This is a genomic window from Amycolatopsis thermoflava N1165 (assembly GCF_000473265.1).
GTDB lineage: Bacteria > Actinomycetota > Actinomycetes > Mycobacteriales > Pseudonocardiaceae > Amycolatopsis_E > Amycolatopsis_E thermoflava.
Genome location: NZ_KI421511.1, coordinates 2851400 through 3774145, shown reverse-complemented (window position 1 = coordinate 3774145; position 922746 = coordinate 2851400). Strand labels below are relative to the sequence as shown.

The window sequence follows — 922746 nt, the reverse complement described above, 5'->3', positions numbered from 1 at the left end:
ATGTCCGGCAGGATCGCGGGCGGGACCTGCTCGGCGATGACGTCGAGCATGGCCGCGGCTTCGGGGTCGAACGCCGGTGGCGGGCCGTACGGGGTGCTGGTGGTCATCGGGCCTCCTGGTCACGACGGTGTGGAACACCATCCTGACCCCGCCGGGAGGCGCCGGGTGGCGGATGTTGCCCGCCACCCGGCGGGTGCTCATCCCAGCTTGCCGATGATCTGCTCGCCGTAGGCGTGCAGCGTCTGTTCGCGCTGGTCGTGCATCAGGTACACGGCGAACTGGTCGACCCCCAGGGCGGCCAGTTCCTGCAGCCGCGCGACGTGCGCCCCCGCGGGGCCGGTCAGGCAGAACCGGTCGACGATCTCGTCCGGGACGAAGTCGGTCGACGGGTTGCCCGCCTTGCCGTGGTGGGCGTAGTCGTAGCCCTGCCGCTCGCGGATGTAGTCGGTCAGCTCGTGCGGCACCAGGCCGGACTCGCCGTAGCGGGCCACCAGGTCGGCGACGTGGTTGCCGACCATCCCGCCGAACCACCGCAGCTGGTCGCGCTGGTGCGGCAGGTCGTCCCCGACGTACGCGGGCGCCGCGACGCAGATCGTGATGCCGGCCGGGTCCCGTCCCGCCGCCCTGGCCGCCTCGCGGACCGAGCCGATGGTCCACTCCGCGATCGCCGGGTCCGCGCACTGCAGGATGAACCCGTCCGCGTGCTCACCCGCCAATTGCAGCGCCTTCGGCCCGTACCCGGCCATCCACATCTCCAGCCGCCCGCCGCGCACCCACGGGATCCGCACCGGGGTGTCGCCGAGCACCACCTCCCTGCCCTCGGCCAGCTCCTTGATCGCGTGCATCGCGTCCCGGACCGTGGCCAATGTGGACGGTCGCTTGCCGATCACCCGGTGCGCCGAGTCGCCGCGCCCGATCCCGCACACAGTGCGGTTGCCGAACATGTCGTTGAGCGTGGCGAACAACGACGCGAGCACCGACCAGTCCCGGGTGCCCGGGCTGGTGACCATCGGCCCGACCGTCATCGCCGAGGTGGCGGCCAGGATCTGCGAGTAGATGACGAACGGCTCCTGCCACAGCACCACGGAGTCGAACGTCCAGCCGTAGCCGAACCCGCAGTCCTCTGCCGCCTTCATCAGCCGGACCACCTCACGCGCGGGCGGATCCGTCTGCAGCACCACACCGAAGTCCATGACGGCTCCCTAGTTCAGGTACTGGCACAGGTCCCGGGACAGGAACTTCCCGTGCCCGGCGCTGCCGGTGAACCCGGACGGCGACACGATCACGCGGCCACGCGAGAGCACGGTCTCGACCTTCCCGGTGATCTCGAAGCCCTCGTACGCCGAGTAATCCACGTTCATGTGGTGCGTCTCGGCCGAGAGGGTCTGCTTCGCCGCCGGGTCGTAGACCACGATGTCGGCGTCCGAGCCGGGCGCGATCACGCCCTTGCGCGGGTACAGGCCGAACATGCGCGCCGGGGTGGTCGAGCACGCCTCCACCCAGCGGCCCAGCGAGATCTCGCCGGCCACCACACCCTGGTGCAGCAGGTCCATCCGGTGCTCGACACCCGGCATGCCGTTGGGGATCTTCGAGAAGTCCCCGCGGCCGAGCTCCTTCTGGTCCTTGAAGCAGAACGGGCAATGGTCGGTCGACACCACGCTCAGGTCGTTCGTGCGCAGCCCGCGCCACAGGTCGCCCTGGTGCCACTTCTCCCGCAGCGGCGGGGAAGCGACGTACTTCGCGCCCTCGAAGTCCGGCTTGGCCAGGTCCTCGATGGACAGGTAGAGGTACTGCGGGCAGGTCTCGGCGAACACGTTCTGCCCCGTGTTCCGCGCTTCCGCGACGGCCGCAAGCGCTTGCGACGCCGACAGGTGCACGATGTAGAGCGGCGCGCCGGTCACCTGCGCGAGCCGGATCGCCCGCGACGTCGCCTCGCCCTCCAGCTCCGGCGGCCGGGTCAGCCCGTGCTGCACCGGATCGCCCTTGCCTTCGGCGAGCGCTTGCGCGACCAGCTGGTCGATCGCGATGCCGTTCTCCGCGTGCATCATGATCGTGGCGCCGGTCTGCCTCGCCTGCTGCATCGCGCGCAGGATCTCGCCGTCGGTGGAGTAGAACACGCCCGGGTAGGCCATGAACATCTTGAAGCTGGACACCCCGGCGTCGATGCAGGCCTCCATCTCCTTCAGCGTGGTGTCGTTGACGTCGGACAGGATCATGTGGAACCCGTAGTCCACGGCGCAGTTGCCGTCGGCCTTCTCGTGCCACTTGTCCAGCGTCGGCTGCAGCGTGGAACCCTTGGGCTGCACCGCGAAATCGATGATCGTGGTGGTGCCGCCCCACGCGGCCGCGGTGGTGCCGGTTTCGAAGGTGTCGTGCGAGAACGTGCCGCCGAACGGCATCTCCATGTGGGTGTGGGCGTCGATCCCGCCGGGCAGCACGTACTTCCCGGTCGCGTCGATCACCTCGTCGGCGGTGTCGAACAGCCCCGGCGCGGCGACCGCGGCGATCGTCTCGCCCTCGACAAGCACGTCCGCGCGGCTCGCCCCGGTGGTGGACAGCACGGTGCCGCCCTTGATCAGCGTGCGCATGCGTTCTCCCTCAGGGCGCCACGATCGAGTCGTAGGAGTCCGGGCGGCGGTCGCGGTAGAACTGCCACAGGTCCCGGACCTCACCCAGCTTGTCCATGTCCAGGTCCCGCACCACGACCTCGTCCTCGGTGTCGGATGCGGCGTCGCCGACCAGTTCGCCGCGCGGGTCGACGAAGTAGGTCTGGCCGTAGAAGTCGTTGTCGCCCAGCGGTTCCACGCCGACCCGGTTGATCGCGCCGACGTAGTACTCGTTCGCCACGGCCGCGGCGGGCTGCTCCAGCCGCCACAGGTACTGCGACAGGCCGCGGCTGGTCGCCGACGGGTTGAACACGATCTTCGCCCCGGCCAGGCCCAGCGCGCGCCAGCCCTCCGGGAAGTGCCGGTCGTAGCAGATGTAGACGCCGATGCGGCCGACCGCGGTGTCGAACACCGGGTAGCCGGTGTTGCCGGGCCGGAAGTAGAACTTCTCCCAGAAGCCCTTGACCTGCGGGATGTGGTTCTTGCGGTACTTGCCCAGGTACTTGCCGTCGGCGTCGATCACGGCGGCGGTGTTGTAGTAGACGCCGGCCTGCTCCTCCTCGTACATCGGCGCCACGATCACGATGCCGTGCCGCTCGGCGACCTCCTGCAGCAGCTTGGTCGTCGGGCCGTCCGGGATGCCCTCGGTGTAGGAGTAGTAGTCGGCGTCCTGCACCTGGCAGAAGTACGGCCCGTAGAACAGCTCCTGCAGGCACACGACCTGCGCGCCCTGGGAGGCGGCGGTGCCGATCGCGTCGACCGCGCCGGCGATCATCGAGTCCTTGTCACCCGTCCACCGCTGCTGTACCAACGCGGCTCGGACCAGATTGCTCACGGGTTTCCTCCTTCGGTTGACGGTGCGCCCAGGACAGCGCGAGGTAGACGACGAAGGCGCCGGCCAGACCGGCCACCCAGCTGTAGTCGTAGACGGGCTTGAGGAACGGGATCAGCCCGTCGGCGGGGAATGGACCCTGCGAACCCGGCGCGGTGTAGGCGCCGCCGACCGCGAGCACCCCGCCCACGGCCGTCGCCACCAGCGCGCGCCAGTTCCACCCGGCGCGGAACCAGTACCGCCCGCCCTCGGCGTAGAGCCCGGCCAGGTCCAGGTTGGTGCGCTTGACGACCCAGTACCCGGCCACCAGCACCCCGGCGACCGCGCCGAGCACGCCGCCGTAGAAGCCAAGCCAGGCGAAGATGTAGATGTCGGGGTCGGAGTAGAGCTTCCACGGCATGATCACCACGCCGATCACGCCGGTGATCAGGCCGCCGACGGCGAAGGTGATGCGCTTGGGGAAGGCGTTGGAGAAGTCGTAGGACGGGCTGACCACGTTCGCCGCGAGGTTCGCCGAGATCGTGGCGAGCACCAGCGCGATCAGCGCGACCACCACCAGCGCCGGGCTGGAGAACCGGTCGGCCAGCTGCGCCGGGTCCCAGATCGCCTCGCCGTAGAGCACCTGGCCGCCGGAGGTGGTCAGGATCGCCACGATCGCGATGAACGTCATCGTGGTCGGCAGGCCGAGCACCTGGCCGCGGGCCTGTTTGCGCTGGCTGCCGCCGAAGCGGGTGAAGTCCGGCATGTTCAGCGACAGCGTCGACCAGAACGCGATCATCGCCATCAGCGACGGCGCGAAGATCTTCCAGAAGCCGGTGCCCCAGCCGAGCTTCGCCGGTTCGGACAGGATCGGGCCGAGGCCGCCGGCCTTGATGAGCACGTAGGCGAGCAGGATCAGGAACCCGACCGACACCAGCGGCGCGGTCCAGTTCTCGAACCGCCGCACCGCCTCCATGCCGCGCCAGATGATCAGCATCTGGACCACCCAGAAGACGCCGAACGACAGCCACAGCGTCCACGGCTGGCCGCCCACCTCGGCCGCGTTGCGCCACCCCGACCCGGTGAGCTTGCCGACCAGGATGTAGATCGCCTCGCCGCCGACCCAGGTCTGGATGCCGAACCAGCCGCACGCGATGAACGCCCGGAGCAGCGCGGCCAGGTTCGCGCCCCGGATTCCGTAGAAGGCACGCGCGAACACCGGGAACGGGATTCCGTACTTGGTGCCGGCGTGGCTGTTGAGCAACATGGGAACGAGCACGATCAGATTGCCCAGGGTGATCGTGATGAGCGCCTGGAGCCAGTTCATCCCCAGCGCGATCAACGACGCGGCGAGCGCGTAGCTGGGAATGTTGTGCGCCATTCCCATCCACAGGGCGAAATAGTTGTAGGTGCTCCAGGTGCGTTTTTCGACGGGCACCGGAGCGAGCTCGTCGTTGAAGAACCGGCTACCCCGGATCGGCGCGGTGTCGCTGAGATCCACCCGGCCGTCCGGTCGCGTGATCTGCGAGGTGGGTTCCATTGCGGAATCCTGCTCGTCCCCGCCGCGGGGGAGGCACTGTCAGAGTGTTCACCGTTGCCCGCGTCGGAACGCATTGTGTCGATTGCGCCCGGCGCGGGCCGGTGCATCACCCGGATGTGAAAGCCGGTTGTGACAGCCGGTCAACCTGGTTGAAACACGGGTTCAGAATTCGAAGACCCCGCCGGACTCGGCGGCCGCGGCGCACTTGTTGCCGAAGGTGTGGGTGTACACCACCGGCTTGCCGCGCCAGTGGCCCTTGGCGGTGGCCGTGGTCGGGCTGTAGATCATCGGGCACACCGTCGCCTCGCCGGGGATGCGCTCGATGTCGCCGTCCACAGTGGTCAGCGTGGCGCAGGCCTTGGTCTTGCCGGGGTGGCTGCCGCCCGCCGGGTGGCAGTCCAGGCTCACGGTGACGACCCGGCCCGCGCCGTCCTGCAGGGAGAGCATCAGGCTGGCCGCGGGGGTCTGGGCGGGCGGGGCGGCCAGGGCCAGCACCGACGCCGCGGCGGGGAGTAGGGCGGAAAAAGGCATATCGGGGCTATCGGCCGGTCCAGCCCGGATCTGTGTTACCGGTTCGGGTGATCGTCGAAAAGATCATGGGCCAGCAGCGCGAGGTAGAGCGACAGCATCGATTCAGGGTCCTCCAGCGGCACGCCGAGCACCTGCTCGATGCGGGCGAGCTGCTGGTAGTAGGCGGTGCGGGAGGTGTGCGCGGCCGCGGCCGCGGCGGACTTGTTGCCGCCGTGCTCGCAGTAGTGCCGCAGGGCCTGCACCAGCCGGGTGCCCGATGCCGCGTCCCGCGACAACAGCGGGCCCAGCTCGCGCTCGGCGAAGGCCCGCACGCGCTCGTCGTCGGCGAGCAGGTGCAGCAGCCCGCGCAGGCGGACGTCCTGCAGCCGGTGGACCTCGCGGTCGGTGTCCGAGCGCAGCGCCGCCGCGGCGACGTGGGCGGCCTCGACCAGGCTGCGGCGGGCGTCGGCGGCGCTGTCCACCACCGTGCCGACCGCCAGGACCACGGGCACCGACGTCGGGCGGGCCCGCAGCTCGGCGGACAGCCGCCGCAGCACCGCGTCGACGTTGGCCTGCGGCGACAGCGACAGCAGCGCACGCACGCTGACGTCGTCGACGACCGCCACGAGCGCGGAGACCTTCGCCCGGCGGGTGGCCAGGGAGACGGTCTCGGCGAGGTCCCGCAGCACGGTCGGCGCGGACGCCGCCTGCCGTTGCGACGCGGTCATCCGCGGCCGGACCGCGACGCCCACCAGCCGCCCGGACAACGGCGAGCCCAGCGCGGCCGCGCGGGCCAGCAGTTCGGTGGACGGGGCGGGCGAGGTCATCAGCTCCGCCAGCACCGCGCGGTGCGCCTGCCGCTCCAGGCTGTCCGCCTCGCGCGCGACCAGCCGGTGCACCGCGAGCGCGGACGCCGCCCGCTCGGCGACCACGACGTGCCGGTCCGGCGGCGGCTCGTCGCACACGACCACCAGCCGTCCCCAGTCGTGCCCGCGCGCGCCGACGACGGTGACCAGCCAGCCGGCGTCGGCGTGGTAGCCGGTGCGCTCGCCCAGGTGCACGGTGCGGGAGCGGGACGGCCAGCCGGTCAGCAGCTCGGCCGGATCGGCGCCCGCGGAGTCGTAGGCGAGCACCTCGTGGGCCAGGGTCTCCAGCACCACCGGCGACTCGGTCATGCGCGCGACCTCGCGCAGCACCTCGGCCGGTTCCGCTCCCGCGACGGTGAGCTGCGTGAACACCTGGTGCACGTGTTCGGCGGCGCGCAGCTCGGCGACCTGGGCGTCCACGATCAGCCCGTTCACCGCCTCGGTGACCGCGACGTACCGCGTCTCGCGGGACAGCGTGATCAACGGCAGCTCGTGCCGCGCGGCCGCGTCGACCAGCGCCCGCGGCAGCGCGTCGCTCCAGTGCCGGACCAGCTCGACCACCAGCCCGGCGACCCCGGCCTCGGCGAGCCCGTCCACGTACTTCGCCAGCTGCGCGGCGTCGTCCGGCAGCGCGATCCCGGTGGTGAGGACCAGCTCGCCGCCCTTGAGCAGGTGCCCGATGTCGGCGACCTCGGCGACGTGCACCCAGCGCACGCGGGTGTCCAGCTTCTGCCCGCCTGCCACGACCTTCGGGCGGCCGTGCCGCAGCACCGGCAGGGCCAGCACGTCCGCGACCGTCGGGTACAAGCGCCACCACCTCCGCAGAAAGCAGACTGTACGGCCGATCCGGCCATTGGGTACATGTTGTGTGTGGTGGGCGGGCGCGGCGGCCACCGAGACTGGCGGGCATGAGCGAATCGGAGCTGCTGGCCCGGCACCGGGCGGTCCTGCCGAACTGGCTGGCCCTGTACTACGACGAGCCCCTGGAGATCGTGCGAGCGCAGGGGAGGCGGGTCACCGATTCCTCCGGCACCACCTATCTGGACTTCTTCGCCGGCATCCTCACCAACGCCATCGGCTACGACGTCGCCGAGATCTCCGACGCCATCCGCGCCCAGGTCGACTCCGGGGTCCTGCACACCTCGACGCTGTACCTGATCCGCAAGCAGGTCGAGCTCGCCGAGCAGATCGCCCAGCTGAGCGGCATCCCGGACGCCAAGGTGTTCTTCACCAACTCCGGCACCGAGGCCAACGAGACCGCGCTGATGCTCGCGACGCAGTACCGCCGCTCCAACCAGGTGCTCGCGATGCGCAACAGCTACCACGGCCGGGCGTTCGCCACGATCGGCATCACCGGCAACCGCGGCTGGTCCGCCAGCTCGCTCTCGCCCGTCAAGGTCTCCTACGTCCAGGGCGGCTACCGCTACCGGGACGCGTTCCGGAACCTGTCCGACGCCGACTACGTGCGCGCCTGCACCGACGACCTGCGGGACGTCCTGGAGACCACCACCTCGGGCGACGTGGCCGCGTTGATCGCCGAGCCGATCCAGGGCGTGGGCGGGTTCAACGTGCCGCCGGACGGGCTGTTCGCCGCCTTCAAGGAGGTCCTCGACGAGTACGGCATCCTGCTGATCTCCGACGAGGTCCAGACCGGCTGGGGCCGCACCGGTGAGCACTTCTGGGGCATCCAGGCGCACGGCGTCACGCCGGACGCGATGACGTTCGCCAAGGGCCTCGGCAACGGGCTGGCGATCGGCGGGGTCGTCGCGCGCGGCGAGCTGATGGACTCCATCACCGCGAACTCGATCTCGACCTTCGGCGGCAACCCGGTGTCCACCGCGGGCGCGAAGGCGACGCTGGACTACCTGCTCAGCCACGACCTGCAGGGCAACGCGGCGAAGCAGGGCGCGCGGCTGCTGACCGGGCTGCGCGACATCGCCGAGCGCTACGACGTCGTCGGCGACGTGCGCGGCAAGGGACTGATGATCGGCGTCGAGCTGGTCGAGCCGGACGGGGCGCCGAGCCCGGAGTCCGCGCGGCTGGTGCTGGAGGAGACGCGCGCCCGTGGTCTGCTGGTCGGCAAGGGCGGGCTGCACGGCAACGTGATCCGGCTGGCGCCGCCGATGACCCTGACCGACGACGAGACCGGCGAGGCGCTCGAAATCCTGCGGGAGTCGATCGCCGCCGTGCAGGAGGCGCGGAAGTGACGCCGCGGATCAGCCACTGGATCGACGGCAAGCCGTGGGCTGGGGTTCCGGACCGGACCGGGGAGGTGTTCGACCCCGCCACCGGTGAAGTGCGCGCGCGCGTGGACTTCGCCGGTGGCGGGCAGGTGGACGAGGCCGTGTCGGCGGCCGCGCGCGCCTTCCCCGGCTGGCGGGACACCTCGCTCGCGGCGCGGTCGCGGGTGCTGTTCCGCTTCCGCGAGCTGCTCACCGAGCGCAAGGATGAGCTGGCGGCGATCATCACCGCGGAACACGGCAAGGTCCTCTCCGACGCGGCCGGTGAGATCGCCCGCGCCATCGAGAACGTCGAGTACGCCTGCGGCGCGCCGCAGATGCTCAAGGGCGGGTTCAGCGAGAACGCCTCCACCGGCGTGGACGTGTACTCGATCGCGCAGCCGCTCGGCGTGGTCGGGGTGATCTCGCCGTTCAACTTCCCGGCGATGGTGCCGCTGTGGTTCGTGCCCAACGCGCTGGCCTGCGGCAACACGGTCGTGCTCAAGCCGAGCGAGAAGGACCCGTCGGCGTCGCTGTTCATCGCCGAGCTGTTCGCCGAGGCCGGGTTGCCGGACGGGGCGCTCAACGTGCTGCACGGGGACAAGGTCGCGGTCGACGGGCTGCTGACCCATCCGGTGGTGAAGGCGATCTCGTTCGTCGGATCGACGCCGATCGCGCGGTACGTGTACGAGACGGGCACCGCGCACGGCAAGCGGGTGCAGGCGCTGGGCGGAGCGAAGAACCACATGGTCGTGCTGCCCGACGCCGACCTCGACCTCGCCGCGGACGCCGCCGTGTCGGCCGGGTTCGGATCGGCGGGGGAGCGGTGCATGGCGGTGTCCGTGGTGGTCGCCGTGGATCCGGTCGGCGACGAGCTGGTGTCGAAGATCGCGTCCCGGATGGGCTCGCTGACGGTCGGCGACGGGCGGTCGCCGGACTCGGAGATGGGCCCGCTGGTGACGGCGGCGCACCGCGACCGGGTGCAGTCCTATGTGGAGGCCGGGGTGTCGGCGGGGGCGTCGCTCGTGGTGGACGGCCGGTCGGTTTCGGTGCCCGGCGGCGGGTTCTGGCTCGGGCCGACGCTGTTCGACCAGGTGCGCACCGACATGTCGATCTACACGGACGAGATCTTCGGCCCGGTGCTGTCGGTCGTCCGGGCCGGCAGCTACGACCACGCGCTGGCGCTGGTGAACGCCAACGCCTACGGCAACGGGACGGCGATCTTCACCAACGACGGCCGCGCCGCGCGGCGGTTCCAGAACGAGGTCGAGGTCGGGATGGTCGGGCTCAACGTGCCCATCCCGGTGCCCGTCGGGTACTACTCGTTCGGCGGCTGGAAGGACTCCCTTTTCGGCGACAGCCACGCCTACGGGCCGGAAGGGTTCCACTTCTTCACCCGGACCAAGGTCGTCACGTCGCGCTGGCCGGACCCCTCGCAGGGCGGGGTGAACTTGGGCTTCCCGCGCAACTCCTGAGCGCCCACTCGGTTGGCCAGCAGTTCCCGACGCACGCGCCCCGGCCTGAGGCGAGCAGCCGCTCACCCTGTCCGGCCGGGGCGCGATCCCGGCCCTGCTCGGCGCCGTGCCGACCGCGGTGGGCCTGTTCGCGCTGGACTGGGCCGCCGACCTGAACCAGGCGATCCGGCAGGCGACCGAGGTCCACCTGACGCAGGGCGTGGTCATCGCGCTCGCGCTGGCCGCGCCGCCCCCCGGCGGTGTGGTCGCTGGGCTCGCTGCGGTCGCGCCGGAGCGTCCGCACGCGCGGCGGGCTGACGAAGTCGATCCTGGCCGAGGGCCGGACCGGGGCCATGAGGCCTGTCACGCGGGCTGACGAGGATGCCGCTGCTCGCCGACCGGCTGCGGCTGGTGCTGCCCGCCCACCACCCGGCGGCGCGCAAGCCCGAGGTGAAGCTGGTCGACCTCGCCGACGACGACTGGATCTCGGCCGACCGCCCGTGCCTGGACCTGCTGGCCGCCAAGGACGGGGTGGAGCCGCGGATCGCCTACGAGACCCGGGACTACGCGGCGATACTCGCGCTGGTCCGGGCCGGGCTGGGCGCGGCGCTGGTGCCGGCGAGCGTGTTGCGTGGCGCCGACGGGATCGTGATGCGCGACCTGGCCGGGAGCGCGCTGGACCGCGAGGTGTACGCGGTGCACCGGCCCCGGCCGGCCGCGCACGTCGAGGCCGTGGCCGGCCTGCTGGCGCGGGTGGCGTCCCGGCTCAGCTGACGTCGACCAGGTCCACCACGAAGACGAGCGTCGCGCCCCGTCATCTCGATCCTGGCCGGAGCGTGCCTGCTGGCCGACGGCGCCCCCCTGTCCGTCGCCGGCGCGGTGGTCGCCCCGCGGGTGCCCGGCACGTGAGCCGGTCACAAGCGAGGGCGCTTCAGGTTCGTCTTCCGTAAACTCGGGGTGAGATACCCGCCGTAGGAGTTCGGAGGTGAGGCGTGCCCAGCTCGGAGGAGCGTCGCTTCGAGGTCCTGCGCGCCATCGTCGCGGACTACGTGTCGACCCACGAGCCGGTCGGCTCCAAGGCGCTCGTGGACCGGCACAGTCTCGGCGTGTCCAGCGCGACGGTGCGCAACGACATGGCGGTGCTGGAGGAGGAGGGGTACATCACCCAGCCCCACACCAGCGCCGGCCGCATTCCCACCGACAAGGGCTACCGGCTCTTCGTCGACAAGTTGTCCGAGGTCAAGCCGCTGAGCCCGGCCGAACGGCGGGCCATCATCAGCTTCCTCGACGGGGCGCTGGACCTGGACGACGTCCTGCGCCGCTCGGTGCGGCTGCTCGCGCAGCTGACCAGGCAGGTCGCGGTCATCCAGTACCCGACGATGTCGAACTCCTCGCTGCGCCACCTGGAAGTGGTGCCGCTCACACCGGCCCGCCTGATGCTGGTGATCATCACCGACTCCGGACGGGTCGACCAGCGCACCGTCGACCTCGGTGACGTGATGACCGAGGAGAACGTCGCCCGCATCCGCGAGATGCTCAACGCGGCCCTGGCCGGCCGCCGCCTCACCGACGCGGCCACCCGGGTCACCGAACTGCCCGACCAGGCGCCCGGCGAGCTGCGCGACGCGCTCGTGCGGATCTGCACGTTGCTGGTCGAGCACCTGGTCGAGCACCCCGAGGAGCGGCTGGTCCTCGGCGGCACGGCGAACCTCACCCGCAGCGTCGCCGACTTCCCCGGATCGCTGCGCCAGGTGCTCGAGGCGCTCGAGGAACAGGTCGTGGTGCTCAAGCTGCTCGCCGCGGCGCGCAACCCCGGTGCGGTCACCGTTCGCATCGGTGAAGAGAATGAAGACGAGCAGATGCGCAGCACCTCGGTCGTGTCGATCGGCTACGGCAAGAACGACATGCTGCTCGGCGGTATGGGTGTGGTCGGTCCGACGCGGATGGACTACCCCGGCACGATCGCCGCGGTGCGCGCGGTGGCCAACTACGTGGGGCAGATCCTGGCCGGCGGCTAGCCAGGGCGATGCTTGTCTAGGAGGACGGTTCAGAAGGTGGCCAGGGACTACTACGGCATCCTCGGGGTGCCCAAGAACGCGAGTGATCAGGAGATCAAGCGCGCCTACCGCAAGCTCGCCCGCGAGCTGCACCCCGACGTCAACCCGTCCGAGGACGCCCAGCACAAGTTCAGCGAGGTCACCACGGCGTACGAGGTCCTGTCGGACCCGCAGAAGCGCAAGATCGTGGACCTCGGCGGCGATCCGCTGGACAACGGGGCCCGCGCCGGTGGTGGCGGCGGCGACCCGTTCGGCGGGTTCGGCGGTCTCGGCGACATCATGGACGCCTTCTTCGGCGCGGCCACCGGCGGCGGACGCGGGCGCGGCCCGCGCAGCCGCGTCCAGCCCGGCTCGGACGCGCTGATCCGGATCAGCCTCAGCCTCGAAGAGTGCGCGACCGGGGTCGACAAGGAGATCACCGTCGACACCGCGGTGCTGTGCGACCAGTGCCACGGCAACGGCACCGCTCCCGGCGGCACCGTGAAGACCTGCGACACGTGTGGCGGGCAGGGTGAGATCCAGTCCGTGCAGCGGTCCTTCCTCGGCCAGGTCGTCACCTCGCGGCCGTGCCCGGTGTGCCGCGGCTTCGGCGAGGTCATCACCGACCCGTGCCGCCAGTGCGGTGGCGACGGCCGGGTGCGCGCCCGCCGTTCGGTGACCGCGAAGATCCCGGCCGGTGTGGGCGACGGGATGCGGATCCGGCTGTCGGCCCAGGGCGAGGTCGGTCCCGGTGGCGGCCCGGCGGGCGACCTCTACATCGAGGTCGACGAGGAGCCGCACGAGGTGTTCGTGCGCGAGGGCCACGACCTGCACTGCAACTTGCGGATCCCGATGACGGCGGCCGCGCTGGGCGCGACGGTGCCGTTGGAGACCCTGATCGACGGCGAGTACGAGCTGTCGGTGGACCCGGGCACCCAGTCGGGCACCGAGCTGGTGCTGGCGGGGATGGGCATGCCGCGGCTGCGCTCGTCCGGGCGGGTCGACGGGCGGGGCGACCTGCACGTCCACGTGGACGTCACGGTGCCGACCAAGATCGACGAAGCTCAGCGCGAGCTGTTGCAGCAGCTGGCCCAGCTGCGCGGCGAGGAGGCCGGGGTGACGTCCAACGGGCGGCACCAGGGCGGGCTGTTCTCGAAGCTGCGCGCCAAGAGCCACAAGTAATGCCGTCCACCACGCCGCCGGTCTTCCTGGTCGAGGAGCTGCCGGCGGGGCCGCGGTTCGTGTTGTCCGGCGAGGAGGCCCGCCACGCGGCGACCGTGCGGCGCATGCGCGCGGGGGAGCGGCTGGTCGCCTCCGACGGCCGCGGTTCGGCCGCGGAGTGTGTGATCGCGGAGGTCCGCCCGGGCCGTGAACCGGTGCTGGACCTGGAGGTTTCCCGGCGGTGGACGGAGGCCGCGCCCGCGCTGCGGGTCGTGGTGGCGCAGGCGCTGGCCAAGGGCGACCGCGGCGAGCTGGCCGTGGAACTGGCGACGGAGGCGGGTGCGGACGAGATCCTGCCGTGGCGGGCCGAGCGCAGCGTGGTGCGCTGGGAGGAGGGCCCGCGCGGGGCGAAGGCGCTGGCCCGCTGGCAGAACACTGCGCGCGCGGCGGCCAAGCAGGCCCGGCGGGCGTGGGTGCCGCCCGTGCGCGAGCCGGTGAGCACGGCCGAGCTGGCGGCGGTGGCGGCCACAGCGGCGTGTGCGGTGGTGCTGGAGGGCAGTGCTTCGCGGCGGCTGACCGAGCTGTCGCTGCCCGCCGCCGGTGATCTGCTGCTGGTGGTGGGCCCGGAAGGCGGCATCACCGACGGCGAGGTGGACGCGCTGACATCGGCGGGTGCGGTCGGGGTCCGGTTGGGCCCCACGGTGCTGCGCACGTCCACCGCGGCCGCGGTGGCCCTGGGCGCCCTCGGCGCGATGACTTCCCGCTGGGACTGACCGTCACGCGCTGTCGTCGCCGGACCGGGCGAACCGTGGAGCCGGTCACCTCCGCGGAACATCACGGAAACCGCACCGCAAGCGGCTCAACGGCTGATTCGCGTACCGCCCGTCTTCGAAACCTGGAAAAAATTGGGTGTCGACTGTGGCGCACCGGGCATCGCACCCATTACCCTGACCCACACGACACCTGGGGTCGCCCCCGGGTGCCCAAAGCCCGCCGGACACCTCCCCCCTCGGTCCGGCGGAGCCGCGGAGGCGGTGGAGCGACCCCCAGGCTCCACCGCCCCGCGGCGTCTACCGCGAGTCGCGACTTCCCTTGCGCCACCGCACTTCCCGCACGCGATAGGGTTCGCCGCATGAGTGATGCCGAGACGCTGTTCGAGCGGATCATCGCCGGTGAGATCCCGAGCGAGAAGGTGTACGAAACTGAAACGACTTTCGCGTTTCGGGATATCCAGCCGCAGGCTCGCGTGCACGTGCTCGTGGTGCCGAAGAAGCGTTACCGGAATGTCGCCGAGCTGGCCGCCGCCGATCCGCAACTGCTCTCCGACGTGCTGACGACCGCCGCGAAGGTCGCCGAACTCGAGGGCATCGCCGAGTCGGGGTACCGCGTGGTCTTCAACACGGAGAGTGACGCCGGCCAGACGGTCTTCCACGTGCACGCGCACGTCCTGGGCGGGGAACAGCTCGGGTTCTTCGGGCGGCTCGCGAAGTAACCGACTGCGCGCGCCCCGCCCGGCCCGCTAGCATCGATGGGGTAAGCAGGAAGAGAGCAGCGGAAACGCAGAAGGCAGGCCCGAGGACACTTGGCCGGAACCGCACAGGGTGGAGCCGCCCGATCGGACGTTCCCGAGAGCGCCGGGGACGTCACTGAGACCACCGGAACCGCACGGAGCACGCGCAGCGCCCAGTCCCGGTTCCCCATTCCGGACGGCGCGGTGCTGACGCTGCTCGGATCCCGCGACGAGAACCTGCGGGTGGCCGAGGAACTGCTGGCCGCCGACGTCCACGTCCGGGGCAACGAGGTCACCCTCACCGGGGAGCCCGCGGACGTCGCGTTCGGCGAGCGCGTGTTCGCCGAACTGGTCGCGCTGGCCGGGCGCGGCCAGCAGGTCGGCCCGGACACCGTCCGCCGTACCGTCGGCATGCTGTCGGCAGGCGGCGCGGAGTCGCCTGCCGAGGTGCTCAGCATGGACATCCTGTCCAGGCGCGGCCGCACCATCCGTCCGAAGACGCTGAACCAGAAGCGCTACGTCGACGCCATCGACAAGCACACGATCGTGTTCGGGGTCGGCCCGGCCGGCACCGGCAAGACGTACCTGGCGATGGCGAAGGCCGTGCAGGCGCTGCAGGCCAAGGCGATCACCCGGATCATCCTCACCCGCCCCGCGGTCGAGGCCGGGGAGCGGCTCGGCTTCCTGCCGGGCACGCTGTCCGAGAAGATCGACCCGTACCTGCGGCCGCTGTACGACGCGCTGCACGACATGGTCGACCCGGACTCGATCCCGCGCCTGATCCAGGCGGGCACGATCGAGATCGCGCCGCTGGCCTACATGCGCGGCCGCACCCTCAACGACGCGTTCATCATCCTCGACGAGGCGCAGAACACCACGCCCGAGCAGATGAAGATGTTCCTCACTCGGCTCGGCTTCGGCTCGAAGATCGTGGTGACCGGCGACATCACGCAGGTCGACCTGCCGACCGGGCAGAAGTCGGGCCTGCGGGTGGTGCGTGAGATCCTGGAAGGCGTGGAAGACTTGCATTTCGCCACGCTGACCAGCTCCGACGTGGTGCGCCACCGGCTGGTCGGGGACATCGTGGACGCCTACGAGAAGTGGCAGGCCGAGCAGGACGCCGAGCGCGGCACCGGCACCGGGAACGGCTGGCGGGGCCGGCACTGAGCATGACCATCGAGATCGCGAACGAGTCCGGCGTCGCGGTGGACGAGACGTCGATCGTCTCGGCCGCGCGCTTCGCGCTGGACCGCATGGAGGTCAGCCCGCTCGCCGAGCTGTCGGTGGTGCTTGTGACCCTGGACGTCATGTCCGACCTGCACGAACGGTGGATGGACCTGCCCGGTCCCACCGACGTCATGGCCTTCCCCATGGACGAGCTGGACGCCGCCCGCCGCCCCGACGCCGGTGACCCGTCGCCCGCGCTGCTCGGCGACATCGTGCTGTGCCCGGCCTTCGCCAGGGACCAGGCCCGCACCGCCGGCCACTCGCTGCTCGACGAGCTGCACCTGCTGACCGTGCACGGCGTGCTGCACCTGCTCGGCTACGACCACGCCGAGCCCGCCGAGGAGCGCGAGATGTTCGGGCTGCAGAAGCGGATCCTGGCCGACTTCCAGGCCGCGGTCGCCGAGGCGCGGCGCCGCGACGCGCAGCGCACGGCCGACGACCGGCTGCTGGGGGCCGCGGGCCTGGACGGCCCCGCCGACGCCGAAAGCTGAGGCGGCCGGAGATGGCGAGTTCGGCCGCTCTCCTGGTGATCGCCGTGGCGCTGGTGCTGCTCGGCGCGGTGCTGGCGGCCGCCGACGCGGCGGTGAGCACCGTGTCCAAGGCCCGCGCCGAGGGGCTGGTCCGGATGGGCCGCCCCGGCGCCCGCCAGCTGGCCATGGTGATCGACGAGCGGCGCAGGCACATCAACCTGCTGGTGCTGCTTCGGCTCGGCTGCGAGCTGACCGCGACGGTCCTGGTCACCGTCGTGTTCCTGCGCTGGATCAAGCCCGAAGCGCTGGCGCTGGTGGTGGCCGCGCTGGTGATGGTGCTGGTCAGCTACGTCCTCATCGGCGTCGGGCCGCGCACCATCGGCCGCCAGTACCCCTACCGCGTGGGCACCGTCATCGCCTGGCCGGTGCGGGTGCTCGGGTCGGTCCTCGGACCGCTGTCCCGGCTGCTGATCATCATCGGCAACGCGATCACCCCCGGCCAGGGGTTCCGGGAAGGCCCGTTCACCACGGAAATCGAGCTGCGCGAGCTGGTCGACCTGGCCGAGGAACGCGGCGTGGTGGAGCCGGGCGAGCGGCAGATGATCCACTCGGTGTTCGAGCTCGGCGACACGGTGGCGCGCGAGGTGATGGTGCCGCGCACCGAGATCATCTGGATCGAGCAGACCAAGAGCGTCCGGCAGGCGCTCGCGTTGTCGCTGCGTACCGGGTACACCCGGCTGCCGGTGATCGGCGAGTCGGTGGACGAGATCGTCGGCGTGGTCAACATCAAGGACCTGGTCCGGGCGCAGCTCGAAGGCGGCGAGGCCAAGCCGGTGTCGGACCTGATGTACCCGGCGAGCTTCGTGCCCGACTCCAAGCGCCTGGACGACCTGCTGCGGGAGATGCAGGTGTCGCACAACCACCTGGCGATCGCGGTCGACGAGTACGGCGGCACCGCGGGCCTGCTGACCATCGAGGACATCCTGGAGGAGATCGTCGGCGAGATCACCGACGAGTCCGACCTGGAGGAACGGCCGCCGGTCGAGCACCTCGACGACCGCACGGTCCGGGTGTCCGCGCGGCTCGGCGTCGGCGACCTGGGCGAGCTGTTCGGACTGGAGCTGGAGGACCACGACGTGGAGACCGTCGGCGGTCTGCTCGCGCAGCGGCTCGGGCGGGTGCCGCTGCCCGGCGCCGAGGCCGAAGTGGACGGCCTGCGGCTGCACGCCGAGGGCGGCAAGGACCGCCGCGGCCGGATGCGGATCACGACCGTGGTGGTGCAGGCGGAGAGCGACGAGCTGGCCGGACGTAGGGTGCGTACCGGTAACGGTGACCACGACGAGGCCGACAGGAGTGTGGACCATGCCTGAGCTGGACCCGGAGGACGAGAAGATCGTCATCCTCGCCCGATCCGCGCGGGCGCGGAACTCCGCCGCCGAGGGCGCCGCGGTGCGCGACACCGACGGCCGCACCTACGCGGCCACCACGGTCGACCTGCCCTCGTTCAAGATCACCGCGTTGCAGGCGGCGGTCGCGGCTGCGGTGTCCAGCGGGGCGGAGGGACTGGAGGCGGCCGCGGTCGTCACGGCCGAGCCGTTCGTGGCCGAGGCGTCCGTGCAGGCCGTGCGCGACCTGGCGAAGACGGCGACGATCCTGCGGGCCGATCCGTCCGGAACCGTGCAGGAAGTCCTGTGACCCACCGCTCCGGTTTCGCCTGCTTCGTCGGCCGTCCCAACGCCGGCAAGTCCACCCTGACCAACGCGCTGGTCGGCACCAAGGTCGCGATCACCTCGAGCAAGCCGCAGACCACCCGGCACGCCATCCGCGGCATCGTCCACCGCGACGACGCCCAGCTGGTCATCGTGGACACGCCCGGCGTGCACAAGCCGCGGACCCTGCTTGGGCAGCGGCTCAACGACGTCGTGCGCGAGACGTGGTCCGAAGTGGACGTCGTGGGGTTCTGCGTGCCCGCCGACGAGAAGGTCGGCCCCGGCGACCGCTACATCGCGAGCGAGCTGCGCAAGGTCGCCAAGCGCACCCCGGTCATCGGGATCGTCACCAAGACCGACGTGGCCAAGCCGGAGCAGATCGCCGAGCAGCTGCTGGCGCTGCAGGACGTGCTGGACTTCGAAGAGCTGATCCCGGTGTCCGCGGTGGACGGTTTCCAGGTGAAGCAGCTGGAGGACCTGCTGGTCGCGCGGCTGCCCGAGGGCCCGCAGCTCTACCCGGACGGCGACCTGACCGACGAGCCGGAGCAGACGCTCGTGGCGGAGCTGATCCGCGAGGCGGCGCTGGAGGGCGTGCGCGACGAGCTGCCGCACTCCATCGCGGTGACCGTCGAGGAGATGCTGCCGCGCGAGGACAAGCGCGACCTGCTCGACATCTACGCCACGGTGTACGTCGAGCGGCCCAGCCAGAAGGGCATCATCCTGGGCCACCAGGGCGAGCGGATGAAGGCCGTCGGGGCGCAGGCGCGGCAGCAGATCCAGAAGCTGCTGGGCACCAAGGTCTACCTCAACCTGCACGTGAAGGTCGCCAAGGACTGGCAGCGCGACCCGAAGCAGTTGCGCCGCCTGGGTTTCTGACCGGTTCCGCGGCCCCCACCGGAGCACCGGGTACGCTGCCGCCCGACGTGATCCACTCCGAGGGGGAGACGCAGTGACCAATCCCTATGGTCAGCCGCCGGGGCAGCAGCCCTACGGGCAGTACCCGCAGACCGGTCCGCAGCCCTACGGCCAGCCGTCCGGCGGGTTCCAGCAGCCGTACGGCCAGCCCGGTCAGCCGCAGCCCGGTTACCCGGCGTACGGGCCGCCGCAGGGTTATCCGGGCCAGCCCCAGTACGGGCAGCCCGCGTACGGCCAGCCCCAGTACGCCGGCATCCCGCCGATGCCGGGCCAGGCGCACATCGTCGTGCCGGGGTCGCGGATCCAGTTCCGGCACACGCCGCCGCTGGTGCTGGCGACGATGGGCAGCCGGTTCCTCGCCCGGGTCGTGGACGGGCTGATCATCGGTGTGCCGCTGACGATCCTCGTGCTGATCCTGCAGCTCGCCGTGCTCGCCGGTGACCCCAGCACGTGGTGGATCTTCCTCCTGTTCCTGCCGCTCACCTCGTTGTCGGTACTGGTCTACGAGGGCGTGATGCTCGCCACGCGTGGCGCGACGGTCGGCAAGAACGTGGCGGGCATCCGGATCGTCACCGAGCAGTCGGCGGGACAGCCGGGCGCCGGGATCGGCGGCGGGCCGGCCTTCACCCGGCTGGCCACGATGGTGCTGCCGGGCCTGATCCCGTGCATCGGCGGTCTGGTCGAGCTGCTGGTGGTGCTGTCGCCGTTCTTCGATGAGCAGGCGCGCCAGGGCTGGCACGACAAGGCCGCGAAGACTTACGCCATCTCGACGAAGGCGCTGTACTGAGGTCATGGGCGAACGGTCGTGGCGGAGCGTGCGGGTCACGCCCGCCGTGGCCGCCGCCGGTCTCGCGGCCGGGGTGGCGCTCGGCACCGGCGTGCTCCGGATCCCGTGCTGGTTCCACGCGCTGACCGGCCTGGACTGCCCGTTCTGCGGCGGCAGCCGGGCGCTGGGCGCGTTGTTGCGCGGCGATGTGGCCGGGGCCCTGTCGTACAACGCGTTCGCGCTGGTGGTGCTCCTCCCCCTGGCGGTGGCCACGCTGGTCGCGGCGGTCCGGTGGGAGGCCGGGCTGGCGCGCCGGTGGTGGCCGCCTGGCGCGCGGGGACGGTGGCTCACGCTGTCCGTCGCCGGTGCCGCGCTCGTGTGGTGGGCAGGGCGGAACCTGCCGTTCGCGCCGTTCACCGGGTTGTCCGCGTACGCGTGAGACCATGGAGACGTGAGTCTTTATCGCGACACCGGCGTGGTGCTGCGGGTCCACAAGCTGGGTGAGGCGGACCGCATCATCACCTTCCTCACGCGGCGGTACGGCAAGGTCCGGGCCGTCGCGAAGGGGGTGCGCCGCACGACGTCGCGGTTCGGGGCGCGGCTGGAGCCGTTCGGGCACGTCGACGTGCAGTTCTACACCGGCCGCACCCTGGACGTGATCACGCAGGTCCAGACGGTCGACGCGTTCGCGCTGCCGCTGGTGGGCGACTACCAGCGCTACACGGCGGCCAGCGCGATCGCCGAGACCGCCGACCGGCTCACCGTCGAGGAGGGCGAGCCGGCGATGCGGCTGTACCTGCTGGTCGTGGGGGCGTTGCGGGCGCTGGCCGACGGCCAGCGGGACGCCTCGCTGGTGCTGGACGCGTTCCTGTTGCGGGCGATGGCGTTCGCGGGCTGGGCGCCGGCGATCACCGAGTGCGCGCGTTGTGGCCTGCCCGGCCCGCACACCGCGTTCAACGTGCAGGCGGGTGGCCTGCTGTGCGGCAACTGCCGCGTCCCGGGGTCGGTGCACCCGGCGCCCGAGGTGCTGGTGCTGCTGGAGTCGCTGCTGCACGGGGACTGGGACGTCGCGGAGGCCTCGGTCGCCGGGACCCGGCGGGACGCCAGCGGCATCGTGGCCGCTCACCTGCAGTGGCACCTCGAACGGCAGCTGAAGTCGTTGCCGCTCGTCGAGAGGCGTGCCAAGGAGCTCCAGCCGGGCAAGTAGGGTCGGAAGCCGCAACCCGAGGCAGTGGGAGGATCAGGTGCGGCTCAAGGCACGTGCGGCGAGTTCGGCTGCGGTGGAACTGCGGGCCCCGGACCCGCACCCGTCCGGTGCGAAGCCGCCGGCGATCCCCGCCGAGCTGGTGCCGAACCACGTCGCACTGGTCATGGACGGCAACGGCCGCTGGGCCAACCAGCGTGGCCTGCCGCGGATCGAGGGGCACAAGCGCGGCGAGGCAGTGATGATCGACGTCGCCAGCGGGGCGGTCGAGCTGGGCGTCAAGTGGCTGTCGGTGTACGCGTTCTCGACGGAGAACTGGAAGCGCAGCCCGGACGAGGTGCGGTTCCTGATGGGTTTCAACCGGGACACCATCCGCCGCCAGGTCGACTACCTGGGTTCGATCGGTGTGCGGATCCGGTGGGCCGGGCGCGCGCCGCGGCTGTGGCGCAGCGTCATCAAGGAGCTGCAGGCGGCCGAGGAGAAGACCAAGCACAACACGCTGCTGAACATGACGATGTGCGTGAACTACGGCGGCCGCGCGGAGATCGCCGACGCGGCCCGCCAGGTGGCGCGGCTGGCCGCCGAGGGCAAGATCAACCCGGACAAGGTGGACGAGCGGATGCTCGCGAAGTACATGTACCAGCCGGAGATGCCGGACGTGGACCTGTTCCTGCGGCCCTCCGGCGAGCTGCGGACGTCGAACTTCATGCTCTGGCAGTCGGCCTACGCGGAGTTCGTCTTCCAGGACACGCTGTTCCCGGACTTCGACCGGCGCCAGCTGTGGGCGGCGTGCGAGGAGTACGCGCGCCGGGACCGCCGGTTCGGCGCCGCGGTGGACGCGGCGAAGGGGGCGTCGTGAACACGGAGGCGGCGGACACCGCGGAGCTGCTCAGCCGGGCCAGGGAAGCGCTGGAGACGTACCTGGAGGTCCACGTCGACGACGACGGTGCGTTGACGTTCTCCCACAACGGTGTGCCGTGCGTGATCCAGTCGACGCAGCTCGCCGAGGGCCTCACGGTGCTCAGCTTGACCTGCGTGGTGGGCTGGGACCTGCCCGACGACCCGGCCTTCGCCGCGAAGGCGGCCGAGCGCGCCGGACAGGGCCTGTTCGGGACGCTCGGGGTGCAGCACGCGGAGCGCGGGCTGGACCTGACGCTGCGGTACGCGTTCCCTGCTCAGGGGCTGGAGATCTCCGCGCTGGGGACCCTGCTGATGCTGGTGGTCTCGACGGCTTCGCAGCTGCGTGCCGAGCTGACCTAGGCTCAGCTGGCTGCGCGCTTGGTTGCCCGGCTGGGCGGTTGGGTGGTTGTCTGGCTGGGCGGTGCGCGGCTGGGTGGTTGCTTGGCTGGGCGAATGCGTGGCTGGGTGGCCTGGCTCGGCGGTTGCTTGGCTGGGCGAATGCGCGGCTGCGCGGTTGCCTGGCTGGGCGGTGCGCGGTAGCGCAGCCCGGCCAGCCCTTTCATAGGTCCCGGTTTCACCCTGCGGTGCTCCAAGCCCGCAGCTCCAGACTGCGGCGCTCCACCGCCCGACACCCCCACCGCGCTTCCGCCACCCTGCGTTCCCGCCACCCGCGTTCCAACCCCGGGCGGCCCCGCCACCCGGCGTTCCCACGGTCCGGCCTTCCTGCCGCCCGGCGTTCCGGCCGCCTGGCGTTTCGGCTACCCGGCGTTCGGGTCGCCCGGCGTTCCGGCCGAAACCTCCGGCGTTCCCATCGCCGGCGTTTCGGCCGCCCGGCGTTTCGGCTACCCGGCGTTCCTGCCGCCCTCGTTCCCGCCATCCGCGTTCCAACCCCGACTGCCCCGCCACCCGGCGGTCCCACGGTCCGGCCTTCCCGCCGCTCGGCATTCCCATCGCCCGGCGTTCCCGGCTCTCCTGCGAACCTGCCGCCCGGCGTTCCAGCCACCCAGCCGTCCCGCGGGCCTGATGTCCCAACCCCAGACCGCCCCGCCGCCCACCACCCGCGACTCACCAACCACCCACCTCCGCCCCACCGTCACCTCACCAACCCACCACTCGCACCCCACGACTGGTCACTTCGTGTGCCTCAGCGCACGAGACGGCCCACTCGTCGACCCAACCGGCGCATCCTGTCGCCGGTGCCTGGCAGTATCGGCCCGGTGAGCGAAGTACTGGACCGGACCGAGCCCGACGGCACGCGGCGTCGCGGGCGGATCACCTCCATCGAGGTGCTCTGCGCCCTCCTCGTCGTCGCCGTGCTCGGGCAGGGCTGGCTGCGCGACGTGCTCGACGTGCCGGCCCTGCGGACCGGCTCCACGGTGTTCGTCGCGGTCTGCGTGCAGGCCCTGCCGTTCCTCGTGCTCGGCGTGCTGATCAGCGGGGCCATCGCGGCGTTCGTGCCTGCCCGCGTCCTGCGCCGGGTCACCCCGCGCAACCAGGCGGGCGCCGTGGGCGTCGCGGGGCTCGCCGGGGTCGCCCTGCCCGGCTGCGAGTGCGCGTCCGTCCCGGTGGCGCGCCGCCTCATCGGGCAGGGGGTGGCGCCTGCCGCCGCGCTCACCTTCCTGCTCGCCGCCCCGGCCGTGAACCCCGTCGTGCTCGTCGCCACCGCGGTCGCGTTCCCCGGGCAGCCCGAGATGGTGCTCGCCCGGTTCCTCGCCTCCTTCGCGACCGCCGTCGTGATGGGCCTGCTCTGGGCGAAGTGGGGCAAGCTCGACTGGATCGTCCAGCGTGCCCTCGAGCGCCTGCCCGACGGCGGCAACCGGTGGCGCACCTTCACCGAGACCGCCCGGGCCGACCTGGTCGAGTCGGCGGGGTTCCTGGTGCTCGGCGCCCTCATCGCCGCCGCCATGAACGTCCTGGTGCCCGCGGCGTGGTTCGAGGTCCTGAGCAACCAGATCGTGCTGGGCGTGCTCGTGATGGCGGTCCTCGCGGTGGTGCTCGCCCTGTGCAGCGAGGCCGATGCGTTCGTGGCCGCCTCGCTCACCGCCCTGCCGCTGCTGCCGCGGCTGGTGTTCCTGGTGGTCGGCCCGGCCATCGACGTGAAGCTGTTCGCCCTGCAGGCGGGCACCTTCGGGCGGTCGTTCGCGGTACGGTTCGCCCCGGTGACGTTCCTCGTGGCGACCGCCTGCGCGGTGATCGTCGGGGTCCTCGTCCTGGGAGGTGCGAGATGATCCAGCAACAGCCGCGAACCGGGCTCGCCGTCGCGTCGGCAGCGCTCGGCGCCGTCGGGATCGTGATGGCCATGTCGGTGTGGGTCACGTGGGCGTTCGTCCGGCCGCGGGCCGGGGACGCGCTGCCGTCACCGCTGGTCGTGGTGCTCACGTTGGTGCTCGGCGCGCTGTGGGTCCTGATCCTGGTGCTGGCGGTGCTGGCCGTCCTGTTCGGCGTCCTGGGCCGCGACGCCGCGGGCGGGCTGGCGCGCGCCGGGATCGTGTTCGGGTCGCTCGCCGCGTTGCTCGCGCTGGCCGGCGCCGTCGCGTTCGTGGTGTCCGCGGCCGACTGGCTGACCGTCGTCCCGGCACGGTAGGGGAGGAACCCGGTGCGTCGCGAAACGCAGAACATCCTGCTGGTGCTGCTCGGCGGGGCGCTGTTGAAGATCGGCGTCAACGGCGACTACCTGCGCTACGTCAAACCCGCCCAGCAGCCGTGGGTGGTCGCCGGGGGAGCGGTCATCCTGCTGCTCGGTGCGGTCGCGATCGTGCGGGACGTGCTGGCCGCGCGCCAGGCCAGGACGGTCGCCGCGGGCCACGACCACCACCACCCGGCGCGTTCGGCGTGGCTGCTGGTCGTCCCGGTGCTGGCGGTGTTCCTCGTCGCGCCGCCCGCGCTCGGTTCCGACTCGGTCATCCGCACCTCGGCGGGCGCGCCCCGTTCGGCCGTCGCCCAGGACGCCGCCGCTTTCCCGCCGCTCCCAGCCGGCGACGTGGTGCCGCTGACCCTCACCGAGTTCGTGACGCGGGCGGGCTGGGATTCCCGCGGCTCCCTCAACGGCCGGACGGTCCGGTTGAGCGGTTTCGTCGTGCACGGCAAAGAGGGCGTGCTGCTGGCGCGAATGGTGATCCGCTGCTGCGCGGCCGACGCGGCGCCGATGACGGTCCGCCTGGCCGGCCCCCAGGCGGCCCGCTATCCCGACGACACCTGGCTGGAGGTGACCGGCCAGGTGGTCCCCGGCACGGCCGTCGCCGCCAACGGGTACACGCCCGACGTCACGGTCACCGCGCTCCGGCCGATCCCGGCACCCCAGGACGCCTATGAGTACTAGCCGGGTGAGGGGGCCAAACGGCGGGGCACACCGGAACCACCAGGCTTCCGAGCGCACCCCCCGAACAGCACCTGCGCCACCGCCGGCGTCAGCAGTTCAGCGTCCGCCAGCTGCCGGCACCGGCTGTGCCGAGGGGGTTACCCCTCTAGCCCAGGTCGGGCGGCTCGCCGCCGGTGTGCGCGAACAGCTTGTTCACGATCTTCCAGGTCCCGCCGATGCGTGCCAGCGACAGGTAGTCCAGGAAGGAGACCGTTCCCCAGTAGCCTTCCTCGGCCACGGTCACGAACGCCGCGTCGCCGGTCTGCTGCACCGAGAGGATCCGCGAACGGTAGTGCCCGGTGTCCGCCGGGGCGCTCGCGACCATCTCGGCCAGCTCCGAGATAGGAACGTCGTAGCGTTCGCCGCCCAAGGAGCCGAACATGCGGGCGTCCTCGTGGAAGGCCTCCCGCACCTTGTCGGCGTTGCCCGTCGCCTCACCGTCCAGGCACAGCTGGACGACCCGGCAGATCGCGTCGTAGTCGTCGACCGTCGTCGCGGTGGTTTCGCTGATTGCGTGAGCCATGCGTCGCCCTCCTCACCGGAGTCATCAGGAGGCGCAAAGAAAAAACGCTACGCCTCGACCAGGCCCGGCACCAGGCCGCGACCCGTCCCCGGCGGCGTGGCCCGGACCTAACTCCCCAGGCGCTTGGCGCAATCGGTGCAGGTGCCCACGATCTCGACGGTGTGCCGGATGTCCGAGAAGCCGTTGCCGGACGCGACCTTCTCCGCCCAGCGCTCCACCGCAGGGCCCTCCACCTCCACCGTGAAGCCGCAGTGCCGGCACACCAGGTGATGGTGGTGGTGCGTCGAGCAGCGGCGGTAGATCGCCTCGCCCGACTCGGTCCGCAGGACGTCGACCTCACCGGCCTCGGACAGCGACTGCAGCGTCCGGTACACCGTGGTCAGGCCGATGCCGTCACCACGTTTGCGCAGCTCGTCGTGCAGTTCCTGCGCCGACCGGAAGTCGTCGACCTCCGACAGCAGGTCGACCACGGCCGCGCGCTGCTTCGTCGACCGGCGGCCGGGCACCGGGGCCCGGCGAACGTCGCTACTCGTCATGAACCCTCCTGGACGTGGGCCACCGCGTCCATCACGATGTGCGCAAGATGATCGTCGACGAGCCGGTAGACCACCTCACGGCCCCGGCGTTCACCCCGCACCACCCCGGCCGCCTTCAGCACCCGCAGGTGCTGGCTGATCAACGGCTGCGCCACGTCGAGCGCGTCCACCAGTTCGTGCACGCACCGGTCGGCGTCCCGCAGCTGCAGCACGATCGCGATCCGCACCGGAGCCGACAGCGCCCGCAACAGCTCGCCCGCCTCGGACAGCGTCGCCGCGGGCTGGGGCGGCGTCCGTGGCTTCAGCTCGTCGCCGGCGTGGACCTGGTCGGCGTCGTCGGGCAACCCGGGCAGCGCGGCGTCCGGACGAGCCATCGGCATAGCCATCTCCAGCCTCGAGTCGGTCGGTGTCACACCATCCTAGTGTCCAGCCGGTAGTGGTTGCCGTTATCGCCTCCCCGGGGGCCATGTCAAGCCCCGCGCCGGGCCGCGACGACGGCCGGATACGCTGGACGGAACCGATAACCGTCCCCGCATCTGATGGAGAGCGTGGAGTGCCCGCCAACATTGAGACCGTCGTCAGCCTGTGCAAGCGTCGTGGCTTCGTCTTCCCTAGCGGGGAGATCTACGGCGGAACCCGGTCGGCGTGGGACTACGGACCGCTCGGCGTCGAGCTCAAGGAGAACATCAAGCGCCAGTGGTGGCGCACGATGGTCCAGAGCCGTGACGACGTCGTCGGCCTCGACTCCTCCGTGATCCTGCCCCGCCAGGTGTGGGTGGCCTCCGGTCACGTCAACGCCTTCAACGACCCGCTGGTCGAGTGCACCGTCTGTCACCGCCGCTACCGCTCGGACCAGCTGGCCGAGGACTACAGCGCGCGCACCGGCAAGGACATCTCCGAGGACGACCTGTCCGACGTCCCGTGCCCGAACTGCGGCACCCGCGGCCAGTACACGCCGCCGCGCGAGTTCAACATGATGCTCAAGACCCACCTGGGCCCGGTCGAGTCCGAGGAGGGCCTGGCCTACCTCCGCCCGGAGACCGCGCAGGGCATCTTCGTGAACTTCCTCAACGTGCTGACCACGTCGCGGAAGAAGCCGCCGTTCGGCATCGGCCAGATCGGCAAGTCCTTCCGCAACGAGATCACCCCCGGCAACTTCATCTTCCGCACCCGCGAGTTCGAGCAGATGGAGATGGAGTTCTTCGTCGAGCCGGGTGAGGACGAGCGCTGGCACCAGTACTGGATCGACCTGCGCACCGAGTGGTACACCGACCTCGGCATCAACCGCGACAACCTGCGCCACTACGAGCACCCGAAGGAGAAGCTGTCGCACTACTCGAAGCGCACCGTCGACATCGAGTACCGCTTCGGCTTCTCCGCCGGCCAGGAGTGGGGTGAGCTGGAGGGCATCGCGAACCGCACCGACTTCGACCTCACCACGCACTCCAACCACTCCGGCGTCGACCTGGCCTACTTCGACCAGGCCACCAAGGAGCGCTACCGCCCGTTCGTCATCGAGCCGGCAGCCGGTGTCGGCCGGCCGATGATGGCGTTCCTGCTGGACGCCTACCACGAGGACGAGGTGCCCAACGCCAAGGGCGGTGTCGACAAGCGGACCGTGCTCAAGCTCGACCCGCGGCTCGCGCCGTTCAAGGTCGCGGTGCTGCCGCTGTCCCGCAACGCCGACCTGACGCCGAAGGCGAAGGACCTGGCCGCCGCGCTGCGCCGCAACTGGAACGTCGACTTCGACGACGCGGGCTCCATCGGCAAGCGCTACCGGCGCCAGGAGGAGATCGGCACCCCGTTCTGCGTCACCGTCGACTTCGACACCCTGGAGGACCAGGCCGTGACGGTGCGGGAGCGCGACAGCATGCAGCAGGAGCGCGTGGCGATCGACAAGGTCGAGGCCTACCTCGCCGCCCGCCTCCCCGGCTGCTGATCCAGTCCGGCAAGAGCCCTGGTCACCCCGCGGTGGCCAGGGCTTTCTTGTAGAAGAACGTGGTCGCTTTGAGCACTCCGGCCGGGTCGGCGGCGTAGTCCGGCACCGTCCCGGCCTCGGTCCACCCCGCCGCGGCGTACAGGCGTGCGGCGGGGCTCCCCGTCTCGGTGTCCAGCACCAGCAGCGTGATCCCGGCGTCGCGGGCGCCGCGCTCGGCTTCCGCGAGCAGCGCGCGCCCCAGCCCGCGGCCCCGCGCGTCGCGGTGGACCAGGAGTTTCGCCAGCTCGGCGCGGTGGGGCGCGTTCGGCAGCTGGGCGGGCCGGATCTGGACGGTCCCCACGAGACGGGGGCCGTCCCAGGCCGCCCAGACCAGGACGCGCCCCTCGGCCACGTCGCCCGCGAGCCCCTTCCACCAGGCCCCGGCGGACGCGGCGTCGAGCGGGGCCAGGAACCCGACGGACGCGCCGCCGTTCGTGCAGTCCGCGAGCACCTCACCAAGGGCGGGCACGGCGGCGGCGAAGTCCGTGGGGGACAGTCGCGTGATCACGGCATCACCAGTACCAGCAGGTAGCGGGCCGGTTCCGGGCCGGAACACACGAACCGCGTCGGTCCCCACAGCCGGAACCGCAGGCAGTCGCCGGGTTCGAGCACGTGGGTCTCGCCGTCGACCGTCAGCTCCAGGCTCCCGTCGAGCAGCCACAGGTGCTGCTCCAGTCCCGGCACGGACGGCGCGTCGTACCGGATGTCGGCGCCGGGGCGCAGCCTGCCCTCGACGACCTCCGCGCGCAGCGCCGGGTGCGGCGGCGACACCGACCGCCGCACGAACCCGCTGTCCTCGTCGGTCCACACGCTCTGCGCGGACGCCCGCACCACCTGCGCGCCCTCGGCCTCCACCTCGGTCAGCAGGCGCGACATCGGGCGCTCGTAGACGGTGCACAACTTGCCCAGCAGGGACGCGGTCGGGCTGATCTCGCCGCGTTCCACACGGGACAGCGTCGAGCGGCTGATCCCCGAGCGGTCGGCGAGGTCGTCGAGCGACCAGCCGCGTTCGGCCCGCAGTTCGGCCAGGCGCGCGGCCAGGCGATCCTCCATGGTTCTCACATCAGAGATTGTATCCCAGATTTGAGAGTGAGTCGGCCCCTGACACTTGTCACGGCCGGATCATGACGCTCGGCCTGCGAACCGGGGCCTCCGCGGCGGCACGCTAAGAGCATGGACGGAACCCAGACCCTGACCCGGGCCGCGGTGCGGCTGACGGGCCTGCGCAAACACTACGGCGAGGTGCGCGCCGTCGACGGCGTCGACCTCACCATCGCGCCCGGCGAGGTGGTCGCGCTGCTCGGCCCGAACGGCGCGGGCAAGTCGACGACCGTCGACATGCTGCTCGGCTTGACCACGCCCGACGCCGGCGAGGTCGCGATCTTCGGCACAACCCCCGCCGAGGCGGTGGCGCGTGGCGCGATCGGCGCCATGCTGCAAGGCGCCGCGCTGCTGGAGGACGCGACCGTCGGCGAGATGGTCGGCATGATCGCGTCGCTGCACCGCAAGCCGATGCCGGTCGCCGAGGCCCTGCGCCGCGCCGGCATCGAGGACCTGGCGAACCGGCGCGGCACCAAGCTCTCCGGCGGCCAGAAGCAGCGCGTGCGGTTCGCCGTCGCCCTGGTCAGCGACCCGGACCTGCTGGTGCTCGACGAGCCGACCGCCGCGATGGACGTCGGCAGCCGCCGCGAGTTCTGGAAATCCATGCACGCCTACACGAACACCGGCCGCACCGTGTTGTTCGCGACGCACTACCTGGAGGAGGCCGAGGAGTTCGCCGACCGGGTCGTGCTCATGCGCGGCGGGCGGATCGTCGCGGACGGCACGGTCGCCGAGGTCCGCGCGCTGGCGAGCGGGCGGACACTGCGGGCCGCCGTGCCGGAGGCCACCTCGGCGGCGGTCGCGGAACTGCCTGGCGTCACCGAGTACGAGGTGCGCGGCGGCCGGATCGCCGTGTCCACTTCGGACTCCGACGCCACCCTGCGGGCGCTGCTGACCCGCTTCCCCGGCGCGCACGACGTCGAGATCACCGCGATCGGGCTGGAAGGCGCCTTCCTGACCCTCACCGCCGACGAGGAGAACCACCGATGAGCCTGAAGTTCCTGACCCTGGAGATCCGCCGCGTGCTGCGCGCCCCGCGGTTCCTCATCTTCACCGTGGCGTTCCCCGTCCTGATGTTCCTGCTCTACGTCGGCATCTTCGCGCGCGGCGACCAGGACGCCGTCGCGCCGCTGATGGTCGGCATGACCTCCTTCGGCGCCATGTCGGCGGCGCTGTTCGTGGGCACCCGGGTGGCGGTCGAACGCAAAGCCGGCTGGCAGCGGCAGCTGCGGCTCACCCCGCTGTCCGGCGCCGGTTACCTGAGCGCGAAGGCCGCGACCGGCCTGACGCTCGCGCTCGCGCCGGTGGTCCTCGTGCCGCTGGTCGGCGCGCTGACGCAGGGCGTGTCCCTCGGGGCGGGCAGCTGGCTGCGGGTCACCCTGGGGGTGTGGCTCGCGGCGATCCCGTTCGCGTTGATCGGGCTGCTCATCGGCCAGGTCGGCGCGGCCGACTCGGTCCAGCCGATCACGCAGCTGGTCATGCTCCCGATGGCCCTGCTCGGCGGCATCTTCATCCCGGTCGAGGCGATGCCGCACTGGCTGCTGCAGATCTCGCACGTGCTGCCCAGCTACTGGATGGCGCAGGTCGGGCGCGGCGCGGTGACCACCGACCTGAGCACGAGCCTCGGGCAGGACGTGCTGTGGCTGGCCGTGTGGACCGCGGCGGTCGGGATCGCGGTGGTCCGGCGTTACCGTAAGGACTCCGCGCGGGTGTGATGGGGAGAAGCACGGTGGCCGAGGACAGGACGCAGTGGTGGAACGAGCACGCCGCCGGACGGCCCCGCCCGCGGTTCGCGCGCCGCTGGCCGCTCGCCGGCACAATCTTCTACCTGGCCAGCGCCGTGCCGGTCGGCCAGCGACTCGACCCGCAGCTCATCGTGCTGCTCGTCGCCTACGGCTTGTGCTACGTGACCTTCCCGTACTTCCTGCTGTCGCACCGGCGGATGCGGGTCCGGCTGCCGTTCGCGCTGCTGATGCTCGTGCTCGGGTGGGCGGTGCTGCTCCAGGGCGCCAGCATCTACATGCTCCTGTACGCCACGCTGGCGATCGCGATGAGCATGCCGGCGGGGTGGGTGCTGGTGTTCGACGGCGCCGCGGTCGCCGGGTGCGGGCTGCTGCTGCTCGTCCACAACGACGTGCGCGGCACCCCGTCCGACATCGGCACGGTCGTCGGCATCACCACGGCGATGTTCTTCATGGGACGGCTCGCCCAGACCGTGCGACGACTCCGGCGGGCCAACGAGGAGATCGCCGCGCTGGCGGTGAGCGCGGAGCGGGAACGGCTGGCGCGGGACCTGCACGACATCCTCGGCCACAGCCTCACCACCATCGCGGTCAAGGCCGGTCTGGCGCGGCGGCTGATCGAGACCGCGTCCGACGAGGAGCGCGCGGTCACCGAGATCCGCGAGGTCGAGGCGCTGGCGCGCAGTGCGTTGACCGACGTGCGCGCGACGGTGTCGGAGTACCGCGAGGTGTCGCTGTCCGCGGAGCTGGTGGGCGCGCGGGCGGCGCTGCGGGCCGCCGAGATCGACGCGGAACTGCCGAGCGCGGTCGACAACGTGCGGCCGGAGCTGCAGAGCGCCTTCGGGTACGTGCTGCGGGAGGCGGTGACGAACGTGCTGCGGCACTCCGGCGCCGGCCGGGTGAAGGTGCGGCTGGGGCGGAACTGGCTGGAGATCTCCGATGACGGCCGCGGCACCGAACCGGCCGCGGCCGGCAACGGGTTGCGCGGGCTGGCGGAGCGGCTGGCCCAGCTGGGTGGCACGCTGCAGGTCCGGGCGCGGCCCGGGGAGGGGTTCCAGCTGCGGGCCGAGGTGCCCGCGGCGAAGCCGGTGGAGGTTTCGTGATCCGGGTCCTGCTGGCCGACGACCAGGCGATGGTGCGGGGCGCGCTGGCGACCGTGCTCGGGCTGGAGCCGGACATCGAGGTGGTCGGGCAGGTCGGGTCCGGCGACGAGGTGCTCGCCGCGGCGAAGGAGACCACGCCGGATGTGGCGCTGCTCGACGTCCAGATGCCCGGCACAGACGGCCTGACTGCGGCCGCCGAGCTGCATGCGGCGTTGCCGTCGTGCCGGATCATCGTGTGCACCACGTTCGGCAGGCCCGGTTACCTGGCGCGGGCGATGGCCGCGGGGGCGGCGGGGTTCGTGGTGAAGGACTCGCCGCCGGAACAGCTCGTCGACGCGGTCCGGCGGGTCCACAACGGACTGCGCGTGGTCGACCCGGCACTGGCCGCGGAATCGCTGGCGACGGGGGCGAGCCCGCTCACGCCGCGCGAGCACGAGGTGCTGCGCGCGGCCAGCGACGGCGGCACGGTGTCGGACGTCGCGCGGCGGCTGCACCTGTCCGAGGGGACCGTGCGCAACCACCTGTCCGCCGCGATCGGCAAGACCGGCGCCCGCACCAGGGCCGAGGCCGTCCGGTTGGCGGAGGAGCGCGGCTGGCTGTGAGGACCCGTCTGGGAGGATGACCGGGATGGGTGAGCGGGTGAGCTGGGTGCGCCGGGCCGTGCTGGGCACGGTGCTGGTGCTGCTGATGGTGGTCGCCGGGACGGCGTTCCGGGTGTGGCAGGTCGCGCGCGAGGACGACCGCACGCACGCCGACGCGATCGTGGTGCTCGGCGCGGCGCAGTACAACGGGAAGCCGTCGCCGATCTTCCAGGCGCGGCTGCGGCACGCGATGGACCTGTACGAGGAGGGGGTCGCCGACCGAATCGTCACCGCGGGCGGCAACCGGGCGGGCGACGCGTACACCGAGGCTTCGGCAGGGGCGAACTGGCTGATCGAGCAGGGGGTCCCCCGCGAGGCGACGCTGGCGGTCGGTGAGGGCAGCGACACGCTCGGCAGCCTGCGCGCGGTGGCCGGCGCGTTCGGCGAGCGGGGGTGGCGGACCGCGGTCCTGGTGAGCGACCCGTGGCACTCCCTACGGGCCCGCACGATGGCCAACGACGCCGGCCTGGACACCTGGACCTCGCCGACGCACCGCGGGCCGATCGTGCAGACGCGGGAGACACAGTTCGCCTACATCTACCGCGAGACGGGTGCGTTGTTGTTCTACCGGCTGACCAAGACCCCGGCCGACAACATCGGCGGTACCGGGCTGGGCTGAGGTTCGCGCGGGCTGCCGGCGCCTGCAGGCGTCAGACGTTTCGTCGCGCTTTCCACTCGCGCCCGCACGAGTGGGCATCTCGTGTGTCCTGGTCAGAACCCCCAGGAAATGTCGGTGGGTGCCCGTAGAGTTGCGGGGTGTACAGCGAGCACGATCAACAGCGGTGGCTCGGCGAAGCGCCGAAGCGGGCGGCGCTTCCCGGGTCGCGGCCGGACGGCCGGAGTGCGTTCGCGCGGGACCGGGCCCGCGTGCTGCACTCCGCGGCGCTGCGCCGGCTGGCCGGCAAGACCCAGGTGGTCGGGCCGGGGGAGGGCGCCGAGGTCAGCGGCGTGCCCCGCACGCGGTTGACGCACTCGCTGGAGGTCGCGCAGATCGGGCGCGGCATCGCCGAGGAGCTGGGGGCCGATCCGGACCTGGTGGACACGGCGGGGCTGGCGCACGACATCGGGCACCCGCCGTTCGGGCACAACGGCGAACGGGCGCTCGACGAGGTGGCGCAGTCGTGCGGCGGGTTCGAGGCCAACGCGCAGACGCTGCGAATCCTCACCCGGCTGGAGCCGAAGGTCGACTCGGCCGGGCTGAACCTGACGCGCGCGTGCCTGGACGCGTCGACGAAGTACCCGTGGCCGCGGCGGGCGGGCACGGCGAAGTTCGGGGTGTACGCCGACGACCGGGAGGTGTTCGACTGGATGCGGGCAGGCGCGCCGGAGGGCCGCACCTGCCTGGAGGCGCAGATCATGGACTGGGCCGACGACGTGGCGTACTCGGTGCACGACGTCGAGGACGGTGTGCTGTCAGGACGGTTGTCGCTGTCGGTGCTGGCCGACCCCGGGGAGCGGGCGGCCGTGGCGGAGCTGGCGGCCAAGCACTTCTCGCGGCTGTCGGTGTCCGCGCTGGAGGGCGCCGCGCGGGACCTGCTGGACCTGCCCGTGGTGGCGGAGCTGGCGCGCCCCGGGGTCGACTCCACGCCGCACGGGCAGATCGCCCTGAAGCGGATGACGAGCGAACTGGTCGGCCGGTTCGCGTCCGCCGCGGTCACCGGAACGCGCGCCGAGTACGGCGACGGCCCCCTCACCCGCTACGCCGCGAGCCTGGTGATGCCGGAACGCGTGGCGGCCGAGGTGGCGCTGCTGAAGGCGCTCGCGCTGCGCTACGTGATGAGCGACCCCCGGCGGCTCGCCATGCAGGCCGGCCAGCGTGAACTGCTGGCCGAGCTGGTGACGGTCCTCGCCGAGCGCGCCCCGGAGCCACTGGAGACCGCGTTCCACCCGGCGTGGCACGCGGCCCCGGACGATGCCGCGAGGCTCCGCGTGGTCATCGACCAGGTCGCCTCCCTGACGGACGCGCAGGCGCACGCCTGGCACCGCTGGCACACCGGACGCCACTGATGCCCACCCACGAGGCGCGACTGCGCGCCGTCGCGCGCCGGACACTGCCGCCGCCCATCGCCGAGCGCTGGATCTCGTTGATCCGACCCGCCGTGCGCCTGCGCCCGGCACGCCGGGGCGACCGGGTGGTCGGCCGGCTCGGCGGCTGTCCCGCCGTGCCGCACGACTTCGAGTGGCCGGTGTGGCCGGGGGAGGGCTCGCTGAGCTTCGTCGCGTCCGTCGACTGCGCGAAGCTGCCCCGCGAGTCGATCGACCTCGCCCTGCCCGCCGACGGCACGCTGGATTCCTTCCCGGCGACCACGTGACGGTGATGCCTTCTTCGACGAGCACGCCAACAGGTGACGCCTTCATGACCGCACTGGCCGCGACCGTGCCGAGCTCGGCGCACCAGATCGGCGGCTACGCGTTCCCGATCCAGCACGCCGTCGAACAGGACGTCGCTATCTGGCCCGCCGTGCAGGAGGAAGCCCGGCGGTGGGTCGCGCTCGCCCAGATCGACTCGGACGACGAGACCGGCATGATGTGGGGCGACGCGGGCCGGCTGCACTGGCTCATCCGTGCCGCAGACCTCGCGGCCGGGCGGTTCGACGCGGCGTCCTTCACCTGGCAGTGCGGATGAGTTGTCACCCACCTGCGCCTCCCCGTCCCAGCACCTCGCACCCGCCCCAGCACAGGCCCCGGCGCCGCGCTCCGGTCCGGTAGCGTCGGGGGCGTGACCACGCCCGAAAGTGACCATCTGCGATTCAGCCTCGCGGTTCACCGGGTCGTCGCCGGCGCCAGTGGCGACTCGGTGGTCTCGCCGTACTCCATCGCCAGCGCGCTCGGCCTCGCGAGCCAGGCGGCCGACGGCCCCGCCGCCGAGGAGCTGCTCCACCTGCTCACCGGGGGCGACCCGGACATCGCCAAGCAGGCCGACCTCCTCCGCGCCGCCGCCACGCTCGACAACACCACCCGCCAGGAGGACCCGGTCCTCGCCGTCGCCAACACGCTCTGGGCCTGGGACGAGCTGCCGGTCCGCGACACCTTCCTCGCCGACCTCGCGGGCTGGCCGGGCGCGAGCGCGAAGACCGCCCCGTTCGTCACGGACCCCGACGGCGCCCGCCGAGCCATCAACGCCGACGTCGCCGAGACCACCCGCGACCTCATCCCCGAACTGCTGCCCCCGGACTCGGTCGGCGCGGACACCGTCGCCAGCCTCGTCAACGCCCTCTACCTCAAGGCCGCCTGGCAGCACCCGTTCCGCGAGGCCACCACCCGCGACGAGCAGTTCCACAGCCCCGGCGGCCCGCGCCGCGTCCGGATGATGCGCCAGACCGAACGCCTCGGGTACGCGCACCAGGACGGCTGGCAGGTCGTCGAGCTGCCCGGGGCAGGCGTCACCGCGACCGTCCTGCTGCCCGACGGCGACCTCGCCGCCCAGGAGCCGGACCTCGACGACACCCGGCTGGCCACCCTGCTCGCCGCCCCCAAGCGCGTCCAGGTCGACCTGCGCCTGCCGAAGATCGACCTCGACCGCCCCGCCGACCTCACCGGCGCGCTCAAGCACCTTGGCGTGCGCACCCTGTTCGAGCCCGGCGAGGCCCCGCTCGGCCGCCTCACCCCGGACCCGCGCGCGTTCGTCTCGGCCGTCCAGCACCAAGCGGTTCTCAAGCTCGACGAGCAGGGTCTCGAGGGCGCGGCGGCCACTGCGGTCATGATCCGCACCCTGGCGGCGGTCACCCCGGCCGACCCGGTCGAGGTGCGCGTCGACCGGCCTTTCCTGCTCCTCGTGCGGCACGCCCGGACGGGTGTGGTCTACTTTTTCGCCCGCGTAGTCGAGCCCTGAGGGTGAAAGAGTGACCGCTTTGCTGCAGGCGCCCGAGACCGTGCCCGAGGTCGGAGAGGAACGGCGCCGGTTCGGCCGCGCCGACGCACTGGTCATCGGCATCTACATCGTCGCCGCGTTCATCCTCTACGCCGGGTTGTGGGTCAACCTGGGCAGCGGCGGCTACATGTACAACAGCGGCCAGGACCAGAACATGTGGGAGTGGTTCTTCGCGGTCACCGCCCACGCGGTGTTCAACTGGGAGAGCCCGCTCGGCAGCACCCTGCAGAACTACCCGGACGGCGTGAACCTCATGGCCAACACGGCCATGTTCGGGCTCGGCATCCCGCTGTCGCCGATCACGCAGCTGTTCGGCCCCACCGTGACCTGGGCGATCGCGCTCACCGGCGGCCTGGCGGGCACGTCGATCGCCTGGTACTGGGTGTTCTCGCGGCACCTGGTCACCTCGCGCACGGCTGCCGCGATCGGCGGCGCGTTCTGCGGTTTCGCGCCGGCGATGATCTCGCACGGCAACGCGCACCCGAACTTCGTGGTGCTGTTCCTGATCCCGTTCATCGTGATGCGGCTGATCCGGCTCGCGCAGGGGCACCGGCCCGTCCGCGACGGCATCGTCCTCGGCCTGATGCTCGCCTACCAGGTGTTCCTGGGCGAGGAACCGCTGCTGATCATGATGATGGCGTTCGTGCTGTTCGCCGCGGGCTACGCGGTGTCCCGGCCGCGCGAGGCCCTGCGGATGGTCAAGCCGATGGCGGGCGGCCTTACCGTCGCCGCGGTCGTCGCCATCGCGATCGCGATCTTCCCGCTGTGGTGGCAGTTCTTCGGCCCGCAGAGCTACCGCACCCTGGAGCACGGCCCGGTCGGCAACGACACCGCGGCGTTCACCCGGTTCGCGACCGAGTCGATCGCGGGCACCCCCGAGGCCGCCGCCGACGTGTCGATGAACCGCACCGAGGAGAACGCGTTCTTCGGCTGGCCGCTGATCATCCTCATGGTCGTGCTGACCGTGTGGCTGTGGCGCAACGTCGTGGCCCGTGCCATCGCGATCTCGATGTTCCTGATGGCTTGGCTGTCGCTGGGCGTCGAAATGATCGTCAACCACGAGGAGACCGGGGTCCCCGGCCCGTGGCGGCTGCTGGCCGAGCTGCCGCTGTTCGACTCGCTGCTCGAATCGCGGCTGGCGATCGGGTGCATCCCGGCGGTCGCGGCGCTGCTCGCGATCGCCACGGACCGCGTGTTCGAGGCGGCGCCCGGCTTCCGCGACCGGAACCTGCCGGTGCGGTTCCTGTGGCTGGGCGCGCTGGCCGCGGTGCTGCTGCCGATCGCGCCGACGCCCTACAAGACCTACATCCGCCCCGAGACCCCGGCCTTCTTCGCCGACGGGGCGTGGCGCCAGTACGTCGGGTCCGGTTCGGTGGTCGTCGTGCCGCTGCCCAACGGCGGCGACGCGCGGGCGCTGCACTGGCAGGTGGAGGCCGACCTGGGCTTCCCGCTCGCCGACGGGTACTTCGTCGGCCCGAGCGGCCCGGACGACAAGCGCGGCCGGTACGGCGCGGTGAACCGCCCGACGGCCGACCTACTGGCCGAGGTGCGGGACAGCGGCGAGGTGCCGAACGTGACGGTCCAGCAGCGCGCCCAGGCGGTCGAGGACCTGAAGTACTGGAAGGCCGACGCGGTCGTGCTCGCCCCCGTGACCAACGGCAACGCGCTGCACCAGACGGTGGACCAGCTGCTCGGCGGACAGGCCGTCTACGTGGACGGCGTGTGGGTCTGGGACGTCCGCGCCCTCCGTGGCTAGGAGTCCAGCACCTCACGTGCCAGCCGGTCGAGGTAGCTCGCGAAGCGGCGCCGGTCCTCGGCCGGCCAGTGCGCCACCAGCGCCTCGAACACCTGCTCTTGGTGCGCGTGCGACACCGCGAGGAACTCCGCGCCCGCTTCGGTGAGTGACAGCCGCGCGCGGCGGGCGTCCTCGGCGGACGTGTCGCGCCGCAGGTAGCCGTCGCGCACGGCGTCGGCGATCATCCGGCTCGCGACCGACCGGTCCAGGCCCAGCTGGCGCGCCACGTCGGCGACGGTGACCTCCCCGCGCGGCGCGGCGCTGTGCACGGCTTCCACGACGTACAGGTTCTGCACGGTCGCGGTGCGCGGGGCGTCCTCGTCCAGCCGCTGCGCCACTTCCGGCGCCCAGCGCCGGGACCAGAACCGCACCAGCCGGAACAACGCGCGCCCCGCGGCCATCGAAAACTCCCTCCGTCAGCCGACATCCTTGCATGCGTGCAAAACGCACGCATAATATGTGCGAAATGCACGCAAAAGACCAGGCCTTCGCCGCGCTGCTGCTCGGCATGCTGATGGCACAGCTCGACACCACCGTCGTCGTCGCAGCACTGCCCGCCCTGCAGGCCGACCTCGCCGCGGGGACGGCCGTCGCCGGGGTCACCACCGCCTACCTGGTCACGGTCACGTTCGCCACGCTCGTGCTCGGCAGGCTCGGCGACCGCCACGGCCGGCGCGCCGTCTTCACCGGGTCCGTCCTCGTCTTCGCCGCCGCGTCGGCCGCCTGCGCCGCCGCACCGGACATCGCCACGCTCGTCGCCGCGCGAGCCGTCCAGGGCATCGGCGGCAGCGGGCTCGTCGTCACCGCGATGAGCGCGCTCGGCGAGATGTTCGACCGCGACCAGCTGATCCGCCGCGCGGGGTGGCAGACGGCGGTCTTCGCGCTCGCCTCCGTCGGCGGCCCGCCGCTCGGCGCGCTGCTCGTCGCCGGACCGGGCTGGCGGTGGATCTTTCTGCTCAACCTCCCGCTGTGCCTGATCGCCCTCGCGATCGGTTTCCGTGGCATGCCCACCGGAACCGGCCGGACCCCGCCGCTGCGACCCGCCGTCCGCGCGATGTTCGCCGACCGCACCACCCGTCGCGCGGTCGTCGTCACCGCGTTGTCCGGGCTCGCGTTGTTCGGGACCTTCACCTACGTCTCCCTGGTCATCGGGCTGATCGGCGCCACGTCCGCGCTGCTCACCGCGATGACGGCCGGTCAGCTGGTCACCTCGGCGTCCTTCGCGGCGTGGGCGCGCCGGTGGCCGGACCTGGCGGCGTGGGGACGGCTCGGTTGCACCAGCGGCGCGGTGGGTCTCGTCCTGCTGGCCCTCGCACCGCACGCCGGTGTGGCCGTGCTCGTGCCGGGGCTGTTCCTGGCCGGTGCCGCGTTCGGGCTCACCGCGTCGGCGTACACGCTGCTCCTGCAGACCACCGCGGCGAAGGACGTGCTGGGCGCGAGCATGGGCGTGCTGGCCTTCGCGCGCCAGGCCGGAGGCGTCGTCGGCACCGCGGGCCTCGGCACGGTCGCGGTGCTGTGCACCGGCGGTTTCGGCAGCCCGGGGTTGACGATCGCGTTCGCGTGCGCCGCTCTCGCGATGGCCGTGGCGCTCGCTGTCACACCCCGGGAAGCCGCCGGCTAGCTCGCCGCTTTCTTGAAGACCTCGAACACGGCCAGGTAGCTCTTGCCGCCGTGGCCGTCCGCGATCGCCCGCGCGGCGTCGCCGGTGCTCGTCGAAAACCTCCCGGGAACCGCTGTAGAGGAAGACGGATCCGGGTTGTCCGACCATGGGCGGGGGCACCATGATCGCACCGTCCAGGTAGGACATGCCCGCTCGGCCGCCCACCCGGCCACGATCATGTGCCTCAAGGACTACGAGACCATGTACGAGGTCTTCGGCTCCGCCGGCGACGCCTTGCGCGGCCGGGTGCTGGTGAACCTCAACTCCGGCATCCCCGAGGAAGCGCGCGCGGCGGCCCACACGGTCGTGGGGTGGCCGTGGCTGTGCAGCGTCTCGGCGAGGGCGAGGCCCATGGGACCGAGGCGCGAACGCATCGACGAGGCCGTGGCCGGTTTGCTGGCCGCACGCGCCAGGCTGGACGCCATCATCGCCGCCACGGCGCCGGCGGTGGCCGACGATCCCGAGGCCTGTGCCGCAGCCGTCGCGGCGCGGTGACCCGGCGCCACCCGCTCGCTGTCACATCTCGCGCGGCCGTCTCGTCCCCACGGCAGGACCACGAAGGAGGACGACATGCCACGCATCCCAGTGGTGTCCGAAAAGGACGCCGGCCCGCTCACCAAGCTCGTCTACCGCTACGCGCGCAAGCGTTTCGGCGCCGTGCCGGAGCCGTTCGCCGTCGTCGCGCACCGGCCCGCCCTGATGCGCGCCAGCGGCATCCACGAGATGCTCGTCGAGAAGGCGATCAAGCACCTGCCGGTGAACGTGGCCGAGCTCGCCCAGTACCGGACGGCCGTGCGGCTGGGCTGCTCGTGGTGCGTCGACTTCGGCACCATGCTGCAGAAGCACCACGGCCTGGACATCGACCGTCTGAAGAACATCGACGACTACGCCACGTCGGAGCTGTTCACCCGCCAGGAACGCCTCGCCCTCGCCTACGCCGACGCGATGTCCGAGACTCCGGTCGCGGTCACCGACGAGCAGGTCGCCGAGCTGGAGCGCGAGTTCGGCCGGCCCGGGCTCATCGAGCTGACCTACCTGATCGGCCTGGAGAACCAGCGCGCCCGCGTCAACAGCGCCCTCGACATCACCGACCAGGGCTTCACGTCCGGGGACGCGTGCCGGGTTCCACAAGCCGGCTGAGCTTGTCGGGGTTCGCCTGGTCGTAGATCGCGGTGATCAGCCCGTCCCGGACGGTGAACGTCTCCAGGTGCGCGTCCAGCGGCCGGTAGCCGTCGCCGCCGGGGGCGGGCGGCAGGTAGATCCCGAGATCGCCGTTGACCAGCAACGGGCGGCCGCCGGCCAGCGCCTCCGGCCGGTAGAACCGCAGCAGGCCGAGGAAGAAGCGGATGATCTTGTCCGCGCCCACCATGACCTGCACCGTGGTCTTCGCTTTGCCGTCGCTGTCGCCGATGAGCACGACGTCCGGGTGCAGCACCTCGGCCACCGCCCGCACGTCGCCCTTCGCCAGCGCCGTCATGAACCGGTCGAGGATCTCCTGCTGCTCGGCCAGCTCCGCGCGCGGCGGCGGCTGCGCGTCGTCCAGCGCCCGGCGTCCGCGCGACGCGTGCTGCCGCGCCGTCGCCGTGGTGACGCCCAGGATCTCCGCGATCTCGTCGAACGGCACGGCGAACGCGTCGTGCAGCACGAACGCCACCCGCTGCTCGGGCGTGAGCTTGTCGAGCACGATCATCGCCGCCATGCGCACGCCCTCGTCGCGGACGGCGGCCTCCAGCGGATCGTCCGCGGACGGCGCGCCCAGCGGCGTGACGATCGGTTCCGGCAGCCACTGGCCGACGTACTTCTCCCGGCGCGCGGTCGCCGAGCGGAGCCGGTCCAGGCAGATCCGCCCGACCACCGTGGTCAGCCAGGCGCGCAGCTCGTGGATCTCCGCACGCTTGTCCTCGTCCAGCGCGGCCAGGCGCAGCCACGACTCCTGCACCGCGTCCTCGGCGTCGCTCACCGAACCGGTCAGCCGGTAGGCGACGGCGGTCAGGTGCGGGCGCAGCGCGGCGAACTCCGCGGCGACCCCATCCAGCGTGCTCACACACCCGAGTGTGCCGTACGACCCGGCCCCGCCGGTCACTAGACTGGTCGTCGTGGCAGGCCGGATCCGGGAAAGTGACATCGCGGAGGTGCGCCAGCGCAACCGGATCGACGAGGTCGTGGGCGATTACGTGGCCCTGCGCAACGCCGGCGGGGGAGCGCTGAAGGGGCTGTGCCCGTTCCACGACGAGAAGACCCCGTCGTTCAACGTCCGGCCAACGCACGGCACCTTCCACTGCTTCGGCTGCGGTGAGGGTGGCGACGTCATCAAGTTCCTGATGAAGATCGACCACCTCCCGTTCGTCGAGGCGGTCGAGCGGCTGGCCGACCGCGTCGGGTTCCGGCTCACCTACGAGGGTGGCGGCGGCAGCGTCCAGCGCGACCGCGGCACGCGCACCCGCATGGTCGAGGCGCACAAGGCCGCCGCGGAGTTCTACGCCGAGCAGCTGCGCACGCCGGAGGCCCAGATCGCCCGCGACTTCCTGGCCGAGCGTGGCTTCGACGAGACCGCGGCCCGCACGTTCAGCTGCGGCTACGCCCCGGCCGGCTGGGACAAGCTGACGAAGTACCTGCTCAACCGCGGGTTCGAGTTCAGCGAGCTGCTCAAGGCGCAGCTGGTCAAGGAGGGCCGCCAGGGCCCGATCGACCGGTTCCACCGCCGGCTGGTGTGGCCGATCCGCGACCTGTCCGGCGACGTCGTCGGGTTCGGCGCGCGGCGGCTGCACGACGACGACCCGATCCAGGCCAAGTACCTCAACACCAGCGAGAGCCCGATCTACAAGAAGTCGCAGGTGCTGTTCGGGCTCGACCTGGCCAAGCGGGAGATCGCCAAGCGCCACCAGGTGGTCGTCGTCGAGGGCTACACCGACGTGATGGCGATGCACGCGTCCGGCGTGCCGACCGCGGTCGCGTCCTGCGGCACGGCGTTCGGCGAGGACCACATGAAGGTGCTGCGCCGCCTGCTGATGGACGACGACGCGTTCCGCGGCGAGATCATCTTCACCTTCGACGGCGACGAGGCGGGCCAGAAGGCGGCGCTGAAGGCGTTCGAGGGTGAGCAGACCTTCGCCGGCCAGACCTACATCGCGGTAGCGCCCGACGGCATGGACCCGTGCGACCTGCGGCTCGCCAAGGGCGAGGCCTCGGTGCGCGACCTGGTCGCCCGCCGCACGCCGCTGTTCGAGTTCGCGATCCGCAGCATCCTCAAGGAGTACGACCTCGACTCGGTCGACGGGCAGGTCGCCGCGCTGCAGCGCACCGTGCCGCTGGTCGCGCAGATCAAGGACCGCGCGAAGCGGGACGGCTACGCCACCAAGCTGTCGTGGTGGGTCGGCTGGCAGGACGAGGCCATGGTCGTGCGGCGAGTGCGGGAGAGCGCGGGCGGCGCGGTCCGGACCAACGGGCGCAAGCCGGTGCAGCGGGTCAACGGCGCCCCGGCGGCGGACGTGCCGCGCCCGGACCCGAACGACCCGCGGCTGATGGCGCAGCGCGAGGTGCTCAAGGCGGCGCTGCAGGAGCCGGCGTACGCGGGCCCGGAGTACGACGCGCTGCCCGAGGAGGCCTTCACCCACCCCGCGTACGTCGCGGTGCACCGCGCGGTGCTCAAGGCCGGCGGCACGGGCAGCGGGCTGGCCGGGCCGGCGCTGATCGACGCGGCGACCCCGTACACGCCCGACGGGCCGGTGCGCTCGCTGCTGTCCGAGCTGGCCGTGGAACCGCTGCGCGCCAAGGGGGAGGCCGACGGGCACTACATCGGCAGCATGATCGCCGCGGTGCAGGAGAACCTGGTCGGACGGCAGATCGCGGAGATCAAGTCGCGACTGCAGCGGCTGTCGCCGATCGAGGCGGCCGACGACTACCGCGCGTTGTTCGGGGACCTCGTCGCGCTGGAGGAGTACCGCAAGGCGCTCAAGGCGCAGGCCATCGGCGGGCTGGGGTAGGCCGTGCGGTGGCTGCGACGGCTGATCGGCGACCCGCTGCCGGAGGACTTCCCCGGACGGCTGGCCGAGGGGGAGAACGCGATCGGGTCGGCGCCGATCCGCGGTGGCGGGCACCTGGTGGTCACCGAGCTGGGGCTGTGGGTTCCGGTGCCCGAGGGCGCCCGGCGGATCGGCTGGCACCTGATCAGCAAGGCGACCTGGGGTGACGGCGCGCTGACGGTCACCGAGGCCGACGAGACCGGCACGGCCGGCGCCGCGGTGGTGCTGCGCGACCGCGAGCCGGTGCGGTTCGAGCTGCCGCGGCCGGGCAAGGTGCCGTGGCTGGTCCGGCAGCGCGTGGACGGCTCGATCCGGGCGCGCCACCGGGCGGAGCTGACCAGCGGCGGGGTGTGGTTCGTGCAGCGGAAACTGCCCGGGCGCGACGGTGTGGTGCTGCAGGCGCGGCCGGATCCCGGCGTCGACCTCGAGATCGTCGCGGCGATCGCGCGGGAGGCCGCGGAGAAGCTGGCGCCGCCCCAGGCTTAGCAGTACGCTCGTACTGTGTGGGATCCTGCGAAGTACCTCGACTACGCGGACCTGCGGGGACGCCCGTTCTACGACCTGATCGGCCGGATCGCCGCGGCTGAACCACGGCGGGTCGTGGACCTGGGCTGCGGGCCCGGGAACCTGACGGTGTCGCTCGCTTCGCGCTGGCCGGGGGCGAAGCTGGAGGCGCTGGACAGCTCGCCGGAGATGGTCGAGGCGGCGCGCGCGGCGGGTGTCGACGCGCGGGTGGCCGACGTGCGCGAGTGGTCGCCGGAGCCGGACACGGACGTGGTGGTCACCAACGCGGTGTTGCAGTGGGTGCCGGAGCATCGTGCGTTGCTGCGGCGCTGGGTGGGGGAGCTGCCGTCGGGCGCGTGGTTCGCGATGCAGGTGCCGGGGAACATGGACTCGCCGTCGCACACGCTGGTGCGGGAGGTGGCGGCCCGGCCGGAGTGGTCGGCGCGGCTGGGCGGGCTGCGGGGCGTCGAAGCGGTCGACTCGCCGGTGGAGTACGCGGAGTTGTTCGCCGACGCGGGGTGCTCGGTGGACGCCTGGGAGACCACGTACGTGCAGCGGCTGAGCGGGCCGGACGCGGTGCTGGAGTGGATCACCGGGACCGCGTTGCGGCCGGTGCGGGCGGCGCTGGACGACGAGGGGTGGCAGCGGTTCCGGGCCGAGCTGGCGCCGTTGCTGAACGAGGCCTACCCGCCGCGCGCGGACGGGACGACGTGGTTCCCGTTCCGGCGGGTGTTCGCGGTGGCGCGGGTGTGAGCGTCTAACATCCGCGGGTGACCTCCTACGACGATCTTTTCGAGCACCTGGACGTGGCGTCACTGCCCGAGCGGCAGCAGCGGATCCTGGTCGCGATCCGCGATTGGGTGAACCGGTACGGGTACGCGCCGAACACGCGGGAGATCGGGGAGGCGGTCGGGCTGCGGTCCTCGTCGTCGGTGTCGAAGCACCTGGCGGCCTTGGAGGAGAAGGGTTTCCTGCGCCGCAGCGCGACGATGTCCCGGCCGATCGACGTGCGGGCGTTCCTGTCCGGTTCGTCGTCGCGGACGGATTCGGACGATTCGGTGCCGGTGCCCGTGGTGGGCGACATCGCGGCGGGCACGCCGATCTCGGCGATCGAGCAGCTGGACGACACGCTGACCCTGCCGAGGGAACTGACCGGACGCGGCACGGTGTTCGGCCTGCGGGTCCGCGGCGACTCGATGATCGACGCCGCGATCTGCGACGGCGACATCGTGGTCGTGCGGCAGCAGTCGGAGGCCCACTCGGGCCAAATCGTCGCGGCGATGATCGACGAAGAGGCGACGGTGAAGGTCTACCGGCGCCGCAACGGACACGTGTACCTGGAGCCGCGAAACCCAGCGTACGAAGTAATCGACGGCGACCGGGCCGTGATCCTGGGCGCCGTGGTGTCGGTGCTGCGGAGCGTTTGAGGTCACGTCGGTGGTGCCGGCCAGCCGGAGGAACGCCTCTGTTTGCATCTTGCCGCTTCGGCTGGTGCTGTCGGCCCGCATTTCAGGAGTGTGAACGCCAGGCTGCCGGGGTGCGCACCGAGGTCGCCGCGCGGATCGCGCACCGGGACGGGATCGTGGAGCTGTTCGGGGTCGGCGCCACGGTGCTCCCGAGCCGCACGCGAGCGACGCCGCCCGCCGGGGGTGGCGTGGTCCGCCCACTGACGCCGACGGTCACCCACCGTGTCGTGATGTTCCACCGCCAGGGGGAACTGTCCCAGCCGCCCGGGCGTTCCTGCAGCCCTGAGCTCACCTGATCCCGCGGAGCCGGCCGCCTGGCGGCGGTCAGGCCTGGGTCGCCTTCGGTTCGCGGGCCCGGTGGCCGTTCGGACCGCTGTGGGAGCGCGCGAACGGCAGCTTGTCACCCACCTTCTCGCCGACCTTGGCGCGCACGACGCCGGCGGCGCCCTGGACCGCGGGGTGGTCGGCGACCGCCCGGTAGGTCCGCACGATCTGCTCGTACCTCGCACGCCCCGCCCGCGCCCCGAGCACGTACCCGACGGCCGCGCCGAGCAGGAAAGTCTTCATGCCCGCCTCCTGGTGTCTCCGGCTCGATCACTCATTGTCCCCCAACGCGCGCGAAACTGCCGGGGGGTGCTTGCAGAGCGCGATCGCCCATGAGCTAGAGTTCTCTCCCGTCAGCCCGGAGCGATCCGGGCAGGCCAGAGCGTTCCCCTGTAGCTCAATTGGCAGAGCATTCGGCTGTTAACCGAAGGGTTGCTGGTTCGAGTCCAGCCGGGGGAGCAGCGCAAACAGGGCCCCGGAGATCATCCGGGGCCCTGTTGGCATCCAGGGGTGACATCAGTCGCCAGCTGGTTCGTCCGCTCGGCCATCTGACGCTTCGCCTGGTCCAGCACGTGACCGTAGAGGTTGGCCGCGATCGAGGCGTGGCCCAGGTGCTCCATCACCTCGCGGATGGTCGCCCATCCTCCAGGAGTGTGGCGCAAGTCATGCACACGACTGCGATCGATGCGAGCTGCGGAATCGCGGGGTGGACGGTTCGGCGGGACGCCGGGGCTGACCACCGGTGAGCCCTACCGGACGATGGGACGTGCGGCTGTACGACGGGACGAGCCGGATCCACCAGGTGACCAATCGCCAAGCTGGCGACGGCTCAGCGCAACAGCCGGGTGAGGGAGGCGGCCGGGTCGGCGTCGCCCCGCGCGCCGCGCTTCCAGGTGGGTGGGCTTGGCGCGGCGGGTGGCTCTGGTGACGTGTGCTCCCAGTCCAGGATCACCGTCCGCCGCGCGATTCGCCAGTGGTCCTCGCGGCGGGAGAACACGTCGTGGTACCGCAGCCCCTGGAACAGCGGCTCGCCCTCGAGCGGGTCCTTGCGGTACAGGCAGTACGTCTCCGCCTCCGCTCGGTCGCCGTCCACCACGATCGTCGGCGTGCCGAGGAAGTGCCACGTGCCGGCCAGGCTCGCGCCGTACGACTCGAAGAACGCGAACAACTCGTCCACGGTCCCGCTGAACCGGCCGTGGTCGTCCGTCGCGTCGGGGTGGTAGCACGTCCGCGCCAGCGCGCGGTCCCCGCGGTCGATGGCGTGCGCGTACCGGCACAGCACGTCCGTGATTTCCGCTCTGGCAACGAGTTCGTCGATCACGCATTGACAATGACGCACGTGTCATGTTCCAGTCAAGGGCAGGTTCGACAGAGAGGTCGTTGCCATGACTGGGAAAAGGGTCGCTCTCGTGACGGGCGCCGCTTCGGGGATCGGCGCTTCCATCGCGCGGCAGTTCGTCGACGAGGGCGTTCGGGTCGCGGCACTCGACCGCGCCGGCACCGCCCCGCCCGGCACTCTCCAGATCACCTGTGACGTCACCAGCGACGAGCAGGTCGCGGCCGCGGTGGAGCAGACCGTGCACGAGCACGGCCGGATCGACATCGTGGTCAACGCCGCCGGTGTGCTCGCCCGCGCGGGAATCCGGGACACCACCTGGGAAACGTGGCACAACGTCCTGGACGTCAACCTGTCCGGCACCTTCCGCGTCGTGCGCGCCGCCCTGCCCCACCTGACGACCGGGTCGGACAAGCGGATCGTCAACATCGGCTCCGGCGCCGCCGACCGCGGCTACGCCTACCCTGCCTACACCGCGTCCAAGGGCGGCGTTGTCGCGCTCACCAAGGAACTCGCCGCCGAGCTCGCGCCGCGCGGGGTCACGGTCAACGTCGTCAACCCCGGTTTCGTCCGCACAGCCATCAACGACGACGCCTGGTCCGACGACGAAGCGAGGGCGCGCTGGGAGACGACCATCCCGTTGGGACGGATGGGACGGCCGGAGGAGGTCGCCGCGGTGGTCTGCTTCCTGGCCTCGCCCCAGGCGAGTTACCTGACGGGACAGGTGATCCGCGTCGACGGCGGCGGCTCGGCGATCTCGGCGAGGCCCGCGTGAACCGGGTCGCGGGCAAGGTCTGCGTGGTCACCGGCGCGGCCCGCGGCCTCGGCGCCGCGATCGCGCGGCTGCTGACCGAGAACGGCGCGAGCGTCACCGGGTTCGACGTGACCGGTGAGCAGAGTGTGGACATCCGCGACGAAACCCAGGTGGCCCAGGCCATGCGAAGCGTCGTCGAGGAGCATGGGCGCATCGACGTCCTGGTCAACAACGCCGGCATCGCCGGGCCGCGCAAGCCGTCACACGAGGTGACCGTCGAGGAGTTCGACAACGCCTTCGCGGTCAACGTCCGCGGCACCTGGCTGTGCACCAAACACGCGGTCCCGCACATGCCGGACGGCGGCAGCATCGTCAACATGTCGTCGATGTACGGCCTGGTCGGCAACTCGATGCTGCCGGTCTACCACGCCACCAAGGGCGCGGTGCGGCTGATGACCAAGGCGGACGCCGCCACCTACGCCCCGCGTGGGATCCGCGTCAACTCCGTCCACCCGGGATCGATCGAAACCGGTTCGGCCGGTTCGATCCGCCAGGACGAGGCCGCGCGGGAGTACAACGCCCGCACGCTCGCGAGCATCCCGCTGGGCAGGCGTGGTGAGCCGCTGGACGTCGCGTACGGGGTGCTGTACCTGGCGTCGGACGAGTCGCGGTACACCACCGGCGCCGAACTGGTCATCGACGGTGGCTTCACGGCCGTGTGAAGCCACCGCCGACGCCTCAGGAACCCAGTCCGCCCAGACAGAGGTACTTCAGCTCGGTGTAGTCCTCGATCCCGTACCGCGAGCCCTCCCGGCCGGACCCGGACGCCTTGATCCCGCCGAACGGAGCGGCCGCGGTCGCGATCGCGCTGTCGTTCACGCCCACCATGCCGTATTCGAGGGCTTCGCCGACCCGCCAGGCCCGCCGGTAGTCCTCTGTGTACACATACGCCGCCAGGCCGAACTCCGTGGCGTTGGCGCGCGCGACCACCGAATCCTCGTCGGTGAACGAGTACACCGGCGCGACCGGCCCGAAGATCTCCTCGCACCCGAGCGCCAGGTCCTCCCGGACGCCGGTCAGCACCGTCGGCTCGAAGAACCGCCCGCCGGGGGAGCGGCCGCCGGTCACCACGCGTGCTCCGGCGGCCACCGCTCCGGCGAGCAGCCCCTCCGCTTTGGTCACCGCCGCCGACGAGATCAGCGGCCCGACGTCCGTCGCCGGGTCCAGGCCGTGCCCGAGCCGCAGCGACGACGCGGCGTCGGCGAGGCGGCGCACGAACTCGTCGTGCACCCGGTCCTGCACGTAGATCCGGTTGGCCGAGATGCACGTCTGCCCGGCGTTGCGGAACTTCGCCGCGACCGCGCCCCGCACCGCGAGGTCCAGGTCGGCGTCGTCGAACACCAGGAACGGCGCGTTGCCGCCCAGCTCCATCGACACCCGTTTCAGCGTGTCCGCGCTGCCCCGCGTCAGGTGCCTGCCGACCTCGGTCGACCCGGTGAACGACAGCTTGCGCACCACCGGGCTCTCCAGCAGCTCACGGCCGATCACCGAGGGCTCGCCGGTCACGATGTTCAGCACCCCCGCGGGCACGCCGGCCTCCTCGGCCAGCCCGCCCAGCGCCAGCGCGGACAGGGGAGTCAGCTCGGCGGGTTTCACGACCACCGTGCAGCCCGCCGCCAGCGCGGGAGCGATCTTGCGCAGGATCATCGAGCTGGGGAAGTTCCACGGCGTGATCGCGGCGACCACCCCGACCGGCTGCCGGATCACCACGAGCCGGCGGCCCGCCCGGTCGGCCGGGATCACGTCCCCGGTGATCCGCTTGGCCTCTTCGGCGTAGAACTCGAGGAAATCCGCCCCGGACAGGATCTCCGCACGGGCCTCGGCCAGCGGTTTGCCCTGCTCACGGGTGAGCAGCCGGGCCAGCTCGTCGGTCCGGGACCGCATGAGCCCGTGCAGGCGCATCATCACCGCAGCCCGGTCCGCGGCCGTCAGCGACCGCCACGACGGCAACGCGGCCGCGGCCGCCTCGATGGCCCGCCGGGTCTCCTTCGCACCCAGCGCGGGCACGGTGCCGACCAGTTCGCCGGTGGCCGGATCCAGGACTTCGAGCGTGTCGCCCGAGTCCGCGGAGATCCACTCCCCGTCGACGTAGCAGCGCATCAGAACTCCGTCACGACGGCGTCGGCCGCCCAGCACTCGGTCGGCGTCACGATCAGCGGGTTGATCTCGACCGTCTGGTAGCCGCCCAGGCTGCCGCCGTCGAACGCCTCGCACAGCCCGGCCAGCGCCGACACGGCGGCGTCGTGCCCGGTCACCCCCACCTCGGCGAGAAGGTGCTCGGCGTCGCCCGGCCGCAGTGGCAGCCGCCGGGTCAGCGCCCGGTTGGCCAGCTCGGTCGCCGTGCCGCCGAGCCCGACCACGACGTACCGGCCCAGCACCGGATCGGTGTTCAACCCGACCAGGACCTCCCGCCCGAACACCATCTCCTCGACCAGGAAGCCCTCGACGTCCTCCGGCGACAACCCGGCGGCGACCACGTTGGACTCGATCTCCTTCGCGCAGGCGGGCAGGTCGGCGGCCTGCGCGACGCCCAGGGCGACGCCGCCGATCCGCGACTTGTGGCTGACCGGCGCGATCACCTTCACCGCGAACGGCGGCCGCAGGTCCGCGGCCAGCGCCGCGATGTCCTCGCCCCGGCCGGCCCGGACCCCGCGCACCACGGGCAGTCCGGCCGCGGCGACCAGGTCACGCGAGTCGGCCTCGCTCAGCACCCGTGCCTCCGCCGCGACCGCGTGCGTGGCCGGCGCCGGCTGGGCGGGGAACAGCTTGCCCAGCGCGGAGAACGTGAGCCGCAGGTTGTGCAGCACCGCGACGTGCGGGTGCGCCTCCCCGTACGCGCGCACGAACTCCGTGTCCGGCACCGGCGCCATCGAGTTGATGATCAGCGGCATCTCGTTCTCCGCGGACAGCCGGGAGAGATCACCCCAGTTCCACGTGTGCACCGATTCGTGCTCGGTCGCCGACGGGAACTGGACGCTCCACGGCAGCAGGACCAGGCCGGTGTTCGGGTCCTTGAACACGGTCCCGTTGATGCTGTCGTCGCCCTCGCGGCGCTTCACCCCGATCACGTCGAGCGGGTTGTCGATGAACGACCCCGGCCCGGCCAGCTCCCGGATCTTCGCCACCGTCGAATCGGCGAACACCGTCAGGTTGACCCCGTGCCGGTCGGCCAGGTCGCTGCACAACGCCGCCGCGCCACCGGAGCCGCCGAGCACCGACACCGCCCGCGGCCGGCCCGCCTTCACTCCGAGCAGGCACAACGTGGCCAGCCGCACCAGCTCGTCGGCGCCATCCGCCCGCAGGACCCCGTGCTCACGCAGCAGCTCGGAGAACACCGAGTCGGTGCCCGAGATACTCGCGGTGTGCGACATGACCGCACGCGCTCCGCGTTCGGACACCCCGGACTTCAGGACGATGATCTGCTTGCCTGCCTGCCGCGCGTACTCGAAGGCGTCGAGGAACACGGGCAGCTGCTGCTCCGAAACGCCCTCCAGGTACACGCAGACCACGCGCGTGGTGTCCCGGCGCAGCGCCAGGTTCAGCGCCTGCGGCACGCCCAGCACGGCGCCGTTGCCGGTCGAGGCGCAGAAGTCGACGCCGAGGTTCTCCTCGGTCGCCGCGGCGAGGAACGCAGACAGCAGCGCGCCGCTCTGCGACACGATCGACACCGGCCCGGGTTTGGCGTCCAGCCAGGCAGGTTCCGCGACCGCGCACACCTTCTCGGCGAAGTCCGCGAAACCGACGCAGTTCGGCCCCCACAGCCGGGTTCCGGTGCCGGCGACGATGTCCACCAGCTCGGCCTGCAACGCCCGGCCGGTGTCGTCGCGCTCCCCGAAACCGTCGGTCACCAGCACGATGTCCCGGGTTCCCGCGGCGGTCAGCTGACGGACGGCTTCCACCGAGGCTTCCCGGCGGATCGCGATGACGGCGGCGCGGGGCGTTTCCGGAAGCGCGGACACGTCCGGAACGGTCGGCAGCCCGGCGATGGTTTGGTGGTTGGGCGTCACCGGCACGACCTCGAGCGCGGGGTCGAGCGTGCGCAGGTTGTGGATGGCGCAGGTGGTCCAGAAGTTGCGGGGCGAGGCGCCGACGACGGCTACCAGGGACATGGGTCTCCTTGTCGTGGAAGTGGGTCAGCGGGTGAGCGAGCCGCCCTCGGCGTACCAGGCACGGGCGGCGGAGATGCCCATCTCGGACAGCTGCCCGGACATCCAGCGGTTGCCCGCGGAGGTGTGGATGAGCGCGTCCCAGCCCGCGCAGTTGTCCAGCGTTTCGCGGAAGCCCTGGCGGACCAGGACGTCGTTCGCCGCGCGCTTCTTGATCTCCAGCATGTCCAACGGGGTCTTGGCGATCTCGGTCGCGACCTCGCGTGCCTTGTCCAGCACCGCGGTCTCGGGCACCGAGTAGTTGGCCCAGCCGCGGCGGGCCGCCTCCGGGCCCATCATGTGGCTGCCCGCGGTGTAGGACAGTTCCTTCGCCTTCTTCGGGCCGATCGCGTACATCGCCATCGGCCCGAGCATCCCGCCGCCGATCGGCAGGACCGGCCACGCGATCTTGGTGTCGTCGCCGACGACGGCGAGGTCGGCGCACGCCGGGATCAGTGTCGCGCCGCCCATGCAGTAGCCGTGCACGGCCGCGACCACCGGCTTGGGCACGTCGAACACCGCCGAGAACGCCCGGATGTGCCCGCGCAGGCGCAGCCAGTCTTCGTGCGCGGTGCGGTGGGCATACCCGTTGCCGGACGGCGGTTTGCTCACGTCCCAGCCGACGCTGAACGCGCGGCCCTCACCACGCACGATGATCACCGACACGCTGTCGTCGGCGCCCAGCTCGGCCAGCGCCTCCTCGTAGGTGGTGAACAGCTCGTCGTTGAACGCGTTGAGCTTGTCCGGGCGGTTCAGGACCACCTCGGCGATCTTCCCGTTCCGCTCGGTGCGGACGACGCTCATGGGTTTTCCTTTCACAACTCGTTTCAAAATGATCGGCGCGTCTGCTGGCCGTAGTTGATCAAGTGTGGGCATGCTGATGTGGTGATTGAGAAGTTGGTTCCCGACAGTCTGTGGCAGCGGGTGGAGCCGTTGCTGCCGCCGAGGCCTGTGCGGCGGAGTCGGTATCCGGGTCGGTTGCCGGTGGATGACCGGGCGGCGTTGGCGGGGATCGTGTTCGTGCTCAAGACCGGGATCTCGTGGCGGGAGCTGCCGCGTGAGGTGTTCGGCTGCTCCGGGGTGACCTGTTGGCGTCGGTTGCGGGCCTGGACCGAGGCCGGGGTGTTCGACGCGGTGCACAAGCTCTTGCTTGACCAGCTGCGAGCGCTGGATCGGCTCGATCTGGATGTGGCGGTGGTGGATGGGTCGCATGTACGGGCGTTGAAAGGGGGGAAGCGACGGGCCCCTCGCCCGTCGATCGGGCTCGGCTCGGTTCCAAGCACCATGTGATCACCGACGGCAACGGTATTCCGCTCGTGGTGTCTGTTACTGGTGGCAACCGGCACGACAGCACGCAGCTCATACCGCTGGTCGAGGCGCTTCCAGTGATCCGCGGGAAACGCGGCCGGCCTCGTCAGCGCCCGCGCTGGCTCTACGGCGACCGCGGCTATGACTACGACCATCACCGCAAGACCCTGCGAGACAAGGGCATCGTCCCGCGAATCGCTCGCAAGAACACCGCTCACGGCTCCGGTCTCGGCAAGATCAGATGGGTAGTTGAGCGGATGTTCGCCTGGCTGCACCAGTTCAAGCGTTTACGGATCCGCTGGGAACGCCGAGCCGACATCCACCTTGGCCTCATGCACCTGGCCTGCGTCCTCATCTGCTACCGCAAGCTGCCGACTTCATTATGAAACGAGTTGTCAGTGGGAGAGGCGGTGGGCGAGCACGCCGGACGCGGTGACCACCGGCAACCCGGGCAGCGGCTCGTCGGAGGTGAGGGCGGCGCCGGCGACGGCGAACCCGGCACCGGCGAGCCGGACCAGGTCGAAGGCCGCTTCCCGGCCCGTGGCGCGGCCGAGCACGCCGTCGGGGTGCGCGCGGTAGGTGATCACGTGCCCGGGCCGGGTGAAGACGTCCGGCGCGGTGCCGGGCGTGCCCAGCAGCGAGATGGTGCGGGCGCGGTCGGCGGCGGAAATGCCGGTGCCGACGCCCTCGGCGTCCACGGACACGCCGTAGGCCGGCGCGCCGCGGTCGGCGGGGGACTGGGCGGCGAGCCGCAGCCGGTCGGCTTCCGGTTCCGGCAGCGTGACGACCAGGAAGCCCGACGTGCACCGGACCACGCCCGCCACCAGCGCGGTGGTCGCGGACCGCGCGGCGAACACGAGCTCGCGTTCCGGGTGCGGCCCCAGGTCGTCGAGCAGCACGACCGGCCGCCCCGCGCGCAGCGCGCCGATCGCGGTGTCCGTTGTGGACTCCTGCAGGACGGTCACGAGAATATCTCCCGCGGGTTGTCGATCAGCATCACGTCGATGTCGCGTTGCGACACCCCGGCCCCCAGCAGCGCGGGCACCACGTCCTCGGTGATGTGGGTGAACCGCCAGTCCGGCAGGTGCTTGGTGCGGAAGTCGTCCGGGAAGTTGTGGCTGTGGCAGGACGCGTCGTGCGAGAGCACCATGCGGGAGGCGTACCCGCGCTCGGCCAGGGCGGCGACGGTCGCGACGCGCTTGTCGAAGGCCAGCTTGGTGTCCAGGCCGAACCGGTCCATCCCGAGGTAGGAACCGTTGTCCAGCAACCGTTGCAGGTAGTCCAGGTCGTCGGAGTCGCCGCTGTGCCCGACGATCACCGCGCCCAGGTCGACACCCTCCTCGGCGAAGATCTTCTGCTGGTCGAGGCCGCGCTGCGTGGACACGTCGGTGTGCGTGGAGATCGGCACCCCGGTCTCCAGGTGCGCACGGGCGACCGAGCGCAGCACCCGCTCGACATCGGGCGTCACACCGGGAACGTCGGTGGCGCACTTGAGGATCCCGGCGCGGATGCCGGTGCCCGCGATGCCCTCGGTGATGTCGCGGACGAACATGCCGGTCATCGGCTCGTCACCGCCGATCAGCCGTCCCGGGCCGCGGAACTTGAGGTAGTTGGGCAGTTCGGCGAACGTGTAGAACCCGGTGGCGGCGATGATCCGCACCGGTGACCGTTCGGCCACCGCGCGCACGCGCCGGATGTCCCGGCCCAGGCCCAGCACGGTGAGGTCGACGATGGTGTCGATCCCGGCTTCCTTCAACGCGACGAGCTTGGCGACCGCGTCGGCGATGCGCTGTTCGTCGTCCCAGGTCTCGGGGTAGTTGACCGCGTACTCGTGGTTGATGACGAACACGTGCTCGTGCATGAGCACGCGTCCGAGGTCGCCGGTGTCGAGCGCGCCGGTCACGGTCTGGACGGTGGCCATCGAAGTGGTTCTCCCTCGGGCGACGGCGGTGTCTGCCCGTTGACAATGACGCGCGTGTCATGTTTAGTCAAGTGAGTCTTCACCCGGCGCTGCAAGGGTTTTCGTTCAGCGCAGTGTCTCGTTCACCGGGTCGTATTGGAGTGCCATGAGCAACGTCGCCACACCGCACTACGGGATCTTCAGCCTGTCCAACGTTCCGCCGTGGAACACCCACAACGAGGTCGTGAACAAGGCGATCGAGCAGATCGTCCACGCGGACAAGCTGGGCTTCGAAGAGGCCTGGGTCGCCGAGCACAACGGACGCCGCTACGGCATCGTCGCCTCCGCGCAGCTGCTGCTCGCCGCCGCCGCGGCCGCGACCAGCCGGATCCGGCTCGGCTCCGGGGTTTCCCGGCTGCCGATGCACCACCCGCTGCGCCTGGCCGAGGACTACGCCTACGTCGACCAGCTCTCCGGCGGACGGCTCAACTTCGGCATCGGCAAGGCCTACGACCGGCTCGAGTTCCAGGCCTACGGCATCCCGGAGGCCGAGCGGGACGAGCGCTACGAAGAGGTCTTCGAGATCGTCATGCAGGCGTGGCGGACCGGCAAGGTCAAGTTCGCGGGCAAGCACTACCGGGTCCCCGCCGAGGGGGAGGTGGCCGACGAGATCGAGCTGTTCCCCGAGGTCGCGCAGAAGCCGACGCCGCCGGTGTTCGTGATGGTCTCGTCCAGCGAGGAGTCGCTGCGCTCGGCCGCCCGCCGCGGGTTCTCGTTCGTGCTCGGGCAGCGCCCGACCCGCGACGACGTGCGCAGGCTGGTCGGGGTTTACCGCGAGGAGGCCCGCGCGGCCGGGCACTCGTTCGACGCGATCGACGAGAACATCGCCCGCGCGTCCCAGCTCAAGGCCATCCACGTGGCCGACAGCCACGAGCAGGCGCGTCGCGAGTACGAGCACGGCTACATGTGGTACGTCAACATCCTGAGCAACCGCGCCAAGGTCGGCCTCGGCATCGACGAGCTCACCTACGACGAGTACATCGACCGCAAGACCCTGATCCTGGGCAGCCCGGACCAGGTCGCGGAGGAGCTGGCCTCCTTCCACAGCCACACCGGCCTCGGTGGCCTGGTGGCCTGGTTCGACGCCGGCAGCCAGCCGCAGGAGCAGGTTCTCCGTTCCATGACGATGTTCGCGGAGAAGGTGCGCCCGCAGCTGTGAATCGCGACAATGGCGCGAACTGACGGCGGACCACTTGGGGTGAAGATGACGAGCGGCGGCACGACGGGCAACAAGCGGACCGGGTCGAAGGCGTCGCGCGAGCGCGCGGACGCGCAGCCACGCACGGCGCGCGGCCAGAAGACCCGGGAACGGCTGCTCGCCGCGGCGCGCACGGTGTTCGAGAACAAGGGCTTCCTGGACACGCGCGTCTCCGACATCTGCGACGAGGCCGGGCTGGCGCACGGCACCTTCTACATCTACTTCCCGGACAAGGAAGAGATCTTCTACACGCTGGTCGACTCGGTCGTCGCCGACCGCTACCTGCTGACCGCCGTGCCGGAGGACTTCGAAGGGACCGTCGTCGACCGGTTCGCCTACACCCTGCGGCAGTACTTCGAGGAGATCCAGCGGTCCAAGCGCCTGAGCCGCATCGTCGAGCAGGTCGTGACCTTCGACGAGCACATGCGCGAGAACCGCATGGAGATCCGCCGCAAGTTCCGCGAACGCATCCAGCACGGCATCGAGCGCCTGCAGCAGCAGGGCGCCGCCGACCCGGACATCTCAGCCGAACTGACCGCCGAGGCCATCGTCGCGATGATCAACAACTTCGCGTACATCAACCTCATCCTCGGCGAACGCGACGACCTGGACATCGAGCAGGTCGTCGCCACCCTGACCAGCATCTGGGCGCGCTCGCTGGCGCTGGACCTGGAGAAGGCCAACGCCAACGACCTCAAGCGCGCGCCCAAGAAGAGGAAGACCTGAAGCGCATGGATTTCACCGTCCCGGACGAAGCCAGGGAGACCGCGAAGGGGGTGCTCGGCTTCATCGAGCGGTACGTCGAGCCCCTCGAGCGGAAGCACGCGGACCTGCTGGCGGAGGAACGGCACCGCTACGACGACAACGGCCTGCTCAAGCCCGAGATCAGGGCGCTGAAGAAGCAGGTGCGGATGGCCTCCGCCGAGGCCGGGTTCTACACGATGTTCGGCGACGAGGCGCTCGGCGGGGGCGGGCTCGGCGAGGTCGCGCTCGTCCACATCCAGGAGGAGCTGAACCGCGTCTGCGGACCGCACCGGCCGCTCGTCCACGAGAACGTGATCCCGTCGGTGTTCACCAACGGCTTGAGCCCGATCCTCTCCGAACTCAAGCCCGACGTCCGCGAGCGGTACGTCGCCGGGATCGCGTCGGGGGAGAAGACCCTCTGCTTCGGACTGTCCGAACCCGGCGCGGGCTCCGACGTCCAGCGGATCCGCACCCGCGCGGTGCGCGACGGCGACGAGTGGGTGATCAACGGTTCCAAGCAGTGGATCACCAACGCGCCCTACGCCGACTACTGCATCCTGTTCGCGGTCACCGATCCCGAGGCCAACCGCGAGCGGCGCGGCGGCATCACCGCGTTCTTCGTCGACACCGCCAGCGAGGGTTTCGAGTGCAGCAGCACCATCCCCATCCTCGGGCACGTCGGCTCGCACATCGGCATCGTGACCGTGGACAACCTGCGGGTGCCCGACGACCACGTGATCGGCACCCTCCACAAGGGACTTTCCCTGGCGCTGCTCGGGATCAGCAAGGGGCGGCTGTCGATGTCCGCGATGTGCGTGGGGCTGGCCCGCTGGTCGCTGGAGCGGGCACTGGACTACGCCCGGCAGCGTGAGACGTTCGACAGCGTGATCGGCGACCACCAGGCCATCCAGATCAAGCTCGCCGAAATGGCGATGGACATCTACGCGGCCAAGTCGGTGGTCGGGCGGACCGCCGCGCTGGTGGAGAGCAAGCAGCGGGCGATCAAGGAGACCTCCATCGCCAAGGCCCTGTGCACCGAGATGCTCGGCCGGGTGTCCGACGCCGCGATGCAGGTGCACGGCGCGATGGGCCTGACCAACGAGATGCGGCTGGAGGAGGTCTGGCGGCACGCGCGCACGCTGCGGATCCCGGACGGCACGTCGGAGATCCAGCGCCGCACGATCGCCGGGCGCCTGCTCGCCGGCGACACGGAGCTGTGATGCTCCCCAAGTACGCCGAGCTGCCGCGCCTGGACGACTACGGCAACCACTCCTGGGGCGTGTTCGGCCAGGACGACGAACTCGGCACCCTCAACCTGATCGACGCCGACGCGGTGCGCGCGGCCACCGCCCTGGTGCGCACCGGTGAGCGGGTCGGCCTCAGCCTCCCGCTGGACCAGCCCGATCCGCCGCTGTTCCGCCGGGAGCCGTTCCGGCACACCGTCAAGCGGATCGGCAGCATGTGGGACGACCGGCTGGACTCGTTCTTCCCGCAGGGTTCCACGCAGTGGGACGGGTTCCGCCACCACCGGGTCCGCCAGCACGGTTTCTACGGCGGCGTCCAGGACGATCCCGCGCCGGGCAACCCCCGGTTGAGCATCCACCACTGGGCGAGCTCCGGGATCATCGGGCGCGGTGTGCTGCTCGACGTCGCCCGGCACTTCGGCGACCTGGACGCGCTGGCCGAGCGGTCGATCACCGCCGACGACCTGCGTGCGGTCGCGGAGGCGCAGGGCGCGGAGATCCGGCCCGGCGACATCCTGTGCGTGCGCACCGGCTGGCTGTCCGCCTACCGGGGACTGGACGCCGAGGGCCGCGCGGCGATCTCCGCGCAGAAGTCGTCGTTCAGCTCCGCCGGGCTGGCCGCCGACGAGAGCACGGCGGAACTGCTGTGGGACTGGCACGTCGCCGCGATCAGCGCCGACAACCCGGCCGTCGAGGTGACCCCCGGCGACGCGGCGGTCGGCAGCCTGCACCGGCGGCTGCTGGGGATGCTCGGCATCCCGCTCGGCGAGCTGTTCGACTTCGACACCCTGGCCGCCCGGCTCCACGAGAGCTCCCGGCCGGACTTCCTGTTCGTCTCCGTGCCGCTGGCCCTGGTCGGCGGCCTCGGATCGCCCGGCAACGCGGTCGCCGTGCTCTGACCCGGAAGGAGAACACCATGACCGTGCCCGGTCGCCTGATGCGGGACGTGCTCGGCTCCTTCTGCTCCGGGGTCGTGGTGGTCACCGCCGCCGGTCCCGAGCCGGTCGGCTTCACCTGCCAGTCGTTCGCCTCCCTGTCCCTCGACCCGCCACTGGTCACGTTCGCGCCCGGCCGCGGGTCGCGCACCTGGCCGAGGATCCGCGAAATCGGCTCGTTCTGCGTCAACATCCTCGCCGCCGACCAGCGGCATCTGTCGGACGCGTTCGCGCGGTCCGGCACCGACAAGTTCGCCGGCGTCCGCTGGTCGCCGAGCGAGCTGGGCTCGCCCGTCCTCGACGGCGTGCTCGCCTGGATCGACTGCGAGATCTGGGCCGAGTACGACGGCGGCGACCACACCATCGTCGTCGGCGAGGTCCGCGCGCTGGCCGCCGCACCCGGTGAGCCGTTGCTCTTCCACCGTGGGGCCTACCTCGCCTCCTGAAAAATCCCCCATGTCCCTCTCAACGAAGAGAGCGCGATCATGTCCACTCTGCAGCCCCGACGCGCCGCCGCGGCGAGCGTCATCGGCACCACCATCGAGTACTACGACTTCTTCATCTACGCCACCGCCGCCGCGCTGGTGTTCAACAAGGTGTTCTTCCCGACGCTGACCGGCCTGGCCGGGACACTGGTGTCGCTGTCGACCTTCGCGGTGGCCTTCCTGGTCCGCCCGCTCGGCGGCGTGATCATCGGGCATCTCGGCGACAAGGTCGGGCGACGGCCGATGCTGGTGCTCACGCTGACCATGATGGGCGGCGCGACCCTCCTCATCGGACTATTGCCCGGGTACTCGACCATCGGCGTCGCCGCGCCGGTCCTGCTGATCCTCCTGCGGGTGCTGCAGGGGTTCGCGATGGGCGGCGAACTCGGCGGCGCGGTGCTGCTGACGATGGAGCACAGCCAGCCGGGCAAACGCGGGTTCTACGGCAGTTTCGTGCAGATCGGCGGCCCGCTCGCGCTCGTGCTGGCGACACTGGTCTACCTGCCGCTGGGCGCCATGCCGCAGCAGGACTTCCTGAACTGGGGCTGGCGGATCCCGTTCCTGCTCAGCGTGGCCCTCATCGCCGTCGGCTACTTCCTGCGGCGGCGGATCGACGAGAGCCCCACGTTCACCGAGATCAAGCGTGCCGGCCGGGTGGACCGGGCGCCCGCGCTGACCATCGTCCGGCAGTATCCACTCCGGACACTGCTGATCGCGGGCACCACCCTGATCGGCGGCATCGCGTTCTACATGATGGCCGTGTTCGGCCTGTCCTACGCCACCAAGGACCTCGGCCTGCCGCGCGGAACGATCCTGCTCGTCGTGATGGCGTCGATGGTGCTGGACTGCCTGTTCGTGTTCGCCGCGGGCACGCTGTCGGATCGGCTGGGCCGCCCGAAGGTGATGATCGCGGGGATGATCGGTCTCGCGGTGCTGTCGTTCCCCTGGATCTGGATGCTGGACACCGGGAACCCGTGGGTGATCTTCGCCGGGTACGTGCTGCTGTGCGTGCCGCACGGCGCGGTGCAGGGCGTGGCGGGCGTGTTCTACGCGGAGGCGTTCCCGCCCGCGGTGCGGTATTCCGGACTGTCCATCGGCTACACGATCGGCATGATCGCGGGAAGCGCGATCGCCCCGGTGGTGGCCGAAAGCCTGGTGAGCGCGTTCGGGTCCGCCGCGCTGGGCTGGTACATGCTCGCGATGGCCGCGATCTCGCTGGTGTCCACCGTGGTGATCGTGCGCTCCCACACGGTGACCGGCCGCGAACAGGCGCCCGTGACGAGCCCGCTGACCCCCTGACGAGGAGAGCCTGATGACTGCACTGCAGCCCAAGCGCGCGGCCGCGGCCAGCGTGATCGGCACGACGATCGAGTACTACGACTTCTTCATCTACGCCACCGCCGCCGCCCTGGTGTTCAACAAGGTGTTCTTCCCCAACCTGTCCGGCCTGGCCGGCACGCTCGTGTCGCTGTCGACCTTCGCCGTGGCGTTCCTGATCCGGCCCGTCGGCGGGGTGATCATCGGCCACCTCGGCGACAAGGTCGGTCGCCGCCCGATGCTGGTGCTGACGCTGATCCTGATGGGCGGTGCGACCCTCCTCATCGGACTGTTGCCCGGCTATTCGACGCTCGGGGTGCTGGCCCCGGTCCTGCTGATCGTGTTGCGGATCGTGCAGGGCTTCGCGATGGGCGGCGAGCTGGGTGGCGCGGTGCTGCTGACGATGGAGCACAGCCGGCCCGAGAAGCGCGGCTTCTACGGCAGCTTCGTGCAGATCGGCGGCCCGCTCGGCCTGGTCGTCGCCACGCTGGTGTTCCTGCCGCTCAACGCGCTGCCGCAGGAGGACTTCCTGTCCTGGGGCTGGCGGATCCCGTTCCTGCTCAGCGCGATCCTCGTGGTCGTGGGATACGTGCTGCGCCGCACGATCGACGAGAGCCCGACGTTCGCCGAGATCAAGCGCTCCGGCCGCGTCGAGCGGGCGCCGGCGCTGACCATCCTGCGGCGGTACCCGGCGCGGGCGCTGCTCGTGGCGGGCACGACTCTCAGCGGCGGCGTCGCGTTCTACATGATGTCGGTGTTCGGGTTGTCCTACGCCACCAAGGAACTCGGCCTGAGCCGGGGCACGATCCTGCTCATCGTGATGGTGTCGATGGTGCTGGACTGCCTGTTCGTGCTGGCGTCCGGCATGATCTCGGACCGGGTCGGGCGGCCGAAGGTGATGATGTTCGGCATGATCGGCAAGGCGGTGCTCGCCTTCCCATGGATCTGGCTGCTGGACAGCGGCGACCCGTGGATCGTCTTCGCCGGGTACGTGCTGTTCTGCGTGCCGCACGCCGCCGGGCAGGGCGTCGCCGGGGTGTTCTACGCCGAGGTGTTCCCGGCGAAGGTGCGCTATTCGGGGCTGTCCATCGGGTACACGATCGGGATGATCGCGGGCAGCGCCATCGCCCCGATGGTCGCCGCGAGCCTGGTCGCGGCGTGGGGCACGGCCTCGCTGGGCTGGTACATGCTGTCGATGAGCATCATCTCCACGGTCTGCACCACGGTCATCCTGCGGTCGCGCAAGATCCGCGGGACGGCGGGCGAGGAGGCGCCGGTGGTCCGGACCGAGGTCGTCGGCTGACGCCCGGTCGCTGCCCCTCGGGCGCGGCGGCCGCTTCACCCGCGATGACGGGCAGCTCCGGTACCGGCCGGGCGGCGACGAGCTGCTGATCGTCGCCGGTTCCCGCAGCGACCTGCCCTTCCTGGCGTGTGCCCAGGTGCACCGCCCCGAGCACGGCAGCACCAAACTGGACTTCGCGGCCGAGGTCGAACCGCTGATCTGGGCGGAGGCGGAGCACGCCCACTACCGCCGGATCGTCGGCCTGCGCGACGGCGAGGACGCCGCCGCGTGCTTGACCGCCGCGTTCCCGGACGTGGTGGACGAGCGGATCGCGGACCACTTCCGCGGGTTGATGAGCACCGCCCACGTGTGCGGGTGCCACATCCACCTCGGCGTCCCGGACTCGGACACCGGCGTGGAGGTGATCAACCACGTGCGGCCGTGGCTGCCGGCGGTCAGTGCCAACTCGCCGTTCGCCGAGGGGGCCGACACCGGGTACGCGAGCTGGCGGTACCTGGCGATGTCCCGCCGGCCCAGCGGTGACCCGCCGCCGTATGCCGAATCGGCCGGGCGGTACGAGGAGATGGCGCGGTCGGGGGCGATCATGGACCCCGGGAACTGTACTGGGACAGGCGCCTGTCGCCGCGCCACCCGACGGTCGAGATCCGCGTGTGCGACGTGGCGGCGACGGAACGGGAGGCGGCGGTGCTCGCGCAGGGCCTCGCCGCCGCGGCGTTCGCCCGGATCGGGGACAGGGTGGACGCGCCGCGGGTGCCGCAGGAGGTGGCGCGGGCCGACCTCTGGCGCGCGGCGCGGGACGGCCTGGACGGGACCTGCGTCGACCCCGTGGACCGGTGGTGCTCGCGCGGCTGCTGGACGAGGTGCGGCCGCACCTGGACGGCGGGGCGAAGGAGTTCGCCGAGCAAGCCTTGCCGTCGCTGGTGGCGGCCGGTGGCGGGGCGTCCCGGCAGCGGGCGGCCTTCGAGCGGGGTGGCGTCGGCGCGGTGGTCGAGCTGCTCACCGGTTCCGGGAATTACCCGGAGGTGGCGCGGGGCGGCCGTCGTTAGCCTCGGTGATCGTGTTGTTGCGTACCTTTCAGCCGCTGACCCGGGTGACCGGCGACCTCGTCGGCGACTGGGACCGCGTGCCGGCCGGGCTGGTGGCGCCGTACCGGGCGATGGTGGCGGCGATGGAGCGAGCCGGGGTCGGCACGGGTGGGCGGCCGCCGGTGTGGGCGTGGCACGGGGAGCTGCGGCTGATCGACGCGATGCTGCTGTTCGACGCCGAGCACGAGCTGAGCCGCGGGTTCGCGACGGTCGAGTTCGACGCGCCGGCGGGGCTGGTCGTGGAGTCGGACTACGGGCGGTGGAACGACTTCCTCGCCGCGTCGCTGGAGGGGCGGGAGTGCGCCTGGGAGCTGGGGCCGGCGGCGCGCGAGCCGGTTCAGGTGTGCCTGCCGTACGTGCGGGCTTCGTGGGTGCGGGACGTGCGGCCGCTGCCGACCGGCGGGTGGGACCGGCTCGATCCGGCCGCGGCGGTGTGACGTCTTGTCCTGTTCTGTCATTGACCCGGCACGGTCCGGGCGATGACGATCGCGGGGTGGCAGAGGTGACCGACCTGCCCCGCGGTGACCTGGTGCTGCTGGGGCTGCTGGCGGAGGGGCTGTCGCCGGAGGAGGTGGCCGGGCGGGTTGGCCTGTCCGGCCGGACCGTGCGGCGCCGCATCAGGGCCGTCTGCGACCGCCTCGGCGTGGCGACGCCCATCGAGGCGGTGGTGTGGGCGGTGCGGCGGGAGATGATTTGACCGCGCCGGCCCGCGCACCGCGCGGCCCGGCTCCGGCGGGCCTGCCAAACCCCACCGGAGCCGGAACCCCAACCGCGGCCACGCAGCCGCAGCCACAGCTGCGGCCACCGCAGCTACCGCAACTGCAGCCACCCCCAGCCGCAGCCACCGCAACCGCAACTGGCCCTACCGGAGGCGCAGCGCGGCCAGGTAGTCGTGCATCCGGTCGGCCCTGGAATCGGTCAGCGGGTTGCTCTGGTCGTCGTTCTCGATGATGAACTCGCGCATGCCCAGCCGGGTCGCTCCGCTGAGGATCGTGCGGTAGTCCACGACCCCGGTGCCCAGGTCCGCCAGGTTGCCGGTGGAGTCCAGGTCCTTCACGTGCGCCAGCAGCATCCGCCCCCGGTTGGCGCGGATCAGCTCGACGTTCTCCTGCGCGCTCAGCCCCGCCGCGGACGACCACCCCATGTCCAGCTCCAGGTACAGCAACTCGGGATCGGAGCCGTCCAGCAGGATCTGGTAGAAGGTCCGCCCGTCGGGGCCGTGCCCGGTGAACTCGCTGGTGTGGTTGTGGTACCCCAGTTTCATCCCCGCCCGGCGGATCCGCTCCCCGGCCCGGTTGAACGCGGGCCCGGCCTCGGCGAAACCCTCCGCCGTGTCCGGCACCCCGCCGGGGCACACGATGTAGCGTTGCCCCAGGATCCGCGCCATCTCGATCAGCTCACCGAGCCGCGCGTCGTCCAGGAACTCCGCGTACCCGTGGTGGCTGGACACCGCCCGCAGGCCGTACTTGTCCAGCAGCGGCCGGACCTCCCGCGCGTGCGCCGGGTCCGTGCCACCGGGGAAACCGGCGAACTCCAGGTTCCGGTACCCGGCGCGCGCCAGCGCCCGCAGCACCGCCTCCGGCTGGGACATGAACGCGTCCCGCACCGAGTACATCTGCAACCCGATCCGGCTGTTCGGGATCCGCCGCCCCGGCGACGCGGCCGCCACCGGCGCCGCCGCCACCGCCGCCACCCCGGCCGCCGTCGCCGCCACACCCGCCAGGAACTTGCGCCGGTCGAAGACGACCGGAACACCACCACACATGCCGCTCTCCTTCCCAGAAAATCAGTGCTCGTGGACACCGGCCGGCATGGTGCCGTCGGCGTTGCGGACCAGGAACATCCCGGCCATCCCCATGTCCGAGTGGTTCTGGACGTGGCAGTGGTACATCCACATGCCGGGCCCGACCCCTTCACCGGCGATCACCTGGAACCCGAACGACACCCCGGGGTTGAGGTCCTTGATGTCGATCAGCGGGCTGGGGTCGTACTCGCTGGTTCGCATCCCGGTGCGGTTGTCCAGCCAGCGGTGCCCGTGCAGGTGGAAGGTGTGGAAGTTGCTGCCGTGCCCGATCGCGATCCACTCCACCCGCTCGCCGAGGTTCGCCTCGAACGTCGGCGCGTCGTGGTGCGCCCGGTTGTTGATCGTCATGTCGTTGAACACCACGGTGAACTGCCGCTTCGGCAGCAGATCGCCCTGCCGCCGCACCACCAGCGCCCCGTACAGGCCCTTGAGCACACCCTCGGTGCCGTGCTCGGTGCCCATCGCGTGGTCGTGGTAGTGCCAGTAGCCCGCCGTGCCCTCGGCCCACGACCCGTCCGCCCGCCGGTAACCCACGTGGCTGCGCCAGGTGTAGCGCCGCGTCTGGCCGGGCATCACCGCGGAGCCGTTCATCAGGGTGCCGTCGGAGTTCACGTCGTAGTCGACGCCGTGCGGGTGCAGCGACAACACCCGGTCGGTCGTGTTGACCAGGTCGATTTCGAGGGTGTCGCCCTCCCACATCTCCAGCACCGGCCCGGGCACCGTCGCCCCGCCGGGCGCGAGGCCGTAGCCGTACAACTCGTCGGAGATCTTCTCGGCGTACATCGTGATCCGCCGGGTCGTGCCCGCCGCCCGCAGCGGGGCGGCCGCCGCGACGCCGGGCACCGACGCGGCCAGCCCGGCCGCCGCGGTGCCGAGCACGGCACGCCGCGTCATCTTGGCCATGGAAAGGTCCTTTCGTGGAGAGGAGTCACACCATGCGTTCGAACGCCGGGTTCGGCTGCCGCTCCTGCTTCGAGGGGCCGCTCGACGACACGACGGTGAACGTGACGCTGCCGGTCTCGCTGGTGTTGCCCGCCTCGTCGGTCGCGCGGTAGCGGATCGTGTGGGTGCCGACGTGGTCGACGACGAACGGCTTGTGGTAGCGGGTGAACACGTTGCCGTCCAGCGAGTACTGGATGCGCGCGACGCCGGAGGCCTCGTCCGTCGCGGCCAGCGTGACCGTCACCGGGCCGACGTAGTCCCACGACCAGTTCTGCGGCCCGGCCAGCTGCACGGTGACCACCGGCGGGGTCAGGTCGCCCGCTTCGGCGATGGTGAACGACAGCATTTGCACGGCGCTGGTGTTGCCGGCCCGGTCGGTCGCGCGGTAGTGCAGCATGTGCGTGCCGACCGCGGTGATGGTCACCGGCTGGCCGTAGCGGACGAACCCGGCGCCGTCCAGGTCGTACTCGATCGAGGCGATCCCGGACTCGGTGTCGGTGGCCGCCAGGACGAGCGTGACCTTGCCGGCGTAGGAGCCCTCGGTGTTCAGCTCCCCGTCCAGATCGGCGGTCACGAACGGCGCGACGACGTCACCGAGCGGATCCACCTGCACCGTCAGGGTTTTCGGCTCGCTGGTGTTGCCTGCCTTGTCGGTGGCGCGGTAGGTCAGCGTGTGCGTGCCCGTTCCCAGCACGACCGGCTGGCTGTACGTCGCGTAGGCCCCGCCGTCCATTGTGTACTCGATCTTCGCGACGCCGGACTCGCTGTCGGTCGCGGTGAGCGTCACGGTGGCGCTGCCCGCGTAGTTCCCGGCGTCGTTGCGCTCGCCCGCGACGCTGGCGTTCACCGTCGGCGCGGTGGCGTCCTCGTTCGGCTGCACGACGTTGATCACCAGCGTCTTGGGGTCGCTGGCGTTGCCCGCCTTGTCGGTGGCGCGGTAGTGCACGGTGTGCGCGCCGGGCGCGGTGATGGTGACCGGGCCGCTGTAGGGGCGGTAGGTGTCGTCGTCGAGCGTGTACTCCACGCTGCCGACGCCGGAGCTGTCGTCGGTCGCGGTGAGGGTGAGGGTGGCGGTGCCGACGTAGTTGCCGTCGGGGTCGGTGGTGCCGTCGACGGTCGCGGTCACCTCCGGCGGCGTGGTGTCCTGCTCGCCGCTCTCGGTGACGATCAGCTCGCCGCTCATCGTGTGCCCGGGCATCGCACAGTAGTAGCGGTACTTGCCCGGCGTGAGGGTCACCTGCGCCTGGTGCAGCCCGTGCTCGGCGTCCAGCGGGCTGGCGGTGATGTTGAGGTCGACGTCGTGGTTGTAGCCCGGCGTCGAGGTGTCGAAGGTCAGCGTGTGGGTCATGCCGGTGGTGTTGCCGGTCTCGGTGCTGTTCTCGAACACGATGGTCGCCGTGCCCGCGACCGCTGTGGCAGGCGCCGAGGCGTACTCGGTCATGCTGTCGTCGGCGGTCCAGGTCAGCACCTGTTCCGCCGCCGCGGTGATCGGCACGGGCTCGGCGATCGCGGCGGTGGTCGTGCCGGTGAGCAGGCACAGTCCCGCCGTCGCGGCCACCAGCGCGCCACGCAGAATTCTCATGGGATTCCTCGCAGGGTGGAGCCGGTGGCGCCGCCGCGGCGGCGCCACCGGGGGATCGGGATTGCTAGAGCTGCCGCACCCGGATGTTGCGGAACTCGATCACGTCGCGGTCGCTGTGGTTCTGCAGCCCGATGAACCCGCTGAAGAACTGCCGCAGATCGGTCGGCGGGTCACCGGCGCGCGAGGACTGCTTGCCCGGCGTGTTGTCGAACTCGTTGATCACCACGCCGTTGCGGATGATCGTGTAGTGCTGGCCGGTCACCCGCACCTCGTAGTCGTTCCACACGCCCTTCGGCGTCGGCATCGCCCGGTCCAGTCCCACCTGGGAGAAGTTGTAGACGGAACCGGTCTTCTGCGCGTCACCGGCGGTGTTGTCGTTGATCTGGATCTCCTGTCCACAGTAGATCGCGACCCACGCCTGCGACGTCCGCGCCGAGCCGACCGTGCCGCAGCTGCCCGGCGGGCGTTGCTCCAGCGGTGTCCGCACGTCGGGGAACCGGGTGAACACGCCGCTGTTGGCCCGGTCGCCGGCGGGCGCCACGTCGCGGAACTGCAGCCGCACCGAGAAGTCGCCGAACGCCTTGCCGGAGTACCACAGCATGCCCATGCCACCGGCGCTGTGCAGGGTGCCGTCCGGTTGCAGATCGAACCGGCCGTCCGGCGCCTGGGTCCAGCCGTTCATCGAGGTGCCGTCGAAAAGCCACTCGTAGGCGGTGGACCGGCCCACCTGCGACGCCGAGGCGGCCCGGATCAGCTGGTTGGCCTCCTTGTCGGACAGCAGCCCGAAGCCACGCAGCTTCGTGACCACATCGGTGGCGTACGTGGTGAACGCGTCGTGGCTCGCCCACGGCCGCTCGTCGTCGACCAGGTCGTTGATCGTGCAGCCGAGGCCGATGTTGCGGTTGGGCACCGCGGTTTCGCTGTCCAGGAACCACACCTTCTGCCGGGCGTCCGGCGCCGGGCAGCTGACGGTCACCGGCAGGTTCGCGGTGGCCTTCGTCCCGTCGGCGTAGGTGACCTCCAGGGTCGCGTAGTAGGTGCCGCCGCGCAGATAGGTGTGCTGGGGGTTGGCCTCGGTGGACGTGGTGCCGTCCCCGAAGTCCCAGCGCCACGCGACGCCACCGGCCTTGGCGCTGTTGAACGCCATCGTCATCGGGCCGGCCTGGGTGGTGGTCCCGACGGTCGCCGACTCCGGGGCCGGGGTCGCCGCGCCGCCGTGATAGGTGATGCGCAGCAGCTTCTGGTTCGGGTCGAGGCTGAAGAAGCCGCCCGCGTAGTCCAGCAGGTACAGCGCGCCGTCCGGGCCGAACTTGGCGTCCATCCAGCTCTGCAGGCCGGTGTCGCCACCGCCGCCCTTGATGATCTGCCGCAGGTCCTCGGCGAACGCGGGCGCACCCTGCGCAGGCACGCGCGCCGGGTCCAGCGTCACCGCGATCCGGTTGTTGCCGTTGGACTCGTCACCGATGAACCACTTGTCCTCCCAGTACGCCGGCCACGCGACGCCGCTGGCGGTGTTCACCTCGGCGCGGTGGTAGGTCGGGCCGGACATCACGGCCTGCCCGCCGCCCTTGAGGTAGGGCTCGGTGTAGGTCGCCTCGGACTCCACATAGGACGGAATGCCGCTGCCGTCCGCGCGCGCCGGGTAGACCGGCCCGCCGCCCTGCGGCGAGTACCAGATCGCGTTGTCCCGCGCGGGCGGGATGTCCACCAGGCCGGTGTTGCGCGGCGAGGTGTTCTTCAGGTTGTCGCAGTCGTACCAGCCGGTGAGCACACTCGCGTCGGTGTTGCTGCGGTCACGGTAGGGCTGCCGGTTGCCCATGCAGTACGGCCAGCCCTGGTTGCCCGCCGAGGTGATGACGGTCGCCGTCTCGTACTTGGCCGGGCCCAGTTCGGGGTTCGGCGCGCCGGCGTCCGGGCCGACCCAGCCCGCGGTGAGCCAGTCGTGCTGCCGGTCGATCGCCAGGCGGGCGATGTTGCGCACGCCCATCACGTAGATCTCCGGCCGGGTCTTGCCGCCGCCCTCCTCGGCGCCGGTGAACAGGTTGCCCTGCGGGATCGTGTAGGTGCCGTCCGGCTCCGGGTGGATGCGCAGGATCTTGCCGTTGAGGTCGTTGGTGTTGCCCGAGGTGCGGCGCGCGTCCTGGAACGACGTGCCCTGGTACTCGGCGGTCCAGTTGTTGCCGGAGTAGCCGTCGGAGCCGCCGGAGGAGTTGTTGTCGCCGACACCGATGTAGAGGTTGCCCGCGTCGTCGAAGGCCATGCCGCCACCCGCGTGGCAGCAGCTGTGGATCTGGGCCGGCCACTGCAGCAGGTCCTTGCGGGTGGCCTGGTCGATGGTCTGCCGCGCGGCGTCGTAGGTGAAGCGGGACACCGTGCGCTGGCCGATCCGCTTCTCCCGGTCGATGGACTCGTGCGGCATCCAGTAGACGTAGAACCAGCCGTTGCGCGCGAAGTCCGGGTCGAGCGTCATGCCGATCAGGCCTTCCTCGTTCTTGACCAGCTCGTCACCGCTGCCGCGGTTGCCCATCACGGGCAGCGTGGTGAGCAGCTTGACCTGCTTGGTCTTCGGGTCCCACTGGTGGATGGTGCCGCAGCCGAGGCCGACGTTCGGATCGTTCCAGTCCACGATCGGACCGGAGGGGCAGGCGGCCTTGCCGATGTAGAACACCTTGCCGTCGGGGGCGATGGTCAGGCCGTGCGGTTCGCCGATCTGGTCGAGCTGGCCGGACTGGTTCGGCTTGGTGAGCCGCTCGACGGTGTAGTTCGAGGCGATCGTGGCCTTGCAGTCGCCGCGCACCATGCCGGTGGTCCAGCGGATCGCGCCGAGCAGGTGGCCGCGGAAGAGCTGGTCGGTGGTCCAGCTCTCGACGGTGCGGCCCATGCCGGTGTAGAAGGAGCGGCCGCCGGAGTAGTCGCGGCACCAGGAAACCGGGTGGAACGCGCCGTTGCCGCCCTGGCCCGGCTGGTACTTCCACTCCTCGACCTGCGCGATCGTGTGCACCTGGCCGACCGGGTTCGGGCTCCAGTTCAGCCACTGGTCGGAGCGGGTCCAGTTCAGCGGCAGGCCGGCGTTGGCGGGGTGCTGCCGGTCGGTCACGTCGACCACGGCCTGCTGCACCGAATCGGGGCTGGTGGCGGGCCGGGTGCCGATCAGGCCGGTGAACCAGTCCGATGTGGACTGCGCGCGGGCGGCGTCGTGGACGCCGACGAACCCGTTGCCCGCGGCGACGAACGCCTTGAGCGCGTCCTCCTGCGCGGCGCTGAGCGTGACGGAGTTGGCGGACAGGAACACGATCCCGCGGTAGCGGGCCAGGTTGGCCGGGGTGAAGACGGCGGGATCGGCGGCCACGTCGGCCTGGAACCCGCCGGTGCGGCCGAGTTCCTGGACGGCCGCGGCTGCGGTGTTCACGGGGTCGGCCTGGCGGTCGGACGGGCCGTGGAAGACCAGGACCCGGATGGGGTCGGGGGCCTGTTGTTGTTGCTGCGGTGCGGGTGCCGGCGCCGCGAGTGCGGGCAGCACGGGCACGGCGGTGAGCAGGACCAGCCCGCACAACTGGGCCAGCACCCGGTGGAACCGGCGTCTGGACCGGTTCGGTTCGTGGACACGTCGGTAGCGCATACCATCCCTCGCTCGGACTGCGCGGGGTTTCCCCGCTCGGGTTCAGATGAGCTTGTGCCGCGCGGCCCAGACCACGGCCTGGATCGGGGCGTGCACGTCCAGCCGGTCGCAGATCCGCCGGATCCGGCGCTGCACCGTGCGTTTGGACAGGTTGAGCCGCCGCGCGACCGCGTCGATCGGCAGGCCGTCGGCGAGCAGGGCGAGGACGGCCAGCTCCTCGCCGGTCAGGACTCTGAGGGGTTGGTCGAGCGTCGCGGTCACTTCACGTCCGCCCGGAGACCGGCCGGCAGCGTGATTCGGGGTCGGATCGACATTGATCTCTGCCCTCCCAGCAGCGGGCTACTGATGCTCTGGGAAACTAACCACTTCTGCGCACGGTAGGAAGATGTCTGTCGCGAACTGGCCACTGGAAGGTCGCAAACAGGAAGAAGTGACTCCGTTCGGACCACAACTTTCGAGGGGCCGACGGGCGAGCTGGTTCAGACCGCTTTCGCGGCGGGACCGGTGGCGAGGGGCGGACTGGGCCGGGCGGCGACCCGGGTTCCCCGGGTGGCCTCTGCCTCGGGCGGGATGAGTGGGCGGCCCGGACGGCCGCGCCGGCGCGCGGGAGCGGTCCGGGCGGCTCGGGGCGTACGCCGGATGGGCAGGCGGTGGGCATGCCGCCGAGGGGCCGGCCGGCTGGGTGGACAGTCCTCTTTCGCGGGCGGGCCGGCGGCGAGGGGGAGTGGGCGCTGGGGCGGGGCGGGTGGTGTACCCCCCCGGCTTTGCGGGGGATGAGCGGGCGGTGGGCTGGTCGCAGGGCGTACCGCGCCCACCCCGGGCGGCCCCGGCGTCACCCGGGATGGGCCGCGCCCGGGCTCAGGCCGTCACCGGGGCGTGACGAACTTCAGGTGCGACCGCTGCCGCAGCCGGAGGGACGCCGCCACCGCCACCCCGGCCAGCAGGACAACCGCGCACACTGTCCCGTGCAGCACCCCGCGCACCAGGTATCCGCTGTCCACGCCGTCGATCGCGTACGTGCCGATCTCCCGGCTGAACCAGAACGGCAGCGCCCGCGCCAGGGCGCTGCCCGGGTCGGTCATCATCTGCAGCCCGACCACCACCAGCAGCACCAGCGTCCCCTCGAGTTCGCGGGGCAGGATGGCGCTCAGGGCGAGCCCGAAGGGCGCCGAGACGGCCACCATGATCGCCATCATCAGCGCCACCGGCCCGTGCCGCACGCCGTCCTGGTCCACCAGGATCAACAGGAAATACGGCACCGCCAGCGCGACCCCCACCGCCCACAGCGCCGCCAGCCGTCCGACGTACAGGTGGTGGCTGCGGTACCCGGACAACCGCAGGCGCGGCTCGATCTCCCGCGCCGCGCTCCCCGCGAACAACGCCGCCGTGCTCAGCGCCCACCCCAGGCCGAGGCACACGAACCGCACGGACTGGCCCAGGTGGTCACCCCGCCTGCTGAGGTAGAACGCCAGCGGCAGCGCCGCCAGGATGACGAGCACCGACCGGCGCCGCAGCATCTCGCGCAGCGCCATTTCGGCCACGGTGGCGAACCTGGTCATCGGTCCCTCCCGGTCAGGTCGAGCACCAGGTCGACGCGGTCGGCCTGGTTGAGCAGGTGCGTGACCACGACGACGGCCTTCCCGGCGTCGCGCCACCGCCACGCCTGCTCCCAGAAGTCGAGGTAGGTCCCGCGGTCGAACCCCTGGTACGGCTCGTCCAGCAGCAGCACGTCCGGATCGCCCAGCCCGGCCAGGACCAGGTTCAGCTTCTGCCGCGTCCCGCCGGACAGGTGCCGCGCCTGCGCCGGCTCGGCGGGCCAGTCCAGCACCGCCGCCCGCGACCGGCCGGACGAGCGTGCCTCCTCCCGCGTCAGGCCGCGGCCCGCGCCGATCAGCACGAAGTGCTCGTCCGGCGTCAGGAAGTCCGCCGTGCCACCGGCCTGCGGGCAGTAGCCCAGCGACCCGTGCACCCGCACCTCGCCGCCGTCCGCGCCGGTCATGCCCGCGCAGATCCGCAGGAACGTGCTCTTGCCGCAGCCGTTGGCGCCCACCACCGCCGCGATCTGCCCGGACCGCACCGTCAGGTCCACATCGGACAAGACGACCCGCTTGCCGTACTTCTTCGTGATCCCCACGGCTTCCAGCAGCACCCGCCCGCCCCGGCGCGGCACGCGGCCGACGCTGTCCACGACCGCCGCCGCGTAGGCCGCGGGCGGGCCGAACACCCGCAGCGGGTGCTCGCCGCTGTCGCGCAGGTGCGTGGCCGCCTCGGCGACCACGTTGCGGCCCACCTCCGGGCTGACACCGTGCCGGTGCAGCTCCCCGGCCAGCGCCGTCAGCCAGCTGTCGACGTTCATCGCGTCGCTCCTTCCCCCAGCACCGCGGCGACGCCGGCGGTGAACTCGCGCCAGTCCGCCCTGGTCAGGCGCAGCTTCTCGGCGCCGGCGGCGGTGATCCGGTAGTACTTGCGCGCCGGTCCGGCCGAACCCTCCCGCCAGCTCGCGGTGAGCAGCCCGGTCCGCTGCAACCGCAGCAGCACCGGATACAGGGTGCCGCCCTGGATCGGGCCGAGCCCGGCCGCGTCCAGCGCCTGCGCCAGCTCGTACCCATAGGACTCGCGCCGCTCGACCAGCGCCAGCACGCACGGGTCCAGCACGCCGCGCAACCACTGGGCCCGCCGCTCCTGATCCACGCCGACAAGGTAGCAGAGCCACCTAGATTGCGCCGCTACCTACCCGCCCGGCGTCGCGTGAGCTGGAATGTGGAGATGTCGGACCGTGTCGATTTCGAGGCGGTGTTCCGCGCGGGTGCGACGCCGAGTGCGTTGCTGTCCAGGGACTTCGTGATCGTCGCGGTCAACGACGCGTACGAGAAGGTTTCCGGGCGCCAGCGTGCCGAACTCGTCGGACACGACGTGTTCGAGGCGTTCCCGGACGACCCGGAGGCCGCCCGCGCGCTGCGCGTCTCGCTGGACCGCGTGCTGGCCACCGCCGAGCGGAACGTGATGGCGCTGCTCAAGTTCGACGTGGCCGTGCCCGGCGGCCGGAACGAGGTCGAGCACCGGTTCTGGAGCCCGGTCAACGTGCCGGTCCTGGACGACGACGGCAGCGTCCGGATGATCCTGCACCGCGTCGAGGAGGTCACCGAGGTCCTCCGCGAACTGGGCCTGCCGCGGCAGGACGCGGCCGAGATGCAGGCCGGGCAGGCGGAGGTCTACGCCCGCAGCAAGGAACTGGAGCGCACCAACCAGCGCCTGGCCACCGCCACGGACATCACCACGGCGATGCTCGCCGACGCGCCGGCGGACGTGGTGCTGCGGTTGATCGCGTTCCGGGCCAAGGAGATCGCCGGCGCCACGAGCGGGTGCGTGCTCCTGCGCGAAGGCGACGGGTTCGTCGTCGCCGCGGAGGCCGGGGATGCCGCCGTGGACCCGGCCGCGCTGGCCGCGGAGGTCCGCCGGACCGGCAGGCCCGGGGTGCGGGTGACCGGCGACGGCGTCGCGGTGGCCGTGCCGCTGCGCCACGAGGAGGAGGTCCGCGGCGTCCTGGTCGTCACGAGCCCGCCGGGCCGGAGCGGGCTGGGCAGCCCGGCCATCCTGCCGCTGGAGCCGTTCGCCACGCAGGCCGAGCTGGCGCTGGAACTGGGCGACCGGCGGCGCGACACCGCCCGCCTGCTGCTGCTGGAGGACCGCGACCGGATCGCCCGCGACCTGCACCGGTCGGTGGTGAGCCGGTTGTTCCAGCTCGGGCTGGAGCTGAGCTCCGCGGCCGAGCTGATCATCCGGGCGGAGCAGGCGCGGCGTGTGCGCGGCGTGGTCGTCGCGCTGGACGGCGTGGTGCAGGACCTGCATACCGCGGTGTTCCGCACCGGGGGAGTGCGCCCGGACGGCCGGACCTTCCGCGAGCGGCTGCAGGACCTCATCGACCACGCCGCCGAGTCGCAGGGGTTCGCCACCACCTCCCGGATCGATCCCCGCCTCAACGGCGTGCTCGGCGAACTGGCCGAACAGCACCTGATCGCCGTCCTGTCGGAGGTGCTGATCGGCGAGGTGCGGGACCGGACGGCGCAGGTGACGGTGTCGGTGGGCGTCCGGCCGGACCGCGTGGTCGGCGAGGTGACGGTCCGTGGGCTCGACCTGCCCGCCGGCATCGCCGAACTGGGCCTGACCGCGCTGGCCCGGCGCGCGGAGCAGCTCGGCGGGTCGCTGACGCTCGACACCGGTGACGGGGAACGGCATTTCACCTGGCAGATGCCGCTCGCGGGGGATCATGGCTGACGTGAGCACCGACCACCTCGACGACGCCGTTCAGCTCGCGCTGGGCACGCTGCGCACCGCACTCGACGCCGACTGGGACGTTCCCGCGGGCGATCTCGACTGGAGCTGCTGGGAAACCGCCGAGCACCTCTCCGACGACTTCTTCGGCTATGCGGTCCGGCTCGGGCCGCGCACCCCGCCCCGGCACGGGGAGGTGCCCTACTTGTGGCAGCGGCTGCGGCCGGGCGGCCCGTCGAACGCCGTGCACGCGGACCGCTCCGCGGGCCCGGCCGGCCTGCTGCGCGTCGTGGAGGCGAGCGCGGCGCTGCTGACCGCGATGGTGCGCACCACCCCGGCGCACGTGCGGGCCTGGCACGTCTGGGGCGAGGCCGACCCGGCCGGGTTCGCCGCGATGGGGATCGTGGAGACCCTGGTGCACACCCACGACCTGGCGGCCGGGCTCGGCCTGGCCTGGGAGCCGCCGGGGGAGCTGTGCGAGCCCGTGCTGCGACGGCTCTTCCCGCACGTCGCCCCGGACGAGCCGTGGCCGACGCTGCTGTGGGCGACCGGCCGGGGCGAGCTGCCGGGACGGGCTCGCCTCGGCGAATGGCGCTGGTACGCCGCGCCGCTCACCAGCCCTTGAGCTTCGCCGTCTCCAGCTGGTTCTTCAGCAGCTGACCGCCGGTGGGCAGGTCCGCCTGGTCCGGCCAGGTCGCCGGGTCCCACACGCCCGAGCGGCGAAAGGCGTTGGCGCAGTGCACGAACAGCTCCTCGACCTCGACCACCACGGCCAGCGCCGGTTTCACCCCGCCCTCGGCGAGCTCGCCGAAGAACGGGGCCGAGCGCACGATCGTGGCGCGGCCGTTGACCCGCAGCACGTCTTCCTTGCCGGGCACCACGAACAGCATCCCCACCCGCGGGTGCCGCAGCAGGTTCCGCATGGTGTCCAGCCGCCGGTTGCCGGGGCGGTCGGCGAAGGCCAGCGCGCGGTTGTCGTCGAAGACGAGGACGCTGCCTGCCGGGTCGCCGCGCGGGGACAGGTCGAGGCTGCCGTCGGGCGCGGTCGTCGCGACGAAGTACAGCGTGGCGGCGTCGATGAACTTCCGGCTCAGCTCGTCGATCCCGGCCAGGCCCTTGGCGGCGATCACCGGCGCGGGCGGGCTGATCACCTCGCGCAGTTCGGCCTCGCTGGTGACGACTTCGGCGTCCTCGGGGCGCCAGGCGGTCATGAACGTGCTCCTCGGTTCGCGGTGGCCAGCAGGTACAGCAGGTAGGGCGCGCCGACGGCCCCGGTGACGACCCCCACCGGCAGCTGGTGGGCGCCGCTGAGCAGGTGCTGCGCGGCGAAGTCCGCGAGGAGCGTGACCAGCGCGCCGACCAGCGCGGACGGGACCAGCCCGGGACGGCCGGTGCGCAGGACGCGGGTCGCGATCGGCCCGGACAGGAACGCCACGAACGCGATCGGCCCGCCGACCGACGTCGCCACCCCGCACAGCGCGGCCGCGAGCGCCAGCAGCGCGAGCCGCACCCGGTCCACCCGCAGGCCCAGCCCCTTGGCGGCGTCGTCGCCGAGCTCCAGCACCGTCAGCGTGCGGCCGAGCAGCAACGCGGCCGGCACGAGCACGACCAGGAACACCGCGGCCATCCGGACCTCGCCCCAGGCGACGCGGTTGAAACTGCCGGTGATCCACACCAGGGCCTGCGCGGCGATCCGCACGTCCGCGCGGGTCAGCAGGTAGGACATGGCGCTCGCGGCCAGCGCGGCGACCCCGATGCCGACCAGCACGAGCCGGTGCCCGGTGACCCCGCGCCGCCAGGCCAGCGCGTAGATCAGGACCGACGTGGCGAGACCGCCGGTGAGCGCGGCCGCGGGCACGACCAGCCCGGACACGCCGAGGGTGATCAGGCACAGCACCGCGGCCAGCGACGAGCCCGCGGTCACGCCGATGACGTCCGGGCTGGCGAGCGGGTTGCGCAGCAGCCGCTGGAACAGAGCGCCGGACAGGCCGAACGCGAACCCGACCAGCAGGCCGGCGAGCGCGCGCGGCAGGCGCAGCCGCAACACGATGTAGTCGTCCCGCACGGTGCCGCCGCCGAAGAGCGTGCGCACCACGTCGGGCAGGGCGATCGGAAAGTCCCCGATGGACAGTGCGAGCAGGAAGACCGCGAGCACCGCCACGGCCAGCACTGCGGTGACGGCCGCGGTGCGCCGCGCCGTGCGGCGGTGGACCTCGACGACGCTGGTCATCCACGCACCCGCTTCCGCCGTACCAGCGCGATGAACACCGGCGCGCCGATCGCCGCCGTCACGATGCCGACCTGCAGCTCGCCGGGCTGCGCGAGCACCCGGCCGACGATGTCGGCGGCCAGCAGGACCAGTGGCGCCAGCACCATCGAGTACGGCAGCAGCCACCGGTGGTCCGGGCCGGTGATCAGCCGCGCGGCGTGCGGCACCATCAGGCCGACGAAGGCGATCGGGCCTGCCATCGCGGTCGCGGTGCCGCACAGGACCACCACGGCCAGCGCGCACAACGCCCGGCCAGCGTTCACGTGCACCCCGAGCCCGCGGGCCACGTCGTCGCCCATGGCCAGCCCGTTGAGGGCGCGCGCGGAGGCCAGCGCCAGCACGAAACCCACGACCAGGAACGGCAGGGCCTGCGTGACGACCGACGAATCGCGGCCGGCCAGCGCGCCGACCTGCCAGAACCGGAACTGCTCGTAGGTGGCGTTGTCGGTGACCAGGATGCCGGTGGTCAGCGACCGGAACGCGGCCTCGCACGCGGCGCCGGTGAGCGCGATCTTCAACGGGGTCGCGCGGTCCCGGCCCAGCGAGCCGATCCCGTAGACCAGGACCGCCGCGAGCCCCGCGCCGAGGAACGCGAACCAGACGTAACCGGTCATCGACTGGATACCGGCCAGGCTGATGGCGGCGACGATGCACAGCGACGCGCCCGCGTTGACGCCGAGGATGCCGGGATCGGCGAGCGGGTTGCGCGTGACACCCTGGATGATCGCCCCGGCCAGGCCGAGCGCGGCGCCCGCGAGCAGCCCGATCAGCGTGCGCGGGATCCGGACCTCCCACACGATCACGTGGTCCGGGTTCGCGGGGTCGTGGTGCAGCAGGGCGTCGACGACAGCCGACGGCGGGAGCCCCTTGGCCCCCACCGCCATGCTGGCCACCACGGCCAGCCCCAGCGCCACCAGCCCGAGGATCAGGCCGAGGCCGAGCGGGGCCCGGCGGCGCTGGGGGAGCGCGGTCGTGGTTTCGCGGAGCACCGGGTCAGCGTGCCAGCGCTTCGGTGATCATCGGCACCACCTTGTCGATCGCGTAGCTCAGGCCCAGCGGGGTGGCGCTGGCGAAGGCCTGCGAGATCGTCTTGTCCGACAGCACGACCACGTGCCCGGCCTTGACCGAGGGCACCGCCTGGAACAGCGGGTCGCTGTCGATCTGGCTCGCGTCGATGCCGATCGGCGAGATCACGGTCAGGTCGGCGTTGAACAGGTCCATCCGCTCCGGCGAGACGGTGATGTAGAAGTCCTTCCCGGCCAGGGCCTGCACCGCGGGGGACTGGGCGAAGCCGAGCCGCTCCATGAACTCGATGCGCGCGCCGCCGTTGACGTAGGCACCGTAGGAGGTGGCCATCTTCGCCCCGACCGCGACGGTCTTGCCCGTGAACTCCGGGTGCGCGTCGGCGGCCTGCTGGAACTTGGCGTCCAGCTCGTTGCGCACCTGCGCGGCCTCGGCGGTGCGGCCCAGCGCCTTGCCGATCATGTCGAGCTGCTGCTGCCAGGTGGTCGCGTAGGCCTCGCCGCCGGCGGGGATGCTCAGCACGGGGACGCCGAGGGCGGCCAGCTGGTCGTAGCGGGCCTTGTCGCCGCTGGCGCGGGTGTCCAGGATCAGGTCCGGGTTGAGCGCCGCGACCTGCTCGGCGCTGACCTCCAGCGTGCCGAGCATCGTCGGCGCGGTCGTGTAGTGCTTGTCCTGCGGCATCCACGGCGCGACGCCGTCGCCCCCGATCGGCAGCCAGTCCGCGGCGCCGACCGGCTGCACGCCGAGGGTCAGCGCGACCTCCGCGTCACCCCACCCGAGCGCGACGACCCGTTTGGGCTGCTGCTCGATCGTCACGTCGCCGAACGCGGTCGGGATGGTGACCGGGAACTGACCGCTCGCCGGGGTCGCCGGCTCGGTCGCGCTCTGCTCCGCGGACGAGCCGCAGCCCGCGAGCACGAGGACCGCGCCCAGAAGGAGAGCCAGGAGGGAACCGCGCGCACGCGGCCGGGGGAAACGCATGGGGACAGCCTCTCAGATTAGGTAAGCCGATCCTAAATTAGGTAGCCCTCGGTTCGCCGTCCAGATGGCCGTGATCACAACGGGGGCCAGGGCTGGTGTTTCCGTGCCGGAGGGTGTGACATGGACACGCCGCGGTTCGGCGAGCGGGACAATCGCTCGTGACGCTTTGAGCAGACAGGGCGTGGGTGAGCGGGATTGGATGACGCGTCGGTGGGCGCATTGGTGCTCGACCTGCCGCACACGGTGCCGCCGCTGGTGCAGGTGCGCCGGTGGGTGGCCGCCGAGCTGGACGACCTGGGCGACGACGGGGTGGTCGCGGTGCAGCTGATCGCGACCGAGCTGCTCACGAACGTGTACGACCACGGCGGCGGGAGCGGCCAGATCCGGCTGTCCCGCGACGCGAACCGCATCCTGGTGGAAGTCGACGACGGTTCCCCGTCGCCGCCCGTGATGGGGGACGGGAACCCGAAGTCCGTGCGCGGGCGGGGCCTGGTGCTGGTGGACAAGCTGGCGCGGTCGTGGGGCTACCGGTCGCGGGCGGACGGCGGCAAGACGGTCTGGGCGCTCGTCGACTGCGAGACCCTGAGCTGGACTTCCTGACGGATCCAGGACGGGCGCCACACGGGTTCGGGGAGTGGCGCCAGGTTGGCGAAGTGCGCGAGGACGGGCCGGAGGCCCGGGTGCGGATGCGCCGGGACCAGCAGGGAGAGCGGGTAGGCGAGCACCGGGTCCACGATCGGGATGCGGCGCAGGCCGAACTGGGCGGGCCAGGTGTAGCGGTCGCGTGCCCCCACCAGCGTGGCCACCTCGGCGGACCCGGCGAGCGCCTCGAGCAGCACCTCGTCGCCGAAGTGCGGGCCCGCCGCGTCGATGCGCAGGCCGAAGTCCGTGACCAGCTGGTCGTAGAACTCCGCCCATTCGCTGCGCGGCGCGATGCCGGGCACCCAGATCCGCAGCCCGCGCAGCTCCGCCGGGGTCACCGACGGGGCGTCGGCCAGCGGGTGCCGGGGGCCGGCGAGGAGTTCCAGCGCCGAGTCGAAGACGTGGATCATCCGGACGTCGCCGGGCAGCGCGGCCGGATCGGGGACGGTGCGGAACGAGGCGTCCACCTCGCCGGACATCACGGCGGCCGCTGCCACGCGGGGGTCGTCGACCCGCAGCGTCACTACGTCCAGCTCGGTGCCGGGGTGTGATCGCCAGTAGTCGTGCAGGACGACCGCCTGTGCGCTGCGCAGGCCGAGGACGTCGATCCGCAGGGCACGGGAACCCGGCCGGACGGCGGCGATGCCGCGGTCCACGCCCGCGACGACACCCCGCGCGTGCGGGAGGAACGCCTGGCCGTCCGCGGTCAGCTCGACGCCGCGCGCGGTGCGGGTGAACAGGCGGACCCCCAGCTCGCGCTCCAGCGCGGCGATCCGCTTCGAGACGGCCTGCTGGGTCACGCCCAGCTCGTCGGCCGCGTGCTGCAACTGCCCGAGCTCCGCCGCCCGGACGAACGATCGCACTGCCTCGGTGTCCACCGGGCCAGCCTAAGCAGGGCCAACTCCCGGTTGTGGCTCGCCGGGAGCCGGTTGTTTGATCCGGTTCCGCCCTGGCCGGTGTGATCTGCGGCGTGGAAGCCGATCTTCGCCGGCTGTGGTCGGCCTACGCGGTGAGCACGTACGGCACGTGGCTCGCCTCCGGGGCGTTCCCGCTGATCGCGGTGCAGGTGCTGCACGCGCCGGCGTTCGCGGTGTCGTTGCTGGAGGCGGCCGGGCTCGCCGCGGCGGCGGTGTGCGCGCTGCCGCTCGGGTGGTGGGTCGAGCACCGGCCCAAGCGCCCGGTGATGATCGCGATGGACCTGGCCCGGTTCGCCGCGATGGCCAGCGTGCCCGTGGCGTACGCCTTCGAGGTGCTGTCCTACGGCCAGTTGCTGGTCGTGTCGGTTGTCGCCGGGACCGCGAACATCGCGTTCACCGCCGCGTCCGGCGCGTACCTGAAGCACCTCGTGCCCCGGTCGCGGCTGCTCGCGGCGAACGGGCGGTTCGAGGGCACGAGCTGGGTGGCGACCGCGGCGGGCCCGCCAGTCGGGGGCGCGCTGGTGGCCCTGCTCGGCCCGGTGGTGACGGTGCTCGCCGACGCGCTGAGCTACCTGCTGTCGGCGCTCGGGGTGCTCCGCATCCGCGGCGGTGACGTCGCGGCGCCCCGCGTCGCGCGGTTTCGCGTGGCCGACCTGCTCGCCGGCGGGCGGGTGATCGCGCGGGATCCCGTGCTGCGGCGGCTGTTCCTCAACTCGATTCTGGTCAGCGGCCTGATCATGGCCACCACGCCGCTCCTGGCGGTCCTCCTGCTCGGCGAGTACCGGTTTTCCGCGTGGGAGTACGGGCTGGCGTTCGGCGTCCCGGCGCTCGGCGGGTTCGCGGGCGCCCGGCTGTCCGCCCGGTTGGCGCGGCGCTACGGGCGGCACCGGGTGCTGACCGCCTCCGGCTGGCTGCGGTCGCTCTTCCCGCTGGGGCTGGCGTTCGTGGGCCCTGGCGTGGCGGGGCTCGTCACGGTGATCGTCGTGGAGGCCTTGCTGATCACCTGCATGGGCGTCTTCAACCCGATCCACGCGACGGAACGGCTGCACCGCACGCCGGCGGACCACGCCGCGCGGGTGCTCAGCACGTGGAGCGTGAGCAGCAAGCTGCTGCAGGCTGGGCTGATGGCGGAGTGGGGCGTGCTGGGGACGCTGACGAGCCCGCTGTGCGCGATCACGGTTTCCGGGGTGCTGCTGCTCGGCACGCCACTGCTGCTGCCACGACGCGGTTTCGAGTCCGACGGGTAACGTCGGGATCATGGGGGTCCGGCACTACCTGCGCAACGAGCGCCGTCTGTTCGCGTCCATCGGGCTCGGGTTGCGGCGCCGGAAAGCGCTTGCGCCGGGAGCCGTCGCGGTGGGTTATTCGCGGGCGCAGCGGCCGCTGCTCGTCGTGTTCGTCGTGCTGACCGTGGTCGAGGGGCTGCTGTTCGCGCTGGTCGGGTTCGGGCTCGTGGTGCACCTCGTCCTGGCGGCCGTCGAGCTGTACTCGCTGCTGATGGTGGTCGGCCTGCTCTGCTCGATCGTCGTGTACCCGCACTCGGTGTCGGCGGACGAGGTCCGCGTGCGCTACGGCGCGTTCCTCGACGTGCGGGTTCCGGTGAGCGCCATCGCGGGCGTACGCGCCCGGAGCGAGGACCACTCGGGCAGGCGGGGGTTCGACCTGGACGGCGAGACGTTCACGGTGGCACTGTCCTGGCAGACGAACGTGGTGCTCGAGCTGAGCCGCCCGGTCGCCTTCACCCGCCCGCTGGGCCGGCCAGGCGAGGCGCGGGTGATCAAGTTCTACGCCGACGATCCGCAGGCCGCGGCTGCCGCGATACACCACGCCATGGTGCGTCCGCGTGAAAGCTCACCGTGAGGGGGCCAGCACTATCGGCACGTGATCCTCGAAGGTCTCGTTCGCGAACTCCCACAGGTGCGGCACGCGGTGCTGCTCACCGCCGACGGTCTGGTGCTGGACCACTCGGCCGGCCTGGACCCCACCGACGCCGAGTACCTGGCCTCGATGGCCGCGGTGCTGCAAAGCCTGGCGCTACGGGTGAGCAACGTCCTGGACGGCGGGGCGTCCCGGCAGGTCGTCGTGAGGTGCGACCGGATCGCCCTGGTGGTCCTCCCGTGGAACGACCAAGAGCGGCTCGCGCTGGCCACCGCAGAGGCGGCTCTCGATGAGGTCATCGCGAAACTCGCTCCCGGCGCCGCTTGACCTTTCAGTTGCTTGAAGGCGCATCGTGGGGGCATGTCGAGAGAAGAACTCGCCCTGGCGATGACGAAGGAACCCGCCGAGGCGCGGCGCATCCTGTTGCGGCTCTGGGAGGAGGGCTCGGCCGTCGACCGCTGCGCCGCGGCGCACTTCCTCGCCGACCGGCAGGACGAGCCCGGCGATGAGCTGCTCTGGGACCTCCGCGCGCTCGAAGTCGCGCAGGCCGCGGATCCCGCCGAGGTGCACGGGTTCTTCCCGTCCCTGCACCTGAACCTCGCGGACGTCTACCACCGCCTCGGCGACCTCGCCAAGGCACGCGAGCACCTCGCCGCGGCGGAGGCCGTCACCGACACCCTCCAGGACGACGGCTACGGGCGCATGATCCGCGGCGGCCTGGCGCGGCTGGCGGAAAAACTGGCCGGGCGCTAGAAGATCCCCGGCCCCGGCGTCAGCATGCCGGCCGGGTCGTACCGCGCCTTCCAAGTGCGCAGCGAGGGCCATCGCGAACCGAAGTGGTGTCGCCAATCCGCCTGGGTGAAGGGGATCGCGCCGACCGGGTAGGTGAACCCGCCCAGGTCGCGCGCCTCCTCGTAGAGCCGGCGGTTCTCGGCGACCTGCCGGGCGACCAGGCCGGCGTCGTCCGGCGGAAAACGCAGGATCGCCACGAGAAAAGCGATCCGCTCGGCTGGCAGGCGGACCAGCGGCGCGTGCACCTCGCCGGTGAACACCGGGTAGAACAACACGCACCCGGCCGGCCCGAGGTCCGCCGGCGTCAGCCGCTCCACCAGCGCGGTCAGGAACCCCACGGCGGCCGACGCGGGCAGGAAGCAGTTCCACCACGGGTGCGGGTGGAACCACGCGCCGGTCCCGGTCAGCAGCGCCTCGGCGGCGTCCAGCCGGTGCTGGAACTCCACGTAGGACAGATCCCCGCCGGAGTACGCAGCCGTCTCCAGGAACACCCGCCTGCCCGCCTCGCCGAAGCGGACCTGGCCCTGCACGAAGTCGAACCGCCCCTCCTCGACGAACCGCACCTGGTCCGCCGCCGCGGCCGCCACCGTGTCGTAGTCCACCTCGTGCCGGCTGATCCGCGGCGGCGCGGCGACCAGCCGCAGCGTGGCGCGCGTGATGATCCCGCACTGGCCCAGCCCGCCCAGCACCGCGGCGAACAACTCGTCCCCGGGGCCGCACGTCCGCACCACCCCGTCCCCGGTGACGACCTCCAGCGCGACCACCGTGTCGGTCTGCAGCCCGTGCCGGAAACTCGTCCCGCCGATCCCGCCCACCGACAACGTGCCGCCCACCGACAACCGCAGGTAGTCGGTCAGCACCGGCGGCGTGCGGCCGCGCTCCCACGCCGCCGCGAGCACCGCGTCCCAGCCGGCGCCCGCGTCCACCACGATCCGGTCCTCGGCGACCTCGTGCACCGCGGCGAGCGATGACATGTCGACCACGACACCGTCGGTCAGCGCCTGCCCGTACCCGGAATGGCCCCGTCCCCGCGCCGCGACCGGCACCCCGTCCGCCGCCGCGGTGCGGACGATCTCGCCGACCTCCCCGGCCGAGCGCGGCCGCAGCACCGCGGACGGCCGTCGCCGGACCAGGCGCCCGAAGTCGGCGGACGCGGTCATCAATACCGCTGCCAGACCCCGGCGGGCTTCCGGGCGCCCACCCCGGGCTTGCTCCAGTCGCACACCCCGTCCGGGAACGCCGCCCGCAACCGCTGCTGCTCCTCCCGGGTGAACGTGACCGGCAGGTAGTCGCGGAAGTCCACCGGCTTCAGGCGGCATTTCAGCGCGTCCATGGCGAGCCCGGACCCGGCGACCAGACGCGTGTTCGCCGCGACCGGGAACAGCGCACCGCACCGCCCGCTCGACGGGTAGGTCAGCCGCTCCGGCACGCGCTCGGTCGCCGACACGTAGCACCCGTCGCCCAGGTCCGCGGGGCGGTTCGCGACCACCTTCTGCTGCGCGCCGCGCCCCGACCGGTCGTTCCCGATCGCCGTCAGCCAGCGGTCCATCGCGTCCAGCTCGTAAGCCGCCGCGACCGCGGCGTCCGCCGGGCGGCTCGCGATGATCACCTGGTTGTCCGCCGCCCCGCTGCGCCGCAACCGCTCCCGCATCACGAACGACCACTCCGTGGTGTGGATGTCGGCGCCGAACCCGGCCAGGTCGAGATCCGTGCGCTGGTCGATGATCGGCGTGGTGCGCAACCCCAGGGACGCCGAGTTGAACACCCCGGACCGGTAGGCCGCCGACAACGCCTTCGGATCGGCCGCGCTCCGCGCCGGCACCGGGGCGCCCGTGTAGTCGAGCCCGCCGATGGCGGCGTTCAGGTCCACGAACTGCGCCGCCGAAATCTGCCCGGCCCGCAGCGCCGACAGGCCGTACTGCACCCCCGTGTTGTCCAGTGTGCTGCGCACGAACCCGGTCCGCGGATCACGCCCGAGCTGGTTCACCAGCTGCTCGTTGGAGTTGCAGATGACACCGTCCGGATTGGACACCGGATCCCAGCGCTCGGATACCGGCAGCAGCGGGGTGCAGCTGCCGGTCGCCGTCGCGCGGTTGGCGAACGTCTGCTCCCACGACACGCACGTGCTGTAGGTGTGGAACCCGGCCACCGCGAGCCGCTGCTCCGGCGTGAACGAGCTGCCCGCGCCGGCGAAGTACCGGTTGAGCATGCGGCAGTCCGAGACCGGCCCGGCCGTGCTCAGCGGGTCCGGGTAGGAGATGCCGGGAATGATGCCGTCCAGGATGCCCGGGTAGTTCTCGGCGATGTCGTACTGCTGGATCGCGCCGCCGGACCCGCCCCAGCCGATGGTGTGCCGCACCGGCCCGTAGGTCTCGGTGAAGTGCTCCTTGACCATCATCGCCGCCTCCGCGGAGATGATCGGGCTGCAGTTGTTGTCCAGCACGTTCAGGCTCGACGAGGCCACCGCGTACCCCTGCGACAGGAACAGGTCGTTCAGCACCCCGCCGGTCGACGCGCCCTGGTGGTACCCGGAATTGCAGCCGCCGCCGAAGGTGTAGACGAGTCGCTCGTTCCAACCACGCTCCACAGTGAACGGTGACGGCGCGGTCCCGTCGGTCAGCGCGGCGATTTCGTAGACGGCGCGGTCGATCGTGCCGCGTTCCACCCGCACGATGTAGGGCATCCCGTTGACCGAAGCGAGATCCGCGGGCCGGGACGCCGGATCGGCCAGCGGCCGGAACTGCCCGCCGGTCGTGCGGTACTGGTAACTCACCTGGGTCGGCGCGCTGCACAACGGCGGCGTCGCGGCCGGCAGCCCGTAGGCTTGCGTCTCGCAGTAGAACGGCTCCTGCTGCCGTCCGGAGAACACCGGCCCGGTGATCGGGTGGTTGGTCACCCGCAGGCTCGCGCGTCCCCGGCCCGGCGCGCTCGCGACGATCTCGTTCGTCCCGTCGCGCAGGCCGCCGACCAGGCCGAGCAGGGTGTCGCCGGTCTGCTTGAGCTCGCCGGTGACGTCACGGCCGTTCGCCGTCACCCGGACGTCCCGCGCCGCCGGGACCCGCACCAGCACCTGCCCGCCGCTGACCAGGTCGGCGTGTGGGTTGGAGACGGATTCGACGGTCAGCCGCGGCGGCGCCGCGACCGCCGCCGGAACGGTGAGCAGCGAGGCCGCACACGCGGCGGTCAGCACCAGTGCACGCAGCAAGGGGGCACCCCCAGGCTCGTGCGCCACCTCGTCGTGGCGCCCGCGTCGGGTATAGCACGCTGTCTGGTTACCGCAAAAGTCCAGAACTGGGTTCTGTTCGATCACGCTTGAGCTGATTGTCCGAAGGGGCTGTGCAAGACGCGCCAGGCTGTGTACGGTCCCTCCAAACCGAACCTGATTCTGTTTTTGCACACCTGCGAAGAGGCGGTGGTCGCGAGAAATGGCGCAGCAAGCCCCGTTGCTACGAGTGGACGAGCTGAACGTGTCCTTCGGCGGATTGCGGGTCCTCCAGGCGGTCTCGCTCGAAGTGGCCGAAGCGGAGGTGCTCGGCGTCATCGGTCCCAACGGCGCGGGCAAGACGACCCTGTTCAACACGATCTGCGGGTTCGTCCGCCCGGACTCCGGCGCCCTGTCGTTCGACGGCCGCCGTCTCCTGCCCCGCCCGCACCGGCTCACGCGGCTGGGGATCGCCCGCACCCTGCAGGGCCTCGGGTTGTTCCCCAACCTCAGCGCGCTGGACAACGTCGCCGCCGGCGCGACCCACCGCTCGCGCACCGGCCCGGTCGGCGCGCTGCTGGCTTCGCCGTGGGCCGAGCGGCACGAGCTGCGGCTGCGGGACCAGGCGATGGGCATGCTCGAGCAGTTCGGCATCGCCGACGCCGCGCAGCGGCCGTGCGCGAGCCTGCCCTACGGCATCCGCAAACGCGTGGCCCTGGCCCGCGCGCTGATCAGCGAACCGCGCCTGCTGCTGCTCGACGAGCCCGCGGCCGGCCTGTCCGCCACCGAGATCACCGAGCTCGCCGACACCGTGCGGGGGCTACGCCAGCGCACCACCGTCATGCTCGTCGAGCACCACATGGAGTTCGTGATGAACCTCTGCGACCGGCTCGTCGTGCTGGACTTCGGCGAGGTGATCGCCACCGGCACGCCCGCGCAGGTGCGGGAGGACCCGGCCGTGCAGCGCGCCTACCTCGGCGAGGCGGTGGCGGCCGATGCTTGAGGTCAGCGGCCTGGTCGCCGAGTACGGGCCGGTGCGCGCGCTGCACGACATCGACCTGACGGTCGAGCGCGGCTCGATCACCGCGGTGCTCGGCGCGAACGGCGCGGGCAAGACGACGCTGCTGCGCTCGTTGTCCGGGCTGCTGCGGCCGAAATCCGGTTCGGTGCGCCTGAACGACCGGGACATCACCCGGCACGGCCCGGAGGACCTGGTCCGGCTCGGCGTTGCGCACGTGCCCGAGGGGCGTGGCGTGATCGTCGAGCTGACGGTCGAGGAGAACCTGCGCCTCGGCGGGCTGTGGCGGCGGGACCGGGCGTGGCTGCGCACCGGCGTGGCGCGCATGTTCGAGTTGTTCCCGCCGCTCGAACAGCGGCGGCACCAGCGCGCGGAGACGCTGTCCGGCGGTGAGCGGCAGATGCTCGCGATCGGGCGTGCCCTGATGAGTCGTCCCGACCTGCTGCTGCTGGACGAGCCCTCGCTGGGCCTCGCGCCGCGCACCGCGGCGCAGATCGTCGCGACGCTGCGCCGCCTGCGCGCGGAAACCGGCCTGACCCTGCTGCTGGTCGAGCAGAACGCGGGCACGGCGCTGTCGGTGGCCGACCGCGCCGTCGTGCTCAACGTCGGCCGCAAGGTCGCCGACGACGAAGCCGCCCGGCTGGCCGCCGACGACCGGGTCCGCCGGGCCTACCTGGAGATGTGATGGGACGGTTCCTCGACTTGACGCTCGCCGGGCTGACCAGCGGCGCGGTGTACGCCGCGGTCGCGCTGGCCCTGGTGCTGATCTGGCGCTCCACGCGAATCGTGAACTTCGCGCAGGGCGGGATGATGATGATCACCACGTTCCTCGGCTGCACCGTGGTCAGCCACGGCGGGTCCTACTGGCTGGCGCTGGCCGTCGCGATCGCCGCCGGGCTGGTGCTCGGCGCGGTCGTGGAGCGAGTGCTGATCCGGCCGGTAGCGAAGCGGCCGCCGCTGGACGCGGTGGTGGTCACGTTCGGCCTGCTGGTCGGGCTGCAGGGCATCGCCGGGATGGTGTTCGGCGGCACCCCGCAGTCCTACCCGCCCGCGTTCTCCATCGCCGGGTTCCAGGTGGGCGGGCGGCAGATCCTGTTCTCGCCCAACGACTTGTGGATCGTCGGCGTGGTGCTCGCCGTGATGGTGGTGCTGGCGGTGGTGTTCCGCCGGACCTCGGCGGGCCTGCGGATGCGCGCGACGGCGTTCGCGCCGGAGGTGGCCCGGCTGCTGGGGGTGCGCGTCGGCCGGATGCTGACCGTCGGCTGGGCGCTGGCCGCGGTGGTCGGCGCGGTCGCCGGGGTGCTGATCGCACCGAGCACGTTCGTCAGCCCGACGGCGTTCGACGCGGTGCTGGTGTTCGGGTTCACCGCGGCCGTGATCGGCGGACTGGACAGCCCGCCGGGCGCGGTCGTCGGCGGGGTCGCGCTGGGCCTGGTGCTCAGTTTCGTCTCGGGCTACCTGGGCCCGGACATCGTGACGCTGGGCGCGCTGGTCGTGCTCATCGTGGTGCTGATGGTGCGGCCGCACGGGTTGTTCGGCGCGGGAGCGAGGCGGCGGGTATGACGATGACGGAAACGCAGGCGCCCCAGCGGGAAGCGCCCAGGGCGCCGCTGTGGCGACGGTCCACTTTGCTGCGTCACGCGTGCTTCGCGGTGCTGGGGCTGCTCGGGTTCTGGCTGCTGTCGATCGCGCTGGACCCGTTCGCGAACCTGCAGCTGGCCCAGATCGCCTACACGGCCATCGCGGTCGCCGGGCTCACGGTGCTGTCCGGCCTCAGTGGACAGATCTCGCTCGGGCACGGCGCGTTCGTCGCGGTCGGCGCCTACACCGCCGCGCTGCTGCTGGAGAACGCCGAGTGGAGCCTGGCGCCGGTGCTGGTGGTCGCGACCGCGGGCACCGCGCTGGTCGGCACGCTGGTCGGGGTCGCCGCGGCGCGGCTGCGCGGGCCGTACCTGGCGGGCGCGACGCTCGCGCTGGCCGTCGGGCTGCCGTCGCTGGCCGACTACCACGGCCTGCGTGACCTGCTGGGCGGCGCGAACGGCCTGATCGTCAGCCCGCCGGTGCCGCCGCTGTCGCTGGGCGAGACGTTCCCGCTGGAACGGTGGCAGTCCTGGATCTGCGGGATCTGCCTAGTGGTCGTGTTGTTCCTGCTGGCCAACCTCAGCCGCAGCCGCCTCGGCCGCGACATGCGGCTGGTGCGCGAGGACGAGGACGCCGCGGCCCTGTCCGGCGTGCACGTCGCCCGCACCCAGATCCTCGCGTTCTGCGTCAGCGCCGGGTGCGCGGGACTGGCCGGCGGCCTGTTCGCGATCGTCAACAACCTGGCCGCACCGGGGGCGTTCACGCTGGCCCTGTCGCTGTCCCTGCTCACCGCAGCCGTGCTGGGCGGGCTCGGCAGCCTCGCCGGCGCGGTGTACGGCGCGGTGATCGTGACGCTGCTGCCGAACTGGTCGACAGACCTCGCGCAGCAGGCCGACCTGCCGCGCGCGGTCTACGCCAACATCCCGCTGGTCCTCTATGGACTGGTGCTGATCCTGGTCATCCTGGCCTTCCCCGGCGGCATCCAGTCCGGGGTGCGCCGGATCGGCCGCCTGCTCCGCCGTAACCGGAAGAACTGAAGGAGACGAGATGGTCCTGTCCAGACGCCCGCGCACGGCGGTCGCGCTCACCGCGGCGCTCGCGCTCACCTTGACCGCGTGCGGCGGTGGCGGTTCGGGCGGTGGCAGCACGCCCGGCGTGACCGACACCGACGTGCTGATCGGCAGCACCCTGCCGCTGACCGGCAACGCGGCGCCCGGCTACAGCGAGCAGGGGCCGGCGGCGAAGGCGATGTTCGACTACATCAACGCCAGCGGCGGGATCCACGGGCGCAAGATCAACCTGAAGTACGTCGACGACGCCTACAACCCGGCGAACACGGTCACCCTGACCAAGCAGCTGGTGCTGGAGGACAAGGTGTTCGCGATGGTCGGCGCGCTCGGCACGCCGACCCACACCAAGGTCGTGGACTTCCTGAACAGCTCGCGCGTGCCGGACCTGTTCGTGGCGTCCGGCTGCACCTGCTGGGACCAGCCGGACAAGAACCCCTACACCTACGGCTGGCAGCCCGACTACACCGTCGAGGGCAAGATCCTCGGCGACTACGTCGCGAAGAACTTCGCGGACAAGAAGGTGGCCTACTTCTACCAGGACGACGACTTCGGCGCCGACGGCATGAAGGGGCTGGACAAGTTCATCGACCAGAGCCTGGTCGTGTCGCGGCAGCCCTACCAGCCGGGCAACACCGACGTCGCGGCGCAGGTGTCGGCGATCGCGCGCAGCGGCGCGGAGGTCGTGGTGCTGGAGACGATCCCGGCCTACACCGCGCTGTTCAAGCTGACCGCGCTGAAGCTGGGCTACAACCCGCAGCTGGTCGCCTCCAGCGTGGGCGCGGACCCGGTGACGGTGGCCGGGCTGCTGGAGAACTTCGCCAAGCAGAGCGGCGCGTCGGTGAAGGGCAGCGACCTGGTCGAGGGTCTGGTCAGCAGCGCCTACCTGCCGGCGAGCAGCAACGCGCAGAACTCGTGGATCCAGCTGTTCAAGAAGGTGCACGACACCTACATCCCGAACCTGCCGTTCGACGGCAACGTCATCTACGCGATGTCGTACGCGTACACGTTCGCGCAGGTGCTGCAGGCCGCGGGCAAGGACCTGACGCGGCAGGGGCTGATCGACGCGCTGAACAAGGGCGGGTTCACCGGGCCCGGCCTGGTGCCGTTCCGGTACGGGCCGGAGTCGCACGCCGGCTACACCGGCGGGCAGATCTCGACCATCCGCGGCGGGCAGCAGGTGCTCTCCGGCACGCCGCTGACCACCGACGACGGCGACGGACCGGTGGTGCCGTACACGCAGCCGCAACCGGCGGCGCCGGCCAACGGCGTGCCGGCGGCGTGAGGTGGGCGCCGCGTCCCGGCGGGGCTCACGTCACGCCGGGACCGGCGCCGGCCGTGCGGTCCGGCACAATCGGGGTATGACCGAGGCCACCACCGGGAGCACGCGGGCGCAGATCACGCGCGCCGCCCTGCTCGACGCAGCCCGCGAGGTGTTCGTCGCCTCCGGTTACGAGGACGCCAAGCTCGTCGACATCGCCGACCGGGCGGGCGCCAGCATCGGCAGCCTCTACCACCACTTCACCGCGAAGTCGGACCTGTGGATCACGCTGTACGACGAGTACACGCGGCGGCAGCAGCACCGGTCGGCGCGTGCGTTCCGGACCGCGCTGGCCGCGGGGGAGGAGGACGCGCTGCGGCTGTTCATCGCCGGCACCCGCGCGTACCTGGAGGGGTGCTGGGAGGAGCGGCAGCTCGCGCGGATCTTCCTGTCCGGCAGCGGGCCCGCCGGGTTCGGGCTGCTGACGCGGCAGCGGTTCCGGGAGTGGCTGCACGCGAACTCCACGCTGGTGAACGGCCACACGCGGCCGCTGTCGGACATGCTGGTGCTGTGCCTGACGGCGATGGCCACGGAGGCGGGGCGCGAGGTGGCGGCCGCGTCGTCGAAGGCGAAGGCGCGCCGGATGATCGACGAGGTGCTCGAACTGATGGGACGCCTCTACCCGGCCTCTTGACGGGATTCTCGGCGAACCGCCGCGGGAGACCGCGACCGTGGCGAGGCACCCGCTCACCAGGACGGTGAACAGGACGACGCCGAGGACGTGCCGGCTGCGCGGGTTGCCCCAGGTTCGGCCAGGGATGGTGCCAAGGGCAGCAGGCCGAACACAGAGCACTTGCTCGCAGCGCAGGTAGCCCAGGCTCGCCCACACCTGCCCCACTCTCGATGCCCCCGGTCCCGATGCGCCACTCTCGATGCCCCCGGTCCCGATGCGCCAGTCCCGATGCGCCAGTCCCGATGCTCCAGTCCCGATGCCCCACTCCCGATGCTCCAGTCCCGACCCCTCGGCGGCTCGCCCCCATCCTGGCAGTAATTGTTGAACAATCCTCTTGTCGTCTCGATCAACGTCGCGCTAGGCTGCGCCATTGCTTCCGGCAGGAGAGGAAATCCGATGAAGTCCCACAGGGGAATTCGCGTCGCGGTGGCTCTGTCGTCCGGCGTACTTGCGGTACTGGCCTTCCAGGGCACGGCTTCGGCGGCCCCGGTGCCGCCCGGAGACGGCTGGGACCACGTCTGGTCCGGCGCGTCCGGCGATTTCAAGGTGTACGTGGAGGAACACGGCGACCTGATCTCGGCCTGCGACACGAAGGCGGACGGCAAGACCCCGACGGTGTGGGTCGGCCCCGGCACCGGGGAGACGACGCGGTACTCGTTCCGGGTGACCGGCGGGAGCGGCAGCTGTGTCTCGAAGAGCGCCTCGCTCGGCGGGGTTTACAACCTGCCCGAGGGGCAGAAGTTCACCGTCACGGCGTGCAGCTATGGCTGCGGCGCCTGGCCGTTCGTGAACGACCACTAACGCCCGCCGGCGCGCGTCGACCCTCACTCGGGTGCTCTTGGCGCTGATCGCAGGCCAGACCTGCCACGGGTGTCAGCGGAGCAGGTCGGGCCGGACTCTGGCGATCTCCTGGGTCAGCTGCCGGACCGTGCCGATGTTCGGCAGTCTCAGTTCCACTTCCGGACCGGCGTCCGGCAGGGGTTTTACCAGCGCGCTGTGGCGGGTCGCGAAACGGCCGTCCGCGGGGGTGAACACGAGGGCAGGCAGCACGGGCTTCGAGTTCGGGTCGCCCTTGACCGGCGGGCGCGGTTCGCGTCCGCGCACGGCACGCAACTCCTCCCACGCGATCAGGTCGGATTTGCGACCGGCTCCCCACCACAGTCCACGCTGATCGACGACGAAGCGGTGCACGCGGGGGACGGAGCTGATCATGACCAGCAGGCCGCCCAGCGCGAGCGCGCCGAAGAGGAACGACGCGGCGGCCGGAGTGAAGTTCTTCGCCCTCGACGAAGCGGACGGATGCCCGACGTCCGGGAAGAGGGCGACCAACCCGAAGACGACGAACATGGCCAGCCCGCCGATGAACACCCATCGGCCGGACCGGAATTCGACGACGGGCGTCTCAGGATCGGGGGACCACGTCTGCTCGGGCACGGACGGCAGCGTAGCCGAAGGCGGCTTCGGCGGGAGCGCGTGCGCGATTGACCCTCACATCAGTGTGAGGGTGCATGATCGGACCATGACCTTCGACCCGCACGACCTCCTCGCCGAGGCCCGGATCGCCGTACTGGCCACGATCAAGGCCAACGGCCTGCCCCAGCTGTCGCCCGTCACGCCGTACTACGACCGCGACGCCGGGGTGATCTACGTGTCCATGACGGAGGGCCGGGCCAAGACCCGCAACCTCCGCCGCGACCCGCGCGCCGCCCTGGAGGTCACCAGCTCCGACGGCTGGGCGTGGGCGACCGCGGAGGGCACCGTCACCCTGACCGGCCCTGGCGCCGACCCGCACGGCCCCGAGGTCGAGGCGCTGGTCGACTACTACCGCAAGGCCGCGGGCGAGCACCCGGACTGGGCGGAGTACCGCGAGGTCATGGTGTCCGACCGGCGGGTGCTCATGACGCTGAACGTCGAGCGCGTCTACGGCGAGCAGATCCGCTGACCCCACCGGCCCGAACGCGGAACTCGCGCCCGCGTGTGCGGGACTCGTGCCCGCGGGCGTGGGACTCGTGGGTCAGATGTCGAGGCGGATCAGGCCGGTTTCGGTCATCCGCTCGCCGTGGGCGGCGGCGCTGGTGAGCAGGTCCTTGACGCCGGCCGGGAAGTCCAGCTCGGTCCCGTGCGCCTGCGCCTGCGCGTACGCGATCCGCGCGTTGACGCCGTGCCGCTCGCCCGCGCCCCACTCCGGCCAGCGCGCCCTGGCGGCCTCCTCGATCGCCGCGTAGTCCGCCGAGCCGGCGACGGCCTCCTGCAGCCACTCGAAGTATTCGCGCACGTCCGCGACCGGGTTCTCCGTCGCCGCCGTCACCGGGCCGTGCCCGGGCACGTAGGTGGTCGCGCCGAAGGTTTCCAGCCAGCTCAGCGCTTCCAGCCACCCGGCGACGGACCCGGAGATCGCCAGTGGCGTGACCCCCAGGAACAGCAGGTCACCGGTGAACAGCGTGCCGGACTCTTCGTGCCACACCACCAGATCCCCGTGCGTGTGCGCCGGCCCGGGCACCGGCACGACCGCCACCGACGTGCCGCCCAGGTCGAGGGTCTTCGGCTCGGTGACCGGGGAGATGTCCGCAGGCGGGTCGATGGCGCCCCAGTCGCAGCTGAAAAGCATGTCGTAGGTGTGCGGCCCGGACAGCACCTCGCCCGCGGCGGGCGGGGTGGCCAGGATCGTCGCGCCCGCCGCGGCCAGGCGGCCGGCTCCGTGGGCGTGGTCGCCGTGCGCGTGGGTCAGCGCGACCGTGCGGGGCGTGCCGGGCGCGAGGTAGGCGTCGATCGCGGTCTCCAGCCGCCGGTTCAGCGGCTCGGTCGCGAACGTGTCGACCTGCAGAGCCGCGTCGCGGCCCGCGACGAGCCCCGCGTTGCTGACGAACCAGCCGCCGGGCGGCTGGTGGAAGGCGATGACGCCGGGGTGCAGCGCCACCGGGTTCAGGTCGGGTCTGGACACGCGGCCCAGCATCCTCCTCGGCGGGCGAGGAAGGGAAGAGTCCTTCGGGACGAAGACCTCGCCCCGAAGGACTCGTTCCATTGTGGACTTCCTCACTGCGGCGGCGGCTGCTCCTGCTGCCCGCGCACGAAGTCCTTGGCCTTCTCCGACGCCTGGTCGATCTTGTCGCTGTGTTCGCCGAAGCGGCCCTTGGCGGCCTCGGCGGCCTTGTCGATGCCCTGGTCCGCCTTGTCCGGGTTCTTCCCCAGGGCGTCCTTGGCCTTGTCGAACATGTTCATGGCTCACCTCCTAGGCGCCCCGGCTACCCGGCCCGGAACTGCGGAAACGCCACAATCACCCACGCGCGGGTCACTCACGCGAGGGGGACTCGGGTGGAAAGTCCCCACCAGGACGCCTTGTTGGAATGGTCTAGTCCACGCTACTTTGTTCTTCCCCACAACAAACGGCCGGAAGGCGTGATGTCGATGAAGATGTCGAGCTGGCTCCGTTTCCTCCTCCCCGCACTGGTCACCGCCGCCACCCTCACCGCGCCGCCGGCGCAGGCGGCCACGGTGACGTTCAACGACGACTTCAACGGCCCCGCGGGCAGCGCGGTCGACCCGGCGAAGTGGCAGCTGGAGACCGGGGACAACGTCAACAACCACGAGCGGCAGTACTACACGGCCGGCGCCGCCAACGCGGCGCTCGACGGCCAGGGCAACCTCGTGATCACCGCCCGCCGCGAAAACCCCGGCGGCTACAACTGCTGGTACGGGCCGTGCGAGTACACCTCGGCCCGGCTCAACACCGCGGGCCGGTTCACCCAGACCTACGGCCACTTCGAGGCCCGCATGAAACTGCCGCGCGGGCAGGGGATGTGGCCGGCGTTCTGGGCGCTGGGCAACGACATCGGCACCAACGGCTGGCCGAACTGCGGCGAGATCGACTTCATGGAGAACGTCGGGTTCGAGCCGAACACCGTGCACGGCACCATCCACGGCCCCGGCTACTCCGGCGCGGAGGGCGTCGGCGCCGCCTACTCCGGGCCGAACTTCTCCGACGGCTTCCACACCTTCGCCGTCGACTGGGCGCCCAACCAGATCCGCTGGTACGTCGACGGCGTGCTCTACCAGACCAGGACGCCCGCCGACCTCGGCGGCGACCGCTGGGTGTTCGACCACCCGTTCTTCCTGATCCTCAACCTCGCCGTGGGCGGCTACTGGCCCGGCGACCCGGACGGCAGCACCCAGTTTCCGCAGCAGCTCGTCGTCGACTACGTGCGCGTGACGAACTGACCGCACGGCCGGGACCGGCTCGCGGCCGGGTCAGGTCGTGAGCCGGTGCCGGCGCAGTTTGACCTTGTCACCGTGTCAGGCTTTTACCGTCGCCCGCATGAGTGGAGTGGTGATCATCGGGGCGGGCCCGGGCATCGGGCAGGCGGTGGCGCGGCGGTTCGCGCGCGAGGGCCTGCCCGTCGCGCTCGTGGCGCGCACGGAGCGGACCATGCCCGGCGCGCGGAGCTTCGTCGCCGACAGCACGGACGAGGACGCGCTGCGGGCCGCGCTGGACGCGGCGGCGGCCGAGTTCGGCACGCCGGACGTGCTCGTCTACAACGCGGCGCTCATCCAGCCGGACGCCCCGGGCGAGCTGTCGGCGCGGGCGCAGCTGGACGCGTGGGCGGTGAATGTCGTCGGCGCGCTGACCGCCGCGGCGCACGTCGCTCCGGCGATGGCCGACCGGGGCAGCGGCACGATCCTCGTCACCGGCGGGATGCCGGAACCCAAGCCGGAGTACGTGAGCCTGTCCCTGGGCAAGGCCGGGGTCCGCACGCTCGTCGCCCTGCTCGACGCGCGGTACGGGCCCGCGGGGGTGCACGTCGCGTCGGTGACCGTGGCCGGGCCGGTCGCGCCCGGCACCGCGTTCGATCCGGACGACATCGCCGAACACTACTGGGACCTGCACACGCAGGAGCGGCCGTGGTCGATCGAGGTCGTCCACGACGGGCGCGGGTGAGCGCCGGGGTCAGCGGATCCGCACGCCGAGCGCGCTGGCCAGCACGAGGGCCTGCTCGGGGTCGATCGTCGCCCCGGCGACCTTCGTCTCCAGCGGGTTCAGCCCGGTGATCTCGCTGCCCCGCAGGTCGCAACCGGACAGATCGGCGCTGTGCAGCCAGGCGCCGGACAGGTCGCACCGGTGCACCGTGCCGCCGATCCGGGCGCCGGTCAGGTCGGCCTCGCGCAGGCGCACGCCGCTGAACGACGCGCGCCGTAGGTCGGCGCCGGGCAGGCCGGTGAACGACCAGTCGCCGCCTTCGACGGTCAGCAGGTCGAAGGTGCAGCGGTCGAACGTCGAGCCGGTCGTCTTGCAGTCGGTGAAGGTGGCGTCGAAGAACGAGCACCCGGTGAACGTGCAGTTCAGGAACGCGGCGCCGGTGTGCCGGGAGGCGTTGAACCGGCTGTCGCGGAAGGTGCACTCCGTGAAGACCGCGCCCTCGGTGACCGCCTCGCTCAGGTCGGCCCGGACGAACGCGACGTGCTCGTGCCGTTCGCCGCTGAGGTGCGCGCCCTCCCAGTCCTGGCCGGTGATCGTCGAGCCGGTCGCGGGAGCCGGGGTGCCGTGCCTGCGTTCCGCCACCGCCCGACCCTATCCGGGTCCGGCCCGGGAATTCCCCGGATGCCGCGCCGCGCGCGGCCGAGCAGCATGATCGGCATGATCTGGAGATCCTTCGTGCTCGCCGTGGCTGTGTTGCTCGCGTCGGTGGTGCCGGCGTCCGCGGCGACGGGCCTCGCGTTGCCGCGGCCCAGCGGCCCGCACCGGGTGGGGCAGACCGAGTTGCACCTGGTGGACGCTTCGCGGACCGATCCGTGGCGTGGCGGGCCGCGGGAGCTGATGGTCAGCCTGCACTACCCGGCGCTGCCCGGCCCTGGGCGCGCGGCGCCGTACATGCTGCCCGGCGCCGCCGCGCACTTCGACGCCGTCACCGCGAACGGTTTGCTGGGGCTGGGCGTGCCGTCGGCGGACTGGGCGGGCGTGCGGACCAACGCGCGGCGCGACGCCGTGCCGCTGCCCGGGCGGTGGCCGGTGGTCGTGTACTCGCCGGGGCTGGGTGAACCGCGCACGTGGGGCACCGCGACGGCCGAGGACCTGGCGAGCCGCGGGTACGTCGTGATCAGCATCGACCACACGTGGGAGTCGCCGGAGGTGGAGTTCCCGGACGGCTCGGTGCGGACCATGGTCGACCCGGGCGATCCGGATGCGTTCCTGCGGAAGGCGCTCGACGTGCGGGTCGCGGACACGCGGTTCGTGCTGGACGCGCTGGCCGGGCGCCTGGACGTGAGCCGGGTCGGCATGATCGGGCACTCGATGGGCGGGGCGGCCGCGGCGCTGACGATGGCCGCCGACCCGCGCGTGGTGGCCGGGGTGAACTTGGACGGGAACCTGACGTGGTTCGACGGCAGCCTGATGCCGCCGGCCGAGGAGGGGCTGCGGGGGCCGTTCCTGCTGGTCGGCAAGGACGGCGAGACCGACACGGGCCCCGGCTGGAACGCCTTCCGCGCGGCTACGCAGGGCTGGACAGCGCAGCTGCGGTTGCTCGGCTCGGAGCACGCGACGTTCACCGATGCCGCGGCGTTGGTACCGCAGCTGGGCGTCCCGCTGGGCACCCTCGACCCGGCGACCGCGGTGCGCACGCAGCGCGCGTACGTGGCGTCCTTCTTCGACCGTTGGCTGCGCGACCGGAACGACCACCTGCTGGACGGCCCGTCGCCGCGCTACCCGGAGATGGTGTTCGTGGGGTGAGCTAGTTGACGAGCCAGGCGATCCCCGCGACGGAGAACATACCCGCGTACACCGCGGCCAGGATGGCGAGGTTGCCGGCCCAGATCTGCTTCGTCACCACCTCGGCCGAGCCTTGGTCCAGTGCGCGCCGTCGTGCCCTCTCGATGCGTTCCTGCATCGCGCGTTGCTTGCGGTTGTGACGGATGGTGGAGGCCAGGGACTCCGCGCCGGTCTGCGGTGCCACGACTTTGCCGTCGGACAACACGATTCGCAGAGCTGGCTGGGCTTCCAGCCTGCTCACCGCCGACCACGGGATCGAGTACCGGGTGAAGAAGTTGTGGACCACAAGACCGCTCTCCTTGACCTCCACCCTGACCTGCAGGTACCTGATCGGCCCCCAGAACCCCCAACCGGTGGCGAGGATCAGTTCGGCGATGTTGCCGAAGGCATCTCCGCGAAAGATGCCGTCGGCTACCACCCAGATGAACAGGATCGCGACAGCGAGTGCGGCGACGGCGATGTACCACTGTTCTCCGCCCCGTCGCAGCACCGTGATCGTCTCACCGCGCATTCGTCTCACCTCGGGTCGTTGGAACCTCTGTCAGGATGGGCCGATGCTGGCCGATCACTTCCCGTTGCTCGCGTTGCGGGTGCGGACCCCTCGGCTCGAACTGCGCCTGCCTGCGCCGGAGGAGCTCGCCGCGCTCGCGGAGCTCGCCGCGGAGGGGGTGCACGCGCCGGACAGCATGCCGTTCCTCGTGCCGTGGACCGACCAGGAACCGGCGCTCGTGGCGCGGTCGCTCGTGCAGTTCCACTGGCTCCGGCTGGGCCGGTGGAGCCCGGACGACTGGGGCCTGGACCTCGTCGTCTTCCGGGACGGCGAGGTGGTCGGCCAGCAGAGCATGAGCGCGAAGCAGTTCGCCATCATCCGCGAGGTCCACACCGGTTCGTGGGTCGGCCGCCGTCACCAGGGCCAGGGCATCGGCACGGAGATGCGCCGCGCGGTGCTGCACCTGGCCTTCGCGGGCCTGGGCGCGGAGGAGGCGGCGTCCGGCGCGTTCGAGGACAACGCCGCCTCCCTCGCGGTCTCCCGCAAGCTCGGCTACCGCCCGGACGGCGTCGCGCGACACGTGGTCCGCGACGCGCTCGCCGTCGAGCACCGGCTGCGCCTCGGCCGCGACGCGTGGCGCGACGACGTCCCGGTGACGATCGAGGGTCTGCCGCCCTGCCTGCCGCTCTTCGGGATCTGACCGCCGTCAGAACACGGCTAGCCGGTCCACGAGCAGTTCCGTCCGCCGCTCGGCGTCCTCCGGCGGCAGCCGTCCCGCCCGGGTCAGCGTCGCCAGCCCGTGCAGGGCCGCCCAGAACACCTCGGTGAACAGCCCCGGGTGCACGCCGTCGCCGGCGACCTCGCTGAGGTTCTCCAGCAGGGCGGCGAAGCCCTCCTTCAACGGTTCCGGTGTGTCGTCCTGCGCGAACGCCAGACCGCCGTCGAGCTGGAACATGGCGTCGTAGACCGCCGGGTGGCGAGCGGCGAAGTCGAGGTAGGCGCGGGCGAGAGCGGTGACCCGGGCACGCGGCCCCGCCGCGGCTGCGGCCGCGGCCCGCAGCGCTGTGGCCAGTTCGGTGGCGCCTTGCAGGGCGACGGCGCCGATGATCTCGCGTTTGCCGCGGAAGTGGCTGTAGAGAACCGGCTGGCTGTATTCGATGCGCTCGGCGAGCCTGCGGGTGGTGACCGCGTCCCAGCCTTGCTGCTCGGCGAGTTCGCGGGCCGTCGCCAAGATCAGGCGTTCCCGGTTCGCCCGCTCGCGCTCCTTGCGTTCCTGTACCGACACCAGTGCATCCTAGCACTGCTAGACAATCGAGCAGTGGTTGCGCTAGCGTCGCCACATCGGCTAGCAACGCTAGATTTCACAGGAGTCGCCATGCTCAACGCACTCGAGGTGCTCACCACCGTCGTCGTCGGCGTGATGGTGGGGGTGGAGTTCTCGGTCGCCTTCGTCATCAACCCGATCGTCGCCCGCCTCCCGGACGACAGCACCCTGCTCGCCCGCGCCCACGGCGGCCGGATGCTCGGCGCCGTGATGCCGGTCTGGTACCTCACCTCGCTCGCCCTCGTCGCGGTCTGGGTCATCGCCGGGTGGCGCCACGACGGCGCCGGTCTCGTCGTCACCGCCGGCGCGCTGCTGATCGTCAGCGTGATCATGTCGGTCCTGCTGCTCGTCCCGATCAACAACCGGGGCAAGACGTGGACCCCGGAGAACCGGCCCGCGGACTGGAAGCAGCAGGCGCAGCGCTGGGACCGCTTCCACTACATCCGCGTGGCCGTCATCATCGGCGCCTTCGCCCTGTTGGCCGCAGCCCTCGCCTGAGCCCGAGCGAGATCTAGAGTCGACCCGTGCGCGTGGGGGAGTGGGCGGCCCGATGGGTGCCGCCGGGGGCGGTGGCCGCCGTGTGGATCTACGAAGGTCTCGTCGCCAAGGTGCTGGGCGCCCGGCCGGACGAGCGGGCGATCGTCGAATCCGTGCCGGTGCTCGGCGGGGCCGCCGCGGTGGTGCTGGTGCTGATCGGCCTCGCCGAGGTCGCCCTCGGCGGATGGGTCCTGACCGGCTGGGCGCCGCGCACCGCCGCGGCCGTGCAGACCGCGCTGCTCGCCGGGTTCAACGCCGGCGGCCTCGCCTTCGGCGGCGGGCACATCGCCGAACCGCTGAACCTGGTGCTGCACAACGTCGTCCTGCTCGTCCTGGCCTGGCTCGTCGCACTCCGGCGGCACCGGTGAACCCGTGGGCGGGCCGGCGGGGCCTGCTGTTCGGCTGGGGCTACGAGGATCCGGACGTCGAACTCCGCGTCCTGCCCCGCGGGCGCGTCCTCGCGATCGCGGCCGCCGGGGAGACCGTGTCCGCCCTCGCGCGCGCCGGGTACGAGGTCACCGCCGTCGACATCAACCCCACACAACTGGCCTACTGCCGGGACCGCCTCGCCGGCGCCCCCGCGACCACCGGCCGGGCCGAACGCCTGCTCACGGCCGGGCGCGCCGCCCTCCGGGCGCTCGATCCCCGCTGGCGACGCGTCGACGAGGTCCTCCGCGACGGCGACCCCGTCGCGCTGCTGGAATCCCGCCGCCTCCAGGGCCTGCTCGCGGCCGGGCTCGCGCCGCTGGGCCTCCTGCTGCCCGCCTTCCGGCACGCGATCCCGCCGCGCCTCGACCGCGTGCTGCTCGCCCGCCTCCGCCGGGGCCTCGCACACGCCCCAGCGGACAACCCGTGGGCGTGGCGCCTGCTCGCCGGCCGCGACGAACTCACCCGCGACACCCGCGCCGCCGCCACGCTCGTCCACGCCGACGTCGCCGAGCACCTCGAACAGGCGCCCCGCGGCTGCTACGACGGCATCTCCCTGTCGAACGTCCTCGACGGCCCCGACGCGGGTTACGCGGCCCGGCTCGCCGCGGCCGTGCGGCACGCCCTGCGGCCCGGGGGAGTGGTGGTGTCCCGCTCGTTCCGCGAACCACGTCCCGGCGAGGATCCCGGCCCGCCGGACCGCTCGATGCTCTGGGGTGTGGTCGAAGTACGGAGGTGTCCATGACCGCGCTGAACCGGCATCCCCTGCCCATGCGCACCAGGTTCGACCACTCGCTCGTCCTCACCTACGCCGTCGATCCGGCGCAGGTCGCGCCGCTGCTGCCGGAACCGCTGACCCTGGACACCTACACCGGCCAGGACGGCGCCGAGCACGCCTTCGTGGCCGTCGCCCTGGTCGCGCTGCGGCACCTGCGGCCGTCGATCCTGCCCGCGCCGCTCGGGTTCCGCTCGGTGATGACCGGCTACCGGGTCCTCGCCCGGCTGCGCACCCCGGGCGGGAAGACCATGCGCGGCTTGCGGATCCTGCGCAGCGACACCGACCGCGCCCTGCTCGCGCTCGGTGGGAACGTCCTCACCGGCTACCACTACCACCGCAGCGCGGCCCGGGTGTCGCGGCAGGACGACGTGCTGCGCTTCACCGTGCGGTCGCGGGACGGGCAGGGCGACCTCGACGTCACCGCCGATCTCGGCGAGCGGGAACCGTTGTGGGACGGGGTGTTCGCGACCCCGGCCGACGCGCGGCGCTTCGCCGGGCCGCTGCCGTACACGTTCTCACCGGACGAGGAGGGCATCGTGGTGGTCAAGGCGTTCCGCAGCACCTGGCGGCCCGAACCCGTCGGCATCGCGCGGCACCACGTCGCCTTTCTGAACCGGTTCGACGGGGCCGTGCTGGCCAACGCGTTCCACGTGTCCGATGTGGACTACGGCTGGCACCGGGGTGAGCTCCGGTGATGCGCGGGGTCGCGCAGGTCCTGGCGTTCAACTGGCCGAAGGTGCTCGCCGGCGCGGTGGCCGCCGCGGCGCCGCTGCCGAAACCGGCGCGGGCCGGGGCGGCGTGGTTCACGGTCGCGAGCCTGGCCGCGTCGTGGTGGGTCTACGACCTCTCCGGCCTCTACCGCTGGACGTGGCTGCGGCCGGTGCTGCCCGCGCGGGTCCACCGGCACGTGCTGGTCACCGCCGGGTTCGACGAGGTGTCGGCGACGCTGCCCGCCCTGCTGCCGGAGTCCGTCGGCGTGGTGCTGGATGTGCTGGATCCACGCGGCCCGGTCGAGGCGTCGATCCGGCGGGCTCGTCGGCGCTACCCGGCGAGGGCGGTCCCGGTGCGGCCGGAGGCGCTCCCGTTGGCGAGCGGCGCGGTCGACGTCGTGCTGGCGGTGCTCGCCGCGCACGAGCTGCGCACCCCGGCCGGGCGGGAGGCGTTGTTCCGCGAAGCGCGCCGCGTGCTGCGGCCCGGTGGCCGGCTGGTGCTGGTGGAGCACCACCGGGACCTGCCGAACGTGCTGGCGTTCGGGCCGGGCGCGTGGCACTTCTACCCGCGCGCGGAATGGGAGCGCGTCGCGACACGGGCTGGCCTCGGGTGTGTCGCCCGGGTGCGGCGGACGCCGCTGGTCACCGCGACGGCGTTCGAGGCGGCGTGATGCTGGAACTGCAGATGCGCCTGGCCGGTGTGGTCGCGATCGTGCTGGGGCTCGCGCACCTCGCGCTGCCGCGGCTGCTCGGGTGGCCCGCCGACCTCGTCGCGGTCAGCCCGATGTCCCGGCTCGTGGTCGGCCTGCACACCGGTTTCGTCGGGCTGACCTGTGTGGTGCTCGGCGCGCTGCTGTGGCCGGTGGACGAGCTGCTCGCGCCGGGCGCGCTGGCCGCGACCGTGCTGGCGGCGCAGACCGTGTTCTGGGGCGCGCGGTGGCTGTGCGAGCTGGTGGTGGTCGGCCGGGTGGTGCGGGCCGCGCCGCTCGCCTGGCGGGCCGCGCACGTGGTCGGCCTCGGCGGCTGGGCGTGGCTCACCGCGGTCCCGCTGACCGCCCTCCTGACGCGGTGACGAGCCCGGTCTCATAGGCGAGGACCACCAGCTGCGCGCGGTCCCGTGCGTGCAGTTTCGCCAGCAGCCGCCCGATGTAGGTCTTCACCGTCGCCAGGGAGAGGTGCAGGCGCTCGGCGAGTTCGGTGTTCGACAACCCGTGTGCGATCAGCGTCAGCACCTCGGTCTCCCGCGGCGTGAGGACGTCGAGTTCGCGGCTCAGGGCCGGGCGGGAGCCGGTCGTCCGGGCGAACTCGGCGATCAGCCGGCGGGTGACGGCGGGCGCCAGCAGCGCTTCGCCGGACGCGACCACCCGGATGGCGGCGCACAGGTCCGCGGGCCGGGTGTCCTTCAGCAGGAAACCGGCCGCGCCCGCCCGCAGCGCGTCGAAGACGTGCGCGTCCAGGTCGAACATCGTGAGGATCAGAACCCGCGCCGACGGCATCCGCTCGGTGAGCAGCCGGGTCGCCGCGATGCCGTCCATGCCCGGCATCCGTACGTCCATCAGCACCACGTCGGGCCGCGCGGCCTGCACGACCTCGACCGCTTCCGCGCCGGTCGCCGCCTCGCCGACCACCGTCATGTCCGGTTCGCTGTCCACCAGCAACCGGAAACTGCCGCGCAGCAGCGCCTGGTCGTCGGCGATCACCACCCGCAGCGGCTCAGGCAACGGGCACCTCCGCCGGCGCGCACCGCAGCCGGGCCGCGACACGGAAACCGCCGTGCGGCAACGGTTCCGCGGTCAGCTCACCGCCGTACAGCGCGGCCCGTTCGGACATGCCCACGACGCCGTGGCCCGGCCGTACCGGCCCGGGTGACCGGGCGCCGTCGTCGGTGACCTCGATCCGCACCTCGCCGGCGTGTGCCCGCACCACCACCCGGCACCGCGCGGGAGCGGCGTGCTTCACCACGTTCGTGACCGCCTCCTGCACGATCCGGAACGCCGCCAGCTCCACCGGCCGCGGCAGGTCCGCCACGTCGACGTCCAGCTCCACCGCGACCCCCGCGGACGCCGCCCGTTCCGCCAGCCGCGGCAGATCCGCCAGTTCGCCCGGCGGCTCGGCGTCCTCTCGCAGCGCGCTCAGCAACCGCCGCATCTCACCGAGCGCTTCGCGGCTGGTCTCCTCGATGATCCGGAGCGCTTCGCGGGCTTCGTCCGGCCGGGACTCCGCCACGTGGTTGGCCACGCCCGCCTTCACCGCGATCAGGCCCATCCCGTGGGTGACGACGTCGTGCAGTTCCCGGGCGATCCGCAGGCGCTCGTCGGTGCGGATCTGGTGCTGCCGCTGCAGTTCCAGCTGCTCGGCCTGGGCCCGGTGCGCGTGTGCCGCCCGCCCGGCCGCCCACGCCGCGACCAGCAACGGCACGCCGAGGACGTACCACCAGGCCGCGAAACCCGCGACCGCCGCGACCGCGCACGCGCCGAGCAGTGGCAGCAGCCGGTCCCGGCCGAGCGCGACGACGTGCAGCACCACCGCGGCGCCCGCGAAGGGGTCCCAGAGCACGCCGAGGAACGCGGCCGCCGTCGACACGGCCAGCACGAACACCAGCACCGGGACCGGCCACCGCCGCCGCACCAGCACCGCCAGCCCGATCACGACCGCCATGGCCATCGAGCCGCCCAGCCGCCAGCCGGTGTCGTCGCGCAGCAGGTTCCCGCCGACGGCGACGTCCACCGCGATCAGGAGCACGGCCGGCAGCGCGGCGGTGGCGCGTGAACGCCACGGCGAGGGGCTCATCCGTCGCACGATATCCGGGTGCTGCGCCGGCCGCGTCCGTCCACGGCGGTCATACCAGGGTCTGATGTCCGCGGCCGGAGTGTCCGCTGTGGTGCGATCCGCCGCGTTCCGGACACTGGCAGGTTCGCCGCATGACTCGTGAACCGCGCTGGATCGCCGGCCTGGCGATGATCGCCGCCCCGCTGCTGTTGCTCACCGGGATGCTGTTGCGCCTCCCGGTCCCGTTCTTCTTCCCGCACCAGCTCGCCGCGGCCGCCGACCACCCCGGCCGGATGAGCGCCGCCTACACCTGCGTGCTCGCCGGGACGCTCCTGCTGTGCCCGGCGGTGCTCGCGCTCAGCGCGCGGGTCAGGTCCGGGCCGGGCGCCTTGGCCGCGGTCCTCGTCGTGACCGGGCTGTTCGCGCGGGTCTTCCACGCCGGGTTCGACCAGGCCGCCCTCGCGCTGGCCCGCCACCGCGGGGCCGGGTTCGCCACCGCGTTCGTCGCCGACGCCTACGGCGATGCGCACCTGTTCAGCTACCTGTCGTTCACGATCCTGCTCGGCTGGCCGGTGCTCGCGTTCGCCGCCTGGCGGGCGGGCGTGCTGCACCCGGTCCAGGCGGTGGGGCTGGTGGCGATGGCGGCCATGCCGCTCGGGGTGCTCAAGGGGACGACCGTGCTGTCCCTCGTGGCGGTGGCGGGCGTGGCCGTGGCACTCGTGCCCGAGGGGCTGCGCCTGCTCCGCGCCGCGCCGCGGCCGGACTTCCGGCTGGTGGCCGTCGCGGTGCCGGTGGTGGGCCTGCTCGCGTACGTCAGCACCCTCGGGTGAGCGTTTCCCGGCCCGGCGCCGTGGGCAATCTGCCGGGCATGGCCAAGGTTCTCGTGCTCGATGTGGACGGCACGCTGGTGGACACCAACTACCACCACGCGCTCGCGTGGTTCCGCGCCTTCCGCGGGCACGGCGTGACGGTGCCGGTGTGGCGCCTGCACCGCGCCATCGGCATGGGCGGTGACCAGCTGGTGCCCGAGGTCGCCGGGCAGGAGGTCGAGGACTCCTGCGGCGACGACGTCCGGGCGAAGTGGAAGGAACTGGTCGACGGGATGCTGCCCGAGGTGTGCGCGCTCGACGGCGCCCACGAGCTGCTCCAGGCCGCCGACGACGCCGGCTATCGCGTGGTGCTCGCCAGCTCCGGCAAACCCGACCACGTCGACCACTACCTCGACCTCATCGACGGCCGCGAGCTGGCGGCCGACTGGACCAGCTCGAAGGACGTCGAGGCCACCAAACCGGAGCCGGACCTGCTGGAGGTCGCGCTGGAGAAGGTGCGGGGCGAGGAGGCCGTGGTGATCGGCGACTCGGTGTGGGACTGCGTCGCCGCGCGCCGCATCGGCCTGCCGTGCGTCGGGCTGCTCACCGGCGGGTTCTCCGCGGCGGAACTCACCGACGCCGGCGCCGCCCGGACGTTCACCGACCTGCGCGAACTCCGGGCGAGCCTGGACGAGCTGCCGTTCGGGGCCTCGCCGCGCTGATCACCGCTGCAGGTGCGCGGGCACGATGGGGAGTTAGGTGGGTTGTCCTGGCCAGGTCACTCCGCATCGTGCGGCGGCCGCGGGGAGGCGTCGATCTCCAGTCGTGCCGGGGCGCCGCCCGTGAGCTGGCGTTCGTGGGTGACCGTCCGGTCGAGCTGCTTCGCCAGGTGCGGGATGGTCGTCGACGGCAGGTAGGTCGTGGCGCCGGCGTCGAGCAAGCGCCGGACGGGGCCCTGGTAGCTCACGCCGAGCTCCGCGTCGTCGATCTCGGCCACCACCACCCGCGCCTTCGGGAACGACCGGCGAAGATTGCCGATCAGCTGCGGGCTCACCGGCGGCACCAGCAGCACGTCCGCCGTCGCCGGTGCCGCGTGCATGTCGATCACGATGTAGTCGGCGCCGAGCTCGGCCGACAGCTTCCCCCGCGCCGACTCCGACAACCGCATGGCCGTGGCGACCACCGTGACGTCGTCGGCGATCTCTGCCGCCGGCCGGGGCGCGCCGCCCGTGCTGGAGATCGTCCGATCACCTTGCCGTCCCGCGTGACCACGAGGTCCTCGCCCGGCGGCAGCGCGTCGATGAGATCCGCACGCTGCCGCACACTCCCAGACCGCCTCCGGACCCCGCCGGAGTTTTTTCCGGATCCGTGGTTTACCGCCCGGCGACCGGGGTAGTCAGCCCGCGGAGTCGCAAGTCCGGTGGACGCGCAGGGGTGCCGTCGGACGGAGCAGGAAGCCTCGGCCCACCTCCCCCTCGGCGGGCCGGGGCTTCCGTCTGTCCAGGGGTAGTGCGCACCCGCCCGCACCGGCGCGGGACAATGGCAGGCGCACCCGACCAGCAAAGGACCGATTCATGGCGAAGGCCGCCGAGCCACCTTCAGGTACCCGCGACTTCCTGGCCGACGACGTGCGTCGCCGGAAGGCGGCGTTCGACACCGTCAGCGCGGTCTTCGAGCGCTACGGCTTCGACCCCCTGGAGACCCCGGCCTTCGAACGCCTCGAGGTGTTCGCGGGCAAGCTCGGCGACGACGCGTCCGCCCTGATCTTCAAGATCCTCAAGCGCGGGGTGCACGAGGCCAGCGGCGAGGCCGACCTGGCGCTGCGCTACGACCACACCGTGCCGCTCGCCCGGGTGATGGGCACCTACGGCAGCAAACTGCCCTCGCCCTACAAGCGCTACGCCATCGGCCCGGTGTGGCGCGCCGACCGCCCCGCGCAAGGCCGGTTCCGCGAGTTCGTGCAGTGCGACATCGACACCGTCGGCTCGTCGTCCCCGCTCGCCGACGCCGAGACCCTGTGGGCGATCAACGACGCGCTGACCGCGCTGGGCGTCGCGGACTTCCGCTTCCTGGTCAACAGCCGCCAGGCGCTGCACGGCCTGCTGGAGGCCTACGGCATCCCCGAGGAGGCGGGCACGAAGGTGCTCGGCAGCCTCGACAAGCTGGACAAGGCGACCCCGGACGCGGTGATCGCCGAGCTGGCCGACCGCGGCCTGGCGGCCGAGACCGCGGAGAGCCTGGTCGGGGACGTCGTCGCCACCGACACCGACCGCATCCGCAAGCAGCTCGACACCACCGAGCGCGGCCGCGCCGGCCTCGCCGAGGTCGACAAGCTCGTGGAGCTGACCGCGGGCCTGCCGTCCGGGCGGGTCGTGTTCACGCCGCGGATGGTACGCGGCCTGGACTACTACACGGGCCCGATCTTCGAGGTCACCGCCGCCGGCTACCCGGGGTCGATCTCGTCCGGCGGCCGCTACGACGGGCTGGTCGCGAAGCTCGGCGGCCCGGACATGCCCGCGTGCGGCGGGTCGATCGGCCTGGAGCGGATCCTCGCCGGACAGGCCGCGGCCGACGCCGAGGCCGGTGGCCTGGACGTGGCGCTCACCGTGCTCGGCGCGGAGGACGAGGTGCTGCGGCTGGCGAACCGGCTGCGTGCGCGGGGCCTGCGCACGGGCGTCTACCTGGGCACGTCCGGCAAGCTCGCGCGCCAGTTGAAGTGGGCGAACGACCAGCGGGCGCGCACCGTCCTGATCTACGGCCCGGCCGAGCAGGAGGCCGGCGAGGTGACGGTGCGGGACATGACCTCGGGCGAGCAGACCCGCGTCCCGGTCGACGAGGTGCCCGCGCACCTGCAGCGATAACGACTCGCCGGAGAACGCTCCCAGCAGACTCGCCGGGGGCGTTCTCGGCGCCGAGCCTCTGTGCGGCGACGCCCCGAACGGCAGCTCGTCCAGGCTCGCCCTGACCCCACGCCCGTCGCCGACGCGCCCACACACCAGCAGCGACCAAACCTCAACGCGACGACGCGCCCCCAACGGCAACGGGTGACTCTGTCGTGGCGAGAGGGCTGGGTGAGCGCCGGTGGGGTTTGCCGGAGGCTGGTCGATGCGGCGCGGCGGCCCCGGCGAGCGGTTGCTGGTTGCCGGGGTCGGTGCTGCCGTGGACTCGACGGAATTGCGACCTGTGCCGTGCGGGGAGGGTGGGCTCGCGGGCGGCTGGTGGGTGTGGCGCTTCCCTCGTGGGGGCGGTTGCCGGGGCAGTGCCGGTGGGTACGGCCAGGTGCGCGCCGGCCGGGGTTTGCCGGAGGCTGTCGGCGCGGCGGCGCGCGCCGACGGGAGCGGCTGCTGGTTCGCCGGGGCGGTGCCGCCGTGAACGTGGCTGACAGGGGTTCAGGCCTCCCGGGCTGAGGGCGCGCGGCCCGGCGATACGCGGCGGGCAAGCGCATCGCCGCGCCGCTCGGAAGCGGGTGGCGATCTCTCCCGATCAGCGCACCAGGCGGAAGAAGTTCCGGATCTCCTCCACCCACACCTCCGGCTCTTCGAGCGCCGCGAAGTGGCCGCCGCGCTCGGGTTCGTTCCAGTAGCGGATGTCGGTGTACCGGCGGGCTGCCCAGCGGCGCGACGGGCGCGGCACCTCGCGTGGGAACACCGAGCACCCCGTCGGCACCGGGACCGTGTCCGAAGTGGACCTGCTGAACCAGTCCGACACCTGCTTGAAGCTCTCCCAGTACAACCGCGCCGATGACGCGCCGCTGCGGGTGAACCAGTACACGCTCACGTTGTCGAGCAGCTGGTCGCGCGTCAGCACGCTGCCCGTGTCCACCCACGAGTGGTACTTCTCCACGATCCACGCGCACAACGCCACCGGCGAGTCCACCAACCCGTACCCGACGGTCTGCGGTTTCGTCGACTGCTCCGCCGAGTAGCCCGACTCCCGCGACTCCGCCTCGGCCAGCGCGTCCAGCGCCTCCCGTTCCCGCGGTGACAGATCGGCGAACGTCGCCGGATCGGGCGCCGCGATCGGGGGCTGCACGTGGATCCCGGCCAGCACGTCCGGGTGCTGCTGCCCCATCGCGGTGGTGATGCTGTTGCCCCAGTCGCTGCCGTGCGCCCCGTACCGCGTATACCCCAGCGAGGCCATCAGCGAGGCCCACGCATCGGCGATCCGCTGCACACCCCAGCCGGGCGAGGTGGGCTTGTCGCTGAAGCCGTAGCCGGGCAGCGTCGGCAGCACCACGTGGAACGCGTCCGCGGCCGACCCACCGTGGGAGACCGGGTCGGTCAGCGGCCCGACCACGTCCAGGTACTCCACGATCGACCCCGGCCACCCGTTGGTCAGCACCAGCGGCAACGCGCCGGGGTGCGGCGAGCGCACGTGCGCGAAGTGGATGCCCACGCCGTCGATCGTCGTCCGGTACTGCGGCAGCGCGTTGACCCGCTTCTCGAACGCGCGCCAGTCGTACCCGTCCGCCCAGTACGCGCACAGCGACCGCAGGTACTCCAGCGGCACCCCCTGCGACCAGTCGTCCACCGTCTCGGCGTCCGGCCAGCGCGTGCGCGCCAGGCGGTCCCTCAGGTCCGCCAGTTCACGGTCATCGACAGCGATCCGAAAATTCTCCACGCGCCGACCATAACGAGACCCACCGACAATTCACGGCAACGCGGGCAGCACCTTGTCGAGCGTGATCGGCAGGTCCCGGATCCGCGCCCCGGTCGCGTGGAACACCGCGTTCGCCACCGCCGCGGCCGTGCCCACGATCCCGATCTCGCCGATCCCCTTGACCCCGAGCGGGTTCACGTGCGGGTCGCGCTCGTCGAGCCAGTGCGCCTGGACGTCGTCGACGTCGGCGTTCACCGCGATGTGGTACTCGGCCAGGTCGTGGTTGACCACCTGCCCGAACCGCGGGTCCCACACGCTCTCCTCGTGCAGCGCCATCGACAGTCCCATCGTCATGCCGCCGAGGAACTGCGACCGCGCGGTCCGCGGGTTGACGATCCGGCCCGCGGCGAACACCCCGAGCAGCCGCGGCACCCGGATTTCCCCGGTGTCCGCGTGCACCCGCGCCTCGGCGAACTGCGCGCCGAACGCGTACATCGCGTACTCCTTGCGCGCCGGGTTGTCCCCGGTCGTCGCGTCCGCCTCGGCGCCGTCGGCCGGGTCGCGGCCGTACTTGTCGCGGAACGTGCGCGCCGCCTCGAACACCGCCGAACCCCAGGTCGCCGTGCCTGCCGAACCGCCGGCCACCGCCGCCTCCGGGTACGCGGTGTCGCCGAGCCGCATGTCGATCTCCTCGGCCGGCACCTCCAGCGCCTCCGCGGCGATCTGCGGCAGCACCGTCCACGCGCCGGTCCCCAGGTCGGCCGCGCCGATCTCCACGGCGTACCGGCCGCCCTCGAACCGCACCACCGCGGTCGACCCCGGCCGCGTCGACGACGGGTACACCGACGCCGCGACTCCGGTGCCGACCAGCCAGCCGTCCTCCAGCCGCACGCCCGGGCGCGGGTCGCGCGAGTCCCAGCCGAACCGCCGGGCGCCCTCGCGCAGGCAGTCCACCAGGTGCCTGCTGGAGAACGGGTTGCCCGACTCCGGGTCCACTTCCGGCTCGTTGCGGATCCGCAGCTCGACCGGGTCGATGCCCAGCTCGTAGGCCAGCTCGTCCATTGCCACCTCGGGCCCGAACATGCCGGGGCACTCGCCGGGTGCGCGCATCCACGACGGCACCGGCACGTCCAGCGCGGCCAGCCGGTGCGTGGTGCGCCGGTTCGGCGCGGCGTACATCATGCGCGAGGGCAACGCGGTCTGCTCCGCGAACTCCTTGATGCGCGAGGTCTGCTCGACCACGTCGAGCCCGATCGCGGTCAGCCTGCCGTCACGCGTCGCGCCGAGCCGCATCTTCTGGATCGTCGGCGTCCGGTACCCGGCGAGCGAGAACATCTGCTGCCGCGTCAGCGCGAGCTTCACCGGCCGTCCCGGGTAGGCCCGCGCGGCCATCGCGGCCAGCACCACGTTCGCGTGCGGCAGGCCCTTCGACCCGAACCCGCCGCCGACGTACGGGCACACCACCCGCACCCGTTCCTCGGGCAGGCCGAACACCTTCGCGATGGCCTTGCGCGACGGGTGCACGCCCTGCGTCGAGTCCCACAACGTCAGGACGTCGTTGTCCCACAAGGCCGTCGTCGCGTGCGGCTCCAGCGGGTTGTTGTGGTACATCGCGGTGCGGTAGGTCTGCTCGACCGTCACGTCGGCGGACGCCATCGCCGCGTCGACGTCCCCGGCCGCGGTGTCCGTGGGGAACGCCGGGTTGACCTTCTCCGGCTTGTACAGGTCGTCGCGGTCCGCGGACAGTTCGGTGTCGTGCTCGCGCTCGTCGTAGGTCGCGAACACCAGCTCGGCGCCGTGCCGCGCGACCTCCGAGGTCTCCGCGACCACCAGCCCGATCACCTGGCCGCGGAAGGCGATCTCGCGGTCCTGCAGCACGGCCAGTTCGGCGTCCGCTGTGGACGCCAGCCGCTCGGCGCTGCGGTAGGTGATCACGTCCAGCACACCGTCGAGCACCTCGGCCTCGGCGGTGTGGATCGCGGCGATCCGGCCGCGCGCCACGGTGGCCTGCACGGGGTGGCAGAACACCGGCGTGCCGGCCGGCGTCTCGTAGGCGTACGTGGCGGTGCCGGTGACCTTGCGTGTGCCGTCCCGCCGCACCAGCGGTTCGCCGATCGCGGTCATGACAGCTCCCGGAGCACGGAAACCAGGGTGCGGGTCAGCAGCGGGACCTTGAACTCGTTGCCGGGCAACGGCCGCGCCTGCGCCAGCTCCTCCTCGGCCGCGGCGCGGAACGTCGCGTCGGTGGCCGGCGCGCCGCGCAGCACGTCCTCGGCCTGCCAGGCGCGCCACGGTTTGTGCGCGACCCCGCCGAACGCGATGCGCGCGTCGACGATCGTGCCGTCCTCGACCGCCAGCACGGCCGCCACCGACACCAGCGCGAACGCGTAGGAGGCGCGGTCGCGGACCTTCCGGTAGCGCTGCTTCCCGGCCGGCGGCGCGGGCAGGTCGATCGAGGTGATCAGGTCGCCGTGCGCCAGCACGGTGTCCCGCTCCGGGGTGTCGCCGGGCAGGCGGTGCAGCTCGGTGAACGGGATCGTGCGCTCGCCGTCCGGTCCGAGCACGGACACCTCGGCGTCCAGCGCGGCCAGCGCGACCGCCAGGTCGGACGGGTGCGTCGCGACGCAGTGCTCGGACGCGCCGAGGATCGCGTGGTAGCGGGTGTAGCCGTCGATCGCGGAGCAGCCGGAGCCGGGCTCGCGCTTGTTGCACGGGGTGGTGACGTCCTGGAAGTACGCGCACCGCGTGCGCTGCAACGGGTTCCCGCCGGTGGTGGCCATGTTGCGCAGCTGCCCGGACGCGCCGGCGAGCAGCGATTCGGCGAGCACCGGGTAGCGCGACCGGATCCGCGGGTCGGCGGCCAGGTCGCTGTTGCGCACCCCGGCGCCGATCGACAGGAGGCCGTCGCGCTCGGTGATCTCGGTGGAGGTCAGGTGGGTGACGTCGACGAGCCGGCCAGGGCGGGCGACGCCGAGCTTGAGGTGGTCGACGAGGTTCGTGCCGCCGGCCAGGAACACCGCGGACGGGTCGGCGGCGACGGTTCGGACGGCGGTGTCCGCGTCGGCGGGGGAGTCGTAGGTGAACGGCTTCATCCGGCCGCCTCCTCGATCGCGCTGACGATGCCGTCGTAGGCGGCGCATCGGCACAGGTTGCCGCTCATCCGCTCGGCGATCTCGGCGCGGGTCAGTGCGGGGCGCTCGCTGACCGCCGGGGTCGCGTGGCTCGGCCAGCCCTGCTTGACCTCGTCCAGCGCGCCGACCGCGGAGCAGATCTGGCCCGGCGTGCAGTAGCCGCACTGGAACCCGTCGTGCTCCAGGAACGCGCGCTGGACCGGGTGCAGCTCACCGTCCGGAGCGAGCCCCGCGGCGGTCGTGACCTCGGCCCCGTCCTGCGCGACGGCCAGCGACAGGCAGGACAGGATCCGGCGGCCGCCGACCAGGACCGTGCAGGCCCCGCACTGGCCGTGGTCGCAGCCCTTCTTGGGGCTGGTGACGCCGAGGCGTTCGCGCAGGGCGTCCAGGAGGGTGGTGCGGCTGTCGAGCGTCAGCTGGTGGGTGGCGCCGTCGACACGCAAGGTGATCTCCGCGTCCATGACGTGGGGCGTACCCGGCGGGACAGCCGCGAAACCGGCGACCGCGTTCCCGGCGCGCCGCGCAGTGCCGAAGCGGCGCCGCCGGGACCCCGTCGCCGTGGGAAAATGCCCGGATGCGGCAGATCGGGAACGACGCCAACCTCGCCGGGAAGATTCTCGACGAGCTGAAGAGCGCCATCGTCAACGGCGAGCTCGTCGCGGGCAGCCTGTACTCGGTGCACGACCTCGCGGAGCGGCTCGGCGTGTCCCGGACGCCGGTGCGGGAGGCGCTGATCCAGCTGGCCGAGCGCGGCATGGTGCGGTTCGAGCGCAACCGCGGGGTGCGCATCCTCCAGACGTCGCTGCACGATCTGGAGGAGGTCTTCGCGATCCGGCTGCTGCTGGAGGTCCCGGCGACCCACCGCGCCGTCACGCAGCGGACCGCCGCGTGGGTCAAGGAGCTGGCCGCCCAGCTCAAGGTGATGCGCGCCGCCGCGGAGAAACGCGACGAGACCACCTTCATGGCCGCCGACCGGCGCTTCCACGAGGTCATCAACGAGGCGTCCGGCAACGTGCGGCTCGCCCGCTACATCGACTCGCTGCGCGACATGGTCCTGCTGCGCGGCGCCTCGACCGTCGACACCTCCCGCAGCCTGTCCGACATCCTCGCCGAGCACGAGGAGATCTTCGCGCTCATCGAAGCGGGCAAGGCCGACGAAGCCGCCGAGTCCATGCGCGCGCACCTGCTCAACACGGCCCGGCTGCTGATCGGCCAGGAGGCCGCGGCCAGCGGTGATCCGGTCCCGCCGGTCTCGTTGGAGTGGACCGGCTACCCCCGTCGTTGACGAGTAGCATGCTACATGCCACTCTGTGCTCGGCTCTGTCCTGACGCGCAAGGAGGCGCAGATGACGGCACCGAGCAAGGTTCACCTGCTCAAGACCGGAACCATGGAATGCGACCAGACCTGGCTGCTGCTCAAGCCGGGTGCGACCATCACCGACCGTTCGAACACCCGCAAGGAAGCGGTGTGGACGACGTGCCCGACCCACGCGGTGCTCATCGAGCACCCGGACGGGCGCATCCTGTGGGACACGGGCGTTCCGCAGGACTGGGAGACCCGCTGGGCGCCCACCGGGCTGCAGGAGTTCTTCCCCGTTCAGGAGGGCACCACCTACCTGCAGGACTCGCTGGCCGCGCTGGAGCTGACGCCGGACGACATCGACGTGCTGGTGCTGTCCCACCTGCACTTCGACCACGCCGCCAACGCGAAGCTCTTCGACAACGGCAAGACCCGGATCATCGTCAACGCGAACGAGCACGAGGGCGCGCTCGGCATCGACGGGCCGTTCAAGGGCGCGCACCTCAAGGCCGACTACGAGGGCATCGACTACGAACTCGTCTCCGGTGACGCCGAAATCGCGCCGGGCGTCAGCGTCATCGAGACACCGGGCCACACCTGGGGGACGATGTCACTGCGGGTGGACCTGCCGGAGGCGGGCACCAAGATCTTCACCTCCGACGCGGTCTACCTCGGCGAGAGCTGGGGCCCGCCTGCCGTCGGCGCCGCGATCGTCTGGGACAGCGTGCGCTGGCTGGAGTCGGTGGAGAAGCTGCGGCGCATCGCCGAGGAGACGAACGCGGAGGTGATCTTCGGGCACGACCCGGAGCAGGCCGCCAAGCTCCCGTTCGCCCCCGACGGGTACTTCGGCTGAAAGGCACGGGCATGACCGAATACCTCAACGAGACCGTCTTCACCTGGGGCGCGACGCCGCTGAAGTTCGGCGCCGGCGCCGTCGACGAGATCGGCTGGGACCTCGCGCAGATGGGCGCGGAACGGGTCCTCATCGTCACCGACCCGGGCGTCGCCGCCACCGGCGTGCCGCAGCGGGTCGCCGACGCGGCCAAGGCGGGCGGGCTGACCGTCGAGGTCTACGACCAGGTGCACGTCGAACCGACCGACGTCAGCATCCAGGCCGCGGTGGACTTCGCGAAGCAGTCCGAGTGGGACGGGTTCATCGCGGTCGGCGGCGGCTCGTCGATCGACACCGCCAAGGCCATCAACCTGATGACCACCTACCCGGCCGACCTCTACGACTACGTCAACAAGCCGATCGGGCAGGGCAAGGCGCCCGCCGGGCCGCTGAAGCCGCTGGTCGCGGTGCCGACCACGGCGGGCACCGGGTCGGAGACGACGCCGGTGTGCATCATGGACTTCCTCGACCTGAAGGTGAAGTCCGGCATCAGCCACCCGCGGCTGCGGCCGTCGATGGCGGTGGTCGACCCGCTGCTGACGCTCAGCATGCCGCCCGAGGTGACCGCGGCCAGCGGGATGGACGTGCTGTGCCACGCGCTGGAGTCCTACACGGCCAAGCCGTTCGACTCCTTCCCGCGGCACCGCGCGGACACCCGGGTCGCCTACTGCGGGTCGAACCCGATCTCGGACGCCTGGACCGAGCAGGCGCTGACCCTGCTGGCCCGCTCGTTCCGCAAGGCTGTGCTCAACGGTGGCGACCTCGCCGCGCGCACGGACATGATGCTGGCCGCGACGTTCGCCGGCATGGGGTTCGGCAACGCGGGCGTGCACATCCCGCACGCCTGCGCGTACCCGATCGCCGGGCGCGTCAAGGAGTACCGGCCGAAGAACTACCCGCAGGACGAGGCGATGGTCCCGCACGGCGAGTCGGTGTCGCTGACCGCGCCCGCGGCGTTCCGGTTCACCTTCCCGACGAACCCGGAGAAGCACCTGCGGGCCGCGCGGATCCTCGACCCGCACGCGCCGAAGCAGCGCGACGCGGTGGACCAGCTGCCGTTCGTGTTGTCCTCGCTGATGCGCGACATCGGCACGCCCAACGGGATCGGCGGCGTCGGCTACGACGAGGGCGACATCGGCGACCTGGTCGAGGGCACCCTCAAGCAGGAGCGGCTGCTGACCATCTCGCCGCGGCCGGTCCGCGCCGAGGACCTGGAGGCGATCTTCGCCCAGTCGATCGAGAACTGGTGATCGAATGCCCATCTACGACTACGCGTGCGAGTGCGGGAACCGGTTCGAGGCGCTCGTGCCCTCGTCCGCCAGCCCGGCGCCGAGCTGTGCGTGCGGTTCGTCGCCGCGCCGCCTGCCGTCCGCGGTGCGGCTCGGCGGGGTCGCCTCGGCCGGGCCCAGCCGGGACGACGCGCCGAAGAGCTGGCGCGGCACCCGCAACGGCGACCGGGAAACGGTGCGGCACTGGCACCGGCAGATGACCCGGCGGGAGAAGCTCGAGCAGAAGTACCCGGAGCTGGCCGGTGACCGCCGTCCGGTGCTCGCCCACGAGGGGCGTTTCGCCGCCGCGCCACTGCGGGCAGGCGATCCGGTGCCGGGGGAATCGGCTTCATGACGGTGGTCGCGGACGAGCGCGTGGCCCGGTTCCTCGCGGAGCTGGGCCACGCGCTCACCGGTGAGGTCGAGTCCGGCACGACGGCACGCGCGACCTACAGCATGGACGCGTCGAACTACCGGCACGTGCCGCTGGCTGTCGTGTTCCCGTCCACTGTGGAGGATCTGGAGACGACGGTCCGGCTGTGCCGGGAGTTCCGGATCCCCATCACCGCGCGCGGCGCCGGAACGAGCATCGGCGGGCAGGCGCTCGGCGAGGGTGTCGTAATCGACTACAGCAGGCACCTGAACCGGGTCCTGGAGATCGACCCGGAGGCGCGGACCGCGCGCGTGCAGCCCGGCGTGGTGCTGGACGCGTTGCGCGCTGCCGCCGCTCCGCACGGGCTGACGTTCGGGCCGGACCCGTCGACCCACAGCCGCTGCACGATCGGCGGCATGGTGGGCAACGACGCGTGCGGCTCGCACTCGGTGGCGTGGGGGCGGACCGCGGACAACGTGGTGGCGCTGGACGTGCTGACCGCGGACGGGACGCGGCTGGCGATCGGCCCGTCGCTGCCGGACGATCCGCGGGTCGCCCAGTCGAAGCAGCTCGCGCTGGACAACCTGGCGCTGCTGCGCACGTCGTTCCCGTCGATCCCGCGGCGTGTGTCGGGGTACGCCCTGGACCAGTTGCTCCCGGAGAACGGGACGAACCTGGTCCGCGCGCTGGTCGGCACCGAGGGCACCTGCGTGCTGCTGACCGAGATCACCGTGCGGCTGGTGCCCGCGCCCGCGGCCCGTGCGCTGGTCGTGGCGGGCTACGTGGACGACATCGCGGCCGCCGACGCGGTGCCGTCGGTGCTGCCGCTGAAGCCGTTGACCGTCGAGGGCATGGGCCGCGACCTCATCGACTCCCTGTTGATGCGCCGGTCGCACCCGGCTGTCGACCTGCTGCCGGCGGGGCGCGGCTGGTTGTTCGTCGAGGTCGGGGGAGCGGACCCGGCGGAGGCGGCGGCGCGGGCTGCCGAAGTCGCGGCGGCCCTGGAACGGGACACCGGCGCGGCGACGGTCGTGGAGACGCGGCCGGCGGACCAGCGGGTGCTGTGGTCGGTGCGCGAGGCCGCGGCCGGGATCGTGACCCGCATGGCGGACGGTTCCGAGGCCTGGCCGGGGTGGGAGGACTCCGCGGTGCCGCCCGCGAACCTCGGCGCGTACCTGCGGGATTTCCGCGCCCTGCTGGGGAAGTACGGGCTGCGCGGTGTCCCTTATGGACACTTCGGCGAGGGGTGCGTGCACGTGCGCATCAACTTCGGCCTGACCAGCGAGGAGGGCAGGCGGCAGTTCCGGGCGTTCATGGAGGACGCGGCGGACCTGGTGGTGCGGCACGGCGGGTCGCTGTCCGGCGAGCACGGCGACGGGCAGGCGCGGGCGGAGCTGCTGTCGCGGATGTACCCGCCGGAGATCCTGGCGCTGTTCGAGCGGTTCAAGGCGATCTGGGACCCAGACGACCTGCTCAACCCGGGCAACCTGGTGCGGCCCCGGAAGCTGGACGCGGACCTGCGGTTCGACGGCCCGGTGCGGTCGTTGCCGGTGACGTTGAAGTACCCGCACGACGGGGGCAGCCTGGCGACCGCGACGCGGCGGTGCGTCGGCGTCGGGGCGTGTGTCGACAAGTCGTCCGGCGTGATGTGCCCGAGCTACATGGTCACCGGGCGCGAGGAGCATTCGACGCGCGGGCGGTCGCGGCTGTTGTTCGAGATGATGCGCGGCGAGACGGTCACCGACGGCTGGCGCTCCGGCGAGGTGCTGGAGGCGCTGGACCTGTGCCTGGCGTGCAAGGGTTGTCTGTCGGACTGCCCGGTCAACGTGGACATGGCGTCGTACAAGGCGGAGTTCCTGCACCAGCACTACGCGGGGCGGTTGCGCCCGGCGAGCCACTACACGCTCGGGTTCCTGCCGGTGCTGGCGCGGCTGGCGTCGGGCGCGCCGCGGCTGGCGAACCGCGTGCTGGGCGGGCGGTTGTCCGGGCTGGTGAAGAAGGCCGGCGGGATCACGCCGGAGCGGTCGCTGCCGCGGTTCGCGCCGCGGACGTTCCGCCGCGGGTTCCGGGCGCGGGAGCGGGGGCGGCCGCGGGTGGTGTTGTGGCCGGACACGTTCACGAACTTCCTGTCGCCCGAGGTCGGCCACGACGCGGTGCGGGTGCTGGAGCACGCCGGGTTCGACGTGGTGCTGCCGTCGTCGTCGGTGTGCTGCGGGCTGACCTGGATCTCGACCGGGCAGCTCGGCGTGGCGCGCCGCGTGCTGCGGCGGACGTTGCGGGTGCTGCGGCCGGAACTGGAGGCGGGGACGCCGATCGTGGGCCTGGAGCCGAGCTGCCTGGCGGTGTTCCGGCACGACTCGCGGGAGCTGCTGGACGACTCCGAGCTGCACGGGCTGCCGTCGCAGGCGTTCACGCTGGCGGAGTTCCTGGAGAAGTACGCGCCGGACGTGGAGTTCCCGGAGGTCGAGGCGTCGGCGATCACACAGCAGCACTGCCACCAGCACGCGGTGATGGGCAACGCGGCGGACGAACGGTTGCTCCGCCGGGTGGGTGTGCGGAACCGGACACTGGACTCGGGGTGCTGCGGGCTGGCCGGCAACTTCGGGGTCGAAAAGGGGCACTACGAGGTGTCGGTCGCCGCGGCGAACCGGGTGCTGGTGCCCGAGGTGGAGGCCGCGTCCCCGGACACGATGGTGCTCGCGGACGGCTTCAGCTGCCGCACCCAGATCGACGACCTCACCGGACGGCAGGCGCTGCACCTGGCACAGGTACTCGCGCGGGCGCTCGACAACCCCGGCTGACCCGCGAGTTGCGCGCTCCCGCGCGCGAGTCCCACGTTCGGCGCGGCGAGTTCCACGTTCGGTGCGGCGAGTCCCACGTTCGGTGCGGCGAGTTCCACGCTTGGCGGGGGAAGCGGTGCCCCTGGTTTCGCTTCCCGGGTGAGGTGCGCTCGGAGGGTGCGCGGGCGTGGGTGCTCGCCCGGGTGCTGGACACCCCCGCGGCTGAGCGCGAGTCCCACCCTCCGGCGCGCGAGTTCCACGTCGGCGCGGCGAGTCCACACTCGGCGTCTGAGCGGCACCCCCGGACGGGGGCAAGCGCTCGACCTGCGGCGTTAACCGTTGCTAACGTGGCTCGGGCATCGGCGCCAAGGGAGGCGAGGATGGAGAACGCAGCGTTGCGGCCCGAGATCGCCAAGTCGTGGCGCCGGGCGGAGCTGTCCGGGCTCCGGCCGGACGCCGCGGTCGACCGGCTCACCGTCGCGGACATCGACCGCCGCAGCAGGCTCGTTCTCGCCGCCGAACCCGTCCTCGACCAGGCCACCCGCGAGCTCGCCGACACCGCGTTCAGCCTCATCCTCGCCGACCGCGACGCCTGGATCGTCGACCGGCGGTTCGGCGAGCACCAGCTGGAATCCACCCTCGACCGGCTCGGCGTCGTCCCCGGCAGGCGCTTCACCGAGGAGAACACCGGCACCAACTCGATCGCGACCGTGTTCGAGCTGCGCCAGGGCCTCGCCGTGCACGGGCACGAGCACTTCATCGACAGTTTCAAGGCCTTCGCCTGCTACGGCCACCCGATCACGCACCCGGTGACCCGCCGCCTGGAGGGCGTCCTCGACATCACCTGCCCGGCCGACCACGCCAGCCCGCTGCTCGGCCCGTTCCTGCGCCGCGCGGTCGCCGACATCGAGCAGCGCCTGCTGGAGGGTTCCCGCGCGGCCGAGCAGCGGATGCTCGCCGCCTACCAGGCCGCCGCCCTCAACCGCCTGCGCCCGGTCCTGGTGCTGGGCGACGACGTCGTCCTCGCCAACGCCGCCGCCACCGACCTGCTCGACGCCGCGGACCACGCCGTCCTCCGCGGGCTCGCCATGGACGCCCCGTTCGGCGTCCGGCAGGCCCGCAGCGTGCGGCTGTCCTCCGGTCGCGTCGCCGACGTGTCCTTCGAGCGCATCACAGGCGCGTCCGGCGTGCTGTTCGAGCTGGAACCGCCGACGGTGCAAGCGATCCCGCGGCGCGCCAATCCGCGACCGGTGCAGCGGGACTTCACCACCTACCGCGAACAACGCACGCACGTCCTCATCAGCGGCGAGCCCGGCACCGGCCGTTCGACGGTGGCCCGCGAGCTGGCGGGGGAGTCGGCGCTGGCGGTGCTCGACGCCGTGGACGCCCAGCACTGGGCCCCGACCATGGACCAGCTCGTCGCGTCGCACACCGGGCTGCTGGTGATCGAGAACATCGCCCTGCTGCCCGCGGACGCGGCCGCCCGGGTCGGCGCCGCCATGGACCACGGCTGGTTCGCGTTCACCGGCCCGCCGCCGTCCGAGCTGACCGGCCCCGCCACCGACCTCGCCAGCCGCTGCATCGCCCGCCGCGAGCTGGCCCCGCTCCGCTCCCGGCGGGACGAACTGCCCGCGCTGGTCGCGGCGATGCTCGCCGACCTCGGCTCGACCCTCCGGTTCGTGCCCCGCACGCTGGAGGTGCTCGCCGCGCAGCCGTGGCCGGGCAACCTGCGTGAGCTGAAGGCGCTGCTGCGGCACGTCGCGACCGGCCGCGCGTGTGGTGACGTGCTGCCGCGTGACCTGCCGGAGGCCTACCAGGGCAGCCCGAGGGCACGTCACCTCACGCCGATCGAGCAGCTCGAACACGACGCGATCGCCGCCGCGCTGCGGGACTGCGGCGGCAACAAGGCCCACGCCGCGAAGCTGCTCGGCATCAGCCGCTCGACGCTGCACCGCCGGGTGCGGAGCCTGGGGTTGAGCTGACCTTGCCGGGCAGCGCCGTCTCGTCGACGTACCGCATCTCGTAGACGCGTTCGGTGAACCGCCGGCCGTCCGGGGTGCGCCGGTGCGGGACTACGACCGGTTCGCGTCCCTGTTCACGGCGGACGGCCGCTGGTGCATCCCGCCCGTCGCCGACTTCACCGAACCGGACGAGATCCGCGCCTGCATCGAGCGGCTGCAGGCGCACTGGGAGTTCTTTGAACTCGCCGCGCAGCGCCTCGATATCGACGCGGTCCTCGAACGTGGTCACGCGAACCACCCCCAGGCCACGACGGCGGCCAGCACGAGCAGCACCGCGGGCACCGCCACGACCTTCGTTTCGCGGCGGCGGACGTGCAGCACGACCGCCCCGGCCATCAGCAGCACCAGCCCGGTGGCCGCGAGCGGCGACAGCACCGGCGCGATGTCCAGCGCGGCGGGCAGGATCAGCCCGGCCGCGGCGAGCACCTCCAGCACTCCGATGGTCTTGCCGAGGCCGAGGGTGAGCCCGGTGGCGGCCAGCTTTTCCGCTGGCTGCGCCAGTTTGACGGCCCCGCTGGCCAGGAAGACGGCGGCCAGCGCGGCCGCGATGATCCACAACGCGATGTCCATGCCGGTCCGACGACGCAGCCCCGTGCGATGTGAGGTCACTGTGTCAACTTGACACGGTTAGCCCGCTGTTGCGCAGGTCACCATTACCGCCATGTCCACGACGAGGAGGTTGGTGTGACTGCGGTAGCGGAGCAGACCGTGCGGCCGGCGGTTCGGGAGTTCGTGTCCGGGACCAAGCAGCTGCTGATCGGCGGGCAGTGGGTGAACGCGGCGTCGGGCCGGACGTTCCCCACCTTCGACCCCGCCACGGGGGAGAAGATCACCGAGGTGGCGCACGGCGCCGCCGAGGACGTCGACCGCGCGGTGGCCGCGGCGCGGCGCGCGTTCGAGGACGGGCCGTGGTCCCGCACCACGCCGTCCGAGCGGCAGCGCCTGATCTGGCGGATCGGCGACCTGCTGCTGGAGCGCGCCGAGCAGTTCGCGCAGCTGGAGGCGCTGGACAACGGCAAGTCCGTGGCGGTCGCGCAGGGCGTCGACGTCGCCTGGGCGGCCGACATCTTCCACTACTACGCCGGGTGGGCGACCAAGATCGAGGGCCGCACGATCACCCCGTCGGTGCCGTGGATCCCGGGCAGCCAGTGGCACGCCTACACGCTGCGGGAACCGGTCGGCGTGTGCGCGCAGATCATCCCGTGGAACTTCCCACTGGTGATGGCGGCGTTCAAGCTGGCGCCGGCGCTCGCGGCGGGCAACACCGTCATCCTGAAGCCGGCCGAGCAGACCCCGCTCACGGCGTTGCTGCTCGGCGAGCTGTTCTGCGAAGCCGGGTTCCCGGACGGCGTGGTCAACATCCTCACCGGGTTCGGTGACGCGGGCGCCGCGCTGGCCGCGCACGACGACGTCGACAAGGTCGCGTTCACCGGTTCCACCGAGGTGGGCAAGAAGATCGTGGACGCGGCCAAGGGAAACCTGAAGAAGGTGTCGCTGGAGCTGGGCGGCAAGAGCCCCAACATCGTGTTCGCCGACGCCGACCTGGAGGCCGCGATCCCCGGCTCGGCCAACGCCTGGTTGTTCAACCACGGCCAGTGCTGTGTGGCGGGCACGCGGTTGTTCGTCGAGGAGTCGATCTTCGAGGAGTTCACCCAGGGCGTCGCCGAGTTCGCGAGCCAGGTCAAGATCGGTCCCGGCCTGGACCCGACGACGCAGCTGGGCCCGCTCGTGTCGCAGGAGCAGCTCGACCGGGTCACCAGCTACCTGCGGCAGGGCATCGCGGACGGCGCCCGTGCCCTGACCGGCGGCGGCCGTCACGGCGACTCCGGGTACTACGTCGAGCCGACCGTGCTGGTGGACGTGCGCGACGACATGAGCGTGGTGCGCGAGGAGATCTTCGGCCCGGTCGTGGCCGCGATCCCGTTCTCGGCCGAGGACGGTCTCGCCGCGGCCGCGAACAACACCGAATACGGCCTGGCTGCGGGGATCTGGACGCGGGACATCTCGCGTGCGCACCGGGTGGCGAAGCAGATCAAGGCCGGTTCGGTGTGGGTCAACTGCTACAACGGCTTCGACACCGCGATCCCGTTCGGCGGGTACAAGCAGTCCGGCTGGGGCCGCGAGCTCGGCGCCGAAGCCATCGACCTCTACACCCAGACCAAAGCCGTCAACGTCGCGCTCTGAGGAGAACCCGCATGAAGGTCAAGGCAGCTGTACTCACGGACTTCAAGACACCGTTCGAGATCACCGAGCTGGACCTGGACGGCCCGCGGGAGGGCGAGGTCCTGATCCGGTACGTCGCGGCCGGCTTGTGCCACTCCGACCTGCACCTGTCGGATGGAGATCTGCCGCCGCGGTTCCCGATCGTCGGTGGGCACGAGGGTGCCGGGATCATCGAGGAGGTCGGGCCGGGCGTCACGAAGGTCAAGCCCGGTGACCACGTGGTGTGCTCGTTCATCCCGAACTGCGGCACGTGCCGCTATTGCGCCACCGGGCACCAGAGCCTGTGCGACATGGGTGCGACGATCCTGGAGGGGAGCTTCCCGGACGGCAGTTTCCGGTTCCACAAGGGCGGGGTCGACTACGGGCAGATGTGCATGCTGGGCACTTTCGCCGAGTACTCGACCATTTCGCAGCACTCGGTGGTCAAAGTGGACGAAAGCGTGCCGCTGGAGACCGCGGTGCTCGTCGGCTGTGGTGTCCCGACCGGGTGGGGCACGGCCGTGTACGCGGGGGACGTGCGGCCGGGGGAAACCGTGGTGATCTACGGCATCGGCGGGATCGGCATCAACTCGGTGCAGGGCGCGGCGCACGCCGGGGCGAAGAACGTCGTGGTGGTCGACCCGCTGGCGTTCAAGCGGGACACCGCGCTGAAGCTGGGAGCCACCCACGCCTTCGCGACGGCGGGGGAGGCGCACGAGGTGGTCACCGAGCTGACCAGGGGGCAGGGCGCGGACAAGGCGCTGGTCACGGTCGGGGTGGTGGACGAAGAGGTGATGTCGGCGGCGTTCGACGTCGTCGGCAAGGGCGGGGTCGTCGTCGTGACCGGCCTGGCGGACCCCGCGAAGGCGACGATCCACGTCTCCGGCGCGGTGCTCACCCTGTGGGAGAAGACGATCAAGGGGAGCCTCTTCGGCAGCGGCAACCCGCAGCGCGACATCCTGAAGATGCTGGACCTGTACCAGGCGGGCACGCTGAAGCTGGACGAGCTGGTCACCAACCGGTACCGCCTGGAGGACGTCAACCAGGGCTACGAGGACCTGGTGGCAGGCAAGAACATCCGAGGCGTAGTCGTCCACGGCTAACCCCGACTGGAAGCCGGCAACGAAAAGCAAGCGACTACCCAACCAGACCTCCCCCACCCCCGATCCACAGCCGATCTTTGGTCGCCGATCAGCGGGGTCAAGGTACTCTTTCCCGCCTTGACGCCGCTGCTCGGCGACTGAAACACAATCAGGCATCGGGGGCGGGGGTGGTCGTGAGGTGACCTTTCGTGCGCCGTGAGGCGCACCGCCCGAAGGGCGGGAAAAGATCAAAAGAGTCCTCGCCGGACGGGCAGGCTCCGGGATGACCACCCAGCACTGGTGGTGGGCTGGGCGCACTGGACGGCTGCGTTAGTGAGCGTTAACCTGTTGGTGTGGCGAGTGTGCGTGAGCTGGGGTTGCCCCAGCGGGAGGCGTCCAGCGGGGACCTGCCGGAGCGGGTGACGATCTGGGAGGTCGGCCCGCGTGACGGGCTGCAGAACGAGCAGACCGTCGTCGGCCTGGAGACGAAGCTCGAGTTCCTCCGGCGGCTCGCCGGGGCGGGGCTCACGACCCTCGAAGCGACCAGTTTCGTCCACCCGAAGTGGGTTCCGCAGCTCGCCGACGCCGATGATCTCCTCGCCAAGCTCGACCGCCGCCCGGGGGTGAAGTACCCCGTCCTGGTGCCCAACGAGCGCGGCCTCGACCGGGCGCTCGCGCTGGGGGTGGAGTCGATCGCCATCTTCGGCAGCGCCACCGAGACCTTCGCGCGCAAGAACCTCAACCGTTCCTACGACGAGCAGTTCGCGATGTTCGAGCCGGTCGTGCGGCGGGCCCGGCACGAAGGGCTGGAGGTGCGCGGCTACCTCTCGATGTGCTTCGGCGACCCGTGGGAGGGCGCCGTGCCCGTCGAGCAGGTCGCGAACGCCGGCCGCAGGCTGCTCGACATGGGCTGTTTCCAGCTCTCCCTCGGCGACACGATCGGCGTCGCCACGCCGGGGCACGTCGAAGCCGTCGTCGGCGCGTTCGGCGACGTCACCAAGCTCGCCGTGCACTTCCACGACACCTACGGCCAGGCATTGTCCAACACGCTGGCCGCGCTGAAAGCCGGAGTGACCACAGTGGACTCCTCGGCCGGCGGCCTCGGCGGGTGCCCGTACGCGAAGGCGGCCACCGGCAACCTCGCGACCGAAGACCTGGTGTGGATGCTCGACGGCCTGGGCGTCGAACACGGTGTGGACCTCGACGCGCTGGTGCGGACGAGCGCCTGGATGGCCCAGCAGCTCGGCCGCCCCAGCCCGTCACGGGTCGTGAAGGCACTGACCGGCGGCTGAATTCCTCCGCCGGCGGTCAAGCCTCCTCGATCGGCAGCTTCCCGGCCTCCCGGTCGGCGCGCAGCTGCGTCTTCAGCACCTTGCCGCTCGGGTTCCGCGGCAGCGCAGGCACCACCGCGATCTTCCGCGGCCGCTTGTACCGCGCCAGCCGGTCGAGGCACCACTCCTCCAGCTCCGCGGCCGTTGGCGCGTCGCCGGGGGAGCGCGGCGAAATGACCGCCAGCGGCGTCTCCCCCCACTTCTCGTCCGGCACGCCGATCAACGCGACCTCGCCGATCTTCGGGTGCGCCGCCAGCACGTTCTCCACCTCGGCGCAGTAGATGTTCTCGCCACCGGAGATGATCATGTCCTTCTTGCGGTCCACCACGAAGTAGTAGCCGTCCTCGTCCTGTCGCACCAGGTCACCGGAGTGGAACCAGCCGCCGCGGAACGCCTCCGCCGTCTCGGCCGGCTTGTTCCAGTACTCCTTCATCACCATCGGGCTGCGGTAGACGATCTCGCCGACCTCACCGGGCTCGACGTCGTTCATGTCGTCGTCCACGACGCGCACCTCGACGTTGAGCATCGGCGTGCCGACCGAGCCGATCTTGCGGATCGAGTCCTCCCCGCGCAGCAGCGTGGTCACGGGGCTGCACTCGGTCTGCCCGAACGCCGTCGTCACCTCGGCCTGCGGGAACGTGTCGATCATCGTGCGCAGCAACGTCGTCGACGCCGGCGCCGCGCCCCACGAGATCTTCGACAACGACGACAGATCCCGCGAAGCGATGTCCGGCACGTTCACGATCGCCTGCCACTGCGCGGGCACCAGGAACACCGACGACACCCGCTCGCGCTCCATCAGGTCCACCACGGCCACCGGGTCGAACTGGCCGCTCGGCAGCAGCACCGTCCGCCCGCCGAGCAGCAGGTTCGGCAGCATGCCGGACAGCCCGGCGATGTGGAACAGCGGCGCCGCGGCCAGCCACACCTTGTCACCAGGCCCGGTGTCCAGCGAGGCCATGTTGCTGAAGGCGTGCATGAGCAGGTTGTGGTGCGTGAGCACCGCGCCCTTCGGCCGGCCGGTGGTGCCCGAGGTGTACATGATGAACGCGGCGTCCTGCTCGTCCACCGCGATCTCGTCGAACTCGGGCGACGCCGCGGCCAGCGCCTCCTCGTAGTCCTCCATGCCCTCGAACGCGCCGCCGAACACCAGGCACGGGCCCGGCTCCCCGACCTGCTCGCGCGCCTTGGCCAGCGCCGCGGCGAGCGGCGCGTGCACCACGCTCGCCCTGGCGCCGCTGTCGCTCAGCACGTAGGCGATCTCGTCGGCGACGAGCCGGAAGTTCACCGGCACGCAGATCGCGCCGAGGCGCGTCGACGCGAAGTAGACCTCGAGCACTTCCAGCGTGTTCAGGCCGAGCACGACGACCCGGTCGCCGTAGTGCACACCCCGGTCACGCAGCGCGTTGGCCAGCCGGCTCACGCGCTGGTCGAACTGGCGGTAGGTGAGGGTGGCGCCCTCGAACGAGAAGGCGGGCTCGTCGCCCTGCTTGCGTGCGTGGCGGGCGAGCTGGTCGCCCATGGTCATCCCACGCCCGAGGAGGCGGGGCACTTCGACAGCTCCGGACATCGGCAACCTCGGCGATCCGGTGGGTCAGGGTAACCGCGTTTCTACCGTGCGCCGAGGGAAACAGTCAACACTGACCGTCAGCGAAGAGCAGCCGGTGCGCCAGCGACTTCCACAGCGCGACATGCGGGTCGTTCGCCGGCTGCCGCCGCCGCTCGAAGGTGTAGGGCAGCGCCGCGCCACGCATGCTCGTGAACAGCAGCTCCCGCAGCTCCGGGTAGTTCGGGTGCGCGCACACCGCCGGGCCCCAGATCCGGTCGCCGACCCGGCGAATCGCGTCGCGCAGCGCCCGCTCCTCCGGCCGCAGCGCCGCGGCCAGCGCCTCGTTCGTCCGCGCCGCGGTCCACAGTTCGACGGCCGCCCAGAACACCGGCTCGTGGAAGGTCATCCACAGCAGCTCGATGCACCGCTCGACCCGTCGCGGGCCCTCCGGTTCTCCGGCGAGCTGCTCGGCGACCCGCACCTCGGTCTGCGCGAGCCGGGTCGCGGTGAGGTGCTGGGTCGCCGCGACCAGCAGCTCGTCCCGCGACGGGAAGTGGTGCAGCAGGCGGCCACGCGACACGCCCGCCTTGGCCTGGATGGCCAAGGTGGACGCGCCCGCGTAGCCGAGTTCGACCAGGCACTCGACGGCCGCGTCCAGGATCAACGTGCGCGTGCCCGCCGCGCGGTCCTGCCGGGTCCGGGTTTCGGTCACCACGGGGATCACCATAACCCGATAACAGTCGGTGTTGACTGTTACGCCGAATCCTTGCACTCTCGCAGGGGAGTTCAACGGTTCGAGGAGGAGCCGCATGTACCCGGGTACCCACGCCGACGCCGACCCCGACAAGCCAGCCGTGATCATGGCGGGCTCGGGCGAGCGGCTGACCTACGGCGAGCTCGACGAGCGGTCCACCCGCCTCGCCGACGCCCTGACCGGCGCCGGGCTCGGCGTGGGCGACACCGTCGCCCTGCTCAGCGACAACTCGGTCCGCGCCTACGAGGTCTACTGGGCCGCCATGCGCTCCGGCCGCTACCTGGCCGCGGTGAACAGCCACCTGTCGCCCGCCGAGGTCGCCTACATCGTCACCGACTCCGGCGCGAAGGCACTGGTCGTCTCGGCCGCACTCGGCCCGCTGGCCACCGCCGTGGCCGAGCTGGTCCCGGACGTCCCGGTCAAGCTGGTCTACGGCGGCGCGGCGGACGGGTACCGCGACTTCGACGAGTTCCTCGCCGCCGGCTCGCCCGAGCGGCCCGCGGACCAGCCCGCGGGCGCCGACATGCTCTACTCGTCCGGCACCACGGGCCGTCCGAAGGGCATCAAGGTCGACCTGCCCGACCGCCAGGTGGACGAGCCGGGCGACGTGCTCACCCCGGTGCTGCAGCACATGTACGGCTTCGGCCCGGACACGGTGTACCTGTCCCCGGCGCCGGTCTACCACGCCGCGCCCCTGCGGTTCGGCGCGACGGCGCAGCGCCTCGGCGGCACGGTGGTGATGATGGAGCGCTTCGACGCCGAGGCCGCGTTGCGTGCGATCGAGACCTACCGCGTCACGCACAGCCAGTGGGTGCCGACGATGTTCGTGCGGATGCTCAAGCTGCCGGAGGAGGTGCGCGGCCGCTACGACCTGTCCAGTCACCGGGTCGCGGTGCACGCCGCCGCGCCCTGCCCGGTGGAGGTCAAGCAGGCGATGATCGGCTGGTGGGGGCCGGTCCTCTACGAGTACTACGCGTCCACCGAGGGCGCCGGGATGACGTTCATCGACAGCGAGCAGTGGCTCGCCAAGCCCGGCTCGGTCGGGCGTTCGGTGGTCGGGGTCGCGCACATCTGCGACGACGCGGGCAAGGAGCTGCCGACGGGCGAGGTCGGCACCGTCTACTTCGAACGCGACGAGGTCCCGTTCACCTACCACAACGACCCGGCCAAGACCCGCGAGGCGCAGCACCCCGAGCACGAGACCTGGACGACCACCGGCGACGTCGGCTACCTCGACGAGGACGGTTTCCTCTACCTGACCGACCGCAAGGCATTCATGATCATCTCCGGCGGGGTGAACATCTACCCGCAGGAGGTCGAGGACGCGCTCGCGCTGCACCCGGCGGTGTTCGACGTCGGCGTGATCGGCGTGCCGGACGAGGAGATGGGGGAGGCAGTCAAGGCCGTCGTCCAGCCCGCGCCCGGCGTCACGCCCGGCCCGGAGCTGGAAGCCGAGCTGCTCGCGTATGTCCGCGAGCGGATCGCCCACTACAAGGCGCCGCGCAGCGTGGACTTCGTCGACGAACTTCCCCGCACCCCAACCGGCAAGCTGGTGACGCGGCGGCTCAAGGAAAGGTATAGCAGGTCCGCTGGCGTAGCGGCGCAGGTAGCGGAACCTCAGACGCCTTCTCGCTCCGGGATCGCCTCCTCATGAATGCCAATTCACCACGTCGGCGCTGTCCTCGCGAGAAGACGTCCGAGAACCCGCGGCGGCGCGAGTTGGCGGCCCACAGCGAGCGGCTCCGCCGCTCAGAAACGCGAAACGGATGAAGGAGGAGCCGTGCGAGACGCGGTGATCGTGGAAGCGGTGCGCACCCCGGTGGGCAAGCGTGAGGGCGGCCTGTCCGGCGTGCACCCGGTGGACCTGTCGGCGCACGTGCTGCGTGGCCTCGCCGAGCGGACCGGGATCGACCCGGCCGCCGTCGACGACGTCGTGTGGGGTTGCGTGAGCCAGGCCGGTGAGCAGACCGGCGACATCGGCCGCAACGCCGTGCTGGCGGCGGGCTGGCCGGAGAGCGTGACCGGCGTGACCGTCGACCGGCAATGCGGCTCGTCCCAGCAGAGCGTGCACTTCGCCGCCGCGGGACTGATCGCCGGGCACTACGACGTGGTGGTGGCGGGCGGCGTCGAGTCGATGAGCCGGGTGCCGATGGGTTTCTCGGCGCAGGGCAAGAACCCGCTGGGCGACCAGGTGCTGGCACGCTACGGCGGGGTGCGGCCCAACCAGGGCATCGGCGCGGAGATGATCGTCGAGCGGTGGGGCTTCAGCCGCACCCAGGTCGACGAGTTCTCCCTGGCCTCGCACGAAAAGGCCGCCGCCGCGCAGGACGCGGGCGCGTTCGACGAGCAGCTGCTGCCGGTCGCGGACGTCACCGCGGACGAGGGCGTGCGCCGGGGCGGGTCGCTGGAGAAGCTGGCCGGGCTCAAGCCCGCGTTCCGCGAGGACGGCGTCATCACCGCGGGCAACAGCTCGCAGATCAGCGACGGCGCCGCCGCCCTGCTGATGACGACCAGCGAGAAGGCCGCCGAGCTCGGCCTGCGGCCGATCGCCCGCGTGCACACCGCGGTGCTCGCGGGTGACGACCCGGTGATCATGCTGACCGCACCCATCCCGGCCACCCGGAAAGCCCTGCAGCGCAGCGGGTTGTCGATCTCCGACATCGGCGTGTTCGAGGTCAACGAGGCGTTCGCGCCGGTGCCGATGGCCTGGCTGGCCGAGACCGGCGCCGACGCCAAGACCCTCAACCCGCACGGCGGGGCGATCGCGCTCGGCCACCCGCTCGGCGCGAGCGGCGCGCGCATCATGACCACCCTCGTGCACCACATGCGCGCCGCCGGCATCCGCTACGGCCTGCAGACCATGTGCGAGGGCGGCGGACAGGCCAACGCGACGATCCTGGAGCTGATCGCATGAGCGAGTTCCGCGAGAAGGTCCGCGCCTGGCTCGCCGAGAACGTCCCCGGCGACGAGGAACTGGCGACCGCCAAGCGGTTCCAGGCCGCGTTGTACGACGCCGGGCTGGCCGGCATCACTTGGCCCAAGGAGTTCGGCGGGCAGGGGCTCACGTCGGCCGAGCAGCAGGTCTTCGACCAGGAGTCGGCCCGCTACGACCTGCCCAACTCGGTCTTCCGGATCGGCATGGGCATGTGCGGGCCGACGATCCTCGACCTGGGCACGCCCGAGCAGAAGGCCCGCTACATCCCGCCGCTGCTGCGTGGCGACGAGATCTGGTGCCAGCTGTTCTCCGAGCCGGGCGCCGGGTCCGACGTCGCGAGCCTGCAGACCCGCGCGGTGCGGGACGGGGACGAGTGGGTCGTGAACGGGCAGAAGGTGTGGACGACGGTCGCGCACCTGGCCGACTTCGGCGCGCTGCTCGCCCGCACCGACCCGGACGTGCCCAAGCACCAGGGCCTGACGATGTTCCTCATCGACATGCACGACCCGGCGGTCACCGTGCGGCCGCTGAAGGACATGACCGGGCGGGCGCCGTTCAACGAGGTGTACTTCGAGAACCTGCGCCTGCCCGCGGACGCGGTGCTCGGCCAGGTCGGCCAGGGCTGGCTCGCCGCGGTCACCATGCTCGGCCACGAGCGCGTGTCGATCGGCGGGTTCGTGCGCAAGCGGCACGACCCGCTGGCGCACGCGAACCTCGCCGAGACCGCCCGGCGCTACGGCCGCGACGCCGATCCCGTGGTGCGCGCCGAACTGGCGAAGCTCTACGCGGCGGAACGGGCGCTGGCGCTGTTCAACGTGCGGCTGCGGCAGGAGGCCGAGGCCGGATCGCCGCCGGGCGCGCGCGGGTCGGTGGCCAAGCTCGCCGGCGCCCAGCTGCAGCAGCAGGCCGTCGCGGTCGCCGGGCTGATCGCCGGGCCGCGCGCGACGGCGTGGGAGCCGGGCGACGCGGCCGGGGAGGAACTGGCGCTGGCGATCAACCAGACGCCGTCGTCGAGCATCGCCGGCGGCACCGACCAGATCCAGCGCACCATCATCGGGGACCGGATCCTCGGACTGCCCCGCGAACCCGTCGTCGACCGCGACGTGCCCTTCCGCGAGCTGCGGGTGGGCACGCAGCGACCCGCCTGAGAGGAGAGGGATCGTGCAGCTGGTGCTCGACACCGAACAGCAGCAACTGCGGTCGACGGTGCGCAAACTGCTCGCCGACCACAACAACGTCCGGTCCGTCGTGGACGGTGACGATGCCTACGACGCCGCGCTGTGGCGGCACCTGGCCGAGCTCGGCCTGACCGGACTCGTGGTGCCCGAGGAGCTCGGCGGCGCGGGCGCGGGACATGTGGAGCGGGCCGTGGTGCTCGAAGAGCTGGGCCGCGCGCTCGCGCCGGTGCCGTTCTTCGCCTCCGCCGTGCTGGCGGTGGACGCGCTGGTGGCGCTGGGGGACACCCAGGTGCTGCCCGCGCTGGCGGCCGGCGAGAAGATCGGCGCGCTGGCGGTTTCACCGGAGTGGGGGCCGGCCCCGGTGAGCGCCACCGAACGCGACGGCGGCTGGGTGCTCGACGGGCACGCGCCGTTCGTCATCTCCGGTGACGTGGCCGACGTCTTCGTCGTGTACTCGGCCGACGGGTGGTTCGTGGCCGAGGACGCCCGGCGGACGCCACTGACCACTTTGGACCCCACGCGTGGCCAGGCGAAGCTGGAGTTCGCCGCGACCCCGGCCCGCAGGCTGGACACCGCGGACCCGGCCGCCGTGCTGGAGGAGGTGCGTGACCTCGCGTCCGTGGCGCTGGCCGCGGAACAGGTCGGCGGCATCGCGAAGGTGCTGGAAACCACGGTCGAGTACGCGAAGGTGCGGGTGCAGTTCGGCCGCGCCATCGGCTCGTACCAGGCGGTCAAGCACGCGTGCGCGGACCTCTACAGCACGAGCGAACGCGCGGAGTCCCTGCTGCGGCACGCCGCGTGGGCCGCCGACCACGACCGCGAGGCGCTGCCGCTGGCCGCGGCCACCACGCAGGTGTTCACCGGGCCCGCCTACTTCGCGGCGGCGGCGTCCGGCCTGCAGTTGCACGGCGGCATCGGCTACACGTGGGAGCACGACGCGCACCTGTACTACAAGCGCGCCAAGAGCTGCGAGCTGCTGTTCGGCGGCCACGACGAGCAGCTGGCCCGGCTCGCCGGCCGACTGGACGGTGTTTCGTGACGGAACAGCCGGTGCTGCTCGACCGGGCGGGCGCGGTGCTCACCGTGACCCTGAACCGGCCGCACCGCAAGAACGCGATCGACCAGCCGATGTGGGACGGGTTGTACGACGCGTTCCACGACGCCGAACGGGACGACGACGTGCGCGTGGTCGTCGTCACCGGCGCGGGCGGTGACTTCTGCGCGGGCGCCGACCTGTCCGCGGACCGGACGGACCACCCGCTGACCCGGATGCACCGGGTCAACGACGTCGCGCTCGCCCTGAACGAGATCTCGAAGCCGACGATCGCGAAGGTCGACGGCGTCGCGGTCGGCGCGGGCTGGAACCTCGCGCTCGGCTGCGACCTCGTGGTGGCCACCGAGCGGGCGCGGTTCAGCCAGATCTTCGCCCGCCGCGGACTGTCGCTGGACTTCGGCGGCTCGTGGCTGCTACCCCGGCTCGTCGGGTTGCAGCAGGCGAAACGGCTCGCGCTGCGGGCCGAGATGATCGACACGGCGGAGGCGCGCGACCTCGGTCTGGTCACCTGGATCAAACCGGCCGCCGAGCTGGATTCCTTTGTGGACTCGCTCGCCGCTGAACTGGCCGAACTGCCGCCGGTCGCGCTGGCGCTGAGCAAGCGGCTGCTCGAAGAGGGCGCGAGCCGGACGCTGCGTGAGGCGCTGGAGGGCGAGGCGCGAGCGCAGACGGTGAACTTCGCGACCGAGGACGCGCCCGCCGCGTTCGAGGCGTTCCTCCTCGCCAAGACGGAAGCGAAATACACGGGACGATGGGCGGTGCGGTGAGTTACGACGAGATCATCTACGAGGTCGCCGACGGGATCGCCACGATCACGCTGAACCGGCCGGCGCGGCTCAACGCGTTCACGCTGGAGATGGCGCACGAGCTGGTCGCGGCGTTCGACGAGGTGGACGCCGACGACTCGGTGCGGGTGGTCGTGGTGACCGGCGCCGGGCGCGGCTTCTGCGCCGGGGCGGACCTCGAACGCGGCGCGGGCACGTTCGACAAGAACGCGATCGGCGACGTCAAGGGGTTCGGCGAGATCGACGGCGTGCCGCGAGACGCCGGTGGCGCGGTGGCGCTGCGGATCGCGGCGTGCAAGAAGGTCGTCATCGGCGCGTTCAACGGGCCCGCGGTCGGGGTCGGCGTGACGATGTCGCTGCCGATGGACATCCGGATCGCCAGCGAGAACGCCAAGTTCGGGTTCGTGTTCGCGCGGCGCGGGATCCTGCTGGAGGCCGCGTCGTCGTGGTTCCTGCCCCGGGTCGTCGGCATCTCGCAGGCGATGGAGTGGGTGGCGACCGGGCGCGTGTTCGACGCCGCCGAGGCCCGCGCGGGCGGGCTGGTGTCGCGGGTCGTGCCGCCGGACGAGCTGATCCCGGCGGCGACGGCGATCGCGCGCGAGGTCGCGGACAACACGTCGGCGGTGTCGGTCGCGGTGTCCCGGCAGCTGCTGTGGGGCATGCTCGGCTCGCCCACGCCATGGGACGCGCACCGCGCGGACTCCAGCGCGTTGCTGCAGCTCGGTGCGGGCAAGGACGCGATGGAAGGCGTGATGGCGTTCCTGGAGAAGCGCGCGCCGGCCTTCCCCGGCCGCGTCTCCGTGGACTACCCGGACGGGGTCCCGCCGTTCCCCGGGACCCCGTGAGCCGGTGGCCCGGTCAGAAGCTGAGGTAGCCGCCGTCCACGGTGATCGTGTCGGCGGTGTGAAACGCGCTGGCCGGGCTCGCCAGGTACACGGCGAGCGCGCCGAAGTCGTCCGGCCTGCCCCAGCGGCCGACCGGCATCCGCGGCAGCACCCGGCGCTGGAACCCTTCGGAGTCCAGCGCCGGGGCCGCCAGCGGCGTGTGCACCCAGCCGGGCAGGACCGCGTTGGCGCGGATGCCGTGCCTGGCCAGCTCGACCGCGATCGACTTGATCATCGCGGTGAGCCCGGCCTTGCTCGCCGCGTACGCCTGCCCGCGCGGCTGGCCCTGGACCGACGCCACGCTCGACGTGCCGACCAGGCTCCCGCCGGTGCCCTGCGCCAGCATCACCCTCGCCGCCGCGCGCAAGGTCAGGAACGCGCCGTCCAGGTCGACCCGGGTGACTCGGCGGAACTCCGCCAGCGACGTCTCGGTGAACCGGCTGCCCACCCCGGCCACACCGGCGTTGACGAAGCAGGAATCCAGGCGCCCCAGCGCTTCCACGCTGCGCGCCATCGCGGGCTCCACCTGGTCCTCGTCGCCGACGTCGCAGCGCACGGCGAGGACCTTGGTGCCGTGCCGGGACAGCTCGGCGACGGCTTCGTCGTTGCGTTCGGCGTTGGTGCCCCAGATCGCGACGTCGGCGCCGGCGGCGGCGAGCGCGCCGGCCATCGCGAGGCCGATCCCCGAATTGCCGCCGGTGATGACGGATGCGTGCCCGGTGAGGTCGAACGGGTTGGTCATCCGCGGATAGTGCCCCAGTTTTCCTCCGCCACGCAAGGAGTTGCCCCATGGACTTCGAGTTGCCCGCGGCGTTGCGGCAGCTGCTCACCGACCTGGACCAGTTCCTCGAGGACGAGATCTGGCCGCTGCAACGACAGGACGACAACGAGCGCTTCTTCGACCACCGCCGGGAGTTCGCGCGCACCGACTTCGAGGCGGGCGGCACCCCGCGCCGTGAATGGGAAGAGCTGCTGAGGGAGATGTTCCGGCGCGCCGACCGTGCGGGCTGGCTGCGGTACGGGCTGCCGAAATCCGTCGGCGGCAGCGACGGCAGCAACCTTGACATGGCCGTGATCCGCGAGCACCTCGCCGCGAAGGGCCTCGGCCTGCACAACGACCTGCAGAACGAGTCCTCGGTCGTCGGCAACTTCCCGTTCGTGCACATGTTCCTCGCCGCGGGCACGCCGGAGCAGCAGAGCGAGTTCGTCGAGGACATGATCACCGGGCGCAAGCGGGTCGCGTTCGGACTGACCGAACCGGACCACGGCAGCGACGCGACCTGGCTGGAGACCACCGCCGTGCCGGACGGCGACGGCTGGATCCTCAACGGCGCCAAGCGGTTCAACTCCGGCCTGCACTCGGCGACCCACGACGTGATCTTCGCCCGCACCTCCGGCGACGGCGGGGATCCCCGCGGCATCACCGCGTTCATCGTGCCCACCGACACGCCGGGGTTCTCCGTCGACTTCCACTGGTGGACGTTCAACATGCCCACCGACCACGCCGAGGTCACGCTGACCGACGTCCGCGTGCCCGCCACCGCGGTGTTCGGCGAGGTCGGCAACGGCCTCGCGCTGGCCCAGCACTTCGTGCACGAGAACCGGATCCGGCAGGCCGCCTCCGGGGTCGGCGCGGCGCAGTACTGCATCGACCGGAGCGTGGCGTACGCGCGGGAGCGCCGGACGTTCGGCCGCCCGCTCGCCGAACGGCAGGCCATCCAGTGGCCGCTGGTCGAGCTGCAGACCGAGGCCGAGCTGGTGCGCACCCTCGTGCGCAAGACGGCGTGGGAGCTCGACCGCACCGACCACATGCTGATCAGCGACAAGGTGTCGATGTGCAACTACCGCGCCAACCGGCTGGTGTGCGACGCCGCCGACCGCGCGATGCAGGTGCACGGCGGGCTCGGCTACACGCGGCACACCCCGTTCGAGCACATCTACCGGCACCACCGCCGCTACCGGATCACCGAGGGCGCCGAGGAGATCCAGATGCGCAAGATCGCCGGTTACCTGTTCGGGTTCGCGGGGCCGGACAAGCGATGACCGGGCTGGCGGAGGCGCTCGGACGGCGGCTGGGCGCGCAGATCACCGGGCTGCGGCGGCTGAGCGGCGGCGCGAGCCGGGAGACCTGGGCGTTCACCGCCGAGCCGGGCGGGCGGCTGGTGCTGCGGCGGGATCCGCCGGGGGAGTGCCGCCCGGCGGAGATGGCGCGGGAGGCGGCGTTGATCCGGGCCGCGCGCGAAGCCGGGGTGCCGGTGCCGCGGCTGGTGGACCACGGGCCGGACGTGCTCGGCTCGCCGTACCTGATCACCGAGCATGTCGACGGCGAGACGATCCCGCGGCGGTTGCTACGGGACCCGGAGTTCGCGGACGTGCGGCCGAAGCTCGCGGCGGAGCTGGGGCGCGTCGCGGCGCGCATCCACGCCATGCCGGACGTGCCGGGGCTGCCCTCGGCGGACCCGCTGGAGTCGCTGGTGGAGCTGTACGACGAGCTGGACCAGCCGTTGCCGTCGCTGGAAATCGGGTTGCGCTGGTTGCGCGCACACCGCCCGGAGCCGGCGGGGAACACCGTGGTGCACGGCGACTTCCGCACCGGCAACCTGATCATCGGCCCGGACGGGCTGGCCGCGGTGCTGGACTGGGAACTGGCGCACCGCGGCGATCCGCTGGAGGACCTCGGCTGGTTGTGCGTGAAGGCGTGGCGGTTCTCCTCGCCGCTGCCCGCGGGCGGGTTCGGCACCCGGGAGGAGCTGCTCGACGGGTACGCCGAGGTCGCCGGGTTCCGCCCGGATCCCGCGGCCGTGCACTGGTGGGAGGTGTTCGGCACGTTCCGGTGGGCGGTGCTCTGCCTGCGGCAGGCCGACCGGCACCTGAGCGGGCGGATCCGGTCGGTCGAGCTGGCTGCGGTCGGGCGGCGGGTGTGCGAGCAGGAGCACGACCTGCTGACGGCGCTCGGCACGCCCGCCGTCCCGGTGGCCGCGGCGCCGGATCCGGCGCCGGACCTGCACGGCAGGCCGACCGCGGCCGAGCTGGTTGAGGCGGTGGCGGAGTTCCTGCGGGCCGACGTCATGCCGGGCACCGAGGGGCGGGTGTCGTTCCAGGCGCGGGTGGCGGCGAATGTGCTGGGCATCGTGTCGCGCGAGCTGCGCCTGGGCACCGCGCAAGAGCGGCGGCACGTGGACCGGCTCGCGGCGCTGGGGTTCGCGACGCACGCGGAGCTGGCGCGGGCGGTGCGGTCGGGCGCCGTGGACGTGGCGGACGTGGTCGCCGCCGTGCGGGCCGACGTGACGGACCGGTTGCTGGTGGCGAACCCGAAGTACCTGGAGACGGCGTGAAGGAGATCGCGATCGGGCTGCGGTTCCCGGAGGGCCGGGTCGCGCTGGACGACGGCTCGGTGCTCGTCGTGGAGATCGAGCGCGGGACGTTGTCGCGGGTGTCGCCGGACGGATCGGTGACGGTGGTCGCGGACTGCGGCGGCGGGCCGAACGGCGCGGCGATCGGGCCGGACGAATGGCTTGCTCACCGTCCGGAAGCCATCAGCGCGGCGCAGCGCCCGCGTACTTGAGTCGCAAGCTCGGGGGCCGGCCGTTGCCGCCTGCACACCTGACCGGGCCGCTCCTCAACTGCCCTTTGTGAGCTTGTCCAGCTGGGTCTGCAGCTCGTCGAGCCGCGCGTGCAGCAGCGCGACCTCGGCCGACAGCAGCGGCACCAGCTCCGGCGCCGACGTGGTCGAGCCGGTGGTGAAGGCGACCGCCCGGTCGTCCCGGTGCACCGGCACTCCGGCCAGCCTGCTGAAGTGCTCCAGCGTGAGCGGCGGGCGGTTGCCCGCGCACGTCGAGCACACCGGCAGCAGCTTGCGCCACCCCACGACCCCGGTGCCGGTGGCCACGAACACCTGCGCCGGCCAGCCGCACGCGCACAACCCGGCGTGCACGGCCGTCACCGTCTGCTTCGAGTACCGCACGCCCCGCTCGTACAGGAAGTAGCGCCCCGCGGCGTCCACCTCCAGCAGCACGCTCTGCTGGTACTGCGGATCGCAGGCCAGCGCGCGGGCGTCGGCGAGTTCGTGGAAGCAGTAGAACCCGCAGTCGCACAGGCGGGACGGGCTCTGGTGACGGCTGCTCTGCGCGCACTTCGCCTCGGCTGTCACCCGGTAGGCGTGCGTGCGGCCGAGCGACACGCCGGTGAACCCCGCCTCGGTGCCGTCGGCGGAGAGCATCGGGTAGGCGAGCTTGTAGCCGCGCAGCGGGACGTCGCGCCGTTCCTGGGGCGTGCGGCGCAACGACAGCCTGCCCGCCATGGCTCAGCGATCGGCGGTGACGGGGGCGGGGCGCTCCGGTTCGGGGGTTTCGGCGGTTTCGCGCGGCTCCTCGATCGGGGTGACCTCTTCGGCCTTGGATTCTTCGACGACGCCCACGGCAAGCTTCCGGCCCAGTCTCATCGCAGCCTCCTCGCGGATCACGGGTGCGTTTTTCCAGCGTGACCCGCGAACGCGGGGATGTCCAGAGCTATTCGAAACGCGCGGTGTCCCCAGCACCCGTTCGGACGATCTCCGGCTCGCCGCTGGAGAAGTCGATCACGGTGGTGGGCTCGGTGCCGCAGTCGCCGGAGTCGACCACCGCGTCGACCACGTGGTCCAGCTCGTCCTTGATCTCCCAGCCCTGGGTGAGCGGCTCCTCGTGGTCGGGCAGCAGCAGCGTGCTGGAGACCAGCGGCTCGCCAAGCTCGTCGAGCAGGGCCTGCGCGACGACGTGGTCCGGGATGCGCACGCCGACGGTCTTCTTCTTCGGGTGCAGCAGCCGCCGCGGCACTTCTTTCGTGGCCGGGAGGATGAAGGTGTAGCTGCCCGGGGTGGCGGCCTTGATCGCGCGGAAGACGGTGTTGTCGACGTGCGCGAACTGCCCGAGCTGGGCGAAGTCGCGGCAGACGAGCGTGAAGTGGTGCCGGTCGTCGAGGTGCCGGATGGCGCGGATGCGGTCCAGCCCGTCGCGGTTGCCGAGCTGGCAGCCGAGGGCGTAGGCGGAGTCGGTCGGGTAGACGATCAGGCCGTCCTGCCGCAGCAGGTCGACGATCTGGCCGATCGACCGGCGCTGGGGGTTGTCCGGGTGCACGTCGAAGTACTTCGCCATCCCCAGAGCTTAGGATCTTGCCTCCCGGCCCGCCGACAGAGGCGAAAGACCCGAGCCCGCGGGGCCGTTCGGCACATTCTGCGTCCCGGTTGTCGACTCTCCGTGTCGATCACACAGCGTGGTGAAGTGTGACGTGCGTCACTATCTGTTCGGGCTAATGACCTGCTCCGAACTTCCTATATGCCGGTCATGTTGGTGACTCCTCGTCATTCAGTGGGCCGGGACCGCGTGGTCGTCGTGATCCCGGCGCACGACGAAGCCGCGAGCGTCGGCGCGACGATCGACTCCGCACTGGCGCAGACCGTCCCGCCGGACGCGATCTTCGTCGTCGCCGACAACTGCTCCGACGACACGGCCGCGATCGCGGTGGCGCACGGCGCGCGAGTGCTGGAAACCGTCGGCAACACCGACAAGAAAGCCGGCGCGCTGAACCAGGCACTCGAGGTCGTCCTGCCCCAGCTCGACGGGGACGACCGCGTCCTGGTCATCGACGCGGACTCGCTGCTCGCTCCGGAGTGGATCGAAACCGCGCTCGCCGTGATGGAGCGGCCGGGGGTCGGTGCGGTCGGCGGCATCTTCTACGGCGAGGGGCGCGCGGGGCTGATCGAACAGTTGCAGCGCAACGAGTACGTCCGCTACGCCCGGGACGTGCTGCGGCGTGGCAAGGGTGTCTGGGTGTTGACCGGCACCTCCACGTTGTTCCGGGTGTCGGTGCTGCGCGAGATCGCCGCGGCGCGTGGTGCGGTGTTGCCGGGGCGGGCTGGGGAGTTCTACGACCGGCGCGCGCTGACCGAGGACATGGAGATCACGCTGGCGAGCCTCAGGCTCGGCTACCGGTGTGTGTCGCCGGCGCGGTGTGCGACGACGACCGAACTGATGCCGACGTGGCGGGACCTGTGGCGGCAGCGTGTGCGCTGGCAGCGCGGCGCGATCGACAACCTGCGCTCGCACGGCGTCAACCGCGTCACGTTGCCGTACCTGGGGCAGCAGCTGTGGGCGGTGCTGGGGTTTCTGGTGATCGTGGGCTACCCGCTGCTGCTGGGCCTGTCGCTGGCGGCCGGGATGCCGTTGGTGCTGCACCCGTTCTGGCTCGCGATGGGCGTGGTGTGCCTGGTCGACCGGGTGGTGACGGTGCGGAAGGCGGGCTGGCGCGGGATCGTGCTGACGCTGCTGTTCCTGCCCGAGATGTACTACGACTTCTTCCGCCTGGCCGTGTACCTGGCCGGGTGGCGGGACGCGGTGCTGCGGCGTACGGCCGGATGGCACCACCTGACGGCTGTGAGGGGGTGAAAGACATGTACGGAAAGGGTTTCACCGCCGCCGGTTCCGGTTCGGCCGCGCTGGCCTACACCGGGTTCGGCGCGGCGTGGACGATCCTGGCGGGGCTGATGCTGTTGCTCGCCGGAGTGGCGCTGGTCAAGCTGGTGCCGCGCAAGGGGCAGGCCTGAGTGGGTGCAGCGCGCCCTGGCTGGCGTCGTTCTACCCGTCGAAACTGGATTTCGACGGAAAGGAGAACGGAAATGCCGGTCATCGTCATCACGGGAGCGAGCAGTGGAATCGGGCGGGCCACCGCGGAGGCGCTGGCGGCGGCGGGGCACCAGGTCGTGCTGGGCGCGCGCCGGGAACAGCGGCTGAAGGAGCTGGCCGCGCGAATCGGGGGCTCGTACCGGAGGCTGGACGTGACGGACGCGGAGGACGTGCGGTCCTTCATGGACTGGGCGGTGGCCGAGCACGGCCGGGTCGACGTGATCGTCAACAACGCCGGCGTGATGCCACTGTCCGCTTTGGACCGGCTGAAGCTGGACGAGTGGAACCGGATGATCGACGTGAACATCCGGGGCGTGCTGCACGGGATCGCCGCGGGGCTGCCGGTGATGCGCCGGCAGGGCGGCGGGCACTTCGTGAACGTGGCGTCGATCGGGGCGCACGAGGTGGTGCCGACGGCGGCGGTCTACTGCGCGACCAAGTACGCGGTGTGGGCGCTGTCGGAGGGGCTGCGCCAGGAGACGGGCCCGGACATCCGGGTGACGACGATCTCGCCGGGCGTGACCGAGTCGGAGCTGGCGGACAGCATCACGGACGCGGAGGCCGCCGAGGGAATGCGAAGCTACCGCGCGAAGACAATCCCCGCCGCGGCGATCGCCCGCGCGATCGCGTTCGCGATCGAGCAGCCCGCGGAGGTGGACGTGAACGAGATCATCGTCCGCCCGGCGGCTTAGGTACGCCGAGCCGTTCCCGCGTCTCGTCGACACGGGCGCCGAGGAGACGGCGAACTCGGGAACCCGCCGGAAAACCGGCGCTGCGGTCATCGGATGCGTGGGTGGCCGCAGGTGGGCGGCCCCGTCCTTGACGGACCGGGCTGCTCGCCGCCCGGCCGATGTCCACGATCGACCACGTGGGGTTCATGGCCACGTGGGCGGCGATGTACTGTCCCGCGAACAGCTCGAAGGCAGCGCGTGCCGGCGCTTTCCCTACCGCAGCAAGGAACCCAGTCGCTGGGCCGCGTCGACCACCGTGCGGCCCAGCGATTCCTCGTCGGGTGCGGAGAACAGTGACAGGCCGATGCTGACGTCCCGTCCGGGCACCACCGCGGAGATCCCGATGATCGACGGCGCGATTTCCCCGTAGGACACGGCAAATCCGCGCTTGCGGGCCAGCGCGACCTCCTCCCGCTCGCCTTCCGCCGCCGGCGCCGCGGACAGCAGTGCCAAGCCTGCCGAACCGCGGTCGATCGGGTCCACCTGGCCGGGCCGGAAGCTCACGTGCATCCGCGCCTGCCGCGGCTCGACGATCATCAGCATCCGCACCTCGTCCGCGCCCTCCCGCACCACCAGGTGCGCCGTCGCCTGGGTGAGGTCCGTCAGCTCCTCCAGCACGGGCCGCGCGAGCGTCCGCAGGTCCTGCTCCACCGGCTCGGCCAGCCGCACCAGGCCCGTCCCGAGCGAGATCCGCTTGAACCGGTCCCGCCGGCACAACCGGTGCGCCTCCAGCGTCCGCACGAGCCGGTGCGCCACCGTCCGGTGCACGCCCACCCCTTCGGCGATCTCCGTCAGCGTCATCCCCTGCGGGTGCGCGACGAGCAGTTCCAGGATCTGCAACCCGTTGTGCAGCGTTTTCGACATCCCCGAGTCGACTTCGGACACGCGGGCACCCCCTTGACGACGAACCGGACCGCGACCTACTGTTTCCGTAGTTCGCACGCTGCGTGCGATAATAGCACGCCGATCGCAGCGCGCAAGCCCCCGGAGGAGGTCATCGTGGACGTGGAGACGCTCGTGCTCGTGCACCAGCTGTACGGCGCGCAGAGCCACTACATCGACGAGGGCCGGGCCACCGAATGGGCGCACACCTTCACCCCGGACGGGGAATTCCACTCACCCAGCTATCCGGCTCCGGTGATGGGCACGGCGGCACTCGCGAAGTTCGCCGAGGACTTCGCCGCGCAACCAGGCGTCACCCGGCACGTCCTCACCAACCTGCACGTCACGCCCGCGGACGACGGCCTCACCGCGCGCGCCTACCTGCAGATCGTGCGCACCCTCCCGGACAGTCCGCCCGAACTCCTCCGCCTGACCACGATCACCGACCACCTGGTCCGCCACGCGGGCACGTGGCGCATCCGCCGCCGGACGGTGCGCCGCGACGACACGAAGGAGAACCGATGAGCGACACACGCGCCCAGCACGAGCCGATGACGGCCGTCTACCCGGAATTCGCGGGCAAGGTCGCGGTCGTCACCGGCGCGGCCCGCGGCATGGGCGCGCGCTTCACCGCCGCGCTCGCCGGCCGCGGCGTGCACGTCGTCGGCGCCGACATCAACGAAGAGCAGATGCTGGCGACCGCGAACGAACTCACCGCGGAACTCGCCAGCAGCGACAAGCCGGGCCAGATCGTCGGCGCCCGCATCGACGTCACCAAGCCCGAGGACCACGAAACCGTGGCACAGCTGGCGCTGGAGCGGTTCGGGCGCATCGACTTCTGGGTCAACAACGCCGGCATCTTCCCGTTCGCCCTCGCCGACGAGATCACGCCCGAGCAGATCAACGCGACCCTGTCGGTCAACGTCGAGGGCGTCCTCTACGGGGCGCAGACCGCGGCGCGGCACATGGAACCCGGCAGCGCGATCGTGAACATGTCGTCGGTGTCGGCGGTCCGCGTCCGCCGCGGCCGCGCCGCCTACTGCACCTCCAAGGCCGCCGTCGCGCACCTCACCGAATCGCTCGCCGTGGAGTTCGGCGACCGCGGCATCCGGGTCAACGCGATCGCCCCCGGCTACATCGACACCGAGATGACCCGCTGGGTCAAGGAGGACCCGGCCGCGCTGCGGCACGCGCTCGACGTCGTGCCGCTGCACCGGCTCGGTTCGCCCGAGGAGGTCGTCGGCCCGCTGCTGTTCCTGCTCTCCGACAGCGCCCGCTACGTGACCGGCCACAGCATCGCCGTCGATGGTGGGTCGCGGCATGTCTGAGTACCCGGACACGGTGCTCGTCACCGGCGCCGCCGCCGGCATGGGCGCCAGCCACGCCCGGGCCCTGGCCAAGCTCGGCACGCACGTGTGCCTCGCCGACGTCGCCGACGCCACCCCGGTCGTCGAGGAGATCGAGAACGACGGCGGCTCGGCGTCCGCGCACGAACTGGATGTCACCGACCCGCAGGCGTGGGCCCGCGTCGTCGACGAAATCCAGGAAGCGCGCGGCCGCCTCACCGGCCTCGTCAACAACGCGGGCATCTCGCGCCGCCTGGAGTTCCTGGACACCACCGACGAGGTCTGGGAACAGGTCCTCCGCATCAACCTGTTCGGCCCGTTCTACGGCATGAAGGCCGTCGCGGAGCTGATGCGCGACTCCGGTGGCGGTTCGATCGTCAACATCTCGTCGATCTCCGGCCAGATCGGCTACTTCTCGCCCGCGTACAGCTCCAGCAAGTGGGGCCTGACCGGGCTGTCCAAGTCGGCCGCGGGCAACTTCGCCAAGTGGGGCATCCGGGTCAACTCCGTCCACCCCGGACTCGTCGAGACCGCGCTGCTCGCCGGTGCCGATTCGTTCGTGGAATCCGCGGTGGCCAGCATCCCGGCCGGGCGCATGGCGCGGCCGGCGGAGATCACCGAGGCCGTGTTGTTCCTGCTGTCCAGCAGGTCCAGCTACATGACCGGCAGCGAGGTCACCGTGGACGGCGGCCTGGTGTCCAACGGCCTCTACCACCGCATCATCGCCGAGACCGGAGGAGACCTGGCATGAACGACGACTGGGACGTGGTGGTCGTCGGAGGCGGCGGCGCCGGGCTCGCCGCGGCCACCTCCGCCGCCGAGCGGGGCGCGTCGGTGCTGCTGTTCGAGTCGGAGACCGAGCTCGGCGGCTCGACCCAGCTGTCCGCGGGCATGTTCACCGCCGCCGGCACGAGCGTGCAGGCCGCGCTGGGCGTCGAGGACTCCGCGGAGCGGTTCTTCCAGCACTACATGGACCTCAACTCCTGGCAGCTCAACCCCGGGCTGATCGAGGCGTTCTGCCGCCACTCCGGCCCGACGCTGGAGTGGCTGATCGGCCTCGGCGTGGAGATCCCGGCCAAGGTGTCCGGCAACGCGCACACGCCGGGCCTGTGCCAGGCCGGGGTCGAGGACGTGTGGCGCGGCCACGTGCCGAAAGACCAGGGCTACGGCGTGGTCCAGGTGCTCGCCAAGGCCGCCCGCGCCCGGGGCGTCGAGATCGTCCTCAACACCCGCGTCGAGCGGCTCGTCGAAGACGACGGCCGGGTCTGCGGCGTCGTCGCCGACGGCATCGAGGTGCGCGCGGGCGCGGTGGTGGTCGCCAGCGGCGGGTTCGCCCAGGACCCGGACCTGCTGGCCCGCTACTACCCGGCGGCGCTGCGGGCGGGCGAGGACCTGTTCGTCGTCGCCGCCGACGGCAGCCGCGGCGACCACCTGCGCTTCGGCGAGCAGGTCGGCGCGGGCGTCACCGGCGACGGCTGGGGCCTGCTGCTGCCCACCGCCTACTTCCAGCGACTGCACCACTGGCAGTCCGGGTTCCCGCCGAAGTCGCGGATCTACGTCAACGGGGCCGGCCGCCGGTTCATGGACGAGGACGCCTCCTACGCGGTGTCCAGCGGCATCATCGAGCGGCAGGGCGGGAGCGCGTGGGCGATTTTCGACGAGCGCGCCCGCCGCAGCCTGCCCGCGGGGTACGCGCACTGGGACGCCGGCCACGTGCTGGCCGAGGCGGAAGCCGGGCGCACGCTGCGCGCCGGTAGCCTCGAGGAGCTGGCCGGCAAGGCCGGGATCCCCGCCGACGCGCTGGTCGCGACCGTGCGCCGGTGGAACGAGCAGCTGCCGTCCGGGCACGACCCGGAGTTCCTGCGGCACCGCACGCTCGCCAACAAGGGCTCGGCCGGCCACCCGGACCCGATCGGCGAACCCCCGTTCTACGCGGCGCGCCTGCTGCCCGCGGAGCTGGTGTGCACGCACGCCGGACTGGAGATCGACGCGCGCGCCGCGGTGCGCGACGAACGCGGCGAGGCCATCGCGGGCCTGTTCGCCGCGGGCGAGGCCGGAGCCGGTGTGCTCGGGCAGCGCTACGTCGGGGGCGGCAACGCCGTCGCCAACGCCCTGACCATGGGCCGCCTCGCCGGCGTCAACGCCGCGGCCTGACTTCGCACACTCAACGAGGAGAGACATGAGCGAAACCACCGCTGCCGGGGAACTCGGCAGCCGCACGATCCGCAAGGTCAGCAAGAGAGTCCTGCCGCTGGTCGCGCTGCTGTACGTGTTCAACTACATGGACCGGTCGAACATCAGCTACGCCCAGCTGGGCATGCAGCACGAGCTGCTGATCACCACGGCCGTGTTCGGCACCGCGTCGGCGATCTTCTTCCTCGCCTACGTGGTGTTCGAGATCCCCAGCAACATGATCATGAAGAAGATCGGCGCGCGGATCTGGCTCGCGCGCATCGCCATCAGCTGGGGCATCGTCACCGCCGTCACCGGGTTCGTGCAGAACATCCCGCAGCTCTACATCGCGCGGATCGTCCTCGGCGTCGCCGAGGCCGGGCTCTACCCGGGCCTGCTGCTGTACCTGACGCTGTGGTTCCGCCCGAAGGAACGCGGCCGCGCCATCGCGACGCTGGCGATCGCGCAGCCGGTCGCGATGATCCTCGGCAGCCTCACCGGCGGCCTGATCCTCGACCACATCAACTGGTTCGGCCTGTCCGGCTGGCGCTGGGTGTTCATCCTGCAGGGCCTGCCCGCGGTGCTGGTCGGCCTGGTCGTGCTCGCGTATCTGCCGAACAAGCCCAGCCAGGCGCGTTTCCTCTCGCGGGAGGAGAGCGAGTGGCTGGAAACGGAGATCAACAAGGACTACGCGCCGGAGCAGAAGGAGACCTTCCTCGGCCAGCTGCGGGTCATGAAGGACCGCAAGGTGCTCTACATGGCCTTCGCGAACCTGTTCGCCGCGTGCGGCCTGTACGGGTTCACCTTCTTCCTGCCGCAGATCGTCAAGCAGATGGACCCGTCCTACTCAGCGACCAACATCGGTTTCCTCGGCGTGATCCCGTGGATCGTCGGCGCGGTGGGCATGCTGCTGGTGGCCCGCAACTCCGACCGGACGGGGGAGCGGCGCGGGCACGTCGTCGCGATGATGCTGCTGGCCGCGGTCGGCCTGTTCGGCACGATCCAGTTCCGGCACACCCCGGTGGCGGCGCTGATCTGCCTGTCGCTGGTCGCGATCGGCGTGCTCGGCTACCTCGCGCCCTACTGGGCGCTGGCCTCGCGGGTGCTGTCCAAGGAGCACACCGCGGTCGGGCTGGCCGCGATCAACTCGATCGCCGCGCTGGGCGGGTTCTTCGGGCCGTACGTGATCGGCAAGAACGCCACCGCCGACGACGTGTCGGTGGGCCTGTACTTCCCGATCGCGTGCCTGGTCATCTGCGCGGTGATGCTGTCCTTCCTCAAGGTGACGAAGGAACGGCGTGGCGCCGCGGCGGCCCACGAGGTAGTTTAGATATTAACTACTTCCTCCGGCGATAGGGTTGCGGTCATGGCGGATGGCGAGCTCGACTTCTGGTCCTTCGTCGAGCTCGCCAACCGCAGGCTCGCCGAGGAGTTCGGCTTCCGGCACCAGCTCGCCACCGAGGTGCTGCTCACGCTGAACCGGGCCTCCAACATCGTCACCTACGACCTGGAGGCCAGCGTCCACCGGCCGCGCGGCCAGTCCTGGTCCGGGTTCCGGCTGCTGTTCGTCACCTGGCTGGCCGGCCCGCTGGAGGCGAAGAAGGCCGCCGAGCTGACCGGCATGAGCCGCGCGGCGGTGTCCAACCTGTCGAAGACCCTGGTGGCCGACGGGCTGCTGGAGCGCACGCCCGGCGAGCACGACGGCCGCTCGGTGCTGCTGTCGCTGTCCGAGCGCGGCCGCGCCGAGATGGTCGAGGTGTTCCGCGAGCACAACGAGCGCGAGCACGAGTGGACCAGCGTGCTCACCGAGGCCGAGCAGCGGATCCTGGTGATGCTGCTGGACAAGCTGATCACCAACCGCGACCAGTTCGACGTGCGTGGCCGCAACTGACCCTTGCGCACGAGCGAAGTAGTACATACATTTACTACATCGGACCGGCAAGGAGGCGAGGTCATGGCGTACTACCGGCAGGTCGGTGCGGTTCCGCCGAAGCGGCACACGCAGCACCGCACCCCCGAGGGTGGCCTGTACTACGAGGAGCTGATGGGGGAGGAGGGCTTCTCCAGCGATTCGTCGCTGCTCTACCACCGCAACATCCCGTCGGCGATCGTCGACTCGACGGTCTGGGAGCTCCCGGACCTGACCACCGAGGCCAACCACCCGCTCCGGCCGCGGCACCTCAAGCTGCACGAGCTGTTCCCGGGCGAGGAGTGGAAGTCCAACGACGTCGTCACCGGGCGCCGGCTCGTGCTCGGCAACGGCGACGTGCGCATCTCCTACGTCGTGGCGGGCGAGGCCTCCCCGCTGTACCGCAACTCGATCGGCGACGAGTGCGTCTACATCGAGTCCGGTGAGGGCGTCGTCGAGACCGTGTTCGGCGTGCTGCCGTTCCGCCAGGGCGACTACGTGATCCTGCCGCGCGCCACCACCCACCGCTGGGTGCCGGACGGCCCGGTGCGGGCGTACGCGATCGAGGCGAACTCGCACATCACGCCGCCGAAGCGGTACCTGTCGAAGTACGGCCAGCTGCTGGAGCACGCGCCGTACTGCGAGCGCGACCTGCACGGGCCCACCGAGCCGCTGCTGGTCGAGGGCACCGACGTCGAGGTGCTGATCAAGCACCGCGGCAGCACCGGGATCGTCGGCACCCGGTTCGTGTACCCGCAGCACCCGTTCGACGTGGTCGGCTGGGACGGCTGCCTCTACCCGTACACGTTCAACGTCAGCGACTTCGAGCCGATCACCGGCCGCGTGCACCAGCCGCCGCCGGTGCACCAGGTGTTCGAGGGCGACAACTTCGTCGTCTGCAACTTCGTGCCGCGCAAGGTGGACTACCACCCGCTGTCCATCCCGGTGCCGTACTACCACTCCAATGTGGACTCGGACGAGGTCATGTTCTACTGCGGCGGCGACTACGAGGCGCGCAAGGGCTCGGGCATCGGGCAGGGCTCGATCTCGCTGCACCCGGGCGGCCACTCGCACGGCCCGCAGCCGGGCGCCTACGAGCGCAGCATCGGCGTGGAGTTCTTCGACGAGCTGGCGGTCATGGTCGACACGTTCCGCCCGCTGGAGCTGGGTGAGGGCGGCCGCGCGGCCGAGGACCCGAACTACGCGTGGACCTGGGCCGGGCGGGGGCCGAAGTGAGTGTGTTCGCCGGCTTCCTCGACGACGCGGCGGTGTTCCCGCCCGGTCTGAAGCCCCTGCCGCAGGCAGTGCCGGACCACGCCACGCACCTCGCGTCGGGCTACGGCGAACTGGTCGGCCCGCTGGTCCTGGCCGCGCCGGCGCTCGCGGAGCTCGGCGCGGTCGCTGCCGAGCCGCTCGATCTGTCGGTGACCGCGCCGGGCGGCCCGGCCCAGCTGCCGGACGCTCTGGGCCGGGCCGCCGACCTGCCGGTGCGGCTGGCCGGGTTCGAGGTCGCGGTGCCCGCGGAGTCGTCGGTGCCGGAGTTCTTCCGCGCGCTGGAGGTGGCCGGTGACGTGCCGGTGTTCGTCGAGGTGCCACGGGACCCCCGCCGGGCCGAGGTGATCGCGACCTGCGCGAAGACCGGGCACGCCGCGAAGTTCCGGACCGGCGGGGTGAAAGCCGAGCTGTACCCGGACGAGGCGGAGCTGGCCGCGGCCGTGCACGCCGTGGTGCGGGCGGGGGTGCCGTTCAAGGCGACCGCCGGGCTGCACCACGCGGTGCGGAACACGGACCCGTCCACCGGGTTCGAGCAGCACGGGTTCCTGAACCTGCTGCTGGCGACGGCGGCGGCCCGCTCCGGCGCGGGCGAGGACGAGCTCGTCGCGTTGCTCGCGGAGCGGGACGGCGCGCGGGTGGCCGAGCTGGTGTCCGAAGTGGACCCTGCGGCGCGTGAGTCGTTCCGGTCGTTCGGGACCTGCAGCATCGACGAACCGGTGGCCGAACTGGTGGACCTCGGACTGGTCCCGGCTTCGGCGCTGGAAGGAGGAGTGACGGCGTGACCACGATCGACATCCCCGAGGGGTCGCTGTTCGGGCTGGACAACCTGCCCTACGGCGTGTTCTCCACGCCGGGGACGCAGCCGCGGGTCGGCGTGCGGGTGGGCGATTCCGTGGTCGACCTGGCGGTGGCGCTGGGCGACGACGTGTTCGCGCGGCCGTCGTTGAACGCGTTCATGGCGCAGGGCTACGACCGGTGGGTAGAGGTGCGGGCGCGTATCTCGGAGCTCGTGCGGGGTGAGGTGCCCGCCGAGGCGGTCTTCCCGGTGTCCGAAGTGGAGCTGCACCTGCCCGTCGAGGTCGCGGACTACGTGGACTTCTACGCGTCCGAGCACCACGCGGCCAACCTGGGGCGGCTGTTCCGGCCGGACGCCGAGCCGCTGATGCCGAACTGGAAGCACCTGCCGGTGGGCTACCACGGGCGGGCCGGGACGATCGTGGTGTCCGGCACGGACATCGTGCGGCCGTGCGGGCAGCGCAAGGCGCCGGACGAGGACGCGCCGTCGTTCGGCGAGTCGCGGCGGCTGGACATCGAGGCGGAGCTGGGGTTCATCGTCGGCGTCCCGTCGCCGCTCGGTTCGGGTGTCCGGACGGAGGACTTCGCGCGGCACGTGTTCGGCGCGGTGCTGGTGAACGACTGGTCGGCGCGGGACATCCAGGCCTGGGAATACGTCCCGCTGGGCCCGAACCTCGGCAAGAGCTTCGCGACGTCGATCTCGCCGTGGGTGGTGCCGCTGCTGGCGCTGGAGGCCGCGCGGGTCCCGACGCCGGAGCAGTCGCCGGAGCCGTTGCCGTACCTGCGGGAGTCGTCGCCGTGGGGGCTGGACATCGCGTTGTCGGTGTCGTGGAACGGGCAGGAGGTCAGCCGCCCGCCGTACCGGGAGATGTACTGGTCGCCGGCGCAGATGCTGGCGCACATGACGGTCAACGGGGCGTCGTCGCGCACGGGCGACCTGTACGCGTCCGGCACGATCTCCGGCCCGGAGAAGAACCAGCGCGGCGCGTTCATCGAGCTGACCTGGGGCGGCAAGGAGCCGGTCGAGGTCAACGGCGAGCCGCGAACGTTCCTCCTGGACGGCGACGAGGTGGCGATCACGGCGACCGCCCCGGGATCGGCAGGCCGCATCGGTTTCGGCGAGGTGCGGGGGCGGATCCTGCCGGCCACCGAAGCCAAGCGCTGACGCGCCGGGCTCCGGCCTGGCGCGTCAGCGCTTGGCCGGAGCCCGCACTGTCACAGCACCCGCCGCACCCGCCACAAGCCGGCCGCCAGGACCAGACCGCCCAGCACCACGTGGATCCCGCTCTCGATCCCCTGGAATCGCCAGAACCGGTCGGCGGGGTGGAACGCGGCCCGCTGCGCCGCCACCCCCTGGTTCTCCAGGCAACTCCGCGCGGTGTCGGCGGACGTGCAGGCGGACGGTTCGAACGCGACCTCGTGGCCGCTCGCGTCGTAGTACGCCGCCCCGAGCCGCCAGGCGTCGTACGGGACGGGGTTCGTCGCGGCGACGGAGGCCGTGGCCTGGGCGGGCTCGGCGAAGCCCGGCCTGGCCAGGTTCGCGACCCCGACCACGACCACCAGGTAGACGAGCAGTGTCGCCGCCATCGCGGCGAGCGTGTTGCGGAAGAACAGCCCCGCCGTCGCGCCGACGGCGAACGCGAGCACGGTGTAGGCGCCCAGGACCGGCCCCTGCGTCTCGAAGCCCGGTGTCATGATCGCACCGCGAGTCACGTAGTGCAGCGGTTCGAACGCCCAGGCGCTCACCAAGCCAAGCGCGAACATGCCGAGGAGGATCGGCGTACCCACCACGAGCAGCTTGCTCAGCCACCAACGGAACCGGCTCACCGACTGCGTCAGCCCGAGGATGTGGGTCCCCTGCTCGAATTCGCGCGCGAACAGCGGAGCGCCGGTGAACATGCCGAGCAGCACGGGGAGGCCGAGAAGCACCATCGGGAAGTTGCGCGCGAAGCTCTGGAACTCGTCCTCGAACGCCGCCATCGCCGGGGCGGTGCACCGTCCACTGTCGACCACCTGGCACCCCTCGATGCCGTGGGCCGCCAGGTAACCGGTCGCCTGCACGTGCTCGACGACCAGCACCACCGCGACGGCCGCGGTCAGTCCGAGACCGAGCAGCAGCTGCAGGCGGTGCAGCCGCCAGGTCACCCAGGTCACGCGGCCACCTCCCGCGCGGGTGCCGCGGCGCTGCCCGCCCGCAGGTGCGCCATCACCAGTTCCTCCAACGTGGGTTCGTGTGATTCCCAGCCGGGAGCGGGCGCCGGCCCGCGTCCCCGTACCAGGGCCGTGACCTGCCGTGCCGTCTTGCGCCGCTCGACCACCGTGTCCGGGGCGAGGTCACCGTCCGCGGGGCCGACCAGAAGCCGGTGCCCGGCGAGCAGGTCCGCCACGTCGCCGCACAGCCGCGTCCGCCCGTCGGCGAGCAGCAGCAGGTGATCGCACACGTTTTCGAGGTCCGACAGCACGTGCGAGGAGAGCAGCACGGTCATCCCGGTGTCGGCTGCTTCGGCCATCAGCGTCCGCATGACCTCGTCCCGGGCGATCGGGTCCAGATCCGCGAGCGGCTCGTCGAGCATGAGCACGCGCGGACGCCGGCCCAGAGCCATCGCGAGCGCCACCCGCGTGCGCTGGCCCCCCGACAAGGTCCCGATGCGCGCGGCGCGCGGGACACCCGCCTCGGAGAGGAGCCGCTCCGCGTAGGCCTGGTCCCACGTGGTGTTGAGCGCCCGGCCCGCACGCAGCATGTCCGCCACCGTGAACCCGCGGTACAACGGCTTGTCCTGGGCGAGGAACGCCAGGTCCGCGGGAATCCCCCGCCTGTCCGGCACGCGACCCATCACCCGCACCTGCCCCTCGGTTGGTTCGAGCAGGCCGGTCGCCAGCGCCATCAACGTCGTCTTGCCCGCGCCGTTGGGGCCGACCAGCGCGCTGATCCGGCCGTGTGGCACGGAAAAGTCGCAGTCCCGCAGCGCCCAGCCCCGGCGATACCGCTTGCCGAGACCGGTCGCCGTCAACGCGTCGCTGCTCGCCATGCCCCCTCCTTCACGTCCAGTGGTGTTCGTCGAGTACCGACTTGACCAGCGCTTCGACGTCCTCCCGCTCCAGCCCCGCCGCGCGCGACTCCCGGATCCAGCTCTCCAGCTTCTGGCGCAGCAGGGCGCCGTCCACCGCGTCGCCGTGCCCGAGCGAACGCCGGACGAAGGTGCCGAGCCCGCGCCGCGCCTCGACGAGGCCTTCGCGTTCGAGTTCGCGGTACGCCTTGAGCACCGTGTTCGGGTTGATCGCGATGCTGCTCACCACCTCCTTGGCGGTGGGCAACCGGTCGCCCGGCTGGAGCCGGCCGAGCCGCAACGCCTGTTCGACCTGCTGCACCAACTGCAGGTACGTGGCCACGCCGCTGCGCCGGTCGATCCGGAACTCGATCACAAGAACCCTTTCACTAATCAAGTAGTGAAAGGGTAGTACACGGCGGCTCCGCCGAGCCACCGGTGTGCCCGGTCAGCGGCCGGTGAACTTCGCCTTCCCTGGCCCCTCCGCCAGGAAAGACCGCACCGCGTTGCGCAGGTCTTCCGTGCGGTACAGGTCCGCCGCGAGCGACGTGATGTGCTTGTTCGCCTCGGCGACGCCGCCGTTCGCGAAGTGCGACAGCACCTTCTTCGTCGCCGCGTGGGCGCGCGTCGGGCCCTCCGCCAGCGATGCCGCGAAGGACCGGGCGGCCTCGTCGAACCCGGCGTCCGGCAGCACCCGGTTCACCACGCCCCACCGCGCCAGCTCGGCCGCCGGGTAGCGGTCGCCCGTCATCACGAATTCCGCGGCCCGCCCGACGCCGGCCCGCGCGGCCAGGCGCTGCGTGCCGCCCATCGTCGGGGTCAGGCCGACGACCTTCTCGACCAGGCCGAACGACGCCCGCTCCGCCGCGAGGATCAGGTCGCACGCCACCGCGACCTCAAAAGCCCACGTCAGGCACAACCCGTGCGCCGCGAACACCGTCGGGATCTCCAGCGCCGCGATCCGGTCCGGCAGCGCCAGCATCCGGTCGAACAGCTCCTTCGCCTGCCCGGGTGTCTCCTGCGCGGCGAACAGCGACACGTCGACCCCGCCGCTGACGATCTTGCCCTCGGCACGGATCAGCAGCGCCCGCGCATCCCCGAGGCGGTCCAGCGCGGCGTCGAAGTCCGCGTGCAGCTCGAGCGTGTACAGGTTGAGCGGCCCGGCATCGATCGTCAGCACGGCCAGTCCGGTGGGCTCGAGATCCAGGCGCACAGTCACAAGGCCGCAGACTAGACGGCCGCGCCCGGACGCACAGTGATCACCGCCGCATTCCCGACCGCCACCCGCGGCACCGCGGACCCCGACACCGGGTCCACCCCGGTCGTCGCCACGCGGATCGGGCCGCCGTGCGTCACCACGACCAGCTCCTCCCCGGCGTGCCGCGCCGCCAGCCTGCCCAGCGTCCGCCGCACCCTCAGGTGCAGGTCGGCCACGCTCTCCCCGCCACCGGGCGGCAGCCGCAGCGGGTGCGCCCACAGGCCGTCGATCACCGGCTGCACCTCGGCGAACCGCCTGCCCTCCAGCGCGCCGAGCCGCTGCTCCCGCAATCCGGCGTCGACCAGCACCGGCAACCCCAGCCGGGCCGCGATGATCTCCGCCGTCTCCCGCGCCCTGGGCAGATCGCTCGACACGAGCACCGTCCCGGTCACGTCCAGCGCGGCCGCCTGCGCCCGCCCCGCCGCGGTCAGCGAACCCGCCCGCGGCGACTGCCCCTGCACACGGCCGGCGACGTTCCACGCGCTCTGCCCGTGCCGTACCAGGTGCACGGCCATCAGTACTGCAACCGCGGGTCGTCGTAGTTCTTGAACTCCAGCACGTTGTTCGATGGATCCACCAGGAACAACGTCCGGTGCTGCTCGGCCGTCCCCTCGAACCGCAGCGACGGCCCGGACAGCACCGTCAGCTTCCGGTGCTCGACGACCCGCACCAGCCGGTCGAAGTCCTCGGCCCGCGCGAAGCTCACACCGAAGTGCCGCGGGTAGGCCACCGCCTCCGCGGGCACGTTCTCCGACAGATGGCACACGAGCTGGTCGCCGAAGAAGTCGAACGTCACACGGTCGTCGTAGCGGCGGGGCCAGCTTCGCGCCGAGGCCGAACACGTAGAACTCGACGGCCTCGTCGAGGTCGCGGGCCGGGATGGCAACGTGGCAGGCATCGCGAGGGTCACGCATGGACGGTTCCCTTCAGGGTCGGGGTGAGCTGGACGAGGGTGTCGGCGCGCAGCCCGCGCCGCAGGGTTTCCACGCCGAGCACGTCGGTGGTGGCGATGTTGCCGAGGTTCACCGACGGCCCGAGCGCCTGGATCAGTTCGACCTGCAGCTCCTTGGTCGGCGCCTCGAACAGCAGGCGCCGGTGGTCGACCGCGGAAATCACCGCGTGCAGCACGTCCTCGCGCACGTGCCCGTCCGGCCGGGCCAGGCCGCTGCGGCCGCTCTCGCGCGTCTCGGTGATCACGAAGTCCGCGCCGGCCGCGAGGTCCTCGGTGATCGCGCCGACCCAGTCCGCCGGCCCGAGGCACGCCGAACGGCCCGCGTCCTTGTAGCCGACCTCGGCGAGCACCGGCCGGTACCGGGTCATCCGCTCGACGTAGGGCGCCTTGTCGTGCTGCGACAACGGGATCGTTCCGTTGGACACCTCGATGTGCGTGGCGCCGGCGTCGTCGACGAACGCGAGGCAGTCGTCCAGCCGGTCGCGCACCAGGTAGTGCTCGAACAGCGTGCCGCCGAAGTAGCAGCCGATCCCGGCTTCGCGCAGCACGGCGACCTTGCGGTGCAGGTCCCTGGTCACCAGTGCGGTGCCCCAGCCGAACTTGAGCAGGTCGATGTGGTCGCCGTGGCTGGTCACCAGGTCGGTGAACGCACCGGTCGGCAGACCGGGGTCGATCACCATGGTCACACCGGTGTTCATCGGGTTCCTCCTGTGGGGACGAGGGCGGGTGCGGGCACGCGTGCGCGCACCCGGGCCCGCCCGGTGAGGGCGAGGCTGGCCGGGGTGCGCCGCGCCAGTGCGGTGACCAGGCCGGACACGGAGTAGACGAGCGGGACGACCGCCAGCACCAGCACGGGCAGCAGCACCGCGTCCGGCGGCTGCGCGGGGCCGGCGGCGGCGACCGCGAGGAGCAGGCCCTGCAGCAGCAGCGGGTGGATCAGGTACACGCCGAACGACGCGTCGGAGGTCGCGCGGACCACGCCGCACCACGGCGTCCCGCGCTCCGTCCACACCAGACCGAAGGCGAGGAACGCCCAGGCCACGGCGAAACTCTCCACCGCGACGACGGGCTGGAACACGATGCTCGCCACCAGCGGCGGTTGCCCGGCCAGGTAGACCTGTCCTAAGTAGACAGCCACGCCGAGCGCCAGCGCCGCCGCGCACCCGCCGAGGACCACCCGCACGTGCGCGCGGGTCCACGCCACAAGCCGTTCCCGGTGCGTCCCGGCCAGCGCGCCGACCAGCACGTAGCCGAGGTAGCTGGGCAGCCAGGCGTCCGGCGCGTGCACCCACCCGGACAACCCGCCGAGGTTCCACTGCTGCTGCACGGCGAGCGAGAACACCAGCTGGAACGCCACCGCGAAGGCCAGCAGCGCCCAGTGGTACCGCCGGGTCACCGCGATCAGCCCCCGGACCGCCGGCCACACCAGGTAGATCTGCATCGACACCAGCAGGAAGTACAGGTGGTAGCGCGCGGTCCCGGTCAGCAGCTCGCTGAAGAACGCCACCGCCGAGTACGGCCCGCCGTCCGCGAGGAAGTAGACGACCGTCCACAGCAGATACGGCACGACGACGAACAGGTAGCGCCGTCGCCAGAACTCGCGCCACCGCGGCTTGCGCGCCGTGCTGTAGGTGAGCACGAACGCGGTCAGCAGGAAGAACACCTCGCGGCTGACGTGGAAGACGACGATCAGTCCGCCGATCGGCACCCCCGGTGCGAACGGCGCCAGCGCCAGCACGTGCAGGCCGATCACCAGCCCGACGGTCAGGACGCGCACCAGGTCGACGTAGTGCAGGTGCTCGCCGCGCCGGCTCACCGCCCGCCCGCCGCGGCCCGCAGTTCACGGCGCAGCACCTTCCCGGTCGGGCCGAGCGGCAGCGCCGCCGTCACCTCGATCACCGACGGCCGCTTGTAGCGGGCCAGCCGCTGTTCGCACCAGCCGTGCAACGCCCGCGCCAGCCCGGGTTCCGGCCGTCCCGTCACGAACGCGACCGGCACTTGGCCGAGACGCTCGTCCGGCGCGCCGACGACCGCGACCGCGGTGACCGCCGGGTGCGCGAGCAGGACGTCCTCGATCTCGTGCGGGTAGATCTTCTCGCCGCCGCGGTTGATGACGTCGTCCACGCGCCCGGCGAGCGTGAGGTACCCGTGCTCGTCGAGCACGCCCACGTCACCGGTCCGCAGCCACCCGTCCGGCGTCCGGGCCGGGCGACTCCGTTCGCCGAGTCCGTCCAGCTCCAGGTACCGGCTCACGACCTGGCGGCCGCGCAGCCGCACCTCGCCGCGTTCGCCGGGCGGCAGCACCTCGCCGTCCGGCCCGGCGACGACGAGCCCCACCCCGACGGGCAGACCGACCGAACCGGCGCGGCGCAGCCAGGGGTCGAGCGGGTTCGCGGTGATCTGCCCGGCGGCCTCGGACATCCCGTAGGTCTCCAGCACACCGACGCCGGTTCGCTCGGTGAAGCGCCGCGCGATCTCCGGTGACAGCGGCGCCGACGCCGAGCGCGCGAACCGGATGCGGCGGGCGACGTGGTCCGGCGGCGCGGGCCGCCGGGCGAGCGAGGCGAGGATCGCGGGGACGGTGTTGAGCCAGGTCGGCGACCAGCGTTCGACGCGGTCCCAGTAATCGCCGGCGCTGAACCTCCGGTCGAGGACCAGCGAGCCGCCGCTGATCACCGTCGCCAGCAGGCCCATCACCTGCGCGTTCACGTGGAAGAGGGGGAGCGGCGTGTACCCGCGCTCGCCGGGGCCGAACCGGTGGTGCCGCGCGACGCGGCGGGCGGTGCGCACGAGCTGCCACTCGCTCAGCGGGATCCCCTTGGGCGCTCCGGTGGTGCCGGAACTGGTCAGCAGCACCGCGGGCCGCAGCGCGGCGCCGTCGGCACGGATGCGAGCGGTCCGGACGGGGCGCGGCCCGTCGCGGTCGAGTGCCCAGGTCGGGCGGCCGGGGACGAGGTCCGGCCGGTCGGTCGCGACGACGGCGGCGCGCACCCGGTCGAGCGCGGTGCCCAGTTCGGCCGTGGTGAGGCGGGGGTCGACCGGCGCCGCGGTCAGGCCCGCGGCGAGGCAGCCGAGGTAGGCGGCGGTGAACGCCAGCGGATCGGCCGCCACCAGACCGATCCGGGTGCGGGGCGGCAGGTCCCTGGCGAGTTCGCGCCAGCGCCGCGCGGCGGCCGCGACCGAACGCCAGGTCAGCTCGCGCCCGTCCGCGCCGTCGAGGAAGGCCACCTCGTCCGGCCGGTCCTGGGCGCGGACCTCCAGCATCCGGGAAACGACGGCCATCTGCACTCCTCCGGTTCGGCGAACGACCCGGCCGAGGGTCGTCCCCCTTTCTGGGCGGCCGGTGAGAACCGCCTGAGAAAACGCTGTGCGCACCCCCGTGCTCCCGGTGACGGTCCGGTATGGACCGCACGATTTCGCTTTGTGGCAGGGAACTTCGAGGGCGGTATTGGCGAAATACTCCCATTGCGGACTGCCGTTTCTGGCCGTGTTGCACGGTCGCGGAATGAATGTCCGAAAAATAGCGAGCCGGACCGGTTTTCTGCGGTTCGCGGAAAATGAGCACGCCGATATCGTGTATCCGCCCACGACGTGCGCGAACCACGCCGCGGCGGGGTTGTCCACGCTCGTCGCCCTCGGGACCGCGGACCGGATCCTCCAGCACGGCGCCCAGGTGGTGCAGCACGCCACTGCGACCCGGCGGGCCCAGAACTCCTGGCCGCCGCACTCCTCCGCCAGGCGGACCGGCCCGGCGGTGGTGACGAACACGGAGGAGATGTGTCATGTCTGCTTCCACCTCAGGCGTGCAGCGTCTACGTCGACGGCCGCCTCGTGGTCAACCTCTGGGACGGCCTCGCCGATCGCGAGGCGAACCGGCCGTGGCGCGCGAACACCATCGCGCAGGTCGCCTCGACGACGAAGGGCGCCACCGCGATTTGCGCGCACCTGCTGGTGCAGCGCGGTCTGCTGGACCTGGATGCGCCGGTCGTCCGGTACTGGCCGGAGTTCGGCGCGCGCGGCAAGGACACGATCCCCGTGCGATGGCTGCTGTCCCACCAGGCCGGCCTGCCGGTCCTGGACGGGCCGCTGACCTTCGCGGACGCGTGCGCCTGGCACCCGGTCATCCGGGCGCTCGAAGTGTAGCCACGCGGACACGGTCACCGCGTGGGTGACCGCCCGAGCTCGGCGGCGCCTTCGACAACACGACCAGCTACTTCACCACGCGCGCCTGGCGTGCGGCGGAGTTCCCGGCCGCGAACATGGTCGCCGACGCGCACTCGATCGCCCGGATGTACGCCGCCACCGTCAGCCGCGTTGACGGTGTGCGGCTCCTCCAGCCGTCGACCGTCGGGGTGACGGTCCTGCCGCCCGGGTGTGCCGCCGGTCAGGCGCACGGCTGCACGACCGGCGCGGGCACCCGGCGGCGCAGCAGTTCGGGCAGCACGGTCAGCAGGCCGAGCGCCGCGAGACCGGCGCCGAGCCACAGCGGTGCGCGCAGTCCGGACGTCTCGATCACCAGCCCGCCGAGCGACGACCCGAGGATGACGCCGAGCGTGATGAACGACGAGTGCACGGTGTTGACCAGCGGCCGGGCGTTGCCGGCGCGCTGCACGCGGGTCACCATCGCCGGGTTCATCGTGACGCCGACCAGCCCGATGCCGAGCATCGCCACCAGCGCGGGCGCGGGCAGGTCGGCGAGCACGGCGAACGCGGCGAGGAAGACCAGGTTCAGTGCGAGGCCGGCCACCAGGACGGGCACGGTGTGCCGGTCGGCGAGGCGCCCGACGACGACGTTGCCCACGACGGTGGCCGCGCCGTAGGCGACGAGCAGCAGCGGCACGGTGCCGCGGTCGAACCCGGTGACCTCGGTGAGGATCGGCGTGAAGTAGCTGAACGCGGAGAATGTGGCGCCGATGATGAGCGTGCTGGTGGACAGTGCCAGCCACAGCCGCGGGGCGCGGAACACGCCCAGTTCCTCACGGAAGGTGCCGCCGTCGGCCGATGCGGCGAGCGCGGGCACGCCGGCGAGCGTGGCCAGCGCCGCTACCACGGCCAGCACCCCGATCGCCCAGAACGTCGCGCGCCAGCCGAGGTTCTCGCCGACGACCGTGGCGAGCGGCAGGCCGAGCAGGGTGCCGAGCATCAGGCCGTTCATCACCACGGCGATCGCGCGGCCGCGGACCTCAGGGCGGGTGAGCTGCGCGGTCAGCGAGATGCCGATGCCGAAGAACGCCTGCGCGGCGACGCCCGTCACGACGCGGGCGACCAGCATCGTGCCGTAGCCGGTCGCGGTCGCGGCCAGCACGTTGCCCGCCAGGAAGACCGCGAACAGCAGCATCAGCGCGGTCTTCGGCGCAAGCCGCATCAGGGCGACGGTGAGGACCGGACCGCCTGCCGCCATCGCGACCGCGAACGCGGTGATCAGGTAGCCGATCTGCGGCACCGTGACGCCGAGCCCGTCCGCCAGCTGGGGCATCAGCCCGGCGACGACGAACTCGCTCGTGACCATCGCGAACACGCCGAGGCTCAGCACGTAGATCGCGCGCGGCATGCGCACTCCCTTCATAGACAACCGTACGTTCCAGAATCAGGTCAAGCCGCGAGGGCTTTCAGGCGAGCAGCGACAAGGCCTGGTCGACGGCCTCGTCCAGGCGGCGGGCGTCGTCGGTCTTGCCGACCACGCGGACGCCCTGGATGAACGTGACCAGGAACCGGGCCAGCGCCCGCGGGTCCTTGTCCGGCGGGAGGTCGCCCTCCTGCTGGGCGCGGGAGAGAGTGCCTGCCAGCGCGGCCTCCAGCTCCCCGAAGGCGATGTCCACCCGGCGGGCCGCCTTCGCGTCCCGGGGCAGCAGTTCGGTCGCGGTGTTGGTGACCAGGCAGCCCTTGCTTTCCGCGTCCTCGTGGCATTCGGTGACGTAGGAGCGGATGAAGTCGCGGACCGCGTCGAGTGCCGGGCCGGGCCGGTTCAGCGCGGTCATCGTCTCGATGCCGCGCAGTTCGCAGTAGCGGTCCAGGGCGCGCAGGTAGAGGTCGTGCTTGCTGCCGTAGGTGGCGTACAGGCTGGCGCGGTTGACGCCGACGTGGTCGACCAGGTCCTGCATCGAGGTGGCTTCGTAGCCCTGCCGCCAGAACAGCTCCAGTGCTGCGTGCAACGCGACGTCGGGGTCGAACTCTTTGGTCCTCGCCATGATCGGCAGCGTAGCGCATTGCCAACCGATCGTTCCAGTAACCCTGGTCTGTGGGCGCCCCTGCTGCCCGATTATCGAGTTGATCGTCAACCAAGAGAGGCGCGAATGTTGCACAATCGAATGATGCATCCGCCCGGTGGGGCGGTGACCGGAAGTCATCGGGAGGCGTGAACTGATGAGCCGCACGGGGCAGGCCGCGCGTGAAGCGGTACCGCCCGAAGCGGTGCTGACCCCTGCCGCGGTGGCGAGCAGGCTCGGTGTCGCGGTCGCGACACTGCGCAGCTGGGACCGCAGGCACGGGCTGGGGCCGAGTTCCCGCGAACCGGGTCGGCACCGCCGGTACACGGTCGGCGACCTGCGCCGCCTGGAGCGTGTGGTGCACCTGGTGCGCCAGGGCGTGCCGGTGGCGAGCGCGGCCGCGAGCGTGAGCGCGGGTGCGGCGCCCCCGATCGCCCCGCCCGGTCAGGTGCCCGACCGGGTGGCGAGCCGCCGGCGGCGGTCACTGCGCGGAGCCGCCGAGAAGCTCGACCCGGACGCGTTCCGCCGCATAGTGGTCGGCTTCCTCGACCGGCACGGCACCGTCGACACCTGGCAGAAGCTGCTCGTCCCGTTCCTGCAGGAGCTGGGCGAGCGGTGCGCCGAGCCGGGCGGGCCCGTCGAGGTCGAGCACCTCGCCACAGACGGGATCATCGCGGCACTGCACGCGGTCCCGCTGGGCGGCACCGGTTCGGCGTCCGTGCTGCTGGCGTGCGCGCCGGACGAACAGCACTCGCTGCCGCTGGAGGTCCTGCGGCACGCGCTCGCCGAACGCGGTCGCGGCGCGATCTCGCTCGGCGCGCGGGTGCCCCCGCGGTCCCTGCTCGCGACCGTGACGGTGCGCAAGCCGGCGGCGACGGTCGTGTGGGCGCACACGCCCGAGCTGGCCCGCCAGGTCCCGGCGGACGAGCTGACCGGCACGCGGCTCTTCGTGGCCGGCCCCGGCTGGGACGGCCTCGCCCTCCCCGACGGGACGCGGCACCTGCGCAACCTGGCCGAGGCGGTCGAGGCCCTGGCCTGAGCGTCAGGGGTTGACGCCGGTCAGCGCGAAGAACTCCTGCCGGGACCGGGCGTCCTCGCGCAGCGTGCCGAGCAGTGTCGAGGTGACGGTGCTCGAACCCACGGCCTGCACGCCGCGCAGCGTCATGCAGGTGTGCTCGGCCTCGATCACCACCCCGACGCCCTTCGGGTGGACGTGCTCGGCGAGCCAGTCCGCCACCTGCTTGGTGAGCCGTTCCTGCACCTGCGGGCGCCGCGCGAAGTGCTCGACGATCCGGGCCAGCTTGGACAGGCCCAGGATGCGCTCGCCGGGCAGGTAGCCGACGTGCGCGACGCCGACGAACGGCAGCAGGTGGTGCTCGCACACCGACCGCACCGGGATCCCCCGCGCCAGCACCAGCTCGTCGTACCCCTCGTCGTTGGGGAACGTGGTCAGGTCGAACGGCCGCGGCGAGAACAGCTCGGCGTAGGCGCGGGCCATCCGGCCGGGCGTTCCGCGGAGGCTCTCCGACTCCAGCGACACGCCCAGGGCTTCGAGGAACTGGGCGGCGTGGAGCTCGGCGGCGGCGAGGTCGACTCCCTCGGCGGGCTCGTGGACGACTCGCAGGGCGGTTTCGGACTGCACGGACGTGCCTTTCGGTCGGGTTGGGTCAGTGGGCGGGGCGGGTGCGGTGGGCGGGCCGCGGGCGGTACCCCTCGGCCTGCACCTCCTCGGCGGCGACGCGGACGCCGAAGCGGTAGGCGAGCTTGCCGCCGAGGTAACCGGACACCGCCAAGGCCGCCAGCGCGACCGCGGACAGCACCAGCGGGCCGATGCCGACCCGCCCGTCGAGCTCGCCCTGCCGCCAGAAGAAACCGGCGGCGAACGCGCCGGTGACCGTGAGGTTGAGCCCCATGTGCGTGAGCCCGGTCCGGAAGGCCCGGGTGCCGCGCGGCACCGCCAGCAGGTCGAGCGCGCCGGTGGCCGCGGCCAGCAGTGCGCCGACGATCCCGATGGCGATGAGCCAGACCGATCCCAGTGTCAGGAACCCCGGCCCGGCGACGATCCGGGACCCGATGTCGAACACCAGGCTGCTCACCCACGCCCCGATCGGCACCGTCACCAGGATCGGGTGGAACGGGTGACCGTAGGGCCCGGCGAGCGCGGCGCTCGCCGGCCGTTTCGCGTCTGCCATGACGACCTCCGGCTACTCGGTTTTCGCCAATGAAGTTTGGTCTTATTGCTCGTGAACGTCAAGAGCGGGCAATTGCACAGGTGAGATTGGGTGATATCGTGACATGATGAGCGAGGGGCCGATCCGGGCGCTGGCCGCGCTCGACGACGAGCTGCGGCGCAGCATGTACGCCTTCATCCGCCAGGCGCGGCGCCCGGTCACGCGGGACGAGGCCGCCGCCTCCGCCGGCATCTCGCGCAAGCTCGCCGCGTTCCACCTCGACAAGCTCGTGGCGGCCGGGTTGCTGCGGGCGCGCTACGAGTTCGTCGGCGAACGCCGGGGCGCGGGCCGCACTCCCAAGGTCTACGAGCCCTCCGGCGAAGAGGTGCGGGTCAGCATCCCACCCCGCCACCACGACCTGCTCGCCGACATCCTCCTCGGCGCGGTGCTGGACGAAGGCGAACGCGAGACCGCCCGCGACGCCGCGCTGCGCGTCGCCCGTGAGCGGGGCCGGGCGGTCGGGACCGCCGAGCGCGAGCGGACGCGGCCGGGGCGCCTCGGCGCCGAGCGGGCGCTGACCGTCGCCACGGAGGTCGTGGAACGGCACGGCTTCGAACCCAGCCGCGAGTCCCCGGTGTGCGTGCGGCTGCGCAACTGCCCGTTCCACCCGCTGGCCGCGCGCGAACCGGCCGTGGTGTGCGGGATCAACCAGTCCTTCCTCGGTGGACTGCTGGACGGCCTCGACGCGGCGAGCGTGGAGGCGGCCCTGGAACCGCGCGCGGGGGAGTGCTGCGTGGAACTGCGCGCCAGGTCCTGAGCAGCCGATAGCGGCGCCCGGCAGGTCGGCGCGCGTGACACTCGGCTGAGTGACACGCACGGGGGGTTGTGACAACGTGGCGGCATGGTCGAACCTGCCGTCCGGGTCGAGCGCAGCGGCCCCGTCCACACCGTGATCCTGTCCCGCCCGCACGCGCGCAACGCCGTCGACGGCCCGACCGCCCAGGCGCTGCTGGAGGCCTTCGAGGCGTTCGACGCCGACGACTCCGCCGCGGTCGCCGTGCTGTGGGGCGAGGGCGGCACGTTCTGCGCGGGCGCCGACCTCAAGGCGATCGGCACCGAGCGCGGCAACCGGCTGGGCGAGGACGGCCCCGGCCCGATGGGGCCGACGCGGCTGCGGCTGGGCAAGCCGGTGATCGCGGCGATCGCCGGGCACGCCGTCGCGGGCGGGCTGGAACTCGCGCTGTGGTGCGATTTGCGGGTCGCCGCCGAGGACGCGGTGTTCGGGGTGTTCTGCCGGCGCTGGGGGGTGCCGCTGATCGACGGCGGGACCGTGCGGCTGCCCCGGCTGATCGGGGTGAGCCAGGCGATGGACCTGGTGCTGACCGGTCGCCCGGTGCCGGCCGAGGAGGCGCTGCGGATGGGCCTGGCGAACCGGGTCGTGCCTGCGGGCACCGAGCGCGCCGCGGCGGAGGAGCTCGCCGCGGCGATCGCCGGGTTCCCGCAGACGTGCCTGCGGGAGGACCGGCTGTCGCTGCTGGAGCAGGACGGGATGGACGAGCAGGCCGCGATGGCGAACGAATGGCGGCACGGCATGGTCTCGCTGGCCGCCGACGCGGTGCGCGGCGCACAACGCTTCGCAGCCGGCGCGGGGCGGGGCGGTTCGTTCGAGTAGCGCTGCCGCGCGGAGCACCACCCAAGGGTGGCGGGCGCTCCGCGACGTGGCGGGCCGTCAACTGGCGCAGTCGACCGGCACCGTCGCGGTTCGGGTCGGCCCAGGCACGTGGAGCACCACCAGCGGACAGCGGGTGCGCTCGTGCCTCTTTCCCCGTCGGGGCGATGGGCCGGGCGCGGACGCGGAGCACCACCAGCGCGCCGGCCTGATCGGCTAGCCGTTCTCGTTGATCGCGTTGTTCGTGCCGGTCACGAGCCAGCGCGCGACCTCGTGCAGCTTGCGGTTCGTGTTCTGCGAGGCGCGGACCAGCAGGTCGAACGCCTGGTCGTCGGTCACCTGGTGGCGTTCCATCAGGATGCCCTTGGCCATCGAGATGACGTCGCGCGACTCCAGCGCGTTGCGCAGCTGCGCCTGCGCGCGCGACCCGGCCAGCGCGACGGCCGCGTGCGCGGCGAACAGGCCGGCCACATGCTCGGCGGAGTCGTCGAACGCGCTCGGTTGGGTCGAGTACAGGTTGAGCGCGCCGAGCAGCGTCTTGCCGGTGAACAGGCGCACCGCGAGCATCGAGTTGATCCCCAGCTCGGCGGCGGCGTAGCCGAACTTCGGCCAGCGCTCGTCCGCGGCGATGTCGGACGTGCGGTAGACGATGTCGGTGAACACCGCGTCAACGCAGGGGCCCTCGCCCAGCTTGTGCTGCAGCTGGTCGAGCTGCGAGACCCGCTCGCTGGACGGGGCGACGGACTTCAGGCTGCCCGACTCCAGCAGGGAGATGCCGGCGTCCTCGGTGCCCGGGACCGTCGCCGCGACGGCCTGCACGATGTTCGCGACCGTCTGCTCGACGTCCGGCTCCGGTTCGAGCGTGCGCACCACCGCGCTGAGCGCGTCCGCGAGCTCGAGGTCGGCCGGCTTGATGAGTTCGTCCGTCACCTGGACAGTCTCATGCATGGCCCCCCGGCGGCGACAGGGGCAGCCCCCTCCTATCAGATTCCGGGGTCCCTCGGTGGGCTGACGCGGTCCCGACGGAAGGCCGCCGCGACGCAGGCCGCGGAGGCGAGCACGAGCACCCCGGCCAGCGCCCACGCCCAGGCCGCGCCCATGGTGACGGCCAGGTAGACCTCGGCCGCGGCGGTGCCCGCGAAGGCGAGCGCCACGAGCAGCCAGAACCACCGGATGGCGGATGCGCGCATGGGAACCACTCCTTGCCGGGTTGCTTCGCCTATCGCGCCCCGGCGGTGCGGGGTTACCTGCGTTGCTATTCGCAGTACTTGAGCAGCGGCAGGATCGCCCGTTCCGGCAGCTCCGCCGGTTCCGCGCACGCCGCCAGCCGCGACAGCAGGTCGTCCTCGTCGAGGCCGGTCCCGATCAGCACCAGGCGCGTGGCCGGGGCCTCCGCGCCCCACGGCGACCGGTGGAACCGCAGGTACGGGCCGACGGTCTGCAGCAGGAACCGGTCGTCGTAGCCGGGCACAGCGAAGCGCACCGGCCCCTTCATCCGGTACAGCCCGGCAGGCCGCTCGGTCAGGAACGCCAGCAGCCGCCGCGGGTGGAGCGGCGTGTCGCACGAGAACTCGACGCTGCGGTAGGCGTCGTGCAGGTGTTCGTGGACCGCGCCGTCGGAGTGCCGCAGGTCGTCGAACGACAACTGCCGCGCCACCGGCTTACGCTCCCGCGCGTCGAACAGCAGCCCGGGGTCGATCGCGCCGAACGCCGACCGCACCACCGGCCGCCCGTCGCTCACCTTGCGCACCAGCTCGACCAGGCCGGGATCGTCGCGCCGGTCGGTCTTGTTCAGCACCACCAGGTCGGCGAAGCGCAGGTGCTCGTCCAGCTCGGGGTGGCGCACCCGGTTGGCCTCGAACTCGACGGCGTCCACCACCTCGACGAGCCCGCCGTAGGCGACGCGCGGGTTCTCGCTGGACAGCAGCATCCGGACCAGGTCGCGCGGCTCGGCGAGGCCACTGGCTTCGATGACGATCGCGTCGATGCCCAGCTCCGGCTCGGCGAGCCGCTCCAGCATCCGGTCCAGGCCCGCGGTGTCGACCGCGCAGCACAGGCAGCCGTTGCCCATCGGCAGCATGGCGTCGACCTGCCCGGCGACGGCCAGCGCGTCCACGTTGACGCGGCCGAAGTCGTTGACGATCACGCCGATGCGGTGGTCGCGGGCGTGCGTAAGGAGGTGGTTGACCAGTGTCGTCTTGCCCGAGCCCAGGTAACCGGCGACCAGGACCACGGGAATCGCCTCGGAAGTGCTCACCGCGCGACACCCTAGCGCGCGGTGGGTCGCGTCAGTGGGATCGCCGCCCCGGCCGGTCGCGGTGGAGGTACGAACTCAACCGCGCCAGTGGTACTGCCGCTCCGGCCGCCCCGTTCCGCCGTAGCGCAGCCGCACCTCCGCCCGCCCGGCGGCCACGAAATGCTCCAGGTACCGCCGCGCGCTGGGCCGCGACAGGTCGGTCACCCCGGCGCACTCGCTCGCCGACAGGCCGTCCGGATGCGCCTGCAACGCCTGCCGCACCAGGTCGGCCGTCTGCTCGGTCAGCCCCTTCGGCAGCGCTTTCGGCGTGCGGGCCCCGAAGACCGCGTCCACGTCCTCCTGCCCGGCCGTGCTGCGCTGCGCCAGCCGGTGCAGCTTCCGCCGCAGCGTGGCGAACTCCTCCAGCTGCGCCTGCAGCGCCGACGACGAGAACGGCTTGATCAGGTAGTGCAGCGCGCCACCACGCAGGGCGCCGCGCACGGTCTCCACGTCCCGCGCGGCCGTGATGATCAGGACGTCGATGTCCTGCGTCGCCGGGTCGGCCCGCAGCTGCCGCAGCACCGACAGGCCGTCCACATCGGGCAGGTAGATGTCCAGCAGCACCAGGTCCGGGTGCAGCTCCCGCGCCGCGCGCAGCGCCTCGGCCCCGGTGTGCGCCACCCCGGCGACGGTGAACCCGGGCGCGCGCGAGACGTATCCACTGTGGACCTTCGCGACCATGAAGTCGTCGTCCACCACCAGGACCCGCATCACCGGGGCACCTCCGCTCGCGTCGGCAGGACGGCGGTGAACACCGCGCCGTCGGCGTTGTGCACGGCCACCGAACCGCCGCGGCGCAGGCAGGTCTGCCGCGTCAGCGCCAGCCCGAGCCCGCGCCTGCCGCCGTGCTCGGCCGCCTTCGTGGTGAACCCGTGCGTGAACACCTCGGTCGCGATCTCCGGCGCCACCCCCGGCCCGGAATCCCGCACCACCACCGAAACCGCGTCCGCGTCCTGCCGGATCTCGACCTCGATCCAGTCGCCGTCCCGCCCGGCCAGCGCGTCCAGTGCGTTGTCGACGAGGTTGCCGACCACGGTCACCAGGTCCGCCGACAACCGGTCGTCCACATCGTCCAGTCCGGTCCCGGGTGCGAGCCGCAGTCCGACGCCCCGCTCGGCGGCCAGGCTGGCCTTCGCGATGAGCAGCGCCGCGACCGCCGAGTCGGCGATGTGCGCGGTGACCTCCTCCTGCCACTTCGTCTGGGCCTCGCTGACCAGGTCGACGTAGTGCCGCACCTCGTCGTACTCGCCCAGCTCGATCAACCCGGCGATGGTGTGCAGGCGGTTGCTGAACTCGTGGGCCTGCGCGCGCAACGTGTCCGTGGCCCGCGATGTCGCCTCCAGCTCCTCGCGGAGCGCGGCCAGCTCGGTGCGGTCCCGCAGCGTCACGACCGCGCCGCGCGCGATCGGCATCCGGTTGAGCGCCAGCACCCGCCCCGCCCGCAGGCCGATCTGGTCGACGCCGTGCGCGCGTCCGGTGAGCACGTCGGTGAGGCGCTCGTTGAGCCCCAGTTCCGCGACCGGCCGCCCGACGCAGTCCGCCGGCAGCGCCAGCAGGTCGCGGGCCTGGTCGTTGACGAGCGTGACCCGGTGCTGGGAGTCCAGGCCGAGCACACCCTCCTTGATGCCGTGCAGCAGCGCTTCCCGGTGCTCGGCCAGCGCGGTGATCTCGCGCGGTTCCATGCCCAGCGTCTGCCGTTTCACACGCCAGGTGAGCAGCAGCGACCCGGCGACCCCGACCACGGTCGCGAGCCCCAGCATCGTCAGCGCCGCGCTGGGCGAGTTCGCCACGCCCTCGAACAGGCCGGGCGTCTCGGTGCCCGCCGCGACGATCCCGACGATCTGCCCGGCGTCCCCGATCACCGGCACGTGCGCGACCAGCTGCCCGGAGATCTCGCCGACCCACGCACGCCCCTGCAGCACGGTGCTCGCGCCCAGCGGCAGTTCGGTACGCAGCTGGTTCGGGTCCGGGGAGGTGAGCACGATCCGGTCGGGCGCGGCGATGATCACCGAGTCCGCCCCGGACAGCGTCCGCGCGGACTCGGCGAAGGCGGGCAGCGCGTCGCGCCGGACCGGGTCGGCCAGGCTCGCCCGCACCCCGGCGGTCGCGGCGACCTGTTCGGCGACGGCGAGCAGCTTGCGGCCCTGCGTGTCGGTGAACGTCCGGTCGGACTGCACGGCGGAGTAGCCGAACACGCACGCGAGCAGGGCGAACACGATGATCAGCTGCCAGCCCAGCAGCTGGCGGGCCAGCGATCCTTGCGCACCCACGCCCTCACTATCGCATCCGCGACGCCGGATCGTGCCGTGACCACAATGACCACAACGACCGATAGGTGCCTAACGGGTGACAGCGGCGCGGCCCCGGTGCACGATGCCGGGCAACGAAGGTCCACAACGAGGTGCGCTGATGAAGAATCGCAAGGGCTGGCTCGCCGTTCTCGGCGCGGCCGTGGCTCTCCTCCTCGTCCCCCCGCTGGTGTCGGCGGGCGGCGAGGAGACCGGGCCCCAGATCAGGGGCCTGCGGATGATGGTCCCCAACTCGCCCGGCGGCGGCTACGACATCACCGCCCGCACGGCCGTGAAGGCGGTCGAGGACGCCGGGCTCAACGGCAACATCGAGGTGTTCAACCTGCCCGGCGCGGGCGGCACCGTCGGCCTGGGCCGTCTGGTGAACGAGCGCGGCAACGGCAAGCTCGCCATGTCCATGGGGCTGGGCGTGGTCGGCTCGGTCTACACCAACAAGTCGCCGTCGTCGCTGCAGGACACCACCGCGATCGCGAAGCTGACCGAAGAGGCCGACATCGTCGTGGTCAGCAAGGACTCGCCGTACCAGACGATCCAGCAGCTGGTCGAGGCGTGGCGCGCCGATCCGGGCAGCGTCCCGGTCGGCGGCGGCTCGGCGCCCGGCGGGCCGGACCACCTGGCGCCGATGCTGATGGCGCAGGCGGCCGGGATCCCGCCGACGCGGGTCAACTACATCCCGTTCGACGGCGGTGGCGAGCTGATGGCGTCCGTGCTGGGCGGCAAGGTCGGGTTCGGCGTCTCCGGCATCGGCGAGACCCGCGACCAGATCGCCTCCGGTGCGTTGCGGGCGCTGGCGGTGACCAGCCCGCAACGGGTGCCGGGCATCGACGCGCCGACGCTCCAGGAGTCCGGTGTGGACGTCTCGTTCACCAACTGGCGCGGCATCGTCGCGCCGCCGGGTCTGTCCGACAGCGACCGGGAACGGCTCATCGGGCTGTTCACGCGACTGCAGGACACGTCGCAGTGGCGGGAAGCGTTGCAGCGCAACGGGTGGACGCCGGCGTTCCAGCCGGGTGACGACTTCGCGGCGTTCCTCAAGACGGAGAACGATCGGGTGGCCGCGGTGCTGAAGGAGCTGGGGCTCGCATGAGCGTGATCGAGGAGAAGACGGCCTCCGCGCCGAAGTCCTGGTGGCGAACGCACTCCGAGCTGGGTGTCTGCGTGTTCCTGTTCGCCGTCGGCGTGCTGGTGCTCGTCGACGCGCTGAGCATCCCGACCGACTTCACGCAGCGCGGGCCGGTCGGCCCGAAGGCGGTGCCGATCCTCGTCGGCTCGCTGCTGCTGCTCGTGTCGCTGCTGCTGGCGCGCGACGTGCTGCGTGGCGGCCGGGGCGAGGCGGAGGCGGGGGAGGACGTCGACCTGGACGCCCCCGCGGACTGGCGCACGGTGCTGCTGCTGTCGGGCGCGTTCTTGGCGAACGCGGCGCTGATCGACACGCTCGGGTTCCCGCTGTCGTCGGCGATCATGTTCTGGGGTGCGGCCTACGCGCTGGGCAGCAGGCACCTGGTGCGGGATCCGCTGATCGCGGCCGGCGTCTCGCTGGTCACCTGGTTCGTCTTCACGGTGCTGCTGGGCGTTCCGCTGCCCGGCGGCCCGCTGATGGGGGTGCTGTAGCTCATGGACCTGTCCAACCTGTGGGCGGGCTTCGCCACCGCGCTGACCCCGTCGCACCTGATGTTCGCCGCGATCGGTGTCCTGCTGGGCACCGCGATCGGCGTGCTGCCGGGCATCGGCCCGGCGATGGCGGTGGCGCTGCTGCTGCCGGTGACCTACGGCCTCGACCCGACCGCGGCGTTCATCATGTTCGCCGGCATCTACTACGGCGGCATGTTCGGCGGCTCGACGACGTCGATCCTGCTGAACACGCCGGGGGAGAGCGCGGCGGTGGTCACCGCGATCGAGGGCAATCCCATGGCACGCCGGGGCCGCGGCCCGCAGGCGCTGGCCGCGGCGGCGATCGGGCACTTCACCGGCGGCATCATCGGCACGATCGCGCTGGTGCTGCTCGCGCCGCTGATCGCCGACCTGGCCGTGGACATCGGGGCGCCGGACTACTTCGCGATCATGGTGTTGTCGTTCGTCGCGGTGACCTCCGTGCTGGGCAAGTCCCGCGTGCGCGGGTACGCCTCGCTGCTGATCGGGCTGACGATCGGCCTGGTCGGGCTCGACGAGATGACCGGCCAGTCGCGGCTGACGTTCGGTGCGCTGCACCTGGCGGACGGCATCGACGTGGTGATCGTCGCGGTCGGCCTGTTCGCCGTCGGCGAGTCACTGTGGGTGGCCGCGCACCTCCGGCACAACCAGGCCGAGGCGATCCCGGTCGGGCGGCCCTGGCTGTCCCGGCCGGACCTGCGGCGGACGTGGAAGCCGTGGCTGCGCGGGCCGGTGATCGGGTTCCCGTTCGGCGCGATCCCCGCCGGTGGCGCGGAGATCCCGACGTTCCTGTCGTACGTGACCGAGAAGCGCTTGTCCCGCAGGCAGGACGAGTTCGGCAAGGGCGCGATCGAGGGCGTCGCCGGGCCGGAGTCGACGGCGAGCGCGTCGGCGGCGGGCACGCTGGTGTCGATGCTGACCCTGGGCCTGCCGACCACGGCGGTCGCCGCGGTGATGCTGGCGGCGTTCCAGCAGTACGGCATCCAGCCGGGGCCGCTGCTGTTCCAGCGCGAGTCGGCGCTGGTGTGGGCGCTGATCGCGAGCCTGTTCATCGGGCTGGTGCTGTTGCTGCTGATCAACCTGCCGATGGCGCCGGTGTGGGCGAAGCTGCTGCGGATCCCGCGGCCCTACCTGTACGCCGGGATCCTGTTCTTCGCCAGCGTCGGGGCCTACGCGGTCAGCGGCTCGGTGATCGACCTGGTCCTGTTGTACGTGATCGGGGTGATCGGGTTCGCCATGCGGCGCTTCGGGTTGCCCGTGCTGCCGGCGATCATCGGCGTCATCCTCGGCCCGGCCGCGGAGCAGCAGATGCGGCGGGCGCTGCAGATCAGCGACGGCGACCTGACCGGGCTGGTGAACTCGCCACTCGCGATCGGCGTGTACGTGCTGGTCGCGGTGCTGCTGGCGTGGCCACTGGCGCGCAAGCTGGTGCGCCGTCGCGAACCGGCGAAGGTGTGAGATCCGGGAGGGCGGCCGCGGGTGCGGCCGCCCTCCTGCGTGTTCAGCTGTAGTTCTCGCCGGGTGCGACGCCGGGAATCGGCTTGGCGATGAGCGCGACCGGGACGAAGAAGCAGATCTGGGCGATCACCAGGGTGAGCGTCCACAGTTCCCGTTCGTCGTAGTGGGCGGCCGCCCTGGTGAACAGTTCGTCGGGAACGCGCTCGCCGGACGGGTTCGGGGTGAGCACGGCCTCGGTCAGCTCCAGCGCGACCCGCTCCGCGTCGGTGAAGTACGGCGCGTTCCGCCACGACGCCACCGCGGTGATGCGTTCCTCGGTCTCCCCGGCTTTGCGCAGCTGCTCGGTTTGCCCGATGGTTTGGTAGGTGCTGCCGACCAGCTGACCGGCGCGCAGTTGCACCAGATGGATCGTGGTGTCCGGGACGGCCCCGTTGTGGATGGCCTGCTGTGTGGCGCCGGCGATCGTGCCCACTTCGGGGATGTAGCGGGCGGGGTCGGGCAGGCGCGAGCGAAGAGTGGTCATCGGCTTCCTTTCTCGATGGTTGCTGGAAGTCCGACGACGCGGCGGCCGCGGATGTGAGGTGCTACGGGCGCAGGGTGGCCACCTTGCCGGTCTCGAGCGCGACCCACACCTCGTCGTCCAGGACGGTCAGGCCGTGGGGTTCGGAGCCCGGGGTCGGCAGCGGGTGGTGGTCGAACTCGCCGTCGGCGGTGATGTGCCCGACGCGGTTCGCGCCCCATTCGGTGAACCAGCAGCCGCCGTCGCCGTCCGGGACGATCGCGTGCGGGCGCGCTTCGCGGTCGGGCAGCGGGAATTCGGTGACCTCGCCGTCCGGCGTGACGCGGCCGACCTGCCCGGCGCCGATCTCGACGAACCACACCGCCTGGTCGTCCGCGGTGATGCCGACCGGGGCGGCCTTTTCGGTGGGCAGGGCGAAGTGGGTGACCGCACCGCCGGTGGTGACGCGCGTGATCGTGTCCGCCTGGTTCAGCGTCACCCACAGCGCGCCGTCCGGCCCGGTGACTATTGTGGACGGATAGGAACCGTTTACTCCCAGGGGGAATTCCTCGATGGCGCCGTCGGCGAGGCGGCCCACGCGATCGGTGTTCATCTCGGTGAACCACATCGCGCCGTCCGGGCCCGCGGTGATTCCGTACGGACCGCACTCCGGCGGGAGTTCGACGGAGGTCGCCGTGCCGTCGGTGGTGATCCGGCCGATGCGGTGGTCGTGCAGGCGGCTGAACCAGAGCGCGCCGTCCGGGCCGGGGGCGACGACGGCCGGCCCGCAGCCCGGATCGAGGTCGAAAACCCGTGTGCCGCCGGAGATTCGCGCGATCTGGCCACTGTGGACGAGCGTGACCCACACGGCGCCGTCCGGCCCGGCGGTGATCCCGTAGGGCCCCTTGCCCGGGACGGTGAGTTCGTCGATCTGCACGTGCCGCCTCCCTAATGCGACGGTTGTCGCGCTAAGATGATGGCATGAACGACTCGGCACCCGCAACCGGATTGCGCAGGCCCGGCGGCCGCACCGCCCGCACGCGTGCGCTTGTGCTCGACGCCGTGACGTCCCTGCTGGTGGAGGCCGGGTACGACGGGCTGAGCATCGACGCGGTGGCGGAGCGCTCGGGTGTGCACCGGGCCACGGTCTACCGGCGGTGGCGGGACGTGGGCGGATTGCTGGCGGACGTGTTCGACGCGGCCGCGGGGGACGAGTGGGTCCCGGCCGACACGGGTTCGCTCGTCGGCGACCTCATCGCGCTCAACCAGGAGGTGTTCGAGTCGTTGCGGGACGAGACGTCGGTGACGCGGGCGCTGATCGCCGCGTCGTTCCGGTCCGCGCAGGCCGCGGCGGCGTTGCGCGGGTTCTGGCGGGACCGGTACCGGCGGTGCGAGGTGGTCGTTTCGCGGGCTCGGCGGCGCGGCGAAATCGTGGGCGAGGTGGACGCGCACCGGTTGCTGGTGGCCGCGACGGCGCCGCTTTACCACCGGCTCGTCCTAATGGGTGAACCGCCGCAGGCGGAAATGGCCGAACAGGCCGCGCGGGACGCGGCCTGTTCGGCTTTGCCGGTTATCGGTGGACCCGGTTACCAGGCCCGTCCGACGGAGTAGGAACTGGTCCAGATGTTCTGCAGCCGGACCGTGTCGCCGGATTCGGGGGCGGCCCAGATCTTGTTGTTCCCGGCGTAGATCCCCACGTGGTAGACGCTGCCACCGCTGGAGAAGAACACCAGGTCACCGGGCCGCATGTCCGACTTGGACACACTGCGCACGGCGGCCCGCTGGTCGCGGGCGGTGCGCGGCAGATCGATCCCGACCTGCTTGTGGGCGTACTGCGTCAGGCCGGAGCAGTCGAACCCGCCGGGTGTCTCACCGCCCGATCGGTAGGGCGTCCCGGCCTGTGCAGCGGCCGCGTTCACGATGCGATCACCGGTGGACAGCTGGGTCGCGCCGGCCGGCGCGGTGAACCCCAGCAGGGCGGCGGTCGCGATGGCGCAGGTGATCGGAATGGCGATCATCCTGCGTATTCGAGTGGGCACGGTATGAACCCCTCCTTCAGTCCTTGAAGGCATTTCGGTTCTTCTTTCCGGAACTGACCCACCGGCCGGAGTCAGAACCAGCGACCGAATTCCCAGGGCACCGATCACGAAACGGTATACACCCGGAATGGTGAATTAGAACACCATCCGCTTGCGGGTTTCGCAGGCGTGCGTGCGGCTACGTGTTGTAGCAGGGGTTTAACTGCTGGTCTTCGGCCGGTGTCGCGCGAGGGAACCTGTCGGGCGTACGAGCGGGCCACTCGCAGCGGTGCGGGTGGTCATCTCGCGGCTCGGCAACGGCACGACTGCCCCCGGCGAAGGCGAATGGGGCCGGCGGCGCGCAATGCGGCCTGGCAGTGCGAACCTGCGTGGAGGCTACGGGCGAACCCCGGCCGGCAGCGGTGCGAACCCGCGCTGGCAAGACGAACCCGCGCCGGCCGCCTGTGCGGACTCGCGCCGGCCGCCCGTGCGACCCCGCGCCCGCCGCCCGTGCGGACTCGCGCCGCCGCCCGTGCGGACTCGCGCCCGCCGCCGTGCGACCCCGCGCCCGCCGCCATGCGGACTCGGGTCGCCAGGCGCGCGAACCCTCGCCACCAGCGTGGGAACCCGCGCCGACAGCCGTGCGGACCCGCGCCGCCGACCGCGACCCCGCGCCACCAGTCACGCGCACCCGCACCGCCGGCCGCGCAAACCCGCCCTCGCTACACAACCGACCGCCGCCGAGCGCTCAAACCCGCGCCGGCTCCGCCAGGTCGAACCGCACCTGCAACCCCGGCCGCGCCTGTGCCGCCTTGTCGACGTCCTCGGCCACCACCACCGCGATCACCGGGTAGCCGCCGGTCACCGGGTGGTCGGCGAGGAACAGCGTCGGCTTCCCGGACGGCGGCACCTGTAGCGCCCCGGTCACCATGCCCTCGCTCACCAGCTCGCCGTGCCGCGCCCGCGGCAGCACCGGGCCCTCCAGCCGAATTCCGATCCGGTTGCTCTCCGACGTCACCGCGTACGGCTGGGCCAGCAGCGTCCGCAACGCCGACTCCGTGAACCAGTCGTCCCGCGGCCCGGGCAGGATCCGCAGCGCCAGTTCGTCCGACGGGGGCGCCGCGACCGGCGTGAAGCGCGGCGGCAGCGGCGGCGCGGCAGCCGCCCCGATCGGCAGCAACACCCCGCGCCGCAACGGGTCCGGGCCCAAGCCGGACAACAGGTCGGTCGCCCGGGAGCCGAGCACCGGCTCCACCGCGATGCCGCCCCGCACGGCCACGTAACTGCGCAACCCGGTCGCCGGCCAGCCCAGCCGGAACTCGGCCCCGGCCGGGACCCGCAGCGCGGCGTTCATCGGCGCGCCCATCCGGTCGATCGTGATCGGGCACGGCGCGCCGGTCACCGCGATCGTCACCTCGGCGGTCGCGCGCGCCGCGAAGCCGCCGAAGGTCACCTCGATCCCGGCAGCGCCTTCGTCGTTGCCCGCCAAGCGGTTCGCCAACCGCAGCGAGGCCCGGTCAGCGGCGCCGGACTCCGTCACGCCGATGTCGGCGTACCCGGGCCGGCCCAGGTCCTGCACGGTCGACAACGGACCGCTGTCGACGACCTCGAGCACGGCGGCCATGACAACTCCGATTCGTTTCGGGTGCCGTGACCGTACAGATTGTTGAACGATCCTGCAAGAGGAATCTGTGACAGATGAACCCGAAACGTCAAAAACCGAAGAGGTCGTCCTGCCTCCGCGGGGCCGGCCTGCACCGGGGGCACGGCGCCTCGCGCGAAGTGATCAGACCGGTCACGGGATCGACGTCGGTCTCCAGGATCCAGCCCCCCGAGTCCCCGCACGTCCGGCAGAGGGTGCTCGTGTCAGCCATGGTCAGCCTGCCCATCTTCCCCCTCGATGGTCGTTACCCGATCGAGTGTGCGCCGCGGCGCTGGCGGATCGACCGCACCCGCCTGACCGCCCGCGAAGATCGAAACCGCAGGTCAGAAGGTCCGGTACGGCGCGACCACGGCGGGGCTGCGGGTGTCCACGACGGACTCAGGAGACGTAGGCCTGCAGCCGCGCGGTGCGCGATTCCTCCCGCAGCTTGCCCAGCGTCCGCCGCTCGATCTGGCGGATCCGCTCGCGCGTCACGCCCAGCTCGCGCCCGACCTCCTCGAGCGTGCGCTGACGGCCGTCGTCCAGACCGCAGCGCAGCCGGATCACCTGCTGCTCCCGTGGTTTCAGCGTGGACAGCAGCTCGTCGATCTCCCGGCGCAGCACGTGGTAGGACGCGGGCACGCCGGGCCGGTCCGGGTGGCACAACAGATCCGCGAGCACGCTGCTGCCGTCCGTGCCGACGGTCTGGTCGAGGCTGATCGGCTCTTCGTTGTAGGAGAGCAGCTCGATCACCTGGAACGGCGTCAGGCTCAGCTCCGCGGCGATGTCCTCGTGGCCCGGCTCCCGGCCCAGCCGCGCGGCCAGTTCGCGGCGCGCGGCCAGCACGCGGTTGACCTGTTCGGCCAGGTGCACCGGGATGCGGATGGTGCGGGACTGGTCGGCCAGCGCGCGGCTGATCGCCTGCCGGATCCACCACGTCGCGTAGGTGGAGAACTTGAAGCCTGGCGTGTAGTCGTACTTCTCCACGGCGCGGATCAGACCGAGGTTGCCCTCCTGGATGAGGTCCAGCAGCGACATGCCGCGGCCGGTGTAGCGCTTGGCGATGCTCACCACCAGCCGCAGGTTCGCCTCCAGCAGCCGGTTCTTGGCCTCCCGGCCCTCCTCGGCGATCGTGAGCAGGTCGGCGCGCCGCTGCGGATCGAGCACCCGCGTGGTCGCGAGCAGGTGCTGGGCGTAGAGCCCGGCCTCGATCCGTTTGGCGAGCGTGACCTCCTCCTCGATGGTCAGGAGGCCGGCGCGGCTGATGCCGGTGAGGTACGCGCGGACCGGATCGGCCGGCTCGAAGAGCGGTGGGGTCACCTGCCGTTGCCTCCGACAAGCCAGGGGGAGTCTGCTACGCCTGACAGAGTGGCCGAACGCGCTGGCACGGAACCGACAGCCGGGCGGCGTGCGTCGAAGCGGAAAAGGCCAGGTCATCGGAAACCCGGTCGCGCCGGAGTGCGGTACGGTGCGGGTCGGCTACGGGACCGCCGTGCGCACCGCGGATTTTCGCCGGGTGATCACGGCCGGGTCCGGGGATATCGTTGGCTGGTGGAAGGGGCTCCGCAGGTGATCACGACTGGCCAGCAGCCGCAGGCAGCCGCGCAGTTCGACGCGCGCGGCGGCGGCTCCGCCGAGCTGCGCGCCCAGGCCAGAGGGCAGGCGTGGTTCCGGCCCGTGCGCGGCCGCGGGCGGCTCGGTGTGGTGAGCCTCGCCCGGCTGCTGGCGTTCGAGATCGTGCTGGTGGTCGTCGCCGCGGTCGGCGTGCAGGAACTGTGGGCGCTGATCGCCGCGGGCGTGATCGGGCTCGCGGTGATCGTCGGGATGTTCGGCCGCTCGAAGGGCCGCTGGTGGACCGAGAGCCTGATGCTGTGGATGGGTTTCCGGTCGCGCCGCGGCACTTCGGGGGAGAAGCGGGACGACCCGCGGTTGACCGCGCTGTGCGAGCTGGCGCCGGACCTCGTCGTCGAGGACATCGACGGGCCGGGGGAGACCAAGCTCGGCATGGGCAGTGACGAGGCGGGCTGGTTCGCCGTGCTCGAGGTGTCCGGCGGCGCGGACGTGGCGACCCCGCCGGTGCCGCTGGCCGCGCTGGCCCGCACCGCCGCCGAGGCCGAGCAGGCGGGCGTGGTGATGCAGGTCGTCACGCACTCGGTGCCCGGCCGCGAGCCCGGGACGCGTGACCGCGCCCTGTGGGTCGCGGTGCGCCTGGACGCGCGGGCCGTCGCCGAGTCGATGATCGATTCGCCGGGCGGGCGCCTCGACGTGCCCGCCGTGCTGGCCGAGATCACCCGCCGCGCCGAGCGCGTGCTGCGCCGGCGCGGGCTGCGGGCGCGGATGCTGACCGCGGACGAGGTCGTCGACGCGCTCGCCCGCTCCTGCGACCTGCTGCCCGGTGGCGGCCCGGCGCGGGTGCACGAGGCCTGGGAGTCGTGGCACTCCACGCGCCTGACCCACGGGTGCTTCTGGATCCAGTCCTGGCCGGACCCCGACCGCGGCACCGGGCTGCTCGCCGCGCTGGCCGAGCTGCCCGCGGACCTGGTCAGCATCGCGCTGCTGCTGGAGCCGTCGTTCGACGGGACCACGCTGCGCTGCCTGGTCCGGGTCGCCGCGACGGCGCAGCGGTATCCGCAGGTGTGCGACCTGGTGAAGACGCTGGCCGGGCGCAACGGCGCCCGGGTGTCGCGTTTGGACGGTCAGCACGGCCCGGCCGTGTATGCTTCGGCACCGAGCGGGGGAGGTGCACGATGAACGCTGGACAGTACCCACCGTCGCGGCCGCAGCCGCCGGCACAGGCGATGCCGCGGCCCATGCCGCCGGCGCAGGCCCAGCCCGGGCCGCCGCCCGCGCAGCAGCAACACCAGCACATGCCGCCCGGTCAGGCCGTGCTCGGGGCGCCCGCGATGCCGCAGGCGCCCGCCGTCGTCAACGTGGCGGCCCCGGCGCCGCAGACCCAGCAGGCAGGCTCGGCCGAGGCGGCCACCGCGACGACGGTCGAGGTCGCCCGTCCCGCGCTGGCCGTCGGCGTGCCGACGCCGATGCCGCCGCAACCGCCCGGTCCCGGCCCGGCCGGCCCGGCCGCGGGCGCGGCGCGCGAGCACCGCGACTGGCGTACCCGGCGGCACCGCTCGATCCCGCGGCTGCGCATCGGGGCGCACCACGCGTCCGACGCGGCGCTGGAGTTGCTCCAGGTGTCCGCGTCGTCGGTGGGGCTGCCGCTCGGGCGGGACCAGAACGGGTTCCCGGTGGCGCTGACGTTGTTCCGCCCGGAGCCGGTGTCGGTGAGCCTGATCGGCGGCGCCTGGGCGGCGCGGCTGATGGCGTACCGCGCGTTGCGGGCCGGCGCGCGGCTGCTGGTGTTCTCGCAGCACCCGGCGGACTGGGTCCAGCTCGGACAGTCGGCGACCGGCCGCACCGACCGGGTCGCCGTGGTGGCGCCGGGTTCGCCGCCCGCGGTCACCGCCAGCGCCGACGCGCCCGTGCTGTGCCTGCACGACGCGCCCCAGTCGCAGAGCGAGCCGGAGGCGTGGCAGACGCGGGTGCTGCTGCACCGGCGGCTCACGCCCGAGCGGGTGGGTGCCGTGCCGGGCTCGGACCTGGTGCTCATGCAGCGGCTCACGCCCAACGAGGCGTCGCTGCTCGCCCCGGCGCTCCGGCTGGCCCAGCGGACGACCCAGCAGTTGCAGATGCTGCGGGACGACATGCTGGCCGTGCTGGCGGGGGAGACCAACCACTACGTGTGGGTGGACCCGGCGCCTGCCGAGCGAGCGCGCCTGGGACGGCCCGGGCGGTACTGACTCCGGGCGGGGAAGGCCGACCCGCCTGCCGGTCTTCCCCGCCCGGTCCCTTGCGGCTGGGTCTCGGGTGCCGACCACTCCCGCCCCCGATTTCTTGTGGCTGGGGGCCGACCGCCTCCCGCTTGGTCCCTTGTGGCTGGGGCGACCTCCCCCGCCCCCGATGCCTGATTGTGTCTCAGTCGCCGAGCGGGGTTGTCAAGGCGGGAAAGCGTGCCTTGACAACCCCGGTCGGCGACCAAAGATCGGCTGTGGATCGGGGGCGGGGGAGGTCTGGTTGGGTGGTCGGTGCTGTTGCGTTGCCGGCTTGCCGTTCCCGGGCAAGGCAGCGCGGCCGCACTCACCCCCAGGAGAGTGCGGCCGCGCAGTTCCGGAAGGTCTACTTCGTCCAGATCAGCGGGGCGTCGCTGTACTCGTCGTCGTCGAACTCGGCTCCGGCGATCTGCGCGCCGTCCTGCGTGGCGGACAGGTCGCAGGCCTCGTACTTGGCGCCCGCCGTCGTGAAGTCCTTCGGGGCGCCGTCGTCGGTGCAGCTGCCCAGCTCGCCGGTGATCACCACGCCGGTCGGGCCGCCGTCGGCCATGGCGAGGCCGAAGTTCGGCGACGAGGCGAAGGCGTGGTCCGCGCCGTCGACGTTCTCCACGGTGTACCGGATGTAGTACGGCGTCAGCCCCTTGGCGCGGTCGCCGTACTGCTGCTCCATCGCAGCCTTGTCACCGGCCTCGACCGCGGTGACGGTGACCGCCGCGGTGCCCTTGTCCCATGAGATGACCGCGCGGTCGCCGACCTTGAGCTTGGTGCCCGGGGCGGTCTTCTCGGCCGCACCGGCGGGCGCCGCCTGCGCCGAGGAGCTCGGCGCCGCCGAGGACGACGAAGCCGCCGTGGTGGTGACCGGGCTGCTCGGCTCCTCGTCGCCCCCACCACAGGCCGACAGCGCCAGTACAGCGGCGGCGAGAACGGGCATTGCGACGATACGGGTGCTCTTCATGGAGGGGTGCAACTCTCTTTCCGGTGCGTCGGTCCACTTAGGACGACTTCAGCGTCTGTTGTGGATCCGACGCGCCGGAAAGCGGTTCAGTTCCGTCCGTCCAAGGCGGACGGTTCCGCGGGCCGGTACCGCTTGTCCGGCTCGCCGGCCGCCACGACAGGACCACCCGGCGTCTCGACCTCGAAGACCGACTCGTCGTTGACGGGCGCCTCCTCGTCCTTGCGGGCGACCCGCTTGGCCTGATCGGCGTGCACGACCGGCTTGGCGTGCCGGTCCGGGGCCACGACCACCGGCGTCGGCGCCTGCAGCACGTTGGGGATCTCACCCGCCGGAGCAGCCACGTACTCCTCTGCCGAGAACCGCCCGTCGAACACCGGGGTCGTGCCGGTCGGCAGGTTCGCCGCGAACTCCGAACCGGGCATCCCCGGCAGCACCGGGCGCTTGGGGCGCTCGCGCTGCTTCTCCGTGAAGGTCTTCTGCGGCGGCTTCCGGTGCGGGTTGGACAGCACCGGCGGCGCCCCCATGCCCAGGCCGCCCGGCGGCGTCGCCGGAGCTTCCGTCGTGCTGCCGCCCCGCCGGGTGCGCTTGGTGTTGTTCTCCAGCACCGGGGGAGCGGTGGTCGGCGGCGGCTGGAACGCCGGGGCCTGCTCGGTGTACCCACCGTCCGCGAAGCCTCCCGGCGGTGCGGCCTTGTCCACCTCGCGGGAGTTCGGCATCGACGTGCCGGGTGGCAATGGAGGCGGCGGCGTCGACGCGGTCGCCTGCTGCGCGACAGCCTTCGCCTCCATCTCCAGGTGGTCGTTGAAGGACTGCTCGCCGTACGAAGGAATGCCTGGCTGGTTCTCGCCCGGGGCCTTCTGCTGCGGCGTCTGGGGTACCTGCCCGCCCGGCGGTGGCGTGATCGTCCCCGGCGGGTAGAGGCTGTTCTGCGCCATCGAGGGCGGCAGCCCGCCGGGCGGCGCGCCAACGGCGTTCTTCAGCGAGACGTCGCCCAGGGTCGGCGGTGTGGCCGGCGGGGTCTTCGCGCCGGAGAACAGGCTGGGCGACAAGTTGTTCGCCGAAAACGCGTTCGGTGGGACCTTTCCGGCGCCGCCGTTGAACGCGAACGGCGTCGCCAGGGGCGGCACCCCACCGAACGCGGTCGGCGGGACGCCGGGCGCATCAGGAGGTGTGACGCCCGGCGGGGTCACGTTCGGCGTGGCGGGCGGGGTCCCCGGCGGGACCAGCTCAGGTGTTGCCGGCGGGGTGGCGGCCGGTGGGGTCGCGTTCGTCGTCGGCGGTGTGGCGTTCGGATCGCCCGGTGGGGTGCCGGGCGGCTGCCCGTTGGACGTGTTCGGGGGTGTGGCGTCCGGTGCGCCGGGCGGGTTCGCGCCAGGAGGCGTGGCGTTCGGTACCCCTGGTGGGTTGGCACCGGGCGTGCCGGGGGGTGTGGGCGGCGGCAGGGTCGGGATGTCGACGCCGATCGCGCTGGGGTGGACGATCGCGTCGAGCGGCGGGCTCAGCGCCTTCGCCCGGCCCGCGTTGAGCTTCGCGATGTAGGGCGCGTACTCACCGATGTACCTGTTGGCGAGATCCCGCGCCTTCTGGTTGTACTTCTCCTTCTCCTCCTCGACCTTGCGCTGGGGCATGATGTCGACGTACTGCCCGTTGGGCGCCACGGTCCCGGGTTTGTCGGCCAGCCACTGCAGCGCGCCGGTCACGTAGGCGTATTCGGTGTACAGCTTCTTCATCTCGGCCTGCGCCTCGTACATGACGTTCGACAGACCGTAGAGCGCCACCGAGTTCTTGATGGCCGCGTCCTGCCAGACCCGCAGGTAGGCCAGCGTCTCGCCGACCTTGCTCAGGAACACTTCCTTGGCGCCGGGCGACTCCCAGTTCTCCGCGAGCGTCCTGGTCTGCTCGCGGAGGGTGTCGGCGGTGTTCTGCAGAAGCTGCGAGATGTTGTTCCACTGCTGGGACCGGTCGGCGGTCGTGCCGGGCTGCTCACCCATGATCCACTTGTTGATGAGCTCGATGTCGGCGTTCTCGACCTGCGTGGCGGAGTCCTGGCCGCCGCCGTCTCCCTGGTCGCCGGTCTGCCCGTTCTCGTTGTTCTGGATGTCGGAGTAGTAGAAGGGCTTCGGACCGATGAGTGGGGGCCGCGGTGGCTGGTAGTTGGGAAGGAACGGGACCGGTGTGTAGCCCGGCTCCAGTGAGTTCGTGTTGTACCCGAAGTACGGGTCGTCCTCGTCCGCCATCGTCCGTCACATCCCCCCGGCGGCCCGCCGCGCCTGCTCCATCCGCTTCTCCGCGAGGTCCGCCCAGTCCTGACCGGTGACCGGGTTGCCCTGGACTCCGATGTGGCGGGTCTCGGACTTGTTCCCGTGCTCGTCCACCGAGTAGTAGTCCCGGATGTGCGTCCCGTCCTGGAAAGTGGTGGTGACGACGTGGTCGTAAGTCGTCGTTTGCTTGCCGTTGGCTGCGGTTTCGGTGTGGGTCGTGACCTCGTCGACCACGTTCGGCTTCACCTGGACCGGCTTGGTGCGGACCTCGCTCTTGCCCGCCGGTTTGCCGTTGACGTAGTTGGTGGTGGTCGTCACACCGGCCGGCGTGGTCGTGGTCTCGTAGACGGTGTTGCCCTTCTTGTCCGTGAGCGTCTCGGTGATGCCCGTCGACGTCCGGCTCACGGTGCGGGTGCCCCCGTCGTCGGTCCGGTAGACCTGCACCGTACCGCCGGGATAGCTGTACGAACCGATCAGCTTGTCCTCGCCAGGCTCGGCGGTCTCTTCGTCCTGCTTCTCCATCAGGCTGGAGAGCGTGCTCTTCTCGTCCAGGTAGTACGGGGCGTTCTCCGGCTTCTTGGCGCCGGGCATGCCCAGCGCCCACTGGATCGCGTTGAGCATTTCGGCGTTGTCGCCGTCCATGCCCTCGAACACGTCCGCCATGATGAGGGCGACCGAGGCGATCGCCGTGCAGTTCTGACCGATGGCGGGGAGGAACTGCGCCACCTCTCCGGCGTTGCGCGCCGCGAGCTGCTGCATCTGCGCTCCGGGCGGGAACCCGCCCGTGCTCATCGAGACGTCCTTGCCGACGCCCTGCAGCGAGGTCGACGCAGCCAGCGTGTCGCCCTGGAGGTTGCCCTGCAGCGTCGCGATGTTCTGGCCGTACCCCCGGAACGAGGTCGGCTCCATCTTGAGCGGTTTGCCCTCGTAGACCCAGCCGGCGATGGGCTGGGTCGGCCCCGAATCCGGTACCGGCCCCATGGTGTCCCTCCCTGACCTCGTGCTACCTGGCGAGCTGGGCAGCGGATGCCGCCCGGGGGTAGGGGTCGGACGGCACCCGCCTCCCTCAGGTAACCATCCCCTGTCAACCCCCGTGAAGTTCTTTCCTATTCGTCCGCGGGCAGGTGCGCGAGCTGGACCAGCCGCGCTCCGCCGCCACGGGTGATGAACCAGCCGCGGCCCGGGGGCAACTGCTGGGGCTTGATGTTGCCCAGCAGCGGCCCCTCTTCCCGGCTGCCCGACATCAGGATCCCCGGCGAGGCCAGGTCCCGGATCCGGGCGATCACCGGGTCGAACATCGCCCGCGCCGCGCCACCGGTGCGCCGGGTGACGACCAGGTGGAGCCCGATGTCGCGCCCCTGGGTCATGAACTCCAGCAGGTGGGTCAGCGGGTTGTCGTGCGGGTTCGGCGCGACCAGGTCGTAGTCGTCGACCAGGATGAACAGCTCCGGTCCGCTCCACCAGCTCCGGGAGCGGAGCTGCTCCGGCGTGATGTCACCTCCCGGCAGTCGCTTCTGCATCGCGTCAATGGTCAGACGCGTCATTTCCTGAACGGTTCCGCTCGTCGTCGCGTAACCGATCAAGTACTCGTCCGGGACGAGGCCGAGCATGCTTCGCCGGAAGTCGATGAGGGCGATCTGCGCCTCGTCCGGGCTGTAGCGGGTCATGATGCTCTTGGCGAGCGCCCGCAGGAACGTGCTCTTTCCGGACCCCACGTCGCCGAAGAGGACCAGGTGCGGTTCGGTGACGAAGTCCAGGCGGACCGGCTGCAGGTCGGTCTCGGAGATGCCGATCGGGATCCCCTTCCCGTCCGGTGCGGGCAACTCGGAGTACGGCAGCTCGGCCGGGAGCAGGCGGACCCGCGGGGCGCGCGGGCCGGTCCAGACGCCGCTGATCGTCTCCACCAGGTGCTGGACGCCGTCGGCGAGATCGTCGGCGGTCTCCCTGCCGTCGATCCGCGGCACGCCGGACAGGAAGTGCATGCCGTCCGGCGACAGGCCGCGCCCGGGGGACTGCTCCGGGACACCGGCGGCCTGACGGCGCCCGATCACGGAGTCGACGGGATCGCCGAGCCGAAGCTCGATCCGGCTGCCGAACATGTCGCGGACGTTCATCCGCAGGTCCAGCCAGCGGTTCGAGCTCGTGACGACGTGGATGCCGAACGCCAGCCCGCGGTTGATCAGCTCGTTGATCGCCGGTTCGAGGTCCTCGAACTCCGAGCGGATCGTGCCCCAGCCGTCGATCACCAGGAACAGGTCGCCGAAGCGGTCCTCGGGGAACCTGCCCTCGCGCAACTGCTTCCGGTAGGTCGCCATGCCGTCGATGCCGTGCTCGGAGAACCGCTGTTCCCGCTCGGCGAGCAGCGTCCGCGCCTCGGCGATGCTGCGCCGCACGCGGTCCACCTCCCGGCGGGTGGCCACCCCGCCGACGTGGGCGAGGTCCCGCATCGCGGTCAGGCCGCCGCCGCCGAAGTCGAGGCAGAAGAACTGCACCTCCGCGGGGGTGTGGGTGAGCGCGAGACTGCCGATGATCGTGCGGATCACGGTGCTCTTGCCGCTCTGCGGGCCACCGACGACGGCGATGTTGCCGCCCGCGCCGGAGAGGTCGAGCCAGCACACGTCGCGGCGCTGGTCGGCCGGGCGGTCGATGACGCCGGCCGCGGCCCGCAGCGCCCCGACGTACTCGGTCTGGCCCGTCGTGAGGCCGCGCTGGGGGTCGTGCACCAGGGGTTCGAGCAGCTTGTCCAGCGACGGCGGCTCGGCCAGCGGCGGCAGCCACACCTGGTGCGCCGCCACGCCCTTGCCTTCGAGTCGCTCGACCAGCACGTCCATCAGCGTCTCGCCGAGCTCGTCGGACTCGGCGGGCTTCGGCTGCTCCAGCGGCTTCTCCGCCAGGCGGGGCCGCAGGTACGCCGTCGAGTAGTCCTGCACCGGGTCGATCTGCCGGCCCTCGTCGTCGGTGTGCTGGACCGTGCCGCGCCGGTGCACGCCGGAGACGTAGGCGGCCTTGAACCGGGTCAGCTCGTCGACACCGGTCTTGAGGAAGCCGTTGCCGGGGGAGCGGGGCAGCTGGAACGCGTCCGGCGTGCCGAGCACGACCCGGCTCTCCATCGCGGAGAACGTCCGCAGCGCTATGCGGTAGGACAGGTGCGAGTCCAGCCCGCGCAGCCTGCCCTCCTCCAGCCGCTGCGACGCGAGCAGCAGGTGAACACCGAGCGAACGGCCGACGCGTCCGATCTGGACGAACATGTCGATGAAGTCCGGCCGCGCGGTCAGCAGCTCGGAGAACTCGTCGACCACGATCAGCAGCGCGGGCAGCGGGTCGAGCGGGGCGCCGGCGGTGCGGGCCTTCTCGTAGTCGCGCTGGGAACCGTAGTTGCCCGCCTTGCGCAGCAGCTCCTGCCTGCGCACCAGCTCGCCGCCGATCGCGTCGAGCATGCGGTCCACCAGGTGCAGCTCGTCGGCCAGGTTGGTGATCACCGCGCTGGTGTGCGGCAGCCGGTCGAGCTTGGTGAACGTGGCGCCACCCTTGAAGTCCACCAGCACGAAGTTCAGGATCTCCGAATCGTGCGTGACGGCCAGCGCCAGCACGAGCGTGCGCAACAGCTCGGACTTGCCGGAGCCGGTGGCGCCGACCAGCAGGCCGTGCGGGCCCATGCCGTCCTGTGCGGACTCCTTGAGGTCCAGCTCCATCGGGCGGCCGTCGGCGGTGATGCCGATCGGGACGCGCAGCCGGTCCCGGTTGGACCGCGCCTCCCAGCTCTTCGCGAGGTCGAACTCGTACGGGTCGCCCAGCCCGAGCAGGTCGGTCAGCTCCAGCGAACCGGACAGCGGCTGCTCGCTCGCGGTCAGCGCGGACAACCGCAGCGGCGCGAGGGTGCGCACGAGACCGCGCATCTCCTCGACGTCCAGGCCGTCGGCGGTGCCGATGTTGCCCGCGCCGTCCATGGTGCGGCTGGTGAGGTTGCCTTCGGGCGAGACGTCGAGGACCAGCGTGGCCGAGTCGAGCAGGCGCGGCGGCTCGCCGGAGAGGTCGATGACCGTGACACCCTCGACGCCGCCCTCGATCATCAGGTGCTCGGACCCGCCGGTGTCGCCGCCGTCGACGAACACCACCACGTGCGTGGAGCCCTCGATCGGCTGCGTGCCCGGGTTGAAGCGCGGCCGGTTGGCGAGCACGTCGTCGAGCATGGCCTCCAGAGCGGTGACGCTCGGCGCGACGAGCCGGATCTGGCCGACCGCGTCGGTCTTGGTCGGGTGCAGCGCGTGCGGCAGCCACTTGGCCCAGTCCCACAGCTCACGCTCGCGCACGCAGAACGCGGTCAGCACGTCGCCGGGGGCGTGGAAGGTGCCCAGCTGCGCGACCAGCGCCCGCGCCATCGCGCGCTTGCGGTCGTCGTCGCCGGTCAGGTAGATGCGCGAGAACCCGCGCAGCGCGACCGCGACCGGCAGGTCCGGCACCGTCGAATAGGTGGTGACGAACTTCCGCAGGGCCATCGCGCACAGCGGTTCCAGCTCGTCGATCGGTTTGGTCTCCGGCGGCACCAGGGGCGTGGCCAGCTCCTGCGAGCCGAGCCCGATCCGGATGACCGTGAAGTCCCAGTCGCCGGGACGGCGTTCCCACACGCGCGCGCTCTGGGCCGTCGACCACAGCCGCGACGGGTCCGGGTGGCGGTAGAACATCGCCTTGCGCTGCTGGTCGATCGTGTCCCGCACCTGCGCGCGCAGCTGCGAGAGCCGTCGCATGTACCGGCGGCGGTTGGCGATCATCTCCTGCTTGCTCGCGCCCTGCCCGCCCTGGCTGATGATCTGGAACAGGATCATGCCGAGCACCGCGACGCCGTAGAGACCACCGGCGACGTACATCAGCGGACCGGACCGCCCCGCGCCGATCAGCAGGGCCATGCCGCCGGTGCCGGCGAGCATGGGCAGGATCATCAGCACCCGCGACCAGCTCTTGCCCGCGGGCGGCGGGTTCTCCGGTGGCGGGTCGAGCACCACGTCGCCTGATGGCAGGTCAGGCGCGGGCCGCCGGAGTGGCCGCTTGACTATGATCGTTCCCAAGACCGAAAACCTCCCGAGCGCCCGGGTGCGCCAGCATAGAGCTTTCCGCCAGCCTAGTGTCGCGCTTTAATTGATACTCTCCCAGCCGGTCTCGGGGTCCAATTTGGAGGTAGGGGCAGCATGACGTCGGCGATGGGCACGACCCTCGCGAAGGTGAGCATCACGACCCCGAAACGCGGGATCGACGTCGCGCTCCCGGAGAACGTGCCGGTCGCGGAACTGCTGCCCTACATCCTGCGGCACGCGGGCGAGGACGCGCCGGACACCGGCGAGCAGCACGGCGGCTGGTCGCTGCGGCGCCCCACCGGCGAACTGCTCGAAGGCAGGCAGACGCTCGCCGCGCAGCAGGTGCGCGACGGCGAGATCCTGCACCTCGTCCCCGGCCCGGTCGACTGGCCCGAGATCGAGTACGACGACCTGGTCGAGGCCATCGCCAGCGGCGCGCGGCGGTACGGCCGCAGCTGGGGCCGCGCGGCCACCCGGCGCGCCGGGCTGGTCGTCGCCGCGGTGCTGTTGTGCGGCGGCAGCCTGGTCTCGCTGTTGTTCGAACCACCGTGGCTGGACGCGGGCCTGATCATGCTGTCCGCCGCGGTGGTCCTGACCGCGCTGGGCATCGTGGTGGCGCGGGCGGTGCCGGACGCGTACGCGGGGGCGGTGTTCGCCGGATCGGCGCTGCCGTACGCCTTCCTCGGCGGGTACCTGCCGACCGCGCCGGACCACCAGGGGCTGTTCTCGTTCGGTTCGGCGCAGTTGCTGCTGGGGACCATTTCGCTGCTGGTCTTCGGCATCGTGGGCTACCTCGGGGTGGGCGCGATGAGCCGCGTGTTCGTCGCCGCGATCAGCACCGGGTTCCTCGGCGCGCTGGGGGCGCTGTTCGGCGGGTGGATGGACCCGGACGCGGCCGGCGCGCTGGTCCTGACCATCGCGATCGGCCTGCTGCCCGGGTACCCGTGGCTGTCGCTGCGGCTGGGCCGGGTCCCGCTGCCCGCGCTGCCGCAGCGGTCGGCGGACCTGCTCAAGGACGAACCGCACCCGGCCACCCCGGCCGTGTTCGACGCCGCGGCGCGCGCCGACGAACTGCTCACCGGTTTCCTCACCGGCGCCGCGCTGATCAGCGCGTTCTCGTCGATCTTCCTCGCCGCGCACGGCGGTGGCTCGCGGTTGATCATGCTGATCCTCGCGTGCGCGGCGCTGCTGCTGCGGGCCCGGCTGTTCCCGGTGCCGCGCCAGCGGATCCCGCTGCTGGTCGCCGGGCTGTGGGTGTTCGCGCTGCTGGCCGACTGGTGCTTCGGCACCGCGTCCGGCAACGGCGGGATCGGGCTGTTCCTGCTGGCGCTGGTGGTGATCGCGCTGCTGGTCGCGGCCGCCGGGCTGGTCTACAGCCGCAAGAACCCGTCGCCGTGGTTCGGCCGCATCGCGGACATCGTGGACGTCATGGCTATCGTGGCCCTGATCCCGTTCGCGGGATTCATCACCGGATTCTTCGCATACGTCCAGGGCCTGATGGCCTCGATCGGCTGAGGGATAGGCGTGCCCACTCGTCGCGACCAGCTGCAGGCCTACCAGTTCATGATGCAGCGGGTCACCTCCGCGCTCATCGTGCACGAGACCGATCCGGAGCTGACCCCGTTGCGGCGCGGTGTGGGCGCGGTGTTCGCCGGGGTGATGATCGCGGTGCTGGTCGCCGCGGGCTTCGGCGTTTACGGGGTGTTCACCGGAGTCGGTGGCACGTCCTGGAAAACCGACGGCGCGGTGATCATCGAGCGGGAGACCGGCGCGACGTTCGTGTACTCCTCCGGCGAGCTGCAGCCGACCCTGAACTACGCCTCCGCACGGTTGCTGACCAGCGCGGACAAGGCCGGACCGCACCGCGTGGCCGGCAAGGACCTCGCCGGGCTGCCGCGCAAGCCCGCCGTGGGCATCCCCGGCGCGCCGGCCTCGCTGCCGCCCGCGAACCGTGCGACCGCGACGCCGTGGACGATGTGCTCGGTGCTGGGTCAGAATCTGGCCGGCGCACCGCTGACCACGACGACGTTGATGGTCGGGCAGTCGATGCCGGGCGGCGTCCCGCTCGGGCAGCGCGCGATCCTGGCTCGCGACTCCACGGACGGCACCGTCTACCTGGTGTGGAACAACCACCGCTACCGGATCACCGACGCCGCCGTGATCCGCTCGGTGTTCGGCGCTCAGGCCGGCCCCGTCGAAGCGGGCACCGCCTGGCTGAACGGGCTTCCCGTGGGGCAGGACCTCGGCCGCATCGACGTGCCCGGCCAGGGCGCACCGTCCTCTGTGCTCAGTGGTTTCCAGGTCGGCGACGTGGTCTACTACCCGCTGTCCCGCGGCGTGCAGTACTACCTGGTCCGGCAGGAGGGACTGGCCCCGCTGACGGAGTTGCAGGTGCGGATCATCTCCGGCCAGTACTCCGTGCAGCCCAAGGAGATCCCCGCCGCGGCCGCGAACGCGGCGCCGACCAGCAACGCGCTGGTGCCGGCCGAGGGCGAGGCGGCCCCGCCGTCGCTGCCGCCGGAGCTGGCCACCGTACCCGACGAGGGCCGCGCGGCCCTGTGCGCGGAGACGCACGACGCCCGCACCGACCCGGTGATCTCGGTCGGCGGTGACCCGAACGCCATGGCCGCGGCCATCACGACCAGCGTGGAGAGCGGCACCGGCACGAAGCTGGCCGACCGCGTGCTGGTCCCGCCGGGCAGCGTCGCCGTGGTGCGGGTGCTGCCATCGGCCACGGCGACCACGGGTGCGTACACGCTGGTCACCGACACCGGCCTGCGCTACCCGGTGCCGTCCGAGGACGTGCTCGGTCAGCTGGGGTACGCGGCCTCGTCGGCGGTGGACATGCCGGCGGCGCTGGTGCAGCGCATCCCCGAGGGCCCGACGCTGAACCCGTCGGCCGCGATGGTGTCGGCCGTCCCGTAGTCGGCCCGCACCTGGCGTCGGTGAAGATCTGACGGAAAGCCTTGACCAGCGGTTTTGCTCCATGCGAGGGTGGTACGGGGCGACGGGGGGATGTCAGCCGCCGCGCCTACTCTGCTGGTAAACGTCCGCAACACGGGGGTGATCAGGCATGGTCCTGAAGCTCGACGAGACACAGACTCAGAACCTGAGGACTCTCCTCAGTGACGCCAAGGACCAGGGCGAGGCAATCTGCACGAGCATCCACGGCGACTACGCAGGTGTGGTCGGTGCGAGCTGGCTGGGTGGCGCGTCGACCGCCGCGCTCGGCAAGCAGGACGAGATGCTCAACTTCTGGAAGAGCCAGCTGGCTCCCATCCTCGACACCCTGGTCAACGGCATCACCGGCACCACGAACCTGTTGACCAACCAGGATCTGGACAGCCAGAACGTCATCAACGCCATCGCTCCGGGCTCCGGGGGCATGAACTTCGGCCGGCTCGGCGGAACCGCGTCCGTCTGACGGCGCCGGCAGCTTCGGAAGGGGACAGACATGGTTTTGCGTTACGACGGCACGGTGGGCGACACCGGCTCGACCAACATCACGAAGTCCGGCGAACTGATCCAGCTGTTCGAGCAGTTCAAGAACAAGGCCAAGGCCATCCTGGCCGACGACTGGAACGGTGCCGCGGCCACGGCGTTCGACGAGGCCCAGGAGATCTGGAACCAGCGCGTCAACAACTACGCCAGCACGCACCAGGACATGGGTAACGCCGTGATCAAGGCGGCGGAGAACGCGTTCGACAAGGACCTGCAGGCGAGGGGCTTCTTCAACATCTGAAGCCGACATCGCCGAAGCCGGTCCCGGAGCGTGTCCGCGCTCCGGGACCGGCTTCTCTGGCGCTTGGCACGTCCGAGGAGGGAATCGTTGTGCGGCAGGGGATCAGGACCGCTTGCGGCGGTCGCTGAACAGTTCGACCGGGGGCTCGGGACGCTCGTCCTCCGGCCGGTCCTGGGGCACGACCGCGAGTCCGGTTCGCCAACGGCGGCGACGGCCACGCGGTCCGAACACGACGATCGCGGTCACCAGCACCACGAGCGCGAACCCGGCGGCGGCCAGGATGAGGGCCCACTCGTCGCTGCGGTTCTCGGCCGCCTGGCGCGCCGCGACCGCCGGGTCGACGACGACGGGCGTGAGCGGCGGAAGCGTCACCGGGTTGCCGGCGACCACGTCGTCCGACACGGCCTGGTACGGGTTGACGACCCCGAAGCCGTAGTACGCGCTTCCGGTGCCTTCGGGAGCCGGGGTCGCGGTGGCGTACAACCGCTGCACAACGTCCGTGGTGGACAGTTGCGGCCGGTAGGAGCGCACCAGCGCGACCGTCGCGGCGACGTAGGCGGTGGCGACCTGCGTGCCGGAAGCCATTCCCAGTCCCGAGCCCGGGTAGGTCGTGATCACGTTGGCGCCCGGCGCCACCAGGTCGACGGCGCCGGGCCGGGTGCTGGCCAGTGCGAGACCGTTCTCGCCGATCGCGCCGACGCCCACCACGCCGTCGTAGGCGGCCGGGTACGGAACCAGGCCGGGGGGTTCGTTGGACGCGGCTTCGCCGACGGCCGCCACCACGACGATGTTGCGCGACAGCGCGCGTTGCACCGCGCCGCGCAGTGCCGCGCTGTCGTCGTAGGTGATGGTCGGGACGGCGATGACGCTCGCGCCGCGGTCGACGGCCCAGTTCACCGCCGCCGCGAGGGTCTCCGGCGCCACGGTGTCCCTGGGATTGCGGTTGGACGGGTACTGGTCGCCGACCACCTTCGCGGACAGGATCTGGGCTCCGGGCGCCATTCCGTGGAAACCCACGGCCTGGCTGGGCTGGGCGGCGATGATGCCGCTGACACCGGTTCCGCTGCCGAGGCAGTCCGGCAGGCCGCTCTGCTGGCCGGTGCCGGGTGGCGCGAAGTTCGCCCGTTCCGCGATGCGCCCGGCGAGCAGCGGGTTGTCGGTGATGCCCGTGCTGAGCACCGCGACGCGCTGCCCGGCTCCGGTGCTCAGCGGCCACACCCGATCGGGGGCCAGCATCTGCTGGGACCAAGGAACGGGAACCAAAAGGTCTCCCGGAACGACACAGTTCTGCTGGGCCTGCGCGGCCGGCGGGCTCACCGTGACCACGGCGAGCGCGGTGACCGCGGCGGCCAGTGCCGATCGAAGACGCTTGGCGTGCACGGGCCGCATGCTATCGGAGTGCCCGTCACATGTGGCAATGTCGCCACTGTGCCGGGTGGACGAAGGGATGGGAGGTAGCAGTGGAGTTCCCCGCCGACAGAGTGGATCCGGTCTTCCAGGAGATGCTGGAGGAACTGCAGCAGGCGACGGCGAACCTGCCCGCGGCGCAGCAGCGGATGCTGGAGATGACCGGCATCGCCTGGTCGCCGGACCGCACGGTCAAGGTGGTCGTCGGACCTCGCGGTCAGCTCGTCGACCTCGAGATCGATCCGCGGGTGTTCCGCAAGCCGGATGCGGCCGCGCTGCAGGCCATGATCCTCGAAGCCTCCGCGGAGGCCGTGGCCCAGGTGCAGGCCCAGATCCAGGAGCTGATGGCCGAACACTTCTCACCCGCGTTCAGCGAGCTGCAGGAACAGGTGCAGCCCGAGCGGGCCGGGGCGATGGACTACCTCCACCGTCCCGACGCCGAGATCTACGCCGAGCGTAAGGCCGAGCGGAAGGCAGAGCGATGAGCGGTAGCTTCGTTTCGATGAACACCAGCGCCTACGAGATCGCGTCGCTGGCCGGGCAGCAGAGCAACGTGGGCAGCGAGTTCGCGGGTCGCGCCGAGGTGGCCAAGGGGGAGCACGCCAAGCTCGCCACCACGGACACCTTCGGGAACGACAAGATGGGCCTCCAGTTCAAGGCGAACTACGACGAGGACGACAACCCGAACAAACTGCTGTCAGCCATGGGTAAACTCGGCACCCAGCTGGAGGAGATCGGCCAGCAGGTGAAGCGGGCGGCGTTGCACCAGAACGACGGCGAGCTGGAGAACGTCAAGACCGTGAACGACGTCCAGACGTAGCTTCTTCTTTTCCAGCAGGGTTTTCAGTGGTGGTGACGCGAGTGGGGGAGGTGTTCGGTGAGTAGTCCTACGGACGACTGGACCGAAGCCTTCGCCACCGCGATGATGGACTTCGCCGGTCAGGTCGACAAGTTCATCGAGGCCTGGGAGAACTTCCTGGGCGTCACCCTCGTGCCGGTCAAGACCACCACCCTGATCCGGGGGTTGTTCGGCGAATACCCGAAGGCCGACCCGGAGAAGATCGTCGAGGTCGTGAAGTTCTGGGCCGACCAGCAGGCGGCCGCCTACGACTTCCAGATCGCCGCGTCGAAGCTGACCGAGCAGATCCAGCAGGTCTACCAGGGTGCGGCGCCGGCCGAGTACGGCTCGATGATGTCGCAGTTCGCCACCACGGTGATGCAGCTGGGCGACAACCACCGCCAGATGATGGAGGCCGCCCAGAAGTACCTGCAGACCGTGGTGCTGACGAAGAACAGCTACCAGCTCAACCTCGCGATGATGGCGTTCGAGCTCGGCCGGGCGCTGTTCATGGCTCTGCCGACCTGGGGCACGTCCCTGATCGAGGTGCCGGTCGTCATCACGACGGTGTCGTTCACGCTTCGCCGCCTGGTCATGGAGGCCTTGAACCAGATCAAGGACTTCGTGATCCGGCTCGCCCTCCGCGAGTTCACCTGGGCCGGCGTCCGGACCGGCGTGCTCCACGGGCTGACCGACGGCCTCGAACGCCTCGGCAGCGGCCTCCTCCACGCGGGAGCCGCCGGAGCGCGGCGCGGCGGACAGGCGCTCGGCCGCATTCCGACGGCGATCGCCCACCTCCCGCAGAGCCTCCGGTTGACGAACGTCGCGGGGCGCTCGGCCGCGCGTGAGGTCCAGCAGAACCTGATCCGGCAGGCGCTGCAGAACACCGCCGGCCGTCAGCTCGGCTTCCGGGAGCTTCGCAACCTCGGCAGCAGCGCGGTGCAGCGGGAGATCGCGCTGCAGCTCGGGCGTGGGTTCCGCGGGGAGGCGGTCGCGGCGGGCGCCCGGGTGCCCGCCGGCATGCGCGGGTTGATCGACGACGCCGTGAAGAACGCGATCCGCGTCGAGGGCATGACGGCCAGGAACGTCCTGGGCAAGCGGGTGATGGGCTACGGCCTGCGCAGCGCGGCGATCTACGGCGTCATCCCCGATGTCGCGGCTCAGGTCAAGACCGATCTGCAGCTGCAGGAGTTCGGCAAGCTCAAGGACGGCTCGGAGATCGGCGGTGATTTCTCCTGGAACGGGATGAACACCCTGGGCGCCTTCGCCGGCGCCGCTCTCGGCGGCGCGCCGCTGGGTCTGGCGACGAAGCTGCCGGGCTACCTGGCGACGGGCGCGATCGGCGGCGTGGCCGGTCAGTTCGGTTCGGTGGCGTTCACCAACCCCGAAGCGTTCAAGGGATTCGGGAAGAGCCTCGCGGAGTTCGTGACCACCGGCGAGTGGAACGAGTACGGGGTCGACAACAACGGGAACGTGGTGCCGGCCGGGGCGCAGCGTGGTGGCGCCGACAACCCGCTCGGCTGGGAGGCGATCAAGCAGGCAGCGTGGGGTGGTGCCGTCGGTGGTGCCTGGGAGAAATACATCGGTGAGGCGAGCTGGAGGGAAGCGGGAACCAACTTCCAGGTCTTCAACGCCGGCCTGGACCACCTGACGAACATCGACTACACCCGGTTCGTCGCGCCGTCTCCCACCGCGACGCCGTCGACGGTCGGCGCCTGGGGCGGCTACCAGGACCCCGGGCCCGCGGCCGGCGCGGGGTCCTCGGGCGGTACCGGAGGCGGCGGTTCCGGTGGTTCCGGCACCGCGGGAGCGCAGGGCGGGAGCGCCGCACGTGGCGGCTCCACGGCTGGAGGCGACACCGGGACGCGTGCCCAGTCGCCGGGCCAGGGCGGGACCACTCGAGCGGAGGGCGGCAACGGCTCGGGCGGGCGGCAGACCGACAGCGGCAACACGGCGCAGCGGTCCACTCCGGACGATTCGGCGCGGCGGTCCGCTCCGGACGAGGGCGCGCGGCGGTCCACTTCGGATGACGGCGCGCAGCAGGGCGGCCGGACGGACGGCGCCGACAGCGGGCGGCGGTCCAGTGAGGACAACGCAACGCCGGAACGGCGTCAGGCGGCCGCCGGCCAGGGGGCCGATGCCGGAACCGGGGCGCGCGGCGGTGAGTCCGGCGCGGACACCGGCCGCGACACGGCGGGCGACAGCAGCCAGGCGAACCAGGGCGACGCCGGCAGCGGACGGCAGAGCGAGGGGCAGGGCCAGCGCGGCGACGGCCAGGGTGCCGGCACGGGCCGGGCGGGCGACCAGGCCGGGGACCCGCGTCAGCGCGGGGACGGGCAGCCGGCCAACACCGGTGAACAGGACGAGGGACGTTCCGCGGATGGCGGGCGGACTGGTGAGGACCAGGCCGCGAGCGCGGGCAGTCAGGGCGACGGCCGGAGCGCGGATGGCGGCCGGACCGGTGACGACCACCGCACCACCGGCGAGGAAGAACACGAGAGCGGCCTGAAGGTCACCGACCGCCGTGCGGCGGGTGACGAGGTCCCCGGTCTCGACGAGCAGCGCCACCGCACGCCGGACGACCAGATCCCCGAAAGCGAACGGGAGCCGGCCGGTCCCAAGACCAGCGACCACCGGTCCGAAGCGGCGGGCGTCCAGCGCTTCGCGAGCCCCCAGACACCGGAGTCCACAACGGAGTGGCCCGACGCGGCGAAGTCCGTCGTGGCCCGGTTCCTGGAGGGCTTCCAGCCGGACGGTCGCATCGCGCTGGACAAGAACACCGGCGTGTTCACCCTCACCTCCGCCGACGGTCAGGTCGTGCAGGTGCGGGTCGTGCTCGACAGCACCCTGCCCGCCGAATCGGTCGAGGTGCACGCGGGGCGGTTCGAGGGCAACGTCCAGGTCGCCCCTGCCGTGCTGCACGTGTCCACGCACGTTTCACTGGACCGGGCGCAGATCGTAAAGCGCAGGCTCGTGCCGCGGCTCCGCCAGCCACGCGAGTACGTCGAGGAGGTGTCGACCCTCGGCAGGAACGCGCAGTTCGCGCTCGGCCAGGCGATGGGGCACCTGTTCGCGCAGTCGCCGGTGGTCCGGCCGGACTCGGTGTCCGCCGCGCACGGCCGGTCGGTCCCGCGGGGCGGCATGACGCGGCACCCCGAGGGGACGCACTGGCGCGCGTTGCCCCGTTCGCTGAGCGCGGGTGAGCCGGGGCAGGGCAATCCGGCGACCGAGGAGAACCTCGCCGGCGAGCTGCGCCACCGCCAGGAGAACCCGGTGCCCGCGGACTCCACCGCCCTGCCCGACCGCGGCCGGCTGCGGGCGCTGACCGGTGATCCGGGCGATGGCACGATGCTCGCCCACTTCGACGGCGGTACCCGCATCGCGTTCGACGTCGGGCTGGACGGGCGGGTCCCGGCCGGGACCGTGCACGTCGACCCAGGTTCCTGGATCGTGGGCGCGGACGGCACAGCGCGGCAGGTCGCCGAGGGGACGATCCTGATCGGCGAGGGCACGACGGCCGACCAGGTCGGCGCCCTGCTGGACGACGGGGTGCGGGCGCTGGCGCTCGGCGTTCCGGGGCTGGACCAACCGCACCGCGCGGTCAGCCTGCGGCAGATCCAGCAGATGCCGACCGACCCGGTGCAGCGGACCGTCGGCACACTGCGCTCGGAGACGGCCGACCGCAGCGCAGCCGTCGGGAACCGGATCGAGGACTACTTCCGCGGCCTCGGCCGGAGCGCCGATCCGGTCACGGTGCTCACCCCGAGCACGCCCGCGCTCGGTGACGCGATGCCGTTGCAGCTCAACGGGAACCAGCCCGTTCTGCCCGGCCGTGCCGAGATCGGTGCGCGGACCGTGCACCTGTTCTACGACGACGTCGACCTCGACGTCGCACCGGTGGTGGACTCCGAGCTGCCGGCAGGCACCTACGTGGTGGTCCCGCCACGGGTGAACGCCGAAGGCGTGCAGGTCAACCCCGCGCAGATCCGGATTTCGGGCCAGGCCCCGGCGGACTCCGCCCAGCAGCGGTTCGTGGTGAACATGCTGTTGCGCCAGGCGCTCGGCACGCTGCACGAGATGGTGGGCGGTCTGGGGCACCTCTCCGACGGCGCCGTCGCCGTGCACATGGATCCCGCGCTCCGCCCGGTGACGCACGCGGTCGCGACGTCGGTGCGAGGCGCGCGGCTTGTGCCCGACCCGCTGGCGCCGGAGCGTGCCGCGGGTGATCCGGTGCTGTACTCGGTCCGGATGCCCGAACCCGCGACCTTCGCCCACGACACCGCCGCGGTGCTGCAGGCGCTCGCGGACGCCGGGCTGCGCCTGGACACGACCCGGCTCGCCTGGGACAGCGACGACCCCGGGGTCCGGACCGAGTGGACCCGCCCGGAATCGGGCGAGCGCATCGTGCTCCGTTTCGAGACACCCGACTCGGTTGCCGCGCGCGCACACCTCGCCCAGCTGGACAACGCCTCGCCGGAGCAGCGGCGGGAGGTGCTGGGCGCCTCGGTCGCGCCGCACGGCGTCGACGGGATCGCGCTCCCCGAGGTCGCGGGCACGCGGCCCAACGCCTGGGACGCCCCGGACGTGCTCGATCACCCGAAGCGTCCGTCCCTCGGCAACATCAGCCTCTCCGCCGACGTCCGCGACCAGATCGCGGACGACCACGGCCCGGCGGCGACGGATCCGCGCAAGCTCCGCGTGGCGGGCCGGTGGTTCGACGAGGGCGCCGATCCGCGGACGCAACTGGGCGCCCTCGCCCGTGACGTCGCCCGCAGGCCGGACTGGGTGCGCTGGGACGCGGACTCGAACCGGTGGTTCGTGCGGGGCGAGCGCGACGGTCTCGTCCTCAACCTCGACCTCGACGAACAGGGCAACATCCTGCGGGGCCACCCCTCGCCGGGCCCGCACACCGAGTCCGGGCGGCCTGCTCCCGGCGCCGCGGGCCAGTGGCTCTCGCCGCTCGTGGCGGCTGTCGGCGCCGCCGAGGGCGCCCTGCTCCTGCCCGAGGCCGTCGCGTCGCTGAGCGAGCTGGGCGCCGGGGGCCCGATCCGGTACCTCGTCCACGTCGCCGAGGCCGGTGACACCCGGACCGTCCTCGATTCCCTGGAGGGCAACGGCTTCCGCTCCGCGGGGCGGACGACGGACGGGTACGTCGTCGTCACCCACCAGGAGTCCGGTCAGGTCCTGCACCTGCGGTTCGAGGGGCCGGTGACCGCGCCGGCCGACGACCGGGAGACGGGGGTGCCGGCCGTCGGCGAGGCGGTGCGTGCGGTCCCCGGCGCGGCGGTGACGACCGGCGACCCGCTGAACTACACGGTCACGGTCGCTGACGACTCGTTCGCCGACGGCGCGCAGGCGGTGATCGACGACCTGGCGCAGCGGGGGCTCACGCTGCGCGACGCGGACATCGCGTGGGGCCGCCGTGGTGACCACGGCTGGCGCACCACGTGGCGGACGCTGGGCGGCCGCACCCTCACGATCCGCTTCACGACGCCCGAAGCGGTGGCGCACACCGAGCGGGTGGCCGAGATCGACCGTCGCCTCGCGGAGCTCGACCGCGCCGATGTCCTCAAGCGACGGTGGCTCACGGCACGCAGGCTCGAGGTCCTGCGCACCGCGCCGGTGCCCGCGGACGCCGACCGGCTGCGCCTGCCGGAGAACCCGAGCGCCGGTGTTTCCGTGCACCACAACGCCGGTCAACCGCCGGTCGTCGTGCTCGACGGCGACGGCCGGTCCAGCCCGGAGGAACTGGCGCGGCACGTCGCGGCCCAGCTGCGGGCCGACGACAGCCCGTGGGCGGGCGAGGACGTGCTCGTCACGGTCGCGGCCGACGTCCCGCGCGACGCACTCACCGGTGATCCCCGCGTGTTCGGCCGCACGCTCGCCGCCGAACTCGGGCTGGCGCTGGACGATCAGGGTGCAGAGGGGACGTCCTGGATCCACGGTGTGCTGCCGAACGGGTGGACCGCTCCCGCCTACCCCGGTTCGAGCGTCTCGGTCGCGGACGACGTGGTCGGCGCAGTGGTGGCCGCGGCGGGCGAAGACGCCACGGCGGACCGCGTGCGGGAGGCGGTCCTGGCGGTCGCCGGCGAACCCGAGGAGATCCTGTCGCCGGCGCGCGGGCTGTTCGGCGCCTTCGAGGTTCGCGGCACCCACGACGGTCTGACCCTCACGGCCGTCGTCCGCGCCGACGGTTCGGTCGAATCCGCCGCGGTGGCGGCGAGCGCCGCGCCGCGGACCGCGTCGGAACTCGACGCGGTGATGCGATGGTCTGCCGCGCTGGACGGCCACGAGGTGCGTGGTGACGCCCTGCGTGACCTGGTGGGGCACCTGGAGCCGGAGGAGCAGACCGCGTTGCTCCGCGCCGGGATCACCGGGCAGCAGCTGTTCGAGACCGGCCGCTACCAGCGCCACTGGGAGGGCAGGGGCTGGCCGTACACGGACTCGGCGCTGCTGCGGGTCGCCGAGAACGACGCGAAGGTCGTCAACGCGGCCGTGGCCGGGCAGGCACTGCCCGGGCTCGACGACCTGACCCGGGTCTCGGGCAGGCAGGGCACGTTGCGCGGTGGCGTGTTCGAGGGACCCGACGGCCGTTGGTACGTCAAGGCGCCGGGCACCGCGGAGCAGGCGGAAGTGGAGGTGCTCGCCGGGACCCTGTACCGGATGGTGGCCGACGCCGTGCGCGCCGAGACCGGTATCGACGCCCCCGTGCCGGAGACCAGGCTCGTCCGGCTGGACGGGCAGTTCGGCGAGAACCGGCCGGTCGCCATCGCGAGCCGCTGGGTGGACAACACCGGTGCGCTGACGGACTTCGCCGCGCTGGACGAGCAGCACCAGCGGGCGTTCTGGGCGCTGTTCGGCGCCGACGCCTGGCTCGCCCACTCCGACCTGTACGGCTTCGAGGGCCGCAACGTCGTCATGACCGCGAACGGCCCGATGCGCGTGGAATTCGGCGGCACCATGACGCACGCGGGCACGGGTGAACCGAAGAGCGCGATCGCCGGTCACCTGCCGTTCGGCGACACGGTCGACGAGGCGGACCACCTCCGCTCCCCGGTGCGCAGTCCGCAGACGGCCGAACTCTTCCGCGGCATGCCCGCCGACCTCGAACGCGCGTCGGTGCGCGCGGTCACGTCGATCAGCGACGACGTGATCCGGCAGACCGTGCGCGGCACCGTCTCCGATCCCGTCCTGGCCGGACAGCTGGCCGAGACCCTGATCGCCCGCCGCGACGATCTGGCCGCCCGCTACCCGGATGGCGGCACCGCCGAGCGGACGCAAGCGCCGGACACCGTGCGGGACGACCGGGAGCCGGTCGACGTCGGCTTCCTCGAGCGCCTGGTCGCGGCGGAACAGGATGGCGGCGACTCGGCGCGGCCGATGCGCGAGTTCGCCGGGGGCAAGGTCGCGGCCTTCGTGGCCGCGCGCATGGGCGTTCCGGGACAGGTGACCCTCGTCCGGGTCGACGGCGAGCAGACCGGCGAGGTGCCCGGGCACTTCACGCTGCGCCGGGCCGACGGCACCGACGTCGCCGTGGTGCGGCTGCACCACGACCACGCCGCGCTGCGGGCCGAGCTCGACGTCGTGGGTCCTGCCCTGCCGGTCGTGCTCGTCGGGAAGGCGGCGCTCGGCGACGCGGTCGTCGGCATTGCCGTCGCGCCCCTCGACGGTCACCGGACCGTGGCCGAGACGGTCGAGGCCTTCGCCGACGGCACCCGGCCGAGCGCTTGGACGGGCCCGGGAGTCGCCGATCACCCGCACTACCCGAACCTGACCCGGCTGCGGGTGGAGCCCGACCGGATCACACACATCTTCGACAGCGACGCCACCGGCGGCGGGCACCGGTCCGGCCAGGGGGTCCGCGGCAAGACCGAGTTCCCGGCGCGCTGGGGGAACGACGACGCCGTACTCGAGATCATCCAGGGCGTCGCCCGCCACCCCGACCGCGTCGAGTGGGAGCCGGAACGCGGCGGTGTCTGGCAGGTCGAAGGCCTGCGCGACGGGGTCGTCGTCCGGGTGGTCGTGCGTCCGGACGGCTGGATCAGGTCCGCCTACCCGGTCGAAGGTGGCCGCGGTGTCGTCAAGAACCCGCTGGAACCGCCGCGTTCCAGCATCCCGTCCTCGATCCTGCCGGGCACGCTGCGGAAGCTCGTCGGGCGGCTGGGGCCGGACAGCCGGATGCCCGGCATCACGCCGTTCCCCCGGGAGTGGACCCGCGAACCCGGTGGCATCGAAGGGGTCCTGACCCGCATCACCGACGAGGCGATCCGGGCCGGCCGGATCGCCCCGTCGCCGGACGCCGACGACAACCGTGACATCGTTGACGCGCACTACGCCGGCACCGACGCCGAGTTCGACATCGACATCCACGTCGACCGGCAGAACCAGATCCGTGACGCCGTGATCCGTCCCGGCGGGCGCGGAGTGACACAGAACCCGCAGCGGGGAGAGGGGGGCGGCGGTGGCGCTCGCCGAGGACGAGGTGGCCGCCCTGGTGGCGGCCCTGCCGGAGCGGTTCGCGGATCGTCTGGCACCGGAGGAGCTCCGGAAGGTGCAGCAGGACCGCGACGCGGGGGAGTGGCTGGAGACCGTCCAGGTGCTGATCAACCTGCTGGCGCGGACGGACAGTCCGGTGTCGACGCGGGAACGGGCGCAGCTGAGGGAACTGCTGCGGACGTTCGCGGAGCCGGGTCAGCCGGAGTGGCTGGCGACGACGCTGGACGAGCTGAACAACGCGTTGACGGCGCTGACCGAGGTGCCCAGCCTGAGCGGTCCGCAGATCGAGGAGAAGGCCGCGACGCTGCGGGAGACGTTCGAGGAGCGGATTCCGGAGACGGACCGCTGGGAGATCGAGGACGAGCCGGACTGGCGGGAGCTGACGCTGGCGACGGTGCGGCTGCTGGCGCGGCACGGGATTCCGGTGACGGCGGAGGAGCGGCGGACGCTCTGGCTGCTGCTGGACGCGATGGATCGGTCGCGACAGGGACTGGTGCGGATCCCGCGGCGCTGATCGCCGGAACGCAGCCGGTCACCGAGCTCGGCGACCGGCTGCGGCAGGCGCTGGCGGACTTCGGCAAGAGCGGCGCGCGGGCGATCGCCGACGCGCTCGGGGTTTCTCCATCCACTGTGGAGGAAAGGTTCGATCGGCTCGCGGCGAGCGCGTTCGCATTGGGAGAGCAGGGGATCGTCCAGGCCTTCCCGGGCGATGACGGCGCCTGGGCGCGGTTGACGCCGTACGTGACGGCCGCGAGCGTGTACGACGCGGAGACCGGCCGGGTCGGATTGCGCCTCGGTGTCCCGGCGGCCGAGCTGGTCACGGAGCTCGCTCGCGGTGTCGTCGCGTCGCTGCGGCCGACCACGGTGGCCGAAGACGTGCGCGCTCTCGATTCCCGCGACCCCGCGGCGGTCCGGAGGCTGACGGGCCGTCGGCGCGCCGGCGACCACCGGGTCGTCCTGGCGTGGTTCGACGCGTTCGACGGCCCGCGGCAGGACGTCCTCGCGGACGTGCGGGCACGGGAAGCCGGTGTGCTCGGCGCAGCGCCCCAGCTGGATTTCCACGACCGGATCGACCACGTGGGCGAGGTCCTGTCCGCTGTGGACGGCGGGCGGTCCGTGCCCGAGCCGAACCTGGGCGCCGAGAACCGTGCCGGACGGTCGCTGCGGGTCGCTCTGCCGTACGCGTCCGCCGTCGTGGTGACCGCCCCCGACCAGAACGGGATGGCCGATTCGGTCGAGCGCGCGTTCGCCGGTGCCGGTGTGCACGCCGAACGGGAGGCGCACGGCGGCACGACCACGTGGACGGTGACCGACCAGGGTGTGTCGTGGCGGCTCACGGTCCGCGTCGACCCGGTGGCCACCGAGCCGTCGGTCACGGTGCCCCCGCCGCGGTTCGACGGGTCCGGGTGGGTCCAGGACCCGGTCGTGGCGGTGATCCCGCCGGTGCCGGTGCACCCCGCGTGGCAGGCGGAAGTGGCCACGGCGCTGGTCGGATCGCTCCTGGCGCAGGTACCGCCCGCCGTCAACGGCCTGGCTGCCGAGGTGACGACGTCCACGGAGTGGCCGGTCCTCGCCACCCGGGAGATCACCGCGCCCGAAGCCAGTGCGGTCACGGCCGACCCGTCCGTGGTGCTCGACGTCGACCCCGCGGTGGCCTTCGACACCCTCGACGGCACTGTCGCGCTCGACGTCGCCCCGTCGCAGCCCTGGTTGACGACGTCCGCCGACCCGGCGCTCGTCGCCGAGACGATCAACCGGGTGCTGCCCGACACCGGCGCCCGGGACGTCACGTTCGACGGCGCCACCGTGACCGGGTTCTTCGGCCGGGAGGGTTTCGGCTTCACCGTGCGGGTCGACCCGGCCGCGACCCACGCGCACGCGACCCTGCCGAACCTCCGGTTGCGCGTCGACCCCGCCGCGGACCCGGCGACCCGTCTGCGCGACGGCCGATGGGAGCAGTCCCGCCCGGTGGAGATCGTGCTGCCCGCGGTGCCCGTCGAGCCGGGTGCGCGGGACGCGCTGGTCGTGTCCGCTCTGCTGGACGCACAGACGATGGCCGGTCTGCCCGCGGCGCAGGTCGCCGGGAACCTGCGGTCGGTCGAGCCGCCGTCCGTGCTTGGTGTCTCGGTGGACCTTCCGTCCGGTGCGCCCGTTGCGGTCCCACCGCTGCAGGGCGAGCAGACCGTGGTCACGTTGCCGGGCCGGGACAGGGTGGTGGGCGTGTGGGTGCCCACCGAGTCATGGCGGACCCGCACCGCGGACGTGTTCCCGATCGAGAACACGCTGCTGGACATGCTGGCGTCCGCCGACTGGGCCGGTGACGTCCGTCCCGACCCGCGGGGCGACGGCACGACCTGGCTGCTCGCCGGCCGCGACGGTGGACCGGTGCTCCGGTGGCGTCTGCGCGTCGATCCGGGCGCCACCACGGCTCGGCTCGTGCGGCCGGGACTGGATCTACGCGTGGACGTCGCGGCCGCCGCCGGGGGTGAGCCGGGGACACGGCTGTCCGACGGGCGCTGGGTGCAGGACGGCGTCGTCGAGGTCGTCGTCCCGCCGATGCCGGCCGAGCCTTCCTGGCAGCGCCGGGCGCTCGTCCCGGTCGCGGTCGCGCTGGGGCTCACCGCGCCCGAAGCGGTACGGTCCGCGGTCGAGGACCTGCGCGGGCAGTGGGCGGTGGAGCTGCCGGCGGCGGCCGACGTCGCCGCGGGGACGTTCGCGGGCGTGACTCCGGACGCGACGGCGGTGCCGTCCTCGATCGCCGTGCTGACGACGGGGGCGTCGGAGATCGGGCTCGCGGCCGCCCCGGTGGACGCCACCGCCGATCCGGACCGGGTCGCCCGGGCCGTCGACGAGGCGTTCACCGCCGCCGGGATCCGCACCGAGACCGCCACGCGACCCGACGGGACCACGATCCGCACCCTGCGAGCCGACGGGTTGCGCTGGCAGTACCAGGTGCGCGTCGACCCGGACGCGACTGCGCCGCACGTCCACGTCCCGGCCGTCGAACTGCACCTCGACCAACGGTTCACCGCCGGCCACGGCCGGTCCGGCAGCCACCTGGCAGACGGCCGGTGGGTGCAGAGTGCGCCCGTCGAGCTCGTCGTGCCGCCGGTGACCGACGCCGCCGCGCTCGCCGCGCTGGTCGCCGAGACGGTCGAGCGGGTGAACGGCCACGTCCTCGGCGACGTGTGGTTCGTCGGCAGCGCAGTGTCCGAAGGGACGCTGCCGCAGCCGGGTGACCTCGTCCCCGCCGCGTTCCCGGTCGTCACCTCGCTCGCCGCCTCCCGCGCGGAGATCGGGGCGTTCGCCAAGCAGGGCAGCCCCGCGATCGCCGAGGCGCTCGGCGTCACGGTGGACGAGGTCGAACGCCGCATCGACGAGAAGCTCGCGTCGGCCTTCGACCTCACGCCACGCGGCATCGCCCGCGCCTTCGACGGCGACCAGGGGGCGTGGGACCGGCTGACCCCGTACCTCGACGCCGCCGCGGTCTACGACTGGGCGTCCGGCCGGGTCGGCCTCGCGCTGGGCACCACGCTGGACGTGGTGGCGGCCGGTCTGGTCAAGGAGGTCGTCACCTCCTTCCGCGAGTCACCCGCCGACGCGGCCCGGACCGCCACCGGTTCCCCGGCGGACCTGCTGATGGAGCGGGAGATCGCCGACCACCAGGCCGTGCTGGCCTGGACCCAGGCCCTGGACGGACCACTCAGCGCCGAGCTGGCTGAGGTGCGTTCCTGGACGCCGGAGCTGCTGACCGAGGTGCTGCAGTGGCGGTACCCGTCCACTGTGGACCACGTGGACCGGTTCACCACGGCGATCCGGGAGGGCACCTCCGTCGTCGAGCCGAGCCTCGGCCGCGAACGCGCGAACAGGCAGGTACTGGCGCAAGCCGTCCGCGGGCGGCTGCCCGGCGCTGTCGTCGACGTCGAACCGCGGCAGTCCGGGATGACGATCCGGGTGACCACGGCCGATCGCGACCTGACCATCACCGTCCGGGAGGGGAACGGCCGGGTCGACCTGGAAGCACTGCGGGAACGCCTGACCGGCGCCGGGACGGTCCGCGGTGAGGTCGCGCTCGAATTGCCGCTGGCCCGATTGGGTGAGCTGGTCGTACCGGTCCTCGGGGAGATCACCGCCGCGCTCGTGGAGCCTCCCGCGCCGGACGCGGCCCAGCGCGCCACCACGCCTGGCATCGACCGGACCGAACTCGAAGAGATCGCTCACCGCGGGATCAGGCGCGCGGGTCTGTCGGGCTACGTCCAGGACCTCGACGTCGTCCCCGTCGCCGGTTCCGACGGCGTAGCGGTGATCGGCACGGACGCCGCGGGTGCGTCGTTCAGGTTGGTCATCACCGCTCCGCTCGAGACCTCGCCGGTGGCGCTGCGCCTGTCCACCGGCCATCCGGCCGTCCACCGGCTCGAGGTTTCCCCCTTGCTGCTCGTCCCGGGCGGGCTTGAGCTTGAGGTCGCAGTGGCTCTGCAGGCGCTGGTCGCGTACCGGGCCCTGGTGACGGGCGAAGGTGATTTCCCGTCGCCGCGCGAACGGGGACCGCGGATCCCCAGCGGGTGGATCTCGGCGTGGGACCTGGGGCAGGTACTCGACGACGTAGCACGGGACGTCGCCGCGGCGGCGCCGCTCATCGACGCGGTGGAACCGGTCGGCGAGAGGCAGTCGCCCTCCGGCCGCCGCTCCGGGGCGCACTTCGCCCTCGAAGTAGGCGCGTTCGGCCGGAACTTGATGACGCTTGGTGACGACGGGGACCTCGCCGGCTGGGCCAAGGACGTCAGGGAAATCCACCGCTACATGGTGGCGTTCGACGAGTGGTTCCTCCATCAGGAACCGGAGCTCGTCGTCCGCGCGAACCCCGCGCCGGCGTCGTCGTTGCTCGAGATCTTACGCGGGCAGCGCGTCTTCGCCACCTGGATGCGCGAGATCGGCGGGCCGCTCGACCGCCGGTACCTTGGCCGGGTACCGGCCCGGGGCAGGTTCGCCCAGGCGCACCTGGTCGCCGCGCTGGGACGGCACATCGGCCCCGAGCACGTCGACCGCTGGATCCCGGCGGCTCAGCAGCTCCTCCCGGTAGAGTCCGGGCTACCGTCTTTCGAGGACGGTCTCTCCGTCGGCGACCTGGTCGACCTCGCCACCGTCGCGCACGGCTCCGGCGGTGAAGTGGCCCTGGTGGCCAGGATCCTCACGGGCGTCGAAGAAGCGTTGCGGGTGCCCGGGGTGACCGGAGCGGAGCGCGAGGCGCTGGCGGAAGTCGCGACACGTGCGCGGCGGCTCGACGACGTGGTGCACGCCGCCGAGGGCGGCGTGCTCGACGCAGTCGCGCGCGCACTGGCGGACCTGCGCGGGAGCCTGCGTGACCTGGCCGCTCACGGCATCGACGTCTCGTCGCCGAAGTGGACGGCGGCCACCCCGCGAACCACCGCCGGCGAAGCCGTGCTGCCCGCCGCGCCGCCGAAACCCGCCATGGGGGAGAACCTCATGGGAGGCGGTTCCGGCCAGTGGGGCTCGCAGCGGCCGACCGTGTGGGAGCGAGGGTTCAAGGCGCTCGGGAACGCCATCGTCCTCGGCGGCCTGGCGAGGGGCCTGCCGGCGGCGGCCGGGATGCTGCGTCATTTCCTCGGCAATTCGGGCCGTGACTTCGTGGTCCAGCCCGATGTCCTGCTGAACGAAATCCCCGGCCTGCGTGAGCGCGTGACGCACCGGGTGCGCTTCGAGGCGCTCCGGCTCGCCCAGGCCGCCGAGGCGCGTGGCGAGACCGGGACCTACACCTTTTCGACGCGCTGGTGGCGCTTCGAGCCCGAGTCGACCAAGGCCAGCCGCGACTGGTTCCACGCGGTCGGGACGTTCTACTACGCCGTCACCGGAGCGGTGACGGTAGGCGCGAACCCGGTCGGCGGGCGCCCCCAGGTCCAGGTGGAGTATCAGGTCCACGTGTACGACCGGTACAGCTGGCACGCCGGGCCGGGACTCGACCTCGGGAACTTCGCCATCCCCGCCCCGGTGTGGAAGACGTTGACGCGGATCGGGTTGGGAGACGTGCTCCGGCGCGCGGACCAGCCGGGACGCCTGCTCCGGATCGGGCCCTTCCCCAGCGGAAGGGCCCGGGTCGAGGACGAGGCGTGGCAGACCCTGCACCGCGCGGGACTGGCCCGGGAGTTCGACATCGTCGGCTCGTCCGGGCGGAAGGTCCACCACGGGACGATGGCGTCGCTGTACGACCTGGAGATACCGGCCGGCCGCGTCGCCTCGCGCTGGGAGCGCCTGCTGGACGACGTGCTGCGCCCGGTCCTGCCCCACGCGCTGCATCCGGACAAAGTCGAGCAGGTCGCCCGCACGTGGATCTACTACGCCGCTTCCGAGGACGGGAGTGCGGCCACGTGGATCAACCTCGACGCGGCTTCGCGGTCGGTTCTCGTCAGCCGCCCCGGTGACGACCCGGCCGGGGACTGGACTGCGCGGTTGCACTGGGACGAGGCGCAGGGCGCGTACGTCGGTGACGGCGGCCGGATCGAGCTCGTCCTCGACGGCAGGCGGACGAACGGTCTCGACGGCGTGGCCGACTCCCTGCGGGTCGCGTTCGCGGACGGCGGGCGGGGAACCCTGACCTTCCAAGGCGTGTACACACCGGACCGGATCGAGGCGAGCGAACCCCCCGCGCACTCGGGCATCGTCGGCACGCTGGACCGCATCGCCCGTTCCGCCGTCGGCCGCTACCGGTCGCGTGCCCGCGACGACTGGCACCGGCACGACCCGGTGCGCATCCCCGGACGCGACATCGCCCTGACCCCCGAACTACCCGACACCGGTCCGGCCACCGGCGATCCCGCAACGATCGACACGACGTTGGCCGATCTGTTCGGGGACGGCCTGCCGGAGGTCGTGAGCGCGCGGCGGGTCGCGGATCCGGCCGGTTCCGGCTCGCTCTGGCTCGTCCAATTGACCGGCGGTCCCGAGTTCGCGCTGCGGGTGACGTCCCAACAGGCGCTGACGGGTGCCTGGCTGCACGTCGCCCCCTTGAGCGTCTCGCGGCGGGTGGAGCAGCTCACCCCGGTGGAACTCGCCGTACCGCCGCTTCCGGTCGACGACGCGGCCCGGCGCGCGCTGCTCGGGGCGCTCCTGCGCCAGGCGATCGACCTCGTGCCGCCGTCCCTCGACTCGATGCTCGCGGCAATCGCCAGAGCCAAGGGGCCGGAGTTGACTCTGCCTGGCGACCTCGTTCCGGATGCGGTGCGCGACCAGGACGGCGAACGCACGGAACTCCGCGAGTGGCGGCTCCGGGAGTGGCGGCTCGACGACAGCCTCATCCGGCAGGCACGCGGGTGGGCGCACCCGGCGCAGGACCCCGAGCCCGCCTACGCCGGGCCCCGGCCGCGCTCCCCGCGTTACCTCGTCACCTCCGAGCACGCCCCCGAGCTCCTGGAAGACCAGGGGGCGCTGCAGGCCGCCGAAGACCCGTTCCAGTCCACAACGAACCTCGCCCACGTCGAACTCCCCGGGGACGGGAACAAACTCTGGATCTACGAGCACCACACCGCGGGAGGCGCGGTGGACAGCGGTGCGGCGGACGGTGAAACGCGCGTCCGGCACGAACGCATCCCGCTCGAAGAGATCAGCGGCTGGTGGGAGGTCACCCGCCGGGGCTTCGATGGCTTCCTGGAACGGGTCGCCTGGTACGCGAACCCGCGCTTCCGCGGCGTGCCCGGACCGGCCGAAGTCGTGGTGCACCGCCTTGACGACCAGGCCCGGCGGGACCTGTCCGCGTTCGCGAAGCAGAACCTCGACCAGGTGGCTGACGAGCTGGGCGTGCCGGTCGAGGAGGTCGAGCGGCGGATCGACGAGAAGCTGGCTTCGTCGTTCGAGCTGAGCGCCGAGGGGCTGGCCGAAGCGTTCCGGAACGACGAGGCGGCGATCACGCGGCTGTCGCCCTACCTGGACGCGGCGGCGGTGTACGACTGGGAGTCGGAGCGGGTCGGGCTGCGGCCCGGCGACCCGCTGGCCGTGATGGCGGCCGGTCTGGTCAAGGAGGTCGTCACCTCCTTCGACGCGGCGCCGACGGCTGCGGACGGCCCGGCCGCCGATGTGCTGGTGCGGCGAGAAGTCAAGCACCACCTGGTGGTGCTGCGCTGGGTGCAGGCACTGAAGGGTGCGCTGCCGGACGAACTCGCCGAAGTGCGGTCCTGGACGCCGGAGCTGCTGACCGAGGTGCTGCAGTGGCGTTATCCGTCCACAGTGGACCACGTCGCCCGGTTCACCGGGGCTCTTCGCGAATCCACCCCGGTTGTCGAGCCGAGCCTCGGTCGGGAACGGATCGTCCTGCAGGTTGTCGCCGCGGCCGTCAGCGACCGCGTGGCCGGTGTCACCGCACGCGTCCTGGACTTCGCGGACAAGGCGGGGGCCGGCCTGCTGTTCGACGTGGTCATGGGCGACGTGAGCTTCACCATGGCCGTTCGCGAAGGCGTCGCGTCGATACCGTCCCGGTCCTCCGGAACCCCTACTCTCTTCACCGCTTCGTTGCCGCTGTCGAAGCTCGGCGAACTGTCGGCGCCGTTGATCAGCGAAATGATCGCCGACCTCGCGAAGACCGAGTTCGGACAGGACACGGGCAGCGATGCGCCGGCCGCCGCGGAGCGGTCGCGGGGAGCGGGACCGGAACGGACGGGGGAGCCCGCCGCCCTGCCGTCGGACGTGGTCCGGAACGCGCTGGGCAAGGCCCGGCTCGACGGCTTCCTGCGCGGTGTCGAGGTCGTGGACAGCCCGCCCACGGTGACGGTGACCGGCCTCGACAAGGCCGATCGCGCGTTCGCGCTGCGGATCAGCGCGGAGCCTCTGCTGGTGGAGCCGCGGCTGCGGTTGTCCACGGGCGACCCGTCGACGCACCTGCTGGACGTGCCCGCCGCGGCGGCTCCGGCGGACCAGGAGCGGATGATCGCGGACGCCCTGCGCGCGATGACCGCGCACCGGGCGCTGACCGCCGGGACGGAGGACGTTCCGCCGCCGGGACGGGACACCGAACGGGGCTGGATCAGCAACGACGACTTCGAGGAGTTGCTGGTCGACGCCGGCGAGGCCGTCGAGCGGTCGTACAGCTACATGGACCGGACCGGGGAACCGTCGGACTCACTTCACATCGTCGAGCAGCGTAAGACGCACGCGGGTGCGGTGGCGCTCAAGCGCGGCTGGCCCACGCTGACCGGGCCGCGCCGTTCCCTCGCGCCGGCCGACGAGATCTCGAACCTGCACGACAACATGGTGCGCGCACACGAGTGGTTCCTCCGCTACGCGCCGGAACTGACGGTGCGGGCCAGCATGTTCCCGGGCGTTTCGATGCTGGAGCACCTCCGCGCTCAGCGCGCCCTGACGTCGTGGATGGACACGACCGGTGGTCCGCTCGACCGGCGTTTCCTGAGCCGCGTGCCGGCAAGCGGTGATCTCGCGCGGCAGCACCTCGTCGCCGCGCTGGGCAGGCACATCGGCCCGGAGCGCGTACCCCAGTGGGAAAGGGCCGCCGCGCTGCTGTTGCCGGCGGGGGAGTGGGTTCCGGCCGCCGTCGATGGTGTCTCCCTGGCCGACCTGCTCGACATCGCGGCAGCGGTGCACGGCGCGGGCGGTGGAGCGGATCTGACCGGCAGGGTCCTCGCTGCCGCGGCACGGGCGGCGGAGGACTCCGGGCGGTCCGACGCGGCTCGCGCGGCACTCGACCGGGTCGTGGCGGACGCCCGTGCTCTGGACCACTCGATCGCTTCGGCAGACCGTGGTGACCTCGCCGCGGTCGCCGACGCGCTCGCACGGCTGCGCGCCAGCCTGCTCACGCTCGGGATGCACGGTATCGACGTGGCGACCCCGGACTGGGGTGGCAGTGTCGATACCGCAGGCCCGGTCCTGCCCGGCCGTCCCGCGAAGCCGTTGATGGGCACCACCATGATGGGCGGCGGCTCAGGTCTGTGGAACAGCGAGCCGCCGACGCCGCGCGCGCACCGGATCAAGGCGATCGGCCGTGCCATCGTGCTCGGAGGGTGGCTGACCGGCAGGCCGGTCGCCGCCGCGATGATGCGCCACTTCCTCGGCAACACGGGTGAGGACTTCGTCGTCGAGCCCGAACATCTCCTTCGGGACGTCCCGCAGCTGCGCGAGAACGCGGCGGCCCAGGTGCGGTACGAGGCCCTCCGCCTCGCGCAGGCGGCCGAGGCACGGGGTGAGGCCGGCACCTTCACGTTCTCGTCGCGCTGGCAGAGGTTCGACACGCTGACCGTCGAGGAGCAGAGCGAGAACTGGTTCCTCGGCGTCGGCACGTTCTACTACGCGGTGAGCGGTGCCGTCACGGTCACGCCGGCCGCCGACGGTGCTCGTCCCGATGTCCGGGTCGACTACCAGGTGCACGTCTACGACCGCTACAGCTGGCACGCCGGCCCGGGCCTGCCGGTCGGTCCGTTCACGATCCCCGACGCCAACTGGCAGGTCCTCCACCGCAGCGGGCTGGCCAGGGAGTTCGACATCGTCGGCTCCACCCAGCGGAAGGTCCACACAGGACCGATCGCGTCGCTGTACGACCTGGACATCCCGGTGCGTGGAAAGCGCATGTGGGAACGGATGCTCGACGGCCTCACGGCGCTGGCCGTGCACCACGCACCGCGGCCGGCGGTTCTCGACCGGCTGTCCGGGCGGTGGCTGTACTATTCGGCCACCGGCGAGGACGCCGACGTCGTCTGGATCCAGCCGGACCCGTCCACAAGATCGATCTCCGTCAGCCTACCCGGGGCGGACGGCCGCCCGGGCTGGGATGCGCGACTCACCTGGAACGCCGCGGAAGGCGCCTACGTCGGCGGTCGCGGCCGGGTCGAGCTGCTGATCGACGGCAACGCGACGGACGGGCGATCCGGTGTCGCGGACGCGGTGCGTGTCACCCGTCCGGACGGCACCATCGAGACCCTCGGGTTCCAGGGGATCTACTCGCCGGAAGCAGACACCGCGGGCGAGCACCCGGCGCGGTCCGCGCTCGTCCCTGAGTTGGGCAGGCCGACGCGGGACGCGATACTCCGGTTCACGTTCCGCGGGTCGGTCCGGGTGCCCGGGCGCGGCCTCGCCCTCTCGGAGGTGTGGCCACGGGGCGAGGCCACCGTGGACCAGGCCGAGATCGATTCGACCGTCGCGGAGGTGTTCGCGGACGGAGTGCCCGGGGTCGAATCGGCGCACACGGTGCCGGACCCCAGCGATGACGGCGTTCTCTGGCTCGTCACCACCACCGGGGGCCTCGAGTTCGCGCTGCGGTTCCGGGCCGACGACCGGCGGACGGGTCCGTGGCTGCAGGTCGGTGCTCTCCAGATCGGTGACCGGATCGAGCAGGCCGCGCCGGTCGAACTGGTCCTGCCCGGCGTGCCTGTCGATGCGGGCGCCCGGCGGGAAGCACTGGAACTCGTGCTCCGCCAGGGACTCGACATGGTCCCCCGCACCGTCAACGCGATGACCGCTCCCTTCACCGGCCGCGTGCCCGAGCACCGGCGGCCGCTTCCCGGCCGCCTCGTGCCGCCGGAGATCGCCGGCTACGAGCGCGGCGCGGCGACTGCCCGGGTGTGGCAGCTGAATCGTGCACTCGCCCTGTACGAGCAAGACGTGACGCGTGAGCCCGGCACCGTCACCCCCTCGCCGGGTGGCCCACTGCCCGCCAACCTGCGCAGCGTGACGCTGCCCGGCGCCGGTGGTGATCCGATCCCGGGTGCGCAGCGCAGCCGGCTCCACCCCCAGGCGCCGGCCTACGTCGTGAGCGGCGTGAGCCCGACCGAGGTGACCGGCCTCGGTGGTATCGGCATGCGGCACATCCTGGCGGTCACTGCCCTGGACGTCCAGCGGGCCGGTGGGGACGAAACGCCGTCGAACGCCGTGGTGTCCACCGGTGACCTGGTGTCCGCGATGCGACGGCTCGGCTCGCTGGACGCCTGGATCTACGAACACCACTCACCGGGCGGTGTCGAGGTCGATGCCACGAACGCGCTCCAGGGGAACGAGCCGACGGGGTACAACCTCGTCCTGCACCGAAACGTTCCGCTGGGGGAGATTTCCGGTTGGTGGCACGTCACCCGGGACTTCTCCGGCCAGATCGAGTCCGTCACGTGGCTCCCCAACCCGGACTTCGAAGGCGTGCGGGCTGTTGCGGAGACGCCGGTCGGAACCCTCGACGCGGGTGCCCGCCAGGACCTCGCCGACTACGCGAAGCGGGGAGCGCGGGTGCTGGCCGAAGCACTGGGCGTGTCGCAAGCCGAGGTCGAGCGGCGGATCGAGGAGAAGGCGGCGTCGTCCTTCGAACTGAGCCCGTTCGGTCTCGCCGCCGAGTTCGTCACCGACGGCGCGGCCTACGCCCGGTTGTCGCCGTACGTGGGTGTCGCGGCGGTGTACGACTGGGAGTCGGGCCGGGTCGGTTTGCGGCCGGGTGATCCGCTGGCTGTGATGGCGACCGGTCTGGTGAAGGAGGTCGTCACTTCGTTCCGGGATGCTCCGGCGGTGGCTGCGGCTCGGCCGGGTGGTTCGGCTGCGGACCTGATGCTGCGGCGGGAGGTCGAGGACCACCTGGCTGTGCTGGAGTGGGTGCGGGCGCTGGAGGGTCCGTTGCCTGCGGAGCTGGCTGAGGTGCGTTCCTGGACGCCGGAGCTGCTGACCGAGGTGCTGCGGTGGCGGTATCCGTCCACTGTGGACCACGTCGATCGGTTCACCACGGCGATCCGGGAGAACGCCCCGGTCGTCGAACCGAGCCTGGGTCGCGAGGGCGCGGACGACCTCTGGCTGCTGCGGATGGCCGAGACGAGCCTGCCGACCGGACTGGGCGCCCCGACGCACGTGATCGCGCGCCTCAGCGCCTCCGGCACGGTGTCCCTGCAGGTCCACTACCCCGGACAGCAGACGGCGACGGTGTTCCTGGTGCCCGACGCTCCCGCGGAGGCGGTGGCGGAACAGGTCCGCCGCATCCAGGAGCGGTTCGGCACCGAGCTGCCCGACGGCTCCGCCGCGGCATCCGAGACCGTGACGGCGGACCAGGTGGCTGAGCAGCCGGCGCTGCCCGGGGAGCCCGGCGATCCGGACGACGACCTCCCTGCCGCACCGGCGGCGGCGGAGCCGGAACCACCGGCGGCCGTTCCGAAACCACCGGTGGCCGCGCCGGAACAACCGGCACCGTTCGTGCCCGAACCGCGCGGGCAGCGAACGGTCGTCCCGGCGCCGTCCGGCGCGTCCGGGACCACCTCGTCGGAACTCCAGCGTGCAGGCGGGCCGGCCGAAGCGCCGACCCCGGCGGCGGAAGCGCTGCGGGACGCGGTCACCGCCGCGATCGACGCGGCGGGCCTGAAGGCCCGCGTCCGCCAGGTCGCGGTCGTGCCGAATGGCGAGCACGTCCAGGTCGTCGTGCTCGACCGGGCGGGCCGGCAGCACCGCGCGGAGGTGCGTGACGGCGACCAGTACGTGATCGAGCGAATCGACGGCCCGAACGACGGCGTCGACCGGTTCGCCGTTCCCGGGCAGGTCGCGGAGGAGATCCGCGTCCGGTTGCTCACGGCCCAGCTGCGTGTGCTCGCCGCCGAGTGGGCAGTGGACCACGCCCAGCCGATGGTCCGCGGGCCGCAGCCGGTGCAGTCGCCGGACGGGATCGAGATCCGGCGGCGGCCGGCTCCCGTGGTGCAGCCCGAGGCGCCCCTGCGGCTCCGCGTGGCCCGGGGCAGCGACGGTCCGATGCGGAGACTCGCGGAAACCGTCGTCGCGCGCATGACAGGGCATCCGGTGCAGGTCACCGCGACCAAGGCGGACGACGGCACGATCCGGCTCGAAGTGACTTACGGCGACCAGCGTCCGTTCACGGTGGTCGTGCGCGAAGGCACAGAGTTGTGGCCCTATTTCCAGGACCTGCGCGACGGCGTGCCGGTCCGCGACGACCGGTTCGGGGAGAACGGCAACACCTACGACGTGCCGCTGCGGCTGACGGAACTCGGCGACATGGCGCCGACCGTGGTGGCCGACGCGGTCCTCCAGATCACGCTGTCCCGGTTCCGCAACCAGCTGAACACGCCCGACGCGAGCCGGTACTCCCGCGAGCCGGGTGAAGCCATCCCGGTCCGCGTCGCCGAGCGCGGGGTGGCCCGTGCGGCGCTGGGCGACTCGGTCACGGACGTGTGGGTCACCGAGGGCACCGAAGCCGGCACCGTGACCGTGCGCGCGACCGCCCCTGGCGGCGCCCCCATCCGTGTGGACATCCGCACGGTCGAGGGTGTCGACGCACCGCGGCTCCGCCTCGCCCTCGGTGACCACCGGCCCTACCTCTACGAGGTGCCGCCCGGGATGACGCAGGCCACGCAGGTCCGCGTCGTCGCGGACGCCCTGCGTGGTGTGCTCGCGTACCGGCACGCCGTGCTCGGGCTCGGCACCTTGCCGCCGGCGCGCGGACCGATCACTGCCGACAGCCGTCCGGACCTGCTACCCGCGATGCCGGCCGACCCCGCTCTGCCCGGGATCTTCGACCCGGGTGCGGTGAACCTGGCCGCGCTCTTCCCCCAGACCGCTCCGCTGCGCGAGGCCGCCGAGGAGATCGCCGATCGCGTCGCCGCGGACCACGCCGCGCTGAGCGAGGCGCAGCAGGCCTACGTCTCGGCGATCAACGCCATCGAGGACGACGAGCGGTATGTGCCGTGGGTGGCGCAACGCCTTGGCGAGCTGATGGGTGTGCCGTCCAACGACAGCCAGGTGCTGGACGCGCTGGCCTCGGCCTACCAGATGACCCGCGTCGAGGTCGAGGCCCTCGTCATCGAACCGGGCCAGGCGCTGCAGGCCCGGTACGTCGTGGTGCCGCCGCCGAAGATCGCCCGCGAGATCATCGGCCAGACGGCCGAGGTCACGCTCCAGCTCGTCGCTGACCACCGCGACCGGCTGGTCGTGGCCGCGGAGAACGCGCTGAACCGCATGTCCGAAGCCGAACGGCGCTGGGAGCACAGCCGCGACACCGGCCGGCGGGAGCTCGAGCGCGTGCGGCAGGACGCGGTCGACGACGGACTGCCGGACTGGATCGCCGGCGACGCCACGTCCAAGGCGCTCGGCCGGATCCTCGACGAGAACAGGCGCCCGGAGTTCCAGTCCAAGAAGTTCACGGACGAGCGGGCGAAGACGTTCGGTTCCCAGGGTCACGACCTGCGCAGCCTGGTGGGCACCCGCCGTGGCCTGGTCCGCGCGGTGCGGGAACACGAACCGGCTCGCCGGGAGGCGGAGAAGCGCTACCGGGCGGCCGCCGCGGAACTCCGCCAGGCCCGCCTGGCGCTCAACGAGCGCCGCGGCTGGGTGCCGGCGCTCCTGCGCAACGAGGGCGGCACCGCGGCGGGCGTGCAGTCGGTGGCCACCGCGCTCAACCTGCCGGTCAGCTTCGTCTCGGCCAGCCGGGCGGCGGAGGTGCGGACCGAGTTCCGGGGCAACCGCGCCGAGGTCCTGCGTCAGGCGGCCAACCGGGTGCGGGCGGCCCAGGCCCGCCTGGACGAGGCGATCGACGCGTTCATCGCCGCCGAACGCGAGCGCGACGAAGCGCACAAGGACTACGTCGACGCACTTCGTCCCGCGGTCAACGCCGCCGCCGACGACGGGGTCAAGCTGGTCGAGATCGCGCGCCGCACCGGGCTGACCGACACCGAGATCACCGAGATCACCCGCCGCGTGGTCGCCTCCGGCCGGTCGGAGACCGAGTCCCGGTACGGCCTGCCCTACATCGACCGCTACCTCGAAGCCCGCGGTCTGCTGGGCAAGTTCGCCCGCCGGTTCCTCGGAGCCAGGACCCTGGTCGACATCGACGGCCTCATCCGCGCGGCCGAGGCGATCGACCCCGACTCGCCGGACGCCCTGCAGCAACTCCTGGACTTGGGCACCTCGATGGACACCGCGCTGGCGATGTTCACCAACCGCCTGTCCACGAAGGACATCAGCGACGTCCACCACCACCTGCTGAGCTACGCGCTGGACAACCAGTACCTCGGTTCCGGCAACGAGAACGCCGCCGAGCTGAAGACCCGGTTGAAGACGTTCATGGAGTGGCTCAAGCAGGAGCCCAAGCAGAGCCTGGCCGAGCGGCAGTTGCGCTACCGCGAGGCGCGCGGGGACCTGGGCCGCATCCTGTACTCGGCGATCCGCGAACGCGCGCTGGGACTCGCCGCGGCCAGCGGGGCGACCTACTACGGGCTGATCAACTCGCTGCGAGCCGGCCTCATCGACGAGAAGGACGTCCTGGAACTGCAGGGCAAGCTCGCCGACGCGCTGGTCTTCAAGATGTACAACGAACTGCCCGAGGACGTGCGGTGGCGGGCCGACGTCGGGCTCGTGGGCACGCGCTGGGACATCGCCGGCGCCGAGGGCTACGACCTGACCATGCTGATGGCCGAGTTCGCCTACCTCGGCGCGGAGCAGACCGACGACAAGGAAGCGATCAAGCAGCTCCTCGGCGACGAGGCCAACACGACCTACAACCCGAAGTGGATCAACCAGCTCAAGCTGACGGTCGCCGCCGCGGTGCAGGTGAAGGCCGACCTGGCCGAGGGCAGGCTGACCGGCACCGCCGCTGACGAGGCCCGCGCGCTGATCGGCGATCCCGACGCGGTGATGTCGCCGGTGGACAAGGCCGAGTACCTGGAGAAGCTCGTCCAGAACGGCGAGACACTGCGGTACCTGCTGCGGTCGGCCGGCCACCCGGAGAAGGCGGCGAGCCTGCCTGCCGAGGTGCCGGACATGTTCAACCCGCACCTGCTGGCGAAGCTGCGCGCCAACCGGATGACCGGCCAGACCTTCCTGCTGCACAAGGACAACGGGTTCGCCACAGTCGACCTCAACGGGTTGTTCCGGGCCGGGCCGCCGGACGAGCGCGGTCTGATCCCGATGATGGCCCTGATGAAGCACCACCCCGAGTTCCGGAACAACCGGATCATCTGGGCGCACCTCGGGGTCGGGAACTGGACCCACCTGACGCCGGAACACCTCGACATGCTCGACCGCATGATGGACCTGGTGCCCGGCCTCAACTACGACTTCTCGTGGACGCCGCTGGGCCAGTACATGCGGGACGACCCGGCGGTGTTCGAGCGGTTCATCGAGTTCGCCGTCAAGCACCAGGACCGCCTGATCTTCGGCTCGGACGGCATCAGCATGATGCCGAGCACGCAGCTGGACCGGCACGCGACGGAGATGGAACCGGTCTTCCGCGCGATCATGGAGCGCCGCCCCGAGGACGGCGAGGCCATCGTCGCGAAGATGCGCGGGGGCAACTACGTCCGCGTGATGGGCGAGGCGGAGCGCGACGCGAGCCAGCGGTTCGTCGACGAGTACTTCTCGCGGCACCACAACGCCTGGATCGAGGTGCTGTCGAACTACCCGAAGCACGTGCAGGAGGGCTTCCACAAGAAGGCGAAGTCCCTGGTGGAAAAGGGATTCGTGCCGCACCCCGACCAGGCCGTCGGGCCGGGCGTCGGCATGGGGGACGGGTCCGACGCCCGGTCGGCGGAGACACCGGCGGAGCGCAGCCAGCGGTTCCTCGACGAGTACCACGCGCACCGCGACGCCTGGCTCGCGAGGATGGCCGACGCCCCGGCCGCGGTCGTGCAGGCGTTCCACGACCGCGCGCAGGAGCTGTGGGACCAGGGCTTGCGGCCGCGCGTCGACGCGGCGGTGGGTCCGGCCGGGACGCGCGACGGGATCTGGCGCGAGAACCAGCAGATCCGGTCGTCGGTCACCGCCTACAAGATCGCCTACGCCGACTTCGGGAGCCCGGAGTCCGCGAAGCAGGTCGTGCGTGACATGAAGGCGCAGATCCGCAAGAGCGCGGCGGAGCGCGCGGACGCGAGGCGCAACCGCAACGGGCTTCAGATCGAGGAGGAGGACAAGCTCGGGCTCGACGCGCCGGTCGAAGCGCTGATCGCGGCGCACTTCGCGCTGAAGGCGTCCGAGGACATGACGGCCGAGGAACGGCAGCAGTTCGTCGGCAAGGTGCTCGACGACGTCACGGGGACCGAGGAACAGCGGCTCGCCACCGAGGAGAGCACGAAGGAACTCCGCAGCTTCTGGCGCCGGCGTGGTCTGATCGGCTGGACGACCATGGCGGCGGGCACCGCCGTCGGCGCGACGGCCATCGTGATGGGCGCCGTCCCGGCGGCCATCGCGGGATCCGCCGCCACCGTCGCGGGCGGCGCGTTCGTCGTGCGGTCGCTGCTGTCGAGCCTGAAGGTCGCGCACGCGCAGGACATCCGGGTCACCACGGAATCGATGATGGAGCGCGAGCGCATCGACGTCGAAGCCGTGCACCGCCTGATGAAGATGACCCGGCAGCTGATGCTCAACGACGTCAGCCCGGGCGGGAAGCGGTTCCGGGAGCGGTTCGCCGGGATCGTCGAGCGGGTCACGAGCCAGTTCGAGGAAAAGGTCACGCAGATGCTGACCGACTACATCGTGACCGTCCACTTCAGACTCCCGGAAGGTGTCACCGCGCAGAGCCGCCGGGTCTGGGCCAACATGCTGTTCTCGAGGCTCAAGGACTACGTCAACCGGATCATCGGCGGCACCGCGGACTCGATCAACCGGATGAACCCGGCCGCCGGGCTGTTCGGCCGGAGTTCGCACGTGTTCACCGCCGGAACGTGGCTGGTGAACGGGATGAACCAGTTGCTGCAGGGCCTCGCGGGAGCGGGGCTGGCGGCCTGGGTTTCGCTCGCCTACATCCCGTCGTCGCTGCTGTTCGGGCTGACCTCCATCCCCGGCATCTGGTCGGACTACGACCCGGTCGCCCGTCCTGGTATGCGCAAGATCCAGAACCTGCTGGCGTTCCCGCTGCTGACCGTGGCGAACGCCGGTCTCACCCTGCAGTACATCGCCGAGGGGAAGTGGTTCAACACCGTCGCCGCGACGACCCTCACGGCCGCCACCGGGAAGCTGTCCGCAATCGGCCTGAAGGTCGAGCGCAAGGAGGGCCGGGTCGGTGCGAAACTCGGCCCCGGCTCGATGTTCTTCGCGCAGAGCGCGCTGACCGCGATCGGCACGACGATGATCACCACCAACCCGGTGGCTCTCACGGCCGTCGGCGTGTTCGCGCTCAGCGGGCCGGCCATCTACCTGGCCCGCGGCGCCTGGGCGCGGTTCCGCAGCATCAGCCGGTTCGCCGCGCCGCGGCACAGCCGCTACGAAGGGACCTCGCCGGAACGGGCCCAGCGCACCGAAATCCAGGCTCTGCCCGCGGCCGACGGCGCGCCGATCGGATGGTCCGGGGTCCGGCAGGGACTCGACGAGATCGGCGCGTTCGCGGGACGGCCGGCCCCGGCCCCGGCGGCGGACCGCGCCAAGCTCGGCGAAAAGGTGGCCGACGAGCTGAGCGCCGCCGACCGGGCGAAGCTCGTCTCCCACCGGAACACGAATCCGGCCCCGTCGGCCTCGGTCACGCGGCGCAAGCCGGGCTCCGGCGCCAAACCCGCGACGCGCGGGAATTCCGGATCGGGTCCAGGCTCCCGCCGCGACACGCCGGGGCCGCGGAGCACGAGCCGTCCCGACCGCACCGTGCACCGGGGAAGCGCCGAGGATCCGTTCGGCACCGGGCGGATCGACCGCGACAGCGCACCGCCGGCGCCGCCGCGGACCAGTGGCGATCCCGGCGGCGTACTCGGCCAGGCGTTCTCGTACCACTCCGCCCCCGACGGCACACCGGACGCGGAGAACACACCTGGCCGGGCCGCGGGCGACGGGACCGTGTCCGGTGAATCCCGGGAACGTCCGCACCACGACCTGGGCCGGCCGTGGAGCGGCGTGGACCGGGCGGCGGAACCGGAAGACGGCTTCGCCGCCGCGCTGACCGCGTGGATGGGAAACAACCAGGGCACGCCCGTCCCCGGCGCCGATGGCGTGTGGGAGGTCGCCGCGGCGGGGAACGTGTTCCAGGTGCGCGTCAGCGTCGACCCGGCCGCGTCACTGCCCCGGCTGTACGAACCGGGCGCCGATGGCCTCGCCGAGGTGAAACTCCCGTGGATGCCGGAGCACGAGACGGACCGCCGCCTCCTGATGGCGCCGGCCATGGCTCGCGTGCTGACGCTGCTCCCGGACGTCGCCCAGCCCGCCACCACCGCCGCTCCGGCCGGGATCGCGGACCTCGTGCCCCGGCCGGGCAACCCCGTGTCCGGTCAGGAAGCGGGGCGGGGCTTCGACCGCATCGTCGGGGGGACCACGTTCGCGGGCGCCGAGGTGCGGCTCGCCGCCGCCCACACCGGCGAGAACTCGGTCGACCTGCGCTTCGCGTCCGCCGACGAGGAGCAGGTCGCGCTGCGGACCTTCGTCTGGGACGGCGACACCCTCCGGGCCCGGCACCCGCACCTCGCCGCGTCCCCGGCCGCGGCGGCGCTCGACGCGTTCCTCACGGAGCGCTACGGCGAGTGGGGAGTGTCCTCTGTGGACGCTCCGGTGACCGGCGCGGACCGGATCCCGCGGGCGCTGGCCGGAGACACCTGGGCGCCGGGTGATCGCGGCAGGCAGGCCGCGGAAGCCGTCTTCGCCGCACTGGCCGAACAGCGCGAGATCCTGCAGGACACGGCCGACCGGCTGGACCGGCAGATCGAATCCGGCGCACGGGGCGGCGTCGCGCAGACAGTGCTCCGTCACGGTGCCACGGACGGCACGACGCTCCTCAGCGACCTGCGCGGCCGGATCGACGCCATCGGCGACCTCTCCCGCCGGGCGGCGGACAACGCGTACGGGTCCCCGGACTACCCGTCGCCCCGTGAGATCGCGCAGCTCGGCGCCCCCGGCCGGATGGCGCTGACCGCTCCCGCGGCGCTCCACCTGCGGCAGGACCTGACAGCGCCGGAGCAGCAGCCGTCGTGGCGTCCAGGGCCGCCGGACACCCTCGAGCTGGACTCCGGAGCGGACCTGCTGTTGCAGCGGCGGGACAGGGTGTACGACGAGATCACGCTCGGCGACCTGCCCCGCCACGAGAAGACCGGCGGGTTCGGGCGCCACGTGGGTGAGGCCTGGAGCCTGCTCGGCGTCGAAGGCAGGCTCGTCGTGCGGATCCCGGACACCGCTTCCCGGGCCCACGTCGCCGAGCTGCAGGGCGGCCTCGACCGGTGGTTCGCACGCACCGCGGAAGAGTCCGGCCCGGACGGCGCGCGACAGGTGGTCGCCTGGATGCCGCGGGGACGCTCGGCGCTGCTCCCGGCCGCCGAGGGTCCGGTACTGGTGGCCGGTGACGACATAGCCGCCACGACACCGGAGCGCGACGACTTCGCCCAGGTCGTGTTCCAGGACCTGGCACCGGCTGCTTTCACCGGTCCCGCGATCGCGGCGATCGCCAACGCCATGTCGGCGCTGCGCCCCGGCGGCACGCTCGCGATCGCCGGCAACCCGCGCATCGCGCAGCACGTGCCCGATCTGGTTCGGGCCCTGGCCGCCTCGGGTGCCGTGGCCATCACGGTCGACGGCGACGTCGGCGTGACCATCGTCGCCCGGAAGGCCGTGCCGGGGACCGAACCGGGCGTCCTGAACAATGCGGCCGGTTACGCGCAGGTGTACGCCGAAGCGGTCCGGCGGCTCGAAGCGGCCGGCGCGGCGGACGCGGACGCGCCCGAGAAGTCCCGCAGGGCACTGGAACACGCGCGGGACCGCCAGGCGTTCCACGCCGCCGGCGCGGGGCGCGAGTGGTCGGCGCGGCCGGTCGACCTGCGCCTCGACCACTGGAGCCGCACCGATCTCACCGGCGCGGCGCTGACCGCGCTCGCGGACGCGCTGTCCGGGGAGTCGACGCTCCGGATCAGCACCTCGGCGACGGCGGACGCCGCGCTGATCCGGACCTACCTCGAAACCGCGGGGCTGCGCGTCACGGTCGAGCGGAGCACCGACACGGTGGTCGTCGAGGGGGCCAGGGACGCGATGCCCCGGTACCCGGAGGCGCAGGTCCGGCGTCCGGAGCCGGGGGAGCGGCCAGAGGGCATCGCCGGTCTGTTCCCGCACCGGGGCGAGTGGCCGCCGGACATCGAGGCGGAGGTCGGTCGGTGGTTCCGCTTCGTGGACCACGACTTCCGGCTCACCCGTGCCGTCACCGAGAGCGAGGCGGGGCGCGACACGGTGGCCCTCACCTTCGACGTCGACCCCTACGGCCGCCCCGACCGGTCGCTTCCCGTGGGGGCGGGCCAGGCGCGGAACCGCTTCATCCTCGAGGTGCGTCTGCACCGGGAGCCGGACGGCAGGCTGTGGGCCGAGCAGCGCACCCCCGCGTCACCCGACGCCCCGCGGTATTCGAACGCCACCTCCGACGTCAACAAGACCCTGCTCACGCAGTACCTCGCGGCCGGTGTGTCGTTCCTGTCGCACGAGGTGTCCGGTAATCGCGGCATCGACCTGGCCAACGCCGGTTACGGGTGGCACCCGGGGCAGCGTGGGCGCGAAGACTCCGCCCGCGCGCTGGCCCACATGCGCGACCTGCGTGACGCGATGGCCCGCGCGCTGCGTCAAGACCGGCCGCTGGACCGGGAGATCGATCACGGCCCCCCGGATGCCGACCAGATGCGATGGGCGGTCCGCCGCGCGGACGCCATCCTGCTGCGGGCGGCAGAGCACGAGTTCGGCACGCCGGGGTACCCGACCCCGGCCGACATCGTCAGCTTCGGAGCACCGACCTACCTGCGCGGAACCGTCGATCCCTGGCCGGGCGAAGACGTGCTGCGCGCCCTCGGGAGCTGGGTCGCCACCCTCGACCCGCAGGCGGAACCCGACGGACCGCCCGCGCCGTGGTCCGCCCCCGGGAACCAAGTCGTGATCGAGAACGCGACCGGGCCGGTGCAGCAGGGCGAGCCCGCGGCGGAGATCGTGCTGCGTGGCCTCCGGCCGGACGCGGACGACGGCGGCGTGGCCGAGGTCGTCGACGCCGCGTGGCGATCGCTGCCCCACGACGGACGGCTGGTCGTCGAGGTCGAGCGGGGTGTTCCGGCGGACAAGGTCCGCCAGACCCTGGAGTGGTACTTCGGTGAGGTCGGCGGCGAATTCGACGGACGCGAAGACGGCCGGTTCGTCGGCTGGGCGAAACGGGCCCGGCCCGTCTACCCCGACCTCCCGGCCGGGCCGAGCCTGGTGGTCGGTGGCGGCCGGGTGCCAGGTTCCGCCGCGCTCCGGGACGGCGACGTCGCGGTCGACAGCGACCCGGACAGCCGGCCCGACGTGGTGGCCGACGTCGCGGCGAACGAGATGCCGCGGGGCGGGTTCCGCTCCGCGATCTTCTCGGAGGTGCCGGCCGAGGCGTTCACCGGACCGGCGATCGGTGCGCTGCCGAACGCCTTGGGCGCCCTACCGGAAGGCGGACGTCTGACGGGGATCACCGATGCCGGGCTCGCGCCGCACCTCGGTGACCTGGTCTCGACGGCCGTCGCGCTCGGCACCACCGAGATCGGCTTCACCGGCCTCTGGACCGGCACCGTCGCCTTCGACCTGGTCAAGGGAGCCTACGACCCGCACGGGTACGCGGACGTCCACGCGAAGGCGATCGCGCGGATCGAAGCCGAGCTCGCGCGCACCGGCGACGAGCGCCTCCGGACGATGCTCGAGCACGCCCGCCGGGGGCACGAGCGGCACCGCGCGGCCGCCGGGGGACAGGCTGCCGGTCGGCGGATTCCGGCGCGGCTGCGCATCGAGAGCTGGGACCACCGGCTGCTGACCGAGCAGGTCGTGCGCCAGACCGGGGCCGCCCTGCCGGTGGGTTCGACGGTGTCGATCGGCACCGGCCCCGCGGCGGATCGCGCAGCCATCACGGACGCCCTGCGCGCGGCCGGGTTCGACATCGACCACCTGCCTTCGCGCGGGATCACGGCGGTCAAGCGGTTCGAACCGGGAAGCCCGAGCTGGGTGGCCGACGAACAGGGGCGCCGCGACGCCGCCGACGTGCTGGCGTTGCTGCGGGACCGGCGCGCGGTGCTGGCCGATCTCCTCGCCGCGGTCGAGGCGAGCGAGCACGACCGGACCGGGAGGGTGGTGCAGACCGCCGCCCGGCGCCTGCGCGTCGACCTCCACGCGGTCGGCGAACCCCACGCCGGCGATCCGTTGCGCCGTGCCCGCGAGATGGCACGGGCACTCGCGGACATCCTGAACGGCGAACTCCGTCGCGCCGGCGAGGTGCTCGACCGCGCGTCCCGGCATCCGTTCGGCACCGACGGGTTCCCGACACCGGTGGACATCGCCGCGGTCGGTTCCACCGGGCTGACCGCGCTCGAGTTCGCCGCCGGCGGGCGCTACCAGCAGCCGGCACCGGTCACCGGGGACGACCGCCTGCCGTGGCACGAGCAGTTCGAGCGGACGGCCACCGTCGACGTGCGGAAGTTGAGCGGGCTCGGGGACAGCCAGTGGTACCACGAACTCACGCTCCACAACCCGTCGCGGGACCAGCGCACCGGCAGTGTCGGCAGGACCGTGCGGCAGCTCGCGCGGTCGCTCCACAGCGACGGCCGCGCGATCGTGGAGTTCGGTGCGGACGCGTCCACGGGGCTGGTCGAGGAAATGCGTGACGCTCTCGGCGAGTGGTTCGTGCGGGTCACCGAGGAGCCGGACGCCTCCGGCGGGCGCCGGCTGGTCGCCGTGGTGCCGCGGGAGTTTCCGGCCACCGTGACCGAGGCACCGGGACCGCGTCTGCTCGTCGGCGACGCCGCGGCGCTACCCGCTCGCCGCCAAGGCGATCTCGCGGTCGCCGGCCGGAACCTCACGCATTCCGAGACGATGAACGACCACCAGGAATCGCCGGAGCGCGGGCGGTTCGCCGAGGTCGTCTTCGACGCGCTGCCTTCGGCCGAAGATCCCGAGCTGCTCGGGCGGGTGGCGGCGGCGTTCGAGGCGCTGCGGGACGGCGGGGTGGTCCGCGTGCTGGAGGTGGGCCGGCAGGGGGTGCACGACCTGGTCGACATCTTCGTCGGCCTCGGTGCCGCGGAGATCACTGCGGACGGTTCCGGCGGCGTCGGCCTGGTGGTGCGCAAGGGAACCACCACGCCGACGGCGTACGCGTCGGTCTACACCGAGGCCGTCAAGGCGCTCGCCGGCCGCGCGTACCGTGACTTCGAACCGGACGAGCTGCGGTTCGCCCGCGAACGGCTCGCGGCGCACCGGGCCGCCGCCGAGGGGGCGGGCCCCGAGACGCCCCGGCCGGTGTCGGTGCACCTGCGGGGCTTCGACACGCCGAACGGCTACGTCATCGGAAAGATCATCGGCGCGCTGACGCCGGGCTCGGAACTCCGCATGACGACGTCCGAACAGCGCGCCGACGACGTCGTCGACACGATGCGCTACTACGGAATGCCGCTCGCTTCGACCACACACGACGACGGAAGGGCCGTGATCACGGCCCGGAAGCCGGATACCGTGACGCCGGACGCGGGGGTGCACCTCGCGGACGCGCTCCGCACCGTCAAGGACGCCTGGTACACCGTCAAGATCGAGGAAGAGGCTCCGGGGCGGGTCCGGTTCCGGGTGGGCACCGTCGCCGCCGAGGTCGTGGTCGCCGAGCCGGGCGTCCTGACCGGCGACGCCAGGTCCACGGCAACCATCGAGTCGTCCGCGTTCCGGTCGCGCACCATCCGGATCGCCGTCGCCCCGGGGCTCAGCCGGGACGCGGCCGCTCGCGAGATCGCCTACCAGATCGGCAAGTCCCGGCACGAGCTGGAGGAACTCCCGGTCGCCCGGTTGCTCGGCGGTCTGCGGCGCCGGAAGCTGCCACTTCCGTCGGCTGATCTGGTCGGCAAGCTCGCCGTCCTGGAAGTGATGTCCGAACAGCGGCGCCACGGCAACGGCTTCGCCGTCCTGAACGAAATGCTCGACCTGGAGCGGGAGATCCAGCGGGCCCTGCCGCGCGGGCTCGACTTCGAGCAGGTCAAGCTGGACAGGCTGAGCCAGCAGGCGCGGCAGATGCTCACCGAGGGCCGCGCTCCGCAGGCCCCGCCGCGCAGCAACGACGTCAGCCCGGTGACGCCGTGGAACTCGCGCCGCGCCGAGCGGAAGTTCACCTTCAACCGTTTCGATCCGGCGTGGGAGGGCGCGGAGATCCCGCACATGCCTGCTCGCGCCGTCCCGTCGGTGCCGCACGAAATCCTGCGCGAGACGATCGCGCACGGCGACAACGCGCACGCGCTGGTCGACTTGGACCTGGACCTGCCCGCGCTGCACCGCACCTTCGGCGAGCTCCTGCCCGAGGCGGTCCAGGTCGCGCACCGCCAGGGGAGCGACCGCCTGGCGGGGATCGCCGAGGAGTCTTCCGGGGATCTGCGGGCCGGCCTCGTCGAGGCGCTGGCAGCGCCGCCGCGGCGGACGACCCCGCCGGCGCTCGGGGACGCGGCACGGTGGTTCGGGTTCCCCGCCGACGACACCACCGCGTTCACGGCCTGGCTGGAGCGCGCCGGCATCCCGGCCGACCCCGGCCCGGCGGAACTGTCGCGGTTGCGTGAGGTCGCGGCGCTGATGGTGGTCGGCGATCACGCCGTCTCCGCCGAGCGGCGACGCCAGTTCGCGGACACCGACCCGGCCGCGATCGGTGACGCCTTCCACAGCTTGCCCGACGGGCTCGCCGCAACCGCTCTGGTGCCCGGATCGGATGCCGACTTCGTGCCTGCCGCGCTGGCGGAGATCGGGGAACTGCCGCCGGCTCGCCAGGCCGAGCTGAGCAGGACCGCGGAAGCCCTGCTGGACCGGTTCTTCCGCGGCGGCGACCGCGATGTCACGGCGCCCCCGGCGGCGCTCGAGCGCGTGCTCGCGGCGTTGCACGCGCACGGTCCGGTGTTCGCCGCCTGGCTCACCGGCCAGATCCCGGGTGCCGCGGTCACCGAAGGGTTCGCGCAGCTGGACACAGCGGCACTCACGGGGTCCGATGTGGACGCGGAGGTGCGCGGGGAGCCGGAGCCCACGCCCGCGGCAGTCGACGAGCCGCCCGCGCGCCAGGTCGTCGACGACGCGTCCGGCCTCCTGGGCGCGGTGCGGCTGCTCGACGACGCCCTTCCCGACGTCACGCGACTGCAGGCCGCGGGCAGTGTGGTCCGGTTCCGCACCGGTGGCACACCGGTCACGATTTTCCTGAGCTCCGCCGAAGTCCTGAACACGCCGGAGGAAACGGGCGACCGCATCGTCGCGCGCTCGGCCGTCGTCACCGAGGACGGCGACAGCCGGATCCAGGTGGAGATCGCGGCCGGGCTCACCCCGAGCCACGCGACCCGGGAGATCGCCTACCATCTCGGCAAGTCGCTCCACGAGCTGGCGCAGCGGCGGCGGCGTTCCTTCGCCGGGCTGTTCGGCCGCAGGAAGCCCCAGCTGCCCGCCGAGATCGCGGGCCGCCTGATGATCCTCGAAGCCATGGCCCGGCAGCGGGAAACGGCGGGCAACCCGATCCAGGCGCTGGCCGAGATGCGGTCCTTCGCCCGGCGGATCCAGGAGGCGCTCCCCGCTGGTCTCGGGTTCACCCAGGTGCAGGCCGACCACCTGACGGACAAGGCCCTCCGGGTGCTCGCGGAGCAGCCGATCCGGCCGCAGGCGGCCGAGAACGGCAACCCGGTCGCCCGCGGGGGACGCGATCCCTTCACAGTCAACAGGTTCGACCCGGCCTGGCAGGGCGCGGAGATCCCGGCCGCCCCCGCCCGGCGGGCGCCGGTGCCGTTCGAGGTCGTGCTCGATACCGTCACCCGCGAGGACAACGCCTACTTCCTGCTGACCGGGGACCTGGACCTGCCCGCGCTGTACCGCACGTTCGGCGCTCTCCTGCCCGAAGCCGTGCAGGTCGCGCACCGCAGGGGCAGCGGCCGCCTGGCCGAGATCGCCGAGGAGTGGTCGGGCGACCTGCGAACCGGTCTCAGCGCCGCACTCGTCGGGCCTCCGCCTCGGACCGCCGCTCCGTCCTCGGCGGACGCCGCACGGTGGTTCGGTTTCCGCGCCGACGACACCACTGCCTTCCGGGCCTGGCTGGAGCGCGCCGGGATCCCGGCCGATCCCACGCAGGCGGACCTGCTGCGGCTGCGTGAGGTCGCCGCGCTGATGGTGCTCGGCGACCACTTCGTCACCGGTCCGGTGCGGCGCCAGTTCGCCGAAGCAGACCCGGCCGCGCTGGGCGACGCGTTCCACAACTGGCCGGACGGGTTGTCCGCGACCGCACTGGTTCCCGCGTCCGGCAACGACTTCGTGGCCGTGGCGGAGGCGGAGATCGCGCGCCTGCCCCGTGCCCGGCAGGCCGAGCTGACCCGCACCGCCGAAGCCCTGCTGACCCGGTTCTTCCACGGTGGGACCACCGGTGGCGACGCCCCGCCGGGCGCGCTGGAGCGCATCCGGGCCGCCTTGCACACCCACGGTCCGCAGTTCGCCGCGTGGCTCACCGGGCAGCTCCCCGGCGCCGCGGTCACCGACGGTTTCGCGCAGCTCGACGTCGCCGCCGAACTCGCCGCGCACCCCGTGGCGGAGCCCGGCGCGGGTGCCGCCGAAATCGACTTCCACCCCGACCGGCAGGTCCGGGCGCAGTTCCAGGACCTGCTCACGCTCGTCGACGCGCACCAGCGCGGGTTGGCCGGCCTGGCCGGAGTGGAACAGCGGATGCGCGACGCGGCCGACGATCACGGCGCCGCGGTCGCGCTGGCCGACGAGCTGGCCGAACCGATGACGAAGCTGCTCGAGGCGATCGGGGAGCGGGTCGGCCTGCTGTCCGGTCAGGTGACCGAGCTGGCCCGCAAGCACGAGCCGGGGGAGACCCAGGCGGAGGTGGCGTTGAGCCACCGGTACCAGCGCCTCGCCGGCGTTCTCGATCTCGTGCACGCGCGCTGGGCGGAACACCAGGAACAGCTCGCCTACGCGCACCAGGCCGTCGAGGGACTGACGGCGTGGACGGAGCTCGCCGACGAGGCGCGCGCCGCGGAGGCCGCGAACGGGCCGCTGCCCACGCTGGGCGGCGAACCCATCTCGCCCGCGATCGCGCACCAGTACGCCACGGACGCGGCGCGCGAGGTCGGCGCCGAGTTGCGGCGGATGGAGGCGCTGCGCAGGTCGTTCGACACCGCGCTCACCGAGCTGACCAGGGAAGTCGCGTCGCTGGAGGAAGTCCACGACGCCTTCCCCCGGATCGGTGTCCGCGGCGAGGGGATCGACCCCACCGAGGACCGGCCCCGGGTGCTGCGGGCCGACGTCGAAGGGCTGGTCCGCCCCACCGTCCAGAGCCTGTCCGAGCGCGATCTGGCCGCCATCGAGCACACTCTGAACCTGCTCGACCAGCATCAGACGACGGTGCGGGCACTGCGGGAGCGGCTGGGCGCGCTCGGCGTGCAGGAGTACGAGCAGGCGCGGCGGGCAGCTGACTTCGCCGCCCTGGCCGGACATTCCGACGTCGCCGTGCGCCGGCTGGTGGCGGAGCTGACCGCGGTCGAGGACGCTCTCAAACTCCTGGTCAGCGGCACCGCCGACGCGACGGACCATGGGCTCGGCCTCAACGAGGCGCACGCGGGCAGCGACCAGCGGTTCAAGGTGTTCGAGGAAGCCGCGCTCACGCACCCGCGGTTCCGCGGCATGCTCCGGGACCTCTCGGGACTGCGCCTGATCGCCGAACTGCGCCGGACGGAAGAACACCCGTCGCCCGGCTGGGCCCACTTCGTGCGGCCCGACGGCCCGATCCGGGCGCCGGAGCTCAAGGGTGTCGCCGACGACCGGCTGTACACCATCGTGCTGAAGCAGCTCAACGAACCGCAGATCCCGGGTCTCTACGTCCCGGTCGCGGAACAGGAGCCGGCCGACCTGGTGACCCTGTCCGAACCGGCCTCGCACAACGTGACCGAGGTCTGGTGGTACTCGGGTACGGACAAGGCGCGCGGCCTCCGGGTGTTCCGGCCCGGGTTCACGTTCCAGACCCGGGTGGGACCCTCCCTGACACAGATCGCCTCGGGCGACCACCCGCTGGCGGCGAAGTTCCGCTTCCAGGCGCGGGCCGACTGGATCAAGGAGCACTTCGGCACCACCATCGGCAGCGAGGCGGAACTCGCCGAGTTCGTCGCCGAGCAGGGGCACGACCCGACCGACGGGGTGGATCTGCCGATGCCGGCCGCGATCGCGGACGGGTGGCCCGAAGGCGGGCAGTTGCGGATCCACGTCCGCCCCGACGCCACCGCGGACGAGGCGAAGACAGCGCGGCGGGAACTCGTCAAGGAGTTCGCCTCCCAGTACCGGCCGCAGAACCCGTCGCCGTCGATCGAGAACCGGACCACCCAGATGGCCCAGGGCGGCAGTGCCGCCGGTCTCGCGCTCGGCACCCTCGCCGGCCTGGCGGCCGGGCTGGGGGTCAGCCCGCTGTACCTGCTCGGCCGCGTCGTGTACTACGGCTGGGCCACGGCGCTCGCGCCGGTGGCGTACTACACCGCGCTGGGCAAGCAGGTGCAGGCAGCGGACAAGATGCGGCGGCAGCGGGCGTTCCTGATGCGCGGCGGCATGGGCACACCCGCCGACGTGCTCGAAGCGGACAACCACGCGACCGCGGAGTCGGCTCGCACGATGTCCGAACTGGTGCACGTCGCGGTGCCGGAGACCACGCCGCCCGTCGAGCACGAGCCGCTCAACGGCGGCGAGCTCAAGGATTTCGAGCGCACGCTGTCCGGCCTCGGCGGCGAAATCGCGCGCCAGCTCGTCGACGGCGAGTTCCCGGACGAGTTCCTGCCCACCCCGGACCTGAAGAGGACCTTCGCGAACCTGACCGATGTGGCCTGGTCCGACGAGCGCATCGCGCATCACGACGCCGGCAAGCAGGCCGTCCAGGACGCCGGGACGCTCAAGCTGACCCTCCCGTCGGGGGAGCACCTCAAGATCTCGGTCGAGGTGGGCCGCTTCGACCGGTCCTACCAGGTGCTCAAGGGCGCCGACGTGCCGGCGGGCGAGCAGCGGTACTGGATCGGCATCGACCAGAAGACCTACCGCGCAGGCGTGGACGCGGTCCGCGAAGCACTGTCCAAGCAGGTCGTCGACGTCGTGATCGCCGGCGCGCAGCTCTGGATGCAGCCCACGGTGTGGTCCATGGCGGCGGAGGCGTTCACGACCTTCCCGCTGGAGGTCGGTGTCAGCGCCGCGTTCGCCGCCATGACGGGTAGCTGGGACATGCTCGGCGCGTCGATCGGCAGCAGCGGCGGCAACCGTGGTGGCGGGGTCGCCTCGCGCTTCATCAACTGGAAGTACGTCGCTTCGGCCCGCAAGATGTGGGCGGACGCGATCCGGGAGAACCAGGAGTTCCGGCCGCTCGTCGGCGCCACCGCCCGACGCGCCATGGCCGACCAGTCGCTGCGCGTCATGGCGGCTCCGGCCGAACTGAACCGCGCGTTCGGCGCCGAGGTCGCCCGTTTCCTGCCCGCCGAGCCGGCTCCGGAGCCGGCGCCGGACGACCACACCGAACTGCTCGGTGCCGCGGTCCGCCACGCGCTCGACCACGCGCGCGCCAAGCCCGGCATCAGCGGCGCTCGCGTCCTCACCGCGGAGGAGGTCCGGGCGGAGCAGGCCGTCGGTGAGCGCGAGGCGGCGAAGGACGCGGTCGCCGCGGCCAAGAAGGCTGCGGGCGAGGCGACCGCCGAGCCGGATGCGCGGGAGAAGCTCCGACAGGCGGAAACCGCCCTCGCGGAGGCCGAGACGGCGGCGAGGGAAGCCGAGCGCCTGGCCGGCGAAGCGCGTCAGCGCACGGCGGGCCGCGAGCTGACGCCGGACGAGCTGGCCGCGGCGGCAGAGGCGGGCGGGGGCTCGGTCACGGTCGTCATCTCGGCCGATCCGCGGCTGCGCGTCCCGAAGATTCCGGCCGAGCTGCGCGTGATGGTCGGCTTCAGCGCCGGGCTGCCGGTGCCCACGATGCCGGTGATGACCCACCTGGCCGTCTACAAGCGCGGCCGGACGGACGTCCGCGACTTCATGATGCTGCTGCCGGAACAGTGGACCGCGGGTGACACCCGCGTCCCGGCCGACGAGCTCGGAACGTGGATGCAGCGGCACGTCGACAGCCTCATCGAGCGGGAACGGTTCCTGCACGGCCGATCGGTCCGCCAGCTCGCCCTCGCGGCGATGGGCAAGGCCATCGGCAGCGGTGCGGTCAGCACCGTGGTGAGCGTCGAGCAGGGCAACATCGCCGGCGCCGGGCAGTCGCTCAGCGACGCCACGCAGAAGACGCTCGACGGGGCGATGCGCATGATCACCGCGCGCGCCAACCTGGAGCGGACGTCGACGCGGATGCAGAAGGAGGTGACGGCACAGGCCGCGACGCCGCGCGCCCAGGACGACCTCGCGTGGCTCACCGCACGGGAGGTGCGCCGCGAGGACGAGCGGCTGCGCAAGCTGCTGACGAGCTACGCCGACCACTCCGAGCTCGGGCCCAAGGCGCGGGAGATTCTCGCTCGCCGCGGCGACGGGATCGCCGAACCCGGGACGATGACGACCCGCCTGCGCGAGCTGGGCGAGGCGGGTGAGCTGGAGCGCCGGATCCCGCACCTGGCGAGCCACTCGTGGCGGGGCGACAACGCGCTCGTCGTGCACATCGACAAGATCGGCAGGCCCGGCTTCCGGAACATCTGGGCGAAGGTGCGCGGTGCGCACCAGCAGCAGCTGATCTTCGCGTTCCAGGCCGGGGCGCCCGGGGCACCCACGCGCATCCAATCGAACACGATCGACTCGGCGTTCCTCATCACGGGCGAGGACGCCGACGAAGCGATCCGGCTGATGACTCTGCAGATCAAGGCCGCCCACCTCGGCTACACCGGCGTCCCGGGCAAGGCGGACCTGCTGTACGCCGACTTCTCGACCGGCAACGTGCCCAACCTGGCGAGCCGTGGCGCCATCGAGTGGGCCGGGCCGAACACCAACCTGAAGAACGTCGGGATCCAGGGCCTGTCGGCCGCGTTGTCGATGTGGGTCAACGTGATCTCGCAGTCGTGGTTCCGTCGCGGCGAGTTCCTGACCGACGAGCAGTTCCGGCTGCTGTACGGCTACGACGGCGCGGTGATGAGCGAGGACCGGGACGCCCTCGCCGCCCTCAAGGCCCGCCAGACCTTCGACTACGTGCGCCGTCGTCAGCTCGACTTCCTCGAGTTCGCCGAAGCCGCCGGGCTGTACGCCCCCAAGACCGTCGAGATCCTGCGGGACGGCCTCGCCGAGGACGCTCCGCCGTTCGCCGAGGTGTTCGCCCGCCACGGGATCCGCGTCGACGAGATCGGCACCGAACAGCCGGACGGCGCATGGAACTGGGCGGACCTGGACCGGCACGTGCGCGAAACGGCGCCCGCCGAGCCCGTCAAGCAGACCGGGCCGGCGGCGACGGAGGAGCCCGCCCGGGCGGCGGAGCCCGTGGCGCCCCCTGTCGCGCAACTGCCGGCCGGCCCGCTGGAGCCCTCCGTCGAGACCGCGCGGTGGGTGGGCGCCGCGGCGGGCGTCGACCTTGCCGGCACCAGGATCTGGGTCGTGGACGACGCGAACGTCCTGGACATGCTGCGCGACGAAGGCGCACTGGGGGCCACGCCGACCTTCCTGGACGAACCGGAGATCTGGCTGACCCCGGAGGCGTTCGTGTCCGCCGCGAAGCTGGCCAGGGTCCTCGGCCACGAGCGCGCGCACGTGGAGCAGTTGCGTGCCGGTATCCGCCCCACGGCGGAGGTCGTCAACACCCTGGAGTCGAACGCCGAAGCACACGGCGATGCCGCGGTGGACCGCCTGCACGGCCGCCGTGCCCGTCCGCCCGTGGTCGAGCCGGACCAGCTGCCGGAGGCCGGGGACGGACCGAGTGCGCCGTTCCTGTTCCACGGGGAAGGGGACGGTCACGGCGGAGCCACCGGGTCCCCGGGCAGGCTGCTCGGTATGCTCGCCGCCACCTTCGACGGCGTGCCCATCGGCGAACGCGTGACGCTGCAAGCCGGGGCAGGCCTGATCGCCAACCTCGCCGACGTGGTCGCGAACTCGGTGGAGCTCGGCGCGACCGGTCTGACGTTCTCCGGTACCGCGGCAGGCAAGATCGCCGTCGACATGTTCAAGGGGCGCCACGACGCCGCGAGCTACGCCCGGGTCTACGCGGACGCGGTGAGCCGCCTCGAGGCGGACCAGGCGCAGGCCGACGACACGGAACTGCAGGAGTTGCTCGCGCACGCCCGGAACGCGCTCGCCTTCTACGAAACGCTGTCCGGCGAACCGTCCGTCGGCGACCTGCCGGTCCGGCTGTGGCTCGAGCACTGGCGCCCCGAGTGGCTCCCTGCGAAGCAGCAACGCGACCTCGGCGCGGCGCTGCCGGTGGGTTCGACGGTCGTCATCGGTGCCGAGGATGAACTGGACACCGGGGCGATCAGCAGGTCGCTGCGCCGGGCCGGGTTCGAGACGGAACAGCTGACCCCCGGCTCGATCACCGCCGTCAAGCGGTTCGAACCGGACCCCGGTTGGTGGGACGGGGACAGCGGGGAGGCCGACGCGGCCAGGGTCCTCCAGCAGCTCGCCACGCAGCGCGCCATCATGGCCGACACCCTCGGTCAGCTCCGCGCCGCGCTCGCCCGCGGCGATGACGACTTCGCCCAGGACCTGGCGAACCGGCACCGCATGAGCGACGTCGCCGCGTTCGAAGTGGCGCTGCGCGCGGAACTCGAACGCACCGAGAAGGTGATCGAGGACAGCGACGCCGGGTACGGGCTGCCGGGCTTCCCCCGGCCCGCGGACATCGCCGCGATCGGCGCGTTCGGTCTGACCGCTCTCACAGTCGGCGCCCGCGGACGCTACGAGGTGACCGAGCCGACGGCGACCGGTCCGGCGCTCCCCTGGGGCGGCTTGCCGTCGTGGGAGTTCACCGCCGCGACGCCCGGCGACCTGCCGCAGGCGGGCCTCCACGACCAGATCGAACTACGGGAGATCGTGCGCGACCCGGACAGCGGGGGAGTCGCGGCGACGGTCCGCCGTCTCGCGAAGCTGCTGTACGCCAACGGTTTCGTGTCGATCGACCTGCCCGCCGGCACCGATTCCGAGCTGGCGGAGGAGACGACGACCGCGCTGCAGGAGTGGTTCGGTCAGGTGAGCGACATCCGGACCGGGGAGGGGAACAGGCAGCTGGTGGCGTGGCAGGTGCGCCAGCGCCCCGTGGTCCGGTGGCCGGACGGGCCGCTTCCCGGTCAGGACGGGCCGCGGCTCGTCATCGGCGGCGTCCGCGCCGAGGGCATGCCGGCGCCCGGCCCGGACGACGTCACGCTCGACACCGGCCCCGCCCAGCCCGACCACGTGGCCGAGGTCGCCACGTTGGACCTGCCCGCCGACCACTACCAGGAAGTGCGTTTCGAGAACCTGGACGCAGGGGCGTTCACCGGCAAGTCCATCGGCGCGCTCGCGATCGCCTTCGAGGCGGTGGTCCCCGGCGGGTTCCTGAAGATCGTGACCGACGGCGGGGGCAGGGCGGAACTCGCCGATCTCGTCGACACCCTCGTCACGCTCGGCGCCTCCGGGATCACCGTCGACGGCTCTGACCGGTTCACCTTGACCGCCTTCAAGGAGAACACCGACAAGGCCGGGAAGGCCGTCGTCTACCGCGAAGCGATCCGGCGTCTCGAACGAGCCGGGAACGCCGACCCCGCCGACCCCGCCGACCTCGCCCACCTGCGCGCCCGGCTGGCCGCCAGCACCGGCGTCAGCGAACGGAGTCCGGACGGGTACGTCGAAGTCCGCATCGTGCACTGGCCGCACAGCGAACTCGACGACGCCACGCTGGCCCGCCTCGCCGACTCGCTGCCGCCGGAAGCGACCCTCGAGATCGGTACCGGACGCGACGCCGACAAGGACCGCATCACCCGGCTGCTGCAGAGCCACGGCCTGGACGCGGACGCGGTGCACGAAGACGGGCACACGGTGTTCGTCGCTTCCAAGCCGGCGGGTCATGATCTGGCCAGTGCGGCGGACCTCGTCGGGTCCGCGCTGCCGGGCGTGCGGGTCGAGTCCGCCGGCGCGGACTCGGCGCGGCTCCTGGCCGGCGACCTGCCCGTCGTGGTGACCACGTTCGAGATCGACCACAGCACGTCGTTCCCCGTCTACTACACGACATCGGAACTGGTCGAAGTGGCGGGCGGGCACGAAGTCCGGATCGCCATCCCGAAGTCGTCCCGTGCGGACACCGCGCGCGAGATCGCCTACCACACCGCGATGCGCTGGCACGAGCTGCGGGCTCAGCAGGAGGAGCTCGCGCCACGGTTGGGACAAGGCGCCGGGTACCGGCTGTCCAGTGATCTCGCGGGCCGCTTCGCGCAGCTGGAGGTGATGGGCCGCCAGCGCGAGCAGAGCGCGGCCCCGACGACGGCGCTGTCCGAGATGCTGCAGGCGGAGCGGGAGATCCAGCGTGACCTGCCTGCCGGGGTCGACTTCGAGCAGGTCAAGGCCGACCGGCTGAGCACGCGGACACGCGAGGTGCTGGCCGAGCGCCCGGCGCCGCCACCGGTGCGGGAGGGTGACCACAACCCGGTCGCGCCGCGAACGCGCCGTCGTGGTGAGGATCCCTTCACCTTCAACTTCCTGGACCCCGCGTGGCAGGGCACCCAGGCCCCGCCAACGCCTGGGCGGCCGGCTCCGGCGGTGCCCGTCGACACCCTGCACGCCACCGTCATCGCGGGAGACAACGCCTACGGTCTGCTCACCGACGGGGCCGACCTGCCCGCGCTGCACGCCCGCTTCGGCGACAACCTGCCGCAGGCGTTGCACGTCACTCTGGCCCACGGAAGCGACTACCTCGACGAGATCGCCGCACGGTGGCGTCCGGGCGAAGAGGGCCCCGGCCTGACGGCGGCGGCCGCGCTGCCCATCCACGTCCCCACGCCGCGGACGCTCGCCGACGCGATGCCGTGGTTCGGGTTCCGGGCAGGCACCGAGGACGCGTTCCGCGCCTGGCTGGAGCGCGCGGGAATCCCGGCCGATCTGTCCACATCGGACCTGATGCGCCTGCGTGAGGTCGCCGCGCTGCTGGTGCTCACCGACCACCTGGTCACCGGGCCGCAGCGGCGCCAGTTCGCCGAGGCCGAGCCCACCGTGATCGGCGACGCGTTCCACAGCCTGCCCGACGGCGTGCGCGCGTCCGCGCTGCTGCCCGGCTCCGGGAACGACTTCGCCACTGAGGCGAAGGCCGCGGTCGACCGGCTGCCGCAGGCCGAGCAGGTCCGCCTCCGGAAGAACGCACAGGCGCTGCTCGACCGGTTCTTCCGCGGCGAGGACGCCACGCGCGAGGTGCCTGCGGGCGCCGCCGAACGGATCACGGCCGCGCTGCACGCGCACGGGCCGCGGTTCGCCGCCTGGCTGACGGGGCAGATCCCGGGCGCCGCGGTCACCGAAGGCTTCACGCACCCCGACCTCACCGCCGAGCTGGCGCGGCTCATGGCGCCGCAGCACGACCCGAACACCGCCGTCCAGGTGCCCGAGCAGGATTTCGCCGCGGACCGCGCGGTCCGCGGTGGACTCGGAGAGCTGACCAAGCTGATCGGCGCACACCAGCGCGGCTGGGCGGCGCTGGGCGAACTGCGGGAGAGGCTGGACGATCCGGCGGCGGCCGCGGAAGCCGAGGAACTCGCCGAGGCCCTCACCGGCATGCTCGAGGCCGTCGGCCCCCGGGTCGCCGGGCTGGCCGAGCAGATCACCGACCTGGTCCTGCGGCACGAGACCGGCGAGACCGCGGTCGAGGCCGGCCTGGCCCACCGGTACCGGCGGCTGGCCGGTGTGCTGGAACTGGTCCGGTCCCGCTGGGAGGACCACCGGGCCCAGCTCGCCAAGGCGAACTTCCAGCTGGCGAAGCTCGCGTTGTGGGAGGAGACGGCGGAGCAGGCCCGTGCCGCCGAAGCCGAAGCCGAAGCGAACGGCACGCTCCCGCTGCTGCCGGACCTGGACGGCGAACCGATCACGTCGGCCACCGCCGAGTCCCAGGCCGAGACCGCTCGCCGCGACCTCGGCCTCGCCCTGCAGCGCACCAGCGAGCTGCGCAAGCCGTTCGACATCGCCCTCGCGGAACTGGTCCGGGAAGCGGCTTCGCTCGACGAGGTCCACAGGCAGTTCCAGCGCCTGGCGGCACCGGGCGAGGGCATCGATCCCGCCACCGACGGCTCGCGCCTGTTCCGCGCCAACCCCATGCGCGGCGACAAGCTGACGATGGCGAACCTGACCGAGCGGGACAAGGCCACCGTCGGCCAGGTGGTCGGCCTGCTCGAGAACCGCGAGGGGCTCGTCGGTTCCCTGCGCGCGGCGGGTCACCGGGGCTGGCGGGCGGGCGACTTCGCCAACCTGCTCGACTCTTCGGATCCCGCGCTGCGGCAGGCAGCCGCGGAACTGGCCGCGGTCGAGGAGGAGTTGCGGATCCTGCTCAACGGTGACGCCACGGGCAAGAACCACGGACTCGGGCTCAGCACGGCCATCCAGCGCAGCCACCAGCGCGCGAAGCTCCTCGAAGACGTGATCCTGACGCACCGGGACTTCCGCGGCCGGGTGCGCGACCCGCAGAGCCTGATGCTGCTCGGCGAGCTGCGGAAGGCGGAGGAGCACCCCGTCCGCGGGCTGGCCCTGCTCTTCGACGAGCTCAACCGGGGCGGGTTCGGCGACAAGAACGTCAAGGGCGTGCTCGGCGACCGGCTGCGCCGCATCGACGCCAGGCAGTCCACCGAGTTCGCGATCGAGTCGCTGTACACCCCGGTCGAGGAGCAGGAACCGCCGGACGCGGTCGCCGCGGCAGAGCCGACGTTCCACAACGTCGTCAAGATCACCTGGATGTCCGGCACGGACATGGTGCCCGGCGGCCGGGTGTTCCGCTCCGGGTTCACCCTGCAGGGCCGGGTGGGCCCGTCGCTCGCGCAGGTCGAGTCGGGCGACCACCCGCTGGCGGCGGAGTTCCGCCTGCGCGCCAAGGCGAACTGGATCGAAGAGCACTTCGGCAAGCGCATCGGGACAGAGGCGGACCTCGACGCGTTCATCGCCGAGCACGGCAGTGACCCGACCGAAGGCGCGGCGCTGAAGGTCCCGGCGATGGTCCCGGTGGAGTGGGTGGACGGCGGGCAGCTGGTGGTCGCCGTGCGGCCGGACGCCGAGCGCGCCGAGGTCCGAGGCGACCTCGAAAAGCTGTTGCTCGAACAGGTTTCCGGCTACCGGTCCCAGCTGCCCACGCTCGGTGTCGAGGCCCGTACGACGATGCTCGTGCAGGCGGGCAGCGCCACCGGCGTCACGCTCGGCACCCTCGCTTCGCTGGGTCTCGGCGCCGGCGTGAGCAGCACCTACCTCCTCGCGCGTGCGGCCTACTTCACCTGGACCGGCCTGGTCGCGCCGGCGGCCTACTACACGTCCATGGCCAAGCAGACCGAGGCGGCCAACGAGATGCGGCGCCTGCGGGCGTTCATCATGCGCGGCGGGATCGGCCCGACCGCGGTGTCGCTCCAGCAGGGCGCCCACGACACCGCGCAAACCCTCCAGCCGCTGGCGGACCTGACGCACACCACGGACGTCCCGCAGACCCCGGCGCCGGAACCGCTCGCGCAGCTCACCGGCGCGGAGATGAACGACCTGCAGGCCCGCATGAGCCGGATCGGCGCCGAGGTGGCGGAGCAGCTGGTCGCCGGGACGTTCCCGACGAGCTACGTGCGCAGCCCGGCGATCCAGAAGACGATCCGGGAACTGGTCGAGGTCTCCTGGTCCGACGAGCGCATCGCCGCCGAGGACGCCGGCAAGCAGGCCGTCAACGATGCCGGCACCCTCACGATCAAACTGCCCAGCGGGGAGACGCTGAAGGTCTCGCTGGTGACCGGGAACCTGCCGCGCTCGTACCAGGTCCTCAAGGGCGGGCGGGTGCCCACCAGCGAACAGCGGTACTGGATCGGCGTGTCGCCGAACGCCTACCACGGTGGCGACGAGGCGATCCGCGAGGCGATTTCGGAGCAGCTGGCCGACGTCGTCACCAAGGGCACGCAGCTGTGGATCCAGCCCACGCTGAAGTCACTGGCCAAGGAGAACTTCACGACCCTGCCGCTGGAGACCCTGGTCACGACGTTCTTCAACATGAGCGCAGGCAGTCTCGAACTGATCGGGCCGCTCGTGGCGGGCAGCGCGGGCTCCCGCAGCGGGTTCATGTCCTCCCGCTACCTGAACTTCAAGTACAACGCGTTGGCCCGGAAGCTGTGGGAGGACGCCGTCCGCGAGCGGCAGGGCTTCCAGGCCCTGATCGGCGCCAACGCCCGGATCGCCATGGCCGACACGTCCCTGCGACTGATGGGAACCGCGGACGGCGTGGCCAAGGGCGTCGCCGCGGAGGTCGGTCAGCACCTGCCCGTCCGGCCGAGCCAGGAGATGGTGGCCGACGACACCGCCGCGATGCTGGTGCAGGCCGCGCGCGAAGCCACCGTGCGCGCACAGGCCTACCCCGGGGTCAAGGCGGCGCGGGTGCTGACGGCCGAAGAAGTCGTGGCCGACCAGGCCAAGGCCGCGCACGAGGCGGCCGAAAAGGCCTTCGCGGCGGCGAAGAAGGCCGTGGACAAGGTGGCCGCGGAGCTGAAGAAGGCACGCAAGGACGGCGCGCCGGAGGCGGAGATCGCCGCGAAGAACAGCGACGTCACCGAGGCAAGGGACGCTCTCCAGGTCGCCAAGGACAAGGTGGCCGAGACGAAGCGGACGGCCGACGAGGCCGAAGCCGCCGCGAAGGAGGTCGCCCGCCGCAAGGACGACGGGGAGGACTTCACCCTCGACGAACTCGCCAGGGCGATCGACGCGGGCAACGGGCTGACCCTGCGGATCCAGGCCGAGCCTGCCCTGCGGACGCCGAAGATCCCGGGCGAGCTGCGGATCACCTACGCCCTGACCGACCAGCCCGGCGCGCTCGCGCCCATGACGACGCACCAGGCGGTGTACAAGCGCGGCAACACCGACGTCCGCGAATTCATGTCCCTGCTGCCCGAGCAGTGGACGGAAGACGGCACCCGGATGCCTCTCCAGGACCTCCGGACGTGGGTGCATCGGCACGTCGACGACCTCATCGAGCGTGAGCGGTTCATGCACCGCCGCGAGATCCGGCAGCTGGCGATGGCGGCATTCGGCAGGGCGCTCGGCAGCGGCCTGGTGAGCACCGGGGTCAGCCTGAAGCAGCACAACACGGCCGCGGCGGGCCAGTCCGCGACCGAGGCGATCCAGAGCACGCTCGACGGCGCCATGAAGATGGTCACCGCGCGCAACGGCATCGAGCGGCTCTCGACCCGGCTGCAGAAGGAGCTCAGCCCGCGGGCGGCGACCGCGCGGGCGATGGACGACTGGGCCCTCGCGCTGGCGACGGACGTCCACCGCGCCGACAACGATCTGCGCGAGATGCTGACGCGGTTCGCCGACGACCCGGTTCTCGGCGCGAAGGCGCGCGAGATCCTCGGCAGACGCCCGGAACTGCCGCGGCCAGGGACCCTGTTCGAGGACATGGAGCGCCTGCGCGAGAGCGGCGAGATGGTCAAGCGGGTCAAGCACCTGGCCAAGGTCCTGCGCTACGGCAACGGCGAGTACCTCCTGCACATCGACAAGGTCCGCAAGCCCGGACCCAAGGAGCTGTGGGCCAAGCTCCGCGGCGCGCACCGCCAGCACCTGATCGTCCGGTTCGTGGCCGGCGTTCCCGGTGAACCGACGCGGGTGCTCGCCGGCGCCATCGACTCGCACTTCGTCGTCGTCGGCGAGAACGCCGAGGAGGCGCTGGACCGGATCGCCCGCATCGTGGCCGTCTACCACCACGGCCCCACCGGTGTTCCCGGTGCGATGAACCTCCTGCTCGACGAGCTCGGTCCGGGCAACGTGGGCAGTTTCTTCAGCCGCACCACCACCGAGGCGACCTCCGCGGACCCGAACGTGGCCGACATCGGCGTCCAGGCCGGCTCGGGTGTGGTGTCGACCGCCGTCAACGTGACGTCGGCGAGCTGGTACCGCCGCGGGAACTTCCTCAAGAGCGAGCAGTTCCGGTGGCGCTACTCCTACGACGGTGCGGTCATGTCGGAGGACCGGGACCAGCTGGCCCAGTTCTTCGCGGGCAGGAGCGCCGAGTACAGCCGACGGCAGCTGCTCGACCTGCTGGAGTTCGCCGAAGCGGCGGAGTGGTACGCGCCCAAGACGGTCGAGGTCCTGCGCGAGGTTCTCGCCCCGGAGACGAAGTCGGCCACCGAGGTGTTCGTGCACCACGGGATCCGCGCCGACCAGCTGCCTGCGAAGTGGACCTGGGCCGACCTCGACCGCCACGTGCGCGACAGCGAGCCGCCTGCGCTGGCCGAGCGCGAGGCCCGGGATCTGCTGGCGCACATCGAAGAGGAGATGCGCGACCAGGGGGTCAGCCCGTCCCAGCGGGACGACGAACACCGGGAACTGCGCGAGCAGTGGGGACAGACCGTCATGGCGTTGGCGCGCAACCAGTCGGGCGCCGAGGGTTACTACAACAAGAACGTGCTCGTCGACACCGGGTTCGGTCTGGTCAACGTCCGGATGCCGGTCGAGGGCGCGTCCTATGTGGACCTGCGGATCTGGCACGAGGCCGATCTGCTGGAGAAGCTGCGCTCGAGCCGCTCGAACCCGACCACTGTGCTGCCGAACGTCCCGGACATGTGGCAGTCACTCGGTGGCAACCAGGTCCAGGCCTTCGAGAACGGGCGGATCCTGCTCGAGGGCGAGCGGGTGCCGGACGAGACGATCGACGACATCGTGCGACTGCTCGCCGACGCCTCACAGCTCTCGGCGGCCGAGTTGCCCGCCGTGCCGGACGGCTGGCCGTCCACCGGCGACACCGCCGGGTTCGCGCGACGGCTGTCCGACCTGACGGAGGTCGGGTACCAGCGCGCGTCCCGTGACCACGAAGACTTGTTGCGGGCCTTCGTGATGCCGGACGACCCCCTGGCGGGCGTGCGCGAGAGCTGGCACGAGCTGACTCGCCGCCAGTTCGGGCTGGTGCACATGGACCTGCACCGGCGCAACATCGTCGTCCGCGCGGACGGCACCAGCGTCCTGGACTGGGAGCTGGCGCTCTACGGTGACCCGGTCGCCGACCTCGCGCGCCACCTGCACCTCATGCACTACAGCCCGGCAGAAGAGGCCCGGCTCATCGAGCGCTGGGCCGAGGTGATGGGCCGGACGAACCCGAAGGCCATCGCGGGCTGGGAGGCCGACCTCCCCCGGTACCGGGCACACTTCGAAATCAAGTCCGCGATCGACGACTCGGAGCGGACCGTCGAAGCGTTCGCCGACCCGGCGCTCACGCCGCAGCACCGCGCGGAACTGGTCGCCGACCTGACAGCCAAGCTCAACCGTGCTCACGAGCTGTGGCACGAGCAGGGTCTCACCGGTCTGAAGGCCCCCGTCGTCTTCTCCGCCGACGAGGTGCGCGCGAAGATCGAGGAGTACCTCGACGGCAGCCAAGCCACCACCACGCCCGCGCCGAGCCTGCCCATGGGCCCGCTCGAACCGTCGGCCGAGACCGCGCGCTGGGCGGCGGTCCGGGCCGGCCTGGACGCCACCGGCGTGACGATCCGCGTCGTCACCGACGCGGACGTGCTCGCCCAGATGCGCTCGGAAGGCGCCGCGGGCGCCACGCCGTCCCATCTGGGCGGCCGGGAGATCTGGCTGGCGCCGGAGGCGTTCGAGTCGATCGACACCCTGGTCCGCGTGCTGGGGCACGAGCTGGCCCACGCCGGCCAGCTGCAGCTGGGCATCGTCCCGGTCCAGTCGCTCAAGGACACGCTGGAAGCGAATGCCGAGGCGCACGGCGACGCCGCGGTGGACCGTCTCCACGGCCGGAGGTCGAGGCCGCCCGTCGTCGAACCGGACCAGCTGCCCGAGCCCCAGGAGGGTGAGACGGTCCTCCCGTACCTGTTCCACACCGAAGGAGACGGACATGACGACGTTCCAGGTGACCAAAGTGGACGACCTGGCGGCGTTCCCGGGGATCCGGCTGCTGGGGCCGGAGCAGGGGGATCCGATCGAACCGGGGACTACCTTGCGCGACCCGAAAAGTGGGTGCGTCTGGGAGGTGCTCTCGGTGGAGTTCCCGTCGCCCCTGGCGCGCAGGGAGGGGTGGTCGGTCCTCCTGGTGAAGCGGACGGGGGAGCCGGCACCGTCCGTGGGGACGACGCTGAGCAGCGGCGACTGACCGACCGGCGTGCGGCGTTCTTCGCACTGGACGACCTCCGCCGGGTGGTGCCCGGACTCGACCTCGCGCCGTCCGCGAGCGACGGGCGGATCGAGGGCTACCTCGGCTCGGTGCCCGTGACGGTCGAGATCACCGGTCAGCCGCCGCTGGACAGCCCGGTGACCGGCACCCGCGGACGGCACCGGATCGTGCTGAACCTGCCCTCCGGCACGCCGCGCGAGGTGGCGCTGCGCGTGCTTGGCGACCAGCTCGGCCGGGCCCGGCACGGACTGGCCCGTGCGGAGCAGCCGCGACGCTTCTGGAGCAGGCGGGCGGACCCGGCCGTCGTGGTCGACGCTCCGCTTGCCGGGCGGCTCCTCGTGCTCGACGCGCTCGCACGGCAGGAAGCCGAACTGATCGGCCGCGCCGGGTACGCGGCGGCGACGGGAGAAACCGCGCGGGCTGCCCGTGACATCGCCGCCGCTCTGCCGGAGGGACGCGATTTCGACGCGATCGCGAAAACCCACCTGAGCCCGCTGACCAGGGCGCTGCTCACTGAGCAGGAGCCGTCCACGAGCACGCGGCTGACGATCGCGCGGGAGGTTCTCGGCGACGCCGCACCCGCCGGACTCGCGGACGTGGAGACGGCGGTGCGGCTCCTCGCGGGTCCGGACGGCCAGGCGGCGGCCATGGCGGTGCAGGGCTACTGGATGGGCGACGGCGTCGGCGCCGAAGTGGACGACTCGATCGAGGACCGCGACGGCCGACTCCAGCGCCTGATCGACCTCACGCGGCTGCCGGAGTCGCGCCGCGGGGAGATCGTCGAAGCCGCGTACGAAACCGTGGTCAACGCGCTCGGGAAGCTGGACGGCCGGTCCTTCGCCTACGTGGTTCTGCACCGCGAGGGTCAGGAGCCGCTGGTCACGGCCGTCGCTGGTGAGGACGGGCGGGTGCGGTACCTCGACCCGGTCAGCGGGCGCTCCGGCCGCACGCCGCTGCACGGCTACGTCGACGGCATGACGGCCGTCGACGTCATCCTGCACAGCACCGCGGGCCCCGTGCCGATCGTCGGCCTCTCGTTGTCGCCGGACAGCACCCGTCCGCCGACCTTGCCCTACCTCGACGCGTTGCCGCAGGCCGAGCGTGAAGCGTGGCTCGCCGACCGGCTGAGCGAGGGAGCCACCACGGACGAACTCGGTGGCCTGTCAGTCCTCGACTACTTCGACGCCGAGGCGCTGCCGTCGGCAGCGGAAGAACCGCTGCGGCCGTCCGCGGAGGCCCTGGGCTCGTTCGCGGAGGCGGCACCCGTCCAGGCGGAGTTCGTGCGCGGGCACGGGCTTCCGCGCACCGCGGGCGGAGTGGTCGACCTGGCCGCGTATCAGCCGCTCGCGGCCCGGAACCAGATGTGGGGCGGCCCCGCGACGGTGCTGAGCGCTGACCGCGCCATGGCGCGGCAGGAGTTCGAGCGGATCCACGGGGACGTCCCGGAAATCCTGGCGCTCCTGGCCGACCACGAGTTCTTCTACACGCCGGACAAACAGGGGATGGTGCTCGTCCACCGCGCGTTCGGCGAGCTGCTCGACACGGTGCTCGGACGCGGTGACGCGAGGCACCCGGCCAACCCGCTCCGGCTGGTGCACCGGCCGATGATCCCTGGCCAGGACACGACCGGCCGGGAGTGGACGGCGCTCGACCGGCCCGTGTTCGACGAGATGGACCCCCGCGCGATGGCGCCGGACCAGATGCGTTCGGACGTCGCCTACCAGGTGCTGAGGGCGCTGGCCGCGGCCAGGCCGGACCTCGTGCGCGACCGGCTGGTCACCGAGTTGAACAACGGCGACCACCTCGTCCGGCTGCGGCGGCGCGGCCGCGTGACGGCGTTGGCCGTGCCGAACGAGTTCCTGGTGCCGACGGCACCGGAGACGGGCGAGTCCCCGCGGTGGATGCAGGCCGTGCAGGAGGCGCTCATCGACGAGCGGCTGACCCAGGCCGGCTACCCGGGGAAGGCCGAGCACATCAAGAGGGTGCTGGAGGCGGTGTCCGGACTGGAGGTCGTGCTGACCGAGTGGCCGGGGCCGGGCCGGTACCGCGCACTGCTGGAACAGCTGCTGCCCAGGCTGGCCGACGCGAACGCGCCGCTCCTGGCGAGCATGCCGCGGGTCCGGCACGGCGGGTACGTGCCTGCGACGCCGGTCCGCGAACCGGGCACCGGGGAGATCAGGCTGGACATCCCCGATCTCGGTTTCCGGCCCACGATCGCCCAGTTCGAACTCCTCCTCGACCTCGACGAGCCGCTGGTGCACGGCACCGTGACCCCGCCCGGTCCGGCCGGCCCGGCCATCGAGGTCCCCGGAATCGACGACGGGCTCACCGTCAACCCGGTCGCCCCGCTGCCCGGCCGGGGGCCGGAGCGGTTCGCGGTGGTGGCCCGGTACGAGCCCGGGATGCGTGGCGCCGAGTTGCCGGGTGCCCAGCCGCCTGCGCTGACCGAGGCGTCAGTGCGCCAGGAGACCCTGGACATCGTCAACGGCGGCGGCAGGACCGCGGAGGAATTCCTGAAGCGTTTCTGGCGCCAGATGGGCTCGGACGGGGTCTTCCCGCGGCTGCGGACGGAGGCGAAGTACCGCGGGTTCGAGGTCCCCGTGCTGCGGAAGCAGTCCGACGGCGTGTTCGTCGTGCACGACGCCGCCGAGCCGCCCGTCAAGTCGGAGACACTCCCCGGCAGCCGCGTCGTCGGCCGCCGGGACACTCTCCGGGCCGCACGGCGCGCCGAGGCGGACATCCTCGCGGCAGGACGCCCCGGGCTCCAGAGCTACCTCGCCGAGGCCAACGACGCGCTCAAGGGCGTGCACAAGCCGGACAGCCGGTTCACCACGCCGCTGGACAAGCACGACCAGGCCGGGTTCAACGACCTGTCGAGCAACCACTGGAACAACAAACTCGGCGACATCGCCGCCGAGCACGCGGTCGCCGACCTGCGCAAGGAGTTCGGGGGCAAGCTGTCGAAGGTGGGCGTCCCGGACCGCGGCGCCAACCACTTCGACGCGGTGTACAAGGACGGCGACGGCCACTACGTCATCGTGGAAGCGAAGGGCCCGAGCGCCGGGCTGAACGCCAACGGCGGGTACGAGCAGGGCCATCCGCAGTACGTGCGGCGGATCCTCGACTTCATGGAGAAGCGCGGTGGCTACGAGGCCCGCGTGGCCAGGGAGATGCGCGACCAGCTGGCCCGGGGCGAACTGCGCTACTTCTACGTCAAGGCCGAGGTGACCAAGGCCGACCTGAGCGAGTACACCGAGGAGGAACTCCGGGCGATGCGGGCCGCGGACCGCCCGTACGACATGTACGCCGGGTACGTTCGCAAGGAGTTCGACCTGAGCATCACCACGACCCGTCCGGCGGTACCGTGAGAACCGGCGGGGTGACGCGCACCGCGGATCGACGAGCAGAAGGAAGTGTCTGGAGTGGACTTTGAATGGCGCCCGGCCAACGAGGTCGAGAGCGGCATGCTGACGGCATTGCAGGGCAGCGACAGCCAGGGCTTCGCCCAGCTGCTGCGGTCCGCTCCGCTGTACGTGCCGGCCACTCCGGAGCCGGGCGACCCGTGGCCGACGAGCCTGCCGATGCCGGAGGGCAACCACGTCATCGTGTTCACCTCCGAGGAGTCGCTGGACTGGGCCCTTGGCGGCGTCGTCGACAGCTGGCGCCGGACCGACATCGCGGGGCTGCGCGAGATCCACCCCGACCACTCCCAGCTCGTGGTCAACCCCGGTATCCCGATCGGCGTGTACCTGGTGCTGGGCGAGGTCGACGACCTCGCCGAGGGACGCCAGGAACTGGTGCCGGTCGAGGACGTCCAGAACGCCATGGTCGACGAGGTGCTCGGCGAGGTGCGGCGGCTGGTGCTGGAGGAACTGGGTGGTGACGCCGAGGCCGCGGCGGCGCTCCAGCCGTCCAACCCGCTGGAGGAGCGCCTGCGCGACGCGGTGTCCGAACTGGACTTCGACGGGTTCCTGCTCGCGCTGATCGGCGCGGACGTCGTGGTGCCCACCACCGAGCCGGTCGCCGACCAGTCGCTGATCGAAAGCGGCGAGTTCCCGTGGCGCATCCTCGGCGACGACGAGACGCCCGTCGTGGCGTTGTTCAGCTCCGAAGGCGTGCTCGACGTCGTCGCCGCGGACAGCGGGCCGCGCGTGACGGTGTCGTTCCTGGACGTCCTGCTGAACTGGCCGGGCGAGGACCACGTGCTGTGCTTCGACCCGGGCACGAGCATGGAGCTGACGTTGCCGGGCACCAGCGTGCCGGAACTGGTCACCGCCATCGCCGAGGCGGCCGCGGCCGGCGGTGGGCCCGCGACCGGTGGATCCGCTGCGGGACGGTCCCCGGACAACGAAGCGGCGACGCCTGACGAGTGAACGAGGCGGCCGCAGCCCGAAGCGGTAGCCGAATTGAAATGTCCTCCGATATTCTTGACCAGAGGACATGAGAGGGTGCCAGCTATGTCGCCCAGCTTGTCTCAAGAAAAGGCCCGGCGAAGACGTCGCTTGCAGACGACCGTCAAGGAGTCGTTGAGGCAACTGAGCACACAACTGTCGCTGCTGAACCGGCAGGTGAGTGTGCATCTCGATTTGCGGGACGCGGATCTGGCGTGCCTCGATCTGATCAACAGGTACGGCCCGCAAAGCCCGATGGGGCTGGCGTGTCTCGCCGGCCTACACCCAGCCACGACGACGGGTATTCTCGACCGACTCGAGCGCGGCGGCTGGGTCAAACGTGAGCGTGATCCGCACGACCGCCGCGGCGTGATCGTGCGAGCCCTCCAGGAGCGGAACGTCGAACTGTTCCGCCTGTACGGCGGGATGAACAAGTCGATGGACGAAATGTGCGCCGGGTACGACGAAGCTCAGCTGGAGTTGATCCAGGACTTCCTGTCGCGGATGGTGGGCATTGGGCAGGAGGCCACGGAGGAGCTCGCAGGGGCATGACCCTCTGCGTTTCCGCGCTCAGCGCTCTGGACGCCCTGTCCTGTTCTTTCAGCCGTTTTACCCGTTTGGTGCAGTTAGAATGGAACGACTGAAGTGTCGTTAAGCGACATCGACGTGGAGGATTGGGTCGCGCGGTGTTGCCGCTCTACCTCGGGTTATCCGGCTTCACATTGGGGCGGTACGGGTTTCGTACGGAATGCGACTGTCGGCGCTCGGCGAAAATAGCCGTGGCCACGGTGGTTGCCGGTGCGCTCGCGATCGCAAGCCGGGTGTCGTGGCCCCGGAGTCCTCGCCAGTGGGCTCATACTGCGTTCGTCGGCGTCCTGTTGCAGGCGATGCAGTTCGTCGGCGTATACGTCGGACTGGGCAACGGAGTTCCCGCGGGCATGGCGGCTCTCGTCGTGAGTGCGAGTCCGTTGGTGATCGCCGCGATCGCGGTGCCCCTCTTCGGCGAGAACCTCCGTCCGATTCAATGGATTGGTTTCGCGCTCGGTTTGGGCGGCGTCGCGGTTGCAGTGAGCTCGGGACTGCGCAGCGACGTCCCTACTGCTGGCCTGCTCGCCGTCTTCGGCGGACTGGCCGCGTTCGTCGCTGGTACGCTCTACCAGAAGCGATTCACCACTCGTGAAATCGACGTCCGCGCGGGAATCACGGTGCAGCTCCTGGCTTCTACCGTGGTGGTCACTCCCCTGGCGCTGGTTGATGGCGGCCTGGCGATACGTGTAGATCTGACCGTCATCTGGCCCCTGGCCTGGCTGAGCGTCGTGTGCTCGATCGGCGGGTTTGCGCTGCTGTTCGCCATGCTGAGACGGCACAGCGGAGGCGCTGCGACGAGCGCTTTGTTCCTCGTTCCGCCTGTTACCGGTCTGGTGGCCGTGCCCGTGCTGGGGCAGCCGTTGTCGGTGTCGAGCGCGATGGGGACAGCCCTGGCTGCCATCGGTGTTGCGCTGGCGGTCAGGTCGCCCAGTCGTCGTCGCCAGAAGTCACGGTCGGGCTGATCCTGTGGTGGCGGCACCCCGTGACCGGACGTCTTCTCGACGTTCGGGTGTTTCACCGCTCGTGTTCGACTGCCCGGTCTGCTCGATGCCAAGCAGCAGTATTCGAACCAGCGTCCGGGCGAGGTTCGAGTAGTCCCGCTGTTCGGTGGAGCGCTCGAACTGCCAGAGGAATGCTTGTTGAAAACAGGCTCCCAACAGCAGTGCGGTTGCTGCTTCGGGCGCGACCCCGATTCGGACGGCGCCGAGTTCTTGTTGAGCAGCGAGAAAATCCGTCAGTGCGGTGCTGAGATGCTCCGGTCCCGCTCCACGCCGAACCAAGGACTCGTGGTGCGCGGCAAGTAGTTGCGGGTCGGAGAACAGGGATGCGGCGATCGGGAAGTTGTGCTCGTAGAACTCGAGCGCGGCTCGAGTGACGTCCTCCAGTGTTCGCTGCACCGACTTTCGGCGTGCGGATCCGCCCACTCGGGCGAGCAGCGAAGCCGGCGATGCGGGTGATCGCTCGTTGAGGACCGCCAAGAACAAATCGGTCTTGCTGCGAAAGCTCTTGTACAGCGCAGCCTCAGAGCATCCGGCAGCAATCGCGATCTCTCTCGTCGTGGTCCTGGCCAGGCCTCGTGCGTGCATCACCTGGGCCGCGGCGTCCAGGATTCGTTCCCGAATGGTCATTTCTGATGATCACCCTTGACGGTAAGTGAGTACTCACCCACTATGGTGAGTGTTCACTAACCACATGTCAAGGCGCAACGCCTGGACCACGAACTGAGGAGGCCTTGCGGATGTCTCGTTCCGATGCCGTGCGCGTCGTCTGCGCCGGCGACAGCATCACGCGCGGGCAGGTAAGCGTCGACTACGTCGAGCTTCTTGGCAGGCGCTCGCATCCGGTTCCGACGACGTTCGTCAATGCCGGCGTGAACTACGACGTGACCTCGACCCTGCGGCGACGCGTTGGTGACATCGTCGAGCAGCGGCCGGATGTGGTCACTGTCTTGATCGGCACCAACGATGCCAACGCGACGCTGGGTGAGAGCAATCGCAGGCTGGTGACCATGATCCGACGGCCACCGGCGCCGCTGACACGAGAGGGTTTCCGGTCCGATCTTGCCGCAGTTGCCACCGAGTTGAGGAAGCGGACGGGCGCTCGTCTCGGCTTGCTGTCGCTGCCGGTGATAGGTGAAGACCTGGACTCGGAGCCGTTGAGGCGATCCACCGAGTTCAGCGGCGTGATACGGGAGGTCGCGGACGCGACCGGTGTGTCGTACCTGCCGCTGCACGAACGTCAGCTCGCCTACCTGCGCGAGCACCCGCGGACTCCCGGAACCGTCTACCGGCCGGGCTTACGACTCTCCGTAACCGCGTCAACACAGCATTTCATGTTGCGTCGCTCCTTCGACGACATCTCGAGGCGCCGAGGTCTGAGTCTCACGACGGACACGATCCACCAGAACAGCACGGGTGCCGGGCTCATAGCCGATGTGATCGGCGAATTCGTGGCCGGAGTCGGGTAGGCGCCCTGGTAGCCGGGAGTGGGGACCGGCTTCAGCCCGTGCCGCGGACGGCCTCCAGCAGATCGTCCAGCGTGAGGGTTCGCAGGTCGTCCCGGGTGGGGTGGTGGCCCAGCGACCGCAGCCGCGTCGACTGGGACTTGCGCATCCGCTCCAGCAGCTTGCGCGCCTCACGGGCGTTGCCGAAGTTCTGGTCGCGCTCCATCTGCCCGAACCACTCCAGCAGCGCCACGTCCAGATCCTCGCCGAGCAGGTAGTCGTCGCTGCGGGCCATGTGCAGGCTGATCGCGACGAGTTCCTCGGGGCTGTAGTTCTCGAACACCAGCGTCTTGTTGAATCGGGACGCCAGACCGGGGTTGGCGTCCATGAACTTCGCCATCTCGTCGGTGTAGCCCGCGACGATCACGGCGACCTCGTCGCGGTGGTCCTCCATCAGCTTCACCAGCGTGTCGATGGCCTCCTGGCCGAAGTCGGCGCCGCTGCCGCTCGAGCGGGACAGGGTGTACGCCTCGTCGATGAACAGCACGCCACCGCGCGCCTCCTCGAACGCCGAGGCCGCCTTTTCCGCGGTGTGGCCGATGTACTGGCCGACCAGGTCTCGCCGCGACACTTCCTTGAACCGCCCGTTCGGCAGGATTCCGAGCGCCTTGAGCAACTGGCCGTAGATGCGCGCCACCGTCGTCTTACCGGTGCCGGGCGCGCCGGCGAACACGAGGTGGTTGCTGACCGTGCCGACGGAGAGCCCCTCGCTGCGGCGCCACTCGTTGACCTGGATCTCGTCGATCAGCCCGCGCACCTCGGCCTTGACGCTCGCCAGACCGATCATCCCGTCGAGCTCTCCCAGCAACTTGTCGACGGTCTCCAGGTCCTGGTGGTTGCCCGTGGTCGCGACCGCGCCCACCGGGACCTTGCCGCGCGCCGGGTCGCCCTCGCGGATCTCGGTGCGCGCGCCGTCGGCCAGGTGGATGGCAGGCACGGCCGTGTTCTCCACGCGGCAGTCCTCGATCACGCCGCCGCAGCCGCGCCCGACGCTGATTCCGACGCCCTGCGTGTCGTGCACCCAGCAGGTGTTGATGACCGGCGAACTCTGGTCTGCCACGGCGATCCCGGCGTCCCCGGTCTGCGAGATGTCGCAGCGGTCCAGGCTGGAGTCGCCGGCCTGGTACATGTACACGCCGCGGAACCCGCACGCGGCGATCGTGGTGTGCTGGATCTTGATCCGCGCGCCGAGGCGGACGATGACGCCGTCGTCCGCGATCTCGCGGATCTCGCAGCGGTCGATGACGCCGTCGGACTCTTCCACCACGATCCCGTACTGCGCGCCCGTGACGTGGCTGTTGCGGACCTCGATCCGGTCGGCTCCCGCGACGTCGATGCCCGGCGCGTACCTTGCGGTCGCCGCGCACTCGACGATCTTCACCTGACCGCCGCGCACGCGGACCGCCGAATGCTCCTCGGAGGTGAACTTCAGCCCGATCAGCTCAACGTGGCTGTCGGTGATGGAGACGACCGGCTGGTCCGGGAACGGCGAACTGATGGTGACGCTGCCCGATTCGCGCGCCGACAGGGTCACGTGCTGCCGGTTGATCGAGATCGGCTCGGGGTAGTCCCCGGGGGCGATCGAGATGACGGCGCCCTCCTCGGCGGCTTCGAGCGCGTCGCGGATGGTGGGCAGTGCGCCGCGCTGGTCCGGGGCGACGAAGAGGGTGCGTGGCATGGCTTCCGTGGTTCGGCCGACTAGGGTTTGCAGGACAAAAGGTACCCCAGAGAGGCAAGGGCGCGTGGAACCTGTGTGGCAGCCGGACAATGAAATCGAGCACGCACTGCAGGCCGCGCTCGCCGAGGGGGACGGCCGGCGCTACGCGCAGCTCCTGCTGGCCGCGCCCGTCTACCTGCCCGTGCTGCCGAAACGGGACACCCCGGAGTGGCACGAGCTGGTCTCCCTGCTCCCGCTGGAGCGCGAGCACCTCCTCGTCTTCACCTCGCCCCGCGCGATGGAAGCCGTGCTGGGGCCGTTCGCCCAGGACCACGTCGCCACCACGTTCGGGCAGATCCGGGCGCAGTGGCGTCCGAACAGCACACTGCAGCTCGCGATCAACCCGGGCCTGCCCATCGGTTCGGTGCTGTCACCGGACTCCCTCATCGCGCTGGCGCAGGGGCGCGAACAGCTGGTCGCGGCCGCCGACGCCCAGGAGGCTGCGTTCGAGCAGATGCGGCGCCAGGTTCGCGGCCTGGTGCTGGAGGAATTCGGCGCGGGACGGGAACCGGGACCGGTGCCTGCGCCGTCGAACGACCTGGAAACCGCGCTGGTCGCCGCGATGGGCAGCCAGGACGAGAACGCTTACCTGGAGGCACTGGTGAACGGTCAGGTGGTCGTCGCGACGACCCGGCCCGTCCAGGATCCCGGGGAGGACCTCCCCTGGCGCACGACGCGGCGCGGGGACTTCCCGGTGGTCGCCCTCTTCTCGTCCCCGGCGATGCTGGAGCGGGTTGCACCCGGGCAGCCGCACGCCACCGTGCCCTTCCTCGGCGTGCTCGCCCAGTGGCCGGACGAGGACCACGTGCTCTGCTTCAACCCGGGGACCGAGACCGAGCTGATCCTCTCCGGTGAGGGCGTGTTCGAGCTGGTCGAGGTGATCGCCGGGGCGCTGTCGCCCGACGCGGGCGCGGATTAGCGCCACGCGCTTGGTTTCCCTGTAGCCGCTCTGTCCACGGAAGGTGCCGAACGTGTCCGCGAACCCGCCCGACGAGGCCCGCCCGGTGCGGTACCGGCTGCTGGGCCCGATCGAGGTGTCGGGGCCGGACGGGCCGGTGCGGCTGGGCGGGCCGAAGCAGCGGTCGGTGCTCGCGGCGCTGCTGCTCAACGCCGGGCGCGTGGTGCCGGACGAGCAGCTGTTCGCCCTGGTCTGGGGCGCCGCGCCGCCGGCGACGGTGCGTGGCCAGGTGCAGGTGTACGTCTCCGAACTGCGCAAGCTGATCGGCGCCGACGTGATCAGCAGGCGCGCGCCGGGGTACGTGATCGAGGTCGGGCCGGGTGAGCTGGACCTGCACGAGTTCGACGACGCCGTCGCCAGGGCGCGCGCGGACCTCGACGCCGGCCGTGTCGGGGAGGCGGCCCGGCGGCTGCGCGCGGCGCTCGACCTGTGGCAGGGGCCGGCGCTGGGCGGGGTCACCCAGTCGCTGCTCGACCGGGAAGGCCCGCCGCTCGCGGAGAAGCGGCTGAGCGCGCTGGAGGACTACTTCGACGCCGAACTCGCCGCCGGGCGGCACCGGTCGGTGGTCACCGGGCTGCGGCAGGAGGCCGAGAACAACCCGTTCCGGGAACGCCTGCAGGCCCTGCTGATGCTCGCGTTGCACCGCTGCGGCCGCACGCCCGAGGCGTTGGAGGTCTACACCGCGGTTCGGTCGCGGCTCATCGACGAACTCGGCGTCGAGCCGGGGCCGCTGCTGCGGGACACGCAGGTGCGGCTGCTGCGCGACGAGCCCGAGGAGGGGCCGGTGCCGCGCCAGTTGCCCGGTGACGTGCCGCAGTTCGCCGGGCGGATGCGCGACCTCGCGCGGCTGGACGCGTTGCTGCCGCTGGACGGCAGCGGCGACCGGCCGTCGGTGTCGGTGGCGGTCGTCAGCGGTGGCGCCGGTGTCGGCAAGTCGGCGTTCGCGGTGCACTGGGCGCACCGGGTGCGGGATCGGTTCCCGGACGGGCAGCTGTACGTCAACCTGCGCGGCTTCGATCCCGGCGCGTGCGCGATGAGCCCGGCGGAGGCGGTGCGGCGGTTCCTCGACGCGCTCGCCGTTCCGGCGCAACGGATCCCGGTGAGCGTGGAGGCGCAGGTGAGCCTCTACCGCAGTCTGCTGGCGGACAAGCGGGTGCTGGTGGTGCTGGACAACGCGCGCGACGCGGACCAGGTGCGCCCGCTGCTGCCCGGCGCGCCCGGCAGTTTCACGCTGGTGACGAGCCGGAACCAGCTGGCCGGGCTGGTGGCGGTCGAGGGCGCGGCGCCGGTGAGCCTGGACCTGCTGTCCGACGCGGAGGCGCGCGAACTGCTCGCGCGGCGGCTCGGGGCGGACCGGGTGGCGGCGGAGCCGGAGGCGGTCGCCTCGATCAACACGTTGTGCGCGCGGCTCCCGCTGGCGCTGGCGATCGTGGCCGCGCGGGCGGCGACGAACCCGGGGTTCACGCTGGGCGAGCTGGCCGCCGAGTTGTGCGCCGCGCGCGGCAGACTGGACGCTTTCGAGGGCGACGACGCGAGTTCCGACGTGCGCGCGGTGTTCTCGTGGTCGTACCACACGATCAGCGCGGACGCGGCCCGGCTGTTCCGGTTCCTCGGTCTGCACCCCGGGCCGCACGTGACCGTGGCGGCGGCGGCGAGCCTGCTGGGCGTGTCCCGGGTGCGGCCGCTGCTGGCCGAGCTGACGCGCGCGCACCTGGTCGCCGAGCGCGCCCCCGGGCGGTACGCGTTCCACGACCTGCTGCGTGCGTACGCGATCGAGCTGACGCACGAGGAGGACGCGGAGGCGGAGCGGACCGCGGCGGTGCGGCGGATGCTGGACCACTACGTGCACACGGCGCACGCGGGCGCGGCGACGCTGAGCCCGCAACGCGAGCCGCTGGCGCTGGACCCGCCGTCGCCGGGTGTGGTGGTGGAGCCGCCCGCGGACGCCGGCGCCTGGTTCGCCGCCGAGCACCCGGTGCTGGTGGCGGCGATCGACCGCGCGGCCGCGTCCGGGTTCGACACGCACGCGTGGCAGCTGGCGTGCGCGTTGAGCCACACGTTCGTGCGGCAGGGCAGGCACTGGCTGGGGGAGCCGCGGACGTACGAGGTGGCGCTGGAGGCGGCCGCGCGGCTCGGGGACCCGGTCGCGCTGGCGCACAGCCACCGGGGGCTCGCGGTCATCCTGACGGCGCTCGGCCGGGACGAGGAGGCGCGGGCGCAGCTCGATCGGGCGCTGGACCTGTTCGAGGAGCTGGGGGACCTCGGGTACCAGGCCGACGTGCGGCAGGGGCTCACGTGGGTGTGTGATCGCCTCGGGGATTACGCCGAGGAGTTCCACCACGCGCGGCGGGCGCTGGAGTTGTTCCAGGCAGCGGGGAACCGGTACGGGGCGGCCAGCGCGCTGAACAACATGGGCTGGAGCTGTGCGCGGCTGGGGGACTACGAGCAGGCGCTGGCGCACTGCAAGGAGTCGATCGCGGTGCAGGCCGAGCTGGGGAACCTGGTCGGTGAGGCCAACGCGTGGGACAGCGTCGGGTACGCGCAGCAGTCGCTGGGGAACTTGGACGAGGCGGTGCGCTGCTACGAGACCGCCGTGGGGCTCTACCGGCGCCACGGAAGCCGCTACTACGAAAGCCGAACCTTGGACCGCCTCGGCGACGCACACCTGGCGCGGGGCGATTCGGCCGCGGCTCAACGCGCCTGGCGGGCCGCGCTGGAGTTGCTGGAGGAGCTGGGTTCGCCGGACGGAGGCCAGATCCGCGCGAAGCTGGACAGCGTCTCGGAGTGGTCGGCGTAACTGCCGCGGTGGCTGGTTCGGTGGCTGGGCGGCGGGGGTTTCTGCTGTGGTTGCCGTCCGGCGGCTGGGTGGTTGGGGTGGCTGGAACGGCTGGATGGTTGGGGCGGCTGGAACGGCTGGGTGGCTGCGGCGGCTGGTGGGGCGGGGCGGATGCCCGCTCCGATGAATGGCCCGTTCATCGTCGCGCGGGTGGCGCTGTCGTGCGCCGGTGGAGGGACCAGCCGTGCTGCGAAGGGATGAATGGTCCTTTTATCGCCGCGCGAGCGGCACGTCCGTGCGTCGGTGAGGGAGCCACTCGCGCTGGGAAGGAATCGCTCGCGTCGGGAAGGGATGAACGGTCGTTCATCGCTGTGCGAGTGGCGCTGTCGTGCGCCGGTGAAGGGACCAGCCGGTGCTGTGAAGCGTGAACGGTCCGTTTCATCGCCGCGCGAGTGGCCTCCTCGTGCACCGGTGAGGGAGCCAATCGCGCGGGGATTGGATGAATGGCCGGTTCATCGCTGCGCGGGTGGCGCTGTCGTGCGCCGTGAGTGGGCCAGCCATGCTGTGAAGCGATGAATGGTCCGTTCATCGCCACACGAGCCGGGCCAACGCCCCACGAGCCACGGCGACCCAGTCCAGCCACCGAGCCCCACCACTCCTGCCCCAACTCATGATCACCCTCCGCAACCACCCCTCACCGCCCGCATCCACCAGGCAACACCTGCGTTAACTCCAAGCGACCAACGCACCCGCCACCTTCCTTCGAAGCATTTTCGAAGCGGAGTTTGTAACTCTGTCGGAGTAACGCGGGAACGGCTTGGCGCAGCACTGCGTCCCAGGCTGCGAACGACGAGATCGGGGCGGTGAACGAATGAGCGACGGTTCGCGGAGCCGCTTGGGCGCGCTGGTCCAGGGCTTCCGCCGGCGCGCGGGCCTCACCCAGCGGGAGGTCGCCGACCTGGCGGGGCTCAGCGTGGCGGGCCTGCGTGACGTCGAGCAGGGACGTGTCACCCGGCCGCGCGTGTCCACTCTGCGCAAGTTGGGCGATGTGCTGGGCCTGTCCCGTGTGGAGCTGGGCGAGCTGCTCCGCGAGGCGGGCAGCGAGCAGGCCACCGGCGGCGGGCTGCGGGTCGAGGTTCTCGGGCCGCTGCGGGTCATCGCGGACGGCGAACCGGTCGATCCGGGCTCGGAAACCCAGCGCACCCTCCTCGCGCTCCTCGCGCTGTCCCCGAACGCCCCCGTCGGCCGGGACGCGCTCGTCGAAGCCGTCTGGGGCGACCAGCCCGAGCACGGCACCGTGGACCTCCTGCAGTCCCGCATCTCCCGCCTGCGCCGCCGCCTCCAGGGCGACCCGGAGAACGGCTTCATCGTCTCCGCGCGCGGCGGCTACCAGCTCAAGGTCGCCGAGGGGCAGCACGACCTGCTCCTCTTCCGCCAGCTCGTCGCCCGCGCGCGGCATGTCCGCGAGGAGGGCGAACTCGCCGAAGCGTGCGGTCTCTTCGCCGAAGCCGTCGGTCTCTGGCGGGGCGAACCGCTCGAAGGGCTGAGCGCACTGGACTCCCACCCGATCGTCGTCGCGCTCGTGCGCGAGTACCGGGCCGTCGTCGTCGAGTACGCGGGCGCCGCCTCGGATCTCGGGCGCTACCAGGAGGTTCTGCCGCTCCTGCAGCGCGTCGCCGAGGCCGATCCGCTCCACGAGGCCGTCCACGCGCGCCTCATGATCGCCCTCGCCGGCAGTGGCCAGCAGGCCGCCGCGCTCGACGTGTTCGACACCCTGCGCCGCCGCCTCGCGGGCGAACTCGGCGCGGACCCCGGGCCGGAACTGGCCACCGCCTACCAGCGCGTCCTGCGCCAGGAGGTCGCGCGGCCGGAGTTCGCCCCGGTCAGCGCCCACCGCCAGCTGCCGCTCGACACCGCCGACTTCAGCGGCCGCGAAGCGGAGCTGACCACCCTCCGCGACGGGCTCCGCGCGATCGACGGCGGCACCGCGGTCGGCATCGCGCTCATCGAGGGCATGGCCGGCGTCGGCAAGACCCGCCTCGCCGTGCACGTCGCGCACCAGCTGCTCGCCGAGGGCCGCTACGGCGACTGCCAGCTCTACGTCGACCTGCGCGGCCACTCCGACCAGCCGCCCGCAGACCCGGCCGCGGTGCTCGCGTCGTTTCTGCGCCTGCTCGGCGTGCCCGGCGACCAGATCCCGCCGAGCCTCGACGAGCGCGCCTCCCTGTACCGCGACCGCGTCTACGGCCGGGATGTGCTGGTGCTGCTGGACAACGCGGCCAGCGAGGACCAGATCCTGCCGCTGCTGCCTGCCGGGCCGACGAACCTCGTCCTGGTCACCAGCCGCCGCGCGCTCGCCCTCGACGGCGCCCGCACCCTGCCGCTGGACGTTTTCACCCCGGCCGAGGCCCGCGAACTGCTCGTCCGCGTCGTCGGCGCCAAGCGGGTGGAGAGCGAACCCGAGGCCGCCCGCCGGGTGGGCGAACTGTGCGGCTGGCTGCCGATGGCCGTCGCGCTCGCCGCCCGTCGCCTCCAGTCCCGTCCGACGTGGACAGTCGCCGACCTCGCCGCCCGGCTGGCCGAAACCGGTGACCGCATCGACGAACTGGCCGCGGGCAGCCGGCGGCTGCGCGCGGTGTTCGAACTGTCCTATCAGGCGCTCGCAGCCGAGGAGCAGCGCCTGTTCCGCCTGCTGGGCCTGCACCCCGGCGCGGACTTCACCCCCGAGTCGGTTGGCGCGCTCGCCGGGCTCACCCCGGCCCGGGCGCGGTGGCTGCTCGACCGTCTCGTGGACGAGAACCTGGTCACCGTCGTCACCCGCGACCGGTACCGGCTGCACAACCTGCTCGCCGAGTACGCGCGCGGCCTCGCCCGCGACAACGAGCCGGAGCCGGCCCGGCGCGCCGCGATCACCCGCGTGCTCGACTTCTACCTGCACACCGCCGCCCGCGCCACGCAGCTGATCTACCCGGCCAAGCACATCCCGCTGACCGGCGCCGCGCCCGCGCACGGCCCGGTGCTGCCCGACCGCGAGGCGGCGAAGCGGTGGCTGGAGGCGGAGCGCCCGTGCCTGATCGCCGCCGTCAGCCTGGCCGCCGAGCAGGGCTGGCCGACGCACGCCTGGCAGCTGACCCGCTGCCTGCGCGCGTACCTGTACCTCTACGGCTACAGCCACGACCACGACTGGGTGCACACGCACGAGGCCGCGCTGGCGGCCGCGACCGCGGCGCAGGACCGGGTCGGTGAGGCGCACACCCGCTCCGACCTCGCGGCCGCGTACCTGCACCACGGCCGCGCCGCCGACGCGCGTGAGCAGTTCCTGCGCGCGATCGACCTGCACCGCGCGAACGGCGAGCGCGAACTGGAAGCCACCTCGCTGACCGCGCTGGCCGTGCTCTGCCACCGCGTCGGTGAGTTCCCCGAGGCGCTGCGGCTGTTCCGCACGGCCGGTGTCCGCTGCGCCGGGGACGCCCGGCTGGAAAGCGCTGTCGCCGCGAACCTCGGCGCCACGCTGGCCACGCTCGGCCGGCTCGACGAGGCCGTCGACCAGTACCGGCACGCGCTGGTGCTGTCCCGGCAGGCCGGCGACCCGGACGGGGAGAGCGGCGCGCTGGCCGACCTCGGCGACGCGTGGCGGCGGCTGGGCAGGCAGCGCGAGGCGATCGAGCACCTGAAGGAAGCCGTCGACCTCGCCGAGACGCACGGCCTGGAGCCGCGGATCGCCTATGCGCGGCACCGGCTCGGCAACACCTACCGGCAGACCGGCCGGTTCGACGACGCGCTCGGAAACCTCAACGAGGCGCTTCGGATCGTCCGCACGGTCAGCGGACCGGCGACCGAGAGCGAAGTGCTCATCGACTTCGGCGGGGTGCACCGCGACATCGGCGACCTGCTCACCGCCGCGGACCTGATCGAGGCCGGATTGCGGGCGGCGATCAACCGGGGCGAGCGCTACCAGCAGGCGCGGGCGCTCAACGAACTGGCCGAACTGCACCGCTGCGCCGCGCGAGCCGGCCTGGCGCAGGACTACTGGCGCCGCGCCTACGCCCTGTTCGACGAGCTGGGCGCGCCGGAAGCGGCCGAGCTGCGCGACTTCACCGGAGACCGCTGGCCCGTGACGTCCGTGGCCTGACCCCGAACTCCCGGGCCGGCCATCGCCTGGCCCGGGACCAGCGGACACGCCGAGGCGCCGCCTCGCCTCGGCGTGTCCGCCACCCACCGCTCAGATGAGCCCGTTCCGCAGCGCGTAGGACACGGCGTGCGTGCGGTTGCGCAGCCCCAGCCTGCTGGTGAGGCTGTGCAGGATGTTCTTGACCGTGCGCTCCGAATAGGACATTTCCGCGGCGATCTCGGCCGTGTCCTGGCCGTCGGCGAGGCGGCGCAGCACCTCGGTCTCGCGGCGGGACAACCCGTTCAGCATCAGCTCGCGCGGCGCCAGCACCTCGCGCTGCAGGCGGGCCAGCCCGTGCAGCACCTGGCCCAGCTGCTCGGCAGGCAGGTGGCCGTGGCCCTGGTGCGCGTCGGCGATCGCGCGCAACAGCCGGGCGGTCGTGACCTCCGCGCGCGGGAGCAACACCACCAGGCCGTTCTCGATCGCGGTCCACAGTTCCGCCGGGCGGGGCGCGTCGGTGATCAGCACCAGCCGCGCGTTCGTCGGGGCGTCGGCCACCAGTTCGGGCAGGCCGGCCACCGACTCCGTCATCGCGACCACGACGTCCGCCGACGCGGGCGTCCCGTTGACCACATGGATGCCGGGTTTGCCCTGGATCTCGCTGAGCAGGCCGGCGCGCAGGAACACGTCGTCGGCCAGTACCGCGACGCGGACCACCGCGCGGTCGGCCGCCGGGACGGCGTGCAGGCGGGCGGCGGGCCTGCCGCCGGGGACATCCCGCATAGCGGTGCTGTACGGCATAGGGCCACCTAACCGTACCGATACAGGCGGAACCAGGCGGAAGCACCGGCAGGTTTCGGCGCCCGCAGTTCTGCCGGTTTAATGGGTGGCGGTGAGCGAGACAGTGGACATAGGGTCACCGGGGGAGGATCCGACCTTCGGTGAACTGCTGCTACGCCATCGCCGCTCGGCCCGGCTCACGCAGGCCGACCTCGCGCAGGCCTCCGGGGTCAGCGTGCGGGCCCTGTCCGACCTGGAGCGCGGCCGCGCCCGCGCCGCGCAGCGCCGCTCCACCGAAGCCCTCGCCGACGCGCTCGGGCTGACCGGCGGCAACCGCGAAGACTTCCTGGCCGCGGCCCGCGACGGCCGTCGCCGCAGGTCCAGACCAGTCGTGCCGTTCGCGGGGCCGCCGCCGGCCGCGGTGCCGGACCTGGTGGGCCGCGGCCACGAGCTGGACACGTTGCGCCGAGCGGCGGCCGACGCGCTCACCATCCCGAGCGGCGTGGTCGTGTCGCTCGTCGGGCACCCGGGCGTCGGCAAGACGGCGCTGGCCCGCACGGCCGCGCACCTCCTGGCGGCCGAGTTCCCGGACGGTTTCCTGTCGGTCGACCTGCGCGGCATGGACGACCAGCCGGTCACCCCGCGCGCCGCACTGGACGTCCTGTTGCGTGGTCTGAACGTGCCTGCGGCGGAGATCCCGGCCGCGGTCGCCGAGCAGTCGGCGTTGTTCCGGTCGCTGCTGGCCGGCCGCCGGGTCCTGGTGCTGCTGGACAACGCGGCCGACGAGGCCCAGGTCCGCCCGCTGCTGGCGGCCGCGACCGGATGCCTCACACTCATCACCTGCCGCCGCGCGCTGGCCGGGCTGGAGTCGGCGCGCTGGCTGTGGCTGCGGCCGTTGGAGACCGCGGACGCCTCCGCGCTGGTCGCGGCGATCGCGGGGCCGGACCGGGTGCGTGCCGAGCCGGCCGCGGCGGGGGAGCTGGCCGAGCTGTGCGGGAACCTGCCGCTCGCCGTGCGGATCGCGGGGAACCGGCTGGCGACCAGGCCGCACTGGACGATCGCCTACCTGGTCGACCAGTTGCGTGACGAGAGCACGCGGCTGGCCGCGTTGTCGGCGGGGGACCTGCGGGTGCGGTCGGCGTTCGAGATGTCGCACCGCCGGTTGTCCCCGGCGGCGCGGCTGGTGTTCCGCCGCCTGGCGGTGATCCCGGGCCCGGATTTCGGCGCCGACCTGGCGACCGTCGCCACCGGCATGGCGACCCCGGACGTGCGGGCCCACATCGACGAGCTGGTCGACGCGAACCTGCTGCAGGAGGGCAGCGTGCCCGGCCGCTACACCTTCCACGACCTGATCCGCCTGTTCGCGCGGGAGCGGCTGGCCGTCGAGGAGGATGCCGGCGAGACGTCGGCCGCGACGTGCTCGGTGCTGGACCACCTGCTGGACACCGGGATCGAGGCCGGGCGGCTGTTCTACCCGGACGCGCTGCGGGATTCGCTGGAGGCGAGCCGGTTCGCGACGCGTGAGGAGGCCGCGGCCTGGCTCGACGCGGAGGCGGCGAACTGGCTCGCCGCGCAACGGGCCGCGCTCGCGCACGGCAAGCACCGGCAGGTGGTGGACCTGGCCAGAGCCTTGCACTGGTTCTCGGACGGCCGGATCCAGCAGCTGCCGTGGGACGAGGTGTTCGCGCTCGGCGTGGACGCGGCGCGGGCGCTGGGCAGCCGCGCGGACGAGGCGGTGTTGCTGAACTTCCTCGGCTGGGCGAGGTACTACTGCCTCGGCGACAACGAAGGTGGCCGCGCCGCGCACGAGGAGGCGCTGGCGATCGCGACCGAGATCGGCGACCGGCGCGAGCAGACGTGGGCGCTCGGGTATCTCGGTTCGGTGTTGCTGCGGCTGGGGCGGCCGGAGGAGGCGCTGGACCACGTCGAGCGGTCAGTCGGCTTGGCGGACATGGATTTCTGGATGGGGCAGGGGTCGATCCGCAACGTGCTGGGGAAGGTGTTGTGCGCGGTCGGCCGTCCCGGCGAGGCGCTGCTGGTGCACCGCGAGGTGCTCGCCGACACCGAACGCTACCGGGACGACGCGAACCCGTTCACGTACCGGTTCTTCCGCGCGCTGACGTTCCAGTTGCTCGGCAGGGCGCTGACGGAGACCGGTGACTGGCCGGGTGGCGCCGAGGCGTTCCGGACCGCGCGGAGGCTGTTCGACGAGGGCGGTTTCCCCGTGCCGGGCGGCGAATGCGCCGTCCAGGAGGGCGCGGCGTGGCGGGAAGCCGGGCGGCTGGGCCTGGCGGAAGACTGCCTGCAGGCGGCGCTCCAGGTGTTCACGCAGGTGCTGACGCGCTGGCAGCGGGCGCAGGCGCTCGCGGAGCTGGCGCTGGTGCTGGAAGCGACCGGACGAGGCCCACTGGCGGCCGAACACCGCCGCGAGGCGCTGGCGGTGTGCGAGGACCTGGGCACTGAGGCGGCGGCGGATCTGGCGAAGCGTTTGTTGTCTGGGCTGGGGTGAGTTGGCGCTGGTGTTGCGGTGGGGGCGAGGTCGGTTGGCGGGCGTGCGCGGTCGGTAGGCGTGGGCGGTGTGAGGATTTGGGTATCCCGGCAAGTCGCGGATCGGGGGAGGCGTTTGTTGTCTGGGCTGGGGTGAGTTGGCGCTGGTGTTGCGGTGGGGGCGAGGTCGGTTGGCGGACGTGCGCGGTCGGCAGGCGCGGGCGGTGACGCGGTGGGTGTGGCCGGGCAGGGTTGACCGTCCGATAGGGCATGGCGGCGTTCGGTCGCTGGCGCAGCGGTACGTCTTCGGGTTTCACTGAGCGTGATTTCGGCAGAAACGATCAGTACAGGGAGCGCGGACGTGGGCGAGCAGGACGCTCAGAACTGGGCCGCGCGCAGCCATCGCGAACTGTATGAGACGGTGCACGCCGCCGGCCCCGCCTCGGAGGCCGCCCGCGCCGCGATGCCGGAACCGGTTCCGTTCGACCTGGACGAGACCCTGGAGCGCCTGTTCGCCCGCGGCGGGATCGCCACTCTCTACGAAGCCGCCGGCGACCTACGTCCCGCCGCCGAGCACGCGTGGCGAGCGCACGACCAGGCGGTGTCGGTGATGGCCGCGTTCGCTTCCGGGGCGGCGGAGGCTGGTGCGTCGCTCCCGCAGCAGACCGAAGCGCCCAGGAGTTCCGGTGGTTCCCGGCCATTGCCGCCGATGGATGTCGGCGCAGGGCACCAGGTGCCGCGAGGGTCTGCTTCCTCCGGAGCGGCATCGGCCTTGGCGGATGGTTTCCGCCGGAGTGATCCCGCGGTTCCGTCCGCTTCGCCCGGGGCGGTCGCGGTGTTGCCGGACACTGAATCCTGGCGGAGCGTGTCTGCTTCGCCCGAAGCGGTATCGGGGTTGCGGGACAAGGACTCCGGCCGGAGCGAGCTCTTGGCTTCGTCCGCGTCGGCCGGGGTGGTATCGGGGGCGCCGGACAACGAACTCCGGCGGAGTGATCCGCCGGCTTCGCTTGCGTCCGGTTCTCCGGCAGCGGTTTCGGCGTTGCGGGACAGTGACTTCCGGCGAGTGGTTCCGCCCGCTCCCTCCGCTTCCCCCGGAGCGGCGTCGGCCTTGGCGGATGAGTCCCGGCGGACTGATCCGCCGGTTCCGCCCGCATCTGCTTCGGCCGGGCCGGCATCGCCCTTGCGGCGCAATGATCCCCGGCCCGGTGATCTGCCCATGCCAGCCGCTTCTGCTTCCTCCGCGGCGGCATCGGGGTTGCGGGGCAATGACTTCCGGCGGAGTGATCCGCCGGTTCCGCCCGCGTCCGCGATCAGCGGCGCCGCGGGCGGCGCCACCCATCGGCCGGGTGTGACGAACTCGCCCCGGCCGCCCGGCACGCGCACCACCGGCCCGGCGATCCCGGGTTCCGGCGGTGTTGGCTCGTTGTGCCCCGGCGCCGCCGGTTTCGGCGGCGCCGGGAGCCCGGGCAGCGGTGGCGGCGCGTTCGCCGTCTGGTTCGGCGAGGCGGCGGGGCCTGGCGCAGGCGGCCGGGTCCCCGCCGCGTGGCCGGCATGACCCCCCGAAGACCCGACTTCGTCCTGTCCGCACCCGAGTTCGACCTGCTCTGGGGCGACCTCGACCTGCCACCCGTGCCGTATCCGCTGCGGGTGCCCAGCGTCGGCCGCACATTCACCGTCCGGGCCCGGCTCACCGATGAGGTGTACCGGTCGTGCGCGGAACGCGGCCTGGCGTCCGGTCGTCGGCTCGATCCCCGGTTGGAAACGCTGCTCGCCCTGCTGGCCGGTCCGGAGGTGTCGATCGACGCCGTCGGGCACATCGGGTACCCGGTCCGCGCCCTCGCCGCGGCAGCGGGCCGGACCGGGGTGCTGGCCGTGCTCGCCGGTGGCGAGATCTGGCTGACCGAGATCCCGCCCGCCGCGCTGGTTCCGGAGATCGTCGCGGTGTTCCCGCCCGGCGCACCCGGCGCGCCGGTGGATCCGTTCGCAGTGGACGCTCTGGCCGGAAGCCGTTCCAGCGGCGGGCAGATCGGCGTGCACGCCGGTGCGCGATCGTCCACTGTGGTCACCTGGTTCGACTCGTCGCGCGGCCGGTACCTGGTTTCTCGTGACGGCGACGGCATCACCGTCACGCCCACCGACGACGCCCGTCTAGCCCGTCGCGTGAGCGCGCTGTTGACGAGCACCGCGGAGATACATACTGTAGGTATGTAACTGTTCGCGACGTTGCGAGGTGTCCATGGGCCAGTCGGGGCCGAGTGCCACGGGCCGGATCGAGGTCGCGGCCGAACCGGCGCGCGTGTACGACCTGGTGAGCGATCCCGGCGTGCTCGCCGAGCTGGCCGAGGAGTACAGCGGGTTCCGATGGCTACGCGGCGTGACCGGCGCCCGGGTCGGCGCGCGGTTCCGGGGGATCAACCGCCGTGGAGTGCGGTTATGGAGCACCGTCAGCACGATCACCGACGCCGACGCGGGGAAGCGGTTCGCCTTCGAGGTGCGTTCGCTGGGCATCCCGGTTTCCCGGTGGCAGTACGACATCGAGCCCGCCGGCGACGGCTGCGTGGTGACCGAAAGCACGTGGGACAAGCGGCCGGGCTGGTTCCGCGCGCCGAGTTCACTGGTGACCGGCGTGTGGCAGCGCGAGGACAAGAACCGCGCCAACATCGCCGCGACGCTCCAGCGCCTGAAGACCCGCGCCGAACACGCCTGAGCATGGCGCGATGAACCCGGCGGCGCGGCGCCGGTTCGGCTTGGTCACAGGTCACGTCGTCTGACCTGCGGTGGGTCAGTGGCTGAGCCACTCGGCCGGCGGGAATCCGCGCGCGGTGGCCAGGCCGGGGCGAGCAGTGCAGGTCGTCGAGGGTGGTTGGGCCGCTCGGTGACGGACGTCTGGGCGAGTGGCTGGGCCAGTTGGTCAGTGAGGGAGCCGGGCCCGGCGAGTAGCTGGATCAGTTGGCTGGGGGCGGATGAGTGGCTGAGCCGGTTGGCTGGAGGGGAAGCCGGGCGGGTGGCTGGGCCGGTTGGCCCGGTGGGAAAGCCGGGCGAGTGGCTGGGCCAGTTTGGCCGGTGGGAAAGCCGGGCGAGTGGCTGGGCCAGTTGGCCGGAGGGAAAGCCGGGCGAGTGGCTGAGCCAGTTAGCCAGTTGGCCGAACCGGAGGGCCGGCCACGCGGGGCGGTCCGCTCAGCGGTAGACCACCAGAGCGCCCCGGTTCTTGCGTAGCGTCACGTCGGGCGGGACCTCGGTCAGCTCGCCGTCCACCGCGAGTCGCAGGCGGCCCCCAGGGGCGCTGATCTTCAGTTGCGGCGCCGCGGGCCGGTCCTGGTATGGCGTGCACCAGCGCAGCGTTCCGGTCAGCACCGCCAGCACCACCCGCGTCCGCGCGAACGGGCTTTCCGCGTACACCACGCGGATGTCGAGCAGCCCGTCGTGCAGGCTGGGGCGGTACGTGGGCGCGAAACCGCGCGGCCGGTACGCCCCGTTGCCCGCGAAGATCATCCACACTCGGCGCCGCTCGTCGTTGACCACCAGCTCTTGCGGCTTCGCCCGGCGCAGGACGTGCACCAGCCCGACCAGCACCGCGGGCCACTTCCCGATCCGCTTCTCCCACTTCTCCCGGTAGCGGACCAGATCGGTGTACAGACCGGTGCTGCAGGTGTTGACGAACACCTGGCTGTCCGCCACCCCGAGGTCGATCCGCACCGCGGAACCGGCCCGCAGCGCGGTGATCGCATCGTCCGGGGTCTCCACGCCGAGGTCGCGCGCGAAGTGGTTGAGGGTGCCCGCCGGGACGACGAGCAACGGGACGCCGTGCTCGGCGGCGACCCGCGCCGCGACGTTGATCGTGCCGTCCCCGCCCGCGACGCCCAGCACCCGGCAGGTCCGGGCGGCCTCGGTCATCGCCTCGGTCAGGTCCTCGCCGTCGGCAGGCTCGACGATCTTGGCCTGCGGCAGTTCCGCCGCGACCTGCTCCAGAATCGCCGCGCCGGCGCTGCCCGCGGACGAGTTGGCCACCAGGACCAAGCCCTCGCCCGTGGGCAGGGCGGGCGCCGGGCACCGTTCGGCGTCCGACGGGCCGGCCGGGGTGCGTGGCCACCACGACAACGTGACCAGGCCCGCGGTCAGGCCGATACCGATCCCGGCGAGCACGTCGGACGGGTAGTGGGCGCCGGTGACCACGCGGGAAGTGGCCACCCCGGCGGCGAGGGCCCCGACCGGCACGCCGAGCGCGGGCCACTCCAGCGCGGCCCCGGCGGCGAAAGCGGCCGCGGACGCGGAGTGCCCGGACGGGAACGACGTCGTCCACGGCGCGCGCCGCAACTGCCGGACCGGCGGGATGGCGACCGTCGACGGGCGGGTGCGGCGGATGATCCGCTTGCTCAGGCCGTTGGCCGTCGCGCTCGCGATGCCCAGCGCCAGCATTCCGCGCAGGGCGGCGCGGCGCGCGCGGCGGTTGCGGGTCGCGGCGAGCGTGACGCTGACCGCCCACCACAGGCCGCCGTAGTTGGCCGCGCGGCCGAGGCGGGGCAGCACCCGGTCCAGGAGCGCGGAATCGGTCGCCGCCACCCGCGCGAACACCTGCCGGTCCACCCGGGAAACCCATCGCCGCATGCCGGCAGTCTAGGCGCGCTCCGCGCTTGCTTCCGGGCACACCGAGGAGTACACCGGTTCTATGACAGCTGTCATGACGGTGACCGAGCTGGACGGCACGTCCTCGGCGGAGGTCGCCGAACTCGTCCTGGCCTGCTCCGCGGTGACTCTCCGGAACCGCTTCCTGATGCCGGGGCAGCCGGATCCGCGGGACGTCCTCGTCCGCTACCGGCGCTACCTCCTCGCCGGGCCGCCGCACGGGGTGGCGCTGGTCGCGTTCAGCGGGCGGTCGCCTGCCGGGCTGCTGAACCTGGTGGCGGACGAGGCGCGGGTCGCGGAACTCGGCATCGTGGTCGCCGACCCGTGGCAGCGGCAGGGGATCGCGACGGCGATGGCTTCGTGGTTGCGGACTTCGGGCCGGTGGGAGGGGTGGACCGTGCGGGCGGTGACGCACGCGGACAATGTGGCGGCGAAGGCTTTGTTGCGGGGTCAGGGTTTCCGGCTGCTCGGCGGGGCCGATCGCGGCGAGTACCACTACGAGTTGACGATGCCGGGACCGGTGTGGGAGGTGGCAAGGTGACGCGCGGGCCGCGGGAGCGGATGGTCTACAGCGCAGCGCAGCTGATCCGGACGCAGGGGGTGAGCGGCACCGGGATGCGCGAGGTGGTGGAGCACGCGTCGGCGCCGCGGGGATCCCTGCAGCACTACTTCCCGGGCGGCAAGGACCAGCTGGTGCGCGAGGCGCTGGCGTGGTCCGGCGACTTCGCGGCGCGGCGGGTCAAGCGGTACGCCGAGGCCGCGCCGACTCCGGCCGGGTTGTTCGCCGGGATGGTGGCGCAGTGGCGGGACCAGTTCCGCGAGGAGGGCTTCGCGGCGGGCTGCCCGCTCGTCGCGGCGACGGCGGATGTGGTGGCGGGCAACGAGAACCTGCGGCAGGCCGTGTGTGCGGGGTTCGAGACGTGGCTGCGGCCGGTGGCGGACAGCCTGCGCGAGATGGGCGTGCCGGAGGCGCGCTGCCGGTCGCTCGCGATGGTGATGATCAGCGCGCTCGAAGGGGCGATCGTGATGGCGCGGGCGCAGGAGGATGTGGCGCCGTTGGATGCGGTGGTGGCCGAGTTGGGGCCGATGCTCGACGCGGCGCGGGTTTGACGGCGGGTGGGCGTTTGGTCGGGACGGCGCGGGCGGGCGTGGCAGCTGGGTCGGAGTGCTTGGAGGGTGGTTGTGATGGCGGGCGCAGGGGGTTCGGCGCCGTCGGATGCGGGGCCGGTGATGCGGGTGTGCGTTTCGTTTGACGCCGACGAGTGGGCGGACCTGGCGCGCCGCGCCTGAGGGGGAGTGTCCGTTCCGTTCAAGACCGCCGCCCCGGGCGGACCTTACCGTCCACCGCATGCGTATCGGAATCGGACTTCCCGCCGCTGTGCCTGGGGCGGACTTCACCTCGATCGGGGACTGGGCCGCGGAGTGCGAACGCCTCGGGTTCGCCTCGCTGGGCGTGATCGACCGGCTCGTCTACGACAACCTCGATCCGCTCGTCGCGCTGGCGGCCGCGGCCGCGCGCACCACCCGGATCGAGCTGATGACCACCGTGCTCAACGCCGGCTACCGCCGCAACCCCGTGCTCCTCGCCAAGCAGATCGGCTCCCTGGAACGGCTTTCCGGCGGCCGGCTCACCGTCGGGCTCGGGATGGGCGGCTGGCCGGAGGACTACGCGGCCAGCGAAGTCCCGATGACCGGCCGCGGTGCCGCGTTCGAGGACACCCTCGCGACCATGCGCGCGGTCTGGCGCGGCGAGACGCACGGCGCCTCCGGACCGGTCCCAGCATTGCCGGACGGGCGTCCAGGCCTCCTGCTGGCCGGGCTCACCCCGGCCGGCTTCGCCCGCGCCGCCAGGTTGTCGGACGGCTGGGTGGCGCCCTCCTTCGGCCTGCCGGTCCTCCACCAAGGCGTGGCGGCCGTCCGCGCGATCTCGCCGCGGGCGCGGATCGTCGTCGAGCGGTACTTCTGCTTCGGGCCGGACGCCGAGCGCCGCGCGGACGACTACATCGCCCACTACTACGGGCCCGCCTATGCCGACCAGGTGCGGCCGGACGTCCTCACCGACCGCGGCCACCTGCACAAGGAGATCACCCGCCTCGCCGAGGCCGGCGCCGACGACCTCGTGCTGCTGCCCTGCACGGCCGAACCGGAGCAGATCGGGCTGCTCGCCGCGCGGCTGCCCACTGTGGACGAACACGGCACTGTCGGGTGAAAACCCCGCCACGGCGTTTGCCGTGTGCCCGCACCAGGGAACCACCGGCACGAGTATCCGAAGTGGACCCACCGGGGTGCACCGGAGAGGAGGCTCACCGTGAGTGGATGGGTGAGGGTGCCCGAGGTGCGCGACGAGCCAGGAGGGCTGAACGGGACGTTCGTCCTCGCCCGGCCACGGTCCGGCACCGTGGGCGAGACCCAGCGCGTGGCCCATGTCTTCCCGTTGCCGGCCGAGCGGCCCGGTGTGCTGGTCGCCTACTGCGGCTTCGAAGGCCGCCGCGGCGAGCTGGACCTGCTGGACCGCCCGGTGGGCATGCCGTGCGAGCGCTGTCTGGTCGTCGCGGCCCGGCGCGCCGGGGCGGGATCGATCCCCAGCCAGCGCCGCAACTGACCGGACACCCGTCCGCCGCAAAACCCATGCGAATACCTCCTTGACTCGATCTCGCGCTCGAACTTAAAGTACGGTCGTCCACAAAGTTTGACGACGGGGGCGACCATGACGACCGACGTGCTCACCGGATCACTGCGCGGCGCGCCCTGGCGGCGGCTCGCCGTGCTGGGCGACAGCGTCGCCGAGGGGCTGGGCGACCCGGTCGACGGCTACCCGCCGCCGCCGTGGGCCGACCGGCTCGCCGACCTGCTGCGCGAACAGCAGCCCGGCCTGGCCTACGCCAACCTCGGCGTGCGCGACCTGCGTGCCGCCCAGGTCCGGGACACCCAGCTCGCCGCGGCCCTGGACTTCCGGCCGGACCTGGCCGTGGTCGCGGCCGGTGGCAACGACATGCTGCGCCGCTCGTTCGACCCCGTCGCGGTCGAGGAAACGCTTTCCGAGATCGTCTCCGCCCTGCGCGCGGCCGGCGCCGCCGTGGTGGTCATGGGCCTGTTCGACATCTCGCGGTCGCCGCTCGCCGACGACGACCGGCGCGACGGGCTCCGCGTGCGGCTGGGCCGGCTCGCGCGGCTCACCCGCCGCGTCGCCGACCGCCACGGCGCCTGGTACATCGACCTCGGCGACCACCCGGCCTCCGCGGACGCGGGGATCTACAGCGCCGACCGGTTGCACGTCAACGCCCGCGGCCACGCGATCGTCGTCACCGAAACCGTCCGCAGGCTCGCCGCGGAGCTGTCGTGCTGACGCGGCGGCAGGTCGTCGAGGGCGCCACCGGCCAGTACGACCGGTTCGCCGAACTCGTCGAGTCGGTGACCGACGGCTGGGACACGCCCACCCGCTGCACGAAGTGGCGGGTGCGGGACGTCGCCGCGCACGTGGTCGGCAACGCCGTGGACACCGCGGCGGGCACCATCGGCACACGCACCCCCGACGAGCAGGCCGTCGCCCTCGCGCACCACGAGCCCGCCGAACTGGCCGCGATGCTCCGCGAAGCCAACGCGAAACTCCGGGCCGCACTGTCCACACTCGACGATCAGCGGTGGGCGAAGCCGAGCGGCGTGCGGGGCCGGACGGTCGGCAACGGTGTCCTGACCCTGTGGTACGACGCCTACGTCCACGGCGACGACATCCGCGCCGCGCTCGGCCGCGAGCCCGAACGGGGCAGCGGGCTGACCGCCGCCGTGCACTGGGTCGCGGAATCCCTGCGCCAGAAGGGCTGGGGACCCGCGCGCCTGGAACTGCGCGGCTTCGGCCCGGTCGACATCGGCAGCGGGGGAGACACCGTCGAGGCCGACGCGCTGGAGTTCGTGCTCACGGCCTCCGGCAGGCGCGACCCGGCCGCGCTCGGCCTCGGTGGCGACGTCAACGTCTACTCACGCTGACCACTTCTGGGCCGCGGCGTAGGCGAGCTTGTCCGGGTTGACGACCGTGTGCAGCGCGAGCACGCCGTCCGCGCCCGGTTCGAGCAGCACGATCCCGAACAGCTCGCCGTGCAGGTGCAGCGCGAGGCCGGGCGAGCCGTTGATCGAGCGCACCGAGAGCTCGATGTCGGCCGCGCGTGGGTCGCGGTGCAGACCGGCGACGTACCGGGCGACGCGGTCGCGGCCGAGGATCGGGCGGCGGGCGGCGGTGACCTTGCCGCCCCCGTCCGCCCAGGACACGACCTCGTCGGCGAACATCCGTTCCAGGGCGGCCACATCGCCCTTGACGGTGGCGTCGAGGAACCGCTCCACGATGGCGCGGCGCTGCTCGGTCGTCGCGGTGAAGCGTTTGCGCCCGTCGCCGACGTGCTGCCGCGCGCGGCGGTACAGCTGGCGGACGTGGGATTCGTCGAGGTCGAGGATCTCGCCGATCTCGCGGTGGCTGTGGCCGAACGCCTCCCGCAGCACGAACGCCGCGCGTTCCGGCGGGGTCAGCCGTTCCAGCAGGAAGAGCAGCCCCATCGACAGCGAGTCGCGCTGCTCGGCGGTCTCCGGCGGGCCCAGCTCGCCGTGCTCGGTGAACACCGGCTCCGGCAGCCACGGGCCGGTGTAGAGCTCGCGCCGCGCCCGCGCCGAGGTGAGGCGGGTCAGGCAGAGGTTCGTGACGACCTTCGTCAGCCACGCCTCCGGCACCTCGACGCCGTCGCTGGCGTCCCAGCGAAGGTAGGCCTCCTGCACGACGTCCTCGGCCTCGGACGCCTCGCCGAGCAGCCGGTAGGCCAGGCCGAGCAGGCGCGGGCGGTTGGCTTCGAAACGGGCGAGGCGGTCCACGCCTCCCAGGATGCCAGTTACCGGCCCTGCTGCGGATCGAAATCGTCGTGCTCGTCACCCGAGGACGTGCCCTGCTCGCCCCGCAGCACCTCCTGCTCCTCCGGGGAGGAGTCCTCGGCGCCGGGCAGGTCCTCGCGGGCGTCGTCGTGCTTGCGTTCCATGCGCCCGGGCTACCCGGCCGCCGGCCGCCGAAACGGGTCAGGCCGGCGGTTCGGTGGTGCGGTAGATGGTGGTCAGCCACACGTCCAGCAGCACGTCGACCACGTTCGCCTCCAGTACGGCCGGGTCGTCGCCCGCGAAGGTCGCGTACAGGACACGTTCGTTCATCAGGTTCAGCGCGATCGCCAGCTCCCGCGCCGGCCGGCCCGCGGGGGCCGCGCCGCGCGCCCGCTCGGCCTCGATGGCCTCCGCGGTGCGGCTGACCCAGGTCCCCATCATCCCCGCCCACAGCTCCCGCACCTCGGCGTTGGTGTGCCGGGCCTCCGCCGCGGCGAGCGCGACGGAGCGGTGGGCGCGGAACGTCGTGTAGATGGCGTCCAGGCACTGCCGCCAGCGCTCCGCGGGGGTCGGGCCGGGGTTGTCGAACACCGCCGACGACGCCCGGTCGGCCTCCTCGGTGACCCGGTCCAGCAGCGTGAGCAGCACCGCGTCCTTGGAGCGGAAGTAGAAGTAGAACGTGGGCCGGGAAATGCCCGCGCCGCGCGCGAGGTCGTCGATCGAGATGTCGCTCAGCGGCCGGTCCGCCAGCAGGCGCTCGGCGGTGGCCAGGATCGCCAGCTCCCGCTCGTCACCGCTGGGCCGGGGCGCGCGTCGGCCGCGTGCCGGGCGGTTGCGGACGGCGGGTTCGGTGGCCATGTGGCCACCGTATCAGGTGCCCAACCCCTTGTCGGCGATCTCGACGGAGTGTTGACCATATCGACATACCGTTGGTACGTTGCGGTGGCAGACGCCTGAGGAACGGGGAAGCGATGACGCTGGAACACGTCGACGTCCTGATCGTCGGTGCCGGGCTGTCCGGGATCGGCGCCGCCAGCCACCTGCAGGCCGAGTGCCCCGGACGCACGTACGCGATCTTCGAGTCGCGCGGCGCGATCGGCGGCACCTGGGACCTGTTCCGCTACCCGGGCGTCCGCTCCGACTCGGACATGTTCACCCTGGGCTACTCGTTCGAGCCGTGGACCGACGCGAAAGCGATCGCGGACGGCCCGTCCATCCGCGAGTACGTGCGGACCACCGCGCGCAAGCGCGGCATCGACCGCAAGATCCGGTTCCACCACCGCGTGGTGCGGGCGGAGTGGTCCTCGGCCCAGGCACTGTGGACGGTCGAGGCGGAGCGCACCGACACCGGCGAACGCGTGCGAATCACCTGCGACTTCCTGTTCGTCAACTCCGGGTACTACCGCTACGACCAGGGCTACGCGCCGGAGTTCCCCGGTCAGGACGAGTTCGCCGGCACCGTCGTGCACCCGCAGCACTGGCCGGAGGACCTGGACTACACCGGCAAGCGCGTCGTCGTGATCGGCAGCGGCGCCACGGCCGTGACGCTGCTGCCCGCGATGGCAGGCGACGCGGCGCACGTGACGATGCTGCAGCGCTCGCCCAGTTACGTGCTGTCGCTGCCGGGCACCGACCCGGTCGCCGACAAGCTGCGCGGCGTGCTGCCGCCCAAGGTGGCCTATCCGATCGTGCGGTGGAAGAACGTGCTGTCCGCCATGCTGTTTTTCCAGCTCAGCCGCCGCATCCCGGCGTTCGTGCGGAAGTTCCTGCGCAAGGCGGCGTCCGCGCAGCTGCCGCGCGGGTTCGAGGTGGACCGGCACTTCAACCCCAGCTACGACCCGTGGGACCAGCGGGTGTGCTTCGTGCCGGACGGGGACCTGTTCAAGGCCGTCCGCAGCGGCAAGGCCGACATCGTCACCGACACCATCGAGCGGTTCACCGCGGAGGGCGTCCGGCTGGCCTCCGGCCGGGTGCTGGAGGCCGACATCATCGTCACGGCCACCGGCCTGAACCTGCTGCCGTTCGGCGGGCTGGACCTGGTGGTCGACGGCGAGCCGGTGGAGATCGGCGAACGCCTGGCGTACAAGGGCATGATGCTCTCCGGCGTGCCGAACTACGCGTTCACCATCGGCTACACGAACGCCTCGTGGACGCTGAAGGCCGACCTCGTCGCCGGGTACGTGTGCCGCCTGCTCAACCACCTCGACGAGCACGGCTACACCACCTGCACCCCGGTGGCGCCGCCGTCGGTCACCGCGACCGAGCCGCTCATCGACCTCAAGTCCGGGTACGTGCTGCGCAGCATCGACAAGCTGCCCAAGCAGGGCCCGGCCGCGCCGTGGCGGCTGTTCCAGAACTACCCGCGCGACGTCATGCTGATGCGGCACGGGTCGCTGACGGACGACGCCATGCGGTTCGCCCGCACCGCCAAGCAGGCGAAGGAGCGGGTGGCCTGATGCGCGACTACCTGTTCGACGGCGGCACGGCCGTGGTGACCGGGGCGGCCAGCGGGATCGGCGAGGCGCTCGCGCACGCCCTGGCCGCGCGGGGCTCGAACCTGGTGCTGCTGGACCGCGACGCCGACCGGCTGGCCGCGGTGGCCAAGGCCGTGGGCGCCGGAGTGGACGTCTCAACCCAGGTGGCCGACCTGGCCTCGGCGGAGGAGACGGCCGCGGCCGCCGCGCGGGTGCTGGCCGAGAACCCGCGGCTGACGTTGCTGATCAACAACGCCGGTGTCGCGCTGGGCGGCCGGTTCGACCAGCTGACGCTGGAGGAGTTCGGCTGGGTCGTGGACGTCAACTTCCGCGCCCCGGTCCAGCTGACGCACGCGCTGCTGCCCGCGCTCAAGGCCGCGCCCGGCTCGCACATCGCCAATGTGTCCAGCCTGTTCGGGCTGATCGCGCCCCCGGGGCAGTCGGCGTACGCGGCGAGCAAGTTCGCGATCCGCGGGTTCACCGAGGCGATCCGGCACGAGCTGGCCGGCCAGGTCGGGGTCACGTCGGTGCACCCGGGCGGCATCCGCACCCGGATCGCGGAGTCCGCGCGCGTCGGCAGCGGCGTGCCCGGCGGGATGGACACGCGGCAGTGGGAACGCGTGCTGCGGATGGACCCGGCGAAGGCCGCGGCGGTCATCGTGGACGCGATCGAGCACCGCAAGCCGCGCGTGCTGATCGGCTGGGACGCGAAGATCCCCGACCTGCTGGTGCGGCTGCTGCCCGGCGCACACAGCCGGCTGCTGGGCAGGTTGCGCTGACCGTGGACTTCGTGGACGTGCGCGGGCGGCGGGCCCGCTACCGCGTGGACGGCGACGGGCCGCCGGTCCTGCTGCTGCACGGGATCGGCCGGAGCCTGCGGGACTGGTCCGAGCAGCAGGACCTGCTCGCCGCCGCGCACCGCACCTACAGCGTCGACCTCGCCGGCTTCGGGATGTCGGAACCGTTGCCGGGCAAGCACACGCTCGCCGCGCTGGCCGGGTTCGCGGCGGACTTCCTGGACGCGGTGGGGGAGACGCAGCCGGTGCACGTGGCCGGGAACTCGCTCGGCGGCGCGGTCGCGATGCGGTTGTCGGTCGACGCGCCGGAGCGGGTGCGCAGCCTGGTGCTGGTGAACAGCGCGGGGTTCGGCCGCGAGGTGACGATCGCGTTGCGGCTGCTGGCGTTGCGGCCGTTGGGGAAGCTGCTGCTGCGCCCGAGCGTGGCCGGGGCCGTGCGGACCGAGCGGGCGTTGTTCCACGACCGCAAGTTCGCGACGCGGGAGCGGGTCGAGCACGCGCTGGAGATCGCCCGGCAGCCGCACGCGGCGCGGGTGATGCTCGAGACGGCGCGCGGGCTCGGCGGTTTCCGCGGCGTGCGGGAGGACTGGCGGGCCGAGCTGGTCCAGGCGGTGGCCGCGCGGGCCCTGCCGACGCTCGTCGTGTGGGGCGACCGCGACCTCATCCTGCCCGCCCTGCACCTCGACGCCGCCCGGCGCGCGTTGCCGCACGCGCAGACGCGGCTGTTCACCGACACCGGGCACATGCCGCAGATCGAGCGGGCCGCGGAGTTCCACGACCTGGTGACGCGCTTCTGGGCGGAGCAGGTCAGCCCCAGGTGAGCGGGTCGAGGTGGAGGTAGAACCGCAGCCGGGCGGGATCGGGCGCGGCGCCGTACCGCTCGGCGAACTCCGCGTCCGCAGCCTTCGCCCGTTCCTCGTCCGGCCAGGTCTCCCTGGCGTTGGCCAGCAGCAGCGCGAGGTCGGCGTGGCGGTCGGCCCGGCCGAGGCGGCCTAGATCGACGAAGCCCGACACCTCGCTCGTCGCGGGGTCGACGACGATGTTGGGCAGGCAGAGGTCGCCGTGGCAGATCACGGTGTCGGTGGCCTCCTCGGCGCGGCGCTGCTCGACCTGCGGCACGAGACGCGCCAGCAGCTCCGCGGGCGGGGTGTCCTGCTGCTCGACGGGCAGGAACTCCGGGTTCACCGCACCGCGGGCGACGACGTCCCGCGCCACGGCGACCATCGCGTCCAGGTCGCGGCTGAACGGGCAGTCGTCCGCGGGCAGGTCGTGCAGCCGGCGCACCGCGTCCGCGATGTGCGGCCAGGCGCGGCCGAGGTCTTCCGCGGACAGCCGGTCGGCGGGCACACCGGGAACGGTGCTGGTCACCAGGCAGGCGCCGGTTTCGCCCGAGTGCCAGTCGAGCACCCGTGGGCCCGGCACGCCCTGGCCGGCGAGCCAGGCGATCCGGTCGCGTTCGTGCCGGAGACCGGGCGCGTCCGCGGGCGCCACGTGCTTGGCGTAGCGGTCGCCGCCGGCGCTGTGGAACACCGCGGCGCCCGACTCGCCGCCGCTGACCGGACGCCAGCCGGGGTGATCGTGCATGGCGTCAGGTTATCGATTCAGGACCAGGGCGTGACCGGCCGCGGCACCCGCTTCCCGTCCAGCGTCACGTCCACCCGCTCGTCGAAGAAGGCCACGTGCCCGGCGAGCTGCACGGCGTCCGGGAGCGGGTTTTCGTACGCCCACGCGAGGTCCGGGTGCGTCCGGCCGCCGACCTCGGCCGACCAGTACCGCGCCCGCCCCTTGTAGGCGCACGTGGTCGCGCGGGCGGACTCCCGCAGCCTGCTGAAGTCCACATCGGACGGTGGCAGGTACAGCCGCGGCGGCAGGGACGTCTCGAACACCAGCAGCGGCGACTTCGTGTCCGCCAGCGGCACCCCGTCGACCTCCACCCGCACGTGCCGCGAGCTGCGCCGCACGTCGACGCGGTGGAACGGGTCGCGCGGGTGGGACACGATCGTCTCGTCCTCTTCCAGCCACTCGTCGAACGCGTCGAAGTCGGCGATCACGTACTCCGCGAGGTCCGGGTCGTCCGCCCGGAACCCGGCGCCCTCCAGAACCACGCCGTCCATGCTCAGCGTGAGCGGCGTGCCCGCGGTGGTGTGCGCGGCGAACCCGGTGCTCGGGTCCAGCACCCCCGTGTTGGGCCCGAGCGACACCGGGTGCCGCTCCACGTCGGACGGCGGGGCGGGCGTGAGCGAGGCGTGGACGTCGGCCGCCGGGAAGGCGTACTGCGGCACCACCCGCCGCGGCTCCCACACCAGGGCCGCCCGGCGGGAGTCGGCGAACACCTTCCCGCCGGCGACCGCCCGCACCCGCTTGCGCGTCGGCTCGAACCGCAGTTCGGGCAGCTCACGCGCCTGACGAAGGCTCAGCTGCAGCGCCATCGCCCCACTGTCCGCCCCGCCGGCCCGCGCGTCAACGCCGCAGAGCTTTGCGCGCCAGCCAGTTGCCGAGGAACTGCGCGCCCTGCACCAGCACGATGATCGTCACGACCGCCAGCCACGTCACCACCCAGTCGAACCGGTGGTAGCCGTAGGTGATGGCGAAGTCGCCGAGCCCGCCGCCGCCGACCGCGCCCGCCACCGCCGTCATGTCGACGATCGCGACGAACACGAACGTGTAGCCCAGCACCAGCGGCCCGAGCGCCTCCGGCACCAGCAGCGTGAGGATGATCCGCAGCGGGCTCGCGCCCATCGCCCGCGCCGCCTCGATCACGCCGGGGTCGATGGTGACCAGGTTCTGCTCGACGATCCGGGATATCCCGAACGTCGCCGCGAACACCAGCGCGAACGTCGCCGCCGCGGTGCCCAGCTGGGTGCCGACGACGAAGATCGTCACCGGCCCGATCGCGGTGATGAAGATGATGAACGGGATCGGCCGGATGATGTTGACCAGCACGTTGAGCACGGTGAACACGAACCGGTTCGCCAGCAGCCCGCCCGCGCGCGTGGTGTAGAGCAGGATGCCCAGCACCAGGCCGAGCACGCCGCCGACGACCAGCGTCACCACGGCCATGCCCAGCGTCTGCGCGATCGCCTCCCAGAACACCGGGCCCAGGGTCTCCCAGTCGAGGCTCATGCCGCGATCTCCTCGATCTCGGTGGTAGCGCGCAGGTCCGCGATCAGCGCGTCCACGTCGGCGTCGGCGCCGATCAGTTCGAGCGTCAGACCGCCGAACGACCGGCCGGACAACGCCGTGATGCCGCCGTAGACGATCTCGAACCGCACGTTGTGCTTGCCGACCGCGTCGGACAGCACCGCGCCCAGCCTGCCGTCGTCGTGCACCTTCGCCGACACCAGCCGCCCGCCGTGCCGTGCCCGGATGCGGTCCAGGTCCGCGCCGTCCGGGGTGTCCCGCACGACCGACCCGACGAACCGCTGCGCCGTGCGCGTCTTCGGCGACGAGAACACCTCGAACACGCTGCCCTGCTCGATCACCCGGCCGGAGTCCAGCACCGCGACCCGGTCGGCGATCTCACGCACCACCTCCATCTCGTGGGTGATCACCACGATCGTCACGCCCAGTTCGGTGTTGACCCGCTTGAGCAGCCGCAGCACCTCGCCGGTGGTCTCCGGGTCGAGCGCGCTGGTGGACTCGTCGGCGAGCAGGATCTTCGGGTTCGTGGCCAGCGCGCGGGCGATTCCCACGCGCTGCTTCTGCCCGCCGGAAAGCTGGTCCGGGTAGTGCCACGCCTTGTCGGTGATGCCGACGAACTTCAGCAGCTCGGCCACCCGCGCCTTCCGGCGCGCCTTGTCCCACCCGGCGATCTTCAGCGGGTAGGCCACGTTGCCGAACACCGTGCGCGAGCGGAACAGGTTGAACTGCTGGAAGATCATGCCGATCCCGGCCCGCACTTCACGCAGCTCCCGCTCGCGCAGCGCGGTCAGGTCCACGCCGTCGACGAGGACCCGCCCGGAGGTGACCGGTTCGAGTGCGTTGATCAGCCGGACCAGCGTGCTCTTGCCCGCGCCGGAGTAGCCGATGATGCCGAAGACCTCGCCCGCGCCGATGGTCAGGTCGACATCCGCCAGCGCGGTGACGTCACCGAACCGCTTGGTGACGCCCTGGAACTCGATGAGCGCGTTCACTTCTTCGCGGCCCGCACGGTCTGCTCGAGTCGGTCCAGGATCGCCTGCAGGTCGGTGTTGGGGCGCTCGACCAGCACGGCGGTGTTCTTCGACTCGGCCTTCACCTCGCCGGCCACCCGCGGATCGCGGTAGAGCTGGGCGAGCTTGAGGTAGGTCGGGTTGTCCTTGTCCTGCGCGCGGGTGACGAAGGTGTTGATGTAGGGCTCGGCGGACGGGTTGGCCGGGTCGTCGTTGAACAGCGCCTTCGACGGGTCGAGGTTCGCGTCCAGGGCGAAGTTGTTGTTGACGATCGCGCCGTCGACCGAGGGGAGCGCGGCCACGGTCTGCGAGGCGTCCACCGGTGTCACGGTCACCTTCGACGCGGCCTGGTCGATCTCGGCCGGGGTGGACAGCACGTTCCCGCCGCCGCGCAGCGAGATCAGGCCGGCCGACTGGAGCACGAGCAGGGCGCGCGCCTGGTTGGTCGGGTCGTTCGGGATCGCGATCTGACCGCCCTGCGGGATGTCGGCGACGGTGGCGTGCTTGCGCGAGTAGAGGCTCAGCGGCACCACGTAGGTCGAGCCGATCGGGGTGAGGTCCTGGTTCGCGCTGACGTTGTAGTTGGCGAGGAACAGCAGGTGCTGGAACAGGTTCACGTCCAGCTGGCCCTGCGCGAGCGCCGGGTTGGCCTGAGTGTAGTCGGAGAAGTTGACCAGCTCCAGGTCGATGCCGTTGTCGGCGGCGATCTGCCGGAAGGTCTTCCAGTAGTCGGAGCTCGCGTCGGTCACGCCGATCTTCACGGTGGTGTGACCGGCGGAGGTGCCGGAGTCCGACGTCGTGTTGACGACGATCAGGACCACGGCGACGAGGACGACGACCACGGCGAGGATGACGCCGACCAGCGGGCCGCGCTTCCGGCGCGGCTTCTCGGGGAGGATGGCGTCGTCAGGGGTGTTTTCGGACATGGCGCCATCCTGCCGACGATCACCGGGATGGGGGACAGCTGTCCCGCATGGTGATCGGCGGCAGGATGGATTTGCCTTCGATCGTCCGGTTGTGCTAGTGGATCACCCGCGGTAGCGGCCCTGGGTCTGGACGTTCAGCTCGTCCATCCGGACCGACTTCGCGCTCGCCGTGCGCGGGTCGTGCAGCGCGAACACGTCCAGCCCCTTCTGGATGTCGGAGGAGTAGATGTGGCCGTTGTAGTAGTAGGCCGACCACGACCCGCCGACGATCAGCTGCTCGGTGGACAGCGGTCCGCGCTCCCAGTACGCCAGCTCCTTCGGGTGGGCGGAGTCGGTGAAGTCCCACACCGAGATCCCGCCCTGGTACCAGGCCTGCACCATGATGTCGCGGCCCTTGACCGGGATCAGCGAGCCGTTGTGCGCCACGCAGTTCTCGGTGGCCGCCTGCTCGCGCGGGATCTTGAAGTAGCTCGCGAAGCGCAGGCTGCGGTCGTCGCCGCGGCCGGTGATGTCGTAGATCGCGTCCGCGCCGCGGACCGCTCCGATCGCCGCGGTGCACGCCGGCTGGCCGCCGCCGCCCAGCTCGTCGGTGAAGACGACCTTGGTGCCGTCGTTGTTGAACGTCGCCGAGTGCCAGAACGCGAAGTTGGTGTCGTCCTGGACCTGCTCGATGATGCGCGGGTGCTCCCGGTCGGAGATGTCGAACAGCACGCCGTCACCCATGCACGCGCCCGCCGCCAGGTCCTTGTCCGGGTAGGCGGTGATGTCGTGGCAGCCGGAGGTGGCGGTGACGTAGTGGTTCGGGAAGGTGCCGGGGATGCCGGGGTTGCCGCCCTCCGGGCCGAAGACCACCGGCTCGTTGACGACGGCCGCGGCGGCCGGGTTGCGCACCGGGACCTTGACCACGGAGATCAGGTCGTGCGGCGGCTGGCAGTCCGGGAACTCCGGGCGCGGGCTGTAGGAGGAGACGTAGAGGTAGACATCCTTGCCGTTCTTGCCCGGCACCAGCGTGTGGGTGTGCGAACCGCACTTCGTCTCGACCGCGGCCACGTACTTCGGGCTGGTCAGATCGCTGATGTCGAAGATCTTGATGCCCTCCCACGAGTTCTGGTTCGTGGCGGGCTGGGAGGTGCTGGCGCAGGAGTTGTCGCTGCGTGAGGAGTCGGTGGACAGGAACAGCAGGTCGCCGGACACCGACACGTCGTTCTGCGAGCCGGGGCAGAGCACCTGGCTGACGATCTTCGGCTTGCTGGGCTGCTTGATGTCGTAGATCGTGAAACCGTTGTAGTTGCCGACGATCGCGTGGTCGGCGGTGAACGCGATGTCGGTGCCGAGCGCGTCCACGTTGTCGAACGGGGCCTGCTTCGGGATGTTCGCCAGGTGCTGGATGTTGCCGGACTGGCGGACCTCGTCGACCCCCGGCATGCCGGGCGCGGCCGACGCCGGTGCGGCGCCGAGTGTGGTCAGCGACAGGGCGATCGCGCCGGTGAGCGCGAAGAGCCGGCGTCTGCGTTGCGTCCCCGGAGCCACGTGGCCAACCCCTTTCGTTCGGAAGAAATACGAAGTATGCCCGGATTCGTCGTTGGGCGGACACGGCCGAAAGTAGGCTTTTTCCTGGGGTACGGTCGCGGGGACGGACGAGTGCGAGGAGGCCTGGGTGCGGGGGTTCGTCGTGGGAACGCTGCTGGCCGCGGCGGTGCTGGCGTCGGCGTGCTCGGCTGAGCCGGAGGCGCCGCCGGTCGTGGTGCCGGGCGCGCCGGGGGAGCCGGCCCGCACGCTGCCTGCGGACGAGGCGAGCTCGGCGGTGCCGGCCAACCGGCACAACGACGCCGACGTGTCGTACGCGCAGCGGATGATCATGCACCACCAGCAGGCGATCCGGATGGGCGAGCTGGCGCCGGCGCGGGCCGCGCGGGAGGACGTGAAGGGCTTGGCGGCCCGCATCACCGCGACGCAGGCGCCGGAGATTACGTCGATGACGGCGTGGCTGCGACAGCGGGGGCTCGAGGTGCCGGGGGAGCACGCCGGCCACCACGGCTCCCACGCCGAGCACGGGCCCATGCCGGGGATGGCGACCGAGGAGCAGCTGGCCGCGCTGGCGGCCGCGACGGGCCCGGAGTTCGACCGGATGTTCCTGCAGCTGATGACAGCGCACCACGAGGGCGCGATCACCATGGCGACGGAGGTGCTGGGCGCCGGGGCGGACGTGTTCGTGGAGGAAATGGCGACCGACGTGATCGCCTCGCAGAGCGACGAGGTGACGCGAATGCGCTCGATGGCGGGCTGATTCGATTCCCTCAGCGGGGCGGGGGACCGGGCTTCGCCGCCCTCGCCGCTGCCGGCCTCGGCTCGCCCGCCGCCGCCCGCCCGCCGCCGCCCGCCCGCCGCCGCCCGTCGGCGGCGGCGGTGAAGTGGCCCGGAGAGGTCGGGCCTGCCATCGCCGCCCGGGCACGCCGCTGCGGCCGCCGGGCCCGCCGGGTCCGCGGGGTCCGCTGGGGCGGCGGGGTCCGTCGGGGCGTTGGGGCCGCTGGGGGTCGTGTCGCCTCTGGCGGGGTGGCCGGGTGAGGTCGGGTGTGCCGGCTGTGGCCGGTCACGCCGCCGTGGCCGCGGGGTCTGTCGGGGCGTTGGGTCCGCTGGGGGTCGTGTCGCCTCTGGCGGGGCGGTTGGGGTGTGCCGGCCGTGGCCGGCCTCGCCGCTGCCCGCCGGCGGCGGCCGCTCCGCCGGCGGCGGGGAGGTGGCCCGGAGAGGTCGGGCCTGCCATCGCCGCCCGGGCACGCCGCTGCGGCTGCGGGGTCCGCCGGCGCGCCGGGTCGGCCGGAGTTCCGGGTCCGCTGGGGGGCGTGTCGCCTCTGGTGGGGTTGCCGAGGCCCGCCGCCACAGGCGGCGCGAGCATTCCGGCCGAGTGTTGGCCGTTCCGGGCAGTGTGTTGGCTGTCGGGGGCGGCGTGCTGCCTGCCCGCGAGCAATGTGGTGACCGTTGCGGGCGGCGGGTTGGCTGATGCGGCCATCGTGCCGGCCCCTCCGGGGCTGTGCGACGTGCGGGCCAGTCATCCGCCGGTCGCACTTCGAGGGTGATTCCTCCTCTCCGTGGTGCGGCGCGCGCCGTCGAGGAGGATGGTGGGGTTCATGGCGGAGCCGAACGTTACGGGGTGGGCCGCGGCCGGCGGCGTCCTCATCCTGGCGATCATCGCGTCCGCTGCCCTCGGTGACGCGTGGTATTTCTTGGCCGGCGTGATGGCGGGCCTCGGTCTGCTGGCGGGCATGCGGTCGAGCACGCCCTCGAACTGAGGCGGGTTCAGCCGGGCATGCCTCGAACTGACGCGGGGCCAGCTGGGCATGCCTCGAACTGGGGCGCCATCACCCGAGTGTCTCCCGGAGGCGGTTGAGCGCCCGGTGCTGCACCACGCGCACCTGGTTCGCCGACAGCCCCAGCGCGGCGGCGGTCTCGTCCGCCGTCAGGCCTGCCGCCACACGCAGCAGCACGATCTCCCGCTCCACGCCGGGCAGCGCCAGCACCGGTGAATCGGCCTCGGGGAAGCGGGCACCGGCCACGGTCTGCGCCGTCAGTTCGTACACGAGCGCGGGGAACGAGCCCGTCCAACCGGGCAGCGCGTGCAGGATCGCCAGGCACGCCTCCTGCGCCACCTCGTCCGCGCCCCGGCTCAGCCGCGCCCGGCAGTACCGCACGACGACCGGCGTCACCGCGGCGACCAGCTCCCCGATCGCCCCCGTCTCGCCACCGGCGGCGGCCGCCACCAGGTCCGCGCCGGGCAGTCGCGCGCTCATCACATCCTGCGCCGCCATCGCGCTCCCCCTCCTCGACAACTCCCACGCGCGAACCGCTCGCCCGGTTGCCTCCGCGGCTAAGGTGATCATCATGCGGCTCGCAGTGGCGGTCATCGCGGCGGTTCTGGCCCTCGGCGCGGCTCCGGCGGCCGCCGCGCCCCGGCCGCTCACCGTCGCCAGCTACAACATCCACGCGGGCGCCGGGCAGGACGGCGTCTTCGACCTCGCCCGCACCGCCGCCGCGATCCGCGACCTGCACGCGGACGTCGTGGGGCTCCAGGAGGTCGACGTCCACTGGGACGCGCGCAGCGACTACCGCGACGAGGCTGCCGAACTCGCGCGCGCCCTGAAGATGCACGTGTTCTTCGCGCCGATCTACGACCTCGACCCGCCCGCGCCCGGTGCGCCGCGCCGCCAGTACGGCGTCGCCGTGCTGAGCCGCTATCCGATCGTCGCCGCGCGGAACCTCGAGATCACCCGGTTGTCCACGCTCACCCCGGACGCCACCCCCGCCCCCGCGCCGGGGTTCGCGGAGGTCACCGTCGCCGCCCACGGCGGGCCGGTCCGCGTCTACACCACCCACCTGGACTACCGCGCCGACCCGTCCGTGCGGCAGGCGCAGGTCGCCGACATGCTCGCCGTCCTCGGCCGGCTGCCCGGCCCGGAGATCCTCACCGGCGACTTCAACGCCGAACCAGCCGCACCCGAACTCGCTCCACTGTGGACGGAACTGCGCGACGCGGACCCGCGTGCCGGGACCTACCCGGCCGCGGAACCGGTGAAGCGCATCGACTTCGTGACAGCGTCCCCGCACTTCGGGATCCGGGCCGCCCGCGCGGTGGCGACGACGGCCTCCGACCACCGGCCGGTGGTCGCGGAGCTGGAACGGGCCCGGCCGGTCTCGTCGTAGCGCACAGCGGTCACGGGGAGTTCACTCGCGGGCACATGTCGCCCCGACCATCGACAGCTCGGCCGCTTGCGCCGCCGCCGACGGCTTCCGACCACCGGCCGGTGGTCGCGGAGCTGGACCGGGCCCGGCCGTCGTAGGGACTGCTCATGCGCGCAGGAGGTGCGGCAGGACGGCGGGGTCGTTCAGCGCCGTCACGTAGAGGGCGGGCCTGCCGGAAACCGGCCACCGCAGCGGGGTGCGGCCGGGCCATGCGTTGTCCGTCGCCACGGCCACTGACAGTCCGGCCGCTCTGCGCGGCCGTCGGGATCCGGGCCGCGCGCGCGGTGGCGACGACGGCTTCCGACCATCGGCCGGTGGTCGCGGAGCTGGACCGGACCTGGCCGTCGTAGGGACTGCTCATGCGTGCAGGAGGTGCGGCAGGACGGCGGGGTCGTTCAGCGCCGTCACGTAGAGCGCGGGCCTGCCGGAAACCGGCCAGCGCAGCGGGGTGCGGCCGGGCCATGCGCTGTCCGTCACCACGACCACCGACAGTCCGGCCGCCTGCGCCGCCGTCGCGCCCGCCGCTGAGTCCTCCAGCGCGACCGAGCCCCGCGGGTCGGCCCCGAGTCTTCGGCAGGCGGCCCGGTAGACGTCCGGCGCCGGTTTGGGCGCCGCCACCTCGTCGGCGCTGACGACCGCCCGGAACGCCGGCTGCAGCCCGGCCCCGCTCAGCACCTCCGACAGCACTCCGGCCGGCGCGTTCGACGCCACCGCCAGCGGAACGCGCCCGGCCAGCGTGGAAACGAGTTCCAGTGCCCCCGGCAGCACGGCGGGCGGCCGAAGTTCCACCGCGGTCCGCAGCGCCTCGTCCAGCATCTTCGCGACCCGGCCGGTCTCCCCGGACTGGCCGGCCCACAGGGCGATCCGCGCGGCCGCCGCCCCCACCGACGCCCCGGCCAGGGTGGCGAACTGCCGGTCGCTCAGCTCCAGCTCCAGGGCCTGCGCCCCGGTCCGGAACGCGGTGTACCAGGCCGCCGCCGTGTCCAGCAGCAGACCGTCACAGTCGAAGACCACGGCACGGCGGATCGCGGACATGGGCACCCGACCCTTCCCGTGGTTGGAACAACTTTCCGAAGTGTAGGGCGAAACCGAACTGTTTTCCAGAGTTCATCCGGAAGAGGTCCCATCTGGAGGTTTGACCGCCTATCCTTCATCTGTTGAATCCCTGCTTCCGCACAATGAAACGGACAGTGATCATGACGGAAACCTCCGCAGCCCCACCCGACGAGCGCACCGTCCGCCGTGCCGTGGCCGGCGCGGCCATGGGCAACGCCGTGGAATGGTTCGACTACGGCATCTACGCCTACCTCGCGACCAGCATCGGCCTGAACTTCTTCCCGGACGCCGACGAGACGGCGCGACTGCTGCTGGTCTTCGCCGGGATCGCGATCCCGTTCGTGCTGCGGCCGTTCGGCGGCATCATCCTGGGCCCGCTGGGCGACCGGTTCGGGCGCCGACGCGTGCTGTCGTTCACGATCATCATGATGTCGGGCGCGACGTTCGTCATCGGGTTGATCCCGAACTACCAGACGATCGGGGTGGCGGCGCCGATCCTGCTGCTGCTGGCGAGGCTGGCGCAGGGGTTCTCCACCGGCGGCGAGTACGGCGGGGCGGCGACGTTCATCGCCGAGTACGCGCCGGACAAGCGGCGCGGGTTCTACGGTTCGTTCCTGGAGTTCGGCACGCTGGTCGGCAACGTCGTGGGCGCCCTGCTCGCCACGGCTGTCCAGTTGGGACTGTCCGAAGCGGCGCTGAACAGCTGGGGCTGGCGCATCCCGTTCCTGGTGGCGGGTCCGCTCGGACTGGTCGGCTGGTACCTGCGCGCGAAGCTGGCCGACACGCCCGCGTTCGAGAAGGCGGAACGGGCGGGCGCCACGTCGCGGGTGCCGTTGCGGGAGACGTTCACGAAGATGTGGCCGCAGCTGCTGAACCTGATCGGGTTCGTCATCCTGCTCAACGTGGCGATGTACACGTTGATCGCCTACATGCCGACGTACCTCACGGAGGTGCTCGAACTCGGTGACACTGCGTCACTGCTGATCCCGCTCGGGCTCATGATCGGGATGCTGCTCGTCGTCAACGCGGTGGGTGCGCTGTCGGACCGGGTGGGCCGCAAACCGCTGCTGCTGACGGCCGCGATCGGTTTCCTGGTGGGGAGCTGGCCTGCGATCACCCTGCTGGAGACCCGGTCGGTGTTCGGCGCGGTGGTGGGCATGGCGATGCTGTCGGTGCTGCTGGTGCTGATGCTCGGCACGATCGGCTCGGCGCTGCCCGCGATGTTCCCCACCCGCAACCGGTACAGCGGCTTCGCAATCGGCTATTCGACGTCCACCGCGGCGTTCGGCAGCACGGCGCCGCTGGTGATCACCGCACTGATCGACGGCACCGGCAACACGGCCATCCCGGCGTTCTACCTGATGGCCGCCGCCGCGATCGCCATCGTGCCCATCATGCTGATGCCGGAGACCGCCGGAGTACCCATCAACCACCCGACCCGCATCCCCGGCCGGACACCGGTCACCGAAGAGGAAGAGGCACTAGCACCCTCCTGACCCAGCAACCGCAAGCTGGCAACGCAAGAAGACCGACTACCCCAACCAGACCTCCCCCGCCCCCGATCCACAGCCGATCTTTAGTCGCCGACCAGCCGTGTCAAGGCACGCTTTCCCGCCTTGACACGGCTGCTCGGCGACTGAAACACAATCAGGCATCGGGGGCGGGGGTGGTCGGAAGGTGACCGTCCGGCGCCGTGAGGCGCTTTCCGCGCGTCAGCGCGGGTTTAAAGATCAAAAGAAGTCCTCGCCGGACGGGCAGGCTCCGGGATGACCAGGGGTTGGGTGCCTCGGCTCACCTTGGCGAGGTGGTCGCCGGGTGGTCATCCCGTCGCCTTCCGGTTTGTGCATATCACCTTGAGCCAGGGCCGCAAGCTTTGTGTTCTCGGCCGCCGGACCCAGCGCGGGTTGCGGCCCTGGCTCAAGGTGATCGTCACGTGTCAGGCGACGGGATGACCACCCAGCTACCTTGGGTTCAAAGATCAAGTGCACCTGCTTTGCGCTCCCTGGCAAAGATCGCCCCCGATGGTTTGGCTTCTTCCGGCGTTACCTTGGCGGATACGTCGCGGCGTGTTCGGTGTCGCGGCGTTGTCATCGAACCGTGAGGGAGCGGCCCCATGCACGCGCCTGTTTCCCCGGCGACGGAGTCCTTCGAGTTCGGCACCAAGGCCGAAACGCTCGCCAGGCTCGCGCCGTTGGTCCGGTCGGCCGTTGTGCTGCCGATGGAGTCCTTCACCGTCGACCGGTGGCGGGGTGATCCGCTCGGCGTGCTGGACCGGGTGCGCGGGCACAGCTGGTCGAGTGCGCCGTTGATCGTGCGCAGCAGCAGCCGGGACGAGGACCAGGCCGGGTTCTCCAACGCGGGGCGCTACCTGTCACTGTCCGATGTGCACGGCTGGCAGGAGCTGAGGCGGGCAATCGACATCGTGGTCCGGTCCTTCGACGACCATCCGGACAACCAGGTGCTGGTCCAGCCGCAGCTGCGCGACCCGGTGGCCAGCGGCGTCGTCTCCTCGTGCGAACCCAGTGGTGGCGCGCCCTACCGCGTCGTGAACTGGACCGAGAGCGCCGACACCGCCGAGGTCACCTCCGGGCGAGCAGGGGTGCGGACCTGGTACTTCCTGCCCGGCCCCGACCCGCTGCCCCCGACGCCGCTGCTCGTCGGGCTGCCCGCGTTGATCGCCGAGCTCGAACAACTCAGCGGGGACGAGCCGTTCGAGTTCGAGTTCGGCGTCGCCGGGGACGGGCGGCTCGTGTTGTTCCAGGTCCGGCCACTGGCGACCGCCCGCCTCCCGCTGTCCCGGCGGCGGCACCGGGCCGCCGTCGCAGCCTGCCAGGCCCAGGTCGCGACCCTGCAGAGCGCCGGACCGCCCGCGCTGAGCCGCGACACCGTCCTCGGCGTCATGCCCGACTGGAACCCCGCCGAGATGATCGGCGTCCGGCCCCGCCCGCTCGCGCTGTCGCTCTACCGCCGCCTCATCACCGACCGCATCTGGGCCGAGTCCCGGTTCCGCTACGGCTACCGCGACCTGCGCGGCACCCCGCTGCTCGTCGACCTCGGCGGGCTCGCCTACATCGACACCCGCGCCAGCTTCAGCTCGCTGGTGCCCGCCGCACTCGACGACCGCACCGCCGCCCGGCTGGTCCGCCACTACCTGACGCGGCTGCGGGCGAATCCCGGGCTGCACGACAAGGTCGAGTTCGGGATCGCCCTGTCGTCGTTCCACTTCGGCACCCCCGGCGACGCGGCCCGGCTGTGCGAGGCGAACGTGCTCGACCACGCCGAGGCCGCCGCGCTGGTGCGGGCCCTGCGTGTGCTGACCGTGCGCATGATGAGCCCGTCCGGCCCGTTCACGCGCGACCTGGCGGAACTGGACCAGCTGTCCCGGTGGCAGGTGCGCCGCCGGCCCCGCTGGTCGCCGGACCGCATCGGCGAGCTCGTCCGCCTCTGCCGCACCCAGGGCACCCTGCCCTTCGCCGGCGTCGCCCGCGCGGCCTTCGCCGCCACGGCGCTGGTGCGCAGCCTGGTCGCCACCGGCACGCTGTCCCCGGCCGACGCCGACGCCCTGCTCGGCAGCGCCACCACGGTCAGCACCGAGATGCAGCGCGACTTCTGCACCGTCGACCGCCGCACCTTCCTCGACCGCTACGGCCACCTCCGCCCCGGCACCTACGACATCCTCTCCGCCCGCTACGACGAAGAGCCCGACCGCTACTTCGACTGGTCGATCCGCGACACCCCGCCGCACCCGCCGGTGTTCCACCCGACCCCGGCGCAGGCGCGGGACGTGCGCGAACTGCTGGCCGCCCACCGCATGCCCGGCACCGAGCGCGACCTGTTCCGCTTCGTCACCTCCGCGGTGTCCGCCCGCGAGTACGGCAAACTCCAGTTCTCCCGTGTGCTCAGCGAAATCCTGGTCGAGGCGCGCCGCGCTGGCGAGCGGCTCGGGTTCACCGCCGACGACCTGTCCTACGCCACCGTCGACGCCCTGTCCCAGCTCACCGGCTCGGTGCGCACCGACTCGGCCGTCCTGCACGAGGCCATCGAGCGCGGCAGCTCCCGGCACGCCCTGACCGAATCGCTGTGCGCGCCGGCGGTGATCACCGGCGCGGCCGAGCTGGCGTCGTTCGTCGCGCTGCCGGGTGAGGCGAACTTCGTGACCCAGTCCCGGGTCGCGGCGCGGGTCGCCGACGTGAGCGCCGGGGACGATCCCGCCGGGGCGATCGCGATGATCACGGCGGCCGACCCCGGCTACGACTGGATCTTCACCAAGGGCATCGCCGGCCTGGTCACGGCGTTCGGCGGGGCCAACTCGCACATGGCGATCCGCGCGCTGGAACTCGGCATCCCGGCCGCGATCGGCGTCGGCGAGACGCAGTTCCGCAACTGGTTGCGCGCCGGGGCGTTGGAAGTGGACGCGGCCGCGAAACTGGTGCGCCCGGTCCCCGTCGCGGGCCGGCCCGAGCCGGAAGCGCGGGCGTCGTGACGGGCGGGGTCGTGTGGATCACCGGCCTGTCCGGCGCGGGCAAGTCGGCGGTGGCGGTGCAGCTCGTCGAGCGGCTCCGGCGCGCGGGGGTGCAGCCGGTGCTGCTCGACGGCGACGCCGTCCGCGCGGCGCTCGATGCCCGGTCCTTCGGCGCGGAGGCGCGCAGGCAGCTGGCGCTGACCTACGGGCGGCTGTGCCGGTTGCTCGCCGAACAGGGGCACATCGTGGTGTGCGCGACCATCTCGCTGCGGCACGAGGTGCACCAGTGGAACCGCCGCCACCTGAGCCGGTACGCGGAGGTGTTCCTCGACGTGCCGCTGGAGGAGCTGCGCCGCCGCGATCCGAAGGGGATCTACGCCGGCGGCGCGGAGGTGGTCGGCGCGGGGCAGGCCGCCGAGCTCCCGGTGGCGCCCGACCTGCGGATCACCAACTACGGCGCCACCTCGCCGCGCGCCGCAGCCGACCGGATCTTCACCTACTGCGCCCGGACCGGGTTGTGGTGACGGTGTCCGGACTGCTCGCGGTGACCCAGCGGCTGCTGCCCGCCAACGAACACGGCGAGGTGCGGCTCGCGCTCGACGTGCGGTGGTGGTCGTTCCTCGCCGCATGCGGGTTCGACGGCGTGCCGATGCCGCTCGACCCGGTCGCCGCGGCGAAGCTGCTGTGGCGGACCGGGTGCCGCGGGCTGGTGCTGACCGGCGGCAACGACCTGGGCGCGGCCCCGGAGCGGGACGCCCTCGAACGCTACCTGCTGCGCCGCGCCCTGGAACGCGGCCTGCCGGTGATCGGAGTGTGCCGCGGGATGCAGCTGGTGCTCGACGCGTTCGGCGCCCGGCTGCGGCGGGTGCGCGGGCACGTGGCGGTCGAACACCGGGTGACCGGGCCGCGCGGCGGGCGGACCGTCAACAGCTACCACGACTGGGCTGTGCTGCAGGCGCCCCCGGAGTTCGCGGTGACCGCGCGGTGCGGGCCGGTGGTGGAGGCGATTCGGCACCGGTCGCTGCCGCTGGCCGGGATCATGTGGCACCCCGAGCGCACGGACCCGGTGCACGACGAGGACGTCGACCTGTTCAGCGAGGTGTTCGGAGGTCGGAATGCGGGCGGTGATCCTGGCCGCGGGACGCGGATCCCGGATGGGCGCGGCGACCGGCGACCGGCCGAAGTGCCTCGTCGAACTGGCGGGCCGCACGCTGCTTGACCGGCAGGTCTCCGCGCTGGCGCTGGCCGGGGCGCGGGAGGTCGCGGTGGTGACCGGGTGGTGCTCGTGGCAGTTCGAGCGGGTGCCGCTGACCCGCTTCCACAACGCGGCGTGGGCGGAGTCGTCCATGGTGGACTCGCTGGCCTGCGCCCGCGAATGGCTCGAAGCCGGCCCGGTCGTGGTGGCCTACGGCGACATCGTGTTCACCCCGGCGGCGGTGACCGCGGTGGCGTCGGCGCCGGGGCCGCTGGTGGTCGGGTACGACCCGGACTGGCTCACGCAGTGGTCCCGCCGCTTCGGCGACCCCCTGGTCGACGCGGAGACGTTCGCGGTTGCCGACGGCACGCTGACCGACATCGGCGGCACACCGTCCACTCTGGAGGAGGTAGCGGGGCAGTACCTGGGGCTGCTCAAGCTGGAGCCGGCGGGGTGGGCCGAGCTGTCCGCGGAGCTGTCGCGTTCGGACACCCGCCGCGACACCACCGGTCTGCTGCGGCGGCTGATCGCGCGGAAGTTCGCCGTGCGGGCCGTCCCGGTGCCGGGGCCATGGCACGAGTTCGACTCCGCGCGGGACTGCGTGGTGGGGGAGCCGGTGCTGCGGGAGCTGGACGAGGTGCTGTCCGGCGCGGAGGTGGCGTCGTGACGCTCGTGCACGCGCCCGGCCGGACGGTCGTGGTGGCGATCGTGTTGTCGCTGACCAACTTCGTCGCGGTGTTCGACGGGCTCGTCGTCGCCGTGGCGCTGCCCGCGATCCAGACCGGCTTCGGGCTCCGGCCGGTCGACGGGCAGTGGGTGCTGACCGCCTACGCCGTCGCGCTCGGCGGGACCCTGCTCACCGGAGGCCGCTGCGGGGACGCGTTCGGGCGGCGGCGGATGCTGGTCGCCGGGCTGGCCGTGTTCGTCGCCGGCCTGCTGCTCGCCGGCGTCGCCTGGGACGCGTGGGTGCTCTTCGCGGCGCGGGCCGTGCAGGGGTTCGGCGCGGCCTTCGCCGTGCCCAACGCGTTCGCCACCATCAGCGCCCTGCGCCCGGAAGCCGTGCGCGACCGGGTGTTCGCCGCGGTCGCCGTCGCGGGCGGGCTCGGCGCGGCGGGTGGCGCGGTCACCGGCGGGCTCATCACGCAGGGCCTCGGCTGGCGCTTCCTGTTCCTGCTGACCGCCCCGGTCGTCGCGGCCGTGGCGATCACCGCCGCACGGGTCCTCGACGAGGACCGCCGCCGGGGTGCGCCCCGGCCCGGGCTGCTCGGCGCCGCCCTGGCCGTCACCGCGGCCGCGTTGCTGGTGTACGCGATCACCAACCACGACCTCGCCGTTGCCGCCGTCGGGCTCGTGCTCGTCGTGCCGGTCGTGCGGCTCCTGCCGCGCGGGGTCGTGCGGGACCGGTCGCTGCGGGCCGCGGTGGCCGGGCTGCCCGGGTTCGTCTTCGCCTACGACGGCACGGTCTTCGTCGGACTCCTGTTCCTGCAGCAGGACCTCACCCCGTTACAAGCCGGGCTCACCTTCACCCCGCTCGGCATCGCCGTCCTGGTCGGCGCGCCACTGGCCGCACGGCTGCTGAACCGTCACGTGTGGACGACCGTGTTCGGTGGCGCGCAGGCGGTTTGCGCGGCCGGGCTCGTCCTGCTCGCGCTGGAGCACGTCCTGCCCGGGCTGGTGCTCGTCGGCCTCGGCGCGGCCGTCTCCGCGGTCACGCTCAACGGCGCCGCCGGGCGGCACGCCGAGCCCGCGGACCGCGGCAGCGCCTACGGCTGTTACGAGACGGCGAAGTACCTGTGCGGCGCGCTGGTCGTCGCGGTGCTCGCGACCGCGCTGGAGTGCGGCCACGCGTTCGCCTTCCTGCTCGCCGCCGCGGTCGCGATGCTCGGCGGGCTCGCCGGATGCGCACTGGGGCGGCGGACGACATGACCGACAAGGTGTTCTACATGCTGCACGGCCTGCAGGACCGCTACAGCGCGCTGTACCAGGACAACATCGCCCGGCTCGGCCCGCGGGACGTGCTCGTCGCCAGCATCGGCAGCTCCGGCCAGTCCTACCTGGGCGGCATCCTCGCCGAACTGGGCCTCAACTACGCCGACGCCTACACCGAGGCCCTGCGGGAGGACGGCGCCAGCGAACCGGTTTCCGCCTACGACGACTACCGCGAGCGCCTGGCGACCCCGGGCGCGTCGCGGCGGCCCTGGCCCCGGTTCGTCAAGACCCACCTCACGCCGCGGTTCTTCACCGGCCGCCCGCTGCTCGGCGTGTGGATCCTGGTGCGCGATCCCCGCGACGCGCTGTACTCGTGGTACCGCTTCCGCACCGAGTTCGTGCAGGACCCGCTCGACCGGCTGGCCACCTCGTTCGAGGACTGGCTGTGCCGCCCCGGCCCGACCGGTCTCGACCGGCTCGACGACTGGGCGGACTTCCACCGCCGCTGGCTCTGCGGCGCCGGCCGCCTGCCCCGGTCGGCGATCACGACGTTCGAAGAACTCAAACGCGACCCGCTCCCGACGTTGCGGGCCGGACTGCGCGCGTTCGGACTGTCCATTTCGGACTCTAACATCGCCGCGGCGGTGCTGCGCAGCGACTTCCAGACCGTGCGCCGCCGCGAACGCGACCAGGGCGGCGACGGTCCCGGCATCCTCCGGCGGGGACAGCCGGAGGAATGGCGGACGTGGATGAGCCCGTCCACCGCGGACCTCTTCGGACGGGCGCACGTCGCCGCGCTCGCCCGCCGGTTCGGTTACCACCTCGGAGAAAGGGCACGATCATGACCCTGGCGCAGGGTGACTTCACCACGCTCGCGGAAAGCTACTCGCGCTACCGCGAGGGCTACTCGCCCGCGGTGCGGGACGCGATCCTCGGCCTGTGCGCGCGGCCGGTGTGCAGCCTCGACGTGGCCGACGTCGGCGCGGGCACCGGCATCTGGAGCCGGATGCTGGCCGCGCGGCTGCCCGCGTCGCTGACCGCCGTCGAGCCCAACGACGCGATGCGGGAGCAGGGCATCGAGGACAGCTACGGGCTGCGGATCACCTGGCGCGCGGGCAGCGGGGAACGCACCGGGCTGGACGACGCGTCGGCCGACCTGCTGACCATGGCGTCGTCGTTCCACTGGGTCGAGTTCGACGCCGGGCTGCGGGAGTTCCGGCGCGTGCTGCGGCCGGGCGGGTGGTTCGCCGCGCTGTGGAACCCGCGCGACGTCGAGGCGAACCCGCTGCTCGCCGAGATCGAAGGCGAGATCCGGCGGCTCAAGCCCGATTTGCGGCGGGTGTCCTCGGGCCGGTCCGGTGTCACCGCGACGCTGACCGCGCGGCTGGCGGCCGAGCCCGGCTACGGCCCGCCGCTCTACCTGGAGGGCCGCCACGTGGTGCGGCAGACGGTCGAGCACTACCTCGGCGTGTGGCGCTCGGCTAACGACGTGCAGGCGCAGCTCGGCCCCGAGGCGTTCGCGAAGTTCCTCGACCACGCGCGCGAGGCGCTGGCCGGGCACGACGTCGTGGAGACGACGTATCTGACCCGGGCGTGGGCGGTGCGGCGGCTGCCTTAGAGGTTGAGCAGCGTCTGGTCCGGCCCGGTCGCGTTCAGGTCCAGCGCGCGCAGCGCCGCCCACACCGTCGCCTGGTTGGCGGTCACGATCGGCTTGCCGAGCTCCGCTTCCAGGGGCGCGATGAGGTCGTACGTCGGCAGTGCGGTGCAGCTGACAAAGATCGCGTCCGCGTCCGGGCGGTCGCCCGCGTGGATCAGCTCCGCCACCTCGGCGTAGCCGGCGGTCAGCACCTCGCGCACCGGGATGCCCAGCGGCGTGCACGCGACGACGTCGAACCCGGCCGTGCACAGGAAGTCGCGCAGGCGGTTGCCCACCGGGCGCTCGTAGGGGTGCACGACCGCGACCCGCTGCGCCTTGACGGTGCGCAGCGCGGACACCGCCGCCCCCGACGTGGTCAGCGCACGGGGCGCGCCTGCGTCCAGCATGGCCTGGCGCAGCGCGGCCTCGCCGAGCGTGCCGCCGACGAAGCTGCACGCGGTGCAGGCGTAGATCACGACCTCGGCGCCGACCGCGCACACCTCACGCGTCGGGCGGCGGACGGTGGCGGGCCGGTTGAGCGCCGACATCGAATCGAGGTTGTCGCCCTCGGGCGAGCCGCCGGTGCGGGCGATGAACAGGCTCACGGTCGGCGGCACCCACCGCCACAGCTCGCGGTCACGGGCGAAGTCGTAGGGCGCGACGATGCCGACGCCCGTCTGGGGTTCCGGCCCCTGAACGTGGCGTTTCATACGCGCAGGGTACCCGAACCGTCCCGTATCCTGCGCCCGTGACCGGCGGAATCGACGAGGCGTCGCGGGTGCCCGGATCAGTGGCCGAACGGGCGCGGGCCGCGTTGCGGTCCCTGCCGCCGAGCGAGGCGCGGGCCGCGCAGGTGCTGCTGGCACGCGGGTCCGACGTGGTGCGGATGTCGGTCAGCGAGATCGCCGCCGCCGCGGGCACCGGGGTCGGGACCGTGGTGCGGGCGTGCCAGAGCCTGGGGTTCAAGGGCTTCCAGGACGCGAAGATCGCGCTCGCGCAGGACCTCGCACCGCTGGTCGGGGACCGGTCGCCGGAGCACATCGACCGCGGCGATTCTCCCGCCGAGGTGCTGGCGAAGCTGGCCGCGAGCAGTGCCGACGCACTGCAACGCGCCAGGTCGAGCGTGGACGCGGCGGCGCTGGAGCGGGCGGTCAGGTTGCTGACCGCGGCGCCACGGGTGCTGGTGCTCGGGGTCGGGACGAGCGCGCCGCTCGCGCAGGACGCCGCCTACCGGCTGCTGACGCTGGGCATCGCGGCCGAGGCCCCGGCCGACGTGCACGTCCAGCATGTGCGCGCGGGATTGCTGCGGCCGGGGGACGTGGTGGTGGCGGTGAGCCACACCGGAGCGACCCGGGAGACGGTGAGCGCGGCCCGGCGGGCGAAGGAGTCGGGCGCGGCGGTGGTCGCGGTGACCAGCTTCGCGACGACGCCGCTGACGGAGGTCGCCGACGCCGCCCTGGTCGCCGGGGGACTCGAGACGAGGTACCGCGTGGAGGCGATGACGAGCAGGCTGGCGCACCTGGTGGTGCTGGACGCGTTGTTCGTGAGCCTGCTGCTCGCGGAGCCCGGGCGGTCGGCGGAGGCGCAGGCTTTGGTGGCCGACGTGCTGAGCGAGCACCGCTACTGAGGCAGCCGCCTGGCTCGTGGTGCTGGACCGCGCCGAGAAGGTGGTGGGCACCAGCTGGTGGTGCTGGACGGGTTGTTCGTGAGTCCGCTGCTCGCGGAGCTCGGCCGCTCGGCGGAGGCGCAGGCTTTGGTGGCGGACGTGCTGAGCGAGCACCGGTTCTGAGGCACCGCCCGGCTCGGGGTGCTCCTGGACTGCGTCGAGGGAGCGCGCCGGCGTCAGGCGCCGTGGCGGGTGGAGGCTCGCACCACCAGTTCGGGTGTGAACACGACCTGCTGGTGCTCGTGCCCGGGGTCGGTCGTCTCCTGCAGCAGCAGCTCCGCGGCTGTCCGGCCGAGTTGGCGGCGGGGCTGCCGCACCGAAGTCAGCGGCACGGCGGCCGCCGCGGCGAAGTCGATGTCGTCGTACCCCACGATCGCCAGGTCGTCCGGCACCCGCAGCCGCAGGCTGACACACGTCTGCAGCAACCCCAAAGCCAGCAGATCATTGGCGCAGAACGCGGCCGTCGGGCGCAGTGACGACGGCAGCCCGGCCAGGCGCTGCCCGGCGGTCCGGCCCTCCGCCACCGTCAACGCCGACGTGGTCAGGTCGACCAGGTCCGCCGGCCCCAGCCCGGCCTCCTTCATCGCCCGCAGCGCGCCCTCCCGCCGGTCGCGCACCTGCCCGAGCGAATCGGGGCCGCCGATGAACGCCACCCGCCGGTGCCCCAGCTCCAGCAGGTGCTGCACCGCGAGCCGCCCGCCCAGCACATCGTCCACGGCCACCGAGCAGTGGTCGCCCGACTGCCCGGTCCGGTCCACGATCACCAGCGGGATCCCGTGCGCGGCCGTCTCCGCGAGCACCGGGGCGTCCGGGTCGACCGGCGTGATCAGGATGCCCTGCACCCGCTGCTGCTCCAGCCGGCTCAGGTAGTCGCGCTCGCGCTCGGCGCGGTTCGCGCTGTTGCACAGGAACAACGACAGATCGGCTTCGTCGGCCGCGTCCTCCACACCCTCGGCCACGTCGGTGAAGAACGGGTTGCTCCCGTCGAGCATCACGTACGCCAGGATCCGGCTGCGCCCCGCCCGCAGCTGCCGCGCCGTCTCGTTGCGCACGAACTTCAGCTCGGCCATCGCCGCCTCGACCTTCGCGCGCGTGCGCGGGCTGACGCGGTCCGGCCGGTTGAGCACGTTCGACACGGTCCCCAGTGACACGCCTGCCGCCGCCGCGACGTCCTTGATCCCCGCCGCCCGAGGCTCCGGAACAGCGGCCCCATCCGTGGTCGTGCGCGCCACGTGACCCTCCCGTTGAAACGTGTAACAAGCACTGATGTTATCGGATCGCGACCGGGAAAACCTGCCTGAACTGGGCCAAAAACTTGTCGTTGACTTCGTGATCCAGCGCATAGTAGCGTCAGCGCGCCAGGTTTGTGAAACCTTTCATTTCGGAGGTCGCGATGGTGCGGCAGGACCAGGGCGCGGTGCCCTTGCTGGAGGTCCGCGGCGTCACGAAGTCGTTCGGCGCGGTGGCCGCCGTGCAGGGGGTGTCGTTCCCCCTCCACTCCGGCGAGGCCCACGCGCTGGTGGGTGAGAACGGCGCGGGCAAGTCGACCATCGTCAAGATGCTCGCCGGGGTCCACCGCCCGGACACCGGAACGCTGCTGGTCGACGGCCAGCCCGTCGAGTTCTCCTCCCCGGCCGACGCCAAGGCCGCCGGGATCGCGGTGATCTACCAGGAGCCCACGCTGTTCCCCGACCTCACGGTCGAGGAGAACATCGTGATGGGCCGCCACCCGCGCAAGCGGCTGGGCATGATCGACCGCGGCGCGATCCGGGCCGAGGCGGAGAAGCTGTTCGCCCGCCTCGGCGTGCGGATCGACCCGGGCCGCCCGGCCCGCGGCCTGTCGATCGCCGACCAGCAGATCGTCGAGATCGCCAAGGCGCTGTCCGCCGACGCCCGCGTGCTGATCATGGACGAGCCGACCGCGGCGCTGTCGCTGGTCGAGGTCGAGCGCCTGTTCTCGGTCGCGCGCAACCTGCGTGACGAGGGCGCGGCGATCATGTTCATCTCGCACCGCTTCGAGGAGATCACCGAGCTGTGCCAGCGCGTGACGATCATGCGCGACGGCAAGCACGTCTCCACCGACCCGATGGACGACCTGACCGTCGACGAGATGGTCCGCCGCATGGTCGGCCGCGAGCTGGACGCGTTGTTCCCCAAGCAGGACGTCACCCCGGGCGAGGTCGTGCTCGAGGTCGAGGGCCTGTCCCGCGAGGGCGTCTTCCGGGACGTCTCGTTCCAGGTCCGGGCGGGCGAGATCGTCGCGTTCGCCGGTCTGGTCGGCAGTGGACGGTCCGAAGTGGTCCAGGCGGTGTTCGGAGTGGACGAACGCGACGCGGGAACCGTGAAGCTGCGCGGGAAGAAGCTCAAGCCGGGCTCGCCGCGCGCCGCGATGGCCGCGGGCATGGCCCTGGTGCCGGAGGACCGGCGCCAGCAGGGCCTGGTCATGGACCTCTCCATCGAGCGGAACGTGACCCTGCCGCGCTCGGGCGCGCTGGCGAAGCTGGGTTTCCTGTTCGGCGGCGGCGAGCGCCGGGAAGCCCTGCGCTGGACCGAGCGCCTGCAGACCAAGTACGGCCGGCTCAGCGACGCCGTCGGCACGCTGTCCGGCGGGAACCAGCAGAAGGTCGTGCTGGCCAAGTGGCTGTCGATGGCGCCGAGCGTGCTGATCGTCGACGAGCCGACGCGCGGCATCGACGTCGGCACGAAGGCCGAGGTGCACCGGCTGATGTCATCGCTGGCCGCGGAGGGCGTCGCCGTGATCATGGTGTCGTCCGAGCTGCCCGAGGTGCTCGGCATGGCCGACCGCGTGCTGGTGATGCGCGAGGGACGGATCGTCGCGGAGATCGGCCGCGAGGACGCGAGTGAGGACTCGGTGATGTTCGCAGCGATGGGTCAGGGAGCGGCGGCGTGAACGCGACGAAGGTGGTGGCTCCCACGACGACGAGCCGGTCGGTGTCCCGGAAGTTCTCCCTCGGCGGCCTGTTCAAGGCGCGCGAGGCCGGCATCGTCCTCGCGTTGATCGCGCTGGTGGCGTTCACCGCGACGCAGAACTCGCGGTTCCTGTCCGCGCAGAGCATCCGCGACATCCTGCTCGGCACCGCGATCCTGGCCGTGCTCGCGGTCGGCCAGGCGACGGTGATGATCACCCGCAACATCGACCTGTCGGTCGGGTCGGTGCTCGGCCTGTCCGCGTTCGCGGTCGGCTCGCTGTTGCAGGCCAACCAGGGCATGCCGGTGATCGTCGCGCTGGTCGTCGGCGTCGCGGTCGGCGCCGCTTGCGGTGTCGTCAACGGGTTCCTGGTCCGGTTCGGCCAGGTGCCCGCGCTGGTGGTCACCCTCGGCACGCTCTACGCCTTCCGCGGCGCGGCCTACTTCTGGGCGGGCGGCGAGCAGATCAACGCCGACGAGCTGCCCGGGCACTTCCTGAAGTTCGGCAACTCCTCGATCCTGGGCATCCCGTGGCTGGTGCTGATCGCGGTGATCGTGCTGGTCGTGGCCGGGATCGTGCTGCGCAACTACCGCGCCGGCCGCGAGCTGTACGCGATGGGGTCGAGCCCGCAGGCCGCCGAGCTGGCCGGTATCAAGGTCGGCCGCAACACGATCGCCGCGTTCCTGGTCAGCGGCGCGCTGGCCGGTGTCGCCGGTGTCCTGTTCGCCGCGCGCTTCGGCACGATCGACGCCGCCGCGGGCAACGGTTACGAGCTGAACGTGGTCGCCGCCGCGGTGGTCGGCGGGGTCGCGGTGTTCGGTGGCAGCGGCACGGTGTGGGGCGCGGGCCTCGGCGCCCTGCTGCTCACCGTCATCGGCAGCTCCCTGGCGGTCCTCGACATCAACCAGTTCTGGCAGCAGGCCATCGTCGGCGCGCTGATCCTGCTCGCGATCGGGGCCGACCGCCTCGTCGCGGTGCGGGTGGCCAAGTCACTGAAGAAGAGGGATTCCCATGTCTGACAAGCGGCCGGCCTGGCTGTCCCGCCTGGCGAGCTGGGACGCCGCCGTCATCGTGATCACGGTGCTGGTGCTGCTCATCGCCTCCGGCGTGGTGGAGAACTTCGGCAGCAGCCGCAACTTCACCTTCCTGCTGCTGGACCTGTTGCCGATCGCGCTGATCGCGCTGCCGATGACGTTCGTGATCGTGACCGGCGAAATCGACCTGTCGGTGGCGAGCACGCTCGGCCTCACCTCGGCCGTGATGGGTGACCTGTGGAACCGCGGCCTGCCCATCGAGACGATCATCCCGCTGTGCCTGGTGCTCGGCGCCGTCCTGGGCGCGCTCAACGGGTTCTTCGTGACCGTGCTGAAACTGCCGTCGCTGGCGGTCACCATCGGCACGCTCGCGCTCTACCGCGGCCTGGCGTTCGTGGTGCTCGGTGACGGCGCGGTGGCCGACTTCCCGCGCGCCTACACCTCGTGGGTGACCGGCACGATCGGCGACGGCCCGATCCCGAACATGCTGATCCCGCTGGTGGTGCTGGCCGTGGTGTTCGGCCTGGTGCTGCACGCGACCCCGGTCGGCCGGTCGGTGTTCGCGGCCGGCGCCAGCGAGCAGGCCGCGCGTTTCGCCGGCATCCGCGTCGCCCGGCTGAAGTTCTGGCTCTACGTCGTCAGCGGTCTCGTCGCCGGCCTGGCCGGGGTGCTGTGGACGCTGCGCTACTCCAGCGCCCGCGCCGACAACGGCCTCGGCATGGAACTCGCCGTCGTGGCGGCGGTCCTGCTCGGCGGTGTGTCCATCTTCGGCGGCAAGGGCACCCTGCCGGGTGTGCTCGCCGGCGTGGTCCTGCTGGCCACGCTGCAGAACGCGCTGCGGCTGCAGGACGTGTCGAACGAGGCGCTCAACATCGTCACCGGGGTGCTGCTGATCATCTCGGTGCTCCTGCCCAACATCGTGATCAGGTTCCGGGCTGCGCTGCGGCGCCGGGCGACCACATAGAAAGGCGAAACGCCCATGAAGAGACGACTCCTCGCCGGTGCGGTGTCGGCAGCACTCGTGCTGACGGTGTCCGCGTGCGGTGGCACCACGAAGAACGACAGCAGCTCGTCCGGCGGCGGTGGCGCCCAGTCGACGGCGCAGGCCGACCCGAACGCCGCCACCAAGGAAGGCGTCAAGATGGCCTTCCTGCCCAAGCAGCTCAACAACCCGTACTCGGACATCGAGGTGGGTGGCGGCAAGACCGCGCTGGACGAGCTCAAGGGCGAGTACAAGCTCGTCGGCCCGAACGACGCCAGCGCGTCCTCGCAGGTCAGCTACATCAACACGTTGATCCAGCAGCAGCAGGACGTCATCGGCATCGCCGCGAACGACCCGAACGCGGTGTGCCCGTCGCTGAACCAGGCGCGCAGCTCCGGCATCAAGGTCGTGGCGTTCGACTCCGACGCGGCCAAGGACTGCCGCGACGTGTTCATCAACCAGGCCACCACCGAGGGCATCGGCGAGCAGCTGGCGAAGATGGCCAGCGAGCTGGCCGGCGGCTCGGGTGAGATCGCCATCCTGTCGGCGACCCCGAACGCCACCAACCAGAACGCCTGGATCGAGGTGTTCAAGCAGCAGCTGACCAAGCCCGAGTACGCGAACCTGAAGCTGGTGAAGGTCGCCTACGGCAACGACGACGACCAGAAGTCGTTCCAGGAGGCCCAGGGCCTGCTGCAGTCCTACCCGAACCTGAAGGCCATCGTCGCGCCGACCACCGTCGGCATCGCCGCGGCCGCCCGCTACATCAGCTCCTCCAGCTACAAGGGCAAGGTCGCGGTGACCGGCCTCGGCACGCCGAACCAGATGCGCGAGTACATCAAGGACGGCACGGTCACCAAGTTCGCGCTGTGGAACCCGGCCGACATCGGCTACCTGGCCGCCTACGCGGGTGTGGCACTGGCCTCCGGCCAGATCACCGGCGTCGAGGGCCAGAAGTTCAAGGCGGGCAAGCTCGGCGAGTACACGATCGGCAAGGACGGCGAGATCGTCCTCGGCCCGCCGACGGTGTTCGACGCGAGCAACATCGACCAGTACAACTTCTGACAGTCTCCCGGCCGGGCCGCACCGGCGGCCCGGCCGGGGCTCCACCGAGGACGGATCGTGGCCCGATACTGCTTCTGCCTGCAGGTGAAGCCTGACCGGATGGCCGAATACGCCGAGCGGCACCGTGCCGTGTGGCCGGAGATGCGGCAGGCGCTGACCGACACCGGATGGCGCAACTACTCGCTGTTCCTCCGGGACGACGGCCTGCTGATCGGCTACGTCGAGGCCGACGACCTCGAAGCCGCGCAGGCGGCCATGGCCCGCACCGAGGTCAACGCCCGCTGGCAGGCCGAGATGGCCGAATTCTTCACGGGCCTGGACGGGCGCGGCCCCGACGAGGGGTTCCAGTTGCTCACCGAGGTCTTCCACCTGGAAGGAAAGTGATCCTGTTGTCCGACCTGACCGCCGTGAAAGCAGCCCTGCGCGCTCAGCGGATCGAGACGCCTTCGTGGGCCTACGCCAACTCCGGCACCCGCTTCAAGGTGTTCCCGCAGCCCGGGGTTCCCCGCACGCCGGAGGAGAAGATCGCCGACGCGGCGAAGGTGCACGAGCTGACCGGCATCGCGCCGAGCGTGGCGCTGCACATCCCGTGGGACCGGGTCGACGACTACGGCGCCCTCACCAAGTACGCGCACGACCTCGGCATCGAGATCGGCGCCATCAACACCAACGTCTTCCAGGACGAGGACTACAAGCTCGGCTCGGTCACCAACCCCGACCCGCGGATCCGCCGCAAGGCCACCGACCACCTGCTCGAGGCGATCGACATCATGGACGCCACGGGCAGCAAGGACCTGAAGTTCTGGTTCTCCGACGGCATCAACTACCCGGGCCAGGACGATCTGCGCTCCCGGCAGGACCGGCTGGCCGCGGCGCTGCGCGAGGCCTACGACCGGCTCGGCGACGACCAGCGGATCCTGCTGGAGTACAAGCTGTTCGAGCCCGCCTTCTACGCCACCGATGTGCCGGACTGGGGCACCTCGTACGCGCACTGCGTCGAGCTCGGCCCGAAAGCGACGGTGTGCATCGACACCGGCCACCACGCGCCGGGCACCAACATCGAGTTCATCGTCGCGTTCCTGCTGCGCCAGGGCAAGCTCGGCGCGTTCGACTTCAACTCGCGCTTCTACGCCGACGACGACCTGATGGCAGGCGCCGCCGACCCGTTCCAGCTGTTCCGCATCATGTGGGAGATCGTGCGGGCCGACGCGCTGGACCCGTCCTACGGTATCAACTTCATGCTCGACCAGTGCCACAACATCGAGGCGAAGATCCCGGCGATCATCCGCTCGGTGCTCAACGTGCAGGAGGCCACCGCGAAGGCCCTGCTGGTCGACAAGGAGGCCCTGTTCGCCGCGCAGCAGAACGGGGACGTGCTCGGCGCCAACGCCGTGCTGATGGACGCCTACAACACCGACGTGCGGCCGCTGCTGGCCGAGCTGCGCGAGGAGGCCGGGCTGGACCCGGACCCGATCGCCGCCTACCACCGCAGCGGTTACCAGGAAAAGATCGTCGCCGAACGAGCCGACGGCCGGCAGGCCGGTTGGGGAGCCTGAACCACCATGACGAACAATCCCGCCGCCGAACTCATCCAGCGCAGCAACGCCCTCGGCGCCGACCCGCGCAACACCAACTACGCAGGTGGCAACACCTCGGCCAAGGGCAGCGAGACCGACCCGGTCACCGGGCAGCCGACGGAACTGCTGTGGGTCAAGGGATCCGGGGGTGACCTCGGCACGCTGACCGAGGCCGGGCTGGCCGTGCTGCGGCTGGACCGCCTGCGCGCGCTGGTCGACGTCTACCCGGGCGTCGAGCGCGAGGACGAGATGGTCGCCGCGTTCGACTACTGCCTGCACGGCCGCGGCGGCGCCGCGCCGTCGATCGACACCGCGATGCACGGTCTGGTCGAGGCCACGCACGTGGACCACCTGCACCCGGACTCGGGCATCGCGCTCGCCACGGCCGCCGACGGACCCGCGCTGACCAAGGAGTGCTTCGGCGACCGCGTGGTGTGGGTGGACTGGCGCCGCCCGGGGTTCCAGCTGGGCCTGGACATCGCCGCGGTGAAGAAGGCCAACCCGCAGGCGATCGGCGTGATCCTGGGCGGGCACGGCATCACGGCGTGGGGTGAGACTTCGGAGGAGTGCCGGCGGAACTCGCTGGAGATCATCCGGACCGCGGAGAAGTTCCTCGCCGAGCGGGGGTCCGCGGAGCCCTTCGGTGCCGTGGTGCCGGGCTTCGAGCCGTTGCCGGAGGAGGAGCGCCGGAAGCGCGCCGCGGCATTGGCGCCGGTGATCCGCGGGCTGGCGTCGACCGACCAGCGCCAGGTGGGCCACTACAACGACAGCGACGTGGTGCTGGAGTTCCTGTCGCGGGAGAAGCTGCAGCCGCTGGCCGCGCTCGGCACCTCGTGCCCGGACCACTTCCTGCGCACCAAGGTCCGCCCGCTCGTGGTCGACCTGCCCGCGACCGCGCCGCTGGAGGACGTCGTCGCGCGCCTGAAGGAACTGCACGAGGCCTACCGCGCGGACTACCGCGCCTACTACGAGCGGCACGCGACCCCGGACAGCCCGGCGATGCGCGGCGCGGACCCGGCGATCGTGCTCGTGCCCGGTGTCGGCATGTTCTCCTTCGGCAAGGACAAGCAGACCGCGCGCGTGGCGGGCGAGTTCTACGTCAACGCGATCAACGTGATGCGCGGCGCCGAGGCGGTCTCCCGCTACGCGCCGATCCCGGAGAGCGAGAAGTTCCGCATCGAGTACTGGGCGCTGGAGGAGGCCAAGCTCCAGCGCATGCCGAAGCCGAAGCCGCTGGCCGGGCGCGTCGCGCTGGTCACCGGCGCCGGTTCGGGCATCGGCCGCGCCATCGCCGAACGGCTCGCCGCCGAGGGCGCGTGCGTGGCGATCGCGGACCTGAACGGCGATGCCGCCGAGGAGGTCGCGCGCTCCATCGGGAACACCGACAAGGCGGTTTCGGTGGTCGCGAACGTCGTCGACGCCGAAGCGGTCGCCGCCGCGGTGGACGCGACCGTGCTGGCGTTCGGCGGCATCGACCTGGTGGTCAACAACGCCGGCCTGTCGATCTCGAAGCCGCTGCTGGAGACCACCGAGAAGGACTGGGACCTCCAGCACGACGTGATGGCCAAGGGCTCGTTCCTGGTCTCGCAGGCCGCGGCGAAGGCGATGATCGCGCAGGGACTCGGCGGCGACATCGTCTACATCTCGTCGAAGAACTCGGTGTTCGCCGGCCCCAACAACGTCGCCTACGGCGCGGCCAAGGCCGACCAGGCGCACCAGGTCCGGCTGCTGGCCGCGGAACTCGGCGAGCACGGCATCCGGGTCAACGGCGTCAACCCCGACGGCGTCGTGCGCGGCTCGGGCATCTTCGCGGGCGGCTGGGGCGCGCAGCGCGCCGCGGTCTACGGCGTGCCGGAGGAGGACCTGGGCAAGTTCTACGCCCAGCGCACCATCCTCAAGCGCGAGGTCCTGCCCGAGCACGTGGCCGCGGCGGTGTTCGCGCTCACCGGCGGCGACCTGACGCACACGACCGGCCTGCACGTGCCCGTGGACGCGGGTGTCGCGGCCGCTTTCCTCCGTTGATGTAGGAAGGACTCGAGTGATGAACCTGGAGCGGATCACCCCGAGGCGCACCCGCGTCGGCCTCGTCGCAGGCGGGCTCGGGGCGTACTGGCCACAGTTCCCGGAGCTGCTGCCGCAACTCCAGGCCTCCGCCCGGCGGGTGGCCGAACGACTGTCCGGAATGGACTGCGAGGTGGTGGACGCCGGGTTCGTCTCGGACGAGCGGGAGGGCGCGGCCGCCGCGGAGAAGCTGCGGGTCGCCGACTGCGACCTGATCATCGGCTTCCTCACCACCTACCTGACGTCCAGCATGCTCGCGCCGGTCGCGCAGCGCAGCGGATCGCCGGTGCTGCTGCTCAACCTGCAGCCCACCGAGGCGATGGACCACGCGAACTTCGACACCGGCGCCTGGCTCGCCTACTGCGGCGCCTGCCCGTTGCCGGAGATGGCCAACGCCTTCCGCCGCGTCGGCGTCGAGTTCCGGTCGGTGTCCGGGTACCTGGAGGACGAGCGGGCCTGGACCCGCATCGAGCGCTGGATCAAGGCCGCCGGGGTGCGCGCCGCGTTCCGGCACGGGCGGCACGGCCTGCTCGGCCACCTCTACCCGGGCATGATGGACGTCTCCACCGATCCGACGCTGGTGACCGCGCAGCTCGGCGGGCACGTGGAGATCCTGGAGATCGACGACCTGCGGGTGCGGGTCGAGAAGGTCACCGACGACGAGACCGCCGCCCGGATGGATCTCGCGCGGAAGGTGTTCGACCTGGACGATTCGGTCGTCGAGGAGGACTTCGCGTGGGGCGCCCGCGTCTCGGTGGCGCTGGACCGGCTGGTCGAGGACTTCTCCCTGGACACGCTGGCCTACTACCACCGCGGCCTGGACGGCGAGACCCACGAGCGGGTCGGCGCCGGGTTCATCCTCGGCGCGTCGCTGCTCACCGCGCGCGGCATCCCGGCGGCGGGGGAGTTCGAGCTGCGCAACTCGCTGGCCATGCTGGTGATGGACCGGCTCGGCGCGGGCGGCTCGTTCACCGAGCTGCAGGCGCTGAACTTCCGGGACAACGTGGTCGAAATGGGCCACGACGGCCCGGCGCACCTGGCGATCAGCGCGCGGCGGCCGTTGCTGCGCGGGCTCGGCGTCTACCACGGCAAGCGTGGCTGGGGCGTGTCCGTCGAGTTCGACGTCAAGCACGGCCCGGTGACGCTGCTCGGCCTCGGCCAGGAACGCGACGGGCGGTTCACGCTCGTCGCGTCCGAGGGCGAGGTCGTGCCCGGCCCGCTGCTGGAGATCGGCAACACCACCTCCCGCGTGGACTTCGGCGGCAACCCCGGCGAGTGGACCGACGCGTGGTCGGCCGCCGGCGTCAACCACCACTGGGCGCTGGGCACCGGGCACCGCGTCGCGGAGCTGGAGGCGGTGGCCGACCTGCTCGGTCTCGAACTGCGCGTGGTGCGGGTGTGATGCGACTGGCGGCGGTCGACCTGGGCGCCTCCAGCGGGCGCGTCATGGCGGGGACGGTGGGGCCCGGTGTGCTGTCGGTGGCGGAGGTGCACCGATTCCCCAACGGCGGCGTCCGGGTCGCCCACGCGGGTGGATCGACCCTGCACTGGGACATCCTCGGCCTCTACCGCGAGCTGCTGACCGGGGTGCAGGCCGCGCACAAGGCCGGTGCGCTGGACGGTCTCGGCATAGACTCCTGGGCCGTGGACTACGGGTTGCTCGACGCCTCCGGGGCGCTGCTGGGCAACCCGGTCAACTACCGCGACGCGCGCACCGAAGGCGTGGCCGAGCGGGTCCTGGAGTCCGTGCCGGCGCGGGAGCTGTTCGACGTCACCGGGCTACAGCAGCTGCCGTTCAACACGCTCTACCAGCTGCTGGCCGAGCGTGACCTGAGCGCGGCCGAGACCATGCTGCTCATCCCGGACCTGCTGAACTACTGGCTGACCGGGGTGCGCGGCGCCGAGCGCACCAACGCCTCCACCACGCAGCTCTACGACGTGCGGTCGCGGGAGTGGGCGGTGGAGCTGGCTACGCGCGTCGGCATCCCGCCGCGGTTGCTGCCGCCGTTGCGCGACCCGGGCACGGTGATCGGCACGCTGCTGCCGGACCTGGCCGCCGAGCTGGCGCTGCCGGAGCTGCCGGTGGTCGCGGTCGGCTCGCACGACACCGCGTCCGCGGTGGTCGGGGTGCCCGCCGAGCCGGGCACGAACTTCGCCTACATCTCCTCGGGCACCTGGTCGCTGGTCGGACTGGAGCTCGACGAGCCGGAGCTGGGCGACGCCGCGCTGGCGGCCAACTTCACGAACGAAGGCGGTGTCGACGGCACGATCCGGTTCCTGCGGAACGTGATGGGCCTGTGGGTGCTGTCCGAGTCGCTGCGCACGTGGGAGGCGCAGGGCACGCCGGTCGCGTTGCCGTCGGTGCTGGCGCAGGCCGCGGAGGTGCCTGCGTTGTCGGCCGTCGTGGACATCGACGCGCCGGTGTTCCTGCCGCCGGGCGACATGCCGTCCCGCATCCGGCAGGCCTGCGCCGAAACCGGCCAGCGGGTCCCGGCGACGCCGGGGGAGATCGTCCGGTGCGTGTTGGACAGCCTCGCGCTGGCCTATCGTCGGACCGTGCGCCAGGCATCGGAGCTGACCGGACGGCCGGTCGACGTCGTCCACGTGGTCGGCGGCGGGGTCCGCAACGAACTGCTGTGCCAGCTCACCGCGGACGCCTGCGGCGTGCCGGTGCTGGCCGGGCCGGTCGAGGCCGCGGCGCTGGGCAACGTGCTCGTGCAGGCCCGCGCGCTGGGCGCGGACCTGCCGGACCTGGCCGCGATGCGGGCGCTGATCCGGGACACGCACGAGCTGCGCCGCTACGAACCGTCCGGCCGCGAGGCCGACTGGGCGCGGGCGGCCGCGCGGATCGATCCGAAGGTGGTGGCATGAAGGTCGCCGTGCAGGTCACCTGCATCAACGACGCGATGTTCCCGGACACCGGCAAGGCGGTGTTCACGCTGCTGCGGCGGCTCGGCGTGCAGGCGGACTTCCCGGCCGCGCAGACGTGCTGCGCGCAGCCCATGGTCAACACCGGCTACCTCGACGAGGCCGTGCCGGTGGTGCGCAACTTCGTCGACGCGTTCGCCGGGTACGACGCGATCGTGACCCCGTCCGGTTCGTGCGCGGGATCGGTGCGGCACCAGCACTCGATCGTCGCCCGGCGCAGCGGGGACGACCGGTTGGCCGCGGCTGTCGCGGAGACCTCGCCGAAGGTGTACGAGCTGACCGAGTTCCTGGTCGACGTGCTCGGCGTGACCGACGTCGGGGCGTACTTCCCGCACCGCGTCACCTACCACCCGACCTGCCACTCGCTGCGGATGCTCGGCGTCGGCGACCGGCCGCTGCGGCTGCTGCGCGAGGTGCGCGGGCTGGACCTGGTGGAGCTGCCGGCCGCGGACGAGTGCTGCGGCTTCGGCGGCACGTTCGCGGTGAAGAACGCGGAGACCTCGACCGCGATGGGCGCGGACAAGGCGCGGCACGTGCTGGACACCGGCGCCGAGGTGCTGGTGGCCGGGGACAACTCGTGCCTGCTGCACATCGGCGGGCTGCTGTCACGGCAGCGCACCGGGGTGCGCGTGATGCACCTGGCCGAGGTTCTCGCCGGAACGGAGGAAGCATGAGCGCCACTTTCGTTGGTATGCCTGCCTTTCCGGCGGCGGCGCGGGAGGCGTTGTCGGACACGCAGTTGCGCCGCAACCTGGCGCACGCGACCGGCACGATCCGCGCCAAGCGCGCCGCGGTCGTCGGGGAGGTCGACGAGTGGGAGGAGCTGCGCATGGCCGGCGCGGCGATCAAGGACAACACGCTGCGCCACCTCGACGAGCACCTGCTGCGGCTGGAGAAGTCCCTGACCGACCGGGGCGCGACCGTGCACTGGGCGCGGGACGCCGCCGAGGCGTGCGAGATCGTCGCGTCGATCGCGAAGCAGCACGCCGTCGACGAGGTCGTCAAGGTCAAGTCCATGGCAACGCAGGAGATCGGGCTCAACGAGGCGCTCGCCACGCAGGGCATCACCGCCTGGGAGACCGACCTGGCCGAGCTGATCGTGCAGCTCGGCGACGACCTGCCCTCGCACATCCTGGTGCCCGCGATCCACCGCAACCGCGCGGAGATCCGGGAGATCTTCCGCGACAAGATGGCCGCCGCCGGACGCCCGGCGCCCGACGACCTGTCGGACCGGCCGGCGGAGCTGGCCGGAGCGGCGCGGCTGCACCTGCGGGAGAAGTTCCTGCGGGCGCGCATGGCGGTGTCCGGGGCGAACTTCGCGGTCGCCGAGACCGGGACGCTGGTCGTCGTCGAGTCCGAGGGCAACGGGCGGATGTGCCTGACGCTGCCCGAGGTGCTGGTGTCGGTGGTCGGGATCGAGAAGATCGTGCCGACCTGGTCCGATCTGGACGTGTTCCTGCAACTGCTGCCGCGGTCGAGCACGGGGGAGCGGATGAACCCCTACACCTCGACGTGGTCCGGCGCGACCGAGGGCCAGGAGGCGCACGTCGTGCTGCTGGACAACGGCCGCACCCGCGCGCTGGCCGACGAGGTGGGGCGGCAGGCGCTGCGCTGCATCCGGTGCTCGGCCTGCCTGAACGTGTGCCCGGTGTACGAGCGCACCGGCGGGCACGCGTACGGCTCGGTGTACCCGGGGCCGATCGGGGCGATCCTGAACCCGCTGCTGCGCGGCACCGGCGTCGACGACCAGGTGGACTCGCTGCCGTACGCGTCCAGCCTGTGCGGCGCGTGTTTCGAGGCGTGCCCGGTGCGGATCGACATCCCCGAGGTGCTGGTGCACCTGCGGTCCAAAGTGGTCGATGCGCACCGGTCGGCGCCGAAGGCCGAGGCGGTGGCGATGAAGTCGGCGTCCTGGGTGCTGGCGGATTCGAAGCGCCTGGGTCTGGCCGAGCGCGGTATGGGTCTCGCGGGCCGGTTGCTCGGGCGGTTCGGGCGCAAGGTGATGCCCGGCGGGCGGCGCGCGCTGGGCCGGTTGCCGTGGCCGGGTTCGTTGTGGAGCAACGCGCGGGACGTGCCGGCGCCGCCGGCGGAGTCGTTCCGCGCGTGGTGGCGCCGGGAGGGACGTCGATGAGCGCGCGGGAGGAGATCCTCGGCCGGGTGCGGTCCGCGCTGGCCGCGGCGGACCCGTCGCTGGCGCCGGTGCCGCGCGGCTACCGTTCGGTGGTGCCGGCGGGCGATGTGGTGGAGTTGTTCGCCGAGCGGCTGGTCGACTACCGGGCCGAGCTGACGCGGTGCACGGCGGACACGCTGCCCGCGGCGCTGGCGTCAGCGCTCGGCGACGCGGGTTCCGTGCTGGTGCCGGACGGTTTCCCCTGGGAGGTGCCGGGTGGCGTCCCGGACACCGGGCAGTCCGCGGCGGAGCTGGACCGGCTGGACGCGGTGGTGACGCTGGCGGCGCTGGCGATCGCGACGACGGGCACGATCGTGCTGGACCACGGGCCGGGGCAAGGGCGCCGGGCGGTGAGCCTGGTGCCGGACCGGCACGTGTGCGTGCTGCGAACGGACCAAATCGTGCCCGGCGTGCCGCAGGCCGTGGCTGCGCTGTCCCCGGACCGGCCGCAGACGTGGATCAGCGGCCCCAGCGCGACGAGCGACATCGAGCTGAACCGGGTCGAGGGCGTGCACGGGCCGCGCACGCTGCACGTGCTGCTGGTGTCGTCGTGACGACCGCGCAGCGCCCGGACACGTTGCCGCGGGCGGACCTGGAGCTGCTGGAACTGCTCGCGGACGGCCTCCCGCTGGACGCCATCGCCCGGCGCCTGGACCTGTCGGAGCGCACGGTTCGGCGGCGGTTGCGGGCAATCTGCGACCGGCTCGGCTTCACCGCCCCCATCCAGGCCGCGGTATGGGCCGCCCGGCGCGGATTGATTTGATCCGGCGCCGGGTGGCGAGAAATCGTCAATGGTGTATTAATTCTCCCGTAGAATAGCGGTGCGCGGGGAATCAGCGGTCGCTGACGCCGCCCGGGCTCTGGCATGACGTCGGCCGGTCCGCGGCGGGTCCGGTGCATTGGCCACTCTGACCGGCCCCGTTGCCACCGTTGGTCGGCGGGCTGGGCGCGGCGAAGGCAGGTGCGATGCCGCCGACCGAGGCGACGGCAGCGAGGGTGGCCGCCACAGCGGCGCGGCGCACGGTGCGTTTCGACATCGGAACACCTCGTTCCTGGGGTTTGGGGAGCCTGCTGGAACAGTTTGAACCCCTGGGTTTCCGGGTCAAGAAACAATTCACCCAGGCGGGGGAACGGGTATTGAGAAATTGCGAGAGATTCATTAGCGGAGTCTTTTCGGATGTGGTGATTGATTCGGTGGGGTGCCCGCCCGGAATTTGCCGAGAACCCCCCGGATGAGGGGTCCTGATCCCGGCGAGGTGGCCGGAATCGGACACCGATCTTGTTCCAGACGTGAAGTCCCCGTAACGTTCCCTCAGGTTTGAAACGATTCACCGTCGAATCAGCGGCCGTCTCCCCACCGGCCGAGGAGGAGCAGCACCGATGCGCTCTCGTTCTCGTCTCCGCAGAATCCTGATCCCGGTCACCGTCGCCGCGGCGCTGGTGTCCGGGGTCGCCCCGCCGGGCGTCGCGCAGGGCGGGCTCGTCTCCGTCACCGACCTGCGCACCGCGCACCAGGACCGTCCACTCGGGACCGATGACACCACACCCGTACTGTCCTGGCAGAACACCGCTCAAGCCCGCCACCGCGAGCAGTCCGCCTACCAGATCCAGGCCGCCACCTCGCGCGAAGCCCTCGAACACGGCCGCGCCGACCTGTGGGACACCGGGCGCGTGCCCAGCGCCGACGTCGAAGCGACCTACACCGGCCAGGCCCTCACCGGCCGCCAGCGCGTCTACTGGCGCGTGCGCACCTGGTCCGGCCCCGCGCCGTCGGCGTGGACCGAGCCGACCTGGTTCGAAACCGGCCTCACCGAGCAGAAGGACTGGACGGCGGGCTGGATCACCAACCACGACTGGCAGCTCAGCCGCAAGCCCGCGGAGCCCGTGGTCGTCACCCTCCCCGCGCAGACCGCGCGCTACGTCCGCCTCGACGTCACCAAGCTCGGCCTCCCGCTCGCCGAGCAGCCCATCGACAGCAACAACCGCCTCGTCACCACCGGCACCCCGCGCCGCTTCCCGGACCTGACCTACCGGCTGCAGCTCGCCGAGATGCAGGTGCGCAGCTCCGCCGACCCGTCGGTCAACTTCGCCGCCGGGCGCGAAAAGTTCGTCACCGCCTCGGAGACCGAGACCATCCGCAAGGAGTGGGAGCCCGGCCTGATCGCCGACGGCCTCACCACCTCCAACCCGGAGGAGGCGAGCAACGCCGGCTACCAGAGCGCCGCGCACGACAACCCGAACGCGCCGGTGTGGGTGACCATCGACCTCGGCGCCGACCGCACCTTCGACCAGGTCGTGCTCTACCCGCGCACCGACACCCTCACCGCCGACGGCCGGACCGCGAACTTCCCGGTCGACTACACGATCCAGACCGCGGCCGCCGCGACCGGCCCGTTCACCGTCGCCGCCACCGTCAAGGACCAGCCCACGCCGGAGAACTGGCTGCCCGAAGCGCTGCCGCTGTTCGCGAAGGACTTCACCGTCCAGGGCCGCGTGCGGCAGGCCCGCCTGTACGTCAGCGGCCTCGGCGTGTACGTGCCGAGCCTCAACGGCGCCCGCGTCGGCGACGCCGTCCTCGAACCCGGCAACACCGACTACGCCGACCGGGTCACCTACGCCGCCTACGACGTGACCGGCCAGCTCCGCGGCGGTGCGAACGCGATCGGCATCGCGGTCGGCAACGGCACCGCGGACGCGCTGCACACCTCCGGCCGCTACCGCAAGTTCGCCCGCACCGTCAGCGACCCGCAGGTGATCGCGCAGCTCGAACTGACCATGGCCGACGGCAGCGTGCAGCGCATCGCCACCGACCCGAGCTGGCGCACCACGCTCGGCCCCACCACCGCGTCCAACTGGTACGGCGGCGAGGACTACGACGCCCGCCGCGAGATCCCGGGCTGGGACGCGCCGGGCGCGAACCGCGCCGCGTGGACGCCCGCCACGGCCGTCGCCCCGCCCGCGCCGACCACCAAGCTCACCGGGCGCAGCGGCGAGCCGGTCCGCGTCGTCGAGCAGCTGCCCGGCGCCGAGGTGTCCCGGCCCGCGCCCGGCGTGCGGGTGTTCGACCTCGGCCGCAACATCGCCGGCATCCCGCAGATCACGCTGACCGCCCCGGCCGGCACGACGGTGCGTGTCTTCCCGGCCGAGGCGTTGCGCAACGGGCGGGTCGACCAGTCGAAGTCCAACGTCGGCGCGCCGATCTGGGACAGCTTCACCGGCAAGGGCGGCACCCAGACCTGGCACCCCGAGTTCTCCTACCACGGCTTCCGTTACCTCGAGGTCGTCGGCGTCCCCGACGACGCGCAGCTGTCGGTCACCGGCCTGCGCACGATGGCCGACAACGACTCGGCGGGCGAGTTCACCACGTCCAACGAGATCGTCAACGGCATCCACCGGCTCACCCGGCACGCGCTGGAGAACAACATGCAGAGCGTGCTCACCGACTGCCCGAGCCGGGAGAAGCTGGGCTGGCTGGAGCAGGACCACCTGGCGTTCGACACGATCGCCCGCAACTACGACGTCGAGGCCTACCTCGGCAAGATCGTGCAGGACATCGCCGACGGCCAGGAGGCCTCCGGCATGGTGCCCAGCACCGTCCCGGACTACGTGACACTGGCAGGCAGCTACCGCGACGACCCGAACTGGGGCGGTGCCCTGGTTCTGCTGCCGCTCAAGGCCTACCGCACCTACGGCGACGACGAGCTGCTGCGCACCTACTACCCGGCGATGCAGCGGTACCTGTCCTATCTGGAGGGACAGACCGCGCGCTGGATCGACGGCGGCGTCTACGACTACAGCCTCGGCGACTGGATCACCACCGAGAAGCCCGTGATGCCGCGTGCGATCACCGGCACCTTCGGGGTGTGGGCCATCGCCGACGGGCTGGCCCAGGTCGCGCAGGCACTCGGGCGGGACGCCGACGCGGCCGCCTACCGCACCCGCGCCGACGACCTCGCCCGGAAGGTGTGGGCGAAGTACTACAACCCGGCCACCGGCCTGTTCGGCGGCGGGCAGGGCGCGACCGCGCTGGCGCTGGACATGGGCGCCGTGCCCGTGGACCTGCGGGCCGCGCAGGTGCAGCACCTCGTCGACAGCATCGAGGCCACCGGCCGGCACCTGATCGTGGGCGAGATCTCGTTCCCGTCCGTGCTGCGCGTGCTGTCCGCAGCCGGGCGCGACGACGTCGTCTACCTGATCGCGACCCAGACCACGAGTCCCAGCCTCGGTTTCCAGGTCAAGGCCGGGCTGACCGCGCTGGGCGAGACCTGGGACGGCGGCAGCGGCCAGTCGCAGGACCACTTCATGCTCGGCGCGATGGACGGCTGGCTGCAGACGCGGCTGACCGGCATCGAGCAGGCGGCCGGTTCCACCGGGTTCCGGCGCCTGCTGATCGACCCCGCGGTGGTCGGCGACCTGACCTCGGCGGCGGGCAAGTACGAGACCACCTACGGCGAGGTCCGCACCTCCTGGACCCGCACCGGCGGCGAGTACCGGCTGGACGTCACCGTCCCGGTGGGCGCCACCGCCGAGGTGCACGTGCCGTTCGCCGGTCACGTCCCGCCGGTCGCCGACGGCGCCCGCTTCGTCCGAGTGGACGGCGGGGAAGCGGTGTTCGAGGTCGGCTCCGGTTCCTGGACCTTCCGCTCGCGAGTGTCCTGAGAGGACAGCACCATGAAACGACTCGTCTCCGTCCTGCTCGCGGCTGTGACGGCGGCCGGGCTGGCCGCCGCGCCCGCCGTGGCCCAAACCCCCGATCGCCCGCCCGCCGCGACCACCGACCTGTCCCGCTTCGACCCGGCCGCCTTCGCGAACCCGCCGAAGGACAGCCGCCCGAGCGTCTACTGGTACTGGAACAACACGATCACGCCGGAGATCACCGACCGGCAGATGGCCGAGATGCGGGACAAGGGCATCTACGAGGCCGTGGTCTTCCCGTACGGCGGCGCGTCGATGCAGCCTGCCTTCCTCACCGAGGAGTGGTTCACGCTCATCGAGCACGTCCTGCGTGAAGCGCAGCGCACGGGCATGAAGATGTGGCTGTTCAACGACAACAACTTCCCGAGCGGCCGGGCCGGCCTGAAGGTCGCCGAGGAGCACCCGGAGCTGCGGCTCAAGGGACTGCTGCGGTCCAGCCGCGTGGTGACCGGTCCGGCGGCGGTGACCCTCGCCGAGACCACCGGACTGGCCGTGGACACCGGGAAGCTCGTCGTCGACCCGGCGACCAAGCCCGGCGGCGCGGCGATCACGACCGGCGCCGGCTGGACCGACTACACGGTCACCGGCAAGGTCACGCTCACCACCGGCGGCACGCAGCTGATGGTGCGCAGCGACGGCACGAACGGCTACCTGGTCGACGTGGACGTCAAGGGCAACACCACCGTGTGGCGGGTCGACGGGGACCGGCGCACCCGGCTGACCACCGGCATCCCGACGCCCGGGTTCTCCGCGACCCGCGCGCAGACGATCACGGTGACGGTCTCCGGGAACACGATCACCCCGAAGATCAACAACACCGTGCAGCCCGCGGCCACCGATGCCACGTACGCCACGGGGTCGGTCGCGGTGTCGGCCGAGGGCACCCAGCGGTCGCAATGGGACAACCTGTCGGTGACCGCGCCCGACGGCACGGCGTTGTGGTCGTCGAACTTCGACGACGCCCGGGTGCTCGCGGACTTCCCGGCGACGCGGGTGAACCTGGCCGGGATCACCGCCGCGGCGGCGCGCCCGGCGGGCACGGCCGACCACCGGACCGCGGTCGAGTTGGACCCGGCGAAGGGCACCTGGCAGGTCCCGGCGGGCCAGTGGCAGGTCGACGTGTACGCGCAGGCGCTGCTGCGCGACGACTCCAGCGGCTACGTGCGCGGCTACCTGGACCTGCTCGACCCGGCGGCGACGGACGCGTTCATGGACACCGTGCCGGGCGAGTACGTACGGCGGTTCCCGTGGGCGATGGGCACCGTGGTGCCCGGGTTCTGGGACGACGAGCCGTTCATCGCCTCCGCGCAGCCGCACCCGTTCAAGCGGCTGCCCGCCTCACCGGGCCTGGCTCAGGCGATCATCGCCGCCGGCGGCACCCCGGGTGTGGCGTACATGGGCGCGGCGGACGGGCTCGACCCCACCGCCGACCCGGCCGCCGGCTACTACTGGCGCGCGGTGAACAACCTGTTCGCCACGAACTACTACCAGCGCGAGGCCGACTGGATGGCGCGGCACGGGCTGCAGCTGCTGACCAACCCGCTGCTGGACGAGGAGGGCCCGCAGCAGCGCATGCACTCCACCGGTGACCTGAGCAAGGACAACCAGTGGGCGCAGGTGCCGGGCAGCGACATGATCACCGGCGATTACACGCTCGGCGAGCAGACCATGCTGGGCCGCAACGCCGCGTCCGCCGCGCACCAGAGCGGCGCGCCGCGCGTGGTGATGGAGACGTTCGGCAACTCGGGCTGGCAGGTGGCGCCGGAGTTCATGCACGCGACCACGGGTGCGCTCGCGGCGCGCGGCGTGAACCTGACGTTCCTGCATGCCATGTGGACGGACGAGAACTCGGTGAACTTCCCGCCGCCGTTCGGTCCGCGCAGCACGTTCTGGGCGGATATGCCCGCGGTCGACGAGTGGATCGGCCGCGTGATGGAGCTGGGCCGCGGCGAGAACCTGGCGCGGACCGTGCTGGTGCAGCCGCAGCGGGCGGCCGAGCAGACCCGGGTGGCCGACGCGGAGCACTCGCTGGACGGGCAGTTCGCGGACGCCGCGTACGCGCTGGAGCGGGGTCAGGTCGACTTCGACCTGGTGAGCGACTCGTCGTTGTCCGGCGATCCGGTGGCGCGGTTCCAGGCCGTGGCGCGGGCCGGTCAGTTGCACGTCGGCGAGGCGTCCTACGAGCTGGTGGTGCTGCCCGAGACGCCGGTGCTGGACCTGGAGACGGTACGCACGCTGGCGCGGTTCGTGCAGGTCGGCGGGCACGTGGCGGCGGTCGGCCCGCTGCCGGCACGCGAGGCGCGTGGCCGGGACGCCGAGCTGGCGGGCGAGCTGCGCCGCCTGTTCGGTGACGCGGGTGCGGCGTGGCAGCGCCGGGGCGCCGGTTCGGTCTCGGTCGTCGGTGATGCCGATGCCCTGCCGGGCCTGGCCCGGGCGTACGCGGCGGCGCAGCTGGAGCCGGCGGCGTCGAGCGTGCGGGTCTCGCGGACCGCGCGCGGCAAGGACGTCGCCTACCTGCTGAACAACGAGAGCGACCAGGTCGTGACGACGACGGCGACGTTCCCCAGCGGGGGCGTCCCGGAGATCTGGGACCCGCGCACCGGCTCGACCCGCGCCGCGACGGCGTACCGGGCGGAACGGGACGGCGTGGCGGTGCCGGTGCGGCTGCAGCCCTACGAGACGCTCGCGGTGGTCTTCCGCCACGGCGTCGGGGAGACGGCTCACCTGACCGACGGCACGTTGCGGGCGGACGTGGTCACAGTGGACGGACGGTCCATGCAGGCCACGGTGATCGCCGACGCGCCCGGCGAGTACCGCCTGTCCGGCGCGGCGAACGGCCGGAGCTACGGCGGCGTGGCGACCGTGACGGACGCGCTGACCCCGATCCCGCTGGCGGGCCCGTGGCGGGTGCGGCTGGAGAAACCGGGCGCCCTGGAGGCGGAGCGGCCACTCGGTTCGTGGACGGCTTTCGACCCGACGTTCTCCGGCAGCGCCGTCTACTCGACGACGGTTTCGCTGACCGCGCAGGACCTGGCGAACCGCCGCCTGGTCCTGGACTTGGGCGAGGTGCACGACCTGGCCACGGTGACCGTGAACGGCCAGGCGTTGCCCACCGCGTTGTGGCGGCCGTACACAGTGGACGCCACCGCGCTCCTGAAGCCCGGCGAGAACACGATCGCGGTGCGGGTGACCAACACGCTGGCCAACTCACGCAACAAGATCCTGCCGTCGGGCCTGGCCGGTCCCGTGGTGCTGCGGCCGCAGGCCGTGGTGACCACGCGGCTGGACCAGGGCCGCTGAGCCCCCGGTGCTGCCCCCGGACAACGCCGGGGGCAGCACCGGCTCGATTTCCCCATCCCCCGACTTTCCCGGAGTCTCCTCATGACCGGACTCACCCGGCGTACTTTCCTCGGCGCCACCGCCGCCTTCGGCGTCGCCGCAGCGCTTCCCGCCGTGCCGCCCGCGCTGGCCGCACCCGGCAGACCGTTCGCGCAGCGCTTCGCCGCCCCCGGCACCGACACCGCCGCCAAGTTCCGCTGGTGGTGGCCGCACGGCATGGTCGACCTGCGGGAGATCGCCCGCGAGGTCGACCAGATCGCCGACGCCGGCTTCGGCGGCGTCGAGATCCAGGACGTGCACCACAGCGTCCGCGCCGACCTCGACCCCGCCGGCCACGGGTGGGGCACCCCGGCTGGCTCGCCGCCGTGGAGACCGCCCTGCGTCGCGCCCGCGACCGCAAGCTCCGCGTCGACCTCGCGCTCGGCCCGTGCTGGCCGACCGCCGTCCCCACCATCACGCCCGACGACCCGGCCGCCTGCAAGGAACTCGCCCACGGCGTGACCTTCGTGCCGGGCGGCACCGTCTACTCCGGACCGCCGCCGGCCGCCGTCGAGCCGCCCGAGGAGGGCGTGCACAAGCAGGACCTCCTCGCCGTGCAGGTCGCCAAGGTCGTCGGATCCACGACGGCCGCCACCGTCACCCTCGACCCGGCGACCGTCCGCACCCTCGGCGACGGCGAGACCTGGACCGCGCCCGAGGGCACCTGGGCCGTCATCGCCTACTGGCTGCGGGGGGCCGCGCAGCAACCGGAAGCCGGCCCGCACACCGAGCCGGCGTCCTACGTCGTCGACCACTTCAGCCGCGCCGGCGTACAGGCGGTGATCGACGTGTGGAACTCGGTCATCCTCACCCCTGCGATCCGCCGCCTGCTCCGCGAGACCGGCGGCGACCTGTTCGAGGACTCGCTGGAGATCGAGACCGAGGCGACCCCCTGGACACCCGATCACCTCGCCGAGTTCCGCCGCCGCGCCGGCTACGACCTGCTGCCGTACCTGCCGGTCATCGTGCAGCGCAACGAAAAGTACCCGTTCACCTTCGACGCCGAGACGACCAACCACGTCCGCGACGACCACAACCAGGTCCTCTCCGACCTCTACCACGACAACCACCTGCTCCCGCTGCGCGACTTCGCGCACAGCCTCGGCATGACCCTGCGCGTCCAGCCCTACGGACTGCCCACCGACGCGATCCGCAGCGCCGCGCTGCTCGACGTGCCGGAGAGCGAGTCGCTTGGCTTCAAGAACCTCGACGACTACCGCGTGCTCGCTTCCGGCCGCGACATGGGCGGACGGCAGCTGCTGTCGTGCGAGTCCGCCGCCTACGCCAACGGCGCCTACAGCACGACCTGGGACAAGGTGCTGCAGACGATGGGCAGCGTGTTCGCCGGTGGGGTCAACCAGGCCGTCCTGCACGGGTTTTCCTACGCGTCGGCGCCTGGCGCGGCGTGGCCGGGTTTCGCGGCGTTCTCGCCCTACAACGGCAACGGCATCGGCTACGCCGAGGCGTGGGGCCCGCGCCAGCCGACCTGGGGCCACGTGCCCGACATCGCCGGCTGGTTCGCCCGCACGCAACTCGTGCTGCGCGCCGGGGTCCAGAAGACCGACATCGCGTTCTTCCGGCAGAAGGGCTGGACCTCCACCGGCATCGGCGCGCCGTGGGCGACCAACGACGGCATCCCCGTCGGCTGGACCCACGGCTTCCTCAGCGAGGCGATGCTCGACCTGCCCAGCGCGGTCGTGCGCGACGGCCGCCTCGCCCCCGACGGTCCGGCGTACAAGGCGCTGGTCCTCGACGGCGACATCTTCCGCAACAAGGAACACACCCTGTCCGTGCACGCCGCGCAGCGGCTGCTCGACCTCGCCCGCGCCGGCCTGCCGGTCGTGGTGGTCGGCAGCTGGACCGACGTGCACGCCGCCGGCATCGCCCTGCCCGGCGAGAACGACCAGCTCCGGACCCTGCTGGCCCAGCTCGTCGCCCAGCCGCGGGTGCGGGTGGCCGCGGACGCCAACGGCATCCCCGGCGCGCTCGCCGACCTCGGCGTGACCCGCGACGTCGAGTACGACCGCTCGACGATCATGACCGTGCACCGGGTCGACGACGGCGTGGACTACTACTACCTCGCCAATGCCCGGCACGCGGAGAACCGCCGGATCAACGCCGTGGACCAGGACGTCTGGCTCACCTCCCGCGACCGCTCGGCCGTGCCGTACCTGCTCGACGCGTGGACGGGGCGTGTCGAGCGCATCGGCCGGTTCGAGCGCACCGGCGACCGGGTGCGCGTGCGGGTCGCGCTCAACCCGGGGCAGTCGATGCTGATCGGCTTCGGCCCCGGCGACCGCGCCCCGCACGCCACCGCCTCCGACGGCGAGGTCCGGTTCGACGGCGGCAAGCTGGTCCTGCGCGCCACCGCGGCCGGCGCCTACTCGACCACGTTGTCCACCGGCCGCGTCGTCCGCACCACCGTGGATGCGGTGCCCGCGCCGGTGCCGCTGACCGCGTGGGACCTCGAGGTCGAGGACTGGCAGCCGGGCGCGACGCCCACCGAGACGGTCAAGACGACGCACCGGCTCAGCCTGACCGCCCTCGACGCCTGGTCGGCGATCCCGGAACTGCAGGACGTCTCCGGTGTCGGCCGCTACCGCACGACGGTCGACCTCGGTTCGTGGCGTCCCGGCCTCGGCGCCTACCTCGAACTCGGCGAGGTGTTCGACACCTACCGCGTCACCGTCAACGGCCGCGCCCTGCCGCCCGCCGACGTGCTCGACCCGGTGGTGGACGTCGGGCCGTGGCTGCGTCCCGGCCGCAACACCATCGAGGTCGAGGTCGCCACGACCCTGCTCAACCGGCTGCGCGTGAGCAACCCCGCCGTGTTCGGGATCGCCACCCGTCAGGCCTACGGGCTGGTGGGCCCGGCCCGGCTCGTGCCCTACCGCCAGGAGGAGATCCGATGACCGCGTTCACCCGTCGCGGCGTGTTCGGGCTGGCCGCGGCGGCGGGGCTGGTGGCGGCGCTGCCACCCGCCGCCGCGACCGCGGACACCGCCCGGCCGCGCCCGCTCGAACTCGGCCGGGTCCGCCTGCTCGACTCGCGCTACCGGCAGAACATGGAGCGGACCGTCGCGTACCTGCGGTTCGTCGACGCCGACCGGCTGCTGCACATGTTCCGGGTCACCGCGGGCCTGCCCAGCACGGCCGAACCCTGCGGTGGCTGGGAGGCGCCGGGCATCCAGCTGCGCGGCCACACCACCGGCCACCTGCTGTCCGGCCTGGCCCTGGCGGCCGCGAACACCGGCGACACCGAGCTGGCCGGCAAGGGAGCGCGGATCGTCGCCGCGCTGGCCGAATGCCAGGCCGCCGCGCCCGCCGCCGGGTTCACCGAGGGCTACCTGTCAGCCTTCCCCGAGCAGGCGTTCGCCGATCTCGAAGCGGGCAAGGTCGTGTGGGCGCCCTACTACACCATCCACAAGATCATGGCCGGGCTGCTCGACCAGTACCGCCTGCTCGGCAACCGCCAGGCGCTCGACGTGCTGCTCGGCATGGCGCGGTGGGCTCGCGCCCGCATGGCGAACCTGTCGCGCGAGGCGCAGCAGAAGGTGCTGCACACCGAGTTCGGCGGCATGAACGAGACCCTGGCGAGCCTCGCCCTGGTGACGGGTGACCGGCAGCACCTGGAGACCGCGAAGCTGTTCGACCACGACGAGATCTTCGTGCCGCTGTCCCAGCGGCGGGACACGCTCGCCGGGCGGCACGCCAACACCGACATCGCCAAGATCGTCGGCGCGGCCGTCGAATGGGACGCCACCGGCGAGGAGTACTACCGCACGATCGCGACCTACTTCTGGGACCAGGTCGTGCACCACCACACCTATGTCATCGGCGGCAACGCCAACGCCGAGTTCTTCGGCCCGCCCGACCAGATCGTCAGCCAGCTCGGCGAGAACACCTGCGAGAACTGCAACAGCTACAACATGCTGAAGCTGAGCCGCCTGCTGTTCCTGCGGGACCCGTCGCGCACCGACTACCTGGACTACTCGGAGTGGACCCTGCTCAACCAGATGCTGGGGGAGCAGGACCCGGACTCCGCGCACGGGTTCGTCACCTACTACACCGGCCTCGTCCCCGGCGCACAGCGCAAGGGCAAGGACGGCGTGGTGTCGGACCCCGGCACGTACTCCAGCGACTACGGCAACTTCACCTGCGACCACGGCACCGGCCTGGAGACGCACGTGAAGTACGCCGAGAACGTCTACTACGCCGCCGACGACGGGTTGTGGGTCAACCAGTTCATCCCATCCGAAGTGGACCACGGCGGCGCCCGGATCCGGCTGGAGACCGAGTACCCCTACGACGAAACCGTGCGGCTGCACGTGTCCGGTTCCGGCGCGTTCGCGCTGCGGGTGCGGATCCCGTCCTGGGCCACGCACGCGAAGCTGTTCGTCAACGGCGAGGCGGTGCGCGCCGAGCCCGGCCGGTTCGCCGTGGTGCGGCGGCGGTGGCGCGACGGGGACGTGGTGGAGCTGCGGCTGCCGATGACTGTGGAGTGGCGGCCGGCGCCGGACAACCCGGCCGTGCACGCCCTCACCTACGGCCCGCTGGTGCTCGCCGCCCGCCACGGCGACACCGTGCCCGCGGTGATCCCCACGGTCGACCCGAGGTCGCTGCGGCGCGAGCCGGGACGCGTGGAGTTCAGCGTGCAGGCCGGGGACCAGCGGCTGCGGCTGAGCCCGTTCCTGGACGTGCACCACGAGCACTACAGCGTGTACTTCGCGCTGCCGCCGTCGCGTCCCGCGCCGCGGACGGTGGCCGTGTTCCCGCTGCGCGACGCCCGGGAGAGCAGCGGCCGGTGGCCGGACGCGGAGCTCGCCGGCGGCGCGGTGTTCGGTGACCGCGGCGTGGAGCTCAACGGCGCCGGCGCCCACGTGCGGTTGCCGTCGGGGCTGCTGGCGAACCTCACCGGGGCGACGATCGCGATGTGGGTGCGGGCCGACACCATCGTGAACTCCACGCGCGTGTTCGATCTCGGGTTCAACGCCCAGTCCTACGCCTTCCTCACGCCACGCACCGGCCTCGGGCGGGCCCGCTTCGCGATGAAGCTGGCCGGCATGGAGGGCGAGGACTTCGCCGACGCCGCGGTGCCCTTGACCGCCGGGGTGTGGACGCACGTAGCGGTGACGCTGGGCGAGCGGATCCGGTTGTACTTCGACGGCGAGCTGACCGGCGAGAACCCGGCACCACGCATGAGCCCGCTGCTGCTCGGCGCGACGCAGCTCAACTACCTGGGCCGCTCGCAGAACGCCAAGCACCCCTACCTGGACGGCGCGGTCGCCGACTTCCGGCTGTACGGCCGCGAGCTGACCGCCGCCGAGGTCCGTGAGGTGGCCACGGGCAGCTGACGCGACGTCGGAAAACCGTCAGCTTGGCGCCATGATCACTGTCGGGTCGCCCGGTCGAGCGAATCCACGCCGACTCCAGGGACTGCGGCGGGCCGGCGCGCACGGAGGAGTACCCGCGGGAGTGGCTGAGCCGGCCGCAGGTGCTGCGCGCGTACGACCACCGCGGCTGGACCACCCTGCACGACGGCACCCACCCTGTCGCCGCGCTCGGCGAGGTGCCGGCCGCGCCCGGGGTGTCGAGGTGCACAGCCGCAACGTCGCCTACGGCTGCTTCATCTTCGCCGCGGCCGCCGGGTGAAGCCCTGCGGCCCCGGCCCGGCGCCCATACCATCGCTGCATGCGTCTCGATCTGAGCGGGAGGACGGCCCTGGTCACCGGTTCCACGCAGGGCATCGGCGCGGCGATCGCGCTCGGGCTGGCGCGGGCGGGCGCCCGGGTCGCCGTGAACGGTCGCGGCGCGGACAAGGTGACGAAGGCGATCGAGCAGCTGACCACCGAGGTGCCCGACGCCCAGGTGGTGCCGGTGGTCGCCGACCTCGCGAGCGAGCAGGGCGCGCGGGACGCGGTGGACCAGCTGCCGCGTGCCGACATCCTGGTCAACAACCTGGGCATCTTCAACTCGGCCGATCCGCTGGAGATCACTGACGACGAGTGGCGCCGTTACTTCGAGGTGAACGTGCTCGCCGCGGTGCGGCTCACCCGCGCCTACCTGCCCGGCATGACCGAGCGGGGCTGGGGCCGCGTCCAGTACATCGCGAGCGACTCGGCGATCGTCATCCCCGCGGAGATGATCCACTACGGCATGTCGAAAACGGCGCTGCTGGGCGTGTCCCGCGGGTTCGCGAAGGCCGCCGCGGGCACCGGGGTGACCGTGAACGCCGTGATCGCCGGGCCGACGCACACCGGCGGCGTGGAGGACTTCGTGTACCAGCTCGTCGACCGGAACCTGCCGTGGGACGAGGCGCAGAAGGAGTTCATGCGCGTGCACCGGCCGCAGTCGTTGCTGCAGCGCCTGATCGAGCCGGAGGAGATCGCGAACATGGTGGTCTACCTCAGCTCGCCGCAGGCCTCGGCGACGACCGGGGCAGCGGTGCGCGTGGACGGGGGATACGTGGATTCGATCGTGCCCTGACCGCCCCTGGGAGGCGTCGTGACCAAGCGCATCGTGATCGTCGGCGGCGGTTTCGCGGGCTTTTCGGCGGCCCGTGCACTGCTCAAGACGCCCCCGCCGGATTCCGGCACGGAGATCGTGCTGGTCAACCGCACCGACTACTTCCTGTACCTGCCGCTGCTGCCCGAGGTCGCGGCCGCGGTGATCGACCCGCGGCGCGTCACCGTGTCGCTGCCCGCCGCGCTGCCCGGTATCCGGCTCGCGCTCGGCGAGGTGACGGCCCTGGCGCTGGACGACCGCAAGCTGACGTACGTGGACCCGGAGGGCACGTCGCGCGGGCTCGAGTACGACCGGCTGATCATCGCGGTCGGCAGCGTCAACAAGTTGCTGCCGATCCCGGGCATCGCCGAGCACGCGCACGGGTTCCGCAGCGTGTCGGAGGCGTTGTTCCTGCGTGATCACGTGATCCGGCAGGTCGAGCTGGCGGCGGCCGCGGACGACCCGGCGGAGCGGGACGCGCGCTGCACGTTCGTCGTGGTCGGCGCCGGCTACACCGGGACCGAGGTGGCCGCGCAGGGGCCGCTGTTCACCAGCGCCATCGCGCGGCACCACCGCGAGCTGGACGGTCAGCGGATGCGGTGGCTGCTGCTGGACCTGGCGCCGAAGGTGCTGCCCGAGCTGGACCGCAGGCTGTCGCGCGCCGCGGACCGGGTGCTGCGGCGGCGGGGCGTGGAGATCATGACGGAGACGTCGGTGAAGGAGGCGACGACCGACGGAGTCCTGTTGACGACCGGGGATTTCGTGCCCACCCGGACGCTCGCGTGGTGCGTCGGCGTGCGCCCCGACCCGCTCGTGGAGTCCGCGGGTGTGGCGACGCAGCGCGGGCGGCTCTGCGTCGAGCCCACGCTGGAGGTGCCCGGCCACCCGGAGGTGTTCGCCTGCGGGGACGCCGTGGCGGTCCCGGACCTGACCCGGCCGGGCGAGGTGACGGCGATGACGGCCCAGCACGCCACGCGGCAGGGCACGCTGGCCGGACTCAACGTGGCGGCGACCCTGGGGTACGGCGAGGTGCGCCAGTACAAGCACCACGACCTCGGTTTCGTGGTCGACCTGGGCGGCGCACAGGCGGCGGCCAACCCGTTGCACATCCCGCTGTCGGGCCTGCCGGCGAAGGCGGTGACCCGCGGCTACCACCTGCTGGCGATGCCGGGGAACCGCATCAGGACCGCGGTGGACTGGACCCTCGACGCGGCGATCGGCCGCCAGACGGTGCAGCTGGGGCTGGTGCGCTCGGACGAGGTACCACTGGAGACGTCGAGCGTGCGCTGACAGTCCATCGTGGATGGCTAGCACGACGGGCAGATTTGTGGCTTGCGGCCACAGCGTAACGGCGGCGGCGTCCGCGCCGATCTTCGTGACCATGAGCAGCAGAGCTGATTGGTCCCTCGAGTTGCAGCTCGAGGCGACGCAGAAGGAAGCGGTGCACCCGGACGTCCAGAATGCCATCGCGCAAGCGATCGCGTATATGCACAGTGGCAAGAGCCGTAGGCGTAGAGGTGGGCGAGCTCTGGTCGAACGTTTGGAAGTTGCACGCCTCCGCGCGAGCGAGGAGAACGAGTGGCACGTTGTCAGGCTGTTGCAGGATGCACTGGACTACGCGACTGGTCGGATCCTGAACCCGGACTTCGAAGAGCGCTACCGGCTTTTTCAGGACGGCGGCCGAAGTGATCACAGGCGGGACTTCGTGTCCGGTGTGTTCTTCGGCATGCAGGAATTCGTGCGAGGAGCGAGTCGGAAGTTCCTCGAAGACAACGAGAGTGCTTCTGCGCAAGAACTTCTGGCGCACCTCACTTCTGTCGTTGCAGACGGGAAGTTTCTCGACGCGCCAGAAGACAGGCCCGGGCGGTATCGCCTCGTGCGAGGGCGTGCAGAGCTGGCTCTTTGGCTAGAGCGCGTCCTTCGTGACCGGATCGATATCGAAGATCCGTCGGCAAAGGTAGGTAATCTCGTGCGTACTCCAGCAGCGCTGGAACTGCTGGCTGGCGATGTAGACGGACAGTCCATCCTCCTCGCTGCGGAGATGAAGCGGCGAGCGGAGAGCGTGACGCAGATCCGAGCGATCTGTGAATCAGATTTGGCAACCGAGCGTGATCTCCAGCGAGTTCTCGAAAAGCAGGCGTGGATCTTCGGCGGCCGCTTCGTCGGTGCGGTCGGGCGCAGAAGACTCGTACCCGGGGACGAGGTCGACATCCCGTTGGTTCGCGGGGATGGAAGTCTGCAGATCGTGGAACTCAAGCGTTCGCGTGCAATTCGTGCAATCGTGAAGAGGCACCGTGGTTCGCTCGTTCCGACGTCCGAGGTTCACGACGCGGTTGCGCAGGCCGTGAATTATCTCGTCGGGCTCGACGAGAATCGATCACGTATCCGGGAAGAGTTCGGCATCGAGACCAGGCGCGCGAGTGCTCTGGTGCTCATCGGTCATCCGGCGTGTCATTCCGACGTGCCCGAAGGCGAGGTCAACGAGACGCTGAGAACTCTGAACAGTCACCTCAACCGTGTTGAAGTCATGACCTACAAAGAGCTTGTCGACAACGCGAGCCGGTCGCTCACTGAGGCGCCGCTTTATTGAGCAGTGCGCTGCCGCATCCTGTGCCGGTGGTGCCGGGTCGGCGGGAGCCGCGCGACAACGCCTCGTGTGAAGACCACCCCCCAGTTCGTGTGCTCCGCGCTGCCCGCGCCCTTGACTTCCGCGCCGCGCGGGGCCAGGCTGTCCGTCAAGCGGACGATGGTCCGGATGACGAAGAGGTGCGGTGATGGACCTCGGTCTGGCGCTGCTGCGGCTGCTGCTCGCCGCGTTGCTGTTCGGCCACAGCACGCAGAAACTGCTGGGCTGGTTCCGCGGCGCCGGCCGCACTGGCACCGCCCAGGTCTTCGAACAGTGGGGCTTCGTTCCGGGGCTCCGGCTCGTCGTCGTCGCGGGGGTGGCTGAGCTCGCCGGCGCCGCGAGTCTCGCGCTGGGGCTGCTCACCCCCGGCGGTTCGGCGGTGATCATCGGGACCATGGCCGTCGCCGCGGTTGCCACCGCTTCCAACGGCTTCTGGGCGCAGCGGGGCGGCTGCGAGGTGCCCTTCTGCTACGGCGCGCTCGCCCTCGTGCTCGCCTTCACCGGGCCCGGCGCCTGGTCCGTGGACCACGCCCTCAACCTGACCTTCGGCCCGTGGTGGGGCCTCGGCGCGCTCGCGCTCGGGCTGCTCGCCGCCGCCGTCCCCCTCGCCGCCCGCGCCCGCGTGCTCCGCGCGCGGGCCACGACCGCCACGAGGTGACCCATGACCGGCCCCATCCTGTTCCGCGACGCCACGATCCTGTCCATGGACCCGGCGATCGGCGACCTCGACGGCGGCGACCTGCTCGTCCGCGGCGAACGTATCGAGCAGGTGGGGCACAACCTGGAAGCACCGCCCGGCACAACCGTCGTCGACGCACGAGGTGGCATCCTCCTGCCCGGCATGGTCGACACCCACCGGCACATGTGGCAGACCGCCCTGCGCGGCCTCGGCGCCGACTGGACCCTGTCCCAGTACTTCGTCTTCTACTACCTGAACTGGGGCAAGATCTTCCGCCCCGAGGACATCCACGCGGGCAACCTGCTGTCCGCCATCGAGGCCCTCGACGCCGGCGTCACCACCACCGTCGACTGGTCCCACGGCCTGCAGACCCCCGAGCACGGCGACGCCGCCGTCGAGGCCCTGCGCGCGGTGCCGGGCCGCTTCGTCCTGGCCTACGGCAACCTGCTCGGCGCACCGTGGGAATGGGCCAACTCCACGGAGTTCCGCGCGTTCGTCGACCGCCACTTCACCTCCCGCGACGACATGCTCGGCCTGCAACTGGCCTTCGACGTCACCGGCGACGCGGCGTTCCCCGAGAAGGGCGCCTTCGAGGCCGCCCGCGAACTCGACCTGCGCGTCACCACGCACGCCGGCGTATGGGGCGCCACCGGTGACGACGGCATCCGTCTCATGTGGGACAACGGTTTCTGCACGCCCGGCGTCACCTACGTGCACGCGGCGACCCTGAGCGAGGACTCCTACCAGCGCATCGCCGCGTCCGGCGGCACCGCGTCGGTGTCCACCGAGAGCGAGCAGAGCGCCGGCCAGGGCTACCCGCCCACCTGGCAGCTGCGCAGGCACGGCATCCCGGTGTCGCTGTCGATGGACACCAGCGTGTGGTGGAGCGGCGACCTGTTCTCCGCCATGCGCGCGACGCTGTCCGCGGACCGGTCGCGCGAGCATCTCGAAGCCCACGCGGCGGGCGAAACCGTGGTGCACAACAAGCTCCGCGCCCGCGACGTCGTCGAGTGGGCCACCATCGGCGGCGCCCGAGCCCTCGGCCTGGACGAGCAGATCGGCTCGCTCACCCCGGGCAAGAAGGCCGACCTCGTGCTCGTCAAGAACGACCGCTCGCCGGTGATGTTCCCCGTCCTGCACCCCTATGGGCACGTCGTCTACCAGGCCGGGCGCGGCGACGTGCACACCGTCCTGGTCAACGGAACCGTCGTCAAACGCGATCACCAGCTCGTCGTGCCGGGCCTGGACCGGGCCAGGGCCGCGGTCGAGGCGACCGTGTCGTACGCGCGGTCCACGATGGGCGAGGAGGCCTGGCAGCAGGCCCGCGAGCCGGAGATCCCGGCGACCGAGGTGATCCCCAACCCCTACACCTACACGGACTACACGGGCGACGGGGTCGCCGTGCAGCACGCGGACGCATGACGGACATGAGTCCGAAGAACGGCCCGCTCTCGGGTGTCCTGATCGCGGACTTCTCCCGGATCCTGGCGGGCCCGTACGCCACGATGCTGCTCGCCGACCTGGGCGCGGACGTGGTCAAGGTGGAAGGCCCGGCCGGGGACGACACGCGCTCGTGGATGCCGCCGGTGCGCGACGGCGTGTCGACTTATTACCTCGGCATCAACCGGGGGAAGCGATCCATCGCGCTGGACCTCCGCGACGAGGGCGACGCCGGCGCGGCGCGGGAGCTGGCGCGGCGGGCGGACGTGCTGATCGAGAACTTCAAGCCGGGCGGGCTGGGCAAGTACGGCCTGGACTTCGATGCCGTGCGGGCGGGCAACCCGGGCATCGTCTACGCCTCGATCAGCGGCTTCGGCTCCGGCGCGGGCCGGGACGTGCCGGGTTACGACCTGATGGTGCAGGCGATCTCCGGACTGATGTCGCTCACCGGCGATCCGGACGGGCCGCCGTACCGGGCAGGCATCTCGGTGTTCGACGTGATGGCGGGCAACCACGCGGTGATCGGGATCCTGGCCGCGTTGCGGCACCGGGAGGCGACCGGGCAGGGACAGCACGTCGAGGTAAACCTGTTGTCCTCGGCGCTGACCGGGCTGGTCAACCACAGTTCCGCGTACGTGGCCGGCGGCACCGTGCCGTATCGGATGGGCAACGCGCATCCCAGCGTGTTCCCGTACGAGCCGCTGCCGACGGCGGACAACGACCTGATCGTGGCCGCGGGCAACGACGCGCAGTTCGTCAAGCTGTGCCAGGTGCTCGGGATCCCGGAGGTCGCGGAGGACCCGCGGTTCGCCCGCAACGCCGATCGCACCGAGAACCGCGAGGAGCTGCGGCCGATCCTCGTGGACCGGCTCAGGCGCCGTGGTGCGGTGGAGTGGTTCGACCTGCTGGTGGCGGCCGGGGTGCCGTGCGGTCCGATCAACACCATCGACGGCGGGTTCGCGATGGCCGAACGGTTCGACCTGGACCCGGTCGTGACGGTCGGCGGCATCCCCACGACACGGCACCCGATCCGGTTTTCGGCGACCCCGGTGTCCTACCGGCTGCCGCCGCCGGAACTGGACGAGCACGGCGCGGAGATCCGCAAGTGGCTGGAGGAGGAAGGTGCCTGAGTATCCGACAGCCCAGTACCCCACAGCTCTGGGCGCGTCGTCGCTGGAGAAGATCACCCTGCTCGGCCAGGACCTGGCGCGGGACGTGATGGGCGAGGTCGGCTTCGGCGAGCTGGCGTTCTGGCTGGCCACCCAGCGGCGGCCGGGCAAGGGCGAGACGCGGGTGTTCGAGGCCGTGCTCGCCGCGCTGGCCGACCACGGGTTCACCCCGACCGCGATCGTCACGAGGCTGACCTACCTGTCGGCGCCCGATTCGATCCAGGGCGCGCTGGCCGCCGGACTGCTCGGCGGCGGTTCGCGGTTCCTCGGCGTGACCGAGGACTGCGGCCGGTTCCTGCACGACGCACTGTCCACAGCGGATCGTCCGGTCGACGACGAGCTGGCGCTGGAGATCGTGCGGGCCGAGCGCGCGGCGGGCCGGTTCATCCCGGGCCTCGGCCACCACGTCCACAAGAACGGCGATCCCCGCACCGCGCGGCTGTTCGAGATCGCCCGGGAGGAGGGCAAGTTCGGGCCGCACCTCGCGTTGTTCGAGGCCATCGGCCGCGTGCACCCGCAGGTTCTGGGGAAGACGTTGCCGCTCAACGGCGCCGGCGCCTGCGGCGCGGCGCTGGCCGATCTCGGGCTGCCGCTGGAACTGCTGCGCGGGTTCGCGCTGCTGGCCCGCGCCGCCGGGCTGATCGGGCAGCTCGCCGAGGAACTGCGTACCCCCGTCGCGAACGAGATCTTCCTGTCCGTCGACCTCAACAACCGGCCCGTCCCACCGGCAGGAGGCAGCCATGGCTGAACTGGTCGCGGTGATCGCGTCCACGCACCACCCGTTCTACTACCGGGCCAGCACCGCCACCGGCGCGGACCGCCCGGACTTCGCGGACGAGTGGGTCCGCAAGGTCGAGGCGTTCCGCGAGACCTTGACCCGGGCCCGCCCGGACGTGCTCGTGATGGTCGGCTCGGACCACTTCCACCAGCTGTGGCTGGACAACATGCCGCAGTTCCTGGTCGGCAAGGCGCCCTTCTACGACGCGAACTTCTACAACGAGGAACGCGAGTTCGGGCTGCCGCGGATGCTGCTGAGGGGCCAGGAGGACCTGTCCGCTTACGTGCTGCGGGAAGGCCTCGACGCCGGTTTCGACCTCGCGTTCTCCAACGAACTGCGCATCGACCACTCGATCACGTGCCCGATCATCACGTTGCGGCCACAGAACGACCTGCCGATCGTTCCGATCTACACCAACATCTTCGCGCCGCCGCTGCCGCAGCCGAAGCGGTTCGTCCAACTGGGACGGGCGATCCGGCAGCTGATCGAGTCCTGGCCGTCGGACCAGCGGGTCGCCGTCATCGGCACCGGGCACCTCTCGCTCGAACTCGGCGGTCCGCGTCAGTTCGGGCCGCACGGGCCGGATCCGGAGTTCGACCGCAAGGCCGTCGACTGGATCGCCAACGGCGACATCGAGAAGTGCCTCGGCGAGGTCACGCTGGAGAGCCTGCACCTGCCCGGCAACGCCACGCACGGGTTCATGGACTTCATGCTGATGATGGGCGTGGCGGGGGAGGGGCAGCGGGTCGACTACGTGGACACCTACGACCTGTTCCACACGATGGAGGCCTACTTCACCTGGTACCCGGGAGGTCCGCGGTGAGCAAGTACCTGCTGGACAAGTTCCTGTTCACCGTCGACCGCGACCCGGAACTGGTCGAGCGCTACCGCGAGGACCCGGCCGGGACCGTCGCGTGGTGGGAGGAGACGCAGGCGAACCGGATCCTGAACTGCGTGGGCGCCGAATCCTCGACGTGGCTGGCGTTCGAGGAGGAGGAGCGCGCGGCGTTGGCCGGGCACGACTACGTGAAGCTCTTCGAGCTGGGCGCGCACCCGTTCCTGACGCTGACCCTGTTCATCGGGATGTTCGAGCGGGACCACGGGCCGCTGGAGTTCCAGAAGGAGTACGCGCGGCGGCTGGCGCATTTCTCGTTGCCATACCCGGACATCGCGACGTAGGCTGACGCCGTGATCACCGGAACGGCCTCGCGCCACACACGGGAAGGCGATCCGGTGACGGTCTGATCGGCGCGCGTGGACCGCCGGGAGCTTCCGCTTCCGCGCCGTCCACCCAACCGATCGAAAGGACTTCGTTGACCGTCACCTTCAACCACACCATCATCGCCGCCAAGGACCGCCACGAGTCGGCCCGCTTCTTCCGCGAACTGCTGGAAGTCGCCGAAGCCCCGTCGTGGGGGCCGTTCGTCAACGTCATGCTCGACGGGGGCGTGCTGCTGCAGTTCGCCGAACCGCCGGTCGAGATCCAGATGCAGCACTACGCCTTCCTCGTCGACGACGAGCTGTTCGACCGCGCCTACGCGCGGCTCGTGGAGCGGGGGATCGAGCACTGGGCGGATCCGCAGACGACCAGGCCCGGGGAGATCAACCACGAGCACGGCGGGCGCGGGGTCTACTTCAAGGACCCCGCCGGGCACGCGATCGAGCTGATCACGCGGCCCTACCTGTAGTGGATGTGCTGTGGCGGCTTGCTTGGCGGTGCGAGTGGCGGTCCCTCCCGCCAGCCCACCACCACCCGCAACGGACGCGCTGCGCGCGGCTGAGCCGACTCGGGCGGCCCCTCGCTGTGGGATCGCCTCCTCATGAACGCCAGTTCACCACGTCGGCGCTGTCCTCGAGAGGAACCACCTCAGAACCCGCGGCGGTGCGGGCCGCTCGGGTGGTGAGGCGGCTCCGCCGCTGAAAGACAACGCCTAGGAAACCGTCTTGATGGGGCGGGCGTGCCAGGCGTCCCAGTCGGAGCCGATCGCGCCCGCCGTCTTCAGCAGCAGCGGCAGGTGGTGGCCGATCAGCGTGTCCATCGTCGTCTCGGCGGCGTGGGCGTTCACGTTGACCGCGGCCACCACCCGGCCGTCCCCGTCCCGGATGGGGGCCGCCACCGAGCGGATGCCCAGCGCCAGCTGCTGATCGGTGGCCGCCCAGCCTTTCGTGCGCACGTCCCGCAGCAGTGCGTCGATCTCGTCGCGCCCCGGCTGCCACCGGGGTTCGACGCCGGAGCGGCTCGGCTCGGCCAGTACCCGGTCCAGCTCCTCCGGCGTCAGCGCGGCGAGCAGGACCTTGCCCAGCGAGGTCTGCACGGCCGGGAACCGCGTGCCGATCGTGACGGCCAGCGCGACCAGCTTCGGCACCGCCACGCGGGCCACGTACACGATGTCGGACCCGTCGAGCTGCGCGATCGAACACGACTCGTTCGTCCGCGCGACCAGGTCCTCCAGGTGCGGCCGGGCCAGGTCCCACAGGTTCGCCGAACCGATGTAGGCCATGCCGAGGTCGAGCACGCGCGGGGTGAGCGAGAAGCCGCGCTCGCCGCCGCGCACGTAACCGAGCTGTTCGAGGGTGATGAGGATGCGCCGCGCGGTGGGGCGGGCCAGCCCGGTCGCCGTGGCGACCTCGGACAACGTCATCACCGGATGGCCGGGCCGGAAGGCGCACAGGACGTCCAGGCCGCGGGCCAGGGCCTCGATGAAGTCCGGATTGCCGTCTCGACGCATACCAGCAGGTTAGCCGCCACGGCCGGGCGTCGCGGACAATGGCGTCCATGAGCGTCTATGCGAACCGGATCCGGCCACGGCTCATCGACGTCACCTGCGGGGCCACGCAGGCGCACCCGCACCGGGAACGCGCCTGCGCCGGGCTGCGCGGCCGGGTGCTGGAGATCGGCTTCGGCTCCGGCCTGAACGTTTCCTTCTACCCGGCGGCGGTCGCGGAGGTCGTCGCCATCGAGCCGTCGGACGCGGCCTGGCGGCTGGCGGGCGGACGGCTCGCCGCGTCCGCCGTGCCGGTCGAGCGGGCCGGCACGGACGGGCAGTCGCTGCCCGTGCCCGAGGCCAGCTGCGACACGGCGCTGACGACCTGGACGTTGTGCGCCATCCCGGACCCGGCCGCCGCGGTGCGGGAGATCCGGCGGGTCCTCAAACCCGGCGGCACACTGCACTTCGCCGAACACGGCCTCGCGCCGGACGCGGGCGTCCGGCGGTGGCAGCGCCGGCTGAACCCGCTGCAGCGCGCGGTGTTCGGCTGCCGCCTCACCAACCCCGTCGCGGACCTGCTGACCGGGGCCGGGTTCGACATCCGGGAACTCGACGAGTTCTACGAGGCCGGCTCGCCGCGGCCGTTCGGCGCGCAGTCGGTCGGCGTCGCCGTCGCGCCCTAGATGTGCTGTTCGGGGGCGTTGGTGATGGGCTGTGACGCTGATCAACGCCGTCACGGCCTGCCGCCGCTGGCCGCGTGTGATCGGGGCACCGGCGAGCCGATCCGCCGCTGTCAACGCGACCGCCCGGGCGAGCTGGTCCACCGCACCCCGCTCGAGGAATGGGCCTACCACCAGCCCTGCGCCTCAGAAACCCACCGCCAAAGAGCCCTCCCCGACCGGCTGCACCGGTACAACTACCACCGACCCCACACCGGCATCGACGGCCACACCCCAGCCGGCCGCGAAACCAACCTCACCAAACAACACACCTACACAGCCAGGCGCGCGACCAGCTCGGTGAGCGCACGGCCCAGCGGCAGGTCCACCCGCACGTCCGCGTACTTGTCGCCGCGCGTGGGGCCCTGGTTGATGATCGCCACCGGCTTGCCCGCCTCGGCGGCGCGGCGGACGAACCGCAGCCCGGACATGACCGTCAGGGACGAGCCGAGCACCAGCAGCGCGGACGCCTCGTCCACCAGCCGGAAGCACCGGTCCACACGGGACGGTTCGACGTTCTCGCCGAAGAACACCACGTCCGGCTTCAGCACGCCCGCGCACGCGGTGCACGGCACGACGCGGAAGCCACGCACGTCGTCGTCGGCCAGTTCCACGTCGCCGTCCGGGTTGACGCGCGTCGCGGTCGCCGTGAAGCCCGGGTTCGCCTCGCGCAGGCGGCGGTCCAGCTCCTCGCGGGGTGACAACGCACGGCAGGACAGGCACACGACCCGGTCCAGGCTGCCGTGCAACTCGACGACGTCCGGCGTGCCGGCCGCCTGGTGCAACCCGTCGACGTTCTGCGTGATCACGCCGCCGACCACGCCCGCGGCCCGCAGCGCCGCCACCGCGCGGTGGCCGTCGTTGGGGTGCGCCCGCGCGATGGTGCGCCAGCCGAGGTGGCTGCGCGCCCAGTATCGGCGCCGCGCGTGCTCGGCCGCCACGAACTCCTGGTACGTCATCGGCGTGTGGCGCCGCAGGCTGCCGGTGGCGCCGCGGTAGTCCGGGATCCCGGACTCGGTCGACAGCCCGGCGCCGCTCAGCACGACCACGCCGCCGGTGCCGGCGATGCGGACCACGTCGTCCAGGCTGGTCGTGCGGGGCAGCGGCTCACCGGCCGGCGTCCAGCTCAGGGTCGGTCGCGTCCGCACCACACGAGTGTACGTGCGGAAATCCGGTTGGCCGCCCGGACTGGGCGCTGCGATCATCCGGCCGTGTCCCTCCTGCGCTGGCAGTTCGACCTGACCTGGTCGCTGGCCGACCTCCACCTGAGCGCCCTCACCCCGGCGGACTTCCGCTGGGAGCCGGGGCCGCTGACCTGGCACGTCCGGCGGGCCGGGGACGGCTGGACGATCGACTGGGCGGACACCGAACCGGACCCGGTGCCGGTGCCCACCATCGCCTGGATCACCTGGCACGTCGGCTGGTGGTGGAGCGTCGCGCTGGACCACGCGCACGGCCGCGCGCCCCGCGAGCGCGAGTCGGTCGGCTGGCCCGGCGACGAGAACGCCGTGGCCTGGCTGCGCGAGCTGGCCACCGACTGGGGCGGCGTCCTCGACCGACTGTCCGATCCGGACGCTCCCGCCGCCTTCCCGTGGCCCGCCGAGGCCGGGCTCACCGTGGCGCATCAGGCCGCGTGGGTGAACGCGGAACTGATGAAGAACGCGGCCGAGATCGGGCAGCTGCGCCTGCTCCGGGCGGCTCAGGCCACGTCGGGCTGACGGCCCTGCCGCACGATGTCCAGATACTCGCTGATGGCGTCCCGGTTGCGGGTGAGGCAGTCGATGCGCCGGGTCATCCGGTCCCGCTCCTGTTCCAGCGTCGCCAGCATCTCCGGCGTGGCGTCGGGGAAGTAGATCGTGCGCGGCTTGTCCAGGCACGGCAGGATCTGCTTGATGATGCGGGTGGGCAGTCCGGCGTCGAGCAGGCCGCGGATCTGCAGCACCCGGTCGACGTTGTACTCGTCGTAGTCGCGGTAGCCGTTCGGCAGGCGCCGGGACACGATGAGCCCCTGCTCCTCGTAGTAACGCAGCAGGCGGCGGGGCGTTTCGGTGCGTTCCGACAGCTCCCCGATGCGCATGTGGTTCCCCTCACAGCGATTTGACCTTCACATCTGTGTGATGGTTCCAGCATAACGCCGTGATCGATGTGCTGACCCCTTCCCGACTCCGGCTGCGGTCCCTGCTCGCGTTGACGACCGCGGCGTTCATCACCGTCCTCACCGAAGCCCTGCCCGCTGGCGTGCTGCCCGCGATGAGCGCCGACCTGCGCGTCGGCGAGTCCGCGATGGGGCAGGCCGTCACGATCTACGCGATCGGCACCGCGCTCGCGGCGATCCCGCTGTCCGCGGCGACCGCGGGCTGGCGCCGCAAGCGCCTGCTGCTCGCCGGGGTGGCCGGGTTCGCCGTCGCCAACACCGTCACCGCGGTGTCCGGCGCCTACGTGCTGACCATGGCGGGCCGGTTCGCCGCCGGGGTGGCCGCCGGCGTGGTGTGGGCGCTGCTCGCCGGGTACGCGCGGCGGCTGGCGCCGGAACACCTGCAGGGCAAGGCGATCGCGGTCGTGATGGCCGGCATCCCGCTCGCGTTGTCGCTCGGCGTCCCGGCCGGCACCTTCCTCGGCGAGGTCGTCGGATGGCGCGTTACGTTCGGCGTGATGTCGGTGATCGCCGTCGTGCTGATCGCCTGGATCGTCGCGACCGTGCCGGACCAGCCGGGGCAGCGTGACGGCGGCCGGATCCCGGTGCGGCGCGCGGTCGCCGTCCCGGGCGTCGCGCCGGTCCTGGTCGTCACGCTCGTGTTCGTGCTGGCCCACAACATCCTTTACACCTACCTGGCCACATTCCTGCACGGCGTCCGGATCGACGTGGTGCTGCTGGTGTTCGGCGTCGCGTCCGTGCTGAGCATCGCGATCGTCGGCGCGCGCATCGACCGGCAGCTGCGGGCGCTGACCGTCGCCGCGACCCTGCTGGTCGCCGTCGCCGCGGTGATCCTGGCCGTGCTGTCCGGCAACGCGGTGCTCGTCTACGCCGGGGCCGCGCTGTGGGGCCTTGGCTGGGGCGGGGTGCCGACGCTGCTGCAGACGGCCGCCGGGAACGCGGGCGGCGAGGCGGCGGACACCGCGCAGGCCGCGCTGGTGACGTTGTGGAACGCGGCCATGGCAGGCGGCGGCGTGGTCGGCGGGATCCTGCTCGACGCGTTCGGGCCCGGCGTGTTCCCGTGGACCGTGCTGGTGCTGCTCGTGCCGGTGCTGGCCGTGGTGCTCGGCGCCCGGCGGAACGGCTTCCCGGCTAGTTCGTGACCGTCACGTCCTCGGGCACGAGGACGAGCTCGCAGCGGACCGGGCCGTCGCCGACCCGCACCGGAACGGCGGCGGTCCGGTAGCCGCGCCTGGCCACGGCGAGCGCGTAGCGGCCGGGCAGCAGGCCGGGCAGCTGGAACGAGCCGTCCGCGCGGGAGGTGACGCTGCCCGCGACCTCGCCGCGCTCGTCGGTGGCGATCAGCAGCGCGCCGGCCACCCCGACGGTGCCGGTGATGGCGCCGGTGGCCGACAGCGTGAAGTCCACTTCGCCCGGACCGCTCACCGGCGCCGCCTCCGGCTGGAAGCCGGCGGCGGAGCAGACGAGGACGTGCTCGCCATCCGGGATGTTCAGCGAGTACCGGCCGCTCACGTCGGTCGACGTGGTGCCGGTCTGCTGCCCGTCCTTGCTGATCAGGGTCACCGCCGCGCCTTCGAGGACGCCGCGCGGCGACCGCACGACGCCCAGCAGCAGGGTCTCCGCCGGGCGCGCGCGGCCGGGGATGAAGAACGCGATCAGCAGCGCGGCCACGCACGCGGCGCAGCCGATCAGGAACGTCGTGCGGAACCCGTCGAGGCTGGGCACCGGCGTGCCACCGAAGTCGATCGTCATGCCGGCGAGCACCATGCCGACCACGGCGCTCGACGACGACGTGCCGATCGAGCGCATCAGCGTGTTGAGGCCGTTGGCCGCCGCGGTCTCGGTGGCCGGGACCGCGCTCATGATCAGGCTGGGCATGGCGGCGTAGGCGAGGCCGACGCCCGCGCCCGCCATCGCCGAGAAGATCGCCATCTGCCAGCCCGCGCCCATCAGCGTCAGGCCGAGCCCGTAACCGGCGCCGAGCACGGTGATGCCGCACAGCAGCGAGACCTTCGGGCCGCGCGCGGCGATCAGGTGGGCCGCGAGCGGGGACATCGCCATCATCAGCAGGCCCGACGGCGCGACGCACAACCCGGCGACGACCATCGACAGCCCGAGCCCGTAGCCGGTCGCGGACGGCAGCTGCAGCAGCTGCGGCGGCACCAGCTGCGTCGCGTACAGCGCGAAGCCGACCATGATCGAGGTCAGGTTGGTGAGCAGGACCGGCCGCCGCGCGGTGGTGCGCAGGTCGACCAGCGGTTCGGCGGTGCGCAGCTGCAGGAATCCCCACGCCACGAACAGCACCACCGCCGCGCCGCTGAAGCCGAGGGTGCGGGTGCTGCCCCAGCCCCAGTCGCCGCCCTTCGAGATCGCCAGCAGCAGGCACACCAGCGCCGCGGACAGCCCGATCGCGCCGGGCAGGTCGAAGCGGCCGGGGGAGCGGACCGCGGACTCCGGCACCACGAGCACGATCAGCACCAGGCTGACGAGCCCGAGCGCGGCCGCACCGAGGAACAGGATGTGCCAGTTGAAGTGCTCGGCCACCAGCGCGGCGACCGGGAGCGCGAACGCGCCGCCGATGCCCAGCGACGAGCTCATCAGGCCAACCGCGCCGCCGAGGCGTTCCGGCGGCAGTTCGTCGCGCATGATGCTGATGCCGAGCGGGATCGCGCCGATGGCGAAGCCCTGCAGCCCGCGGCCGATCATCATGGGCAGCAGCGCGGTCGTCAGGCCGCACACCAGGGAGCCCGCGACCTGCAACGTCAGCGCGACGAGCATCATGCGGCGCTTGCCGTACATGTCGCCGAGGCGGCCCAGCACCGGGGTGGCGACCGCGCCGGTGAGCAGGGTGATCGTGATGACCCAGGCGGTGTCGGAGCTGTCGCTGTGCAGCAGCGACGGCAGGTCGGCCAGCAGCGGCACCATGAGGGTCTGCATGACGGCGACGACGACACCGGCCAGCGCGAGAACCGCCGTGAGGCGGCCGGGAGACGAGGACATGCGACTCCGGAGTTCGTGCACGGATGGTTGCCTTGTGAAAGTACCTTCCGGAACGTCCGGTGCCGAGTGAGTTGTCCCGAAGCTCACTGCGTCCGGACGCGGTGTAACGCAGTGGCGAGCGGTCCGAACCGAGTGCCGCCATCGCAGAGACCTTCGACCCGCCGAAACAAGCGTCCATCGCCAACGAGTACTTCCAGCGCGTCGAGCCGGACGCGGCGTCGCGGGTGGTCGCGAACCTGCTGCGCCGGGCGCTGGCGGGGCGGCGACTACACCGCGGCGATCGCGCAGTTCTGCAAGGAACGGGGACGGCGCCTACCGGTTGTCCCAGTACGGCATCCGGCTCGACCACGACGACGAGCGGATGAACACGCTGATCCGGCTGCTGACCGGCACGGGCCGGGAACGGCTGCAAGCCGGTTAGGTTGGAAACCCCGGCGGCGGGCTCGTCCGCTCGAAGCCCGCCGCCGGGGTGGCTCAGCTCTTCGGCACCCCGAGGGCGCGCTCGAAGCCAGGCGGGATCACCACGTCGTCGCGGGTGAGGTCGTGGATCGACGTCTTGCCGAGGCCCAGGACGGCCGAGTCGATGCCGCCGCGGAGGATGTCCAGCACGTTCTCCACCCCGGCCTGCCCGTTGGCCGCCAGGCCCCACAGGTACGCGCGGCCGATGAGCACGGCCTTCGCGCCGAGGGCGATCGCCTTGACGACGTCGCTGCCGCGCCGGATGCCGCCGTCCAGCAGCACCTCGACGTCGCCGCCGACGGCGTCCGCGATCGCGGGCAGCGCGCGGATCGGGGCCGGTGTGCCGTCCAGGTTGTTGCCGCCGTGGTTGGACACCGAGATCGCGGTGACGCCGGCGTCCACGGCCCGCTTGGCGTCGTCCACCCGCATGACGCCCTTGAGCATGAACGGCCCGCCCCACTGCTCCCGCAGCCACGCGACGTCCTCCCACGTCGGCAGCGGCGTCTGCATCCACTCGCCGTAGGCGCCGAAGAAGGTCGGGGCCGTGCCGCCGGGCGGGGTCAGGTTCGGGGTGGTCAGGTCGGGCAGCTTGCGTGTCTTCGCGAAGTCCCACAGCCACTTCGGCCGCGTGATGCCCTCCGGCGCGAACCGCATCATCGCCTTCAGGTCCAGCTTCTCCGGGATGACCGGGCTGCCCCAGTCGCGTCCGGTGGAGAACGACCAGTCCAGCGTCATGATCAGCCCGACCGCGCCGGCGGCCCTGGCGCGCTCCATGCGCTGCACGAGCACGTCCCGGCTGCCGACCCAGTACATCTGGAAGAAGGTCTGCGGGTTGGCCGCCGCGACCTCCTCGATGGACTTGCTGGCGAACGAGCTCAGGCCCATCGCGGTGCCGCGCGCGGCCGCGGCGCGCGCCACGGCCACCTCGCCGTCGGGGTGCACGGCCTGGACACCGGTGGGGGAGATGACGACCGGCAGCGAGATCGGCTGGCCCATCACCGTCGTGCCCAGCTCACGCTTGTCGGACAGCCCGGCGACGTGTGGGGCGAAGCCGAGTTCGGCGAACGCGGCGATGTTGTCGTCGACCGTGATCCCGCGTTCGGATCCCGCCACCAATGCGCCGTAGACCGACTTCGGCAGCCGCTTCCTGGCCCGCCGCTGAGCTTCGGCCACCGTCTCGAACCAACCGTTGGACATCTCGCCACTCCGCCTCGCCGATGAGGGACACCATTTTGGCACTTGATGCCATATTAGGCCACACGGGTTCGCCGGACGCAAGACCGGGCTTTGCGCGGTCAGCTCGTCGCGGTTAGATACGAACGGTGTCCACCTTCCAGCCGAACGAGCCCGTCGCGCACGTGGACGTGCACGTGGAGCACCTGCCCGGCGCGACGCTCGTGCGTGTCGCGGGCGAACTCGACCACCTGACGGCGCCCGCGTTCGAGGCCGTCGCCCTGCCCGCCGCGCGTGCCTGCCCGCAGCGGCTGGTGATCGACCTGACCGAGGTGAGTTTCCTGGCGTCGGCCGGGATCGCGGTCGTGCTGGCCGCGGGCGCCGAGGCGCCGGGGAAGGTGCACGTGGTGGTCGGATCCGGCTTCACGCGGCGGCCGCTGGAGATCACCGGGGCCGGCGAGGTCGTGCGCCTGTGGACCACGCGCGAGGAGGCCCTGGCCGAGGGGTGACCTCGCGCGCCGCCACGTGCGGATGGACTTCCTGCACGGGGCGTTCGGCAGTTTCCAGACCGACCCGGGCGAGATCGAGGCGCTGACCACGCTCGCCATCGGCAGGCACTGCGAGCACCTGCTGCGGAGCTAAGCCCCTACTCCGGTCGCAGGCGGATGACGCCACGCTCGAGGTCGAGGGCCGGGGGAGCGCCCTGGGCGTCCTCTTCGCGCATCATCGACATCGAGTCGCGGTGTTCCAGTTCGAGGCGCTTGGTGCCGTAGAACATCGCCGTCACCTCATCGGCGTACGTGGCGGCCAGCGGGGTGCCCGTCCGCTTGCCCCGCTTCTTTCGGATCAGTTCGACGGTCCCCACGGCGACCAGCAGCAACGTCCCGCCGGGAATCCCCCACGCGATCACGGTCTCGACCGGGTCCACGAGGCCTACAACGAGCGACCACGCGGCGCGGTTCCGTCCCGCGGACACCGTGAGGGCGGTCGATGATCCTCTCGTCGGAGCTGAGGAACAGCCGTTGTTCAGTCGGCGGGAACACCCTCCAGGTGCTTCGGGCGCTCGTGGACCCCCACGCTCATCAACGCGATGTCGACGTAGCGCCGGGCGACCTCCTCAGGAGTCATCGGGCCCGTGGGGTGGTACCAGCGTGCGATGGACTGGCACATGCCGAGCAGGGCGCGGGCCGTCTCCGCGGGCTGCGTCACCGTGAAGAAGCCCTGCACCGTGCCGTCGGTGACGACGCGGACCAGCAGGTCTTCCACTTCCTTGCGGATGGCCGCGTAGCGCCTGCGGTTCGGGGACGACAGGTAGCGCAGTTCGACGTCCAAGGTGGCCAGCTTGACGCGGTGCGTCATGTACAGCACGACCGCCTCGATCATGTTCACGAACTGCAGGTCGGGGCGGTCGCCGGCGTCGTCCACCGCCGCCTGCGCCCGCCACGCCACCTCGAGCGTGCCCTTCTCCAGCAGCGCGACGAACACGCCCTCCTTGTTCTCGTGGTGGTAGTACAGCGACGGCACCGTCTGGCCGACCCTGCGGGCGATGTCCCGCACCGACGTGCCGTAGAACCCGCGCTCGTAGAACGCCTGGAGCGCCGCGGCCAGCAGGGGGGTCAGGTCGAGTGGCTCGAAATTGCGCCAGTCGCCCCGCCCGCCCCGCGCGGGGCGGGTCTTCCTCGCTGCTGCTTTCACGCCTGTCCACCCGACTTTCGTCCGTTGCCGGTGTCTGCCAAGGTTACGCCCCGCCTCAGTAGATCGCGGCGTACATGATCTTCTCCTGCGTCGCCTCCGCGCGGCTGAACTCCGCGACCGCGCGGCCGAACCTGGTGACCAGGATGCGGTCGGACACGGCGAGGATCTCCGGCAGGTACGAGGAGATGACGATAACGGCCTTGCCCTCGTCGGCGAGCGTGCGGATCAGGTGGCGGATCTCGTCGATCGCGCCGACGTCGACGCCGCGCGTCGGCTCGTCGAAGATGACCACCTCGGGCTCGGCGACCAGCGACTTGCCGACCACGACCTTCTGCTGGTTCCCGCCGGACAGCTCGACGATCTTCGCGTCCGCGTTGATCGCCTTGATGCGCAGCTTCGCCGACCACTCGCCGGCGATGCGCTTGCGCTGCGAGCCAGACAGCAGCCACTGCCTGCGGCCCCGGCGGGAGGCGAGGTAACCGAGGTAGATGTTGTCGGCGACGGTCATCGTCTCGAAGAAGCCGTCGAGCTTGCGGTCCTCGGTGATGTAGACGATGCCGTCGTCGATCGCCTGCTTCGGCACCCGGTAGCGCACCGGTTTGCCGTTGAGGAGCACCCGCCCGCCGTGGATCCGGTTGCGTTTCAGCGCGCCGGTGACGATCTTCGCCGTCTCCGTCCGGCCGCTGCCGATCAGCCCGGCGATGCCGAGCACCTCCCCGGCGTAGGCCGAGAACGACATGTTCTTCACGACGTTGCCCAGGATCAGGTTCTCGACTTCCAGCACCCGCCGGCGCCGGACGTGGCCATCAGGCGCGGCGGGCCGGTTCCGCACCGCCCCGTCGAGCGGCCTGCCCACCATGTACTTGACGATCTCGTCCGGCGACGTCTGCTTCGCGTCCAGGCAGGCCACCCGCTTGCCGTCGCGCAGGACGGTGACGCGGTTGGCGATCGCGAGCGATTCCTCCAGCGCGTGGGACACGTAGATGATGCCGAGGCCTGCGTTGCGGAGGTCCTCGATCACGTTGAACAGGTGCAGGGTCTCCTCGGGGGTGAGGCTCGCGGTCGGCTCGTCGAAGATGACGATCCGGGCGCCGGTCCGCAGCGCCCGCGCGATCTCCACCATCTGCTTCTTCGCCGCGCCGAGGTTGGACACGTACGCCGTCGGATCGACGTGGAAGTTCATCGACTGCAGCAGTTGCTGGGCCCCGATGTTGAGCGAGCGGAACCGGGTCAGCAGCTTCTCGTGGCCGAGTTCGATGTTCTGCGCCGCGGTCATCGTCGGCACCAGGCTCGTCTCCTGGTAGACCATCGCGATGCCGTGGTCGAGCGCCTCGTGCGGGCGCCGGAACGAGACCTCCTCGCCGCTGATTCGCACCACCCCGCTCGAGTGCTGCACCGCGCCGGCGAGGATCTTGCACAGCGTCGACTTGCCCGCGCCGTTCTCGCCGACCAGCGCGTGCACCTCGCCGGCGCGCAGGTCGAAGTCGACCTCGTGGATGGCGTGCACCCCGCGGTAGGTCTTGGTCACCTTCGCCATGTCGACGAGCAGCGTGCCGTCGCCGGCCGGATCGATGTCGAGCTGCTCCACCAGTGACTGGCTCATCGCGCGTCACCCGCCCTCGTGATCAGGACCTCGTCGGCGCCGCGGACCGCGACGAACAACCGGTTGCCGTACTGCTTCACCGACGTCACCCCGTGCCGCCGTCCGCCGCCGCGGCTGTGCATGCCGCGGATCGGGTAGCCGTCCGGGTCCAGGCGGGTCACCAGCCCGTAGGACCGGGGTGGCGCCCACGGTTTGATCACGCCGAGCTTGCGGATCTGGCCGCCCTGCAACGGTTCCAGGCCGGAGTCCAGGCCACGCAACGCGGGACGGATCCACAGGTCCCGTTCGATCGTGCGCATCATCTCCTTGACGTAGTCGCGCTGGGTGAGCACGAACTCGACCAGCTGGGTGCGCAGCGCGAACACCGCGAGCCAGTACCCGCCCCCCGAGGCCGGGCTGATGCGGCCCGGATAGCCGGGCAGGTTGTCCCGCAGCACCTCCGCCCGGCCCGGATCCGCCAGCGGGTACCGCACGAGCCGGTGCGACCACGCCTCGCTGACGACGAGTGAGTTCTCGTCCGCGGTGAGCGTCACCCCGCTGGGATGGGCGAGGTCGCGGGCCAGCACGGTGGTGCGCCGGGTCCGTGGGTCGTGCCGCAGGAGCCGGCCCAGTGTGTTCTGTTCCATCAGGTCGCGCACCCAGTCCCCGCCGTGGTGGCGCGACGAACCGTCGGTCAGGTAGATCGTCCCGTCGCCGGCCACCACGACGTCGGTCAGGCAGTGGGTGGGGACCCCGTCGGCGTCGGCGTCGACGAGGACCTCGGTGCCGCCGCCCTGGTCGATGCGGACCAGCCCGAGACCCGCGACGCACACCAGCAGCCCGCCCTCGTGGTCGACGGTGATCGCGCCCGCGTCGCCGGGCACGGTGGCGGCGATCTCGTGGTGGGCGAAGTTCAGCCCGTACCGCCGCACCACCTTGTCGGCCGTGGTCACGTAGAGCGACCCGAACGCGTCCCGCACCATGTCGTCGGGTTCCGGCAGCTCGTCGATCGACTCCTCGATGCGGTCCAGCTCGTCGTTCGGGGTGAGCCCACCGTCCAGCGGCGGGATGGCCCTGGCGCCGGACCGGCCGGGGAACAGGAACTCCTTGACCAGTTCCCACGCTTCTGCTCGTGGCACGGTTCCTCCTCAGCTCACCGACGCGTGGCGCGTCTCGCGGGCCTCGCCGGCGGCCGCGGCGGGCGCCTGGCGCAGCTTGATCCGGCCGATGCGGTTGTTCTCCAGCCCGCCGATGTACAGGTAGCCGTCGTGTTCGCGCATCGACGTGATGGTGGAGTGCTTCTTCCCGCCGGGGTCCCAGTAGGTGTCGAGCACCTCGCCCCGCTCCGACACCCGCACCACGCAGCCGTGGTTCATGCTGGGGTAGAGCCATTCGTCGCGGGGGATGCGCTTCATCATGCGGCGGCGGAACTTCGGCATGCGCATCGCCAGGTCGTAGGCGGGGGAGCGCATACCGCAGATCGCGACCCAGTAGGCGCCGCCGGAGGCGCGGTTGATGTTGTCCACGTACCCGGGGAAGTTGTCCATGAACACCTCGAGCCGGCCCTTCTTCGGGCCGCTGTGCCAGTACCGCAGGATGCGGCACAGCCAGGTCTGGGCGATCAGCACCGATTCGCCGTCGTGGGCGCAGCACACGCCGTTGGGGAAGACGAGGTCCGGCACCGCGGTGCGGGTCTTGCCCGTGGCCGGGTCGTAGCACAGCAGACGCCCGTTGGGCCGCCCCTCGATGCCGTCGAGGACCCAGTCGGCCATTTCGAACCGGTTGGTGGCCTCACTGAAATAGATCTTGCCGTCCGGAGCGATGTCGAGGTCGTCGGGGAGGCGCAGCCTCGAGTCGTCGCGCAGCCGGGTCCACGTCCGGTTGGTCTCGTCGGAGAGCTTGCGGTGCTTGCCGTCGGGCGAGACCGAGTACAGGCCCATGCCGCCGACGCACACGATCAGGTTGCCCGCCGCGTCGAAGGCCAGGCCGAGCGGGTGCCCGCCGATGCGCGCGAACACCTCGCGTTCGCGGTAGCCCTCCCCGGAGAACCGCAGGATCCAGCCCTGCCGCGTGCCGCAGTAGATCCGGCCCTGGTCGTCGAGGATGACGTCCTCGGGGCCTTCAACCTCGCCCAGGCCGATCTCCTCGGCGTCGCCGAGCCGGTCGTTGATCTCGTACGGGCTGCCCGAGCCCGGCCGGACGTCGGGAGGGGTGCCGTACTCGACGAGGGTCGGGTTGACGTAGGTCTTCTGGATCGCCTTGCCGCGGTTCTTGCCCCACTTGGTGTCGAGCCCGACCGCGATGATCAGCACGATGGCCAGTGCCGTCTGCAGGACTTCGCCGCCCACGTCCATCAGCAGCAGTCCCTTGCCGAGCAGGCTGATCGTGGCCGCGCCGATGAACGCCCGCCACACCGTGCCCTTGCCGCCGGACAGGCTGATGCCGCCGAGGATCACCGCGGTCAGCACGCTGAGCTCCATCCCTTCGCCGACGCGGGCGCTCGCACTGCCCAGGCGCGCGGCGTAGAAGACACCGGCGAGCGCGCACAGCGCGCCGGAGATGACGTAACCCAGCAGCAGGACGCGTTCCACCCGGATGCCGGCGTGCCGCGCGGCCCGCCGGCTCGCGCCCACGGCGGTGACGTGCCAGCCGAACCGGGACCGGCTGAGCAGGAGGTGACCGGCGACGAGCACCACGAGCAGCGTGACGAAGCTGAACGGGATGCCGGCCACCTTGCCCGTGCTGAACCAGTCCCACACCGGGTCCATCAGGAACACCGTGGCGGTCTGCGCCGAGTAGTGCAGGTCCAGCAGGTTGAGGACACCGCGGAAGATGATCAGCGTGACGAGCGTGGTGAGGAACGGCCGCGCCTTGAGGTAGGCCACGATCGACCCGTTCACCGAGCCGAGGACCGCGCCGGTGACGATCGTCAGCAGGATCGCCGGCACCACGGGCACACCCACGACGGTGATCAGCAGGAGCACCACGATGTTGCACAGCCCGAACATCGAGCCGACGGACAGGTCGATCCCGCCGGAGATCATCACGATCGCCATGCCGAGGCAGACGAGCGAGATCTCGGCGAGCTCGGTCGCCGAGGACAGCAGGTTCGCCGTCGTGGCGAAACCCGGTGCGGCGAAGGAGAAGAAGACGATCACGCCGACCAGGATCGCCAGCGGGATCGCCGGTTCCATCCACCGCTTCTCGAAGAGCTCGGCGAACAGCTGCTGCGGGGAGAACCGGTACCGCAGGTGCCGCAACCGGGTGCCCAGGTTCTCGTTCTCCAGAACGTTGCGCTCCGGTGGCCTGCGCCGGGCGGGCACGGGCCGGACTTCCGTACTTGCCGTCATGGCGGTCCCTCTCGGTGGCGGCGGGGTCAGGAAACGGTGAGCCCGTCGCTCTTGCCGTCGTAACACATGTTCGGCTGGTTCCAGTTGGACTTGTCGATCTTCACCAGCGGGGTGTAGTCGGCGATGCGGGCGGTGCCGGGTGCCTGACCGGACTGCAGGAGGTACTTGGCGATGGCGACGATGTCCGTGCCCTGCGTGGGCACCGAGTACCCGTAGGACTGGTGGAACATCCCGTCGCGGATGCCCTCGCAGGTGATGGAGCTGTGGTCGGAGGTGAACACCTTGACCTGACCGAGCTTCCCGGCCTCCTTGATGGCCGCCGCCGACCCGTACTGCATCTGGTCCCAGAAACCCCAGCTGGCGCACAGGTTCGGGTGCTGCTGGATCACCGTCGCGGTGATGTCGTGCGCCTTGGTGCGGTCCCAGTTGGCCGCCTGGGTGGAGACGATCTTGATCTCCGGGTGCTGGTCGAAGACCTCCTTGGCGCCGGCCATGACGTCGAGCGTGAACCCGGACGTCGCGTCGCCCTGCACGATCTGCACCTCGTGTGAGGTGGGGGTGTGCGCGCCGCACTCGCCGACGATGTCGGTGGCGATGCGGCGGCCGAGGTCGATGGTGTCGGCGCCGACGAAGGCGTCCGACTTGTAGTTGCTCACCATGTTGATCTGGATGACGTAGATCCCGGCCTGCTCGGCCTGCTGGATGAGCTTGGCGAGGATCTGCACGTCGAAGTTGTGCACCACCAGGACGGCGGGCTTCTCGTTGATCAGCGACTGCACGGCTTCGGCCTGCTTCGCGGTGTCCCAGTTGGGATCGCGCAGGACGTAGTTCAGCCCGGCCGCCTTGAAGCCGCTCTCCATCTGCCGGTTCCACTCCTCCATCAGCGGGGTGCCCAGTCCCACCGGGACGAACGCGACGGTCTTGCCCTCGATGCTCTGCAGGGCGTGGTCGCGCAGCTCGCCCGCGGACGCGGTCGGCGGGATCTGACCTGCCGCGGCCGACGTCGAGTTCGCCCTGGTGCCGGTGGAACAGCCGGTCGCGATCAGCATCGCGGCGGCGCCGAATGCGAGTGCGCGGACCGCGCGAGTGCGAAGTGGACGCATGGGAGGACCTCCTTGTCCTTCGGTGGATGTCTGGGGGCGGTCAGTCGCCCTGGCGAACGGTCTCTTCGTCGCGCGGGTGCAGCCGGTTGTCCAGCACCAGCGCCGCCAGCAGGATGAGACCCTTGACGATGTCCTGTTCGTGGGTGTTCATGTTCATGATCGTCATGCCGTTGAGCATGATCCCGATCAACGCCGTGCCTGCCACCACGCTCGCGACGCTGCCGCGGCCGCCGACGAGGCTGATCCCGCCGACCACCACGACGAGCAGGACGTCGTAGATCAGCGAGCCGTCGATGACCTGGGTGTTGAGCCCGCCGACGGCGCCCGCGGTGACCAGGCCGCCGACGAACCCGATCGCGGCGCTGGCGGTGTATTCGAACACGGTCAGCGGGCGCACCGCGATGCCGGTGAGCGCGGCCGCGCCGGCGTTGTCCCCGTGGGCGTAGATGAAGCGTCCCCCGCGGGTCCGGGAGAGCATCAGCTGGGCGAGCACGGCGACGACCGCGAACACGATGATGGGGACCGGGATCCCGAAGACCGTGCCCTGGCCCAGTGCCAGGACGAACTCGCGGTCACCGGGCAGTTCCGCGATCAGTCCGTCGAGGACGGTGGTGCGGGCGAGGCCGTACACCAGCAGGCCGGAGGCCAGCGTCGCGAACAGGGCCGGGATCTCGACGAAGGCGATCAGGAACCCGTTGAGCAGCCCCATGATGACGACGATGCCGAGCCCGACGAGCAGGGCGACCGGTGTGCTGACCGGGGTGCGCATCAGCTGGATCGCGACCGCGGTGGCCACGCCCATCGACGCGATGAGGGAGAGGTCCATCCCCCTGGCGATCACCACGACCGCCATCGCCACCCCGAAGATCCCCAGCGAGGAGACGCTGCGGACCAGGTTGACCAGGTTGTCGACGTTGAGGAACCCGTCGAGGGTCAGGCTGAAGGCCACGAACAGGGCCACGACCACGAAGAGAACCACCCGCTCCTGGGAAATCCGGTTCGTGAATGACGGTCGCGACCTCGACAGAACTGCGCTCATCGCTACTCCATTGTCCGATGCGCGAGGTGCCTAGCGAGCACTAGATAGGATTGACGGAAAAGATACACGGGTTCGTTTTCCAGACAAGTCCCAGTGGTCGCCGGGAGCGGGTTACCACCCGTTGGGGTGAGGACGGCGGACGCGGCCGGCGGCGTGATCGAGTAACGCTTCGGTCTCGTGGATCGCTGTCGGGCGCACTGTGGACCGCCGTTGCGGCGGCGTAAAGCCTTGCTGTGCTGGGAAGTTTCAGTCCTGAATGGTCAAAGGTTCAATCGTGTCGACGCGGTGAGCCGGGTTGTCCGCAGGGCGAACTTGACAAACGGATCGGTGCGTGCCCTACTTATCGGGCGTTAGATAGCCAGTGGTGTTCACGGACGCGACAGGGAGCGGTGTGACGCATTCACCGTCGCGCTGATTCCCTTTTGTCGAATTCGTCAATTCGTTTTCCTGCCGGTCACCGTTGCTCGGAGAAAACTGCATGCTTCCCTCTTCCTGGGTCCCGCGGTTGCGCCTGCCGTTGATCGCGGCGCCCATGACGGCCGTTTCTGGCCCCGCTCTCGTCGTGGCCACCTGCCGGCACGGCGTCATCGGCTCGTTCCCGACGCACAACGCGCGCGACCCCGCCGAGCTCGACCGGTGGCTGTCCCTGATCCGGGCGGCGCTGCCCGCCGCGGCCGCGCCGGTGGCGCCGAACCTGGTCGTGCACCGGTCCAACACCCGGCTGCGGGAGGACGTGGACTGCCTCGTACGGCACGGCGTCGAGGTGGTGATCACCAGCGTCGGTTCCCCGGAGCCGGTGGTGGGACCGCTGCACGACGCCGGCGCGCTCGTGTTCGCCGACGTCGCGACCCTGCGCCACGTGGACCGGGCGCTGGCCGCCGGAGCGGACGGGCTCGTGCTGCTGACTTCGGGGGCCGGTGGGCAGACGGGGTGGAACAGCCCGTTCGCCTTCGTCCGCGCCGTGCGGGAGCGCTACACCGGGCCCGTCGTCCTCGCCGGTGGTGTCGGCGACGGGGTCGCACTGCTCGCCGCTCGCCTGCTCGGCGCGGACCTGGCCTACATGGGCACCAGGTTCATCGCCACGGAGGAGAGCCTGGCCGGTGACGACTACCGGCAGGCGCTGGTGGACGCCTCCCTCGACGACATCGTGCAGTCGCGCGGCCCGAGCGGGCTGCCCGCCAACTTCCTCGCCGCTTCGCTGGCCGCCGCAGGCGACAGCCCGGATCGCACCGGGTTCGACTTCCGGACCCTGCTCGAGCAGCCGCGAGCCTGGCCCGCCGGCCAGAGCGCGCACGGCGTGCACCGCGTGCAGAGCGTTGCCGACCTGGTCGAGTCGATCCGGGCGGAATACACCTCGGCCCTCCGGGCCGTTCCCGTCGATCCCCTTGCCGAGGCCTGTGCGGCCGGAAAGGAGTCCTGATGTCGTTGTGGGGAACGCTGCCGAGCGTCCTGGACCGTGCCTGCGCGTACTACCCGGACCGGGTCGCCGTCGTGGACGGTGACCGCCGGATCCGGTACCGGGAGCTGCGGGAGTGGTCCGACCGCGTCGGCAACGGCCTGCACGAGCTCGGGGTGCGGAAGGGCGACCGGGTGGGACTGCTGATGCCGAACTGCCTGGAGTTCATCCCGACGCAGCACGGGATCTGGAAGGCGGGCGCGGCGACGGTGCAGATGCCCGCCAGGGCCTCGGCCGAGGACCTCGCCTACTTCCTGGAACAGTCGCGAGCGTCGGCATTGGTCTATCACGCCCAGTTCGAGCCCGTGGTCGGGAAGTTCCGCGCGCGGCTGCCGGGGATCCGGCGCTACGTCCGGCTGGGCGCCGGGGAGGACCTGGCGGACACGTGGGACTACGGGATGGTCTTCAGCGCGGCCCCGACCGAGACGCCGGTCCCCGAGCCCGGGCCGGACGACCTCGCCTACGTCGCGTTCACCTCCGGCACGACGGGCACCCCCAAGGGGGTCGTCTACACGCACGAGGCCTGGTCGCACTACATCGTGACCGCCGGTCTGGAGATCGCCGACGCCCGCCCCGGCGAGGTGTTCGCCCACGGCGCGCCGCTCACGCACTTCACCGGGGCGTTCGTGCTGCCGACGTTCATGCGCGGTGGGACGAACGTCATGCTGCCCTCCCTCGACGTGGACCTGCTGCTGGAGACGGTGGCGAAGGAGCGCGTCACGGCGACCGCGGTGGTGCCGACCGCGTTGTACCTGATGCTCGACCACCCGCGCCTGGCGGACACGGACCTCTCGTCGCTGCGCACGGTCGTCTACGCCGGATCTCCGATCGCGCCGGAACGCCTGCGCCAGGCGCTGGCCGCGCTCGGGCCGATCTTCGTGCAGACCTACGCCGGTCACGAGCCGGGGTTCATGACCACGTTGCGCAAGGAGGACCACCGGCTCGGCACGCCGGAGGAGGCTGCCCGGCTGGCGTCGGCCGGGCGCCCGATGTTCCACGTCGAGATGAGCATCCAGGACGAGTCCGACCGGATCCTGCCGGTCGGGGACGTGGGCGAGGTCTGCACCCGGCAGGAGGGGCAGATGGTCGGTTACCTCGATCCGGCGCTCGACAGCGAGGCGATCCGCGACGGCTGGGTGCACTCCGGCGACATCGGCTACCTCGACGACGACGGCTACCTCTACCTGGTCGACCGCAAGAAGGACATGATCGTGACGGGTGGGTTCAACGTCTTCCCGAGGCAGGTGGAGGACGTCCTGGCGCAGCACCCCGCGGTGGCGCAGTGCGCGGTGTTCGGCGTGCCCGACCCGAAGTGGGGTGAGGCGGTCAAGGCGGTCGTGGTGCCGAAACCCGGGTCGGATGTCGGGGCCGAGGAGCTGATCGCTCTGGTCAAGGAGCACAAGGGGAGCGTGTGGGCGCCCAAGTCGGTGGACTTCGTGTCCGCGTTGCCACTGAACGCGTCGGGCAAGGTGGACAAGAAGTCGCTGCGTGCCCCGTACTGGGCCGGGCAGGGGAGGCGCATCGGCTGAGGCGTCAGCACCCGGCGGCGGGCGTGCCCGGCGGGCTGAACTCCAGCCACACCGTGTTCGTGCGGGGGAGCAGGTACGTGGCGTCCTCGGGGCGGCGCCAGCCGTCCGGGACCAGCACGTACTGGCCGCCCGACTGGAGCAGCAGCTTCAGCCCGGGGTAGCGGTACTGGAACGCGCCGTCCGGGGCCGGGCAGTGCACCTCGCCCGGGAGGTTGAGCTTCTGGGCGCTGAAGAGGACCACGGCGGGGCGGGCGGGCAGCGCCTGCTCCGTCTCGAACGCGCGCCGGACGCCGACCTGGCCCGCGTAGTCGGCGACCGCCCAGAACAGGCCGAACGTCACCAGCGCGTAGGCCACCAGCCACTCCGCCACGCCGAGCGCGCTGCCGGCAGGCGCGGTCCACCGGCGCCACGCGAAGATCAGCAGCACCACGGCGAGCGCGAAACCCAGACCGGGCAGCGCGGTGAACCGCCGGTAGGGCACCGGGTTCAGCGCGATCGCGAACGTCACCGCGAGCAGCGCCGCGCCCAGCACCGCGGCCACCGGCGTCGCCCGGCGCAGGAGGGTCTGCCAGGCCCGCCGCGACAGCCGGAAACGCAGGAAGCGGATCACCCCGAGCACCAGGAACACCGCCGCGGAGATCTCGGCGATCGGCAGCAGCAGCCCGTCCACCCCGCGCGCCAGGATTTCCGGCGTGGTCTGGCCGAGCAGCGTGTAGTGCACGCGGAAGTAGCTGAAGAACACTTGCGTGGTAAGGAAACCGAAGTAGTACAGCAGGCCGGTCAGCAGCGTCGCGTTCGCGGCCAGCGTGCCGACCACCCGCAGCGCTCTGGCCGGTCCGGTCTGCGGCGGCGTCCGGGGGCGGGGCGGCGACAGCCGGGTCCTAGCCACCGGACTCGGTGGTGCCGGAAGCGGATTCCTCCGATGTGGACTCTTCCGTGGTCGTCTCGTCCGTGGTCTCGCACGGGGCAGCCGTGATGGTGATCGTCCCGCCCGGGTACACCGGGTCCGGCGAGATGTCCGGCACGCACTCGCCGGAGCCGACGATCCGCACCCGCACACCGCACCGGTCCGGGCCGCAGAACTCCGCGAGCTCACGGAGGATCGCGCCCTGCGCGCTGGTCGGTCCCGCCGCGCGGACCGTGCTGTCGTAGTTGATGGGGCTGCCCGGCACCCCGGGCGGTTCGTTCTTCGACGTGCGCGTGTGCCCGCTCGTGGGCGTCGTGCCGGTGGTCTCACCGGTCGCCGCGGTTGTGGTGGTGGTGTCGGCCGGGCTGTCCGCGGTCTGCTCGCCGGGGATCGGCGACCCGCCCGCGCACCCCGCGAGGGCCGCGGCCAGCAACAACGCTCCGTAATACCTCCGCATGGTTCACCGTCCCGGAGGGAGTTCTTGCTTACAGGACGCGCACGGAACGCCACCTGATACAGCAGTTTGCTAGTCCCTTCGGGTGAATCCGCCGTTTGTGTCCACGATGTAAACATTGGATCCTAAAACGAGAAATCAGGATCCAGCTCCGTATCGTGGACCCGTCATCCTCGATCACGGGAGGCCCGGCCTTGCTCCGATCACCACGCGCGGGGGTTCTTCCCGGGCATCAGTTCGCGGACCAGGACCCGCCGGGCCACGCCGGGAGCGGGCGCCGCCGCGCTGAAGCCGACCGCGGTGACCTCGCCGCCGGGTGCGGCCGGCGTGCTGCCCTCGTGGATGTAGATGGAAGCGTCCGGGCAGTAGTCGTACAAGAGTTCGCGGCACAGGCCACACGGCGCGATGACGCGGATCGTCCCGGACGGGCGGTAGAGCACCGCGAGCACGGCCTCCACCTCGCGTTCGCCCGCCGTCAGAGCGGCGCCCAGCGCGATGCCCTCCGCGCAGATCGACGACCGGCCGGCCGAGCCCGCCACGTGCACGCCGGTGAACACGTGCCCGCCCCGGGTTCGCAGCGCCGCCGCGACCTCGTGCCGTTCGTGCCGGTAGGTGCGGGCGAGCAGGCCGGACGCGTGCTGCCAGAGGTCGGTGTCGATCACTCCGGGATACAATTCCATACGAATAGGATCCCATTCCGCTGGAGCGTCCAGTGACCGGCCCGGTCCTGCTGACCGGCGGCCGGCTCGTCGACGGCACCGGACGACCCCCGCTCGACGAAGCGGCCGTGCTCGTCGAAGGCGGCCTCATCACCTGGACCGGGCCGCGGGTTCACGCGCCCAAGGCGGACACCACGATCGACGTCGCCGGCGGCACGATCCTGCCCGGCTTCTTCGACTGCCACACCCACCTCACGATGCGGCCGGGCGAGGGCTCCGCGATCGACCGGATGACCGCGCCGCAGAGCCTGCGCGTCCTGCAGTCCGTGCCGAACCTGCGCGACACCCTGTACGCCGGGGTCACCTCCGTCCGCGACCTCTCCGGCGCCGATCTCGGCACGAAGCTCGCCGTCGAGCGCGGGCTGGTCGAGGGGCCGCGGGTGCAGGCCGCGATCCGGATCCTGAGCATCACCGGTGGCCACGGCGACTGGCGCAGCGCGAACGGCGTCGACCTCACCGGCGGCTCCGGCGGCGGCGTGGTCGCCGACGGGCCCGCGGAGTTCGTCCGCGCCACCCGCGCGGTGCTGCAGGAGGGCGCCGACTGCGTCAAGATCGCCGCGTCCGGCGGGATGAGCAGCCCGCGCGGCGAGCCGGGGCACGGCGGGCTCACCTTCGACGAGATCAAGGCCGTGGTCAGCGAGGCCGAGCGTCACGGGAACGTGCCGGTGGCCGCGCACGCGCAGGCCGGCTCCGGCATCCACGACGCCGTGGTGGCCGGCGTGCGCAGCATCGAGCACGGCTACCTCGTCGACGACCGCACCATCGAGGAGATGCTGGCCCGCGGCACCTTCCTGGTGCCGACACTGTCCACTTTGACCCGGGAGCCGGAGCCGGACACCGCGCCGTGGGTGCTGGACAAGCGCCGCCGGTGGACCGCCGCCGCTCGCGAACGGCTCGCCGCCGCGTTCGCCGCCGGGGTGCCGGTCGCGCTGGGCACCGACGCCGGGCTCGTCCCGCACGGGTCGAACCTGCGCGAGCTGGCCCTGCTGGTCGAGTTCGGCCTGAGCCCGATGGCCGCGATCGTCGCCGGCACCGCGAACGCCGCCCGGCTCTGCGGCGTAGCGGACGAGCTGGGCACCGTCGAACCGGGCAAGCGCGCCGATCTCGTGGTCGCCGACGGCGACCCGCTCACCGGAATCGGACTGCTGTCCGACCCGGACCACGTCGTGCTCGTCGTCAAGGACGGGCGGATCGCCAAGGACACGAGGAGACCCACCGCATGAGCGAGTACCTGCTGGAAGCACGCGACGTGCACATCACCTACGGCGCCAAGCACGCGGTGCGCGGGGTCAGCCTGGGTGTGCGCCCCGGCGAAACCCTCGGCGTGGTGGGGGAGTCCGGTTCGGGCAAGTCGAGCCTCGGCCGCGCGATGGTCGGGCTGGAACGGCTGCACGCGGGCGAGATCGTCTACGACGGCACCCCGCTGTCGCCGAAGCTCAGGCTGCCGCGCGCGGTCCGGCTGGACCTGCAGATGGTGTTCCAGGACCCGGCGAGCGCGCTGAACCCGCGCCGCAAACTGGGCCGCGCGGTCGCGGAAGCCGCCGCGGCGCGAACCGGCAAGCTGCCGGCCAGGGACGAGCTGGCCGCGCTGTTCGCCCACGTCGGCCTGGACGCGTCGTTCCTCGACCGCTACCCGTCGCAGGCCTCCGGCGGTCAGCTGCAGCGGGTCGTGCTCGCCCGCGCGCTCGCGGTGCGGCCGAAGGTGCTGGTCGCCGACGAGCCGGTGTCCGCTTTGGACGTCTCGGTGCAGGCGCAGGTGCTCAACCTGCTCTGCGACCTGCGGGCCGAGCTGGACCTGTCGATCGTGTTCGTCTCGCACGACATCGCGGTCGTCCGGCACATGGCCGACCGGGTGGCGGTGATGTACCAGGGTGAGCTGGTCGAATCCGGTGACGCCGAGGAGTTGGTCGCGAACCCGCGGCATGAGTACACGCGCGCGCTGCTGGAGGCCGTGCCGGACCCGGACGTCGTCGGCGCCCTCGCGTCGTGACGTTGTTCGCCGTCAAGGGCGACCCGCTGGGCCTCCACCCGTTCGTGCTCGGCTACGAGCCGATCCCGGAGGCGATGTCGGTCGAGGGCGGTGATCCGGCGCGGTTCCTGCTCGAACCGGTCACCGCGGCCGCGGTCGTGTACCCGGGCGGCGCGTGGGTCCTGCTCGACACCGGGTTCAACGTGGACACCGTGCGCGACCCGGAACGCCGGGCCGCGCAGTACAACTACGACAGCTACACCGCGGTCGTCCCGCCCGGCGACCCGCTGGCCGACCAGGTCCGCGACGCCGGGCTGGACTGGCCGCGGCTGGCCGGCTGCGCGATCTCCCACCTGCACCTGGACCACTCCGGCGGCCTGCGGCTGCTGGAGCACGGGCCGCCGGTGGTCCTGCAGCGCGCGGAATGGCAGTTCGCCGCCACCGCGACCCGCGCGGACGCCTACGCGCCCGGCGACTACCTGCGGCCCGGGCTGGACATCCGGCTGATCGACGGTGACACGGTGCTCGCGCCCGGGCTGAGCGCGCTCGACACCCGCGGGCACACGCCCGGCCACCAGTCGTTCCGCGTCGACCTGCCCGGCACGACCGTCGTGCTGGCCTGCGACGCGGCCGACCTGCGCGTCAACATCACCGCGCGGCGCCGCTGCGGCTGGGCGGCCGATCCCCGTGCGGCGCAACGGTCCGTGGAGCGCCTACACGAGCTGGACCGGCTCGACGGCGTCGAGGTCTGGCCCGGCCACGACCCGGACTGGCCCGTCTGGCGCACCCGCGGATTGTATCCAGCGCGTTAACAACGGATCCGAACTGTAGAGAAGTGGATCCAATCTGCTTAGTGTCTTGCCGTACCCCACCCGCACTGCCCGGCCCCAGTGGAGGACCCCCATGAGCGAGAAGCCAATGCGTGACGAGGACGGTCGGCCGATCCTGCCGGTCGCGCTCAGCCGACGGGGCTTCCTCGTCCGGGCAGGCGTTGTCGGTCTCGCCACCATGCCGCTCGGCGCGTTCCTGACCGCGTGCAGCCAGAGCACCGGGGAGAGCGGCGCCAACGGCGAGATGGCCAAGCTGCGCAAGGGCGGCACCGTCACCTTCGCCATCGACGGCACCAACGGCGTCCTCGACCCCGCCGTGTACACCACACTCGGCGACTGGATGGCCGTCGACTGCGTGTGCCGCGGTCTGACCACCATCGACTTCAAGACCACCACACCGGCCATGGCGATGGCCGAGAGTTCGCAGATCTCCGACGACGGCAAGACGCTCACCTTCACGCTGCGCCAGGGCGTCACCTTCCACGACGGCTCGGTCTTCACCGCCCAGGACTGCGTGCGGTCGTTCAACCGGCAGCTGCTCGACCAGGACCCGTCCCGCCCGTCGAACTCGACCCGCCCGCTGCGCGGCTCGACCAACCGCAGCATCACCGAGGTCCGCGCGGTCGACGAGCGCACCTTCCGGATCAGCCTGAACCAGCCGGACCTGACCTTCCTCTCGCGCCTGACCGACATCTCCACCCGGATCATCTCGGCCGCCGCGCTGGACAAGTACGGCGCGAACATCGGCCAGAACCTGGTCGGCGCCGGCCCGTTCAAGCTGGTCTCGGCGGTGCCGCAGCAGTCCGTCACGCTGGAGGCCTACGATGGCTACTTCGGTGGCCGCCCGCTGATCGACCGCTTGGTGCTGCAGCAGGTGACCGACCCGTCCTCGCTCAACGCCGGCCTGCAGAGCGGGCAGATCACCGCGTCCTCCTTCGTCGCGCACTCCTCGGCGAAGTCGCTCGCCGCCAACCCGAAGGTCAAGGTCTACGACACCCCGCGCCGGCTCGCGGTGTTCCTGCTGATGAACACCACCGACCCGGCCCTGTCCGACATCCGCGTCCGGCAGGCGGTCAACCTGTGCGTCGACCGCGCGCAGATCGCGCAGAACGCGTTCTTCGGCTACGCCAACGCGCCCAAGGGCTACATCCTCCCGGTCGGCCACGTGGGCTACGACGAGTCGCTGGCCGACCTGACCGCCACCGACGTCGCCAAGGCCAAGCAGCTGATCACCGAGGCCGGCGCCACCGGCCGGGCCGTGGAGCTGATCGCGCAGAACAACAACTGGTACCCCAAGGCCGCGCAGATCCTCGAGGAGAACCTCAAGGTGATCGGGCTCGTGCCCACCGTGCGGCTGTTCGACCCGGGCACGTTCTCCGGCAAGGTGTTCGACCTCAAGGGCCACCAGATCGCGTTGTGGGAACGCAATGGTTACGTGCCCGACCCGGAGGACCTGGTCAACAACATGCTGTCCTCGGCGGGCAGCTACGCCAACCGCGGCACCGGCCACGCCGCGCTCGACCCGGACAAGGTCAAGCAGCTCGACGCGATGCTGGTGCGCGGCCTGCAGACGGCCGACCCGGAGCAGCGCAAGGCCGCCTACACCGAGGCGCAGCGGTTCTTCGCCGACAACTTCATGGCCATCTCGATGGTCGTGCACGCGCAGAACATCGTGGCGGGCAGCGCCGAGCTCGGCGAGATCAACCCCGAGGCGCTGTCGAGCCAGCGGATGCAGATGGAGAAGGCGGGTTTCGCGGAATGATCGCCATCCCGGTGGCGGGACGCTGGTCGCGGCGGCGGCTGGCGCGCCGCCCGCTCGCCGCGGCCGCGTGGGCGGTGCTCGCGTTGTACGCGGTGGTCATCCTGATCGGCCCGCTGGTGATCCCCGGCGACCCGCTCGCGCAGACCAGTGATCAGCTGCTGCCCGCGTTCTCGCCGGGGCACCTGCTGGGCACCGACGACCTCGGGCGCGACCAGCTGCTCCGGCTCCTGCACGGCGGGCAGCCGCTGCTGCTGGTGTCGATCGCGAGCACCGCGCTGGCCACGGTGATCGGCACCGCGCTCGGCATGGTCGCCGGTTTCTTCGGCCGCGGCGCGGACACCGCGGTGATGCGGGCGATGGACATCGTGCTCGCGTTCCCGCTGGTGCTGGTGGCGATCCTGATGGTCGCGGTGCTCGGCGGCGGCGCGGTCAACATGACGATCGCGATCACGATCTCGCAGGTCCCGTACTTCGCGCGGCTGGCCCGCAACCTGACGCTGCGCGAGCGCACGCAGGACTACGTCCGCTCGGCACGGGCGCTGGGGGTTTCCCGCGCCACGGTGCTGGGCCGGGAGATCCTGCCCAACCTGACCGGATCGCTGCTGGTGCAGGCGACGTCGACGCTCGCCGTCGCGGCCGGCCTGGCTTCGGCGCTGTCCTACCTCGGGCTCGGGCTCAACGCGTCCACCCCGGACTGGGGCTACATGGTGAAGGCGGGGCAGGAGTTCATGTTCTCCAACCCGGGGCTGGTGCTGGTGCCCGGCCTGCTGATCACCGTGTTCGCGGTGGCCTGCAACTTCGCCGGTGACGACCTGTCCGACGCCTTCGACACCGGGAGCCGCCGATGAGCGTCACTGAACTGGCCCCGCCGAGGCGGGGTGCGGGCCTGGTGAAGTCGCCGGTGCTGCGACGGCTGCTGCTGGTGCCGGTGATCTCGTTCGTGGTCGTCGTGGTCGTGTTCCTCGTCGTGCGCGCGCTGCCCGGCGACGCGGCGCAGCTGCTGACCGCGACGATGAACGGCGCCACCCCGCAGGACATCGAGCAGATGCGGCAGAACCTCGGCCTCGACGGGTCGCTGTGGTCGCAGTTCGGGACCTACCTCGACGGGCTGGTGCACCTGCGGCTGGGCGAGTCGTTCTACTCCGGGCGCTCGGTCGCCGAGCTGCTCGGCGCGGCGCTGCCGGTGACCGTCGAGCTGGCCGTCGCGGCGGCAGTGGTGTCCACTGTGGTCGGTGTGCTGACCGGGATCCTGGCCGCCCGCCACCGGAACACCTGGATCGACTCGGTGATCCGCGGCGGCGCGACCGTCGGGTTCAGCCTGCCGTGGTTCGCGCTCGCCGTGCTGGCGATCGTGGTCTTCGGCGTGTGGCTGGAGTGGCTGCCGATCTTCGGCCGCCTGCCCAACACCGTCGACTACGAGCCCACCACCGGCTTCGTGCTCCTCGACTCGGTGCTGCAGGGCCGGTTCGACCTGATCGGGCCGTGGCTGGAGCACCTGACGCTGCCCGCGTTGACCCTGGCCGCGACCAGCGCCGGGTTCGTCTGCCGCATCACGCGGGAGGCCTACCTGACCGCGTCGGCGCAGGGGTTCGTGCGGACCGCCCGGATGAAGGGCCTGTCCGAACGGCGGATCGCGCTCGGGCACGTGCTGCGCAACGCCGCGGTGCCGATCCTGACCGTGTCCGGGCTGCAGTTCGGCTCGCTGCTCGGCGGCGCGGTGATCACGGAGGCGGTGTTCTCCTACCCCGGCGTCGGCAGCCTGCTGGTGGAGGCGGTCAACCGCCGCGACTACTTCCTGGTGCAGGGCACCGCGCTCGCGATCGGGCTGATGTTCACGCTCGTCAACGCGATCGTCGACCTCGCCGTGCTGGCCATCGACCCGAGGACCCGCCGTGCCCACTGAAGCCCTCACCATCAGCGAGCTCCGCGTCGGTTTCGGCGCCGGCGACGACCGCGTGCTCGCCGTCGACGGCGTCGACCTCGCGCTGACGCCCGGCCGGGTGCACGCGCTGGTCGGCGAGTCCGGCTCGGGCAAGAGCGTCACCGGGCTGACCGTGCTCGGCCTGAGCCGCGGCCGGAACACGTCGATCTCCGGCGAGATCGGCTACGGCGGGCAGAACCTGGCCGCGCTGTCCGAGAACGGGCTGCGGCGGCTGCGCGGCAGCGAGCTGGCGATGGTGTTCCAGGACCCGATGACCAGCCTCAACCCCCTGCACCGGGTCGGCAGGCAGATCGCCGAAATGGTGCGGCTGCACGACGGGCTCGGCAAGCGGGAGGCCGCCCGCCGCGCCGTCGGCCTGCTCGACGAGGTCGGCATCCCGGACCCGGAGAAGGCCGCGCGGGCCTACCCGCACGAGTTCTCCGGCGGCATGCGGCAGCGCGTGATGATCGCGATCGCGCTGGCCTGCCGCCCCAAGGTGCTGATCGCCGACGAGCCGACCACCGCGCTGGACGTGACCATCCAGGCGCAGATCCTGCGGCTGATGCGCACGCTGTGCCAGGACTACGGCACCGCCGTGCTGCTCGTGACCCACGACCTCGGCGTGGTGGCGCAGTACGCCGACGAGGTCAGCGTGATGTACGTCGGCGAGATCGTCGAAACCGGCGCGGTGACCGAGGTACTGGCCGCGCCGCGCCACCCCTACACGCAGGGCCTGCTCGGCGCGATCCCGCGCCTGCGCGGGCCGAAGGCGCAGCGGCTGGCCACGATCCCCGGCTCGGTGCCGGTGTTCACCGCCGCCACCGCGGCCGTCACCGGATGCCGGTTCGCCGCGCGGTGCGCGCACCAGCACGACACGTGCGCCGACGCGCCGCCGATGCGCGAACTGGGGCCGGGGCGGGGCTACCGCTGCTGGCTGGACACGAAGGAGACCCGTTGATCATCGACGCGTACAACACCGCGCAGAACGAGCGTGGCCGCTCGGACTACCTGACCGGCGTCAAGCCGGGCGAGGCGCCGCCGCCGCACACGCCGTTCGACCCGAACCGGCTCTTCGAACGCATGGACGCGGCCGGTGTCGACAAGGCGATGGTCTGTTCGCTCGCGCAGCGCATCGAAAACGACTTCATCATCGAGCTGAGCACGAAGTTCCCGGAGCGGCTGTTCGGGTTCGGCCAGGTCCGCCCGCAGGACGACGACGCGATCGCCGAGGTCGAGCGCATCGCCGACGCCGGACTGCCCGGCCTGAAGCTGCATCCCACGCTGCACGGCTACTTCTTCTCCGATCACGGCCTGCTCGACCCGGTCTACCGGGTGTGTGCCGATCGCGGGCTCATCGTGCTGGTCAACGCGCTGGACGACCCGTTCTGCCACCCGCTGGCGATCGAGGAGATCGCGAAGGGCTTCCCGGGGGTGCCGACGATCATCGCGCACATGGGCGCGGTGTGGAACGTGCCGGACGCGATCACCGTGGCCGAGCGCAACGCCAACGTCTATCTGGACACCTCGGCGACCCTGCTGTCCGACGTGCGGCGCGCCTACGGGCGGCTCGGGCCGGAGAAGATCCTGATGGGCACCGAATGGCCGGGCCACGACTTCGACCTGGAGCGGATGAAGATCGGCAAGGCCATCACCGACGACGCCGACCGCGCGCTGGTCGAGGGCGGCAACATGGCGCGGCTGTTGGGGATCGCCGATGCGTGAGCCCGAAGTCTCCCCGGAACTGGCCGCGGAACTCGGCGGCAGCGGCGCCCCGGTGCGCTGGGAACGGCTGACGGCGCCGGAAACCGCCGAGGTCGTCCAGGCCACCGACGCCGTCATCATCCCGGTCGGCGCCACCGAGCAGCACGGGCAGCACATGGCGCTGTGCGTGGACACCGAGGTGACCACTCACGTCGCGCTCGGCGTGTCCGCGCTGACCGGCGTGCCGGTGGTGCCGGCCCTGCAGTACGGCGTGTCCGGCTCGCACGGCGGGCTGCCCGGGACGATCGCGCTGCGCCCGGAGACCATGATCGCACTGGTCGAGGACGTGATCGATTCGCTGTACCGGTGCGGGTTCCGGCAGTTCATCCTGCTCAACGGGCACACCTGGAACGGCGGCGCGCTCGACGTGTCGGCGGAGAAGCTGCGCACCCGCTACGACGACGCCCGCGTCCGCTACCTGGCGTACGTGACGATGTACCCCGGGTCCGAAGTGGACGGCCGGGTCACCTACGGCCGGGCGCTGATGCACGCGAACTTCTTCGAGACCTCCCTGATGCTGCACATCGACCCGGACGCGGTGCACATGGAGCGCGTGGTGTCGCTGACCGACGTGGACAGCTTCTGGGACTACCGCACCGACCAGGTCAGCCGCAGCGGCGTGTGGGGCCGCGAGATCGACCAGGCCACCGCCGAACACGGCGCCGCCGAGACCGCGCGGTGCATCGAGACGACGGCGCGGGCGGTGGCCGCCGCGGTGGCCGAACCGTGGCCGCAGCCGCGATGAGCGAGGGGAACGCAGTGACACAGACCATCAGCAGGCCCCGGATCGCCGAGGTCGAGCCCATGCTGCTCGGCGGTGACTGGACCACCGGCGACGGCGACCTGATCCCGGTGCTGGACCCGGCGACCGAAGAGGTCCTGACCCGCGTCGGGCTGGCCGGACCGTCCGAAGTGGATGCCGCGGTGCGCGCGGCGTCGGCAGCGCACGAGGACGGCCGCTGGCGGCGGTTGCCGCCGGAGCGGAGGCGGGACGTGCTCGTGAGGCTGGCCGCGCTCGTCGAGGAGGCCGCCGAGGAGCTGGCCGTGCTGGAAACCCTGGACAACGGCAAGCCGATCGAGCGGGCGCGCGGGGACGTCGGCCTCGGCCTGGACGCCATCAAGCACTTCGCCGGGGCGCCCGTGCGGCTGACCGGAACCGTGCACGCGGGTGCGCCCGACCGGCACGTCTACACCCTGCGGCAGCCCGTCGGGGTGGCCGCGCTGGTGCTGCCGTGGAATTTCCCGTTCATGATCGCCGCGTGGAAGCTCGCGCCCGCGCTGGCCGCCGGCTGCACGGTCGTGATCAAACCGGCCGAGCAGACCCCGCTGACCGCGCTGCGGCTGGCGGCGCTGTGCCTGGAGGCCGGGGTGCCCGAGGGCGTGGTCAACGTCGTCACCGGCGACGGCCACACCGGCGCTGACCTGGTGCGGCATCCGGGCGTGGCGAAGGTGTCGTTCACCGGGTCGACGAAGGTGGGCCGCGAGGTGATGGCCGCCGCGGCGGCGCGCACCGTGCCGGTCACGCTGGAGCTGGGCGGGAAGTCGCCGGACATCGTCTTCGCCGACGCCGACCTGGAGCGGCTGCTGCCGATGCTGTCGCGCACGATCTTCGCACACTCCGGGCAGATGTGCACCGCGGGCAGCCGCCTGCTGGTGCACCGCTCGATCGCCGCCGAGGTGTCGGCCGAACTGGTGCGGATCGCCGAGAACCTGAAGATCGGTCCGGGGTTGTCCGGTGGGGTGACCGTCGGGCCGCTGGTGTCGGCCGCGCAGCGGGACCGCGTCGCGGGGTTCCTGGAGCTGGGCGAGGGCGAGGTGCTCACCGGCGGCGAGGTGCTGCCCGGGCCCGGGTTCTTCGTGCAGCCGACCGTCCTTTCCGGACTGTCGCCGGAGGCGCGAGCGGTGCGGGAGGAGATCTTCGGGCCGGTGCTGACGGTGTTCGAGTTCGACACCGACGACGAGGCGCTCGCGATGGCCAACGACTCCGAGTACGGCCTCGCGGCCGGGGTGTGGACCCGCGACCTCGGGCGGGCACACCGGATGGCGGCGGAGCTGGCGGCAGGCACGGTGTGGATCAACACCTACAACGAGTTCCGCTCCGCGGTGCCCTTCGGCGGGATCAAGCAGTCCGGCTTCGGGCGGGATCTCGGCGACGAGGCGGTCGAGGGCTTCACGGTCCTCAAGAGCGTCACGGCGGCCTGGTGACGACCGCGGGCGGGGTGGACGTCGCCGCCGAGCGGGCCAGGACACCCGGCGCCACCACGGGACACCACTTCAACGCCGCCGGCGCAGCGCTCCCGGCGGCAGGCACGGTCGCGACCGTCGTCGCGCACCTGGAACTGGAAGCCGCGATCGGCGGCTACGAGGCGGCATGGCAGGCCGCGCCCCGGCTGGACGGGGTCTACCGGCTGGCCGCTTCCGCGCTCGGCGCGCGGCCCGACGAGATCGCGCTGGTGGAGAGCGCCACCGCGGGCTGGCAGCGCGCGGTCGCGGCGCTGCGGCTGCAACCGGGGGACCGGGTGCTGGCCGCGCGGTCCAGCTACGTCAGCAGCGCGCTGCAGCTGCTGAGCCTGGAGCGGGAAACCGGCATCAAGGTCGAGCTGCTGGACATCGCGCCCGACGGCGGGGTGGACCTGGATTCGCTGGCGCGGGCGCTGAGGTCCGGGCCGGTCGCGCTGGTCACCGCCGCGCACGTGCCCACGTCGTCCGGGCTGGTCGAGCCGGCCGAGCAGATCGGTGCGCTGTGCCGGGCCGCCGGGGTGCCGTTCCTGCTCGACGCGACGCAGTCGCTGGGGCAGCTCGAGGTCGACGTGCGCCGGATCGGCTGCGATCTGCTGGTGTCGACCGGCCGGAAGTTCCTGCGCGGGCCGCGCGGCACCGGGCTGCTGTACGCGTCGGGGGAGATGGCCGGGCGGCTCGCGCCGGTGTCGCCGGACGTGCGGGGCGCGAGCTGGACGCACGAGCGGGACTGGGTCGTGGCGCCGGGCGCGCGGCGGTTCGAGCTGTGGGAGGCCGCACACGCGCTGCGGCTCGGGCTCGGGGCGGCGCTGGCGGACCTCGCGGCACTCGGCGCGCCGGTGGTCGCCGCGCGGCTGGCGGCGCTGGGGTCGGCGCTGCGTGCCGAGTTGTCCGGTGTGGACGGTGTGCGGGTGGTGGACCCGCCGGGGGCGGGCGGGGCGATCGTGACGTTCGCGGTGCCCGGGATGCCTGCCGAGCGGGTGCGGGCCGGGCTGGCCGCCCGCGGGGTGCACCTGGTGACCGTGCCGGCCGCGCACGGCCGGTGGGACCTCGCCGCGCGGGACCTGCCCGCGGTATTACGCGCTTCGGTGCATGTATACAACGACGACGCGGATATATACGCGCTGGTCGAAGCGGTGCGGGAGATCATCGCCGCAGACCGGCCGGTGGCCGCGCCCGTGGTGCCGGAGCCGGACCCGTTCGCGCGGATCCTGGAGCGGCCGCGGGTGGTTTCGCGGCCGGAGCCGGAGGTGCTCGACGCGGTGGTGGTCGGGCTCGGCGTGCACGGCCGGGCGACGCTGCACGAGCTGGCGCGGCGCGGGTTGCGGGTGGCCGGGCTGGAGCAGTTCCGGCTGGGCCACGACCGCGGCTCGTCGCACGGCGCCACCCGGATGATCCGGCGGGCGTACCCGAACCCGGTGTGGGACGGGCTGGTCGGCGATGCGTACGAAGGCTGGGCGCGGCTGTCGCGGGACGCCGGGGTGCCGCTGGTGCGGACCACCGGCGGGCTCTACGCGCGGCCGCCCGGGGAGCCCGCGGGGTTGCGCGGGCCGGGGTGCCGGGAAGTGGACGCCGCCGAGGCCGCGGCCCTGTTCCCGGCGCTGCGCCTGCCCGACGGCTGGCGCGCGGTGCACGACCCCGCGGCCGGTGTGGTGGACGCCGAGGCGGCAATGCGCGTGCAGCTGAAGCTGGCGGTCGCCGCCGGTGCGCGGGTGCACGAGCGGGAACCGGTGCTGGACTGGCGCCACGAGTGCGACCTGATCGCGGTGCACACGCCGCGGGCGCGGTTGCTGACTCGGCGGCTGGTGGTGTGCGCGGGCCCGTGGATCGGGCGGCTGCTTCCCGGGCTGGCGCCCGAGCTGACCCCGGTGCGGATCGTGAACGCGTACTTCCCGGGCGGGGATTTCGCACCGCCGCGGCTCGGGTGCTTCTCGGCCGAGTTGCCGGAGGGGCTCGCGTACGGGATTCCGGCGGTGGACGGCCGGGGCGTGAAGATCGGGTTGGACGCGGGGCCGGTGATCGACCCCGCCGAGCCGGTGGCGCCCGCGTCGGCCGCCGAGCTGGGGCTGCTGTCGTCGATCGCGGCGCGGCTGCTGCCCGGAGCCGGGCCCGTCGGCGAGCACGTGGTCTGCCGCTACACGATGACGGCCGACAAGCGGTTCCTGGTCGGCCCGGTGCCAGGGCAGCCGGGCGTGCTGGTGGCGAGCGCGTGCTCGGGCCACGGGTTCAAGTTCGCCCCCGTGATCGGCGCCGCGCTGGCCGACCTGGTGACTGGGGTGGCCCGCACGGACCTGGACTTCCTGTCCCCGGCCCGGCTCACCGCGCAGGACGTGCGGTGAGCCGGTCAGGGGTGGAACACCGTGCGCGACCGGCGTTCGTACCAGGCCGCCAGGTGCTCGCCGGAGGAGATGATATGCGCGTGCATCGCCTCGCGGGCCGCGTCCGCGTCGCCGGCTCGCAGGGCTTCGATGATCGCGTCGTGCTGGGACACGTTCTCCTGCCGGTGGCGTTCGCTGCCGGCCAGGGCCAGCGACGACACGTTGCGCGGGAAGCTCTCGTTGATGCGCGCCACCATGGCCGTCAGCCACTCGTTGCCCGCCGCCGCGCAGATGACCGTGTGGAACGAGTCGTTGGCCGCCCGCGTCTCCAGCGAGCTGTCGTCCGTGCCCTCCAGCGCCCGTCGCAGCACGTCGTTGTCGTCGGCCAGGTTCTTCAGCTGCGTGCGGGTGATGCGGTCCGCCGCGCGCCGCGCCGCCATGCCCTCCAGCTCGGCGCGCACCTCGTAGGCCTCGCGCACCTCCCACGGCGTCGGCACGCGGATCACCGCGCCGCGGTTGGGCAGCACCTCGATCAGCCCGCCGTTCTGCAACTGCCGCAACGCCTCCCGGATGGGCGTGCGGCTCACGCCGAACTCGGCGGCGAGCGCGGCCTGCCGCAGCGGCGCGCCGATCGCGAACTCCCCGCTCATGATGCGGGCGCGGATGGTCGCGGCGATCTCGTCGACCAGCGACTCGTCGGACTGGGGGGTCGGCATGCGGACCTTCCGGTTCGGTGGATCCAAAAGAATTAAGTTCGTATCCAATAAGGAGGATAGCCCGTGTACCTCGATCCTGAGAAGGCCATCGACATTTCCGTGCCGATCCACCCGGGCATGCTGCACTGGGGACGCCGCCCCGAAATCGAGGTCGTCGAATCCCGGTCGGCGGGCCAGCCCTCCAACGTCAGCCGCTGGCGGATCGGCGCCCACACCGGCACGCACATCGACGCGCCCGCGCACTTCGTCGACGGTGGCCCGACGGTAGACCAGGCCGACCTCACCGCGCTGTTCGGCCCGGCCCGCGTGCTGGACCTGACTTTCGTGCGCCACTCGATCACCGCCGCCGACCTGACCAAGGCCGGCCTCGGCGACGAAGGCCGCGTGCTGCTCAAGACCACCAATTCGGCGACCGTGCTGCGCTCGCCGTGGAAATCGCCGCATTGGGTCGGCCTCGCGCCCGATGGCGCGCAGTTGCTCATCGAGGCGGGGGTGAAGATGGCCGCGATCGACTACCTTTCGATCGAGGACACCGACCACACCACGCACTGGGAAACCCACCAGTTGCTGTGCGGCGCGGGCGTGCTGATCCTGGAGGTCGCCGATCTGCTGCACACCGACCCCGGCGTCTACTACCAGGTTTCGCAGCCGATCCCGTTGCAGGGCGCGGAAGCCGCACCGGCGCCGACGCTGCTGTTCCCGGTGGACTCGTGAACCGCGTCGCGATCGCCGCGCCGCATTCCGCCGCGGTGCGGGCCGCGGAGGGGGCCGTCGAGGCCGGGGGCAACGCCGTGGACGCCGCGCTGGCCGCGGCTGCCGCGCTGACCGTCGTCTACCCGCACCAGTGCTCGCTCGGCGGCGACCTCGTCGCCCTGCTGCACCTGCCCGGCGGGACGGTGCGCGCGGTGCTGTCGGTCGGCGCCGCCGGATCGGGTGCGGACGTGGATGCGTTGCGTGCTCAGGGCTCCCGCATGCCCGGCCAGGGGCCGGCGAGCGTCACCGTGCCCGGGGTGGTCGCGGGGTGGGAGGCGCTGGCCCGGCACGGGAACCTGCCGCTCGGTGTGGCGCTGGGGCACGCGGCGCGGCTCGCGCGCGACGGGGTGCCGATCGCGCCGGGCCTGGCGCAGGCCATCGAAAACCGGCGGGACGCGGTGCTCGCCGACCCTGGCCTGCGTGCGTTGTGCACCGGGGACACCCTGGTGCAGCCGAACCTCGCCGCGACCTTGGACTCGCTCACCGCGGAGTCATTCTATCGGGGCGAGATCGCCGCCCGGCTGGTCGCGTTCCTCGACGGCAGCGGACTGTCCACGGTGGACTTCGCCGCGCACGAGGCCGAGATCACCGATCCGCTGACGCTCGACGGCCGCTGGTTCGCGGCGCCGCCGCCGAGTCAGGGTGCGAGCCTGCTCGCCATCCTGTCCGGCCGCGGTGACCTGGTCGAGCGGTGCCGTCGCGCGGTCGCCGCCCGCGACCGGCACCTGGGCGACCCGAAGGCCGGATCGGTCGACCTCGACGCCCTGTTGCGCGCCGACGCCCCGTTGGGGGCGACGACCGCGGGCCGGGCGGCGGGGGACACCGTCGCGGTCACGGCGGTCGGGGACGACGGGCTGGCGGTGTCGCTGATCCAGAGCGTCTACCAGTCCTTCGGTGCGGGCCTCTGCGATCCGGCGACCGGGATCGTCCTGCACAACCGCGGTTCCGCGTTCAGCCTGGAACCCGGTCATCCCGCCGAGATCGCGCCGGGCCGCCGCCCGCCGCACACGCTCTGCCCGGTGCTGGGCGTCGCCGACGGCGTCCTGCTCGCCGCCGGGTGCCAGGGCGGCCGCGCGCAGCCCCAGATCCTCGCCCAGACCGTGCCCTGGCTGCTGGACCCGGCCACCGACCCGGCCGCGGTGCTGGCGCGCCCGCGGTGGGTGGTCGGCGCCCGCGACCTGGGCTACGCGGTCGAAACCGTGCTCGCCGAGCCCGGTTCCGCGCCAGGCGCGACCGGACTGCCGGTCGACGTGGTCGCCGGACTCGTCGACGAGGCGGGGCACGTGCAGGTGGCGCGCCTGGCGGGCACGCGGCTCGACGCCGCATCCGATCCACGGGCCGACGGCGCCGCCGTCGTGTCCGGACAGCACGAGGAGGACGAATCGTGAGCATGCTCGCGCCCGCCGGCGCGCAGGCCCCGGCCCACCCGATGGACCCGCTGACCCCGGCCGAACTGGCCGCCGCCGTCGCCGCGATCCGCGACAGCGGCAAGGTCGGCCCCGGCGCCCGCTTCTGGGGCGTCACGCTGGACGAGCACCACGCCCGCACCGGCGCGGACCGGAAGGCGCGCGTGGTCGTCCTGGACCCGGAGGCGCACGCCGCCCACGAGGTGGACGTCCTGCTCGGCGAGCCCGCGCAGGCCGTCGCGTGGCGGCCGCTGGACCCACGCAACCCCGGCATGACCTCGGAGGAGGCGCGGACCGCGGCCGCCGCCTGCCGCGCGGACCCGGAGTTCCGGGCGGTGCTGGCCAAGCGCGGGATCACCGACATGTCGCTGGTGATGATCGACCCCGAGTCCATCGGCGGGTTCGAACCGCCCGAGTACGCCGGCCGCCGCCTCACCTGGGGCAGCGTGTGGCTCAAGACCTCGCCGGAGGACAACCACTACGCCCGCCCGGTGCAGGGTGTCGTGCCGATCATCGACATGGAGCGCATGGCGGTGCTGCGCGTCGAGGACCACGGCGAGGTCCCGCTCGCCATGGAGCCCGGCGACTTCACCGCCGCCGCGCACCCGCCGCGCACCGACCTCAAGCCGATCGACGTCGTGCAGCCCGACGGACCGAGCTTCACGGTGCATGGCAACGAGGTGCGCTGGCAGAACTGGTCGTTCCGCATCGGTTTCACCCACCGGGAAGGGCTCGTCCTGCACGACCTCGCGTTCACCGGACGGCCGGTGGTGCGCCGGGCGGCGGTCAACGAGATGTACGTGCCCTACTTCGACACCAGCTCCACCCAGTACCGCAAGAACTTCTTCGACTGGGGCGAGTACGGCGGCGGCCCGCTGACCAACTCGCTGGAGCTGGGCTGCGACTGCCTCGGCGTGATCCACTACTTCGACGCCGCGGTGGTCGGCGGCGACGGCGAGGCCCGCGTCATCCCCAACGCCATCTGCATGCACGAGGAGGACGACGGGATCCTCTGGAAGCACCACGACGGCCGCCGCGGCACCACCGAGGTGCGCCGCTCGCGCAAGCTGATCGTGTCCAGCTTCGTCACCGTCGCCAACTACGACTACGGCTTCTACTGGAACCTGCACCAGGACGGCTCGATCGACCTGGAGATCAAGATGACCGGCATCCTGTCGGCCACCGGCATCGGCGACGACGAGGACCCGCCGTACGCCCGCAAGGTCGGGCCGAACGTGGCCGTCACCAACCACCAGCACTACTTCGCGGTGCGGCTCGACATGGCGGTCGACGGGCCGCGCAACCGCCTGGCCGAGGTGTGCGCCGAGCCGGAACCGGACCCGGCGCTCGACCCGTACGGCAACGCGGTCCGCACCGGGGTGCGCGTCATCCGGCGGGAGAGCGAGGCCGCGCTGACCACCGACGCGTCCCGGGCGCTGCACTGGCGGGTGGAGAGCGCCGAGCGCACTAACCGGATGGGGGAGCCGACCGCGTACCGGTTGTTCGTGGACAGCACCGCGCGGTTGCCGGTGCGGGAGGACAGCGTGTGCGCGCGGCGGGCACCGTTCGTCGGCAAGCAGCTGTGGGCCACCGCCTACGACCCGGAGCGCCGGTTCGTCGGCGGCGAGTACCCCAACCAGGCCGAGCCCGGTTCGGACGGGGTGCAGGTGTGGCAGCGCGAGGACCGCTCGCTGGACGGCGCGGAGCTGGTGCTGTGGGCCACGGTCGGCTCGCACCACTTCCCGCGGCCGGAGGACTGGCCGGTCATGCCCGTCGCGAAGGCGCGGCTCCGGCTGGAGCCGGACGGGTTCTTCGACCGCAACCCTGCGCTGGACGTGCCGCCGCCGGTCAGCTGCCACACCTCGGACCACTGCCACTAGGAGGCGCCGTGCTCTCGCGTGAAGACAACGAGCTGGTGACCCGCACCGGACCGGGCACGCCGGCGGGGAGCCTGCTGCGCGCCTACTGGCAGCCGGCCGCGCTGGTGTCGGAGATGTCGACGGAGCGGCCGGTGAAGGCGTTGCGGCTGCTCGGCGAGGACCTGGTCCTGTACCGGCAGGGCGACGGCTGGGCGCTGGTGAGCCGGTTCTGCGCGCACCGCGGTGTCGACCTGTCGTACGGGCGGCTGGAGGACGGCGGGCTGCGGTGCCTCTACCACGGCTGGCTCTACGGCGCCGACGGCCGCTGCCTGGAGCAGCCCGCCGAACCGGAGCACAGCCGGTTCCACGAGAAGGTGCGGATCGCGGCGTACCCGTGCCAGGAACGCAACGGCATCATCTTCGCCTACCTCGGTGGCGGCGCCCCGCCGCCGTTCCCGGACTACGACTGCTTCACCGCGCCCGAGGAGTACACGTTCGCGTTCAAGGGCCTGTGGGAGTGCAACTGGCTGCAGGGGGTGGAGGGCGGTATCGACCCCAGCCACGTGTCGTTCTTGCACCGGTTCATCGAGGAGGACCCGCGGGAGACCTACGGGCAGCAGTTCGCCGAGGAGGTCGCGGGCACCGGCAAGACCCTGTCCAGCATCGTCGGTGAAAGCTACCGGCCGGACATCGAGGTGGAGCAGGCCGAGCACGGGTTGCGGGTGTTCGCGGTGCGGACCCTCACCGAGCGGCTCAAGCACGTGCGCGTGACGAACCTGGTGTTCCCCAACGCGTTCGTGGTGCCGTTCGGCAACGACAAGGTGTTCTGCCAGTGGCACGTGCCGGTGGACGACTTCAACCACTACTGGTTCATGATCCTGTACGACTTCCGGGACGTCACCGACAAGGAGACGTTGCTGCGGCAGCGGATGGCGGGTGTGACGCTGCCCGACTACCGGTCGGTGCGCAACCGCGACAACGACTGGGGTTTCGACCCGGCCGAGCAGCGCTCCACCACCTACACCGGGATGGGGCTGGACATCAACGTGCACGACCAGTGGGCGGTGGAGAGCATGGGCCCGGTCCAGGACCGCACGGTGGAGCGGCTGGGCGTGTCGGACCGGGCGGTGACGGCCAACAGGCGGCTGCTGCTCAAGGCGATCGCCGCGCACGCGGCGGGCAAGCCGGTGCCTGGGATGGCCACCGACGGCGGCACCCTGCGCGGTCCGCTCGCGGTGGACACGGTCGCGCCGGCCGCGGACTGGCAGCAGCACTGGCGGGACGCCGAAGCCAAGCGCCGGGCGGAGTCGCCGTGGGCGGTGCGGGGGTGAGGGCCCGGTCGGTCGACGAGCGGCCGGTGTCGGAGGGCGGCGGGGGAGCCCGTCCGATCCTCGACGCGGACCGCGGCGGTTTCGTGGAGCGGCACGCCCTGTGGGGTGACGCCGAGTACGCCGCGGCGGCCCAGGTGCGCCGCGTGATGGACGAGCAGGGCATCGAACTGGTGCGGCTGTCCTTTTGCGACCAGCACGGTTCGTTGCGGGGCAAGACGCTGACGAGGGACGCGGTATGGCCGGCAATGCGTGACGGTTGTACCGCGCCGTCGTCGCTCGTGCTGAAGGACACCTCGGGCAAGTCGGTGTTCCCGGTGTTCACGCCGGGCGCCGGGATCGGGGTCGACGGGCTGGCGTTCGCCGGTGACGTGGTCCTGGTGCCGGACCCGGCGACGTTCCGCATCCTGCCGTGGGCGCCGCGCACCGGCTGGATGCTGTGCGATCTGGTGTTCCCGGACGGCGCCGCGGTGCCATTGTCCACACGGGAGCTGTGCCGGCGCACGCTGGCGGATCTCGCGGGTCACGGGTACGAGCTGAACGTCGGGGTGGAGCTGGAGTTCCACGTGTTCCGCGCCGTCGCCGACGACCGTTCGCCGTCGCGGCCGGGGCAGCCCGGCGAGCCGCCCCGGACAGCCCCACTGACCCGCGGCGCGCAACTGCTGCACGAGGAGGGGCTGGACGAGGTCGACGAGGTGGTGCAGTTCCTGTCCGACGGGCTCACCGCGCTGGACCTGCCGCTGCGGTCGATCGAGCTGGAGTTCGGGCCCAACCAGCTGGAGGTGACACTCGCGCCGCGGACCGCTCTGGCCGCCGCGGACGCGGTGGTGTTGTGCCGCAGCGCGATCCGCCAGCTGTGCAAGCGGAACGGTTACCACGCGACGTTCATGTGCCGCCCGATCGGGGCCGACACGGCGTCGGCGGGCTGGCACCTGCACCAGTCGCTGGTGGCGGGCGGGGTGAACGCCTTCGTGCCGTCCCAGCCGGGCGAGGTCCTGTCCGACGTGGGACGGCACTACCTGGCCGGCTTACTCGACCACGCGGCGGCGGCCGCCGTGTTCACCACGCCGACGATCAACGGTTACAAGCGGTACCAGCCGTACTCGCTCGCGCCGGACCGGATCGTGTGGGGCGTGGACAACAAGGGTGCGATGGTGCGAGCGGTCCCCGCCGGAGGTGCGACCAGGCTGGAGAACCGGTCCGGGGAGCCCGCCGCCAACCCGTACCTGTACGTGGCGTCGCAGGTCGTCAGCGGCATGTCCGGAATGGCAGGGCGATCAGAGCCGGGCCCGCCCACGACCACCCCGTACACCGCCGACGCCCCCGGCCTGCCGACCAGCCTGATGGAAGCACTGGACGCACTGGAGCGCGACCCGGTGTTCGCCAAGGCCTGGGGACCCCAGGTAATCGACTGGTACACCAGGATCAAGCGGGCAGAGGCAGACCGATACCTCGCGGAAGTTTCGCAGTGGGAGCAACGCGAATACTTCGGCCTGTTCTGACCTCAACGCAAGCCGGCAACCAAAAGCAAGCGGCCAGCCCAACCAGACCTCCCCCTCCCCGAACGCAAGCCGGCAACGCAACAGCACCGACCATCGAACCAGACCTCCCCCGCCCCCGATCCACAGCCGATCTTTAGTCGCCGATCAGCGGGGTCAAGGTACTCTTTCCCGCCTTGACGCCGCTGCTCGGCGACTGAAACACAATCAGGCATCGGGGGCGGGGGTGGTCGGAAGGTGACCTTCCGGCGCCGTGAGGCGCTTTTCGCGCGAAGGCGCGGGTTTAAAGATCAAAAGATAGTCCTCGCCGGACGGGCAGGCTCCGGGATGACCTAGAGGTGCCTCGTCTCACCTTGGCGAGGTGGCTGGGTGGTCATCCCGTCGCCTTCCGGTTTGTGCATATCACCTTGAGCCAGGGCCGCAAGGTTGGCATTTGATCCGCCGGTGAGGACGGAGGTTGCGGCCCTGGCTCAAGGTGATGGCGCCGGTGTCAGGCGACGGGATGACCACCCAGCTACCTTTGGGTCCAGGCTTCCCGCGTCAAGCCGCCTGGTTCGTGACGGCCGGCGCCTGGTTCCGCACCCGTTCGCGGCGCTTCTCGTCCTTCGCCCACCACTGCCGCTTGCCCGGGTGGCGCGCCTCGTAGCCCAGCTGCCACACGATGCTCCGGCAGATGACCTCCTTCACCAGCGCGCCGAACCTGCCGCCGATGAAGCTCGACTTCGCGGTGTCGTCCTTCGTCGAGAACTGGAAGATGCCGTGCCGGCGGCCCAGGCTGATGCACATCCCGGCGAACCCGACGTCGACCGGCGCGGGCTCCTCGCCCGCGATCCGGGCCAGTACCGTCCGCGCGGCCTGCGGACCGACCTGGACGGCGGCCTGGCAGCTCATCCGCACCGGCAGCCCCGACGGCGCCGCCGAGTCCCCGGCCGCGACGATGCGCTCGTCGTCCACGCTGGTCAGGGTCTCGTCGGTGAGCAGGCGGCCCAGCGCGTCGGTGGTCAGGCCGCTGCGGGCGGCGAGGTCGGGGACGCCGAACCCGGCGGTCCAGATGGTCACGCCGGACAGCAGCGCGCGGCCGTCGCTGAGCTGGACGGCGTCGCGCGTCACGGCCGTCACCGTGGGCCCGTCGAGCACGGTCACGCCCAGCTTTTCCAGGCGCCGGGCGACCGAGCGCCGCCCCTTCGGGTGCAGGTACGGGCCGAGCTCGCCACCGCAGACCAGCGTCACGGCGCGACCCTGCCCGGCCAGCTCGGCGGCGGTTTCGATGCCGGTCGGCCCGCCTCCCACGATCGTCACGGTCGACGCCGCGTCGAGCAGCGGCCGCACGCGCTCGGCTTCTTCCAGCGAGGCGATCGGGTGGGCGAACTCGGCCGCGCCGGGCACGCCCGGGTCGGCGCTGCCGCTGCCCACGGCGTAGACCAGGTAGTCGTAGCCGAGGGTGTCGCCGCCGGCCAGCGTCACCCGCCGCGCGGTCGCGTCGATCCGGGTCGCCGTGTCCACGACCAGCCGGACGCCCGGGGCCAGCACTTTCCGGTAGTCCACGACCGCCGGGCCGGTGCCGCCGGCCAGCTGGTGCAGTCGGATCCGGTCGACGAACTCCGGGCGCGGGTTGACCAGGGTGACGGTCACGTCGCCGCGCTGCGTCAGCCGGTTCGCCGCCATGACTCCGGCGTAACCGCCGCCGATCACGATCACTTCGGTGTTGCCGCTCATGGTGTCTCCTTCGCAGAGGGTCGACCATCTGACAAAGCGGCTCCCGGGAGTGTGACAACGCGTGACCCGGATCACTCCCGCGCGGTGAACGCCAGCGGCACCGACCGGGTGCCCCACTCCGCCCAGCGGGCCATCAGGATCTCGCCCGCGACCGAGAAGTCCCAGGTGGCGGCGAGGAGTTCGTCGAGCGTGAGCACCAGCATCATGCGGGCCAGCGGCGCGCCGGGACAGGCGTGGATCCCGGCCCCGAACGGGATCGCCTCGCGCAGGTTCGGGCGGTCCAGCACGAAGTTCTCGCCGTCCGGGAACACCGTCTCGTCCCGGTTCGCGGAGGTGTAGACGAGCGCGATCGGCTCGTCCTTGCGGATGAGCCGCCCGCCGATGACCACGTCCCGCGTCGGCGTGCGCGACATGCCGCGGTAGGGGGTGTAGAGCCGGAGGTACTCCTCGACGGCGGCCGGGATCCGCGACGGCGCCGCCCGCAGCATCGCCTGCAGGTCCTTGTCCGACGCCAGGTGCGCCAGCATCGTGCCGATGAACACGCTCGGCGCCACCATCCCGGTGACCAGGAGCTGCCGCACGCAGCCGAGCACCATCTCGTCCGGGAACGGCTCTCCGCCCGGCCGCGCCGCGAGCAGCGCGGTGGTCAGGTCGTCGTCGAGCGGAGCCGCCCGGCGCTGCTCGATCACGTCCGCCGCGATGCCGTAGAGCACCCGGCTGCCGCGCTTGACCTCCTCGTCGTCCACCACCTGGATCGCGCGCACGTACTCGGCGCTGATCTGCTCGATCCGCTCGGCCAGTTCGACGGGCAGGTGGAAGAACTCGGCGAACACGTGCGCGGGGAACACACGTGCGTACTCGGCCGCCACATCGGCTTCGCCACGCGCGACCAGCCCGGTCAGCAGTTTCCGGGCGTGCGCGCGCACGGCGGGTTCCAGCTCGGCCATCTTCCCGCGGGTGAAGAACCGGTTGATCACGCGGCGGTAGTCGGTGTGCTCGGGTGGGTCGAGGTGCAGCGGCGGGCGCCGCCCGGTGAACGCGAACTTCGGCACCACGTTCTGAACGCTGGTGGTGAACGTGTCGCTGTCGGCCAGCACGGCCCGCACGTCTTCGTGCCGGAACAGCGCCCAGAACCCGCCGTAGGTGGCGCTGCGGGCGACCGGGCAGCGGGAGCGCATCTCCCGGTACTGCTCGTGGGCGCTGGTGAAGGTCTCGGGCGCGAGCGGGTCGAAGTCGTGCTCGTCCGGGCGCGCGGGAACCGGTTCGCTCATCTGGCGACCGCCCGCAGCGGCAGCGACCGCGGGCCGAACTCCGGCCAGCGCGTCATCCCGATCGGACCGTCCAAAGTGAACAGCCGGGTCCTGGCGAGCAGTTCCCGCAGGGTCACGGTGATCTCCATTCTGCCGAGGCCCGCGCCGGCGCACCGGTGCGGGCCCGAGCCGAAGACGATGTTGTCGCCGGAGGGCCGTCCGGCGTGGAACCGGTCGGGCTCCGGGAACACGGCCGGGTCCCGGTTCGCCGCGGTGAACACCAGCGCGATCGGTTCCCCGGCCCGGATCCGCTGCCCGCCCAGCTCGACGTCCCGCACCGCGGTGCGGGCGAAACCCCGGTACGGCGAGTAGAGCCGCAGCAGCTCGGGGATCGCGGCCGGGATCTCGCCCGGGTTGCGGCGCAGGTGCTCCTGCAGCGCGGTGTCGCGGGCCAGGTGCGCGATGCAGCTCGCGATCGTGACGCTGGCGCCGATCATCGACGCGGGCAGCAGCTGCCGGATGGTGCCGACGACCAGCTCGTCCGGCAGCGGTTCGCCCCCGTCCCGCGCCGCGAGCAGGGCCGACGGCGGGTCCTCGGCCGGGTCCAGCGGATCCGCCCGCCGCCGCGCGACGAGCGTCCGCGCGATCTCGTACAGCTCGCCGCTGGTGCGGCGCAGGCCGTCGTCGTCGCCCTCCTGGAAGGCGCGGTTGTAGGCGTCGGCGGTGTCCCGGACCGCGCCGATCTCGGCGTCCGGGATGTTCATCCAGCGGGCCACCGTGAAGCTGGGCACCCGGTAGGTCAGCTCGCAGGCGTCGAACCGGCCGCGCGCGACGAGGTCCGCGACCAGGTCGCCGACCAGCGCGCGCAGCGGGGGCTCCAGCGCCGCCGTGCGCTCACTGCGGAACAGCGGCGCCAGCGCCCGCCGGTAGACGGTGTGCTCCGGTGGGTCGAGGTGCAACGGCGGGCGGCGGCCCGCGGCGCGCACCTTCGGCACCACGTTCTGCACGGAGTTGATGAACAGCGCGGGATCGCTGAGCACCTGGCGGACCTCGCGGTGCGCGAGCACGGCCCAGAACCCGCCGAACTCGGGGCTGTGCACGACCGGCGAGGCCGCCCGCAGCCGGTGGTAGTGGTCGTGGATGGCGAACAGGTCGTGCTCGGCCAGCGGATCGAGCCTCACGCGTCCACCTTCCGCGCGGCGACGGCGGGCGCGGCGGTGGTGGACGGCAGCAGGCGGCGGCCGACCGTGCATGCGGTGATCGCCGCCGCGGCGAGCAGCGTGACGTACGCGGCGACCATCCACCCGCTTCCCGCCGCCTGCACCAGCAGGCCGGCGACCAGGGGAGTGGTGCCGCCGAGGATGGCGTCGCTGGTCTTGAAGCTGAACCCGGCGCCGGTGACGCGGTCGGCGGGGCGGAACAGCAGCACGTAGATCGGCACCGAGGAGATCACCATGCCGTTGACGGCGATCTGTCCCAGCGACAGGGCGAGCACGATGAGCGCCGCGTTGCCGCTGTCCAGCGCGGCGAACAGCACCCACGCCAGTACGGCCAGTGCCGCCGCGCTGATCCGGTAGAGGCGGCCCAGCCCGATCCGGTCGACGCGGGGGAGCAGCAGGATCGCGGCGACCACGGCGAGGATCTGCGCGCTCGTGGAGAACGTCAGCATGGTCGAGCGGCTGATCCCGGCGTGCGCCACCGCGTAGGACAGCGTGTAGGTGTTGAGCAGGTAGATGCCGGACACCGCGGCCCCGGCGATGAAGAACACCAGCGCCATCTGCCGCCCGTTGCGCCGCACCACGCCGGACAGGCTCGGCCGGGCCGCGGGCGCGACTTCCCGGCGGAACACCGGCGACTCGTCCACGCCGAGCCGGATCCACAGCCCGGCACCCACGATCAGCGCGCTGACCAGGAACGGGACCCGCCAGCCCCAGGACGCGAAGGCCGCGTCGGACAGGGCGGCGGACAACGGCAGCACGGTCAGCGCGGCCAGGATCGACCCGATCGGCCCGCCGACACCGACCGCGCCGCCCCAGAAGCCGCGCTTGTGCTCGGGCGCGTGCTCGACCGCCAGGGTCGCCGCCCCGCCCCATTCGCCGCCGACGGCCAGTCCCTGCGCCAGGCGGAGCACGGTGAGCAGGACCGGCGCCGTCACCCCGATCGCCGCGTAGGTCGGCAACAGTCCGATGCAGACGGTCGCGACGCCCATCAGCAGCAGCGCGGACACGACCACCGTGCGGCGGCCGAAGCGGTCGCCGATGCGGCCGAAGATCAAGCCGCCCAGCGGTTTCGCGATGAACCCGGCGGCGAAGGTGCCGTAGGCGGCCAGCGTGCCGGCGGCCGGGCTCAGCGACGGGAAGAAGACCTTGTTGAGCACCAGCGCGGACATGGTGCCGTAGATGCCGAAGTCGTAGTTGGCCAGGCAGGCGCCCATCGGGCCGGCGAGCAGCGCCCGCTTGCCCGCGGGGCGGGGGACGTCAGGGGACACGATGCCTCCACGCTGAGGACGGGGAAGAAGCTCCGCGTCAAAACGCTACACAGCGATGTCCGGGAGGGCAATAACGTGTTGCCTATGGTTCGCCGAGGGGACCCGTCCATGCGAGGTCGTCGTCCGCGGGGAAGGCCTCCGGCTCAGCGCCCCTGGTGATGTCGCCGCCGGTGCGGTGGGCGGCCAGTTCGGCCAGCTCCGGCGCGTGCGGGGCGACGATCTGGCGGAAACGCTGCTCGGCCACCGGGCCCAGGGTGTCGTAGATGTCCAGGAAGCACCGGCGGGCCGTGGCGCGCGGCCAGTCCGCGGGCAGGAGCTCGCCGGGCAGGTCCGGGTCGGCGTCCGGGAAGGCGCGCCACTCGGTCATCACCCTGGTGCGGACGACGAGCGCCTCCGCCGGGCCGACCTCGCCGGCGGCGACCCGCTTCCGCAGTCCGGACCAGCGGTCGAGGAAGTCCACGTAGGACTGGCGCAGCTCGTCGAGGTCCCAGGCGCGCAACGGGTTCCCCGCCGCCGGGACGTCCGCGCTGACCTCCGCGCGGGCGACGGTCGCGGTGTCGACGCCGAGTGCGCCGAGGACCTGCAGGGCGTCCGCGGTGCGGTCCCACGGCGAGACCCAGACGCCGTCGTAGAGCGGCCCGAAACCCAGCCACCGCAGCCGGCCGCGCAGGGTGCGGCGGTCCTCCCGCTGCGGCTCCGGCACCGAGAACATCGCGAACGTCCAGCGGCCGTCCCACTCGCGGTCCTCCGCGCCGAATTCCAGCAGGCGGCGCAGGTGGCCGATGATCAGCCGGTGGGTGCGGTCCGGGACGCCGTACGCGGTCCGGCGGCCGGACTTCGACGTGGTGACCAGGTGGCGGGCGGCCGCGCGCTGGATCGCGGCGCGGGCCGCGGGCTCGGTCAGGCCGAACTCGCGCAGCAGGTCCACGAGTGCGGCCGAGGGCAGGTGCTCGCGCCGCCAGAACCAGTAGTCGCCGAGCAGGGTGCCCAGCAGGCGCTGCGAGTGCTGCGGGGCGGGTCCGGTCATGGCGGAAGTCTAGAGGCCTTCCACTGAGTGACAGTGCCGTTGACGGTCGTCGCCTGAAATGACCACAGTGAGGTCCCCCAACGAAGGGAAGGCGTCCTGTGAAGCAGTTCGTGTGGAAGGTCCTGGCGGCCGCCGCGGCGGCCGTGGCCCTCACCGGTGTGACGGTGGGCCTGGCATCGGGAACGACTCCGGAGACGGCGAACCGGCCGGCGATGGAGCAGTTCCACCCCGTCGTCCGCGAGGCGGCCGCGAACACCCGCGGCCTGGCCGTCGAGTACACGGTGTACCGGCCGGCGGACCTGGACGAGATCCACGGCAGGCTGCCCGTGGTCGTCATCGGCAACGGCGCGTGCCGTCACCTCGGCAACAACGAGCTGCTCGCCACGGAGATGCTGGTGGCCGCACACGGCTTCGTCGTGGTCGCGGTCGGCGCGGTCGACCAGCCGGCGAACGGCGAGAACGGCACCCCGCGCCCGGAGGTGATCACCGACGGCATCACCTGGGCCGAGCGGGAGAACGACCGCAAGGGCAGCGACCTGCGCAACCGGCTCGACCTGAACCGCGTGGCGGTGGCCGGGCACTCCTGCGGCGGGCTCGAAGCACTGGTCGCGGGCGCGGATCCGCGGGTGAAGTCGGTGGCTTCGCTCAACAGCGGCTTCTTCGCCGACGGGCGGTACGGGTACGGCCGGGCGGAGCTGGCGAAACTGCACACCCCGGCGTTGTTCCTCGACGGCGGACCGTCCGATGTGGCCCACGAGAACAGCCTCGCCAACTACGACCTGGCGACCGTGCCCGCCGTGCGGGCGACCAACCCGGGCGCCGGGCACAGCGGGTTCTGGTACGGCCTGCGCGACGGGCAGGTCGACGCCGCCATGCGTGAGGAGGCCGTCGCGGTGCTGGTGAACTGGCTGGACTTCACCCTCAACGGCAACCCGGTGGCCCGCGGCTACTTCCTCGGCTCGTGCACGCTGTGCGCGACGCCGGGCTGGGAGGTCGCCACGAAGAACTTCCCGGTCCGATGAGGCGGCTCGCGCGTGCCCTGGTGGCCGCACTCCTGCTCACCGCCGGGACCGCGGTGCCCGCGTCGGCGGCGGACCAGTGCCTCGCCGGCGCATCCTGTCTCGACGGTCGCCTTGCCGACGGCACGCCGTACCTGTTCGTCAAGCCGGACCACTGGCAGGGCACGGTGATCGTCGGGCTCGACTTCGCCTCCAGCGGGCTCGCCGATCCGCTGACCGCCCGGCTCGTGGACCGCGGGATCGCCGTCGGCGGGACCACCCGCACGGTCACCGGGTGGAACATCGCGCGGGCGATCGACAACCAGGCCGAGGCGCTGTCCCGCTTCGAGGCGGCCTCCGGCCCCGCGAGGTGGGACATCGCGTCCGGCGAGTCCATGGGCGGGTTCGTCTCGGCCGGAGCGGCGCAGGTGCACCCGGAGGTGTTCGACGCCGCCGTGCCGTTCTGCGGTGGCCTCGGCGGCGCGGTCGGGCAGTGGAACCAGAAGCTGGACACCGTGTTCACGCTGAAGACGCTGCTGTTCCCGGACCGCGACCTGCCGGTGACGGGCATCCCGGCGGACGTTCCCGGCGCGCAGCAGGCGTGGATCTCGGCACTCGCCGGGGCGCAGGCGACGCCGGAAGGCCGGGCGCGCATCGCCCTCGCCGGGGCGATCGGCCAGCTCCCGGAGTGGGGTCTCGCGGCGGACGGCTCCGAGACGCCGCTGCCCCGCACCGTGACCGAGCGCCAGGAGGGCACGTACCTCGCGCTGGCCGGCGGGCCGTTGCCCTACATCGGACAGGCGATGAGCAGCCGCAGGCAGATCGAGCAGCTGGCCGGTGGCAACCCGTCGTGGAACACCGGGGTGGACTACGCCCGGCAGCTCGGCAACGACCCGGCGGTGCGGGAACTGTACCGGCGGGCCGGGCTGGACCTCGGCGCGGATCTCGCGCGGCTGGCGGCGGCGCCGCGCATCGCGGCCGACCCGGCCGCCGTGGCCTACCTCAGCCGCGGCATCGTGTTCGACGGCGAGCTGGACATCCCGGTGCTGACCGTCAACGGGACCGGCGACCAGATCTCCACGGTGGCGCAGCAGCAGTCCTACGGCGCGGTGGTGCGGTCCGCGGGCAACGGCCCGCTGCTGCGGCAGACGTACGTGCAGACCGCGGGGCACTGCACGTTCACCGCGGACGAGCAGGAGACGGCCATCGAGGTGATGCTGGACCGGTTGCGGACCGGGCACTGGCCGTCCACCGCGCCGCGGTTGATGGGCGGCCGGTACGTGCCCTACACGCCGCCGGTGTTCAACCGGCCGTTCACCGCAACGGTGTCTCCCGGACGGTGACCACCGCGGCGAAGGCCAGCAGCGCCAGCGGGATCGCGGCGACGAACGCGAGCCGCAGCCCGCTCGTGTAGGTCAGGTGCACCGCCTCCGCCAGGGCGGCCGGGAGCCGGGCGATCTGTTCGGGAGTGCCGAGCAGATCGCCCGGCAGCCCGTCGCGGAGGCGGGACGCGATCACCGAGCCGAAGGCCGCCACACCGACCGCGCCACCGAGGGAGCGGGCGAACGTGGCGGCCGACCCGGCCACCCCCAGGTCACCGGGACCGACCGCGTTCTGCGCCGCCAGCACCAGAACCTGTTGCGCCATCCCGGTTCCCGCGCCGAGCACCGCCATCGCGGCGGCGAGCCACCAGGGGGAGGTGGCCGGCGTCAGCGGGGCGAGCATCACCAGGCCCGCCACCAGCAACGCGCAGCCCGCCGCGGGGAACACCTTCCACCGGCCGGACGCGACGATCCGCCGCCCGGTCAGCACCGACGCCAGGATCATGGTACCGATCTGGGGCAGCATCAGCAGGCCGGCGCCGACCGCGTCGTGCCCGCGCACCACCTGCAGGTACTGCGGCAGGTAGATGATGCCGCCGAACATCACCGCACCCAGCAGGAAACTCGCGCCGACCGCCGCGGCGAACGACGGCACGCGGAACAGCCGGGGCGGCAGGATCGGGTCTGCCGCCCGCAGCTCCCGGGCGAGGGCCGCGACCCCCAGGCCCACGACCACCAGGGCCAGCACGAGGTTCGGCCAGGACAACCACGGCCGCGCCGTGCCCGCGGCGGACAACAGCAACACCAGGCCGCCGAGTGCACCCGTGAGCAGCGCGGCGCCCGCGTAGTCCACTGGCGCGCGGGATGGAGGTGGCTGCCGGTGGGGCGCCAGCCGGACGAGAACCGCCGCCACCGCGGCGATCGGCACCACGCCCAGGAAGCACCACCGCCAGCCCCACGCGCCGACCACCAGCCCACCGGCGAGCGGCCCGGCAACCGAGGCGACGCCGAACGACATGCCGAACCACCCGGTGTACCGGCCGCGCTCGCGCGCCGGGACCAGCCCGGCCACCAGCGCGTTCGACAACGCGAGGATCCCGCCCGCCCCGGCGCCCTGCACCGCGCGGCCGGTGATCAGCCAGCCCATCGCCGACGCCGTGCCCGCGATGAGCGACCCGGCCACGAACACCGCGATCGCCGCCAGCAGCAGCGGACGCGGGCCCCGCCGGTCGGCGCCCTTGCCCCACAACGGGGTCGCGGCCGTCATGGTCAGCAGCGCCGCGCTCGCCACCCACGCCACTTTGTCCTGCCCGCCCAGCTCCCCGGCGATCGTCGGCAGCGCGATGCCCGCGATGGTGTTGGTCAGCGACGCGGCGAACAAGGCCACCAGCGCGCCACCGAGCACCGCGGGCATCGACGGTGGTTCAGCGGACGTCATTGTTCAGCCCATCGCGGACGCTGCGCGCCGCCAGTGCTGCTGATCGCCCGGGGAGGCGCCTGCCGCCGGGCGCCGTGGGGGTCGAGGGTTGTGCTGGTCGCTTGGGCGAGCGCCGCGGGCAGGTCAGCACACCTCACGGTCCAGCCAGTCGCGCACCACGGCGCTGATCGCCTCGGGCGAGGCCTGTCGTGCGTCGACGTTGTCCGCGTGCAGCTCCAGCACCGGGATGCCCGCCGCCCGGAGGGCGCGCGTCGTGAAGTAGCCGCCGCGTGCGTCGTCGGAGACCAGGTGCACCACGCCGTCCACGCCGTGGTTGCGGGCCTCCTTCACGTACCACTCGGCCGACCACGGCGGCGTGTACAGCTGGTCGGAGAACGCGGCGAAGCGCGCCGCCAGCGCCCGCAACGGGTCGTCGCCGTAGCGCAGGTACCCGTCGGCCGCGATCGCCAGGTACATCGACCACACGAACACCGCGCCGTGACTTTCCTGGAAGCGGCGGTAGAAATCCAGGTCGAACCACAACCCGCGGCCGATCCACATCAGACGGACGCGTTCGTCCTCGCACACCGCCGCGCCCGCGTCGATGCGTGCCGCGACCTCGTCGTGGAAGGCGCGGGCCGCGTCGCGTGCCCATTCCGTGCCGCGGTGCCACTGCGGCACCATGACGCTCGGGATGCTGTCGGTCACCGCGAGCGGGCACGGCCGCGCCGCCGCGATCAGGTCCCTGGTGCGCCGGTTCCACTCCTGCTGCTCGTTGACCAGCGCCATCACCTCCCGGAAGCGGGTTTCCGAGAACACCCGCCCGGTGGTCTGTTCCAGGAACCGGATCAGCCCCTCCAGCTCGCCGACCATCAGGTCGAGCCGGTCGCTGCCGATCGCCTCCTCCCAGCGCCGCGGCATCAGCTCCCACCAGCGCACCGGCACGTCGTCCGCGGCCGCGCTCTCCAACGGGTAGAACGTGATGCCCGGCTGGGCGTCCCAGACGTCGAAGATCTTCCGCGACGCGTCGCCCGTGGTCTCGGCGAGCACGATGGACGGCCGCGGCAGGCCACCCCACGGCGCGTTCGCCGGATCGGGGTCGAACAGCGAAGCCAGCGACGTCGAGCTGTACTGCTCCACGTAGTCCGGATAGCCGCGCTCCCGCAGCAGCGCGAGGTAGTCCTGGGTGCGCCGCTTCGCCGCGACGATCGAGGCCCACCACTGGTTCACCACGTACGGGATGCCCATGGCGCGGAAGATCTCCTGCGGCGCGTCGGCGTTGACCAGCGCCAGCGGCCCGTCGTGCGCGCGCAGGCCGGCGAACCACTCCTTCTGGTAGGCGGTGGCGGCGGACGCGGAGGCGAGGCGGGTCACGAGAGTTCCTTGATCGCGGTGCGGGCTTCGGGGGTGAGGCCACCGTAGGGCTGCCGTTCGAGCAGGACCGCGGGCAACCCGGTCGCTTCGCGCTGGGCCGGGTAGTCCCACGGCGGCGCGTCGTCGTGCTCGCGGACGTAAGAGACCAGCGCCTGCGCTCCGCACTCCCGCGCCGCGGCGGCCGTGTGTGCGGCGCGGGCGCGGATCGACGCGCGCGGGGCGGACGGGCCGTTGTGCTGGTAGCGCTCGGCCAGCGCCAGCTCGGTCGGCGCACCGACCCGCCGCTGCCACAGCAGATCACCCCAGTCGTGGTCCTCGCCGACGATCAGCAACCCCGCCTCCTCCAGCGCCTCGTACACCTCCGGGCCGTCGTGGCCGCTGCCGGTGAGGAACACCCGCAGCCCCGGCACCGGGGCGTGGTCCTCGGCGAGCACCGACTCCAGCAGCTCGATGGCCGCGGTCACCGGCAACGCCGTCGTTTCAGCCACAATGGACAGTGCCCGGGTGCCGCTGATCCGCCCCTGCCTGCGCAGGGTTGCCAGTTCGGCGAACAGGGACCGCAACCGGTCGTGCGCGGTGATCGCCTCGGCCAGCGCCGCGTCGGTGATCAGCGAGCCCGTCCACGATTCCAGCGTCGCCCGCAGCTGCCGGACCTTCGCCAGCACGTACCGCGTCGTCGTGCGGTGCGGCAGGTGCAGCACGTCGACCAGGTGCACCGGCGGCAGCGCCACCGCCGGCTCCACCCGCCGCAGCTCGCGCAGCGCGTAGAACACCCGCAGCGACGCTTCGCAGTCGCGGGACACCACGAGCCCGTCCAGCCTGCCGAACTCCCCGGCCAGCAACCGGGACAGCAGCGACCGCGCCGCCGGGTCGAGGCCGCGGCCCAGGTACCGGTCACCCAGCGTCCGGTCCGCGTCCGGCCGCCCGGCCAGCCGCACCGGGCGCGCCCCGGCCGCGGTGATCAGCTCCACCGGGACGTCCGCGCCCACGTATCCGATCACCGCGCCCATCAGATCACCGCGTCGGCGGCCAGTTCCGCGAGCTGTTCGGCGCTGTACCCCAGCCGCTCCCGGTACACCTGGTCGTTGTGCTCACCGAGCGCGGGCGCCGGGCGGTCGAAACCCGCGCGGGCGCCGGAGAACCGGATCGGGATGCCGGTCGCGGACAGGTCGGCGACCGCGCCGTGCCGGGGGTGGGCGAGCGGCACCACTTCCTCGCGCTGCCGCACGAGTGGATCACGCACCGCCTCCCGCGGTTCCCGCACCGGCGCCGCGGGCACGCCGTGTGCGGCGAACGCGTCGACCACCTCGGCGACCGGGCGCGACGAGCACCACTCGCGGATCAGGTCGTGCAGCTCGTCGGCGTGCCGTACGCGCTGGTCCCGGCTGTGGAACCGGCCGTCCTCGACCAGGTCCGCGCGCCCGATCGCCCGCAGCACGCCGTGCGCGAACGCGTCGGTCGGCGCGCACAGGGCGACGTGACCGTCTGCGGCGGGCAGGATCCCGAACGGCGCGAGCCGCGGCACCATCGACCCGGTGCGCTGCGGCAGCCCGACCGCCTCGAAGGCGTCGAACGGCTCGCACGCCACCAGCGAGGTCAGCGCGCCGAGCATCGACACGTCGACGTGCTGCCCCTCGCCGGTGTGCTCGGCCTGCATCAGCGCCGACACGGTCCCGATCACCGCGAACAGCGGCGCCAGCATGTCGCCGACCGGCAGCCCGAACCGCACCGGGCCTTCGTCCGGCTCGCCCGCGGTCATCATCACGCCGCTCAGCGCCTGGATGATCGAGTCCATCGCCTTGCCCGATCCGGGACCGCCTTGCGCGCCGAACCCGCTGATCGAGGTGTAGACCAGGCGCGGGTTCAGCTCCCGCACCGCCGGGTAGTCGATGCCGAGCCGGTGCGTCACGCCCGGGCTGTAGTTCTCCACCAGCACGTCGGCGTCGCGCACCAGGTCGGCGAAGACCGCCTTCGCGCGCGGGTTCTTCAGGTTCAGGGTGACGCTGAGCTTGTTGCGGCCGCGGACGAGCATCGACACCGACATGTCGTCCTCGCCGCGCCGCGTCAGCGACAGCCCGTCCCGGCCGAGGTAGGGCGCGTTGTTGCGGGAGGAGTCCCCGCCGGTGAACGGGTTCTCCACCTTGATGACCGTGGCGCCGAGCCCGGCGAGCAGGAGCGTCGCGTACGGGCCGGCCAGCGCCGTGGTCAGGTCGATGACGGTGCGCCCGGCGAGCGGCTGGTCGGTCATGACGTCCTTTCGATGTCGTCCAGCAGGACCCGGTCGCCGCGCGGCGTGAACCGCCCGTTGAGGTCGGCCCTCCGGGTGATGTCGTCGATGTAGCCGGTCACCCGGTCGCCGTCGGGCGTGCCGCCGCACGGGACCGGGGCGCCGCGCTCGTCGATCCAGCACGGCACGAACCCCGCTTCGGCGAGCTCGTCGCGGTCGAAGCCCAGCCAGGCGATCGCCGTGTTGCGGCTTTCCGGGTGGAACGGGTAGGCGGGCATCCGCGGATCGGGCGCGAACCCGTACAGCTCCTTGCGCCGCTGCGACCACGCCTCCAGTTCCGCGCTGGAGCCCGTGCCCGGGGTGAGCGCGTGGGTCACGGTGACGAAGTTGCCGAGCCCGTGGAAGATCGGCTTGCCGCGGTGGGTCTCGATGCCGCGCATGATGTGCGCGTGGTGCCCGAACACCGCGTCGGCGCCCGCGTCGATCGCCGCGCGGGCCACCGGCTTCTCGTACATTGCGACCGCGGCGGGGGTGTGCCCGACGCCCTTGTGCAGCGACACCAGCACGATGTCGGCGTCCGTGCGCAGCGCCCGGATGTCGTCGGCCATCGCGTCCAGGCTGTCCGGATCGGCGAAGGTGTAGATCTTCGGCGGCCCGCCGGGGCTCGCGTGGTCCAGCTCGTAGTGGGTGAGCACGTGCACGTAGGCGCAGCCGGGCTTCTTCGACGTGGCCCAGGATTCCCGCGGGCCGACGCAGTTGTAGGACAGCACGCCGACCCGCAGCCCGTCGCGCTCGACGATCGCCGGCCTGCGCGCCTCGTCGAGGTTCGCCCCCGCGCCCGTGGGGACGAGCCCGGCGGCGCGCGAGTGCGCGATGGTGTCCGCGACGCCGACGTCGCCGGCGTCGCAGATGTGGTTGCCTGCCAGCGTGACGACGTCGAACCCGGCGTCCGCCAGTGCGGTCAGCGCGGCCGGGTCGGCGGGCGGGGCGGGCACGTCGGTGCTCTGCGAGACCGTCGTCGTGGAGTGCGGGACCTCCACGTGCCCGATCGTCACGTCGGCCGAGCGCAGCAGGTCCGCGGACGGCGCGAGGAACGACGCCGGGTCCGGCTCGTCGAGGATCAGGTCCCCGACCGAGGCGATGGTGATCACGCAACACCTTCCATCGTCGCGTTGTGGCGGGCCAGGAAAGCCCGCAGCCGCGGGGTTTTCGGGTCGCCGAAGAGTTCCGCGGGCGGCCCGGACTCGACGATCCGGCCCGCCTCCATGAACACGCAGCGGTCGGCGACCTCGCGGGCGAAGGCCATCTCGTGGGTCACCACGACCATGGTCATGCCGTTCGCGGCGAGGTCCCGCATCACGCCGAGCACCTCGCCGACCAGCTCGGGGTCGAGCGCGCTGGTGGGCTCGTCGAACAGCGTGATCCGCGGGTGGGTGGCCACCGCGCGGGCGATCGCCACGCGCTGCTGCTGCCCGCCGGAGAGCTGCCTCGGGTAGTGCCCGGTGCGGTCGCTCAGACCGACCTGCGCGAGCAGCTCCAGCGCCTCCGCCCTGGCTTCGGCGCGGTCCCGGCCGTGCACGCGCACCGGCGCTTCGGTGACGTTGCGCAGCACGGTCATGTGGGGGAGGAGGTTGAACTGCTGGAACACCATGCTCATCCGCCGCCGCTGGGCCGCGACGCGCCGTTCGGGCAGCGGGCGCAGCCGGGAACCGCGGCGCTCGTAGCCGAGCAGCTCGTCGTCGAGGTAGATCGCGCCGCCGTCGATGCTCTCCAGCTGGTGCACGCACCGCACCAGCGTCGACTTGCCCGACCCGGACGGGCCGATCACCACCACGACCTCGCCCTCGTGCACGTCGAGGCTGACGTCGTCGAGCGCGGTGTGGTCGCCGAAGTTTTTGCGCACGTTGCGCACGCGCAGCACCGGATCACTCATTTCCGCCCCCCGTGTCCCCGGCTGAAGTGCCGTTCCAGGCGGCGCTGGCCGATCGTCAGCAACGTGACCACCGCCAGGTACCACAGGCACGCGACGATGAGCATCGGCACGATCTGGTACGTGCGGTTGTAGATGACCTGGACCGAGTGCAGCAGGTCGGCCATCGCGATCACCGACACCAGCGCGGTGCCCTTGAGCACGCTGATGAACTGGCTGCCCGCGGGCGGGATGATCGTGCGCATCGCCTGCGGCAGCACCACGCGCACGAACGTCTGGCCGGGCGTGAACCCCATCGCCCTGGCCGCGTCGCGCTGCCCGCTGTCGACGCCGAGCAGCCCGGCGCGGATGATCTCGGCCAGGTAGGCCGACTCCACCAGCGACAGGCCGATGATCGCCGCGGTGAGCGGGGTGATCACCAGGTTGGCGTCCCAGGAGGCGAACACCGGGCCGAACGGGATGCCGATCGACAGCCGCGGCAGCAGGTAGGCCAGGTTGAACCAGAAGATCAGCTGCACCAGCGGCGGGATGCCGCGGAACACTCCGATGTAGACGGTCGCGGCCCAGCGCAGCGGCGGGAAGTCGCTCAGCTGTGCGGCGGCGAGCAGGCCGCCGACCAGCGAGCCGATCACCATCGCCACCACCGCCAGCAGGACGGTCGTGCCGAGCCCGGCGAGCACGGTCGGGTCGAACAGGTACTCGGCCACGACGTCCCACTGGAAGCGGGAGTTGCCGATGAGGAACCAGGCGAGCTGGGCGGTGACGACGGCCAGGACGATCCCGGCCACCCAGCGCCACGGCCGGAACCGGTGGCGCGCGGTGGCGACGTCGTCGGGCGGCGCCGCGGTGAGGGTTGTCATGGGTTCTCCGTGGTCAGCGGGACGTGGCGACGTTGAGCAGCGGCTTCTCGACCGTGACGTCGGTCAGTCCCCACTTCTGCATGATCTGGCGGTACTCGCCGCTGTCGAACAGGGCCTGGTACGCGTCACGCAGCACCGGGCCGAGGCCGCTGGTCTTGGGCACGAGCAGCGCGAGGTTGTCGGCGGTCGCCCCCTGCGCCTCGGTCTGCGTGACGTAGGTGAAGGCGCCCTTCTGCGCGGTGGTGACGTCGATGGCGGCGGCCTGGGTCATCCCGGCGGCGTCCGCGCGGCCGGACTGGGCGGCCAGCATCGTCGCGTTGGTGTCGGCCAGCCCGATCGTGGTGGTGGGCGCGCGGCCGGCGCCGGTGCAGTACTGGGAGAGCTTGTTCAGCTGCTCCTCGACGATGCTCGCGCTGACCACCGCGACCCGCTTGCCGCACAGGTCGTCCACCGTCTTGATGCCCGCGGTGGAGCCGGCCGGCACGACGTAGGAGGTGCGGGTGGTCATCCAGGTGATCGAGTCGAACTGCTGCTCGCGCTCGGCGGTGGCCTTGACCGGGCCGTTGAAGGCCTCGTAGCGGCCGCTGAGCATGCCCTGCAGGGCGGCCGGGAGGTTGCTGACCACCACGGTCTGGGTGCGGACGCCCAGCACCCGGCCGAGCGCGTCCTGGAAATCCTTGTCGATGCCGGTGACACTGGTGCCGTCGGCGCCGACGGTCCGGTACGGCGGGTGCGAGTCGCCGGCGAATCTGAGCACGCCGGAGTCCTTGACCTGCTGCGGCAGGGCGTCGTGCAGGGCGGGCACGGCGGCGGTGCCCGGGCCGGGACCCGAACCGGACGAGGCCTGGCCGCAGCCGGTGAGGGCCAGGACCGCGGCCACCGCGAGGACGAGGGGACGGCGGAGGGTGTGGCGCATGGCGTGTTTCTCCCTGCGTTGGGCCTTGCCAGGCGATCGAGGAGGGTTGCTGTCGAAGTTGAGGACGAGCGTCGCACGAGCTGTCGCCTATTTCAAGACCTGTGCGAGACTGGGCCGGTGACCGCGAAGAAACCGGGGGCCGCACTGCCCCGCCCGCAGAACGGCGCCGAACCGCAGCTGCTGCTCACGTCGCTGCTGGGCGACTTCTGGTACTGGCGGGACGAGCACGTGCCGGCGACCGCGCTGGTCCGGCTGCTCGCGGACTTCGACGTCACCGCCGACGGCGCCCGCGCGGCGATGCGGCGGCTCGCGGCGCGCGGGCTGCTCACGGTGTCGCGTCAGGGCCGGACGACCGCGTACGGGATCCCGCCGCGCACGTCGGAAGTGATCGTCGAGCGCACGCACCGCATGCTGACGTTCGGCTCGACCGCCCCGAAGTGGGACGGCCGCTGGACGGTCGTCGCGTTCTCCGTCCCCGAACAGGACCGGACGCTGCGCAACAACCTGCGGTCCCGGCTGCGGGTCCTGCGCTTCGCCGCGCTGTACGACGGGGTGTGGGTGTCGCCGCACGACGCGGGCGAGGAGGCCCTGGAGGTGCTGCGCGAGCTGGGCATCACGACGGCGACCGTGCTGCGGTCGACCGAGGTGCCGGGCGGGCCGGTCAGCCCCGTCGCCGCGTTCGACCTGGAGCCGCTGGCGCGGGAGTACCGCGAGTTCGCCGACCGCTACGAGCCGATGCTGCAGAGCCTCGACGACGGGCTCATCGGGCCGAAGCAGGCGCTGCGGATGCGGACCGAGCTGCGCGTGGACTGGCGGCACTTCCCGGAGACGGACCCGGACCTGCCCGCCGAACTGCTGCCCGCCGGCTGGGACCGGGCGCGGGCGCAGCGGGTGTTCGTGCAGATCTACGACCGGCTCGGCCCGCTCGCGGAGATCCGGTTCCGGCAGATCCTCGGGTCGGTGGCGCCCGACCTGGCCGAGCACGCGTCCCACCACGACTCGGCGACGGTCGCGGAGCTGTTCGCCACCCTCGGGGACCGCCGCGCGCACGGCGACACGCCGTTCGAGCAGGCGGCGGCCGCGCGTCGCCTCGCGGAGGCGGAGCGGGGCTAGCGCGTGCTCCCGTGCACTGTCCAACAGTGACACGTCCGGTGCTGCTCATCTCGAGAGAGACCCCGTGCCCGCGGTCGCGGCAGGCCCGTCGCGCGTCTACGTCACCAACTACAGCGACGGCACGGTCACGGTGATCGACGTGCCCGCCGACCAGGTCACCGGCACCATCCCGGTCGGTGACCAGCACCTGGCACGCGACCGTCCCCGTCGGCGCGCAGCCCGAAGGCGTGGCGGTGTCCCCGCGGTAGCCGGGACCTGGCCGGCCACCGCCAAAGGTATACTGAGGCGAGAAATCAACTCAGTCTACTTTCTGGGGGCATCATGAAGACCTGGCTGATCACGGGCGCGTCCGGTGGGTTCGGCACCGCGATCGCCCGGCAGGCGCTCGCCGCGGGAGACGCCGTGGTCGCCACCGCGCGGCGGCCGGAGCGCGTCCGGCTCGCCGGGGAGCGGTTGCTCGTGCTGCCGTTGGACGTCACCGACGACGAGGCGGCCCGCGCGGCCGCCGAGCGCGCCGTCGAGCGGTTCGGCCGGATCGACGTCCTGGTGAGCAACGCGGGCCGCGGGTTGTTCGGCGCGGTGGAGGAGACGTCACCGGCGGAAGCGCGGGAGTTGTTCGACACCAACGTGTTCGGCGTGCTGGCGGTGACGCGCGCCGTGCTTCCGGTGATGCGTGCCCAGCGGAGCGGGCACCTGCTGGCGATCAGCTCGATGGGCGGCTTCTCCGCGGGCGCCGGGTTCGGGGTGTACGCGGCGAGCAAGTTCGCCGTCGAGGCGCTGCACGAAGCTCTGCGTGAGGAGCTGGCGCCGTTCGGGGTGCGTGTCACCATCGTCGAGCCGGGGGTGTTCGACACCGGTTTCAGCGGCGCGTCGGCCCAGGTCGCGCAGAAGATCGACGCGTACGCCGCGCCCGACTACACCGACGACGACGGTGACCCGCCGGGCGACCCGGCCGACGCGGCGGCGGCGATCGTCGCGGTGGCCGGGGCCGCGGACGCGCCGCTGCGGCTCCCACTGGGCCGCGACGCGATCGCCCGCATCCGCGCGAAGCTGGACCAGGTGGCCGGCGACCTCGGTACCACGTGACGCTCCACTCGTTTCGCCTGGTCGGCCCTCGCCCGCCGCGACACATTCGGGTGAACTGGACCGAGCACGGAACGACGGACGAGGAGAGACCCGTGGCGCTGCCGGAGTGGCTGGTCAAGGAGATCGACGGGGTCGGGGACCACCCGGCGTTCGCGGGCGTCGACGAACTGGAACGCGGGCTGCGCACACTAGCAGCGGGCTACCCGGAGATCACGACGCTGCGGCGCGTCGGCACGTCCCGGCACGGCGAGCCCCTGCTGTGCCTGACGATCGACGGCGAGCCCGGTGATCCGACGGCGCTGGTGTTCGGGCTGCCGCACCCCAACGAGCCCATCGGCGGGCTCACCGCGCTGCACCTGGCCGCGCGGTTGTGCGCCGACCCGGGGCTGCGGGGGCGGCTGCGGCACCGGTGGCGGATCATCGCGTGCATCGACCCGGACGGGCTGCGGCTCAACGAGGGCTGGCTGGCCGGCCCCTTCACGCGGGAGCACTACGCGCGGCACTTCTACCGCCCGGCCGGGCCGGACCAGGTGGAGTGGACGTTCCCGCTGGACTACAAGGACGCCTACTTCGACGCGGCGTTGCCGGAGACGCAGGCGCTGATGCGGCTCATCGACTCCGACCGGCCGGACCTGGTGTGCTCGCTGCACAACAGCGAGCTGGGCGGCGTCTACTACTACCTCAGCCGCGCCGAGCCGCCGCTGCACCGGGCGCTGCAGGCGCTGCCCGGGCACGTCGGGCTGCCGCTGGACCGCGGCGAGCCGGAGGCGCCCTACATCACGCGGCTCGACGACGCGATCTTCCAGGGCACGTCGATCAGCCGGGCCTACGACTACCTGACCGGGCTCGGCGAGCCGTGGACGAGCTCGGCGGGCGACAACACGGCGTCGTACGCCGGCCGGTACGGCGCGCTCACGCTGGTCACCGAGCTGCCGTACTGGACGTCGGACACGGCGGACGACGACGGCCCGGCCGGCACCGGGTACGCCTCGGCGCTGGCCGCGCACGCCCGCGCGCTGGCGGACCTGTCGTCGCTGATGGCGGAGACGATCGAGGCGGTGGCCGGGGCGCTGATGGTGCCGGACTCGCCGTTCTGGCGGGCGAGCCGGTCCTTCGCGACGATGATGGCGTCGGGGGCGCGCAGCGCACGGTCGCGCAGCACGTCCCCGGAGGCCGGCCGGCCGGCGACGGTGGCCGAGGTGTCGTCCCTCGCCGAGGCGACGCACAGTTTCCGGCTGCGCTACGGCGGAATCCTGTTGCGAGCCTTGGACGGTGAGCTCGCGGTGGGCAACACGCGGCCGGTCGTGCGGGCGGCCAGGGAACGGGTCGCGGCGCGGCACGCGGAGTGGGTCGCCGGGGACGCGCTGATCGGCGAGTACCGCACGATCCCGATCCGGCAGCTGGTGGCGACCCAATACGGGGCGGTGCTCGCGGCGGCTGCCCAGGTGGCTGGGGTTCTGTAGCCGCTACGCGGGTTCTAGGGCGCCGGGCTTCGCTTCGCTACAACCCGGATGCCAAGAAGCCCCTCCCGAACCCGATCGGGTTGCGGGAGGGGACTGGTCAGTGGGTTGCTGCTCTCGTTGCCGGTCGGCGGTGGCCGGTCGGCTGCTTGGAACCGCTCAGGAAACCTTCGAAGGATGCGTAGCCAACGGCATCACACGAATATCCATGTACGGGAACAAGGGCAACCCCGACAGCAGCTCGTGCAGCTCGTCGTTCGAGTCCACGTCGAAGATCGAAATGTTCGAGTACTCACCCACGATGCGCCACAGGTGCGGCCATTTCCCTTCCCGCTGCAGCTTCTGGCTGTACGCCTTCTCGCGGGCCACGATGTCGGCCCGCACCGACGGGTCCATATCGGACGGCAGCCGCACATCCATCCGGACGTGGAACAACATGGGTGAGTCCTCCAGAGTGAATCAAGCCGGGTCGAGCACGAAGTCGTAGGTCACCGTCTCGCCGCCGTCGGACGGCTTCGGGTCCAGGACCAGTTCCGGCTTGACCGCCGAGGCGATGTCGTCGTCGTTGTGCTCGTCGCCGGGGAAGTACAGCTGCGCGGTCAGCAGCTCGTGGCCCGGGGCGGACACCTTGACGTGCAGGTGCGCCGGGCGCCACGCGTGCCAGCCGGCCGCCGCGATCAGCTTGCCGCACGCGCCGTCGGTCGGGATCTGGTACGGCGCGGGCCGCACGGTGTGGATCTCGAACGAGCCGTCCTCCTCGACGGAGAAGGTGCCGCGCAGGTTCCACTCCGGGATGCCGGGCGCGAACTGCGAGTACAGGCCGTCGGCGTCGGCGTGCCACAGCTCGACCTTCGCGTCCTTCAGCGGCGTGCCGTCGACGGAGGTGACGCGGCCCGTCCACACCAGCGGCGTGCCGCCCTCGCCCTCACGCATCGGCACCGAGCCGCGCGAGCCCTGCTCCGGCGCGCCGGGCACGTAGTACGGGCCTTCGATGGTGCCCTTGTTGCCCTTGCGGTGCGAGGTGGCGACCTCCTCGACCACGTGCTCGACCCACACGTCCAGGAACAGCGGCCACTCGCCGTCCTCGCCGACCTGGATCAGCCACGCCTTCAGGGCGTTGTACTCGTCGTAGGTGACCTTGTGCTTGCGGATGGTCTCGTGCACGGCCGAGAGCACCTCGCGGGCCAGCAGCGACACCCGCTCCTTGGGGGTGTCGGCGACGGCGGCGAACTTGTCGCTCTTGAACCGGGCCGTGGCGCTCGCGCCGGACTCCGCCGCGGCGGGAGCGTGGTGGGTGGCGGTCATGGGATCCTCCTTGATTCCTTGATATCCGGGGGAGTTCAGTGGTCCTGGCGGTATCGGTCGAGCTTGGCCGGGTCGATCTCGATGCCGAGCCCGGCGCCGGGACGGATGTGCAGCTCGCCGTCGTGGATCTCCAGCGGTTCGGTGAGCAGGTCGTCGCTCATGTCGAGGAAGTTGGACAGCTCCCCGGCCCGCCGCGACGTGAGCGCGTAGGACGCTCCGAACGCGACCGTGCACGCGGAACCGATCTGGCCGTCGATCTGGTTGCCCATCACGACTTCCAGTCCGAGCCCCTCGGCGAGGTGGTGCACGCGCTGCGAGTGGGTGAAGCCGGTGCGCGCGGTCTTGATGCTGATCGCGGTGGCCGAGCCGGCCAGGATCTCGCGCGTCACGTCGGCCGGGGTGACGGCCGACTCGTCGGCGATGAACGGCACGTCCAGCTGCGACACCAGCCAGCGGCGGCCCAGCACGTCGTCGGCGGGGCACAGCTCCTCGGCGAACAGCAGGCCGAGGTCGGACATCTCCTTCATCGCCACCGCCGACTCCGAGGCGGTCCAGCCCCGGTTGCCGTCGACGTACAACTCGACGTCGTCGCCCATGCCCTCGCGCAGGGCCCGCACGACGGCGGTGTCCAGCGAGACCGGGCGGCGCCCGACCTTGACCTTGAACGTGGTGATGCCGTGCTCGTCACGCATGCGCTGCGCCTCGGCGACCATCGCGGCCGGCTCGTCGAACCCGAGCATGTGCGACACGCGCATCCGGTCGGTGTAGCCGCCGAGCAGCTCGGTGACCTGCACGTCCAGCGTGCGGCCCAGCGCGTCCCACACGGCCATGTCGATCGCGGCCTTCGCGGCCGGGTTGCCCACGGTGCGGCCCAGCCGGGACGCCATCGTCTCGCGTTCGAGCAGGGTCAGGCCGACCACCTGCGGCGCGAAGATCTTCTCGATCACCGCGATGATCCCGGCCTGCGTCTCGCCGTAGGTGAACGGCCGCGGCGGCGCCTCCGCCACGCCGACGACCCCGTCGTCGGTGTGCACCCGCACCAGCACGTGCTCGGCCACGTGCACCTCGCCGGAGGCGAACTTGAGCGGTTTGCGGTACGGGATGGCGAACGGGATCGCCTCCACCCGCGTGATCTTCATCGGCTGACCTCGTGTGGTTGCGGGGCGAGTGCGGCCTCGAGCACCTCGAGGACCGACCGGACGAGTGGGGAGTCGTTGTCGCGGCGCCAGGCGAGCGCGAGCTCGACGGTGCCGGCGTCGGCGAGGTCGCGGAACACGACCCCGGCCAGCGGCAGTGCCCGGGCCGAGGCGGGCAGCACCGCGATGCCGAGCCCGCCGGCGACCAGCGCGAGCAGCACCGCCGTGCCTGCCGCTTCGTGCTCGCGGTGCGGGCTGAACCCGGCGGCCTGGCAGCTGCGCATGACGGCGTCGTTGACCACGGAGTCCTTGGCGGCGTAGCTGATGAACCCCTCGGTGCGCAGGTCGGCCATCGACACGACGGGCTCGACCGCGAGCCGATGGTCGGCGGGCACGGCGAGGATCAGGGGCTCGACCTCCAGCGTGTGCAGGTCGATGTCCTCGCCCCGCGCGGGCGGGCGCAGCACGGCCAGGTCCAGGTCGCCGTTGCGCAGCCCGTCGCACTGCGCCGGGGTGAGCAGGTCGGCGTGTACCTCGACGGCGACGCCGGGCAGGTCCCGCTTGACCGCGCGGGCGATGCGCGGCAGGTGCGAGAACGCCGAGGTACCGGTGAACCCGACCCGCACCAGGCCGAGGCGGCCGTCGGCGATCCGGCGCACCCCGCGGACGCTGTCCTCGACCGTGTCCAGCACCCGCTGCGCCTCGCCGAGCAGGAACTCACCCGCGGGGGTGAGCCGAACCTGCCGGGTCGTGCGCGTGAACAGGGGCGCGCCCAGTTCGGCCTCCAGCTGCCGGATCGCGTGCGACAGGGCAGGCTGTGCCATGTGCAGGCGTTCGGCGGCCTTCCCGAAGTGGCAGGTGTCGGCCACGGCGGTGAAGTACCGCAGGTGACGCAGCTCCATCGCCGGCCTCCTTCCCGCTCCTCGTCGTGGATTCATTCACCGTAGGTACGGATATTGAGTCAAGACAAGGAGCGATTCAGTCTTGATTGATCGATGCTGTCGATTAATAGCACCCTGGGTCAGGACTAGGTAATCGCCCGGTGTGACTGGGGCCACCACTTGTCAAGGTCAGGGGAACACCGAAGCCGAGCAGTGCCGCTGAGGCCGTTGGAGGTTTCCATGACCGAGACCCTGGACCACGTGTCGGAGGTCCTCGCCGACGCCGTCGTGGAGGACCGCGACGCCGGGATCTACCGGGCGAACCGCCGGATCTTCACCGACGAGGAGATCTTCGAACTCGAGATGAAGCACATCTTCGAGGGCAACTGGATCTACCTGGCGCACGAGAGCCAGATCCCGAACCCGGGCGACTACTTCACCACCTACATCGGACGCCAGCCGGTGGTGATCACCCGTGACAAGGACGGCGAGCTGCACTGCCTGATCAACGCGTGCGCGCACCGGGGCGCGATGGTCTGCCGCCGCAAGACGGACAACCGGATGACCCTGACCTGCCCGTTCCACGGCTGGACCTTCCGCAACGACGGCAAGCTGCTCAAGGTCAAGGACCCCGACGGCGCCGGCTACCCGCCCTCGTTCAACACCGGCGGCTCGCACGACCTGACCCGCGTCGCCCGGTTCGACAGCTACCGCGGGTTCCTGTTCGGCAGCCTCAACGCCGACGTGCTGCCCCTGGACGAGCACCTCGGCGACACCACCAAGATCATCGACATGCTGGTGGACCAGTCCCCGGAGGGGCTGGAGGTGCTGCGCGGCTCGTCGACCTACACCTACGACGGCAACTGGAAGGTGCAGGCCGAGAACGGCGCGGACGGCTACCACGTCACCGCGACACACTGGAACTACGCGGCCACCACGGCCCGGCGCAACACCGGCGAGTCCAAGAACGACACCAAGACCCTCGACGCGGGCAGCTGGGGCAAGTCCGGCGGCGGCTACTGGTCGTTCCCGCACGGCCACCTGTGCCTGTGGACGTGGGCGGCCAACCCGCAGGACCGTCCACTGTGGAACCGGATGGACGAGCTGAAGGAACAGTTCGGCGACGCCAAGGGCGAGTTCATGGTCAAGGGGTCGCGCAACCTGTGCCTGTACCCCAACGTGTACCTGATGGACCAGTTCTCCACCCAGATCCGGCACTTCCGGCCGATCGCGCCGGACAAGACCGAGGTGACGATCTACTGCATCGCGCCGAAGGGGGAGAGCGCCGAGGCCCGCGCCTGGCGGATCCGGCAGTACGAGGACTTCTTCAACGCCTCCGGCATGGCCACCCCGGACGACCTGGAGGAGTTCCGCTCCTGCCAGCTCACCTTCCGCGCCACCGCCGCGCCGTGGAACGACATGAGCCGCGGCGCCGAGCACTGGCTCACCGGCCCGGACGAGGTCGCGCTGGCGCTGGACATGAAGGGCGTCATCTCGGCGGGGCAGAAGAACGAGGACGAGGGCCTGTACCCGGTGCAGCACGGCTACTGGCGGGACACCCTCCGCAAGGCGATCGGAGCGGCGGAATGACCAGCGCGACCAAGACCATCACGCAGACCGACATCGAGCAGTTCCTCTACCGCGAGGCGCGTTACCTCGACGACCGCGAGTTCGAGAAGTGGCTCGACTGCTACGCCGACGACGTGGTGTTCTGGATGCCCTCCTGGGGCGACGACGACCTGCTGACCGAGGACCCGCAGAGCCAGGTCTCGCTCATCTACTACCCGAACAAGGGCGGGCTGGAGGACCGGGTGTTCCGGATCCGCACCGAACGCTCCAGCGCCACGTCGATCCCGGAGCCGCGCACCAGCCACAACATCACCAACGTCGAGCTGATCGAGCGCCGCGGCGACATCGTGGACGTGCGGTTCAACTGGCACACCATGTACTTCCGCTACAAGACCGTCGACCCGTACTACGGCACGTCGTTCTACACGATCGACTTCTCCGGCGAGTCACCGCTGATCCGCCGCAAGACCGTCATCTTGAAGAACGACTACATCCACCACGTCGTCGACGTCTACCACATCTGAGGGAGGCGTCATGGCTTTCCAAGTCGCACTGTCCTTCGAGGACGGTGTCACCCGATTCATCAAGTGCGAGCCGGACCAGACGGTCGCCGACGCGTCCTACCGGCAGCGCATCAACATCCCGCTGGACTGCCGCGACGGGGCGTGCGGGACGTGCAAGGCGTTCTGCGAGTCGGGCGACTACGACGGCGGCACCTACATCGACGACGCGTTGTCCCCGGACGAGGCGTCCCGGGGTTACGTGCTGCCGTGCAGCATGAAGCCGCGCTCCGACCTGGTGCTGCAGATCGCCAGCACCTCGGCCGTGGCGAAGACCCAGGCGGCGACCTATTCGGCGACCCTGACCGGGCTGGACCGGTTGTCGCCCACCACGTTCGCCCTCACGCTGGAGACGCCGGACCGCGACAAGCTCGCGTTCCTGCCCGGCCAGTACGTCAACATCGAAGTCCCCGGCACCGGGCAGACCCGCTCGTACTCGTTCAGCAACGCGCCGGACGACAAGGAGCTGACGTTCCTGGTGAAGCTCACGCCGGGCGGCCTCATGTCGGACTACCTGACCGAGCGGGCCGCACCCGGCGACGAGTTGCGTTTCACCGGCCCGAACGGCAGCTTCTTCCTGCGCGAGACCGAGCGTCCGGTGCTGCTGCTGGCCGGCGGCACCGGGCTGGCGCCGATCCTGTCGATCCTGCGCGCGATGCGGGCCTGCGGGTCGTCGCGCCCGGCGCACCTGGTCTACGGCGTCAGCACCGACGACGACCTGGTCGAACTGGACACGCTCGCCTCGCTGGCCGCCGAGGTGGAGGGGCTGACGTGGGACTACTGCGTCGCCGACCCGGACTCCAGCGCCCCGAACAAGGGCTACGTGACCAGCCTGATCCGCGAGGAGCACCTGCACGGCGGCGACGTGGCCGTGTACCTGTGCGGCCCGCCGCCGATGGTCGAGGCGGTGCGCAAGCACTTCACCGACGCCGGGGTGCAGCCGACGGGCTTCTACTACGAGAAGTTCGCGCTCGCCGCCCCCGCGGGGGAGGCGACGGCCGGTGCCAACGCGGCGGGCCGCGGCCAGACCCCGGGAGCGACCGCTCCGGCGGGCGCTGCTGCATCGGGCGTTGCCGCGCCGGGCGTTGCCGTATCGGGCGCTGCCGCGCCGGGCACCGCCGCATCGGGCGCTGCCGCACCGGGCGCTGCCGCACCGGGCGCTGCCGCGCTGGGCACCGCGGCGCCGGGCGCTGCCGCATCGGGCGGCGCCGTGCCGGGCGCCGCCGTGCCGGGCGGCGCCGCGCCCGCGGCCACCGCCTCGGCACGCAGCGTCGCCGTCCAGACTCCGGCGCCCCCGGCGCCGGGAGCCCCCGCCGCTCCGGGATCCGCGTCCCCTTCGCCGGAGCGTGCGGGGGCGAGCCGGACCGTTGCCGGGCAGGCGATCTTCCCGCCCGCCGAGCTCGCGCCGCTGCGCGGCGGCCCCGCGCGGGCTGCCGCCGAGGAGGCGGCCACGGCCCGCACCATCGCGGGCCAGCCGATCTGGCCCGCCGGCGGCGGTGCCGGTGCGCTGGACGCAGGCGAGCCGCTGCGGCCAACGGCCTCCCGCGCCATCGCCGGGCAGGAGATGTTGCCCCGCGCCGAAATCGCCCCGCTCACCGAACCCCCGCTCACCGAACCCCCGCTCACCGAACCCCCGCTCACCGAACCCGGACGGTACGAGATCGGCGAGGAGCACCCGTCGGTGCACGAGTCGGACGCCGTGTTCGAGGCGCGCCAGGCCCTGGAGCTGGGCGCGGTGGAGATCACGATCGGCCGGCTGTCCTCCCAGCAGCTGGCGGGGTACCGCCTGCTCGCCGAGGCCACTCTGCCCTATGTGGACGGTGACCGGTTCCTCGACGCAGCCGCCTACACCGAAACCAACGCCGCCTTCCACGACTACCTGTTCACCCTGACCGGCAACGAGCACCTCCTGCAGGCCTACCACGCGCTCGGCGTGAAGGGCCACATGACCGAAACCCTCCGCGACGCCACCTGGTGCCACCCCCGCTGCGCGCAGGACCACCTGGACATCGTGGCCGCGTTCGAGGCGGGGGACCGGACTGCCGCGCGCCGCCTGGTCGCCGAGCACGCCGAACGCTCGAAGACCACCATGCGCCGGGCGATGGACGACAAGAAGGCCGCGCGGCGGCCGCGGTTCATCAGCCCCGGCCGGTTCGACGGCAAGGTCGTCGTGGTCACCGGCGCCGCGCAGGGCATCGGCGAGCGGGTGGCGCGGCGGATCAGCGCGGAGGGCGGCACGGTCGTCCTCGCCGACCGCGCCGACCTGGTCACGGAAGTGGCGGACGAGCTGACCGGCGAGGCCCTGCCGGTGCTGGCCGACCTGGAGACCTGGGCCGGCGCGCAGGCGGTGGCGGAGGCGGCGCTGGCCCGGTACGGCCGCATCGACGTGCTGGTCAACAACGTCGGCGGCGCGATCTGGTTCAAGCCGTTCACCGAGTTCACGCCGGACCAGATCGACGCCGAGATCCGCCGGTCGCTGATGACCACGCTGTACTCCTGCCGCGCCGCGCTGCCGTCGATGGCCGCGCGGGGGCGGGGCGTGATCGTCAACGTCTCCTCGGCCGCCACCCGCGGCATCCACCGCATCCCGTACTCGGCGGCCAAGGGCGGCATCAACGCCATCACGGCGTCGCTCGCGCTGGAGTACGCCGACGCCGGCATCCGGGTGGTCGCGACCGCGCCCGGCGGCACCGAGGCGCCGCCCCGCCGCATCAGCCGCGGCGGATCGGCGCTGGAGACCGAGCAGGAGCGCGCCTGGTTCCAGGCGCACATCGACCAGACCGTGAACTCCTCGCTGATGAAGCGCTACGGCACGCTCGACGAGCAGGCCGCCGCGATCACGTTCCTGGCCTCCGACGAGGCCTCCTACATCACCGGCACCGTCCTGCCGGTGGCCGGGGGCGACCTCGGCTGAACCCGGCCGCCCCGCCCGGGGCCGCCGTTCCCCTCCCCACCCCACACCGGGAGCCATCATGTCCGACACCGACGCAATGAAGCGCCGGCGCACCGTGTCCTGGGTGGTCGCCCTGTCGACGATCGCCCTCGTCTTCGACGGGTACGACCTGGTCGTCTACGGGACCGTCCTGCCCACCCTGCTCGCCGACCCCACGCAACTCGGCCACATCAGCGCGGGCCAGGCGGGGGCGCTGGGCAGCTACGCCCTGATCGGCGTGCTCGTCGGGGCGCTGGCCGCGGGCGGCCTCGGCGACTGGATCGGCCGCCGCAAGATCATGCTGGTCAACCTGGCCTGGTTCTCGGTCGGCATGGGGCTGACCGCCCTGACCCAGAACGTCACCGCGTTCGGCTTCGGCCGGTTCTTCACCGGCATCGGCGTCGGCGCGCTCGTCGCGACGGTCGGCGCGCTGGTGGCCGAATTCGCGCCCGCCGGTCGGCGCAACCGTCTCAACGCGATCGTCTACAGCGGAGTCCCGGCCGGTGGCGTGCTCGCGTCGCTGCTGGCGATCGTGCTCGCCGACGCCGTCGGCTGGCGCGGGCTGTTCTGGGTCGGCGCGCTGCCGATCCTGCTGGTCCTGCCGCTGGCGGTCGTCAAGCTGCCGGAGTCGGCGAAGTGGCTCGCCGCCCGCGGCCGGGTGGACGAGGCGCGGGCGGTGTCCGAGCGGACCGGCGTGCCGCTGGTCGCCGAGCCGCCGGTGACCGACCGCGTGGGCTTCCCGGCGCTGGCGAGCCGCGCGCTCGCCTGGCCGACCGCGCTGCTCGGGCTGATGAGCTTCGCCGGGCTGCTGCTGACCTACGGGCTGAACACATGGCTGCCGAAGATCATGGCGGACAACGGGTACGGCAAGAGCTACTCGCTGACCTTCCTGCTGGTCCTCAACCTCGGCGCGATCATCGGCGGCATGCTCGCGTCGCTGTGGGCGGACCGGGCCGGCGCGAAGCGGGTCGTGGTCACCACGTTCGTGCTCGCCGCGCTCACGCTCGCGCTGCTGCCGCTGGACCTGCCGCTGGCCGCCCTGCTGCTCGCGGTCGCCGTGGCCGGGGTCGGCACGATCGGCACCCAGGTGCTGATCTACGGGCTGGTGTCCAACTACTACCCGACGCGGGCGCGGGCCGCGGGCGTGGCGTGGTGCGCGGGCTTCGGCAGGCTCGGCGGGATCGTCGGGCCGGTGATCGGCGGCCTGCTGGTCGGCGCCGGGCTGGGCGGCACCACGGCGTTCTACATCTTCGCCGGGGTGGCGCTCGCCGCGGCGCTGGTCACCGCGCTGGTGCCGCGGGCACAGCACGCCGACCTTCCGGTGCCCGCCGTCGCGCCGGAGCCCGCCTAGAGTGACCATGTGGTCCACCGTCGCCCGCAGCTGATCGCCCGCGCCGCCGCGCTCGCCGCACTGGAGAGCGTGGCGGCGCCGGCGTTCGTGCTGGTCACCGGCCCGGCGGGGGTGGGGCGGACGGCGCTGGCCGACGAGTTCGCCGCCCGGCGCGACGGCGTGCGGCGCGCGGCCGGGGCGCCGTGGGAGACCGGCCGCGCCGGTGGCCTGCTCGCCCAGCTCGGCGGCGCCGACGGTGTGGTCATTGTGGACGATGCGCAGTGGGCGGACCTGGAGTCGTTGCGCACGCTGGTTTCCACGGTCCGGCACGACCGCGACGCCCGGCCGCTCGTCGTCGCCACCTGCGTGAGCGGCGACCACCGGGTGCCCGCGGCAGCGCTCGAACTGCTGCACCGCGCCGCCACCACCACGGTGCGCCTGGAACCGCTCACCGCGCCGGAGACCGGCGAACTGGCCGCCGCGCACGGTGTTCTGCTGCACCCGTCGATGGCCGAGCGGCTCTGGCGGCACACCGGCGGCATCCCGCGCCACGTCGTGCAGTTGCTCGCCGAGGTGCCGCGGTCGACGTGGGCGCGGTTCGACCCGGACCTGCCCGCGCCCGCCGCCGTCGCCGCGCGCGTGCGCGAAGGCCTGGCGTCCTGCTCTCCGGAGGCGCGGCGGCTCGTCGAGGCCGTCGCGGTCCTCGGCCCGGGCACCACGGTGCGGGACGCGGCGTCGCTGGCCGGGATCGACGGCGACGTGCTGCCCCTGCTCGACGAGGCCTGCGCCGCAGGGCTGGCCGAGTTCGCCCCGCACGGCCTCACCGAGGCCGGGCCGCCGGACCCGATGGTGCGGGCCGCGGTGCTCGCCGCGATGGGCCCGGCCGCCGCCGCGGACGCCCACCGCCGGGCCGCGGACCTCATCGAGGACCCGGTCCGGCGCATGCACCTGCTGGTCGCCGCGTCCCCGGTGCCGGACGCGGCCGTCGCCGACCGCCTCGACGAGCTGGCCGCGGAACGGGCCGCCGAGGGCGCGTGGGGTGTGGCGGCGTCGCTGCTGTCCGACGCCAGCCGCCTCACCGACGACCGGCTGAAGCGGGAAAGCCGCCTCACCCGCGCGGTGGACGCGCTCATCGGCGCCGGGGACGCCTTCGCCGCCGCGGCGCTGGTGCCGGAGGTGGAGAGCCTGCGGGAAACACCGCTGCGCAATGCCGTTCTGGGCTACCTGGCGATCGTGCGCGGCCGCGCCGCCGAGGCGGAAACCCGGCTGGGCCGGGCCTGGGGGCTGGTCAACACCGGCCGGGAGCCGGACGTCGCGGCGCTGATCTGCCAGCGCTACGTGCTGCATTCGCTGTCACGGTGCCGCGCCGAGGACCTGGTGCGGTGGGCGGACCGGGCGATCTCGCTGGTGCCCGCCGACGCCCCGGCGGCGGTGGAGGCGGCAGCGATCCGCGGGCTGGGCCTGGCCGGCAGCGGCCGTCCGGACGAGGCGCTCGCCGGGTACGCGGAGCTGGCCGAACGGGTGCAGCACGGCGCGCAGGCGCAACGAATCCAGATGGGCCGCGGCTGGCTGAACCTGATGGTCGACGCGATCGACGAGGCGCGAGTGGACCTGGAGATCGCGGTGCCCACGACGTTCCTCGGCGGTTCGACGCGGATCTCGTTGTGGGCACGCGGGTGGCTGGCGCGGGCGCAGTTCCTGGCGGGGGAGTGGGACGACGCGCTGCGCATCGTCGCGGAGGCGGAGCCGTTGCTGGACCGCTCGGGGATCGTGCTGGCCGGGCCGCTGCTGGCGTGGACGGCGGTGGCGGTGCACGCGCTGCGGGGCGACTGGGAGCGCGCCGAGGAGGCGTTGCGCCGTGCCGATGCGGGGCCGCAGGACTACGAGATCATGCGGGTGCCGTCGTGCCTGGCGCGGGCGCATGTCGCGGAGGCGCGCGCGGACGCGGCCGGGGTGCTGCGGGCGTTGCGGCCGCTGACGATGCCGTGGGCGGGCGGCAGCATCGACGAGCCGGGGTTGTGGCCGTGGGCGGACATGTACGCGCACGCGCTGGTGCTGGAGGGCAAGACCGCGGAGGCGGACGCGTTCCTGGCGCCGCACGAACGCCTCGCCGCGGAACGCGGGCGCGTCTCGGCGCGGGCCAGGCTCGGTGCGGCGCGGGGACGGCTGCTCGGCACGCAGGGCGACGTCGACGGGGCGCGGGCGGCGTTCGACGAGGCGCTGGAACTGCTGGAGGACCTGCCCTTGCGCTACGACCTGGCGCGGGTGAACTTCGCCTACGGGCAGATCCTGCGCCGGGCGGGCAAACGCCGCGAGGCGGACGCGGTGATCAGCACCGCCCGTGACGCGTTCGCCGCGCTGGGGGCCGCGACGTACGTGGCCCGCTGCGACCGCGAGCTGAAGGCGGGCGGCGTGCACGTCCCGCGCGGCCGCGGGTTCGGCGAGCTGACCCCGCAGGAGGAGGCGGTGTCCCAGCTGGTCGCGAGTGGACTGTCCAACCGGGAGGTCGCGGCGGAGCTGTTCCTGTCCACCAAGACGGTGCAGTACCACCTGACCCGCATCTACGCCAAACTCGGCATCCGCTCGCGGGCGGAGCTGGCCGCCCGGCGGCGGTCATGAGCGGAAGTCGCCGCGCTCCAGCAGGAACGACACCGCGAGCCCGGCGACCAGGCCCCAGAACGCGGAGCTGATGTGCAACGGCTGCACGCCGGACACGGTCACCAGGAACGCCACCAGCGCGCCGAGGGTGAAGCGGGTGCGGAAGGCCGTGACGAACGCGCTCTGCAGCGCCCGCAGCATCGCCAGCCCGCCCAGCACCGCGATGAACGCGGGCGGCGTCGCGAGCATCAGGCGCACGAACGCCGGCGCGAACAACCCGGTCACCACGGCGCCGATCCCGCACACGACGGCCGCGGTGTACTGGCGGTCCCGCTCGCCCGAGGCGACCAGCAGTGCGTTCGTCGGCCCGGTCAGGCACGTGGAGACCGCGCCCACCGCCGCGGCAGGCAGCGACCACAGTCCGCACAGGACGGTCACGACGTTCGTGGGCGGCTCGTGCCCGGCCTGCTTCAGGACGGCGACGCCCTGGCCGTTCTGCACCACCAGCACGGTCACGGCCAGCGGCACGACCAGTTCCAGCAACGCGGGCCAGGTGAACCGGGGCGCCTGCAGCAACGGCTCGGCGAGCCAGCCGGCGCCGGCAGGGGAGAAGCGGCCCGAGACCGCCACGGCGACCGCGCCGGCCAGCAGCGCCCCGAGGATCGGCGGCAGCCGTCTCCCGGCCGCGGGCAGGGCGCTGAGCAGCACGAACACCACGACCATCGGGACCGCGACCACCGGGTCCACGCCGAGCGCGGTCACCAGGTCGAGCCCGAACTTCAGGAACACCCCGGCGACCATGGCCATGACGATCGGCATCGGCAGCGCGGCCATCACCGTGCGCACCCAGCCGGTCAGGCCGATCACCAGGATCAGCAGCGCGGTGACCACGAACGCGCCCAGGACCTCGGGCCAGCTCAGGTGGGTGAGCGACCCGCCGACGACGACCGTGCCGGGGATCGTCCAGAAGAACGCCAGCGGCCGCCGGTACAGCCACGACGCGAGCGCCGTGAGGATGCCGTTGAGGAAGAAGACCCCGAAGATCCACGACGCGAGCTGCGCCGGGCTGAGGCCGCCCTGCACCCCGACGGCGAGGATGACCGCGATCGGCCCGGTCGCGGAGAACACCAGGCCGATCACGCCGTTGGTGAGGGTGGTGCCGGTGAGGTCCCGGCGCACCCGCCGCGGCCCGGCGACCGGTGACGGCGGACGCTCGAACCGCGGCGCGCTGATCTCCTCGTCGAGTCTCATGTACGCATGCTGAACTCATCGAACGCCATGCGTACACCCTGTTGTGGCGTGTGCCACCGGGGTCAGCGGTCGAACACGTCCTTCGCCGCGTCCTTGACCTTCTCGCCGGCCTGCTTGACGTCGGCCTTGCCCTGGTCGCCCTTGCCCTCGGCCTCCCACTGCTCGTTGCCGGTGGCCTTGCCGAGGCCTTCCTTCGCCTTGCCCTTGAGCTCTTCAGCCTTGTTCTGGGCCTTGTCGTCGGTGCTCATCTCCGGTCCTTCCGGTCGGTGAGCGCTGGGATTACCCGCCGGAGTGATCCTTATGCGGCGTTCACCGGCGGAGTCAGGTGCGGCGCGCCCGGCCGGTGCGGGCGCGCCGCGCCGGAGCGGTGCGACGGGGTTCGCGTGCCGGTTGCGGCCGGTCCGGACTCCGGCGGTCGGCGTGGTCGTGCGGGGCCGAGCTGGAGTGGCGCTCGGATCGTGGGGGCCGTCGCGAGACCACGAGTTCCGCACCGCGGTCAATCCAGCCCGTCGCGGTCCGCCCACTCCAGCAGCGTCTCCAGCGAGTAGGCGCTGTCGTCGATGCCCGCGTGCAGGTCGCCGAGCTTCGCGAACCGGGCGGGGACCGTCGCGATCGTGCAGTCGCCCGGTTCGACGTCGTCCACCTCGTCCCACGCGATCGGCGTCGACACCGTCGCCTCGGGCACGCCCCGCACCGAGTACGCGCTCGCGATCGTGTGGTCGCGCGCGTTCTGGTTGTAGTCGACGAACACCAGCGCCGGGTCGCGGTCCTTGCGCCACCACGTCGTGGTCACGTCGTCCGGCGCGCGGCGCTCCACCTCGTGCGCGAACGCCAGCGCCGCCCGCCGCACCTCGCTGAACCCCCACCGCGGCTCGATCCGCACGTAGATGTGCAGGCCGCTGCCGCCGGACGTCTTGGGCCACCCCGTCGCGCCCAGCTCGTCGAGCACCTCGTGCGCGACGTGCGCCACCCGCCGCACCCGGGCGAAGTCGGCCTCCGGGCCGGGATCGAGGTCGATGCGCCACTCGTCGGGCTTCTCGGTGTCCGCCCGCCGCGAGTTCCACGGGTGGAACTCCACGGTGCTCATCTGCACCGCCCAGATCACGTGCGCCAGCTCGGTCACGCACAGCTCGTCGGCGTGCCGGTTGTAGCGCGGGAAGTGCACGCGCACCGTCTCCAGCCACGGCGGCGCCCCGGCGGGTACGCGCTTCTGGTGCACCTTGTCGCCGCTCACCCCGGACGGGAACCGGTGCAGCATGCACGGCCGCTCCCGCAGCGCGCGCACGATGCCGTCGCCGACGGACAGGTAGTACCGCGCCAGGTCCAGCTTCGTCTCGCCCCGCGCCGGGAAGTAGACGCGCTGCGGGTTCGAGATCCGCACCGTGTGGTTCCCGACCTCCAGCTCCACCGCCTCGCCCTTGGCCATGGGCCGAACCTAGCGTGAAAACCGCGCCGCGGCGGGGTGCCGGGCGAACCCGGCACCCCATCGGAGTCAGGGCGCGATCTCCTCCAGCGTGCGGCCGCGCGTCTCCTCGGCGAACACCGCGGCCACGATCGCGCCGACCAGCGTGATCCCGCTGATCAGCAGGAACACCGAGCCCAGCGCGGTGCCGCCGGCGTAGACCGCGCCGACCAGGATCGGCCCGAGGATCAGGCCCAGCCGGTTCATCACCCCGCCGAGGCTGCAGCCCAGCGCGCGGCTGCGCGTCGGGTACAGCTCGGGCGTGTAGAGGTACAGGCTGATGTTCACGGCGAAGTTGAACACCGCCGCCAGCGACGACCACACCAGCAGCTGCACCGGCGACCCGGCGCCGAGCGCGCCCAGCACCACCAGCATCGCGGTGGTCACGCCGAGCCCGGCGGCCAGCACCATCCGGCGCCCGATCCGGTCGATCACCAGCGCCGCCAGCACGCACCCGACCAGGCCGGCGGCCGAGGTCGCGGTGCTGTACCAGAGCGCCTGGCCCAGCGGCAGGTGGAACACGCCGCGGTAGATGGTCGGCAGCCACGACGTGATGCCGTAGTTGGCGAGGTAGCCGACGAACCAGATGGTCCACACGGTCAGCGTGCGGCGGCGGTAGCGGCCGGCGAACAGGTCGCGCAGGGCGTTGCCGCGCTGCTGCGGGGCGGTGACCGGCACCGTGGCGGCGGGCGCAGGCAGCGGCTCGCCGGTGGCGCGCCGGACCTTGGTCTCCATCGTCGCCATCGCCGCGGCGGCCTTGTCGTACTTGCCGCGGGAGGCGAGCCAGCGCGGCGACTCCGGCACCTTGCGCAGGATCACGAACGCCATCAGGCCGGGGACGGCGGCCAGCAGGTACAGCGAGCGCCAGCCCCACAGGGGGATCAGCCACGCCGCGACCAGCGCGCTCACCGCCAGGCCCGCCGGGAACACCACCTCGTAGAGCAGCACGAACCGGCCGCGCTTGTGGGCGCGGGTGATCTCGCTGATGTAGGCGGCCGCGGTCGGCACCTCGCCGCCGATCGCGAGGCCCTGCACGAACCGCAGGACGAGGAACGGGGTGAGCGAGTCGCAGGCCGCCATGCCGGCGCTGCACAGTGCGCTGACGGCGACGCAGATCGCGATCACCCGCACCCGGCCGATCCGGTCGGCGGCCCAGCCGGACACCAGCGCGCCGACCAGCATCCCGATCGAGCCGATGGTCAGCGCCGCGGTGCTGGTGGCCGCCGACAGGCCCCACTCGCGGGAGAGCACCGGCAGCGTGTAGGCGATCAGCAGCTGGTCGAACGCCTCGAAAAAGGTCACGATGCCGATCAGCAGGCGGACGCTGATCTGCCATCGCGACATCGGCAGCCGTTCCAGCCGCGCAGCGATGTCACCCTGCGTCATGGCGGGTGTGGCGTCGATGCTCATTCGGTCTCCTCGTCGGGCAATAGTGTGCGGGCTGAATCGAGGAATCGCACTGCTTCGTCCCGGGCGTCGGCTTCGTCACACAGGGACAGCCAGGACCCGCCCAGGTTCGCGGCGAGCACCGGCAGCTCGGGGAGGTCCGGCCAGGGCCCCTCACGCGGGTCGACGCCGGCGGCCGGCAGTCCGTGCTCGGCGGCGGCCACGGCGGCGAGATGGGCGCCCTGGCCGAGCCCGATGAAGGCGCTCGCCGGAACCCGCGCCCGGCGGCTCAGGTGGTCCAGCGCGCCGGCCACGTCGGCGGCGAGGTCCGCGGGCTCGAGGGCCGCGAAGTTGCCGCGCGGGAAGACCCGTCCGCCGGTGTCGTAGTAGAGCAGCGGCGCGACGGCGAGGTAGCCGCACTCGGCGAGCGCGCGGCAGGCGTCCTCGGCTTCGGCGGTGAGGCCCCGCTCGTCGTGCAGGACGACGACGGCCGCGCGCACGTGGGCGGCGGGGTAGCGCACGAGCAGGGGAGCCGCGGTCTTGAGGATGCGGCGGCGCCGGTTGGCGGGGGCGTGTCCGTGGTGGTGGGTGGTCGCCGGGGTGGCCATCAGTCCTCCCGGGGGACGGGCACCGGCGGGACGAACGGGCGCGGCGCCGGGTCCAGCGCCGTCACGTCGACCTCGATCACGGCCGGGCCGTGCTGCGCCACCGCCTTCTCCAGCGCCTCCGCGAACAGCGACGGCCTGCTCACCAGCTGGTACGGCAGGTCCAGCGACTGCGCGAGCCGCGAGAAGTCCGGGGTGTAGAGGTCCACCCCGGCCCGCGAACCGCCGTGGTGGTCCTGCATGTTCCGCAGCACCCCGTACCCGCCGTCGTTGAAGACCACCAGCACCAGCCACGGCTTCTCCTGCGCCAGCGTGCCCAGCTCGCCCAGGTGCACGGCCAGCCCGCCGTCCCCGGCCATCACCAGCGTCGGTGCGTCGCGGCCGGACAGCGCCGCCCCGATGCCCGTCGCCAGGCCCTGACCGATCCCGCCGCCGACCGGGAACAGGTTGGTCCGCGGGTCGAAGATGTCCAGCAGCCGGTTGCCCCACTGGCTCGACGGGATCGTCACGTCCCGGGCGATCACCGACTCCCGCGGCAACCCCGCCCGCATCGCGTCGCAGATTTCGCCGTACGGGCCGATCGCCTCGCGCAGCCGCGACCGCACGGCGGACCGGGTCGCAACCGCTCGTGCCCGCCACTCCGGATCACCGGACCCGCCCCGCAGCCGCCGCAGCACCGCCGCGGCCTCCCCGGCGATCCCGACCGTCGCCGGGTGCACCCGGCCCAGGGCGGCGGGGTCGACGTCGATCTGGACGTGCCGCGCGGGCAGCGCCAGGTGGTAGTGCTTCGTCTCGTTGGACCGGAAGTGCGTCCCGATCGAGATCAACAGGTCCGCCTCGGCCAGCAGGTCCTCCGCCACGGTCGCGAAGTTGCCGACCACCAGCGGGTGGTCCTCGGGCAGCGTGCCTCGCCCGGAGTTGCTCGTGAACACCGGGGCGTGCAGCCGCTCGGCCAGCTCCCGCACCTCGTCCCGCGCGTCGACCGCCCCGCCGCCGGCCCAGATCACCGGGCGCCTCGCCGAGGCGATCAACTGGTCGGCCCGGGCCAGCGCGTCCTCGTCCGGCGGCGGCACCGGCGCCGGAACCTCCGGACCGCGAGCCACCACGTCGTGCCGCGCGTACTGCAGGTCGATCGGCCATTCCACACTGGACGGTCCACAGGGGAGGGACACGGCCTCCCGCACCGCCCGCCGCAGCACGTCTCCGGCCTCGGCCACCGAAGAGATGGTCGCGGCGTGCTTGGACACCGCGGTGAGCATGCCCAGCTGGTCGCGCGTCTCGTGGATGACCCCGCGCCCCTGCCCGAGGTAGGGGGAGTCGATCTGCCCGGTCACGTGCAGCACCCGGCTGCCCGCGGTCAGCGCCTCCACCAGCGACCCGGCCGCGTTGCCCGCACCGGTGCCGGTGCTGGTGATCGCGACCCCGAGCCCGCCGCCGGCGCGGGCGTACCCGTCGGCCGCGTTGACCGCCGCCGCCTCGTGCCGCACCGGCACGAACCGCAGCCGCGCCGCGATCGCCTCCACCAGCGGCAGGTTGTGCACGCTCACGATGCCGAACGCGGTGTCGACGCCGTTGTCGATCAGGATCTGGGCGAGCAGATCCCCGCCGTTGCCGTGTGTCACACTTCCTCCTTGGATGTAGGCAGCTCGCACCGCCGCGGGTTCTGAGCCAGCTCGGCCGCGTGAAACGCGTCGATTGAGGGTGGTGGTGGGAGACGGGTGGGAGGCTCCTCGCGAGGACAGCGCCGACGTGGTGAATTGGCATTCATGAGGAGGCGATCCCACAGCGAGGGGGCGTCTGAGGTTCCGCCACCCGCACCGCTACGCAAGCCGTCACCCATGGAATTCCCTAGACGTATCGGGCGACGCCGCCACCGACGTCGAGGGCGGAGCCGGTGATGTAGGACGCGTGCGGTGACAGCAGTGCCACGATCGGAAAGGCGACTTCCTCGGCGGTGCCGAGCCTGCCGAGCGGGATGCCCCGGTCCGCGGCGAGCGCCGAAGTCCACTCCGCCCAGGACAGCTCGGTGCCGGACTGTTCGTACCGGCGCCGCCACTGCCCGGTGTCCACCAGGCCGAGGCACACCGAGTTGACCCGCACCCGCGGCGCCAGCTCCGCGGCCAGCGTCTTGGACAGGTTCAGCAGTGCCGCCCGCGCCGCCGACGTCGCGGCGAGCTTCGGTTCGGGCTGGCGGGACAGGATCGCGTTGACGTTGACCACCGCCGCACCCGGCCGCAGCCACGGCTGCGCGGCGCGGACGACGTGCAGCACAGAGAAGATCTTCAGGTGCAGCTCGTCGCGCCACTGCTCGTCGCTGGTCTCGGCCAGCCGCGCCATCAGCGAGCGCCCGGCGTTGTTGACCACGCCGTCCAGCCCGCCGAACTCCTCACCGGCGCCGGTGACGAACCGGCGCACGTCGCCGGCGTCGAGGACGTCACAGGCCGCGGTGTACAGCCGGGCGCCGGCCGCGCGGGGCAGGTCGGCGAGCGCCTTCTCCAGCCGCACGCCGTCCCGCGCGCACGCGGCGACGTGTGCGCCCTCGGCGAGCAGCATCGCGGCGGTGGCCAGCCCGACACCGGAACTGGCGCCGGTCACCACGACCGCCCGCCCGGAAAGTCCCAGGTCCATGAGAACTCCTAGTGGCAGACGAATCCGCCGTCGACGACCAACGTTTGCCCGGTGATGAACGAGGCGGCGTCGGAGAGCAGGAACTCCACCGCGCCCACCACGTCACCCGGTTGCTGCGCCCGGGTCAGCGCCCGCCCGTTCGCGTAGAGCTGGTGCCGTTCGCGTGGCACCCGCTCGGTCGCCTCGACCTCGGTCAGGCCCGGCGCGACCGCGTTCACCGTCACCCCGTCCGGCCCTGCATCGCGTGCCATCGCGCGGGTCATCGCGATCACCGCGCCCTTCGAGGACACGTAGTGCACCAGCCGCGGCGGCCCGAACAGCGCGACGTCGGAGGCGATGTTCACGATCCGCCCGCCGGTGGCCGCGAGTTGCGGGTACAGGGCGCGGGCGACCAGCCACGGGCCGCGCGCGTTGACCGTCATCAGCCGGTCCCACGCCTGCACCTCCAGGTCGGCGAAGTGCTTGCCGCCCACGCCGTCGGCCATCGCCGCGTTGTTGACCAGCCCGTGCAGCGGCCCGATCTTCGCCACCTGTTCCGCCAGCCGCGCCACCGAATCGGGATCGGCGACGTCGGTGTCGATCCGGTGCACGGTCCGCCCGCGCTCTTCGAGCTGCGCCACGCCGCGGGCGGCGCGTTCCGGGTCGCGCTCGGCGACCACGACCTGCGCGCCGGACGCGCCGAGGGCGTCGGCGATCGCCCAGCCGAGCCCGCGCCCGGCGCCGGTCACCACGATCAGGCGCATCGCGCGGCCTCCACTTCGGACAGGAACTCGAGCAGGACCTCGTTGAACTCGCCGGGGCACTCCTGGTTGGCCGCGTGCCCGCCGCCGATCACCCGCAGCCGCGCCCCGGGGATCTCCCGCGCCAGCAGGCGGCTCTCCTCGACGCCGGTGACCTGGTCGTCGGCGCCCACGACCACCAGCGTCGGCACGCTGATCCGGCCGAGCAGCGGACCGTGGTCGGTGGTGGCCATCGACTCCGCGGCCGCGCGGTACCCGGCCAGGCGCACCCGGGCCATCGTCGCCTCGACCTTGGCGTGGGTCGCCGGATCGGAGCTCAGGCGCGGCGCTCGCCGCCGCGCGAACTCCGCGCCACCCACCTCGGCCAGCTCATCCACCCGCGCCCGCATCCGCGCGGCGGCCGCCGCGCTGGTGCCGGAGCCGCGCGTGGAGTCGGCCAGGGTCAGCGACAGCACGGGGTGCTCCAGCGCGAGCCGGGTCGCGATCACCCCGCCCCACGACACGCCCACCACGTGCGCGGGTTCGTCGAAGATCCGCGCCGCCCGCTCGGCGTACCAGGCGATGTCGGTGCGTTCCGGATCCGGCGAGTCCCCGTACCCGGGCGCGTCCCAAGCCACCACCCGGTGCCGCTCCGCCAGGACGTCCACTTGCGACTCGAAGGACGCACTGGACCCGCCGATGCCGTGCAGCAGCAACACGGGGGTCACCGGAACACCACCCGCGGCTCCGCCAGCGCGGCGATCGCGGCGAGCACCGCGTGCGGCACGACCTCACTGCTCGTCGGCGTCCGCGGCGAGGGCCGGTTGCGGATCTCGAACCGGTACGACCCGGCCGGCCCGTCGGCGGTGATGACGTGCGAGGTCAGCTCGGCGGCCGGGTCGGCGATCACCGCCGCCTCCACCACGTCCCAGTCGCCCACGGCCAGCGCCACCGAGGCAGCCACGTTCGCCGACTTCGGGAACGCCGCGGTCACCTCGCGTGCCGGGCCGCGCATCAGCTCGACCGGCTCGGCGGTGGTCCGCAGCCGCGCGGCCTCCTCGTCGGACATCCATGCCTGAACCAGGTTCGCGGCCAGTTTCGTGGTCTCGATCGTCACCCGGGTCAGCGGCGCCATCCGGGCCGCCGCCCGCAGCAGGTCCAGGCCGCCGATCGCCCCGGTCGACAGGTGCAGCTCACCGGGGCCCGCGCACAGCAGCTTGTCCAGCAGGGCGTCGTCGGCCAGCGCGCCGACCGACACGACCAGCAGGTCCCGCCCGGCGGCCAGCACCTGCGGTCCGACCTCCGCCAGCGCCCGCTGCCCGGCCGCCTCGACTACCAGGTCCGAAGTGGACAGAAGTTCGTCCAGCGACACCAGCGGCAGATCCGCCGCACCGGCCGGGTCCACGACGCCGGAGAGCGTCGCACCCGGCACGGATCCGTCGCGCAGGGCGCGGGCGACCACGCCGCCGATCGAGCCCGCGCCGATCACCCCGGCCCTCATCCCCGCCACCACGCGGTGTAGCCGGGGTCGGGCACGCCCGCCATGTGGGTGCGGACGTCCTTCGACGGCGGCCCCGCGGTGCCCCACAGGTCGGACAGCTCGGGCGTGCGCCGCCACACCCGGCACAGCCACGCGTCCTCCACGACCTGCTCGACCTCGGAGGTGTACTCGCACACCAGCCCGGCCGGGTCGGCGAAGTAGCCGAACGTGTTGCTGCCCGGCCCGTGCCGGCCCGGACCCCACAGCGGGGTGATCCCGTTGTGCCGCAGCCGCCCGATGCCGCGCATGAAGTGGTCGATCGAGGCCATCTCGTAGGCGACGTGGTTGACCGACGCGTACGGCGCCTGGTTGAACGCGATCACGTGGTGGTCGGCGTTGCAGCGCAGGAACGCCATCTGGTGCTCGGACCAGTCGGAGATCCGCATGCCGAGCACGCGGGTGTAGAACTCGCAGGCCGCGTCGATGTCGGCGGTGTTGAGCACGACGTGCGCCAGCTTGCGCGGCACCGCCGGGTGGCCGTCCGGATCGTCCGGGGTCACCGCGAACACGTCCGCGGACAGCTCGATCAGCCGGCCCTCCGGATCGGCGAAGCGCAGCCCGTAGCCGCCGCCGACCTGGTCCAGCTTGCCGGGCTCGGTGACCAGCGGAATGCCCTGCGCGACCAGGCGGCTCGCGGCCTCGTCGATCTCGCGGGGCGTGGCGACCGCGAAGGCCACCTTGCCGAGCGCGTTCCGCTCGGCCTGCTGCAACTGCAGCACGTGGTGCTCGCTGCTGGTGCCGCGCAGCCACACCGCGCCGGTGTCCTGCTCGACCTGCCGCAGGCCCCACACCTCGCGGTAGAACTCGCCCGCGTCAGCGCACGCGGTGGAGCGCAGGGTCACCGACCGCAGCGCCCGCAACCGGACGACGGGTTCGGACATGGTGTCCTCCAAGGGGTTCAGGCGACCGGGACCGGTGCTGCGGTCGCGGGCTCGGCCAGGCGGGCCGCCTGTTTCGCGGCTTCCGCCTTCAGCAGGCGGCGCATCCGGACGAGCGCGATGTCGTGCTGGTAGAGGTTCTCCCGGTCCCAGGCGTCGGCGGGCATCGCCTCGGCCATCTCGCGGTCCTGCTCCAGCACCGCGTAGTGCCGGGCCGCCAGCCGGTTGCGGTAGAGGAAGCGCCAGCTGTCCCGCTCCCAGCCGGACACCTTGCGGCAGCGCCAGAAGAACCCGGCGTGCCGGTTCGCCGAGATCGCGCACAGCCCGGCGACGATCGTGAACGGCCCGCCCGGGCCGGCGGTGTCCGGGTACGGGATGTCGAGGGTGACCCAGTCGGCGCCGCCGTGGGTCAGCTCGACCCAGTCGAAGTTCACGCCGCGCTGGTCGGTCTTCTCGAACACGAAACCGTTGTCGGTCGCCCGGATCTGGAAGACCGCTTCGCGTTTGCCGGCGAACATGGTGTGGCTGTTGCGGTGCAGGAACGCGCCGTGCATCGGGTCGAGCAGGTTGTCCAGCGAGTACAGGTAGGGTGCGTCCCACTCCACGTAGCAGAGGAACTGCGACCACTCTCCGCCCGCGATCGGCTCCGGGACCTCCAGCGGGGCGGGCGGTGCCGACTCGTCGAGTCCGAACCAGGCGAAGACCGCCCCGGCGTGCTCCTCCGCCGGGAACGTCCGCAACACGCGGCGGCCCTCCAGGGCGCAGCCCGGGCTCCCCGGCACGGACACCACCGTGCCCTCGGCGTCGACCTGCACGCCGTGGTAGTTGCAGGCCACCCGGTCGCCCATGTGCACGCCCTGCGACAACCGCGCGGCGCGGTGCGGGCAGCGGTCCTCCTGGACGTGCACGACACCGGCGGCGTCGCGCCACAGCAGCAACTGCTCGCCCGCGCGCTCGATCCGGACCAGCTCACCGGGACGCACGTGCCCGGACGGGCACAGCGGGTACCAGCGGTCCCGCAGCCCGAACGTCACCAGGCCGTCGGTGCTGTGCAAGGGGTTCACGTCTACTTCTCCGTTCCGCTCAGGCGGGCCAGTTCGGCGGTGAACGACGACTCGGTCCAGTCCTCGCCGCCCGCGGGGCGCACCCCGGAGGAGTTGAGGGCGGCCACGACACCCGGCAGGTCGTGCACGCCGCGGCCGTAGATCGCCTCGAGTTCGTCGCCGAACGCGTTCTCGTAGCTGGAAGGCATGTCCTCAGTCCTCCACGTCCAGGACGAGCTCGGCCGACCGGCTGCGGGACACGCAGATCAGCATCGTGCCGCCGGCCGCCTTCTCGTCGTCGCTCAGCAGGAAGTCGCGGTGCTCGGGTTCGCCGGCGAGCACCTTGGTCTCGCAGGTGCCGCACACCCCTTCGCGACAGGAGTTCGGCACGGACACCCCGGACCCGGCGAGCGCGTCCAAGATGGACACTCCCGCGGGCACGGGAATCCGGCGCCCCGATCCGCCGCACACCACGTCGAAGCTCTCGTCGGGGGTGGCCGGGGCTGTCGTGGGCGCGCGGAACCGTTCCACCCGCAGTATCGAGGCGTCCGGGAGCGCGGCCTCGACGGCGGCGATGAGCGGTTCCGGGCCGCAGCAGTAGACGAGCGTGCCCGGCCGCAGTTCAGCCAGCTCGGCCGCCAGGTCCGGCGGTCCGCCGCGCTCGTCGTCGGCGTGCACGCGCACCCGGTCCGCGGGCAGGTCGCCCAGGAAGGCCATGCTCGACCGGGAGCGTCCACAGTAGAGCATGGACCAGTGGGAACCCTGTTGTTGCAGGGTCTTCGCCATCGCCAGCAGGGGAGTGATGCCGATGCCGCCGGCGATCAGCAGGTGCCGGTGCGCGTCTTCGAGGGCGAAGTTGTTGCGTGGCCCGTCGGCCTCGATCAGCGTGCCCGGGGTGAGGCGCTCGTGCACCCAGGCGCTGCCGCCGCGGGAGGACGGCTCGCGCAGGACGGCCACGGTCCAGCTGTGCCCGTCCGCCGGGTCGCCGCACAGGGAGTACTCCCGGACCAGCCCGTTGGGCAGGTGCAGCGACAGGTGCGCGCCCGGCTCCCACGCCGGCAGGGCCGCCCCGGCGGGGTCGCGCAGCTCGACGCGCACGACCCCGTCGGCCAGCCAGGTGCTCTGGTGAACTCGTACCGTCCGGGTCATGGGTTCAGTCGCGGGTCACGCCGTGCATCGGCGAGGTCGGCGGGTAGGTCGGCAGCTGCGGCTTCTGCGCGCCGATGATCACGGCGAACAGGGCGTCGGTGTCGCCGATGTTGCGCAGGCTGCGCGGCACCCCGGCCGGGACGCGGATCAGGTCGCGGTAGCCCAGCACGCGGCTGGCGGTCTTGGTGCCGTCCTCGACGTCGTGCACCGTGACTTCGAGGGTGCCCTCCAGGACGAAGAAGACCTCTTCCACGTCGTGGTGGGTGTGCTCGGGGCCGATCGCGCCGGCGGGCAGCCGCATGTTGGAGAACGTGAAGTGCTCCGAGGGCAGGATGCGGTTGTCGGTGTCGTGGTTGCCGGTGGCGCCGGAGCCGATGTAGCGGACCTGCGCGCGGCGGAACTGCTCGCCCGCCTTGGCCTGGAAGCCAAGTGTGTCCCAGTCCTCGTAGCGCGATTCGCGGGTCGCGATGCAGGAGTCGATCAGTTCCTCGAGGCCGGCTTGCGTCGTCGTCACGGGATCTCCTTGGATGTCTTAACTCTAAGGGAACTTGGGAAGAGTTTGTAGCACCGCGACCCGGGCGACGACAACCCTTAGCTCTAAGTTTTCTGGCTGCCGGTTTCGATGGTGTTAACGGCTTCCAATTAACTTAGAGCTAAGTTATTCTGCCGATTCTGGACGGCCTGTGGAGGTGGCTCGATGACAGTGCCCGCGGACGAGATCCTGGTGGCCGGGCGGTGGCGGCGCGGCGGTGGCGCGCCGCTGGAGTGCGTGGACCCGGCGACCGGTGAGCCGATCGCGGTCGTGCACGGCGCGTCCGCCAGGGACGTCGACGAGGCGGCCCGCGCGGCCTGGGTGGCCGAATGGGCGGCGTTGCTGCCGCACGAGCGGGCGCGAGTGCTGGCCCGGGTCGGCGACCTGATCGAGCGGGACGCGGAGTCGCTGGCCCTGCTGCAGACCCGCAACACCGGCAAGGCGCTACGCGAGACGCGCGCGCTGGTGGCGAGCGCGGCGGCGACGTTCCGGTTCTACGCGGCGGCGCTGGAGACGATGGAGACCGCGCTGACCCCGCAGCGCGGGCCGTGGCTGACGATGTCGGTGTACGAGCCCATCGGGGTGGTCGGCGCGATCACGCCGTGGAACTCGCCGATCGCCAGCGACGCGCAGAAGATCGCGCCCGCGCTCGCCGCGGGCAACGGCGTGCTGCTCAAACCGGCCGAGGCGACGCCGCTGGTGTCGCTGGCGCTGGCCCGGCTCGTGCTGGAGGCCGGTGTGCCGGCGCGGTCGCTGTCCGTGCTGCCGGGCCCGGGTTCGGTGGTGGGGGACGCGATCGTGCGGCACCCCGCGGTCGGGAAGGTCGCGTTCACCGGGGGCACGTCGACCGGGCGGGCGATCGGGCGGATCGCGGCGGAGAAGGTCATGCCGGTGACGATGGAACTGGGCGGCAAGTCACCGACGATCGTGTGCCCGGACGCGGCGGCCGAGCAGGCGGTGGCCGGGATCCTGTACGGGATCTTCTCCTCCAGCGGCCAGAGCTGCATCGCCGGGTCACGCATCTTCCTGCCGGAGTCGCGATACGCCGAGTTCCGGGACCTCCTGGTGGCGGGCGCGTCCCGGCTGCGCATGGGGCCGGGCACCGCGGCGGACACGCAGGTGGCGCCGCTGGCGACGTTCGCGCACCGCGACCGGGTGGCCGCGCTGGTGGACCGCGCGCGTGAGGAGGGGGCGCGGGTGCTGTGCGGGGGAGCGGTGCCGCCGTCGGCGGGCGCGTACTACCCGCCGACGCTGCTGGAGGGGTTGCCGAACTCGTCGAAGACGTGCCAGGAGGAGATCTTCGGCCCGGTCGGCGTGCTGCTGCCCTACCGGGACGAAGCGGACCTGGTGGCGCAGGCGAACGACACCGTGTACGGCCTCGCGTGCGGCATCTGGACCGCCGACTACCGCCGCGCGTGGCGCCTGGCGCGGCGGATCGAGGCCGGGACGGTGTGGATCAACACGTACAAGCAGTTCAGCATCTCGACGCCGTTCTCCGGCAGGAAGGAGAGCGGGCTGGGCGTCGACAAGGGCCGCGAGGGGATCCTCGGGTACCTGCGGCAGAAGAGCGTGTACTGGGGCCTCGACGAGGCGCCCCTGCCCTGGGCCGGCTAGCGCCGCTTCCGCTCGTCCACCATGGCCTGGATCCGGGCGATCGCGGCGACGCGGCCGTCGGTCGCCTGCCCGGGTCCGGCCGGGTGGGGCAGCATCGGCTCGGGGCGGTGGCCGAGCAGCAACGGGTTCCCGATCATCTCCAGGCCGTCGCTCGTGCGGTGGTAGCGCTGCGCGAACCGCACGCCCTCCGGCCTGCCCTGCTCGTAGGCGTCGACGAACACCGCCTCGGTCCGGTCCTCGTCCAGGGTCAGGAAGCCGTCCCAGGCCAGCGCGACGTGACGCGGCACCGGGTCGGCGGCGGCGAGGTCCTGCCGGGCCAGCGCGACGCTGCCCTCGACGGTGAAGTTCTCCTCGGAGTCGACGTAGCGGGTCGCGACCTTCTCGCCGTCGGGCAGGACGGCGAGCACGAAGGGCACGAAGCCGGACTCGGTCGTTTCCGCGTTTTCGACCGCGAAGTCGATCGCGTCGAACAGGGTCGCCGTGGCGTCGTTGCCGAGGTTCGGCACGGGGTCGGTCATCAGGCAGCCTTCCGGGGGGATGATCGTTCCCCGGTCCGACTCACCGGCGCCCGGAACGGTTCCCGTCGGTTTCCGCCCGGTCGGCCATCTCGGCCAGCCGGATCGAGTGCTCCAGCCGGCTCAGCAGCTGCGCCAGCTGCGTCCGCTCGGTCTTCGTCAGGCCCGCGAGCATGCGGTTCTCGTTCGCGAAGTGGACCTCCGCGACCTTGTCGGTGAGCGCGAGGCCCTCGTCGGTGAGTCCGATGTAGACGATGCGGCGGTCGGTGGCGTCGCGCTCGCGGTAGACCAGGCCGGCGGCCTCCAGCTTGTCGACCCGCTGCGTGATGCCGCCCGTGGTGAGCAGGTTCGCGTCGGCCAGCTCGCCCGCCGTCCGGCGGTACGGCGCGCCCACCCGCCGCAGCGCGGCCAGGATGCCGAAGGCGGAGATGTTGACCCCGTACCGCCCGAACACCCGGTTGAGCTGCACGGTGTACCCGTCGAAGGCGCGGTGCAGCCGCCCGAACACGGCCAGCGGCGACGCGTCGATCTCCGGCGCCTCGCGGCGCCACTCCGCGAGCATCAGATCGACCGCGTCCGGCTGCGGCTTGTCGCGCTTCGGCATAGGATCCCCTCAAAACATTTCTACCGTAAGAATATCATCGCTAAGATAGCGCGGAGGACGGCTGATGCGGGTGGTGGTGGCGGGTTCGTCCGGATTCGTGGGGCGGCGCCTGTGCCCGGCGCTCGCCGAGGCCGGTCACGACGTCGTCGCGATGACCCGGCGCCCGGACGACTACGCCGGGGCGGGCGAACCCGTCCACGGCGACGTGCACGACGCCGGTTCCCTGAACGCGGCGCTGACCGGCGCCGACGCGGCCTACTACCTGGTCCACTCCCTGGGCGAGCCGGACTTCGAACGCCGCGACGCCCGTGCCGCGCGGAACTTCGCCCGTGCCGCCGCGGACGCCGGCCTGTCCCGGATCGTCTACCTCGGCGGGCTCGGCGACGACGCCGACGACCTGTCGCCGCACCTGCGCAGCCGCCGTCAGGTGGAGGGCCTGCTGGGGGAGGCGGGGGTGCCGGTGACCGTGCTGCGCGCCGGGATCGTCATCGGCCACGGCGGGATCTCCTGGGAGATCACGCGCCAGCTGGTCGAGCACCTGCCCGCGATGGTCACCCCGCGGTGGGTCAGCACCCGCACCCAGCCGATCGCGCTGGCCGACGTCGTCCGGTACCTGGTCGCGCTGCTGGACGTGCCGCCGGGACGGGTGTTCGAGGCAGGCGGCCCGGACGTCCTGGCCTACGGCGACATGCTGAAGCGCGTGGCCGGGATCGAGGGCCGGTTCCGGGTCATCGTGCCGGTGCCGCTGCTGTCGCCGAAGCTGTCGTCGCTGTGGTTGTCGCTGGTCACCGACGTGGACGCCCGCACCGGCCGGTCGCTGGTCGACTCCATGACCAACGAGGTCGTCGTGCGGGACCACAGCCTGCGCGAGGTCGTGCCGTTCGAGCCGATGGGCTTCGACGCCGCGGTGGTGGCCGCGTTGCGGGAGCGAGCCGGGGCGTGAAGACCGCGCTGGGGCTGGTCACCGCGGCCGGGGCCGGGCTGCTGGGCCACTCCCTGTCGCGGAAGCCGGGTTCGGCCGAGTTCGTCGGCTCGACCGCGGCGGTGGCGGGGGTGTGGGCCGCCGGGAGCCTGCTCGACCGGACGCCGGCAGGCCGGATCGGCGCGGGCCCGGTGGCCGCCGGCGTCGGCGCGTTCGTCCTCTTCCGCGCCGGCGCCGAAGTGGCCAGGCGGATCCCGGTGCTGCGCCGGGCGCTGCAGGGCGTGCTCCGCTACGCGACCGCGGGCAACGGCGGCGCCGTGCTGCTCACGACGCTGGCCAACGGCGCGGCCGAGGAGCTCTTCTTCCGCGGCCCGGTCTACAACGCGCTGGGCGCGACCGGGTCGACGGCCGTCTACGTCCTGGCCACCACGGCCACCCGCAACCCCGCGCTGGTCGCCGCGTCGGCCGTGATGGGAGCGGTGTTCGCGTGGCAGCGGCGGTCGGGTGGCGGGGTGCTGGCGCCGGTGATGACGCACGTGGTCTGGTCGGCGTTGATGGTGTGGCGGCTGCCCGCTCTCGTCCCGGAGAAGGCCGGTCCGTAACCTGATCGGGTGACGACTACGGACGGACTGACCGTGGACGGCGCCGGCAACCTCCTCGCCGGGCGGTACCGGCTGGAGAGCCGCGTCGGAGCCGGCGGCACGGGCGTCGTCTGGCTGGCCCGCGACGAGCGTCTGGATCGCCAGGTCGCGGTCAAGCAGCTGTGGCCGGGCCCGGCGCAGAGCGAGCAGGCGCGGCAGCGGATCCTGCGCGAAGGCCGCAACGCCGCCCGGCTGCGCCACCCGAACGTGGTCACCGTGCACGACGTCGCCGAGCACAACGGGCAGCCCGTGCTGGTGATGGAGTATCTGCCGTCCCGTAGCCTCGCCGAGGTCGTCGCCGAGCAGGGGCTGCTCACGCCGGAGGCCGTCGCGCGGATCGGGCTGCAGGCCGCCGCCGCGCTGGCCGCCGCACACGCGGCCGGGATCGTGCACCGCGACGTCAAACCGGGCAACCTGCTCGTCGCCGACGACGGCACGGTCAAGATCGCGGACTTCGGCATCTCCCGCGCGACCGGTGACTCGGCGCTGACGCAGGGCGGCCTGGTCTCCGGGACGCCCATGTTCCTCGCGCCGGAGATCGCCCGCGGCGAGGAGCCGACGCCCGATTCCGACGTGTTCTCGCTGGGCGCCACGCTCTACGACGCGGTCGAGGGCGCGCCGCCGTTCGGTGACGACGAGAACCCGATCGCGCTGCTGCACCGCGTCGCCGCCGGGGAGGTCCCGGAACCGGAGTACGCGGGCCCGCTCGCCCCGGTGCTGATGGCGATGCTGCGGCCCGACCCCGCCCAGCGGCCCAGCACCGTGCAGGTGGTGATCGCGCTGCAGGCGGTCGCCGACGGGCAGCCGGTGCCGCCGCGCACGCTGAACCCGGCCCGCGCCCGGACGCAACCCGTTGTGACGCCGGCCTCGCCGACCGTGCCGGTCGCGCCGGTTGCCGGGCCGGCCGGTGCCGGGACGCGGGTGGACGCGCCGGTCGCTGGGCCGGGCGGCACCGGGACGCAGGTGAACGCGCCGGCCGCTGGGACGCGGCTGGACCTTCCGGTGGCCGAGCCGGTTGGTGCTGCGACGCGGCTGAACACTCCGGTCGCCGGGGCGGGTGGTGCCGGGACGCGGCTGAACAAGCGGGTCGCCGGGCTCGTCGCGTCGAAGCGCCGGTTCCTGCTGCCCGTCGCGGGCGCCGTGCTCGCCGTGCTGGCGGTCGTCATCCTGTTCACCCAGCTCACACCTGATCCGCCGGCCCCGGCGCCGGCCCCGCCGCCCGCGGCGCTCGACGCCGCCGCGATCACCGGGGCGGTGCGCGAGTACTACGCCCTGCTTCCCGCCCGGCCGGACAACGCGTGGACCCGACTCGGCCCGAAGATGCAGGCGCAGGGCCAGGACGCCTACCGCGCCCGGTGGGCGGGCATCACGGCACTGACGGTCACCACGCCACCCGCGGTCGTCGCCGACAACACCGTGTCGGTGACCATCGCGTACACCTTCGAGGACGGTCGCGTGGTCACCGAGACGCACCAGCTCGGGCTCATCCCGGCCGCCCCCGCTCCGCTGATCGACAGCGACGCCGTGCTGACCAGCGAGACGAGCACACCGCCGCCCCCGCCGCCGTCACCCACACCGGCAACCGCCGCCGAACCACCACCCGGCGGCGACACGGGAGACCGCAACGACCGCAACGACCGCGACGACCGCGACGACCACAAGCCCGGCCGTGGACACGGCCGGGACCGCGACTGACCGGCCCAAGCCGGTGACCGGCGCCGGCCCCGCGGTTCCGAGCGGCGGAGCCGGTTGGCCTCGCGGATCACGTCCGGCGGCCTGCGCCGGCCGTTCATCAACCGCGCTCGGTGTCGCGTGGGTATTCGGCCTGGCCGACGGTCCCCGTGGTGCCGGCCTCCTCCGTGCTGCGCGACACGGCGGTCTTGCCCGGCTGGGGCGGCTCGAACGGTTCGCCGGTGCTCTCGGCGATCGAGGTGCGGCTGTCCGCGTTCTCCTCGGTGTCGTCCTGGGGTCGTTCGGGGTTCATGCCGCGGTGGGTACCCGCCGGGCCAGTGGGTATGTCGGCTGGTGCGACCGATCTCCCGAGGAGGGCACCATGCCGGACCCCCAGCGCGCGGCCGGCCCGGCCGGCGATCGCGGCACGAGCCGGGGCGACCCGGGCCTCGGCGAGCCGCCGCGACCGCTCGCCGGCGGGCTCGAGCTGCGCACCAGCTCCTTCAGCGACAACACGTTGATCCCCGGGCAGTACTCCTACGACGGCGGCAACGAGCGGCCGTCACTGGAGTGGCTGGGCATCCCCGACGGCGCCGCGGAACTCGTGCTGCTGTGCGAGGACCCGGACGCTCCCGCCGGCACGTTCACCCACTGGGTGGTCACCGGCATCGCGCCGACGTCGACCGGCCTGGACTCCGGCGTGGCGGGCCGCAACGACTTCGGGGAGCGTGGCTGGGGCGGCCCGCGCCCGCCGGTGGGGGACGAGCCGCACCGGTACTTCTTCCGCTTGTACGCCGTGGATCGGGAGCTCGGCCTCGGGGAGGACGCCACCGGCCAGGACGTGCGCGCCGCGATCGAAGGGCACGTCCTCAGCACCGGCACCGTCATGGGCCGGTTCGGACGTTAGGAGACGACGATGACCGACCCCCGCCGCGAAGACCTGGACGAGGAAGCCCGCCCGGCCACCGAACAGGACGAGGGCCTCGGTGAGGAGGACAACTCCCTGCCGGAGGACCGCACGCCGAGCGGCCCCGGCGAGGAGGCCTGACCCACGCCGGGGCTACTGGCGGTGGCCAGCTTGGCCCGGACCTCGATGTCGGACTTCACCTGCGGCGGTGAAAGGCTGCTGCGGGACGGTGGAGTCGCGCGCCGTCAGCTTCGCGTGGGGTTGGGTGTGCTGGGGCTGTCGGGGTGTGGTGCCGGGGCTGGCCGGTGTTGTAGTCGTGGGTGGAGCCGCGGCGACTCGCTACTGCGGGACGGTGGAGTCGCGCGCCGCCAGCTTCGCGTGGGGTTGGATGTGCTGCGGCCGCCGGGGCGCGGTGCCGGGCCTGACCGGTGTTGTAGCCGTGGGTGGAGCCGCGGCGATTCGCTGCTGCGGGACGGTGGAGTCGCGCGCCGTCAGCTTCGCGTGGGGTTGGGTGTGCTGCGGCCGCCGGGGCGCGGTGCCGGGGCTGACCGGTGTTGTAGCCGTGGGTGGAGCCGCGGCGACTCGCTACTGCGGCACCGTCGAGCCCCGCGCCACCAGCTTCGCCCGGAGCTGGATGTGCTGCGGCCGCCGGGGCGCGGTGCCGTCCGCAATGCGGTCCAGCAGTTGCCGCCCGGCGCGGGCGCCCAGGTCGTACGTCGGCTGCTCGACGATCGTCAGCTCGGGCCGCACCAGCGTCGTCCACGGCTCGTCGTCGAAACCGATCAGCGACAGCTGCGTCGGCATCCGCAGACCGCGGTCCTGCGCCGCCCGGTAGGCGCCCGACGCGAGCACGTTGTCGGTGCACAACACGGCCGTCGGCGGCTCCGGCAGGTCCAGCAGCCGGTTCATCGCGTCGTAGGCCGACTCGCGGTCGTACCGCGCCGACGCCACCAGCCCGGCGTCCACCGGCAACCCCGCCGCCTCCAGCGCGCTCACGTACCCCCGCAGCCGCACCGCGCTCGGGAACAGCCCGCGCCGCCGGTTGCCCGTGCGCACGCGCGCCAGCTGGTCACCGGCCTCCGTGATCACGCCGATCCGCCGGTGTCCCAGCTCCGTCAGGTGCCCGACCGCCTCCGCCGCCGCGTGGTCGTTGTCCACGGTGATGCTGTCGGCCTCCGGCACGCCGCTGACCTGCCGGTCGATGAGCACGACCGGCACCCCGGCGTCCATCGCCCGCCGCAGGTGCGCCCCCTCGCCCGGCCGCGCCGCCGCGACGATGACACCGTCCACCCGCTTCTCCGACATCACGCTGACCGCCCGCTGCTCGGCTTCCAGCACACCGCCGGTGTTGGCCAGCAGCACCTCGAACCCGGCGGGCGACGTCACGTCGGTGATCCCGCGCAACGCGGTGGCGAAGAACGGGTTCGCCACGTCCGTCACCACCACGCCGATCGTCTGCGTGCTGCCGGTGACCATGCTGCGGGCCAGCCCGTTCGGCCGGTACCCCAGCTCGGCCGCCGCGGCCAGCACCCGCTCCCGGGTCCGTTCGCTGACCTGCCCGTACCCGCCGAGCGCGCGCCCCGCGGTCGCCGTGGACACCCCGGCCGCGCGGGCCACGTCGATCAGCGAGGCTCCGTGCGTGGTCACCTGCGCGCCTCCCCCGGTAACAAGCCGTTTGCAAATCAAGTCTTGACTGACACTACTACCGACTGAGAAGGTTCTCACCCAACAGGTACTGAGAAGGTTCTCACTCAAGCGAGGCCCAGCACATGACACTTCGGATCGGCGTCGACACCGGTGGCACGTTCACCGACGTCTGCGCCCTCGACGAGCAGACCGGGCGCCTCTACGTGCGCAAGGTGTCCAGCACCCCGGACGACCCCGGCCGGGCGATCGTGACGGGCGTGTCCCAGCTGCTCGACGAGATCGGCGGACGCGACCTCGGCGACGTCGGCTACTTCGCCCACGGCACCACGGTCGGCACCAACGCGCTGCTCACCGAGCGCGGCGCGCGCACCGGCCTGCTCACCACCGCCGGCTTCCGCGACCTGCTGGAACTGGGGCGCGGCCGCCGCCCCTCGCTCTACGACCTGCAGGCCGACAAGCCCGCCGCCCTGGTGCCGCGCGACCTGCGGCTCGAGGTGGACGAGCGGGTCCGCCACGACGGCCGGGTCGAGCGCCCCCTGGACGAGGAGCAGGTCCGCGCGCTCGCCCGCGAGCTGCGTGAGCAGAATGTGGAAGCGGTCGCCGTCTGCTTCCTCTACAGCTTCGTCGACCCCGCCCACGAGCGGACCGCGGAACGCATCCTCGCCGAAGAACTGCCCGGCGTGCACGTCTCGGTGTCCTCGGCGGTGCTGCCGGAGTTCCGCGAGTACGAGCGTCTGTCCACAGTGGTCGTCAACGCCTATCTCGGCCCGGTGGTCGCGCGCTACCTGGCGAAACTGCGCACCCGGCTGGGCGAGCTCGGCCTGCGCGCGACCCCGCACGTCACGCAGTCCAACGGCGGCATCATCCCGTTCGAGACGGCCGAGCGGATGCCCTCCCGCATGGTCCTTTCCGGACCCAGCACCGGCGTGGTCGGCGCGGCGGAAATCGTCCGTGCGGCCGGCTACCCGGACATCATCACCTTCGACGTGGGCGGCACCTCCTCGGACGTCTCGCTCGTCCAGGACGGCGTGCCCAAGTCCTCCAGCGGCACCGAGATCGACGGCAGGCCGGTGCGCGCGCCGATGCTGGACATCCACACCGTCGGCGCCGGTGGCGGTTCGATCGCGTGGATCGACGCGGGCGGCGCGCTGAAGGTCGGCCCGGGCAGCGCGGGCGCCGATCCGGGCCCGGCGTGTTACGGACGCGGTACGGAACCGACAGTCACCGACGCCAACGTGGTGCTGCGCGTCCTCAACCCGGAGTACCTCCTGGACGGGCAGATGAAGATCGACGCCGAGGCGGCCCGCCGAGCCGTGTCCACAGTGGCCGGTCCACTGGGAATGGACGTGCTCGACGCCGCGCAGGGGATCGTGCGGGTCATCACCGCCAACATGGCCCGCGCCATCCGCGTCATCTCGGTCCAGCGCGGCTACGACCCCCGCGACTACGTCCTGGTGCCCTTCGGCGGCGCCGGCCCGCTGCACGCCGTGCGCCTGGCGCGCGAGCTGGGCATGCGCACCGTGCTGGTGCCGGAGACACCCGGCGCGCAGTGCGCCGCGGGCCTGCTGATGACCGACATCCGCGCCGACTTCCTGCGCACCCGCATCTCGCCGCCCGACGAAACCACCGTCGCCGGCGTGTTCGCGGAGCTGGAGGCCGAAGCGACGGCGTGGCTGGCGGCGGAGAACGTCCCGGCCGAGCGCCGCCGCGTCGAGCGGTTCGCCGAAATGCGGTACGCGGGCCAGAACCACGAGCTGCCGGTGCCCGTCCCGGAGGGCGAGATCACCGCGGACACCGTCGTACAGCTGACCAAGCGGTTCGCCGCCGAGCACGAGCGGATGTACGGCTACTCCTCGGCCGAGGACGAGGTCCAGGTGGTCACCTTCCGCCTGCGGGCGATCGGCGAGGTGTCCCGCGCCGAGCTGCATCGCGCCCCGCTCGGCGACGCCGACGCGAGCGCCGCGATCCGCGCCACCCGGGAGGTCTACCTGCCCGAGAGCGGCGGGTTCACCGAATGTCCGGTGTACGACCGCAGGCTCCTCGAACCCGGCCACCGCGTCGACGGCCCCGCGGTCGTCGAGCAGATGGACACCACCACGCTGCTGCTCCCCGGCGACGTCGCCGTCGTCGACGAGCTGCGCAACCTCGTCGTGACGGTGGGCCGATGACCCACACGGAAGGGAAGACCATGCAGGACCCCGTGCTGGTCGAGGTGATCGGCTCCGCGCTGTCGTCCATTGTGGAGGAAATGGGCGAGACGCTGGTGCGCGCGGCCTACTCGACCAACATCAAGGAACGCCGCGACTGCACCGCGTCGCTGTTCGACGCCGCGGGCCGGATGCTCGCCCAGGACGAGGGCGGCTCGCCGCTGCACCTGGGCTCGCTGATGGGCATCGTCGACGAGATCACGCGACGCTACCCGGCCGGGACCATCGAGGACGGGGACACGTTCATCGGCAACGACCCGTTCACCGGCGGCGGTTCGCACCTGCCGGACATCGTGCTGGTGTCGCCGGTGTTCCTGGACGGCGAGATCACCGCGTGGGTGGCGAACCTGGCCCACCACGCCGACTTCGGCGACCGCGGCCACGCGCACATCTTCCAGGAGGGCCTGCGCATCCCGCCGGTTCGGCTGATGCGCCGGGGCGAGCTGCAGAACGACCTGTTCGAGCTGATCCTGCTCAACTGCCAGGTGCCGCACGAGCGCCGCGCGGACCTGCGCGCCCAGATCGCCGCGAACCGGCTCGCCGTCACCCGCTACACCGAGCTGGCGGCGCGGTACGGCCGCGACACGCTGGTGGCGGCGGCCGCGGCGCTGCTGGACTACACCGAGCGCCGCACCCGCGCGGCCATCGCGAAGGTCCCCGACGGCACGTACACCTTCGCGGACCGCTTCGACTGTCCCGAGCTGGACGACGAACTCGATCTCGGCGTCACCGTCACCGTGCACGGCGACGAGGTCACGTTCGACTTCACCGCGCCGCCGCAGGTCCGGGCCAGCGTCAACGTCGTGTGGACCGCGCTGTACGCGGCGGTCTACTACTCGCTCAAGACCCTGGTGGACCCGGACATCATCCCGAACGCGGGCCTGCACCGGCCGGTCACGATCAACGCCCCGCGCGGATCGGTGCTCAACTGCACCGAACCCGCCGCGGTCAACGGCCGCAGCGAGACCTGCCAGCGCGTGGTCGACCTGATCCACGGTGCGCTCGCCACCGCGGTGCCGGAAACCGTGACCGCGGCGAGCAACGGCGCCAACACCGGCGTGCACTTCTCCGGCGTGGACAGCCGAACCGGCCGCTACTTCGTCTACCTGGAGACGATCGGTGGCGGCTGCGGCGCGCGGCTGGGCAAGGACGGCATGGACGGCGTGCAGGTGCACATGACCAACACCAGCAACCTGCCGGTCGAGGCGCTGGAGACGGAGTATCCGCTGGTGGTCGAGGAGTACGCGCTGATCGACGACTCCGGCGGCGACGGCCGCACCCGCGGGGGCATGGGGATCCGGCGCACGGTCCGCGTCGAGGAGTCCGACGTGCACTTCTGGCTGGACACCTCGCGGCAGCGCTCGCAGCCGTGGGGGCTGTTCGGCGGCGGGCCCGGCGCGAGCGCGGGGGTCGAGCTTTCCGAAGGGGCGCAACCGGTCGAGCACGGCTACACCCGCCTGCAGCCCGGCGACCGGGTGTCGATCCGGACCGCCGGGGCGGGCGGCTACGGGCCGCCGTCCGAGCGTGACCCGGACCAGGTGCGCCGGGACGTCGCCGAAGGCCGGATCTCCGCCGAGCGCGCCCGGACCGTATACGGGGTGGAGTCGTGATCCGCACCGCCGTGATCGGTTTCGGGGTGTCCGGGCGGATCTTCCACGCCCCGTTCCTCGCCGCCGACGAGAACTACTCGCTCGACTACATCGTCACCGGAAACCCGGAGCGCGCGGCACAAGCCCGCGCCGGGTATCCACACGCGACGGTCCTGGCCACCCCCGACGAGCTGTTCGCCCGTGAACTCGATCTGGTCGTCATCGGCACGCCGCCTGCCACGCACGCCGGCCTCGCCGCGGAGGCGCTCGGCCACGGCCTGCACGTGGTGGTGGACAAGCCGTTCGCGGTGACCAGCGAGCAGGGCGAGGCGCTGATCGAGCAGGCCGACCTCGCCGGCCGCGTGCTCACGGTGTTCCAGAACCGCCGCTGGGACGGCGACTTCCGGACCCTGCGGCGCCTGATCGACGACGGTGAGCTCGGCACGGTACACACCTTCGAGTCCCGGTTCGAGTGGTGGAAGCCGCAGGGACCACGCGACTGGAAGGCGCACGCGGGCGTCGCCGAGGGCGGCGGCATCCTGTACGACCTCGGCACCCACCTGATCGACCAGGCGATCCAGCTGTTCGGCCCGGTCGCGCACGTGCACGCCGACGTCCTCCGTCGCGGCGCGGGCGACGGCGACGACGACACGTTCCTCGTGCTGGCCCACGAAAACGGCACCCGGTCCCGGCTGTTCATGACCGGCCTCGCCGCGCTGCCCGGCCCGCGGTTCCACGTCCTCGGCGACCGGGCCGGCTACACGAAACACGGCCTGGACCCGCAGGAGGACGCGCTGAAGAACGGCGGCCGGCCCGGCGACGACGGATTCGGGCACGAGCCGCGGGACAACTGGGGCACCCTCGGCGTCCGCGGCGACACCCGCCGCGTCGAGCCGGAACCCGGGGACTACGGCGAGTTCTACCGGCTGCTCGCCACCGCGATCGCCACCGGCGGCGCACCACCGGTCGACCCGCGCGACGCGGTGGACGTCCTTCGCATCATCGAACGGGCACACGCCCAGAAGGGGGATCTTTCCCGATGACCGCAGGCAAGCACGTCGTCGTGGTGGGCGGGGGCGTTCTCGGCGTCTCCACGGCCACGCACCTGCAGCGCGACGGCGTGGCGGTGACACTGGTGACCGAGGGCGAGCTGGCCGACGGCGCCTCCGGCCGGTCGCTGTCCTGGCTCAACTCCGCCGGGACCCGCTCGGCGGCCTACCACGCGCTGCGGATGGCAGGTATCGACCGCTACCGCACGCTGTTCGCGCAGGACCCCGGGCGCGAGTGGCTCCGCTTCGACGGCGGCCTGCACTGGAGCCTCGACGAGGACGCGATGCGGGACCGGCACCGCGCCGAGGTCGCGCACGGCTACGACTCGAAGCTGGTCTCGGACCACCCGGGGCTCGACCCGGCCGCGTTCCCCGAGGTGGCCGTGCACAACCCGGGCGAGGGCTGGGTTTCGCTGCCGCACCTGATCGAGCACCTGGCCGCGGAGTTCACCGCGCTCGGCGGTGAGATCGTCACCGGGGCCGGGCGCGCGAGCGTCACGACCGCCGGGGGAGTGGCCACCGGGGTGACCACCGCGGGCGGACAGCGGTTCGAGGGCGACGCCGTCGTGGTGGCCTGCGGCGCCGCCACCCCGGACGTCGTCGCGGAGCTGGGCGTGACCATCCCGGACGCGTCCCCGCTGTCGATGCTCGTGCTCACCGAACCCGCCGAGGCCGCCGTCAAGGCCGTGCTGAACACCCCGCGCGTCGCGCTGCGGCCCAACCCGGGCGGCACGTTCGCGCTGGACCACCACTGGTACGAGGACCGGATCACCGAGGCGGCCGACGGCACGTGCTCGATCGACGAGTCGGTGGTCAAGGAGCTCGCCGCCGAGGCCTCCGCGCTGCTGGACGGCGGGGTCACGCTGACCGCCGCGTCCTGGAAGCTCGGCCGCAAGCCCATCCCCGGCGACGGCGAGCCGGTGTTCGGCGAGCTGTCCGCCGTGCCGCGGTGCCACGTCGCCTTCACCCACTCCGGCGCGACGCTCGGCCTGATCGCCGGCGAGCTGCTGGCAGGCGAGATCCGCACCGGCGAGCCCCACCCGATGCTGGAGCCCTTCCGGCCGGACCGCTTCCGGCCCTGAAACCGCAAGGAGATCCGTTGACCGACCACGACACGCGGGCGTCCGCGCCCGCCTCGACGGACCTGCGCTCGCGGCGCAAGGTGATCATGTCCGCGATGCTCGGCAACGTCGTCGAGTACTACGACTTCGGCCTCTACGGCACCCTGGCCGTGATCATCTCCCGGCAGTTCTTCCCGGAGGGCAACGCGACCGCCGCGCTGCTGTCGACCTACGCGGGCGTGGTGCTGTCCTACGCGCTGCGGCCGCTGGCGGCGATCGTGCTGGGACCGCTGGCCGACCTCAAGGGCCGCCGGTTCGTGCTGCTGCTGACGATCGCGGTGATGAGCGTCGGCACCGCCGGGATCGGGCTGCTGCCGACCTACGCGGCGATCGGGATCGCGGCGCCGATGATCCTGTTGTTCTGCCGGGTCCTGCAGGGCATCGGCGCGAGCGTGGAGTACACCACGGCCGCCAACTTCATCTTCGAGCACGAGCGCGGCAACCGGCGCAACTATCTCGCCGGACTGTCCGTGGCGTCCACTTCGGTCGGTCCGCTGCTCGCCACCCTGGTGTCCTACCTGGTGATCTCCGTGATGCCGGCGCAGGCGTTCAATGACTGGGGCTGGCGCATCCCGTTCCTGCTGTCGATCCCGATGGCGCTGGTCGGCATCTACATCCGCCGTCACGTGGAGGAAACCCCGCAGTTCAAGGAAATGGCCGAGCTGGCCGAGCGCAGCAAGGTCAAGCAGACGCCGTTCCGCACCGCCGTGCGCGAGCACTGGGGCGCGATGCTGCGGGCGATCGGTCTCGGCGCCGGGCAGCGGGTCGGGTCGTTCGTCATCCAGGCCTACTTCGTCACCGCGATGGTGAAGGCCGGGTTCGCCGAGAACAACGCGCTGCTCGCCTCCCTGCTGACCTATGCGATCGGCCCGATCCCGGCGATCTGGGGCGGCAAGCTCGCCGACAAGCACGGCGCGCGGATCCCGCTTGTGGTCGGCTACGGCCTGTTCGTCGTGCTGACCGTGCCGACGTTCCTCGCCATCGGGTCCGGCTCGCTGTGGCTGGCGGTGGTCGCGGTCGTCGCGTTCACCTTCATCAACAACTTCGTCGGCGCGCCGCTGACGACGGCCTACGTGATGAGCTTCCCGGCCGAGGTGCGCGCGAGCGCGTCGGCGCTGAACTACAACATCGGCACCACCGCGCTGGGCTCGACCGCGGGCCTGATCGCGGTGTGGCTGTTCGACGTCACCGGCACCAACGCCGCGTTCGGCTGGTACATGACGGCGATCTGCGCCGTCTCGATCCTGGTCGCCCTGTTCGCGATGCCCGCCGCGGTCGACGAGCAGCGCCGCAAGTCGCTGGCGGAGGCCTGATGGACGCCCGCACCGCGGACGAGCTGGCCCGCCGGGCCGCCTATGGCCCGAAGGAACCGGTCGAGGCCGAGCGCGGCATGGTGGTCACCTCGCACCCGCTCGCGGTGCGGGCCGGGCTCGACGTGCTCCGCGACGGCGGCACGGCCGCCGACGCGGCGCTCGCGGCCGCGGCGGCCCAGCTGGTGGTCGAACCACACATGACGGCGCTGACCGGCGGGCTGGAGATGCTGCACTGGGACGGCGCGAGCGGCGAGGCGAGTTACCTCAACGGCAACGTCGCCGCCCCGCTCGCGCCGCTGCCCGGGTTCACCGGGGCCGACCTGACCACCGGCCGGGGCGTGCCCGTCCCCGGCTGGTGGCCTGCCTTCCGCGCCGCGCACGAACGGTTCGGCAGGCTGTCCCGCGATCGGTTACTGCGGGACGCCGTGCAGCTCGCGCGGGACGGGTTCGCGGTCAACCCCTATCTGTTCGGCGAGATGTACGCGCACCGGGCCGAACTCGGGTGCCACGAGCAGGCCCGGGAGGCGTTCCTGCCGGGCGGCACCCTGGTCGCGCCGGGCGGCACCCTGCGGCAGGACCGGGTGGCGCGCACGCTGGAACGGCTGCGGGACGAGGACCTGGACTACTACCTGGGCGACTTCGCGCGGGCGTTCGCCGCCGAGTGCGCCCGCGGCGGCGGGGTCATCACGACCGAGGACTTCGCCGCGTACGAGGCGCAGTGGTCCGAGCCGCTGCGTGGAACCTACCGGGACGTGGAGGTCGTGGCCTCCGCGCCGCCGGACGACGGCGGGTGCCAGCTCATCGAGGCGCTCAACATGCTGGAGCTGGTGGACCTGCGCGGCCCGGCGCACGCGTGCGTGGACACACTGGACCTGCTGGTCGCCGTGCACAACGAGGTGTACTACGCGCCACCGCGCACGGCCGCCGCCGACCTGGAAACGCTGCTGTCCAAGGACTTCGCGGCCCGGCGGCTGGACCGGCTCGGCGCGCTGCCGCCGTCCGTGCCGGCGCCGGTGCCCGGGACGATCCACGTCACCGTGGTGGACGAGCAGCGCAACATCGCCTCGGTCACGCACTCCCACATGGCCTCGCCGTGGGTGAACGGGCTGTTCGCGGAGGGGTTCCAGCTCTCCGGCGGGGGGTCGTTCTTCCAGCGCGGCATGCCGTGGCCGGGGGAGCGGGCCACCGTCTACCTGGCGCCCAACCTGGTGCTGCGGGACGGCGTGCCGGTCGTCGCGTCCGGCTCGCCGTCGGTGTCGCTGGTGGCGTGCGTGCTGCAGAACCTGGTGAACCTCCTGGACTTCGGGATGTCCATCGAGGAGTCGGTGGCGGCGCCGCGCTTCGGGGTGCGGCCGCACGAACCGGCTTCCGGGTGGTTGCCGGGCGTGACGCTGGAGCACGGGTTCGCGCCGGGCGTGGACCGCGAGTTCCGCCGGCGGTGCGCCGAACGCGGGCTGTGGCTGCGTGATCTCGGGCCGTGGCATTCGCTGACCGGCAACTTCGAGGGCATCACGCTGGACGGCGGGTTGCTGCGGTCCTGTGCGGACCCGCGCCGCAACGGCGGAGCGGAAGGGTACTGACCGGTTCGCTGGTCTACGTGGCGCAACGGTGTGGTCGCGACGCAGCAACTTCGCTTCGTACCGGGGCGTACCGGGTTTGCCTGATCACCCGTCCGGGTATCGCTGGCTGGTCCCCATCGGAGCAGGACCGGCGGCGCGGCCCGTCCTGCAGGCAGAAAGAGTTGCCATGATCGTTCTTGGCGTCATCCTGCTCATCGTCGGTCTGCTGACCGGCATCAACATCATCTGGACGATCGGGATCGTGCTCCTGGTCGTGGGTGCGGCACTGGCGATCCTCGGTGGCACCGGCCGGAAGGTCGGCGGCAGGGCACACTGGTACTGATCCGGACCACACTTCGAGTGCCGGCCCTCTTCGGAGGGCCGGCACTGTCCTGTCACCGGCACTGTCCTGTCAGGCGAGCAGGTGGTCCAGTCCCGCGGCGGCGAGCGCCACCCTGGACGCGTGGCTGGCCGGTCCGACCTGGACCGGGATCCGCGCCGCCGTTTCGGCCAGCTCGGCGGCGCCGGACACCGACAGGAAGTCCACAGCGGACAGGTCGACCTCGATGAGCCGGGGTGAGAGCCGCCCGGCCGCGGCGAGCGCCTCGGCCAGCGACGGGAGCGTCAGCAGGTCCACCTCCCCGGCGACGTGCACGCGCACGACCTCGTCGTCCACCACCGCCGTCCGGATGTCCACCTCGGCCCGGTCCGCCACGCCACCACCTCCGCGGACAGTCTGAACAGGGTTCAACCTCCTGGGAGGTGTCTTGGCGCGGATTCACCGGATGTGATGACGGCGAAGTGGGTTTAGGGCCGTCGTCCGACACCGATCAGCGCGCCCGCGTCGAGCGTGTCGAGCCCGGCCTCGCGCAGTCCGTCGAAGAAGCGGGCGCGGACGCGGTCGAGCGCTTCGGCGGACAGGCCGCTGACGAAGCCGCGCATCGACGAGCCGAGGTAGAACGTCCAGGCGTCCTCCGGGTGCAGCGGCTGCACGTAGGCGACTTCCCGCACCTCGACGTCCCGCAGGCCGATCGACGACAGCCAGTCCGCGAGCTTGCCCGCCGTGTCGACGCGGGCGCTGTGGTTGGGCCGCGGCGGCGCGTCCTCCAGTTCCGGGCGGTCGGGCAGCGCGGCGGCGCGTCCGATCGGGACGATGCGGGACATGCCGTCGGCCCGCCAGGTGCTCACCGCGAACCGGCCGCCGGGCTTGAGCAGCCCGGCGAGGCGTCGGCTGCCCGCGTCCATGTCCGGGAAGAAGAACACGCCGAACGCGCTCTGCACGACGTCGTAGCCGTCGTGCGGCCAGGTGAGCACGTCGGCGGCCGTGAAGCGCAGGTTGCCCAGCCCGAGGGCGGCCGCCTCCCGGCACCCCTCGTCGAGCAGCCCCTCGGCGACGTCGATGGCGTCGACCGCGCCGTCGGGGCCCACCGCGCGGGCGGCCGGGATCGCGGAGGCGCCGGTGCCGCAGCAGGCGTCGAGGACGCGCTCGCCCGGCCGTGGCCGCGCCACCGCGGCGAGGATCTCGCCGAGCGGCCGCCACAGACGGCCCGACCAGGCGGCGAACTCCGATCTGGCCGCGGTGAACACCCCGGCTGCTGTCTCCGGATTCATGGCTGCTCCTTCCTGGTCGTCAGTGCCACGGGTCGAGCAGATTGTCCCGGCTGAGGACGGTTTCCGGGAGATCGTCTCCCGCACGGTGACCGGCAGCAGCGCCGGCACCGCGTCGTGCTGCACCACCAGAGTCACGCGACCGGCGGGGCGCTCGACGCCGCCCGCGGTGACCTCGTGCAGCACGACGTGGCACTGACAGCGAGGGCGGTCACCGGTCGGTGGCCGCCCACCTTGCGCCATCGCTGTTACCAACAGGCGCCAAATGCCTCGATCCGGCTACACGAGCCCGGCCGCAATCCTCTACTAAGGACGTTCCAGCACCAGCTCCGCGGTCACCGCGTCCGCCGGGATCGTCGTCACCACCGGGCGCCCCGCGGTGCTCGTCAGCGTGTACTGCCCGGCAGTCACCCGCTCGAACCGGTACGTCCCATCCGCGTCCGTCACCGCCGTGGCCACCGCGCGGCCGGACGCCTCCCGCAGCTCCAGCGCCAACCCGGCGACCGGGCGGCCGCCTGCGGTCACCGTGCCGGTCAGGGTGCTGTGCGTGTCCAGCTCGAGGTCGACCTCGTGCTCCCGCGCGCCGCCCAGCGGCACCACCGTGGCCACCGGGTCGGCGCCCGGCGCGGCCGCCACCAGCGTGATCTCACCGGCGTCGATACCGGTGATCCGGTAGCCACCGTCCGGATCGGACACCGTGCTGGCGATGACCTCGCCGCCCGCACCGACCGCCGTCACCGCCGCCGTCGCGATCGGCCGCCCGCTGTGCCGGTCCCGCACCACGCCGCGCACGCTGGTCGCCGGTTCGAGCGTGACGTCCAACGGCACCGCCCCGGCCTCGAGCGTGACGACCGTCGCCTGCGGCTGGAACCCCGCGCGCGACACGATCAGCACGTAGTTGCCGGGCGCGAGCCCGCCGAGCCGGAACGACCCGTCCGCGCCGGTGCGAGCACGGGACACCTGCGCGCCGACCCGGTCGGTCAACGTCAGGGTCACGTCCGGCAGCGCCCGCCGTCCACTGCGCACCCGTCCGCTCAGCGTCACCTCTGCCGTCGTGGTCATGCCCGTCCCTCCCGCGCGCCCAGGTCGATGTCGTGCCGCTGCGTGGCCCCGGCGCCGACCGAAACCGTCTCGTGCACCGCCGGGTGCTCCACCGCCACCAGCGTCAGCGGCTCCGCGGGCAGCGCCGCCAGCGCGAACCCGCCGTCCGAACCGGCCGCCGCGCTCGCCGCGACGCTCCCGTCCGCGCGGTGCGCGGTGACCGTGACCACCGCCGCGCCACTCGCTCCGCGCACGGTGCCCGACACGCTCCGCCCGGCCGCGGCCCGCCGCCGCGCGGGCAGGAACGCGGCGACGAACAGCGCCACCAAAGCCGCGCCCGCGCCGATCGCCAGCACCACCCGGAACCCGTCCTGCGACGGCACGGCGACCGGCCCCAGCGAGACGGTCATCTGCGCCAGCACCACACCTGCCACCGCGCTGGAGGTGGACGTGCCGATCGAGCGCATCAGCGTGTTCAGGCTGTTCGCCGACGCTGTTTCCGACACCGGCACCGCGGACATGATCAGCGCGGGCATCGCGCCGTAGGACAGGCCGATCCCGGCGCCGATGACGCACGAGGCGATCAGCAGCTGCCAGACCTCGCCCATCAACACGATGTTGAGCCCGTACCCGATCGCGACCACCAGCGCGCCGAGCATCAGCGTCACTTTCGGGCCGCGCGTCCGGGAGATCTTCGCCGACACCGGCGCGGTCGCCATCATGACCAGACCGGACGGCGCCATCACCAGACCCGCCACCAGCATTGACTGGCCGAGCCCGAACCCGGTCGCCGTCGGCAGCTGCAGCAGCTGCGGCAGCACCAGCGACATCGCGAACATGGCGAACCCGAACACCACCGACGCGATGTTGGTCAGCAGCACCTGCCTGCGCGCGGTGGTGCGGAGGTCCACCAGCGGTTCCCGCGCACGCAGCTCCCACCGGCCCCACACCAGCAGCACCACGACGGCGGCGACGAACAGGCCGATGGTCAGCCCGTCGCCCCAGCCCCAGTCCGCGCCCTTGGAGATCGCCAGCAGCAGGCACAGCAGCGCGACCGACAGGCCGAGCGCGCCGGGCAGGTCGAACCGCCCGCCGGTGCGCACCGACGACTCCGGCACGAACGACACCACCAGCAGGAACGCGACCACGCCGAGGCCGGCGGCCGTCCAGAACAACACGTGCCAGTCGGCGTTCTCGGCGATCAGCGCCGCGGCGGGCAGGCCGAGCGCGCCGCCGACGCCGAGGGAGGCGCTCATCATCGCGGTCGCCGAGCCGAGCCGTTCGGCGGGCAGCTCGTCGCGCATGATGCTGATGCCCAGCGGGATCACGCCGGAGGCCAGGCCCTGCAGCGCGCGGCCGACGATCATCGGCACCAGGCTGCTCGACAGTCCGCAGGTCACCGATCCCGCGATCAGCAGGACGACGCTGACCAGCAGCATCCGCCGCTTGCCGTACATGTCGCCGAGGCGCCCGACGGTCGGGGTGGCGACCGCGGCGGCGAGCAGCGTGGCGGTGATGGCCCACGCGGTGTCCGCCGACGACGCGCCCAGCAGGCCGGGCAGCTCGGGGACCAGCGGGATGATCAGGGTCTGCATCAGCGAGACGACGATGCCGGTGAACGCCAGCACGGCGACCACGCGGCCGGTCCGGGCCACGGGTGGCGCCGGGTCGCCCGCGTGGCGGGCAGGGGCAGAGGGCATTGCCGGGCCTCCGGTCGAGGTTAAATCAATCGATTGACTTAGCGTAGCAGGCCTGGTTAGGGTGATTACGGGTGATCGGTAAAATGCCTGGACACGGGCCGCCTGGCCCGTCCTTGGACCGGCGGGTGGTGGCGATGACGACGAAGACGGCCCGGTCCGACCGCGTCACCGCCACCCGCGAGGCGATCCTCACGACGGCCGAGCGGCTCTTCGCCGAGCACGGCGTGTACGCGGTGTCCAACCGGCAGATCAGCGAGGCGGCGGGGCAGGGCAACACGGCCGCGGTCGGCTACCACTTCGGCACGAAGGCCGACCTGGTGCGGGCGATCGTCCGCAAGCACACCGCCGAGATGGAGCGGATCCGCGACCGGATGGTGGCCGAGGCCGGGGAGTCCGACGACCCGCGCGACTGGATCGCGTGCATGGTGCGGCCGGCCGCGGAACACCTGGCGGCGCTGGGAAACCCGACCTGGTTCGCCCGGTTCAGCGCGCAGGTCACCACGGACCCCGCGCTGCGGGACATCTTCGCCGACGACGCCCTGTCTTCGCCGTCGATGGTGAAGACGCTGGAGGGTTTGAAGCGGTGCCTGCCGGAGCTGCCGCCGGAGGTGCGCGCCGAGCGGAGCGCCATGATGCGCCAGCTGCTGGTGCACATGAACGCGGAGCGGGAGCGCGCGCTCGCCGACGGAACCGCGACGCCGAGGCAGAACTGGCACGACGCGGCGACCGGCATGATCGACGCCATCGTGGGGATCTGGATGGCCCCGGTGACGCCCGCGTCCTGAGCCCGGCTTGCGGCGCTCCGCCCGGTCGTGGGGCGAAGACTCAGGTGTTGGACCCGCCGTTGTCCGACCCGCGCCCGTACTGACCGCGCTCCCCGAAGCCCGGCGGCTCACCGTAGCCGCGCGGCATCCGGTCGAACTGCCCGTAGCCGGGGCGCCCGCCGTCATCGGAACCCGCGGTCGCCCGCCCGATCGCGAAGCCACCCACGCCCCCGATGACGAGCACAACCGCGGCGACCCCGGCCACGACGCCGATCCCCAGGCGCCGCTTGTCGGGCCGCGGGGGAGCGCCGGACGGCACGACTGGAAGAGCGGCAGCCGCGGCAGGAGGTGCCGCCGCCGCGGCCGCGTTCCTGGCGGGGGCCGCGTGCAGTGCCGCCGCGGAGGTGGCCGCATCCGCGGCTGGAGCTGCATGCGGTGCCTGCGCGGCTTCGCCCGGAGTGGTGGGAGGTGCCTGCGGGGGTGTGGTCCCGCCGGCGGCCGCGGCGAGTGGTGGTGCCGCGGAGGTGGCCGCATCCGCGGCTGGAGCTGCGTGTGGTGCCTGCGGGAGCGTGGTGGCCTCGCCTGCGGAGGCGGCGTGTGGTGCCTGCGCGGCTTCGCCCGGAGTGGTGGGTGGTGCCTGCGCGGCCCCGCCCGCGGCCGTGGCGCGAGGGGCCGCCGCAGCGGCCGCATCGCCGGCCGGAGCCGCGAGCGGTGCCGGCCCGCGTGTGGTCACGTCGTCTGCCGGGGACGTGGCCGCCGGTTCGTCGCGGGGCTTGTCGTCGTGCACGGGCGTCCTCCTGTCCGGGCTCACATCGTGACCGGCCGGCCTGAGAGCGCCCGCAGAACAACCTGTGCGCCGGCTATGGGACCCGGTCCAACAACAGCCTCAACCCGCCACCGGTGGCGTCCCGTGCGTGTGGAACGACTCGATCGTCTTCAGGCCCCACGCCTGGCCCTTCGCCCGCTCGGCTTCGGTCCACGTCACCGGCTCCCAGTCCGGCGCGAAGATCAGCCGCGCGGTCGGGTTGCACAGCTCGATCCGGTTGCCGCCGGGCTCGTAGACGTACAGGAAGAACGTCTGCTGGATCGCGTGCTTGTGCGGCCCGGTCTCGATGAACACGCCCTTGTCCAGCGCGATGTCCGCCGCCCGCAGGATGTCCTCCCGCGTGTCCGTCGCGAACGCGATGTGGTGCAGCCGCCCGGACGAGCGCGTCCAGTCATTGGTGTAGACCAGATCGTAGGACTTCTGCGCGAAGTGCGTCCACTGCCCGGAAATCACCCCGCTGTCCAGCTGGATCTGCTCGGTCACCCGTCCGCCGAGCGCGTCGCAGATGAAGCCGCCGTTCGCCGCCGCGTCCTGGGCCAGGTAGTTGACGTGGTCGAGCCGCCGCACGCACACCCCGCGCGCCGGGTACGCCTGGGCCTGGTTCTTCAGCGACGGCCGCAGGTGCTCGGGCGGGTCGTACTTCTCGGTCTCCCAGTAGATTTCCATCTCGTGCCCGTCCGGGTCCCGGAACACGTACGTCGGCCCGATCCCGGTGTCGCCGTCGGCCCAGCCGATGCCCAGCCCGCGCGCCTCGATCGCCGCGACCCGCCGCTTCAGGGCCTCCTCGCTCGACGCGCGCATCGCGGTCCGCCCCACGCCCGAGGTCTTCGCGGCGGTCAGCTTGACGCTGTGGTGCTCGTAGTCGTCCCACGTGCGCAGGTAGACGGAATCGCCCCGCGAGCCGTTCTCCGTCAGGCCGAGGACGTCGACGAAGAAGGCCAGGCTCTTCTCCGGTTCCGGGGTGAACAGCTCGACGTGGCCGAGGTGCGCGATCTCGTGCCGGGGCGAGGGTTCGAGGTGGGGCATCGGTGCCTTCCAGGATGTGTCAGGGACGGGGAAAAACGGTGCCGTCGAACAACTTCCGCGCGGTGCGGATGACGGTCGAGCGCACCACGCGGGGCCCGGGCGCCAGTTCGACCCCGACCTCCAGCGTGCCGCTCGGGTGCTCGACGCCGACCGGCGAACCGGGCGGCGGCGCCGCGAACAGTTCGTGCCCGGCCGCGCCGTCCAGCATCAGCGCGGTCACCACGCTCACCGCGCCCAGCACACCGATCGACGGGTGCGGGCGCAGCGGGATGAACGTCCGGGTGCAGATGGCGCCGCCGTCGCGCGGCGCGGCCACCAGCGTCGTCTTCGGCACCGACGCGCCGCTGACGTCGCCGAGCCCCATCAGCTTCCCGGCGTCCAGCCGCAGCTCTTGGATCCGGTCTGCCAGCCCCGTCAGCTCGTCCGCCGCCTCGTAGCCGGTGATCCCGAAGTCGGCGGCGCGCGCCACGACGACGGGCATCCCGTTGTCCACGCAGGTCACCGGGATGCCGCCGATCTCGTCGACGGCGTTCCCGGTGGGCAGCAGGCTGCCGCACACCGATCCCTCGGTGCCGGTGAACTCCAGCTCGACCGGCGCGGCGGTGCCGGGCACGCCGGAGATCGCCGTCGTGCCCTGGTAGTCGACCCGGCCGCCAGGGGTGGCGAACGTCGCGACCGCGATCGAGTCGGTGTTGACCATCCGCACGCGCACGCTGGTGCGGTCGCCACGGGCGGGCACCAGGCCGCGCTCGACGGCGAACTGACCGACGCCGGCGAGCAGGTTTCCGCACGTCTGCCGGTCCGAAACCGTCGCATCCTCGATTCCGACCTGCAGGAACAGGTAGTCGACGTCCCGGTCGCCCTCGGCGGGGGAGACGATCGCGACCTTGCTGGTGACCGGCTGCGCGCCGCCGAGCCCGTCGAGCTGCCGCGGGTCGGGCGTGCCCATGATCCGCAGCAGCAGATCGTCGCGCTCGGCGGGATCGGCGGGGAGGTCCGAGGCGACGAAGTAGGCGCCCTTGGACGTGCCGCCCCGCATCAGCATGCACCGCACGCTCATTCGCGCTCCAGCTTCGCGTACTCCTCGGCCGTCAGGTACCGGACGCCGAGGTCGGCGAGCTTCTCGCGCAGCCCGTAGCGGTCCAGGCCCAGCTCGCCGGCGCGGAACGCCTGCCGCGTGGCCTCTTCCTTGTCCGCGCGGGCCCGCGACGCGCGCAGCCCCTCGCCGACGAGTTCACGTGGCACGCACAGCACGCCGTCGTCGTCGGCCAGGATCGCGTCGCCAGGGCGGATGGCCTGCCCGCCGATCACGACCGGCACGTTGACCGAGCCCGCGGTCGCCTTGACGGTGCCCTGCGCGCTCACCGCGGCCGACCACACCGGGAACCCCATCGCGCGCAGGTCCGCGACGTCGCGCACCCCGGTGTTGATCACGAGCCCGCGGACCCCGCGGTGCTGCAGGGCGGTGGCGAACAGCTCGCCGAACAGCCCGTCCGTCGAGGGCGACGTGGTCGTGACGACCAGGACGTCGCCGGGGCGGCACTGCTCGACCGCGGCGTGGATCATCAGGTTGTCGCCCGGCCAGCACAGGGCGGTCACGGCGGTGCCGCCGATGCGGGCGCCGTCCTGGATCGGCCGCAGGTCCGGGCCGAGCAGGCCGGTGCGGCCCAGCGCCTCGTGCACGGTCGCGACGCCGAACTCCGCGAGCGCGGCGACGTCGTCGCCGTCGGCGCGGGGCGGGTCGGTGACGATCACCTTGTTCACGCCGGGACCTCCTCGGCGCCGGTGGCCGGCTGTGGCATGGCTTTCTCTCCTCGCTTCGGGTCGTGCTCAAGCCAGGATGCTTTTTGCGGCCAAAATTGTCAACAATCTTGTGGGCACGATCGTGTGCGGAGTACCTTGCCCGTCACCGTCAACCGCCTCGACGACGAGAGGGACACCGATGTCCGTGTTGGAACAAAGAGATCCGGCGGTCGCCCGGCTGTCGTTCCGGGTCACCGCCCTGTGCTGGGTCCTCGTGCTGCTGGACGGGGTCGACCTGTTCGTCTACGGCGCGACCCTGCCCGGCGTGCTCGCCGACGAGGGCTTCGGCCTGACCGCCGTGACCGGCGGGACGATCGGCAGCCTCACCACGTTCGGCATGCTGCTCGGCGCGCTCGGGTCCGGGATCGTCACCGACCGGATCGGCCGGCGCAAGATCATCCTGACCGGTGTCGTGGTCTTCTCGCTCGCCTCCGCGGCCTGCGCGGCGGCGCCGTCGGTCGAGGTGTTCGGCGCCGCGCGGTTCGTGGCCGGCGTCGGCCTCGGCGGGCTGCTGCCGTCGGCGATCGCGATGGTCATGGAGTACGCGCCGCCATGGCGCCGGAACCTGAGCGTCACCATCGTGATGACCGCGCACCAGGCGGGCGGCGCGATCGCCGGCGCGCTCGCGATGTCGGTGGTCGAGTCGCTGGGCTGGCGGTCGGTGTACTGGTTCGGCGCGCTGCCGCTGCTGGTGGTGCTGCCGGTGGTCCACCTGATGCTGCCGGAGTCGATGACCTACTTGCTGGCCAGGGGCAAGCGGGCAACGGCGCAGGCGATCGCCGACCGCTACCGGGTCGCGATCGAGCCGTTCGAACCGGAGCGCACCGAGCGGCGGCCGGGCAGCCTCCGCGCGCTGTTCACCTCGTCCGTCGCGCTCACCACGATCCTGTTCTGGATCGCCTCGTTCGGCGGGTTGCTGCTGGTCTACGGCGTGAACACCTGGCTGCCGACGATGATGCGCGCCAACGGCTACCACCTCGGGTCCGCGGTCAGCTTCCTGCTGGTGATCAACATCGGCGGCATCGCGGGCATGCTCGTCGCGGGGCGCCTGGCGGACCGGTTCGGGGCGCGGCCGGTGGCGATCCTGTGGTTCACGCTCACGGCGGCTGGGGTGGCGCTGCTGGCGGTCCGGATGCCGCTGCCGCTGACCTACGTCGTGGTGTTCCTGACCGGCGGCTGGCTGTTCAGCGCCCAGACGCTCATCTACTCCAGCGTCGGCGCCCACTACCCGGCCGGCGTGCGCGCGACGGCGCTGGGCTGGGTGTCCGGCATCGGGCGGTTCGGTGCGGTCTTCGGGCCGTGGCTGGGCGGCGTCCTGGTGGCGAGCCGGCTGTCCGGGCTCGGGTTCGCGGTGTTCGCCGTCGCCGGCCTGCTCAGCGCCGCGATGGTGGCGCTGGTGCGCAAGCCGCCGGTCGTGGAGGGCGCCGAATAGGCGGCCCCCGGGGCACTCGGGTTGAACCACCGGGGACCTGGTCGGCGTCGCTGCCCGGGCAATGACGAGACCTGGCCCCACTGTCCTCCGGCTCACGCCGGCGCGGTAGGGCCGGGGGACGAAAGGTGCTCCGCCGGCCGGTATCGGTCTCGCCGGAAGCGTGATACCACCCGTACCGGTGACCGATGCGGGCCTGGTGCTCACGGCGGGCAGTCGCTTCCGGGCGTTCCGGGCCGCGGTCCGCACGAACGGAGTGTGCGGAACGCGCGGTCGTCACGGTGCGATGGCCGGTGGCGGTGCGCCGAGGGCAGCCGGCACGCCTTGATCTTCAGCCGAACGGGGAACAGCCGTTTGCAGGGCCGGGTGGCGCGATCGAGACTCGGGGACATGGTCAACAGCGGTGGCAATGACATCCTGGCCGAGCGCGAGATCAACTTCTCGGCGGCTCTGCGTGGTTACGACCGCCGGGAGGTCGACGCCTACATCCGCCGGCTGCGCGCGCGGGCCGGGCACCTGGCGAGCGAGCTGGAGGAGAAGGAGCGGCGCCTGTCCGAGCTGGGCGGTGACACGTCGGTCCCGCTGCAGGTGGTGGGCTCCGGCAACATCGGCGCCCGGGTCGAGCGGATCATCGCCCAGGCCGAGGTGGAGGCGCGGGAGATCCGCGAACAGGCCGAAAAGGACGCCGCGGAGATCCGCAAGGCGTACGAGGACCAGGCCGACGAGGCCCGCCGTCAGCGTGAAGACCTGGCGAAGCAGGCGAACGAGGAGGCGCTGGCGATGATCCGCCGGGCCGAGCAGGAGGTCGAGCGCCTGCGCGACACCCGGCAGACGCTGCTCGCGCAGCTGGTGCGGATCGGCGAGATCATCGACTCGGCGGCCGAGCAGGCCGCGCGCACCCCGGAGCTCCACCCGCCCGCCCTCCCGTTGCTGCCGACCGGGACGGACGACGAAGCGGCGACCACGGAGTCCGATGAGGACGCTCCGGTCGCCGAGATCGTGGACGCTGGAACGGTCGAGGAGTCCGATGTGGACGAGACCCCTGCGGAGGAGATCCCGGACGCGCCGGAGCCCCGCAAGCCGGCCGAGACCGGCAAGATCAGCCCGGCGATCCTGGCGGCGAAGGCCCGCCGCCAGGCGAAGCAGGAGAAGGCCGCCGCCGCGGCGGCCGAGAACTGACGAACGACCCGGCAAGAGGGGTGCGGCGCGACGCGTCGCACCCCTCTTGCCTTGACGGCGTGCCGGTCACGCCCCACGCACCCGCGCCTCGCCGATGATGAGCGGGTCGAGGGCCGGGTGTGCTTCGTCCGCCAGTTCCCACCATTCGACTGCCTGCTCGTGGTCACCGCGTGCGCTGGCGATGTTGCCGAGACCGGTGTAGGCGCGGGCAACCTCGTGGGGACTTCCGCAGGCCTCCGCCCGCGCGAGCGCGTCCCGGTAGGCGGCGCCGGCGCGCGCGTGGTCGGCGAGGTGGAAGTACGCCCACCCCAGGCAGTTGAGGGTCATCGCGGCGTCGAAGCCGAGGTCGAGCCGGTCGAACACGTCGAGCGTGGCGGCGGCGAGCTCGGCCGCTTCGGCGGCCCGCCCCAGCGCGGTCAGGACCAGCGCCATGCCGCGGCGGGTGATCGCGGCGTTGCGTGCGTTGCCCACCCGTTCGTAGAACTCCAGGGCCTCGCGCAGGTCCGCCAGCGCTCCCCGGTGATCGCCCAGGTAGTGCCTGGCCCACGCCTGGTGGGCGAGCACGGTGCTCTCCCCGTGTTCGTCGCCGATCTCACGGTAGAGCGCCAGCGCCTCCCGGTAGCACTCCGACGCGTCCCGGATGTCACCGCGGTCGATCAGGCCGACCCCGAGGTTCGCGGTGGTGGCGGCCAGGGCCCACCGGTCACCGGCCGCCTCCGCGGCGGCGCGGGCGGCGCGGTGCGTGTCGCACCAGGTGTCCCAGGCCTTGATCCGGAAGAAGTAGTTCCGCAGGAAGTACGCGAGCTGCCAGCACCGCGCGTGGTGACCGTCCTCCCCGGCGGTGCGGCACAGCGTGGCGAGGGCGCGCCATTCGAGCCGCAACCAGTCCAGCGCCTCCTGTTCGGTCGCCAGATCCGCGGGCGCGGGTGCGTCACCGGGCATCTCGACGGTGGGCCGGAACCGCAGCGGCGCGATGAGGCGATCCGCGAGTTGCGTGGTCCGCACGGCGAAGTCGAGCAGGCGCCGCTGTGCCCGCGCCACGTCCGGCCGGTCGAGCGTGGCGAGGATGTGCTCGCGGGCGAACGACTTCACCAGGTCGTGGAACGCGTAGCGGCCCGCGGACGGCTGGCTGAGGAGGTGCGCGTCGTAGAGGCGATCGAGCAGCCGGTCGGTCTCGTGGTCCTCGTGGCCGCCGAGCGCGCTCGCCGATCCGAGGTCGAATTCGAGTCCGGGGTGCAGGGCCAGCAGGCCGAGCAGCCGGGCTTCGTCGGCGGCAAGCTGCTGTGCCGACAGTTCGAACACGGCACGCACACTGCGTTCACCGTCGTCGAGCTCGCGCAGGCGGGCGTTCGTATCGGCGAGCCTGCGGTCCAGTTCCCGCACGTCCCACGCCGGACGCGTGCGCAGCCGCGCGGCGGCGATGCGCACGGCCAGCGGCAGGTGTCCGCAGCGGCTCACGATCCGCGTCACCGTGTCGCCGGGCTCGGTGCGCGCGACCGAGTTGAAGAGCTCTGCCGCGGCGGCGGGTGACAACACGTCCAGCGGAACCTGCACCGCCTCGTCCAGCGGGGCGAGCCGGGACCGGCTGGTGATCAGCACCCGGCATTTCGGCTCGGCCGGCAGCAGGGGCCGGACCTGCGCGGAACTCACCGCGTTGTCCAGGACGAGGAGGACACTGCGGCCCCGCAGCCGGGCGCGGTACAGGGTCGCGCGGTCGTCGGGGTCGGCCGGGATCGTTTCGGGCGGCACACCGAGGGCCCGGAGCAGGCGGTCGTGCACCTCCGGGGGCTCCGCCGCCCTGCCGCCGGGCCCGCGGAGGTCGACGAACAGGCAGCCGTCGGCGAACGACGCCTCGAACCGGTGCGCGCACCGGACCGCGAGTTCCGTCTTGCCGACACCGGCCAGACCCGAGATCACGCAGACGCCGCCGTCGGCCTCCAGCGCCTGGCGCACCCTGGAAAGCTCTTCGTCTCGGCCGACGAAGGTGCTCACCGCAGGCGGCAGGCCCGAGGGGCGGGGGTCGGGCCGGGTGCGGCGCCGAGGGGCCGCACCGGGCAGCAGCGGGGTCAGCGCTCCCGGCGCGCCGAGTTCGGCCTCGCACAGTGCGGCGAGCGAGGGATTCGGGGCGGTCCGGCCGGTTTCGACCTTGCTGAGGTAGCCCTTGCTGTAGTGCACGCGGTCCGCGAGTTCGGTCAGCGAGATTCCCGCCGCGCGGCGGAGCCTGCGCAATTCGGCGCCGAATGTCGCTCGCTCGGTCATCAGGCTCCACCCCTGTCGGACGATCAGTATGGCCCGGCGGAGGCGCCGCGCACAGCGTCCGCCCGGGTGGCCGGCCGGGTCCGCGGACCCGGCCGGCAGCTGCGCGCACAGCCGGTCTTCACACCACATCGCGGCCTCAGCCGAAGACGATGGTCAGCAGGGTCACGATCAGTTCGACGGCGTGGGTCTGCATTGCGGCACCTCCTCCCCGGACTCGCCGACCACGGAAACCGGGTGGCTCAGGGGCGCCGCCGCGGGCCGGTGTCCCAGCGACACGCCCAGCACGACGGCCAGCACCGTCAACCAGAAGGCGATTCGCAGGAGCAGCGAAAACGAGCAGACGACTTTCATTTTCGTCTCCTTTTCCAGGACGTGCCGGGGCGGCACTCGAGAACACGGAATTCCGTGGTTCGAAGGGTTTTGCCGCGGATTTCCAGCGGCTCACCAAGAATGCGATTCCCGGGGTGTGCCCGACAAGGAGTTTCCTGTTTCCGGCGTCAGTGGGAAACGGAAAACGGGCGGTGACGATCGCGCGGCCCCGCGCGCCGCTGCTGGACAACGCGCGCAGGGCTGGCCAGGATGTGGAATCGCGCCGGAAACTGCGGGAGGACGGGTGAGCGTCAGCACGACGGACGTGGCTGCGGAGCTGAAGATTCTGCGAAAGGGGCGAGGGGTTTCCGCGAACCGGCTGGCGGACCGCGTCGGACCGGCATTGCACGCGGTGTGCGGCATTTCCGCCGCGGACAATGCCGCGGTGGTCCGGCAGAAGGTGTCAGACCGGTTGGGGACGCTCATCGGGGCGCTGCCGGACGACCTGCGGACGTCGCTGCTGGCCGCGTTCGCGCTGCACGAGCAGGCGCGGCACCCCTTCTACCAGGAACGCGTGCACTGGGCCGCGCAGACGCTGGACCGGGACGCCCGCACGGTCCGGCGGCGCATCGACGAGGGCATCGACCGGCTCGCCGAACTCGCGGTGGCCGGCGCCGAGCCCGCGGAGGCGCCGGCACCCAGCCGGAGCTGGCACACCGAGGAGCTCCGCGTGGCGCTCGCGCTCGACCAGCCGGTGCCGGAGGCGTTCGAGTTCCGGCGGGTGGTCGTCGACGCGGACGAGATCGACGAGCTGGACCTGGCGCTGACCCTGACCTCGGCGGGGCCGGACACCACGCCACTGCGGGAGACGGACCTGCAGGTCGACGTGTTCTACGGGGGCGTGCTGACCGGGCGGCGCATGGAGTCGAGCGACCGGATCGGTCTCGCGCTCCGGCCGCCCGGCCGCCTCCGCCGCGGCGACCGGCACGACATCGCGCTGCGGTTCCGCGCGGGCCTGCGCCAGCCCCACTACGTGTGCGTGCCGCGGCACCCCTGCGACCTGTTCGACCTGCACATCCGCTTCGCCCGGCCGCTGCCTGCCGAGGTCGTGCGACTGGACAAGGCGTTCCAGGACGACGCCCGTGACCACTCCGCTCGCGGCACGCCGATCGAGCCCGACGAGGCCGGCGAGGTCCACGAGCAGTTCCGCCACCTGGTGCCCGGTTTCGCCTACGGCGTGCGCTGGCGCCCCGTCGCCGCGGGCTGACCGGGTTCACCGCGTCCGTACCGCGGCCCGCGCCGCAGTGGCCTTTGCGGACAGTGCGCGAGGCGCTCGGAAGGTGCGGCGCACGTCGGCGGCCGCCTCGTCCACGATCCTGGTGGCGTGGTTCCGCGACGCGGGGTCCGCCAAGGCCAGTGCCATGCCGAGGTCGAGGCGGGTCGCCAGGGTCTCGGGGTGTCGCAGGCCGAGAAGCCGTCCCTGTCCGGCCACGATGTCGTCCAGAACCCGGGCCTGACGGCCGAAGTCGCCCAGCCGCCCGTGGCTCGACGCGATCGCGTGGCGAACCCGGTACCGCAGCGGGTTGTTGTCACCGAACTCGCCGAGGAGGACCGTTTCGGTGACGGACAGGATTTCGAGCGCCTCCTCGGCGCGGCCGGCGGCGATCATCGCGCGAGCCAGCGGCACTGACGCGGCCAGGGTGAGCGGGCTTCCGGCGCCCTCCTGCTCGCGGTACTTCGCCGTGAGGTCCCGCAGGACGGCCGGCTCGTCCGGTGTGCGCAGGTGCTCCATGTCCAGTGCCAGCGCCGCGTCCGCCCACAGCAGCAGCGCTTCGGCGTGGCCGCTGTGGTGGTGGCGGCCCCGTCGCCGGTACGCGCCGGCCACGTCGGCCGCCAGGTCACGGGCGGGACGGGATCTGCCCATCAGGAGCAGGTTCCGCGCGTGCTCGAGTTCCATCGCCGCCGTGCGGTCGGCGTCCGCGCGGAGTCCGTGCGCCCCGTCGAACAACGGCAGGGCGCGGTCCGGGCGGCCCCGGAAACGCCGGGCCCTGGCGAGCGCGGTGATCGCGCGGAGCCGCTGTTCCGGCCCGCGCGGCCACCGGATCGCGTCGTGCCGCCAGAACACCTCGTCCGCCGCGGCGTAGTCACCCTGGCAGTCCAGGGCCTCGGCGGCGGTCAGGCCGGCTTCGTACCGGACCGTCTCGTCGGCGGCGGCCGCCATCGCGTGCCGAGCGTGCCGGACCGCCTGGGCGTACAGGCCGCAGTCGATCTCCACGCGGGCGGCGTCGGCGTAGTCGGCGGCGGTGGCGTTGCCTGCCAGGATCGCGGCGCGCACTTCGCCCGCCGCCGCGTGATCGCCGAGGGCGGAGTAGGCGGCCGCGACGGGACGCAGCAGGGCCGCCCTGGGCCCGGTCGTCCGCTCCGCGAGTGCCCTGGCGTGCTGGAGCAGCAGCACCCGATGCCGGGGGTCGTCCGCCAGCAGGCGAAGTGCGGCGCCGGTGACCAGGGCATCCGGCTCGGCGTGCGGGAACGCGCTGCGGGCGACTTCGAGAACCAGCGTGTGCAGCCGGAGGCAGCCGGGGTCGGGCCGGGCGAGGCCGCGTGCCACGAGTTCCCCGACGGCAACGGTGACGGCGTCAGTGGACAGCCCGAGCGCCTCGGCGGCGAAGCCGGTGGGGATCGGGACCGGCGCGAGCACGGTCCCCAGCAGCACGAGCCTCCGTGCGACCGCCGGAAGCTCGCCGATCAGGTCGAGGATCGCCTGCGGAGCGGTGCTCGGGCGGGCCGCCAGCACCTCCGCGTCCAGCGTGCCCGGCCGGCCGCGGAGGAGGTGGGCGTTGGCGCGGATCGCGAAGGGGTGCCCGTCGCAGCGGTCGACCAGCCCGCGGACGGCATCACGCTCGTCCCCGCGCAGCGGGCGGATGCCGTCGAACAGGCGGAGCCCGTCCGACGGCGCCAGGCCGGCGAGGCCGATCGCCGGGGCGGCCCAGGCCCGCTGCGCCACGCGTGCCGTCACCAGGGTCGCCACCCGCGCGGTGGGCAGCACGATCTGGTCCAGGACAGCGGGTGGCAAGCCGGCGGGGACGTCGTCGACGAGCACGAGGGTGGGCTCGTCGATCCGTTCGGCGGCGAGCCGTCGCAGCTGGGGGAGCGTGAGCCCGGTCGTGTCCACCGCGAACCGCCGGGACAGTGTGGCCGACAGGGTGAGGTGGAACAGCGACAGGAAGTCCCCCGGATCGAGGTGACCGAACGGTCCGGTGCGGACGGTTCCGCCGGGGTAGGCGTCCCGGAAGAGCGTCGCGTACCGCTCGGCCGTGGCGGTCTTGCCTGAACCGGGCGCTCCGCAGATCACCGCGGCCGGTGTGGCCGGCGCCGCGCCGACGGCGAACCGGGCGCCGCAGAGGGCTTTGTGGATGCTCCAGAACACCTCGTGGCGGCCTGCGAACTGATCGGTCGCAGGGCTTTCCCCGGGCCATCGTTCGCGCACCACCCTGGCCAGTTCGGCCGCGCTCCCGGGCATGGGGACGACGCACTGGGCGAGTTCCGCCGGAACCAGGTGCGCGACGTCCCCGTCCGCCGACAGGGCCAGCACCCGGCGCGAGCCGCCACCGGACGCGGCCAGGAAGGTCGTGATCAGCGCCCACTGGCGGGGCCCGCTCAACGGCCGGGACCGCGAATGCACGGCGAGCAACAGGTGAGCGCCCGCCAGCACCTCCGCGGTCGCGGCGGTGACCACGTCCGGGCCGTCCGGATCGTCGTCGAACCGCACGGTCAACCCGCGCTCGCGCAACTCCTGCTCGAGCCCGGCCGCCCCGGCGACGGCGCCGAGGTCGGCGTGGGGGAAGGTCAGGAAGACGTCGCAGCGGGGCGGGAGCCTCGGGCGCCGCACGGACTGATCCGGGAGAACCACGGCGCTGGGATCGGCATCCGCTGCCCGTCCGCTACACCTTTCCGGAACTGTCCCGGAATTGACCTGTCGTGGCGCGGCCGGTCAGCCGCCGAACGGACAAATCCAGGACAACAACCGCGCCACCGCAACGCCGAACCGCGGCACCCCGATCAACCTGTCACCCGTCCTCGTTACCAGGGAGACAGAGATGGACATCGCCAGTGGTGCCGCGGGTGGCCCGGGAAGCGGACTCGCCGCGGCGTCGTGGTGGGCCGAGCCGTGACCGCCAGTGTTTCGCCGCCGGTGACCGCCGTCGATCCGCCGCCGTCCGCCCCCACCGAGGAGTACGCGGTTCTCGCGGATCTCCCGAGGCCGGAGGGGCGGCTGGAAAAGGACGTGCTCGACCCGGTGGTCGCGGCCGCCCGGCGGGGCGACGAACGCGCGGTCCACACGTTGATGGCACTCGTCAAACCGGTGGTCGCCCGGTACTGCCGGGCGCGGATGGGCGGTCGTGACCTGTCCTACCTCTCCGCCGACGACGTCGCGCAGGAGGTGTGCCTGGCGGTCGTGAAAGCGCTGCCCGGCTACGAGGACCGGGGTGGCTCGTTCCTGTTCCTGGTGCGGGCGATCGCGGCGAACAAGGTGGCCGACGCCTACCGCCTGGTGTCGCGTGACCGTTCGGAGCCGGTGGCGGAGCTGCCGGAAAACGGGACGGTCTGGCGCGATCCCGAGGAGCACGTCCTCACCCTCGACCTCGGACGACGGCTGAACGGCCTGCTGGCGCGACTCCCGCCGGCCCAGCGGGAGGTCCTGGCCCTGCGCGTCGTCGCCGGGCTGTCCACGGCCGAGACGGCCCAGTCGATGGGCATCACGCCCGGCAACGTCCGGATCAGCCAGCATCGCGCGCTGACGAGGTTGCGGCGGATGATCGCGGAGGAGCCCGGTCAGGAGCGGAGCCGGTGAACGAGCCGGGCGACCAGCTCGTCGGCGATGTCGTGAGCCGACGAGCGCAGGTCCGCGACGGCCAGCGCCTCCTCCGGATCCAGTCGAACCCGGTCTCGCCGGTGCAACCCGATGGAGCTGGGCTGGGGGTCGTCCACGCGCCCGAGGTATACGAACCTGGCGTGGTCGAGTCCAAGCGCCGGAGCCAGGTCGCGCGGCAGCGGGACGTCGACGCGGAGGAGCAGGCCGAGGATCTTCGCGAGCCGTCCGGTGAGGTCGTTCTCGTCGAGCACCGAGCCGATCGACCTCGCCGGCAAGCCGAACCAGCAGGACCGCTGGCCGTCCCGGTGCACGGCCAGACCTGCTTCGCCCTCACGCGAGCACGCCCAGGCGAGTTCGTCCGAGAAGCCGGTGTCGAGAGCCTGGGCGTGGGTGAACAGGCCCTGCGCCCGGCCACGGCCGGACAGGTCGTCGGCGAGCTGCTGGAGCCGCCGGATCCCGAGCCGGTCGCCGTCTTCGACGGGAGCGAGGTGCAGTTCGACCGTGGCCCGCTGCGGGCGGTAGCGGTTGGCGAAGAGATCCGGCACCCAGAGCACGGTCGCGGGCCGGGCGAGCCGCCTCCACTGCGGTGACCGACCGACGGGGACCGCGCCGGGGCCCGATCGCGGTGGCAGGACAACGGGCGGGCCGAGGGGCGGACGGACGTGTTCGGGCTGTCTGGTCAGCGTGCGGAGGAGGTACTCCATGCCTGCGGGGGAGCTGACGTCGTAGCGGTCCACGTTGTGCGGCTGCAGGCAGAGCGGGATCTCGTCGATGCGGTGCCCGGGCAGGATCACGGGCAGGATCTTCTTGGTCCATTTTCCCCGGTCCGCCGACAGCAGGTCCCGCAGCAGCGCCGCTTCGGCCTGGACGCCGCGGTGGCGGTCGGCGGGCCCGAGGCCGTCGCCCATCTCGCGGTAGACCTTGGACGCCACGACGAGCACGAAGTCGGCGCTCAGGATGTGCTCCGTGGCCCAGGCCTGCCAGTCGCGGCGGTCGGTGTCCGCCCAGCCGTCGATGTCCGCGTCGATGCCCTGTGCGCGCAGGGAGGCAGCGAATTCGCGCACCGCCGCGCGGTGCGGTTCGTCGTCATGCGCGTAGGAAATGAAGACGGTCACGGTCGAAACCACCGGGAAACGATAGAGCATCTTTTCCCGGCGCGGTCCGGAAGTCGCGCTGGACAAATAGTGGACAGCTTGCCAATTCGCCTGCGCGGGCGGCGTTTCCCGTGAGAACGTACGGGCGGTCGGGATCCGGGAAAGGATGGCGAACGTGCGGAATCCGGGTACCGTCGGTATTTCACGGCGGGTGTACGTCTCCTACACGCGGGATTCGCCGGAACACGTCAGGTCGGTGCGGGAGTTCGCGGCATTCCTGCGCACCGGGCTGGGTGTGGATGCCGAACACGACGAGTGGCACGCCACCGAGCGCCGCGATTGGATCGCGTGGACCGTCGACCAGTTGCGGACAGCCGAGTTCGTGCTCGCCATCGCCTCGCCGGAGTACAAGCGCGTGGCCGACGGCGGGCGGCAGCGCACCGAGGGGCGGACCCGTGAGTTCGAAGCGGCGATGCTCCGCGACAACCTCGCCCGCAACATCCCGGAGTCGACCCGGCGGGTGCTGCCCGTCGTCCTGCCCGGCGGCCGTCCCGAGGACATCCCGGACTGCCTGTGCTCGTCGTCCCAGGACTACTACTCGATCCCGGAATTCACCCGCGACGCAGCCGAGGACCTGCTGCGCGTCCTGACCGGCGCGCCGCTGCACGAGAAGCCCCCGCTCGGGACGTTCACCCCGCCCGCGCCGGGTGTCGACCCTGTCGTCGTGGTGCACCGCGCCGCCGCGCCGCCGACCGACCGGGTCCTGGCCGTGGGAGCGGTCGTCGACCTCGGCGGGGTGCGACGGCTCGTGGACGGGCAGCACTGGTCGGAACACCCGAACCGGGACCACTCGGCCGTCTGCCGCCAGGCGCGGGCCTCGGCCTTGCCGCCGGACGACGGCAGCGCCTGGCTCCGGCAGGTGGCGGTGCGGCAGCCGACGGGAGCGGCGGACGCGGCGGTCGCCGCACTGGCCCGGGAGCACGAAATCCTCACCGTGCTGGACGGCCGGGCGCCGGAACTGCCGCGGCCGCTGGGTTTCTTCCGCGACGGTCACCTCGCGACACTCGCCACCCGCTGGCCGACGTCGCGGAGCCTCGGCGGTCCGGGCGAGACGCTCGCCACCGACATCCCGGCTGCCGGCGAGTCCGTCGACCCGTGGCGGATGCGGCAGGTGCTGCGTGGCGTCGCCGGGCTCTGCGGCGCGCTCGCGGCGCTGCACGCCACCGGCGCCGCGCACCGGAACCTGGCGCCGGAGCGGATCATCCGGCTCGACGACGGCCGCCTCGCGCTCGTCGACCTCGGCCTCGCCGCCTCCGCGCCCACGCCGGGGGAAGGACCCGACCGGTACCGGGCGCCCGAGCAGCGCCGCGGGAGTTCCCGGCTCACCGGCGCCGCCGCCGACGTCTACCAGGTGGCGGCCATGACCTGCCACCTGCTCACCGGCACCCCGCCCAGCCCGGCGGTGGCGATGCCGATCCGGGGCCGGGTGCCCGCGCTGCCGGACAGCGCCGCCGCCGTCCTGGACGCCGCGCTGGCCGCCGACCCGGCCGCCCGCCCCGCGATGAGCGCGCTGATCACGGCTCTTTCGACTCTCCCCGCCATCCCCGCCTGAGGACCCCCCGTTGTTCCGCACAGTCGAACTCCCCACGCCCGCCGTCCTCGTGCCCGCCAGGGAGCTGCACACCAAGCTGGCCAGGACCGGCCGTGACCACCCCGGTCTGCCGAGCGGGCTGGACCAGGTGCTGCGGGATCTGGCCGTCCGCCAGGAGGGCGTGCCGGTGACCGTCGCCGAACCGCGGCGCCCCGGTGGCGACCGGAGCCTGCGGTTGCACACCTACGGCTACGTGGTCACCCTGTTCCCCACCCGCAACGGGGACGGTTACCTGGTCGTGGGGATCGATCCGCTCCGGATGCGCGACCACGACCGCCTCGCCGACGGGCACCTCCTGGTCCGCACCCGGTGGCGGGCGGTGTTCGAGCTGCCGCAGATCCCGCCCGGCAGCAGTGCGCACTGGCCGCGGCTCACCGGGGAATGGGACGCGCTGGTGCGGGCGCGCGGAGACCGGCGGCAGGCCCCGGACATCTCACCGGCGCACGAGCGGTTCCTCGACACGCTCGACGAGCTCATCGAAACCACGCGCCGGTTCGCCGCGCGCGACGACGATTCGCCGGCGAGGTACCCGTACCGCTCGGCCGATCCGGTGGGGGAGCGGCGCTTCAGCGGCGCGCCGGTCTACGTGTTCCGGATCGCCGGGGACCGGAGGCCGGAGCGCGGACGGCTCGTCCGGCTCCGTGGCGAGCCGGAACAACGCGGGGAAGTGGTCCGGGTCCAGGACGACCTGGTGACGGTGCGGTTCGACCAGCCGCTCGACTGGAACCGGCTGGCGCCGCAGGGCGAGCTCCAGGACCGGCCCAACGAGGTCGTCTACGCCAAGCAGCGCGAAGCCGTCGCACTCCTGCGGTCGCGGAAAGCACACAACCGCAACCTGATGTCCGTCTTCGTCGACCACGACGCGCGGCCGTTGACGGCGGTGTCCGCCGAGCCGGCGGAGGCCCTCGACGCCGACCAGCTCGCCGCGTTCCGCGCCGCGCTCGGGGTCCGCGACGTGCTGGCGGTGCTGGGCCCGCCCGGCACCGGCAAGACGCGCACGATCAGCGAGATCGCCAGGGCCCGTGCGTTGTCGCCGGACCGGGGCCGCACGCTCATCGCGTCGTTCACGAACCGGGCGGTGGACAACGTCCTGGCCAAGCTGCCTCGGGACGTGGTCGTGGTCCGGGTCGGCAGCGAGGGCAAGGTCGACGCGGAGGGCCGCACGTTCCTGCTGGAACACCTGGCCACCGAGCTGCGTGCCGAGATCATCGCCACCACGGCGGTCGCGCGGCAGGGTTACGAAGGTGTGCCGGTGGCGCAGGAGTGGGCCGGCGAGTTCGGACGGCGAATCGCCGCGCTGCGCGAAGACCTGGCCGTGGAAGCCCGCGCCGGGCAGGCATTGGATGCCGCTCGCCGGTCGGTGGGCGGGCCGGCTCAGCAGCGGGTGGACGACCTCGCCCGCGCCCTCGGCGACCGGGAACGCGCGGCCGCGCAACGCGCCGACCGGCTCCGGAGCCTGCTCGAATGCCAGGAGCGTGCGCAGCGAGGCGGGCCGTGGAGCAGGCGGTGGGTCGCGTGGATGGCGCGGCGGCGGAGCGACCGCGCCGACCGGCTGCGGGCGGACTTGGCGGCCCGCAGCCAGGAGGCCGCCACGCTGCGCGGCCGCCTGCACGAGGCCGCCGCCGCGCTCGACCTGGCCACCCGGGACGCGCCCCAGGTGATCGCGGCGGCCGGTGTGCTCGACCAGGCGGTGTCGGCACGCCGCCGGCGGGCGGCCGAGGCCGGTCAGGCTCTCGACGCGATCCGGGCGGCGCTCGGGCCCGTCCACGCCGTGCCGGTTCCGCCGGACACCGGCGATCCCGCTGCGTTGCCGGCCGCGCTGACCGACGTCCACGCCGGGCTCGGGCCCTGGCTGGCGTGCCTCACCGCCCGCGCCCGGCTGCTCGACGAGTGGCGCACCGCGGTGTCCGGGGCGACCGAGCAGCTGTACCCGGAGCTGGTCCGGTACGCCGACGTGGTCGGAGCCACCTGCACCGGAGCCGCGTCCCGTCCGGAGATCGCCGGGGAGACGTTCGATCTGGCGATCATCGACGAGGCCGGTCAGATCGGCACGGCGGACGTGCTGGTCCCCCTGGTCCGGGCCGACCGCGCGGTCCTGGTCGGCGATCACCGCCAGCTTCCCCCGATCGTGGGCAGCGACGTGCTGGCGTGGGCGGAGGAGACCGGCGATCCCGCTGTGCGGGACCTCGTCACCAAGAGCGCACTGGAGATCCTGGTGGAGCGGCACGCGCTGCCGCCGAGCCACGTGGTGGCGCTGACCCAGCAGCGGCGGATGCCGAAGGTGATCGCCGACTTCGCCTCCGCGGCCTTCTACGGCGGGCGGCTGACCACGCACGTCGAGCGCGTGCACAACGACCCCCTGTTCGCCGGCCCGCTGGTCTTCGCCGACACCTCGCAGCTGCCGGTGCGGGACCGGTCGGAAACGCCCGTGCGGCGCGGGGCGACGCGCGGGACGGTCAACCACGCGGAGGCCCGGCTGCTGGCCCGGCTCGCCGCCTTCTACCACCGGCTCGGCGCGGACTGGGCGCTGATCGTGCCCTACCGGGCGCAGCGCGGGCTGATCGCCCAGCTCCTCACCGGGGACATCCCGGACCTGGACGCGGTGGACCACCACGTGGGCACCGTCGACGCCTTCCAGGGCGGCGAGCGCGACGTGGTCCTCTACGGGTTCACGCGCAGCAACCGCGCCGGCGAAGTGGGGTTCCTGGACGAGCTGCGGCGGGCCAACGTCGCGTTCACCCGCGCCCGGCGGCAGCTGGTGCTCGTCGGCGACATGGACATGTTGTGCCGGGCGCGGGACCGCGGGTTCCGCGACCTGGCCCACCTCCTGCGCGCGCACGTGCTCGCCCACGGCGAGGTGCGGCACCACCGGGAGCTCATGGCCGTGCTGGAGCAGCGGCGGGAAGCGGGAGCGGAACTGGCATGACCGGCAGCGGAAAACCCTTGCTGTACCCCGAAGAGCGGGCGCTCGACGACGCGGCGTGGGAACAGGGGCTCACCCCGTCGCGGATCTTCGCGATCCTGCTGCCGGTGTGGCAGGTCGAGGTGCGCGCCACCGTCACCGAGGGCAGGCCCTACGAGCTCATCGACCGCTTCCTGGAGCGCGGGATCCTCGAGGGCGGGCTGACCTCGGTGGCCGAGCTGTCGCGGTTCTTCGCCCTGGACGAGCCCCTGGTCGACCGCGCCGTCCGGGTGCTGTCGGCCATCGGGCACGTCACCGTCCGGGACGGCCGTCTCGCCCTCACGGAGCTGGCCCTGCGGTCGCAGCGGGACCAGGTCTGCTACGTGACCACGCGAGAGGACCGGCGCAAGATGTACTTCGACGCGTTCTCCTCACGGCCGTTCAGCCGCGGCTACTACGACTCCGGCACCGTCACGTTCCTGACCGCGGACAAAGCCGCCGCGGCCACGGCCGCGCACCCGTACCCGCGGTTCCTGAAACTGACCAGCACGCGCGGCTTCCGCCGGGACACGCTGCGCGACCTCGAGGGCCGGTCGGACCGGGACCACTACAACCTGCCGTTCCGAGTCGAGCAGCCGGAGAGTCTCGGCGAGGAATGCGTGTACCTGCCGGTGTACCTGGTCCGCGCGGCCGACGCCCGGCGCGCGCCGCGTTACATGGTCTACAGCCAGATCACCGACACCGCGGACCCGGAACTGAGCGACCTGTGCGGCTCGCTGCCCGAGATCACCGGGCTGGTGGAGTCGGAAGCGCTCGCCGTCCAGCCGGGACGGCACGAGCAGCGCATCGCCGACTGGCTGGCGGACAAGGGCGTCCACGGAGTCAGGGCGGTTCAGACCGAGCGCGGGTTCTGGCAGGTCACGCTCCCCGCGACGGCGTTCCGGCCGTCCGGCCGGGTGCCGCTGAGCCGGATCGGCTCGTTCGTGCCGCTGGGTACCGGCGTGCTGGGGGTGTGGTGCGAGGACGAGCGGATCCGGGAGGACGCGTTCCTGCGGCGGATCGACGCCTACGTCACCGCCAGCCGGACGGACGTCGGCGACTGGGTGGTGCGGCTCGCGCGCCGGCTGGGCCTCGCCCTGGGGACCGTGGCCGAGGTCGGGGCGCTGGCGCGGCGCGCGGGGATGAGTTCGCTGGCGGCGGTCCTGGCCGAGCACGCCGGTTCCTGATGCCGTTCCGGGTACATTGTGGACAACGGAATGCGCCTGGGGTGGGTGATGCCCGTCGTCCCCCTTTCCGGTGTCGGTGCACGGAAATCCGCTCGCGGACGCCGCCATCGGGCGCCGGAGGGTGTAGCGTCAGGGGGGTCGAGAGCATCCCGCGCGCGGGCGGTCAAGCCGGCGCCGTTCTCGGCCGCTGACGCCGACCCGGTCACGGGCCGGGGGCAGGAGCACCGGCATGTCGTCGGGCCCGCACGTTCGCACCACCACCCCGAAGGCCGGTATGGCCGCCGGGCCGCCGCGGCTGAAACTCCGAGCGAGTCAGAACCCGTCGGTGCCCACCCCGGGGTACGTCGACGGGGCCTGGTGGCCACGGTCGCGAGACCTGTCCGCGGAGCTGCCGGCACTGCGTGCGGTGCTGGCAGCCCGCCTGGGGCCGATCGACCGGATCGCCTACCACACGACCGCCTGGGACCCCTCGGTGCGCCACTTCGACCGGCGTGGCTCGCTCGTCCCGGTCGTGGGCTACCGCAGGCAGGATTCGGACACCGTGGATGTGACGACCTCGGCGGGTGATCGCCTCGTCCTGGTGGTGGTGCCGCCCGCCTAGGGCTCGACGTACCGCGCCAGCCGCGCGGCGAGTTCGGTGCGGCCGACGTCCACCGCGAATACCGGGCGGGGCGCGTCGGAGCGGTCCGCGGCGATGACCCCGGTGACGAAGCGCGCCACGTCCGCCGGTTCCGGGACCACGTCGTCCCCGGCGAACCAGGCGAGCACCATCGGCGTTTCGCCCGGCCCGGTCTCCACGGCCACTGCCCAGCCGCTGCCTTCGCTCCACACCAGCATCAGGTCCTCGCCCGGCCGGGTCGGCCACCGCCGGGTCAGGCCCAGGTACGCGGTGGCCGTGTCGCTGAGCTCGAAGGAGGTCGCTTCCGCAGGCACGCCGACGGCTTCGGCGACTGCCCGCAGGTATCCGGCGAGTCCGCGGCTGAGTTCGGTCAGGCCGGCGGCGGGAGAATCCATGTGCCCAGCCTAGTTGGGCCGCGTCAGCGCCTGAGCTGCTCGGCCAGGAAGCGGCGCAGCGGTTTCGGCGGGCGGCCGGTCAGGCGGTGCACGGTGCCGGTCACCCGGTCTTCGCTGCCGTGCCGGATGCCCTCGTCCAGGGCGGCGAGCGCGGCGGCGAAGTCGGCCGGGTAGCCCGCCGCCACGAACCGGTCGACCAGGTCGGTGGTCCCGACGCTGGTGTGGCGCACCTCGACGCCGGTCACCTCGCTGTAGATCGCGGCGGCCTCGGTGTAGCTGATGGCCTCCGGGCCGGTGATCACGTGTTCGTCGCGGCCGCACTTGTCGGCGAGCAGCAGCGCCGCGGCGGAGGCCGCGATGTCGGCGGCGTCGATGAACGCGACCCGCCCCTCGCCGGTCGCGGTCACGATCTCGCCGCGGGTCCGGATGCCTTCGGCCACCGGGTGGTCGCCGGTGAAGTTCTGCATGAACCACGACGGCCGCAGCACGGCGAACTCCGGCATGATCTCCCGTACGGCGCTGTCCACCCGGCCCAGCCCCGGATCGCCGGTCGCCACAGCCGACGAGCTGAGCAGCACGACCCGGCGCACTCCCGCTTCCCGGGCGCGCTCCAGGAACGGGCGCACCAGGGGCTCCGGCTCGGCGACCCCGACCGGTGCGATCAGGTACATCCGCTCCACCCCGTCCAGTGCGGCGTCGTGGGTGGCCGGGTCGGACCAGTCGAACCCGGTGCGCCTGCTCGCCGCGCGGACCGTCGCCCCGGCTTCGCTGAGCAACCGTACGAGGGGACGCCCGGTGTTCCCGGACGCGCCTGTGACCAGGACTTTCACTGAGCCCCCTCCTGCATGGCGACCAGCTCGCCGAGCCGCCCGAGAGCGTGCCCGGCGGCGAGCGGACTCCAGTAGTCCCGCAGCGACTCGATACCCTCGGCGCCCACCCGGACCACGTTGACGTACCGCATCCGGTAGGGCAGTCCCGTGCGCAGCGCCGTGCCGTCGACCTCCCACTCCACGATCAGCACGTCCGGGTCGGTGGTTTCATGGCGGGTCTGGGACGTGATCGCCGTGATGTCGACGTTGTCGGTGTAGTCGCGCACGTACTCGCGCACCGCCTCCCGGCCCCGGAGGACGGGCCAGCCGGGCGGTGCGAAGGGAAACTCCATGACCCCGCCGGGGGCGAAGACGTCGGCGAAGCCGTCCATGTCGTGCGCCAGCACGCGCTCGTGAAGCCGATCCAGAGCCTCATGCGCGCGACGGCGCCGGTCCTCAGGGGAGAGAGTCACGACAACGCTCCTCAGATGGTCGGGACGATACCGTCTCGTCCATCATAGCGCCCAGTGGAGTCATCAACGCCACCGCCCACGCGCAACCGCCGCCCGGCAACGAAAAGCAAGCGACTACCCCAACCAGACCTCCCGCGCCCGAACGCAAGCCGGCAACGCAACAGCACCGACCATCGAACCAGACCTCCCCCGCCCCCGATCCACAGCCGATCTTTAGTCGCCGACCAGGCGTGTCAAGGCACGCTTTCCCGCCTTGACACGGCTGCTCGGCGACTGAAACACAATCAGGCATCGGGGGCGGGGGTGGTCGGAAGGTGACCTTTCGAGCGCCGTGAGGCGCACCGCCCGCAGGGCGGACTCTTCGCCGCGCGAAGGCGCGGGTTTAAAGATCAAAAGAAGTCCTCGCCGGACGGGCAGGCTCCGGGATGACCAGAAGAGCACTTCACCTCACCTTGGGTGGGTGGCTGGGTGGTCATCCCGTCGCCTTCCGGTTTGTGCATATCACCTTGAGCCAGGGCCGCAAGGTTGGCATGGTCGGCCGCCGGAGAGAGCCCGGGTTGCGGCCCTGGCTCAAGGTGATGGCGCCGGTGTCAGGCGACGGGATGACCACCCGGCTACCTTGTGTTCACAGATCGTCCGGTGCAGGTGAAGCTTGTCGCTGCGGCTGGGTCACCGTTCCGGTAGCGGGGCCAGGCCGGATATTCGCACAGTGGGCGGGCCCGGCCGGTGGTGGCGTCGGTGACCACCGGGTCGGCCGGCGGCTTTCCGTGCTCGGCCCAGTTTTCCAGTGCAGTCAGCGAGTCCCACGCGGCGGGGAAGGCCGCGCTCACGTTGGCGTGGTTCGCGCCGGGGATCAGGTAGAACCGTGCGAAGGCATCCGTTGCCCGCTTGCCCAGTGTGCGCTCCACGCGCTCAAAATAGTCCACTGTAGACCGGTGGCTGACCAGCTCGTCCGCTGTTCCGTGCAGCAGCAGGAGTTTGCCGCCGCCCCGGGCGAAACGGCTCAGGTCCGGGTTGTTCACGTCCTGCAGCCCGGCCAGCTCGGCGATCCGCTCCCGCCACGGGCCCGGATCGCGTGGATCGACAGTCAGGGCGTCGAAGCCTGGGTCGCGGGTCACGAAGTATCGCACCCACTGGTCCCAGAACTGGACGCCGTAACCAGCGGTGGTCGGCATCGGGGTGGCGGGGGCCACCGTGCCCATGCCGAGCAGTGGGGTGGTCATCGCCGCGCCGGACAGGAACGGGAAACCCGGGTAGCCGCGTTCGCCGCTGTTCAGGTGGTAGTTCCACCGTAGCGGAGCGGAAATCGCCTTCACCGCGCGGATCTGCGCGTCCGACAGGCACGTGTCGCCGGTGTCCGCGCCGCCGGGGCAGCGCAACGACCGAGGGTCGAACCGGCAACCGGGCTCGTTCGAGATCACGCCGTCACGCAGGCCGTCGAGACCGTCGCAGGCCTGAACGACACTGCGGTACAACAGGGTCTGCTTCGCCGGGTTCGGGAACGCGCCCGGCTGCGACAGTACCTGCGCCTCGTAGCCGAAGAACAGGTCCAGGCTCGCCGCGTTCCACGCCGGGTACGCCGAGATCACCCCGTCGAAATCGGCGGGCCACCGTTGCGCCACCGCCAGCGCCTCGCGGCCACCGGTCGAGCCGCCCGCGAAAAAGGTGTGCGACGGGCGCGCCGAATACCTCTCGGCGATCAGGAACATCGCCGCATCACGGGTCTTCTTCAGCGCGTCGCCCGAGAAGTTGCGCACCGCCTCGTCGTTCACCCCGAACGAGCCGTCGAGCGAGGTCGCCGGAACGTGCGTCGGGGAGGCCTGGTGACCGGAATCGCTCGCGAACGTCGCATAACCGCGCGCCAGGGGAGTGGGGCCGCCGACCGGTCCGAACGGGACGTTGCCAGCCACGTTCGGGATCGTGCCGTTGTAGCCGCCACCACCGAACATCAACGCCTTGCCGTTCCACTCCGCCGGCAACGCGACGCGCATCCGGATGTCCGGCGCCGCCGGATCGACCGGGTGCAGCGCCGCGTCCACCTGGCAGTACGTGCCCGCGACCTGGGCCGACGTCACCGTGCCGCCGCTGGTCGGCAGGCCGATCGCGGCGGCCGGGATCGCCAGCCCCGCCAGCCCGGCGCACGACGTCGCCGGATCCGCCTGCGCCGGCGCCGCGAGAGCCGCGGCCGCCAGTGCCGGGACCAGCACGGCAACAGACCTTCTCATGGACGATCCTCCCTGCGCACCGTTGCGAGATCGCCAGGGTAGGCAGCGCCCGGGACGGTCCACCATGTCGGCGGACCACAGCGTCGGTCAGCCCGTCATGTGCTTGATCGACACCACCACGGCGTCGGTGAACGCGCGGGTGCCTGCCGAGCCGCCGAGGTCCGGAGTCGTCACACCGCCGCGGATCGTCTCGGCGACCGCCTCCCGGATGATGCCCGCGACCCGGGCCGGCGCCGGGTCGTCGTGGCGCTCGCCCAGCCACTCCAGCAGCATCGCGGCCGACAGGATCATCGCCACCGGGTTCGCCACGTCCCGGCCCGCGATGTCCGGCGCGGAACCGTGCGTCGCCTGCGCCATCCCGCGCGCCGCCGACACGTTCACCGACGGCGCGATGCCGAGCGAACCCGCGATCTCCGCGGTCAGGTCGGACAGGATGTCGCCGAACATGTTCTCCGTGACGATCACATCGAACTCCGGCGCACGCCGCACCAGGGCGGCGGCCATCGCGTCGATGTGCATGTCGCCGACCTCGACGTCCGGGTACTGCCGCGCCACCTCGCGGCACACGTCCAGGAACAGGCCGCTGGTCAGCCGCAGCACGTTCGCCTTGTGCACCACCGTCACCCGGCGCCGCCGCTGCCGCGCCAGCCGGAACGCCTCGTGCGCGATCCGCTCCACCGACTCGCGCGTGAAGATGGCGTGCGCGATCGCCACGTCCGGGGTCGGCATGAACTCGCCCGCCCCGGCGAAGGTGTTCCGGTCGGCGTAGAAACCCTGGGTGTTCTCCCGCACGATCACCAGGTCGGTGCCGGGCACCAGCGCCCGCGCCCCGTCGAACGCCCTGGCCGGGCGGATGTTGGCGAACAGGTCGAAGTGCTTGCGCAGGAACCCGCTCGGGTTGAGCCGCGAGCGGTGCGGCTCCGGGTAGGACGCGTTGTCGTGCGGGCCGAGCAGCCAGCCGTCCACACCGGACAGCGCCTCGACCGTGGATTCCGGCAGGGGAGTGCCGAACTCGTCGATCGCCGACCGGCCCACCGGCAGCGGCACCCAGTCGATGTCGAGCTCCTGCGCCGCCGCGTCCACCACGCGGACCGCCGCCGGCACGATCTCCGGCCCGATGCCGTCCCCGTCCATCACCCCGAGGCGGTACGTGTCCTGCGTCATGTCAGCCCTTCCCTTGACTTCAAGCGCTTCAACTATCCGACACTGGCCGGTATGAGCACGATCCAGGAGGTCTCCCGGCGCAGCGGACTGCCGGAACCCACCCTGCGTTACTACGAGAAGATCGGCCTGATCGGGCCGGTCGACCGCGACGAGTCCAGCGGGCACCGCCGGTACCCGCCCGAGCTGGTCGAGACCATCGAGGCGCTCGGCTGCCTCCGCTCGACCGGCATGAGCCTGGCCGACATGCGGGTCTACCTGCGCCACCTCGACGGCGGCGACCCGGCCGAGCAACGCGACCTGTTCGCCCGCAACGTCGAACGGCTGGACGCCGAGATCGAGCGGCTGCGGGTGCGCCGCGACTACCTGCGGCTCAAGGCCGAGCTGTGGGACGCGCGGGACCGCGGTGACGCGGCCGCCGAGGAGCGGGCCGCCGACGAAATCCGGGGCCTGTTGCCCCGGCTGAAGTGACCGCGCGCGGCCCCGTCCTGGTCACGGGCGGGACGGGGTTCGTCGGCACGCACGTCATCGCCCGCCTGCTGAGTGACGGGTGGGCCGTGCGGACGACGGTCCGGTCGCCTGATCGGGCCGGGGAGGTGCGCGAGGCGGTCGGCGGGGATCCCGAGTTCGCCGTCGCCACCCTGGACAGCGACGTGGGCTGGGCCGAGGCGGTGGACGGCTGCGCGTACGTGCTGCACGTCGCCTCCCCGTTCCCGGCCGACGACCCGGCCGACGAGGACGAGGTGATCCGCCCGGCGCGCGACGGCGCGGTGCGGGTGCTCCGCGCCGCCCGGGACGCGGGGGTGCGGCGCGTGGTGCTGACCTCGTCGTTCGCCGCCGTCGGATACAGCGGCACGACGCGCGGCTTCTACGACGAGACCGACTGGACCGACCCGGCGGACGACAACACCGCGTACGTGAAGTCGAAGGCCGTCGCGGAGCGGGCGGCGTGGGACTTCGCGCGCGAGGGCGGACCGGAGCTGGCGGTGATCAACCCGACGGGCATCTTCGGACCGGTGCTGAGCCCCCGGCTGTCCACCTCGACCGGCCTGATCAAGGCGATGCTGGAGGGGACGATGCCGGTCGTGCCGCGGTCGTACTTCGGCGTGGTCGACGTCCGCGACGTGGCCGACGCGCACGTGCGCGCGATGACCGCGCCGTCGGCGGCCGGCGAGCGGTTCCTCGTGAGCAGCGGACCGGCGATGAGCTTCGCGCAGATCGCCGAACTGCTGGGCGTGCCGGTGCGCGAGGCTCCCGGCGAGGCCGAGGTGCCGGTGATCCGCACGGACAAGGCGCGGAACGTCCTGGGCTGGGAACCCCGCGACCAGCGGACGACCATCCGCGAGACGGCGGAGAGCCTGCGGCGGTCGGGCCTGCTCGGAGGCTGAGGCCGGAGCCGCGGGCCCGGGCGGTGAGCCCCACCGCCGGCGAGTGTGGGACTCGCGGCTCAGGTCGGGTCGGTGAAGCGTGGCGCCCGCTTCTCGAAGGACGCGGTCACCGCCTCGACCTGGTTCGGGCTGCCGATCAGGGCGGTGATCTCCCGCTGCTCCGCCGCGAAGCCGGCCTCGTGGTCGCGCGGCAGGTCCAGCAGGCGCTTCGCCGCGCGGACCGCGTCGGGGCTGCGCCCGGCGATCGACCGGGCCAGCTCCAGCGCCTCCGCCCGCGGATCGTCGGCCACGCGCGTCGCCAGGCCCAGCGAGACCGCCTCCGCGCCGCTCACGATCCGGCCCGTGAAGGTCAGCTCCTTCGCCACGTCCCGGCCGACCAGCTCGGGCAGCACCTGCGTGCCGGTCATGTCCGGGATCAGGCCCCACTTGATCTCCAGCATCGACAGCTTCGCGTCCGCCGCGACGATCCGGATGTCCGCGCCCAGCGCCACCTGCAGCCCGCCGCCCAAGGCGTGCCCGGTGATCGCCGCGATCACCGGCACCGGCAGTTCGGTCCACACGTAGGCGGCGCGCTGACCGGTCGCCTTCGCCGGTCCCGTGGCGGGTGGCAGGTCGACGTCCGCGGTGATGCGGCCGCCGGAGCGCATCGCCTGGAAGGCCGCGAAGTCCAGGCCGGCGCAGAAGTCCGGGCCCTCGCCGGAGAGCACGACCGCCCGCAGCCCCGGCTCGGTCTTGAGCCGTTCGCCCGCCCGCACCAGGGCCGCGAACATCGCCGGGTCCAGCGCGTTGCGCTTGTCGGCACGGTTGAGCCGCACGTCGGCGACACCTTCACTGATCTCGATGCGCACGCGATCCACCGCGCCAGTCTGACCCGCACGGGGTGGCGGGGACAAGATCGCCCCGCCACCCCGGGGCCTCAGCGGCTCGCGAGCAACGCGATGTCCGCCAGCAGGACGCGCTCCAGCTCCGGAGCGAACCCGGCCCGGCGCACCGCGTCGGCGGCCTGGTCGAAGCGCCCGGCGTCCAGGTGGCGCAGGATCGTCGCCGTCTCCTCCGGGCTCGCCCCGGCCTCGGCGACCAGCACCCGCACGCCCGTCACGTCGACCACGACCTCGAACTTCGCGGACGCCGAAGCCGTCCCGCCCGGGCCGGTCGCGGTAGCGACCAGCTCGTGCGCGCCGGCGGTCAGCGAGCGCGGGTCCAGCGGCACCGCCGGGTCGATCCGCGTGCCGTCCAGCGTCACCGAGACCGACGAGGCGTCCCGCGCCGACACCGCGACCGGCGCCGGCACGTACCGCCGCAGCTCACCCGGCACCGAGATCGTCACGGACGGCGCCGCGTGGCCCGACCGCCAGCCGGCGAGCTCCCCGGCCCGGTCGGTGATGATCGCGTCCACCCCGGCGTCGGCCAGCTTCCGCCAGGTCGCGGCGTCGTTCACCGTGTAGGGCATCACGGCGATCCCGGCGGAGTTCAGCTTGGACACCGTGTCCGGCCGCGTCAGCAGCGCGGCGGCGGACGGGTTGTACGTCACGACCCCGAACGCCTTCGCCGTCGCCACCGGATCGGCGTCCACCGCGCCCCGCAGCAGCCCCAGCGGGATCTCCGGCGCGACCGCCCGCGCGTCCCGCAGGACCTGCTCGTCGAAGCTCTGCACCAGCACCTGCCGCGCCATGCCGCGGCTGCGCACCTCGTCGAGGATCCGCGTGGTCTCCGCGCGGGTCTCCGGGCCCTTGATCTCCAGCAGCAGCGTCGATCCGCTGGTGCGGACCAGGTCCAGCACCTGCCCGAGGGTCGGCACCCGCTGCCCGGCGAACGCGGGCGAGAACCACGACCCCGCGTCCAGCGCGGTCACCTGGGCGGCGGTCAGCGTCGAGATGTCGCCGGTGCCGGGGGTGGTCCGGTCGACGGTGTTGTCGTGCATGACCACCGGCACGCCGTCGCGGGTGGTCTGCGCGTCGATCTCCACGTACTCGGCGCCGGCGCGGATCCCGGCCTCGATCGCCGCGAGGGTGTTCTCCGGCGCGACCGCGGAGTAGCCGCGGTGCGCGACCGTGAGCGGCAGCGCGCCGTCCGGCTGGGTCACCGGCAGCGGTTCGAGCTGGGTGACCACCACGTCGTCGACGCTGATCTTCGCGCCGTCGGCGATGAACCCGAACACGCCCGACGCGCTGCGCCGCAGCTTGGTCGTGGTCAGGACGGTCTGGCCGTCGAAGCTCCAGGTCGCGCGGCTGCCGTGCACCTCGATCGCCACGCGGACGTCGCGCCCGGTGCCCGCGTCGTACGGCGCGGCGGCGGTGTCGGTCACCTTCCAGGTGTTCGCCTCGGTGCGCTGCGCGAACTCGATGCCGTTGGTGGCGGTGGAGGCCGACCGCATGACCGCCTGGCTCCACGGCACGGCCCCGCCCGGCGCGGTGTCGAGAACGATGCCGGCCCAGCGGCTGGAGTTGGTCACCGAATCGAACCGGATGGTCGCCTCGGCGCGGAAGTCCTCCAGGTGCGTGCCGAACGTGATCCGGGACAGCGTCCCGGGCGCGGTGTTGGTCAGCTTGCCGCCGCTGACCTGCCAGGTGCCTGCGACGGGGGTCCACCCGGCGGGCAGCGCGGAGCCGGCGAAGGACTCGCGGACGACGACGTCGCCGGGCGCGGCGGCGGCGAGGGTGGGGACGAGTGCGGCGGCGAGGCCGAGCGCGAGCGCGGCCGCCGTCCACCGGTGGGGAGTGCGTCTCATGCGGCGGACGCTATGTCCGGATTGTGGCGGGAAGGTTGATCTTTCCTGGACGTCCGGCGACGATCAGCGCACGACGCGCGCCGAGCCGCGCTCGACGAGTTCTGCGCTCAACCGCACGGTTTCCCGCGGCCGGTCCGGGTCCGCGACCCGCCGCAGCAACAACTCCACCCCGGCCGAGCCGACCTCGTCGGCAGGCAGCCGGATCGTGCTCAGGCCCGGCTCCAGGTAGGCGGCGAACGGGTGGTCGCCGTAGCCGAGCACACGCACGTCCTCGCCGACGGTCAGCCCGCACTCCCGGACCGCCTTGTAGACCCCGAGCGCGAAGTAGTCGTTGCCGGTGACCACCAGATCCGGGTGGTGCTCACGGCTGATCAGCCCGGCCGCGAGCCGGTGGGCGTCGTCCGGCCGCCACGGCAGCGCCGCGTCCCGCGTCCGGTGCCCGGGCACCTTCAGCACCAGCGAATCGCCGCCGAGCGCCCGCTGGAAACCCGCGATGCGCTGGGCGACCGTGCTGATCTCCAGGTCCTCCTCGAACAGCCACGCCCGCCCCGGCCCGGCCACGCGCGACACCGCGTCCGCGACCGCCTGCTCGACGTCGATGCCGACGAAGTCGAAACCCAGCTCCGGGATGTCGCGGCTGAGCAGCACGACCGGCAGCCCGGCCGCGGACAGCTCCGCCCACACCCCGGGCCGGTGCTGGATCGGCACCGCCAGCACCCCGTCGACGCCGAAGCGCAGCAGCTGCTGCACCGCGCGTTCCTCGTTGTCCTCGTTCTCCTCGGTGACCAGCAGCAGGACCGAGTACCCCGCGATCCGGCACTGCCGCTCCACCGCGGAGATCAGCGCGGCGTAGAACGGGTTCGACGGGTTGGTGATCACCAGCGCGAGCACCATCGTGGTGCCGGAGACCAGCGACCGGGCGTGGCTGTTCGGCACGTACCCCAGCCGCCGGGCCTCGGCGACGATCATCTCGCGGGTGGCCTCGCTGACCTGGTCCTTGCCCGACAGCGCGCGCGACACCGTGTTCGCGGACAGGCCGACCCTGTCCGCGACGTCACGCAACGTGACCCGCCGAGCGCGCACCACCAGCCTGACCTCCGGATCAACCCTTGCCAACAAGATAGATGCGCAGCTTCCCGGTCGTGCCGGGACCCACGGCGCAGCGCACCCGCAGCCACTGGCCGAACCCGCTCACCGCCCAGGTGATCAGGCCGGGGGCGTCGATGCGGTGCTCGACGTCGTCCAGCGGGCACCAGTGCAGGCCGTCGGGGGAGATCTCGGTGCGGAAGTCCAGCGGGCCGTCCAGGTCGAGCGCCTGCACGAAGAACCGGGCCTCGGCGGCCCACGGCAGCTCGTAGGGTTCGGTCGCGAAGTCCTCGCGGACCACGGTGTTGCGTTCCAGGACAGCCGTCGTCGTCGAGCGCATGTCGTGCCTCACCAATCCACCGAGATCAGGACCGAGTCCAGGAACAGGAAGTTGCGGACGCCGCAGTGGGTGCGGACCGAGAAGTAGAAGTTGAGCAGGTTGTCCAGCGTGCCGTAGCGGTCCGGGTACGGCGGCACGGGCACGTCCCGCATGTCCATCACGCGGTCGTTGAGCTGGAGCTCCACATTGGACCGCGTGCTGGTGTCGATGTCCCAGCGCAGGTAGTGCCAGTTGATCTTGGTGGGCACCTCGTTGACGCACATCTCCAGCGGCTCGCCGAAGGTGCGCCAGTCGTCCGGGTCCGGCGCGGTGAAGTCGGCGGCGTAGGGGAGGGCGAACTTGCCCTCCTGGTGGTCGCGCGGCGTCGGCTCCGGCACCACCGGGTACATCCAGCGGTTGGTCATCTCGCCGTCGAGGTTCGTGTTCTGGTAGCGGATGACGTTGTGGTAGCGCAGGCCGCCATCCGAGCAGATGTCGGTGGCCACGGTGAACGCGCCGAACTGCGACTCCGACGGGTGCCGGTTGCCGTCCCAGGGCACCGACGCGGGCGCCTCGTGCCCGACGGTCGCCTCCGCCTTGAACGCGAAGTGGGTCTCGATGCGGACCCGGCCGCGGCCCGCCATCGTCAGGCGGCGGATGCCGGTCGCGGTGTGGCCGGGGTAGGGGCGGGTCGCGAGTTTGAGCGCGTAGTTGCCGCTCAGCGTGCCGTGCGTGCCGACGTCGAAGAACGTGCACGAGGACAGCTGCGGCGGGCGGAAGTCTCGCATGTGGTCGTCCACGGTGTCCAGGTCGCCGCGGCCGTCGTAGTTGCCGAGCAGCTCGGTCCAGCCGTGCGTGGTGGAGTCGAACCGGTCGAAGCACAGCACGCGGGACAGCGGGTTGTACTTCGACAGGGCCGTCTCATTAACGTTCATGTAAGTCAAAGCGGTTCCTTGTCTCTTGACCGCAGGGAAAGCGAACTCGTAGCCTGTCGCCACCATGAACGTTAATGTAGACGTTCGTCAGACGCAACGAAGGGTCTGCGATGAGACTCCGGATCAGCCGGGCCACGGTGGGCTCGACCGTGGGCACGGCGCTCGAGTGGTACGACTTCTCCCTCTACGGCACGGCCGCCGCACTCGTGCTGCCGCAGGTGTTCTTCCCCTCCGGTGATCCGGTCGTCGCGACCCTGTCGTCGCTGGCCACGTTCGCCGTCGGGTTCTTCGCGCGCCCGGTCGGCGGGGTGATCATCGGGATCCTCGGCGACCGGGTCGGGCGCCGCACGATGCTGTTCGTGACCCTGATGGTGATGGCCGTGGCGTCCACGCTGATCGGCGTGCTGCCCAGCTACGCCACCGCCGGCGTGTTCGCGCCGGTGGCGCTGGTGCTGCTGCGGGTGGTGCAGGGGCTCGGCGCCGGCGGCGAGTACGCCGGGGCGATGCTGCTGTCCGCCGAACACGCCGAGACCAGGGCGCGCGGCATCAACGCCAGCGCGCCGACGCTGGGCAACGCGGTCGGCTCGCTGGTCGCGACCGGCGTGTTCTTCCTGACCTCGGCGCTGATGTCCGACGCGGACTTCACCGGCTGGGGCTGGCGGATCCCGTTCCTGCTCAGCTGCCTGGTCGGCGTCGCGGGTGTGATCGTGCGGCTCAAGGTGCCGGACAGCCCGGAGTTCGAACGCGCCAAGGAGGAGGGCCGCGCCACCCGGGCGCCGCTGCGGACGCTGTTCGCCACGTCGGGCCGCAAGATCCTGCCCGGCATGCTGATCTCCGTCGCGCCCAACGTGATCAGCTACCTGCCCTCGGTCTACGCGCTGAGCTACCTGACCAAGGAGGTCGGCGCCGCGGCGTGGGTCGGGCTGCTCGGCATCGTCATCGCCAACGCGCTCAAGGTGGTCACGGTGCCCACCGCCGGCTGGCTGTGCGACCGCTTCGGGCGGCGGCCGGTGATGATGACCGGCGCGACCGCGGCGGCGCTGCTGTTCTACCCGTTCTTCTTCCTGCTCGACACCGGCACGCCGGTGGTGATCTGGGCGGCGCTGGTCCTGCTCTACACGCTGTGCAACGACCTCACGCTGGCCTCGCAGGCCACGATGATGTCCGAGCTGTTCCCGGTCGGCTACCGCTACACCGGCGTCACGTTCACCCGCGAGATCGCGGGCGCCGTCGTCGGCGGGTGCATCCCGTTCGTGGCGGCCGCGCTGACGTCCGCGTCCGGCGGGCAGACCTGGCCGATCGCGCTGGTGTGCGGGTTGTTGTGCCTGCTGTCGGTGCTGGGCGCGCGGTTCATCGCCGAGCCGGAGCACCTGCGCCGCCGCGACGCCGCCCGGGTGGCGACCCCGGCAGGAGGGTGACGCCCGGCACCCGGCCACGTACCATGGCGCCAACCCGACCGGGCGTTCGGTTATTCGAGGCGAGGAGGCCGAGGTGGGCGCGTTCCCGATGACGTTGGACGCCGGCGCCGCGACGAGCCTGGAGTCCTGGTGCGACGTGCTGGCCAGCGCGTTCGTGCCGCTGGACGTCGTCTCGGTCGGGAACCGGTTCCACGGGCGGGTGCACGCCCGGCCGATGGCCGACCTGCAGGTCTCCGTCGTCAGCTCGACGCGCCAGGTCACGCGGCGGACCCGCGGCCTGATCCGGCGCCGGGCGGGCGACCTGTACAAGGTGGGGCTGCAGCTGCGCGGGCACGGCATCGTCCAGCAGGACGGCCGCACCGCGCGGCTGGCGCCCGGTGATCTGACCGTGTACGACACGAACCGGCCGTACGAGCTGGTTTTCGACGACGACTTCGAGATGCTGGTGCTGCTCGTGCCGCGGCGACGGCTGAAGCCGCGGGCGCCGCGGGTGGACGACCTGACGGCGGTGACGATCCCGGGTTCGGCCGGCAGTGGCGCGCTGACGTCGGCGTTGCTGCGCGGGCTGGACCCGCGGGTGGCGCAGCCCGGCCCGGAGGCGGGTTTCCTGTCGGACGCGGCGGTCGACATGCTGGCCGCGTGTTTCGCCGCGCAGACCGAGCCGCCCGCGGACACGGTGGTCACGGCGGCGCAGCGGTACATCGACGAGCACCTGTCCGACCCGGCGCTGTCCCCGTCCGAGGTGGCCGCCGCGGTGCACGTTTCGCTGCGCCAGCTGCAGAAACTGTTCGAACGCCGCGGCGCGACGATCACCGGCTGGATCAGGGACCGCAGGCTGGAGCGGTGCTGGCACGACCTGGCCGACCCGGCACTGGCGACCCGCCCGGTCGCGGCGATCGCCGCGTCGTGGGGCCTGGTGGACGCGGCGCAGTTCAGCCGCACGTTCCGGGCCAAGTACGGCCGCACCCCGCGCGAGCACCGGGCACAGCTGGTGGCGGGATAGCGCGCGCCGGTGTTCGTGCAGCGGGTCCGGCTCGCCCCGGACGCGGATCTGAGCCGCTACCCGTTCACCCTGCCCGCGGTGGCGCACCTGGCCCGCAGCGGCGGTCTGCCGCTGGCGCCCGGGGTGACCTTCCTGGTCGGCGAGAACGGCAGCGGCAAATCGACCCTGGTGGAGGCGCTGGCGGTCGCCGCGGGGTTCAACCCCGAGGGCGGCAGCCGGAACTTCAACTTCGCGACGCGCGCCAGCGAGTCGGTCATGGGCGACCACCTCGTCCTGACCTGGGGCCCGGCGAAGCCGCGCACCGGGTTCTTCCTGCGGGCGGAGTCCTATTACAACGTGGCCTCCGAGATCGAGCGCCTCGACCGCGACGAGGGGTCACCGCCCCTGCTGCCCGCGTACGGGGGCGTCTCGCCGCACGAACGCTCGCACGGGGAGTCCTTCCTGGACCTGGTGACGTACCGGTTCGGACCCAACGGGCTGTACCTGCTGGACGAGCCGGAGGCGGCGCTGTCGGTGCGCGGGTGCATGGCAGTGCTGGCGCGGCTGGCCGAACTCGCCCGGCAGGGCAGCCAGATCGTGGTGGCCACGCACTCGCCGGTCCTGCTCGCACTGCCCGGCGCCACGATCTACCAGATCGATGACAGCGGGGAGATCACGCAGGTCGATTACGACGACGCGCTGCCGGTGCGCCTGACGCGCGACTTCCTCGCCGCACCGCAGCGGTACCTGCGGCACCTGCTCGCCGAGGGGTGAGGACCGCGCTGGGAGGAGCTCGGCCCGCGAAAGCCGCAGCCACACGCCCGCGCGCCTCGGTGAGTTCGACGGCGCAGCCGCTCCACGCCGAGCAGCAGCGGCACCTGCCCCCGGCGCCTGATCTGGTGCGCGCACGCACAAGAGCCGTGCGCGCAGACGCAAGACCGGCGCCACGTGGCGGAGCATCCTCGGGGCAGACGGCCCACCCGGGTCGTGGTCGACGCCGATCGCCGAGGAGCACTCCCGTGACCACCACCGAGACCTTCCCCAGCCAGCTCTTCCTAGCCGGCCAGTGGCGCGACGGCACCGGGGGCACGTTCGCCGACCTCAACCCGGCCACCGAGGAGAAGCTGGTCGACGTCGCCGCCGCCTCGGCGCAGGACGTCGACACCGCCGTCAAGGCCGCCCGCGCCCAGCTGTCCGGCGAGTGGGCCGCCCTGCCCGGCTCCCAGCGCGGCCTCATCCTCAACCGCGTCGCCGACCTGATCGACCGCGACGCCGAGCTGCTCGCCCGCCTCGAAGCGCTCGACATCGGCAAGCCCGTCGGCCAGCCGACCGTCCTCGACATGCCCAACGCCGCCCGCACGTTCCGGCACTTCGCCGGCTGGGCCGACAAGATCACCGGCCAGGTCATCCCCACCGACGGCTACCTCGGCCGCCCCACCCACTCCTACACGCGCCGCGAGCCGGTCGGCGTCATCGCCGCCATCATCCCGTGGAACACGCCGCTGATGATCACCGCGTGGAAGCTCGCTCCCGCGCTGGCCGCGGGCAACACCGTCGTGGTCAAGCCGCCGGAGGACGCGCCGCTGTCGATCCTGCACCTGGCGAAGCTCCTCAAGGAGGCCGGCCTGCCCGACGGGGTGGTCAGCGTGCTGCCCGGCCTCGGCGAGGTCACCGGCCAGGCGCTGATCGACCACCCGGACGTCGACAAGATCAGCTTCACCGGCAGCCCCGAGGTCGGCCGCCACGTCGGCGTCGCCGCGGCCCAGTCGTTCAAGCGCATCACCCTGGAACTGGGCGGCAAGTCGCCGCAGATCATCCTCGCCGACGCCGACCTCGAAGCGGCCATCGGCGGCACCGCGATGGGCCTGTTCTTCAACCAGGGCCAGGTCTGCGCCGCGGGCACCCGCGTGCTGGTGCACCGCTCGCTGTACTCCGACGTGGTGGACGCCCTCGCCGGCGCCGCGCGGCAGCAGGTCCTCGGCGACCCGCTCGACCCGGCCACCACCATGGGCGCGCTGGTCAACAAGAAGCAGCAGGACCGCGTGCTCGGCTACATCGAAAAGGGCCGCGCCGAGGGCGCCCGGCTCGTCGCCGGCGGCGCCCGCCCCGAGCGGCCCGGCTACTTCGTGCAGCCGACCATCTTCGCCGACGTGGACAACGACATGACGATCGCGCGCGAGGAGATCTTCGGCCCGGTCGGCTCGGTGATCCCGTTCGACGACCCGGCCGACGCCGTCCGGATCGCCAACAACACCACCTACGGCCTCGCCGCCACCATCTGGACCCGGGACGTCACCGCCGCGCACACCCTCGCCGCGCAGGTCCGCGCCGGCGCGGTCGGCGTCAACGGCTGGGCCCCGATCGACGCGGCCCTGCCGTGGGGCGGGATGAAGTCCAGCGGCGTCGGCCGCGAGCTCGGCTGGAGCGGGATCCTCGCCAACACCGAGGAAAAGGTCGTCACCGTCGTCCTCTGAGTCCACTGAGGACGCTCGCTCGAGGAGGAGCAGCATGCCCATCACCACCAAGGTGTCCCTGGTCCGCCAGGCCCCCGGCACCTACGAAACCGCCACCGTGGAGCTGGACGACCCGCGCCAGGGTGAGGTCACCGTCAAGCTGGCCGCGTCCGGCCTGTGCCACTCCGACGACCACGTGGCCACCGGTGACGTGCCCGTCGCGGTGTACCCGTACGTCGGCGGCCACGAGGGCGCCGGGGTCGTCACCGCGGTCGGCCCGAACACGCCCGGCTACGAGGTCGGCGACCACGTCGTGTTCTCGTTCCTGCCCGCGTGCGGCAAGTGCGAGTTCTGCGCGCAGGGGCTGTCCAACCTGTGCGACCTGGGCGCGTCGCTGCTCACCGGGGCGCGCGCGGACGACCCCACGAGCTTCCGGATGACCGAGAACGGCAACCCGGTCGGGCAGCAGTGCGGCATTTCGACGTTCGCCGAGTACACCACCGCGTCGGTGGACTCCGTGGTCAAGATCGGCAAGGACATCCCGCTGAAGGCGGCCGCGCTCGTCGGGTGCGGCGTGCCGACCGGCTGGGGTTCGGCGGTCAACTCGGCGAACATCAAGCCCGGCGCGGTCGTGATCGTCATGGGCATCGGCGGGATCGGCGCGAACGCGCTGCAGGGCGCGGCGCACGCCGGCGCGAAGACGATCATCGCCGTCGACCCGGTGCAGTTCAAGCGGGACAAGGCGAAGGTGTTCGGCGCGACCCACGCGTTCGCCACGATCGAGGAGGCGGCCGACTTCGCGCGCTCGCTGACCAACGGGCAGGGCGCGGACGCCACGATCGTGACGATCGGTGTCGTGCGGGGCGACCACGTCGGCCAGGCGCTGGCGTCGATCCGCAAGGCCGGGACGGTCGTGCTGACCGGCCTCGGCAACATCACCGAGGCCGGCGCACCGATCGCGCTGGGCGACCTGACGCTCATGCAGAAGCGGCTGCAGGGTTCACTGTTCGGCGAGTCCAACCCGCGCCGCGACATCCCGAACCTGCTGCGCATGTACCAGGCGGGCCAGCTCAAGCTCGAGGAGCTGATCACCCGCGAGTACACACTCGACGAGGTGGCGCAGGCGTACGAGGACATGCACGCGGGCCGCAACATCCGCGGCCTGGTGGTGTTCGACTGAGACTGCGGACGGCCTGGCGCCCGACGGGGGCGCCGGGCCGTCCGTGTTCAGCGGCATTCGCGGAGGGCCGGGCGGGCCGAGGACCGGGTGGAGATCGCGTCTTCCCGTCCTGGACGACGGCGGCGCCGGTCAGCCGTTGACCTCGGCGATCAGCTTCGCCAGCGTGTCCGCCGTCAGCGGGCTGCCCGGGAAGGCGGACATCCGGCTCAGCGGCAGGCCGCCCACGAACGACATCGTCGACGGGTCGGCCGCCAGCCGCCCGATCGGCCCGCCGCCGGCGGCCGCGGCGAAGGCCTGTCCCAGCAGTTCCGCGCCGCGCGGGTCGGCGAACCATTCGGCCACTGTGGACTCCCCGGTCAGCGGCACCCGCACCTCGTCGCCCATCACTTCGGCGACCGCCGTCGTGCGCAGGTCGCGTGAGGACGAGCCCACCGCGCAGTGGTACTCGCCGCCCTCCACGATCCACCGGTTCACGCGGGTGTCCCAGTAGGCCAGGTCCTCGCGGGCGATGCGCAACACCACCTCGGCCGTCTCGCCCGCCGCGATCGGGACGTTCGCAAACGCTTTCAGCTCGCGCGGCACCCGCCGCACCGCCGAACCGGGCACGCTCACGTACACCTGCACGACCTCACGGCCGTCCCGCCGCCCGGTATTGGTCACCGGGACCCGGATCTCGATGCCGGAGTCCGTGACGGTCGCCTGCGCGGCGCCGTACTCGAACGTAGTGTACGACAACCCGAACCCGAACGGGTAGGCCACTTCCTGCTCGCGCGCGTCGAAGCCGCGATAGCCGACGTGCAGGCCCTCGCCGTAGCGCACGTGCCCGTTCTCGCCGGGGAAGTCCAGGTAGGACGGGTGGTCGGCCAGTCGCACCGGGATCGTCTCGGCCAGCCGTCCGGACGGGTTGGTCCGTCCGAACAGGACGTCGGCGAGCGCGCTGCCCCCGGCCTGCCCGAGCAGCCAGCCCTCCACGACGGCAGGCACCGCCGCCTCCCACGGGCGGGTCAGCACGAGGGCTCCGTTGGACAGCACCACCACGGTGCGCGGGTTCGCCGCCGCGACCCGCTCGACCAGTTCGCGGTGCGCGGGCGGCAGGTCGGCGCTCTCCCGGTCGGCGCCCTCGGTCTCGTGCTCACTGCCGACGAAGACCAGCGCGACCTCGCTCTCCGCGGCGAGCGCCACCGCCTCGTCGATGTCGTCGTAACCGGACGCGAAACGCACCTCGGCCGATTCGGAGAGCGCGGTGAGGGCGTCGTCCAGCCGCGTCGGGGTGATGTGCGAGCTGCCACCGCCCTGGTAGCGTGGGGTGCGGGCGAACTCGCCGATCACCGCGAGCGACTGGCCCTCGGACAGCGGCAGCAGGCCGCCCTCGTTCTTGAGCAGCACGACGGCCCGCGCGGCGATTTCGCGGGCGAGGGCGTGGTGGGCGTCCGCGTCGAACTCGGCAGGCTCCCGCTCCGCGGCGCGCTCGACCAGGGCGCGGACCCGGTCGGCGGCCGCCCGGAGCGCGGCGGGATCGAGCCGCCAGTCCGCGACCGCCTCGGCCAGCGCCCGGTCGCCGGTGTCGTCGGGGCCGGGCATGGTCAGGTCCAGTCCGGCGGCGACGGCGGCGACCCGGTCCGCGACCGCGCCCCAGTCCGACACCACCAGGCCCGCGAACCCCCACTCCTCGCGCAGGACTTCGGTGAGCAGCCAGCGGTTCTGGCTCGCGTAGACGCCGTTGATCCGGTTGTACGAGCACATCACGGTCCACGGCTGAGCCTGCGTCACCACGCGCTGGAACGCGCGCAGGTACATCTCCCGCAGGGTGCGCTCGTCGACGTCGGCGCTGATCCGCATGCGGTCGGTTTCCTGGCTGTTGACCGCGAAGTGCTTCAGCGACGCGCCGACCCCGCGGCTCTGCAGGCCGCGCACCCACTCGGTCGCCAGCACGCCGGTCAGCAGCGGGTCCTCGGAGAAGTACTCGAAGTTACGGCCGCCCAGCGGGGTGCGCTTGAGGTTGATGCCGGGGCCGAGCAGCACGGCGACGCCCATCGCGCGGCACTCGTCGCCCAGCGCCTCGCCCATGCGGCGCAGCAGGTCCGGGTCCCAGGTCGAGGCCGTCGCGACGGCGGGCGGGAAGCAGGTGGCCGGCCGGCCGGTGACCACGTCGTCCTCGCTCGCCTGCAGGCGCACGCCGTGCGGGCCGTCGGTGACGGTGATCGAGGGGAGCCCGGCCGTCGGGGTGGTGTGCCAGAAGTCGTTGCCGCTGGTGAGGGCCGCCTGCTCGGCGACGGTGGGATCAGGCTGCACGGGGCGTCCTTACCTAGTACCTACTAAGTACTCGGTAGCCTAGGATGGGCGCGTGGAGGCGGTCAACACGAGGCGGGACCGGACGCGGCTGCCCGCGGCGCAGCGGCGGCGGCAGATCCTCGACGTGGCGACGCGCCTGATCGGGGAGGGCGGGTTCTGGGCGCTGTCCATGCAGGACGTGGCCGACGCGTGCGGGCTGACCGTGCCCGGCCTGCTGCACCACGTCGGGTCGAAGGACGGGTTGCTGCTGGCCGTGCTCGACCACCGGGACGCCGAAGACTTCCGGTCGCTGGCGGAACAGCTGGGGCTGGGCGCGGGCGCGACGGGCTGGCCGCGGGACATCTCGCTGGCCGAGGCGTGCGAGGCGCTGGTCCGGCGCAACGCCACGCAACCGGAGATCGTGCGGCTGTTCTCGGTGCTGCAGGCGGAATCGCTGGCGCCGGGCCACCCCGCGGCGGCCTACTTCGCGGCGCGGCAGGAGCGGGTGCTGGCGGAGTTCACGGCCATGGTGTCCGGCCGCGTGCCCGACCCGGCGTCGCTGGCGCGCCAGGTGGTGGCGGCGATGGACGGGCTGCAGATCCAGTGGCTCCGCGACCCGGACGGCACGGACCTGGTGGCGGAGTGGCAAGCCGCGGCGGCGCGGCTGTTCGCGGGGCTGTGAGACGGGCTTCTGGGACGTGGTGCGGCAGCGGCTCCAGGCCGCGGCGGAGGCGTCGGCCCAATCGGACCGGGTACGCGGGGACCGGGCCTGCTCCTCCGGCGTGATCCGTACCCTGGCGTTGGATCCGGGGCGGCCATCGTCGAGCCTGCCGGCCAAGCAGATCACCGGAAATGGGCGCCGTTCCCGGCATCACCACTCGTTCCGCGACCTGGACGGCACGGACCTGGTGGCGGAGTGGCAAGCCGCGGCGGCGCGCCTGTTCGCGGGGTTGTGACTGGCCGGCAGAGCAGGATGATCCCGAGCGTGAGCACGACGTACGCCACGGCCGGCCACATGTGAGCCACCGGCCCCCTCGCCGGCAGCGGGAGTCAACCGTCCTTTTCGTCGAGGGTGACGTCGCCCGCGGCCCAGTGGCTGCCGGGCACCTCCGTGACGATCACGCGCACCGACTCCTTCGGCGCGTCCAGCGCCGACATCGTCGCCTCGGTCAGGGCGGTGATCAGCGCGCGGATCCGCGCCGGGTCGCGGCCTTCACGCAGGCTGACCTGGATCAACGGCATCGAAGCCTCCTCGGGTGCCGGGGTCCGGGTTCCCATCATCGCGGACCCCGGCGCCGGAGGTCAGGAGAGCCGCACCGGTTCGGCCGGCGTTTCCGCGGTCGCGCGGGCCGCGGCTTCCCGCTCGGCCCGGCCCCACGTCTCGCGCGTCAGCAGCGCCGACACCAGGCCCAGCGCGGAGTAGGCGAGGAACAGCAGCGCCGGCCCGAGCCAGCCCAGCCACAGGAACAGCAGCGTCGTCACGAAGGGTGTGACACCCGAGATCATCGCCGAGATCTGGTACGCCAGCGACGCCCCCGACGAGCGCGTCTTGGCCTGGAACAGCTCCGGGAACCAGGCGCCCTGCGCGCCGGCCAGCGCGTTCTGGCACACCGCGTACGACACGATCACCGTCACCACGATCGCGATCAGCGACGCCGTGTTGACCAGCAGGAACATCGGGATCGCCCACAGCGCGCCGAACAGCGTCACCCACAGGTAGACGGGGCGTCGTCCGATGCGGTCGGTCAGCCCGCCCCACGCGATCGTCGCGCCGATGCCGACCGCCGACGCGATGCACAGCGCCATGATCGTCTCGCCGCTGGTCGCCAGCTCCTCGGACTTCAGGTACGAGATCATGTAGGTGATGGCCACCGCGTAGCCCGCGGTCTCGGCGATCCGCAGACCGATGCCGCGCAGCACGTTGCGCCAGTCCTCGCGCAGCACCTGCACGATCGGCGCCTTCACGATGTCGCCGCTGTCGCGCACGTCCTCGAACACCGGCGACTCCGGCACCTTGGCGCGCACGACGAGCCCGACGATGACCAGGATCAGGCTGGCCAGGAACGGCACCCGCCACGCCCAGTCGCCGGACAGGTTCACCGACACCAGGAACACCAGGTTCGCCAGCAGCAGCCCGATCGGGAACCCGGCCTGCACGATGCCGGTGAACGCGCCCTTGCGGCGCCACGGCGCGTGCTCGTACGTCATCAGGATCGCGCCGCCCCACTCGGCGCCGTAGGCGACGCCCTGGATGATCCGCACGGTCACCAGCAGCGCCGGGGCCAGCACACCGGCCGTCTCGTACGTCGGCAGCAGGCCGATCGCGAACGTGGCCAGTCCCATCACGATCAGCGACGCGACCAGCACCGGCTTGCGGCCGATCTTGTCGCCGAGGTGGCCGCCGATGATGCCGCCGATCGGCCGCGCGACGAACCCGACGCCGAGCGTGGCGAACGCGGACAGCGTGCCGATGACGGGTGAGGCGTTGGGGAAGAACGCGTGTCCGAAGTAGAGCGCCGCGGCGGTGCCGAAGCCGATGAAGTCGTAGCTCTCGATCACGGCCCCCGCGGTGGAGCCCCACGCGACGCGGCGCGCATCGGGCGTGCCGTGCACCGGGCCGCGCATGGTGAGCGCTTCGCTGCGCATTGTCGATTGCCTTCCTGTCAGGGGCCACCACGACCGTACGCCGCGGTGCCCTCCTGTTAACAATGCAGGACATCGTGCGTTGCTCTCCAGGGGATGTCAACAGTGTGTTTCGCGCTCTACCTGGATGTCATAGGCAAATTCTGCGGAAACCTTGTCTGTTGACACTTCTCTGTTAACATTGCCGACCATGGAACGAACCGGATGGCCGGGCTGTTCGACGATCAGCTTCCGGCACCTGCCACTGGCGGCGGCGCTGGCGGTCATCGCGGAGTGCGGCTTCGGCGAGATCGACCTCGGCGCGCTGCCGGGGGTGTGCGACCACGTGCCGTACGACCTGACCGACGGCGCGGTGCGCGCCGTCGCCGCCGAGGTGGCGGCCTCCGGTCTGCGGGTCCGTTCGGTCAACGGCGACATCGGTGACCTGAACCGCCCGCACGACGAGGACGAGCGGGCGGCCCACCTGCGCCGCCTGCTCGACCTCACCGCGGCCTGCGGGGCCGACGCGCTCGTGCTGCCGTGCGGCGCCCAGTCCCACGACCCGGTCGCGACCCTGGACGAAGACCTCGACCTGGTCGCGGCGCAGCTGCACCGTGCCGCGGAGGCCGCCGCGCGGCACGGCGTCGCCATCTGGGTCGAGGCCCCGCACTACCACCGCCTGTGCTGGAACACCGAGCTGGCGGCCCGGCTGGCGGGCCGGCTCGATCCGGCGGTGGGCCTGGTGCTCGACACCAGCCACATCGTCGCCTCCGGCGGCGACCCCGCGGCCTACGCCGAACGGTTCGCCGGGCGCATCGCCCACGTGCACCTGCGCGACGCCACCCCGGGCCACATCAACCACAGCATCGGCAACGGGGTGGTCGACTTCGCGGCCACCTTCGCCGCGTTGCGTGCCACCGGCTACCCGGGCGCCAGCTCGCTGGAACTGGAGACCCGGGACGTCACCGACGACGAACGGCCGGCCGCCGCGGTGAAGGCCGCGGCCTACATCGCCGGCCTGTGAACCCACGCAAGGAGAACACCGAAATGCCTGACACGCAGCGCACCGCCGTGATCACCGGGGCGGGCGCGCCCCGCGGGATCGGCAAGGCCACCGCCGCCCGACTCGCCCGCGACGGCTGGGCCGTGGCCGTGCTCGACCTGAACGAGCCCGCCGCCAAGGAGGCCGCCGACGAGATCGCCGCCGGGACCGGCGCGCCGGTGTTCGCGCACGGCGTCGACGTGGCCGACGAGCCGTCCGTGCTCGCCGCCTACCGGGCCGTGCGCGCCGAGGTCGACGCCGGGCGGCTGCCGACGGTCGGCGCGGTCGTCAACATCGCCGGCATCACCTCGCCGGTGCCGTTCCTGGAAACCACGCTCGAGCTGTGGAACAAGGTGATGGCGGTCAACGCGACCGGCACCTACCTGGTCACCAAGGCGTTCCTGCCGGACCTGATCGAGGCGGGCTGGGGCCGGATCGTGAACATGTCCTCGGTGTCGGCGCAGCAGGGTGGCGGCGTGTTCGGCCGCACCCCGTACAGCTCGGCGAAGGCCGCGATCCTCGGCTTCACCAAGGCGCTGGCGCGCGAACTGGGCGATGCCGGCGTCACCGTCAACGCGGTCGCCCCGGGCGCGGTGGACACCGACATCCGCGTCGGCACCACCGAGGAACTCGAGGCCGCCATCGTCAAGAGCATCCCCATCGGCCGCCAGGCCACGGTGGCCGACGTGGCCGGGGTGATCGCGTGGCTCACCAGTGAGGACGCCGGTTACCTGCAGGGCACGACCATCGACATCAACGGTGGCTCGTTCCTCCACTGAGGACGGGAAGCGCGATGACCTACCTCAGCAACGATCCGGCGACCTTCGCCGAGGACGCGCTCGCCGGGTTCTGCGAGCTGCACGCGGACACCGTGCGGCGCGTGCCCGGCGGGGCGGTCCGCCGCAGCCGGCCGTCGCGGCCCAAGGTGGCCGTGCTGCCCGGCGGCGGATCCGGCCACTACCCGGCCTTCTACGGCGTCATCGGGCCCGGCCTGGCCGACGGCGCGGTGAGCGGCAACCTGTTCACCTCGCCGTCCGCGCAGGACGCGGTTTCGGTGGCGCGGGCGGCGCACTCCGGCGCGGGCGTCGTCTTCAGCTACGGCAACTACGCCGGTGACGTGATGAACTTCGGCCTGGCCACCGAACGCCTGCGGGCGCAGGGGATCCGGGCGGAGAACGTCGTGGTCACCGACGACATCGCCAGCGCGGAGCGGCCCGCCGAGCGCCGCGGCATCGCCGGGGACTTCACCGTCTTCAAGGTGATGGGCGCGGCCGCCGAGGAGGGCATGGACCTCGACGAGGTCGTGCGCGTCGGCCGCAAGGCCAACGACGCGACCCGCACGATCGGCGCCGCCTTCGCCGGCTGCACGTTCCCCGGGGCGGACGCCCCGCTGTTCACCGTGCCGCACGGGCACATGGGCCTCGGACTCGGCATCCACGGCGAACCCGGGCTGCGCGACGTGCCGCGGCCTGCCGCGCGGGAACTCGCCGCGGACTTCGTGCGGCGCGTCCTGGCGGAGAAGCCGGCCGGGGCGGGGGACCGGATCGCGGTCCTGCTCAACGGGCTCGGCTCGGTCAAGCACGAGGAGCTGTTCGTGCTGTGGGCCGACGTGAGCCGCCTGCTGCGCGAATCCGGCCACACGCTGGTGCTGCCCGAGGTCGGCGAGCTGGTGACCAGCCTCGACATGGCCGGGGTGTCGCTGACCGTGACCTGGCTGGACGACGAGCTGGAACGGCTGTGGACGGCGCCCGCGTGGACGCCCGCGTTCCGCCGCGGCGCCATCGCGGCGGACTCCGGCGAGGAGGCCGTCGCGGAGGTGACCGACGACGGCCCGCGGTTCGCCGAGGCCTCCGCGGAGTCCCGGCAGCTGGCCGGGGCAGTGCTCGACGGGCTGCGCGCGGTGCGGAAAGCGTTGCGGGAAGCCGAATCCGAGTTGGGCGCGATCGACGCGGTGGCCGGCGACGGCGACCACGGCCGGGGCATGGTCCGCGGCGTCGACGCCGCCGTCACCGCCGCGGAAGCGGCCTGGCACCAGGGCGCGGGGGCGGGCGACGTGCTCGCCGCCGCCGGTGACGAGTGGGCCGCGCGCGCCGGTGGCACGTCCGGGGTCCTGTGGGGCGCCGGGCTGCGAGCGGCGGGCGAGGTCATCGGCGACGGCGTGATCGACGCGGTCGCCGCCGTGGACGCGTTCGCCGAGCGCGTGATGGCACTCGGCGGCGCCGAGCCCGGCGACAAGACCCTGGTCGACGCGCTGGTGCCGTTCCGCGAGCGGTTGGCGTCCGGCACCTGGGCGCAGGCCGCGGCCGCCGCCGAAGACGCCGCCCGCGCCACCGCCGATCTGGTGCCGCGCAAGGGACGGGCCCGCCCGCTCGCCGAGCGCAGCGTCGGCACCCCGGACCCGGGAGCCGTGTCGCTGGCCCTGATCGCCCGCACCGTCTCCGAGTACCTGCGAGAAGGGACGCGATGAACTACCGCATCGTGGTCGGCTGCGACGACGCCGGCCTGGACTACAAGGAACAACTCGCCGCCGACCTGCGGGCCGACCCGCGGGTGGCGGAGGTGGTCGACCTCGGCGTGCACCGCGGCGCCGACGACGTGCACCGGCCCTACCCGGAGATCGGGCTCGCCGCGGGCGAGGCGATCCGCGACGGCAGGGCCGACCGGGCGGTGCTGGTGTGCGGCACCGGCATCGGGATGGCGCTGTCGGCGAACAAGGTGCCGGGCGTGCGGGCCACCACCGCGCACGACTCGTTCTCCGTCGAACGCTCCATCCTGTCCAACAACTGCCAGGTGCTCACGCTCGGGCAGCGGGTGGTCGGGCTGGAGCTGGCACGGCGGCTCGTGGCAGAGTGGCTGGGATACACCTTCGACGAGCGGTCCGCCAGCGCGGCGAAGGTATCGTTGATCAGCGAGTACGAGCGGTGCTGACGACCAGCCCGGGGAGGGCGCGCGTGGTGAAGGAGCCGAACCGCAACCTGCGGCAGATGGCTGTCGACACGCTGCGCCAGGCCATCACGACCGGCGAGTTCCCGCCGGGCAGCCACCTCGGCGAGGTGCAGGTCTCCGAGCAGCTCGGCATCAGCCGCGGCACGCTGCGCGAGGCGCTCCGCCAGCTCCAGCAGGAGGGGCTCGTCGAGTACGGCGAGCGCGGCCGCGTCACGGTCCGGCTGATCAGCGAGAAGGACATCATCAACACCTTCACCGTCCGGGCGGCGCTGGAGGCGCTGGCCGGCGAGACGCTGGCGTCGAGCTACTACCGCGAGGAGCACTGCCGCCGCCTGCGGGCCGCGGTCGACCGGATGGCGCGCGCCACCCGGGTGTCGCTGGAGGCCCAGATCGAGGCCGACCTGGCCTTCCACGAGCTGCTGGTCGAGCTGACCGACAACGACGCGCTGGTGCGCTCGTGGAAGCTCCTCGAAGGCCCGATCCGCATGTGCATCATGTACCGCGGCCTGGAACGCGCCCTGTCCAACATGAGCCCGGGCCGCCATCTGGAGATCGTCACGGCGATCGAGTCCGGCGACCCGGTCAAGACGCAGAGCGTGATCTCCGAGCACATGGTCGCCACCGCGCAGGCCCTGCTGTTCGGCACCGTGCGCACCCGCCCGCGCATCGAGATCACCGGCGAGAACTGACTCTTCCTCCCGGGCCTGTTTTCCGCCCGGATCACGAAAGCGACGCAATCCATGACTGCATCGATCGCGCCGTCGGCCACCCGTGCCGACCGCGTCGCCGCGGCGGCCCACCGCATGCGGCACCACATCCTGAACATGGGCGAGGCCCAGGGCCAGGGCTACGTCGGGCAGGCGCTCGGCGCCGCCGACCTGCTCGCCACCGTCTACACCGACCAGCTGCGGCTGCGGCCGGAGGACCCGGATTGGCCGGAGCGGGACCGGTTCCTGCTCTCCACCGGGCACTACGCCATCGGGCTGTACGCGGCACTGGCGGAGGCCGGGGTCGTGCCGGTCGAGGAGCTGGAGACCTACGGCTCGGACGACTCGCGCCTGCCGATGTCGGGCATGGCGACCTACACCCCCGGCATGGAGATCTCCGGCGGTTCCCTCGGCCACGGGCTGACCGTCGCCGTCGGCATGGCGCTCGGCCTCCGGCTGCGGGGCTCCTCGTCGCGGGTGTTCAACTTCCTCTCCGACGGCGAGCTCGACGAGGGCTCCACGTGGGAGGCCGCGATGGGCGCCGCGCACCACCGGCTCGGGCTGCTCACCGCGATGGTCGACATCAACGCGCTGCAGGCCGACGGCCCCACCGCCGGCGTGCTGCGCACCGAGCCGGTCGTGGACAAGTGGGCGGCCGCGGGCTGGTTCGTCCGCCGCGTGGACGGCAACGACATCCCCGCCCTGCTCGCCGCGTTCGACGAGATCGCCGAGCAGGCGCGGCCGGACGGGCAGCCGTCGGTGCTGCTGTGCGACACCCGCATCGGCCGCGGCGTGCCGCTGCTGGAGACCAGGGAGAAGGCGCACTTCATGCGCATCGACGAGCACGAGTGGGACATCTGCCGCGGGCAGCTGGACGAAGGAGCGCGGGCGTGACCACCACCAAGCGGCTGACCACGTCGGCGATGATCGCGTCGTTCGCCGACCCCGGCCAGAAGACGACGAGCGCGCCGTTCGGGCACGCGCTGGCCGCGCTCGCCGAGCAGGACACCCGGGTCGTCGGGCTCACCGCGGACCTCGGCAAGTACACCGACATGCACGTGTTCGCCCAGGCACACCCGGACCGGTTCTTCCAGATGGGGATGGCCGAGCAGCTGCTGCTCGGCGCCGCGGCGGGCATGGCCGAGGTCGGGCTGGTGCCGTTCGCGTCCACCTACTCGGTGTTCGCGGCGCGACGCGCGTACGACTTCCTTTGCCTGGACATCGCCGAGCCGAACCTCAACGTCAACGTGGTCGGCGGCCTGCCCGGACTGACCACCGGGTACGGGCCGAGCCACCAGGCCACCGAGGACATCGCGATCTTCCGCGGCATGCCGAACCTGACGATCGTGGACCCGTGCGACTCGGTCGACATCGAGCAGGCCGTGCCGCAGCTGGCCGCGTGCGAGGGCCCGACGTACCTGCGGCTGCTGCGCGGCAAGGTGCCGACGGTGCTGGACGAGTACGACTACTCCTTCGAGCTGGGCAAGGCCGCCGTGCTGCGTGGCGGCAACGACGTCGTGTTCGTCTCCAGTGGACTGATGACGATGCGCGCGCTGCAGGCGGCGGAGAAGCTGGCCGCGCACAAGGTCGACGTGGCGGTGGTGCACACGCCGACGATCAAGCCGTTCGACTCGGAGACGGTGCTGCGCGAGATCGCGGGCGACCGGCTCGCGGTGACGCTGGAGAACCACACGGTGGTCGGCGGCCTGTTCGAGACGGTGGCCTCCGCCGCGGTGCGGGCCGGGGTGTCCGGCCGGATCGTGCCGGTCGCGCTGCCGGACGAGTTCCTGGCCGCCGGAGCGCTGCCCACGCTGCACGACCGGTACGGGCTCGCGACGGACCGCGTGGTGGAGCGGGTGCTGGCCGAGCTGGGCTGAGGCCACCCCCGTTGAACGCCGTGCGCTACCCCCGGACGGGGGTAGCGCCACCGCGCGGGAGTCGACGTCCCCTGGTCCCGCGGGTACCGTGGGGCGACCGACGATGGTGTGGTGCGAGGAGGACGGACGCCGATGTCTGACGCCCGCTCGGTGCTGCATGTCGAGTTGGAGGGCGCCGCCCGGGTGGCGGCTCTGCCCGTCGTGTTCGGCGGCGAGGTGGTCGACGGCCGGCTGCGGCTGTCCGGCTTCGTCGGGACACGCACGACCTCGCTGCACAACCTGGACGTCCTGCCCGGCGCCGGCCTCGGTGGCCGCGTGCTGATGCAGGGCAGGCCGATCGCCGTGAGCGACTACGGCAGTGCCCGCACCATCACCCACGACTACGACCGCCCGGTGCTCGCCGAGGGGCTGGCGTCGATCATCGCCGTGCCCGTCCGGGCCGGCGGTCGCTGCCGCGCCGTGCTGTACGGCGCGGTGCGTCGGCCGGTGACGTTCGGCGACCGCGTCCGCGACGCCCTGATGGAGTCCGGCAAGCGCCTCGCCCGTGAGCTGAGCGAGCGCGACGAGCTGACCGCGCGCCTCGACTCGCTGTCCCCCGGGGCCACCCTCGAGGAGCTGCGCTCGGTGCACTCCGAGCTGCGGGCCATCGCCGGCGCGCTGCCGGACCCCGAGGCGCGTCGCCGGCTCTACGCGGCCGCGCAACGGCTCGTCGACCTCGGCGAGGGCAAACCCGTCCAGGGCCCGCGGGTGCGTCTGTCCACCCGGGAGACCGACGTGCTCGCCCAGGTCGCCCTCGGCTTCACCAACGGCGAGGTCGCGGAACGGCTGTCCCTGTCCCGGGAGACCGTGAAGGCCTACCTCGGTTCCGTCATGCGCAAGCTGGACGCCCACACCCGCCACGAAGCCGTCGTCAAGGCGCGCCGGCTGATGCTGCTGCCCTGAAGACCGGTGGCGCCGCGCGGCGCCACCGGCCCCCGGCTCAGGCCACGGTCGCTTCGCTGGCCTGCCCGGCCGTCATCGCGGTGCCGCGGGTCTCCTTCAGCGCCAGCGTGGACACCAGCGAGATCAGCCCGGTCACCGCGAGCATCACGCCGACCGCGATGCTGCCGAAGCTCGCGGTCAGACCGGGCGCCACCAGCGGCGGGATCGCGCCACCCAGGACACCCGCGAGGTTGTAGCCCAGGCCCGCGCCGGTGTAGCGGAAGCGGGTCTGGAACAGCTCCGGCAGGAACGACCCGGCCGGCCCGTACGCCACCGCGAAGATCATCAGCGTCACCAGCACACCGACGGCGAACGCGACCGGGCTTCCGGTGTCCAGCAACGGGAACAGGACCAGCGACCACACCACGCCGAGCGCGGACGAGTAGACGATGACCCGCCGCCGCCCGAGCCGGTCCGACAGCACGCCGGCGACCACGATGACGATCCCGAACGCGACCGCCGCCGCGATACCGATGCCCAGCACCACCGGCCGCGTCAGCCCGGCCCCGGTCTTGCTCGTGCCGTAGCTGGTCAGGTACGTGGTGCCCATGTAGAAGAACGCGAACAGCATCGTCAGCGAACCGGCCGACAGCAGGATCTCCCGCGGCTGCTTGCGCACCGCCTCCAGGAACGGCAGCCGCTTCGGGCGGTCCAGGCCCGCGGTGCCGCCCGCCGCGACGAACGCCGGGGTCTCGGCGATGCTCATCCGCACGTAGAACCCGACGGCCACCAGCAGGATGCTCACCAGGAACGGCACCCGCCATCCGTAGTCCAGGAACGCGGCGTCCGCGTCGCCCATCACCAGGTTCGTCACCAGGAACGTGCCGCTGGACAACGCGAACGCGATCGCGGGGCCCAGCTGCGGGAACACCGCGTACAGGCCGCGTTTGGCCGGTGGCGCGTACTCCGCGGTCAGCAGCGTCGCCCCGGCCCACTCGCCGCCGACCGCGAGCCCCTGCGCGAACCGCAGCACGACCAGGATGATCGGCGCGGCCACCCCGATCGTCGCCGCGCCGGGCAGCAGTCCGATGAGGACGGTGGCGATGCCCATCAGCAGCAGCGTGGAGATCAGCGTGCGCTTGCGGCCGATCCGGTCGCCGAAGTGTCCGAACAGGATCGCGCCGACCGGCCGGGCGACGAACGCGACGGCGAACGTGGCGAACGCGGCCACGGTCCCGGCCGTCGCGCCCAGTGCGGGGAAGAACACCTTCGGGAACACCAGTGCGGCCGCGGTGCCGTAGATGAAGAAGTCGTAGTACTCGATGGTCGTCCCGACGCAGCTGGCCACGGCCACCTTGCGCATCGGGACCGCCGGGGTCTGGCTCGACACGGGTTCTCCTCGTCGTTGAGGGATCACTGGCCAGGAATCGTCCGGTATGGACAAAACGGGCGCTACCCCCATCCGTGGGTATCGCCCCGGCGGCGGCCGAATGCATGATGTCGGGCAGCCCGAGCGAAAGGACACAAAGCGGTGAACGCGACCGATGCCTACCGTGCGAGCAGGGACCAGCTGGTGGCGCTGCGGGAGGACCACGCCCGCGCCGTGGCCGAGTTCCGCTGGCCCGAGCTGGGGGAGCGGTTCAACTGGGCGGTGGACTGGTTCGACGCGATCGCACGCGACAACGACCGGCCCGCTCTGGTGATCGCCGAGGAGGACGGCACCACCACGCAGCGGTCGTTCGCGGAGATGTCCCGTGCCTCGGACCGGCTGGCCGCGTGGCTGCGCGAGCGGGGCGTGCGCCGCGGCGTTCCGGTGCTGCTGATGCTCGGCAACCAGGTCGAGCTGTGGGAGTCGATGCTGGCGATCATGAAGCTGGGCGCGGTGATCCTGCCGACCACCAGCGCCGTCGGCCCGGCCGACCTGACCGACCGGATCACGCGCAGCGGCGCGGAGTTCGTCATCTGCAACGCCGCCGACACCGGCAAGTTCGCCGACGTGCCGGGCGGCTACACCCGGATCAGCGTGGGCGCCGCGGACGGCTGGGCCGACCTGCGCGAGGCCGCGGACGCGCCGCACGTCCCGGTCGGGCATCCGGGCACCGCGCCCGGCGACCCGCTGCTGCTGTACTTCACCTCGGGCACCACGTCCCGGCCCAAGCTGGTCGAGCACACCCAGGTGTCCTACCCGGTCGGGCATCTGTCCACGATGTACTTCCTCGGGCTGCGGCCGGGCGACGTGCACCTCAACATCTCCTCGCCCGGCTGGGCGAAGCACGCGTGGTCGTGCTTCTTCGCGCCGTGGATCGCGGAGGCGACGATCTTCGTCTACAACTACCGCCGCTTCGACGCCGCCGCGCTGCTGGAGCAGCTGCGCCAGCGCGAAGTCAGCTCGTTCTGCGCCCCGCCCACGGTGTGGCGCATGCTGATCAACGCCGACCTCGGTGAGCGGCCGTCCGCGCTGCGCGAGGTCATCGGGGCGGGCGAACCGCTCAACCCGGAGGTGATCGAGCAGGTCCGGCGGGCGTGGGGGCTGACGATCCGGGACGGCTTCGGGCAGACCGAGACGACCGCGCAGGTCGGCAACACGCCGGGCTCGGCGGTCAAGGCCGGGTCGATGGGCCGCGCCCTGCCCGGGGTGCCGGTCGTGCTGGTCGACCCGGCGAGCGGGCAGCCGCTGACCGGCCCCGGCGAGGGCGAGATCTGCCTGGACCTGTCGCGCTCGCCGGTGAACCTGATGACCGGCTACCGCGGCGACCCCGAGCGCAACGCCGAGGCGATGGCGGGCGGTTACTACCACACGGGTGACGTGGCGACGATCGACGCCGAGGGCTACATCACCTACATCGGCCGCACCGACGACGTGTTCAAGGCCAGCGACTACAAGATCAGCCCGTTCGAGCTGGAGTCGGTCCTGATCGAGCACCCGGCGGTGGCCGAGGCGGCGGTCGTGCCCGCGCCGGACCCGGTGCGGCTGGCCGTGCCCAAGGCCTACGTCGCGCTCGCGCCCGGCCACGAGCCGACCAAGGAGACCGCGCTGTCGATCCTGCGGCACGCCCGCGAGAACCTCGCGCCGTGGCAGCGGGTCCGGCGGCTCGAGTTCTTCGAGCTGCCCAAGACGATCTCCGGCAAGATCCGGCGCGTCGAGCTGCGGTCCCGCGAGGACGAGCTGGGCACGGGCAGCCCCGCGGAGTGGCGTGACGACCAGTTCCCGGACCTGCGCGGCTGAGCGGACCCTCCCGCGCGCAGTAGGTTGGAGGTGAGCAACCAGTGTGAGGGAGGACGAACGTGGGTCTGAAAGTCGGCTACAAGGCCTCGGCGGAGCAGTTCGGTCCGCGGGATCTGGTCGAGTACGCCGTGCGGGCCGAGGAGCTGGGCCTGGACTCGGTGATGGTGTCCGACCACTTCCTGCCGTGGCGGCACGAGGGCGGGCACGCGCCGTTCGCGTTGTCGTGGATGTCGGCGGTGGCGGAGCGGACGAACCGGGTGCAGATCGGGACGAGCGTGCTGACTCCGACGTTCCGGTACAACCCGGCGGTGATCGCGCAGGCGTTCGCGACGATGTCGCTGCTGTCGGGCGGGCGGGTGATTCTCGGTGTGGGCACGGGTGAGGCGCTCAACGAGATCGCGGTGTCCGGCCGGGAGTGGCCGGAGTTCAAGGAGCGGTTCGCGCGGCTGCGTGAGGCGATCAAGCTGATGCGTGAGCTGTGGACGACCGACAACGTGTCGTTCGAGGGCGAGTACTACACCCTGGTCAACGCCAAGATCTACGACCGGCCGGAGCAGCCGGTGCCGGTGTACGTCGCCGCGGGCGGCCCGGTGGTGGCCAAGTACGCGGGCCGCGCCGGCGACGGCTTCATCTGCACCTCGGGCAAGGGCATGGAGCTCTACAACGACAAGCTGATGCCGGCGGTCGCCGAGGGCGCGGCCGCGGCGGAGCGGGACGTCGCGGGCATCGACAAGATGATCGAGATCAAGATGTCCTACGACCGGGACCACGAGAAGGCCCTGGAGAACACCCGGTTCTGGGCGCCGCTGTCGCTGACGCCGGAGCAGAAGCACAGCGTGTCCTCGGCCGAGGAGATGGAGCGGCTGGCCGACGAGCTGCCGATCGAGCAGGTCGCCAAGCGCTGGATCGTGGCCTCCGACCCGGACGAGGCCGTCGCGCAGATCAAGCCGTACCTGGACGCGGGCCTGAACCACCTCGTGTTCCACGGCCCCGGCCACGACCAGGAACGCTTCCTGACGCAGTTCGCCGAGGACGTCCTGCCGCGGCTGCGCGCACTGGGCTGACCCCCGCGCGCCGCTCACGGACCGCGTGTCCGTGAGCGGCGTCATGGTGCGGGCCCCTCGTCGGCGGGAGTAATTTCGGGAATTAGCGAAATGTCGAAGGACGGTGCGGGTGCTCCCTGAGTGCAAGGCCCTGGCGAACGAGACGCGGCTGCGCATCCTGGAGTGGCTCAAGGACCCGGCGGCGAGCTTCCCGGCGGCGGCGGACACGGCCGGGCTGGGGGTGTGCGTCGGCCTGATCCAGCAGAAGGCGGGCACGTCCGCGTCGACGGTCTCGGCGCACCTGGCCATCCTGCAGCGCGCCGGGTTCCTGCTGGCCACGCGGCAGGGCCAGTGGACCTACTACCGGCGCGACGAGGACCGCATCCGCGCCTTCACCGAGCGACTGCACCGCGACCTGTGACCCGGAAAAGGTGAGCCCGTCATGTCCCCAGTCCTGTCCGTACTGGACCTCGCGCCGATCGCGCCCGGCCAGACCGCGCGCGAGAGCTTCGCGGCCAGCGTGGCGCTCGCGCAGGCCGCCGAGCGCAGCGGCTACCGGCGGGTCTGGTACGCCGAGCACCACAACATGGCGTCCATCGCCTCCAGCGCGACGAGCGTGGTGATCGGGCACGTCGCAGAGCACACGTCGACCATCCGGCTCGGCGCGGGCGGGATCATGCTGCCCAACCACTCGCCGCTGGTGATCGCCGAGCAGTTCGGCACGCTGGAGACCCTGTTCCCCGGCCGCATCGACCTCGGGCTCGGCCGGGCGCCGGGCAGCGACCAGCAGACGATGGTGGCGCTGCGGCGCGACCCGATGTCGGCGGATTCGTTCCCGCAGGACGTGCTGGAGCTGCAGGCGTATCTGAGCGGCAAGGCCGTGCAGGGCGTGCGGTCGGTGCCCCGGGCCGAGGGCGTCGTGCCGCTCTACATCCTGGGCTCTTCGCTGTTCGGGGCGCAGCTGGCCGCGCAGCTCGGGCTGCCGTACGCGTTCGCGTCGCACTTCGCGCCGGACTCGCTGCACCAGGCCGTCTCGCTGTACCGCGAACGTTTCCAGCCGTCGGAGCAGCTGGCCGAGCCGTACGTGATCGCCGGGGCGAACGTGTTCGCCGCGGAGGACCACGACGAGGCCGAGGCCCAGCGGTCGGTGGCCTACCGGGCGCGCACGCGGGCGATGCTGTCGCAGGGCCGCTCGGGGGCGAACTTCACCGACGCGGAAATCGACGCGTTCCTGGCCTCGCCCCGCGGCCGCGGCCTGGCGTCGATGACGCGCTACACCGCGGTCGGCACTCCCGACGAGGTGCGCGCCTACCTGGCGGACTTCGCGACCGAAGCCCAGGCCGACGAGCTGATCCTGGCGCACCACGCGCACGACGTCGCGGACCGGGTCCGGTCGGTGGAGCTGACCGCCGACGCCATGGCGGCGGTCGCGTAGCGGCTCCGGCTGGCCAGTTGGCGTGCCGCGGTTGCACGTGGCGCAGCCCGGGGTCGGCGCCGCGCCGCACCCGCTCCTGACCTGCGATCCGCCCGCCGGGCGGCCGGGTAATATCGGCCGGGTTGTTGAGCAGACAGCGACCGGGTGCGGGCCCGGTGCTGTCTTTCGCTGGTCGCTCGCCCCGTTCCGGATGGTTGCCAGGAAGGGACACGACCAGGATGAGCGACGGTGCGGCAGGCCAGCTCGCACACCTCGACGAGGTGACCCGTGCACTCGAGGAACTGGCCGGCACGGTCGGGAACACCGACGACTTCGACGTGCTGCTGCGGGTGGTCTGCGAGCAGGTCGTGCGCGTGGTGCCCGGGGCCGACATGGCGTCGATCACGGTGCTCGACGATTCCGGCGCGCGATCGGTGGCTTCGACCGATGACCGCGCCACGCGGATCGACGCGGCGCAGTACGACGAGGACGACGGCCCGTGCCTGCGCGCGGCGCGCAGCGGGCAGGTGGTCCGGGTCGAGGTCGGCACGGCGCGGGAGTTGTGGCCCGGGTTCTCCGCCGTCGCGGCCGGGCACGGGGTGGCCAGCTACCTGGCTTCGCCGCTGCAGGTGCGCGACGAGGCGATGGGCGCGATCAACCTGTTCGGGTTCGGCGAGCACGGGTTCCGCGACGTCGATCAGAAGTACCTGGAGCTGTACGCGACGGTCGTGGACACGGTGCTGCACCTGTCCAGACGCGCGCTGCGCACCCAGGAACAGGTGCGCCAGTTGCGCGCGGCGATGCGCACGCGCGGGGTCATCGAGCAGGCCAAGGGCATCCTGATGGCGGCGAGACGGATCAGCGCCGACGACGCGTTCCAGCTCCTGGTGGGGCAGTCCCAGCGGGAGAATGTCAAGCTGCACACCATTTCGGCGCGGTTCGTCGCCGAACACTCCGGGCACGTGGTGGACCCGGACGACAGCCTGCCGAACTGACGCGTCAGGCGGCCGGTGGCACCGCGGGCGCGATAGTGAAGACCCGGTCCAGCCCGGTCAGCTCGAGCGGGCGCAGCACCGGGCGGCTCGTGCAGACCAGGATCAGCTCCTGACCGGCGGCCTCGCACTCCCGCGAAACCTCGACCAGCAGTGCGAGGCCGCCCGAGTCGAGAAACTCGACGCGCAGGAGGTCGAGCACCAGGGTGGGCGGCGGGGGCACCGGCGCGCCCGCGCGGGCCGCCCCCAGCCCCTCCCGCAGGCGGACGACGGTTCCGGCGTCGATTTCACCCGTCACCGTCACGACGAGCGCGTCCGGCCGGTACGTCCACTCCACTTTCAGGTTCGTCACTGGGTCTCCTGGGGCAAGCTCGTGGGCTCGCGAAACAGGGCAGGACACGGACAACCGCGCTGCCGACGGGAACTGGCGAGCCACAGCTGCTTGTATAACCGTGACGCAACCGACCCTACCCCATCACGCGGCTAGTCTTGCTTGACGAGGGCCGGCAGGCTCGGGGTAGAGACGAGGTGTCATGAGCGAATCGCTCCTGTCCGCTCCCGCGGTGCTCACCATCGCGCAGGAGCTCGCCGAGATCGGCAGGCTGGTGGACGACGACGACGTCACCTCGACCCTGTCCCGCTACGTGGCGCGGGCCTGCGCGCTGCTGCCGGGCTGCGACCGCGCGGCCATCACGGTCCGCACGGCGGAGGGGACGGCCGAACTTCTCGCGGCAGCCGGGAAGCCGTTGCCGGAGCCGCCGACCGACGGGTCCGGGCCGGACCCGGTCACCGAGGCGCTGACCTACCGAGAGCCGCGACGGGTGGACGACACGGCGACGGACGAGCGGTGGCCCGCCTACAGCGCGCACCTGCGCCGGCACGGGTTCGGCAGCGCGCTGACGCTGCCACTGCCCGGCGCCGAGTCCGGCGCGGCGTTCACCGTGCTGTCCGCGGAGCGCGGCCGCTTCGGCGACGACTCGCACGACCTGGCGCTGTTGTTCACCCTCCACGCGGGCGTGGCGTTCGACAACAGCGCGCTCTACCACGACAACATCCGCCTGCTGGGTCACGTGCAGACCGCGTTGCGCACGCGGACGGTCATCGCGCAGGCGCAGGGCCTGCTGATGCACCACGACCACCAGACGGCGGACGAGGCGCTCGCCGCGCTGAAGCGGATGTCGCAGCAGCGGAACGTGAAGCTGCGCGACGTGGCGGCAGCGCTGGTGACGGCCCACCACGAGGGTCGGCTGGCGGAGGCGCTGGAGTCCCGCTGACCGTTCGGGCCGGTCTCCCGGCGGTGAGGGGTGCCGGCACAGCGGGAGGCGCTGGGAAGCCCACCGGGCGGGCTTCGCCGGTTAGTCCGCAACCGCTGGCCGCTGTCGGAGATGTCGGGGGCGTCCGTCTCGATGCGGTTGCCCGGCCAAGGCGCGACCGTGGGCCGGCCGGCGGGCGCTGACCGTTCGCCTCAGGACCGGCATGTGCCGGCCGCGCCGTCTCACGACCGAGACACCGCTGAAATCGGCGATCCGCTGTTGAAGCAGGCGCGTGTCTCAGTGCCGCACCAGCAGGCGGCTCATCAGCGGCAGGTGGTCCGACGCGGCGGGATCCCCGTCCAGCACCCGTGTGACCAGCGGCGACACCGAGCGCGACGCGTAGATGTAGTCGATCCGCCGGTCCGGCGCCTCCGCCGGGTATGTCGCGCCCGCGCCCTTCCCGGACGCCGGCCACGCGTCGGTGAAGGCCGTGTTCAGCGTGGCGATCTCCGGGGCCTCCGGGAGCGCGTTCAGGTCGCCCACGAGCACCGCCGGTGTGGTGCCGCCGATCAGTTCTGTGATCTGCCGGGTCTGCTCCAGCCGGTCCACCTGGGAGCTGGCCGCCAGGTGCGTGTCGTACACGTGCACCGCCACGCCGTGCACGTCCAGCACCGCGTGCAGCAGCCCGCGCTGCTCCTGGTTGGGCGACCGGAACAGGTGCGTGTTCTCCCACGCGGTGATCGGGTAGCGGGACAGGATCGCGGTGCCGTACTGGATCCGCGGGCTGCCCGCGGCGGGCGGGTCCCGGTCGATGTTCGCGCCGAACACCACGTGGTAGCCGAGCATCCCGGCGAGCTCGGCGGCCTGGTCCGCCCACTCGCTGCGCGCCGAGTAGTGCCGGTCCACCTCCTGCAGCCCGACCACGTCCGCGCCGCTGTCCCGGATCACCCCGGCCACGCGCGCGAGGTCGAGCACGTCGTCGGTGCCCTGCGCGTGGTGGATGTTGAAACTCAGCACGGACAGCACCCGCTGCCGCGGCTCCCCCCGCGTTCGCGGGCGTCACCGAGGTCAGCAGGATTCCGCTCAGCATCAGCACGATCGCCAGTGTTCTACGCACCCGGCGATCTTCGGCCGTGCACATGAGGGCCCGGTGAACGAGCGGCGAACGTTTCAGCGCCAGCCGGCGTCGGGTGCGACGTCGCGGACGATCGACTCCAGCAGGTGCGCGTTGTAGTCCACGCCGAGCTGGTTCGGGACCGTCACCAGGACCGTGTCCGCCGCCTGCACGGCCGCGTCCTCGGCGAGCTGCTTGGCGATCACGTCCGGCTCGCCCGCGTAGGTCTTGCCGAACCGCGCCACCCCGCCGTCGAGCCAGCCGACCTGGTCCTGGCTGTCCCGTTCCCGCCCGAAGAACCGCCGGTCGAGGTCGTTGGTGATCGGGATGACGCTGCGGCTCACCGACACCCGCGGCTCGCGGATGTGCCCCTGGCGCGCCCACTCCGCGCGGAAGATCTCGATCTGCTCGGCCTGCAGCTCGTCGAACGGCACCCCGGTGTCCTCGGTGAGCAGCGTCGAGCTCATCAGATTCATCCCCTGCTCGGCGGTCCACTTCGCGGTGGCGCGGGTGCCGCTGCCCCACCAGATCCGCTCGTACAGCGTGGGCGACTGCGGCTGGATCGCGAGCATCCCGCCGCGGCCGGTCATCCGCGGATCGGCCCGGACGACGCCGCTGCCGCCGATCGCGGTGCGGAAGATCTCCGTGTGCCTGCGCGCCATGTCCGCGTCGGTCTCGCCCTCGGCCGGGACGTGGCCGAACGCGGACGCCCCCTGCAGCGCGGGTTCGGGGGAGCCGCGGCTGATGCCGAGCTGCAGGCGCTCGCCGCTGAGCAGGTCGGTGGCCGCGGCCTGCTCGGCCATGTAGAGCGGGTTCTCGTAGCGCATGTCGATCACGCCGGTGCCGAGCTCGATGCGCTCGGTGCGCGCGGCCATCGCCGCCAGCAACGGGAAGGGGGTGGAGAACTGCGGCGCGAAGTGGTGGACGCGCAGGAACGCGCCGTCGACGCCCAGCTCCTCGGCGGCCACGGCGAGCTCGACCATCTGCCGCAGCGCGTCGCCTGCCGTCGGTGTCGGCGTGCCCGGCTGGTGGTGGCCGAACGAAAGGAACCCGATCTTCTTCACACCGGGTATTGTCCAGGACTCGACTGGCATCTGGGGGGCACGATGTTTCTCGTCACTGGCGCGACCGGCACGGCGGGCGGGGCGGTGGTGCGCGAGCTCGCCCGGAGTGGCGAGCCGGTGCAGGCGTTGGTGCGCAAGCCGGACGCGGTGGTGCCCGGTGCGGAGCCGGTCGTCGGCGATCTCAACGACCCGGCGAGCGTCCCGTTCGAGGGCGTCACCGGGGTGTTCTTGTTGTCGGGTTACGCGGACATGCCGGGTCTGCTCGCGCGGGCGCGATCGGCCGGTGTCGAGCGTGTGGTGCTGCTGTCCGGCGGGTCGGCCGCGCTGGCGGATCTGGACAACGCGGTGTCGCGGTACATGACCTTGTCCGAACGGGCCGTGCGGGAGTCCGGTCTGGCGTGGACGTTCCTGCGGCCGCGGGCGTTCATGTCGAACGCGCTGCGGTGGCTGCCGCAGCTGCGGGCGGGGGACGAGGTGCGTGTGCAGTACCCGGAGGTGCCCGCGGCGTGCGTCGACCCGGGCGACATCGCGGCGGTGGCGGTGCGGGCGCTGCGGGGCGGGCACGAGGGCCGGATTTATGACCTGACCGGTCCCGAGGCGCTGTTGCCGGCCCAGCAGGTGGCGGTGCTGGGGCGCGTGCTGGGCCGGGACCTGCGCGCGGTGGGCCTGTCCGACGAGGAGACCCGGGCCGAGATGGCAGCGGCGATGCCGGCCGAGTACGTGGAGGCGTTCGCGCAGTTCTACGCCGAGGGCAGGCTCGACGAGGCCACGGTGCACCCCGACGTCGCCGAGGTGACCGGGCGGCCGCCGCGCACGTTCGAGCAGTGGGCGCGCGAGAACGCGGACGCCTTTCGCTGACCTGGCACGGAGATCGTCGCGCGTGGTCTGAAGTGGACGGTCCCACGCGCCGCTTTCCGAGGTGTGTGCGCGTCCAAGGGAACGGGCGCGGAGCGCGCGAAGCGCCCGACAGCGCGAGACGTGGGACCTGCGTGGCGGGGCGGGTGCGGCTCGCGCCTGGAGACAGATCGCGCCGCGGAGCGTGTTGCTCACGAGGGCAGTGCGGGACGCGTCGCGGAGTGTGGAAAGTCCGTAGCGGAGCGTGAAAAATCTCTCCGCACCGCTAGAGTGCGGTGTGGCCGCCGACCGTGTGCGCCGAACCAGCCGCCGACCAGCGCCGAAGCGTCCACAAGCACCCCGGTGTTGACACCCCCCGAACCGGATGTCACTATTCCCCGCAGCCCCTTGGAATCGTTTCCAACCACCGAGAGTCACGGGTTGGAAACGTTTCCAAGGCAACGAACGATGACGGAGCGACAATGACGTCTACACGGGCCACGCTGCTGCAGGTGGCCGAACGAGCCGGGGTGTCACTGGCCTCGACCTCGCGCGCCCTGCACGGCACCGGCGCGAGCCCGGCCATGATCGAGCGCGTCCGGGCCGCCGCGGAGGAGCTGGGCTACAGCCCGGACGCCATCGGCCGCTCGCTGCGGATGAAGAAGACCTTCCAGATCGCGTTCGCGGTCGCCGACATCGGCAACCCGGTCTACGTCGAGATGATGCGGGCCATCCACGAGGTCCTCGCCCCGCACGGGTACCGCGTCGTGGTCATGACCACCGGCGACACCTCGACCTCGACGGCCGACCTGGTGCGCAGCCTGAACAGCGGCTTCGTCGACGGCATGGTCATCAGCCCGCTGCGCACCGACGACCGCCTGATCGAGGAGATCCAGCAGGCCGCCGTCCCGGTCGTGGTCATCGGCCGCGCCCTGGACGCCCACGGCATCAGCTCGGTCTCCACCGACTCCGCGGGCGGCATCGGCCAGGCGGTCCGCCACCTGCAGGAACTCGGCCGCCGCCGGATCGGCTTCCTCAACGGCCCCCTCGACACCACCCCCGGCCAGGCCCGCCAGCGCGGCTTCGAAGCCGCCGCGGGCACGGGCCACACCACCGAGATCGCCAAGGACTTCACCGTCGCCGCCGGCCTCACCGCCGCGCGCCGCCTGCTCGCCGCGGCCCCGGAACGCCTCGACGCCATCGTCGCGGCCAACGACCTGCTCGCCATCGGCGCCATCCACGCCATCCGCGAACTCGGGCTGTCCGTGCCGGACGACATCGCGGTCACCGGCATGGACGACACCGAGATCGGCCGCGTCTTCCACCCGACCCTGACCAGCGTCTCCCTCGGCAGCACCGAGCGCGGGCGCGCCGCCGCGCAGCTCATGCTCCGCCTCGCCGACGACGCCGACCAGGACGCGCAGCAGGTCACTGTCGGCCCGGAGCTGATCGTGCGCGGTTCCACCGTCCCCGCCGCGGGCGGGCTCACCGAGGGAGGCCGGCGATGACCCTGGCCGCGGACACCCGCGCCCCCGCGCCCGCACCGGCGCCCCGCAAGCGCCGCCAGGGCACCATGGCCCGCTCGCGGCGCCGCGAGGCGATCGCGCTGGTGATGCCGTCGCTGATCCCGATCCTGGTGCTCAGCGTCGCCCCGCTGGTGATGGGCCTGGCGCTGGCGTTCACCGACGCCCGCCTGGTCCGCAACCCCGACTACGACTTCACCGGCATCGACAACTTCACCAAGCTGGCTGGCAACTCGTTCTTCTGGGACAGCCTCCGCATCGGTCTGATTTGGACGGTCGGTGTCACGGTGCTGCAGCTCGCCGCGTCGATGGGCCTGGCGCTGCTGCTCAACTCGGGCCTCAAACTCCAGGGCCTGACCCGCGTGCTCGCCCTCATCCCATGGGCGATGCCGCCGGTCGTCGTGGCGATCATGTGGCAGATGATCTACTCGGCCAACGGCGGCCCGCTCAACGCCTTCCTCGGCAGCGTCGGCCTGCCCGACGACACCAACTGGCTCGGCGACTTCTCCACCGCCCTGCCCGCGGTGATCGTCGTCGGCGTGTGGGTCGGCATGCCGCAGACCACCGTCACCCTGCTGGCCGGCCTGCAGCAGATCCCGCAGGACCTGCACGAGGCCGCGGCGGTGGACGGTGCGGGCGCGTGGCGGCGGTTCACCGCGGTCACCTGGCCCAGCCTGCGGCCGATCGTCACCTCGATCACGTCGCTGAACTTCATCTGGAACTTCAACTCGTTCTCGCTGGTCTACGTCCTCACCGAGGGCGGGCCGGGCGGAAAGACGATGGTGCCGGTGCTCTTCATCTACCTCGAAGCGTTCAAGAACCGCAACATCGGCTACGCGGCGGCGATGGGGCTCGTGCTCGTGATCATCGTCGTGCTGCTGCTGGCGGTCTACCTGCGGTCGCAGTTCCGCGACGACCGCGCCGAGCGGGGGCGGTGACGACATGCGCGTCCTCCTGCGTCCCACCCAGTACCTGGCACTGGCGGCCTACATCCTGCTCCTCGGCTTCCCGCTCCTGTGGCTGATCTCGGCGTCGGTGAAGTCCTCCGGCGAGCTCAACTCGCTCACCGTCAGCCTGCTGCCACAGCAGTGGCACTGGGACAACTACTCCGACGCGCTCGACCGCCAGGGCCTGGTGCACTCGGCGGGCAACAGCCTGGTCGTGGCCCTGGTGTCCACCGCGCTGGTCATCGTGATCGCGCTGCCCGCGTCCTACGTGCTCGCCCGGCTCAAGGGCAAGATCCGCGCCGCGGGCGTCGGCTGGATCCTGGTGTCCCAGGTGTTCCCGGTGGTCCTGGTGATCCTGCCGCTGTTCCTGATCCTGCGCACCATCGGGCTGGCCGACAGCCTGGCCGGGCTGACGCTCGTGCACACCACCTACACGCTGCCGTTCGCGCTGTGGATGCTGCAGGGCTACGTCAGCGCGATCCCGGTCGACCTGGAAGAGGCCGGCGCGATGGACGGCGCCGGCCGGTGGACCGTGCTGCGCCGGATCGTGTTCCCGCTCCTGATGCCCGGCATCGTCGCCACCGCGATGTTCAGCTTCGTCTCCTCCTGGAACGAGTTCTTCTTCGCGCTGGTGCTACTCCAGTCGCCGGAGAACTACACGCTGCCCATCACGCTGAACATGTTCATCGGCGGCGAGGGCAAGGTGTCCCTCGGCCCGCTCGCCGCGGGCGCCGTGCTCGCCGCGATCCCCAGCATCGTCTTCTTCACCATCCTGCGCCGGAGGCTCACCAGCGGGCTGATGGCCGGGGCGGTGAAGGGATGAACCCTCAGAAAACGAAAGGTCGGTCAATGAAGTCTCGACGTTTGGTGGCGGCCGCGCTCGCGGCGGCCGCGAGCCTGCTGTTCACCGCGTGCTCCAGTGGCGGTGACAGCGCCGACGGCCCGGTGACGCTCAAGTTCCAGTCCCTGTCCGACCAGCCCGCGGCGATCGCGGCGACGAACAAGATCGTCGACGACTGGAACAAGGCGCACCCCGACATCAAGGTCGAGGTGGTGCAGGCAGGCTGGGACGGCGTCTACGACAAGCTGATCACGCAGTTCAACGCGGGCAGCGCGCCGGACATCATCCACTACGAGGCCGCCGGCGTCGTCCCGTTCGCCAAGGACGGCTACCTCGCCGACCTCACGCCGTACCTGTCGGAGCAGAAGAAAACCGACATCCCCAAGGGCGTGCTGGACTCGGTCACCGTGGACAACCAGGTGATCGCCTATCCGACCGAGCTGCAGTCCTATGTGGTCTTCGCCAACCGGGCGCTGCTGCAGAAGGCCGGGGTCACCATCCCGACCGGTGACACGATGACCTGGGACCAGCTGCGGGAGATCGCCAGGGCGACCACCCGCGACGGCGCCTACGGTCTCGGCTGGGGCCTGTCCAGCCCGACCGCCGCGATGGTCGCGCTCGCGCCCGGCTTCGGCGGCAAGTACTTCGACGGCACCGGCACCGACGCGAAGATCAGCGTCGGCCAGGGTGAGATGGCCCTGCCGCAGCTGGTGGACGCGATGGCGCACCAGGACAACTCGATCCTGCCGGTCACGCTGACCCAGTCCGGTTCCAAGGCGCTGGCGCCGTTCTACGCCGGGCAGACCGCGATGACGATCCAGGGTTCGTTCCAGGCCGCGAACATCGCCAAGGACGCGCCCGCCGGTTTCGACTGGGTCGTGCTGCCGCCGCTGGCCGGTCCCGCCGGTCCCGCGCAGGCCGCCAACCCGCAGACGCTGTCGGTGAACAAGGACTCCGCGCACGTCGAGCAGGCCGCGCAGTTCATCGAGTTCTTCACCAACACCGAGAACCTGGCCGCGCTCAACGAGGCCGACGCGCTGATCCCGGCGACCACCTCGGCCCGCGAGGCGCTGACCACGAAGCTCGGCGCGCAGAACGGCTGGAAGGAGATCCTGTCCTCGGGCCAGTACCTCACCTCCGCGCCGTACCTGTTCGTCGACAAGTACGCGCAGTGGAAGGACACCGTCGCGACCCCGGCCTACCAGAAGTTCCTGGCGAAGCAGATCGACGCCAACGGTCTGTCCAAGGAACTGACGGACGGCTGGAACTCCATCAACCGGTAGCGACCGGACCATCTGGAAGGGAAACGTGAAGCCGGTGACCTGGCTGGAAGACCGAGCGGTGGCGGTGATCACCGGGGCGGCCGTGGGGGACGCGCTGGGTGGTGCCACCGAGGGGTGGACCCCGGAACAGATCGAGGAGCGCCACGGCGGCCGGGTGACCGGCATCGTCGGGCCGTGGTTCCCGAACTGGCGGGAGGCGCGCCCGATCGCGCCGTACCACAAGGGGGACGGGCACGTCACCGACGACACCCTGATGACCCGCGCGCTCGTCGAGGTGTACGCGAAGCGCCGCGTGCACCTCGACGCGTATGCGATGGCCGAGGACCTCGTGCCGCTGATGATCGGCGAGCCGAGGTGGGTGCCCGAGCTGGAGTCGACCGCGCTGCTGTTGCAGCGGGTGTTCCTGGCGGAGAAGTGGATCGTCGCCCGGCTCCATTACGGGCACGTCGACCCGCGGGAGGCCGGGGTCGGCAACGTCGTCAACTGCGGCGCCGCGATGTACGTGGCGCCGGTCGGGATCGCCAACGCCGGGGACCCGCGCGGCGCCTACGCCGAGGCGATCGACCTGACCGGCGCCCATCAGTCCAGCTACGGCCGTGAGGCGGCCGGCGTGTTCGCGGCGATGGTCGCGGCGTCGGTCGCCCCCGGCGCGACGCTGGACGATGTGGTCGCGGCGGCGCTGGACGTCGCGCACGACGGCACCGCCGCCGCCCTCCGTGCCGTGGTGGACGCGTTCGACGGCTGGACTTCCGCGCCGTCGACCGACGACGAGGAGCGGGAGCTGGCCCGGCTGATCCGGGACACGGTCGCGCCGTACGACTCGGTGGGGCCGCAGTACCGGCAGATGTCGATGGACGCGCGGCGCCCGTCGCGTACCAAGTCCATCGAGGAGCTGCCCGCCGCGCTCGGGTTCGTGCTCGGCCACCGCGGCGACTACCGCGGCGCGGTCCTGGGCGCGGTGAACTACGGCCGGGACGCCGACTCGATCGCGGTGATGGCGGGCGCGTTGTGTGCCGGTCTCGGTGGCACGGCGGCCGTGCCGGCCGACTGGATCGACGCGATCGGCGAGGCCAGCAGGATGGACCTCCGCGAGACCGGGCGGCTGATGGCCGCGGCGGCCGCGGACATTCTGAAGGCGGACCGGGAACGCGCACTGGTGCGGCTGCGGACGCTGGACGAGCTGGACCAGGCGTGACGATGCGGGACGACATCAGCTGGGGGCTGTGCGAGGAGGGTGGCATGACCGTGCGGCTGGAGTGGCGGGAGCCGGTGGTCATCGCGCGGCCGGCCGGGCCGGTGAGTCCGCGGCCGGCTGGGCTGGTGAGTCCGCAGGCGGGCCCGCGGCAGGCCGGGGCGCCGCGGCGGACGGGGGAGCGGTCGTGAGGCTGACCTGGGCGCAGCCCGAGGACCTGCTGGCGCACGAGCTGGTGCAGTCCGCCGCTGAGGGCCGGGGCGTCACCGAAGTCCGGGACCGCTGGGTCGCGGCCGGTGGCGACCCGGTGCCCGCCGTGAGCGGCGCCGGGCCGCGGCCGGCCACTCCGGAGCTGCGGGCGCTGGCCCGCGACCTGCTCGACGAGCTGGCCGCGCTGCCCGCCACGCCGGCGCCGCACGAACCGGACGACTGGGACGCGATCGCCGAGCTGCTGCCGCCCGCGCCGGAGCTGCCCGGCGGCAGCGGGCGCGCGCTGGACGCGTGGACCGGCCGCGCCGCCGGGTGCCTGCTCGGCAAGCCGGTCGAGAAGATCCCCCGCGAGGGTATCGAGGAGATCCTGCGCGCCACCGGCCGCTGGCCGCTCGACCGCTGGTTCACCGCCGTCGGGCTGCCGGACGAGGTCGCCGCGCGGTGGCCGTGGAACCGCCGCTCCGCCCCGACCTCGCTGGCGGAGAACATCGACGGGATGCCGGAGGACGACGACCTCAACTACCCGATGCTCGCGCTCACGCTCCTGGAGCAGTGCGGCCGCGGGTTCACCACCGACGACGTCGCGCAGCTGTGGCTGGACAACCTGCCCGCCGGCCGCGTGTTCACCGCCGAGCGCGCCGCCTACCGCAACATCCTGGACGCCCGCCCGGTGCCGGAGACCGCCACGCACCACAACCCGTTCCGCGAGTGGATCGGCGCGCTCATCCGGACCGACGTGTTCGGCTGGGTCTCGCCGGGCGACGTGCGCGCCGCGGCCCGGATGGCGTGGACCGACGCCCGCCTGAGCCACACCCGCAACGGCATCTACGGCGCGATGTGGGCCGCCGCGCTCGCCTCGGCGTCGATGGTGTGCGGCACCGTCGACGAGGTGCTGGACGCGGCGGAAACCGTGGTCCCGCCGGACAGCAGGCTCGCGCAGGCGGTCCGGTTCGGACGGTCGCTGGCCGGTCTCGGCGTCGACGCGGGCTTGGACCGCCTGCACGCCGAGTACGGGCACCTGCACTGGGTCCACGTCCTCAACAACGCGGCCGTCATCGCCTTCGCGCTGGCCAGGGGCGGCGGCGAGTTCGGCCCGAGCATCGCCATCGCGGTCACCGCGGGCTGGGACACCGACTCGGCGGCCGCTACTGTCGGCGGCGTCGTCGGCGCCCTGCACGGGGTGCCGGACCAGTGGGCGAAACCGCTGGACGACCGCATCGCGACCTCGCAGCCGGGCGGGGAGCAGCGCATCACCGACCTCGCGGCCCGCACGGCCGCCCTGACCGTGGAACGAGGTGCCGCATGACCGGGCAGGTCGTGGTCGTCGGCTCGGCCAACGTCGACCTCGTCGTCGACGTGCCGCGCCATCCGGGTGGCGGGGAGACGATCCTCGGCGGCGACCTGCGCCGCACCCCCGGTGGCAAGGGCGCGAACTCGGGCGTCGCCGCCGCGCGGGCCGGGGGAGCGGAGACCACGTTCGTCGGCGCGCTGGGCCGCGACGAGTCCGCCGAGCTGCTGCTGGCTTCCCTGGAGCGGGCCGGCGTCCGCACCGACCTGGTGTCCCGTGTGGACGCTCCGACCGGCACCGCGCTCATCACCGTCTCCCCGGACGGCGAAAACGCGATCGTGGTCGCGCCCGGCGCCAACGCGCGCCTCGAGCTGACCGCCGCCCAGGTCGAGCGGATCGCGCACGCCGACGTCGTGCTGGCGCAGCTGGAGATCCCGCTCGACATGGTCCGCGCGGCCGCCGCCGCGCGACGGCCGGGCGCCCGGATGGTGCTCAACGCGGCGCCGTCGCAGGACCTGCCCGGCGACGTGTGGGACGCGCTGGACCTGCTGATCGTCAACGAGTACGAGGCCGCCGACCTCGCGCACACCCAGGCCGCGCCGGAGGAGCTGGCCGCGGCGCTGCTGGATCGGGTGCCCGCCGTGGTGATCACCCTCGGCGCCGAGGGATCCCTGGTGGCGCAACGGGACCGCGAGCCCGTGCGCGTTCCGGGCGTCAAGGTGGACGCGGTCGACACGACCGGCGCCGGGGACACCTTCTGCGGCGTGCTCGCGGCCGGGCTCGCCCGTGGGCTGGACCTGGCCGGCGCCGCCCGGCTCGCCGGTGCCGCGGCCGCCCTCGCGGTCACCCGGCCCGGCGCGCAGGACGCCGTGCCCACCGCCGCGGAGGTCGAGGAGAGCGCGAAATGACCTACACGTTCGATCCGCTCGTGCCGCGCCCGATCGACCGGCCCACCGAGGTCCCGCCCGGCCCGCTCACCGAGGACCAGCTGGTCGCGCTGGACGAGGCGAAGATCTTCGCCGGCCCGGCGGACCCGGCCGACCGCCCGGCGTGGCGCGAGCGGCTGCGCGAGTGGCGCGCGGACGCCCGTAGGCGGCACGGCTACACCGGCGCGGCCTACGAGCGGCCCGGCGCGGCGTGGGCGGCGCGGTGCCGCACGGTCGCGCAGGTGTGGCTGTGGGACGAGCTGCTCTACGACTTCGAGCGGGGCCGCTTCACGCCGGAGCGGTTCCTCGCCGACGCCCGGGAGCGGTTCGCCGGCCTGGACGCGGTCGTGCTGTGGCACGCCTACCCGGTGATCGGCCTGGACGACCGCAACCAGTGGGACTTCTACCGCGATGTGCCGGGGCTGGCGGATCTCGTGCGGCAGTTCCACGACGCCGGTCTGCACGTGTTCGTCGACTACAACCCGTGGGACGTCGGCACCCGCCGCGCCGGCGACGACCTCGAGGAGCTCGCGTCGCTGGTCGCCGACCTCGGCGCGGACGGCGTCTTCCTGGACACCCTCAAGAAGGCCGAACCCGAGTTCGTCGAGGCCCTGGAGCGGGCGAAGCCGGGGATCGTGCTGGAGGGCGAGTCGAAGCTGCCGGTCGAGCGGATCGAGGACCACGCGTCGTCGTGGGCGCAGTTCTTCGCCGACTCGCCCGTGCCCGGCGTGCTGCGCGCGCACTGGTACGAGCGGCGGCACATGCAGCACCACGTCCGCCGCTGGCACCGCGACCACACCGAGGAACTCCAGTCGGCATGGCTCAACGGCGTCGGCGTGATGGTGTGGGAGGTCGTCTTCGGCGTGTGGGTCGGCTGGTCGCCCCGGGACGCGGCGACCGTGCGGCGCATGGTGACCGTCCAGCGCGCGGCCGAGGACCTGCTCCTGCACGGCGAGTGGACCCCGCTGGCCGAACTGGCGCCCGGCGCGGAGGAGGCCGGGGTGTACGGCTCCCGCTGGGACCTCGGCGACCAGACACTGTGGACGGTCGTGAACCGGAGCGACCAGGACTACACCGGCCCGGTCGCTCCCGGAATCCCGTTGCTGGGTCCGGGTGTGCCGGCGCGGGGGATCGCCGCGTTCCTGCGTGCCGAAACCGAACCCGCGTGGGTGAAGGAACTTCCGGAGCTGCCGCACGATCCGGACGCCCGCTTCCCGCACCGCCTCGCCGTGCGCAGGCAGCCGGCCCGCACCACCGGCACGCCCGATCCGGACGCGGTGGTCGTGCCCGCCGGACCGTACGTGCTGACCGTGCGCTACCGGGCCCGGGAGACCGGGATGTACCAGGGCGCGCCGTACGTCGACGAGTGGAAGCCCCTGCCGCCGCGGCTGCACGACGCGCGGACCCTCCAGCGCGACGGCGTGCTCGCCAATCCGGTGGCCGTCGCCGCGACCGAGGTGACCAACGCGCAGTTCACCGAGTTCCTGGAGCGGACCGGCTACCGGCCCGCGCAACCGCACCGGTTCCTCGCCTGGAACACCGACGCCGACGCGCCGGTGACCTACGTGGATCTCGACGACGCCCGCGCGTACTGCGCGTGGCGCGGCGGGCGTCTGCCCACCGAGGACGAATGGCAGCTGGCGGGCGAGACCGGTCTGCTGCGCCGCGGCGAGCCCGCGGTGTGGAACTGGACCGAGAGCGAGCACTCCGACGGGCGCACCCGGTTCGTGATGCTCAAGGGCGGCTCCGACTACCGGGCGGAAGGATCCGACTGGTACGTCGAAGGCGGCCGCCGCGACCCGGACTACAGCGTGAAGCTGCTCCTGCCCGGGCTCGGGCTGGCGCGCGGCGCGACCGTCGGGTTCCGCTGCGCCTGGGACCTGCCGGAGGTGACCGCGTGACCGTCTCCCGCGACCCCGACGCCGGGGCGCTGGCCGGCCTGCGCGTCGTCGACGCCGCCACGCTCTTCGCCGGCCCGATGGCCGCGATGCACCTGGGCGACATGGGCGCCGAGGTGATCAAGGTCGAGCATCCGGGCAGGCCGGATCCGGCCCGCAACCACGGCGTGGCCAAGGACGGCGTGAACCTGTGGTGGAAGACGCTCGGCCGCAACAAGCGCACGATCACCGCCGACCTGGGCAAACCGGGCGGCCGCGAGGTGTTCCTGAAGCTGGCCGAACGATCGGACGTGATCATCGAGAACTTCCGGCCGGGCACGCTGGAGCGCTGGGACCTAGGCTACGACGAGCTGTCCGCGCGCAACCCGCGGCTGGTGCTCGCCCGCGTCACCGGGTTCGGGCAGATCGGCCCGTACCGGCGGCGGCCCGGGTTCGGCACGCTCGCCGAGGCGATGAGCGGGTTCGCGGCCGCCACCGGGGAACCGGACGGGCCGCCGACGCTGCCGCCGTTCGGGCTCGCCGACGGCATCGCCTCGCTCGCCACCGCCTACGCGATCATGGTGGCGCTGTCGGCGCGTGAGCGGACCGGGCGCGGACAGGTCGTGGACACGGCGATCGTCGAACCGATCCTGGCGATGCTCGGGCCGCAGATCACGCGGTGGGACCAGTTGCGCTCGGTGCAGCCACGCACTGGCAACCGGTCGGTGAACAACGCGCCGCGCAACACCTACCGCACCGGCGACGGGCAGTGGGTCGCGGTGTCCACGTCGGCGCAGTCGATCGCCGAGCGCGTGATGCGGCTGGTCGGCAGGCCGGACCTGATCGACGAGCCGTGGTTCGCCAGCGGCGCCGAGCGCGCGAAGCACGCCGACGAACTCGACGAGGCCGTGGGCGCGTGGATCGCGCGGCACACCCGCGACGAGGTGGTCGCCGAGTTCGAGGCCGCGCAGGCCGCGGTGGCGCCGATCTACGACGCCGCGGACATCGTGGAGGACCCGCAGTTCCGCGCACTGGGCACGATCCACGAGATCGAGGACCCGGAGCTGGGGCCGACGCTCATGCAGGGGCCCATCTTCCGGCTGTCCGGCCACGACGGGGTCATCGCCCACGCGGGCCGCGCGCACGGCGCGGACACCGACGAAGTGCTGGGGGAGCTGGGTTTCGCGCCGTCGGAGGTCGCGCGGATGCGTGAGGAGGGTGCGGTGTGAGTGTGCCCGTGTTGACGCTGTTGTATGTGCCGGCTGATCGGGTGCTGGAGGAGCTGGGTTTCCTGCCGTCGGTGGTGGCGCGGATGCGCGGGGAGGGTGCGGTATGAGTGCGCCTGCGTTGTCGCTGCTGTACGTGCCGGCGGACCGGCCGGACCGGGTGGGGAAGGTGTTGGGTTCGGCCGCCGATGTCGTGCTCGTGGAGCTGGGTTTCCCGCTGTCGGTGGTGGCGCGGTTGCGTGAGGGGGGCGCGGTATGAGTGCGCCTGCGTTGACGCTGTTGTACGTGCCGGCGGACCGGCCGGACCGGGTCGCGAAGGGGCTGGATTCGGCCGCCGACGTCGTGCTCGCGGAGCTGGGTTTCCCGTCGTCGGTGGTGGCGCGGTTGCGTGAGGGGGGCGCGGTATGAGCGCGCCCGCGTTGACCCTGCTGTATGTGCCCGCCGATCGGCCGGACCGCGTGGTGAAGGCGCTGGATTCGGCCGCCGACGTCGTGCTCGTCGATCTGGAGGACGCCGTCGCGCCGGCTCGCAAGGACGAGGCGCGCGCGAACGCGGTGCGGCTGCTGTCGGAGCCGCTCGCCCGCCGGGTGCAGGTGCGGATCAATCACGCCAGCACGCCGTGGCACATGGCTGACCTGGCGGCGCTGGCCGGTTTGCCGGCCGAGGTGGGCGCGCGGATCCCGAAGGTCGAGTCGCCGGCGGAGATCCATGCGCTGGCCGAGGCGTTGCCCGGCCGTGATCTGCACCCGCTCATCGAGTCCGCGCTCGGCGTCGAGCGGGCGCTGGAGATCGCGACCGCGTCCCCGCAGGTCGCCTCGATCGGCCTCGGCGAGGCGGACCTGCGCTCCGACCTCGGGGTGACCGACGAGGCCGGGCTGGCCTGGGCCCGCAGCCGGGTGGTCGTCGCCGCGCGCGCTGCCCGCCTGGTGCCGCCGGTGATGTCGGCCTACACCAACGTCCGCGACCTCGACGGGCTCGCCGAGTCCTGCCGGGCCGGGCGGGCGCTCGGGTTCCGCGGCCGCACCGCGATCCACCCGGCGCAGCTGGACACCATCCGGGCGGCGTTCCTGCCCAGCGAACAGGAAGTCTCGCGGGCCCGCGAGGTGCTGTCCCGGTTGGACGACGCCACCGCGGCCGGCGTCGGCGCGATCGCCCTGACCGACGGCACCTTCCTCGACGTGGCGATGCTGGAGCAGGCCCGCACGGTCCTCGCGCTCGCCGGTGAGCGACCGGACGTCACAGCCTGATGCCTGGAAGCGATTCCAGGATGTGGGGGCAGGTGCGCGCGGTTCTTCGCGGTCGCCGGGTGAGCGGCCGGACGTCACGGGCGTGATGCTTGGAATCGTTCTCAGGATGCGGGGGTAGGTAGGCACGCTTCCTTGCGACTTGCCGGGGAGCGGCCGGACGTCATGTCCGGAATCGATTTCAGGATGCCAGGGCAGGCGGGCGCGGTCCCTCGCGACTTGCCGGGGAGCGGCGGGGCGTCACAGCGTGATGCCTGGAATCGTTTTCAGCTCGCCGAGGAGCATCGACGTCACCTCGACCGGGTAGTCGTAGAGGGCGAACGTCTGCTCGCGGCGGCCCATCAGCTTGACGTGCACCGGTGTGTCGCCGCGGTGGGCGAGCAGCGTCTGCTTGAGTTCCAGGACGACCGGCAGCGTGAGCTTCTCCGGCCGGGCGCGCAGGACGAGCGGCGCCTCGCCCGGCTCCGACAGGTCCAGCGGTACCAGGCCGCCGCCGAAGACGGACATCTTGTCTTCGCGCCAGTTGACGCGGCCTTTGACCAGGACGGCGTTGTCCTCGATGAGGTCGGCCTGGAACAGGGCGTAGGACTTGGGGAAGAACAGCACCTCGAGCGAGGCGTCCATGTCCTCGACCGTGCAGATGGCCCAGGGTTCGCCCTTCTTGTTGACCCGCCGCTCGAGCGAGGTGATCAGGCCGGAGATGACCAGTTCGCCTTCCTTGGGCGGGTTGTCCAGGATCGCGGCGATCGGGCGCGGGGCGTGCTTGCGCAGGATCCGTTCGGCGCCGTCCAGCGGGTGGGCGGACACGTACAGGCCCAGCATCTCGCGCTCGTAGGCCAGCAGCTGTTTGCGCGGCCACTCCTCGTCGCCGAACTTCAGGTGCGCCAGCGGCGACGACGAGGGCGCGGGCTCGGCGCCGAACAGGTCGAACTGCCCCATGGCTTCCTGGCGTTTCAGCGGCACCACCGCGTCGACCGCGTCCTCGTGGACCTGGCTCAGAGACAGACGAGTGGCCCCGAGGGAGTCGAAGGCGCCGGCTTTGATGAGCGATTCGATGACCCGCTTGTTGCAGGCCACCAGCTCGGACTTGTCGAGGAAGTCGGTGAAGGAGGAGTACTTGCCCTTCTCCTGGCGGGTCTTGATGATCGACTCCACGACGTTGGCGCCGACGTTGCGGACGGCGCCCATGCCGAAGCGGATGTCGTCGCCGACCGCGGCGAAGCGCTGGCCGGATTCGTTGACGTCCGGGGGCAGCACCTTGATGCCGAGGCGGCGGCACTCGGACAGGTAGACCGCGGACTTGTCCTTGTTGTCACCCACCGAGGTGAGCAGCGCGGCCATGTACTCCGCGGTGTAGTTCGCCTTCAGGTACGCCGTCCAGTAGCCGACGAGCGCGTACCCGGCGGGCGTGCGACTTGTTGAACGCGTACCCGGCGAAGGGCAGGATCGTGTCCCACAGCGCCTGCACGGCTTCGCTGGAGAAACCGTTGGCACGCATGCCCGCGTGGAAGCCCTCGAACTCCTTCTCCAGCACGTCTTTCTTCTTCTTGCCCATCGCGCGGCGCAGCACGTCGGCCCGCCCCATCGAGTAGCCGGCGACCTTCTGTGCGATCTGCATGATCTGCTCCTGGTACACGACCAGGCCGTGGGTCTCGGCGAGGATGTCGCGCAACGGCTCGGCCAGCTCGGGGTGGATCGGCTCCACCGGCTGCCTGCCGTTCTTGCGGTCGGCGTAGTTGTTGTGTGTGTTCATCGCCATCGGGCCGGGCCGGTAGAGGGCGTTGACCGCGACGATGTCTTCGAACCCGGTCGGGCGCATCCGGCGCAGCAGATCGCGCATCGCGCCGCCGTCCAGCTGGAACACGCCGAGGCTGTCGCCGCGCGCCAGGAGTTCGAACGTGGCGGTGTCGTCGGTGCGCAGGGTGTCGAGGTCGATGTCGATGCCGCGGTTGGCCTTGATGTTGTCGATGGCGTCACCGATGACGGTGAGGTTGCGCAGGCCGAGGAAGTCCATCTTCAACAGGCCGATGGCCTCGCAGGACGGGTAGTCCCACCCGGTGATGATCGACCCGTCGTCCCGCTGCCACAGCGGGATGGCGTCCATCAATGGTTCGCTGGACATGATGACCGCGCAGGCGTGCACGCCGGCGTTGCGGATCAGGCCCTCCAGGCCGCGGGCGGTGTTGAAGATCGTGGAGACCTCTTCGTCGGTCTCGATCAGCGTGCGGACCTCGGCGGCCTCGCCGTAGCGCTCGTGCTGCGGGTCCACGATGCCGGACAGCGGGATGTCCTTCGCGGCCACCGGGGGCGGCAGGGCCTTCGAGATGCGGTCCGCGATCGCGTAACCCGGCTGGCCGAAGTGGACCCGGGCGGCGTCCTTGATCGCGGCTTTCGTCTTGATGGTGCCGAACGTGATGACCTGCGCGATCCGGTCGGCCCCGTACTTCTCGGTGGCGTAGCGGATCATCTCGCCGCGGCGGCGGTCATCGAAGTCCATGTCGATATCGGGCATGGACACCCGTTCCGGGTTCAGGAACCGCTCGAACAGCAGGCCGTGTTCGAGCGGGTCCAGGTTCGTGATGCCCAGCGCGTAGGCGACCAGCGAACCGGCAGCGGAGCCGCGGCCGGGGCCGACGCGGATGCCGCTGCGGCGGGCGTGCGCCATCAGGTCCGCGGTGATGAGGAAGTAGCCGGGGAAACCCTTCTGGATGATGACGTCGAGTTCGTAGTCCGCCCGGTCGGAGTACTTCTGCGGAACACCGCCGGGCAGGCGCCGTTCGAGACCGGCCCGCACCTCGGCACGCAGCCAGGACGCCTCGTCGTGCCCTTCGGGCACCTCGAAGACGGGCATGCGGTCCTTGTGGGTGTAGACGTCTTCGTAGGACTGGACGCGTTCGGCGATGAGCAGGGTGGAGTCGGCGGCGCCGGGGACCTCGGTGTCCCAGTACTCGCGCATCTCGGCGGCCGATTTCAGGTAGTAGCCGTCGCCGTCGAACTTGAACCGGTTCGGGTCGTTGAGGGTCTTGCCCGACTGCACGCACAGCAGCGCCGAGTGCGAGTCGGCCTGGTCCTTGGTGACGTAGTGCGAGTCGTTGGTGGCCAGCGGTTTGAGGTCGAGCAGCTTGCCGATCTCCAGCAGGCCCTCGCGCACCGACCGCTCGATGGGCAGGCCGTGGTCCATCAGCTCCAGGAAGAAGTTGTCCGCCCCGAAGATGTCCTTGTAATCGGAGGCGGCCTGGATGGCCTCCTGCTTCTGGCCCAGCCGCAACCGGGTCTGCACCTCGCCCGAGGGGCAGCCGGTGGTGGCGATGATGCCGGCGGCGTTCTCCGCGATCAGCTCGCGGTCCATCCGCGGCTTGCGGTAGTAGCCCTGAATGCTCGCCAGTGACGACAGCTTGAACAGGTTGCGCAACCCCGTCGCGTTCTCCGCCAGCATCGTCATGTGCGTGTACGCACCACCACCCGAGACATCACCGCCCTGGTCCTGACCCCAGTACACGGGCCGCTTCGTGAACCGCGACTCGGGTGCGATGTAGGCCTCGATCCCGATGATCGGCTTGAGCCCGGCTTTCCTCGCCTGCTGGTAGAACTCGTCCGCCCCGTACATGTTGCCGTGGTCGGTCATCCCGACCGCGGGCATGCCGAGACGACTCGCCTCGGCGAACAGCGGGGCGATCTTCGCCGCACCGTCGAGCATCGAGTACTCGGTGTGCACGTGCAGGTGGACGAACGATCGCATCCCGCCAACTCCTCCTGGTCGTTCCCGGCGGCGAGCATTGGACCCGACGCGCCGCCCGGCGGTCCAACAAACGACACGCGTCGCCGGACCACCGGTGGTTGTGGGAGGAGGTCACCGGCTCATTCCGGCCAGCCGTTGCCGAGGATCACCTCCACGAAGTCGATGTGCCGGAAGGCGGGGTCGACGTGTTCGAGGACGTCGGCGTTGACGGTGCCGAAGGTGGAGTCCGGGCGGTGCCGGAAGCCGTCGGCGAAGGCCTGGATGATGCGGCGCTTGAAGTCCGGGCGCGGGTGTGCGGCGACGACGGCCGCGAGGTCGGACTCGGCCAGCTTCTCGCGGCCGATGCCGAGCACGTCGGTCTCGACCCCGGCGGTGACGAGGGCGACCTCGGGTTCCAGCCGCCACGGCACCTCAGGGGTGGTGTGCAGGGCGATGCCCTCCCACACCTTCCGCACGGACTCTTCGGGCACGCCGTGGGATTCGAGGAAGCGGCGGGCCTCGTCGGCGCCGTCGAGTTCGAACCGCTGCGTCGTGCCCCGGTGCTTCTCGGTGAGGCCGAGGTCGTGGAACATCGCGCCGACGTAGAGCAGTTCCGGGTCGGCGGTCAGGCCGAGGCGGCGGCCCTGCAGCGAGCCGAACAGGAACACCCGGCGGGAGTGGTGGAACAGCAGGTCGTCGGTCGCGTCGCGGACCAGTTCGGTGGCTTCGGCGGCGAGGGCGGAGTCGGGGATGGTGATGCCGGCGATCACGGTGGTCATCGGTGGTGTCCTTTCTGGTCGCTTCGAGCGTCGCAGCGGCGGGGCGGCCGGCGCTCCTCGATTCGCGACGTACTCTCCACAGATCGGGACGTGTGGAGGTGCGCGTGCGGCGGCTGGCGCTACTGGTGTTCGACGAGGTGAAGCTGCTCGACGTGGCCGGGCCGAGCGAGGTGTTCGCCGAGGCCAACCGGTTCGGCGCGGACTACCGGCTGGTGCTGTGTTCGGTCGGCGGGCGGGACGTGTCGTCGTCGACCGGCATGCGGATCCCGGTCGACGCCGACGTGGCGGACACCGGCCCGCTGGACACGGCTCTGGTGATGGGCGGCGACGTGTTCCCCGCGCACGCCGTCCCGCCGGAGCTGGCCGAGGCGGCGCGGACGATCGCGGGGCGGGCGAAGCGGGTCGCGTCGATCTGCACGGGATCGTTCGTGCTCGCCGCGGCGGGACTGCTGGACGGCCGCCGGGCCACGACGCACTGGCAGCACGCCGCCACGCTGGCCCGCGCGCACCCGGCGATCCAGGTCGAGCCGGACGCGATCTTCGTCGAGGACGGGCCGGTGTTCACCTCGGCCGGGGTCACGGCAGGCATCGACCTGGCGCTGGCGCTGGTGGAGCGCGACCACGGGCCCGAGCTGGCCCGCCGCGTCGCGCGGTCGCTGGTGGTGTTCCTGCAGCGGCCCGGCGGGCAGTCCCAGTTCTCGCCGTCGCTGCGCGGCCCCGCCCCGAAAACCCCGCCGCTGCGCGCGGTGTGCGACGCGGTCGCGGCGGACCCGGCAGGGGACCACTCGCTGCCGAAGCTGGCCGCCCGCGCGGGCCTGAGCACCCGCCACCTGACGCGGCTCTTCCAGGAGGAACTGGGCACCACACCGGCCAAGTACGTGGAACTGATCCGCTTCGACGCGGCGAAGTCCCTGCTGGACGCGGGTCATCCGGTGACCGCCACGGCCTACGCGAGCGGCTTCGGCAGCGCGGAGTCCCTGCGGCGCGTGTTCTTGCAGCACACGGGCGTCTCGCCGAGGGCCTACCAGCAACGGTTCCAGACGAGCCGCCGCAGCTGAGGCGGTGGTTCACGGACGACTGGGCCGGGCGCCCCGCGGCTACTGAGCCGAAGCGCGGCAGCTTCCGGCCCACCGGACGGCCGACCCACCAGGCCTTGACACCTCAGGTTCCAGCCGTTGGCGAGGTGCGCCGCCGCGGGGGTGGTCCGGGGCTTCGGCGGGCCGGACCACCCGCCGCCCGGCCCGCGGCCGCGCGCCGAAGCGGCGCCGGCCCGCCCGGCGCGTCCGCTGTCAGGCTCCCGTCACACGCGGCGTCCCACGAACGCCAGCATCCGCGTCTGCTCATCGGCGTCCGGCGGTGGCGTCACCTCCGGGCCGAAGAACCCCGGCCGCCGCACGACGTGCTGCCGCGCCCAGTCCGCCGCCAGCGCCACCAGGTCCGCGTCCAGCCGGAGGTCCATCCCCAACGCGTGCCCGATGTCCCAGCTGTGCACCACCGTGTCGGTGATCATCAGCGGCACCACCGCGGCCAGCGGCACCTCGCCGATTCCCGTGATCGTCGTGGTCCTGGCCAGCGCCTCCCCGGTGAGCGCGGGCACCGACGCCGCCCGCGCCTTGCGCCACGTCTCCACCGGGTCGTCGCCGGTCCACGTGCCCGGCCGAGGCGATCCGGGCGCGCCCGACCGGTCCGGGTCCGGCTCGCCCGCCGCCCACGCCCGCAGCTGCCACTGCCCCCAGATCAAGTGCCCGGCCACGTCCCGCACGGTCCACTCCGCGCACATCGACGGCACGTCCCACCGGTCGTCCGGCACCGCCGCCAGCACCGCGTCCAGCCCGTCCTGCGCCCGCCGGTACTGCTCCATCAGTTCCATCGCCGACTCCTTTCCTCGGTTGACCCGAGGACGAACGGCGACGGCCGAACTCGACATCACGCCGGACGGAATTCCAGCCCGCCGCTCGCGGTCACGACGCGGCCACCGGTCGGCGGCGGGAAGTGCGTGCCCAGCAGCAGAGTTCCACTGTCGGCCAGCGACGCCAGCAGCGACCGGCGGGTCGATTCGGCGAGCGCCGGATCGATGTCGACGCAGCTGGTGATCCCCGGGTGGGCCAGCTGGACCGGGTGGTGCACGCAGTCACCGCTGATCACCGCGCTGCTGTTCCCGCTGGTCAACCGCACGGCGACGTGCCCGGGCGTGTGGCCGGGCGTGGGAACCAGCCGCACCCCGGGCGCGACCTCGACGCCGCCGTCGGGCACGTCGACCAGGTCGAGCAGCCCCGCGTCCGCCACCGGCTCGACCGAGTCGCGGAACATCTGCCGCCGCGGCTCGTCCATGTCGTAGCCAGACCAGAAGTCCCGTTCGGCGCGCGAAGTCAGGTAGCGGGCCCGCGGGAAGGTCGGCACCCACTCGCCCTCCACCAGCCGCGTGTTCCAGCCGACGTGGTCGGTGTGCAGGTGCGTGAGCACCACCAGGTCGACCGACTCCGGCGCGAACCCCGCCGCCGTGAGCCGGTCCAGGTAGCCGGTCCGCAGGTCGTGCCACGCCGGGTTGGCGCGCTGCTTGCCGTTGCCGATGCCCGTGTCGACCAGGATCCGCAGACCGCCTGCCGTGACCGCGAAGCTGTGGCTGGCCAGGCGCAGCACGTCGCCGTCGGCGAAGTCCGGCCGCAGCCAGTCGTGCCGGTTCACGACGTCCGCCGTCGCGCCGGGCAGCAGCCAGGGTCCGGTCTCGGGCGGCAGCAGCACCTCGTCGACCCGCTGCACGGTGATGTCACCCACGACCCACATGGCACCTCCTAAACGCAATGTGTTTGCGTTAAGGTTAACGCAAACACTTAGCTTTAGAAGGAGAGCCATGTCATCCGAAGACCGGCCTGAGGTGGTGGCCACCGCCGACCACATCGACACCGTGGTCGCCGTCCTGCGCGAGCTCGACCTCGGCGAGACCGCACCGGCCGCGGTCTACCAGGCGGGAGGGTCCGATGCGGCCCGCTGACCTGACCCTGGCCGCCGCGGCGGCGGCCGTGCGGAACCGCGAACTGTCCCCGATCGAACTGGTCGACGACGTGCTGACCCGCATCGAGGAGGCCGACGCCCGCCTCGGCGCGTACGTCGCCGTCACCGCCGACCGCGCCCGGGACGCCGCCCGCGAGGCCGAGCGCGAGATCGCGGCGGGCGGGGTGCGCGGGCCGCTGCACGGGATCCCGATGGGGCTCAAGGACCTGATCGACGTCGCCGGGCTGCCGACCACCGCGAGTTCCCGCGTGCGCGCCGGGCATCGGGCCGGGTCGGACAGCGCGGTCGCGGCGCGGCTGGCGGGGGCCGGCGCGATCCTGGTCGGCAAGACCCACACGCACGAGTTCGCCTACGGCTTGATCACGCCGCAGACGGTCAACGCCCGCGACGGCGGGCGGATCGCAGGCGGGTCGAGCGGCGGGTCCGCGGTGGCGGTCGCGGCCGGGATGGCGACCTTCTCGCTGGGCACCGACACCGGCGGCTCGATCCGGGTGCCCGCGGCGCTGAACGGGGTCGTCGGTCTCAAACCGAGCTACGACCTGGTGCCGCGGGAGGGGGTGGTGCCGCTGTCCTGGTCGCTGGACCACGTCGGGCCGATCACGCGCACCGCCGAGGACGCCGCGCTGGTGATGGGCGTCCTGTGTGGAGTGTCTGCGGTGGAGCCGTCCGGGTTGCGGGTCGGCGTGCCGGGGAACTACTACTTCGACCGCGTCGACCCCGAGGTCGAAACAGCGGTGCGGTCCGCGATCCGCAGGCTGGAGGCGCTCGGGGCGCGGCTGGTGGACGTCGAAATCCCCATGGCGCGGTACGTCCAGGGTGTCCAATGGGGACTGATGGTGCCGGAAGCAAGCGCTTACCACGAGCCGACCGTGCAGGCCGTGTCCGAGCTCTACGCCGCGGACGTGCGGGTGCTGCTCGAAGCCGGGCGGCGGATGTCCGCTGTGGACTACCTGCGGGCCCAACGGGCGCGGACGCTGATGCGGCGCGAGTGGTCGCGTCTGATGGAGACGGTCGACGTGATCGCCGCCCCGGCTGTGCCGGTCACCGCGGTGCCGGTGGGGCAGGAGAGTGTGACGTGGCCGGACGGGACGACGGAGAGCGTCGCGGACGCGTACGTGCGGCTTTCGGCGCCCGCCAACATCACCGGGCTGCCGTCGCTGACCGTGCCCGTCGGGGAGGACCGGGCGGGGCTGCCGATCGGGATGCAGCTGATCGGCCGCGCCGGGGGCGACGGCGTGGTGCTGGGGCTGGGCAGGGCGTTCGAGAGTTGACCCTCCAGTCGGTGGAGAGCCTAGGTTCCGGCACATGGCTTGTGCGGAGTGTGGTGGGGCCGGTCCCTGCGAGGAGCTGTTCCACGTCGTGCTGGCGCTGGACCACTCGCGGCGGGAGCCGTGGGGGCCGTTGCACGGGGTGACCGTGGCGTGCTTCCTGCTGCAGCACCCGAGCCGTGTGCCGGAGCGGGACCGGGGCCGGAACTGGGCGATCGTGCGCGCCTTCGTGGACGGTGGCCGCCCGGCGGTGGCCGGTCTCACCGCGGCGGTCCGCCGGGCCAACTCGCACCGGGCCCGCGGCGCGCTCCCGGAGTTCGATGCGCCGCGGGGTGGTGCGGGGTCGTTCGAGGTCACGATCGCCGACGTCGCGCAGGACGGGACGTTTCCGGCGGTGGGGTTCGAGGAGCGGGTCCGGGCCTGGGTGCGGGCCACGCTTGACGCACATTCGTTGCGTTAAGCTGGAGGCGTGAGCCGCAAGCCGATGGTGCGCCCCGGCGGCCGCAGCGCGCGGGTGCAGGAGTCCGTGCACGCCGCGGTTCGCGCGCTGGAGGCCGAAGCCGGACGGGAGGCGCTGACGGTGCCACTGATCGCCGCGCGGGCCGGCGTGACGCCGTCGACGATCTACCGCCGCTGGGGCGACCTGCACGAGCTGCTGTCGGACGTCGCGGTGGAACGCCTCCGGCCCGACTCGCCGCCGGAGGACCACGGCTCGCTGGGGGCCGATCTCGCCGCGTGGGCCGAGCAGTTCCTGGAGGAGATGTCCGCGCAGCCCGGACGCGCCTATATCCGCGACGCGCTGCTCGGTGACGACACCAACGCCGGCCGGTGCTCGGCGTATGCCGCGGAACAGATCTCGGTGATCCTGGCGCGAGCGGCCCAGCGGGGCGAGGCGGCGCCGGAGGCGGAGACGGTGCTGGACCACGTGGTGGCGCCGATGATGTACCGGATCCTGTTCCGCCCGGACGGCCTGTCGCCCACCTACGCGCGACGGCTGGTGGAGGAGTTGCTGGGCTGAGGTGTTGCCGGGTGGCTGGCCCGGCCGTGCGGGCGTGACTGGCCCAACCGCGCCGCCAACCGCTGAGTCGGAGCGGCGGCCCGGTTGATCGTCACTTGACGACCACCCAAGCAGGAGCGGTAACCCGGATGTTCGGCGCGTGTGGACCGCTGGCTTGCTGGGTTGGGCCAGCCGTGCGCGCACGACTGGCCCAGCCACGATCACGACAAGAAACGCATCTACCGCAGCGCTTCCACCACCCGTGAGGTCGCCTCGGCGAGCAGTTTGTTGTCGTATGAAGCGTCGGCGGTCGTCCGGCTCGACATCAGCGCCAGCACGATCGGCGCGCGCCCGGGAGGCCAGATCACCCCGATGTCGTTGCGGGTTCCGTAGTCGCCGGTGCCCGTCTTGTCCGCCACCGGCCACTCGGACGGCACGCCGCCGCGGATGAGCTCCGTCCCGGTCTTGTTGCGGCGCATGATCCCCACCAACAGATCCCGCTTGTCGGCAGGCAACGCATCGCCCAGGAGGAACGCCCGCAGGCTGCCCGCCATCGCCCGCGGCGTGCTCGTGTCCCGGACGTCGCCGGGGATGGCGGAGTTCAGCTCGACCTCGAGCCGGTCCGGGTGGGTCGTCGTGTCGCCGATCTCGCGCAGCACGGCCGCCAGCCCTGCCGGGCCGCCCACCTCGGCGAACAGCAGGTTCGCCGCCGTGTTGTCGCTCTGCAGCAGCGCCGCTTCGGCCGCCTCGCGCACCGTCACGCTGCGCCGGTCCTTCGTGACCGGCGAGTTCGGCTGGATGTCCGCGTCGGTGTAGGTCACCACCTTGTCCAGGTCGACGTTCCGCCGCAGCACCGCGCCGGCCAGCAGCGACTTGATCGCCGACGCGTAGTTGAACCGCTCGTCGGCCCGGTGCGCGATCTCCCGTCCGGTCCCGGTGTCGATCGCGTACACCCCCAGCCGCGCGTCGAACCGCGCTTCCAGATCGGCGAAGTCCACCTGCGGCGCCGGCGCGACCGTCGAAACGGCGGGCGGAGGTGGGGGAGGTTCCGCGGCGCACGCCCCGACCAGCCCGAACACGAGCAGGACCACCACAGCGCGAAGAGTTCGAACAAGCATGGCGCCAGCCTCCCGCGCCCGATCGATGCCGTCGAAGACGAAAAAGACAGTTTCCATGCGGATCCGGCATAAGATGCGCGGCGTGGATCTCGTCGGCGCCTGCCGGGCCTTCGTCAGCGTCAGCGAGCGCGGCAGCTTCACCCTCGGCGCGGCCGCGGCCGGCATCCCCCAGCCGGTCGCCAGCCGCCGCATCGCCGCGCTCGAACAGCACCTCGGCGACCGGCTCTTCGACCGCTCGACCCGGCGCGCGGTGCTGACGCCGTTCGGCCGCGACGTGCTCCCCGCGGCCGCCCGGCTGGTCCGCCTCGCCGACGCCTTCGAACACGACGCCCGCCGCGCGCGCCGCCGCCCGTTGCGCCTCGCCGTGCCGGACTGGTGCTCCGCCCGCGACCTCGCCCACCTCGACGCCGAAGCCCGCGACCACGACCTCGTCCTCGACTTCCGCCCCGCGCCGCCCGCCGAACGCGCCGGCCTCGTCCGCACCCAGGAGGTCCGCGCGGCCCTCACCGCGGTCCCGGAGGACGAAGCCCGCTGGCGGGTGCCGCTCGGCGTCGCCGCCGCAGTGCCGCCCGCCGCGCACACCGTCTACCTGGAAACCCTGCGCGTCGGCCGCGGCGACGACGGCCCGGCGCGGCGCGTGTGGCTGCAACCCGAGGACGACGTGCCGCACATCCGCGACCGGCTCACCCACCTGCGCGACGCCCTCGGTCTGCGACCCTCACAGGTCGTCACCGCGGAATCGCTGGTCACCGCGGTCGCCGACGTGCTCGGCACCGCCGACCTCCTGCTCTGTTCGGAGGCGCAGGCCGCCGAGCTGGACCTGCACTGGCGGCCGCTCGGCGAGGTGCGCCTGGTCCGCGGCTACGCCCTGGCCGCGACGTACAGTGACGACAGCGAGCGCCTGCGGCCGCTGTCGCGGTCGATCGGCCGATGCCTGGGGGAGACGTGAACACCGAAGCGCTGCTGCGCGAGCTGCGGGACCAGCTCGACGACGCCGGCCTGCGCGGCTCGTTCCTGGTGCGGGACCTGCGCAGCGGCGAGGAGATCGCGATCGAGCCGGACGCGCAGTGGCCGTCCGCGTCGCTGGTCAAGGTGCCGCTCGCGGTCGCCACGCTGGAACGGATCCGGCTCGGCGAACTCGACGGCGCCACGCAGCTGGACATCGAACCCGGCCGCATCACCACCCCCGGCCCGACCGGGCTGAGCCGGTTCCGCCACCCGGCGCGCGTCGCCGTCGACGATCTGCTGTACCTCAGCACGGCGATCAGCGACGGTGTCGCGGCCGACGCGTTGTTCGGCCTCACCCCGCCGCCGGAGGTCGCCCGGATCCTCAAGGGGTTCGGCATCGAGGGCATCACCGTCCGGCACCCGGTGCAGGAGCTGGCGGACACGCCCGCGGAACGCTTCGAGCGCGGCGAGGTGCACCTGGCGTACGCGCTGGCCGTGGACGCGGGCACCGCCGGGCGCGGGCACCGCATCCCACAGCTCGACGTGACGCGCGCGAGTTCCGGTTCGGCGCGGGCGTTCGCGGACCTGCTGCAGGCGCTGTGGACGCCGTCGGCGATCCCCGCCGAGGTCGCCGCCCGGGTGCGGGAACTCATGCGGCACAACGTGGTCCGGCACCGGCTCGCGCCGGACTTCGTCTCCGACGCGTCGATCTGGTCGTCCAAGACCGGCACCTTGTTGACGCTGCGGCACGAGATCGGGGTGGTCGAGCACGCCGACGGGCAGGCGTTCGCGGTGGTGGCACTGACCGAGTCGCGCGTGGCGGCGGCGCAGCAGCCCGGCGCGGAGGCCGTGATGGCGCGGGTCGCCCGCCGGCTGCGGGACCACCTGCGGCTCTAGGCCATCGCGGCGCGCATCGCCTCGCCCATCGCCGCGGAGTCGTGGCCGGGCTCGACGCCGTCGACGATCACGACGCTGCCCGCGATGTGGTTCGCGCGCAACGGCAGGATCTCCTGGTAGGCGGGGGAGTCGTACCAGGCGCGGGCGTCGGCGGCGGTGGGGAAGCCGATCATCACCAGGTGGCCGGGCCAGTCGCCCTCGTGGACCTCGACGGGCGCGCCGTGGACGAGGAACCGGCCGCCGAAGGGATCCAGCGTGGACTGGATGCGCTCCAGGTATTCGGCGACGTCGGGGTGCGGCTCGGCAGGCATCAGGTGGGCGATGACGTAGGCGGTCATGGGGTCCGTCCTTTCCGGAGGCTGGTGACCCCATCCTGTGGCCGTCGGCGCGGGGCGTCGATTACCCGGGAGGTAATGCCGGGGCGGAGGTCGCGGGTAACGGCGCCTCCCGGGCTGGGGCCATGGCCTGGGAGGCGGCCGGCCCGCGCGGGTGGCGGCCGGAACCGGGCCGCTGGCGCGGCCGGGGTTGCGGCGAGGCGCCCGGTCCGAGCGGGTGGCGGACTGGTTCGGGCGAGGTTCCGGCGGAGGGCAGCCTGGTTCCGGGGAGAGTGGCGACCCGGCTCCTGCCGGAGCCACCGCGCGCCCCGGCTTTGCTCGCTGCGTGGGCCACCGATCCGGGCTTCCTCCGGAAGCCAACGTGCCCTTGAAGGTCACGGGCGGAACCCGGCTTTGGCCGCCGCATCAGTCGCGCGCGGGCTGCCTCCGGAGCCCACCGCCCCCGAAGGTCACCTGCACGGCCCGGCCTCCTCCGAACCGCCACCCCCGCTCACGGAGTCGCCAGCGCCTGCTGCGATCCGGGGTGCATCGGCACCGGCTCGGTGCGCGTGGCGTTCTCCCGCGTGATCTCCTTCGCCGCCGGGTGCACGCTCTCCAGCTCGGGCTTCTTGTCGAAGATCAGCTTGGTGATGGCGCACGCGTCGCCCGCCGGGAAGTCCTCCCGCACCAGCAGCAGGTTCGGCACCACGATCGTCGGCACGTCCGCGGGCTGCCCGTACGTCGCCGCGGGGATCGTGCCCGTGTCGTACACCGGGTTGATCTGCTTCAGCGCCGCCAGCTGCGGGGTGATGTCGATGAACTTCACCTGCCCCTTCATCGTCGTCGTGATGTCGGTGATCTGCGCCGTCGGCAGGCCACCGGACCACACCAGCCCGTCGATCGTGCCCGACTTGATGCCGTCCGCGGTCTTCGCCAGGTCCAGCCGCTGCGCCTGCAGGTCGGTGTCCGGGTTGAGCCCCGCCGCCTGCAGCAGCCGGTTCGCGATCACCTCGGTGCCGGACTTCGGCGAACCCGTCGAGATCCGCTTGCCGCGCATGTCGGCGATGCTGTTGATCCCGGAGTCGGTGCGCACCAGAACCTGCGTCGAGTTCGGGTAGATCCGGGTCAGCGCCTGCACCTTCTGCGGCTTGCCGTCGAAACTCCCCTTGCCCTGCACCGCGTCCGCCGCGGTGTCGGCCAGCGAGAATGCGATGTCGTAGGTGCCGTCGACCAGCTGCTGGATGTTCTGCACCGACGCGCCGGTCTCCGCCGCGGTCGCCTTCAGCCCGGTGTTGTTGCTGATCAGCTGCGCGAGCCCGCCGCCGAGCACGTAGTACACGCCGCCGCTGTTGCCGGTGGCGATGGTGAGCCTGCCGCTGCCTGCCTCACACCCCTGGCTCCCGCCCGCCGCCTGCTGGTTCGGTTGCTTCCCGCCGCAGCCCGGCGCGACCAGGGCCACCGTCACCAGCACCGTCAGCAGTCGTTTCATGCCGCCTCCTTCTGATCACGAGGTGCGCGGCCGTCGCGACCACGCCGAAGGCCAGGCCCGCCACGATCGGCCCCGGCTCCAGGTAGAGCAGGCACACCGCGGCGGGCACGAAGAGCACGCGGACCGCCGGGTGGACCGGCCCGAACAGCCACCCGCCGGTCACGACGCCGAGCGCGGCGACGGCGAGCGCGGACACCGCCAGCACCCACACCACCGTCACCGCCCCGGACTGGAGCAGCAGCGCCGCCCCGTTGTCGGTGAGCACGAACGCGATCGGCACCAGGAACGCCGGCAGCGTGTACTTCCAGCACTGCCACATGGTCTTCATGACCCGGCCACCGGTGATCGCCGCCGCCGCGACCGCCGCCAGCGCCGTCGGCGGCGTGACCTCCGACAGCACCGCGTAGTAGAAGATGAACATGGCGCGCTCGGCCGGCGCCACGCCCAGCGTCTCCAGCGCCGGCGCGATCACCACCCACGCGATGATGAACGACGCCGTCACCGGCACCGCCAGCCCGAGCACCCCCACCGCGACCGCGGACAGCAGCACCGTCAGCACCAGCACGACCGTGGCGTTGTCGGTGACCGCCTGTGCCACGTCGACCAGCGCGTCGGCGAGTTCCAGGCCCAGCCCGGTCTTCGTGATCGTGGACGTGATCACCCCGGCCGCCGCGCAAACCGCGATCACCGGCAGCGCGCTCCGCACACCCCGCGACAGCGCGCCCACCATGTCCACCGCCCAGCCGCGCACGTCCCGCCGCCGCGCGATCAACGCGAACAGGGCCGCCACCCCGGTCGCGTACACCACGGCCGCGAACGGCGGGATGTCCAGCGCCAGGAACACCACGATGATCGCCAGCGACAGGAAGTGGTAGCCACCGCGCAACAGCAGCCGCCACGGGTCGCCGCGCTCGACGTCCACCGGCTTCGCCTGGAAGCGGCGCGCGTCGGCCTCCATCGCGAACACGATGCCCAGGTAGTACAGCAACGTCGGCACCGACGCCCAGATCAGCACGGTCAGGTAGGAGGTCTGCAGGTACTCGGCGATGATGAACGCGGCCGCGCCCAGCGTCGGCGGCGACAGGATCGCGCCGATGCCCGACGCGGCGAGCAGGCCGCCGGCGTGCTCCCGCGGGTAGCCGGCCCGTTTGAGGATCGGCCAGGTGATCGAGCCGAGGCTGACCGCGGTGGCGGTGCCCGAGCCGGACACGGTGCCCAGCAGGAACCCGGACAGCACCGTCGTGCGGCCCGGCGCCGTGCGGGACCGGCGGAACGCGGCGAAGGAGATGTCGACGAAGAAGCGCCCCGCGCCGGAGGCCTCCAGCACCGCGCCGTAGATCGTGAACAGCACGATGTAGCTGGCGGCCACGTCCAGCGGGGTGCCGAAGAAGCCGCTGGCGTCGTTGTAGAGGGCGTTGATGATCTGGCTGAAGTCCACGCCGGCGTGCGCGATGCCCCAGTCCGGCGGCAGGTAGCCGCCGTAGTAGGCGTAGGCGAGGAAGAGCAGGCAGACCACCGGCAGCACCCAGCCCGTGGTCCGGCGGGTCGCCTCCAGGATGAGCAGGAGCAGCACCGCGCCCGCGACGATGTCGAGGGTGGACAGCTGCCCCTGCCGGTCGAGGAAGTCGTCGTAGCCGGACAGCACCGGGTACAGGCCCACGACCAGCGCCACCACGGCCAGCGCCCAGTCCAGCAGCCACGGGTTGTCCGGGGAGCGCCGCGACCGCGCCAGCGGCCGGTAGCAGAGGAACACCAGCGGCAGGGTGCAGCCGAGGAAGATCACCAGGTAGAACTGGTTTCCCTTGCTGTAGGGGAAGAAGACCTGCTTCAGCACGAGCAGGGCGACCGCGAGCGCGGCCAGGTACACCAGCAGGTCGGGCCCCCGCGACAACCGCCGCGCTGGCCGCTCTTCGTCGTGCTCGGCGACGATGTCGCTGACCTCGTCGCCCCTCACGGGCTTGGTCATCACCGCTCCTTTGCGATGATCACACCTTAGGGCGCACTCCGGTCATACGGAAGGTTTCGCCAGTGCTCGGCCGCCTGCGCCATGTCGCGGCGCAGGTGCTCGAAGAACCGGCCGGTGTCACGCAGCCGGGCGCCGGCGGGGGTGTCGCCGAACAGCTCGGCGCCCTGCCGCGCGCAGTCCGCCCACAGCGTCATCGACCGGACGCTGACCAGCCACGCCTGGTACCAGACGTGCTCGTCGATGACGTACCGCTCGCGGCGGCCGTCGCGTTCGCGCCGCGCCAGGCCGCGCTCCTCGAGCCAGCGGACCGCCTTGGAGACCGAGGCGGGGCTGACCCGCAGCCCGGCGGTGAGCTCGGCCGCGGTGAGGCTGCCGGTGTCGCACGTGAACAGTCGGACGAGGACCTTCGCCATCATCGGCGGCACACCGGTCTGGACCATCATCGCGGCGAAGTCCTGCTCGAACCGCCGCGGATCGCCCCCGCTCGCCGCGGGCGGTTCCGGGGCGGGGACCGGCCGGCGGCGCTGGGCGCGCCAGGCGGTGGCCTGCTGGGCGCGGTCGGCGCGATAGCCGTGGGCGCCGCCGTTGCGGGCGACCTCGCGGATGATCGTCGACTTGGACCGCCTCAGCCTGCGGCCGATCTCGGCGTAGCTCAGCCCCATCGTCAGCCCGGCGGCGATGCGCCGGCGTTCGCCGAACGTCAGCCGGGTCCGGGCCGGTGCATTCGGCTCCACGCTCATTGCACCGATACTAGCTCACCGACCTGGGAGTTCCTTGTCGCGCGGTTGCTCCGGGGGCACTGGTGTTCCTAGCGTTTGCGGAATGCTGAAGCGATTCACCTACCCCGACGGGCACGTCGGCTGGCTGGCGACGAGCCACGAGACGGTCCGCGCGGTGCTGGCCGACCCGCGGTTCAGCGCCCGGTCGGACCTGCGGCACATGCCGGTCCCCGGCGCGCCCGGCAACGGGGTGCCGGCGCCGCCCGGGATCTTCAACTCGATGGATCCGCCGGAGCACACGCGCTACCGCCGCCTGCTCGCCGGCCAGTTCACCGTCCGGCGCATGCGGCAGCTGACCGAACGGGTGCGGGAGATCGTGTACGAGCACCTCGACGCCATCGCCGGCGAGAGCGGACCGGTCGACCTGGTGCGCACCTGGGCGCAGCCGGTCCCCGCGCAGGTGATCTGCGAGCTGCTCGGGGTGCCCTACGCGGACCGCGCGCGGTTCCAAGGGCACGCGCTGGACCTGTTCCGCCTGGACCGGACGCCGGAGCAGGCCGCGGCGGCGTACTCGGCGGTGCACGAATTCGTGCGCGACCTGGTGGCGGCCAAGCGCGCCGCGCCTGCCGACGACCTGCTGAGCGGGCTCACCGCGAGCGACCTCACCGACGAGGAGCTGGTCAACATCGGCTTCGTGCTGCTCGGCGCCGGCCTGGACACCACGGCGAACATGCTCGCGCTGGGCGCGTTCACCCTGCTCACCCACCCCGGCGCGGCGGACGTCCTGCGCGCCGAGCCCGGGCGGGCGGTCGAGGAGCTGTTGCGCTACCACAGCGTCATCCCGTTCACGGTGCGCGCGGCGCTGGCGGACGTCGAGCTGGACGGCGAGCGGATCGCCGCCGGCGAGTGCGTCACCGTGTGCCTGCCCGAGGCCAACCGCGACCCGGCGCGCTTCCCCGATCCGGACGTGCTCGACCTGCTCCGGCCGTCCGCCGGGCACGTCGCGTTCGGCCACGGCGTGCACCAGTGCCTCGGCCAGCAGCTCGCCAGGGTGGAGCTGCAGGTGGCGTTGCCGGCGCTGGTGACGAGGTTCCCGTCGCTGCGGCTCGCGGTGCCGGCCGCGGATGTCGTGGTGCGCGCGGGAAGCCTGGTGCGCGGGGTGGACGAACTGCTGGTGACCTGGGAGGACTGAGCGATGAAGGTGTGCCTGGTGACGGGTGCGTCGTCCGGGATCGGGCTGGCGACGGCGCTGGAACTGCTGCGCGGCGGTCACGTCGTGTACGGCGCGGCGCGGCGGGTGGCGCGGATGGCGCCGGTGCGGGACGCCGGTGGCCACGCGCTGGCGATGGACGCCCGCGAGGGCGAGGACCTCGAACGCGCCGTCGCCACCGTGGTCGAGGAGCAGGGGCGGATCGACGTGCTGGTCAACAACGCCGGGACGGTCCTGCACGGCGCGGTGGAGGACGTGCCGCTCGCCCTGGCGCGGGACCAGCTGGAGGTCAACCTGCTCGCGCCGGCGCGGCTGGTCCAGCTCGTCCTGCCGCACATGCGGGAGCGGCGTTCCGGGACGATCGTCAACGTCTCCTCGATCGGCGGTGAGATCGCGTTACCGCTCGGCGCCTGGTACTACGCGGCGAAACACGCGCTCGAAGCCTTCTCCGACACGCTGCGCATGGAGGTCGCGCCGTTCGGGATCGAGGTCGTGGTCGTCCAGCCCGGCATCATCAAGACCGGCTTCGAGGACGGGACGGCCGCGCAGCTGCGGGAGTTCTCCGGCGCCGGCGCCTACCGGGAGATGGCCGAGTCCATGGCGGAGCGCGCCGCGGCCGGCCTGAGCGAGGGTTCCGACCCCGGCGTCGTGGCCGACGTCATCCGGCGGGCCGTGGAGTCCGGCCGCCCGGAGACCCGCTACGCCGTCGGCTGGATGGCGGAGAAACTGCTGGAGCTCAACCGAACCCTGCCGGACCGCGAGTTCGACGCGCTGGTCACCCAGGCGCGATAATGGCCATTGTGGACGGTCAGGCGTGCTCGCCGAGGTTCCACTCCCAGCCGTTGAAACCGTCCAGGCCGTACGGGGCGAGCACGAGGCTGCCGGTGGTGTTGCGGGAATCCAGGACGACCGTGCCGACGTAGTTCTGGCCGGGCGAGAGCGCGAGCGGGAACAGCTTGCCGCGGGACAGGCAGCCGATCGCCGGTGCGCTGCTGAGGCTGCCGCCGGGTTCGGTGACGCCGTCCGGGCCGATGATCGAGAAGTTGTTCGGGTTCAGCAGGCTCGGCGCGAAATCACCGCTCATCGACGACGAAGTCGTCACCGTCATGTCCAGGAAGATGAACCGCCCGTTCTCCGGCTTCTGCGCGTACGGCTCGGTGCAGCGGCCGCCGACGGTGACCTTGGTGAGGGTGAAGGCGACCTCCGGCTGGCCGGGGTGGCTGCCGAAGCCGATGGTCTCGCCGATCTTCACCTCGACGTTCTGCCGGGGGTTGACCGGGATCACCGGCGTCGGCGACTTCGAGGTCGTGTGGCGGGTCCGGGAGGTGGTGGCGGGCGCGGCTTTCGTGGTGCCGTCGTCTGCCGTGACGGCGAGCGTGACCCCGACCGACACGCCGGCGACGACGAGCGCCCCGGCGATCGCGAGGGCGACGATGGCGCCGATGTTGCGCCGCGGCGGCTGCGGCCACTGGGGGTAGGGGTAGCCGGGCGGCTGACTGGTCACGAAGATCCTCCTGATCGGTGCGCACGGCTTGTCGTGAGCAGGAGGATCTTCGTTACCGGCTAGCGCGACGGCGGTGTCCCACCAGGACCGCCGCCCGGGGCGGAGCCCGCGGACGGGGTGGTCCGGGTGTCCACGCGCACCGCGAGGCTCACGGTGTAGCCGTTGGTGACGTCCCCGGTGACGGTCGCCAGCTGGGACGCGCCGCCGTCGTCGCCGAAGACGTTGTCGCCGAAGACGTTGTCGCTCGACAGGCTCACCTTCCGCAGGTTCGCGACGGAGTCCTCGTAGCCGGGCTGCTGGTAGACGGACTGGCACACGTCCTGCGGCAGCGCGACCTGCGAGGTGGCGATCGCGTTCGACGAGTCGGTGATGCTCGCCTGATCGGGGTAGACCTCGAAGTGGATGTGCGGCCAGCGGCCGTCGTAGCAGGCCGGGAAGATGCTGGTGAACCGCACGCGCCCGTCGGCGTCGGCGATCTGCACGCCGCGCAGGAAGTTCTGGTCCTCGACACCGTCGGAGTACATCGAGTAGCCGCCCTCGCGTGTGCAGTGCCACACGTACACCGCTACCCCGGCGAACGCGGCGCCGCCGTTGGCCAGGTCGGACACGGTCAGCTGCAGCGTCATCGGCACGCCCTCGGCGGTGCCGGTGGAGTCGCCGAAGCTGGAGCGGATGTCGCTGCGCACGATGCCGCTCTGCGCCAGCACGTCCGGCCCGTTGGAGCCGTCGCCGGGGTAGGGGCCAGCGGTCTCGTCCGGGATCTCGCCGGACGCGGCCGAAGGGGTGGTGGTCGTCGCCGGGGCGCCGGTCGACCCCGCGCCGCACGCGGTGAGCGCGACACCGGCCGCGCCGATGCCGAGGAACCGCAACGCCCGGCGGCGGTCGAACAGGGTGCCGATGTCGAAGCCCAGCCCCTGGTCGACGACCTCGTCGTGCGGGCGGGGGAGGGGGCGGCCCTGGTAGGCGGGCTTTTCGTCTCGCATGGGCACCATCGTCGGGTCTCGTGCTGTGCGCCGGGTTTGCCTAGTCTGTGCGGCAGGCATGCGTTCCGGGAAGAGGGCGGAGCAGGACGCCAGCTGCCAGGGTGGACGATCGGCAACCTGCCCAGGGCCGCGACGTGACGTCCAGCCCTTGCCCGGCGTGGTGCAGCCGGCGCATTGTCTCCACGAGGTGATCCGCGACCGTCACGGCGACGAGAATCGCGCGCCCCTCAACGAGGTGCCGCCGGTTCCTGAACGCCGCACCGGCCCCGCGACGCCCGTGCTCAGATGAGCGCGCCCCGCCGTGCCCGGGTGCCTCTGATTCCCGGTTCTTTCGGGCAACGCCGGAGGAAAACGGCGTTCCGTCACCCCTTCGGTGCGTTGTGATCTCCACCGGGTGCCGGTGGGTCGCTCGACAGCGGGCGCCCCGGCGCCGACACTGATCAACGAACAAGCCACACTGGCCGTCCACGCCTCACGGCCCCACGTCCGAGGCCGGAACCCCGAAAGGTGACACAAGCGTCGATGGTGTCTCGGTTCGACTTCACGCTCGGCAGCGTGGAGGCCGTCGTCGTCGGGCGGGCGCTGGGCGTCGACGTCCGCGTGTTCCCCCTGCGCATCAGCCACACCACGGTGGACCCGCTCCGCTTCGCCAGACTCGCGCTCCGCGTCCACGAGGACCTGCAGGACCGCGGCCTGTCCACCCGCGGCCAGCTCGACCCGGGCGTGCGCACCGCGTTCGAGCTGCTCGGCGACCACCGCGTCACGGTCACCGCCAGCGGGACCGATTCGCGCGCCGGTGACCTCGCCGTGCACGCCGCCACCGACGGCGCGCAGGCCCTGGTGATCCGCCAGGCCCCGGGCGAGGACAGGCTGTGGTTCTCCCTGTTCCCGGACGAGGACCTGGTGCCTCGCCTGGCCGGCTCGCTCACCCCGGCCGACCCCGCGCCCGGAACGCCGCTGTCGGTGTCGCGCCGCGAGGACGAGCGACCGCGCTCGGCGCTGGCCGCGCTGCGCCAGGCCGAGGAGGAGTTCGACGAGGAGGAGACCGAGGCCTTCGGCAGCCTCCAGGTCACCACGGTCGTGCGGTCGCGGCGGCCCGCGCGCGCCCGCGCGGTGTCCGAAGAGGACCGGCTCGAAGAGGTCCTCGCGGCGCCGCGGCGCGGCGGCGGCTACTTCACCGCGCACGGCCGCGGACGCCACGGCGAACGCCGCTCGGCCACCCCGGTCACGTGGCTGGACACCGAGGACGGCCGGTACCTGGTGAGCACCCGGACCGACGCGACCGGGACGATCACCGCGACCTACGCGCCCGCGGGGTTCCCGGCGGTCGCCGAAGCCGTCCGCGACATGATCGCTGCCGTCTACTGAGATCGGGGAGGTACCGGGGATGAGCGAGGAAGCGCCGAAGGCGGAGAACGCGGTCCGGATGGTGCAGGCCGTCGCGCTGAAGCGGCTGGCCAGCGAGGGCGGGTTCGCCGTCGACGAGCGGACCGGCGACAAGATGATCCAGGCGCTGCAGGGTATCGTCGACGCGCTCGAGGCGCGCTGGTCGGCGCTGCAGGCGTTCGGGCAGGCGCCGCCGATGAGCGACACCACCACCGCGAAGTGGGTGTCGGACGTGATGGTGAAGACCGCGAGCGACGAGCGCGGCCTGCTCACCCAGCTCACGCGGGCCAAGGCCGAACTGCCCACCTACATCGAGGCGATCAAGCTCGCCCAGAAGAACTACCGGTCGCAGGACGGCGAAACCGGGACCACGTTGCGGCGATACCGCGCCGAGCAGGCCTGACCGAGCAACCTCGAAGGGGAGAAGATCGTGGAGCTGTCCGACGTCGGCGGCGGGGTGCAGGACGTCACCGCGGACCCGAGCTCGCCGTACTACATCGGTCCCATCGGCCACGACCACACCTCGGGTGACGAGATCCGCGAGGAGGTCACCCGGCAGGTCGACGAGGAGATCGCCAAGGGCTGGCTCGGCGACGTCGTCACCCCGCTGCTGCGCGACGAGACCATCCAGCGGCGCTACGAGCAGCGCATCGTCGCCGTCCGCGACAGCGTCGACGACGGGGTCGAGATCCGCGACCACGGCACGGCGCCCAGTTCGTTGTGGGACAACGCGACCCACCAGCAGATGCTCGACGCCATCACCACCAACGCCGACTCCGCCGCGGTCGCGGTCACCTCGGAGGAGTGGGTGCGGCTGGGCAAGGAACTCACCGAGCACCAGAAGAACCTGGCCGACGCCATCAACGACAGCCTCGCCGACTGGCAGGGGGAGGGCGGCGACGCGGCCCGCAAGCACCTCGCCGACGTCGGCCTGTGGCTCGGCAACACCGCCAAGGGCGCCACGCTCACCGGCCGCCAGCAGGAGATCCACTCGCAGGCGCTGAACGAGACGCAGAAGCAGATGGCGGCCAACCCGCCGGTGAACTTCGACGTGCAGGCCGCCAACGCGCACCTGCAGACGATCACCGACCCGGTCGTGTACGCGCAGCAGGCGCAGCTCGACCAGCAGGCGCTGCAACAGCAGGAGGCCGCGCGCCAGCAGGCCGCGCGGATCATGACCCAGTACGACGACACCGTCGCCGGCGCCACCATCACCCCGGCGTTCGTCGCGCCGCCCAAGCTCGGCGGGCCGAACGCGCAGATCGCGTCGCTGCGCACCGGCGCGACCGGGCCGGCTTCCGCGCGGATCCCGGCCACCGAAGCCGGTGCCGCGCAGGCCGCGAGCCTGCGCTCGGCCACCACCGCGGGCGTGCCCGCGGCGGCCGGCGCGGGCACCGGGGACGTGAACGCGGCGGTGGCCGCGGCGAACCTGAACTCCCCGTCGCTGCCGACCGGGACCTCCGTGCCCGGCCTGGACACCTCGGGTGCCGGCACCGGGGCCGGCGCGCCCGCGCTGAACACCTACAGCGGTTCGTCCGGCTACGGCGGGGGAACCGGCGCCGTGCCGCAACTGTCCACTCCGGACTACCCAGCCGGGACCACCGGGAACTACAGCGGCGGCACGCTGGAGAACCACGCGTCGGTGCCCGACCTCGACATCCCGGACTCGACGGTGGCCTCCTCGGCGGTCGACACCGGCACGTCCGGCAGCTCGTCGGCGCGCATGCCGACCATCGGCTACTCCGGCGGTATCAACGGCGACAGCATCGCCAGCCGCCTCGGCGGCCCCACCGTCAGCGGCAACCCGCTGGCCGGGCTCGACTCCGTCAGTTCCGTCAGTGGCCCGGCGGGCACCCCGCTCGGCGGCGGCACCAGCACCGGGGCCAAGGGTCTCGGCGGCGTGGGCGGTGCCGGCGCGGCGGCGCTCAAGGGCCTCGGCGGTGGCGGCGCCGGCGGCAGTGGTGTCGGCGGCCTCGGTGGCGTCGGTGGTGCGTCGGGCGCGAGCGGCGCCCGGCTCGGCGCGGGCGGTGTCGCCGGCGCCTCCGGTGCGGCGGCGGCCGCCGAAGAAGCCGCGGCGGCGCGTGGCGCGGCGGGCGCGACCGGCGCGGCTGGCCGGGCAGGCACCCCGGCCGCGGGCGGCATGGCCCCGCACGGCGGCAAGGGCCAGGGCGCGGAGGACAAGGAACACCGCGTCGCGGACTACCTCGAAGGCGATCCCGACCTCTTCGAAGGCGGTGACGTGGTCGCCCCGCCGGTCATCGGTGACTGGAAGAAGAACAAGCAGGAAGAGAAGAAGTAGCCCTCGTGTCCTACGAAGTCGACCCCGACGAGCTGCGCACGCACGGCAGTCACCTCGACGCCCTGTCCGACCGGCTGAACACCGCGGTGGACGCCGCCAACACGGTCGTCATGGACGACTCCGCCTACGGCCTGCTCTGCGCCTTCCTGCCGCCGATCGTGAACGCGACGACACAAGGCGACGCGGTCGAGGCGCTCAAGGCCGCGGCCGAGGGCGTGCGGATCATCGCGGAGAACATCCGCACCGCGGCCACCGGCTACGAGGAACAGGACGCGACCAACGCCGAGCCGTTCGAGCGGCAGCTGCGCGAGGCCACCCCGGTGACCCCGCGGATCGGCACGGTGATCCGGTGACTTCGGCGAACGGACTGGGCGACCTCATGCGCGACCCCGACGAGGCGGCCGCGCGGATGAACGCGTGGGCGCAGGGGCTGGCGGAGAAGGCCGAGCGCTACCGCGCGGCGCAGGCGCGCACCGAGGAGATCCGGCTGACCTCGGCCAACACCGACGGCTCGGTGCGCGTCACGGTCCGCGCCGACGGCAGCGTCACCGATCTGGACCTGTCCGGGCGGGCCCGCACCATGCCGCTGGACGAGCTGTCCGCGCAGATCCTGGCCACCATGCGCCGCGCGCAGGCGGGCATCGCCGCGCGGGTCGCCGAGGTGATGCAGGAGGAGGTCGGCGACGAGGACCCGCAGACGCGCTCGCTGCTGGTCGACAACCTGCGCAGCCGGTTCCCCGATCCGGACGCAGGCGAAGACGACGAGCAGGCGGCCGCCGAACCCGCCGAGGAGGGGCCGCAGGCCCGCACGGACGACGACGAGGAGAACAACCCGTGGTGAACCCCCTGGTCGCGCAAGAGCAGAGCTCGACGACCGCGATCTCGGGGATCTCCCTCCTGGAGGGCGCGCAGGACCTCAAGAAGGCCATCGAAAGCGGCGACTGGGCCTCCGGCGCGCTGGGGGCCGCCGCGGCCGGGCTCGACGCGCTCGGGTTCGTGCTCGACCCGTTCGGCTCGATCCTCGCCGCCGGCGTCGGCTGGCTCATCGAGCACGTCGGCCCGCTCAAGGACGCCCTCGACGCGCTGGCGGGCAACCCGGACGCCGTCAAGGCCCACTCCGAGACGTGGCAGAACATCGCCACCGAGCTGGGCGAGATCGGCACCGACCTGGCCAACGCGGTCAACACCGACCTGACCGGCTGGACCGGCCCGTCCGCCGACACCTACCGGCAGCAGGCCAAGGACGTCGGCGACCTGCTCGCCGCGGCGAAGGAAGCCGGTGAAGGCACCGCCAGCGGCATCGAGACCGCGGGCACCGTCGTCGCCGCCGTGCGGACCCTGGTGCGCGACATCATCGCCGAAGTCGTCGGGCACATGATCTCGTGGGCCCTGCAGGTGATCGCCACCCTCGGCATCGCGCTGGCGTGGGTCGTGCCGCAGGTGATCAGCGAGGTCGCCAAGACCGCCGCCAAGATCGCCGACCTCACCGGGAAGCTGACCCACGCGCTGAAGGCGCTCTCGGAGCTGCTGAAGAAGGCCGGCGGCATCTTCACTGACACCGCGGGCAAGCTGAAGAAGATCAAGACCGACAAGCCGCCGACGTCGGCCAAGCCGGGCGACCTCCCCGCGGGCCCGAAGAGCGTCGACCCGATGGCGGGCAAGGGCGGCGGCACCATCCCGAACAGCACGGCGAAGACCCCGCCGCCGGACGCGAACAAGGTCGCCCCGCCGCCCAAGCTCAACGACACCCCGGGCGACACGACCAAGGCATCGTCCACACCGGACACCGCGCCGGTCTCGGCACCGCCCAAGCTGGACGGCCCGCCGCCGGGCGGCACGCCCAAGTCCGCGCCCGAGGCCGGCCCGGCCCCCGTGTCGGCGCCGCCGAAGCTCGACGGCGGGACCACGCCGTCCTCGGCCGGTGGCACCCCGAAGAGCGCGCCGCCGAAGGTCCAGGACCCGCCGAAGCCCGGCGACTCCACCACCGCGTCGTCAGCGGGCGGCACCACGAAGGGCAACCCGGCCACGACGAAGGAGGCGGGCAAGAAGGACTGCGAGTTCGACCCCATCGACGTCGCGACCGGCGACGTCCTGCTCACCGAGGTGGACCTGGTGGTCCCCGGAGCGCTCGGCGAACTCATCACGCGCAACCACGTTTCGTCCTACCGGGACGGTCGCTGGTTCGGTCCGTCGTGGACGTCCCTCCTGGACGAACGACTGACCGTGGCGGCGGGCACGGTGCGCTACCACTCCGCGGACGCGATGGTGCTGAGCTTCCCGGTCCCGGCGCCCGGCCGGTCCGCCGGTGTCCAGCAGGGCCCGGTGCGCCTGCTGCACGCCGACGCCGACGACTACGTGGTCACCGATCCCGGCCGCGGCCTCACCCGGCGGTTCACGTTCGCCCCGGGCGCCCGGGACGAGCTGCTGCTGCGTGAGGTGCGCACCGAGGACGGCGAGTTCGTCGTCCTGGACCGGGACGCCGACGGCACGCCGGTCCTGCTGACCCACTCGGCCGGCGCGCGGATCGCCTTCGACATCGCGGACGGCCGCGTCCGGTCCGTCCGCGCGCTCTCCCCGGCGGGGGCCGTCCCGGTCGCCCGCTACGACTACGACGAGCACGGCCACCTCGCCCGCCGGTGGAACTCCACCCCCCGGCCTGCGCTGTACGAGCACGACCCCGCGGGCCGGATCACCGGCTGGACCGACCACAACGGCTCGTGGTACCGCTACGTCTACGACGACGCCGGGCGCTGCGTGCGCACGGTCGGCGACCGCGGTTTCCTCGACGGCGCGCTGGAGTACGCCCCGGGCCGCACCACGACCACCGACTCGCTGGGGCACCGCAAGACCTTCGAGTTCGACGTCGAGGGCAACCTCGTCGCCGAGACCGACAAGCTGGGCGCGGTCACCCGCAGCGAGTGGGGCCCGAACCGCCTCCTGCGTGCCCGGACCGACCCGCTCGGCAGGCGGACCGAGTTCGAGCACGACGCGGCGGGGGTCCTGCGCGCGGTCGTGCGCCCGGACGGCAGCCGCGTCGTGATCGTCGAGCACACGGCCACCGCGCTGGAGATCGCGGTCACCGAGGGCGGCCGCACGTTCCGGCGCCGCTACACCGAGCCGGTGCCCGACCCGTACACCACCCCGCTCGGAGTGTCCGAAGAGGACGACGACGAGGCGGGGCGGACCCCGGCGCAGGGCGGGCCCGCGGTCGAGGAGGACCTGTTCGGCCGCCCGCGCGTGCTGCGCGAACCCGGCGGCCCGGTCACCCTGGCCTGGACGGTGGAGGGCGACCTGCGGGCGGTCACGACCGCCGACGGCGCGCGGCGGCAGTGGACCTACGACGGTGAGGGTGGCGAGACGTCGCACACCGACGCCCTGAACCGGGTGACCGTCACCGAGCGCGGTCCGTTCGCCATCGTCACGGGCACGGTGGACGCCACCGGCGCACGCACGCTCCGCCAGTACGACACCGAACTGCGCCTGACGGCCGTGACCAACCCGGCGGGTCAGACCTGGACGTTCACCTACGACGCCGAGGGGCGGCTGACCGGTCAGACCGACTTCGACGGCCGCACCACGCAGTGCTCCTACGACGCGGCGGGGCAGCTGGTCCGGTTGGTCAACGCCGCGGGTGAGGTCGTGGACTACCGTTACGACGCGCTCGGCAACCTGACCGAGCGCACCGCGGCCGGCGTGACCGAGACCTACCGCCACGACCCGGTGGGCAGGCTGGTGCACGTCGCGGGCCCGGGCGCGGAGATCATCCTGGAGCGCGACGACGAGGGCCGGGTGGTGCGCCAGACCGCCGCCGGCCGCACCACCACCTTCGGCTACCCGGACGCGTTCGCCACCAGCCGGCGCACACCGTCCGGAGTGGACGTCCACTGGGGACGTTCCGAGAGCGGGGTGGACAACCTCACCGTCGGCGGTACGACACTGACCCTGCACCGCGACGAGAACGGCCGCACGGTCGCGGCCAACGCGGGCGCCACACCCGTGGTGCGCAGGGACTTCGACGCGCGCGGCAGGCTGCTCGCGCAGCAGACCCCGGCCGGCACGTGGCGCTACCACCGGCGGCCCGACGGTAGCATCGAGGCGCGGGAGGACCCGTCGGGCGGCGCCCGCTACGAGTTCGACCGGCTCGGCCGCGTCACCGCCGTGCACACGCCCGGCCACACCGAACGCTACGCCTACGACGTGCTCGGCAACGTCGTGCTGTCCCAGCCCGGCGGCGGGGCGGAGGCGGGCCCTCGGCACTACCGCGGTGGTCTCGTCGAAGCCGCCGGCGCGGTGCGGTACGACCACGACGCGCAGGGACGGCTGGTCCGGCGCACGGTGCCCGGCCCGGCCGGTGAGCTCACCTGGTCGTTCACCTGGGACGCCCACGACCACCTGACCGGCGTCCGCACCCCGGACGGCGCGGTGTGGCACTACCTCTACGACCCGATGGACCGCCGGGTCGCCAAGCAGCGCCTGGAGCCGGACGGCACGGTCGCCGAGCGGGTCGAGTTCGTCTGGGACGGCAACACCCTCGTCGAGGCCCTGCACACCGTGCGCGGTGCGCTGGTGTCGGTGCTGACGTGGGTGCACCACCCGGACGACGGCAGGCCGGTGGCGCAGGCGGTCACCGGACCGGACGGGATCACCCGGGTGTCCGTCCTGGTCACCGACGACGTCGGCACGCCGGTCGAGGCGGTCGACCTCGGCGACGGCACGGTCCGGCCGCTGCGCACGACGCTGTGGGGCCTGACCCGGGGTGGGGACGGCGACGCGACGCCGCTGCGGTTCCCCGGGCAGTACCACGACGCGGAGACCGGGCTGCACTTCAACGTGTTCCGCTACTACGACCCGGCCACCGGCCGGTTCGTCTCGCCCGACCCGCTGGGCCTCAACCCGGCGCCGAACCCGCTGGCGTATGTGGCCGACCCGCTGATGCAGTCCGACCCGCTCGGCCTCACCGGCGGCGGGTTCGACCCCGGCGACTTCCGGCGGTTCTCCGGCCGCTCCACCGCGGGCAAGTGCAGTGCGCAGAAGACCCCGGCGCCGTCGTTCACGCCGTACCCGAAGACGAAGCCGAAGAAGGGCAGCACCTCCGGCAGCACGTCCTCGGCCGGACCGTCGACGCCGGCTCCGCCGAGGGGCACGAGGGACCCGGTCAGCGGCCGGTTCACCTCGCAGGGCGGCGGCACCACGTCCGGTCCGCAGGTGCTCGACGGCAGCCCGCGTCCCGGCGGGTCCAAGCCGCAGCCGGGCGAGCTCACCGACGTCATCGACCTCAACAAGACCAAGCACTCGAACTACAGCAAGGAGCTGCAGGACGAGCTGTCGAAGGTCAACGGGTACAACCCCGACGGCGACAACCGCTGGATCCGCGGTCACCTGCAGAACGACAACCTCGGTGGCCCGGGCATCTCGAGCAACATGACGCCGCTGACGTCCACGGCGAACAAGAACATGTCGGGCACGTTCGAGGGTCCGTTGAAGAACGCCAACATCCGGCTCGACCAGCTCAAGAGCCAGATCCCGACGGACGCGCAGCTGGGACGGGCCGGGTTCGACCCGAGCCAGTTCGACAAGGTCCGCAAGGACATCCAGAACCTGACCGTCGAGTACCGGGTCGACGTCAGCCCGGACGTGAAGTTCCCCGACTCGTCCAACCCGTTCGAGCGCTCGATCCGCAAATATCTGGTGCTCAACGCCGAGTACAAGGGCCTCACCCCCGAGGTGCAGCAGTACATCGGGTTCGCGAAGGAGAAGAACTTCCTGCCGAAGCTGCCGCCGCCGGGCACGAAGATGGACACCCTGACGGGCGCGTTCTCGTAGGGCCGGTGGTGGGCGGGTACCGTGGCCGTCATGGCCGGCACCGACCTGCGCTTCTACTTCGATCCCGTCTGCCCGTTCGCCTGGATGACGAGCAAGTGGGTGCGGATCGTGCAGCGGCAGCGCGACTACGACGTGGACTGGCGGTTCATCTCCCTGCGGCTGCTCAACGCCCACATCGACTACGACGCCCATTTCCCGCCGGAGTACGAGGCCGGGCACACCGCGGGGCTGCGGCTGTTGCGGGTCGCCGCGCGCGTCCGGCACGAGCGCGGGCGGGAGCCGATCGGGGCCTTCTACCAGGCGCTGGGGGAGGAGACCTTCGAGCGTGAGCCCGTGCCCGGCGGCGTGGCCGCGGCCACGCACCACGGCGTCCACGACCTGGCGACCGGGGCGCTGAGCCGCACGGGACTGCCGGCGGACTACGCAGACGCGCTCGACGACCCGTCGTGGGACGCGGTCATCCAGGCGGAGACGGACGAGGCGCTGACGCTGACCGGCAAGGACGTCGGCACGCCGATCCTGCACTTCGAGCCGCCCGGGGGCACCGCGCTGTTCGGCCCGGTGATCAGCAGGCTGCCCGGCGAGCGCGAGGCCCTCGAACTGTGGGAGCACGTCGTGGCGTTGTCCCGGTTCCCCGGGTTCGCCGAGCTCAAGCGCAGCCTGCGGGAACGGCCGCAACTGCCCGCGTTCGGCGTGCCGCCCGGCGAGGCCGGGATCCAGGAGGACTGGCACGGCGGAAGCCGGCGACAGCGCCGCTGACCCTGCGGCGTCTACACCGGACAGTGCACCGCCGGGACGGCCGGCGGCGCCGGGAGCGCCGGACCGTACGCCGCCGCCGGCTCCTTGACGCGAATTAGAACCTGTTCTACCTTCGGCCAGTCGGCGTTGTATTGGTGGAAGGTGGGCAATGATGCGAACCCGTGCGGCCGCGCTGCTCGAACAGCCGGGCAAGTGGCAGATCGTGGACATCGACCTGGACGAGCCCAAGGAGCACGAGGTCCGGGTCCGCTTCGCGGCGGCCGGCCTGTGCCACTCCGACGACCACGCGACCACCGGTGACATGCCGACGCCGCACCTGCCGCTCATCGGCGGGCACGAGGGCGCCGGCGTCGTCGAGGCGGTCGGGCCGGGCGTGCGCAACCTCGCCGTCGGGGACCACGTCGTCGCGCAGTTCGTGCCCTCCTGCGGGCGCTGCGAGGCCTGCTCGTCCGGCCGCGGCAACCTCTGCGACCTCGGCATGTACGCCCTGAGCGGCTGCATGGCCGACGGCACCTACCGTGCCCACCTGGACGGCGCGGACGTCGCCCAGATGACCATGGTCGGCACCTTCGCCCAGCACGCGATCGTGCCCGAGTTCTCCCTCACCAAGATCGACCCGGAGATCCCGTTCCACGTCGCCGCCCTGCTTTCCTGCGGGGTGCCGACCGGCTGGGGCTCGGCCGAGTACGGCGCCGAGGTGAAGGCCGGGGACACGGTGATCGTGATGGGCGTCGGCGGCGTCGGCATGAACGCGGTGCAGGGCGCACGTGCCCGGGGCGCCGCGCACGTCCTCGCGGTCGACCCGGTGGCCTTCAAGCGCGACAAGGCTCTGGAGTTCGGCGCCACCCACGCGTTCGCCGACATCGACGAGGCCGCCGACTTCGCCCGGTCGGTCACCAACGGGCAGGGCGCGCACTCCGCCGTGGTCACCGTCGGCATCACCACCGGCGACCACGTCGCGCAGGCGGTCAACGCGATCGGCAAGTTCGGCACGGTCGTGGTCACCGGCATCGGCGACGTCAAGGACGAGGGCCTGCCGATCAACCTGTGGGCGCTGTCGATGATGCAGAAACGCATCCAGGGCGTCATCTTCGGCATGGGCACCCCGAGTTACGAGATCACCCGGCTGGCCCGCATGTACCAGGCGGGCACGCTCAAGCTCGACGAGCTGATCACGACGACCTACCGGCTGGACGAGGTCAACCAGGCCTACGCCGACATGCACGCCGGACGCAACATCCGTGGCGTCATCCTGCACGAGAGCTGATCAGCGCGGTGGGCGCAGGCACGCGGCGGCGACGACCCCGGCCGCGACGATGCCCGCCAGCGCCAGCAGGCTGAACCACATCCCGTCGGAGAACGCGGCCCGCGCGGCGTCGGCCACCTGCCGGCCCGCCGGGCCCAGCTGTCCGGCGACCGCCAGTGCCCCGGCGAGCGACCCGTCCGCGGCCTCCCGCGCCACCGCCGGAAGCGCCTCCGTCGCCGGGCGCACCGCCGGGGTGTAGGTCGCCGACAGCACGCTCCCGGCGAGCGCGATCCCCAGCGCCGCGCCGATTTCCCGCGTCGCGTCGTTGACCGCGGACGCCACGCCGTACTTGTCCGGCGGCACGTTGTCCAGGATCGCGCTGGTGGCCGCGGGCGCGGTGAGGCCGAGCCCGCCGCCGAGCACGAACACCGCCACCGCCAGTTCCGGGTACGAGCTGTCCGGCCCGAGCCGGCCCAGCAGCAGCACCCCGGCGACCACGACGACCAGCCCGAGGCAGGTCAGCGCGCCCAGCCCGATCCGCTGCGCGACGTGGGCCGAAGCCATCGACAGCGGCAGCAGCGACACCGCGATCGGCCACAGCACCAGGCCGGACGCCAGCGGCCCGTAACCCTGCACCAGCTGCAGGTACTGCGCCAGCACGTACAGCGCGCCGAACGCCGCGGTGAACTGCACGGTCACCGACACCGACCCGGTGGCGAAGGCGCGGTTGCGGAACAGCCGGACGTCCAGCAGTGGCGCCGCGTGCCGCGCCTCGAACCACGCGAAGACCCCGCCGAGCACGACCCCGGCCGCCAGCGCCACGATCACCTCGGCGTCGGCCCACCCCACGTCCGCCGCCCGCAGGATGCCGAACACCAGCGCCCCGATAGCCAGCGCGCCGAGCACGGCGCCGACCGAGTCGAATCGGTGGTGCACCCGCTCGCGCGAGGTCGGCACCGTCACGCAGGCCAGCGCCAGCAGCAGGGACAGCACAGCCGGGCCGAGGAACACCGAATGCCACGAGAAGTGCTGCAGCAGCAACCCGGCGATCACCAATCCGCCCAGACCGCCGAGTCCCGCCACCGCCGCCCAGATGCCGATCGCCCGCCCGCGGCGCTCGGGCGGGAAGCTCGCGTTGATGATCGACAGGGTGGCGGGCATGATCATCGCCGCGCCCAGCCCGGTCAGCGCCCGCGCCGTGATCAGCCAGGCGGGCGATTCGGCGAGCAGGGGAGCGGCGCAACCGGCCGCGAACACCACCAGCCCGATCACCAGCACACCGCGACGGCCGTAGCGGTCGCCCAGCGCGCCCATCGGCAGCACCAGCGCGGCCAGCACCAGCGTGTAGACGTCCACGATCCAGGTCTGCTGCGCCTGCGTGACGCCGGTGTCCGCGGCCAGCGCGGGCAGCGCGGTGTTGACGATGGTGACCATGGCGATCACCAGGCCGACCGCCGAGCACATCACGCCCACGGTCCACGCGCGGCGCGCTGCCGAGGACGACGAGAGCCCGGACCGTGCGACGACGCGCATGCCACCTCGTTCCGACAGGAAACGAAACCATCGGTATCGTAGCAGTACTGGCAGTTCTGAAAACAGCTCTGGGAGAATTCCGCCGTGACGACGCAGCAGGTGCCGGGCCGCCGTGATCCGCGGCTGGACCGGTCGCGCTCGGCGATCCTGTCCGCGGCCGTCGCCCTGCTGTCCGAGGGCGGCGTCCGGGCGGTGACGATCGAGGCGGTCACCTCGCGCAGCGGTGTCGCCCGGTCCACGCTGTACCGGCATTTCCCGAACAACACCGAACTGCTGGCCGCGGCCTTCCGTGAACTGCTGCCACCGCTGGACCCGCCCGCCGGCGGCACGCCGCGCGAGCGCCTGCTCCGCCTGGTGCGGGCGCAGGCCGGGCAGATCGAGGGCGCTCCGGCGATGGCCGCGCTGGTGTGGATGGCCGCGATCGGCCTGGACGGCGGGGGCGCGCCGGACGAGGGCGAGCGCGGCCGGCTCGCCGCGCTGCGCGAGCACGTCGTGGACACCTATCGGCGTCCGTTCGACGCCGTTCTCGCCGACTGCCTGCCCGGTGAGGAGGACGTCGACTTCGCGGCCGCCCGGCTAGTCGGCCCGCTGCTGTTCAACGCCCTGATCCTGCGGCGCCCCAGCGACGCGGCCTTCTGCGCGCGCCTGGTGGACGACTTCCTCGCCCGTGCCTGATCGGCCGAGCTGCTACTGTTAAATCACTCGGTTGATTTAACAGGGGGCTCTGCATGGAACTCGACCTGGCCGCGCTGCGCGCGAAGTACCGCGCCGAACGCGACCGCCGCATCCGGCCCGATGGCGCCGCCCAGTACCAGGGCGCCGAGGGCGCGTTCGGCTACTACGCCGACGACCCGCACGCCGACCCCGGGTTCACCCGCGAGCCGTTGCGCGACGAGGTCGAGGCGGTGGTGATCGGAGGCGGCTTCGGCGGCCTGCTCGCGGGCGCCCGCCTGCGCGAGGCCGGGGTGGAGAGCATCCGGGTCGTCGAGAAGGCCGGGGACTTCGGCGGCACCTGGTACTGGAACCGCTATCCCGGCATCCACTGCGACATCGAGTCCTATGTGTACCTCCCGTTGCTGGACGAGCTGGGCTACGTCCCGGAGTGGCGCTACGCCCCGGGCGCGGAGATCCTCCGGCACGCGCAGGCGATCGGCAGGCACTACGACCTCTACCGCGACGCCTGCTTCCAGACCGGCGTCACCGAGCTGCGCTGGGACGAAACGCACTGGATCGTCAGCACCGACCGCGGCGAGCGCATCCGCGCGCGGTACGTGGTGGTCTCCAACGGCACCCTCGACCGGCCCAAGCTGCCCGGCATCCCGGGCATCGAGGCCTTTCGCGGCCACACCTTCCACACCAGCCGCTGGGACTACGGCTACACCGGCGGCGACGCGAACGGCGGCCTGACCGGGCTCGCGGACAAGCGGGTCGCGCTGATCGGCACCGGGTCGACCGGGCTGCAGGTCGTCCCGCACCTCGGCCGCGACGCCGCGCACCTGTACGTCTTCCAGCGCACCCCGTCTACTGTGGACGTCCGCGCCAACCGGCGCACGGACCCGGAGTGGGCCGCGCGGCTGGAACCGGGCTGGGCGTCGCGCCGCCGGGAGAACTTCCTGCGCGTGATCAGCGGCTACCCGGTGGACGAGGACCTGGTGTCCGACTCCTGGACCGGCAGCGCCGCGCTGCTGGGCAACATCACGCCGACCGGGATGCGCACGATGACGCCCGAAGAGGAGGAGCTCGCCGATTTCCGCAAGATGAACGAGCTGCGTGCCCGCGTGGACGCGCTCGTGGCGGACCCGGTCACGGCCGAGAAGCTCAAGCCGTGGTACCGCTACGCGTGCAAGCGGCCCGGGTTCAGCGACGAGTACCTGCAGACCTTCAACCGGCCCAACGTGACGCTCGTGGACACCGCCGACTTCGGTGGCGTGGAGCGGATCACCGGCAGCTCGCTCGTCGTCGGCGGCGAGGAGTACGAAGTGGACTGCATCATCTTCGCCACCGGGTTCGAGGTCGGCAAGTCCGACGTGCTGACCGGACGGCTGCCGGTGCACGGCCGGGACGGGCAGTCGCTGCTGGGCAGCTGGCGGAGCGGGCCGCGCACGCTGCACGGCTTCTACAGCAACGGGTTTCCGAACCTGTTCCACCTCGGCCCGCTGCACAACGCCAGCTCGGTCAACTTCGTGCATGTCCTGGACGAGCAGGCCACGCACGTCGGCGCGGTCGTCGCCGAAGCCCGCAAGCGCGGTGCGACGGTCGAACCGACCGTCGCGGCCGAGGACGAGTGGCTGCGCACGATCGAGCGGACCGCACCCGACCTGGAACAGTTCCTCGCCGACTGCACGCCCGGCTACTACAACAACGAAGGCAAGCCACGCAAGCGCCAGTCCTTCGGCGAGGGGCCGGTCGCGTTCCACGAGCTGCTGCGCGAGTGGCGCCGGGGTCCCGGGCTGGCCGAGGTGCTCGGTGGGTAGCCGGATCGTCCCGCCGGCGCCGATGCGCGGCTCCAACGGGGTCGCGTTCGGGCCGGACGGCCGGTTGTACGTCGCGCAGTTCCTCAGTGGACTGATCAGCGCGGTGGACCTCGCCTCGGGCGACGTCGAGGTGGTGGCCGGCGCGGACAGCCCGGTGCGCTCACCGGACGACCTCGCGTTCGGCGCCGACGGGTCGATGTACATCACCGACCTCGTGCCGGGGCGGGTGTGGCGCCGCGCGCCGGACGGGGAGTACGCGCTCGTGTCGGACGACGTGGCGCTGCCCAACGGCATCGCGTGCGCGGGCGACCGGTTGTTCGTCAACGAGATGCGGATGGGCGGCCGCCTGCTGGAGCTGTTCCCCGGCGGCGGGGAGCCGGTGGTGCTCGCCGACGGGCTGGCGATGGGCAACGCGATGCAGCTCGGGCCGGACGGGTTCCTGTACTACCCGCACATGATGACCGGCGAGGTCTTCCGCGTCCCACCGGACGGCGGCCCGGCGGAGCTCGTGGCCGACGGCGTGCACGAGCCGGTCGCCGTGCGGTTCGACCGGGGCGGCGCCCTGCTGGTGCTGTCGCGCGGCAGGGCGGGGATCGTGACGCGGATCGACGCGGGCGGGCGGTCCATTGTGGAGACCGGGATCGCGGGGCTGGACAACGCCGCGTTCGACGACGAGAACCGGATGTTCGTGTCCAGCTTCGCCGGCGGCGGGATCGCCGAGGTGCACCCGGACGGGCGGTCGCGGGAGGTCGTGCCGCGCGGTCTGGCCGGCCCGTTCGGGGTGACCGTCGACCTGGCGGGCACGGTGTCCGCCGCCGACCACTACCGCGTCACCCGGGTCGGCGACACGGGCGTGACGATGCGGGAGATGCTGGTGTTCAGCCACGGCATCGCCGCGGACGGCCCGCTGCTGCACGTCACTTCCCAGTACGGCGACGTGCGCACCTACGACCCGGCGACGGGGACGGTGCGGACGCGGGCGACGGGACTGGCGCAGCCGATGGGCCTCGCGGTGGGGGACGGTCGGCTGGTGGTGGCCGAGTCCGGGGCCGGCCGCGTGGTGGCGATCGACGCGGACGACGTGCTGACCGTGCTCGCGGAGGGGCTGTCCCGGCCGGTGGACGTCGCGGCGGCCGACGGCACCTGGTACGTCAGCGACGAGGCCGCCGGCGCGGTGCTGCGGCTGCCGGAGGCGCTGCCCGTGGCCGCGGGACTCCAGGCGCCGCAGGGGATCGCCGTGCGGGGGAACGAGTTGTTCGTGGTCGAGGCCGGCGTGGGCCGTCTGACGGCGGTCGGCCTGGGCACGGGCGAGACCCGGGTCGAGGTCGAGGACCTGGCTGTCCTGCCGCCGGCAGGGGAACCGTTGTTCGCACACGGGATGCCGGGGTTGCCGGGCCGCTTCGCCGGCGTCGCGGCCGCACCGGACGGGACGCTGTACGTGGCCGCCAACGGCGAGGGCACCGTCGTGCGGGTGCCGTCCGGTAGGTAGTTTGGCCGGGTGGGGACAGCGGAGGAGGAGCCGGACTGGAGCCGGTGGCAGCGGCCCGGTCCGACCGCCCGGCAGCGGCGTCAGGACGTCTTGCTGGCGTTGCTGGTCCTGCTTACCTCGGCCGGGATGCTCGTGCTGATCAACAGCATGGGCGCCTACGCGTTCGGCAGCGCGCCGTCGCTCACCGAGCAGCTGGTGTGGACCGCGGCGCTCACCCTGCCGCTGGCGCTGCGCCGCCGGTTCCCGCTGGTCGTGCTCGCCGTGGTGGGCGTGGTGTTCATCGCCGCGCAGGTACGCCGCATCGGTGACGGGTTCATGCCGTCCGTCGCGTTGTTCCTGGCCATCTACAGCGCGGGCGCGTGGGCGCGCGACCGCCGGTGGGCGCGGTGGACGCGCATCGCCGTGATCGTCGCGATGTTCACCTGGCTCGCCGTGGGGCTCGTCTGGTTCCTCGTCGAGCCCAGCCCGTTCCCCGGCGCGCGCGGGCCGCTGGATCCGGTGCTGGCGACCGTGCTCTACCAGGTCGTGTTCAACCTGATGTTCTTCCTGGCGGCCTACTTCTTCGGCGATCTCGCGTGGCGTTCCGCGCGCGGCCGCGCGGAGCTGACCCGGCGCGCGGAACAGCTGCGGGCCTCGCAGGAGGAGAACGCCCGCGGCGCCATCGTCGCCGAGCGCATCCGCATCGCCCGTGACCTGCACGACGTCGTGGCCCACCACGTGTCCGTCATGGGCATCCAGGCGTCCGCGGCGCGCCGGGTGCTCGGCACCGACCGGGACCTGGCCGCCTCCGCGCTGCACACGGTCGAGGAGACCGCGCGCACCGCGATCAGCGAGCTGCGCGGGCTGCTCGGCGTGCTGCGCGCGGATCCGCGGGGCGAACCGGATCCTGCCGCCGGCCACGAGGCCTCGCCGGGGCTGGCGGAGCTGCCGCGGCTGGCCGCCGCGACCAGGGCGGCCGGGGTCGAGGTGCGGTACGGCGAGTACGGGCAGCCGCGCCCGGTCCCGGACAGCGTGGCGCTGACGGCGTACCGGGTCGCGCAGGAGGCACTGACCAATGTGGTCAAGCACGCCGGCGCGCGCACCGCGGAGGTGCGGGTGCGGTTTCTCGACACCAGCCTGGAGGTCGAGGTCACCGACGACGGGCGGGGCCGCGCCGCCATGACCGCGGGCGGCGGGTTCGGGCTGCGGGGCATGCGGGAGAGGGTCGCCGTGCACGGCGGCGAGTTCGAGGCCGGGCCGCGCCGCGACGGCGGTTTCCTGGTCCGCGCCAGCCTGCCCACCCGCGCCGCCGACCGTGAGGAGCTGACGCGACCGTGACACTGCGGGTGGTGCTCGCCGACGACCAGGACCTGGTGCGTGCGGGCTTCCGGGTCATCCTTGGGACGGAGCCGGGCATCGAGGTCGTCGGCGAAGCCCGTGACGGGGCCGAGGCGGTCGCGGTCGTCGAGCGCACCGCCGCCGACGTCGTTCTGATGGATGTGCAGATGCCCGGGCTCGACGGTCTGGAGGCCACCCGCCGCATCCTCGGCGACCGGCCCGCCGAGGCCGGGGTCAAGGTGGTCATCCTGACCACGTTCGACCGGGAGGACTACCTGTTCGAGGCGTTGCGCGCGGGCGCGAGCGGGTTCCTGCTCAAGAACGCCTCGCCGGAGGACCTCATCGAGTCGGTCCGCGTGGTCGCCCGGGGCGACGCCCTGCTCTCCCCGGAGGTGACCCGGCGGGTGATCAGCCGGTTCGCCGCGCCCGCGCCGGTGACCGGGAACCGCCCACCGGAGCTGACCGACCGCGAGTTCGAGGTCCTGGTGCTGATGGCGCGCGGCGCGAGCAACGGCGAGATCGCCGCCGAGCTGGTCCTCGGCGAGACCACCGTCAAGACGCACGTGTCGCGGATCCTGCGCAAGCTCGGCCTGCGGGACCGCACCTCCGCCGTGGTGTACGCCTACGAGCGCGGGATCGTCGCCCCCGGCGGCGGCTGAGCGGGGTCCTCCGCCAGGAGGACCCGCGGATTCGATCTCCGGCCGGACGCCCGGAACGCCACGTGCGCCTAGCGTTTCCGGACATGTTGACCGTGACCTCCCTGTCCCGGAGTTTCGGCGAGCACCGGGTCCTCGACGACGTGTCCTTCGAGGTCCGTCCGGGGCGCATGACCGGGTTCCTCGGCGCGAACGGGTCGGGCAAGACCACGACGATGCGGATCGTGCTGGGCGTCCTCGCCGCGCACGGCGGCACCGTCACCTGGTGCGGCCGCCCGATGACGCCCGCGCAGCGCAGGCGGTTCGGCTACATGCCCGAGGAACGCGGGCTGTACCCGAAGATGAGGGTCGGTGAGCAGATCACCTGGCTCGGCCGCATGCACGGGCTCGGCGAGGCCGCGGCCCGCGCCGCCACCGCCAAGCTCCTGGAGCAGCTGGAACTGGCCGACCGGGCGGGTGACCGGCTGGAGGAGCTGTCGCTGGGCAACCAGCAGCGGGCGCAGGTCGCCGCCGCCCTCGTGCACGACCCGGACATGCTCATCCTGGACGAGCCGTTCTCCGGGCTGGACCCGCTCGCCGTCGACATCGTGCTGGGCGTGCTGCGCGAACGGGCCGCGGCAGGTGTGCCGGTGCTGTTCTCCAGCCACCAGCTCTCGCTGGTCGAGCGGCTGTGCGACGACGTGGTGATCATCTCCGGCGGCACCATCAAGGCCGGCGGGACCCGCGAGGAGCTGCACGCGCGGTACGGGACGGCGCGGTTCGAGATCGTCGTCGGCGGTGACGCGGGGTGGGTGCGGGACGAGCCGGGCGTCGACGTCGTCGAGGTCGACGGCCCGCGGGCGGTGTTCGACCTGACCGGTGACGGGGGCGGTGAGCAGCGGGTGCTCGCGTCCGCGCTGCGGCGCGGGGAAGTGCGCAGTTTCGTGCCGGTCGTGCCCTCGCTCGAGGAGATCTTCAAGGAGGCCGTGTGATGACGTCCGTGACCGACCTGGGCGAGGACGCCTCGTTCTGGGCGCAGACCCGGCTGGTGGCCGCGCGCGAGATCGGAACCTTCCTGCGTTCCAAGGGGTTCTGGGTCGGGCTCGTGCTGATCGTGGCCGGCCTGTTCGCGGCCGCGGTGCTGCCGTCGGTGTTCGCCGGCGGCCCGCCGTCCGTCGCGGTCGTGGGACCGGCCGCGGCGCAGACGGTGTCCGGTGTGGACCTCGACGTCCGCGAGGTCGCCGACGTCGCCGCCGCCCGCGAACTGGTGCGCTCCGGGGACGTCGACGCCGCGATCCTGCCGGACGCCGGTGGGATCCGCGTGCTCGGGATGTCCAGCACGCCCACCGAGGTGGTGCAGGCGCTGAGCACCGCCCCGCCGGTCGAGCTGCTCGAGCCCGGTGCCGTGGGGCACGGCGCGCAGCAGTTGGTGATCATGGTGTTCGCGCTGGTGTTCTTCCTGATCGGCATGGGCGGTATCGCCATCGCGCAGAGCACCGTCACCGAGAAGCAGACACGCATCGTGGAGATCCTCGTGGTGACCGCGCCGGTGCGGGCGTTGCTGGCGGGGAAGGTGCTGGGGCACACCGCCCTGGCCGTGGGACAGCTGGTCGTGCTCGCCGTCGCCGCGCCGATCGCGTTGTCCCTCGGCGGCCAGACGGCGCTCCTCGGGGTCGTCGCGCCCGCGCTGGGCTGGTTCGTGCCGTTCGTGTGCGCGGGTTTCGTGTTGCTGGCGGCGATGTGGGCGGTCGCCGGGTCGGTGGTGAGCAGGCAGGAGGACCTCGGATCCAGCATGGGCCTGGTGATGCTGCTGGTCATGGGGCCCTACTTCGCGGTGATGTTCTTCTCCGGCAACGCTTCCGTGCTGGCGGTCCTGTCCTACCTGCCGTTCTCCGCCGCCGTCGCGATGCCGGTGCGCATGTTCACCGGCGAAGCCCAGACCTGGGAGGCGCTGCTCTCGCTGGGCGTGCTGTGCGCGTCGGTGGTGCTGGTCGTGCTGCTGGCCTCCCGGCTGTACTCGGGAGCGCTGTTGCAGATGGGCGGCAAGGTGGCGCTGCGCCGGGCGTGGCGCAGCGCGGCCTGACTCACTTCGACTGCGGCAGCGTGACCTTGCCCTTGCGTCCCCGTGGCGCGGACGGCGGCGGCACGACCGGGCCGATGTCGCCGTCGGGGGCTTCGTCCAGGTCGACGATCACCGGGGCGTGGTCGCTCGGCCCGGTGCCCTTGCGGGCGTGCCGGTCGACCCACGCCGCCGCCACCCGGCCGGCCACCGGGGCCGAGGCCAGCACCAGGTCGATGCGCATGCCGAGGTCCTGGTGGAACATGCCGGCCCGGTAGTCCCAGTAGGTGAAGACCCGTTCGTGCGGCCAGCGGTCGCGGACCACGTCCCGCAGGCCCAGGTCGGTGAGCGCGGCGAGGGCGGCGCGCTCCGGTTCCGTCACGTGGGTGTGGCCCTCGTAAGCGGCGGGGTCGAAGACGTCGGCGTCGGCGGGCGCGATGTTCATGTCGCCGCACAGCATGGCGGCTTCCGGGCCGCCGGCGACGACCTCCCGCAACGCCGCCAGCCACGCCAGCTTGTACTGGTAGTGGTCGGAGCCGGGGGTGCGGCCGTTGGGCACGTACAGCGAGTGGATCCGGACGCCGCCGCAGGTCGCCGCCACCGCGCGCGCCTCGGGGTGCGGGAAGCCCGGCGCGCCCGCCAAACCGGTGACGACGTCGTCGAGGCCCACCCGGGACAGGATCGCGACACCGTTCCAGCGCGGTTCGCCGGCCAGGGCGGTCTCGTAGCCGCGGTTCGCGAGCTCGTCGCCGAGCAGGTCACGGAAGGCTTCGTCGGACAGTTTGGTCTCCTGCAGGCACACCACGTCCGGCTGCCGCTGGTCCAGCCACGGCAGCAGCCTCGGCACCCGCTGCTTCACGGAGTTCACGTTCCAGGTCGCCACACGCACGCTGCCCACGCTAGTGCGGATACGCCCGCGGCGCCGCCCGGTTCAGCCGTCGACGAGCAGGCCGCGCAGTGGGCCCTGCAGCCGTTCCGCGCGGCGGGACACCCCGGGCAGCAGCACCAGCCGGTGCGTTCGCGGCTCGCCGCGGCGTTCGCGCTCGGCCTGGTCCTCGGCGATCGGGCGCCACAGGTCGTCGACGACGTCGGCGGGGTCGGCGTCCAGGTCCGCGGCCGGCCGTCTCAGGTGCTCGGCCCACAGGCGCAGCCGGGTGGCGCGGATCAGGTCGCGGTCGTCGGTCGCGACGTTGACCTCGGTGTCGTTGAACAGCGAGTGCTCGTTGACGTTCGCCGAGCCGATCGTCATCCACTCGTCGTCCACGATGCCGAGCTTCGCGTGCACGTACACCGGCGCGGAGGACTCGCCGTCGTGGCTGCTGATCGTGGTGGCCAGCAGGCGGTCGTTGCCGTCGTCGGCGTCCAGGAGACGGCCGAGCTGGCCGCGGGTGGTGTCCGCGCCGTTGCTCGGTTTGCGCGGCAGCAGCAGCACCACGCGGAACTTCTCGTCCGGCGGGTCGCACAGCTTGCCGATCAGGACCTCCGCGATCTCCGGCGACCACAGGAACTGGTTCTCCAGGTACACCAGCCGCCGCGCCGAGCGCAGCGCGCGCAGGTAGGCGTCGAGGATCGTGAACTCGCCCCGCGGCGCGAAGGCGTAGGTCTTGTCCGGGACGGTGCGCAGCAGTTGTACGTTGGTGGTGCCCGCGGGCTCCGGCGTCTTGGGCTCGGGCAGGTCCTCGCCGGCCACCTCGGTCCAGCGCTGCCGGAAGTGCTCCGCCACGTCCGCGACGACCGGCCCCGCCAGCCGGGTCATCAGGTCGTGCCAGCCGATCGGCCGGTCCGGCGGGTGCTCGCGGCTGTCGTGGCGGTCGCCTTCCAGCGCCGTGAAGTCCACTCCGCCCACGAAGGCGACCTCGTCGTCGACGACGACCAGTTTCTCGTGGTGGCAGTGCATCGTCCGTTCGCGGGCGTCCAGGACGCACCGGACGGCGGTGTTCTCGGTGAACTTCCGTTGCTCCGCACGGACCAGCCCGCGGGTGGGCTGGAAGGCGGGCACCGGTGGGCCTGCCCACAGGAGCAGGCGCACGTCCACGCCGCGCTGGGCGGTCGAGGCGAGGAGGTCGCGCAGAGTCGGCGCGTCCGGTTCGCGGGTCAGCCGGAAGTCCGGGCTGGCGTGCCAGTTGGCGATGTGCACGTGGGACTTGGCGCCGCGGATGGCGGCCGCGATGGCGGGCAACGCTTCTTCGCCGTCGACGAGCACCTCCAGCCGGTTGCCGTGCCGGGTGGCGGCCCGCCCGCCGAACCGGTCCTCGGTCCCGGTGGGTTCGAGCACGTCCCCCCCAGCCGAGCCTGCGCAGGCGGCGTTCGTGGTGGGCGCAGAGCGCGTGCTCCAGCGCGTCGCCGAGCCGTTCGTCCACCTTGTCCAGGAGTGAGCGGAACGTCGTCATCCCTCAATGTCACTACAGATCCGGCGGGCTCGCCGGGCAAGATTGCCGGATGAACCGGGGACGCGAGGCGCTGCGCAGTTGGGAAGAAACGTGGTCCGCCGCGTTCGCGGCGCGTGGTCACCGGGTGGTGATCGAGGTCGAACCGGCGGTGGAGCCACCCGCGAGCGCGCTGTGGCACTGGTGGATCACCTTCCGCGCGGGCGACGCGGAACTGGACGCGATCGCGGCGCCCGAGCCGGAGGCACTGGCCTTCGAAGACGAGCGGGGCGCCTTCGAAGAGGTGATCCCGCTCAGCGAGGTGGCGGCCCACGTGCTCCGGTGGTTGACGGATGATGTCGGGTAGTGGGGCGGACCCGCTGGGCTGGGGCGATCGCCCGGCGCTCGTCGGCGGTGCACGGCGTCTGGAGTGCGGCAGCGGTTTTGGGTGGAGGTGGTCCCGTTCGGCCGGATGGCGGCCCGGGTACTCCGGTGGGTGGCGGATCGCGTGCTGTCGGGAGCTGACCGACAAGCCGTTCGGCGTCAACCTGACCATCCTGCCCTCGATGTGATCGTCGAGTCCGGGGTCCCGGTGGTGGAGACTCGCGGGCTCCAACCCGGCCGAGCACCTGCCCGCCTTCCGCGCGGGCGGGGTCAAGCAGCAGCTGGTCACCGGCGCCCGCGGCCGCAAGGGCTTCGAAGACGGCGACCTCGAACTGGGCACCGGGTCGGCCGGCCTGGTGCAGGGCATCATCGACGACGTGCCGACCGTCGCCGAGCTGATCGAGCGCATCGTCACCGAGGCGTGCGAGCTCATCGCCGGGCGGCTGGCCGTGGTGCTGCGCTGGGCAGGGCGCGCCCGGCCTCGCTGAACACCTCCCGCATCCAGCGGTGCTCCGGGTCGTCGTCGTGCGCCGGGTGCCACCACAGCGCCTCCACGAGCGGCACCGGTTCGAACGGGCACGGCAGGACCCGCACACCGTCCAAACCGGACAACCGGGCCGCGAGGTGGCCCTGGATCAGCCCGATCCGGTCCGTGCCCGCGACCAGGTGGGGGAGCGCGAGGAAGCTCTCCACGACGGCGGTCACCCGCGGTTCGATCCCGAGCGCCTGCAGCTGCCGTGCGACGGTGGTGAACGCGGTCGCGGACAGGTAGGTGAACACCCACGACAGCTTCCGCAGGTCGTCCATCGTCAGCGCGTCGCCGACCTGCTCGTTCGCCGTCGCCACGACGCAGCACCAGGTGTCGGAGAACAGGTCCACGTGCGGGGCGCCGTGCAGGAACCCGTGCGGCAACAGCACCGCGTCCGCCCCGCGCAGGCTCTCCGGCGCCTGGTCGACGACCGGCGGTGAGGCGGGCTCGAACCGCAGCCGCATCCCGGGCGCGCGCTCGTCGAGGATCGCGCCGACCGCGCCGCCCAGCACGGCCATCACGTAGTCCGACCCGAGGATCCGGAACTCCCGGTCCGAGGTCGCCGGGTCGAAACCCGGGTGGCGGCTGAACGCCTGCCGGACCCCGGTCAGCGCCGCCTCCGCGCGCGGTCGCAGCTGCGCGGCCAGCGGCGTCAGCTCGTAGGCGTTGCCCTTGCGGACCAGCAGCTGGTCGCCGAAGTGCCGCCGCAACCGCGCCAGCGACGAGCTCAGCGCGGGCTGGCTGAGCCCGAGCCGGGCGGCTGCGCGCGTGACGCTCTTCTCCCGCAACAACATGTCGAGGGGGACGAGCAGGTTCAGGTCCAGGTTCGTGAGGTTCATCGTCTCCCTCTTCGCTCGCCGTTGACCCGGGGACGCGGAGCAGTCTACGCTAAAAATCCGAATCAAGATTCTGAATTTATTTTGACCGACCACTGGAGGTCGCTGTGCACTTCTCCGCGTTCCTGACCACCCGGTCCGCAGGCCCGGCGGACGACCGGCCCGTCATCGAGGCGATGGTCGACCACGCGGTGGAGGCCGAACGGCTCGGTTTCGACGCCGTCTTCCTGCCCGACCACCACTTCACCGGCTACGCGCCACCGGCCAGCGACCCGGTGGTGTTCGCCGCCTACCTCGCCGCGAAGCTGCCCCGGCTGCACTTCGGGTTCTCCGTGCAGACCATCCCGCTGCACCACCCGGTGCGCTTCGCCGAGCGGCTCAACCTCATCGATCAGCTCACCGACGGCAAGGTCCTCGTCGGCACCGGCAGCGGGACGACGCCCGAGGAGATGATCGGGCTCGGGATCAACTACAAGGACACCGCGCAGCTGTCGGTGTCCAATCTGGAGATCGTGGAACGGCTGTGGGCCAAGAAGATCTCCGACCCGCCGGTCGAGTTCGACAACGGGCACTACCGCGGCTCGGTCGTCTCGCGGATCGTGCCCGCCCCCTACTCCGCGGACGGCCCGCAGCTGATGTCGGTGGCCGCCCGTCCGTCCAGCACGCAGCGCGCCGCCGACAAGGCCCAGCCCGCGTTCATCCTCGCCTTCACCCCGCCGACCATCGACGACGGACGGCCGCTGGAGCACCTGCGCCGCTACTTCCAGGCCTACCGCGAAGCGCTCGAAGCGGCCGGGCACGACGAGGCCCGCGTCGCCCGCGCCTTGGAGTGGACCACGCACACCTACCAGCACGTGCACCTCGCCGAGACCGACGAGCAGGCCGAGGAGGAGCTGCAGCTGCTGATGGAGCAGTACCAGGAGGCGATCGAGCGCGAGCACGTGGCGAACGCGGCCGCCGAGCGGATCACCGGCGTGGCGCTGCCCCCGCCGCCGGACGCCCGCAAGCCCGGCTACCAGCGCACCTGGTGCCTGTGGGGCAGCCCGGAGACCGTCACCGAGCACCTGCGCGAGATCGCGGACATCGGGATCGGCAACGTGCTGGGCGGTTTCCTCGGCGGCCCGCTGACCCCGGAGCGCGTCGCGTTCGGCCGGCGGTCCCTGGAGCTGTTCGCCACGCGCGTCATGCCCCGCTTCCGGGCCGCGGCGTGACCGGCGCGCTGGACACGGCGCGCAAGGCGGCGCTGACGGCGGGGGAGACCGGGTACCGCACCCCGGCCGAACCCGCCGCCGGGCTGCGTCCGGTCCACCTGGTCGACGGTCCGCTCGGCCTGGTCAGCCCGACCTTCGACGAGCGCGAGACGTCGTTGCTGCTGCCCAGTGGCATCGCGCTGGGCGCCACCTGGGACCCGGACGTGGTGCGCTCGGTCGCGGCGGCGGAGGGCTCGGAGGCCCGCCGCCGCGGCTTCGACGCCGTGTACGCGCCCAACCTCAACCTGGCGCGCACTGGGCTGTCCGGGCGGACGTTCGAGATGCTGTCGGAGGATCCGCTGCTGGCCGGGGTGCTCGGCGCGGCGTTCGTCGAAGGCCTGCAGGGACAGGGCGTCGCCGCGGTGCCGAAGCACCTGGTGTGCAACGACACCGAGACCGAACGGCAGCGCATGAGCGCCGATGTCGACGACACCGCCCTGCGCGAGGTGTACCTGCGGCCGTTCGAGCACGCGGTCCGGGCCGGTGCGTGGGCGTTGATGACCGCGTACAACCGCCTCAACGGCACGCCCTGCGCCGCGCACGCTGAGCTGCTGGCGATCGTGAAGGAGGAGTGGGGTTTCGACGGGCTCGTGGTCTCCGACTACTTCGCCCTGCACGAGACCCTCGGCCCCGCGCTCGCCGGGCTCGACCTGGAGATGCCCGGCCCGGCCATCCACTTCGGCGCGCGCCTGGCCGAGGCGGTGGAGCGCGGGGAGGTGCCGCGGGAGCGGCTGGACGACGCCGTGACGCGGCTGCTGCGGCTGGCCGCCCGGGTGGGCGCGCTGGACGGGAGCAGCCGCCAGGTCACGGCGCCCGTGGTGCCGCCGGAGCACGCCCACCAGGTGCTGACCGACGCTGCCGTGGCGTCGTTCGTGTTGTGCCGCAACGACGACGTGCTTCCGCTGGAGCCGGGCGTCCGGCTGGCGGTGATCGGGCCGAACGCGGACCGGCCCTGCTACCAGGGCGCGACCTTCGGCCGGATCCGGCCCGCGGGCGGCGCCACCACGCCGCTGGACGCCCTGCGCAAGCGCTTTCCCGGCGCGGTGGCGCACGAACGCGGGGTGGACAGTGTCCCGGCGGCGACGCTGGGCGCCTTCGACGTGTCCACTCCGGACGGGCGGCCGGGCGTGCTGCTGGAGCACTTCCGCGGCGGCGAGTCGGTGCTGTCCGAGGTGCGTGGAGACAGCGCGTTCATCTGGTTCGGCGAAGTGCCCGGCGCGGGGCCGACGACCGAGCCGGGGGTGCTGCGGCTGACCGCCGTGTTCACGCCTGAGGTCGCCGGGCGGTGGACGTTCGGCGCGGGCGGTTCGGGCGCGACGGTGCTGTCCGTCGACGGGGTGGTTCTGGCTTCGCGGCCGGCTCCCGCTCCGGGCGACGTGATGGGGCAGGTCGCGCGGGCGGAAACCACCGGCGCCGGGATCGAGCTGCGGGCCGGGGAGCCGGTGACCGTGGTCGCCGAGATGACCTCGGCGGGCAGCCGGGTGCAGGCGCTGACGGTGTCGTGCACCCCGCCGCCGGAACCGGGCGCGCTGGCCCGGGCGCGGCGGGTGGCGGCGGAGGCTGATGTAGTGGTCCTCGTGGTCGGGGACGAGCTGGAAACCTCGCGCGAGAGCCGGGATCTGGCGACCTCGGCGCTGCCGGAGGCGCAGCAGGAGCTGATCCGCGAGGTGGGCCGCGTCAACCCGCGGACCGTGGTGGTGCTCAACGCGGGACGGCCGGTCGACGCGCCCTGGGCGGGCGACGTCGGCGCGGTGCTGCAGGGCTGGTTCGGCGGGCAGGGGTTCGCCGACGCGCTGGCCAGGGTCCTCGCGGGCGACGACGAACCCGGCGGCCGGATGCCGGTCACCGTCCCGCTGCGCGACGAGGACCGGTCCACGCACGGCGAGAAGCTGGACGCGGACCTGCGCCGGGACTACCGCGCCGCGGAGCCCACCGGGTACCGGCACCTGGCCCGCACCGGGAGGCGGGCGCGGTTCGCCTTCGGTTCCGGGCTCGGATACACGACGTTCTGCCTCGGCCCCGCCCGGCTGGACGGCGACCTGGTGCGGCTCGACGTGACCAACACCGGCCCGCGGCGCGGCCGGGAGGTGGTGCAGGTCTACGTCCGCGCGCCGGGCGAGGCGGACGCGCGGCTGGCGGGCTTCGCCGGGGTGCGGCTGGAGCCGGGGGAGACGGCCGAGGTGGCGGTCGCCCTGGAGGAGCGTGTGTGGCAGCGGTGGCGCGACGGCCGGTGGGTGGTGCCGCCGGGCGGGCACGAGGTGCTCGTGGGCCGCTCGGCGGAGGAGATCACGCAGGCGCTGACCCGGAAATGGTGACGGTGGTGGTGGGGGATCGGTGTCCCCCACCACCGGCGGTCAGCCGTCACGGCATCGGCCTGGCCGTGGGGCATCGGCAGCGGGTGGGCGCCGCACGGGTGGAACTCGCGATTGGCCTGGCTCCGTCAGCCGCCGAAGCTCATGTTCACGTCGCTGACGAACCAGGCCGTGCCCAGCTGCCGCAACGCGAGGTTGAGCTGGAACGACTCGCCACCGGTGGCGCCGATGAGCTGCAGGTCCCGCAGCGAGTGCCCGTTCACGAGCACGTCCGTGTCCGGCACCAGCGCCGTCTGACCCTGCGGCGTGATGTCGGCGACCGTGACCTGCGCCGGCAGGGTCACGACGTCCTTCCGCCACGCCTCGCGCAGGCCGTCGAGCGTCGAGCCGGCCTGGGTGCACATCTCCGGGCTCACCCGCTGCGGCGGTTCCGTGCTCTCGTCGACCATCAGCTCACACGCCGCGTCGTACCGGTTCTCCAGCACCGCGGCCACCCAGGCCGCGGTGGCGGCGGCCGGCGTCGTGGCGGCCACCTCCGCCTCCAGTGAGGGCGTGGCCGGCGACGGCGGGACGAGCTGCGCCTGGCCGCCGTCGCCGCACGCCGTCAGGCCGAAGACCAGCGCGACTCCCGCCGCGACACCGAGCACCGTGCGCACGCCCGGCCCGCGGCCGGTTCTGTCATACCTGGAAATGGGACTTCTCCGCTCGAACTCCGGTTTGGGGGAGGCGAACGATACCGTGCCCCGGAGCCGGTCCTTTGTGGACCAGCGCGGGTGGCGCAGGCGGCGCAAGTGGTGCGGCCGGATGGCGCAACGGCCGTCCGGCCGCACCACGTCAGAGCGCGGCGGCGATCTCCGTGATCGCCCGCAGCGAGTCCGCCGAACCGGTCGTCGGCACGTACTCCAGCCCGAACGGTCCCGCGTAGCCCAGCTGTCGCAGCTCCCGCAGTTGCGCGGCCCAGTCGACGGTGCCGCTGCCCGGCTCGCCGCGGTCCGGCAGGTCCGCGATCTGCACGTGCGACACGACGTCGATCGCGCCGTCCAGTTCCCGTGCGGGCGTCTCGCCCATCTGCAGCGAGTGGTAGGCGTCGTAGAGGAGGGCGAGCCCGGGCGAGCCGACCGCGCGCACCGCGGCGACGCACTCGGCCGTGGTGTCGAACAGGGTGCCCGGGTGGTCGACGCGGGTGTTCAGGTTCTCCAGCACGATCGTCACGCCGTGCTCGGCCGCGACGTCCGCGCCCGCCTTCAGCGCCTCGACGACGATGCCGTGCTGCACGGCCCGCTTCCGGTAGGGCAGGCCGACCCCGGAGCCGGTCACGATCCGGGTGCAGCCCAGGCGGTTCGCCACCTCCGCGGCGGCGCGGACGTGCCCGACGAACGCCTCGTGCGTCGCGGGGTCGGCGAGGGTGAGCCGTCCCTCGACGAGCATCGTGTGCAGCGTCGAGCCGGTGTCGGAGAGCGCTTTCTCGACGCGGTCGAGGTCCTTGTCGCTGTGCGACCAGATCTCCACCGCGCCGAAGCCGTGGTCGGCGGCGGCGCGGATGCGGTCGCCGGTGTCGTCGCCGGTTTCCCGGAACAGCAGTTCGACGTTGACGGACAGGGGCAGTGACACGGGATCTCCCTCGATCAGCGGTTGGGGTCGAACAGGCGGCGGGCGTACCAGCCGTTCAGCATGGCGCTGCGCGCCGGGTTGGGCGTCTGCTCGCTCTCGAACACCGCCCAGCCGGACCAGTCGCGCAGCTGGGCGGCGACGGCGGGGAAGTCGACCAGCCCGCCGCGCGTGCCGCATTCGTAGAACCAGCGGTCGATCTCCCGCGCGCCGCCTTCGGCGAGCATGCTCGCCTCCGCGTGCGGCGCCAGCCGTTCACCGGCCTCGTCGACGTAGCGGGTGTCCTTGAGGTGCAGGTGGTCCACGCGGTCGAGGTGCCCGGACAGCACGCGCACCGGGTCGAGGCCGGCGACGGTGAGCTCGGCGGTGTCCACGGTCAGGCCCACCAGTTCGGGGTCGGTGCCGTCCAGCAGCTCCGCCAGGACCTTCTCGTCCGCGGCCGCGGACAGGCAGTCCACGTGCAGCGACACCCGGACGCCGGACTCCGCCGCCATCGCGCCGACCGCGTTCCATCCGTCGGCCGCGTCGCCGAGACGACCGTCGGTCAGCGCGCCGTGCCCGGGCAGAGCCCGCACCACGAGCCTGCCGGCGCCGGCCTCGGCGAGGAACTCCGTGAACGGCCGCAGCGACTCCACGATCGCGGCGTGCTGACCGGGGTCCAGGATGGACCGGCCGCGGCTGAGCTCCTCGTCGACCGGCTCACCGGGATCGACGTAGTACGAGCACACCTGGACGCCGATTTCCCGTACCAGGCCGAGGAAGGCGGTGGTGGAACCGTAGGTCGCCGCGATGGAGGACGGGCGGCCCAGCGGATCCCACCGGCCGGTGCCCGCCCGCAGTTCGACGCCGGTGAAGCCGCATGCGGCGATCACCTTGAGCGCACGGCGGTGCTGTTCGGGGCGGGTGAAGTCGTCGAAGTTGGGTTTCCACTGGTTGATGGCGTAGCCGAGGCGGACGGTCATGCGCAGATCTCCGAGAGGACGTTGCGGGCGTACCACATGGACAGGGCGGTGGCCTCGGCGTAGTCGCCACCGATGTTGGCCTTGTCGTGCTCGACGGTGATCCAGCCGGTGTAGCCGGTGTCCCGGATCGCCCGCATCAGCCGCGGGAAGTCGACCAGCCCGCCCTCGGTGCCCATCTCGTGGAACCAGCGGTCGGTCTGCGGCGCCATCAGCTCGGCGTCCGGGCTGTGCCGGTACGCCTCCGTGGTGTCGACCTGGCGGGTGTCCTTGAAGTGGAACCCGGAGCAGCGCTCGTGCAGGTCCAGGAACAACGCGACTGGGTCGAGCCCGGCGATGCAGTGCTGTGCGGTGTCGCAGAAGAAGCTCACGTACCGCGGATCCGACCAGTCGTAGAACTTGCGGATGTCGGACTCGGTGCGGATCGCGCAGAAGAACTCGTGGTGCGCGGTCGTCCGCACGCCGAACTCGGTCAGCGTCATCTCGCCGACCCGGCTCCAGCACTCCGCCGCGGCCTTGATCTTGTCGTCGGTGACCGGCGCGGCGGCGGTGTAGAGGCTCGCCGGCATCACGATGAGGTTCTCGATCTCCAGCGCCTGCCACATCCCCAGCATCCGGCGCGTGCTCTCGACGATCTCGTCGTGCGTCCCGCGCACGTGCGGATCGGCCAGGCGCGGGTCGTACATGATGCCGCGGAACAGGTTCACGATCTTGTCGATGCCGTGGTCGCGCAGGTAGTCCTGGTAGTTCGCGACCGAGCCGAACATGCCGGTCAGCGCGAAGACCTGGAAGTCGAACATGTCCAGGCCCTCGAACCCGACCGCGCTGATCTGCTTGACGAAGTCGTCCATGTGGCGGCGGGCGGTGTACTGCGTCACGGGCCCGCGCGGGCTGTCGGCCCGCCAGTGGTCCATGTAGCTCCAGCGGAGCGCGGTCATCGTCGATCAACTCCAGAAGGTCGGGACTGTCATTGAAACATAATTAGGATTTTGATTCTAGTAATCGGCGCGGCAGGGCGAGGGCGCACAGCAGCCCGGTTGCGAAACACGCCGCGGTGGTCGTGAAGACCGGTGCGTACGACCCGCCGGCCGCCCTGGCGACGAGGGCGCCGAGCACGGCGGCGCCGACGGTCACCCCGGTCTCCCGCACGAACGCCAGTCCCGCCGTGACGGCACCGACCACCCGCGGGCCGCCCGCGTCCTGCGCCACCACGACGACGATCTGCATGAACAGCCCGGTGCCGAGGCCCAGCAGCGCGAGCAGGGCCGCGACGACCGGCAGGGGCGCCGCGCCGGTCCACGCCAGTGCCGCGGCCGCGCCGCCGGACAAGGCGCACCCCGCGACGGGGAACGGGCGCCACACGCCCCACCGGCGGACCGCGAACCCGGAGGCGTTGACCCCGGCGACGATCCCGGCGGTGACCGGCAGCAACAGGAGCCCCGACGTGGTCGCCGAGGTGCGGTACACCTCCTGCACCCACGTGGGCACGTAGGCCAGCACGCCGAACAGGCCGATCCCGCCGGCCAGCGCCAGCAGGCAGCACAACCGCACCGTGCGGTCGCGCAACAGCGCCACCGGGAGGACCGGGTTCGCGGCGCGTCGCTCCCAGCCGAGAGCGACCGCGCCGGCGACCGCGGTGAGCGCCGCTCCCGTTGTCGTGGCGGCGTTCCAGCCGGTTTCGGCGGCCGCGGTGGTGACCAGGACGAGTCCGATGGCCACCGTGGCGAGCAGGACCGCGCCGAGCGTGTCGAACCGCGTGCGCCCGGCGTGCCCGCGGCCGGCCGGGACGGCAGCCCGGACGAGCACGGCCGCCGCGGCCCCGAGCGGCAGGTTGAGCCAGAAGACCCAGCGCCAGGACGTGACGTCGGTGAGCCAGCCGCCGAGCAGGGGACCGGCGACCGTGGCGATCGCGTACACCGCGCCGAGCGGTCCGAGGAACGCGGCGCGCTCGCGGGCGGGCACGGCGCCGGCCACCACGGCCTGCGGCAGCACCAGCAGGCCGGCGCCGCCGAGGCCCTGCGCCAGCCGCGCGGCGGCCAGGAACCCGACGTCACCGGCGAACCCGCAGGCGGCGGACGCGGCCACGAACACCGCGACCGACAGGGCCAGCACCCGCCGGTGGCCGAACCGGTCGCCGAGCGCGCCTGCGGCAGGCATCGCGGCGGTCAGGGCCAGCGCGTACGCGGTGACGACCCACGAGGCGCGCGAGGGCGCGCCCAGTTCGGCGACGATGGCGGGCAGCGCGGTCGCGACGATCGTCTGGTCGAGCGCACCGAGCGCCGTGACGAGCACGAGGCAGCCGAACAACGCGCGACGCCTGGTGCGGGGTGGAGCGAGGGGCACGGGACTCCCTGGGATGGCTGGATGCGTTGAGGTGTGAGGTGGGGTGGCCGCGCCCACGGGTGGCGGGTGCCCGTTGTGGGGGTGGGGCGCGGCGGCGTCCTCGGGTGGCCGGGTGCGGTGAGGTGGGTGAACGGGCGCCCTCCGCGAGGTGCGGCGGCGGCCGGGTGAGGTGGGCGAACAGCGCCCGGGGCTGGGCGAGACACACGGACGACTCCCTGGGAGCGACGGCGGCGACCGGGCGCGGGGAGGGGTCGGCTCCCCGACGGGCGGCTCGCGGGCGCACCCCACCGTCGCCGCGGATTATGCACCACCCGCGCCGCGGTCCGGCGGGCTCGGCGCAGCATTTCTGCAGGTCAAGCCCGCGGCATCGCTTCCGTGGATAAGCAGAATCCGAACTATGAATTTCCTTTATCCTGGTGACGTGCCGCATCGTGGTCAGGGTCTTCCCCGGCGCCACGACGGCGCCGTGTGCGCAAAGGAGCGGCACTGTGGACATCACCAGCGACGTCACCCCGCGGGTGACGCCCGGACACGCGGTCCGGCTCGGATGGCGGGAGAAGCTCGGCTACGGAGCGGGCGACCTCGCCTCGAACCTCTCCTGGAACCTGGTCGGCGGCTTCCTGCTCTACTACTACACGGACGTGGCCGTGGTGCCGGTCGCCGCGCTCGGCACCCTGTTCCTCGTCGCCCGCCTGCTGGACGCGATCATCGACCCGGCGATCGGCGTGCTGGTCGACCGCACGCGCTCGCGCTGGGGCAAGGCACGGCCGTACCTGATCTTCGCGTCGATCCCGTTCGGTGTGCTCGGCGTGCTCACCTTCACCGTCCCGGACATCGGCGACACCGGGAAGCTGATCTACGCCTTCCTCACCTACCTGACGCTCGGCCTGCTGTTCTCGCTGGTCAACGTCCCGTACAGCTCGCTGCTGCCGATGATGACGCGGGACTCGCAGGAACGAATGCAGATGGGCGGGCTGCGCGCGATCGGCAGCTCGGTCGGGTCGATCATCGTCACCGCGGGCACCACGCCGTTCGTGGCCCTGCTCGGCGGCGGGGACGAGCAACGCGGCTGGACGATCGCCACTCTCATCTTCAGCGTGCTGTCCGTCGGGTTCTTCGTGTTCACCTTCCTGACCTGCAAGGAGCGCTACGCCCTGCCCCCGGAGACCGACGCGCTCCGCCCCGGCGCGGCGCTGCGGACGTTGTGGGGCAACAAGGTCTGGAAGATCACGTTCGTCTACGGCGTGCTCAACTTCGTGCGCCTGGGCATGGTGCTCGCGGTGACCGTCTACTTCGCACTCGCGGTGCTGCACGCGCCGTGGGCGATCTCGGTCCTGCTGCCGCTGGTGTCCGGTGCGATGATCGTCGGCGGGTTCGTCGCCCCGGCCTACTACCGGCGCTTCGGCAAGCGGCGCGGCAACGTCCAGGCGCTGGCCGTCGGGTTCGTGTTCTGGGCGGCGATGATGCCGCTCGAAAGCAACTTCCCGGCGTTCCTCACCTGCTACATCATCGGCACGCTGGCGATCAACCTGTCGATGGTCTCGATGTTCACCATGGTCGCCGACACGGTCGAGTACCAGCAGTGGCGGTTCGGCACACGCAACGAGGGGCTGCTCTCGTCGGGCATCAGCTTCGCCACCAAGGTCGGCTCGGCGGTCGGCGCGGCCGCCGTCGCCTACGGGCTGGGCGTCGCGGGGTACACCCCTGGCGAGGCGTCCGGCTCGGCGCTCACCGCGATCCGCGTGATGTTCTACGGCGCACCGCTGCTGCTGATCGCGTTGCAGGCGCTGACGATGCTGTTCTGGGACCTCGACGGCAAGCACGAGCAGATGGCCGCGGACATCGACCGCGCCACCCGCGCGAAGGAGGAGGACTGACGTGAACCCGTCCGACGGCGCCGAATTCCGGCGGGCGCTCGGCCACTACCCGACCGGCGTCTGCGTGGTCACCGCCGGCGCCGGGATCGCGATGGTGGTCGGCACCTTCACCTCGGTGTCGCTGGACCCGCCGCTCGTGGGTTTCCTGCCCGACCGGGCCAGCACGTCGTGGCCGCGGATCCGGGAGACCGGGCGGTTCTGCACGAACGTGCTGGCGGCCGGGCAGGAGGAGCTGTGCCGGGACTTCGTGCGCAAGGCGCCGGACCGGTTCGCCGTGCACGGCCTGCCCGGCCCGGCGCCGTACGGGCCGCGCCTGTCCGGCACGGTCCTGCGGGTCGGCTGCGACATCGAGGCCGTGCAGCCGGCCGGCGACCACGAGCTGGTGCTGGGCCGGGTGCGCGTGCTGGAGGTCGACCCGGCGGCGGGCGAGCCGATGGTGTTCCTGCGTGGCCGCTACGCCGCGGCGGCGGTGCCGGCGTGATCCCGGTGTCGCCCGCGGTGACCGGCGTGCCGTACGGTCGGCCCGTGGAGAGCGTGAACGCCCGGGTCCGGGAGCCCAAGCAGGAACGCAGCAGGCTGTCGTTCGACAAGGCGCTGGACGCGGTGGTCGCCTTGCTGGCCGAGCACCGCTCGGACTCCTTCACCCTCGCCGACGTCGCGCAGCGCGCCGGCGTGTCCACCGGGTCGATCTACGGCCGGGTGAGCAGCAAGGACGACCTGATCCGCACCGCGCACGCCCGCGAAATGGAGCGGATCGCCGAGGAGCAGCGCGCCGCGTTCGCCGCCGAGCCGCCGTCGGGGGAGACGTTCGGCGAAGCGGTCGAGCGGGTCATCGGCACGGTCGCGGAGCTGTTGCGCCGCAACGCTGCCGTGCTCGGCCCGTTCATGCTGCTGGCCAACACCGACTCGCAGATCGCCGAGCTGGGCGGCGCGGCGCACGCGGAGCTGCGGGACGCGTTCGTCGCCGCGCTCGCCCAGCGCGAGGACGAGATCGGCCACCCCGATCCGCACCGCGCGCTGGAGTGGAGCTTCACCGTCGTGTACAGCGTGCTGGCCCGATGGCTCGCGCTGGGCAGCACGCAGCAGGCCTCCGGCGAGGGGGAGTGGTCGGACATCCTGGCCGACCTCGCGCGGATGGTGGTGGCGTTCCTGACGCAGCCGGAACCGGCGCCCAGGAAGCGCCGGCGCTAGCACATCCCTCGGATGGCGCTGGCTTTTCCGCGCCCGCAAAACTAGAATCATCATTCTGAATCTGAACCAGGAGGAACCGGTGACCGCTCCACCCGACCGCCCGCGCCGCGGCGTGAGCCTGTATTCCTTCCAGGAGGAGTACTTCCTGCGCACCATGTCCGTCGAGGACTGCGTCGCCGCCGCCGCGGCCATGGGCGCCACGGGGATCGAGATCATCCCGGAGCAGTCCATCCCGGGCTACCCGGTGGTGACCGACGAGTTCGCCGAGCGGTGGCACGGCTGGATGGCCGCCTACGGCACGATCCCGGTCGCCACCAACGCCTTCCTCGACACCAGACTCCACCCGGACCGCTGGCTCACCCTCGACGAGCAGGTCGCCTCGGTGCGCCGCGACATCGACATCGCCGTCCGGCTCGGCGCCGGCATCGTCAAGGCCACCATCAACTTCTCACCCGAGGTGATGGCCGCGGCCGCGCCGTACGCCGAGGACCGGGGCGTCCGGCTGCTGCTCGAAGTGCACGCGCCCTTCCACTTCTCCCACCCGTGGATCCTCGAGCACCTCGAAGTGATGCACCGCGCCGGGCCGCACGTGCTCGGGCTGATGCCGGACATGGGCGTGCACGTCTGGCGCTTCCCGCGCGTGGTCAGCGAACGCGCGCTGCGCGACGGCGCGGATCCCGCGCTGGTCGACTACATCGTGCGGACCTACGACGACCACGGCGACACCCACGCGCTGATGGACATCGTGAACTACCGCGGCGGCGGGCCGGTCGAGTTCGGGCTGGCGCGCCAGGCCACGCACTACATCTGGACCGAGCCCAAGGACATGCTGGAGCACCTGCCGTTCATCGGTCACGTGCAGGCGAAGTTCTACGAGATGACCGACGAGGGGTACGAGTACAGCATCCCCTACGACGAGATCGTGCCGGTGCTCGCCTGCGGCGGGTTCACCGGCTACCTGTCCAGCGAGTACGAGGGCAACCGGCACATCCAGGACGCCCACCCCGTCGACAGCGTCGAGCAGGTGCGCCGCCAGCAGGAGATGCTGGCGCGGCTGCTCGGCGAGTGAGGAGACCCCCGATGTTCGACCAGTACATCGTGTGCGGCCTGCGTGCCCGCGAACGGTCCGGCGGTGAGGTGGAGGTGCGGATGCCCTACTACCGCGGGCTGTTCCTGTCCATGGTGGAGGCCGTCGACCTGGTGCTCGACGGTGTCCCGGTGCCGCCCGAGCGCACCACGTTCACCGTGCACGGCAACACCTACACCTTCGCCGAGCTGCCCGGGATCACCGGCGACCGGTGGGAGATGGGGGAGCGGGCGGCGCTGGGTTTCGACACCGGTGAGCCGCTCGCGCCGGGAGAGCACGACGTGGAAGTGTCCGTGCGCCTGCGCATCTCCTACATGCCGGTGCCCGGCGGCGGGCGCGACCGCAAGCGGCTGGTGGCGGCGTGAGGGACTTCCCCGGCGCGGTGGACGTGGCGATCGTCGGGAGCGGACCGTGCGGCGCCGCGTACGCGCGGATCCTGTCCGAGCAGCGCCCGGACCTGCGGCTGGCCACGTTCGAGACCGGGCCGCTGCTGGCCGATCCGCCCGGCGGGCACGTCAAGAACATCGCCGATCCGGTCGCGCGGGAGCGGGCGCAGCGGCGCTCGGAGGGCCCGGGCGGTGCGCCGCGCGGACGGCCGGGGACGTTCCTCCTCGGCGGTGACGCGCTGCCCGCCGCGGCCATGTCCAGCAACGTCGGCGGGATGGGTGCGCACTGGACGGCCGCCTGCCCACGGCCGGGTGAGAGCGAGCGGATCGGGTTCCTGCCGGACCTGGACGACCTGCTCGGCGAGGCGGAACGGCTGCTCGGGGTGTCCGCGCACGCCTTCGACGACGCGCCGTTCGCCGCGGAGGTCCGCAAACGGCTCTCGGCCGAGTTCGACCCGGGCCGCGGCGAGGACCGGCGGGTGCGGCCGATGCCGCTGGCCGTGCGGTGCGAGCCGGACGGGTCGCTGGTCTGGTCCGGGGCCGACGTCGTGTACGGCGAGGCGACCCGGCGCAACCAGCGGCACACACTGTTCCCCGAGGCGCTGGTGACGCGTGTGCTCGTCGAGGACGGCCGCGCGGCGGGCGTGCTGGTGCGCGATCTGCGAGACGGCGCCGAGCACCAGGTCCGCGCCGCGCGCGTCGTGGTCGCGGCCGACGCGCTGCGCACGCCGCAACTGCTGTGGGCGTCCGGGGTGCGGCCGCCCGCGCTCGGCCGGTACCTCAACGACCAGCCGCAGGTGGTGTTCGCGGTGCGATTGCGCGACGTCGGGCCGGCGGACACCGATCCGCGGGGCCGGTCGCGGATCGTGCGGCAGAGCGGGGTGAGCTGGGTGCCGTTCACCGACGCCGAGCCGTTCCACGGCCAGGTGATGCAGCTCGACGCGTCCCCGGTGCCGCTGGCGCCGGACGACGTGCCGGCGCCCGGGTCGATCGTCGGGCTCGGCTGGTTCTGCGCCAAGGACGTGCGGGCCGAGGACCGGATCGAGTTCGACGACGCGGCACGCGACGGCTACGGCATGCCCGCGATGCGCATCGAATACGGGCTCACGCCGCGGGACGAAGCCGCTCTGGACGCCGCCCGCGCCGCCGTGCGCCGGGCCGCTTCGGCCCTGGGCGAGCCGCTGGACGACGAGCCGATCACGCTCGCCGCCGGCGCCTCGCTGCACTACCAGGGCACCGTCCGGATGGGACTGGCCGATGACGGAACCTCGGTGTGCGACCGGGATTCGCGCGTGTGGGGGGTCGAGGGGCTGCACGTGGCGGGCAACGGCGTCATCCCGACGGCGACCGCCTGCAACCCGACGCTGACCTCGGTGGCGCTGGCCGTCGCCGGCGCCCGGCGCATCGCGGAGGAGATCTGATGGACGTGTCGAAGATCGCGACGGTGGTTCCGGTCGCCGACCTGGCCGCCGCCGTCACCACGTGGACGCGGCTGCTGGGCGCGGAGCCGACGTTCGTCGACGGCGACCGGTGGGCGCAGTTCGACGTGGCCGGGGCGCGGGTGGCGCTGGCCGGGACCGACAGCGTGACGTCGCACCCCGCACTGCTGCTGCGGGTCGCCGATGTGACGGCCGCCCGAGCCGAGGCCGCGGCGGCGGGCCTGAAGACCGGCGAGGTCGAAGACGGCCCGCACGAGCTGCGGTGTCTGGTGTGGACGGACGAGGGCGCCGAGGTCGTGCTGCACAGTGGCAAGGCGGGCTGATCCCGGGTGGGTGCGGTGCTCCCTGGTCGCCCGCCTGCGCGGGGAGCACCCTGGGGGCATGGAGAACCACGACTTCGTCGGCATGTGGGTCACCGCCGACGGCCACATCCGCCAGGAACTGCTGCCCGACGGCCGCTACGACGAGGCCCGCGGCAACCGGAAGAGCGCCTACACCGGCAGCTACACCGTGACCGGCAACCATATCGACTACGTGGACGACACCGGCTTCACCGCGACCGGCGACGTCCGCGACGGCGTGCTCTACCACGAGCACCTCGTCCTCTACCGGGAGAGCTGACCGGCGCGGCGGGGCTACCCTGACCGCATGAAGAGGACGTCGTTCGCGAACTGGCCGTGCTCCATCGCCCGGTCCCTGGACCTGCTCGGCGACGCATGGACGTCCCTGGTGCTGCGCGAGGCCTTCTACGGCGTCCGCCGGTTCGACGACTTCCAGCAGTCGCTGGGCATCGCGCGCAACACGCTCACCGACCGGCTGCGGCGGCTCGTCGAGGAGGGGCTGCTGGAGCGGCGGCCCTACCAGGACGAGCCCCGCCGCCACGAGTACCTGCTCACCGAGAAGGGGCGCGACTTCTTCGGGGTGCTCGCCGCGCTGTCCAGGTGGGGCGACCGCTGGCTGGCCGGGGAGGAGGGCGCGCCGATCACCTTTCACCACCAGACGTGCGGCCACGACACCCACGCCGAGGTCGTCTGCGCGCGGTGCGGCGAGCCGCTGGGCGCGGACGACACGCGGATGCGGCTCGGGCCCGGGTTCCCGGAGCGGCTCAAGAGCAGGCCGGACGTCCGCGGCAGGTTCTTGACAAGCTGAGTCTCATTACGCAACTGTAGTGGCCGGGCCCCGCGACGACGAGGAGGACGGCCGGCGATGGAGTGGACGGGCGCGCGCTACGCGGACACCCCGACGGTGGAGGTGCGGACCTGGGTCGACGCCCCGCCGGAGCGGGTGTGGGCGCTGGTCTCCGACATCGGCCTGATGCCCGCGATGAGCGACGAGCTGCAGTCGGTCGAATGGGTCGACGGCGCCACCGGTCCGGCCGTGGGCGCCCGGTTCGTCGGCCGCAGCAAGCACGAGGCGCTCGGGGAGTGGGCCACCACGTCGGAGATCGTCGAGTTCGAGCCGGGGCGGGTGTTCGCCTGGGCGGTCGGGGATCCCGCCGAGCCCAGCGCGACGTGGCGGTTCCGGGTGGAACCCCGCGACGGCGGCACGGAGCTGTCGCAGTGGATGCGGCTCGGCCCGGGGCGGTCCGGGCTGTCGCTGGCGATCGACCGGATGCCGGAGAAGGAACAGAAGATCGTGTTCGTGCGGATGCGCGAGTTCGAGCGCAACATGACCGCGACGCTGGAGTGCCTCAGGAAGCGCGCGGAAGCCTGATGCGCACGGCGACGACCGTCGAGGCCTCGAGCGGGTTCGGCGAGGTGACGGATTTCGTGGTGGAGGCCGAGAAACTCGGTCTCGACGTCTGCTGGGTCGCCGAGGCGTGGGGCTCCGACGGGCCGTCCGCACTGGGGTACTTCGCGGCGCGCACCGAGCGGATGCTGCTGGGTTCGGGGATCATGCAGCTCGGCACCCGCACGCCGGTCGCGGTGGCGCAGACCGCGATCACACTGTCCAATCTGTCCGGTGGGCGGTTCCTGCTCGGGCTGGGCGCCTCCGGTCCGCAGGTGATCGAGGGCCTGCACGGGGTGTCGTTCGCGCGGCCGCTGACGCGGATGCGGGAGACCGTCGAGATCGTGCGGCGGGTTCTCGCGGGTGGCAAGATTTCCTACTCCGGCAGCGAATTCCAGATCCCGTTGCCCGGCGGGGACGCGGTGCCGATGCGGCTGTCGATGCGCGCCGAGCACGAGATCCCGGTTTACCTGGCGACGTTGTCCCCGGCGATGCTGCGGCTGACCGGCGAGATCGCGGACGGCTGGCTCGGCACGAGTTTCGTCCCGGAAGGCGCGGCGGAGGCGTATTTCGCGCACCTGGACGAAGGGCTGGCGCGCAGTGGCCGCACCCGGGCGGATCTGGACGTGTGCCAGGGCGCTGAGGTGGCGTTCGCGCCGGACGAGGACGCGCTGCGGGAGATGGTGGCCGGGCGGAAGAAGGAGCTGGCGTTCAGCCTCGGCGGGATGGGCTCGGCGTCGACGAACTTCTACAACCGGGCCTACAGCAGGCAGGGCTGGGCCGACGTCGCGGCCGAGGTGCGGAACCGTTGGCAGGCCGGGGATCGCGACGGCGCGGCCGCGCTGGTGACCGACGAGATGGTGCTCGGCACGACGCTGATCGGCACCGAGCCGATGGTGCGGGAGCGGCTGCGCGTGTGGCGGGCCGCGGGTGTGGACACCGTGCGCCTGTACCCGGCGGGCGACACGCTGGACGCCCGTCTGGCGACGCTCGCCAGGGCGATCGAGCTGGTGCGGGAGCTTTCGCCCGCAGCGAAAGGGAGTGCACCGCCGGCGCCATGACGTCTACCGTGGACGGACATGGAAACCTTGAGCGGCACGGCCGCTGGTGTCCCGTACACGGCGTTGCCGCCGGCCGGGGGTGGTCAGGCGCCGTTGATCGTGACCTGGCACATGCTGGACGCGCCGCGAACGGACGCGGCGTTCGCGGCCGCGTTGCCGATGCTCGGGGTGCCGGCGTGGCGGGTCCACCTGGCCATGCCGATGTGCGGCGCGCGGATGGTGGACGGCCGCCTGGACGCGGCGGTCGAGCTCGCCCGGCGGGACGTTCTGCTGGCGTTTCTGGCGCCGTTCGTCCGCCAGGCGGCCGGGGAACTCCCGGCCGCCCTGAAGGAACTTCGCGAGCAACTGCCGGTCGACGATGGCCCGGTCAGTGTGCTCGGAGCCTCGCTCGGTGGGGCGGTGGCGCTCGAAGTGCTTGCGGCGCAACAGGTTCCGATTCGCTCGGCGGCGCTGGTGAACCCCGCCGTGCGGTTGCGGTCGGTGGTCCCGCTGACCGAGGGCCTCGCCGGACGCCCGTACCGGTGGACGGAGGAGGCCCACCGGGTGGCGGACTCGTTCGACTATGTCGCGCGCGCCGGGGAGCTGGCTCCGGTGCCGCTGCTGCTGGTGAGCGGCGAGCGGGACCACCCGGACCTGCGTGCGGACGCCGCCGCGCTGGTCGCCCGGCTGGCGGACGCGGAGCTGGTCGACGTGCCGGAGCTGGCGCACCCGCTGGCGGAGGAACCGGGGCTGGAGCCCGCGCCTCAGCTGCCGACAGCGAAGGCGGTCGACGAGGTGCTGACGAGCTGGTTCACCGGGCAGCTCGCCGGCTGAGAAGCCACGGCCCCTGCCCGCCAGCGCCGAGGCGGGCCGCTCGGCCTGCCGGGCGCCCGGAGCGGAGTTGGCGTCCCGACACCTGGGTGGGCGCCCCGGTCAGTGGTCCCAGGTCAGCATCATCCGCTCGGGGCCGCGCGTGGACAGCCCCTCCTTCCAGTCGATTCCGGCCTCGCCGTCGGCGAAGCGCAGGCCGGGCAGCCTGCGGAGCAGCGTGTCGAGCGCGACCTGCAGTTCCATGCGGGCCAGGGGCGCGCCCAGGCAGTGGTGCACGCCGTGGCCGAAGCCGATGTGCGAGGTGTCCTGGCGGCGCAGGTCGAGTTCGTCGGGGTCGGCGAAGACCCGTTCGTCCCGGTTCGCCGACGCCAGCGCGGGCAGCACGGCCTCGCCCGCGCGCACCAGCACCCCGCCCAGCTCGATGTCCTCCGTCGCGTACCGGGCGATGCCGGCGCCGAGCCCCAGCGGCACGAACCGCATCAGCTCCTCGACCGCCTTCGGCACCAGGCTCAGGTCGGCGCGCAGCACGGCCAGCTGGCCGGGGTGCGTCAGCAGCGTGTAGACGAAGTTGGGGATCTGCGACGCGGTGGTCTCGTGCCCGGCGACCAGCAACGCCATCGCGAGCATCACCAGTTCCTCTTCGGACAGCCGGTCCTCGTTGTCCCGCGCGGCGACCAGGCCGCTGAGGAGGTCGTCCCGCGGCTCGGCGCGGCGCTGGGCGATCAGGCCCTCCAGGTAGGCGCGCATCCTGCCGGTGCAGTCCACCACCTCCTCGGGGGTGAACTTCGTGGTGGACAGGAACGCGTCGGACCAGTGGCGGAAGTCCACGCGGTCCTCGTAGGGCACGCCGAGCAGCTCGCAGATCACGGTCACCGGCACCGGCAGCGCGAACGCCTCGACCAGGTCGGCGGGCGGCCCCTGGTCGAGCATCGCGTCGACCAGCCCGTCCGCGATCTCGCGCACCCGCGGCCGCAACTGCTCGATCCGCCGCACTGTGAAGGCCTTCGTGACCAGCCGGCGCAGGCGGCTGTGGTCCGGCGGGTCCATGCTGAGGATGCCGCCGGGCTGCGAAGGCTGCGGCCGCATGCGGGGTTCGTCGTGCTGGAGGCTCGCGGCGCGGCTGAACCGCGGGTCGCCGAGCACGACCTTCACGTCCTCGTAGCGGGTGGCCAGCCAGCCCGGTTCGCCGTACGGCAGCCGGACCCGGGTGAGCGGCTCGTTCGCGCGCAGGTTCGCGAACATCGGCTCCACGTCCAGCCGCTCCGGCAGGCTGAACGGGTAGCTCCGGGGTTCCGCGGTGGTCATCAGCGACTCCTCGACGGGTGAACTTCGCCCGAATCATTCCGACATGTGGTGTTTTTCCAACACCTGTCGGAGACCATTAGACTGATCCGGTGTCCGCCCCGCAAGTACCCGATCGCCGTAGCCGCCGGTCACGGTCCGCGCTGGAGGCCGCGCTGCTGGAGCTGATCGCCGAGCGCGACCTGGGTCAGATCTCGGTCTCCGACCTGACCAAGCGGGCGGACGTCAACCGCTCCACGTTCTACGAGCACTACACCGACGTGCACGACCTCGCGGCGGCCGCGTGCACGGACATGTTCGACGAGCTGGTCGCCGCCGCGCACGTGCTGCTGCCGAACGAGGACCCCGCGCCGATCGACGCGCTGGCCAGGATCTTCGTGCACGTGGCGGAGCACGCGCGGCTGTACGGCGCGTTGCTCGCCGGCAGTGCCCGGGTGATCAACCACCTGCACCACCGCCTCGCGATCGCCATCCACGTGCACCTGACCGGCACCGGAGCCCCCACCCACGCCGACGACCCGGCGGAAATCCCGCACGACCCGGCGGCGGCGCTGCTGGCGGGCGCCCTGCTGGGGACCGTGATGGACTGGCTACGCCGCGGCTGCCCCGGCAAGCCGGAGGGCCTCGCGGCGGAGATCTGGCCGCACCTGGTGGCGGCGGGTTCGGTGGGGCGCTGATCCACCCGCCATCGGACTCCGGAGCCGCCGCGGTGCGACTGTCGCCGTCTAACGCTGGCTACGTGGTCCCCGCGTGCGGATGCCCGTCGCCAGCGCCGCGCCGCCGAACAGGAGGGCGCCCGCTGCGCCCGCGACCGCTGTCAACTGCCGCACTGTCCGGCCGCTGTCGCACACCGTGCTCAGCGCCGGACGTGCACCGGGGAAGTACTGGTCGTACGTCCCCTTCGCGGCGGCACCCGGGTCCTGGTCGGGTTCGTGCAGCGCCGTGCCGCAGGTGATCCCGGCCGCCGAGACCTCCGAGGTCGCCGCCCACACCGCCAAGCCTGCGCACAGCGCCGCCACGAGAACGAGACCGCCGATGATCGCCCGCACCCGCGGCAGTGTAATGCCCCGATCAGTCCGCGATCAGTCGCGATCAGGGCCACGAACCGGCTCGCCGGCGCGGCGGCACGGCGACGCGGAACTGGGAGAAGCACTCACCGGGGCGGTCGCCGGCAGGAAGCAGCTACCCCGGCGCCGGAACCAAGACGACCACACCGCGCCGGGCTATCCGGCCTCCAGCCGCTGCGCGATCGGGCCCCGGGCGGGTGCCGGCGCGTCCTTGGGCAGCTTCTCCACGGCGCGCGCGAACTCGTCCCAGTTCGCGGCCTCCTTGAGCCGGAACTGTGCCGGCTTGAAGTTCGGGCTCGTGACGTCCAGGCCGAGTTTCGGGTCCTTGAAGAAAACCCTGCCGTTCTCCTTGGTCATGTCCTCGAGCATCGCGGTGAAGTGGTTGGCGAGCCGGTCGCCCGCCTCGGCCAGGTTGTTCCGCGCCTCGCGCACGTCGGCCCGGAACTGGGCCATGATGCGCTGCGGGTCGGTCTCCTCCCAGGTCTTCGTCAGCTGCTTGATCTCGCCGACGACCTTCGCCACGTTCTCGACCCCGCTCACCACGTCCCCGGACTTGGCGGCGGAGATCAGCCCGGCGGTGCCGTAGAACATGTTCAGCGCGAACTCGACCTTCGCCGTCGTGCGGTCCTTCTGCGCGTCGGCGAGGGCCTTGGTGATGTTCGCCGCGAACTTCTCGGCGTTGTCCTCACCGGTGCGCACCAGCAGCGCGTACTGCTCGAGCACCTTGTCCAGGTACGCCGCGTAGGCGGACTGGTTCCCGACGAACGCCTTCAGGTCGTTGAGCCTGCTCGTCACCGCGCGGGCGGCCGACCCGGTCCACTCGGCGAGGTTGCCGGTCGCGGTGGTGAACTTCTCGTCCACGTCGTCGACGGTCACGTTCGCCGCGGCCAGTTCCCGGCGCGCCTCGTCGGCGGCCCCGGCCGCGCCGCCCTGGTAGCCGTGCAGTTCGCCGAGCAGGGAGTAGGCCTCCCAGACCACGTCCTTCTTCTTCGCCGCGTCGATCGACAGGTTCCGGACGTATTCCTCGGTCTGGGTGCCCACTCCTTCGATCACCGGTGGCGGCGACTGCTGGAGCAGGATCTTCGCACAGTCCTCGATGACCCCGGCCAGTCGCAGGAACTCGGCGAACAGCTGCTCCCGGTACTCCTCGTACGCGCCCAAGCCGGTCAGCCGTCCTGACCGTCGGCGCGGGCGTACAGCGCCTTGATCTTCAGCATCGCCTGCCCCGCGTACTCCAGTTCGTCCTTGACGTGCACCTGGCGGCGCTCGACGAGGTCGGTCATCCGCGCGATCACCCCTTCGAGTTTGCGCAGCGGCAGGTTCTCGGTGTCACCGCGCAACAGATCGTCCAACGTGGACCCGTCGGTGAACTGGACGTTCGCCCGGCACTTGTGCACCCGTCCCGCGACGTCCTGCGCCCAGCCGCCCGCCTCGGTGAGCGCCTTGCCCGCCGCCTCCAGGCTGCTCAGGTCGACCTCGTAGCCGTTGCTCAACCCGGCCTCCCCTCCCACGCTCCCCGCGACCGGGCGAGTGTGCCGCGTGGACGGGACAGCCGTACAGGTCCATTCCGGACAATGTCCGGTTGCGGTCACAACCACCCGCGGCGGACGGCGGCCACTCCGGCGGCGAACCGGCTGTCGACCTGCAGGACCTCCAGGATCGCGCCGACGTGGCGGCGGACCGTGCGCACCGCCGTGCCGGTCTGGCGGGCGATCGCCTCGTCGGTGAGGCCGGCCGCCAGCAGGTGCAGAACCTTGTGGCGGGCGGGGGTGAGCTCGACCGGGGCCGCCTCGCCGATGGCCGTGGTGTCCGGCGCGTGCCAGAGCGCGTCGAACCACTCGGCGAGGAGCCCGAGCAGAGCGGGGGAGCGGATCAGCAGCGCGCCGTCGGCGCCTGTGCGGTCGATGGTGACCAGCGCGACGTGGTCGTCGACGTGCATCATCTTCACCGGCACCGACCGCCGGATGCGGGCCTGCTCACCGGCGCGGACGGACTGCTCGATGCTGTGCGAGCCCCACTCGTCCGAGGCGTGCTCGGTGTCGTAGAGCATCCGGAACTCCACCCCGGCGGCGACGGCGTCCGGCGGCGGCAGGAGCAGGCCCTCGGTGGTCGGGTTGTGGCCGGACCGGGCGTTGAAGGTGGCGCGGAGAAGGCGGCGCGGGGAGCGGTAGAGCCCGGCCGCCAGCCGGGCCATCTCGGCCGGATCGCGGACCGCCTGGACGTCCTCGCCGTCGAGCGCGTCCTGCGACAGGCCGGTCGTCGGCGCGACCAGGTCGGCGAACCGCTCCCACGACTCCGCCAGGCCCGCCTGCAGCGCCGCCAGGTGCCGGTGCTGCCGGTCGATCAACCGGCGCAGCGCGATCACCGGATGCACCACGCGCACATACCGGTGGTCGCCCGTGCCTGCCATCGTGACGAGGCCGGCGTCGAGGAGCTCCCGGCCGGCGGGGTCGTCGAGGTCGAACCGGCCGGCCCCGGCTCCGGCCGGGATCTCGCCCGCGGCGTGCAGGCGTTCGTACGCCTCCGCGGCCGCCTCCGACACCAACCCAGCCAGCACCATCGCCACCACGGTTCCTCCTGACGCCCGGAAACGGGGACATCATCACCCGGAGGCCCGTCCGGTCCGCGCAGTGGGCACCGACCGCGAGAGCATTAATTAATAATTAATCTTGACGCGCGCCGTCGGACAAGCGAGACTCGTCCCGCAAGCGAGCGGGTCCGCGACAAGCCGGAACCCGGGTCAACGAAGGAGAGACATGGGCGCAACGAGGCGTCTCGGCCGCGTCGGGCTGGCGTTGCTCGTCGTGGCGGCGCTCGGCCTGGTCACCGCCTGCGCGGGCAAGGTGGGCGAGAACGGCCGGTTCGGCGTCGTCTACATGGACGCGCAGGGCTACTACGCCGGCGTGCGGGCCGGCATGCAGCAGGAGGCCGAGGCCCTCGGCCGCGTGCCACAGCTGCTGCAACTCAACGCGCAGGGCGACGCGTCGAAGGAGAGCACGTTCGTCGACCAGGTGAGCGCCGCGAAGGTGGACGCGCTCATCCTGTCCCCGGCCTCGGCGACCGCGTCGGTGCCTGCCATCCGCCTCGCGCACGCCAGCGGCATCCCGGTCATCTGCTACAACACCTGCATCGCCGACGAGAGCGCCCGCAAGTACGTCTCGGCGTACGTGCTGGGCGACCCGGTGCGCTTCGGCGCCCTGCTCGGCGATCAGGCGGCCGACCACTTCGTCGCCGCGGGCAAGACCGCGCCGAAGATCGCCGTCGTCAACTGCGAGTTCGTCGAGGTCTGCGTCCAGCGCAGGCTGGGCTTCGAGCAGGCGCTCAAGGCCAAGCTCCCGGCCGCGGCGATCGTGGCGAACCAGGAGGGCGCGACGATCGACGACGCGGTCGATGTGGCCGAGCGGATCCTCACCGCGCACCCGGACGTGGACGCCTTCTACGGCGAGGCGGGCGGCGCCACCATGGGCGCGGTCCGCGCCGTGCAGGCCCGCGGCAAGGTCGGCCAGACCGTCGTGTTCGGCAGCGACATGTCGACCGAAGCGGCGCAGGCGCTGGCCGGGAACACCGTCCTCAAGGGAGTCGTCGACATCTCCGGCATCGCGGTCGGCAAGCTCGCCGCGAACGCCGCCGACCAGGTGCGCCGCGGCGAGCTGACCGAGTACACGGTCGTGCCCGCGCCGATCGACCTCTACGCCTCGCCCGAAGACGGCCGCGCCTGGCTGAGCGCGCACCCGGACGGTGTTCCGTGACCGTCCACACCAGACCGCAGAGCGAAGGAGAAGCCGTGGCTGCCAACGTCATCGAGGTCGACGGCGTCACCAAGCACTACCCCGGCGTGCAGGCGCTCACCGACGCCGCCATGACCATCCGCGAGGGCGAGATCCGCGCCCTGCTCGGCCGCAACGGCGCGGGCAAGTCGACGCTCATCCGCGTGCTGTCCGGGGTGGAGCGGGCGGACGCGGGCACCGTCACCGTCGCGGGCGAACGGCTCGGCGACGGCGGCGTGCGCCGCGCGGCCGAACTCGGCGTCAGCACCGTCCACCAGGAACTCAGCCTGGTCGCCGAGCTCAGCGTCGCGGAGAATCTCTACCTGGGCCGCTGGCCGCGTCGCGGCGGAGCGGTCGACTACGCGGCGATGCGCGCCGGTGCGCGGGCGGTGTTCGGCAGGCTCGGGCTGGACATCGACCCGGCCGCGCCGGTCGGTGAGCTTTCGCTGGCACACCGGCAGCTCGTGGAGATCTGCCGCGCGGTGCGGGAACAGCCCCGGCTGCTGATCCTCGACGAGCCGACCAGCGCGCTCGCCGCGGGCGAGGTCGACATCGTGCTCGACACCGTCACCCGCATCGCCGACGAGGGCGTGGCCGTGCTCTACGTGAGCCACCGGCTCGAAGAGATCCGCCGCATCGCCCACAGCGCGACCGTGATGCGCGACGGCCGGGTCGTGGACACGGTCGACACTGCGAACACCGCCGACACCGGCACCGACCGGATCGTCCAGCTCATGCTCGGCGACTCCGCGACGGCCGCGCAACGCCCGCCCGCGCGGGAGGTCGACCGCACCGGCGTGCCGGCGCTGTCCGTGCGTGGCCTGTCCGTGCCGCCCAAGGTCCTCGACGTCTCGTTCGACGTGCATCCCGGCGAGATCCTCGGGCTCGGCGGGCTGCTCGGCTCCGGCCGCACCGAGGTGCTGCGCGCCATCGCCGGGTTCACCCCGGCCGCGGCGGGCAGCATCGCCGTCGACGGCCGGGACGTCACCCGGCCCACTCCGGCGGTGATGAAGCGCCTCGGCGTCGGCATGACCCCGGAGGACCGCAAGGACGAGGGCGTCGTCCCGCTGCTCGGCGTCGACGAGAACCTCGTGATGTCGGAGTTCGGCACCGTGAAGTCCGGGCCGGCGATCCGGCCGGCGCGCGTCCGGCGGGCGGCGCGGCGGCTCATCGAGCGGCTGTCCATCGCCACGGCGGAGCCGGAGACCCCGATCGTCAACCTCAGCGGCGGGAACCAGCAGAAGGCCGTCATCGGCCGCTGGCTGCACGCAGGCAGCCGCATCCTGCTGCTCGACGAGCCGACCCGCGGCGTGGACGTGCAGGCCAAGGCCGAGATCTACCGCCTGGTGCGGGAGGTTGCCGACACCGGGGCCGCCGTGGTGTTCGTCTCCGGCGAGCTCGAGGAGCTGCCCCTGGTGTGCGACCGGGTGCTCGCGCTGCGCGCCGGGCGCGTCGCCGGCGAGCTGACCGGCGCGGGCCTGACCACCGATTCCGTGCTCTCCGCCGCGATGGCGGCCTGAGAAACAAGGGAAGACCATGACCGTTATCGACTCCCCGGCCGAGCAGCGTCGCAGCCGGGCGGGCCGCCGGTTCGGCGGGCGCTCGCTCAACGAGATCGGCCTGATCGCCGCGATCGTCGTGCTCTACATCGCGCTCGGCAGCAGCGCCGCCGGGTTCCTCAGCCTGGACAACCAGCTCGGCATGCTCCGCGACGCCGCGACCGTCGGCATCGCCGCGTGGGGCGTGACCCTGGTGATCATCGCGGGCGAGATCGACATCAGCATCGGCCCGGCCGTCGCGTTCTCCTCGGTGCTCGTCGCCAAGGGCGCGGCGGAATGGGGCCTCGGCGTCGCCGGCGGCATCCTGCTGACCCTGGTCGCCGGTCTCGCCTGGGGCGCGCTGGCCGGCTGGCTGCGCGCCCGGTTCGACGTGCCGTCGTTCATCGCCACCCTCGGCGTGTGGAGCGCGCTCGGTGGCCTCGGTCTCTACCTCACCGACGCGCTGCCGGTCGTGCTGCCCGACAGCGGGCTGATGACCGTGCTCGGCGGCTCGGTCCTGGGCATCCCGACCCCGGCGATCATCATGGTGGTGCTGTTCTTCGTCTTCGCCTACGTCGCCCGCTACACCGCCTACGGCCGCTCGGTCTACGCGGTGGGCGGCAACGCGCCCGCGGCGCGGATGGCGGGCATCAACCTCGCGAAGATCCGCATCCTGCTGTTCGCCACCACCGGCCTGCTGTCGGCGATCACCGGGATCCTGCTGGCCGCGCGGCTCGGCTCGGGCAACGGCGGCGCGGCCTCCGGACTGGAGTTCGACGTCATCGCCGCGGTCGTCATCGGCGGCACCGCGCTCGCAGGCGGGCGCGGATCGATGCTCGGCACGCTGCTGGGCGTCGTGTTCATCACCGTCATCGGCAACGGGCTGGTGCTGCTCGGAGTGGACTCGTTCCTGCAGAACGTGGTGCGGGGCGTGATCATCGTGGTGGCCGTGCTGGTGAACGTGATCATCACCAAGCGGGCGCGCGCGACGAGGGAGAGCTGATGAGCGAGCAGATGAGGGGCGTCTACCTGCCCGGGAACTCCACCGCGGTGCTGCGCGACCTGCCGGTGCCGGAGCCGGGCCACGGCCAGGTGCTGGTCGAGGTCGGCGCGTCCGGGATCTGCGGGTCCGACATCGGCTACATCTACCACGAGCACAAGGGCCACCGCGGCGTCGACGGCCCCGCCTACCGCGGCGTCGTCGCCGGTCACGAGCCGTCCGGCCGGATCGTCGCCGCGGGTCCCGGCTGCCGCCGGTTCGGCGTGGACGACCGGGTGATCGTCTACCACATCGCCGGGTGCGGGGTGTGCGACAACTGCCGCCGCGGCTACCTGATCAGCTGCACCGGCGCGCAACGCCAGGCCTACGGGTGGCAGCGCGACGGCGGGCACGCCCACTACGTGCTGGCCGAGGAGTCGACGTGCGTGCCGCTGCCCGACGAGCTGTCCTACGTGGACGGTGCGCTGATCGCCTGTGGCTTCGGCACCGCCTACGAGGGCCTGCGGCGCATCCGCGTCAACGGCGACGGCGACCTGCTCGTCGTCGGGCTCGGCCCGGTCGGGCTCGCGGCCGGCATGATCGGCAAGGGCATGGGCGCGCGCCGGATCGTCGGCGTGGAGCCGTCCCCGCGGCGGCGGGAGTGGGCCGCCGGACTGGACGTGTTCGACGAGGTGGTGACCCCGGACGCGGAGGTCGAGCCGGTCTTCGCCACCACGATCGACTGCTCGGGTTCGCGCGCCGGCCGCGCCACCGCGATCGCCGGTGCGGCGGAGTGGGGCCGGGTGTCGCTCGTCGGCGAGGGCGGCACGCTGGAGACCGAGGTGTCGGACGCGTTGCTGCACAAGCAGTTGACGCTCTACGCCTCCTGGGTCACGTCGGTGCCCGCGATGAGCGAGCTGGCCGTCAACCTCGCGCGCTGGGGGCTGCGGCCGGAACGGGTCGTCAGCGACCGGTTCCCGCTCGGTGAAGCCGACAAGGCCTACGCGCTGGCCGCGGGCGCCAGCGCGGGCAAGGTGGTCCTGCTGCCGTGATCGACCGCGACGGCGAGGTGCTCTGGCTGGACAACGGTCTGGTGCGCCTCGGCCTGCTGCCCGCGCTCGGCGGGCGGCTGCTGTCCCTGTCCACTCGAGACGGACGCGAAGTGCTGTGGCGCAACGACAAGCTGCTCACCGACCGGCTGGAGCTGCGCCATGAGCACCGGCCGCACGGGGGCAACCTCGGCGACTGGGTGAACTACGGCGGCGACAAGACCTGGCCTGCGCCGCAGGGCTGGGAGCGGGCGGACCAGTGGGCCGGGCCGCCCGACCCGGTGCTCGACTCCGGGCGCTACGAGGTGACGGCCGAGCAGACCGCGGGCACCGCCGTGGTCACCCTGACCAGCGGCGACGACCCGCGCACCGGCCTGCGGCTGACCCGGCGCTTCGAGCTGGGCGGCGGCAGCGGCTACCGGATGACGCTCACCGCGCGCAACACCAGCGCGCGCACGGTGCGGTGGGCGCTGTGGAACGTGACGCAGCTGGGGCCGGGCGAGGTGCGCGTGGACGGCCCCGCCGAGGTCACCGAACTGCTCGCGGGAACCGCTTTCCCGGAGTGGCACGAGGTGCCGGGCGGGGTGCGGGTGCCCGCCCAGGACGTGGTCGGCAAGCTCGGCTTCCCGGCCGCCACCGGGCGGATCACGCACGCCGCGGACGGCCTGACCTGGACGCAGACGTTCGCGGTGGACGAGGACGCCGAGTACCCGGACCGGGGGTCGCGCGCCGAGGTGTGGCTGGAGTGCCCGCAGCCGCGCCCGCTGGCCGCGCTCGGCGACCTGGACCCGCCGGCGCGGATCGTCGAGTGCGAGGTGCTCGGCCCGCTGACCACGCTCGCGCCCGGCGAGGCGACGACGTTGACGATCGACTGCACGATCGAGGGGGAGTGATGCGGGGAAACGTCGCGGTGGTCACGGGCGCCGCGCAGGGAATCGGGGCGGCGACCGCGGTCCGGCTCGCCGCCGACGGCGCGGCGGTGGCGCTGCTCGACGTCGCCGACGCCACGGACGTCGCCCGGCGGATCACCGACGCCGGCGGCCGGGCACTCGCGTTGACCTGCGACGTCAGCTCCGAGGCGGACTGGGCGGACGCCGTCGCGCGCTGCCGGGAAGAGCTGGGCCCGGTCGACGTGCTGGTCAGCAACGCCTACACGGTCGACGTGCGGCCGGCGCACGAAACCACGCTGGCGTCCTGGGAGCGGCAGCTGTCGGTCAACCTCACCGGCACGTTCCTCGGGTTCCGCGCCTGCCTGGACGACCTGTCGCGGGACGCCCGCGGCGCGGTGGTGCTGACCTCGTCGGTGCACGCGCTGGTCGGCCTGCCCGGGCGGCCCGCGTACGCGGCGACCAAGGCCGCGCTGACCGGGCTCGCGCGGCAGCTCGCCGTCGAGTACGGCACGGTGCTGCGGGTCAACTGCGTGCTGCCCGGACCGGTCCTGACCGCGGCGTGGGACGGCATCGGCGAGGACGACCGGCGGCGCAGTGCCGAGGAAACCGCCGTGAAAAGGTTGGGCACTCCGGCGGAGGTCGCGGCGGCGATAGCGTTCCTGGCCGGTGACGACGCCTCGTTCGTCACCGGCGCGGCGCTGACCGTCGACGGCGGCTGGAGCGTCTACAAGAGGTCTTCGTGAGGAGGTACGGGGGATGACCGCCTACAGCGGCCGGGGCGTGCACGGGCAGACCGTGGCCACGCTCGGCGCGCGCATCGTCGCCGGGGAGATCGCCGAAGGCGCCGTGATCGACCTCGCCGAGCTGGGGCGCGACCTCGACGTCAGCATGACCGTGCTGCGTGAAGCGCTGAAGGTGCTGGCGGCCAAGGGACTGGTCGAGGCGCGCCAGAAGCGGGGGACGTCGGTGCGGGCGCGTGTGCACTGGAACCTGCTGGACAGCGACGTGATCCGGTGGCGCAGCGAAGCCGGCGACACCGCGGCCGTGCTGCGCGACCTGGCGGAGGTGCGGGCCGTGGTCGAGCCGGCGGCGGCGTCGATGGCGGCGCTGCGGCGCGACGAGGACGACCTCGCCGAGCTGGACGCGGCGCTGGCGGACATGCGCACCGCGGTCGGCCCGGCCGCCCAGGTCGCCGCGGACCTGCGCTGGCACCGCGCGCTGCTGCGGGCCACGCACAACGAAATGCTGTCCCGGATGGACGTGTTCATCGAGCCCGCGCTGCGGTTGCGCGACGCGCTCGTGCACGAGGCGCACGACGACGACCCGGCGCCCAGCCACGCGGTCGTCGTGGACGCCGTGCGCCGGGGCGCGCCGGAGGAGGCCGCGGCCGCGGTGAGCGCGCTGCTGGACAAGGCGTCCTCCGACGTCGCCGGGATCATCGGGGAGAAGGACGCGTGAAGATCGTTTCGGTGGAGACGTTCCTGGTGCCGCCACGCTGGCTGTTCTGCCGCGTGGCCACCGACGACGGTCTCGTCGGCTGGGGCGAGCCCGTCGTGGAGGGGCGCGCGGAAACCGTGCGGGCGGCCGTCGACGAGCTGTCCGACCTGCTGCTGGGCCGCGACCCGCGCCGCGTCGAGGACCTGTGGCAGGTGATGACCAAGGCCGCGTTCTACCGCGGCGGGCCGGTGTTGTCGAGCGCGGTGGCCGGGATCGACCAGGCGCTGTGGGACATCCTCGGCAAGTCGCTCGGGGTGCCGGTGCACCAGCTGCTGGGCGGCGCGGTGCGGGACGAGGTGCGGGTCTACGGCTGGATCGGTGGCGACGAGCCGTCCGCGGTCGCCGAGGCCGCCGCGGCGCAGGCCGAGGCCGGGCTGACCGCGGTGAAGATGAACGCCTCTGGGCGGATCGGGCGGATGCCGAACCGGGCCGAGGTCGACGAGGTGGTCTCGCGGCTGGCGGCGGTGCGGGAGGTGCTCGGCGATTCCCGGGACGTAGCGGTGGACTTCCACGGGCGGTTCGGGGTCGCGGCGGCGCGGCGCGTGATTCCGGAGCTGGCGCCATTGCACCCGCTGTTCGTCGAGGAGCCGGTGCTGCCGGAGTACGCGCACCGGCTCGGCGACGTGGTGTCGGCGAGCGCGGTGCCGGTGGCCTGCGGGGAGCGGTTGTACTCGCGGTCGGAGTTCCTGCCGGTGCTGCAGGCGGGTGTCGCGGTGGTGCAGCCGGATCTGTCGCACGCGGGCGGGATCTCCGAGGTGCGGCGGATCGCCTCGCTGGCGGAGACCTTCGACGCGCTGGTCGCCCCGCACTGCCCGCTCGGGCCGCTGTCGCTGGCGGCGAGCCTGCAGGTCGCGTTCGCCACGCCGAACTTCCTGATCCAGGAGCAGAGCATCGGCATCCACTACAACGCCGGGGCCGAGCCGCTGGACTACGTGGCCGACGTGCGGCCGTTCGCGTTCCACGACGGCGCGATCCGGCGGTGGGATGCGCCCGGGCTGGGGGTCGAGATCGACGAGGACGCGGTGCGCAAGGCCGATGCCGTGGGTCACCGGTGGCGGCCGCCGGTGTGGCGGCACCCCGACGGATCGTTCGCGGAGTGGTGATGAGTCCGGAGTGGACGGTGTTGTCGGCCGAGCGGTTCGCGCTCGGTGAAGGTCTGCGTTCGGTGGCCGGTGGCCTGGTGATGACGGACATCCTCAGTGGACGGTTGCTGTCCGTGGACACCGGCGAGGTGCTGGTGTCCCTGGACGAGCCGCTTGGTGCGGTGGCGCCGCTGGCCGGGGGTGGGTGGATCGCCGCGGCCGGGCGGGGGATAGCGGTGCTGGACGGCGGGGTGCGGTGGCTGGCCCGGCCGGTGGATCCGTCGATGCGGATGAACGACGGCGTGGCGGACTCGTCGGGACGCTTCTGGGCGGGCGCGATGGCGTGGGACGCGCGGCCGGGGGCGGGCCGGTTGTTCCGGGTCGATCCGGACGGTTCGGTGCACACGGTGCTCGAGGGTCTGACCGTGCCGAACGGCCCGGCGTTCTCCGGCGACACGATGTACCTGGCCGACAGCGCGGCTGGGGTGATCCACCGATACGAGGTGTCCGAGGCGGGGGAGCTCGGCCCTGGTGAGCTGTTCGCGCGCGTCGAGGAGGGCAGCCCGGACGGGATGACGGTCGACGCGGAGGGCTACGTGTGGTCGGCGATCTGGGGAGCGTCCCACGTGGTGCGGTTCGCGCCGGACGGGTCGGTCGACCGGGTGCTCCCGGTGCCTGCCCGCCAGCCGACGAGTGTCTGCCTGACGGGTGGCCGGCTGATCGTCACGTCGGCGACGCACGGGCTGGCGGAGCCTGGCCCATTGGACGGCGCGGTGCTGGCGACCCCGTGCCCGGTGGCCGCTGCGCCCGCGTGTCAGGCCCAGCTTGCCCACGGTTCGGCTGGGCAAGGCCATCACGCCGGAGGGCGTCCGCTCGCCGGATGACTGAGTGGGTGCGGTGGCGGGGCGAACCACCCCACCCCGCCGCCCGCCTCTCCCGACGAGCCGGCACGTCCGGCGCCGTCGGCGGGTGCGGCCGGGCAGTGCTGGACCTGCGGCGGCGAGCCGCGGGAGTCGCCGCCTGTTGGGCCGTGTGCGCCGCCGCTGGGGGGAGCCGGGCGTGGGCTGCCCCGGCCGCGCGGGCGCGCGTGACAGGATGGCCGCATGGTTGCCGGATCCGCGGGTCGTCCCTGGCGGGGTGTCGACGCCGACGAGCGGCAGGCCCGCCGGCGGGAGCGGCTCGTCTCGGCGGCCTTCGACATCATGGGCACCGACGGCGCCGCCGCGGTGACCATGCGCGGGGTCTGCCGCGCCGCCAAGCTGACCGAGCGTTACTTCTACGAGAGCTTCGCCCGGCGCGAGGACCTGCTGGTCGCCGTGCTGGAGGACGTTGCCGGGCAGGCGCGTGAGGTGCTGCTCGCGGCCCTCGCGGAGGCGCCGGACGACACCGCCGCCATGGTCCGCCATGCCGTCGCCGAGTTCACCGCCTTCGTCACCGGCGACCCGCGCCGCGGGCGCATCCTCTTCGTCGAGTCGCTGGCCGCGCCGGAGCTGTCCACCCGGGGCGGCGAGCTGGTCGGCGAGTTCACCGCCACCATCGCCCAGGCCCTGCGCAGCCCCGCACTGGCCGGCGAGAACGCCGACGACCGCGACGTCGACCTCAACGCCCAGGCGGTTTTCGGCGCGCTGGCCTACCTGTTCCAGGGCTGGCTCGCCGGGCGGCTGGACGTTTCGCGGGACCGGTTCGTCGCCCACACGGTCCAGGTGATCGAGCACCTGGCGCGGGCGCAGTCCGCCTGACCTGCCCCACTCACGGGCGTTTTCGGCCTGGCGCGTGCCACCCCGGGGGCGGTTCCGCTTGTCCTGCCCCGTCGCGTGTGCCATTACGCCCGACCGGCCCCATCCCCATAGGGGCACTCGCCCGACTCGTCCCACTCCGTGGCCGCATTGCGCCCGGCTTGTCCTACCCCGCGGGCGTTTTCGGCCTGGCGCGTGCCACCCCGGGGGCGGTTCCGCTTGTCCTGCCCCGTCGCGTGTGCCATTACGCCCGACCGGCCCCATCCCCATAGGCGCACTCGCCTGACCTGCCCCACCCACGGGCGCATTCGACCTGACGCGTGCCACCCCACGGGCGCATTCCCGCCTGACCTGCCCCAACCCCCTTCCAAAACTGACATCACCCGATGTTGACATCACTCGATGTCTCTTTTACCGTCGGCGGAGTACCAGGCAGCGAGGAGGCTTCCATGGGTGAGCGGGTCCGGGTGGCGATCATCGGCGCCGGGTTCGGGGGGCTGGGCACCGCGATCGGTCTCCAGCGCGCGGGCATCGACGACTTCGTCGTCCTCGAACGGGCGGCCGACGTCGGCGGCACCTGGCACGCCAACACCTACCCGGGCGCGCAGTGCGACATCCCGTCCATCCTGTACTCGTTCTCGTTCGCGCCGAACCCGCGCTGGAGCCGCCTCTACCCCTACCAGCCGGAGATCCGCGACTACCTGCGCCGCTGCGCCGAAGACTTCGGCATCACGCCCCACCTGCGCCTGTGCCACGAGGTCCGCGAAGCGAGCTGGCGGGACGGCGCCTGGCACCTCACCACCAACCGGGGCGATTGGGAAGCGCAGGTGCTCGTCGGCGCGATCGGCCCCTTCAGCGAACCCGCGGTGCCGGACCTGCCGGGCCTGAACCGCTTCCGGGGCGCCACCTTCCATACGTCCACTTGGGACCACGGCCAGAACCTCCACGGCCGCCGCGTCGCGGTCGTCGGCACCGGCGCCTCCGCGGTGCAGATCATCCCGAAGCTGCAGCCGCAGGTCGCGCGCCTCACCGTCTTCCAGCGCACCCCGACCTGGATCATGCCGCACCCGGACCGCCCGGTGACCGGCCTGCCGCGCCGCCTCCTCAGCCAGGTCCCCGGCGCACTGAGCCTCGCCCGCACCGGGTTCGACCTGGTGCAGGAAGCCCTCGTGCCGGGCCTGGTGCACCAGCCGCTGCTGCTCAAGGGCATGGAGGCCGTCGCCCGCGCGCACCTGCGCCGCCAGGTCCGCGACCCGCGGCTGCGCGCCAAGCTCACCCCGTCCTACGCGTTCGGCTGCAAGCGCCCCACCTTCTCCAACGCCTACTACCCGGCGCTGGCCCAGGCCAACACCGACGTCGTCACGGAGCCGATCAAGGAGGTGACCGAACACGGCATCGTCACCGGCGACGGCGCCGAGCACCCGGCCGACACGATCGTCTTCGGCACCGGCTTCCGGATGACCGACCACCCCGGCTTCACCCGGCTGCGCGGCCGGGACGGCCGCACCCTGGCCGAGGTCTGGAACGGCAGCCCGCGCGCCTACCTGGGCACCACCGTCGCCGGCTTCCCCAACTTCTTCCTGCTGCTCGGGCCGAACTCGGTCGTCTACACCTCCCAGGTCGTCACGATCGAGGCCCAGGTCGCCTACATCCTCGACTGCCTGCGCCAGATGGACCGAAGAGGACTGTCCACACTGGAGGTGAAAGCGACGGCGCAACAGGACTACGTGCGGCGCGTCGACCACGGCCTGCGCAACTCCGTGTGGAACACCGGTGGCTGCCGCAGCTACTACCTCGACTCCGCGGGCCGCAACTTCACCTTCTTCCCCGGCTTCAACCGCACCTTCCGCGCCACCACCCGGCGGGTCGACCTCGCCGACTACCACCTGGAGAGGACGGCGTGATGTTCCGCGTCGGCAAACCCCGCATCGACCCCCGCGGTGCCCGCCGCTACACCGGTGAGGCCTACGCGATCGCCGCGCGCGACGTGCACTTCTCCTGGGACGACGTGCCGCTGCACTACATCCCCGGCGAGCCCATGGCGACGCACCTGATCAACGTGATGCACCTGGTGCTCCCCGAGGGCGAACGGGCCATGTCGGCGGCGCTGGCCGAGGCGCTGCCGCTGATCGACGACCCGCGGCTGCGCGAGGAGGTCACCGGTTTCGTCGGGCAGGAAGCCGTGCACGCCTCGTCCCACGAAGGAGCCCGGGGCCACCTCGCCAAACTCGGCCTGCCCGTCGAACCGGTCGCCCGCAAGATGGACTGGCTCGTCGACCGGGTCCTCGGTGACCACGGCCTGTCCGGCAAGGCCAAGCGCGCGTGGCTGTGCGAGCGGCTCGGCCTGTTCGCCGCGATGGAGCACTACACGGCGGTGGTGGGGGAGTGGCTGCTCGGCGCCGACCACCTGGAGCGCGCCGGCATGCACCCGGTCATGCTGGACCTGATTCGCTGGCACGGCGCCGAGGAGGTCGAGCACCGCAACGTCGCCTTCGACGCGTTCATGCACGTCGACGGCGGCTACGCCCGCCGCGTGCGCACCGCGCTGATCGCCAGTTTCACCCTCGCCGTGCTGTTCGTCGGCACCGGCCGCTACCTCTACAACGCCGATCCCACCCAGGACAAGGGCGGGCGGTGGTGGCGCGAACTGATCAGCGCCACCCGCCGCGGCGTGACGCCCAAGCTGTCGATCTTCCTCACCGAGATCCCGAAGTACCTGCGGCCCGGCTTCCACCCGTCGCAGATGGGCAGCATGGACGAGGCCGTCCGCTACCTGGCCCAGTCGCCGGCCGCCAACGCCGCATGACCACCGCGGGCATGCGCCTGGCCGCGGCGGCCAGCGGCGCGTACCGGCGGGTGTTCGCCGCCGGGCCGGTCGCGCCGCTGCTGTCGCGGCCGAATCCGGTGCGCCGCACCGGTTACGACCTCGACGTCGTGGTCCGGCGGGTGCGGCAGGAGGCCGAGGACGTCGTCAGCCTGACGCTGGCGGGCGACGACCTGCCGGCTTGGCAGCCGGGCGCGCACCTGGACGTGTTCCTGCCGTCGGGACTCCAGCGCGCGTATTCGTTGTGCGGAGATCCCGCCGAATCGACCTACCGCATCGCGGTGCGGCGTCTCGGTGCCGGCTCGCGGGAGATACACGCGCTGCGGGAAGGTGACCGGCTCCGGGTACGCGGGCCGCGCAATGCGTTTTCCCTGGTGGGCAACGCTCCGTCGTACCTGTTCGTCGCCGCGGGCATCGGCATCACGCCGATCCTGCCGATGGCCCGTGCCCTCCCCGGGCGACTGGTCTACTTGGGACGATCGCGGGCGACCATGCCGTTCCTGTCCGAACTGGACGGCGCCGAGGTCCGCCCCGACGACGAGTGCGGCCCGCCCGACCTGCGGGAGATCCTGTCCCTCGCCGAGCCGGGCGCCGCGGTCTACCTGTGTGGTCCGCCGCCGTTGACGGCCCCGGCACAGCGGATCCTGCGCGAACTCAACCCCACGGCGTCCCTGCACACCGAACGCTTCAGCCCGCCGGTCGTGGAGGGCGGGCGGCCGTTCGAGGTCCACCTGCGGCGCAGCGGGAAAATCGTCGAGGTGGGCGCGGAAGAAAGCGCTCTCAGCGCGATCGGGCGGGTGCTGGACGTGCCGTACTCGTGCCGTCAGGGGTTCTGCGGCACGTGCAAGGTCCGCGTGCTCGACGGCGAGGTGGAGCACCGCGACCGCCTGCTCACCCCGTCCGAACGCGGCGACGCGATGCTCGTCTGCGTCTCCCGGGCCACCGGCCGTCTCGTTCTCGATCTCTGAGGAGGGTCATGACTGTCGTCGACCACGACGTGACCATCGGCGTCACGGCCGCTGCACAGGCGGCGCGGGGCGTGATCGGACCGTGGAACTACCAGGTCCGCACGCCGCTCGGCTCGATCGCGGCCGCGCTGGCCGCGGGCGGGTCCACCCTGACCTCGGTCGCCGACCTGGGGGAAGCGGTCGAGCACACCAAGCGCAGCCGGTGCGGGCGCGGCGCGACGGTCTTCTCCCTCCGCGACGGCGAGGCGACCGCGCGGCGCGTCCGGTCCGGCGCCGTGTCGGCCTTCGTCGCGCTGCCGCTGGGCGGCACGTGGGCGTCCGGCTTCGGGCGGGTGCATTGCGCGGACGGGCTGCGGGAGTCCGCCTACACCCGCGCGACCACCGTGCCGCGGTACCCGTCGCTGGTGCGGGTGCTGATCGCGCTCCGGCACGGGCGGCGGTGACCGTGGTGCTCGCGACACTGCGCGACCTCGGGCTGCCGCTCCCCGGCGGGCGGACCTACCGCGTCGCGGGACGGACGGTGCTGATCACCGGCGGCGGCGCCGGCATCGGGCGGGCGCTCGCGCGGGTCCTGCACGCGCGGGGCGCGGTGGTCGCGCTCGTCGACCGCGACGGGGCCGCGCTGGAGGCGGCCGCGGAGGAACTGGGGGACCGGGTGCTCACCGCGGTCGCCGACGTGCGTGACCGGGACGGGATCGCGTCGGCGGTGCGGGGTCTGGCCGGGCGCGCGGGCGGGCTGGACGTGGTCGTCGCCAACGCCGGGGTCACCCCGCCGCCCGCGACGCTGCGCCAGATCGAGCCGGGCGAGTTCGACCGGGTGCTGGCGGTCAACGTCACCGGCGCGTTCAACACCGTGCGGCCCGCGCTGGACCACCTGATCGCCCGGCGGGGGCACGTGGTGGTGGTGTCCTCGGCGGCGGCCTTCGTCCCCGGCCCGGGCGGCGCGGCGTACATGGTGAGCAAGGCGGCGGTCGAACAGCTGGGCCGCGCGTTGCGGCTGGAGCTGGCCGGGCACGGCGTGACGGCCGGGGTCGCCTACTTCGGGGTCGTCGACACGCAACTGGCGCGCACCACCCTCGACGACGACCCGATCGGACAGGCGCTGGAGAAACGCCTGCCACCGCCGCTGCGCCGCCGCATCACGGCGGTGGAGGCGGCCACGGTGCTGGCCGACGCGATCGCCCGCCGCGCCGGGCGGACGCTCGCCCCCGCGGCGTGGCAGCCGTGGGCGCTGCTGCGCGGAGTGGTGAACGTGGCCGCGGACGCGTACCTGGCCGCCGACCGGAGGACGCAGGCGTTGATCCGCGAGCTGGAGGAGCGGGGCAAGGCGGGGTGATGGCAGGTGGTGCGGGCATCGTCGGCCATGACGGCACCGCGCGATGGCGGGTTTCGTGCCGCACTGCGCGATCGCGGCCGGCTTCCCGGCGTGCCGCGCGATGGCGGCGGGTTTCCTGCGGCGCCTTGCCAGTCGGCTTCGTGCCGGACGGCACGATCCCGGCTGGCTTCCCGGCGCGATGGCGGCAGTTTCGTGCGGCGCTTCCCGGTCGGTTTCCAGGGCATGGTGGGATCGCGGCTTCGTACGCCACCTGCCGGGGCGGTGAGGGCCGCATGACCTCGTGGCAATCCCGGTTGCCGGCGCAGGGCCAGTCCCGCACCATCCGGCCCGTGATCGCCCACGCGCCGATCACCCCGCTCACCCTGCGGGGCGCTCGGTGGGCCATCGATCGCGCGGTCGCGGGCACCGGCCGCCTCCCGGCCGGCACCACCTGGCGTCGCCTCGAACTTCCTGCCTGCGGCGCCGAGTTGGTGCGCCCCGCCGATCCGGCCGCGGTCACCGTGCTCTACTTCCACGGCGGCGGCTTCATCCCCGGCTCCGCTCGCGCCGGCCCGCCCGGGGCCCGCCGACGCGCTGCTCTCGACCGCCTGCGTCGACCGGGTCGTCCGGCTCTGCGGCAACGGACCGGAACCGTCGCCGGTGCGGGCCGACCTGCGGAGGCTGCCGCCCACGCTCGTCGTCGCCGGGGAGCGTGACCTGCTCGTCGCGGGGCTGGTGTCGGAGGTCCACCCGCCCGCCGGCTCGCCGGCCGCGCGCACGAGCTGGCGCGTGAACTGGCCGCCACGGTCGCCCCGGTGTCCGTCGCGATCACCCGGCAGATGCTGTACCGACCTGCCGGATCACCTGCCCTGGCGCTGAAGTTAGGGTTGGCCGGTGAGTGCGACCCTCCAGGCCAAGGACCTGACCGCGGGGCACGGGCACCGCACCCTCTTCTCCGGTCTCGACCTGGTGGTCGCGCCGGGTGATGTCGTCGGGCTGGTCGGCGTGAACGGCGCGGGCAAGTCCACGCTGCTGCGGATCCTCGCCGGGGTGGACAAGCCCGAGTCGGGCGAGGTCCGGCTCACCCCGCCGGCGGCGACCGTCGGGTACCTGCCGCAGGAGCCGGAACGCAGGCCGGGCGAGTCGGTGCGCGAGTTCCTTGCCCGGCGCACCTCGGTCGCGGCGGCGCAGGCGGAGCTGGACGCGGCCACCGAGGCCCTGACCGCGGGCGCCGACGGGGCCGACGACCGCTACGCCGTCGCCCTCGACCGGTGGCTGGCGCTGGGCGGCGCCGACCTCGACCACCGCGCCGAGGAGGTCGCGGTCGAGCTGGGGCTGTCGGTGGACCTCGACCAGCCCATGACGTCGCTGTCCGGCGGGCAGGCCGCCCGCGCCGGGCTCGCGTCGCTGCTGCTCAGCCGCTACGACGTGTTCCTGCTGGACGAGCCGACCAACGACCTCGACCTGGACGGCCTGGCGCGGCTCGAGCGGTTCGTCACCGGGCTGCGCGCGGCGACCGTGCTGGTCAGCCACGACCGCGAGTTCCTCGCCCGCACCGTCGACCAGGTGCTGGAGCTGGACCTGCCGCAGCAGCAGGTGCGGCTCTACGGCGGCGGGTACGAGTCGTACCTGGAGGAGCGCGCCGTGGCGCGGCGGCACGCGCGCGAGAACTACGAGGAGTACGCGGCGACGCGCGCTTCGCTGGAGGAGCGGGCGCGCACGCAGCGGGCCTGGATGGAGAAGGGCGTCCGCAACGCCCGCCGCAAGGCCGGGGACAACGACAAGGCCGGCCGCAAGTTCCGCGCGGAGGCCACCGAGAAGCAGGCCGCGAAGGCCCGCCAGACCGACCGGATGATCGACCGGCTGGAGGTCGTCGAGGAGCCGCGCAAGGAGTGGGAGCTGCGGATGGAGATCGCCGCGGCCCCGCGAGCGGGCGCGGTCGTGGCGACGCTGCGGGGAGCCGTGGTCCGGCGTGACGCGTTCACCCTCGGACCGGTGGACCTGCAGATCGACTGGGCGGACCGGGTGGCGATCACCGGCGCGAACGGGGCCGGGAAGTCGACGCTGCTGGCCGCGCTGCTCGGGCGGGTGCCGCTCGACGCCGGGTCGGCGTCGCTGGGGTCCGGGGTGGAGGTCGGCGAGGTCGACCAGGCGCGCCGGCTGTTCCTCGGCGACCTGCCGCTGGCCGAGGCGTTCGCGCGGGAGGTCCCGTCCCTCGCCGACGCCGACGTCCGGACGCTGCTCGCGAAGTTCGGCCTGGCGGCCGCGCACGTGCTCCGCCCCGCGGCGACGCTGTCCCCGGGCGAACGGACCCGCGCGGCGCTCGCGCTGCTGCAGGCGCGCGGGGTGAACCTGCTGGTCCTGGACGAGCCGACCAACCACCTCGACCTGCCTGCCATCGAGCAGCTGGAGTCCGCTTTGGACAGCTACCGGGGCACGCTGCTGCTGGTGACCCACGACCGGCGCATGCTGGAGGCGGTGCACGTGACCCGGCGTCTGGAGGTCGTGGACGGCAAGGTCACCGAGACCTGAGCCGTGAGTTTCTCCGCACCCGCGACGAGCTGACGCGGCCGGGGAGCGGGCTTACGCTGCGGCGATATCGGTTCACGTATCGCCGCAGGTGTGGCGTGGTCTTGGACAGGCGTACCACTCTGGTGCTGGGGTGGCGCCATGAGAACGAAGAAGTGGCTGCTGCCCTGCGGCGTGCTCGCGGTGATCGCGATCGTCACGGCAGCGATCGTGGTCCTGCGTGGTGGCCCGGACAGCACACCCGCCGGGGACGATGTCGCGGCTGCCGTCGGGCAGTACCTGCGCACGTGGTCCGACGGCGACGACCGGCAGGCCGGTGCGCTGACCGATGATCCTCGTGGCGCCGGCGCGGCGCTCGCCGCCTCCCGGTCGGGTCTCGGGGCCGCCGCGGTCACGGCGACGCTCCAGGGCGTCAGCGGTGATTCCGCGCGCGTCCGTGTCAAGTGGACCCTGGGGCAGGGCCGGGTGTGGACCTATGACAACGTGCTGACCGTCGTCGCGGGCGACGGCGCGCCGCGCGTGCACTTCACCCCGGCGGCGATCCACCCCGAGCTCGGCGAGGGTGACCGGCTGGCCGTCCGTGCCGCCGCCACCGGGGTCGCCCTGGTGGACCGGGACGGCAAGCCGTTGCTGCGGTGGGGCGCCGGCGGCCCGGAGGCTGTCGAACCGTCGCTCGCGCCGTTGATCCTGCCCGGGCTCGGGCGCCTGCTCGCGGATGGCGGCACCGCCTGGGCCGTGTCGCGGGTCGACCGGCAGGGCCGGGAATAAGTGCTCCACCGCGCCGGGCAGCCGCCCGCCGCGCCGGTGAAAACCACGTTGAGCAGCACCGTGCAGCAGGCGGCGCAGGCGGCGGTGGACGGTGCGCCGGGGCCCGCGATGCTGGTCGCGATCCAGGCGTCCACCGGGGACATCCTGGCCGTGGCGCAGAACGCGCAGGTCACCGACGGCAACCCGCTGACCGGCCTGTACGCCCCGGGTTCCACGTTCAAGATCGCCACCGTGACCGCGGCGCTGGAACGGGGACTCGCTCGCGCGGACGAGCAACTGCCGTGCCCGGCGACCGTACGGATCGGGCAGCGGACCATCCCCAACGAGGACCTGTTCGCCTTCCCCTCGCTGCCGTTGCACTCGGCGTTCGCGCACTCGTGCAACACGACCTTCGCGCAGCTGGCTTCGCGGCTGCCCGCGGACGGGCTGGCCGAGGCGGCCGGGCGGCTGGGCCTGAACGCCGACTTCACCATCCCGGGCATCACCACCGAGGCGGGCAAGGTGGTTCCCGCGACCGGCTCGGCCGATCAGGTCGAGTCGGCGATCGGCCAGGGCTCGGTGCAGGCCAGCCCGTTCGGGCTCGCGTTGATGGCGGCGACTGTCGCCTCGGGTGAATCCGTGACGCCGCAACTGGTTCGCGACCGCCCCACGACGGTCAACGAGGGTTACACCGCTCCGCCCCGGGAGGTGATCGCCGAGCTGCGGACGATGATGCGGGAGGTCGTCACCGGCGGGACCGCGACCGGCCTGCGGGCGAGCGGAACCGTGCACGGCAAGACGGGCACGGCGCAGTACGGCGACGGCAGCCAGGCGAACGGCTGGTTCGTGGGCTACCAGGGGGACGTCGCGTTCTCGGCGCTGACGCTCGCGACCAACTCGTCGAAGCCCGCCGTCGCACTGTCCGCGGCGTTCCTGAACCGCCTGCCTTGACCGCCGTGCGGCCGGAAAGATCCGCTTCGCGCCCTGTTCACCCTGGCGACCGGCCCCATCCACCGGCGGTGGCTAGACAGGGTCGGTGCCGGAGAAGGGAAAACCGATGAAACGACTGCTGTTGCTGTTCTTCGCCGTGGTGGTGGCCGGGGGCGCGCTGCCGGCGGCCGCGGCGCCGCGGGTGCAGCCGCTCGAGCACGCCCACGCCCACAACGACTACGAGCACGACCGCCCGCTGGCGGACGCCCTCGACCACGGCTTCACCTCGGTCGAGGCCGACGTGTGGCTGGTGGACGGCGAGCTGCGAGTGGCGCACGACCTGGTCGACGCGCGGCCCGGCCGCACCCTGACCAGCCTGTACCTGAAGCCGCTCGCCGAGCGGGTGCACGCGGGCGGCGGCCGGGTCTACCCGCGGTGGCGCGAGTCGTTCCAGCTGCTGATCGACATCAAGAGCGACGGCCCGTCGACGTACCAGGCGGTGGACGCGGCGCTGCGCGAGTTCCGGTTCATGCTCACGCAGTGGACCAACGGGCACGAGCGGAGCGGCGCGGTCGAAGTGGTCATCAGCGGCAACCGGCCGCGTGCGGACATGCTGGCGCAGCGCAGCCGGCTGGCGGGCTACGACGGACGGCTGGCCGACCTGGGCACCGGCACGCCGGCCGGTTTCATGCCGCTGGTGAGCGACAACTGGACCAACGCCTTCACGTGGCAGGGCGTGGGCCCGATGCCGGCGGCGGAGCGCGCGAAGCTGCACGGGATCGTCGCGCAGGCGCACGAGGCCGGCTACCGAATCCGCTTCTGGGCGACACCCGACACGGCGGGCGCCGCGCGGGAGGCGATCTGGCGGGAGCTGCTGGCGGCCGGGGTGGACCACATCAACACCGACGACCTGGCCGGGCTGCGGGATTTCCTGTTGGCGAACGACCCGGCCGAACGCGCCGCGGCTTGATCTGAGCTGTTTCACCGTCGGGAAGGTGATAGCTGAGTGCGGGCGGCGGTTTCGTCTAGCCGCGGCCAGTGCTGCCGTGAATGGCCCGGGCGGCGCAGCCGGATTTCCAGGTGGGTGGGGCGGGGCGGGGCGGGGCGTCCCATCATCGCCGCGTGGGAACCTCACCGCCCACTGCGACCCGGCCGAGCGCCACGCGGCTTGATCCGGTTGGTGAGGGCGGCGTGAGCCGCCCTCACCAACCGCCAGGAACTACGCCGCCGGGTCGAACGGGATCCCCGCCGGCTTGGCTTTGGCCAGGTTGCTCGCGAAAGCGCTGTCCTTGATCGCGAAGCTCGCGGACCCGAAGTCGGCCGTCATGAGGCGGTCGCGGAGGCCCGCCGGGTAGTTGTCCCAGCTCACCAGGTCCGGGTACTGCCACGTGCCGTAGTGGTTTTCCGGCGTCTCGGTCATCCCCGCGAGCCGGAAGCAGTGCGTGCTCGCGCCGTCCTTGTGGTACACGACCTTCGCGTGCGTGCCCTCCCAGCCGACCTGCGCGCGCGGGTAGGTGGAGTACTCGCCGTGCGCGGACACCGACACGTACTCAGCCTGGCCGTTGCTCACCCAGACCACCACGTGCTCGATGTCGTGCCGGTGCCCGCAGCAGTCGATGCCCGGCACCGCCTGGTCCTTCTCGAAATACAGGTCGTAGACGTAGGCGCACCAGCCGTTGTCGCACTTCGACCGCGAGTACGAGTTGGTGTTGTCCAAATCGGACTGGTCGTGGCAGTTGCCGTTCAGGGCGCCGGAGTTGTTGAGACCCGGGTTGAGCGTGCCGTCCGGGCCGATGGCGGGCGTCGGGTAGCAGCCGTCGCCGTCGTAGTCGAACCCCCGGCTGTGGATCAATTCCCGGTACTTTCCCACGAGATCGCCGAGGGAAAGGAGTGCTTACGGACCGCTCCCAAGGTGCGCTACTCTCCAGTAGGTAGCTGCTTCCAACGGAGGAAGACCATGCGTGCTCGCGCGTTCCTGCTCGGTGCCCTCATGCTCGCCGCCACCCCGACGGCGGCCACCGCCGAGCCGGGCCTGCAGGAGGTCCTGCTCGTCGGCAACAACTGGGCGGGCACGGCCGACGTCCTCGCCTCGACCGGGGACTTCCACCGCATCGGGCGGATCGACGTCGTCCCGGACAAGGACGAGCGGCTGCGCGAGATCTACCTCAACCCGGTCCGGCTCGCGTTCTTCCTGGGCATCCGCGAGACCGTGGGGGAGGGGCACGACCAGTTCGTCGACGACATGTACTCGACCCCCGACGGCTCGGCGATCGTGGTGTCCCGCCCCAGTTTCGCCGACGTGGTCTCGATCGACACCGGCACCGGCGCGATCAACTGGCGCTTCCCGGTCTCCGGTTTCCGCGCCGACCACATGGCCGTCTCGCCGGACGGGCTGCGGGTCGCGGTGTCGGCGTCCACCAGCAACCGCGTGCACGTGCTGGACATCCGCACCGGCGCGGAACTCGGCTCGTTCGCCACCGGGGACAAGCCTCACGAAAACGTTTTCTCCGCCGACGGCCGGTACCTGTGGAACATGTCGATCGGCGAGGTCAACAACGACCTCGACGCCCCGTTCCTGGACCCGCTGAAGGGCGATCGCCGCATCACCGTGGTCGACGCCACGACGTTCCAGCAGGTGCGGATCATCGACATGCGGCCGCGGCTGGACGCCTTCGGGACCGACCACTCCGACGCCGTGCGCCCGGTCGCGTTCAGCCCGGACGAGTCGGTGCTCTACTTCCAGGTGTCGTTCTTCAACGGCTTCTTCGAGTACGACGTGCCCGGCGACCGGATCACGCGCGTGAAGACGCTGCCGGAGAACCCGGCGACCAGCGACGACCGCACCACGTTCGTCAACGACTCGCGCCACCACGGCCTGTCGATGAACCCCGCGGGCACGAAGCTGTGCGTGGCGGGCACGATGGACGACTACGCGACGGTGGTCGACCGCGCCACCCTGCGGGAGGGCCCGCTGGTGACGGCGAGCAAGCCGTACTGGGCCACGGTCAGCGGCGACGGCGCCGCGTGCGTCATCTCCGAGAGCGGGACCGACCAGGTGACCGCGATCGACTTCGCGACCGGGCAGAAGATCACGTCCGTGCCGGTGGGCGACCACCCGCAGCGGGTGCGGCTGGCCCACCTCCCGGCAGGATGGACCGGGGCTCTGACCGGTCAGGTCTTCTTGCGGCGCGCGGTGGCCGAGCGCGGGGGAGCGGCGCGCATCCGCTCGCGCACCCCGCTCAGGATGCCGCTCAGCGTGGTGAGGTCCCGCCGGGACAGCCCCTCGAACAGCATCGTGCGCACCACGTCGACGTGGCCGGGCAGGACGCGGTTCACCATGTCCCGGCCGGCGTCGGTGATCGTCACCGTCACGCTGCGCTCGTCGTCCTGGGACTGGCGGCGCGTGACCAGCCCGGCCTTGTCCAGCAGCCCGGCCTGGTAGGTCAGCCCGCTGCGGCTGTAGACGACCCCGTCGGCCAGGTCGGTCATCCGCTGGCTGCCGCCGGGGGAGTTCGCGAGCCGGGCGAGGATCTGGAACTGCACCCAGCTCAGCGGCCCGCTCGCGCGCAGCTGCTGCTCCACCGCGTGCTGCAGGAGGCTGCTCACCTCCATCAGCGCGAAGTACGCGTCCAGCTGCTCGGAGTCGAGTGCGTCGTCGGTCACGGCGGGGATTCTACTTGCTTCGACTTCGAAGCGCGCTGACTCCTGCGGCACACCGGCGCGGACCAGCGCGTCCACGCCGTTGAAGCCGGTGCCCGCGACCCGCACCAGCACCTGGCCCGGCCCGAGATCAGGCGGCGGGCACCGGCTCGGCGGGCTCCTCCCGGGGAGCCGCCCTGCGGTTCCTGGTCCGGCGCCGGACCAGGAACACGACCACCGCGAGTCCACACAGGACGACCACCAGCGGCACCCACGGGACGGCCCACCCGTGCGCGGTGACCGCCATGGCGGGCAGCACCGCCGTCGAACCGGCCGCGTCGGTCAGCAGCGGGGTGAGCGTGACGCTGCCGGTCAGCCACACCGCGGGCACCGCACCGTGCACCGGCACCGAGACCGGCCACTTCTCGCCGGGCAGCAGGGACGGCGTGTCGGCGACCGGATCCGCCGCGCGGGCCCAGCTGCCGAACGGGCCGGACACCGACGCCGACTGCCGCGCCGCGACGATCGCGTTCCCCGTGTTCTGGACCGTGTAGGTCAGCACCGCGTCGCCGCCCGAGTAGTCCACCCGGACGTCCTCGGCGGACACCCCGGGCGTCAGCGCGCCCCCGACGCGCAGCCGGATCCGGATGCCCACCCGGCGCTCCACGCCGTCCTGGACCAGCGACGTCACGATGCCGCCCATCCGGTCGCCCGGCGTCGCGCCGGCGGGCACCGCCAGTGTGAACGGCACTTCGCTCGAGTGTCCGGGTTGGATGGTCACCGCGCCGGACGCCGGCGACACCCATGCCCCGACACCCGTCGACGCGGTGTCCCGGGTGACGAGGTCGAGCTTGCCCTGCGTGGTGGTGAACGCGTCGGCGGCGTAGACGGCCAGATCGAGCGGCCCGCTGCCGTTGTTGGTGACGACCAGGCCGTCCGTGAGCTGCTCGCCCGGGTTCAGGGTGTAGTTGTAGTTCACCCGGTCCGAGCCGAACTCGCCGTCGGCTGTTGCCACCGACCAGGGCACGTCGTCCTGCGCCGTGGCGGGAACCGCGCCCGTCAGCACGGCGAACAGCGCGGCCGCCGCCACGGCGGCCGCTCGAAGGGTCAGCATGGGACAGTCCTAACCGGAGAGGGCGGGCGCTCGGAAAGCGCCCGCCCGGCGGGAAACTCAGCTCAGTGCGGTGACGGTGGCCTTGCCGTCCCTCGGCTCCTGGCCGACCCAGTCGGGCCTGCCGGGCTTGCCGTGGCCGTGACCCCGGTCGCCGGTGGTGTGGATGACCACCTTGTCGACGAGCGAGCCGACCGGCCGCGCGGGCGTCGCGCCACTGTCCGGCCCGCACCACGACACCCGGCCCAGCTCCACCGCGGCGTTCGGCGCCGCGCAGGTGCCGCTGCGCACGTTCTCGACCACGAGCTTGTCGTCGCGCACCTGCACCTTCACGTAGGTGCGGACGTGCTCCTGGTTCTCCACCGAGTTGGCCCAGTGGTTGTCCGGGTTCAGCGGGTCCGGGCCGTAGCCCGGGTCCTTGCCGGGGTCCGGGTCGGTCAGGTCGTAGTACTTCGAGCCGGACGCCGAGTTCGCCGTCACGTAGATGACGCCGCCAGGGCCCTGGACCACCTGCGTCGCGCCCGGCTGCTCGGCCGGGTTCGCCTTCTGCCCGTTCTTGATCTCGTAGCTGCGCGAGTAGCTGTGGTCGTGGCCCTGCAGGACCAGGTCGACCCCGAGGTTGGAGAACGCGGTGGGGAAGTCCTGGCGGCGCTGCTGGTTGTCGGCGTCGTCGGCGTGGTCGGCAGGCGAGTAGATCGAGTGGTGGTAGACGAGCACGATGTGCTTGGCGTCCTTGCCGTGCTTGTTGACCACGTCGGTGACGTAGTCGATGTGCGCCTCGTCCGAACCGGCGGCGTAGGCGTTGCTGTTCAGGTCGACGAACAGCACGTCCTTGTAGATGTACCAGTAGTCACCGCCGGAGCGCGCCGCGGCGTCACCGTTGTAGAACGGCGCGGAGCGGTCCGTGTTCGGGGTCCAGAAGTGCTGCTCGTAGGCCTTGCCGCCGACGTCGTGGTTGCCGATCGTCGCGGCCCACGGGTACTGGCGCAGCTTGTCGGAGGCGAGGAACGCGTCCCACTGCGTCTCGTTGTTCGCCGACTCGACCTGGTCGCCGCCGGAGACGAGCAGCTCGGCGTCCGGGTTCGCGGTCAGTGCCACGTTCAGCGTGTCCGCCCAGCCCGCGCCGTCGCGAGCGGTGTCGCCGGACGAGCCGATCTGCGGGTCGCCGAAGAACAGGAAGTCGAAGTCGCCCTTGAACTTCTGCGTGCGGAACGTGTAGACGGGCGACCAGCCGCCCTCGGTGCCCACGCGGTAGGCGTACTCGGTGTTCTGCTTCAGGCCGTCGATGGTGGCGTGCCCGTTGAAGCCGCCGTTGACCGTGTTCGCCGCGACGGTGGCCGGGAACGTGGTGGCGTTGCGGGGGAATTGCCCGTTGCGCACCTTCGACGCCGGGGCGACCTGCACGACCTGGGCGGTGTTCGCCGAGGTGTACCAGCTCACGACACGCTGCGATTCGGTGGCGCCGACGCCCAGGACGATCCCGGCCGGCTTGGCGGTTTCGGCGGCGCCGGCCGTGGTGACCAGACTGCTGCCGAAGACCACCGTGACGCCGAGGACCGCCGCGGCGGCGCCGCGGGCCACGCGACGCCGATCGCCCGATCTGGAGTTTTTCATCAGTTCCGTCCGTTTCGGATTCGACGGGGTTGGGAAGATCGACTGGAGCGTCGTCCGCCTCCGTGTGCCGCAGGTGAACGGAACCGGTCGCACCGGTGTCCGGTCCTCGAAGAACATGAGGTCACAGACCGGAAATCCGCTCGCCGAACCACAAAAGCCCCATCACCGTCACGCCCGCGGCGATCGCCCCGGTGGCCCAGCGGCCGACGACCGGCGAGCGGCGGCGCAGCAGCGCCAGCAACGGGAAGGCGACGGCGATGATCGCCAGCTGCACCACCTCGATGCCGACGTTGAACACCAGCAGCGACCACAGCAGCGGCCACGACCACGCCTGCTCGATGCCCAGCGCACCGGCGAAACCCAGCCCGTGCACGAGTCCGAAGCAGAACGTCACCCCGAGCCGCGCCCAGCCGGTGCGGTCCAGCGCGAAGCGGCCGGACGCCTCCAGGTCGATCGCGTCCGCGCCGCGCCGCCACCAGCGCCACAACGGCCAGGCGGCGACGATCGCGATCGACAACGCGATCGCCGGCTCGACGAACGCGTCCGGCAGCCGCACGGCCCCGAGCGCGGCGAGGATGAACGTGATCGAGTGGGCGAGCGTGAACGTGGTGGCCGCCAGCACGATCTCCCGCGGACGGCGGGAACCGGCGATCAGCGCCAGCAGGAACAGGATGTGGTCGATCCCGGTGAGCAGGTGCTCGGCGCCCAGCCGGAAGAACTCCCAGAACCGCCGCGCCCCGGACTGTTCCGTGGAGAACGACGGGTGCGCGGCGTCCAGCGCGGCGCTGCCCGAGGTCAGGTCCAGGTCGTAGGTCACGATCGTCTTGGTGCCGCGGACGTAGCCCTCGGCGTCGGGAAACAGTCCACTCCGGACCTCGTGCACCGTCGACACCGGACACCGGACATCCAGGACGAGACGGGCGTACGGGACGCCTTCCCGTTCCTCCATGGTGAATCCGCCGTCCTGCACCGGGGTGCACGCGCTGCCCTGCGCGGTCACGGCGAAGCGCTCCGCCACGTACTTCAGTACGGTGCCGGCGTGCGCGTCCAGCGCGGCGGCCTGCGCGACGGGGTCGCGGGCCTCGAACGCCGCGGTGCCCTGGCGGAACAGCGGGTCGTCGTCCTCGTAGTCGGCGGCGGAGACGACCAGCAGGTCGTACTCGAGTCCCAGTTCGACGCGGACGTGCCCAGGGCCGGGCGAGGTGAGCCCGGCGTAGACGGTCGAGGTGAAACCGTGCGCGGCGGCGGGCGCGGCGGTCAGGACGAGAGCCACGGCCGCGGCGGCGAAAGCGAAAGCGGCGCGTCTGAGGGGGCGGGACATGCCCGCACATTGCTCGCCGGAGGTGAACGGCCGACGGCTGCCGGGCGAACAGGCGGCGGACGGATCCCGACGACAGCCGCCGCGCCGCCGGTGATCGGGTAGGAATGAGACATCCCCTGTCCCCGTGGAGGAAGATTCCCGTGCGCGTTCCCGCTGCCGGTGCGATCGCCGCGATCGCCGTGCTGCTGAGCGGATGCGGCCCGGCCGACGACTGGTCCGGACCACACGCGGCGCCCGGTGCGGTCGGGACGCTCGCGCCCGGCTTCGTGACCGCGCCGCCCACCCCGGAGGCGACGATCACCCCGAGCCCCGGCTCGTGGGACGGCGTGCACCCGGCGCCCGGCTACCGCGTCGTCCTGCTCACCGCGGGGGACGACGCGCCGACGAAGACGCTCGCCGACGCCGTGACCGCGTGGGCGGAGGCGGAAGACGTCAGCCTGAAGACGGTCACGGCCACCGGACCGGACGACTACGTGCCGGGCATCGGCCGGGCGATGGACCTGAAGCCGGACCTGATCATCGCGGCGGGCAACGGCCTCGTCGACCCGCTCGCGCTGGTCACCGCCAACCACCTGGACCAGCAGTTCCTGGTGCTCGGCGCCGAACTGGCCGAGCCGACGGAGAACGTGACGGCGGCGAACTGGCCCGGCGCCTCCTTCCGCGGCGAAGGCCTGGACATGTCCTCCTCCTTCGACGCGGCGTCGTTCACGCCCGCCCGGGCCGCTGCCGCGGTCAGGGCGGGCGTGGCGAGCGTGCTCAACCACCTGACGGGCATCGTCGTCCGGCTCCCGTAGGGTCACCGCCGCAGGTCGGCCACCCGGTCCAGCCAGCCCAGCTTGTGCGGGTTGTTGATCCCGTAGATGCGGGTGATCCGGCCGTCCTCGACGACGAGGCTCAGCGCGGCGGCGGAGCCCGACACGTCGAGCCGGACGCCCGGCATGCCGTTGACCCAGGTCGCGCTCGCGGTGAAGCCGGTGAGCTCCGCGGCGCGCGCGAGCAGCGCCGCGACCCGCTCGGCGCCGACGACCGGCTTGCGCGCGGCGGGCACCACGCCGCCGCCGTCGGAGATCACGACCACGTCCGGGGCGAGCACGTCGACCAGGCCCTGCACGTCGCCGTTGGACACGGCGGCCAGGAAGCGCTCCACGGCCGCCTCCTGCTGCGCCCGGTCGACCTGCATGCGCGGCCGCCGCGCGGCGACGTGCTCGCGGGCGCGGTGCGCGATCTGCCGCACCGCGGACGTGCTCTTGCCGAGCGCCTCGGCGATCTCGCCGTAAGGCACGTCGAACACGTCGTGCAGCACGAACACCGCGCGCTCGGCCGGCCCCAGCGTCTCCAGGACGGTGAGCATCGCGATCGACACGTTCTCCGCGAGCTCCACGTCCTCGGCCACGTCGGGGGTGGTCAGCAGCGGTTCGGGCAGCCACTCGCCGATGTAGTCCTCGCGCCGCCGGGACACCGAGCGGAGCCGGTTCAGCGCCTGCCGCGTCACCACCCGGACCAGGTAGGCCCGCGGGTCCCGCACCTCCGCCTGGTCCACGTCGGCCCAGCGCAGCCAGGTCTCCTGCACGACGTCCTCGGCGTCGGCCGCGGAGCCGAGCATCTCGTAGGCCACGGTGAACAGCAGGCTGCGGTGGCTGACGAACGGGTCGGTCAACGTTCCTCCTCTGGTCGTTGCCCATGCAGACACCGGCCGCCGCCCGGATGTGACATCACCGGTCCCGCCAGCCGCGCTGCCCGTCCGCGATGATGTCCGGCTCCGTTCAGTCGTCGCTCACCCTAATGAGCACCTCCGACTACAGCACCACCCGCACGATCGACGCCCCGGTCGGGAAGGCTGGCGACGCTCGCCGTGGACGGCGGCAGGTCCCGCTCTAACGGCGGGCCCGCTGACCGCGACCTAGGAGCATGGACGACGCCGACCGGTGGCGGGCCGTCGACACCCAGCGCGTGGCGATCGCGGACCTGCTGGACGACCTGACCGACGACGAATGGGCCCACCCGTCGCTGTGCGAGGGGTGGACGGTGCGGGACGTCGCGGCGCACCTGGCGAGCCAGTACCGGATCCGGTTGCGGGACGCGCTGGCCGGGGCGATCCGGGCGCGCGGCAACATCGACCGCGCGATCCACGACGCCGCCTGCGCCTACCGCAAGCCCGCGCCCGAGCTGGTGGCCGAGATCCGGGACCTGGCCGGGTTCCGCCGCATCCCGCCCGGCATCGGCCTGGAGGAGGTGCTGATCGACATCCTTGTCCACGGCCTGGACATCGCACTGCCGCTGGGCCGTCCCCTCGCCGTGCCGCCGGACGCCGCCGCGCACGTCGCGCAGCGGTTGTGGGACAAGCCGCGCTTGTTCCACGCGCGCCGGCACTTCGGCGGCCGTCACTACCGGGCCACCGACACCGGCTGGTCGGCGGGCGACGGCCCCGAGGTGAGCGGCCCGGCGTGGGCGATCATGCTGCTGTTCGCCGGGCGCCCGGCCGCGCGGGCGCACCTCACCGGCCTGCGGTAGTCAGCCGGTGACGTCGAGCGCGGCGCGGACGATGCTGTCGCTGTCCAGGCCGTGGTGCCGGTAGACGTCTTCGAGCGAGCCGGACTGGCCGAAGCCCGTCACGCCGAGCGCCGTCGTCCGGACGCGGTTGATCGTGGCGAGGAACGCCAGCGTGTGCGGGTGCCCGTCGAGGACGGTCACCAGCGGAGCGGCGCGGTCGGCGGGGAAGACGGCGTCCAGGATCCAGGTGTCGGCCCGCTCGTGGCCCTGCCGGGCGCGGACCGCGCGGTGGAGCAGGTCGGGGCTGGTCACGCACACGACGTCGGCGGGCACGCCGATCTGGTCCAGCCGGGCCGCGGCGTCGAGGGCCTCGGGGACGAGCGCGCCCATCACGGCGATGGTGACGGCCGCGGCGTCCGCGCGGCGCAGCGGATACGCGCCGGCGACGACCTGGCGGCGGCGCCGTTCGCGGGCGGCCGGGTCCGCAGGCACATCGGCGAGGGTCTGGTCGACCGGGCGGGTGGACAGCCGCAGGTAGGCCGAGCTGCCGCCGGGCTTGCCGAGCTGGGCCATGGCCGCGAGCAGCGTCCACTCGGCGTCGATCGCGAACGCGGGCTCGTAGGTGAGGCAGCCGGGTTGTTCCAGTCCGATCGACGGGGTCTTGATGGACTGGTGCGCGCCGCCCTCGGGGGCGAGGGTCACGCCGGACGGGGTGCCGATGAGGATGGACTGGCCGCCGGCGTAGATGCCGTAGGACCACGGTTCGAGCGCGCGCTCGACGAAGGGGTCGTAGAGCACCCCGATGGGCAGCAGCGGCTGGCCCCAGCGGCTCCAGGTGGCGCCGAGCTCGCCGAGCAGGCCGACGAGGTTGGTCTCGGCGATGCCCAGTTCGATGTGCTGACCGGTCGGCCGTTCCCGCCAGTGCAGGATGGTTTCGCTGTCGTCGGCGAACCAGTCCGGCCGTTCCTGCACAGACCAGACGCCGACCTTGTTGACCCAGCCGCCCAGGTTGGTGGTGGAGCTGACGTCGGGGCTGACCGTGACGACGCGGCGGGCGGTGTCCGGCGCTTCGCGCGTGAGGTCGAGCAGTGCGCGGCCCAGCGCGGCCTGGGTGGTCGCGGTGCCGGTGGGGGTGCGGCCGAAGTCTGACGGCACCGCCGGGGGCGTCGCGGCCGGGATTTCCGGGCGGCGCAGGCGTTTCGCGGTGGCCCGGCACAGCTGTTGTTCGGGGCTGCCGTCGGCGAAGGCGCGCCAGGGGTCGTCGAGGTCGGTGCCCAGCCGCTCGGCGAGTTCCCGCATCTGGGCGTCGGTGAGCAGGGCGGAGTGGTTCTGCGGGTGGCCCTTGGTGGCCAGGCCGTGGCCCTTGATCGTGTAGGCGAAGACGACGGTCGGGCGGGTGTCGTCGATCGCCGCGAAGGCCTGGTCGAGCGCGGTGAGGTCGTGGCCGCCGAGGTTGGCGATCGCGTCGGTGAGGGTGGTGTCGTCGAGCTCGTCGAGCAGGGCCGTGATGGCGGGACTGTCGCCGGGGAGGCGGCGGCGCAGTTCGGCGGCGTCGCAGCGCAGCAGGCGCTGGTACTCCGGGTTGGTCATGGCGTCGATGCGCTGCCGCAGTTCCGCGCCGCCGGGGCGGGTGAACAGTTCTTCCAGCAGGCGGCCGTACTTGAGGACGATGACCTGCCAGCCCGCGGCGGCGAACATGCCCTGCAGCTTGTCGGCGGCGATGTTCGGCACGACGCGGTCCAGGGACTGGCGGTTGAGGTCGACGATCCAGACGATCTCGCCGAGCTCGGCCACGCCGGGGTCGAGGACGGCCTCCCACACCGCGCCCTCGTCCAGTTCGGCGTCGCCGACCAGCGAGTACTGGCGGCCGGTGCCCGCGCCGCCGAACTTCGTGTCGACATAGCGCCGGGAGACCGCGCCCCAGATCGGGGCGGTGGCGCCGATGCCGACCGAGCCGGTCGAGTAGTCGGCCGGGTCGGGATCCTTGGTGCGGCTGGGATAGCTCTGCAGCCCGCCGAACTCGCGCAGCCGCGGCAGGTAGGACGCGTCCAGCTCGCCGAGCAGGTGGTTGATCGCGTGCAGCACCGGCGAGGCGTGCGGCTTGACCGAGACGCGGTCGGCCGGGCGGAGGTGGTTGAACCACAGGGCGGTCATGATCGAGACCATCGACGCCGACGACGCCTGGTGGCCGCCGACCTTCAGCCCGGACGGGTTCGGCCGCACGCGGTTGGCGTGGTGGATGATCGCGCTGGACAGCCACAGCACCCGGTCCTCGACCGCGCGCAGCACGTCGATGGCGGGCGGGGAGACGGCGGGCTCGGTCATCGGTTCGTCCTTGATCCGGGGTGCAGGTTGCTCACAGTGAAACAACCTGCTGAACTGATGCTCAACACCCCGGCCGGAAATTGAGCAATCTGCCCAGCGCCGGAGCTGGTGTGCGAGGGAGAGGCGAGCACAATGCCCCAGGACGGCTTCGTCGACGCGGTGGACGCCCGGATCCTGCTGGAACTGGCCGAGCACCCGCGCGCGACGACGCTCGCGATCGCCGACCGGGCGGGGATCTCCCGCAACACCGCGCAAACCCGGATCGCGCGGCTGGAGGCCGGCTCGCTGGACTCGTTCGAACGGCGGATCTCACCGGCCGCGCTCGGGTACCCGCTGACGGCGTTCATCACGGCCCAGGTGACGCAACGGCTGCTGGATGAGGTGGCCGCCGCGCTCGCCGGGGTGCCCGAAGTGCTGGAGGTGCAGGGGATCTCCGGGCCGGTCGACCTGATGGTGCACGTGGTGGCGCGGGACGCCGACGACCTCTACCGGATCGCCGGGCTGATCCTCGCCATCCCCGGCGTGGAGCGCACCAACACGGCCCTGGTGATGCGCCAGCTGGTCGACTACCGGATCAAGCCGCTGCTCCACCAGGCGGCGGGGCCTGGCTAGCGCCCCGGGCGGCCGCGCTCGCGGCGGATGCGCAGGAGTACGCCGAGCACGAAGCCGAACACCGCGCTGCTCGCGACGGGCAGGAACCACGGGGCGCTCGGGTAGATGCGGAACCCGAGGATGACGCAGACGACCAGCACCACCGCGCCCACCGCGGCGGCCGTGTATGAGCGCCGTCGAGCCACGTGCCCTCCCGCGCCTGGGCTACCTCACGCGGGCTCGGCGGAAACGACCGCGGCGGCCGGGTGTGCGCGAGGGCGAGCCATCTGCCCGGGTGGTGTCACGCCAGCTCGGCGAAAACGACCGCGGCGACCGTCTATGAGCGCCGCCGAGCCGGCTGCCTGGGCTGGGTCACGCCAGCTCGGCGGAAACCACCGCGGGCAGCTCGCGCAGGCGGGCCAGCAGCTGGTCGATCTCCTCGCCCGGCAGCAGGACCGCGCAGACCATGCTGCTCTCCCGGACGCCCTCGCGGATGTCGACCGACAGTTCGTGCACCGGGCGGCCCTGCTGGGACAAGGCGCTGATCAGGGCGGGAACCTGCGTGGCGCCGCCGGTGAAGTAGGTGGCGATGCGGCGCCGGACGAGCATCGTCGAACGCGGGGCCGGGGTGTGGAACGTGCTGACGGACATGGCGGATCTCCAGGAAGATCGAGAAACCGGACGGATCCGGGCCAGGTCCCGAAAAGAGCGATCGCCGACACTGCGCGCCGGCGACCTGGGTTCAGCCGACGCGCCGGGTTACGAGTCGCTGGGACGTCAGGCGCTGCACGGCGACAGGCTAACACGACACCTCTCGGATCGACGAGACCCTTGATCGTGAACGCCGCGTGGGGCAGGTCCCTGTCGGCCCTCGGCCACTACCCAGGACCGGGCCACGCGCCAAGCCACGCGCCCGCCCTGGTCAGCGCACCACCTGGTAGCGCAGGTGGGTCGCGTCGTGGCCGTCCAGCCGGCGGGTCAGTCGTAGTTCGGCGGCGTGGCCATCGAACAGGCGGCGGCCCGCGCCGAGCAGGACCGGGACCAGGTGGATCTCCAGTTCGTCGAGCTGCCCGGCGGCCAGCAGCGCCTGCGCCGCGCCCGCGCCGTGCACCAGGATCGCCTGATCGCCCGCCGCGGCACGGGCGTCGGCGACGCAGGCGGCCACCTCGGTGTAGTAGCGGGCGCTTCCCGGGGGCTCGTCGTCGGGGTGGTGGGTCAGGACGTGGATCGGCACGCCGTCGTGGTGGTCGCCCTGCCAGCGGCCGGCCAGCTCGAACGTCCGCCGCCCGGTGATCACCGCCCCGGTGGCCATCGCCTCGGCGACCACCTGGCCGTCCGGGCCGGGTTCGTTCCGGTGGTCCAGCCAGTTGAACAACCGCCCGCCGCCGCGCCCCAGCTCCTGGCCGGGGCGATCGTCGGGGCCTGCGATGTAGCCGTCCAGCGACATGGCCATGTACAGCCGGGTCAGTGCCATCGGACCGTCCTTCCGCTCGGGTGTCTCACCACCACGTCGGACGGCGGCGCCGGTTTTCGACAGCCCGCTACGCCTCGTTGCCGGGGGAGAGGTCGCGCACCGACTGGAACCCGAGCTGCGGGCCGAGGCCGGTCGCGCTGGTGCCCTCGACCGGGCGCAGCAGCAGGCCGACGTGGTCGCCGGTGTCGTGCCGGGACAGGATCTCGCCCGCGAACCAGCCGGCGCAGTCGTCGAGCACGGGGACGCCGCCCGGGCCGGGGTGCCAGGCGCAGCGGGTGAACTTGTCGGTGTCGAAGCCGGTGTGGCTGCCGAACAGCTCGGCCAGCCCGGAGACCGAGGTGTCGAGCCGGTGCACGACGACCGTCGACGCCCCGGCGGCGACCTGGAAGGTGTGGTTGTTCTTCGACAGCCACACCATGAACCGCGGCGGGTCGATGCTGCACTGCGCGGCGAACCCGACGAGACACCCCGCGCGCCGCCGCCCGTCGGTCGTCGTCACGACGAACATCGGGTAGTCCAGCGCGCCGACGACCGTCTCGAACCCCTCAGCTGCCACGGCTCAGTTCTACCCGACCGGACAAGTCCGACACCTGGAACGCGGCCGGCCTCCCGCAGTCCGAACTGGACGGTGGGGTCACGCATGCGTTGCGCGTGATCCGGATCACCGGGTGTCACGGCTTTCGGTTGAGCGGTGTCTTCAGGGCGAGTTGCTGTGGACGGAAGGGAAATCCCATGAACATCGCCCTGTGGATCGCCGCCGGGATGCTCGCCGCGGTCGCCCTCGCCGGGGGCTTCACCAAGTCGTTCCTGCCGGTGGAAAAGCTGGCCGCGGCGCACGGCGGGGAGTGGACCGGGGACGCCGCGCCCGCGTTCGTGCGGACGCTCGGCGTGCTGGAAATCCTGGCCGCGATCGGGCTGGTGCTGCCCGCGCTGACCGGGGTCGCGCCGGTGCTGGTGCCGGTGACCGCGGTGTGCTGGGTCGGGCTGATGATCGGCGCGATGATCACGCACCTCCGCTACGCGGGCGGCGCCCGGTTCGCCGGCCTGAACCTGATCTACCTCGTGATCGCGGTGTTCGTCGCGTGGGGCCGCTTCGGGATCGCACCGTTCGCGGGGTGAGCGGGCCGATTTCCGCGTACCGTGCGGACCGGGCTTGTCGAGGACAGGAGGATGGGATGCCAGCGAGCGTCATCGACCGCCGTGACGGCCGACCGGACGGCGAGAACTGGACCGAGAACTTCGAAGAACTCCCCGGCGGCGCGGGGATCTCCATCATCCTGGAATCGACGTCGGAAGCCGGTGCGGGCCCGCGCCTGCACCGGCACCCGTACGCGGAGACGTTCGTGATCCGCCGCGGCAGCGCGGTGTTCACCATCGGAGCCGACGAGGTCGCCGCCAGGGCCGGTCAGGTGCTCGTCGTCCCGGCCGGGACGCCGCACAAGTTCACCACCGGCCCCGACGGCTACGAAGCCGTGCACATCCACGCCGGCCCGCGCTTCGTCACCGAGTGGCTCGAGTAGGGGGCACGGTCAGCACCAGCTTGCCGAACTGGTCGCCCGCCTCCAGTTCGGCCAGTGCGCGCGGGCCCTGGTCCAGCGGGAAGGTGCGGTGGACCACCGGCCGGATCCGGTGCTCGGCCACCAGGGCGAGCATCTGCCCGAACTCCCGCGCGCTGCCCATCGACGTGCCCAGCAGGCTGATCTGCCGGAAGAACATCTCGCGCAGCGACACGGTGACGTCCGCGCCCGTCGTCGCGCCGAGCGACACCAGCCGCCCGCCCGGGCGCAGCACCGACAGGCACCGGCCGAACGTGGCCGAGCCGACGCTGTCGATGACGAGATCCACCGGCTTCCCCAGCGCCTCGCGCCAGTCCTCGGCGCTGCCGATCGCCCGGTCCGCCCCCAGTTCGAGCGCCCGGCGGCACTTCTCCGGACTGCGCGAGGTCACGCTGACGGTGGCGCCGGCTGCCTTGGCCATCGCCAGTGCGAAGGTGGCCACCCCGCTGCCGATCCCGGGCAGCAGCACGTGCTCGCCCGCGCGCAGCCCGCCGCGCGTGAACAGCGCGCGGTACGCCGTCAGCGCGGCCAGCGGGAGGGCCGCCGCTTCGTCCCAGCCGAGGTGCGCCGGTTTGGGTGCCACGTTCTTCGCCGGCACCACGACGTACTCGGCGAACGTGCCGTCGGTTGGCACGCCCAGGATGGCGGGGACCTCCGGCACGTCGCCCGGCTCGTCCCAGTCCAGCGAAGGGTTGACGACGACCTCGGTCCCGGGAGCCACGTTCACGCCCGGACCGGCCGTGGCGACCACGCCGGCGCCGTCGGAACCCAGCACGACCGGCGCGTCGCCGGCACCGCGCGCGTCGACGAGGAACAGGTCGCGGTGGTTGAGACCGGCCGCGCGGAGAGCGACCACGACCTCGCCCGGTCCAGGCCGCGGCGCGGGCACCTCGGCCACCCGCACACCCGTGAGTCCCGTCGCGTTCCCGTGCACCACCGCCGTCATCGTTGTCACGTCCGCGAAGCTAGCAGCGGCCCGTCGCGCGCCTCCAATGATCGCGAACCGTGTCACAGCACGGGTTTTTCAGATCGTGAACCGCCGTCACTCGAGCTCGGCGTCGAGGGTGATGGTGGTGCCCGCCAATGCGGCGGAGACCGGGCACGTCTCCTTGGCGTCCTCGGCGATCTTCCGGAAGTCGTCCGGGCTCGCGCCCGGCACCGTCGCGCGGACCGCGAGCGCGATGCCCTTGATCTCGTACCCGCCACCGGACTTCGGGCCGAACGACACCGTCGCCGTGGCCCGGATCCGCTCCGGCGGGGTGCCCGCGCGTCCGAGCAGGCCGGACAGCTGCATGCAGTAGCACGAGGAGTGCGCTGCGGCGATCAGCTCCTCGGGGCTGGTCTTGCCGCCGGCTTCCTCGGCACGGGCGGGCCACGAGACCGCGAACGTGGTCAGCTCCGACGTGTCGAGGCTGGTCTCCCCGGACCCGCTCGGCAGGTCGCCGGTCCAGGTCGTGGTGGCTTGACGGTCGGTCATGGCGGACCTCCTCCGGTTCGTGCGCTGCACACGGGCGAGGCCGCGGCGCGGCCAGGGCGGTCACGGGTGGCCGGCGTGGGCGGCTGGAGCGCGCGCCGTGCACACCTGACCTGTCTCCGGCCCGGTCAGCAGACGCTCCAGATTGTCCTCGAACCCGTCCGCCATGCGCCAGTCCGCCGCGAGCGTGAACAACGTCCGGCCGTCCGCGCCGCCCAGGGCGCACGCGAACCCGGCCCGGTCCAGTGGGACGGTGGCGAGCACCGCGCCGCCCTCGGCGACCCGGGTTCGTCGCCCTGATCAGGGCGGACGCCAACCCGGTCAGCAGAACGTCGCTCGTCGTTGCCGCTCCTCACAGTCGAGGGAACCCGTTCACCGGCTACCCGGACGGCGGCCGGCCGGATCGGAGCCGATCAGCGACATCCCGCTCAGGTCGCCGTCCACCGCCCGCACCTCCCGCAGGCACAGCTCGCGCAGGTCGATCACCATCGGACTGGGATCCCGGGACACGTCGCGGCGGGTCAGCACCGCGAAGGCGGCCGCCACGTCCGCCGGCGTCGGCGGGCACGGCTCACCCTGGGCGCGCGGGCTGGTGGAGCGCAGGAACGCGGACAGGACCTCGACGATGGTCGCCTGGTCCCGCGGCGAGTCGACCGCGATCCGCTCCAGCGCGTAGATCCCCCCGAGCCGCCGGTGCAAGTTCGCGGCGCCCTCGGCGCCCAGCTGGTCGACGGCGCGGGTGTAGCGGTCGGTGATCTGTCCCTGCCGGGCCACCTCGATCTGGTCCCGGGTGGCCTGCAACGAGATCGCGGTGAACACGAGCGCGCCGAGCGCGGTCACCGTGGTGACCATCCCGCCGATGCGGGACCAGCGGTCCGCCGCGCGGGAGCCGGCGGCCGCGGGGCGGGGCAGGCTCCGCGACCACAGCACCCCGGCGGCCACCAGCGCCACGACGGCCGCCACCAGCGGCCACCACTCGGTGAGGAACGGCCACCACGACGTCGCCGCCGGAGTCAGCTGCCAGCCGAGGGCGGCGACCGCCAGCACGACCAGAGCCAGTGCCGTGCGCCGGGCCCGGCGCCGGGTCCGGAGGTCGCGCTCCCGGCTCCGCAGCGCGTCACGCGCGAGATCTTCGTCCACGTGCGGTAGTCGCCACGCCACAGCCCGGCGTAACCGGCCGGGTCGTCAGACCTTGACCGACGGGCGCCCCGGGGACAGCGCGCCGGCGGCGATGGCGGCCACCGCGGCCGTCACGGCGAACACCAGGAACCCGCCGCGGAAGCCGGCGAGCGTCTCCGCGACCAGGCTCGCCGCCGCGACGCTCGACACCACCGCGGCCCCCAGCGAAGCCCCGAACTCGTGGAACGTGCTCACGATGCCCGACGCGATCCCGGCCTCGTGTGGCGCGACCTGCCCCAGTGCCGTCGCCGACGCCACCACGAACAGCACCCCGGTGCCGGCGCCCGCGACCGCGATGCTGATCGCGACCACCGCGGCGTTCATGACCAGCGCGGGCACCGTCAGGCCGATCGCGGCGACCAGCAGCCCGGCCACCGCGAGCGGGCGCGCGCCGAACCGCCCGATGACCCGCCCGGTGAGGTTCGCCGCGGCCATCGTCAGCAACGCCACCGGCAGGAACAGCAACCCGGTCACCAGCGCGTTGAACCCGCGCTCCTGCTGGAAGTAGAACGTCCCGAGGAAGAACACCGCGACCGTCAGCGCCGTCGCCATCAGGATGAGGAACGTGCCCGTCGCCACCGGACGGCGGACCAGCAGCCGCACGTCCATCAGCGGCGCCTTCGTCTTGCGCTGCCACGCCACGAACGCCACGTACCCGACCGCGGCCGCCAGCACCAGCCACCCGGTCGTCGCGGTCAGCCAGCCCTGGTCCCCGGCGTTGATCAGGGCGTACACCAGCGCCCCGGACGAGGCGGTGACGAGCAGCGCGCCCAGCACGTCCAGCCGCGCGCCCGGGACCACCGGCGCCGTGCCGGGCAGCATCCGTGCCAGCGCGACGACGATGACGAGCCCGATCGGCACGTTGATCCAGAACACCCACGGCCAGCCCGGCCCCGCGGTGAGCAGCCCGCCCAGCAGCACGCCGAGAGCCGCGCCGCCGCCGCCCAGCGCCGACCACACGCCCAGCGCCTTGTTCCGCTCGTCGCCGTCGAAGAGCCCCACGACCAGCGACAACGCCGCCGGCGACAACAGCGCCGCGCCGACGCCCTGCGCGATCCGGCCGCCCAGCAGCACGGCCGACGACCCGGCCAGCCCGGTCACCAGCGAAGCGACCGTGAAGACCACCAGCCCGGCGAGCGCGATCCGCTTGGCGCCGGCGAGGTCGGCGAGCCTGCCGCCGAGCAGCAGCAGCCCGCCGAAGGTGAGCGTGTACGCGCTGACCACCCAGGTCATCGCCTCGCGGCTCATGCTGAGGTCGGTCTCGATGTGCGGCAGCGCGATCGCCACCACCGTGACGTCGAGGATCAGCATCAGCTGGGCGACCCCGAGGAAGCCGAGGATGCGCCACCGCAGCGGGTGCGCACCGGGTCTTGCGAACGAATCCGACATCATCTTCTCCGGTTAACTCGTACGACGAAGTACGACTTACAACCGTCATGCTAACTCGTACATTCCCGTACGAGCTAGACTTCGGTGGTGAGCACTTCCGCACGACCGCGCCGGCGCGCCGACGCCGAGCGCAGCATCGCCCGCATCGTCACCGCCGCCAGGGAGGTGCTCAGCCGGGATCCGGACGCGAGCATCGACGACATCGTGAAGGCCGCCGGAGTGGGCCGGATGACGTTGTACGGGCACTTCCCCAATCGCGCGGCGCTGGTCGAGGCCGCGCTCGCCGACGCCATCCGGGCAGGCGAGGAGGTCCTGTCGGAGGTCGACCTCGACGGCGACGCGCGGGACGCACTGGCCCGGCTGATCGGGCCCAGCTGGTCGCTCGTGGCCGAGTCGACGAAGCTGCTGCAGGCCGCCGAAGGTCTCCTGCCCGCGGCGCGCATCCGCGAACTGCACGGCGATGCCGCGAATCGGGTCGAGGACCTCATCCGGCGGGGCCGGCGGCAGGGCGTGTTCCGGACGGATCTGCCGGTCACGTGGCTGGTCAACGTCGTGCACTACGTCCTCAACGGGGCCGCCGAGGAGAACCGCGCCGGACGGCTGAGCGCGACGGAGGCGCCCGCCGTGGTGAGCGCGACGGTCCGGTCGTTGCTGGCGCCGCCGGACTTGCGTTGACGTTCGCGTCAACCCGCAGAATCGCGCCCGTGTTCACGGAAGCAGAACTGGATTACCTGAAGTCCCAGCCGCTCGGCCGGCTCGCCACGGTGTCGCCGGGCGGGCAGGTGCAGAACAACCCGGTCAACTTCTTCGTCGCCGACGGCGCGATCGTCATCGGCGGGCACGCGCTGGGGGCGTCGAAGAAGTTCCGCAACGTCCAGCGGGGCAGCACGGTGTCGTTGGTGGTGGACGACCTGGCGACGGTGGACCCGTGGGCGCCGCGCGGGGTGGAGATCCGTGGCAGCGCGGTGGCGCTGACCGACCAGGAGCCGCCGGTGCCGTACTTCTCGCGGGAGATCATCCGGATCACCCCGGCGCGGATCATCGCGTGGGGACTGGACGGTCCCCGGGCGAGCCGGTCGGTGGGGTGATCACGGCCGCTAGGCTCGACCGCCACCGGCGAAGGGAGTCCAGTGCCGATCGAGCACGAAGCCAAGGTCCTCGACATCGACCCCGGGAGCGTCGCGGCGCGCATCCTGCGTGCGGGCGGCGAGCGGATCGGAGGGACGCGGCTGATGCGCCGCTACGTCTACGACGTGACGCCGGGGGACCGGTCGAAGTGGATCCGCTTGCGCGACACCGGCGACGAGACGACGTTGTGCGTCAAGGAAATCCGCAGCGACGCCATCGACGGCACGCACGAGGCCGAGGTGACGGTCGGCGACTTCGCGGGCGCTCAGGAGTTGCTCGGCCTCCTCGGCTTCACGCCGAAGTCCTACCAGGAGAACCGCCGCACGAGCTTCACCCTGGACGGAGCGCGGCTGGAGATCGACGAGTGGCCGCTCATCCCGCCCTACCTGGAGATCGAAGCCGCCACGGTGGCCGACGTCGTGCGGGTCGCGGGCCTGCTCGGCTTCACGGAGGACCGGTTGACGGGCGAGAACACGATCAAGGTGTACGCGCGCTACGGGATCGACCTGGCATCGATCCCGCGGCTCCGCTTCTGAAGAGGAGTTGGCGTGGGGCGGCTCGCCACTCCCACCCGGCACACCACCCGCCCGTCACAAGCCGGTCACGCGACCGGCCTTCCGCGGCCGTCGCGGGGCGGTGGCGGATGCTCACGCGGGCTGGCCTTCCGCGATCAGGTCCTCCAGCGTCAGGCCGGCGCCGAGGGCGTGCTCCGCGGCGTAGGTTTCCTCGTCGAGAGCCGTGCGGGCCTTGGTCTCGATGCGGTCGACGTCGCCGCGTTCGGCTGGGGGGAGTGGGGTTCCGACGGAGCGGCGGGCGTGGTCCGCGGCCCCCAGCAGCCGGGCCGCCAGCGTGGGGGCTCCGGTCAGGGCGTGGGCGCCGGCGAGGCCTTCGAGCGCCAGCGCTGTCGCCCGGGGGTCCGCGGCCCGTCGGGCGATGTCCAGTGCTCGCCGGTGCCAGGTGAACGCCCCGTCGGCGTCGCCGCGGAGTTCGGCCACGAAACCCAGCTCGGCGCACACCAGGGTGTTGCCCGGCTCGTGCTCCACCAGCCCGTGCCAGTCCAGCAGCACCCGCAACTGCCGCTCCGCCTCGTCCAGCGCGCCCTCCCGGCGCGCGCCCAGCGCGAGGCCCGTCCGCGCGTACATCTCGCCCGGCGTGAAACCGCTTTCCAGCGCCACCCGCTCCGCGCGCTCGTGCAGGCGCCGCGCCTCGGCGAAATCCCCCGCGAGCAACGCGGTGCGGCCCAGCCACGACAGCTGGTAGGACACCTCCGGCCACAACCCCAGCTGCTCGGCCCGCCGCAGGCTCTCGGTGTGCAACCGCTCGGCGTCGGCATAGCGGCCCTCGAACTCGGCCAGCGTGCCCAGCGCGAACGACGCCTGCACCTGGCCCCACCGGTCACCGACCTCCGCGAAGATCGCGGCGCTCTCCTCCGCGGCCGCGTGGGCCTTCGCCAGCTCACCGCGTGCGATCAGCTGACTGGCCGAATCGGCGAGCCCCGCCGCCGTGCCCCACCTGTCACCCAGCGACGCGAACCCGTCCAGCGCCGCGCCGGTCAGCCTCGACGCCCCGGTCAGATCCGCAACCGTGCCCAGCACGTACCCCAGGAACCACAGCGCCCGCGACCGCACCGCCACGTCGGGGATCGTCGCGGCCTCCTCGGCCACCGCCGGGTCGACGCGCCCGCCGGCCAGCACGCCGAGCCCCGCCAGCCAGGCCCGCGCCGCGGCCCGGCGGCCGGGCGCCACCTCGCCCGGTACCGCCAGCGCCGCCCGTAACGAACGCAGCGCCTCGCCCAGCCGCCCGCGCAGGAACCAGTACCACGACAGGCTCGTCACCAACCGCAGCGCCTCGTCCGCCGCGCCCTGGCGGATCAGCGTGTCGAGCGCCGCCCGCAGGTTCGCCGACTCCGCGTCCAGCGTCTCCAGCCAGTGGCACTGACCGGTGCGGCGCAGCAACGGGTCCGCGCGTTCCGCGAGCGCCGTGTAGTGCCGCGCGTGCCGGGACCGGACCGGCTCGGTCTCGCCTGCCTCGGCCAGCCGCTCCAGGCTGTACGCGCGCACCGACTCCAGCAGCCGGTACCGCGGGCCCAGCTCCCCGTGCTCGCACACCACCAGCGACCGGTCGACCAGCCGCCCCAGCACGTCCACCACCGTGCCCGGCTCGCCCCCGCACACCTCCTCGGCCGCCTCCAGCCCGCACCCCTCGGCGTGCACCGCGAGCCGCCGCAGCACCTCACGCTCCGATGTGGACAGCAGCTCCCAGCTCCAGTCGATCATCGCGCGCAACGTCCGCTGGCGCGCCGGCGCGTCCCGGGCGCCCGTGGCGAGCAGGCGGAACCGGTCACCCAGGCGCGCCAGCAGCTCGTGCACGCCGAGCGCCCGCACCCGCGTGGCGGCGAGTTCCAGCGCCAGCGGCAACCCGTCGAGCGTGCGGCAGATCGCGGCGACCGCGTGCACGTTCCCTTCCGTGAGCGCGAACCCCGGCGCCGCGTCCGCGGCTCGCGCGACGAACAGCCGCACCGCGCTGAACTCCCGCACCGACGGCAGCACTTCCGCAGCCGGCCGTTCCCGGTCGGCGTGGCCCTCGGCGGGGATGCCCAGCGGCGGCACCGTCCACAATGTCTCGCCGGTGAGCCCGAGCGGTTCCCGGCTCGTGGCGAGGATCCGCAGGCCCGGCGCCGCGGCCAGGAGCCGGGCCGCCAGCGCGGCGACCGGCTCGACGAGGTGCTCGCAGTTGTCCAGCACCAGCAGCAACCGCCGGTCCCGCACCGCGTCCGCCAGCCGCGCCGTCAGATCGCCCGCGTCGTCCCGCACCCCGAGCACCGCCGCGACGGCCTCGGCCGGGCGCGCCGGACCGCGCTCGCCGAGCCCGGCGAGCTCCACCAGCCACACCCCGTCCGGCACCGCGAGCCCGCCGGCGGCCTCCAGCGCGAGCCGCGTCTTGCCGACCCCGCCAGGCCCGGTCAACGTGACCAGCCGCGCGTGCTCCAGGGCCTGCCGGACCTCGCGCACCGCCGCCTCACGCCCGACCAGATCGGTCAAGGGCACCGGCAGGTTCGACCGCGGACCCGGCGGATCCGGCGCCGGATCCAGGGCCGGGTCCTGGCGCAGGATCGCCTGCTGCAACCGCACCAGCTCCGGCCCCGGCTCCAGACCCAGCTCGCCGGCCAGCCGCTCCCGCAACGCCGTGTAGGAGGCGAGCGCCTCGCTCTGCCGCCCCGACCGGTACAGCGCCCGCATGTGCAACGCGCGCAACCGTTCCCGCAACGGGTGCTCAGCCACCAGATCGCCCAGCTCGCCCGCCAGCTCCACGTGCTCGCCGAGCGCCAGCCGGGCCTGCGCCAGCTCCTCGACCGCCGCCAGCCGCTCCTCCTCCAGCCGCTGCGCGTACCCGGCGGCGAACGGCTCCTCCGCGAAATCCGCCAGCGCCGGCCCCCGCCACAGCGCCAGCGCTTCGCGCAGCAGCGCGGCCGTCCGAGCCGGATCCCGCCCGGCCTTCGCCCGCCCCACCAGCGCGCGGAACCGGCGGGCGTCTACCGCGTCCTCCGGCGCCCGCAACGCGTAACCCGGCGGCTGCCGTACCACGAGCGCGCGGGCGCCCGGCTCGGCCGCCTCGAGCGTGCGGCGCAGCTGCGAGATCTTCGTCTGCAACGTGTTGGCCGGGTTGCCCGGCAACCGCTCGCCCCACAGGTCGTCGGCCAGGCGCGACACCGGGACCGGCCTGCCCTCGTGCACCAGCAGGTCGGCCAGCAGCGCGCGGACCTTCGCCTCCGGCACCGCGACCGCGGCGCCGTCGGCCGCCTGCACGGCGAGCGGACCCAGCACTGAAAACCTCACGCGACAGACAGTAGCGACGGGCACCGACAGAAAACCGTGCGCGAACCGTGCGAACGCTCCGGCACCTTCACGACATGACCACTGACACGCCATCCACCACGGTGCTCGGCCTCGGCGCCATGGGCACCGCGCTCGCCGGAGCGCTGCTGTCGGCGGGCCACCCGGTGACCGTGTGGAACCGGACCGCCGCCAAGGCCGACGCCCTGGTGGCCCGCGGCGCCGCGCGCGCCGCCAGCCCCGCCGAGGCCGTCGCCGCGAGCCCGGTCGTCGTCGCCTGCCTGCTCGACTACGACTCCGTCCGCGAGGTGCTCGGCGCCGGGAACCTGCAGGGCCGCACGATCGTCAACCTCACCAACGGCACCCCCGGCCAGGCTCGCGAGTTCGCCGAATGGGCCGCCTGCCAGGGCGCCGACTACCTCGACGGCGGCATCATGGCCGTGCCGCCGATGATCGGCGGCCCGGCCGCGTTCGTGCTCTACAGCGGATCCCGCACGGCGTTCGACCGCGCCCGCCCCGCACTGGACGTCTTCGGTGAAAGCGTCTACCTCGGCGAGGACGTCGGCCGTGCCGCGCTGACCGACATCGCACTGCTCACCGGCATGTACGGCATGTTCGGCGGCATCCTGCAGTCCCTCGCGCTTGCCACGTCGGACGGCGCGCCCGCCACCGGCTTCGCGCCGATGCTCACCCGCTGGCTGCAGGCCATGAGCGGCTTGGTGGACACCGCCGCGAAACAGATCGACAGCGGCGACTACGCCACCGGCGTCGTCTCCAACCTCGGCATGCAGGCCGCCGGTTTCGACAACCTCCTCCGCACCGCCGACGAACAGGGCGTCAGCGGCGAACTGCTCGCCCCGCTCGGCAGGCTGATGCGGCAGCGGGCCGCCGACGGGCACGCCCACGAGGACGTCGCAGGAATCGTCCACTATCTCCGGAAGGACAACGCATGACCAGCGCGACAGTGATCGGCCTCGGCCCCATGGGACAGGCCATGGTGCGGGTGCTGCTCGAGCACGGCACCGCAGTCACCGTCTGGAACCGCACGAAGAGCCGCGCCGACGACGTCGTCGCCCGCGGCGCCGTCCTCGCCGGCACGCCAGCGGAGGCGCTGAAGGCCGCCGGGCTGGTGATCCTCAGCCTCACCGACTACCAGGCGATGTACGACGTGCTCGGCGACGCCGGCGAGGCTCTGGCCGGACGCGTCGTGGTCAACCTCAGCTCGGACACCCCGCAGCGCACCCGGGAAGCCGCGGCCTGGCTCGCGAAGCGGGGCGCGACGCTGGTGGCCGGCGGGATCATGGTGCCCGCGCCGCTCGTCGGAGCCGAGGCCTCGTACGTCTTCTACAGCGGCCCGCGCGACGTCTTCGCCGAGCACGAGCCGGTCCTGCGGCACATCGGCAGGCCGGAGTACCTGGGGGAGGACCACGGCCTGGCGCAGCTCTTCTACCAGGCGGAGCTGACGGTCTTCCTCACCTCGCTGTCGGCGTACCTGCAGGCCTTCGCGCTGCTGGCGGCCGAAGGCGCCGACCCGGCGCGGCTGGTGCCCTTCGCCAGGGAGGTCTCGGGCCTGGCGGCGTCGTATCTGGACGAGACGGTGAGCCAGACCCGGGCGCGCGCCTACCCCGGGGACCTGAGCACGGCCACGATGATGGGCGCGACCGCGGAGCACATCCTGCAGGCGTGCCGGGACGCGGGCGTGGACCTCGCCCTGCCCGAGGCGGTCAAGTCGCAGTACGACCGCGCGATCGCCGCCGGCCACGGCGGCGACAACTGGACCAGCCTGTGGGAGGTCGTCGCGAAGCGGTGAGCCCGGCGCGGTGCTCGTGCCCGGCACGAGCACCGCGAGACCGGCGTCACCTTGATCGCCAAGACGAGCGTCGTTCGCCGGGCATGAGCCGGCCACGCCGTGGACGCGGCTGCAGCTGGCCTACTTCTCCGGCTACGCCATGTGGACCTACCTGACCGAGCCGGTCTCGCTGACCTTCCCCGGGGTGCGGGGCCGATCCACTGATCGTCGCACGGGACGACGGCACCGTCTCCCGCGGATGGCCCGGGAACGACCGACATCCAGCCGAGCGTCGGCCGAGCACCTCGGCCGGCGGGTGGCGGAGCAGGCCCTCGTGGTCGCGGCGGGCCGGGCCGCGCCGGCCGTCTGAAAAAACTTCGCGGGAGGTGTCGAATCCGGCGATGCTCGATCGATGCATTGACGAAAGCACCGTCGGATGAACCGAAGGAGTCCTCATGCGCACCCTGATCACCACCGCGTTCGTCTCGCTCGACGGCGTCGTCGAAGCCCCCGGCGGCGAGCCGGGCTACCGCAACGCCGGCTGGACCTTCCAGGGCATCGAGTTCGACGAGGCGGCCTACGAGATCAAGGCCCGCGAGCAGGGCGAGGCCACGGCGATGCTGCTGGGCCGCGTCAGCTACCAGGTTTTCGCCCCGGTGTGGCCGGGCATGACCGAGCAGTTCCCCGGCTACAACGCGATGCCGAAGTACGTCGTGTCGACCACGCTGAAGGACGAGGAGCTCGTCACCAACTGGGGCGAGATCACCATCCTGCGGTCGCTGGACGACGTGGCGGCGCTGAAGGAGACCGAGGGCGGGCCGATCATCGTGCACGGCAGCGCGACGCTGAACCGCAACCTGTCCGACGCGGGCCTGATCGACCGCTACCACCTGCTGGTGTTCCCGGTCCTGCTCGGCGCGGGCAAGCGCCTGTTCAGCGACACCGACAAGGACAAGCAGGGCCTGAAGCTGCTGGAGAGCGAGTCCTACTCGAACGGCATCCAGAAGCTGGTCTACGACGTGGTTCGCTGATCCAGCGGCAGGTCGGACGGCGGGATGCGCCTGCCGCGGTCGAACTCCTCGGCGAAGGCGGCTTCGCCGAGGAGCCGGCGCGCCGCGGCGGTGATGCGGTCCACGTCGAACCGTTCGGCCGCCGGCAGCGGCGCGCCCGCCGACTCCCTGGCCGCCGCGGCCACGCCGAGCAGGCAGGCCGCTTGGTCCGGTTCGCCGGCCAGCACGTGCGCCCCGGCCAGCCCTTCCAACGCGATCGCCACCGCGCGGGGGTCGCCGGTCGCGCGCGCCGCGTCCAGCCCTTCCCGGTGCAGTGACCACGCCGCTTCCGCGTCACCGCGCTGCTCGGCGGCGAACCCGAGTTCGGTGAGGGCGAACGCGATCCCGACCCGGTAGTTGATGCGGCGCTCCCACGCGAGCACGTTCCGCAGGTGCTCCTCGGCGACGTCGAGCAGGCCCCGGCGGCGGGCGGACATCCCGAGCCCGCCCCGCGCCAAGTTGATCCCCGGTTCGTAGGCGTGCTCCGTGGCCAGCCGCAGGGCCCGGCTGGACAGGTCCTCCGCAGCGGCGTGGTCCGAGCCGAGCAGGGCCAGCCGCCCGAGGCGGGACAGCTCGTGCGACGCCACCGGCCACAACCCCAGTTCCTCCGCCTTGCGCAGCGCTTCCCGGTGCAGCCGTGCGGACCGTTCGTGGTCGCCGCCGATCTCGGCCAGCACGCCGAGCAGGCTCGCCGTCTGCACCTGGCCCCACCGGTCGCCGAGGTCGGCGAACAACGCCGCGGCCTCCGCGCCGTCGCGCGCGGCCGCGTCCAGGTCGCCCCGCAGCATCGCCTGGTCCGCGCGCGCCCACAGCGTCGCGGCCAGACCCCAGCGGTCGCCGAGCTCCCGGAAGGCCGCGCCGGCGCGGTCGATCAGCGCCGCGGCGGCGTCCGGGGCGCCGCTGCGCCCGACGAACCCGAACAACCACTGCGCCCTGGCCAGTGCCGCCGCGTCGCCTGCTTTGGCGAGCACCTCGGCGCTGTCCCGCATCGGGTCGGTGTGCCTGCCGTTGAGGAACCCCATCGCCGCCTGCCACGCCGTCGCCTCCGCCCTGGCGCCGCCCGGCGCGTCCCCCGGCACGGCCAGTGCACGGGTGATCCACCGGTGCGCCTCCTGGTGCTTGCCGCGCAGGAACCAGTACCAGGCGGCGGCGTTGACCAAGCGCAACGCCGTGGCGGCGTCGTCCTGCCCGACGGCGGTGGTGAGCGCGGCCCGCAGGTTCGCCGACTCGGCGTCCATCCGTTCCAGCCACGTCCGCTGGTCGTGGCCGCGCAACCGGTCGGCGGCCTGTTCGGCGAACCCGGCGTAGTACCCGGCGTGCCGCTGGCGGATCAGCTCCGCCTCGCCCGACGCCTGAAGCCGTTCCCTGCCGTAGGCGGCGACGGTTTCCAGCAGGCGGTAGCGCGTGTCCCCGGTCGTGTCGGCCACGACCAGCGACCGGTCGACCAGGCCGGCGAGCACCTCCAGCACGTCGCCCGCCGGCTCGCCCGCGCACACGTGCTCGGCGGCCGCGATCGTGCAGCCGTCGGCGTGCACGGCCAGCCGCGACAGGACCGCGCGTTCGGCGGCCGACAGCAGGTCCCAGCTCCAGTCCATCATCGCGCGCAGCGTCCGCTGCCGGGCCGGGGCCGTCCGCCTGCCCGCGGTGAGGACGCGGAAGCGGTCCTCCAGGCGCAGGGCCAGATCGTGCACGCCGAGCGCCCGCACCCGGGTGGCGGCGAGTTCGATGGCCAGCGGGAGCCCGTCCAGCGTGCGGCAGATCGCCGCGACGGCGCGCTGGTTGTCGGCGCGGAGCGCGAACCCCGGGGCGGACGCGGCCGCGCGGGCGACGAACAACCGCACGGCGCTGGATTCCGCCAGCCGGGCCGGATCCGCGTCCGCCGGGCCGGGCAGGTCCAGGGGTGGCACCGGCCAGAGCCGTTCCCCGGTGACGCCCAGTGGTTCCCGGCTGGTCGCCAGGACGACGAGGCCGGGGGAGGCGCGCACCAGCGCCTCCGCCACTCGCGCCACCGGTGCGATCAGGTGCTCGCAGTTGTCCAGCACGAGCAGCAACCGCTTGTGCCGCAACGCTTCCGCGAGCCGTCGCAGTGGCGGCGTGTGCCCGGCGGCGGGCGGGAGGACCAGCGCCGCGTCGTCCCGGATGCCCAGTGCCGAGGTGACGAGGTCCGCGATCGCGGCGTCTGGGTCCCGGTCGCCGGACCGCGCGAACCCGGCGAGTTCGACCAGCCACGTGCCATCCGGGAACCGGTTCGCCGACTCGCGCGTCGCGGCCAGGGCGAGCTGCGTCTTGCCGACCCCGCCCGGTCCGGTCAGCGTGACCACCCGGTCCGCGGCCAGCAGGGCCGACACCGCGTCGATGGCCTCGGCCCTGCCGATCAGGTCGGTGACCGGTTCGGGGAGGTTGGTGACGGGCCGGCGCACGGGCCGCGCGGCCTCCAGCGCCGGGTCCCGCCGCAGGATCGCCTGGTGCAACCGGGCAAGCTCCGCGCCGGGTTCCAGCCCGAGCTCCTCGACGAGACGGGTCCGCAGCCGGTCGTAGGCCTCCAGCGCCTCCGCCTGCCTGCCGGCCTGGAAGAGCGCGCGCATCCGCAACCCGTGCAGTCGCTCGCGCAGCGGGTGCGCGGCGATGAGGTCGCCCAGCTCGCCCGCGACCAGGTCGTGCTCGCCGAGCGCGAGCCGCGCCTCGATCCGGTCTTCGAGCGCGGTCAGCCGCAGGTCGTGCAGCCGGGTGATCGCCGGGACGGCGAAGTGCGCGCCGGCGAAGTCGGCGAACGCGTCCCCGCGCCACAACGACAACGCTTCGCCGAGCAGGGCAGCGCGGTCCGCCGGCGACTCCGCCGCCCGTGCCGCCGTGACCAGGTTCGTGAACCGGTTCGTGTCGACCGCGTCCGGCTCCACGTCGAGCAGGTAACCGGCGGGCCGGGACACCACGAGTTCCCTGGCGCCGGGCGCGGCCCGCTCCAGCGCGCTGCGCAGCTGCGAGACCTTGACCTGCAGGGCGGCCGCGGGATCGCGGGGCGGGTCCAGCTCCCACAGGTCCTCGATCAGCCGGTGCGCGGGGACCGGCTCGCCGGCGTGGATGAGCAGGTCGGCCAGCAGCGCCCGGACCTTGGCCCCCGGGACGACGACGGCCTCCCCCTCGGCGGTCCGCACCTCCAGCGGACCCAGCACCCCGAACCGCACGCCGCCAGCCTACGGGCGCGGCGACCGTAAGCGGACGAAAAGGTCACGGTAAGCGCGGCCGCGCAGAGTCGGGCTCGAGAGCGACCACCCGACGAGGGAGTACCTGATGACTCACGACGCGAAGCCGGTCCGCGTGCTCGGAATCTCCGGCAGCCTGCGTGCCGCCTCCCACAGCACCACCCTGCTGCGCGGGCTGCGGACGCCGCCGGGCGCGGAACTGGACCTGTGGACGGGGCTGGCGGACGTGCAGCCGTTCAACGAGGACCACGAGGCGGAGCCGGGGCCGGGGGTGCTGGCCCTGCGCGAGGCGATCGCCGGCGCCGACGCCCTGTTGATCGCCACCCCGGAGTACAACAGCAGCCTGCCCGGCCAGTTGAAGAACGCGCTCGACTGGGCGTCCCGCCCGTACGGGGAAGGCGTGCTGGTGGGCAAGCCGGTGGCCGTGGCGGGCGTGAGCCCGAGCGACTACGGCGCCGAGTGGTCCCAGGCGGAGCTGCGGCAGGTGCTGTCCGCCATCGGGGCACAGGTGGTGGAGCGCCGCCTGTGCGTGCCCCGTGCGGACAACGCGTTCGACCCGGACGGCGTGCTGCGCGACGCGGACCTGCGCACCACGCTGGCCGCGCTGCTCGACGACCTCGCCGCCGCCGCGCGCGGGGCGCTGACCGGGGCGGGCCGGTCGTGACGACCTCGCCGGACCGGGCCGCGGCGGTGTCGCCGGCCCGGGCGGGCCGGGTGGGTGCGCCGTGGCTGGCGCTGCTGGCCGGGCCGCTGTCGCTGGGCATCGCGGGACCGGCCCTCGTCCTGGGGGAGGTGGCCGGTGATCTCGGCGTCGGGATTCCCGCGGCGACCTGGCTGGTGACGGCCTTCGGCTGGGGTGTCGCGGTGGGCACGCCGCTGATGGCCGGGCTGCTGGCCCGCCGGGGCGTCCGCGCCGTCCTCGCGGTGTGCGCGCTGCTCGTGGCCGCGGGCGCGCTGCTCGTGGTGGCCGGGCCGGCGCTGCCGCTGCTGGTCGTCGGGAGCGCGGCACAAGCACTGGGCTGCGCCGGGCTGACGGTGACGGCGATGAACCTCGCCGATTCGGCGCGGCGCATGGGGATCGTCACCGCCTCGCTCGCCGTGGTGGGCTCGGTCAGCCCGCTCGCCGGGCAGGTCGTCGCCGATCTGGCGTCCTGGCGCGCCACGCTCGCGCTGCCGGTGGTCAGCCTGCTCGCGGTGCCTGCCGCCGCCCGGCGCGCGATGCCGCCGGAGCCGCCGGGCTCCCGGTTCGACGTGCCGGGCGCGGCGCTGGTGACCGGGCTGGTCACCGCCCTGGCGGCCCTCCCGCACTGGCCTGCGCCCGCCGCGGCCGCCGCCGTGGTCACCGTGCTGCTGCTGATCGTGCGCCTGCGGGCCCGGCCGGACGGCTTCCTGCCCGCGGCGCTGGCCCGCTCGCCCCGGTTCCTCGGCCTGTGCGGAGTGGGACTGGCGCTCGCCGTGGTCAACTTCGGCATCCTGTACGCCGCACCCACGCTGCTGGCCCGGCACACCGGCTGGACGCCGGCGCAGATCGGCACCGTGATGGTGGTGCCCTACCTGCTCGGCGGCGCGCTGTCCTGGCTGGTGGTGGCGGCGTCCGGCCGGATGCGGCCCGGCGTGGTGACCGCGCTGCTGATCGGCGCGGCCACCGCGGCGACGGTGGTGGTCGCCTTCGCCGGCGCGACGCCGGTGCTGCTGGCGGGCATGGCGGCGGGGTCGCTCGCGGCGGCCTCGGGGCAGGGGGTGTTCGCGGTGTACGCGGGCGCGGTGGCCGAGGAGCACCGGCCGACGGCGGTCGGTCTGCTCAACCTCTGCTACCTGCTCGGCGCCGCCTTCGGCCCGGCGATCACCGCGCTGATGTCCGCTTAGGACACACCGTGCCGGCCGTAGGGCACCGCGCGGAGCAGCGTCACCCGCACCGTCGCGCCGCTCGGCACCGTGTACGTGCGGGTCTCGCCCTGGCGGGCGCCGGTCAGGGCGCGGCCCAGCGGCGAGCCGGGGGAGTACACCTCCAGGTCGTCGCCCGCGCCGTCGCGCACGCCGAGCAGGAACGTCTCCGGCTCCGGGTCGTCGTCGAACCGGACCGTCAGCACCATGCCCGGTTCGGCGACGCCGTCGTCGGGCGGCGTCTGCCCGACCACCGCGCGGCGCAGCAGGTCCTCCAGCTCACGCGTGCGCGCCTTTCGCTGCCGCAGAGCCATTTCCCGGTCTTCCGGATCGTCGTCCTCCGGGCCGCGCAACGCGGACAGCTCCGCGCTCAGGCGCGCGTACGCCTCCTCGGTCAGCCACACGGTGTCCATCGCGTTACCTCCTTCGTTCGGCCGGGCGGCGGTGCGCCGCCGGAGCAGCGTGGCGTTGGCGTCGTCGGCGAAACCGGCCGCGACGCGCAGCAGGATGTCCCGTTCCACGCGCAGCAGCGCGTTCTCCGCGCGCAGGAACTCCAGGTCCTCGGTGGATCCCATGGCTCACCGCAGCGGGTCGAACGGCCGCAGGGACTCCGGCTGCTTGCCGGTGACGACGTGTTCGGCGAGCAGCTTCCCGGTGACCGGCCCCTGCGTGAGGCCCCACATGCCGTGCCCGCCCGCGACGTACACGCCCGGCTCGGCGGTGGCGCCGATGATGGGGAGCCCGTCGCTGCTCACCGGTCGCGGGCCCACCCACGTGTCGCTGCGCTCGGCCCACCGCACGCCCTCGAAGAACGGCGCCGCGGACCGCACGATCGCCTCCACGCGCCGCTCGTCGGGCGGGTCGTCGGGGCCGCGGAACTCCATCGTCCCGGCCACGCGCATCGCGCCGAGGTAGGGCGTGCACGCGACGCGCACCGTGGGCAGGTACACCGGTTGCCGCAGCGGCGTCTCGGTGGGCACCGTGAAGGAGTAGCCGCGCCCGGCCCGCACCGGCACGCGCACGCCGAGTTTCCCGGCCAGGCGGCTGATCCACGCCCCCGTCGCGAGGACGGCGACGTTCGCCGAGAAGCTCACGTTGTCGCGAGACACGACCGTCACCGCGTGCCGGTGCGAGCGGATCGACCGCACGTCGAACCCGGCGCGGATGGTGCCGCCGCGATGGCGCACCGAGTCCGCGAGCGCCCGCACGAACCGGCCCGGGTCGACGTAGCGCTGGCCGGGCAGGTCGATCCCGGCGCCCGCGTGCCCGGACAGTTGCGGCAGTCGCGCGCGGACCTGCGCCGAGGTCAGGCCGGTGTGGTCGGCGCGGGCCCCGGCCGCGGTGAAGCGCCGCAGCTCGGCCAGCAGTCCCGCGGCCGCGCCTGCGGATTCGAACACCGCGGTGATCGGGGCCTCGACGCTCTCCGCCGCCACGCCACCGCGGACGAGGGTGTCGAAGGCGTCCAGGCAGTCGTCGTTCAGCGCCAGGTTCGCGGCCACCACGCGGCGCCACGCCGGCCAGGTGCAGTGCGCGGCGAACCGCAGCAGGAACGACCAGAGCGCCGGGTCCGCGGTCGGCGGCACGTGCAGGGGAGCGTCCCGCCGGACGAGCGAGGCGAGCCCGGTGCGCCGCACTGCCGGTTCGTTGAGCGGGATCGCCAGCCCGGGCGAGAGCCAGCCCGCGTTGCCCCGGGACGCGCCGGCCGCGACGCCCGTGCGGTCCAGCACGGTCACCCGCACCCCGTGTTCCTGCAGGAACCACGCCGTCGACAGCCCGACGATCCCCGCGCCGACCACGACGGCGGAGCGTGGTCCCTGAGCGCTCTCGTCCACCGGCAACCTCCCTGACTTTCGCCTCCCCCCGAGCATCGCCCGCCCACGGGAGCCACCGGATGTCCGGATCGCACAATTTGCCGGGTCGTGCTTGTAGGGTGGGCACATGGTCAAGCTGGACCGTCTGATCACGATCCTCGGCAGCTACGGCGCCCGCCTGTGCGGATCCGCCGACCGCGAGGCCGGGCTGCGCAGCGTCGCACTGCACGACCCGGTGCGCCAGGAGTCGCCGGCCGGCGACATCTTCCTCGCCGTCGGCGTGGCAACGGTGGCCGAGGCGATCCGGCTCGCGCGGCAGGCCAGGGCGGTCGTGCTGGTCGTGCGGACCACCGAGGACCCGGCGCCGGACCTGCTGCGCGACGCGGACGGGATCGCCGTGCTCGTGGTCGAGCCCAGCGTGTCCTGGAGCCAGGTCGCCGGCGTGGTCTACGGGCTGGTGCTGGAGGGGCGGGAGACCGAGTCCGGCCGCGGCCCGGCCGACCTGTCCGCGCTGGCCGACACGATCGCCGCCGCGGTCGGCGGGCCGGTCACCATCGAGGACCAGCTGTCCAGGGTGATGGCCTACTCCAGCGAGCAGCGCGAAGCCGACCCGGTGCGGCAGGACACGATCCTGGGCCGCCGCGTGCCGGACCGGGTGCGGGCGCTGTTCGAACGGCAGGGCGTGTTCACCCACCTCGCCCGGTCCGACGAGCCGTTGTTCGTGCCTGCCGCGCCCGAGCACGGTCTGCACGGGCGCTCGGTCGTCGCGGTCCGCGCCGGCCGGGAGCTGCTGGGATCGCTGTGGGTGTCGTGCACCGCCCCGCTGGACGCGGCGCGCGCGAGCATCCTCGTCGACGGGGCGCGCACGGTGGCGCTGCACCTGCTGCGGTGGCGGGTCAGCGCGGACCTCGAACGGCAGGTGGAGTCCGAGCTGGTCATCCAGCTCCTCGAAGGCGACCCGGACGCGGACGCGGTCGTCCGGAAACTGGGCCTGCCCGCGTCCGGGCTGCGGGTCGTCGCAGTGCGCGCGCACACCGAGGCCGAACGCAACGCCGGGCTGCTGCTGGCGTTCGAGCGGGCCACGACCGGGTTCGGGTGGTCGCGCGTCGGGCGCAGCACGTTGTTCGGCAACACCGTCTACACCGTGCTGCCCGCCGCCGATCCCGCGCCGGCGTTCCACTGGGTGCGGCAGCTGGTCGCCGGCCTGCCCGCGCACCTGCGGATCGTCGCCGGGGTCTCCGGGGAGTGCGAGGTCGCGGAGTTGCCGTCCGGGCGCCGGGAGTCCGACGAGTGCCTGACCCTGCACGACCGGCTCGGCCGCGGGGAAGCCGTCTGCTACGACGAATCCTGGCACCAGGTGCTGCTGCAACGCCTGCGGTCCGCCGCGGCGACCGGCCGGATCCCCGCCCGGAGTCCGGTGGCGCGGCTGGCCGGGCACGAGGCGCCCGAGTTGCTGCCGACGCTGCGTGCCTGGCTGGAGGCGCAGGGCGACCTCGGCCGCGCCGCGGCGGTGCTAGGCGTCCACCAGAACACGGTGCGCAACCGTTTGCGCCGCGTCACGGCGGCGGTGCCCGGCCTGGATCTGGACGATCCGGCGCAGCGCCTGGCGATGCTGATCGCCATGGCCGTGCACGAATAGTTCAGCAGCAGTGCTCGCCGCGCCAGGCTTCGCGGCCTTCCTTCACCGCGACCACGGCGATCACCAGCGCCACGACCGGATCGGCCCACCACCAGCCGAGCAGCGAGTTGAGCAGCAGGCCCACCAGCAGCACGCCGGACAGGTAGGTGCACAGCAGGGTCTGCTTGGAGTCGGCGACGGCGCTGGCGGAGCCGAGCTCACGGCCCGCGCGGCGCTGCGCGTAGGACAGGAACGGCATGACCACGAGCGACACCGCGGCCAGTGCGATGCCGACGGTCGAGTGCGCGGCCGGTTCCGCGCCGGCGAGGCTACGCACCGACTCGACGGTGACGTAGGCGGCGAGCGCGAAGAACGACACCGCGATCACCTTCAGCGCCGTCCGCTCGCGGGCCTCGGGGTCGGCGCCGGAGAACTGCCACGCCACGGCGGCGGCCGAGGCGACCTCGATCACCGAGTCCAGCCCGAAACCGATCAGCGCCGTCGACGACGCGACCGTGCCCGCGGAGATCGCGACCACGGCTTCGACGACGTTGTAGGTGATCGTGGCCGCGACGAGCAGCCGCACCCGGCGGGACAGCACGGCCCGCCGCCCGGTCAGCGTGGGTGTTCGGCGCCGTGTGGGATCGGCGAGCACCCTGCCCAGCCAGGCCTGCGCCGCGCCGCGCGTCAGCATGGGGAGAACGGTACAGCGATGGCTGACCTATTGGAAACGACGGGCCCGCGAGGCTACTTAGGATGGTCCACAAAGGTCTGGACCGGGCCGGCCCGGCGACCGCTGTCGACCAAAGTCCCGTCAGGTACCGGGTCCAACGGCCGTGGTCGCCGCGCCGGGGGCGGGCCAGGCTGGTGGAGTGAAGCAGGAACCGGAACCGCATCCCAGCCCGGCCGGCGAGCAGCCCGGCGACCACGACCTGGAGGTCGTCGAGGCGATCCTGGAGGTCGTCGCCCGCCACGGGGCCGGGCCGTACCCCGTCGACGACCTGGCGAGCCTCACCGGCCTCGACGCGGACGAGGTGTGGCGGGTGATGGAGCAGCTCGTCGAGGCCGGCCTGGCCACCCGGCACGGCCCGGCCGCGTGACGGGAGTGACGTTGCCGGCACGCGGGCGGTGTGTGCGAGGCTGCGGGTAGCCAGCGCACCAGCACCGGAGGAACCGAGCGTGACCGACCAAGCCACCACCACCTTCGCCGACGTCAGCCGGGTCGAGGAGGTCGCCCCGGGGCGCTTCACCGCCGCCGCCCACCCCGAGTGGACCATCGGCGGCAAGCCCAACGGCGGCTACCTGCTGGCGATGCTCGGGCGCGCCGCGACCTCCTCGGCGTCCCACCGGGACGTGCTCGCGGCCAGCGCGCACTACCTGCGCGCGCCGGAGCCGGGCCCGGTGGAGCTGGGCGTGGAGGTGCTGCGGACCGGCCGGTCGGCGAGCCAGGTGCGGGCCCGCCTGACCCAGAACGACACGTCGTGCGTCGAGGCGATGTTCACGCTCGGCGCGCTCGACGCGGAGTCGAAGCCGTACTGGGGCGAGGGCATGCCCGAGCCGGAGGGGCGCGAGTACGCCGACTGCGTCCCGGTCACCGGCCCGGCCGGAGGTGGTCCGGGGCCGGTCATCATGGACCAGGTCGACCTGCGCATCCAGCCCGAGGACCTGGGCTTCGGCCGGGGCGCCCCGAGCGGTGCGGGCGTGCTGCGCGGCTGGCTCGGCCTGCCCGGGGGAGCGGACTTCGACCCGCTGTCCCTGCTCTACGCCGTCGACGCCTTCCCGCCCGCGACGCTGGACATCGCGCTCACCGGCTGGGTGCCGACGCTGGAGCTGACCGCCTACGTGCGCGCGCTGCCCGCTCCCGGGCCGGTGCGGGTGCTGCACAAGGCGCAGCTCATCGAGGGCAACCGTGTGGACGAGGTGTGCCTGGTGTGGGACAGCCGCGGCCGCCTGGTCGCCCAGGCCACCCAGCTGGCCGGCATCCGCCTCGACCCGCCCGCCTGAGGAGCCGTGCTCAGCCGGTGAACGAGCGGCTGAACCGCTGTCCGGACTCGACCAGTTCCCGCGCCCGTTCCAGCGAGCGGTCCTGGTAGGTGCGCAGGGCGGCGGGGATCGCGTCGTCGCGGGCTTCGGCCACGGCCTTGGCCACCTCGTCGGCGAGCACCTCGGCGTCGGTGAGCGCGACGGCGAACCCGCGGCCGGTCATCGGGGTGGACACGTGCGCGGCGTCGCCGACCAGCGCGATCCGGCCGCGCACGAGCCGGTCCGGGACGTACTCGGCGACCGGGGTGCCGGTGACCCCGCGGCGGCGCAGGCAGGCCCGCACCGCGTCCCGCCACGCCGCCGGCCACTGCGCGGCCTCGGCGTCGAGTTCGGCGATCAGGCTCGCCGGGAGGTCCGCCGGTCGCAGCGAGTGCTGGACCACGTCGCCGTCGACGCATCCGGTGGTGCGCAGCAGGTCGTTGCGGCGCCGGTCGAACCAGGCCCAGCCCAGGCGACGGCGACCGGGCGGCGCGGACTCGGCCAGCGGGTAGCCGAGGAGGCAGTCGGCCCCGGCGTCGAAGATGTCCATGCCCGGCGGCCAGGCGTCGACGTCCAGTTCCGGCTCCTCGGCGATGCCCAGCCAGATGACGTACCCGGCGAAGGCCGCGTCGGGACGCTCGGGGGCGACGGCGCGGCGGACCACGCTGCGGTGCCCGTCGGCGCCCACCACGAGATCGCCGCGGTGGATCGCGCCGTCCGCGGTCCGCGCCCACGCCGACGTCTCGTCCTGCCCGGCCTCGACGACGCGGGCGCCGTGGACGAGGTCGATGTGCGGGTCCGCCTCCGCGGCCCGGCGCAGCAGGCCGTGCGCCTGTGCCCAGCTCTGCAGGTGGGGGCGCGAGCCGTTCAGCGCGGCGGCGGTGGCCTCCGGGCCGGCAAGGCCGTCCGGGCCGACGAGGCGGTGCAGGTTGCTCTCGGCGCCGCCCAGGGCCGCGCCGCCGCGGGGCTGTGGGCCGGAGCGTTCGAGGACCGTCACCGCGATGCCGAACTTGGCCAGACCCAGGGCGGCCATCAGGCCGGCGAGGGACCCGCCGACGACGACGGCCGCTGCGTGATCAGTGGTTCGCATGACTCCAGTCAACGGCGGTGGCCCGCGCCGTGGCAGGACTGTTCTTGCCTGGGACCCGCACTACCAGGCAATCACGGGTGGCGTTCGGGTCGTGCGGCGAGCCGCTCGCCGAGCGCTGCCGCATGATCAGTTCAGGCTGCGCCAGACGGTTGCGGGTGGCGCCCGTGCCGTTGGGGCGAGCCGCTGGCTTAGTGGCGCGGTGATGTCGCTGGCGGTGGCGAGTTGGTTTGGGCTGTGTCCGCGGTTGTCGGTGGGGCTGTTTTTCCGCTGGGTCAGGCTGCGCGAAGCGGTCACGGGCGGTGCCCGCGCCGTGCGGCGAGCCGCTGGCCCAGTGCCGCGGCGGTTTCGCTGGCGGTGGCGAGTTGGTTCGGGCTGTGTCCGTTGTCGGTGGGGCCGTTCTTCCGCTGGATCAGGCCGCGCCAGGCGGTCACGGGCGGCGCCCGCGCCGTGTAGCCAGCCGCTCGCCGAGCGCCGCAGCGATCTCGCCCGCGGCGGCGAGCTGGTCGGGGCTCAGGGCGTCGACGAAGAGTTCGCGTACCGCGGTCAGGTGCGGGACCGTGGCGGCACGGAAGGCGGCCGCGCCCTCTTCAGTGAGGACGACTTCGGCTCCCCGGCTGTCGGTGGTGCAGTTCTCCCGCCGGATCAGGCCGCGCCGCTCCATCCTCCCCAGGTGATGCGACAGCCGGCTGCGTTCCCAGCCGACGCCGGCGGCCAGTTGCGAGGACCGCAGCCGCTGCCCGTCCGCCTCGCTCAGCGCGAGCAGGACCGTGTAGTCGCTGGACGACAGGCCCGCCTCGCTCTGCAGCCGCGAACCGAGCTCGCCGCGCAGCGCCTCCGCGGTTTCGATGAACCCGCGCCACACCCGCAGCTCGTCGGTGGTGGGCAGGACCCGGTGCCGCCGTGCTGGACTCATGACCCCTCCTGGTTGACACGTCAATCATACCGGCGTATGACGGGAGAAGACAGATTGACGTGTCAATTACTTGGCGCTCGCGGAGGAGCCTTCTCATGTCTGACCTGGTGTTCGGGCTCGACACGTTCGGCGACGTGCCCGAGGACGACGACGGCCGTCCGCTGTCGCACGCGCAGGCGATCCGGCAGGTCGTGGACGAGGCCGTGCTGGCCGACGAGATCGGCGTGGACGTGATCGCGCTCGGCGAGCACCACCGCCCCGAGTACTCGATCTCTTCGCCGGAGACGGTGCTGGCGGGCATCGCCACCCGCACGTCGCGGATCCACCTGTCCTCCGGCGTGACGGTGCTCAGTTCGGACGACCCGGTGCGGGTGTTCCAGCGGTTCGCCACGGTCGACGCGCTGTCGAACGGGCGCGCCGAGGTGATCCTCGGCCGGGGTTCGTTCACCGAGTCGTTCCCGCTGTTCGGCTACGACCTGGCCGACTACGACAAGCTGTTCGAGGAGAAGATCGAGCTGTTCGCGCGGCTGCTCGACGAGAAGCCGGTGACCTGGAGCGGCACGCTGCGCCCGGCGCTGGAGGACGCCGACGTCTACCCGAAGACGGAGTCGGGGCGCCTGACGACGTGGGTCGGGGTGGGCGGCTCGCCGCAGTCGGTGGTCCGCACGGCGCACTACAACCTGCCGCTGATGCTCGCAATCATCGGCGGCCCGCCGAAGCGGTTCGCGCCCTACCTGGACCTGTACCGCAGGGCGGCGGCGGAGTTCGGCACGACCGCGCACCCGGTCGGCATGCACTCGCCGGGGTTCGTCGCCGACACCGACGAGCAGGCCCGCGAGGTGTTCTGGCCGCGGTACCGGGTGATCCGAGACCGGATCGGGCGCCAGCGCGGCTGGCCGCCGATCCGCCGCGAGGAGTACGACGCCGAAATCGAGCACGGCTCGCTCTACATCGGATCGCCGGAGACGGTCGCCCGCAAGATCGCCCGCGCGGTGACCGACCTGGGCGTCGGCCGATTCGACATGATCTACAGCAGCGGTTCGCAGCCCGCGAGCGCCCGCCTGCGGGCGGTGGAGCTGTACGGCACCAAGGTGATCCCGATGGTCCGCGACATCCTTTCGGAGGCGAAGTGACCACCATCGGCATCCTCGGCGCAGGCAAGGTGGGCACGGTGCTGGCACGGCTCGCGCTCGCGGCCGGGTACCGCGTGCTCATCGCGGGCTCGGGCGCTCCGGAGAAGATCGCGCTCACCGTCGAGGTCCTCACGCCGGGCGCGATCGCGACCACCGCGGCCGAGGCGGCCGGGCAGGCGGACGTGGTGATCCTCGCGCTGCCGCTGGGCAAGTACCGCGAGATCCCCGCCGAGGCGCTGGCGGGCAAGCTGGTCGTGGACGCGATGAACTACTGGTGGGAGGTCGACGGCATCCGCCACGATCTGGACGACCCGCGCACCTCGTCGAGCGAGACCGTGCAGTCCTTTGTGGCCGGTGCCCGGGTGGTGAAAGCCTTCAACCACATGGGCTACCACGACCTCGAGGACGGCGCCCGCCCCGCCGGCGCCCCGGACCGCAAGGCGATCGCCATCGCCGGGGACGACCCGGCGGACGTCGCGGCGGTGGCGAAGCTGGTCGACGCGCTCGGCTTCGACCCGGTCACCGCCGGGCCGCTCGCCGAGGGGGTGCGCCTCGAACCGGGTTCGGAAGCCTTCGGAGCCAACGTCACCGCCACCGAACTACGCGCGATCCTCGACCGTTTCCCGGACTCCGAACGGGGACGGCAGGTCACGAAGGCACGCGCGATCGACGCGTGAACCCGGTTGGGTTCGACTGGCTCGTGCTGCAGTGTGCGTGGGCCGGGCTCAGCCGCGGGTCAGCTCGATGACCGTGACCTCCGGGCGTGCGCCGACGCGCATGGGCGGGCCCCAGTAGCCCGCGCCGGCCGTCACGTAGAGCTGCGTGTCGCCGTGGCGGGACAGGCCCTCGACGGCCGGCTGGTCGAGCCGGATGGCGTAGTCGAACGGCCACAGCTGCCCGCCGTGGGTGTGGCCGGACAGCTGCAGGTCCACGCCGGCCGCGCGGGCCTGTTCGACCTGCACCGGCTGGTGGGCCAGCAGCACGAGCGGGACGCTGTCGTCCCGGCCGTCGAGCGCGGCGTCGAGGTTCGCGCCGTGGCCGGGGACTCCGGAGCGCGCGGCGGTGCGGTCGTCGATGCCCGCCAGGTCGAAGGTCGCGCCCCCGCGGCCGAGCGGGACCCGTTCGTTGCGCAGCACGTCCACCCCGAGCGTGGGCAGGTGCCGCAGCCAGGCCTCGGTGTCCACGAAGTACTCGTGGTTGCCGGTGACGAAGTAGATGCCCTGACCGCTGACCAGGTCGGCCAGCGGGGCGACGTCCTCGCGCAGCTCGTGCAGCTCCCCGTCGACCAGGTCGCCCACGATCGCCACGGCGTCCGGCCGCTGGGCGTTGACCGTCTCGACCAGGCGCTCGAACCGGCTGCCGCCGTAGGTGGTGGACAGGTGCCCGTCGGAGAAGGTGACGATGCGGTAGCCCTCCAGCGCGGGGTCGAGACCGGCGATCGCGATGGGCACCCGGCGTACGACGGGCGCGGAGTTGGCCAGCACGGCCCCGGTGCCCGCGGTGCCGATCGCGACCGCCCCGGCGGTGAGCGCCAGCGAGCGGGCCAGGAACAGCCGCCGCGACGGGTCCGGCGGGGCGTGCGCGGCGCCGGGCCCGGCAGGCGTTTCCTGTCGCCGCCGGTTCAGCAGCCAGCGCACCGGTTCGAGCGCGAGCAACGCCAGGAACGCGTAGAACGCCAGGCCGAGCCAGCTGTAGGCCAGCCAGTCCAGTGGCACCTGCGCGGACCAGGGCAGCACGCGGCGCCCGGCCACCGCGGCCGCGGGCAGCACGGCGAGGACGACGGTGAGCACGGTCAGCCGCCGCCGCGCCCGCCCGGCGACGGTGGTGGCGCGGACCAGCCGGAACCACAGGTAGCCGTGCAGCACGAGCATCGCGGCGAGGACGACGAGGCCGAAGAGGATGGCGGTCAGGACGTGCTCCAGGCGGCTGGGACGGACACGAACGGGTCAACCGTATCGGCGTGGGCCGCGCGTCCGGGCCGCGGTGCGGCACGGAACCAGGCCGGCCGCGGCGGGGGCCGGTCAGTCCGGGCGGTAGGACTTCTCCGGCCAGAACGGCCACTCCTCGAACGCCCGGCACCGGCCGTCCCCGGCGAAGCGGATGATCCACAGGTCCCGGTACTGCTGTCGCGTGGGTTCGCCGTAGGTCACCTCGACCCGCACGACGGCGGTGTCCCCGTCGAGGGCAACCGGTTCGCTCGTCATCCGGAAGTCCTCGTCGGGGCCGGTCCGCTCGGCCTCCCACATCGCGGCGATGGCGGGCAGTCCCCGCACCGGTTCGCGGTACGGGGACTGCTGGTAGGTCGCGTCCCCGGTGAACAGTTCCGCCAGGGCGCCGGTGCCCGGCGACCGCCACGCGCGCTCGTAGCCGTCGATCCAGGACCGCACTCGTTGCTCGTCCATCCGGTGAGTGTGGCACCGGGCGGCGGCTCAGCGCGGCGGCCGCGCGTCCAGCAGGACCACCACCGTGACGAGCGCGGCGAGGACCAGCAGCGTGATCAGGGCCGCGTCGACCAGCAGGCCGGTCACGACGGGCTCCGCTCCGCGGCGCGCTTCCCGGACCGCAGGCTCGTCACCGTCACGGTCGCCAGGATCACCACGATGACCAGCAGCGAGACCGGGGTCGGGATGGTGGGCACCGCGGGCCACACCTCGTGCGCCCAGTGCAGCACGAGCTTGATCCCGATGAACGCCAGGATGACGGCGAGCCCGTGGTTGAGGTGGGTGAGCTTGGCCAGTGCGGTGTGCAGCACGAAGTACAGGGCACGCAAACCGAGCAGCGCGAAGGCGTTGGTGGCGAAGACCAGGTACGGGTCCTCGGTGATGCCGTAGACCGCGGGCACCGAGTCGACGGCGAACACCACGTCGGTGGCGAAGACGGCCACCACCACGAGCGTCAGCGGGGTCAGCGCCCGCCGTCCGCGCTCGCGGACGACCATGCGTGTGCCGCGGTAGTCGTCGGTGACCGGCATCAGCCTGCGCAGCAACCGCACCGAGCGCATCCGCGACACGTCGCGGTCCGGTTCCGGGCCGCTGACCGCCTCGTGCAGGATCTTGACCGCCGAGGCGAACAGGATCAGGCCGAACACCAGGAACGCCCAGGTGCCTGCCTGCAGCAGCGCGGCACCGGCGGCGATGAAGATGCCGCGCAGGACCAGCGCGCCGACGATGCCGTAGAGCAGCACCCGTTGCTGCACCTCGGCGGGCACCGCGAACGCGGCCAGCAGCAGCATGAACACGAACAGGTTGTCGACGGAAAGCGACTTCTCCACGACGAACCCGGTGGCGAACTCCAGCGCCTGCGCGCCGCCGAACGCGGTCCACAACCAGAGGGCGAACACCAGCGGCAGGGTCAGGTAGAACACCGACCACCCGGCGGCCTCGCGCAGCGACACCTCGTGCGGCCGCCGCGTCACGAGGAAATCGGCCGCCAGCAGGGCCAGCAGCACCGCGATGCTGATCACCCACAACCACGGGCTGCCGATCGACGACGCGGGCGCGGCAGCGGCGACCGCGGACTGGTGCGACATGGGGCCTCCTCGAACACCGTCAGCGTTCGAGGTCTCCTTCACCCGCCGTCACGGGCGCCCTGCCGGGGACACGCCGGGTGTCCGTACTGACCGGTCAGGGACCTTGGGAAGTACTCCCCTCGCGACCGAGTATCGGACAAATCGGACACGTTGTAAAGGGTGGTCACCCGGCAGTGGCTCCGAGCGTCCACAACGGACCACTCGCCGGCCGGCGCGTGCCGGCCGGCGAGCCCCGTGTCACAGGCTGTGGGCGGCGATGTCGCCCTGGGACGTGGTGGCGCGGATGGTCAGCTCCGGGCTGCCGTTGTTCTTCAGCGCGTTGCTGATCCGGCCGTGGTCGGTGCCGGCGTCCAGCGTGGCCGAGACACCGGCCGCCGCGCCGACGGTGATGTCGCCCGCCTGGGTCCGCAGCACGACCGTGCCGCTGACGGCCTCGGTGAGGCGGATGTCGCCGCGGGCGGTGGTGATTTCCGTGGCGCCGCCGACCCGGCCGACCGCCACGTCCCCGTCGGTCGCGGTGAGCCGCAGCGTCGCGGCCTCGTCGAGGTGGATGTCGCGGTAGGCGCCCTCCACCGTGACGTCGCCGAAACGGCCGGTGGCGCGGAGCTCGGCGGCGGAGCTGGTGACGTCGACGCGGGAGCCGGCGGGCAGCCGCACGGTGACCGCGACCGAACCGGACGGGCCGAAGAACTGGTTGCGGGACTCCGGCGCCTCGACCCGCAGCACCCCGTCGGCGTAGGTGACGGTGGTCTGTTCGGCCAGCTGCACGTCGCGGCTCTTGCCCGCGTTGGCCGGGGTGACCTCCACGGTGGTGTCGGCGCGGTCCGCGGCGGTGAGGTGGATGCGCCCGGCGGGGACGGTCAGGACGGCGGCGATCGGGGCGGTGGTGGCGAAGTTCTGCATCGGTCTCTCCTTGGTGAGCGGCTTGATGGGAACACCATCGCCCGCCGCACTGACACCGGACCGCCACCGCGCTGACGCCGCCGCTGACACGGGACGTCAGTGGCCGTGGAAGGCCTCCGCCAGCCACCACGACCCGCCGTCGTCGGTGATCTTCGCGTCCACGACCAGCGGTTTCTCCCGGGGACCGGTCAGCCACTCGGACACCTGCCGCAGGTCGGCGACGGTGCGGACGGTCACCCCGGCGCAGCCGAACCCGCGCCCGATCGCGGCGATGTCGGTCGGCGGGAACCGGACGGTCGTGTGGTCGCCGGCGAAGTGGTGCACCTCCGCGCCGTACGCGGCGTCGTTGTAGACGACGACCAGCAGCGGCAGGCCCAGTCGCACGGCCGTGTCGAGCTCCTGGGCTGCCATGTGGAACCCGCCGTCGCCGAGCGCGGCGACGGGCAGCCGGCCGGGCTGGGCGATCGCCGCGCCGATCGCGGTGGCCAGCCCCAGCCCGATCGACTGGAAGGCCTGGGTGAAGCAGAACCCGAACTCGTCCGGCACGTCCAGGAACGCGCTGGGATAGCCCATGAAGTTGCCGGAGTCCACGGACACCACGCGCTCGGCGGGCAGGATGCGGTCCAGCGCCGCGGACAACGTGCGCGGGTCGATCAGGTCCGGGGCCGACTCGTCGCGGAAGTCGGCGGCCGACCAGCGGGCGCGCGCGGCGATCCGGTCCCGCAGCGCGGGGGAGCGGTAGCCGGATTTCCGTTGCCCACCCAGTTCGGCGAGCACCGCGCGGGCGGTCGCCGCCGCGTCGCCCACCACGCCGACGTCGACCGGCCGGTGCGCGCCGATTGCGCTCGCCTCCAGGTCGACCTGCGCGAGACGCGCGCCGGGGCCGATCAGCTTGCCGTGGCGGGTGGTCCACCGGTTGAGCGCGCAGCCCCAGCCGACGACGAGATCGGCGTCGCGGACGAGTTCCGCCGCCAGCGGGGAGGCGAACCCGCCGGAGATGCCCAGCGCCCACGGGTCGCCGTGGAACAGGCCGTGCGCCACCGCGGACGTCGCGAGCAGCGCGCCGCACGCGTCGGCGAGCGCCCGGATCTCCGCGGCCGCGCCCCGGCCACCCCGGCCGGCGATGAACACCGGCCGCTCCGCGTCGGCGAGCAGCGCGGCCAGTTCGGCTACCGACGCGGCATCGGGCTCCGGCGCGGGAGGGGCGGGCACCGGCTCGACGGCTTCCAGCGGCGGCGCGGGCATGGCCTGCACGTCCAGCGGCAGGTTCAGCACGACGGTGCGGCGTTCGTGCAGCGCGGTCCGGTACGCGCGCACCGTGTCGGCCACCGCGGTTTCCGGGCTGTGCACGCGCTCGGCGACCGCGCCGACCGCGTGGGCGAGCGCGTCCTGGTCGATGCGGAAGTTGTTGAGCGGATCGGCGGCGGGCGACTCGGCCGTGAGGACGATCAGCGGGGTCCGGCTCTTCGCCGCCTCGCCGATGCCGGTGACCGCGTTGGTCAGCCCGCAGCCCTGGTGGGTCGACACGAGCGCGACGCGGCCGCTCATCCGCGCGCACGCGTCGGCGGCGGTGGCCGCGCCGCCCTCGTGGCGGGTGGCGTGAAAGGCGACCCCGGCCGCCCGCAACGCGTTGGTGACGTGGAAGTTGCCGCTGCCCACCACGCCGAACACCGGGCCGGCGCCCAGCTGCGCCAGGACGCGCCCGACCGCCTCGGCGACGATCACGCCCGCTCCACAAACGCGTACACGCGCGCCGGGCTGCCCGATCCGCCGACGATCGGCAGCGGCGAGACCACCAGCAGGGCGCCGGTCGGCGGCAGCTGGGCGAGGTTGCGCAGCTGGGTCAGCCCGCACTTGCCCGCGCCGAGCAGGCGGTCGTGGCACGGGAAGATCGGCTCCAGCTCGGCGGCGCGGCCGGCGTCGGTGCCCACGGTCTCCACGCCGAACCCCGCGATCGGGGCTTCCTCGGCGAGCCACTGTGCGCACTCCGGCGACACGCCCGGGGTGTGCGAGGCGCCGTCGCTGACGTTGAGGAAGCTGTCCTGGTCGCCGGAACGCGCGTCCCAGCCGGTCCGGTAGAGCAGCCAGCCGCCCTCGGGCAGCGGCCCGTGCTCGCGTTCCCACTCGCGGACGTCGTCGATGCCCAGCAGGAAGTCGGGATCGCCGGCGACCCGCGCCGACACGTCCAGCACGACGGCCGGTCCGATGAGCGTGCGCAGCGGGATCTGGTCGACGCTGTGCCCGTCCTTGCCGGACAGCCAGTGGTTGGGCGCGTCGACGTGCGTGCCGACGTGCTCGCCGGTGTGGATGTCGTTCCAGTACCAGCGCGGGCCCCGGTCGTCGTAGCGGCTGATCTCCTCCAGCCGGAAGCCCGTGGTGTTGGCGAACGGCGGCGGCAGCTGCAGCACCGGCGTGCTCGCCGACAGCGGCGCGGTCAGGTCGACGACCTCGACGCGGCTGCTCCGCAGCGCGGACAGCAGATCGGCCAGGACGGGCATCGGAACCTCCTCGGATCGTGGCGCTCCGGCGGTCGTGCGCGGCCCGCGCTCGGAACGAGACTAGCCATCCGCGCAACGGTCCCCAGGCGCGACGAGCCGGCCGGCGGACGTGCGAGCCGGCCGCACGTCCGAGCCGCATAGCATCGGCTGGTGAACGGTGAGGTCTGTGTCATCGCCCGCGACGGGCAGCACGAGGTCGAGATCAAGCGGTCCCGGTTCGTGTGCACCGTCGCGCGGGTCGATGACGTGGAGGCCGCCGCGGCGCTGATCGCCCGGGTGCGCAAGGCCGGGCCCGGCGCGAACCACCACTGCACGGCGCTGCGGATCGGCGACCCGGAGACCGGTGAGATGACCGTTCGCAGCAACGACGACGGGGAGCCCGCCGGCACCGCGGGCGTTCCCATGCTCGAGGTGCTCGCGCGCCGCAACCTGACCGACGTCGTCGCCGTGGTGTCGCGGTGGTTCGGCGGGGTCAAGCTCGGCGCGGGCGGGCTGGTCCGCGCCTACTCCGGCGCGCTGGCGGAAACCCTCGACGCCGTCGGGACGCTGCGCAGGGTGCGGCACCGCGAGCTGCTGGTCGCCGTGCCGCACGACCTCGCCGGCCGCCTCGAGCACGATCTGCGCAACTCGCCGTACCGGCTGCAGGACATCGACTACGGCGCGGACGTCACGCTGACGGTCGCCGTCACCGAGGCCGACCGGGACGCGTTCGGCGCGTGGCTGGCCGAACGGACCGGCGGCGAGGTCGAGGCCCTCGACGCGGGGACGAGGGACCTCCACCTCCCCTGACGGGTCAGACCCGCACCAGCTCGATCACCGGGATGACCCGGCTGGTCTTGCGCTGGTACTCGGCGAACTGCGGCTGCACGGCGGACTGCTTCGCGTAGATCTCGTCGCGCTCGGGACCCTCCAGCACGCGGGCGATCACCGGAAAGGTCTCGTCGCCCAGCTCGATCGTGGTCTTCGGGTTGGCCACCAGGTTGTGGTACCAGGCGGGGTTCTCGTCGGCGCCGCCCTTGCTGGCGAACACGAAGATCCGGTCGCCCTCGCGGTAGTAGACCAGCGGGGCGATCCGCTCGATGCCGGACTTCGCACCGACGTGGTGCACCAGGACCAGCGGGCTGCCCTCGAAGATGCCGCCGGCCTTGCCGCCGTTGGCGCGGAACTGGGTGATGACGTCGCGGTTCATCGCGTCGAAGTCGATGTCGGTCACGACGTTGATCATAAGCGCCCACGGCGACCTGATCGATGCTCGAAACGGTCGGATTCATATCCGATCGTGTCATCCATTGCTACTGTTGAGCGCATGGACGTGCTGGCTGACGCGCTCGAAGTCGCGGGGGTCCGCGGCGTCCTCGGCGCGCGCATCGCGGCTGGTGGCACGTGGGGGATCTCGTGGAGCCGGATCGGCGGCGCCGGGTTCTACGCTGTCACGGCCGGCACCGCCTGGCTCGGCGTGCCCGGCCGCCCGCCCGCGCAGCTGATGCCGGGGGACGTCGTGCTGCTGCCGACCGGGACCGAGCACACCCTGACCAGCGCGCCGGACGTTCCGGCGGACCCCTGCGACTGCGACGTCGCGGAACGGGCCCGGGCCGACGGTGGCGTGCTGCGCTTCGGCACCGGCGAGGTCCAGACCCACATCCTGAGCGCCTCCTACGAGTACGACCCGGCGGTGTCCACCCAGGTGCTCGCCTCGCTCCCTGAGGTGGTGCACATCCGGGCGGACAACGGCGGCAGCTGCCTCGACGACACCGTCCGCCTGCTGGGCAGGGAACTCGCGCGTCCGCAGCTCGCCACCGCGGTCGTGCTCAGCAGGCTGGTCGACATCCTGCTGGTGCAGTTGCTGCGGGTGTGGGTGGCGCGGAACCCGGACGGGGCACGCGGGTCCTGGCTCGGCGTGCTGTGCGACCCGCTCGTCGGCGCGGCGATCGCGAAGCTGCACGAGGATCCGGCGCGGGCGTGGACCATCGACCTGCTCGCGGCCGAGCTGGCGGTGTCGCGGACCACGCTCGCGCGCCGGTTCCGCACCGTCGCCGGCGAGTCCTTCGGAAGCTACCTGACGCGGCTGAGGATGGATCTCGCCGCGGTCCGGCTCCGCGACACCGACGACGCGCTGGAGGCCGTCGCCCGCTCGGTCGGCTACACCTCGGTGTACGCGTTCAGCCGCGCGTTCCGGCGGGATCGAGGTCACGCGCCGGGCAGCTACCGGAGATCGGCCCGGGTGTGACCGGCGGTGGGCCGGCCGTGGCGGCCCGCCGCCGGGGACGAACTCGGCGCCCGTGTCGGGGCTGCTTCGCGCAGAACACAAGGCAGCTGGGTGGTCATCCCGTCGCCTGACACCGGCGCGATCACCTTGAGCCAGGGCCGCAACCTCCGCTTCTCGCGTGAGTTGACATGCCAACCTTGCGGCCCTGGATCAAGGTGATATGCACAAACCGGAAGGCGACGGGATGACCACCCAGCCACCCACCCGAGGTGAGACGACAACGGTCCCTGGTCATCCCGGAGCCTGCCCGTCCGGCGAGGACTCTTTTGATCTTTTTCCTGCGCTTCGCGCAGGAGCGCCTCACGGCGCCGAACGGTCACCTTTCGACCACCCCCGCCCCCGATGCCTGATTGTGTTTGGGGTTGCCCCGTTTTGGTGGACGGGTTTGGTAGGGCGGTCAGGCTGCGGTTGTTTCGTAGGTTGCTGGGCTTTGGTAGTTGAGGCTGGAGTGGCGGCGGTGGGTGTTGTACCAGCCTTCGATCCAGGTGAAGAGGGCGTGGTGGGCGGTGGCTCGGGTGGGCCAGGTGTGGTGGTGGAGTAGTTCGGTTTTGAGGGTGGCGAAGAAGGATTCGGCGACGGCGTTGTCCCAGCATTGGCCGCGGCGTCCGACGGAGAGGCGGATTCCGGCTTGGTGGGCGGTGTGGGCGTATTGCTGGGAGGTGTATTGGCAGCCGCGGTCGGAGTGGAAGTTCACTCCGGGTTGGGGGCGGCGTTGGTGGAGGGCGTTGCGCAGGGCTTGATCGGGCAGGTCGGTGTGCAGGTGGTCGGCGGTGGCCCAGCCCACGACCCGGCGGGAGGCGAGGTCGAGGACGGTGGCCAGGTAGAGCCAGCCCTCGCCGGTGGGGATGTAGGTGATGTCGCCGCACCAGCGGGTGTTGATGTCGCTGGCGTTGGTGGTGAAGTCGCGGCTGATCAGATCGGGCGGGGTTGTGGCGGCGGGGTCGGGGACGGTGGTGGTGCGCCAGCGGCGGGGGGCGCGTCCGGCCCGGCCGGCTTGCTGCATCAGCCGGGCGATGCGTTTTCGGGAGTGCCGGTGCCCTTGGGCGGCCAGTTCGGCCCGGATCCGCGGAGCACCGTAGGTGCCGCGGGAGCGGTCGTGCGCGGCGATGATTTTCTCGGTCAGCGCCGTGTCGGTCCGTTGGCGGGTGGATCCGCCGGTGGCGGTGCGGGTGCGGTGGTTGTAGTAGGCGGTGCGGGAGATTCCCAGCAGCTGGCAGGCCCGGGTGACGGTGCCTTGCCTGCGGGCGTTCTCCGCCTCGATGAACGGATACACGTTCACCGGGTCTCCCTCGCGAAGAAAGCCGTCGCCCGCTTCAAGATGTCGACATCCCGCTGCAACCGGGCGTTCTCCCGCCGCAACGCCTCCAACTCCGCCTTCTCCGACACCGCATCCCGCTGCGCCTGGTTCTGCGGATTGGCCTCGGCCTCGGCCTGCGCGATCCACCGCCGCACTGCGGAATCGACCAGATCGAAATCCGTCACCACCTGCGAGATCGTGCGATCACCCCGCCGGCACAACTCCACAATCTCGGCCTTGAACTCCGGCGTGAACACCCGCCGAGCCCGCCGCGGCTTCTTCTTACCCACAGACACCATCATGGACATCCTTCCCAGGAGACACGACATCTCCTAGCGATCGGTGTCCACCAAAACGGGGCAAGACCAGTTTCAGTCGCCGAGCAGGCGTGTCAAGGCGGGAAAGAGTACCTTGACACGCCTGGTCGGCGACCAAAGATCGGCTGTGGATCGGGGGCGGGGGAGGTCTAGTTGGGGTAGTCGGTGGATCGGGGGCGGGGAGGTCTGGTTGGGGTAGTCGCTTGCTTTTCGTTGCCGGGCGGCGGTTGTGGAGTGAGCTTCGAATACCGAACCAGATTCGCCACGTGAGGGGTGGAAACCGTCGGGTCACTTCCGCCAATCCGGGTGACCGGGCATCGCGGGCGTCTTGGCGCCGTACAGCCACTCCGTCAGCAGCGGCGTGAGGTCCTGGCCGGACACCCGGTTCGCCGTCGCGATGTAGTCCGCCGTCGTCGCCGAGCCACCCCGGTGCTCGAGGTAGAACGCGCGCTCGATCCGCTCGAACGTCTGCTGCCCCACGGTTTCGTGCAGCGCGAACAACGTCAGCGCACCCGGCAGGTCAGTGTCCAGCAGGATGCCGCCCGGGCTCGTCAGGTGCGCCGGCGGGCCCGACTGGTCGCGGATGGACTGGTCCTGCTGGTACAGCTCGCGCATCGTGTCGAGCAGGTTCCGATAGCCCCGCGACGCGCCGAAGACGTTCTGGTAGTACATCGCGTGGCCCTCGTTGAGCCACATGTCGTCCCACGACGCCGGGGACACCGCGTCGCCGAAGTACTGGTGCGCCAGCTCGTGCACCATGGTCTCCGACTGCACTTCCGGCGGCAGCGCCAGTGCCGGCGCCGAGAACGTCGACAGGGTCGCCGTCTCCAGCGCTACGCCGTCGTACGGGCCCACCACGCCGAGCACGCCGTACTTCTCGAACGGGAACGGCAGGCCCAGCGTGTCCTCCAGCCACCGCACGTGCTCCGGAGTGCGCCGCGCGGCTTCGGTGATCCGCGGCAGCACGTTGGCGTCGGTGATCCCGTACTGCTCGGTCGCCTGCGGTGGCACGCGGAAGCCGCCCATCGTCGACGGGACGTGGCTGACGATCGGCAACCCGTGCGGCCCGGTCTGCTCGACCGTGGTGAACCTGCCGACCGCGACCTGCACCACGTTCGTCGGGATGTCCGTCACGGTTCCGTACACATAGGACGAAAGTCCGTCGCGGGTGCTGAGCGAGCGCAGTGTGCCGTTGGCCGCGACCTGCCGGTCCCGCGGCACCGTGACGCGGAAGGTGAACCGGGCCTTGTCACGCGGGATGTCGTTGCACGGGAAGAACAGGTGCGCCCGGTCCGGCTGGCCCATGAGGGCGAACCCGGAGTCGGTCTCGGCCCAGCTCTCCCATGTGAAGGGGACGTCGGCGGGCCAGTCGTAGTACGGCGGAATCGGCTTCCGCGCGCGGTCGGCGGTGTAGCCGACGCGGACCTCGAACGTCCGGCCCTCGCGCAGCGTCTTCGCCGGGGTGACCAGGAGCTTCTCGTGCGCCGGGTCGACGGTGAACGTGGCCGGGACACCGTCCACGGTCACCGACTCGATCCGCTGCCCGACCGAGTCGAGGCCGAACGACGACAGGTTCTGCGCCGCCCGCGCCGTCATCACCACCGACGACCGCATGGTGCTGACGGCCGGGTCGTAGTCGAAGCTCACGTCGTAACCCGTGGCGTCGTAACCGCCATTGCCCAGCGTCGGGATCAGCCGCTCACCCGCGCTGGTCGCCCCCGGCGTGCCCGGCGCGGCGTCCGCCGTGACCGGGCTGAGCGCCGCCCCCACCAGCACCGCCGCCGCGGCCCACACCCTGCCTCGCATGCTCGATGTCCCTCCCGTTCCGGTGCCGGTCCTCATCAGACAACCAGTCCAGGCGCGGCCACATCGGCCGATCGGCCGGGCGTCACCTGGCCGGGTGGCCGACGGCCCGTCGGGCTGCGCGTGTTGACGGATGGTTGACGCGCCACGTCCGGCACGCCGGTGGCGAGGCGCTGGTGCAGCAAGACTCCCCGGATTGGGCAAACCGGATGGATCGTGCGGGACCAGCCGGCCGTCCACGTGCCGTCAACACAACGCGGCTAACGTCGGTGTGGTGACGACCATCAACCCGACCGAGCCCGTCGCGCTGATCGGCGCGGGCGCGCTCGGCACGCTCCTGGGCCACCACCTGGCCCGTGCGGGACACCCCGTGATCGTGTGCGGCCGGTCCGAAGTGGACCGGCTCGTGGTGACCGACGAGACCGGCCGCCGCGAAGAGCCGGTGAAGTGGGCGGCCACGCCCGCCGACCTGCCCGCGGTGCGCTGGGCGGTGCTCGCGGTGAAGATCGGGGCCACGCCTTCCACCGCGGAGTGGCTCGCGAGACTGCCCGCCGACGGCGGGGTCCTCGTCGCGCAGAACGGCATCGACCAGCGGGAGCGGGTGAGTCCGCTGACCGCCGCGACGGTGGTCCCCGCGCTGGCGTGGCTCAACTGCGAGCTTGTCGGGCCGGGCCACACCCGCAGCCGGACCACCGGACGCGGCATCGTGGTGCCCGACGACGACGGCGGCCGCGCGGTCGCCCGGCTCTACGACGGCTCCGGCCTCGTCGTGGAGACCAGCCCGGACCTCCCGCTCGCCTCGTGGGAGAAGCTGATCATCAACGTGGTGGCGAACTCGCTCACCGCGCTGACCGGGCGGCGCATGGAAATGCTGGGCGATCCGGCGTTGCGGGCGATCGCGATGGACCTCGCGGCCGAGACCGCCTCGGTCGCCAGGGCGGCCGGGGTGGCCCTGACGGGCACGCGGGCCAGGGAGATCGTCGAGTGGCTCGCCGGGACGGACCCCGGCCTGACCACCTCGATGCTGCAGGACCGGCAGGCCGGGCGCCCGCTGGAGCACGACGGTCTGCTCGGCCCGGTCGTGACCCTCGCCGGCAAGCACGGCATCCCGGCGCCGGTGACGACCACGATCCTCCGCCTGCTGCGCGGCCTGCCGCGCTGAGCACGCGAAAACGCCGTCCGCACCGGAGAAATCCGGCGCAGACGGCGTTCTTCACGTCCGGGGTCAGAACCTCGTGCAGCGGTAGCTCGACGCGAGCGCCGGGTCACCGTGGCCCTGGTAGCGCGACACCTGCGGCAACGGGCACAGGTCCCGCGACGCCGAACCGTCGAGGGTGCTCGCGGCCAGCGTGGCCGGGGCCGTGCCGTGCTCGACCCAGTCGACGAGCGCGCCGAGCGCGTTCACCGGCTGGGCACCCGCGCCACCACCGCAGTGCTGCACGCCGGGGGCGAGGAACAGGCGGTAGAAGTCGTTCACCCGTTCCGCGCCGCCCATCCGCCGCTCGACCTGCGAGCGGTAGGCGAGCGTGCCGCCCGGCGGGATCAGCTGGTCGGCGGTGCCGACGAACGTGATCAGCTTGCCGCCCGCGCGGTGGAAGCCCGACAGGTCCGGGTCCGAGGTGCCGATGACCCGGTCGTACTCCCGCACCGACTGCCGGAACAGGTCGCGGTACTGGGCGTAGGTCAGCTTCGACGTGTCGAAGCCCGGCTGCTTCTCCAGGAAGGCCTGCACCCACTGCACGGCCACCGGGAACCCGGGCGCGCTCAACTGCCCGTCGGGCCCGGGCGCGGTGCCCGCGAGCCAGGTGTAGTCCGCGCCCTTGGGCAGCCCGGACCACAACGACCGTCCGCGTTCGTCGGTCGGGCCGTTCCAGATCTTGCGCATGACGTCCGCGTCGGCGGTGGTCACGGTGACCTCCTGGCCGTCGCAGAGCACCTTCTCGCCGACGAGCGAGCGCGGGTCGTAGCTGCACTCGTCCGGCCGGTCGATGATGCCGTTGCTGACCCCGTCGCGTGGATCGCACGCCTGGATCGCGGCCTGCTGGAACGCGCCGAGCACGCAGTTGCTGACGAAGTGGTGGTCGTTGCTCATCACGGTCTGCGGCCACAGGGTCGCCACCGCGAACTGCGTCCAGTTCACCGCGGGCGCGTTGGCGAGGATGCCGTCGAAGTCGTTCGCGTAGTGCTGGGCCTCTTCGTAGCCCTGACGGCCACCGGTCGAGCAGCCGTTCCAGTACGCGTACGACACGGCGCGCTGGTAGTGCTCGCGCACGACGTCCTTGCCGATCACGGCCGACTCGTGCACCGAGCGGGACGCGAAGTCGGTCAGCAGCGCCTGGTCGACCGTGCCGTTCGCGGTGACCACCCAGCTGGTGTCGAGCTCGCTGCGCACTCCGGCGTCGGTGGTCACGCCCGCGTAGCCGTCCTTCACGGCCTGCACCAGCGGCGGGCCGAAGTCGCCCGCGGCGTAGGCGCTGCCGCCGACGCCCTGCAGGCGGCCGGTCCAGCCGGTTTCCGGCAGCGCCACCGCGATCTTGACGTGGTCGCTGCCGGTGTGGGTGACCGTCACGGTGATCTGGCAGTACGCCGGCACCCCGGTGATCTCGCCGGCCGGGGCCAGCGGGGTGGCGGGGAACGAGACGGTCCCGCCGTCGTGGTGTTCCGCCTCCACCGACTCGATCTTCGCGCCCGCAGGCGCGGTGACGGGCACCGCCGCGCAGGCCTGCGCGGGGGTCGACGCGCTCGCGGCGAGGGGGATCAGCGCGGCCAGCGGCACGGCCGCCGCCAATAGCCCGGTCAGGCGTCCGGCTCTTCGTCCTTCTGGCATTTCTGGCACCTTTCTTCCGGGCTCGACCCTAGGAACCGGAAGTTGACGATCGATGGACCTTCCGCCGACGGGGCTGGGTATCGTCGCCGTCGGGACATCGACGGCAGGGGTGCGGCGGGATGGGGCTGTTCGGACGGGACACCGAGCTCAAGAGGCTGACCGAGCTCGTGGACGGCCCGGGGGAGTGCACGGGTTTCCTGCTGACCGGGGAAGCCGGCATCGGGAAGTCCGCGCTCGTCGCGGAAGCAGTCGCCGCCGCGTCGGTCGCCGGGGTGCGCGTGCTTACGGCCACCGGCGTGGAGGCCGAGCAGAACCTCGCCTACGCGGGCCTGCACCAGCTGCTCTACCCGGTGCGGGCGGGGATCGACGCGCTGCCCGCGCCGCAGAAAGCCGCGTTGCGGACCGCGCTCGGCCTCGCCGACGGGGACGAACCCAGCACCTACCTGGTCGGCCTGGCAGCGCTGACCCTGCTGGCCGAGGAGGCCGCGGACCGGCCGCTGCTACTCGTCGCCGAGGACGTGCACTGGCTCGACCGCGCGAGCGTCGACGTGCTGGCCTTCGTGGCCCGCCGGATCGACTCCGAGCCGATCGCCCTGATCGCGACCCTGCGCGACGATGACCGCTCGACGCTGCAGGACGCCGGGCTGACCCCGATGCCGGTCGAGCGGCTGTCCGACGAAGACGCCGCCGGCCTGCTCGACTCGGTAGCCCCGGACCTGCCCCGGCCGGCGCGGGAACAGGTGCTCGCCCAGGCGGCCGGCAACCCGCTCGCGCTGGCGGAACTGCCCGCCGCCGTGGCCGGAGCGGGCGTGCTCGATCCCGTGCTGCCGCTCAGCGACCGGCTCGAACGGGCCTTCACCGCCCGGGTCTCCGACCTGCCCGCCCCGACCCGCACCGCGCTGCTGGTCGCGGCGCTCGGGCAGAGCGACTCGATCGCCGAAACGCTGTCCGCCACCGGGCTGGTCCGGCAGGACACCGTTGAGGTCGACGTGCTGACCCCGGCGGTGGACGCCGGTCTCGTCGACGTCGCGGTGGGGGCGGTGACGTTCCGGCACCCGCTGATGCGGTCGGCCATCCCGGCGGCCGCGACGCTCGCTGAGCGCAGGCAGGCTCACCTGGCGCTCGCGGCGACACTGGTCGCGCACCCGGACCGGCGGGCCTGGCACCAGGCGGCCGCGACCACGAGCGCCGACGAGGCGGTGGCCGGGGAACTGGACGACGTCGCCGAACGCGCCCGCCGCCGTGGTGCGGCCACGGCGGCGATCGCCGCGGTCGAACAGGCCGCCCGGTTGTCCGAGCGGCCGGACCGGCGCGCGGTCCGCCTGCTGCGCGCCGCGGAGCTGGCAGGCGACTGCGGCCGCCGCGAGACGGTCGAACGGCTGGTCCGCGAGGCGCAGACCCTGGAACTCACCCCGCGCCAGCAGGCCACCGCCGCCTGGTTGCTCAGCGCGTTCGAGGACGGGGTGCGCGAGGACATCACGCGCGTCGCGGAACTCGGCGAGCTGGCGTCGCAGGTCGCCGATGACGGGCACCCCGAGGTCGCGGTGCGGGTCCTGTGGAGCACCGCGATGCGCTGCTTCTGGTCCGAACCCGGCCCGGAGACCCGGCGCGCGCTGCTGGCGGTGTCGGACCGGCTGCCGTTGCCCGACGACGATCCGCGCCAGGTCGCGATCGCCGCCTACGTCGCGCCCTTCGACCGCGGTGAGAGCGTGCTCGCCGGGCTGCGCACGCTGGCCGGCTCCGCGGGGGCGGACTCCGCGGCCGACCGCTACCTCGGCAGCGCGGCACTGCAGGTCGGGGCGTTCGACCTGGCGGCGCGGTTCTCCGCGGCGGCCGCGCCGGGCCTGCGGGCCCAGGGCTTGCTCGGGCTGCTGCCGCGAGCGCTGGCCGTGCAGGCGTGGAGCCGCACCCGGCTCGGCGATCTCGCCACCGCGGTGCCGATCGCCGCCGAGGCCGCCCAGCTCGCCAAGGAGACGCACCAGCCGTTCATGTTCGGGCTGGCCACCGCGGTGCAGGCCGAGATCGCCGCGCTGCGGGGCGAGCACGAGCAGGCCACCGCACTGGCCGACGAGGCCGAGCGGGCCGGGCTCGCCGCGGGCGCCCGGCCGGTGCTGGCGACCGTCCAGCTCGCCCGCGGGCTCAGCGCGCTGAGCGAGGGGCGCTACGAAGACGCGTTCGCCGACCTGCGCCGCGTGCTCGACCCGGCCGATCCGGCCTACCAGGCGGCGTTGCGGGCCTACTTCCTGGCCGAGCTGACCGAGGCGGCGGTCCGATCCGGACAGAGCGACAGGATGCGGGACATCCTGGCGGAGATGGAACCGCTCGGGAAGACGACCTCGTCCCCGGCGCTCCACATCGGACTGCGGTACGCGCGGGCGGCGCTGGCGTCCACCGACGACGCCGAGGAGCTGTTCCTGGCGGCGCTGCGGGCGGATCTGACCGGCTGGCCCGCCGAGCGCGGCCGCGTCCACCTGGCGTTCGGTGAGTGGTTGCGGCGACAGCGGCGGGTGGTGGAGTCGCGGACGCACCTGCGGACCGCGCGCGAGACGTTCGACGCGCTCGGCATGACCGCGTGGGGTGAGCGGGCGCGGCGGGAGTTGCGCAGCGCGGGGGAGTCGAGCCCGAACCGCGGCCCGGACGCGCGGGAGAAGCTGACGCCGCACGAGCTCAGCATCGCCGAGCTGGCCGCGCGTGGGCTGACCAACCGGGAGATCGGGCAGCGGCTGTACCTGTCGCACCGCACGGTCGGCACCCACCTGCACCGGATCTTCCCGAAACTGGGCGTGAGCTCGCGCGGTGACCTGGCCGGGATCCTCGAAAACCTGGGGTGACGTACACCCGCAGCGTCATCCGACGGGCGCGGAACCCCGCGCGCGGTGCCTAGCGTCGTCGACGTCAACGGGCACCTCGCACGGGAGAGTTTCGAGATGATCAGCAGGAGACTGTTCGGGCAGACGATCGCGGCGGGCGCGGCGGCGGCTTCGCTGGCCGGGTGCTCGCCGAAGGCGGCACCGGCCGCGGCTCCCGCTCCGGGTGCGGACCTTCGGACGGGCTCCGGCGAGCACACCTCGCTCGGCCCGGTCAAGCAGGTGACCGCCGGGGTGCTGGACATGGGCTACTTCGAGTCCGGACCCGCGACCGGCACGCCGGTGGTGCTGCTGCACGGCTGGCCCTACGACCCGTACAGCTACGTCGACGTCGCACCGCTGCTGGCCGCCCAGGGTTACCGGGTGATCGTGCCGTTCCTGCGCGGGTACGGCAGCACCACGTTCCTGTCCGGGCAGACCGTGCGCAACGGGCAGCAGTCGGCGATCGCGCTCGACGTCATCGCCCTGCTGGACGCGCTCAAGATCGACAAGGCGGTTTTCGGCGGCTACGACTGGGGTTCGCGTACGGCCGCGATCATCGCAGCGCTGTGGCCGGAGCGGGTCAAGGCGCTGGTCGCGGTCAGCGGCTACCTCATCACCAACCTGGCGGCGAACCAGCAGCCGCTGGCGCCCGCGGCCGAGCTGGGCTGGTGGTACCAGTACTACCTCGCGACCGAGCGCGGCGTGCTGGGCTACACGAAGAACCGGCACGACTTCAACAAGCTGATCTGGACGAACGCCTCCCCGGCGTGGAACTTCGACGATGCGACATTCGACCGCAGCGCGGCGGCGTTCGAGAACCCGGACCACGTGGCGATCGTGGTGCACAACTACCGCTGGCGCTTGAGCCTGGCCCCGGGCGAGCCGCAGTACGACGTCTACGAGCAGAAACTGCAGACCGCACCGGCGATCACCGTGCCCACGATCACGATCGGCAGCGACTTCGACGGCCCGGCGGCGGACGGCATGGCGTACCGGAGCAAGTTCACCGGCAAGTACGACCACCGCGTGTTCGCCGGCATCGGGCACAACGTGCCGCAGGAGGCGCCACACCCCTTCGCGCGAGCGATCGTGGACGCGGACCACCTGTAGGGGCTGTCACGCGAAAGCGCCTTGCTGCCCCGGGCTTCTGTCCTCAGTGGAATTTCGAGCGAAGCTCAACGCCGCCTCGGAAGAAGAAGCGCGAGCAGCGTCCCCAGCACCACCAACGGCGTGATCCACCGGAACGCCCCACCGATGTTCCCCGCCACGTCACCGCCCAGCAGGGTCCCGAACACCGCCACCCCGAAGGCCGCGCCGATCGACCGGGCGAAGGTCACCACCGCGCTCGCCGCGCCGATGTCCGTCGCCGGGACCGCGTTCTGCGCCGCGGTCAGCGCGACCATCGGCACCATCCCGATACCCACACCGGTCACCAGGAAGTACAGCACCAGGACGAACTGCGCGGTCCCCGGCGCCGGCGTGCCCAGCAGCACGAGCCCGGCGACGTTGAGCACCATGCCGCTCACCAGCACCACCCGCACGCGCGCCGGGTTCGCGATCCACCGCCCGGCCAGCGACTGGCTCACCACCAGCCCGATCACCAGCGGCAGCATGTGCACCCCGGACAGCGTGGCCGACACCCCGTCCACCACCTGCAGGTACGTCGGCAGGTAGACCAGCACGCTGAACATCGCGACGTTGGCGGCGAACCCGACCACCGAGGCGATCACGACCGTCCGCGAGGTAAGCATCGACAGCGGCAGCACCGGCGCGACGGCCCGTCGTTCGACCGGGATCACCAGCGCGATCAGCACGACGGCCGCCACCGCGAGACCCAGGATGCCCGGTGACGCCCAGCCCCACCGCTCGCCGAACGTGGTGATCAGGATCAGCGCCGTGGCCGTCGAGGCCAGCAAACCCGCGCCCAGGTAGTCGATCCGGGCGGCCGGGCGCCGCACCGCCGCCGGCAGGTGCCGGGCCGCGATCGCCACCGCCACCAGCCCGACCGGCACGTTGACCAGGAACGCCCACCGCCACGACAACTCGTCGGTGAACAGCCCGCCGAGCAGCGGCCCGGCGATGCTCGCCACGCCGTACACCGAGCCGAACCGGCCCTGGTACCGGCCGCGGTCCTCCGGCGCGACGATGTCGCCGACAAGCGCGAACGTCAGGACGATCATCCCGCCGCCGGCCAGCCCCTGCAGGGCGCGCGCGGCAACGAGCTGCGGCAGGTCCTGCGCCAGCCCGCACAACGCGGAGGCGACCAGGAACGCCGTGGTGGCGACGAGGTAGAGGCGTTTGCGCCCCAGCATGTCGCCGAGCTTGCCCCACAGCGGGGTGGCCGCGGTCGAGGCGAGCAGGTAGGACGCGGTGACCCAGGCGATGTCGCGGAACCCGCCGAGGTCCCCGGCGATCCTGGGCAGCGCGGTCGACACGATGGTCTGGTCCAGCGCGGCCAGCAGGACAGCCAGGACGAGCGCTGTCATCGCCGGCCGCACGGCGGGTCTGGCGGGGACGTCGAGGATGGTCATCGTCGTGCCTGCACGGGGATCGTGACCGTCTTGTACTCGGTGTAGGTGCCGAGCCCGACCGCGCCGTACTCACGGCCGAGGCCGCTGGCCTTGAACCCGCCGAACGGCCCGTCGAACCCGATGGGCGCGCCGTTGACGGTGATCGTGCCGGTGCGGACCCGGCGCGCGACCTCCAGCGCGTGCGCGGGATCGGCCGACCACACGCCGCCGGACAGGCCGTACTCGGAGTCGTTGGCGATGCGGACCGCGTCGTCCTCGTCTTCGTAGGCGATGACGACCAGGACCGGGCCGAAGATCTCCTCCTGCGCGACGCGCATCGAGTTGTCCACGTCGGCGAACAGCGTCGGCGTCACGTAGAAGCCGTTTTCCAGCCCCGCCGGCACTTCCGGGCCGCCGGTGACGAGCCGGGCGCCCTCCTCGATGCCGGTCCGGATGTAGTCGAGGACGCGCTGCTGCTGGTCGCGCCGCACCATCGGGCCGATGAACGTGGTGTCCTGAGCCGGGTCGCCGACACCCAGCGATTCGACGAGCTCCGTCAGCCCGGCGACCACCTCGTCGTAACGGGCACGCGGCGCGAGGATGCGGGTCTGGGCGATGCACGACTCGGCGTTGTTCAGCAGGGAGGAGAACTTCACGCCCTGGATCGCGGCGCCGAGGTCGGCGTCCGGCAGGATGATCATCGCGGACTTGCCGCCCAGTTCCAGGCTCACGCGCTTGAGCTGCGCACCGGCCAGCGACGCGATGCGGCGGCCGGCGCGGGTCGAGCCGGTGAAGGCGATCTTGTCCACACCCGGGTGCTTGACCAGGTGCTCGCTGGTTTCGCGGTCCGCCGGCAGCACGCTGATCACGCCCTCCGGCAGGCCGGTCTGTGCCAGCAGGTCCGCGAGCAGGTTCATGCTCAGCGTGTTCTCCGGCGACACCTTGAGCACGACCGTGTTCCCGGCCAGCAGCGCAGGTAGGATCTTCGCCATCGCCGACGAGAACGGCGAGTTCCACGGGATGATCGCGGCGACCACGCCGACCGCTTCGCGGCGCACGACCGAGCGGAACGGCGCGGCGGGGTCGGAGGGTTCGAGCGTCTCCTCCCAGCCGAACTCCTCCGCCGCCTTCAGGTAGGCGTTCGCCTGACGGGTCAGCCCGGGCTGGCCGGCCTTGGTGAACCACAGGGCCGAACCGTTCTCGGCCGAGATGAGCGCCGCGATTTCGTCGGCGCGCTCCTCGCGGAGCTTGACGAGCCTGCGGATGACGGCGATCCGCTCGGCGGGCGAGGTGCGCGGCCACGGCCCTTCGTCGAAGGCCTTCCGCGCGGCGGCGACGGCCCGGTCGACGTCCGCGGGCAGCGCCTGCGCGGCGCGGCCCAGCAGCGACTGGTCGTGCGGGGACCGGATGTCCAGCAGCTCCGCGCTGCTCGGGGTGGTCCACTCGCCGCCGATGAAGAGCTGCTCGTAGGTGATCACTGGTGCTCCCTCCGGGATTCAACTGCCTCATCAATGTAGCACTTAATTGCCACAGTGATGAGGCGTTTAGTGTCCGGACGGTCACACTTCAGCGGAGGTGGTGGCTGACATCCCCGACGAGTCGGATGTCGGTGTGACGCTCCGCGAACCGCCACCGGCCTTCAGGCCGACGAGTTCCGTGCACTGTGGACAAAACGGGCTCGAGCCCGCCACCGGGGACAACGGGGGCGGGCTCGAGGTACGGGGAGAGGTCAGGCGACGGTGGCGTCGAGGGTGACCTCGATGTTGCCGCGCGTGGCCTTCGAGTACGGGCACAGCTGGTGCGCACCCTGGACCAGCTCGTCGGCGGTGGCCTGGTCGACGCCGGAGGCCTCCAGGTGCAGCGCCGCGCTCAGCTTGAAGTCGTTGGCCTCCGTGTCGTGGTGCAGGGTGACCTCCGCGATGACGGCGAGGTCGGCCGGGTGGACCTTCCTCGCCGTGGCGACCCGGCGCACCGCGCCGACGAAGCAGGATGCCCACCCGGCGGCGAACAGCTGCTCCGGGTTGGTGCCGTTGCCCGCGCCGCCGAGAGCCTTGGGCACGCCGAGCGTGACGTCGAGCGCGCCGTCGTCGGACCTGGCGTGACCCCCGTTGCGGCCCTCCGCGGTGGAGGAGGCGACCGCGGTGTAGGTGATCTCAGACATCGGCTTTCCTTTGCGTTCCGTGGGATGTGCCGACCACGCTACGAACGCCGGAACCGCCGCGGCGACCGTCGGACGACGTCACCGCTGTACGTCATCGCCGGGATCCCGCGACGAGCGGAGTCCGGCACCGAGTGGGTGGCGCGGTGACGTACAAACACTGCGTCACGTGACGCTCGCGAGGGCCGGCCCGGCAGACCTACCTTCCGGGTATGCACCGCCGGGCAGCCGTGATCACACAGCGCACCCTGGTTCCGCCGCAATCCCGTCTGACCATCCTCGGACCGCCCGGCCTCCGCTGCGGCGACGCCGAGCCGGAACTGGGTACGCCGCAACAGCAGGCCGTGCTCATGCTGTTGTTGTCGCGCAGTGGCAGCTTCGTCCGGGTCGGCGAGCTCATCGACGGCCTGTGGGGTGATCGCGCCCCGGCCACCGGTGAGGCCATCATCCGCACGTACATCTCGCGCCTCCGGCGCGTGCTCGCCGAGCACGGCCTCGGCTCGGCGATCCGCTCGCAGTCCGGCGGCTACATGCTCGACCCGTCGCTGTTCGCGCTCGACGCGGACGAGTTCACGCGGCTGGTCGAGACCGCCAGGCAGGAACGCGCGAACGGGGACGTGCCGGGCGCGGCCAAGCACCTGCGCGCGGCGCTCGACCTGTGGACGGGCACCGCGCTGGCGGGGGTGCCGGGCGAGGCCGCCGAGGGGGAACGCGTCCGCCTGGAGCGGCTGAAACTCATCGCCACCCAGGAGCTGCTGCAGCTGCGCGTGGAGATGGGCGAGCACGCCGAGGTGGTGGCCGAGGTGCCGCTGCTCATCCAGCTGAACCGGCTGGAGGAGCCGCTGTACGAGATCCAGCTGCTGGCCCTCTACCGCAGCGGCCGCCGCGCCGAGGCGCTGGAGGTCTACCGGATGGTCTACGACCTGCTCGGCAGGGAGCTCGGCGTCAGCCCGGGGCCGCGGCTGCGGGCCATCCACGAGAAGATCCTGCGCGCCGACGACGAGTTCGTGCCCGCGCTGCGGGCCGTGGCGCCGGTGGCGGGCCGCCCGGCTGGTGCGGCACCGGACCGCGCCGTCGGATCCTGGTTCGTCGGCCGGGACGCCGAGCGCGCCGCCTTCGCGGCGATGCTCGGCCGCAGGCGCGACGACGGCCTCGTGGTGTTCTTCCTGTGCGGTCACGCCGGCATCGGCAAGTCGACCCTGCTGCGCCGCTACGCCGACGACGCGACGGCGGCCGGCCGGACGGTGTGGCACCTGCACGGCCTCACCACTGTGGAGTTGCGGGAACGCCTGGACCAGCTCTCCGCAGGGTTGACGGCGGCGTCCGCCGGACCCGTCGTGCTCGTCGACTCCTTCGAACGGCACGGCGACCTCGAACCGTGGCTGCGCGACGAATACCTCCGCACGCTGCCCGCCGATTCGATCGTGGTGGTGGCGGGCCGCGCCAGGCCCAGCGCCGGCTGGATCACCGACCCGGCGTGGTCCGGTTCGATCGTGGTGCGGCGACTGGACGCGCTCGGCGCCGCGGAGTCGGCGGCGCTGGTCGAGGCTCGGGGCGTCGACCCCGGGTTCGTTCCGTCCATCGTGGACTTCGCGGCGGGCAACCCGTTCGTGCTGTCGCTGGCAGCCGAGGTCGGGCGGAGCATGTCGGCGACCGGGCAGCCCTCGCGCCGCGAGGCCGTGCGGTTCGTGGTCGACACCGTGCTCGACACCCTGATCGGTGCGGTGCCGTCGGCGCAGCACCGGCGGGCGCTGCACGTGTGCGCGCATGCCCGGTACACCACCGAGGACCTCCTGCGCGTCGCCGTGCCCGACGGGGACGCCGCCGAGCTGTTCGACTGGCTGCGGGTGCAGCCCTACGTCGAGACGCCGGGGCACGGCCTGGACATCAACGGGGTGCTCCGCGAAGCGCTGGAGGCCCACCTGCGGTGGCGGGACCCGGTCGGCTACGAGCGCATGCACCGGCGGATCCGCGACTACACGATGAACACGCTGCTGCGCGAGGCCACCGATCCGCGGGCGAGCGCGGCGGTCCTGCGGAGCATCAGCCACCTGCGCCGCCGCGGCGGGGTGACGAGCCGGTACGTGTCGGCGACGGGGGAGCCGGACGTGCGGGCCACCGGCGTCACCCCGGCCGACCATGACGAGCTGGTCGCGCTCGCGCGCGAAACCTGCGGCGAGCTCACCGCGTCGTCGGTTCGGTTCTGGCTGAACCGCCAGCCCGGCGGCTTCTACGTCCTGCGCTGCGCCGACAGCGGCCGGTTGCGTGCCTTCATGAGCTGGCTGACGGTGCGCGAGCCGGCGCCCGAGGAGCTGGACGCCGACCCGGTGATCGCGGACGTCTGGCACGACGTCGCGCGGCGGAACCTGCCGCCCGGGGCGCACTTCGGCATCGCCCGGCACCTGATCTGCCCCGCGTTCGAGTCCAAGCCGAACCCCATCACCGACGTGTTCCTCGCCCGGGTGATGCGCCGCTGGGTGCACGAGCCGGGCCTCGCGGCCTCCTACCTGGTGATCGCGGACCCGCAGTTGTGGGCGCCGTTGATGGACTACCTGGACCACTACGAGCTGAGCTGCTCCGCGCCGGCCTACCCGTATGCGATCTTCGGCCACGACTGGATCGCCGACCCGCCGTCGTCCTGGCAGGACCGCCACCTGGCGGACGAACTCTGGGCGCCACGGCGCCCGGACCTCTTCCGCCGCGCGGCCGGCTAACCCGGCTCGATCCGTCCGTTGTGGACTTCCAACTCGGCGCCCCGCCACCGCTCACGCAGGCGGCGGTCGTGCGCGGCCACCACGATCGCGCCGGGGCCGGGGCCGAGTGCGTCCTCCAGTTCGTCGCACAGGGCGGGGGAGAGGTGGTTCGTCGGCTCGTCCAGCAGGAGCAGCTGCGGCGGGTTCGCGACGAGGATCGCCAGCGCCAGCCGTCGTCGCTGGCCCACCGACAGCTCGCCGACCGGCTTGTCGACGTCCCACTTCCCCAGCAGTCCCAACGATTCCAGCGGCACCGCCCCGGCACCGGCGCCTGCTGCGTAGGTCTCGCGTGCGGTTCGCGAAGGCTCGGGGAACTCGGTGTCCTGGCTCAGCAATCCGGTCCGCAGCTTCGGCAGCCGCCGCACGCCGGGAACGTCCAGACGCCCCGCCAGCACGTGCAGCAGCGTCGACTTGCCTGCGCCGTTCGGGCCGGTGACCAGGAGCCGCGCCGTGGCGCCGACGTCGAGGCGCTCGACCGTGAGCCGTCCGGGCACGTGCACGTCCCGCAGCGACACCAGCACCTCGTCCGGCGCCTGACCGGTGAGCGCGTCCGGGCGGAACCGCAGCGGCGGCGGGGGAGCGGGCACCCGCGTGCGTTCCAGCTCCTCCAGCCGTCGCGCGGCGTTGCGGACCCGGCGCGAGATCGAGTTCTGCACCCGCCCCGCCCGGTGCCCGTACCCCATCTTCTCGCTGTCCCGGGGCGCCCGGTTCGGCGCGACCCGGTGCGTGGTCACGCCCAGCGAATCCCGCAGGGCCGCGATCTCCTCCTGCTCCTCGGCGTAGCGCCGCTCCCACCGCTGCCGGTCCGCCCGTTTCTGCGCGAGGTAACCGGTGTAGTTCCCGCCGAACCGCACCGGCCCGCCGACCGCCGGGTCGAGGTCGACGATGTCCGTGCACACCGCGTCCAGGAACGCGCGGTCGTGACTCGCGACCACGACGGTGCCGGGCAGGCCGCGCACCTGCTCTTCGAGGAACGCGGCGGCACCGTCGTCGAGGTGGTTCGTCGGCTCGTCCAGCAGCACCGCGGACGGCCGCCGCACCAGCAGCGCGGCCAGCGCGAGCCGTCCGCGCTGCCCGCCGGACAACTCGCCGAGGCGGCGCTCCAGCGCGACCCCGCCCAGCCCCAGCCCGTCGAGGACCATCTTCGCGCGCCGGTCGGCGTCCCACGCGTCGTGCAGCTCGGCGAGCGCCAGCCGCTCGGAGTACGCGTCGAACAGCCCCTCGTCCTCGGCGAGCAGCGCGCCGAGCCGCTCCAGTTCCGCCAGGTCCTCGCGCGCGCCCGCGAGTGCGTCGTCGACCACGTCCGCCACCGTGGCCGCCGGGTCGAACGGCATTTCCTGGTGCAGGTAGCCAAGATCCGCCGGGCGCTCAACGCTGCCGCGGTCCGGCCGGTCCACTCCGGCCAGCATGCGCAGCAACGTCGACTTGCCCGCGCCGTTCTCCCCGATCAACCCGATCCGGTGCCCGGGCGCCGCGGTGAGCGACACCCCGTCCAGCACCCGGCGGTCACCGAGGACGCGCACGAGGTCGTGCGCGACGAGAGCCGCCGCCATCAGCGGGACTCGGCCAGCTTGCCGCCGTCGAGCCGCAGCCTGCGATCGATCCGGATCTCACCCAGGAACCGCTCGTCGTGGCTCACCACCACGAACGCGCCCTGGTAGGCGTTGAGCGCGCTCTCCAGCTGCCCGGCGCTGACCAGGTCCAAGTTGTTCGTCGGTTCGTCCAGCAACAGCAGTTGTGGCGCGGGTTCGGCGAACAGGACGCACGCCAGCGTGGCGCGCAACCGTTCCCCGCCGGACAGGACGGCGACGGGCAGGTGCGCCCGGTCGCCGCGGAACAGGAAGCGCGCCAGCAGGTTCATCCGCTGCGCGGGCAGCATCGCGGGCGCGAACGCCGCCAGGTTCTCCGCGACGGTGCGCGTGTCGTCGAGCAGGTCCAGGCGCTGGGACAGGTAGGCGATCCGGCCGTCGGCGCGCTTGATCTCGCCGCCGTCCGGATCGAGATCGCCGGTGATCATGCGCAGGAGCGTGGACTTGCCGGACCCGTTCGCGCCGGACAGCGCGATGCGCTCCGGACCGCGGATCGCCAGGTCCACGCCGTCACCGAAGAGGTCCCGCTTGCGCAGCCCCTCACCGAGGAACAGCGTCCGGCCCGCGGGCACCGCGGTCTGGGGGAGTTCCAGGGTGATCTTCTGGTCCTCCCGCAGCGACCGCTCGGCCTCGTCCAGCTTGGCCTTGGCCGCGCTGACCCGGGCCGCGTGCGTGCCGTCGGCCTTGCCCGCGGACTCCTGCGCGTTGCGCTTGCGGGCGCCCGCGAGGATCTTCGGCAGGCCGGCGTTGGCGAGGTTGCGTTGCGCGTTGCTCGCCCGCTTCGCCGCCCGCTCCCGCGCCTGCTGCATCTCCCGCTTCTCGCGCTTGACCTCCTGCTCGGCGCTGCGGATGTTCTTCTCCGCCACCTCGCGCTCGGCCTGCACAGCCTGCTCGTATTCGGTGAAGTTGCCGCCGTAGTACCGGATCTCGCCGCCGTCGAGCTCGGCGATGCGGTCCATCCGGTCCAGCAGCGCGCGGTCGTGGCTGACCACCAGCAGGCAGCCGGACCAGTCGTCGAGCACGGCGTAGAGCTGGTGCCGGGCCTGCAGGTCGAGGTTGTTGGTGGGTTCGTCGAGCAGCAGCACGTCGGGCCGCTTGAGCAGCTGGGCGGCCAGGCCGAGCGAGACGATCTGGCCGCCGGACAGGGTGCCCAGGGTGCGGTCCAGCGTGATGTCCTCCAGGCCGAGCCGGTCCAGCTGGGCGCGGGTGCGCTCCTCGATGTCCCAGTCCTCGCCGATGGTGGTGAAGTGCTCCTCGGCGACGTCGCCGGACTCGACGGCCGCCAGCGCGCGCAGTACCGGCTCGATGCCCAGCACCTCGGCGACGGTCGGTTCACCGGTCAGCGGGAGGTCCTGCGGGAGGTAGCCGAGCAGGCCGTCGACGGACACCCCGCCGTCGGAGGGCTTCAGCTCGCCCGCGATCAGCCTGAGCAGGGTGGATTTGCCTGCCCCGTTCGGGGCGACGAGACCGGTCCGCCCGTCCGGAACGCTGAACGACAGCTGGTCGAAGACGGGGGTGTCGTCCGGCCAGGAAAAGGACAGACCGGACACGACGATGCGGGATTCGGACATGGAAAAGAGACCTCGAAAAGGGGTGGCGCGGACCAGCGGACCGCGGATACGGGTGGATGACGACATCGGCCACCACGGCAGCGCCGGGGGCCTTGCTCACTCCGGGGGATCACCCGGAGATGTCGTCTTCACCTGCCACGTCGAGTCTCCTCAGAACGGTTCCCTTGCGCGTCAACCATACCAGCCGCCGCGATCACCGGTCGGGTGGCCATGCACGGTCGCGCAGGAGAACGCCTCAGTGCTGTGGCAGATACCGGCTCGGAGTGCGGCAGCGGAGGGTATGTTGATGCCGTGAGAGCCGACGCCGCACGCAACCTCGAGCTCGTGCTGACCACGGGTGCCCGCATGCTCGCCGAGGACCCCGCGACCAGCATCGCTGCGATCGCCGCCGAGGCGGGTGTGGACCGTCGCACCGTGTACCGGCGCTTCGCCAGTCGCGAAGAACTGCTGACGGCGGTGTACGAAGCCCGCCTCGACGCGATCGAGGCGGCGATCGAGGCCGCCCGGCTGCGGGAAGCGCCGGTGCCGGTGGCGCTGCACCGGTACGTCGAACTGATCGTCGGGGTCAACCGCAAGTGGCCCACCGAGGTCAGCCGGATGCGCTCGGACCCGGAGATCTGGGCGCGGCGGCAGCGTTCGGTCGACGAGGTCGAGCGGTTCGCGCAGCGGGCCGCCGACGAAGGTTTCCTGCGGCCCGGCCTGCCCGCGGGCTGGGCGAGCAGGGTGCTCGGCCAGTTGCTGCACCTCGCCACCCGGGACCTGCCCGACCTCAGCGACGCCCAAGCCGCCGACGTCCTGGTGGACACCTTCCTGCGCGGCTTCGGGGCGGGCTAGCTCTCCCGGCAGGGCCGACAGGTCCACAACAGACGGAACTCGCGGATGGCGAACCGGTGCCCGCGGGCGCCGGTCTCCCTGTGGTGGAATGCACCGGGTGACGAAGAACCTCCCGTTGGACCCCGAACTCGCCGCGCTGCTGCCCGCTCTGGAGGGCCGGGTGCCGGTCGGCATGACGGCGGACCGGCTCGACCACTTCCGCGCCCTGCCGTTCCCGACGATCGAGGAGCAGATCGGCGGCCGCCCGGTCACCTGGACCGACCACACGATCCCCGGGTACCGCGGGGCGGAGATCACGGTCTCGGTCATCGCGCGCGAGGACCACCGCGAGCGGGGGCCGGGGATCTTCCACATCCACGGCGGCGGGATGGTGATGGGGGACCGGTTCGCCTCCGTGCACCCGCTGATCGACTGGGCGATGAAGTACGACGCGGTGTCCGTCACCGTCGAGTACCGGCGCGCGCCCGAGCACCCGCACCCGGTGCCGGTCGAGGACTGCTACGCCGCTCTGCGGTGGATGGCCGGGCACGCGGACGAGCTCGGGTTCGACCCGGCGCGGCTGGTCGTCTTCGGCGGTAGCGGCGGGGGCGGGCTCGCCGCGGGGACGACCCTGCTGGCGCGCGATCGCCGCGGTCCGGCGTTGTCCGGGCAGCTGCTGCAGTGCCCGATGACCGACGACCGCGGCGAGACCGTGTCCGCGCGCGAGTACGACGGCGTCGGGGTGTGGGACCGAACCAGCAACCTGACCGCGTGGACGATGGTCCTGGGCGAGCGGCGCGGCACCGCCGACGTATCGCCCTACGCGGCCCCGGCGCGCGCCGCCGACCTCAGCGGGCTGCCGCCGACGTTCGTCGACGCCGGCGCGGTCGAGGTCTTCCGCGACGAGGCGGTGGCGTTCGCGAGCGCCATCTGGGCCGCCGGGGGCGAAGCGGAGCTGCACGTGTGGGGCGGCGCGTTCCACGGTTTCTACGACATCGCCCCCGATTCGGCGGTGGCCAAGGCCTGCGTGGCCGCGCGGGAGTCGTGGCTGGAGCGGCTGCTCAGCCGCTGATCACAACGCGGCGTCGGCGGCGCGCTTGACCTCGTCCAGGTCGTCGGTGGCCGGGATGAGCACGAGGTCGGTGGCGCCCAGGTCGCCGAATGCTGTGACGGCTTCGGCGATCGCGCCGGGTGAAGTGGCCACAGTGGACGAGGTGAGCTGCGCGTAGTCCGTGCCCGCGGAGCTGTAGTAGTCGTAGACGTTCGCGCGCCCGCGTTCCCCGTCGGTGAGGGCGAAGTAGGCGAGGGCCACCACGCGGGGCGATCCGTCGCGGCCGGCGTCGGACCAGGCTGTGCGGGCGGCGTCGAACGTGCCGGCGGCGTAGGCCGGGGGCACGGCGCCGCCGACGTAGCCCTCGCCCCAGCGGGCCATCCGGCCCAGCGCGGCCGGGCTGAACCCGCCGAAGAGCAGCGGGATCCGGCGGGTGCCCGCGGGCACGGCCGGGTTGTCGCCGGTCACCTGCCCGGACCACACCTCGTGGAAGGTGTGCAGGTCGCGTTCGGTGCGGGCGCCGCGGCCACGCATGCCGTAGCCCTCGGCGACGAAGTCGTCGGGGCGGCCGCCGACGCCGATGCCGAGGGTGAGCCGTCCGCCGGAGACGCCGTCGATGCCGGCGAGCTCCTTCGCGAGCAGGGGAGCGGGCCAGGTCGCGGTGAGCATGACGTGGCTCAGCAACTCGACCCTGCTGGTCACCGCGGCGGCCACGGCCAGCGCGACCGTGTCGGCGACGCCCGGGTAGGCGTTGCGCCCGGTCGTGCCGACGATCGCGAAGCCGGCCTCCTCGGCGAGTCGCGCCCATCCGGGCAGCACGGCCGCGTCGACGTCGCGGACCTGGTTGGGCAGGGCGATACCGATCTGCATGGCCCGAGCCTGGATCGCGGACCGGCGGCGAAGCCAGCGGCGGGCCGGGAAGGGCACCGAGCACGGCCCGGAGGTGCTACGAGCCCGCCGTCTCGGCCACCGCCGGGCTCATGGCGAGCAGGAAGTCCAGCGCCTCCTGCGACGGGGACCCGGGCTCGGCGGTGTAGGCGACGAGTTGCTGGTCCGGCTGGGTGTCGACGGAGAACTGCTGCACGTCGAGCGTGATCGGGCCGGCCACCGGATGCAGGTAGGTCTTCACCAGCTGGCGCGGTCCGCGCACCTGGTGGCTCGCCCACCACGTGCGGAAGTCCGGGTCGCGGACGCTGAGTTCGCCGATCAGCGCGGCCAGCGCCTTGTCGCCGGGGTTGCGGCCGGCCTCCATGCGCAGGACCGCGACGCATTCGCGGGCGGCGCGCGGCCAGTCCGCGTACAGGGCGCGGTAGGCGTCGTCGAGGAAGGTGAGCCGGATCAGGTTCCGCTCGGCCGCGGGCAGCGCGCCGAAGTCGGTCAGGAGCGCGGCCGCGCCCCGGTTCCAGGCCAGCACGTCCATGCGCCGGTTGAGGATCATGGCCGGGACGTCGCGCATGCCGTCGAGCAGCTGCCGCAGCTGCCGGTCGACCTTGGGCCTGCCTGGCTGCCGGGCGGGCGCGGCCGGGGCGACCTCGGCGACCGTGAACAGGTAGTCGCGCTCGTCGGGAGCGAGCTGCAGCGCGTCGGCGAGCGCGTCGAGGACCGGGCGGGACACCCGGCGCGTGCGGCCCTGTTCGAGCCGGACGATGTAGTCGATGCTGATGTGCGCGAGCTGGGCCAGCTCCTCGCGGCGCAGGCCCGGCACGCGGCGCAGCCTGCCGTCGTCGGGGAAGCCGGCGCGGGCCGGGTCGAGGGCGGCGCGGCGGGCGCGCAGGAACTCGCCCAGCTCGTTGGTCTCCATGACTCCAGTGTCCACACCGCGGGGAGGGCGTGCCTGGTACTGGGTTGCACAGGCAGTTCCTTCCCTGGTACCGGCCTCCGGCGCGGACGAGCCTGGGATGCATGAGAACGAACGTCACCTTCCCCAGCAACGGACTCCGGCTCGCCGCCGACCTGTACACCCCGGACACCGGAAGCGGTCCGTGGCCCGCGCTCGTGGTCGGCCACCCCGGCACCAGCGTCAAGGAGCAGACCTCCGGTCTGTACGCGCGGCGGATGGCCGAGCAGGGCTTCGTCACCCTCGCCTACGACGCCGCCTACCAGGGCGCGAGCGAGGGCGAGCCGCGTGGCCTGGAGGACCCGGCGCAGCGCGTCGAGGACTTCAAGGCCGCGGTCTCCTACCTCGCCACCCGGCCCGAGGCCGACCCCGAGCGGATCGGCACGCTCGGCATCTGCGCCTCCGGCGGGTACTCGATGGCCGCGGCGGCGGGGGACCACCGCATCAAGGCCGTCGGCACCGTCAGCCCCGTCGACGTCGCCCGCCAGTTCCGCCTCGGCGCCGACGGCACCCAGGACCCGGCCGTGTTCCAGGGCATGCTCGACGCGGCGGCCGCCGCCCGCACCGCCGAGGCCCGCGGCGGGGGCGCGCAGACCTTCCAGCTCTTCCCGGACACCGTCGAGCAGGCCCGCGCGCTGGGCGGACAGCACGGGGTGGAGGGGTTCGAGTACTACTGCACGGACCGCGCGCAGCACCCGCGCTCGGCGAAGCGGCTGCCGTGGTCCAGTGTGGACCGTCTGGCGCTCTTCGACGCGTTCCGCTTCGTGGGCCTGATCGCGCCGCGCCCGCTGCTGCTGATCGCCGGGCGCGAGGCGGTGACGTCCTGGATGGCGGTGGAGGCCTTCCAGGAGGCGCGCGGGCCGAAGGAACTGCACTGGATCGAGGGCGCGACGCACGTCGACCTGTACGACCGGGAGCCGCACGTCACCGCCGCGGTCGAGAAGCTGACCGGCTTCTACCGGACCCACCTGGCCTGACCTCGAGAACCGCGTGGGCGTCGCGGACCTTCGTCAGCGCGGCCGCCATGACCCGCTTCTCCTCGTCCGTCAGGTGCCGGGAGAAGTGCTCCTCGATCCTGCGCAGGTACTGCGGCGCGGTGGTGCGGAAGGCACGTTCGCCGGACCGGGTCATGGCGGCCCACACCACCCGCCGGTCCTCCTCGTCGCGGATCTTCTCGACCAGCCCGGCGCTCACCATCTCGTCCACCAGGCGGCTGACGCGGGTCCGGCTGAGCACGACCCGCTCGGCCAGGTCGTTCATGCGCAGCCGCCGCCCGGGCCCGGCGTTCAGTTCCAGCAGGACGTCGTACCAGGTGAGGGGGATGGTGCCGGACCTGGTCAGGTCGGAGTCGATGGCCCGCAGCGCGGCGTTGTACGCCAGCAGCATCGCTCGCCAGGCAGCCAGGCCCTTGTCGTCGGACGCGCTCATGGGGTAAGGATAGTAAATGTGTGCGTGCGCACGCATCTACCAACAAGGAAGGAACTCCCGATGACCGGATCAACGACGCCGACCCGCAGGCTGGGCGAGGTGGAGCTGCCTGCCGCCGGCACGTGGCGGATCGACCCGGGGCATGCCGAGGTCGCGTTCGTCGGACGGCACTTCATGCTGACGAAGGTGCGCGGACGGTTCACCGGCGTGGACGGCGCGGTGGAGATCGCCGAAAACCCGGCGGACAGCAAGGTTTCGGTGACCATCGACATGGCCTCGGTGCACAGCGGGGACCAGGCCCGCGACGACCACCTCAGATCGGCCGACTTCTTCGACGTGGCCGCGCATCCCACCGCGACCTTCGTGTCCGGCGACGTGCGCTGGGACGGCAGCCGCGGGTCGATGACCGGCGAGCTGACCATCAAGGGCGTGACCAGGCCGGTGACACTGGCGGTCGACTACGTCGGCTACGCGCAGGACCCGTGGGACAACCACCGCGCCGTCTTTTCGGCCAGGGGCCGCCTCAACCGGGAAGACTGGGGGCTGACCTGGAACATGCCGCTCGCCAGGGGAGGACTGCTCGTGTCCAAGGAGATCGACCTGGAGCTCGAGGTGGAACTGGTGTACGCCGGCTGACCGCGACTGCCGGGGCGGGCACGCCCCGGCAGCTTCCGGCCATCCGGGCCGGAGGGCGGTCCGGAGTCCTCAGCGTGGGCGGCATGGCAGATCTCGGCCCACTCGTGCAGTCCTACCCCAGCGACAACGCCCGCCGGCTGCGGCAGGCGGTGCTGTGCCTGGTCGCGACCGCCGGCCTCGTCCCGCTCGGCCTGCTCATGGTGAAGCTCGACGAGTACCTCTACGGCAATACGCCCGCCGAGACGTCGATGACGGCTCCGGTCTGGATCGGCAGCGCGTGTTTCGGGCTCAGTGTGCTGCTCCTGCCCTACGGGCTGCGACGGCTCGTCCAGGGGCTGCGGCGCCGCGGCGAACGGATCAACCTGCACGCCGGGTGTTTCGTCCACCACCGCAACGCCGGGGACCGGACGGAGTTCCCGTGGAGCGGCGTCGCGGTGGTCGACGCGCGGGGAAACTGGCAGCCCGGCAAGCTCGGCCACCGCCTCGGCATCGACTGGCGCTGCGTCGTCAAGCGCGCCGACGGGCGGAAGGTGGTCGTGAACGCCTTCTTCCCCGGAGCGCGAGAACTCGCCGACCGGATCGCCCGCGCGGCGGTGCCACGCCCCCGCTGACCGGTGCACCGGCGAGACAAGGCGGTGCTCGCGGCCGCGGCGGTCGTGGGGCTGGTGATCCGCGGCCGCGGCGTTGAACCCGATCACTTCCTCCAGCGCGGCGGCCGGCGCGACCCCGTGTGGGGTGCCGGTGCGGGCGGTGATCGCGCGCCCGATGTCAGCCGCGCGGTCAGAGCCGGAGCGCCATCCCGACGGACGCCGGCGCCGTCTCCGCGAAGCCGTACTTGCGGTCCACCAGCGCCGCCATGATCTTCTTGCCGGCGCCTCGCCCCTGGTGCTCGGGCAGCACGCACATGTCGACGATCTGGAAGGCGGTGCCGCCGTCGCCGATGACGCGGCCCATCCCGATCGGACGGTCGCCGTGGTAGGCGACGACCGCGTACCACGATCCGGCCAGGCCGGCCGTCGCCGCCTCCGTCGACTTCGGACTCAGCCCGGCGCCGACCCGCAGGCGCTGGTACAGCTCGACCGCGGGCGTTTCGGCCCGCACCACGTAGTCCATCAGGACCCCGCCTCGTCCGTGCGGGCCCCGGCGAGCACGGCGTCCAGCAGGCCCGGGTAGCGCGCGTCCAGGTCGTCGCGGCGCAGGGTCAGCAGGTTCTCCCGTCCCGACGGCTCCTGGATGATCACGCCGCTGTCCCGCAGCACCCGCCAGTGGTGGGTCATCGTCGACTTGGCCGGGACGCCGATCTCGGTCAGGACGCTGGTGCAGTTGTGCTCGCCGCCGCCGGCCAGCACGCGCACGGCGGCCAGCCGCACCGGGTGGCCCAGCGCGGACAGCACCTCGTCGACGCGGATCTGGTCGCGCTCCGGGTGACGGTACTTCACGGTACTACCGTACCGCAAAAGTCGAACAATCCTCTTGCTCGCCGGCCAGACTGTACGTAATTATGCGTACGATCGTACTTTCGACCCTGGAAGGTGTGCTTCCGCATGTCCGCTCTTCCGAGACAGGCCGCCGGGCCGCGGCTGGGCTGGGTGCTGCCCCTGCTCGCGCTCGCGCAGCTGATCTACTCGCTGGACCTCAACATCGTGTTCGTCGCCCTGCCCGAAATCGGCGCCGATCTGGGCTTCCCCGGTCAGACCCAGCAGCTGGTGGTGAGCGCCTACGTCGTGTTCGCCGGCGGGTTCCTGCTCCTCGGCGGCCGGGCCGCCGACCTGCTCGGGCGGCGCCGCGTCTTCGTGCTGGCACTGGCCCTCTACGCGGTCTCGTCGCTGGCCGGCGGGCTGGCGCCGACCCCCGCCACGATCATCGTCGCCAGGGCCGTGCAGGGGATCGGCGGCGCGCTGCTGCTGCCGTCCACGCTGTCCCTGATCAACACGCTGTTCCCGGAGGGGCCGAAACGCAACCGCGCGCTGGCCGTCTGGGGTGGCGCGGGCGCCAGCGGGCTGACCATCGGCGCGCTGCTCGGCGGTGTGCTCACCGAGAACTTCGGCTGGCCTGCCGTCTTCTACGTCAACGTGCCGCTGGCCGGTCTCGTGGCGCTGGCCGCGCTCGCGGTGATTCCGCGCGACCCGGCGCGCGGGCCGCGGCGGCGCTTCGACATGCCCGGCTCGCTGACCGTCACCGGGGGCGCGACGCTGCTCGTGTTCGCGCTGGTGCAGGGCCCCGAGCAGGGCTGGGGGAGCGGGCTGGTGCTCGGCGCGTTCGCGTTGTCCGCGGTGCTGCTGGTGGCGTTCGCGGTCATCGAGCGGCGCAGCGCGGATCCGCTCATGCCGTTCCGGTTGTTCGGCAACCGCAGCCTGACGATCGGCATGAGCGTCACGTTCATCTACATGGCCACGTTCGGCGTGCTGCCGTACTTCCTGACCGTCCTCATGCAGAGCGTGCACGGTTACAGCGCGCTGCAGACCGGGCTCGCGTTCCTGGTCCCGTCGCTGGCGATCGCGACCGGCACCCAGCTCGGCGAGCGGCTGACCACGCGGATCGGCCTGCGCACCACGCTCGTCGGCGGCTTCGCGGTCGGCGTGGTGGGCACGGCGGTCATGGCGATCGGGTTCGACGCCGGAGCCGGGTACGGGCTGCTGGTGCCCGGGCTGGTGGTGTCCGGCGTCGGCCAGGGTGTGGTGTGGACGGCGATGTGGATCGCCGCCGCCACCGGCACCGCGGCGGCCGAACAGGGCGTCGCGAACGGCATCGCGTCCACGGCACTGAACATCGGCAACGCGATCGGCCTCGCCGTGTTCACCGCGCTCGCGGACCTCGGCACCGGCGGCAAGACCGGCGAGGACCTGCGCGCCGCCACCGCGGACGGAGAGTTCCTGGTCGTGCTGCTGACCGCCGCCGGGATGGTGCTCGGGCTGCTCGTCAGCCTCGCACTGGCGCGCAAACCCGCCGCCGCCCCGGCCGAGCCGGTCGCCGCGGCGTGAACGCCCCGGGCAGGGCGGGGTCACCGCCCTGCCCGGGCTCCCGCCGCCTCAGGCGGTCGTGCGCGCGTAGTGCTCGGCGATCTCGTCGCTGGTGGTGAGCCAGACGTCGTCGTGGCTCGCGATGTAGGCCAGCGCCTCGTCGAGGTAGCGGGCGCGGAACGGCTGGCCGATGACGAACGGGTGCAGCGGGAGCGCCATGACGCGGCCGCCGGTCGCGGAGTCGGCGTAGAGCTGGTCGAACTGGTCCTTGACGATCTGCAGCACCTCGGGGCCGGTGAACCCCCGGGTGATGAACATCAGCAGGTCGTTGACCTCGACGGTGTAGGGCACGCTCAGCATGCCGGGCACGTTCAGCCGGTACGGCTGGTCGTCGTTGGTCCAGTCGAGCACGTAGCTCAGGCCGAGTTCGGCGAGCAGCCGTGGCGTCTCGAAGGTTTCGGTGAGGCCGGGGCCCATCCAGCCCTTCGGCCGCTGCCCGGTCGCCTTCTCGATGGTGGTGACCGCGTCGGTGAGGATCTCGCGTTCCTCGTCTTCGCCGAGGTTCGCGTGCAGGCGCGAGTTGGTCTGGCCGTGCACGAGCCAGGCCCAGTCACGGGCCCGGCCGGCCTCGATCACCTGCGGGTAGTGCCGCGCGACCTCGGAGTTGAGCAGCGCCGACGCGCGGATCCCGTGCCGGTCCAGGATGTCGATCACCCGCCAGATGCCGACGCGCAGGCCGTAGTCGCGCCACCCGTAGTTGAGCGCGTCGGGCACCAGCGTGTTCGTGGACGCCCAGATGCTGGTGGACGGCTTGTCGACGTGGAAGTGCTCGATGTTGAGACCGACGTAGAACGCCAGGCGGGCCCCGTTCGGCCAGGCGATCGGCTCCCGCTCGGTGATCGGCTGGTAGTCGAAGAGTTCCAGGCTCATGCGGCCAGGGTGCAACGTTGCCACCAGTGTGAAGGTCAAACCGGGCGAAGTGTGACCGTGGTCGCTTCAGGAAGCTAAATGTCAGACGTTGAGCAATGTGCAGACTTGCTGTTAGTCTGCAGTTCTCCGCTGGAGGACAGTGTCACGCGGAAGTGACGGGAGGGGAAGCCGATGCCGGTCGCGCTCGGACCGCTTGAGGGTGTCCGCGTGGTGGACATGACCACGTCCTACGCCGGCCCGACGGCCGCCATGTACCTGGGTGACCTCGGCGCCACGGTCATCAAGGTCGAGCGCCCGGGAACCGGGGACGACGCACGGGCCTGGGGACCGCCCTTCGTGGACGGCGAGTCGGCCTGGTTCGCCTCGGCCAACCGCAACAAGAAGTCCGTCGTGCTCGACATCCGTGCCCCGGAGGGGCGGGATGTGCTGCTGCGGCTGCTCGACACCGCCGACGTGTTCCTGCACAACGTCAACCCGGCCAAGGTGCACGGCCTCGGCATCGACGGCGAGCGCCTGCGATCGCGCAATCCGCGGCTCGTCTACTGCGCGATGTCCGGGTTCGGATCGGACGGTCCCGACAGCGGCCTCCCGGGCTACGACCTGGTCGCCCAGGCGCGTTCCGGCCTGATGTCGGTGACGGGGGAGTCCGGGCGCAGCCCGCAGCGCGTCTCCACCGCACTGTCCGATGTGGTCACCGGGATGTGCGCGGCCATCGCGGTCAACGCGGCGCTGGTCCGCCAACGGGTCAGCGGCGCGGGGGAGATCATCGACGTGTCCCTGCTCGACGCGGACCTCGCGTTGATGGCGCCCAGGATCGCGGCGTTCCACGCCGGCGAACCTGAGCCGGCGCCCAGTGGTGGCACCGATTCCGTGCTCGCGGTCTACCAGCCCTTCGAAACCGCGGACCGGACGATGGTCGTGGCAGTCGGGAACGACGCGATGTGGCAACGGCTCTGCGCCGCGCTCGACCTGCCGGAGCTGGCCGCAGATCCCGCGCTGGCCCACAACGCGGGCAGGCGCGAGCAACGGGCGCGCGTGACCGAGGCCGTCGCCGGACGCCTGGCGACGCGCCCCGCCGCCGACTGGCTGCGCATCCTCGGCGAGGCCGGGGTGCCGGTCGCGATCGTCCACACACTGTCCGAAGTGGTCAAGGACCCGCAGGTGGTGGCCCGCGGGGCGGTGCTCCCGGTCCCCGGTTCCGGGGACGGGCTCGTCACGGTGCGCAGCCCGTTCCGGCTGTCGTCGACCGCGGCGCGGAACGAACGGTTCCCGGCGCTGGGCGAGCACACCCGTCAGGTCCTGCTCGGCTTGGGCTACAACGAAGAGGAGATCACCCGGATGAGATGCACAGGCGTCATCGCCGAAGCCGCGGAACCCGTGGACGCCGGTGGTGAGGCGGCGGCCTCATGAGCGACCTGCTCGTCGAACGCACGGACGCGACGGTGACGCTCACGATCCACCGCCCGGCCGCGTTGAACGCCCTGACCGGTGAACTCCTCGAGGACCTGCGGCGGTGCGTGGCCGAGGCGGCAGGCGACCCGGCAGTCCGCGCGGTGGTGATCACCGGCTGCGGACAGAAGGCGTTCAGCGCCGGCGCCGACCTGAACGAGATCACGGCCCTGGGGGCGGACCTCGCGCGGGCCCGGGAGCTGATGGCGCGGGGACAGGCGGCGCTGCGGGAGATCGAGCGGGCGCCGGTTCCCGTGATCGCCGCCGTCAACGGTCTCGCGCTGGGCGGCGGGTTCGAACTGGTCCTGGCGTCGACGTTCGCGGTGCTGTCCACCCGGGCGTCGCTCGGGCTGCCCGAGTCGGGCCTTGGCCTGATCCCCGGTTACGGCGGCACTCAGCGGCTTCCCCGCGCCGTCGGGCAACGGGTCGCCGCGCATCTGATGCTGACCGGCACTCGGCTGTCCGCCGACCGTGCCCACGCACTGGGCCTCACGCCGGTGCCGCCCGTGGCGCCGGATGAGCTGCTGCCCACGGCCGCCTCGATCGCCGGAACGATCGCCTCGCGGGGGCCGCTCGCCGTCCGCGCCATCCTGCGTGCCGTGGAGGCGGCGCGGGACCTGCCGCTGGACGAGGGGTTGTCCACCGAGACCGAGCTCGCGGCGCGGGCGATCGTGAGCGCCGAGTCCACCGAAGGGGTCGCCGCGTTCGCCGAACGCCGGACCCCCGTGTTCCCGAACCCGGAGGACTGAGGATGCCGGCCGAACCACTCGACATCGACATCGACGCCGAGGCGTACCAACGGCTTCACGCGCTGCTCGACGAGCCGGCCGCCGACGCGTCACTGACCCCGCGGGAACTCGACGTCCGCGCCCGCACCCGCCAGGTGGTGGCCGCCGAGGTCGCCCCGCGCGCGGCGACACTGGACGCCACCCACACCTTCGCCCACGACAGCGTGCGGGCGCTGGCCAGGGCGGGGCTCTGCGGGCTGCTCTTCCCCGAGCACCTTGGCGGCACGGCGGACACGACCGTCGCCTACGCCGTGGCGATGGAGGAGGTCACCGCGGGCTGTGCGGCGACCAGCCTCGTGTTCATGACGCAGACGCACGCCGCCTACCCGCTGCTGCTGGCGGGCACCGAAGAGCTGCAGCGGCGCTACATCCCCGGGCTGCTCGACGGTTCGCGCTACGGCTCGCTCGCCATCACCGAACCGGACGCCGGTTCGGACGTCGCGAGCCTGACGACGACCGCCACCCCGGTCGCGGACGGCTGGTCGCTGAGCGGTCAGAAGACGTTCATCACCACCGGGGACAAGGCCGACGTGATCATCTGCTTCGCCACCGTCGACCGGACGCTCGGCCGCGCGGGCGTGACGGCGTTCGTCCTCGAGGGCGGCTGGGCCGGCCTGACCCGGGGCGCGCCGCTGCACAAGATGGGCATGCACGGCTCCAGCACGGCCGAGCTGTTCTTCGACCACGTCGCGGTGCCCCGGGAGAACCTACTGGGCGAGGTGGGCGGCGGCTGGTCGGTGGTGATGAGCTCGGTCGTCAAGTCGCGCATCAGTGCAGCCGCACAGGGCGTCGGGCTGGCCCGCGCCGCCTACGCCCGCACGCTCGCGACCCTGACGCGGCTCCACGGTCACCGGCTCCCGGACGAGTGTTCCTTCGCGCTGGCCGGTCTGCGGGGCCGGATCCTGCAGGGCAGGCTGCTGCTGCACGCCGTCGCCCGCCAGGTCGACGCCGACCCGGGCGTGTCGCCCGGCCAGATCGCGATCATGAAGCAGTCCTGCACCGACCTGGGTTTCCAGGCGTCGGTGGACGCCGCCCGGATCCTGGGCCCCTACGGCGACCTGGCGGTGTTCGGTGTCGAACGCTGCCTGCGTGACGCCAAGGTCACCCAGATCTACGACGGCACCAACGAAATCCAGCGGTTGCTCATCGGCCGCGAAACCACCCGCGCGATGGAGGGTTCGGCGTGACAACGGAAAGTCTCGAGGGCAAGGTCGCGATCGTCACCGGGGCCGGCCGCGGGCTGGGCAGGGCGATGGCGGAGGCTCTGGCCGAAGCCGGGGCGGCGGTCACGGTGGCCGCCCGCACCGAGTCCGAACTGGACAGTTTCGTCGCCGAGGTGAAATCCGCCGGTGGCGCGGCGCTGGCCTGCCCGACCGACGTCACCGACGAGTCCTCGGTGGAGCGCATGGTCACCGCCACGGTCGACACGTTCGGCCGGGTGGACATCCTGGTCAACAACTCCGGCATCGTGGCCACCTCACCCCTGGTGGACCAGCCGGCGCAGGAATGGGACCGGGTCATCGCGACGAACCTGCGCGGCACCTTCCTGGCCACCCGCGCGGTGGGCAGGCACCTGGTCGCCCAGGGGTCCGGCAAGGTCATCAACATCGCGTCCAACTTCGCCCTCCAGGGCATCGCGCGGCACGCGGCGTACTCGGCGTCGAAGGCCGCGATCCTCGGCTTCACCCGCTCCATGGCGGTGGAATGGGCGCCCCACGGCGTCCAGGTGAACGCCCTCGCGCCCGGCTACTTCGCCACCGCCCTCAACGCCGACGTGCACGGCGACCCCGACATGCTGGCCCGCGTCGTGCGGGCCATCCCGGCGCGCCGGATGGGCAGCCCGGACGAGCTCAAACCGTGGCTGCTGCTCCTCGCCGGCAGCGCCTCGGACTTCATGACCGGCGAGTTCATCGTCATCGACGGCGGCCAGAGCGTCCGCTGACAGCCACCCGGGAGACTTCAGTGAGCACCAAGAGCACGACCGTCGCCGTCCTCGGCGCCGGCACCATGGGCTCGGGGATCGCGACCGTCATGGCTCGCGCCGGGCACCGAACCATCCTGTACGACATCGACGAGGCCAACCTCGAGCGCGGCCTTGCCACCGTGCGCGGGTTCCTGGACAAGAGCGTCCGGCTCGGCAAACTCGACGCAGGCGCCGCCCAGACGGCGAAGGACGCGTTGCGGGGCACCACCGAGCTCACCGATCTGGCGCCCTGCGGCGTGGTCGTCGAGGCCGTGTTCGAGGACCTGGCGCTCAAGAAGGACACCTTCGGCAGGCTCGACGACATCGTCGCCGAGTCCACCTTGTTCCACACCAACACCTCGACGCTGTCGGTGACCGGGATCGCCGCCGGATCGCGCAGGCCGGAGCGCGTCGTCGGCACCCACTACTGCAACCCGGCTCCGCTGATGAAGCTCGTCGAGGTGGCCGACGGACGGCACACCGCCGCGTGGGCGCACCGCGCTACGCTCGACTTCCTCGCCTCGCTCGGCAAAACCACCGTGGTGACCAAGGACCGGCCCGGGTTCATCGTCAACCGCTTCCTCATCCCGTGGGAGAACTCCTGCATCCGGGCGCTGGAAGCCGGATGGGCCACCAAGGAAGCCATCGACGCCGCCGTGCCGGGCGCACTCGGCCACCCGATGGGACCGTTCCGGCTGCTCGACATCGTCGGGATGGACATCCACCAGCAGGTCGCCACCCGGCTCTACGAGCAGTTGCGCGACGACCGCTTCTTCCCGCCGCCGATGGTCGAGCGGATGGTCGCCGCGGGCGATCTGGGCCGCAAGACCGGCCGCGGGTTCTACACCTACGACGACACCCGGCTGTTCGGGTCCTGAGGAGACCGGCATGAGCGAGTCCACAGCAGACTTCAAGCGGATCGGCCTGATCGGCTCGGGGACCACGGCCTCCGGGATCGCCGAGGCGCTCACCGCGGCCGGGCGCGAGGTGATCGCCCTGGGCAGCACCCGCGGAGCCGGGGCCGATCTGGCCGACGCAGACCTGGTCCTGGAAGCCGTGCCCGACGAGGCCGAGGTGAAGCAGGCCGTGCTGGCCGAGATCGCGGATGTGATCGGCGAGGGGACACCGATCGTCACCGTCACCGCCACCCTGTCGGTGACCGAATTGGCGGCCGGCGTGCCGAACCCGCCGCGGGTGGCCGGCCTGCACTTCGTCGGCCCGGTTTCCGGACCGGGGGTGGTCGAAGTCGTGCGCGCCCTGCGGACCGGCGAGGACCTGGTGCAGGCCCTCGTCGCCTTCGCCGGATCGATCGAGGGCAAACAGCCGGTCGTGGTCGGGGACCGGCCCGGCTTTCTCGTCAACGCGCTGCAACTGCCCTACCTCAACGACGTCATCCAGGAATTCGATGACGGCCTGGCCAGCGCGGAGGACATCGACACCGCGCTGCGGCTCGGGCTCGGCTATCGCGCCGGTCCACTGGAGACACTCGACCGGATCGGGCTGGATGTCCACCTGCGGACGACCGAGGCCCTCTACGCGGCGACCCGCGACCGCCGCTACGCCCCGCCGCCGCTGCTGCGCCGGATGGTGGCCGCGGGGTTTCTCGGCGACAAGACCGGACAGGGCTTCCGCACCGGCGGAGCGGCAACCGAGGAGGAGTGACCGGAGATGACCTACGACGACATCCTGACCAGCACCGACGGCCCGGTGCTCACCATCGAGATCAACCGGCCGGAGGCGGGCAACAAGTTCCGCCACCAGACCTGCCTCGAGCTCTTCGACGCCCTCCAGCGGTTCCGCCTCGACCGGGAGCTGCGCGCCGCGGTCCTCACCGGTGCGGGCGAGAAGTTCTTCTGCATCGGCGGCGAACACGAGCCGGTCACCTCGCTCGACCAGTCGCAGGTGCTGCCGATCATCGACGTCTACCAGGCGATCGACACCATTCCCAAGCCGGTCATCGCCGCGGTCAACGGCTTCGCGGTCGGCGGCGGGAACGTCCTGCACAACGTGTGCGACCTGACCATCGCCGCGGAGCACGCCGTCTTCCGGCAGGTCGGCCCGATGGTCGGCAGCTTCGACGCAGGCTACGGCTCGTGGTACCTGGAGGACACCATCGGCCGGAAGCGGGCCAAGGAGATGTGGTACCTCAACCGCAAGTACAGCGCCGCGCAGGCGCTGGCGATGGGCCTGGTCAACGAGGTCGTGCCGCTCGAGCAGTTGCGGCCCCGCGCCACCGAGGTCGCGCACGAGATCGCCACCCGCAGTCCGCTCGCGATCGGCGGGCTCAAGGCCGCCTTTTCCGCGCGGCACAACGGTGTCTCCGGCCAGGCGCGGATGGCGCACGACCAGCAGCTGACGCTGTACCTGCGGACGCGGGAGGCGCACGAGGTGAGCGCCGCGTTCGCCGAGCGGCGCCCGCCCAAGACCGAGAGCTTCTGGTCATGACCTGGCGCGGACCCCTGCTCGACGAGGAGCAGCGAGATCTGGCGGCGATGCTGGACGCGTTCACCGCCGACCGCGCCGTGGAACTGGACGACTCCCCGGAGATGGTTGCCGCCCTCGTGCAGGAGCTCGCCGGCTTGGGCGTCTGGACGCTCGGCACGCCCGAGTCCGCGGGGGGCGGCGGCGCCGGGAGCCTGACGACGGCGGTGGCGTGGGAGAGGCTCGGCCGGCGGTGGCCCGCGCTGGGCTGGGCCTCGGCGCAGGCCCACGCGGCGGTGGACGTCCTGGCAGGCGACCGGCGGTTCGCCGATCTGGTCGGCCGCATCCACGCCGGAGAGGCGGGCGTCGCCGTCGTCGACGCCGCCTGCGTCCACGTCCGGCTCGCCTGGCACGGGGACAGCCTGTCCGGGTCCGTGGACCGGGTGGACGCGGCCGCGCGGTCGCCGCACCTGCTGATCCTGACCGGCGCGCGGGAAGCGCTCCTGGTCCCGCCCACGGCGACGAAGGCGACCCCGCTGCGCCGCACGGGCCTCGGGGGTGCGCTCACGAGTGCGCTGGACGTGACAGCGGGAGCCGATGCGGTGCACCACGTCACCGGTGTCGATGTCACCGCCGCGCGCTGCCGGTTGCACCTGGGCGCGGCAGCTGTCGCGAGCGGGATCGCCGGAGCCGCTGCCGACGACGCGGCCGGGTACACCGCAGTCCGCCGCCAGTTCGGCAAGGCGCTCCGGGACATCCCCGCCGTCCGGATGTCGCTGTTCGGGCAGGCCGCCCGGGCCGCGGCCGCGCTCACCGCCGCCACGTCCGTCCCGTACGACCACCTGGCTGCGGTCGCGATCGCCCGGGAGTGCTGCGAGACCGCGATCGAGGTGGCGGCCGCGGCGCTGCAGTCCCACGGCGGGTACGGCTACCTCGCCGAGTACCCGGCCGAACGCCGGCTGCGCGACGCGATCTCCCTGCGCGCGGCCGCCGACACCAGCGGCCCCGCCGGTGCAGCCGCCCGCGTGCTCACCGGTGCTTCCCCGGTCACCGCCTTGCCGAAGGAGGAGCGATGACAACGATCCCGAGACCCCTGTCCGCCGCGCTGGACGGCCAGTTCTCGCCGGTAGACGACGAAACCGCGGCGCACTGGCGCGCCGCGGGCTGGTGGGAGGACCGCTCGGTCCGTTCCCTGCTGACCGAGGCCGCGCGAGCCCACCCCGACCGGATCGCGCTCGTCGGACGCCGCTTCGACGGCGCCCGGACCACCCGCACCTACCGCGAATTCGACGACAACGCCCACCACGCCGCGAGCGTGCTGGCGCACCTGGGGGTCGAACCCGGCGACGCCGTGGTCGTCATGCTGCCGAACTGGGTCGAGTACCCGGAACTCGTCTTCGGCATCAACGAGATCGGCGCGGTGTACGCCGGGATCCCCGTGGCCTACGGGTACCGCCAGGCCGCCGACATCCTGCGCCGGAGCAAGGCCAAGGTGCTGGTGATCCCGCGCCGCTGGCGCAGCAACCACCATCTCGAGATGGCGCGCGCCCTGCGTGCCGAGCTCCCCGGTCTGCGGCACATCGTGCTCCTGGACGACGACGATTCCGGCCTGGGGCCGGGGGAGTCGCTGTGGTCCGCCTACGCCGACGTGCCCGCACGGGCCTTCCCCGAACCCGATCCCGACCGGATCTGCTACCTCGGCTTCACCTCCGGGACCACGGGGGAGCCCAAGGGCGCGATGCACAGCCACAACACGCTGATCTACTCGGCGCGGCAGCAGGCGAACCACATCGGCGCGCGCGTGTTCGGCGACCCCATGGTGCAGCTGGTCGCGTCACCGGCCGGCCACCACACCGGCTTCGAGTGGGGCATCCTCTTCACGACGTTGCTCGCCGGCACCGGGGTGCACGTCGACCGCTGGGATCCGGAGTGGGGTGCGCGGATCATCCGGGAGGAGGGGGTGACCACGTTCTTCGGGGCGCCCACGTTCCTGCAGGACATGCTGCGCACCGACCTGGCCGGCGACCCGGCGTGCCCGCTGACCTGCCTGGTGATCGCGGGAGCGCCGGTGCCCCGCAGCCGGCCGGCGCAGGCGTCGGCCGCGCTCGGCGCCTACGTCGCGCCGGCCTGGGGGATGACCGAGTGCAGCATCCTGACCTCGTGCACACCGGACGCGGGGGAGGCCATCCTGCGCACCGACGGGTCGGTGTTCGCAGGCTCGGCGGTCAAGATCGTCGACGCGGACGGCGCCGAGGTGCCGGTGGGGGAGGTCGGGGAGCTGCTGATGCGCGGCCCGGGTGTCGTCTACGGCTACTACGACCGGCCGGACGCCACGGCCGAGGCCTACCGGCCGGGGCTGTGGTCCAGCAGCGGTGACCGGGCCAGTGTGGACGAGCACGGGTGGCTTTCCCTGCGCGGCCGCAGCAAGGACGTCATCATCCGCGGCGGCGAGAACATCCCGGTGACCGATGTGGAATCGGTCGTCTTCGACCATCCCGACGTGCTCAACGCGGCGGTGGTCGGCGTGCCCGACGCCCGCCTGGGCGAACGCGTGTGCGCGGTGCTCGTCGTCAAGCCGGGGCGCCCGGAGCCGACGGTGAGCTCGCTCGCCGAGTTCCTCCTCGGGCAGGGGCTGTCCAAGCACTACCTGCCGGAGCGCGTGGTCGTCCTCGGTGAGCTGCCGATGACGCCCAGCGGGAAGATCCAGAAGTTCAAACTGCGCGAAATGCTGGGCTGACCCGGAAACGGCTGTGGTGGGGTCAGAAATTCGCCCCACCACAGCCGTTTCCTATGTCGCGCGCGGTTCGATCTCGGGCGCGCCGACCACTTCGGCCCACGCCTCGACACCCCGCTGGAAGGCGACGATGCCCGCCTCCGGCAGCGCGATCTCGATGGCTTCGAGGATCTCCTCGGGGGTGGCACCCGCGGCCAGCGCCAGCCGGACGTGCGTGGCGATTTGCGAGTGCGGGGCGCGCATCACCGTCAGGCTCAGGACGAACAGCAGTTCCTTGGTGCGCTTGTCCAGCCGCCGCTCGCCGAGGTAAGCGGCGGAGACCATTCCGTCCATCGCCTTGAGCAGGTCCAGGTCCGCGCCGGCCAGGATCTTGTGCAGCCGGAAGGCGTACCCGCGCCGCCGGGCGAGCTCGTCGATGTACTCCTGCGCCTCGCTCACCGGGCCACCTCCCGGTCGGCGGTGAGCGCCTGCCGCACGCCGCGGCTGAGGTCGAGCAGTTCCCGCGTCATCAGCGAGCGGGGCCCGCCGGCGACATGCGGGGTCAGGATGACGCGCTCGGCGTCCAGGAGCGGGCTGTCCGCCGGGACGGGTTCACTGCCGTAGACGTCGAGAGCCGCCGAACGGAGTTCGTCGCGCCGCAACGCCTCCGCGAGGGCGGCTTCGTCGATCAGCAGTCCGCGGGAGACGTTCACGAGGACCGCGTCGGGGCGCATCTTGCGCAGAAAGGCGCCGTCCACCAGGTGCCGGTTGTCCTCGGTGCCCGGGATGTGCAGGCTCACCGCGTCGCTCGCGGCGAGGAGGTCGTCGAGCGGCTGGTACTCCAGGCCGTCGACCGTCCGCTGTGGACGGCCGCGCAGTGAGGTCCACAGCACCCGGGCGCCGAAGGCGCGCAGGCGCCGGGCGACGAGCAGGCCGACTTCGCCTAGCCCGATGATCCCGACCGTGCTCTCCGACAGCGTCCGGCCGAACGTCACCCCTGGCCAGTTGTAGGCGGTGGATCCGGGGGCCGACGTGCCGGCCGGGACCGTGGCCTTCCGGGTGGTCGCGTCCAGCCGGGGCAGTTCGCGCAGCGCCGCCATCACGAGCAGCACCGCGTGGTCGGCCGTGGCTTCGAGCGCGGGACGGGACACGAAGTCGAGCGTGATGCCGCGCTCCGCCGCGGCGGCGACGTCGATCGTGTCCCGCCGCTCGCCGAGCTTTTGGATGTGGCGCAGGTGCGGGAGTTCGTCGATGAGCGCGCGGTCCACGTGGGTGCGGCGGACGACCAGGATGCGGCTGCGGGGGTCGATCCGGTACGCCGGGTCGCCCTTGGCCGGCATGTCGATGACGACGTCCGGGATCCGGCCCTGTGTGAAGAGCGCGTCCAGGTCGACCGCCTCGGGGGCGAAGAACTGCTCCAGCCGCCGCCGGGTCGCCTCCTGGGGGCCGCGCATGACGTCGGCAGCCGCCGCGAGCATGTGGTCCCACTCGGGGAAGCTCACGACGGTCGTGTGTTCCGGCATCCCGTCTCCTGTCTGTCTTTGACCTTGCGGTCAATTGTTAGACATTAGACAGGTAGCGTCAAGCGTTGATCCGGTGTCCTCGATGGCTCAGCCTCGCAGGCCGGCCGGCGACCCCTGCTCCGCGCGGTCCCCGGAGTCCTCGGCGGGGATGTCGGCGAGCGCGGCCTTGATGTGCTTGCGGAGGTAGGCGAGGTGCTCGGTGATGGCTGCTTCCGCGGCCTGCGGGTCCTTGTCCTCGATGGCCTGGACGATCCGTTGGTGCTGGGCCACCGTGTGGCGCCCGACCTCGGGTGACAGGTCGAGGTAGCGCACCGGCTCGGACTCGTGGTGCAGCGCGTAGACCAGCGAGGCGAGCACCCGGTTGCCGGACATCCGGGCGATGATCGTGTGGAAGCGCACGTCCAGTTCGGCGATCATCGGGTCGTCGACCGACCGGGTGCGCTGTTCGTGGACGACCTGGCGCAACTCCTCGAGGTCCTCCTCTCCGCGGTTCTCGGCGGCCAGCGCCGCGCACGGAACCTCGAGGTACTGGCGCACCATCGACACTTCTTCGAAGTCGACACTGCCGAGCCGCACGAGGTTCTGCATCGAGGCGCGCACCACCTCGCCCAGTGACTTGTGGTCCACGGGCTGGACGAAGCTGCCTCCCCCGGCTCCGGGCACGCGGCGGATGAGGCCCTGCATCTGCAGGGAGGACAGCGCCTCGCGAATGGTGGGTCGGCTCACGCCGAATTGCCGGGCCAGTTCCGCCTCCGACGGCAGGCGTTCCCCGGTGCCGAGCTTGCTGCTCAGGATCGCCTTCTTCAGCGCCTGCTCGACCTGTTCGCGCGGGCGGAGAATCTTCTCTCCGAGCTCCATCTGCCGGCTTCCTTCCCTGGGTGAACACGGCTCAACGCAAATGTACGGCACTTGGCAAGCGAGCGAGAGTTTGCCCGCTAGCGCGATCGTGTGCGATCAGCTCTACATTGACCGGCCTGCTAAATGTCAGTCATTATCAGATCGGCAATATCATACTGATAGTGACGGTTGGTCACAGAAGGTGAGGAAAGTGCGTTGCTCATCGGAATCCTGCGGGAGACCGCACCCCGTGAGACGCGGGTCGCGGCGACTCCCCGCACCATCGGGCAGTTGCGGGGGCTGGGCTACGACGTCGTGGTCGAGGCGGGGGCGGGAATGCGGTCCGGCTTCCCCGACGACGCGTACGAGGAGGCCGGCGCGCGGATCGGAGACGCGTGCGCGGCGGACGTCGTCCTCGCGGTGAACGCGCCGCCCGCCGAGCGGCTGTCGGCACTGCGGCCCGGCGCCACCTTGATCGGGCTGGTCGACCCGCGCGGTGACCGGGCCCGGGTGGCCGACCTGGCGAAGCGACACCTCACGGTGCTGGCGATGGACGCGGTGCCGCGCATCTCCCGCGCGCAGTCGATGGACGTGCTGTCCTCGATGGCGAACCTGGCCGGGTACCGGGCGGTCATCGAGGCCGCGCACGAGTTCGGGCGCCCGTTCACCGGGCAGGTGACGGCCGCGGGGAAGATCCCGCCCGCCCGCGTCTTCGTCGTGGGCGCCGGGGTGGCCGGCCTCGCCGCCATCGGTGCCGCCAGCGCGCTCGGGGCCGTCGTCCGCGCCTTCGACGTGCGGCCCGAGGTGGCGGAGCAGGTCCGGTCGATGGGCGCGGAGTTCGTCACCGTCGGCCTCACCGGCGCGTCCACCGCCGACGGCTACGCGGCTGAGATGACCGCGGCCCAGGAGCGCGCCACCGCGGCGATGTACGACGAGGAGGCCCGCAACGCCGACATCGTCATCACCACCGCCCTCGTCCCCGGCCGGCCCGCGCCGAAGCTGATCGGCGCCCGGACCGTCGCGGCCATGGCCCGCGGCAGCGTGATCGTCGACCTGGCCGCGGCGAACGGTGGCAACTGCGGCCTCACCGTGCCGGGCGAGCGGACCACGACCGAGTCCGGGGTCACGGTCCTGGGCTACACCGACCTGGCCGCACGGCTGCCCGCGCAGGCGTCGCAGTTGTACGGCACCAACGTCGTGAACCTGGTCCGGCTCATGACACCCGGCGCGGACGGCCGCCTGGTGGTGGACTTCGACGACGTCGTCATCCGCTCGATGACCGTGGTCCGCGACGGAGAGCTGACCTGGCCGCCTCCGCCGGTGCCGGTGTCGGCGGCGAGCCCGGCCCCCGCGCCCGGCAAGGTGCAGGCGGCGGAGCCGCGTGCGCCCCTGACTCCGGCCGCCCGGCTGGGGATCGTGGCCGCCGCGGCGGTCGTCGTCTTCGGGTTGATCGCGATCGCCCCGGAGCGGCTGCAACAGCACCTGGTCGTGTTCGCGCTCGCCGTGGTCGTCGGGTTCGCGGTGATCGGGAACGTCGCGCACGCGCTGCACACTCCGCTGATGTCCGTCACCAACGCGATCTCCGGGATCATCGTGGTCGGCGCCCTGCTCCAGGCAGGCGGAGGGAGTGCGGTGACCACGGCGCTGTCGGCGGTGGCGGTCCTGGTGGCCGGTCTCGACATCGCCGGTGGTTTCGCGGTGACCCGCCGCATGCTCGCGATGTTCACGAGGGGCTGAGCGCGTTGTTCTCCGTCGAAACCGCGGCCACGGCCGCCTACGTCGTCGCCGGCCTGCTGTTCATCCTGGCCCTGGCCGGCCTGTCCCGTCACGAGTCCGCCCGGCTGGGCAACGCGTTCGGTGTCCTGGGCATGGTGGTCGCGCTCGGCGCGACGATCGCGGTCGCCCTCGGCCGTGGTCTCCACGGCGTGCCGCTCGTCCTGGTGGTGGTGGCCGCCCTGCTCGGGACGGTGCTCGGCCTGTGGCGGGCCCGGGTGGTCGAGATGACGGGTGTGCCGGAGCTGATCGCGCTGCTGCACAGCTTCGTCGGCCTGGCCGCCGTCCTGGTCGGCTGGAACGGCTACCTGCACGTCGAGCACGACCCGAGGGGCGCTGCCGCGGCCGCCTACCGCGCGGATCACCTCCTCGGCGTGCACAGCGGCGAGGTGTTCGTCGGTGTCTTCGTCGGCGCCGTCACCTTCACCGGCTCGATCGTCGCGTTTCTCAAGCTGTCCGGCCGGATCAGGTCGGCGCCGCTGGCGCTGCCCGGCAAGAACCTGGTCAACCTCGGCGCGGTGGCCGCGTTCGTGGCGCTGACCGTGTGGTTCGTCCTCGACCCGCGGCTGTGGCTGCTGATCCTGGTGACCGCGCTCGCGCTGGCGCTGGGCTGGCACCTGGTGGCCTCGATCGGCGGTGGCGACATGCCGGTCGTCGTGTCGATGCTCAACAGCTACTCCGGCTGGGCAGCGGCAGCCTCCGGCTTCCTGCTGGAGAACCCGTTGCTCATCATCACCGGCGCGCTGGTCGGCTCGTCCGGCGCCTACCTGTCCTTCGTGATGTGCCGGGCCATGAACCGGTCGTTCGTCTCGGTCATCGCGGGTGGACTGGGTGTCCAGAGTGGACGAGGTCCGGTCGCCGGTGCGGGGGAGCATCAGGAGACGAGCCCGGCCGAGGTGGCGGAGCTCCTCGCGAACGCCTCGACGGTGGTGATCACCCCGGGCTACGGGATGGCCGTGGCCCAGGCCCAGTACCCGGTCGCCGAGCTCACCGCGAAGCTGCGCGCCAGGGGGGTGGACGTGCGGTTCGGCATCCACCCGGTCGCCGGCCGCCTGCCCGGTCACATGAACGTCCTGCTCGCCGAGGCGAAGGTGCCCTACGACGTGGTGCTGGAGATGGACGAGATCAACGACGATTTCCCGGGCACCGACGTCGTCCTGGTGATCGGCGCCAACGACACGGTCAACCCGGCGGCGCTGGAGGACGCGGGGAGCCCGATCGCGGGGATGCCGGTGCTCGAAGTCTGGCGCGCCCGCGACGTGGTCGTGTTCAAACGGTCCATGGCCACCGGCTACGCGGGCGTGGACAACCCGCTGTTCTTCCGGGACAACACCAGGATGCTCTTCGGCGACGCCCGGGAGCGGGTGCGGGAGATCGCCGGGAAATTGTGAGCGGGGGGACCGGTCCGGGCGCCGCCCGGACCGGTCGTCCGTCCTATCCGGACACCGGAAGCGCCGGCTCGAGGCTCGGCAGGGACTCCAGGTATCCGATGGTCTCGTTCGTGCTCACCACGTCGGCGTACTTCATGTGGATGTCGAAGAGGTTCACCTTGTGCGAGATCTGGCTCCGGTCCGCGCAACACTCGAACGGCACGACCACGTGGAAGTTGTACTGGAAGGCGTCCAGTACCGTGGCACGGACGCAGCCGCTGGTCGTCATTCCGGTGACGATGACGGTGTCGCACCCGGCGTGGATCAGGTAGGACGCCAGCGGTGTCCCGAAGAACGCGCTCGGCTTGCTGCCCTTGTTGATCACGATCTCGTCGTCGCGCGGGGTGAGCTCGTCGGGGAGGACGTCCCCGGGCGGGGTGCCCTCGGCGAGCGGGGCGGGCTGCGGGTTGAGCTTCCAGCGTCCGCGTTCCGCCGGCCTGGGCCGGTGGTCGGCCTCCGGGTAGGCCTTGGTGAAGAAGACCGGGATCCCGGCGCGCCGGGACGCGGCCAGCAGTTCCGCGTTCGCCGCCAGGGCCGGCCGCCCCGTCAGCGACCAGCCGGTCGGGTAGGTGGAGTCGACGAACGCCTTCGTCATGTCCACGACCACGAGAGCCGGCGAGGTTCCCGCGGCGATCGGGCGGTCGGGCGGCGCGAACTCCCGTCCGAACGTCGCCAGGTCGGCCGCGGGGATCACATCGGACCAGGGCTTGGTCGTCTCCGGTGTCGGCACATGTCCTCCCACAAGGTAAATGTCTGACATTCGCAGACTAGGAACATGAGGCCCGGTTAGTCAACGCCGGCGCCGGCGACGTAGTCCACGACGCGGGTGCAGTCGAGATCGCCGTAGCCGTCCTCCGCGGCCCGTCGCCAGGCCGCGTGGGCGTGCCGGGCGACGTCGACGTCCAGTCCGGCCTCGTGTGCCGCCTCCAGGAACAGTCCCAGGTCCTTGACCACCGCGGCGAAGCTGAACCCGAAGTCGAACCGGCCGGTCAGCACCTCGCGCGGGAACTTCTCCAGCGTGGCGGAGTTGCGGCCGCTGCTCGCGTTGAAGACCTCGATCGCCTGGGCCGGATCGACCCCCAGTCGCGCCAGCACGACCGTCGCTTCCGCGGTGGCCAGCAGTGCGCTCAGCCCTAGCATGTTGTTGGCGCTCTTGACTGCCTGGGCCAGTCCGGGCTCGCGGCCCACGTCGAACACGCGCTCTCCCAGTTCCCCGAGGACCGGCCGGGCCACGTCGACCGCCGCGGCCGGCCCGGACACGATGAAGGTCAGGGTTCCGCGTTCGGCAGCCACGACGCCCCCGCTGACGGGGGCGTCGACGAACCGCACCCCGGTGCCGGCCAGCCGCTCGGCGCACCGCTTGCTGGTCGCGATCCCGGACGTCGACGTGTTCACCAGGGTCAGCTCGGCCGGGGTGTCACCGGCGACCAGGTCGGACACCGTACCTTCGACCGCTTGCGGTCCGGGCAGGCTGAGGATGGCGAGCGAGGCGGCGGACAGCAGCGAGCCCGGCTCGTCGTGGACGGTCACGGCCGGGAGGTCCGCCAGTCGCGCGCCTGCCCGCGGATCCCGGTCGTAGACGTGGATTTCCCGGTCCCCGCGCGCGGCGAGACGGCGGATCATCGGCTGCGCCATCCGGCCGGCTCCCACGAAGCCGACATTAATGTCAGACATTATCGTCTCCTGTCGATGTCAGGCGTTGTGAGCCAAGTTATATTGTTCTACACTCGCCGCCAACCTGCTAGACAGAGAGGCAGCACGATGACCACTCACACCGCGCAGAGTCAGGCCACCGTGCCGATCCACAGGATCGCGCTCGCGAGCTTCGTCGGCACCTGCATCGAGTACTTCGATTTCTTCATCTTCAGCACGGCCTCCGCGCTGGTGATGAACAAGCTGTTCTTCCCGGCGCTCGACCCGCTGGCCGGAACGCTGGCGGCGTTCGCCGCGTTCGGGGTCGCGTTCTTCATGCGGCCCTTCGGCGGCATGCTGTTCGGGCACTTCGGCGACCGGATCGGCCGCAAGCGCATGCTGGTGCTGAGCCTGGTGATCATGGGTGTCGGGACCGCGTCGGTGGGTCTGCTGCCGACGTACGCGCAGATCGGCATCTGGGCCCCGGTCCTGCTGGTCGTCAGCCGCATGCTGCAGGGCCTCGCCGTCGGCGGGGAGTGGAGCGGCGCGGTCCTCCTCGCGGCCGAGCACGCGCCCGCGAGCAAGCGGGCGTTCTTCAGCAGCTGGCCCCAGGTCGGGATTCCGGCCGGCCTGGTCCTGTCCTCGGCGGTGTTCTACTTCGTGGGGCTGCTGCCCGAGGACGCGATGATGAGCTGGGGTTGGCGCCTGCCGTTCCTCGCCAGCGCGATCCTGGTCGGGATCGGCCTTTACGTGCGGCTGCGCATCGACGAGTCGCCGGCCTTCCGCGCGGTGCGGGAACGCGGTGAGGTCGCGAAGTTCCCGGCGGTGGAGCTGGTGAAGACCGCGAAGAAGTCGATCGCGATCGCACTGCTGGCGCACGCCGGGAACAGCGTGGTGTTCTACATGGCCTCGGTGTTCGGCCTGAAGTACGCCGCGGACCGGGGCGCGGGCAGCGGAGCCGTGCTGCTCGCACTGATCGTCGCCGCCGCGCTGCAGATCGTGACCATCCCGCTGGCCGCCATCCTGGCCGACCGTTACGGTCGACGTCCGGTCCTGATCGCCGGCGCGGTGCTGACGGTCCTGCTGGCCTTCCCGGTCTTCTGGCTGCTGGGCACCGGCCAGTTCGTGCCCTGTCTCATCGCCCTCGTCCTCGCGATCTCCGTCCTGCACGCGCTCCTGTACGGCCCGGAGGCGAGCTTCCTGCTGGAACTGTTCGAAACCCGGCTCCGCTACACCGGTTCGGCCGTCGGCTACCAGATCGGCAGCATGCTCTTCAGCGGACCGACACCGTTCCTGGCGGCGGCCCTGTTCGCCTGGGCGCAGTCGATCTGGCCCCTCGCGACGTACATGGTGATCGCGGCAGTGCTGACGATCATCGGGGTGTCGATGGCGAAGGAAACGCGCGCCGTCGAGTTCGTGTCCGGGAAGTAGGCGCGGGCGAGCGGCCGGCGGTCACCGCGAACCGGTGACCGCCGGCCGCCGCCGGTTCGGCGAGCAGAACCCGTGTCTCGATCAATGAGTCAGGGCCGTTGAGCCGCGCCGCGGCGGCGCTCATGATGACCGCTGCGCGCGCTCAACCACTCCTGCGGCATGTATCGAGGTGGATACTGTGCTCGGACACAACCGGACCGGCAGTGTGGCCCCCGGATCGTCACCGGTGTCCCCGGTGGACGGGAACGCCGTGCTGCGCAAGGTCACGCGGCACTTCCTCCCGCTGATCGGCCTGTGCTACATCGTGCTGTACCTGGACCGGCTCAACATCGGCGTCGCCGCGCTGACGATGAACAGCGAGCTCGGCATTTCCGCGACCGCGTACGGCTTCGCGGCCGGGGTCTACTTCTGGAGCTACACGCTCCTGGAACCGCCCAGCAACTGGGTGTTGTCCAGGGTGGGCGCTCGCAAGTGGATCTCCCGCATCATGGTCACCTGGGGACTGGTCACCATCGGCACGGGGTTCGTGCAGGGCGAGACCAGCCTGACGATCATGCGCGTGCTGCTCGGCGTCGCCGAGGCGGGCTTCTCCCCGGGCATGCTGTACTTCGTCTCCCGCTGGTACCCCAACGCCCGTCGCGGTGCGGCGATGTCGTGGATCGTCACGTTCATCTGCATCTCCGGACTGGGCACCCCGCTGATGACCCACCTGCTGGGCCTGCACGGCTTCCTCGGCCTGTCCGGCTGGCGGTGGATCTTCATCCTGACCGGGATCCCCGCCGTGGTACTGGCGTTCGTGTGCCTGAAGCGGCTGCGGGACACCCCCGCCGAGGCCGGGTTCCTGTCCGCCCCGGAGCGCGACTGGCTGACGAAGGTGCTCGCGGACGAGGCGAAGGGCGCGGTCGGGCACGGGCCGGGCGCGTTCCGCCGTGGCCTCGCCGAGCCGCGCGTGCTGTTGCTGGTGGTGGTGTTCGTGTGCGTGACGTTCAGCCTCAACGGCTACCAGCTGTGGATCGCGCAGATGCTCAAGAGCTTCGGCCTCGGCACGCACGCCGTGGGCTGGGTCGCCGCGCTGCCGCCGCTGCTGGCGATCGGCCCGATGCTGTGGTGGATGCGGCACTCCGACCGGACGCGGGAGCGGGGACTGCACTTCTGCGCCGCCGCGCTCGTGGCCGCCGCCGGGTTCACCATCGCCGCGCTGTCGCTCGGCACGCCCGCCGTCGCCATCGCCGGGTTCTGCGTCGCCGGCATCGGCCTCTACACGGCGATGGGCGTCTTCATCACCATCCCGGCGAGCTTCCTCACCGGCGCCGCGCTCGCGGCCGGCTTCGGCGTGATCAACGGCCTCGGCAACCTCGGCGGCTACTTCGGACCGCAGGTCGCCGGGCTGCTCAAGGACGCCACCGGCGGCTACGGCCTCGCGATCGGCTCGTTCGGCGCGGCGATGGCGGTGGCCGCGCTGGTCATCCTCGGCCTCAAGCGGCTGAACAACCGGGCGGTTTCCCGGTGAGCGGCCTGTTCGGCCCGATCCGCCAGAACGGCTACGTCGTGCGGGACCTGCGGCGGGCGGCGCGGCACTGGACCGAGGTGATCGGCGTCGGCCCGTTCTTCGTCATCGACGACCAGCCGCTCAACGGGTTCCGCTTCCGCGGCGAGCCCAGCGAAGCCCGGATCCGCGTCGCGCTCGCCCAGAGCGGCGGCATCCAGATCGAGCTGATCGAGCCGCTGAACGACGCGCCGTCGGCCTTCGGCGAGTTCCTGCGGTCGGGGCGGGAAGGCTTGCAGCACATAGCGTTCTGGACCGACGAGTTCGATGCGGCGATGCGGGAGGCGGCCGGTCGTGGCCTCACCGTCCTGCAGGAGGGCTGTTCCGGCAGCGGGGCGCCGGACGAGCGGTTCGTGTACTTCACCGCCGAGCATCACCCGGGCACGATGATCGAGCTGTCCGAGACCCGCGGCGCCAAGGGCCGGTTGTTCCGCGCGATCGCGGCGGCGGCCGAAGGCTGGGACGGCGCCGAACCGGTGCGCGACATGCGCTCGCTGCTGGACGGGGCGTCGTGAGCCGGTCCGCTGTGGTCACCGGCGGAGCCTCGGGCATCGGCCTGGCGACGGTTCACCGGCTGCACCGCGACGGCTGGCACGTCGTGGCCGCCGACCGCGATGCCGAGGCGCTCGCGGAACTGCCCGCGGACGACCGGATCGTGCCGGTCACCGCGGACGTCACCGACGAGGAGCAGGCCGGCCGGGTCGTCGCCGTCGCCGACGAACTCGGTGACGGTCTCGGCGCCGTCGTCACCTGCGCCGGTGTCGTCCGCAACGCCGCCGCGACCGAGACGTCCGTGGCCGATTTCCGGCTGTCGCTGGAGGTCAACCTGACCGGCACGTTCCTCGTCTGCCGCGCCGCGGCCCGGCGGATGCTGCGCCGCGGCGACGGCGGTTCCCTGGTCACCATCTCCTCGGTGTCGGGCCTGCGCGGCGGCGAACAGCGAGCCGCCTACGCCGCGTCGAAGGCCGGGGTGACCGCGCTGACCCAGGTGCTGGCCGCCGAACTCGGCCCCGCAGGCATCCGCGTGAACTGCGTGGCGCCGGGCGCGACTGACACTCCGCTGGTGAAGGTGGCGCAACCCCCGGCCGTCCGCGACGCGGTGCTGGCCGCGATCCCGCTCGGCCGCTACGCGCGGGCCGAGGAGATCGCGGCGGTGATCGCGTTCCTCGCCGGCGGCGAATCGGCGTTCGTCACCGGCCAGATCTGGTGCGTGGACGGCGGGCAGACGGCCGGCCCCGGTTGGCGAACGAGAGAGGATTCATGACACCGCTGGTGATCGGGGTCAACCCGAACGAGAACATGATGCGGGAGGACAACCCGCATGTCCCGTGGACACCCGGGGAGATCGCTCGTGACGTCGCGGCCTGCGCCTCGGCCGGGGCGACGGTCGTGCACTACCACGCGCGGACCGGCGACGGGGCGCCCGACCACAGCGCCGGGCGCTACGCCGAGACGAACCGGCTGATCCGTCAGCGGTGCGATGTCCTGCTCGCCCCGTCGCTGGCCAACGGCCCGGGTTTCCCGCTGGAGCGCAGGCTGGCGCCGGTCATGGCCGCGGACCCGTTGGCGCGCCCGGACTTCCTGACCATGGACATGGGCTGCGCGATCATGGACCTGTGGGACCCGGCGCACGTCCGGTTCCGCACCGAGGACAAGGTGTTCGTCAACGACACCGCGACCCACCGCGCGTTGTTCGCCTGCGCCCGCCGGTACGGCTTGACGCCGTGGCTGGCGTCGTTCACCGTCGGCTGGACCCGGACGATCGCCGCGCACCTGGCCGCCGGCGAGGTGCCCGGGCCCGCGGTGCTGCAGTTCGTGCTCGGCGGGCCGGAGTTCCTCCCCGCGCACCCCGCGACGCTCGCCGGCCTGCGCGCGCACCTGGAGTTCCTGCCGCGGCACGACGACCTGGCCTGGATCGTGTCCGCGCACCGCGCCGACGTCCTCGAACTGGCCGAGGAGATCGTGCGGCTCGGCGGGCACATCGCGGTTGGCGTCGGGGACCACCCGCACACCGCCCGCGGCTGTCCGACCAACGCCGAGCTCGTCGAACACGTCGCCGCCGTCGCCCGAAAGGCCGGACGCGCGATCGCGACCCCCGACGAGGCCCGACGGATCCTCGGCGTCCGAACCCCGGAAAGGAGCTGGTTCCATGCGCGTGGTCGATGACCACAGTGGACCGGTGAGCACTGTCCTGCGGCACGGCGGGCTGTCGGTGGCGGTGATGGACTCCATCGCCTTCGCCACCGGCGAGCATGCCGGGCAGGCCATCGTGACCGGATCCCACGGCGGCGCCAGCGCGGGCGAGTACGCGCGCCGGTGCGGCGTGGCCGCCGTGGCCTGCAACGACGCCGGGATCGGCAAGGACAACGCCGGGGTGGCGGGCCTGGCGGCGCTGGACGGCGTCGTCGGCGTCGCCGTCGGCCACGACACCGCCCGGATCGGGGACGGGCACGACACCTGGGCCAACGGGATCATCAGCTACGTCAACGAGTCCGCGCGCGAGGCGGGCATCCGGGTCGGGGAACCGCTGTCCGCGGCGTTCACCAGGCTGGCGGCGGGGGGTGTGCCGTGCTGAGGACGACGGTGGCCGAGCGCGGGGACCGCCGCGTGGTCCTGCTGGACAGCATGTCGCAGGCCGAGCACGCCGACCGTGGCCAGATCATCGTGGCGGCGTCCAACGGCGGGGCCGAGTCGGGGCGGATCGCTGTGCTGAGCGGGTGCGCGTGCGCGGTGTTCAACGACGCCGGGCGCGGCAAGGACGACGCCGGCATCGCGGGTCTCGCGGTCATGGACGAGGCGGGCGTGCCGGGCGCGGCGGTCGGCCACCTGACCGCGCGCATCAGCGACGGCAAGGACATGTGGGACAACGGGGTGCTGACGCACGTCAACGAAGCCGGGCGCCGGGCGGGTCTCCGCGTCGGCGAGCCGGTGCGGACCGCGATCACCCGCCTGCTCGAGGAGGTGGCGGCGTGCCCGGACGTCCGGTGATCGTCACCGTCGCCCCGACGGGCGGGATGCTGACGCCCGCGCAGCACCCGCACGTGCCGACCCAGCCCCGACAGATCGCCGAGGACGTGGCGCGGTGTGCCGCGGCAGGTGCGAGCGTGGCGGCGCTGCACGCGCGCCGCCCCGACCACACGGCCACCTGCGACCCGGCCATCTACCGGGAGATCAACGAGCTGGTGCGGCGCCGCTGCGACGTCGTCGTCAACAACTCGACCGGCGGCGGGCTCAACGGCGACATGGTGCGCGACACCGGCTACGGCCTCGTCGTCGACCACGCGCAGCGGCTCGCCGGGGCCGGCGCCGGGGCGGACACGTGCACGCTGGACACCATCACCGCGTACGTGAGCGGCCCGGACGGCGAGACCCTGATGAGCACGCCGCGCTGGTTCGCCCGCCGGCTGGCGGCGGCGTTCCGGGAGGCCGGGGCCAAACCCGAGTGGGAGGTGTTCAACCCCGCGCACCTGCTGGTGGACATGCCCGAGCTGATCGACTTCGACCGGCCACCGTACGTGGTGAACTTCGTGCTCAACCAGCACGGGACGTTCCAGAACGCGCTGCCGTACCGGCCCGCGGTCCTGCGTGGCCTGGTCGACCTGCTGCCGGCGGGCGCGGTGTTCACCGCGACCGTGTGCGGGCCGGATCCGCTGCCCGGGCTGGTGCAGGCGCTCGAACTCGGCGGGCACGTCCGCGTCGGCATCGAGGACAGCCCGTTCGACGCCGACGGCAGGCCGATGACCAACCTGGAGCAGGTGGAGCGTGTGGTCGAGGTCATCCGGGACCACGGGTGCGAGCCCGCCTCCCCGGCGCAGGCCCGCGCGCTCCTCGGGCTGAAGGAGGCGGCATGAGCGCGCCGGTCGCGGTGGTCACGGGGGCGGGCAGCGGCCTGGGGCGGGTGATCGCCAGGGCGCTGATTGCCGACGGTTACCGGGTCGCGCTGGCCGGACGGCGGGCTCGCGCGCTGGCGGAAACCGCCCCGGAGGGTCTCGCCGTGCCCACCGACGTGTCCGACCCGGACTCCGTCGCGGAGTTGTTCGACCGGGTCACGGCCGCGTGGGGGAGGGTCGACCTGCTGGTCAACAACGCGGGCGTGTCCGGCCCGGCGGGCGCGCCCGACGAGATCCCCGTCGGCGAGTGGCGTTCGTGCGTGGACATCAACCTGACCGGCGCGTTCCTCTGTGCCAGGGCGGCCTTCGGCGTCATGCGCCGCCAGGAGCCGCGCGGCGGCCGGATCATCAACAACGGTTCGGTCTCCGCGCACAGCCCCCGTCCCGGCAGCATCGCCTACACGGCGACGAAGCACGCCATGACGGGGCTGACGAAGTCGCTGTCGCTGGACGGCAGGCCGTACCGGATCGCGTGCGGACAGATCGACATCGGCAACGCGGCGACCGAGATGACCGCGGGCGTCGCGGCAGGCACCCGCCAGGCGGACGGAACGCTGCGCCCGGAACCGACGTTCGACGCCGCCCATGTCGCCGACGCCGTCCGCTACATGGCCGGGCTCCCGCTGGAGGCGAACGTCCAGTTCCTCACACTGACGGCGACGACGATGCCCTTCCTCGGCCGCGGTTAGTGGCGCGGTGCGAGCACGGGGCGCACCACGGACTCGGCCATCGCGAGTTCTCGTGTGATGGCCAGTGCGGTGGTGCGCACCGCGGCGTCCAGGCGGGAGGGGTTGTGCGTCCGGCGAGCGCGGAGATCGGCCGCGTGGCGAGTGGCGGTGCCGTGTGGGCCGTGGTCAGCGGCGTGGGGTCAGCGGCGTGGCGCCAGCACGGGCCGCACCACCGATTCGGCCATCTCGAGCTCCCGCGTGATGGCCAGCGCGGTGGTGCGCACGGCGGCGTCCACGCGGGACAGGTTGATCCGCCCGGCCATCCCGGAGATCGACAGCGCGGCCAGCACCGTGCCGTCCGGGCCGAACACCGGCGACGCCACGCCCGTCACGTCGCGGAACGATTCCTGCCGGTCGAAGGCCACCCGCGCGCGGCGGACCCGCTCCAGCTCTGCGCGTAGGGCGTCCGGGTCGGTGATCGTTCGCGGGGTCAGCCGTTTCAGTGGCTTGGCCAGCGTGCGGTCGACGTGGGCGGGCGGCCCGAACGCGAGCATCACCTTGCCCGAACAGCTCGCGTGCGCGGGCCAGCGGCCGCCCGTGCGCAGCGGGAGCCGGGGCGCGCGTTCGCCGCGCAGGATCTCCACGTGCACGACCTCGCCGTCCTGCTCAACGGCCAGGCCGACGTTGTGTCCGGTCGCTTCGTGCAGGACGGCCATGTGCTTGCGCGCCGCCTCGTGCAGGCTGCGCGGTTGCGGCACCAGTTGCCCCAGCTCGAACAGCAGCAGCCCCGGACGGAAGGCCGTGCCCACCCGTTCCAGCAACCCGACCCGCGCGAGCTCCCGCAGCAGGCGGTGCGCCGTGGCCCTGGGCAACCCGGTCGACCGCGCGACCGCCGCCGCGCTCACCGGCAGCTCCGCGCCACGAAACTGCTTGAGGATCAGCGAGGCCCGCCCGAGAGCGGTGATCTCGCCCTCGTCCCGATGCGCCGGACACATGGGGTCATGGTGCCCCATCGGTGGCGCCACCCGGGAGCAGCTGTCCCGTTGACCGAGACACGGCGATCAGCCGGGCAGGCGGCCGCCGCATTCGCGAACCAGCGTCGCCATGATCTCGCGGTCCGCGGGGGAGACGTGGTCGGCGTAGTAGGCGTACAGGGTCTCCCGCGCGAGGCGGGACGCCCGCAGGCCGTCACGGTCGGAAATGGCCGCGAACACCGCCCGGTGGTGGCGGATGGACTGCAGCATGAGCGCCGTCTGGTCGTCGGCGTCCAGGATCGACTGCTGGATCAGCTTGAGGATCGCCTCGCGGGTCACATCGCCGTAGACCTGCACCAGCCGGTTGCCGCCGGCTTCGGCGATGAGCTCGTGAAACTCCAGGTCGGCCTGGCTGAACTCGGCGTAACCACGGCTCATGCAGGCCCGCATCCGCGCCATGTTCCGCTCCAGCGCGAGCAGTTGCTCGTCGGTGCGGCGGGCGGCCGCGAGCAGGTTCGCGGAGGCGTCGGCGATCATCCGGAACTGGACGAGCTCGGCGAGCCCCAGCGCGCCGCCCGAGGTGAGCATCGCGATCGAACGGCGCACCGGTTCGACCGACAGCGGCAGGATCAACGGCCCACGCGGATCCCGCGGCTGGGACTTGACCAGGTCCATGTTCTCCAGCACGCGCAGCGCTTCCCGCACCGAGGCGCGGCCGATCCCGAACTGCTCGACCAGCTCCCGCTCGCTCGGCAGGCGATCACCCGGCTTGAGCTCACCGGAGGCGATCGCGTTCTGCACGTAGTCGACGACGCGCTGGAAGAGCCGCCCGTTGGTCGCGCTGGTCTGGCTGGTCACCCTCACCCCTCCCGGCCGGTGCGCTGCGGATTCCCCGAGGATACCGGCCGGGAGGTGGGACCGTGCCCGGTCAGCGGAGCAGCAGGCCTGCCGTCACCGGGGGGCGAGCCGGGCCAGTCCGGTCATCAGGGAGCGCTCCGGGTCGCCGATCTTCGCCGGGTCCACGTCGGTGACCCGGTCGGCGATGCGGCGCCCGATCTCGGCGGTGTCGCCGCCCATGCCGGGCCCGGCCAGCGCGGGCAGTTCGGCCAGCACGGACGCCGCGGCGGCCTCCAGCGCCAGCGCGCCGTCGCGCTCGCCGAGACCGGCCAGGCACAGCGCCGCCGACAACGCGGCCGCGGCCGGGTTGGCCCAGCCCTTGCCCGCGATGTCCGGCGCCGAGCCGTGCACCGGCTCGTACATGCTCGGCGCGGTGCCCCGCGGGTTGTGGTTGGCGCTGGCGGCGAGCCCGAGCCCGCCCTGGACGGTGGCGCCGAGGTCGCTGAGGATGTCGCCGAACAGGTTGTCGGTGACCACGACGTCGAACCGGCCGGGATCCAGCGGCAGGTGCAGGCACATCGCGTCGGCGTGGACGTAGTCGTGCTCGACGTCCGGGTACCGGGTGGCGACCTCGTCGACGACGTCCTGCCACAGCTGCCCGGCGTGCACCAGGATGTTCTTCTTGTGGCACAACGTCAGCCGCTTGCGCCGCGCGGAGGCGAGCCGGAACGCGAACTCCACCGTCTCGGTCGTGGCCGGGACCGTGGTGATCGAGTTCTGGATCGCCACCGCGTTCGGCGTCCCCGGATGGGAGATCGAGCCGCCGCCGGTGTAGAGGCCCTCGGTGTTCTCCCGGATGATCACCAGATCGCAGTTGTCCGGCGAGACACCGGCGACCGGGCTCTCGACGCCCGGGTAGAGGCGCACCGGCCGGACGTTGACCGACTGGGCGAACGCGACCCGCAACCCGACGATCAGTCCGCGTTCGAGGACGCCCGGTGTGACGCGGGGGTCGCCGACCGCGCCGAGCAGGACGGCGTCGTGGCGGCGCAGCGCCTCGATCGACGCCTCGTCGAGCGCGACGCCGGAACGCAGGTAGGCCTCGGCGCCGAGGTCGAACTCGGTGGTCTCGATCGCGAAGCCGTACCGGTCGGCGGCGGCCCGGACACCGGCGAGCGCGGCCGCGGTGACGTCGGGGCCGATGCCGTCGCCGCCGATGACGGCCAGGTGGTGGGTGCGCATGTGCTGCGGTTTCTCCTCGACGTGGGGGATCAGTCGTGCAGGGCGAAGTCGCGCCAGGTCTTGCCGCCGGCCGGCTCCACGTCCACCCACAGCGCCGTGACGCAGTGCGGGCAGACGTAGGCGACGGCGGCGAGGTCGCCGTGGACCTCGACCCGGGCGCCCAGGTCGTCGGCGCCGAGCACGACCCGGCCCGCGATGGACTCCCAGCCGCCGGTGAGGTCGCCGAGCACCTGTCCGCAGTGGCGGCACGACCCGATGAGCCCGTCGGCGGTCCGGTGCGTCACGAGCGCCGCGCCCCAGATCCCGGTCGGCTCGCCCGGCGCGGCCACCGGTTCGGTGCGCGGTCCGGTCATCCGGCTGCGACGGGATTCCCGGATGCGGTCCCGCAGCGCGTCGGTGGCCACCTGGTCGACCTGGCCGTCCCGCAGCTCCACCCCGTAGAGGCGGGCGGCGGATTCGAGGGTCACCGCGCCGGATTCCACGTCGGCCGCCACCTTGGCCGGGTCGCGCAGCAGCGGATCGCCGTAGCCGCCGCCGTTCTGCACGGTGCACTCGAAGACGTCGCCGAACGCGATCCGGGCGGCCGGCGCGACCCCGGGCAGCACCTGGTGGTCGCCGTCGAGGTCGGTCAGCGCCACCACCGGCGCACCGGTGCCGAGGCGGTCCAGCGCGCCCGCGCCGGTCACCCGCTCGAAGCGCGCGCAGGACCCGGGCAGCCCGCCGAAGAGGCCGGTCCGGTTCGGCAGCGCGACGCCGTGCGTGCCGAGCACGCCGGTGACCTCCTGCGTGTCGATCGGGGTCAGCGCGAACTGGATCCCGTTGCCGCCGCGGAAAGTTCCGGCGCCACCGGAGTCGGGCACCATGCGGCGCCACAGGTACAGCAGCGGGTGGCGCATCTCCTGCTGCTCCACGTCGGTGGCGCCGCCGGAGAGGATGACCATCGCGCCACCGGCGTCGACCCCGTCGCGGAACGAGAACGCCGGGCCGCCCCACAGCAGCGAGTCCATGTACATCGAGGCGAACGGCTCGCCGTGCTGGTCGACGCCGCCGAACTGGTTGAGCTGCCACGACCCGTCGGACGGGCCGAACGCGTAGCCCTCGTACTTGTCCGAGAACGACAGCATCTTCGCGATCGCGCCACCGGCGGAGCAGGTCGCGGTCCAGTTCGCGCCCGCCGCGCCGCCGGAGACCGGCATCGGTTCGACCGCGGTGACGCACAACCCGTCCGGCGCGGTGACCTCGACCGGCCGCATCAGGCCGTGGTTCCACGGGATGTCGGACCCGAAGGTGATCAGCATCAGGGTCGCGACCGCGCCGAGCAGGCCGCCCCGGGTGGTCATGCCGTAGGCGGGCGACTGCGGGCTCGCGGCGGAGAAGTCGAACACCAGCCGGTCGCCGGTCTTCTCCAGGCGGCACGGCACCTGCAGCAGCTCGATGCCGTCGTCGCCGTCTGGCCGGTCCAAATAGGACGTGTGCTCGTACACGCCGTCCGGCAGTTCACGGAGCAGGGCCCGCAGGTCGGCTTCGGAGTTGTCGAGGGTCTTCTCCATGGTCGCGCGGACGGCGTCCGCGCCGTAGCGGTCGCACAGCTCGTGAAAGCGCTGCTCGGCCACGCGCAACCCGGCCAGGAACGCGCGGAAGTCGTTGGCGACGGTGTCGTGCATGCGGGAGTTGAGGACGATGGTGTCCCACAGCTCCTGGTTCAGCACGTCCTTGCGCACGATCCGGCCCGGCGGAATGCGGATGCCCTCCTGGAACACGTCGGTGGCGGTGGTGCACCAGCTGCCGGGGTCCATGCCGCCGAGGTCGACCTGGTGGGCCATGCAGCCCAGCCACGCCACGATCTCGCCGTCGCGGAACACCGGTTTGCAGAACTGCACGTCGTTCTGGTGCATCGCGGCCAGGTAGGGGTCGTTGATGATGAAGACGTCCCCGGGCTCGATGTCGTCGTAGCGGTCCAGGAACACCTCGATCGCCATCGCCCCGGTGTAGATGGGGGTGAGCAGGTAGGTGCCGATGATCGCCATCTCACCCGCGGCGGTGTAGATGCCGAAGTTGTAGTCGGTGGCGTGCACGACGGGGGAGCCGGACACGTGCTCGACGGTGGTCCCGCCCTCGGAGTTGATGGACCAGAGCTTGTGCCGGATGACCTCGTAGGTGACCGGGTCGACGGTGGTGGTCATGCGTTGTTCTCCTTCCCGGTCAGCGGTTCTGGATGATGATGTCGCCGAAGCGGTCGACCTCGGCGTCCTGCCCTGGCCCGATCACCACGGTGGTGTCGCGGAGTTCGACGATGGCGAGGCCCTCGATCCGCAGCCCGTCGTGCAGGTGCTCGGCGCGGTAGACCGCGGCGTCGCGCCACTGGCCGCCGGAGAACACGCGGCGCGTCCCCGGTTCGGTGCTCGCCGCCTTGCCGAGGGCACCGGTGTCGAACTCGGCGCGCGGGACGGGACTGGTGGCGACCACCCGGAACGTGGTGATCTCCACCCCGCCTTCCAGGAACGCGGCGCCCTTGCCGAAGCGGCCCTCGTAGATCTCGACGAACCGCTCCACCATCGCGTTGACGTCGGCCGGGGTGATCCGGTCGGCCTCGACCGGCACGGTGAGCACGTGGATCTGCGCGCGGAACCGGATCTCCACGAACTTCGCGAACGTGATCGAGTCCTCGGCCGCGCCCGCGGCGATCAGGTCGCGCCGGGCGCGGGCGGCCAGCTCGTCGAACGTGCCGTTGAGCTCGTCCGGCGCCAGCGCGGTGGCGTGGTCGGTGGTGCCCGGCGGGGTCTGCAGCGGCTTGGACAGCTCCTCGACCATGGTCAGGTCGGAGCAGCCGATGCCGAAGGCGGAGTGCACGGACGCGGTGAGGGGCACGACGATCTGCGGGCAGCCGAGCTCGGCGCCGTAGGAGAAGGCGTGCAGGGGACCGGCGCCGCCGTAGGCGAAGACGGCGAAGTCGGCCGGGTCGTAACCCTGCTCGACGGTGACCTGGCGGACCAGGTCGGCCATCCGGGCGTCCACAATGGTCTTGATGCCCTCCGCGGCCTGCTCGATGGTCAGTCCCGCCGGCTTGGCCACGTGCTCGTCGATCGCGGCGCGGGCCTTGTCCACGTCCAGGGTGAGCCGCCCGCCGAGGAAGTTGTCCGGGTTCAGGTAGCCCAGCACGAGGTCGGCGTCGGCCACCGTGGGGCGGGTGCCGCCCCGGCCGTAACACGCCGGGCCAGGGCGGGCACCTGCCGACTCCGGGCCGACCTGCAGGACGCCGTTGCGGACCGAGGCGATCGAGCCCGCCCCCGCGCCGATCGCGCGGACAGCAACCGACGGGAGGGCGAGTTCGTCGCGGCCGATGAGCGTCGTGTTCGACATGACCGGCCGCCCGTCGAGGACCAGCCCGACGTCGAAGCTCGTGCCGCCCATGTCGGTGGTGACGATGTTGCGGTACCCGTTGCGCGCGCCCGCGAACTGCGACGCGACGACCCCGCCGACCGGGCCGGACATGACCGTGGCCGCGGCCCGCTTCTCGACCTCGGCGAAGGTCGCCAGCCCGCCGTTGGACTGCATGAGCAGCGGCCCCGTCTTCAGGCCCGCCTTGGCCAGGGTGTGCTCGAACGAGTCCAGCGAGGTCTTCAGCACCGGGCGCAGGCTCGCGTTGACAGCGGTGGTCAGCGTGCGCTCGTACTCGCCGATGCGGGGCAGGAACTCGGAGGACAGCGTGACCGACGCGCCCGGCGCCTCCTCGGCGATGATCTCCGCGACGCGCTTCTCGTGCACGTCGTTGGCGAACGACCACAGCAGGGACACCGCGAACACCTCCGCGCCCGCGTCCGTCAGGTCCCGCACCGCGCGGCGGACGTCGTCCTCGTCCAGCGGGCACACGACGCGGCCCGCGTAGTCGATGCGCTCGGTGACCTCGGCGATGAGGCGGCGCGGCACCGCGGCCGGCTGCTTGACCAGCGTGCGGAAGCGCTTGATGTCGTCTTCCTCCAGGCCGGTGGCCTTGAAGCCGCGCATGATGGTCAGCGTGTCGCCGAACCCGCGGGTCTGGATGAGCCCGACCCTGCGGCTGCGGCCCTCCAGCATGGCGTTGGTGGCGACCGTGGTGCCGTGTGCGAACACCTCGACGTCGGCCAGCAGCCGTTCCAGCGGGACCCCGCGCTCGTCGGCCGCGAGCACGAGAGTGTCGAGCACCCCCTGCGCCGGGTTGTCGGGCACCGTCGAGGACTTGTATCGGCCCACGGCGCCGTCCGAGTCGATCACGACGGTGTCGGTGAAGGTGCCTCCGATGTCGGAGGCCACGTAGTAGCTGGGCATCCCGGCGTTTCACTCCTTTGTGCGCTGGCGGGGACCGTCGGGGTCAGGACGCGTCCTCGGCCGCCGATGTCTTCTTCTGCTTGAGTTCGCTGATCGTGGCTTCGATGTGGGCCCGCGCGAGCCGCTCGGCCGCCTGGCCGTCGCCTGCCTCGATGGCGTCGGCGATGGCGGTGTGCTCGGCGATCGCGCGGATCGCGCTCTCCGGCCGCACCAGCGCGACCGGCGCGAACACCTGTGCGGTCATCCGCAGGATCGGCAGCTGCCCGATCACGAAGTCGTTGCCGGACAGGTGGATGACGTGCTCGTGAAAGTCCACATTGGAGTCGGTGTAGTCGCGCGGCGTCCACGGGTCCACGGCCGCCCGCTGTACCTCGATGGCCCGGCGGAGCTGGCGGATCAGGCCACCGCCCCGGTTGTTCTCGGCGGCCAGCCGGGCGGCGAGACCGTCCACCACCGCGCGCAGCTGGTAGGCGTCCAGCAGCGTGTCCAGATCGCCGGTGATGACCTGGGCGCCTTGCCCGGCGGTGACCTTGACCAGGCCCTCCTGCTCCAGGACCCGCAGCGCCTCGCGCAGCGGGGTGCGGCTGACACCCAGTTCGGCGGACAGGTGTTCCTGCCGCAGCCACGACCCGGTCGGGTAGCGGTGGGTGTAGATCCGCTCCCGGATGATCGCGGCCGTTTCGTCCACGAGCGGGATGCGCGACGGCGCTCCCGCCCGGTCCTCTCGTCTGGCCAACGCTCGCCGACCTTCCTTGCTCGACGGCTGGATACAGCGTCGCCAGACTGGCCCACGCACACCGGCTCGTCAACCCCGAGTCCCGCACATTCACCCGATCCACCTGAAAGGCAGCAGCTCAGAGCCCCTTTTTCTGCGGCAACTTGACTCGCCGACCGGCGCTGGTTCATGCTCGTGGGCATCACGAGCTGGTCCGACCAGCAGTCGATCGCCGGTGTTGCCGACCTGGCTGGCAAGACCTGGGACGACGACGTCCAGAGGAGAATTTCCGATGAGTTCGCATGCGGGCTTCGCGCTGCCCGAGTTCCCGTCCGGACTGCCGGTCGGCCCCGGGTGGGTCGCCGGCGCCGGATCCGCGCCGGTGGTGTTCCCCTACGACGGATCGGTGGTCGCGCACGCGCCGGTCGGATCGGTCGGCGACGCCCGCGCCGCCCTCGACGCGGGTGCGGCCGTGGTGAAACCGGCCGGCAGGCTCACCTCGGCGGTCCGCCGCGCGATCCTCCTCGACGTGGAGGCCGCGCTCCGGGCGCACGAGGCGGAGCTCGTCGACCTGCTCATCGCCGAGACCGGCAAGACCCGCGGCGACTGCGAGGTGGAGTTCGCCCGCACGGTGTTCACCTGGTCGGCCGCGGCCGAAGAGGTCGCCCGCATCCACGGCGAAACCGTGCCGCTGGACCTGCAGCCCTCCGGCGCGGGGATGATCGGGTTCTGGACCCGCCGCCCGATCGGGCTCGTCGTCGGGATCGCCGGGTTCAACGGCCCGCTCCTGCTGGCCAGCCACAAGATCGCGCCGTCCATCGCCGCGGGCTGCCCGGTGATCTGCAAGCCCGCCCCCGCCACCCCGCTGACCGCGCTGTGGCTGGCGGACCAGGTCCGGCAGGCCGCCGCCCGGCACGGCGCGCCACCGGAGATCGTGCAGGTCATCACCGGCGACGCCGAAGTCGGGCACACGCTGGTGACCGACCCGCGCGTGGCGGCGGTGTCGTTCACCGGTTCCGCCGCCGTCGGGCACCGGATCGCACGCGCCGCCGCGCCGCGGAAGGTCCTGCTGGAACTGGGCTCCAACGCGGCACTGGTCGTCGACACCGACGCCGACCTGGACAAGGCCGCCGACGCTGTGCTGCGCGGCGGCTACTACTTCAACGGCCAGGCCTGCATCGCCGTGCAACGCGTGATCGTGTGCGAACCGGTGCGCGAGGAGTTCGTCGGCAAGCTCACCGCCCGCATGGGCGAGCTGACGGTCGGCGACCCGCGCGACCCGCGGACCCGGGTGGCGCCGTTGATCAACGAAGCCGCTACGCGGCGCACCCTCGACTGGATCGAGCAGGCCGAGCAGGCCGGGGCGAAGATCCTGCACGGCGGCCGGGTGATCGACCGCGCCATCGAGCCGACCCTCCTGCTCGACGTGCCGGAAACCGCCGACGCCTGGTGCGAGGAGATCTTCGCTCCCGTCGTGGCGATCCGGTCCGTGCCCGACCTCGCGGCGGCGCTGGACCTGGTCAACCGGTCCCGCTACGGCCTGCACGCCAGCGTGTTCACCCGCTCGCTCGCCACCGCGTTCGCCGCCGTCGAGGAACTCGAGGTCGGGGGAGTGGTGATCAACGAGGTGCCCGGGTTCCGGTCCGACATCATGCCCTACGGCGGTGTGAAGGACTCCGGCATCGGCCGGGAGGGACCACGCTTCGCGATCGAAGAACTGACCGTCACCCGCATGGCCGTGATCCGGCCGGAATGAGCGAGACCATGACCGACTACACCACGCTGTTCCGGCTCGACGGCAAGCGCGCGCTGCTGATCGGCGCAGGCGGGATCGGCCGCGAGGCGGCGCTCGCGCTCGCCGCGCACGGCGCCGAGGTGATCTGCGCCGACAAGGACCCGCTCACCGCGAAGGCGACCGCGGCCGACACCGGCGGCGAAGCCCTCGAACTCGACATCACCGACGCGGCGGCCGTGCACCGCGCCGCCCGCGAACTCGGGGCCCTCGACGTCGTGGTCCTCACCGCGGCGACGAACGTGCGCAAGCGCATCCTCGACTACGCGCCCGAGGAGTTCGACCGCGTGGTCGCGCTCAACCTGAAAGCGACCTTCACCGTGCTGCAGGCGTTCGGCCGCGGGATGGTGGAGCGCGGCACCGGCAGCATCGTGGTCTTCTCCTCGGTGCGCGGGTTCGTCGTCGAACCCGGCCAGTCGGTTTACGCCGCCACCAAGGCCGGCGCGATCCAGCTGGTCAAGACCGCGGCCGCCGAGTTCGGCGAAGCCGGCGTCCGCGTCAACGCGATCGCCCCCGGCGTGGTGGAAACCCCGCTGACCGACCAGATCAAGAACGACCCCGGCTGGTACCGGGCCTACGCCACCAAAAGTGCGCTGGGCCGCTGGTCGAAGCCCACCGAACTGGCCGGAGCCGTCGTGTTCCTGGCCTCCGACGCGGCAGGCTACGTCACCGGATCGACCGTCATGGTCGACGGTGGATGGACGGCCGTCGACGGACGTTTCACCCCACCGGCCTGATCCCCAACCCCCCGGGAGAACCCATGTCCGGCAACACCGGCGTTGCCGACCACGACGAGCTCGCGCGGACCACCCTGCGCAAGGTCACGTGGCGGCTCGGCGTTCTGCTGTTCTTCGTCTACGTCCTCAACTACCTCGACCGCACCAACATCTCCATCGCGAAGCTGAAGATGCAGCCGGACATCGCCTTGAGCGAGACAGCTTTCGGCCTCGGTGCGGGGTTGTTCTTCGTCGGCTACGTGCTGTTCGAAGTGCCCAGCAACATGATCCTCTACCGCGTCGGCGCCCGGTACTGGATCGCGCGCATCATGTTCACCTGGGGCCTGGTGTCGATGGCGATGTTCCTGGTCCGCGACGAGTGGAGCTTCTACGCGCTGCGGTTCCTCCTCGGCGTAGCCGAAGCCGGCCTGGTGCCGGGCGTGATCCTCTACCTCAGCCAGTGGGTTCCCGCGGTGCGGCGGGCGCGGCTGATCAGCGTCTTCTACATCGCCGTGCCGGTGTCGACGGTCATCGGCGCCCCGCTGTCCAGCTGGCTCATGGGGTTCACGCCGTGGGGCCTGACCGGCTGGCAGTTCATGTTCCTGGTCGAAGGTTTCCCGTGCCTGGTCATGGCGTTCGTGGTGGTGCGCTTCCTGACGGACAAGCCCGCGCAGGCGACGTGGCTCAGCGAGCGGCAGCGCGCGTGGCTGATCGCCCAGCTGGACCGGGAGGAGGAGGCCAACTCCGCGGGCGGGCACCGCGCCGGCTCGCTGCGCGCCGCGGTGCGCGACCGGGGCGTGCTCGGCATGTCGTTCGCGTTCTTCGCGATGATCATCCCGCTGTACGCGATGGCGTTCTTCCTCCCGACCATCGTCCGGCAGATGGGATCGTTCAGCACCGCGCAGATCGGCTGGCTCACGGCGATCCCGTACGTGTTCGCCGCGCTCGCGATGTGGCTGCTGGCGCGCAATTCCGACCGCACCGGCGAACGCACCCGCCACTACGTGGTGCCCGCGCTGGCCGGTGTCGCCGGGCTCGTGCTCGGCGCGCTGAGCCTCACCGGGTCCCCGCTGCTGGCGCTGACCGGGTTCACGCTCGCCGCGGTCGGCTGCATCTCCACCCTGCCGGTGTTCTGGGCGCACGCGCCGTACCTGCTCAGCGGCCCGGCGACGGCCACCGGCATCGCGTTCATCACCGCGGTCGGCAACCTCGCGGGGTTCGTCTCGCCGTACATGGTGGCCCTGATCAAGGGTGACGGACCAGGGCAGGGCAACAGCAGCGCGGCGGTGCTGGTGACGGCGGTGTTCCTGACCGGCGCCGCTGTGACGATGGCCGGTGTCGGGCGCCGGATCCGCAGGCGTTCCCGTGCGGCCGCGGGCACCCCCGCCCAAACCCGACCCTGATCCTCGCCACCCCGACCGGTTGACGGAGAGCCCAGTGACCACCCAGACCACCACCGTGTCCCTCGACGACAAGTACACCGCCGACCGCGGGCGGGTCCTGCTGTCCGGGATCCAGGCCCTGGTGCGCCTGACGCTCGAACAGCGCCGCCTGGACAGCTCCCGCGGGCTGCCCACCCGCGTGTTCGTCTCCGGCTACCAGGGCTCGCCGCTGGGCGGGGTGGACCTGGAGATGGGCCGGGCCGCGCGGTTCCTCGACCCGGCGGGGGTGGTGTTCCGGCCGGGCGTCAACGAAGAGCTCGCCGCGACCGCCGTCGCCGGCACGCAGCTGCTCGACCAGCTGCCCGGGCGGCGGCACGAGGGCGTCACCGGGTTCTGGTACGGCAAGAACCCCGGCCTGGACCGGGCCGCTGACGCGATCCGGCACGGCAACATCTCGGGCACCGCGCCGCTCGGCGGGGCGGTCGCCTGGATCGGCGACGACCCGGCGAGCAAGTCCTCGACGGTGCCGAGTTCGTGCGAGCCGATGATGCAGAGCCTGTCGATGCCGCTGCTGGCACCCGGCTCGGTCGCCGAGATCGTCGAGTTCGGGCTGCACGCGGTCGCGTTGTCCCGCGCCAGCGGGCTGTGGACCGGGCTGAAGATCGTGGCCGACATCGCCGACGCCTCCGCGACCGTGGACGTGGGCGACCTGCGGGCCGGCATCCCCGAACCGGCCCGCCGCGAGCGCGGCCCGCTGCCCACGCTCCTCGGCCCGGCGGCGCTGGACGCCGAATTCGACCTGCTCACCCGACGCCTGGACCTCGCCCGCGCCTATGCCCGCGACGCCCGTCTCAACCGGGTGGTGTTCTCCGCCGCTTCCGCCCGCCTGGGCATTCTCGCCTCCGGCACCGGGTTCGCCGTCCTGCAGCGCGCCCTCGACGACCTCGGCCTCGACGAAACGGCGATGGACGCGCTCGGGCTCCGGCTGATCCGCCTCGCCATGCCCTTCCCCCTCGACGACCAGGAGCTGGTCCGGCTGACCGACGGGCTGGATGAGGTGCTCGTCGTGGAGGACAAGGTGCCCTTCCTGGAAGGCCACCTGAAGCAGGCGCTGTACCGGCGGCCGGGCGCGCCGAACGTCGTGGGCCGGCGGGACGAGACCGGGCGGCCGTTGCTGACCGCGCGGGGACAGCTCGGCGCGGAGGACGTCGCCCAGGCCGTGGCCGCCCGCATCACCGCGGTGATCGGTCCGGACCGGCTGCCGCCCGCCGCGGTCGCCCACCTGGCCGCGATCGCGCCCCGGCGGCCCGCGCGCATCGGCGTGCCACTGGCCGCCGGCAAGCGCACGCCGTACTTCTGCTCGGGCTGCCCGCACAACACCTCCACCCGCGCCGCCGACGACACGCTCGTGGGCGCGGGCATCGGGTGCCACGTCATGATCGCCCTCGACGGCGCGGGCCGCGGCAGGCAGATCGGCCTGACCCAGATGGGCGGGGAGGGCGCCCAGTGGATCGGGCTGGCGCCGTTCACCGGCGACGGGCACTTCGTGCAGAACCTGGGCGACGGCACCTTCCACCACTCGGGTTCGCTGGCGATCCGCGCCGCGGTCGCCGGTGGGGTCACCATGACCTACAAGCTGCTCTACAACGACGCCGTCGCGATGACCGGCGGCCAGCAGGTGATCGGGCGGCTGTCGGTTCCCGAGATGACCCGGCTGCTGGCCACCGAGGGCGTGCGGCGCATCGTGATCACCACCGACGATCCCGGCAAGTACCGGGGCGTGGCGCTGGACCCGATCGCGTCCGTCCGCCACCGGGACGACTTCGCCGAGGCCGAAGCCGAACTGGCCGCGGTCGACGGCGTCACCGTGCTGATCCACGACGACCAGTGCGCGGCCGAGGAGCGGCGGCTGCGCAAGCGCGGCAAACTGCCCACCCCCGCCGAAAAAGTCGTGATCAACGAGCGGGTGTGCGAGGGCTGCGGTGACTGCGGCGACGTGTCCACCTGCCTGTCGGTGCAACCCGTGGACACCGAGTTCGGCCGCAAGACCCGCATCCACCAGGCCTCCTGCAACTCCGACTTCTCCTGCCTGAAGGGCGACTGCCCGTCCTTCCTGCTCGTCGAACCGGGCGCCCAGCGCGAACCGCTCCCGGGACAACCGCCCGTCGCGCTCGTCGAGCCGGAGCCGAAGGTCACCGGCACCGAGACACTGCTGCGGATGCCCGGCATCGGCGGCACCGGCGTGGTGACCGTGTCGCAGATCCTGCAGATGGCCGCGCACCTGGACGGCAGGTTCGCCGCCGGTCTCGAACAGACCGGGTTGGCGCAGAAGGGCGGGCCGGTCACCTCGGACGTCCGGATCGGCAAGCAACCGGTACGCGGCTCGCTGCGCGCGTCGCGTTCCACGGTGGACGTACTGATCGGCTTCGACCTGCTCGGCGCGGCCGAGGAGTCCACGTTGGCCACGGCCCGCGGCGGCCGCACCATCGCGGTCCTGAACACGTCCGTGGTGCCGACCGCGGCGATGGTGACCAACCGCGTCGCCGTGCCGGGGAGCGTCGACGACCTGCTCGCGCGCGTCGCCGAGGCCACCACGCCGGAGGCGAACCTGCACCTGGACGCGCAGCGCCTGTCCGAATCGCTGTTCGCCGACCATATGCCCGCCAACATGCTGCTCGTCGGCGCCGCCTACCAGCACGGCTGCATCCCCGTCGCCGCGGCGGCGATCGAGCAGGCCATCCGCCTCAACGGCGCGGCGGTGGAGAAGACCCTGGCCGCGTTCCGTTGGGGACGCGCGGCGGTCATCGACCCGGAGGCGGTGTTCGCCGCGGCGGGCGCCGTCCCGGAGCCGGCGGAGGCCGGGTTCGAAGCGGCGCTCGCCACCCGGATCGCCGACCTCACCGGCTACCAGAACGAGGCGTTCGCCCGCGCCTACGCCGAGGAGGTGCACCGCGTCGTGGACATCGCGGAAGCCCGCGCCGGCGACGTCGCCGCGGAGCGAGTCGGGCTGGCCTACGCCCGTGGCCTGCACAAGCTCCTGGCGTACAAGGACGAGTACGAGGTCGCCCGCCTCCACCTCGACCCGGTGGAGACTGCGCGGCGGGAGGCCGAGTTCGGGCCGGATGCCAAGGTGTCGGTGATGCTGCATCCGCCGGTGCTGCGGGCGCTGGGGATGAAGCGGAAGATCCGCCTGCGCGGGCGCACCGCCGAGGTGGCCTTCCGTGGCCTCCGCGCGGCCAGGAAGCTGCGGCACACGCCGTTCGACGTGTTCGGCTACGCCGCGGTGCGCAGGACCGAACGGCAGCTCGTCGGGGAGTACCAGGCCCTGGTGCGGGACGCGCTGACCCACCTGACCCCGGCGACGCTGGACGCGGTCTGTGAGATCGTCGCGCTGCCCGACCTGGTGCGCGGCTACGAGGACATCAAGCTCGCCAACGTGGCGAAGTTCCGGGCCCGCGCGCGTGACCTCCTGGCCGGCCTGTCGGAGGGAGCGGTGTGCCACCAGTAGCCCCGTGCTCGGCGGTGCTGCGGCTCGACGTCATCGAGACGCCCTACGCGATCGCCCGTGTCACCTCGATCCTGACCGCCCGGCGGTTCGACGTGCTCACCCTGGACGTCGGCGCCCCGGCCGGCGGCCGCCGCCGCATGACGGTCGAGCTGGCCGCCGGGGACGACCTCGAGGTGCGCCGGGCGGTCAAGTACCTGCACCGCTCGCCGGACGTCCTCAAGGTCGTCCACCTGCCCGACGCGGAGTCGCACGCCCGGCGCGCCGCGTTCGTGGTGATCGACGCGCCTGCCCACCGGCTGCCCGAGGTCGTCACCGTCGCCCAGGCGATGTCGGCCGAGATCGTCGAGGCGGGCCACGGCCGCTGCACGCTGTTCCTGGCCGCCGAGCCGTACCGGGTCGCCGAACTCGTGACCGCCCTCGGCGACTTTCCCGTCCGCGACGTCGTGCTCTCGGCGCCGGTGCGCACCCGGACGCTGCGCCGTCCGGGGGAGCACCGGCACGCCGGTCAGGGCACGATGCTGAACGCCCGGATCTTGCGGTAGATCGTCGCCCGGGACATGCCCAGGTCCGCGGCTGCGCGTTCCTTGTTGCCGTCGTTGGCCGCGAGGCTGCGCACGATCGCGTCGCGTTCCATGATCTCCAGGCGCGTCAGCTGGCGCCGGGTCACGGTGCGGCATTCCGCGGGCAGGTCGTCCACCTCGATCAGGCCGGTCCGGCGCCGCCGCGAGACCTGGGCCAGGACGTCGTCGAGCTGGCGGACGTTGCCGGTCCAGGGCAGCCGCATCAGCTGCCGCAGGCACGCGTCCGACACCTCGAGGTCGCGGTTGCCCGCGTGGCGGGCCAGCAGGGCGGGCACCAGGCGGCGCACGTCTTCGATCCGGTGCCGCAGCGGCGGCACCTCGACCGTGTGCGCGAAGAACGGCATGAGCCAGTTGTGGATCTCCGTCCCGCGCGGGTCCTCGCCCACGGTGACCGCCACCCAGGCCGGCGCGTCGTCCGGGGGAGCACTCTGCCAGGTGGTGAACAGCTCGGTGAGCCGCCGCATCCCGTCGTCGGTCAGCGTGTCGGCGTGGCGCAGGATCACCGCGGGTGAGTTCCCGCCGCTCACCTCGTCGGCGAGGCCGTGCGCCCACGCCTCGTGGTTGCCCACCGGCGTGCAGTCCAGCACGATCTGGCGGCCGGGCGCGTGCCGGCGGGCCACGGCCTGCGCGAGGGCCGTCTTGCCCGTCCCGCTCTCGCCGGTCAGCACCAGCCAGTTCCCGCCGGTGATGCTCGCCTCCGCCGCGGCACACGCCTGCCGCCACACCGGGCTGCTTCCGGCCAGCCCGGGCAGCCGCACATCGGCGCGACCGGCGGCGCGCCGGGGCACGGCCTGGTTCTTCACCCGGAACAACCCGCCGACCAGGGTCGAACCGTGGTGCACCGGGCGGTACTCCAGACGGGCGACCACACCGGACGGCAGGTCGGCCAGGACCGTGGCCGGGGTGGGGGATCCGGCGACATCGGCCGTATGGGTGATCAGCGCCGCCCGGTCCGCCGCGTCGTACAGGTCCTGGGCGTGGTTGTTGACCATCACCACGTCCTCGTTGACGGCCAGGATGGCGCCCGACCCGCGCCGGCAGGACGCCAGGTATTCGCGGAACAGCGCCAGCTCACGGGCCCCGGCGCCGGCGAGCATCGCTTCCTCGATCCGCTTCGCGGTCGTGCGGGCGAGGGTCAGCAGCAGCGGGCCGGGCGTGCCGGTCCACGAGGTGAGATCGAGTACTCCGACCAGGTGACCTCGGATGGGGTGGTGGATCGGCGCGCCGGCGCATTCGAAGGCCGCCAGGCGGCTGTTGAAGTGTTCGAAGCCGGACACGAGCACGGGTTGCTGGCATTCGAGTGTCGTGCCGATCCCGTTCGTCCCGATCGACTCCTCCGCGTAACTGAACCCGGGGGCGAGGCAGATCCGGTCCAAACCGGAGTGCAGCGCGCGGTCCGGGCTGGAGCGGCTCACCACGAGCCCGTCGGCGTCGGTGAGCAGAATGGCGACCGGGTGATCGGACAGTTCGGACGTCAGGTTGTCCAGGATCGGTTTGGCGCTGCGCAGCAGGAGGCTGTCCTCGTCACGGTCGGCGACGAAGATCGGATCGGGTTCGTCGGCGTCGATCCGGTGCTCCAGCGCGCGCCGCCACGACGCGGAAATGATCTCCCGCACGCCCGCCAGCTCGGGCACTGGACGCGACAGAAACTTCTCCCGCAGAGCGCTGACCTGCGATTCCGACCGGTGTCCTGGCCTCGTCACCACCGTCTCCCTTGACGTCGAGTGCTGTGGTCACTGGGCTGATCCACCCACGAAAACCCATCGTGGCGGAGATCGTGCCGTATCCCGGTCTCACATTGAGACAGAACTCACCTGCGATGCGCAACACACTCTCCCCCGTCAGTGACGACTGCCGGGCGGCGAGACCCGGCCCGAGGAGGCTGAATTGAGCAGGCAGAGTCTCACCAAGGCGCACAACAAGATCACCGAGCTGTCCTGGGAGCCCACCTTCGCCACGCCGGCGACCCGGTTCGGCACGGACTACACGTTCGAGAAGGCCCCCAAGAAGGACCCGCTCAAGCAGATCATGCGGTCCTACTTCCCGATGGAGGAGGAGAAGGACAACCGCGTCTTCGGCGCGATGGACGGCGCGATCCGCGGCAACATGTTCCGGCAGGTGCAGCAGCGCTGGCTCGAGTGGCAGAAGCTGTTCCTGTCCATCATCCCGTTCCCGGAGATCTCCGCGGCGCGAGCGATGCCGATGGCCATCGACGCCGTGCCGAACCCGGAAATCCACAACGGACTCGCGGTGCAGATGATCGACGAGGTTCGCCACTCCACGATCCAGATGAACCTCAAGAAGCTGTACATGAACAACTACATCGACCCGGCGGGGTTCGACATCACCGAGAAGGCGTTCGCGAACAACTACGCGGGCACCATCGGCCGCCAGTTCGGCGAGGGGTTCATCACCGGTGACGCGATCACCGCGGCCAACATCTACCTCACGGTGGTGGCCGAGACCGCGTTCACCAACACGCTGTTCGTCGCCATGCCCGACGAGGCCGCCGCCAACGGCGACTACCTGCTGCCGACGGTCTTCCACTCGGTGCAGTCCGACGAGTCGCGGCACATCAGCAACGGCTACTCCATCCTGCTGATGGCCCTGGCCGACGAGCGCAACCGGCCGCTGCTGGAGCGCGACCTGCGCTACGCCTGGTGGAACAACCACTGCGTGGTGGACGCCGCGATCGGCACGTTCATCGAGTACGGCACCAAGGACCGTCGCAAGGACCGCGAGTCCTACGCCGAGATGTGGCGCCGCTGGATCTACGACGACTACTACCGCAGCTACCTGCTCCCGCTGGAGAAGTACGGCCTGGTCATCCCGCACGACCTGGTCGAGGAGGCGTGGAACCGGATCACGAACAAGTTCTACGTGCACCGGGTCGCGCAGTTCTTCGCCACCGGCTGGCCGGTGAACTACTGGCGCATCGACGGCATGACCGACGCCGACTTCGAGTGGTTCGAGGACAAGTACCCGGGCTGGTACAGCCAGTTCGGCAAGTGGTGGGAGGCCTACAACCGGCTGCGCTACCCGGGCCGGAACAAGCCGATCGCGTTCGAAGAGGTCGGCTACGAGTACCCGCACCGCTGCTGGACCTGCATGGTGCCCTGCCTGGTCCGCGAGGACCTGGTGGTCGACAAGGTCGACGACCAGTGGCGCACCTACTGCTCGGAAACCTGCGCCTGGACCGACAAGGTCGCCTTCCGCCCGGAGTACGAGGGCCGCGAGACCCCGAACATGGGCCGGCTCACCGGCAAGCGCGAGTGGGAGACGTTGCACCACGACCGCGACCTCGCCGACATCGTCAAGGACCTGGGCTACGTCCGCGACGACGGCAAGACGCTCATCCCGCAGCCGCACCTGGACCTGGACGACCCGAAGAAGCTGTGGACGCTCGACGACCTCCGCGGCATCCGGTTCGCCAGCCCGAACGTCACGCTCAACCAGATGACCGATCAGGAGCGCGAGGAGTGGGCCGCGGCCTACCGCGCCAACCCGAACGTCACGGTCGCCTGACGGCCTGAGGACCCGCGGACGGCGGTGTGCCCCCACCGCCGTCCGCTCCCCGGAGAATCGAGAGACCAATGGCCGACAAGCACCGCATCTCCTTCGAACCGGTCGACATCGAGATGGAGGTCGGCGAGGACGAGAAGATCCTCGACGCCGCGTTCCGCCAGGGCATCCACCTCATGCACGGGTGCCGCGAGGGCCAGTGCTCGGCGTGCAAGTCGTATGTGCTGGACGGCGAGATCCAGATGGAGCGCTACTCGACGTTCGCCTGCAACGACGCCGAGGTCGAAGAGGGCTATGTGCTGCTGTGCCGGGCGCACGCCTTCAGCGACTGCACCATCGAGCTGCTCAACTTCGACGAGGAGGAGCTGCTCAACTCCGCCCCGCTGCAGCGGATCCGGACCGAGGTCGTCGAGATCGTGGAGCACACGCACGACATCGTCGGGCTCAAGCTCAAGCCGGTCGACCCGCCGGCGTACGAGTTCAAACCCGGCCAGTACGCCGACCTGACCATTCCGGGCACCGACGAGCACCGGTCGTTCTCGATGGCGACGATCCCATCCACCGCCGACCACATCGAGTTCGTCATCAAGAAGTACCCGGGCGGCCGGTTCTCCGCGTTGCTCGACGACGGGATCGCGGCCGGCGACACGATCGAGCTGACCGGACCGTACGGCAACTTCACGCTCAAGAACGGGCACGTGCTGCCCCTGGTGCTGATGGCGGGCGGCGCCGGCATGGCTCCGGTGCTCAGCCTGCTGCGCCACCTCAGCGAAACCGGGGACACCCGGCGGATCCGCTTCTACTACGGCGCCCGCACCGCCGCGGACCTGTTCTACCTGGACGAGATCCGCGCGCTGGGCGAACGGCTGCCCGACTTCGGGTTCGTCGTCGCGCTCTCGGAGTCCACCGAGGGCGCCGGTGAGCTCGGGGTCACGGCAGAACCGGGGATGGTCACCGACGTGGTGGCGGCCAGGGAGCCCGAGCTGCACCGCAGCGAGGTGTACCTGTGCGGCCCGCCGCCCATGGTGGACGCCGCGCTGGCGCTGGCGGCGAGCCAGGGTGTGCCGGACGACCAGGTGTTCTACGACAAATTCACCACGTCGGTTCGCGACGAGTAGACATCGCAAGGAGACATCACATGACGAGCAGTGCGAAGACGCGCAGCTTCCCGAAGGTGGAGTTCACCGACTCCGAGGCGGGTGCCCTGGAGTTCCCGAGCTCGAAGAGCCGCAGCTACAACTACTTCAAGCCGGCGAAGCTGCGCGCCACGGTGTACGAGGACGTCACCGTCGACGTGCAGCCGGACCCCGAGCGGCACCTGTCCCAGGGCTGGATCTACGGCTTCGGCGACGGGCCCGGCGGCTACCCGCAGGAGTGGACGGCGGCGAAGTCGTCGAACTGGCACGCCTTCCTCGACCCGAACGAGGAGTGGGAGCAGACGATCTACCGCAACAACTCCGCGGTGGTCCGCCAGGTCTCCCTGTGCCTGGAGAACGCCAAGCGCGCCGGCGCCTACGGCAACTGGAACACCGCCTGGCAGAAGTTCATCGCCCGCAACCTCGGCGCCTGGATGCACGCCGAGAACGGGATGGCGCTGCACGTGTTCACCTCGATCCAGCGCTCCGGACCGACGAACATGATCAACACCGCGGTGGCGGTCAACGCGGCGCACAAGATGCGGTTCGCCCAGGACCTCGCGCTGTTCAACCTGGACCTGTCGGAGTCGCTGGACACCTTCGACGGGTCGGTGCACAAGGAGGTGTGGGCATCGGCGGAGGAGTGGCAGCCCACCCGCAAGGCCGTCGAGGAGCTGACCGCGGTCGGCGACTGGGCGGAACTGCTGTTCGGCGCCAACGTCGTGTTCGAGCAGCTCGTCGGCCAGCTCTTCCGGTCGGAGCTGGTCATGCAGATCTCCGCCACCAACGGCGACTACATCACCCCGACCATCGTCGGGACCGGCGAGCACGACTACAACCGCGACCTCGGCTACACGCGGGCCCTGTTCCGGATGCTCACCCGCGACGAGCAGCACGGCGCGAGCAACAAGGAACTGTTCGGCCAGTGGCTCGCGAAGTGGGTGCCGCCGTGCCTGGACGCCGCGTACGCGCTCCAGCCGATCTGGTCCCAGCCGGCGGAGAAGGCCCGCACCTTCGCCGACTCGCTCGGCGCGACCAAGGAGAAGTTCACCCAGCTGCTCGAGGAGATCGGGCTGGACACCCCGAAGGAGTTGGACAAGTGAGCAGCACCATGCAGTTCGGTTCGCAGGCCGGGTCCTCGAACATGTGCGGCGTCACGCTGATGAACACCCCGGTCGGGCGCGTGGTCGCCGACGTGATGGGGGCCAAGGACGGCGTCTCGCTCGTGGAGTACCCGTCGATGATCCGCGTGGACGGCACCCGCCTCCTGGAGTTCGACTACGACGAGCTGACCGAGGCCCTCGGCGAGCCGTTCGACGGGTCGATCTTCGAGGAGATCAGCTCCACCCACTACGGCCGCATGGTGCACCTGGACGACCGCACCCTGCTGTTCGCCAACCCGGAGGACGCCGCCGAGTACATCGGTTTCGACCTGTCCGCGCACGGCTGACGAAACCCCGCACTCGTGGTGGCGGGCCGGCCGGCCCGCCACCACGGTTCCACCGAGCACCAGCACCGCGAAGGGCGAGCGATGTACGAAAAGGACGGCGAAAAGTACTACGTGGTCGACGGGCACGTCCACATCTGGGACGGCCGGGCGTCGAACCACAAGAACGTGCACGGCAAGCAGTTCATCGACTGCTTCTACGACTACCACAAGAACCTGAGCCCGGAAGAGGTCGTCTGGGACTACGACACCTACACCTACTACGGCGCCGAACGGTTCATGAAGGACCTCTTCGGCGAGGGCTACGTCGACCACGCCATCTTCCAGGCCACGCTGCTCAGCGACTTCTACCACAACGGGTTCGGGCAGACCGAGGAGGCGTTCGGGCTCACCCGGCAGCACCCGGACAAGCTGACCTACAACCACGCCTACGACCCGCGCCACGGCGAGGCGGGGCTGGAGCAGCTGCGCCGGGACGCGGAACGCTTCGGGCTCAAGGGCGTCAAGCTCTACACCGCCGAATGGCACGGCGACTCGCGCGGCTACAAGCTCGACGAGCCGTGGTCGCGCCGGTACCTCGAGGAGTGCCTCGAACTCGGCATCCGCAACATCCACGTCCACAAGGGACCGACGATCCGGCCGCTGGACCGGGACGCGTTCGACGTGGCCGACATCGACAAGGTCGCCACCGACTACCTCGACCTGAACTTCGTCGTCGAGCACGTCGGTCTTCCCCGGCTGGAGGACTTCTGCTGGATCGCCACGCAGGAGTCCAACGTCTACGGCGGGCTGGCGGTGGCGATGCCGTTCATCCACACCCGGCCGCGCTACTTCGCCCAGATCATCGGCGAGCTGCTGTACTGGATCGGCGAGGACAAGATCCTCTTCGGCAGCGACTACGCGTTGTGGACGCCGAAGTGGCTCGTGGAGAAGTTCGTCGACTTCCAGATCCCGGCGGACATGCCGGAGTACGCGCCGATCACGACCGACCAGAAGAAGAAGATCCTCGGCCTCAACGCGGCCGCGCTGTACGACCTGGACGTGCCGCGGCAGTTGAGCCTGCCGACGCAGGCCGGCGACGCGGACGCCGAGGTCGCCGCGGGAGCTGGTGCCCCATGACCCGGATGGCCGTGTCCGTCGAGGCGGAGGTGCTCGCGGCGCTGTCCACCGTGCTCGACCCCGAACTGGACGAACCGGTGACCGAGCTGGGTTTCGTCCGGTCCGTCGCGATCGACGACGAGGGGGTGGAGGTGCACCTGCGGCTGCCCACCTCGTTCTGCGCCCCCAACTTCGCCTACCTCATGGTGGCCGACGCCTACGACGCCCTGGCCGCGGTGCCCGGGGCCGGCCGGGTGCGGGTGCTGCTCGACGACCACCACGACTCCGGCAAGATCAACGCCGGCACCGCCGCGGGGCTCGGTTACGTCGGGACCTTCGGCGTGGAGGCCGAGAACAGCCTCGACGAGCTGCGCCGGACCTTCCAGCGCAAGGCCCACCTGGCGGCGATGGAACGGTGCTGCCGGTCGGTGCTGGCCAGCGGCGCCTGGACGGTCGAGGAACTGCCGCTGCTGGAACTGTTCGACCTGCCGGAGGGCCGTCTGAAGTCGGCCCTGATGCGGCGGCGGGAGGCCATCGGCCTGCCCAACCACTCCCACGCCCGCGTGATGGTCGACCACGACGGGACGCCGGTCGCCCGGTCCGACGTGGCGCTGCGGTTGCGGCTGGCCACCACCACCCGCGTGTCCATCGAGGGCAACGCCCACTTCTGCCGCGGCCTGCTGGCCACCCGCTACGCCGGCGTCGATCCCGCCGGCTCCGCCCCGGTCGTCACCAACACCAGGAGCCACCCATGAAAGCCGCACAGGTCACCGGCTACCACTCGAACCTGGAACTGCGCGACGTCGAGGAGCCCAAGATCACCGGGCCGCTGGACGTCGTGGTCCGGGTGGGCGCGGCGGGCGTGTGCCGGACCGATCTGCACATCCTCGAAGGGCAGTGGGCGGAGAAGTCCGGCGTCGTCCTGCCCTACACGATCGGGCACGAGAACGCGGGCTGGGTGCACGCCGTCGGCGACGCGGTGACGAACGTGGCGGTGGGGGACAAGGTGATCCTCCACCCGCTGATCACCTGCGGACTGTGCCGGGCCTGCCGGCTCGGCGACGACGTGCACTGCGAGAACTCGCGCTTCCCCGGCATCGACACCCACGGCGGGTACGCCGAGTACCTGCTCACCTCGGCCCGGTCGTGCGTCAAGCTCGACGACAGCCTCGAACCGGCCGACGTGGCCGCGCTCGCGGACGCCGGGCTCACCGCGCAGCACGCGGCCGCCAAGGCCGCGAAGGTGCTGCGGCCGGGGGACGTGTGCGTGATCATCGGGGCCGGCGGCCTCGGGCACATCGGCATCCAGTGCCTGAAGGCGATGAGCGCGGCCACGCTCGTCGTCGTGGACCGCAACCCCGCGGCGCTGCGGCTGGCCGAGGAGGTCGGCGCCGACGTCACCGTCGTGGCGGACGGCGACCACGTGCAGGAGGTGCTCGACCTGACCGGCGGGCACGGGGCCGAGGCGGTGCTCGACTTCGTCGGCGAGGGCGGCTCGACCGCGGAGGGCGTGCGCATGCTGCGCCGCGCGGGCAACTACTACGTCGTCGGGTACGGCGAGAACCTCGACGTGCCGACGATCGACATCATCTCCACCGAGATCAACTTCATCGGCAACCTCGTCGGCTCCTACACCGACCTGCAGGACCTGATGGTGCTCGCCGCCCAGGGCAAGGTGAAACTGCACACCGCCCGCTACCGGCTGGACGAGTTCCAGCAGGCCATCGACGACCTGAACGCGGGCAAGGTCCGCGGCCGGGCGATCCTCATCCCCTGAATCGCGGGTTCTTCCCGGCACGGAAAGGAAACAGCAAACATGGCGAAGCAGCTGCGGTTCAGCGAAGAGGCGCGGCGCCGGCTCGAACTCGGCGTCAACACGCTGGCCGACGCGGTCAAGGTCACCCTGGGCCCCAAGGGGCGCAACGCGGTGCTGGAGAAGCTGACCGGTCCGCCGACGATCACCAACGACGGCGTCACCATCGCCAGGGAGGTGCAGCTGGCGGAGCCGTTCGCCAACATGGGCGCCCAGCTGGTCAAGGAAGTCGCGATGAAGACCAACGGGGCCGTCGGCGACGGCACCACGACCGCGACGGTCCTCGCCCAGGCGATGGTGCGGGAGGGGCTGGCCGCCCTCGGCGAGGGGGCGAACCCGATGCGGGTGCGCCGCGGCATCGAGGAGACCGTCGAGGCGGTCGTGGAGTACCTGCGCAAGTCGGCGGCCCAGGTGTCGGGTGAGGCCGAGCTGGAGCGGATCGCCACGCTGGCGGCGAGCGACGACGAACGCATCGGCGGCGTGATCGCCCAGGCGCTGGCGGCGGTGGGCCGGGAAGGCGTGGTCGAGGTGGAGGAGTCCGACGAGCCCGGCCTGGGGGTCGAGCTGGTGGACGGGATCGAGTTCGACCACGGCTACACCTCCCCGTACATGGTCACCGACCGGGACCGGATGGAGGCCGCCTACGATGATCCCGCGATCCTGCTGACCAACAAGAAGATCAGCCAGGTGCAGGACCTGATGCCGACCGTGGAGGCCGCCCGGCGGCTCGGGCGGCCGCTGGTGATCCTCGCGGAGAACGTCGACGGCCCGGCGCTGCAGATGATCCTCAGCGGGAACGTGCACGGCACCTACTCCGCGGTCGTGGTCCGCGCGCCCGGCTTCGGGCACCGGCGGGTGGCGGAGCTGGAGGACCTCGCCGCCGCGCTCGGCGGCCGGGTGATCAGCGACGACTCCGGTCTGACGCTGGCCGAGGTCACCGAGGCCGACCTCGGCCGCTGCGAGCACATCACGATCACCGAGGACACCACGACGATCATCGGCGGGGCCGGTGACGAGCAGGCCGTGCGGGCGCGGATCGGCCAGCTGGACAAGCAGCTCAAGCGGGCCCGCATCGAGCACGACCAGGACAGCCTGCGGTTGCGCATCGCCCGGCTGTCCGGGCGCATCGCCGTCGTCCGCGTCGGCGCCGCGACCAGTGTCGAGCTGAAGGAGCGGATGCTGCGGGTCGAGGACTCGCTGGCGGCGGCCAGGGCGGCGCTGGAGGAGGGCGTGGTCGCCGGCGGCGGGGCGTCGCTGGCGCAGGCCGCGCGGTGCGTGGACCTGGTCGGCCTCGACGGTGACGCGGCGCAGGGTCGCGAGATCGTCCGCCGGGCTCTGGGTGAGCCGCTGCGGTGGATCGCGGCCAACGCGGGCTACGACGGGGAAGAGGTGCTGGCGCGGGTGTCCGCAATGGACAACGGCAGCGGGTTCGACGCCCTCACCGGCGCCTACACCGACCTGTTCGCCGCCGGGGTGGTCGACCCGCTCAAGGTGACCCGTTCGGCGCTGGAGAGCGCGGCCTCCATCGCGGCGCTGCTGATCACCACGGAGACCGCGATCGTGGAGGAGGTGCTGGTCAACCCCGGCGCGATCATCGCTCCCGGCGCCGGGGACCTCGCCGAGGGCATGGTGCGCCCGTCGAACATCTACTGAGTACCGCTACCGGGCCCCACGCGTGCTGCGTGGGGCCCGGTGCTGTGTGGGCGCCGTGCTGTGCGGGTTATCCGGCGACCGGTGCCTGTGCTCGGGCGTGCCGGAGGGCGGTGCCGATCAGGTCCTCCGGTGCACAGTGGACCTCGGCCAGCCCGGCCGCGACTGCCGCGAGCGGGTCGTAGCGCACCCCGCGCGGAGGTGCGGGCTGCACGACCCCGCCCGAGATGATGCGGGCGTCGGCGGCCGCGGCCAGGCGGTACCCGGCGCCGATCGCGTCGCCGTTGAGGGCGGCCACGACGGGCAGCGGATGTGCACGCAGCGCCTCCAGCACGGGTGGCAACCGGTCCAGCGCCGCACGTCCGCCGGGCGCGACGTCCGCCGCGAAGACACCGTCCACCCCGGTCAGGACGATCGGATGCCCGGGCCCGATGTAGGTGATGGCCGCGGCGAGGCCGTCGAGCAGTTCGGCGCTGAGCGGTCGTGGCGCCCGGAGGCGGACCACCACCGCGCCCGACTCGTAGTGCAGGTCCAGCATCGTTCGCCTCCGGAGCGCTCGGGGATCTCCGTAAGCTACCGGCGGCTGGCGGTTTCCCTTGTCTCACAATGAGACCGCCGCGGAGGACGGGCTCTGGTGTGCTGGGGCTCTCCAGGAGGGATGTGGCGATGACAGTGAACGAGCCGGCCGTCGAGGAACCGCCCGGAGAGGGTTCCGTCGAGCGCCCCCACGGGGAGTGCCTGGAGCGGGCGCTGGCCACCCTGGCTCGCTCCGGCTGGCGGATCGACCCGGCGGGGGCCGAGCGCCCCCGCCGGTGAGGTCAGTCCCGCGCGGCTGCCGGATCGAGCCGATGCCGAGCCGGGCGCTGCCCCGCTGATGCGGTCGGTGCCGAGCGGCCCCGCCGGTGAGGTCAGTTCTGCGCGGCTGCGGGATCGAGCCGATACCTTGCCGAGCGCTGCCCCGGCTGATGCGGTCGGTGCCGAGCGGCCCCGCCGGTGAGGTCAGTTCTGCCCGGCTGCCGGGTCGAGCCGATGCCGAGCCGAGCGCTGCCCCGCTGATGCGGTCAGTGCCGTGCGCCCCCGCCGGTGAGGGCTGTGCTGCCCGGCTGCCCGATCGAGCTGAGCTGAGCGCCGCCCACCGGCAACGTCAGTCCCGCACGGCCAGCTCGCCGAGCTGGGACCAGTCGTCCTGGTCCACCACCGTGTTCACGATCCGGGGCGTCTCGGCGAGGTGCCGGGGCAGCGTCTCCTGCGCGGCCCGGAAGTGCGCGGACCGCACGTGCCGGGCGCCGGCGTCGGCGTCGCGGAATGCCTCCACCAGGACGTATTCGGCTGGGTCGTCGAGGCTGCGGGACCACTCGAACCACAGGCAGCCGGGCTCGGCGCGGGTCGCCGCGGTGAACTCCCGCGCGATTTCCGGCCACCGGTCGGCGTGCTCGTCCTTGACCCGGAACTTGGCCGTGATGAAGATCATCCGTTGCTCCTTCGTGCCACAGTGTCCCGGTTGGTGTAGCACCCGGAACCGGCACGAGCTGTCTCGATCTGAGACCGGAGCCGTTGCTTGGCGAACTTCCCGGTCGCCGTCTTGGGGATCTCGTCGCAGAAGAACACCTCGTCCGGCAGCCACCAGGACGCCACGCGGCCCCGCAGGTGGTCCCGGACCTCCTCCGCGGTGAGCGTGGCCCCGGCAGCCGGCACCACGCAGGCCAGCGGCCGCTCGCCCCACTTGTCGTCGGGCACGCCGATCACCGCGGCCTCGGCGACCCCGGGGTGCTCCATGATCGCGTTCTCCAGTTCCACCGAGGAGATCCACTCGCCACCCGACTTCACGAGGTCCTTGGTGCGGTCGACGATCCGCACGTAGCCGTGGCGGTCGATGGTCGCCACGTCCCCGGTGCGCAGCCACCCGTCTCCGGTGAAGGCGCCCGCCCCGTCGCGTTTCCCGAAGTAGGCCGCGGCGATCGTGGGGCCGGCGGCCTGCAGTTCACCCGGCGTCCGCCCGTCCCACGGGGCTTCCCGCCCGTCGTCGCCGACGATGCGGACCTCGGTCAGCGGCACGGCGGGCCCCGGGGTGGCGAGCAGCGCCCGCCGTTCTTCGTCCGGGTAGTCGTCGTGCACGGTGGCGATCCGCGAGGTGGTGACCACCGGGCTGGTTTCGGTCATCCCCCACGCGTTGGTCAACGGCAGCCCGATCGCGTCCTGGTAGGCGCGGGTGAGCGCCTCGTCGACCGCGCCGCCGCCGGACACGATCTGGCGGACCGCGGAGAAGTCGTGCTCGCCGAGCAGGGGCACCAGGCCACGCCAGATCGTGGCGACCGCGGCCCCGAACGTGACCCGGTGGCGGGCGAGCATCCCCGCCAGTTCCGGCGGGGACATCGCCGGCCCGGGCAGCACCAGATCGGCCCCGCACAGCATGGCCGCGTAGGGCAGCCCCCACGCGTTGACGTGGAACATCGGCACGATCGGCATCACCACGTCGCGTTCGCAGATGCCGAACGTGTCCACCATCAGCAACAACGCGGCGTGCAGCACCACCGAGCGGTGGCTGTAGAGCACGCCCTTGGGGTCGCCGGTGGTGCCCGACGTGTAACACAACGCGGCGGCCGTGTTCTCGTCGTCCACAGTGAACTCGCGGCCGGTGTCGCCGGCCCGCGCGAGGAGTTCCTCATAGTCGAAGACGCGATCGTCGTCGGGGATTTTCGCGTCGCTCCCGTCGTCCATGACCACCACCGCACGCACGGTGGTGAAGGTGCCCACCAGCGGCCACACGGCGGGCAGGATGGAGCGGTCGACGAACAGCACGTCGTCGGCGGCGTCGTTGACGATGTAGGTGATCTGCTCGCCGAACAGCCGGTGGTTGATCGTGTGCAGCACCCGCCCGGTGCAGGGCACGGCCAGGTAGAGCTCCACGTGCCGGTGGCTGTTCCACGCGAACGTGCCCACTCGGGCGCCGGCCGGGACGCCGAGCTCGTCGAGGGCGGCGGCCAGGCGTCGCGCCCGCGCGCACACCTGCGCCCAGGTCGTCGTGGTCTCGCCGCCGACCCGGCCCGACACCACGGTCTTGTGCCCGAAGAGGCGTTCGACGCGCCGGAACACGTGCGGCAGGGACAGGGGACGGTCTTGCATCAAGCCGAGCATGGTGATCTTCCTGTGTCGGGGTCAGCGGGTGCAGACGAAGCTCGACGCGCGGTCCGGGTCGCCGGCGCGGTACCGGGGCCATTCCGGGTACTCGCACAGGGGACGGGTGCGCTGGTGGCGCGTGTCGGTGACGACCGGGTCCACCGGTGACTGTCCTTTTTCGACCCAGCGCTCCAGCGCGGACAGCGAGTCCCAGCCCGCGGCGAACGCCGGTGTGCCCGCGTTCGCGTGATTGGCTCCGGGCACGACGTAGTACCGCAGGAACCCGTCCGTGGTCCGCGGGCCGAGTTCCGCGCGCACCCGCCGGTAGTAGTCGCTCGTCGACCGGTCGGAGACCAGCTCGTCCGCGGCGCCGTGCAGCAGGATCAGCTTGCCGCCGCGGGCGGCGAACGGGCGCAGGTCCACGTCGTTGCGGTCCTGGATCGTGGACAGCCTGCTGATCCGGTCCAGCCACGGCCCGGGGTCGCCGGGATCGACGGCGAGCGGGTCGTGGCCGGGGTCGCGGGTCAGGAAGTACTTGACCCACTGGTCCCAGTACTGCATGCCGTAGCCGCTGGTCAGCGGCATCGGGTTGGCCGGCGCGGTGGTGCCGAACCCGAGGAACGGGGTGCGCATGTCCGCGCCGGAGAGGAACGGGAAACCGGGGTAGCCGGTCTCGCCGCTGGCGATCCGGTACGGCCACTCGAACCGGGTGGACATGGCGGTCACGGCGGCGATCTGCGGATCCGACAGGCACCCCGGCCCGGTGTCGGCGCCGTCCGGGCAGCGCAGCGTGCGCGGGTCGAAGTGACAGCCGCCCGGATTGGACACCACCCCGTCCGCGACGCCGTCCAGGCCGTCGCACGCGCCGACGACGCTGGTGTAGAGGAGCGTCTGCTTGTCCGGCCCGGGGAACGCGCCGGGCCGGGACAGGATCTGCGTCAGGTGCCCCAGGTACAGGACCTCGGCGAGGTTGTTCCAGGCGGGGTAGGCCGAAATCACGCCGTCGAAGGCCTCCGGCCACCGTTGCGCGACGACGAGGGCCTCGCGGCCGCCGGTGGAACCTCCGGCGAAGTAGACCTCGGCGGGCTTCGCGCGGTAGGCCTGCCGGATGAGGTACCGGCTGGCGTCGTGAGTCTTCTTGAGCGCGTCACCGGCGGCGAAGTTGCGCAGTGCCTCGTCGTTCACCCCGAACGACCCGTCCAGCGACGGCAGCGCGGCCGGCCCCTGCTGGTGGCCGGAGTCGCTGGCGAACGTGGCGTACCCCCGGGCCAGTGGCGCGGGCTGGTCGGCGGGGCCGAACGGCGCGTTCGCCGTCAGGTCCGGGATCGTGCCGTTGTAGCCGCCACCGCCGAACATGATCGCCTTGTGGTTCCAGCCGGCGGGCAGGGCCACGCGCATCTTGATGGCGGGCGCGGCGGGGTCGACGGGGAAGATGTCCGCGTCGACCCGGCAGTACTCGATCGTCTTGCCGCTGACCACGCTCGTCGTGACCGTCGCGGACGTGACGCGCCCGCCGGAGGTCGGCAGGCTCATCACCGAGGCCGGGATGTCCGTTCCGGCCAGCGCCGCGCACACCGGTGCCGACGGCGGGGCGGCGGTTGCCACGGGGAATCCGGTCGCCAGCAGCACGAGGGCCGCGGGCACGGCTGTCCAACGCGAGGTTCGCATGCCGTCCTCGTTTCAGCGGTAGAGGTGCGCGCCGGGCACGGCGTGCGGATCTTCGCGGACCTGGGCGGGGTTCGTCTCGGGCAGGAACCACGCGCTGACGAAGGTGATCAGGCCCATCAGCGCGATGTAGGCGGCGACCGGCAGGGTGCTCCCGGTCTGCGCGATGAGCGCGGTCATGAGGAACGGCGTGCCACCGCTGACGATGATCGCGGAGAGCTGGTAGGCCAGCGACGCGCCGGAGTAGCGGACGTTGGGCGCGAACAGCTCGCCGAGGAAGCTCGCGATCGGGCCGTAGGTGAGGCACTGGAACACGAAACCCACCACCACCGCGACGAAGATCAGCGGCAGCGACGCGCTGTCGACGAGCCAGAAGTACGGGAACGCCCAGACGGCGACGCCCAGACCGCCGATCAGGATCAGCGGCCGCCGTCCCACCTTGTCCGAGAGGTGACCGGACCACGGGATGGTCACCAGCATCGCCACGGAACTGCCCAGCACGACCGCGAGCAGCGGGTTGCGCTCGAGCCCGAGCGAGCCGGTGCCGTAGCTCAGCAGGCCGGAGATGCTGACGTAGAACAGGCTGTTGGTGGCCGAGAGGATCCCGCAGCCGAGCAGGATGGTTCCCCACTTGGTGCGCACCACCTGCGCCAGCGGCGCCCGGACCACCGCCTTCTCCGGCCGCGACGCGCGCCGCTGCAGCTCGCGGAACTCCGGCGTGTCCTCCACTTTGGTCTGGATGTAGAGGACGACCACGAACATCACGACGCTCACCAGGAACGGGATGCGCCAGCCCCAGCTGAGGAAAGCGCTGTCCGGCATCAGGCTGCTGGCCGCCACGAAGATCAGGTTGGAGATGATCACGGCGACGGGCACGCTCGTCTGCCCGAAGGTCCCGGCGAAGCCGCGCCGTTTCGCGCCGGCGGATTCGGTGAGCAGCAGCACGATGCCGCCCCACTGCCCGCCTGCCGCGAGACCCTGCACGAACCGCAGCACAACCAGCAGCGTCGGGGCCAGTGCGCCGATGCTCGCCGCGCTGGGCAGGCAGCCGATCAGGAAGGTCGCCGCCCCCATCAGCGCCAGGCAGGTGACCACCACCGGCTTGCGCCCGTACTTGTCGCCGAGGTGCCCGGCGAGCACCCCGCCGATCGGGCGGGCCACGAAGCCGGCCCAGAACGTGCTGAAGGCGAGGAGCGTTCCGGTCAGCGCCGAGGAGTGCGGGAAGAACACCTTGGGGAACACCAGCGCCGCCGCGGTGCCGTAGAGGAAGAAGTCGTACCACTCGATCGAGCTGCCGATCAGCCCCACCGCCAGCAATTTGCGGAAGGACCGGCGCGGGACCGCGGGCCCGCCGGTGCTCAGCCGGCCGGACTGTCCGTCGGGTTGCGCGAGCGGAGTTGCCATACATGCCGCCTTCGTTGGGAGCACGGGTGATGGCGGTCAGGTTAGGGGCGCCGCTGCCGGGTGGTTGAGGTGTGTATCATCCACACCTCACGCCGTTCTGGTGGTTCTTTCTTCCATCTGGTGCGGAGGAGGGATGGCACTGTGGCCAGCGACCCCGGGGGCGAGTCGCACCCGCTCCTGCGCCGTCAGCGCGAACTGACGTCCCTGTACGCGACCGCCAAGTCCCTCACCGCGCTCGGCGAGCTCGACGAGGTGCTGCGCTCGATCGTCCGGCACGCCCACGACCTGATCGGCACGGACTTCACGTACCTGTCGCTGGTCGGCGCGGACGGGCGGCTGTCGGCCAAGGCGTCGGAGGGCACGATCTCCGCGTCCTTCCTGGCCGCGTCCATACCCGCCGACGTGGGGCTCGGCGGCAAGGTCCTGGCGTCCCGGAGCCCGCACTGGGTGCGCGACTACGCCGCCGCCACCAGCATCGCCCACGATCCGGACTTCGACCGCGTGGTCGGCCTCGAGGGGCTGGTCGCGCTGCTCGGCGTGCCGCTGGTCATCCGGGGCGAGGCGGTGGGCGCCCTGTTCGCCGCGGACCGGTCCGTGCGGTCCTTCCAGGCGGAGGAGATCGCCCTGCTGAGCGCGTTCGCCGATCACGCCGCGGTCGCGCTGGACAACGCCCGGCTCTACGACGCCAGCCGGACCGCCCTGCAGGAGCTGCGGGTCGCGTACCGGAAGATCGAGGAGCACGTGGCCGTCATGGAGCGGGCGCAGGCGAGCCACGAAGCGCTCACCGGGGTGGTGCTGGAGGGCGGGACGCCCGGCGACGTCGTGCAGCTCCTCGCCGACCAGCTGGGCGGCTGCGTCACGCTCCTGGACCGGGCCGGCGTCGCGGTCGTCCGCGGGGACTCGGCGGCGGACCCGTGCCGGGCTCCGGCCGTGGACGACCTCGCCGCGGCTTTCCGGAACGCGCAGCGATCGGGCCGGTGCACCACGTCGGTCGACGGGGCGGGGGTCGCCCACAGCGTGGCGTCGATCCAGGCCGGCGACAGTTTCCTCGGCGCGCTCGCGTGGAGCCGGGCGGCGGGCGGCGAACGCGGTGTCCGGGACGACATGGACGTGCGGACCTTGGAGCGGGCCACCCACATCCTGGGGCTGCTCATCCTCAAGGAACGGGCCGTCGCCGAGGCGAGCGAGCGGCTGAGCGGGGAGCTGCTGACCGAGCTGATGGTCGGCAGTCCCGGGGCCAGCGCGGCCCAGCGCACCCGAGCCAGGGCCCGCAACATCGACGTCGACCGGCTGGAGCTGGTTCTCGTCGCCGACTCCGCCACGCTGTCGTCCACCGAGCTGTCGCGGCACCTGCACGACATCGCCAGGGACCGCGCCGGACTGGCAGGCGAGCACCTCGGCCGGGCCACGATGATCCTGCCCAGCACCGACGACGACCGGACCGTCGAGGAGGTCCACCGGCGCCTGCGCCGCGCGGCGGGCGTGCCGGTGACGGTCGTGGGGGAGCGGGCGGTCCACCAGGACTGGGCCAGGGCCTTCTCACTGGCCGGCCGCTGCAGCGCCGTGGTGCGCGCGCTGGGGCACACGGACCTGGGCGCCACCACGGCGCGCTACGCCCTCTACGCCATGGTTTTCGACACCGAACGGGTCCGCGACCTCGACCGGTTCATCGCGGGCACGATCGGCCCGCTGCTGGACTACGACCACCGGCGCGGCACCGACCTCGTCGGCACGCTCGACGCCTACTACGCGAACCGCGCCAACGTCGCGGCGACCGCGCGGGCGTTGCACCTGCACGTCAACACACTGCTGAAGCGGCTGGACCGGGCCGGCGAGCTGCTGGGCGTCGACTGGCGCCAGGAGGACAACCTGGAACTGCGGCTCGGGTTGCGGCTGCACCGGCTACGGGCGGTGGCACCCGGCCCGCCGTGAGATGCCCGCGCGACGGGGTTCAGTGCTCGCCCCGCGTCCGCCGGTTCTTCCCGGAGTGCCACACGACGCGGATCTCCGAGAGCAGTTCCAGCGGTTTGGCCGGCACGGTCTTCGGCAGTGAGCTCGCGAACCGCAGCGGGTCCTTGCGCAGGCGGCGCAGCATGCGCTTCGGTTTGGTGACCAGCCGCTGGCGGAGGTCGGCCAGGTAGTCGGCGCGCACGTCGCGGCCGTAGGTCCGCCCGCAGGCGGTGCAGGTGACCTCGGCGAGGAGGCGCCCGGCGTAGACGACCTCGTGCACGGTGTCCGTCCCGCACCGGGAGCAGGTCAGTTCCGCGTGCCGGACAGTGCTCATCGCTGCCTCATCTCCGGTAGTTCGCCGAGGCCAGGACCTGCTCGGCGATCACCAGGTCGTGTGCGTAGGTGACCTTGATGTTCTCCTGTTCCCCGGCCACCCAGTGGATGGGCAGCCCGGAGAAGCGCTCCATCACCGACGAGGTGTCGGTGCCCTCGAACCGCTGCCGCGCGGCCTCTTCGTAGGCGTCCAGCAGCGGGCGGGCGTGGAACGCCTGCGGGGTCTGGGCGCGGATCGCCGTGCCCCGCGGCAGGTTCGTCAGCCCGCCGTCCGCGACGGCCATGATGTCGTCGGCCGCGAGACCGGGCACCGCGCCGCCGTGCCGCCGCGCCGCCTGCAGCACTCCCGCGATCAGCGCCGGGCTGGCCAGCGGGCGGGCGCCGTCGTGCAGGAGCACCGTGTCGACCGCGCCGCTGTCGATGCGTTCGGCGAGGTGCCGCAACGCGCGCAGCTCGGACTCCTGCCTGCTGCGGCCGCCGTGCACCACCTCGACCTCGGCGCCGTCGACCTCGCGTTCCAGCACCCACTCGACGAGCTCGTGGTCCTGCGGCCGGGTGACCAGGACGAGCACACCGATCCCGGGCACCCGCGCGAACGCGCCGAGCGACCAGGACACCAGCCGCCGTCCGGCCAGGGGCAGGTAGACCTTGTTGACGTCGGCCCCGACCCGGGTCCCGGACCCGCTGGCCAGCACGACCGCGGCGGCGTGAGCACGTCGATCCATCCCGCCGATCATAACGTCAGCAGCTCCTGCACCGAGGCCAGCAACCGGGCGGCGTCCGCGCCGTCGCCGACCCGGTGGTCGACCGTGAGACCGACCGTGCACCGCAGGGACAGCCCGATGCCGCCGGGCACCGGGACCACTTTCTCCTGCACCCGCCCGACGGCCAGTGCCGTCGCCTGCGGCGGGCTGAGCAGCGCGTGGAAGGCGTCCACCGCGAACCCGCCGAGGTTGGACAACGTGGTGGTGCCGCCGGACATCTCGGCGAGCGTGAGCTTCCCGGCGCGGGCGCGGCGGACCAGATCGCGGACGCGCCCGGCCAGCCCGTCGTCCAGATCGGGGTCGCGCAGCACCGGGGCGAGCAGCCCGCGCCCGGTGTCCACGGCGAGCGCGACCCCGACGTGGCCGTGCCGTCGCACGTCGCCGTCGGCCCATTCGGCGTTCAGCTCGGGGTGCCGGCGCAACGCTCCCGCGAGGGCGCGCAGGAACACCGTGGTCCAGTCGCCGCCCGCGGGCACTTCGAGGTCGCGGTAGACGACGAACTGGGGGACCTGCGCGCTGGCGGACATCCGCCGGGCGATCACGGCGCGCGGGCTGCGCCGCGGTTTCACCTCCAGCGGTGGCAGGTCGGCGAGCCGGATGGTGGCGGCGGGACCGGTGGGCGTGATCGTGGCCAGGTCGATGCCGCGTTCGGCCGCGGCCCGCCGGGCGGCGGGCACGGCCGCGACCCCTGCCGGCGCCGCGGGCACGGGCTCGGGCTCGGCCGCAGCCGGCGCCGCGGGCGCGGGTCCGGGTTGGGCCGCAACCGGCGCCGGCGCCGCGGGCACGGGCTCGGGTTCCCGCTCCCGCTCCGGCTGCGGCGCAGGCTCCGGTGCGGGACCGTCGAACAGGCCCGCCAGCAGATCCTCGGCCGCGGTGGTCAGGTAGGCGATCGGCTCGCCGACGGCGACCACGTCGTCCGGCTGCGCGACGATCCGGGCGAGGGTGCCGTCGGCGGGCGCCTCGACCTCCATGTCGACCTTGTCGGTGGCCACCTCGCACACGACCTCGCCCGCGCGGACCTCGTCCCCTTCGGACTTGTGCCAGGTCACCAGCGTGCCCTCGGTCATGGTCATCGACATCTTCGGCATGACCAGCGGCGCTTCCTGCATCACCACCTCCGCACCAGGTCCGCGGCTGCCCGCACGATGTCGCCGGCCTGCGGCACCGCGGCCCGCTCCAGTTGCGGCGCGTACGGGATCGGCACGTCGAGCCCGCACAGCCGGGCGATCGGCGCGCGCAGGTGCCCGAACGCGGGCGACTCGCCGATGGTCGCGGCGATCTCGGCCATGAACCCGGCCGTCTTCGGCGCTTCCTGCACCAGCAACGCGCGCCCGGTGCGGATCACGTCGTCCACGATCGGCTGCGCGTCGAGCGGTTTGAGCGTGCGCGGGTCGATCACCGACGCCTCGACACCGTCCGTGGCCAGCTGTTCCGCCGCCTCCAACGCACGCGACACCATGACGCCGGTCGCCACGATGGTCAGGTCGGCCCCGGTCCGGCGCACGGCCGCCTCACCGAGCCGGGCGGGCGTGGCCGCCTCGGGCACCGGGCCGCTCTGCTTGTAGAGCAGCTTGTGCTCCAGCACGATCACCGGGTTCGGATCCTCGATCGCCGCGAGCAGCAGGGTTTTCGCGTCGGCCGGGGTGGCCGGCATGACCACCTTCAGCCCGGGCACGTGCGCGAACCACGCCTCCAGGCTCTGCGAGTGCTGCGCGGCGGCGCCGGTGCCGGAACCGGTGGGCGCGCGCAGCACCATCGGCACGGTCGCCGCGCCGCCCAGCATGAAGTGGATCTTCGCGGCCTGGTTGACGATCTGGTCCATGGCCTGCGCGGTGAAGTCGGAGAACTGGATCTCCACCACCGGCCGCATCCCGGCGAGCGCGGCCCCCACCGCCGCGCCCACGATGCCCAGCTCGCTGATCGGGGTGTCCCGGATCCGTTCCTCGCCGAAGCGGTGCACCAGGTCGCCGGTGACGCCGAAGGCGCCGCCGTACGTGCCGACGTCCTCGCCGAGCAGGAACACCCGCTCGTCGGCGGTCATCGCCTGGGCCAGCGCCTCGCGCACGGCCTCGGCGTAGGTGAGGGTGCGGGTCTGTTCCGCCACCGCGGTCATTTCGCGTACACCGCCTCGGTCAACGACTCCGCCGAGGCGTCCGGCGCGGCGTTGGCGGCGCGGATCGCCGCCCGCACCCGCTCGCGGGCTTCGTCCCGGCAGGCCTGGATCTCCTGGTCTCCCAGCGTGTTCGCCACCCGTTGCTCGAACCGGGCGATCGGGTCGCGTTCCCGCCACTGCTCGATCTCTTCGCGGGTGCGGTAGAGGTTCTTGTCGCTCTTGGAGTGGCCCTTCCAGCGGTAGGTCATGGCTTCGACCAGCGTCGGGCCCTCGCCCGCGCGGGCGCGCGCCACCGCGTCGGCCACCGCGTCGTGCACCGCCTGCGGGTCGTTGCCGTCGACCGTCACGCCGGGAATGCCGTAGGCGGCGGCGCGTTCGGACAGCTGTTTGACCCGGAACGCGCGGCTCACCGACATCGACATCCCGTAGTGGTTGTTCTCGCACACGAACACCACCGGCAGGTCCCAGACCGCGGCCAGGTTGACGCCTTCGTGCCAGGCGCCTTCGTTGACCGCGCCGTCGCCGAAGAAGCTGACCACGACCTCCTGCCCGCCGCGCATCCGCACCGCCAGCCCCGCGCCCGCGGCGATCGGCACGCCGCCCGCGACGATGCCGTTCGCGCCGAGGTTGCCCGTCGCCACGTCGGCGATGTGCATCGACCCGCCCCGGCCGCGGCAGTAGCCGGTCTCCTTCGCCAGCAGCTCGGCCATCATCTCGTCCAGCCGCGCGCCCTTGGCGATGCAGTGCCCGTGACCGCGGTGGGTGGAGGTGATGTAGTCCCCTTCGGACAGTGCCAGGCAGGCGCCCACCGGCACCGCTTCCTGCCCGATCGACAGGTGCATGGTGCCGTGCATGAGCCCGCGCGCGAACAGGTCGTCCACCGCTTCCTCGAAGCGCCGGATCGTCCACATGGTGAGCAGCGCCTCGCGGGCCGGTCCGGCGTCGCCGATCAGATCCATCGTCGTCCCCTTCACGCCGGAACCAGGTCCCGCACCGGCTCGCCCTGCAGGAGCCGGTCCTGCAGGCGCCGCAGGGACGCGATCGTGGTGGTCTCGTCGACGGCGACGTCCGCGGCGGTCAGCACCGTGCCTGCGGGCACGTCGCGCAGTACGCGGGCGCCGCTGACCAGGCCGAGCGGCACGTGGCCGCCCGCGCGGGCCGCCTCGGCGGAGTCGGTGACGCCGTAGACGGTCTCACCGCCGATGCCGTCGACCAGTTCGCCCTTCGCCAGGTCCCGCTTCGCCACCGCCAGCACCTCCGCGTTCCACGCGACCGGCGCGAGGCTGGGGGTGCGGTCGAGCACGGCCTGCGCGACGGACAGCGGCGCTTCGACGCTCGCCAGGTGGTAGGGCCGGTAGAAGGTGTAGTACGGGCCGGGACCCATGCCCAGGTAGGCCATTTCCTCGACGACCACCGGGTCGTCGCTGTGGCCGACGACGAACACGCCCGGCGCGACCGGCCCCGTGCAGTAGTCGACCACGCCGGGTTCCGGCAGCTGACCGCCGTCGGCCGCGGGGCGGAAGATCCGGTTCAGATCGTCCACAGTGGAGTAGGGGCCGGTCATGCCGCGGCGGCTCACCTGCAGGCCGGCGCCGTTGGCGAGGGCGGCCATCTCGATCATGGTCTTCGAGCCGTCCACGAAGCTGGCGAGCATGTGCGGGTTCATGCCCTTCGCGGCGGCCTCCGCCGCGACCGAATCCGGGGTGGCTGCCGGGTCGAGCGGGTTGTTCTTGCCCTTCCCGGCGCACACGACCGCGAAACCGATGTCGCGGACGTAGTCGACGAGCGCCTTGCACTCCACGGGTTCGTCGCCGCGGCACACCGTGTAGACGCGGCCGAGTCCGGCGGCCACCTTCGACAGCAGGAGGCCGACCGTGACGTCGCATTCCACGTTGAGCAGCGCGATGTCCTTGCCCGCCAGCAGCCCGGCGAACGCGACCCGGGCGCCGACCTCGGGCACGCCGCTGGCGTCCACGATCACGTCGACCGGCAGGCGGGTCAGCGCCAGCGCGTCGTCCACCACGACCGCCTGGCCCAGTTCCACCGCGGCCGCCAGGTCCCCGTCGGTCCGGACGTCCGCGCGCCCGGCCCGCTCGAAGGCCCGCACCCCGCGCTCCGGGGCGATGTCGGCGATCGCGGCGACCTCCATGCCGTCGATCCGGGCGGCCTGCACGACGAAACCCAGCCCCATCTGGCCGGCGCCCACCAGTCCGATGCGGACCGGACGGCCCACTTCGCGTTCGCGGGCTCGCAGCCGATCGGCGTAGCTCATCTCGACACCTTCCCCGTCTGCACAAATGTGCACGTCATATGCACTTCAGTGATTTCTTGGTACCACGCAGGCGATAACCAGCACAACCCTTCACGTTGTCTGCACATTTGTGCACAACGAGGAATGGAAAAGGGGCCGGCTCCCGTAAGGAAGCCGGCCCCGTTCCGCGCCGGGAATTCAGGCGGCCGCGCGTTGTCCCGCGGTCAGCCGGGACACCATCGTCATCGCGTCGGCGGCGGCCTTGGCCACGGCCTTCGACGGCGCCCGCTCGGTGAGCGTGCCGAGCGGCCCGGTCAGCTCCGGGCGTTCCCGGAACCGGGCGAACACCGACGCGCCCTCCATGGCCAGTGCCCTGGTGACCGCGTTCCGCCGCCGGTCGACCACCAGCAGCACCACCGCGCCACGCAGCTTGCCCTTGGCCCGCCCGGTCACCAGCAGCACGCCGCCGCGGTTCTCCTCCGCCGCGACCTGGTTGACCACCCGCGCGTACCGCAGGTGCTGCCGGTAGCTGAAGTAGCCGGCCACCACGAACCCGGCGACCAGGATCGCGGCGGCCTGCCAGGTCACGTCGTGCTCCCGCCGCTGAGCGTCAGCGTCGCCCCGGCGGCAGGCAGTGACACCGTTCCCCGGCCGTGCACCGCGCCGGGCAGCAGTGTGGTGCCCTCGTCCGGGTTGAGGTAGACCACGATGTGCCCCAGCGTCTGCAGGTTCTCGTGGGCGCGCTCGCCGACCGCGGTCAGTTCGATTTCCGCGTCGCCGAGCCGGAAGATGTCGCCGACGCGCACCTCCCGTTCCGGCTTCGCGGCAGGGGAATGCACGACGCTGACGCTTTCCAGCGCGTCCGGGATCGGATCGGCGTAGAGGATCACCACCCCGCCGTCCACCATGTCCTGCGCCTCCTCGCCGGCCCGCAGGATCGTGCTCTCGTAGTACACCGTCATCGTCGACACCTCACAGTCCGAAGCTCGCGCCCCAGGCGATGATGACCGCCAGCGGCGCCGTGATCAACCGGCTGATCAGCACCGCGGGGGTGCCGACCGCGACGGTCTCGGGTTTCGCCTCGCCGAGGGCGAGGCCGACCGGGATGAAGTCGCAGCCCACCTGCCCGTTGATCGCGAACAACGTCGGCAGCGCGTACTGCACGGGCAGCGCGCCGATCGCGATCTGGCTGCCCATCAGCGTGCCGACCACCTGTGCGATCGCCGCGCCCGGCCCGAGGATGGGGGACAGGAACGGCAGCGACACCACGAGCGAGATCACGACCAGACCGAGCGGGTTGCTCGCGATCGGGGACAGCACGTTCGCGATCCCGCGCGCGATCCCGGTGTAGTTCACGATGCCCAGCAGCAAGCTGACGTAGGCCATGAACGGCAGGATCGTGGTGAGCGTCAGCTCGACGGTCTGCCTGCCCGAGGCCAGCATCGTGTTCACGAACGAGCCGACGCCCGAGCCGAACTTCACGAACACCCCGGACACCGAGTCGAACGCGCGCCCGAACCCCGTGGACTGCCCGCCGGTGACCGTCGCCGCGACGTCCCGGGCCGACGGGCGTTCCTCCCGCGGCGGCACCTTCGGCGGCGCGGTGCCCGTCTCGCTGTCCGCCGCGGTCACTTCCTTGACGCCGACGGCGGAGACGAACAGTTCCTCGGTGATGAACTTCGCCAGCGGCCCGCCCGGCGCGCCGGGGTAGACGTCCACAGTGGGCAGTCCCTTGCGCGGGTAGACGCCGATCCGGGCGGTGCCACCGCAGTTGATCACCGCGGCGACCACCTCGTCGTCCGGCACCGAGGTGTGGAACCCGTCCACCGCCTCGGCGCCGGTGAGCTCGGCGATCCGCGCGGCCACCGGGTGGATGCCTCCGCCGGTCACGGACAGGACCTTGTCGCGCTTGCCGTCGACCCGCAGCAGCAGGCCCTTGCCCCAGCCGCCTTCGCCGGGGCGGACGAACACCGCGCGGGTGGTGTGGGTTTCGGTCATTTCGCACCCGCCTTGGCCGCCTCGAACTGCCGGTCGAAGTCCGCGAACACCTCGGTCCGCCCGGTCCGCTTGATCATGAACGCGGTGATCCGCTCGGTGACCACGCCGCGGATGAAGATCACCACGATGCCGACCAGGAAGTACCGCAGCGCCAGCGGCACCGTCGACTGCCCGAGCTGGGCCACGCCGTTGGCCACGCCCAGCCAGACGAACAGCTCGCCGGCGTTGGCGTAGGGGAAGAACGTCGTCACCGGGTGCACGAACGACACGGCGGAGTCGTAGAACGCCGGCTTGTGCCGCTCCGGCAGGAACCGGCCGAACGAGTAGGCCATCGGGTTGGTCAGCATGAGCACCGCCAGGACCGGCATGATCGTGTAGCGGGTGATCCACCACCGCGCCGACCACCGGACGGCTCTGGTGACGCGCTGCTCGCCGATGAACGTCGTGATCGCGTACATCGCGGTCAGCAGGACGATCAGGGTGGGCAGAATGCCGGTCACCAGGCTCACGAACTGCTCGCCGGAGGCGTTGAACAGCCCGATGAAGTGGCTGCCGAGCCACTCGAGGACACCGAGGGGACCGGAACTGGACCCGGTGTCCGCCTGCTGCGCCATTACAGCAAGCTCCTCCATATTTTCCTCCTTGTCGGCCCCCTGAACAAACGTGTCTGCACATAAGTGCAAAGCTTCTTCACGTTTGACAGTGATGTGTGTAACATGCCGGTCCAGCGGGTCACAACCCCCAACGCGAAGGAGCGACATGCCTGAGATCAAAGTCCGGATCGCCTCGCCGGTCGGCCTGCACGCCCGCCCCGCGAGCCAGTTCGTCAAGGCCGCGGCCCGGCACGGCGGACCGGTCTCGATCGCGCGGCCGGGCGCCGAACCCGTCGACGCCCGCAGCATGCTTTCGGTGCTGGGCCTGGCGATCGGGCACGGCGAGGAGGTCGTGATCACCGCCGAAGGGGACAACGCCGACGCGACGCTCGCCGAGCTGTCCCGGCTGGTGTCCACCGCGGACGCCTGATGCCACCGCCCCGCGAACAGCAGCTGCTCGTCAAGGCGGCGCGCCTGTACTACGAGGAAGGCCGGTCCCAGCACCAGATCGCGGAGACGCTGGGCGTGAGCCGCTCCAGCGTCTCCCGGATGCTGACCGCGGCGCGGGAACGCGGCATCGTGCAGATCCGCATCAACGACCCGGCCGGGCGGGACCTGGACCTCGAAGGCGAGCTCGCGGCGCGGTTCGGGTTGCGCGACTGCCGGGTCGCGGAGAACGCCGCGGGGGAGCGCCCGTTGCCGCGCGTCGGTGAGCTCGGCGCCCGGTGGCTGCTGGAGAACGTCCACTCCGGACAGCGGGTCGGGGTGTCGTGGGGGCGCAGCCTGCAGGCGGTCGTGCAGCACGTGCCCGAGGAAAGCGCGCTCGACGTCGAGGTGCTGCCGCTCGTCGGCGGCCTGTCGTCGGTGGAATCGGCGATCAGCGGCGAGGAGCTGGTCCGCGACCTGGCCGCGCGACTCGGCGGCCGGTTCCAGCTGCTGCACGCACCCGCGTTGTTGACTTCCCGGGCGGGACGGGACATCCTGCTCGCCGAACCGTCCATCCGGGACGCTCTGGACCGGGCGCGCAAGGTGCACGTCGCGGTCGTCGGCATCGGCAGCGTCGGGGTCGGGTCCTCGGCGGCCCTGCTCACGGCCATGGAGCTGACGCCGGAGGAGCGCGCGGAGTTCGAGGGCCACCACCCGGTGGGTGACTTCTGCGCGCGGTTCTTCGACGCCGACGGGCGTCCGGTGCCGGGGCCGGTCGACGACCGGGTGATCAGCACGACGTTCGCCGACCTGGCCGGCATCCCCACGGTGGCGGGTGTCGCGGCCGGGGCGGAGAAGGCGCGCGGCACGCTGGGCGCGCTGCGCACCGGTGTCCTCGACGTCCTGATCTGCGACCAGTCGCTGGCCGGCGCCCTGCTCGACTGAAAGGTGTTGCGCATGCTGGGAACGAGGTTGTCCGGGGTCGCGGTGAGCCCGGGACGCGCGAGTGGTCCCGTGGTGCGGGTCGCCGAGCCGCTGGGCGAACCCCCGCACACCCCGGCGCCCGCCGACCCGGCCGCCGACGCGGCGCGGATCGCGCCGGCCGCGGCGGCCGTCGCCCGGCGGCTGGAGGACCTCGCCGCCACCGCGGCGGGCGAGGCGGCGGACATCCTGTTCACCACCGCGGCGATGGCGAACGACCCCGGGCTGGTCGCCGAGGCCGAGCGGCTGGTCACGGTCGAAGGCGTGCCCGCGCCGCGCGCGGTGCACGAGGCCGCGGACGGGTTCGCCCGCTCGCTGGCCGCCGCGGGCGGGTACCTCGCCGAGCGCGTGCGGGACATCCAGGACGTGCGGGACCGCATCGTCGCCGAACTGCTCGGCGTCGAGCCGCCCGGGGTGCCGGAACTGGCGTCGCCGAGCGTGCTGGTCGCCCGCGATCTCGCGCCCGCCGACACCGCGGGGCTCGATCCGGCGAAGGTGCTGGCGCTGGTGACCGAGCAGGGCGGGCCGACCAGCCACACCGCGATCCTGGCGCGGGCGCTGGGAATCCCCGCCGTCGTCGCGGTGCGGGGGTTGCTGGCCTCCGGTGCCGAGGCGCTCGTCGTGGACGGCGACACCGGCGTGGTCGAGCCGGCCGACCCGCGCGGACCGGTGGTGGCCGCGGACCGGCGGGCGGCGGCGGAGTGGAACGGCGTGGGCGCGACGGCGGACGGGCGCCGGGTCCGGATCCTCGGCAACGTCGGTTCGGTGGCGGACGCGCGGGCGGCCGCCGACGCCGGCGCCGAGGGGATCGGGTTGTTCCGCACGGAGTTCTGCTACCTGGACGCGCCGTCCGAGCCGTCCGTGTCCGAGCAGCGTGCGGCGTATGCGGCCGTGCTCGCACCGTTCGCCGGGAAGCCGGTGGTGGTGCGGACACTGGACGCGGGGGCGGACAAGCCGCTGGCGTTCCTGGCTCCGGAGCCGGAGCCGAACCCCGCGCTGGGGGTGCGGGGCGTGCGGGTCGCGTTCGCCCGTCCGGAGGTGCTGGACCGCCAGCTCGAAGCGATCGCCGCCGCGGCCGCCGAGTCGGATGCGGAGGTGTCGGTGATGGCGCCGATGGTGGCGACCGCCGCGGAGGCGGCGTGGTTCGCGGAGCGGGCGCGGGCCGCCGGGATCGCCCGGGCCGGGGTGATGATCGAGGTGCCCGCGGCGGCGCTGGCCGCGCGCGAGATCCTGGAGGTGGTGGATTTCGTGTCCGTGGGCACCAACGACCTCGCGCAGTACACGTTCGCCGCGGACCGTCAGCTCGGCGCGGTGGCCGCGTTGAACGACCCGTGGCAGCCGGCGCTGCTCCGGTTGATAGCCCTGATCGGCGAAGCGGCGCGGGATGCCGGCAAGCCGGCGGGCGTGTGCGGGGAGGCGGCGGCGGACCCGCGCCTGGCCCGCGTGCTGACCGGCCTCGGGATGACGAGCCTGTCGATGACTGCGGCCGCCATCCGCCCGGTCGGAGCCACCCTGGCAACGGCGACGTTCACCGACTGCGAGGCGGAGGCCCGCCGCGCGGTGGGGTCTGGTGCCTGAGCCGTGGCCCAATCGCCGGAGGCCGGCCGGCTGCTCACCGCCGACGGCCGCTGGTTCAGCGCGGCTTGGCTCCACTCCACGGCGATCGTGCCCTTCGCGACTCCGTTCGGCGCTGATGACCAGGTTCTGGAGAGATTCCGGGACGGCGCGCGTGCCGTCGGTGCGGCGTCGGTGTTCGTCCTTCCCCTCGGTGATGAGCGCCCGTGGGTGGTCGGTATCGACGAAGACCCTCTCGGTGTGCGTGGTGAGGTCCTGCTCGCTGTGCCCAACTGGGACGGGGCCGTGCTGATCACGGACGCGCGGTACTCCCTCCTGGCGGGTACCGCGGAGTTCCTCGCCGCCGCCGTGCCGTGGGGCGTCGACCGGTCGCGTGCGCGTTTCGGTCGAGACGCCCGGCGGCTGGCGGAGGTATATCCGGAGCTCCTCGAAGTGGCAGCGCGATTGCCGCCCGCCCGGCCGGTGCTGGCCTCGCCGCGCGACGTGGAACCTGGCTCCGCGCTCGCCGAGCAAGTGCGGCTCATGGAATCGTTCGCGGAAGGCTCGATCGCGGCGCCCGACTTCGCGCGAGCCTGGCCGGCCGCGCGCCGTCGGAGACCGCACCCGGAGGAGCTGCTCGACGAGCCGTTCGAACGCCTGCTCGCGGACGTGTTCTTCCTGCTCGAGGACTACGTGATCGATCCCGGGCTGCGCGACCCGGGCGACCTGACGGACGAAGGCCTCCGCCACGGAGTACAAGCCGTTGTGCAACGGCTCCGGCTGTTGGAGGAACCTCGTCGCGGCTAGCTCGAAGCCGCCAGGACCCTTAATCCGGCCAGCTGTGCACCGGCTCGTTCGTGTGCATGTGCTCCCGGTACTCGCCGACCAGGGTGCGCAGCGTGTCGAACCTGTCCAGGCCCGTCGTGTCGAACAGGCTGCGGAACCGTCGTTGCTGCCAGCTCGCGCCGGTGGTGCCGGTCAGGCACCGCTGCTCGATCACGCCCAGCAGCCGGTCGCGTTCACCGGCGTCGACGTCCCACTTCCGCAGCCCCTCGTCGGCCATCGGCAGCAGCCGCCGCAGCACCAGTTCCGCCACCGGGACCGTGCCCAGCCCCGGCCAGTAGATCGAGGCGTCGATGCCGTTGCGCGCGCAGGTGTGGAAGTTCTCCTCCGCCGCGCTGAACGACATCCGGGTCCAAATCGGACGCTCGTCCTCGGCCAGGGTGCGGACGAGTCCGAAGTAGAACGCGCCGTTGGCCATGGTGTCGATGACCGTCGGACCGGCGGGCAGGACCCGGTTCTCCACCCGGAGATGAGCGCGGTCGCGGGTGACCGCGTAGATCGGCCGGTTCCAGCGGTAGATCGTGCCGTTGTGCAGCCGCAGCTCCTGCAGCGACGGCGTGTCGCCCCGGTCGAGCACCTCGAACGGGTCCTCCTCGGAGCAGATCGGCAGCAACGCGGAGAAGTACCGCGCGTTCTCCTCGAACAGGTCGAAGATCGAGGTGATCCACCGCTCGCCGAACCACACCCGCGGCCGCACGCCCTGCGCCTTCAGCTCCTCGCGGCGGGTGTCGGTGGCCTGCTCGAACAGCGCGATGCGCGTCTCGGCCCACAGGTGCTTGCCGAGCAGGAACGGCGAGTTCGCACCGACCGCGACCTGCACCCCGGCGATCGCCTGCGCGGCGTTCCAGTAGGCGGGGAACTGCGCGGGACTCACCTGCAGGTGGAACTGGGTGCTCGTGCACGCCGCCTCGGGCACGATCGTGTCGCACGTGGCCCGCAGGCGTTCGACGCCGTCGATGGCGATGTGCAGGTCCTCGCCCCGTTCGGCCAGGATCTGGTCGTTGAGCAGCTCGTACCGCGGGTTCAGCGACAGCGACGCGCCGGTCAGGTGGTCCTGGCGCAGGGTGGGCAGGATGCCGACCATGATCAGGTGCGCGCCGATGCGGTTGGCGTTCGCCTCCGCAGCGTTCAGGCTGGCGCGCACGTCGTCCTCGAACGTCTTCGCGCCGTCGCCGTTGAGCCGGCGGGGCGAGACGTTGATCTCGAGGTTCCACTGGCCCAGCTCGGTCTGGAAGTCCGGGTCGGCGATGGCCTCCAGCGTCCTGGCGTTGCACATCGTCGGCTCGCCGCGCTCGTCGACCAGGTTGAGCTCGATCTCCAGCCCTGTCATCGGCCGCTCGAACTCGAAGTGCGACTCCCGCAGCATGCGCGCGAACGCCTCCAGGCACCGCCGCAACCGCGCCCGGTACCTCGTGCGGTCGGCCCTCGTGAAGGTGTGCTGCCCGACTTCCTCGCCCATGCGCCCCTCCGGATCCCGACATTGTCCCACCGAACGACCGGCGGCACAGCGGACACGAGGAGTGACGGGGTGGGCCGCGAGCGGCGCTACCGCTCGCGGCCCCGGAGATCCGGCGAGTGCGTCAGTTGTCGTTGTACCACTGCGCGGTGCGCTGGTAGGCGTAGGGCGTGCCGTCCTTGTGCAGGTAGACGCGGAAGTTGATGTAGGCGTTCTCCGGCAGGTTGTGCCCGGCCTCGCTGGCGTCCGCGAGGTCGCAGTTGCCGCTGCCGCCCGCGCTGAGCGTGTAGGAGCCGCCGTTCCAGTACACGTCGAGGCCCACGGCCCAGCCGTCCGCCTCCATGTCGCAGGCGTAGACGTAGTCACCGTGCTCGGTGAACCAGGCGACGCCGCCCGGGTCGCCGTCGGCGGTCCAGACCTCGTGGTCGATGGCGGCGGCTTCGGGGGCGAACAGCAGCGTGGACACGGCGAGGGCGCCTGCGGTGGCGAGCCCGGCGAGTTTGCGTGAGTGTTTCATCGCACCTTCGTATTCGCTGGCAGCAGCGGCCACCCTGAGGCGGCCTGAATCGGAAGGATCTTCGCATTCGTCGCGTGCGTGGCGACGACGTTCCGCTGACACGGACCGCGCCGCTTCCCCGTCCGGCAGCCCGCGGTGTGCGGTTCCGGTGCGGGTCCGGTACGGGCGGCCGCGGATCTTACGAGAGTCTCAACGGACAACTGGGAACGGCCGGACGGCGCGGGCACGGACCTAGCATCGCCTGCGTGACAACGCCACCGCCGCGCGTGTTGCGGCGCATCCGGTTCCGCAGTCCGCTGCGCGGCCCCTGGCTCACCTCCGTCCTCGGCGTGGTGCTGCTGGCCTGCCTGCCGCTCGTGATCGTCACCGGCCTGCTGGACTACGCCGCCTACGGGCCGGGACAGGGAATTCCCGCGGACGTCGGGTGGCTGCGCCTGCCTGCGTTCGACTGGCCGACGCGCCCGGCGTGGTTGTTCCAGCTGACGCAGGGCCTGCACGTCGGCCTGGGGCTGGTGCTCGCGCCGGTCGTGCTGGCCAAGCTGTGGTCGGTCATCCCGAAGCTTTTTGCCTGGCCACCGGTCCGCTCGCTCACCCACGCGCTGGAACGGATCTCGCTGCTGTTCCTGGTCGGCAGCACCCTGTTCGAGTTCGCCACCGGGATCCTCAACATCCAGTACGACTACGTCTTCGGGTTCAGCTTCTACACCGGGCACTACATCGGCGCGTGGGTCTTCCTCGCCTCGTTCGTCACGCACGTCGCGCTCAAACTCCCCACCACGGTGCGCGCGCTGCGGTCCCGCTCCCTGCGCCGCGAACTCGCCACCTCCCGTGAGGACACCGTGCCCGAGCCGCCCGACGACACCGGGCTCGTCGCCACCGACCCCGCGCCCCCGACCCTGAGCCGGCGCGGGCTGCTCGGCACAGTCGGCGGCGGAGCCCTGCTCGTCGGCCTCCTCACCGCGGGACAGTCCACCGGAGGCCCGTTGCGGGACCTGGCACTGCTCCTGCCACGCGGCAGGCAACCGGGGGAGGGTTTCCCGGTCAACCGGACCGCCGCCGCGGCCGGGATCACCGCCGAGAGCACCGGCGCGAGCTGGCGGCTCACCGTCACCGGCGGGCACGAGCTCGTCCTCACCCGCGACGACCTGCTCGCCCTGCCCCAGCACACCGCGCGGCTGCCCATCGCCTGCGTCGAGGGGTGGTCGACCGTGCAGACCTGGACCGGGGTGCGGCTGCGCGACCTGGCCACGCTCGCCGGGATCCCAGACCCCGCCTCGGCGTCGGTGACCTCGCTCGAACGGGGACCGTTCGCCCAGGCGACCCTCGACTCCGGCCAGGCCACCGATCCCGACTCGCTGCTCGCGCTGCGGGTCAACGGCGAGGACCTCAACCCCGACCACGGCTTCCCCGCCCGCGTCATCGTCCCCGCCCTGCCCGGCGTGCACTGCACGAAATGGGTGCGCTCGATCGCCTTCCGGAGCGCCCGGTGAAACGGCTCATCGCCCTGCTCGCGGGCCTCGCGCTCGCGGCCTACGCCGGATCCTTCCTGCTGGGCGAGCCGGATCTGCCGACGATGCTGGCCTGGTTCGCCGGCGCCGCCGTCGTGCACGACCTCGTCCTGTTCCCGCTCTGTGCCCTGGTCGATCGGGCACTGGCGCGGCTGCCCGTCCGGATCGTCAACCACGTCCGCCTGCCCCTGCTCGGCGCCGGGCTGACCTTCCTGCTGTTCCTGCCCGGCATCATCCGCCAGGGCCAGGCCACCCACCTCGCCGCCACCGGACTGGACCAGCAGCCCTACCTCGGCCGCTGGCTGTGGCTGGTCCTGGCGATGTTCGCGGTCTCCGGACTCCTCTACGGGGTGCGCCTGATCCTCAGCCGCCGCGCCTGAGCTCGGCGAAGTGCCGCCCGCCGTGCGCCGCCGTCCAGGACACCGCCAGTGCGGCGGCCGCGGCGACGCCGGCCAGCGCGTCGGCGCCCAGCCAGGCCCACGGGAACCACGGGCTGCCGTCGACCCGCACCCGTTCCCGCCGGACGGCCGCGCCGGGCGGGTCCAGTTCGACGAGCGCCCGGCCGCCGGGCCCGAGCAGCTCGAACACGCGCCGCAGCAACGCGACCGGGTCGCCGCCGATGCCGATGTTGCCGTCCGCCAGCAGAGCGTGCCGCCACCGGCCGGCCCCGGGCACGCGGTCGAACACGTCCCGCCGCAACGCCACCCCGCCCCGGCGGCGGGTCAGGCGAACCGCGGTGCCGGACACGTCGATGCCCAGCGACGGGACACCCCGCCGCGCGAGCGCCGCCGTCAGACGACCGGGACCGCACCCGATGTCCAGGGTCGGACCCCAGCAGCGGCCGAGCAGCAGCTCGTCGGCGGTGCCGGGATCGCGCACCCAGCGCTGGGCGGGCAGCTCGATCCGGCTGCCGTCGGCGAGTTCCAGACGGCAGTGCCCGCCCAGGAGAGCGCTGTCGAAATGCCCGCTCACCGCGTCACCGCCGCCACCGCGGCCGGAAACCGGCCGCGGCACACCGAAGCCACCGCGCGCGCGTCCGCCATCGTGTCCACATCGGACAACTCGCCGAGTTCGCGCGGCACCGCGCCACGCCGGGACAGGGCCGCGTGTGTGCGGTCGCCGGTGTCCGATCGCGACATGGGCACGTCTGCCAGCACGCGGGCGGCCGCCGGGTCCCGCAGACCCAGGGCCCACCAGCCGCCGTCGGGCGCGCGGCCCAGCACCGCCTGGTGCGCGGCGAGGGCCGCGGCCGCCGCCGCGAGCAGCTCCGGACGGACCTGCGGGGTGTCCATGCCGATCTGCAGCACGGGCAGGCCGGGGTGCCGGGCGGCGGTGTCGGCGTGCGCGTTCGCCAGCCGCTCCCCGAAGGGCCCGCCGCGCTGATCCAGGACTGTCGTCCGCGTCAGTGCCCGCCGGATCTCCGCCGACCGCGCGGCGGCGGCGAAATCCCCGGTCACGGCGACGACGGGCACCGCCCCTGGGGTCGCGGCGACCGCATCGAGCGTGTCCAGCAACGCGGCGGCGGCGATCTCGGCGGCCTGGTCCGGCGACGCGGGCGGGCACAGCCGGGTCTTCGCGAACCCGGGCACCGGCGCCTTGGCGACCACCAGCAGGCAGAACCGGGCGGTCATCCGAGCAGCACCCGCGCCATGTCGCGGACCGCGCCCACGGTCCCGCGCACCGAACCCGACACCTTCGACCGGCCCGCGGACCGGGGCCGGTAGACCACGTCGCACTCGCGCACCACCCACCCGGCGCGGCCCGCCCGGATCAGCAGTTCCAGCGGGTAGCCGGACGCGCGGTCGGTCACGCCGAGCCCGAGGAGCGCTTCCCGGCGGGCCACGCGGACCGGCGCGATGTCGTGCACCGGCACGCCCTGCAGCCGCAGCAGCGCCGACAACACGGCGTTGGCCGCGCGGGCGTGCCAGGGCCACGCGCCGGGAACCGGCCGCCGCCGTCCGGCCGCCAGGTCCGCCTCGCCACGCTCCACCACCCCGGCGAGCGCGGTCAGCGCGGCGGGGTCGAGCGAGCCGTCGGCGTCCAGGACGGCGACGAGGTCGCTGGTCGCGTGCTCCAGGCCGGTGTGCACGGCCGCGCCATAGCCGCGGCGCGGTTCGCTGACCACCTTGGCGCCCGCGGCGGCGGCGACCTCGGCCGAACCGTCGGTCGAGCCGTTGTCGACCACGATCGCCCGGCAGCCGGGCGGCAGCGCCGACAGCACGCCGGGCAGGGAACCGGACTCGTCGAGACAGGGCAGGATCACATCCACGACACCGGACGGTATGTCCACGGTGGAGAGTTGAGAACCGTTGCGGCCCTTACCGAATCATGACGCTTTGACAATTCTTACCGACTCCTGACGGATCCGCGCGAGCGCCGCTGTCGGCGCGGCCGGCGGGTTACGGTGCGCGAAGCCGGCGCGGAAGGGGACAGAGGTGCGGGTGGACGCGGTGCGGGCGCCGGAGCGCAGCGGCCGCCGGGCGGACCTGGTGATCGTGGTGTGCGCGGGCGCGCTGGTCGCGGTGGCCGTCGCGGTCGGCGCCTACCTCAACCGGCCCGGTTCCGGGGTCACCCTCCTCGCACCGGCCGCGCCGCTGTTCGGGGTCTGGCCGCCGCACGCCGGCCCGGGTACGGTGCTCGCCGTCATGGTGGCGTGCGCGGTGGTGGCCTGGGGGCCGTCGCTCGCGCGGACGACGGCGTGGCGGCCGCTGCTGGCCGGGTCCTACCTCGCGGCGCTGGCCTGGACGTTCGCGCTCGCGCTCGTCGATGGCTGGCAACGCGGCCTCGCCGGGCGCCTGACCAACCCCAACGAGTACCTGCGCGAGGTGCCCGGCATCCACGACATCCCGGCCATGCTGCGCGGGTTCACTGCCCGGATCCTCGACTTCCAGCCGGACTCGTGGACCACCCACGTGTCCGGGCACCCGCCGGGCGCGACCCTGGTGTTCGTGTGGCTCGACCGCCTCGGCCTGTCCGGCGGGGGATGGGCCGCCGTGGTGTGCGTACTCGCCGGATGCCTGGCCGTGCCCGCGGTGGCGGTGACGCTGTCCGCGCTGGGCCGGGCCGATGCGGCGCGTGCGACGCTGCCGTTCCTGGTGCTCTTCCCGGGCGCGGTGTGGATCGGTGCCTCCGCGGACGGGCTGTTCGCCGGGGTCACCGCCGTGGGCATCGCCCTGCTCGCGCACGCGACGCTCGCCTTCCGGACGGGCCGGCGCTCGGCGGTCCCGGCGGCGTTGTCCGGGGGTGTGGTGCTGGGGTTCGGGATCTTCCTGTCCTACGGGCTCGTCCTGCTCGGGACGGTCGCGCTCGCGGTGGCGGTCGCCGGGCGGAGCCTCACCCGCACGCTGCCCCTGGCGGTGGCCGGCGCGCTCGCCGTCACCGGTGTGTTCGCGCTCGCCGGGTTCTGGTGGCTCGACGGCTACCACCTCGTCGTCGAGCGGTACTACCAGGGCATCGCCGCCGAGCGGCCGTACGCCTACTGGGTGTGGGCGAACCTGGCGTGCCTGGTGATCGCGTCCGGGCCCGCGGTGATCGCCGGGGTACGGCGCGCCGTGCTCGTCCGGCGGTGGCGCGATCCGGTGCTGCTGCTGGTCGCCGGGGCGGCGCTGGCCGTCGCGCTGGCCGACCTGTCCGGGTTGTCCAAGGCCGAGACCGAGCGGATCTGGCTACCATTCCTGGTGTGGCTGGTGCCCGCGGTGTCGCTGCTGCCGGGCCGGCGCCGGGTCTGGCTGGCCGGCCAGGCCGTCACGGCGCTCGCGGTGAACCACCTCGTGCTGACGTACTGGTAGGGCGGACGTGACTGGAACAGGCCACATCCTCGTCGTGGACGACGACGAGACGGTGCGCGACGTCGTGCGGCGCTACCTCGAAGCGGGCGGCTTCACCGTCGAACTCGCCGGGAACGGCGACGAGGCGCTGCGCCGCTTCGCCGGGCGCGAACCCGACCTGGTCGTGCTCGACGTGATGATGCCCGGCATGAGCGGCCTCGAAGTCTGCCGGCGGATGCGGGAACGCACCGCGGTGCCGGTCGTCCTGCTCACCGCGCTCGGCGAGGAGGAGGACCGCATCGCCGGCCTGCGCCTGGGCGCCGACGACTACGTGACCAAACCGTTCAGCCCGCGCGAACTCGCGCTGCGGGTGATGTCGGTGCTGCGCCGGGCGCGGCTGCCCGCGCGCGAACCGGCGCCCGACGTGCTCACCGACGGCGGCCTGCGGCTGCGGCTGAGCGCGCACCAGGCGACCCTCGACGGGCGGCCGCTGTCCCTGACCACCCGCGAGTTCGACCTGCTCGCGTTCTTCCTCGCCCAGCCCGGCACCGCGTTCTCCCGCGAAGAACTGCTGGAGAAGGTGTGGGGCTGGAACTTCGGCGACCAGTCCACCGTGACCGTCCACGTGCGCCGGTTGCGCGAGAAGATCGAGGACGACCCGGCCAGGCCCACGCGGATCGCGACGGTGTGGGGTGTCGGCTACCGCTACGACCCGGTGCGGCCATGATCGAACCGAGCGAACCGTGGCGGGACATGCTCCTGCACGCCTGGCACATCCTGCCGGTGGCGCTGCTGTTCGCCCTGCCGGTCGCGCTCGCCGGCGGGCTGGTCCTGTACGTCCTGCGGCGCCGCTCGCTCGCGACCACGCTGACGGTGCTCGTGCTGATCCCCGTGCTGTCGACGCTGACCGGCGTGCTCGGCGTCAGCGGTTTCATGTTCACCCCGGCGATGACCACGATGGTGCTGGTGTGCCTGCTCGTCGGGCTGGTCACCGTGCCGGCCGCGATCGTGCTGGGCCGCACCATCGCGCGGCGCACGGTGTGGGAGCGCGAGGCGCGTGAGCGTGAGCGGATGGCCGAGGCCGCGCGGCGCGACCTGGTGGCGTGGATCAGCCACGACCTGCGCAGCCCGCTGGCCGGGATCCGGGCGATGGCCGAGGCGCTCGCCGACGGCATCGTCTCCGACCAGCGCGAGGTCGCCGGTTACGCGCAGCGCATCAGCGGCGAGAGCGAACGGCTCTCCGGCATGGTGACCGACTTGTTCGAGCTCTCCCGCATCACGGCGGGAGCGCTGCGGCTGTCGATGTCGGCGGTGCCGCTGCGGGACGTCGTGAGCGACGCGGTCGCCACGCAGGCGCCGATCGCGCGGCGGAAGCAGGTCTGCGTGCGCGCCGAGTCCGACTCGTGGCCGGTCGTGTTCGGCAGCGACCCGGAACTGGCGCGGATCGTGCAGAACCTGGTCTCCAACGCGATCCGGCACACGCCACCGGACGGCACGGTGTCCGTGCGGGTGGCCGTCGAGGGCGGCGACGCGCTGCTCGCCGTGGACGACGGGTGTGGCGGCATCCCGGACGACGAGCTGGCCCGGGTGTTCGACGTCGCCTTCCGCGGCACGGCGGCCCGCACCCCGGACCCCTCCGGCGCGGCGGGCGCGGGACTGGGGCTGGCGATCACGAAGGGACTCGTGGAGGCGCATCACGGCCGGATCGGGGTACGCAACCACGGCGCGGGCTGCCGGTTCGAGGTCCGCCTCCCGCTCGCCGCGCACTGATTCTCAGGCACGCAGCGGCGCGGCGGCGAAGGCCGCGATCCCCTCGGCGAAGGGGATCTTCGCGGTGAACCCCAGCAGTTCGCGGGCGCGGGCCGGATCGGCCACGACGTGCCGGACGTCGGCGGGTCGTGCACCCCCGGCCACCACCGGGGGCGGCCCGCCGAAGGCCAGGGCCAGTTCGGTGGCCAGGTCGCCGACGGTGTGCGGGGTGCCGGAGCAGACGTTGACCGGAGCCAGCTCGCCCGGCGCGCCCGGAGTGGTCAGTGCCCGGAGGTTCGCTTCGGCGACGTCCTCGACGTGCACGAAGTCCCGCCGCTGCCGCCCGTCCTCGAGGACGGTGGGAGCCTCACCGCGTTCCAGAGCGGAGCGGAACAGCGCCGCGACGCCGGCGTACGGGGTGTCGCGCGGCATCCGCGGCCCGTACACGTTGTGGTAGCGCAACGCCCACACGCTGCCCCCGGTCTGCCTCGCCCAGGCGGCGGCGAGGTGTTCCTGCGCGAGCTTCGTGGCCGCGTAGGTGCTGCGCGGCCGCAGCGGCGCGTCCTCCGGCACGAGGAGCGGTTCGAGGTCGGCGCCGCAGCGCGGGCAAGGCGGCTCGAACCGGCCGGCATCCAGCGCTGCCGGTGTGCGAGCGGCGGGGTCGACCAGGCCGTGGGCCGGGCACCGGTAGCGGCCTTCCCCGTAGACGACCATCGAGGAGGCCAGCACCAGCCGCCCGACCCCGGCAGTGTACATCTGAGCCAGCAGCACCGCGGTGCCGTAGTCGTTGTGCCACGCGTAGAGCGGAGCGTCCGCCGGATCGAGCCCATGCCCCACGACGGCGGCCTGATGACAAACCGCGTCCACCCCGTCCAGCAGATCACGCACCAGCCCGGCGTCCGTGAGAGTGCCCCGAACGAACCGATGCCCCGCGAGGTACGCCGGCACCGCATCGCTGTCGTGCGCCTGGGGAAGGAGATCATCGAGCACCAGAACGTCATGCCCGTCGGCGGCCAGCAGATCAGCAACGCACGAGCCGATGAACCCAGCGCCCCCGGTGAGAAGAACCCGCATGGCGGCCACCCTATGGCCGCCCCACCCATCGCCCACCTGCCGCGACGCACTCGTCAGATTTCGGTAATGCCGGGATCGCCTCGCTGCTCCGCGAGCGATCACGGGCAGTGAGGCTGAACCCGGTAGGTTCGTGTCGGGAGGCTGAATGATGGACAACGCCAGCCGGCTGGCCGACGTGATGCGGCGGCCCGGCATGTACGGCATCGCTACTGTGGAGCACGCGATGATGTTCGTCGGCGGTTTCGACGCCGCGACGGAGCTCCCGGGAAGTTCTTTCCCGGGTTCGAGCCTCGTGGTTCGTAACCGGCGAGGGTCTCAGCCGGACACGGCCTGGTCCGGCAGCCTGACCGACATGGCGTGGTGGAACACGTCCCGCGGGTCCCAGCGTGCCTTGACCTGCTGGAGCTTCCGGTAGTTGTCCTTGTAGTACAACGTGTGCCAGGCGACTCCGGACCTGTTCCACTCCGGATCGGTGGTGTCGATGTCCGGGTAGTTGATGTAGGAGCCGTCGTTCACGCTGTTGGGTACCGGCACACCGCCGGTGTCCTGGTACATCGCGCGGTACCAGCGCCGGATCCAGTCCAGGTTCGCCTGCTCGCCGTCCGGGTCGGTCCAGGTGACGGTGTAGATCGCCTTCATGATGCTGTCCCGCTGGGCCAGTGCGGTCGCGTCCGGCGCGACGGTGTTGACCCTGCCGCCGTAGGGCACCAGCAGCAGCACAGCCCGCTCGTTGCGGTGGTCCGTGCTCGTCAGGTAGCGGTAGGCGGTGCCGATCTGCGCATCCGTGAACCGCTTGCGCAGGTAGGCGGCTTTCGCCTTGAACATCCCGGATTCGTCTTCCTGGCTGAGCGATCCGGCCTGCACCGCCGCCAGCCACGGCAGCCGGTGCGGCGGCTCCACCGTGATCGTGCCCCGGACTCCCGCGGTGATCTCCTGGAGGTAGTCGCGCAGCAGCCGGTCCGCGTCGGGCAGGCTTCCGTCCATTGTGGCCACCATGATGAACGCGCCGGGGTCGGCGCCGCTGTTGCGCCGGGTGATCAGCATCGGGCTGAAGAGGCTGGCGTAGGGCGAGTCGGGCGCGCTGTGGCGCTCGTGCCATTCGCCGTAGTTGCGCAGCAGCCGGTGGAACGACTCCTCGGTGGTGTCCTGCCAGCGCCACCCGATCGTCGCGCCGAGTGTCACCGCGGGTGGTTTCGGCAGCAGGCGGGCGGGATCGTCACCGGTCGCGCCGGGCGAGCGCATCCAGTACCGCGTGACCACGCCGAAGTTCCCGCCGCCGCCTCCGGTGTGCGCCCACCACAGGTCCCGGTTCTCGTCGTCCTGCTCGCGGGTCGCGACCACTGCGCGTGCCCGCCCGGACCGGTCCACGACGACGACTTCGACCGCGTACAGGTAGTCCACGACCGAGCCGAGACTCCGGGACAGCGGGCCGTAACCGCCACCCTGGATGTGCCCGCCCGCGGCCACGCCGCCGCACTGGCCGCCGGGGATGGTGACGCCCCAGCCGAGGTAGAGCCGCTCGAACACCTCCCACAGGGTCGCGCCCGGCTCGATCATGAACGCGTTGCGCCGCCGGTCGAACGTGACCTGCCGCATCGCGGACAGGTCGATGATCACCTCCGCGCCGTCGCCGACGAAGTTCTCGTAGCAGTGTCCACCACTTCGCACGGTCACCCGCTTGCCCTCGCGCGTCGCGTCCGCCACCGCCCGCACCACCTGCTCGGTAGTCGTGGGCAAGCGGAAGGAACCGGGACGCGGGAAGAACCGCTCGCTCGTCCGGCGCAACACGAGGTCTTCGTAGCGGGGATCACCCGGCTTGATCGTGACCGGTTCCGGCGCCTGACCGAGCGGAATCCCGTCCGCCTTCGTCGGTCCGACCAGTGCCGCACCGCCCAGTGCTGCCGTGCCGGCGAGAAATCCACGACGTGTTGGCATTTCCGTTCTCCCCACTGGTTTTCCACTGTCCTGAGAGGAACGTTAGGGCCGGCAGGGCCGGTCGAACCACAGGTACGGACCAACCGTCAGGAAACCCCTCAGCCGTCCGTCAGGTTCGCGGCAGCCCGGCCGGACGTGGTGTGATGGGCAACGTGGACAAGGTTCTCGTGGTGGACGACGACCCGGGCTTGCGCGAGCTGCTGTTGTCCGCGCTGCGGTTCGCCGGGTTCGAGGTCGAGGCGGCCCGCGACGTGCCGGCCGCGCTGGCCGCGATCGAGGCGCGCGCACCGGACGCGATCGTGCTGGATGTGATGCTGCCCGGCACGGACGGGTTCGACCTGCTGCAGCTGCTGCGCTCGCGAGGCGTCGACGTGCCGGTGATGTTCCTGACCGCCCGCGACGAGCTGGACGACCGGGTGCGGGGGCTGCGCATGGGCGGCGACGACTACCTCACCAAGCCGTTCGACGTGGTGGAGGTCGCCGCGCGGCTGGAGGCGCTGTTGCGGCGCGCCCGCCGCGTGCCGTCCGCGGTGCCGGAGGGCGTGTTGTCCTGCGGCGACCTGGAGATGGACGAAACGAGGCACGTGGTGACCAGGGGCGGGCGCCCGGTCGAGCTGTCACCCACCGAATTCCGGCTGCTGCGCTACCTGATGATCAACTCCGGGCGGGTGGTGTCCAAGGCGCAGATCCTGGAACACGTCTGGCAGTACGACTTCGGCGGCGACGCGGGCGTGGTCGAGCGGTTCGTCTCGAACCTGCGCCGCAAGATCGACTTCGGCGGCCCGTCGCTGATCCGCACCGTGCGGGGCTTCGGGTACAGCCTGCGTGCGGAGCAGAGGTGAACTGGCGCTCCCGGTGGCGGCCCGCCCTCGTCGCGCTGGTCGCAGGCCCGCGCGCCGCCGTGCTCAGCGCCAGGCTGCAGAAGGCGTACGACGCCCAGCAGCGGGCGCAGGACCGGCTGCGCAGCTTCGTCGCGGACGCCAGCCACGAACTGCGCACGCCGCTGACGACCATGCACGGCTGGATCGACCTGTACGTCCAGGGCGGGCTGCGCGACCGCGACGAGCTCGACCACGCCATGGCGCGGATGCAGGCCGAGGTGGGCCGGATGCGGCTGCTCGTCGACGAGCTGGCGCTACTGGCCCGGCTCGACGCGGCCCAGCCGCTCAACCGCACGCCGGTGGACGTGGTCGAGCTGGCCGGCGAGGTGGTGGACGACGCCCGGATCGTCAGCGGCGACCGGAAGATCACCCTGGACGGAGCGGCGGAAGCGGTCGTCGACGGCGACGGTCCGCGCATCCAGCAGGTGCTGCGCAACCTCGTCGGCAACGCGGTGCAGCACACCCGGCCCGGCACGCCGGTCACCGTCACGGTCAGTTCCCGCGACCGCGACGTGCTGGTCGCGGTGCGGGACGAGGGCGACGGGATCGCGCCGGAGCACCTGCCGCACGTGTTCGAGCGCTTCTACCGAGCCGACCCGAGCCGCAGCCGCGACGGCGGCGGCTCGTCCGGGCTGGGCCTGGCCATCGTCGAGGGAATCGTGACCGCACACGGCGGCACGGTCGACGTCACCTCGACGCCTGGGCAGGGCACCACGGTCCGGGTCACCTTCCCCGTCGACAGCTCCGCCTGAACTTGTTCACCGCAGGGTGCCGAGCGCCTCCGCGACAGGTCGTCGCGGATCGTACGCGGCCCAGCCCGGGTCCCCGGTCCGGGCGAAGGAGACCCAGGTCCCGTGCACCCGGGCGGCGAGGCCGTCCGGGACGGCATCCGGGCCGAGCAGGCCGGTGTCACCGTGCAGCCACGGCTCGTCGGCGATCTCGAAGACGAACGGCAATTCGACGGTGTGGGCGGCGCCGAGCCGTCCATTCAGGGCGGTCGAGCGGTACCCGAACGAGTAGACGTGGGTGCGGCCGCCCGAAAGCCGTGCATGGGCTTGCGCCAAGCGTTGCGTCCCGGTCCCGAACAGGGCCTGCCCGAGCAGTGCCGAGCGCAGTTCGCCCGGGGTCGCCTCCGGTAGCGCGGCGAGCGCAGCCTCCGGGTGCGGGTGCACTTGCGCGGCGAGGGCGCGCACGTCCGCCTCCGTGGTGGTCTCCAGAGTGCCCTGCGGCACGAGGTAGAGGTGGCCTTCTTCGGTGTTGGTGCCGATGAGCAGGTCGACGTCACGGGCCGGGCCGTCGGCGAGAGCGTCGGCGGGCTGGACCGCGCGGACGACGCTGAACGGGCTGAGGCCGGCCAGCGGGTCCGTGGCGGTGCTGGTGCGCAGGTCGAGTCCGGTCAACGCGGGCAGGACCGCCACGAAACGCTCGTCCGGGATCGCGGCGAACGCCTCGGCGGTAGGTTCGGCACCCAGCGCGGCAGCTGCCGCGGTGGTGACGCGTCGCGCCTGTTCCGGGGTGAAGGCGCCGGTTCCGCTGCCGCTCTGCATGATCGCCCGCCGGAAGAGGCCGCCCGCTTCCGGCGTCGCGAGCAGCGTTCCGACGAGCGTGGCGCCCGCGGACTGGCCGCAGATCGTGACGTTGTCCGGGTCGCCACCGAATGCCGCGATGGTGTCGTGGACCCAGCCGAGCGCGGCGAGCACGTCGAGCAGCCCGCGGTTGGCCGGAGCGCCGTCCAGGTCGAGGAACCCGGGGATGCCGAGGCGGTAGTTCACCGTCACGAGCACGATGCCGTCGCGGGCGAACGCGCGGCCGTCGTAGAGCGCGGCGCGGGTCGAGCCGGTGACGAATCCGCCGCCGTGCACGAAGACCAGGACGGGGCGCTTGTCGCCGTCCGCGGCGGGGGTGCGGACGTCGACGGTCAGGTACTCCTCGCCCCGGATCCAGCCCGGCCCGAAGTACGGGGTCATGTCGAGCTTGCCGAAGTCGCGGGCGGGTTGGGGCGCGGTGGGCGAAGGCCGCGTGCCGTCGCGGACGCCCGGCCAGCCCGGGTGTGGCTCGGGCGCGGCGAACCGGCGGGCGCCGATCGGCGCCGCCGCGTAGGGGATGGCCCGGTAGAACTCACCGGAGTCGTCGCGGACGCCGCGCACGGCGCCCGCCGGGGTTTCCACCACCGGATCCGCGTTGCAGGTCACGGAAAAGACTTCCTTTCCAGGCGGGGTCAGGAGATGCGGGAGAAGGCCGCCCATTCCTTGATCGCGAACTTCGATCCGTCGCGCTCGACTACGGCGGCGCCCGCGCCGGCGAAGTGCGCGGGGAACACGAGCGCGTTGGTCTCGGCGGCGTGGCCGAGCAGCTTGTGCCGGGTGGCGCGGGATTCGGCCGGGTCCTCGCAGAAGCAGGAGTTGGTGTCCGGCTCCGGGATCTGCAGTGGGGTGTGCATCAGATCCCCGACGAACAGGGCCCGGTCGCCGCCGGACTCGAGGACGAGCACGGACGAGCCGGGGGTGTGCCCGGGGGCGAGATCGAGCCTCAGGTTCTTGTCGATCCGGTACGAGCCGTCCCACAGCCGGGTCAGGCCGGCCTGGTGCACCGGCGTGACGCTGTCCTCGAAGACGTTCTGGTTCCCCCGGCCGAACACGGTCTCGTTCTCGTTGGCGGGATTCCAGAAGTCGAAGTCCCGCTTCGGCATCAGGTACGTGGCGTTGGGGAAGGTCGGCACCCAGGCGCGGCCGTCGAGCCGAGTGTTCCAGCCCACGTGGTCGATGTGCAGATGGGTGTTGACGACGATGTCGACGTCCTCGGGTCGCACCCCGGCGGCGGCGAGGTTGTCGAGGTAGCTCGTGTGCAGCCGGCTCCAGACCGGGGCGTACGGCCGGTCCTTGTGGTTGCCCACACCGGTGTCGACGAGGATCGTGCGCCCCTCGCTGCGCAGCAGCCAGGACTGGATCGCCGACCGGCACTGGCCGGTGCCGGGGTCCCAGAAGTCGGGCGCCAGCCAGTCGCGGTGCTCGTCCCACGCGCCGTCCGGACTGTCCGGGAAGAACTCGTCCGGCCTCATCTCGACCGAACCGTAGAACTCCTTGACGCGGGTGACGGTGACCTCGCCCAGTGTGATCTGTTCGGGGTTGTGCTCCATGGCACCGAGTCTGGGAACGCGGGCGGGTGCGAACCACTCCTGCGTTGTCCTACCCCTCGCAGGGTGTGGCTGGGCGCCGGCCGTGCACCGGATACTGGGCGCATGGACGGACCTGGCCCACTCGGTGATTTCCTGCAGGCCCGAAGGGCGCTGCTGCGACCGGAGGACGTCGGCCTGCGCGACGTCGGCCCCCGCAGGCGGGTGGCCGGGCTGCGGCGGGAGGAACTGGCCCAGCTGGCGGGGGTCAGCGTGTCGTACTACACGAGGCTGGAACAGGGCTTGTCCCGCGGGGCCTCGGCCGAAGTGCTCGACGCGATCGCTCGCGCCCTGCGGCTCGACGACCACGAGCGCGAGCACCTCCTCCGGCTCGCCGAGGCCGCCCGCCGCGCCCCCCGTGCGCGCCGCCCCCGGCCCGAGAAGCTCGCCGACGAGACGCGGGACCTGCTGCGCGCCGTGGACGGCGTCCCGGCGCTGGTGCTCGGCAGGCGAACCGACGTGCTGGCGTGGAACGCGCTCGGGCACACTCTGCTGGCCGGCCACCTGGACTTCCACAGCCCGGACGACCCGGCGCGGCGGCCGAACATGACCCGGATGCTGTTCCTCGACCCGCACTGCCGGGAGCTGTACACCGACTGGAAGCGCAAGGCCCGCGCGGTGGTCGGGAACCTGCGGATCACCGTCGGCAAGCACCCGCAAGACCCGCTGCTCGCGGAGCTGATCGGCGAACTGACCATGCGGAGCCCGGAGTTCGTCGCGCTGTGGGGCGACCACCGCGTGGCACCGTGTGACGCCGCGTCTTACGAACTGCACCACCCCGTCGTCGGTACCGTGATCGTGACCCAGCAGACGCTGTCGATCGCCCGTTCGCCGGACCAGGTGCTCATCGTGTGCACGACACCTGCCGGCTCCCCGTCCGAAGAGGCGCTCACACTCCTGCGCCAGACGAGCAGCGATGCGCCCACCCGTGCTGCGGCGACCGCCGGTCCTGCGCCGGACCGCTCACCGCCTTCAGCTGGTACGGCGCACATCACGCGCCTGCCACTGGGATAGATCTGGACGCGGATCTACCGGCCGGACCAGTCGTTGCGCACCTGCGACCTGGGCGGTGACCGGGGCAAGGTAGCTGGTCGCGGTGAAGCTGCCGTCTGCGTTGTACTTCCACGGGCCGAGGTCTTTGCCCCCGCCGGGGGCAGCAGTTCGCGGTAGGTGGCGATCATCGACTCGAGTGTTTCGTCGGTGTGCTGTCAGGGGTGTCGAGCAGATGCGCCCGACTGCCGCAACAGCTGGGGCTCCGCTGGTACCGCTGCTGGTCCGTAACCCTGGTGGTTCGCGTTCACAAATGGCGTCTTCTGGGAGCCATGCGACGGTTCGTCCGGCGTCGGCCTCTCAATCCTGGCGAACCGGCATTGTCCGGACCTCGCCGCGCCACGTACCGGACGAGATCATCGCGGTTCCGGGCATCCCGCACACGCGAACGGGGAAGAAGCTGGAAGTGCCGCTCAAGCGGCTGTTCCGAGGAGAGGACGCGCAATCCGTTCTGGACCCGGCCAGTGTCGACGACCCTGGGCTCGTCGCCTGGTACTCCCAGTTCGCCAGCCGGCGTAGAGCACACCTGGACGGAATCCACGAGTAGCGGTCGCGCGATTCGCGGCGTCAGGTATCCGGCGAACGAGGAAAGGTCCGTACCCCAGTTGCGCCCGCTCGCTGCGCTCTTGGTCAACGTCAATCTTCTCTGCCCCATCCGGCTGATCGCCGCTTTCACCGAACAGCTTCAAGCCCGCCCGCCGCAACCATCCTCAACGTCTCCTCTGGTGTCGCTTCCGTCCTCAGCATGTGCAGACCCAGGCCGCCTTGAACCTCCGCCAGTCTCCGATTCTGCCCGCGACCGGTGCGAAAAGTGGACAGACTTGAGCGAAGAACGGCTCGTCGGGCCGTGGCGCTCCGCCCTAACGTGATCGGCACCGGATCCGGTCGTGAACCGTGACGCGGACACCGGCCGAATGTCAGAGTGGACGGAGAATCAAGTGGTCAAGTCTTGGCTCTTTGAGATTTTCAGCTACCCGTACGATCCCGACCCTGCGAAGTTCGACCCGCAGTTGTGCAAGGATCTCTACGATTGGAAGCTGGAATCGTGGGTCGCCGCCGAGGACCTCGGATTCGACGGGGTCTTCTTCTCCGAGCACCACTTCACGCCGTACAGCATCAGCCCCTCGCCCAACCTGCTGGTGGCGACCCTGGCCCAGCGGACCAGCCGGATGAACATCGGGGTGATGGCGAACATCACCGCGTTCCACAATCCGCGCCGGCTTGCCGAGGAGGGCGCGATGCTCGACTACCTCACCGGCGGCCGGCTCGAGGTCGGCCTGGGACGTGGCGTGGACGAGCCCGAGTTCATTCGCGAAGGCGTCAAAATGGAGGAGACGCGCGCCCGGTTCGAGGAGTCCGTCGCGCTCATCCAGTCTGCCTGGACGGAACCCACCTTCACCTTCAAGGGCGAGTTCTACAACTACGACAACGTGAGTCTCTGGCCTCGGCCCTTGCGGTCCGAGCTGCCGATCTGGGTCACGGCGCTGAGCCCGCAGACCGTGAGCTGGGCGGCCCGGCAGGGTTTCCGGTTCACTTCGGTCTTCTCGCCGACCGACAACATGCGGACGATTTTCGAGCAGTACAAGAAGGCGGCCGCGGAAGCCGGTCGTGAAGCTGAACCCACCGACATGGGTGTGTGCCGCAACGTGTTCATCGCGGACTCCGAACAGGAGGCGCGCGATCTTGCCGAGCCCGCCTTCGACGCGCTGTTCGCGGCGTTCAAGGAAGCGGCTGTGTTCCACGACCTCGACAACGTGCCCGCCGGCTACGAGCACTATCAGTCCTTCTTCCGCCCCTTCGCCGGGGAGGACGTGTCGTTCGACGCTCTCATCGACATCGGGGCGATCTGCGTGGGGAGGCCGGAGACCGTCCGGGACCAGATCGTGAGCCAGATGGAGCACATCGGCTGCGGGAACTTCCTCAACTGGGGGTCGTTCGGCACCCTCACCAAAGAGCAGACGATGCGCTCCTACCAGCTGTTCGGCGAGCACGTGGTGCCGGCTCTGCGCTCCCTGAAGGTGTAGTCGTGACGTCCGAGCTGGCCTTGTGCTGCATGTCGCACACGCCGTTGCTGGGGTCGGGCGACCCGGGCGAGTCGGTCGTGCAGCGGGTCGACGGCGCTCTCCGCGACGCCAGGCGGTTCGTGGAAGCTTTCGACCCGGACCTCGTCGTCATCTTCGGCCCTGACCACTACCAGGGCTTCCGGTATGAACTCATGCCACCGTTCTGCGTCGGGTTGTCGGCTACAGCCATCGGCGACTACAACACCAGTGCCGGTGAGCTCGACGTGCCACAGGCACTCGCCGACGATCTGGTCGTCCACCTGCTGGCGGCGGATCTCGACGTCACTATGTCGGAGAAGATGGTCGTCGATCACGGCATCGCCCAGCCGCTGGAGAACCTGTTCGGCTCGAGCGCGGCCAAACCCGTGATCCCTGTCTTCATCAACTCGGTCGCCGAGCCGCTGGGACCGCTGCGCCGGATCAGGCGCCTCGGCGCGGCGGTGGGCGAGTTCGTCCGGGACTTGGATCAGAAGGTTCTGCTCCTCGGCTCGGGCGGCTTGTCACACGATGTGCCGGTCCCGCGGCTGCGGCAGTCTCCACCGGAAGCTGTCGCCTACATTGTGGACAAGCGCCGAACGCCCGAGGAGCAGAGGGCGCGCGAGGAGGCGGTGTTTCAGGCCGGCCAAGCCTTCGCGCGGGGTGAGTCCTCGCTGCTGCCACTGAACCCTGATCTCGACGAGCAGATCCTCCGGCAGTTCGAGAAGGGCGACCTGTCCTGGTTCGACGCGATGAGCGTCGAGTGGCTCGGCAAACAGGGCGGCAGTTCGATTCACGAAGTGCGCTCGTGGATCGCGGCCCATGCCGCGCTGCAAACCGCAGGGCCTTACCGGACCGAGTCTTCGTTCTACCAACCGGTCCCCGAGTGGATCATCGGCTTCGCGGTGACCACCGCGCGACCACGAGAAACGACCAGGTGAGAGAATTGATTGAGAAAGAAGAAGTCGTCCGGACCGACGACGGGCCGATGACGGTCACGGTTCGCCATCCCGACGACAGTGGCCCGTTTCCCGTGGTCATCGTCTACCACGACGGGCCGGGGCTGCGTGCGGACATCCACGACGTCAGCCGCAAGTTGGCGGGCGCCGGCTATTACGCTGTTCTGCCGGATCTCTACCACCGGCTCGGTCGTCAGATTTCCTTCGACCTGGCCGGTATCGGTCAAGGGCCGGGGTCACCGGAGTTCGACCGGCTGATGGCGGCGGTCACCTCGCTCACTGATGACATGGTGCTCGCCGACACGGCCGCGATGCTGGAGGTCACGGCGAAGGACCCGGCCGCCGACATGAACGCCAAGGCCGCCATGGGGTTCTGCATGGGCGCGCGCTTCACGCTGCGGTTGCTCGCCGCCGACCCCGCGCGATACGCGGCAGGCTCGGCGCTGCACCCGTCGAACTGCGTGACGGATGACCCGGACTCGCCCCATCGAAGCGTCGGGAAGATCTCCGCCGAGCTGTTCGTCGGACTCGGCGCGGCCGACAAGCTTTCCCCGCTCGAGCTGAACAAGCCGCTGCGGGACGAGCTGGGGAGGCCGCCGGTGAAAGCGACTGTCGAGATCTTCGACGGCGCCGATCACGGCTTCATGTTCCCGCAGCTGCCTGCCTATCAGCAGCACGCGGCGTCCGTTTCGTGGGACCGCACGCTCGAGTTGTTCCACCGAACCCTGGGGAAGAGGTAGCGCCGATCATGCGATCTGCGGAGCTTGCTCCCGTGCGGACGGAGGACCGGGCCACCGGCGCGGACACGACGCACGTCGTGACGGCGGGAGACCCCGGTGGCGAACCGCTGCTGCTCCTGCACGGGACTGGACCGGGTGCGACGGGAGCGCTGAGCTTCCGGCCGCTCCTCCCCGGCATCGCGACGTACCGGTGCATCATGCCCGACCTGGTGGGATTCGGCCACAGCAGTCATCCGGAAACCCTGCCCCCGGGTCCGGGACCGTGGTTCAGGCGGCGCGTCGACGCGGTGCTCCGGCTGCTGGACGAGCTCGAACTGGATCGGGTTCACGTGGCAGGACACTCCTACGGCGCCCGTGTGGCGCTCGAGCTGGCCGTGCACGCACCCGAGCGGCTCGGGCGGATCGTCCTGATGGGCGCGGGTGGGACACCGGTCAAGGCCAGGGTGGGGACGCTCACCGCGTTCTACGACAGCCCGAGTGAGGAGGCGATGCACGCGCTCGTGACCGCCCAGCTGTCTCGAGGCGATGTTCCCGGCATCGACGACTACGTGAGGGAGCGCTTCGCGATCGCGGTCAGGCCGGAGGTGCGGCGGTCGTTCGAGGCCGCCATGGCGCCCGGCGAGCCCGCACCGGTCTACGACGAGTCGGTGCTCGCCGGCATACCGCACCCGGTCCTGGCGGTGCACGGGAAGGACGACGGGACGATCTCGCCCGCCGCGGGGCTCTTCCTGGCCGAGCACCTTCCGCACGCGGACCTGCACCTGTTCGCGGATTGCGGGCACCTGCTCCAGTTCGAGGTGCCCGCCCGGCTCGGTGGCCTGATCCGTGAGTTCCTGGCAGCGGCGTAGGCGAAGAGGAGGCAACCATGCCACCGGTCGAGACCGTCGGTGCACCGTGCCGTGCCACGAGCCTTGAGCCTGAACCCCGCGGCCGTGACAGGAGGCCTACGTTGATCGTTCCCGACCCAGACGAGACTGGCCCGCTACGGCGGGTCTACGGCACCTTTCCCAGCGGCGTGGTAGCCGTGTGCGCGCTGCGCGACGCCGCTCCAGTCGGCATTGTCGCGAGTTCGTTCGTCGCGGTCTCGATGGACCCGCCGCTGGTGTCGGTATGCGTGCAGCACACCTCCACGACCTGGCCGCTTCTGGCCGACCGTCCCCGGCTCGGGCTGTCGGTGCTCGGGACCACGCACGACCGGGCCTGCCGGCAGATCGCGTCGAAGACGGGGGACCGGTTCGCCGGGATCGGCTACACCGCGACCGGACAGGGTGCGGTGCTCCTGCACGGAGCGGCCGCGTGGCTGGATTGTTCGATCGACACGGTCATCAGCGCGGGGGACCACGACCTGGTGCTGCTTCGCGTCGAGGCCATGCAGCCACACGAAAAGGTCGCCCCGTTGGTCTTCCACGGCAGCCGGCTGCACGCGCTGTCCGCGTTGGCGTCCTGATGTCCGCCCAGCCCGCCCCCCGTTTCGCAGATGACCGGGTCGCTCACGCCGTGGCCGCATTGCGCGCCGGACGCCCGGTTCTCGTCGGTGGCGGCACCGAGTACGACGTCGTCCTCCCCGCGGCACTCGCCGAGCCGCGGTGGACCGCATGGACGGTCCGCCACACGTCGGGGATTCTCTGCGCACCCCTTCCGGCCGAACGTGCCGGCGCACTCGGCCTGCCCCCGATGGTCCAGGACGACCAGGATCCGCGAAGTCCTCGTTATACCGTCTCGGTTGACGCGGCACACGGCATCACCACCGGTATCAGCGCGACTGACCGCGCGCGCACCGCGCGGGTGCTCGCCGATCCGGCCAGCGGCCCCGCCGACCTCATACGGCCCGGTCATCTGCTGCCGCTGAGGGTCCATGCCAACGGTGTCGTCGTACGGCCCGAGCACGCCGAGGCAGGCGTGGACCTGTGCCGCCTCGCTGGGCTTCCGCCAGTGGCGCTGACCGCCCGGCTGGTCGGCGACGGTGTGGGGACGGCCGGCGACGAGGACGCGGCCCTGCTCGCGGCTCGGCACGACCTACCTGTCCTGCACATACCGGAGCTCGTCGAGCACCGGTTGCGCTTCGGAGACGGGGAGCGAGGACGCGTCACCCGAGTCACCAACGCCCGGTTGCCGACCGTGCACGGGCAGCTCGACGCCGTCGGATACCGCGACGAGGTCACCGGGGCCGAGCACATCGCGCTGGTCGGACGTCCGCGGGCGAGTGTGCCGCTCGTGGCGGTGCACGCCGAGTGCGTCACCGGTGACATCTTCAAGACTACGATCTGTGACTGCGCTCGGCGTTTCGCTGAATCGGCAGCCATCATCGCCGATGAGGGTGGTGTGCTGGTCTACCTGCGCAGGCCGGGATCGCGGGTGCTCGACGGGCACGATTGGACGACTGCCGACGACGGCGCTGCCGGCGCGATCGTCGCCGACCTCGGGTACCGATCCGTCCGGCTGCTCACCGGGCCGACGGCGGCCCCGCAGCTTGCCCGGCCCGGCCTCACCGTCCTCGCGGTGCAGCATCGAGCCGCGAGCCTGGCCTGGTCGAACTCCGGCTGATGCGGTTCGTTTTCCGGACTGTCGACCGGAGCGCCGAGCACTACCATGTTGCCGAAGGCTGATCACCGACCATCCTTGCTGTGCCACCCGAAGCCGAGTGGGAGGTACTCGACGATGACGTCGAGGCACGCGTCCGCGGGCTACGCGCTCGCAAAACAGATCGCGAAGGGGCAACGAGCCACTTCGCGAGGCCTCCTGCGCACCGACGACCTCGATGAGGCCCGCGGCTTCCTCACCAGCGTGTACGCACCCCACCACATCACGGCGGTCGAACGAGGCCGATTCGGATTCTGCATGCGGGTGTTGAACGCCGAGCGGCTCAGGATCGGGTACAGCAACTTCAGGTCCGACGTCCGGCTGGACGTTCCGCCGCCGTCGTTCTACGTGTTCTGCTACGCGCCGTCGGGATCCGTCGACGTCGTTTCGGGCCGTCGGTCCGCATCCGTTTCCCGTACTACCGCGGCTGTTCTGTCGCCCAGCGCGCCGTGGCGGTTCGAGCGCTGGACCGACGACAGTACGTTGATGGCGATGCGGATCGACCGCGCCGATCTGGAGGACGATCTGTCCGCCATCCTCGGCAGAAGGGTTGTCGAGCCGATCGAGTTCGGCGACAAGCTGGACCTCACCAGGGGACGAGGCGCCGACTTCGCCCGTGTGCTGCGACTCCTGCAAGACGACGTCGGACAGCCGAGCCAGCTTGCCCAGCAGCATCCGGTCATGGCGTCGCACCTGGGACAACTGGTGCGGTCGGCGCTGCTCATGTCGCAACCGCACAACTACTCGGACAAGCTCGACGAAGACCGGGGCTCGCGCCTTCCCGCCGCCATACAGAGGGTCGTCGACGTGATCGAAGACGACCCCATGCGGGTCGGCAGTGCGGCCGACATCGCGAGGATCGCGTGTGTCAGCCTGCGCGCGCTCGAAAAGGCGTTCGTCCGGGAGTTCGGCATACCGCCGATGGCGTACCTTCGGCAGGTCAGGCTCGCCCGGGCACGGAATGACCTGATCAACGGGGACCCCGATGCCCTCACCGTGTCCGCGGTGGCGCTCCGCTGGGGTTTCGGCCACCTCGGCCGGTTCGGCGCCGCGTATCAGGAGCGGTACGGGGAGCCACCGTCGCACACATTGCGGCGCGGGAACCGAGGACTCGAATTTGTCGTTTCGCGACCGTCGTGGTTCGAGAACGGACCTGGATGACGACCACAAGCTGCGGCGTGTCGTAGCGAACGCTCGGGTCTGCGCATGGGTACGCAGCCCCGAGCGATCCGCGAGCCGCCTCACAAGTCCCGTACGGCGGGAAGGACCTTCTCGGCGAAGTTGCGCAGGTAACCGGCAGATTCCTCCCAGGTCATCCCGTGCCGGGTGGCCATCAGATGAAGTTCGTCAGGCCCGCCCTCTTCGTATGTGGCGCGGAGCTCCGTGATGGCTTGGCCCGGTGTCTGGAATATCCGCTCCCAGTTCGGGATGTCCTCGGGTTTGGTCGGCGGTACGTCCATCAGTAACGAGCTGTACGGGTGCACATCTCCCCGGCGGTAGTGGAAATGCTCGAATATTCCTCCACGGTGCTTCGCCCAGGCTCGCTCCGGGTCATCGGTGATGTAACAGGTCCCGAACGTGTGGATCTTCGCGTAGTTGGGCTGCCTTCCGTTGCGGACACACGCCTCCCGCCAGCCGGCCAGCCACTTCTGCCACGTCTGCCCACCGGTGAGTCCCTGGAAAAACCCGCCGAGCCCACCGACATTCAGCCCGCGCTTCGCAACCCGGTCCATCACCGCCGCGGAGAACGCCGCGACAACCCACACCGGCAACGGCTTTTGTATCGGTTTCGGGTTGATCCACACATCGTCGAGATGCCAGCGCTTGCCGTGGTAGCTGAAGGGCTCGTCAGAGCTCCAGCACCTCCGCATGATGTCAATGCCCTCGTCAAGCAGACTCGGCCGGAACTTCGGGTTCACCCCCAGCATCGGGAATTCCATGTTGAAGGTCGGCCCGACCTGGCCCAGGCCGACATCGAGGCGGCCGCCGGACAAGATGTCGATCACGGCGAGTTGCTCGGCGAGGAGGACCGGGTGATAAAACGGCACCTGGATGATGTTGGTACCGATGCGTATCCTGCTGGTGTGGTGCGCGGCCGCGGTCAGCGTCACCGGAAGTCCCGGATTGTATCCGTCCGGGTCACCGTGATGCTCACTCAGGCTGACCGCGTCGAATCCGACGTGCTCCATCTCTTGCATGTGTTCGAACGCGCCACTGTAGAACTGGGACCATGGGCGGTGCCAGTCAGGCCTAGCCGGATTGCGAAGATCATAGAGTACCCCAAATCGCATGCCTTAGCTTCCTTCCGCTTGAGCTGGAGAACTACAGCCGGACCGGTCAACGAGCTTCCTCGCAGCCACATGGTCGGACGGACGGTTCACCGATTCGACAGCGATCAGGGCACCGTCTCGATAGCAGTTGACCGAGAACGACCGTCCAGCGGGGTCACTGATCACTTCGGTGCGGTCGCTACCACTGAAGTCGCCCACGATCTGGAGCTTGAGATCAGCTTGGTCGCTCCAGAAGACCGGTGTCCGCCGGTAAGGTTGCGATTCGCCGGAGGTCAGCGTGCCGGCCACGGCGTGCGCCTGGCCGACGGCGTTTTCGACGCATTCGTGCCGGGCTCGCCGGTTCCGGTACGGGTAGGACGCACAGTCACCGATCGCGAAGATGTCCGGATCGGACGTGCGCAGGCAGCGATCGACGAGGACGCCGTCGTTCACCGCGAGCCCCGCCCGCTCGGCCAGCCCGGTGTTCGCCCGGACACCGACGCCTACTACGACGAGATCGGCCTTCACGAGGGAACCATCGTGCAGCTCGACGCCCTGAACGCGCGAGCCGTCGCCGCCGACCAGCCGTGCGACAGGCGTGTCCAGCAAGACGCGGGAGCCTGCCGACACGTGCTCACGAAGGAAGAACTCCGACATCACCGGTGTGACCGCCCTGGCCATGAGCCGGTCAGCCGCTTCGACGATCGTGACGTTCTTTCCCCGGCCTCGCGCGTGGGCGGCGAACTCGAGGCCGATGAACCCGCCACCGACGATGACCACCTCACGAGCCGTGACGAGCCGTTCTCGGAGCGCGTCGGCGTCCGCGCGGCGATGGAGCCGGAAAACGCCGTCCAGATCGTTACCGGGAAGCCGTGCCGCCTGGGGTGTTGATCCGGTGGCCAGGATCAAGTGGTCGTACCGCAGAGATTCCCCGGACGCGGGCACGACCGCCTTCGCGGTGCGATCGATCTCCTCGACCCGGTACGCGCGAAGCAGTTCTATTCCCTTGCGCTCGTAGAAATGCTCCGGCCGGAATGAGAGGCGATCCTCGCGGAGGCCGTCGAGATAGCCCTTCGACAAAGGAGGCCGCTGATACGGGAGGCAGCTCTCTGCCGTGATCAAGGCGATTGCGCCCGCATAGCCGTTCCGGCGTAGTGACGCGGCCGCGGTGAAACCCGCGTGCCCGGCGCCGACAATGACCACCTGCGCTTGAGTCATCAGTACTGCTCCTCGGGGAGGAACACGGTGATGCCGTCGAGACCGGCGGTCATCGTCAGCTGACACGAGAGTCTGCTCGACGGCTTGACCGGTGCCGCGGCGCCCTCGAGCATGGCTATCTCGGTGTCGCTCGGTGGCGCGAGCCGGCCCAGGTCCTTGTCGTCGACGTACACGTGGCAGGTCGCGCACGACATCGAGCCGCCGCACTCGGCGACGATCTCGTCGATGTCGTTGTCGAGCGCCGCTTCCATCACGCTGGTGCCCATTTCGGCATCGACGGTTTCCTGCTGGCCTGTGCGCCGGACAAAGGTGATCTTCGCCATGCGATCGACTCCGTTTCCGCGTCAACTGTCGGAATGCTCGGGTGTGAAGCGCACGGGCAGTGAGGCGATCTGCATGATGTTGCCGCCGATGAGGCCGGTGAACCGTACATCGCCGTCGATTTCGATATCCGGAAGGCGGTGGAGAAGCTGGGTTGCCGCCGTGGCCAGTTCTGCGCGGGCCAGGTGGCGTCCGATACACATGTGCGTCCCGTATCCGAATGCGAGATGTTGATTTCGGCGCCGATCCAGGTCGAACTTCTCGGGGTCGTCGAAACGCCGCGGGTCCCGGTTGGCGGCGAGGTAGTTCAGCAGCACTTTGCCGCCCGCGGGGATCGGCACACCTTCTATTTCGGTGTCCTGCAGGACCTTCCGGGCAAAATGCGGAAGCGGCGTCGTCAAGCGCAGACTCTCCTCGATCGCCTTCGGGAGCGTGCTGGGATCGGTTGTGACCGCCTCGCGAAGCCCTTCGACGGTCAGGATGTGGTGCAACAGCCCGACGATCGACGCCGCGGTCGAGTGGTGGCCACCAATGAAGAACGCGACGAGGATGCCGCCGACTTCAGCGTCGCTCAGCGTTCGTCCGCCAAAAGAACCGGTCGCCAGCTGCGTCAGGTAGTCGTCTCGCGGATCCTCCCGTCGCGACGCCAGTTCGGCGGACGTGAAATCGAAGAACTCCTCACTGGCTTGTTCTTCATTCCCAGATCCCAGTGAGTTGAGCACGCCCATCGCCAACGCGCGCATTCGCGGAGCGGAACTCGGCGACAGACCGATCAAACGCCCGATGACCAGCGCCGGAATGGCATCAGCGAAGTCCGACCAGAGGTCGGCCTTGCCTTCCCGCGCGAAACCGTCGATCTCGGTCCTGACCACATCGTCGAGCAGAGGTTGATGCTTGCGGACCTCAGCCGGGACAAGGGGAGCCTGCATGATCTTCTGCCATGCCTCATGCTCGGTACCGTCGAACTCCAGCGGCGGGATCGGCGGCAACGGGGTCGAGGGAATCAGGACTCCGTCCGCGGAGCTGAACCGGTCGGGACTTGTGGTCACCGCGCGCACTCCCTCGTAGCGCGTGACATTGAAGTAACCACCGTGCGCGGAACTATGCGTGACCGGGCACTGCTCTCGTAGCGAGGTGTACACGTCGAGCACCTCGTCGCGGCTCAAGCTTGTGTCGTGGTGATCGAAGTCGGTTTCGGGGGCGCTGGGCACGCCCGTCGTGCTGTCCATTCGACACACTCCGTTGTGTATTGACTGGGCTTCACAAGCGGACCAGGCCGCCGTCGGCCATGATGGTCTGTCCGGTGACGAAGTACGAGTCCTCACTGGTCAGAAAGAGGACGGTGCCGACGACGTCGTCGGCTTCGCCGATCTTCTTGATCGCCTGGCTCCGGGAAACCTGTGCCATCAGTTCCGTCGGAACCGCCGAGGTGACGCCGGGAGTCCGGGACAGGGTCGGGCCGACCGCGTTGACGGTGATCCCGTGATCCGCGACGTCGTTCGCCAAGCCCCGGGTGAACCCGATGATCCCCATCTTGCTGGCCATGTAGTGACTCATCTGCGGCACCGCGAGACCAATGGAATTCGACGTGATGTTGACGATCCGTCCCCAGCCGGCTTCCTTCATCAAAGGCAGTACGGCTTGCGTCATGAGGAACTGTGAGTCGAGGTTCACCGACAGCACCTTGCGCCAGGTGTCGTACGTAAGCTCTGAAATGTCGACGAACGGGAAGATCCCGGCGTTGTTGACCAGGATGTCGCAGCGGCCGTGCCGGCTGCGGACCTCCTCGCCGATCTCGGCGGTGTGATCGGGGTCGGAGACGTCTGCCCGCAGTGCGGTCACCTTGTGGCCCGACGCCTCGAGTTGCCCGACCGTCTCGCTGGGGTGGTCGAGGTCGACCGCTATGACGTGAGCACCACGCTCGGCGAGCCCCTTGGCCACGGCCCGGCCGATGCCACGGGCGGCCCCGGTGACGACAGCGACACGGTGCTGGGACTCGGTCATCGGATTCGGCTCCCTTTGTCTGAGCTGGTGGGACGTGCCGCCATGCCGTCACTCCGCCCTCGACCCGAAAATCCGCGCCGCTTACCCACGAGGACTCGTCCGAGCCGAGATGGACAGCGGCGTACGCCGTCCGCCTTGGCCGTTTTCTCTGTGTCCTGCGCGGCGGGCCGGCTGCTGCAAAGTGGGCATTCGGGGACCTCCCGGAGAATGTTGCCATGGGTGGCAAGAGCCCGTGTCCAGGAAGCACGCTAGCCGAGACGATTGATCCAACTGAGCCATTTTCCGCACCGCATCGTCCGCGAAACGACTTGCGCTGCCCGCGGATCCGAGTTTCACGTCCCGGATCATCATCCGCGCCGTGCGGTGCGGCACGCACCAGTCCGGCGTGGACGCGGGCGCGCGCAGTGGGTCGCCGACCGCGAGGCCGTCGACGAGCAATGGCGGGTGCAGCTCGGCAAAGCTGCACCCGCCTGGTTCACGTCGCGCGGAGGACCGCCAGAGCCTGGCAGTTGAGTTCGACCTGCGGAGTGCTCACGAGACCCGCACCAGACCCAAGCTGATCAGCGAACGTGATGTCAGGAATGCTCACCCGTCTCCGGCCATCGCCGGGGAGAAGTCCATGTAGACGGTGTAGTCGGCGACCTGCGTCCCGGCCAGGCTGATGACCGTCATGCACGGCAACGCCAGGTGTTTCCCGTCGGGCGCGGCCGTTTCGATGGTGAAGTGACAGAAGAGGCGGTCGCCGGTGTCGGTTATCTCCCGGATCGTGTGCCGTACCCAGGGGAGCGCGGCCACGGCGCCGGCCGTGGCCGCGGCGATGGCCGTCCGGCCCGTGATCGTCTCGCCATTGCCGAACGTGTAGGTGGCATCGTCGCGGAACCACTTGGCGAAGTCCTCGGCGTCGCCGCGATCGACGGCCGCGCACATCGAGCGCACCATCTGCGCGCGGCCGGTCACGTCGCCGCTCACTGGAGTGCCAGCCCGTAGCGGGTCATGACCTCGGCGACGAGTTTCATGTCGCGCCCCGGTGGCAGTTCACTCAGTTCTCGGTAATAGTTTTCCAGGCCGGGCGGGGAAACGACGGCGATCACCCGCGTTTGGACGTCGAACGAGTTGTAGAAGACGTGTGGGACGCCGCGTGGCATGAGCAGGGAGTCGCCCGGCGCGAGCACGTGCTCCACACCGTCGAGCTCGACCGTGACCCGCCCCTCGACACAGGTGAAGAGTTCGTCCTCCCGCGAGTGGATGTGGGTGGGCGGGCCGCCGAGGCCGGGCGGGACGACGTATTCGAAGAGCGAATAGGCGCCTTTTGTTTCCGCGCCGGTCAGCCTTGTGTAGATGCCCAGCCCGATCGCGCCGAGATTCGTTCCGTCCTCGGTCCGGAACACCCGGCTCGGGGCCGTGGATTCGGTGGTCATTTCCAATCCTTTCCGTCAACGTGATCTAGGACTTGTTCGCGGACGTCTCCGGCAAGACGGGTGCCGCCTTCGGCTGGGCCGCCCGGGCAGCGGCGATCCGGTCGAGCAGTGCCGGTGTCACCTTGCGATAGGTCGCCGGGTCAACGGGGGCGAGCCACTGGAACGCCCTGGTCAGAACGCCGATCTGAAGATCGAGATCGGTGAGCACCTCGTCGGCGTGGTGCAGCGAGAACGGGATGATCTTCGTGCCTCGGCAGTGGTGCGAACCGAGCGCGTCGTCCATGAATTCAAGCTGCCCGGTGACCTGCTCGCGCCGGGCGTCGAGGCTGGGCAGCTCGAGTATTCCCTCGACGTCCGCGGCGATCCACAATGCCGCGAGTTCCGCGTTGAGCGGGCTGAAGAACGACGAGTTGTAGCCGTTGAAATAGAGGCCAGGGACGTCCAGCGGCTGGATCTGCCGGTAAAGCGCGAAGTTTCCGCGGTCGTCGTGCAGTTTGGCCTGCACGTTCGCGTCGAGGAACGGAACGGACTGCTGGAAACCGGTCGCACAGACGATGATGTCCGCCGGGATCGCGGTTCCATCGTCGAGTTCGGCGTACCGCTGTTCGCCGTCGACGTACAGCCGGGCGATCGTCCGGTCGCGTCGCACCCGGATCGTCCCGGCCTCGACGCCTTCGAAGAATCCTTCGGTGGCCAGGCCGATCGCGCCCCGGACGATGCCTTCCATCGTTCCCCGGGGGATCAGATCGAGCTTGTCCAGACCGAACTGCTTGACCGAGACGGAGCCGATCGAGTTGATCAGCGAGCGCCGGAGCTTGTCGCCGGGACCGTGCAGGAACTTCTCGAACCCGCGCAGCGTGCGGTAGCGGAACAGCGCCTCGCCGAGGCGGGTCATCAGCAGCACCTTGAAGTTCAGAACCCCGGCGACTTTCCGCGGGATCTTCCACAGCAGCTGGCGCGCCACGATGTCGGTGCTCGCGGCGACCGACGCGATCGCCACGGTGACATCACACGCCGACTTCCCGTAGCCGACCACCACGGCGTGCCGGTCCCGCGCGTCATCGAGGTCCAGGAACTCGGTCCCAGCCATCAGCACACCGCCGGCTGCGCGGAACTCGTCGACGCCAGGAAACTTCGGCACCGCTGGCTCGCAGAACACCCCATTTGCCACGACGACACGGTCGAACCGCTCGGTTTCGGGAACGCCGTCGCCCTTGGTGGTCACGAGCCAACCCCCGGCGTCCGGGACAACGGACTCGACTTCGGTCTCCAGCCGCAGCAGGGAATCGATGCCGAAATTGCGCGCATAGGACGCGAGGTATTCCTGCACTTGGCGTCCCGTCGGCCATTCCGGGAAATCCTTCGGCATCGGGAAATCGGAGAACGCGTACTGGGCCGCCGGACTCTGCGTCGTCACTCCGGGGTAACGGCGGGTACGACTCCACACGCCGCCTACGTCGGGACATCTGTCGAAGACCACGACATCGTGTCCGGCCTGCGTCAGCACTTTAGCCGTCGTCAATCCGGAAATCCCGGCTCCGACGATCGCCACACGCATCTTCGGTCCTCCTGACTCGGCACGGTCGGTGTGCCGAGCGCCCATCGTGAGCCGCGCGGCCGGGGAAGCCAACGCGGTGTCCCATCGACCGGGACTGGCGGTTGGTGACGCCCGAGCGGCTGACGAAAATGGAACCATCATGAACTCTTCTGAACAGCCAAGAACCGCATTCATCGGTGGCGGATCGGGCGGTATCGGCGCCGCGGTGGCGCGCACCCTGCTCGAGTGTGGCCACCGCGTCGTTCTCGCCGGGCGGACGGCGTCGTCTCTCGATGCGACAGCGAAGGAGCTGGATGGCGGCGATCTCGTCGACCGGGTCGTCGTCGATCTCGCCGACCCGCTGGCGTGCGCCGCCGCCGTGACCGACATCGGCGAGCGGCACGGCAGCCTCGACGTGCTCGTCGTCAACGCGGGCGGCCCGCCTCCCGGCCGGGTCCTCGCAGTCGAGGACGAAACCTGGCGCGCGGCGTTCGACCTCCTGCTCCTGGGACCGCTGGCGCTGCTGCGTACGGCGTTACCAGGCATGGCGGCCAACGGTTTCGGTCGTGTCGTGGTGATCACCTCGACCGCGGTGCGGCAACCGCAGCCCCAGCTGGCGACCTCGACCGTGCTGCGCGCGGCAGTCACGTCCGCGGCGAAACTGGCGTCCCGTGAATACGCTGACCGGGGGGTGACGGTGAACTGTGTCGCCCCCGGTGCGACACTCACACCTCGGCGGATGGAGATCCTGAGCAGCCGGGCGGCGGCGCGGGGCGTCGACGTCACCCAGGCCGTGGCCGAGGACCAGGCCGAGATTCCCGCCGCGCGCGCCGCGGAACCATCGGAAATCGCCGCGGCCGTGGCGTTTCTCGCGTCCGAGGAAGCCGCTTATGTCAACGGAACCGTGCTCACCGTCGACGGCGGACGGACCGAGACGGTCTAGACGAGGAGCGCAGAAGGCGATGGCCACATCCGGACCCAGCTTCACCCTGACAGATTTCTTCGCGAGCTTCGGCTCCGCGATACGACCGGCCGCGCGCCGGCCGTTCGTCGTGCACGACGAAGACCTCGTCGAGCTGCCCGCGGGTTCCGTGCCGAACCCGACGACGCTCCGGGTGGCCGGCACGCTGCCCACCACGACGTTCGAACTCTTCCGCCAGGTGATTCCCGCCGACGGAAGCTCCGACATGCAACGGCACTATCACGAGACCGTCCACTTCGTGCTCGCCGGCGACGGTCACAGCGAGATCGAGGTCCCCGGCGGGCCCGAGGAGGTCGTCTTCTGGACCGCCGGGTCGTTCATCTACACGCCGCCCTGGGCCTGGCACCGCCATTACAACGACTCCGGCGCACACCCCGTCGAATTTCTCACCATCGAGAACTCACGTCTGCTCGGCCAGTTCGGTCTGATCCGCAGGCAGAGCGCCGGCCTGGTGAACATGACCGAAGCCCGCGAGAAATTTCTGGAGGACGCATGACTCCGATTCCCGAGCACATCAGCATCTGGGGCGAACTGGGCGACGTAGACCATCGCCTCCTGCACCTGGACGTGCCGCTGGGCGACGAGACCGTCCGCACCCGCGTGCTCCAAGCGGGTTCCGGACCGGAACTGGTGCTGCTTCACGGCACCGGCGGGCACCTCGAAGCTTATGCGCGCGACATCGCCGGGCTGGCGCGGGACTTCCATGTCACGGCGTACGACATGGTCGGGCACGGCTGGTCGGATCTGCCCGACCGGCCGTACACCATCGACGTCCTGTCCGGCCACCTGATCGGGCTGCTGGACGTGCTCGGCATCGAGACCGCGCACCTGTCCGGTGAGTCACTCGGCGGCTGGGTCGTGGCCTGGACCGCGGCGCACCATCCGGGGCGGGTCGACCGGCTGGTGCTCAACACGCCGGGGAACATCGCGAACAAGCCCGAGGTGATGGTCCGGATGCGGGACAGCACCATGGCCGCGGTGCTCGACCCGAGCGACGAAACCGTCCGGCGCCGGGTCGAGTTCCTCTTCCACCACAAGGAACTCGTCACCGACGAGCTGGTCAACCTTCGGCGGCGGGTCTACTCCAGGCCCGGGTTTGTGCGAGCCATCTCCAACACGCTCGTGTTGCAGGACCCCGAGATCCGCAAGGACTTCGCGTGGTCGCCCGAGTGGGTCGGCAAGGTCGTGGCGCCGACCCTGCTGCTGTGGACGGAACACGATCCCACGGGCGGGCTGGACGAGGCCGATCTGCTGCTCGGGTGGTTGCCGGACGCGCGGTTGCACGTCATCGCCGACGCTGGCCACTGGCCGCAGTGGGAGAAGGTCGACGAGTACCTCGACACCCATCGCTCGTGGTTGCTGAACGGGAAGGTACCGTCCTGATGGCCGAGATCATCGGGTTCGTCGGCATGTCGCACAGCCCGTTCGCCACGATGTTGCCGCCGAAGAGCACCGGCGAACCCGGGGGGCGCTTCCTCGCGGACGCGGACCGGGTCAGGTGCGCGGTGGACCGGCTGGCGCCGGACGCGGTCGTCGTCATCGGCCCGGACCACTTCCACGGCAACTTCTACGACGTCATGCCCCCGTTCGTGCTCGGCGTCGAAGACGTCGAGGCGTTCGGCGACTTCGACAGCCGGTCCGGCCCGCTCCCGGTCGCGGGCGCGCTGGCGTGGTCGGTGCGCGACAGCCTGGCGGAAGCGGGTTTCGATCTCTCGCTGTCGTACTCGCTGACGGTCGACCACGGTCTGGTGCAGACCTACGACATGGTGACCGCCCGCTGCCCGCTCGTCCCGCTGGTCGTGAACACCGCGGCGCCGCCGTTGCCGTCGCTCGACCGGTGCCTGGCGCTGGGCCGCGCGCTCGGCGCGGCCGTTCGCTCGTCCGCCGAGTCCGCCCGGGTCCTGCTGGTGGCGAGCGGCGGGTTGTCGCATTGGCTGCCGTCCAACGATCCGCGGGATCCGTCGGTGGCGGGCGAGCGCCGGGAGGCCCTCATCCACGGCCGGGCCGATGTGGCGGCCTTCGCCGCGGCCCGGGAGCCGAGGGTGCGGGCGATGGGCGGTGACCCGGACGCGCGGGTGAACCAGGAATGGGACCAGTGGTTCCTCGACCGGCTCGTCGCGGACGACCCGGCTGCCGTGGCGACGCTGGGTCACCGGGGCCTCGAAGAGAACGCTGGGACGGGCGGGCATGAGGTGCGGTGCTGGCTGATCGGCCACGCCGCGGCCGGCCTGCCGCTGCAGTGGACCAGTTACGAGCCGGTTCCCGAGTGGATCACGGGCATGGGCATCGGGACCACCTTCGCAGTGGATTAGGCCGGGACCGGCCGGTGGCCCCGGACCATCCGCGCGGTTAACCTGTGTCTGGTGCGCGTGACTACGGTCACGCGCACCGGCCGGGAGGCTCCCGACGACCACCTCCGACCCTGCGCCGTCCCGGTCGACGCCCTCCGTACGGATGATCGGAGACCGCATTGGTGGATGCAGCGCGCGCGCCCCGCGAACGCCTCGCGCCGTACCGCTCCGTGCGCACCCGCGACGTGCTCGAGGCGGAGTCGCGTCTGGCTCGCCTGTTCAGCCCGCACACACTGCGGCCCGACCGAGCCCCGCGCAGGTTCTGCGCTACCGCCAACTCGGTCTCGCTCGGCGACATCCGCCTCGTCTACATGTCACTGGGGACGGCGACGACGATCCGGCCGGACCCGCTGGGTTACTACGCCGCGAACATCGCGCTCGCCGGGTACGGCGAGTACCGCCAGGCGGCCGGCGCCGTCAGCACAGGCGGGCGGTGTGTCGGCGCGGTGCTCAACCCGGGGTCACCCACCGAGATGTTCGTCGACGACGGGTGCGCGCATCTGTCCGTGCTCGTGAACAGGCAAGCGCTGGAATCCCGCCGCGAGGCCGCCGGCACCCTGGACGACGGCGTCTGCCTGGCGATGCCGCTGGATCTGCGCTCACCGAAGACGCAGAGCTGGGTGGATCTCATCAGCTGGACCGTGCGGTCCGCCGAGAGCGGGGGGCTGCTGGACAACCGGCTCGCCGCGGCCCACGTCGAGGATCTCATCATCCTGGGCTTGCTCGACGCGCAGCGGGTCAAGGCCGAGGGCGAGGAGCGAACCGATCGCAAGCTCCCGGCGCGCATCGCCCGCGTCGTCGATCTCGTGCACGCCGATCCCGGGCAGCCGTTGACGCTGTCGCAGCTGGCGGCGGTGGCCGGGGTCAGCGTCCGGTCCCTGCAGGCGGGCTTCCGGCGTCACCTCGGGACGAGCCCGAGCCAGTACCTCCGGTTCGTCCGGCTCGACCGGGCCAGGGCCGATCTGCAGCGTGCCGGCGACGCGCCGACCACCGTCACCGACGTCGCGCTTCGCTGGGGGTTCACGCACGTGCCCCGGTTCGCCGCGCTGTACCGGGACAGGTTCGGTGAGTTGCCGTCGCAGACGCTGCGGAGGCGTTGAGCTTCGCGGATCGGATCGGCTGCGCGAGATGGATCGCCCGGTTCCTCCGGCTGGCTTATCGTGCCCACGTCGCAATGGCGCGAACAGATACGGAGCGGCACACAATGACAAGCCAGATCGTCGGCGACGGCTCCGACGGGATTCTCGAGCGGGCTGCCGCGATTCTCCAGGCATTCGACGACGAGCACCGGCGGTTGACGTTGATGTCCCTGGCGAGCCGCAGCGGGCTACCCCGCTCTACGACACACCGGGTGGCGGGACGCATGGTGGCGCTGGGCTGGCTCAGCCGGGACGACGGCCGGTACCACCTGGGCAACGACTTCGTGCGGCTGTCCGGCCTGACCCAGCTCAGGCGGGAACTGCGCGAGACCGTCCAGCCGTTCATGCAGGATCTCTACGAGAGCAGCCACCTGACCGTGCAGCTTGGCGTGCTCGACCTGCCGAACGTGCTGGTGGTCGACACGGTGACCGGCCACCTGGAGCTGCCGATGCTGTCCAAAGCCGGTGGCTCGATCCCCGCGCACTGTTCCAGCCTCGGCCGGGCGATACTCGCGGCCGGCCCGCCCTCCGTCGTCGACCAGGTCATCAGTCACGGCCTCGAACAGCGTACAAAGCGCACGATCACCGTGCCGTCCGCGCTCCGGCACGAACTCGAGGTGACGGCCCGGCGGGGGTGGAGCGTCGACGACGAGGAAGGCAACGTGGGCGTCAGCTGCGTCGGCGCCGCACTACGCACCCCGCTCGGGCACGTCGTCGGCGCGCTGTCGGTCACGGGGCCGGCCGCGGTGGTGCGCACGGACCGGTTCGGACCGGTCGTGCGGGCCACCGCGGCCGCCGCGTCCCGCAAGCTCGCCCGGTTACCGCAGCGTGCCGGGTGACGATCAGTCCCAGAGCACGTCGAGCCGCTGCGGCCCGCGGAACAGCCATCCCCACACCGGGACTTCGTGGGCGGGGTCGAGGCGGATGGAAGGGAAGGCAGTGAACAGTTCCTCGAGCGCGATCCGAGCGACCTGGGGCGCGTAGGCGCTGCCCGAACAGAGGTGGCGCCCCGTCCCGAACGCCAGGTGCGGGTGCGTCGCGCGGTCGAGATCGAAGACGTCGGGACGATCGAACACGGCCTCGTCGCGGTTGGCCGAGCCGTAGGAAAGCCACACCGTCTGTCCCGGCCGCATCGTCGCCTCGCCCATCGTGATCTCACGCAGCGGCAGCCTGCTGGAGGCGCTGAAGACCGGGGACATCCACCGGAGTCCCTCGGTCAGCGCGCGCGGGAGCAGAGTGGCGTCCTCGGTTACCCGCTTCAACTGCTCGGGCCTGGTGGTGAGGCCGAGGAACGTCGCTGCGCACTGGTGCCCGGGCTCCTGCAAGCCGCCCAGGATGATCACCTTGAGCGAGGGGAGCAGTTGCTCCAGCGTCCGCGGGTCGCCGTGCGGACGGCCGTGATGCAGGTAGTGCGACAGCGCCGAGCCGTCGGGTTCGGCCGACAGCTTCGCCACGAGCGGCTCGAGCACCTCGCGGATCTCCGCACCGGCCTCGTCCGCCGGGGCGAAACCTCCGGGGTTGGTGAAGCGGCCTTCGGCGTCCATCGCCGTGTTCGCGATTCCCCGCGCGAGCGCGTGGAACCAGCGGCGAAGCGTGTCGGAGTCGACATCGGTCAGCCCGATGACGTCGCCGACGCACCGGACGCTGATCGGCTCGAAGTAGTCGGCCATCAACTCGGCCTTGCCCTGGCCGCGGATCGCTTCGAGGTACCGGCGCACGGTCGGCCGAACCTGCTCTTCGAGCAGGGGGCGGAACGCTCGCGGTTTGAGCGGCGGGTCGACGGCCGCCCGCAGGTCCTGGTGGGTCTCGCCCTCGGCGCCGAGGATGTGGTCGGTGCCGAGGACTCGCTCGTGCATCGGGCTGGTGCCGCCACGAAAGTTCGTCGCGTCGTCGGCGATCGTGCGGCACGCTTCCCAGGTCGAGGCGACCCAGGCGTGCGCGGCCGGAATCCACGCCACCGGTGCCTCGCGGCGCAGCCGCTCGAAGATCGGGTACGGGTCGTTCTCCAACTGCTCGACCGTGACGGTGGCCAGCCATTCCTGGGTGTCACCGGCCGTTGTGTGCTTCGTCGTCATGGCGTCTCCTTCGTTGTGTTCCGGGTGTCAAAGATCGAGTCCGAGGACCGCGGACCGGGAGCGCGACACACACAGCATGATCAGCTTTCCGTCCTGCCGTTCCTCGTCGGTCAGTACTTCGTCGTGGTGCTCCGGCTCGCCGTCGAGCACGGTCGCCTCGCACGTGCCGCACGTCCCGGTCCGGCACGACGAGAGCACCGGGATGCCGGCGGCCTCGACGGCTTCGAGCAGGCTTTTGTCGGCGGGCACCTCGATCGTGCGGTTGGACCGCCGCAGTTCGGCGACGAACGGGCGGGCGGAGTCGCCCGGCCGGACAGGGGTGAACCGTTCGACATGCAGCGTGCCCGCCGGCCAGGCCGCGCAGGCCTCCGTGACGGCGTCGATCAGCGGGGCCGGACCGCAGCAGTACACGGCTGTGCCTGGCCGCGGCTCGCCGAGGAGCGAATTCACCGGAAGCAGCCCGTGCTCGTCCTCCGGCCACAGCGTGACGCCCGGGCCGTCTACTTCGGAGCAGAACGCCATGTGCCGGCGTGACCGGCCGCCGTAGTAGAGGCTCCATTCCCGGCCCGCGCGCTTGACCTCTTCCAGCATTGGAAGCAAAGGCGTGATGCCGATACCGCCCGCGATGAAGACATACCGTTCCGCGGGAACCAGCGGGAACAGATTCTCGGGATCCGAAACGCGCAGCCGCCGGCCGACGGAAACGGAATCGTGCAACTTGTTCGAGACGACTCCGTTCGATTCCCGCCGGACCCCGATCCGCCAGGTGAACCGCTCGGACGTCGGCCCGCAGAGCGAATACTGACGAACGTCGCCGTCGACGTCGACTCCCACGTGCGCCCCCGGTGTCCATTCCGGCAGCGGGTCCCCGCCGGGGTCGGTCAGGTGAATGACCATCACGTCCTCGGCGGCCTCTTCTTTCGAGGTCACGACCAGTTCACGTGTCATGACGCCTCCTCCCGGCTCCGGTGCTGGGTGCTGCACGACTGCGAACCCGTGCAAGAGCCTCGGGCGACGCCGGAAGAGCCGCCATCCGGAGTCCCACTGCGCGGGAAAGGCCGATCCCGACCGGTGGGACTCGCGGTTGTCGGCCGATTGCCCAGCCGCACAAAATCGCCTCATCGCGCCAACGGTGACTGGAGGTCAATGATGACGCAGCAGGCTGCGTTCACGGACTTCAACCCGATGGAATCGCCGCATCGGGAGAATCCGCATCTGTTCTACAAGTGGTCGCGCACGGAACAGCCGATTTGCTTTTCACCGACGCTCAACGCGTACGTCGTGACGCGCTACGACGACATCAAGTCGATCGTCGACGACCCGGACACCTATTCGTCCAGCAACGCCATTCCGGTCCTGTGGCAGAATCCGGAACCCGTCGTCGAAGCACTCCACGGGATCATCCCGGAGGCGGCCACCGTCGTGAACACCGACGAACCACAGCACGCACCCTTGCGCAAGGTGCTCGATCACGCGTTCTCCGGCCGCCGCATCCGCCAGCGGCTTCCGCTCATGAGGACACGTTCGGCCGAACTTGTCGACCAGTTCGCGGGGGCACACCGGGCGGACCTCGTCAGCGCCTATGCCGACCCCTACGTGCAGTCGATCGTCAGCGACGTCTTCGGCATCCCCGCCGAGGACAACGACCGGGTGCAGGGCTGGACGAACGACTACCTCACTCTGCTGAACCCGATGGTCGACGTCGAGGAAAAGGTCGCCGCGGCACGGCGGATGCACGATTACGAGCGTTACATCGACGCGCTGGCGGAGGAGCGCCGGACCTCGCCGCGAGACGACTTCATGACCGACCTCGTGCACGGCACCGACATGGTTCCCGCGGTGAGCAGGGACGACCTGCACTACATGTTCCGCGGCCTGCGCTTCGCCGGGCACGACACCACACGCGATCTCATGACCAGCACGCTCCTGCTGCTGCTCGACAACGACCGCCGGTTGTGGGAGATGGTCCGCGCCGACCGCCCGGTGTTGCAGCAGGTCATCGAGGAGACGCTCCGGCGGGACGCGCCGCACCGCGGGCTCATGCGCGTGACCACCCGGGACGTGGAGATCGGTGGGACGCCGTTGCCGGCGGGGACGTCGTTGCTGCTGCTCTTCGGTTCGGCGAACCGGGACGACACCCGTTTCACCGCGCCGGACGAAGTCCGGCTCTCGCGGGCGAACATCCACGAGCACCTGGCGTTCGGCAGTGGCATTCACCAGTGCCCGGGCGCGCAGCTGGCGCGCACCGAAGTGCGCACGGCCATCGAAACCCTGCTCGACCGGCTACCGGACCTTCGCCTGGCACCCGGTTACGAGCCGTCCTACGTCGCGAGCTTCTTCTTCCGCGGCCTGGAACGGCTCGATGTCACCTGGTGACGGTGACACAGCTCAGGCCTGGTTCGCGCGCGGGGGCTGTGTGGCTGTAGTCACCCCGCCGCGGGTCTGGGGTGCTGCTCGAACTCGTACACGGCGTCGAGACCGAGATCGGCAAGAATGTTGGGTACGACGATCTCTGGGCCAGGTTGAGGAGGCGTGTCCGCCTGCAGCAGTCCGCAGGCCCTTGCTCTGCCGTCCGGCCGCAGGTAGATCACCACCCCGCGACCTGTTCTGCCGAACTCCGTGAGTGCGCGATCAAGGTTTCCTCGGCACGTGCACGAAACGGCTCCGAAGACGTCACCGCAAAGACATTCGGCGTGAACGTAGACGGGAACACGGCCATCGCCCGTTCCCGCGACCAGGGCCAGATACTCGTTGCCGGACAGGTACTCGCTGTAGCCCAGAGCGAGGAACCGTCCGAACGACGTGGGCAGTGTCGCCTCAGTGACGCGTGTGAACTGGGTTTCGTGGCGGAGCCGGTAATCGATGATGTCGGCAACGGACAAGTGCACGAGTCCGTGCTCGAGAGCGAAACGCGCTAGTTCGTCACCTTTGGCCATTTCGTTAGGCCGGTTCACGGACACGATCTCGCAGAGCGCTCCGGCGGGCGTGCGGCCCGCAAGCCGGGCCAGATCGACTGCCGCTTCGGTGTGACCGGGCCGTTCGAGAACTCCGCCCGCGCGTGCACGCAACGGTACGACGTGGCCCGGACGTGAAAAATCTTCCGGGTTCGCGTCGTCGGATCCCAAGGCGGCGATTGTGGCCGCACGGGACTTTGCGGAGATTCCTGTACCGGTGCCGACCAAGTCGACGGTCACCTGGTAGGCGGTGTGGTATCGATCTTGGTTGGCGTGGGTCATGGGGACCAGGTTGAGCCGGTCGCACGCCTCGCCGGCAAGGGCGACACAGAGGAAACCGGAAGTGTGCCTGACGGTGAAGGCGACCAGTTTTGGGGTCGCGAGTTCTGCCGCGAAGATGAGATCTCCCTCATTCTCCCGGTTTTGATCGTCGACGACTACCACCGGTCGCCCGGCGGCAATCGCGCTCAGGGCGGAGCGAACGCGCTTGTCGATTGCGCTCTGTGAACTCTTGGACATCCTATGTGTCTCCTCGCGACGATCACGAATGCCGGCTACGGGCGGCCGCCGTGCGGCACGGAAACGCGGACGGTCAGCAGATCGGACTCGTGTGTACTGGCCCGCGCAGCCGGGTCGAAGTCCGGAGCTGTGCACAGGAACAGCGTCCGACCGTCGTCCCCACCCAGCATGCATGCGTAGACACCGCTACCGACCTGTATTTCATCGACGATGTCCCCACCCTCCTGCACGCGGATCACCCTGCCGTTCAAGGCATCCGCTACCCACAACGCCCCCTCGGCGTCGAGACAGCAACCGTCGGGGGCGACCTTCACCTGACTCAGGACCGTGGCGAAATCCCCGGTCGGCACCTCCCCGAACTTCGCCCAGATCCGCTGATTCGTGAGCTGTCCGCTGTCTTCGATATCGAATGCGGTCATCCGGTTCGCGAAGGTCTCACCGACGACCAGCACGTTGTCGTCGGTGATGACGCTCCCGTTCGGAAAATGGAGGCCATCCGCGGCTTCGGCGACAGTGCCGTCGGGGTCCACCCTGACCAAGTTCGTCGGGATGGGATCAGCTCCAGCGCCGATGTCGAAGCCGAAGTTCCCCACGTAGGCGCGTCCGAGGCGATCGACGACCATGTCGTTGAGATTTCCGCTGACATGTCCACTCAGGTCCGCATGGACGACGACCCGGCCATCATGCTCTCGACGCAGCAACGTGAAGTCCCGGGCGGAAACCACGAGCAACCGGCCGTCGGGAAGCCAGCCAAGACCACCTGGTTGGTTCGGGACCTCGAGTTCGGTCCGGAGGCCGGTGCCGTCCGCGGCCGCGGAAAAAACGCGATTGGTGTAGAAGTCGGAGACCCAAATGCGGCCTTCATGCCAACGAGGGCATTCCAGAAACGACATTCCAGAGATAATGGTGGTCAGCGCGCTCATCGTTTACCGTGTCCTCTCATTGCGCTGAATTGCCCGGCTGTGTGAGCCGGTGTGATTGTGGACCGTGTTTCGCAGGTGCGGGCCGCGGTTCTGGCGGCCCGCCCACGTCCGGCTGCGTGTGGGGTCTGCGAACGGTGATGCCGGACTCAAGCCGATTGTCGCAGGATTGGGCTGAAGTGAGTTGTCGCAACTTGCGACAGTTCAATGTTCGGTAGTCCCCCGTTAGCCTTTTCGTGGTTGCTGATCAGGTCATGTCCCCGCTGGTGGTGTAAGTCTGGGTCTTGTTCGGCGTGGCTGAGCGCGTGGAGGGGGCCATCGCGTGAGTCTCTGCAGGAACCCGCCAAGGAACCCGTGGAGAGGCGTCACGCGATGGCCCTGGACCAGTCTGCCCTGCTTGAAGTACTCGATGCACTCAAGGTCGCCGATGTTGGTGATCGTGTCCGTCAGGCGGCGGAGACGATCTATCAGGCGCTGATCGAGGCCGAGCTCACCGAGGCGATCGGCGCTGGCCTGCACGAGCGCACCGAGAGCCGCACCGCCCAGCGCAATGGCCACCGGACCCGCACGCTGTCGACCACGGCTGGGGATCTGGAGTTGCGGATCCCGAAGCTGCGCACCGGGTCGTTCTTCCCGTCGTTGTTGGAGCGTCGGCGACGGGTGGATCAGGCGTTGTTCGCGGTGGTGATGGAGGCCTACCTGCACGGGGTGTCCACCCGCAAGGTCGACGATCTGGTGAAAGCCTTGGGTGCGGACACCGGCATCTCCAAGTCCGAGGTATCGAGGATCTGCGCTGATCTGGACACCGAGGTCGGCGCATTCCGGGACCGATCGCTGGGTGAGCAACATTTTCCCTACGTGTTCCTTGACACCACCTACTGCAAGACCCGGGTCAACCACCGCGTGGTGTCCCAGGCGGTGGTGATCGCCACCGGGGTCCGGGCCGACGGGTGGCGCGAGGTCCTCGGCTTCGCCGTCGGTGACTCCGAGGACGGGGCGTTCTGGACGGCGTTCCTCCGTTCGCTCAAGGCCCGCGGCCTGGGCGGGGTGCAGCTGGTCATCTCCGATGCCCACACCGGGCTGAAACAGGCCATCTCCGCGGTGTTGCTCGGCGCCGCCTGGCAGCGTTGCCGGGTGCATTTCCTGCGCAATGTGCTGGCCCAGGTCCCCAAAGGCAGCTCCGAGATGGTGGCAGCGGCGATCCGCACGATCTTCGCCCAGCCCGACGCCGCGCACGTCCGTGAACAGCTCGGTGTCATCGCCGGAATGCTCGGCCGGCAGTCGTCGAAGGTGGAGTCGATGCTGCGCGACGCCACCGAGGACCTGCTCGCGTTCGCCTCGTTCCCCACCGCGCACTGGAAGAAGATCTGGTCCACCAACCCCCTCGAACGGCTGAACAAGGAAGTCAAGCGCCGCACCGACGTCGTCGGCGTCTTTCCCAACCCCGAAGCCCTGCTCCGACTGGCCGGCGCGGTCCTGGTCGAGGCCCACGATGAATGGCAGGCCACCGACCGCCGCTACCTCGGCGAAGCCACCATGGCCCTGCTCACCACCCCACCAACCGAGGAAAAGGTAGCCACACCCGAGCTCATGACGGCATGATCTGAACCGCAGAGCCTCTCGCGCAACGACTTACACCACACGGCGGGACGTGACCTGCTGAATCAAGGAGCTGTGGCCGCCGGTTTGGTATGACTGATGCCCCGGTCGACGTTCCACGAGCTCACCAGCATGGGCCACTGCTCGTGGTGGTCGACCAGCCAGCCACGATCGGTGCGCTGCCGGTCGCGGTTGCCCGTGCAGCCGGTTGTCTACCGGGGCCAGGCCAAGACCGGTGCCCGGGATGCGTTCGTCATCGCCGACGCCGCCCGCTCGCTGCCACGCACGACACGGCCGGTCGACGTCTGCTCACTGGAGGTGATCATGGCTGCACTGGCCGAACGGACCGTCACGGCCCCGGCACTGCCGCCGCGGACACCGTGCTCCCGCGGCTAGCCGACAGCTTGAAACCGGGCTTGAGCAACTCACGCAGGTCGAGGAGATACTCGATGCGCACCCTCTTGCCCCGGTCCTGACCTCGATGCCGGCATCGGCGCCAGGAGCGCAGCCCGCATCTCGCTCGAGAACGGCGGTGCCTCAAACTTCACCAGCTCCAGCCACTTAGCCGCCTACGCCGGCATCGCCCCCGTCACCCGCAGCTCCGGCACCAGCATCAAAAGCGACCATCCAGCCCGGACCGGCAACCGCAAGCTCAAACCCGCGTTCTTCCTCGCCGCATCACCCGTAATGCCGGAAACGTCTTGTTGATGGCGAGTTGACCAAGTGGTGGCCGGAGAGTGCGGGCGTTGGGCGGCCCGGCCTCCTTTCGGTCAGTAAATGCTGGCGGAGAGATCGAGGCCGAGTGCTCTGATTTTTCGGTACAGGGTCGATCGCGCGATGCCCAGGGCAAGCGCTGCCTGGTGTTTGTTGCCTCCTGCCTCGCGTAAGGCCTGGAGAATCGTCTGCGCTTCGATCTGTTCCAAGGTGGCGAGCTGGCGCCGCGCGGCGCGGGCTACGTACTCGGGCGGAAGGTCGTCGGTACCGATCTTCGTAGCGCCGCTGCCAGTGACGGTGCGGCGCACCAAGGTCTTGAGCGAGTTGAGGTTGCCGGGCCACTCGAGTCGAGTCAGGGCCTGGACGACCTCCGGGGTCCACTCGACTGAGTTCTTCGCTCCCGCCACCTGTTCGGAGAACCGCGCGAGCAGGTCGGGGAAGTCGTCGAGGCGCTCGCGCAGCGGGGGAACCTCGAGGACGGACTCGAAGTGGTCGAGCAGGGCGTTGTGTGCGGCACGCTCGCCGGACCTGCGCTGGGCGGTGGCCAGTAGCCGTGCGGGCGGCGTGCGGCGCAGCGCGGCCAGTGTGGCGACAGCGGTTGACGGCTCCAACGAGTCAACGTGCCGTATGACCAGGACACAAGTGGGGTCCTCGAGTTGCACGTGGAGGTGCTGGACCCAGCGGCCGTCCCCCAGCGCCGCCGCGTCGATCGCATCCACGACACGGACAGCCTGTGCGTCCTGCAGCGCCTCCGCCACCGCGAGCCGCCCCGAACCCGGCTCGCCCACAACCAGCACCGGGCTGGTTCCGTTCCGTAGGCGGTGCGCCTGGAAGCACAGCGCGCGCCACTTCTCGGATCTGCCCACGAGGCCAGGCAGCAACACCGAACGCTTGGGAAGGGCGCCGGCTTCGGACTTGCGCCGAGTAGCGGATCCTTTTCGAAGGAACAGGATCGCGCCGGCGTCCGTGTCCTGCCCGGACAGGGGACAGCAGTCGACGCTGAGCACCTCGCCGTTCGGCAGTGTCAGGCTGGTCGGCCCGCTCCTGCGCTCACGGAGGCTGCGCCGCGCGTGCTCCCACAGCAGCGTTTGATCGACGCCGCCCAGCAGGCGAGCAGCGGCCGCGTTGGTGATGATGGTCGTCATGTCGAGCGCCACGATGGGGTGACGTACGTCCCGATTGTAGGTCGTGTAGGCCTCGAACAGGCGTTGTTCGCGCTGGCAGGCGCGGGCGCGCAGCGCCTCCTCGACCGCCGTGATCAGGTCGGTCACCCAGGACAGCATCAACGGAGTCGTGTCCGCCACCCGGCAGATCAACGAGACGCTTCCGAGCAGCGTTCGCCTGATCGGGTGGACGACCGGCGCGCTCGCGCAGCTGTACTGCTTGAACTTCTCGGAGAAGTGCTCGGGGCCCCGGATCAGCTCGGGCCTTCCGGTCAGCAATGTGACGAGCCCGGTGGTGCCGACCGTTGACTCATCCATCGTGAAACCGGCGGCGACGCCCTTCGCGTCAAGGTCCGCGGCCATTTCGTGGTCGCGCACCCATCGGCGCAGCAGGTTCCCGTCACGGTCAGTCAGTACCAGTGCGCACGCGCTCTGGTCGAGTGCTGCCGCTCGCTTCTCGACAATTGAGGTCACCGTTCGGGACAGGTAGTTGTCGAGCTCGATCTCGGAAAACTCCACGGGCGAGACGGCCTCCGGGGCCAGGCCTTGCAAGCGGGAGCGCCGCCACGACTCGTAAACGGTGGGACGAACGACCGAGGATGAATGGGTCGATACGTCAAGCGAGCTCGAAAAGATGTCGTCCCGCGCCTTGGCGGCTGTTCGAAGCCAGTCGTTCATCTCTTGGTTCCTTGACTCGAGCATCGTTGCCCGGTGGTGCTACCAGCGCATCCGGCCGCCGAGGGCCATCCGAGGCTGTCATCTCGCCTGGTCCTCCTCCCGTGCGCTGCGAGGAGCTTGGGGCCGTCACGCTGCGGCCCGGCGCCCACCTTGCCGTCGATGTTACCTCAGTCACGCCTCGCGCAGTGTCCCATAACGAGACAGTCAGAGGCGGCCTCCCTGGTTGTCGCAATTCGACACAGGTGCGGTCCGGGCGGCACATCGTCGCAGAATGCGACACAGTGAAGCGCGTCGTCGGTGACAGAGTTAACGGCGTCGAAAGTAGCGCGACACCCGATGGATACGTCGATCCATCTCAGCGGCAAGAACGTGGCAGGAATTTCCCTCGTCGCACCAGGAGGACGCCGAATCATGATCCCCAGTTTCCAGCTTCTTTTTCAGAATTCGGACGCGAACCAGTCCGATGCGGAGCTCTACCGCAAAGACCTCTACCTGGCTGAGCTGGCCGAGCCGCTCGGCTTCTCCGCCATCTGGTGCGTCGAGCACCACTTTGATGCGCAGTACTCGATGTGTCCCGACAACATGCAGCTGCTGTCCTACCTGGCTGCGAAGACGAACTCGATCGAGCTCGTCCCGGCGGCGGTGATCCTGCCATGGTGGACCCAGCCCCTCCGGGTCGCGGAGAAGATCGCGATGCTCGACATCCTCGCCGAGGGACGCGTGCGACTCGGTCTCGGTCGGGGCCTCTCGCGGATGGAGTACGCGTCGCTCGGCATGGACATGAACGAGGCGCGCGAGCGGTTCGACGAGTCCGCCGAGATGGTCCTCCGCGCCCTCGAGACGGGTGTCATGTCGGGCGACGGTCCGCTGTTCCCGCAGCCGTCAGCCCAGATCGCGCCCGCCCCGCCGCGGGGGTTCCGTGACCGCACGGTGTGCATTGCCATGTCGCCCGACTCTCTGGACGTCGCAGCGGAGCTTGGTGCCGCCATGGCGACCTTCGTCCAGTTCCCGATCGAGAAGCACGCCCCGCTGATCGAGTCCTACCGGGAATCCTTCCGCAAGAAGCAGGGCCGCGAGGCGCCTGCTCCGACGCTGACCGAGTTCGTCTACTGCGCGGAGGACCCCGAGGAGGCCAAGCAGACCGCGACGGAGTACATCTCGCGCTACTTCATCCAGGTCATGCGCCACTACGAGTTCGGCGGGACGCATTTCGCCGGCACGGCGGGCTACGAGTCCTACAACGCGGTGGCCGAGGTCATCCGCGAGGCCGGCCAGGAAGCCTCCGCCGCCGCCTATGTCGACGCGCAGACGTGGGGTACGCCCGAGCAGATCATCGAGAAGGTGCGGGCGCGACGTGCCGTGATCGGCGACTACCACCTGAACTGCGCGTTCACCTACGCCGGTCTGCCGCATGACAAGGCCGAGGCGAGCATGCGGTTGTTCGCCGAGAAGGTCATCCCGGTGTTGAAGGATCTCTGACCAGTTCTGCGGCTCGTGGCCGGCCGCGCGGACTCAGTTCCCGACGACCGGCCCCAGCGCCGCGCGAAGCCGCTGCCACCCACAGCGCCGGCGAGGCCGCGGCGGACCACCGATCAACTCTTGAGGACAATCATGCCCAGTGTCGAGTCCGACGCGTTGCGCGTCCACTTCAATTCCTTCACCGAGCGTCTCGCCGCCAACCCTGACGCCGATCTCGCGACCATCCGGGCAATGCTCGAGGAACTGCACGCCCGCAGCGCCGAGCCGACGGATGTCACCTACGCGGAGGTGAACGTCGGCAAGTGTGCCGGCATCGTGTGCACACCCACGAAACACACGGCCAGGGGTGCCGTGCTCTACCTGCACGGTGGTGGGTTCGTCGGCAGCTCGATGCACACGCACCGGAAGCTGGGCGGACACCTGGCCCGTCTCCTCGGTGCGCCGGTTCTTGTCCTTGACTACCGGCTGGCGCCCGAGGCTCCCTTCCCGGCGGCGCTCGACGACGCGGCCGCTGCCGTGGAGTGGCTCGTCGGCCAGGGATTCGCTCCGGAGGACATCGCATTCGCCGGCGACTCGGCAGGCGGCAACCTGGTCACAGCCCTCGCGGTCCGGCTTCGTGACCAGGGCCTGCCGCTTCCGGCCGCCATCGTGGCCTTCTCACCGTGGCTCGACCTCACGTGCACGGGCCCGACGTTCGAGACCAATGCGGCGAGCGACGCGTTCGTGCAGCGGCCGGTCGCGGAGAACATGGCCACCATGTACCTGAACGGGACCTCGCCGACGGACCCCTTGGCGAGCCCGCTCCATGCCGAGCTCCGGGGGCTGCCGCCGATCTACGTGGCCTACGGCGACCAGGAAACGTTGCAGAGCGACAGCGAGCGGTTCGTAGCACGTGCCCGGGCAGCCGGTGTCGACGTCACCGCCGAACTCTCGCCCGGCATGCAGCATGTCTACATTCTCATGGTCGGACGTGCGCCTGAGGCGGATGCCACGGTCGCCAATGCCGCCGCTTGGCTGGCTACCAGGTGGGGGAAGCAATGAGCACTCCCGTACAGACGGAGCTGACCCAGCCCGCCGGCACAGCCGACCTCCGACGTGTCTTCGGAGCCTTTCCCAGTGGCGTCGTCTCGGTGTGCGCGCTGGTGGACGGGAACGCCGTCGGGATGGCGTTCAGCTCCTTCACCTCGGTCTCCCTCGACCCGCCACTGGTTTCGATCTGCCCTGCCCACAGCTCTCGCACGTGGCCATCGCTGCGCCGAGCTCCCCGACTCGGGGTGAGCGTGCTCGGGGTTTCGCAGGCGGAGACGGCGCGCAGGCTCTCGTCGCGGAATGGAGACCGCTTCGCGGATCTGGAGGTCGCGAGCAGCGAGGACGGAGCACTGTTCCTGCCGGACGCGGCCGCTTGGATCGACTGCACCGTGGAGGCCGAGCTGCGGGGCGGAGACCACGATGTCGTGCTGCTCCGTGTACAGCGAATGGCGATGCCGAGCGACGTCGACCCCCTGGTGTTCCACGCCTCTTCCTTCCACCGGTTGGACCCGCTGGCCGGCTCCGGCAGAGGGTGACTGCTGCCACGAAAGCAATCGAAGTCGAGTTCACCAATAGCGATGTGACTGTAGGAGGACATCATGGCTGGAAGGGTTGAAGGCAAAGTCGCCTTCATCACCGGTGCTGCGCGCGGGCAGGGCCGGTCACACGCGCTGCGATTGGCGCAGGAGGGCGCCGACATCATCGCGATCGACGTCTGCCGGCGAGTGCCGTACGAGGTGAGCGCCGCGGCGACCGAAGAGGACCTTGCCGAGACGGAGCGGCAGGTGAAAGGTCTGGGCCGGCGTATCGTCGCGAAGCAGGCGGATGTGCGCGATTTCGACGCCGTGAAGGCCGCGGTGGAGGAAGGCGTCAGTATTCTCGGGCGGTTGGACATCGTCAGCGCGAACGCTGGGGTCGTGGGCACCCCGACCACCACGGAGTCGCTCCCCGAAGACGAGTGGCGCACGATGATCGACATCAACCTCACCGGCGTGTGGCACACCGTCAAGGCAGCGATCCCCAGCCTCAAGAACGCTGGTCGTGGGGGCTCGATCATCCTTACCAGTTCGGTCGCAGGCCTCCGTGGATACGCCAACATGGCGCACTACGTGTCGGCCAAACACGGGGTTGTCGGGTTGACCCGCACACTCGCGATGGAACTGGCAGCCGACAGTATCAGGGTCAACAGCCTGCATCCCACGCAAGTCAACACCGACATGATCCATAACCAGCCCATCTACGACCTGTTCGCGGGTAAGCAGGGCGCCACGAAGGCGGAGTTCGCGGCGGCGTCGAGCAGGCTGCAGATGTTGCCTGTCCCGTGGGTGGAGCCGGTCGACATTTCCAACGCACTCCTCTTCCTGGCAAGTGACGAGGCCCGGTACATCACTGGCGCGGCGCTCGCCATCGACGCGGGGAGCAGCCTGCTCTGATCGATCTGGAAGCGATCGTCACCGGAGGAGCATCATGCTCAAAGCGATCCTCATCGACCGAAGCAATACCGACTACCAGGCCGAGGTGCGGAACCTCGGGGAAGAGGAGTTGCCCGACGGCGATGTGACCGTGCGGATCGTCTACAGCAGCCTCAACTACAAGGACGCACTTGCCATCACCGGTAAGGGGCCCGTCGTCCGCAGCTTTCCGATGGTGCCTGGCATCGATCTGGCCGGCGTCGTCGAGTCCAGCGGCGACCCGGGCTATGCGCCAGGTGACCACGTCCTGCTGAACGGCTGGGGCATCGGAGAGACGCACTGGGGTGGGCTCGCTCAGCGGGCCCGGGTGCGCGGAGAGTGGCTCATCCCGCTGCCTGCTGGACTCGACGAAAGGCAAGCCATGGCCGTCGGGACCGCAGGATACACGGCGATGTTGTGCCTCATGGCTCTGGAGAGCAATGGCCTCACACCGGAAGACGGCGAGGTTCTCGTCACCGGCGCCAGCGGTGGAGTCGGTAGCTTCGCGGTCTCGTTGCTGGCTCGACGCGGCTATTCGGTGGTCGCCGCGACCGGACGGCCATCCGAGGCGGGTTACCTGCAGCGGTTGGGAGCCGGCGCGGTCATCGACCGGGCCGAGCTGTCCGAGCCCGGACGTCCGCTCACCAAGGAGCGATGGGCCGCGGCGATCGATTCGGTAGGCAGCCATACCCTCGCCAACGTGTGTGCCGCGACCCGCTCGGAGGGCCTCGTTGCGGCTTGCGGAATGGCGCAGGGTTTGGATTTCCCCGCGTCGGTCGCGCCTTTCATTCTGCGGGGAGTGCGCCTGCTGGGCGTCAACAGCGTCACTCAGCCCTACACCCGCCGCAAGACCGCGTGGGAGAGGCTGAGCCGCGAGCTTCACCTGGCGCACTTGGAGGACATCAGCCAGGAGATCGGGTTGAGCGAGGCGATCCCGGCAGCGTCGAAGCTGCTTGACGGCCGGATCAGAGGCCGGATCGTCGTCGACGTGAACAACTGACCAGGGGTTGGGGAGGGGTGCCTGTGCTCTGGAGATTGTGCAGACGGTACGCGCCTGGCACATGTGGAGACCTGCCGTCAAAGCTCGCTGAACGCAGGCATTCCCGTACGTCCATCCGGCGCCGCCGGACATCGCCGCAGAAACCAGGCTGTCGTGGTCGCGGCCCCGCTCGAGTGCGATCCCAGGTCGGCTCGTTTTGTCGACCAGTTGGGGGGCAAGGGGCCAGCTGAGTCTTCCGGATCCTGCTTTGGCGTTGTGAGCCGATGCTCGCCGCCATGGAAGCGGCCTTTCCGGGGTGCTTGGCGGCCTCTTCGCGTTCATCGTGCTTCAGCAGAGCGAAGCCGAGGTCGACGCGCAGGCAGATCTGGGCTCGGGTGAACGTTGGGTCCAGTCTGCCGAGCGCCGAGGTGAGCACCTGGATTGCTTCGGGTTCCCCCACCTGCGCGAGACCGTGACCGCGCCATCAGGCGACGTGGGGTCGTCGAGGGCAAGCTACGGTTCTGCGGGCTCGTTGCCGCTCGGCGGCAGGCGCCGTGCTGCTCGATGTGGTCACGCCGGCGGGCTTCAAGGCCCGTTCGAGCCATCACCCTAGGTGACTCGCATCGAAGGCCGCCGCAGCCAATGATCAACATCGTTGATCCGACTGAAGTTGTTTCCGCTGGCCAGAACCGGTGGGCCGGGCGGGGCTCGAACCCGCGGCCAAGGGATTATGAGAGTCCGAAATCACCCGGCAGGAGGAGAGCCTGCAGGCAGCGGAAGGCTGAGGTCCGTGAAGCTGGGCAGCGCTGGCATGAGGTGACGATCGTTCATGGACAAGTTCATGGACAGGATCCCGGGCGGGCCTCGTGCTTCTCGCGCTTCACCGGTCAGGGGAGAAGGTGAGGTGGACGGTGGCGACGTAGCGGGGCACGCGGCTGTCGAGGTGGACGTCGAACGCGTCGGGGGTGAAGTTGGAGATGGTGGCGGTGACGGGGGCGAGGTAGCTGGTCGCGGTGAAGCTGCCGTCTGCGTTGTACTTCCACGGGCCGAGGTCTTTGCCGCCGCCGGGGCGGAGGAGTTCGCGGTAGGTGGTGATCATCGACTCGAGTGTTTCGTCGGGGTCGCTGACGTTGTGGATGTTGGCTTCGTAGGCGTCCCCGTTGGGGAAGTAGCGGATCAGTTCGACGCGGTTGGGGTCGGCGGAGATCCGGCCGGCGTAGAGACCGTCGAAGCGTGGAGCGAACGCTGCGTGTTGCTCGGGGGGGAGGTGTGCCGGTCGCCCCGGAGCAGCCGGTGAGGGCGAAAACTCCGATGACGGCGACAGCGGCTCGGCGAACTCGGCTCTTCATGCTGCTCCGGGGGTGTGGTTTCCGTGCCCATCCCGGTGAATGGGCAGCGTACTGGTCAGAGGGTGGCGCTCGGTGGGAAGTTGTCGACGGCGTCGGCGATGGCTTGGGCCAGCGCCTGGTAGTACGCCGCGTTGGGCTGGTTGTTGGTCAGGTAGGCGGGGTTGATCTGGTTGGGGTGGTTGCCGGCGGTGTCAGCAACGGCCTGATCGAGGTCGACGTACTCGTCGGCGCCGAAGCGGGTGAAGTTGGCCCGGATGTCGTTGTTGAGAGCGACGCGCAGGGCTTCCCGCGGGTCGGCGGTGGTCAGTCCGAGTGGCGGGATGGTGGTGATGATGGCGTGCAGGGGCGTGCCGTCAGGCCGGAAGCTGCGCTTGAGTGAGTAGCCGTTGCTGGGGTTGCTGTTGAACAGGCTGAGCAGGTTCGCTTCGATTTCGGTGAGAGGCTCGTTGTTGAGGATGTCGTTGGCACCGAGGGACATGATGACGGTCCGGAGGTTGGGTTGGGCGAGTAGTGCCTGGTTGAGGGCGGTGTTCGAGCTGCCGGGCACGAGCTGGCCGCCGTTGCCGCTGGTGTTGCCGACGGTGAAGGCGCTGGGTGCGCCGGGGGTCGGGTTCGGTTGTTGTGCCGCTGGGCCGTCCCAGAGAGCGGTGACGTCGAGACCGTTGAACGCGTTCTGGTAGACGCGGACGTCGGAGATCGCGCCGTCGAGGTAGTTGGCGGCGGCTCCGGCCGCCTTGCCACGGCCGATGGCGAACGTGCCGCTGAGGTTCGGCGACGTGGTGGTGGCGACACTGCTCTGATACGCGCCGTTGACGTAGAGGGTCATGGCCTGCGTGCTGGCGTCGAAGGTGCCGACCACATTGGTCCAGGTCCCGGTCTGCGGGGCGGCCTTGGACAGGGCGCGGACGACGGCGGAGTTGGCGGTGTTGTCGATGACCCGGGTGAAGGCCCACCGGTCGTTGGCTTTGTCGTACTGCAGGGAGAAGCCGCTGTTCTGGCCGCCGTCCTGGCTGACGATGGTCTGGGTCGTGGCGTTGGTGTCGAGCTTGACCCAGGCGGAGACGGTGAAGCTGCGCGCGGTGTTCAGCACCGCGGAGGTGGTGATCGCGCCGCTCGTGCCGTCGAACTGCGCGCTTCCGGCGGAACTGCCGGCGCCGGTCGGGTTCCAGGTGACCCCGCCGCCCAGTGTGGCGGGGTGCAGTCCGGCGGAGTCGCCGGCGGTGGTGCCGGTGCCGTCGGCGAGCTTCCACCAGTTGCGGGCGGGCATGCCGGCCCGGCTGATGTTCACGACGCTGCCGGGCAGGCTCGCCCCGAGGATGCCCGGGAGGCAGTCGACCCAGGTTCTCTGGTCGGTCCGGCCGGCGGTGGGGGCGCCGACGGCGGCGGTCTGGTCACTGAGGATGGCGACGGTCCCGGCCGTCGGGTCGGTGGTCGTGACCTCGAGACCGGTCAGGTAGAAGTCGCTGGTCAATGTGGTCGTGTAAGGGGTGCCGGACGTGTCGGTGGTGGTGTTGCCGTTGGCGAGGTAGGTAGGGGCGTTGGCCGCGGTGTGGACCGGTGCTTGGGGAACCGGATTGGGAAGGTGGAGGCTGACGACGAGATTGCCGCTTCCGCCGGTTGTGGCGGGGAAGTCGACAGGGTCGCTGAGGACTTCGCCGCCAGCCGGGAGGGTGACGCTCGTGTTGCCCGCGAAGGTGAGCGAGACCGGTGCGGCGAGCGTGCCCGCACCGCTGCCAGTGGTTCCCGCCTGAGCGGCGATGGTCGCGGCGTCGATGGTGACGGTCGCAGTTGTCAGCTGCGGCGGTGAGGCCATGCCTGCCCCGGTGTTGGACAGCCGGATCCGGGCTTTGGCGCCTGTCTCGTTCGGGCGGACGATCATGCGGATCGTCTGGTTGCCGAACCCCGCGCCGCCGGGGGGAACCACCGCGGCGTCGACGGGCGCGGCCCAGGACCCGAGCCACCCGGATGCTCCCGCAGGGATCGGACCGCCGGACGCCGGTCGTGGTGCCATGGCGAAGACGTGCAGTGCGGCGGTGATGGGGTCACCTGTGTTGCAGGTCTCGGTGAGCATCCCGGTGCCGGTGTAGGGCAGAGTTACCTTCTGGACGGTCTTGGTCGGATCGGCGGGCAGGAAGATCGTGTAGAGCTTGCCGGCCCGGCCGCTCATTGGAATGCCGTTCTCGTTGTCGATGTAGGACAGCACGGTGGTTGCCGAGTTGCCGTCGCCGTAGACCCAGTCCGGCACCGACGGCACCGTGGGCCTGCTGGTTGTGCCGTCGGTGTAGGTGATGACCGCTCCGGCCGCCGGGCTGGTCCCGCAGGTGCTGGCCGCGAGCAGGCCGACCGCGTTGGCCTTGATCTGCTGCCCGGCGGGGAAGGGAATGGTCTGCCCGGCGGCAATCACGTTGTCGTAGCCGCCGTTGGAGGCCGGCATCGTGAAGGTTGCGCCGTTGACGGTCACATTCGCTCCGGGTGCGAGGCCGGCGGCGTTCATTGCCGCGCTGGAGAGGGCGTTGCCGCCCCACAGGTCGAGGTTGGCGGGGGTGGTGTTGTCGATCGCGATGCCGTCGTTGTTCATCGCCGCGGAGAAGCTGGCGGCGGTGACGTTGTTGATGGCGGCGAGGGTGAGGTAGTCGATGCCGGCCTGGTAGCCGCTGGAGCTCGGATTCTTGCCCACGACCGTGACCGTGAGGACGTGTGTTCCAGCGGTGAGGTGCACACCGCCGAGCGGCCGGTAGGTCCAGGTGCTCGCGGCGCTGTAGGTGTCGACCGGGGTCGTCTTGGTGTCCCCGAGCACGATGGAGTCGTCGAGCACGAACGAGAGTTGGCCGTAGTTCGCACGCTGTGTCAGGTTGACGCCGAGCGCGTAGTCGGCTTCGACCGGGGCTGTCACGGTGAGAGTGAAAGCCTGGTTCACCGCCGTCGCGGGGTAGAGCAGTTGCGCGCCGCCCCGCCAGCTCGAGCCGTTGTTGCTGGCCTCAGGAGCCGGTGTGATGGTGCTGCCGGGGGCGGCGGCCGCTTGGGCGAGCTGCGGAGATTCCACGTCGATCTGGTTGCTGGGCCTGAGGAACACGTTGTCGATCCCGGCCATGTATCGGCTGCCGGTGGAGGACGGGTTGCTGCCCGCCACGGTGATCTTCAGCGTGTGGGTTCCTGCGGTGAGGTAGGCGCCGCCCAGGCTCTGGTATCGCGTGACGACCGTTGAGCTATATGCGTCGACCGGTGTGGCGCTGGGCAGGCCCAGCGATTTCCCGTCGAGGGTGAAGGTCAACTTCCCGTAGTCGGGCGCCTTCGTGAGGTTGACGGCCAGGTCGTAGTTGGCGGTGGTGGGCGCGTTCAGCGTGAGCGTGAAGCTCTGTCCCGCTGCGTTTCCCTGGAACCACAGCTGCTTGCCACCCGACCAAGACAGGCCACAGCAGTTTCCTTGCGCGCCGACCGTGATGTTCTGGCCGGCCGGCTGGCTGACGGGCAGGTTCTCGGCCTCGAACCAGCCACCCACGCCGGCGACCGGCGGCGCGACGTAGAACGTGTAGGGCTGGGACTCGGGCGAGAGGTTGTGTGCGTGGTCGAAGCTGCGCACGTACAGGGTGTGGTAGCCGACGCTCAGTCCGGTCGGTAGCACGAGTGCGGCCCACCCGGTGGAGTCGGCGGCGATGTAACCGCCGTTGGTGCCGAAGTTCTTGGTGTAGTTGCAGTCGGTGGTGATCGGTGCGGACTCGGTGCCGGCACCGGACAGTGTCCAGGTGAAGCCGGCGATGTTGGACGCCCCGTTCGCGGAGAAGTACACGGTTTCGGGATTGTTGCTCGGCTGTCCCCAGTAGTTGCTGGGGTAGTCGTAGCTGTTGATGTACGGGGTCTGTGTCGGTGGGGCGAGGCGGGTGAAGCTGTACCACGGGCTGTAGGCGCCGGCCCAGATCTCGTGACTGGCGGGGTTGGTGTTGCCGACGTTCGTGGAGACATTGACCCGGAACTTGTAGTCACCGCTGGCCAATGAGACCGGTTCGGTCCACCGGCCGGTGGTTCCGGAGGCGATGGTGATGGGGCCGCCGGTGGCGACCGTGGAGGTGCCCGCGCCGTTGAAGAGGTCGAACCAGAGCTGTGGGTTGAGCGGCGGGTTGTTGTTGTCGGTCGCGGTCGCCGTCAGGGTCGGTCGCGCGTCGGAGGTGTAGACACGCCCGTTGCAGTTGACCGCGTTGGACACGGCAAGACCGGTGGCCGGGTTGGGCGGGTAGCTGTAGTTGACCACCAGAGTGGGGTTGTTGGCGAACTGCTTCCACTGGTACTGGTTGCCCTCGTCCGGCGCGCGCAGCTGGAGCGTGAGGTTGGGCCACGCGTTGTCGGCCGCGGTTTGTGCGGCTGAGGTGACGTCGAAGATGACGTTGTTCGGGCCGCCGCAGTTGGTTCCGGCGGCGGAGAACTGCCGGTTGATGAAGGGCCCTTCGGGTCCGGGCCACCGCGTGTTGTCGTCGATGACACCGGCAAGGTTGACGTCAACGGGTTCGGCGACGCAGTTGTGCGCGCCCCACACCTGGTTCGCGTAGAACTGGGCGCTGAACACCGTCGCAACGCGGCCGTTGGGACGGCCTGCGATGTCCTGTGTACCCATGCGGAAGTAGGAGCGTGCGATGGTCAGGCCGTTGCATCCGGCCCAACTGCCGCAGTACCCGACCTGGGCGAGCTGGTTCTGGTTGATGTAGTACCACCCGTTGGCCGTGACCTCGACCCAGAACTCCTCACCTCGGCTCATCGACGGATCGATGTAGACGGGGTAGGTGACGTCGGGACCGGTCAGCGCGTCCGTCTCAGGGTTGATCACGACATCGACCGTCGAGGACGCTGTGGCGGCGCGAGCGGAGGCGCTCGTCACCGGAGTGGCCGAGGCGGGAATCGGGGTGATGTGACCGGTGCCGGGATCGGTGGCGCTGGGCGGCAGGCCCGCGCTCGGATCATGGGTGGAGTCCCACATCAACGGTGTCGCGCCGCGGAAAACTACGGCGCCGGCCGCGTCGGTGGCGACGAGGGCGCCGTTGCGGTCGGCGCTCAGCGTGAGGTTGGTAGCGGTGGCGGTGAGGTGCAGGTCGGTCAGGGCGGGGTTGGCCGCGGCCTCTGCGTCGTGCACCACCAGCACCTGCGAGTAGCTGCTGGCTTCCGCGGTCAGCCGTAGATCCACGCCGGGAAACACGTCGGCGTACGTCGCCGTGGCGCCGTCTACGTGCGGCACCGGCAGGCTCTCCGGCCAGGAGAACGTCAGCCGCCCGTCGCCCTCGGTCAAGGTGATCAGCGGGGCGTCTCCGCCGCCCGAGAACGCGACGTTCTCCGCTGTCGCCGCCGGCGCGAGAGTGCCCTGCGCGGTGGGGTGCAACGTGGTGTCGATGGGGACCCAGGTGCCGTTCTTCTTGGCCCGGACGGGAACGCGGTTGGTCGTCGAGGTGAACGTGCCATCGGGATTAGCCAGCACCTGGCGGGTCCCGGTCGTGTACTCGGTGACCTCCACTGGGTTTCCCGTCCGGACGGCCTCGTCTGACGCGGTCGGAGCAGTGACCGGGGCGTCCGGGGGATCCAGTGTCGGTGCTGGAGGTGCGCCCTCGTCCACAGGGGTGACCGGCTGAAGCTCGGTCGGCAAGGTCTGAGCCGGCGGATTCGCCGGGGCGGGCGGCGGCGCCGCCGGGTTGAACGGCTCCTTCGCATCCGCCACGGGCGACAGGAGACCGACAGCGAGAGCCGAGGAAAGCGCACTGATGAGAATCCTGACCGGAAGTCGTCTTCTTCGCGCAGGGTCTTTCATCACGCGCTTTTTCATGGGTTCCCCAGAGGCGTCGAATTGCCAGAGAAAAGACAGCTTTGACACGCTAACTGTCACGAACGGGCTTTCCTACGGCCGAAAGAGTGAATCATGGGAGAGCTGTGATCTACTCTCGCCAACGGTCTGTTACGTACCACTTAGCGCTAGTTGTCCGAGTTAGGCGGGACGTTTGCCCGGTTTGGACACGGATTCATAACGAGCTGTAACGTCTCAGGCGGCTCTGAAGATCACTAGTTTCGGCGAGCCCGGCTCCATTGTTCGCCGCATTCGTCTGTTCGGCGTAAAGAGGGGTCCGATGGCAAATCCATTGCGTCGCGAGGCCGGAAGAGTGCGCGGAAAGAGAATTCGCTGGGCTCGCGTGGCCGGCATTCTCGGCTTCGTGCTGGCGCTCGTCGCGACCGTGCTGTCGACGCCGGCGACGGCGGCCGTGGAACCCGGCGGGCTTCCACCACTCCCCGTCACCCCCAAGATCCCCCACAGCACCGTCCAGCTGAAGAATGCGATTCCGCCAGCGCAACCACCTGCAGCCAAGCCGGCGGCCATACTGCCGGCCGGCGGAGACGCCACACTCAAGGCGGGCCCCAAGGGCAAGCCGGCCACGGCCGGCAATCTCCCTGTCCGCGCGGAGTCGGCCGACGCGGGTGCTGGGCCGGTCAAGGTCCACGTCGCCGATCCGGCATTGGCCCGGCAGGCAGGTGTCGCCGGGGTCTTGTTTTCCGTGACCCCCGAACACCCAAATGACGCAAGCACCCTCTCTGTAGGCGTCGACTACTCGAGGTTCCGCGGTCTCACCGGCGACTTCGGGGCACGCGCCAGGTTGGTCCAGTTGCCCGCATGTGTCCTCACTACGCCGAGCGTCCCGTCGTGCCAGGTGCAGACACCGGTCCCGTCCTCGACGAACAACGCGGCCGCCAACGTCGTCACAGCGGACGTTGCCTTCGAACCCGTTGCGCCGGCGAACAGCAGGGCGGCGCGTCCCAACCCGGCTGACGGCACCAGCAGAAGCACGGTCGTCCTGGCAACTGCCGCGAGCCCGAGCGGATCCAACGGCACCTTCACCGCATCCTCCCTCAATCCGTCAGGAACGTGGGCGGTGTCGGGCGGCTCCGGGGCTTTCACCTGGACGTACCCGATTACGGTCCCTCCCGCCGCCGCGGGCAGCGTGGCCCCGTCGATCTCGCTGTCCTACGACTCGTCCGCCATCGACGGGCACACCTCGGCCACGAACAACCAGGTGTCGTGGGTTGGCGAGGGCTGGGACTACTCGCCGGGATACGTCGAGCGCACCTACCGGGTCTGCTCGGACGACACCGCCCTGCCGACAGCGCAGCAGACCAGCGACCTGTGCTGGGCGGGTCAGATCGTCACGCTGAACCTCGGCGGCAGCACCGTCGAACTGGTCCGCGACGACGCGACTGGAACCTGGCGTGCTGCCAACGACAGCGGCAGCCGTGTCGAGTTGCTCACCGGCGGCGCCAATGGCGCACTCAACGGTGAGTACTGGAAGGTCACCACGCCGGACGGCACCCAGTACTTCTTCGGCCGCCACATCGGGCCGGGACGCACGAACCAGCCCGCGACCAACTCCACCTGGACCGTTCCCGTCTACGGCGCACACGCCGGCGACCCCTGCTACAACGCCACTGGGTTCGCCGCGTCCTCCTGCACCCAGGCGTGGCGCTGGAACCTCGACTACGTCGAAGACACCCACGGCAATGTCGCGACCTACTACTACAACACCGAGAGCAACCACTACGGGGCAAACAACGGCACCACGGGCGTCGCCTACATTCGGGGTGGCACGCTCGACCACATCGACTACGGCCTGCGCAATGAGAACGGCACCATCTACGCCCAGCCCGCGCCCGATCAGGTCCGATTCGCCATCGCCGAGCGCTGCATCCCTTCCGGCGCCATCACCTGTGATCCGGCGCAGTTCACCACGGACAACGCGAAGTCCTGGCCGGACACCCCCCAGGACCAGCAATGTCTACCCGGCGCGGTCTGCAACAACCACGCCCCGACGTTCTGGTCGACCAAGCGACTGACCAACATCACCACGCAGTACTACAACGGCTCCGGTTACACGAAGGTCGACTCCTACGACCTGGCACAGCAGTTCTCCGAATCCGGCGATCCCGCCCTGTGGCTCAACTCCATCACCCGCACCGGATACACCGCGACCGGCAGCTCGATCGCACTGCCTCCGGTGACCTTCGCCGGGCAGATGATGGACAACCGGGTCGCCGGGTACAACAACCAGCCGCCCATGATCCGCTGGCGGCTCACGAACATCACCGCGGAAACCGGCCAAGCCATCCAGGTGGGATACAGCCAGCCGGAGTGCACGTCCACCAACGTCCCAGCCGATCCGGCGCAGAACACCAAAAGGTGCTTCCCGGTCTACTGGACCTTCCCCTATCAGACCGACCCCACCCTCGACTACTTCCACAAGTACGTCACCACCAGCGTCCAAGTGCAAGAACCACACGCGCTGTCTCCCACACAGCGCACCAGCTACACCTACGTCGGCGCCCCGGCCTGGCACTTCGACGACAACGAGGTCGTCAAGCCCGCCAACCGCACATACGGCCAATTCCGCGGCTATGGTCAGGTCGACGTCAGCACCGGAAGTTCGGCCAACAACACCAATGGCCGCGCCGATGTCCTCACCCTGACCAGGACGACCTACTTCCGCGGCATGAACGGCGACACGTTGCCCAACGGCACCCGGGTCGCCTCTGTCACCAACTCACTCGGCGAGTCGATCCCGGACGACAACGCGTTCGCGAGCATGACTCGAGAAGTTCAAACCTTCAACGGGATCAACGGCCCGCGGCTCTCGAGCACGATCACAGACCCGGTCAAGATCGGAACGACCGCTACTCGCGGGCGTGCGGGTCTCAACGCGTTGACAGCCACGCTCGTGGGAGTGAGCAGGACTCGCTCGTTGACCGATCTCGCGGCCGGCGGAGTGCGAACCGCCAGCACGACCTACCAGTTCGACAGTGCCGGACGCGAGATCAGGAAGACTGACTCCGGGGACGGCGTCCCGGACGTCTGCACCACCACCAGTTACGCCGACAACACCACTTCCTGGATCCGCACTCGCGTCGCGGAGACCATAACCTCGCAGCAGGTGTGCCCAGCCTCTGGTGCGACACCCGCTCCGATCCTCTCCGACGTCCGAACGTTCTACGACAACGCCGCCACCCTCGGCACCCTGTCCGGCCCAGGTGACCCCACCCGAGTCGACACGGCGACCGTCAACAACAACGGTGCATTGACCTTCGCCACCACCGGCACCGGAACGTTCGACAGCTCGGGCCGTCCCCTCACCACGACCGACGGCCTCAATCGCACCACCAAGCTCACCTACACGCCCACGAGCGGAGGAGTGCTCACCCAGACCGCAAGCACCAATGCACTCAACCAGACCAGCACCACGACGATCGACCCAGGCCGTGGAGTCACCACGGCGACCGTCGACATCGCGAACCACCGCACGGACGCGACCTACGACGCCCTCGGCCGATTGACCGCGGTGTGGCTTCCAGGCCACTCGAAGGCCGCCAATGCCCCGGCCTCGTCCAGTTACGCCTACCAGCTGGCGCCGAACGCACCGCTTGCGGTGACCACCAACACCCTCATCTTCAACGGCACGACCCACAACTACCTGACCTCGATCGGCATCTACGACGCGATCGGGCAACTTCGACAGGTGCAAACCGCGGCCGAAGGCGGCGGGCGCACCGTCACCGACTCCTTCTACGACTCCCACGGCTGGACCGTCACCACCAACGACCGCTACTACACCGACGGAGCCCCGTCGACCACACTGATCTCGGTCGCTGACTCTGCCGTGAACAGCCGCACGATCAACAACTACGACGGCGCGGGACGGGTCGTCGACATGGCGGCGTACAACGGCCTAACAACTCGTTTCAAAATGATCGGCGCGTCTGCTGGCCGTAGTTGATCAAGTGTGGGCATGCTGATGTGTTGATTGAGAAGTTGGTTCCCGACAGTCTGTGGCAGCGGGTGGAGCCGTTGCTGCCGCCGAGGCCTGTGCGGCGGAGTCGGTATCCGGGTCGGTTGCCGGTGGATGACCGGGCGGCGTTGGCGGGGATCGTGTTCGTGCTCAAGACCGGGATCTCGTGGCGGGAGCTGCCGCGTGAGGTGTTCGGCTGCTCCGGGGTGACCTGTTGGCGTCGGTTGCGGGCCTGGACCGAGGCCGGGGTGTTCGACGCGGTGCACAAGCTCTTGCTTGACCAGCTGCGAGCGCTGGATCGGCTCGATCTGGATGTGGCGGTGGTGGATGGGTCGCATGTACGGGCGTTGAAAGGGGGGAAGCGACGGGCCCCTCGCCCGTCGATCGGGCTCGGCTCGGTTCCAAGCACCATGTGATCACCGACGGCAACGGTATTCCGCTCGTGGTGTCTGTTACTGGTGGCAACCGGCACGACAGCACGCAGCTCATACCGCTGGTCGAGGCGCTTCCAGTGATCCGCGGGAAACGCGGCCGGCCTCGTCAGCGCCCGCGCTGGCTCTACGGCGACCGCGGCTATGACTACGACCATCACCGCAAGACCCTGCGAGACAAGGGCATCGTCCCGCGAATCGCTCGCAAGAACACCGCTCACGGCTCCGGTCTCGGCAAGATCAGATGGGTAGTTGAGCGGATGTTCGCCTGGCTGCACCAGTTCAAGCGTTTACGGATCCGCTGGGAACGCCGAGCCGACATCCACCTTGGCCTCATGCACCTGGCCTGCGTCCTCATCTGCTACCGCAAGCTGCCGACTTCATTATGAAACGAGTTGTAAACGCGACGTGGCACACCAGGTCGGTCTACGGCGGAGACCGCACCACCATGTTCCCGCCGCCAGGCGGCGTCACCACTGCAACCCTCACAGACGTCCGAGGCAATACGGTCGAAACGCGCCAGTACACGGCACCGCCGACGGTGAACGGAAGTGTTGTATCCGGTGGTGCGTATCAGTCGACACTGCACGCCTACACGCCACTGGGACAGCTCGCAAAGATCACCGATCCCGGTGGCAACGTCTGGACCACCAGCTACGACCTCCTCGGCAACAAGATCCAGGCCACCGATCCGGCCACCGGCACCACGAAGTACACCTACGACATCGCCAACCAGGTGACCACCACGACCGACAGCCGTGGCCAGACGCTCGCGTTCACCTACGACAATGTCGGCCGGAAGACTGCCGAGTACTCGGGGTCTCTGGCCGGCACCAAGCTCTCCTCCTGGGTCTATGACACGGTGCAGAAGGGCAAGCTCACTTACTCCACGCGGTACACCCCGCAGGGCAACTACCTCGTCGGTTACGGCGGATACGACGGGCAAGGCAACCCGACGAGTATGAGCGTCCAGGTTCCCGCCTCGGAGACAGGGCTGGCCGGCACCTACACCACCCGCTTCGAGTGGAACGACCCAGGCAAACTCGCCTCGATGCTGCCCGCCCCCGGAGGCGGACTGCCCGGCGAGTGGATCGGCACCGCCTACGACTCCCTCGGCAAGCCCAGCTCGAGCATCGGGTACAACAGCTACGTCGAATCCGCCGCCTACACACCGTATGGCGAGCCACTTCGCTACAACCTCGGCCTTTTCAGCAGCAGTAGCGCGCTGACCTACGACTACGACCCGCAAACCCGGCGCCTGACCCACGCCAACTTCTCGGCCCAGCTCGCCACGCCGCAACTCGACGACGTCCAGTACTTCTACGACCCGTTCGGAAACCCGACTCGCTCGGTCAACGTCCAGGGCGGAGCCGGATCACCGGCGAGGACCCAGTGCTACGGATACGACAGCCTCGACCGGCTGAACCAGGCCTGGACGGCCACTGACAACTGCGCCGCCGCGCCGAACGCCAGCAACGTCGGCGGAGCCAACCCCTACTGGCTGTCCTGGACCTTCGACCCGACCGGGTTGCGCACTACGCAGGTCAAGCACGCCGTACCAGGAACCACGGGTGACACCACAACCAACTACAACTATCCAGGCCCGGACGCAGCGCAGCGCTCCTCGCTGACCTCGACAGCAACAACCAGACCCACCGGCGCGAGCTCCACGAGCTACACCTACGATCCGGCCGGCAACACGCTGACCAGAGCACTGCCAAACGGGAACCAGACGCTGACGTGGAGCGAGGAGAACCGGCTCGCTACAGTCGCCGCCCCGGCCGGCAACACGTCCTATGTCTATGACGCAGACGGCAATGAGCTCATCCGACGCGACCCTGGCTCTGCGACACTGTTCCTCCCCGGTCAAGAACTCACCTACAAAGCCGCCACTGGAACCGTCACTGGCACCCGCTACTACACCTTCAACGGCCAGACCGTCGCGATGCGCACTGGAGGAGCCGATCCGGTGTACCTGGCGGGCGACCCGCACGGAACGATGCAAATCGTCTACACCCCGAGCACGGGCACCGTCACCCGACGGACACAGGACCCCTACGGCAACCCGCTCGGCCCAGTCACTACGACGAACAGCGCCGGAACGACGACACAGGGAACCTGGCCGGACAACCACGGCTTCCTCGGCAAATCGGAATCCGCGGCCACAGGCCTCACCGACGTCGGCGCTCGAGCCTACGACCCGACCACCGGGCGCTTCATATCTGTCGATCCCCTGCTCACCCTGAGCGAGCCACAAGCGGGCAACGGCTACACCTACGCAGCCGGAAATCCAATCCTGAAGAGTGATCCCACCGGCCTTGAACCCCTTGTCCTGCCAAAGGGGATGAAGCCCGAGGATGCCCGGAATTGTGACCTCCAGTGTCGCAATGGCGGCTACGGTGCGGAGTCTGGAGATGCAAATAAGAAATCGAATGAAGACGCGAGAAACAAGTGGATCGATCACCACGCCCCGCCCGGGTCTGACGAGACGACGTTGGAGGCTGATCTTCAATCGGTACTTGAGAACACTGCTGCCGATTGGTGGGAGCCTCACTATATCCAGGGTAAGGATGGTGATTGGATAGACTATTGCTTCGGTCGTGCCGGATGCGAAGAGGCTCTGGAGTACCTTCGAGACTCGCACGACGTGGCAGGGGCCAAGTATATTGCCGCAACGTACTGCGCTTTCAATATGGAGACCTGTGAGCGCAAGTCGCAGATTGCGATGGTCGGCGAGCAGTTGCTCAGTACAGTTCCCTCGTTATTCTCTGGCGGTGCCGCTTTCGCTTCGACAGGAGGGAAGGCGGCCACTGCCGGTCGGTCGACTAATCTTGCCGAGGATGTCGGTGGCCCTTCTGGGATCGGCAAACTTCGCCCAGAGCAGCAGCGATCCGTACGATCTCTTCAGCGTCAGGTCGACGAGCATCGACGAAAACTGGACGACTATCGGGCTGACCCTGACGCCTTCGATAATCTCGGTTTCTTGAAGAACGCTCCCAGTCCCGAAATTCGAAATCGGATCATCGATGGTAGAATCAATCACCTGGAGACCGAGATTAGGGGCTTCCAAAAGCAGATCGAAGACCTTCTGGGGGGGAATTAATTGAATGAGACGAACCCGTTGTTCATTTCGGTGCTCGAACTTCGCGTTTTATGTGATCGGTTGTTGAAGCATTTGTCTGAAGTCGAGGGCGAAGGTGTGCAGATCGAACGTGATTACTTTTGGTCGATTCCCGACGAAGATCTGTATGACGTGTACTCTGAGCCGGAAACGTTCACAGTCGGACAGGTTTCGGAGTCAATCGGCCACCTGAGGGCCCTGCTTGCAGATGAGTCCATTCGACCGACTAGGCATATCGTATGGTTGGCGGAAGTTCTTCGTGCGATCGGAACTCCTGCGGCCAGGCGTGCAATCGAATGAGTTGTTGTTAAGAGTCGGCCGGCCAGTGACACAACCCGGGCGCCGTCCCGCGCCCGTTCGGCGGCCCTGCGGGCGCGCCGCGCGCCGGAGCGCCAGACCATCAGGAGGAGCAGTAAGCCAGCCGCACCGACGACCATCTGGGAAGTCGTGAGGTTGACGTTCATCGGGCGCCTCCCTGCGGGTGCTGACGTCGCCACTGCCAGAAGCGGTGCACCTTTCGGCGGTCGGTGTCGGCAAGACCGCCCCAAACGCCGACGGTTTGCTCGCCGGCGACGCGGAGTTCCAGTTCGAGGCACGAGTTCACGACCGGGCAGCCCGCGCACGACCAGGCAGCGAGTTCGCGGTCGGGCTCGGTCTCGCCGGACAGATCGGGCATTTCGTCGCGGTTGAACACCCAGAAGCACAGGCCCTCGTGGGTCACGATGTCGGCGAGAACTTCGTCTGAAACGGGGGCGAAGCGGTCCAGGCGCTTGGCGATGGGGGCGTAGTCGTCGGGGGTCATGACGCACCCCCGGTCAGCCGCTCGATGGCGCGAGCCGTGCGCCGCTCGGCGGCCATCCGGGCCACATCGACACAACCTCCGGTCTCGGTGGCCTCGGCGAGGAGCTTGTTCAGGGCCACGGCCGGCACGACGTAACGGCTCCGGACCCGGACAGCGGGGAACGCGTCGTCCCGGATGGCGCGATAGAGGGTGGCCGCGTCGACCCGGAGGATCCGGGCCGCTTCTTTGACGGTGTAGAAGGCCGGACGGCCTTCATTGGGCATAGGGGTACTCATGGAGGATTCCTTCAAATGATTTCGGCGGGAATATGAGCTGATATCAGCTCGTAGTGGCGTGCGGTGGATCCGAATTGGCGACGCAATGTGATACTTGCGCCGCGGAAAGCGATCAGGCGCTAACCTCGGCTCCGAGGCGGAGCACGGAGGAATAGGTGACGGAGAATTGGGCGGCGGTCTCGAAGGCCATCAACGAGCGCGTGACCGAGCTCGGGTGGAAACAGCGAGAACTCGCCGAGCGGTCTCACGTCTCCCAGGCCATCGTGCGGGAGATCCAGCACCACACCGTCGAGCGGAAGCGCAGCGCCCGCACCCTCGAAGCGCTGTCCCTCGCGCTCGGGTGGCATCCCGGTCACCTCAACGCGATCCTGCGCGGGCGGAAGCCGCTCGCCCCTGGTGAGACCGGCGACGAGCCGCTCGACCAGATCATCAGCCGGCTCGTAACGATCGAAGACCGGCTGGACACGATCAGCGAGCAGCTCGCCTCGCTCACCGCGAACGTCGCCGCACTGATTGTCCGCAACTGGTCTGTAGGCCGACCGGTGACCGCCGGACGCTACTGTTGCGGCAGCTGATCAAAGGAGCGTTACGTGGGCGTGGCCGAGACCAATATCCGCATCCTGAAGCCGTCTCGGAAGCGGCTGCAGCCCGGTGATGTGTTCGCTGTGCAGATGCCGGACGGTTTGTACTCGTTCGGGCGCGTGATCAAGACCGATGTGCCGATCCACGCGATGACCGGCAACATCCTCATCTACGTGTTCAAGACCCGCTCGGCGAGCACGGACGTGCCTCGTCGCGAGCTGCTTCGTCCCGACCAGTTGCTTATGCCGCCGCTGCTGATCAACCGGCTGCCGTGGTCCCGTGGCTACTTTGAACACCTCGGGAACCTTCCACTCGAAGTCGGCGAGGTGCTGCCGGTTCACTGTTTCTGGAGCTTCAGCCGCAAAGTCCATTACGACGACTCGGGCGCTGTTCTCTCGGAGCCAGTCGAGCCGGTAGGGACCCATGCACTCAGCAGCTTCCGCACCTTCGACGACAGGCTCAGCGATGCTCTCGGCGTGCCCCGAGCACCGGAACAGCCGGTTTAGACCGCCTCGGCCCTCACCCGGTCAGCAGGGTGTGCCGGTGCTGCCCGGCCAGCTCGATGCAGGCGCGCGAGAGCGGTTCGGTCTTCAGCCGCTCGCGCGACTCGGTGTTGAAGGGGATGCCGACGGTGGGCCGGCCCGCTCCGGTGCTGACCGCGGCGCCTTCCTCTTGAGCTCGACCATGCCGGCGAAGAGCTGATCGAACACCGGTGCCTCGATGACGGCGACGGTCAGCAGTTCGACCTACAGGGTGGAGGGGTTCGAGCACGACGGCGCTGGTGAAGACCCGGAAGTCTCCGGCCGCGCGGGCAGCGGAGAAGGAGCGGAAGGGCTCGTCGTGCTCGTAGTCGATGGGGTCAAGGGCGTTGCCGTCGTGCTCGGGGTTGCCGAGGAACTCTTCGGAGTACTCGTGCTGGATGTTGCGCCACAGGGAGAAGTCGTTGGCCTGGTGGGCGGGCGCGAGGGCGGCGGGCTGGAACACCCCGGCAGGGATGACGTGGAACATGCCGCCGGGGACCGCAGGATTGCGCGGTGTTGAGCAGGTCAGCAGCGTCTGCTGGGTGAGGTTGTGGTGCTGCCGGTACCAGCGGATCACCTCACCGGCATCGGAGCCGTCCGGGGGAGCGGCAACTGCTTGAGCCACGTGTAGCCACCTTCCGAGTTAGCACTGCTGGTCACTTGTCGCCCTCCGCTCTCGTGCAGTTCGCATCCGATTGTGGCACCTTCTGCTCGCCGTGTGGGAAAAACGCACGATCCCCGCTCTAGGTCAGTTCTTACTACTTTGGGGCACGTAACCGCTTGTCGTTGTCGTCGGGTATGGTGACGTCATTCTTGAGAGAGGCGGGGGGTTTCCGCACTGATTTTCTGGGGAGTGAGTCTCGAATGGCTTTAGATGTCGAGTACTACGGGTTGAGACTTCTGGACTGGCTCTATGATCAGTCCAGCGGATTCACGCAGTTCTTTGAAATCGGCGATTTCGTTTCGGCTGAGGGTCTTTCTGGGCATGATATATATCCGCTTGGCAAATACCTCGATGATCGAGGATTGATCCAGGCGCGCTTTACGCTCGGAGGGGGTGGCAGTGCCTTCATTACTGGCGAGGGGATTGCGTTCGTTCAGCAGATGAGGTCCGAGCGTAAAGATCCGGCGGTGAGGCGCCCGCGGCTACGCGGCCAACTTCTGCGATGGCTGTATCACAAGCAGTATCAGGGGGGTGATGGACCTGCAAGCTGGGAAGGCTTCACCGCGAGCGAGTACGGTCGGTTCATGGGCCAGCGCTTCACGAATGCCGAAGTGGAGAACGAGGTTCAGTATCTCTCCGACAGAGGGTTTATCGAGGGTGTTGAGGTGGCTGAAGCGGTATCGGGTTGGATTCACCCCAGGCTTACCGCGAACGGCCAGGACTGCGTGGTCGAGTACGGAGGAAGTGTGTCGGACTACATGAACCGGACTGCGGCGGCCGTAGGTGGCGGCGGTAACGTAACCAATATCAGTATTAGCGACTCGTCTGGCAACATAGTTGTTGGGGACAACAACTATGTTCACAATGTCGCCAGTGGTATCGATGTTTCCCAGGTGCTCCGCTTCGCGGGGCTGGTGCGGCAAGTGGTCACGACACTTCAGCTTCCTCCTGAGGACGAAGCAATCGTTGATGCTCAGGCTGCCGAGTTGCACGACGCTGCAAGTGAGGCGCCGGCGGATAAGGGGCGACTTCGCCTACTGGTCGACGCGATTATTGAGCGCGTTACCAACGCGACCGCCACGGTGGCGGGCGAGATGGTCCTGGCGGCAGGACAAGAAGCTGCGAAGGCGATCAGCGGCTGACGACGGGGACTGACGTCCAACTCTCTGATCGATGTCGAGGATGTGGCTGGGCAGGATTTCGCCGCTGAGCGAGGAGCCGGACTCGTCCGCCGTGCCGGGCGCCCCAAATATGCCCCATAAGTGGCGGGTGCTCGGGCCAAACCTGCTGGTCACAGCCGGTTTGCTCACCGCTCTGTAGAACAGATGGCCTAGGGGCGCCGTTTCGGCATTCGGGAACCAAGGACTTCAGCGGCCTTACGGTCGGCGGCGGCAACCCACGCAGCGTAGACGCGCAACGTCGTAGCACCGCCGCCGCCGTGGCCGAGGCGGCCGGCGACGGTTCGGAGGTCAACGCCGGCGGTGAGGAGTTCGGTGGCGGAGTAGTGCCGTAGTGCGTGGATGTGGGTGTCGATGCCGAGGCGGGTTGCCATCTTCTTGTAGCGGCTGGAGACGGCGTCGGGGGAGTAGGGCTCGTTCAGGTCGGATCCGCGGGTGCTGGTGAAGACGAACGAGTTCTCCGACCACTTGGCGCCGAGTTCGTGGCAGTGTTGCTGCATGCGGGCCTTGTGCTCGCGCAGGAGCACGATCGTTTCGGTGTCGAGGGCGATGCGGCGCATCTGGTGGGTCTTGGTGTCCTTCTCCTGGCCCACGCCGCGGAGCTTTGTGTAGCTGCGGCGGATCTCGATGATTCCTTCGTCGAGGTCGACGCGGGACCAGCGGAGGGCGCAGGCTTCGCCGCGGCGGATGCCGGTGGTCATGACCAGCCAGACGAGGGTTCCCCAGTCTTCGTCGAGCGCGAAGGCCTTCTCGACGAGGCGGGCAGCCTCGGCGGGTGAGGGCGGGTCGGGCTGTGGAGCTGTCTGGCGCGGGCGCTGGGCGATCTGCGCCGGGTTCGTGCTGATCCACTCCCAGCGGACGACGGCGTTGAGGACGCCGCTGATGATCGAGTGGATCTGACGCACGCTGGAGTTGGCCATGCCGCTGCACTTGTGCGGCTTGCACTTGGCGACCTTGCAGTCATGGTCACCCTCGAGCTTGTGCTCGATGTAGGGGCGGCCGTCGCAGCGGACGCGGCAGCGGCGGAGTTCGGCGTAGAAGGTTTCGAGGGCGCGGGCCGTGAGTTTGTTGACCGCGATCTTGCCGAGGGCGGGCTTGATCGTGCGGTCGATGTAGCCCAGGTAGCCATGCCAGGTGCTGGCTTCGACGTCGGTGCCCTTGACAGTCTGAGTGAGGTGGGCACTGCCGCCCGGTCAGCGGGTCGGACACGGACCTGGAGGGACCCGGGTCGGAGCCGCGGAAAGTGTCAATGGACAGAGTCATGGACAAGCCGCAAGAAGATGATCAACCAACAAGCCATAACGCCTGGTCAGAACCGGTGGGCCGGGCGGGGCTCGAACCCGCGGCCAAGGGATTATGAGTCCCCTGCTCTAACCAGCTGAGCTACCGGCCCCAGGCGGGCGCACGCAGCAGCACCCGCACCCATCGAAGGGTGAACGACAACATATCGCACGCCGACCGGCCGCCGGTGTGGTGGGCGGGTCACCCGGACGGCCCAGCGGTGGTGCACCTGCGGTGTCGAACCGGTCGATCGGCCCGCCTCAGCGCCTAGGATGGGTGTCATGGCGGGCGGCGCGGTGCTCTGGTGGGGGTGCGGCGCCGGCCGGATCCTCGTGCACGTGCACGCCCGGAGGTAACGGCGCCGGGAGGGTACGTGAGAGGTCGGTTCGCGGAGCAGCTGTCCGAGCGGGTTCTGGTGTTCGACGGGGCCATGGGCACCGTCCTGCACGTGGCGGGCAATTCGCTGGACCGGGCGTTGCCGGAACTCAACCTCTCGAACCCGGAGCTCGTCAGCACCATCCACGAGAGCTACGTGGCCGCCGGTGCGGACGTGCTCCTCACCAACACCTTCGGCGCCAACCGGCTGCGGCTGGCCGAGCACGGGTGCTCCGTCAGCGCCCGCGACATCAACCTCGCCGCCGTGCGGCTCGCCCGGCAGGCTCGTCGCGGCGTGCACCGGACCATCTTCGTCGCCGGGTCCGTCTCCCCGGCGGTGTCCTCCAGCTCGCGGGCCGGCGTCCGCGCCGACGAGCGTGCCGAGGTCGTGCGCGAGCAGGTCCAGGCCCTGGTCGACGGCGGCGTCGACCTGCTGGTCCTGGAGACCTTCGGCCACCTCGACGAGCTGGTCGAGGCCGTCACGGTCGCCGCGGAGGTCACCGACCTGCCGATCGTCGCCCAGGCCACCTTCACCAGCGACGGCCTCACCCCGGCCGGCGAGACGCCCCGCGAGGTCGTCAAGGCCCTCACCGGCCTCCCGGTCACCGCGGTCGGCGCCAACTGCACCGTCGGCCCCCAGCACATGCTCGCGATCCTCGACGAACTCCGCGACGCCGGCGACCTGCCGGTGGGCGTGCACCCCAACGCGGGCATGCCGCGGCGCACCGGGCGGCGCTTCACCTACCCGGTCGCCCGCGCGCACTTCGGGCGGTACGCGCGGCGCTTCGCCGAGCACGGCGCCGCCATGATCGGCGGCTGCTGCGGCACCACACCCGGCCACATCCGCGAGGTCGTCGCGCGCCTGGCCGACCTTCGGCCCCGCCAGGCCAACCCCGTCACGGCCGTGCCCAAGCCGCGCCCGGCGCCGCCGCAGAGCCCGCTCGCCCGCCGTCTCGCCCGGCCCGGCTTCGTGCTCGCCACGCAGGTCACCCCGCACGGCGAACCGGAGGACGTGGAGCGGGTCCGCGGCGCCGGTCTGGCGCTGGTCCGCGGCAACTTCGGCGAGGCCCTCCGCCTGGAACGCGAGGCGGGCGTCGACACGATCACCACGGTCACGGCCTGGGACCGGTCCCTCGCGGCGCTGCAGGCGGACCTGCTCGGCGCCCACGCGTTCGGCCTGCGCACGGTTGTGTGCGAAACCGGAACCCCGGTCCCGCTGGGCGACTACCCGGGCGCCGACGGCATCTGGGAGGTCGACTCGGTCGGCCTGATCGGGCTGCTCGCCGGCCTCAACTCCGGCCGCGACCACACCGGGCTCACCTTGGCCACCCGCACCGCCTTCCACATCGGCGCGCGCGTCAACCCCGGCGCGGAGGACCCGGACGCCGAACTGTCCCGCACCAAGGCGAAGATCGCCGCGGGCGCGCAGTTCCTCATCACGCGGCCGGTCTACGAGCTGGAGGGCCTGTCCCGCCTGGTCGCCGAGCTGTCCGGTGTGGACATCCCGGTCCTGGTGGCGATCGCACCGCTGTCCGGCTTCGCCGAAGCCGAGTACCTGGCCTACGAGGTCCCGGACGTGACCATCCCGCCGCGGGCACTGTCCGAACTGGAGGCTGCCGGGAAGCGGGAGGCCGAGGTCGGGCTGGCGCTCGCCGCGGAGCTGCTCGACGGGGCGCGCGACCTGGTCCGCGGCGCCGTGGTGGTCGCCGACGAACACCCCGGTAAGATCGATTCGCTTCTGCGGCAAGAGAAATCGGCGCTTCAGCTCTGACCGGTCGCGGTGTTACCCTCGCTCGATGGCACTGTCGCGCAGGACGGTCCTGAAGCTGGGGGCACTCGGCACGGCCGGGTGCACGGTCCTCACGGGCCGCGCGGTGGCCGGTGAATCACCACCCGTCGAGCGCGCACTGCGCGAGGCGATGCGCGAACTGCAAGGCGCGCCAGGAGGTCCGCCCGCCATCACCGTCGCGTTCAGACGGAGCCACGGGACGGCCTTCCACAGCGTCGGCGTGTCCGATGTGGCGACCGGCCGGAAACCCCGGCCCGACGACCACATGCGTGTCGCGAGCGTGGCGAAGGCGTTCAGCGCCGCGACCGCGCTGTCCCTGGTGAGCCGCCGCCGGCTGGGGCTCGATGACACGGTCGGGCGGCGGCTGGACGGTTTCCCCCCGCAGTGGTCGGAGGTGACCCTCAGCCAATTGCTCGGCCACACCAGCGGAATCCCGGACTTCAGCCGGTCGCAGCGGTTCCGCGACGCGCTGCTGGCGTCCCTGCAGGACCCGCCGCCCCCGCGCGACCTGCTCGGCTACCTCGACGACCCCGGCCCGCTGTTCGCGCCCGGCACCAGGTACGCCTACTCCAACTCGGACAACATCCTCGTCGCGCTGATGTGCGAGGCCGCGACCGGCGCGCGCTACGAGGACCTGCTGCGGCAGCACGTCACGCAGCCGCTGGGGCTCCACCGCACCAGCCTGCCGCGCGGCTCCGCGCTGCCCGAACCGCACCTGCACGGCTACGACGGCGCCGAGGACGTGACCACGCTCGTCGCCGCGGGCTGGAGCTGGGCCTCCGGCGGAGTGGTGTCCACACCGGCCGATCTGGCGCGCTTCATCGGCGGCTACCGGGCCCTCCTGCACCCGGCGGTGCGTGCCGCGCAGCTCACGTTCCGGCCGGGCGGTTCGGAACCGCCCGGGCCGGGCGTCAACGCGGCCGGCCTCGGCATCTTCCGCTACGACACGCGGTACGGCCGCGTCTACGGGCACACCGGCAACACCCCGGGCTACACGCAGTTCGCCGCGGCCACCCTGGACGGGCACCGGGCCGTCGCCGTCAGCACCACCGCGCAGATCACCCCGGACAGCGACCCCGCGCTGTTCGAGCGGTTGCGCGGCATCTACGAACTCGCCGTCGGCGCGCTCCTTCACACCAGCGCGAGGTCGTGAGCGACCACCCGCCCGGCGTGGACCACCGTGCGGTGCGGCAACCGGTCCTGCACCGCGGCCGCGGGTGCCTCGCCGTCGAGCAGCACCAGGTCTGCCGGGTCGCCGACCGCAACTCCGGGGCGGTCCCGCACGTCCCGCAGCCGCGGCAGTGACGGGTCGAGCACCGTCGCGCCGCCCCAGGTGCCCACGGCCAGCGCGTGCTCGACGAGGTGGTCGTTGCGGAACCCGTTGGTGAACGCCAGTTGCCAGGTGCGGTCGAGCAGGTCCGCGTTGCCGTAGGGGGACCAGTAGTCGCGCTGCCCGTCGTCGCCGAGGCCGACACGCAGGCCGGCCTCGGTCAGCCGGGTGAGCGGGAGCGTGTTGCGGCCCGGCGGCGCGACGGTCGCGACCGAGATGTCCAGCTCAGCCATCTCGGCGAGCACCTCGTCCAGACGCGGCGACGGGGTGTGGGCGAGGGTGAAGGCGTGCGAGATGGTGACCCGGCCGCGCAGGTCCAGCGCCCGCGTCCGCTCGATGATCAGCCCGAGGCTGAACAGGCCCAGCTCGCCGGGCTCGTGCAGGTGGACGTCCACCGGCACCCCGTACCGGTCGGCGAGGTCGAACACGATGTCGAGGTGCCGCACCGGGTCGCCGTCGACGCCGCACGGGTCGATGCCGCCCATCACGCCGGCGCCCTCCCGCAGCGCGGCTTCCATCAGCGCGGGCACGCCGGGCTCGCGCAGCAACCCGGCCTGCGGGAAGGCGATGATCTCGACGTCGGCCCGGCCGGCGTGCGCCTCCCGCGCGGCGACGACGGCTTCCAGGCGTTCCAGCTTGCAGTCCGCGTCGACCTGGGCGTAGCCGCGGACGCGGGTGACGCCGTGCGCGATGAGCAGGCCGAGCATGTGCGTGGACCGCTCGGCCATCGGCGGCCCGCCGTCCCGCCAGTGGGCGCGGTCGTGCAGCATGTTCGCCCACACCCCGCCGGGGGAGTCGTTGGGCCGCCACGGCAGGCCCAGCCGCGTGGAGTCCAGGTGGACGTGCACGTCGGAGAACGAGGGGACGAGCAACCGCCCCTCGCCCGCCAGCAGCGGCACGCCCTCCGGTGCGGGGCCGCCGGCCGCGGAGACCGCCGCGATCCGGCCGTCGCGGATCGCCACATCGGACAGGGGACCGCCCCACGGGCGCACGCCGGTCAGGTACAGGTCGTTCACCCGGCCAGCATCGCACGCGTGACTTTTACGACGATCTGTCGTAATCTTTGCGACAGGATGTCGTAAAAAGGAGAACTCCATGACCGAACCGCAGGACCGGGCCGACCTCGTCGAACTGCTCGGGAAGTACGCCGACATCGCGGACCTGAAGGAGTTCACCGACCTGCCCGGGCGCGTCTTCACCGACCCGCTCACGCTCGACTTCGAATCGGTCACCGGCATTCCCCCGACGACCACGCCGCTCGCCGGCTACGTCGAGATCCTCCGCGCCTCGTTCGCCCCGTTCGCGGCGACCCACCACGCCATCACCGGCCCCGTCATCACCCTCGACGGCGACCGGGCGACCATCCACGCGCACGTCCGTGCCGAGCACTGGCTCCCGGAAACGAGCGACCGGTGGCTGGTGGCCGGCTTCTACGACAACGAGGCGGTCCGCACGCCGGACGGCTGGCGCCTCACACGCGTGAAGCTCACCGCTTCGCACCAGGAGAATCAGCACCTGGTCGCCGCGGGGTGGTGACCGGTGCCGCGGATCCGGGGCGCCAGCATCGGGGAGCACCACGAGCAGGTGTGGGCCGACCTCGCCGAGGCGATGCGGCAGCTGCTGCTCGAACGCGACTACGAGTCGATCACGCTGGGCCACCTCGCGGCCCGGGCCGGCCTGGCGCGCAACACGCTTTACAACTACGCCCGCGACAAGAGTGCGCTGGTCCTCGCGCTGGCCGAGCGGGCCGGCCTGCCCCTGCGTGAGCGGGTGGCCGGGATCGCCGCGCGCCCGGACCCGGCGGAGCAGCGGATGGGGGAGATCGTCGCGGCGGTCCTGGAGGCGGCCACGGACCAGGCGCTGTGGCTGGTGTTCCGCCCCGGCGCCGGGCCGCTGGTCGCGGACCTGCCGAAGGGCCCGGACGGCCCGTTCCACGCGGTGGTGACCGAGGTGGAACGGGTCGTCCGGGACGGCATCGCCCGCGGCGAGTTCCGCGACGTCGGTGACGTGGCGCTCGCGGTGGAGCTGCTGTCCGGCGCCATGCGGGCGGGCGCCGAACGCGTCGCGCGGGATCCCGCCGCGCTCGAGGCCACGGTGGCGACGGCGCGGGAGATCGTCCTCGCGTTCCTCACTTGCCGTGCGGGTCCGCGGCGTTGAGGGTGGCCACGACCTGGTCGTAGTCGCCGCGGGCCTCGCCGTAGCGGAGGAACTTCACGTTCTCCACCTGGATCTCCTTGGCGTCCGGCTGCGTCTCGAACAGCTTGACCACCTCGTCGGCGAAGTCGTCGAGCGGCATGGCGAACTCGCTCTCCTCCTGGCCGGGCAGCAGGGCCGTGCGCACCGACGGCGGCTCCAGCTCGACGACCTTGACGGAGGTGTCCGCCAGTTGCAGCCGCAGCGACTCGCTGAGCATGTGGATGGCGGCCTTGCTCGCGTTGTAGCTCGGTGTGGCCGCCAGGGGGGCGAACGCCAGGCCCGAGGAGACGGTCACGATGGTCGCGTCGGGCTTGCTCTGGAGGTGCTCGACGAACGCGGCGATGAGCCGGATCGGGCCGAGCACGTTCGTCGTCACGGTCTCCTCGGCCGAGGCCAGGAAGCCCTCCGGGTGGTGCCAGTCCTCGACGCGCATGATGCCGGACATCGCGATGACCACGTTGAGGTCGGGGTGCTTCCGGATGACCTCGTCGGCCGCGGCGCGGATGCTGCCTGCGTCGGCGGTGTCGATGCGCACGGTGTCGAACCCGTCCGCGGCGAGTGAGTCGAGCAGCTCGGTGCGGCGGCCGCCGACGATGACCGTGTTGCCCTTGGCCCGCAGCCGCCGCGCGAGGGCGAGGCCGATGCCGCTGGTGGAACCCGGGATGAAGATGGTGTTTCCGCTGATGTTCATGCTCCCGAGTCTGGCCGGGCGCGACAGGCCGGTGCAGAGATCGCTCATCGGGGGATCGGCGGTCCCTGGTTCGCCCGGCCCGGGGGCGGATACTGGGGTTATGGACCGTGTGGAGCTGGCGGCGTTCCTGCGCAGCCGCCGGGAACAGCTGCGGCCGGAGGACGTCGGGCTCCCTGCCGGGCCGCGCCGCCGCGCGCCGGGGCTGCGGCGGGAGGAGGTCGCGGCGCTGGCGGCGATGTCCACCGACTACTACACGCGGCTGGAGCAGCAGCGTGGCCCGCAGCCGAGCGAGCAGATGCTGGCCGCGCTCGCCCGGGCGCTGCGCCTGACCGGCACCGAGCGTGACTACCTGTTCCGCATCGCCGGCCGCAACGCACCCACACCGGTGGTGGCGGCGGCGCACGTGGCGCCGGCCCTGCAGCGCGTGCTGGACCGGTTGTCGGACACGCCCGCGCTGATCCTGTCGAACCTCGGCGAGGTGCTGGTGCAGAACAGCATGGCGGACGCCCTCTACGGCGACCGGTCGCACCTGACGGGCTGGGCGCGCAGCGAGATCTACCGCTGGTTCACCGATCCCGCGGAGCGCCGGATCTACCCGGAGCACGACCGGGGGCGCCAGGGCCGGGCCCTCGTGGCGGGCCTGCGGGCGGCACTCGGGTCGATGGGGCCGCAGTCCCGGGCCGGCGAGCTGGTGCGGGTGCTCACGAAGGCGAGCCCGGAGTTCGCGGAGCTGTGGGAACGGCACGAGGTGGCCAAGCGGTTCGTGGACCACAAGGTGCTCGTGCACCCCCAGCTGGGTGAGATCGAGGTGGACTGCCAGGTGCTGTTCACCGAGGACCAGTCGCAGATGCTGCTGGTGCTCACGGCGCCGCCGCGCACGGAGGCGGCGGAGAAGCTGCAGCTGCTCGGCGTGGTCGGCACCGAACGGTTCGACAGCGTTCGCTAGATCAGGCGCGCTCCGGTGACTCACGTCGTTGCTCGAGCTCGGCGAGGAACTCCAGCACCCGGGCGTTGACCTCGTCGGCCGACTCGCCCGCGATCGCGTGGGTGGCCGCCGGCCACAGCTCGACGCGGGCGTCCGGCAGCAGCTCCCGGGCGCGGGCGGCCGCACGCCGGCCGTCGTGGATGACGCTGCGGGCCGCGATGAGTGCGAGGACGGGGACGGTCAGGCCGCGCAGTTGCGCGTCGGTGAACAGCAGGGGCGTGGGCAGCGCGATCCGGTAGGTCCGCATGCCCTCGTCGATCACCGTGGCCACCGGGTCGTCCTCGGCCACCTCGGCTCCGCCGGAGATCCAGGCCAGGAAGGCGGGGCGGGCCCAGCGCCGGATGCCGGGGACGAGCGCGAGGGCGGTGCGCACGAGCAGGGAGCCCGGGAACGTGGCGAAGGTCCGCACCGGGTCGATCAAGGTCAGCGAGGCGAGCCGGTCCGGTGCGCGCACGGCCAAGTTGGCTGCGAGCCACCCGCCGAAGGAGTAGCCGACGAGGTGGACGTCGCGCAGGCCCAGCGTGGCGAGCACGGTGTCGAGCCACGCAGCCTGGTCGTCGGCGTCGCGGATGGGCGCGGTCTGCTCGCTGCGTCCCGGCTCACCGATCAGGTCGAGCGCGTACACCGGGCCGCGCGCGATGAACGCGGGGAGGTTGGGCTCCCACATGACCGTCGTGCCCGCCCGGCCGGGAAGCAGCACCATCGGGGCGGGACCGGGTTCCCCGAAGCGGTAGACGCGCGCGGTGCCGAACGCCGTGGCCACGTCGCGCTCTTCGGCGGGGGCGGGCAGCGCGGCGAACCCCCGGTCGTAGGCCGCGTCGTACGCGACGCGGGCCTGCGGCGACGTGAATCCGCCGAGCGTCATGGGGACCTCCCTGTTTGACGATACGATCGCATCGTAAACAGGTCCGGGACGGTTTGCAATCCGTTCGTATTGTGAAAAGGTGGCTTGGTGCCCAAGCGGGTCGATCACGAGCAGCGGCGACAGCTCATCGCCGACGCGGTCCGCAGGATCGCGGCCGACCGGGGCCTGGAAGCGGTGAGTCTCGGTGAGGTCGCGGCCGAGGCCGGCATTTCCAAGGGTCTGGTGCAGCACTACTTCCCGAGCCGGGACGACATGCTGCGCTATGCCACGCGGACGCTGCGCGACCGGGTCGGCGACCGGCTGCGGACCGCGCAAGCCGAGCTGCCCGGCCTGCGCGCCGCGCTGATCGCCCTCCTGCCGCTTGACGACGAGAGCCGGACCGAGGCGCTGGTCGCGAACGCGTTCGTGGTGCGCGCGTTGAAGGACCCGGAGATCGCCGAGCGGTTCCGCCTCGGTCACGCGCAACTCCGCGACGCCATCTCCGCCATGGTCACCGCCGCGCAGGCGCACGGCGACCTGCACGCCGACCTGGACCCGACCCGGGAAGCGGACCTGCTGCTGGCCCTCGTCGCCGGTCTCGGCGACGCGGTCCTGCTGGGACACCGGACGCCGGCGGAGGTGATCTCGCTCGTGGATCACCACCTCTCCCGCCTGATGCCGTGACGGGGGCAGCCGTCCTCGGCCCTCAGGCGAAGCGCTCCCGCACCTCCTCGGCCGTCAGGCCGAACTCCTCCAGCGTGTAGCGGTGCGAGGGGCGGCCGGCGCCGGTGGTGCTCTCCTCGTACACCGCCCGCATCGCCGACTCCGCGGCGGCCGTGAAGGGCAGCCCGAAGTGGTCGTAGACCGACGCGACCACCGCCAGCGGGTCGGCCACGAAGTCGGCGTAGTCGACGTCGTAGAACTGCGCCGGGTCGTGCTTGGCCCGTTCCCGCTTGAAGGTCGCCGCGCCGCGGGACCACAGCTCCAGCTGCGACCGGCCGACCACCGGGCCCTCGAACACCGTCGACCAGCCCGCCGACGCCTGCTGGTTGAGACTGCACACCGACGCGATGATCGTCTCCGGCGCGCGGTGCGTCTGGATCACCAGCGCGTCCGGGTAGACCGCGAGCAGCGCGTCCAGCGCGAACAGGTGCGACGGGTTCTTCAGCACCCACCGCTTGTCCCGGTCCGGCAGCCCGATCAGCTGCAGGTTGCGCCGGTGCCGCGCGTACGCGTCGGTCCAGTCCTGCGCCGCCAGCCACTCCGAGTACGTCGGCACGTGCGCCAGGCACTCGTACGACACCGACTTCGCCGACTGCCGCAGCAGCTGCCAGCACTCCTCGACCTGCTCCGCGGAGCTGTGGTGCACGCCGAGGAACTCCGGGTGCTCGACGTGGTGCTTCTCGTACCCGGCCTGGATGCCCTGGAACACCGGGTTGTCCGCCCACGTCTCGCGCGGCGGCCGCGGCTGCGGCACCTCGGCCAGCCACACCTCCAGCCCCTGGTGCGCCGGATCGGCGGTGAGCAGCCGGTGCAGCGCGGTGGTCCCGGTGCGGGGCAGTCCGGTGACGAAGATCGGCCGCTCGACCGGCACCTCGGCGTACTCCGGAAAGCGCTTCCACGCCTCCTCGCTGAGCAGCCGCGCCACCAGCGCCTGCCGCAGGAACGCGCGCTTGATCTTGTTGCCGAACGGGGTCAGCGCGGCGTCCCGCGCGTAGGACTCCAGCAGCACGGCCAGGCCCTCGCGGTGCTCGTCGCCCCCGAAGTCGCTCAACCCGCAGAACCGGGTCGCGGAGGCGTGCAGGTCGTCGACCGTGCCGACGCTGTCGCGTCCGATGCTCATCGCCGGAGCCTCCTCAATGGTGGTACTCGCCGCAGTTGACGTCCAGGCACTGCCCGGTGATGGCCCGCGCCATCGGCGAGGCCAGGAAGATCACGGCGTCGGCGATCTCGTCCGGTTCGGGCAGGCGTCGCAGGTCGATGGTCGAGGCGGTCTCGGCGTACACCTCGTCGCGCGTGATCCCGCGCTTCTCGGCGAGATATCCGAAGTACCACTTCAGCGAATCCGCCCAGATGTAGCCGGGCGCCACCGAGTTGACCCGGATGCCACGCGGCCCCAGCTCGGTCGCCAGGCTCTGCGCGAGCGCGAGCAGGCTCGCCTTCGCCATCTTGTACGGCCCGTACGGCTGCCGCGAATGCCGCAGCACCGCCGAGTTGATCACCACGACCGAGCCGCCCGCGGACTCCAGCGCGGGCAGGAACAACCTGGTCAGCCGCAGCGCCGCGATCGAGCTCGCCTCGAACCCCGCGCGCACACCGTCCAGGTCCACGTCGGCCAGGTTCGTCATCGGCGGGATCGCGAACGCGTTGTGCACCAGCGCGTCCACCCGGCCGAAAGCGTCTACAGTGGCCTCGACGAGCCGCTGGGCGTCGGTCTCGCTGGTGATGTCCGTCGGCACCGAGATCGTGCGGCGGCCCAGCTGGTCGATCTCCTTGGCGACCTCCGCCAGCCGGGACTCGGTGCGGGCCGCGAGCACCACGTCCGCGCCTGCCTTCGCGCTCTCCACCGCGATCGACCGGCCCAGCCCCGGCCCGACCCCGGACACCACGACCACCTTGTCGCGCAACAACATCAGCCCAGCATCCTCGCGGCCGTGGCGGCCTGCCGGGCCGCGATCCGGGCGGACCACTCCGCGGGGGTCACCGTCGCCTGCTCGTAGTAGGCCAGCCGGTCCGGCAGCTCGGCCACCGGCACGATCTCGACCTCCGGCCCGTCGTCCGGTTTCAGGTCACGCGACAGCCGCTGCCACCGGATCTGCACGTACCCGCGGCGATGCCCGGTGCGCTCCAGCCAGTTCGCCACGCCGGGATCGCGCTCGCTGATGACGAACCGCATCTTCCCGTCCGGGTCCACCCGCGCCTGGTCCGCGGTCAGGCTCGTCTGGTGGTTGGCGTAGTCCAGCGAGATGTACCACATGCTGCCCAGCTGGATGCCCTGGTACGGCGCGTCCGCGCAGCGCGGCACGGTCACCACCATCGCCTGGTCGTCGTCGAGGTCGTAGTGCCCGACCGAGGAGAACTGGGTGCTCAGCCCGCCGGGCGTGGCGCGCGGCTCGGTCATCGTGTTGACCGGCAGGTCGAGGTAGAACCACTTCGGGAAGGCGAGGAAGGTGTTCAGCCGGGACAGCAGGATCTTGCCCGCGACGCCGTACCGCTTGGCGAGCGTGTCCCGCGACAGCGGCGGCGGAGCCGCGCCTTCGGCGCCGGCGCGGTGGATGCGCACCATCCCCGGTCGCTCGGCGGCCCAGTCGCTGAACACTTCCCGCACGATCAGCATCGCCGAGCCCGGCCCGAGCGGGAAGCGGTTGGGGCCGCTCAGCCCGGGACCGAACCGGATCTCGAACCGGCCGTCGTCGTCGATGTCGAAGGCGCGGTCGTCGAACGCGGTGAGGCTGTCCGGCACCTCGACGGGGGAGTAGTTGCCGTTGAGCACCTGGAAACTCAGGTCGGCGGTGGTGCCGCGCCGCCCGGTGACCACGTACTCGGCGTCATCGCGCAGGTAGGAGTGGAAGTACAGGGTGTCCGGGTTGTCCAGGCCCATCTTCGTGTACGGGCCGGTGGAGCGGACGAAGAACGGGAAGTCCTTCTCGTACGCCCAGGCCATCTGCAGCGAGGCGCGGATGCTGCCGGCGAGGTAGTCCAGACCCTCCACGAGGTCGGCCTCGCTCGCGATGTGCGGTGCCTCGGTAATGATCTTCTCGGCCTCGGCGAGTGCCTCGGCGAGCGGCTGCGTGAGCACCGGCGACTCCTGGAACGTGTTCTAAGCGGACGGGACGGCCCACCGGTTCGCGGTGAGCTGGAAGCTCTTCAGGTCCGCCAGCGACAGCATCGCCTCGTAGGTGCGGACGTAACCGGTGTGCGAGATCCGCCAGACGCCGTCGGCCTCGCGCCGGTAGTGGTCGGAGTAGAAGGCGGCGCCGATGATCGCGACGTTGTGCTGGGTGGCGATCACCTGGTCCTGGAAGGCCCACGTGCCGGTGGCCGTGTCGCCGTCGACGTCGATCTCCGGCTGCGTGGCCAGGTGCACCGTGATGATCTCGGGCACCAGGCGCTCGCGCAGGAAGCCCACGATCGCGTCGCGGCCGGACAGGCGGATCGGGTCGCCGTAGGTGGGGGTGCCGTAGTCGGCGGTGGCGTCTTCGGTGAAGGTCCCGCCGATCTCGTCCCAGCGCTTCAGGTCGACGCAGCGCAGGTACGCGTGCTTGGTCCGGCGGATCGCCTCGATCGCGGCAAGGTCCATGCGCCCAGCATGCTCGCCCGGTTGACCGCTGGCAAGAACGTGTTCTAATTTTTCCGGGTGACCACGGTCTACGAGCTGTCCCACCTCGAACTGCTCGAGGCGGAGTCGGTGCACATCTTCCGCGAGGTGGCGGCCACCTTCGAGCACCCGGTGCTGCTCTTCTCCGGCGGCAAGGACTCGGTGGTCATGCTCGCGCTGGCCGCCAAGGCGTTCTGGCCCGCGCCGCTGCCGTTCCCGGTCCTGCACGTCGACACCGGCCACAACTTCGACGAGGTGATCGAGTTCCGGGACCGGGTGGTGGACCGGATGGGCCTGCGGCTGCACGTCGCCCGCGTGCAGGACGACATCGACGCCGGCCGCGTCACCGAGGACACCGGCCCGCGCGCCTCCCGCAACCGGTTGCAGACCGTCACGCTGCTGCGGGCGATCCGCGAGGGCGGGTTCGACGCGGTGTTCGGCGGCGCCCGGCGCGACGAGGAAAAGGCGCGCGCGAAGGAACGCGTCTTCAGCTTCCGCGACGAGTTCGGCCAGTGGGACCCGCGCAACCAGCGGCCGGAGCTGTGGAACCTCTACAACGGGCGGCACCGGCGCGGCGAGCACATCCGCGTGTTCCCGCTGTCGAACTGGACCGAGCTGGACATCTGGTCCTACATCGCGGCCGAGCGCATCGAACTGCCGGCGATCTACTACGCGCACCGCCGCCCGGTGGTGCAGCGCGACGGGATGTTGCTGGCGCACACCAGGTTCCTGCGCCTGCTCGACGGTGAGGAGCCGTACGAGGCGACCGTGCGGTTCCGCACCGTCGGGGACGCCACCTGCACCGGCTGCGTGGAATCCACCGCCGCGAACCCGGCGGAAGTGGTCGCCGAGGTCGCCGCGACCCGCGTCACCGAGCGCGGCGCGACCCGTGCCGACGACCGGATTTCCGAGGCAGGCATGGAGGACCGCAAGAAGGAGGGCTACTTCTGATGCCCCAGCTCCTGCGCCTGGCCACGGCCGGGAGCGTGGACGACGGCAAGTCCACGCTCATCGGGCGGCTGCTGTTCGACTCCAAGTCGCTGTTCACCGACCAGCTCGCCGCGGTGGAGCGGGCGAGCAGGCAGCGCGGCGAGGACTACCCGAACCTCGCGCTGCTCACCGACGGCCTGCGCGCCGAACGCGAGCAGGGCATCACGATCGACGTGGCCTACCGCTACTTCGCCACGCCGCGGCGGAAGTTCGTCATCGCCGACACGCCGGGCCACATCCAGTACACGCGCAACATGGTCACCGGAGCGTCCACAGCGGACCTCGCGCTCGTCCTGGTCGACGCGCGCAAGGGTGTGCTGCAGCAGTCCCGGCGGCACGCGTTCCTGGCTTCCCTGCTGGGAATCCCGCACCTGGTGCTGTGCGTGAACAAGATGGACCTGGTGGGCTGGTCACGGGAGCGGTTCGACGAGATCCGCGAGGACTTCCGCCGGTTCGCGATGAAGCTGGACGTGACCGACCTGTCGTTCATCCCGGTGTCCGCGCTGCACGGCGACAACGTGGTGCACCGTTCGGCGTCCATGCCGTGGTACGAGGGCACGTCGCTGCTGCACCACCTGGAGGAGGTGCATGTCGCCTCCGACCGCAACCTGATCGACGCGCGGCTGCCCGTGCAGTACGTGATCCGCCAGGGCGGCCGGGACTTCCGCGGCTACGCGGGGACCGTGGCCGGCGGGGTGTTCAAGCCGGGCGACGAGGTGGTCGTGCTGCCGTCCGGGTTGTCCAGCCGGGTCGCGGCGATCTGGGGGCCGGGCGGGATGCCGGTCACCGAGGCGTTCCCGCCGCAGGCCGTGACCGTGCAGCTGACCGGGGAGCTGGACGTCGGCCGCGGCGACCTGATCTGCCGCCCGGCGAACCGGCCGCACACGGGGCAGGATCTGGACGCGATGGTGTGCTGGCTCGCCGAGGCCGGTTCGCTCACCCCCGGCGCGACGTACACGATCCGGCACACCACGGCGGAGACCACGGCGGCGGTGCAGAAGCTGGACTACCGCCTCGACGTGGACACGCTGCACCGCGACGAGACCGCGAAAGCGCTTGCGCTCAACGAGATCGGCCGGGTGCAGCTGCGCACCCGGAAGCCGTTGCTGTTCGACCCGTACCGGCGCAACCGGGCCACCGGCAGCTTCATCCTGGTCGACGACACGACCGGGAACACCGTGGCGGCGGGCATGATCACCGGCCCCGCGCTGCCCGCGTCCCGGGTGGTGTGGCACGCGGCGGCGGTGGGCCGGGAGGAACGCGCCACGCGCGGGCTGACGGTGTGGCTGACCGGGCTGTCGGCGTCGGGGAAGTCGACGATCGCGGTCGAGCTGGAGCGGCGGCTGGTCGCGGCGGGCCGCCCGGCCTACCTGCTGGACGGGGACAACCTGCGGCACGGGCTGAACGCCGACCTCGGGTTCGGCGCCGCGGACCGCGCGGAGAACGTGCGGCGCGTCGGCGAGGTGGCGCGCCTGTTCGCCGACGCCGGGGTGGTGGCGGTCGCGTCGCTGATCAGCCCCTACCGGGCGGACCGGGACCGCGTGCGGGAGGTGCACGAGCGGGCCGGGCTGCCGTTCCTGGAGGTGTTCGTGGACACGCCGCTGGAGGTGTGCGAGGCCCGGGACCCGAAGGGGATGTACGCGAAGGCGCGGGCGGGGGAGATCCGCGGGTTCACCGGTGTCGACGACCCCTACGAGGCGCCGGTCTCGCCGGACCTGGTGCTGCGGCCGGACGATCCCGATCCGGCCGCGCGGATCCTGACCCTGCTGAACCGGAGTGCGCTGTGGGAGTGAACCAACGGGCCCAGATCACGATGACCGCCGCGGAGATCGCGGAGTTCGTCGCGACGAGCCGGACGGCGACGATCGCGACCCTCGGCGCGGACGGCACACCGCACCTGGTCGCGATGTGGTTCGCCGTGCTGGACGGGACGATCTGGCTGGAGACGAAGGCCAAGTCGCAGAAGGCGGTCAACCTGCGCCGCGACCCGCGCATCACGGTGCTGGTGGAGGACGGGCTGACCTACGACGCGTTGCGTGGCGTGTCGATCGAGGGGCGCGGCGTGATCAGCGAGGACCCGGACGAGATCTGGGCGGTCGGGGTCAACGTGTTCGAGCGCTACTACGGGCCGTACTCGGCGGAGCTGCGGCCCGCGGTGGAGATGATGCTGAACAAGCGGGTGGTGGTGCGGGTCGACCCGGTGCGGGTGCGGTCGTGGGACCACCGCAAGCTCGGGCTGGACCCGATGCCGCTCGGCGGGTCGACGGCGCCGTAGGCCTCAGCCGAGCAGCTTGCCGCGCAGCTCGGCCACGTCGGCCGCGTCGAAGCCGTGCGCGTCCAGCCACCCCACCACGCCTCCGAAACGCCGGTCGACCTCGCCGAGGAACAGCGACATCGTCTCCGGCTTGGGGCGGTGGTCGTCGTCGTCCGGGCGCTTGTCCAGGTCCGGCGCGTAGGTGGGGGAGGCGCGCAGCCGGTCCAGGATCGCGTGGATCCGCTCGCCGCTGGCGGCGTAGTCGGCGATCACCGCGTCCCGCCGCACCCCGGCGACCGTGAGCGCGAACGCGGTCACCACGCCGGTCCGGTCCTTGCCCGCCGCGCAGTGCACCAGCGCCGCGCCCGGCGCGCCGGCGATCGTGCGCAGCGCGCCGACGATGCTCTCCGGCCGGTCTTCCAGGTAACCCAGGTACAGCGCGGTCATCACGTCGTCGGGGAACCGCTCGATCGTCCGCTGCCGCCGCTTCAGGTACAGGGCGTCACTGATGTCGTCGGCGGTCGCGTCGGTGGTGCCGCCGCTCTCCGGCAGGACCGAGTAGTGGTGGTGCCGCACCGACTCGACGCTGGTCAGCGGCCCCGGGCCCTCCTTGGTCACCTCGGGGGTGCCGCGCAGGTCGACCACCGTCGTCAGGCCGAAGTCGTCGACCAGGACCTTGATGTCGCGTGGCGTCAGACCCTGCAGGTTGTCCGACCGCAGCAGCCGCCGCTCCGCGACCGCGCCGCCGTCCTCGGTCGGCAGGCCGCCGACGTCGCGGGCGTTGACCGCCCCCTCCAGTTCGAGCCAGTGCATGACCCCATGGTTCACCGCGCCGCCGATCCCGCCAAGGGCCGCGCGCGGTCGCCGGGTCCGGCGGGCGCGGGGAGCGTGCCGGTGACACCGCGCCGCAGCAACCACCGCCACCAGCCCAGCATGCCGATGTGCAAGGCGATCAGGTGCCCGGCGAACGTGACGATCCCGCCCAGTGTCCCGGGCCCGTCTATGAGGTAGATCACGACGATCCCGGCCTCGATCGCGGGGACGGCCCACATCCGGAACCGCCGCGCCAGCACCGGCACGAGCGCGCCGGCGGTGGCGAAGAACCCGTAGCTGACCCCGATGTCGAGCCAGCGGCTGTCGGTGGCGGGCAGCAACCCCTCGGCGAGCGCCCACATGACCGGCAGCTCGGTCGCCAGCGTCGCGAGCACGTGCCCGCTCGCGAAGACCGCGCACGTCCACCCCGCCCCGATCCGGCGCTCCAGCGGGGCGACGGCGAACGTGAAGATGATCACGTACACGAGCCAGCCGTCGTCGCCGAGCCACAGCGCGCTGCTGACCAGGCTCATCACCGGCCGGTGCCACAGGTTGTGCGCGTCGGTGCTGGCCAGCCCCAGCAGGCGCGCCGAGAGCGTCTCGCCGAGCAGGCGCTGCAGCGCGGTGGTGGCCAGCAGCACCACGAGGTACCAGAACGTGAACGGGGTGTTCACGGGGCTGGGCAGCAACCTGGTCACGTTCGCAGTTTTCCCGCACACGCTGTGAAAACACTGTGACCACCCGTCCGGGTCAGCGTGGCGGTCCGTCGAGCAGCTGCCCGGCGAGGTGCACGACCTGCTCCGGCCGCGCGAACGGGGCTGCGACGGCGATGCGGGTGCTGCGGCCGCGCTCCACGAACAGCGGCGGCGCCCGGCGAAAACACTGTGACCACCCGATCGATGGTCGGTTAGCGTCCGGGCATGCGCACAGCCTTCGGAGCCGAGTTCGACGTCCCCGCCGGATACCTCAACACCCCGAGCATCGGGATCCCGCCCGCGGCGGTGGCCGACGCGGTGGCGGCGTCCGTCGAGGCCTGGCGCGCCGGCGCCCACCAGCCCGGCGACTTCGACCCGCTCGTCGCGCGGGCCCGGGAGTCCTTCGCGCGGCTCGTCGGCGTGCCCGCGGACCGGATCGCCATCGGCGCCGCCGTGTCGCAGCTGCTCGCGAGCGTCGCGGCCGGGCTGCCCGACGGCGCCCGCGTGCTGACCGCCGAGGGGGAGTTCACCAGCGCGACGTTCCCGTTCGCCGCCCGCGGCGCGCGCGTCACCGAGGTCCCGGTCGCCGAGCTGCCCGGCGCCGTCCGCGGCCACGACCTGGTGGTCGTGAGCGTCGCGCAGTCCAGGGACGGCGCGCTGGTGGACCTGGACGCCCTGCGCGCGGAATCCGAAGCCGCGGGCGTCCCGGTCGCCCTCGACGCGACCCAGGCCGCCGGCTGGCTGCCGCTGGACCTGGAGTGGGCCGACTGGGTGGTGGCCGCGGGCTACAAGTGGCTGATGTCCCCGCGCGGCTGCGCCTGGCTCGCCGTGCACCCGCGCGCCGCCGGGCGCACGGTGCCCGTCGCCGCCAACTGGTACGCGGGCGAGGACCCGTGGCAGGCCACCTACGGCATGCCGTTGCGCCTGGCCGAGGGACCGCGCCGGTTCGACGTGTCGCCGGTGTGGTTCGCGCACGCCGGCGCGGCGGTGGCGTTGCCGTACCTGGCTTCGCTGGACCTGACCGCGGTCCGCGCCCACGACGTCAAACTGGCCGACACCCTGCTCACCAGGCTCGGCCTGCCGGAACGAGGCAGCGCGATCGTGTCGCTGGACGCCGATCCGGCCGCGCTCGCCCGCGCCGGGGTCACGGCCAGCGTGCGCGCGGGCCGGGCGCGCGTCGGCTTCCACCTCTACAACACCGAGGACGACGTCGAACGGGTTGTGGACGCGTTGCGGTGAGTCACCCGGCCGAGTGAGCTACGGTGTCCCCCCGTGGTTGGTGCGCAGTTCACTCCCGGCCGCGGCGACACCGCGCCGCTGCCCCGGATCCCCGCCGAACCGCCGTCCCGGCGCGCGGGCGGCCCGCTGCTCAAGGCCGCCGGGCTGGTGGCGGTGGCGGTCGTGGCGGGACTCGTCTGGTGGCTGGTCCGCGGCGGCTCCTCCGACGAGGCCCCGCCGTCGGCCCAGTCGCAGGCCAAGGAGTTCCAGTTCGTGGTCAGCGACGGCCCGGTGGCCGCGACCGACTGCGCCGCGAACTCCTACTCGCAGGTGAAGCAGTTCTTCACGCAGCACCCGTGCCAGCGGCTGTCCCGCGCCCTCTACACGACCAGCAGCGGGGCCTCCCGGGCGCTGGTGTCGGTCGCGGTCGTGACCATGTCCACCCCGGAGGACGCGCAGCAGCTGAAGAAGCTCGCCGACACCGACGGCACCGGCAACGTGAACGACCTGGTGCGCGACGGCACCGCGAAGATCCCCGGCGCACCGAAACTCGCCGACGGCGACTACCTGTCCCGCGTCACCGGCGCCTCGGTGACCATCGTGCTGTCCGCCTTCTTCGACGGGCACGCCGACGAGGCCACGCTGCAGCGCATCAGCAAGGAGGCGCTGGACCTCGCGCCGGGCGCCTAACCGGCGTTGCGCAGGTAGGCGACCAGCGAGTCGATCAGCAGGAACGGCGGCTTGCCCAGCGCGGGGATCTCCGGTGACGGCGGGAGCCGCTCACCCGCGACGACCAGTTCCTTCGAGCTCTGCAGGAACACCGGCTGGTGTCCCTCGTCCAGGACGAACATCACCGCGGTGTGGTCGACCAGCCGGGCGATCGTCGTGCCGGTGATGCCGGGCCGCGAGCCGGTGAACCGGGCGCCGGTGCCGAGGTAGACGCCGCGGCGGCCGGGGTCGGCGTCCCGCCAGCCCTGGTCGGCGCCGGGCACCAGGCGCGGATCGCCGTGGGCGGACTGGAGCTCGCTCAGCGCCCGGCCCTGCACCTGCGGCAACGGCTCGTCGACGAGCGGCTGGGCGACCTCGTACAGCGCGTAGCGGCTGCCGCCGGGCTCGGGCGGGATCAGGAACAGGTGCAGCACGACGAACTCGCCGGGCCGCCCGTGCGGCATCCGGATCAGCTGGCGCAGCAGCAGGCCGCGCAGGCGGGCGGCGCCGTCTTCGGACAGGCCGGCCAGGGTGCGGGTCAGGGTCAGCAAAGGGGCGTCCTCGGGCGTCGAACGTGTCCGGGGAAGGTTATGTCGTCACGCGCCGTGGCGCGCCCCCAGTCAGCCTTGGGCGGCCGAGCCGGGCAGCACGATCGCCGTCGGCTGCTCGCCCGCCGCCTCGCGCCAGCGGGTGCCGCGCCGCGCCGAGGCGAGCAGCGCCTTCAGCGCCACGTCCCGCAGCGCCGCGTCGTCGGTCTGCTCCAGCACGCCCCGCCAGGCCGTGGCGGCGTCGGCCTCCGCGGTGGCGACCACGCTCTTCGCCGACGTCGCGTCCGTGACCGGTCGCGGCGGGAGGTAGGCGGGCTCGGCCACCCCCGGCTCCACGCCCGCGGCGGTCAGCATCCGCACGCACGCGTCGCGGCGGTCCTGGTGCTCGGCGGTGCCGTCGGCGACCCCGGCGGTGTAGTTGCCCGGCAGGAACGCGCTGACCAGCCCGTAGATCCACAGGGCCGCGTGCTCGGCCGACAGGGCCTGCTGCACCGGCCCGACCGACTCCGGCGGGATCGCCGACGCCGTCGCGGTCACCTGGCCCGGCTCGGCGCCCGGCCCCAGCTTGGTCCCGACCTGCTGCAGCCCGGCGCAGCCGCCCGCGACGGCGGCCACCAGCCCGGCCCGGTACCGCGGCAGCCCGCCGACCAGGGCCTCGGCCTGCTGACGGGCGGTCGCCAGCCGCTGCTTCAGCCCCGCCATGCCCTGCTCGGCCGGCACGACGGCGCTCGCCTGCGACTTCGGCCGGTTGAGCCGGTCCACTTCGGACTGCAGGGCCCGCGCGTGCGCGGCGCGCGCCGCCGAGTACTGGCGCGCCACGTCCGCGTCGGCGGACGCGGACGCGGCCACGGCGTCGGCCGCGGCGGCGTCGGCGCGGGCCTGCTCGGCCAGCAGGGCCAGCGGATCCGGTTCGTCGGAGTAGCCGGTTGCGCACGCGGCGAGGGGCGCGGCCAGTGCCGCGAGCGCGCTCGCGCGCAGGACGTCACGACGGGTACGGGGTCTCACGTGCGCCCATCCTGCCAGGGGACCGGTGACCACGGGCGGTGACCGGGGCCAACAAGATAAGCTTGTCCCTCACCGACCGACAGCACACCAAACAGGAGAGCGCCAAGGTGCCTGGAGAACTCGCCGCCCGGCTCGAGCCGATCGTGGCCGAAGCCGTGTCCGGCGCGGGTTTCGACCTCGACGCGCTCGACGTCCAGCAGGCGGGCCGCCGCAAGCTCGTCAAGGTCGTCGTCGATTCCGACGACGGCGTGGGACTCGACGAGGTCGCCGACGTCAGCCGCGCCGTCTCGGCCGCGCTGGACGAGAACGAGCAGCTGATCGCGGGCGCCTACACGCTCGAAGTGACCTCGCCCGGCGTCGACCGCCCGCTGACCCGCCCCCGCCACTGGCGCCGCTCGCGGTTCCGCCTCGTGCGGATCACGCCGCGGGAGGGCGCCGAGTACGTGGGCCGCGTCGGGCACGCGGGCGAGGACTCGGTGCGGGTGCTGGTGGACGGTGCGGTCCGGGACGTGCCCTACGCCGACGTGGCCAAGGCCGTGATCGAGATCGAGTTCAGGCAACCACCGACCGAGGAGCTGAAGCTGCTCGACCAGGACGCCTCGGAGCACAACGCAGGCGAGCCGGAGGAGGATCCGAAGTGAACGTGGACATCGCGGCCCTGCGCGCGATCGAGCGGGACAAGGACATCCCCTTCGAAACGGTCATCGAGGCCATCGAGACCGCGCTGCTGACGGCCTACAAGCACACCGAGGGGCACCAGCCGCACGCCCGCATCGACATCGACCGCAAGACCGGCGTCGTGCGCGTCCTCGCGCACACGCTGGACGAGAACGGCGAAGTGGACGAGGAGTGGGACGACACCCCCGAGGGCTTCGGCCGCATCGCGGCGACCACCGCGCGGCAGGTCATCCTGCAGCGCCTCCGCGACGCCGAGCACGAGAAGACCTACGGCGAGTTCTCCACCCGCGAGGGCGAGATCGTCGCCGGCGTGATCCAGCGTGACGCGCGGGCCAACGCCCGCGGCATGGTGATCGTGCAGGTCGGCGACACCGAGGGGGTGATTCCCCCCGGCGAGCAGGTGGCCGGCGAGCGGTACGAGCACGGCGAGCGCATCAAGGCGTATGTGGTCACCGTGTCGCGCAGCGCCCGCGGCCCGTCGATCACGCTGTCGCGCACCCACCCGAACCTGGTGCGCAAGCTGTTCGCGCTGGAGGTCCCGGAGATCGCCGACGGCACCGTCGAGATCGCCGCGGTCGCCCGCGAGTCCGGGCACCGCACCAAGATCGCCGTCCGGTCCACCGTGCCGGGCGTCAACGCGAAGGGCGCCTGCATCGGCCCGATGGGTCAGCGGGTGCGCAACGTGATGAGCGAGCTCGGGGGTGAGAAGATCGACATCGTCGACTACTCCGAGGATCCGGCTCGCTTCGTCGGGAATGCGCTGAGCCCCGCCAAGGTTGTTTCGGTACGGGTGGTGGACGAGCGTGCGAAGACGGCCCGCGTGGTGGTGCCGGACTTCCAGCTGTCCCTGGCCATCGGCAAGGAGGGCCAGAACGCCCGCCTGGCCGCCCGGCTGACCGGCTGGCGGATCGACATCCGCAGCGACGCGGCGGCCTCCGAGGAGGACGCCACGCCCGCAGCGACAACCGGTTCGGCTGAGTGACGGGCCAGGAGTTAAACTCGACGGTGGTGCGGAGCTCGCGCTCGGGTACCGCATGCTCGGAGCACCGGGGCGACACCCCGGTGCGGACGTGCGTGGGGTGCAAGAAGCGGGCTCCCGTCGGTGAACTACTGCGAGTGGTCGCGCTGGACGGGCGGCTGGTCGCCGACACGCGTCGGCGGCTGCCGGGGCGGGGTGCCTGGTTGCACCCCGGGCCGGAGTGCCTGGCCAAGGCCGAGCGGCGGCGGGCGTTCCCCAGGGCCCTGAGGGTCCACGGGACGCTCGACGTGGCGGAGCTGCGCGAGCGCCTGGGGCAGGTCACCGGGAAGCATGGACAGGGGAGCGTCCCCGGTCCGGATGGAACGAAGGAAGCAGGTCGACCCGTCATGAGTCAGCCGTGAAGCTGAAGCCATGAACGCGCGACGATAGGACGAGGTCGAGCGGGTTTTGCCGCCCGGCCTCACCAGTTGAGGAGAGCAGTGGCAGGCAAGGCCCGTGTGCACGAGCTCGCGAAGGAGCTCGGGGTTACGAGCAAGGAAGTTCTCGCCAAGCTGAAGGAGCAGGGCGAGTTCGTGAAGTCGGCGTCGTCGACCGTCGAGGCACCCGTTGCCCGGCGGCTGCGTGACGCCTTCGTCACCAAGGACAGCAAGCCCGCCGGCCGGTCCGGCGGCGCCCGGCCGGGACCGCCGGCCGGGAACGGCAACGGCGCGGCGCCCAAGCCCGGCGCGCCGCGTCAGCAGCAGCCGCAGGCGCGCCCGGTCCCGGGCGCCAAGCCCGGTCCGCGCCCCGGCCCGCAGCAGCAGGCCCCGGCGCCCCAGGCCCCGTCGCCTCAGGCCTCCGCGCCGCAGGCCCCCGCGCCCCAGGCGCCGGCCCCGCAGCAGCAGCGTCCGGCCCAGCAGCCGGCTCCGCAGCAGCAGGCCCCGGCCGCGAAGGCGCAGCCCCAGGCACCCAAGCCCCCGGCGCCGCGTCCCGGCGCGGGTGGCTCCGGCCAGTCCGGCTCGGTGGTGCCGCCCAAGCCGCAGGGTCCCAAGCCCGGGCCGAAGCCCGGTCCGCGCGCCCCGCGGCCCGGCAACAACCCGTTCGGTGTCGGCCAGGGCGCTCCGGCGCCGCGTCCGCCGGCACGTCCCGGCGGCCAGGGCGGCGAGCGCCCGGCCGAGCGGTCCGGCGGCGGTGACCGTCCGGCTCCGCGTCCCGGTGGCGGCGCCCGCCCGAACCCGGGCAACATGCCGCCGCGCCCGAACCCGGGCATGATGCCCGGCCGCGTGCAGCGGCCCGGCGGCGGTCCCGGCGGCGCGGGCCGTGGTGGTCCCGGTGGCGGCCGCGGTGGCGCGGGCGCGGGCCGTGGCGGACCCGGTGGTCCCCGCGGCGGCGGCGCTCCGCGTGGCGGTCCCGGCGGCGGTGGCGGCGGTTTCCGCCCCGGTGGTGGCGGTGGCGCCCCCGCCGGCGGTGGCTTCCGCGGTGGCGGCGGCGGTCGTGGCGGCGGCGGTGGCCGCGGCGGCACGGCCGGTGCCTTCGGCCGTCCGGGTGGACCCTCGCGCAAGGGCCGCAAGTCGAAGCGGCAGAAGCGCCAGGAGTACATGGAGAACATGCAGGCGCCGTCGGTCGGTGGCATCCGGCTGCCCAAGGGCAGTGGCGAGACCATCCGGCTGCCGCGCGGCGCCTCGCTGACCGATTTCGCGGAGAAGATCGACGCGAACCCGGCCTCGCTCGTGCAGGTGCTGTTCCACCTGGGTGAGATGGTCACCGCGACGCAGTCCGTCTCGGACGAGGTGCTGGAGCTCCTCGGCTCGGAGATGAACTACAACGTCCAGGTCGTCTCCCCCGAGGAGGAGGACCGGGAGCTGCTGGAGACCTTCGACATCACCTACGGTGAGGACGAGGGCGGCGAGGAGGACCTGCAGGTCCGCCCGCCGGTGGTGACCGTCATGGGTCACGTCGACCACGGTAAGACGCGCCTGCTCGACACCATCCGCAAGACGCGGGTGCACGAGCGGGAGGCCGGCGGCATCACCCAGCACATCGGCGCCTACCAGGTCGAGACCGAGCTCGAGGGCAACCCGCGCCTGATCACCTTCATCGACACCCCGGGTCACGAGGCGTTCACCGCCATGCGTGCCCGTGGTGCGAACTCCACCGACATCGCGGTGATCGTGGTCGCCGCGGACGACGGCGTCATGCCGCAGACGGTGGAGGCGATCAACCACGCCCAGGCGGCCAAGGCGCCGATCGTGGTCGCGGTCAACAAGATCGACAAGGAAGGCGCGAACCCGGACAAGATCCGCCAGCAGCTCACCGAGTACAACCTCGTGGCGGAGGAGTACGGCGGCGACACCATGTTCGTCGACATCTCCGCCCGCGAGAACATCAACATCGACGGGCTGCTCGAGGCGATCCTGCTGACCGCGGACGCCACCCTGGACCTCCGGGCCAACCCGGACATGCCGGCCCAGGGTGTCGCGATCGAGGCGCACCTCGACCGCGGCCGCGGCCCGGTGGCCACCGTGCTGGTCCAGCGCGGCACCCTGCGGGTCGGCGACTCGGTCGTCGCCGGCGACGCGTACGGCCGCGTGCGGCGGATGGTCGACGAGTACAACGAGGACGTCACCGAGGCGCTGCCCTCGCGTCCGGTCCAGGTCATCGGCTTCACGTCGGTGCCTGGCGCGGGCGACACGTTCCTCGTCGTCGAGGAGGACCGGGTGGCCCGGCAGATCGCCGAGCGCCGCCAGGCCCGCATCCGCAACGCGCAGAACGCCGCGAAGCGCAAGCGCGTCAGCCTGGAGGACCTGGACTCCGCGCTGAAGGAGACCAACAGCCTCAACCTGATCATCAAGGGTGACAACTCCGGTACGGTCGAGGCTCTGGAAGCGTCGCTCATGCAGCTGGACGTCGGCGACGAGGTCGAGCTGAACGTGGTCCACCGCGGCGTCGGTGGTGTCACCGAGAGCGACATCGACCTGGCGACGGCCTCCGACGCGATCGTCCTGGGCTTCAACGTGCGGGCCGAGGGCAAGGCGACCGAGCGGGCCAACCGCGAGGGCGTCGACGTCCGGTACTACACGGTGATCTACCAGGCGATCGACGAGATCGAGCAGGCCCTCAAGGGCATGCTCAAGCCGGAGTACGAAGAGGTCGAGCTGGGCCGCGCCGAGGTCCGGGAGGTCTTCAAGTCCTCCAAGTTCGGCACCATCGCCGGTTGCCTCGTGCAGTCCGGGGAGATCCGCCGCAACGCGAAGGCGCGTCTCCTGCGGGACAACGTGGTCGTCGCCGAAAACCTGCCGGTCAGCTCGCTGCGGCGGTTCAAGGACGACGTGGTCGAGGTCCGCGAGGGCTACGAGTGCGGTCTGACGCTCGGGTCCTACAGCGACATCAAGGTCGACGACGTCATCGAGACCTACGAGCAGCGCGAGAAGCCGCGCGTCTGAGTCGGGTAGTGGTTCGCGGGGCCGGTCTGGTGACCGGCCCCGCGTCCTCACCTGGGACAGGGAACCGATGTACGTAGGTGCGCTCGAGCTCGACGTCCTGTTCGGTGACGTCCATTCGCTGAAGCAGAAGCGGTCGCTGGTGCGGCCGCTGATCGCCGAGGTCCGCCGCAGGTTCGAGGTGTCGGTCGCCGAGGCAGGCCACCTCGACCTGCACCGCAGAGCCCTGATCGGGGTGGCGGTGGTGGCGGCCGACGGTGCACATGTTCGTGACGTGCTCGACGGCTGTGAGCGGCTGGTGGCGCAGCGCCCCGAGTTGGAGCTGCTCTCCGCCCACCGCCGCTTCGTCGGGCCAGAAGACTAAGGGGAGTGCGTGATGGCCGATCCGGCTCGCGCCCGCAGGCTGTCCAAACGGATTTCGCAGATCGTGGCGTCGGCGATCGAGCACGAGATCAAGGACCCGCGGTTGAAGAACGTGACGATCACCGACGCGAAGATCACCGCGGACCTGCACGACGCGACCGTGTACTACACGGTGCTGGGGGAGAACCTCGAGTCGAAGCCGGACTTCCCGGGCGCGGCCGCCGCGCTGGAGTCGGCGCGGGGCGTGCTGCGCAGCCGCGTCGGGCAGGGCACCGGGGTGCGGTTCACGCCGACGCTGACGTTCGTCGCGGACACCATCCCGGACGAGGCCCGGCACATCGAGGACCTGCTGGCGAAGGCGCGCGAGGCCGACGCCGAACTGGCCCGGCGCGCGGCCGCCGCGCAGCACGCCGGCGACCCGGACCCGTACAAGCAGCCCCGCGAAGCCGACGAGGACGACTCCGACGAGGAGTAACCGCGTGGGTTGTCGCGGAGTTGCCGCTTCCCGCGAGGCCGACGAGAAGTAGCCGCGCTCGCTCTCGGCTCGCGGTGCTTTGGCTTGCCGCTGCGTCGCGATGGCGACTGGGATGGTCCCGCCCGCCCTTGACCGGCGGTGCTTGGATTGCCGCAGCACTGCCGCTGCGACGCGATCTGAGGGGGTCCGCGTGAGGTCGATGGGATGGCTGTACCCGTTCCGCTCCCGGCCCTGGTCCGAGATCGCCGCGGAGTTCCAGCGGCTCGCCGCCGCGCGGCCGGTCTACCGGCCCATGTCCGAGGTCGTGGACAGCGTGCTCGCCGCGAACACCGTCCTGCTCGGCACGACGTCGCTGGGTGACCTGATCGTCGTCGACCGGCCGGTGCCGCGGGCGCCGTGGGGTGCGGTCGTGGTGTCCGGGCCGTGGTCGCGGCGCTCCGCCGTCGCGCCCGGCCGGGTGCGCGTCGAGCACGTGGGCGCCGACGGTGAGGCGGACGAGCGCCCCGTCGACGAGGCCGTGCCGCTGTTCTGGTGTTTCGTGACCCGCAAGTTCGGCGTGATGCCCGCCGCTCAGGTGTCCTGAGGCCGGATCCCGTCCAGCAGGAACGTCAAATGGCGGCGCCAGTCGCCGAGCGGCGCCGCCCGCGTGGTGGCCGCGATGGCGAAAGCCAGGTCGTCGAGCCCGAAGTCCGGCCGCAGCACCCCGGCGTCGTGGGCGCGTGCCAGCACCTTCTCGCACACCTCACCGACGCGTTCCCGGGCGGCTCGCAGCCCCGGTGCGTCGAGTAGCACGCTCGTGCAGAGTTCGGTCATGCCGCGGTCGATCGTCTGCAGCTCGCAGATCCGCACGATCAGCTCGACCAGCCCGTCCCACGGGTCGTCCGCCTTCAGCGCCTGCTCGGCCTCGCCGGCCAAGCGGTCGAGCAGGCCGCCGAACGCCGCCTCCACCAGGTCCATCCGCGTGGGAAACCGGTTGTAGAGCGTCCCGATCGCGACCCCGGCCCGCCGGGCGATCTCCTCCAGCGGCGCGTCCAGGCCCTTCTCGCCGAACACCTCGCGCGCGGCCGCGACCAGCAGCTCGCGGTTGCGCTGGGCGTCACGGCGGAGGGGGCGGGTCACGCGTTCAGTATAAGAAACTTGAGGGCAGCCTCAATTTGAGCTACAACTTGAGGGGTACCTCAATTTTTCTGGAGGCGAATCGACATGAAGACACTCGCGATCTTCGGCGCCGGGCCGGGCATGGGACGGGCGACTGCCCGCCGGTTCGGCAAGGAGGGCTACCAGGTCGCGCTGGTGGCGCGCCGTGCGGACCGGCTCTCGTCCTTCGTGGCGGAGCTGACCGCGGAAGGCGTTGCGGCGCGGGCGTTCCCGGCGGACCTCAACGACATCGACGCGCACCCCCGGCTGCTGGCGGACGTCGGGCCGGTGGACGTCGCGGTGATCAACGGCTCCCTGGACCTGGCGCGGCTGAAGCCGGTGCGCGACCTCGATGTGGAGACCCTGCGGGCGGTGTTCGAGACCGTGGTCCTGGCGCCGGTGTCGCTGACGCGGCTGATGCTGCCTGGGATGCTGGAGCGCGGCTCGGGTGCGCTGCTCTACGGGTTCGGCTCGTCGGCGAAGAACCCCGAGCCGATGCTGGCCGGCGGCGGGGCGGCACAGGCCTCGCTGCGCAACTACGTGCTCGCGCTGCGCGCCGACCTGGCCGGCACGGGCGTCACCGCGGCCGGGATCACCATCGGTGCGCTCATCCGGGACAGCGACGCGGAAAAACTGTTCGACACCTCGGCCGGCGCCCGCCGTGGCTTCGACCCGGAGCGCGTCGACCCGGCCGACCTCGCCGAGATGCTGTGGGGCATGGCCGCCACGGGGGAGCCGGCCGAGCAGGTGGTCGGGGCCTGATCGTTCAGGTGGTCGCCACCAGGAAGTCCTCGCCGCTCGACGGCCGCAGCCCGTCGGGCCGCCCGGCGAAGTACCGGTCGGCGAGCGCGCTCCCCGGCACGTGTCGCACGCGGGCGAAGCCCGCCTCGCGCGCCAGTGTCAGCATCTCCGCCGGGGTGTAGAAGCTGACGAACGGAGTGCCGGAGTTCCGCGCGCCGCGGGTGCTCGCCTGGAGACCGGGCCGGTCCGCGTGGTCGAGGAGTTCGACCGGCAGCAGGAAGGTCATGGCGAGGGTGGATCCCGGGGCGAGCCCGGCGATCTGGCGCAGTGTGGCGGCGGTGGTCTCTTTCGCAAGGTACATGGAGACGCCGGTCGAGGCGACGACGGCGGGCCTGCCCGGATCGAAGCCGGCCGCGACCAGTCGGTCCAACCAGGACTGACCGGCTTCGAAGTCGACCGGCACCAGCCGGAGCCAGTCCGGCACCGGGTAGCCGAGTTCGGCCAGCCGCCGCCGTTTCCAGGCCTGCGTGCCGGGCTGGTCGATCTCGAACACCCGGAGCCGGCCGCCGAGTTCGGGCCGGCGCTGGGCGAAGGAGTCCAGCCCGGCTCCGAGGACGACGTACTGGCCGGCGCCGCGTCCGGCTTCGTCGAGGACCAGGTCTTCGACGAACCGGGCGCGAGCGACGACGCCGGCCCGGAAACTCCGGGTGGCGTCCGGGTCCATGTCCGGGCGCCGCCGCCAGTCGTCGCCCGGCGCGGCGAGCCGCAGGCCGATGTCGTCGCGGAACACCGGTGGCGGGGCGTCGACGTCGAGGTGCATCGCGCGCCACAGCGCCACCCGGACGGCGGTGTGGTCCGGTTCCACCGGCGTCACTTCCCGGCCGGGGCCTGCAGCGACCAGAGCCGCCCGTCCGGGTCGCGCACGGTCGCTTCCCGCGTGCCGTAGTGGGTGTCCTCGAACGGGGTGACGATCTCGACGCCAGGGCCGGGCTCGAACGCGTCCGCGTCGGGAACCGCCAGCACGATCCGGGTCTGCGGCGTGCGGTCCTCGGGCACCTCGGCGATGAAGACGTACGGGCCGTCGCCGTTGCGGAGCCGGCCCGAGTTGTGGTCGGTCTCGAAGTCGAGCGTGAACCCCAGGGACTGGAAGAACTTCGCGGCCCTGCCCCAGTTGCGGGTTTCCAGGAACACCGCCTCGATCCCGTCGGTGGCCATGTCAGCTCCCCTTCCGCGCGTTCAGCTGTCCGTCGGATGGGCCGGCGAGGTAGGCCCGCAACGCGTCGGCGACCAGCGCCGACAGCGACGATCCCGACTCGATGGCACGGTGCTTGACCTGCTTGATCAGGCCGACCGGCAGGTAGACGTTGAACTGCTTGACTTCCTCGTCGCCCACCAGCCGAGGCTAGCATGCTAGCAAGCTAGGGAAAAGGTTCCGCTGTGCCGGAAGTGTGGTGTCAGGCCGGGATCAGGCGGGTTTGCGGGCGACGATCAGGTCCCGCAGGATCGCCTGGTCCACCCGGTGCTCGAACCCCTCCCACGGCCCGCCGGAGCGGACTTCCAGGCCGGCCCGGCCGAGGATCCCGGCGATCTCGTCGCGCTTGGCGACGTGCGTGTTCCAGCTCAGGCCCAGCGCGCCGCCCGGCTTGAGCACGCGCGCCCACACCGGCACGGCAGCCGCCAGCAGGTCCCGCGGGCTCCGCGCGAGCTCGTCGGGCTGGTGGCTGCCGTGCTGGACGCCGTAGGGCGCGTCGGCGACCACGACGTCCGCCGAGCCTGCCTTGAGCAGCTCGTCGGTGGTGAGGGTGTCGGCGTTGAAGAACGTGACGTGGCGCGCGTCGCCGGCCTTCCAGCGTTCCTTGTCCAGCGCGTAGGAGATCTCCAGGCGCTGCCCGAGGCGGTGCTTGTGCCGCCGAAGCGGACCCGAGTCGGCGTTGTGCTTGACGCGCTTCTGTCGCAGCCAGGTCTTGATGAACCGTTCGTAGGCCTCGAAATCCCGCTTGTCGACGTCCAGACCGGTCGCGTCCAGGCCGTACATCATCGCCTGGTTGAGCGTGGTTCCGCGGCCGCACAACGGGTCCACCACGTGCAGCGGCCGGTCCAGGAACTCGGTGGGCCGGGACCGGGACAGCAGTGTGACGTTGAGCAGCAGTTTGGTGAACAGCTCGTTGGTCTTGCCCGGGTACTTCTGGATCGTCAGCAGGTCGGAGTCGAGCTTGTCCAGCGGCGCGATCTCCAGCGGGCGCAACAGATCGCCGCTGAACTCGAACAGCGCGTACAGCGACGAGAGGTTCGACAGCAGCCGGAGGTCCTCTTCGGACAGCGGCTCCGCGGTGGTGAACGTGACGTAGGTGACGCCGCCGATCCGGCGCTCGCCGATCTCGGCCGGCGGCGTGCGCAGTGCCTCGCCGAACACGGTCAGTTCGGCGCGCAGCAGACCGGCGGAGGCGTCCGCGTAGACGCGGTTGGCGCCGGGGTAGAGGAGGATCCCGTAGTCGAACATCGGGAAAAAGCGTAGCTTGCCCGCATGAGCACCTCCGCCCAGCTCGACTTCCCGCGCGCCGCAGGGCTGCTGCGGGAAGCGAACGACGTCACCCTGCTGGCCCACGTCCGCCCGGACGCCGACGCGCTCGGCAGCGCGCTGGCCCTCGGCCGCGCGCTCTACCAGCGGGGCGCGACCGTGCGCGTGTCCTTCGCCGAGCCGGCCGAGGTGCCGGAAAGCCTGCGCGGCCTGGACGCCGACAACCTGTTCGTGCCCGCCGACGAGGTGCCGCCGTCGGCGGGGCTGCTGGTGTGCCTCGACACGCCGAGCCCGGCGCGGCTGGGTTCGCTGGCCGGCCGGGTGGACGCGACGCGCGCCGCCGGCGGCGAGGTGCTCGTGGTCGACCACCACGCGTCGAACCTGCGGTACGGCTCGGTGCACCTGGTCGACGACACCGCCGAGGCGACCGCGGTGCTGGTGCTGGCGCTGCTGGACGAGCTGGGGGTGGCGCTGGACGAGCCGATCGCGCGGTGCCTGTACGCCGGGCTCGTCACCGACACGGGTGGCTTCCGGCGGGCGCGGCCGTCGACCCACCGCGCGGCGGCCCGGCTGCTCGAGGCCGGGGTCGACCCGGACCGGCTCGCGCGGGAGATCATCGACGACCACCCGTTCGCGTGGCTGCCGATGCTGTCGACCGTGCTGGCGTCCGCGCGGCTGGAGCCGGAGTCGGCGCAGGGGTTCGGGCTCGTGCACGCCGTGGTGACCGCCGACGTGGCCGCGACGGTGCGGCTGGAGGAGGTCGAGGGCGTGGTGGACGTGATCCGCTCGACGCGGGAGGCCGAGGTCGCGGTCGTGCTGAAGGAGCAGGCGCCGGGGGAGTGGTCGGTGTCGTTCCGGGCGATCGGGAAGATCGACGTCTCCCAGGCGGCCCGCAGTCTCGGCGGCGGGGGCCACCGGCTGGCGGCAGGCTGCACGATCCACGGCACGGCGGAGGAGGGCCTGGCGATGGTGCGGCGCGCGCTGGAGGAGGCGCCGCTGCTGGGCTGACCCGGAGGCCTGCCATCCCTGCGGTTGCGCGCCGCGGAGCGGCGGGCAGTTCGCTGCTGGTGGCCCGGCGGTCTGCCCGTGACGCGGCGGGTCCCGCGCCGCAGAGCGGCGCTTCACCGCGAGTGGCGGGCCCCCGGGAGCTACTGCCCTCGCCGGCAGGAAGCTGCCGCCCCGGCAGGAAGCTGCCGCCCGCCGAAAGATGCCTCCTCCGGTGGGAGCTACCGCCTGCGGGAGCTACTGCCCCTCCGGGGGCTGCCCCTCCGGTGGGAGCTACAGCCTGGGGGAGCTACCGCCCCTCCGGGGGCTGCCGTGCCTGCCGGGGGCTGCCGCGCTGCCGGGCGCTGCCGCCCCCTCCGGGGAGCTACTGCCCCCGTCGGCGGAGAGCCGCCGCCCCGCCGACAGCTGCCCTCCGGCGGGAGCTACCACCTGGGGGAGCTCCCACCCTCCAGGAGCTGCCACGCTTGCCGGGAGCTACCGCGCCCGCCGGGAGCTACCGCCCCCCGCCGGGAGTTGCCGCCCCGCCGGGAGCTACCCCTCCGGAGGGTGCCACCGCCCGCGGGAGCTCCCCTCCGGAGGGGCAGCGCCGCCAAGCTGCGAGCCGCTGCCGTGCAGCCGATCTTGTCGGTGCCCCCGGTTAACCTGCCCTCGTGTCCGAAACCGTGGAAACCGCCGGGGAGAAGGTGCCTGCCAGGCGCGTGCTGGGCCTGGCGGTCCCGGCGCTGGGGGTCCTCGCGGCCGAGCCGTTGTACGTCCTGGTCGACACGGCCGTCGTCGGGCATCTGGGGGCCCTTCCGCTGGCCGGGCTCGCCGTCGGCGGGGTTGTGCTGGCCCAGGTCTCGACCCAGCTGACCTTCCTGTCCTACGGCACCACCTCGCGCACCGCCCGCCTGCACGGGGCCGGCCGGCGCGCCGAAGCGGTCAGCGAAGGCGTCCAGGCGACCTGGCTGGCGGTCCTCGTCGGCCTGGTCGTGCTCGGCGCCGGGCAGCTGCTCGCCGGCCCGGTCGCGCGGGTCCTGTCCGGCAGTGACGAGGTCGCCGCGGCGGCCGTGTCCTGGCTGCGCATCGCGTTGTTCGGCGCGCCGCTGATCCTGATCACCATGGCGGGCAACGGCTGGCTGCGCGGAGTGCAGGACGCGGTCCGCCCGCTGCGGTACGTCCTGGCGGGCAACGGGATCTCCGCGGTCCTCTGCCCGCTGCTCGTCTACGTCGCGGACTGGGGGCTCGAAGGGTCGGCCGTCGCGAACGTCGTCGCCCAGGTGATCAGCGCCGGGCTGTTCCTGCGGGCGCTGATCACCGAGAAGGTGTCGCTCAAGCCGCACCCGAAGGTGATGCGCGCGCAGCTCGGCCTGGGCCGGGACCTGGTGCTGCGCAGCCTCGCCTTCCAGGCGTGCTTCGTCTCCGCCGCCGCGGTCGCGGCCCGCACCTCGACGGCCGCGGTCGGCGCGCACCAGATCGTGCTGCAGCTGTGGACGTTCCTCTCCCTCGTGCTGGACTCGGTCGCGATCGCGGCCCAGTCGCTGGTCGGGGCCGCGCTGGGAGCGGGTTCGGCGCGGCAGGCGCGGGGCGTGGCCGGGCAGATCACGCGCTACGGGCTGATCATGGGCTGCGTGCTCGGCGTGGTGTTCGCGGCGGTGTCGCAGGTGCTGCCGCACGCGTTCACCTCCGACCCTGGCGTGCTCGGCGAGGTGCCGCACGCCTGGTGGTTCTTCGTGGCGCTGCAACCGATCGCGGGCGTGGTGTTCGCGCTGGACGGGGTGCTCCTCGGCGCGGGCGACGCGGCGTTCCTCCGCACCGCGACGCTCGCCAGCGCCGCGCTCGGGTTCCTGCCGTTGATCTGGGCCTCGCTCGGCTTCGGCTGGGGGCTGACCGGCATCTGGACCGGCCTGTCGCTGTTCATGGTGCTGCGGCTGGCCGCGGTGGTGGCCCGCTGGCGCTCCGACCGCTGGACCGTGCTCGGCGCCGTCCGCTGACGCCGGGCTGTCCGCGGGTTTCCGGCTCGGGGCCCGTCGCTGACGCTCGGCGGCCCGGCCTCGGTGGTGGCGGACCGTGCCCCGCGCGGGCATCCGGTGCCGCCGCCGTGTGAGCCCGGTTTGGCACCGGCGCGGCGGTGCAGCGACCTCGGCGTCGTCGCCGCGCCCGCGGGGTGGTGGGCGCCGGGCCGGGTTCCGTGGGCTCGGGGCTGGGGCGTTTGCCGCGGGCGGCGCGCGCTCGACGACCGGCCGCGATGGTCCGGACCGCGCTCGGCGCCGGCCGCGACGCGCCCGCGGCGTGGTGGGCGCCGGGCCGCGACTCTGCTGTGGCGCCGGTTCCGGTCCGCGAGTCCAGCAACCTCGCCGCCGTCCGCTGAACGGGTGGCCCCCGCTGGGCCGTGTGGCTGAAAACACCCCGGTAACAGGTAAGTTTCAGCCTTGCATAGGCGATACAACTATCGGGACGGCGATGCGGGCGTCCCCGTGTCGTTGTCGCCTACTCCGCTTCGGGAGGAATCCTTCGTGCCGCCGCAGCAGGCACCCGTGACCGGCAAGGCCAGCCGCCGGTCGTGGTTCATCTGGTTCACCGCCGCCATCGTCTACCTCCTCTCCGTCTTCCACCGCACCTCGTTCGGGGTCGCCGGGCTGGAAGCCGCCGACCGGTTCGGGGTCGGCGCCGCCGCGCTCTCCACCTTCACCGTCCTGCAGGTCGGCGTCTACGCCGCCATGCAGATCCCCACCGGCGTCCTCGTCGACCGCTTCGGGCCGCGCAAGGTCCTCACCGCCGCGCTGCTCTTCCTCGGCCTGGGCCAGATCCTCGTCGCAGTCGCGGACACCTACGCGCTGGGCCTGCTCGCGCGCGGTGTGCTCGGCTTCGGTGACGCGCTCACCTTCGTCAGCGTGCTGCGCCTGATCGCCGCGCACTTCCCGGGCCGCCAGTACGCCGTGGTCACGAGCTTCACCACGGCGATCGGCTTCCTCGGCAACCTCGCCGCGACTGTCCCGCTCACCCTGCTGCTCGCCGGCCCCGGCTGGACCCCGACGTTCCTCACCGCCGGCCTGATCACCGCGATCTACTCGGCCGTCGTCGCGGGCCGCGTCCGCGACACCCCGGCCGGCGCCACCCCGAAGGCCGGCCCGGTCAACGCGCGCCAGCTGGCCCGTCAGGTCCGCACGGCCTGGCGCGTCCCGGGCACCCGCCTCGGGTTCTGGGTGCACTTCTCCACGATGTTCGCCCCGAACGTGCTGACCCTGCTGTGGGGTGTGCCGTTCCTGGTGCAGGGTCAGGGCCGCCCGGCCGCGACCGCGAGCGCCCTGCTGACCGTGTTCGTGTTCGGCTCGATGATCGGCGGCCCGCTGGTCGGCAGCATCATCTCCGCCCGCCCCGGCGCGCGGATGCCGCTGGTGCTCGGCTACCTCGCCGGCGCCGCCGCGGTCTGGGCGGTGCTGCTGAGCTGGCCCGGCCAGATCCCAATCGGCGTGCTGGTGCCCGCGTTCGCGTTCCTGTCCCTGGGCGGCCCGGCGTCGATGATCGGGTTCGCGCTGGCCCGCGACTACAACCCGCTGTCCCGCGTGGGCACCGCGACCGGCGTGGTCAACGTCGGCGGGTTCGTCGCGACCACGGTCACCGCGCTGGTGATCGGCGTGCTGCTGCAGCTGACCGGCGGCCAGTTCCGGCTCGCGCTGCTGGCCGTCGTCGCGATGCTGGCGCTGGGCACCTTCCGCATGCTGGTGTGGTGGCTGCGCGCCCGCGCGGAGCTGTTCGCCGCGCAGGAGCGGGGCGAGCAGGTGCCGGTCCAGGTGCGCCGCCACGTGTGGGACGCCCCGGCCCGGAACGTCTCCGCCCGGAAGGTCCCGACAGCCGCATAACGGCGCCCCGTAAGGTGTCCAGCCGTGTCCCAGCCGAAGACTCGACGCCCCGCGCCCCCGCCCGGCCTGCTCGTGGTGGACAAGCCACCGGGCATGACCTCCCACGACGTGGTGGCGCGGGTGCGCCGGATCATGGGCACCCGCAAGGTCGGGCACGCCGGCACGCTCGACCCGATGGCCACCGGCGTGCTGGTGCTCGGCGTCGAGCGGGCGACCAAGCTGCTGGGCCACCTCGCGCTGGACCGCAAGACCTACCTCGCCACGCTGGCCCTCGGCGTCTCGACCACCACCGACGACGCCGAGGGCGAACACCTCTCCACCGCGGACCCGGACGCGCTGGCCGCCGTCACCGACGAGGCGATCGCATCCGGGATCGCCGCCCTGACCGGCGAGATCCAGCAGGTCCCCAGCGCCGTCAGCGCGGTCAAGATCGCCGGCAAGCGGGCGTACGCGCGCGTGCGAGCCGGTGAGGAGGTCGCGCTCAAGCCGCGGCCGGTCACCGTCTACCGCTTCGACCTGCTCGCGACCCGCCGCGTCGCCGACCGCATCGAGCTGGACGCGGTCGTCGAATGCTCGTCGGGCACCTACGTGCGGGCGCTGGCCCGCGACCTCGGCGAGGCGCTCGGCGTGGGCGGCCACCTCGCCGCGCTGCGCCGCACCACGGTCGGCCCATTCGGCATCGCCGCCGCGCGCACCCTGGAGCAGCTGGAGGAGAAGCCGGAGCTGTCGTTCGACCTCGACGACGCGGTGGCCGCGGCCTTCCCGCGCTACGAGGTCGACGCGGCCACCGCCCGGGCTGTCCGATATGGACAGCAGGTGCGCGCGTCCGGCATCGAGGGCACGTACGGGGTGTTCGACCCGGACGGGCACGCCCTCGCGCTGGCCGTGGACGCCGGCGGCGTGGCCCGCTCGGTGGTCGTTCTCGCTCCGGCCTGATCCCCGCGAAGCCCGCTTCCGGGGACAGCTCTGGCCGTCAGATGCTAGTTCGGACTAGCATATGCCAGCATCAACTGATCGACGCTGGAGGCGACGCGTGGCCGAGCCGGAACACGACGAACTGCGGGCTTGGGTGGAGGAGGTGGCCACGTTCTTCGCCGAGCAGTACGGCCAGCCGCCGATCGCGGGCCGGATCCTGGGCTGGCTGATGGTGTGTGACCCGCCCGAGCAGTCGGCCACGCAGATCGCCGGGGCGATCGGGGCCAGCCGGGCGTCCCTGACCACCAACCTCAACCTGCTCACCGCCGCCGGCCTGGTGCGCCGCCGGACCGGGCCGGGTGCGCGCACCACCTACTTCCGGGTCGACGACGACGCCTGGCCCGTGGTGGTCAGGCGGCGGATCGCCACGCTGGCCTCGTTCGCCGACGTTGCCGAACGAGGCATGGACCTCTTCGGGGCCGACAGCGCCAGGGCGGGCCGGTTGCGCGCCGCGCGCGAGACCTTCCTGTGGATGGCCAGGGCCTTCGAGAGGAGCGACGACCGTGACTTCTGAAGGTTCGGCAGTGGTGGCCGGCGGTGGCATCGGCGGGGTCACCGCCGCCATCGCCCTGCGGCGGGCCGGCTGGGACGTGGTGGTGCTGGAGCGCGCCCCCGAGCTGCGTGAGGTCGGCGCCGGACTGTCGATCGCCCCGAACGCGTTGCGGGCGCTGGACGCGATCGGTGTGGGCGAGGACGTGCGGGCCGCCGCCACACCGTCGTGGGCGGCCGGCAACCTGCGCCTGCCCGGCGGCGAGTACCTGCGGCGTGCCGATCCGGAGCACGACACCGCGCTGTCCTGCTTCCACCGGGCCGATCTGCACCGCCTCCTGGCCGCGCGGCTGCCCGCCGGAACCGTCCGGACGGGAGCCACCGTGACCGGGGTGAGCACGTCGGCAGCCGGCGCGACGGTCCGCTACCGGACGGCCGAGGGCGAGTACGAGATGGCGGCCGGTCTCGTCGTGGGCGCGGACGGCATCCACAGCACCGTGCGCGCGACCCTCTGGCCGGACGCGCCGGCGCCCCGTTTCCGGTACACGGCGTGGCGCGGGGTCACCCGGCCCGGATCGGTGTGGCCGGAGGACGGGACGTTCACCTTCGGGCCCGGGGCGTATTTCCTGGCTCACCCGATCGGCGGTGAACGGGTCTACTGGGCGCTGGGTGTGCACGCCGACACGCCCGGCGTGCGCTACCCCGACAACCTGGCTGAGGTGCGCCGCCGGCTGACGGGCTGGCACCGGCGGGGTCGGCGAGCTGCTCGACGCGACACCCGCCGATGCCGTGCTGCACAACGACATCCACGATCTCGGCGCGCTGCCCACCTACGTCCGCGGCCGGGTCGTGCTGCTGGGGGACGCGGCGCACGCGATGACGCCCGACATGGGGCAGGGGGCGTGCCAGGCCGTCGAGGACGCGGTCACGCTCGCCGCGACCACCGGTGACCTCGCCGCCTACGACCGGGCCCGGCTGGGCCGGACCCGCGCGATCGTCTCGACGGCCCGCCGGAAGGGCAGGATCGCGGTGTCGCGATCCAGGCTCGTCCACCGGATGCAGGTCCTCGGCCTGCGCCGGGCGCCGGCGTCGATCGTGCGCAGGGAGACCGGCCGGGTGTGGGACTGGACACCGCCCGGCGCCGCCGAAGTTCCAGGCGGACGGTGACGGCCCGCGACCGCCCTCGGCGGACGCGCTTCGCGCGGCAGTACCCTGCATCCGTGCAGAGGTGGCGAGGGCTTGCTGATCTCCCCGGCGGCTGGGGACGGTGCGTGGTCACGATCGGCGTGTTCGACGGGGTGCACCGCGGGCACCAGGCGCTGATCGCCAGGACGGTCGAGGTGGCGAAGAACCGCAACCTGCCCAGCGTGATGCTGACGTTCGACCCGCACCCGTCCGAGGTCATCCGGCCGGGGAGCCACCCGGCGCAGCTGACCACGCTGCGCCGCAAGGCGGAGCTGGTCGAGCAGCTGGGCATCGACGTCTTCTGCGTGCTGCCGTTCACCGCGGAGCTGTCGCGACTGACCGCGCACGAATTCGTGCACGAGGTGCTGGTCGACCGGCTGCACGCGGCCGCCGTGGTGGTGGGGGAGAACTTCACCTTCGGGCACAAGGCCGCCGGTGACGTGGCCCTGCTCAAGGAGCTGGGCCGCCGGTTCGGGTTCGCCACCTTCGGCGCCGAGCTGCAGGGTGGCAGCATGCCCGACGGCGAGGCCGCGGATTCCGGCGAGATCACCTTCTCCTCGACCTACGTCCGCTCGTGCATCGACGCCGGTGACGTGGTCGCCGCCGCTGACGCGCTGGGCCGCCCGCACCGGCTGGAGGGCATCGTGGTCCGCGGCGACGGCCGCGGGCACGACCTGGGCTACCCGACCGCGAACCTGTCCACGCCGCGGTTCGCCGCGGTGCCCGCCGACGGCGTGTACGCCTGCTGGTTCGTCCGCGACAACCAGCCCGGCCGCCTGCTGCCCGCGGCGGTCTCGGTCGGCACCAACCCGACGTTCTCCGGCCGCGAGCGCACCGTCGAGGCGTTCGTGCTCGACGTGGACGAGGACTTCTACGGCCAGCACGTGGCGCTGGACTTCGTCGGCCGCCTGCGCGACATGGTGAAGTTCACCAGCGTCGACGACCTGGTCGAGCAGATCGCCGACGACGTCAGCCGCACCCGCGCCATCCTCGGTTCCGGCAGCTGACCGCGCCGGTGCGATTGCGAATCGTCGGGTGATTCCGCCCCGGCCGCCCGATCCCACCTGGCAAGATTGGGTCCGGCGCGGCCAGGTCTGTCCGGGGAGAGCAGGGAGCACAGCACGTGGATGACCACAAGATCGTCCAGCGGAACATCGCCCTCCAGCGGGAGTGGTACGGCGAGCCGCTGGGCGACCGGGTGCGCCGTCTCGTCGTCGCGTTCGACGTCTCGCAGGCCTACCTGGCCGAGGTGCTGGGCATCAGCGCCCCGATGCTGAGCCAGGTGATGAGCGGCCGCCGCGCCAAGATCGGCAACCCGGTGGTGCTCGCCCGGATGATCATGCTCGAGCGCAAGTGCCTGATCCCCGAGGTCGCCGCCGGCCACAAGGAAGCCCTGATGGCCGCGCTGGAGGACGTGCGGGACGCGCGGCCCACCGTCGGCCGCGACACCTTCCCGGTCAACGCGCTGTCCGAGGAGCGCGCGGCGCTGTCAGTCCTGCGGGACATCGCCGAGGACGAGGACCTGATCGAGGCAGCCAAGCGGCTCGACGACGACTTCCCGGCACTGGCCGACCTGCTCCGCCGCGCCGGGCAGCAGGGCTGAGCAGTGGTGCTGTTCTCGGCGGTCCTGCCGCCCGCCGCCGTGGTCGAGACCCTGACCGCCGAGGTCGCCGGGCTGCCGCGGCTGGACGGCGTGCGGTGGAGTTCGCCGGAGAACTGGCACGTCACGCTGGGGTTCTACGGCGAGGACGACGCCGCCGCGCGGGCGGACTGGCTGCGGCCGCGGCTGGCGGGAATGCCGGCGCCGCGGATCTGGTTGGAAGGTGCGGGCACGTTCACCCGGGTCCTCTACCTCGGGGTGTACGGCGAGGGGATCACCGAGCTCGCTCTCGCCGCCGGGGCGGGCGAGGAGGGCCGCGCGTACCTGCCGCACCTGACCCTGGCGCGCACGCGCGAGCGGGTGCCGGCGGAGCTGGAGCGGCGGCTGTCCGGCTACCGCAGCGAGATGTGGACGGCCGCGGAGGCGGTGCTGATGCGGTCGCAGCGGAGCGCCGACGGCGTGCGATACGTCGTGGTCGAGCGGTTCCCGCTGTCCCAGCAGGCCAGGTAGTGCGCTCCCTGATACCCTGAACCACCGGGTCCGGCTGCAGTCCGTGGCGGCCTCGACCGACTACCCGCGTCCAGCGGGCCTCACGGCACAGAACAACACAGAGGAGAGAACTCAGTGGCGCTGTCCACCGACGAGAAGAAGTCGATTCTGACCGAGTACGGTCTGCACGAGTCCGACACCGGGTCCCCGGAGGCCCAGGTCGCGCTGCTCACCAAGCGGATCATCGGTCTCACCGAGCATCTCAAGGTGCACAAGCACGACCACCACTCCCGTCGCGGCCTGTTGCTGCTGGTCGGCCGTCGTCGCCGGCTGCTCAACTACGTGATGAAGGTGGACATCGAACGCTACCGGTCGCTGATCCAGCGACTCGGCTTGCGCCGATGACGTGATCCGAGGGGGAGTGACCACGGTCGCTCCCCCTCGGTCCATACGAAGTAAGAAAGAGGAAGGGCAGGCGCTCGAGGGCAAGGACGCCGGTCCTCGGTAGTGGCTTACGGGAGAGTCCCGTTGGCTTCGATCGAAGACCGGCTCGTTCCTCGGACGCCGCCCCGCACGGGCGGGGCGCTCTGCTGCCCGAACGAACGAGGAGTCAACTACACATGACCGAAGCAAGCGGACCCGTCGTGCACGAGGCCGAGGCCGTCATCGACAACGGCAAGTACGGCACGCGCACGATCCGCTTCGAGACGGGCAGGCTCGCCCGGCAGGCCGCCGGCGCTGTCGTCGCCTACCTGGACGAAGAGACGATGCTGCTGTCGGCGACCACCGCCTCCAAGCAGCCGAAGGAGCACTTCGACTTCTTCCCGCTGACAGTGGACGTCGAGGAGCGGATGTACGCCGCGGGCCGGATCCCGGGCGCGTTCTTCCGCCGCGAGGGCCGTCCCTCCACCGACGCGATCCTGACCTGCCGCCTCATCGACCGGCCGCTGCGCCCGTCCTTCGCCGACGGCCTGCGCAACGAGATCCAGATCGTCGTCACGGTGCAGAGCCTGCACCCCGAGGACCCCTACGACGTGCTGGCGATCAACGCCGCGTCGGCCTCGACCCAGATCGGCGGCCTGCCGTTCTCCGGCCCGATCGGCGGCGTCCGCGTCGCGCTGATCGAGGGACAGTGGGTCGCGTTCCCGACCTGGTCGCAGCTGGAGAAGGCGACCTTCAACATGGTCGTCGCAGGCCGTGTCGTCGGTGACAGTGACTCTGACGTCGCGATCATGATGGTCGAGGCCGAGGGCACCGAGAACACGCTCGACCTGATCGCGGGCGGCGCCCCGGCGCCGACCGAGCAGGCCGTGGCCGAGGGCCTGGCCGCCGCCAAGCCGTTCATCCGCGTGCTGTGCGAGGCGCAGCAGAAGCTCGCCGACGCGGCCGCCAAGCCGACCGGCGACTTCCCGGTGTTCCCCGCCTACCAGCAGGACGCCTACGACGCGGTCGCCGCGATCGCGACCGAGGACCTGGCCAAGGCGCTGACCATCGCCGGCAAGCAGGACCGCGAGAACGCCACCGACGAGGTCAAGGCCGCCGTGCTGGCCAAGGTCGGCCTCGGCGAGGGCGAGGCCTTCGAGGGCCGCGACAAGGAGATCGGCGCCGCGTTCCGGGCGCTGACCAAGAAGCTGATCCGCCAGCGCATCCTGCGCGACAAGGTCCGCATCGACGGCCGCGGTCTCACCGACATCCGCCAGCTGGCGGCCGAGGTCGCGATCATCCCGCGGGCGCACGGTTCGGCGCTGTTCGAGCGCGGCGAGACCCAGATCCTGGGCGTCACCACGCTGAACATGCTGCGCATGGAGCAGCAGATCGACTCGCTGTCGCCGGAGACGACGAAGCGGTACCTGCACCACTACAACTTCCCGCCGTTCTCCACCGGCGAGACCGGCCGCGTGGGCTCGCCCAAGCGGCGCGAGATCGGCCACGGCATGCTGGCCGAGCGCGCGCTGGTGCCGGTGCTGCCGAAGCGGGACGAGTTCCCCTACGCCATCCGTCAGGTGTCGGAGGCGCTGGGCTCGAACGGGTCCACCTCGATGGGCTCGGTGTGCGCCTCGACCATGTCGCTGCTCAACGCCGGCGTGCCGCTGAAGGCGCCGGTCGCGGGCATCGCGATGGGCCTGGTGTCCGACGAGGTCGACGGCGAGACGCGCTACGTCGCGCTGACCGACATCCTCGGCGCCGAGGACGCCTTCGGCGACATGGACTTCAAGGTCGCAGGCACCAAGGACTTCATCACCGCGCTGCAGCTGGACACCAAGCTCGACGGCATCCCGTCGGACGTCCTGGCGGGCGCGCTGAACCAGGCCAAGGACGCCCGGCTGACCATCCTCGACGTGCTGGCCGAGGCCATCGACTCCCCGGACGAGATGAGCCCGTACGCCCCGCGCGTCACGAGCGTGAAGATCCCGGTCGACAAGATCGGCGAGGTCATCGGGCCGAAGGGCAAGATGATCAACTCGATCACCGAGGAGACCGGCGCCGACATCTCGATCGAGGACGACGGCACGATCTACGTGGGCGCGGCCGACGGCCCGTCCGCGGAGGCCGCGATCAGCAAGATCAACGCCATCGCGAACCCGCAGCTGCCGAAGGTGGGCGAGCGCTTCCTGGGCACCGTGGTGAAGACGGCCGCGTTCGGCGCGTTCGTCTCGCTGCTGCCGGGCAAGGACGGCCTGATCCACATCTCGAAGCTGGGCAACGGCAAGCGCATCGGCAAGGTCGAGGACGTGGTCAACGTGGGCGACAAGCTCCGCGTCGAGATCGCCGACATCGACAACCGCGGCAAGATCAGCCTGGTCCTCGTCAAGGACGAGGAGGAGGGCGAGAAGAAGGCTGAGGACGCCCCCGCCGAGGGCGCCGAGGCCGACGCCAAGTAGGACGAAGCGGTAGCCGGGAAACGGCCCGTCCCCGGGCGGGGCGGGCCGTTTTCCGTGTTCCCGCACGAGTGTTGGGATTCGATGGCGCGACAGATTGCCGGGCACGAGCAGGCCGCGGGCATCACGCGGACGCTCGAAATCGGGGCGAACGGCCAGGTTGTGAAGCGCACCGTGCTGCCGGGCGGGCTGCGGGTGGTCACCGAGCACGTGCCGGGGGTGCGGTCGGCGACGGTCGGCCTGTGGGTCGGGGTCGGCTCGCGGGACGAGCCGCCGAAGGTGGCCGGGGCGGCGCACTACCTGGAGCACCTGCTGTTCAAGGGCACCACCAACCGGTCCGCGGTGCAGATCGCCGAGGAGATCGACGCGGTCGGCGGTGAGCTGAACGCGTTCACCGCGAAGGAGCACACCTGCTACTACGCGCAGGTGCTCGACGAGGACCTGCCGCTGGCGATGGACCTGGTCACCGACGTGGTGTTCGAGGCGCTCTGCGCGGAGTCCGATGTGGACACCGAGCGCAGCGTGGTGCTCGAGGAGATCGCCATGCGCGACGACGATCCCGAGGACCTGCTGCACGACACATTCGTGACCACGGTCCTGGGCTCGCACCCGCTGGCGCGCCCGGTGCTGGGCACCACCGAGTCGATCACCGGCATGTCGGCGAGCGGGCTGCGCGGGTTCTACCGGCGCCGCTACACGCTGCCGAAGATGGTGCTCGCAGTGGCGGGCAACGTCGAGCACGCGCAGGTCCTCCGCCTGGCGCGCAAGGCGTTGCGCGGCCGTCTGTCCGGTTCGGACACCCCGGTGCCGCCGCGGGCGGGCAAGGCGCGGGTGGCCGCGGAGCGGCGGCTGGTGCTGCACAGCGACGACACCGAGCAGGCCCATGTCATGCTCGGCATGAAGGCGCTGTCGCGGCACGACGAGCGCCGGTACGCGCTGTCGGTGCTCAACGCCGCGCTCGGCGGCGGCATGAGCTCGCGGCTGTTCCAGGAGGTGCGCGAGCAGCGCGGCCTGGCCTACCAGGTGTACTCCTCGGTGGCGACCTACGCCGACACCGGCCACTTCTCCGTGTACGCGGGCTGCCAGCCGGAGCGGCTGGGCGAGGTGTCGGCGGTGCTGCGGGACGTGCTCGGGCAGGTCGGCAAGGACGGCTTCACCGACGCCGAGGTCGCGCGCGCCAAGGGGCAGCTGCGCGGCGGGATCGTGCTGGGCCTGGAGGACACCGCGTCGCGGATGTCGCGCATCGGCAAGCAGGAGCTCAACTACGGCGTGCACCTCACCGTCGACGAGTCGGTGGAGCGGATCGCCGCGGTGACCACCGAGGAGGTGTGTGAGCTGGCCCGCACCCTGTTCGGGACGCCGGGAGGGGTCACCGCCGCCGCGGTGGTCGGGCCGTACGCTTCCGAGCAGGACCTACCGGAAGATCTGCACGAGGTGATCGCGAAATGAACCCCCGCGGCGAGGACAACCCGATCCGGGTCGGCGTGCTGGGCGCCCAGGGACGGATGGGTGCGCAGGTGGTCAAGGCCGCCGGGGGCGCGCCCGACATGACGGTCGTGGCGACGCTGGACGCGGGCGACGACCTGGCCGCGCTGACCGAGGCCGGCGCGGAGGTGGTCGTCGACTTCACCCACCCGGACGCGGTGATGGGCAACCTGGAGTTCCTGGTGGCCAACGGGTTGCACGCGGTCGTCGGCACCACCGGGTTCAGCGAGGAGCGGCTGGAGACGGTCCGGTCGTGGCTGGCGGGCAAGCCGGAGGTCGGGGTGCTGATCGCGCCGAACTTCGCGCTCGGCGCGGTGCTCGCGATGCGGTTCGCGCAGCAGGCGGCCCGGTTCTACTCCTCGGTCGAGGTCATCGAGCTGCACCACAACCGCAAGGCGGACGCCCCCTCCGGCACGGCGGCGCACACGGCGCGGCTGATCTCGCAGGCGCGCCGCGAGGCCGGGCTGAAGCCGGGCGCGGACGCGACGACGAGCGAGCTGGACGGCGCCCGCGGCGCGCGGGTCGAGGACGTGCACGTGCACTCGGTGCGGCTGCCCGGGCTGGTGGCGCACGAGGAGATTCTGTTCGGGCAGGAGGGCGAGACGCTCACCATCCGGCACGACTCGATGGACCGGACCTCGTTCATGCCGGGTGTGCTGCTCGGGGTGCGGGAGGTGCTGGGCCGTCCCGGCCTGACCGTCGGCCTCGAGAACGTGCTCGACCTGTGAAGGCCCGCAACGTCGCACTGGTGATGACCGCCGCGCTGGTGGTCTACCTGGTGCTGCTCGGGGCGCGCGGGGTGGAGCTGATCGCGACCGGGACAGGCGTGGGCATCGCGCTCGGCGTCGGCGTGCTGGTGCTGCCGCTGCTCGGGCTGTGGATGGTCGTCGCGACCTGGCGGTCCGGCACGCGGATCCAGCACCTGGCGCGACGGCTGGACGCCGAGGGCGGGCTGCCGGACGTGGCCGACCTGCCGCGCCGCCCGTCCGGCCGGGTGGACCGCGCCGCGGCGGACGCGTGGTTCGAGGAGCGCCGCGCGGAGCTGGAGCAGCACCCCGAGGACTGGCGGTACTGGTACCGGCTGGCGCACGCGTACGACCTGGCGGGCGACCGGCGCCGAGCCCGCGCCACGATGCGCAAGGCGCTGGACCTGGAGGCGGCGGAGGCGGCCCGCTAGGTGGTGCCGTGCCTGCGCTGTGATGCGTAGGACCTGGCGGGGGAGGCGGCGCGCAGCGCCCGCGTTTCCTACCGCAGCGCGGCGCGTTCGTCGACGCGGCGGGTGGGGGTTCCGAGGAAGATCTCCGGATCCGGGCCTGCCCGGTAGGCGAGGTTGAGGGTGTCGAGCCGGTAGAGCCATGGGCCGTGGGCCGAGCGCAGCATCACCCGTAGCGCGCCGTCCGCTTCCCGCAGGTCCACATCGTTCTTGTCCGGAACGCCGGTCAGCACGCGGGTGGCCGGCCGGAAGCCGTCGTGTCCGCGGATGGTCACCTCGTGCACCAACGGCGCCGCCGGCTCAGGCAAGGGGAACGCGATCGGCACCCGTGCAGCACGGTGTGCGCCGGCATGCGCGGCTTCGAGATCATCGGTGTCGAGTTCGGTCTGATGAGCCTGCACTCCTGGCTGTGCCACGGCTACGAAGCCGACGCCGGTGTCCACCTCAACCAGCGGGGGCTGATCGACACGCACGCCCAGGCCTCGGACCTGCTGGCGTGGATCCTCGGCCTGCCGCCCGAGGAGGCGCCGGAGCCGGTGTACTGGACCGTCGCCGCCATCGCCGAACCGCTTCACTCCCGCAGCTGACGCCCCACCACCTCGCCGTGGCCGAACACCCCCGCGCTGGCCGCCGACCGGTTCACGAAGTCGGCGAACGGGCCCGGCTCGAACGGCGCCGCCGCCTCCAGCTTCGCCACCGCCTCCGGGGGCAGCGTCACGTCCAGCGCGGCGACGGTCTCCGCGACCCGGTCCGCCGTGCGGAACCCGATCAGCGGGTGCACGACCGACGACCGCGCCCGCGACCACGCGATCGCCACCTGCGCCGGCGTGACACCCAGCTCGTCCGCCACCGCGCGCACCGCGGCCGCCACCCGCTGCTGCTCCGGCGACGGCGAACCGACCCGGCTGGACCCGGTCAGCGCGCCGTGCTCCAGGACGCCCCACGCCGCCACGGTCAGCCCCAGCTGCTCGGCCATCGGCAGCACGTCGCGCTCGATGTCGCGGTTCAGGAGGCTGTAGGGCACCTGCACGCCCGCGAACGGCGTCCACCCGCGCCACTCCGCCAGCACGTCCGCCCGGCTCACCACCCACGCGGGCGTGTCGGACACCCCGAGGTACCTGACCTTCCCGGCCCGGACCAGGTCGTCCAGCGCACGCAACGTCTCGGCGACCGGCGTGTGCGGGTCCCACGTGTGCACCCACAGGATGTCGACGTAGTCGGTGCGCAACCGCCGCAGGCTGCGCTCCAGCGACGCGACCAGGTTCTTGCGGTGGCTGCCCCCGGCGTTCGGGTCGTGCGGGTCCCGCGTCAGCGTGTACTTGGTCGCCAGCACGAACCGGTCGCGATCCGTCAGCACCTCGCCCAGCACGCTCTCGCTCTCCGCGTACGCCGAGGCCGTGTCGATCACGTTGCCCCCGGCGTCGGCGTAGGCCTTGACCACCCGCCGCGCCTCGTCGGGTTCCTGCAGCGCCATCGCCCCGAGGAACATCTCCGCCACGCGCAGCCCGGTGCGCCCGAAAAGCCGGTATCTCATGCGGTCCACTTTGTCGGATCACCGCGGTGATCGTCGTGCTCGCCCTGGCCGGCGAGCTGGCGGCCACGGTGCTCGTCGGCGAGTCCCTGACCGTCGTGGTGGACGCCTCCGACGGGCTGTTCCGGATCCCGCGGCAGCCCGAGCTCAGTGGTGGAACCAGCCCGCGAACACCGCCGGGCACGCGGCCAGCGCGCTGTACCTGATGAACCGCCCGGTCAGGCCCGCCGTGAGGAACGTCGACATCCGCATGTCGGCCAGGCCCGCCAGCACCGTCGTCGCCATGAACGGGGGGAGCCCGACCAGCGAGCTGACCCCGTAGGTGCCGGTCATCCAGTGCGGGTGCCGGTGGCAGCGCTCGCGCAGGGCCTCCACCTTGCCGCGCAGCCACTTCGTGCGCTGGTGCCACCGGTCGCGGCGGCGGCTGGGCGGGCGCTCGCGGTGCAGGCGGTCGTGCAGGAACCGCGGCAGCCTGATCGACCCGCGCGCGGCCAGGTAGTACAGCAGTTTGCCGGCGATCTGGCCGATCGAGACGGCCGCGCCGATCAGCAGCCAATGCAGCCCCGGCTCGCTGGCCACGAGCCCCAGCACGAACACCTCGACGCTGATCACGGGCACGATCGCCGAGCCGAAGGCGACGCCGAGCGTCACCCAGAACCAGGCGAACATCCGCGCCTCCTGACGGGGGGCTTCGGGGCGGCGCGCGCCTCCGTGGGGGACGGAGGATCACACGGGCGGGGGTCACAAGAAGATATCAGCCCGAAGTGTGATCTCCGTGGGGTCCGCGACACTTTCCGCCGCCTGTTGACTACCGGCCGCTCACCTTCCCGTCACCCGCTTCTGCCACCGTGGCGCCGTGCAACAGGACATCCGGGTGACGCGGTCGCTCGTGGAGAGGTTCGCGTCGTTCTGCGCGACGGTCGTCCGGTACCTGCCCCTCGGGCTGAACATGCTGGTCCCGCCCAGCTTCGTGGGCTTCGCGCTGATCAACGGGTTCACCTTCGGCGTCGACCTGCTGCTGCTGACCCTGGGCCACGGCGTGGCCGGGCTGCCGCTGCCGGCCGCCATCACCGTGGCCTACGTGTGCGCCTTCGCGCTGAGCTTCGTGCTCAACCGCGTCTTCAACTTCCGCTCGCACGCCCCGGTCGGGCGCCAGGCCGTGCGCTACGCGATCGCGGTGGCGGTCAACTACTTCGCGTTCATCCTCGGCGCCGGGGCGGGCCTGGCCGCGCTGGGCGTGCAGTACCACCTGGCGCGCATCATCGCCGGCGCGTGCGAGGCCGTGTTCCTCTACAGCGTGCTTCGCTGGATCGTGTTCACCGACCGCAGCCGCGCGTAGCGCAAGGGGGACCCGCTCGTAACATCGATCACGCGGGCAACGAAGATAGGCGTTGCGGCGTCTGTTCCGTGAGATCACGCCTGGCCGGGACTGGGAGAACGAGTGAAAGCTGTCATCGAGACGATGAGGTACGGCAGTACCGCCGAGCGGGTACGCCTGGGCTTGGAACTCCTGCTGGCCGTCGGCCTGTTCGCCGCGCTCGCGTACTACGCGCACGGCATCCGGAAGTGGCCGACCGACGTCGACATCTACCGGCTGGGCGCGGACACGTTCCTCAAGGGCCACTCGATCTACTCGGAGCTACCCGTCTCGACCATCGGCGGCGCGCTGCCCTACACCTACCCGCCGTTCTCCGCGGTGCTGTTCACCCCGTTGGCGATCATCCCGCCGCCGATCGGCTACCCGCTGCTGACCGGCGTGACCTGCCTGGCGCTGTTCCCGATCATCCTGGCCTACCGCAACTCCTCGCCGGACCTTCGACGGCGAGGTGGATCCGGGAGCCGGGGTGGCCGATCGCCTCCGCCCACCGCGCCTCCGTGACCGCGGAGTCGAGCTCGGCGAGCGCCCGGTCGCTGAGGACGCCCTGGTAGGCGGTCCGCCAGGTGACGCGCTGGATCCGGGCGATCTCCGCGGCGTCGGCGTCGACGGCTTCGCGGACGGACACGGTGCTCATGCCGGGAACCTACCGGTTTTGTCGGTGGGTGCTGGCACCATGAGCACCACCATGGAGACGATGAGTGTGGCGGCCGCCCGGCGGACGGCGCTGGCGGCCCAGGGTTTCGCCGACCCGCGGCCCGGCACCGAACCCACCCGGCGGCACCTCAAGCGCGCGCTGTCGCGGCTGCAGCTGATCCAGCTGGACTCGGTGAACGTCGCGGTGCGGGCGCACTACGCACCGCTGTTCGCGCGGCTGGGCAGCTACGACCCGGCGTTGATCGACGAGGCCGCCTGGACGCACAGCAGCCGCAAGCCGCGGCTGCTGGTGGAGACGTGGGCGCACGAGGCGAGCCTGATCCCGGTCGAGGACTGGCCGCTGTTGCAGTCCGGCGCGAAGCGGCCCGGGTGGTGGCGCAACTACCAGCCCCTCGCCGACCGCTCGCCGTCGCTGGTCGACGACGTGCTGGCGGTGGTGAAGGAGCTCGGCCCGATCGGGGCGGGCGGCATCGAGCGCGAGCTGGAGGGCGAGTCGGCGCGCCGCCCCGGGTCGTGGTGGGAGCGGTCCGAGGTCAAGAAGATCTGCGAGCTGCTGTTCGGTCTGGGCCAGCTGACCACCGGCACGCGGCGCGGGTTCGAGCGGCTGTACGACCTGACCGAGCGGGTCGTGCCGGCCGAGGTCCTGGCGCGGCGCGTGTCGCCCGAGCAGGGGGCGCGCGAGCTGATCTCCCGCGCGGCGACGGCGCTGGGCGTGGCGACGGAGCCGGACCTGCGGGACTACTACCGGCTGGGCCCGGAGACGAGCCGCCGGGCGGTGGCCGAGCTGGTCGAGGACGGGGTGCTGGAGGAGGTCGAGGTGCGCGGCTGGCGCGGCCCGGCGTACCGCCTGGTGGGCGCACGGATGCCGCGGAAGGTGACGGGCCGGGCGCTGCTGTGCCCGTTCGACCCGCTGATCTGGGAGCGGGCCCGCACCGAGCGGCTGTTCGGGTTCCGGTACCGCATCGAGATCTACGTGCCCGAGCCCAAGCGCGTGTACGGCTACTACGTGTTCCCGTTCCTGCTCGACGGCGAACTGGTGGCGCGGGTCGACCTGAAGGCCGACCGGGAGGCCGGGGTGCTGCGGGTGCAGGGCGCGTTCGCCGAGCCGGGCGCCGAAGTGCCGCGGGTGGCCGCCGAGCTGGCGGGGGAGTTGCGGTTGATGGCCTCGTGGCTGGGGCTGGACGGTTTCGTGGTGGGGGAGCGGGGTGATCTGGCGCCGGCCCTGAGCCGGGCGTGAGAACGACGGCGCTGAATCCGTCGGCCGGCACGCACGAAAAATGGCGGTGGCCGGCTGGCGGCAAGCCCACCAACAGCTGCCGCCCGCCCTGTGGGTGACAGCCGGCCTTCGGCGGTCGAGGAGGTTCGCGGGCCGTCTTTGCTTGGGAATGGCTGGTGGCGGGCTGCTGGATCTCCGGCCGCAGCTGGGGACGTTCGCGGGCCGCCGGTGGTCCAAACACGGAATCGGGGTGGTGTGACACGCCCCCATGTCACACCACCCCTCCACCCCCATGGCGGCTCGCGGCCGCCCCTCCGGTGGTCTACTGCGCCGCGCGGGTCACCACGGCCGTGCCGGATCCCGTGCGGGCCCGCAGGTTCAGCGGGATCTCGCCGTCGGGCCGGTCCAGCGCCACGTCCAGCTCGCTCGACACCTTGCCTGCGCTCGCGGTCAGGTCGACCTCCGCGGACACGCCCGGCCGGATCCCGACCCGGATGTCGCCGGAACCGGTGACCAGCTCCAGGTTTCCGCTCGCCGCCTCGGCGACCGACACGTCGCCGCTGCCGCTGCGGGCCAGCACGGAGCCGGACACGGTGCCCAGCCAGACATCGCCGGTGCCGGTGGCCAGCGTCGCCGACCCGGCCAGCGACGCCACCTCGACGTCGCCGCTGCCGGTGCGCAGGTGCAGCCCCGCCAGCGTCGGCCCGAGCCGGATCGCGCCGGAGCCGCTGCGCACCGTCGCCGCGCCCTCCGACCGGTCCAGCCTGATCTCGCCGGTCCCGGTGGAGACGTCCACCCGCCCGGCAGGCCCGGTCGCCGTCACGTTCGCCGACCCGGCCCGCACTTCCACGGCGGTGCCGGCGGGCGCGATCACCGTGACCGCGAGCGGGATGTTCCGCAGCGGCAACGCCTTCGGCGCGTGCACCGTCAGCCGGTTGCCGGTCTGTTCCAGCCGCGTCTGCTGCACCGCGTCCGCGGGCGTGTCGCTCAGATCGGTGCCCAGCTGGTCGCCGAACCGCTCGCTGACCCAGCTCAGCAGGCTGGAAATCCCCTGCGTCCACGGCTGCTGCGCGTCCGGGTCGTGCCGGATCTCCACCGTCGCCTCGGGCTCCTCGGCGTCCAGCTTCACCTCGACCTTCCCCATCGACACGGCGATGTCCAGCTCCAGCGGCCCAGGCAGGGTGAACGTCTGCGTGCGCACGAGCTCCGGATCGGTCATGACTATCCCTTCACCCAGCCGTGCAGGTGCGACTCGGACCGTGAGCCGCTCTGCTTCTCGGCGTGCCAGGACTGCGAACCGTGCAGCGCGCCCTGCACGGCCTGTGAGATGAACGTGTTGAGCGAGACGCCCTGCGACGAGGCGGCGTGCTCGGCCTGCTCCTTGAGCTTCTCCACCAGGCGCAGCGTCATGCGCGAGATGTCCCCGCCCTCCACCAGCGGCGGCGGTGGCGGAGGGGGCGGCCCGGGACGCTCGGCCCGTGGCCGCTCGCCGGCGGAACCGGTGACCACCACCCGCACGTCCCGGCCGTCCAGGCGCACCTCGACGACGTGGTCGGGCAGCTGGGCGGTCGCCTCGGCGGCGAGGTCGGCCAGCGCGTTCATCAGCACCAGCCGGACCGCGGGCTCCAGCGCGCCGGACAGCAGTGCCGCCGCCCGGCGGATCTGCTCGTCCCCGGCCGAGGCCGTCGCGGTGAGGTCCTCGCGGAGGCTGGTGATGTACGGGGTCAAATCCATGACACCACTATGACGTCACTTCTGGTGTCAGTCAAGGAGGAGATGACACCATGTGGTGTCGTGGCCGGGTTGTCGGACTCGGCGGTTACGCTGCCGGGGAGTCGTTGAGGGGAAGGAGCGCGACCGTGGCCGAGACCGTGTCGCCGAAGGTTCAGCTGATCGCGAAGACGGAGTTCTTCCCGCCGGAGGACGTGCCGTGGTCGACCGACGCCGACGGGGGGGAGGCGCTCGCCGAGTTCGCGGGCCGCGCCTGCTACCAGTCGTGGAAGAAGCCGAACCCGAAGACGGCCACCAACGCCGGCTACATCGACCACATCATCGAGGTCGGTCACCTGTCGGTGCTGGAGCACGGCTCGGTGAGCTTCTACATCAGCGGCGTTTCGCGCTCGCTGACCCACGAGCTGATCCGCCACCGCCACTTCTCCTACTCCCAGCTGTCGCAGCGGTACGTGCCCGAGCGCGACGCCGCGTTCGTCGAGCCGGATGTGATCGCGAACGACCCGGAGCTGCACGAGAAGTTCCTCAAGGCCGCGCAGGCGAGCGTCGACGCGTACAACGAGCTGCTGGCCGGGCTGGAGGACAAGTTCGCCGACGCGCCGAGCGCCACGCTGCGCCGCAAGCAGGCGCGCCAGGCCGCCCGGTCGGTGCTGCCCAACGCCACCGAGACCCGCATCGTGGTGACCGGCAACTACCGCGCCTGGCGGCACTTCATCGCCATGCGCGCCACCGAGCACGCCGACGTGGAGATCCGCGGGCTGGCCGTGGAATGCCTGCGGCAGCTGCAGAAGGCCGCGCCGAACGTGTTCGCCGACTTCACCATCTCCACCCTGCCCGACGGCACCGAGGTCGCCTCCAGCCCGAAGGTCCTCGAAGGGTGAAACGGCTCGCCATCGACGTCCAGCCGGGCGAGTACGCGGTCGCGCGGCTGGATCCGGGCGTTCCGGTGCCCGCTCTGGACGCGCCGGACCGGCTGGTCTCGGTCACGCGCACGCCCGCGGAGACCTCGGTGATCTGCCCGGCCGGCCTGGCCCCGGAGGGCGCCCGGGTCGAGTCCGGCTGGCGGCTGCTGACCGTGCGCGGCCCGCTGGCGTTCACCCTCACCGGGATCATCGCCGCGCTGGCCAGCGAGCTGGCGTCCGCGGGGGTCGGCCTGTTCACGCTGTCCACGTTCGACACCGACCACGTGCTGGTGAAGGAAGGCGACCTGGCGCGCGCGGTGCAGGCGCTGCGCGCGGCCGGGCACGAGGTCGCGGAGTAGCCGTCCCGCGTGGGCCGGGTTCCCGGCCTGCGGGTCCCGGCCCGTCGGCCGGCGCTGGTCTGCTGGCCACCGGGCTGATCGGCGCACCGGCGATTTCGCCTGACTCGGACGTTGGTTTCTCGGTCGGGGGTCACGCCGGGGTTTTCGGCCTGCGCGTCCCGGACCGTCGGCCGCCGCTCGATCTGGCCAGCGGGCCGATCGGCGTACTGGCGATTTCGCTTGACCCGGAAGTCGTTCCCCGGTCGGCGGTCACCGCCGCCGTCGTTCCTGGGGCAGGTCGTGTTCACCGAACCGGATCGCCACCAGCGGCCCGTCGCGCCGGGATCTGGCCAGTCAGCCCGCGCGGCGAACGGCGTTGTCCCTGCCTGCCGGCCCGCGTGGGCCGGGGTCCCGGCCTGCGGGTCCCGGACCGTCGGCCGGCCCTCGATCTGGCCAGCGGACCGATCGGCGCACTGGCGATTCGCCTGGCCCGGACGTCGTTCCCCGGTCGGCGGTCACCGCTGCCGTCCCCGGGGCAGGTCGTGTTCACCGGATCGGATCGCCACCAGCGGCCCGTCGCGCCGGGACCTGGCCACTCAGCCCGCGCGGCGAACGGCGTTGTCCCTGCCTGCCGGACCGCTCTCGACCCCTTTCCGAGCCCACCCCGGACGCGGCCGCCCGAAGCGTGCTGCCTTAAAGCCACCCCTGTGGGGTACGTCTGCGCGTGGTGCCCGTGCGTTGCACGCCACTTTCGCTGCTCTGTACACCAAAGTTCGGCGCACCTAAAATCAGGCTTCGGCTTTGTGGATGGAGGACGGATGGCGCTGACGGAACAGCTCGGACCACGGCTCAAGCGGGTGCGCTCCGGTTCCCTGCTGCTCGGGCCCGCGTTCGTCGCCGCGATCGCCTACGTCGACCCGGGCAACGTCGCCTCCAACATCAGCGCCGGGGCCCAGTTCGGCTACCTGCTGGTGTGGGTGATCGTGGCCGCCAACCTGATGGCCGGGCTGGTCCAGTACCTGTCGGCGAAGCTGGGCCTGGTCACCGGCCTGTCCCTGCCGGAGAACCTGCGCGAGCGGATGCCGCGGGCCGCGCGCCTCGGCTACTGGGCGCAGGCCGAGACGGTCGCGATCGCGACCGACCTGGCCGAGGTCGTCGGCGGCGCGATCGCCCTGTACCTGCTGTTCGACCTGCCGCTGCTGGCCGGCGGCGTGATCACCGGCGTGGTGTCGATGGTCCTGCTGCTGGTGCAGGACAAGCGTGGCCAGCGGCCGTTCGAGCGGGTCGTCACCGGCCTGCTCGGCGTCATCGCGGTCGGGTTCCTGGCCAGCGTGTTCGTGGAACCGCCGTCCGCGGCGGACGCGGCGGCCGGGCTGGTCCCGCGGTTCGCCGGCACCGAAAGCGTGCTGATCGCCGCCGCCATGCTCGGCGCCACCGTCATGCCGCACGCCGTCTACCTGCACTCCGGGCTCGCCCGCGACCGGCACGGCAAGGTCGACGCCGCCCGCCGGTCGCGCCTGCTGCGGATCACCCGCTTCGACGTCGGCCTGGCGATGCTGCTGGCCGGCGCGGTGAACCTGTCGATGGTGCTGCTGGCCGCCACGAACCTGCAGGGCCAGGACGGCGTCGACTCGATCGAAGGCGCGCACGCCGCCGTGGGAAACACGCTCGGCCCGGCCGTCGCGCTGCTGTTCGCGATCGGGCTGCTGGCCTCCGGCCTGGCCTCGACCTCGGTGGGCGCCTACGCCGGCGCGATGATCATGCAGGGCCTGCTGCGCAAGCGGATCCCGCTGCTGCTGCGGCGGCTGATCACGCTGCTGCCCGCGATCGTGGTGCTCGCGATCGGCGTGGACCCCAGCCGCGCGCTGGTGGTGTCCCAGGTGGTGCTGTCCTTCGGCATCCCGTTCGCACTGGTGCCGCTGGTGCGGCTGACCAGCGACCGCGGGCTGATGGGGACCGCCGCGAATCACCGCGCGACCACGACGCTGGCGTGGGTGATCGCCGCGGTCATCATCACCCTCAACGTGGCGCTGATCTACCTCACGTTCGCGGGCTGACACCGGAACCGATCGGCTCCCGCGGCGGTCGGACTAGCATCCCGCTGTCCCGATAGCCGCGATCACCGGAGCCACGTTGACCGAAGAGCAGACCCAGCAGACCACGCCGCGCCCGGTCGGACCACGGGTGGTGGCCGGCCGCTACGCGCTCCTCGGCGAGCTGGGCCGGGGCGGGCACGGCGTCGTGTGGCGGGCGCAGGACCAGGTGATCGGCCGCCAGGTCGCGATCAAGGAGCTGCGCCTGCCCGACGGCGCCGAGGACACCGTCTTCACCGAGCGGGTGCTGCGGGAGGTGCGCACCGCGGGGCGGCTGAACGACCCGGCCATCGTCACGGTCTTCGACGTGGTCACCGAGGACGGCGCGACCTACATCGTGATGGAGCTGGTCGAGGCGCCCACGCTGGGCGACCTGGTGCGCCACCACGGCGCGCTGCCGCCGCAGCAGGTGGCCTCGATCGGGCAGCAGGTGCTCTCCGCGCTGCAGGCCGCGCACGAGGCCGGCATCGTGCACCGCGACGTCAAGCCGGGCAACATCATGGTCGGCGCGAACGGGCGGGTGAAGCTCACCGACTTCGGCATCGCCACCGCGATCGACGACCCGCGGCTGACCTCGAGCGGCACGATCGTGGGCTCGCCCGCGTTCATGGCGCCGGAGCGGCTCGACGGGCGGGAGGCGCTGCCCGACTCCGACCTGTGGTCACTGGGCGCGACGCTGTTCCTGGCCGTCGAGGGCAAGTCCGCGTTCGACCGCCCGACCACCGCCGCGACCATGAACGCGATCCTCACCGAGGTGCCCTACCTGACCAGGGTCCAGGGCCCGCTGGCCTCGGCGATCATGGGCCTGCTGGTGGCCAAGCCGGAGGGCCGGATCTCCGCGGCCCAGGCCGCGCACCTGCTCGGCATCGCCGCCCACAACACCCCGCCCGGGGGCGTCGCCACCGCTGTCCACAACGGACAACCGCCGACCCGGTTCGCCCCGGCGCCGTCCCGCACCGGCCGCCGCGGCCTGTGGGTCACCGCGGGCGCCGTCCTCGGCGTCGTGCTGCTGGCCGGCGGTTTCCTGGCCGGCCAGTGGTGGGCGACCGAGGCGGCGGACCCGGCGATGCTGCCGACCATGGTCTACGGCGCGGGCGGCGACCTGGAGTTCGAGCCGGGCAGCTCCTACCGGTGCTACAACGGCCGGCTCGAACCCGGCTACCGGATCACCTCCGACAACCAGGTCGACTGCGACAAGGCACACGAGCTGGAGCTCTACGACGAGCAGGACAGCCTCGGCAACGCCGGCTCCGGGGACGACGAAGCCGGGTTCGTGGCGTACCCCGGCGCCGACGCGCTGCGCCGCTACGCCGAGTCCTTCTGCGCGCTGAGCTTCCACTCCGCAACGATCGACGCGGCCGAGCGCGCCACGCTCAGCTACCGCGCGCTCGTCCCGTCGCAGGCCGACTGGGACGCCGTCCCGGAGAAGTCCTACGACGATCCGGTCCGCGGCATCTACTGCCTGGTGTCGAAGAAGGGCGGCGGCCAGCTCACCGAGGCGGTCACGCTGAAGGTCCGCTGACGCGAAAGGTTACGGCGGAAGATCACCTGGTCCAGCGATTCTCCGGCCGGTGGTGGCCCTTTCCTGCGGATCATGCCGTTTTGGCAGGTCGGCACGAATATTCACAGCGTGAGGAGGTACCGTCAGAGCATGTCCAACCCACCTTCGGCAGCGCCCGGGAGGCCCTTCGGGCGCGTGCTCACCGCGATGGTCACCCCCTTCGACGCGGACGGCGCAGTCGACCTGAAGCGGGCGCAGGAGCTCGCCGAGCACCTCGTGGAGCTGGGCAACGACGGCCTGGTCGTGAACGGCACCACCGGCGAGAGCCCGACCACGACCGACGCCGAGAAGGCCGACCTGGTGCGCGCCGTGGCCGAGGCGGTCGGCGACCGCGCGACCGTGATCGCCGGCGCCGGGACCTACAACACCGCGCACAGCGTCGAACTGGTGCAGCAGGCCGAGAAGGCCGGCGCCCACGGCGTCCTGCTGGTCACGCCCTACTACTCGCGTCCGTCGCAGGCCGGCCTGTACGCGCACTTCACCACGGTCGCCGACGCGACCGGCCTGCCGGTGATGCTCTACGACATCCCGCCGCGCTCGATCGTGCCGATCGAGGTCGACACGCTGCGCCGCCTGGCCGAACACCCGCGCATCCTGGCCGTCAAGGACGCCAAGGGCGACCTGCTGGCAGGCAGCGAGGTCATCGCCAACACCCACCTGGCCTACTACTCCGGCGACGACGCGCTGAACCTGCCGTGGCTGTCGGTGGGCGCGGCCGGCGTGGTGAGCGTGATCGGGCACGTGGTGGCCGGCCGCATCCGGGCCATGATCGAGGCCTACGAGGACGGCGACACCTCCACCGCCCGTACCAACCACCGCGGCATGCTGCCCGTCTTCCGCGCCATGTCGCGCGTCGGCGGGGTCGTGTTCTCCAAGACCGCGCTCGCGCTGCGCGGCCACCCGGTCGGCGGCCCGCGGCTGCCGATCGTGCCCGCCACCCCGGAGCAGGTCGAGGCGATCGCCACCGACCTCGCCCAGGCGGGGGTCCCCCTCGCGGAGTCCCCGTCGCCGGACTGGCACTCTTCCCGGGTGGCGCAGGCCGACTCCGCGGCGGCCTACGTCGCGCCGACCACTCACACCAGCGTTGGGACCATTCACAGGTGAATTTGGCAGGACCCGGACCGACCAACAACCCACCCGCACTGCCCGACGGCGGCCTGCGCGCGGTCGCCCTCGGCGGCATCGGCGAAGTCGGCCGGAACATGACCGTCTTCGAGTACGACGGCCGTCTCGTGATCGTCGACTGCGGGGTGCTCTTCCCCGAGGACGAGCAGCCCGGCGTCGACCTGATCCTGCCCGATTTCCGGGCGATCGAGGACCGGCTGTCCGACATCGAGGCCCTCGTGCTCACCCACGGCCACGAGGACCACATCGGCGCCGTGCCGTTCCTGCTGCGCATGCGGCCGGACCTGCCGGTCTACGGCTCGCGGTTCACGCTCGCGCTGCTGGAGGCCAAGTGCAAGGAGCACCGGCAGCGGCCGAAGCTGATCGAGGTGACCGAGTCCGAGCGGCGCACGGTGGGCCCGTTCGAGCTGGAGTTCTTCGCGGTCAACCACTCGATCCCGGACGCGCTCGCGGTCGCGCTGCGCACCCCGGCCGGGGTGGTGCTGCACACCGGTGACATCAAGCTCGACCAGCTGCCGCTGGACAACCGCCTGACCGACCTGGCCGGGTTCTCCCGCCTCGGCGACGAGGGCGTCGACCTGCTGTGCATCGACTCGACCAACGCCGAGGTGCCCGGGTTCGTCACGCCGGAGCGGGACATCGGGCCGGTGCTCGACGACGTCATCGGGCACGTCACCCAGCGCGTGATCGTGGCCTGCTTCGCCAGCCACGTGCACCGCGTGCAGCAGGTGCTCGACGCGGCGGTCAAGCACGGCCGCCGGGTCGCGTTCGTGGGCCGCTCCATGGTCCGCAACATGGGGATCGCCGCGGACCTCGGCCTGCTGAACATCCCCGAGGGCCTGCTGATCAACCTGGACGAGGCCGTCAACCTGCCCGAGAGCCGGGTGCTGTTCGTGTCCACCGGGTCGCAGGGCGAGCCGCTGTCGGCGCTGTCCCGGATGGCGCGCGGCGAGCACCGGCAGATCTCGATCCGGGCCGGGGACACGGTGGTGCTGGCCAGCTCCCTGATCCCGGGCAACGAGACCGCGGTGTTCGGCGTGGTCAACGGCCTGGTCCGGCTCGGCGCGAACGTGGTGCACCAGGGCAACGCGAAGGTGCACGTGTCCGGCCACGCGTCGGCGGGGGAGCTGCTGTTCCTCTACAACGCGATCCGGCCGAGCAACGTCATGCCGGTGCACGGCGAGTGGCGGCACCTGCGGGCCAACGGCGCGCTGGCGATCCGCACCGGCGTGGCGCCGGAGAACGTGGTGCTGGCCGAGAACGGCGTGGTGGTCGACCTGGTGGACGGCCGGGCGCGCGCGACCGGCCGGGTCGAGGTCGGGCACGTCTACGTGGACGGCCTGTCGGTCGGCGACGTCGGCGAGTCGACCCTGTCCGACCGGCTGGTGCTGGGCGAGGGCGGGTTCATCGCGATCAACGTCGCGGTCGACTCGACCACCGGCCGCGCGGTGAGCACGCCGACGGTGTCCGGGCGCGGGTTCTCCGACGACCCGAAAGCACTCGATGCGGTGGTTCCGCTCGTCGAGATGGAGCTGTCCCGCACCGAGGCGGAGGGCATCACCGACAGCCACCGGATCGCCCAGGCCGTGCGCCGTGTGGTGGGCCGATGGGTCGCCGAGACCTACCGGCGCCGCCCGATGATCGTGCCGACGGTCATCCCGGTGACGTACGGACAGGCCGATCCGACAGCGTAGGTAATCTCCGTCACTGCCCTTAACCTGGATCTCGTCCTGGCGAGCGATCCAGCGGAGGCGGTGCGAGGTGGGCCGACATTCGTCTCCTGCCCGGCGGCGGCCGCGGCGGGTGTGGGCGGTGCTCGGTGTCCTCATCGTGCTGGGCGGAGCAGGCTGGATCGCCGCGGACGTGGTGCGTGACCAGGGCGGCTGCGACCGGCCCGCGGTGGTGCGGGTCGCCGCGGCGCCCGGGGTGGCCCCGGCGGTCGCGCAGGTCGCCCGCCGGGTGGCGCAGACCGAGTGCGCGGCCTTCGAGGTCAACGCCGTCGACTCGGCGGCGGTCGCGCAGTCGCTGGCCCTGCCCGGCGGCGAGATCCGGCCGGACGTGTGGATCCCGGAGTCGACGCTGCAGCTGCGACGGGCGAAGGGCGTCGGCGCGAGCGGGATCGCGGGCGGCACCAGCATCGCCAGCTCGCCGGTCGTGTTCGCGCTGACCGAGGAGGCCGCTTCCGGACTCGGCTGGCCTGGCCGCGTGCCGTCCTGGTCGGACGTGCTCGGCGCGCCCGGCCTGGCGCTCGGCGTGCCCGATCCGGGGCGGGACCCGGCCGGTCTGTCCGCGCTCATCGGCATCCGGGCCGCGGTGCCCGCGGCCGACGCCCATGCCGCGGCGCTGCGCCGGCTGTCGCCGAACGCGGTGCCCACCACCGACGACCTGTTCGCGCGGCTGGCCGACCGGACGCTCGCCGGGTTCCCGGTGTCGGAGAACGCATTGCTGCGCTACAACGTGCGCAACGGCATCGCGGGTGCCCAGAGCGGGCTGGTCGCGACCTACCAGGCGGAGGCGCCCGCGCTGGACTACCCGTTCGCCATGCTCGGCGGCGCCGGGGAGGACCAGCGGCGGGCCGCCGGGGCGCTGCTGTCCGCGCTGCTGGGCCTGGAGGGGTCGAACGCGCTGGCCAACGCCGGGTTCCGCACACCCGACGGCCGGTACCTGCGCGACGGCGCGACGCAGAACGTCAGCGACCGGACCCTGCCCTCGCCCGCGGTGCCGACCGACGCCGACGTGGACGCGCTGCTCGGACAGTGGGCGCGGATCAACTCCAGTTCGCGCGCGCGGGTGCTGATCGACGTGTCGGGGTCGATGGACGTCGAGGTGCCGGGCACCGGGCAGACCCGCATGCAGCTGACCACCGACGCGGCCGCGCGGGCGTTGTCGCTGTTCAAGCCGACGTCGGAGAGCAGCGTGTGGGAGTTCGCCACCCGTCTGGACGGCGACCGCGACTACCGCGAGGTGCTGCCGATGCGGCCGGTGAGCGACCACCTGGCGTCCGGGGCGGCGGAGCGGTTGCGAGCGATCCAGGCCACGCCGGACGGGGACACCGGGCTGTACGACACGGTGCTGGCCGCGTACCGGCTGGCGTCGGCGGAGTGGCAGGCGGGGCGGCTCAACCTGGTGATCGTGCTGACCGACGGGCGCAACGACGACGCGGACGGCATCAGCAGGGACGCGCTGGTCGCGGAGCTGGCGAAGCTCGCCGACCCGGCCAGGCCGGTGGCGATCATCGGCATCGGGATCGGCCCGGACGTGGACGTGGCCGAGCTGGCGGCGATCACCACCCCCACCGGCGGGCAGACGTTCGCCGCGCCGGATCCGGCGCGGATCACCGACGTGTTCTACGGCGCGCTGGCCCGGCTCACCGGCGCCTGAACCACCCGGATCGCGAGCGAGCCGGGAAGCCCGGATTCGGACGACGGGCGTGCCCTGACGGCCTGGAGCATCAGCATCAACTCGCCCAGGACGAAAGTCGGGGCGCAGGAAGCCGGCGGTCTTGGCGCCGGGCGAGTTCGATGATGCGGATTCCGCTCGATCACGCCGCGGAAGCCGGCAGGCGCGGACCTCCTTGGCGGGGAAGCGGCGGTAGCGGGTGGCGGGGCCGTCACCGCGAAGAGGATGTGGGCCGCGTCCAGGCTGCGGGCGCGTGCGTCGGAGCGCAGGGGAGTGAGGCAGTTTGGCCGCCCGCGCTCTCACTTCGGCGCGGCGGAGGGTCGCGTTCGTTAGCGTCGGCGGACGTGGAAGCAGTGGTGATCAAGGAGTTCGGCGGGCCGGAGGGCCTGGCCGTGGTGGACGTTCCCGCGCCCGAGGCGACGGCCGGGCAGGTGCTGATCGAGACCGAGGCGATCGGCGTCGGCGGTGTGGACGCCGTGATCCGCCGCGGCACGCTCGCCGCGCACGGGTTCGCGGCCGGGCACATCCCGGGCGGTGAGGTGGCCGGCACCGTGGTCGCGGTCGGCGACGGGGTCGACGGGACCTTGCTGGGCCGGCGCGTGTGGGGGTTCACCGGCACCGGTGGCGGGTACGTCGAACGGGCGGTGGTGCCGGCCGGGGAGGTGCTGCCGTTGCCCGCCGGTCTGTCCACCGTGGACGCCGTGGCGCTCGGGAGTTCCGGTGTGGTGGCGCATTTCGCCCTCGCGCGCGCCGGGTTCGCGCCGGGTGAGTCGGTGCTGGTGCGCGGCGCGGCCGGCAGCATCGGGCTCACGGCGGTCCAGCTCGCGGCGCGGGGCGGCGCCGGGGCGGTGGCGGTCACGACGTCGTCGGCCGCGCGGGGCGAGCGGCTGCGCGAGCTGGGCGCGACGCACGTGCTGGACCGCTCGGGCGCGGGCGGCGCGGGGTTCGACGTGATCGTCGACGTCGTCGCGGGCCCGGACTTCCCGGAGTTCGTCGGCAAGCTCGGCCCCAACGGGCGGGCGGTCCTGGTCGGCGTGGTCGGCGGCCCGCCCGCGGACTTCGGCGCGGCGTTGATGGCCGGGTTCCGGAAGTCGTTGTCGGTGGCCACCTTCAGCGCCGACACGGTGCCCGCGGCCGAGCGGCGAACCGTCCGCGCCGCGCAGTTCGCCGCCGCGGCGCGCGGGGAGCTGCGCACGGTCGTGCACGAGGTGCTGCCGCTGGCCGAGGCCGGGCTCGCGCACCGGAAGATGGACCGCGGCGAGGTGTTCGGCCGGATCGTGCTGACGCCGTCCCGCTAACCCTCCGGATAGAACAGGAACAGGGTGCAGCCCGTGGCGGTCGACGGCACGTGCCAGGTGCCGGCGGGGGCGTGCAGGAACGTCCCCGCCGGGTAGTCGCGGGCGCCGTCGTGGAACGTGCCCGCCACGACGTACACCTCCTCGGGACCGGGCTCGTGCACGTCGCGGTGCGGCCAGGACGCGCCCGCGTCCATCTCCAGCAGGTCGGCGTGCGCCCCGCTCGGCCCCGTCCACAACGGACGGTGCCGGACGCCGGGGAACAGTTCGCGGACCGGGGCTTCGTCGACGGACACCGAGGTGTAGCCCTCCTGGGCGAGGATTTCGTGCATGGTCCCAGGATGCGGGCGCGGACCTGGCCGGGACAGTGCCCGCCAGGACACCGTGGGGTACTTTTCTGCCATGCATCGCGTGGTCGCCCTGGTGCAGCCGGTGCAGTCGACGTTCGAGCTCGGCTGCGCCATGGAGGTCTTCGGCACGGTGCGGGACGGCGTGCCGCGGCACTACGAGTTCGACGTGTGCACCGAGGAGCCGGGAACCGTGCCGACGACCGCGGGGTACGCCCTGTCGGTGCCGCGGGGGTTGTCCGCGCTCGACGACGCGGACACGGTGATCATCCCGGGCTGGGCGCCGGTGGAGGCGCCGCTGTCCCCGCGCGTGCGGCAGGCGTTGCTGCGTGCCCACGCCCGCGGGGCGCGGCTCGTCACGATCTGCTCGGGCGTGTTCGCCCTGGCGCGCACCGGGTTGCTGGACGGCCGCTCGGCCACCACGCACTGGGAGCGGGCCGAGCAGCTGCGGCGCGAGTTCCCGGCGGTGCGCGTGGAGCCGGACAAGCTCTACGTGGACCACGGCGACGTCGCGACGAGCGCCGGTGCGGGCGCGGGGATCGAACTGTGCCTGCACCTCGTCCGGCGGGACCACGGCGCCGCGCACGCCGCCCTCCTCGCGCGGCACATGGTGATGCCGCCGCACCGGGACGGCGGTCAGGTCCGGATCACGCCGCGGGCCCAGCCCCGGGACGAGCTGGACGACCTGCTCGAGTGGGCAGGCGAGCGGCTCGGGACACCGTTGTCGGTGGCCGGCCTCGCCGCGCGGCTCAACGTCTCACCCCGCACGCTGGCGAGGCGCTTCCACGACCGGCTCGGCACGAGCCCGGGCGCGTGGCTGTTGTCCCGTCGCGTGGCGGAGGCGCGCAGGCTGCTGGAGGACACCGATCTCCCGGTGGACGCGATCGCGGCGCGCGTGGGGCTGGCGTCGGCGGTCAACCTGCGCCGCCGGTTCCGGGACCAGGTTGGTACGACCCCGGGCGCGTACCGCCGGGCGCTGCGGGCTCCGGAACCTGCGCGCGCGGCGAGTTGAGCTGCACGATCAGCGCGCCGCCGAGCAGGACGACCGCGCCGGCCAGCTGGGGCCAGGCCAGCGTTTCGTGCAGCAGCGCCCACGCGGTGGCGGTGGCGATGACCGGTTCGAGCAGGCCGATGACGCTCGCGACGGAGGCGGGCAGGTGGCGCAGCGCGGTGAGGCCGATGGCGTAGGCCAGGACGGTCGAGAACACCGCGACGGCGACGAGCAGCAGCCACACCGGCGGGGTGCCACGGGCCGAACTCGGCGGGAGCGGTGAGGACCGCGGCGGGCATCGTCCACGGCGGGGCGACCGCGCACACCGCGACCGCGCCGATGATCATGCCCCAGGTGACCATGCCCATCGGGTGGCGGGTGGTGACGCCGTGCTCGCCGAGCAGGAAGTACGCCGCCGAGCACACCGCCGCACCGAGCCCGGCGAGCAGGCCGACCGCGTCCAGGCTGAGCCCCTGCCACACCTGCGCCACGCCCGCCAGCCCGGCCATCGCCAGCGCGATCCCGGCCCACATGCGCCCGGGCAGCCGCACGCTGCGGACGAACCGAGTCCACAGCGCGATCAGCACAGGCGAGGTGAACTCGAGCAGGATCGCGATGCCGACGGGCAGCCGCCCCGCGGCGACGAAGTAGCACAGCTGCACGCCCGCGACGCCGAGCAGGCCGTAGCCGAGCAGCAGCGGCCATTCGGCCCGGCGGACGCGCAGCAGCGACGGCTTCACCACGGCCACCACGGCGGCCAGCACCAGCGCCGCGAGCCCGATCCGCGCCGCGGCGACCTGTTCGGCGGACAGGCCGGCGAGCATCGCGGGTTTCGCGATCGTGCCGGAACTGCCGAAACAGACCGAGGAGACGAGGATCAGCGTCGTGCCACGCCCGCGATGGGGGACGAACGCGCGCGCCGGTGCGGGAGCTTCGGTGACCACTCCGCCCACCCTAAGCGGCGGACCGGTACGGCGGTACCGGAATTCCGTCACGCCTCGCGTAACCGGTCAAATTCGCGTGCCGGTTACTCCGGGGAGGGGGTGGGGTGCGGCCGTCCCGCGCTGCTCAGGCGCCGCCCCGGCCGACGCGCACGTACCCGGCGATGGTGGCGAGCCGGTGGCCCTGGATGCGCAGGGCTTCGAGCGACTCCTTGTCCGGCTCGGCCGACTTGCGCGACACGAACGAACCGCCGTAGGGGTTCCCGGACTCCAGCAGATGCGGCTGCCCGTAGCCGAGCGGGAGCACGATCGCGCCCCAGTGGTAGAAGATGTTGTTCATCGCCAGCACGGTCGCCTCCAGCCCGCCGTGCGCGGTGGAGGCCGTGGTGAACGACGTCGCGACCTTGTCCACCAGCTTCCCCTTGGCCCACAGGCCACCCGTGGTGTCCAGATAGGACTTGAGCTGGCTCGCGGGCCCGCCGAACCGCGTCGGGCTGCCGATCGCGAGCCCGTCGGCCCACTCCAGGTCGGCGAGCGTGGCCAGTTCGTCGTGCGGCCCGGCGTCGACCCACGCCTGCCAGCGCGGGTTGGTCGCGATCGCCTCGGGCGGGGCGGTCTCGGCGACGGTGCGGACGCGCACCTCCGCCCCGGCGTCGGCGGCCCCACCGGCCAACGCGGCGGCCAGCTTCGCGGTGTTGCCGGTGGCGCTGTAGTACACGACGAGGATCCGAGTGGTCACGGTGATCACCTTACCGTTATCGAATCGCGCGTTCCATCATGTGAGACCTCGCGCGGGGCGGCGCCCGGAAACCGTAGCGTGCCCGGGCATGACGACGACGGTCCCCGCCGCGCCGCGCACCACGCCACGGAGCGCCGCGCTCGGCAGCATGATCGGCACGACCATCGAGTGGTACGACTTCTACCTCTACGCCACCGCGACCGCGCTGGTCTTCAAGCCGCTGTTCTTCCCCAACGTCTCCTCGACCGCGGGCACGCTCGCGGCCTTCGGCACCTACGCGGTCGGCTTCGGCGCCCGGCCGCTGGGGGCGGTGATCTCGGGCCACCTCGGTGACCGGGTCGGCCGCAAGGCGGTGCTGGTCGGCGCGCTGCTGCTGATGGGGATCGCCACCACGGCGATCGGGGTGCTGCCCACCTACGCGCAGGCCGGGATCCTCGCCCCGGCGCTGCTGGTCGTGCTGAGGCTGTTGCAGGGGCTCGCGGTCGGCGCCGAATGGGGCGGCGCGGCGCTGCTGTCGGTCGAGCACGCCACACCCGGGCGGCGCGGGTTGTTCGGCAGCTTCACGCAACTCGGGTCGTCGGCCGGGATGCTGCTGGCCACCGGCGTCTACTACCTGGTGCGCACGATCGCCGGCGACGCGTTTCTGTCCTGGGCGTGGCGGCTGCCGTTCCTGCTCAGCCTCGTGCTCGTCGTCGTCGGTCTGGTGATCCGGCTCCGGCTGACCGACGCGCCGGTGTTCGCGCGGCTCAAGGCGAGCGGGGAGACCGCCCGGCTGCCGGTCGTCGAGGTGCTGCGGACGCAGCCGCGCAACGTCGTGCTGACCACCGGGCTGCGGTTGTCGCAGATCGCGTTGTTCGTGCTGCTGACCACCTACTCGCTGACCTACCTGCAGACCACGTTCGGCCGGGACAGCGCCGTCGGGCTGGTCGCGGTGATGGTCGCCTCCGCGATCGGCCTGGTGAGCACGCCGCTGTGGGGCTACCTGTCCGACCGGTTCGGGCGGCGCCCGCCGTACCTGTTCGGCTCGCTCGCCGGGATCGTGGCGCTGGTGCTGTTCTTCCTCGCCGCCGACTCCGGATCCGCGGTGGCGGTGGTGCTGGCGATCGTGTTCGGGGTCAACGTGGTGCACGACGCGATGTACGGGCCGCAGGCGGCGTGGTTCGGCGAGCTGTTCGACACGCGTGTGCGCTACAGCGGCGCGTCGCTGGGGTACCAGATCGGCGCGGTGCTCTCCGGCGGGTTCGCGCCGCTGATCGCGGCCGCGCTGCTGGTGGCCGGGGACGGGCGGCCGTGGCTGATCGTCGCCTACTTCGCCGGGCTGGCGGTGCTGACGTTCGCGTCCGCGTGGTTCGCGCGGGAGACCAACTCCGAGGGCCTGGCATGAGCCGCATCTACCTGAACGCCTTCGACATGAACTGCGCCGGTCACCAGTCGGCCGGGCTGTGGAAGCACCCCGCCGACGAGGGGCACCGCTACACCGACCTGTCCTTCTGGCTGGACCTGGCGCGCACGCTGGAAGACGGCGGGTTCGACGCGCTGTTCCTCGCCGACGTGCTGGGCGTGTACGACGTCTACGGCGGGTCGAAGGACGCCGCGGTCGCCGACGCCGCGCAGATCCCGGTCAACGAGCCGACGGTGCTGCTGCCCGCGCTGGCCGCGGTGACCTCGCACCTCGGGTTCGGGGTCACCGTGTCGACGACGTATGAGCAGCCGTACTCGCTGGCCCGTCGTCTGTCCACACTGGACCACCTGACGCGCGGCCGGGTCGCGTGGAACATCGTGACGTCCTATCTGGACAGTGCGGCGCGGAACCTCGGCCTGGACGCCCAGGTGCCGCACGACGAGCGGTACGAGATCGCGGAGGAGTACCTCGAGGTCTGCTACAAGCTGTGGGAGGGCTCGTGGGAGGACGGCGCGGTCGTGCGGTCCGGCGGGGTGTACGCCGACCCGGCGAAGGTGCACGACATCGGGCACAAGGGGAAGTACTTCGCGGTGCCGGGGCCGCACCTGTCGGAGCCGTCGCCGCAGCGGACGCCGGTGCTGTTCCAGGCCGGCGCGTCGCCGCGGGGCGTGCGGTTCGCGGCGCGGCACGCGGAGGCGGTGTTCGTGTCCGGGCCGTCGCCGCGGGTGGTGCGCCGCTCGGTGGACGCGATCCGCGCCGGGGTGGCCGAGCAGGGCCGGGACCCGCGCGCGGTGAAGATCTTCACGATGCTGACGCCGGTGGTCGCCGAGACGTCGGCGGAGGCGGAGCAGAAGCTGCGGGAGTACCAGTCGCTGGTGTCGGTGCCGGGGGCGTTCGCGTTGTTCGGCGGCTGGACGGGCGTCGACCTGGCCGAACTGCCGGTGGACGAGCCGCTGACCTACCGGGACGGTGACGCGAACCGGTCGGCGCTGGCGGCGTTCACGACGGCCGAGCGGGCGTGGACGCCGCGTGAGCTGGCCGGCTTCATCGGGCTCGGGGGGCGGGGCCCGGTCGTGACGGGGTCCGGCCCGGAGGTCGCGGACGAGCTGGAGCGCTGGGTCGAGGAGGCCGACGTGGACGGCTTCAACCTGGCATACGTGACGACACCGGGCACGTTCGCGGACTTCGCGCGCTGGGTGGTGCCGGAGCTGCGCCGCCGCGGTCGGGTGCCGTCGCAGCCGGAGGCGGGCACGCTGCGGGAGCGGCTCGGTGGTGCGGGGCCGCGCCTGGCGGCGGACCACCCGGGGGCGGCTTACCGCCGCTGAGGCCGGCTGCTCACTTTTGGCCAGCGATCCCTGGCGGGAGTGCCGGCACGCGGACCGGCCGACTCGCCGCCGAAGGCGGCTCGATGCGCCGGGCGCATGCCTCGCGGCGGGCGCCCGGCGCGGCGCGGCGCCGCTGAGGCCGGGACGGGCGCGCGGAGGCTCCTTCCGGGAGCGGCTCGCTGGCGCGGTCGCACGTCCGGCCACCCGGGCGCGCTGCTCGGCGGGTAGGCCGCCAGGCGCGGCCTACCGCCCAGGCCCTGTCACGCCGGGGCGTCCCCAGCCAGCCGGGCGTGCTCGCCCAGCTCCAGCTCGACGAACGCGCCGATCATGGCGCGCCACACCGCCTCGGCGACTTCGGGAGCCAGCCCCGCGGCGAGAGCCCGCTCCCGCGCCGCCGTGACCACCTGCTCCACCCGGTCGGGCGCGCGAACGGCCTGCGAGTCGGTCTTGAACGCGGCGGCCGCGCGCACCAGGGACTGGCGGGTGGCCAGCAGGCCGGCCAGCTCCGCGTCGAGGGCGTCGATGCGGGCGCGGACCTCGGCAAGCGACTTCGGGGCGTCCGTCACCGGGGCCGCCAGGGGCTGACGGTGTCCGTGGGGCGCGTCGGGTCGTGGAACTTCGGCTTGTCGGGCTCGTCGCGGCGCAACGGGACCAGGCCGGCCGTGATGGCGCGCATGATCTTCGCGTGCGCGCGCACCCCGGCGCCCGGCCGCTCCGGCTCGATGTCGCTCAGGTCCACCGGCTCGCCGAAGTGCACGCGGTACGTCGGCCGCCGCAACGGCGCGGTCAGGCCGGACCGGGCCAGCGGCAGCAGGTCCGCGGGACCCGTCACCTTCTCCGTGCCCCAGTACACGGCCTCGTGCGCGCCCCACTGACTGATCGGCACCACCGGCACCCCGGCGGCGATCGCGAGCCGCGCGGCGCCCGTCTTGCCGCGCTCCGGCCACAGGCCCGGGTCGTGGCTGATCCGGCCCTCCGGGTAGACGATGATCGGGCTCGGCGTCGTCCGCATCTCCTCCACGGCCTGCGCGAACTGCTCCAGCGCGCTCGCCTTGCCGCGGTCGATCCGCATGTGCCCGCTGACCTTCAGCGCGGGCCCGATCACCGGTGTGTCCAGGATCCCGCCGGCCAGCATGAACCGCGGCGCGATGCCGATCCGGCGGCACGCGGCGATCAGCACGAACGGGTCGAACACGCCGATGTGGTTGGAAGCCATCAGGAACGGCCGTCCCCGCAGCTCCGGCGCGATCCGGCCGGTGATCCGCAGCCTGCCGGTCAGCGCGACGAGCCCCTGGTCCATCCGGGTCATGGTCCGCCAGACCGCCGGTGGCCTGCGGCGTGTCTGCCCGGTGTCGTCGGAGTGCAGCGCGAACATGGTCGTCAGCATGGCAGATCACCGGAATGGCGGATCAAGGTCCGCCGGTGAAGGCGAAGTTCCCGCTGTGCCGAGTGTGGCACCTGGGGTTGGTGGGGCCAGGCGGTTACCGTAGAGGCATGGCTAGCGGGGCGGCGACGAGGAGCAGCGGCACGAAGCGGACCGGCGGCAAGAGCAGCACCGCGCGCAGGAGCACGCGCGGCGCGGCCAAGTCGCGGCCCGCGGCCTCGCGCGCCCGCAAACCCGCCCCGAAGAAGAAGGCCGGGACGTTCAGCAAGGCCGTCCGCGGCGGCTGGAACCTGCTGGCCAAGGGCCTCGGCAGCGTGGTGCGCACCGTCGGCCGCGGCCGGGAGCTGGAGCCCGAACACCGCCGCGACGGGCTCGCCCTCGGCCTGATCGCGCTGGCCCTGATCGTCGCCGCCGGGGTGTGGTGGCGCGCGGCCGGGCCGGTCGGCGGCTACGTCGAGCTGGCCACCCGCACGGTCTTCGGCGCCGGCGCGGTCACGCTGCCGCTGGCGCTCGTGGTCTCCGCCGTGGTGCTGATGCGCACCGAGCCGCAACCGGAGGTCCGCCCGCGCATGGTGATCGGCACCGCGCTGGGCGTGCTCGCGTTGCTGGGGTTGCTCCACCTGTTCAACGGCCGCCCGCACGACGCCGAGAACCAGCGCTACGCGGGCGGCATCCTCGGCTTCCTGTCCGGCGACCTGCTCGCCCAGGGCGTGACGGCCTGGGTCGCGGTGCCGCTGCTGTTCCTCGCGCTCGCGTTCGGCCTGCTCGTGTTCACCGCCACCCGCATCCGCGACATCCCGCACCTGGTGCGCACCTGGGGACTGGACCCGGAGGAACTGGCCGAGGAGGAGGCGCAGCGCGAGGCCCGCGCCGAACGCCGCGACGAGGTCACCGAGGCCGACCCGAAGGCCGTGCGGCTGCGCAAGCCGTCCCGCCGCCGCCAGGCCAGCGGCGCCGACCCGGAGCAGCTGGACATCGAGTCCGCGCTGGCCGAGCCGCCCACGCCGGCCCGCCCGCCGAAGCCGGTGCCCGCGGCGGTGCCGGAGAAGAAGCCGAAGAAGCCGGAACCGGTCATGGCGGTCACCCGGACCGTCGAGGGCGACTACGAGCTGCCGCCCGCCGACCTGCTGCAGCTGGGCGACGCGCCCAAGACCCGCAGCAAGGCCAACGACGCCATGATCGAGGCGATCACCGGCGTGCTGGAGCAGTTCAACGTCGACGCGCAGGTCACCGGCTTCACCCGCGGCCCGACGGTCACGCGCTACGAGGTCGAGCTCGGCCCGGGCGTGAAGGTCGAGAAGATCACCGCGCTGACCAAGAACATCGCGTACGCCGTGGCCACCGACAACGTCCGCCTGCTCGCGCCGATCCCCGGCAAGTCGGCGGTCGGCATCGAGGTGCCCAACTCCGACCGCGAGATGGTGCGCCTCGGCGACGTGCTGCGCTCGTCCACCGCGGGCAAGGACACCCACCCGATGGTCATCGGGCTCGGCAAGGACATCGAGGGCCACTTCGTCACCGCGAACCTGACGAAGATGCCGCACCTGCTGGTCGCGGGCTCCACCGGCTCCGGTAAGTCGAGCTTCGTCAACTCGATGCTGGTGTCGCTGCTGGCGCGGGCGACGCCCGAAGAGGTGCGGATGATCCTGATCGACCCGAAGATGGTCGAGCTGACGCCGTACGAGGGCATCCCGCACCTGATCACGCCCATCATCACCCAGCCGAAGAAGGCGGCCGCCGCGCTGGCCTGGCTGGTGGAGGAGATGGAGCAGCGCTACCAGGACATGCAGGCCAACCGGGTCCGGCACATCGACGACTTCAACCGCAAGGTCAAGTCGGGGGAGATCACCGCACCGCCGGGCAGCGAGCGCGTGTACCGGCCGTACCCGTACATCATGGCGATCGTCGACGAGCTGGCCGACCTGATGATGACCGCGCCGCGCGACGTCGAGGACGCGATCGTCCGGATCACGCAGAAGGCCCGTGCCGCGGGCATCCACCTGGTGCTGGCCACGCAGCGCCCGTCTGTCGACGTCGTCACCGGCCTGATCAAGACCAACGTGCCGTCGCGGCTGGCGTTCGCGACGTCGTCGCTGACCGACTCGCGCGTCATCCTCGACCAGCCGGGCGCGGAGAAGCTGATCGGCATGGGCGACGGCCTGTACCTGCCGATGGGCGCCGGCAAGCCGGTCCGCATCCAGGGCGCCTACGTCGGCGACGACGAGATCGCCTCGATCGTCAACTTCACCAAGGAGCAGGCGCAGCCGGAGTACCAGGAGGGCGTCACCGCCGCGAAGGCCGGGGAGAAGAAGGAGATCGACCCGGACATCGGCGACGACCTCGACGTCCTGCTGCAGGCGGCCGAGCTGATCATCACCTCGCAGTTCGGGTCGACGTCCATGCTGCAGCGCAAGCTGCGGGTCGGCTTCGCCAAGGCCGGGCGGCTGATGGACCTGCTGGAGACGCGCGGCGTGGTGGGCCCGTCGGAGGGCTCGAAGGCCCGCGACGTGCTCGTCAAGCCGGAGGACCTGGAGGGCACGCTGATGCTGATCCGCGGCGGCTCGATGCCGGACGACGACGGCGAGGACTAGATCGACGAGCGGCAGGTACTCATGGCGATCTGCGACCACGAACCCCACCTGCTTACCGACCGCCCCGGACTGCTGATCATCGCCGACAAGGGCTACGTCTCCCGCGAACTCGACCACTACCTCACCGAGCGCGGCGTCCGGCTGGTCCGGCCGTCCTACCGCAACCGCAAGCCCCATCCCGGTGAGCCGCTGCTCAAGTCCATCCGCCAGCTCATCGAGTCGGTCAACGACACCCTCAAAGGCCAACTAAACCGCGTCGGCGTCCGCATCGCCCAACGCCTCCTGGCCCTCACCGCCGCCATCTGGCACAACCGCGCCACCGGCCAACCCACCACCCGATCCCTGACCGCCTACGACCACTGACCGAGTTACGCATCGCTCATCTAGGAGCCGCCGAACTGGCGGACCGCCTGGTAGTACGTCCAGGCCGTGCCGTTGCAGCGCCAGTCGCCGTGGCAGGTGGTCTTCAGGTCGCGGTAGAAGTTGTCGTCGATCTTCTTCCGGTTGGTGCTGGTGAATCGGTCCTGCCGCTTGTAGTTGCGGTAGCCGAAGTCATGCCGGTGGCAGGCGGGGGAGAAGTCGAACCCGAGCGGCTTGTCCGGCGACCACGAGCAGGTGTCCGACGACCAGTCCAGCGACGCGGCGTACGGCCGGTCGGCGCGGATCTGCTCGAACCGGCTCAGCGACGTGCCGAACAGGTAGGTGTCGGTCACCGACCGGACGTCGACGGCATGCGCGGCGCCCGCGCCGGCGACGAGTGCGGTGGCCACAGCGGCCGTGGACAGCAGACGACGGGCGGCGGCGCGCATCCTGGGCTCCTCAGCTGATCAAGGGACGACCATGATCAGCATCCGGCCGCCGGACGACGGCCACCAGACCCGGAAGGTGGATACCGGACGAACTTCACCCGGCGGGCGCAACCGCTACAGCTCCAGGAGCATCCGCGTGTTGCCGAGCGTGTTCGGCTTCGCGTAGGGGAGTTCGAGGAACTCGGCCACGCCCGGGTCCACCGAGCGGCGCATCTCCTCGTACACCGAGCTCGGCACCGGCGTGCCGTCGATCTCGGTGAACCCGTGCCGCGCGAAGAAGCTCGTCTCGAAGGTCAGCACGAAGATCCGGCGCAGCCCCAGTTCCCGCGCCAGGGAGATCAGCTGCGCGACCAGCCGGTGCCCGATGCCCTGCCCGCGCATCCGCTTGTCGACCGCGACCGTGCGGATCTCCGCCAGGTCCTCCCACAGCACGTGCAGCGCGCCGCAGCCGAGAATCTCGCCGTCTCGGTCGGCGACCCAGAACTCCTGCACGTCCTCATACAGGGTGACGAGCTCCTTCTCGAGCAACACCCGCCCCGCGTCCGCGTCCACCAACGCCTTGATCTTGCGGACGTCCGAGATCCGGGCCCGCCGGATCTCGACGGTAGGGGAAGGATCACCGTGCACCGATCGACCGTATCGGGGCGGGGGCGGGCCTGTCGCGGTGGGTTCGGCCACGCCCGCGCGCGCCAGCTACCCTGAGTGTCGTGTCTTCTGCCGCCACCGAGCCCTCCCGCCGTCGTGTCTCCCTGCTGACCCTGGGCTGCGCCCGCAACGAGGTGGACTCCGAGGAGCTGGCCGGCCGGCTCGCCGAAGGGGGCTGGGAGCTCGCCGACGAACCCGAGGGCAGCGACGTGATCGTCGTGAACACCTGCGGGTTCGTGGAGTCGGCGAAGAAGGATTCGGTCGACACGCTGCTGGCCGCCGCCGACACCGGCGCGAAGGTCGTCGCCGTCGGCTGCATGGCCGAGCGCTACGGCGCCGAGCTGGCCGAGAGCCTGCCGGAGGCCCACGCCGTCCTCGGGTTCGACCACTACAACGACCTCGCGGCCCGGCTGGACGACGTCGCGGCAGGCCGCACCATCGCCTCGCACACCCCGGGCGACCGCCGCAAGCTGCTGCCGATCACCCCGGTCGAGCGCGCCGCCGCCACCGAGGACGTCTCGATCCCCGGCCACGGCTGGGGGCCCCGCGTGCTGCGCAGCCGGCTGTCCGACTCGCCGGTGGCGGCACTGAAGATCGCCTCGGGCTGCGACCGCCGCTGCTCGTTCTGCGCGATCCCGTCGTTCCGCGGCTCGTTCGTCTCGCGCCACCCGGACGAGATCCTCGCCGAGGCCGCCTGGCTGGCCGGCCAGGGCGTCAAGGAGCTGTTCCTGGTCAGCGAGAACTCCACGTCCTACGGCAAGGACCTGAGCCGCGACCTGGGCGGCACGCGCGCGCTGGAGCGGCTGCTGCCCCAGCTGGCCGGCATCGACGGCATCCAGCGGGTGCGGGTGTCCTACCTGCAGCCCGCCGAGACCCGTCCGGACCTGGTCCGCGCGATCGCGACCACCCCGGGTGTGGCGCCCTACTTCGACATGTCCTTCCAGCACTCCAGCGAGACCGTGCTGCGCCGGATGCGCCGCTTCGGCTCCACGAAGTCGTTCCTCGCGCTGATCCAGCAGATCCGCGAGTACGCGCCGGAGGCGGGCATCCGCAGCAACGTCATCGTCGGCTTCCCCGGCGAGACCGAGGACGACGTCGCCGAGCTGGAGCATTTCCTCACCGAGGCCGGGCTCGACGCGGTCGGCGTGTTCGGCTACTCCGACGAGGACGGCACCGAGGCCGAGACCTACGACGGCAAGATCGACCCGGACGTGGTCGCCGAGCGCGTCGCGCGGGTCTCCGCGCTGGTGGACGAGCTGACCGCGCAGCGCGCCGAGGACCGCGTCGGCGAGATCGTCGACGTGCTGGTCGAGGAGGCCGACGACGAGGAGGTGTCCGGCCGCGCCGCGCACCAGGCGCCCGAGGTCGACGGCGCCTGCATCGTGCTCGACGGTGACGGGCTCGAGGTCGGGCAGATGGTGCGCTGCCGCGTCGTCGGCTCCGAGGGCGTCGACCTGCTCGTCGAGCCGGACGCGGGCAGATGAGCGCCGCGGCGGAGGAGTCGGCGCAGGCCGGCGGGGAGGCCGGCCCGCCCCACCGCGAGCCCGAGCCGACCCCGGTCCCCACGCTCAACGTCGCGAACCTGCTGACCCTGTCCCGGATCATCCTGGTCCCACTGTTCGTGCTGGCGCTGTTCGCCGGCGGCGGCGAGGACACCGGCTGGCGGATCGGCGCGACGGTGCTGTTCGCGATCGCGTCGCTGACCGACCAGGTGGACGGCTGGGTCGCCCGGCGCTACGGGCTGATCACCGACTTCGGCAAGATCGCCGACCCGATCGCGGACAAGGCGCTGATCGGCGCCGCGCTGGTGGGCCTGAGCCTGCTCGGCGAGCTGCCCTGGTGGGTGACCGTGGTGATCGCGGTCCGCGAGATCGGCGTGACCCTGCTGCGGTTCTGGGTGATCCGGCACGGCGTGATCCCGGCCAGCCGCGGCGGCAAGGCCAAGACGATGACCCAGATCCTGGCGATCGTGACCTACCTGCTGCCGCTGCCGGACGGCGCGCTGCCGGTCCAGTGGGCGCTGATGGGCCTCGCGGTGGCGCTCACCGTCGTCACCGGCGCCGACTACGTCGTGCGCGCCGTGCGGCTGCGCGCGGCGGCCCGCGCATGACGTCGGCGCGACCGGTGGTGGCCGCGCTCGTCCGGCTCGGGCAGACGGTGGCCGCCGCGGAGTCCCTGACCGCCGGCCTGGTCACCGCGACGCTGACCGAGGTGCCCGGCTCCAGCGCCGTCGTCCGCGGCGGGCTGGTGGTCTACGCCACCGACCTCAAGGCGAAACTCGCCGGGGTGGACCCGGCGCTGCTGGCCGCGCACGGGGCGGTGCACCCGGAGGTCGCGGCGCAGCTCGCGGAGGGCGCGCGGGAGCGCTGCGGCGCCGACTGGGGACTGGGCCTGACCGGCGTGGCCGGGCCGGACCCGCAGGACGGCGTCGACCCCGGAACCGTGCACATCGGCCTCGCCGGCCCGGCCGGCCGGGACGTGCGCACCCACTGGTTCGAGGGCGACCGAGCCGCCGTCCGGCGCGCCGCGGTGACGGCCGCACTCGACCTGCTGGGGGAACATCTCACTTGATCGGGGCGTTCGCCCTGGGCGTATCCCCGTGTCAATCGCTGCGAGGAGGCGCTCGAACTGGGTAACGTGGTCGGTATCAGGAAGGGAGGCGCGCGATGACCGTGCTCCTGCGCGAGGCGATCGGCGACCGGCTCCGGCATGCCCGCACCAACAAGCGTCGCACACTGCGCGACATCTCCCGCGCCGCCAAGGTCAGCCTCGGCTACCTGTCCGAGGTGGAGCGCGGGCAGAAGGAGGCGTCCAGTGAACTGCTGGCGTCCATCTGCGAGGCGCTCGAGCTGCCGCTGGCCGAGCTGCTGAGCAACGTCGCCGCCGACATCTCGGCTCTGGAGAGCGTGGACGTGCCGACGATGCCGGAGACCGCCGAGGGCGAGGGCCGCGCGCGCAAGACGGGCGAACCGTCCGCCGCGACAGGCCGGCTGGACAGCGGCCGGCTCATCGACGGCGTGATCGGCAACGACCTGCCGGACCTGCGGGTTTCCGGTCAGCGCGTCGGGCCGTCGCTGCGCACCACCATCCGCGCGCCGAAGATGGTCGCGGCCTGATCACCCGCTGAGAACACTCGAGACGCTGAGAACACTCGACACGAAGGCCACCGTCCGGGCGCCGCGCGCCCCGGCGGTGGCCTTCGCGCGTCCGGGCCGGGGAGGCCGGTCAGGGTCGTCCCTGAAATCCCCCGGGGTCGCCTGGAACACACGGGCGCGACCTGACACGATGGAACCCACTCCGGGGTCGCGGCGTTGCTCAGACAGGGGAGGGCGACGCCGGGCGACCATCGGCGACACCCAGGCAGGGATCTAGAAGGCAGGCGGAGGAGATGGCCAACCCTTTCGTGAAGTTCTGGAAGTACCTCATGGCGTCGTTCTCGTCGAAGATCGACGAGCACGCCGACCCGAAGGTGCAGATCCAGCAGGCCATCGAGGAGGCGCAGCGCAACCACCAGGCGCTCTCCCAGCAGGCCGCCGCGGTTATCGGTAACCAGCGGCAGCTGGAGATGAAGCTCAACCGCCAGCTCGCCGAGGTCGAGAAGCTGCAGGCGTCGGCGCGGCAGGCGCTGGTGCTGGCCGACGAGGCCCGCGCCAAGGGGGACGAGCAGAAGGCGCAGCAGTACGAGGTGGCCGCGGAGTCGTTCGCCACCCAGCTGGTCACGGCCGAGCAGAGCATCGAGGACCTCAAGACGCTGCACGACCAGGCCCTGCAGGCCGCCGCGCAGGCGAAGCAGGCCGTGGAGCGCAACTCGGCGATGCTCCAGCAGAAGCTGGCCGAGCGCACCAAGCTGCTCTCGCAGCTGGAGCAGGCCAAGATGCAGGAGCAGGTGTCCGCCTCGCTCAACCAGATGTCGCAGCTCACCGCGCCGGGCAACACCCCGTCGCTGGAGGAGGTGCGGGAGAAGATCGAGCGGCGCTACACCACCGCGCTGGGCCAGGCGGAGCTGGCGCAGAACTCGGTGCAGGGCCGCATGCTCGAGGTGCAGCAGGCCACCACGCAGATGGCGGGCAGCTCGCGGCTGGAGCAGATCCGGGCGTCCATGCGGGGCGACTCGGTCGCGCAGGTGACCTCCGGCTCCGGTGAGAAGGCGGCGTCGCCCGCGGCGGACATCCAGCGCGAGATCGAGTCGCGCGTCCAGGCCGAGCAGCAGCAGAAGAACCAGGCCTGAGCGGGTAGGCGATGGCGTCGGGCAGGCGGGACTTCTCGCAGTTCCAGGCGAAGCTGGAAAAGCACATCGAGCGCCTGCCCGACTACGCGCAGCGCGCGCAGCAGAAGTTGCAGCGGTACACGGAGCAGGGTTCGTCCGGCGCGGTGACGCGGCCGAAGGTCGTCTCCCAGGCGATGCCGGTCCTCAACGAGGCCCGCGCGAAGTGGGTCGCGTGGAACTCGCCGGAGGCGAAGCTGGCGCGGCGCAAGCGGCGGACGTCGCGGGCGCTGACGCTGTGGATCATGGCCGCGGTGCTGTTCGTGCTGTACGCGGTGATCGGCGGTCTCGGGCTCGCCGGGGCCGGCGGAGTGGCCGAGGCGGTGCCGGGGATCTTCGGCGCGGTCGTGTTCACCACGTTGTCGGTGAAGTCGGGGCTTCGGCTGCGGCAGCTGAACCGGGTCGTGCTGCCGGTCAGCACCACCCCGCCGCCGCTGCCGCCGTCCGGTTCCGCGGCACGCGCCCCGATGCAGCGGCTCGCCGAGTGCGAGTCGACGCTGGCCGACCTGCTGCGGCAGCTGTCGGAGCCCTCGGCGCTCGGCGCGGCGCCGGTGCCGGAGTACTCGGTGGCCGACGCCCGGTCGACGGCCGCCGAGGCCGCGACGGCGCTGCGGGCGCTGGCCCTGCGGATCCAGTCGATCGAGCGGGCGCGCGACGCGGCCCCGGCCGGCGAGCGGGCCGCGCTGGAGTCGGCCGTCGCCACGCTGCGGGAACAGTTGGACGACGGGGTGGAGAGCTTCGCAGCCCTGGTCGCCGCGGCGGGCCGTGCGGTCGCCGCCAGCAGCCACGGCCTCGCCGACTCGCGCCTCTTCCTGACCGACGCGACCGACCGGCTCGCCGGACTGGCCCTGGCACTGCGCGAGCTCTCCACCTGACGCCGAGCCGCACCGGCTCACGGGGCGCGGCGTTCGGCGCGTTCGGCGTGGCGAGTCCCGCTTGAGTGGCGCGCGTCCCCTTCATCGGTGCGAGTGCCGC

836 protein-coding genes, 2 tRNA genes and 10 pseudogenes (1 of these 848 running past the window's edge) are annotated in these 922746 nt (G+C 72.0%); 507 read left to right on the top strand and 341 right to left on the bottom strand.

Going from position 1 to position 922746, the window contains the following annotated elements; translation table 11 throughout:
- The 7 genes from AMYTH_RS0118580 to AMYTH_RS0118550 all read right to left on the bottom strand — a co-directional run.
- Positions 1-107, bottom strand: the start of a protein-coding gene (locus AMYTH_RS0118580) for an alpha/beta hydrolase (protein ID WP_027931591.1). It extends 862 nt beyond the left edge of the window; 107 of the gene's 969 nt are visible here — the first part of the coding sequence; it begins with the start codon at positions 105-107; the stop codon falls past the left edge of the window.
- Positions 108-197: 90 nt separating this feature from the next.
- Positions 198-1193 carry a TIGR03842 family LLM class F420-dependent oxidoreductase gene (locus tag AMYTH_RS0118575; RefSeq protein ID WP_027931590.1) on the bottom strand — a complete coding sequence of 332 codons (996 nt, stop codon included), beginning with the start codon at positions 1191-1193 and terminating at the stop codon, positions 198-200.
- A 9-nt stretch (positions 1194-1202) separates the two neighbouring features.
- The gene (hydA, locus tag AMYTH_RS0118570; protein WP_027931589.1) at positions 1203-2588 is read right to left on the bottom strand and encodes a dihydropyrimidinase; all 1386 of its coding nucleotides are present in this window, start codon (positions 2586-2588) and stop codon (positions 1203-1205) included.
- A 10-nt stretch (positions 2589-2598) separates the two neighbouring features.
- Entirely contained in the window at positions 2599-3441 is an 843-nt protein-coding gene (locus tag AMYTH_RS0118565) for a nitrilase-related carbon-nitrogen hydrolase (protein WP_027931588.1), read from the bottom strand.
- Positions 3392-4957 carry an NCS1 family nucleobase:cation symporter-1 gene (locus AMYTH_RS0118560; RefSeq protein ID WP_027931587.1) on the bottom strand — a complete coding sequence of 522 codons (1566 nt, stop codon included), beginning with the start codon at positions 4955-4957 and terminating at the stop codon, positions 3392-3394. The genes AMYTH_RS0118565 and AMYTH_RS0118560 overlap by 50 nt, the downstream gene beginning before the upstream one ends.
- 162 nt (positions 4958-5119) lie before the next feature.
- Positions 5120-5488: an SSI family serine proteinase inhibitor gene (locus AMYTH_RS0118555; RefSeq protein WP_017981223.1), complete on the bottom strand. Its 369-nt coding sequence runs from the start codon at positions 5486-5488 to the stop codon at positions 5120-5122.
- 35 nt (positions 5489-5523) lie between these two features.
- Positions 5524-7140 (bottom strand): PucR family transcriptional regulator, encoded by a 1617-nt coding sequence (locus AMYTH_RS0118550; RefSeq protein ID WP_027931586.1) that lies wholly within the window; start codon positions 7138-7140, stop codon positions 5524-5526.
- A 101-nt stretch (positions 7141-7241) separates the two neighbouring features.
- On the opposite strand from AMYTH_RS0118550, the gene AMYTH_RS0118545 reads away from it, so the two are divergent.
- From AMYTH_RS0118545 to AMYTH_RS0118445, 21 genes are all read left to right on the top strand, one after another.
- Positions 7242-8540 carry an aspartate aminotransferase family protein gene (locus AMYTH_RS0118545; protein ID WP_027931585.1) on the top strand — a complete coding sequence of 433 codons (1299 nt, stop codon included), beginning with the start codon at positions 7242-7244 and terminating at the stop codon, positions 8538-8540.
- Positions 8537-10027, top strand: a complete 1491-nt coding sequence (locus tag AMYTH_RS0118540) for a CoA-acylating methylmalonate-semialdehyde dehydrogenase (protein WP_027931584.1) — start codon at positions 8537-8539, stop codon at positions 10025-10027. Before AMYTH_RS0118545 ends, AMYTH_RS0118540 begins: the two co-directional genes overlap by 4 nt.
- Before the next feature lie 106 nt (positions 10028-10133).
- The gene (locus AMYTH_RS0118535) at positions 10134-10382 is read left to right on the top strand and encodes a hypothetical protein (RefSeq protein WP_027931583.1); all 249 of its coding nucleotides are present in this window, start codon (positions 10134-10136) and stop codon (positions 10380-10382) included.
- A 5-nt stretch (positions 10383-10387) separates the two neighbouring features.
- Entirely contained in the window at positions 10388-10780 is a 393-nt protein-coding gene (locus tag AMYTH_RS45255) for a LysR family transcriptional regulator substrate-binding protein (protein WP_228684862.1), read from the top strand.
- 218 nt (positions 10781-10998) lie between these two features.
- Positions 10999-12024: a heat-inducible transcriptional repressor HrcA gene (gene hrcA, locus AMYTH_RS0118525; protein ID WP_017981227.1), complete on the top strand. Its 1026-nt coding sequence runs from the start codon at positions 10999-11001 to the stop codon at positions 12022-12024.
- Between the two features lie 36 nt (positions 12025-12060).
- Complete coding sequence (gene dnaJ / locus AMYTH_RS0118520; protein WP_017981228.1) at positions 12061-13224, top strand: molecular chaperone DnaJ; 1164 nt, start codon at positions 12061-12063, stop codon at positions 13222-13224.
- Positions 13224-13976, top strand: a complete 753-nt coding sequence (locus AMYTH_RS0118515; RefSeq protein WP_027931582.1) for a 16S rRNA (uracil(1498)-N(3))-methyltransferase — start codon at positions 13224-13226, stop codon at positions 13974-13976. Before dnaJ ends, AMYTH_RS0118515 begins: the two co-directional genes overlap by 1 nt.
- Positions 13977-14335: 359 nt before the next feature.
- Positions 14336-14695 carry a histidine triad nucleotide-binding protein gene (locus AMYTH_RS0118510; protein WP_017981230.1) on the top strand — a complete coding sequence of 120 codons (360 nt, stop codon included), beginning with the start codon at positions 14336-14338 and terminating at the stop codon, positions 14693-14695.
- Positions 14696-14785: 90 nt separating this feature from the next.
- Positions 14786-15880, top strand: coding sequence for a PhoH family protein (locus tag AMYTH_RS0118505; RefSeq protein ID WP_027931581.1), 1095 nt, complete (start codon positions 14786-14788; stop codon positions 15878-15880).
- 2 nt (positions 15881-15882) lie between these two features.
- Positions 15883-16431: an rRNA maturation RNase YbeY gene (gene ybeY, locus AMYTH_RS0118500; protein ID WP_017981232.1), complete on the top strand. Its 549-nt coding sequence runs from the start codon at positions 15883-15885 to the stop codon at positions 16429-16431.
- A gap of 11 nt (positions 16432-16442) precedes the next feature.
- On the top strand, positions 16443-17780 hold the full coding sequence (locus tag AMYTH_RS0118495) for a hemolysin family protein (protein ID WP_027931580.1): 1338 nt from the start codon (positions 16443-16445) through the stop codon (positions 17778-17780).
- Positions 17773-18105: a hypothetical protein gene (locus AMYTH_RS0118490; RefSeq protein WP_027931579.1), complete on the top strand. Its 333-nt coding sequence runs from the start codon at positions 17773-17775 to the stop codon at positions 18103-18105. Before AMYTH_RS0118495 ends, AMYTH_RS0118490 begins: the two co-directional genes overlap by 8 nt.
- Positions 18102-18995 (top strand): GTPase Era, encoded by an 894-nt coding sequence (gene era / locus AMYTH_RS0118485; RefSeq protein WP_020416609.1) that lies wholly within the window; start codon positions 18102-18104, stop codon positions 18993-18995. The genes AMYTH_RS0118490 and era overlap by 4 nt, the downstream gene beginning before the upstream one ends.
- A gap of 73 nt (positions 18996-19068) precedes the next feature.
- A complete protein-coding gene (locus AMYTH_RS0118480) occupies positions 19069-19821 on the top strand; it encodes an RDD family protein (RefSeq protein ID WP_027931578.1) in 753 nt (250 codons plus the stop codon).
- A 4-nt stretch (positions 19822-19825) separates the two neighbouring features.
- On the top strand, positions 19826-20239 hold the full coding sequence (locus AMYTH_RS0118475) for a DUF2752 domain-containing protein (RefSeq protein WP_027931577.1): 414 nt from the start codon (positions 19826-19828) through the stop codon (positions 20237-20239).
- Between the two features lie 12 nt (positions 20240-20251).
- The gene (gene recO / locus AMYTH_RS0118470) at positions 20252-21007 is read left to right on the top strand and encodes a DNA repair protein RecO (RefSeq protein WP_026152973.1); all 756 of its coding nucleotides are present in this window, start codon (positions 20252-20254) and stop codon (positions 21005-21007) included.
- A gap of 37 nt (positions 21008-21044) precedes the next feature.
- Positions 21045-21863: an isoprenyl transferase gene (locus AMYTH_RS0118465; RefSeq protein WP_017981239.1), complete on the top strand. Its 819-nt coding sequence runs from the start codon at positions 21045-21047 to the stop codon at positions 21861-21863.
- Complete coding sequence (locus AMYTH_RS0118460; RefSeq protein WP_017981240.1) at positions 21860-22264, top strand: hypothetical protein; 405 nt, start codon at positions 21860-21862, stop codon at positions 22262-22264. Before AMYTH_RS0118465 ends, AMYTH_RS0118460 begins: the two co-directional genes overlap by 4 nt.
- A gap of 857 nt (positions 22265-23121) precedes the next feature.
- Entirely contained in the window at positions 23122-24132 is a 1011-nt protein-coding gene (locus AMYTH_RS0118455; RefSeq protein ID WP_027931576.1) for a permease, read from the top strand.
- The gene (locus tag AMYTH_RS0118450) at positions 24129-24488 is read left to right on the top strand and encodes a hypothetical protein (protein ID WP_027931575.1); all 360 of its coding nucleotides are present in this window, start codon (positions 24129-24131) and stop codon (positions 24486-24488) included. The genes AMYTH_RS0118455 and AMYTH_RS0118450 overlap by 4 nt, the downstream gene beginning before the upstream one ends.
- A 12-nt stretch (positions 24489-24500) precedes the next feature.
- Positions 24501-25223: a TIGR03943 family putative permease subunit gene (locus tag AMYTH_RS0118445; RefSeq protein WP_027931574.1), complete on the top strand. Its 723-nt coding sequence runs from the start codon at positions 24501-24503 to the stop codon at positions 25221-25223.
- A 145-nt stretch (positions 25224-25368) separates the two neighbouring features.
- Here AMYTH_RS0118445 and AMYTH_RS0118440 read toward each other — a convergent pair whose 3' ends face one another.
- The 3 genes from AMYTH_RS0118440 to AMYTH_RS0118430 all read right to left on the bottom strand — a co-directional run bounded on the left by AMYTH_RS0118440 (position 25369) and on the right by AMYTH_RS0118430 (position 26701).
- Positions 25369-25785 carry a nuclear transport factor 2 family protein gene (locus tag AMYTH_RS0118440; protein WP_027931573.1) on the bottom strand — a complete coding sequence of 139 codons (417 nt, stop codon included), beginning with the start codon at positions 25783-25785 and terminating at the stop codon, positions 25369-25371.
- A 107-nt stretch (positions 25786-25892) separates the two neighbouring features.
- A complete protein-coding gene (locus AMYTH_RS0118435) occupies positions 25893-26321 on the bottom strand; it encodes a Fur family transcriptional regulator (RefSeq protein WP_026152974.1) in 429 nt (142 codons plus the stop codon).
- Positions 26318-26701 carry an ArsR/SmtB family transcription factor gene (locus AMYTH_RS0118430; RefSeq protein ID WP_020416619.1) on the bottom strand — a complete coding sequence of 128 codons (384 nt, stop codon included), beginning with the start codon at positions 26699-26701 and terminating at the stop codon, positions 26318-26320. The genes AMYTH_RS0118435 and AMYTH_RS0118430 overlap by 4 nt, the downstream gene beginning before the upstream one ends.
- Positions 26702-26874: 173 nt before the next feature.
- On the opposite strand from AMYTH_RS0118430, the gene AMYTH_RS0118425 reads away from it, so the two are divergent.
- A complete protein-coding gene (locus AMYTH_RS0118425; protein ID WP_027931572.1) occupies positions 26875-28260 on the top strand; it encodes a glycine--tRNA ligase in 1386 nt (461 codons plus the stop codon).
- 22 nt (positions 28261-28282) lie between these two features.
- Here the strand turns inward: AMYTH_RS0118425 and AMYTH_RS0118420 are convergent, their stop codons facing one another.
- Together AMYTH_RS0118420 and AMYTH_RS0118415 are read right to left on the bottom strand one after the other, a co-directional pair.
- Positions 28283-28807, bottom strand: coding sequence for a GNAT family N-acetyltransferase (locus AMYTH_RS0118420; protein ID WP_027931571.1), 525 nt, complete (start codon positions 28805-28807; stop codon positions 28283-28285).
- Positions 28804-29352, bottom strand: coding sequence for a helix-turn-helix domain-containing protein (locus AMYTH_RS0118415; protein ID WP_037322596.1), 549 nt, complete (start codon positions 29350-29352; stop codon positions 28804-28806). Before AMYTH_RS0118415 ends, AMYTH_RS0118420 begins: the two co-directional genes overlap by 4 nt.
- A 120-nt stretch (positions 29353-29472) precedes the next feature.
- Between AMYTH_RS0118415 and AMYTH_RS0118410 the strand changes: the two genes are divergently transcribed.
- From AMYTH_RS0118410 to AMYTH_RS0118365, 10 genes are all read left to right on the top strand, one after another.
- On the top strand, positions 29473-30390 hold the full coding sequence (locus AMYTH_RS0118410; protein WP_027931569.1) for an ABC transporter ATP-binding protein: 918 nt from the start codon (positions 29473-29475) through the stop codon (positions 30388-30390).
- Complete coding sequence (locus AMYTH_RS0118405) at positions 30387-31115, top strand: ABC transporter permease (protein WP_027931568.1); 729 nt, start codon at positions 30387-30389, stop codon at positions 31113-31115. Before AMYTH_RS0118410 ends, AMYTH_RS0118405 begins: the two co-directional genes overlap by 4 nt.
- Positions 31116-31129: 14 nt before the next feature.
- Complete coding sequence (locus AMYTH_RS0118400; protein WP_027931567.1) at positions 31130-32245, top strand: sensor histidine kinase; 1116 nt, start codon at positions 31130-31132, stop codon at positions 32243-32245.
- Entirely contained in the window at positions 32242-32847 is a 606-nt protein-coding gene (locus tag AMYTH_RS0118395) for a response regulator transcription factor (protein ID WP_027931566.1), read from the top strand. Before AMYTH_RS0118400 ends, AMYTH_RS0118395 begins: the two co-directional genes overlap by 4 nt.
- Before the next feature lie 25 nt (positions 32848-32872).
- On the top strand, positions 32873-33505 hold the full coding sequence (locus AMYTH_RS0118390; RefSeq protein ID WP_027931565.1) for a YdcF family protein: 633 nt from the start codon (positions 32873-32875) through the stop codon (positions 33503-33505).
- Positions 33506-33642: 137 nt separating this feature from the next.
- A complete protein-coding gene (locus tag AMYTH_RS0118385; RefSeq protein ID WP_027931564.1) occupies positions 33643-34893 on the top strand; it encodes a deoxyguanosinetriphosphate triphosphohydrolase in 1251 nt (416 codons plus the stop codon).
- Positions 34893-35198 carry a DUF1963 domain-containing protein gene (locus AMYTH_RS50375; RefSeq protein ID WP_027931563.1) on the top strand — a complete coding sequence of 102 codons (306 nt, stop codon included), beginning with the start codon at positions 34893-34895 and terminating at the stop codon, positions 35196-35198. The genes AMYTH_RS0118385 and AMYTH_RS50375 overlap by 1 nt, the downstream gene beginning before the upstream one ends.
- Before the next feature lie 44 nt (positions 35199-35242).
- Positions 35243-35512, top strand: a complete 270-nt coding sequence (locus tag AMYTH_RS50370; RefSeq protein ID WP_027931562.1) for a DUF1963 domain-containing protein — start codon at positions 35243-35245, stop codon at positions 35510-35512.
- A gap of 93 nt (positions 35513-35605) precedes the next feature.
- Positions 35606-36718: a serpin family protein gene (locus tag AMYTH_RS0118370; RefSeq protein WP_027931561.1), complete on the top strand. Its 1113-nt coding sequence runs from the start codon at positions 35606-35608 to the stop codon at positions 36716-36718.
- Between the two features lie 10 nt (positions 36719-36728).
- Positions 36729-38513 carry a glycosyl transferase gene (locus AMYTH_RS0118365; RefSeq protein WP_027931560.1) on the top strand — a complete coding sequence of 595 codons (1785 nt, stop codon included), beginning with the start codon at positions 36729-36731 and terminating at the stop codon, positions 38511-38513.
- On the opposite strand, the gene AMYTH_RS0118360 is transcribed toward AMYTH_RS0118365, so the two are convergent.
- Positions 38510-38953, bottom strand: coding sequence for a MarR family winged helix-turn-helix transcriptional regulator (locus tag AMYTH_RS0118360; protein ID WP_027931559.1), 444 nt, complete (start codon positions 38951-38953; stop codon positions 38510-38512). The genes AMYTH_RS0118365 and AMYTH_RS0118360 overlap by 4 nt on opposite strands.
- Before the next feature lie 65 nt (positions 38954-39018).
- On the opposite strand from AMYTH_RS0118360, the gene AMYTH_RS0118355 reads away from it, so the two are divergent.
- The 3 genes from AMYTH_RS0118355 to AMYTH_RS0118345 all read left to right on the top strand — a co-directional run bounded on the left by AMYTH_RS0118355 (position 39019) and on the right by AMYTH_RS0118345 (position 41352).
- A complete protein-coding gene (locus tag AMYTH_RS0118355; protein WP_027931558.1) occupies positions 39019-40173 on the top strand; it encodes an MFS transporter in 1155 nt (384 codons plus the stop codon).
- A gap of 240 nt (positions 40174-40413) precedes the next feature.
- Entirely contained in the window at positions 40414-40707 is a 294-nt protein-coding gene (locus AMYTH_RS49945; RefSeq protein WP_209440776.1) for a hypothetical protein, read from the top strand.
- A 75-nt stretch (positions 40708-40782) separates the two neighbouring features.
- The gene (locus tag AMYTH_RS0118345) at positions 40783-41352 is read left to right on the top strand and encodes a carboxymuconolactone decarboxylase family protein (RefSeq protein ID WP_027931556.1); all 570 of its coding nucleotides are present in this window, start codon (positions 40783-40785) and stop codon (positions 41350-41352) included.
- On the opposite strand, the gene AMYTH_RS0118340 is transcribed toward AMYTH_RS0118345, so the two are convergent.
- Positions 41312-42295, bottom strand: coding sequence for a sigma-70 family RNA polymerase sigma factor (locus AMYTH_RS0118340; RefSeq protein WP_027931555.1), 984 nt, complete (start codon positions 42293-42295; stop codon positions 41312-41314). The genes AMYTH_RS0118345 and AMYTH_RS0118340 overlap by 41 nt on opposite strands.
- Positions 42296-42308: 13 nt before the next feature.
- On the opposite strand from AMYTH_RS0118340, the gene dnaG reads away from it, so the two are divergent.
- The 5 genes from dnaG (at position 42309) to AMYTH_RS0118315 (ending at position 46500) form a co-directional block, all read left to right on the top strand.
- Positions 42309-44195: a DNA primase gene (gene dnaG / locus AMYTH_RS0118335; RefSeq protein WP_017981264.1), complete on the top strand. Its 1887-nt coding sequence runs from the start codon at positions 42309-42311 to the stop codon at positions 44193-44195.
- 3 nt (positions 44196-44198) lie between these two features.
- Entirely contained in the window at positions 44199-44720 is a 522-nt protein-coding gene (locus tag AMYTH_RS0118330; RefSeq protein ID WP_027931554.1) for a hypothetical protein, read from the top strand.
- A 15-nt stretch (positions 44721-44735) separates the two neighbouring features.
- The gene (locus tag AMYTH_RS0118325) at positions 44736-45491 is read left to right on the top strand and encodes a trans-aconitate 2-methyltransferase (protein WP_027931553.1); all 756 of its coding nucleotides are present in this window, start codon (positions 44736-44738) and stop codon (positions 45489-45491) included.
- 17 nt (positions 45492-45508) lie between these two features.
- On the top strand, positions 45509-46165 hold the full coding sequence (gene lexA, locus AMYTH_RS0118320; RefSeq protein ID WP_027931552.1) for a transcriptional repressor LexA: 657 nt from the start codon (positions 45509-45511) through the stop codon (positions 46163-46165).
- Between the two features lie 110 nt (positions 46166-46275).
- A complete protein-coding gene (locus tag AMYTH_RS0118315) occupies positions 46276-46500 on the top strand; it encodes a hypothetical protein (RefSeq protein WP_027931551.1) in 225 nt (74 codons plus the stop codon).
- 28 nt (positions 46501-46528) lie between these two features.
- Here the strand turns inward: AMYTH_RS0118315 and AMYTH_RS0118310 are convergent, their stop codons facing one another.
- On the bottom strand, positions 46529-46771 hold the full coding sequence (locus AMYTH_RS0118310) for a hypothetical protein (RefSeq protein WP_017981268.1): 243 nt from the start codon (positions 46769-46771) through the stop codon (positions 46529-46531).
- 143 nt (positions 46772-46914) lie between these two features.
- On the opposite strand from AMYTH_RS0118310, the gene AMYTH_RS0118305 reads away from it, so the two are divergent.
- A tRNA-Asn gene (locus AMYTH_RS0118305) sits at positions 46915-46987 on the top strand.
- A gap of 23 nt (positions 46988-47010) precedes the next feature.
- Here AMYTH_RS0118305 and AMYTH_RS48920 read toward each other — a convergent pair.
- The gene (locus AMYTH_RS48920) at positions 47011-47151 is read right to left on the bottom strand and encodes a hypothetical protein (RefSeq protein ID WP_157360629.1); all 141 of its coding nucleotides are present in this window, start codon (positions 47149-47151) and stop codon (positions 47011-47013) included.
- Between the two features lie 206 nt (positions 47152-47357).
- Positions 47358-47849, bottom strand: a complete 492-nt coding sequence (locus AMYTH_RS45250; protein ID WP_051362744.1) for a nuclear transport factor 2 family protein — start codon at positions 47847-47849, stop codon at positions 47358-47360.
- A 64-nt stretch (positions 47850-47913) separates the two neighbouring features.
- Between AMYTH_RS45250 and AMYTH_RS0118290 the strand changes: the two genes are divergently transcribed.
- Entirely contained in the window at positions 47914-48639 is a 726-nt protein-coding gene (locus AMYTH_RS0118290; protein WP_027931550.1) for an SDR family NAD(P)-dependent oxidoreductase, read from the top strand.
- On the top strand, positions 48636-49340 hold the full coding sequence (locus AMYTH_RS0118285) for an SDR family NAD(P)-dependent oxidoreductase (protein ID WP_027931549.1): 705 nt from the start codon (positions 48636-48638) through the stop codon (positions 49338-49340). The genes AMYTH_RS0118290 and AMYTH_RS0118285 overlap by 4 nt, the downstream gene beginning before the upstream one ends.
- A 16-nt stretch (positions 49341-49356) precedes the next feature.
- Here AMYTH_RS0118285 and AMYTH_RS0118280 read toward each other — a convergent pair whose 3' ends face one another.
- From AMYTH_RS0118280 to AMYTH_RS0118270, 3 genes are read right to left on the bottom strand one after another with little or no spacing between them, the layout of a single operon-like run.
- Positions 49357-50778, bottom strand: a complete 1422-nt coding sequence (locus AMYTH_RS0118280; protein WP_051362743.1) for an NAD-dependent succinate-semialdehyde dehydrogenase — start codon at positions 50776-50778, stop codon at positions 49357-49359.
- Positions 50778-52787: an acetate--CoA ligase family protein gene (locus AMYTH_RS0118275; RefSeq protein ID WP_027931547.1), complete on the bottom strand. Its 2010-nt coding sequence runs from the start codon at positions 52785-52787 to the stop codon at positions 50778-50780. The genes AMYTH_RS0118280 and AMYTH_RS0118275 overlap by 1 nt, the downstream gene beginning before the upstream one ends.
- Positions 52788-52811: 24 nt before the next feature.
- Positions 52812-53627: an enoyl-CoA hydratase/isomerase family protein gene (locus tag AMYTH_RS0118270; RefSeq protein WP_051362742.1), complete on the bottom strand. Its 816-nt coding sequence runs from the start codon at positions 53625-53627 to the stop codon at positions 52812-52814.
- Positions 53628-53708: 81 nt separating this feature from the next.
- Here AMYTH_RS0118270 and AMYTH_RS47960 point away from each other — a divergent pair.
- Positions 53709-54517, top strand: a protein-coding gene (locus AMYTH_RS47960) for an IS5 family transposase (protein WP_157360499.1) whose coding sequence is annotated in 2 segments (ribosomal slippage) — positions 53709-54060 and positions 54060-54517 — 810 coding nt in all. Because the reading frame shifts where the segments join, the coding sequence is not laid out codon by codon here.
- 9 nt (positions 54518-54526) lie between these two features.
- Here AMYTH_RS47960 and AMYTH_RS45245 read toward each other — a convergent pair.
- Complete coding sequence (locus AMYTH_RS45245; RefSeq protein ID WP_051362741.1) at positions 54527-55096, bottom strand: 3,4-dihydroxy-2-butanone-4-phosphate synthase; 570 nt, start codon at positions 55094-55096, stop codon at positions 54527-54529.
- The gene (locus tag AMYTH_RS0118250; RefSeq protein ID WP_027931545.1) at positions 55093-56052 is read right to left on the bottom strand and encodes a phosphotriesterase family protein; all 960 of its coding nucleotides are present in this window, start codon (positions 56050-56052) and stop codon (positions 55093-55095) included. Before AMYTH_RS0118250 ends, AMYTH_RS45245 begins: the two co-directional genes overlap by 4 nt.
- Positions 56053-56197: 145 nt before the next feature.
- Here AMYTH_RS0118250 and AMYTH_RS0118245 point away from each other — a divergent pair, with 145 nt between their 5' ends.
- The 11 genes and pseudogenes from AMYTH_RS0118245 (at position 56198) to AMYTH_RS0118195 (ending at position 65099) form a co-directional block, all read left to right on the top strand.
- Positions 56198-57250: an LLM class flavin-dependent oxidoreductase gene (locus AMYTH_RS0118245; RefSeq protein ID WP_027931544.1), complete on the top strand. Its 1053-nt coding sequence runs from the start codon at positions 56198-56200 to the stop codon at positions 57248-57250.
- Positions 57251-57295: 45 nt separating this feature from the next.
- On the top strand, positions 57296-58015 hold the full coding sequence (locus AMYTH_RS45240; RefSeq protein ID WP_123687086.1) for a TetR/AcrR family transcriptional regulator: 720 nt from the start codon (positions 57296-57298) through the stop codon (positions 58013-58015).
- A gap of 5 nt (positions 58016-58020) precedes the next feature.
- The gene (locus tag AMYTH_RS0118235; protein ID WP_027931543.1) at positions 58021-59253 is read left to right on the top strand and encodes an acyl-CoA dehydrogenase family protein; all 1233 of its coding nucleotides are present in this window, start codon (positions 58021-58023) and stop codon (positions 59251-59253) included.
- Positions 59253-60176 carry a cyclase family protein gene (locus AMYTH_RS0118230; protein ID WP_037322595.1) on the top strand — a complete coding sequence of 308 codons (924 nt, stop codon included), beginning with the start codon at positions 59253-59255 and terminating at the stop codon, positions 60174-60176. Before AMYTH_RS0118235 ends, AMYTH_RS0118230 begins: the two co-directional genes overlap by 1 nt.
- A 17-nt stretch (positions 60177-60193) precedes the next feature.
- The gene (locus tag AMYTH_RS0118225) at positions 60194-60658 is read left to right on the top strand and encodes a flavin reductase family protein (RefSeq protein ID WP_027931541.1); all 465 of its coding nucleotides are present in this window, start codon (positions 60194-60196) and stop codon (positions 60656-60658) included.
- A 39-nt stretch (positions 60659-60697) separates the two neighbouring features.
- A complete protein-coding gene (locus AMYTH_RS0118220) occupies positions 60698-61996 on the top strand; it encodes an MFS transporter (RefSeq protein WP_027931540.1) in 1299 nt (432 codons plus the stop codon).
- Positions 61997-62009: 13 nt separating this feature from the next.
- Positions 62010-63317, top strand: coding sequence for an MFS transporter (locus AMYTH_RS45235; protein WP_051362739.1), 1308 nt, complete (start codon positions 62010-62012; stop codon positions 63315-63317).
- Between the two features lie 331 nt (positions 63318-63648).
- A pseudogene (locus tag AMYTH_RS51220) lies at positions 63649-63828 on the top strand (glutamate-cysteine ligase family protein); the annotation flags it as partial.
- Positions 63829-64153: 325 nt separating this feature from the next.
- Positions 64154-64363: a hypothetical protein gene (locus tag AMYTH_RS50360; protein WP_228684859.1), complete on the top strand. Its 210-nt coding sequence runs from the start codon at positions 64154-64156 to the stop codon at positions 64361-64363.
- An 11-nt stretch (positions 64364-64374) separates the two neighbouring features.
- Complete coding sequence (locus tag AMYTH_RS50355; RefSeq protein WP_148085689.1) at positions 64375-64839, top strand: hypothetical protein; 465 nt, start codon at positions 64375-64377, stop codon at positions 64837-64839.
- Positions 64840-64895: 56 nt separating this feature from the next.
- Positions 64896-65099, top strand: coding sequence for a helix-turn-helix domain-containing protein (locus tag AMYTH_RS0118195; RefSeq protein WP_027931536.1), 204 nt, complete (start codon positions 64896-64898; stop codon positions 65097-65099).
- A gap of 165 nt (positions 65100-65264) precedes the next feature.
- Here AMYTH_RS0118195 and AMYTH_RS0118190 read toward each other — a convergent pair whose 3' ends face one another.
- The 8 genes from AMYTH_RS0118190 to AMYTH_RS0118155 form a co-directional block, all read right to left on the bottom strand.
- On the bottom strand, positions 65265-66167 hold the full coding sequence (locus AMYTH_RS0118190) for a sugar phosphate isomerase/epimerase family protein (RefSeq protein WP_027931535.1): 903 nt from the start codon (positions 66165-66167) through the stop codon (positions 65265-65267).
- 21 nt (positions 66168-66188) lie between these two features.
- A complete protein-coding gene (locus AMYTH_RS0118185) occupies positions 66189-67109 on the bottom strand; it encodes a multicopper oxidase domain-containing protein (protein ID WP_027931534.1) in 921 nt (306 codons plus the stop codon).
- A gap of 25 nt (positions 67110-67134) precedes the next feature.
- The gene (locus tag AMYTH_RS0118180; RefSeq protein WP_228684857.1) at positions 67135-68730 is read right to left on the bottom strand and encodes an OmpL47-type beta-barrel domain-containing protein; all 1596 of its coding nucleotides are present in this window, start codon (positions 68728-68730) and stop codon (positions 67135-67137) included.
- A 64-nt stretch (positions 68731-68794) separates the two neighbouring features.
- Complete coding sequence (locus AMYTH_RS0118175) at positions 68795-72349, bottom strand: ThuA domain-containing protein (protein WP_027931532.1); 3555 nt, start codon at positions 72347-72349, stop codon at positions 68795-68797.
- A 42-nt stretch (positions 72350-72391) separates the two neighbouring features.
- Complete coding sequence (locus tag AMYTH_RS0118170; RefSeq protein WP_017981277.1) at positions 72392-72610, bottom strand: response regulator transcription factor; 219 nt, start codon at positions 72608-72610, stop codon at positions 72392-72394.
- A gap of 605 nt (positions 72611-73215) precedes the next feature.
- A complete protein-coding gene (locus AMYTH_RS0118165; RefSeq protein ID WP_027931531.1) occupies positions 73216-73908 on the bottom strand; it encodes a hypothetical protein in 693 nt (230 codons plus the stop codon).
- Positions 73905-74705 carry an ATP-binding cassette domain-containing protein gene (locus tag AMYTH_RS0118160; RefSeq protein WP_027931530.1) on the bottom strand — a complete coding sequence of 267 codons (801 nt, stop codon included), beginning with the start codon at positions 74703-74705 and terminating at the stop codon, positions 73905-73907. Before AMYTH_RS0118160 ends, AMYTH_RS0118165 begins: the two co-directional genes overlap by 4 nt.
- The gene (locus AMYTH_RS0118155; protein WP_027931529.1) at positions 74702-75040 is read right to left on the bottom strand and encodes a PadR family transcriptional regulator; all 339 of its coding nucleotides are present in this window, start codon (positions 75038-75040) and stop codon (positions 74702-74704) included. Before AMYTH_RS0118155 ends, AMYTH_RS0118160 begins: the two co-directional genes overlap by 4 nt.
- A 75-nt stretch (positions 75041-75115) precedes the next feature.
- Between AMYTH_RS0118155 and AMYTH_RS0118150 the strand changes: the two genes are divergently transcribed.
- Together AMYTH_RS0118150 and AMYTH_RS0118145 are read left to right on the top strand one after the other, a co-directional pair.
- Complete coding sequence (locus AMYTH_RS0118150) at positions 75116-76624, top strand: PAS domain-containing protein (protein WP_027931528.1); 1509 nt, start codon at positions 75116-75118, stop codon at positions 76622-76624.
- Positions 76617-77246: a hypothetical protein gene (locus tag AMYTH_RS0118145; protein ID WP_027931527.1), complete on the top strand. Its 630-nt coding sequence runs from the start codon at positions 76617-76619 to the stop codon at positions 77244-77246. The genes AMYTH_RS0118150 and AMYTH_RS0118145 overlap by 8 nt, the downstream gene beginning before the upstream one ends.
- Here the strand turns inward: AMYTH_RS0118145 and AMYTH_RS0118140 are convergent.
- Genes AMYTH_RS0118140 through AMYTH_RS0118125 form a run of 4 tightly spaced genes read right to left on the bottom strand, consistent with a single transcriptional unit; the run spans position 77233 to position 80894 of the window.
- A complete protein-coding gene (locus AMYTH_RS0118140) occupies positions 77233-77832 on the bottom strand; it encodes an MSMEG_1061 family FMN-dependent PPOX-type flavoprotein (protein ID WP_017981284.1) in 600 nt (199 codons plus the stop codon). The genes AMYTH_RS0118145 and AMYTH_RS0118140 overlap by 14 nt on opposite strands.
- Positions 77829-78851 carry a FecCD family ABC transporter permease gene (locus AMYTH_RS0118135; protein WP_017981285.1) on the bottom strand — a complete coding sequence of 341 codons (1023 nt, stop codon included), beginning with the start codon at positions 78849-78851 and terminating at the stop codon, positions 77829-77831. The genes AMYTH_RS0118140 and AMYTH_RS0118135 overlap by 4 nt, the downstream gene beginning before the upstream one ends.
- Positions 78848-79879, bottom strand: a complete 1032-nt coding sequence (locus tag AMYTH_RS0118130) for a FecCD family ABC transporter permease (protein WP_027931526.1) — start codon at positions 79877-79879, stop codon at positions 78848-78850. Before AMYTH_RS0118130 ends, AMYTH_RS0118135 begins: the two co-directional genes overlap by 4 nt.
- Before the next feature lie 4 nt (positions 79880-79883).
- Positions 79884-80894: an iron-siderophore ABC transporter substrate-binding protein gene (locus AMYTH_RS0118125; RefSeq protein ID WP_027931525.1), complete on the bottom strand. Its 1011-nt coding sequence runs from the start codon at positions 80892-80894 to the stop codon at positions 79884-79886.
- Between the two features lie 195 nt (positions 80895-81089).
- On the opposite strand from AMYTH_RS0118125, the gene AMYTH_RS0118120 reads away from it, so the two are divergent.
- Complete coding sequence (locus AMYTH_RS0118120) at positions 81090-81494, top strand: ATP-binding protein (protein WP_027931524.1); 405 nt, start codon at positions 81090-81092, stop codon at positions 81492-81494.
- Here AMYTH_RS0118120 and AMYTH_RS0118115 read toward each other — a convergent pair.
- Positions 81419-82414 carry a LysR family transcriptional regulator gene (locus AMYTH_RS0118115; RefSeq protein ID WP_027931523.1) on the bottom strand — a complete coding sequence of 332 codons (996 nt, stop codon included), beginning with the start codon at positions 82412-82414 and terminating at the stop codon, positions 81419-81421. The two genes, AMYTH_RS0118120 and AMYTH_RS0118115, sit on opposite strands and share 76 nt — an antisense overlap.
- Positions 82415-82494: 80 nt before the next feature.
- Here AMYTH_RS0118115 and AMYTH_RS0118110 point away from each other — a divergent pair, with 80 nt between their 5' ends.
- From AMYTH_RS0118110 to AMYTH_RS0118095, 4 genes are read left to right on the top strand one after another with little or no spacing between them, the layout of a single operon-like run.
- Complete coding sequence (locus AMYTH_RS0118110) at positions 82495-83700, top strand: MFS transporter (RefSeq protein WP_027931522.1); 1206 nt, start codon at positions 82495-82497, stop codon at positions 83698-83700.
- A gap of 10 nt (positions 83701-83710) precedes the next feature.
- Positions 83711-84313, top strand: a complete 603-nt coding sequence (locus AMYTH_RS45230) for a hypothetical protein (protein WP_051362738.1) — start codon at positions 83711-83713, stop codon at positions 84311-84313.
- A 21-nt stretch (positions 84314-84334) separates the two neighbouring features.
- Entirely contained in the window at positions 84335-84658 is a 324-nt protein-coding gene (locus tag AMYTH_RS0118100; RefSeq protein ID WP_027931521.1) for a roadblock/LC7 domain-containing protein, read from the top strand.
- A gap of 33 nt (positions 84659-84691) precedes the next feature.
- Positions 84692-85084, top strand: a complete 393-nt coding sequence (locus AMYTH_RS0118095) for a hypothetical protein (protein WP_027931520.1) — start codon at positions 84692-84694, stop codon at positions 85082-85084.
- Here the strand turns inward: AMYTH_RS0118095 and AMYTH_RS45225 are convergent.
- A complete protein-coding gene (locus AMYTH_RS45225) occupies positions 85081-86283 on the bottom strand; it encodes an FAD-binding protein (protein WP_051362736.1) in 1203 nt (400 codons plus the stop codon). The genes AMYTH_RS0118095 and AMYTH_RS45225 overlap by 4 nt on opposite strands.
- Complete coding sequence (locus AMYTH_RS0118085) at positions 86283-88328, bottom strand: DUF6351 family protein (protein WP_027931519.1); 2046 nt, start codon at positions 88326-88328, stop codon at positions 86283-86285. Before AMYTH_RS0118085 ends, AMYTH_RS45225 begins: the two co-directional genes overlap by 1 nt.
- A 220-nt stretch (positions 88329-88548) precedes the next feature.
- On the opposite strand from AMYTH_RS0118085, the gene AMYTH_RS0118080 reads away from it, so the two are divergent.
- From AMYTH_RS0118080 to AMYTH_RS45220, 7 genes are all read left to right on the top strand, one after another.
- Positions 88549-89328, top strand: a complete 780-nt coding sequence (locus AMYTH_RS0118080; protein ID WP_027931518.1) for an ABC transporter ATP-binding protein — start codon at positions 88549-88551, stop codon at positions 89326-89328.
- The gene (locus AMYTH_RS0118075; RefSeq protein WP_027931517.1) at positions 89321-90028 is read left to right on the top strand and encodes an ABC transporter ATP-binding protein; all 708 of its coding nucleotides are present in this window, start codon (positions 89321-89323) and stop codon (positions 90026-90028) included. The genes AMYTH_RS0118080 and AMYTH_RS0118075 overlap by 8 nt, the downstream gene beginning before the upstream one ends.
- On the top strand, positions 90028-90906 hold the full coding sequence (locus AMYTH_RS0118070; protein ID WP_027931516.1) for a branched-chain amino acid ABC transporter permease: 879 nt from the start codon (positions 90028-90030) through the stop codon (positions 90904-90906). Before AMYTH_RS0118075 ends, AMYTH_RS0118070 begins: the two co-directional genes overlap by 1 nt.
- Positions 90907-90908: 2 nt before the next feature.
- Positions 90909-91961: a branched-chain amino acid ABC transporter permease gene (locus AMYTH_RS0118065; RefSeq protein ID WP_228684854.1), complete on the top strand. Its 1053-nt coding sequence runs from the start codon at positions 90909-90911 to the stop codon at positions 91959-91961.
- Positions 91962-91971: 10 nt separating this feature from the next.
- The gene (locus AMYTH_RS0118060) at positions 91972-93276 is read left to right on the top strand and encodes an ABC transporter substrate-binding protein (protein WP_027931514.1); all 1305 of its coding nucleotides are present in this window, start codon (positions 91972-91974) and stop codon (positions 93274-93276) included.
- Between the two features lie 76 nt (positions 93277-93352).
- Positions 93353-93946 carry a TetR/AcrR family transcriptional regulator gene (locus tag AMYTH_RS0118055; RefSeq protein WP_017981298.1) on the top strand — a complete coding sequence of 198 codons (594 nt, stop codon included), beginning with the start codon at positions 93353-93355 and terminating at the stop codon, positions 93944-93946.
- Positions 93947-94381: 435 nt separating this feature from the next.
- Positions 94382-94786, top strand: coding sequence for a hypothetical protein (locus AMYTH_RS45220; RefSeq protein ID WP_157360628.1), 405 nt, complete (start codon positions 94382-94384; stop codon positions 94784-94786).
- A gap of 72 nt (positions 94787-94858) precedes the next feature.
- Here the strand turns inward: AMYTH_RS45220 and AMYTH_RS0118045 are convergent, their stop codons facing one another.
- A complete protein-coding gene (locus tag AMYTH_RS0118045) occupies positions 94859-95419 on the bottom strand; it encodes a hypothetical protein (protein ID WP_027931513.1) in 561 nt (186 codons plus the stop codon).
- A gap of 85 nt (positions 95420-95504) precedes the next feature.
- Here AMYTH_RS0118045 and AMYTH_RS0118040 point away from each other — a divergent pair, with 85 nt between their 5' ends.
- Positions 95505-95927 (top strand): PPOX class F420-dependent oxidoreductase, encoded by a 423-nt coding sequence (locus AMYTH_RS0118040; RefSeq protein WP_027931512.1) that lies wholly within the window; start codon positions 95505-95507, stop codon positions 95925-95927.
- Between the two features lie 72 nt (positions 95928-95999).
- Here the strand turns inward: AMYTH_RS0118040 and AMYTH_RS0118035 are convergent, their stop codons facing one another.
- A complete protein-coding gene (locus AMYTH_RS0118035; protein ID WP_209440775.1) occupies positions 96000-96926 on the bottom strand; it encodes an MBL fold metallo-hydrolase in 927 nt (308 codons plus the stop codon).
- A gap of 92 nt (positions 96927-97018) precedes the next feature.
- Positions 97019-97204 carry an antitoxin gene (locus tag AMYTH_RS0118030; protein WP_017981302.1) on the bottom strand — a complete coding sequence of 62 codons (186 nt, stop codon included), beginning with the start codon at positions 97202-97204 and terminating at the stop codon, positions 97019-97021.
- 192 nt (positions 97205-97396) lie between these two features.
- Here AMYTH_RS0118030 and AMYTH_RS0118025 point away from each other — a divergent pair.
- Together AMYTH_RS0118025 and AMYTH_RS0118020 are read left to right on the top strand one after the other, a co-directional pair.
- Positions 97397-98197, top strand: a pseudogene (locus AMYTH_RS0118025) (glycoside hydrolase family 16 protein); the annotation flags it as partial.
- A gap of 100 nt (positions 98198-98297) precedes the next feature.
- Complete coding sequence (locus AMYTH_RS0118020) at positions 98298-98918, top strand: SDR family NAD(P)-dependent oxidoreductase (RefSeq protein ID WP_037322593.1); 621 nt, start codon at positions 98298-98300, stop codon at positions 98916-98918.
- 9 nt (positions 98919-98927) lie between these two features.
- Here AMYTH_RS0118020 and AMYTH_RS0118015 read toward each other — a convergent pair whose 3' ends face one another.
- The gene (locus AMYTH_RS0118015) at positions 98928-99539 is read right to left on the bottom strand and encodes a pentapeptide repeat-containing protein (protein ID WP_027931508.1); all 612 of its coding nucleotides are present in this window, start codon (positions 99537-99539) and stop codon (positions 98928-98930) included.
- Positions 99540-99614: 75 nt separating this feature from the next.
- On the opposite strand from AMYTH_RS0118015, the gene AMYTH_RS45215 reads away from it, so the two are divergent.
- Positions 99615-100703 (top strand): alpha/beta hydrolase family protein, encoded by a 1089-nt coding sequence (locus tag AMYTH_RS45215; RefSeq protein WP_084022844.1) that lies wholly within the window; start codon positions 99615-99617, stop codon positions 100701-100703.
- 1 nt (position 100704) lies between these two features.
- Here AMYTH_RS45215 and AMYTH_RS0118005 read toward each other — a convergent pair whose 3' ends face one another.
- Positions 100705-101253, bottom strand: a complete 549-nt coding sequence (locus AMYTH_RS0118005; protein ID WP_027931507.1) for a PH domain-containing protein — start codon at positions 101251-101253, stop codon at positions 100705-100707.
- 43 nt (positions 101254-101296) lie between these two features.
- Here AMYTH_RS0118005 and AMYTH_RS0118000 point away from each other — a divergent pair, with 43 nt between their 5' ends.
- The gene (locus AMYTH_RS0118000) at positions 101297-101932 is read left to right on the top strand and encodes a GNAT family N-acetyltransferase (protein ID WP_027931506.1); all 636 of its coding nucleotides are present in this window, start codon (positions 101297-101299) and stop codon (positions 101930-101932) included.
- A gap of 6 nt (positions 101933-101938) precedes the next feature.
- Here the strand turns inward: AMYTH_RS0118000 and AMYTH_RS0117995 are convergent, their stop codons facing one another.
- Positions 101939-102517 (bottom strand): TetR/AcrR family transcriptional regulator, encoded by a 579-nt coding sequence (locus AMYTH_RS0117995; protein WP_027931505.1) that lies wholly within the window; start codon positions 102515-102517, stop codon positions 101939-101941.
- 90 nt (positions 102518-102607) lie between these two features.
- Here AMYTH_RS0117995 and AMYTH_RS0117990 point away from each other — a divergent pair, with 90 nt between their 5' ends.
- From AMYTH_RS0117990 to AMYTH_RS45200, 6 genes are read left to right on the top strand one after another with little or no spacing between them, the layout of a single operon-like run.
- Positions 102608-103054 carry a DUF1772 domain-containing protein gene (locus tag AMYTH_RS0117990; protein WP_027931504.1) on the top strand — a complete coding sequence of 149 codons (447 nt, stop codon included), beginning with the start codon at positions 102608-102610 and terminating at the stop codon, positions 103052-103054.
- A gap of 26 nt (positions 103055-103080) precedes the next feature.
- Positions 103081-103461: a DoxX-like family protein gene (locus AMYTH_RS0117985; RefSeq protein WP_228684853.1), complete on the top strand. Its 381-nt coding sequence runs from the start codon at positions 103081-103083 to the stop codon at positions 103459-103461.
- Positions 103458-104264, top strand: a complete 807-nt coding sequence (locus AMYTH_RS45210) for a BtaA family protein (protein WP_051362735.1) — start codon at positions 103458-103460, stop codon at positions 104262-104264. Before AMYTH_RS0117985 ends, AMYTH_RS45210 begins: the two co-directional genes overlap by 4 nt.
- Positions 104261-104992, top strand: coding sequence for a DUF2071 domain-containing protein (locus AMYTH_RS0117975; protein ID WP_209440774.1), 732 nt, complete (start codon positions 104261-104263; stop codon positions 104990-104992). The genes AMYTH_RS45210 and AMYTH_RS0117975 overlap by 4 nt, the downstream gene beginning before the upstream one ends.
- Positions 104992-105678, top strand: a complete 687-nt coding sequence (locus AMYTH_RS45205; protein WP_051362734.1) for a class I SAM-dependent methyltransferase — start codon at positions 104992-104994, stop codon at positions 105676-105678. The genes AMYTH_RS0117975 and AMYTH_RS45205 overlap by 1 nt, the downstream gene beginning before the upstream one ends.
- Positions 105678-106079: a hypothetical protein gene (locus AMYTH_RS45200; RefSeq protein ID WP_148085686.1), complete on the top strand. Its 402-nt coding sequence runs from the start codon at positions 105678-105680 to the stop codon at positions 106077-106079. The genes AMYTH_RS45205 and AMYTH_RS45200 overlap by 1 nt, the downstream gene beginning before the upstream one ends.
- On the opposite strand, the gene AMYTH_RS0117960 is transcribed toward AMYTH_RS45200, so the two are convergent.
- Positions 106042-106728, bottom strand: a complete 687-nt coding sequence (locus AMYTH_RS0117960) for a response regulator (RefSeq protein WP_027931501.1) — start codon at positions 106726-106728, stop codon at positions 106042-106044. The genes AMYTH_RS45200 and AMYTH_RS0117960 overlap by 38 nt on opposite strands.
- Positions 106721-107797 carry a sensor histidine kinase gene (locus AMYTH_RS0117955; RefSeq protein WP_051362732.1) on the bottom strand — a complete coding sequence of 359 codons (1077 nt, stop codon included), beginning with the start codon at positions 107795-107797 and terminating at the stop codon, positions 106721-106723. The genes AMYTH_RS0117960 and AMYTH_RS0117955 overlap by 8 nt, the downstream gene beginning before the upstream one ends.
- Positions 107798-107928: 131 nt before the next feature.
- Between AMYTH_RS0117955 and AMYTH_RS0117950 the strand changes: the two genes are divergently transcribed.
- Complete coding sequence (locus AMYTH_RS0117950; RefSeq protein WP_027931499.1) at positions 107929-108606, top strand: hypothetical protein; 678 nt, start codon at positions 107929-107931, stop codon at positions 108604-108606.
- Positions 108607-108644: 38 nt separating this feature from the next.
- Entirely contained in the window at positions 108645-109307 is a 663-nt protein-coding gene (locus AMYTH_RS0117945) for an HAD family hydrolase (protein ID WP_037323890.1), read from the top strand.
- A 56-nt stretch (positions 109308-109363) separates the two neighbouring features.
- Here the strand turns inward: AMYTH_RS0117945 and AMYTH_RS47950 are convergent, their stop codons facing one another.
- Entirely contained in the window at positions 109364-109768 is a 405-nt protein-coding gene (locus AMYTH_RS47950) for a hypothetical protein (RefSeq protein ID WP_228684851.1), read from the bottom strand.
- 391 nt (positions 109769-110159) lie between these two features.
- Here AMYTH_RS47950 and hisS point away from each other — a divergent pair, with 391 nt between their 5' ends.
- Positions 110160-111446 carry a histidine--tRNA ligase gene (gene hisS, locus AMYTH_RS0117935; RefSeq protein ID WP_027931497.1) on the top strand — a complete coding sequence of 429 codons (1287 nt, stop codon included), beginning with the start codon at positions 110160-110162 and terminating at the stop codon, positions 111444-111446.
- Positions 111447-112068: 622 nt separating this feature from the next.
- Here hisS and AMYTH_RS0117930 read toward each other — a convergent pair.
- Genes AMYTH_RS0117930 through AMYTH_RS0117915 form a run of 4 tightly spaced genes read right to left on the bottom strand, consistent with a single transcriptional unit; the run spans position 112069 to position 116776 of the window.
- Positions 112069-113205 carry an epoxide hydrolase family protein gene (locus AMYTH_RS0117930; RefSeq protein ID WP_027931496.1) on the bottom strand — a complete coding sequence of 379 codons (1137 nt, stop codon included), beginning with the start codon at positions 113203-113205 and terminating at the stop codon, positions 112069-112071.
- 30 nt (positions 113206-113235) lie between these two features.
- Entirely contained in the window at positions 113236-115308 is a 2073-nt protein-coding gene (locus tag AMYTH_RS0117925) for a xanthine dehydrogenase family protein molybdopterin-binding subunit (protein ID WP_027931495.1), read from the bottom strand.
- Positions 115305-116276, bottom strand: a complete 972-nt coding sequence (locus tag AMYTH_RS0117920) for an FAD binding domain-containing protein (RefSeq protein WP_027931494.1) — start codon at positions 116274-116276, stop codon at positions 115305-115307. Before AMYTH_RS0117920 ends, AMYTH_RS0117925 begins: the two co-directional genes overlap by 4 nt.
- Complete coding sequence (locus AMYTH_RS0117915) at positions 116273-116776, bottom strand: 2Fe-2S iron-sulfur cluster-binding protein (protein ID WP_027931493.1); 504 nt, start codon at positions 116774-116776, stop codon at positions 116273-116275. Before AMYTH_RS0117915 ends, AMYTH_RS0117920 begins: the two co-directional genes overlap by 4 nt.
- A gap of 113 nt (positions 116777-116889) precedes the next feature.
- On the opposite strand from AMYTH_RS0117915, the gene AMYTH_RS0117910 reads away from it, so the two are divergent.
- The 6 genes from AMYTH_RS0117910 (at position 116890) to AMYTH_RS0117885 (ending at position 124910) form a co-directional block, all read left to right on the top strand.
- On the top strand, positions 116890-117600 hold the full coding sequence (locus AMYTH_RS0117910) for a GntR family transcriptional regulator (RefSeq protein WP_027931492.1): 711 nt from the start codon (positions 116890-116892) through the stop codon (positions 117598-117600).
- Between the two features lie 61 nt (positions 117601-117661).
- Positions 117662-118468, top strand: a complete 807-nt coding sequence (locus AMYTH_RS0117905) for an N-acyl homoserine lactonase family protein (protein WP_027931491.1) — start codon at positions 117662-117664, stop codon at positions 118466-118468.
- 11 nt (positions 118469-118479) lie between these two features.
- Complete coding sequence (locus AMYTH_RS0117900; protein ID WP_017981320.1) at positions 118480-119757, top strand: hydroxyacid-oxoacid transhydrogenase; 1278 nt, start codon at positions 118480-118482, stop codon at positions 119755-119757.
- Between the two features lie 4 nt (positions 119758-119761).
- Complete coding sequence (locus tag AMYTH_RS45190; protein ID WP_037322591.1) at positions 119762-120130, top strand: FmdB family zinc ribbon protein; 369 nt, start codon at positions 119762-119764, stop codon at positions 120128-120130.
- Positions 120127-122949, top strand: coding sequence for an FAD-binding and (Fe-S)-binding domain-containing protein (locus AMYTH_RS0117890; RefSeq protein WP_051362731.1), 2823 nt, complete (start codon positions 120127-120129; stop codon positions 122947-122949). Before AMYTH_RS45190 ends, AMYTH_RS0117890 begins: the two co-directional genes overlap by 4 nt.
- Positions 122950-123308: 359 nt before the next feature.
- Positions 123309-124910 (top strand): sigma-54-dependent Fis family transcriptional regulator, encoded by a 1602-nt coding sequence (locus AMYTH_RS0117885; RefSeq protein ID WP_027931489.1) that lies wholly within the window; start codon positions 123309-123311, stop codon positions 124908-124910.
- On the opposite strand, the gene AMYTH_RS49940 is transcribed toward AMYTH_RS0117885, so the two are convergent.
- Positions 124861-125178 (bottom strand): hypothetical protein, encoded by a 318-nt coding sequence (locus AMYTH_RS49940; RefSeq protein ID WP_027931488.1) that lies wholly within the window; start codon positions 125176-125178, stop codon positions 124861-124863. The genes AMYTH_RS0117885 and AMYTH_RS49940 overlap by 50 nt on opposite strands.
- Positions 125175-125519: a DoxX family protein gene (locus AMYTH_RS0117875; protein ID WP_027931487.1), complete on the bottom strand. Its 345-nt coding sequence runs from the start codon at positions 125517-125519 to the stop codon at positions 125175-125177. Before AMYTH_RS0117875 ends, AMYTH_RS49940 begins: the two co-directional genes overlap by 4 nt.
- Before the next feature lie 114 nt (positions 125520-125633).
- On the opposite strand from AMYTH_RS0117875, the gene AMYTH_RS0117870 reads away from it, so the two are divergent.
- From AMYTH_RS0117870 to AMYTH_RS0117860, 3 genes are all read left to right on the top strand, one after another.
- Complete coding sequence (locus AMYTH_RS0117870; protein WP_027931486.1) at positions 125634-127133, top strand: aldehyde dehydrogenase family protein; 1500 nt, start codon at positions 125634-125636, stop codon at positions 127131-127133.
- Positions 127134-127144: 11 nt separating this feature from the next.
- Positions 127145-128254, top strand: coding sequence for an NDMA-dependent alcohol dehydrogenase (locus AMYTH_RS0117865; RefSeq protein WP_027931485.1), 1110 nt, complete (start codon positions 127145-127147; stop codon positions 128252-128254).
- Positions 128255-128586: 332 nt separating this feature from the next.
- Positions 128587-129525 (top strand): hydroxymethylglutaryl-CoA lyase, encoded by a 939-nt coding sequence (locus tag AMYTH_RS0117860; protein WP_027931484.1) that lies wholly within the window; start codon positions 128587-128589, stop codon positions 129523-129525.
- A 16-nt stretch (positions 129526-129541) separates the two neighbouring features.
- Here AMYTH_RS0117860 and AMYTH_RS0117855 read toward each other — a convergent pair whose 3' ends face one another.
- Positions 129542-131134: a long-chain-fatty-acid--CoA ligase gene (locus AMYTH_RS0117855; RefSeq protein ID WP_037322589.1), complete on the bottom strand. Its 1593-nt coding sequence runs from the start codon at positions 131132-131134 to the stop codon at positions 129542-129544.
- A 64-nt stretch (positions 131135-131198) separates the two neighbouring features.
- A complete protein-coding gene (locus AMYTH_RS0117850) occupies positions 131199-131828 on the bottom strand; it encodes a TetR/AcrR family transcriptional regulator (RefSeq protein ID WP_228684848.1) in 630 nt (209 codons plus the stop codon).
- Between the two features lie 94 nt (positions 131829-131922).
- Here AMYTH_RS0117850 and AMYTH_RS45185 point away from each other — a divergent pair, with 94 nt between their 5' ends.
- The 6 genes from AMYTH_RS45185 to AMYTH_RS0117820 all read left to right on the top strand — a co-directional run bounded on the left by AMYTH_RS45185 (position 131923) and on the right by AMYTH_RS0117820 (position 138664).
- The gene (locus AMYTH_RS45185; protein WP_209440773.1) at positions 131923-133521 is read left to right on the top strand and encodes an acyl-CoA synthetase; all 1599 of its coding nucleotides are present in this window, start codon (positions 131923-131925) and stop codon (positions 133519-133521) included.
- A gap of 126 nt (positions 133522-133647) precedes the next feature.
- Positions 133648-134781, top strand: a complete 1134-nt coding sequence (locus tag AMYTH_RS0117840; protein ID WP_027931481.1) for an acetyl-CoA C-acyltransferase — start codon at positions 133648-133650, stop codon at positions 134779-134781.
- On the top strand, positions 134778-135950 hold the full coding sequence (locus AMYTH_RS0117835) for an acyl-CoA dehydrogenase family protein (RefSeq protein WP_027931480.1): 1173 nt from the start codon (positions 134778-134780) through the stop codon (positions 135948-135950). The genes AMYTH_RS0117840 and AMYTH_RS0117835 overlap by 4 nt, the downstream gene beginning before the upstream one ends.
- A gap of 13 nt (positions 135951-135963) precedes the next feature.
- On the top strand, positions 135964-137019 hold the full coding sequence (locus AMYTH_RS0117830; protein WP_027931479.1) for an acyl-CoA dehydrogenase family protein: 1056 nt from the start codon (positions 135964-135966) through the stop codon (positions 137017-137019).
- Complete coding sequence (locus AMYTH_RS0117825; RefSeq protein ID WP_027931478.1) at positions 137016-137801, top strand: enoyl-CoA hydratase/isomerase family protein; 786 nt, start codon at positions 137016-137018, stop codon at positions 137799-137801. The genes AMYTH_RS0117830 and AMYTH_RS0117825 overlap by 4 nt, the downstream gene beginning before the upstream one ends.
- Positions 137786-138664 carry a crotonase/enoyl-CoA hydratase family protein gene (locus AMYTH_RS0117820; protein WP_027931477.1) on the top strand — a complete coding sequence of 293 codons (879 nt, stop codon included), beginning with the start codon at positions 137786-137788 and terminating at the stop codon, positions 138662-138664. Before AMYTH_RS0117825 ends, AMYTH_RS0117820 begins: the two co-directional genes overlap by 16 nt.
- Positions 138665-138677: 13 nt before the next feature.
- Here AMYTH_RS0117820 and AMYTH_RS0117815 read toward each other — a convergent pair whose 3' ends face one another.
- Complete coding sequence (locus AMYTH_RS0117815) at positions 138678-139445, bottom strand: SDR family NAD(P)-dependent oxidoreductase (protein WP_027931476.1); 768 nt, start codon at positions 139443-139445, stop codon at positions 138678-138680.
- A gap of 47 nt (positions 139446-139492) precedes the next feature.
- Here AMYTH_RS0117815 and AMYTH_RS0117810 point away from each other — a divergent pair, with 47 nt between their 5' ends.
- Genes AMYTH_RS0117810 through AMYTH_RS0117800 form a run of 3 tightly spaced genes read left to right on the top strand, consistent with a single transcriptional unit; the run spans position 139493 to position 142268 of the window.
- Positions 139493-140746, top strand: coding sequence for an acyl-CoA dehydrogenase family protein (locus AMYTH_RS0117810; protein WP_027931475.1), 1254 nt, complete (start codon positions 139493-139495; stop codon positions 140744-140746).
- A complete protein-coding gene (locus AMYTH_RS0117805) occupies positions 140743-142038 on the top strand; it encodes a phosphotransferase family protein (protein WP_027931474.1) in 1296 nt (431 codons plus the stop codon). The genes AMYTH_RS0117810 and AMYTH_RS0117805 overlap by 4 nt, the downstream gene beginning before the upstream one ends.
- Positions 142035-142268 (top strand): SMP-30/gluconolactonase/LRE family protein, encoded by a 234-nt coding sequence (locus AMYTH_RS0117800; RefSeq protein WP_027931473.1) that lies wholly within the window; start codon positions 142035-142037, stop codon positions 142266-142268. The genes AMYTH_RS0117805 and AMYTH_RS0117800 overlap by 4 nt, the downstream gene beginning before the upstream one ends.
- Before the next feature lie 54 nt (positions 142269-142322).
- On the opposite strand, the gene AMYTH_RS0117795 is transcribed toward AMYTH_RS0117800, so the two are convergent.
- From AMYTH_RS0117795 to AMYTH_RS0117785, 3 genes are read right to left on the bottom strand one after another with little or no spacing between them, the layout of a single operon-like run.
- Entirely contained in the window at positions 142323-143003 is a 681-nt protein-coding gene (locus tag AMYTH_RS0117795) for a hypothetical protein (protein WP_017981341.1), read from the bottom strand.
- 3 nt (positions 143004-143006) lie between these two features.
- Positions 143007-143165: a hypothetical protein gene (locus tag AMYTH_RS48915; protein WP_157360626.1), complete on the bottom strand. Its 159-nt coding sequence runs from the start codon at positions 143163-143165 to the stop codon at positions 143007-143009.
- Between the two features lie 46 nt (positions 143166-143211).
- The gene (locus AMYTH_RS0117785; protein WP_027931472.1) at positions 143212-143832 is read right to left on the bottom strand and encodes an L-threonylcarbamoyladenylate synthase; all 621 of its coding nucleotides are present in this window, start codon (positions 143830-143832) and stop codon (positions 143212-143214) included.
- 213 nt (positions 143833-144045) lie between these two features.
- On the opposite strand from AMYTH_RS0117785, the gene AMYTH_RS45180 reads away from it, so the two are divergent.
- The 3 genes from AMYTH_RS45180 to AMYTH_RS0117770 all read left to right on the top strand — a co-directional run bounded on the left by AMYTH_RS45180 (position 144046) and on the right by AMYTH_RS0117770 (position 146051).
- Positions 144046-145122, top strand: a complete 1077-nt coding sequence (locus tag AMYTH_RS45180) for a glycosyltransferase family 2 protein (protein ID WP_228684846.1) — start codon at positions 144046-144048, stop codon at positions 145120-145122.
- A gap of 5 nt (positions 145123-145127) precedes the next feature.
- On the top strand, positions 145128-145280 hold the full coding sequence (locus AMYTH_RS48910) for a hypothetical protein (protein ID WP_157360625.1): 153 nt from the start codon (positions 145128-145130) through the stop codon (positions 145278-145280).
- 72 nt (positions 145281-145352) lie between these two features.
- The gene (locus tag AMYTH_RS0117770) at positions 145353-146051 is read left to right on the top strand and encodes an SDR family oxidoreductase (RefSeq protein WP_027931471.1); all 699 of its coding nucleotides are present in this window, start codon (positions 145353-145355) and stop codon (positions 146049-146051) included.
- Between the two features lie 252 nt (positions 146052-146303).
- Here AMYTH_RS0117770 and AMYTH_RS0117765 read toward each other — a convergent pair whose 3' ends face one another.
- Positions 146304-146975 carry an IclR family transcriptional regulator gene (locus AMYTH_RS0117765; RefSeq protein ID WP_027931470.1) on the bottom strand — a complete coding sequence of 224 codons (672 nt, stop codon included), beginning with the start codon at positions 146973-146975 and terminating at the stop codon, positions 146304-146306.
- A 114-nt stretch (positions 146976-147089) separates the two neighbouring features.
- On the opposite strand from AMYTH_RS0117765, the gene AMYTH_RS0117760 reads away from it, so the two are divergent.
- The 9 genes from AMYTH_RS0117760 to fahA all read left to right on the top strand — a co-directional run bounded on the left by AMYTH_RS0117760 (position 147090) and on the right by fahA (position 155634).
- Positions 147090-147497 carry a nuclear transport factor 2 family protein gene (locus AMYTH_RS0117760; RefSeq protein ID WP_027931469.1) on the top strand — a complete coding sequence of 136 codons (408 nt, stop codon included), beginning with the start codon at positions 147090-147092 and terminating at the stop codon, positions 147495-147497.
- Complete coding sequence (locus tag AMYTH_RS0117755; RefSeq protein ID WP_027931468.1) at positions 147494-148300, top strand: SDR family NAD(P)-dependent oxidoreductase; 807 nt, start codon at positions 147494-147496, stop codon at positions 148298-148300. Before AMYTH_RS0117760 ends, AMYTH_RS0117755 begins: the two co-directional genes overlap by 4 nt.
- Positions 148293-149069: an SDR family NAD(P)-dependent oxidoreductase gene (locus tag AMYTH_RS0117750; RefSeq protein ID WP_027931467.1), complete on the top strand. Its 777-nt coding sequence runs from the start codon at positions 148293-148295 to the stop codon at positions 149067-149069. Before AMYTH_RS0117755 ends, AMYTH_RS0117750 begins: the two co-directional genes overlap by 8 nt.
- Positions 149066-150472 (top strand): FAD-dependent oxidoreductase, encoded by a 1407-nt coding sequence (locus AMYTH_RS0117745; RefSeq protein ID WP_027931466.1) that lies wholly within the window; start codon positions 149066-149068, stop codon positions 150470-150472. The genes AMYTH_RS0117750 and AMYTH_RS0117745 overlap by 4 nt, the downstream gene beginning before the upstream one ends.
- Before the next feature lie 25 nt (positions 150473-150497).
- A complete protein-coding gene (locus tag AMYTH_RS0117740; RefSeq protein WP_027931465.1) occupies positions 150498-151820 on the top strand; it encodes an MFS transporter in 1323 nt (440 codons plus the stop codon).
- A gap of 36 nt (positions 151821-151856) precedes the next feature.
- Positions 151857-152381: a MarR family winged helix-turn-helix transcriptional regulator gene (locus AMYTH_RS0117735; protein ID WP_027931464.1), complete on the top strand. Its 525-nt coding sequence runs from the start codon at positions 151857-151859 to the stop codon at positions 152379-152381.
- Between the two features lie 63 nt (positions 152382-152444).
- Positions 152445-153635: a homogentisate 1,2-dioxygenase gene (locus AMYTH_RS0117730; RefSeq protein WP_027931463.1), complete on the top strand. Its 1191-nt coding sequence runs from the start codon at positions 152445-152447 to the stop codon at positions 153633-153635.
- The gene (locus AMYTH_RS0117725) at positions 153605-154456 is read left to right on the top strand and encodes a hypothetical protein (protein ID WP_027931462.1); all 852 of its coding nucleotides are present in this window, start codon (positions 153605-153607) and stop codon (positions 154454-154456) included. Before AMYTH_RS0117730 ends, AMYTH_RS0117725 begins: the two co-directional genes overlap by 31 nt.
- Positions 154453-155634: a fumarylacetoacetase gene (gene fahA, locus AMYTH_RS0117720; protein WP_027931461.1), complete on the top strand. Its 1182-nt coding sequence runs from the start codon at positions 154453-154455 to the stop codon at positions 155632-155634. Before AMYTH_RS0117725 ends, fahA begins: the two co-directional genes overlap by 4 nt.
- 50 nt (positions 155635-155684) lie before the next feature.
- Here the strand turns inward: fahA and AMYTH_RS0117715 are convergent, their stop codons facing one another.
- From AMYTH_RS0117715 to AMYTH_RS45160, 9 genes are all read right to left on the bottom strand, one after another.
- Positions 155685-156623 carry an ABC transporter permease gene (locus tag AMYTH_RS0117715; RefSeq protein ID WP_027931460.1) on the bottom strand — a complete coding sequence of 313 codons (939 nt, stop codon included), beginning with the start codon at positions 156621-156623 and terminating at the stop codon, positions 155685-155687.
- Positions 156620-157498, bottom strand: coding sequence for an ABC transporter ATP-binding protein (locus AMYTH_RS0117710; RefSeq protein ID WP_027931459.1), 879 nt, complete (start codon positions 157496-157498; stop codon positions 156620-156622). The genes AMYTH_RS0117715 and AMYTH_RS0117710 overlap by 4 nt, the downstream gene beginning before the upstream one ends.
- A 10-nt stretch (positions 157499-157508) precedes the next feature.
- Complete coding sequence (locus AMYTH_RS0117705) at positions 157509-157892, bottom strand: GntR family transcriptional regulator (RefSeq protein WP_037322586.1); 384 nt, start codon at positions 157890-157892, stop codon at positions 157509-157511.
- A gap of 72 nt (positions 157893-157964) precedes the next feature.
- The gene (locus AMYTH_RS0117700; RefSeq protein ID WP_027931457.1) at positions 157965-158729 is read right to left on the bottom strand and encodes an enoyl-CoA hydratase/isomerase family protein; all 765 of its coding nucleotides are present in this window, start codon (positions 158727-158729) and stop codon (positions 157965-157967) included.
- 17 nt (positions 158730-158746) lie between these two features.
- On the bottom strand, positions 158747-159289 hold the full coding sequence (locus AMYTH_RS45175; RefSeq protein ID WP_051362730.1) for a histidine phosphatase family protein: 543 nt from the start codon (positions 159287-159289) through the stop codon (positions 158747-158749).
- Positions 159289-159570 carry a VOC family protein gene (locus tag AMYTH_RS45170; RefSeq protein WP_228684844.1) on the bottom strand — a complete coding sequence of 94 codons (282 nt, stop codon included), beginning with the start codon at positions 159568-159570 and terminating at the stop codon, positions 159289-159291. Before AMYTH_RS45170 ends, AMYTH_RS45175 begins: the two co-directional genes overlap by 1 nt.
- 110 nt (positions 159571-159680) lie before the next feature.
- Positions 159681-160424 (bottom strand): phosphosulfolactate synthase, encoded by a 744-nt coding sequence (locus AMYTH_RS45165; protein WP_037322585.1) that lies wholly within the window; start codon positions 160422-160424, stop codon positions 159681-159683.
- The gene (locus AMYTH_RS0117680) at positions 160421-161542 is read right to left on the bottom strand and encodes an acyltransferase (RefSeq protein WP_027931456.1); all 1122 of its coding nucleotides are present in this window, start codon (positions 161540-161542) and stop codon (positions 160421-160423) included. The genes AMYTH_RS45165 and AMYTH_RS0117680 overlap by 4 nt, the downstream gene beginning before the upstream one ends.
- Positions 161539-163008, bottom strand: a complete 1470-nt coding sequence (locus tag AMYTH_RS45160; RefSeq protein ID WP_051362729.1) for a class I adenylate-forming enzyme family protein — start codon at positions 163006-163008, stop codon at positions 161539-161541. Before AMYTH_RS45160 ends, AMYTH_RS0117680 begins: the two co-directional genes overlap by 4 nt.
- A gap of 495 nt (positions 163009-163503) precedes the next feature.
- On the opposite strand from AMYTH_RS45160, the gene AMYTH_RS51070 reads away from it, so the two are divergent.
- On the top strand, positions 163504-163869 hold the full coding sequence (locus AMYTH_RS51070; protein WP_323807233.1) for a serine hydrolase domain-containing protein: 366 nt from the start codon (positions 163504-163506) through the stop codon (positions 163867-163869).
- A 241-nt stretch (positions 163870-164110) separates the two neighbouring features.
- Here the strand turns inward: AMYTH_RS51070 and AMYTH_RS0117660 are convergent, their stop codons facing one another.
- Together AMYTH_RS0117660 and AMYTH_RS0117655 are read right to left on the bottom strand one after the other, a co-directional pair.
- A complete protein-coding gene (locus AMYTH_RS0117660; protein WP_027931454.1) occupies positions 164111-165277 on the bottom strand; it encodes an MFS transporter in 1167 nt (388 codons plus the stop codon).
- 58 nt (positions 165278-165335) lie between these two features.
- Positions 165336-165914: a TetR/AcrR family transcriptional regulator gene (locus AMYTH_RS0117655; RefSeq protein WP_027931453.1), complete on the bottom strand. Its 579-nt coding sequence runs from the start codon at positions 165912-165914 to the stop codon at positions 165336-165338.
- Between the two features lie 175 nt (positions 165915-166089).
- Here AMYTH_RS0117655 and AMYTH_RS0117650 point away from each other — a divergent pair, with 175 nt between their 5' ends.
- Positions 166090-166971: a MerR family transcriptional regulator gene (locus tag AMYTH_RS0117650; RefSeq protein WP_037322584.1), complete on the top strand. Its 882-nt coding sequence runs from the start codon at positions 166090-166092 to the stop codon at positions 166969-166971.
- A gap of 3 nt (positions 166972-166974) precedes the next feature.
- On the opposite strand, the gene folE is transcribed toward AMYTH_RS0117650, so the two are convergent.
- Together folE and AMYTH_RS0117640 are read right to left on the bottom strand one after the other, a co-directional pair.
- Complete coding sequence (folE, locus tag AMYTH_RS0117645; RefSeq protein ID WP_027931451.1) at positions 166975-167574, bottom strand: GTP cyclohydrolase I FolE; 600 nt, start codon at positions 167572-167574, stop codon at positions 166975-166977.
- Positions 167575-167599: 25 nt separating this feature from the next.
- Positions 167600-168124, bottom strand: a complete 525-nt coding sequence (locus AMYTH_RS0117640) for a DUF2231 domain-containing protein (protein WP_027931450.1) — start codon at positions 168122-168124, stop codon at positions 167600-167602.
- Positions 168125-168230: 106 nt separating this feature from the next.
- Here AMYTH_RS0117640 and AMYTH_RS0117635 point away from each other — a divergent pair, with 106 nt between their 5' ends.
- Together AMYTH_RS0117635 and AMYTH_RS0117630 are read left to right on the top strand one after the other, a co-directional pair.
- Positions 168231-168920, top strand: a complete 690-nt coding sequence (locus AMYTH_RS0117635; protein WP_027931449.1) for a helix-turn-helix transcriptional regulator — start codon at positions 168231-168233, stop codon at positions 168918-168920.
- Between the two features lie 84 nt (positions 168921-169004).
- Positions 169005-169775 carry a crotonase/enoyl-CoA hydratase family protein gene (locus tag AMYTH_RS0117630; protein WP_027931448.1) on the top strand — a complete coding sequence of 257 codons (771 nt, stop codon included), beginning with the start codon at positions 169005-169007 and terminating at the stop codon, positions 169773-169775.
- A 213-nt stretch (positions 169776-169988) separates the two neighbouring features.
- On the opposite strand, the gene AMYTH_RS0117625 is transcribed toward AMYTH_RS0117630, so the two are convergent.
- The 5 genes from AMYTH_RS0117625 to AMYTH_RS0117605 form a co-directional block, all read right to left on the bottom strand.
- Positions 169989-170702, bottom strand: a complete 714-nt coding sequence (locus AMYTH_RS0117625; RefSeq protein WP_051362728.1) for a GAF and ANTAR domain-containing protein — start codon at positions 170700-170702, stop codon at positions 169989-169991.
- Positions 170703-170755: 53 nt separating this feature from the next.
- Positions 170756-170962, bottom strand: a complete 207-nt coding sequence (locus AMYTH_RS0117620) for a hypothetical protein (protein WP_027931446.1) — start codon at positions 170960-170962, stop codon at positions 170756-170758.
- Positions 170963-171027: 65 nt separating this feature from the next.
- On the bottom strand, positions 171028-172005 hold the full coding sequence (locus AMYTH_RS0117615; protein WP_027931445.1) for a CobW family GTP-binding protein: 978 nt from the start codon (positions 172003-172005) through the stop codon (positions 171028-171030).
- A gap of 99 nt (positions 172006-172104) precedes the next feature.
- The gene (locus AMYTH_RS0117610) at positions 172105-172782 is read right to left on the bottom strand and encodes a response regulator (protein ID WP_027931444.1); all 678 of its coding nucleotides are present in this window, start codon (positions 172780-172782) and stop codon (positions 172105-172107) included.
- Positions 172779-174338, bottom strand: coding sequence for a sensor histidine kinase (locus AMYTH_RS0117605; RefSeq protein ID WP_027931443.1), 1560 nt, complete (start codon positions 174336-174338; stop codon positions 172779-172781). The genes AMYTH_RS0117610 and AMYTH_RS0117605 overlap by 4 nt, the downstream gene beginning before the upstream one ends.
- A gap of 139 nt (positions 174339-174477) precedes the next feature.
- Here AMYTH_RS0117605 and AMYTH_RS0117600 point away from each other — a divergent pair, with 139 nt between their 5' ends.
- The 3 genes from AMYTH_RS0117600 to AMYTH_RS0117590 are packed head-to-tail and all read left to right on the top strand — an operon-like array spanning position 174478 to position 177485.
- The gene (locus tag AMYTH_RS0117600) at positions 174478-175464 is read left to right on the top strand and encodes a Bug family tripartite tricarboxylate transporter substrate binding protein (RefSeq protein ID WP_027931442.1); all 987 of its coding nucleotides are present in this window, start codon (positions 174478-174480) and stop codon (positions 175462-175464) included.
- Positions 175461-175988, top strand: coding sequence for a tripartite tricarboxylate transporter TctB family protein (locus AMYTH_RS0117595; protein WP_020416764.1), 528 nt, complete (start codon positions 175461-175463; stop codon positions 175986-175988). The genes AMYTH_RS0117600 and AMYTH_RS0117595 overlap by 4 nt, the downstream gene beginning before the upstream one ends.
- Positions 175989-175991: 3 nt before the next feature.
- Positions 175992-177485: a tripartite tricarboxylate transporter permease gene (locus AMYTH_RS0117590; protein WP_027931441.1), complete on the top strand. Its 1494-nt coding sequence runs from the start codon at positions 175992-175994 to the stop codon at positions 177483-177485.
- A 43-nt stretch (positions 177486-177528) separates the two neighbouring features.
- Here the strand turns inward: AMYTH_RS0117590 and AMYTH_RS0117585 are convergent, their stop codons facing one another.
- Together AMYTH_RS0117585 and AMYTH_RS0117580 are read right to left on the bottom strand one after the other, a co-directional pair.
- On the bottom strand, positions 177529-178008 hold the full coding sequence (locus tag AMYTH_RS0117585) for a carboxymuconolactone decarboxylase family protein (RefSeq protein WP_027931440.1): 480 nt from the start codon (positions 178006-178008) through the stop codon (positions 177529-177531).
- A gap of 61 nt (positions 178009-178069) precedes the next feature.
- A complete protein-coding gene (locus AMYTH_RS0117580; RefSeq protein ID WP_027931439.1) occupies positions 178070-178921 on the bottom strand; it encodes a Vgb family protein in 852 nt (283 codons plus the stop codon).
- 44 nt (positions 178922-178965) lie between these two features.
- Between AMYTH_RS0117580 and AMYTH_RS0117575 the strand changes: the two genes are divergently transcribed.
- On the top strand, positions 178966-179595 hold the full coding sequence (locus AMYTH_RS0117575; protein ID WP_027931438.1) for a TetR/AcrR family transcriptional regulator: 630 nt from the start codon (positions 178966-178968) through the stop codon (positions 179593-179595).
- Here AMYTH_RS0117575 and AMYTH_RS0117570 read toward each other — a convergent pair.
- From AMYTH_RS0117570 to AMYTH_RS0117555, 3 genes are all read right to left on the bottom strand, one after another.
- A complete protein-coding gene (locus AMYTH_RS0117570) occupies positions 179571-180002 on the bottom strand; it encodes a C40 family peptidase (protein WP_123683212.1) in 432 nt (143 codons plus the stop codon). The two genes, AMYTH_RS0117575 and AMYTH_RS0117570, sit on opposite strands and share 25 nt — an antisense overlap.
- Before the next feature lie 748 nt (positions 180003-180750).
- Positions 180751-181626, bottom strand: coding sequence for a 5-oxoprolinase subunit C family protein (locus tag AMYTH_RS0117565; protein ID WP_027931436.1), 876 nt, complete (start codon positions 181624-181626; stop codon positions 180751-180753).
- Positions 181627-182043: 417 nt separating this feature from the next.
- On the bottom strand, positions 182044-182964 hold the full coding sequence (locus AMYTH_RS0117555; RefSeq protein WP_020416771.1) for a sigma-70 family RNA polymerase sigma factor: 921 nt from the start codon (positions 182962-182964) through the stop codon (positions 182044-182046).
- Positions 182965-183195: 231 nt separating this feature from the next.
- Between AMYTH_RS0117555 and AMYTH_RS0117545 the strand changes: the two genes are divergently transcribed.
- On the top strand, positions 183196-184395 hold the full coding sequence (locus AMYTH_RS0117545; protein WP_228684842.1) for a type VII secretion protein EccE: 1200 nt from the start codon (positions 183196-183198) through the stop codon (positions 184393-184395).
- Positions 184392-185441 (top strand): hypothetical protein, encoded by a 1050-nt coding sequence (locus AMYTH_RS0117540; protein ID WP_027931434.1) that lies wholly within the window; start codon positions 184392-184394, stop codon positions 185439-185441. The genes AMYTH_RS0117545 and AMYTH_RS0117540 overlap by 4 nt, the downstream gene beginning before the upstream one ends.
- A gap of 376 nt (positions 185442-185817) precedes the next feature.
- Here the strand turns inward: AMYTH_RS0117540 and AMYTH_RS0117535 are convergent, their stop codons facing one another.
- From AMYTH_RS0117535 to AMYTH_RS0117520, 4 genes are all read right to left on the bottom strand, one after another.
- Entirely contained in the window at positions 185818-186426 is a 609-nt protein-coding gene (locus AMYTH_RS0117535) for a hypothetical protein (protein WP_027931433.1), read from the bottom strand.
- A gap of 86 nt (positions 186427-186512) precedes the next feature.
- Positions 186513-188663: a hypothetical protein gene (locus AMYTH_RS0117530; protein WP_027931432.1), complete on the bottom strand. Its 2151-nt coding sequence runs from the start codon at positions 188661-188663 to the stop codon at positions 186513-186515.
- A 6-nt stretch (positions 188664-188669) separates the two neighbouring features.
- Positions 188670-189668, bottom strand: a complete 999-nt coding sequence (locus AMYTH_RS0117525; RefSeq protein WP_027931431.1) for a hypothetical protein — start codon at positions 189666-189668, stop codon at positions 188670-188672.
- A gap of 125 nt (positions 189669-189793) precedes the next feature.
- Positions 189794-193750, bottom strand: a complete 3957-nt coding sequence (locus AMYTH_RS0117520) for a type VII secretion protein EccC (protein WP_027931430.1) — start codon at positions 193748-193750, stop codon at positions 189794-189796.
- 120 nt (positions 193751-193870) lie between these two features.
- Between AMYTH_RS0117520 and eccD the strand changes: the two genes are divergently transcribed.
- The 4 genes from eccD (at position 193871) to AMYTH_RS0117500 (ending at position 197498) form a co-directional block, all read left to right on the top strand.
- Entirely contained in the window at positions 193871-195271 is a 1401-nt protein-coding gene (gene eccD, locus AMYTH_RS0117515; protein WP_027931429.1) for a type VII secretion integral membrane protein EccD, read from the top strand.
- Between the two features lie 9 nt (positions 195272-195280).
- Positions 195281-196681, top strand: a complete 1401-nt coding sequence (gene eccB / locus AMYTH_RS0117510) for a type VII secretion protein EccB (RefSeq protein ID WP_027931428.1) — start codon at positions 195281-195283, stop codon at positions 196679-196681.
- A 148-nt stretch (positions 196682-196829) separates the two neighbouring features.
- Positions 196830-197180 (top strand): hypothetical protein, encoded by a 351-nt coding sequence (locus AMYTH_RS0117505; protein ID WP_027931427.1) that lies wholly within the window; start codon positions 196830-196832, stop codon positions 197178-197180.
- A gap of 30 nt (positions 197181-197210) precedes the next feature.
- Positions 197211-197498: a WXG100 family type VII secretion target gene (locus AMYTH_RS0117500; RefSeq protein ID WP_027931426.1), complete on the top strand. Its 288-nt coding sequence runs from the start codon at positions 197211-197213 to the stop codon at positions 197496-197498.
- 102 nt (positions 197499-197600) lie between these two features.
- Here AMYTH_RS0117500 and AMYTH_RS0117495 read toward each other — a convergent pair whose 3' ends face one another.
- A complete protein-coding gene (locus AMYTH_RS0117495; RefSeq protein WP_027931425.1) occupies positions 197601-198887 on the bottom strand; it encodes a S8 family serine peptidase in 1287 nt (428 codons plus the stop codon).
- A gap of 71 nt (positions 198888-198958) precedes the next feature.
- On the opposite strand from AMYTH_RS0117495, the gene AMYTH_RS0117490 reads away from it, so the two are divergent.
- The 6 genes from AMYTH_RS0117490 (at position 198959) to AMYTH_RS45150 (ending at position 258311) form a co-directional block, all read left to right on the top strand.
- Positions 198959-199390: a YbaB/EbfC family nucleoid-associated protein gene (locus AMYTH_RS0117490; protein ID WP_027931424.1), complete on the top strand. Its 432-nt coding sequence runs from the start codon at positions 198959-198961 to the stop codon at positions 199388-199390.
- 17 nt (positions 199391-199407) lie between these two features.
- Entirely contained in the window at positions 199408-199725 is a 318-nt protein-coding gene (locus AMYTH_RS0117485) for a hypothetical protein (RefSeq protein WP_027931423.1), read from the top strand.
- Positions 199726-199782: 57 nt separating this feature from the next.
- Positions 199783-255738 (top strand): hypothetical protein, encoded by a 55956-nt coding sequence (locus tag AMYTH_RS0117480; RefSeq protein ID WP_157360623.1) that lies wholly within the window; start codon positions 199783-199785, stop codon positions 255736-255738.
- Between the two features lie 54 nt (positions 255739-255792).
- Positions 255793-256743, top strand: coding sequence for an SseB family protein (locus tag AMYTH_RS0117475; protein ID WP_027931421.1), 951 nt, complete (start codon positions 255793-255795; stop codon positions 256741-256743).
- Between the two features lie 84 nt (positions 256744-256827).
- Positions 256828-257313 carry a MarR family winged helix-turn-helix transcriptional regulator gene (locus tag AMYTH_RS0117470; RefSeq protein WP_027931420.1) on the top strand — a complete coding sequence of 162 codons (486 nt, stop codon included), beginning with the start codon at positions 256828-256830 and terminating at the stop codon, positions 257311-257313.
- A gap of 134 nt (positions 257314-257447) precedes the next feature.
- Positions 257448-258311: a DMT family transporter gene (locus AMYTH_RS45150; RefSeq protein WP_051362726.1), complete on the top strand. Its 864-nt coding sequence runs from the start codon at positions 257448-257450 to the stop codon at positions 258309-258311.
- Here AMYTH_RS45150 and AMYTH_RS47935 read toward each other — a convergent pair.
- Positions 258297-258977: a TetR/AcrR family transcriptional regulator gene (locus tag AMYTH_RS47935; protein ID WP_157360622.1), complete on the bottom strand. Its 681-nt coding sequence runs from the start codon at positions 258975-258977 to the stop codon at positions 258297-258299. The genes AMYTH_RS45150 and AMYTH_RS47935 overlap by 15 nt on opposite strands.
- 110 nt (positions 258978-259087) lie before the next feature.
- Here AMYTH_RS47935 and AMYTH_RS0117460 point away from each other — a divergent pair, with 110 nt between their 5' ends.
- Positions 259088-259816 carry an SGNH/GDSL hydrolase family protein gene (locus AMYTH_RS0117460; protein WP_037322582.1) on the top strand — a complete coding sequence of 243 codons (729 nt, stop codon included), beginning with the start codon at positions 259088-259090 and terminating at the stop codon, positions 259814-259816.
- A 31-nt stretch (positions 259817-259847) separates the two neighbouring features.
- On the opposite strand, the gene AMYTH_RS0117455 is transcribed toward AMYTH_RS0117460, so the two are convergent.
- A complete protein-coding gene (locus tag AMYTH_RS0117455; protein WP_027931418.1) occupies positions 259848-261530 on the bottom strand; it encodes a right-handed parallel beta-helix repeat-containing protein in 1683 nt (560 codons plus the stop codon).
- Positions 261531-261594: 64 nt separating this feature from the next.
- Here AMYTH_RS0117455 and AMYTH_RS0117450 point away from each other — a divergent pair, with 64 nt between their 5' ends.
- From AMYTH_RS0117450 to AMYTH_RS0117440, 3 genes are all read left to right on the top strand, one after another.
- Entirely contained in the window at positions 261595-262488 is an 894-nt protein-coding gene (locus tag AMYTH_RS0117450) for an SseB family protein (RefSeq protein WP_027931417.1), read from the top strand.
- 52 nt (positions 262489-262540) lie between these two features.
- Positions 262541-265324 (top strand): AfsR/SARP family transcriptional regulator, encoded by a 2784-nt coding sequence (locus tag AMYTH_RS0117445; RefSeq protein WP_228684840.1) that lies wholly within the window; start codon positions 262541-262543, stop codon positions 265322-265324.
- A gap of 850 nt (positions 265325-266174) precedes the next feature.
- Positions 266175-269435, top strand: coding sequence for a BTAD domain-containing putative transcriptional regulator (locus AMYTH_RS0117440; RefSeq protein WP_027931415.1), 3261 nt, complete (start codon positions 266175-266177; stop codon positions 269433-269435).
- 90 nt (positions 269436-269525) lie between these two features.
- Here the strand turns inward: AMYTH_RS0117440 and AMYTH_RS0117435 are convergent, their stop codons facing one another.
- Positions 269526-270197 (bottom strand): helix-turn-helix transcriptional regulator, encoded by a 672-nt coding sequence (locus AMYTH_RS0117435; protein ID WP_051362724.1) that lies wholly within the window; start codon positions 270195-270197, stop codon positions 269526-269528.
- 103 nt (positions 270198-270300) lie between these two features.
- On the opposite strand from AMYTH_RS0117435, the gene AMYTH_RS0117430 reads away from it, so the two are divergent.
- From AMYTH_RS0117430 to AMYTH_RS0117420, 4 genes are all read left to right on the top strand, one after another.
- On the top strand, positions 270301-272703 hold the full coding sequence (locus AMYTH_RS0117430; protein WP_027931413.1) for an ATP-binding protein: 2403 nt from the start codon (positions 270301-270303) through the stop codon (positions 272701-272703).
- Positions 272704-273042: 339 nt separating this feature from the next.
- Entirely contained in the window at positions 273043-274236 is a 1194-nt protein-coding gene (locus tag AMYTH_RS48900) for a hypothetical protein (RefSeq protein ID WP_157360621.1), read from the top strand.
- Entirely contained in the window at positions 274233-274892 is a 660-nt protein-coding gene (locus AMYTH_RS0117425) for an ESX secretion-associated protein EspG (protein WP_027931412.1), read from the top strand. Before AMYTH_RS48900 ends, AMYTH_RS0117425 begins: the two co-directional genes overlap by 4 nt.
- A 25-nt stretch (positions 274893-274917) precedes the next feature.
- On the top strand, positions 274918-275388 hold the full coding sequence (locus tag AMYTH_RS0117420) for an SRPBCC family protein (protein ID WP_037322581.1): 471 nt from the start codon (positions 274918-274920) through the stop codon (positions 275386-275388).
- A gap of 470 nt (positions 275389-275858) precedes the next feature.
- On the opposite strand, the gene AMYTH_RS0117415 is transcribed toward AMYTH_RS0117420, so the two are convergent.
- The gene (locus AMYTH_RS0117415) at positions 275859-277286 is read right to left on the bottom strand and encodes a bifunctional phosphatase PAP2/diacylglycerol kinase family protein (protein WP_027931410.1); all 1428 of its coding nucleotides are present in this window, start codon (positions 277284-277286) and stop codon (positions 275859-275861) included.
- Between the two features lie 61 nt (positions 277287-277347).
- Between AMYTH_RS0117415 and AMYTH_RS0117410 the strand changes: the two genes are divergently transcribed.
- From AMYTH_RS0117410 to AMYTH_RS0117385, 6 genes are all read left to right on the top strand, one after another.
- On the top strand, positions 277348-277845 hold the full coding sequence (locus tag AMYTH_RS0117410) for a GNAT family N-acetyltransferase (RefSeq protein ID WP_228684836.1): 498 nt from the start codon (positions 277348-277350) through the stop codon (positions 277843-277845).
- Positions 277842-278414 (top strand): LmrA/YxaF family transcription factor, encoded by a 573-nt coding sequence (locus tag AMYTH_RS0117405; RefSeq protein WP_433752578.1) that lies wholly within the window; start codon positions 277842-277844, stop codon positions 278412-278414. Before AMYTH_RS0117410 ends, AMYTH_RS0117405 begins: the two co-directional genes overlap by 4 nt.
- 238 nt (positions 278415-278652) lie before the next feature.
- Positions 278653-279513: an LLM class flavin-dependent oxidoreductase gene (locus tag AMYTH_RS0117400; protein WP_027931407.1), complete on the top strand. Its 861-nt coding sequence runs from the start codon at positions 278653-278655 to the stop codon at positions 279511-279513.
- 99 nt (positions 279514-279612) lie between these two features.
- Positions 279613-279906 carry a hypothetical protein gene (locus tag AMYTH_RS45145; RefSeq protein ID WP_400981488.1) on the top strand — a complete coding sequence of 98 codons (294 nt, stop codon included), beginning with the start codon at positions 279613-279615 and terminating at the stop codon, positions 279904-279906.
- Between the two features lie 105 nt (positions 279907-280011).
- Positions 280012-280650, top strand: coding sequence for an SGNH/GDSL hydrolase family protein (locus AMYTH_RS0117390; RefSeq protein WP_027931405.1), 639 nt, complete (start codon positions 280012-280014; stop codon positions 280648-280650).
- On the top strand, positions 280644-281288 hold the full coding sequence (locus AMYTH_RS0117385; protein WP_027931404.1) for a maleylpyruvate isomerase family mycothiol-dependent enzyme: 645 nt from the start codon (positions 280644-280646) through the stop codon (positions 281286-281288). Before AMYTH_RS0117390 ends, AMYTH_RS0117385 begins: the two co-directional genes overlap by 7 nt.
- On the opposite strand, the gene sigJ is transcribed toward AMYTH_RS0117385, so the two are convergent.
- The 3 genes from sigJ to AMYTH_RS0117370 are packed head-to-tail and all read right to left on the bottom strand — an operon-like array spanning position 281280 to position 283013.
- Positions 281280-282158 carry an RNA polymerase sigma factor SigJ gene (gene sigJ / locus AMYTH_RS0117380; RefSeq protein WP_037322580.1) on the bottom strand — a complete coding sequence of 293 codons (879 nt, stop codon included), beginning with the start codon at positions 282156-282158 and terminating at the stop codon, positions 281280-281282. The two genes, AMYTH_RS0117385 and sigJ, sit on opposite strands and share 9 nt — an antisense overlap.
- 17 nt (positions 282159-282175) lie before the next feature.
- The gene (locus AMYTH_RS49555; RefSeq protein ID WP_167344599.1) at positions 282176-282319 is read right to left on the bottom strand and encodes a hypothetical protein; all 144 of its coding nucleotides are present in this window, start codon (positions 282317-282319) and stop codon (positions 282176-282178) included.
- Between the two features lie 37 nt (positions 282320-282356).
- On the bottom strand, positions 282357-283013 hold the full coding sequence (locus AMYTH_RS0117370) for a TetR/AcrR family transcriptional regulator (RefSeq protein WP_017981417.1): 657 nt from the start codon (positions 283011-283013) through the stop codon (positions 282357-282359).
- A 113-nt stretch (positions 283014-283126) separates the two neighbouring features.
- Between AMYTH_RS0117370 and AMYTH_RS0117365 the strand changes: the two genes are divergently transcribed.
- Genes AMYTH_RS0117365 through AMYTH_RS0117355 form a run of 3 tightly spaced genes read left to right on the top strand, consistent with a single transcriptional unit; the run spans position 283127 to position 286247 of the window.
- The gene (locus tag AMYTH_RS0117365) at positions 283127-284611 is read left to right on the top strand and encodes a flavin-containing monooxygenase (protein WP_027931402.1); all 1485 of its coding nucleotides are present in this window, start codon (positions 283127-283129) and stop codon (positions 284609-284611) included.
- Positions 284611-285408 carry an SDR family NAD(P)-dependent oxidoreductase gene (locus tag AMYTH_RS45140; protein ID WP_037322579.1) on the top strand — a complete coding sequence of 266 codons (798 nt, stop codon included), beginning with the start codon at positions 284611-284613 and terminating at the stop codon, positions 285406-285408. The genes AMYTH_RS0117365 and AMYTH_RS45140 overlap by 1 nt, the downstream gene beginning before the upstream one ends.
- Before the next feature lie 2 nt (positions 285409-285410).
- The gene (locus AMYTH_RS0117355; RefSeq protein WP_051362722.1) at positions 285411-286247 is read left to right on the top strand and encodes an alpha/beta fold hydrolase; all 837 of its coding nucleotides are present in this window, start codon (positions 285411-285413) and stop codon (positions 286245-286247) included.
- Here AMYTH_RS0117355 and AMYTH_RS0117350 read toward each other — a convergent pair.
- The 6 genes from AMYTH_RS0117350 to AMYTH_RS0117325 form a co-directional block, all read right to left on the bottom strand.
- The gene (locus tag AMYTH_RS0117350) at positions 286234-287010 is read right to left on the bottom strand and encodes an APH(3'') family aminoglycoside O-phosphotransferase (protein WP_027931400.1); all 777 of its coding nucleotides are present in this window, start codon (positions 287008-287010) and stop codon (positions 286234-286236) included. The two genes, AMYTH_RS0117355 and AMYTH_RS0117350, sit on opposite strands and share 14 nt — an antisense overlap.
- A 17-nt stretch (positions 287011-287027) precedes the next feature.
- Positions 287028-287855: a DUF427 domain-containing protein gene (locus AMYTH_RS0117345; protein ID WP_027931399.1), complete on the bottom strand. Its 828-nt coding sequence runs from the start codon at positions 287853-287855 to the stop codon at positions 287028-287030.
- A 31-nt stretch (positions 287856-287886) separates the two neighbouring features.
- Positions 287887-288549, bottom strand: coding sequence for a methionine ABC transporter permease (locus tag AMYTH_RS0117340; RefSeq protein ID WP_017981423.1), 663 nt, complete (start codon positions 288547-288549; stop codon positions 287887-287889).
- A complete protein-coding gene (locus AMYTH_RS0117335; protein WP_027931398.1) occupies positions 288546-289559 on the bottom strand; it encodes a methionine ABC transporter ATP-binding protein in 1014 nt (337 codons plus the stop codon). Before AMYTH_RS0117335 ends, AMYTH_RS0117340 begins: the two co-directional genes overlap by 4 nt.
- Positions 289556-290503, bottom strand: a complete 948-nt coding sequence (locus AMYTH_RS0117330; protein WP_027931397.1) for a MetQ/NlpA family ABC transporter substrate-binding protein — start codon at positions 290501-290503, stop codon at positions 289556-289558. The genes AMYTH_RS0117335 and AMYTH_RS0117330 overlap by 4 nt, the downstream gene beginning before the upstream one ends.
- A 102-nt stretch (positions 290504-290605) precedes the next feature.
- On the bottom strand, positions 290606-292033 hold the full coding sequence (locus tag AMYTH_RS0117325) for an LVIVD repeat-containing protein (RefSeq protein WP_027931396.1): 1428 nt from the start codon (positions 292031-292033) through the stop codon (positions 290606-290608).
- A 127-nt stretch (positions 292034-292160) separates the two neighbouring features.
- Here AMYTH_RS0117325 and AMYTH_RS0117320 point away from each other — a divergent pair, with 127 nt between their 5' ends.
- Together AMYTH_RS0117320 and AMYTH_RS48895 are read left to right on the top strand one after the other, a co-directional pair.
- Complete coding sequence (locus tag AMYTH_RS0117320) at positions 292161-292790, top strand: DUF305 domain-containing protein (protein WP_027931395.1); 630 nt, start codon at positions 292161-292163, stop codon at positions 292788-292790.
- Positions 292791-293628: 838 nt separating this feature from the next.
- A complete protein-coding gene (locus AMYTH_RS48895) occupies positions 293629-293790 on the top strand; it encodes a hypothetical protein (protein WP_020418839.1) in 162 nt (53 codons plus the stop codon).
- Between the two features lie 69 nt (positions 293791-293859).
- On the opposite strand, the gene AMYTH_RS0117310 is transcribed toward AMYTH_RS48895, so the two are convergent.
- Positions 293860-294306, bottom strand: a complete 447-nt coding sequence (locus AMYTH_RS0117310) for a sigma factor-like helix-turn-helix DNA-binding protein (protein ID WP_027931394.1) — start codon at positions 294304-294306, stop codon at positions 293860-293862.
- A 64-nt stretch (positions 294307-294370) separates the two neighbouring features.
- Here AMYTH_RS0117310 and AMYTH_RS0117305 point away from each other — a divergent pair, with 64 nt between their 5' ends.
- Complete coding sequence (locus AMYTH_RS0117305) at positions 294371-295198, top strand: endonuclease/exonuclease/phosphatase family protein (protein WP_027931393.1); 828 nt, start codon at positions 294371-294373, stop codon at positions 295196-295198.
- A 144-nt stretch (positions 295199-295342) separates the two neighbouring features.
- Here the strand turns inward: AMYTH_RS0117305 and AMYTH_RS50900 are convergent, their stop codons facing one another.
- Positions 295343-295465, bottom strand: coding sequence for a hypothetical protein (locus AMYTH_RS50900; protein ID WP_267283894.1), 123 nt, complete (start codon positions 295463-295465; stop codon positions 295343-295345).
- 129 nt (positions 295466-295594) lie between these two features.
- Positions 295595-296272: an HAD family hydrolase gene (locus tag AMYTH_RS0117295; RefSeq protein WP_027931392.1), complete on the bottom strand. Its 678-nt coding sequence runs from the start codon at positions 296270-296272 to the stop codon at positions 295595-295597.
- A 161-nt stretch (positions 296273-296433) separates the two neighbouring features.
- On the opposite strand from AMYTH_RS0117295, the gene AMYTH_RS0117290 reads away from it, so the two are divergent.
- From AMYTH_RS0117290 to AMYTH_RS0117255, 8 genes are all read left to right on the top strand, one after another.
- Positions 296434-297789, top strand: a complete 1356-nt coding sequence (locus tag AMYTH_RS0117290) for an MFS transporter (RefSeq protein WP_027931391.1) — start codon at positions 296434-296436, stop codon at positions 297787-297789.
- Positions 297790-298406: 617 nt separating this feature from the next.
- A complete protein-coding gene (locus tag AMYTH_RS45135; RefSeq protein ID WP_051362720.1) occupies positions 298407-300776 on the top strand; it encodes a PEP-utilizing enzyme in 2370 nt (789 codons plus the stop codon).
- The gene (locus tag AMYTH_RS0117280; protein WP_027931390.1) at positions 300773-301279 is read left to right on the top strand and encodes an adenylyl-sulfate kinase; all 507 of its coding nucleotides are present in this window, start codon (positions 300773-300775) and stop codon (positions 301277-301279) included. Before AMYTH_RS45135 ends, AMYTH_RS0117280 begins: the two co-directional genes overlap by 4 nt.
- Before the next feature lie 2 nt (positions 301280-301281).
- Positions 301282-301974 carry a gamma-glutamyl-gamma-aminobutyrate hydrolase family protein gene (locus AMYTH_RS45130; RefSeq protein ID WP_167344598.1) on the top strand — a complete coding sequence of 231 codons (693 nt, stop codon included), beginning with the start codon at positions 301282-301284 and terminating at the stop codon, positions 301972-301974.
- The gene (locus AMYTH_RS45125; RefSeq protein WP_051362718.1) at positions 301910-302617 is read left to right on the top strand and encodes a phosphocholine cytidylyltransferase family protein; all 708 of its coding nucleotides are present in this window, start codon (positions 301910-301912) and stop codon (positions 302615-302617) included. Before AMYTH_RS45130 ends, AMYTH_RS45125 begins: the two co-directional genes overlap by 65 nt.
- Positions 302614-303876 carry an MFS transporter gene (locus tag AMYTH_RS0117265; RefSeq protein WP_027931389.1) on the top strand — a complete coding sequence of 421 codons (1263 nt, stop codon included), beginning with the start codon at positions 302614-302616 and terminating at the stop codon, positions 303874-303876. Before AMYTH_RS45125 ends, AMYTH_RS0117265 begins: the two co-directional genes overlap by 4 nt.
- Positions 303849-304724, top strand: coding sequence for a sulfotransferase domain-containing protein (locus tag AMYTH_RS0117260; protein WP_027931388.1), 876 nt, complete (start codon positions 303849-303851; stop codon positions 304722-304724). Before AMYTH_RS0117265 ends, AMYTH_RS0117260 begins: the two co-directional genes overlap by 28 nt.
- Positions 304721-305497: a class I SAM-dependent methyltransferase gene (locus AMYTH_RS0117255; protein ID WP_027931387.1), complete on the top strand. Its 777-nt coding sequence runs from the start codon at positions 304721-304723 to the stop codon at positions 305495-305497. The genes AMYTH_RS0117260 and AMYTH_RS0117255 overlap by 4 nt, the downstream gene beginning before the upstream one ends.
- Here the strand turns inward: AMYTH_RS0117255 and AMYTH_RS0117250 are convergent.
- Positions 305494-306225, bottom strand: coding sequence for a maleate cis-trans isomerase family protein (locus AMYTH_RS0117250; protein ID WP_027931386.1), 732 nt, complete (start codon positions 306223-306225; stop codon positions 305494-305496). The two genes, AMYTH_RS0117255 and AMYTH_RS0117250, sit on opposite strands and share 4 nt — an antisense overlap.
- 38 nt (positions 306226-306263) lie before the next feature.
- Between AMYTH_RS0117250 and AMYTH_RS0117245 the strand changes: the two genes are divergently transcribed.
- Positions 306264-307142: a MurR/RpiR family transcriptional regulator gene (locus tag AMYTH_RS0117245; RefSeq protein WP_027931385.1), complete on the top strand. Its 879-nt coding sequence runs from the start codon at positions 306264-306266 to the stop codon at positions 307140-307142.
- A 215-nt stretch (positions 307143-307357) separates the two neighbouring features.
- Here AMYTH_RS0117245 and AMYTH_RS0117235 read toward each other — a convergent pair whose 3' ends face one another.
- Entirely contained in the window at positions 307358-308359 is a 1002-nt protein-coding gene (locus AMYTH_RS0117235; protein ID WP_027931384.1) for a LacI family DNA-binding transcriptional regulator, read from the bottom strand.
- A gap of 215 nt (positions 308360-308574) precedes the next feature.
- On the opposite strand from AMYTH_RS0117235, the gene AMYTH_RS0117230 reads away from it, so the two are divergent.
- The 28 genes from AMYTH_RS0117230 (at position 308575) to AMYTH_RS0117100 (ending at position 344883) form a co-directional block, all read left to right on the top strand.
- Positions 308575-310092, top strand: coding sequence for a sugar ABC transporter ATP-binding protein (locus AMYTH_RS0117230; protein WP_027931383.1), 1518 nt, complete (start codon positions 308575-308577; stop codon positions 310090-310092).
- Positions 310089-311129, top strand: a complete 1041-nt coding sequence (locus tag AMYTH_RS0117225; protein ID WP_027931382.1) for an ABC transporter permease — start codon at positions 310089-310091, stop codon at positions 311127-311129. Before AMYTH_RS0117230 ends, AMYTH_RS0117225 begins: the two co-directional genes overlap by 4 nt.
- Positions 311122-312108: an ABC transporter permease gene (locus tag AMYTH_RS0117220; RefSeq protein ID WP_027931381.1), complete on the top strand. Its 987-nt coding sequence runs from the start codon at positions 311122-311124 to the stop codon at positions 312106-312108. Before AMYTH_RS0117225 ends, AMYTH_RS0117220 begins: the two co-directional genes overlap by 8 nt.
- 15 nt (positions 312109-312123) lie before the next feature.
- Positions 312124-313191: a rhamnose ABC transporter substrate-binding protein gene (gene rhaS / locus AMYTH_RS0117215; protein ID WP_027931380.1), complete on the top strand. Its 1068-nt coding sequence runs from the start codon at positions 312124-312126 to the stop codon at positions 313189-313191.
- A 57-nt stretch (positions 313192-313248) separates the two neighbouring features.
- A complete protein-coding gene (locus AMYTH_RS0117210; RefSeq protein ID WP_026152999.1) occupies positions 313249-313575 on the top strand; it encodes an L-rhamnose mutarotase in 327 nt (108 codons plus the stop codon).
- On the top strand, positions 313572-314747 hold the full coding sequence (gene rhaI / locus AMYTH_RS0117205; protein WP_027931379.1) for an L-rhamnose isomerase: 1176 nt from the start codon (positions 313572-313574) through the stop codon (positions 314745-314747). Before AMYTH_RS0117210 ends, rhaI begins: the two co-directional genes overlap by 4 nt.
- 6 nt (positions 314748-314753) lie before the next feature.
- On the top strand, positions 314754-316790 hold the full coding sequence (locus tag AMYTH_RS0117200; protein ID WP_027931378.1) for a bifunctional rhamnulose-1-phosphate aldolase/short-chain dehydrogenase: 2037 nt from the start codon (positions 314754-314756) through the stop codon (positions 316788-316790).
- A gap of 19 nt (positions 316791-316809) precedes the next feature.
- A complete protein-coding gene (locus tag AMYTH_RS0117195) occupies positions 316810-318231 on the top strand; it encodes an L-fucose/L-arabinose isomerase family protein (protein ID WP_027931377.1) in 1422 nt (473 codons plus the stop codon).
- Positions 318231-319700 carry a rhamnulokinase gene (locus AMYTH_RS0117190; RefSeq protein WP_209440865.1) on the top strand — a complete coding sequence of 490 codons (1470 nt, stop codon included), beginning with the start codon at positions 318231-318233 and terminating at the stop codon, positions 319698-319700. Before AMYTH_RS0117195 ends, AMYTH_RS0117190 begins: the two co-directional genes overlap by 1 nt.
- Complete coding sequence (locus tag AMYTH_RS0117185; RefSeq protein ID WP_027931375.1) at positions 319697-320431, top strand: (Fe-S)-binding protein; 735 nt, start codon at positions 319697-319699, stop codon at positions 320429-320431. The genes AMYTH_RS0117190 and AMYTH_RS0117185 overlap by 4 nt, the downstream gene beginning before the upstream one ends.
- A complete protein-coding gene (locus tag AMYTH_RS0117180) occupies positions 320428-321888 on the top strand; it encodes a lactate utilization protein B (RefSeq protein ID WP_037322578.1) in 1461 nt (486 codons plus the stop codon). The genes AMYTH_RS0117185 and AMYTH_RS0117180 overlap by 4 nt, the downstream gene beginning before the upstream one ends.
- Positions 321885-322481: a LutC/YkgG family protein gene (locus AMYTH_RS0117175; protein ID WP_027931373.1), complete on the top strand. Its 597-nt coding sequence runs from the start codon at positions 321885-321887 to the stop codon at positions 322479-322481. The genes AMYTH_RS0117180 and AMYTH_RS0117175 overlap by 4 nt, the downstream gene beginning before the upstream one ends.
- Positions 322478-322690, top strand: coding sequence for a helix-turn-helix domain-containing protein (locus tag AMYTH_RS0117170; RefSeq protein WP_027931372.1), 213 nt, complete (start codon positions 322478-322480; stop codon positions 322688-322690). Before AMYTH_RS0117175 ends, AMYTH_RS0117170 begins: the two co-directional genes overlap by 4 nt.
- A 617-nt stretch (positions 322691-323307) precedes the next feature.
- Positions 323308-326586, top strand: coding sequence for a family 78 glycoside hydrolase catalytic domain (locus AMYTH_RS0117165; RefSeq protein ID WP_027931371.1), 3279 nt, complete (start codon positions 323308-323310; stop codon positions 326584-326586).
- Between the two features lie 12 nt (positions 326587-326598).
- Positions 326599-329922, top strand: coding sequence for a glycosyl hydrolase (locus AMYTH_RS0117160; protein WP_027931370.1), 3324 nt, complete (start codon positions 326599-326601; stop codon positions 329920-329922).
- A gap of 81 nt (positions 329923-330003) precedes the next feature.
- Positions 330004-330462, top strand: coding sequence for a twin-arginine translocation signal domain-containing protein (locus AMYTH_RS50350; protein ID WP_228684834.1), 459 nt, complete (start codon positions 330004-330006; stop codon positions 330460-330462).
- Entirely contained in the window at positions 330459-332912 is a 2454-nt protein-coding gene (locus AMYTH_RS45120; protein WP_323807255.1) for a glycosyl hydrolase, read from the top strand. The genes AMYTH_RS50350 and AMYTH_RS45120 overlap by 4 nt, the downstream gene beginning before the upstream one ends.
- A complete protein-coding gene (locus AMYTH_RS0117150; protein ID WP_027931369.1) occupies positions 332909-335353 on the top strand; it encodes a beta-L-arabinofuranosidase domain-containing protein in 2445 nt (814 codons plus the stop codon). Before AMYTH_RS45120 ends, AMYTH_RS0117150 begins: the two co-directional genes overlap by 4 nt.
- Before the next feature lie 337 nt (positions 335354-335690).
- Positions 335691-336485, top strand: a complete 795-nt coding sequence (locus AMYTH_RS0117145; protein WP_027931368.1) for an SDR family NAD(P)-dependent oxidoreductase — start codon at positions 335691-335693, stop codon at positions 336483-336485.
- Positions 336486-336503: 18 nt separating this feature from the next.
- Entirely contained in the window at positions 336504-337793 is a 1290-nt protein-coding gene (locus AMYTH_RS0117140; RefSeq protein ID WP_027931367.1) for an NAD(P)/FAD-dependent oxidoreductase, read from the top strand.
- A 91-nt stretch (positions 337794-337884) separates the two neighbouring features.
- The gene (locus tag AMYTH_RS0117135; RefSeq protein WP_027931366.1) at positions 337885-339093 is read left to right on the top strand and encodes a Shedu immune nuclease family protein; all 1209 of its coding nucleotides are present in this window, start codon (positions 337885-337887) and stop codon (positions 339091-339093) included.
- A 184-nt stretch (positions 339094-339277) separates the two neighbouring features.
- On the top strand, positions 339278-339787 hold the full coding sequence (locus AMYTH_RS0117130; RefSeq protein ID WP_027931365.1) for a DoxX family protein: 510 nt from the start codon (positions 339278-339280) through the stop codon (positions 339785-339787).
- A 3-nt stretch (positions 339788-339790) separates the two neighbouring features.
- Complete coding sequence (locus AMYTH_RS0117125; protein WP_027931364.1) at positions 339791-341230, top strand: amidohydrolase family protein; 1440 nt, start codon at positions 339791-339793, stop codon at positions 341228-341230.
- Positions 341231-341235: 5 nt separating this feature from the next.
- A complete protein-coding gene (locus AMYTH_RS0117120; protein ID WP_037323851.1) occupies positions 341236-342378 on the top strand; it encodes a CaiB/BaiF CoA transferase family protein in 1143 nt (380 codons plus the stop codon).
- Positions 342371-343165, top strand: coding sequence for a citryl-CoA lyase (locus AMYTH_RS0117115; protein WP_027931362.1), 795 nt, complete (start codon positions 342371-342373; stop codon positions 343163-343165). The genes AMYTH_RS0117120 and AMYTH_RS0117115 overlap by 8 nt, the downstream gene beginning before the upstream one ends.
- The gene (locus tag AMYTH_RS0117110) at positions 343158-344018 is read left to right on the top strand and encodes a DODA-type extradiol aromatic ring-opening family dioxygenase (protein ID WP_027931361.1); all 861 of its coding nucleotides are present in this window, start codon (positions 343158-343160) and stop codon (positions 344016-344018) included. Before AMYTH_RS0117115 ends, AMYTH_RS0117110 begins: the two co-directional genes overlap by 8 nt.
- On the top strand, positions 344015-344374 hold the full coding sequence (locus AMYTH_RS0117105) for a hypothetical protein (RefSeq protein WP_027931360.1): 360 nt from the start codon (positions 344015-344017) through the stop codon (positions 344372-344374). Before AMYTH_RS0117110 ends, AMYTH_RS0117105 begins: the two co-directional genes overlap by 4 nt.
- A 134-nt stretch (positions 344375-344508) precedes the next feature.
- On the top strand, positions 344509-344883 hold the full coding sequence (locus tag AMYTH_RS0117100) for a VOC family protein (RefSeq protein ID WP_027931359.1): 375 nt from the start codon (positions 344509-344511) through the stop codon (positions 344881-344883).
- A gap of 243 nt (positions 344884-345126) precedes the next feature.
- Here the strand turns inward: AMYTH_RS0117100 and AMYTH_RS0117095 are convergent, their stop codons facing one another.
- Positions 345127-345924, bottom strand: a complete 798-nt coding sequence (locus tag AMYTH_RS0117095; RefSeq protein WP_027931358.1) for an IclR family transcriptional regulator domain-containing protein — start codon at positions 345922-345924, stop codon at positions 345127-345129.
- 47 nt (positions 345925-345971) lie between these two features.
- Between AMYTH_RS0117095 and AMYTH_RS0117090 the strand changes: the two genes are divergently transcribed.
- Both AMYTH_RS0117090 and AMYTH_RS50345 read left to right on the top strand, forming a co-directional pair.
- A complete protein-coding gene (locus AMYTH_RS0117090; RefSeq protein ID WP_027931357.1) occupies positions 345972-346586 on the top strand; it encodes a class I SAM-dependent methyltransferase in 615 nt (204 codons plus the stop codon).
- Positions 346587-346634: 48 nt separating this feature from the next.
- Positions 346635-346895, top strand: a pseudogene (locus tag AMYTH_RS50345) (hypothetical protein); the annotation flags it as partial.
- Here the strand turns inward: AMYTH_RS50345 and AMYTH_RS0117085 are convergent.
- A complete protein-coding gene (locus AMYTH_RS0117085; RefSeq protein WP_027931356.1) occupies positions 346895-347770 on the bottom strand; it encodes an NAD-dependent protein deacetylase in 876 nt (291 codons plus the stop codon). The pseudogene AMYTH_RS50345 and the gene AMYTH_RS0117085 sit on opposite strands and share 1 nt — an antisense overlap.
- Positions 347771-347833: 63 nt before the next feature.
- Here AMYTH_RS0117085 and AMYTH_RS0117080 point away from each other — a divergent pair, with 63 nt between their 5' ends.
- Positions 347834-348340, top strand: a complete 507-nt coding sequence (locus AMYTH_RS0117080; RefSeq protein WP_027931355.1) for a DinB family protein — start codon at positions 347834-347836, stop codon at positions 348338-348340.
- Here the strand turns inward: AMYTH_RS0117080 and AMYTH_RS0117075 are convergent.
- Positions 348322-348699 carry a MerR family transcriptional regulator gene (locus AMYTH_RS0117075; RefSeq protein WP_027931354.1) on the bottom strand — a complete coding sequence of 126 codons (378 nt, stop codon included), beginning with the start codon at positions 348697-348699 and terminating at the stop codon, positions 348322-348324. The two genes, AMYTH_RS0117080 and AMYTH_RS0117075, sit on opposite strands and share 19 nt — an antisense overlap.
- A gap of 59 nt (positions 348700-348758) precedes the next feature.
- On the opposite strand from AMYTH_RS0117075, the gene AMYTH_RS0117070 reads away from it, so the two are divergent.
- On the top strand, positions 348759-349919 hold the full coding sequence (locus tag AMYTH_RS0117070) for an MFS transporter (RefSeq protein ID WP_027931353.1): 1161 nt from the start codon (positions 348759-348761) through the stop codon (positions 349917-349919).
- Here the strand turns inward: AMYTH_RS0117070 and AMYTH_RS0117065 are convergent.
- A complete protein-coding gene (locus tag AMYTH_RS0117065; protein ID WP_037322577.1) occupies positions 349909-351777 on the bottom strand; it encodes an MFS transporter in 1869 nt (622 codons plus the stop codon). The two genes, AMYTH_RS0117070 and AMYTH_RS0117065, sit on opposite strands and share 11 nt — an antisense overlap.
- 474 nt (positions 351778-352251) lie before the next feature.
- The gene (mftD, locus tag AMYTH_RS0117055) at positions 352252-353433 is read right to left on the bottom strand and encodes a pre-mycofactocin synthase MftD (protein ID WP_020418891.1); all 1182 of its coding nucleotides are present in this window, start codon (positions 353431-353433) and stop codon (positions 352252-352254) included.
- A 125-nt stretch (positions 353434-353558) separates the two neighbouring features.
- Here mftD and AMYTH_RS0117050 point away from each other — a divergent pair, with 125 nt between their 5' ends.
- Positions 353559-353918: an STAS domain-containing protein gene (locus AMYTH_RS0117050; RefSeq protein ID WP_027931351.1), complete on the top strand. Its 360-nt coding sequence runs from the start codon at positions 353559-353561 to the stop codon at positions 353916-353918.
- Positions 353919-354055: 137 nt separating this feature from the next.
- Here the strand turns inward: AMYTH_RS0117050 and AMYTH_RS0117040 are convergent, their stop codons facing one another.
- The 7 genes from AMYTH_RS0117040 to AMYTH_RS0117010 are packed head-to-tail and all read right to left on the bottom strand — an operon-like array spanning position 354056 to position 362178.
- Positions 354056-354385: a DUF6191 domain-containing protein gene (locus tag AMYTH_RS0117040; protein ID WP_410468316.1), complete on the bottom strand. Its 330-nt coding sequence runs from the start codon at positions 354383-354385 to the stop codon at positions 354056-354058.
- A 50-nt stretch (positions 354386-354435) separates the two neighbouring features.
- The gene (locus AMYTH_RS0117035; protein ID WP_027931349.1) at positions 354436-355104 is read right to left on the bottom strand and encodes a TetR/AcrR family transcriptional regulator; all 669 of its coding nucleotides are present in this window, start codon (positions 355102-355104) and stop codon (positions 354436-354438) included.
- Positions 355105-355159: 55 nt separating this feature from the next.
- A complete protein-coding gene (locus tag AMYTH_RS0117030) occupies positions 355160-356707 on the bottom strand; it encodes a sugar ABC transporter ATP-binding protein (protein ID WP_051362716.1) in 1548 nt (515 codons plus the stop codon).
- A complete protein-coding gene (locus tag AMYTH_RS0117025; protein WP_051362715.1) occupies positions 356704-357825 on the bottom strand; it encodes an SMP-30/gluconolactonase/LRE family protein in 1122 nt (373 codons plus the stop codon). The genes AMYTH_RS0117030 and AMYTH_RS0117025 overlap by 4 nt, the downstream gene beginning before the upstream one ends.
- A gap of 9 nt (positions 357826-357834) precedes the next feature.
- Positions 357835-360036 (bottom strand): ABC transporter permease, encoded by a 2202-nt coding sequence (locus AMYTH_RS45115; RefSeq protein ID WP_228684832.1) that lies wholly within the window; start codon positions 360034-360036, stop codon positions 357835-357837.
- Between the two features lie 26 nt (positions 360037-360062).
- On the bottom strand, positions 360063-361139 hold the full coding sequence (locus AMYTH_RS45110; protein ID WP_051362714.1) for a sugar ABC transporter substrate-binding protein: 1077 nt from the start codon (positions 361137-361139) through the stop codon (positions 360063-360065).
- A 40-nt stretch (positions 361140-361179) separates the two neighbouring features.
- Complete coding sequence (locus tag AMYTH_RS0117010) at positions 361180-362178, bottom strand: ABC transporter permease (RefSeq protein WP_167344597.1); 999 nt, start codon at positions 362176-362178, stop codon at positions 361180-361182.
- A 532-nt stretch (positions 362179-362710) separates the two neighbouring features.
- Here AMYTH_RS0117010 and AMYTH_RS0117005 point away from each other — a divergent pair.
- Both AMYTH_RS0117005 and AMYTH_RS0117000 read left to right on the top strand, forming a co-directional pair.
- Entirely contained in the window at positions 362711-363598 is an 888-nt protein-coding gene (locus AMYTH_RS0117005) for an NAD(P)H-dependent flavin oxidoreductase (RefSeq protein ID WP_228684830.1), read from the top strand.
- Positions 363598-365163 carry an AMP-binding protein gene (locus AMYTH_RS0117000; protein ID WP_037322576.1) on the top strand — a complete coding sequence of 522 codons (1566 nt, stop codon included), beginning with the start codon at positions 363598-363600 and terminating at the stop codon, positions 365161-365163. Before AMYTH_RS0117005 ends, AMYTH_RS0117000 begins: the two co-directional genes overlap by 1 nt.
- Before the next feature lie 4 nt (positions 365164-365167).
- On the opposite strand, the gene AMYTH_RS0116995 is transcribed toward AMYTH_RS0117000, so the two are convergent.
- From AMYTH_RS0116995 to AMYTH_RS45105, 3 genes are all read right to left on the bottom strand, one after another.
- Positions 365168-366052: a hypothetical protein gene (locus tag AMYTH_RS0116995; RefSeq protein ID WP_027931343.1), complete on the bottom strand. Its 885-nt coding sequence runs from the start codon at positions 366050-366052 to the stop codon at positions 365168-365170.
- Positions 366045-366527, bottom strand: a complete 483-nt coding sequence (locus AMYTH_RS0116990) for a hypothetical protein (protein WP_027931342.1) — start codon at positions 366525-366527, stop codon at positions 366045-366047. Before AMYTH_RS0116990 ends, AMYTH_RS0116995 begins: the two co-directional genes overlap by 8 nt.
- Before the next feature lie 200 nt (positions 366528-366727).
- Complete coding sequence (locus AMYTH_RS45105; protein ID WP_084022615.1) at positions 366728-367204, bottom strand: cytidine/deoxycytidylate deaminase family protein; 477 nt, start codon at positions 367202-367204, stop codon at positions 366728-366730.
- 32 nt (positions 367205-367236) lie between these two features.
- On the opposite strand from AMYTH_RS45105, the gene AMYTH_RS0116980 reads away from it, so the two are divergent.
- The 11 genes from AMYTH_RS0116980 to solA all read left to right on the top strand — a co-directional run bounded on the left by AMYTH_RS0116980 (position 367237) and on the right by solA (position 380063).
- Positions 367237-368466 (top strand): metal-dependent hydrolase family protein, encoded by a 1230-nt coding sequence (locus tag AMYTH_RS0116980; protein ID WP_027931341.1) that lies wholly within the window; start codon positions 367237-367239, stop codon positions 368464-368466.
- Positions 368463-369233 (top strand): ATP-binding cassette domain-containing protein, encoded by a 771-nt coding sequence (locus tag AMYTH_RS45100; RefSeq protein ID WP_051362712.1) that lies wholly within the window; start codon positions 368463-368465, stop codon positions 369231-369233. Before AMYTH_RS0116980 ends, AMYTH_RS45100 begins: the two co-directional genes overlap by 4 nt.
- Entirely contained in the window at positions 369230-370024 is a 795-nt protein-coding gene (locus tag AMYTH_RS0116970; RefSeq protein WP_051362711.1) for an N-acyl homoserine lactonase family protein, read from the top strand. The genes AMYTH_RS45100 and AMYTH_RS0116970 overlap by 4 nt, the downstream gene beginning before the upstream one ends.
- A 91-nt stretch (positions 370025-370115) precedes the next feature.
- Positions 370116-371804, top strand: a complete 1689-nt coding sequence (locus AMYTH_RS0116965) for an ABC transporter substrate-binding protein (protein WP_084022614.1) — start codon at positions 370116-370118, stop codon at positions 371802-371804.
- Positions 371801-372652 (top strand): ABC transporter permease, encoded by an 852-nt coding sequence (locus tag AMYTH_RS45095; RefSeq protein ID WP_084022613.1) that lies wholly within the window; start codon positions 371801-371803, stop codon positions 372650-372652. The genes AMYTH_RS0116965 and AMYTH_RS45095 overlap by 4 nt, the downstream gene beginning before the upstream one ends.
- Positions 372649-373707, top strand: a complete 1059-nt coding sequence (locus AMYTH_RS0116955; RefSeq protein WP_051362710.1) for an ABC transporter permease — start codon at positions 372649-372651, stop codon at positions 373705-373707. The genes AMYTH_RS45095 and AMYTH_RS0116955 overlap by 4 nt, the downstream gene beginning before the upstream one ends.
- Positions 373697-374683, top strand: a complete 987-nt coding sequence (locus AMYTH_RS0116950; RefSeq protein ID WP_027931337.1) for an ABC transporter ATP-binding protein — start codon at positions 373697-373699, stop codon at positions 374681-374683. The genes AMYTH_RS0116955 and AMYTH_RS0116950 overlap by 11 nt, the downstream gene beginning before the upstream one ends.
- Complete coding sequence (locus tag AMYTH_RS0116945; protein ID WP_027931336.1) at positions 374680-375447, top strand: amidohydrolase family protein; 768 nt, start codon at positions 374680-374682, stop codon at positions 375445-375447. Before AMYTH_RS0116950 ends, AMYTH_RS0116945 begins: the two co-directional genes overlap by 4 nt.
- Positions 375440-376231, top strand: coding sequence for a creatininase family protein (locus AMYTH_RS47085; RefSeq protein WP_051362709.1), 792 nt, complete (start codon positions 375440-375442; stop codon positions 376229-376231). The genes AMYTH_RS0116945 and AMYTH_RS47085 overlap by 8 nt, the downstream gene beginning before the upstream one ends.
- Before the next feature lie 14 nt (positions 376232-376245).
- Complete coding sequence (locus AMYTH_RS0116935; RefSeq protein ID WP_209440771.1) at positions 376246-377691, top strand: aldehyde dehydrogenase family protein; 1446 nt, start codon at positions 376246-376248, stop codon at positions 377689-377691.
- Complete coding sequence (gene solA, locus AMYTH_RS45085; protein WP_209440770.1) at positions 377688-380063, top strand: N-methyl-L-tryptophan oxidase; 2376 nt, start codon at positions 377688-377690, stop codon at positions 380061-380063. The genes AMYTH_RS0116935 and solA overlap by 4 nt, the downstream gene beginning before the upstream one ends.
- Positions 380064-380068: 5 nt before the next feature.
- Here the strand turns inward: solA and AMYTH_RS0116925 are convergent, their stop codons facing one another.
- Positions 380069-380758 (bottom strand): GntR family transcriptional regulator, encoded by a 690-nt coding sequence (locus AMYTH_RS0116925; protein ID WP_027931333.1) that lies wholly within the window; start codon positions 380756-380758, stop codon positions 380069-380071.
- A gap of 63 nt (positions 380759-380821) precedes the next feature.
- On the opposite strand from AMYTH_RS0116925, the gene AMYTH_RS0116920 reads away from it, so the two are divergent.
- From AMYTH_RS0116920 to AMYTH_RS0116900, 5 genes are read left to right on the top strand one after another with little or no spacing between them, the layout of a single operon-like run.
- A complete protein-coding gene (locus AMYTH_RS0116920; protein WP_027931332.1) occupies positions 380822-381472 on the top strand; it encodes a cyclase family protein in 651 nt (216 codons plus the stop codon).
- On the top strand, positions 381469-382899 hold the full coding sequence (locus tag AMYTH_RS0116915) for a gamma-glutamyltransferase (RefSeq protein ID WP_027931331.1): 1431 nt from the start codon (positions 381469-381471) through the stop codon (positions 382897-382899). Before AMYTH_RS0116920 ends, AMYTH_RS0116915 begins: the two co-directional genes overlap by 4 nt.
- A 2-nt stretch (positions 382900-382901) precedes the next feature.
- Positions 382902-384797 carry a primary-amine oxidase gene (locus AMYTH_RS0116910; protein WP_027931330.1) on the top strand — a complete coding sequence of 632 codons (1896 nt, stop codon included), beginning with the start codon at positions 382902-382904 and terminating at the stop codon, positions 384795-384797.
- A gap of 8 nt (positions 384798-384805) precedes the next feature.
- Positions 384806-386107: an aromatic ring-hydroxylating dioxygenase subunit alpha gene (locus tag AMYTH_RS0116905; protein ID WP_027931329.1), complete on the top strand. Its 1302-nt coding sequence runs from the start codon at positions 384806-384808 to the stop codon at positions 386105-386107.
- Positions 386104-387606, top strand: coding sequence for a glutamine synthetase family protein (locus tag AMYTH_RS0116900; RefSeq protein WP_157360618.1), 1503 nt, complete (start codon positions 386104-386106; stop codon positions 387604-387606). The genes AMYTH_RS0116905 and AMYTH_RS0116900 overlap by 4 nt, the downstream gene beginning before the upstream one ends.
- 537 nt (positions 387607-388143) lie before the next feature.
- Here AMYTH_RS0116900 and AMYTH_RS0116895 read toward each other — a convergent pair.
- The 5 genes from AMYTH_RS0116895 to AMYTH_RS45080 form a co-directional block, all read right to left on the bottom strand.
- Positions 388144-389319 carry an NAD(P)/FAD-dependent oxidoreductase gene (locus AMYTH_RS0116895; protein ID WP_027931327.1) on the bottom strand — a complete coding sequence of 392 codons (1176 nt, stop codon included), beginning with the start codon at positions 389317-389319 and terminating at the stop codon, positions 388144-388146.
- 71 nt (positions 389320-389390) lie between these two features.
- Positions 389391-390590 (bottom strand): cytochrome P450, encoded by a 1200-nt coding sequence (locus tag AMYTH_RS0116890; protein WP_027931326.1) that lies wholly within the window; start codon positions 390588-390590, stop codon positions 389391-389393.
- Positions 390587-391750: a cytochrome P450 gene (locus tag AMYTH_RS0116885; RefSeq protein WP_051362707.1), complete on the bottom strand. Its 1164-nt coding sequence runs from the start codon at positions 391748-391750 to the stop codon at positions 390587-390589. Before AMYTH_RS0116885 ends, AMYTH_RS0116890 begins: the two co-directional genes overlap by 4 nt.
- Positions 391747-393057: an MFS transporter gene (locus AMYTH_RS0116880; RefSeq protein WP_051362706.1), complete on the bottom strand. Its 1311-nt coding sequence runs from the start codon at positions 393055-393057 to the stop codon at positions 391747-391749. Before AMYTH_RS0116880 ends, AMYTH_RS0116885 begins: the two co-directional genes overlap by 4 nt.
- A gap of 82 nt (positions 393058-393139) precedes the next feature.
- A complete protein-coding gene (locus AMYTH_RS45080; RefSeq protein ID WP_063630396.1) occupies positions 393140-394084 on the bottom strand; it encodes a PaaX family transcriptional regulator in 945 nt (314 codons plus the stop codon).
- A 98-nt stretch (positions 394085-394182) separates the two neighbouring features.
- Between AMYTH_RS45080 and AMYTH_RS45075 the strand changes: the two genes are divergently transcribed.
- Both AMYTH_RS45075 and AMYTH_RS0116865 read left to right on the top strand, forming a co-directional pair.
- Complete coding sequence (locus AMYTH_RS45075) at positions 394183-395106, top strand: poly(ethylene terephthalate) hydrolase family protein (RefSeq protein ID WP_051362705.1); 924 nt, start codon at positions 394183-394185, stop codon at positions 395104-395106.
- Positions 395103-396425: an alpha/beta hydrolase family protein gene (locus AMYTH_RS0116865; protein ID WP_037322575.1), complete on the top strand. Its 1323-nt coding sequence runs from the start codon at positions 395103-395105 to the stop codon at positions 396423-396425. Before AMYTH_RS45075 ends, AMYTH_RS0116865 begins: the two co-directional genes overlap by 4 nt.
- On the opposite strand, the gene AMYTH_RS0116860 is transcribed toward AMYTH_RS0116865, so the two are convergent.
- From AMYTH_RS0116860 to AMYTH_RS0116825, 8 genes are all read right to left on the bottom strand, one after another.
- Positions 396397-397842, bottom strand: a complete 1446-nt coding sequence (locus tag AMYTH_RS0116860) for an MFS transporter (RefSeq protein WP_228684828.1) — start codon at positions 397840-397842, stop codon at positions 396397-396399. The genes AMYTH_RS0116865 and AMYTH_RS0116860 overlap by 29 nt on opposite strands.
- Positions 397843-397965: 123 nt before the next feature.
- Positions 397966-399195, bottom strand: a complete 1230-nt coding sequence (locus tag AMYTH_RS0116855; RefSeq protein WP_027931321.1) for a 2-hydroxyacyl-CoA dehydratase family protein — start codon at positions 399193-399195, stop codon at positions 397966-397968.
- The gene (locus tag AMYTH_RS0116850) at positions 399192-400205 is read right to left on the bottom strand and encodes a 2-hydroxyacyl-CoA dehydratase family protein (protein ID WP_027931320.1); all 1014 of its coding nucleotides are present in this window, start codon (positions 400203-400205) and stop codon (positions 399192-399194) included. Before AMYTH_RS0116850 ends, AMYTH_RS0116855 begins: the two co-directional genes overlap by 4 nt.
- On the bottom strand, positions 400205-401443 hold the full coding sequence (locus AMYTH_RS0116845; RefSeq protein ID WP_027931319.1) for a CaiB/BaiF CoA transferase family protein: 1239 nt from the start codon (positions 401441-401443) through the stop codon (positions 400205-400207). Before AMYTH_RS0116845 ends, AMYTH_RS0116850 begins: the two co-directional genes overlap by 1 nt.
- Positions 401440-402573 (bottom strand): CapA family protein, encoded by a 1134-nt coding sequence (locus tag AMYTH_RS0116840; protein WP_027931318.1) that lies wholly within the window; start codon positions 402571-402573, stop codon positions 401440-401442. Before AMYTH_RS0116840 ends, AMYTH_RS0116845 begins: the two co-directional genes overlap by 4 nt.
- Positions 402570-403355, bottom strand: a complete 786-nt coding sequence (locus tag AMYTH_RS0116835; RefSeq protein WP_027931317.1) for an amino acid ABC transporter ATP-binding protein — start codon at positions 403353-403355, stop codon at positions 402570-402572. Before AMYTH_RS0116835 ends, AMYTH_RS0116840 begins: the two co-directional genes overlap by 4 nt.
- The gene (locus AMYTH_RS0116830; protein ID WP_027931316.1) at positions 403352-404212 is read right to left on the bottom strand and encodes an amino acid ABC transporter permease; all 861 of its coding nucleotides are present in this window, start codon (positions 404210-404212) and stop codon (positions 403352-403354) included. The genes AMYTH_RS0116835 and AMYTH_RS0116830 overlap by 4 nt, the downstream gene beginning before the upstream one ends.
- Before the next feature lie 13 nt (positions 404213-404225).
- Positions 404226-405128: a transporter substrate-binding domain-containing protein gene (locus tag AMYTH_RS0116825; RefSeq protein ID WP_027931315.1), complete on the bottom strand. Its 903-nt coding sequence runs from the start codon at positions 405126-405128 to the stop codon at positions 404226-404228.
- 117 nt (positions 405129-405245) lie between these two features.
- Between AMYTH_RS0116825 and AMYTH_RS0116820 the strand changes: the two genes are divergently transcribed.
- From AMYTH_RS0116820 to AMYTH_RS0116810, 4 genes are all read left to right on the top strand, one after another.
- Positions 405246-406241, top strand: a complete 996-nt coding sequence (locus tag AMYTH_RS0116820) for a PaaX family transcriptional regulator (RefSeq protein WP_027931314.1) — start codon at positions 405246-405248, stop codon at positions 406239-406241.
- Positions 406242-406305: 64 nt separating this feature from the next.
- Positions 406306-406566, top strand: a complete 261-nt coding sequence (locus AMYTH_RS51215; RefSeq protein WP_209440769.1) for a hypothetical protein — start codon at positions 406306-406308, stop codon at positions 406564-406566.
- Positions 406563-407327: an SDR family oxidoreductase gene (locus AMYTH_RS0116815; RefSeq protein ID WP_027931313.1), complete on the top strand. Its 765-nt coding sequence runs from the start codon at positions 406563-406565 to the stop codon at positions 407325-407327. The genes AMYTH_RS51215 and AMYTH_RS0116815 overlap by 4 nt, the downstream gene beginning before the upstream one ends.
- Before the next feature lie 92 nt (positions 407328-407419).
- Positions 407420-408790 carry a M14 family zinc carboxypeptidase gene (locus AMYTH_RS0116810; RefSeq protein WP_027931312.1) on the top strand — a complete coding sequence of 457 codons (1371 nt, stop codon included), beginning with the start codon at positions 407420-407422 and terminating at the stop codon, positions 408788-408790.
- A gap of 156 nt (positions 408791-408946) precedes the next feature.
- Here AMYTH_RS0116810 and catC read toward each other — a convergent pair whose 3' ends face one another.
- The 4 genes from catC to AMYTH_RS0116790 are packed head-to-tail and all read right to left on the bottom strand — an operon-like array spanning position 408947 to position 412130.
- Entirely contained in the window at positions 408947-409225 is a 279-nt protein-coding gene (gene catC / locus AMYTH_RS0116805; protein ID WP_027931311.1) for a muconolactone Delta-isomerase, read from the bottom strand.
- A 21-nt stretch (positions 409226-409246) separates the two neighbouring features.
- Positions 409247-410092 (bottom strand): catechol 1,2-dioxygenase, encoded by an 846-nt coding sequence (gene catA, locus AMYTH_RS0116800; protein WP_020418937.1) that lies wholly within the window; start codon positions 410090-410092, stop codon positions 409247-409249.
- Between the two features lie 35 nt (positions 410093-410127).
- A complete protein-coding gene (locus tag AMYTH_RS0116795) occupies positions 410128-411231 on the bottom strand; it encodes an enolase C-terminal domain-like protein (protein ID WP_027931310.1) in 1104 nt (367 codons plus the stop codon).
- Positions 411228-412130, bottom strand: coding sequence for a LysR substrate-binding domain-containing protein (locus AMYTH_RS0116790; RefSeq protein WP_027931309.1), 903 nt, complete (start codon positions 412128-412130; stop codon positions 411228-411230). The genes AMYTH_RS0116795 and AMYTH_RS0116790 overlap by 4 nt, the downstream gene beginning before the upstream one ends.
- Positions 412131-412349: 219 nt before the next feature.
- Between AMYTH_RS0116790 and benA the strand changes: the two genes are divergently transcribed.
- The 5 genes from benA to AMYTH_RS0116765 are packed head-to-tail and all read left to right on the top strand — an operon-like array spanning position 412350 to position 421119.
- Positions 412350-413699, top strand: coding sequence for a benzoate 1,2-dioxygenase large subunit (gene benA, locus AMYTH_RS0116785; RefSeq protein ID WP_027931308.1), 1350 nt, complete (start codon positions 412350-412352; stop codon positions 413697-413699).
- Positions 413696-414202 carry a benzoate 1,2-dioxygenase small subunit gene (benB, locus tag AMYTH_RS0116780; RefSeq protein WP_017981487.1) on the top strand — a complete coding sequence of 169 codons (507 nt, stop codon included), beginning with the start codon at positions 413696-413698 and terminating at the stop codon, positions 414200-414202. Before benA ends, benB begins: the two co-directional genes overlap by 4 nt.
- A gap of 10 nt (positions 414203-414212) precedes the next feature.
- Positions 414213-417152, top strand: a complete 2940-nt coding sequence (benC, locus tag AMYTH_RS0116775) for a benzoate 1,2-dioxygenase electron transfer component BenC (RefSeq protein ID WP_027931307.1) — start codon at positions 414213-414215, stop codon at positions 417150-417152.
- A gap of 58 nt (positions 417153-417210) precedes the next feature.
- Positions 417211-418521, top strand: coding sequence for an MFS transporter (locus tag AMYTH_RS0116770; RefSeq protein WP_027931306.1), 1311 nt, complete (start codon positions 417211-417213; stop codon positions 418519-418521).
- 9 nt (positions 418522-418530) lie between these two features.
- Complete coding sequence (locus AMYTH_RS0116765; RefSeq protein WP_027931305.1) at positions 418531-421119, top strand: LuxR family transcriptional regulator; 2589 nt, start codon at positions 418531-418533, stop codon at positions 421117-421119.
- Here the strand turns inward: AMYTH_RS0116765 and AMYTH_RS0116760 are convergent.
- The 15 genes from AMYTH_RS0116760 to AMYTH_RS0116690 all read right to left on the bottom strand — a co-directional run bounded on the left by AMYTH_RS0116760 (position 421114) and on the right by AMYTH_RS0116690 (position 434273).
- Complete coding sequence (locus AMYTH_RS0116760) at positions 421114-422349, bottom strand: benzoate/H(+) symporter BenE family transporter (RefSeq protein ID WP_027931304.1); 1236 nt, start codon at positions 422347-422349, stop codon at positions 421114-421116. The genes AMYTH_RS0116765 and AMYTH_RS0116760 overlap by 6 nt on opposite strands.
- Before the next feature lie 62 nt (positions 422350-422411).
- Positions 422412-422597, bottom strand: a complete 186-nt coding sequence (locus AMYTH_RS0116755) for a CsbD family protein (RefSeq protein ID WP_020418946.1) — start codon at positions 422595-422597, stop codon at positions 422412-422414.
- Positions 422598-422845: 248 nt separating this feature from the next.
- Entirely contained in the window at positions 422846-423775 is a 930-nt protein-coding gene (gene ligD, locus AMYTH_RS0116750) for a non-homologous end-joining DNA ligase (RefSeq protein ID WP_027931303.1), read from the bottom strand.
- A gap of 66 nt (positions 423776-423841) precedes the next feature.
- A complete protein-coding gene (locus tag AMYTH_RS0116745; RefSeq protein WP_027931302.1) occupies positions 423842-425221 on the bottom strand; it encodes an MFS transporter in 1380 nt (459 codons plus the stop codon).
- A complete protein-coding gene (locus AMYTH_RS0116740) occupies positions 425218-425805 on the bottom strand; it encodes a dienelactone hydrolase family protein (protein ID WP_027931301.1) in 588 nt (195 codons plus the stop codon). Before AMYTH_RS0116740 ends, AMYTH_RS0116745 begins: the two co-directional genes overlap by 4 nt.
- Positions 425805-427424, bottom strand: a complete 1620-nt coding sequence (locus tag AMYTH_RS0116735) for a thiamine pyrophosphate-binding protein (RefSeq protein WP_027931300.1) — start codon at positions 427422-427424, stop codon at positions 425805-425807. Before AMYTH_RS0116735 ends, AMYTH_RS0116740 begins: the two co-directional genes overlap by 1 nt.
- 226 nt (positions 427425-427650) lie before the next feature.
- On the bottom strand, positions 427651-428430 hold the full coding sequence (locus AMYTH_RS0116730) for an SDR family oxidoreductase (RefSeq protein WP_027931299.1): 780 nt from the start codon (positions 428428-428430) through the stop codon (positions 427651-427653).
- Between the two features lie 8 nt (positions 428431-428438).
- On the bottom strand, positions 428439-429173 hold the full coding sequence (locus AMYTH_RS0116725) for an SDR family oxidoreductase (RefSeq protein WP_027931298.1): 735 nt from the start codon (positions 429171-429173) through the stop codon (positions 428439-428441).
- Positions 429164-429877, bottom strand: coding sequence for an alpha/beta fold hydrolase (locus AMYTH_RS0116720; RefSeq protein WP_027931297.1), 714 nt, complete (start codon positions 429875-429877; stop codon positions 429164-429166). The genes AMYTH_RS0116725 and AMYTH_RS0116720 overlap by 10 nt, the downstream gene beginning before the upstream one ends.
- The gene (locus AMYTH_RS0116715) at positions 429874-430650 is read right to left on the bottom strand and encodes an aspartate dehydrogenase domain-containing protein (RefSeq protein WP_037322574.1); all 777 of its coding nucleotides are present in this window, start codon (positions 430648-430650) and stop codon (positions 429874-429876) included. Before AMYTH_RS0116715 ends, AMYTH_RS0116720 begins: the two co-directional genes overlap by 4 nt.
- Positions 430647-431570, bottom strand: coding sequence for a VOC family protein (locus tag AMYTH_RS0116710; RefSeq protein WP_027931295.1), 924 nt, complete (start codon positions 431568-431570; stop codon positions 430647-430649). Before AMYTH_RS0116710 ends, AMYTH_RS0116715 begins: the two co-directional genes overlap by 4 nt.
- 17 nt (positions 431571-431587) lie before the next feature.
- The gene (locus AMYTH_RS0116705) at positions 431588-432631 is read right to left on the bottom strand and encodes an aromatic ring-hydroxylating oxygenase subunit alpha (RefSeq protein ID WP_228684826.1); all 1044 of its coding nucleotides are present in this window, start codon (positions 432629-432631) and stop codon (positions 431588-431590) included.
- A gap of 2 nt (positions 432632-432633) precedes the next feature.
- Positions 432634-432819, bottom strand: a complete 186-nt coding sequence (locus AMYTH_RS45070) for a recombinase-like helix-turn-helix domain-containing protein (RefSeq protein ID WP_037322573.1) — start codon at positions 432817-432819, stop codon at positions 432634-432636.
- A gap of 4 nt (positions 432820-432823) precedes the next feature.
- Positions 432824-433759: a PDR/VanB family oxidoreductase gene (locus tag AMYTH_RS0116695; RefSeq protein WP_027931293.1), complete on the bottom strand. Its 936-nt coding sequence runs from the start codon at positions 433757-433759 to the stop codon at positions 432824-432826.
- A 4-nt stretch (positions 433760-433763) separates the two neighbouring features.
- Complete coding sequence (locus tag AMYTH_RS0116690; RefSeq protein ID WP_020418960.1) at positions 433764-434273, bottom strand: cupin domain-containing protein; 510 nt, start codon at positions 434271-434273, stop codon at positions 433764-433766.
- 183 nt (positions 434274-434456) lie between these two features.
- Between AMYTH_RS0116690 and AMYTH_RS0116685 the strand changes: the two genes are divergently transcribed.
- Positions 434457-435905 (top strand): aldehyde dehydrogenase, encoded by a 1449-nt coding sequence (locus AMYTH_RS0116685; RefSeq protein ID WP_037322572.1) that lies wholly within the window; start codon positions 434457-434459, stop codon positions 435903-435905.
- Here the strand turns inward: AMYTH_RS0116685 and AMYTH_RS0116680 are convergent.
- The gene (locus AMYTH_RS0116680) at positions 435902-436423 is read right to left on the bottom strand and encodes a hypothetical protein (protein WP_027931291.1); all 522 of its coding nucleotides are present in this window, start codon (positions 436421-436423) and stop codon (positions 435902-435904) included. The two genes, AMYTH_RS0116685 and AMYTH_RS0116680, sit on opposite strands and share 4 nt — an antisense overlap.
- A 40-nt stretch (positions 436424-436463) precedes the next feature.
- Positions 436464-437024: a MarR family winged helix-turn-helix transcriptional regulator gene (locus tag AMYTH_RS45065; protein ID WP_037322571.1), complete on the bottom strand. Its 561-nt coding sequence runs from the start codon at positions 437022-437024 to the stop codon at positions 436464-436466.
- Between the two features lie 64 nt (positions 437025-437088).
- On the opposite strand from AMYTH_RS45065, the gene AMYTH_RS0116670 reads away from it, so the two are divergent.
- The 3 genes from AMYTH_RS0116670 to AMYTH_RS0116660 are packed head-to-tail and all read left to right on the top strand — an operon-like array spanning position 437089 to position 440282.
- On the top strand, positions 437089-437967 hold the full coding sequence (locus AMYTH_RS0116670; protein ID WP_027931290.1) for an NAD(P)H-binding protein: 879 nt from the start codon (positions 437089-437091) through the stop codon (positions 437965-437967).
- Positions 437964-438548: a CPBP family intramembrane glutamic endopeptidase gene (locus AMYTH_RS0116665; protein ID WP_027931289.1), complete on the top strand. Its 585-nt coding sequence runs from the start codon at positions 437964-437966 to the stop codon at positions 438546-438548. Before AMYTH_RS0116670 ends, AMYTH_RS0116665 begins: the two co-directional genes overlap by 4 nt.
- Before the next feature lie 9 nt (positions 438549-438557).
- Complete coding sequence (locus AMYTH_RS0116660) at positions 438558-440282, top strand: serine/threonine-protein kinase (RefSeq protein WP_027931288.1); 1725 nt, start codon at positions 438558-438560, stop codon at positions 440280-440282.
- Between the two features lie 97 nt (positions 440283-440379).
- Here the strand turns inward: AMYTH_RS0116660 and AMYTH_RS0116655 are convergent, their stop codons facing one another.
- A complete protein-coding gene (locus AMYTH_RS0116655; RefSeq protein WP_027931287.1) occupies positions 440380-440571 on the bottom strand; it encodes a hypothetical protein in 192 nt (63 codons plus the stop codon).
- A gap of 69 nt (positions 440572-440640) precedes the next feature.
- Here AMYTH_RS0116655 and AMYTH_RS0116650 point away from each other — a divergent pair, with 69 nt between their 5' ends.
- Entirely contained in the window at positions 440641-441165 is a 525-nt protein-coding gene (locus AMYTH_RS0116650; protein ID WP_027931286.1) for a YbhB/YbcL family Raf kinase inhibitor-like protein, read from the top strand.
- A gap of 9 nt (positions 441166-441174) precedes the next feature.
- A complete protein-coding gene (locus AMYTH_RS50895) occupies positions 441175-441306 on the top strand; it encodes a hypothetical protein (protein ID WP_017981498.1) in 132 nt (43 codons plus the stop codon).
- Positions 441307-441750: 444 nt separating this feature from the next.
- On the opposite strand, the gene AMYTH_RS0116640 is transcribed toward AMYTH_RS50895, so the two are convergent.
- Entirely contained in the window at positions 441751-442812 is a 1062-nt protein-coding gene (locus tag AMYTH_RS0116640) for a LacI family DNA-binding transcriptional regulator (RefSeq protein WP_027931285.1), read from the bottom strand.
- A gap of 122 nt (positions 442813-442934) precedes the next feature.
- Between AMYTH_RS0116640 and AMYTH_RS0116635 the strand changes: the two genes are divergently transcribed.
- The 7 genes from AMYTH_RS0116635 to AMYTH_RS49550 all read left to right on the top strand — a co-directional run bounded on the left by AMYTH_RS0116635 (position 442935) and on the right by AMYTH_RS49550 (position 451993).
- Positions 442935-444980 (top strand): hydantoinase/oxoprolinase family protein, encoded by a 2046-nt coding sequence (locus tag AMYTH_RS0116635; protein WP_027931284.1) that lies wholly within the window; start codon positions 442935-442937, stop codon positions 444978-444980.
- Positions 444977-446629, top strand: a complete 1653-nt coding sequence (locus tag AMYTH_RS0116630; RefSeq protein ID WP_027931283.1) for a hydantoinase B/oxoprolinase family protein — start codon at positions 444977-444979, stop codon at positions 446627-446629. The genes AMYTH_RS0116635 and AMYTH_RS0116630 overlap by 4 nt, the downstream gene beginning before the upstream one ends.
- On the top strand, positions 446626-447651 hold the full coding sequence (locus AMYTH_RS0116625) for a Gfo/Idh/MocA family protein (RefSeq protein WP_027931282.1): 1026 nt from the start codon (positions 446626-446628) through the stop codon (positions 447649-447651). The genes AMYTH_RS0116630 and AMYTH_RS0116625 overlap by 4 nt, the downstream gene beginning before the upstream one ends.
- Positions 447648-448739, top strand: a complete 1092-nt coding sequence (locus AMYTH_RS0116620; protein WP_027931281.1) for an NAD(P)/FAD-dependent oxidoreductase — start codon at positions 447648-447650, stop codon at positions 448737-448739. Before AMYTH_RS0116625 ends, AMYTH_RS0116620 begins: the two co-directional genes overlap by 4 nt.
- A gap of 17 nt (positions 448740-448756) precedes the next feature.
- The gene (locus AMYTH_RS0116615; protein WP_027931280.1) at positions 448757-450091 is read left to right on the top strand and encodes an MFS transporter; all 1335 of its coding nucleotides are present in this window, start codon (positions 448757-448759) and stop codon (positions 450089-450091) included.
- On the top strand, positions 450091-451671 hold the full coding sequence (locus AMYTH_RS0116610; RefSeq protein ID WP_027931279.1) for a gamma-glutamyltransferase: 1581 nt from the start codon (positions 450091-450093) through the stop codon (positions 451669-451671). The genes AMYTH_RS0116615 and AMYTH_RS0116610 overlap by 1 nt, the downstream gene beginning before the upstream one ends.
- Before the next feature lie 166 nt (positions 451672-451837).
- Positions 451838-451993 (top strand): DUF6131 family protein, encoded by a 156-nt coding sequence (locus AMYTH_RS49550; protein ID WP_020422901.1) that lies wholly within the window; start codon positions 451838-451840, stop codon positions 451991-451993.
- A 69-nt stretch (positions 451994-452062) separates the two neighbouring features.
- Here the strand turns inward: AMYTH_RS49550 and AMYTH_RS0116600 are convergent, their stop codons facing one another.
- The 4 genes from AMYTH_RS0116600 to AMYTH_RS45055 form a co-directional block, all read right to left on the bottom strand.
- A complete protein-coding gene (locus AMYTH_RS0116600) occupies positions 452063-452365 on the bottom strand; it encodes an STAS domain-containing protein (protein ID WP_027931278.1) in 303 nt (100 codons plus the stop codon).
- Between the two features lie 92 nt (positions 452366-452457).
- Complete coding sequence (locus AMYTH_RS0116595; RefSeq protein WP_228684824.1) at positions 452458-453444, bottom strand: class I SAM-dependent methyltransferase; 987 nt, start codon at positions 453442-453444, stop codon at positions 452458-452460.
- A 120-nt stretch (positions 453445-453564) separates the two neighbouring features.
- Positions 453565-454320 carry an MSCRAMM family protein gene (locus AMYTH_RS0116590; RefSeq protein ID WP_027931276.1) on the bottom strand — a complete coding sequence of 252 codons (756 nt, stop codon included), beginning with the start codon at positions 454318-454320 and terminating at the stop codon, positions 453565-453567.
- Positions 454317-455999 (bottom strand): MFS transporter, encoded by a 1683-nt coding sequence (locus AMYTH_RS45055; RefSeq protein ID WP_084022609.1) that lies wholly within the window; start codon positions 455997-455999, stop codon positions 454317-454319. Before AMYTH_RS45055 ends, AMYTH_RS0116590 begins: the two co-directional genes overlap by 4 nt.
- Positions 456000-456133: 134 nt before the next feature.
- On the opposite strand from AMYTH_RS45055, the gene AMYTH_RS0116575 reads away from it, so the two are divergent.
- Positions 456134-456784, top strand: coding sequence for a TetR/AcrR family transcriptional regulator (locus AMYTH_RS0116575; RefSeq protein ID WP_027931275.1), 651 nt, complete (start codon positions 456134-456136; stop codon positions 456782-456784).
- A gap of 40 nt (positions 456785-456824) precedes the next feature.
- On the opposite strand, the gene AMYTH_RS0116570 is transcribed toward AMYTH_RS0116575, so the two are convergent.
- The 4 genes from AMYTH_RS0116570 to AMYTH_RS0116555 form a co-directional block, all read right to left on the bottom strand.
- Complete coding sequence (locus AMYTH_RS0116570; RefSeq protein ID WP_157360617.1) at positions 456825-457082, bottom strand: hypothetical protein; 258 nt, start codon at positions 457080-457082, stop codon at positions 456825-456827.
- A gap of 567 nt (positions 457083-457649) precedes the next feature.
- Positions 457650-458615: a VOC family protein gene (locus AMYTH_RS0116565; RefSeq protein ID WP_027931273.1), complete on the bottom strand. Its 966-nt coding sequence runs from the start codon at positions 458613-458615 to the stop codon at positions 457650-457652.
- A 19-nt stretch (positions 458616-458634) separates the two neighbouring features.
- The gene (locus AMYTH_RS0116560; RefSeq protein ID WP_027931272.1) at positions 458635-459675 is read right to left on the bottom strand and encodes a 4-oxalomesaconate tautomerase; all 1041 of its coding nucleotides are present in this window, start codon (positions 459673-459675) and stop codon (positions 458635-458637) included.
- On the bottom strand, positions 459672-460379 hold the full coding sequence (locus tag AMYTH_RS0116555) for a 4-carboxy-4-hydroxy-2-oxoadipate aldolase/oxaloacetate decarboxylase (protein ID WP_027931271.1): 708 nt from the start codon (positions 460377-460379) through the stop codon (positions 459672-459674). Before AMYTH_RS0116555 ends, AMYTH_RS0116560 begins: the two co-directional genes overlap by 4 nt.
- 178 nt (positions 460380-460557) lie before the next feature.
- Here AMYTH_RS0116555 and AMYTH_RS0116550 point away from each other — a divergent pair, with 178 nt between their 5' ends.
- Positions 460558-461850 carry an MFS transporter gene (locus AMYTH_RS0116550; protein ID WP_027931270.1) on the top strand — a complete coding sequence of 431 codons (1293 nt, stop codon included), beginning with the start codon at positions 460558-460560 and terminating at the stop codon, positions 461848-461850.
- A 387-nt stretch (positions 461851-462237) separates the two neighbouring features.
- Positions 462238-463026 (top strand): DivIVA domain-containing protein, encoded by a 789-nt coding sequence (locus AMYTH_RS0116545; protein WP_027931269.1) that lies wholly within the window; start codon positions 462238-462240, stop codon positions 463024-463026.
- Between the two features lie 66 nt (positions 463027-463092).
- On the opposite strand, the gene AMYTH_RS0116540 is transcribed toward AMYTH_RS0116545, so the two are convergent.
- Together AMYTH_RS0116540 and AMYTH_RS0116535 are read right to left on the bottom strand one after the other, a co-directional pair.
- On the bottom strand, positions 463093-465285 hold the full coding sequence (locus AMYTH_RS0116540; protein WP_027931268.1) for an ATP-binding protein: 2193 nt from the start codon (positions 465283-465285) through the stop codon (positions 463093-463095).
- A 168-nt stretch (positions 465286-465453) separates the two neighbouring features.
- Complete coding sequence (locus AMYTH_RS0116535) at positions 465454-465636, bottom strand: hypothetical protein (RefSeq protein ID WP_027931267.1); 183 nt, start codon at positions 465634-465636, stop codon at positions 465454-465456.
- Between the two features lie 262 nt (positions 465637-465898).
- Here AMYTH_RS0116535 and AMYTH_RS0116525 point away from each other — a divergent pair, with 262 nt between their 5' ends.
- The gene (locus AMYTH_RS0116525) at positions 465899-466861 is read left to right on the top strand and encodes a hypothetical protein (RefSeq protein WP_027931266.1); all 963 of its coding nucleotides are present in this window, start codon (positions 465899-465901) and stop codon (positions 466859-466861) included.
- A gap of 6 nt (positions 466862-466867) precedes the next feature.
- Here AMYTH_RS0116525 and AMYTH_RS0116520 read toward each other — a convergent pair whose 3' ends face one another.
- Positions 466868-469483, bottom strand: a complete 2616-nt coding sequence (locus AMYTH_RS0116520; protein ID WP_027931265.1) for a hypothetical protein — start codon at positions 469481-469483, stop codon at positions 466868-466870.
- A 279-nt stretch (positions 469484-469762) separates the two neighbouring features.
- Between AMYTH_RS0116520 and shbA the strand changes: the two genes are divergently transcribed.
- Positions 469763-470446 carry an RNA polymerase sigma factor ShbA gene (gene shbA, locus AMYTH_RS0116515; RefSeq protein WP_123683093.1) on the top strand — a complete coding sequence of 228 codons (684 nt, stop codon included), beginning with the start codon at positions 469763-469765 and terminating at the stop codon, positions 470444-470446.
- Here the strand turns inward: shbA and AMYTH_RS47080 are convergent.
- Positions 470428-471594, bottom strand: a complete 1167-nt coding sequence (locus tag AMYTH_RS47080; RefSeq protein WP_167344596.1) for a toll/interleukin-1 receptor domain-containing protein — start codon at positions 471592-471594, stop codon at positions 470428-470430. The two genes, shbA and AMYTH_RS47080, sit on opposite strands and share 19 nt — an antisense overlap.
- 142 nt (positions 471595-471736) lie before the next feature.
- Here AMYTH_RS47080 and AMYTH_RS47075 point away from each other — a divergent pair, with 142 nt between their 5' ends.
- The 4 genes from AMYTH_RS47075 (at position 471737) to AMYTH_RS0116490 (ending at position 477941) form a co-directional block, all read left to right on the top strand.
- A complete protein-coding gene (locus tag AMYTH_RS47075) occupies positions 471737-473173 on the top strand; it encodes an SEFIR domain-containing protein (RefSeq protein WP_167344595.1) in 1437 nt (478 codons plus the stop codon).
- A gap of 10 nt (positions 473174-473183) precedes the next feature.
- A complete protein-coding gene (locus AMYTH_RS45040; protein ID WP_051362702.1) occupies positions 473184-476138 on the top strand; it encodes a DEAD/DEAH box helicase in 2955 nt (984 codons plus the stop codon).
- Positions 476135-477340 (top strand): hypothetical protein, encoded by a 1206-nt coding sequence (locus AMYTH_RS0116495; protein WP_027931263.1) that lies wholly within the window; start codon positions 476135-476137, stop codon positions 477338-477340. The genes AMYTH_RS45040 and AMYTH_RS0116495 overlap by 4 nt, the downstream gene beginning before the upstream one ends.
- A gap of 229 nt (positions 477341-477569) precedes the next feature.
- Positions 477570-477941, top strand: coding sequence for a DUF5994 family protein (locus AMYTH_RS0116490; RefSeq protein WP_027931262.1), 372 nt, complete (start codon positions 477570-477572; stop codon positions 477939-477941).
- Here the strand turns inward: AMYTH_RS0116490 and AMYTH_RS0116485 are convergent.
- The 5 genes from AMYTH_RS0116485 to AMYTH_RS0116465 all read right to left on the bottom strand — a co-directional run bounded on the left by AMYTH_RS0116485 (position 477938) and on the right by AMYTH_RS0116465 (position 483025).
- Entirely contained in the window at positions 477938-478354 is a 417-nt protein-coding gene (locus AMYTH_RS0116485) for a DUF6292 family protein (RefSeq protein WP_027931261.1), read from the bottom strand. The genes AMYTH_RS0116490 and AMYTH_RS0116485 overlap by 4 nt on opposite strands.
- Before the next feature lie 23 nt (positions 478355-478377).
- Positions 478378-479184: a Rossmann-fold NAD(P)-binding domain-containing protein gene (locus AMYTH_RS0116480; protein ID WP_027931260.1), complete on the bottom strand. Its 807-nt coding sequence runs from the start codon at positions 479182-479184 to the stop codon at positions 478378-478380.
- Positions 479181-479636 carry a nuclear transport factor 2 family protein gene (locus AMYTH_RS0116475; protein ID WP_027931259.1) on the bottom strand — a complete coding sequence of 152 codons (456 nt, stop codon included), beginning with the start codon at positions 479634-479636 and terminating at the stop codon, positions 479181-479183. The genes AMYTH_RS0116480 and AMYTH_RS0116475 overlap by 4 nt, the downstream gene beginning before the upstream one ends.
- A gap of 614 nt (positions 479637-480250) precedes the next feature.
- A complete protein-coding gene (locus tag AMYTH_RS0116470; RefSeq protein WP_027931258.1) occupies positions 480251-481861 on the bottom strand; it encodes a tannase/feruloyl esterase family alpha/beta hydrolase in 1611 nt (536 codons plus the stop codon).
- Positions 481862-481948: 87 nt separating this feature from the next.
- Positions 481949-483025 carry an isocitrate/isopropylmalate dehydrogenase family protein gene (locus tag AMYTH_RS0116465; RefSeq protein WP_027931257.1) on the bottom strand — a complete coding sequence of 359 codons (1077 nt, stop codon included), beginning with the start codon at positions 483023-483025 and terminating at the stop codon, positions 481949-481951.
- A 51-nt stretch (positions 483026-483076) separates the two neighbouring features.
- On the opposite strand from AMYTH_RS0116465, the gene AMYTH_RS0116460 reads away from it, so the two are divergent.
- Both AMYTH_RS0116460 and AMYTH_RS0116455 read left to right on the top strand, forming a co-directional pair.
- Complete coding sequence (locus tag AMYTH_RS0116460) at positions 483077-483493, top strand: MerR family transcriptional regulator (RefSeq protein WP_027931256.1); 417 nt, start codon at positions 483077-483079, stop codon at positions 483491-483493.
- Positions 483490-484410, top strand: coding sequence for an SDR family oxidoreductase (locus AMYTH_RS0116455; protein ID WP_027931255.1), 921 nt, complete (start codon positions 483490-483492; stop codon positions 484408-484410). Before AMYTH_RS0116460 ends, AMYTH_RS0116455 begins: the two co-directional genes overlap by 4 nt.
- Before the next feature lie 59 nt (positions 484411-484469).
- Here the strand turns inward: AMYTH_RS0116455 and AMYTH_RS0116450 are convergent, their stop codons facing one another.
- The 5 genes from AMYTH_RS0116450 to AMYTH_RS0116430 all read right to left on the bottom strand — a co-directional run bounded on the left by AMYTH_RS0116450 (position 484470) and on the right by AMYTH_RS0116430 (position 489478).
- Positions 484470-485267 (bottom strand): crotonase/enoyl-CoA hydratase family protein, encoded by a 798-nt coding sequence (locus AMYTH_RS0116450; RefSeq protein ID WP_228684822.1) that lies wholly within the window; start codon positions 485265-485267, stop codon positions 484470-484472.
- 59 nt (positions 485268-485326) lie between these two features.
- Positions 485327-487138 carry a glycerophosphodiester phosphodiesterase gene (locus AMYTH_RS0116445; RefSeq protein ID WP_027931253.1) on the bottom strand — a complete coding sequence of 604 codons (1812 nt, stop codon included), beginning with the start codon at positions 487136-487138 and terminating at the stop codon, positions 485327-485329.
- 63 nt (positions 487139-487201) lie between these two features.
- Positions 487202-488224 (bottom strand): LacI family DNA-binding transcriptional regulator, encoded by a 1023-nt coding sequence (locus AMYTH_RS0116440; protein ID WP_027931252.1) that lies wholly within the window; start codon positions 488222-488224, stop codon positions 487202-487204.
- Between the two features lie 16 nt (positions 488225-488240).
- The gene (locus tag AMYTH_RS0116435) at positions 488241-488576 is read right to left on the bottom strand and encodes a hypothetical protein (RefSeq protein ID WP_223843117.1); all 336 of its coding nucleotides are present in this window, start codon (positions 488574-488576) and stop codon (positions 488241-488243) included.
- Positions 488573-489478: a DUF6772 family protein gene (locus AMYTH_RS0116430; protein ID WP_017981535.1), complete on the bottom strand. Its 906-nt coding sequence runs from the start codon at positions 489476-489478 to the stop codon at positions 488573-488575. Before AMYTH_RS0116430 ends, AMYTH_RS0116435 begins: the two co-directional genes overlap by 4 nt.
- Before the next feature lie 110 nt (positions 489479-489588).
- Between AMYTH_RS0116430 and AMYTH_RS0116425 the strand changes: the two genes are divergently transcribed.
- From AMYTH_RS0116425 to AMYTH_RS0116405, 5 genes are all read left to right on the top strand, one after another.
- On the top strand, positions 489589-490896 hold the full coding sequence (locus AMYTH_RS0116425) for an MFS transporter (protein WP_027931251.1): 1308 nt from the start codon (positions 489589-489591) through the stop codon (positions 490894-490896).
- An 88-nt stretch (positions 490897-490984) separates the two neighbouring features.
- A complete protein-coding gene (locus AMYTH_RS0116420; protein ID WP_027931250.1) occupies positions 490985-491899 on the top strand; it encodes an AraC-like ligand-binding domain-containing protein in 915 nt (304 codons plus the stop codon).
- 9 nt (positions 491900-491908) lie between these two features.
- Positions 491909-492652 carry an AAA family ATPase gene (locus AMYTH_RS0116415; protein WP_027931249.1) on the top strand — a complete coding sequence of 248 codons (744 nt, stop codon included), beginning with the start codon at positions 491909-491911 and terminating at the stop codon, positions 492650-492652.
- A 245-nt stretch (positions 492653-492897) separates the two neighbouring features.
- Positions 492898-494352: a phenylacetaldehyde dehydrogenase StyD gene (styD, locus tag AMYTH_RS0116410; protein WP_027931248.1), complete on the top strand. Its 1455-nt coding sequence runs from the start codon at positions 492898-492900 to the stop codon at positions 494350-494352.
- Between the two features lie 34 nt (positions 494353-494386).
- Positions 494387-495511, top strand: coding sequence for an NDMA-dependent alcohol dehydrogenase (locus tag AMYTH_RS0116405; protein ID WP_027931247.1), 1125 nt, complete (start codon positions 494387-494389; stop codon positions 495509-495511).
- A 129-nt stretch (positions 495512-495640) separates the two neighbouring features.
- Here AMYTH_RS0116405 and AMYTH_RS0116400 read toward each other — a convergent pair whose 3' ends face one another.
- Positions 495641-497803 carry a glycoside hydrolase family 3 C-terminal domain-containing protein gene (locus tag AMYTH_RS0116400; protein ID WP_027931246.1) on the bottom strand — a complete coding sequence of 721 codons (2163 nt, stop codon included), beginning with the start codon at positions 497801-497803 and terminating at the stop codon, positions 495641-495643.
- 52 nt (positions 497804-497855) lie between these two features.
- On the opposite strand from AMYTH_RS0116400, the gene AMYTH_RS0116395 reads away from it, so the two are divergent.
- The gene (locus AMYTH_RS0116395; RefSeq protein ID WP_027931245.1) at positions 497856-498464 is read left to right on the top strand and encodes a TetR/AcrR family transcriptional regulator; all 609 of its coding nucleotides are present in this window, start codon (positions 497856-497858) and stop codon (positions 498462-498464) included.
- A 100-nt stretch (positions 498465-498564) separates the two neighbouring features.
- Positions 498565-498738 (top strand): hypothetical protein, encoded by a 174-nt coding sequence (locus tag AMYTH_RS50335; protein ID WP_228684820.1) that lies wholly within the window; start codon positions 498565-498567, stop codon positions 498736-498738.
- 94 nt (positions 498739-498832) lie between these two features.
- Here AMYTH_RS50335 and AMYTH_RS0116385 read toward each other — a convergent pair whose 3' ends face one another.
- On the bottom strand, positions 498833-499024 hold the full coding sequence (locus AMYTH_RS0116385; protein ID WP_027931243.1) for a tautomerase family protein: 192 nt from the start codon (positions 499022-499024) through the stop codon (positions 498833-498835).
- Between the two features lie 60 nt (positions 499025-499084).
- Positions 499085-500428, bottom strand: coding sequence for an MFS transporter (locus AMYTH_RS0116380; protein ID WP_027931242.1), 1344 nt, complete (start codon positions 500426-500428; stop codon positions 499085-499087).
- 187 nt (positions 500429-500615) lie between these two features.
- On the opposite strand from AMYTH_RS0116380, the gene AMYTH_RS0116375 reads away from it, so the two are divergent.
- The 8 genes from AMYTH_RS0116375 to AMYTH_RS0116340 all read left to right on the top strand — a co-directional run bounded on the left by AMYTH_RS0116375 (position 500616) and on the right by AMYTH_RS0116340 (position 507918).
- The gene (locus AMYTH_RS0116375) at positions 500616-501428 is read left to right on the top strand and encodes a sugar phosphate isomerase/epimerase family protein (RefSeq protein ID WP_027931241.1); all 813 of its coding nucleotides are present in this window, start codon (positions 500616-500618) and stop codon (positions 501426-501428) included.
- Positions 501429-501451: 23 nt separating this feature from the next.
- Positions 501452-502225, top strand: coding sequence for an SDR family NAD(P)-dependent oxidoreductase (locus AMYTH_RS0116370; protein ID WP_020422181.1), 774 nt, complete (start codon positions 501452-501454; stop codon positions 502223-502225).
- Positions 502226-502239: 14 nt separating this feature from the next.
- Positions 502240-503913, top strand: a complete 1674-nt coding sequence (locus AMYTH_RS0116365) for a dihydroxyacetone kinase family protein (RefSeq protein WP_027931240.1) — start codon at positions 502240-502242, stop codon at positions 503911-503913.
- On the top strand, positions 503910-504374 hold the full coding sequence (locus AMYTH_RS0116360) for a ribose-5-phosphate isomerase (protein WP_027931239.1): 465 nt from the start codon (positions 503910-503912) through the stop codon (positions 504372-504374). Before AMYTH_RS0116365 ends, AMYTH_RS0116360 begins: the two co-directional genes overlap by 4 nt.
- 23 nt (positions 504375-504397) lie before the next feature.
- Positions 504398-505081 carry a GntR family transcriptional regulator gene (locus tag AMYTH_RS0116355; protein ID WP_027931238.1) on the top strand — a complete coding sequence of 228 codons (684 nt, stop codon included), beginning with the start codon at positions 504398-504400 and terminating at the stop codon, positions 505079-505081.
- A 51-nt stretch (positions 505082-505132) separates the two neighbouring features.
- Positions 505133-505993: a transketolase gene (locus AMYTH_RS0116350; RefSeq protein ID WP_027931237.1), complete on the top strand. Its 861-nt coding sequence runs from the start codon at positions 505133-505135 to the stop codon at positions 505991-505993.
- The gene (locus AMYTH_RS0116345) at positions 505990-506976 is read left to right on the top strand and encodes a transketolase family protein (protein ID WP_027931236.1); all 987 of its coding nucleotides are present in this window, start codon (positions 505990-505992) and stop codon (positions 506974-506976) included. Before AMYTH_RS0116350 ends, AMYTH_RS0116345 begins: the two co-directional genes overlap by 4 nt.
- Before the next feature lie 132 nt (positions 506977-507108).
- Complete coding sequence (locus AMYTH_RS0116340; RefSeq protein ID WP_027931235.1) at positions 507109-507918, top strand: LuxR C-terminal-related transcriptional regulator; 810 nt, start codon at positions 507109-507111, stop codon at positions 507916-507918.
- A 37-nt stretch (positions 507919-507955) separates the two neighbouring features.
- On the opposite strand, the gene AMYTH_RS0116335 is transcribed toward AMYTH_RS0116340, so the two are convergent.
- The gene (locus tag AMYTH_RS0116335; protein ID WP_027931234.1) at positions 507956-509287 is read right to left on the bottom strand and encodes an MFS transporter; all 1332 of its coding nucleotides are present in this window, start codon (positions 509285-509287) and stop codon (positions 507956-507958) included.
- A 141-nt stretch (positions 509288-509428) separates the two neighbouring features.
- Here AMYTH_RS0116335 and AMYTH_RS0116330 point away from each other — a divergent pair, with 141 nt between their 5' ends.
- The 5 genes from AMYTH_RS0116330 to AMYTH_RS0116310 all read left to right on the top strand — a co-directional run bounded on the left by AMYTH_RS0116330 (position 509429) and on the right by AMYTH_RS0116310 (position 514575).
- Positions 509429-511123 carry an AMP-binding protein gene (locus AMYTH_RS0116330; protein ID WP_027931233.1) on the top strand — a complete coding sequence of 565 codons (1695 nt, stop codon included), beginning with the start codon at positions 509429-509431 and terminating at the stop codon, positions 511121-511123.
- 59 nt (positions 511124-511182) lie between these two features.
- Positions 511183-512187, top strand: coding sequence for a glucose-6-phosphate dehydrogenase (coenzyme-F420) (fgd, locus tag AMYTH_RS0116325; RefSeq protein WP_020422190.1), 1005 nt, complete (start codon positions 511183-511185; stop codon positions 512185-512187).
- Between the two features lie 109 nt (positions 512188-512296).
- The gene (locus AMYTH_RS0116320; RefSeq protein WP_020422191.1) at positions 512297-512587 is read left to right on the top strand and encodes an ArsR/SmtB family transcription factor; all 291 of its coding nucleotides are present in this window, start codon (positions 512297-512299) and stop codon (positions 512585-512587) included.
- Positions 512588-512608: 21 nt separating this feature from the next.
- Positions 512609-513601, top strand: coding sequence for an LLM class flavin-dependent oxidoreductase (locus AMYTH_RS0116315; protein WP_027931231.1), 993 nt, complete (start codon positions 512609-512611; stop codon positions 513599-513601).
- Between the two features lie 218 nt (positions 513602-513819).
- The gene (locus tag AMYTH_RS0116310; RefSeq protein ID WP_027931230.1) at positions 513820-514575 is read left to right on the top strand and encodes a GAF and ANTAR domain-containing protein; all 756 of its coding nucleotides are present in this window, start codon (positions 513820-513822) and stop codon (positions 514573-514575) included.
- A 4-nt stretch (positions 514576-514579) separates the two neighbouring features.
- Here the strand turns inward: AMYTH_RS0116310 and AMYTH_RS0116305 are convergent, their stop codons facing one another.
- On the bottom strand, positions 514580-514924 hold the full coding sequence (locus AMYTH_RS0116305) for an STAS domain-containing protein (RefSeq protein ID WP_027931229.1): 345 nt from the start codon (positions 514922-514924) through the stop codon (positions 514580-514582).
- 181 nt (positions 514925-515105) lie between these two features.
- Between AMYTH_RS0116305 and AMYTH_RS0116300 the strand changes: the two genes are divergently transcribed.
- Positions 515106-515846, top strand: coding sequence for a GAF and ANTAR domain-containing protein (locus AMYTH_RS0116300; protein WP_027931228.1), 741 nt, complete (start codon positions 515106-515108; stop codon positions 515844-515846).
- Positions 515847-516122: 276 nt separating this feature from the next.
- On the opposite strand, the gene AMYTH_RS45035 is transcribed toward AMYTH_RS0116300, so the two are convergent.
- Together AMYTH_RS45035 and AMYTH_RS0116290 are read right to left on the bottom strand one after the other, a co-directional pair.
- Positions 516123-516842, bottom strand: coding sequence for an endonuclease/exonuclease/phosphatase family protein (locus tag AMYTH_RS45035; protein ID WP_228684817.1), 720 nt, complete (start codon positions 516840-516842; stop codon positions 516123-516125).
- A gap of 153 nt (positions 516843-516995) precedes the next feature.
- Positions 516996-518003, bottom strand: a complete 1008-nt coding sequence (locus AMYTH_RS0116290) for an LLM class flavin-dependent oxidoreductase (protein WP_027931227.1) — start codon at positions 518001-518003, stop codon at positions 516996-516998.
- A gap of 42 nt (positions 518004-518045) precedes the next feature.
- Here AMYTH_RS0116290 and AMYTH_RS0116285 point away from each other — a divergent pair, with 42 nt between their 5' ends.
- The 14 genes from AMYTH_RS0116285 to AMYTH_RS0116215 all read left to right on the top strand — a co-directional run bounded on the left by AMYTH_RS0116285 (position 518046) and on the right by AMYTH_RS0116215 (position 531397).
- Positions 518046-518861, top strand: a complete 816-nt coding sequence (locus AMYTH_RS0116285) for an NAD(P)H-binding protein (RefSeq protein ID WP_027931226.1) — start codon at positions 518046-518048, stop codon at positions 518859-518861.
- Between the two features lie 458 nt (positions 518862-519319).
- On the top strand, positions 519320-520345 hold the full coding sequence (locus AMYTH_RS0116280; protein WP_027931225.1) for a LacI family DNA-binding transcriptional regulator: 1026 nt from the start codon (positions 519320-519322) through the stop codon (positions 520343-520345).
- Positions 520342-521298 carry a carbohydrate ABC transporter permease gene (locus tag AMYTH_RS0116275; RefSeq protein WP_027931224.1) on the top strand — a complete coding sequence of 319 codons (957 nt, stop codon included), beginning with the start codon at positions 520342-520344 and terminating at the stop codon, positions 521296-521298. The genes AMYTH_RS0116280 and AMYTH_RS0116275 overlap by 4 nt, the downstream gene beginning before the upstream one ends.
- Before the next feature lie 4 nt (positions 521299-521302).
- Positions 521303-522130: a carbohydrate ABC transporter permease gene (locus tag AMYTH_RS0116270; protein ID WP_027931223.1), complete on the top strand. Its 828-nt coding sequence runs from the start codon at positions 521303-521305 to the stop codon at positions 522128-522130.
- Between the two features lie 26 nt (positions 522131-522156).
- On the top strand, positions 522157-523431 hold the full coding sequence (locus tag AMYTH_RS0116265) for an ABC transporter substrate-binding protein (protein ID WP_027931222.1): 1275 nt from the start codon (positions 522157-522159) through the stop codon (positions 523429-523431).
- Positions 523432-523465: 34 nt separating this feature from the next.
- A complete protein-coding gene (locus AMYTH_RS0116260; protein WP_228684815.1) occupies positions 523466-524626 on the top strand; it encodes an ADP-ribosylglycohydrolase family protein in 1161 nt (386 codons plus the stop codon).
- 2 nt (positions 524627-524628) lie between these two features.
- Positions 524629-524814: a hypothetical protein gene (locus AMYTH_RS0116255; RefSeq protein ID WP_228685288.1), complete on the top strand. Its 186-nt coding sequence runs from the start codon at positions 524629-524631 to the stop codon at positions 524812-524814.
- On the top strand, positions 524811-526139 hold the full coding sequence (locus AMYTH_RS0116250) for an ADP-ribosylglycohydrolase family protein (protein WP_027931219.1): 1329 nt from the start codon (positions 524811-524813) through the stop codon (positions 526137-526139). Before AMYTH_RS0116255 ends, AMYTH_RS0116250 begins: the two co-directional genes overlap by 4 nt.
- Positions 526136-527029 carry a ribokinase gene (locus AMYTH_RS0116245; protein WP_027931218.1) on the top strand — a complete coding sequence of 298 codons (894 nt, stop codon included), beginning with the start codon at positions 526136-526138 and terminating at the stop codon, positions 527027-527029. The genes AMYTH_RS0116250 and AMYTH_RS0116245 overlap by 4 nt, the downstream gene beginning before the upstream one ends.
- Positions 527026-528948, top strand: a complete 1923-nt coding sequence (locus AMYTH_RS0116240; protein ID WP_027931217.1) for an SUMF1/EgtB/PvdO family nonheme iron enzyme — start codon at positions 527026-527028, stop codon at positions 528946-528948. The genes AMYTH_RS0116245 and AMYTH_RS0116240 overlap by 4 nt, the downstream gene beginning before the upstream one ends.
- Positions 528945-530153, top strand: coding sequence for a CaiB/BaiF CoA transferase family protein (locus AMYTH_RS0116235; protein WP_027931216.1), 1209 nt, complete (start codon positions 528945-528947; stop codon positions 530151-530153). Before AMYTH_RS0116240 ends, AMYTH_RS0116235 begins: the two co-directional genes overlap by 4 nt.
- A 103-nt stretch (positions 530154-530256) precedes the next feature.
- A complete protein-coding gene (locus tag AMYTH_RS48880; protein WP_228684813.1) occupies positions 530257-530409 on the top strand; it encodes a hypothetical protein in 153 nt (50 codons plus the stop codon).
- Positions 530406-530558, top strand: coding sequence for a hypothetical protein (locus AMYTH_RS48875; RefSeq protein ID WP_228684811.1), 153 nt, complete (start codon positions 530406-530408; stop codon positions 530556-530558). Before AMYTH_RS48880 ends, AMYTH_RS48875 begins: the two co-directional genes overlap by 4 nt.
- Positions 530555-531397, top strand: coding sequence for an HpcH/HpaI aldolase/citrate lyase family protein (locus AMYTH_RS0116215; RefSeq protein ID WP_027931215.1), 843 nt, complete (start codon positions 530555-530557; stop codon positions 531395-531397). The genes AMYTH_RS48875 and AMYTH_RS0116215 overlap by 4 nt, the downstream gene beginning before the upstream one ends.
- 237 nt (positions 531398-531634) lie before the next feature.
- On the opposite strand, the pseudogene dnaE reads toward AMYTH_RS0116215, so the two are convergent.
- Positions 531635-535133: pseudogene (dnaE, locus tag AMYTH_RS45030) on the bottom strand (DNA polymerase III subunit alpha).
- 119 nt (positions 535134-535252) lie between these two features.
- A complete protein-coding gene (locus AMYTH_RS0116205) occupies positions 535253-535891 on the bottom strand; it encodes an HD domain-containing protein (protein ID WP_027931214.1) in 639 nt (212 codons plus the stop codon).
- Between the two features lie 104 nt (positions 535892-535995).
- On the opposite strand from AMYTH_RS0116205, the gene AMYTH_RS0116200 reads away from it, so the two are divergent.
- Complete coding sequence (locus AMYTH_RS0116200; RefSeq protein ID WP_228684809.1) at positions 535996-536949, top strand: GlxA family transcriptional regulator; 954 nt, start codon at positions 535996-535998, stop codon at positions 536947-536949.
- A gap of 242 nt (positions 536950-537191) precedes the next feature.
- Here AMYTH_RS0116200 and AMYTH_RS0116195 read toward each other — a convergent pair whose 3' ends face one another.
- Both AMYTH_RS0116195 and AMYTH_RS0116190 read right to left on the bottom strand, forming a co-directional pair.
- Positions 537192-537761 carry a TIGR03086 family metal-binding protein gene (locus AMYTH_RS0116195; RefSeq protein WP_027931212.1) on the bottom strand — a complete coding sequence of 190 codons (570 nt, stop codon included), beginning with the start codon at positions 537759-537761 and terminating at the stop codon, positions 537192-537194.
- A 56-nt stretch (positions 537762-537817) separates the two neighbouring features.
- A complete protein-coding gene (locus tag AMYTH_RS0116190) occupies positions 537818-538675 on the bottom strand; it encodes an MBL fold metallo-hydrolase (protein WP_027931211.1) in 858 nt (285 codons plus the stop codon).
- 67 nt (positions 538676-538742) lie between these two features.
- Here AMYTH_RS0116190 and AMYTH_RS49540 point away from each other — a divergent pair, with 67 nt between their 5' ends.
- The 4 genes from AMYTH_RS49540 to AMYTH_RS0116170 are packed head-to-tail and all read left to right on the top strand — an operon-like array spanning position 538743 to position 541189.
- Complete coding sequence (locus tag AMYTH_RS49540) at positions 538743-538883, top strand: hypothetical protein (RefSeq protein WP_167344593.1); 141 nt, start codon at positions 538743-538745, stop codon at positions 538881-538883.
- On the top strand, positions 538870-540174 hold the full coding sequence (locus AMYTH_RS0116180) for an amidase (RefSeq protein WP_027931210.1): 1305 nt from the start codon (positions 538870-538872) through the stop codon (positions 540172-540174). The genes AMYTH_RS49540 and AMYTH_RS0116180 overlap by 14 nt, the downstream gene beginning before the upstream one ends.
- A gap of 34 nt (positions 540175-540208) precedes the next feature.
- Positions 540209-540631 (top strand): DUF5946 family protein, encoded by a 423-nt coding sequence (locus AMYTH_RS0116175; RefSeq protein ID WP_027931209.1) that lies wholly within the window; start codon positions 540209-540211, stop codon positions 540629-540631.
- A gap of 9 nt (positions 540632-540640) precedes the next feature.
- Positions 540641-541189 carry a TetR/AcrR family transcriptional regulator gene (locus tag AMYTH_RS0116170; RefSeq protein ID WP_027931208.1) on the top strand — a complete coding sequence of 183 codons (549 nt, stop codon included), beginning with the start codon at positions 540641-540643 and terminating at the stop codon, positions 541187-541189.
- A gap of 218 nt (positions 541190-541407) precedes the next feature.
- On the opposite strand, the gene bla is transcribed toward AMYTH_RS0116170, so the two are convergent.
- Positions 541408-542286, bottom strand: coding sequence for a class A beta-lactamase (bla, locus tag AMYTH_RS0116165; RefSeq protein ID WP_037323802.1), 879 nt, complete (start codon positions 542284-542286; stop codon positions 541408-541410).
- Between the two features lie 73 nt (positions 542287-542359).
- Here bla and AMYTH_RS0116160 point away from each other — a divergent pair, with 73 nt between their 5' ends.
- Both AMYTH_RS0116160 and AMYTH_RS0116155 read left to right on the top strand, forming a co-directional pair.
- Complete coding sequence (locus AMYTH_RS0116160; RefSeq protein WP_037322568.1) at positions 542360-543235, top strand: LysR family transcriptional regulator; 876 nt, start codon at positions 542360-542362, stop codon at positions 543233-543235.
- Entirely contained in the window at positions 543232-544131 is a 900-nt protein-coding gene (locus AMYTH_RS0116155; protein WP_027931205.1) for a serine hydrolase, read from the top strand. Before AMYTH_RS0116160 ends, AMYTH_RS0116155 begins: the two co-directional genes overlap by 4 nt.
- On the opposite strand, the gene AMYTH_RS0116150 is transcribed toward AMYTH_RS0116155, so the two are convergent.
- The 4 genes from AMYTH_RS0116150 to AMYTH_RS0116135 form a co-directional block, all read right to left on the bottom strand.
- Complete coding sequence (locus tag AMYTH_RS0116150) at positions 544128-544469, bottom strand: DUF1330 domain-containing protein (RefSeq protein ID WP_027931204.1); 342 nt, start codon at positions 544467-544469, stop codon at positions 544128-544130. The two genes, AMYTH_RS0116155 and AMYTH_RS0116150, sit on opposite strands and share 4 nt — an antisense overlap.
- A 487-nt stretch (positions 544470-544956) precedes the next feature.
- Positions 544957-545934, bottom strand: coding sequence for a TAXI family TRAP transporter solute-binding subunit (locus tag AMYTH_RS0116145; protein WP_027931203.1), 978 nt, complete (start codon positions 545932-545934; stop codon positions 544957-544959).
- Positions 545831-547900, bottom strand: a complete 2070-nt coding sequence (locus AMYTH_RS45025) for a TRAP transporter permease (RefSeq protein ID WP_037322567.1) — start codon at positions 547898-547900, stop codon at positions 545831-545833. Before AMYTH_RS45025 ends, AMYTH_RS0116145 begins: the two co-directional genes overlap by 104 nt.
- 26 nt (positions 547901-547926) lie before the next feature.
- Entirely contained in the window at positions 547927-548640 is a 714-nt protein-coding gene (locus AMYTH_RS0116135) for a GbsR/MarR family transcriptional regulator (protein ID WP_027931202.1), read from the bottom strand.
- 82 nt (positions 548641-548722) lie between these two features.
- Between AMYTH_RS0116135 and AMYTH_RS0116130 the strand changes: the two genes are divergently transcribed.
- On the top strand, positions 548723-549811 hold the full coding sequence (locus AMYTH_RS0116130; RefSeq protein ID WP_228684807.1) for a cytochrome P450: 1089 nt from the start codon (positions 548723-548725) through the stop codon (positions 549809-549811).
- A gap of 3 nt (positions 549812-549814) precedes the next feature.
- Entirely contained in the window at positions 549815-550621 is an 807-nt protein-coding gene (locus tag AMYTH_RS0116125) for an oxidoreductase (RefSeq protein ID WP_027931200.1), read from the top strand.
- A 16-nt stretch (positions 550622-550637) separates the two neighbouring features.
- Here AMYTH_RS0116125 and AMYTH_RS0116120 read toward each other — a convergent pair whose 3' ends face one another.
- Positions 550638-551333, bottom strand: coding sequence for a hypothetical protein (locus AMYTH_RS0116120; protein WP_027931199.1), 696 nt, complete (start codon positions 551331-551333; stop codon positions 550638-550640).
- Positions 551334-551392: 59 nt separating this feature from the next.
- Positions 551393-552316, bottom strand: coding sequence for an intradiol ring-cleavage dioxygenase (locus AMYTH_RS0116115; RefSeq protein ID WP_027931198.1), 924 nt, complete (start codon positions 552314-552316; stop codon positions 551393-551395).
- Positions 552317-552838: 522 nt separating this feature from the next.
- On the opposite strand from AMYTH_RS0116115, the gene AMYTH_RS0116110 reads away from it, so the two are divergent.
- The 8 genes from AMYTH_RS0116110 to AMYTH_RS0116075 all read left to right on the top strand — a co-directional run bounded on the left by AMYTH_RS0116110 (position 552839) and on the right by AMYTH_RS0116075 (position 563850).
- A complete protein-coding gene (locus AMYTH_RS0116110; RefSeq protein WP_027931197.1) occupies positions 552839-553684 on the top strand; it encodes an ESX secretion-associated protein EspG in 846 nt (281 codons plus the stop codon).
- A 19-nt stretch (positions 553685-553703) separates the two neighbouring features.
- Positions 553704-554105, top strand: coding sequence for a hypothetical protein (locus AMYTH_RS0116105; RefSeq protein WP_027931196.1), 402 nt, complete (start codon positions 553704-553706; stop codon positions 554103-554105).
- Positions 554106-554132: 27 nt separating this feature from the next.
- Positions 554133-556001, top strand: coding sequence for a hypothetical protein (locus tag AMYTH_RS0116100; RefSeq protein WP_051362700.1), 1869 nt, complete (start codon positions 554133-554135; stop codon positions 555999-556001).
- A gap of 5 nt (positions 556002-556006) precedes the next feature.
- Positions 556007-556354, top strand: a complete 348-nt coding sequence (locus tag AMYTH_RS0116095) for a type VII secretion target (RefSeq protein WP_027931194.1) — start codon at positions 556007-556009, stop codon at positions 556352-556354.
- Entirely contained in the window at positions 556351-556842 is a 492-nt protein-coding gene (locus AMYTH_RS0116090; RefSeq protein WP_027931193.1) for a YbaB/EbfC family nucleoid-associated protein, read from the top strand. Before AMYTH_RS0116095 ends, AMYTH_RS0116090 begins: the two co-directional genes overlap by 4 nt.
- The gene (locus AMYTH_RS45020) at positions 556836-561824 is read left to right on the top strand and encodes an RHS repeat-associated core domain-containing protein (RefSeq protein ID WP_037322566.1); all 4989 of its coding nucleotides are present in this window, start codon (positions 556836-556838) and stop codon (positions 561822-561824) included. Before AMYTH_RS0116090 ends, AMYTH_RS45020 begins: the two co-directional genes overlap by 7 nt.
- A 30-nt stretch (positions 561825-561854) precedes the next feature.
- Positions 561855-562583, top strand: a complete 729-nt coding sequence (locus tag AMYTH_RS0116080; RefSeq protein WP_027931192.1) for a mycothiol-dependent nitroreductase Rv2466c family protein — start codon at positions 561855-561857, stop codon at positions 562581-562583.
- Positions 562584-562731: 148 nt separating this feature from the next.
- Positions 562732-563850 carry an NDMA-dependent alcohol dehydrogenase gene (locus AMYTH_RS0116075; RefSeq protein WP_027931191.1) on the top strand — a complete coding sequence of 373 codons (1119 nt, stop codon included), beginning with the start codon at positions 562732-562734 and terminating at the stop codon, positions 563848-563850.
- On the opposite strand, the gene AMYTH_RS45015 is transcribed toward AMYTH_RS0116075, so the two are convergent.
- Positions 563851-565362 (bottom strand): MFS transporter, encoded by a 1512-nt coding sequence (locus AMYTH_RS45015; RefSeq protein ID WP_037322565.1) that lies wholly within the window; start codon positions 565360-565362, stop codon positions 563851-563853. It abuts the gene before it with no gap.
- An 84-nt stretch (positions 565363-565446) separates the two neighbouring features.
- Here AMYTH_RS45015 and AMYTH_RS0116065 point away from each other — a divergent pair, with 84 nt between their 5' ends.
- The 7 genes from AMYTH_RS0116065 to AMYTH_RS0116035 all read left to right on the top strand — a co-directional run bounded on the left by AMYTH_RS0116065 (position 565447) and on the right by AMYTH_RS0116035 (position 573360).
- Positions 565447-566037, top strand: coding sequence for a TetR/AcrR family transcriptional regulator (locus tag AMYTH_RS0116065; RefSeq protein ID WP_027931190.1), 591 nt, complete (start codon positions 565447-565449; stop codon positions 566035-566037).
- A 53-nt stretch (positions 566038-566090) separates the two neighbouring features.
- The gene (locus tag AMYTH_RS45010; RefSeq protein ID WP_037322564.1) at positions 566091-567836 is read left to right on the top strand and encodes a flavin-containing monooxygenase; all 1746 of its coding nucleotides are present in this window, start codon (positions 566091-566093) and stop codon (positions 567834-567836) included.
- A complete protein-coding gene (locus AMYTH_RS45005; protein ID WP_051362699.1) occupies positions 567829-569325 on the top strand; it encodes an outer membrane protein assembly factor BamB family protein in 1497 nt (498 codons plus the stop codon). The genes AMYTH_RS45010 and AMYTH_RS45005 overlap by 8 nt, the downstream gene beginning before the upstream one ends.
- A 9-nt stretch (positions 569326-569334) precedes the next feature.
- On the top strand, positions 569335-570642 hold the full coding sequence (locus AMYTH_RS0116050) for a sensor histidine kinase (RefSeq protein WP_027931189.1): 1308 nt from the start codon (positions 569335-569337) through the stop codon (positions 570640-570642).
- On the top strand, positions 570639-571301 hold the full coding sequence (locus AMYTH_RS0116045; protein ID WP_027931188.1) for a response regulator: 663 nt from the start codon (positions 570639-570641) through the stop codon (positions 571299-571301). The genes AMYTH_RS0116050 and AMYTH_RS0116045 overlap by 4 nt, the downstream gene beginning before the upstream one ends.
- Positions 571302-571384: 83 nt before the next feature.
- Complete coding sequence (locus tag AMYTH_RS0116040) at positions 571385-572269, top strand: ABC transporter ATP-binding protein (protein ID WP_027931187.1); 885 nt, start codon at positions 571385-571387, stop codon at positions 572267-572269.
- Entirely contained in the window at positions 572269-573360 is a 1092-nt protein-coding gene (locus AMYTH_RS0116035) for an ABC transporter permease (protein WP_027931186.1), read from the top strand. Before AMYTH_RS0116040 ends, AMYTH_RS0116035 begins: the two co-directional genes overlap by 1 nt.
- A gap of 1 nt (position 573361) precedes the next feature.
- On the opposite strand, the gene AMYTH_RS0116030 is transcribed toward AMYTH_RS0116035, so the two are convergent.
- Together AMYTH_RS0116030 and AMYTH_RS45000 are read right to left on the bottom strand one after the other, a co-directional pair.
- Positions 573362-574234: an exodeoxyribonuclease III gene (locus tag AMYTH_RS0116030; protein WP_027931185.1), complete on the bottom strand. Its 873-nt coding sequence runs from the start codon at positions 574232-574234 to the stop codon at positions 573362-573364.
- A 33-nt stretch (positions 574235-574267) separates the two neighbouring features.
- The gene (locus AMYTH_RS45000; protein WP_228684805.1) at positions 574268-575611 is read right to left on the bottom strand and encodes a phospholipase D-like domain-containing protein; all 1344 of its coding nucleotides are present in this window, start codon (positions 575609-575611) and stop codon (positions 574268-574270) included.
- Positions 575612-575775: 164 nt separating this feature from the next.
- Between AMYTH_RS45000 and AMYTH_RS0116020 the strand changes: the two genes are divergently transcribed.
- Together AMYTH_RS0116020 and AMYTH_RS51315 are read left to right on the top strand one after the other, a co-directional pair.
- Complete coding sequence (locus AMYTH_RS0116020; RefSeq protein WP_027931184.1) at positions 575776-576069, top strand: hypothetical protein; 294 nt, start codon at positions 575776-575778, stop codon at positions 576067-576069.
- A 292-nt stretch (positions 576070-576361) separates the two neighbouring features.
- Positions 576362-576574, top strand: a pseudogene (locus AMYTH_RS51315) (hypothetical protein); the annotation flags it as partial.
- Here the strand turns inward: AMYTH_RS51315 and AMYTH_RS0116010 are convergent.
- Positions 576516-577454, bottom strand: coding sequence for a LysR family transcriptional regulator (locus tag AMYTH_RS0116010; RefSeq protein WP_027931183.1), 939 nt, complete (start codon positions 577452-577454; stop codon positions 576516-576518). The pseudogene AMYTH_RS51315 and the gene AMYTH_RS0116010 overlap by 59 nt on opposite strands.
- Before the next feature lie 104 nt (positions 577455-577558).
- Here AMYTH_RS0116010 and AMYTH_RS0116005 point away from each other — a divergent pair, with 104 nt between their 5' ends.
- Positions 577559-578662 (top strand): LLM class flavin-dependent oxidoreductase, encoded by a 1104-nt coding sequence (locus AMYTH_RS0116005; RefSeq protein ID WP_027931182.1) that lies wholly within the window; start codon positions 577559-577561, stop codon positions 578660-578662.
- Complete coding sequence (locus AMYTH_RS0116000) at positions 578659-581016, top strand: beta-glucosidase (RefSeq protein ID WP_027931181.1); 2358 nt, start codon at positions 578659-578661, stop codon at positions 581014-581016. Before AMYTH_RS0116005 ends, AMYTH_RS0116000 begins: the two co-directional genes overlap by 4 nt.
- A 125-nt stretch (positions 581017-581141) precedes the next feature.
- Here the strand turns inward: AMYTH_RS0116000 and AMYTH_RS47070 are convergent, their stop codons facing one another.
- The 5 genes from AMYTH_RS47070 to AMYTH_RS44990 form a co-directional block, all read right to left on the bottom strand.
- Positions 581142-581669, bottom strand: coding sequence for a hypothetical protein (locus AMYTH_RS47070; protein WP_051362698.1), 528 nt, complete (start codon positions 581667-581669; stop codon positions 581142-581144).
- 178 nt (positions 581670-581847) lie between these two features.
- Entirely contained in the window at positions 581848-582624 is a 777-nt protein-coding gene (locus AMYTH_RS0115990) for a TIM barrel protein (RefSeq protein WP_027931180.1), read from the bottom strand.
- Between the two features lie 14 nt (positions 582625-582638).
- Entirely contained in the window at positions 582639-583583 is a 945-nt protein-coding gene (locus AMYTH_RS0115985) for a sugar phosphate isomerase/epimerase family protein (RefSeq protein ID WP_037322563.1), read from the bottom strand.
- Positions 583580-584518, bottom strand: a complete 939-nt coding sequence (locus AMYTH_RS0115980) for a sugar phosphate isomerase/epimerase family protein (protein ID WP_027931178.1) — start codon at positions 584516-584518, stop codon at positions 583580-583582. The genes AMYTH_RS0115985 and AMYTH_RS0115980 overlap by 4 nt, the downstream gene beginning before the upstream one ends.
- Positions 584519-584561: 43 nt before the next feature.
- Positions 584562-585923 (bottom strand): MFS transporter, encoded by a 1362-nt coding sequence (locus AMYTH_RS44990; RefSeq protein ID WP_167344592.1) that lies wholly within the window; start codon positions 585921-585923, stop codon positions 584562-584564.
- A gap of 488 nt (positions 585924-586411) precedes the next feature.
- On the opposite strand from AMYTH_RS44990, the gene AMYTH_RS0115970 reads away from it, so the two are divergent.
- The 12 genes from AMYTH_RS0115970 (at position 586412) to AMYTH_RS0115915 (ending at position 595505) form a co-directional block, all read left to right on the top strand.
- Positions 586412-587800, top strand: coding sequence for an MFS transporter (locus tag AMYTH_RS0115970; protein WP_051362696.1), 1389 nt, complete (start codon positions 586412-586414; stop codon positions 587798-587800).
- Between the two features lies 1 nt (position 587801).
- Complete coding sequence (locus AMYTH_RS0115965; RefSeq protein WP_027931176.1) at positions 587802-588281, top strand: flavin reductase family protein; 480 nt, start codon at positions 587802-587804, stop codon at positions 588279-588281.
- Between the two features lie 44 nt (positions 588282-588325).
- Positions 588326-588991 carry a TetR/AcrR family transcriptional regulator gene (locus tag AMYTH_RS0115960; RefSeq protein ID WP_228684803.1) on the top strand — a complete coding sequence of 222 codons (666 nt, stop codon included), beginning with the start codon at positions 588326-588328 and terminating at the stop codon, positions 588989-588991.
- A gap of 79 nt (positions 588992-589070) precedes the next feature.
- Positions 589071-590060 carry a sugar phosphate isomerase/epimerase family protein gene (locus AMYTH_RS0115955; protein WP_027931174.1) on the top strand — a complete coding sequence of 330 codons (990 nt, stop codon included), beginning with the start codon at positions 589071-589073 and terminating at the stop codon, positions 590058-590060.
- Positions 590061-590071: 11 nt separating this feature from the next.
- On the top strand, positions 590072-590443 hold the full coding sequence (locus AMYTH_RS0115950) for a C-glycoside deglycosidase beta subunit domain-containing protein (RefSeq protein ID WP_027931173.1): 372 nt from the start codon (positions 590072-590074) through the stop codon (positions 590441-590443).
- A complete protein-coding gene (locus tag AMYTH_RS0115945; protein ID WP_027931172.1) occupies positions 590440-591885 on the top strand; it encodes a GMC oxidoreductase in 1446 nt (481 codons plus the stop codon). Before AMYTH_RS0115950 ends, AMYTH_RS0115945 begins: the two co-directional genes overlap by 4 nt.
- Positions 591885-592226 (top strand): VOC family protein, encoded by a 342-nt coding sequence (locus AMYTH_RS0115940; protein ID WP_027931171.1) that lies wholly within the window; start codon positions 591885-591887, stop codon positions 592224-592226. Before AMYTH_RS0115945 ends, AMYTH_RS0115940 begins: the two co-directional genes overlap by 1 nt.
- Before the next feature lie 58 nt (positions 592227-592284).
- Positions 592285-592524, top strand: a complete 240-nt coding sequence (locus tag AMYTH_RS0115935; RefSeq protein ID WP_027931170.1) for an Atu4866 domain-containing protein — start codon at positions 592285-592287, stop codon at positions 592522-592524.
- Between the two features lie 27 nt (positions 592525-592551).
- Positions 592552-593052, top strand: a complete 501-nt coding sequence (locus AMYTH_RS0115930; RefSeq protein ID WP_027931169.1) for a winged helix-turn-helix transcriptional regulator — start codon at positions 592552-592554, stop codon at positions 593050-593052.
- A gap of 57 nt (positions 593053-593109) precedes the next feature.
- Entirely contained in the window at positions 593110-593616 is a 507-nt protein-coding gene (locus AMYTH_RS0115925; protein ID WP_027931168.1) for an SRPBCC family protein, read from the top strand.
- Complete coding sequence (locus AMYTH_RS0115920; RefSeq protein ID WP_027931167.1) at positions 593616-594692, top strand: LLM class flavin-dependent oxidoreductase; 1077 nt, start codon at positions 593616-593618, stop codon at positions 594690-594692. The genes AMYTH_RS0115925 and AMYTH_RS0115920 overlap by 1 nt, the downstream gene beginning before the upstream one ends.
- A gap of 18 nt (positions 594693-594710) precedes the next feature.
- On the top strand, positions 594711-595505 hold the full coding sequence (locus tag AMYTH_RS0115915; RefSeq protein ID WP_027931166.1) for an alpha/beta fold hydrolase: 795 nt from the start codon (positions 594711-594713) through the stop codon (positions 595503-595505).
- Between the two features lie 99 nt (positions 595506-595604).
- On the opposite strand, the gene AMYTH_RS0115910 is transcribed toward AMYTH_RS0115915, so the two are convergent.
- A complete protein-coding gene (locus AMYTH_RS0115910) occupies positions 595605-596807 on the bottom strand; it encodes a cytochrome P450 (RefSeq protein WP_027931165.1) in 1203 nt (400 codons plus the stop codon).
- Between the two features lie 89 nt (positions 596808-596896).
- On the opposite strand from AMYTH_RS0115910, the gene AMYTH_RS0115905 reads away from it, so the two are divergent.
- Complete coding sequence (locus AMYTH_RS0115905; RefSeq protein ID WP_027931164.1) at positions 596897-597481, top strand: TetR/AcrR family transcriptional regulator; 585 nt, start codon at positions 596897-596899, stop codon at positions 597479-597481.
- 48 nt (positions 597482-597529) lie between these two features.
- Here the strand turns inward: AMYTH_RS0115905 and AMYTH_RS0115900 are convergent, their stop codons facing one another.
- The 4 genes from AMYTH_RS0115900 to AMYTH_RS47065 form a co-directional block, all read right to left on the bottom strand.
- Positions 597530-597853 carry a hypothetical protein gene (locus AMYTH_RS0115900; protein ID WP_027931163.1) on the bottom strand — a complete coding sequence of 108 codons (324 nt, stop codon included), beginning with the start codon at positions 597851-597853 and terminating at the stop codon, positions 597530-597532.
- A 174-nt stretch (positions 597854-598027) separates the two neighbouring features.
- On the bottom strand, positions 598028-599032 hold the full coding sequence (locus tag AMYTH_RS0115895) for a hypothetical protein (RefSeq protein ID WP_027931162.1): 1005 nt from the start codon (positions 599030-599032) through the stop codon (positions 598028-598030).
- Positions 599033-599037: 5 nt separating this feature from the next.
- The gene (locus AMYTH_RS0115890) at positions 599038-599364 is read right to left on the bottom strand and encodes a hypothetical protein (protein WP_027931161.1); all 327 of its coding nucleotides are present in this window, start codon (positions 599362-599364) and stop codon (positions 599038-599040) included.
- Between the two features lie 95 nt (positions 599365-599459).
- Positions 599460-600431, bottom strand: coding sequence for a helix-turn-helix transcriptional regulator (locus tag AMYTH_RS47065; RefSeq protein WP_228685286.1), 972 nt, complete (start codon positions 600429-600431; stop codon positions 599460-599462).
- A gap of 196 nt (positions 600432-600627) precedes the next feature.
- On the opposite strand from AMYTH_RS47065, the gene AMYTH_RS0115880 reads away from it, so the two are divergent.
- The 19 genes from AMYTH_RS0115880 (at position 600628) to AMYTH_RS0115790 (ending at position 620692) form a co-directional block, all read left to right on the top strand.
- The gene (locus tag AMYTH_RS0115880) at positions 600628-601620 is read left to right on the top strand and encodes a substrate-binding domain-containing protein (protein WP_027931159.1); all 993 of its coding nucleotides are present in this window, start codon (positions 600628-600630) and stop codon (positions 601618-601620) included.
- Positions 601621-601655: 35 nt separating this feature from the next.
- Positions 601656-603158: a sugar ABC transporter ATP-binding protein gene (locus tag AMYTH_RS0115875; RefSeq protein ID WP_027931158.1), complete on the top strand. Its 1503-nt coding sequence runs from the start codon at positions 601656-601658 to the stop codon at positions 603156-603158.
- Between the two features lie 16 nt (positions 603159-603174).
- Positions 603175-604179, top strand: a complete 1005-nt coding sequence (locus tag AMYTH_RS0115870) for an ABC transporter permease (RefSeq protein ID WP_027931157.1) — start codon at positions 603175-603177, stop codon at positions 604177-604179.
- Entirely contained in the window at positions 604179-605207 is a 1029-nt protein-coding gene (locus AMYTH_RS0115865; RefSeq protein ID WP_027931156.1) for a zinc-dependent alcohol dehydrogenase family protein, read from the top strand. The genes AMYTH_RS0115870 and AMYTH_RS0115865 overlap by 1 nt, the downstream gene beginning before the upstream one ends.
- Positions 605204-606097, top strand: coding sequence for a DUF4380 domain-containing protein (locus AMYTH_RS0115860; protein ID WP_027931155.1), 894 nt, complete (start codon positions 605204-605206; stop codon positions 606095-606097). Before AMYTH_RS0115865 ends, AMYTH_RS0115860 begins: the two co-directional genes overlap by 4 nt.
- Complete coding sequence (locus AMYTH_RS0115855; protein ID WP_027931154.1) at positions 606097-606837, top strand: SDR family NAD(P)-dependent oxidoreductase; 741 nt, start codon at positions 606097-606099, stop codon at positions 606835-606837. Before AMYTH_RS0115860 ends, AMYTH_RS0115855 begins: the two co-directional genes overlap by 1 nt.
- A gap of 13 nt (positions 606838-606850) precedes the next feature.
- Positions 606851-607552: a FadR/GntR family transcriptional regulator gene (locus AMYTH_RS0115850; protein WP_027931153.1), complete on the top strand. Its 702-nt coding sequence runs from the start codon at positions 606851-606853 to the stop codon at positions 607550-607552.
- Positions 607549-608694: a galactonate dehydratase gene (gene dgoD / locus AMYTH_RS0115845; RefSeq protein ID WP_027931152.1), complete on the top strand. Its 1146-nt coding sequence runs from the start codon at positions 607549-607551 to the stop codon at positions 608692-608694. Before AMYTH_RS0115850 ends, dgoD begins: the two co-directional genes overlap by 4 nt.
- A complete protein-coding gene (locus tag AMYTH_RS44980) occupies positions 608694-609557 on the top strand; it encodes an SMP-30/gluconolactonase/LRE family protein (protein WP_051363067.1) in 864 nt (287 codons plus the stop codon). The genes dgoD and AMYTH_RS44980 overlap by 1 nt, the downstream gene beginning before the upstream one ends.
- A 219-nt stretch (positions 609558-609776) precedes the next feature.
- Positions 609777-610412, top strand: a complete 636-nt coding sequence (locus tag AMYTH_RS0115830) for a TetR/AcrR family transcriptional regulator (RefSeq protein ID WP_027931151.1) — start codon at positions 609777-609779, stop codon at positions 610410-610412.
- A gap of 446 nt (positions 610413-610858) precedes the next feature.
- Positions 610859-612313, top strand: a complete 1455-nt coding sequence (locus AMYTH_RS0115825; RefSeq protein WP_027931150.1) for a flavin-containing monooxygenase — start codon at positions 610859-610861, stop codon at positions 612311-612313.
- Positions 612313-613215 carry a metal-dependent hydrolase gene (locus AMYTH_RS0115820; RefSeq protein ID WP_027931149.1) on the top strand — a complete coding sequence of 301 codons (903 nt, stop codon included), beginning with the start codon at positions 612313-612315 and terminating at the stop codon, positions 613213-613215. The genes AMYTH_RS0115825 and AMYTH_RS0115820 overlap by 1 nt, the downstream gene beginning before the upstream one ends.
- Positions 613212-614201: a PDR/VanB family oxidoreductase gene (locus AMYTH_RS0115815; RefSeq protein WP_027931148.1), complete on the top strand. Its 990-nt coding sequence runs from the start codon at positions 613212-613214 to the stop codon at positions 614199-614201. The genes AMYTH_RS0115820 and AMYTH_RS0115815 overlap by 4 nt, the downstream gene beginning before the upstream one ends.
- An 8-nt stretch (positions 614202-614209) precedes the next feature.
- Complete coding sequence (locus AMYTH_RS0115810) at positions 614210-614644, top strand: hypothetical protein (RefSeq protein ID WP_027931147.1); 435 nt, start codon at positions 614210-614212, stop codon at positions 614642-614644.
- A gap of 5 nt (positions 614645-614649) precedes the next feature.
- Positions 614650-615537, top strand: coding sequence for a short-chain dehydrogenase/reductase (locus AMYTH_RS0115805; RefSeq protein ID WP_228684801.1), 888 nt, complete (start codon positions 614650-614652; stop codon positions 615535-615537).
- Positions 615538-616410: 873 nt separating this feature from the next.
- Entirely contained in the window at positions 616411-618048 is a 1638-nt protein-coding gene (locus AMYTH_RS0115800) for an ABC-F family ATP-binding cassette domain-containing protein (RefSeq protein ID WP_027931145.1), read from the top strand.
- A gap of 138 nt (positions 618049-618186) precedes the next feature.
- Positions 618187-618813 carry an NTF2-like N-terminal transpeptidase domain-containing protein gene (locus tag AMYTH_RS50330; RefSeq protein ID WP_228684799.1) on the top strand — a complete coding sequence of 209 codons (627 nt, stop codon included), beginning with the start codon at positions 618187-618189 and terminating at the stop codon, positions 618811-618813.
- Positions 618814-618861: 48 nt separating this feature from the next.
- The gene (locus tag AMYTH_RS50325; protein WP_228684797.1) at positions 618862-619743 is read left to right on the top strand and encodes a penicillin-binding transpeptidase domain-containing protein; all 882 of its coding nucleotides are present in this window, start codon (positions 618862-618864) and stop codon (positions 619741-619743) included.
- Positions 619744-619849: 106 nt separating this feature from the next.
- A complete protein-coding gene (locus tag AMYTH_RS0115790; RefSeq protein WP_027931144.1) occupies positions 619850-620692 on the top strand; it encodes a phosphatidylinositol-specific phospholipase C/glycerophosphodiester phosphodiesterase family protein in 843 nt (280 codons plus the stop codon).
- 249 nt (positions 620693-620941) lie between these two features.
- Here the strand turns inward: AMYTH_RS0115790 and AMYTH_RS44965 are convergent, their stop codons facing one another.
- A complete protein-coding gene (locus tag AMYTH_RS44965; protein WP_228684795.1) occupies positions 620942-621574 on the bottom strand; it encodes an NPP1 family protein in 633 nt (210 codons plus the stop codon).
- 105 nt (positions 621575-621679) lie between these two features.
- On the opposite strand from AMYTH_RS44965, the pseudogene AMYTH_RS44960 reads away from it, so the two are divergent.
- Positions 621680-622885: pseudogene (locus AMYTH_RS44960) on the top strand (YncE family protein); the annotation flags it as partial.
- Positions 622886-622893: 8 nt separating this feature from the next.
- On the opposite strand, the gene AMYTH_RS0115775 reads toward AMYTH_RS44960, so the two are convergent.
- The 4 genes from AMYTH_RS0115775 to AMYTH_RS0115760 all read right to left on the bottom strand — a co-directional run bounded on the left by AMYTH_RS0115775 (position 622894) and on the right by AMYTH_RS0115760 (position 627407).
- The gene (locus AMYTH_RS0115775; protein WP_157360614.1) at positions 622894-623385 is read right to left on the bottom strand and encodes a MarR family winged helix-turn-helix transcriptional regulator; all 492 of its coding nucleotides are present in this window, start codon (positions 623383-623385) and stop codon (positions 622894-622896) included.
- Positions 623386-623512: 127 nt separating this feature from the next.
- Entirely contained in the window at positions 623513-624475 is a 963-nt protein-coding gene (locus AMYTH_RS0115770; protein ID WP_027931142.1) for a WxL protein peptidoglycan domain-containing protein, read from the bottom strand.
- A 57-nt stretch (positions 624476-624532) separates the two neighbouring features.
- Positions 624533-626086 (bottom strand): purple acid phosphatase family protein, encoded by a 1554-nt coding sequence (locus AMYTH_RS44955; protein ID WP_228684794.1) that lies wholly within the window; start codon positions 626084-626086, stop codon positions 624533-624535.
- A gap of 121 nt (positions 626087-626207) precedes the next feature.
- Positions 626208-627407 carry a HupE/UreJ family protein gene (locus AMYTH_RS0115760; protein ID WP_027931141.1) on the bottom strand — a complete coding sequence of 400 codons (1200 nt, stop codon included), beginning with the start codon at positions 627405-627407 and terminating at the stop codon, positions 626208-626210.
- A gap of 140 nt (positions 627408-627547) precedes the next feature.
- Between AMYTH_RS0115760 and AMYTH_RS0115755 the strand changes: the two genes are divergently transcribed.
- Positions 627548-628201, top strand: a complete 654-nt coding sequence (locus tag AMYTH_RS0115755; RefSeq protein WP_027931140.1) for a type 1 periplasmic-binding domain-containing protein — start codon at positions 627548-627550, stop codon at positions 628199-628201.
- Between the two features lie 2 nt (positions 628202-628203).
- Here AMYTH_RS0115755 and AMYTH_RS0115750 read toward each other — a convergent pair whose 3' ends face one another.
- Positions 628204-629064, bottom strand: coding sequence for an RNA polymerase sigma-70 factor (locus AMYTH_RS0115750; protein WP_027931139.1), 861 nt, complete (start codon positions 629062-629064; stop codon positions 628204-628206).
- 251 nt (positions 629065-629315) lie between these two features.
- Here AMYTH_RS0115750 and AMYTH_RS0115740 point away from each other — a divergent pair, with 251 nt between their 5' ends.
- The gene (locus AMYTH_RS0115740; RefSeq protein ID WP_027931138.1) at positions 629316-629918 is read left to right on the top strand and encodes a maleylpyruvate isomerase family mycothiol-dependent enzyme; all 603 of its coding nucleotides are present in this window, start codon (positions 629316-629318) and stop codon (positions 629916-629918) included.
- Here the strand turns inward: AMYTH_RS0115740 and AMYTH_RS0115735 are convergent, their stop codons facing one another.
- Complete coding sequence (locus AMYTH_RS0115735; protein ID WP_027931137.1) at positions 629919-632222, bottom strand: transketolase-like TK C-terminal-containing protein; 2304 nt, start codon at positions 632220-632222, stop codon at positions 629919-629921.
- A 132-nt stretch (positions 632223-632354) separates the two neighbouring features.
- Between AMYTH_RS0115735 and AMYTH_RS0115730 the strand changes: the two genes are divergently transcribed.
- Positions 632355-632834 (top strand): Lrp/AsnC family transcriptional regulator, encoded by a 480-nt coding sequence (locus AMYTH_RS0115730; protein ID WP_027931136.1) that lies wholly within the window; start codon positions 632355-632357, stop codon positions 632832-632834.
- Here the strand turns inward: AMYTH_RS0115730 and AMYTH_RS48870 are convergent.
- From AMYTH_RS48870 to AMYTH_RS0115710, 4 genes are all read right to left on the bottom strand, one after another.
- Positions 632831-633019, bottom strand: coding sequence for a hypothetical protein (locus tag AMYTH_RS48870; RefSeq protein WP_157360613.1), 189 nt, complete (start codon positions 633017-633019; stop codon positions 632831-632833). The genes AMYTH_RS0115730 and AMYTH_RS48870 overlap by 4 nt on opposite strands.
- Before the next feature lie 166 nt (positions 633020-633185).
- Entirely contained in the window at positions 633186-633464 is a 279-nt protein-coding gene (locus AMYTH_RS0115720) for a hypothetical protein (protein ID WP_027931135.1), read from the bottom strand.
- A 271-nt stretch (positions 633465-633735) separates the two neighbouring features.
- Entirely contained in the window at positions 633736-634287 is a 552-nt protein-coding gene (locus AMYTH_RS0115715) for a dihydrofolate reductase family protein (protein WP_027931134.1), read from the bottom strand.
- Positions 634288-634354: 67 nt separating this feature from the next.
- Positions 634355-634843, bottom strand: a complete 489-nt coding sequence (locus tag AMYTH_RS0115710) for a flavin reductase family protein (RefSeq protein ID WP_027931133.1) — start codon at positions 634841-634843, stop codon at positions 634355-634357.
- Between the two features lie 176 nt (positions 634844-635019).
- Between AMYTH_RS0115710 and AMYTH_RS0115705 the strand changes: the two genes are divergently transcribed.
- Both AMYTH_RS0115705 and AMYTH_RS0115700 read left to right on the top strand, forming a co-directional pair.
- The gene (locus AMYTH_RS0115705) at positions 635020-635406 is read left to right on the top strand and encodes a DoxX family protein (protein ID WP_027931132.1); all 387 of its coding nucleotides are present in this window, start codon (positions 635020-635022) and stop codon (positions 635404-635406) included.
- A gap of 56 nt (positions 635407-635462) precedes the next feature.
- Entirely contained in the window at positions 635463-635807 is a 345-nt protein-coding gene (locus AMYTH_RS0115700; RefSeq protein ID WP_051362693.1) for a cupin domain-containing protein, read from the top strand.
- On the opposite strand, the gene AMYTH_RS0115695 is transcribed toward AMYTH_RS0115700, so the two are convergent.
- The 5 genes from AMYTH_RS0115695 to AMYTH_RS0115675 all read right to left on the bottom strand — a co-directional run bounded on the left by AMYTH_RS0115695 (position 635788) and on the right by AMYTH_RS0115675 (position 639885).
- Positions 635788-636789, bottom strand: coding sequence for a zinc-binding dehydrogenase (locus tag AMYTH_RS0115695; protein ID WP_027931130.1), 1002 nt, complete (start codon positions 636787-636789; stop codon positions 635788-635790). The genes AMYTH_RS0115700 and AMYTH_RS0115695 overlap by 20 nt on opposite strands.
- Before the next feature lie 96 nt (positions 636790-636885).
- Complete coding sequence (locus AMYTH_RS0115690) at positions 636886-637320, bottom strand: OsmC family peroxiredoxin (RefSeq protein WP_027931129.1); 435 nt, start codon at positions 637318-637320, stop codon at positions 636886-636888.
- A 60-nt stretch (positions 637321-637380) separates the two neighbouring features.
- The gene (locus tag AMYTH_RS0115685) at positions 637381-637581 is read right to left on the bottom strand and encodes a hypothetical protein (protein ID WP_027931128.1); all 201 of its coding nucleotides are present in this window, start codon (positions 637579-637581) and stop codon (positions 637381-637383) included.
- Between the two features lie 108 nt (positions 637582-637689).
- Positions 637690-638457, bottom strand: coding sequence for a hypothetical protein (locus AMYTH_RS49930; protein ID WP_027931127.1), 768 nt, complete (start codon positions 638455-638457; stop codon positions 637690-637692).
- A gap of 45 nt (positions 638458-638502) precedes the next feature.
- Entirely contained in the window at positions 638503-639885 is a 1383-nt protein-coding gene (locus tag AMYTH_RS0115675; RefSeq protein ID WP_027931126.1) for an MFS transporter, read from the bottom strand.
- 87 nt (positions 639886-639972) lie between these two features.
- Here AMYTH_RS0115675 and AMYTH_RS0115670 point away from each other — a divergent pair, with 87 nt between their 5' ends.
- The 3 genes from AMYTH_RS0115670 to AMYTH_RS0115660 are packed head-to-tail and all read left to right on the top strand — an operon-like array spanning position 639973 to position 641549.
- Entirely contained in the window at positions 639973-640560 is a 588-nt protein-coding gene (locus tag AMYTH_RS0115670; protein ID WP_228684792.1) for a TetR/AcrR family transcriptional regulator, read from the top strand.
- 29 nt (positions 640561-640589) lie between these two features.
- Complete coding sequence (locus tag AMYTH_RS0115665) at positions 640590-640973, top strand: PPOX class F420-dependent oxidoreductase (RefSeq protein WP_027931124.1); 384 nt, start codon at positions 640590-640592, stop codon at positions 640971-640973.
- Positions 640974-641015: 42 nt separating this feature from the next.
- A complete protein-coding gene (locus AMYTH_RS0115660; protein WP_027931123.1) occupies positions 641016-641549 on the top strand; it encodes a class IV adenylate cyclase in 534 nt (177 codons plus the stop codon).
- 111 nt (positions 641550-641660) lie between these two features.
- Here the strand turns inward: AMYTH_RS0115660 and AMYTH_RS0115655 are convergent, their stop codons facing one another.
- Complete coding sequence (locus AMYTH_RS0115655) at positions 641661-644849, bottom strand: BTAD domain-containing putative transcriptional regulator (protein WP_027931122.1); 3189 nt, start codon at positions 644847-644849, stop codon at positions 641661-641663.
- A 74-nt stretch (positions 644850-644923) separates the two neighbouring features.
- Here AMYTH_RS0115655 and AMYTH_RS0115650 point away from each other — a divergent pair, with 74 nt between their 5' ends.
- The 3 genes from AMYTH_RS0115650 (at position 644924) to AMYTH_RS0115640 (ending at position 647666) form a co-directional block, all read left to right on the top strand.
- A complete protein-coding gene (locus tag AMYTH_RS0115650) occupies positions 644924-645799 on the top strand; it encodes an NAD(P)-dependent oxidoreductase (RefSeq protein WP_027931121.1) in 876 nt (291 codons plus the stop codon).
- Positions 645796-646656 (top strand): NAD(P)-dependent oxidoreductase, encoded by an 861-nt coding sequence (locus tag AMYTH_RS0115645; RefSeq protein WP_027931120.1) that lies wholly within the window; start codon positions 645796-645798, stop codon positions 646654-646656. The genes AMYTH_RS0115650 and AMYTH_RS0115645 overlap by 4 nt, the downstream gene beginning before the upstream one ends.
- Positions 646657-647090: 434 nt before the next feature.
- A complete protein-coding gene (locus tag AMYTH_RS0115640; RefSeq protein ID WP_027931119.1) occupies positions 647091-647666 on the top strand; it encodes a dihydrofolate reductase family protein in 576 nt (191 codons plus the stop codon).
- On the opposite strand, the gene AMYTH_RS0115635 is transcribed toward AMYTH_RS0115640, so the two are convergent.
- Complete coding sequence (locus AMYTH_RS0115635; protein WP_027931118.1) at positions 647648-650866, bottom strand: BTAD domain-containing putative transcriptional regulator; 3219 nt, start codon at positions 650864-650866, stop codon at positions 647648-647650. The genes AMYTH_RS0115640 and AMYTH_RS0115635 overlap by 19 nt on opposite strands.
- A gap of 106 nt (positions 650867-650972) precedes the next feature.
- On the opposite strand from AMYTH_RS0115635, the gene AMYTH_RS0115630 reads away from it, so the two are divergent.
- Both AMYTH_RS0115630 and AMYTH_RS0115625 read left to right on the top strand, forming a co-directional pair.
- Entirely contained in the window at positions 650973-651548 is a 576-nt protein-coding gene (locus tag AMYTH_RS0115630; protein ID WP_027931117.1) for an NADPH-dependent FMN reductase, read from the top strand.
- Complete coding sequence (locus tag AMYTH_RS0115625) at positions 651545-652750, top strand: MFS transporter (protein ID WP_027931116.1); 1206 nt, start codon at positions 651545-651547, stop codon at positions 652748-652750. Before AMYTH_RS0115630 ends, AMYTH_RS0115625 begins: the two co-directional genes overlap by 4 nt.
- Here AMYTH_RS0115625 and AMYTH_RS0115620 read toward each other — a convergent pair.
- Entirely contained in the window at positions 652747-653343 is a 597-nt protein-coding gene (locus tag AMYTH_RS0115620) for a GreA/GreB family elongation factor (protein WP_084022601.1), read from the bottom strand. The genes AMYTH_RS0115625 and AMYTH_RS0115620 overlap by 4 nt on opposite strands.
- 3 nt (positions 653344-653346) lie before the next feature.
- Positions 653347-654636: an NAD(P)/FAD-dependent oxidoreductase gene (locus tag AMYTH_RS0115615; protein ID WP_051362692.1), complete on the bottom strand. Its 1290-nt coding sequence runs from the start codon at positions 654634-654636 to the stop codon at positions 653347-653349.
- Between the two features lie 70 nt (positions 654637-654706).
- Between AMYTH_RS0115615 and AMYTH_RS0115610 the strand changes: the two genes are divergently transcribed.
- The gene (locus AMYTH_RS0115610; protein ID WP_027931113.1) at positions 654707-656218 is read left to right on the top strand and encodes a PucR family transcriptional regulator; all 1512 of its coding nucleotides are present in this window, start codon (positions 654707-654709) and stop codon (positions 656216-656218) included.
- Between the two features lies 1 nt (position 656219).
- Here the strand turns inward: AMYTH_RS0115610 and AMYTH_RS0115605 are convergent, their stop codons facing one another.
- Positions 656220-656891 carry a cation transporter gene (locus AMYTH_RS0115605; protein ID WP_228684790.1) on the bottom strand — a complete coding sequence of 224 codons (672 nt, stop codon included), beginning with the start codon at positions 656889-656891 and terminating at the stop codon, positions 656220-656222.
- A 178-nt stretch (positions 656892-657069) separates the two neighbouring features.
- Here AMYTH_RS0115605 and AMYTH_RS0115600 point away from each other — a divergent pair, with 178 nt between their 5' ends.
- Both AMYTH_RS0115600 and AMYTH_RS0115595 read left to right on the top strand, forming a co-directional pair.
- Complete coding sequence (locus tag AMYTH_RS0115600; protein WP_027931111.1) at positions 657070-657297, top strand: hypothetical protein; 228 nt, start codon at positions 657070-657072, stop codon at positions 657295-657297.
- 79 nt (positions 657298-657376) lie between these two features.
- Positions 657377-658201 (top strand): thioesterase family protein, encoded by an 825-nt coding sequence (locus AMYTH_RS0115595; RefSeq protein WP_017981646.1) that lies wholly within the window; start codon positions 657377-657379, stop codon positions 658199-658201.
- Between the two features lie 10 nt (positions 658202-658211).
- On the opposite strand, the gene AMYTH_RS0115590 is transcribed toward AMYTH_RS0115595, so the two are convergent.
- Together AMYTH_RS0115590 and AMYTH_RS0115580 are read right to left on the bottom strand one after the other, a co-directional pair.
- Entirely contained in the window at positions 658212-659309 is a 1098-nt protein-coding gene (locus AMYTH_RS0115590; protein WP_027931110.1) for an FAD-dependent monooxygenase, read from the bottom strand.
- A gap of 427 nt (positions 659310-659736) precedes the next feature.
- Positions 659737-660222: a MarR family winged helix-turn-helix transcriptional regulator gene (locus AMYTH_RS0115580; RefSeq protein ID WP_027931109.1), complete on the bottom strand. Its 486-nt coding sequence runs from the start codon at positions 660220-660222 to the stop codon at positions 659737-659739.
- A 95-nt stretch (positions 660223-660317) separates the two neighbouring features.
- On the opposite strand from AMYTH_RS0115580, the gene AMYTH_RS0115575 reads away from it, so the two are divergent.
- On the top strand, positions 660318-661355 hold the full coding sequence (locus tag AMYTH_RS0115575; protein ID WP_027931108.1) for an LLM class flavin-dependent oxidoreductase: 1038 nt from the start codon (positions 660318-660320) through the stop codon (positions 661353-661355).
- Positions 661352-662032: an NADPH-dependent F420 reductase gene (locus tag AMYTH_RS0115570; protein ID WP_027931107.1), complete on the top strand. Its 681-nt coding sequence runs from the start codon at positions 661352-661354 to the stop codon at positions 662030-662032. The genes AMYTH_RS0115575 and AMYTH_RS0115570 overlap by 4 nt, the downstream gene beginning before the upstream one ends.
- Before the next feature lie 48 nt (positions 662033-662080).
- Here the strand turns inward: AMYTH_RS0115570 and AMYTH_RS0115565 are convergent, their stop codons facing one another.
- From AMYTH_RS0115565 to AMYTH_RS0115535, 6 genes are all read right to left on the bottom strand, one after another.
- Positions 662081-663226 carry a metallophosphoesterase gene (locus AMYTH_RS0115565; RefSeq protein ID WP_037322559.1) on the bottom strand — a complete coding sequence of 382 codons (1146 nt, stop codon included), beginning with the start codon at positions 663224-663226 and terminating at the stop codon, positions 662081-662083.
- 150 nt (positions 663227-663376) lie between these two features.
- Positions 663377-663757, bottom strand: coding sequence for a YybH family protein (locus AMYTH_RS0115560; RefSeq protein WP_027931105.1), 381 nt, complete (start codon positions 663755-663757; stop codon positions 663377-663379).
- A 122-nt stretch (positions 663758-663879) separates the two neighbouring features.
- Entirely contained in the window at positions 663880-664884 is a 1005-nt protein-coding gene (locus AMYTH_RS0115550; protein WP_027931104.1) for a TerC/Alx family metal homeostasis membrane protein, read from the bottom strand.
- A gap of 237 nt (positions 664885-665121) precedes the next feature.
- The gene (locus AMYTH_RS0115545; protein ID WP_027931103.1) at positions 665122-665787 is read right to left on the bottom strand and encodes a DUF4097 family beta strand repeat-containing protein; all 666 of its coding nucleotides are present in this window, start codon (positions 665785-665787) and stop codon (positions 665122-665124) included.
- A 96-nt stretch (positions 665788-665883) separates the two neighbouring features.
- Positions 665884-667512, bottom strand: coding sequence for a thiamine pyrophosphate-binding protein (locus AMYTH_RS0115540; protein WP_027931102.1), 1629 nt, complete (start codon positions 667510-667512; stop codon positions 665884-665886).
- A complete protein-coding gene (locus tag AMYTH_RS0115535) occupies positions 667509-668285 on the bottom strand; it encodes a cyclase family protein (RefSeq protein ID WP_027931101.1) in 777 nt (258 codons plus the stop codon). Before AMYTH_RS0115535 ends, AMYTH_RS0115540 begins: the two co-directional genes overlap by 4 nt.
- Positions 668286-668435: 150 nt before the next feature.
- On the opposite strand from AMYTH_RS0115535, the gene AMYTH_RS0115530 reads away from it, so the two are divergent.
- Positions 668436-669074, top strand: coding sequence for an IMPACT family protein (locus AMYTH_RS0115530; protein ID WP_027931100.1), 639 nt, complete (start codon positions 668436-668438; stop codon positions 669072-669074).
- 4 nt (positions 669075-669078) lie between these two features.
- Here the strand turns inward: AMYTH_RS0115530 and AMYTH_RS0115525 are convergent, their stop codons facing one another.
- Positions 669079-669510 carry a nitroreductase family deazaflavin-dependent oxidoreductase gene (locus AMYTH_RS0115525; protein ID WP_027931099.1) on the bottom strand — a complete coding sequence of 144 codons (432 nt, stop codon included), beginning with the start codon at positions 669508-669510 and terminating at the stop codon, positions 669079-669081.
- Between the two features lie 81 nt (positions 669511-669591).
- Here AMYTH_RS0115525 and AMYTH_RS0115520 point away from each other — a divergent pair, with 81 nt between their 5' ends.
- Positions 669592-670512, top strand: a complete 921-nt coding sequence (locus AMYTH_RS0115520; RefSeq protein WP_027931098.1) for an AraC family transcriptional regulator — start codon at positions 669592-669594, stop codon at positions 670510-670512.
- Between the two features lie 436 nt (positions 670513-670948).
- On the opposite strand, the gene AMYTH_RS0115515 is transcribed toward AMYTH_RS0115520, so the two are convergent.
- From AMYTH_RS0115515 to AMYTH_RS0115505, 3 genes are all read right to left on the bottom strand, one after another.
- A complete protein-coding gene (locus AMYTH_RS0115515; protein WP_167344591.1) occupies positions 670949-671824 on the bottom strand; it encodes an IS3 family transposase in 876 nt (291 codons plus the stop codon).
- 2 nt (positions 671825-671826) lie between these two features.
- Positions 671827-672156, bottom strand: a complete 330-nt coding sequence (locus AMYTH_RS0115510; protein WP_027931096.1) for a transposase — start codon at positions 672154-672156, stop codon at positions 671827-671829.
- A 297-nt stretch (positions 672157-672453) separates the two neighbouring features.
- Positions 672454-673971, bottom strand: a complete 1518-nt coding sequence (locus AMYTH_RS0115505) for a M1 family metallopeptidase (protein WP_027931095.1) — start codon at positions 673969-673971, stop codon at positions 672454-672456.
- Between the two features lie 271 nt (positions 673972-674242).
- Here AMYTH_RS0115505 and AMYTH_RS0115500 point away from each other — a divergent pair, with 271 nt between their 5' ends.
- Positions 674243-675130 carry a ketopantoate reductase family protein gene (locus AMYTH_RS0115500; protein ID WP_037323783.1) on the top strand — a complete coding sequence of 296 codons (888 nt, stop codon included), beginning with the start codon at positions 674243-674245 and terminating at the stop codon, positions 675128-675130.
- A 63-nt stretch (positions 675131-675193) separates the two neighbouring features.
- Here the strand turns inward: AMYTH_RS0115500 and AMYTH_RS0115495 are convergent, their stop codons facing one another.
- Complete coding sequence (locus AMYTH_RS0115495; protein WP_037322558.1) at positions 675194-676795, bottom strand: tannase/feruloyl esterase family alpha/beta hydrolase; 1602 nt, start codon at positions 676793-676795, stop codon at positions 675194-675196.
- A 119-nt stretch (positions 676796-676914) separates the two neighbouring features.
- On the opposite strand from AMYTH_RS0115495, the gene AMYTH_RS0115490 reads away from it, so the two are divergent.
- Entirely contained in the window at positions 676915-679626 is a 2712-nt protein-coding gene (locus tag AMYTH_RS0115490; RefSeq protein ID WP_027931092.1) for an ATP-binding protein, read from the top strand.
- 96 nt (positions 679627-679722) lie between these two features.
- On the top strand, positions 679723-680754 hold the full coding sequence (locus AMYTH_RS0115485) for an alpha/beta fold hydrolase (protein ID WP_027931091.1): 1032 nt from the start codon (positions 679723-679725) through the stop codon (positions 680752-680754).
- A 65-nt stretch (positions 680755-680819) separates the two neighbouring features.
- On the opposite strand, the gene AMYTH_RS44945 is transcribed toward AMYTH_RS0115485, so the two are convergent.
- The 3 genes from AMYTH_RS44945 to AMYTH_RS0115470 form a co-directional block, all read right to left on the bottom strand.
- Positions 680820-682175, bottom strand: a complete 1356-nt coding sequence (locus tag AMYTH_RS44945) for an MDR family MFS transporter (protein ID WP_037322557.1) — start codon at positions 682173-682175, stop codon at positions 680820-680822.
- A complete protein-coding gene (locus tag AMYTH_RS0115475; RefSeq protein WP_027931090.1) occupies positions 682172-683632 on the bottom strand; it encodes an aldehyde dehydrogenase in 1461 nt (486 codons plus the stop codon). The genes AMYTH_RS44945 and AMYTH_RS0115475 overlap by 4 nt, the downstream gene beginning before the upstream one ends.
- 251 nt (positions 683633-683883) lie before the next feature.
- Entirely contained in the window at positions 683884-684315 is a 432-nt protein-coding gene (locus tag AMYTH_RS0115470) for an organic hydroperoxide resistance protein (RefSeq protein WP_027931089.1), read from the bottom strand.
- Between the two features lie 209 nt (positions 684316-684524).
- Here AMYTH_RS0115470 and AMYTH_RS50320 point away from each other — a divergent pair, with 209 nt between their 5' ends.
- Entirely contained in the window at positions 684525-687026 is a 2502-nt protein-coding gene (locus AMYTH_RS50320; RefSeq protein WP_063630395.1) for a BTAD domain-containing putative transcriptional regulator, read from the top strand.
- Here the strand turns inward: AMYTH_RS50320 and AMYTH_RS0115460 are convergent.
- Positions 687023-688618, bottom strand: coding sequence for an ABC-F family ATP-binding cassette domain-containing protein (locus tag AMYTH_RS0115460; protein ID WP_027931088.1), 1596 nt, complete (start codon positions 688616-688618; stop codon positions 687023-687025). The two genes, AMYTH_RS50320 and AMYTH_RS0115460, sit on opposite strands and share 4 nt — an antisense overlap.
- Positions 688618-690225, bottom strand: coding sequence for a ribosomal protection-like ABC-F family protein (gene abc-f, locus AMYTH_RS0115455; protein WP_027931087.1), 1608 nt, complete (start codon positions 690223-690225; stop codon positions 688618-688620). The genes AMYTH_RS0115460 and abc-f overlap by 1 nt, the downstream gene beginning before the upstream one ends.
- 291 nt (positions 690226-690516) lie before the next feature.
- On the opposite strand from abc-f, the gene AMYTH_RS0115450 reads away from it, so the two are divergent.
- Together AMYTH_RS0115450 and AMYTH_RS0115445 are read left to right on the top strand one after the other, a co-directional pair.
- On the top strand, positions 690517-691059 hold the full coding sequence (locus AMYTH_RS0115450) for a TetR/AcrR family transcriptional regulator (RefSeq protein WP_027931086.1): 543 nt from the start codon (positions 690517-690519) through the stop codon (positions 691057-691059).
- Between the two features lie 88 nt (positions 691060-691147).
- Positions 691148-692110, top strand: a complete 963-nt coding sequence (locus AMYTH_RS0115445) for an alpha/beta hydrolase (RefSeq protein ID WP_027931085.1) — start codon at positions 691148-691150, stop codon at positions 692108-692110.
- Here the strand turns inward: AMYTH_RS0115445 and AMYTH_RS0115440 are convergent, their stop codons facing one another.
- Together AMYTH_RS0115440 and AMYTH_RS0115435 are read right to left on the bottom strand one after the other, a co-directional pair.
- The gene (locus AMYTH_RS0115440) at positions 692111-692959 is read right to left on the bottom strand and encodes an LLM class flavin-dependent oxidoreductase (RefSeq protein WP_027931084.1); all 849 of its coding nucleotides are present in this window, start codon (positions 692957-692959) and stop codon (positions 692111-692113) included.
- Between the two features lie 76 nt (positions 692960-693035).
- On the bottom strand, positions 693036-693890 hold the full coding sequence (locus AMYTH_RS0115435; RefSeq protein WP_027931083.1) for a helix-turn-helix transcriptional regulator: 855 nt from the start codon (positions 693888-693890) through the stop codon (positions 693036-693038).
- A 101-nt stretch (positions 693891-693991) separates the two neighbouring features.
- Here AMYTH_RS0115435 and AMYTH_RS0115430 point away from each other — a divergent pair, with 101 nt between their 5' ends.
- Positions 693992-694903, top strand: a complete 912-nt coding sequence (locus AMYTH_RS0115430) for an alpha/beta hydrolase (RefSeq protein ID WP_027931082.1) — start codon at positions 693992-693994, stop codon at positions 694901-694903.
- Here the strand turns inward: AMYTH_RS0115430 and AMYTH_RS44935 are convergent.
- Positions 694851-695354, bottom strand: a complete 504-nt coding sequence (locus AMYTH_RS44935; protein ID WP_037322556.1) for a MarR family winged helix-turn-helix transcriptional regulator — start codon at positions 695352-695354, stop codon at positions 694851-694853. The two genes, AMYTH_RS0115430 and AMYTH_RS44935, sit on opposite strands and share 53 nt — an antisense overlap.
- 60 nt (positions 695355-695414) lie before the next feature.
- Here AMYTH_RS44935 and AMYTH_RS0115420 point away from each other — a divergent pair, with 60 nt between their 5' ends.
- Complete coding sequence (locus AMYTH_RS0115420) at positions 695415-695990, top strand: YceI family protein (protein ID WP_037322555.1); 576 nt, start codon at positions 695415-695417, stop codon at positions 695988-695990.
- An 83-nt stretch (positions 695991-696073) separates the two neighbouring features.
- A complete protein-coding gene (locus tag AMYTH_RS48860) occupies positions 696074-696601 on the top strand; it encodes a hypothetical protein (protein WP_157360610.1) in 528 nt (175 codons plus the stop codon).
- 169 nt (positions 696602-696770) lie between these two features.
- On the opposite strand, the gene AMYTH_RS44930 is transcribed toward AMYTH_RS48860, so the two are convergent.
- Together AMYTH_RS44930 and AMYTH_RS0115405 are read right to left on the bottom strand one after the other, a co-directional pair.
- Positions 696771-697103, bottom strand: coding sequence for a GNAT family N-acetyltransferase (locus AMYTH_RS44930; RefSeq protein WP_084022597.1), 333 nt, complete (start codon positions 697101-697103; stop codon positions 696771-696773).
- Positions 697103-697429, bottom strand: a complete 327-nt coding sequence (locus AMYTH_RS0115405) for an ArsR/SmtB family transcription factor (protein ID WP_020419331.1) — start codon at positions 697427-697429, stop codon at positions 697103-697105. The genes AMYTH_RS44930 and AMYTH_RS0115405 overlap by 1 nt, the downstream gene beginning before the upstream one ends.
- A 105-nt stretch (positions 697430-697534) precedes the next feature.
- Here AMYTH_RS0115405 and AMYTH_RS0115400 point away from each other — a divergent pair, with 105 nt between their 5' ends.
- Positions 697535-698971: an MFS transporter gene (locus AMYTH_RS0115400; protein WP_027931079.1), complete on the top strand. Its 1437-nt coding sequence runs from the start codon at positions 697535-697537 to the stop codon at positions 698969-698971.
- Positions 698972-699019: 48 nt separating this feature from the next.
- Here AMYTH_RS0115400 and AMYTH_RS0115395 read toward each other — a convergent pair whose 3' ends face one another.
- Positions 699020-699880: a polysaccharide deacetylase family protein gene (locus AMYTH_RS0115395; protein ID WP_027931078.1), complete on the bottom strand. Its 861-nt coding sequence runs from the start codon at positions 699878-699880 to the stop codon at positions 699020-699022.
- 171 nt (positions 699881-700051) lie between these two features.
- Between AMYTH_RS0115395 and AMYTH_RS0115390 the strand changes: the two genes are divergently transcribed.
- From AMYTH_RS0115390 to AMYTH_RS0115350, 9 genes are read left to right on the top strand one after another with little or no spacing between them, the layout of a single operon-like run.
- The gene (locus AMYTH_RS0115390) at positions 700052-701290 is read left to right on the top strand and encodes a CaiB/BaiF CoA transferase family protein (protein WP_027931077.1); all 1239 of its coding nucleotides are present in this window, start codon (positions 700052-700054) and stop codon (positions 701288-701290) included.
- Entirely contained in the window at positions 701287-702078 is a 792-nt protein-coding gene (locus AMYTH_RS0115385; protein WP_027931076.1) for an enoyl-CoA hydratase/isomerase family protein, read from the top strand. Before AMYTH_RS0115390 ends, AMYTH_RS0115385 begins: the two co-directional genes overlap by 4 nt.
- Before the next feature lie 2 nt (positions 702079-702080).
- Entirely contained in the window at positions 702081-703304 is a 1224-nt protein-coding gene (locus AMYTH_RS0115380; protein ID WP_027931075.1) for an acyl-CoA dehydrogenase family protein, read from the top strand.
- A complete protein-coding gene (locus AMYTH_RS0115375) occupies positions 703301-704059 on the top strand; it encodes an SDR family NAD(P)-dependent oxidoreductase (protein WP_027931074.1) in 759 nt (252 codons plus the stop codon). Before AMYTH_RS0115380 ends, AMYTH_RS0115375 begins: the two co-directional genes overlap by 4 nt.
- 20 nt (positions 704060-704079) lie before the next feature.
- Positions 704080-704958: a 3-hydroxyacyl-CoA dehydrogenase family protein gene (locus AMYTH_RS0115370; RefSeq protein ID WP_027931073.1), complete on the top strand. Its 879-nt coding sequence runs from the start codon at positions 704080-704082 to the stop codon at positions 704956-704958.
- A gap of 10 nt (positions 704959-704968) precedes the next feature.
- Positions 704969-705742 carry a 3-hydroxyacyl-CoA dehydrogenase family protein gene (locus AMYTH_RS0115365; RefSeq protein WP_027931072.1) on the top strand — a complete coding sequence of 258 codons (774 nt, stop codon included), beginning with the start codon at positions 704969-704971 and terminating at the stop codon, positions 705740-705742.
- A gap of 6 nt (positions 705743-705748) precedes the next feature.
- Positions 705749-706525, top strand: coding sequence for an enoyl-CoA hydratase-related protein (locus AMYTH_RS0115360; RefSeq protein WP_027931071.1), 777 nt, complete (start codon positions 705749-705751; stop codon positions 706523-706525).
- The gene (locus AMYTH_RS0115355; protein ID WP_027931070.1) at positions 706522-707577 is read left to right on the top strand and encodes an acyl-CoA dehydrogenase family protein; all 1056 of its coding nucleotides are present in this window, start codon (positions 706522-706524) and stop codon (positions 707575-707577) included. Before AMYTH_RS0115360 ends, AMYTH_RS0115355 begins: the two co-directional genes overlap by 4 nt.
- Positions 707574-709238, top strand: a complete 1665-nt coding sequence (locus tag AMYTH_RS0115350) for an AMP-binding protein (protein WP_027931069.1) — start codon at positions 707574-707576, stop codon at positions 709236-709238. The genes AMYTH_RS0115355 and AMYTH_RS0115350 overlap by 4 nt, the downstream gene beginning before the upstream one ends.
- 51 nt (positions 709239-709289) lie before the next feature.
- On the opposite strand, the gene AMYTH_RS0115345 is transcribed toward AMYTH_RS0115350, so the two are convergent.
- The 3 genes from AMYTH_RS0115345 to AMYTH_RS44920 all read right to left on the bottom strand — a co-directional run bounded on the left by AMYTH_RS0115345 (position 709290) and on the right by AMYTH_RS44920 (position 711595).
- Positions 709290-709673 (bottom strand): carboxymuconolactone decarboxylase family protein, encoded by a 384-nt coding sequence (locus tag AMYTH_RS0115345; RefSeq protein WP_027931068.1) that lies wholly within the window; start codon positions 709671-709673, stop codon positions 709290-709292.
- Positions 709670-710737, bottom strand: a complete 1068-nt coding sequence (locus AMYTH_RS44925; protein ID WP_051362691.1) for a 2-hydroxyacid dehydrogenase — start codon at positions 710735-710737, stop codon at positions 709670-709672. The genes AMYTH_RS0115345 and AMYTH_RS44925 overlap by 4 nt, the downstream gene beginning before the upstream one ends.
- 87 nt (positions 710738-710824) lie before the next feature.
- Positions 710825-711595: a FadR/GntR family transcriptional regulator gene (locus AMYTH_RS44920; RefSeq protein ID WP_051362690.1), complete on the bottom strand. Its 771-nt coding sequence runs from the start codon at positions 711593-711595 to the stop codon at positions 710825-710827.
- A 195-nt stretch (positions 711596-711790) separates the two neighbouring features.
- Between AMYTH_RS44920 and AMYTH_RS0115330 the strand changes: the two genes are divergently transcribed.
- The gene (locus tag AMYTH_RS0115330) at positions 711791-713311 is read left to right on the top strand and encodes a Re/Si-specific NAD(P)(+) transhydrogenase subunit alpha (protein WP_027931067.1); all 1521 of its coding nucleotides are present in this window, start codon (positions 711791-711793) and stop codon (positions 713309-713311) included.
- A 5-nt stretch (positions 713312-713316) separates the two neighbouring features.
- Positions 713317-714738, top strand: coding sequence for a Re/Si-specific NAD(P)(+) transhydrogenase subunit beta (gene pntB, locus AMYTH_RS0115325; protein WP_027931066.1), 1422 nt, complete (start codon positions 713317-713319; stop codon positions 714736-714738).
- 43 nt (positions 714739-714781) lie between these two features.
- Here pntB and AMYTH_RS0115320 read toward each other — a convergent pair whose 3' ends face one another.
- Both AMYTH_RS0115320 and AMYTH_RS0115315 read right to left on the bottom strand, forming a co-directional pair.
- Positions 714782-715507: an isochorismatase family protein gene (locus AMYTH_RS0115320; protein ID WP_209440767.1), complete on the bottom strand. Its 726-nt coding sequence runs from the start codon at positions 715505-715507 to the stop codon at positions 714782-714784.
- Between the two features lie 56 nt (positions 715508-715563).
- On the bottom strand, positions 715564-716451 hold the full coding sequence (locus AMYTH_RS0115315) for an NAD(P)-dependent oxidoreductase (RefSeq protein ID WP_037322554.1): 888 nt from the start codon (positions 716449-716451) through the stop codon (positions 715564-715566).
- Positions 716452-716538: 87 nt separating this feature from the next.
- Between AMYTH_RS0115315 and AMYTH_RS44915 the strand changes: the two genes are divergently transcribed.
- From AMYTH_RS44915 to AMYTH_RS0115270, 9 genes are all read left to right on the top strand, one after another.
- Positions 716539-717840, top strand: a complete 1302-nt coding sequence (locus AMYTH_RS44915; RefSeq protein ID WP_051362687.1) for an MFS transporter — start codon at positions 716539-716541, stop codon at positions 717838-717840.
- Between the two features lie 235 nt (positions 717841-718075).
- A complete protein-coding gene (locus tag AMYTH_RS0115305) occupies positions 718076-719350 on the top strand; it encodes an MFS transporter (protein WP_209440766.1) in 1275 nt (424 codons plus the stop codon).
- Positions 719347-719901, top strand: coding sequence for a VOC family protein (locus tag AMYTH_RS0115300; RefSeq protein ID WP_027931062.1), 555 nt, complete (start codon positions 719347-719349; stop codon positions 719899-719901). Before AMYTH_RS0115305 ends, AMYTH_RS0115300 begins: the two co-directional genes overlap by 4 nt.
- Positions 719898-720650: an SDR family NAD(P)-dependent oxidoreductase gene (locus tag AMYTH_RS0115295; protein ID WP_027931061.1), complete on the top strand. Its 753-nt coding sequence runs from the start codon at positions 719898-719900 to the stop codon at positions 720648-720650. The genes AMYTH_RS0115300 and AMYTH_RS0115295 overlap by 4 nt, the downstream gene beginning before the upstream one ends.
- Positions 720647-721552 (top strand): beta-keto acid cleavage family enzyme, encoded by a 906-nt coding sequence (locus AMYTH_RS44910; protein WP_051362686.1) that lies wholly within the window; start codon positions 720647-720649, stop codon positions 721550-721552. The genes AMYTH_RS0115295 and AMYTH_RS44910 overlap by 4 nt, the downstream gene beginning before the upstream one ends.
- Positions 721536-721961 carry a hypothetical protein gene (locus AMYTH_RS44905; RefSeq protein ID WP_051362685.1) on the top strand — a complete coding sequence of 142 codons (426 nt, stop codon included), beginning with the start codon at positions 721536-721538 and terminating at the stop codon, positions 721959-721961. Before AMYTH_RS44910 ends, AMYTH_RS44905 begins: the two co-directional genes overlap by 17 nt.
- On the top strand, positions 721955-722374 hold the full coding sequence (locus AMYTH_RS0115280; protein WP_228684786.1) for a hypothetical protein: 420 nt from the start codon (positions 721955-721957) through the stop codon (positions 722372-722374). The genes AMYTH_RS44905 and AMYTH_RS0115280 overlap by 7 nt, the downstream gene beginning before the upstream one ends.
- Positions 722356-723237 (top strand): beta-keto acid cleavage family enzyme, encoded by an 882-nt coding sequence (locus AMYTH_RS0115275; protein WP_027931059.1) that lies wholly within the window; start codon positions 722356-722358, stop codon positions 723235-723237. The genes AMYTH_RS0115280 and AMYTH_RS0115275 overlap by 19 nt, the downstream gene beginning before the upstream one ends.
- Positions 723234-723965 (top strand): SDR family oxidoreductase, encoded by a 732-nt coding sequence (locus AMYTH_RS0115270; RefSeq protein ID WP_027931058.1) that lies wholly within the window; start codon positions 723234-723236, stop codon positions 723963-723965. The genes AMYTH_RS0115275 and AMYTH_RS0115270 overlap by 4 nt, the downstream gene beginning before the upstream one ends.
- A gap of 179 nt (positions 723966-724144) precedes the next feature.
- On the opposite strand, the gene AMYTH_RS0115265 is transcribed toward AMYTH_RS0115270, so the two are convergent.
- From AMYTH_RS0115265 to AMYTH_RS0115240, 6 genes are all read right to left on the bottom strand, one after another.
- The gene (locus AMYTH_RS0115265; RefSeq protein ID WP_027931057.1) at positions 724145-724939 is read right to left on the bottom strand and encodes an IclR family transcriptional regulator; all 795 of its coding nucleotides are present in this window, start codon (positions 724937-724939) and stop codon (positions 724145-724147) included.
- Between the two features lie 66 nt (positions 724940-725005).
- Positions 725006-725776 carry a FadR/GntR family transcriptional regulator gene (locus AMYTH_RS0115260; RefSeq protein ID WP_027931056.1) on the bottom strand — a complete coding sequence of 257 codons (771 nt, stop codon included), beginning with the start codon at positions 725774-725776 and terminating at the stop codon, positions 725006-725008.
- Positions 725777-725869: 93 nt separating this feature from the next.
- Positions 725870-726997, bottom strand: coding sequence for a 3-isopropylmalate dehydrogenase (locus tag AMYTH_RS0115255; protein WP_027931055.1), 1128 nt, complete (start codon positions 726995-726997; stop codon positions 725870-725872).
- A 29-nt stretch (positions 726998-727026) separates the two neighbouring features.
- The gene (locus AMYTH_RS0115250; protein WP_027931054.1) at positions 727027-729180 is read right to left on the bottom strand and encodes a hydantoinase B/oxoprolinase family protein; all 2154 of its coding nucleotides are present in this window, start codon (positions 729178-729180) and stop codon (positions 727027-727029) included.
- Between the two features lie 19 nt (positions 729181-729199).
- Positions 729200-731302, bottom strand: coding sequence for a hydantoinase/oxoprolinase family protein (locus tag AMYTH_RS0115245; protein WP_027931053.1), 2103 nt, complete (start codon positions 731300-731302; stop codon positions 729200-729202).
- A 43-nt stretch (positions 731303-731345) separates the two neighbouring features.
- Positions 731346-732038 carry a GntR family transcriptional regulator gene (locus tag AMYTH_RS0115240; RefSeq protein WP_027931052.1) on the bottom strand — a complete coding sequence of 231 codons (693 nt, stop codon included), beginning with the start codon at positions 732036-732038 and terminating at the stop codon, positions 731346-731348.
- Positions 732039-732309: 271 nt separating this feature from the next.
- On the opposite strand from AMYTH_RS0115240, the gene AMYTH_RS0115235 reads away from it, so the two are divergent.
- The 5 genes from AMYTH_RS0115235 to AMYTH_RS0115215 are packed head-to-tail and all read left to right on the top strand — an operon-like array spanning position 732310 to position 739957.
- A complete protein-coding gene (locus tag AMYTH_RS0115235) occupies positions 732310-733773 on the top strand; it encodes an aldehyde dehydrogenase family protein (protein WP_027931051.1) in 1464 nt (487 codons plus the stop codon).
- Positions 733770-734546 (top strand): SDR family NAD(P)-dependent oxidoreductase, encoded by a 777-nt coding sequence (locus AMYTH_RS0115230; RefSeq protein WP_027931050.1) that lies wholly within the window; start codon positions 733770-733772, stop codon positions 734544-734546. The genes AMYTH_RS0115235 and AMYTH_RS0115230 overlap by 4 nt, the downstream gene beginning before the upstream one ends.
- Before the next feature lie 23 nt (positions 734547-734569).
- The gene (locus AMYTH_RS0115225; RefSeq protein ID WP_027931049.1) at positions 734570-735928 is read left to right on the top strand and encodes an MFS transporter; all 1359 of its coding nucleotides are present in this window, start codon (positions 734570-734572) and stop codon (positions 735926-735928) included.
- A 34-nt stretch (positions 735929-735962) separates the two neighbouring features.
- The gene (locus AMYTH_RS0115220; protein WP_027931048.1) at positions 735963-739415 is read left to right on the top strand and encodes an indolepyruvate ferredoxin oxidoreductase family protein; all 3453 of its coding nucleotides are present in this window, start codon (positions 735963-735965) and stop codon (positions 739413-739415) included.
- Positions 739403-739957 (top strand): hypothetical protein, encoded by a 555-nt coding sequence (locus AMYTH_RS0115215; RefSeq protein WP_228684784.1) that lies wholly within the window; start codon positions 739403-739405, stop codon positions 739955-739957. Before AMYTH_RS0115220 ends, AMYTH_RS0115215 begins: the two co-directional genes overlap by 13 nt.
- Here the strand turns inward: AMYTH_RS0115215 and AMYTH_RS0115210 are convergent.
- A complete protein-coding gene (locus AMYTH_RS0115210) occupies positions 739921-741699 on the bottom strand; it encodes a sigma-54-dependent Fis family transcriptional regulator (protein ID WP_037322552.1) in 1779 nt (592 codons plus the stop codon). The two genes, AMYTH_RS0115215 and AMYTH_RS0115210, sit on opposite strands and share 37 nt — an antisense overlap.
- A 184-nt stretch (positions 741700-741883) precedes the next feature.
- Here AMYTH_RS0115210 and AMYTH_RS0115205 point away from each other — a divergent pair, with 184 nt between their 5' ends.
- The 8 genes from AMYTH_RS0115205 to groL all read left to right on the top strand — a co-directional run bounded on the left by AMYTH_RS0115205 (position 741884) and on the right by groL (position 750665).
- Entirely contained in the window at positions 741884-743521 is a 1638-nt protein-coding gene (locus tag AMYTH_RS0115205; RefSeq protein ID WP_017981674.1) for a ferritin family protein, read from the top strand.
- Positions 743522-743589: 68 nt separating this feature from the next.
- A complete protein-coding gene (locus AMYTH_RS0115200; RefSeq protein WP_020419346.1) occupies positions 743590-744636 on the top strand; it encodes a 2Fe-2S iron-sulfur cluster-binding protein in 1047 nt (348 codons plus the stop codon).
- 20 nt (positions 744637-744656) lie between these two features.
- A complete protein-coding gene (locus tag AMYTH_RS0115195) occupies positions 744657-745757 on the top strand; it encodes an aromatic/alkene monooxygenase hydroxylase subunit beta (protein ID WP_027931045.1) in 1101 nt (366 codons plus the stop codon).
- On the top strand, positions 745754-746104 hold the full coding sequence (mimD, locus tag AMYTH_RS0115190; RefSeq protein WP_017981677.1) for a propane 2-monooxygenase effector subunit MimD: 351 nt from the start codon (positions 745754-745756) through the stop codon (positions 746102-746104). Before AMYTH_RS0115195 ends, mimD begins: the two co-directional genes overlap by 4 nt.
- 81 nt (positions 746105-746185) lie before the next feature.
- Complete coding sequence (locus tag AMYTH_RS0115185) at positions 746186-747220, top strand: amidohydrolase family protein (protein ID WP_027931044.1); 1035 nt, start codon at positions 746186-746188, stop codon at positions 747218-747220.
- Complete coding sequence (locus AMYTH_RS0115180; protein WP_027931043.1) at positions 747217-747954, top strand: iron-sulfur cluster assembly protein; 738 nt, start codon at positions 747217-747219, stop codon at positions 747952-747954. Before AMYTH_RS0115185 ends, AMYTH_RS0115180 begins: the two co-directional genes overlap by 4 nt.
- Positions 747951-748976, top strand: a complete 1026-nt coding sequence (locus AMYTH_RS0115175) for an NAD(P)-dependent alcohol dehydrogenase (protein WP_027931042.1) — start codon at positions 747951-747953, stop codon at positions 748974-748976. Before AMYTH_RS0115180 ends, AMYTH_RS0115175 begins: the two co-directional genes overlap by 4 nt.
- A 39-nt stretch (positions 748977-749015) precedes the next feature.
- Complete coding sequence (gene groL / locus AMYTH_RS0115170; protein WP_017981681.1) at positions 749016-750665, top strand: chaperonin GroEL; 1650 nt, start codon at positions 749016-749018, stop codon at positions 750663-750665.
- A gap of 67 nt (positions 750666-750732) precedes the next feature.
- On the opposite strand, the gene AMYTH_RS0115165 is transcribed toward groL, so the two are convergent.
- Positions 750733-751200 carry an enoyl-CoA hydratase-related protein gene (locus AMYTH_RS0115165; RefSeq protein WP_027931041.1) on the bottom strand — a complete coding sequence of 156 codons (468 nt, stop codon included), beginning with the start codon at positions 751198-751200 and terminating at the stop codon, positions 750733-750735.
- A gap of 128 nt (positions 751201-751328) precedes the next feature.
- Between AMYTH_RS0115165 and AMYTH_RS49535 the strand changes: the two genes are divergently transcribed.
- Entirely contained in the window at positions 751329-751478 is a 150-nt protein-coding gene (locus AMYTH_RS49535) for a hypothetical protein (protein WP_167344590.1), read from the top strand.
- 328 nt (positions 751479-751806) lie between these two features.
- Here AMYTH_RS49535 and AMYTH_RS0115155 read toward each other — a convergent pair whose 3' ends face one another.
- From AMYTH_RS0115155 to AMYTH_RS0115140, 4 genes are read right to left on the bottom strand one after another with little or no spacing between them, the layout of a single operon-like run.
- Positions 751807-752133, bottom strand: coding sequence for a putative quinol monooxygenase (locus AMYTH_RS0115155; protein WP_027931040.1), 327 nt, complete (start codon positions 752131-752133; stop codon positions 751807-751809).
- On the bottom strand, positions 752130-753785 hold the full coding sequence (locus tag AMYTH_RS0115150) for a long-chain fatty acid--CoA ligase (protein WP_228684782.1): 1656 nt from the start codon (positions 753783-753785) through the stop codon (positions 752130-752132). Before AMYTH_RS0115150 ends, AMYTH_RS0115155 begins: the two co-directional genes overlap by 4 nt.
- A gap of 33 nt (positions 753786-753818) precedes the next feature.
- On the bottom strand, positions 753819-755447 hold the full coding sequence (locus AMYTH_RS0115145; RefSeq protein WP_027931038.1) for a tannase/feruloyl esterase family alpha/beta hydrolase: 1629 nt from the start codon (positions 755445-755447) through the stop codon (positions 753819-753821).
- A gap of 12 nt (positions 755448-755459) precedes the next feature.
- The gene (locus tag AMYTH_RS0115140; RefSeq protein ID WP_017981687.1) at positions 755460-756848 is read right to left on the bottom strand and encodes an MFS transporter; all 1389 of its coding nucleotides are present in this window, start codon (positions 756846-756848) and stop codon (positions 755460-755462) included.
- Positions 756849-756989: 141 nt separating this feature from the next.
- Between AMYTH_RS0115140 and AMYTH_RS0115135 the strand changes: the two genes are divergently transcribed.
- The gene (locus AMYTH_RS0115135) at positions 756990-758780 is read left to right on the top strand and encodes a helix-turn-helix domain-containing protein (RefSeq protein WP_051362683.1); all 1791 of its coding nucleotides are present in this window, start codon (positions 756990-756992) and stop codon (positions 758778-758780) included.
- Between the two features lie 19 nt (positions 758781-758799).
- Here AMYTH_RS0115135 and AMYTH_RS0115130 read toward each other — a convergent pair whose 3' ends face one another.
- The 10 genes from AMYTH_RS0115130 to srlA form a co-directional block, all read right to left on the bottom strand.
- Positions 758800-759132: a hypothetical protein gene (locus AMYTH_RS0115130; RefSeq protein WP_027931036.1), complete on the bottom strand. Its 333-nt coding sequence runs from the start codon at positions 759130-759132 to the stop codon at positions 758800-758802.
- Positions 759133-759139: 7 nt separating this feature from the next.
- Entirely contained in the window at positions 759140-759868 is a 729-nt protein-coding gene (locus AMYTH_RS0115125; protein ID WP_027931035.1) for an IspD/TarI family cytidylyltransferase, read from the bottom strand.
- The gene (locus tag AMYTH_RS0115120; protein WP_027931034.1) at positions 759865-761004 is read right to left on the bottom strand and encodes a dihydrolipoamide acetyltransferase family protein; all 1140 of its coding nucleotides are present in this window, start codon (positions 761002-761004) and stop codon (positions 759865-759867) included. Before AMYTH_RS0115120 ends, AMYTH_RS0115125 begins: the two co-directional genes overlap by 4 nt.
- Positions 761004-762008, bottom strand: a complete 1005-nt coding sequence (locus tag AMYTH_RS0115115) for an alpha-ketoacid dehydrogenase subunit beta (protein WP_027931033.1) — start codon at positions 762006-762008, stop codon at positions 761004-761006. The genes AMYTH_RS0115120 and AMYTH_RS0115115 overlap by 1 nt, the downstream gene beginning before the upstream one ends.
- Positions 762005-762967 carry a thiamine pyrophosphate-dependent dehydrogenase E1 component subunit alpha gene (locus tag AMYTH_RS0115110; protein ID WP_027931032.1) on the bottom strand — a complete coding sequence of 321 codons (963 nt, stop codon included), beginning with the start codon at positions 762965-762967 and terminating at the stop codon, positions 762005-762007. Before AMYTH_RS0115110 ends, AMYTH_RS0115115 begins: the two co-directional genes overlap by 4 nt.
- Positions 762968-762978: 11 nt before the next feature.
- Positions 762979-764280, bottom strand: a complete 1302-nt coding sequence (locus AMYTH_RS0115105; protein ID WP_027931031.1) for an NAD(P)H-dependent oxidoreductase — start codon at positions 764278-764280, stop codon at positions 762979-762981.
- 177 nt (positions 764281-764457) lie between these two features.
- Positions 764458-764847 carry a transcriptional regulator GutM gene (locus AMYTH_RS0115100; RefSeq protein ID WP_027931030.1) on the bottom strand — a complete coding sequence of 130 codons (390 nt, stop codon included), beginning with the start codon at positions 764845-764847 and terminating at the stop codon, positions 764458-764460.
- On the bottom strand, positions 764844-765221 hold the full coding sequence (locus AMYTH_RS0115095; protein ID WP_017981696.1) for a PTS glucitol/sorbitol transporter subunit IIA: 378 nt from the start codon (positions 765219-765221) through the stop codon (positions 764844-764846). Before AMYTH_RS0115095 ends, AMYTH_RS0115100 begins: the two co-directional genes overlap by 4 nt.
- Before the next feature lie 10 nt (positions 765222-765231).
- Positions 765232-766257, bottom strand: coding sequence for a PTS glucitol/sorbitol transporter subunit IIB (srlE, locus tag AMYTH_RS0115090; protein ID WP_027931029.1), 1026 nt, complete (start codon positions 766255-766257; stop codon positions 765232-765234).
- A complete protein-coding gene (gene srlA, locus AMYTH_RS0115085) occupies positions 766254-766889 on the bottom strand; it encodes a PTS glucitol/sorbitol transporter subunit IIC (RefSeq protein ID WP_223843126.1) in 636 nt (211 codons plus the stop codon). The genes srlE and srlA overlap by 4 nt, the downstream gene beginning before the upstream one ends.
- 127 nt (positions 766890-767016) lie before the next feature.
- Here srlA and AMYTH_RS0115080 point away from each other — a divergent pair, with 127 nt between their 5' ends.
- From AMYTH_RS0115080 to AMYTH_RS0115065, 4 genes are read left to right on the top strand one after another with little or no spacing between them, the layout of a single operon-like run.
- Positions 767017-767280, top strand: coding sequence for an HPr family phosphocarrier protein (locus tag AMYTH_RS0115080; RefSeq protein ID WP_027931028.1), 264 nt, complete (start codon positions 767017-767019; stop codon positions 767278-767280).
- Positions 767280-768221, top strand: a complete 942-nt coding sequence (locus AMYTH_RS0115075) for a sugar-binding transcriptional regulator (RefSeq protein WP_027931027.1) — start codon at positions 767280-767282, stop codon at positions 768219-768221. Before AMYTH_RS0115080 ends, AMYTH_RS0115075 begins: the two co-directional genes overlap by 1 nt.
- 12 nt (positions 768222-768233) lie before the next feature.
- A complete protein-coding gene (ptsP, locus tag AMYTH_RS0115070; protein ID WP_027931026.1) occupies positions 768234-769835 on the top strand; it encodes a phosphoenolpyruvate--protein phosphotransferase in 1602 nt (533 codons plus the stop codon).
- 3 nt (positions 769836-769838) lie between these two features.
- Positions 769839-770618 carry a colicin immunity domain-containing protein gene (locus AMYTH_RS0115065; protein WP_027931025.1) on the top strand — a complete coding sequence of 260 codons (780 nt, stop codon included), beginning with the start codon at positions 769839-769841 and terminating at the stop codon, positions 770616-770618.
- Between the two features lie 19 nt (positions 770619-770637).
- On the opposite strand, the gene AMYTH_RS0115060 is transcribed toward AMYTH_RS0115065, so the two are convergent.
- On the bottom strand, positions 770638-772113 hold the full coding sequence (locus AMYTH_RS0115060) for a glutamate--cysteine ligase family protein (protein ID WP_027931024.1): 1476 nt from the start codon (positions 772111-772113) through the stop codon (positions 770638-770640).
- Between the two features lie 121 nt (positions 772114-772234).
- Complete coding sequence (locus tag AMYTH_RS0115055; protein WP_027931023.1) at positions 772235-772627, bottom strand: hypothetical protein; 393 nt, start codon at positions 772625-772627, stop codon at positions 772235-772237.
- Between the two features lie 245 nt (positions 772628-772872).
- On the opposite strand from AMYTH_RS0115055, the gene AMYTH_RS0115050 reads away from it, so the two are divergent.
- On the top strand, positions 772873-774117 hold the full coding sequence (locus tag AMYTH_RS0115050) for a molybdopterin-dependent oxidoreductase (protein ID WP_228684779.1): 1245 nt from the start codon (positions 772873-772875) through the stop codon (positions 774115-774117).
- Positions 774114-774515 (top strand): hypothetical protein, encoded by a 402-nt coding sequence (locus tag AMYTH_RS0115045; protein WP_228684778.1) that lies wholly within the window; start codon positions 774114-774116, stop codon positions 774513-774515. Before AMYTH_RS0115050 ends, AMYTH_RS0115045 begins: the two co-directional genes overlap by 4 nt.
- Here the strand turns inward: AMYTH_RS0115045 and AMYTH_RS0115040 are convergent.
- From AMYTH_RS0115040 to AMYTH_RS0115030, 3 genes are read right to left on the bottom strand one after another with little or no spacing between them, the layout of a single operon-like run.
- Positions 774499-775107 carry a class I SAM-dependent methyltransferase gene (locus AMYTH_RS0115040; protein WP_027931020.1) on the bottom strand — a complete coding sequence of 203 codons (609 nt, stop codon included), beginning with the start codon at positions 775105-775107 and terminating at the stop codon, positions 774499-774501. The genes AMYTH_RS0115045 and AMYTH_RS0115040 overlap by 17 nt on opposite strands.
- Positions 775104-775766, bottom strand: coding sequence for a TIGR04282 family arsenosugar biosynthesis glycosyltransferase (locus AMYTH_RS0115035; RefSeq protein WP_027931019.1), 663 nt, complete (start codon positions 775764-775766; stop codon positions 775104-775106). Before AMYTH_RS0115035 ends, AMYTH_RS0115040 begins: the two co-directional genes overlap by 4 nt.
- Positions 775763-776404, bottom strand: coding sequence for a glycosyltransferase family 2 protein (locus tag AMYTH_RS0115030; RefSeq protein WP_208722321.1), 642 nt, complete (start codon positions 776402-776404; stop codon positions 775763-775765). Before AMYTH_RS0115030 ends, AMYTH_RS0115035 begins: the two co-directional genes overlap by 4 nt.
- Positions 776405-776570: 166 nt before the next feature.
- Between AMYTH_RS0115030 and AMYTH_RS0115025 the strand changes: the two genes are divergently transcribed.
- Genes AMYTH_RS0115025 through AMYTH_RS0115015 form a run of 3 tightly spaced genes read left to right on the top strand, consistent with a single transcriptional unit; the run spans position 776571 to position 779672 of the window.
- Positions 776571-777923 (top strand): hypothetical protein, encoded by a 1353-nt coding sequence (locus AMYTH_RS0115025; protein ID WP_027931017.1) that lies wholly within the window; start codon positions 776571-776573, stop codon positions 777921-777923.
- Between the two features lie 34 nt (positions 777924-777957).
- A complete protein-coding gene (locus AMYTH_RS0115020; protein ID WP_037322550.1) occupies positions 777958-778629 on the top strand; it encodes a response regulator transcription factor in 672 nt (223 codons plus the stop codon).
- A complete protein-coding gene (locus AMYTH_RS0115015) occupies positions 778626-779672 on the top strand; it encodes a sensor histidine kinase (RefSeq protein ID WP_027931015.1) in 1047 nt (348 codons plus the stop codon). Before AMYTH_RS0115020 ends, AMYTH_RS0115015 begins: the two co-directional genes overlap by 4 nt.
- Positions 779673-779675: 3 nt before the next feature.
- On the opposite strand, the gene AMYTH_RS0115010 is transcribed toward AMYTH_RS0115015, so the two are convergent.
- On the bottom strand, positions 779676-780725 hold the full coding sequence (locus AMYTH_RS0115010; protein WP_037322549.1) for an NAD-dependent epimerase/dehydratase family protein: 1050 nt from the start codon (positions 780723-780725) through the stop codon (positions 779676-779678).
- A 315-nt stretch (positions 780726-781040) separates the two neighbouring features.
- Positions 781041-782660, bottom strand: a complete 1620-nt coding sequence (locus tag AMYTH_RS0115005; RefSeq protein ID WP_037322548.1) for an FAD-binding oxidoreductase — start codon at positions 782658-782660, stop codon at positions 781041-781043.
- Positions 782661-782803: 143 nt separating this feature from the next.
- On the opposite strand from AMYTH_RS0115005, the gene AMYTH_RS0115000 reads away from it, so the two are divergent.
- Together AMYTH_RS0115000 and AMYTH_RS0114995 are read left to right on the top strand one after the other, a co-directional pair.
- On the top strand, positions 782804-783502 hold the full coding sequence (locus tag AMYTH_RS0115000) for a response regulator transcription factor (protein WP_027931012.1): 699 nt from the start codon (positions 782804-782806) through the stop codon (positions 783500-783502).
- Positions 783499-784293, top strand: a complete 795-nt coding sequence (locus tag AMYTH_RS0114995) for a sensor histidine kinase (RefSeq protein ID WP_027931011.1) — start codon at positions 783499-783501, stop codon at positions 784291-784293. The genes AMYTH_RS0115000 and AMYTH_RS0114995 overlap by 4 nt, the downstream gene beginning before the upstream one ends.
- Before the next feature lie 6 nt (positions 784294-784299).
- Here AMYTH_RS0114995 and AMYTH_RS0114990 read toward each other — a convergent pair whose 3' ends face one another.
- Both AMYTH_RS0114990 and AMYTH_RS0114985 read right to left on the bottom strand, forming a co-directional pair.
- Complete coding sequence (locus AMYTH_RS0114990) at positions 784300-785733, bottom strand: carboxylesterase/lipase family protein (RefSeq protein WP_027931010.1); 1434 nt, start codon at positions 785731-785733, stop codon at positions 784300-784302.
- Positions 785734-785759: 26 nt separating this feature from the next.
- Positions 785760-786677 (bottom strand): MBL fold metallo-hydrolase, encoded by a 918-nt coding sequence (locus tag AMYTH_RS0114985; RefSeq protein WP_027931009.1) that lies wholly within the window; start codon positions 786675-786677, stop codon positions 785760-785762.
- Between the two features lie 102 nt (positions 786678-786779).
- Here AMYTH_RS0114985 and AMYTH_RS44895 point away from each other — a divergent pair, with 102 nt between their 5' ends.
- The 8 genes from AMYTH_RS44895 (at position 786780) to AMYTH_RS0114945 (ending at position 795242) form a co-directional block, all read left to right on the top strand.
- Positions 786780-787727, top strand: coding sequence for a helix-turn-helix domain-containing protein (locus AMYTH_RS44895; RefSeq protein WP_084022595.1), 948 nt, complete (start codon positions 786780-786782; stop codon positions 787725-787727).
- A gap of 923 nt (positions 787728-788650) precedes the next feature.
- Positions 788651-789787: an LLM class flavin-dependent oxidoreductase gene (locus AMYTH_RS0114975; RefSeq protein ID WP_228684776.1), complete on the top strand. Its 1137-nt coding sequence runs from the start codon at positions 788651-788653 to the stop codon at positions 789785-789787.
- Between the two features lie 2 nt (positions 789788-789789).
- The gene (locus AMYTH_RS0114970) at positions 789790-790743 is read left to right on the top strand and encodes a 3-carboxyethylcatechol 2,3-dioxygenase (protein WP_027931007.1); all 954 of its coding nucleotides are present in this window, start codon (positions 789790-789792) and stop codon (positions 790741-790743) included.
- Entirely contained in the window at positions 790740-791501 is a 762-nt protein-coding gene (locus AMYTH_RS0114965) for a dienelactone hydrolase family protein (protein ID WP_027931006.1), read from the top strand. Before AMYTH_RS0114970 ends, AMYTH_RS0114965 begins: the two co-directional genes overlap by 4 nt.
- Positions 791502-791533: 32 nt before the next feature.
- Complete coding sequence (locus tag AMYTH_RS0114960) at positions 791534-792349, top strand: alpha/beta fold hydrolase (RefSeq protein WP_027931005.1); 816 nt, start codon at positions 791534-791536, stop codon at positions 792347-792349.
- A gap of 101 nt (positions 792350-792450) precedes the next feature.
- Positions 792451-792948 carry a flavin reductase family protein gene (locus tag AMYTH_RS44890; protein ID WP_084022594.1) on the top strand — a complete coding sequence of 166 codons (498 nt, stop codon included), beginning with the start codon at positions 792451-792453 and terminating at the stop codon, positions 792946-792948.
- Between the two features lie 50 nt (positions 792949-792998).
- Positions 792999-794045, top strand: coding sequence for a 3,4-dihydroxy-2-butanone-4-phosphate synthase (locus AMYTH_RS44885; protein ID WP_267283893.1), 1047 nt, complete (start codon positions 792999-793001; stop codon positions 794043-794045).
- A gap of 114 nt (positions 794046-794159) precedes the next feature.
- The gene (locus AMYTH_RS0114945; RefSeq protein WP_027931004.1) at positions 794160-795242 is read left to right on the top strand and encodes an AraC family transcriptional regulator; all 1083 of its coding nucleotides are present in this window, start codon (positions 794160-794162) and stop codon (positions 795240-795242) included.
- 80 nt (positions 795243-795322) lie between these two features.
- On the opposite strand, the gene AMYTH_RS0114940 is transcribed toward AMYTH_RS0114945, so the two are convergent.
- From AMYTH_RS0114940 to AMYTH_RS44875, 8 genes are all read right to left on the bottom strand, one after another.
- On the bottom strand, positions 795323-796372 hold the full coding sequence (locus AMYTH_RS0114940; RefSeq protein WP_084022593.1) for an LLM class flavin-dependent oxidoreductase: 1050 nt from the start codon (positions 796370-796372) through the stop codon (positions 795323-795325).
- A 3-nt stretch (positions 796373-796375) separates the two neighbouring features.
- Positions 796376-797569 carry an NAD(P)/FAD-dependent oxidoreductase gene (locus AMYTH_RS44880; protein ID WP_037322547.1) on the bottom strand — a complete coding sequence of 398 codons (1194 nt, stop codon included), beginning with the start codon at positions 797567-797569 and terminating at the stop codon, positions 796376-796378.
- Positions 797569-797892, bottom strand: coding sequence for a 2Fe-2S iron-sulfur cluster-binding protein (locus AMYTH_RS0114930; protein WP_027931002.1), 324 nt, complete (start codon positions 797890-797892; stop codon positions 797569-797571). The genes AMYTH_RS44880 and AMYTH_RS0114930 overlap by 1 nt, the downstream gene beginning before the upstream one ends.
- A gap of 21 nt (positions 797893-797913) precedes the next feature.
- A complete protein-coding gene (locus AMYTH_RS0114925; protein WP_228684774.1) occupies positions 797914-799119 on the bottom strand; it encodes a cytochrome P450 in 1206 nt (401 codons plus the stop codon).
- 31 nt (positions 799120-799150) lie between these two features.
- On the bottom strand, positions 799151-799894 hold the full coding sequence (locus AMYTH_RS0114920; RefSeq protein ID WP_027931000.1) for an SDR family NAD(P)-dependent oxidoreductase: 744 nt from the start codon (positions 799892-799894) through the stop codon (positions 799151-799153).
- A gap of 585 nt (positions 799895-800479) precedes the next feature.
- Positions 800480-800863: a nuclear transport factor 2 family protein gene (locus AMYTH_RS0114915; RefSeq protein ID WP_027930999.1), complete on the bottom strand. Its 384-nt coding sequence runs from the start codon at positions 800861-800863 to the stop codon at positions 800480-800482.
- Positions 800860-801312 carry a cupin domain-containing protein gene (locus tag AMYTH_RS0114910; protein WP_051362681.1) on the bottom strand — a complete coding sequence of 151 codons (453 nt, stop codon included), beginning with the start codon at positions 801310-801312 and terminating at the stop codon, positions 800860-800862. The genes AMYTH_RS0114915 and AMYTH_RS0114910 overlap by 4 nt, the downstream gene beginning before the upstream one ends.
- A 25-nt stretch (positions 801313-801337) precedes the next feature.
- Complete coding sequence (locus AMYTH_RS44875) at positions 801338-802870, bottom strand: flavin-containing monooxygenase (protein ID WP_037322546.1); 1533 nt, start codon at positions 802868-802870, stop codon at positions 801338-801340.
- A gap of 46 nt (positions 802871-802916) precedes the next feature.
- Between AMYTH_RS44875 and AMYTH_RS0114900 the strand changes: the two genes are divergently transcribed.
- The 6 genes from AMYTH_RS0114900 (at position 802917) to AMYTH_RS0114875 (ending at position 808160) form a co-directional block, all read left to right on the top strand.
- Positions 802917-803792, top strand: a complete 876-nt coding sequence (locus AMYTH_RS0114900) for an SDR family oxidoreductase (protein WP_228684772.1) — start codon at positions 802917-802919, stop codon at positions 803790-803792.
- 109 nt (positions 803793-803901) lie between these two features.
- Positions 803902-804327, top strand: a complete 426-nt coding sequence (locus AMYTH_RS0114895; protein ID WP_228684769.1) for a cupin domain-containing protein — start codon at positions 803902-803904, stop codon at positions 804325-804327.
- Entirely contained in the window at positions 804324-805214 is an 891-nt protein-coding gene (locus AMYTH_RS0114890) for an alpha/beta fold hydrolase (RefSeq protein WP_027930995.1), read from the top strand. The genes AMYTH_RS0114895 and AMYTH_RS0114890 overlap by 4 nt, the downstream gene beginning before the upstream one ends.
- Positions 805214-806143, top strand: a complete 930-nt coding sequence (locus tag AMYTH_RS0114885; protein ID WP_027930994.1) for a DODA-type extradiol aromatic ring-opening family dioxygenase — start codon at positions 805214-805216, stop codon at positions 806141-806143. The genes AMYTH_RS0114890 and AMYTH_RS0114885 overlap by 1 nt, the downstream gene beginning before the upstream one ends.
- A 161-nt stretch (positions 806144-806304) precedes the next feature.
- Positions 806305-807282, top strand: a complete 978-nt coding sequence (locus AMYTH_RS44870; RefSeq protein ID WP_051362680.1) for an AraC family transcriptional regulator — start codon at positions 806305-806307, stop codon at positions 807280-807282.
- Positions 807283-807386: 104 nt separating this feature from the next.
- Positions 807387-808160 (top strand): IclR family transcriptional regulator, encoded by a 774-nt coding sequence (locus tag AMYTH_RS0114875; RefSeq protein ID WP_027930993.1) that lies wholly within the window; start codon positions 807387-807389, stop codon positions 808158-808160.
- Between the two features lie 3 nt (positions 808161-808163).
- Here AMYTH_RS0114875 and AMYTH_RS0114870 read toward each other — a convergent pair whose 3' ends face one another.
- Positions 808164-809396, bottom strand: a complete 1233-nt coding sequence (locus AMYTH_RS0114870; protein ID WP_037322545.1) for a cytochrome P450 — start codon at positions 809394-809396, stop codon at positions 808164-808166.
- 27 nt (positions 809397-809423) lie between these two features.
- Positions 809424-810344 carry a PDR/VanB family oxidoreductase gene (locus tag AMYTH_RS0114865; RefSeq protein ID WP_027930991.1) on the bottom strand — a complete coding sequence of 307 codons (921 nt, stop codon included), beginning with the start codon at positions 810342-810344 and terminating at the stop codon, positions 809424-809426.
- A gap of 27 nt (positions 810345-810371) precedes the next feature.
- On the opposite strand from AMYTH_RS0114865, the gene AMYTH_RS0114860 reads away from it, so the two are divergent.
- Positions 810372-811772, top strand: coding sequence for a cytochrome P450 (locus tag AMYTH_RS0114860; protein ID WP_228684767.1), 1401 nt, complete (start codon positions 810372-810374; stop codon positions 811770-811772).
- Between the two features lie 50 nt (positions 811773-811822).
- Here the strand turns inward: AMYTH_RS0114860 and ribB are convergent, their stop codons facing one another.
- Positions 811823-812869, bottom strand: coding sequence for a 3,4-dihydroxy-2-butanone-4-phosphate synthase (gene ribB / locus AMYTH_RS44865; RefSeq protein ID WP_051362679.1), 1047 nt, complete (start codon positions 812867-812869; stop codon positions 811823-811825).
- 35 nt (positions 812870-812904) lie between these two features.
- Entirely contained in the window at positions 812905-813792 is an 888-nt protein-coding gene (locus AMYTH_RS0114850) for an SMP-30/gluconolactonase/LRE family protein (protein ID WP_027930989.1), read from the bottom strand.
- A gap of 369 nt (positions 813793-814161) precedes the next feature.
- Between AMYTH_RS0114850 and AMYTH_RS0114845 the strand changes: the two genes are divergently transcribed.
- Positions 814162-815391 (top strand): IS256 family transposase, encoded by a 1230-nt coding sequence (locus AMYTH_RS0114845; RefSeq protein ID WP_037322544.1) that lies wholly within the window; start codon positions 814162-814164, stop codon positions 815389-815391.
- Positions 815392-815519: 128 nt separating this feature from the next.
- A pseudogene (locus tag AMYTH_RS51210) lies at positions 815520-816066 on the top strand (transposase); the annotation flags it as partial.
- 92 nt (positions 816067-816158) lie between these two features.
- Here AMYTH_RS51210 and AMYTH_RS0114835 read toward each other — a convergent pair.
- Positions 816159-817943, bottom strand: coding sequence for a sigma-54-dependent Fis family transcriptional regulator (locus AMYTH_RS0114835; RefSeq protein WP_027930986.1), 1785 nt, complete (start codon positions 817941-817943; stop codon positions 816159-816161).
- A gap of 336 nt (positions 817944-818279) precedes the next feature.
- On the opposite strand from AMYTH_RS0114835, the gene AMYTH_RS0114830 reads away from it, so the two are divergent.
- The 5 genes from AMYTH_RS0114830 to acuI all read left to right on the top strand — a co-directional run bounded on the left by AMYTH_RS0114830 (position 818280) and on the right by acuI (position 822902).
- Positions 818280-819422 carry an LLM class flavin-dependent oxidoreductase gene (locus AMYTH_RS0114830; RefSeq protein ID WP_228684765.1) on the top strand — a complete coding sequence of 381 codons (1143 nt, stop codon included), beginning with the start codon at positions 818280-818282 and terminating at the stop codon, positions 819420-819422.
- A 132-nt stretch (positions 819423-819554) separates the two neighbouring features.
- Positions 819555-820463: an alpha/beta hydrolase gene (locus AMYTH_RS0114825; RefSeq protein ID WP_037322543.1), complete on the top strand. Its 909-nt coding sequence runs from the start codon at positions 819555-819557 to the stop codon at positions 820461-820463.
- Positions 820460-820987, top strand: a complete 528-nt coding sequence (locus AMYTH_RS0114820; RefSeq protein ID WP_051362678.1) for a flavin reductase family protein — start codon at positions 820460-820462, stop codon at positions 820985-820987. Before AMYTH_RS0114825 ends, AMYTH_RS0114820 begins: the two co-directional genes overlap by 4 nt.
- Positions 820988-821050: 63 nt before the next feature.
- Complete coding sequence (locus AMYTH_RS0114815; protein WP_027930982.1) at positions 821051-821884, top strand: mycofactocin-coupled SDR family oxidoreductase; 834 nt, start codon at positions 821051-821053, stop codon at positions 821882-821884.
- Positions 821885-821918: 34 nt separating this feature from the next.
- The gene (gene acuI, locus AMYTH_RS0114810; protein ID WP_027930981.1) at positions 821919-822902 is read left to right on the top strand and encodes an acrylyl-CoA reductase (NADPH); all 984 of its coding nucleotides are present in this window, start codon (positions 821919-821921) and stop codon (positions 822900-822902) included.
- 859 nt (positions 822903-823761) lie between these two features.
- Here acuI and AMYTH_RS0114805 read toward each other — a convergent pair.
- Both AMYTH_RS0114805 and AMYTH_RS44855 read right to left on the bottom strand, forming a co-directional pair.
- A complete protein-coding gene (locus AMYTH_RS0114805) occupies positions 823762-823980 on the bottom strand; it encodes a hypothetical protein (protein ID WP_027930980.1) in 219 nt (72 codons plus the stop codon).
- A 305-nt stretch (positions 823981-824285) separates the two neighbouring features.
- Positions 824286-830030 (bottom strand): LamG-like jellyroll fold domain-containing protein, encoded by a 5745-nt coding sequence (locus AMYTH_RS44855; RefSeq protein WP_084022590.1) that lies wholly within the window; start codon positions 830028-830030, stop codon positions 824286-824288.
- A gap of 361 nt (positions 830031-830391) precedes the next feature.
- Between AMYTH_RS44855 and AMYTH_RS0114790 the strand changes: the two genes are divergently transcribed.
- From AMYTH_RS0114790 to AMYTH_RS47890, 4 genes are all read left to right on the top strand, one after another.
- Positions 830392-834012: an RHS repeat domain-containing protein gene (locus AMYTH_RS0114790; RefSeq protein WP_157360608.1), complete on the top strand. Its 3621-nt coding sequence runs from the start codon at positions 830392-830394 to the stop codon at positions 834010-834012.
- Between the two features lie 23 nt (positions 834013-834035).
- Positions 834036-834844, top strand: a protein-coding gene (locus AMYTH_RS47895; RefSeq protein ID WP_167344562.1) for an IS5 family transposase whose coding sequence is annotated in 2 segments (ribosomal slippage) — positions 834036-834375 and positions 834375-834844 — 810 coding nt in all. Because the reading frame shifts where the segments join, the coding sequence is not laid out codon by codon here.
- 59 nt (positions 834845-834903) lie between these two features.
- Positions 834904-837558: an RHS repeat domain-containing protein gene (locus AMYTH_RS44850; protein WP_167344589.1), complete on the top strand. Its 2655-nt coding sequence runs from the start codon at positions 834904-834906 to the stop codon at positions 837556-837558.
- Positions 837559-837876, top strand: a complete 318-nt coding sequence (locus AMYTH_RS47890; RefSeq protein WP_209440765.1) for a hypothetical protein — start codon at positions 837559-837561, stop codon at positions 837874-837876.
- A gap of 160 nt (positions 837877-838036) precedes the next feature.
- On the opposite strand, the gene AMYTH_RS0114770 is transcribed toward AMYTH_RS47890, so the two are convergent.
- Together AMYTH_RS0114770 and AMYTH_RS0114765 are read right to left on the bottom strand one after the other, a co-directional pair.
- A complete protein-coding gene (locus AMYTH_RS0114770; protein ID WP_027930976.1) occupies positions 838037-838378 on the bottom strand; it encodes a WhiB family transcriptional regulator in 342 nt (113 codons plus the stop codon).
- The gene (locus tag AMYTH_RS0114765; protein ID WP_027930975.1) at positions 838375-838653 is read right to left on the bottom strand and encodes a helix-turn-helix domain-containing protein; all 279 of its coding nucleotides are present in this window, start codon (positions 838651-838653) and stop codon (positions 838375-838377) included. The genes AMYTH_RS0114770 and AMYTH_RS0114765 overlap by 4 nt, the downstream gene beginning before the upstream one ends.
- Before the next feature lie 155 nt (positions 838654-838808).
- On the opposite strand from AMYTH_RS0114765, the gene AMYTH_RS44845 reads away from it, so the two are divergent.
- Together AMYTH_RS44845 and AMYTH_RS0114755 are read left to right on the top strand one after the other, a co-directional pair.
- A complete protein-coding gene (locus AMYTH_RS44845; RefSeq protein ID WP_051362676.1) occupies positions 838809-839228 on the top strand; it encodes a helix-turn-helix domain-containing protein in 420 nt (139 codons plus the stop codon).
- Positions 839229-839243: 15 nt separating this feature from the next.
- Positions 839244-839741 carry an immunity 26/phosphotriesterase HocA family protein gene (locus AMYTH_RS0114755; protein WP_027930974.1) on the top strand — a complete coding sequence of 166 codons (498 nt, stop codon included), beginning with the start codon at positions 839244-839246 and terminating at the stop codon, positions 839739-839741.
- A 13-nt stretch (positions 839742-839754) separates the two neighbouring features.
- Here AMYTH_RS0114755 and AMYTH_RS0114750 read toward each other — a convergent pair whose 3' ends face one another.
- Positions 839755-840381, bottom strand: a complete 627-nt coding sequence (locus tag AMYTH_RS0114750; RefSeq protein ID WP_051362675.1) for a hypothetical protein — start codon at positions 840379-840381, stop codon at positions 839755-839757.
- A gap of 239 nt (positions 840382-840620) precedes the next feature.
- Here AMYTH_RS0114750 and AMYTH_RS0114745 point away from each other — a divergent pair, with 239 nt between their 5' ends.
- Complete coding sequence (locus tag AMYTH_RS0114745) at positions 840621-841562, top strand: hypothetical protein (protein ID WP_027930972.1); 942 nt, start codon at positions 840621-840623, stop codon at positions 841560-841562.
- A 188-nt stretch (positions 841563-841750) separates the two neighbouring features.
- Here the strand turns inward: AMYTH_RS0114745 and AMYTH_RS44840 are convergent, their stop codons facing one another.
- The 3 genes and pseudogenes from AMYTH_RS44840 to AMYTH_RS0114735 all read right to left on the bottom strand — a co-directional run bounded on the left by AMYTH_RS44840 (position 841751) and on the right by AMYTH_RS0114735 (position 842991).
- A complete protein-coding gene (locus tag AMYTH_RS44840; protein ID WP_228684763.1) occupies positions 841751-842518 on the bottom strand; it encodes a site-specific integrase in 768 nt (255 codons plus the stop codon).
- A gap of 117 nt (positions 842519-842635) precedes the next feature.
- Positions 842636-842746: pseudogene (locus AMYTH_RS51205) on the bottom strand (tyrosine-type recombinase/integrase); the annotation flags it as partial.
- Between the two features lie 171 nt (positions 842747-842917).
- Positions 842918-842991, bottom strand: a tRNA-Ile gene (locus AMYTH_RS0114735).
- A 261-nt stretch (positions 842992-843252) separates the two neighbouring features.
- Between AMYTH_RS0114735 and AMYTH_RS0114725 the strand changes: the two genes are divergently transcribed.
- The gene (locus tag AMYTH_RS0114725) at positions 843253-845025 is read left to right on the top strand and encodes a homocysteine S-methyltransferase family protein (RefSeq protein WP_027930971.1); all 1773 of its coding nucleotides are present in this window, start codon (positions 843253-843255) and stop codon (positions 845023-845025) included.
- A gap of 25 nt (positions 845026-845050) precedes the next feature.
- A complete protein-coding gene (locus AMYTH_RS0114720; protein WP_027930970.1) occupies positions 845051-846196 on the top strand; it encodes a serine hydrolase domain-containing protein in 1146 nt (381 codons plus the stop codon).
- Here the strand turns inward: AMYTH_RS0114720 and AMYTH_RS0114715 are convergent.
- Positions 846175-847389 (bottom strand): amidohydrolase, encoded by a 1215-nt coding sequence (locus AMYTH_RS0114715; protein ID WP_209440764.1) that lies wholly within the window; start codon positions 847387-847389, stop codon positions 846175-846177. The two genes, AMYTH_RS0114720 and AMYTH_RS0114715, sit on opposite strands and share 22 nt — an antisense overlap.
- A gap of 79 nt (positions 847390-847468) precedes the next feature.
- On the opposite strand from AMYTH_RS0114715, the gene AMYTH_RS0114710 reads away from it, so the two are divergent.
- Together AMYTH_RS0114710 and AMYTH_RS0114705 are read left to right on the top strand one after the other, a co-directional pair.
- Positions 847469-847909: a nuclear transport factor 2 family protein gene (locus AMYTH_RS0114710; protein WP_027930968.1), complete on the top strand. Its 441-nt coding sequence runs from the start codon at positions 847469-847471 to the stop codon at positions 847907-847909.
- Positions 847910-847912: 3 nt separating this feature from the next.
- On the top strand, positions 847913-848530 hold the full coding sequence (locus AMYTH_RS0114705; protein ID WP_027930967.1) for a TetR/AcrR family transcriptional regulator: 618 nt from the start codon (positions 847913-847915) through the stop codon (positions 848528-848530).
- On the opposite strand, the gene AMYTH_RS0114700 is transcribed toward AMYTH_RS0114705, so the two are convergent.
- Complete coding sequence (locus AMYTH_RS0114700) at positions 848502-849260, bottom strand: SDR family oxidoreductase (RefSeq protein ID WP_027930966.1); 759 nt, start codon at positions 849258-849260, stop codon at positions 848502-848504. The two genes, AMYTH_RS0114705 and AMYTH_RS0114700, sit on opposite strands and share 29 nt — an antisense overlap.
- Before the next feature lie 100 nt (positions 849261-849360).
- Between AMYTH_RS0114700 and AMYTH_RS0114695 the strand changes: the two genes are divergently transcribed.
- Positions 849361-850206 carry a helix-turn-helix transcriptional regulator gene (locus tag AMYTH_RS0114695; RefSeq protein WP_027930965.1) on the top strand — a complete coding sequence of 282 codons (846 nt, stop codon included), beginning with the start codon at positions 849361-849363 and terminating at the stop codon, positions 850204-850206.
- Position 850207: 1 nt separating this feature from the next.
- On the opposite strand, the gene AMYTH_RS0114690 is transcribed toward AMYTH_RS0114695, so the two are convergent.
- Entirely contained in the window at positions 850208-851110 is a 903-nt protein-coding gene (locus AMYTH_RS0114690) for an alpha/beta fold hydrolase (protein ID WP_027930964.1), read from the bottom strand.
- An 87-nt stretch (positions 851111-851197) separates the two neighbouring features.
- Here AMYTH_RS0114690 and AMYTH_RS0114685 point away from each other — a divergent pair, with 87 nt between their 5' ends.
- Entirely contained in the window at positions 851198-851773 is a 576-nt protein-coding gene (locus AMYTH_RS0114685) for a TetR/AcrR family transcriptional regulator (protein WP_027930963.1), read from the top strand.
- Between the two features lie 22 nt (positions 851774-851795).
- On the opposite strand, the gene AMYTH_RS0114680 is transcribed toward AMYTH_RS0114685, so the two are convergent.
- Genes AMYTH_RS0114680 through AMYTH_RS0114665 form a run of 4 tightly spaced genes read right to left on the bottom strand, consistent with a single transcriptional unit; the run spans position 851796 to position 855389 of the window.
- On the bottom strand, positions 851796-852932 hold the full coding sequence (locus tag AMYTH_RS0114680; protein ID WP_027930962.1) for a sulfotransferase family protein: 1137 nt from the start codon (positions 852930-852932) through the stop codon (positions 851796-851798).
- A 13-nt stretch (positions 852933-852945) separates the two neighbouring features.
- Positions 852946-853722 (bottom strand): SDR family oxidoreductase, encoded by a 777-nt coding sequence (locus AMYTH_RS0114675; RefSeq protein ID WP_027930961.1) that lies wholly within the window; start codon positions 853720-853722, stop codon positions 852946-852948.
- Positions 853722-854888, bottom strand: coding sequence for a hypothetical protein (locus AMYTH_RS0114670; protein ID WP_027930960.1), 1167 nt, complete (start codon positions 854886-854888; stop codon positions 853722-853724). The genes AMYTH_RS0114675 and AMYTH_RS0114670 overlap by 1 nt, the downstream gene beginning before the upstream one ends.
- A gap of 21 nt (positions 854889-854909) precedes the next feature.
- The gene (locus tag AMYTH_RS0114665) at positions 854910-855389 is read right to left on the bottom strand and encodes a nuclear transport factor 2 family protein (protein ID WP_027930959.1); all 480 of its coding nucleotides are present in this window, start codon (positions 855387-855389) and stop codon (positions 854910-854912) included.
- Positions 855390-855446: 57 nt separating this feature from the next.
- Here AMYTH_RS0114665 and cysD point away from each other — a divergent pair, with 57 nt between their 5' ends.
- The 3 genes from cysD to AMYTH_RS0114650 are packed head-to-tail and all read left to right on the top strand — an operon-like array spanning position 855447 to position 858672.
- The gene (gene cysD, locus AMYTH_RS0114660; protein ID WP_027930958.1) at positions 855447-856358 is read left to right on the top strand and encodes a sulfate adenylyltransferase subunit CysD; all 912 of its coding nucleotides are present in this window, start codon (positions 855447-855449) and stop codon (positions 856356-856358) included.
- Positions 856358-858190: an adenylyl-sulfate kinase gene (cysC, locus tag AMYTH_RS0114655; protein ID WP_027930957.1), complete on the top strand. Its 1833-nt coding sequence runs from the start codon at positions 856358-856360 to the stop codon at positions 858188-858190. The genes cysD and cysC overlap by 1 nt, the downstream gene beginning before the upstream one ends.
- Positions 858187-858672 carry a pyridoxamine 5'-phosphate oxidase family protein gene (locus AMYTH_RS0114650; protein ID WP_228684761.1) on the top strand — a complete coding sequence of 162 codons (486 nt, stop codon included), beginning with the start codon at positions 858187-858189 and terminating at the stop codon, positions 858670-858672. Before cysC ends, AMYTH_RS0114650 begins: the two co-directional genes overlap by 4 nt.
- Positions 858673-858675: 3 nt before the next feature.
- On the opposite strand, the gene AMYTH_RS0114645 is transcribed toward AMYTH_RS0114650, so the two are convergent.
- Positions 858676-859464: a tyrosine-protein phosphatase gene (locus AMYTH_RS0114645; RefSeq protein WP_027930955.1), complete on the bottom strand. Its 789-nt coding sequence runs from the start codon at positions 859462-859464 to the stop codon at positions 858676-858678.
- An 11-nt stretch (positions 859465-859475) separates the two neighbouring features.
- Entirely contained in the window at positions 859476-860162 is a 687-nt protein-coding gene (locus tag AMYTH_RS44835; RefSeq protein ID WP_228684759.1) for a rhomboid-like protein, read from the bottom strand.
- A 222-nt stretch (positions 860163-860384) separates the two neighbouring features.
- On the opposite strand from AMYTH_RS44835, the gene AMYTH_RS0114635 reads away from it, so the two are divergent.
- Positions 860385-861398, top strand: coding sequence for an aminotransferase class V-fold PLP-dependent enzyme (locus tag AMYTH_RS0114635; RefSeq protein ID WP_027930954.1), 1014 nt, complete (start codon positions 860385-860387; stop codon positions 861396-861398).
- Between the two features lie 33 nt (positions 861399-861431).
- Positions 861432-862067, top strand: coding sequence for a hypothetical protein (locus tag AMYTH_RS0114630; protein WP_027930953.1), 636 nt, complete (start codon positions 861432-861434; stop codon positions 862065-862067).
- On the opposite strand, the gene AMYTH_RS0114625 is transcribed toward AMYTH_RS0114630, so the two are convergent.
- A complete protein-coding gene (locus AMYTH_RS0114625) occupies positions 862064-862636 on the bottom strand; it encodes a hypothetical protein (RefSeq protein WP_017981749.1) in 573 nt (190 codons plus the stop codon). The genes AMYTH_RS0114630 and AMYTH_RS0114625 overlap by 4 nt on opposite strands.
- Positions 862637-862705: 69 nt before the next feature.
- The gene (locus AMYTH_RS0114620) at positions 862706-863638 is read right to left on the bottom strand and encodes a ferritin-like domain-containing protein (RefSeq protein WP_027930952.1); all 933 of its coding nucleotides are present in this window, start codon (positions 863636-863638) and stop codon (positions 862706-862708) included.
- A gap of 107 nt (positions 863639-863745) precedes the next feature.
- On the opposite strand from AMYTH_RS0114620, the gene rimP reads away from it, so the two are divergent.
- The 7 genes from rimP (at position 863746) to AMYTH_RS0114585 (ending at position 870135) form a co-directional block, all read left to right on the top strand.
- Positions 863746-864279, top strand: a complete 534-nt coding sequence (gene rimP / locus AMYTH_RS0114615; RefSeq protein WP_027930951.1) for a ribosome maturation factor RimP — start codon at positions 863746-863748, stop codon at positions 864277-864279.
- Positions 864276-865298, top strand: coding sequence for a transcription termination factor NusA (nusA, locus tag AMYTH_RS0114610; RefSeq protein WP_027930950.1), 1023 nt, complete (start codon positions 864276-864278; stop codon positions 865296-865298). Before rimP ends, nusA begins: the two co-directional genes overlap by 4 nt.
- A complete protein-coding gene (locus AMYTH_RS0114605; RefSeq protein WP_323807231.1) occupies positions 865295-865696 on the top strand; it encodes a YlxR family protein in 402 nt (133 codons plus the stop codon). Before nusA ends, AMYTH_RS0114605 begins: the two co-directional genes overlap by 4 nt.
- 78 nt (positions 865697-865774) lie before the next feature.
- Entirely contained in the window at positions 865775-868717 is a 2943-nt protein-coding gene (gene infB / locus AMYTH_RS0114600; protein ID WP_037322541.1) for a translation initiation factor IF-2, read from the top strand.
- Between the two features lie 67 nt (positions 868718-868784).
- Entirely contained in the window at positions 868785-869078 is a 294-nt protein-coding gene (locus tag AMYTH_RS0114595; protein WP_017981754.1) for a DUF503 domain-containing protein, read from the top strand.
- A 12-nt stretch (positions 869079-869090) separates the two neighbouring features.
- Complete coding sequence (rbfA, locus tag AMYTH_RS0114590; RefSeq protein ID WP_027930947.1) at positions 869091-869552, top strand: 30S ribosome-binding factor RbfA; 462 nt, start codon at positions 869091-869093, stop codon at positions 869550-869552.
- A 199-nt stretch (positions 869553-869751) separates the two neighbouring features.
- On the top strand, positions 869752-870135 hold the full coding sequence (locus AMYTH_RS0114585; RefSeq protein ID WP_027930946.1) for a hypothetical protein: 384 nt from the start codon (positions 869752-869754) through the stop codon (positions 870133-870135).
- On the opposite strand, the gene AMYTH_RS0114580 is transcribed toward AMYTH_RS0114585, so the two are convergent.
- The gene (locus tag AMYTH_RS0114580; protein ID WP_027930945.1) at positions 870123-870671 is read right to left on the bottom strand and encodes a TetR/AcrR family transcriptional regulator; all 549 of its coding nucleotides are present in this window, start codon (positions 870669-870671) and stop codon (positions 870123-870125) included. The two genes, AMYTH_RS0114585 and AMYTH_RS0114580, sit on opposite strands and share 13 nt — an antisense overlap.
- An 84-nt stretch (positions 870672-870755) precedes the next feature.
- Here AMYTH_RS0114580 and AMYTH_RS0114575 point away from each other — a divergent pair, with 84 nt between their 5' ends.
- Positions 870756-871451 carry an SDR family NAD(P)-dependent oxidoreductase gene (locus AMYTH_RS0114575; RefSeq protein WP_027930944.1) on the top strand — a complete coding sequence of 232 codons (696 nt, stop codon included), beginning with the start codon at positions 870756-870758 and terminating at the stop codon, positions 871449-871451.
- A 4-nt stretch (positions 871452-871455) separates the two neighbouring features.
- On the opposite strand, the gene AMYTH_RS0114570 is transcribed toward AMYTH_RS0114575, so the two are convergent.
- The 4 genes from AMYTH_RS0114570 to AMYTH_RS0114555 form a co-directional block, all read right to left on the bottom strand.
- A complete protein-coding gene (locus AMYTH_RS0114570; protein WP_228684757.1) occupies positions 871456-872295 on the bottom strand; it encodes a class I SAM-dependent methyltransferase in 840 nt (279 codons plus the stop codon).
- A gap of 5 nt (positions 872296-872300) precedes the next feature.
- The gene (locus AMYTH_RS0114565) at positions 872301-872645 is read right to left on the bottom strand and encodes a VOC family protein (protein ID WP_027930942.1); all 345 of its coding nucleotides are present in this window, start codon (positions 872643-872645) and stop codon (positions 872301-872303) included.
- A 1-nt stretch (position 872646) separates the two neighbouring features.
- Positions 872647-872823: a ribbon-helix-helix domain-containing protein gene (locus AMYTH_RS0114560; RefSeq protein ID WP_027930941.1), complete on the bottom strand. Its 177-nt coding sequence runs from the start codon at positions 872821-872823 to the stop codon at positions 872647-872649.
- A 72-nt stretch (positions 872824-872895) separates the two neighbouring features.
- Positions 872896-873930, bottom strand: coding sequence for a TRM11 family SAM-dependent methyltransferase (locus AMYTH_RS0114555; protein WP_027930940.1), 1035 nt, complete (start codon positions 873928-873930; stop codon positions 872896-872898).
- A gap of 24 nt (positions 873931-873954) precedes the next feature.
- On the opposite strand from AMYTH_RS0114555, the gene AMYTH_RS0114550 reads away from it, so the two are divergent.
- The 16 genes from AMYTH_RS0114550 (at position 873955) to AMYTH_RS0114480 (ending at position 889074) form a co-directional block, all read left to right on the top strand.
- Positions 873955-874956, top strand: coding sequence for a DHH family phosphoesterase (locus tag AMYTH_RS0114550; RefSeq protein WP_027930939.1), 1002 nt, complete (start codon positions 873955-873957; stop codon positions 874954-874956).
- A gap of 647 nt (positions 874957-875603) precedes the next feature.
- The gene (locus AMYTH_RS0114545; protein ID WP_027930938.1) at positions 875604-876926 is read left to right on the top strand and encodes an MATE family efflux transporter; all 1323 of its coding nucleotides are present in this window, start codon (positions 875604-875606) and stop codon (positions 876924-876926) included.
- A gap of 254 nt (positions 876927-877180) precedes the next feature.
- Positions 877181-877303: a hypothetical protein gene (locus AMYTH_RS50890; protein WP_267283892.1), complete on the top strand. Its 123-nt coding sequence runs from the start codon at positions 877181-877183 to the stop codon at positions 877301-877303.
- A gap of 166 nt (positions 877304-877469) precedes the next feature.
- Positions 877470-878795, top strand: coding sequence for an MFS transporter (locus AMYTH_RS0114535; RefSeq protein ID WP_027930937.1), 1326 nt, complete (start codon positions 877470-877472; stop codon positions 878793-878795).
- A 24-nt stretch (positions 878796-878819) separates the two neighbouring features.
- Positions 878820-879731, top strand: a complete 912-nt coding sequence (gene truB / locus AMYTH_RS0114530; RefSeq protein WP_084022586.1) for a tRNA pseudouridine(55) synthase TruB — start codon at positions 878820-878822, stop codon at positions 879729-879731.
- Positions 879732-879828: 97 nt separating this feature from the next.
- Positions 879829-880284, top strand: coding sequence for a GbsR/MarR family transcriptional regulator (locus AMYTH_RS0114525; RefSeq protein WP_027930935.1), 456 nt, complete (start codon positions 879829-879831; stop codon positions 880282-880284).
- Complete coding sequence (locus AMYTH_RS50885; protein WP_167344588.1) at positions 880274-881209, top strand: FAD-dependent oxidoreductase; 936 nt, start codon at positions 880274-880276, stop codon at positions 881207-881209. The genes AMYTH_RS0114525 and AMYTH_RS50885 overlap by 11 nt, the downstream gene beginning before the upstream one ends.
- Positions 881136-881426, top strand: coding sequence for a flavin-dependent monooxygenase (locus AMYTH_RS50880; RefSeq protein WP_410468315.1), 291 nt, complete (start codon positions 881136-881138; stop codon positions 881424-881426). The genes AMYTH_RS50885 and AMYTH_RS50880 overlap by 74 nt, the downstream gene beginning before the upstream one ends.
- 53 nt (positions 881427-881479) lie before the next feature.
- Complete coding sequence (locus tag AMYTH_RS0114515; RefSeq protein WP_084022585.1) at positions 881480-882451, top strand: bifunctional riboflavin kinase/FAD synthetase; 972 nt, start codon at positions 881480-881482, stop codon at positions 882449-882451.
- A 116-nt stretch (positions 882452-882567) separates the two neighbouring features.
- Complete coding sequence (locus AMYTH_RS0114510) at positions 882568-883047, top strand: helix-turn-helix domain-containing protein (protein ID WP_017981768.1); 480 nt, start codon at positions 882568-882570, stop codon at positions 883045-883047.
- Positions 883048-883050: 3 nt separating this feature from the next.
- Positions 883051-883554 (top strand): RNA 2',3'-cyclic phosphodiesterase, encoded by a 504-nt coding sequence (thpR, locus tag AMYTH_RS0114505; protein WP_027930933.1) that lies wholly within the window; start codon positions 883051-883053, stop codon positions 883552-883554.
- 114 nt (positions 883555-883668) lie between these two features.
- Entirely contained in the window at positions 883669-883938 is a 270-nt protein-coding gene (rpsO, locus tag AMYTH_RS0114500; protein ID WP_017981770.1) for a 30S ribosomal protein S15, read from the top strand.
- Between the two features lie 215 nt (positions 883939-884153).
- Positions 884154-886415, top strand: coding sequence for a polyribonucleotide nucleotidyltransferase (locus AMYTH_RS0114495; protein ID WP_027930932.1), 2262 nt, complete (start codon positions 884154-884156; stop codon positions 886413-886415).
- Between the two features lie 81 nt (positions 886416-886496).
- Positions 886497-887861, top strand: a complete 1365-nt coding sequence (locus AMYTH_RS0114490; RefSeq protein ID WP_027930931.1) for a M16 family metallopeptidase — start codon at positions 886497-886499, stop codon at positions 887859-887861.
- Positions 887858-888625 (top strand): 4-hydroxy-tetrahydrodipicolinate reductase, encoded by a 768-nt coding sequence (gene dapB, locus AMYTH_RS0114485; protein WP_027930930.1) that lies wholly within the window; start codon positions 887858-887860, stop codon positions 888623-888625. Before AMYTH_RS0114490 ends, dapB begins: the two co-directional genes overlap by 4 nt.
- Positions 888622-889074: a membrane protein gene (locus AMYTH_RS0114480; protein ID WP_017981774.1), complete on the top strand. Its 453-nt coding sequence runs from the start codon at positions 888622-888624 to the stop codon at positions 889072-889074. Before dapB ends, AMYTH_RS0114480 begins: the two co-directional genes overlap by 4 nt.
- Positions 889075-889142: 68 nt before the next feature.
- Here the strand turns inward: AMYTH_RS0114480 and AMYTH_RS44825 are convergent, their stop codons facing one another.
- Positions 889143-889385, bottom strand: coding sequence for a hypothetical protein (locus tag AMYTH_RS44825; RefSeq protein WP_157360606.1), 243 nt, complete (start codon positions 889383-889385; stop codon positions 889143-889145).
- Positions 889386-889460: 75 nt separating this feature from the next.
- On the opposite strand from AMYTH_RS44825, the gene AMYTH_RS44820 reads away from it, so the two are divergent.
- On the top strand, positions 889461-889697 hold the full coding sequence (locus AMYTH_RS44820) for a hypothetical protein (protein WP_228684755.1): 237 nt from the start codon (positions 889461-889463) through the stop codon (positions 889695-889697).
- Here the strand turns inward: AMYTH_RS44820 and AMYTH_RS0114465 are convergent.
- Together AMYTH_RS0114465 and AMYTH_RS0114460 are read right to left on the bottom strand one after the other, a co-directional pair.
- Entirely contained in the window at positions 889682-890644 is a 963-nt protein-coding gene (locus AMYTH_RS0114465; RefSeq protein WP_228684753.1) for an aldo/keto reductase, read from the bottom strand. The two genes, AMYTH_RS44820 and AMYTH_RS0114465, sit on opposite strands and share 16 nt — an antisense overlap.
- 144 nt (positions 890645-890788) lie before the next feature.
- Entirely contained in the window at positions 890789-891310 is a 522-nt protein-coding gene (locus tag AMYTH_RS0114460) for a YqaA family protein (RefSeq protein WP_027930928.1), read from the bottom strand.
- Positions 891311-891497: 187 nt separating this feature from the next.
- On the opposite strand from AMYTH_RS0114460, the gene AMYTH_RS0114455 reads away from it, so the two are divergent.
- From AMYTH_RS0114455 to AMYTH_RS0114445, 3 genes are all read left to right on the top strand, one after another.
- Positions 891498-891980, top strand: coding sequence for a GtrA family protein (locus tag AMYTH_RS0114455; RefSeq protein ID WP_228684751.1), 483 nt, complete (start codon positions 891498-891500; stop codon positions 891978-891980).
- A 123-nt stretch (positions 891981-892103) separates the two neighbouring features.
- Positions 892104-892520, top strand: coding sequence for a glycosyltransferase 87 family protein (locus tag AMYTH_RS0114450; RefSeq protein ID WP_037322540.1), 417 nt, complete (start codon positions 892104-892106; stop codon positions 892518-892520).
- 172 nt (positions 892521-892692) lie between these two features.
- Positions 892693-893910, top strand: a complete 1218-nt coding sequence (locus AMYTH_RS0114445; protein ID WP_037322539.1) for a winged helix-turn-helix domain-containing protein — start codon at positions 892693-892695, stop codon at positions 893908-893910.
- A 301-nt stretch (positions 893911-894211) separates the two neighbouring features.
- Here the strand turns inward: AMYTH_RS0114445 and AMYTH_RS0114435 are convergent, their stop codons facing one another.
- A complete protein-coding gene (locus tag AMYTH_RS0114435; RefSeq protein ID WP_027930924.1) occupies positions 894212-895108 on the bottom strand; it encodes a DUF4097 family beta strand repeat-containing protein in 897 nt (298 codons plus the stop codon).
- A 2-nt stretch (positions 895109-895110) separates the two neighbouring features.
- The gene (locus AMYTH_RS0114430) at positions 895111-895623 is read right to left on the bottom strand and encodes a toxin-antitoxin system HicB family antitoxin (protein ID WP_017981785.1); all 513 of its coding nucleotides are present in this window, start codon (positions 895621-895623) and stop codon (positions 895111-895113) included.
- Between the two features lie 125 nt (positions 895624-895748).
- On the opposite strand from AMYTH_RS0114430, the gene thyX reads away from it, so the two are divergent.
- The 8 genes from thyX to AMYTH_RS0114390 all read left to right on the top strand — a co-directional run bounded on the left by thyX (position 895749) and on the right by AMYTH_RS0114390 (position 906336).
- On the top strand, positions 895749-896501 hold the full coding sequence (thyX, locus tag AMYTH_RS0114425) for an FAD-dependent thymidylate synthase (protein ID WP_017981786.1): 753 nt from the start codon (positions 895749-895751) through the stop codon (positions 896499-896501).
- On the top strand, positions 896498-896881 hold the full coding sequence (locus AMYTH_RS0114420; RefSeq protein ID WP_027930923.1) for an ACT domain-containing protein: 384 nt from the start codon (positions 896498-896500) through the stop codon (positions 896879-896881). The genes thyX and AMYTH_RS0114420 overlap by 4 nt, the downstream gene beginning before the upstream one ends.
- Before the next feature lie 797 nt (positions 896882-897678).
- On the top strand, positions 897679-898917 hold the full coding sequence (locus AMYTH_RS0114415; RefSeq protein ID WP_027930922.1) for an Nramp family divalent metal transporter: 1239 nt from the start codon (positions 897679-897681) through the stop codon (positions 898915-898917).
- Between the two features lie 76 nt (positions 898918-898993).
- Entirely contained in the window at positions 898994-900475 is a 1482-nt protein-coding gene (locus AMYTH_RS0114410) for a serine/threonine-protein kinase (protein WP_027930921.1), read from the top strand.
- 129 nt (positions 900476-900604) lie between these two features.
- Entirely contained in the window at positions 900605-901618 is a 1014-nt protein-coding gene (gene dapA / locus AMYTH_RS0114405; protein ID WP_037322538.1) for a 4-hydroxy-tetrahydrodipicolinate synthase, read from the top strand.
- Entirely contained in the window at positions 901615-903333 is a 1719-nt protein-coding gene (locus AMYTH_RS0114400; RefSeq protein WP_027930920.1) for a ribonuclease J, read from the top strand. The genes dapA and AMYTH_RS0114400 overlap by 4 nt, the downstream gene beginning before the upstream one ends.
- Positions 903334-903451: 118 nt before the next feature.
- A complete protein-coding gene (locus AMYTH_RS0114395; protein WP_228684749.1) occupies positions 903452-905020 on the top strand; it encodes a substrate-binding domain-containing protein in 1569 nt (522 codons plus the stop codon).
- 362 nt (positions 905021-905382) lie between these two features.
- Positions 905383-906336 (top strand): zinc-binding dehydrogenase, encoded by a 954-nt coding sequence (locus AMYTH_RS0114390; protein ID WP_027930918.1) that lies wholly within the window; start codon positions 905383-905385, stop codon positions 906334-906336.
- On the opposite strand, the gene AMYTH_RS0114385 is transcribed toward AMYTH_RS0114390, so the two are convergent.
- A complete protein-coding gene (locus AMYTH_RS0114385; protein WP_027930917.1) occupies positions 906333-906665 on the bottom strand; it encodes a cupin domain-containing protein in 333 nt (110 codons plus the stop codon). The two genes, AMYTH_RS0114390 and AMYTH_RS0114385, sit on opposite strands and share 4 nt — an antisense overlap.
- A 70-nt stretch (positions 906666-906735) precedes the next feature.
- Between AMYTH_RS0114385 and AMYTH_RS0114380 the strand changes: the two genes are divergently transcribed.
- Positions 906736-907692, top strand: coding sequence for a GlxA family transcriptional regulator (locus tag AMYTH_RS0114380; protein ID WP_037322537.1), 957 nt, complete (start codon positions 906736-906738; stop codon positions 907690-907692).
- Here the strand turns inward: AMYTH_RS0114380 and AMYTH_RS47880 are convergent.
- Together AMYTH_RS47880 and wrbA are read right to left on the bottom strand one after the other, a co-directional pair.
- Positions 907595-908615: pseudogene (locus AMYTH_RS47880) on the bottom strand (EamA family transporter). The gene AMYTH_RS0114380 and the pseudogene AMYTH_RS47880 overlap by 98 nt on opposite strands.
- A gap of 124 nt (positions 908616-908739) precedes the next feature.
- A complete protein-coding gene (gene wrbA / locus AMYTH_RS0114365; RefSeq protein ID WP_027930913.1) occupies positions 908740-909351 on the bottom strand; it encodes an NAD(P)H:quinone oxidoreductase in 612 nt (203 codons plus the stop codon).
- Between the two features lie 88 nt (positions 909352-909439).
- Here wrbA and AMYTH_RS0114360 point away from each other — a divergent pair, with 88 nt between their 5' ends.
- Both AMYTH_RS0114360 and AMYTH_RS0114355 read left to right on the top strand, forming a co-directional pair.
- A complete protein-coding gene (locus tag AMYTH_RS0114360) occupies positions 909440-910735 on the top strand; it encodes an MFS transporter (RefSeq protein ID WP_037322536.1) in 1296 nt (431 codons plus the stop codon).
- On the top strand, positions 910732-912078 hold the full coding sequence (locus AMYTH_RS0114355; RefSeq protein ID WP_027930911.1) for an LLM class flavin-dependent oxidoreductase: 1347 nt from the start codon (positions 910732-910734) through the stop codon (positions 912076-912078). The genes AMYTH_RS0114360 and AMYTH_RS0114355 overlap by 4 nt, the downstream gene beginning before the upstream one ends.
- 260 nt (positions 912079-912338) lie before the next feature.
- Here AMYTH_RS0114355 and AMYTH_RS0114350 read toward each other — a convergent pair whose 3' ends face one another.
- Both AMYTH_RS0114350 and AMYTH_RS0114345 read right to left on the bottom strand, forming a co-directional pair.
- The gene (locus AMYTH_RS0114350; RefSeq protein WP_027930910.1) at positions 912339-912644 is read right to left on the bottom strand and encodes a chorismate mutase; all 306 of its coding nucleotides are present in this window, start codon (positions 912642-912644) and stop codon (positions 912339-912341) included.
- On the bottom strand, positions 912641-913465 hold the full coding sequence (locus AMYTH_RS0114345; protein WP_027930909.1) for a lysophospholipid acyltransferase family protein: 825 nt from the start codon (positions 913463-913465) through the stop codon (positions 912641-912643). The genes AMYTH_RS0114350 and AMYTH_RS0114345 overlap by 4 nt, the downstream gene beginning before the upstream one ends.
- A 107-nt stretch (positions 913466-913572) precedes the next feature.
- Between AMYTH_RS0114345 and AMYTH_RS0114340 the strand changes: the two genes are divergently transcribed.
- Complete coding sequence (locus AMYTH_RS0114340) at positions 913573-916053, top strand: DNA translocase FtsK (RefSeq protein WP_027930908.1); 2481 nt, start codon at positions 913573-913575, stop codon at positions 916051-916053.
- Positions 916054-916416: pseudogene (locus AMYTH_RS44815) on the top strand (transposase); the annotation flags it as partial.
- 20 nt (positions 916417-916436) lie between these two features.
- On the opposite strand, the gene AMYTH_RS0114330 reads toward AMYTH_RS44815, so the two are convergent.
- The gene (locus tag AMYTH_RS0114330; RefSeq protein ID WP_027930907.1) at positions 916437-916862 is read right to left on the bottom strand and encodes a phospholipase; all 426 of its coding nucleotides are present in this window, start codon (positions 916860-916862) and stop codon (positions 916437-916439) included.
- Between the two features lie 114 nt (positions 916863-916976).
- On the bottom strand, positions 916977-917489 hold the full coding sequence (locus AMYTH_RS0114325; protein WP_027930906.1) for an amino-acid N-acetyltransferase: 513 nt from the start codon (positions 917487-917489) through the stop codon (positions 916977-916979).
- A gap of 80 nt (positions 917490-917569) precedes the next feature.
- On the opposite strand from AMYTH_RS0114325, the gene rimO reads away from it, so the two are divergent.
- The 6 genes from rimO to pspM all read left to right on the top strand — a co-directional run bounded on the left by rimO (position 917570) and on the right by pspM (position 922646).
- Positions 917570-918991, top strand: a complete 1422-nt coding sequence (gene rimO / locus AMYTH_RS0114320; RefSeq protein WP_027930905.1) for a 30S ribosomal protein S12 methylthiotransferase RimO — start codon at positions 917570-917572, stop codon at positions 918989-918991.
- Positions 918988-919617: a CDP-diacylglycerol--glycerol-3-phosphate 3-phosphatidyltransferase gene (pgsA, locus tag AMYTH_RS0114315; RefSeq protein WP_027930904.1), complete on the top strand. Its 630-nt coding sequence runs from the start codon at positions 918988-918990 to the stop codon at positions 919615-919617. Before rimO ends, pgsA begins: the two co-directional genes overlap by 4 nt.
- Complete coding sequence (locus tag AMYTH_RS0114310) at positions 919614-920078, top strand: CinA family protein (protein ID WP_027930903.1); 465 nt, start codon at positions 919614-919616, stop codon at positions 920076-920078. The genes pgsA and AMYTH_RS0114310 overlap by 4 nt, the downstream gene beginning before the upstream one ends.
- Before the next feature lie 95 nt (positions 920079-920173).
- Positions 920174-920623 carry a helix-turn-helix domain-containing protein gene (locus AMYTH_RS0114305; protein ID WP_017981808.1) on the top strand — a complete coding sequence of 150 codons (450 nt, stop codon included), beginning with the start codon at positions 920174-920176 and terminating at the stop codon, positions 920621-920623.
- A 272-nt stretch (positions 920624-920895) separates the two neighbouring features.
- On the top strand, positions 920896-921735 hold the full coding sequence (locus AMYTH_RS0114300; protein WP_027930902.1) for a PspA/IM30 family protein: 840 nt from the start codon (positions 920896-920898) through the stop codon (positions 921733-921735).
- A gap of 11 nt (positions 921736-921746) precedes the next feature.
- Positions 921747-922646, top strand: a complete 900-nt coding sequence (gene pspM / locus AMYTH_RS0114295; protein ID WP_027930901.1) for a phage shock envelope stress response protein PspM — start codon at positions 921747-921749, stop codon at positions 922644-922646.
- The last annotated feature ends 100 nt before the right edge of the window (positions 922647-922746 follow it).

Coding starts and splice junctions, on each gene's coding strand:
- AMYTH_RS0117815 (WP_027931476.1), bottom strand. CDS start 139,445: ATGACCAACCCGTTCGACCTCACCGGGCACGCATCCGTCATCACCGGC.
- AMYTH_RS0117910 (WP_027931492.1), top strand. CDS start 116,890: ATGCGGCAGATCGGGAACGACGCCAACCTCGCCGGGAAGATTCTCGAC.
- AMYTH_RS45115 (WP_228684832.1), bottom strand. CDS start 360,036: ATGACGGCAAGTACGGAAGTCCGGCCCGTGCCCGCCCGGCGCAGGCCA.
- AMYTH_RS0117190 (WP_209440865.1), top strand. CDS start 318,231: ATGCGACTGGCGGCGGTCGACCTGGGCGCCTCCAGCGGGCGCGTCATG.
- AMYTH_RS0115120 (WP_027931034.1), bottom strand. CDS start 761,004: ATGCAGGAAGCGCCGCTGGTCATGCCGAAGATGTCGATGACCATGACC.
- AMYTH_RS0117630 (WP_027931448.1), top strand. CDS start 169,005: ATGGTCGAACCTGCCGTCCGGGTCGAGCGCAGCGGCCCCGTCCACACC.
- AMYTH_RS0116145 (WP_027931203.1), bottom strand. CDS start 545,934: ATGAAACGACTGCTGACGGTGCTGGTGACGGTGGCCCTGGTCGCGCCG.
- AMYTH_RS0117160 (WP_027931370.1), top strand. CDS start 326,599: ATGAAACGACTCGTCTCCGTCCTGCTCGCGGCTGTGACGGCGGCCGGG.
- AMYTH_RS0114585 (WP_027930946.1), top strand. CDS start 869,752: ATGGGATGGCTGTACCCGTTCCGCTCCCGGCCCTGGTCCGAGATCGCC.
- AMYTH_RS0114575 (WP_027930944.1), top strand. CDS start 870,756: ATGAAGACACTCGCGATCTTCGGCGCCGGGCCGGGCATGGGACGGGCG.
- AMYTH_RS45225 (WP_051362736.1), bottom strand. CDS start 86,283: ATGACCGCGTCCGCCGACTTCGGGCGCCTGGTCCGGCGACGGCCGTCC.
- AMYTH_RS0118080 (WP_027931518.1), top strand. CDS start 88,549: ATGGCGCAGCAAGCCCCGTTGCTACGAGTGGACGAGCTGAACGTGTCC.
- AMYTH_RS0116790 (WP_027931309.1), bottom strand. CDS start 412,130: ATGGAGCTGCGTCACCTGCGGTACTTCACCGCCGTGGCCGACACCTGC.
- AMYTH_RS0115870 (WP_027931157.1), top strand. CDS start 603,175: ATGACCGTTATCGACTCCCCGGCCGAGCAGCGTCGCAGCCGGGCGGGC.
- AMYTH_RS0114460 (WP_027930928.1), bottom strand. CDS start 891,310: ATGTTCGCCTGGTTCTGGGTGACGCTCGGCGTCGCCTTCGGCTCGGCG.
- AMYTH_RS0114430 (WP_017981785.1), bottom strand. CDS start 895,623: ATGGATTTGACCCCGTACATCACCAGCCTCCGCGAGGACCTCACCGCG.
- AMYTH_RS0116540 (WP_027931268.1), bottom strand. CDS start 465,285: ATGACCGAGCGAGCGACATTCGGCGCCGAATTGCGCAGGCTCCGCCGC.
- AMYTH_RS0117180 (WP_037322578.1), top strand. CDS start 320,428: ATGAGCGCCACTTTCGTTGGTATGCCTGCCTTTCCGGCGGCGGCGCGG.
- AMYTH_RS44945 (WP_037322557.1), bottom strand. CDS start 682,175: ATGACCATCCTCGACGTCCCCGCCAGACCCGCCGTGCGGCCGGCGATG.
- dapB (WP_027930930.1), top strand. CDS start 887,858: ATGAACCCCCGCGGCGAGGACAACCCGATCCGGGTCGGCGTGCTGGGC.
- AMYTH_RS0117340 (WP_017981423.1), bottom strand. CDS start 288,549: ATGAGCCTCGACTGGGAGACCCTGGGCCCGGTGTTCTGGGAGGCGATC.
- AMYTH_RS0116925 (WP_027931333.1), bottom strand. CDS start 380,758: ATGCCGACCCCCCAGTCCGACGAGTCGCTGGTCGACGAGATCGCCGCG.
- AMYTH_RS0115035 (WP_027931019.1), bottom strand. CDS start 775,766: ATGACCGCCCGGTTCTGCCTGCTGGTGGTCGCCAAGGCGCCGGTGCCC.
- AMYTH_RS0117290 (WP_027931391.1), top strand. CDS start 296,434: ATGACGGAAACCTCCGCAGCCCCACCCGACGAGCGCACCGTCCGCCGT.
- AMYTH_RS0116725 (WP_027931298.1), bottom strand. CDS start 429,173: ATGCGCCTGATCGTGGTGACCGGCGCCGGGCGCGGGCTCGGCTGGGCG.
- AMYTH_RS0117090 (WP_027931357.1), top strand. CDS start 345,972: ATGAGCGTCTATGCGAACCGGATCCGGCCACGGCTCATCGACGTCACC.
- AMYTH_RS0115155 (WP_027931040.1), bottom strand. CDS start 752,133: ATGATCTTCATCACGGCCAAGTTCCGGGTCAAGGACGAGCACGCCGAC.
- AMYTH_RS0117535 (WP_027931433.1), bottom strand. CDS start 186,426: ATGAAGAGCACCCGTATCGTCGCAATGCCCGTTCTCGCCGCCGCTGTA.
- AMYTH_RS0117425 (WP_027931412.1), top strand. CDS start 274,233: ATGACCCCCCGAAGACCCGACTTCGTCCTGTCCGCACCCGAGTTCGAC.
- AMYTH_RS0118430 (WP_020416619.1), bottom strand. CDS start 26,701: ATGCCGATGGCTCGTCCGGACGCCGCGCTGCCCGGGTTGCCCGACGAC.
- AMYTH_RS0114945 (WP_027931004.1), top strand. CDS start 794,160: ATGACGTCGAGGCACGCGTCCGCGGGCTACGCGCTCGCAAAACAGATC.
- AMYTH_RS0117460 (WP_037322582.1), top strand. CDS start 259,088: ATGTCTCGTTCCGATGCCGTGCGCGTCGTCTGCGCCGGCGACAGCATC.
- AMYTH_RS0118165 (WP_027931531.1), bottom strand. CDS start 73,908: ATGACCAGGTTCGCCACCGTGGCCGAAATGGCGCTGCGCGAGATGCTG.
- AMYTH_RS0116680 (WP_027931291.1), bottom strand. CDS start 436,423: ATGACCGACCCCGTGCCGAACCTCGGCAACGACGCCACGGCGACCCTG.
- AMYTH_RS0117195 (WP_027931377.1), top strand. CDS start 316,810: ATGAACCTGGAGCGGATCACCCCGAGGCGCACCCGCGTCGGCCTCGTC.
- AMYTH_RS0118190 (WP_027931535.1), bottom strand. CDS start 66,167: ATGTGTGGTGGTGTTCCGGTCGTCTTCGACCGGCGCAAGTTCCTGGCG.
- AMYTH_RS0118270 (WP_051362742.1), bottom strand. CDS start 53,627: ATGAGCGTCGTCCGCACCGAGCGGAACGGGAAGATCGCCGAGGTGGTC.
- AMYTH_RS0117735 (WP_027931464.1), top strand. CDS start 151,857: ATGGCGGATGGCGAGCTCGACTTCTGGTCCTTCGTCGAGCTCGCCAAC.
- AMYTH_RS0117030 (WP_051362716.1), bottom strand. CDS start 356,707: ATGAGCCAGTCACTGGTGGAGCAGCTCGACATCGATCCGGCCGGCGAC.
- AMYTH_RS0115445 (WP_027931085.1), top strand. CDS start 691,148: ATGCACCGGGTGACGAAGAACCTCCCGTTGGACCCCGAACTCGCCGCG.
- AMYTH_RS0117595 (WP_020416764.1), top strand. CDS start 175,461: ATGAGCGTGATCGAGGAGAAGACGGCCTCCGCGCCGAAGTCCTGGTGG.
- ligD (WP_027931303.1), bottom strand. CDS start 423,775: ATGGCCAAGGGCGAGGCGGTGGAGCTGGAGGTCGGGAACCACACGGTG.
- AMYTH_RS0117495 (WP_027931425.1), bottom strand. CDS start 198,887: ATGCGGCCCGTGCACGCCAAGCGTCTTCGATCGGCACTGGCCGCCGCG.
- AMYTH_RS0117130 (WP_027931365.1), top strand. CDS start 339,278: ATGGACCTCGGTCTGGCGCTGCTGCGGCTGCTGCTCGCCGCGTTGCTG.
- AMYTH_RS45135 (WP_051362720.1), top strand. CDS start 298,407: ATGCACGCGCCTGTTTCCCCGGCGACGGAGTCCTTCGAGTTCGGCACC.
- AMYTH_RS50320 (WP_063630395.1), top strand. CDS start 684,525: ATGCACCGCCGGGCAGCCGTGATCACACAGCGCACCCTGGTTCCGCCG.
- AMYTH_RS0115175 (WP_027931042.1), top strand. CDS start 747,951: ATGAAAGCCGCACAGGTCACCGGCTACCACTCGAACCTGGAACTGCGC.
- AMYTH_RS44915 (WP_051362687.1), top strand. CDS start 716,539: ATGACCACTCACACCGCGCAGAGTCAGGCCACCGTGCCGATCCACAGG.
- AMYTH_RS0115380 (WP_027931075.1), top strand. CDS start 702,081: ATGCCGGCCGAACCACTCGACATCGACATCGACGCCGAGGCGTACCAA.
- AMYTH_RS0115545 (WP_027931103.1), bottom strand. CDS start 665,787: ATGCAGAACTTCGCCACCACCGCCCCGATCGCCGCCGTCCTGACCGTC.
- cysC (WP_027930957.1), top strand. CDS start 856,358: ATGCCCCAGCTCCTGCGCCTGGCCACGGCCGGGAGCGTGGACGACGGC.
- AMYTH_RS0116830 (WP_027931316.1), bottom strand. CDS start 404,212: ATGACAACCCTCACCGCGGCGCCGCCCGACGACGTCGCCACCGCGCGC.
- AMYTH_RS0118235 (WP_027931543.1), top strand. CDS start 58,021: ATGGATTTCACCGTCCCGGACGAAGCCAGGGAGACCGCGAAGGGGGTG.
- AMYTH_RS0114360 (WP_037322536.1), top strand. CDS start 909,440: ATGACGACGACGGTCCCCGCCGCGCCGCGCACCACGCCACGGAGCGCC.
- AMYTH_RS0117770 (WP_027931471.1), top strand. CDS start 145,353: ATGCCGGTCATCGTCATCACGGGAGCGAGCAGTGGAATCGGGCGGGCC.
- AMYTH_RS44850 (WP_167344589.1), top strand. CDS start 834,904: ATGTTCCCGCCGCCAGGCGGCGTCACCACTGCAACCCTCACAGACGTC.
- AMYTH_RS0115690 (WP_027931129.1), bottom strand. CDS start 637,320: ATGACCGACCGTCAAGCCACCACGACCTGGACCGGCGACCTGCCGAGC.
- dapA (WP_037322538.1), top strand. CDS start 900,605: ATGTCCAACCCACCTTCGGCAGCGCCCGGGAGGCCCTTCGGGCGCGTG.
- AMYTH_RS0115060 (WP_027931024.1), bottom strand. CDS start 772,113: ATGGGCGAGGAAGTCGGGCAGCACACCTTCACGAGGGCCGACCGCACG.
- AMYTH_RS0118560 (WP_027931587.1), bottom strand. CDS start 4,957: ATGGAACCCACCTCGCAGATCACGCGACCGGACGGCCGGGTGGATCTC.
- AMYTH_RS0116815 (WP_027931313.1), top strand. CDS start 406,563: ATGAAGACCTGGCTGATCACGGGCGCGTCCGGTGGGTTCGGCACCGCG.
- AMYTH_RS0117565 (WP_027931436.1), bottom strand. CDS start 181,626: ATGGCCGCCGTGCTCGAGGTCGTCGACAGCGGTCCGTTGTCGACCGTG.
- AMYTH_RS0115440 (WP_027931084.1), bottom strand. CDS start 692,959: ATGCAGATCGGTATCGCCCTGCCCAACCAGGTCCGCGACGTCGACGCG.
- AMYTH_RS0115565 (WP_037322559.1), bottom strand. CDS start 663,226: ATGCTCGTGCTGCACGGCTACCTGTGGTTCCGGCTGGTCCGCGCCACC.
- AMYTH_RS0116755 (WP_020418946.1), bottom strand. CDS start 422,597: ATGAGCACCGACGACAAGGCCCAGAACAAGGCTGAAGAGCTCAAGGGC.
- AMYTH_RS0114355 (WP_027930911.1), top strand. CDS start 910,732: ATGAGCCGCATCTACCTGAACGCCTTCGACATGAACTGCGCCGGTCAC.
- AMYTH_RS0116190 (WP_027931211.1), bottom strand. CDS start 538,675: ATGTGGGTCGTGGGTGACATCACCGTGCAGCGGGTCGACGAGGTGCTG.
- AMYTH_RS49555 (WP_167344599.1), bottom strand. CDS start 282,319: ATGGAACGCAAGCACGACGACGCCCGCGAGGACCTGCCCGGCGCCGAG.
- AMYTH_RS0117635 (WP_027931449.1), top strand. CDS start 168,231: ATGAGCGAGGGGCCGATCCGGGCGCTGGCCGCGCTCGACGACGAGCTG.
- AMYTH_RS0118095 (WP_027931520.1), top strand. CDS start 84,692: ATGTCGAGAGAAGAACTCGCCCTGGCGATGACGAAGGAACCCGCCGAG.
- rhaS (WP_027931380.1), top strand. CDS start 312,124: ATGAAGAGACGACTCCTCGCCGGTGCGGTGTCGGCAGCACTCGTGCTG.
- AMYTH_RS0115630 (WP_027931117.1), top strand. CDS start 650,973: ATGACTCACGACGCGAAGCCGGTCCGCGTGCTCGGAATCTCCGGCAGC.
- AMYTH_RS0116040 (WP_027931187.1), top strand. CDS start 571,385: ATGTTGACCGTGACCTCCCTGTCCCGGAGTTTCGGCGAGCACCGGGTC.
- AMYTH_RS50890 (WP_267283892.1), top strand. CDS start 877,181: ATGGTCCGGACCGCGCTCGGCGCCGGCCGCGACGCGCCCGCGGCGTGG.
- AMYTH_RS0114845 (WP_037322544.1), top strand. CDS start 814,162: ATGGCCCTGGACCAGTCTGCCCTGCTTGAAGTACTCGATGCACTCAAG.
- AMYTH_RS45105 (WP_084022615.1), bottom strand. CDS start 367,204: ATGGAATTGTATCCCGGAGTGATCGACACCGACCTCTGGCAGCACGCG.
- AMYTH_RS45215 (WP_084022844.1), top strand. CDS start 99,615: ATGATCTGGAGATCCTTCGTGCTCGCCGTGGCTGTGTTGCTCGCGTCG.
- AMYTH_RS49945 (WP_209440776.1), top strand. CDS start 40,414: ATGTACGAGGTCTTCGGCTCCGCCGGCGACGCCTTGCGCGGCCGGGTG.
- AMYTH_RS0115125 (WP_027931035.1), bottom strand. CDS start 759,868: ATGATCGGCGGGATGGATCGACGTGCTCACGCCGCCGCGGTCGTGCTG.
- AMYTH_RS0118060 (WP_027931514.1), top strand. CDS start 91,972: ATGGTCCTGTCCAGACGCCCGCGCACGGCGGTCGCGCTCACCGCGGCG.
- AMYTH_RS0116740 (WP_027931301.1), bottom strand. CDS start 425,805: ATGGCCACCCCGGCGACCACCCACCACCACGGACACGCCCCCGCCAAC.
- AMYTH_RS0118495 (WP_027931580.1), top strand. CDS start 16,443: ATGGCGAGTTCGGCCGCTCTCCTGGTGATCGCCGTGGCGCTGGTGCTG.
- AMYTH_RS0118545 (WP_027931585.1), top strand. CDS start 7,242: ATGAGCGAATCGGAGCTGCTGGCCCGGCACCGGGCGGTCCTGCCGAAC.
- AMYTH_RS0116695 (WP_027931293.1), bottom strand. CDS start 433,759: ATGACCCGGACGGTACGAGTTCACCAGAGCACCTGGCTGGCCGACGGG.
- AMYTH_RS45200 (WP_148085686.1), top strand. CDS start 105,678: ATGCTGGAACTGCAGATGCGCCTGGCCGGTGTGGTCGCGATCGTGCTG.
- AMYTH_RS0115930 (WP_027931169.1), top strand. CDS start 592,552: ATGAAGAGGACGTCGTTCGCGAACTGGCCGTGCTCCATCGCCCGGTCC.
- AMYTH_RS0117065 (WP_037322577.1), bottom strand. CDS start 351,777: ATGTCCTCGTCTCCCGGCCGCCTCACGGCGGTTCTCGCGCTGGCCGGT.
- AMYTH_RS0115395 (WP_027931078.1), bottom strand. CDS start 699,880: ATGAGCCTGGAACTCTTCGACTACCAGCCGATCACCGAGCGGGAGCCG.
- AMYTH_RS0117835 (WP_027931480.1), top strand. CDS start 134,778: ATGAGCGAGTTCCGCGAGAAGGTCCGCGCCTGGCTCGCCGAGAACGTC.
- AMYTH_RS0115735 (WP_027931137.1), bottom strand. CDS start 632,222: ATGACCGAGCCCGCCGTCTCCCCGCCCGCCATCGACGTGCTGCGCGCG.
- AMYTH_RS0115230 (WP_027931050.1), top strand. CDS start 733,770: ATGAGCGAGACCATGACCGACTACACCACGCTGTTCCGGCTCGACGGC.
- AMYTH_RS0116770 (WP_027931306.1), top strand. CDS start 417,211: ATGTCCGACACCGACGCAATGAAGCGCCGGCGCACCGTGTCCTGGGTG.
- AMYTH_RS0117095 (WP_027931358.1), bottom strand. CDS start 345,924: ATGCGTCGAGACGGCAATCCGGACTTCATCGAGGCCCTGGCCCGCGGC.
- AMYTH_RS0117145 (WP_027931368.1), top strand. CDS start 335,691: ATGCGTCTCGATCTGAGCGGGAGGACGGCCCTGGTCACCGGTTCCACG.
- groL (WP_017981681.1), top strand. CDS start 749,016: ATGGCGAAGCAGCTGCGGTTCAGCGAAGAGGCGCGGCGCCGGCTCGAA.
- AMYTH_RS0117885 (WP_027931489.1), top strand. CDS start 123,309: ATGGAGAACGCAGCGTTGCGGCCCGAGATCGCCAAGTCGTGGCGCCGG.
- AMYTH_RS0117915 (WP_027931493.1), bottom strand. CDS start 116,776: ATGGACGCGGAGATCACCTTGCGTGTCGACGGCGCCACCCACCAGCTG.
- AMYTH_RS0115015 (WP_027931015.1), top strand. CDS start 778,626: ATGATCGAACCGAGCGAACCGTGGCGGGACATGCTCCTGCACGCCTGG.
- AMYTH_RS0118415 (WP_037322596.1), bottom strand. CDS start 29,352: ATGGAGGATCGCCTGGCCGCGCGCCTGGCCGAACTGCGGGCCGAACGC.
- AMYTH_RS0117010 (WP_167344597.1), bottom strand. CDS start 362,178: ATGAGCGCAGTTCTGTCGAGGTCGCGACCGTCATTCACGAACCGGATT.
- AMYTH_RS44935 (WP_037322556.1), bottom strand. CDS start 695,354: ATGAGCGCGTCCGACGACAAGGGCCTGGCTGCCTGGCGAGCGATGCTG.
- AMYTH_RS0118000 (WP_027931506.1), top strand. CDS start 101,297: ATGCTGGCCGATCACTTCCCGTTGCTCGCGTTGCGGGTGCGGACCCCT.
- AMYTH_RS50375 (WP_027931563.1), top strand. CDS start 34,893: ATGCCCACCCACGAGGCGCGACTGCGCGCCGTCGCGCGCCGGACACTG.
- AMYTH_RS0115495 (WP_037322558.1), bottom strand. CDS start 676,795: ATGCCAGAAGGACGAAGAGCCGGACGCCTGACCGGGCTATTGGCGGCG.
- AMYTH_RS0115010 (WP_037322549.1), bottom strand. CDS start 780,725: ATGCGGGTTCTTCTCACCGGGGGCGCTGGGTTCATCGGCTCGTGCGTT.
- AMYTH_RS45255 (WP_228684862.1), top strand. CDS start 10,388: ATGCCGCTGCTCGCCGACCGGCTGCGGCTGGTGCTGCCCGCCCACCAC.
- AMYTH_RS0115590 (WP_027931110.1), bottom strand. CDS start 659,309: ATGCGAACCACTGATCACGCAGCGGCCGTCGTCGTCGGCGGGTCCCTC.
- AMYTH_RS0116300 (WP_027931228.1), top strand. CDS start 515,106: ATGAGCGAATCGCTCCTGTCCGCTCCCGCGGTGCTCACCATCGCGCAG.
- AMYTH_RS0116195 (WP_027931212.1), bottom strand. CDS start 537,761: ATGGAACTGATGGAGCAGTACCGGCGGGCGCAGGACGGGCTGGACGCG.
- AMYTH_RS0114920 (WP_027931000.1), bottom strand. CDS start 799,894: ATGACCGAGTCCCAGCACCGTGTCGCTGTCGTCACCGGGGCCGCCCGT.
- AMYTH_RS0117920 (WP_027931494.1), bottom strand. CDS start 116,276: ATGAAGCCGTTCACCTACGACTCCCCCGCCGACGCGGACACCGCCGTC.
- AMYTH_RS0114805 (WP_027930980.1), bottom strand. CDS start 823,980: ATGATCACCACCTACCGCGAACTCCTCCGCCCCGGCGGCGGCAAAGAC.
- AMYTH_RS0115390 (WP_027931077.1), top strand. CDS start 700,052: ATGCCGGTCGCGCTCGGACCGCTTGAGGGTGTCCGCGTGGTGGACATG.
- AMYTH_RS0116105 (WP_027931196.1), top strand. CDS start 553,704: ATGAGCGAGGAAGCGCCGAAGGCGGAGAACGCGGTCCGGATGGTGCAG.
- AMYTH_RS0118280 (WP_051362743.1), bottom strand. CDS start 50,778: ATGCGCTGCTACGTCGACGGGGAGTGGATCTCCGCGGACTCGGGCGAC.
- AMYTH_RS0115610 (WP_027931113.1), top strand. CDS start 654,707: ATGGTCAAGCTGGACCGTCTGATCACGATCCTCGGCAGCTACGGCGCC.
- AMYTH_RS0117740 (WP_027931465.1), top strand. CDS start 150,498: ATGAGCGAAACCACCGCTGCCGGGGAACTCGGCAGCCGCACGATCCGC.
- AMYTH_RS48875 (WP_228684811.1), top strand. CDS start 530,406: ATGAGTGCGCCTGCGTTGACGCTGTTGTACGTGCCGGCGGACCGGCCG.
- AMYTH_RS0115115 (WP_027931033.1), bottom strand. CDS start 762,008: ATGACCGCGGTGGCGGAACAGACCCGCACCCTCACCTACGCCGAGGCC.
- AMYTH_RS0116670 (WP_027931290.1), top strand. CDS start 437,089: ATGCGGGTGGTGGTGGCGGGTTCGTCCGGATTCGTGGGGCGGCGCCTG.
- AMYTH_RS0115760 (WP_027931141.1), bottom strand. CDS start 627,407: ATGTCCCGCCCCCTCAGACGCGCCGCTTTCGCTTTCGCCGCCGCGGCC.
- AMYTH_RS44895 (WP_084022595.1), top strand. CDS start 786,780: ATGGACGGACCTGGCCCACTCGGTGATTTCCTGCAGGCCCGAAGGGCG.
- AMYTH_RS0117365 (WP_027931402.1), top strand. CDS start 283,127: ATGACGCTGGAACACGTCGACGTCCTGATCGTCGGTGCCGGGCTGTCC.
- AMYTH_RS0117585 (WP_027931440.1), bottom strand. CDS start 178,008: ATGACCACTCTTCGCTCGCGCCTGCCCGACCCCGCCCGCTACATCCCC.
- AMYTH_RS0116620 (WP_027931281.1), top strand. CDS start 447,648: ATGACCGCAGGCAAGCACGTCGTCGTGGTGGGCGGGGGCGTTCTCGGC.
- AMYTH_RS0117990 (WP_027931504.1), top strand. CDS start 102,608: ATGCTCAACGCACTCGAGGTGCTCACCACCGTCGTCGTCGGCGTGATG.
- AMYTH_RS0118410 (WP_027931569.1), top strand. CDS start 29,473: ATGGACGGAACCCAGACCCTGACCCGGGCCGCGGTGCGGCTGACGGGC.
- AMYTH_RS0116470 (WP_027931258.1), bottom strand. CDS start 481,861: ATGAGAAGGTCTGTTGCCGTGCTGGTCCCGGCACTGGCGGCCGCGGCT.
- AMYTH_RS0118290 (WP_027931550.1), top strand. CDS start 47,914: ATGACTGGGAAAAGGGTCGCTCTCGTGACGGGCGCCGCTTCGGGGATC.
- AMYTH_RS0116445 (WP_027931253.1), bottom strand. CDS start 487,138: ATGAGACGCACTCCCCACCGGTGGACGGCGGCCGCGCTCGCGCTCGGC.
- AMYTH_RS0114450 (WP_037322540.1), top strand. CDS start 892,104: ATGAGGTACGGCAGTACCGCCGAGCGGGTACGCCTGGGCTTGGAACTC.
- AMYTH_RS0114765 (WP_027930975.1), bottom strand. CDS start 838,653: ATGAGTACCCCTATGCCCAATGAAGGCCGTCCGGCCTTCTACACCGTC.
- AMYTH_RS0114825 (WP_037322543.1), top strand. CDS start 819,555: ATGCCCAGTGTCGAGTCCGACGCGTTGCGCGTCCACTTCAATTCCTTC.
- AMYTH_RS0116535 (WP_027931267.1), bottom strand. CDS start 465,636: ATGAAAGTCGTCTGCTCGTTTTCGCTGCTCCTGCGAATCGCCTTCTGG.
- AMYTH_RS0117135 (WP_027931366.1), top strand. CDS start 337,885: ATGAGCAGCAGAGCTGATTGGTCCCTCGAGTTGCAGCTCGAGGCGACG.
- ptsP (WP_027931026.1), top strand. CDS start 768,234: ATGCTGGGAACGAGGTTGTCCGGGGTCGCGGTGAGCCCGGGACGCGCG.
- AMYTH_RS0114495 (WP_027930932.1), top strand. CDS start 884,154: ATGACCGAAGCAAGCGGACCCGTCGTGCACGAGGCCGAGGCCGTCATC.
- AMYTH_RS0115435 (WP_027931083.1), bottom strand. CDS start 693,890: ATGGAGACCAACGAGCTGGGCGAGTTCCTGCGCGCCCGCCGCGCCGCC.
- AMYTH_RS45140 (WP_037322579.1), top strand. CDS start 284,611: ATGCGCGACTACCTGTTCGACGGCGGCACGGCCGTGGTGACCGGGGCG.
- AMYTH_RS0114940 (WP_084022593.1), bottom strand. CDS start 796,372: ATGCGATTTGGGGTACTCTATGATCTTCGCAATCCGGCTAGGCCTGAC.
- AMYTH_RS0116175 (WP_027931209.1), top strand. CDS start 540,209: ATGGCTTGTGCGGAGTGTGGTGGGGCCGGTCCCTGCGAGGAGCTGTTC.
- AMYTH_RS0114910 (WP_051362681.1), bottom strand. CDS start 801,312: ATGACCACCGAATCCACGGCCCCGAGCCGGGTGTTCCGGACCGAGGAC.
- AMYTH_RS0115740 (WP_027931138.1), top strand. CDS start 629,316: ATGGACGACGCCGACCGGTGGCGGGCCGTCGACACCCAGCGCGTGGCG.
- AMYTH_RS45100 (WP_051362712.1), top strand. CDS start 368,463: ATGAGCGAGTACCTGCTGGAAGCACGCGACGTGCACATCACCTACGGC.
- hydA (WP_027931589.1), bottom strand. CDS start 2,588: ATGCGCACGCTGATCAAGGGCGGCACCGTGCTGTCCACCACCGGGGCG.
- AMYTH_RS0115110 (WP_027931032.1), bottom strand. CDS start 762,967: ATGGATCTGATCGGCGACGCCGGACCGGCCCGCGAGGCGCTGCTCACC.
- AMYTH_RS0115810 (WP_027931147.1), top strand. CDS start 614,210: ATGACTGTCGTCGACCACGACGTGACCATCGGCGTCACGGCCGCTGCA.
- AMYTH_RS0115235 (WP_027931051.1), top strand. CDS start 732,310: ATGAGTTCGCATGCGGGCTTCGCGCTGCCCGAGTTCCCGTCCGGACTG.
- AMYTH_RS0118040 (WP_027931512.1), top strand. CDS start 95,505: ATGACCTTCGACCCGCACGACCTCCTCGCCGAGGCCCGGATCGCCGTA.
- AMYTH_RS45080 (WP_063630396.1), bottom strand. CDS start 394,084: ATGACCGGACCCGCCCCGCAGCACTCGCAGCGCCTGCTGGGCACCCTG.
- AMYTH_RS0117905 (WP_027931491.1), top strand. CDS start 117,662: ATGACGGCACCGAGCAAGGTTCACCTGCTCAAGACCGGAACCATGGAA.
- AMYTH_RS0117220 (WP_027931381.1), top strand. CDS start 311,122: ATGTCTGACAAGCGGCCGGCCTGGCTGTCCCGCCTGGCGAGCTGGGAC.
- AMYTH_RS0116275 (WP_027931224.1), top strand. CDS start 520,342: ATGACCCTGGCCGCGGACACCCGCGCCCCCGCGCCCGCACCGGCGCCC.
- AMYTH_RS0114435 (WP_027930924.1), bottom strand. CDS start 895,108: ATGACCGATCCGGAGCTCGTGCGCACGCAGACGTTCACCCTGCCTGGG.
- AMYTH_RS0114720 (WP_027930970.1), top strand. CDS start 845,051: ATGGCACTGTCGCGCAGGACGGTCCTGAAGCTGGGGGCACTCGGCACG.
- AMYTH_RS0116075 (WP_027931191.1), top strand. CDS start 562,732: ATGATGCGAACCCGTGCGGCCGCGCTGCTCGAACAGCCGGGCAAGTGG.
- AMYTH_RS0117650 (WP_037322584.1), top strand. CDS start 166,090: ATGAGCCGCACGGGGCAGGCCGCGCGTGAAGCGGTACCGCCCGAAGCG.
- AMYTH_RS50350 (WP_228684834.1), top strand. CDS start 330,004: ATGACCGGACTCACCCGGCGTACTTTCCTCGGCGCCACCGCCGCCTTC.
- AMYTH_RS0116180 (WP_027931210.1), top strand. CDS start 538,870: ATGCGGCCCGCTGACCTGACCCTGGCCGCCGCGGCGGCGGCCGTGCGG.
- AMYTH_RS0118245 (WP_027931544.1), top strand. CDS start 56,198: ATGAGCAACGTCGCCACACCGCACTACGGGATCTTCAGCCTGTCCAAC.
- AMYTH_RS0115560 (WP_027931105.1), bottom strand. CDS start 663,757: ATGGACGAGCAACGAGTGCGGTCCTGGATCGACGGCTACGAGCGCGCG.
- AMYTH_RS0118030 (WP_017981302.1), bottom strand. CDS start 97,204: ATGAACATGTTCGACAAGGCCAAGGACGCCCTGGGGAAGAACCCGGAC.
- AMYTH_RS0117890 (WP_051362731.1), top strand. CDS start 120,127: ATGACGGTGGTCGCGGACGAGCGCGTGGCCCGGTTCCTCGCGGAGCTG.
- AMYTH_RS0117785 (WP_027931472.1), bottom strand. CDS start 143,832: ATGGCGAAGTACTTCGACGTGCACCCGGACAACCCCCAGCGCCGGTCG.
- bla (WP_037323802.1), bottom strand. CDS start 542,286: ATGCTTGTTCGAACTCTTCGCGCTGTGGTGGTCCTGCTCGTGTTCGGG.
- AMYTH_RS0117655 (WP_027931453.1), bottom strand. CDS start 165,914: ATGGCGAGGACCAAAGAGTTCGACCCCGACGTCGCGTTGCACGCAGCA.
- AMYTH_RS45025 (WP_037322567.1), bottom strand. CDS start 547,900: ATGACCAAGCCCGTGAGGGGCGACGAGGTCAGCGACATCGTCGCCGAG.
- AMYTH_RS0114665 (WP_027930959.1), bottom strand. CDS start 855,389: ATGGACCTTGCCGCGATCGAGGCGATCCGCCGGACCAAGCACGCGTAC.
- AMYTH_RS0116350 (WP_027931237.1), top strand. CDS start 505,133: ATGACTGCATCGATCGCGCCGTCGGCCACCCGTGCCGACCGCGTCGCC.
- AMYTH_RS0114870 (WP_037322545.1), bottom strand. CDS start 809,396: ATGACGACGAAGCACACAACGGCCGGTGACACCCAGGAATGGCTGGCC.
- AMYTH_RS0116890 (WP_027931326.1), bottom strand. CDS start 390,590: ATGAGCGAACCGGTTCCCGCGCGCCCGGACGAGCACGACTTCGACCCG.
- AMYTH_RS0117500 (WP_027931426.1), top strand. CDS start 197,211: ATGGTTTTGCGTTACGACGGCACGGTGGGCGACACCGGCTCGACCAAC.
- AMYTH_RS0116315 (WP_027931231.1), top strand. CDS start 512,609: ATGTCCCCAGTCCTGTCCGTACTGGACCTCGCGCCGATCGCGCCCGGC.
- AMYTH_RS0115535 (WP_027931101.1), bottom strand. CDS start 668,285: ATGCCCGTCCTGGCCGATCTGCTGTCCGCGCTGCGGAGCAGCCGCGTC.
- AMYTH_RS0115365 (WP_027931072.1), top strand. CDS start 704,969: ATGAGCGAGTCCACAGCAGACTTCAAGCGGATCGGCCTGATCGGCTCG.
- AMYTH_RS0118275 (WP_027931547.1), bottom strand. CDS start 52,787: ATGTCCCTGGTAGCCGTCGTCGGCGCCTCGCCCCGCAACTTCTGGACC.
- AMYTH_RS0116115 (WP_027931198.1), bottom strand. CDS start 552,316: ATGCGAGACGAAAAGCCCGCCTACCAGGGCCGCCCCCTCCCCCGCCCG.
- AMYTH_RS0116760 (WP_027931304.1), bottom strand. CDS start 422,349: ATGAGACTCGACGAGGAGATCAGCGCGCCGCGGTTCGAGCGTCCGCCG.
- AMYTH_RS0114645 (WP_027930955.1), bottom strand. CDS start 859,464: ATGCACTGGCTCGAACTGGAGGGGGCGGTCAACGCCCGCGACGTCGGC.
- AMYTH_RS0114680 (WP_027930962.1), bottom strand. CDS start 852,932: ATGAGCATCGGACGCGACAGCGTCGGCACGGTCGACGACCTGCACGCC.
- AMYTH_RS0116420 (WP_027931250.1), top strand. CDS start 490,985: ATGACGTTGGACGCCGGCGCCGCGACGAGCCTGGAGTCCTGGTGCGAC.
- AMYTH_RS45055 (WP_084022609.1), bottom strand. CDS start 455,999: ATGCCCTCTGCCCCTGCCCGCCACGCGGGCGACCCGGCGCCACCCGTG.
- AMYTH_RS0117750 (WP_027931467.1), top strand. CDS start 148,293: ATGTCTGAGTACCCGGACACGGTGCTCGTCACCGGCGCCGCCGCCGGC.
- AMYTH_RS0117875 (WP_027931487.1), bottom strand. CDS start 125,519: ATGGACATCGCGTTGTGGATCATCGCGGCCGCGCTGGCCGCCGTCTTC.
- AMYTH_RS0115985 (WP_037322563.1), bottom strand. CDS start 583,583: ATGACCGTCCGCCTCGGCTACGCCATCAACCAGTGGAAACCCAACTTC.
- AMYTH_RS0117435 (WP_051362724.1), bottom strand. CDS start 270,197: ATGCGGGATGTCCCCGGCGGCAGGCCCGCCGCCCGCCTGCACGCCGTC.
- AMYTH_RS0118440 (WP_027931573.1), bottom strand. CDS start 25,785: ATGGCTCACGCAATCAGCGAAACCACCGCGACGACGGTCGACGACTAC.
- AMYTH_RS49540 (WP_167344593.1), top strand. CDS start 538,743: ATGTCATCCGAAGACCGGCCTGAGGTGGTGGCCACCGCCGACCACATC.
- AMYTH_RS44980 (WP_051363067.1), top strand. CDS start 608,694: ATGAGTCCGGAGTGGACGGTGTTGTCGGCCGAGCGGTTCGCGCTCGGT.
- AMYTH_RS0118490 (WP_027931579.1), top strand. CDS start 17,773: ATGCCTGAGCTGGACCCGGAGGACGAGAAGATCGTCATCCTCGCCCGA.
- AMYTH_RS0115720 (WP_027931135.1), bottom strand. CDS start 633,464: ATGTCCGTCAGCACGTTCCACACCCCGGCCCCGCGTTCGACGATGCTC.
- AMYTH_RS45185 (WP_209440773.1), top strand. CDS start 131,923: ATGTACCCGGGTACCCACGCCGACGCCGACCCCGACAAGCCAGCCGTG.
- AMYTH_RS0115195 (WP_027931045.1), top strand. CDS start 744,657: ATGACGAGCAGTGCGAAGACGCGCAGCTTCCCGAAGGTGGAGTTCACC.
- AMYTH_RS0114380 (WP_037322537.1), top strand. CDS start 906,736: ATGCATCGCGTGGTCGCCCTGGTGCAGCCGGTGCAGTCGACGTTCGAG.
- AMYTH_RS0117620 (WP_027931446.1), bottom strand. CDS start 170,962: ATGCGCGCATCCGCCATCCGGTGGTTCTGGCTGCTCGTGGCGCTCGCC.
- AMYTH_RS0116990 (WP_027931342.1), bottom strand. CDS start 366,527: ATGCGGAGGTATTACGGAGCGTTGTTGCTGGCCGCGGCCCTCGCGGGG.
- AMYTH_RS0118160 (WP_027931530.1), bottom strand. CDS start 74,705: ATGAACGTCGACAGCTGGCTGACGGCGCTGGCCGGGGAGCTGCACCGG.
- AMYTH_RS0117530 (WP_027931432.1), bottom strand. CDS start 188,663: ATGGCGGACGAGGACGACCCGTACTTCGGGTACAACACGAACTCACTG.
- AMYTH_RS0117440 (WP_027931415.1), top strand. CDS start 266,175: ATGAGCGACGGTTCGCGGAGCCGCTTGGGCGCGCTGGTCCAGGGCTTC.
- AMYTH_RS0116385 (WP_027931243.1), bottom strand. CDS start 499,024: ATGCCGTTGATCCAGGTCAGCCTGCGTGAAGGCCGCGACCCGGCGCGG.
- AMYTH_RS0116405 (WP_027931247.1), top strand. CDS start 494,387: ATGCCCATCACCACCAAGGTGTCCCTGGTCCGCCAGGCCCCCGGCACC.
- AMYTH_RS0117945 (WP_037323890.1), top strand. CDS start 108,645: ATGGCCAAGGTTCTCGTGCTCGATGTGGACGGCACGCTGGTGGACACC.
- AMYTH_RS45070 (WP_037322573.1), bottom strand. CDS start 432,819: ATGCCTTCCAGCTACGAGAACGCGTTCGGCGACGAACTCGAGGCGATC.
- AMYTH_RS0118180 (WP_228684857.1), bottom strand. CDS start 68,730: ATGAGAATTCTGCGTGGCGCGCTGGTGGCCGCGACGGCGGGACTGTGC.
- AMYTH_RS0118150 (WP_027931528.1), top strand. CDS start 75,116: ATGTCGGACCGTGTCGATTTCGAGGCGGTGTTCCGCGCGGGTGCGACG.
- AMYTH_RS0115105 (WP_027931031.1), bottom strand. CDS start 764,280: ATGAGCTACGCCGATCGGCTGCGAGCCCGCGAACGCGAAGTGGGCCGT.
- AMYTH_RS0117350 (WP_027931400.1), bottom strand. CDS start 287,010: ATGCACGATCACCCCGGCTGGCGTCCGGTCAGCGGCGGCGAGTCGGGC.
- AMYTH_RS0115250 (WP_027931054.1), bottom strand. CDS start 729,180: ATGACCACCACCGTCGACCCGGTCACCTACGAGGTCATCCGGCACAAG.
- AMYTH_RS0116245 (WP_027931218.1), top strand. CDS start 526,136: ATGACCGGGCAGGTCGTGGTCGTCGGCTCGGCCAACGTCGACCTCGTC.
- AMYTH_RS0115940 (WP_027931171.1), top strand. CDS start 591,885: ATGGACGTGTCGAAGATCGCGACGGTGGTTCCGGTCGCCGACCTGGCC.
- AMYTH_RS0114710 (WP_027930968.1), top strand. CDS start 847,469: ATGACCGAACCGCAGGACCGGGCCGACCTCGTCGAACTGCTCGGGAAG.
- AMYTH_RS0114770 (WP_027930976.1), bottom strand. CDS start 838,378: ATGACCCCCGACGACTACGCCCCCATCGCCAAGCGCCTGGACCGCTTC.
- AMYTH_RS0117570 (WP_123683212.1), bottom strand. CDS start 180,002: ATGATCGCCATTCCGATCACCTGCGCCATCGCGACCGCCGCCCTGCTG.
- AMYTH_RS0116280 (WP_027931225.1), top strand. CDS start 519,320: ATGACGTCTACACGGGCCACGCTGCTGCAGGTGGCCGAACGAGCCGGG.
- AMYTH_RS0117370 (WP_017981417.1), bottom strand. CDS start 283,013: ATGGCCACCGAACCCGCCGTCCGCAACCGCCCGGCACGCGGCCGACGC.
- AMYTH_RS0117925 (WP_027931495.1), bottom strand. CDS start 115,308: ATGACCGCGATCGGCGAACCGCTGGTGCGGCGGGACGGCACACGCAAG.
- AMYTH_RS0115075 (WP_027931027.1), top strand. CDS start 767,280: ATGCCACCGCCCCGCGAACAGCAGCTGCTCGTCAAGGCGGCGCGCCTG.
- AMYTH_RS0117600 (WP_027931442.1), top strand. CDS start 174,478: ATGAAGAATCGCAAGGGCTGGCTCGCCGTTCTCGGCGCGGCCGTGGCT.
- AMYTH_RS0115640 (WP_027931119.1), top strand. CDS start 647,091: ATGCGCACCCTGATCACCACCGCGTTCGTCTCGCTCGACGGCGTCGTC.
- AMYTH_RS0114310 (WP_027930903.1), top strand. CDS start 919,614: ATGACGTCGGCGCGACCGGTGGTGGCCGCGCTCGTCCGGCTCGGGCAG.
- catC (WP_027931311.1), bottom strand. CDS start 409,225: ATGTTGTTCCACGTCCGGATGGATGTGCGGCTGCCGTCCGATATGGAC.
- AMYTH_RS0115055 (WP_027931023.1), bottom strand. CDS start 772,627: ATGAAACACTCACGCAAACTCGCCGGGCTCGCCACCGCAGGCGCCCTC.
- AMYTH_RS0114300 (WP_027930902.1), top strand. CDS start 920,896: ATGGCCAACCCTTTCGTGAAGTTCTGGAAGTACCTCATGGCGTCGTTC.
- AMYTH_RS0117810 (WP_027931475.1), top strand. CDS start 139,493: ATGGACTTCGAGTTGCCCGCGGCGTTGCGGCAGCTGCTCACCGACCTG.
- AMYTH_RS0114885 (WP_027930994.1), top strand. CDS start 805,214: ATGGCCGAGATCATCGGGTTCGTCGGCATGTCGCACAGCCCGTTCGCC.
- AMYTH_RS0117470 (WP_027931420.1), top strand. CDS start 256,828: ATGTCGCCCAGCTTGTCTCAAGAAAAGGCCCGGCGAAGACGTCGCTTG.
- AMYTH_RS0114930 (WP_027931002.1), bottom strand. CDS start 797,892: ATGGCGAAGATCACCTTTGTCCGGCGCACAGGCCAGCAGGAAACCGTC.
- AMYTH_RS0114850 (WP_027930989.1), bottom strand. CDS start 813,792: ATGAGCGCGCTGACCACCATTATCTCTGGAATGTCGTTTCTGGAATGC.
- AMYTH_RS0116110 (WP_027931197.1), top strand. CDS start 552,839: ATGGTGTCTCGGTTCGACTTCACGCTCGGCAGCGTGGAGGCCGTCGTC.
- AMYTH_RS0116365 (WP_027931240.1), top strand. CDS start 502,240: ATGACCTACCTCAGCAACGATCCGGCGACCTTCGCCGAGGACGCGCTC.
- AMYTH_RS0114635 (WP_027930954.1), top strand. CDS start 860,385: ATGCGCACAGCCTTCGGAGCCGAGTTCGACGTCCCCGCCGGATACCTC.
- AMYTH_RS0114675 (WP_027930961.1), bottom strand. CDS start 853,722: ATGTTGTTGCGCGACAAGGTGGTCGTGGTGTCCGGGGTCGGGCCGGGG.
- AMYTH_RS0114700 (WP_027930966.1), bottom strand. CDS start 849,260: ATGAACATCAGCGGAAACACCATCTTCATCCCGGGTTCCACCAGCGGC.
- AMYTH_RS0117540 (WP_027931434.1), top strand. CDS start 184,392: ATGAACGCTGGACAGTACCCACCGTCGCGGCCGCAGCCGCCGGCACAG.
- AMYTH_RS0118135 (WP_017981285.1), bottom strand. CDS start 78,851: ATGACCAGCGTCGTCGAGGTCCACCGCCGCACGGCGCGGCGCACCGCG.
- AMYTH_RS44930 (WP_084022597.1), bottom strand. CDS start 697,103: ATGGACTACGTGGTGCGGGCCGAAACGCCCGCGGTCGAGCTGTACCAG.
- AMYTH_RS0118145 (WP_027931527.1), top strand. CDS start 76,617: ATGGCTGACGTGAGCACCGACCACCTCGACGACGCCGTTCAGCTCGCG.
- AMYTH_RS0117165 (WP_027931371.1), top strand. CDS start 323,308: ATGCGCTCTCGTTCTCGTCTCCGCAGAATCCTGATCCCGGTCACCGTC.
- AMYTH_RS0117455 (WP_027931418.1), bottom strand. CDS start 261,530: ATGCCACGCACCCTCTTCGTCGCCCCGGACCAGCGCGGCGCACTGCCC.
- AMYTH_RS0116610 (WP_027931279.1), top strand. CDS start 450,091: ATGGACGCCCGCACCGCGGACGAGCTGGCCCGCCGGGCCGCCTATGGC.
- AMYTH_RS0118075 (WP_027931517.1), top strand. CDS start 89,321: ATGCTTGAGGTCAGCGGCCTGGTCGCCGAGTACGGGCCGGTGCGCGCG.
- AMYTH_RS45240 (WP_123687086.1), top strand. CDS start 57,296: ATGACGAGCGGCGGCACGACGGGCAACAAGCGGACCGGGTCGAAGGCG.
- srlE (WP_027931029.1), bottom strand. CDS start 766,257: ATGACCGAAACCCACACCACCCGCGCGGTGTTCGTCCGCCCCGGCGAA.
- AMYTH_RS0114555 (WP_027930940.1), bottom strand. CDS start 873,930: ATGTTCGACTACGGGATCCTCCTCTACCCCGGCGCCAACCGCGTCTAC.
- benB (WP_017981487.1), top strand. CDS start 413,696: ATGACCAGCGCGACCAAGACCATCACGCAGACCGACATCGAGCAGTTC.
- AMYTH_RS0117120 (WP_037323851.1), top strand. CDS start 341,236: ATGAGTCCGAAGAACGGCCCGCTCTCGGGTGTCCTGATCGCGGACTTC.
- AMYTH_RS0118185 (WP_027931534.1), bottom strand. CDS start 67,109: ATGGCCAAGATGACGCGGCGTGCCGTGCTCGGCACCGCGGCGGCCGGG.
- AMYTH_RS0116545 (WP_027931269.1), top strand. CDS start 462,238: ATGGTCAACAGCGGTGGCAATGACATCCTGGCCGAGCGCGAGATCAAC.
- AMYTH_RS0115080 (WP_027931028.1), top strand. CDS start 767,017: ATGCCTGAGATCAAAGTCCGGATCGCCTCGCCGGTCGGCCTGCACGCC.
- AMYTH_RS0117975 (WP_209440774.1), top strand. CDS start 104,261: ATGACCGCGCTGAACCGGCATCCCCTGCCCATGCGCACCAGGTTCGAC.
- AMYTH_RS0115550 (WP_027931104.1), bottom strand. CDS start 664,884: ATGTCGCACCAGTCCGCGGTCGCCGCTGCCGCGCCCGCGTCGTCGATC.
- AMYTH_RS50880 (WP_410468315.1), top strand. CDS start 881,136: ATGACGCCCGACATGGGGCAGGGGGCGTGCCAGGCCGTCGAGGACGCG.
- AMYTH_RS0117805 (WP_027931474.1), top strand. CDS start 140,743: ATGACCGGGCTGGCGGAGGCGCTCGGACGGCGGCTGGGCGCGCAGATC.
- AMYTH_RS0115925 (WP_027931168.1), top strand. CDS start 593,110: ATGGAGTGGACGGGCGCGCGCTACGCGGACACCCCGACGGTGGAGGTG.
- AMYTH_RS0117660 (WP_027931454.1), bottom strand. CDS start 165,277: ATGCCGCGCGCGATCTACGTGCTGAGCCTCGGCGTGTTCGCGATGGTC.
- AMYTH_RS45015 (WP_037322565.1), bottom strand. CDS start 565,362: ATGCGCGTCGTCGCACGGTCCGGGCTCTCGTCGTCCTCGGCAGCGCGC.
- AMYTH_RS0116340 (WP_027931235.1), top strand. CDS start 507,109: ATGTCTGACGCCCGCTCGGTGCTGCATGTCGAGTTGGAGGGCGCCGCC.
- AMYTH_RS45095 (WP_084022613.1), top strand. CDS start 371,801: ATGATCGCCATCCCGGTGGCGGGACGCTGGTCGCGGCGGCGGCTGGCG.
- AMYTH_RS0117250 (WP_027931386.1), bottom strand. CDS start 306,225: ATGAAACGCCACGTTCAGGGGCCGGAACCCCAGACGGGCGTCGGCATC.
- AMYTH_RS0117000 (WP_037322576.1), top strand. CDS start 363,598: ATGTCGTTGTGGGGAACGCTGCCGAGCGTCCTGGACCGTGCCTGCGCG.
- AMYTH_RS0118125 (WP_027931525.1), bottom strand. CDS start 80,894: ATGCGTTTCCCCCGGCCGCGTGCGCGCGGTTCCCTCCTGGCTCTCCTT.
- AMYTH_RS0114445 (WP_037322539.1), top strand. CDS start 892,693: ATGAGCACCACCATGGAGACGATGAGTGTGGCGGCCGCCCGGCGGACG.
- AMYTH_RS0116460 (WP_027931256.1), top strand. CDS start 483,077: ATGAGCACGATCCAGGAGGTCTCCCGGCGCAGCGGACTGCCGGAACCC.
- AMYTH_RS0116240 (WP_027931217.1), top strand. CDS start 527,026: ATGACCTACACGTTCGATCCGCTCGTGCCGCGCCCGATCGACCGGCCC.
- AMYTH_RS0114330 (WP_027930907.1), bottom strand. CDS start 916,862: ATGCGCGCCGCCGCCCGTCGTCTGCTGTCCACGGCCGCTGTGGCCACC.
- AMYTH_RS0116035 (WP_027931186.1), top strand. CDS start 572,269: ATGACGTCCGTGACCGACCTGGGCGAGGACGCCTCGTTCTGGGCGCAG.
- AMYTH_RS0116795 (WP_027931310.1), bottom strand. CDS start 411,231: ATGAAGATCACGCGGGTGGAGGCGATCCCGTTCGCCATCCCGTACCGC.
- eccD (WP_027931429.1), top strand. CDS start 193,871: ATGACGTCGGCGATGGGCACGACCCTCGCGAAGGTGAGCATCACGACC.
- AMYTH_RS0118220 (WP_027931540.1), top strand. CDS start 60,698: ATGTCCACTCTGCAGCCCCGACGCGCCGCCGCGGCGAGCGTCATCGGC.
- AMYTH_RS0116080 (WP_027931192.1), top strand. CDS start 561,855: ATGGCCGGCACCGACCTGCGCTTCTACTTCGATCCCGTCTGCCCGTTC.
- AMYTH_RS0115520 (WP_027931098.1), top strand. CDS start 669,592: ATGGACGTGCTGGCTGACGCGCTCGAAGTCGCGGGGGTCCGCGGCGTC.
- AMYTH_RS0116020 (WP_027931184.1), top strand. CDS start 575,776: ATGAACCGGGGACGCGAGGCGCTGCGCAGTTGGGAAGAAACGTGGTCC.
- AMYTH_RS0117255 (WP_027931387.1), top strand. CDS start 304,721: ATGACCCTGGCGCAGGGTGACTTCACCACGCTCGCGGAAAGCTACTCG.
- AMYTH_RS0115005 (WP_037322548.1), bottom strand. CDS start 782,660: ATGCCAACACGTCGTGGATTTCTCGCCGGCACGGCAGCACTGGGCGGT.
- AMYTH_RS0116205 (WP_027931214.1), bottom strand. CDS start 535,891: ATGACCACCGTGATCGCCGGCATCACCATCCCCGACTCCGCCCTCGCC.
- AMYTH_RS0117005 (WP_228684830.1), top strand. CDS start 362,711: ATGACGGCCGTTTCTGGCCCCGCTCTCGTCGTGGCCACCTGCCGGCAC.
- AMYTH_RS0116635 (WP_027931284.1), top strand. CDS start 442,935: ATGACACTTCGGATCGGCGTCGACACCGGTGGCACGTTCACCGACGTC.
- AMYTH_RS0114835 (WP_027930986.1), bottom strand. CDS start 817,943: ATGAACGACTGGCTTCGAACAGCCGCCAAGGCGCGGGACGACATCTTT.
- AMYTH_RS0114695 (WP_027930965.1), top strand. CDS start 849,361: ATGGACCGTGTGGAGCTGGCGGCGTTCCTGCGCAGCCGCCGGGAACAG.
- AMYTH_RS44880 (WP_037322547.1), bottom strand. CDS start 797,569: ATGACTCAAGCGCAGGTGGTCATTGTCGGCGCCGGGCACGCGGGTTTC.
- ribB (WP_051362679.1), bottom strand. CDS start 812,869: ATGTCCAAGAGTTCACAGAGCGCAATCGACAAGCGCGTTCGCTCCGCC.
- AMYTH_RS0115910 (WP_027931165.1), bottom strand. CDS start 596,807: ATGACCACCGCGGAACCCCGGAGCTACCCGTTCAGCCTGCCGGAGCGG.
- AMYTH_RS0114745 (WP_027930972.1), top strand. CDS start 840,621: ATGGCTTTAGATGTCGAGTACTACGGGTTGAGACTTCTGGACTGGCTC.
- AMYTH_RS0118435 (WP_026152974.1), bottom strand. CDS start 26,321: ATGACGAGTAGCGACGTTCGCCGGGCCCCGGTGCCCGGCCGCCGGTCG.
- AMYTH_RS0115470 (WP_027931089.1), bottom strand. CDS start 684,315: ATGTCTGAGATCACCTACACCGCGGTCGCCTCCTCCACCGCGGAGGGC.
- AMYTH_RS0117345 (WP_027931399.1), bottom strand. CDS start 287,855: ATGGCGCTGCAGCTGAGCCTTCGTCAGGCGCGTGAGCTGCCCGAACTG.
- AMYTH_RS0116895 (WP_027931327.1), bottom strand. CDS start 389,319: ATGAGCGGCAACACCGAAGTGATCGTGATCGGCGGCGGTTACGCCGGA.
- AMYTH_RS0117855 (WP_037322589.1), bottom strand. CDS start 131,134: ATGTCCGGAGCTGTCGAAGTGCCCCGCCTCCTCGGGCGTGGGATGACC.
- AMYTH_RS0114890 (WP_027930995.1), top strand. CDS start 804,324: ATGACTCCGATTCCCGAGCACATCAGCATCTGGGGCGAACTGGGCGAC.
- AMYTH_RS0118575 (WP_027931590.1), bottom strand. CDS start 1,193: ATGGACTTCGGTGTGGTGCTGCAGACGGATCCGCCCGCGCGTGAGGTG.
- AMYTH_RS0115935 (WP_027931170.1), top strand. CDS start 592,285: ATGGAGAACCACGACTTCGTCGGCATGTGGGTCACCGCCGACGGCCAC.
- AMYTH_RS0115915 (WP_027931166.1), top strand. CDS start 594,711: ATGGAAACCTTGAGCGGCACGGCCGCTGGTGTCCCGTACACGGCGTTG.
- AMYTH_RS0115880 (WP_027931159.1), top strand. CDS start 600,628: ATGGGCGCAACGAGGCGTCTCGGCCGCGTCGGGCTGGCGTTGCTCGTC.
- AMYTH_RS0115165 (WP_027931041.1), bottom strand. CDS start 751,200: ATGCTGGACCTGCACTACGAGTCGGGCGCGGTGGTGGTCCGCCTCCGG.
- AMYTH_RS45065 (WP_037322571.1), bottom strand. CDS start 437,024: ATGCCGAAGCGCGACAAGCCGCAGCCGGACGCGGTCGATCTGATGCTC.
- AMYTH_RS0116310 (WP_027931230.1), top strand. CDS start 513,820: ATGAGCGACGGTGCGGCAGGCCAGCTCGCACACCTCGACGAGGTGACC.
- AMYTH_RS0115580 (WP_027931109.1), bottom strand. CDS start 660,222: ATGAGTCCAGCACGGCGGCACCGGGTCCTGCCCACCACCGACGAGCTG.
- AMYTH_RS47935 (WP_157360622.1), bottom strand. CDS start 258,977: ATGACCATTCGGGAACGAATCCTGGACGCCGCGGCCCAGGTGATGCAC.
- AMYTH_RS0118005 (WP_027931507.1), bottom strand. CDS start 101,253: ATGCGCGGTGAGACGATCACGGTGCTGCGACGGGGCGGAGAACAGTGG.
- AMYTH_RS44840 (WP_228684763.1), bottom strand. CDS start 842,518: ATGGCCAACTCCAGCGTGCGTCAGATCCACTCGATCATCAGCGGCGTC.
- benA (WP_027931308.1), top strand. CDS start 412,350: ATGACCGAGACCCTGGACCACGTGTCGGAGGTCCTCGCCGACGCCGTC.
- AMYTH_RS0116955 (WP_051362710.1), top strand. CDS start 372,649: ATGAGCGTCACTGAACTGGCCCCGCCGAGGCGGGGTGCGGGCCTGGTG.
- AMYTH_RS0118475 (WP_027931577.1), top strand. CDS start 19,826: ATGGGCGAACGGTCGTGGCGGAGCGTGCGGGTCACGCCCGCCGTGGCC.
- AMYTH_RS0118510 (WP_017981230.1), top strand. CDS start 14,336: ATGAGTGATGCCGAGACGCTGTTCGAGCGGATCATCGCCGGTGAGATC.
- AMYTH_RS0117755 (WP_027931468.1), top strand. CDS start 147,494: ATGAGCGACACACGCGCCCAGCACGAGCCGATGACGGCCGTCTACCCG.
- AMYTH_RS0116845 (WP_027931319.1), bottom strand. CDS start 401,443: ATGACCGACCAGCCGCTCGCCGGGCGCACCGTCATCGACCTGACCACG.
- AMYTH_RS50370 (WP_027931562.1), top strand. CDS start 35,243: ATGACCGCACTGGCCGCGACCGTGCCGAGCTCGGCGCACCAGATCGGC.
- ybeY (WP_017981232.1), top strand. CDS start 15,883: ATGACCATCGAGATCGCGAACGAGTCCGGCGTCGCGGTGGACGAGACG.
- AMYTH_RS0115460 (WP_027931088.1), bottom strand. CDS start 688,618: ATGGCGGCGGCTCTCGTCGCGCACGACCTCGTGCGCGTCCTCGGTGAC.
- hisS (WP_027931497.1), top strand. CDS start 110,160: ATGGCGAAGGCCGCCGAGCCACCTTCAGGTACCCGCGACTTCCTGGCC.
- AMYTH_RS0118175 (WP_027931532.1), bottom strand. CDS start 72,349: ATGCGCTACCGACGTGTCCACGAACCGAACCGGTCCAGACGCCGGTTC.
- AMYTH_RS0115675 (WP_027931126.1), bottom strand. CDS start 639,885: ATGTCGGATTCGTTCGCAAGACCCGGTGCGCACCCGCTGCGGTGGCGC.
- AMYTH_RS0114820 (WP_051362678.1), top strand. CDS start 820,460: ATGAGCACTCCCGTACAGACGGAGCTGACCCAGCCCGCCGGCACAGCC.
- AMYTH_RS0115225 (WP_027931049.1), top strand. CDS start 734,570: ATGTCCGGCAACACCGGCGTTGCCGACCACGACGAGCTCGCGCGGACC.
- AMYTH_RS0118310 (WP_017981268.1), bottom strand. CDS start 46,771: ATGAAGACTTTCCTGCTCGGCGCGGCCGTCGGGTACGTGCTCGGGGCG.
- AMYTH_RS0116550 (WP_027931270.1), top strand. CDS start 460,558: ATGTCCGTGTTGGAACAAAGAGATCCGGCGGTCGCCCGGCTGTCGTTC.
- AMYTH_RS50330 (WP_228684799.1), top strand. CDS start 618,187: ATGAGAACGAAGAAGTGGCTGCTGCCCTGCGGCGTGCTCGCGGTGATC.
- AMYTH_RS0118515 (WP_027931582.1), top strand. CDS start 13,224: ATGCCGTCCACCACGCCGCCGGTCTTCCTGGTCGAGGAGCTGCCGGCG.
- AMYTH_RS0117075 (WP_027931354.1), bottom strand. CDS start 348,699: ATGCGCATCGGGGAGCTGTCGGAACGCACCGAAACGCCCCGCCGCCTG.
- AMYTH_RS0115820 (WP_027931149.1), top strand. CDS start 612,313: ATGTTCCGCGTCGGCAAACCCCGCATCGACCCCCGCGGTGCCCGCCGC.
- AMYTH_RS44820 (WP_228684755.1), top strand. CDS start 889,461: ATGCGCGGCTTCGAGATCATCGGTGTCGAGTTCGGTCTGATGAGCCTG.
- AMYTH_RS0115865 (WP_027931156.1), top strand. CDS start 604,179: ATGAGCGAGCAGATGAGGGGCGTCTACCTGCCCGGGAACTCCACCGCG.
- AMYTH_RS0117575 (WP_027931438.1), top strand. CDS start 178,966: ATGAACGACTCGGCACCCGCAACCGGATTGCGCAGGCCCGGCGGCCGC.
- AMYTH_RS0117185 (WP_027931375.1), top strand. CDS start 319,697: ATGAAGGTCGCCGTGCAGGTCACCTGCATCAACGACGCGATGTTCCCG.
- AMYTH_RS0116650 (WP_027931286.1), top strand. CDS start 440,641: ATGCCGGACCCCCAGCGCGCGGCCGGCCCGGCCGGCGATCGCGGCACG.
- AMYTH_RS0115815 (WP_027931148.1), top strand. CDS start 613,212: ATGACCACCGCGGGCATGCGCCTGGCCGCGGCGGCCAGCGGCGCGTAC.
- pgsA (WP_027930904.1), top strand. CDS start 918,988: ATGAGCGCCGCGGCGGAGGAGTCGGCGCAGGCCGGCGGGGAGGCCGGC.
- AMYTH_RS48895 (WP_020418839.1), top strand. CDS start 293,629: ATGGCGGAGCCGAACGTTACGGGGTGGGCCGCGGCCGGCGGCGTCCTC.
- AMYTH_RS0116430 (WP_017981535.1), bottom strand. CDS start 489,478: ATGAACGTTAATGAGACGGCCCTGTCGAAGTACAACCCGCTGTCCCGC.
- AMYTH_RS44910 (WP_051362686.1), top strand. CDS start 720,647: ATGACACCGCTGGTGATCGGGGTCAACCCGAACGAGAACATGATGCGG.
- AMYTH_RS0118555 (WP_017981223.1), bottom strand. CDS start 5,488: ATGCCTTTTTCCGCCCTACTCCCCGCCGCGGCGTCGGTGCTGGCCCTG.
- AMYTH_RS0114465 (WP_228684753.1), bottom strand. CDS start 890,644: ATGAGATACCGGCTTTTCGGGCGCACCGGGCTGCGCGTGGCGGAGATG.
- AMYTH_RS0116265 (WP_027931222.1), top strand. CDS start 522,157: ATGAAGTCTCGACGTTTGGTGGCGGCCGCGCTCGCGGCGGCCGCGAGC.
- AMYTH_RS0116745 (WP_027931302.1), bottom strand. CDS start 425,221: ATGAGCATCGACGCCACACCCGCCATGACGCAGGGTGACATCGCTGCG.
- AMYTH_RS0116715 (WP_037322574.1), bottom strand. CDS start 430,650: ATGAGGGCCGGGGTGATCGGCGCGGGCTCGATCGGCGGCGTGGTCGCC.
- pspM (WP_027930901.1), top strand. CDS start 921,747: ATGGCGTCGGGCAGGCGGGACTTCTCGCAGTTCCAGGCGAAGCTGGAA.
- AMYTH_RS0117110 (WP_027931361.1), top strand. CDS start 343,158: ATGGCTGAACTGGTCGCGGTGATCGCGTCCACGCACCACCCGTTCTAC.
- AMYTH_RS0115400 (WP_027931079.1), top strand. CDS start 697,535: ATGTCCGCTCTTCCGAGACAGGCCGCCGGGCCGCGGCTGGGCTGGGTG.
- AMYTH_RS0116590 (WP_027931276.1), bottom strand. CDS start 454,320: ATGACCACGACGGCAGAGGTGACGCTGAGCGGACGGGTGCGCAGTGGA.
- AMYTH_RS0114565 (WP_027930942.1), bottom strand. CDS start 872,645: ATGGCCACCGACGGGATCGAGGCGGTGTTCCTGGAAACCCGCAACTGG.
- AMYTH_RS0117390 (WP_027931405.1), top strand. CDS start 280,012: ATGACGACCGACGTGCTCACCGGATCACTGCGCGGCGCGCCCTGGCGG.
- abc-f (WP_027931087.1), bottom strand. CDS start 690,225: ATGTCCGAATCCCGCATCGTCGTGTCCGGTCTGTCCTTTTCCTGGCCG.
- AMYTH_RS0116135 (WP_027931202.1), bottom strand. CDS start 548,640: ATGAGCGTGGAGCCGAATGCACCGGCCCGGACCCGGCTGACGTTCGGC.
- AMYTH_RS48910 (WP_157360625.1), top strand. CDS start 145,128: ATGTACGGAAAGGGTTTCACCGCCGCCGGTTCCGGTTCGGCCGCGCTG.
- AMYTH_RS45010 (WP_037322564.1), top strand. CDS start 566,091: ATGGAACTCGACCTGGCCGCGCTGCGCGCGAAGTACCGCGCCGAACGC.
- AMYTH_RS0116560 (WP_027931272.1), bottom strand. CDS start 459,675: ATGAGCGTGCGGTGCATGCTGATGCGGGGCGGCACGTCCAAGGGCGCC.
- AMYTH_RS0117950 (WP_027931499.1), top strand. CDS start 107,929: ATGACTCGTGAACCGCGCTGGATCGCCGGCCTGGCGATGATCGCCGCC.
- AMYTH_RS0116575 (WP_027931275.1), top strand. CDS start 456,134: ATGACGACGAAGACGGCCCGGTCCGACCGCGTCACCGCCACCCGCGAG.
- AMYTH_RS0116150 (WP_027931204.1), bottom strand. CDS start 544,469: ATGACCGCCTACGTCATCGCCCACCTGATGCCTGCCGAGCCGCACCCC.
- AMYTH_RS0115000 (WP_027931012.1), top strand. CDS start 782,804: ATGGGCAACGTGGACAAGGTTCTCGTGGTGGACGACGACCCGGGCTTG.
- AMYTH_RS0117175 (WP_027931373.1), top strand. CDS start 321,885: ATGAGCGCGCGGGAGGAGATCCTCGGCCGGGTGCGGTCCGCGCTGGCC.
- AMYTH_RS0115385 (WP_027931076.1), top strand. CDS start 701,287: ATGAGCGACCTGCTCGTCGAACGCACGGACGCGACGGTGACGCTCACG.
- AMYTH_RS0116215 (WP_027931215.1), top strand. CDS start 530,555: ATGAGCGCGCCCGCGTTGACCCTGCTGTATGTGCCCGCCGATCGGCCG.
- AMYTH_RS0118355 (WP_027931558.1), top strand. CDS start 39,019: ATGCACGCAAAAGACCAGGCCTTCGCCGCGCTGCTGCTCGGCATGCTG.
- AMYTH_RS0118070 (WP_027931516.1), top strand. CDS start 90,028: ATGGGACGGTTCCTCGACTTGACGCTCGCCGGGCTGACCAGCGGCGCG.
- AMYTH_RS0115180 (WP_027931043.1), top strand. CDS start 747,217: ATGACCCGGATGGCCGTGTCCGTCGAGGCGGAGGTGCTCGCGGCGCTG.
- AMYTH_RS45175 (WP_051362730.1), bottom strand. CDS start 159,289: ATGGCCGTGCACCTGGTACGGCACGGGCAGAGCGCGTGGAACGTCGCC.
- AMYTH_RS45190 (WP_037322591.1), top strand. CDS start 119,762: ATGCCCATCTACGACTACGCGTGCGAGTGCGGGAACCGGTTCGAGGCG.
- AMYTH_RS0115185 (WP_027931044.1), top strand. CDS start 746,186: ATGTACGAAAAGGACGGCGAAAAGTACTACGTGGTCGACGGGCACGTC.
- AMYTH_RS0117330 (WP_027931397.1), bottom strand. CDS start 290,503: ATGTCCGAAAACACCCCTGACGACGCCATCCTCCCCGAGAAGCCGCGC.
- AMYTH_RS0118405 (WP_027931568.1), top strand. CDS start 30,387: ATGAGCCTGAAGTTCCTGACCCTGGAGATCCGCCGCGTGCTGCGCGCC.
- AMYTH_RS0118020 (WP_037322593.1), top strand. CDS start 98,298: ATGAGTGGAGTGGTGATCATCGGGGCGGGCCCGGGCATCGGGCAGGCG.
- AMYTH_RS0114925 (WP_228684774.1), bottom strand. CDS start 799,119: ATGGACAGCACGACGGGCGTGCCCAGCGCCCCCGAAACCGACTTCGAT.
- AMYTH_RS0115360 (WP_027931071.1), top strand. CDS start 705,749: ATGACCTACGACGACATCCTGACCAGCACCGACGGCCCGGTGCTCACC.
- AMYTH_RS0115355 (WP_027931070.1), top strand. CDS start 706,522: ATGACCTGGCGCGGACCCCTGCTCGACGAGGAGCAGCGAGATCTGGCG.
- AMYTH_RS49535 (WP_167344590.1), top strand. CDS start 751,329: ATGACAGTGAACGAGCCGGCCGTCGAGGAACCGCCCGGAGAGGGTTCC.
- AMYTH_RS47085 (WP_051362709.1), top strand. CDS start 375,440: ATGCGTGAGCCCGAAGTCTCCCCGGAACTGGCCGCGGAACTCGGCGGC.
- AMYTH_RS44875 (WP_037322546.1), bottom strand. CDS start 802,870: ATGCGTGTGGCGATCGTCGGAGCCGGGATTTCCGGATTGACGACGGCT.
- AMYTH_RS0118225 (WP_027931541.1), top strand. CDS start 60,194: ATGACCGTGCCCGGTCGCCTGATGCGGGACGTGCTCGGCTCCTTCTGC.
- AMYTH_RS0117230 (WP_027931383.1), top strand. CDS start 308,575: ATGGTGCGGCAGGACCAGGGCGCGGTGCCCTTGCTGGAGGTCCGCGGC.
- AMYTH_RS0115485 (WP_027931091.1), top strand. CDS start 679,723: ATGATCAGCAGGAGACTGTTCGGGCAGACGATCGCGGCGGGCGCGGCG.
- AMYTH_RS0118250 (WP_027931545.1), bottom strand. CDS start 56,052: ATGGCCACCGTCCAGACCGTGACCGGCGCGCTCGACACCGGCGACCTC.
- AMYTH_RS0114985 (WP_027931009.1), bottom strand. CDS start 786,677: ATGGAGCACAACCCCGAACAGATCACACTGGGCGAGGTCACCGTCACC.
- AMYTH_RS0117505 (WP_027931427.1), top strand. CDS start 196,830: ATGGTCCTGAAGCTCGACGAGACACAGACTCAGAACCTGAGGACTCTC.
- AMYTH_RS0118055 (WP_017981298.1), top strand. CDS start 93,353: ATGACCGAGGCCACCACCGGGAGCACGCGGGCGCAGATCACGCGCGCC.
- AMYTH_RS0117900 (WP_017981320.1), top strand. CDS start 118,480: ATGACCGAATACCTCAACGAGACCGTCTTCACCTGGGGCGCGACGCCG.
- AMYTH_RS0114490 (WP_027930931.1), top strand. CDS start 886,497: ATGGCGCGACAGATTGCCGGGCACGAGCAGGCCGCGGGCATCACGCGG.
- AMYTH_RS0116130 (WP_228684807.1), top strand. CDS start 548,723: ATGCTGAAGCGATTCACCTACCCCGACGGGCACGTCGGCTGGCTGGCG.
- AMYTH_RS45235 (WP_051362739.1), top strand. CDS start 62,010: ATGACTGCACTGCAGCCCAAGCGCGCGGCCGCGGCCAGCGTGATCGGC.
- AMYTH_RS0116630 (WP_027931283.1), top strand. CDS start 444,977: ATGACCCACACGGAAGGGAAGACCATGCAGGACCCCGTGCTGGTCGAG.
- AMYTH_RS0116485 (WP_027931261.1), bottom strand. CDS start 478,354: ATGGATTCTCCCGCCGCCGGCCTGACCGAACTCAGCCGCGGACTCGCC.
- AMYTH_RS0116835 (WP_027931317.1), bottom strand. CDS start 403,355: ATGAGTGATCCGGTGCTGCGCGTGCGCAACGTGCGCAAAAACTTCGGC.
- AMYTH_RS0117410 (WP_228684836.1), top strand. CDS start 277,348: ATGACAGCTGTCATGACGGTGACCGAGCTGGACGGCACGTCCTCGGCG.
- AMYTH_RS0115140 (WP_017981687.1), bottom strand. CDS start 756,848: ATGGCAACTCCGCTCGCGCAACCCGACGGACAGTCCGGCCGGCTGAGC.
- AMYTH_RS0116655 (WP_027931287.1), bottom strand. CDS start 440,571: ATGAACCCCGAACGACCCCAGGACGACACCGAGGAGAACGCGGACAGC.
- AMYTH_RS0117745 (WP_027931466.1), top strand. CDS start 149,066: ATGAACGACGACTGGGACGTGGTGGTCGTCGGAGGCGGCGGCGCCGGG.
- AMYTH_RS0116370 (WP_020422181.1), top strand. CDS start 501,452: ATGCCTGACACGCAGCGCACCGCCGTGATCACCGGGGCGGGCGCGCCC.
- AMYTH_RS0115245 (WP_027931053.1), bottom strand. CDS start 731,302: ATGCCCAGCTACTACGTGGCCTCCGACATCGGAGGCACCTTCACCGAC.
- AMYTH_RS0115855 (WP_027931154.1), top strand. CDS start 606,097: ATGCGGGGAAACGTCGCGGTGGTCACGGGCGCCGCGCAGGGAATCGGG.
- AMYTH_RS0117295 (WP_027931392.1), bottom strand. CDS start 296,272: ATGTCCGCGATCCGCCGTGCCGTGGTCTTCGACTGTGACGGTCTGCTG.
- AMYTH_RS0116360 (WP_027931239.1), top strand. CDS start 503,910: ATGAACTACCGCATCGTGGTCGGCTGCGACGACGCCGGCCTGGACTAC.
- AMYTH_RS45205 (WP_051362734.1), top strand. CDS start 104,992: ATGCGCGGGGTCGCGCAGGTCCTGGCGTTCAACTGGCCGAAGGTGCTC.
- AMYTH_RS0115615 (WP_051362692.1), bottom strand. CDS start 654,636: ATGCTCGGGGGGAGGCGAAAGTCAGGGAGGTTGCCGGTGGACGAGAGC.
- AMYTH_RS45160 (WP_051362729.1), bottom strand. CDS start 163,008: ATGGCCGTCGTTTCCCGGATGCTGGAGGTCCGCGCCCAGGACCGGCCG.
- AMYTH_RS0115270 (WP_027931058.1), top strand. CDS start 723,234: ATGAGCGCGCCGGTCGCGGTGGTCACGGGGGCGGGCAGCGGCCTGGGG.
- AMYTH_RS0116910 (WP_027931330.1), top strand. CDS start 382,902: ATGCTCGCGCCCGCCGGCGCGCAGGCCCCGGCCCACCCGATGGACCCG.
- AMYTH_RS0114305 (WP_017981808.1), top strand. CDS start 920,174: ATGACCGTGCTCCTGCGCGAGGCGATCGGCGACCGGCTCCGGCATGCC.
- AMYTH_RS0115420 (WP_037322555.1), top strand. CDS start 695,415: ATGACCGGATCAACGACGCCGACCCGCAGGCTGGGCGAGGTGGAGCTG.
- AMYTH_RS45110 (WP_051362714.1), bottom strand. CDS start 361,139: ATGCGTCCACTTCGCACTCGCGCGGTCCGCGCACTCGCATTCGGCGCC.
- AMYTH_RS0115950 (WP_027931173.1), top strand. CDS start 590,072: ATGTTCGACCAGTACATCGTGTGCGGCCTGCGTGCCCGCGAACGGTCC.
- AMYTH_RS0116375 (WP_027931241.1), top strand. CDS start 500,616: ATGGAACGAACCGGATGGCCGGGCTGTTCGACGATCAGCTTCCGGCAC.
- mftD (WP_020418891.1), bottom strand. CDS start 353,433: ATGTCCAACGGTTGGTTCGAGACGGTGGCCGAAGCTCAGCGGCGGGCC.
- AMYTH_RS0117260 (WP_027931388.1), top strand. CDS start 303,849: ATGCGCACTGGGGCGGCGGACGACATGACCGACAAGGTGTTCTACATG.
- AMYTH_RS0118360 (WP_027931559.1), bottom strand. CDS start 38,953: ATGGCCGCGGGGCGCGCGTTGTTCCGGCTGGTGCGGTTCTGGTCCCGG.
- AMYTH_RS0115505 (WP_027931095.1), bottom strand. CDS start 673,971: ATGCGAGGCAGGGTGTGGGCCGCGGCGGCGGTGCTGGTGGGGGCGGCG.
- AMYTH_RS0115705 (WP_027931132.1), top strand. CDS start 635,020: ATGAACATCGCCCTGTGGATCGCCGCCGGGATGCTCGCCGCGGTCGCC.
- AMYTH_RS0114385 (WP_027930917.1), bottom strand. CDS start 906,665: ATGCACGAAATCCTCGCCCAGGAGGGCTACACCTCGGTGTCCGTCGAC.
- AMYTH_RS0117590 (WP_027931441.1), top strand. CDS start 175,992: ATGGACCTGTCCAACCTGTGGGCGGGCTTCGCCACCGCGCTGACCCCG.
- AMYTH_RS44920 (WP_051362690.1), bottom strand. CDS start 711,595: ATGGAGCTCGGAGAGAAGATTCTCCGCCCGCGCGAACAGGTCGAGCAG.
- AMYTH_RS0115575 (WP_027931108.1), top strand. CDS start 660,318: ATGTCTGACCTGGTGTTCGGGCTCGACACGTTCGGCGACGTGCCCGAG.
- benC (WP_027931307.1), top strand. CDS start 414,213: ATGGCTTTCCAAGTCGCACTGTCCTTCGAGGACGGTGTCACCCGATTC.
- AMYTH_RS0116565 (WP_027931273.1), bottom strand. CDS start 458,615: ATGCCCCACCTCGAACCCTCGCCCCGGCACGAGATCGCGCACCTCGGC.
- AMYTH_RS0115350 (WP_027931069.1), top strand. CDS start 707,574: ATGACAACGATCCCGAGACCCCTGTCCGCCGCGCTGGACGGCCAGTTC.
- AMYTH_RS0116865 (WP_037322575.1), top strand. CDS start 395,103: ATGAGGCGGCTCGCGCGTGCCCTGGTGGCCGCACTCCTGCTCACCGCC.
- AMYTH_RS0114875 (WP_027930993.1), top strand. CDS start 807,387: ATGACAAGCCAGATCGTCGGCGACGGCTCCGACGGGATTCTCGAGCGG.
- AMYTH_RS0117485 (WP_027931423.1), top strand. CDS start 199,408: ATGAACACCAGCGCCTACGAGATCGCGTCGCTGGCCGGGCAGCAGAGC.
- AMYTH_RS0117200 (WP_027931378.1), top strand. CDS start 314,754: ATGACGAACAATCCCGCCGCCGAACTCATCCAGCGCAGCAACGCCCTC.
- AMYTH_RS0115730 (WP_027931136.1), top strand. CDS start 632,355: ATGCCCCAGGACGGCTTCGTCGACGCGGTGGACGCCCGGATCCTGCTG.
- AMYTH_RS0114340 (WP_027930908.1), top strand. CDS start 913,573: ATGGCTAGCGGGGCGGCGACGAGGAGCAGCGGCACGAAGCGGACCGGC.
- AMYTH_RS48860 (WP_157360610.1), top strand. CDS start 696,074: ATGGCAGATCTCGGCCCACTCGTGCAGTCCTACCCCAGCGACAACGCC.
- AMYTH_RS0116490 (WP_027931262.1), top strand. CDS start 477,570: ATGTCGTCGGGCCCGCACGTTCGCACCACCACCCCGAAGGCCGGTATG.
- AMYTH_RS0116850 (WP_027931320.1), bottom strand. CDS start 400,205: ATGGGCGCGGTGATCGGATACGTGGGCGCGGACGTCCCGGTGGAGCTG.
- AMYTH_RS0117710 (WP_027931459.1), bottom strand. CDS start 157,498: ATGGCGAGCAGCGACGCGTTGACGGCGACCGGTCTCGGCAAGCGGTAT.
- AMYTH_RS0116825 (WP_027931315.1), bottom strand. CDS start 405,128: ATGCGCCACACCCTCCGCCGTCCCCTCGTCCTCGCGGTGGCCGCGGTC.
- AMYTH_RS0114815 (WP_027930982.1), top strand. CDS start 821,051: ATGGCTGGAAGGGTTGAAGGCAAAGTCGCCTTCATCACCGGTGCTGCG.
- AMYTH_RS0118390 (WP_027931565.1), top strand. CDS start 32,873: ATGGGTGAGCGGGTGAGCTGGGTGCGCCGGGCCGTGCTGGGCACGGTG.
- AMYTH_RS0115620 (WP_084022601.1), bottom strand. CDS start 653,343: ATGGGATCCACCGAGGACCTGGAGTTCCTGCGCGCGGAGAACGCGCTG.
- AMYTH_RS0118345 (WP_027931556.1), top strand. CDS start 40,783: ATGCCACGCATCCCAGTGGTGTCCGAAAAGGACGCCGGCCCGCTCACC.
- AMYTH_RS0116125 (WP_027931200.1), top strand. CDS start 549,815: ATGAAGGTGTGCCTGGTGACGGGTGCGTCGTCCGGGATCGGGCTGGCG.
- AMYTH_RS0117400 (WP_027931407.1), top strand. CDS start 278,653: ATGCGTATCGGAATCGGACTTCCCGCCGCTGTGCCTGGGGCGGACTTC.
- AMYTH_RS0115130 (WP_027931036.1), bottom strand. CDS start 759,132: ATGAGCACTGTCCGGCACGCGGAACTGACCTGCTCCCGGTGCGGGACG.
- AMYTH_RS0118065 (WP_228684854.1), top strand. CDS start 90,909: ATGACGGAAACGCAGGCGCCCCAGCGGGAAGCGCCCAGGGCGCCGCTG.
- AMYTH_RS0118230 (WP_037322595.1), top strand. CDS start 59,253: ATGCTCCCCAAGTACGCCGAGCTGCCGCGCCTGGACGACTACGGCAAC.
- AMYTH_RS0114595 (WP_017981754.1), top strand. CDS start 868,785: ATGTACGTAGGTGCGCTCGAGCTCGACGTCCTGTTCGGTGACGTCCAT.
- AMYTH_RS47065 (WP_228685286.1), bottom strand. CDS start 600,431: ATGGTGCTGGCTGGGTTGGTGTCGGAGGCGGCCGCGGAGGCGTACGAA.
- AMYTH_RS44855 (WP_084022590.1), bottom strand. CDS start 830,030: ATGAAAAAGCGCGTGATGAAAGACCCTGCGCGAAGAAGACGACTTCCG.
- AMYTH_RS0114345 (WP_027930909.1), bottom strand. CDS start 913,465: ATGCTGACGACCATGTTCGCGCTGCACTCCGACGACACCGGGCAGACA.
- srlA (WP_223843126.1), bottom strand. CDS start 766,889: ATGGAGGAGCTTGCTGTAATGGCGCAGCAGGCGGACACCGGGTCCAGT.
- AMYTH_RS0115200 (WP_020419346.1), top strand. CDS start 743,590: ATGGCCGACAAGCACCGCATCTCCTTCGAACCGGTCGACATCGAGATG.
- AMYTH_RS0116685 (WP_037322572.1), top strand. CDS start 434,457: ATGACAGTGCCCGCGGACGAGATCCTGGTGGCCGGGCGGTGGCGGCGC.
- AMYTH_RS0117125 (WP_027931364.1), top strand. CDS start 339,791: ATGACCGGCCCCATCCTGTTCCGCGACGCCACGATCCTGTCCATGGAC.
- AMYTH_RS0118140 (WP_017981284.1), bottom strand. CDS start 77,832: ATGACCGCCTGGCGCCCCGAGGACGCCGAAGTCGTCACCAGCGAGGCC.
- AMYTH_RS0115830 (WP_027931151.1), top strand. CDS start 609,777: ATGGTTGCCGGATCCGCGGGTCGTCCCTGGCGGGGTGTCGACGCCGAC.
- AMYTH_RS0115255 (WP_027931055.1), bottom strand. CDS start 726,997: ATGCGCACCCACCACCTGGCCGTCATCGGCGGCGACGGCATCGGCCCC.
- AMYTH_RS0116710 (WP_027931295.1), bottom strand. CDS start 431,570: ATGTCCGAACCCGTCGTCCGGTTGCGGGCGCTGCGGTCGGTGACCCTG.
- catA (WP_020418937.1), bottom strand. CDS start 410,092: ATGACCGCCACCCACCACGCTCCCGCCGCGGCGGAGTCCGGCGCGAGC.
- AMYTH_RS0115650 (WP_027931121.1), top strand. CDS start 644,924: ATGACCACTGACACGCCATCCACCACGGTGCTCGGCCTCGGCGCCATG.
- AMYTH_RS45165 (WP_037322585.1), bottom strand. CDS start 160,424: ATGAACACCGGTGTGACCATGGTGATCGACCCCGGTCTGCCGACCGGT.
- AMYTH_RS0115770 (WP_027931142.1), bottom strand. CDS start 624,475: ATGCTGACCCTTCGAGCGGCCGCCGTGGCGGCGGCCGCGCTGTTCGCC.
- AMYTH_RS0117640 (WP_027931450.1), bottom strand. CDS start 168,124: ATGGCAGACGCGAAACGGCCGGCGAGCGCCGCGCTCGCCGGGCCCTAC.
- AMYTH_RS0117310 (WP_027931394.1), bottom strand. CDS start 294,306: ATGGCGGCGCAGGATGTGATGAGCGCGCGACTGCCCGGCGCGGACCTG.
- AMYTH_RS0115605 (WP_228684790.1), bottom strand. CDS start 656,891: ATGCTGACGCGCGGCGCGGCGCAGGCCTGGCTGGGCAGGGTGCTCGCC.
- AMYTH_RS0116270 (WP_027931223.1), top strand. CDS start 521,303: ATGCGCGTCCTCCTGCGTCCCACCCAGTACCTGGCACTGGCGGCCTAC.
- AMYTH_RS44905 (WP_051362685.1), top strand. CDS start 721,536: ATGCGCGTGGTCGATGACCACAGTGGACCGGTGAGCACTGTCCTGCGG.
- AMYTH_RS0118450 (WP_027931575.1), top strand. CDS start 24,129: ATGATCCAGCAACAGCCGCGAACCGGGCTCGCCGTCGCGTCGGCAGCG.
- AMYTH_RS0116495 (WP_027931263.1), top strand. CDS start 476,135: ATGACCGGCAGCGGAAAACCCTTGCTGTACCCCGAAGAGCGGGCGCTC.
- AMYTH_RS0115430 (WP_027931082.1), top strand. CDS start 693,992: ATGAGAACGAACGTCACCTTCCCCAGCAACGGACTCCGGCTCGCCGCC.
- AMYTH_RS0117415 (WP_027931410.1), bottom strand. CDS start 277,286: ATGCGGCGATGGGTTTCCCGGGTGGACCGGCAGGTGTTCGCGCGGGTG.
- AMYTH_RS0115980 (WP_027931178.1), bottom strand. CDS start 584,518: ATGACCGCGCTCCGCTGGAGCTACATGGACCACTGGCGGGCCGACAGC.
- AMYTH_RS0115095 (WP_017981696.1), bottom strand. CDS start 765,221: ATGACGGTGTACTACGAGAGCACGATCCTGCGGGCCGGCGAGGAGGCG.
- AMYTH_RS0115715 (WP_027931134.1), bottom strand. CDS start 634,287: ATGGCACTGACCCGGCTGTACATGGCCATGTCGCTGGACGGCTACATC.
- AMYTH_RS0114690 (WP_027930964.1), bottom strand. CDS start 851,110: ATGACGCTCGGCGGATTCACGTCGCCGCAGGCCCGCGTCGCGTACGAC.
- AMYTH_RS45230 (WP_051362738.1), top strand. CDS start 83,711: ATGGGGGTCCGGCACTACCTGCGCAACGAGCGCCGTCTGTTCGCGTCC.
- AMYTH_RS0114865 (WP_027930991.1), bottom strand. CDS start 810,344: ATGACACGTGAACTGGTCGTGACCTCGAAAGAAGAGGCCGCCGAGGAC.
- AMYTH_RS0117820 (WP_027931477.1), top strand. CDS start 137,786: ATGGGCGGTGCGGTGAGTTACGACGAGATCATCTACGAGGTCGCCGAC.
- AMYTH_RS0116730 (WP_027931299.1), bottom strand. CDS start 428,430: ATGGACCTGGGACTTTCCGGGCGGGCGGTCGTGGTGACCGGCGCCAGT.
- AMYTH_RS45125 (WP_051362718.1), top strand. CDS start 301,910: ATGGGCGCGGCGACCGGCGACCGGCCGAAGTGCCTCGTCGAACTGGCG.
- AMYTH_RS0114830 (WP_228684765.1), top strand. CDS start 818,280: ATGGATACGTCGATCCATCTCAGCGGCAAGAACGTGGCAGGAATTTCC.
- AMYTH_RS0116285 (WP_027931226.1), top strand. CDS start 518,046: ATGTTTCTCGTCACTGGCGCGACCGGCACGGCGGGCGGGGCGGTGGTG.
- AMYTH_RS0117420 (WP_037322581.1), top strand. CDS start 274,918: ATGGGCCAGTCGGGGCCGAGTGCCACGGGCCGGATCGAGGTCGCGGCC.
- AMYTH_RS0115825 (WP_027931150.1), top strand. CDS start 610,859: ATGGGTGAGCGGGTCCGGGTGGCGATCATCGGCGCCGGGTTCGGGGGG.
- AMYTH_RS0114550 (WP_027930939.1), top strand. CDS start 873,955: ATGAGCACCTCCGCCCAGCTCGACTTCCCGCGCGCCGCAGGGCTGCTG.
- AMYTH_RS0115265 (WP_027931057.1), bottom strand. CDS start 724,939: ATGTGTCCGGCGCATCGGGACGAGGGCGAGATCACCGCTCTCGGGCGG.
- AMYTH_RS0117730 (WP_027931463.1), top strand. CDS start 152,445: ATGGCGTACTACCGGCAGGTCGGTGCGGTTCCGCCGAAGCGGCACACG.
- AMYTH_RS0116860 (WP_228684828.1), bottom strand. CDS start 397,842: ATGACGTCCGCTGAACCACCGTCGATGCCCGCGGTGCTCGGTGGCGCG.
- AMYTH_RS0117525 (WP_027931431.1), bottom strand. CDS start 189,668: ATGGGGCCGGTACCGGATTCGGGGCCGACCCAGCCCATCGCCGGCTGG.
- AMYTH_RS48880 (WP_228684813.1), top strand. CDS start 530,257: ATGAGTGCGCCTGCGTTGTCGCTGCTGTACGTGCCGGCGGACCGGCCG.
- AMYTH_RS0116465 (WP_027931257.1), bottom strand. CDS start 483,025: ATGACGCAGGACACGTACCGCCTCGGGGTGATGGACGGGGACGGCATC.
- AMYTH_RS0115315 (WP_037322554.1), bottom strand. CDS start 716,451: ATGTCTGACATTAATGTCGGCTTCGTGGGAGCCGGCCGGATGGCGCAG.
- AMYTH_RS0116160 (WP_037322568.1), top strand. CDS start 542,360: ATGCGCGGCGTGGATCTCGTCGGCGCCTGCCGGGCCTTCGTCAGCGTC.
- AMYTH_RS0115510 (WP_027931096.1), bottom strand. CDS start 672,156: ATGTCCATGATGGTGTCTGTGGGTAAGAAGAAGCCGCGGCGGGCTCGG.
- AMYTH_RS0115490 (WP_027931092.1), top strand. CDS start 676,915: ATGGGGCTGTTCGGACGGGACACCGAGCTCAAGAGGCTGACCGAGCTC.
- AMYTH_RS0115850 (WP_027931153.1), top strand. CDS start 606,851: ATGACCGCCTACAGCGGCCGGGGCGTGCACGGGCAGACCGTGGCCACG.
- AMYTH_RS0117865 (WP_027931485.1), top strand. CDS start 127,145: ATGAAGGTCAAGGCAGCTGTACTCACGGACTTCAAGACACCGTTCGAG.
- AMYTH_RS0114415 (WP_027930922.1), top strand. CDS start 897,679: ATGGCGCTGACGGAACAGCTCGGACCACGGCTCAAGCGGGTGCGCTCC.
- AMYTH_RS44925 (WP_051362691.1), bottom strand. CDS start 710,737: ATGCCGGAACACACGACCGTCGTGAGCTTCCCCGAGTGGGACCACATG.
- AMYTH_RS0116255 (WP_228685288.1), top strand. CDS start 524,629: ATGCGGGACGACATCAGCTGGGGGCTGTGCGAGGAGGGTGGCATGACC.
- AMYTH_RS0116425 (WP_027931251.1), top strand. CDS start 489,589: ATGAGACTCCGGATCAGCCGGGCCACGGTGGGCTCGACCGTGGGCACG.
- AMYTH_RS44955 (WP_228684794.1), bottom strand. CDS start 626,086: ATGAAAAACTCCAGATCGGGCGATCGGCGTCGCGTGGCCCGCGGCGCC.
- AMYTH_RS0115700 (WP_051362693.1), top strand. CDS start 635,463: ATGCCAGCGAGCGTCATCGACCGCCGTGACGGCCGACCGGACGGCGAG.
- AMYTH_RS0117150 (WP_027931369.1), top strand. CDS start 332,909: ATGACCGCGTTCACCCGTCGCGGCGTGTTCGGGCTGGCCGCGGCGGCG.
- AMYTH_RS0116010 (WP_027931183.1), bottom strand. CDS start 577,454: ATGAACCTCACGAACCTGGACCTGAACCTGCTCGTCCCCCTCGACATG.
- AMYTH_RS50895 (WP_017981498.1), top strand. CDS start 441,175: ATGACCGACCCCCGCCGCGAAGACCTGGACGAGGAAGCCCGCCCGGCC.
- AMYTH_RS0115645 (WP_027931120.1), top strand. CDS start 645,796: ATGACCAGCGCGACAGTGATCGGCCTCGGCCCCATGGGACAGGCCATG.
- AMYTH_RS0116380 (WP_027931242.1), bottom strand. CDS start 500,428: ATGCGCAGCGAAGCGCTCACCATGCGCGGCCCGGTGCACGGCACGCCC.
- AMYTH_RS49550 (WP_020422901.1), top strand. CDS start 451,838: ATGATCGTTCTTGGCGTCATCCTGCTCATCGTCGGTCTGCTGACCGGC.
- AMYTH_RS45220 (WP_157360628.1), top strand. CDS start 94,382: ATGAAGTCCCACAGGGGAATTCGCGTCGCGGTGGCTCTGTCGTCCGGC.
- AMYTH_RS0116965 (WP_084022614.1), top strand. CDS start 370,116: ATGAGCGAGAAGCCAATGCGTGACGAGGACGGTCGGCCGATCCTGCCG.
- AMYTH_RS0115525 (WP_027931099.1), bottom strand. CDS start 669,510: ATGATCAACGTCGTGACCGACATCGACTTCGACGCGATGAACCGCGAC.
- AMYTH_RS0115790 (WP_027931144.1), top strand. CDS start 619,850: ATGAAACGACTGCTGTTGCTGTTCTTCGCCGTGGTGGTGGCCGGGGGC.
- AMYTH_RS0117955 (WP_051362732.1), bottom strand. CDS start 107,797: ATGAGCCCCTCGCCGTGGCGTTCACGCGCCACCGCCGCGCTGCCGGCC.
- AMYTH_RS0115920 (WP_027931167.1), top strand. CDS start 593,616: ATGCGCACGGCGACGACCGTCGAGGCCTCGAGCGGGTTCGGCGAGGTG.
- AMYTH_RS0115150 (WP_228684782.1), bottom strand. CDS start 753,785: ATGCAAGACCGTCCCCTGTCCCTGCCGCACGTGTTCCGGCGCGTCGAA.
- acuI (WP_027930981.1), top strand. CDS start 821,919: ATGCTCAAAGCGATCCTCATCGACCGAAGCAATACCGACTACCAGGCC.
- rbfA (WP_027930947.1), top strand. CDS start 869,091: ATGGCCGATCCGGCTCGCGCCCGCAGGCTGTCCAAACGGATTTCGCAG.
- AMYTH_RS0115695 (WP_027931130.1), bottom strand. CDS start 636,789: ATGACGGCGGTGGTGCACGGGAACGCGACGGGACTCACGGGTGTGCGG.
- AMYTH_RS0115145 (WP_027931038.1), bottom strand. CDS start 755,447: ATGCGAACCTCGCGTTGGACAGCCGTGCCCGCGGCCCTCGTGCTGCTG.
- AMYTH_RS0117795 (WP_017981341.1), bottom strand. CDS start 143,003: ATGGCGGGCAGGCTGTCGTTGCGCCGCACGCCCCAGGAACGGCGCGAC.